Raw genomic sequence first — 743,966 nt, forward strand, 5'->3', positions numbered from 1 at the left:
AAGAATTAAAACAAAACTAAAAGGATTGTCCCCTGTGCAATACAGAGTTCAATCCTTAGTAGCTGCTTAATATATTTGTCTAATTTTTTGGGTTCAGTTCATTTTGATAGTCTTTTTTTGTTGTATGGATTGAATTATATAATGTATTGCAAATAGAAATAATAGAAGTAATGCGGAAAGGCGGTGGGGGGAAATGAAATATCCAGACCATTTAGTAAAACAAGTGCAAGAGCGCGGTGCTCCTTATCAACTAGAAGGTTTTTTGAGTGGACAAGGTCCTGAAAATCCCAAATTTATGTTGTTAGGAGAAGCGCCTGGTGAAACAGAAATTCATAATGGGATTCCGTTTAGCGGGAGGGCGGGAAAACAATTAATGGATTTTTTAGAGCGTATTGATGTTACAAGGGAAGAAGTATATATTACGAGCGCTGTTCGAAGTAGACCTTATAAATGGCGAGAGAAAAAAGAACGAAATGGTGAAATCATACAAAAAAAGTATAATAGAACGCCAAATCAGGGAGAAATAGTTGCCCATGCGCCTTTGTTAGATTATGAATTAGAGAAAATACATCCGAAGCTTATCGTCACGCTTGGAAATATCGGTCTTCAACGTTTAACAGGAAAAAATAAAAAAATCACAGATGTACACGGGCAATTATTAAAACAGCCTATTCAAAAATTAAAGGATATGCAAAGTGCAGAGTTTACATGGTCAGAGAAAGAATATCATGTTTTTCCGACTTTTCATCCAGCTTCCATTTTTTATAATCGGAGTTTATTGGAGCTTATTCATGAGGATTTTGAGAAGCTTAAAAGACTTGTAATAAAAAACTAGAAAAGCTAAGGCGCTTTTCTAGTTACATTTAATTATGTAAAGGGTTTTTATTTTCATCTAACGTAAATCCTTCACCAACTACATCATGTACATCACTTACAGCGACAAAAGCATGAGGATCTACAGAAGTAATGATATTCTTTAATTTCACGATTTCATTTTTAGCAACAACGCAATACAATACGTTACGTTCCACTTTTGTATACGATCCAACAGCTTTTAAAAAGGTTGCTCCGCGCTCCATTTCAGATAAAATTTTGGCAGCAATTTCATCGTTTTTCTCTGAGATAATAGTCGCTCCTTTGGCAGCATAAGCTCCTTCTTGCATAAAATCAATGACTTTAGCACCGATAAAAACAGCAACTAGCGTATACATGCCCTCGCGGTATGATAAATAGGTAAGAATAGAGACTACGATAACGACAGCATCAAACATAAACATTGTTTTCCCCATACTCCAGCCAACATATTTGTGAGCTAGTCGTGCGATAATATCTACACCGCCAGTAGTCCCGCCATATTTAAATATTATTCCAAGGCCGATACCGATAAATGCCCCGGCGAATAAAGCTGCGAGTGTCATATCATTTTGCAAGTTTAAATGTAAGTTGAGTACTTCGTAACGCTGGAAAATCCATAGAAATAAAGATACGCTAAAGGTGCCAATTAATGTATATAAAAATGTCGTTCTGCCAAGTAACCTCCAACCAATAAAAAATATAGGGATATTTAAAATTAAGTTTGAGTAGGAAGGATCAAACTTAAATAAAAAATACAATAATAGTGTAATACCAGTAAACCCACCCTCTGCAAGGTGGTTTTCAATATTGATATTGACAATACCGAAAGAAAATATAGCGGAACCGATTAAAATAAAAATAATATTTCGCATCTTCAATTTTGATGTCATATAGAAATCCCCCTAATTATGTAATGATTGCATTGCTCCGCTGAAACAGTAAAACATAATAATAAGTAATTTCTAGTTGCTAGTGAAAATAGTAAGAACTTGATTGATGTGGGCTGATCTTTTGTGAAAAGCACAAAAGAAGGTTTCACTTTATCCCGCTCTAACGGCTGATAGGAGATGAAGCAAAGAAGAGGGGCAAACCAGCCGTAGGAACTCGATTAGTTCAACTAATCTTTTGCAAAAAGCGCAAAAGAAGTTTCACTTTACCCCGTACCAACGGCTGGTAGGAGATAAAGCTCTGAAGAAAGGCGAACCAGCCGTAGGAACCCGATTAGTTCAACTAATCTTTTGCAAAAAAACACAAAAGAAGTTTCACTTTATTATAGTCTATCCAAAAATGGGTCGCAAATAGGTGTTTGGCGGGGAATAATATTTGTCAAATCGCGATGAATTGGCTAACATGAAAGAGGAAGGATTAGAGGTGAATAGTATGGAAGCAAAAACGATGAAAGATATGCAGAAAGAAGTAGATGCATATATTGGTCAGTTTAAAGAAGGTTATTTCAGTCCGCTTGCAATGATGGCTCGTTTAACGGAAGAAATGGGAGAGCTTGCAAGAGAGGTAAATCATTATTATGGTGAGAAACCGAAGAAAACAACTGAAAAAGAAAGAAGTATTGAAGAAGAGCTTGGAGATGTATTATTTGTTATGATTTGTATGGCAAATAGTTTAAATATTGATTTAGAGACAGCACATAACATTGTAATGAATAAATTTAATACACGTGATAAAGATCGCTGGACACGTATTGATGAGGGAGAGAAAGAATAATGAAAGAAATTAAAGTAATTATCGCCGGACCAAGAGGACGTATGGGACATGAAGCAGTTCTTCTTATGGAAAGAACGGAACATTTTAATTTAGTAGCAGCAGTGGATTATAAGCATGGTGGTGAGAAGATTTCTGATTTACCTGGCATGCCAGCATTACATGCACCGATTTACGCTGATTTACATACTTGTTTAGATGAAGTAGAAGCAGATGTGTTGTTAGATTTAACAACACCAGAAGTGGGGAAACAACACGTTACACTTGCAGTTGAGCGTGGACTTCGTTCGGTTATTGGTACAACTGGATTTACAGAAGAAGAATTGGCACGTTTAACAGAGAATGCAAAAGAAAAAGCAGTAGGAACAATTATTGCTCCAAACTTTGCAATTGGTGCAGTTCTTATGATGAAATTCTCACAAATGGCAGCGAAATATTTCCAAGATGTTGAGGTAATTGAATTACATCATGATCAAAAATTAGACGCACCATCTGGTACAGCTGTAAAAACGGTAGAGTTAATTCGTCAAAATCGTGAATCAAAGCAGCAAGGTCATCCAAATGAAGTAGAGCAACTAGCAGGTGCACGTGGTGCAAATGTAGACGGTATTCACATTCATAGTGTACGTTTGCCAGGGCTTATTGCACACCAAGAAGTAATGTTCGGTGGAGATGGACAAATGTTAACAGTTCGTCATGATTCATTCAATCGTGCATCATTTATGTCAGGTGTAAAACTATCAATTGAGACAGTAATGAACCTTGATCATCTTGTGTACGGTTTAGAAAATATTATCGACTAAAGGGGAGACAACGGATGAAAATTGCCTTAATCGCACATGACAAAAAGAAAAATGATATGGTTTCGTTTGCATACGCATATAAACCAATTTTTGAACAACATGAATTATTTGCAACAGGAACGACAGGGCTTCGTATTATGGAAGCGACTGGATTAGTTGTAACAAGATATCAATCTGGCCCTCTTGGTGGAGATCAAGAAATTGGTGCAATGATTGCAAAGAACGATTTAGATATGGTGATTTTCTTCCGCGATCCATTAACAGCACAGCCGCATGAACCGGATGTGAATGCATTGCTTCGTTTATGTGATGTATATGCGATTCCACTTGCAACGAATATGGCAAGTGCTGAAATGTTAATGCACGCATTAGAGCGAGGAGATTTAGATTATCGTAAGTTAAGAAAATGAGGGGAACAATTATGAGTGGATTACATATATTAGCGTTTGGTGCTCATGCCGATGATGTTGAAATCGGCATGGCTGGTACCATCGCTAAATATACAAAGCAAGGGTATGAAGTAGGTATTTGTGATTTAACAGAAGCTGATCTTTCTTCAAATGGAACGATAGAGTTGAGAAAAGAAGAAGCGAAGGTTGCAGCTCGTATAATGGGAGTAAAAACGAGGCTGAATTTAGCGATGCCAGACCGTGGTTTGTATATGAAAGAAGAGTATATACGTGAAATTGTCAAGGTGATCCGTACATATAAACCAAAACTAGTTTTTGCGCCGTACTATGAAGATCGCCATCCAGATCATGCAAATTGTGCAAAGCTTGTGGAAGAGGCTATTTTTTCAGCAGGAATCCGTAAATATATGCCGGAACTTTCACCACATCGTGTGGAGTCTTTTTATAATTATATGATTAATGGTTTTCATAAACCGAATTTTTGTATAGATATAAGTGAGTACCTCTCTATAAAGGTGGAAGCATTAGAAGCGTATGAAAGTCAGTTTTCAACAGGGAGTGATGGTGTTAAGACACCGTTAACAGAAGGTTACGTTGAAACTGTAATCGCTCGTGAGAAGATGTTTGGAAAAGAAGTTGGAGTCTTGTATGCCGAGGGATTTATGAGTAAGAAACCGGTTTTATTACATGCTGATTTATTAGGGGGATGTAAATGAAATTAAAAATAGGTATTACATGTTATCCTTCTGTAGGTGGTTCTGGAGTTGTTGGGACAGAATTAGGAAAGCAATTGGCGGAACGTGGGCATGAAATTCACTTTATCACATCGGGTTTACCATTCCGGTTAAATAAAGTATATCCAAACATTTATTTTCATGAAGTGACGGTAAATCAATACTCTGTATTTCAATATCCACCATACGATTTAGCGTTAGCAAGTAAAATGGCCGAGGTTGCACAAAGAGAAAACTTAGACATTTTACATGTGCATTACGCAATACCACATGCAATTTGTGCATATTTAGCAAAACAAATGATCGGAGAGCGTATTAAAATTGTTACAACCTTACATGGAACAGATATTACTGTGTTAGGTTCCGACCCTTCGTTAAATAATTTAATTCGTTTTGGTATTGAGCAATCGGATGTTGTCACTGCTGTCTCGCATTCATTAATTAACGAAACACATGAGCTTGTAAAACCAAGTAAAGAAATTCAAACGGTATATAACTTTATAGACGAACGTGTATATTTCAAGCGTAATATGTCTCAATTAAAGAAAGAATACGGTATAAGTGAGAGTGAAAAAGTACTTATTCATATTTCGAATTTCCGTAAAGTGAAACGTGTGCAGGATGTTGTTCAGGCATTTGCTAAAATTGTTAAAGAAGTAGATGCGAAGTTGCTTCTTGTTGGAGACGGACCAGAATTCTGTACGATTTTACAGATAGTGAAGAATTTACATATTGAAGATCGCGTTTTATTCCTAGGGAAGCAAGATAATGTTGCAGAACTACTTGCGATGAGTGATTTAATGTTGCTTCTATCAGAGAAGGAAAGTTTTGGTCTTGTTTTATTAGAAGCAATGGCGTGTGGTGTACCTTGTATCGGAACGCGGGTTGGAGGTATTCCAGAGGTTATTCAACACGGGGAAACAGGATATTTATGTGAAGTTGGCGATACAACAGGAGTGGCAAATCAAGCTATTCAGCTATTAAAGGACGAGGAACTTCACCGTAATATGGGAGAACGAGCAAGAGAAAGTGTTTATGAGCAATTTCGCTCAGAAAAAATTGTTTCACAATATGAAACGATTTACTATGACGTACTAAGGGATGACAAAAATGGAAAGATTTAAAAAAGCTAGTTCTATTATTGAGACATTAAAGCAACAAGGACATGAGGCTTACTTTGTTGGTGGGAGCGTACGAGATCTTATTATCGATAGGCCGATTGGAGATATTGATATTGCGACATCTGCTCTACCAGAAGAAGTGATGGCTATATTCCCAAGAAATGTTCCTGTTGGTCTTGAGCATGGAACTGTAATTGTTGTAGAAAATGGTGAGCCTTATGAGGTAACTACTTTTCGAACAGAAAGCGAATATGAAGATTTTCGAAGACCTAGTAGTGTTCAATTTGTTCGTTCATTAGAAGAGGATTTAAAACGTCGTGATTTCACGATGAATGCAATTGCTATGACAGAAGAAGGCAAAATGGTTGATTTATTTGCTGGACAGGAAGCCATTCAACAGAGAGAAATTGTGACAGTTGGAAATGCTGCGGATCGTTTTCAAGAAGATGCCCTGCGAATGATGCGTGGTATTCGGTTTGTAAGCACGTTAGGTTTTTCATTAGAAATGAAAACGAAGCAAGCGATTGAAACGCATGGGCATTTGCTAGAACATATAGCAATTGAGCGTATTACAGTAGAGTTTGAGAAACTGTTAACTGGTACATATTGTGTGAAAGGTCTCAAAGAATTAGTAGAGACGAAGCTATTTTCTCATTTGCCATATTTACAAATGTCAGAAGAGAGACTGTTAAAAGCTACGCAGTATAAATGGGATTCTTTCGAAACGGATATTGAGGCGTGGGCATTTTTCTTATATTGTATCGGAGAAGAACATCCATCTGTCTTTTTACGTCAATGGAAGTTTTCGAATAAAAAAATAAAAGATATTGTTGCAGTTTTATTGGCAATTCGTACTAGAAAGGAGAAGGATTGGGATACAGTCCTTCTTTATAAAACGGGAATTCATATCGCTGAAATGGCAGAGAGAGTATATGAAGCGATGATTGAAAGCTATGACCCTACATCTGTTGAACGAGTACAATTAATGTTTCATGCATTGCCAATCCAGGAACGTCAAGAAATGAATGTGACTGGTAATGATTTATTAAACTGGGCAAACAAAAAGCCTGGTCCGTGGGTTGCTGAAATGCTTCAGAAAATCGAAGAAGCAATCGTACAAGGAAACGTAGTTAATGAGAAAGAGCGTATAAGGGAGTGGCTGCAAGGATGCAATCTACTATAAGAAAGCAGTTATTGCAAGTTTTTTCTGAAGCGGATGGCAAGTTTGTATCCGGCCAAACAATTAGTGATAAACTTGGTTGTTCAAGAACTGCTGTGTGGAAACATATGGAGGATCTGCGGAGTGAGGGATATGAACTTGAAGCTGTGCGCCGATTAGGTTACCGAATTGCAAGTAAGCCAGACAAAGTGACTGCTAATGAAATTCAGTTAGGGCTACAAACGAAGCGGATTGGTAGAACAGTGTATTTTGAAGAAACTGTTGAATCAACGCAGCACATTGCAGCAAAACTTGCTTATGAAGGTGCAGAAGAAGGAACTGTCGTTGTAGCAGAAGAACAAACAGCGGGAAGAGGTCGTTTAAGCAGAAAATGGCATTCACCAAAAGGAACAGGGATTTGGATGAGTATTATTTTACGCCCGTCAATCCCAGTTCATCATGCACCGCAACTTACTTTGTTAGCGGCTGTTAGTGTTGCACAGGCAATTGAAAAATGTACAGGTGTAAACGTAGGAATAAAATGGCCAAATGATATTTTAATTCAAGGTAAAAAGGCTGTAGGTATATTAACAGAAATGCAAGCGGATCCTGATAAAATTAATGCTGTCATTATGGGCATCGGTATTAATGCGAATCAAAAGCAAGAACATTTTGATGAAGAAATTCAGCACATCGCTACTTCATTAGCGATTGAATCAGGTAAGCCGATTGTTCGTGCAGAACTTATGCAACAAATCTATTTACAACTAGAAAAATTATATGAAGAATATTTACAAAATGGTTTCTCTGTCATTAAAATTCTTTGGGAAAGTTACGCTGTGAGCATCGGGAAAGAAATTACCGCTCGAACGATGAGAGAGACAATTACGGGGTTAGCAAAAGGAATCACAGAGGATGGTGTATTACTTCTGGAGGATCATGAGGGGAAAGTACATCATATTCATTCTGCAGATATCGAAATTAAGTAAAAGAAGTTCCTCTTTTGGAACTTCTTTTTATTTCAATAGTTTTGAGTTGAATTTGTAACATGATAATAAATTCTTTTCATATTTAAAGTTCATTTCAAAATAGCTTCCGTCGAGTTGACCTGGCATGTTATTTGACGATTACTTTGCCTGTCATTCCTTTAAGAAGATGGTATCGACATATTAATTCATATGTACCAGTATTTTTAGGTTTCACGGTAATATTCTTTTCTTTTCCTGACTGGACTACGACGTCAATACCGAGTTTTTTCACTGTAAAGGTGTGCTCGTTTTTACCTTTATTTTTCAATAGTAATGTTGTTGATCCTTCAAGCGGAATCGTGATGACATTTGGATTAAAGTAATCATCATTTAGTTCAACCTCAATCACTTTCGTTAAATCGGTGGGTTGTGTTACGACATGAACTGAGGCAAATACTTGGGAGGATCCTAAAGACATCCACCATACAATCATTACAAGCAAACTGCTGAATCGAAATAACCACCTGTTCATAGACATCTGCAATTCTCCTTTGTTAAGTACTTTCCTCAATTAACCTGCATCATTAGTTTAAGAGTTATACTATATAGTTAAATTGATTACAGAAAAAATTAACTTGGACTTTTTTAACATGCGTTGAAAAAACATGTATCTTTTCAGGATTGAATTATCCATAAAAACTGTATAGCATATATACTCTCGTGTTAAATTTCATATACCGTAATAAGAATAAAAAATTATTTTTTCGAAAAAATGTAGTAATTCCTTTTTGTAGTTTGCTATAATTAGTTCGAATGTGGGCAGTATCAGAGCGAACTGCACCATGATTCGAAGTCATACGAAAAATAATAACTTGGATTCTGCCTTGATCCAATAACGGACTGGGACAGAGGGATGAATAATGCCGACTAACACACAACCCTTCTGCCCTTTTATGGCCAGAGGGGTTTTTTTATATGATTTCGGCCATCTCCTCTCTCCTGCATAAAGGAGGAGTAGTTTTTGAAAACAAAAACAGATTTTTTGAAGATGAAAGAGCAAGGTGAGCCGATTACAATGCTAACGGCGTATGATTATCCATCTGCTAAATTAGCAGAAGAAGCTGAAGTTGATATGATTCTAGTTGGAGATTCTCTTGGAATGGTTGTACTCGGATACGATTCAACAGTACCTGTAACAGTAGAGGATATGATTCATCATACGAAAGCTGTACGCCGCGGAGCGAAAGAGACGTTTATTGTAACTGATATGCCATTTATGTCGTATCACGTATCATTACAAGAAACGATGGTGAATGCACGCCGCATCGTTCAAGAGAGCGGGGCACACGCACTGAAGGTAGAAGGTGCTGGAGAAGTTATATCGACGATTCAATATTTGACGAACGCAGGAATTCCTGTTGTAGCGCATTTAGGTTTAACCCCTCAATCTGTAGGAGTGTTGGGTGGATATAAAGTGCAAGGAAAAGATGCGGAGAGTGCAAAAAAATTAATAGAAGATGCAAAGAAATGTGAAGAAGCTGGTGCAATAGCACTTGTGTTAGAATGTGTACCAATGCAGTTAGCAGAACTTATTTCAGAGCAACTAACAATACCGACAATTGGGATTGGCGCAGGACAAAAAGTAGATGGGCAAGTGCTTGTTTATCATGATCTTATCTCATACGGCGTAAATCGTGTTCCGAAATTTGTGAAGCAATATACGTCTGTTCAAGAGGAGATTGTGCGTGGGATTTCACAATATGTTACTGAAGTAAAGACAAGGCAATTTCCTGAAGAAAAACATTCGTTCACAATGAAAGAGGAAGAATGCTTAGCGTTATATGGAGGAAAACAATAATGAAAATCGTAACTACAGTGCAAGAGATGCAGCAAATTACGAGCGAACTTCGTGCAAGTGGAAAGAGTATTGGTTTTGTTCCAACAATGGGTTATTTACATGAAGGCCATGCTACTTTATTACGTAAGGCAAGAGAAGAAAATGAAACTGTAGTTTTAAGTGTATTTGTAAACCCACTACAATTTGGCCCAAATGAAGATTTAGATCGATATCCTCGTGATATTGATAGAGATGAAAATGTAGCAAAAGAAAACGGTGTAGATTATTTATTTTATCCGAGTGTAGAAGAAATGTATCCAGCAGAACAAACAACAACGGTAGAAGTTGTGAAGCGCACGGACGTATTATGCGGTCAACAAAGACCTGGTCATTTTGCTGGTGTTGCAACTGTACTAATGAAACTATTTAATATTACGCTGCCAAAGCGTGCTTATTTCGGTATGAAAGATGCTCAACAAGTTGCAGTAATTGAAGGGTTTGTAACTGATTTCAATATTCCAGTTACAATCGTACCAGTTGATATTGTAAGGGAAGAAGATGGTTTAGCGAAAAGTTCTCGTAACGTGTACCTATCACAAGATGAACGTGAAGAAGCTCTTCAGTTATACCGCAGCCTATGTATAGCGAAAGAAAGAATTGAGGCAGGTGAACGTAATCCCGAAATCATTACAAATCTTGTGAAAGAGTATATTGAGACGCATACGAAAGGCACTGTAGATTATGCAGATTTATATGCATATCCGTCATTAACAATGGTAGAGAAAGTCAAAGGAAGAATCATTTTAGCTATTGCAGTTAAGTTTGAAAATGTAAGATTAATTGACAATATAACATTAACAGTTAAATAAGGGGGAGCATCTATGTTTCGCACAATGATGAGAGCAAAGTTACATCGTGCAACTGTAACGGAGGCAAATTTAAATTATGTAGGTAGTATTACAATTGATGAAGACTTAATGGATGCAGTAAATATTGTAGAAAACGAAAAAGTCCAAATTGTAAATAATAATAATGGTGCTCGCTTAGAGACATACGTTATTAAAGGGGAACGCGGTAGTGGTGTTGTTTGTTTAAACGGTGCTGCGGCAAGGCTTGTACAACCAGGGGACAAAGTAATTATTATTTGTTATGGGCTAGTTACGGAAGAAGAGATTCATAAACAAGAACCAAAAATTGCAGTATTAGACGATGATAATCAAATTATTGAAATGTTAGGTGCTGAAAAAGCGGGTACGATATTATAAGTAGAAAGGCTATCTCCATTGCGGAGATAGCTTTTTTGTGCATCTTTTCATTAAGATGAGATAAAACGTGGTATAGTAACATTATATAAATTATTGTTGTTTGAAAGGTAAGAAATTGAGGTGTTACATATATGAGTAAGCGTTATGTCGTTGTTGATTTAGAGACGACAGGGAACTCCTGGAAAGATGGGAAGGATAAAATTACCCAAATTGCAGCTGTTGTAGTAGAAGATGGAGAGATATTGGAGATTTTTTCGTCTTTTGTTAACCCAAAGAGAGAGATCCCACCATTTATTACAGAATTAACAGGGATTGATGAAAGTCTTGTAAAACAAGCCCCGTTATTTCAAGATGTAGCCCCGATGATTGTTGAGCTATTACAAGGTGCGGCTTTCGTTGCGCATAATGTTCACTTTGATTGGAATTTTTTAAATGAAGAATTAAGGCAAGCTGGATATACAGAAATACATTGTCCGAAAATCGACACGGTTGAATTGGCTCAAATTCTTTTGCCGACAGCCGATAGTTATAAATTACGTGATTTAGCTAAGAAGCATGAACTAGAGCACGATCAACCACATCGTGCGGATAGTGATGCTCTTGCAACAGCGGAATTATTTTTACAATTTTTAAATGAAATTGAAAAGTTACCACTTGTCACGTTGCAATCGCTTTATGAATTAAGTGATGTGTTCCAAAGCGATATAGCTGATGTGCTTTCTGAAAATATTTTAAAGAAAGTAATGCACGGTAAAGAAGATATAGCGGAGTATGAAATACATCGAAATATTGCGCTGAAAAAGCGGAACTATTCCTTAAACCTTGGAGAAACGTGTTCATCAAAGTTTGATGCTTTCTTGAATAAAACGATGGATAAATTGGAATCACATATGCCAAAGTTTGAAAGAAGAGAAAGTCAACAACTGATGATGAAAGAGATATATACGGCGTTAAGAGATTCTCGTTTTTCACTAATTGAAGCGGGTACAGGAACAGGAAAGACTCTTGCTTATTTGCTTCCCAGTCTTTATTTTGCAAAGAGAAAAGAAGAACCTGTCATTATAAGTACACAAACAGTACAACTCCAACAACAAATATTAGAAAAAGAAATTCCGTTATTACAAAAAATAATGCCATTTTCATTTGAGGCAGCTCTTCTAAAAGGAAGAAAGCATTATTTATGCTTACATAAATTTGAGTATGCTTTGCAAGAGGAAGAAAAAAATTATGATATGGCACTTACGAAGGCGAAGATTTTAGTTTGGCTATTGCAAACTGAAACAGGTGATCGAGACGAATTAAATATTCCTGAGGGCGGAAAGTTACTTTGGAATCGTATTTGTAGCGATGCGTATAGTCCAGGCGGTATGCAAAGTAATTGGTTTAGTCGTTGTTTTTATCAGCGAGCGAAGAATAAAGCTTTATTTGCAGATATCGTTATTACAAATCATGCGTTATTATTTCAAGATTTTTCAAGTGAAGAACCGTTGTTTGCTTCATGCGAACATATTATTTTTGATGAAGCTCACCATATTGAAGAAGCTGCGAGTAGAACATTGGGTGAACAGTTCTCTTGTATGTATTTTCAATTGGTTATATCTCGTCTTGGGACGCTAGAAACAGAAGATGTACTCTCCAAAGTATATAAAATGATGAAAAAATCAGAGCAAGCATCTCGTTCAACTTTCCGTATGATAAGTTATAGTTTGAAGGAACTTAAGTTTGATGCGGATGAACTCTTCCAAATGTTACGTACTTTTATATTTAAACAAACAAAGCAAGAGCAAGGAACGAATAATATGCCGCTCATCTATAGGTATAACGCAGAACTAGAAAAAGGTAAGTTGTGGGATAGTATCGTCGAATTAACAAATCGTTTTATATATGAATTAAGAAGGGTAGTAACTGCTCTTGAGAAGCAAGTGGATATATTGCAAAGTAAGTTAGAATGGGAGATGCATGTTGTAACAGGTGAATTTATGCATTTAATTGAGTTGCTGAGAAAGATGGCAGAATCATTACAGTTACTCGTATTAGAAAAGAATTCGTATGTAACTTGGATGGAGACTGAAACGAAAGGGACGATTCATTCAACAGTTCTATACGCACAGCCTGTCCATATTGGTGAAAGATTTGCTGATGAATTTTTAACAGAAAAAAAGAGTGTTATTTTTACATCCGCAACACTAACAGTTAACGATACGTTTGATTATATAAAAGAGGAACTTGGTTTACATGATTTCGCTCCAAATACTTTAAAGGTTCCGTCACCATTTCGTTATGATGAACAGATGAAATTAATGGTTTCAACGGATGTACCTTTTATTAAGCAAGTAAGTAATGAGCGATATATTGAATCTGTATCGGAACATATTGCAAAGATAGCAAAAGCCACAAAAGGCAGAATGCTCGTTTTATTCACTTCGTATGAAATGTTAAAAGAAGCGTATGCGAATTTAAAAAATAATGATGAATTAGAGGGTTATTTATTACTCACCCAAAGTGTGAATAATAGAAGTCGAAGCCGCTTAATTCGAAAGTTTCAAGAGTTCGACAAATCAATTTTATTAGGGACGAGCAGTTTCTGGGAAGGAATAGATATTCCTGGAGATGCCTTAAGTTGTCTTGTTATAGTCCGTCTACCATTTACACCTCCTCATCAGCCGATGATGGAAGCGAAAGGTGAGTGGCTAAAAAATCAAGGTGAAGATGTATTCGCTAAATTAGCGCTCCCACAAGCAATATTACGTTTCAAACAAGGATTCGGCCGCTTAATTCGAACGAATACAGATACAGGAACGGTAGTAGTGTTAGATCGTCGTTTGACGAGTTCTTCCTATGGAAAACGATTTCTACAATCGATTCCTAACGTACCTCTTTATGAAGGACCATTAGAAGAATTGTTAGTACAATTAGAAGAACCATCAAATGAATAAAAATGGAAGAAAAATACGCCTGAAGTACTTATAAACTTCAGGCGTAAAAAATGTGGGTAGGAGGAATTTTATTTTTCTTACTTCTTGTATACAAAATGTGTTGGTTTTCGACTTGAAACCTTTTTTTGCTGTACATGTCCTGCTATAATAGATGGGTGATGAAGCAGGGGTTGTAAAGAATGTACTCTTATTGTAACCGCATTGCGTTCTTCTATAATTAGAAATTTTTGTGTAACGGAGGAGTTTTTTCATGGATAAGAAAATCGAAGTACTATCAACGACGCGTATTAAATATTCGTCGGATTTGTATAAAATTGTTGATAGTTTAAATCGTACGTTAAAAGAGCAGGACCTCATGTTCGGACTAGCATTAGACGAAAAAGATAAAGAAACAGCTGTATTTACGATTTACAGAACGTAGTGATACAATGAAAAAGTGGATCTTTGCAATCATTATTGTTATCGTTGCTAGCGGAATATATGGGGCGTATGTTTATAATAAAGCGATGGGAAAGAAAATTCCAAAAGAGTCGAAATTTGTAGAAATTGCTAAAGAAAAAGCAAAGCTTACAAAGGTGAAATCTGTTGATTATTACAACGGAAAATCTGCATATATAGTCGTGCAAGGTACAGATGAAAAGGGAGAACAACTTATCGTTTGGGTGCCTGAGAAAAAAGGGGATACTGTAGTAAGGAAAAAGAGCGAAGGTATTTCTGAAAAAGAGGCTATACAAAGAACAATAGAGCAAGTCGGCAATGAAAGTAAGGAATCAAAAAGTAAGCCGAAAGAGATTATGAAAGTGAAATTAGGCTTTGAAAATGATGTACCACTATGGGAAGTTACATATATTGATGATGACAATCGTTATAGTTATTACTATCTTGAATTTAAAGATGGAAAATTTTTAAGACGATATAGCATTGAAAAATAGATGTAGGGGGAACTACAAATGAAATTAGCAAAGCGAGTAGCTGCTTTAACACCGTCTTCAACTTTAGAAATTACAGCAAAGGCACAAGCATTAAAAGCAGAGGGTCATGATGTAATTGGATTAGGGGCAGGGGAACCTGACTTTAATACACCAGAGCATATTATGGATGCTGCACATAAAGCGATGTTAGAAGGGCATACGAAGTATACACCAACAGGTGGATTACAATCGTTAAAACAAGAAATTGTGAAGAAATTTACTCGCGATCAAGGTATTGCGTATGATCCATCTGAAATTATTGTATGTAATGGTGCAAAGCATGCATTATATACATTATTCCAAGTATTACTTGATGAGGGAGATGAAGTTATCATCCCAACTCCTTACTGGGTAAGCTATCCAGAGCAAGTAAAGCTTGCTGGCGGTAAGCCGGTTTATGTAGAAGGTTTAGAAGACAATGAGTACAAAATTACAGCAAAGCAGCTGCGTGAGGCAATTACAGAGAAAACGAAAGCAGTTATTATTAATTCACCGAGCAATCCAACAGGAATGATTTATAGCAAAGAAGAATTACAACAGCTTGGAGAAGTATGTTTAGAACATGATATTTTAATCGTTTCTGATGAAATTTATGAAAAATTAATTTATGGTGGCGTAGAATATACTTCAATTGCCCAGCTTTCTAATGCATTAAAAGAACAAACACTTATTATTAATGGTGTATCTAAATCTCATTCTATGACAGGATGGCGTATTGGATATGCTGCAGGAAATAAGCAGCTTATTAAAGCAATGACGAATTTAGCGAGTCATAGTACGTCAAACCCTACTTCAATCGCTCAATACGGCGCAATTGCGGCATATGCAGGCTCACAAGAACCTGTGGAAACAATGCGTCAAGCCTTTGAAGAGAGATTAAACATCATTTATGATAAATTAATTCAAATCCCTGGCTTTACTTGTATTAAACCGCAAGGGGCATTTTACTTATTCCCTAACGTAAAAGAAGCTGTAGCTTTATCAGGATATGCAACAGTTGATGATTGGGCAAAAGCTCTATTAGAAGAGGAAAAAGTGGCTCTTGTACCAGGTACAGGATTTGGTGCTCCAAATAATGTTCGTTTATCATATGCGACATCTCTTGAACAAGTAGAGAAAGCATTAGAGCGCATCCATACATTTATGAAAAGTAAAGTGCAAGCTTAATTTTATATTTCATTCATGTAATATAAAAAACCTCCCTATTAATGGGGAGGTTTTTTTGACGGATTGTGGCAAAAAGAAATAGCTAAAGGTGTGTTATACTAGAGAGCGAGGTGTTTGGTGATGAAAAAGAAAATGATGTTACAGTGGTTTGAGCAGGGAAGCATTGCAATTCCAAAATTGCTTATGATGCATTATAAAAAATTAGGTTTAAATGAGACGGAATTTATGGTTGTACTTCATGTACACACATTTTTAGAATCAGGTAATTCGTTTCCGACTCCTTCAGAGATTTCTGAACGGATGACGATAACGGAAATGAAATGTATGGAAGTAATTCAGACGTTGATTCAAAAAGGTTTTTTATCACTAGAAGGTGGACAAAGATCAGAAGCGATGATGTGCGAAAGTTATTCTTTACAACCGTTATGGGAAAAAATATTACATTTCTTAATGGATGAATCAATAGAGGAAGAGCAAAAAGAAAAAAAACAGCTACAAGTAAATTTATATACAGTATTTGAAAAAGAATTTGGAAGACCACTTTCGCCGTTCGAATGTGAAACGTTAGGGATGTGGGAGGACCAAGATCAACATCATCCAAATTTAATTCAAGCGGCTCTTAGAGAAGCTGTAATGAGTGGAAAACTAAATTTCCGATATATTGATCGTATTTTATTTGAGTGGAAAAAGAATGGAATTAAAACGGTAGATCAGGCTCAAAATCAAGGTCAAAAATTTAGAGCGAATCAACAAAGGGCACAACAAATGACAAAACAAGAGACGAAATTTACTGGAAAAGTGCCTTTTTATAATTGGTTGGAGCAGTAATATAGGAGGAAAAATATGCTTAACAAAACGCAAATCCGTTATTGTTTAGACACAATGGCGGATATGTATCCAGAAGCACATTGTGAATTGGTTCATGATAATCCATTTGAACTTGTAATCGCGGTGGCGTTATCTGCACAATGTACGGATGTACTTGTAAATAAAGTGACAAGAAATTTATTTCAAAAATATAAAACACCAGAAGATTATTTAAGTGTTTCTCTAGAAGAATTACAACAAGATATACGCTCTATCGGATTGTATAGAAATAAAGCAAAAAACATTCAAAAATTATGCCGAATGTTATTAGATGACTATAATGGAGAAGTACCGAACGATCGAGATGAACTTACGAAATTACCAGGTGTAGGAAGGAAAACAGCGAATGTTGTAGTTTCCGTAGCGTTTGGAATTCCGGCAATTGCTGTTGATACACATGTGGAGCGAGTGAGTAAACGATTAGCTATGTGTAGATGGAAAGACTCTGTGTTAGAAGTAGAAAAAACATTAATGAAGAAAGTACCAATGGATGAGTGGGGAGTTACACATCATCGTATGATTTTCTTTGGACGTTATCATTGTAAAGCACAACGACCGCAATGTGAGGAATGCAGACTGTTAGAAGTATGTCGTGAAGGAAAGAAGCGAATGAAGGTGAAATAAAGGATGGAACGAGTTATAGAAATACCGAAAGAATTTCACTGTTTACCATTTTTTAAAGAAAGTGTAAATTTAATTAAGTATCATACAGACAATTCTTTTGAAGAGATAATACAAAATACTTACTTTATATTTGATATTGAAAGACAGTATGAGCCATGGAAGGAAATTGAAAACAGCATTCCAGTGATGTTGAATGTATGGAAAAATAAGCATGAAGACATTGCTATACTGTTTCGAAATAGAAATAAGCAAGAGGCTGAGGGACCAATGATTCTTTTTTCAGCTCACTTGTTATCGGTTGTCTATTGGCTAAATGAACAACCTGTTCATAGTTTAAATGAAATGCAAATAAATACGAATAAATTAAAAGTGCAACCTGTTAATTTTATGGAAAGATATTCATTCATTATAAAGAAACCGAGTAATTATCATTCTTATATTCAATTAGCGCAGTTGTATATCGAAATAGAAAAGCTGTATGTAAAGAAAATGATAACAAAAAAGAAGTCCGCTTCTCGTTAAGAGAAACGGACTTCTTTTTTTGTATATTAGGACTCTGTTGTAACAACAGCACCGTCTGCGTGAGGTGTATCTCCTCCGGGATTTTGGTGTTGCTGTTCTTGTTGTTTCTTAGCCTCTTCTTCAGCTTTTTTCTTGGCCTCTTCTTCAGCTTTCTTCTTAGCTTCTTCTTCAGCTTTTTTCTTAGCTTCTTCTTCAGCTTTCCTTCTAGCTTCCTCATCAGCTTTCTTTTGAGCTTCTTCTTGCTGTTTACGTTGTTGTTCTTGCTGTTGCTGTTCTTGTTGTTTCTTAGCCTCTTCTTCAGCCTTTTTCTTAGTTTCGTCTTGTTTTACTTTATCTTCATTAGCCTTTTTCTGGGCTTCCTCATCAGCTTTTTTCTTAGCTTCTTCATCGGCCTTTTTCTTAGCCTCTTCTTCAGCTTTTTTTGCATCTGGAGTTCCGCCAGGCGCAGTGAAGGATGCACCAACTGCTGGGCTTGTGCCAGTACCTTTTTTCGCTACTACAGAGAAGCTGTAAGTAACACCTGGTTTAATACCATCAAGAGTAGCTGTCGTACCACTTATTGATAGGCTACCACTTGAACCGTCAGTTGCTTTATAGCTGGCTGCATATGCATCAACTTCTGCTGGTCCAGACCAGTTTAGTGTAACTGTGCTAGCGCCATCAAAAGTGACATTCAGACCACTAGGGGCATCTACTTTAATTTGTTTAATTGCATCTTTTTTCGCACCTTTTACGTATAACTCTCCGTTTATTTCTTGTACAGAAGAAGGACGTTCAAAGCGTGATTTATCTGTAGCGAATTTGCTCATCATTACTTGGAACATTTGCTGTGCAATTCTAGTGGAGCGATCGCTAACATAATTTTTTGGACCATCTTTTTCGTAACCGGTCCAAACAGCCATTGTGTATTGTGGCGTATATCCAGCAAACCAGCTATCTCTGTTTGCATCAGCTGGGATGTCATATTTTTGAAGAACTGATTCATCAAAGTTTTGTGTTCCTGTTTTACCTGCTACGTCAACACCTGAAACGTATGCTGTTGGACCTGTACCACCAGAACCAGGTTTTACTACGTCACGAAGAACGTCAGTAACCATATAAGCTGTATAGTCTTGCATTGCGCGATGTTCTTTCGGTTTAAAGCTTTTCTTTTTCCCGTCCGGGAAGGTTACTTCTTTTACGAAGTGTGGTTTATTATAGTTACCACTATTACCAAAGGTTGCATATGCACCTGCTACTTCTAATGGAGAACTATCGTTACTACCGATTGCTGTTGATTCGTAGACTTTTCCTTCTTTAAAGGTCATGCCTAAACCTTCAGCAAATTCTTTTGACTTATTAAGACCAACTGTTTGTGCTGTCTTTAAAGCTGGAATGTTTAATGACTTTTTCAAAGCTTCACGTAGTGAAACGTCACCTTTGTAACTCTTTGTTGCATTTTGTATTTTCTTACCATTGGAATACGTATACTCTGAGTCGTTTAATTGATGGTATGTAGACCATTGTAAATTTTCAATTGCCGGACCGTAGTCGAAAATTGGTTTCATTGTTGAACCAACTTGGCGTTTTAAATCAGTTGCCATATTATGACCTTTGAAAGTAGACTTACTTTCTTTACGTCCAGCACCAATTGCTCGAACTTCTCCAGACTGTGTATCCATAAATACGAATGACCCTTGGAATTGATCGTCCGGATACTTAATAAGATTGCCATCCATAATTTTGTCGGCGTAATCTTGAGCATCTTGATCAAGTGTTGTATGAATCGTTAAACCATCTGAACCGATATTTACATCAGGATATTCTTTTTCAACTTCTTTTACAACCGCATCTAAAAATGCTTGATACTTCATCTCAGTTACTTCTGAAGACGGTTGAAGGCCCTCAGTTACTGGAATCTTAACGGCGTTATTCATTTCTTCTTTTGTTATATAACCATGTCGATTCATTAATGATAATACGACATTACGACGATTTGTTGCTCGTTCAACATTTTCTTTTTTTGTTGGATCATAAATGTTTGGACCTTGGGGTAAACCAGCGAGCATAGCAGCTTCATGTAATTGCAAGTCTTTTAAATCTTTACCATAATATTTTTGCGCTGCTGTCGCAATACCGTATGAACGGTTACCTAAATTAATCTTATTTAAGTACATTTCTAAAATCTCATGTTTAGAGTATTGTTGCTCTAATTTGTAAGATAAGTACCATTCTTGCACTTTTCTTTTAGCAGTTTTGTCCATCGTTAGAAAGTAGTTTTTAACGACTTGCTGTGTAATCGTACTACCACCTTGGGAACCGAAACCACCAGTGACATTTTCCATAACTGCTTTTGTAGTTCGTTTAAAATCAATTCCATTATGATCATAGAAACGCGAATCCTCAGTTGCAAGAAATGCATTTTCAACTACTTTTGGAATTTGATCATAAGTAACATGTGTTCGTTTTTCAGCACCGTATTCATAAAAGAAATTTCCGTTTTTATCGAGAAACTTTGTTGATAAAGGATTAACAAGTTTGGATTTGTCTAATTTTGGAGCGTCCTTTACCATAACAAAGAAAGCGGAAACGCCGGCTACAAGACCAACGATACCAAGAAGTAGACAACCTATAAGGAATTTCTTGAAAAAGGAGCCTTTTTTCTTTGGTTTTTCTTCTTTATGTGTTTTTTTCTCTTGATTTTTCACATGATTTCGTTCTGTACGAGAACGATAATTATCTGACATTATACTTTCTCCTACCTTTCATTCTCTCCCCCAAAAGTCGAAAAAAGAGCCTTAGTGATGACTCTATCACGAAAAATAAACCATGTCTAGTACACGGATATAGTCAATCCGAGGGTGATAACCGCATGATAATAAGGATCCATGCTCTTCTATTTCTTCTTTCGTAATCGACTTGCGTCCACCAGTATTTTGACGATTCCAAAATGCAATAATATGTTTTGCATCTAGTAAATAAAATTCATCAAAAAGTGTAAATTTAATAATAACAAATGCAATTCCATTATGAGCAACCACTTGCTTCATATGTTCAATTTGATGAAGGTGGAAGTTTTGAAGTGGGAAACTAGTTTTATTTTTGGTTTCCTTTGCTTCAAAATCGATGTATTTCCCTTTGTATACACCGTTGTAATCTGTTGTAGAAGGTTGTTTAAAATACGCTTCTTTTACCACTGCAGCACTTCGAGCGGGGTAATCTACTTTTACAATTTGAAGAGGTGTAGGCTTTTTATGTACACATGCAATATTATGGGTTAAGTAATATTGATTTGTTTCATTCAATTCCTCTTCAAGGGACATACCTCTATTACTATAAGTATGTGTTTTTATAGGTGTTTTTTGAGGTTGTGAAGCTTGATTATACCTTTTTCCATTTGGGTAACGAATGGTCATAGTGTGTCCACCCCCAACTTGCTAAGAATTACTTACAAAGGTGATTATATCAAAAAATGAAAAAAGATGTGACCTTTTTGATGAAAGGTATGATGACTTATTTATGTTTACATGGAATGATTATATGAAAATTAAACAAAATCGAGAAAAAAATTTTTGTATAGAGGAAGAAAAAGCAATCATTCACAATATTAAAAAGAAAACAGAAATAGCTAATGTGGACAATATTTCTCGGACACAATCTTATCAAGAATATTATTTAAGAAATAGTGAAATCAGGTGGGCCTTTTTAGCGAGTATGGTTTCGAGAAATGCGGGCTGGAATATGACTGATTTAGAAGGGAGATATTATGCTACTGTTTTACCTAGAACGGTAAAAAAACATTTATTTCTTCTGTACGAACAGGCTAATTGGATTATTTTTTTAGATGCATTTCCTCAGCTATTATTGTATGAGGAAAGTAAGAAGAGACATGCACCTCTCTTTCATTTGTTGCAATACTTCAATGTATCAATTTTTATGGAAAAAGAATGGTTACTTTTCTGGGAAAGAAGAGATATGAATAGACTTATGACAGCGCTTATTATAAATGAACAAAATAAAATTCAAAAACCAGTCATTGAGAACACATATTTTAAAAAACATGTATTCCATACTGCACTTTTTAAAGTACAAGAAAGACTTCATATTAGTGCAGTTATCTTCCCAACAATTGAAGGGAGAATGTATGGGTTTTCGGTTTATCAATTTGAAACGTTACAAAAGCGTATAGAACTAGGAAAAAAATTAGCATGGTTATTGTTTCATCCAATTTATAATGGTTCGTTTTATAAGTTTGCACTGCAAACTACACATACTGGGTCTAGAGAAGATTATGAAGTTTACGCAAAGGAAACTCGAAAGTCTTATACGCCAACACTTAGAGATATTTATCCTGTTATTTTACATGAAGAAATAAAAATGAGAGATTGGTTTTGTGCAAATATGAAAATGAATGTGTTATTTGTACTTGAAGAACCTAAAGGGGAAGTTAATATAACAGAATGGTATAGAAGAAAGAGAGAACAAATCTATAGGCTATCTATCGTAAACCGTTTTGCTAAAAGGATCGATGAGTTCATGATATAATAAAAAAGAAGTCCCGTCTTCCATTTTGAAGACGGGACTTCTTAATTTGAAAAAATCCTGCTATGCGTGCTACAACTTTAATTTCAAAACGTAATGCTAGTAGGAGATTAAGGATGATTTGAAATTTAAATGTTCGTAATAAAGTCTCGCTTTATGTAGCAGGGAAGTTTGGACCATCTAGCTTTGGATTGCCAGTCTCGGGTTTATTTTGTTGTTTGTTTTGGTTTTTCTTTTTTTCATTTTTGTTCTTTGCCATTGTAATACACCTCCTTTTTGTATTGTTACCATTTCTATAAATGACATACGAAATGATTTCTTTGACGAATAACAACTAGTTTTGTCATGTGGGCAGGAGTGGTGAATCATTCGGCGAAATTACATGACAAAGGAAAAGCAAAGAAGGAGGCGTTTTGTATATGGCGATGGTTCAGAAGGAAGATGTAATGAAAAAAATGGATCAAATGTTAAGTTCTCTCGATTTGCTGGAAATGAATATAGGGATTAGAATGAATCATGCATTAAAGGATGCGAGTGAAAAAATATGTAATAAGATAGAAATAACAGAAATGCATATTGAACATATGGAAAATAAATTAGTGCATCACGAAGAAAAAGGGAATTGGGTGAAGACATTTCAAACCGTCGTAGTGAGTGCATAATAAGGTGGGAAAGAAATGAAGAATGAAGCATTAATACAGTCTTCAGAAAAACTCATGCAGTATAATAATGAAGCGAATGTAAAAAAAAGAGAACTAACTGAATACGACTTTTATAAGGATATGAAACCGTTTGTAGATATGGTAGATGAGGAATTAAAGAAGTGGAAAGAACTAGCTTATACGTGGATTAAAGAAGAAAAGCCAAAGTATATACATGTACAGCAAATTGATCAAGTATACGATAATTTACAAACGAATGTGTTGCAATGCTTTGTAAATAAAGGTAAAGGTAAACGATTCTTTGAAACACACCAAGCCATTTCGTATACTTTGCAAAATATAGTTGAGCAATGTAAATAACAAGAGGGAGAGCCCTCTTGTTATTTTTATGCTTCTGTCATTGTTGTAGGTTTTGTTGCGCCGTTTATTTCTAATTCTTTTATTAATGTTCGATAATCTGATATGCATATTTTTCCTTCGAGATACCAATGTCTCGCAAAGTCTAATAATTCATTTGCATTCTCTGTGCAATACCCCTTTTTTTGAGAAAACGCTTGTTTTAAATCCCCTAATACCATGTTGATTCCTCCCCCATGAGAATCTTCTTCTTAATTATCATAGCATGGAAGGGTTTTCTTTTTTAATTTTTTAAAAATTTAAACTTCCGACAAAAATAGACATATATTCCATCACACATATTATTTTATAGGTACATATTATATATGTAGAAACTTATGTGAAGGAGGAGAGAATGCATGTTTCAACAACCTAACGTATATCAGCAAACGAATCCATATGCACAGCAAAATATGTACCAATATAATACGGATACATATTTACGGTATAATATGTATCCTTTCGAGCCTTATTATGGAAATCAAAATTATTATCAACCGTTTGAAGTGTCCTTTATGAATCAAGCTCAACAACCACAACAGCAGCAACCTTATGTGAATCAAGCTCAACAATCACAAGCTCAGCAACCATACATGAATCAACCACAGCAGCAGCCTTATATGAATTCGCAATATTATATGCCACCACCATCGCCGTATGCTAATCAACAAGCGATGTTTTATCCACCAAAACAACCGTACCCGACGCAGGGTAAGCAAAAGCAACCACAGCCAAGCCAGTTTTCTAGTTTTGTTTCTCAATTTAAAACATCAGATGGTAACTATGATGTAAATAAAATGATGAATACAGCTGGACAAATGATGAATGCGATGAATCAAGTGACAGGTATTGTAAAGCAAGTTGGAGGCTTTTTTGGTAAGTGATGTTGAAGGATTGTCTATAAAAACAATGTAAATGAAATAAAGGACTAGACAAATTTCCTTGTAATAAATGGGTATATATAACAAACGGCTTTCTCTCTTTTCTCATACTGTAAAGTGTAATCAGATTTTTTTAACGAGAGAGGAGAGAAAAAACTATGCATCATTGTCATCCTTGCTTTGGAGGGCATAAGCCTACAGGACCTATTTGTACGACTGCTCCTGTCATTCATCCGACGAAACAATGCGTAACACACTCTTTTTCAACAACGGTGGTGCCACACATTTTCCCAACACATACAACACATGTACATCATCAACAAATTAAAAACCAAAACTTCTTCCCGCAAACAAATTCAAATGTAAATGTTGTGGACCCAATCGACCCAGGATTCGGCGGCGGATGTGGACCGTGTGGCCATGGTCATCATGGACATCATGGACATCACGTATCACCATTTGGTCCAGGACCAAATGTATCTCCGTTTGGACCAAACGTATCACCATTCGGACCGAATATTGGACCAAACGTATCACCATTCGGTCCAAATATCGGACCAAACGTTGGTGGAATGTTTAAAAAGTAAATGATATGTTAGAACTAGCGAAATGCTAGTTCTTTTTTTGTAATTGGAGTGTTGATATGAAAGTTATTGCAGTAACAGGATATAAGCCATTTGAACTTGGAATATTTAAAAATGATCATCCAGGGGTGGAGTGTATAAAGAAAGCGTTACACCGTAAATTAACCAATTTTGTAGAAGATGGTTTAGAGTGGGTTATAATAAGTGGCCAATTAGGTGTAGAATTATGGGCTGCTGAAGTTGTTTTTGAAATGCAAGTAGAATATCCAGATTTAAAATTAGCGGTATTCACTCCGTTTTTAGAACAAGAAGAAAATTGGAAAGAAGATAATCGTGAATATTATGAATTTATCCTTTCTCAAGCAGACCATGTTGATAGTATCACGAAACGGAAGTATGAAAGTCCAGAGCAATTTAAATTAAAAAATCAATTTTTTATTGAAAAAAGTGATGCGCTTTTAGCGGTATACGATGAAGAAAAACCAGGAAGTCCCAAATATATTGTAGAAGCAGCAAAGAAAAAAGGAGAAATAGAAAATTATCACAGTTATTTCATTCTTTTTTCTGATTTACAAGATATAATAGAAGAGGAACAGTGGAATAATGCAGAGTAAATATGTAATATAGTACTCGTATATATGATTGACAAAAAGCATTGTTTCTGAAAAAATTTAGTTAATGAAAGTTTTGGTAAAAATTTGAGGTGAAGAAAATGATTTCGGATAAAATTAAATTAACAGCGAAAGATATTTTAGAAAAAGAATTTAAAACAGGTATGAGAGGTTATCAGCAAGAAGAAGTAGACAAGTTTCTTGATATGATCATTAAAGACTATGAAGCTTTCCACAAAGAGTTTGAGCAATTAAAGCAACAAAATGCTCGTTTAAAGCGTGAATTAGAGGAACAAAAACTAGCAGTAACGCAAGTTCCACAACAACCTGTACAAACACCAGTTGCACAACCAGTTTATAACAACACGAATACGGATATTTTAAAACGCTTATCTAACTTAGAAAAAGCTGTATTTGGAAGTAAGTTATACGAATGATGTAAGGTGGGAAAAGGTTTAAGCATTTTACATAGAAAAAAACGTTGCAAAATCTTTTTGTTTCCACTATACTAATGGATGTCATAACGTTTGGGTAATCGCTGCAACGCCAACGTTGTAGAGGAAAGTCCATGCTCGCACGGCCTGAGATGGCTGTAGTGTTCGTGCCTAGCCAATTCATAAGCTAGGGTATTCTGGCTGTAAGGCTGGTTTAACGGCAGGGAAAAAACCTAAGTCCTTTCGGATATGGTTTGACTACCTTTAAAGTGCCACAGTGACGAAGTCCTTGAAGAAATGATAGGAGTGGAACGAGGTAAACCCCACGAGCGAGAAACCCAAATAATGGTAGGGGAATCTTTTCCAAGGAAATGAACGACGGGAAAGGACAGGTTTTATAACCTGTAGATAGATGATTGCCACCGGAGTACGAGGCGTGGGCCGTTTGTAGTACAAAGGAACAGAACATGGCTTACAGAACGTTATGAACCAACTATGAAATAACTCAGCTCTCCTTTGTTAGAGGAGGGCTTTTTATTTGTATGAAGTTATAAAGTATGAGTTAAAATGGTTAATGAGAAAATTTTTCGTAAAATGTAATGATTAATAGGACCAATTGCTATTAATTATTGTTTGAATATACATAAGAGGTGAATGCAAATGGGAAAAGTTACTTTAATTGCAACAGCGGCAATGGGTATTGAAGCGTTAGTTGCCCGAGAAGTTCGCGATCTTGGTTATGAATGTCAAGTAGAAAACAGCAAAGTAACATTTGAAGCAGATGAAAAGGCGATTTGTCGTACGAATTTATGGTTACGTACTGCGGACCGTGTAAAAATTAAAGTTGGCGAATTTAAAGCAACAACATTTGATGAGCTATTTGAAAAAACGAAAGCATTAAACTGGGGAGATTATATTCCAGAGAATGGTGAATTCCCTGTTATCGGAAAATCTTTAAAATCTGAATTATTCAGTGTTTCGGATTGCCAACGTATCGTTAAAAAAGCTGTCGTTGAAAAATTAAAAACAACATATAAACGTACAACTTGGTTTGAAGAAGATGGCCCGTTATTCCGTATCGAGATTGCAATGCTAAAGGATATTGCGACATTAACAATTGATGCGAGCGGTGTTGGACTTCATAAACGTGGATACCGTATGGATCAAGGGGAAGCTCCGTTAAAAGAAACATTAGCTGCGTCTTTAATTAAATTAACAAACTGGAAGCCGGATCGTCCATTTGTTGATCCATTCTGTGGATCAGGTACAATTCCGATTGAAGCAGCATTAATTGGACAAAACATTGCACCAGGATTTAACCGTGGTTTCGCATCTGACGAGTGGGGCTGGGTAGGTAAACAAAACTGGCGTGAAGCTCGTCAAGAAGCTGAAGATTTAGCGAACTATGATCAACAATTACAAATCATTGGATCCGATATTGATCATCGTATGATTCGAGTTGCTCAAGATAACGCAGAAGAAGTAGGCTTGGGCGATTTAATTACATTTAAACAAATGCAAGTAAAAGATTTCACAACAAAAGAGGATTATGGCTACGTTGTAACGAATCCTCCATACGGAGAACGTTTAAGTGAAAAAGCACTTGTTGAACAATTGTACAAAGAAATGGGACAAGTATTCCGCCCATTAGATACATGGTCAGCGTATGTATTAACAAGCTACGAAGCATTTGAGAAGTGTTACGGAAAAGAAGCGTCGAAGAAGCGTAAGCTGTTTAACGGATTTATCCGTACAGATTACTACCAATACTTCGGAAAACGTCCACCGCGTAATTCATAGTATAAAACTCCTCCAGCGCGCATATACTGGCTATTATGTAATGCGTAAAGGAGGAAGTGATATGGATAATTTCCAATTATCAATGATTCAAAAAGCTATTCACCGTACGTATGATGAGCTCGGAAAAGAAGTGGATAGTCAAGGTGCGATTGTAGATGAAATACAAAAAGCACAAGAAGAATATTTGTCAGCTCTTTCACATGAAACAGCGATTGATAAACGGTATTTAAAGTCATTAATATAGAAGAAAATTTTCCTTTTTCGAAAGGAAAATTTTTTTTCGTGAATTTCTATGTATTGCAACAGGGGAAAGTGGCTGCACACATATGAGTAGCGGTTGCTATTATCTTTTTATAGAAAAACTTTTTGGTTGGAGGCTAAGGATGTTTACTGAGAAGAGATTACCATTTGAAGTAGGAAAACAAGATAATTTTTATGATAAGTTGAATGAGTGGATTGGAGATGTGTTTTACGACATCCTTCCGGAAAAAGGCTTTGAAGAGCGTGATGAACAAATTTTTATGGCGTTTCAGTTAGAACGCGCTTTCCAAGAAAAGAAAGTTATGTTCGCAGAAGCTGGTGTAGGAACAGGGAAAACAATTGTATATCTTCTATATGCAATTTGTTACGCGCGTTATACTGGGAAACCAGCTATTATTGCTTGTGCAGATGAAACGTTAATTGAGCAGCTTGTGAAAGAAGAAGGGGACATTGCTAAGTTATCTGAAGCATTAGGGCTATCTGTTGATGTAAGGCTTGCAAAATCAATGGATAATTATTTATGCTTACGTAAACTTGAAGATGTTATGAGTGGACGAGCTCCAGAAGTAATTGAAGACGTATATTACGAGTTACCACAGTTTGTATTCGATCATGGTACAATGCAAAACTTTACTCACTATGGTGACCGAAAAGAATTTCCACTATTAAATGACGAAGAATGGTCAAAAGTAAATTGGGATTACTTCCAAGATTGCTTCACTTGTGATTCTCGTCATCGTTGCGGTCAAACTCTTTCACGTGAACATTATCGTAAAGCAGCAGATTTAATTATTTGTTCTCAAGATTTTTATATGGATCATATTTGGACGTACGATGCTCGAAAGCGTGAAGGGCAAATTCCATTATTACCAGAAAGTAGTTGTGTTGTATTCGATGAAGGACATCTTGTAGAATATGCAGCTCAAAAAGCTTTAACATATCGTTTAAAGCAAACGATGATGGAGCAACTTTTAACGAGATTATTACAAAACGATATTCGTGAAGAGTTTGCACATTTAGTAGAAGAAACAATTTGGCAAACAGAGCGATTCTTTGATGTGTTACAAGAAAACAAAAAAGAAATTGCCGGTTCTGATCGTTTAGAAATTACTGTGACAGAAAAAGTAACAGCTGAAGCAAAACGACTTTATGCGAAAATTGGTGAAGTCGGTGATGCGTTAGTATTTGAAAGTGAAATGCATACAGTAAATACGTATGATTTAAATATCGTTGATGAACATTTAGATGTATTAGAACATTCACTTCGTCTATTCATGCATGAGAAAAATGTAATTACATGGGGTGAAGAAGGTGATGGAGCCTTCACGTTAGTAATTATGCCACGTGCAGTTGAAGAAGTATTACAAGAGAAAGTATTCTCGAAGAAAATCCCGTATATCTTCTCATCTGCTACATTATCTAATAACGATTCATTCGCATTTACAGCAAATAGCCTAGGGGTAAAAGATTACTTATCATTCTCAGTTGCCTCACCATTTGATTATGAAGAGCAAATGGCAGTAAACTTACTATCGCATACGAAAGAAAATGAGTGGGAAAGAAAGTGTCAATATACACTTGAAAATATACAGAAAACAAACGGACGTACACTTGTATTATTCCGTACAACGCAAGAACTTGCAGCGTTTAAAGAATATGTAAGTAAAGAACAAATGTCAGTTCCGTTCCTATATGAAGGGGATCAAGAAATTAGTCAGCTCGTTTCTCGCTTCCAAAATGAAGAAGAGACTGTACTTTGTGCCGTTCATTTATGGGAAGGTTTAGACATTCCTGGTTCATCATTATCACATGTTATCATTTGGTCATTACCATTCCCTCCAAACGATCCTGTGTTTGAAGCGAAGCGTAAACATGTGAATGACCCGTTCTGGGATGTAGATGTACCATATATGATTTTACGTCTTCGTCAAGGGATTGGTCGTTTAATTCGTACGAGCGACGATAAAGGTGCTATATCAATCTTCTTATCTGATACAGAAGATGAGAAAGTGGTAGAAGCGGTGAAAAACGTACTACCGGTAGAAGGTAAAGAATTATAAGGAGAAAGCTTGGCGCTTGCCAAGCTTTTTTTCTATTATAAAAGGAATTTAGATTTCCGTGTCGAATTAAGTTTGAGGTAGAAAAGGGAGGTTTTTATACGATGACAGTAGCTACATATGAAGTAGAAAAACAATTTTTAACATATGTGAAGAAGATACAAAATTACGGAGAAGCATTAAGTTTAATGTTTTGGGACTTGAGAACAGGGGCGCCTAAAAAAGGTGTAGACCAGCGTTCAGAAGTAATTGGTATGCTTTCATCCGAAGTATTTGCTATGTCGACTTCAGATGAGATGGGGAACTATTTAACAGAGCTTGAAGCTTTAATACGTGAAGATAAACTTTCTGAAACGACGAAGAAAATGGTTGAAGAGTGTCGGAAAGAATATGATAGAAATAAGAAAATTCCACAAGCGGAATACGAAGCGTATGTGAAATTAGAAGCGAAAGCAGAGAGTGTGTGGGAAGAAGCTCGCGAAAAATCTGATTTCGAAATGTTCCGCCCGTACTTAGAAAAAATTGTTGAATTTAAAAAGAAATTTATTACATATTGGGGGTACGAAACATATAAATACAATACATTATTAGACATGTATGAGCCAGGTATTACAGTAGAAGTTTTAGATCACGTATTTGGTCAACTTCGTGAGCGCATCGTGCCGCTTGTAAAAGAAATCTCTGAGTCTAAAAAAGGATTAAAAACAAGTGCTTTATCGGAAAAATTTTCAAAAGAAAAACAAAAGAACTTTACATTAGAACTATTAAAGCAATTGAATTATGACTTTGAAGCAGGCCGTCTTGATGAAACAGTACATCCATTCGAGATTACATTAAATAGAGGGGATGTTCGTATTACGACACGCTATGACGAAAAGGATTTCCGCATGGCTGTGTTTGGAACAATTCATGAATGTGGTCATGCTGTATATGAACAAAATATTGCAGAGAAATTTGAAGGTACACCGTTATGTAGTGGAACATCCATGGGTATTCATGAGTCACAATCGTTATTCTTTGAGAACTTTATCGGCCGTAATAAATCATTCTGGAAGAAAAATTATGATTTATTAAAAGAGTATAGCAATGGTCAATTTGATGATATGTCAGTCGATGAATTTTATGATGCAATTAACGAATCGAAGCCGTCATTCATTCGTATAGAAGCAGATGAGCTTACATACCCGCTTCATGTTATGGTGCGTTATGAATTAGAGAAAGAATTATTTGATGGTACATTACAAGTGAAGGACTTACCAGCAGCTTGGAATGATAAGATGGAAGCATATTTAGGAATTCGTCCGGAAAATGATGCGCAAGGTGTATTGCAAGATGTTCACTGGGCTGGTGGCTCATTTGGATACTTCCCATCTTATGCGCTTGGTTACATGTATGCAGCGCAATTTAAGCAAAGAATGTTAAAAGACATTCCGAACTTTGATGCATTATTAGAAGAAGGAAACGTAACACCAATTCGTGAATGGTTAACAGAACATATTCACCAATATGGTAAAACGAAAAAGCCACTTGAAATTTTAGAAGATGTAACAGGCGAAGGGTTAAATGCAAATTACTTAGCAGATTATTTAGAAGTGAAGTATAAAGAAATTTATGAGTTATAAAAAAGAGCTGCTTACTTGCAGCTTTTTTTTATAGGGGGATAGAAGATGGTTTATACATATACAGTAATGACGCAAGAAGAGGCGGAAGAGATTGCATATAACTGGCATTATAAAGGGGAATATTCCTTTTACGATATAGAGGCAGATGAAGAAGATTTAGCTGAGTTTTTAGAGGGTGAGAGTAGAGGGAATCATGTATTTTCTGTGAAAGAAAATGGTACTCTCATTGGGTTCTTTACGGTTTGTAAAATAAATAATGGAACGGTTGAGATAGGACTTGGAATGAGACCTGATATAACTGGCAATGGATTTGGTTTACAGTTCGTGAATGCTGGACTAGCTTTTAGCAAAGAAAAATACGGATGCAAATATATAACACTATCAGTAGCGACATTTAATGAGAGAGCGATAAAAGTGTATAAAAGGGCGGGATTTGAAGCGGTTGGAACGTTTATACAGAAAACAAATGGTGGTTGTTTTGAGTTCTTGAAAATGAACTATATATGTAAACGTGATTAAAAAACAGAGGGATCTTCTGTTTTTTTATTTTGATTTAGAAATATATGATACATATTTTTTACTTGTTGTAATTGAGAGTTTTGAAATTTTGGTAGAGGGTGTGTATGATAGAAGTTTAGTAGCAAATAGTAGGTTTAGCAAGGAAGGGTAGAGGTAGTATGATTACAATTAAAACGAAAAATGAAATAGATTTGATGCATGAATCTGGAAAATTACTTGCTTCATGTCATAAAGAAATTGCGAAAATGATAAAGCCAGGTATAACGACACAAGAGATTGATACGTTTGTTGAAATGTATTTAAAAAAGCATGGTGCCACATCTGAACAGAAAGGTTACAACGGGTATCCATATGCGATATGTGCATCTGTAAACGATGAAATGTGTCATGCGTTTCCGGCCGATGTTCCTTTAACTGAGGGTAATATTGTAACAATTGACACGGTAGTAAACTTAAATGGGGGTCTTTCAGATTCTGCTTGGACGTATAGAGTTGGAAAAGTTTCTGATGAAGCAGAAAAGTTGTTGTTAGTAGCTGAGAATGCTTTGTATAAAGGGATTGATCAGGCGGTAATTGGTAATCATGTAGGAGACATTGGCTATGCAATTGAAAGTTATGTAACAAATGAAGGTTTTTCTGTCGCAAGAGACTTTACGGGACATGGGATTGGTAAAGAGATTCATGAAGAACCAGCAATTTTTCATTTTGGGAAACAAGGACAAGGACCTCAGTTACAAGAAGGAATGGTAATTACAATTGAACCGATTGTAAATATAGGTATGCGATATTCTAAAGTAGATTTAAATGGGTGGACTGTACGAACGATGGACGGGAAATTATCAGCTCAATATGAGCATACAATTGCGATTACAAAAGATGGGCCAATCATTTTAACGAAGTTGTAATTGGGAATGAAAGAGTTTGCAAAACTCGAACAAAGATAGTGGTTTTTAAAAATTTGTACGTGTTTTTTTGATAAATGCTTTTCAAAGCATAAAAAGTACGTTATAATCCTTCTATAAAATAAATAGTTAGCTACACTCATATAATCGCGGGGATATGGCCTGCAAGTTTCTACCGAAGTACCGTAAATACTTTGACTATGAGTGAGGACGAATATAATTGCTTGTTTAGCATTCTTTTTTTGCGAAACTCCAAAAGCGCGTCTCTCACTTGTAACGAGTGGTGGCGGCTTTTGGAGTTTTTTTATTGCATAAGAGGGGGAACAAACATGAAAGTATTACAAGAAAAGATTTTGAACGAAGGAAAGGTTTTATCTGGTGACGTATTAAAGGTAGATGCTTTTTTAAATCATCAAATTGATCCAGTACTTATGCAAGAAATCGGAAAAGAATTTGCTAAACGTTTTAAAGAAGAGAACATTACAAAAATCGTGACGATTGAATCTTCAGGCATTGCACCATCGGTTATGGCTGCATTAGAGCTTGGTGTAAAAGTAATTTTTGCACGAAAACGTAAATCGTTAACGTTACAAGATAATATGTACGTTGCAAACGTATATTCATTTACAAAACAAGAAACAAATGAAATTTCATTATCTCGAAATCATATCGATGAAAATGATCGTGTATTAATCATCGATGACTTTTTAGCAAACGGTCAGGCTGCTTTAGGTTTAATGAGTTTAGTAGAGCAAGCCGGAGCGAGTATTGCAGGAATTGGAATTGTTATTGAAAAAGCATTTCAAGATGGAGGAAAGAAGCTTCGTGAACAAGGCGTTCGTGTTGAATCACTAGCAGAAATTGCATCACTTGATAACGGCACAGTTACATTTGTACAGCAAGAAACTGCGGAGGTGAAATAAACGATGAAGCAGCATCCATTTAAAATTGCATCGCTTGGTATGCAGCATATGCTTGCAATGTATGCTGGAGCAATTATCGTTCCGCTTATTGTGGGCGGTGGACTTGGTTTGAATCAAAAAGAGTTAACATATTTAGTCTCAATTGATTTATTAATGTGCGGCGTTGCGACAATTTTACAAGCACTATCAAATCGCTTTTTCGGTATTGGGCTTCCAGTTGTGCTTGGTTGTACATTTACAGCGGTTGGACCGATGATTGCGATTGGAAAACAATACGGTGTGTCTTCAATTTATGGAGCAATTATTGCTGCTGGGTTATTCGTTGTTATTTTTGCGAAATTATTTGGAAAACTTGTAAAACTGTTTCCACCTGTTGTAACAGGATCTGTCGTTACAGTAATTGGAGTTACACTTGTTCCAGCGGCAATTAATGATATGGCTGGAGGAGTAGGAAGTAAAGATTTCGGTAGTCTTGAAAATTTAGCATTAGCATTTGGTGTGTTACTATTTATCATCATTATGTATCGTTTCTTCGACGGATTTATTCGTTCAATCTCTATTTTGCTAGGTTTATTGTTCGGTACTATCGTTGCAGCGTTTATGGGGAAAGTAAGTTTGCAAGCGGTTGGAGAGGCGGATTGGTTCCACGGTATTCAACCATTTTACTTCGGTACACCAACATTTGAATTAACACCAATTATTACGATGATTTTAGTTGCTTGCGTAGGGATTGTAGAAGCAACGGGTGTATACTTTGCATTATCTGATATTTGCAATAAAAAAATCGGTGAAAAAGAATTAACAAAAGGCTATCGCGCAGAAGGATTAGCGATGGTGTTAGGTGGCATTTTCAACGCGTTCCCATATACAACATACTCTCAAAACGTAGGACTTGTTCAATTAACTGGAGTAAGAAATCGCGTTATTATTTATACTTGCGGTGGTATGTTAATCGTACTTGGTTTCATTCCTAAAATCGCAGCTATTACCACAATTATCCCAAAATCAGTACTGGGCGGTGCGATGTTAGCGATGTTCGGTATGGTTATGGCATATGGTATTAAAATGTTAAGTAGCGTTGATTTTGGTAAACAAGAAAACTTATTAATCGTTGCATGTTCTGTCGGAATTGGGCTTGGCGTAACAGTCGTTCCTACATTATTTTCACAACTTCCAGAAAGCATTCGTATTTTAACAGATAACGGAATTGTACTTGGAAGTGCGTCAGCAGTACTTTTAAATATCGTATTTAATATGGTGCCGCAGCGCAAAGTGAAAGTAGAAGAAGAGCCAGTATCTATGCAAAGTGCAGTAAGAGAAGCGTGAAAAAGCAAGGTCTCGTTATGAGACCTTGCTTTTCTTTTTAAGTGGCATTATTTTCCCGTACGTACCAAGACGCCAAATGTACTCAAGTGGCCCGTATTGGTAATGTGAAAGCCACCAGCGGCTAATAAAGATTTGTAACGTGTAGAAACTAATGCAGAATATTGGTCCAACCCATAATGGAGCAGGATAATAATTTTTAAGGAATAGACCAAATACAAGTAATGTAACAATTGTATGCGAGATGTAATTTGTTAATGCCATTCGTCCAACGTATTGGAATGGACGTAATAACGTTTGCCATTTTTCTTTTTGTAATAAACGCATGAGCGTGAAAATGTAGAATATGAATAACGTTTTTCCGCTAAACATTGTAAAGACCTGCATATAAATTGGTTCATAAAATGGTTTTGATAAGAAGTAACGGACCATGAAGAACCACATTGGTAATGTTAAAAGGAACATAATAATTTGCCATTTTTTAAGTTTTGGATCTAACTCTTTCGTGCGGCGGAAAATATCCTTTTTGCCGGCATATAAACCAAGCAAAAATAGCCCAACTGTTTCTGGAAGCATAAGTAAATTTAATCCAATTCCATCAGCGTAAAATGCATGGAAACGATTTTGTATTTGTGACAGCCAGTCTTCTAATGGCATGATAGGTAAGGAAAAACCTAGCTCTTCCTTTGGTACCAATGCAACCGTAATACCAGCCATTAGCATAATGAATTGAAAAATACTCAATAAAACGATAGCCCATATTAAAATAGTACGAGGTTCTCTCTTATAAAATAAAAATAAGAAAAATCCAGCAATCGCATAAGTATGTAAAATGTCACCGTCCCATAAAAGAACGTAATGTAAGAAACCGAATAATAATAAAATAAGTAAGCGGCGAACAAACAAAGTTTTTGGGCGGTCGGTTTTCGCCTCAGCACGACTCATAAAAATATAAAAACCTAATCCGAATAAAAACGAAAAAATTGTATAAAATTTCGTTTGAATAAACATATCGTAAAATAGGCGAATATAGCTGTCTATCCCTTCGTAAATTCCTGAAAGATCACGTGAGTCAACCCCGGCGATAACAGGCCAATTCACAAGAAAAATACCTAGTACAGCTATGCCTCTAATAATATCGATGGAGTGTATCCTCTCGCCATGTGTGAGATTTTGCGTCATTTTTTTCCTCCTTGTTAAGTAATTCCCTTTTATTATACAAAATGTAAGATGGAGGGGATAGGCGATATTTCCATTTTTTTAAACTGTTAAGTTATGTAGGATAAGATATAATAAGAGTGCACAATAAGTTTTACCCTTTTTCAAAACAGGCAGTAAAGCTCCTTCTTATAAGGAGCTTTCTTTATGAAAAGTGTTGATAATGATTCTCTTTAATGATAAAATATATTTAAAATTGATAATCATTATCAAAAAAGGTTGGTGCGTAAGTATGGTATATACATTAGTAGCAGGTACAGTCGCTGTATATGCAGTTATTGCGAAGTATGTTTTAAATGGAGTAGGAACAGCAAAATGAGTGATATGACATAAAATCCCTTTCATTTGTAAAAAGAATGAAAGGGATTTTTTATTTTTAATGAGAATATGCTGAAAATTTAGTATGATAGTAAAGTGAAACTGTAATCAATGGGTAGGTGTAACTCTCACTGGTTATGAGCTCGCAATTAGCGGGAAAAAGTATATACATCTTGGATAAAGGGGAACAAGGGGATGACAAACATAGTACAGACAAACGGTATGAAAAAACTTGTTTGTTTTTATGAAGAGTGGCAAAAACACGGCGATGCAGAGAATAGTTTAAAGTTGTTTGAGGTGATTCAAAAATATAAACAAGAACAGCTTATGATAGCGTTCTGTGGTCACTTCTCTGCGGGGAAATCAACGATGATGAATCATCTATATAAAGCGCAGCTGTTACCAACAAGTCCAATTCCGACAAGCGCTAACGTTGTCAAAATTGAAAAAGGAATGGATCGTGTTGTTGTAACGGTTAAATCTGGAGAACAGTACGAGTATGACGGTGCATATTCAGCTGAAGAATTAAAACAAATTTGTAAAGATGGTGATGAGGTAATTGGTGTTCACATTTATCGGAATGATGCGCCAATTCCTGAAGGTGTTATGTTAGTAGATACACCAGGGATTGACTCAACAGATGATGCCCATCAATTAGCGACAGAATCAACGCTACATCTAGCAGACGTAATTTTTTATATGATGGATTATAATCACGTCCAATCGGAAGTGAATTTGCAATTTGTTAAAGAATTGAAACAACGTAATAAAACGGTTTATCTCGTTGTCAATCAAATAGATAAACATAAAGAAAATGAATTGTCGTTTGAGAATTATAAAGATAGTGTAAAGCAATCGTTCTCTAACTGGGATATTGAAGTAGATGGAGTATATTATACGTCATTACGAATGATGAACCATCCACATAATGAAATTGGAAGCTTAGAAACGTTAATTACTTCTATTATGAAAGAAAAAGAGCAGTATGTAAGGACTGGAATGGAGCGAGAAACAGAATATTTAATGGGGGAACATTTCTCGTTTATTGTTTCTGAAAATGAAAAAGCTCTTTTGAAATATGAGGAAGAGTTAGCATCACCACTTTCTATTTCAGAGGTAGTTGAAAAGAAGGAAGAGTTAACGGAAGCGAAAAATCGTGAGGCAAGTAAAGAGCCTCATGTGAGAAATGAATTTATAAAAGGCCTACAAGCTATATTAGATAACGCGTATTTAATGCCATTTGAAATGAGAGAATTGGCAAATGCGTACTTAGAAACGAAATTAACAAAGTTTAAAGTCGGTTTGCTATTTGCGAAAGGAAAGACGGAGCAAGAAAAACAAAGGCGTGTAGAGGCGTTTTATTCTGCCCTTCAAAAGACTGTTGAAACGCAGCTTGATTTTCATGTGAAGGAATTTATTGTAGCCTTTTTAAAAGAAGAAGGATTGTTCACGGAGGAAATTGGGAAAGACATATATGGGTTAGAAATTGCTTTCGGACCAGAAATGTTGGCTGAGGTAATTAAACAAGGCGCAGGTTTCACAGGTGATTACTTACTTCTTTATACAGCGGATGTAGCGAATGAACTAAAGAAGCGTTATTTTATAAAAGCACAGCAAATTTTTGATAAAAGTGCGGTCGTTTTAAAGCAAAAGGTGAGGGAAGCAGTTGCTCGTATTGAAGAAGAGATTGAAACATATACGATGTTGCAAACGGCGAAAGAAACACAATTACAATACAATAACAATTTGGCGGCATATGAAGACTATTTACGAAATGTTTGGCACGATCATGTTGCTACGCCTGAAGGTTTGCAAATAGATGAGATATTGCAAAGGGAAAAGCAAATTGTTAGTGAGAAATTTACACTACAAGAGCAGGAAATCGTAAACGATAACGTAGCGATTCATGAAGAAGAGCTGAAAGGAACGGCGGCTTTAAATATTCAGCGGATATTAGAGAAAGTGAAAAAAGCTGAAACGATATTAGAGCCATTGCCAGCGCTGAAACATGTACAGCAAGAGGTAATAGAGAAAAGAAGACGTGTAGAAACAAAACAATTTACAGTAGCGTTATTCGGGGCATTTAGTGCTGGAAAATCATCATTTGCCAATGCCTTACTCGGTGAGAAAGTACTTCCTGTATCACCAAACCCGACGACGGCAACGATTAATCAAATTTTGCCGGTTACAGAGGAAAAACCACATGGAACAGTAATTGTTCAGTTTAAATCAAAGCAAGCGTTATTAGAAGATATGAAAGCTGTTTATAAGCTGTTTCATTATGAGATTGCTACGTTAGATGAAGCGTTAGCACAAATTGATAAAGTTATGAAATATCCTTCACCAACTGGGAAGCAAAAAACAACATTTAGCTTTTTACGAGCGGTACAAAAAGGGTATGATGCAGTTTCTACTTATTTAGGAGAACAAGTACAAGTTACATTAGAAGAGTTCTCTGATTATGTAGCGAATGAAGAGAAATCATGCTTCGTTGAGTATATGGAACTTTATTATGATTGTGCTTTAACAAGGCAGGGAGTAGCGCTTGTAGACACACCTGGAGCGGATTCTATCAATGCTCGCCATACGGATGTTGCATTTCAGTATATTAAAAACGCAGATGCTATTTTATTTGTAACATATTATAACCATGTATTCTCTCGTGCTGACCGTGAATTTTTAATTCAGCTTGGTCGTGTAAAGGATACTTTTGCCCTTGATAAAATGTTCTTCTTAATTAATGCTGCGGATTTAGCAGAGTCTGAAGAAGAACTTGAAATGGTAAAAGGTTATATCGCAGATCAGCTACTGCAATACGGTATTAGAAATCCGCGTTTATTTGCAATTTCAAGTTTATGTGCGCTTGAAGAGAAACAAGGAAAGAATGTTGAAAAAGAGAAGTATGGTATTTTACAAAACTCTGGGATTACTAAGTTTGAGGAATCATTTACGTCCTTTATGATGAGAGATTTAATGCTTGTTTCTGTGCATGCTCTATATGGTGCGTTGCAAGGGGCAGATCAGCTTTTAGTAAACATGATAAAGGGTGCAAAGCAGGGGAATGAAGAGAAAGAGAAGCAAACGAAAAAATATGAAGCAGAGCGTGATCAACTACTTCATATCATTTCTTCATATAGTGTACTTGCTGAAGAACAGGCGATGCAAAATGAAGTGAAAGAGTTGCTTTATTACGTGCAACAGCGTCTATTCCTCCGCTATAATGATGTGTTTACTGAATTTATTAATCCGGCATCACTTCGAACGGATGGAAATGTGAAAACACAATTGCAACAGTGTGTTATGGAATTAGTAGCATTTATTCAGCATGATTTATTACAAGAAATGCGTGCGACATCATTACGCCTTGAAAAATGGATAGACGAAGCGATGAAGCGTGCAAAGGATGAAATTGTAGTGAACTGTAAAGTAGAAAATGAATCAATTTCTATGAATGGAACAGTGGAGTATGAATACAAAGATATTACACATAAAGAACCGTTCCCTTCAGTTGAAATAAAAGATTTCAAAAAAGCACTGGCACATTTTAAAAATGAGAAAAGCTTTTTTGAAAAGAATGACAAAGCTTTTATGCAAGAAGACGCTAAATCTGTATTAGAACCGCTCGTATCAAACTATGTAGCTGATGAAAAACATTTATTTGTTCATCATTATAAGCAAGAGTGGGATATGAAGTGGAATTTATTCGAAAAAGTGATGCAGCAAGATGTGATGAACTATTATGAAAGTATATTGTTTGCATTGGCTGAAACGATCGATGTATCTCTATATGAACAAAGTAAAGAACAATTGCAAAAGCAGTTAGTAGAGATTGAAAAAGAAATTTATGTTATATAGTCGTTATGAGAAAAAGATTCGTTCAATTTTCTTTTGAAGTACAGTATCTAAAGATTTTACAAATCCAGCAAATTCATCGGTAGAAATCATATGAGTAAGAACGAGTCGTCTGCCATCTGGTGTTTCACCGCATAAGACGAATGAAGAAAATTCATATGTTTTGTTTTCAACTACTAATTTTGGATAGGAATACGTGTCGCTTTTCTTCTTCTTTCCATCAATAGAGATGACGTTGCATTTTTTCTCATTGTTGTCCATGGTGAATCCCTCCTTTCTATTATTTATGGTAGACAAGGAGGGTTTAGAACAATAGAGAAGGGGGAATTTTTTATGTCTGTTGTAATAGAACGTATTCCAAAAGAGGCTATACCGAAGGCTTTATTGTTACTTGCGGATCCAAGTGAACGGCAAATAGCTACGTATGTACAAAGAGGATTAACATACGTAGCTAAGCAGGGGGGGAGCGTTATCGGTGTATATGTTCTTTTGGAAACAAGGCCAAAGACGATGGAAATCATGAATATTGCGGTTGCAGAGCATTTGCAAGGAAAAGGGATTGGGAAGAAGCTATTAAGGCATGCTGTAGAAACTGCTAAAGGATATGGTATGTCAAAACTTGAAGTTGGTACAGGCAATTCTAGTGTTTCACAACTTGCTTTATATCAAAAATGTGGATTTCGTATTTTTTCTATTGATTTTGATTACTTTTCGAAGCATTATGAAGAAGAGATTATTGAAAATGGGATTGTATGTCGTGATATGATCCGGCTTGCAATGGAATTGAATAAAAACGTATAACTATTTAGGGGGAAGAGAAGATGGAAGTACATAAAGCAATTACAGCACATTCTCGTAAACAAAATGAAAGTGTAAAAGCATGTTTACAATTAGATGCACAGCGTGAAGCAGCTATTGAAGCTGCCGTATCTCTTGCGTCAAATGGGAAAGAATTTTCGGTTGATGTCATTAATGTTGTAACGAAGCAGATTAATGATCTTGCAAAAAATGGTGTTACCTTGCAGCGTAAATATGTTACAGAAGAAATGGTTATGGAGTATGTAAGTCGTTTGAAAGAGAAAGAAGGTCGTTAAAGATGATAGTTACAGTCGAATGGTTACGTGAGCATATAGAAGATGAGAATGTCCGTATAATCGATTGTCGTTTTGATTTAGCGAATCCTAATTGGGGTAGAGAAAAGTATGAAGAAGGACATATTCCTCATGCGTTATATTTTGATTTGAATTTAGATTTATCAAGTCCTATAGCAGAACATGGTGGCCGCCATCCTTTACCAAATATTGAGGAGTTTGCAGACAAGCTTTCGAAGGCTGGTATTGATGAACATACGACAGTAATTGCGTATGACAGTCAAGCCGGTGCAAATGCTGCTCGTTTATGGTGGTTATGTAACTATGTAGGACATGAGAAAGTATATATATTAGATGGTGGTTTCCAGGCTTGGAAAGAGAATGGACTACCGACAACAGCGGAAATTCCTGTTGCTATACGAAAAACATTCAAAGCTAATATACAAGATCATATGCTTGTAACGATGGAAACGGTCAGAGAGAATATCCGTGCAGGTGCGGATGTTACATTAATTGATTCAAGAGAGCCCAAACGTTATGCTGGTGTAGAGGAACTTGTCGATCATAAAGCAGGACATATTCCAACAGCGGTAAACCATTTTTGGAAGGATGGAATGTTGCAATCAGGACAATTTAAGAATAAAGCTGGGCAACAAGAACGATTCCAAAATCTGTCGAAAGATAAGGAAACCATTGTATATTGTGGTTCTGGTGTTACGGCATGTCCAAATATCGTCGCATTAAAATTGGCTGGATTCCAAAATGTTAAATTGTATGCAGGTAGCTGGAGTGATTGGATCTCTTATCCAGAAAATCAAATTGCAAAAGAAGAAGATTAATCACTTGCATGCAAAAATAATTTGTATTAAAATAAGGTCACAAGCAAGAGATTGCTCGAAAAACTTTGTATTTTACACATTGGAAACAATGTGATAATATAACGACAAGTAAATAATACATCCTGCGGTGTGCGTAACTTATTTATGTCTAAAACCGATGTTAGTTATACGGAAGCTCAATATTTAGCGACCATCATCAAGCCTTCCTTGTGGAGGAAGATGTACGGTAACTGTGAGGGCATCCACCTGCGAGTAGCGGGTTTTTGGACATTTACGAGGAGCGGCACGTGCGGGGGTCTTATTTCAACTAACCTTATATAAAATTCCTACGGTGTACGTAGCTTATGCATGTCTTAAACCAATAAGTTTAATATGGAAGTTCAATATTTAAATGTAGCTAACATGCCATCTTTTTAAGAAGGAAGTTACAAACATTTGTGAGGGCATCCACCTGTGAGAGCAGGTTTATGGACATCTAGAGAGAACGGCATATGTGGGGCTATATAAAAACCTTACGTTTTATACGTAAGGTTTTTTGTTGCATAGATATATTAATATTATCTTGATTCACCTGTGAAGTTTCCGTAATAAATGTAGCACTTTCTGTCTTCATCAATCTCTCTTGAATCCAAGGAGAATTCCATAGAAATGCCGTCTCGCTGAATATATATAATATCTGAATGAAGAGATGGTAAAATTTCTTCGTAGTTCCATACATCTTGACTATCTACTAAGCTTGAACTCGTTTCACTTAGTTCTCTAATTTCAAAACCGATGTGGGAGTATGTAGGGTCTGAAGGGTCATTGGCGAAAACTTCTTTTTGAATATAAATAACTGCTGTTCCGTCTGGATCAACCGAAGTTGCAGTAACAACATAAGTATTTTTCTCTTTAATAAAATATTCACAAGTCATGCGTGCGATAATTTCAGAATTAGAAATATTGGCGTAGTTCCATAAAGCAGGATACCCTTTCGTTTCATCATTAAGTCGATATTCTAAGCGCATTTTATACCTCTTCTTCCTTTTTCTTCTACTTTATCATGCCATCCTATATAATAGGAATAGAATTTAAAAAGGGGAGTGCGAAGGTGACAAAAACGAAATGGCTAGTAGGTGGTGTCGTAACGTCTTTAATGACTGGCACTTTATTTGGTTGCGCACAAGATCTTCCCCCAAAACCGAATGATAATAGTTGTTCTGATTGGGATTGGGATGATGAACTTGGGGTATGGCAGTGTGATGATAGTAGTTCAGGTTATCGTGGGCATTATTTCTATGGTGGGCGATACTATCAAAATAAATCCACTTTTAAAAATTCATCGGCGTTTAAATCGTATCAATCGTCTACTGAATTTAAAGGTGGAATTGGAAGCGGTTCAAAGGGAGGATTTGGGGGCTAAAATATGTCGCAATACATAAGGGATCGAAAAGAATTTTATTTAAAATATCCGAATTTTTGGTCGGATTTATATGAATGTGAGTATAGTTTGTTTCATGTTTTTTCTATAACAAATCAGACTTTGGACCAATTACACTTAGCGACTAAACGAATGGGCAAAATATTTTTTAAGACTGCTAGACTGCTGCGTAATCTAAGTGACGAACAGCTTCTAGATCTTGGCTTTCCATCCCCGAGTTTATCATTCATTAGAATGAAAGGGCTTTATCCTGAATCTGTAATTTCGCGATTTGATTTTGCTGTAACAGAGGATAACAAAATCAAAATGCTTGAGTTTAATAGTGATACACCAACTTTTATTGTGGAATGTTTTCAAATGAATGGGAAAGTATGTGAAAATCTAGGCTATGATGATCCAAACTCGGATCAAGAACGATTGCTATCTTCTGGTGTAACGAAAGCAGTAATGGAAGCGACAAAGGGATTAGATAATCCAAATGTTGTTTTTACAGCACATCATGAACATATCGAGGATTGGAATACCACTATGTATTTAAGTCAGCTATGCCATGTTGAAAATAAAGTAGTGCCAATGTCAGAACTTAGAATTACAAAAGATGCTCTAGTTGATAAAGATGGGGCGAAGATTGATGTTTTATATCGCCAAACATATCCGATAGAAGATTTAATTGAGGATCAAGATCCTGAAACAGGAGATTTGGTAGGTGTGGAACTGCTGCAACTTGTAAAAGCCGGAAAGCTTTTTATAATAAATCCTTTGTCAGCATTTTTACTTCAGCCAAAATCAATTCAGTGTCTTATTTGGGGGTTAGCAGAAGAAGAGGTCTTTTATACAAACGAGGAACAACAGTGGATTAAAGAATATATGTTACCTACATATTTAGAACCAGATTTATTTTTAGGAAAAGGTTCTTTCGTTCAAAAACCTTCATTTGGTAGAGAAGGAGATACAATTACGATTCGCGATAAGGATGAAAATATTATGCTTCAAAATGCACATCAAACGTATAAAACTGCACTGCCGATATTTCAAAAGTATACAGAACTGCCAGTCGTATCCTTGGAAACAGAAAAAGGGATGGAGAAACTGTCCTATGTGTTTGGTTCTTTTTTAATTGCTGGAAAAGCGAGTAGTATCGGTATTCGCGCGGGAGAAAAGATTACAGGAAATGAATCGTACTATTTACCGGTAGGTATAAAAAGGAGGGGGAAAAATGATTAATTTTTTATTATATTTAGCAGTAACACTTGGACTTTTATGTATTGGTCTGTTCTTGATGGAAGTGACAACGAAAGTTAAGGAATTTAAGTTAATGGCTCAAGGTAATAAGGCGGTAAGCTATGTGCTTGGAGGGCGATTACTTGGGTTAGCTATCGTTTTATATTCGACAGCAGCTAATTCAATTTCACTTCTTGATATGATTTCGTGGGGAGCAGTTGGGATTTTGGCTCAAATTATCGTCTTTTATTTAGCTGAGTGGCTTACACCACGCTTTAATATAAACAAAAGTCTCGAAGAAGATAATCAAGCAGTCGGTCTTTTTCTTATGTTTTTATCGCTTTCAATTGGGATTGTAATCGCTGGTTGTATAACTTATTAAAAACTTTACGTTTAAACGTAAAGTTTTTTATTTTATCCCGCTATTTGCCGGGCAGCCCGATTGGTGAGGGCTAATAATCAGTGGCGGATGAACAAAACCCCCACTGATTAAAGTTTCACTTTATATACGTTAGTTTGCCATACCATTTGAAAAAATTGTAGGCTACGGTTGACATCTATTTTAAATAAGAGTAACATTTTCAATGTAATGAAAATAAGTCTCTGTTAGGTGAGGCTCCTGTATAGAGAAATGCTACTGCCCAAAAATGTCGAGAGACGCCAATGGGTCAACAGGAATGATCGAATTAAGGTTTTTCTTAACGTAGCTGGTAATGTACCTATGCTATACAGTGCTAAAACTCGGTGAGGGAGAGGTCCGTAGATTTCTAATTATATTAGAAATCGTTTATTTGTGTATGTAATGGCCGCTACTCTCTTAAGGGTAGGGGTCTTTTTTGTTACCAAGCTATGAGTAATTTCATATTATAAACTATAAAATTAAACGAGGAGGTGAGGAGCATGTCAAATTCTGACTCGGTTCCGTTACCCATATACTTCAAATCAAAAATATATGATGTAGGCAGGAAACGATTTGTTCCTCCCTCTATATTTATCACAATATAGCGTTTATAAAGCGCGAGACACTTTCACAGTAAAGTGGATAAATTGAGAAACAAAGCGTTTCTTCCTATGTTGTAAAGGAGGAGACGATAATATGTTATATGCAAACAAAACTGTGGGTAACACGTCATATAAACTAAGTAAAAAATCAATAAAAGAACAAACAATGCTCCAAAAAAATAAAGATTTATTAATTGAAATTGCAACAAGAGATGTAAAATCTGTATTTGCATATTTTAAAACAACAAGAGACGGACTATCAATGAAAGAGGCACAAAAACGTATTCAAGTATATGGCCGAAATGAACTAACTTCAAAAAGAGCACTTCTTGCAGAAGTAATGATGAAGCTAGGTGGCATGATTCCAGGTTTTTCAAAACAACGTGTGTGTGATGAATTACAACGTGAAACGATTACTGTATCTAGAGTAGAATGTTCTAGTAGTACAGGGCTAAATAGTGAACTGAAAATGATGGAGATACCTGTGCAAGAACTTGTACCTGGAGATATGATTTTTCTTTCGGCTGGAGATGCTGTGCCAGCTGATGTACGTATTATTTATGCAGATGATTTATTAGTGAATGAGTCTGTATTAACGGGAAACGAAGCGAATATAGAGAAGTTTGAGAGCTGCTATCACCTTGAACGTAAACGGTTTATTCCATTAAAACGGATGAAAGATTATAATCCACTTGAGCTTGAAAATGTATGTTTTAAAGGTTCGCATATTGTTAGTGGAAATGCAAAAGCTATCGTTGTTTCTACTGGAAAAAATACGTATTCAGGCATCTTGCATACTTGTTGTAGTAGAACGTCTTAATGTGTTAATGATGCTAAATATACAAAAACAATGTATAATAGACAAAGTTGAGCAAAAACGTAGAATGGTAATCTATTTATATAACCTTACGTGATAACGTAAGGTTATTATTTTTTTAATAGGAGAGGAATTATGAAAAAAGTATTATTAGTTGATGGTATGGCACTATTATTTCGTGCTTTTTACGCAACAAGTGTCTACGGACAATTTATGAAACGACAAGATGGAACCCCTACGAACGGGATTCATGGTTATATGAAACATTTATTAACAGCTACGCAAGCGATCGAACCAACACATATCGTTACATGCTGGGATATGGGAAGTACGACATTTAGAACAGAATCGTTCTCGAATTATAAAGCAAATCGTGCAGCGCCACCAGAAGAATTAATTCCTCAATTTGATTTAGTGCAAGAAATGACTGCAAAATTATCCATTCCAGTTATCGGTATGAAAGGCTACGAAGCCGATGATTGTATCGGTACGCTTGCAAAACAATATTGCAATGAAGCTGAAGTTTATATTTTAACAGGTGATACGGATTTACTTCAACTTGTTGATAAGAGCGTTACAGTCATGCTTCTGCGTAAAGGAATTGGAAATTACGAATATTACACACCGGAGAAAATCATGGAAGAAAAAGGTGTAGAGCCGTGGCAAATCGTCCATGCAAAAGCTTTCATGGGAGATACAAGTGATAATTATCCAGGGGTAAAAGGTATCGGTGAAAAAACAGCGTATAAGCTTATTCAAGAGCACGGAACAGTATCCGCTGTACTAGAAAATGTAGAATCATTAACAAAAGCGCAGCGTACGAAGATTGAAAGTGATTTAGAGAACTTAAATATTTCGTTACAATTAGCCCAAATTCACTGTGAAGTTCCAATTTCATGTTCACTAGAAGAAGGATTACACACAATGGATGAAGAAAAACTTAGATTTGTTTGTGAAGAAATGAATTGGGGAAGACCTGAAATATTAATAAATATGCTATAAATAGTTTGGGAAGAGGGATGTTGCATAAGTCGAACTTTGACTTGGTGACACCTTCTTTTTGTTTTTGTAAACAGTATTATAATAAATAAAATTATGTCGAACTCAATTTTAAATATATAAATATTTCGACAAGATATAATGATAAAAGTTGATGAAAATAATAACTTTTATCATGAAGTGAATTAATTTCAACATAGTTTTAGATAATCATTTTTTCGTGTTCACAAAGTTGTCAGAAAATAAACGAGATTTTCATATGAAGTTCAAATAGAATTCACAACAATCAATTATTATAAGAACACACAGATAATTCTTTATCTTTTATATAAACCATCCCCCAAGGAGGACAATGAAAATGAGAAAAAAAGTGAGAAAATCTTTTAAACAATTATTAATTGAAAATAAACAATCACTATTAAATAATAAAGAAAATATGAAAGAAATTGAAGAGAGAATTGAGAAACGACATGTAGCATATAGTGGTGCCAGTAATTAAATAAAATAAAAAAGATAGCCTATGTAGGCTATCTTTTTTATTTTATATTGAAAAAACGCTATTCAGCTCTTTAATTTTGTAAATATGCAAGATATTTTTATAGCGTTTTTCTATCAATATTACTCATTTTTCGAGGTTGAAATTGGTATATACCAATTTTTGAGATTTTCTATTCAAAATATTACAAAAAATGTTACAATACACTCAAATTTATACTATAAAATCATTTTAATATGAAAAATTGGAATGAAAAGAAAGGAGAGGAATATGAATAAAGATGTCGCTTTGAAATGATTATTATCATTTCATTAGGAGTTGATGTAAAAAGATGAAAAGATACGAAGAATTGGACTCTATAAGAGGGATTTCTTCATTAGTAGTAATGATTGGTCATCATTTAATGATTTTTTCAGCATTTCAAAATTACAGTTATGAAGATAATAAACCATTTGTTGTGTATCTATTAAAAGAAACGCCTGCTCGTCTAATTTTTAGTAGTGGTAACGAATCAGTTATTATCTTTTTTGTTTTGAGCGGATTTGTTTTGTATGAATCTATTCAAAAAAACTATAGTAGCTATGGGTCATACCTTTTAAAACGTATATGCAGAATATATATTCCTTATATTGTGGCAATAATTATAGCTATTGTATGCCAGATTACAATTAGTGAATATGGTATTTCTTATTTAAGTGAATGGTTTAATCGCTCATGGACGATTGAAAGTTCTTCAAGCTTAATCGCACAACATATTTTATTGGTTGGGAAATATAATACAGATGCATATAACGGTGTGATTTGGTCACTTGTCCATGAAATGCGAATATCAATAATTTTCCCGTTAATTTTGATGATTTGCTTACGAAAAACGTTAAGGTGTTCATTACTATTATTGTTTAGTTTTAGTATATGTTCTGTCGTAATATTATTTTTGTTTCGCTCGGGCTTAACATTAACAAGCTATGCATTAACATTGCATTACACAGTACTGTTTTTACTAGGAGCACTAGTTGCGAAGTATAAAAATAATTTAATAGTTTTTTATAGTAATTGTACTAAAAACACGAAAATTGCATGGTTTTTATTTGCGATTTTACTTTTTATGTATGAAGGGCTTATAGGAGAAATTAAAGTGCTCAATAATTTTATATTTCGAGACTACGTAGTGGCGATAAGTGCATGTTTATTTGTCATATTAAGTTTGTCAATATCAACTTTGTCGTCCTTGCTACATAATAAATATTTGTTATATTTGGGGAAGATTTCTTACAGTCTTTATTTATACCATATTATATCGTTGTTTTCCCTTATATACATGCTCCATGAAATATTACCGTTGCCTATTATTTTAATTTTTTCACTTGTTTTTTCGTTTATACTTGCAATGCTTTCGTATGTATATGTAGAAAAATTTGCATTCGGAGTCGGAAAGTATGTAACAAAACAAGTGGATAGAAGAGAGAAAGGGTTATCTGTAAAGAGTGAATTGCAGGATGTTATTCAGAAAAGGGCGGTGAAATAATTGAAGCAAGAAATGAGTATAAAAGATTTTCAACAATTACTGAAAAGAAGATTCGTAACGATTATTTTAACGATGTGTTGTTTAACCGCTTCTTTAGTTCTTATCTCTATGTATGTTTTAAAGCCGTCATATCAATATTCAACGCAAATTCTTGTTGGGAATTTAGATGAGTTTAATAAGGAAAATTCAACAAATAAAACACAAGAAAATAAGCAACTAGTAACATCGTATGTTGATATTTTAAAAAGCCCATTAATTATTTCAACAGTCAAAAAAACTTTGAAATTAGAGCAATCAAGTTATGAATTAGCACAAAAAATCTCGGTTGTGAATACGGACAACTCACAAATTGTAACTGTTACAGTAAAAGATTCCAATCCGAAAATCGTGAAAGACATTGTAAAGACATTGGCAGAGCAATCACAAAAAAGCTTTCAACAGTACACAAATGTACAAGGGGTGAAAGTATTAACTGATCCTGAGTTACAGGAACAGGCTGAAAAATTGTTTCCGAAATTTCAACTGATCATTCCTATTTCTTTAATTGTTAGTTTTTTTGTTGGGATAGGTTTAGCTGTATTTCGAGATTATTTTGATGAACGTATATACACGGAACAGGATTTAGAGAAAATAACAACAGTCTCTGTTATTGGTCACATAAATATGGAACCAAATAGAAAAAAGAAACCTACAGAGGTTGATAAAAAATCATCTATATATCGAGGTGAACATGTCGATGTTTAGGACAAAGAAGCAGCTGCCATTCAATTTGCATGATGATCTGATGAAAGAGCAGTTTTATACGGTGTATCACGATCTGAAAAAATCCGGAAAACAACTGTTCACAGTTAGTTCAACGAAGGACAGAGGTGTTGTTGCCTCGCTTATAGTAAATATGGGTCTAGTGTTTGCGGAAATGAAAAAAAAGGTGTTACTTATTGATGTGAATTTTTCTGACCCTAAACTACATGTATTATTACAAAGTGATCACATGATAACAGTAAACGATATAATAAGCTCTTCCTCCTGCAATTATGAATCTTTTTCTAGTAATTTGTCTAATTACTTATATTGTATTCCTGCAAAAAAAACAGTACATACAGGGACGCCTTTAGTTGCTATGGATGAATTTGATAATGCGATTGCTAAGTGGAAAGAAGATTTTGATTACATTTTCGTTTATTCTTCTGAAGTATTTGAACTTCCTGCTACGCACATTATTGCCGGGAAATGCGATGGAGTGGTTTTAGCAGTTAAAAAGCAAAAAGATTCATTACGTACAGTGCAAAAAGTAATAGCGGATATAAATAGGAAAGAATGTGAATTAATAGGTATAATTTTATATTCTTGAATGTGGGGGTAACGATCCATGATTCGTGAAACAAATCAAGCCAAGTTGTATACGATTCCGGCTCAAGAAAAGCCTAGCATATTGAATCGAAGTGTAAAACGCTTGTTTGATATTATATTTTCAATCATATTGTTACTATTAACAATACCAATTATGTTGTTCTTTTGTATTATGATTACCTTAGAAACATCAGGGGCTCCAATATACTTTCAAGAACGTTTAGGTATAAACGGGAAGAAGTTTAATGTATTTAAATTAAGGTCGATGGTAAAGGATGCTGAAATGAACGGACCACAATGGGCAAAAGAAAATGATCAAAGAATTACAAAAGTTGGATTGTTTATAAGAAAAACGAGAATTGATGAATTACCGCAACTTGTAAACATTTTAAGAGGAGATATGTCTTTTGTAGGCCCTAGACCAGAGAGAGAGTTTTTTTATAATGAGTTTAATGCGTATATTCCAGAATTTAAGGAACGTTTAATAGTAAAACCAGGCTTAACAGGATGGGCACAAATAAATGGAGGGTATAATCTTGATCCAAAGGAAAAGTTGAGGCTGGACATGGAGTATATTGAAATGAAAACATTTCGGATGGACATCCGTATTTTATGTAAAACCGTTTTAATTGTATTGAACGGTAATGGTGCAAGATAAATATATATGTAAACAAACAACATATGTAAGTAGGTTACTTGCAAAGGAGAACTTGTATGGGTAGATCTATTCTAAGCAATATTATCCATCTATTTTATAGTACGATTTTAGCTAACCTTCTTCAGGCCGTCAGTTTAATTGTTTTAGCAAACTTTTTTAACGCACAACATTATGGGATGTTTAGTGTTGCCATAGCAGTGACGTTTGTTATGTTATTTTTTACAGACTTAGGACTTAGTAATACGTTTCTTCGAGAAGGGGCAAAGGATGGAGCAGATTTAGAGCAGATTTTATCATCGTATATAAAAATAAGGATGATTCTACTTATTTTTATTTCTATCATCGGTTATATTGCTATTCATTATATGTATGCGGATAAAAATTTAATTTATATGATGATAAACGTAATGTTTTTCATGTTAATAGGATTAACTTGGCAAAACATAGGGATTGCCTATTTTCAACTGACGGAACGTATGAAGTATATAGCGCTCATAAAAGTTGTATCAGCATCAGTTGTCATTATAATTACATGTTTTTGTATTTTCGGAGAGTTACCGGTGTATGTAACAGCTCGCTTATATGCTTTTGGGTATATGATTGGTGGTTTATTCAGTATATATATCATGAGAAGAAAGACGAAAATGAATATGAAAGTCGTAATTCATAAAGCGTTATTTTGGCAATTAACTCCCTTTATTATTAGCGGTTTTTTAATAATGAGTACGCCACAATTAGCGCCTATCTTGCTTAACTATACATTGCCATTAAGTATGGTAGGTGTTTTTGCAGTGGCGTACCGGATGCCGGCAGCTTTATATCAAGTACCAGGGGTAATTGCAGGTGCATTTTTTCCGGTGCTCTTTAAGCATTATAACCAGAATAATATAGAAGAGCATACGAAATTAAATTTACTTCAAATTAAATCAATGGCGATTGTAGGAATATGTATGACGATCGGTTTATATCATTTAGCACCATACTTTATTTCTATATTTTTTCATGAAGAATGGAGGAATGCAGTAGAACCACTCCAAATATTATCATTTCTTATTGTGCTACAAAGTTTAAATATTGCCATTGCTGACGGTTTAACGACGAGTGGTTGTCAAAATAAGAGGACTGTTGTGCAGTGTGTAGCATTGGTGATAGGTGGGGTTATGCTTTATAGCTTTAGTAGTCTTGGTGGAGTGATAGGAGCGGCATACGCTATGGTTTTATTTGAAATAGTCGCTTTAGTGGGATATATAGCGGTAAGTGTAGTGAAGAAAAAAATTGTATTCCAAATTGTAATACCGTATACAATTTATTTTGGTGTAACCTTTATTGGAGTGCAATATATATTGCATACATATCATTTAATTGCGCTTGTTCTTAATATACTAATTGTAGTAGCTGCCATATTCCTATATGATTATGAGCTAAAAAAACTTCTTCTTTCTTTTATAAGAAAAATACGCAAAAAGGATTATATTACGAAACAGGGGATATAGCCTATGGAAAATAATATGAAAGTATCAATGGGATGGATTATTCTTCTAATATTATTTGTCATGTTAAGTAAATACAATTTATATATTGGATTTTCATTGAAGATATATATGATTTTTTTAGTCATATATTTTTGTTTAACAATTAAAGACTTTCATATTCAAAAGTTATATTTTCATGAAGTTATATTTTTACTGTTTTATTTCATTTATTGTTTAAGCGGAATTCTTTCTATGTATTTAAATGCTAGTATTCGTATGATTTTTGGCGTGCTACTCGTTTTAGGATGCTATTTTATAATGAGAAATTTATTGGGGAATACTGAAATAGTGGTACTTGAATCATCTATTGCTTATGTAGGAATAGTATTTAATGTTGTAAGTCTACTACTCTATATAATCGGTTTACAATACTTTAGTTTATACGGTGGAGAAGAGAGAGAAATTTTTGCTGGATTATTAGTTGATAGAGGATATCCACGGTTAATTGGATTGCTAGATGATCCTAACATTTTTATTTTCTATAATACAATATTTTTTATGTACTATATGACGAATTTGCAAAATATCACTAACATCTTAGGGTTAATTTTATGTGTTACGACGAGTCTATTAACCTTTTCAAGAGGGGGAATATTAGCGCTTGTGCTTGTCATTTTTGTATATATATGTATGTCTAGTTTCGCTAAAAAAATAAAAATAATTATGAGTTTAGTATTGTTTAGTGTAGTTATTTTTAGTTTATCGAATAGTGTAATGGGGGGCCAATTAGATGACATATTAAATAAACGAATTTCTGATTTTTCCCATGATAATGGAAGTGGTAGATTTACATTATGGGAAGCTGCTTTTAAATATTATTTATCCAATCCATATATCGGAATTGGTGCGTTTAACTTCTCGAATTATTATGAGTATCAATTTAATGAAAAATTATATGTACACAATACATTTTTAGAAATTTTGTCTGAGTCGGGTACAATTGGTTTTCTTCTATATAGTGCGTTTTTATTCATATTAATGTTTAAGTTAGCGCAGCATACTTTGTTTCGTGAAAAACCATACCTTCTATTGACTATGATTGCATTTTTATTTCAGATGATGTCATTGTCACTCATTATTAACGAAGCGTTCTTTTTATTTTTAGCAGTTGTTGTGAAGTATATTTCAATATATGAAGGAAGGGGAAAGATAGATGGTAAAATGTCTATCAGCACATAATAAGGCGCCTCATGTTTCTGTAATAACACCTTCTTATAATAGTAGACGATTTATAGGTGAGACAATTTTATCTGTACAGAATCAATCGTATGAAAACTGGGAAATGATTATCGTTGATGACTGTTCAACCGACCAATCTGCCGCAAAAATTAAAGAGATAATAGAAGGAGACTCACGTATTAGGTTATTATCATTAAAAGAAAATGTTGGTGCTGCTAAAGCTCGGAATTTAGCGATTCGAGAGGCGAGAGGAAGGTACATTGCCTTTTTAGATAGTGATGATATATGGTTGCCGCATAAATTGAAGACACAATTGTTATTTATGGAAGAAATGAATATTGCTTTTTCATATGCGTCGTATAGTTTAATTGATGAAAATGGTAATGAATTAAATCGCGAAGTGAGTGTACCAAAATCTGTTGACTATCATTATTTAGTAGGAAATACAATTATCGGGTGTTTAACGGTGATGATTGATCGTGAAAAAATTCCGTATGTCGAAATGCCTAGTGTACAGCCGGAAGATACAGCGTTATGGCTGAACTTATTACATGAAGGGCATGAAGCAAAAGGGATACAGCAAGTATTAGCGAAGTATCGAATTGTAGCAAATTCTGTTTCGAGAAATAAAGTTAGAGCAGCTTTTCGGTATTGGAAATTATTAAGGGACCAAAAAAGTCTTAATGCAGTGCAAAGCTTTTACTATTTTAGTAAGTATGCTTATCATGCTTATAAAAAAAATAAAATCAATGTAGTTGGGAAGACGCAATTATGAATATCCTGTTGATGACTGATAAATTGATAACTGGCGGAGCCGAAAATTATTTCTGTAAATTAGAAAATAATTTGCATTATGAGGATTTTAAGATTTATACAGCTGCAGGTGATGGAGAACTATATGAATCCCTTACTAGAAAAGAAAATTTTATCTTACTTAGTCGATGGAATCATTTGAGAAATATTTATTATTTACGAAACGAAATTTGTAAACGAAAGATAGAACTTATTCATGCAAATAGTTTGCGAATGGTATTATATGCTTTTCTACTTCAAAAGTTTATTAAAAAAAAGATGAAAATTGTTTATACGAAACACAATGTAACGATATTAGAAAAGAAAATGCCAACGCTTTTTCGGTATTTCATGAATAAATATGTGAACAATATTATTACAGTAAGTGAGTTTGAAAAGAACAATTTAATTTCAATTCATGTAGCAGAAGAAAAAATAAATACAATTTATAACGGTGTTGATATTGAAAAGTTTTTATTCCAGCAGAAAAAGAAAGAATCTACATATAAAATAGGGATATTAGCTAGATTATCCAAAGAGAAAAACCATCAACTATTTGTCAAAATTGCAAATGTATTGAAAAAGAGAAATGATTTTATGTTTTATATTGCTGGTGATGGACCAGAGAAAGAATCGATTATGAAAGAAATAGAAAAATATGGATTGCAGCAAAGGGTGAAGATGCTAGGGAATATTTCAGAGCCGCATGAGTTTATAGGGAATATGGACGCCTTACTTTTATTATCTTTTCGTGAAGTGTTTCCAATGGTAGTAATTGAAGCGATGGCTACAGGGACACCAATTGTTTCAATAGATGTTGGTGGAATACATGAAGCGGTAATAGATGGAGAGTCAGGTGTTTTGATATCTGAATATTGCGAATCAGAATTCGCAAGTGCGCTTGAGGAACTACAAGGGAATGAAGAAAAGGTAACTGCTATTAGATTGAAAGCACGAGAGAAAGCAATGAGATATTTCTCGTTAACTAAAATGATAGAGGAAACGAAAAATATATATGAATTAAACAAATGACCGAGTAGGTCGTTTGTTTTTTTTATTATAGAAACTTTTAAGAGACAACTCACATATTATATGAAAAAGGTAATATGAGGAGTGAATTTATTTTGTCAGAATATATTTCATCCCAAGAAGATTGTGCGCCAGAAAGTAGCGTTCATATTGATTGTTTTGGCGCAGTTCCAAACTCGGGAAATGATAGCTCATTAGCAATTCAGCAAGCTATTGATTATTGTGTAGCGAATCGAATTTCGACGGTTAGAATTACAGGGATAAATACGTACAAAATTGTAAAGCCGATTGTTATTAAATCAAACGTAAGATTAGAGTTGGATCCTACCGTAACACTGCAAATTGATGGGGATTTTAATGCATTTGAGCTACAAAGTAACGCTTCGATAGTTGGTGGTACTCTTCAAGTTATAAATCCATTGTTTCAATCTGCTGTTATTTATGTTTCTGGTTCACAACAAATCGAAGTACCTAATCAATCTGTTATATCAAATATAAATATAATAAATACAACTCCATCGTATAAAGGAAAAGCTATACATTTTTATTGTCAAAAGGCATGGGATTTTATTAGTTTCTTTCAAGTTAAATTTATTCAAATTAAAAACTTTCAAACTGCAATACATTTGAAGACAGAATATATAAATGATATCAATACACCTTGCTGGATTAACGCCAATGTATTTCAATCTATATTTATTGATGGATGTGTGTATGGGATTGAAGTAGATGGAAATAGTGATTTGCCAAATGAAAGTTCAGGAAATACGTTTCATGATATTCAAGTGCAATGTAGACAACAAACGGAAAAAGTAATTCGTTGTTCAGGTGCGTATAATACATTTGATTGTATGATCTGGGATACGTACCGGATGAGTAGTGAACAAATTGTTATTGAATTTTCTTCCAATTCTCATCGTAACTACCTTTTTTCAAATCTGCTTTCGACAACTATTGTAGATAAAGGACAATACAATGTTTGTAAGTCTACTTATGAAGAATCCCTACGAATTCAGTTACCTTTGACGTTAAATAGACCTCATTTAATAGGAAATCAAGATGATATTTTAGTAAATGCTCAGCAGAAATATAACGTTAAGCAAGTAAGTGGAAAAGTGCCGTACGGGGGAAATCTCACAAATTGCTTTAATTTAATAGATGAACAAAGTGTAAACTATATTGACGTTCCAGATAGTAATCCAGTTGTAATTGAAATGGATTTTACGAAAAAACCAATACAAATGTTAAATTGTTTTGGAATGTATTTTGGATGGGGAGAGAGCCCAAAGAAAATTAAAATTGAATATGCATTAAGTGCAACTGGAAGTTGGGTTATCGCGTTGGATGTTCCATTAAATGTTGGCGATACAATTATATCGAATATGAAGGCCAGTCAGTTATATAAAGTTAGAATTACATTAAGTGGTTATTCTCAAGATCATAAACGTTTTCGAATTAATCGTATCTTTGCAAGATCTTCTATGGAAAATGGGAGTGCTTGGTTAGCGACGACTGGCGGAAGAATGTTTGGAGATATTGAAATAGAGGCAAGTAAAGGTATAATCATGAAGACTGCTAGTGGAGTGAAATGGAAAGTTACTATTAATGAAGCTGGCCAACTTATTACGACTAAAATAACTTGAGATGGTGTTTAATCGTATATCCTTGGACGAGTTACAACGTAGTGGGATATAGGTAATGAAAAAGAGATTGTAATTTGGTTTCAACCAAACTACAATCTCTTTTTTGTTTCAATTACTTCCACCAAATCCAAGTCCAAAGGTAATTTCGTACATTTCGAGGAGTAATGCGAATGAAGCGTTCACCGTCAAAGAAGCAATTTAAATTTGGAAGTGCTTCATCTGGATTTTCTGGAACAAAGGTGACGATGTTTTCGTTACTTGTAACGGTTACTGTAATTGGTGGGTCGGTAGGCGAGACTTGAAGTTGTAACGAAATATTGGCCGTATTTTTAAAGGGATTATTAACAGGGGGGCTTATCACTTGTACTGTGAATAACACGATAATTGTTTCGTTTTGTTCCAAATTAGTAGCGACTAGGAAACCGATATTCGGATTCGCTAGTGGAGAGCGTTCACCGTTAATAAAGACAGTGCCATTTATAAATTGTAAACCTGCTGGAATAGTATCTTGTAACGAAATATTTGAGAGTGAAATTTCAGAAGTATTTGTAATGCGTACCGTGTAATCAAAATATTGATTTAAATAAGCTGAGCTGACGGAAGCATTTTTCGTGACTGTTGCAGTTATAAATTGAACTGGTATACGAACGATATTTGAATTAACAATGAAAGTAATAATTGGATCCTGTGGTGTCAACTGAAAAGCAGCGGTAACTGTTGCAGAATTTATAATTGTACTGTTTGAAGGAATAGAAGTTGCGAGAACTTGAAATGTTATAGTTGCTACTTTACCTGCAAATAAAGAACCAATATTAATACCAGTGTCTGGACGAACATTTGGAACGGGAGTGCCGTTAATGGTTACGCTGTTTTCTATAAATGTTGTACCAGCTGGAATTGTGTCTATAACAGAAGTACTGATTGTAGGAATTGGGGAATGATTGAATACCGCTAATGTGAATGTAATGATATCTCCTATAACGACAATAGATTTGTCAGCTGTTTTTTCAATGCGAACCATCGGATCAATAACTGTCGTTGTAACGGTATTTGTTTGTTTTGTAATTGTAATAGGTGGTTTTGTTGGATCAATGATAACGGTATAGGAAACAGAAGCATCATTATTAATTGTAGATTGAAGAGTAGAAGAAGATATTGTCACTTGGAACGTAATAATAACAAATTCATTAGGAGCAAGATTTCCTAACGTAATACCATTTTCAGGATTCTCATTAGGCTGATTGATTCCGTTAATCGTAACACTACCAGCAACAAAAGTCGTATCTATTGGTACGGCGTCTATGGCAAGAAGGTCTTCAATCGTTACATTACCGCTATTCGTAATCGTAATTGTATACGTTAAAGTTTGACCAGGTAAGGCGTTTGTTACATCAGCAGACTTAAAAGCAATGACATTATCATTTTGGACAGTAGTTTTGACAGTATTTGTTGTAGTCGTATTTGTAACAGGTACGTTATTTGGGTTGACTATATAGTTAAAAGTAGTAATTGCGTTGTTGTTTAGTTCATTTGGTGTTGGAATAGAAGTCACAGTTACTTGGAATGAAACGATAGCATCTCCACCAATAGTTATAGTACCAATTGGTATGCCGCTTACTGGATTCACTCCTGGAAGAGTTTCTCCGTTTACAATGACGCTATTTTCTATAAACGTAGTACCTTGAGGAATAATATCTTGAATGATTACATCATTTACTGCAACATTACCGGTTTGATTTAGTGTAATCGTATACGTTAACGTATCACCAACCGTTGCAAATGCAAGGTCAACAGCTTTATTACTATTCAAATTCGCATGATTAATTTCTGTTAAAGCAGCTGATGAAATAATAGTTTCGGTAATAGGTGGTCGATTTGGTACCGTGTATTCATATTCAATTGTACTCGTGTTAGAGATTGGATTTGTTTGTGGAATCGAAGTAACCCGTACTTGGAATAGAATGGTTGCTGTCGTATTAGGCGGAATGTTATCAATTTGTATACCGTTAAGTGGATTGTCATTTGGCCGAGCGTTGCCATTCACGATAACACTATTCTCTATAAAGCTCGTATTTGCTGGGATGATATCTGTAACAATAATGTTTTCTACTTGTATATTCCCATTGTTTGTAATGGAAATAGTGTAAGGGATAATAGTTTGTAGGTCAGCATATTGGATAGGTGTTGTTTTTGTCGCAATTACATTAGCAGAAATAACTTCAGTGAAGGTAATATTGCTAGTGGATATTTGTTCTTCCACGTTTATTGTATAACGAGAAGTTGATTGATTTTGAACATGGCCGCTAGCAGGAAGAGCTACGACGGTAACAGAAAATGTGACTGGGATAGAAATATTAGGAGCAATCGTTCCTACAAGTATACCTGCACTTGGGTTGGCATTAAGCTGAGGAATGTTATTTACTAAAACGCTACCGTCAATAAAGGTTGTTCCATTAGGAATATTGTCTGTAAATACAACAGCAGTGGCATCCGTATTCCCTGTATTCGTTAAAGTTGTTGTATAAGTTAAAATGTCACCAATCGTTACAGAGGTTAAATCAACAGTTTTAAGTGAAACGATGTCAGCATCATTAATTTGAACAAAAGTAGTATTGGAAGTAGTAGATTTTTGAATTGGTGCAAAGTCAGGATTGAAAATAAAGTCGTAGACGACGTTTGCAGTATTAGGTGTTGGATTTACAGCAGGTAAATTCGTAACGGAAACTTGGAATGTTATTGTAGCCATTTGACCTGCTGCGACATTAGGAATGGAAAAGCCGATATTCGGATCTGCTGCAGGAAGTACAGTATTATTAACTACTACACTTCCTGGAATAAATACTGTTCCATCCGCTATAGTATCTGTAAAAAAGATGGAGTTAGTTGTAGCCGATCCATTATTTTGAATGAATACTGTATATTCAATGGTTTCATCAATGTTAGCTAATACAGTATTAGTGGACTTTGTAGCAATAAGAATAGCATCAATAAATTGTATGTTTGTAGCATTGGAAGAGGTCGTTTCTGAAATTGGTGGTGTGCTTGGGTCTGGTCGATACTCATAGTGAATGACGGCGATATTATTAATGTTATTTTGTGGCGGTATAGAGACTACGCTTACTTGGAACGTAACGATAATCGTATTATTTGGAAGAATTATATCAAGATTGATACCTGTAATTGGATTTTCGTTAAGTCTTGGTACGCCATCTACAAGAATGCTATTTGGAACGAATGTGGTGCCAGAAGCAATTGCGTCAAGTAGGAGAGTATTTGTAATAGGTATTGTACCAGCGTTTGTAACTGCGACTGTATATGTGATGATTTGACCGATACGTGTAATGGATCTGTTAGCGGATTTAATTGCACTAACATTTGCCGTCCGCACTTCAGTATTTACTGCATTTGATAACGATCTACGCTGAATAATTTGAGAACTAGGGTCAATTTGGTATTCGTACGAGGTGTCTGAAATATTAATGACTACATTGCCAACTGGTATATTTGTAAGTTGTACTTGGAATGAAATAGTGACTGTTTCATTTGGTTGTATCGTGCCGAGAGTTACTCCGTTTTCAGGATTAGCGCCAGGCTGAATTACATTATTTATTGCTAAGCTATCTTCAATAAATATAGTACCTTCTGGAATGTTATCAATGAACACGGTATTGTTAGCTGGAACGGTTCCTATATTTTGTAGTGTATTTGTGTAGGTAATAATTTGCCCGATTGATGCGAAAGTTATATCCGCGCTTTTAACAGAAATAATATTTGCGTTTTGAAGTGATGTTGTAACAATGTTAGAATTTGCAGAGCGATTCACTGGTGGGGCTGTAGGGATACTTACATATTGGTAAGTTGCTGAAGATTGATTTACAATTTCGGTTTCAGTAGGTGGATTATTTGTTTGCACTTGAAATAGTATCGTTTTGGAACTGTTAGCTGGAATTGTTCCAATCGGTATTCCGTTTTCAGGATTTACACCTGGCTGAAGGACACCGTTAATTGTGACACTATCGGGAACAAATGTAGTCCCAGCTGGGATAGAATCTGTGAAAACAATATTTATTGCGTCAACATTACCGATATTTTTCACTTCAGAAATATAAAGTATAGTTCCGCCAATATCTACAGTTGTTGGATTGGATGTTTTTGTAATTGTCAATTGTGCTTGCACGAAATTTGTAATGACGATATTACTAGTAGATGTTTCAGTAATAGGCGATTGCCCTGGGTCTGGTTGGATTGTATATGTTGTATTGGATTGATTTGTAATCGATTCTCGCGAGAATGAATCTTTAATAAGAATTTGGAACGAAATAAGGTGAGTAGCGTTTGCTGCTAAGGTAGGTAAAGTAACACCTACATTTGGATTGGCACCAAGTATAGTTGTTCCATTAAGTGTAAAACTATTTTCTACGAATGTAGTATCTTGGGGAATCGTATCTGAAAATATGAGATTCGTAGCTGGAATATTTCCGGTATTTTCTAGTGTTATTGTGTAAGTCAAAATATCACCTGTTGTTGTTTGAGGTGCATTGACTGCTTTTAAAGAAAGGATAGTTGCATCCGAAATTTGTGTGAAAGCAGGATTAGACGTAATTGTTCGAGAGATGATAGGAGCAGTTGGATCGGCGATAAAAGTATAGTCAATACGGGCTGTATTAGAAATTGGGTTCACGCTTGGTATAGATTGAACGATAACCTGGAATGTTACAGTGACGATTTCTGACGGTGTGATGGAGTTTAATGGTATTCCTACGTTAGGATCGGCACCTGGAACAGAAACACCACTAATGGTAACGCTATTCGGAATAAATGCAGTTCCTTCTGGGACCAAATCTGTTAAAGTAACTGTATTTGCAGTAGTATTTCCGTTATTTTGAACGACTACTGTGTAAGTGATTGTACCGTCAGTAGATTGTACGAGAGAATCTGTACTTTTAATTACGGATAACGATGCATCAACAACAGCTGTATTAACCGTATTAGACGAGGATGTTGCTGTAACAGGAGGTTGACTTGGATCGACAATATACGTGTAACTTGTAAGTGCTTGATTTATAATCGCTCCTTGCGGTGGAATAGAACTTGCAAGAAATTGGAACGTAATAGTAGCGGAATCACCTGGTGCGATAATACCAACTGGAATACCGAGAGTTGGACTTGCATCTGGAAGTGAAATCCCGTTGAGCGTAACACTATTTGGAACAAATAATGCTCCTTCAGGAACTCCGTTAATGAGTAATACAGAGTTTGCAGGGAAGTTTCCAGTATTCGTTAATGTTGCTGTATACGTAATTACATCCCCGATAGATACAATTGAACGATTTGCTTGTAAAACAGTTGTAACAGTCGCATTATTAATTTGTGTTGAAGCGCTATTAGAATTTATCGTGCCTGTAACAGGAGGAGAGGCCGGATCAACGATGAATGCGTATTGAATAGATGCTACGTTTGTAATCGGATTTGAAGGTGGAGTAGATGTAACTATGACTTGGAAAGTAACGGTTAAGGAACTACCTGCGCTAACTGTTCCGATATTCACTCCGTTATTTGGATTTGCGCCTGGAATGGTACTTCCATTTACAGCAAAACTATTTTCAACAAAGGTCGTTCCAGTTGGAACTGGGTCTGAGAAATTTACATTCGTAGCGTTTGTATTGCCGTTATTTTGAATCGAAACTGTATAAGTGATCGTATCTCCAATATTTGCAAAGGCTGTATTAGCAGTTTTTACAGCTGAAAGTATGGCTGTATTAATAGAAGTAACGAAGACATTCGTTTCCACATTGCCAGGCTGAGCCAGTAATGCATTGCCTACGTTATATTGGAAGTTAACAAATCCTAAGTTTTGGAGTTCAGGTGTGAACGTTGTTGGATTACTTACGATTTGTACTTGGAATATGATTGTAACAGTTTGATTTGGACTGATTGTATTTATGCCAACACCGTTAATAATCGAAGCGGATGGTAATGGAGTGCCATCAACAATAACTGATCCTGCAACAAATTGTGTCCACGATGGTAAAGGGTCTGAGAATATAGCGTTGTTAGCAGGAATATTGCCTGTGTTCGTAATAGTCGTTGTATACGTAATCGTATCACCAATCGTTGCAAAAGTTTTATCTCCTATTTTAATAGTATTTAAAATAGCACTTTCAATTTTTGTTGTAACGTTGTTAGAAATAATATTTTTTGAAACTGGAGGATTAGCTGGATTAACGATATGTTGAAAGCTAACGCTAGCTTGATTAGTAATTGGATTTATAGGCGGAATTTCATTGGCGATAATGTGAAATGCTACGATGACAGATTCGTTTGGCGCGATATCACCGATTGGAACGCCTGTAATGATATCTGCATTTGGGATGCTAGTTCCGTTCAGTGTAAAGCTATTCGGTTCAAAGGAAGTTCCGTCTGGAATAAGGTCGGTAAAAATAACATTCGTTGCACTCACATTTCCGCTATTTGTAATTGTAACGGTGTAGGTAATATCCTGCCCGATATCTACCGTAGATACATTTGAATTTTTTTGTGCAGTAAGGATAGCGCTATTAATTTGTGTTGTCGTTGTATTAGATTGATTGGAAGTTGTAATAGGTGGCTGGCTAGGATCAACGACATAATGATATGTGGTAGAAGCAGAGTTAGAAATGGGATTAAGTGTTGGAAGTGTAATAACAGTTGCTTGGAATGTAACGATTGCCGTATTACCACCATTAATGGAACCAATATTTACACCAGTTGATAAATCGGCGTTTGGAATGGTTTGCCCATTAGCTGTGAAACTATTTGGAACGAAACTTAAATTGCTATCAAGAATATCGATAATAGTTACATCAGTTGCGGTCACATTCCCGGTATTAGGAAGGTTAAGTGTAAATGTTATTGTATTACCAACATCCGCAAAAGTAAGATTTGCTGTTTTGGTGCTAATAATAGTTGCGTTGTTTATTTGAAGGAGTGTAGTGTTGGAAGTAGCTGCACTTGAAACGGGAGGATTAACAGGATCAACAGTAAATTCATACGTCGTTGATGCTTTATTTGGTGCTGGGTTACTAGGGGGAATATTGTTTACTGTAACTTGAAAGACGATGCTATATATTTCATTTGGTGGAAGTGTTGCAAGTAATACACCTGTATTTGGATCCGCGTTAGGTTGTAAAACGCCATCGACAGTTAATGTGTTAGGAACAAATGTGAGTCCACTTGGTAATGCATCTGTGAATACAATATTAGTTGCATCGGTATTGCCTACATTGGTAATAGAAGTAGTATAAAAAGCAGTTTGCCCGATATCTGCAAAGGATACACTTTCATTTTTGGTCATAGATAATATGGCTTCTTTAATTTGGGTTGAAACAGGATTGCTAATTGAAGTTTCTGCTTCAGGTGGTGAGACTAATTGATACGATGTTGATGAGAAATTTACAATTGGGTTTGCGGTTGGTAATGATGTTACAGTAACTTGGAACGAAACTGTTACTGTAGTCCCGGCTGTTATTGTCCCAATATTCACACCGTTCGATGGATCCGCCCCGCTTTGAGGAACTCCATTAATAGAAAATGTGTTTGCAATAAATGTAGTGACGCTTGGTACGGTATCTGTAAATATAACATTTTGTGCGGATGAGTTTCCATTGTTTGTTAAAACGACAGTATAAGTGAGTGTGTCTCCAATACGACTAAAGGATTTATCGACTTGTTTTAATGAAAGAATGTTAGCTGTATTAATCGTAGTAAACACTGTGTTTGAAGTAACGTTTCTTGAAACAATAGGTGCATTGGGATCAGCGATAAATGTGTAAGAAGCAGTAGCGGAATTGGCAATAGGATTTTGAACAGGGGTAGAAGTAGCGGTCACTTGAAATGCTATAGATATTGAGCTGTTAGGGGCAATTGATCCAATCGTTATGCCTGTATTAGGATTCAATCCAATTTGTGTGAGTCCATTTATTGTAACGCTATCAGTAATAAATGTTGTACCATTTGGTATAAGATCCGTGAAAGTAATATTAGTTGCATTTGTATTACCGTTATTCGTTAAAATTGTCGTATAGGTTATGGTATCGCCTAGTGTTACAAGGGTTTGATCGACCGATTTTACCATCGTTATCATAGCATCTAATACAGGATTTGTAGCAATATTCGTAGAAGTAGAGGTAGTAGCAGGAGCGCTGTTTGGATCAACAGTATAAGAATATAAAATTGTGTCATTACCCATAATTGAACTGGAAGGGGAAACGGAAATAACATTTACTTGGAAAGTAACAGTTACCGTTTCACCAGGAGCGATATTTGGTATATTTACTCCAAGTGCTGGTTGCGCACCAGACTGCTGAACGCTATTTATTGTGACTGAATTTGGTATAAAGGTAGTGTTAGCTGGAATAGCGCTTGTGAAAGTAATATTCGTTGCGGCTGTATTTCCGGTATTTCTAATAGTAGTTGTATACGTAATCGTATCTCCAACTGAAACTATAGATTTATCAGCACTCTTTTTTGTTGTTAAAATTGCACTATTAATAGTTGTCGAAACCGTATTAGATACATTCGTTTGCGATACGGCAGGTTGGCTAGGATCGACCACATGTGCAAATTGTACAGAGCTAGAATTAGAAATTGGATTTATACTTGGAATGTTTGTAACAAGTACGTTAAGAGTAATCACGGCCGTTCCATTTGGGTTTATATTTCCAATCTGAATTCCGTTAGCTGGATTTCCGATTTGCTGTGTACCAGAATCGTTTGTAAGAGTGCCAGATATGAATGTCGTTCCATCAGGTAAAGTATCCGTAAAAATTATATTTTGTGAAGTGACATTTCCAGGGTTACTTAATGTAATTGTATAAGAAATTGTATCGCCAATTGTTGCGAAAGTTTTATTTACAGATTTGATTGCCACAATTTCCCCAGAATTTATTTGTGTCGAAACCGGATTGGACGTCGTACTTCTTGAAACGAGTGGTAAGTTTGGACCTGTCATAAATTGATAATTAATGGAAGCGCTGTTTACAACCGGTGAGTTTGGTCCGCCTGGTCCAATTGTGAAAATTGGATTTGGAATGCTAACTACTTGCACACGGAAGGTAACGTTTATAAAATCTCCAGCAATAATATCCCCAATCGGTATCCCATTCGCTGGATTTACTCCAGGCAATAAAACTCCGCCTACTCGAACGCTATCTTCTATAAATACTGTGTTATTTGGAATCGGATCTGTAAAAATGATATTCGTAGCAGTTGCGTTTCCTATATTATCTAATAAAACAGTATACGTTAAAAATGAATTTCCAGGTGCTACGTCAGAAAATAGTCGATCTACACTTTTCGTTGCTTGAATAATCGCTTCGTTAATTTGAACTAAAGTTGGATTACTTGTAGCTGTTTCTATCACCGGCGGCTGGGTAGGATCAATAATGATCGAGTATGTTGTGCTAGATTGGTTCAAAGTTGGGTTTGTAGCTGGTATTGAGCCAACGATAGCTTGAAAGCTAATTGTTGTCGTTCCTCCAACTGGAATTGAGTCTAAAGAGATTCCGCTATCTGGTCTAAATCCAAGTTGTGGGATTGTATTAATTTGTACGCTATCAGGAACGAATGAAAGTTCAGGTGGTAATATATCGATAAAAACAGGTGTGTTTGCTGAAGTATTTCCGCTATTGGTGAGGATAGTTGTATACGTAATTGTATCTCCAACAGCAGCAAAAGCACTGCTTGCAGTTTTTGTTGCGATAACGGAAGCAGTATTTACTTGTGTAAAAGTTTTATTAGATTGAACTGTTCGTGAAACTGGCGGTTCATTTATATCTACAATAAAGCTATATTGAAGCGATGATTTGTTCGGGATTGGATTCGGGTTTGGAAGTGTTGTAATGTTTACTTGAAAACTGAGTGTAGCAGATGCATTTGAATTCAAGTTACCAATATTGATACCGTTTTGTGGATTTGCATTAGTAATAGTTGTTCCATTTACCGTAAAACTATTTGGAATAAACGTTGTACCATTTGGAATTACATCTGTAAAAATAACATTGTTTGCGGTAGTATTACCGGAATTAGTAATGGTAGAAGTGAAAGTAAGTGTATCTCCAATAGTAGCGAATGTTGAATTGACAGTTTTATTTATAGAAAGAGTAGCATCAATAATTGGAGTAACCGTTGTATTCGTAATTGTACTATTGACGGCAGGTGATTGGTTGGGATTCACGGTATATTCATAATTTACAAGAGCATTATTTGTTAATGTGCCACTAGGTGGTATCGCTAAAATTTGTGCTTGAAAAGTAATAAATACAGTATCCCCTGGCGAAATATCTGCCAAGTGAATACCAAGTGATGGATCTAATCCTGGTTGTGGGACATTATTGATCGTTACGGAGTTTTGGATAAATGAAGCTCCTGCACCAAGCCCATCCGTTAAAACAGTCGCACTAGCAGGAGTATTACCTGTATTTGTTACTGCAATCGTATAGGTAACGATATCGCCAATTGCAGCTGTCGGTGTATTCACAGACTTAGTAGCGACAATAGTAGCGTTATTAATTTGAGTTGTTATTACGTTACTTAACGTATTGGCGGATGCTGGAGGTAAGTTAGGATCTACGACGTACTGGTACGTTGTATTGCTTTGGTTCGGGAGTGGATTTGGATTCGGGATAGAATTTACTTGTACTTGGAACGAGATGAGCGTATTTGCATTCGGATTTATTGGATCAATGACAATTCCACTTGCTGGATTTACATTAGGCAGTGTATTCCCGTTTACAGTAACACTATTAGCAATAAATGATGTCCCGTTTGGAATTACATCTGTAAATATTACATTTGATGCAAGTGTGTTCCCGTTATTCGTTAAAGTAGTCGTGTACGTAATAATATCATTTACGTTAGCAAACTGTTTATCTGCAGATTTAGTAGCGGCAATTGAGGCGTTATTAATAGTTGTCTGTACAGTGTTAGAAGCAACCATCTGCATCACAGCAGGTTTGGATGGATCATACGTATATTGGAATGTTGTGCCTGATTGATTTGTAATTGGATTTACAGCAGGGATAGTTGGTACAAAAACTTGGAATGCAACGGTGCGTGATGAATTCGCTCCTATCGTACCAATTGAAATGCCGGTAGCAGGATTTGCGTTAGCTACAGGGACATTATTAATCGTTACAGTATTAGGAATGAAGGGGGTACCCGCTGGAATGATATCTGTAAACGTTACATTAGCAGCAGGGATATTCCCGTTATTTGTTAAAATAGTCGCATATAGTATGACATCACCAACATCAGCGAAGTTTGTACTCGTTAGTTTTGTAGCAACGATATTAGCAGTATTAATTTGTGTAGTTACTATATTGCTAGCAGCGTTTCTAACAAGAGCAGGTAAATTTGGATCAGCGATAAAGCTATATTGAAGTGAAGCGCTGTTTTGAATTGGGTTTGGTGAAGGTAGCCCATTTGCACTTATTTGAAAAACAATCGTTGTAAAACCACCTGAAGGAATGGAGCCGACTTGAAGACCGGTACTAGGGTCTGCACCTAGTTGTAAAGCACCACCTATAAAAATACTATTTGGTACGATTGTGGTGCCATTAGGGATTATATCGGTAAAAATAACATTATTTGCTATAGTATTTCCAAGATTAGCTAAAGAAATTGTATATGTGATTGGTTGCCCGACATCGGCGATAGTTAAATCTACTTCTTTGACAATCACTACATTTGCTAAATTAATTTGTGTACTTACAGTGTTACTTACAGATGTTTCTACAGTTGGTGGATCGCCCGGATTTAGAATAAAACTATACTGTGTACTAGATGAATTTATCGTTGGGTTTTGTATTGGTAAAGAGGTGACGGTTACTTGATAAGAGACGGTAAGTGAGCCGTTAGCAGCAATGGAAGGTAGTGGAACACCTATATTTGGATCTGCGTTATTTTGGAGTACACCATTAATAAGAAAAGTGTTTGGAATAAAGGTAGTACCGTCTGGATTCGTATCTACGAAAGTAGGACTATCAGCAGAAACACTTCCTGCATTCGTCAAAGTAACAGTATAAGTTAATATATCCCCTACGGTAGCGAACGCTCGATCCACTGTTTTGGCTGAAATGACATTTGCATCGTTTACTTGAGTAAATGTAGTGGTTGAAGTAGTGTTCTTACTTACAGGTGAAGCGTTTGGATCAACAATAAAGTTATAGGAGATGGAAGCGCTATTTGAAATAGGGTTTGGATTTGGAATGCTAGTTATTACTACTTGGAATGAAGCTGTAATTGTAGTATTAGCATTGATGCTACCAATATTGATGCTAGCTGGTGTAACGCCTGGTTGAGTAACACCGTTAACTATAACGCTATTTGGTACAAAGACGGTTCCATTCGCAATTGAATCGGATAGTAATACATTGTTCGCTGCAACATTCCCATCGTTAGTAAGAGCGAAGGTGTAAGTTAATACATCGCCAACTTCCGCAAACGTTTTATCTACAGATTTATTAGCATGGAGATTTGCTAGTCTAATTGTTGATGTAACAGAATTAGAATTTGCTGTCTTTGAAGTCGGTGGCAAATTTGGATTTACAGTATATAGATAAGAAGCGAAGGCATTATTAATGATAGGATTTTGGGTTGTAATATTGATGACTGTTACTTGGAAAGAAAGGGTAAAAGTAGCCCCGCCAGGAATTGTGCCGATAGGTAAAGCGACGAGAGAATCTACATTTTGCAAAACTCCGTTTAGTGTTACAGTACCAGGAGTTAATATCGTTCCATTTGGAAGTGGGTCTGTTAGTTGAACGTTATTAGCGGCCGTATTTCCACTGTTTGTAATAAGGATTGTATAACTTATCGTTTCGCCAATTGTGGCAAATTGTTTGTTAGTTGATTTTGTTAATGTTACATTCGCATTGTTAATTTGAGTGGAAACGAGATTAGAAGAAATGTTTTTTGTAACGGGTGATTGGCTAGGGTTGACGGTATATTGATAAGAAGCACTTGATCCGTTAGATACGACATTTGACGCGGGTATTGTATTTACTACTACTTGAAATGCAACATTTTTTGTTGTGCCGCTTGGGATGGATCCAATATTCACGCCGTTAGCGGGATTTGCGCCCACTTGTGTCGTGCCATCTATTGTTAAACTGTTTAGAACGAAAGTTGTTCCAGTAGGGATGACATCTGTAAAAATAACATTGTTCGCATTTGTATTACCTGTAGCTGTAAAGGAAACGGTGTACGTTAGTGTATCACCAATATCTGCAAAATTTTTATCTACTGCTTTCGTCATTGTTACAGTAGCATTATTCACTTGAGTGGAGACAATATTTGTCTTATCAGTCCCACTTACTGCTGGTTGATTTGGTACAGGAATGTATTGATATGTTGTTGTTCCACTATTTAATATTGGGTTTGTTTGAGGGATAGAAGGAACGAGTACTTGGAATGAAATAGTAGTAGTGGAATTTGCGGCAATTGACCCAATTGATATACCATTAGCGGGATTTGCGCCAGCTTGAGTAACTCCGTTCACAGTTACACTCCCTGGAATGAAAGTAGTCCCGCTAGGAATCGGATCCGTATATATCACATTCGTTGCAGCGATATTTCCTATATTAGCTAAGGTAATACTGTAAGTTAATGTTTCACCAATATCGGTAAAAAGTTTGTTAACTGATTTTGTTCCATTAATATCTGCGAGGTTAATTTGTGTTCCAGCAGAGTTGCTTGTTGCAAGACCATTAAAAGTTGTTCCTCCGGCGATTGGTGTATATTGAAATGTAATATTAGCAGTGTTAGAGATAGGATTTTGACTTGGAAGAGAAACGACAGTAGCTTGGAAAGTTACTGTACGAGAAGCACCATTATTAATTGTTCCAAGAGATATACCAGCCGCAGGATTTGCATTTGTTTGTGGTACGTTATCTACTGTTACAGTGCCGGGTATAAAAGAAGTACCGCTAGGGAGACTATCTATAAAAATAGCGTTATTGGCAGGAAGAAGCCCGGTGTTAGGGATAGTAACTGTATAAGTGAGAATATCTCCAATTGCAGCAACACTTTTATTCACGCTTTTCGTCGCTTGTATATTTGGTGAGTTTATATTAATTTGTAAGCCTACTGTATTTAACATATATGCGTCTCCGTTAGTAGTTAAACGGATTGCGGCGGATACTTGTGAGTTTGTTAAATAAGGAGAAATATCAATGGAAGTAATGTCCCAGCCCTGTCTTCCTGCGGAGATGTTTGTACTTGTAGAAGCACTTTGATTTCGCGTTCCGAATGTCCCTGTTGTATCTAAGTTTCCTGCAGCATTATTAACTTGAGAACCGAAGAAATTATTTATAGCATTGTTTGGTCCAGATAAAGCATTTAATGAACTGAAATTTGGTCCAAATAAAGCTTGATCCCCGGTTAAATCTGCATCTCCTTCGGTAGAACTTAAAAATAATCTCCCGCTTACTGGTCCTCCTGAAGGTGTTAAAAATCCAGAAACAGATACATCGGCACTACCAGTTTCTGCAGAAACACGGTTACCAGCTACATAAATGGTTAAGTTTCTTGCAGGTAAGGAACCATTTTGATAAGCGACAATGAGCGTCCATCCAGAAGAATTGATAGCCCCATTAGAAGCATCTAAAGGATCAACAAGTCCAGGGACAGAGCCGGTTGTATAAGAGCCAGATCCAGCAGCTTGAACGAGGGATGTTACATCTGCAGATCGTGTATAGAATCCAAATGTGACAGATCCAGAAACGAAAGTTTGATTTGAAGCTGTAATAGCCGAAGGGGTAATTGAGTATGTTGACACAGGTGTTGTGAAAGAAACAGGATTCCCTAAAATACTCGTAATGTTTTGATCACGAGATAAATAGTTTCCACCCCAAACGAGTTCTGCGTAAAGAATAGTACTACCAGCAGGGATATTTAAAATAGCGGTAGAACTATTTTGTGTATAGTTTAACGTTGTACCTGCAGGAAAAGTAGGTACTTGTAAAGCAGTATTCGTAGTTACGAATGCACCAATTGCACCGATTGTACCAGCACGGTTTTGATTGCTAATTTTACTTAAGCCTAAAGTATTACCTGTAATAGCGAGTGCGCCGTTAGTGGTGGTAGAAAATCGATTCGTAATGGGCATGTTGTCACCTCATTTACAATATAGTCTTGGTCAAAATAACATATGTGTGTGACAAATAAAGCGAAACATGTACAAGTTGATTTCGTAATAATGATTTAAATGTCTAGATAAGGGGATGGAGTATGATTGAATTAGAAATTAGGTTGGAGCGTCTTAGGGAAGAACAAATAGGCGATATTGTAGCATTATCTTCTTATATTGGCTGGGATTATAACAGAGAAGAAGTTGAAACAATTTTTAACTCAGGTATTGTATACGGCGTATGGAATGAGAGAAAGGAACTTATTGCTAGCGCGGCAATAATATTATATGGGGAGAAATTAGCGTCTATCGGAATGGTGATTGTACATCCAGATTATAAGGGGAGAGGGATTGGAAAGATAATAACGGAAGCGTGCGTTAAAAGCGTATCAGCTCATACTCCAATTATGCTGATTGCTACGGATGAAGGGAAACCTTTATATGAAAAGTTAGGATTTAGGGCAGTAAGTTATGTTTCTAAATACATATGTAACTCATACAATGCGAAAGATTATTGTGTAAGAAATGAAGATTATGTGATGAATTATGAAGAGGGTGATTTAGAAAAAATAATAAAAATAGATGAATATGCGTTTGGAACAAATAGAAAAGAGTTTTTAAAGAAAAGAATTATGCAAAGTGAACAGTGTATCGTTGTAAGGGACAAGGAACAAAATGTATTAGGTTACGGTTTAAGCATACAAACACCAGAAAATAAGATAATAGGGCCGGTTGTTGCTAAAAATGATGAGATGGCAATGAGAATAGTACATGATTTAGCAAGAGGGCATAATGGTAAATTAAGAATTGATGTACTAGAAGGAAAGAACGATTTCATGAAAGAATTAGAGATTGCTGGTTTTAAAAAGGTGAATATACCGCCAATTATGATGGAAAATAGTAATCGGTTAATAAAAAGAAATAGTGAACTATATAGTATTGCAGCGCAAATTTTTGGATAAAAAAGAACCCTTTTAAATGAAGGATTCTTTTTTGAGCCAATTTAATCACGATATTGGTCATGAGTTGGCTGAAAGAGGTCTTCCTCGATATCTCGCACCATAGAAAAATGATCAACGTTATAATGACCGTGTAAAGTTTTATTGTGATGACCAATAATTTGTTCTGCAGACAATACGTTAGAATCAGTTGTTGAATGACCGTTTTTAATTAATGTAACGTCAAATCCTTGTACAGTTGCTGTCCTAACGGCAGTGTCAATGCAATGTTCTGTTTTACATCCGCCTATAACAATATGATTAATGTTTTCTTCTTTTAAAAGTTCAAGTAAAGAAGTACCGTAGAATGAATTGGTTGCTGCTTTATTAATAAAGATTGCAGACTGGGGTACTTGAATTTGATTATGTACTTCAAATCCTTCGCCACTACCAGAAGCAACATCGATATCTCTTACGAAAACAATAAGAGCATTTGAATCTATTGCTTTCTGGAGGGCTATATTTAGTGTAGATAATAGCTCGGTTTTACGAAAAACTTCATTTTCTTGCTCATTTCCATCAATTAATTCTTGCTGAGCGTCGATAATTAATAGTGCTTGTTTCATCGTGTCTCCCCTTTAATATGAAATAAGTTCCACTGTACATATTCCTTCAGATTATTAGAAAATCCTCCATTGTAAGAGAAGGAGAAGATTGATTTACAAAGTTGTCAAAGAAATTTCATTCTCATAGCGTGTAAAAACATGTATGATAGGAGATGGAGAATTTTTGAGTAGGTGGGAATAACATGCAAACAGTAGAAGATTATCTTTCATTCTTACATACGAAAGGATTTAAATTATCAGAGGAAGCACAAGGGTTTATTATGTTTGGACAAGGATATACTGGTGCGTCTGATGGGATTGTGAACGCAGCAATAGAAGCGACAATTAAACATCAATTGCAGTTTGATGGTAGTTATTTCGTTGCGTTATTAGAACGATTGAAAGAGGAAGAAATTACAGATAAAAAAAGCGCTAAGGCTTTTATGCGGAAGTTACAAGCGTAACTTCACGCAGCCTGCGCTTCTTTTTTTGTTTTGGAAGGTAATTCAACAAAAATCATGCCTAGAAAAATACATAGACATCCGATAATAGCAGAAATAGAAAGTTGTTCATTTGCAACGAGAACGCCTGTTAATGCAGCAAAAACGGGCTCCATTGCGAAAATAATTGCTACCCTCGTTGGAGAAGTGTGTTTTTGTGCCGATGTTTGAATGAAAAAAGCAATAGATGTTGCAAACAGGGCAGTTAGAAAGAGTGCGAATAAAAAGGATTGATTCGTCCATAGTGATACTGAAAATAACTTTTCCCAATCTTCAAACAAAAAAGCGCAAATAGAAGAAAATATACCAACAGCTAATACTTGAGATGTGCTTAATAATAAAGGTGATATTTTCTTAGAAAAGAAGCCGTTAATAAGAATATGGGCAGCGAAAGCGACTGCACAACCGAGAACAAGTATATCTCCTATATTTAATTGGAAAGAATCAGCAGCTGTTAATAAGTATAAACCTGTTGTAGCTACAACAATACCAAGTACGATGAAAATGGTAGCTTTTTGTTTTAAAAAGATAAAGGATAAGATTGGGACCATAACAATGCTTAGCCCAGTTAAGAAACCTGCTTTTGAAGATGTTGTATAGAGTAAGCCAAATGTTTGCAATAAATAACCGACAAATAAGAAGAACCCAACTATTAATCCGGCTAAACTACTATGTTTTAATTCTTGTTTTGAAGTTTTCTGTGAGAAAATAATTTGAACGAATAATAAAATAATTCCAGCGAATAAAAAGCGAATACCATTAAACGTAAATGGACCAACGAAAGACATAGCGTTTTGAACGACAACAAACGTAGCTCCCCAAATAAAAGAGACAAATAATAAAGCAAGAGGAGCAATCCACTCTCTTTTCACACTCATACCCCCGTTAATTTTGTAAGATAGCTTTTCTAGCTAATTCATCAGCTACTTTATTTTGACTACTTGGAATCCACTTAATAAAAAAGAGATCGAAGTTTTTTATGTACTGCAGTGCTTCATCTAAAAGAGGTGCAAATATTTTATTTTTTGCGTATTCTTTTTCAACAGCCCGTTCGACAAGCTGGGAATCTGTACGAAAAGAGACAGTGCTATAATTATGCTCGATGCAATATTTTAATGCTAGAAGTAAAGCGCGGTATTCTGCTTCATGATTGGACATTGTTCCAAGTGGTACTGATAATTGTACAGGCGGCTGAACGCCTTTAATAAACACTCCTGCACCAGAAGGACCAGGATTTCCTTTTGATGCACCATCAATATATACTTCAATCAAAATGAGAAACCTCCAAATTATAAGATTATCCCCTACTTAAATATTTTTTTGAAGTAGGGGATAGGGTAGTTATCCGATTGTGATGCTGTAACGACATGTAAATGTTTCATTCGCTTGTAAAGATTGAATTCCCTTTTTGTCCTTGAAATCTTTTGCTGGATTTACTTCATCAGCGATTCCATACCAAGGTTCAATACATAAGAAAGGTGCGTTATCCCCTGGTGTCCATACGCCGACAAATGGAAATCCATCAAATTCTACTTTTACAAATTTATTATGTTTATGAGAACGAATCGAAATTTCATTCGTATTCATATGTTCAAAAATAAGTGCATCATTTTTGAATAAATCGTATGTAAGTGGCAATTCAGTCGTATTTTCAGCGATTAATTGCTTTTTGTTTGAAAGATAAGGTCCTTCTAATACGCTTGTTTCTAAGCGTTCCGAACCATTAAACGATAAGTGATAATCTGTAAATGATTCACCGTCCAATAAAGGGAAGTTGAATCCAGGATGTGCGCCGATTGAGAAGAACATTTCTTTAGAAGTAGGATTGTTTACTTCATATGTTACATGAACACTTTGTCCATCTAGCTCATAAGAAACGAGTAATTCGAATTCGTATGGGTATTTTTTTAATGTTTCTTCATTACTAGTAACGATATAAGTGATCTTTGTTTCGCTTTGTTCTTTCACAGAGAAAGTAAGATCACGAGCGAAACCGTGTTGTGTTAATGAATATGGTTTACCGTCTACGTAGTATGTATTATCTACTAATCGACCGACAATTGGGAACAAAATTGGTGCACGGCGTCCCCAATAAGTAGAATCACCTTGCCATAAATATTCTATGTTGTCTTCTTTTAAGCGAACGCTCTGTAATTCTGCACCTTTGTCAGAAATGGAAACGATCACTTTTTCATTTTGAATTGTTGCTGTCATGAAGTGAAACCTCCTAAATCTTTCATATGTTTCATTATACGTTGTCTAAAAGGAAAAAGGTAGTTTATGATAGGAAATCTATTGACGAAAGAGGGGCTACCACGTAAAATATAATCTTGTTGCTAAAAAAAAGAATAACGTGGTTCGAAACCATCCCACGTAAAAAAACTAAGGAGATTTTGTCATGAATATTAGAACGTTAGTCGGTAATGGTATTTTAGCGGCATTATATATTGCTGTTTCTATGCTTATTCAGCCATTTGGCTTTACGAATGTACAGTTTCGTATTTCAGAGATGTTTAATCATCTCGTTGTATTTAACAAGAAAGCAATTTACGGAATTGTATTAGGTGTATTTTTAACGAATCTCTTTTTCTCACCTATGATCGCTTATGATTTAGTATTTGGAGTAGGGCAATCTATTCTTGCATTAGTTGCAACGATTATTTCTATGCGATTTATTAAAGGTGTTTGGGCTCGTATGATTTTTAATACAGTTATCTTTACGATTACAATGTTTATGATTGCAATTGAACTTCATCTTGCATTTGACCTACCATTTATGTGGACTTGGTTAACATGTGCAGCAGGTGAATTCGTAGTAATGGCGATCGGTATGCCTGTAATGTACTGGATTAATAAGCGAGTACAATTTGAAAGATTTATGTAATAGATGAAAGAGCTATTCCTTATATAGGATGGCTCTTTTTGTATGTGATTATATTGAATATAATACTGTGACTCTTGATAAAATATAATAAAATAAAGTGAGGCTTCAATTAGCCGGATAAATAAGAAGTCTTACATAAGGGGAATGTAGTATGAAATATAAAATTCATTGGTTGTATAAAACGAAGCGCGGATTGCAGACGGAATTAACGACAGAGTATATGAACATAGAAGAAGTACTTCAATTTGCAGAGGATTTTGAGAAAACAGGAAGAGTAAAAGAAATTTCATTTTATGATGAAATGGACGCAGAATGGTCATTAAAAGAGATGAAAAAGTTAAGTAAGCAAGTAGAGGAAGATCCCCAAGAAATACTCGTTTATTTTGATGGGGGGTATGATGTGCAAACGAAAGAAGCTGGCGTTGGTATATGTGTGTATTATAAAAAAGGAAATACAAACTACCGGATTCGCCGCAATGCATATATAGAAGGTATATATGATAATAATGAAGCGGAATATGCATCGTTACTATACGGTATGAATATACTCGAGGAATTAGGGATTAAGTATGAAGCAGTCACACTTCACGGTGATTCTCAAGTTGTACTGCAGCAATTAGCCCGAGAATGGCCTTGTTATGATGAGCATTTAAACCATTATTTAGATCAAATTGAACAAAAGGCGAAGCAAATGAAATTAAAACTTATATGTGAACCAATATCTAGAAAACAAAATAAAGAAGCACATCAATTAGCTACGCAAGCATTGGAAGGAACAGTTATTGATAGTCATAAAGAAATAACTGAATAGAGAGGTGCAAAGGTGGATAAAAAGCAACTCATTACAGAGGTAAATGACTTATTAGAAACGTATTGTGAAGGATGTTTCTTGCGAGAACATAATCGAAAGACAAATAGTAAATATTATGCCCATTCATTTTGTATACGGCAATGTACAGTTGGAGAAACATTGAAAAAGTATGGAGAACAGTTGTCATGAAAAAACATCCAGAGAAAATTCTCTGGATGTTTTTTAGTGTCTTGCTTCGTTTAGTTGATGCTCACATTTATTTAATTTCTTTTCCTCATTCATTAAAAATGGCTCATCTAAATCAGTTGCAACTGATTTCATAATTTCAAGCTGAGAGCGAGCTGCTTCTACAGCAGTAGTAGCATGCTCTAATGTATCTGGATCCATTGAAATTGTTGCTGATCCTACCATTTTTTGTGCTGTTTCTACACGGAATTTCACTTCTTCAAAATCATTTACTTCTGATCCCATTAATAATTCCTCCTTTGTATAGTGCGCATTTCACATAGTTTTTGCTCTGTAAAACGGAAATATACAAAGGAATAACAAAGGAGGTTACCAAGTAAGGCAACCTCCTGTTATATGTTGGATTAAAGTTTTACTACGTTAGCAGCTTGAGGTCCGCGGTTACCTTCAGTAATGTCGAAAGATACTTCTTGACCTTCTTCTAAAGCTTTGTAGCCGTCTCCTTGAATAGCAGAGAAATGTACGAATACATCGTCAGCGCCTTCCATTTCGATAAATCCAAAACCTTTTTCGTTGTTAAACCATTTTACTTTTCCTTGCATGTTACAATTCCTCCTAAAAGCGTTTACTATTTTCATTTAGTGAAATTCATTAAAAAAATAATATAAACTAAAAATGCTATATTCTTGAATATTCTGCTAAATGATTAATTTAAATATACACGAATTGGGAGAATTTAGTCAAGTAAGCGATTTTATTTTTTTGTATTTTTAAATAATTTTCCAGTCAAATTTTTAAATAGGTATAGGACAGGCCGAGTATGTAATATTCTTAATTGAATGCTATACATAATGAGGTGAAAGAATGAATAAGTCTTACTTATTAGATAATGAAGGAATGAGAACGAGAACCGACATACCGGATTGGGTTGCAAAAGAATTTGAGATTTTTTCAAATGTTGTGTTAGAACCAACTTTTCCATGTTATTTCGGTTTAACAGCTTTGAAAAAGAATGAACTTCGTTATTCATTTCTTTCTCATAATGATTGGAGTCATTTGCCGCATACAATGTTATCTTTTTTAGAGTTAATGAAAGAGAGACCGATTGTAAGAAGGGGCTTTTTCCTTTTTGTAGAACCGGAATGTGAAGAACAATCACTCGAATATTACCGTGATTCTTTTTGGAAAGTGTTACAGTATTTACATGAAAACGATAATCAAGCATGGCCAAAGCAAATTCCTGAAGACCCAGACCATTATTTATGGGAATTTTCATTTGGTGGTGAGCCAATATTCGCATTTGGAAATGCGCCAGCTTATAAACAACGAAAAACTAGACATTTAGGGAATTCTCTCGTTATTGGGTTTCAGCCACGCACTATTTTTGATGGATTAGAGGGAGATCGTCCTAAAGGAGCATATTCAAGACAAATGGTCCGTGAGCGAGTTGAAAAGTGGGATCAATTGCCGAAACATCCTAACATTAGTCATTATGGTGACCCAGAGCATCGTGAATGGAAACAATATTTCATAGGAGACGATGTAGAGCCAATAAAAGGGAAATGTCCTTTTCTTCATAGGATAGAAAAGTAAGAGCCATCATCTAGATGGCTCTTTTGTATATTTTGGATAAAAAAGGGTATTTTATTATGAAAGCTAGTCTATTTTTTAAAATTACATCATTAACTAGTAGTAAAGAGAGTAGAAAGGATAGAGCGATGATTGGAGCAATTATACAGCAAATCGTATTAGGTATATCATTAGCTGCGCCAGTAGGGCCGATTAATATTGAAATGTTAAAACGAGGAATTGAACGTGGTTTTTGGCACGCTTGGGTTGTTGGAATTGGTGGAATGACTGCAGATGTTTTATTTATGCTTCTCATTTATTTCGGTTTATCTTCTGTGTTTATGTATACATATGTACAAGCCTTCATGTATTGCACGGGTTTTTTCTTGTTATTTTATTTAGGATTTCAAAGTGTAAAACAAGGAATTTTCGAATCGAATATGGAATATAAAAAAGAAGAGGTAGGTGGCCTTAAGCAATCGTTTATGGCAGGATTTTTAATTGCGATATCCAATCCATTAAATCTTGTTTTTTGGTTTGGTATATACGGAAGTACACTTAGCTCATTACTTACGAAGGTAACGAAACAAGAAGCTTTTTTGTACAGTCTTTGCATTATTGTTGGTATTATTTTATGGAATTTAAATATTGCTTTTTCTGTACATTTTGGAAGAACTTTATTAAAACCAAAAGCGCTTGGCTACATAACAGCCGGAGCAGGTATTATTTTAGTAGGTTACTCTATACATTTTGCATACAAAGCTTTACAGTTGTTCACATAAGATTGAAGGGGAGATTTTTATGTATCGAACCACTATTGACGGAAAAGAAATTATAATTACGTTAGCGCCAAAAATCCGAAAAGAAATTACTGATAGAAATCCACTATATGAAGCGGTATTTCATAATGCTGCAAGATTGTTACAAACAAAGCAACCGACGTTTGCAGTAAATCATGAAATATTTGGGCTCATTATTGGAGAAGTGCAAAGAGGAGAAGTAACAGTGTTTGCAGTGGAACATATTATTCCGAAGCAAAATATATTTGGATCAAACAATTTTTTCTCGGCAATAGAACAACAGGCAAATTTGTAAAGTGAATAGAATAAGAATAGAAAAGAAATAGTCGTAACGATATGTTGCGGCTGTTTTTTTGGAAAAGGGGGAAACAAGATGAAGAAAGTGGGGAAAGAGTTCTTTTTACAACATGATATTGTTATTATGTATAGCATTCTATTTATTTTCATTATTATTTTAAAAATGCAATTTTTTACGTGGTTTGGCATGTTAGCATGTGTGTTTGGGATTGTTTTCTATACACTTAATGAATATATGACACATCGTTTTTTATTCCATATAAAGCCACCTAAAAACACATTTCTATTAAAAATGTTAAGAAGATTGCATTATGATCACCACGTATATCCAGATGATTTAAAACTTTTGTTTTTACCTGTATGGTTTAGTATACCTAGTTTTACTATATATTTACTTATAGCATATGGTATTACAAAAAGTGTTACTATTGCACTTTCATTTGGAATCGGAATGATTATTATGCTGCTCGTTTACGAATGGAAACATTATATTGCTCATAGACCGATTCGTCCCGTCACTAAGTTTGGAAGATGGCTAAAAAAACAACATATATTACACCATTATAAAAACGAAAAGTTTTGGTTTGGTGTTTCAAATCCAGTATTCGATTTTATATTTGGAACACTTAAAGACGGAAAAGATGTTGAGTTAAGCGAAACGGCTCGTAATTTAGAAAAGGAAAAAAAGACAAAAGTAGTGCGTTAAGCACTGCTTTTGTCTTAATGAGGATAAATAAGTAAGGTGTCACTTTATTTTGAAAAAGTATATTAAAAATTTAGGGGAAATTGCCGAAAAATGTCTATCAAAAAATCTTTGCATGAATGCATGGATTGTCTAAAATGAATATAAGTTTCTGAATATTTATAAAATTTAGTCTTTAGGTATGCAAGGGGTAAGTGTATTTTAAGTAAGAGAGGAGATCGGTTAATGAAACGAGACGATACGTCAGCACGTAAGTTGCAAAATGAGGTGAATTATACAGAGGTCGTTCAGTCGGAAGAATTTCAATTGTTATTAAATACGAAAAAGAAGTTTATCATTCCAATGAGTATTTTCTTTTTTAGTTTTTTTATCGCATTACCTATTCTAACATCGTATTCAAAGGTGCTTAATACACCTGCATTTGGAGACGTTACATGGGCGTGGGTATTTGCTTTTTCCCAATTTATTATGACATGGGCACTATGTATGATTTATAGCAAAAAAGCAGAATCATTTGATGAAATCTCCCGAAAAATTTTGCAAGATATGCAAAAAGGGAGGGGCTGAACTTGAATACTACTGCATTTGCACTATTTTTAATTATTGTTCTTGGTACGCTCGTCATAACCTATTTTGCATCGAAAAAAACGAAAAATGCGAGTGAATTTTATACGGCTGGAGGGGGATTAACTGGTTGGCAAAATGGTCTGGCCATTGCTGGAGATTACATGTCTGCTGCTTCATTTCTCGGTATAGCTGGAGCAATCGCATTAACTGGGTTTGATGGATTCTTTTATAGTATCGGTTTTTTAGTTGCTTATTTAGTTGTACTATATCTTGTTGCAGAACCGCTTAGAAATTTAGGAAAGTACACTTTGGCGGATATGATTGCAGCACGCTTTGACGCGAAAAAAGTTCGCGGAGTTGCAGCTCTTAATACGATGACGATTTCTATCTTTTATATGATTGCACAATTAGTTGGCGCGGGTGCACTTATTAAATTATTATTAGGGATTGAATATACGACATCTGTATTAATCGTTGGAACACTTATGACGGTGTATGTTATTTTTGGTGGTATGACAGCAACGAGCTGGGTACAAATTGTAAAGGCTGTATTACTTATGGCTGGTACGTTTATTATTTCTGTTATCGTTTTCGCAAAATTCAACTTCAGCGTGACTGAAATGTTTGCCCAAATGAAAACAGCTACACCATTAAAAGATTCATTTTTAAATCCAGGTGTAAAGTATAAGGATGGCCTTGATACACTTTCTTTAAATTTAGGACTAGTACTTGGTACAGCTGGATTACCACATATACTTGTCCGCTTTTTTACAGTACGTGATGCAAAAACTGCACGTCAATCTGTCGTATATGCGACATGGTTAATTGGTGCATTTTATATTATGACGATTTTCTTAGGATTTGGTGCGGCAGCGTTTGTAGGAAATGAAGCGATTATTAAAGCGAACCCAGCGGGTAATATGGCAGCACCTTTATTAGCCAAAGCGTTAGGTGGAGACTTCTTATTTGCTTTCGTATCAGCAATTGCTTTTGCAACAATTTTGGCTGTAGTGGCAGGTCTCGTATTAACGGCAGCATCAGCATTCGCTCATGATTTTTATAATGAGATCATTCGCAAAGGGAAATCATCGGAAAAAGAGCAAGTATCTATGGCTCGGTATGCATCTATTGGAGTAGCGATATTATCTATCATACTTGCATTATTTGCCCAAACATTAAACGTAGCATTTTTAGTATCATTAGCATTTGCAGTTGCAGCGAGTGCAAATCTACCAGTGATTTTATTTACAATATATTGGAAGCGTTTTAATACAACGGGTGCTATTTCCGGTATGATTGTAGGGCTCGTATCAGCAATTGTTCTCGTAGCGTTGAGTCCGAATGTTTGGAACCCTGTAGCTGGAAAAGCTATTTTTGTTGGGGAAGCGATATTCCCATATACGACACCAGGAATTATTTCAATTCCGCTCGGATTTCTTGCAGCATATTTAGGAACTGTTTTATCTAGTAAGAAAGAAGATGCAGCGAAATTTGATGAAATTCTTGTGAAATCTAATACTGGTCACGGTATTAGTGATGCGTCTTCACATTAAATAAAAGAGGAGCTTTTCGATAGATAAGAAAAGCTCTTTTTTCTTTTGTCATTTTCTTGTAAATATTACTGATTTGTAAGTAGGATTTGTCTTAATTTTGTGGAATGAAAATAGCAGGGAGAAATTTAAGTCATCATGGCACCAGCGCAGCTTTTGTGAAAAATAAGTTGTTATGGAAGGTGGAAGTAATGATGAAAACGAAGCAAACTGATGAATTATTAGCAAAAGATGAGCAATATGTTTGGCACGGAATGCGTCCCTTTAGTCCAAATAGTACAATGGTAGGGGCAAAAGCTGAAGGGTGCTGGGTTGAAGATATACAAGGAAAAAGATATTTAGATGGTATGAGTGGTCTTTGGTGTGTGAATAGTGGATATGGAAGAAAGGAGCTCGCAGAAGCGGCTTATAAGCAATTACAAACATTATCATACTTTCCAATGTCACAATCTCATGAACCAGCTATAAAGCTTGCTGAAAAATTAAATGAGTGGCTTGGGGGAGAGTATGTTATTTTCTTCTCAAATAGTGGTTCAGAAGCGAACGAAACAGCTTTTAAAATAGCAAGACAATACTATGCGCAAAAAGGTGAACCACATCGTTATAAATTTATGTCACGTTATCGTGGGTATCACGGGAATACAATGGCGACAATGGCAGCGACGGGACAAGCGCAGCGTAGATATCAATATGAACCGTTTGCTTCAGGTTTTTTACACGTAACACCACCGGATTGTTACCGTATGCCTGAAATTGAAGGGCAGCATATTTATGATGTAGAATGTGTGAAAGAAGTCGATCGTGTTATGACGTGGGAATTAAGTGAAACAATTGCCGCTTTTATTATGGAACCAATTATTACAGGCGGGGGCATATTAATGCCACCACAAGACTATATGAAAGCTGTTCATGAAACGTGTCAAAAACACGGTGCCTTGCTTATTAGTGATGAAGTAATTTGCGGTTTCGGACGTACAGGAAAAGCATTTGGATTTATGAATTATGATGTGAAGCCAGATATTATTACGATGGCAAAAGGGATTACGAGCGCATATTTACCATTATCTGCAACAGCTGTGAAAAAAGAAATATATGAAGCATTTAAAGGGAAGGGAGAGTATGAATTCTTCCGACATATTAATACATTTGGTGGAAATCCAGCAGCTTGTGCATTAGCCCTTAAAAACTTAGAGATTATGGAAAATGAAAATTTAATTGAGCGATCTGCGCAAATGGGTTCCCTTTTATTAGAGCAACTAAAAGATGAAATTGGGGAACATCCGCTTGTTGGGGATATTAGAGGAAAAGGTCTATTAGTTGGAATTGAATTAGTAAATGATAAAGAGACGAAAGAGCCAATTGATAACGACAAAATCGCAAGTGTCGTAAATGCTTGTAAAGAAAAAGGGCTTATTATAGGACGAAACGGTATGACGACAGCAGGATATAATAACGTCTTAACATTAGCACCGCCGCTTATTATTTCAAGTGAAGAAATTGCCTTTGTTGTTGGAACGTTGAAGACGGCGATGGAACGTATTTAATAAATAGAGAGAGGAGCGAGCTTTAATATAAGGCTCGCTTTTGTTTAGTAGAGGGGACTTTTAATGGATAAATATGATCCGAACAAACATTATCACATTTATGAAGACGGATATGATTTAGAAGTGACGGCGTATAAGAGAATGAAAGAGCCGGTTTGGGATGCTTATATTCCGCACTATGAGGTGGAAGATTTTTATAAGAAAGTGGAGGAAATGAAGCTAGGTGAATATATAGATAATTACGGCATTATGATGTATTCATTTAGTAATGATATGGATGATGAAGAAGCACGAACTATTTTTGAAAATGGTTAAAAAAGAACGAGATTGTTTAAAGATAAAACAAAAAGGAGATTGCTATCTTATAAAATAGCAATCTCCTTTTATTATAGTAAACTTATTTACTTGCTTTCATTGCTTTATCTTTTGCACCAAACGTGTATTTTAACATTGGTGGTGTAATCATTGTAGTTAAAATAACGACAATAACGATTGCTGTAAAGTAATCTTGTGCCAATAGCCCAGAAGAAAGACCTGTTCCTGCGATGATAAGTGCAACTTCACCACGAGAAACCATTCCAGCACCGATAATTGCAGAAGACTTAGCATCAAATCCAGTCATGCGTGCACCAACACCACAACCAATTAGTTTCGTTAATACAGCGATTACTGTTAATGCTAAGATGAACCAAATTTGATTGCCAATACCGTCAAATGTAATATTCATACCGATACTAACGAAGAATACCGGAACGAACATAGCGTAAGCAATTGGTTCTACTTTCTTTTCTACTTCATGTTTGTAGTTTGTTTGAGAAATTGCAATACCAGCAGCGAAAGCACCGATAATACCAGCAATTCCTAATAGTTCGCCGAAATATGCGAATGAGAAACAGATGATAAGAGCTGCGCTCACGATAGACTCAGATACGCGCAGTGGTGACAACCAACGCATAATTGCTGGAACACCTTTCCATCCAATTAAAATAATAGAAGCGAAGAATACTACTTTCTTCAAGATAACCATTGTTAAGTTAACATCATTAGTGCCTAAGAAGCTCATTGCGAATGCTAATAAAATAACAACAAGAATATCATCAAATACAGCGGCTCCAAGCATCGTCGTACTTTCACGTGTTTTCATTTTACCTAAATCACGAAGTGTTTGTACGGAAATACTAACACTTGTCGCACATAGAAGTAATCCTAAGAATACAGCGTTTCCTTGTTCCATTCCCATAACAAGGCCGGAAACGTAACCACCTACGAATGGAAGAATAATACCTCCGAGTGCAACTGCTAAAGAAGAATTACGATTGGCGTTTAATTCTTCTAAGTCTGTTTCAAGTCCAGCCATAAACATTAGAAGAATAACCCCGACATTACTTAATTGAGTTAGAAGCTCTGAATTTTCAATCCAACCTAATACAGCTGGACCGATAACGATACCGACAATTAATTTACCTAGTACAGAAGGTTGACCTAATCTAACACTAAGATCACCAGCAAGCTTTGTACTTAATAAAATAAGTGCAATTTGAAAGAAAAATTCGAATTCCATCTGATCCTCTCCTCATCATTTTTAGTTTTATCATACGATTTCTCGGAATTTGCCTAATGAAAATATGTAAAACCCATTAAACAAAAGGGTCTGATTACGAGTTCTTTTGAACTTGTAATTTGAACCTGTAATTAATATATAATATATTTTGCAAAAAATCAATGAAAAAATGGGAGCTTTTTTAGAGAGAGACGGTGTTATTAGAGATATACATATAAGAATAGTGTGTGAATTTTTATATGTATGAAATAGTATGAAGTCCTTTTTCATTACAAATAATAAAGCCTAAATGCTATTTCACGAATTATAAATGTGAAAAGGAGGTTTTATCATTTGAATTCATTAAAAAATAACTTGTCTATTGTTGCTTTAGGTGGAGTAAATGAAATAGGAAAAAATATGTATGCTATCCAATATGAAAATGATATTGTCGTCATTGATTGTGGATCTAAATTTCCAGATGAAAGTTTATTAGGGATTGATTTAATAATTCCAGACGTCACATATTTGCAAGAAAATAAAGAAAAAATTCGCGGTTTAGTAGTAACGCACGGGCATGAGGACCATATTGGCGGAATACCATATTTTTTAAAACAACTAAATGTACCAATCTATGCAACAAAGTTAACGTTAGGTTTAATTGAAATTAAATTAAAGGAACACAATCTTCAAAATGATACGGAATTAATCGTTATTCATTCAGAATCAGAAATTGATTGTGGTTCTATTAAGGCAACCTTTTTTAAAACGAACCACAGTATTCCGGATTGTCTCGGTATTGTTTTTCATACACCAGAAGGTACTGTAGTACATACAGGTGATTTTAAATTTGATTTAACACCAGTAAATAATCAACATCCTGATATTCATAAAATGGCTAAAATAGGAAGTGAAGGTGTACTAGCTTTATTATCTGAAAGCACAAATGCAGAACGCCCAGGTTTTACTCCATCAGAAAGGTCAGTAGGAGAACGGGTAGAGGAAATATTTATGAAAGCAAATAGAAAAGTAATTATTTCTACATTTGCTTCTAATGTGAATCGTGTTCAGCAAATAGTTGAAGCTTGCATAAAAACAAATCGAAAATTGGCTTTGCTCGGGAGAAGTATGGTAAATGTAGTAGAAGTTGCTCTAGAGAAAGGGTATTTACATATTCCAGACGGCATGTTGATTGAAGCGAGTGAGATAAATCGTTTAGATCCAAAGCAGGTAGCGATACTTTGTACAGGAAGTCAAGGAGAACCGATGGCAGCTTTAGCGCGTTTAGCGAGTGGAAACTATAGACAAGTTGATGTTTTACCAGAAGATACGGTTATTATAGCTGCGACTCCGATTCCAGGAAATGAACGTAACGTTTCAAGAATTATAGATAATCTATTTGCTTTAGGAGCAAAAGTAATTTATGGATCAGGTAGTTCTACTGGAGTCCATGTATCTGGTCATGCGTATCAAGAAGAATTGAAATTAATGCTCACTTTAATGAAACCTAAATATTTTATCCCAATTCATGGAGAGTTTAGAATGCTACATCACCATAGTTTGTTAGCAGAATCAATTGGTATTGAAAAGGAAAATATCTTTATCGTACGTAATGGAGATGTTGTAGATATTAGTAATGAAGTGGCAATTCAATCTAGAAGAATACAGGCAGGAAATATATATGTAGATGGATTAGGAATTGGAGATGTTGGAAATGCATTATTACGTGATCGTAAACAACTTTCAGAAGATGGAATGCTCGTTATAGTTATTACTTTTAATAAAGTGGATGGAGAAATAATTTCAGGTCCTGATATTATTTCTCGTGGATTTGTCTATGTTCGTGATTCAGAAGAATTTTTAAGAGAATTAAATAAATTAGCTGTTATTACAATTAATAATTTAAAGAAAGAGAATGTGAATAGCTGGGGTATTTTGAAAAGGGAGGTAAGAGAAGCGTTAGGGAAGTATATATATACAAATACAAAACGAAAGCCGATGATTCTTCCTATAATAATAGAGGTTTAATAGTAAAAAAAGAATTCTCGTATGGGAATTCTTTTTTGTTTTGAAGACAAAATGAACATATAATGAAATAAATAGAAATGGAAGGAAATAAAAGATGTTATTAAATAAACGTTTTACAATTGGAGAAATGGCAAAAATGCATAATATCGCAGAATCTACATTAAGGTATTATGATGAAAAAGGAATTTTTCATCCGTCCATTGTTGATCCTCAAACGAATTATCGTTATTATACAATCGATCAATTTTCACTATTAGATACGATTAAGTTTTTACGCCAATTAAACATTCCATTAAAGGAAATTAAAAAATATATTGATGAAAGAAATCCAGCATACGCACTCAATTTACTGGAAAAACAACAAGAGATGATGCTGAAGAAACAAAGAGAAATTGAGTATGCTTTAGCGAAAATGGAGCATAGAATTCATTTAATTAAGGAAGCAACAAAAGCAAAAGCTGAACAAATGGTAATAAAAGAGATCCCGCAGCGAAAAATAACAGCTATTGCGGTTGCCCCGAATACGACGGATGATATGTTTGAGTACTACATTCATTCGTTGCAAAAAAATATGAGGCAAATGGATGATAGCTTATTTTCTGGAGATATTGGTGTAACTGTTGCGAAAAAAGGGTTAATGCAAAATGAGTTTCAAGCATATAGCAGTGTATTTATTCTTTTGGATTATATGCCTTTTGAAGTACAGAGTTCAGATGAAATTAAAGAAGGTATGTTTGCCTGTGTATATCATCATGGGCCATATGAAGAAACTGATGAAACATATAAGAAGCTAATGAAATATATTGATCAAGAAGGATACGAAATAAGTGGAGATGCAATTGAGATTGCATTAATTGATTGGTCTGTAACAGAAGATCCTGAGGAGCAAGTAACAGAAATTCAAATTCCTATAATGAAAAAACAAAGCAATAAGTTATAGGACTCGTATAATTACAAATGAGCATCAAACGCGATAATTAAGTCACCTATTTTTTAATTCTCTATTGACCTTAAAGTTACTTGAAGGTTTAAACTAAGAAAAGAGAGTTGAAAAAAAGGAGCATATTAGAGTATGGAAGCAACAGAAAAATTAAGAGAAAAACCAATTAAAAGCTTATTTATTTCTTATTTAATACCAGCAGTTCTTGGAATGGTATTAATGTCAGTGAATATTGTAATTGACGCGGTTATGATTAGTAGAGGAGTTGGGGCGAACGGTTTAGCAGGAGTGAACGTGGCTATTCCAGCCTTTTCGATTTTCTTCTCTATTTCATTATGGATCGGAATGGGCGGGGCAACGTTATACTCCATTGCATTAGGTGAAAATAAACGAGAAAGAGCAAGGTCTATTTTTACTCAATCAATGACGGTAGCAGTTGTTATCGTAGGGATTTTAGCAGCGATTTGTTTATGGAGAATAGAAGATTTAGCATACTTATTTGGTGCAAACGAAGTGATTCTACCATATGCGTTAGACTATTTACACGTATTATTAACATTTGGAATGATATACGTTTTAGAAAATATTTTAAGTACATTTATACGAAATGATGGAAATCCTAATTTAGCAATGGCTGGTCTTGTTGTAACGGCTGTATTAAATATAGTGTTTGACTATATCTTTATTTTTATCTTTGGATGGGGCGTAACAGGTGCTGCCTCAGCGACTATTCTTTCGGCAGCGATTGGTTTCCTTGTATTATTAACTCATTTCTTTAGAAAAAGTAGTATTTTAAAGTGGACGAAATTTCATTTTGAATGGGATACTGTCAAACAAATTATGGTGATTGGTTTCCCAAGTTTTACAGCAGAAAGTACGGTTGCAATCGTAACGATTGGTTTTAATATCGCATTTGTCCAATATGCAGGAGAAGTAGGAGTAGCTTCCTATGCGATGGTGAATAGTATTCATGCAATGACATTACTATTATTCTTTGGTGTTGGAGCAGCATTACAGCCAATTGCTAGTTTCCATTACGGGGCAAATTTATCAGAGAGACTTCGTGAAGGATTGAAGTTTGCTGTGAAAATTGCAGTTGTCCTTGGAGGCGTTGCGATAATTGTCGGATTATTCTTCGGGAAATATATCATTGGTTTATTTGATGTTCAATCTCCAGAATTATTGGAGTTAACCTTAACAGGTATTAGTTTATTCTTTATCCAATACGTATTTTTAGGTTATAACATTGTGTATGGAGAGTACTTCCAATCAGTGCGACAAACGAAGAAATCAGTACTTATTATAATGAGCCGAGGATTACTATTTATTATTCCATTGTTATGGATTATGCCGAAACTATTTGGTATAAATGGAATTTGGCTCGTTATGCCAGTTGCAGAAGTAATGACAGCGATTATCGTATTTACGATGAATCGTATGAAACATCCTGTTCCATTAAATATGGCAGGAGAGAAAGAAGCGATATGATAAAAAATCCCCTTAAGCAATTAAGGGGATTTTCTTATTCCTTTAAACTAATAGCAAAAGATCCATCCGTTTCTTGAACAGAAGCAAAGGCAACGTTTTTAATATTTGTAATTCCTTTTTCTTTTAATTCTTTATATAACCATTTTTCATCTTTATGTATTAACTTTAAGTTATCATATTGAATTTGTGAATCGACGATAAGTGCAATTGGTAATCCAGCATACTTAACATCTATGTTTAAATCTTTTGGAGTTAATGGTACAAGTTCTCTTTTTGGTAAAATACTAATAGCGCCGTTCGCTTCTAAAATAGCGTATTCAATTTCATGAACACTTGGATATCCTGCAACGCGAAGATTAGAAAGCAGTTCTGCAATGGGGTATCTACTTTTTTGTAAGTTTTCAAAAATAATATCACCATGTTTAATTAAAATGATAGGGTGTCCGAGAATAAAACGATTTAGTTTGTTGAATAGGCTTAATTTTGTAAGGAGTAAATGTAAACATGTGATAACAACCATACCGAGAAATGCTTGTAAAGCACCAGAGACGGGTATGGCCTGGAAAGCTAAATAAGATAAAAAAATTATAGCCCCAAAATCATGAGGAGTTAGTTGCGCTAACGCGGATTTACCGAGTAACTTAAGCGATAGCAAAAATAAGATGAAAAAGAACGACACGTTACATAAAAAGAGAAGCAATAGAGACACTCCTTCGTGTAAAGTTGTACTTACTATTCCCGAAAGTAATATAAATATTACCTTTCAGAGGATAAATTAGGGTTTATTGGAATTTGTCTGTATACAAACAAATAAATGGATATTATCATGAAGGAAGTAAAAGAAAATAGGAGTATATGAATATGAGAAAGAAGAAAATAATGAAGGGCATTTTAGTTGTTATAATGATTTGCGCCGTGTATGCGGGGTTTTTACAATATCACATTTATAAGCATGGGCATATGAATGCAACATACGATGCTGATTACATAATTGTACTAGGATCGAAAGTAAATGGGACGAAACCATCTTATTCATTGCAATATCGTATTGATAAAGCAGCTGAATATTTAAAATCACATGAGAAAACAATCGCTATCGTATCTGGAGGACAAGGAAAAGGCGAAGACATTTCAGAAGCATTAGCAATGAAACAAGGACTAATAAAACAAAATATCGCAGAAGACCGCATTATAATGGAGGACAAATCTACGAGTACAGATGAGAATATTACATTCTCAAAACCGTTAATTCCAGCCGATATGAAAAAAGGTATGATCGTAACAAACGATTTTCACATGTTTAGAGCGAAAAAAATAGCGGCCAAACAAGGTTTACAATTAGAAGGTCTTCCGGCAAAAACACCGAAACCAATCATCATTCCATCGAATGTACGAGAATATTTAGCAATTACACAGTATTGGTTTATGAATCGAATATAGTGAAAGTGATCCCGTCTGAAACTCAGGCGGGATTTAGTTTGAGGAAAATCTTACAAATATGTCACGTTCGTGAAAGGTAAAGCGATAGTTTCTAGAATGATTTCCTGACATAATGAAGGTAACAAAAACTATTTAGAGGTGAATCGGATGAAAGGAAATAATATTTTATCTTCGTTATGTTACTTTAGTATCTTTTTTGCACCATTTTTACTACCAATTATCGTGTACTTTGTTGCAGAAGATGAAGTGAAGTATCACGCGAAAAAAGCATTTTGGTCACATGTTTTCCCATACGCAATCTTATTTGGAGGACTAGCAGTATCAGGCATGTACGGTTTAGGTTTCAATCAATCTGACGGTGCTGGAATTGGAATGGCTATCACATATGCAGTGTTCATTCTTGTAGGAATTTACTACTTCATTTGGAATATCGTAAAAGGTATTAAAGTTTTGAAAACAGCGTAATAAGATAAATATAATTTCATTTACCGTATCGATAAACGTTTTAAAAAAGAGCAATTCAAAAAGAATTGCTCTTTTTGTGCTTATAAGTTGTGAAAATTGAAAAAGATATGTTAATTTTTCATTATGAAGAGAAAAAAGGAGTGATTTTCATGAATGAGATCATACATAAGATGGAGCAACATGTTTCAGTTCGTAAATATAAAGAAGAATCAATTCCGAAAGATGTAGTAGAAAAGATGGTGCATGCTGCGCAACATGCAGCTTCATCACATTTTGTACAGGCGTATTCTGTTATATATGTAACAGATCAGGAATTAAAGGCTAAACTAGCAGAGCTATCCGGAAATCGCCATGTGAAGGACTGTGCAGCATTTTTTGTTTGTTGTGCAGATTTAAAACGACTTGAAATTGCATGTGAAAAACATAGTACAGAGATAAAGCATGAGGGAGTAGAAGACTTTATCGTTGCGACGGTAGATGCTTCACTTTTTGCGCAAAACTTAGTACTAGCAGCAGAATCGTTAGGATACGGTATTTGTTATATTGGTGGTATTCGTAATAATCCGAGAGAAGTGAGTGAACTGCTTCATTTACCGGATAAAGTATATCCTGTATTCGGAATGACAGTCGGTGTACCAGATGAAGAACATGGAGTTAAACCACGTTTACCAGTAGCAGCAGTTCTTCATGAAAATGGATATGATGAACAAAAATATGATGAATTACTAAACGAATATGATGAAACGATGAACGCGTATTATAAAGAAAGATCATCAAACAAGAAAAACGTAACATGGACGGAATCAATGAGTTCGTTTATGTCTAAAGAAAAAAGAATGCATATGAAAGAGTTTTTAAGTGAAAAAGGATTAAATAAGAAGTGAGTAAAGAGGCAAACCTGTGATGCAGGTTTGCCTTTTTGAGAAGGAGAAATACCTAAGGCCAGAAAGTTGTTTATTCTTTCTGAACTTAGGTATTTTGTTTGTTATCATGTACATAGAAATAAAAATTAATAATTTTTTACAAAAGTGATAGAAAATGAGAATGAAATGCCAATAGTAAGTAAAAGCGGCATAATAGCCGCTTTTTATCGTTTTATTTAGTATTTGATTTGAAATATTTTCCTTATGAAAGAAAGATTATTGCTAATTGTAAACTGTCAATAAAGTTATTTAAGTTTTGATATGGAATACCCCGCCGGAAAATACAGCAATAATTTCGTTTGAACATATCTGTTATTGCACGATCTAAAGCATCTTCTATAACAAGTTCAAACTTTCAATAAGAAGATAACCCCCTGTACAACTTAAAAGAATGTACGTAAATATTTTAAAAATCCGTTGATTAAGCCATTTAAAAATAATTTGACCTATAAACAAACCTAAAAATACAATTGGAATGGCATAAAAACTTGATTCCCAAATGGTTTTGTTTGTGCCAGTAAAGAGTATTTGAGTTACTAGACTAATGAAATATATAAACAGATAAAAAGCTAATGTAGTTGCTCTTAACTTCTCTTTTTCAGTATTAGTTCCTGTAAAATAAAGTAACAGGGGTGGACCTGGCATACCGATACTTGTCGTTAAAAGACCAGATAATCCGCCAACTATGAAATCTCTAGATTGTGTTGATCTAACCTTAACGTTGCATATTAGCAACAATGTTAATAGTAAGAGTAGGATGCTAACTGCTAATTTAAAAGTGTTTATGTTAACGGAAATGAAAATTAAAATGCCAAAAGGAACACCAACTATACTTCCAAAAATAAACCTTTTCAGTAAAACAAAATCAACGTCCATTCTTATTTTCCAAATGAGTGAAATGGAGATAATTAAAGATAAAATAATGTTTATTTGTATAGCTTCTTGTGGTAGAAATAACATAAGTAAGAAAGGGGTTGCCATTATGGAAAAGCCAAAACCTGTACTTGCTTGCAGAATAGAAGCCACTAATATAATACATATGAAAAAGAATGTGATACCCAAAACAGCCCTCCTATTTAATCAAGTTTAACTAGTTAAAGTCTATTATTTAAGTGCAATGTTTCACAAACTTATTTGTATTTTAACATAAATATCTAGTTTTTTCTCAAATAGTGTTGCCATATAAGGCTCTTTAACTAAAAAATCTGACTTGTGTTTTTAAACAATTTTATTATGGGGAAACAAATAATGAATGGGATCAAAATGTATTGATTATCATTAAATTATTCACTGAGATCCCCGCGATAAAACAAGAACAGCCATATAAAACTTACAAAAATACAGCATGTAGCTAATAAACAGCCAATCATTTGAGGAGAAAGAATTTCTAACAGCCCTCCTGTAAAAAACATCGATAACTGAATAAGAGATCCGTAAATGGAATAATGGAATGAAAAAACTTTACCTATCATATTTTCGTGTGTGTAAGTTTGAAGTAATGTCGTATCAAGTGGAACGATGATTCCTCCTGCTATGCGCATACAGAATAAAGTAATGATACCGATAATAAGTTGATCGGATAGAATGAATCCGAGAAAGAAAATTCCTTGTAATAAGTAGGCCCAACCGAATACTTTTTTCATTTTTTCTTTATTATGGGATATATAAAGATTAACGAGAAGGCTTCCTATCATAAGCCCAGCCCCTTGAACCGTATATAAAATCCCAATGTTCGTATGGAAAATTTTTTCGGCATAGATCGTTAGAAGTAGTTGATAAGCACCTCCAATAATCCCCCATGAAATGCCGACAAGAATTAATGTTAAAATGATTTTTGTTTGTAATATGTATGTATAACCACCTTTTATATCAGTGAAAAATGCTTTCTTCTTGTTACAAGTATCATGAGCAGGAATACTCATGTTATAAATAAAATAGGCTGAAATAAAGTATGATAGGCTATTTACTAAAAAAGCGAACTCAATATGTAAAGATTGTGCAATTACTCCGCCCAAAGAAGCCCCCATAATAGACATAAAACCATTAATTGTACTAGAAAGAGAGTTAGCAGTTACGAAATGATTTTGGTGTACGATATTTTTTAGGGTTGCTTGTTTAGCCGGTTCAAATAAACAAGAAAGTACAGATAAACATATATTAGCAATGAAAATAATCTCAATTTTATAGCCTGCGAGTAAGTATGTAAGGACTAGAATTCCCCGTGTAATATCGGTAAAAATCATAATATTCTTTTTAGAGAAACGATCTACAATTCCGCCTATGAATGGACTAAGAAGAAGCTGTGGTAAACTTTTACTTATAAAAGTAAGTGCGATCATAAACGGCGATTCCGTTATGCTGTAGACAAATGTTAATAAAGCTACCGTATGGAACCAATCCCCAAGTACACTTAATGTTTGCCCATAAAATAGTTTATTGAAGTTTTTATTTGTTTTAAGAAGTGTGGAATAAGAAACTGACATAAATAGATTAATCCTTATGTAATGACGATGTTTGAATTTGTTCTTTCCACTCACTTAAATACACTTTTTCCGCTGTGGGAAGTCCAACAGGTAATTGTGCAATCAATTCTAAACTATTTCCATCAGGGTCGTTAAAGTATACGGCTGCATGTGCTAATTCCGGAAAAACAATCGGTTCAATTGGTTCCATTCCAAAGTCTTTTCGTGCTGAAATTCCTTTTTGATTTAGCCAATGAATCGCATTTTCTAAATCATGTAAACTTACTTGAAAGGCGATATGTCGTAAAGAGGGGTGATAATTCACTTTGTATTCTGTGCCTTCCCAAAGGCCGAGCCAACTCTCATTTTCTTTAATCCAAAAGAAAGCAATATTATCTCCTCTTTTATATAATTTTAGCCCTAGTGATTCATAAAAAGGTATTGATACTTTTAAGTTGCGGACAGGTAAATGTGCTTCGTAAAGACCTCTAATCATTGTAATCCCCCTTAGTAAAAATGTTTCTTATTCCATAGTAAACAATATGTTGCTAGTTGAAATCGCAAATAAGAGGGATATAAATTCATACGAAAGTATGAAAAAAAAACAGCTCATATTTGAGCTGTTTTTCTATAGTTTTTAGTTCATTTTTCAAGGATAGGATATATTAATATCCGTATCCGCCGCCACCCCAACAGCTACATCCGATGATGATTAGAAGGATGAATAGTACGATAAGCAAAGCAAATCCACCGCCGAAACCAGCGCAACTTCCACCATAACTCATATGTTTTCCTCCTTTTTAGTAAGTTAATCTATATGGTTCATGGACTACTATATACAGTATGTTTTTTGTATAGAAAACGAGCCAGTCTCATTTATAATTAGACAAATGCCTGTAGATTCATTAGGATTGCATGTTAGTGATTTGTAAATAAACCTTTACGTAATTCATAATTTAGGCATAAAAAATAAAAAATTGTAAAAAAAACCATTTTCTTATTTTTTTATGAGAGAATATGTACTATAATTTTACAAGTAATATTATGGGAAAAGGGAGTTTTAGTATAGAGATGGAGATGGGACAATTAAAAAATAAAATAGAAAACAAAAAGAAAGAGTTAATTCAACTTGTTGCGAGACACGGATTGGATCATGATAAAGTTTTGTTATTTAGTCGTGATTTAGATATACTTATTAATAAGTTTATGAACATAAAAGACAAAGTGCATAAATAAAAAATTTATAGTTTTTTATATTAAGATGTTTCACAGAAAGGAGAGGACAGTAATTGGAACATTTACAGGAAGAATTGTATAAACAAATAAAAGAAGAAAAAGGTACAGTGACAATTTTCTTAAAGAGTGGCGTTAGAATAATAGGAGAAGTTGTTGGAGTGGATAAATTTACAGTTTTAATCTTAGTGGATGGAAAACAACAGCTTATTTATAAGCAGGCTATATCAACAATAATGAAATAAGACACTCTTGTTGAGTGTCTTATTTCATTATTGCTTGCATGCCTCAACATCAATGCCGGCAGCAATTAACTTCTTTTCTCCATCTTGTTCAATAATTTTTTGTAATTTAGATAAGAAAGAATCAAAGTTTGTATGCTTTGCTACTTGGAACGTCATTTTATGTTCAATTGGTAGCCACGTATCAATATCAGCTTCGTTATGCTGAATTTTTACCTCAAGTTTATCGAGTGCATTAGCAACTTTTGCTTCGTACGTTTCTTTCGCTTCAAACTCCATCCATAAGTCATATAATTCCTCGCCGAGAGAACCTGTTAACGTTTGTTTAATATTTAAAATAGCCTCCAGTTCATTTTTTTGTTTTTGTAGCTGTAATTCGTGACTATTCATTGTATCAAAAGCAGGAATATCACCAGCTTCGGCTTCGACTAGGTCGTGAATAATAACCATTTTAAGTAATTTCTCAATACTTACTTTTTGATCCAAATAAGGTTCAACTAAAATGGCCATTAGAGACATCCGCCATGTATGTTCGGCAACACTTTCTTGACGTCCGTTGGAAAGCCAGCTATGTCGCATTTCATATTTTAGTTTTTCTGCTAATGCAATGAATTGTAAAATGTTGTGTTCCATCGTGATCCTCCTCATCTATTCATACCATAATTCTAATATAGAAATGAGATGTGTCAATTTTATGAGTATATTGCGATAAACAGATGATAAGCGTATAATACATGTTATATGTGAAAACGTATTATTAAAATAAAAAAATGTTATATAAAAATGGAAAGGAAAGGGCAGAAATATGGGAGAGAAAAATCAAGTATTAGCTAGACCACAAAGAAGAAAAAGGAAGTTTGATATTTCTAGCCCAGTGGGCATTATAGTAGGTTTCATTATAGTGATAGCGGCAATTATGCTTGGTGGCGGTGGAATAAAAGCTTTCAAAAACTTTTTAGATATTTCATCTATTTTAATTGTCATAGGGGGAACAACAGCGACAATTGTTGTGGCATATCGATTTGGAGAAATAAAAAAATATACGAAAAGCATTTTTACTGTTTTACATAGAAGAGAAGAAGATTTAGAACAGTTAACGGATTTGTTTGTCGATTTTTCGAAAAAGTCTAAAAAGAACGGCTTGCTTTCTTTAGAGGTAGATGGAGAGCAAGTAGACAATCCTTTTATTCAAAAAGGAATTCGATTAATGTTAAGCGGTTACGATGAAGATGAATTAAAAGAAGTGTTATTGAAAGATATTGAAACGGAAGTGTATGAGTTAAGAAAAGGAGCAGCATTATTAGATAAAATTGGTGATTTTGCTCCAGCTTGGGGAATGATTGGTACGTTAATCGGTCTTATCATTATGCTCCAAAACTTACAAGATACATCGCAAATTGGTACAGGAATGGCAGTTGCGATGTTAACGACATTATATGGGTCTGTACTTGCGAATATGATTGCAATCCCTCTTGCGGAAAAAGTATATCGTGGTATTGAAGATTTATATACAGAGAAGAAGTTTGTAATAGAAGCAATTTCAGAATTGTATCGTGGACAAATCCCTTCTAAATTAAAGTTGAAACTGGATACATACGTATACGAAACAAAGGTAAAAAAGGTAAAAGGAGCAGCCTAATATTTCAAGGAGTGGTATGATGAGTAAAGGACCGCAAAAGGGATCGCCTCGTTGGATGACAACTTTTACAGATTTAACGATGTTATTATTAACTTTCTTTGTATTACTAGTTGCTACATCAAAGCAAGATGCAGTAAAATTGTCAAAGATGCTTGAAAAGTTTAGTGATACGGGGCAAGTAGATGCAAAAGTAATGGAAAATACAATACCGGATATTTCACATGAAAAAAATGATGAAAAAATGATTTCAAAAAAGAGAATGGATGAATTATATAAGAAGTTAAAAGCATATGTAGATAATAATGGTATTAGTCAAGTGAATGTATATCGAGAGGATACAGGGGTAAGCGTCGTTATAGTAGATAATTTAATATTTGATACAGGCGATGCGAACGTTAAGCCCGAAGCGAAAGGGATAATAAGTCAATTAGTTGGATTTTTTCAATCCGTACCTAACCCAATTGTTGTAGAGGGACATACAGATAGTAGACCTATTCATAACGAGAAATTCCCTTCTAATTGGGAGTTATCTTCAGCACGAGCGGCAAATATGATTCACCATTTAATTGAAGTGTATAATGTGGACGATAAAAGGCTAGCTGCGGTAGGATATGCAGACACAAAGCCAATTGTACCAAATGATTCACCGCAAAACTGGGAAAAAAACCGTCGCGTTGTTATTTATATAAAAGAGTAGTATATTATTATTTTAATAATAAAATAATAAAAACACGAAAATTCTTTTAAAAAAATATTAAATTTTATCATTTTATTTTGTATAATGAGTGAGAATGATAAGGTGAAATATTAAGATATATTTATACATAGAAGGAGAGAATTAAAAAGAATGGCACATAAAATTTTAGTAGTAGACGATGCGATGTTTATGCGAACGATGATTAAAAACTTATTAAAAAGTAATGCTGAATTTGAAGTTATTGGCGAAGCAGAGAATGGGGTAGAAGCAATTCAAAAGTATAAAGAACTTCAACCTGATATTGTAACATTAGATATTACTATGCCAGAAATGGACGGGCTTGAAGCATTAAAAGAAATTATTAAAATTGATTCAAGTGCAAAGGTTGTTATTTGTTCTGCAATGGGACAACAAGGTATGGTATTAGATGCAATTAAGGGCGGGGCAAAAGACTTTATTGTAAAGCCATTCCAAGCGGATCGTGTAATTGAAGCTTTAACAAAAGTAGCAAATAGTTAATATAGAAGGGGTGCCACAAGGAATCAAAACAGTGATAGCGGATCGACGTGTGGCCCCCTTTTTTCTCATTGTAAAACACTAAATTGTTATACATAAATGAAATGTTTGTTAGACAGGTAGGGGATAAAAATGCAAACAGATCTATTAAATATATTTTTCGAAGAGTCAGAAGAACATTTACAGTCGCTAAATGAAAATGTGCTAGTGTTAGAACAAAATCCTGCTGATATGGATGTTGTAGGAGAAATATTCCGATCCGCTCATACATTCAAAGGTATGTCTGCGAGCATGGAATTTACGGAAATGGCTGATTTAACGCATAAGATGGAAAATGTGTTAGATGAAATTCGTCATGGAAATATAGTTGTAAATGCGGATATTATTGATGTGATTTTTGAGTGCATTGATAATTTGGAGAAGATGGTTGCAGATGTGCAACAAGGTGGAATGGGCAATATTGATGTAGCCTCAACTAAACAGAAATTAGAAGCATTATTGAACGGCAATGTAGAAACTCCTACGGAACATATAGAGCAAAATCATATAGACACCGATGATGCAGTTTCGCATGAAGTGCATATAACAGTTGAACAGCAAGCAATTTTAAAAGCGGTACGTGCTATTATGTGTATTGAAGCATTGCAAAATGTAGGGAATATACAAAAAACAGCTCCGAGTATTGAAGAAATTGAAGCAGATGCTTTCGGATTTGAATTTACAGTATTTATGGATACGGATTGTAGTATAGAAGAATTGAAACAAGTAGTACTTCATGTTTCTGAAATTGAGAAAGTGGAAGTAAAGCAAGGAGAACCTATATCGAAGGAAGTAGCTTCTAAAAAAGTCGTTACACAAGAAGTTGTGCAAGTAGAAGGAAAGCTACAACCAGCTGTGGCTACGCAGGTAGAATCACCAATAGAGGCAACGAATCAACCTTCAAGTGCTATGCCAGCTAAAAGTACTACAAAAACGAAAAATGCTAAAGTGGAGAATCGTTCAATTCGTGTTCAATTAGAGAAAATCGAAAGATTAATGAATATGTTTGAAGAAAGTGTAATTGAACGTGGGCGCATTGATGAATTGGCTCAAACGATTCAAAACAAGGAGCTAATTGAACATTTAAATCGATTAGGCGATATTTCAAAAGATATTCAAAATGTACTATTAAATATGCGTATGGTGCCGATTGAAACTGTGTTCAATCGTTTCCCGCGTATGGTACGTATGTTAGCGAAAGATTTAGGGAAAAAAATCGATTTACAAATTACAGGTGAAGATACTGAAGTAGATAAAATTGTTATTGATGAAATCGGTGATCCGCTCGTTCATTTAATTCGAAATGCAATCGATCACGGTATTGAAACTGTTGAAAAACGACGTGACGCAGGTAAAAATGAGACAGGTACGATTAAATTAGAAGCCTTTCATAGTGGAAATCATGTCGTTATTCAAATTACGGATGATGGAAACGGTATTAATAAAGGGAAAGTATTAGAAAAAGCGATTAAAAATGGCGTTGTAACTGAAGCAGATGCGAATAGATTAACAGATCGTGAAGTGTTTGATCTTATTTTCCAACCGGGATTTAGTACAGCTGAAGTTGTATCAGATCTTTCAGGACGCGGTGTCGGATTAGATGTTGTAAAACATACGATTCATAGTTTAGGTGGACATTTAATTATTGATTCTGAGGAAGGAAAGGGAAGTACATTTAGAATTGAACTTCCATTAACGTTATCTATTATTCAATCTATGCTTGTTCAAACGAATGATAAGCGTTATGCTTTACCTCTTGGAAATATCGTTGAAGCAATTCGAATTAAGAGAGAAGACATCCAATCCTTACAAGGAAAAGATGTATTAAATTATCGTAATCAAATTATTGAAGTGAAACATTTAAGTACTGTATTTGGTGAAAAAACAGTAGATGAGGCGTTTGCGTCATATGATGGTCAAATGGTTCCTGTGTTAATTGTTCGTAACACACATCGCAGCTATGGACTTATTGTAAACACAATTATCGGTCAAAGAGAAATAGTCTTAAAGTCATTAGGTGACTTCTTTGCAGAGAGTTCTAACTATTTCTCTGGTGCGACGATTCTCGGTGATGGACGAGTGGTCCTCATTTTAAACCCAGAAGGTTTATAATAGGAATGAAGGAAAGCTCCCCACTTGTATACAATTGGGGAGCTTTTTGGCTAATCGTTACGAATCTAATAATGGATACATAGTAACGTTTTATACTAATGAGTTTGCTAAAATAAGAGTTTATATTATTTGATAGAAAAACAGAAATGAGGAGGCAGGGAAAATGCCTGAGCAACACACAAAAGGGGATACGAGCACGATTGTGCTAGAAAAAGAAAATGAGCATTTAACGCCTCAAGAATGCGATATTCTTGGCGAAATTGCAAATATATCATTTGGTTCAGCTTCGACTGTATTATCAACAATTTTAAATAGGCAAGTAAGCATTACTGCTCCTCGTATAGAGTTGGTAGATTTATATGATTCAAGAGATGTCGAAGTTCCACATGTTGTATTAAACATTCATTTTACAAAAGGATTAGATATGGAAAACCTTCTTGTTCTTAAGCAAGATGTTGCATTGTCCATTGCTGATTTAATGATGATGGGAACAGGTGAAGTCGAGGACGGAAAAGAACTTGGTGAATTAGAGCTAAGTGCTGTACAAGAAGCGATGAATCAAATGATGGGATTCGCAGCTACATCTATGTCGGAATTCTTCCAAGATACAGTAGATATGTCTCCGCCGACGATTAAAGTTGTAAAGTTATCAGAAGAAATGGAGAAAATCTCTGAAATCGATGGGAATCATACGATTGTTAAAGTATCGTTTGATTTAAAGATAGATAATCTTGTAAACTCTAAACTTGTACAAATTGTTTCAGTTGAGCATGCGAAACAAATGGTAAATAAATTAATGCAATTATCTGGTGGAGTAGAAGAAACAGATGAACCAGCAGAAGTAGTGGAAACTGAGATTGTAGAAGAAGTTGAAAAAGAGCATTTAACACAAGAAGAGAAAGATGTGCTTGGTGAAATTGCAAATATTTCAATTGGCTCCGCTTCAACAGTATTGTCAACGCTTTTAAATCAGCCAGTTACAATTAGTACACCAAATGTGGAAGCAATCAATGTTCGTCATTATGATGGAGTACCAGTACCATTTGTTATTTTAAATGTCGACTTTGTTGAAGGGCTAAAGAATGAGAATGTATTTGTATTTACGAAAGATGTTGCCTTAACAATGGTAGATTTAATGATGATGGGAACAGGGGAAGTTGACCCAGAAAAAGAGCTTACTGAATTAGAACTGAGCGGTATTAAAGAAATTATGAACCAAATGATGGGTCATGCTGCTACGGCGATGTCAGAAATGTTTCAAGAAAAAATGGACATGACGCCGCCAAATGTTAAATTTGTAACGTTAAAAGAAGAAATGGAATATTTGGGAGAGTCAATGGAAGTGGACGAACTCGTTCAAATTACGTTCAATCTTGAAATTGGCGATTTGCTTCAATCGAAGATGTATCAAATTTTGCCAATTTCCGAAGCGAAAGAAATGGTAAGGCGACTTCTGTATCCGATGGTGGAAGAAGAGATTGCCACAGAAGAAATTGAAGAAGAAAAAATTGTAGAACCAGTTGTGCAACCTATTGAATTTAAAGAAGTAAAACAAATGGAACCAGTATATATGGACACGTCCATTCTACAAAATGTAGAAATGAACGTGAAATTTGTATTTGGAAGTACAGTGAAAACGATTCAAGATATATTAAGTTTACAAGAAAATGAAGCAGTTGTACTAGATGAGGATATTGATGAACCGATTCGTATTTATGTAAATGATGTATTAGTGGCGTATGGTGAACTTGTAAATGTAGATGGATTTTTTGGAGTAAAAGTGACGAAATCACTATAAGGCATTGAAATAGGAGTTTGAACTAGTAGATGAAAAACGTAAAGTTTTTTCTAATGAGTTGGCTATGCATACATGTGTGCTTCTTCTTCCCCTTGCAAAGTCAGGCTGAGGAACAAATTGAGTCAGATCAAAAAATAAATGAAGTGAATGTACAAGAAGAAAATAAGGAATCTCAAGAATCGTCAGAACAAGTGGAAACGAAGCAAGATGAAGAGAAACAAAAAGAAGCAGAGCAACAAGAAGTAGTAAATAAACAATTGAATGAAAGAAAGATAGAAACAGAACAAGGAATTATTACAGTAAATAAGCCGGAGCTTAAAGTTGGCGAAGAAGTGCGAATTGCTGTAGAACCAAATGGGAAAAACATTCAAAGTATGAAAGGTATATTGCAGCTACAAAAAAATGGCGAGCAATATGCGCAAGAAAGAATACTATCTTTTGAGTATGATGAAGAAACGAAGAGCTGGGTTGCTAACTATAAAGCAGAGGATTTTGATTTGCAAGGTGTTTGGAATCTTCAGCTCGTTCAAAGTTACAAAGAGAATGAGAAAGAAGAAATCGTAAAAAATGAAGTGAAAGTCCCGCTCATTCGTATTAAAAATGAAACGCCAACTATAGATAAAGAATTGCCAAAGTTACAGAAAGTTACTATTGATGAAGTAAAAGAGAACTTAGTTGAACGAAAACAGGGAGATTCTATACATATACGAGTAAAAGCGTCAGATATAGAATCGGTTGTAAAAGAAGTGCGCGTTACATTAAAAGGGAAAGAAAATAAAGAGCTTTCGTTTTTATTAGACTACAACAAGCATGATATGGATTGGCAAAAAGTATTTGAAATAACAGAAGCATTGCCGGCTGGACCATACGAATTACTTGTAGAGATAATAGATGCAGCAGGTAATAAACTTGTTGAAGAAAGTGAATATACCATTTCTGTTTTGGCGCCAAAAAACGAAGATGATAAAAAGATAGAAGAGAAAGAGAAAGAAGAGAAATTAGATAATAAACTAGAAAATGAATTAGAAGATAAGAAAGAAAATGAGAAGCAAGAAGATTTGAAAATCAAAAACCCGCTTCCAGAAGAAAAATTGCCAGTTGTTCAAATTCCGAAGCAAGATGAGAAAGTAAATAAGTTTATAAAAGAACCGTTGAAAGAGAAAGAGGAATTTACTTACGTTATAAAAGAGCCGTTCGAAGACAACAAGGAAATACATAAGGCGAAGGACCAAAAAGAGAAAAATAACAAACAAGTTGTCTCTAAAAAGAAAGAACAAAAAGAAGAAACGAAAGACAAGGAAGAAGAAAAAGGTGAACAGGGAGTACAAGCTTCGGATGTATTTACTATCATGTCAGGTTTATTCGTACTGTTTTTAGTTTTAAAGAGTAATAAAGAATGGGGCTAATTATTTCATAGTAGTGGAGGCGCTTAAATGGAGATTAAACGTACGACAATTGAAGATAAGACGCTACAACCATTAAAACAGCCTGCAGCTATTTCGGAACATGAAATCCAGAAAGAACGAAAGCGTAGCAATTTAGTGTTTACTGGACAGTCTAAAATTATTTCGAAAAATAATGAAATAGGTATTTTACTTGCAAGTTTAAGTGATGGAAAGATTATGAAGGAAATACTTTCTAAAGAGATGGATACGGTGTTACAACTTTTTAAAAAGTTACATACATTATCTCAAGAAGGAAAGCAATCAGAAAAAGTGTTTGAACAAGTAATTAGAAGCCTACAAGGACTTATTAAGCAGGCGTACATAAAAGAACTTCCTTTGTTAGATGGAACATATGATTTCGCTGAAGTGCAACTATCATTTGGTAGAAAAGTACATATTCCTTTACTAGATGTAAGTGCACTCATCTCTAGAGTGGAAAGTGATTCTTCAGAAGGAAATATAAATTTGATGGTAACGGTAATTACTGCTTATATAACGAAATTGTCTAACGAAACGATTTTAATTAGCGTTACAGACCGCATTGCTAAAGATCGGGATGTAAGTGTATGGAGAGCGCTTGCGGAAATGAACATGACACAATTATCACAGGCATTGAAACAAACGATGCAAGAACATAAATGGTCTATGACGTTTCTTTTTCTCTTCATATGGATTGTCGGTATTATTTTAATTCGAGTTATGTAAAAAGGTCGTCACTCCATTGTGACGACCTCTTTTATATTTTTTCGTAGAAGAATGTATCAAATCGCTGAAGATTGTAACGTTCGGGTGTTAAAATTTGTTCCGTACTACCAACAAATAGTACACCGCCTTTTCGTAAAGAACGACTAAATTTTTCGTAAAGTTTTACTCTTGCTTCTTCGGTAAAATAAATCATTACGTTGCGACAAATAATCAAATCATAATTTGTATCGAATGACTGCATTAAAAGGTCATGTTGTTTAAACGAGACGTTTTGTTTAATGTTTTGATGCAATGAATATAGACCATTCTCTTTTGTGAAATGACGTTCTTTCAAATCAGTAGGTAATTCCTTTAACGAACGTTCTGTATATTGACCGCGTTTTGCAGTTTCTAAAATATGAAAATCAAGATCTGTTGCTTGAATTTCAAAACGGAATGGAGCTAGATGCTTTGATAAAATTAAAGAGAGTGTATACGGTTCTTCACCAGCAGCGCAAGCGGCACTCCATACCTTTAATTTTCCGCTATTTTGTTCGAGTAATTTTGGTAGTGCTTTCGACTCTAAAGTTTGCCATCGTTCTTTATTTCTAAAAAACTCTGAAACGTTAATTGTAATATAGTCAATAAAATTTAAAAATAAATTTTGATCAGCACGTAATTTGTTTAAAAAATTAGTGTAGTTTTCAAAGCCTTTTCTCGAAATGAAAGCATCGATTCTACGGCGCATTCTATCTTGCTTATACGAAGCGATATCCATATTGAATTGTTGTTTAAAACTCGCGATAAAATGATCATAATCGTGTTCAATTATCATATTTATAATAGGCACAATAATGATATTGTGCCTCCCCCTTTACATCATACGAATTTTTTGTTCAAAGCTTTTTTTCATTTGCTTTTCATGTAATCCTGGTAAATCATAAATGACAGCATCAATACCTGCTTCTTTTGCAACATCGACAGGGATGACAGATGTATGTTTGTCCCCATTATAAAAACAGAGAACTAAATCAGTGTCTTCAATAATTTGTTTAACAAAAAACATATAATCTGATCGGTAAATGGAGTCAGAAGGATGATCAAAAGCAATATATTCGGCTCCGTGTTTTTTTAAGTAATCAACGACTTCTTGAAATTCATCTGTTATTGCTTGCAATGGTTGCAGCGTGTAAAGGCATAAATTTTGAGCGAGTCTTTCATTCTCAACGAAAAAACGAAGAACCTCATTTTCGATAGATTTATAACATAATATGTAAATTTTATGTTTGTGAGCATAGTCAGTTAAAAATTTTTTAATTTCTTCTTGATCTAATGCTGTTAATTGATTTGAACCACAAAGGAAAATATTCATAGAATTGTGCCACCTCATGCTAAATTGTAACATATCTTTTATAAAAAATAACTGCAAAATATTACTGTTCAGAGTATAATTATAAATAACTGGATTTTACGATTAAGTTTAGGAAGAAATAAAAAAATAAATAGGTGATATATATGCTACGTTCTATCTCGCATAATCCAATTTTATCGCATATACCGCCTGCTACTCAAATGCCGAAAGAAGCAAATGTCAGGACAGGACTTGCATTTTCGGATAATTTGCATGCAGATCCGAAAAAAGATAAATTGCTAGAACAAATGGAAGCGTTTGTCGATAATATTGGAGAAATTAAAGAGAAAATTGAAATGGAATTAACGCTTGATAATGTAATGGAATACAAAAATACAGTAAAATCATTTTTGAATTTTTACGTTGATAATGTATTGCAGTATAAAGATGTCATGTCTCGTCACCCGCGTTACGGATATTCACAGAAAATGACGATTGTTAAACAGGCAGAAATGGGATTGAATGAATTAGAAGATGTTATGAATTTAATTAATACGAAAACAGGACATTTAGAAATGTTAAATCAAATTGGAGAAATCCATGGTTTAATTGTGAATTTAGTCTTGTAAAAGAAAGGAAGCTATATGTACATACAATTATATGAAAAACTCGTTATTATTCAAAAAGCGTATGAAAATATTCAAGCGCTTGGAGAGCAAATATATGAGAATTTAAAAAATAAAAATGTAAATGCAGTTCAAAAATTGCAAGTAGAGCAATTGCAGTACATTGATGGTTTAAAAGGGTTATCAAGCTCATTAGAAGAAATGGTTGTTCAGTTCTGTAAAGAACAAGGGGTTGAATCGTTTCGTGTAAGTGCGTTATTTTCGTATTTTTCTCAAGAAGAAATTGAAAAAATGGAAGAATTACAAAAAAACGTAACTGAATTAGAAGAGAATGTAAAAATGCTTCTTTTGAAAAATCAATATTACTTAAACGTACTATTAAAAACTACAGAAAGTATTGTGGATTCTGTTTCTGAATATAATTTAGAGCGAAACAATAATTCGCAAATCTTTATGAATGAACTATTGTAAAGGAGAAGTGAAGCTTTATGAGATTATCTGATTATAATACACCGCTATCTGGTATGTTAGCGGCTCAAATGGGGTTACAAACAACGAAACAAAACTTGTCTAATATTCATACACCGGGTTATGTTCGTCAAATGGTGAATTACGGATCTGTTGGAGCAAGCAATGGTCATACGCCAGAACAGAGAATTGGTTACGGTGTACAAACGCTAGGTGTTGACCGTATTACTGATGAGGTAAAAACGAAGCAGTTTAATGATCAATTATCTCAGCTCTCTTACTATAACTACATGAATTCAACTTTATCACGTGTAGAGTCTATGGTTGGAACGACAGGGAAGAATTCATTATCTAGTTTAATGGACGGTTTCTTTAATGCCTTTCGTGAAGTAGCAAAAAATCCAGAACAACCAAACTACTATGATACATTAATTTCTGAAACTGGGAAGTTCACTAGTCAAGTAAATCGTCTTGCGAAAAACTTAGATACAGTGGAAGCGCAGACGGCAGAAGATATTGAAGCGCATGTTAATGAATTTAATCGTCTGGCTGCTAGTTTAGCAGAAGCGAATCATAAAATTGGACAAGCGGGTACACAAGTGCCGAATCAACTTTTAGACGAACGAGATCGCATCGTTACAGAGATGTCTAAGTATGCAAACATCGAAGTATCTTATGAATCTATGAATCCTAATATCGCGAGTGTTAGAATGAATGGTATTTTAACAGTAAATGGACAAGATACATATCCACTTCAATTAAATAAAGAAAAAGACCCAATGTCAGTTGAGATTTACGGTTCAGAAATCTCTGTAACTAGCGGAGCGATAAAATCAGCGATTGATACGAAAGCGAAGATTGTTGATTATAAAAAAAATCTCGAAGACTTAATGAGTTCAATGAAAAATCAAGTGAATACAGTGATGGGAAAAGATTTCTTCGTTGGAGATTATGCGAAAGAGATGAAGTTAAATCCAGAATTCCAAAAAGATGTTTCGAAAATGAAAATGTCTGCTGAAACAGCAAATAAACTAGCAGCAGTTACAGATGACGATTATAAAGAAGGTCTTTCTTATAAACAAGCATTAGACCAATTTATAGTTCGTGTTGCATCTGATAAAAGTGCAGTAAATGGTTATCAAAAAATTCATGGCGACTTACTAGAAGGTATTCAACAAGAAAAAATGAGCGTTGAAGGTGTAAATATGGAAGAGGAAATGGTAAATTTAATGGCCTTCCAAAAATATTTCGTCGCAAACTCTAAAGCTATTACTACGATGAATGAAGTGTTTGATAGTCTATTTTCGATTATTCGATAAGTGATAATAATTGATTGGAAATATATAAGGAGGAGATAGAAATGAGAGTATCTACATTTCAAAATGCAAACTGGGCAAAGAATCAGTTAATGGATTTGAATGTGCAACAACAATACCATAGAAACCAAGTAACTTCAGGGAAGAAAAATCTTCTTATGAGTGAAGATCCACTTGCAGCGAGTAAATCATTTGCGATTCAACATTCATTGGCGAATATTGAACAAATGCAAAAAGATTTAGCTGACTCAAAAAATGTATTAACACAAACTGAAAATACTTTGCAAGGTATTTTTAAATCTTTAACGAGAGCAGATCAATTAACGGTACAGGCATTAAATGAGCCAAATGGTGAAAAAGAATTGAAAGCCATCGGTGCAGAGATTGATCAAATTTTAAAACAAGTTGTATATTTAGCGAATACGAAAGAGCAAGGTCGTTATATTTTCGGTGGTGATAGTGCAGAAAAGTCACCATTTACAGAAGATGGTACGTACCAGGGTGGACAAAATGATGTGAACTGGCAACTAAATGACGGTTATGAGTTAAAGGCATTCCGTAACGGAGAAGCATTATTATCCCCGGTTATAAAAACGTTAAAACAGATGAGCGAAGCGATGCAAAAAGGTGACCAAAAAGCGTTACAACCGTTATTAGGAGAAAATAAGAAAAACTTAGATGGCATCATTAACCGTACAACTGAAGTTGGTTCAACAATGAACACAATGGAGACGTTTAAAACAATTTTAAGTGAGCAAAATTTAGCGCTTCAAGAAAACCGTAAAGAAATTGAGGATGTTGATTTAGCGGTCGCAATTTCTGACTTGGCATATATAAATGCGACGTATGAAGCGACACTTAAAGCAGTTAGTACGATGAGTAAAACGAGTATTTTAGACTACATGTAATCTACAAGGAGTGAGAAAAATGGCAGGAACAACGATGACAGGTATTGGTGGTAGACAACAAATTTGGAACCTCGGAAATAATATGATCGATACTTCTAACCTAGTAGAATTAGAAATGCAAGCGTTAGATATGAGAAAAACACCATATACGAAAGAAAAGAACGACCTTACAAATGATAAATTATTATATACAAGTTTAAAATCAGAATTTAGTTCTTTCACACAAACGTTTAAAAACTTAGCGGCTTTTAAAGGGAATGAGAAAAAAGTAACGACAACACAAGAAGGTTATATTAATGTAAAAGCAGATGGTGGTGCGATTGCAGGAACTTTTAATATGACAATTACACAGCTCGCGCAACGTCATCAAATAGCTTCTAATGAAATTAAAGATATAAATGCGAAACTTCCTAAAGATGAAACATTAAAACTAGGTGGTAAAGAATTAAAAGTAACAACTGATATGACATATAAAGATTTAATTAATAAGATTAATGATGGAGATTATGGCGTATCAGCTTATACACTTGGAAATAAAATTTTCATGACCTCGAAAAAAGAAGGGGCAATGAATGAAATTAAATTAGAAAAGACACCGCCTAATGTACTTACAGATTTGTTTTATACGAAAGTGGAAGGTACAGATGAGAATAATCAACCTACGACAGAAATGAAATTAAATACTATTAACGAAGCGCTAGATGCAAAATATAGTATTAATGGTGTTGAGGGAAAAAGTGATAGTAATACAATTGAAGCATTACCAGGTGTGAAAATTGAGCTATTGAAAGTAACGGAATCAAAGGTGGAAAATAAACCAGAAGATGGAACAGGTACAAATGCAGATCCAAAAGCAAAAGGTATAGATCTAAAATTTACAGTAAATGACTCAAACGTAACAGACGCATCGAATGTTATTAAAAAAATGGTAGCTGATTATAATAAAGCTGTTTCTACAGTAGATATCTTTGCTGGAAAAGGTGGAGCTTTCCAAGGTCAAGCTATTATGCAAAGTGTACGTCAGGCAATGAACAATGTCGTAACATTTTCTCAAGATGGTAATTATTTATTCACATTTGGTATTCAATTAAAGCAAGATGGAACGATGGAAGTTAATGATGAAAAATTAACACAAGCATTAAAAGAAAAACCCGATGCAGCGAAGCAATTTTTCTTTAGTTCTAACGGTTTAGGAAAAATGATGGAAGAACCGCTTGATAAACTATTCGGTGATAAAGGTGTAGTCGGCGAGAGAGTTAAAAACATTGACTCACGTGTAAGTGATTTAGATAAAAAGATTAAAGATATTGAGACGCAAAACTTGCAAAAGCAAGATGAAATCGTGAAGAAGTATCAAAAGCTAGAGAGTACATTGGCGGCGCTTGATAGCCAACTCAAAACAATTAAAGCAATGACAAAACAAAAAAGTGATGATTAATGAAAGTTGAGGAAGTGATCGTATGCAAGCATGGCAACGTTATATGCAAAATGATATTATGACGAGTAATCCGATTAAAAATACAATTTTTATTTATGAAAGATGTATTGTAGAGTTTCGTAATTTAGAAGAACTTTTACATACTTTTAAACTACAAGAAGGGGACGCACTTCTTGAAAAATTAGAACGTATTTTTGAAGAACTAAAGCTTCAATTAAATCCTGAAATTACGAAAGATTTATATGATAGTCTCTATGGTTTATATGATTGGATTAGCATTCAAATTCAAACGATGAAAGTAACGCGTGAAGCGAAAGATATTGATGCAATTGTGAAAGTGTTACAAGATTTAATAGACGGTTACCGCGGAGCACTTGAAAATGAACAATGATATTTATCGGACGTTTGTCAGCTGTTTTAATGAAATCGGTGAATTGCAAGTGTCAGACAGAGAGTTTGCTGAGAAGAGTGAGATGTTAAATCGCTGGATGATGACATTGGATGAAGAAACGCGTGCACAAGTTGCGGCGGAGGTAAGCCCGTTCATTATTAAGGCAGCACAGCATATTCGGGATAAGCAAAAGATTTTGGAAGAAATGATTATGACAAATGATGGGCGAATGAAGGCTAATTCATTTTACGGTAAATATTAATAATAACGTCTGGAAACAGGTTCCCCTTTTAAAAGGGGGTCTATTCCTTCGTTTACATAAAGAACCCGCTGATTGAGGTTTCATTTTATGACTGTGATGAAATAATAATTGTAATCTAAATAATAGAAAAATGGACTTTAGTTTATATATTGAAATGTTCTATAGATTACCGTGTGTATACAGTTTTTTGCATTCTTTTTTATATTTTTATATTTTTCTAAAGACAACAATGAAAAAATGGAATAAAATATGTAAGGGTACATAATAGTAAATATTTTAATAAATGCATATAAGAAAATAAATAATGAAGTGAAACTTCTATCAGTGGATCATTAAGTTAGAAAAGGAAGGGTGTGGAATATGCCAGATTTAGTGAGTGATGTAAGCCATTATATGAATTATTTAGTGACGAAACGAAATACGGTTTCTAGTAATATTGCAAATGCGAATACACCTGGCTATAAAGCACAAGATGTAACATTTGCTGAGCAGATGAATAAAAGTAGTGCATTATATAAAAACAATGCGGCTGATTTAAAGAGCAATCCAGATTTATATCAAACGAATGAAATGCACTTGCCGACAGTAAATACGAAAAATACATATGCAAAAATTCAAACAAAATCAATGCAAACGAATAAAGACGGAAATAGTGTGGATGTAACGACAGAAATGCTAGATTTAATGAAAGCAAATCAGTTATACGGTATTTCAATTAACGCAATTAATACACAATATGCAATTAACCAAGCGGCACGCGGACGTTAAAAGTAGAAGGAGAGACAACGGATGTTTCAGGCAATTAATGCAAGTGGCTCAGGGCTAACAACAGCGAGAAAGTGGATGGAAGTTACTTCTAACAATATTGTAAATGCAAATACGACGGCGGCTCCGGGGGCAGATTTATATGAGCGTCGTAGTGTGGTGCTAGAATCAAACAATAGTTTTGCAAGTATGTTAGATGGGGCTCCTACTAACGGAGTAAAAATAAAAAGTATTGAAGCAGACAAAACGGAAAATTTAGTGTATGATCCGACGCATCCGCACGCAAATGAAGAAGGATATGTACGTTATCCCAATATTGATGTAACTGCTGAAATGACGAATGTAATGGTTGCTCAAAAAATGTATGAAGCGAATACGAGTGTATTAAATGCGAATAAAAAAATGCTTGATAAAGATTTAGAAATCGGCCGAGGATAAGGGGGAAGATAGTAATATGAAAATTCAACCAATGTTACATACACAACCATTTGGAGCAATTCAGTCAATTGGTGCACCGAAAACTTCTCAAACATCTGTAGTTGAGGGGAAAAAGTTTATTGATTTATTGGAAGATATGAATCAAACGCAAAACAATGCGCAAACAGCAGTATATGATTTACTAACTAAAGGGGTAGGAGAAACACATGACGTTTTAATTCAGCAAAAGAAAGCTGAGTCTCAAATGAAAACAGCTGCTCTCGTACGTGATAATCTTATTGAAAATTATAAGTCACTAATTAATATGCAAATTTAGGAAAGTGGACGGGTGTGTTTAAATGGAAAAGATGAAAAATGTTATCCAATCGTTAAAAACGTGGCATAAGTTAGTAATCGGTGCTGCGCTTTTAGCGATTGTAACAGGAGCACTTTTATACTTCACCTTGCCAGATAAATATGTTGTTGTATATCAAAATTTAAATGATGCAGATAAACAAGAGATTACAGCAGAATTATCGAAGTTAGGTGTCGATTACCAATTAGCGGCCGATGGTTCAATTCGTGTGCAAAAGAATGATGCTCCATGGGTTCGAAAAGAAATGAATGGGATGGGCTTACCGTTTAATTCGAAAAGCGGTGAAGAAATTTTATTAGAAAGCTCTCTTGGTTCAAGTGAACAAGATAAAAAAATGAAGCAAATTGTCGGTACGAAGAAGCAATTGGAGCAAGATATTGTAAGAAACTTTGCGACAGTTGAAACGGCAAATGTTCAAATTACATTGCCTGAAAAAGAGACAATTTTTGATGAAGAAAAAGCAAAAGGAACAGCGGCGATTACGGTTGGAGTGAAACGTGGCCAATTGTTAACAGCTGATCAAGTTGCAGGTATACAGCAAATGATTAGTGCAGCAGTTCCTGGTGTGAAGGCAGAAGAAGTAAGTGTTATTGATAGTAAAAAAGGTGTTATCTCAAAAGGAGCAGATGAAGCACATTCTAGTAGTTCCTCTTCTTACGAGAAAGAAGTAGAGATGCAGCACCAACTTGAAGGTAAATTAAAGCAAGATATTGATGCAACGTTAATGACGATGTTTAAACCGAATGAATATAAAGTGAATACGAAAGTATCTGTAAACTACGATGAAGTTACACGTCAGTCAGAAAAGTATGGTGATAAAGGTGTACTTCGTAGTAAACAAGAGCAAGAGGAAAGCTCTACTGCGCAAGAAGGGGCAGATACGAAGCAAGGTGCTGGTATTACAGCGAACGGTGAAGTGCCAAACTACGGTACGAACAATAATCAAAATGGTAAAGTTGTCTATGATAATAAAAATGGTAACAAAATCGAAAACTATGAAATAGATAAAACAGTTGAAACAATTAAGAAACACCCAGAATTAACGAAAACAAATGTTGTTGTATGGGTAGATAATGATACGCTAGTAAAACGTAGAATTGATATGACAACTTTTAAAGAAGCAATCGGAACAGCGGCAGGACTTCAAGCTGATCCGAACGGTAACTTTATAAATGGTCAAGTTAACGTTGTAACTGTTCAGTTCGATCAGCCGAAAGCCGAAAAAGAGAAAGAGCCAGAAAAAAGTGGTATGAACTGGTGGTTATTCGGTGGAATTACAGCTGGCTTATTAGCGATTGGTGGCCTAGTATGGTTCTTATTAGCAAGACGTAAGAGAAAGAAAGAAGAAGAGGAATATGAAGAATACTTAGCAGAAGAGGAAATTGCTGCAAGTAATGAAAGTATCTTGGAAATTCCTGAAGAAAAAATAGTGCCAGAGCCAAAACCTGAACCAGAAGAACCGAAAGAACCAACGTTAGATGAACAAGTGCAGGATGCTACGAAAGAACATGTAGAAGGAACTGCAAAAGTAATTAAAAAATGGTTAAACGGACAGTAAGGGAGGAACAACGATGTTAGATGAAATCTCCTCCAAAGAAAAAGCTGCCATCCTTATTCGTACATTAGAAGAAGGGGTGGCAGCAAAAGTCATTGAATATATGACAGCTGAGGAAAAAGAAGTATTACTTCGTGAAATCGCAAAGTTTCGTGTATACAAACCAGAAACGTTAGAAAATGTACTAGGAGAGTTCTTATATGAACTAAATGTAAAAGAATTGAACTTAGTCACTCCAGATAAAGAATACATTCGTCGCATATTTAAAAACATGCCAGAAGACGAACTGGAAAAATTATTGGAAGATCTTTGGTATAACAAAGATAATCCGTTTGAGTTCTTAAATTCACTTACAGATTTAGAGCCACTTCTTACAGTGCTTAATGATGAGTCACCACAAACAATTGCAATTATCGCTTCTTATATTAAACCGCAACTTGCGTCTCAATTAATTGAGAGATTGCCAGATCATAAGCGCGTTGAAACGGTAATGGGTATAGCGAAACTAGAACAAGTTGATGGTGAGTTAATTAATCAAATTGGTGAGTTGTTAAAATCGAAATTAAATAATATGGCATTTAGTGCAATTAATAAAACTGATGGCTTGAAAACAATCGTAAATATTTTAAATAATGTTTCACGAGGTGTTGAAAAAACAGTCTTTCAAAAGCTGGATGAAGTCGATTATGAGTTATCTGAGAAAATTAAAGAAAATATGTTTGTCTTTGAAGACTTACTTGGTCTTGAAGATCTTGCGCTTCGCCGTGTATTAGAAGAAATTACAGATAACGGTGTTCTTGCGAAAGCACTTAAAATTGCAAAAGAAGAAATTAAAGAGAAATTATTTACATGTATGTCTTCAAACCGTAAAGAGATGATTCTAGAAGAATTAGATGGCTTAGGACCGCTTAAGATGACGGATGCTGAAAAAGCGCAGCAAACGATCACTGGTACAGTGAAAAAGCTAGAGAAAGAAGGAAGAATTATCGTTCAAAGAGGTGAAGAGGATGTCCTTATTTAAAAACAGAATTCCGAAGAATTCTGTTTCTTTTTCTGAAGAAACGTATGAATTACAATTTCCAAAACCAGCTTCAGTTCAAATAGAAGAGGAAGAATTACAAGCTGATCATGCAGAACTTCGCGCCCAGCAAGAATCATTACATATGGAAATGAGTCAGCTAAGGCAAGAGAAGCAAATGCTAGAACGAGAGCGGCAGCAGTTATTACAAGATAAAGAACAATTTCAAATGCATATTCATGAGCAAATGGAACAGATGGAAGCAGCGCGTGTGCAATTTCAAAAAGAACAACAAGAAACAGCATATGAATGGACAGAGTTATTATGGGATCAATCTTTTCATCTAGCAGAAAAAATCGTGAATCAAGCGGTAGATTCACGATTGCTTGATGTGTTACCTATTTTAACTGGCATCGTGCAAACATTGCCAACTTCGTTTGAAAAATTAATCATTACAGTACATCCAGAAACGTTTGAACGTATTCAAGAAGAGAAGGAGAATACGAAAGAATATTGGTTACTACAATTAGTAGAATGGAAATATGATTTCTCCTTGCAGTTTGGTGAATTTGTTCTGGAAGAAGAGAAAGAGTTCTTTGAATTTAAATTTGCACCTATATTTGCAAAACTTCGTCAGAAATGGGAAGAAGAGAAGTTATTTGAGGAGCAAAATGTATGAGCCGCCTGTTAATGAATGAGAACGAAAAATGGAATAAGTTTATTAAAACACCGCTGTATACGAAAGTAGGCAAAGTTCATAGTGTACAAGAACAGTTTTTCGTAGCAAAAGGGCCGAAAGCGAAGATTGGAGATGTTTGCTTCGTTGGAGAACATAACGTCTTATGTGAAGTGATTGCCATTGAAAAAGAAAATAATATGCTACTTCCATTTGAACAGACAGAAAAAGTATGTTATGGAGATTCAGTGACATTAGTTTCAGAAGATGTTGTTGTACCACGTGGTAATCACTTGCTCGGAAAAGTGTTAAGTGCAAATGGTGAAGTGTTAAATGAGGAAGCTGAAAACATTCCATTACAGAAAATAAAACTAGATGCACCACCTATACATGCATTTGAACGTGAAGAGATTACCGATGTATTTGAAACAGGAATAAAATCAATTGATTCTATGCTAACAATTGGTATCGGTCAAAAGATTGGTATTTTTGCTGGGTCAGGTGTTGGTAAATCAACTTTACTTGGAATGATAGCAAAAAATGCAAAAGCTGATATAAATGTTATTAGTTTAGTAGGGGAACGTGGCCGGGAAGTAAAAGACTTTATTCGAAAAGAGTTAGGCGAGGAAGGTATGCGAAAAAGCGTCGTTGTTGTAGCGACGTCAGATGAAAGTCATCTTATGCAACTTCGTGCAGCGAAACTCGCAACGTCTATTGCTGAATACTTCCGTGATCAAGGTAATAACGTATTACTTATGATGGACTCTGTTACTCGTTTTGCCGATGCACGAAGAAGTGTTGATATTGCTGTTAAAGAGTTACCGATTGGTGGTAAAACACTGTTAATGGAAAGTTATATGAAGAAGTTGTTAGAGCGGTCCGGAAAAACACAAAAGGGATCTATAACAGGTATTTATACGGTGCTTGTTGATGGGGATGATTTAAATGGTCCTGTACCAGATTTAGCACGTGGTATTTTAGATGGACATATCGTATTAAAGCGTGAGCTTGCAACGCTTAGTCATTATCCTGCAATTTCAGTATTAGATTCAGTAAGTAGGATTATGGAAGAAATTGTTTCGCCACATCATTGGCAACTTGCAAATGAAATGAGAAGGATTTTATCAATTTATAAAGAAAATGAATTGTATTTTAAGCTAGGAACGATTCAAGAAAATGAAGAAAATGCTTATATTTTTGAATGTAAAAATAAAGTAGAAGGCATAAATACATTTTTAAAGCAAGGTCGATCGGATAGTTTCCAATTTGATGATATCGTTGAAGCGATACAGCATATAGTATAAGGCCTCTGCCCAAGAGGTCTTATTTTTTTGTTTTTTAATATTTCACAGATTTTTTTGGAAAAAAACTATATAATAGAAAAAGAGAACGTTATAATAGAAAGGGGCTATGAAAACAGGTGGATAAACAGCAGTACGACACAATAAAATTGCAAATAAACCAAGAAAAAGAACATATTTTAAAAGAAGTGTATGAATTAACAGCTGAAAAAAGAAAAATAGAACAAAAAAAAGAATATGATTTATATGTTGTGAAATCGCGTAGTAAAGTCGTACAAACTGGGCAACGTATTATGGCTGGCATGCTTTCTTCACATACGTTTTCACCTGAAAGAATAGAAGAATGGAATCGAAAAATTAAAAAAACGGAAGGTTTTATTCAAAAAAATGAAAGCCTTTTAGAGCAAGTAAAAGAAAAAGAACGTGTCATTGATGAGATGTATCAAGAAGATTGCAAAAAGCTTGCGAAAGCACAAGAAAAGCTGGAAGAAAAAATGCTTCTGGATTTGAAAATGTGTATGAATGGATGAGGTGAATGTAGTGATACAGTCTGTATTACCGGTGCAACAAAGTTTACCTCCGCAAAAAGAAAAAGGGCTAGAAGTACAATCAAAAAATGAAGATTCTTCATTCGATCGTACGATGAGAATGGAAAATAAAAAACAGCCGCAAACGGAGAAAACGAACCGAGAAGAAGCACCAAAAGAAGAGAAAAAAGAATATAACCTTTCTAAACCATCGGTAACGAAAGAAGAACCAATTGTAAAGAAAGAAGAAAAAAAAGAGACAGAACAGTTGTTATTAGCTGTATCTGAGCAAATGGTTGCAATTGAGCAATTACATGTGCAGCCGGAATTGTTATATCAATACATACAAAAAATACAAGAGCTATATAAAGAATATGGCAATATTAAACTTAATGAATTACCTGTAGCTGAATTACAACAATTACAAGAACTTCTTTCAAATATGAATATCAAAAATGCTATATGTTTAGAAGATACAATGCAAATGGTATTAGACAAAATGAAGATGCCAGAGCAAGCGATGCAAGCATTGAAGGCTGTAGAAACAGAAACTTGTAATATTGCAAAGAAACAAGAAGAGTTTAAAGACGTAGATCTTCCGAAAGCTGAGAGCGATGATGCAAAGATAGAGTTGCCAGAAGTTGATGCATTAAACGATTCGAGCTCTGCAGGTGCAGAATTATTAAATAAAACAACGAGTACCGAACAAATAGGGAAATCAAATAGTGGTGCTGAGAAAGTTTCATTACCTGACTTAGGAAAGAAAATGGAAGCGCAAGTAGAAGCGCTGCAAAAATTTGTAGTGAAACAAGAACGTGTTTTATTTCAGTTAAATCCAGAAAAACTTGGTACATTAACAGTGTTTATGAAAAAACACGGAGATCAAATTGACGTTCACGTAGAAATGGAAAAACACGATGCGAAAAAACGTGTTGAAATCATTTTTGATGAATTGAGATTAAAGTTAAAAGAAAAAGAAATCAATATTCAAATTAGCTATTCAGATAAAGATGAAAATCGTAAAGAACAGCGAGAACAAGAGCAAAGGCAAAAACAGAAATTAGCAAATACAAATCATGAAAAACAACAATCAACAGAATTTGCGGGATTATTGGAGGAATAAAGCGTGCCAACAGTTGGATTAAATACAACGAGTACAAATCATATTCCGTTACAAGCAGGAGCGCAAAAAAGTAATGTACCTGTTAATGGTGTACAATCGCCAGTGCAACAAAGTAATGGAGTTTCAGCAGGAGCGCAAAAGACTCCTGGGGTAATGGGGAAAGATGATTTCTTAAAATTGTTTTTATCAAGTTTCCAACATCAAGATCCATTTAATGCGATGGATATGAATCAAATGATGAATCAGACAGCGCAGTTATCTCTTATGGAACAAGTACAGAATATGACGAAAGCAGTAGATAAGCTGCAATCAACGATGTATTCAACAGCACTTGATGGTGGAATGAAGTTTTTAGGGAAATACGTAAGAGGTGTTGACGGTGACGGAAACAAAGTAACCGGTCAAGTAGAAACAGTTCGTCTTGCGGAAAATAACGATGTACAGCTCGTTATTAATAATAAAGTTGTCTCTCTTCGTTTCGTTGAGAGAGTGTCTGATAAACCGATTGGGGAAACGAACCCAGAAGACGCAAAGAAAGACGATCAAAAAGTAACTGAAGAAGTAAAAAATACAAATTCATAAGGAGTGTCCATACGTTATGATTAAAGCGTTATATACAAGTATTACAGGGATGAATGCAACACAAAATGCATTAAGTGTAACTTCAAATAATATTGCCAATGCACAAACAGTAGGTTATAAAAAACAAAAAGCAATGTTTGATGATTTACTATATAACAATTCGATTGGTGCAAAAGCCGATGATAAATATGCTGGAACAAACCCAAAAAGTATCGGTAACGGTGTAAAATTGAGCGGAACGGTTACCGATTATAGTGATGGTACAATTACGTTAACAGGTGGTAAAACACAAGCAGCAATGGAAGGTAATGGTTTCTTCGTTGTAGGTGATTCAAAAGGCGGAAATATGGAATTTACTCGTAAAGGTACGTTTGGGATATCTTCAGATTACTATATTACGAATACTGAAGGTCAATACGTATTTGCATACCCTGCAAATGAGGCAACTGGTGAAGTTGATTTATCTGGAATTCCAGGACCGTTGCAAATTCCAATGGGAACGGCAATTGGTGGTATTCGAACATCAAAAGGTGTAGTTGGAGGGAATATTCCAGCTGATGCAAAAGCAATCTCACAAGAGATACCTATATATGATAATGCTGGTAACACTTGGACGATGCGTGTGGAGTTTACACAAACGAGCGAACATAATTATTCATATAAAGTACAGATGCGCAATGATTCGAAAAAAGAAGGGTTTAAGGATGTTGAAGGTGCAGGCGGTAATATGGCATTTGATGCTGTTGGAAATCCAAGTCCGAAAGAGCAAGCAGCTAATATTCCATTTAATGGCGGCAATATAAAACTAGACTTAAGTAATTTAACGAATCATCCAACAGATAAAACATTATCAGTAACAGGCGTAGATGGTAGAGCGGCGGCGACTGTTAAAGATTGCTTCATTGCTGATGGTGGATATGTGATGGTAAAATATTCTGATGGAAGCATGAAAGCTGCTGGCCAATTAGCTGTTGCGATGTTCCCGAACGAAGGCGGACTAATGAAAACTGGTAATGGTAACTATACAGCGACGAATACGACGGGTATTTTAGCTCTTGGTGCATCTGGACAAAATGGAGCAGGAAAAGTACGTGGTAGTGCACAAGAAGGTGCAAACGTAGATTTATCTGTAGAATTTGTTGACTTAATGTTATACCAACGCGGATTCCAAGGAAATGCGAAAGTAATTAAAGTTTCAGATGAAGTATTAAATGAAGTTGTAAACTTAATTCGATAATATATCGCATGGAAAAAATGTAATGGAGTAGAAAGGGTTTTTTATTCGTATGACAAGACAAGAGCGAATTTTACAATTGCCTTTTTTCGAAAATAAACGTGAACTTGCCGAGCAAGTATTAAAAATAGAACGAGAAGAGCATGTATATTTACCAGATCAATTTGAAATTAAGCAAGTGCCTCCGTATTCATTTGGCGAAAAACAAGCGATCATTGGCCGTATCCATGAGTTTTATTTCATAAGTGTTGGTAGCGATAGTGTTTGGAAGTATCAACTGTTTAAGGATGAGATGAAGTGTCGTGAGTTTTTTGTTATGTTGCCAAATATTACGGATCAGCAGCTAGCGTTTTGGTTTAATAACATAGAGTTATTGAAAAGTTCTTAAAAAGATCTAAAAAGCTCTTTTTAGGGTTGACGAGAGGACCCAGCGTTGTTTTTGAGCGGTTAGTGCCTAATAGGGCCTCGACTGGTGTGTAAGGACAAAGGTATGGAGAGTTACTAGGGTAGTATAAGAAGAGGTAAGCAAAGTTTAGTGTGGATAAACAGTTATGGTCCAGAAGAGCTCCTAGTTGTAAGAATAGAGCTATGGAGGCGTACTGAGATAATCATTTCATAGTAGGCCAGTGCCTTCTGGATAGTATGTAACAATAGATTTTTATAAAAGGAGAGGTGAGGAGGATGGCGCAAAATAAGTATCGCGTTACATTCATTTCGCCGAGTGAGGTTGAGCAGCGAACTGTAATGGCGGCGAATAGTTTGCCAGATTTAATTCGTAAAGTAGAGAGTATTATTGCAGATCCAAACGGTTATTTTGTGAATGATAAAAAAAATAATTGTTATTTTAAAGTGATTAAAGAAAATGTTACGTTTATTCAATATGAGTTACTATTTTCGGATAAGGAAATTCATATTGAAAAATTAAAACATATAGCACCGGTGGTATTAAAACGATTATTCGAAAAAATAAATGATCCGGAATTATATGCACTCGCGCTACTTGATGTTGATATAGCAACGAAAGAATATGTGCTAGCAGAAATGAATTCTGAACTGAGAATAAGAGTAGAGACAGAGCTTTCGAAAAAATGGGAAGCAATGCCGACGGAAATTGTAGGTGCACAAGAAGTTTTATTTGAGGCACTTGCTTCGTTTATACAAGATTAATTGTTTTTTTATAAAATGAATCGTTCGACTATCTATATTTTTTATATAGGTAGTTGACTTTTTCTCTTTTATAAAGCTTAATAATTAGATATACGGAATTAATGGAAGGGGAGCGACACCTTTATGTCACAAGCACAAAGTATTTTATTAGAAAGCGGAACAAATGAATTAGAGATTGTTACGTACACTGTTGGTGAAAACCTATTTAGTATTAATGTAATGAAAGTACGTGAAATCATTAATCCATTCCCTGTTACAACTGTGCCAGAATCTCATCATGCAGTTGAAGGTGTTGTTCAAGTACGTGGTGAAATTTTACCTGTTATTAACTTGGCAATGGCTCTTAATTTAAAGTCAACAAAGCCACTTGATCAAACGAAATTTATCATCTCAGAATTAAACCAAATGAAAGTTATTTTCCGCGTTGATGAAGTGCATCGTATTCAACGTATTTCGTGGGAACAAATTGATGAACCAGCTTCATTATCTATGGGACTAGAAGAAACGACATCTGGTATTGTAAAACTAGATGGAAAAATCATCTTACTATTAGATTATGAAAAAATTGTATGTGAAATTAGCGGCACTGGTTATGACAATAAATCAATTGCAGGATTAGAACAAAAAACAGATCGAGCTGAAAAAGTAATTTACATTGCAGAAGATTCAGCGATGCTTCGCCAAATATTAGAAGAAACATTATCATCAGCTGGATATACAAAAATGAACTTCTTCAGCAATGGTGCAGAAGCGTTAGCGCAAATTGAAAAATTAGCGAAAGAGCAAGGCGAAAAAATGTTTGAGCATATTCACTTGCTAATTACGGATATTGAAATGCCAAAAATGGATGGACATCATTTAACGAAAGTGGTTAAGGATAGTGAAGTAATGAATCGTTTACCAGTCATTATTTTCTCTTCATTAATTACAAATGAATTATTCCATAAAGGTGAAGCTGTAGGAGCAAATGCTCAAGTAAGTAAGCCAGATATTCAAGAGCTAATTGGTTTAGTTGATAAGTTAGTGCTTTAAAAGCTTCTAATTAGCCGGAATAGAAGCTCTAGCCAAGTGTTGAGCGGTCAGTGCTTAATAGAGCCCTATGCGATGTTGAGATCAGATATATGGAGTGGTTATAGGTAAGTAGAAGAGCTGGTGTATAACATTTTTCTATTTAGTAGGAATAGAGGAACTACTTATGTAAGGAAGTTTTTCAGTGCTTAATAGAGTCTCATGCGATGTGAGTTCAGAGGTATGAAGTAGTTTTAGGTAAGAAGAAGCGAGACTTCGATTGAGGTTTTGAAGACTGGGTTTATAACTCTATTTTGTTAGAGAGAGGAAGGAATTAGCCATGTGTAGCATTGGCTAGTTCCTTTTTAGTATTATATACTTTAAATTGGTAGAAAAATGAAAGGTTTCTTGGGTGTTTGGCGCTGTATGTATGAAAAAATCTTTATTTGAAGATTTTTAATTTAAAAATATGAGTGAACGTATTTTTTTGGATTACTTTAGTAACATTTCGTGGTAACGCAAATTTTTTCGGTGAAAAAACATCCAAAATACCATATAATATAATTAAATGTAATTAATATGCAATTTTACATATTATTAAAAAACATTTTCCAAATTTTTATACTTTCTATACATTTTTGTATGTTTATTATTTGACAGATAATTTCGAACTGTTATAATATGGATATGTAAAAATTGCTATTTTCTTAAAAGACATGGGAGTCAGATGAGAATTGTGAAAGGATGAGGGGGAGTGGCACAGATTATGTATCACCACACAGCAATTAATGTATTAGGTCTTTTACAAAACATGTCAAATAATAAAATGAACGATATGCAACTAGAAGCGGAATTAAAAAAAATAGAAAAAGAATTCCAAGTAAAGTATGAAGAGTTAGTTGATTTACATAATAGAATGGTATTATTTCAAATAGATATAGAAAAAAATGGCGGGATGCGAGCATATGAAAAATCAGCAATTACATGGCTGAAGTCTGAACTAGAGCTACTGTATGAAGTGTATCAATTTTGTCAACGTCACGGGTTAAACATTTTAAATATTTCAAAATACGTAAGTAAAAATGAACTAAATCTTTTTCCAAAAACAGAAAGTCAATTGCAAAATACGTATTATAAATTGAAAAAACGTGAAATACCATTTGAAAATATTGAAAAACAAAAACCGGGACGAAAGCGAAAATATATACCAGTAAAAGAGACAATCGTTGCAAGAAAACAAGAAAACGAGTACGAATTAAAAGAAGAAATCCAGCATAAAGAGGATGAAAAAAATCTTGTAACAGTTATATCTGGTATCGTTGATAACTTTGAAACAATTAATCAATGTAGTGAAAGGAAAGAAGACGAACTACATCAGTTTATGGAAGGTATTTATAAGCTTTCTAGCATGGCAGCAGGGCGTTCTAGAGAAGCAAAGAATACACGTAGTCTAGAAGGCGAATTGCAGTCGTTACAACTAGAAAATGAAAGGCTAAAACGAGAGAAAGAAGAGCTTGTACAAGATATTAAAGGTATGACGCAGCTTTTAATTCATTTCATTACAAGTTCTGATATCGATCAAATTCGTAAATTACCAACTTTCGTACAAGATTGTAAAATGGAATTACATAAACTCGGGCTATATAATGCACAAGACGGAAAAATGAAAATAATGGTTGACCGTAGCGGACAAGTTATGACGGTAACACAGTAATAAAATTTGGGTACAAAATAAAAGGGAGATACATAGTTTATATGTATTTCCCTTTTGTTTTGTATGGAATCGTTCCAAAAATGGAAGATTAATTTTTATGATTGTAGTAGTTTAAAGACCATTTGCGGAATTTGGTTTGCTTGTGAAACCATACTAAGTGCAACTTAAGTCAATAATTTGAACTTTAAAAAATCACTCATCTCCTGCGCCATGTCTGCATCTTCAATTCGAGATGCAGCATCTGTTAACGCCATACTTTGGCTATTTAAATTTTCAATATTAAACTGTAAACGATTTATCATTGCACCAAGGTCGGCACGATGAAATGACACACTTTGCAAAGCCTCTTCGATTTTACGAATTGCCGTTCTTGCTTCTTGTTCCGTTGAAATCTTGATGTCATGTTGTGTAGGGGAAGGGGGAATATGTTTCGTCATATTTATTGTATGACCGATATCGTCTAATGTAACAGGGCAGTTTTGACCGTCAAATACGGATAAATCATTAAACTCAGTCGTTTCGCCAATATAGCCAATTTGTTCTGTTAAAGATTGAAACTCTTTATTTAGTGAATGACGGTTTTTATTTGAATTTGTACCGTTCGTAGATTGAACGGCTAAATCACGCATACGCTGTAAAATATTTGTCACAGTTTGAAGGGCAGCTTCCGCCGTGCGAAGCATCGATATCGCATCCTCATTATTACGAATCGCCACGCGCATACCACTTGCTCGTGTATGCATACGAGTCACAATTGCAACATTAGCGGGATTATCAGAAGCATGGTTTAACTTCTTACCAGTCGCCAAATGCTCCATTGACACATTCATACGCTTCTCATTCTCATACAACGACTGCCTAGCATTCCTACTTAAAACATTCGTACCAATACGCATAATAGACACTCCTTATAGATTGATATAGTCAGTGTTCTAAAGCTAATAAACGGTTATGAAGAGAAAAAGAGACTTATGCTCACTTTATCTTTTTGTTTTCATACACGGAACGAGAATAAAATAGGCCCTGACCGCTACTAAATATGGCTAGAGCTTCTCTTTAAGTTAAAAAAATCTTTCAATCTATCTATATAGAAAAAATAAACCTCTCTGCAAGCAGAGAGGTTTATTCAGGAAACTAACTCAAATGGCTTATTGTAATAATTTAGAAACCATTTGTGGAGTTTGGTTTGCTTGAGAAAGCATGCTGATACCAGCTTCGTTCAAGATTTTGAACTTAGTCATTTCAGACATTTCTTTCGCCATGTCAGCGTCTTCGATTTGAGAAGCAGCTGAAGCCATAGAAGAAGATTGGCTCTTCAGGTTGTTTACGTTAAAGTCAAGACGGTTTAATGTAGCACCTAGAGTTGCACGGTTGTCAGCAACTGTTGTTAGAGCTTTATCAATTGCAGCAACAGCAGCTAAAGCGTCCGCTTTAGAAGTATCTGGTGTTGGTGTTGGTGTTGGTGTTGGTGTTGCTAATTTTAAATCTTTGGCAGCAGTAAAGATTGCTTGTGCGTTAGTGTCACTCGCTGATGCTGTATAGTCATCGAAAGCTTTTTGGATATCTTTAGCTTGGTTAGAATCTAATGAAGCTGATACTTTGTCAAATTCTGCTTTAGCTGCAGCAACATCAGTGTCTCTTGATGCTGCTACAGGAGATTCTAATTTCTTCATAGCGTTGTTAAGAGCTGTAAGGTCTACAGTAGTACCAGTACCAGTACCAGTACCAGTAGTAGCATCAGCTTTACCGATAGCAATTTTATCAATTCCTAATTTTTCAAGAGTAACTGCTTTTAAATTAATACCAATTTGTTGATCAGCGCTACTTGAATCAAGTGTTTGAATCTTAACTTCGCTATCTTCTTTTAATAAGTTCTTATCGTTAAATTGAGTATTGTCTGCAATGTAAGTGATTTGTTTTTGTAATTCAACAAATTCTTTTTGTAGTGCAGATTTGTTTGAATCAGTGTTTGTACCGTTAGCTGATTGGTTAGCAATGTCACGCATACGAAGTAAGATATTAGATACTGAGTTCATTGCAGAATCAGCTGTACGGATTAATGACATACCGTCTTGCGTGTTATTAGCTGCAACACCTAATCCACTTTCACGTGCACGCATACGAGTTGCAATTGCAAGACCAGCAGCATCGTCAGAAGCGTTGTTGATACGTTTACCGCTTGATAAACGATCCATAGAATTGCTCATTTTTGATTGGTTTTGACGCATGTATTCTTGCGTACGTAAACTGTTAATGTTTGTATTAATTCTCATAATTAAGAACCCCCATTTTTTTATATTGACTTTTCTGCAAATTGAAAAACGGTAATATGCGAAAAAATCAATTTCGAGATTTATTGTAATCCCTGTCATAGCGGGTGTCAACTAAAAATTCGAATTAATAAATATAAAAAAATAACAGTTTAACAATATATTCATTTTTTTATTACATAATTATTAAAAGGATTATTGCAAACTTTAAAAAAAAACTCTAATATTAGATTATCTTTGTTTACCGAAAAGGTGATATTATGATAGTTGGAAATATAGTAAAAGAAGTGCTTGCATATAAAAAAGGACAAATTCAGCAAAAGCTAAGTAGTCCACAAGCATTTGTTAGTAGTCGTTTTCAAGAGAAGTTGCAGAGTGAACCTGCGAAGGAGACGAAGGCTACTACGCAGCCGGCAAAAGTAGAAGATATGAGTCAGCCGGTACAATCTACGAAAATAGAAGCGGTTGTTAATAAGCCGGCAGAAACTATTAATAAAGTAGAGGAAGCGAGTAAGCCTGAAGAAAAGGTTGAAACGAAGAAAGCAGATGAAGTGCAAGTTGCGCAAAAAGAGTTTGAACGACGTTTCCCAGAAACGAAAAATGAGGCTGCTGATACGTGGGAATTAACGAAGAAGTATAATATTCAAAAAATACGTTCTTCCAATGAAGGGAAGTATGAGGACATTATTGATCGTGTAAGTCGTACATACGGAATTCCAAAAACGTTAATTCAAAAAATGATTGAAGTAGAGTCTAATTTTAATCCGAAAACGGTATCACATGCCGGTGCGATGGGTCTTATGCAGCTTATGCCAGCGAATGTGAAGGAGATGGGTGTGAAGAATCCCTTTTCACCAGCTGAAAGTATTGAAGGTGGCGTGAAAGAGTTAAGTGGTTATTTAAAGAAAAATAACGGTGACTTAGTATTGGCACTTGCTTCTTACAATGCTGGTCCTGGTAATGTGAGAAAGTACGGAGGCGTACCGCCATTTAAAGAAACGCAAGGATATATTAAAAAAATATTAAATATCGACGTTTCAAAATAAGAAGTTTCATATATAGAGAGAACATGAAATTTTCGTGAACATGATATGGGAGTTGGCTAGATTTGAAATTACAAGATGATATTCCGTTAACAATTTATTTTGAAATCGGAAATACGAAAAAGAAAATTGAAGATCTGCTTCATATTACGAAAGGTACATTGTATCGTCTTGAAAATTCAACGAAAAATACGGTGCGTCTTATGCTTGAGAATGAAGAGATTGGAACCGGAAAGATTTTAACGAAGAATGGAAAAATGTACGTTGAAATCGTTGAATTGAAAAGGTAGGGAAGGGGATTGTCATGAGTGGCGAAAAATTAAGCCAAGAGCAAATTGATGCCCTGCTGAAGGCGGTAAATGAAGGCGAGGAAATGCCAGCTTTCGCACAAGAAGCAGGAAAGCAAGAGAAATTTCAAGAGTATGATTTTAATAGACCAGAGAAGTTCGGTGTTGAGCATTTACGTAGTTTGCAAGCGATTGCTTCTACTTTTGGAAAACAGACGTCACAGACGTTATCAGCGCGTATGCGTATTCCAATTGAACTAGAGCCTTCAACAGTTGAGCAAGTTCCATTTACGAGTGAATATGTGGAGAAAATGCCGAAAGATTATTATTTATATTGCGTAATTGATCTCGGTTTACCAGAGCTTGGAGAAATTGTTATTGAGATTGATTTAGCATTCGTTATTTATATTCATGAATGTTGGCTTGGCGGAGATAGTAAGCGTAACTTTACGATGCGCAGACCGTTAACAGCGTTTGAGTTTTTAACGCTTGATAATATATTCTTGCTTCTTTGTAAAAATTTAGAGCAATCATTTGAAAGTGTTGTTGCGATTGAACCGAAATTTGTAACGACGGAAACAGATCCGAATGCATTAAAGATTACGACAGCGAGCGATATCATTTCATTACTTAACGTAAATATGAAAACAGATTTTTGGAATACGACGGTGCGTATCGGAATTCCATTCTTATCTGTTGAAGAAATTATGGATAAGTTAACGTCTGAAAATATTGTCGAACATTCTTCAGACAAGCGTAAAAAGTATACGTCTGAAGTGGAAATGAAAGTAAATCAAGTGTACAAACCTGTTCACGTTGCGATTGGTGAGCAGAAAATGACAATGAGTGAGATTGAACAAATTGAAGAAGGCGATATTATTCCGCTTCATACGAAAGTTTCGGATGAATTACTTGGTTATGTAGATGGAAAGCATAAATTTAATTGTTTTATTGGAAAAGATGGAACGCGTAAGGCGCTCCTATTTAAAAGTTTTGTAGAGTAGGAGGATCCATATGAAGCATGAAGTATCTCCCGTGTCATTAATGGGATTAGAAGATTTTGCAGGAAAGCGAAATGAAGCAGGTAAAGCACATATTGATACTGTTTCAGATATTTCGATTGAACTTGGTGTAAAGCTTGGAAAGTCATCTATTACACTTGGTGATGTAAAGCAGTTAAAAGTTGGCGATGTTCTGGAAGTAGAGAAAAACTTAGGACATAAAGTAGATGTGTATTTAAGTAATATGAAAGTCGGCATCGGTGAAGCAATCGTAATGGACGAGAAATTCGGTATTATCATTTCTGAAATTGAAGCTGATAAGAAACAAGCGGCGCTTATGAAAGCGCAAAGTCAAATGCAAGATAAAGAGTAGAGGAGGAGTCATATGTCGTATATGACGACCTTATTTCAAGTCGTTTTACTGTTTGGTGCGCTCGGCTACGGTGCATATTATATGACGAAAAAGACGCGCAAACAGCAGTTTTTTAAGCAGGGTGAAAATGGCCATATTCAAGTAAAAGACGGCGTTTATTTAAATCATCAAACGAGTGCCTTTTTATTTGAAGTGGACGGAAAGCAAGTGTTCACTGTTATTAGTAATAACGGTGTGCAGTCTGTGCAATTAACCGGAACAGGAAATCAGTTTCAACAAGCACTAGAAGACGCGGTGAAGAGTGAAACGAAAAAAGTAGAGGATCCATCATGAGAATAAAGAAACAGTTATCATTATTAGCCGTTATTTTCGTATTTTCTATCGTTTTTTCAATTATTTTTGTAAATCCAGCGTATGCAGCCCCGAACGGTTTTATTAATTTCGAAAATGGAAAAGAGTTTACGAGTAATTCAAGTGTACAATTATTTGCGCTCGTTACCCTTTTATCATTATCTTCTTCTATCGTTCTATTATTTACACATTTTACTTATTTTATGATCGTTCTAGGGATTACACGTCAAGGACTTGGGGTAATGAATTTACCACCAAACCAAGTGCTTGTTGGACTTGCATTATTTTTATCACTCTTTACGATGCAGCCTGTACTCGGGCAACTGAAGAGTGATGTGTGGGATCCGATGACGAAAGAGAAAATAACAGTAAGTCAAGCTGCGGAAACGACAGCTCCTATTATGAAAGAATATATGTCAAAGCATACGTATAAGCATGATTTAAAAATGATGCTGAAAGTACGCGGAGAAGAGTTGCCGAAAGATTTGAAAGATCTTTCACTATTTACGCTCGTACCATCCTTTACGTTAACGCAAATTCAAAAAGGTTTACTAACAGGGATGTTCATTTATTTAGCGTTTGTATTTATAGATTTGATTATTAGTACACTTTTAATGTACCTCGGGATGATGATGGTACCGCCGATGATTTTAAGTTTACCGTTTAAAATACTCGTTTTCGTATATTTAGGTGGATATACAAAAATCGTCGACATTATGTTTAAAACGGTCGCCTGAAGCGTTTGATGCTATGTGATAGGAGTCATATAAATGAATACGTCACCAATTATAGATATTTTTCAAACCTTTTTTTATAAAGGGGTTATGATTTTAATGCCGGTTGCCGGCGTAAGTATGATTGTCGTTATTATCATCGCTGTCATTATGGCGATGATGCAAATTCAAGAGCAAACGCTGACGTTTTTACCGAAAATGGCGAGTATTGTCCTCGTTATTATCATTTTAGGTCCGTGGATGTTCCAAGAGTTAACGACACTTATTTTAGATTTATTTGATAAAATCCCATCGCTATTGCGTTCGTACTAAGATAGGTGAACTGAAATGAATATGGAATTATGGGCGGCAACGTTTTTTGCGTTTTGCCGCATTACTTCATTTTTATATTTTTTACCGTTTTTCTCAGGACGATCCATTCCAGCAATGGCGAAGGTTACAGTTGGACTTGCTCTTTCAATTACAGTGGCTGATCAAGTGGATGTCTCTCACATCAAGACAGTTTGGGACGTTGCAGCTTATGCAGGAACGCAAATTGTAATTGGATTATCACTTTCAAAAATTGTAGAAATGCTGTGGAACATTCCGAAAATGGCCGGGCATATTTTAGACTTTGATATCGGTTTATCACAAGCAAGTTTGTTTGATGTAAATGCGGGCTCACAGTCTACTTTACTATCAACCATTTTTGATATATTTTTTCTCATTATTTTTATTTCACTTGGCGGCATTAATTATTTCGTTGCCACGATTTTAAAGTCGTTTCAATATACAGAGGCGATTTCAAAATTGTTGACGACTAGTTTCTTAGATAGTCTACTCGCAACGCTATTATTTGCGATCACATCAGCGGTTGAAATTGCTCTTCCGCTTATGGGAAGTTTATTCATCATTAACTTTGTTCTAATTTTAATTGCAAAAAACGCTCCGCAATTAAACGTTTTTATGAATGCATACGTAATTAAAATTACGTGCGGTATTTTGTTTATTGCGATGAGTGTACCGATGCTCGGTTATGTGTTTAAAAATATGACGGATGTATTACTTGAAGAGTATACGAAACTATTTAACTTTTTCTTAACGAAGTAGGGGGACGCGCATGGCAAAGGATAATAAAACAGAAAAGGCCACCCCGCAGAAGCGTAAAAAATCGCGTGAAGAAGGGAATATTGCCCGGAGTAAAGATTTAAATAATTTATTTTCCATTCTCGTATTAGCAGTTGTCGTTTATTTCTTCGGAGATTGGCTAGGGTATGAGATTGCAAATTCCGTAGCGGTGCTGTTTGATCAAATTGGAAAAAATACAGATTCAACCGAGTATTTTTATTTAATGGGGATTTTATTACTGAAAGTATCGGCTCCGATATTAATACTCGTATACGCTTTTCATTTATTCAATTATATGATTCAAGTCGGCTTCCTATTTTCTTCTAAAGTCATTAAACCGAAAGCGTCACGTATTAATCCGAAAAACTATTTTACGAGACTGTTTAGTCGTAAAAGTTTAGTAGATATTTTGAAATCACTATTTTATATGGGATTAATCGGTTACGTCGCTTACGTTCTTTTTAAAAAGAATTTAGAGAAAATCGTGAGCATGATTGGATTTAACTGGACTGCGTCACTTACTGAAATTATTAGGCAAATTAAATTTATTTTCTTAGCAATTTTAATTATTTTAATCGTTCTTTCTATTATTGATTTCATTTATCAAAAATGGGAGTACGAGCAAGATATTAAGATGAAAAAAGAAGAAGTGAAACAAGAGCATAAAGATAATGAAGGGGACCCGCAAGTAAAAGGGAAACGAAAAAACTTTATGCATGCAATCTTGCAAGGAACAATTGCGAAGAAGATGGATGGCGCAACGTTTATTGTAAACAACCCGACTCATATTTCGGTCGTACTTCGTTACAATAAACACGTTGATGCAGCACCAATTGTCGTTGCAAAAGGGGAAGATGAGCTCGCGTTATATATACGAACGCTTGCCCGTGAACAAGAAATACCAATGGTGGAAAACCGTCCGCTTGCTCGTTCTTTATATTATCAAGTCGAGGAAGATGAGACGATTCCAGAAGATTTATACGTAGCTGTAATTGAAGTTATGCGCTATTTAATTCAGACGAACGAACTTGAAGTATAATAGCGCGTTTGGAGGAGATCTCTTTGTTTAAGATAGAGTCTGCAAGAACCTATTTTTCTATCTTTTTAGCAGCGTCATTCGTAGTGGCGCTCTTAATTCCACTTCCACCATTTATACTTGATATCATTATCGTTTTTCTACTAAGTATGTCAGTGCTTATTTATATGCGAGCGACAAGTATTAACGAGTGGGATGAATTAAAGTCATTTCCAACGATGTTGTTATTAATCGGGATTTTCCGCGTATCGATTAACGTTTCGACGACGCGAGCGATTTTGACAGATGGAAATGCAGGTCATGTTATTGAAGAGTTCGGCCAGTTCGTAATTGGCGGAAACTTATTAATTGGTATCGTTATTTTTACAGTATTAATCATATTCCAGTTTATTGTTGCAAACGGTGCGTCTCGTACAGCTGAAGTAGCAGCTCGTTTTACACTTGATTCTTTACCAGGGAAACAAATGTCTATCGATGCTGATTTAAACCAGCGTATTATTTCAGAAAAAGATGCACAAGCAAAACGAAAAAAATTAAATATGGAAACAGAGTTTTATGGGGCGATGGATGGTGCCGGAAAGTTCATTAAAGGGGACGTTATTTTCGGGATTGTCATTTTATTCGTAAACATTATTTTCGGTTTAATTGTCGGAATGATGCAGCAAGGGATGAGCTTTGCAGATGCGGCTCTTCATTATACACAGTTAACTGTCGGTGACGGAATCGTAAACCAAATTGGATCGCTAATGCTTGCAATTTCAACAGGTATTATCGTAACGCGTGTATTTGACGGCTCACCAGATACAGTAACAGAAGGTATCTTTAAAGAGTTATTAGCGCATGAAGTCGTTGTATATGCGCTCGGTGGTTTATTTATCGCAATGGGTATTTTTACTCCGCTACCGTTTCTACCATTCGCACTCGTTGGCGGAACAATTATCTTCTTAGGAATTCGTAATAAAAATCGAATAAAGAAAGAAAAAGAAGACGAGCTTCAAAAAGAAATAGAAATGATCCAAGGCGAAGATGAGCAACTGCAACAAGTAGAAGATTCATTTGGAGTATTTACGGATAAATATCCAATTATAGTAGAACTCGGTTTAGATTTAGCAGCACTTGTAAAGCAGAAAATTAACGGGGAAACAGCGCGTGATAAAGTTGTTCTTATGAGGAAGTCAATTATTACTGACCTTGGTATTAACGTTCCTGGAATTAACTTTAAAGATAATACGAGCTTTAGACCACGCGGACGTTACATTATTCGAATTAAAGGTGCGAAGGCGGCTGAAGGTGTTTTAAAATCAGGTTATTTATTAGCACTGAAAACACCAAACGTAATGGCTGATTTAGATGCAGAGCCAGCGAAAGATCCAATTTTTGGTGAAGATGGATATTGGATTTTAGAGCATATGGTGCAAGATGCACAAATGAAAGGCTATCAAGTGTTAGAGCCACTTAGCATATTAATTACACATTTAGATGTTGTCGTTAGACGTAATCTTCACGAATTAATTCAGCGCCAACATGTAAAAGACTTAATTAACTCGCTTGAAAATGATAATGGCGTTCTATTAGAAGAGATTAAGAAGAAAGAAATTGATTTATCACTCGTTCAAAATGTTATTAAACAACTTCTAAAAGAAGGTATTTCTATTCGTGATTTACCAACAATTATTGAAGGTATTATTGACGGCAAAGAAATTTATCAAAACCACGTTGATGGTGTGACATCATTTGTTCGTGAATGTATTTCAAAAGTTATTTGTGAAAATGCGAAAAATCCAGACGGAAAAATATATGCAGCGCTCTTCTCTGATGCAATTGAGTTAGATGCGGATGTTGTGAATAATTCATATCAAGGTTACTTATTAAACTGGGATTTAGATTTAGAAACACGTGTCGTTGAGCAAGTGCAGCGCGTCTTTAAGCAAGCACGTTTAATGGGAAGAGAACCAGTGCTATTAACACGTAGAAAAGATTTTAGATTTGCGATTGTAAGACTGCTAGAACGTTATCAAGTGGAAGCACAAGTACTTTGTATTAGTGAATTAGCACCAGAAATTGTTGTGGATCAAATTGCCTATATTGAATAGTAGGGGGTGAAGTAATGGAAAGTACAGAAAAGAAAGAAGCGTTAATGCGAATAAAAGCAGCTTCGAAAAATGAATTGTATCGAAAATTATTTGACCAATATGGTACAGATTATTATTACGTTGTCGATGAAAGTGTAAAACGAAATATACCGTTTTTTTGGAAAAAGGATTATGAAATGTTAGTTGCTTTTCCAGAAGAAAAACAGGAAGAAGTGAATGAAGGTACAGCTCAATTTCATGAACAGTTAATGGATGTTGTGAATGATCCTTCAGAACAAATTGTGAAGGCGAATGGAATTCAATCAGTACTGCACAATTTAGAAAACGTAACGACTTCTATGTCATACGCGGCGATGCAAACAGGAAATAGTGAAGAATGGGCAAGAAAAAAAGAGAAACTATTAAAGCTGTTTGAAAAAGGAATCGTCGTTGTGAAACCGATGAAAGAAACGGAAGAAACGAAAGTAACGAAAAAGAAAAAAGTTGTGAAACAAGTCGTTCCAGTAAAGAAAGAAGAAGTAGCTCCAAAGAAAGAAAATCAAGAATCTGTACCGTTTATTATTCAAAAAGTAATTCGGATGCTAGAACAAAACGATGTGGAACAATATTTCATTCATGCATATGCTGAAAAGTTAAAAATAAAGTTTGAAAATGCAACGATGATTACGGAAGAAGAAGTTATCAGGTACATATTGGAAGATATGAAATCTCATTTCAATACGGAAAACGTCTTTGAAAAAGAAGTACAAACAATTGCATTAATCGGTCCAACTGGCGTTGGTAAAACGACGACACTCGCGAAAATGGCATGGCAATTTCACGGTAAGAAAAAAACAGTTGGTTTTATAACGACAGATCATTCGCGCATAGGAACAGTACAGCAATTGCAAGATAACGTAAAGACAATTGGATCTGAAGTAATTGCTGTGCGTGATGAAGCTGCAATGACAAGAGCGCTTACGTATTTTAAAGAAGAAGCACGCGTCGATTATATTTTAATTGATACAGCAGGGAAAAATTATCGTACGTCAGAAACAGTGGAAGAAATGATTGAAACGATGGGACAAGTAGAACCAGATTATATTTGTTTAACGTTATCAGCTTCAATGAAAAGTAAAGATATGATTGAAATTATTACAAACTTTAAAGATATTCATATAGATGGTATTGTGTTTACGAAATTTGATGAAACAGCAAGTAGTGGCGAATTGTTGAAAATTCCAGCAGTATCATCAGCTCCTATTGTATTAATGACAGATGGCCAAGACATAAAGAAAAATATACATATCGCTACAGCTGAACATTTAGCAAAACAAATGTTACAAACATCGTAGAAAAGAGGTGAAGAATAAGGCGCTTGCCTTATTCAAACGAATATGAACGGTCTTTATATAGGTTCTATGGGCATGATGAATTACATGCAGCGCATTAATGTTCATTCGAATAACGTTGCAAATGCTCAAACTACAGGATTTAAAGCAGAAAATATGACGTCTAAAGTATTTGATGTACAAGACACATATCGCCGCGGAGATGGGGCGGTAACAAATATCGGTTCGGTCGATTACGCTGTAGTACCAGCTGCAACGCATGTGAATTTAGTACAAGGAAATATACAAATGACAAATAGCGCTACAGATTTCTTTTTAGATGACGGCGCGGCCGGCACAACATCATTTTTTGTTACTTCTAAAAATGATGAAACGTTTTTAACGAGAGATGGTAGTTTCACATTAAATAGTGATCGATATTTACAAACATCTTCAGGTGCTTTCGTAATGGGAGAGAATAATGAGCGTATTCGTATTCCAGAAGGAGCAAAGGTTGCTGTACAAGCAGATGGTACATTATATGATGAGGTAACACAAAATAATATTGCTCGTTTGCAAACAAAAACAGTAGATGCCGAAACGAATGCTCGTCTTGTGCAAAGAGAGAACAAAAGCTTTACACTAGCAGAAGGAAACATTGCTAATTTACCGAACGGAACAGGAATAGTAAAAAATCATATGCTAGAAAATTCAAATGTAGATATGACGAAAGAGATGGCAGATCTTATGACAGATCAAAAGATGATTCAAGCATCACAGCGCGTTATGACGTCATTTGATAAAATTTATGAAAAAGAAGCGAATGAAATATTGAGATAGTGGACTCCTAATAAAGGAGTCTTTTATTAATTTTAAATTTCAGAATTATCAATTGACTTCATGGAGTTTCTTTTTTATATTAGTAGGTATAACTATAACTACTAAAGAGGTGAGAGTATGAAAACGGCATTATATTTAGAAGATGCATACAAAACGAGTTGCGAAACAGAAGTGATAAGAGTAGAAGGGAATAAAGTATTTGTAAAAGAAACAGTTTTTTATCCAACTGGTGGAGGACAGGAATGTGATACGGGTGTCATTGTACAAGATGGGTCTGTATTTGAAGTTGAAAAAGTAAAGAAGGAGCAAGGAGAAATAGTTCACTATATAAAAGATGAAGCTCAAGTAAAGTTAGGTCCAGTTAAATTAGAGATAAATTGGGAAAGACGTCATAATTTAATGCGTCATCACTCTTTACTGCATCTTATCGGAGCTGTTGTTTATGAAAAGTATGGAGCTCTATGCACCGGAAATCAAATTTATCCTGATAAAGCACGTATCGACTTTAATGAGTTACAAGAGTTATCGAGCGTGGAAGTAGAAGAAATTGTTGAGGAAGTGAATAAACTTATTAAGCAAAATAAAGAAATTTCCACTCGTTATATGAGCCGCGAAGAAGCAGAAAATGCTGTAGGAATGATTAAAACAGCAATAAATCTCCTGCCAACTACTATCCAAGAAATCCGCATTGTTACAATTGAAGATTTAGACGAACAAGCTTGTGGAGGCACACATGTGAAAAATACGAATGAAATAGGAACACTTGTTATTGATAAAGTAAAAAGTAAAGGGAAGCAAAATCGTCGTTTTGAAGTAAGAGCGATTTAGATTGTGAGGGGTTACCGATGGATGAAATTATAAAGGAATTACAAAAGTTAGGATTTTCCCAATATGAATGTAAAGCGTATATTGGATTGTTAAAACATTCCCCAGTAACAGGCTATGAAGTAAGTAAACAAACAGGAGTACCTCGTTCTATGATTTACGAGGTACTCGGTAAGTTAATGGATAAAGGAGCGGTGCATATTGTACCTTCTGAACCAGTTAAATATGTACCAGTACCAGCTACGGAATTAATGAATCGAATGCGAAAAGACTTTGAGAAGTCCTTTGAGTTTTTAGACCAGAAATTAAATGGTTTAGAACAAGAGCGACAAATAGATGTAATTTCGCATATTCGCTCAAATGATCGTGTTTTAAAAGAAATATGCAATATAATTAATAGGGCAAAGGAAGAATTATGGATTTCTGTATGGGAAGAACAAGTGCATGAAATTGAGCCATACATTCATCAAAAGGAAGAGGAAGGCGTACATATATTTTCAATCTTATTTGGAGCTCCAGAAACAAAAATAGGAGCGACGTTTCATCATAATTATATGACGCCCCACGTTGTTGAAAAGAGAATGGGTGGTCATTTAACTGTTATTGCTCGTGATGGAGAGGAAGTATTAATTGCGAACTTCTCAAATGATAGCACTTCATGGGCCGTTACAACGTATGACCCAGCGCTAGTTCTCGTTGCTACAGAGTATGTGCGGCACGATATTATGGTTGAAGAAATCACAAAGGAATTTGGAGCTGATAAGTTAGATACGTTATGGCGTGAAAATATAGATTTAGTTCATGTCGTAACAGGAAAACGAACTTTAGAAGGAATGGAGGATGATAGAGATGAGTAAAGCTCAGGCACATGTAGCTTTGCAGAGTGACGATACATTTCAGCAAGGAGTAAAAGATTGTTTACCAACTGTATTTGGTTACTTGAGCATCGGTATAGCAGCTGGTGTAATTGCAAAAACAGCTGGTTTCTCCATCATTGAAATTGCATTTATGTCCACTTTAATTTATGCAGGTTCTGCCCAATTTATATTAGCTGGTATGTATGCAGCCGGTGCTCCTGCTTCCGCAATTATTTTTACTGTATTTTTTGTTAACTTGCGCCACCTTCTTATGAGTGCTGCACTTGCACCGTACTTTACGAAAATTCCTCTATTTAAAAACCTAATCATCGGTTCGCAAATTACAGATGAAACTTTCGGCGTTGCAGTGCAGCATGCTGCGCAAAAAGGATATTTAGGTGAAAGATGGATGATAGGGCTTAATGTAACAGCGTATTTAAATTGGATTCTTGCCACTATCATTGGCGGGCTATTTGGTGAGTGGATACCAGATCCACATACATACGGCATGGATTATGCATTACCAGCGATGTTTATCGGATTATTTGTTCTTCAGCTCATAAGTAGTAAACCGAAACTAGCAATTCATTTAAGTGTTGCAATTGTAGCGATTATTATCGCATACGTTTCACACCTATTTATGCCAGATAGTATAGCGGTTATTATCGCAACCTTACTAGCTGCGACGATTGGAGTGTTGATTGAAAAATGGAAATGAGATTAGATGTATTATTACTTTTACTAGCAGCAGGAGCTGTTACAATCGTGCCACGTATTTTACCTCTACTCGTATTTAGCAAACTACAAATTCCTGACTGGGGTTTAAAATGGTTAAATTACATACCAATTGCGATATTAGCAGCGCTTTTAGCACAAGTTTTATTTATGCATGAAACGATGCAGTGGGATTATCTTATTGCAGCAATTCCAACATTTCTTGTAGCGATATATACTCGTAGTTTATTAGGTACAGTATTAACGGGAGTGATTGTGATTATTTTGTTACGTTTCCTTTTCTAAAAAGGATTACACTCATATCATAGCGAAAAGTGTAATAACATGAAAAATATAGGGGTGGTGTTATGATACTTTTAACGATAGGAGCAATTTTGTTAACGTTATTTATTTTCTTTATTATCGGCTTTATTACGTTTATGATGTTTGTTGATAAGGCGACACCTCAAATATATTATACACCTTGTGAATCAGTGACAGTGAAAACTAAAGGTAAACATAGAAGGAAGAAAAGTTGAAAGTTGGCTTTTCTTCCTTCTTCTATTACATCCCGGAAAGAACTAACAACAATAATCCAAATAAAAAACTAGTCAAGGAAAGAAAACCGATACATATGGAGAATACACGATTATTTCCCCATTCACGCCAGAAAGTTATAAAACCTAAAATACAAAGGAAAAACCAAATGGGTAGGAATAGGAACTCACTAATTTTCTCGGGAAGTAACGAATAAAAAGTTGTTACATATAAGATCCAATTAGTAAAAAATAAAAGGCAAACGATAATAGATTGTAAGTAGGGGCGGTTGAAAAATAGCCCTTTTTTTACGGTTTTAAAAATGATAGTTAGCGCTGAGATAAAGGCAATGAGTATGAAAACAAGTAAGAGTAATGTCAGCGTCATTTTGAGTCTCCTGTATAAGATTGTTTTTATCACGCATGGGCAGTAAGACCCACACCTTAAAACTCAACGTAAGAAAAGAGATTAGGTGGGGGATGACCCCCCCCCCACTGATTGAAGTTTCACTTTACAAGAAATGAATCTATTAAATTGTATGCTTGTTTTGTAGAGTGCCCGTTATATTTTTCAGTGTACGGATTTAGAAATCCATGTTCACCGTGTAGTTGTTTTATTTCTAATAAAGGATTCTTTTGTTGCTGCAATGTGTGAATTAAAGAGGATACTGAAAAACTAGCTTCTTTTTCAGGGAATATAAGTAATGTAGAGCATGTAGGCTTTATGTGAACATAGTCGCGTATACGAGAACCGTAACATCCGATAATAAAATCTATTTTCGGATTGTTACTACATAGCCATGAGATGGTAGCTCCAACACTAAAGCCGATAAGTCCAATATGTGTATAACTACTAGAAAGATGAGAAATGAATTCTTCAATTTGCTTTTTTCCATCATCAAATCCAATATGATTTACAAAATGTTCATATGCCTTTTCTTCATCACGATAATGAAATGCATGTTGTAAGTGTAGAAGATTAGGACAGAATACGTCTATATGAGATGAAGTAAAGTGCTGGGTAACGTGATGCATATGGTCGTTCACACCATATATTTCATGAACAATAACGAGAGCTAATTTTTCCTTCATAGTTATAAAGTACCTCTATGAAACTTAAATTCTTTCTCAACAAGACAAATACGCAGGTGGAAGTTTTCATACCATTGCTCACGACCTCTTTTTTTCGCTTCTTTATGTAAGGTGTTCTTCTTCCAATTTTCAATCGCATCAAGTGATTCCCAATAAGAAATTGTTATTCCGAGTCCAGAATTACCTCGTGCACTTTCTACACCTAAAAATCCAGGTTGTTGCTTTGCAAGTTTATCCATTTCTTCGGCAACGGTATTATAGTCAGTTGTATTATTTGATAAATTAGAAGTGAATATAACTGCATAATAAGGCTGGTTTTTTTCTAAATTAGATGCCATTATTTTTCCTCCTTAATGTATAGTACGAATAATTAATCCATAGTTTGTATTTTAGCAGGTCACAAAAAGAAAAGAAGTAGAAAATTCTTGTTTTTTCAGCTCATGTAAAATAAAGAGTTGAAGAAATTTATAATAAGTAATCTGAAAGAAGAAAAATGCCACTTCAAAAGAGAAGTGGCATTTCTTATATTTCCTCTAAGCTATTAACTGGAACAGTTAATTCGCGTCCTGGTTTTTTTACTTCATATATGCGGGCGGTTTCATTGCTTTCATCGACGTGTTGAATCATAACAGGCATGCCTTGAAAATTGACATTGGCTTGTTCTGCTGACATAGAAAGCTCTATTGCACGTTGTATATTCATTTATATTCCTCCCATCATTATTATCTTTGCTAAAAAAGAGGAATAATATACCATTTAGAGACATTCTTAAAGTTTTTGTATTATTTGTAATGTTTCTTTAATAAATGAAGTGAAGATGGAATCAGGATAGGCCTGTACGATTTCATATGCTTCTGTTACTTCTTCAAGAGCTCTTTTTTTATCATTAAGTTTCACATAACAAAGAGCGCGATATGCCCCAGCTGTTGTAAGCCGTGCGTGATCAAGTGGATGGTTTATATAATCTGGTATGATAGCGCGTTGCAATGTTTTTAAAGCTTCTTCGTATTGTTTTAAACCATACAAAGCTTTTCCTTTTTCAAGATAATATGATCCATCATCTTGAAAAATTGGCTCATCTTTTAATTTTTCTCGAAATTGTTCTAAATGTTCTAATGCAATTGTATATTCATTAGCAATTGTGTTGTAGTAGAAAGCTTTTAAAAGATCAATAACCGCCGCAGAGAAATTATCTTCTGTAAAAATGGCGAATTGCTCTGATTTTTTTATGTAATGTAAATATTGTTCTTTATCAGCCGTGATTACTTTTTGATAAGATAAAATACGATAAAATTCATCTGTTTTATAATACACTTGATGTTTTTTTGAAAATGCAAGTGCATCTAAAATGACACTTTCACATTGTTCGTAATCACCACATGCAAGAAAAATAATTGCTTCATATAAATATAATTCGATATGTATAATGAGATCCATTTCTAAATGTTTCTCTTCATAGTCATTTCGGATACTAGCTATAAGTTGTAAACATTCAGCATATTTTTTACGTGTGAATATCGTAAAGGATAATTTTAATTTTGTTTCCGTACTATCCCGGTATAACGTATATTTCTCAAAAATAGAAGTAGCCTTTTCAACGTAATATTCAATATTGTAATCTTTCATTTTAGCCGCAGCTGTTACAAACTGTTTATATAAACGAGCAGTATTCAAAGTGGGAGGTAGCTCTTTTTGAACGATCGGTAGTAAAACCTCATATACTTCATCGTACTTGTTTGCTTTTATTAGTTTCTCCGTTTGTTGAATGAGTCCTACAATTTCTACATCATCTTCTTCTAATAAAAAACTCGTTTCACATTCAAGTTTGTCAGCGATATATTGTAGTGTTTTCATAGAAGGTGTAGCTTTTCCATTTTCAATTTGACTTAGCATACTTTTTGTGAGTTCTGAACCTGCTAGATCAGTTTGAGTAAGCTTTTTTTCTTTTCGTAACGTTTTAATTTTTTCACCGAGAGTAGCCATATAATTGCTCCTTTATAGTTAAAAAGTTAAATGTCATTAAACTTTTTGTTGTAAAAATTGGAAAGTTAATTATATAATAAGTTTAACACAATTTAACTTTTAAGGGGAGAGTGTCAAAAATGGGGGATATAAGTATAGGACAAAATGATTCAAGAATGAAGATTGCAACGAGAAATATTATTTTAATGATGATTGGGAAAATGACGTCTTTGCTAGGAGCCGGTATTTATACGTTTGCAATGGGATTATACGTATTAAAGACAACGGGTTCAGGAATGGGGTTTGCAACTACGCTTATTTGTGGATCGATTCCAAGGCTAATCTGTGGACCAATTGCTGGTGCTGTAGCTGACCGCGTCAATCGAAAATGGCTTGTCATCGGTACCGATTTGTTAAGTAGTTTAACAATGTTTATTATGTTTATCCTTGCAACTACTTTTGGGCCATCACTTCTGTTTATTTATGTTTCAGCAGCATTATTATCAATTTGTGCGAGTTTTTACTCTGTTTCATTAACTTCATCTATTCCAAGTTTAGTAGATGAAGGACGTATTCAAAAAGCGAGTGCCTTGAACCAGACGGCAGCATCTTTATCAAATATTTTAGCACCGATTATTGGCGGAGTTGTATTTGGTTTCTTTTCAATTAAATCGTTTTTCCTATTGAATAGCATTACATTCTTTTTAGCGGTTGTTGTGCAATTGTTTATCGTATTTGATTTATACAAAAAAGAAAAGGCTGAAAGTAAAGAGCATTTCTTGACGAGTATAAAAGAAGGGTTTTCATATGTGAAAAGACAGCATGAAATATATGGTTTAATGAAAATTGCAGTAGGGGTAAACTTTTTTGCGAGTGCACTTTTCGTTTCACTTCCATATATTATTGTTCAAAATTTGCATCTATCTTCGAAACAACTCGGTGTTGTAGAGGGAATGTTAGCAGTTGGGATGTTAATTGGTGCAATTGCGTTATCAGTACGTAAAGAAGTGAATGATCCGTTTCGCTCTGTTTATATTGGGTTGTTTTTATTTGCGAGTTTGAGTTTATGTACAGTGTTTCCATTAGTAGTCACCATCCCGAAAGTAGCAAGTTTTATTTACTATATCGCTTTTATGATGTTAACTGGTATATCAATGATGGTTGTAAATATCCCGATGCAAGTACATTTGCAAAAGACGACAGATCCAAGTTATTTAGGACGCGTTTTCGGCTTACTTGAAACAATTTCTACTGCAATCGCACCGCTCGGTATGATTGTGTATGGATTATTATTAGATATGTTGCCAACTAGCATTGTTATGATGACATTAGGCGTAGGTTTATTGTTAGTTGTATTAGTAGGAGTAAAGAAGCATGTAATGAAAAAGCAAGTGGATGTGTCTGTCTAAAAGGAAATGTGACTTAATAAAATAAAAATGACTAAATTAGTATTTTAGTTTTTGAAACTCTTTTTCATGTATGTTAAAGTAAAGTGAGCTTGCAAAGAAAAGGAGACAACAGCATGAAAAAATTAAGTTTTGTTATGCTTTTTCTATTAGTCGTAATGGCTGGATGTAGCAATTATGACACATATATTGAAACAGGTATGCAATCATTGAAAGATGAAAAGTATAGTGATGCAACAATGTGGTTCGAAAAAGCAGAAAAAGAGAAATCAGGAAATGAAGCGAAATCATATAAAGAAGTTGCTGAGAAAATGGATCAGGGAGCAACAGCATTAAAAGACGGTAAGTATTTAGAAGCGAAAGACATTGCAAATGAAGTGTTACAAAAGAAAAAAGATGATGAACTTGAAAAAGCTGTAATATCAAATGCAGAGAATATGCTTCAAAAAGCAAAAGATGTGGAAGAGAAAGTAAATGAAAGAGTGGCAAAGCGTAGAAAGGTAGAAGAAGAGGGAATCGATAAAATTATTAAAGCTGTCGATAGTATAGATGAAGTGAAAGAAAAAGAGAAGAAAGTATCAGAAGCATTAGATAAGGCTGAAGAGGCGCAAGCAAAAATTGAGGCAAAGAAAAATAAATAGATTTATAGTTTGAAAGGCTGTCGTGCATAACGACAGCCTTTTAATTTTTTGTTGCAAATGTAGTGATGCTCTGTAGTAAAAAAGAAATGATTTTAGAATTCCATCTGTCTTCATGATGAATCGTATAAATATTACGCTGAAATTCAAATTCAGGGATTGGTATATAGCATAGCTCATTTCGTTGTATTTCTTGTTCGATAGCAAGTTTAGAAATCAAGGCAATTCCATTACCATATTTTAAAATTTGTTTCATCGTTTCTAATGAGTCTAATTCAATTTCTGATTGGAATGTAATGTTGTGCGCTAACGTCCATTGTGTAAGTAAGTCTCTCGTTGTAGATGGATTACGATGCAATAGTATGCGTTCCTTTTCTATATTTTGTAACGATACATTGTCTTTCTTTGAAAAATGATGTTCTTTGGAAAAAGCAAGAACAAGTGTATCGGGCATTATATTCGTTTGTTTTAAAAGTGGTTCATCAAATGGAGCAGCGGAAATTATCCCAAGATCGATTTCGTGATTTTGTAGCATCATTCGAATTTCAGGGGCGGTTTTAACTAGTAGCGTTATTTTTATATTGGGAAATTCACATTGAAATTGATGAACGACTGCTGGCAAAAGATAAGTCGCTGGTACATAACTAGCGCCGATTGTTATAGCGCCTTTATGAAAATCTTTAAACTCTTGCGTGACACGTCTAGCTTCTTTCATAAGTGCATCTATTTTACAAGCATAATGGTGCAAAGCCTCACCAGCCTCTGTTAAGAAATACCTTCCAGAACGTAATTCGAATAAAGACACACCGAGTTCTTCTTCTAAGCTTTTTATATGAAAAGTAATAGTTGGTTGTTTAACGCCAAGTTTTTCTGCAACGATTGTAAGCTTTTTGTATTTCTTAATAAGTACTACAATTTCTAATTTTAAGAGATTCATTATGAATTGCCGCCTTTTTTATTTTAACTATAGAAAAAATCTATAGAAATAAATAGTTTATTAGAAGTTTTTTAATTTAATCTTTACAGTACATTAACATTAAGTATAAATCTTCCATATAGAATGAAAGCAGGTTAAGAATGAGGGGAGAGAGGTGAGACGATGGATATTAAAATTAATGGATTAGAAAAAACATTTGGAAAAACACAAGCGTTAAAGCCGTTGCAGATTGTAATGAAACAAGGGGAATTCACTACACTTTTAGGACCTTCGGGATGTGGGAAAACGACTTTACTTAGAATGATAGCAGGACTTGAAGAACCGGATAAGGGAGAAATATATTTTGGAGACCAGTGCATGTATTCTGCTACAAAAAAGATAAAGACATCTCCTCATGAACGGAATATCGGTATGGTATTTCAAGATTTTGCTTTATGGCCGCACATGACTGTTTTTGAAAATGTTGCATTTGGTTTAAGAGCTACAAAGCAAACGAATCATTTACGAGAAAAAGTAGAAGATGCAATAAAGCGAGTTCGCCTGCAAGGTATGGAGAAAAGGTATCCACACGAACTTTCTGGTGGACAGCAACAACGTGTCGCATTCGCTAGAGCAATTGTAACAAAACCTCATTTTATTTTGTTTGACGAACCGCTAAGTGCGCTCGATGCAATTTTGCGAGAAGAAATGAGAATAGAGCTTATGGATATCGTTCATTCCATTGGTTTAACTGCACTGTATGTTACTCACGATCAAACAGAAGCAATGTCAATGTCAGACCAAATTATTGTCATGAAACAAGGAGCAGTATTACAAAAAGGAACACCCGAAGATATTTATGTGAAACCGTCTCATGAATTTGTTGCCAAATTTGTTGGTAAGGCGAATTGGCTTGTAGAGGGTAAAAAAATGGTTCGTCCAGAGCATGTGAGCTGGACGAAAAATGATGTGTGCGAAATGTATACAGGTGAAATTAAGCACGTTACATATGTAGGAGAACGGTATGAAATAAAAGTAAACATGGGGGCACTCGGAATATGGACAGCTTATCACAATAGTAAATTAAGCATCGGTAAACCAGTATCGTTATATGTGCCAAAAAAATGTATTCATCATATAGGGGGAGAATCGTATGAAGAAATTCAGTTCGCTTAAGTCTTTATTTGTATGTACTTTATTATTTTCGGCTGTAGTAACAGGTTGTAGTTCAAAGGGTAATGCAGATGCAAAAAGTACAAATACGAATGAAAAGAAAATTGTTGTATATAGTGCAGGGCCAAAAGGGTTAGCAGAAAAAATTCAAAAAGACTTTGAAAAGAAAACTGGTATAAAGGTGGAAATGTTTCAAGGGACAACTGGTAAAATTTTAGCGAGAATGGAAGCTGAAAAGAAAAATCCAGTCGTTGACGTTGTCGTACTCGCTTCCTTACCAGCGATGGAAGGATTAAAGAAAGAGGGTCAAACGTTAGCTTATAAAGAGGCGAAACAAGCTGATAAGCTGCGTTCTGAATGGTCAGATGATAAAGGCCATTATTTCGGGTATAGTGCTTCAGCATTAGGGATTGTGTACAATACAAAAAATGTGAAGACAGCGCCTGAAGATTGGAGCGATATAACGAAAGGAGAATGGAAAGGGAAAGTGAATCTTCCAGATCCAGCACTTTCAGGTTCAGCTTTAGACTTTGTAACAGGATACGTGAAAAAGAATGGACAAGATGGATGGAATTTATTTGAGCAGCTTAAGAAAAATGAAGTTACAGTAGCAGGAGCAAATCAGGAAGCGTTAGACCCAGTTGTAACAGGTGCGAAAGATATGGTCATTGCGGGTGTTGATTATATGACGTATAGCGCAAAAGCAAAGGGTGAACCTGTTGATATTGTATATCCAAAAAACGGAACAGTTATTAGCCCACGTGTAGCTGGGATTATGAAGGATAGTAAAAATGTTGAAGGTGCAAAAGAGTTTATTGATTATTTATTATCCGATGATGTACAAAAACAAGTTTCTAAAGCGTATTTATTGCCTGGTAGAACAGATATAAAAGCTGAAAATAGACCAAATGTAGAAGAGATTCCAGTATTAAATATTGATTGGAAAACAGTTGAGAAAGAGCAAGATGAAATAGGAAAACAATTTAAGAAAGTATTTCAATAAGATGGTGATTCCATGGTAAATCGATTCGTATCAGTAAGACAAGTTGGAATGACGGTAGCGTTATTACTTGTGGCGATGTTAATCGTCATTCCACTTTTTCTTATTTTATTTTCTAGTGTATATGAAAATAGCAGTTGGAATTTTTTAAAGCCTTTTGAAGTGATGCAGAGTGGTGGATTAGCTGGGATTTTTCTAAATTCGATGCTTCTAGGTGCACTCGTTGTAATAGGTGCTACAATATTTGCATTTCCATTGGCATTTATTATGAGCAAAACAGATGTAGGAAAGTATAGTAAGTTAGATATTGTTTTTATGATTCCATTTATGACACCGCCGTATATTGGATCGATGGGCTGGATTTTGTTCATGCAATCTAACGGCTATTTTGAACAATTTTTCCCGATGCTAAAGACAGTTTCATCATCGTTTTTTAGTTTAGGAGGTATGGTATTAATTATGAGTCTGCATTTATTCCCATTCCTTTATTTCATGCTGAAAAACACGTTACTTCAGATTGGGAGTAGTAAAGAAGAAGCTGCAGCAGTTCATGGCGGAAGTTTTTTCTATCGCTTAAGAAAAATAATATTGCCGTTATTAGTATCAAGTTATGTAATGGGTGCTTTACTCATTTTCGTAAAGACGATTGCTGAATTTGGAACACCGGCTACATTCGGACGTAGAATAGGATTCCACGTGTTAACATCAGAAATTCATAAATTTATTTCGAGTTGGCCAATTGATTTCAGTAGTGCAACAGCATTATCTTCTTTATTACTTAGTGCTTGTATGCTCATTTGGTATATGCAAAATGTATTGAATCGAAAGTATTCATATGCAATGGTTAGTGGAAAAGGTGTGAAATCTAAAAGATATACTTTGTCTATATTTACGCGCGTTGTAGCATGGATGTATGTAATTGGTTTATTAATCGTATCAATTGGAATTCCATACTTTTCTATACTTATTGCTTCTTTTTCAAAATTAAGAGGCGGCGGTTTACATGTAAATAACTTTACAACAAGTCATTATGAGGCATTGTTTACAATGGGGTCTCCGGGATTAGAGGCTTTATGGAATAGTTTTCTTTTTTCACTCGTAACAGCGATTATTGCGGTAATGATTGGAGTCTTTTTGGCACTTATGATTCGAAAGGGGAAAAAAACCTCTGAAAAATGGCTTGATATGTGCGGTATGTTACCGAATATGGTACCAGGAATCGTTATGGTTGTAGGTCTTATTCTATTTTGGAATTCACCATATATGCCTATGTCAATTTATAATACACCAATCATGGTTATCGTAACGTATGTTGTTCTGTTTTTACCTTACACGGTGCAATATGTAAAATCATCACTCGGACAAATTGATGATTCTCTCGTGCAGGCAGGAAGTATTTTTTCTGGAAATTATATTTATATTTTTAGAAAAATAATATTGCCTCTTATTATCCCAGGCATTCTTGCCGGATGGGCGATGACATTTACAATTTCAATAAGAGAGTTAGTAGCATCACTTCTCGTATTACCTCCATCAGTAGAAACGTCAGCAACGTTTATTTTTGCTCAATTTGAACAGGGTGAAGTATCTATAGGAATGGCGATGGCCGTTGTTTCTGTTGGACTTACAACAATGTGCTTATTACTGCTGCAACATATGGAGCAAAAGCGAAAAGGGGTAGCATGATGAGAGTGGAAGTATGGGGAGGAGCAGGAGAATACGGTCGCTCTTGCTATTTTGTAAAAAATAAAGAGACGAAAATAGTATTTGATTGTGGTATTAATCGATCTTATGAGGATGGTTATCCAAAAATAGAGAGAGAAGCTGTTCCATTTTTAGATGCGGTATTTTTATCACATATTCATGAAGATCATACGATGGGTTTACCTTTATTAGCGAAGTATGGCTATAAGAAAAAAATTTGGACGACTCGTTATACGAAGGAGCAACTGCCGTTATATTATGAAAAATGGAGAAACTATAATGTGATGCAAGGATGGAATTTACCTTATAGCGACCAACATATAAAAGATTTAAATTATGTATGTATTGATGAGATTAGCAATCCAAATGAATGGTTACAAATTACTCCTACATTGCGGTTTCAGTGGGGGTATAGTGGGCATGTATTAGGAGCTGTTTGGTTTTTAGTTGATATGTGTAATACATACGTATTTTATTCAGGCGACTATTCAGCAGAGTCTAATATACTACGAGCTAATTTACCTGAGAAATTGGGCCACAATATAAAAGTTGCAATTGTAGATGCCGCTTATCACACAGATGATGTTTCGCAAAATGAAAGATTAGACGACCTATGTGCAGAAATTGAACGAGTTATGCAAAATGAAGGAATAGCATTATTACCGCTGCCACAACTTGGTAGGGCGCAAGATATAGTATTGTATTTATATGAACGATATAAAGAATTTCCGCTTATAGTAGATAAAGAAATTTTGGCTGGATTTGAAGAGATGTTCATATATAAAGGTTGGATAAAAAATAATGAAGAACTTAAATGGATTATGGAGAGTTTAAAAAGAAACATAATAGTTATGGATAATGACATTAGTATGCAAAATAGTTACGGAATAGTTGTAATGAGTGATGCGAATATGCAAACGAAACGAGCACAGTTATACTATGAACAACTTCGGAATGAAAAACGGAATGCCGTTATTTTTACTGGGCATATTGCGAAAGGGAGTTTTGCAGAAAAAGTTATGAAAGAACATGTAAGGAGTACATGTAGGGTGAAGCGAGTTCCGTATAAAGTTCACCAAAGTATAAGAGACGTTAAAGAGATGCTAAATACATTATTACCAGAACATACGGTGTTAGTGCACGCTTTGAAAGAGGATACGGATCGATTACAACAAAAGCTAAGTACAGCAGGGTATGAAAATGTATATTCACTTGCAATGGAACGTATAGAAGTCATTTGAAATGTAAAGGGGATAGGTATATGAAAAAAGTATTTGTATTCGTAAGCATTTTCTTTTGTTGTTTCCTTTATAACGTTAAGGAAGGGTTTGCAGCTAGTCCAATGAAACCTAGTTTTGAAGTAAAGTTATTATTGAAGCCAGAACAAGTATTAGGTGATAATAAAGAGATGAAGCAAGAGGTGCTAGAACATTTCCAGGCTGGTACAAAATATGAAAGAATACAAGTGCAATTTTTAGATACTGCGAATAAAAGTTTAAGCGAGGAAGGTTGGTTTGCTAGAATTCGAAAGAAAGAATTTAGTAAAGATTTTGAATTAACATATAAAAAAAGATATCCTATTCCAAATGGTGTAATTCAAGATGCACTAGAAGTAGCTAAAAAAGAAGGATTCGATAGTAATACGGATAGTTATGAGGCGGAAATAGATTGGGGATTTGAGAAGAAAACATTAAGCATTTCAAATAAGAAAAGTTACAGCGCTAAAGGATATGGGATACTTGATTTACCAAATGAACAAGCTGCTCAAAACATGTTAATAGAAAAATTACCAGGGAAAATGAACAAATGGTTGTATACAAATTGGGGAGAGGAAATGTTAAAGAGTTCCCGTATTTACGGTCCTGTATTAATGAAACGATATACAGGAGAGTTTGAAAACATAAAAGCAAATATTGAAATTTGGCCATTAAGTAATACCGGAAAATTAGAAGATGACTTCGTAATAGAAGTGTCATTTAAAACAAATGAAGAAAGTATTGCGACAAAGCAAAGGGAATTAATAATGGCGAGTTTAGAGAAAAAAGGCTGGTTGTTACCGAAAGATAGTTTGAAGACAGAGCTTATTTTTCAGTAAATGAGAAAAAAGGAATCCATATTTCGTGGATTCCTTTTTCCAATATATGAGTATTAAGCTAAGTCAGCTGACACGAACATATCACTATTTTGAAGGTTTTTAGAGCGTAAACTATAAGCAACTACCTTCTTTTTATATTGTTTTACAACATCAACATGCTCCTCGTGACTATAAATATAAAATGTAAAATTCTTTTTGCCACGTTTTGCATTGATAATTAAAGGCGTACCCTCATTGTGTGGTGGTGCATAATAGCGATCTAAAAATAAACCTTCGTTAAAATCATGAATAATTTTTGATTTCTGTTCGCCTTCTACGTTATTTCCATGAATTGTAATAGTCACATTCTCTTCTTCAAGTTTTGGATGTGTTTCGTACTTGCTAATAATGGATTCAATAACAGTGTTAGGAAGGCTAGAAACGATAATTTTAAATGCTCCAAATACAACTAACATTACAATAAACCAAGTCGTCATAGTATATCATCCCCTTTATTCTATTTAATAATATAACTCATATGGTAATAGTACATATGGTGAAGTTTTGTATAATTTGTGAAAAATATGCCATTTTCACGAACGAAATGTTAGAAAAATCAATTTTGTTACAAAAAGTTGAAATCGAAGTATTTTAAAAGAAAAAGGTTTATAATAAAAATATAACTAATAACCACATTACTAATTATAAGGAAGTGTAACTATGAGTACTGTAGCAATCGTATATGGTATTATTCTTTCCACAATTATTGTTTTGTTTTTCGTTGGGGTTTCACGTTATATTCATAAATGGAAAGAAGGCGTTGCGAAATTAAATCACATTGAAGAAGAACTTAGTGATTTAATGTTACATCATGGTAAGTAAACATTTATTTTTTAACTAAACAATGTGAAGAATATCACAAAACGTGCTTTCCTAATGAAGGCATGTTTTTTTGTTGTTTAAGAAAAGAAGTGTTTTTGTATAAATAATCTAATTATTACTTAAAAAGGGAAATTTATTTAGTATAATATATAATATGTTTATTTTAGGGGGAGTATCATGAGGGGATTAAAAGTTGTTGGAATTATAGCTGGAATTACTATAGTAGGCTGTATAGCTTTCTTTTCAGTGAAGGAATATGTCAATTCCAAAGAAGACTCTAATTATGTGCTAAATTACATAAAAGAACATAAGGATGATAAAACAACTTCTTTAATTGTTAAAAGAAATGGTGAAACATTGACATCAATAAATGAAAAAGAAAAATTACCGCTAGCAAGTATGTCGAAAATCGTTATAGCAATTGAATATGCTAAGCAAGTAGCTGAAGGAAAAATAAGAAAAGACGAGAAAATTTCATTGAAAGAATTAGAAAAATACTGATGGTGGTGCACACCCTGCATGGCTAGATGATGTAAAAGGTAAAGAGTTAGTGAAGGGTGGTCAAACTTCTTTAGAAGAAGTAGTGAAAGGAATGATCCATTATAGTTCGAATGCGAATGCATCATATTTATTGGACAAGCTTGGAGCAGCGCGGATAAATGAAAGTTTGAAAGAGTTAGGCTTAAATAGTCACGATGAATTTTATCCAACGTATACAGGGGCATTATATATGAGGGGCTATGTTGAAAAAGAACTGCATATTCCTCAAAATAAAGCATTGGACAAGCTACGTAATATGTCTAATGATGAATATGTTAAGCATGTATGGCAAATACATGAATGGATGAAAGACGAGAAAGAATGGACAAAACGCGAGATATCGTTAAAAGCCGATATGGATTTTCAGCGTATTTGGTCAGATCGGTTTATAGGTGCAAATGCTAAGGATTACATGAGTTTATTGGAAAAGATAAATAGCAGAAATTATTTTACACCACAAATGCAAGGTGAGGTTGAGAATATATTTAAAGGAACCGTAGGAGAGGGTATATTCGAATTTGCTGGACAGAAAGGTGGTTCTACGGCATTTGTATTAACAAATAGTTTCTATGGTACTGATAAAAAAGGGAATAAGATTGAGATTGTCTTTATGATGAACAATTTGAGTGAAAAAGCATTTGAAAAACTTCTAAGTAATATGGATTACTTTATTCGAGATATTGTCATAAGTGAGAAATTCAGAAATAAATTATAATGAAATAATTTTATTATGTAAACAAAGGGGCACTTATGAAAAGTGCTCTTTTGTAATACAGGATTTTCCAATCTTATTATTGAATATAGATGGAAAATAAGAAAGGAGGTTGAAAAATGACAACAATATATTTCGTTCGCCATGCCCATTCTACATATACAAAAGAAGAACGGGAACGACCTTTATCTGAAAAAGGGCACTGTGATGCAGAAAATGTAACGCATTTATTAAAAGATAAACATATTGATGTTGTTATTTCTAGTCCTTACAAAAGAGCAATCCAAACTGTACAAGGAATTGCGAATACATATAAATTATCAATACAAACTGAAGAAGATTTGCGTGAAAGATTATTGAGCACAGAGCCAGTATCAAATTTTAATGATGCTATGCAGAATGTGTGGAAAGATTGGAGTTTTGCATACGAAGGCGGAGAATCGAATACTGTAGCACAAAAGCGCGCTGTAATATGTATACAAAATATATTAAAAAAATATGAAGGTAAGAATATTGTAATAGGTACGCATGGAAATATTATGGTATTACTAATGAATTATTTTAATTGGAAATATGATTTGGAGTTTTGGAAAACACTTCATATGCCTGATGTGTATAAATTAAATTTTGATAAAAATCGTTTCATTTCTGCTGAAAGAATAGAGAAAACAGGTCATCGGTTAAATATTTTGTAAAAGTTTATCAAAAAAAGAGGAAAGAGAGAAGTTATTGTAGAAGTATGACTTTGTAACATAAAAATTATATGTTAAAGGAGGCTGTTTACATGTTTGAGAAAGAGAAAGAAGGGCTTATTGAAGTTCACAACGTATATGAAATTGCACCAGCAGATGGAACAATTATTGGTATGGCAACAGAAGAAGAAATGGAAATTGCTGCTGAACTAGAGCTGCAGTACTATGCCCATTCTCGTTTGCTAGAAGCAAATATTCAGTTAGACGGTTCCTCCTATAAAGAGTTACTTCAGGAGTTCCAGGAGTACGAAAGAAAATCAATGAGCTTTTGGCGAGCAATACATAAGCGTTTAGCTGTGCCATGGGCATGGGTATTACGTATTGATGTTGCGAATGGCCCTATTTATGTAAGTAATGGGAATGCTTATTACGAAGAAATCGATGATGAAGAAGATTATGAATAGATAAGTAAGGAAGCAACTTTAGTTGCTTCCTTTTTTTATTTATAGAGATTGAACAGCCCCAATAATAATATCAGGCCGATCAATTTCGATTCCGTGACCAGCATGTTCGGCAAGTATATATTGGCTATGTATTGAGAGTTGTAATTGTTCATGGATCAGTTCTTGCCACATTGCTTCAAGTTGTGTTGCTTCCTCTTTTGGCATGCCACCATTAGTCAATTGAGTAATAGAATATTGAGGATCTCTACCGATAACGATTAATGGTATTTCTAATGTTTTACATAGCTCTTTTAGTGAGAGAGCACAGTTTTTCCACTCCGATAGTTCAGAAGCTGTCGCTTTATATAATGAAGGCGAGGTAGAGAATCCAATTTGCTGTTTTGATTGATCGGTGAGAATAGGTTTTAGTTCATTATAAAGTGTGTCTACATCCATTTTGGAGTATGTATTATATTTTTCAAGCCACATATCATCCGAGTCAGTTTGATCAGAAATTGGTAAATGAAGTTCATCTAAACGGTGTAAGTTCATCGAAGTAGAATCAACTAAAATAAGTGCTTGCAGCTTATCTTCATGTAACATCGCAAAATGTTGTGCACATAATCCTCCATAGGAATGACCGATTAGAATAAATGGTTCTTGAATAGCTAGTTTGTTTAGTAACATATGTAGCTCTTGTGTAACTTGCCTTATTGTACGTGGCTGATTTCCTAGCTCACTTTTCCCGTAACCTGGGCGATGGTATGAAACGACTGTAAAGTGCTGTGAAAGCTTTTTTATAATAGGAAGCCAATCATAAAATGAGCAAGTCATTCCGGTTTGAATGACTACAGTTTGTTTACCACCTCCTTTTATATGTACTTCTATATTTTGCCCCATTATTTCTACAAATTTATGAATGTTAATTCCCCCTAAGCTTGAAATAATTTTTGAAAAGCAAAAACGATACACCAAACACCTATACCGAGTAGGACAGATGTACTAAGTGTAAATGAATTTTTTAAACCAATATAGACAATAAATAATAGTAGTGCTGATGCGGGGAATCCATATAATACCCCTAAAGCAAATTGACTCAATTCTTGTTTATTCCCGCCTTCAAATGAAATCCAAAATAGACTAAGTAAACTTACGAGAGGAAGAGCAGCAATAAAGCCACCTATCGTACTATAATGTTTGGCGACTTCAGTGATAACGCCGATAATAAGTGCCGAAACTATTACTTTAACGAGGAAATGCATATTTTGCCTCCTTCGCTAATAACGAAAATGCTTTTTCAATTAATTGTAGTTCTTCTTTTGATAACTGTGATTCTAATATTTTTATCTTTTCTTTATCTAGTAAAGTATGTTTTTCTAATACTTCAATTCCTTCAATTGTTAATGTAAGGTTTACCACTCTTTCATCTTTTTTATTTCTCTCTTTAACGATGAAACCCTTTTGAATAAGGCGCTTTATATGTTCAGATGCTGTGTTATGAGAAAGGCTAAGCTCAGTAGCGACTTTTCCAATTGTTATATCTTTCTCACGAGAAACGATTTGTAAAATACGAATTGCTTGGTGGGAAAGATTGTCCTCGTATTCGTATCGTAAGTGATAATAAATGCTCTCCCAATGTTGATTAATGTTGTTCATAATAATAAATCCCCTTTTTTATATCGTATAGTAAGATATATTCGTTGTTTTAGAAATAAAATCCTTTTATTTGGATAAAAAATGTTGAAAAAGTTTATTTTTATTGAAATATAAGGTAATCTATGTGTAAAGGTATACATTTAGCAAGAGAGAGGATGATAGCTGTGAATACATTCAAATGGATGAGTCATGAACAGATGTATGTAGATGAAATACATGTTGAAAAATGTGGTCCTCTTTCAGTCGGCGTATATGGGGGAAATCAAGAAAGTGATGCATATGAACGAGGAGATGCGGTACTTGCTTGGTGGGACCCTGAATTACAATTTGAATTTGTTATGATTTTTGATACACACCACAAAACAAAAAATATTGATTATATAATAGAAGCAATTTCAGAAAGAAAAGAGAAATTAAAAGAGTTATTTTCCTATCCAATACATTTAGCTTTTCATCATACACATATGTACTTATTAGCGTTATTTACAGATGAGTTATTTATTAAAAAGTGTGATCAAGATGATGAGGAACTCGCTTGCTTAATTTGTTTACGAAAAGGCGAATTTTTATATTGGTTATCAGTTGGTGATTGTTTCGCGTATTTATTCCATTCTGAGAAAACGAAAAATGGAAAAGGACGATTAAATAAACGGAAAAATTACGAATATATTGGCAGGAAAAATATTTTTGCAGCAAATACACCTTGCTTTACGTCAGGTGTAAGAGGATTAGAAAAAGGAATGAATCACATTGTAATGGCAACGGACGGTATTTTAGAGTGTGACAAACGAAGGTTTGATGATGATCAATCTTTAGTAGAAATATTACACGACGGAAATAGCTTGCAGATTGAGCCCGTATTAACAAATGTACTGCAGTGGAAAGGTAGAGACTGTGCCACGATTATTGGATGGTCTATTGATACTGATAATAAACAATGTGCTAATTAATATAAAAGGAGTTCAAGGTTTTTATCCTTGAACTCCTTTTTGTTAAGCAATATGGATGTGATATGTTTTCAACCATTCATTTACTTGTAGCATATACTCCATGGCACTTCTTGCTTCAAAATTGTTAATCACTTTATTACTTTGATCAGCAATTGAAAGTAAGATGGAATGGTTAATAAGTGAGAAAATAGGATTGTTTTTATTGTTACACATATCAAGTGTTAAATTACGGATTGTTTGTAAGTAGTGTGGATCTTGTGAAGTTGGATAAGCGCTTTTTCTTCTATTGCGTACATCGTCAGGTAAAGCTGGTTGTAGTGCTCTACGTAAAATGCCTTTTTCAATATTATCAATACTTTTTATGTTGAAAGGAACATTCCATAAATATTCAACTAATCTATAATCGCAAAACGGTACACGAACTTCAAATCCAACAGCCATACTCATACGATCTTTACGGTCAAGTAAGAAAGGAAGGAATCTTGTTAAAAATAAATAAAACATTTGACGTTGTTTCGCGGATTTTTTACTTTCGCCTTCAAGAGTAGGTACTTCAAGTATCGCTTCTTGGAATCGTGTATCAATATAGTCTTCTAGATTACATTGGTTACTTACTTCATTTAGTAGAAGAGGAGATGTATTTTTCCAATTTGTTAGCCAAGGAAACTTATCTACATATAGTAGTTCTTCTTGATGAAACCAAGGATATCCACCGAATACTTCATCAGCCGATTCGCCGGATAAAGCTACGGTCGCATCTTTTTTCATTTCGCAAAATAGTAAATATAGTGAAGTTTCCATTTCACCAGCACTCGGTAAATCTTTTGCATGAAGGGGAACGAATAAGTGATTTGCTAATTCTTCAGCATTCACAATAATATCATGATGCGCTGTCCCGACATGTTCAGAAACGCGTTTTACCCAAGGAGCGTCTAAACCAGTGCGAGCAAATGTCAGTTCGAAATCTTTTGCGCTATTTACAAAGTCAACAGAATACGTATGAAGTGTTTTATTTTCAGCAGCAAATTCTTTACCCGCAAGTGCAGTAATACCGCTAGAGTCTAATCCGCCTGATAACATACAAACGAGAGGAACATCGGCAATTAATTGTCTTTTTACTGTATCTTGTAAAATAGATAAAATATGCGAAGATGTATCTTCTATAGAGTCTGTATGGAACTTACTTTCTAAATTCCAATACTTAGTAACTACTTTTTTATGACGTGTAAATGTTATAGAATGTCCAGCACGTACTTCTTGAATATGTTTAAAGACGCCACATCCTGGAGTGCGAAATAAGCCTAATCCAAATATTTCATTTATTCCATTCGCATCAATTTCAGCAGGGACAGATGGATGCGCTAATAATGCTTTAATTTCAGAGCCGAAAATAATACTGCCATTTCTTTCTGTAAAAAAGAGTGGTTTTACACCTAAATGATCTCGTGCTAAAAACAATTGTTGCTTCTGATCATCCCATAAGGCAAAAGCGAAAATTCCGTTTAAATGTCGTACGCAGTCTTCTTTCCATTCTAAATAAGCATGTAGTAATACTTCTGTATCTGAATGGGTTTCAAATGCATGTCCACATTTTTGAAGCTGCTCTCTCAGTTCACGGAAATTATAAATTTCTCCATTATAAGTAAGAGCATACGTATAATCACCAGCACGAAATGTCTTAGGCTGTGTCCCGCCTTCTGGATCAATTACAATTAAACGCCGGTGTGCAAAGGCCGCATGAGGTGAAAACCAAAATCCTTCAGCATCCGGACCACGATGCTCAATACTATTTGCCATCTTTTTTAAAATAACATGTTGATTTGAAAGGTCTTCCTTCCAATCTACCCAACCTGTAATTCCACACATACACATCTCATCTCCTAATTTTAAAAATAGATTAATGAAATAAAATGTACACTAAATTAAAGAGTGACTATATAAATAGTATACTACATGAATTAAATTGCAGACTTGAGAAAGTTTTCTTTGAATGCATAGTTATGTGAGAAAATGGCTAAGGGAAAGTATTCCATTACATACAAAAAATAAAAAAGATGAGAGAAAAAATTTTCTCAGACGTTATATAGGGTGTAAAAGCTTTTACAAAACAATAAGGGGAATCGCTACATGAAATCAAATGAGAAAAATTTTATAAAAAGATTACAGCGGCAAAAAGAAGACGCGTTAGAATTCGTTGTCGATACATACTTACCACTCATAAAGGGGATCACGCATAAAGTTCTATTTCCCATTCAAAATGATGGACTCATAGAGGAATGTATAAACGATATATTTCTTTCCATTTGGAATAACGCAAATAAATTCCATGGAGAGCCGAGTGATTTTAAAAAGTGGATTGCAGCGATTGCGAAGTTTAAAGCAATTGATTATTACCGGAAATCGACTAAAACAGTAGAAATCATTTCAGATGAGTTTCATATCAGTACAGAAAAATCAGCAGAAGACGAATTAATCGTTATGGAAGATAGGGAAGAATTATTGAAGCTCATTAATCAATTAGAACCGCTAGATCAAAAGGTGTTCATTATGAAATATTTACTTGGTATGAAGACAGAGGAAATAGGTGACAAGTTAGGATTAACTCGGGCAGCAATTGATAATCGAGTGTACCGGGGGAAAAAGAAACTACAACAAAATGCTACGAATATTAGTTTTGGAGGTAGTGCAATATGAAAGACATTTATGAACTATTAAATGATATTGATATAGATGAAAAAGAACTAGAAGAAATTGAGGCTTCTGAAATTGAAAAGGAAAAAGTAAAACGAAATGTAAAACAATCGATACGTACGAAGAAAAAGATGAAAAGTTGGAAAAAAGGTGTCGCTGCTGCATCTGTTTTAGTAGGGTTATCAGTTGCAACTCTTGGTATCGGTTTTCCTACATATGCTGGAGGATTGCCAATTGTAGGTGACATATTCCGATTTTTAGATAATGGTAGAACGGGGTTATATGAAAATTATAAGGAATTTTCGACTGAGTTGAATATGACAAAAGAGAGTAATGGGGTTAAGGTTACAATTAATGATGTAATTTCTGATGGCAGAACATTATCTATAACGTATTCACTGGAAAGTGAGCAGGACTTAGGGGAGGATCCTATCATATTAGGTGGATTGGATATAATGGACGCTCATGGTAGTTCAGGCAGTGGTAAAATGACTAAAGTTACTGAAAAAAAGTATGTAGGTATGGTAACAACGACGCATCATGATAGCAATAAAAAGGACAAAGTAAACTTTAGATGGAATATAGAGAGAATAGAGATGCCAGATAGGAAAAAATCAATACAAGGTAATTGGAATTTCGCGTTAACTGTAAAATCAGTGGATAGTAAAGAGAGAACAATTGGTGGGAGTTCGGAAAAAGAAGGTATAAAAGCAAATATGGAAAAGGTCGCAATATCGCCAGTTTCATTTATTCTTTATTACAATCAAGAGGTTTCTAAGGGCGCGAGGAAAGAATGGGATAGTGTAGATGTTGAATTGACGGTTAAGGATGATTTAGGGAATATTTATTCGGGTGAAGGAAATGGGGGAAGTGGCAACGATCCTTACAATATCCATTGGAGTGCCACCTTCCAAAAACTAAACGAAAATGCAACAAAGCTTATCGTTACACCTCGCGTGCACTTGCGAGTACATACACCTGAAAATCATGGTGGAGTAGAGTATGTGAATGGGAAAGAGAAGAAAATAGAAGTGCCGAAAAAAGAAGCGAAGAGTAAAGATATTGTATTAGATGATATTGTCATTGATTTAAAGAAATAAAAGAGAGACTGCCTAAAATCATTTAGGCAGTCTTTTTTCGTTAAGAACTAGTGACGAATAGTGCATGCGGATGCTGCGTTTTATACTCATCTTTCCACGGAATGTTTAGTTGTTCCCACGATTCGCCGCTATCATTGGATTGAAAGACGCCATTGTTATTTAACGTGTAAAACGTATGTGGTTCGGCTTCGTTTGTAGCAAACATCGAAATGACTGTACCGATTGCAGATGGTAGTCCTTGTTGTACTTGCTGGAAAGGAGTATCTTTCGTTTTTCGATAAATATAAGACTCATAAGGGATACGATGATGAGCGAGATCAGCACTTGGCGCGGCAGAAACGAGAATCGTATCACAATCAGCTGGATCAATTGCCATGCTGTATAAATAATGATGTTCAAGTCCTGCACTACATGAGATCCAACTGTTTCCATTGTTATAACTCTCAAGATAAGCACGATCAGGTCCGCCCATAAATCCGTCACCACATGATGCATAAAGGCGATTTGGTGCTTCAGGGTGCATAAGTAATTGATGAGCATCGATAGGAGCACCGAATTTTTTATCAATCCATGTATGCCCTTTATCGTTACTTTGAATAACAGCACCAGCTTCGATTGAAACGTGTATTGTATTAGGGTTGTTTGGATCAACTGTAATCCAGCGTACGTGATGGGTAAAAGGTCTAGGCGGGAAAGCCCATGTATAAGAAGATAATAATGATTTCATATTTTTAAGTTCAGTCCACGTTTCACCACCATTTTCAGAGCGAAATAAAGCGCTCGGTTCTGTGCCGACATAAACGACCCCATATCCGTTAACTTGTTCATTTGAGCTTATTGTTATGGAAGTGATAGAGGAGTGCAAAATACCATCTTCTTTAGGGAAATCAAAGTAACGATAGGAATCCCCAATTGGTCGCCAAGAATCCCCACTATCGTCACTTAACCATAGACCTCGTCCAAATGTTCCGCAATATACACGGTTTGGGTGGAACGGATCAACAGCGATACAGGTAGGTTGCATATTTTGTAAGTGATAAGTCGTTTCATAGTTATCATTGTGTTCTTTCACTACAACAAGTTCACGTTCCATACAGAGAAATAAACGTTTCATTTAAGTAACCTCCTTCAAAATTCTTTCATTAGTAAACAATATGAAAATAAAAAAGAAGTAGTCTTGTTTTATTTGAGAAAAAGGGATTGTTTAAAAAATAGCGAAGTGTGTATACAGAGGAAGCGGGCGTTTACAATCAGTCAATTCGGGATAAAGGTGGGGAGTTTGTTTCATACTAACATACAGATATTGTACTTAAAGGAGTATAAGTATGGGACATTCGCATGATCATGGTCATTCAAAAAATAAAAAGGCGTTACTAATTGCCTTCCTACTAACAACAAGTTTTATGATTGCAGAAGTTGTTGGTGGATTTGTAACAAATAGCTTAGCACTACTATCTGACGCGGGGCATATGCTAAGTGATGCAGTATCTTTAGCTTTAAGTTTACTTGCGTTTAAACTCGGAGAAAAAACAGCAACAACTGCGAAAACATACGGGTATAAGCGAGTCGAAATGTTAGCAGCATTATGTAACGGTGTCGTTCTTATTGTCATTTCGGTATACATTTTTATTGAAGCAATCCGTCGTTTTAAAGAACCAGTTGAGATTGCTAGTAATGGGATGCTCATTATTGCAGTCCTTGGTCTGCTTATTAATATTTTATCAGCTTGGATATTAATGAGAGGCGGAGATGTGAAAGGTAATTTGAATTTAAGAAGTGCTTTCCTGCACGTACTAGGCGATCTATTGGGTTCCGTCGGAGCGATTATTGCTGCGTTACTTATTAAATTTTTCGGATGGACTGCTGCAGATGCGATTGCTAGTATTCTTGTGTCTATTTTAGTCATTATTAGTGGATGGCGTGTAACACGTGATACGTTTCATATATTAATGGAAGGTGCACCACAGCACATAAATGTTGAAGAGGTAAAAAGTACGTTATTAAATATTCCGATTGTCAAAGAAGTTCATGATTTGCACATATGGTCTGTCACATCAGATTTTCAAGTATTAACATGTCATCTTATTATTAAAGGGAATGAAACGCAAAGTGTATTAAAAGAGGCTACGTATGTATTAAAGGAGAAATTTCATGTAGAACATGTCACCATTCAAGTAGAAATAGATGGTGAATTTAATCATGATGAGACAACTTGCAAAGTATGAAAGAAAAAGGATAAGAAAAAGTGTCATAACATTTTTCGCACGGCATACATATATATAATGTGGCCACAAGTACTTTGCAAGGTAAATATTTCATGAAATTACTTTACTTATAAAGAGTCATCTTTTATAATCAAAAGTGGTAATTGATAGAGATTATCATTTTCAATGATCGTAGAAAGGAGTTTTTTAAAAGATGAGTAGTCAACTCCGTTTTGCTGTTGAAAATCGTAAGAGGCATTTAATTGATGAGTTAATTGGAGCAGGTGTGTTTAAGATTCGCGACCGACAATTATACGAGCTGTCTTTAGAGGAATTGGAAAAAGAGTACGAAGATATGGAAGATTATGCGAATATTCAGGCGTAGCTATATAGATTAGTAAAAAGAGAGCTGGTTACGATTTTGTGTAACCAGCTCTCTTTTTATTTCGTAGAAATTATTTTTTGTATTTCTTTCATGGGACGGAGCCAGTTTTGGGTCATTATTTGTTCCATTTGTTTTTCGTCCTGCTTCTGTAATGCTTGAATGATAGAGTGATGTTCTTCAATAGATTGACTTGCTGGAACAAAGTTTTGGAAAAACAAATATTCAAGACGTAAAACGTGAAGTTGCATATTTTCTAGAAAGGGTTCAATATATTGGTTTTTAGCAATAGAAGAAATTGTATTGTGGAATTGTATATCTAATTCTAAAGCTTGTTTTGCGTTTTTTTTCTCTATAGATTGCTGAAAATGCTCATTTATTTCAGAAAGTAGTTGAATATCAGCGTTTGTAATGTTTTGAAGAGCTTGCTTTCCTATAATAGAGTGAAGACCAGCCATCGTTTCATAAATGATAGATACGTCGTCTAACTTAATAGGAGCAATTTTCGTTTTTTGCCCTGGTACCATTTCCACTAATCCAGAAAGCTCTAATATTTGAAGTGCTTCTCTTACAGGTGTTCTGCTTACTCCTAGTGCCTCAGCCAATTCCCCATCATTAATTTTTTCATTGGGCTTCAGTACACCTTCAATAATCCAATTTTGTAGTTGATTTAAAACGAGTGATTTTGCTGAAACTCTTCCTGGTTTTTTATAATTTTGAGGGACAGGCATAGTGAATTCAATCCTTTCATTGTATATTTTCCTTTTTTGCATGAACAAGCTTTAATTTTTGTTTCCCTTCATCCGGCTTTTGGCTTAAGATGAGCACCATTACAATGACACAAAAAGCGCCTAATAACTGAAAAGATTGAAATGGCACTTGCAATATAAGTACAGAAGAAATAATAGCTGCGAGTGGTTCTGTGCAACCAAATAATGTTGTTTCTTTCGGAGTCAGGTATCGTATGCTGTCTAAGTATAAATAAAAGGCAATAAGTGTCCCGAAAATGACGACAAATGTGATGAGCGGTAGGGTACTTAGTTTTACATATTTCATAGTTGATAATAAAATGAATTCGTTTGTAGAAATAAAGTGTACAATCGTTACACCAATACCCCCAATAATCATGCCCCATCCAACGATAACGGAGGAAGACCATTTTTCTAACAATTCCTTTGAATATAAACTATAAAAAGCGAGAGATAATCCAGATAAAATCCCCCAAATAATAGCTGGTGTAGAAACAGCCAAGTTATGAACAGACCCGTTTGTTAGTAAGAGAAAAGTGCCTACTAATGAAAGGGTAATTGAAATGAAATCAATTTTTGATGGACGAACGTTCCATTTGAAAAGTAAGTATACAGTGATGAATATAGGAGCTAAATATTGTAATAATGTTGCCACGGCAGCATTTCCTTCTTTAATTGAAGCGAAATACGTATACTGTACAGCAAGCATACCGAATAGACCAAACAAAATCATTTTAATAGCATCAGATTTTTGTTTCCAAATGCTAAATATCTCTTTTTTTCTCGTTCCGAATGAGGAAATAATGAGCAAAATAATTCCAGATATAAGTAAACGGATCGTAACTAACCATTCGGTTGAAACATTGTCATATTGAAAAAGTTGTTGTGCAGCTGTACCAGACAAGCCCCATAAACAAGCACCGATTATGACCATTATAATTCCTTTTAATCGATTTGAATCCATATGATCTAAAATTCTCCTTTCTAAAAATACAAATTGAATACAATATGCAATATATCACAGAATGACTCATTAATAAACTGAAATTTCTAATTTGTTTTTTATGTATAGTAAAATATTGTAGAGGAGGGGGAGTATATGTTAGCTGGATTTTTAGTTTGTTTATTTGTTGGGTTACTTATCATTTTTTTAGGGTATCAAATACATGTGAAAAAGAGGGTGTTTTTGTTAGCAGGATATCAAGAAGAAACGTTTGTTGGAGATAAAAATAAATTAGCGAAGCTTTCAGGATCATTTTCTTATATAGTTGGAGTTGCTACTATAATATTACCGCTTGGCTTAGAAAAAATAGGTAATGTAGTTGGTATCGTATATGCTATATTAATTGTTTTAGGTACAATTGTATTCATAATTAAAGCAAACTTATTAAATAAGAGTACTATAAAGTAAAAAGGCTTCATTCTACTGAAGCCTTTTATTAATTGTTATGAAGTATAAGTAAAAGCCGGGATAGGATCAATAAATGTATTCCAGTTTTGTTGCATTTCTTTTTCTGTTAATAGACAATCATCTAATGATTGTTCAATTAACGAACGGTTCATATCAATTCCAATAAATACGAGTTCGGTTATTCGATCTCCATATTGTTTATCCCAGTTTTTCAATACTTCTGGTTCTTCTGTAATCATTTGATTTCTTTCAGTTTCAGGTAATGCCGCTATCCACTCACCGGCTCCTTGAATTGTAATAGAGGAACCTGCTTGAGATAGAAGCCCTATCATATTATTACGAGATGCCAGCCAGAAGAATCCTTTCGCTCTTACAACATCTAAAGGCCATCTTTCTAGCCAATTCATAAGGCGCTCGGGATGGAAAGGATATTTGCGGCGGTAAACAAAGGAATTGATACCGTATTCTTCCGTTTCTGGTGTATGATGGTCACTATTTAATTCTTGTATCCAGCCGGCCGATTGACTGGCTTCTTCATAATTAAATAGATTTGTGTTTAAAATTTCTTGTAATGGTACTTTGCTAAACGAAGATTCAAGAACTTTTGCAGTAGGATTTAATTTTTTTAGTAAATGATGAAGCTCTATCACATCTTCTTTTTCTAGCAAATCTATCTTATTAAGAATAATTACGTTTGCAAATTCAATTTGATCTATTAATAAATCAATAACTTCTCGGGTATCATTCTCATCGATGGCTTGTTTTCGGTCTAATAAACTTTCTCCATCTGCAAAATCATCCCAAAATCTATTTGCATCTACAACTGTAACCATCGTATCGAGGCGACAATTTTTCGTTAAATCAATGTTAAGGACTTCGTCTGTATAAGTAAACGTTTGAGCAACTGGAATAGGCTCACTTATACCAGAAGATTCAATAATAATATAGTCAATATCACCATTTTTCACAAGACGATTCACTTCTATCATTAAATCTTCTCGTAGTGTACAACAAATACAGCCATTTTGAATCTCTACTAGTTTTTCCTCCGTACGTGAAAAACCACCCTTTTTTATAAGAGATGCATCAATGTTTACTTCGCTCATATCATTAACGATAACAGCTACTTTTAAGTTATTCTTATTAGTCAAAATGTGATGTAGTAAGGTGGTTTTTCCAGATCCTAAAAAACCACTTAATACAGTGATAGGTACTTTTTTCATGAAATGATCTCTCCTTTAAATCGTAATGATTACGTTTTATATTAAACGATAGGGAAAGAAAAATCAATAATAAATCATAATGATTACGATTTAAGAATAGAAATAGACTATAAAATTTGTGCTGTAGTATGAAGCATTTGGACAAGCACATGTTTACATGTAAATAAAATGGAGGCGAGAAGCTTGGTCTTTAATAGAGTTTCAAAAGAATTAGTAGGCATAGCTCTTATCGCTATGTTTCTCTTTTTATTATTTTTTGTAGATTTTACAAGTCTAGTAAATTTGCACAAAAATATACCGCAGGAATGGCTGAATGTGAATACGGTATTTTTAAGTATCATTTTTGAAGCAATACCTTTTATTTTATTAGGGGTAATTGTTTCTTCATTTATTCAAGTGTTTGTGACGGAAGATATGATTCAAAAAGTAATGCCGAAATCTCCAATTGTTGCAATGATTCCAGCAGTATTTGTGGGAGTTCTTTTTCCAATGTGTGAATGTGTCATTATACCAATTGTAAGAAGACTCATTCAAAAAGGGCTACCACTTCATGTAGGCATTGTTATTTTATTGAGTGCACCCATTATGAATCCAGTTGTTCTTTTATCTACTGTATATGCGTTTCCAAAAAATGATTACGTTGTATATGCACGCTTTGGGATAACAATTTTAGTTGCTCTATTTATAGGGCTAATTGTGTATTACTGCTATCGCGAAAGAAATGTTTTAAAAGACGTAGAGGTTTCAGTTCAAATAAGCAAAAAAAAGAGTTGGAAAGATGTTATGAATCACATTGTAGATGAGTTTTTTGATACTGGTAAATATTTATTGATAGGTGCTTTTTTAGCAAGTGTATTTCAGACGTTTTTTGATCGGAATATACTGGATGCAGTAGCACATAACGAAGTAATTGCCCCTTTTATTATGATGGGATTTGGTTATGTTTTATCAATTTGCTCTGCAGCCGATGCTTTTATAGCTGCATCTTTTGGACATGTTTTCTCGGTAAAGGCACTTCTCGCATTTCTTGTGTTTGGGCCTATGCTTGATATGAAAAATACGTTAATGCTATTTGCGTATTTTCAAAAGAAATTTGTATTCTTTTTGATGGGAATTGTCATTGTATCTGTGTATACCATCCTGCAAATCATAATGTTATAGGAGGTGAGAAAGAATGGAGAAAGAGGAGCAGAAGGCGTATCATCGCTATATACGTGGCATTATTTTAATTGGTTTAGCAATGCTCTTATTTAAACTACTTGTAACAGGAAATATTTATAATTTTATCGCTCCAAAAATGATCAAATTTACGTATATAGCTTTTGTAGTAATTTTAATTTTTGGTATTGTACAAGTTTGGGGAGATGGAAGAGAAAAACAGCATGATTGTAATTGTTGTAAACATCATACAACATCAAAATCAGGGATAAAAAGTTTCTTTGTATATGTTTTATTTGTTGTTCCGATAGTTAGTGCTTTTCTCTTTGGAAGTGTAACAATTGATGGAAGTTTAGCAGGAAAAAGGGGTATGAATCAAAGTGTACAGGCGAGAAGTCTGGAAAGAAACGAAAAAGAGGGGAAACAGGTTAAGTTTGATGAGCGAGAAGTATTAGTTGATTCAGAAGAAACATCAAATTTAGCAACGACTTATAAAACGGAAGAGCAAGTAGTAAAAAGTATGTTAGGACAGCGTAAACTACAAGTAAAGGATAAGGATTATGTTCAAACAATGAATGTAATTGGTCAAAATATTAATTGGTTTAAAGGGAAAGAAATTACATTTTTAGGGTTTATATATAAGGATAAAGATGTGACGGGTAATAAAGCAGTAGTGGCTCGATATGGCATAACTTGTTGTATTGCGGATGCATCAGTCTGGGGGATGATTGTTACCGGGAAAAATATTGAAAAAATTCCAGAAGAAACATGGGTGAAAATAACAGGATTATTAGATGAAACGACATATAAAGGAACAGTCTTTCCACTTGTAAAAGTAAACAAAATCGAGAAAATTAATAAGCCAACTGACCCATATGTATATGATGCTTTACCTCAATAGAAAAGAATAAATTCTTCATATTTTCATGAAATAGAATCATAATCAAGGCGATAAAAAAATAAAGATAAGAGTAATTTGGTTTGTTAAAAATATGTGCAGAAGGAGTTATGCGATGAACTGGGTTACTCATAAACCATCATTTGAATTTGAAACATTTAGTCCTATTATTCGGTCACAATCTGCGTGGAGTGGACATTTAGATTTTGCATATGACTTAGTACGATTTGAAAAACCAGAAACTTTAGTTGAGTTAGGTACACATTTAGGAGCTTCCTTTTTTAGTTTTTGTCAGGGAGTAAAAGATGGAGGGTTATCGACTAAATGCTTTGCAGTAGATACTTGGGCTGGAGATGGGCATACAGGTCCATATGGAGAAGGGGTTTTTCAAATAGTAGAAAAAGTAGTGAGCGATAACTACCTTAATATAGGAAATTTAATTCGATCTACTTTTGATGATGCTGTAGACCGGTTTCAAGATGAAACGATAAATCTTTTGCATATTGATGGCTATCATACGTATGAAGCTGTTTCTCACGATTATAATACATGGCTACCGAAAGTCGCGAAAAACGGTATTGTATTATTTCATGATATTGAAGTTAGAAGTAGTGATTTCGGCGTATATAAGTTTTGGGATGAGGTAAAAGCGAAGTACCCTCATTTTCAATTTGCGCATTCATATGGACTGGGAGTGTTATTTCCGAAGGGTTGTAGTGATAAGTTTGAGGAAATACTTAAAAATAAAGAAGAAATACAAAATATGTATAAATAAAGATAGGGCATACATCATTTTTATGATGTGTGCCCTATTTTTTATGTAGAAAATAATGGTGTGAATTAAAAAGCGAAGATAGTTGTAAAAAGTTTTATTGCAGCAAATATTAAAAAAGTTAGTATGGGATTTTTCTTTGTAAATAAAGTGAAGCTTTAATACGTTCATATCAATTCGGAATTTTACAGTAGTTAATTTCTTACCTAAGTGCTTTGCACTTACTGAATTTTGAGACGGGGGTCTTATTGGCCGAAAATATCGGGATAAATAAAAATACAACATTTTTTATATTTTTCATTGCGAAAAACGTAATCTACTTTTACAATAGAAAGGGTTGTGAATATATTATACTGGAAAAATAAATCGAAATAATATGAAAATTTTGTTTTGTCTTCGCTAATTGTATATTACATACATGTAAGACGACATACGTCATGTTATCGACTTGTAAGGAGAGAAAAAAATGAAAAGTGTAAGATTACCATCGATGCTAGAAATCATAGTTCTTTTATTACTATTTCTTGCTGTTGTCTTTTCCTTCCAAACGATTTTTGATCTCCCAATTCAATTAGCGCTATTTATTTCATGGTTTTTAGTAATTGCGCTTGGATTAAGATTAGGATTTCGTTATCAAGAATTGCAAGATGCAATTACGAAAGGGATTTCTAACGGATTAGAAGCGATACTGATTTTAGTTGCAGTAGGTGCTTTAATTGGAACATGGATTGCTGGTGGGGTAGTACCAACATTAATCTATTATGGATTAGAATTTATTCACCCTAGCATATTCCTATTAGCAACATTAATTATTTGTTCTATAACTTCTATCGCAACAGGAACGTCTTGGGGAACAGTGGGAACAGCAGGTATTGCTATGATGGCGATTGGTGAAGGACTTGGTTTACCACTTCCGCTTGTTGCTGGTGCAGTTCTTTCAGGAGCTTATTTCGGCGACAAATTATCACCACTTTCTGATAGCACAGTTCTTGCAGCTTCTATGGCGAAAGTAGATGTTATTGCTCACGTTCGAGCTATGCTCGTATTAGATGTTCCAGCTTATATTATTACTAGTATTATGTTTACTGTAGCTGGTTGGATGTATGGCGGCGATAATGTAGATTTGAATCGAGTAGAATTTTTAAAAGAAGCTTTATTAAAGCAATTTGATATTAAAATATGGATGCTTGTTCCGGCGGTCATTGTTATCGTTCTATTAGCGATGAAGAAACCGTCTATGCCAACAATTGCAATGGGAGCTTTAATTGGTGCAATTTGGGCAACCCTTTTCCAAGGGATGAACTTTGGAGAGGCGATTGGAACAGCTTATAACGGATTCTCAATTCAATCTGGTGTTGAGTTTGTTGACAAGTTATTAAACCGTGGTGGAATTAACGGCATGCTTGGCTCAGTAGCCGTTATTATTTTCGGTTTAGGATTTGGTGGATTACTTGAAAAACTAGGTGTTTTAAAAGTAATCGTATCAAAATTTGAGAAGAAATTAAATTCTGCAGGTAATGTAACATTGTCTACATTAATCGTGGCATTCTTAGCTAATATATTTGGTTGTGCGATGTATGTATCACTAATTTTAACACCAAAAATTATGGAAGATAGCTATGATAAATTAAAAATAGACCGTCGTGTATTAGCGCGTAACTCAGAAGTAGGTGGAACGTTAACTTCAGGTATGGTTCCATGGTCTGATAATGGTATTTTTATGGCTGGTATTTTAGGTGTAGCAACGTTCTCATACGTTCCGTTTATGTGGTTAAGCTTCGTATCGTTAATTTTAGCAGTTATTTACGGATATACAGGCAAATTCATCTGGTATGTAGATGATGCCGATAAAGGAAAGCAAGCATCATAAAATAAAAATCACCTTCTACAATATGTAGAAGGTGATTTTTTTATTTTTTAATAGCATTTGCTGAAGTTATTTCATTCTCATATTTAGCAATTTTTTGTTGTATCTTTTTTAAGTTTTTTTCAGTGTCTTGAATGAGCTGTAAGACATTGGTCTCCTGTTGTTTCATTAATTCTAACCTTTGAAGGATGGTAGATTCTCCTTCCATAGACCAGTCGATAAATTGTTTTATTTTTTGAATTGGCATACCAGTGTTTTTTAAACACAAAATCATCTCTAAATATTTCAGTGCTTCTTCATCAAAAACTCGATCTCCTTTTTCGTTTCTTTGCAGAAAAGGAAACAGTCCTTGTTTATCGTAATAACGTATTTGAGAAATAGTTAAGTGTTGCATTTTGGCGACTTGCCCAATTGTATAATACATATCATTCATCCTTTTATTACCAAGGTATAATGCCATCTTTGTTAAGTATTTTACCATTATAGTTTGTTTCACTTAATGCATATTTAATAATAATTTTAGCACTTTCAGTGGTTGTATGGCCACCGGGGGAATTTCCATTAAGATCCGTAGTTGTAAAACCAGGAGTTACCCCAAATACTTCTGGACCGTTAGTGGCAAATTCTTTACTAAAAGCTAATGTTAAAGCATTAATAGCTGTTTTTGAAGAATTATATCCTAGTGTATTAATTGGATGTGTTTCACCATTAGCAAACATTGTTAGTGAGGCCATGTCAGTTGTTACATTTATTATTTTACTGTTGCTTGAATTCTTTAATAATGGTAAAAAGGCTTGCATCATTTGGAAAGTTCCAAAAAAATTAACTTCAAATCCTTGGCGTAAAGTTTCAATATTTAATTCACTAGGTAGCATATTGAAGTCTAGCGCTATGCCTGCATTATTAATTAATAAATGTAAGTGATCAGTCGTTTCGTAAATTTTCTTTGTTGCTTCTTGAATGGATTGTGAATTTGAAATATCTACTTGAATATAGGAAACGTTTGAAACATTTAAAGATTCTACGGCTTGTTGTCCAAGTTGTTCATTACGAGCACCTAAAAATACGTGATAATCTTTTTCTGCTAATTGACGAACAAGTTCATATCCAATTCCTTTATTCGCACCTGTTATAAAAGCATATTTTTTCATATTGAATTCCTCCAGTAATGTTATAGTAGGTTACAATGGAAAGGATACAGCCTAAACTTAAGTTTAGGTCAAGAGGAATTTTTTTAAATAAATATAGAATATCTATATATAAGAGTGAGAATTCTTATCATTTAAGAGAAAGTCTGTTATTATAAGAGATGTAGGTATTATATTTTCAAGGGGATGAAAACATGGAGTACAGAATTGAAAGAGATACATTAGGAGAAATAAAAGTTCCAGCTGATAAATTATGGGCAGCACAAACACAACGTAGTAAAGAAAACTTTCCAATTGGAACAGAGCAAATGCCGCTTGAAATTGTAAAAGCATTTGCAATTTTAAAGAAGAGTGCAGCGCTTAGCAATCAAAAATTAGGAAAGCTATCAGAAGAAAAAGCAGAAGCAATTGTAGAAGCTGCGGATGAAGTGATTGCAGGGAAATGGAATGAACATTTTCCGCTTGTCGTATGGCAAACAGGTAGTGGTACACAGTCAAACATGAATGTGAATGAAGTAATTGCAAATCGTGGGAATCAAATTTTGAAAGAGAAGGGATCTGACGTACATATTCATCCGAATGATGATGTGAACATGTCACAAAGTTCAAATGATACATTTCCAACGGCGCTTCATGTAGCTTGTGTAATCGCAGTAGAAAATCACGTATTACCAGCAATTACGAAATTAAAAGAAACTTTAGCAGAAAAAGTAACTGCATTTGAACATATTATAAAAATTGGTCGTACACATTTACAAGATGCAACGCCGTTAACTTTAGGGCAAGAAATTAGCGGATGGCACCGTATGCTTGAAAAAACAGAGCGTATGATTGCAGAGAGCAATACATATATGAAAGAGTTAGCAATTGGTGGAACTGCGGTTGGAACAGGTATTAATGCTCATCCTAAATTTGGTGAGATGGTATCAGAGGAAATTAGTCAATTTACAGGTAAACAATTTGTTTCTGCACCAAATAAGTTCCATGCATTAACGAGCCATGATGAAGTTGTATATACTCACGGTGCATTAAAAGCATTAGCTGCGGATCTAATGAAGATCGCTAACGATGTACGTTGGCTTGCAAGTGGTCCACGTAGTGGTCTTGGAGAAATTATTATTCCAGCAAATGAACCGGGAAGCTCTATTATGCCAGGTAAAGTAAATCCAACGCAAAGTGAAGCGTTAACGATGGTTGTAGCGCAAGTAATGGGGAATGATGCAACAATCGGATTTGCTGCGAGCCAAGGTAACTTTGAGTTAAATGTATTTAAACCTGTTATTGCTTATAACTTCTTACAATCAGCTCACTTATTAGCGGATGCAATTGTTTCGTTTAATGACAATTGTGCAGTTGGTATTGAAGCAGATGAAGAAGTAATTAATGAAAATGTGAATCGCTCACTAATGCTTGTAACAGCGCTAAACCCACATATCGGATATGAAAATGCAGCGAAAATTGCGAAGCATGCTCATAAAGAAGGATTAACTTTAAAAGAAGCAGCATTGCAATCTGGGCTACTAACAGAAGAGCAATTTGATGAAATTGTAGATCCAAAGAAAATGATTGCTCCAAAAGAGTAATAGAAAAAGCCAGGGTTCTTAGTATAGAATCTTGGCTTTTTTGATGTTCATTTTTATGTTTCATCTACTTGCAATACTACAAGCTTCAAAATATATTATTTGTTAGCAGGCGTATTCATTACTTTCATCTGTGGGCAGTTCTCTTTTAAGAGTGAAATGAATTTTTCTTCTTCTAGTGGTATGAAAGTGGTCACTGAGTCAAATAAATTGTAATGGATTTCTAATTGTTGTCTAGTCCATTTTTTTGAATGAAGTTTTTTACCAGAGTATTTAACGTGACGAATATCTTCAAATGGAATTTCAGTATGAAAAATGAAACCGTGTTTTACAACAAGAGATGATTCCGTTACGTTGTAGTGAGAGAAATAGAATGAAGAAAGATTCACGATATTTAGCAGCATCATGAGAGTGAAAAAAATAGAATTTTCATTTTGGAAGAATAACGAAACGAAAAAAATAATTATAAATAATGTAATGAAAATGACGTGGAATGGATTTTTTTTCGCTTTAAATTTCAAGTTAGTCACCTCGGTATACTTGTTCTTTAACTAAATTAAATCATAACATTGTGATAAAACGTGTGAATATGCAGAATTGCATATTCACACGTTTTATTATTCATGTAAAATTTCTTGATGGGATAAATTCAAAAGAAGTTTTGTAATAGTGGAGTGGCATAAAGTGACTTACAAGAATAGAAAGATAGCGTTAGTCATAATTAGTTGTATGATGATTATGAGTAGTTGTGCTAATAAATTTGTTGAAGATAGAAATCGAAAGCATACATTTGTACAAGCAAGTAAGGTTTTAGTAGAGACTGTAAATAGAATATATAAAAAGTAAAGGATGTTTTCTTATACGAAAACATCTTTTTTGTAGTTAAAATTGAATACTGAAGTTTTGTAATGAGTGAATACCAGTTCCATATTCACTAATCGCATATGCGTTCTGTGCAATTTACTTAACGGTAAACCAAGGGTCTTGAAGAATATTCATGTTCTATTTTACATCCTATAAAATGAATTTGTATAAACATATTCGCTTTTCGTTGTATTAAATCCTTTCGATAGATGTTTTTATAAAAGTTTATAAAATGGGCAAACGAAACGTTGAAATGTTTGTTTGTGTTGTGATAAGATGATGAAGTGATAATAAACGATATAGCGATTTGTTTGGTTTTTAAATAAACATTTTGAAGGAGTGTTTAGTATGAGCGATATTTCAGAGAAGTTTTGGGATGCGTCAATAGAGGAATTAAAGAAAGGGTATGTGTTTGATGAAGAAAAAGAGGGGTACATTTGCTTAGCTTGTGGTGAAACATTTATTAAAGGTGTTATTTATCAAGATAATCAAGTTTTGTATGAAGCAGAGAAGTTCGTCCAATTGCATATTCAAAATGAGCATACGTCTATGTTTGATTATTTGCTAAATATGGATAAGAAATTTACTGGATTAACGGATTTACAAAAGAAAATGGTTCAGTTTTTCTATATGGGACTGAATGATAAAGAAATTGTAAAAGAGATGGATGGCGGAAGTACATCAACAATTCGTAATCATCGATTTACACTGCGAGAGAAAATGAAACAAGCAAAAGTATTTTTAGCGCTAATGGAATTATCAGAAGAAAAATCAAAAGTACAAACGAAATTTGTGCCAATTCATAGAACAGCAACGATGGTAGATGATCGATACAATATTACGGAAGAAGAAAATGATGAAGTATTAAAAGCTCATTTTACAAAAGGGTTAGATGGACCTCTCTCTAAATTTCCGAAGAAACAAAAGCGTAAATTAATTATATTGCGCCATTTAGTGAAGAAGTTTGATAATAATAAAAAGTATACTGAAAAAGAAGTAAATACAGTGATAGAAAATGTATACCCTGATTTTGTAACATTAAGAAGATATTTAATCGAATATGGATTTTTAGATCGAACAGCCGATGGAAGTCAATATTGGGTGAAGTTATAATCATACGAAAAGAAAATGAATAGAAGCACAGTATTATAACAACTATACAAAGAGATAGAGATTGAAAATAGATGTTTAATAAAAGGAGAAATGAAATTTGAAACCACCTGCAGATAACAATAAAGAAGGTGCGGAGTCACATAAGTTGGAAAGTGAGAGTAAACCGATTTGGAAATCGATGTCGATGTTTTTAGTACCGTTATTATTAAGTAATGTACTACAATCAGTTGGACAATTATTTGGTATGGTAGTAGTAGGAAGATGGCTTGGAGTTAATGATTTAGCGGCTATATCAGCATTCTTCCCATTATTTTTCTTGCTCGTTTCATTTGTAATTGGTATCGGTTCAGGAAGCTCTATTTTAATTGGTCAGGCGTTTGGTGCTAAAAACGAAGATCGTTTAAAAGCTATCGTTGGTACGACGCTGACATTTACCTTTATTATTGGAGTTGTGTTGGCGATAATAGGAAGTATTTTTGCGATGGATATTATGCGTCTAATGGGAACACCAGAAAATATTATTGAAATAAGTGTACATTATGCACGGATTTTATTTATATCGATGCCAGTATTATTTTTATATTTCGCATATACAACATTTATGAGAGGTACAGGAGATTCTAAAACGCCATTTTACTTTTTAATTGTAAGTACAGCACTAAATATGATTTTATTACCGGTTCTTATTTTTGGATGGTTAGGAGCTCCGAAATTAGATGTGTATGGAGCAGCCTATGCCTCTGTTATATCTACAGTTATTACGTTTATTGTCATGCTTGTGTATTTAAAGAAGAAAAATCACCCATTACAACTAGATGGAACGGTTAGAAAATACCTTCGAATGGATGGGGAGTTATTAAAGCTATTGCTAAGGCTCGGTATACCGGCAAGTATAAATATGATATTAGTTTCATTATCTGAGATTGCCGTAATCGCATTTGTAAATCGTTACGGTTCGGATGCAACAGCTGCTTACGGCGTTGTGAATCAAGTTGCAAGTTATGTACAAATGCCAGCAGTTAGCCTTGGTATTACAGTTTCTATTTTTGCAGCACAATCAATTGGGGCGAATCAATTTGATCGATTGCAGAAAGTTGTGAAGGCCGGAATTATTATGAACTACGTCATCGGTGGTGTGTTAATATCTCTTATTTATTTATTCTCAAGAGACATTTTATCACTATTTTTAACGAGTCAAACTACAATTGAAATTGCTCATAGCTTAGTTATGATTACGTTATGGAGTTATTTAATTTTCGGTCATGCACAAATTATTAGTGCGACAATGCGAGCGAGCGGTACAGTACTTTGGCCAACTGTTATTGGAGTTGTTTCAATTTGGCTTGTAGAAGTACCCGTAGCATATTATCTTTCTTACCATACAAGTCTTGGAATAGAAGGTATCTGGATTGGGTATCCAGCAGCATTTATTGTCAGCTTACTATTGCAGTATGCATATTATAAGCTTTCATGGCAAAAGAAACGAATTACACGATTAGTTAGTTAAATAGAAAAAATGTCCCTAAGTTATTAGACTTAGGGACATTTTTTCTTAAGTGCAGGTTTACAAATAGCTTTTTAAAGTTATATCAAAATGTTGTCTAATGAGAGTTTTATCACTCATATAAAACTCCCACGCTTTTTCTGATTCACCGATAATCTCAAAGGATTCCTCTGTAATATATAAAGCGCAATTATCCTCCAGTGCAATTCCTTCTATATTCCCTTGATGATTTTGTAAAAAGGAATGGAAGGCGTTCATTCTGTTTAATTGATTATAATGTGGACAAAATCTTTTATTAACAATCCCCCATCCATTACTCTCTATATAACCAGAACCTTCATAATCTGATCGGATACTAGACGTGAACCAACACATAGCACCAGCGCTATAACCAGCAATAAGTGTTCCTTGTTGCAGAGCCAATAATAATTTTTCATCAAGTCTATGTTCTTTCCATTGCGTAAGCATGTGAATATAGTTTCCGCCACCCAGATAAATTAAATCGACTGAATGAATCATCTCGTCTATTTCATACTTAGAAGGTGAATCTGTTGTAATGCGTAAAATTTGTACTTCACAATGTAATTGTTTTTCAAACGTGTCTAAAAATAATTTTATATAGCTTTCATCATCATGACTAGCCGTTGGAATAAACAATACTTTTGGATACTGTTTATTTGTTAATTCTATAAGGCGTTCATTAATAGGCAAGTGATTTGAATCTTGTAAATCACCGCCACCAATGACAGCTAATTTCATAGTAAAGCACCACCTAATTATTTTTGTTATATAAAAATTCGATAGAAGAGAGTTACATTCCTTCTCTATATGTAATGAATAAGTAGAAAATGTAGTTTAAGTATATCGGGATAGTAAAGAAACTACTGACTATATATACCAATGAATTAGAAACCATTCATTGATATATAATATTTCATACTAATGTTTCAAAAAATGGAAAAAATATGTTTAAATAGATGTAATGAAGCATTCATTCATATTGAATTTATACTTATATTTTAAAAGGGTATCGGAAATAATAGCGATTTTCTAAAACAGTTTTTACTTTTAATAGGAAGTTGTATTACAATATGGTAAAATTATTTCAATATATTTATTTAATATGAAATACAAAGAAGGAGCGTGAAAAAAGTGGATTTTCGATTTGAATTTACAACGAAGCTGAAAGAATACTTAGACGATGAGAAGGATGAAAAAATAATAAAAGATGGACATAGAGATGTAATTTTTCACTATTTATATGCGTTAGAGACTGAAATTGGCGTTGTTAAAAATCCTAATTTTACTTTTTTTGCATCAGGAAGACGTTCACATATAGTGTTAGAAAACGTTGAATTTAAAACAGAAGTGAATGTGAAAAGTAATATAATCGAAATTGTAAAAATAGTGGATAATGTAGTTATTCCGTTAGATACTATCGTAGCGAAAGATCGGGAATTATTTGCCCTTGGGCGTAATGAGAAGTTTAGTGTACAAATATTAGAGCAGTATCTCTTTGATACATTTGGAGATAAGTTAGGCTTATAATGAATAGAATGATGTACGTATTTATAGGTACTGAATTTTAGTTTATATTACTCGCGTTTGACCTCTCATTTAATTTGTACTACAATTCGTAGTGTGAAAGGAGTCATACGATGTTTACGCAAAACTATAGGTTAAATGAGCAAGGATTAAATCATTTCTTTGGACCGCTTGAAGCGAAAATTATGGAGATTATTTGGTCTACTGAAGGTATTACTATTAAAGAAGTGCAGCAGAAATTAAGTGAAGAATCACCTGTGAATTTTAACACTGTTATGACAGTTATGAACAGGTTAGTAGAGAAATTACACTTAGAAAAACAGACTGTAAAAAGAAGTGGCATATATCGTGCTGTACAAACAAAAGAAGAATTCTTATCCAATCAAACGAAGAAAATGACACAGGAATTAGTGGGGGAATTTGGAGATTTAGTTGTAACTCATATGATAGATGAGCTAGAGCAGGCTGATCCGAATTTAATAAAAAAATTAGAAGACAAATTGAATCAGTTAAAAAAAGAGGATCGATGAAATGAAATGGCAAATGCGTAAAATCGTATTGTTAGCGCTCATTGTTAGTACCCTCTTTTTCAGCTTGTTATTGTATTATGTTACATATCCATTTCTCTTTCAAAACAAGGCATTCTTCCTTTCAAAGTTTTGCTTGTTTCAGTTAGAAAAACATATGAAAGAACTATCAATGGTTCGTATTATAGTAGCGGGGTTATTATTAATTACTGTATTGATTGTGTGTAAAAGAATTTGGCGGCAATTTTTCTATAGTAAAAAAGTACAAAAAGTACTTATCCCATTTATTAGAAAAGGAAAACAAATATATATACTGCCGACTGCGGAAGTTGCAGCGTTTACAATTGGATTATTCCGTCCGAAAGTTGTCATGTCGGAAGGTTTGCTTCAGACGTTTTCAGATGAAGAGATTGATGCGATTATTTTCCATGAAGAATATCATCAAAATAATTGGGATCCGCTAAAATTATTTTGTTTTACGTTATTAGCAGAAGGAATGATGTACATCCCGATATTAAAAGAATTGTTACAACGATATCATACGTATCAAGAGTTAGCAGCAGATAAATATGCGATGCAAAAAATGGAATCTTCATTTGAGTTAGGTAGCGCGTTATTAAAATTAATTAAAATAAAGACAATGGAGAATCGATGTGTTACAGCTTCATTTGCAAAAACAGCAATAAATTTACGAATCGAGCAAGTGTTAAATGAAAAGGTTGCTAAGCTTACTATTCCGTTACATACGAACTCGGTATATGTAACAATAGGGTTATTCTGTGTGTCGATTGTACTTATTGTTGGAGAGTGCATATAGCCTCTTTTTTTTAGGGTAAACACTACCCTATGTAGTGTGGATAGAGTGTTGTCATTTATATCATTATACTTTTTATCGCTATATATATATCTTATTTATCATATATTACAGGTATTTTATTGTATACAAATCAAATGACGGAAATGACAGCATTCTTTATTCGTCTATTCGGTGGATTTACAGGTTTTTAAAAATGAGGAGGAAGAAAAGTGAAGAAACTAATTGCTATTATACTAGTAGGTGCTCTCGTTTGGGCGGGGGTTAACTTTTATAATTCAAAGAAAGAAGAAAAGGAAAGAAAAGCGAAACAAGCAGAGTTACAAGAGAAAGAAGTATTACCACAAGTAGGTTTTAAAGCACCTGGCATCACATTAAAAGGATTAGACGGAAAGTTGCAGTCGTTAAATGATGCCAAGGGAAAACCATATATTATTAATTTTTGGGCATCATGGTGTGGGCCGTGTGAAATGGAGGCACCTCACTTAGTTCATATGTATGATAAATATAAAAAGGATGTTGAAATTTTTGCGGTGAATGCAACTGTTAGTGACCCAGTACAAGAAGCAAGCGCATTTGCTAATCGCTATGGATTTGAGTTTCCGGTTCTACTAGATATGGACGGAGTAGCTGGACTAGATTACAAAGTATTCTCTTTACCGACGACATTTTTTGTTAATAAAGATGGAATTATAGTAGATCATGTACGAGGTGTATTACCACCAGATCAATTAGAAAAGAAATTTAAGAAATTGATTGAGAGCTAAAAGGGGATTTCGTGATGATGGAGTGGATCGTGAGATTACAACCCGTATCTCTTATAATTGGAAGTCTATTTGGATTTATGTTGATGAAACGAAAGATGAGGCATCAAAATGCATCATATGAAAAAATGATGGATGCCGTAACAAATGCGTTTATTATCATCGCATTTGTATGGAAGTTTGCACCAGCAATTTTAAATCCTGTATGGGCTTTTAAATCGCCATTGCAAGCATTATTAGCTATAGGAAGTATGCAACATATTGTAGTAGGATGCGTAATTGTTAGTGTATACATTGTTTGGAAAAGTAAAAAGGAACAATTTTCGCTTCGCATTTTACTTGATGTACTCCCTTTTGGATTGTGTGTGTGCATTATCTTTTATTTTCTATTACATCATGAAGTAGGTGTACAAACGACACTACCATGGGGAATGAATATATACGAATCTAAATTTTTGTATCATCCTATTTTTGTATATGAGATTATCCTCAGCCTTTGTATAATGGGTTTGTTATGGATGAAAAATGAAAGGCTCGGAAATGGAAAGAATATAAGTATTTTTCTAATTGTTGAGGGGTTTGCTCAAATTATTATTTCGCTTGTTAGTGAACAAAATTCGGTACAGTTTGGTCTATCAGCACAGCAAATAATGAGCTTTTGTATTATTAGTTTAGGGATTTTGTTGGTGCCGAAAAAATAAAAGATATCCATGTACAGAGAGTATCTGTGTATGGATATCTTTTATAAGCGTATTTCTTCATCATATGCTAAATCATTATATTGTAGAAACCTAAAAACCCCTTTATTAGGGGTTTTTAGGTTTCTACAGGTCTGCATGTGTTTCTTGTTTATCTGTATCCCATTTTGGAAGTTGTTTTGCTTGTTGATTTTCAGTGAAATTATTAAAGCCAAAAGCAAGTATGCATGTAAAGGTTAAAATAGCTAAACTAATCTTTTTCATTATCTTAGTGCCTCCTTAGTTAATAATTTTTGTTTTGCTTCGTAAGTTTTGAAAAAATATTTTTGAGATTTCTCTATTTTATTCACTTTATGAAATTCTACTGCTAATAATTCGTAATATTCTTGTGCATAATCGTATAATTCTTTACTGTTAAAATATGTGGTGCCTGCAATGATTGCGTTTTCTAAGTCGTCTAGAATACCAGTGTGTTGTGTTTTTAAGATAGTGAAATGGTGTTTATATTCTTGATTATTTAATTCATTACAAATTTCTAAGCCTTTTTGAACCCAATCGTTTGCAAGTTCTTTTTCATTTAAACTAAAATGTTCTTTGGCTTGTAGAAAATTGGCTTTTAGGTGTTTAGGGAATTTGTTTGTAACTATTGTAAGATGTCTAATAGCAAGGGTTGATAGATTTTGAGAAGAGTAGAGCCAACCTAAGTTATTTCGAACTTTTAAGATTAGTGTATCGTCTTTCAGCTTTTGTAAAATATTGATTGCTGAATTATAGTTCTCTTCGGCTTGTTCGAATTGTTTTAAATAAACAGAACATGAGCCTAAAATGTTTTCGCATAGAGCTATTTTAATTTCATAACGTGGATATTTTGAGAAAATCTCTTTCGCTTGATTTGCATAATTGATTGCTGTAAGTGGTTTGTTTGTATGGTGATTAAATATAGCAAATTTATATTTATATTCAGCTTCTTCTAGTTCACCTGGTACATGTTTTAAAAGGGATTCAGCTTTTTCGTATTCTTTTTTTGCTTCATCATAATTTCCAATAATGGTAGCATGTTCAGCTTTAAAAAAGTGATAATAATAAGTAATAAAGTCTTCAGTTATTGGATTGTCTAAACGAACAATTTGACTAAAAGTATCATACTTAATGTTTGTCCAATCGGTTAGGACCTTATATTTAAAGTTTAGTAGGGAGTAGTAAAGCGATAGATTTTGATCAGCTTCAATTTTATTAATCTGTTTCTCTATTTTTTCTTTTAATTGTTTCGCTTCAATTAATTGCTCCGCTACCATTACTTGATATAAAATGTTTAATTCGTTGACAATCTGTTCATGCCCTTTTAATAACACACTCATTATATATTCCCCCATCCGATAAAAGTATTCTAATTTAATTATTTCTATAATAGCAAAATAGAAGAAGTATAAGAGTAATTTTACCATATTTTTCAACAAAATTCTGAAAAAACAATTAATTTTTACGTGTTTCTTATTTTTATGTGAATATTACAAGTGCCTCTGGTAGTGGTGGGATGAATCTGACTCATGATACGTTAGCATCAATGGGAGGGATAGCTTCACTTGTAAATATGTTTTTAGGAGGATTGTTCGGATTGGGTCCAACTGTTAAGTTTTTAACAAAAATTTCACTTTCTTATTTAATAAAAACAGGATAATCCGCATTTTATAAGAATCATCCTGTTTTTATTGATATATTAAAAAATCGGCGGAGTAACAGAAAATAAGACTATCGCATTTTTCTCAAAATGATTCACCCATTTATGCTTTAAATAAGCAGGTATCTTTACACTGTCGCCAGTTTCTAATACGTATTCTTCCTCGTTTAAATATAATGTGATTTTCCCATCTAAGACAAATGCTAATTCTTCTCCTTTATGTTCTAGCACATTTTCTGATGAAGCTGTATTAGGCGGGACGGTCATAATTGCTGTTGCTAAATTTCCAGTGAAATCAGGTGAAAGCATTTCATATGATAAATTATCGATAATCATTTTCTTTCGTTTATGGGAACGTACAATTAAATCGTCTGTATTTGTATCTTCAAGTAAAAAGCTAAATGTTGGCACATCAAGAGCTTTAGCAAGCACTTTTAATGTTTGAATAGAAGGGTTAGCGGACCCACGCTCAATTTGACTTAACATAGATGGTGTAATATCGGCCATCTTTGCTAGTTCTTTACTAGTTAAACCTTTTTCTTTTCTTTGTTTTTCAATTTTTTTACCAATATCTATATTTTCCATAATGAAAATCTCCTTAAGGATTATTAAATTATATTTAAATAAATTAAATTAAAATTAACTAAAGTTAACGATTTGTGTTAAACTATATTAAAATTAATTTAATTATAATTTATTATATGGTGAGCTACAAGGATATAAGGAGGAAACAAAATGAAAGAAATAGGGGCATTACAAGCAGAATACCCATTAGTGAATAAACTTATTGCAACAGAAGAAGTATTTTGGATAAATCCAAACATAGAAAAGTATGCAACAGCAATAAAAGATACACCATTGAATGAAGAGAATGTAAAAGATGCGGAAGAGAGATTAAAGCGTTTTGCACCATATATTGCGAAAGTTTTTCCTGAAACGAAAGGGACGAACGGCATAATCGAATCATCTTTAGTGAAAATACCTTCTATGAAAGAAGCTTTAGAGACAAATTACAAGCAACCTATTTTAGGAGAATTATTATTAAAATGTGATAGTCATCTTCCGATATCAGGATCAATTAAAGCTAGGGGCGGCATTTATGAAGTGTTGAAACATGCTGAACAACTAGCATTGCAGCATGGTATGTTAACAGAAGAAGATGATTATTCCATTTTAGATAGTGATACATGTAGAGAGTTTTTTGCCAAATATTCAATTGCGGTCGGTTCAACAGGAAATTTAGGGCTAAGCATTGGAATTATGAGTGCGAAACTAGGTTTTAACGTAACGGTTCATATGTCAGCAGATGCGAAACAATGGAAAAAAGATTTATTAAGAAGTAAAGGTGTAAACGTTATTGAGTATGAAGCTGATTATAGTAAAGCAGTAGAAGAGGGGCGTCAGCAAGCAGATGCCGATCCTAGCTGTTATTTTGTAGATGATGAAAACTCCCATGATTTATTTTTAGGATACGGAGTAGCAGCATCGCGATTACAAAAGCAATTAGAAGAGTTAGAGATTGTAGTAGATGAAAATCATCCTTTATTCGTTTACCTTCCGTGCGGAGTAGGAGGCGGACCTGGCGGCGTCGCATTTGGTTTAAAGTTATTGTATAAAGACAACGTGCACTGCTTCTTTGCGGAGCCTACGCACTCTCCATGTATGTTACTCGGTTTAATGACAGGACTTCATGATAAAATTGCTGTTCAAGATATCGGGATTGATAATGTAACAGACGCGGACGGACTAGCGGTAGGAAGACCGTCTGGATTTGTCGGTAAAACGATGGAACCATTTTTGAGTGGGAATTACACAGTAAGCGATGAAGAGTTATATAGATTGTTAAAAGAACTAGCTGACATGGAGAATATTTATTTAGAGCCTTCTGCACTAGCAGGTATGATTGGGCCAGTGAAAGTATGTAAAGAAGATGAGTATTTACAAAAGCAACAGTTAACAGAGAAGTTGAAAAAAGGTACTCATATTGTGTGGGGAACGGGTGGAAGTATGGTTCCTAAAGATGTAATGAATGAATATTATAGGAAAGGTTTGGAATTAACGATATAAGAAAAATGAGGCTAGTTGTAGCCTCATTTTTTCATGTACATAAAAATCTTTGTTATTTTCACAATAGTTCTTTATAGTATATATAAAGGATAACTAATATTGAATAAATACAACAAAAAAGCTTTATTTTACATAATAAGAGGATGTGTATACGATGTCATTACAGACTAAATATATAGCGGGTATTTCGCTTGGGGTTATGGGTGTCGGCTTTGCGGCTTCTATCCCTTTTCAAGGAACGGTAGCAGGAGAGATTATACAAGGGGGATTTGAAGCTGGATTGGTTGGCGGGCTTGCAGATTGGTTCGCGGTTACTGCTTTATTCCGTCATCCGATGGGAATACCAATTCCGCATACAGCTTTGTTACCTAAAAACCGTAAACGGGTAACGAAAGGGCTCATCAATACGTTAGAAAATGAATGGCTGACGAAAGAAAGTATTACGAATAAAGTAAAAGAGATGCAGTTAGCACAAATGATACTGCAAATTGCTGAGAGAGAAATGCAGTCTGATGCTGTGAAAAAAGGCATTGTAACGATTGCTGAGAAGGCGATTGTTTCAATCGATACAGAAAAATTAGCGGTTATTATTGAAAAAGAATTAAAGACGTATTTACATACAATTAATACAAATAACATTTTACAAGTGCTTGTTGATCAATTAGTTGTGCAAGAATATGATGAAAAGACACTTGATTACATATTAGTGAAGGTAAAAGATTGGACAGCGCAAGATGAAGCTCGTTACCAGCTCGGTAGCTTAGGTATGAAGGCGATGGAAAATATAAAAGTAGATGGATTCTTGCAGTTTACTTTGAAATCATTTATGAATATTGTAGATGAAGATAAAATTGGCGGCATTTTGCAGAAGTTTATTATTAGTAATATTAACAGCTTACAAGAGGTTGATAATAGCACGAGACAACTTATATTAGCGAAAATTCGGCAAGAAATTATAAATGTAAAAGAAAATGAAGCGTTACTACAAGAATTAGAAAATTGGAAAGAAAAATGGATTGCCAATTGGAATGCTACTGACAAAATAAAAGAGATGCTAGAGCAAGTACAGCAAAGAGCAGTTGCTTTTGTAAATAATGAAGAATTTGCTGATAAATATGTTATTCCATTTTTACAAAAACAAATGAATAAAATAAAAGAAGATGAACAGACAGTTCAAAAAATAGAAGATTGGTTACAAAAACAAGTTGTAAGTCTTGTTGAGAAGAACCATTCGAAAATTGGTAAGCTTGTACAAGAAAACCTTGATAAGTTAGATGATAAGACGTTAATCGAAATGATTGAAAATAATGTCGGTAAAGATTTACAGTGGATCCGAGTGAACGGGGCGGTTTGCGGATTTATGATTGGATTAGTGTTAGAAGGAATTAAAGCGATTATATGAGAAAAACCTTCCGCAATTGCGGAAGGTTTTTTATTTTTCGAGAACACTCATATTCAAATTATAAGCTTTCTCAATATTTAACTTGTACGTCCCATTTCCAGTTTTAATCGAATTTTTATACCAATGTTCTTGGTTGTTTAATTCTGGATGTTCTTCTGAAGAAGTATTTTCGTTTTTCGTTAAGTCTTCTACTTGTTCCCAAGGTGTACTTCCATGTGTTTCTTTTTGATTCGTTACTGCTGTTAAAGATACATCACTTTCTTTTGCAAGATGGACAGACACTCTTGAGCTTTCCTGTACAAACCAATTATTTTGCAATTGACCTGGATAAAGAGATAGTTCGTTATTTGAAGCACGGATTTCCGCATTTTTATTTTGCGGAAGAACAAGCGTTGGTTTCACCTGTGGTGCTGAATTAAATAACGTATGCTGAACAGGTAATGATTTTAAAGTGATATACATCGTTTCTCCAGCCGTTTGAACTGAAAGGAAATCATCTCGTTTTAAATTGAGTTTTTCATTTGCTTTCGTTGTCATTTCATAAGTTCCCAAAAGATGAATTTGATTTGTATTATTTCCCTCTATCGTTAGAGGCTGATGTCCTGCATCTACTACGATTTTTTTGATAGATTCAGGTATATCAAATTGTCCGTCTGGAATATTACTCGTTTGCCTCGTTGTGTTAATAGAATGACGAACTTCTTCTAGTAATCCAGTTGATAATAAACAGTAAAAAGCAATTCCGACACTTCCTAAAACGCCGATAAAGAAAATACTAAAAATATCATATTTAATAAAAGATTGCTCTTTTTTAGAGAATAGAAGGTATAGTAAAACTTCAGCTCCAAGTATGATGAGTAAAACTGGCCACCATGCAGTTAGTGTATCTAATACTTGAATTCCTTTTACGACTGAAAAAAGTAAAAAGCATCCTAACGATATAATAGAAAGCCCCATTGAGAATGTTCCAACACGCCATGTTCTCATTCTTTTGTACCACCTTTGTTTTCTTTATTTCCAAGTAACAATTTAAAGCCGCCGCCAATTAAGAGAAGTGCAACGATAGATGTTTGGAAATAGCGATAATATAGCTCGCTAAGATGAATGTTAAATATAGTTGCAAAGTAATCATTCAAAATAGGAAGGACTGTTTGATCTAATAAATAATAACCACCGAGTGTAATTAACCCGATACCGATCCATCTTTGATGATTGATAAAATAATCGATAATGGGTTCGTCTTGAACTCGTTCTTTTCCGTATTTTGCTGTTTGCTGTAACGCATCAAAAAAGCTATAGAACCAAATGATTGGTACTAAAAATAAAAACGCAGAAAGTCTTAATAAGTCGAGTAAATAAATAGATAGTAAGAAGGCCGCCATAAGCTGAAGACCACGGCGTTGTAAGCCTAAATACATATGACCTGCTCCAGGGAACATCGCTAAAATAGAAGCAAATGTTTTACTTTTCTTTCCCTGCTCGCGGTGCTCTTCAAAATCTTCGAAAATAGTACGGTCAATTAATTGCTCGCCACGTTCTTTTTTCTGTAGTTGCTGAACAACGTCAAAGAAATTATAAATCCATAAAACAGGTAACGTAATAAGGAAGATAAGAAAACTTTCTTGCGATGTTAAAAGTGCAACGAAAATGATCATACTTCCGATTCCTGTGCAAGCTACTAAAAATGTAAGTCCGCGTTGCATAAGTCCTAATTGGAAATGGCCAAGTCCAGGGATGATGGATAAGAGAATGATATAAAATCGTTCGCTCTCTTTAGAGGAATTTATCACTTCTCCAGCTTCTTGCTTTTTCGTTTGGTTTATAATGGTGATAACTAAATCTAGTAAGTTAATTACCCATAGAACAGCTAGTAAAAATAGAGAAAGAAAAGCAATATCACGTTCTCTTACTACTATGGTACAAAATACTGCAAAGGAGAATAGAAATAGTGATCCTCCGCTATATAAAATAAACCGTCCTAGCTTTTTTAAGTATAAATGTCCAAGCCCAGGAATTAGCCCTAATACAAGTGCTAAAAAGGGATTTTTATTCATGCTTTGAACCTCCGTCCTTTTTCGATGTGTCTACCGATTTGTTTACAATTTGTTGTGAAATAGAAGACTCGTTATGTTTTGAAGATTTCTCTAAATTTGATGTCGCTGTAAAAATATACTGAAATAAACCACTTACCATAAAAATAATTGTAGCCGCAGTCGCAATTATGTAATGAATGATCGTGCGCTTTAGTGAGGTTGTTTTTATATTTTCATTAGACTGTAGTGTTTCAAAATTAATTTGCGTCATAACTTCGTTCGTAAATGAATCATCATTTATCATTGGAAGGTTTTCATGTTGTTCATCAATACTTTCCATATAAAGTGCTAAACAATGATCACATTCATAAAGATGTTCTTCCATAGATTCACGTTCATTGCTTTCTATAAAATCTAATGTATAATTGCGCCAATCTTCTTTTGAATAATGCATCATAGAAACTCTTCCTCCTTCCAATGTTTTTTAATCCATTTTCGTGCTCGATACAGTTTCATTTCGACTGTTTTTACTTCGATGTTTTCCTGTAAAGCAATTTCTTGATAGCTCTTTTCTTCTAAGTAATGTGCGAGAACGACGTCACGGTAATTTTCGGGAAGTTCTCTCAGTTTTTGAGCAATGAGTAATTTTTGCTCTTTCGTCAATAATAAAGCCTCAATATTATGAGAGGACTGTATATTTTCCTCAGCTTCTTTACATAAGGAGAGTTCTTCACTTTCTCTAGCTTTCTTTCTCTTATAATCAATAGCGTGATTGGTGGCAATACGTGCCATCCACGTTTTTAATCCGCGAAATTGATAATTTGGGAGAGAGGTGTGAATTTTTACGAATACTTCTTGTGTAACATCTTTCGAATCTTCTTCATGTCTTAAAATAGAAAAGATAACTTGAAAAATATAATGACGATATGTTTGTACAAGGATACGAAAAGCATGCTCGCTTCCTTGCTGTGCTTTTTCAATTAATTGTTTTTCCTCAATCGGTCTCTCCCTCCTTTTTGACGCATTCTATTATATAGACGTAAAGAATGATAAGTCACCCTACACATTTTGTAAAAAAAGAATAATATATTTTTTGCGGGAGAGCTAGATGAAAAAAGGTGTGAAAAAATGGTAAAGAGAAGTATATAATGAGCAAGTAGGAAATGTTACACGGAGAAAGGATGTGAATGTTAGTAGGGAAAGGTCCATACTAACAAACATGAAAATTAAAATATTAATAGCAGATGATAACTCTTTTATTAGAGAAGGCATGAAAATTATTTTAAATACATACGAAGAGTTTGAAGTAGTAGATACTGTAAATGATGGGGAAGAAGCTGTAGCGTATTGTAAAAAGCATGAAGTTGATATTGCTCTTTTAGATGTTCGTATGCCAAATATGAACGGTGTAGAGGCGACGAAGTTCATTTGTGAAGAGACGAAAACAAAACCGCTTATTTTAACGACGTTTGATGATGATGAATATATTTTGGATGCAGTAAAAAATGGAGCGAAAGGTTATTTATTAAAAAATAACGATCCGGAGCGTATTCGTGATGCGATAAAAGGGGTTTATAACGGTCAAACTGTTATGCAAGATGTTATTCTCGATAAAATTAAGTCTAATTTAATGGAAAGTAAAGAGGAAGAATGTAAAATTGATAAGAGCCTTTTCACAGAAAGGGAGCTTAGTATTATTGCATTAATTGCAAAAGGTTTCTCAAATAAAGAAATTTCGAAACAGCTTTTTATATCTGAGGGAACAATTGCAAATTATATTACGTCAGTTTTAGGGAAAACTGGACTTGAACATCGCACACAAATTGCGATTTATTACTTAACAGGGAAAGTAGATTAATGATATGGAATTTTGGTTAACTGTAAGTAAATTAATTGTCTTTTTATATATTGTGTTTAGTTATATTTACGCAAATATAGCAAATTTACCGTGGGTTATATTTACTTTACTTATTTACCTCTCTGTAAACGTAATGATTTCTATATTTAAAAAAGATACGTATAAAAAAATATTAATCTGTATGTCCATTGGCGTAGTTATGTTATTTACATGGAGGGTTCATCCATTTTTTATTTTGTTTTTACCTTTGAACTTATACGAAATTACATTCTATTACATAGAAAAGAATTGGCCACGCTTTGTCGTTATGATGCTCCCAATTACGATTGCAGATGAAAGTATTCGAATGACTTATGGATTGATTGTTGCATTTTCTTTTCTCGTTTTAACAATTGCAGATCGATATATATCGCGTGTAGTAAAGCTTGAATCGCAAAATGATAAGATGCGAAAAGATATGCAACGACTTACGAAAAGCTTACATGAAAATAAAGAGTACATAAGACAATCTGAATACACATTTAAGCTAGAAGAGAGAAATCGGTTATCGCAAGAAATTCATGATAAAATTGGTCACTCGATGACGGGTGCACTTATTCAAATGGAGGCAGCAAAGAGGTTAATGGAAATAGATAAAGAAAAATCTGCGGAGTTATTACAAAATGCAATTCACATTTCAAAAGATGGAATTGAAAGTATTCGCATTACATTGAAAAATATGAAGCCACCAACTGAGCAAATTGGTATTCATCGTATGAAATTATTCATAGAGGAATTTGCCGGTAAGAATGATGTGAATATTCCTTTCGTTTATAAAGGGAACTTAGATATGATTTCTCCGATACAGTGGAAAATTATTGGTGAAAATGTTATGGAGGCATTAACGAACGCGATGAAGTATGCTGATGCGACAGTCATCTCAATTGATATTCATGTACTTAACAAGATGGTGAAAGTACAAGTGAAGGATAACGGAAAAGGTGCGGTTCTCGTTAAGAAAGGTCTCGGGATTATGGGGATGGAGGAGCGAACAGCGTCAGTAAACGGAAAAATTATTGTAGATGGAACAAGTGGTTTTGCAGTAACAATGTTGTTGCCGATATGAGGATGAATCATCTCATATGAAAAAAGTGAATAATCTCATGTGAAAAGAATGAACTTCTGCACTGAGCAGGTTCATTCTTTTTGTTTATACTAAAAGCAGAGAAACCGAAATAGGGGTGAAATGATGAATACATTAGAAATTAAAAATTTAACGAAAAAATTTGGTGATTTCATCGCAGTTGATAATATGTCTTTATCTATTAAAGAAGGAGAAATATTTGGCTTTTTAGGATCGAATGGTGCTGGTAAGAGTACAACGATTAATATGATTGCTGGTTTGTTAAGAAGTAATGAAGGCGAAATTAGCATACTAGGAAAAAATATAAAGAAACATAACCGATTTGCGAAGATGAATATCGGTATCGTTCCGCAAGATATTGCGATTTATGAAGAGTTAACTGCCTATGAAAATGTGAAATTCTTTGCTGGGTTGTACGGATTAAGAGGAGTTGAGCTAAAAGCGAGAGTGGAGGAAGCACTGCAATTTGTGGGGCTTAGCGATAAACATAAAAGTTATCCGAAAAACTTTTCTGGCGGGATGAAACGAAGATTGAATATTGCTTGTGCAATTGCACATAGACCGAAGTTAATTATTATGGATGAACCGACAGTTGGAATTGATCCGCAGTCAAGAAACTATATTCTTCAGTCTGTCCGGAAGTTAAATGAAATGGGAAGCACTATTATTTACACGAGCCACTACATGGAAGAAGTAGAAGAGATTTGTACGAAAATAGCAATTGTAGATCACGGTAAAGTGATTGCAGAAGGTACGAAAGAACAGTTAAAAGCGATTATTACAGATACGAAAGATATTTGGGTTGAAGTGAAGTCAGTGGAAAATTTAGATGTAGAACAGTTAAAAGAGATAAACGGTGTGAAAGCTGTTCAAATTGAAGAGAACGTAATTAAAGTAAACTCGGATGCAGGAGTAAACAATTTAAATAAAATTATTCAGCACTTCATTAATCATGATATTGAAATCCGCTCGTTAGAGGAGCAGGCTCCGAACTTAGAAACAGTATTCCTTACGTTGACTGGACGAAACTTACGCGATAAATAAAATGAAAATGAAGAAAAGGTAAAGGGAGGTTCATCAATTGAACATCTTCAATATTGCAGTTATGCATATTAAAAGAGATTTCAGAGACGTAAGAACTTTAGTTTTTATGTTAGCATTTCCGATTGTTCTTATGCTTGTATTAGGAACAGCGTTAACGAATGCATTTAATAGTGATAGTCAATCGATTAAGGATATACAAGTGCTATATAAAGATGAAGCGAGTAGTACACTTTCTCAATCGTTTGCAGCATTTACGAAAGAAGTTGATAAATCGGGTATTCATTTTAAAAAAGCTTCCGGCAGTATAGATGGGAAAGAAGAAGTGAAGCAAAATAAATATGCTGCTTATGTAGAGTTAAATAAAGATGGTGCAAAATTTTACGGAAGTGACAAAAGTAGTATTGAGGGAAGTATTGTGGAAGGCATGCTTACAACATTTGTTGATAAGTACAATGTAGCGGCCGAAGTTGCAAAAGTTGATCCTACTAAGGTGAGCGCAGTTATTTCAAATGGAAATCATAATGATTATATAAAAGAAACATCTTTACAAGCTGCGAAAAAACCAGGTTCTATGGATTACTATGCGGTTGTAATGACAACGATGATTGCACTGTATGCTGCGATGGGAGCGAGTTCTTTAATTCGAGGAGAACGAATACGTAAAACAGGAGATCGTCTCATTGCTGCACCTATAAGTAAAGCTGAAATATTCATTGGAAAAGTACTTGGTAGCCTAGTAGCAAATGCCCTGTGCATATTACTCGTCATGTTATTTAGTAAATTTGTTTTTCAAGCGAATTGGGGCGACCATCTTGGAATCATATTTCTTATTTTATTAACACAAGTCTTTCTAGCAATTAGCTTCGGTTTAGGAATCGGATATATCACGAAAACAGCTGAAGCGTCTAGGGCAATTATTATGGTTGTTGTGCAATTAGCTTCTATTTTTGGAGGTGCATATTTCGTAGTAGAAGAAAATTTCGTTACGAATTTATCGCCATTAACTTGGGCAAATACAGCTGTTATGAAAATTATTTATGCAAATGATGTAGGGGCAGCACTACCAGTCATTTCTTTAAACATTGGAATTTCAGCACTCTTTTTATTAATTGCAATTATTGCATTACGTAGACGGGAGGGGCTATAGTATGAAGGATATTTTATGGCTCATACAAAAAACGTTATCTGTGCTTTTGAAAAATAAAAAAAGTTTACTAATTATAATTAGCTTGCCGATAATAGGGACGCTCATTTCCTTCTCGATATACGGAAATGCAGGGCAAGGAACGTTAAATATCGGGATTGTAAATAAAGAAAATGAGCCGATAGCAAATGATACGATAAAGTTTTTAGAAGGATTAAATCATGTGAATGTGAGTAAGGTTAAGGAGTCTCAAATAGAAGATAAACTCACTTCCAAAAAACTTGATGGAGTTATTACATTAGATTCTGGTTTTTCAAAAAGTGTTCGAGAAGGGAAACCAGAGCATATTGAAATTTCATCGATTAAAGGTGATCAAGTAACAGGATTTATAAAATCATATTTATATAATTATATTGATAATATAGCAGCTATTAGTAAAGTAGCCGGAACAGATCAAAGCACATTCGACAATATGTACGCAGGGTATCAAAAAAGTTCATTTAAAATGAAAACTGAGACGCTAGAAGATACTTCGAAAAATAAAGATATGACAAATCAAACGATGGGTTACCTTATTATGTTTATGCTGTTTTCAGCAGCGAACTTATCAGGTCATATTTTAAAAGAAAAAGAGAATAGAACGTACTTTAGACTATTATCAACGCCGATAGATGGGAAGAAGTTTATATTATCTAATGTCGGAGTAAATATCATAATACTAACAGTACAAATTTTGATTACAATCCTATTCCTAACGAATGTTTTTCATACGAATATCAATATGCCTTTCATAGTGATGATGGGCGTACTAATGCTATTTGCATTAATCGCAATTGGAATATCATTAGTCCTTGTAGCTTTTTCGAAAAACTCAGCATCGGCAAATGCGATGCAAAATATGATCATTGTACCAACATGCTTACTTGCTGGATGTTATTTCCCATATGACATTATGCCAAGTGCAGTACAAAAAGTAGCTAATTTTCTTCCGCAGCGCTGGTTGTTAGATACGATATCAAAACTACAGCAGGGAATACCATTCTCGGAGTTGTATTTAAATATTTTAATTTTATTCGCTTTCGCAATTGCATTCTTCTTAATTGCTATTTATAAGTTTGGAAGAAATAATGACGCGAGAAATTTTGTTTAATGTGAAAAGGTGTGGCTTAATGCCATACCTTTTTTGTTTGAAACTTAGAGTATCTTTTGTAGTATAGGAATGCTTTTGTAGAGCACTTCGTTATGTGAAGCATGCAAAACATATTTATTTCCCTCTAGAAGAAAAATGCTATGTAGAACAGCGTTACCGTCACCATGTTTTGTAAGTAAATCACCGACGACTTTGCCGTCTGTCCATTTCAGTTTGGAATGTGAAGGGACGACTTGTAAATATTGAGTTGTTTCCTCTCCATCTCCGGCAATGAGTGTCGTTTCAATATTTCTTTTTTGTATAATAAATCTATTTGTATTTAATATATCGAGGAAAGGGTTTTTCGTTTTCATCTTACTATAAGGAAGAAATGTAATAGAAGAGTCGGATTTTATAAATAAATAATTTCCGTAATCTTTACAAGGAATAACATCTTGTAATCCTGGAAAGTAAATGTGTATCGCCTCAACTTTATTCATTTTATGTAAGATGCTTAAGTAACAAATATATTGTTCCATATAAAAATGAACGATATTTATTTTAGAAGAGGCATGGATAGGGAGACTGCCTCCAGTCCAATAACTATAATTTGGTGGAGATCCAGCGTTTGGTGTGCAGAGTATTATAAGTTGATTCACATCATTTTTATATTCGTCACTTTGAACGTAAGAACGTCCAAGAAGGCCGCCCATACTATGACAAATTAAATTTAGTTTATCGCAACCTGTAATCTTTTTAGCATAAGCAATCGTTTGTAATAAATATTTTTGTGTAGAAAGAACAATACGCTGCCGCCAGTCATAAAAACAGATGAACAAGTCTTTATTTCGTTCGTAGCCCATACTTTCTAGCATCATGATGAATGGTTCGTAAACAAATGCAGAAAGTCCAAAATTCCAATTACCAGTGCCGGGAATAATAATATTGCTCATTGAACCGAAAAGACCTGGGATAAAAACAATAGGAGTTTTTCTTTTTCTCATATTCATATCTCCTTTAACTGTTTAGTATCAATAAAAATAAGAAATACATTTCGTATGAAAACATATTTAAATGAAACACTACGAAATAGTAAGGAATATGATTGGAAGGAAACCAAAATGATTAAAAAAATATTAAGAGTTACTTCTATTATTATTGCTATTTTCGTTTTTATTGTAATTTGTATGCATATCGATGTTACCTTAGGTAGGAAAATGGAAGCTGGAAAAAACATGCCGACAGAGTATGCGCCTCATTATAGTGACTTTCAATTATATGTAGAAGGGAAGTCTTTTTATAAACAATTATTTACTGATATAAGAGAAGCCAAAAGCTCCATCTACACTTATTTCTTCATTTTGTCGGATGATAAAAGTAGTCATACTTTTTTAAACTTATTAAAAGAGAAAGCAAAAGAAGGAGTAAACGTCTATTTATCAGTTGATCGCATTAATGATTTATCATTTGAAAGAAAGATGATAAATGAATTGCGGGAAAGTGGTGTGCATTTTACATATAGTAGAAAACCTGCATTGCCATTCGGATTTTATTCACTTCACCATCGTAATCATCGCCGTATTACGACGATTGATGGGGATATTGGCTATACAGGCGGATTTAATATAGGAGATGAGTACTTAGGGAAAGATAAGCGATTTGGATATTGGCGTGATTATCATGTACGGCTTAAAGGAGAAGGAGCAAAAGATTTAGAACAGCAATTCGCTTTAGATTGGAAACGAGATACGAAAGAAGAGATAAAGAGGAGTACGAATAAAGCTAGTAAAGGGAATACATTACATACTATGACTAGTTACAATGGGCATTACGTTGCTGAAAAATATATAGAGCTCATAAAACAAGCTCAGCACTCCATTGTAATTGCAACGCCGTATTTTATAGCAAAAAATAAAGAGTCCATGAATGCTTTAATCGCAGCACAAAAGCGTGGTGTTACAGTAAAAATACTTTGGTCATATAAACCAGATCTACCTCTTATAAAAGAAGCGGCGTATCCATACATACGTCAAGCTGTTAATAATGGGATTACTGTATATGGGTATAAAAAAGGAATGTTCCATGGCAAATTAATGCTTATTGATAATGAATTAACCGTTATTGGTACAACAAACTTTACTTCGCGTAGCTTCAATATAAATGATGAAATGAATTTTTATATTTATGGTGGTCCTATTGTAGGACAAGTTAATAAGGCGTTAACAGAGGATTTTCATGATTCGAAAGAAATGACGAAAGAGTTTTTTGAAAAGTTATCTTTTTGGGAGCGTTGTAAGGAGAAAGTGGCGGGATTGGTTGAGTTCTATTTGTGATGATGGATTAGGAAAGGGTGCCTACAAAAGGCACCCTTTTTGGTGGGAAATCATTATTTTTCATGCACCAGCATCGTAACATCATCATTAATCAACGTCCCCACATGTTCACCTAAACATATTTTTTTCATCACTCCAGGCTCATCAAAGTTAAAGACATGTGCTGGTAAATTATAGTCCCGGGCAAGCAGTAATGCCGCTTGATCCATGACTTGTATATTTTGTCTAACGACATCATTATAGTTTAGTTTGCTGTACATTTTTGCTGATTTGTTATGCTTTGGATCACTTGTAAAAACACCATCGACACCTTGTTTTGCGACTAATATGGCATCACTATTCATTTCAATAGCCCTTTGTACACTTGGATAATCTGTTGTCACGAACGGTTGCCCGTTTCCGCCTCCAAAGATAACGATATAGCCGTTATCTAAATGGTGGACTGCACGTAAGCGAATGTATGGTTCAGCTACTGCATTAAATGGAATGGACGTCATAACGCGTACTTCTCTATTTGTTTTACTTGTTAAAACACCGCGAAGCATTAAGCTGTTAATGATTGTACCTAGTGTACCGATATTATCAGCTTCTACGCGATCAATTCCCCACTCTTCAGCTAGATGCCCCCTAAAAATGTTACCGCCACCGATGACGATGGATACTTCGATACCTAAATCAACAATGGATAAAATTTCGTTTGCGATATGTTCTAATCGTTTGGAGTTAAAGCTATTTCCAGTTTGATCGGCAAGTGCACCGCCGCTTAATTTAATTAAGACACGTTTATATGGCCTCATAACAATTCCCCCTATATAGATCGCAATAAAAAAGGAACAAAGGCGAATGCCTTTGTTCCTTTTTAAGAAAATGAAAAAGAAAAGAAGAAGATAGGACGAATTGCTTTGTATAGTTTTTCATAACATCCACTCCTTTTCATTTTGATTTGTTTTAAGTATATATCTTTTTGATTATACGAAACAATCTGATTACTTATCAAGTTTATTTTATCGTTTTTTAACAAAATGGTGTCAATGAAAAAAAGAAGAAAAATATTTGAATTTTTTGTGACGAACTTGTAGGTTTTTGTATGATTTTGTAGGTTCGCTTATAAGATGTGTGAGTAGCTTTTATAAATTCAAATTGAAAGCGTTCGCATGAAGGGGATGAACATAAATGAAAAAATTCGGATTGGCAACACAAATTTTTGTCGCGCTTGTTTTAGGGATTGTAGTAGGGGCAGTCTTTTATGGCAATAAAACGGCGATTTCTTATATCACACCAATTGGGGATATATTTATTCACTTAATTAAGATGATTGTAGTACCAATTGTTATTTCAGCATTAATTGTTGCAGTAGCTGGTGTAGGAGATATGAAGAAGCTTGGGAAACTGGGTGGTAAGACAATTCTTTATTTCGAAATTATTACGACGATTGCTATTTTAATGGGATTACTTGCAGCGAATATATTCCAACCAGGTACTGGTGTTGATATGAGTAATTTACAGCAAAGTGATATTTCTTCTTATAAACAAACTGCAGATGCAACAGAGAAGAAAGGTTTTGCTGAGACAATTGTTCACATTGTACCGAAAAACGTATTTGAATCGATTGCACAAGGTGACCTATTATCGATTATATTCTTCTCAGTATTATTCGGCTTAGGAGTTGCGGCAATTGGGGAAAAAGGAAAGCCTGTCTTTAACTTTTTTGAAGGCGTACTCGAAGCCATGTTTTGGGTTACAAATCAAGTTATGAAATTTGCACCATTTGGTGTATTCGCATTAATTGCCGTTACGGTTGCAAAATTTGGTGTAGCAACACTACTTCCGCTAGGAAAACTAGTGCTAGCTGTATACGTAACTGTTATACTATTCGTTGTGATTGTATTAGGTATTAATGCACGAATGGTTGGAGTAAACATTTTTACATTAATGAAAATTTTAAAAGAAGAATTGATTCTTTCATTTACGACAGCAAGTTCAGAAGCTGTTTTACCTAATATAATGAGAAAAATGGAAGAGTTCGGTTGTCCAAAGGCAGTTGCCTCTTTCGTAATTCCGACAGGTTATACATTTAACTTGACTGGATCGGCTATTTATCAAGCGTTAGCGGCATTGTTTGTTGCACAAATGTACGGTGTGCACATGTCACTAACGGAGCAAATAACGTTATTATTCGTTCTCATGTTAACATCTAAAGGTATGGCGGGAGTTCCAGGTGCATCGTTCGTTGTTGTATTAGCAACGTTAGGTTCAATGGGGTTACCACTAGAAGGTATCGCATTAATTGCGGGAATTGACCGCATTTTAGATATGATTCGCTCATCTGTCAATGTATTAGGAAATGCATTAGCGGCCATTGTTATGTCGAAGTGGGAAGGCGAATTCGATAATGAGAAAGCAAAACAATATGTAGAAACAGTCAAAGAAACAAAAGCAGCATAAGAAATCGTTAAGGAGTGAATAATCATGGCAACATTAACTGAAGTTAAAAATGGTGTTCGAATTGAAAAAGATTTTTTAGGTGAAAAAGAAGTACCAAACTATGCATACTACGGCGTACAAACAATGCGTGCAGTTGAAAACTTCCCAATTACAGGATACAAAATCCATGAAGGTTTAATTAAAGCGTTCGCAGTTGTAAAAAAAGCAGCAGCGCTTGCGAATACAGATGTAGGAAGATTGGAATTAAACAAGGGCGGTGCGATCGCAGAAGCTGCTCAAGAAATTCTTGATGGAAAATGGCATGATCATTTCATCGTAGATCCAATCCAAGGCGGAGCGGGTACTTCAATGAACATGAATGCAAATGAAGTCATTGCCAATCGTGCTCTTGAATTATTAGGAATGGAAAAGGGAGACTATCATTATATTAGTCCAAATAGCCATGTAAATATGGCCCAATCAACAAATGATGCATTCCCAACGGCGATTCATATCGCGACGTTAAATGCATTAGAAGGCTTATTACAAACGATGGGTTATATGCATGATGTATTTGAATTAAAAGCCGAACAGTTTGACCATGTTATTAAAATGGGTCGTACACATTTACAAGATGCGGTGCCAATTCGCCTTGGACAAGAGTTTAAAGCGTACTCTCGTGTACTTGAACGTGATATGAAACGAATTCAACAATCGCGTCAACATTTATATGAAGTAAATATGGGGGCAACTGCAGTTGGTACAGGCTTAAATGCAGATCCAGAATATATTGAAGCAGTTGTAAAACATTTAGCTGCAATTAGTGAATTACCGCTTGTTGGTGCAGAAGATTTAGTAGATGCGACGCAAAATACGGATGCTTATACTGAAGTATCTGCAGCGCTTAAAGTATGTATGATGAATATGTCTAAAATTGCGAATGACCTTCGCTTAATGGCATCAGGTCCGCGTGTTGGTTTAGCGGAAATTATGTTACCAGCTCGTCAACCAGGTTCATCTATTATGCCAGGGAAAGTAAACCCTGTTATGCCAGAAGTTATTAATCAAATTGCGTTCCAAGTAATAGGTAATGATCATACAATTTGCCTTGCTTCAGAAGCAGGACAATTAGAATTAAACGTGATGGAACCAGTACTTGTTTTCAACTTACTGCAATCGATTAGCATTATGAATAACGGTTTCCGTGCCTTTACAGATAATTGCTTAAAAGGAATTGAAGCGAATGAAGATCGCTTAAAAGAGTATGTTGAGAAAAGTGTAGGAATTATTACAGCCGTGAACCCTCATATCGGTTATGAAGCAGCAGCTCGCGTTGCGAAAGAAGCAATTGCAACAGGCCAATCCGTTCGAGAACTTTGTGTGAAAAATGGTGTATTGTCACAAGAAGACTTAGAGTTAATTCTAGATCCATTCGAAATGACACACCCAGGGATTGCAGGAGCAACTCTTTTAAAGAAAAATTAAAAGAAGAGGGGGACAATCCCCTCTTTTTTGTTTACAATATAGAAATGCTATATATGAATAGAGGTAGGGATGTTATGAGCAAGTTTACAGTAGCTTCTAATGGTGCATTAGAAACAACATTAAGAGGAGCAGAAGTATTATCAACACCACTTTTAAATAAAGGGGTAGCTTTCACACAAAATGAAAGAAAAGAGTTAGGTTTAAAAGGGTTATTACCGCCAGCGGTTTTAACGTTAGAAGAACAGGCACGCCGAGCATACGAACAATTTAGTTCTCAGCCGGATGATTTATTAAAGAATGTATACTTAACTGCGTTACATGATCGAAATGAAGTATTATTTTATCGTATATTAACAGATCATTTACGTGAAATGTTACCGATTGTATATACACCAACTGTCGGTGTAGCAATTCAAAGATATAGTCATGAATATCGTAAACCACGTGGTGTTTATTTATCAATTAACGATCCATCAGGTATCGAAGAAGCATTCACGAATATCGGTGCAACAGCTGAGAACATTGATTTAGTCGTTGTAACAGATGGAGAAGGCATATTAGGAATTGGTGACTGGGGCGTTGGTGGTATTAACATCGCAATCGGAAAATTAGCTGTTTACACTGCTGCAGTTGGAATCGATCCTAGTCGTGTATTACCGGTAATTTTAGATGTAGGTACAAACCGTGAGGAGCTATTAAACAATCCATTTTATATTGGAAATCGTCACCCTCGTATAACAGGTGAAGCTTACGATGAATTTATTGATACGTTTGTACAAGCGGTAAACAAACAATTCCCGAAAGCACTTTTACATTGGGAAGACTTTAGCTCTCGTAACGCACGAAAAATTTTAGATAAATATCGTCATGATGTTTGTACGTTTAATGATGATATTCAAGGTACAGGTGCAGTTTCACTTGCGGCAGTATTATCGGCAGTGAAAGCTTCTGGTGTACCGCTAAGTGAACACCGCGTTGTTGTATTTGGTGCTGGTACGGCTGGAATCGGTATCGCAGATCAAGTTAGAGATGCGATGGTCCGCGTAGGCGTATCTGAAGAAGAATCATATAAGCGTTTCTGGTGTATTGATCGTAACGGGTTAGTTACAGATAATATGGAAGATCTTCTTGATTTCCAAATTCCGTACGCAAGAAAAGAAGCAGAAGTAAGTGAGTGGAAGCAAAATGATGTGATCGGACTTGCTGAAGTTGTGAAACATGTAAAACCGACAATTTTAATTGGCACATCTACTGTTGCAGGTGCATTTAAAGAAGAGATTATTAAAGAAATGGCTTCTCACGTAGAAAGACCAATCATTTTACCAATGTCGAATCCGACGCCACTTGCTGAAGCAAAACCAGCAGATTTAATCGAGTGGACAGAAGGAAGAGCGTTAGTTGCAACAGGAAGTCCATTTGAACCAGTTACATATAACGGTGTAACGTATGTGATTGGACAATCAAATAATGCACTGATTTTCCCAGGGCTTGGTCTTGGAACAATTGTAGTACGAGCAAGCGTCATGACGGATGGAATGTTCGCAGCAGCTGCTGAAGCAGTTGCAAGTATGGTAGATACAAGTCAGCCAGGAGCACCTATTTTACCAGAGGTCGAAGAATTACGTAATATCTCAGAAATGGTTGCAATTGAAGTAGCTAAAGTTGCAGTTGCAGAAGGTGTTGCAAGAGTGAACTTAAGTGATAACGATATCAAGATGGCAGTGAAAGAAGCAATGTGGAAGCCAGAGTATCGCCAAATAAAAGCGGTAGAAAAGGTTAGAATATAGAAAAAAAGCCCGTTTATAACAATAAGCGGGCTTTCGCTTTTACTACTGAAAAAAAGTATAGGAAGTGTCACCTTTGAATTGGAATCAATTATGGAAGAAAGATATGTCCCTTTTAATTATATTAATGGTCGTTGTTCCGATTGCTGGGGAGCTGAACTTTCATCCCTTTAATGATACGTTTCGAGTTAGCTTCGGTACACCGCTATTCTTCTTTTTATTATTATTTTTAAGAAGAGTACCAGCAGGAGTTGCAGGTATTCTTGTTGGTATATCTGTAGTCTTATTCCGAGTATGTCTTGACTGGATCATGCAAGGTTCATTTCATATGACAGAATCATTTTATTTGCGTTATCCTGTGTTCTTCTATTATTTTATTTATGGCAGTTTTTTTTCGCTTTGCAGGGTAAATAAGTTCCATCAGAAACCAATCATTATTGGATGCCTTGGAATTTCAATTGAAATTGTTGCAAGTATGTCAGAACTTGCGTTTTATCACATGTTAGTACTAGGTACAACAATAACGATTTCTGAAGTAAATAAACTCATCATTATTGCTATTTTTCGTAGTTTCTTTGCACTTGGTTTTTTAAATATGATGAATTTATATGAAACGAAATTAAAAGAATCGCAAGTTCGAAAAGAAAATGAAAATATGTTAATGCATCTTTCTAATTTATATGTGGAATCTGTTCATTTGAAAAAGACGTTACAAAATGCGGAGTTAATTACACAAGAAGCATATCAACTATATCGAAATTTACAAGTAAGCGCTGATTCAAGTAGTAAAACAGCATTGAAAATAGCGGGGGAAGTGCATGAAATAAAAAAGGATAATCAAAGGATATTTGCAGGATTATCTAAACTGTTATTAGATAAAAATGTGGCTGAATATGTAGAAGGACATGAGTTAGCAGAAATGATTGTTAGAATAAACGAGAAGTATGCTGAAATGCTAGAAAAGGATATACGTTTTTCTAAACATATAGAAGGTGAACATGCTGCATATCACGTGTATACAGTTCTATCAATTTTTAATAACCTCGCTGCAAATGCAGTTGAAGCAATTGAAGATAAAGGTGTCGTTATTATTAAGCTATATAAAAGAGATCAACATATATTTTTTGAAGTAATTGACGATGGACCTGGTATTGCACAAAAGTATAAGAAATTAGTATTTAAGCCAGGGTTTACTTCCAAGTATGATCAAACGGGAACACCGTCAACTGGTATTGGGCTTTCTTACATAAATGAAATGGTAACAGAGCTAGGCGGAGAAGTGAGATTAGAAGGCCGAGAAAATAAAAGAGGATGTAAGTTTATCGTTTGTTTACCGGAGGGTAGTTTAAAGCGGGAAGGGGAATAGATTTGTTTTATTATATCGTAGACGATGATGAAGTTTTCCGTTCGATGCTTTCGCAAATTATTGAAGATGGAGATCTTGGAGAAGTAATTGGTGAGGCGGATGACGGAGCTTTTATTGAGGCGGATCAACTAAATTTTAAAAAAGTAGATATTTTATTTATTGATTTGTTGATGCCGATGAGGGACGGAATTGAAACAGTTCGTCACATTGCGTCAACTTTCACGGGGAAAATCATTATGATTTCTCAAGTGGAATCGAAGCAGCTTATAGGTGAGGCATATACACTTGGTGTAGAATATTATATTACAAAACCATTGAATAAAATCGAAGTTGTATCGGTTGTACGCAAAGTGATGGAGCGTATTAGATTGGAGCGTTCTATACACGATATTCAAAAATCATTGAATAACGTGTTTCAGTGGGAAAAACCGCAATTGCGTACTGAACCAGTGCAAGAAGGAAAAAAGATAGGGGATTTAGGGCGCTTTTTACTATCAGAACTCGGTATTGCGGGAGAGAATGGAAGTAAAGATTTACTTAGTATGCTGGAATATTTATATGGTCAAGAAAAGACACAGACATTTGAGTTTGGCTTTCCTGCGTTAAAAGAAATTTTCCATCATATTACGATAAGGAAATTAGGGGATTTAGCTTTAGATGCGGATATTGATAAAGAGAAAAAAGCGTCTGAACAAAGAGTACGTCGAGCTATTTATCAGTCGTTAAATCATTTGGCTTCTTTAGGATTAACAGACTTTTCAAATCCAAAATTTGAAAGCTATGCTCCAAAATTTTTCGATTTTACCGTAGTTAGAAAACGGATGACAGAAATGACGAAAGATGAACTCGCATCTTCTGGTCATACGCGAATCAATACGAAGAAGTTTATTCAAGTGTTGTATTTTGAGGCGAAGAGGTTGATGGAGATAGAGTGAAGAAGATGCTTATAAATAAGCATCTTTTTTTGTTAAATCAACATTTTATATTTTCTCGTGGAGCATGTAAAATGTTAAGTAAGAGAAAATGGTTTTATATTAAGGAAGTGTCAAAGCGATGAGTTTCACATTGAATAAATCGATTATTAAAGAAGTGTGCGGAGAGACCTCATATAAAAGAGGTGAAGCCTATTATAAATCAAATAAAGTGATAATAAATCATTATGATGAAAATAAAGAAATTTGTGAGGCGACAGTAAAAGGGAACGAGGAATTCCATGTTACAGTAGAAAAAGCTAAAAAGGGTGATGTTGTTGCAAAATGTAGTTGTCCTTCATTAGCGTCTTTTCAAACGTACTGTCAACATGTTGCAGCAGTATTAATACAAATAAACTATAATCAACAAACAGGTGGAATGAGCTCCGCTAGTAACAGAAATGATCAATTGACAAGTGGTATGTTTCAGCTGTTTGCAGATAAACCACTGAGGCCAAAAAGTAAACAACACCGTTTTGATACACGTGAAATATTAGATATTGAGTTTATATGTACACCAGTTGCTACGAGAAGTGGTGGGGCTCTTCTTGGAATTCAATTGAAACTTGCCAAAGTGTATTTCATAAATCATATTAGAGAATTTCTTTCTAAGGTGGAGAAAAGGGAATCTTTTCATTGTTCAAATGAATTTACATATACACCAGATGTACATAGTTTTAAACAAGAAACGGATGCAATTATTCAGCAGCTCATTAAAATGTATCATAATGAAAAAATGTATGAAGATACGCTAGAAGTACATGCGAAACAAGATGAAAGTATGATATTTATACCGCCAGCTTCGTGGAAGGATATGCTCTCTTCACTTTCTAAAGTTGAATATGTACAGCTGAAACAAAATGAACAACTGTTTCAGGGATTACAAGTTTCAAAAGGTTTGTTGCCGTTACACTTTGAATTTACGAAGGGAAATAATGGCGGATTTACACTTCATATAGATGGTTTAAATCGTGTACAAGTTATGGATATGTATAACAATGCACTTTACGATGGGAAATTATACCACTTACACATTGAAGATTGTATGCGACTTATTGAATTACAAAAGATGATGAGTCGCTCAAATAGTAATCAGTTTTATATTCCAGAAAGTAAGATGGAACATTTCGTCGCGAAAGTTGTACCAGGATTAATGAAGCTCGGAACTGTACACATTGATGAAGTAATATCGGATCGTGTTGAAACACCTTCGCTAAAAGCGAAATTGTATTTAGACCGCGTGAAAAGTCGCTTATTAGCAGGTCTTGAATTTCACTATGGGAACGTCATGATTAATCCGCTAGAAGAGGATGGACAGCCGTCTGTTTTTAATCGTGATGAGAAAAAGGAAAAAGAGATTTTAGACATTATGAGTGAAAGTGCCTTTGCAAAAACAGAAGGCGGTTACTTTATGCATAATGAAGAAGCTGAGTATAACTTTTTATATCACGTCGTGCCAACATTAAAAGGTTTAGTTGATATTTATGCGACGACAGCAATCAAATTGCGAATTAGTAAAGGGGATGCAGTTCCTCTTATTACAGTGAGAAGAAAAGAAAGAATTGATTGGTTGTCATTTCGTTTTGATATAAAAGGAATACCAGAAGCAGAAATTAAAGGTGTATTAGCGGCCCTTGAAGAGAAACGTAAATATTATCGATTGGCGAACGGTTCGTTTTTATCGCTAGAGAGTAAAGAGTTTAATGAAATTAATCAGTTTATAAAAGAATCAGGTATTCGGAAAGAATTTTTACATGGAGAAGAGGTAAATGTTCCACTTATTCGGAGTGTAAAATGGATGAACGGACTTCATGAAGGCAATGTTTTAAGTTTAGATGATTCTGTTCAAGAGTTAGTAGAAAACATTCAAAACCCGAAAAAATTAAAGTTTGCTGTGCCAAATACTTTAAATGCAGAAATGAGAAAGTATCAAGTATATGGGTTCGAATGGATGAAAACACTTGCTCATTACCGTTTTGGCGGTATTTTAGCAGATGATATGGGACTTGGAAAAACGTTGCAAAGCATTGCTTTTATAGATTCTGTTTTGCCTGAGATTCGAGAAAAGAAACTACCTATATTAGTCGTTTCACCATCATCTCTTGTTTATAATTGGTTTAGTGAATTGAAAAAATTCGCCCCGCATATTAGAGCAGTTATTGCAGATGGAAACCAAGCAGAGCGCCGGAAAATTTTGAAAGATATAACGGAATTTGATGTCGTAATTACGTCATATCCATTACTGAGAAGAGATATAAGATTATATGCAAGACCATTTCATACACTATTCCTTGATGAAGCGCAGGCGTTTAAAAACCCTACAACGCAAACGGCAAGAGCTGTGAAAACAATTCAAGCTGAATACCGTTTTGGGCTAACGGGTACACCTGTAGAAAATTCATTAGAAGAGCTATGGTCTATCTTCCATGTCGTCTTCCCAGAATTATTACCAGGAAGAAAAGAGTTCGGTGATTTAAGGCGTGAAGATATAGCGAAGCGAGTGAAACCATTCGTATTAAGACGATTAAAAGGGGACGTATTAAATGAGTTGCCAGAGAAAATAGAGCACTTACAATCATCGGAGTTATTACCCGATCAAAAGAGTCTCTATGCTGCTTATTTAGCGAAGCTAAGGGAAGAAACGTTAAAGCATTTAGACAAAGATACGTTACGTAAAAATAAAATTAGAATTTTAGCTGGTTTAACGAGATTGCGACAAATTTGTTGTCATCCTGCTTTATTTGTTGATGATTACAAAGGAAGTTCAGCTAAATTTGAACAACTGTTAGAGATTTTAGAGGAATGTAGAAGTACAGGGAAGAGAATATTAATTTTTTCTCAATTTACGAAGATGCTTTCCATTATTGGTCGTGAGTTAAATCGACAAGCAATTCCATACTTTTATTTAGACGGGAGTACACCAGCGCAGGAACGTGTAGAGCTGTGCGATCGGTTTAACGAAGGAGAAGGAGATCTATTTCTCATTTCTTTAAAAGCTGGTGGTACCGGACTTAATTTAACTGGTGCAGATACAGTAATATTATACGATTTATGGTGGAATCCAGCTGTTGAACAACAAGCGGCCGATAGAGCGTATCGAATGGGACAAAAAAATACAGTGCAAGTTATAAAGCTAGTAGCTCAGGGAACAATTGAGGAGAAAATGCATGAACTGCAAGAAAGTAAGAAAAATTTAATCGCTGAAGTGATTGAGCCGGGAGAAGGGAAATTGTCCTCAATCACAGAGGAAGAAATTCGAGATATTTTAATGATTTAATATAAAAAAGCTATGCCTTCAAATTTATGAGGGCATAGCTTTTTTGTTGTAATAATTATATTTTGTTTTGTACAAAGTAAAGAAATCAAATGTTATTTAAATTACTTCTTTGTACCTTTACTTTTGTATGGTTTGGCAGCTGCCTTTTTCTTTGCACTTGATTGCCAACGGTTCCATCCTTTACTTCCTGTACCTTGTCCTACACCTTTTTTCGGTTTTGCTTTCGTTTTACTCATATGATCACTCCGTTATATAAAAATCTTATTTGATAATAGTCAATGATTTAGAAAATACTCTTTATAAATGACTATGATTGCTTTAAGTAAAAATAAACTGCTTGAATGCTATAGTATATCATGAAATTGCAAGTAAACTGAAAGGAATTATAAAGAAAATGAAAATAATAAGAAATACTGCGGATTCTATATTCCGAACGATCACATTAATTATTGTGTATACGTTAGTTTCGGTCAGTGAAACATTTTTTGGATTGACGAGGCAGAAAAAGTAAAGATGTTAAATTAACAACAATCAATAAAGCCGTAAAATAAAGAATTGAAAAATATTTTAAAACTTTTTGTTGACTTTCTTTATTTTTTGTATAGAATAATCATTAATAAAATGTTTCAGAGATGTGACAACAAAACGACTATGAAAGGACGAGTAGTAGTAGGACGTAGTTTAAGCGAGTCAGGGGTGGTGTGAGCCTGATACGAAGCCTATTATGAAGAACCTCCTGGAGTTGCTAACCGAAATCCTTTATAGGAAAGTAGACTTAGCCGGGAACTTCGCCGTTACAAGAAGAACAGTATCGAGATATTTCATCTCCGTATTGTATAAGTGAGCAACCTCTGTTGCTAATTTGGGTGGTACCGCGGAACCAAAGCCTTTCGTCCCAGTTTTTTGGGAAAGAAGGGCTTTTTTTGTTGGCTTCTTTTCACAACATCCAAACATTTTAGGAGGAAACCACCATGTATCAATCATTAATGACAGTAAGAGAGACTCAAATTGCAATTAAGGAAGTTAAAACATTTTTCGAGGACCAATTAGCAAAACGCCTTGAACTATTCCGCGTATCTGCACCATTATTCGTAACGAAAAAATCAGGATTAAACGATCACCTAAACGGTGTAGAACGTCCAATTGAATTTGATATGTTACATTCAGGAGAAGAATTAGAAATTGTTCATTCACTAGCGAAATGGAAACGATTTGCATTACATGAATATGGATATGAAGCTGGTGAAGGTTTATATACAAACATGAACGCGATTCGTCGTGATGAAGAACTTGATGCAACGCATTCCATTTACGTTGACCAATGGGATTGGGAAAAAATCGTTCAAAAAGAATGGCGTACTGTCGATTACTTACAAAAAACAGTACAAACAATTTATGGAATATTCAAAGATTTAGAAGATCACTTATTTGAAAAATATCCGTTCCTTGGAAAGTATTTACCGGAAGAAATTGTTTTCGTTACTTCTCAAGAATTAGAAGATAAATATCCAGAATTAACACCGAAAGATCGTGAACATGCAATTGCGAAAGAACATGGTGCAGTCTTCATTATCGGAATTGGTGATGCACTTCGTTCAGGTGAAAAGCACGACGGACGCGCAGCTGATTATGACGATTGGAAATTAAACGGTGACATTTTATTCTGGCACCCAGTACTACAATCTTCATTTGAATTATCATCAATGGGAATTCGTGTTGATAGTAAATCACTTGATGAGCAGTTAACGAAAACTGGTGAAGACTTCAAACGTGAGTATGATTTCCATAAAGGTATACTAGAAGACGTACTACCATTAACAATCGGCGGTGGTATTGGACAATCAAGAATGTGCATGTACTTCTTACGTAAAGCTCATATCGGTGAAGTTCAATCTTCTGTATGGCCTGACGATTTACGTGCAGCTTGTAAAAAAGAAAACATTCATCTGTTTTAATAGAAGTGAGGGAATAGCTTAAATATAGAGCTATTCCCTCTTTTTTATAAAACATTACTTATTTATTACCGAGTTCTTCCGCTAAACCGATTAAAATTCCTTCGACTCCACGAATGTAGCAGAGACGATACGAGTTCTCATACTGAACTACTTCACCAACGAGCTCTGCACCATGCTTAGTGAGTCTCGATACCATTTCGTCAATGTCTTCAACGGTGAACATGACGCGTAGATAACCGAGGGCGTTTACAGGAGCATTTCGGTGATCTGATATAGTAGGTGGGGTGAGAAATCGCGAAAGTTCAATTCGGCTGTGGCCATCTGGAGTGACCATCATAGCGATCTCTACGCACTGAGAACCGAGTCCAGTTACGCGACCAGCCCATTCACCTTCGACATTGGCTCGACCTTCGAGATTCAAGCCAATCTCCTCAAAGAAAGAGATTGCGTTATCAAGGGATTCTACAACGATGCTGACATTGTCCATTCGTAGTAATTTGTTTTTTGCCATAGTCTTATCTCCTTATGTATAAAAGTCTATTATTTAATTATCCTCATAATTATACTACTAAGTAGTTACAAATTCCTTTCAGTCAAAAACACCTTGTCACAGTATAGGAAAATGTGACAAGGTGTTTTTTAATATGTCATATAGCATCGTGTTAACGAACAGCTTTTTATTTAATAGGAAGGTAATACATTAATATGATTTTTTTAGCATTACTAAATATATCAGATTAGCTCATTTGCACTAAAGGCTCAATTTTCGCCATAAATGATTGATGCAGCGCCTCAACGCCTGTTACTAAATGAAGGCGGTCAATAACGACAGACACTTTAATTTCTGATGTACTTACCATTTTAATATGAATATCTTCTTCTTTTAAAGTAGTGAACATATTTGCAGCGACACCTGGGTTAGATACCATGCCAGATCCTACGATTGATACTTTTGCTAAGTGATTTTCATGTTCTACAGATTCATAGTGAAGAGTTTCTTGATTTTGTTCCAAAACTTCTAAAGTTTCTCTTAAATCATTCGAATGAATGGAGAAGGAGAGGTGTACAGTTCCTTCATTTGTAATACTTTGAATGATGATATCCACATTAATGTGTGCTGCTGCTAATGTAGAGAAAACTGTTGAAAGCGAGCCTTGTTCTAATCCTTTAATTGTGACACGTGTAATGTTATCCTCAAATGCAATACCTTTAACGATTGATTGTTGTTCCATGTTACATTCTCCTTTTACAATTGTTCCGTTTTCTTGTTCCATACTTGAGCGAACTTCTAAAACTACATTATGATTTTTAGCAAACTCAACAGCGCGCGGGTGTAATACGCCAGCACCGAGATTAGCAAGCTCTAACATTTCGTCATAAGAAATTTCGTCTAATTTGTAAGCATCTTTTACAACTCGTGGGTCCGTCGTATATACACCTGTCACATCCGTATAAATATCACATTTTTTTGCTTTAAGTGCAGCAGCTAATGCGACAGCAGTCGTATCAGAGCCACCACGGCCAAGCGTTGTAATTTCATTTTCTACACTTATACCTTGGAAACCAGCTACGATAACAATCGTACCTTCAGCAAGATAAGATTGAATACGATCTGTATGAATGTCAGTAATCCGTGCACTACTATGTACAGATTCTGTCGTAATACCTGCTTGCCACCCTGTTAATGAAATTGCATGATAGCCTTTTGCTTGCAGTGCCATTGTTAATAATGAAATAGTTACTTGTTCTCCTGTAGATAGAAGCATATCCATTTCACGTTTACTTGGATTTTCTGTGATAGCGTTAGCGAGTGCGACAAGTTCATCTGTGCTTTTTCCCATTGCTGAAACGACAGAGACAATGCTATGACCTCGTTCATATTCTTCAATAATTAAATTTGCTACATGTTGAATGCGTTCGACGCTTCCGACAGAAGTGCCACCAAATTTTTGAACAATTGTTTCCATTACAAATTCCTTCTTTCGTCTATTTTTAAGAATAGATTAGGAAATATATAAATCCCAATACTCCTGTAGTTACCAGAAAGACAAACAAAAAACACCATCTCAAATAAGTGAGGATGGTGCTGTTACAGGAAAAGGGAAACAGAAAACGGAGCTAATAAAAAAACCGCCAAAAAAGGAATATCATAAAAAAATGATATCTCTTTTTTGTAGATAGCTCTTCATACGTACACGTCTGTACATATGACAGTTCTGTTTCTATTCGAAAACAGCCCCAATTGATAAATGCAGAGAAATTTATCAATTTCGGCAATACTTCCTTTCATCTAAGTTCATAGACATCTCTGTGTCTCCATTAGAATACTCATAAGTATCGCAACCTCTATCTCACGTTTTAGGCGAGAGTGTTTGATTTATGAAGTTGTTGGTAACATTTGTTTTATAATAATTTAAATTTTTCGTGGAATCAAGTGTTTTATATATATTTTAAAAATTCTTTCTTTTTTTGAGGAAGTTTGTGAAAAATGTAGCAAAATAAATTCATTGCATGTACATTAAACTTATAGTGCATAGGAGGTGGGGAGAATGAAAAGGAAACAGCCTATTTATGTTGCGACAAAAATGAACACGACGATGGAAAAATTATGGGAATATACGCAAGAACCAGATATACATACAGAGTGGGATGCTCGCTTTACTGAAATTTCGTATTTAGAGAAAAAAGAAGGAGAACCACAGAAGTTTTTGTATAAAACAAAGATTGGATTTGGGCTTGAAATAGTTGGAGAAGGGGAATCAATAGGTGAAATAAGAAAAGAAACTGGTGAAAGAATTTCTTCTTTAAAATTTTGGACGGATAATACATTATCTCTTATTCAAATAGGACGTGGTTATTGGAAGTATACGCCCAATAAAGAATACATCCATTTTGAGACACAATATGATTATGATACAAGATTTGGTCGTATAGGAAATGTGATAGATTCCTATATTTTTCGTCCGTTATTAGGTTGGGCGACTGCTTGGAGTTTTGATGCCTTAAAATTATGGTTAGAAAAGGGGCTTCATCCTAGGTTACTAATTAGAAGAACAATGACGTATTGGCTCGTATGTTCTTTATTTGCTTTTGTATGGATATATCAAGGGATAGTGCCAAAACTACTGTTTACTCATTCAGAAGAAGTAAAGATGCTTTCTTTATTAATCGGTTCAAATGAAAGTAGTGTATGTATACTTAAAATAATTGGGGGGTTAGAAATAATTTTTGGTGTCGTATGGCTGTTGCCACTAACAAAACGAAAATTATTTATACTGCATATTATTGTATTACTAGTTTTAACGTTAGCGGCAGGATTTACGAATATCGCAAGCTTTACAGGACCGTTTAATCCGATTACATTAAATGTTCTTTTAATGGGGTTATCAATTGTCGGTTATATAAATAGCTTCGATTTGCCAAGTGCAAAAAATTGCAAGAGGACGAGAAAGGGATAATGTATGGCTAATATTTACGAAAGACTATTAGGGGATTCTTATAAAAAACTTCATCCGAAATTACAGAAACGTTATGAGATTACAGAAGAAAATAGCTTTACTGGAGAAGGAAAGATGGATGAAATTTACGGTGGTTCTTTTTTCGTAAAATTCATATTAAAAATTGCATCGAAGTTTCGAATATTTTTCTCTGAGAGAGGTAAGGGAGTGCCATTTACAATACATAATACCGCTGAGCGTGATGAACATGGACATGAACTTGTGCGGTGGAATCGTACTTTTTATTTTCATAATAAGAAAAGATATTTTAATGCGGTAATGAAACTTGATGAAAATGAAATTGTAGATTATTTTGGCGAACCACATTTACTCGTTTCTACACTGCATTTTCATATCGATGAGTTAGGGGCAATGCATATTTCTTCAAAGAAACAATGGTTTTATATGTTTGGAAGAAAAATGCCGTTACCAAAATTTTTGTATGGTGAGGCAAAAATTGTTGAAAGTTATGATGAAACACTTCAGTGTTTTCGAATTCATGTACAAGTACGAAACCCGTTAATTGGTTCACTTTTTTCATATAAGGGAACATTTGTGGAAAGGGAATAAACGATATGAAAAATATAATATTTGGGCTTGCTTGCTATGTTGTTTTTCTAATATGTGAGTGGTCGAATATAAATCCTGTTGAAGCAATTATATTATTATCTGTTTTATTATTTATACCAATGTCATTTTGTATTATTGATAAAAGAAAAAGAGATGGATCGCAATTATTATTTTATAAATCCGTATCATTTTTATATCCAATCGCAGCAATTTGTGCAATGCTAGCTTTCGTCACAAATCAATATGTATTTGCGCTAGTTTGGTTTGTATATACAGGAATTGTTGCGTTATTTGGTGTAAGTAGATTGCTAGAAAGAGGATGGAAGCCGTTAGAAGAGATCGCCATAGATAGTGCGTTTATTTATTTGTTTTTAGGTGGTTTTTGGTTTTCTGCTTCAGTAGCAAAACTTTCAATTATGCATTTTAGCTCTGACATTGTTTTACTCACAGCTGCACATTTTCATTACTCGGCGTTTCTATTGCCATTATCAGCTGGTTTAATAGGGAGAAAAAGAGAAAAGAGAAGTGAAGTGTATGATGTTATTATGTTTATCATCATGATTTCACCTATGACAGTTGCAATAGGAATTACATACTCAAGAATATTTGAATTTTTTGCAGTGTTCCTATATTTATGTGCGATTTATGGGTATGGATTTTACGTTTGGAGAGCAAAATTTAATGCTATCAGTGCAAAGATTCTTCTAATCGTTTCGTCTAGTACACTCATGGTTACAATTATGTTCTCACTTATATATTCATACGGGAATTTGAAGCATGTCTTGACGATTACAATTGCTCAAATGGTTTGGATTCATGGTGTTGTCAACGGAATTGGAGTAGCGTTACCGGCATTTATCGGCTGGGTGATTGAAAAGAGTGTTCCGAATTATAAATACTATGGGAAACCAATGAGTAAGTTAAGAGGAAATGTGGCAATTGGTGAGGCTTATTTATATAGCAGCAATTTAGTAGACAGTAAGGAATACAACGGTTTAGTTGATAAAGTAAATGACTTTCATAGTGAGGCATTTGATGTGACGAAGGTTCCTTTAAGTATTATTCATTTTTATGAAAATACAGTAGAGTATGAATTGCAATCGAATATTAAATGGGCTCGTTGGTTCCGTCCGTTCGCACTTTGCTATGAGAAAATGAGTAAGCGTGTAGAACAAATACATTTAGGAATGGGCGGCAATTGGGAAACGATGCATGGCTCTATCATTAGTGTCATAGATGAGAAAGATGGAAGAGAGAATGTAAGGGCTTGGCTAAGAAAAAATGAAGCAGGTAAATCTATTTTTGTAGCTCTTTATTCAAAGCATACAAATAAGAATGAGACATATATGAATATCGCCTTACCTTTACCTTATTCGAATATGACTGGTATTTTGAAACTATATAATGATAGTCATGATTTAATTATTACTAGTAAGTTAAGAGAAAATGGTCAGGGAGATGAGGGGATTTATTTACATACTCGGTTCTTGACAATCCGTTTACCGTTAGCAGAGACTTTTATTATAAAAGAGCGCACGGATCACATACTAGAAGCTAATCATAGAATGTGGATATTTGGAGTTAAGTTTTTAGAAATTGATTATAAGATTAAGAAAGTACAGGAGAAGTAAGAAAAGCTTGGAGAGATTCCAAGCTTTTTTACGTATGTGTAATTGTTATAGCAACTTGTTTATCTAGCTCATTATCCCAAACACGTTGAATTTCAAAGGTGCCTTTTTCAAAAAATAATGGGAATCTTTCTTTAAACCAATCTTGCATAGGAAGCTTTAGTGCTGTATCGATTGGTATCCATAAGAAAGACTAAGCCCTAAAGAAATTAGGACTTAGTCTTCATTAAATACAAATGTTTGTTTCATTTTTTTACCTTCATTTACCGGATGGCCATTGTAAGAGAAATTCTTTTCTTCCCAAGTGATTACAACTTTAAAATTATGACTATTAAAGTCTAATGGGAATACCATGTAGTCAAAGCTTGTATGACTTTTAGAAATATTTTCATTAGGTGTAGTAGGTTTAAAGGTAGCTTTAGAGGTAGGGTTGTTATCAAGTATTTCCACAGATACGTTTGATACATCATGACCGATGTTTTTTACGAGTAAACTATACGTATCAAATACACCTTGCTTTGGCTGGATTGCTTGCTTGTTTGAGTTATGAGATTTATCAATTTCGACATACCATTGTTTAGACTTTGACGCAATCGGTAGTGACTGAAATGTGTAAGCACTAGCTTGTATTGGTAGTGCTAAGCATAAAAGTGTAAAGAGAGTTAATATTTTTCGTTTCATTTTTTTAGAGCTCCCATTCTTTAATGGATTTACTTGTTATTATCTTCTTTTTACGAGTAAATATACCATATAATGTAAAGTGGCTATAAGAGTAGTGAATCAATATCTTATTCAATACTCTTATAGCCGGCATAATTACGTATGTAGTAAAAAAGAATAAATTTGTTTTTCTATACTTAGATTGCTGCCCTTTTTAAAAGGACTATTTTTACGTTTTAATAAAAAGAATATACTAAGAGTTCAGTATAAATTATTTATTTTAATGTAGTTAAATGTGCTTATATATGTGAAATTAGAGAAGGAAGCTGTGTAGAGATGTTTCTACACAGTTTTTTTAGGATATGAAAAAATTACCAAAAATATGTTAAAATAACATTGTCATACAACAAGGGGGATTTGTTTTATGGAAAATGGACATCTTGCTAAAGTAGACTTAACGAAAAAAATTGAATCAAAATCTAAGTACAATAAGAAATTAGAAAAATATCAAAGGCGCTTATTAGCATTACAGCAAATTTTGAAAGAAGAAAAAATCGCGGTTATGCTTGTTATGGAAGGATGGGATGCGGCTGGTAAAGGTGGGGCAATTAAGCGGGTGACGGAACATCTTGACCCGCGTGGGTTCCAAGTAAATCCAATTGGAGCGCCTGCACCTCATGAGAAACGTTACCATTATTTGCAACGTTTCTGGCGCAAAATTCCACAGTACGGGCAAATCACCATTTTTGATCGCTCATGGTACGGTCGTGTGTTAGTTGAGCGTGTTGAAGGATTTGCTACAAAGGAAGAGTGGATGAGAGCATATGATGAGATTAATGATTTTGAAAAACTACTAACAGATGACCATTACATAATAGGGAAGTTCTTCTACCATATAAGTAAAGAGGAACAGTTAAAGAGATTCAAAGATAGAGAGAAAAATCCTTTGAAAAGATGGAAAATTACAGACGAAGATTGGCGTAATCGTGAAAAATGGGATGAGTATGTTGAAGCAATGGAAGACATGTTTGAAAAAACAAGTAAGCCAAATGCAAAGTGGCATATTATTGAAAGTAACGATAAATTGTATGCTCGTGTGAAAACGTTAAAAATTATTATTTCATTCATTGAGGATTATTTCTTAGAACATGGTATAGAATTGCCTTCTTATTATTATGAAATGAAAGAGGATATTGAAGTTTTGCAAGGTGTAGGTGTTAAAGAGTAAATAAGAAAATGGCCCTGTGAATTGGTGAAACCAAATTATGGGGCTTTTTTATTTAGAAACATTTTACAATTAACAGAATAAGGTATATAATCAATAATCATATTAACAATGTTAATATGATTATTGATTATATACTATGTGGGGGTTTTACTTTGAAGGGAAGAGATGTTGTTTTAGGTTTATTAATGGAAAAGGAATTGTCTGGTTACGATATTAAAATTGTGTTTGAAGACGTATTTACTCATTTTTTTGATGGAAGTTTTGGAATGATTTATCCAACGTTACGACAATTGGAGAATGAAGGGAAAATAAAAAAAGAGGTTGTCATGCAAGAGGGGAAGCCAAATAAGAAAATGTACTTTATTACGGATGAAGGACGTGAAGAGTTTTATCAATACATGCAGACGCCTATAGAGAAGGATGTTTTACGTTCGGATTTTTTAATGAGAATGTATTTTGGCAACTATAGTGATGATGTAACAATAAAAAAATGGATTAAAGATGAAATTGAAAGAAAAGAAGCGTACATTGCAGATCTTCGATTGAAATATGAAAAGTGGAGAGTAGGTATTACTTTCGTCGAAGAAATTTCACTAGATGTAGGTATTGCATCGTATAGTGCACAAGTGGAGACTTTGAAGAAAAAATTAGAAGAGTTAGAGGCGAAAGAAAACAATAAAACAGAAGAATGAAAAACGCATTCACAATAAATAAAGGGGTATATAAAGATGGAGCAATCAAAGGGTATTAAGATTGTCTTTTTAATGTGTCTAGGTATCTTTCTTTGTATGATTGATACGACAATTATGAATATAGCTTTACCGGCAATACAATCGAGTGTAAATACTTCATTAGAAAAGATGTCTTGGGTATTAAATGTTTATACAATGACGATTGCAGTACTTGCCATTCCGTTAGGGCGGATAGCTGATATCTTTGGAAAAGCAAAGATGTATATTCTTGGTCTGGTGATTTTTGGGGGTGGATCGGTACTTTGCGCTTTTGCTAATACAGGTGATTTTCTTATTTTTTCTCGTTTTATACAAAGTATTGGGGCAGCAATTTTATTTCCAACAAGTATGGTAATTGGTGTATCAGCTATGCCGTTAGCTAAAAGGCATGTTGCACTTGCAATTTTAGGAGTAACACAAGGATTGTCAGCTGCTATGGGGCCAGTAATAGGTGGAATTATTACGCAAAATTTAGGATGGAGATGGGTGTTCTTCGTTAATGTTCCGGTTTGTATAATAGGAATCGTGTTATGTTGCATCATGCTACAAATAAAAAATGAAGAACGTATTATCTCAAAAATAGATTGGATAGGACTACTATTAAGTAGCACAGCAATTTTTTCATTTACTCTCATATTAGTAAAAGGTAATACATGGGGATGGCAAAGTAATATTGCTTTGTCTTGTTATGCAATTAGCACTATTTCTCTTATTCTATTTATTTTAGTAGAACGAAAGATTCATAACCCAATGGTGAATTTAAAGTTATTTCAAGATCGAATGTTTGTCGGAGCGTCAATCGTTGTTATATTGAGTAATTTATTTTTAATTGGAGTTACTGTATTGCTTCCAACGTTCTTGACGAAACTACAAGGTCGAACGGAAATTGAAGCGGCTTTTTTAGTGACACCTATTTCAGCGATGATATTTTTTGTCTCACCAGTTGCAGCAACTTTAATTAAAAAACTCGGAAAAGTAACTATTATTTTGTCAGGATTTCTTGTTATGGGGCTTTCCTACTATTGGTTGCAAATGATTGATGTTCATTCAACAAATATAGAAATTATTATTCCATGTATGATATTAGGTGTCGGATATGGCTTAGTAGTGGGGCCAATTACAGTTTTAAGTGCGTCTTCGTTTGAAGGAGAATTATTAACTGCTTCTCAAAGTGTTGTATCAATGTTACGACAGGTTGGAATTGTATTGGCGGTCGCAATATTTGTCTCTAACTTAACTCATAATTTAACTATAAATAAAGAAAAAGTATATCATTATGCAGAAGAAAAGGTGCGGAATATTCATGTGAATAGTACTGAGCAAACTGAAATTTTACAAATGACTAAAGAAAAAATAGAGAATCAAAGTTTAGAGTCGAATATAAATAAGAAACAAAATGCAATGACAATGGGATTAAGTAAAGAGAAAAAGGAAGAATTGATTCGCGACAAGACGGATGAAATATTAAGAAAAGTTCCAGTAGAATATAGGGATGTAAAAAGAGAAGAAGTTATGAGGCAAGTAACAAAAGAAGTTGAAAAACAAGAGGAAAGTATAAAGAAAGAGGTACTCACATTTTCGAATGATGTGAATCATTATGCCAAGAATCAGATGGCAATGAGTTTTACAGATTTATATAAAGCAAGTGTGCCAATTATTTTAATTTGTGCTTTCGTAAGTTTGTTGTTTTGGGAAGGAAGAGCTTTGAGTAAAAAGAGAAGGGGAAGGATAGTAGAAGAAGTGTAAAGGGAAACAGGCTGCTATTAGCCTGTTTTTTCATTGTTTTCTCCTTGCATATTGTGAATAGTAGTATTTTTAATATAGCATGGGATAAGTCGAGTATGATTAGAAAGTTTTTTAGAATGAAAGGGATGAATGGAAAATGCCATTGAATATGTAACGTTATACATAGTACATTAACAAGGGGGATTAATTTTAAAAGGAGGATGGGGAATTGCTAGATAAGGCAGGGGCTTTAATAGATAATCATGTGTACACAGAAGAAGAGCAACAAAAACTATACAAACGAACGTTAATAATCGTCAGCATTTCACAAATGTTTGGCGGTGCAGGACTAGCTGCTGGTATTACAGTGGGAGCACTTCTTGCGCAGCAAATGCTTGGAACAGATGCATTTGCAGGATTACCAACTGCTATGTTTACATTGGGATCGGCATTAGCAGCTTTCATAGTAGGGAAGCTTTCGCAACGATATGGACGCCGGATAGGTCTTGCAACAGGGTTTATAGTAGGTGGATTTGGAGCAATTGGTGTTGTAATGGCAGCTTTAACGAATAGCATTATTCTTTTACTTATTTCTTTACTCATATATGGTGCCGGTACAGCCACGAATCTACAAGCTCGTTATGCAGGTACAGATTTAGCAGATAAGAAGCAGAGAGCAACGGCTGTTAGTATTACGATGGTAATGACGACTTTCGGTGCAGTTGCAGGACCAAATTTAGTAGGAGTAATGGGTAGTTTTGCGCATTCAATTGGAGTTCCTAAACTTGCAGGTCCGTTCATACTATCGGCAGCAGCATTTATACTGGCGGGTCTAGTTCTTTTTGTTATGCTTCGTCCAGATCCGTTAATTATTGCTAACATAATAGAAAGATATAAACAGGAACATACATATAAAGGACAACCAATAACAGACGAAGCGAAAGAAAATAAACGAGGTATTACAGTTGGAGCAATCGTAATGATACTTACGCAAATCGTGATGGTTGCGATTATGACGATGACGCCAGTTCATATGGGACACCACGGTCACGGTTTAAGTGCAGTAGGACTTGTGATAGGTTTTCATGTAGGTGCAATGTATCTTCCATCTCTCGTTACAGGAATGTTAATTGATAAAATTGGCCGAACTACAATGAGCATAGCTGGTGGAGTGATTTTACTTGCAGCGGGTGTCATAGCTGCGATAGCGCCAAGTGATTCTTTATTACTATTAATCGTTGCTCTGTCTTTACTTGGGCTAGGATGGAACCTCGGATTGATTAGTGGTACAGCACAAATCGTTGATTCCACAACACCGTCTACACGTGCTAAAACACAAGGGAAAATAGATGTTTTTATTGCGCTAGCTGGAGCTTCTGGTGGAGCGATGTCAGGTATGGTAGTAGCGAATTCAAGTTATGCGGCATTGTCATTGGCTGGAGGCGTGTTAGCGTTATTACTTATTCCTGTTGTGATATGGTCTCGAAAAGGGGCAAGAAATTAAATGAAAAAGAGGTTCTAGTTACTGACTAGAGCCTCTTTTTATACACTTAAATTAAATTCCACTCTACAATAAGCCCTAAATGTGTAAGACCACCACCGAATCCGTATAGTAAAAGTGTGTCTCCATTATTTAACTTTCCTTCTTTTATAGCTAAATCTAGAGCGAGTGGAATGGTGACTGAAGAGGTATTCCCCATATATTCCACGCTCGTTAATGTTTTTTGTATTGGAATTTGAGATTTTTCGCAAATAGATTCAATCATTCGTAAGTTAGCGCTGTGGGGTATGAACCAGTCTATATCATCCCCTTGCATATTTGCGTTATGTAATAAATTTTTTATGCCTTTTGGCACTGTTCGTGTTGCCCATTTATATACTTCTCTTCCATTTTGAACGATTTTTTCATTTGTTTGCAGTGGTGTGCCATTCATAGTAGTAGATAAGTTTGTTCTATATAGATGAATGCCGCCATCACCGTTTGTTCCCATGTGAGCAGCGATAAAGCTTGGGGTGTCTTCATCTCTTTCTAATAAAATAGCTCCAGCACCATCACCGAATAAAATACAGGTCGTTCTATCGGTATAATCAGTAACTTTAGATAATGTCTCTGTCGCTACGACAAGTATTTTTTCATGTGATCCAGAAGTGATTAAGCTATTACCGACGTGTAGTCCATATGTAAAACCAGCACAAGTTGCATTTAAATCAAAAGCTAGTGTATGAGGTATGTTGAAGTATTGTTGTATTTGGCAAGCAACACTAGGGAAAACGTAATCAGCAGTAGTAGTAGCGACAATGATACAGTCGACATCTTCTAAGTTTTTCTTATATGTTGTACATAAATTTTTAATTGCTTTAATGGCTAAGTTTGAGGAATATTCTTCTTCGCTAGCGATTCTTCTTTCCTTCATTCCTGTTCTTTGTACAATCCATTCATCATTCGTATGGACCATCTTTTCTAAATCGTTATTAGACAATATTTGATCTGGAACATAAGTACCAATTGCAGTAATACGAGATTTAGAATGCATAGGAACATCTCCTAATTTTTATTTTTATAACCTGATACTAATATTAGGTTATAAAAATGTCAATATAGATTTTTGTTGTATTAAAACGATAATACTTAACTTACTATGAAGGAATTTGGCGAGTGCTGTAAAAATAATATACGAGAAGTTTCTAAAATTGATAATTGCTTTTGTTATTTTTATTGTGAGAAAAACTCGCAAAAAATGACGATTAAAGTAAAAAAATAACGATTTTCTTTAGTGTGATATAGGTTGTTAAACCTTGTGAAAGCGAATTACTTATGCTACACTTTATGTAACTTAAAATGAACGGAGGGGCTTCCTTTGATCTTAATCAGATTACGTCTCAATACTTTGTGCCAATAATTGAATAGCGCTCAAAGGCTCTGTCTGTGTACAGAGTGAACGGGATTGGTCTGCCTATTTTAAAGGAACCCTTTATTAAGCTTATATGTGAAAAAGAGGGAGGGACGAATACGCCCTCTTTTTGTTTTGCCTTTATAAATAGAATGGGATTGTATAGGTGAACGCTTATTGTGTATACGTATACGATCTTGGGACTTTTTGACTATAAAATAGGATGAAAGCATAGCTTTCTTCTATTTCTTTGGTGAACCCTTATCCGTTTACGAAAACACAGGCAGCGACCTGTGTTTTTTATTTTACGTAATCGAAATGGAGGAATAAATATATGGAAGAAGTATTACAAAGAGCAGTTTTAGTTGGAGTAAATGTAGGTAATGAAGATGATTTTGCATATTCGATGGAAGAGTTAACAAATCTTGCGGAAGCTTGTGATGTAGAGGTAATTGGGCAAGTAACGCAAAATTTACAACGAGTAAATCCATCGCATTATATCGGAAAAGGAAAGATTGAAGAAGTAGCAGCGTATGTACAAGAAATAGATGCGAATATGGTCATCTTTAATGATGAATTATCTCCTTCACAAATTCGAAATTTAGAAGAGGATTTAGATTGTAAGGTGATTGATCGTACCATTTTAATTTTAGATATTTTTGCGCAACGTGCGAAAACGAAAGAAGCACAGCTGCAAGTAGAAGTAGCACACCTTCAGTACATGATGCCTCGTTTAATTGGTCTTCGTGAATCGTTAGGGAGACAGAGCGGCGGCGTTGGTACGAAAAATAAAGGTGTCGGTGAGAAGAAGTTAGAGTTAGACCGTCGTAAAATTGAAGAACAAATTTCAGTTTTGAATAAAGATTTAGAAGCGCTCGTTGCCCAGCGTCAAACGCAGCGAAAGCAACGTAAGAAAAATGAAATACCTGTTGTAGCATTAGTAGGTTATACGAATGCAGGAAAGTCAACGACGATGAATGCAATGCTTGAAATTTATAATGGTACAGAAGAAAAACAAGTATTTGAAAAAGATATGTTATTTGCGACGTTAGAAACATCTGTACGAAATATTGATTTGCCAGATAATAAATCATTTTTATTAACAGATACAGTTGGATTTGTAAGTAAATTACCACATCATCTTGTGAAGGCGTTCCGTTCAACGTTAGAAGAAGTAGCGGAAGCAGATTTACTTATTCACGTCGTAGATTACGCAAATCCAAATTATGAACAATTAATTGATATTACAAATGAAACGTTAAAGAAAATTGGAGTAGAAAATATTCCAACGATCTATGCTTATAACAAATCAGATATGGTGGATGTTGAAATTCCGAAAGTACAAGAAGACCGCGTGTATTTATCTGCGAAGAAACATGTTGGAATTGAAGAGCTTGTAGAAATGATTCGTTCCCATATTTATAAAGAATATACGAAATGTGAAATGTTAATTCCGTATGATCACGGACAGGTAGTTGCGTATTTCAATAATCATGCGCACGTTTTATCAACGAGTTATGAAAATGAAGGTACGAAACTAGAAGTGGAATGTAAGACGAGCGATTATGAGAAGTATAAGCGTTTTGCAATTTAATGTAAGAGGCAACCCAGTTTGTGATTGGGTTGCCTTTTTCTATAATGTTTTACTGCTGAAAGTTACAAGGATGCAAGTCAATGATGGGAGTTAAGTTATATTTCTGGAAAAAGAAATGAAAGCAGTATAGAATAGAAATGTTTCAAAAGTCAGAATTTATTACACCTACTGTAATAAATATATATTTTGTACAGAAAGGAGCGATTCACATATGCAGGCAGTTTCACAAAAAAACACAGTAGAAACACCGACAATATATCGAATATTATTTGCGATTAGTTTCGGACATTTTTTAAATGATTCGATGCAAGCAGTTGTGCCGGCGTTGTTTCCTATTTTGGAAAAAACGATGAATTTATCCTATATGCAAGTAGGGTGGATTGCGTTTGCGTTAAATATGACGTCATCGATTATGCAACCGGTGTTTGGTATGTATTCAGATAAGAAGCCGTCACCATTTTTATTACCACTCGGTATGTTTTCAAGTATGCTTGGAATGATTGGACTCGCGTTTGCACCAAACTTTATTATTGTTATTATTTCTGTTTTATTTATTGGCTTAGGTTCCGCAGTCTTTCATCCAGAAGGCGCTCGTGTTGCCTATATGGCGGCAGGTGCAAAACGAGGGTTAGCGCAAGCGATTTATCAAGTTGGGGGAAACACGGGGAATTCTTTAGCTCCTATTTTTACAGCGCTAATTTTCGTTCCACTCGGTCAAATTGGTTCATTAGGTTTTACAGCATTTGCAGCAGTAGGAATTGCATTATTAATTTTCGTATCGAATTGGTACAAAAATGAATTAGCAACCGGCGCTGTAAGAAGGAAGAAGAGAGCTGCGCTTGAGGCGGAAAATGCAATTGTAAGTACACACATTAAATTTGTTATTATACTTCTTGTTTTTCTTACTTTTGTGCGCTCTTGGTACGGTGCCGGTATCGGGAATTTCTATCAATTTTACTTAATTGAGCATTATGGTTTATCTATAAAAAATGCCCAGTATTTCGTATTCGCATTTATGATTGCTGGTGTGTTAGGCACTTTCTTCGGGGGACCGTTAGCAGATCGATTTGGTAAGAAAAACATCATCGTATTTTCAATGTTAGGTTCAGCGCCACTTGCGCTGTTATTACCACATGTCTCACTTGTGTGGGTCGTACCTTTATTTTTATGTATCGGTTTTATTAGTTCAAGTAGTTTTAGTGTAATTGTTGTATACGCGCAAGAGCTTGTTCCGGGAAAAGTAGGGATGGTATCAGGTCTAATTGTAGGTCTTGCGTTCGGCCTTGGTGCTCTAGGTGCTGTAGTACTAGGAAAGTTAGCTGATATATATAGCCTTCAGTTCATTATGATATTATGTAGTTGTTTACCGTTAATTGGACTTACTTCATGGTTATTACCAAGTGATAAGAAAACGATAGAATAGGGGATGCACTATGAAATTATGTGAAAACGTAACAGAATTAATAGGAGATACACCTGTCGTCCGATTATCTAAATTTATTCCGGAAGACGCAGCGGACGTGTATGTGAAACTAGAAATGTTTAATCCATCACGTAGTGTGAAAGACCGTGCTGCTTATAATTTACTTCACGTTGCAGAAGAAAATGGTCTCATTAAACCAGGGGATACAATTATTGAACCGACAAGCGGGAATACAGGAATTGGTTTAGCGATGAACGCAGCAGCTAAAGGGTATAAAGCGATTTTAATTATGCCAGACAATATGTCAAAAGAGCGTATTAATTTATTGAAAGCATACGGGGCAGAAGTAGTTTTAACACCAGCAGAACAAAGAATGCCAGGAGCAATTGCGAAGGCGTTAGAACTGCAAAAACAAATACCGAATAGTTTTATCCCGCAACAATTTGAAAATCCAGCTAATCCGAATATTCACCGTTATACGACTGCACTTGAAATTTACGAACAAATGGATGGAGAGCTTGATGCTTTTGTTGCAACGGCAGGAACAGGCGGAACGATTACAGGGACTGGTGAAACGTTAAAAGAGAAATTGCCAAACTTATATATTGCAGTAGTGGAACCGAAAGGATCTCCCGTTTTATCCGGTGGTGTACCAGGTCCTCATAAACTAGTAGGAACAAGCCCAGGATTTATTCCGAAAAACTTAAATACAGAAGTGTATAACGAAATTATTCAAATTGCAGACGAAGAGGCTTTAACGACAATGAGAAACTTAGCTAGACAAGAAGGATTATTAGTTGGGCCATCTTCTGGAGCATCTGTTTACGCTGCAATCATGATAGCGAAACGTCTAGGCGTTGGTAAAAAAGTTTTATGTATTGCGCCTGATACAGGTGAACGTTATTTGAGCATGGGGTTATTTGAATAAAAAGGATAGAAACATCTTAATAGTGAATAGCTGCTATTAAGGTGTTTGTTTTATGGAATGAAGAGGGGGAGAAGAACAATGAAACTATTAAAACCAATCCATGAATATAGTGAGCGTATTACGGCGTATAGACAAGCGTTTTTACACTCAGGGGAACAACCACATGGAAGTAGTTCTTTACAAAACTTTGATTCTCTTGATGAATGGTTTGAAAAAGTGAGTAAACAAGAACTAGGAGAAAATTTACTAGCTAATCGAGTGCCATCTAGTCAGTTTTTAAGTTTTGAAAAAGGGGAACTTATAGGTTTTGTGAATATTAGACATAGATTAAATCCAGAATTATTACGGGAAAGCGGTCATATTGGATATAGTGTCCATCCGAATAAACGTCGCCACGGTTACGCTACGAAACAACTACAACTTGCATTAGCTGAAGCGCAAAAATTAGGATTGCAGAAAGTATTAATAACTTGCGATAAATCCAATATCGGTTCTGCTAAAACGATTCAAAAGGTTGGAGGTGTGTTAGAAAATGAAGTAGTTTCTTCTCGTACTGGTGAAGTTATTCAGCGCTATTGGATAGAAATATGATTAAGTAGGAATTTGAAAAGGTAATGCAAGCTGTAATATCGAAATAGATAAATGAAATATAGGGGATTACTGCAATTTTAGGGGGAAATGAAATGGGATTAAAAGAGAGAGCGATAGAGATGTCAGAGATTTATAGGCAAAATCCGAAAGTAGAAGCTATTATTTTAGCGGGTTCAGTAGCTAGAAAGCTTGAAGATGAACATTCAGATATAGAATTACATATTTTATGGTCAACACCGCCAGAAGATGAGGATCGTAGGGCCCCTATTTATCATATTGATGGGAAAATATTATCGTATCATCCGTATGAGGAAGAAGAATGGTCGGAAACGTATTTAACGAAAGAGGGAATTAAATTAGAGATTAGTAACTTTTTAACAGAGACAGTAGAGAAAGTAATTTCGGATGTGGTGGATCAATATGATATAAATTATGAAAAACAATGTATTGTATCATCCATTCATGATGGTGTTAGTTTGTATGGAGAAGGGAAAGTGAATGAATTAAAAGAAAAAGTAGCGGCATATCCAGATGAACTAGCAAAACTGATGATTTCAGAAAATCTATGGTTAAGTAATCGTTGGCACAATCGAAAGGCGCTTTTAAAACGGAAAGATTGGCTTATGCTTTATGACGTTATTTGCGAAGTACAAAGGAACGTATTCGGTGTTTTATTTGGTTTGAATAAAATGTACGTACATCATCCAGCGTTTAAATGGATGCCTAATAATGTGGAACGAATGACTATTAAACCTGAAAAATTATATGAACGTATGGCGGACACATTAATAGGGAATCCAGAAAAAAGTGTGCAGGAGTTAGAGTTGCTAATAGAAGAAGTGTTGCAACAAGTTCATACATACGCGCCAGGAGTAAATGTGGATGAGCAAGAAAAATCTATTTTTTATTTTGTGAAATAGAAAATAGTAATAAGGGGGAAGTTATGGGTTTTTTTAATAGGTTTTTTAAAAAAGTTGAAAAAGTAAATGAGCAAGAAGCTACTCTTCATGAATTAAGTGAAGAATTGTATGTTGAATCACCGGTAGAGGAAGCGACTAGTTACTGGGTATCAATGGCACAAAATATAATTGTTAATGCTGTAAAAGCGGCTGATAATGATGTGGAACGTGCCTTCGTGTTATTGAATTTGAAGAAAGGTGAGGCTTCATTTGATATTTTTTATCAAATAAATGGGCAATTGTATTTCTGGGATCAGCTAGAAAATGAGACGATAAGAAATAGAATTCAGAACGAGTTGTTACCGCAAGCTCCAGAAGTTTCAAATGCAGTAAATGAGCAATTTCGTGGAGCTGATCACCCTATAATTTCGTTCGCACAATTGCAGTTTGAATGGGAAACGAAAGCCTGGTTCTCACATATAATTTGGGAAGATAGCCTTGCTGCTCAATTGCCCAAAACTCAAATTCTAAATGACTGGTTTCGTGTAATTAAAGAAGAAACAAAAAATAGACCACTGGATAGTGATGCGAAATTTTCTTGGTATCCATCAAACTCTTAAAAAATGAATACAGAGAGACAGGTTATGTTTCTAGATGATTTGTATTATTGAATAAGTATCAATAATACGTAATTCTTTTTCTATTGCCTGTTAGAATTCGTTATGTACTAAGCTACTTGTTTTCTAAACTAAAACTTATATTTCGAATTTTTAAATAGATTGTAATACATAAAAATTCGAAATATAAGTTGACACTATTTTTAATGTGTGATAAAAATGATAGTAATCAATTCGGAAAATAATATTTGGGCAATGAAAGGGTATAGTAGTGAATATCTCCCTATTTCAGAGAGCTGATGGTTGGTGTGAATCAGTATATAGATTATTCATGAAGTTCGTCCTGGAGCATCTTTCATAAATCTCATATTTTGAGGAAATGAAAGACGGTAGTTTATACCGTTATCAAATAAAGTGGTGAAGATTTTTTCACAACTAGGGTGGTACCGCGATATTTATCGTCCCTACGTATTTACGTAGGGACGTTTTTTATTTAGGTCCTAACTTTGGTGTGGCTTCATAACTAGGGTGGTACCGCGATATTTTATCGTCCCTACGTTTTTGCGTAGGGGCGTTTTTATTTAGGTGGTTTCTTAGTGTTCTTCACAACTAGGGTGGTACCGCGATATTTTTGTCGTCCCTACGTATTTACGTAGGGGCGTTTTTTTATTATTAGGGAGGAAGTGAACGTATTAGAAAAGAGTATTGATAGAACAATATAAATACCGAATTGTAACAAAGAAAAAGAGATAGAGAGGAGATTAACAAATGAATTCACAGCAATGGACATCGAAATTAGGTTTCGTATTAGCTGCAGCAGGTTCGGCAATTGGTCTTGGGGCGATTTGGAAATTCCCATATATGGCCGGCATTGGAGGAGGCGGAGCGTTCTTCCTAATTTTCATCGGTTTCACATTATTAATTGGTTTACCGCTATTATTAGCTGAATTTGTTATTGGAAGAAGTACACAAAAAGAGGCTGTTGATGCATATAGAGAGATTGCTCCTAAAACGTTATGGCCTTGGTTAGGTAAATTAGGAATTGTAACATGTTTCATATTACTTTCTTTCTACAGTGTTGTAGGAGGCTGGATTTTATTATATTTATGGAATGCGATTACAGGTAGACTATGGGAAGGAAATGGAGCATACGAAGCTACGTTTGGTGAAATCATTTCCAATCCATATTTAGCAGTTGGATCACAGCTATTATTCATCCTTATTACTATTTTTATCGTAAGTAAAGGTGTACAAAATGGTGTTGAAAAAGTAAATAAATATTTCATGCCAGCACTATTCGTTTTATTCTTTGTATTAATCGTTCGTGCACTTACGTTAGATGGTGCTGGAGAAGGAGTTCGTTTCTTCTTACAACCTGATTTCTCACATGTAACATCAGAAGTTATTTTATACGCAATGGGGCAATCGTTCTTCTCATTATCTGTTGGGGTAGCCGTTATGGTAACGTATAGCTCATACTTACCGAAAGAAGAAAGCTTACCACGTTCAGCATTTTCTATCGTAGCCTTAACTCTTGTTATTACATTACTTGCAGGACTTGCAATTTTCCCAGTTGTGTTCGCATTTGGAATGGAACCATCTCAAGGACCGGGACTATTATTTATCGTATTGCCAGCTATTTTCAGTAAAATGGCATTCGGAAAATTATTCTTCATCGTTTTCTTATTATTATTCTTCTTCGCTACGATTACATCAGCAATTTCGATGTTAGAAATTAGTGTCGCATCGTTAACATCAAAAGGTAAAGGGAAACGTGAAAAAATGGCCTTAATCGTAGGGTTATTAATCTTCGTTGTTGGGGTACCATCAGCATTATCATTCGGTATATTAAGTGATCTGAAGATTTTCGGGAAGACAGTCTTTGATTTAGCGGACTATGCAGTAAGTAACGTATTAATGCCACTTGGTGTATTATTAGTTTCTATCTTTGTTCCTTTAAAAATGAAGAAAGATGTATTAATGAAAGAGCTAGGTGTAAGTAAAAATAAAGGTTATAAACTATTCGTATTATGGTTATTCTTACTTCGTTATATCGCACCAATTGCGATTATTATCGTATTCTTAAATGTACTTGGCATTATATAAAAAGAAAGGTAGCGTATCATACAAAGATACGCTACCTTTTTATTTTGCTCTTTTTTGCAATTCATTTACTGTTACGAACTGATAGCCCTTCTTAGATAAAATTTCGTGCTTTAAGAAGGGTGTGGATGCAAGGAGAAGGAATTTATCATATAATAAAATGCAAAAGGTATATTAGGAGGTGTTTATATGGCGATTATAATTCAATTGCCAGACACTGCAACGTCTCATGCAAAGCCAAGTATGGAAATGGCGATACTTTGCGTGAGGTAGACAAGTAATATACAATCGCCTATATGAGCTCGTATCATTTTTTATATTTGGCTTTGCACCTTATTGAAATGAACCATAAAAAATAAGGGGCGAGCAGAAATGAAATACGTAAAAGCTAATGCTGTTTTACCGGAGAGTTTAATTACTGAAATTCAAAAGTATATACAAGGTGAAACAATTTACATTCCGAAACAAGAAACGAAACATTATAAATGGGGTACACGATCTGGCGGAAGAAAACAATTAGATGAAAGAAATAAAGCAATTAAAGAAGCGTTTAAAAGTGGGATTGCTATTCATCAACTTGCAGAAGAATATTTTCTTTCTGGGGAAACGATTAAAAAGATTGTGTATTCTAAATAAGAGGAAAAGAGTCTGATTCATATATTACTTTGAATCAGACTCTTTTTGTTTTATATGTATTGGATATATGAAGTGTGAACGGGCATGATAATAGAAAAAATGTGCCGTTTTTTTATTAAATGCTATACAGAACATTTGAAGAGTAGAAAGGTGAACATATATGAATCATATTGGACAAATAACGATAGAGCTTTTAATTGGTTTTTTTGTTCTATTAATTGCTACAAAAATATTAGGGAAAACACAAATATCTCAGCTAACGCCCTTTGATTTTATTTCTGCAATCGTCCTAGGTGAGCTCGTTGGAAATTCAATATATGATCCTAAAATTAAAGTATGGTCTATTTTATATTCAGTATTTGTTTGGGTAATTTTAATTTATACTATTGAAGTGATAACACAAAAAGTAAGAGGGACAAGAAGGTTTTTTGAAGGATATCCTTCAATTATTATTCGTAATGGAAAGATTGATCGTGAACAATTAAGCGTAAATCATTTGGATATAAACCAATTACAACAAATGCTTAGGCAACAAAAAGATATATTTTCAATCCGAGAAGTTGAATATATGATATTGGAACCTAACGGAAACATAAGCGTTTTGAAAAAAAGTAAATACGAATCTCCTACTGTAAATGATTTAAGTTTAAAACATAAGCCTGTATACTTACCAATTTCATTAATTAGTGATGGAAAAGTAGTTAAGGATAATTTGAGGGAAGCGGGATTTGATGAAGGGTGGCTTTATAAACAAATAAAGCAAAAAGGAATTACTAAATTTGAAGACGTATTATATGCGGAATGGAAAACAGATGATGGCTTCTTTTGTCAGGAAATGCGGCGGTAGAGAATAAGTGATATATGTAATGTTTGTTTCTAAGTTATCTTTTACATATCAAAAAACGTAATCATTGTATACAATAAAACTAGATCAACAATTTGTATGGAGTGATAAAGATGGAAGCGTTTATTAGAAGTGATCAATATAATTTTATAAAATCACAAGCTTATATTTTAGCAAACGGGCATGCAACGGCAAATGATAGAGGTGTAATTCAAGCGTTAAAATCGCTTGCGATTGAAAAGATAATACATGTATTTGAGAATTTAACGGATGAACAGAAAGAGTTAATTGATACGGTATTAACAGTTCAAAATAGAGAAGATGCAGAGTCATTTTTAATGAAAATAAATCCGTATGTAATTCCGTTTCAAGAAGTTACAGCACAAACATTAAAAAAGTTATTTCCTAAGGCGAAAAAGTTAAAACTTCCTGATATGGAAGAAATGGATATGAAAGAAATATCTTATTTAAGTTGGATTGATAAGGGATCAAGCAGGAAATTTATTATAGCGAAAAATGATAAAAATAAATTTGTTGGTCTGCAAGGAACGTTCCAAAGTTTAAATAAAAAAAGCATTTGTTCATTATGTCATGGGCATGAAGAAGTAGGAATGTTTTTAGTTGAAATTAAAGGCGATGTACCAGGAACTTTCGTTAAAAAGGGAAACTACATTTGCAAAGATGGTGTAGCTTGCAATCAGAATATGAAATCGCTAGATAAATTGAACGATTTTATTGACCGCTTGAAGAAATAACGAGAAAACCTCTAGTATTTAAACTGGAGGTTTTTATTTTTTGAAGAAGTAAAATAAGCTTTCTTTGTAAATGTAGATTTATAATGAAATTTGATAAAAATATCTATTATGATACAGTTGCTTATATGCAAGGAGGTAAAACATGGATTACCTTTTATCGAAAGAAAAAGTGAAGCGATGGCCCAAAGATATGATAGCGGCGGGGCGTTGTCATACTGTTGGCCTTAAATCGGATGGCACGGTAGTCGCGGTAGGTAATAATGAATTTGGCCAATGCGATGTAGGTAGCTGGCGCGACATTCGGTTGCCTGGCAAATAGTCAATTTACAATAAATGATTAGTAATATTATTCTATTTTAGGAGTAATTATGGAATGGGATATGTAGAAAATAATTAAACTTAAATCTACTGAATAAGAATCTCTTTTGAAAAGGGATTCTTATTATTTTTCATAAAATGAGGGTCTAAATGGAATTTTTGAACAAACTATATTTCAAAATTACAGTAGAAGATATAAATAAAGTATAGAGGAGATAAAGAAATGCTTAAAAAGTTTTTGCTTTCTTTACCGGATGTTTTACTTATATGTATCGTTCTTTACATAACGTACACAAATTCTTTTAGCTTTGGACAGATGTTAGTAATTTCAATTGCAATCGGAATTATTGGTGGTCTTGTTATAAGGATTGGTAAGGATGTATTTATGTATATAAGGTGGACAATGAAACAGAGGAAATCTTGAATACGTTGTATTGCTATTAGGAGGAGATGAAATGACTAAGAAAAAGAGTAGAGTGAAAAATGAAGTAGCGCTTTGGGCATTAACAGCGGTTGTTCTCATCATTGTATGATACTTTTATCAAAAATAAAAACGCATCGTATTAAAAAAGCACGATGCGTTTTTATTATTTTTTTTGCCAATTTTCTTTAATAAAGTCTTCACGACCAGATTCCTTTTGCTCAGTAGCATATTTCTCTGGATTCTTTTTATAGAAATGTTGGTGGTATTCCTCTGCTGCGTAAAAAGGTGCAGCAGGACGAATTTCAGTCACGATTGGATCTTTAAACATACCGCTTTCTGTAAGAGCTTGTTTTGATTTTTCAGCAAGCCCTTTTTGTGTTTCGTTATGATAAAAAATAGCGGTACGATAAGATGGACCACGGTCAAAAAATTGTCCGCCATCATCAGTTGGATCGATTTGTGGCCAATATAAGTCTAGTAATTTCTGATAAGGAAAAATAGAAGGATCGAATGTAATTTGAACAACTTCTAAATGTCCAGATGTTCCAGCTTTTACTTGTTCATATGTTGGGTTTTCTACATGACCTCCTGCATAGCCAGAAAGTACTTTATGAATACCAGGAAGTTCATCAAATGGTTTTACCATGCACCAAAAGCAACCGCCTGCGAAGGTTGCGAGTTCGTATGTTTTTTCGGACATTGCTGTAATCCTCCTAAATGTATATGTTTTATATAGTATTATATAAATTGTTTTATTGCGCAATAAAAAAGATTTGAAAATATATGTTTTTTATAAACAAGATCCTCCGCTCACATCAATTAATTGTCCAGTTACCCAGCGGCTGTCTGGAGAAGCAAGGAATGCAGCAGTATCGGCAATGTCTTCTACTTCACCTAAGCGATTGAAAGCGGAAATAGTAGTAGCGTACTGCTTCATCATCGGGTCGCTCAAGAGTTCTGCATTCATATCTGTTTTAATAAATCCTGGAAGTATTGCATTCACCGTTATTCCTCGTGCTCCAAGCTGTTTTGCTAGCGTAAAAGTCATTGTATTAATAGCGCCTTTCGTCATACTATATGCAACAAAATCAGGTAAAGAAATGCGGGTGGCAGCGGATGAAATATTAATAATTCGGCTATTGTCACGTAAACGTGGCAGTGCTTGTTGAATGATAAAGAATGGTGCTTTTGCACTTACTGAAAACATTCTATCAAAAAATTGTTCAGTCGTTTCTTCAATAAAAGCACCAGGACCAATGCCAGCATTGTTTATTAAAATATCAAATTGTGTTTCACCAGTGCGCTTTTGTAATTCAGTATCTAAAGCGTTATAAAGGTTTTCTACACCGTGTAAGGATTCTAAATTTGCGCCGATAGAAAAAGCTTGGCCACCATCTGATCGAATTTCATGAACAGTTTCTTCAGCGTCATCTTTTCGATTACCGTAATGAACAGCAACCAATGCACCGTCATTTGCTAAACGTTTAGCGATCGCTCGTCCAATTCCTCGGCTTGCTCCTGTAACTAACGCTACTTTCCCTTTTAACATAGTTTCCTCATCTCCTCATAAACTTTATAAGTTTTTCTTTATGTAGTAATGCAAACATACTTAAGTAATATATGAGTGTATGTAAGTAATGCATTCCAATTTTGATTTGAGAAAAAATAAATAGAATGAATTTTGATTTTTTTGAGAAAACATGTTGACAACGAAAAGAACAACGTCCTATAATACGTGTAACAAATAAAAGTTAATTAAGAATTTTCTAACTTTATATGTTGTATATGCAAAGAAGAGGAAAGTAGATGATTATGATCGTTTCAGAGAGCTACTCCAAGGCTGTGAGGGTAGTAACAATCGAATCATTGAAGATCACCTCGGAGCATCGCTTGCGAAAGGGAAACTGAGTAGAGGGCGGCGGCATCGTCTCCGGTAAAAGGACGGAGGTCTGATTGGACCTACAAAGCTTATATTTCGTGAGAAGTATAAGGAAGCTGAGTGGTAACGCGAAACTCTCGCCTCAGCAATCAAAGCTACTAAATTGTAGTAGTTGATTGCTGAGGCGAGAGTTTTTATTTTTAAAAATAGAAGAAGAGAATGCGTAGAAGAGGAGAGTAAATGATAAAGATTGTTTCAGAGAGCTGCCCCGAGGCTGTGAGGGTGGTAACAATTCACTCATTGAAAATCACCTTGGAGCACTACTTTTGAAAACTAGTAAAAAGTAGCGGGGTTGTTCCCGATAGAAAAACAAAAGTCTAATTGGACTTGCAGAGCTTATATTTCGTGAGAAGTATAAGGAAGCTGAGTGGTACCACGATTCCCTCGTCTCAGCAATGGATTGCTACAAGTATGTAAGTAATCGATTGTTGAGACGAGTATATTTTTAAGATTTATATACTGAATATTCTGTTAAAATTACTCATCTCAGCAATCGATGTAGAAATAGATTGCAAAAATAGAGAAAAAAGAGGAGCGATGTGAGATGGGAAACCAGTACATTTACATGAATGGGGAATTTGTAGAAAAAGAAAAGGCAGTTGTTTCAGTGTATGATCACGGTTTTTTATACGGAGACGGTGTATTTGAAGGGATTCGTAGTTACGGAGGAAATGTATTTTGTTTAAAAGAACATGTGAAACGATTGTATGAATCAGCGAAATCTATTTTACTAACAATTCCAATGACGGTAGAAGAAATGGAAGAAGCAGTTTTACATACACTCCAAAAAAATGAATACGCTGATGCTTATATTCGCTTAATTGTCTCAAGAGGAAAAGGTGACTTAGGACTCGATCCGAGAAGTTGTGTGAAGCCGAGCGTAATTATCATTGCAGAACAATTAAAGTTATTCCCACAAGAATTTTATGATAATGGGCTAAGCGTTGTATCTGTTGCATCAAGACGTAATACGCCAGACGCGTTAGATCCACGTATTAAGTCAATGAATTATTTAAATAACGTACTTGTAAAAATTGAGGCGGCACAAGCAGGAGTGTTAGAGGCTCTTATGTTAAATCAACAAGGATATGTTTGTGAAGGTTCTGGCGATAATGTTTTCGTTGTGAAAGATGGAAAAGTATTAACCCCGCCATCCTATTTAGGGGCATTAGAAGGTATTACGAGAAATAGTGTTATCGAGCTATGTGAACGACTGAGTATTCCGTGTGAGGAAAGACCATTCACTCGCCATGACGTATATGTAGCGGATGAAGTATTTTTAACAGGAACAGCAGCGGAGTTAATTCCAGTTGTAAAAGTTGATTCGAGAGAAATTGGAGATGGGAAACCAGGAAGTGTAACGAAACAATTGACCGAAGAATTTAAAAAATTAACGAGAGAAAGAGGAGTACGTGTTCCCGGGCTGACGGAAAGCTTAGCATAAATAAGGAGAGGAGTTAATTGAAATGAAGCAGCAGTATACAGCGTATGAGAAGTTACAGTGTGAAGAAATGACAGGCGCTGGGCACGTGATTCAAGGTTTGAAGAAATTGGGTGTAACGACCGTTTTCGGCTATCCAGGCGGAGCGATTTTACCAGTATACGATGCGTTATACGAAAGTGGTTTGAAACATGTTTTAACTCGTCATGAACAAGCTGCCATTCATGCGGCTGAAGGATATGCGAGAGCTTCTGGGAAGGTCGGGGTAGTCTTTGCTACCTCTGGCCCAGGGGCGACAAATTTAGTTACGGGCTTAGCAGACGCTTATATGGATTCGATTCCTTTAGTTGTCATTACCGGCCAAGTTGCAACGCCTTTAATTGGTAAAGATGGATTTCAAGAAGCGGATGTTGTCGGAATTACAGTACCTGTTACGAAGCATAATTACCAAGTTCGTGATGTAAATCATGTATCACGAATTGTGCAAGAAGCTTTTTACATCGCCAAAAGCGGACGACCGGGACCAGTATTAATCGATATTCCAAAAGATGTTCAAAATGCAAAAGTCACCAGTTTCTTTAATGAAGAAGTTGATATTCCGGGGTACAAACCAGAACTTGTACCAGACAGCATGAAACTTAGAGAGGTGGCTAAAGCAATTTCAAAATCAAAGCGTCCACTTCTTTATATTGGAGGAGGTGTCATTCATTCAGGTGGATCCGATGAACTCTTCGAATTCGCAAGGGAGAACCGTATTCCAGTCGTTTCAACTTTAATGGGACTTGGTGCATATCCACCGGGAGATCCATTGTTTCTAGGGATGCTTGGTATGCATGGGACATACGCTGCTAATATGGCGGTAACAGAATGTGATTTACTACTTGCATTAGGTGTTCGCTTCGATGATCGTGTAACAGGGAAATTAGAACTTTTTTCTCCGCACTCGAAAAAAGTACATATTGATATTGATCCTTCTGAGTTTCATAAAAATGTAACTGTAGAGCATCCGATTGTTGGTGATGTGAAAAAAGCGTTACACATGTTGTTACATATGTCTATTTATACACAAACAGATGAATGGCTTCAGAAAGTAAAGGCATGGAAAGAAGAATATCCACTTTCTTATAAGCAAAAAGAATCTGAGTTAAAACCACAGCATGTGATCAACTTAGTAAGTGAATTAACGAATGGTGAAGCGATTGTCACAACAGAAGTAGGACAGCATCAAATGTGGGCTGCTCACTTCTATAAAGCAAGAAAACCTCGGACGTTCCTTACCTCTGGAGGATTAGGAACAATGGGGTTTGGGTTCCCAGCGGCAATTGGTGCTCAGCTTGCAAAAGAAGAAGAACTCGTCGCTTGTATTGCAGGTGATGCTTCTTTTCAAATGAACATTCAAGAACTACAAACAATTGCTGAAAATAACATCCCTGTAAAAGTATTTATTATAAATAACAGATTTTTAGGGATGGTAAGGCAATGGCAAGAAATGTTTTATGAAAATCGTTTATCAGAGTCAAAAATTGGCTCACCAGATTTTGTGAAAGTGGCAGAAGCTTATGGAGTGAAGGGATTAAGGGCGACAAATTCAACAGAGGCGAAACAAGTGGTGTTAGAAGCATTTGCTCATGAAGGTCCTGTCGTAGTTGATTTTTGTGTAGAAGAAGGTGAAAACGTATTTCCGATGGTTCCGCCAAACAAAGGGAATAACGAAATGATTATGAAGAGGTGGGAAGAATGAGTCATACTTTTTCACTCGTTATTCATAACGAGCCAAGTGTCTTATTACGTATAAGTGGAATTTTTGCTCGGCGTGGCTATTATATTTCTTCTTTACATTTAAACGAAAGAGATACGAGTGGCGTTTCTGAAATGAAACTCACAGCAGTTTGTACTGAAAATGAAGCGACATTACTTGTTAGTCAGTTGAAAAAATTAATTGATGTACTGCAAGTAAATAAATTATAAGGGGTGTATGGAGTATGAAAACGTATTATGAGAAAGATGCAAATGTAGAGTTATTACAAGGGAAAACAGTTGCGGTAATTGGTTATGGATCTCAAGGGCATGCGCAGGCACAAAATTTACGTGATTCAGGTGTGGAAGTTGTAGTTGGTGTTAGACCTGGTAAATCGTATGAAGTAGCAAAAGCAGATGGATTTGAAGTAATGTCTGTTTCAGAAGCGGTTCGAACCGCACAAGTTGTACAAATGTTATTGCCAGATGAACAGCAAGCACATGTATATAAATCAGAAGTAGAAGAGAATCTCCGTGAAGGACAAATGTTACTTTTCTCACATGGATTTAACATTCACTTCGGCCAAATTAATCCGCCAAGTTACGTAGATGTAGCAATGGTTGCGCCAAAAAGTCCAGGTCATCTCGTTCGCCGTGTATATCAAGAAGGAAATGGTGTTCCGGCATTAGTCGCAGTGCATCAAGATGCGACGGGAACAGCGCTACATGTAGCATTAGCGTATGCAAAAGCTGTAGGTTGTACACGTGCGGGTGTAATTGAAACGACATTCCAAGAAGAAACCGAAACGGATTTATTCGGTGAGCAAGCTGTACTTTGCGGCGGGGTAACTGCACTTGTGAAGGCCGGGTTCGAAACGTTAACGGAAGGTGGATATCGTCCTGAAATTGCATACTTTGAATGTTTGCATGAATTAAAGCTAATTGTTGACTTAATGTACGAAGGTGGATTAACGAATATGCGCCATTCTATTTCAGATACGGCAGAATTTGGAGATTATGTAACAGGATCGAGAATTGTTACAGATGAAACGAAGAAGGAAATGAAGCGTGTTCTGACAGAAATTCAGCAAGGTGAATTTGCGAAGAAATGGATTTTAGAAAATCAAGCAGGGCGTCCGACGTATAACGCAATGAAAAAAGCAGAACAAAATCATCAATTAGAAAAAGTGGGAGCAGAGCTTCGTGAAATGATGAGTTGGATTCATGCACCGAAAGAATTAGTAAAGAAATAGAGTAAGAGAGTATAAATGAAAAATATGTAAGAGGGGATTTGACAAGATGAGAAGTGACATGATTAAAAAAGGTTTTGATAAAGCGCCGCACCGTAGTTTATTAAAAGCAACTGGTTTGAAAGATGAAGATTTTGATAAACCTTTCATAGCGATTTGTAATTCTTTTATTGAAATTATTCCAGGGCATAAACACTTGAACGAGTTTGGGAAACTTGTAAAAGAGGCAGTTCGTGCGGCAGGTATGGTACCATTCGAATTCAATACAATTGGAGTTGACGATGGTATTGCGATGGGACATATCGGTATGCGTTATTCTCTTCCGAGTCGTGAAATAATTGCAGATTCAGTAGAAACGGTTGTAAATGCACACTGGTTTGACGGCATGATTTGTATTCCAAACTGTGACAAAATTACACCAGGTATGATGATGGCTGCACTACGTATTAATATTCCGACTGTGTTTGTTTCAGGCGGCCCAATGGCAGCAGGAAAAACATCTAAAGGAGAAGTTGTTGATCTGAGTTCCGTTTTTGAAGGAGTAGGAGCTTATCAATCTGGGAAAATTTCAGAAGAAGAATTAAAAGATATTGAAGATCATGGCTGTCCATCTTGTGGCTCTTGTTCGGGTATGTTTACCGCGAACTCTATGAATTGTTTATGTGAAGTGTTAGGTTTAGCTCTTCCTGGTAACGGGAGTATTTTAGCAATTGATCCAAGACGTGAAGAGTTAATTAAACAAGCAGCAGAGAAATTGAAAATTTTAATTGAAAGAGATATTAAACCAAGAGACATTGTAACGGAAGAAGCAATTGATGATGCGTTTGCGCTTGATATGGCGATGGGCGGTTCAACAAATACAGTGTTGCATACATTGGCGCTCGCGCAAGAGGCTGGATTAGATTACGATATGAACCGTATTGATGCCGTTTCAAGACGTGTACCACATTTATGTAAAGTAAGCCCTGCTTCCAATTGGCATATGGAAGATATTGATCGTGCGGGCGGGATTAGTGCAATTTTGAAAGAGATGAGCCGGAAAGAAGGAGTACTTCATCTTGATCGAATAACTGCTACTGGGCAAACATTAAGAGAAAATATTGCTGAGGCAGAGATTAAAGATAAGGAAGTTATTCACTCTCTTGAAAACCCTCATAGTGAGGAAGGAGGGTTGCGTATATTAAAAGGCAACCTTGCGAAAGATGGAGCGGTTATTAAAAGCGGTGCAACAGAGGTAAAGCGTTTTGAAGGACCTTGCGTTATTTTTAATTCACAAGATGAGGCACTTGCTGGCATTATGCTTGGGAAAGTGAAAAAAGGAGATGTAGTTGTCATTCGTTATGAAGGACCAAGAGGTGGCCCTGGTATGCCAGAAATGTTAGCACCAACATCAGCAATTGCTGGAATGGGATTAGGTGCTGAGGTTGCATTATTAACGGATGGACGTTTCTCTGGAGCTTCACGTGGAATTTCAGTAGGACATATTTCACCAGAAGCAGCAGCTGGTGGAACGATCGCACTTCTTGAACAAGGGGATATTGTATGTATTGATGTTGAAGAACGCTTGCTAGAAGTAAGAGTGAGTAATGAAGAATTAGATAAGCGTAAAAAAGAATGGAAACGACCAGAACCGAAAGTGAAAACTGGCTGGCTTGGACGTTATGCACAAATGGTAACATCGGCGAATACAGGGGCTGTTCTGAAAATCCCACATTTTGATTGAGCCAATTTAAAAAAGATAAGGATGATATATAATGGTGCAAAAGGTAAAGGAGAGAGTGAAAATTGAAGATATCTTAATGGCTCATAATTGCATGAAAGATATCGTTATTAAAACACCGTTACAACGTGATACAGTTTTATCTGAGAAATATGATTGTGACGTTTATGTAAAACGAGAAGATTTACAATTAATTCGCTCTTTCAAAATTCGTGGTGCATACAATTTGATTCAAAGTTTACCGAAAGAAAAGTTACAAAACGGTGTTGTTTGTGCAAGTGCTGGTAATCATGCGCAAGGAGTTGCTTATACATGTAATTTATTGAAGATTCCGTCGAAAATATTTATGCCCACAACAACACCGAAACAAAAAGTATCACAAGTACAATTTTTCGGTGGTGATTTCGCAGAGATTGTATTAGTTGGTGATACATTCGATAGCTCTTTCCAAGAAGCACAGTGTTATTGTGAAGAAAATAGAATGACATTTGTTCATCCGTTTGATGATCTGTATGTAGTTGCTGGTCAAGGGACAGTGGCAGTTGAAATTATGCATGATATGGAGAAACCGGTTGATTATATCTTTACGGCAATCGGCGGTGGTGGATTAGCATCAGGTGTTGGTACATATGTAAAAGGTGTTAGTCCTACTACAAAGGTTATTGGTGTAGAACCGATGGGAGCTGCCTCTATGAAAGAGGCTTTTCTTAAAAATGATAATGTCGCATTAGAGAAAATAGATAGTTTTGTTGATGGGGCAGCGGTTAAAAAGGTAGGAAAGTTAACTTTTGAAACTTGTAAAGATGTAATTGATGACATCGTTTTAGTACCAGAGGGGAAAGTTTGTACGACGATTTTAGAACTGTATAAGAAAAATGCGATTGTAGCTGAACCGGCTGGTGCACTCTCTATTGCAGCACTTGATTTATACAGGGATGAAATAAAAGGTAAAACAGTTGTATGTACGCTAAGTGGTGGAAATAATGATATTGATAGAATGCAAGAAATGAAAGAACGATCTCTCATTTATGAAGGGTTAAAGCATTATTTCATCATTGAATTCCCACAGCGTTCAGGCGCGTTAAGAGAATTTCTTGATAAAGGATTGGGGCCAGAAGATGATATTACTCGTTTTGAGTATATTAAGAAACATAATAAGGAAAATGGTCCAGCATTAGTCGGAGTAGAGTTAAAACATAAAGAAGATTATGAGCAATTAATTACTCGCTTTAAAGAAAATAATATTCAATTTATGGAGCTTAATAAAAACCCTGTTTTGTTTGATTTGCTTATTTAATAGAAGGGAAGAATAAGCATCTAAATAAAAAAGATAGATACAAGCAAAGAAATATAGTGCTTGTTCTATCTTTTTTATAGTTAAACTAGATACTCATTAAATTCAAGAAGAATAAAGCTAGTTAACCAAAAAAATATCGCAATGCGAATAATTACATACATAGTAAATTCAAAGGTAGTAAGTTTTCGTTCGCGTTTTATTTTTTTTAGAAATCTAACAGAAAAAACTGAACATAAAAGTAGAACGGCTATAGACATTTTATAAATATTTTCTAACAAACTTACATTTTCTAATAAGTTTTTCAGCATGTTTATCACCTATTCTGTAAAGTAGATTACAGAGAAATAGATCTTGAGCTGTCTAGTTTCGTTTATTTTTTATTTTCCCTGTATCATCAATTTCTACATCAGTTGAAATTGTTTGTAAATATTGAAGAGCTTTTTTCTTTTCTTCCTCATTTACAGGGGAAACTTGGTTGTTGCGAATGATATAAGGATTGAATGACATTTGGACATCCTTTCCTTTAAAAGTTAAAGTTAATACGCCAGTTTCGGCGCTTTTTCCATTCACATAACTTGGGAATAAAAAGTTACCTAATGAGTAAGCGATAGGAACTTTATTATAATACTCAAACCCTTGTAACCAATGTGGATGGCTTCCGACAATCGCGTTAGCTCCTGCTTCAACCATTTTAGGTACATATTGCTTTTGGTATTCTACCGGACGGTTTGATTTTTCAACGCCCCAATGCATATAGACGATTAAATAGTCTGCATCTTGTTTTTGTTCTTTAATTGTTTTTGTTACAAGATTTAAATCATAGCCATTCGCAACGCCAGGTTTATTCTCACCAGCTACCCAATTAGAATCAGGCATAAATCGAACGAAGGAAAGAAATTTAAACTTTTTCCCTTTTACGGTCATTTCTCGTGCTGTATATGTATCTTTCGCATTTTTTCCGGCTCCAATGTAAGGGAACTTTAATTTTTCTACGTGAGAAATCGTATCTAATAATCCATCTTGCCCATAATCAAGTGTGTGGTTATTCCCAATATTTACGATGTCATATCCAGTGTTTTTAATAGCTTGTAGTGTAGATGGATCACTTTTAATCCAAAACAGTTGCCCAGGTGCTTTCTTTTCTTTCGTTGTAAATGCCGATTCTAAATTCACAAAAGAAATATCAGCTTTTTTTATTTCTTCTTTTACATGTTGGAATGGGTAATCAGCCCCATTCTTTTCGATTATAGGACGTAATTGCCAATCAAACATTGTATCACCAGAGAAGGTGAGTGTGATTTCTTGGTCTTCTATTTTCTTTTCGCTTTTTGAAGCGGTTTTACTAGATTTGTTTTGTAAATCGGGTTTGTCTTTTGCTTTTGAAATAAAAGAGTAATTGATTAATAAAACAATCGGTGTAATGAAAAAGGCTATTAACAAAAATCGTTTTAGTAAAGTTTTCATATATACCTTCCCTTTTAATATTATCCCGCAATTAAATTAACAATGAATCTATTAAAGGTAATTAAAGTTACAAAAAAACAGCGGGTTATGTAGTGGAAAACATTTGTTAATATTCTCAATATTAAGTTAACATATAGATAACCTGTAAATCAATGTATAAACCAAAATATAGAAATAAAGAATTCGAAGGGTGAAGAATGAGAAATGGTTATATTAGGAGCAGTTGTAAATGGGATTTGTATTATATTTGGTACTTTACTTGGTAAATTATTTAGTAGGATTCCAGAAAGTATGAAAGGGACGATAATGCACGCAATCGGTTTAGCGGTTACTGTGCTTGGGCTTCAAATGGCATTTAAAAGTGAAAACTTTCTTGTTGTCATACTGAGTTTAGTGATTGGTACGGTAATTGGAGAATGGTTACAATTAGAAGAAAAGTTAAAAAATTTAGGAGATTGGCTAGAAAATAAAGTTGGATCGAAGGGGAAAGGAAGCATATCAGAAGGTTTTGTAACAGCTACTTTAATTTTTGCAATTGGTGCGATGGGGATACTTGGTGCACTTGACAGTGGGATTCGCGGAAATCATAATATTTTATTTACCAAGGCAATTATCGATGGATTTATTTCTATTATATTAACGACAACTCTAGGAATTGGCGTAGTATTTTCGGCGATTCCAGTTGTTTTATATGAAGGTGGTATTGCAGTTTTTGCAACACAAATTAATAGTTTTGTCCCGGAAGAATTAATGAACCAATTTATAGTGGAGATGACGGCTACGGGCGGCATTATGATATCTGCTATTGGATTGAACTTGCTTAGTATTATTAAAATCAAGGTGGCAAATTTACTTCCAGGTATATTGGTAGTGGGTGTAATTGTTTCAGCTATATATAGTTACGGTTTGTTAGTAAATTAGTAGAGGATGGAAATACATATGGAGGAATTTCAATTTACAAAACGTGTGCATAAAATATTGGAGATTGCAGCAGAAGAGAGTGAGTATAACATAATTCAACCAGTCCATCTGTTCATAGGTATGTGTAAAGAAGGTACAGGAGTTTGCGCTGAGTTATTTATGTATTTGTTTCATAAAGTCGGTCCAGATTTTTTAGAAAAACTTTCGTTACGAAAACGATTCGATTTACATCATCAAGAGTATAAAAAAATAGGGCAATATAAACTATCTTATAAGGCGATAGAAATTTTACAAATAGCGAAGAAACGTATGGAACGCTTTCAGCAAGTAGTAATCAATGAAGGACATGTTATGTATGCATTATTTCGTGTAGATACAGATATTGGTGAATTTATACATACACAAATGCAAAAAGATATATTACGTATTACAGCTGCACCGAGAGACTTAGCGGTTGATTTAAATAGTTTTAAATCTATTTATAATACATTATGTTGTCATGTAAGAAGAGCTAGTCCTTCTGATTTTGATAAGTTATCACGATTTGTGGCGGCTGAATTTGGTGAACGGTGGTTACAGTCGGTTGATTACGGATTTCGGACATATAATGAAAAGTTACCTATCTATATTGCACAGCAGGAGGAAGTAATAGTTGGTTTCGCCTGTTACGATGTAGTGAGAGGAAAGAAAGGATTGTTTGGTCCAATGGGCATAGCGAAACAAAATCGTGTGAAAGGTGTAGGAAAAGAATTATTGCATCATTGTTTATATAATATGAAGCAAGATGGATATGAATATGCGATTATTGGACAAGCAGGTCCCATTGAGTTTTACGAGAGAAATTGTAATGCTCGTTTAATACCGATAGATAATAAGTAACCAACTTCATATAGAGGAGTTGGTTTTATTATGAAAATGATGTAGAGATGTAGTGGTTTTTACTAGAAAATAGCGGGTTTTGTAGTAAATCTTGCATAAAAAGCAAATTACTAAACTTTTTACAAGAAAGGGTGTAGAATGGGTATCTAAAGAAAGAAGGTGTGAAAATGGCCAGCTGGAAACGAAATTTAATGATTTGTTGGCTAGGTTGTTTTACCACTGCAGCCGGTATGAGTTTAGTAATTCCTTTCTTATCTTTTTATATTGAGGAATTAGGAGTAACTGGCACTTCAAGTATTGCACAGTGGTCGGGACTTGCATTTGGTGTAACATTTTTAATGGGTGCGATCGTATCGCCAATATGGGGAAAGCTTGGTGATATACATGGACGGAAACTGATGCTTATTCGTGCTAGCCTCGGTATGGCGATTATTATGACGCTTATGGGGTTTGTAACGGATGTATATCAATTAGTCGCACTAAGATTTTTAATGGGAGCAGTATCTGGTTTCCTTTCAACCGCAATGACATTTATTGCAGCAGAAACTCCGAAAGAACATTCAGGTTGGGCAATTTCTACAATTTCAACTGGTGGCGTGAGCGGTTCTTTACTTGGTCCATTACTTGGTGGATATTTGTCTGAGTTAATTGGAATGCGTCATGTCTTTCTTGTTACAGGAGCTTTTTTATTCCTTTCCTTTCTCATCGTTTTTTTCTTCTTGCATGAAGAAAATCACTCTGCTCAAGCAAAAAAAACACAGCCGAAAAAAGTATGGACGATGGTCCCAGCGAAGCATTTAATTATTAGTTTATTTGTAACAACATTTATTATTCAACTTGCTAATATGTCAGTTCAACCAATTGTTACATTGTACGTGAAAAATTTAGTAGGTCCTCATACTGCACATATTGAAACAATTGCGGGAGCAGTTATGTCAGCAACAGGATTAGCCGTTATTTTGGCAGCACCAAGACTAGGAAGATTATCAGATCATATCGGTCCTCAAAAAACGTTAGTTGTAGCGTTATTTGCTGCAGGAATTATTTTTATCCCGCAAGCATTTGTAATCTCAGCTTGGCAACTATTAATTCTTCGATTTTTATTAGGTATCGCACAAGCAGGATTATTACCTTCCGTACAAACTCTACTAAAACAACATACACCAACCCATGTTACGGGACGGATATTTGGATATAATCAATCATTTCAGTTTTTAGGAAATATGATTGGTCCAGTGCTCGGGGGGCAAATTGCAGCACATGCAGGCTTCCAATATGTTTTCCTCTCTACATCATCACTATTATTTATTGCGTGTATCTGGGTTTATTTTCATAATAAGAACGAAGAGGTATCAGAGAAACAACATTTGGAAGTTAGTTAACTTAGTGAATAAAAAAAGGGTGAAGCAATGATTGCTTCATCCTTTTCTTTAAAATTTAAGACATAGATAGCTTAATGTACCAAGCTCATAACTACGGTGAATGACTTCACCGCTATTTTCACCACTTCCCATAGCGATAAATAAAGGAACAAAATGTTCTGCTCTTGGTACTGCTAATTGTGCATGAGGAGCATTTTTCTCCCAATTAAACAATGCATCTTTATCGTTATGCTGCATATGTTTAATAATCCAATCATCAAATTCAATTGCCCATTTTTCAGGTGTAGTTTGATTCCATTTCAAAGCTCGTAAGTTATGGACGGTAACACCACTCCCGATTACTAAAATATCTTCTTGTCCGAGTCCTTTAAGTGCTTCTCCAATTTCAAATTGTTCTTTTGCAGAAAGGAATGGATTGACTGATATTTGCACGACAGGAATATTTGCTTCTGGATACATGCGGTGCAGGAGTGTCCATGAACCATGATCTAAACCTCTCGTCATATTATGATGGACTGAAATACCTTTGTTCTTAAATTTTATTTCTAACATAGATGCAATGCTAGAAGAGCCTTTCGCACGATATTTGATTTCGTATAACTCAGGGGGAAAACCTCCAAAATCATAAATTGTTTCATACTCGTTATCTGATGAGGAAATCGTTAATACTTCACTTTCCCAGTGAGCAGTGAAAATAACAATTGCTTTCGGTTTATATGTTTCTCCAAGTGTTTTTAAAAATCGTGTATAGTCTGTATCTTGAATAGCGAGCATAGGCGAACCATGTGCTAAAAATAATGATGGCATCATAATAGTAGAAACCTCCTAAAAATTATATAGTTACTTTATGTAAGTAACTATATAATTTTATTTTCGGTTCGTCAACATAATAGTTATTGAGCTAATTGGAAAAGTGAGTCATTTGTCATAATGAAGGCAATTGCATATAATACATAGTAAGAAAAATGAATCGATATTCATTTTTAAAGATACATAATAGAGTTGGGAGCTGACGAAATGAACGTACAGGAAAGTTTCGTTACGGCATTGGATGGATCAGAAATTTATTTACGCAAGTGGTTGCCAGAAGGTAAACCGAAAGGGATTATTCAAATTGCACATGGTATGACAGAACATGCAGGTGTTTATACAGACTTTATTGCTGCGTTATTAGAAGCAGGGTATGGTGTTTATGCACATGATCATAAAGGTCATGGGAAAACAGTGAAAAGAGAAGAAGATTATGGTCATTTTAAACCAAATGTAGGTTGGAATGAGGCTGTGTCTGATGTTATTTTTGTATCAGAAACGGTAAGAAAAGAGCAGACATGCCCGTTATTTTTACTTGGCCATAGTATGGGTTCTTTTTTATCAAGACGTGCTGTGCAACTTAGAGGCGAATTATATGATGGATTTCTGATTTCAGGAACAGGTGGAAATCCAGGGCTTTTAGGAGCTATTGGTCATAAAGTAGCAACAATCGAAATGAAATTGCGCGGGGCAAAAACGAAAAGTCCAATGCTAAACTTTTTATCTTTCGGAAACTTCAATTCGAACTTTAAGCCAAATCGTACAAAATTTGATTGGTTATCTTCAGATAATAATCAAGTTGATAAATATATTGCGGATCCGTTATGTGGTTTCATTTGTACGACGAGTTTTTACCGAGAATTATTTTCTGGTGTATTAGAAGTAAATAAACTAGAAGAATACAAGAAGACGCCAAAGAATCTTCCAATACATATATTTTCTGGTGATCGTGATCCTGTTGGCGATATGGGGAAAGGTGTAAAAGAAGTATATGAAAACTATAAAAAATGTGGTGTGAAAGACGTGACACTACGTTTATATGAAAATGGTAGACATGAAATGTTTCATGAAGTAAATAAGGATGAAGTATTTAAAGATTTAATTTCTTGGTTAGATGCGCATAATAAATGAGAAAGATAATCCCAAACTGTTTGTAGTTTGGGATTATTTATTTTACAGAAATACGGGCAATAAATTCTTAAATTCACTTTACTTAATAAAAAATAAATCTTATTCTATAGTCGTTAAAAAATAAAGAAATATTGTATGAGAGGAAACCTCACTTTTCTGAAGTGAGGCTTTTTGTAGTAACGAAGTAATAGTGAATAAAACTAATTTTAAAAGTAACTTAAAATCAAACTTTTTATAAAGCAACAGATGCTCGTTCATAATAGTAGTATAATAGTGAATGAGGTGTTAATAGAATGGAAGATAGAACATTAGGTTTATTACTAGATGTTGTTGGTGAATTATTTTCAGATGAAATTTCAATTGCTGTTTCGAATACGAAAGAATATATTTACTATCGGCCAAGTAAACGAATTGATTTAAAGATTAGCGCTGGGGATCCTATAAAGGAAGGAACGATTGCTCATAAAGCGATGGTGATGAATCAAAAAACATCTGAGTTTATGAATCGGGATGTTTTTGGTATTCCTTATCATGGAATGGCTGTACCATTTTCAAACAATGGAAAGCTTGAAGGGTGCGTAACGGCAATTTATCCAGCTTTAACGGATGGAAAGTCAGTCGTTACTTTAAAAACAACAGATGGCTGGATTCCGGTTCCTTTTTCAAAGGTTATGTATTTAGAGGCTAAAGATAAAAAGACGTACGTGAATTCAGAAGAGTTATCAGGAACACATAAATACTCTCTGCAAGAATTCGAATACTTGCTTCCTAAAGATTCATTTATTAGATGTCACCGTTCATTTATTGTAAATGTTAATCATATTAAAGCGATTTATCCTGATACCCATTCTACTTTTGTACTTTCGATGGATAATGGTGAGAGAGTACCAGTTAGTCAATCATACGCTAGTTATTTCCGTAAGCTTCTAGGATTCTAAATTTTTCTGCTTTAGAACCTAGATTTGCTGTTCTGTCTGAATTTTCGGCATTGTATACTAAAATCCCTATTTTGATAGTGTAAATGTGTAAAATAATTATGAATATTCAATGAGAGAGGGATTACATATGGAGAATAATTTAGATAGAATCAGAGATCAACGTCTAAAAGATCGGGTAGTTACACCTGAAGAAGCAGCTTCCTGGATTCAAAGTGGAATGACTTTAGGCTTAAGTGGGTTTACACGTGCAGGTGATGTAAAAGCAGTCCCATTTGCGCTTGTAAACCGAGTTAAGAATGATGAATCTTTTAAAGTAAATGTTTATACTGGGGCTTCTTTAGGCTCGGATGTAGACAAATTATTTGCTGAGGCAGGAATTTTAGGGAAAAGATTACCTTTCCAAGCTGACGCGACGATGCGAAAAGGAATTAATAACGGAGACTTTTTATTTGTGGATCAACACTTGTCTCATACAGCAGAGTTACTCCGCGCTGACGTTCTGGATATAGATTTCGCTATTTTGGAAGCGGTTGCGATTACAGAGGACGGAATGATTATTCCAACCACTTCAATTGGAAATTCCTTAGCGTTTTCCTTAAATGCTAAGTCTATTATTATTGAAATGAATATGGCTCAATCCACGCAATTAGAGGGACTACATGATCTATATGAACCAGGTAAACAAGGGGAGAGGCTTCCAATTCCGCTTGTGAAAACAGATGACCGAATTGGAACAATCGGTATTCCAATTGATCCTGAAAAAGTAAAGGGAATTGTGTTTACGAATCAATTGGATTCGCCATCGACAATTGTTCCTCCGGATGAAGAAACGGTCATTATGGCACAGCATTTAATAGAATTCCTTCGAGAAGAAGTTAAAATAGGGCGATTAACAAATCGTTTAGCGCCGTTACAATCAGGAATTGGTTCAGTTGCTAACGCAGTATTGCATGGAATGTTAGATTCAGAATTTGAAGATTTAGAAGTGTATTCTGAAGTTTTACAAGATGCAGTTTTTGATCTGATGGATGCTGGAAAAGTCAATTTTGCTTCTTGTTGTTCTATCACGCTTTCTGAAGAGAAAATGCAACAAGTATTTTCTAACTTTGAAAAATATCGTGACAAATTAATGATGCGTCCGCAAGAGATTTCCAATCATCCTGAAATCATTCGTCGCCTTGGATTAATCTCAATTAATACTGCATTAGAATTAGATATATACGGAAATGTTAACTCTACTCACGTTTTAGGTACAAAAATGATGAATGGAATTGGTGGGTCTGGTGATTTTGCAAGAAATGCACGCCTAGCTATCTTTGTTACTAAATCGATTGCGAAAGGTGGTAACATTTCAAGTATTGTTCCTTTCGTTTCTCATGTAGACCATACTGAACATGATGTAGATGTTATTGTTACTGAACAGGGGTATGCCGACTTAAGGGGACTTGCGCCAAGAGAAAGAGTGGAACTTATTATTGAGAATTGCGCACATCCAATGTATCGTGATCAACTACGTGCTTATTACGAAGAAGCAAAAACAAGAGGTGGACAAACTCCTCATATTTTAGAAAAAGCTTTTTCTTGGCATACGAATTATGCTAAAAATGGAACAATGCTTGAAGCGGTAGTAGAAACTGTATAGGTTTGTATCGTACGAAATAGTAAAACGAATGAGTGAGTTTGAAGATTAAATTTTAGAAAAAGAGAACACCAACTTTTAGGGATGGTGTTCTTTTTCTTTAAAAAAATTGTATTGGTTATAATAAAGATTTATAAAAATAACCTCTAATTTATGAAAAAAAGGTTTTTTGAAGTGCTTTCCGAATCAATTTAGTAGTTTACATATCGAAGGTGAGGAGAAAGAATCATGAAGATAAGAGAAGCGTTATTAAGTGAAGCAAATGAATTAAGTGAATTCGCACTACAATCAAAAGCAACGTGGGATTATAGTGAAGAATTCATACTTGCTTGTAAGGAAGATTTAACAATTACAGAAGAATACATAAAAAATAATTTTGTATATGTTTTAGAAAACGATAATGCGAAGATTGGTTTTTTCTCATTTTTACGTAATGATAAAGCTCTCGATTTCTTGTACATTCATCCTGATTACAAAGGAAAAGGTTACGGGAAAATACTTTGGGAGTACGTAATAGAAAAAGCCAATGAACTAGGATTAAAAAGTTTTACAATTGATAGTGATCCGAATGCAAAAGGATATTACTTGAAAATGGGGGCACAGTTAATAGGAGAGACACCATCAACTGTCTTTAAGGGTCGTGTACTGCCTCTTTTGAAATATGATGTGTAAAACTATTAATAGTAGGGGAAGATTAGAATGGATGATGTAAAGGAAAAAAGAATATATGAAGCACTAATAAAATCGTGGTCGATTGAAACGAGTTCAAAGTGGACAATTGAAAACCCAGCAAAGGGACAGTGTGGTGTAACGGCTCTAGTCGTTCAAGACATATATGGAGGAGAAATTAAAAAGACAAAAGTAAGAGAGGTATGGCACTTTTATAACTTTATAGATGGGCAGAGATTTGATTTTACAGAGACTCAATTCAATGGGAAATTGAATTATATGGATGTGGAATCAAATCGGAAAGAAGCATTTGCAGATACAAATGAAAAACAATATAGCATTTTGAAGGAAAAAGTAACGAAAGAATTCAAATTATCTTTTGACTCTTAATCTTTAATAAGTTACTATAATGGTGGTAACTTATTAAAGGGAACTTCATAGAGTTGAAAGGGGAAATACTTTTGAAAACAACTTATGTAAACGCTACAATTGTAACGATGAATGAACAAAACGAAGTGATAGAAAATGGATATATCATTGTAGAAAATGATCAAATTATAGATGTAAAGAGCGGAGAATTCGCTAATGATTTTGAAGTAGATGAAGTAATTGATATGAAAGGAAAGTGGGTTTTACCAGGGCTTGTAAATACACATACACACGTTGTAATGAGTCTCCTAAGAGGTATTGGCGATGATATGTTATTACAGCCGTGGCTTGAGACGAGAATTTGGCCACTGGAAAGTCAATTTACTCCCCAAATTGCGGTCGCTAGTACGGAATTAGGATTACTTGAGATGGTGAAAAGTGGTACAACATCATTCTCTGACATGTTTAATCCAATTGGAGTAGATCAAGACGCAATTATGGAAACGGTATCAAGGAGCGGGATGCGAGCTGCTGTTTCAAGGACTTTATTTAGCTTCGGAACGAAAGACGATGAAAAGAAAGCGATTGAAGAAGCTGAGAAATATGTGAAGCGTTACTATAACAAAAGTGGCATGTTAACTACGATGGTTGCACCACATAGTCCATATACATGTAGTACAGAATTGTTAGAAGAGTGCGCACGGATTGCAGTAGAGAATCAAACGATGGTTCATATCCACCTTTCTGAAACAGAGCGTGAAGTACGTGATATTGAAGCACAATATGGAAAACGTCCAGTAGAATATGCAGCGAGCTGCGGATTGTTTAAACGCCCAACAGTTATTGCACACGGTGTAGTATTAAATGACGATGAGCGTGCATTTTTAGCAGAACATGACGTTCGAGTAGCTCATAATCCGAATAGTAATTTAAAACTAGGTTCTGGTATAGCGAATGTAAAAGCGATGCTAGAAGCAGGAATAAAAGTAGGAATTGCAACAGATAGTGTTGCATCTAACAATAATTTAGACATGTTTGAAGAAATGCGCATAGCGACTTTACTACAAAAAGGTATTCACCAAGATGCAACAGCTTTACCAGTTGAAACAGCTCTTACACTTGCGACTAAAGGGGCTGCTGAAGTAATCGGGATGAAACAAACAGGATTACTTGAGGTTGGAAAATGTGCTGATTTTATTACGATTGATCCATCTAATAAGCCGCATTTACAACCAGCAGATGAAGTGTTATCACATCTTGTGTATGCTGCTAGTGGAAAAGATATAAGCGATGTAATTATTAACGGAAAACGTGTCGTTTGGAATGGCGAATGTAAAACGTTAGATGAAGAGCGTATTATATTTGAAGCAAGTCGTTATAAACGAGGTTTGCAAAGATAACTAATTATGTGGCAGTTGAAAAAGCTATCCTTTTAAAAGGATAGCTTTTTTCTTGAACGAATAAATATTCAAAAGAATGTCGCATCTTTCTGTTCATATTTCTGCTATAATATATAACGCTTTATAATATTTTATACTTAAGGAGAACAACTCATGAAGCGAAAAAAGAGCCATTTAATGGTAATGGCACTTGTTACATCTTTATTATTAACAGCTTGTAATAATAAAGCGAATAAAAGTGATACAGAGGTTAAAAAACAAGTGTTAAATGTAACAGTATCAGAAGAAATTCCTTCTCTGGACACTGCGAAAACGATGGATGGTACATCAGCACACGTTATGCAAAACATATTTGAAGGGTTATATGTATTAAATGATCAAGATCAGCCTACTCCAGCAGTAGCAAAATCGTTTAAAAGAAGTGAAGATGGTAAGAAATATACATTTAACTTGCGTAAAGATGCAAAATGGTCAAATGGAGATAATGTAACAGCAAATGATTTTATATTTGCGTGGAAACGTGCAATTAACCCTGAAACGGCATCTCAATATGCATACATGCTCTTTTATGTGAAAAATGCGAAAGAGATTAATAAGGGAACAATGCCTCTTGATGCACTTGGGGTTAAAGCAATAAATAATTATACGTTAGAAGTTGAACTCGAACAGCCAGTTCCGTATTTTTTACAGTTGTTAGCACTACCTATATACTTACCACAGCATGAATCATTTTTGAAAGAACAAGGAAACAATTATGCATTGAAACCTAGTAATCTCATATATAACGGGCCATTTGTATTAGAAAAATGGAAGCATGAACAAGAGTTTCAATTAAAGAAGAATGCTGCATATTGGGATCGAAAGAAAGTGAAATTAGACGAAATAAACTTTCATATCGTAAAGGATACAATGACAGCTGTAAATTTATATGAAGCCGGAGATTTGGATCGAGTACCTATTAATTCGCAAATTGTAGACAAGTATAGAGGGAATAAGGAATTACATATGTCGAGTGATCCTGGAATTGCCATGCTTCGTTTTAATGAAAAAAATACCGCGTTAGCAAATAAAAAAGTGCGTCAATCTATTTCATTAGCGTTAAATAAAGATGATTTTGTTGCTCACTTTATTAATAACGGAGCAAAACCTGCAAGCGGGCTTGTACCAGTTGGTCATGTAAATGAAGTGACCGGTAAAGATTTTAGAAAAGAAAACGGAGATCTTTCTTCATATGATTTGCAAAATGCGCAAAAGATTTGGAAAGAAGCGAAAAAAGAGCTTGAAGTAGAGCAAGTAAACCTCGAGTTTTTAACGTTTGAACAAGATAATGCAAAACGGATGGCAGAATATATAAAAGGTGATTTAGAAAAGAATTTGCAAGGAATCGCGATACAAATTAAACAACAGCCATTTAAGCAAAAATTACAGTTAGAACAAACAGGTGATTACGATATAACTATGGCAAATTGGGGACCTGACTATAAAGACCCAATTAGTTATTTAGAGTTATTTACGACAGGGAATCCGAATAATAAAATGAATTATTCTAATGTTCATTACGATGAATTAATAAAGAAAGCGAAAACGGATTTTGTACTAGATACGGAAAACCGATGGGAAGCGTTGCGAGAAGCCGAGCAGGTATTATTAGAAGATGCTGCGGTAGCGCCGCTTTATCATATTGGCTCAGCATATGTACAAAAGGATTATGTAAAAGGAATTGAAAAGCATCAATTTGGTGGTATTTATACTTATAAGAATGCTTATATTGCTAATGAATAAATACAAAAAACCTTACTTTTTAAAAGTAAGGTTTTTTACACATGAATTCTATTAAACCGATTTTAATAAAGCGTAAAAATTCGTATCATATGGGACATCATCTTGATACATATAATTTTTTAGAACGCCTTCTTTTTCAAAGCCTAATTTTAATAGTACTTTATTGGAAGCTTCATTTTCAAGAAATACAATTGCTCCAATCCGCTTTAAATGAATCGTATGGAAACCGTATGATATAACCTCAGAAACAGCTTCAGTCGCATATCCTTTTCCCCAGTGTTCAGGCAAAAAGGCATAACTTATATTGGCTCGTTTATGCTCAGAAGACCAATCGTGAAAACCAATGGTACCAATGAGTTCTTTCGTGTCTTTTAATTCGATTCCCCATTTTATACCGCTTCTTGCATTGTAACTCAACTTAAAATTATGAATGATTTGCTTCACTTGATCAATATCTTGTAACGGTTTTTGGCCATAATAGCGCAGTACATTAGTATTAGAAAAGCATTGTAGTATACGCGGTGCATCTTCTTCGGTAAGTTCTCTTAAAATGAGTCGGTCTGTTTTCAATATAGGAAACATGCTTTCACTCCATTTCTTTTGAAACTAGAATGTGTTGTTATTATATAATCTAGTCTGAAAATAAAGATTATTCAAGAGGGGAGTATGGTTTTAATTTATGATAAAATTGATTGTGGAATATATTTCAAAAAGAGGTTTGTATATGGAGAAAAATTCAATTTTAATTGTAGATGATGATCAAGATATTGTTCAATTTATAAAAGTGAATCTAATGCAAGAAGGTTTTAAAGTTTTTAGTGCTCATAACGGAGAAGAGGCTTTAGAAATAATAAATAATAACAGTATTCAACTTGCTATTTTGGATATTATGATGCCACAAATGGATGGGATAGAATTGTGTAGAAGGATTAGAGAGAAACATAGTTTACCAATTATGTTTTTAAGCGCGAAATCATCGGATGTCGATAAGGTAATTGGATTTAGTACTGGGGCAGATGATTATATTGTGAAGCCGTTCAGTACAATTGAATTTATCGCAAGAGTGAAAGCTCAATTAAGAAGGTATACATATTTCAACCAAAATGCTGTCCAAGTAATGGAAAAGAAAATAAATATTAGAGGTTTAGAAATAGATGAAGTGTCGAGAACTGTAATGTTATATGGAGAAGCAATGAATCTTACGAAAACTGAATATGATATTTTACACTTAATGGCAGCCGCAAGGAATCGTGTGTTTACAATTGAAGAAATATATGAGAGCGTGTGGAACGAAAGAGCCTATGAAAGTAATAATACAGTAATGGTTCATATTGCAAGATTGAGAAATAAAATTGAAGAGAATCCAAAAGAACCGAAGTTTATACAAAATGTTTGGGGAGTCGGATATAAAATTGAAGATTAGATCTTTACAGGGTATTAGGGCGAAATTTTTTTTAGCTTTCATATGTAGCATCTTGTTAGCGACTGTAAGTATAATAGTGCTTCAAATTTTAGTTGGAAATATATATAGTCATGTTAATGCGTTAGAGGAAAAATATTCATTTTTATACTTTATAGTTTTTTTGATTTTTACTACGACATACTTTGCATGTATGACAAAAACAATGATGAAAAGATTGTCTGAAATTAATAAGAACGTGAAGGAAATAAGTAATGGTAATTTTGAAGTACATATACCTATTTCAAAAAATGACGAGATTGGTGAATTAGCGACGAATGTAAATAGAATGGCCAAAAGTTTAAAAGAGTCTATCGAGAATGAAAAAAAATCACAGGAAATGAAAAATGAAATGATTAGTAATATTTCTCATGATTTACGAACGCCAGTAACATCTTTAATCGGTTATGCGGACCTGTTAGGAAATAAACTCCATTCGAATGGAGAAGAATGTGAACAGTATGTAAGTATATTAAAGCGAAAAAGTTATGAATTAAAACATCAAGTAGATGATTTATTAGAATACTGTCAAATAAATTATAGAGAGATTGAATTACATAAAGATGAAGTAGATATGAAAGCATTAATTGAACAAATCATGATTGGCTTTGTACCACAATTAGATGATGCTAATATGAGCTTTTATATTAAAAGTGATGAAGTGCTGTATGTAGAAGTTGATGTGGCACTTATAGTGAGACTATTTGAAAATATAATAGGTAATAGTATTATGTATGGAAAAGATGGAAAGGAAATTGCAATTGGAATTTCCAATAAAACAATGAATGTTGAAGTAGAAATTAAAAATTTTGGACAATGTATTCCGGAAGAGGACCTTCCTTACGTTTTTGAGAAATTTTATCGTAGTGAAAAATCACGTAGTTCTTATACTGGTGGGAAAGGAATGGGGCTTGCAATTTCAAAAAGTATAGCCGAGCTCCATCAAGGGGATCTAACTGTACGTAGTAACGATAAAGAAACAGTTTTCACTGTGAAATTACCGCAGTATAAAAAAGTAAGAAAGTCGTAAGTATTTCTTTTATATGTCGTAATTTTTACTTTGTATCATTGAGAAAAAGGATATGAGAGTAGGGATGCGACATGTGGAAGAAATTTTTATTAGTGATTATAGTTTCTTTTTTAATTATAAGTTGGATCTTAGTTTATGTAGCTAATGGTGTTACATCAGTTTTTGTTTGGTGGAGTATTCAGGCTTTTAGTTTTATTTCAGTTTTCCTCTTGGTAGGATCAGTAATAATATTTTTTTGGAAAGGCATTTTTAGAAAGCGGATAGATAGAACGCTATTTTTAATCATTCTGTTTTCTATCATTGGAGCTTGGCCTGTCGGTTGGTTTGCTAATATAGGTAGAATTGCTTACCCAGCAGATATACAATCTATGAGTCCTAAAGCAGTAGTTCGTGTTCCTTTGAATGAACGAGCATTAATAGGCTGGGGCGGTGATCAGTTAGAAACGAACTATCATGTTATAAAGCCAAATGAAAGGTGGGCATATGATATCCTCATTCCACCTGCTGAAGTGAAAAGTAGTAAGTTAGAGGATTACGGAATATATGGAGCGAAAGTAATGGCACCAGCTTCTGGGACGGTTGTATCAATCAATAATGATGAAAAAGATTTAATTCCCGGATTGGATGATTTTCAGTCAATGGCAGGGAATTACATATATTTACGGATAGATGAAACAGAGACATTTTTGATTCTTGCCCACTTAAAGAAAGGGTCCATTAAAGTTAGAGAAGGACAACGTGTAAATGAAGGAGAATTTCTTGCTCAAGTCGGTAACTCAGGAAGTTCAAGTGAGCCACATTTACATATCCATCATCAAAGGCAAAATCCGTCCAAGGTAAGTATGTTTTTTGCGGAAGGATTGCCACTTTACTTTCGAACTGAAAATGGTGTCATGATGCCGGAAAGAGGGACATACATAAGTGGTAACTAGAAGAAAATCATTTCATCCAAAAAGGGTATTCCAAATTAAAATTGGAATACCCTTTTTCATTATCCTACAAATGTTTGATACAGTAAGAAGATATTTAAAATGATAACGAGTGCTGCAATTATCCAAGCGATAAATGTTGTTATACGGTGGTTAACGAGTGCACCCATAATCTTTTTGTTACTTGTAAACATAATAAGTGGTACTAGCGCAAATGCAATACCGAATGATAAGACGACTTGGCTCATGACTAGAGCGTAAGTTGGATTTACACCTAAAGCGATAATAACTAATGGTGGAATCATTGTAATAAATCGGCGTAAGTATAACGGAATATGCATGCGAATGAAACCTTGCATAATAATATCACCCGACATTGTACCGACAGAAGAGCTAGATAGTCCTGCTGATAAAAGTCCAATTCCAAATAATGCAGCTGATACAGGACCTACTAAATTGGTAAATTGAGTGTAAGCAACATCTAAATCTTCAACGTGCAAGCCGTTTTTAAAAAATAGTGCAGCTGCTACAATTAACATACTTGCATTAATTGCTCCAGCAATAACCATTGCAATAATAATATCGATAAATTCGAAACGAAAAATCTTTTTCTTTTGTTCGTCAGTTGTTCCGACCACGCGGCGTTGTGTTAGTGCAGAATGCAAGTATATTGCATGTGGCATAACTGTTGCACCTAAAATCCCTGCTGCAAGTAATATACTGTCTACACCTTGGAATTTTGGAATAAATAGTCCTGAAAGAAGGGGACTTAATTCTGGTTTTGCATAAAAAACTTGAATCCCAAAAGCGATTACTACAATGAAAATCATTCCTGTAATAATAGCTTCTAGTGGACGAAATCCTCTACGTTGAAACTCAAGAATAATAAATGATCCGGCTGCAGTAATTAAAGCGGCAGGTAGCATCGGGATTCCAAATAGTAAGTAAAGCCCCAAAGCAGCTCCAATAAATTCCGCTAAATCTGTAGCCATAATAACTAGTTCACCTTGTATCCATAAGCCGATAGACACAGGCTTTGGAAAGTTTTCACGAGCTATTTCGGGTAAATTGTTTCCTGTAGCAATTCCTAATTTAGCTGATAAAGTTTGGATTAATACAGCCATTAAGTTAGAAGCGAGTATAACCCATAATAGTAAATATCCATATTGTGAACCAGCTGCGATATTTGTAGCAAAGTTGCCAGGATCAATATAAGCAACGGACGCGATAAAAGCGGGTCCTAAAAATGGTAACAGTCTTTTCCAGCCTTTTGTTTCTCCACTTAAAGCTAAGTGAGCTGATTGTACAGTTGTACTTTCAGAAGGGAGATTTTCATCTTTTGTTATATCTTTATTCATAGTAGTTTTCCCCTTTAAAATGTTAACTTGATGAAATTATTGTATTTATTCTTACTCATTATTTCAATACATTTAAATATGTTATATGGTAATTTCATTTGAACACGAAAGTTTCCTTAATGCAAATTATATGCCTTTATACAATGGATGGTGTGATAACGTAAAATGAATTGGGAGTTTATGGTGTGATGACATGGGGAAACATAGTGAATTAAAGGGCTGTTTTTGAAATTTATGTGAACATAAAGCCGATAATACAGCATATTAATTGATGGAATTGCATTTGTATGATATATAATATATTGGGATTACAACATAACCATAGTGTTTTGGTGTGTAATCTTGTTTTTTATTTTTGTTAACTGATAGAAAATAGTATAAAGAAAAGAAAATGGGATTCATTTTCTTATTATATATGTTTTGATATGAACGTTAACTTATACATGATTTAAAAAATTAGATAGGTGGTAGAAATACATTGGCAACTACAAAACCATACAGAGTATTACTATATTACATGTACACAACAATTGAAAACCCAGAAGAATTCGCGGCGGAGCATTTAGCATTTTGTAATTCACTTGAATTAAAAGGAAGAATTCTTGTAGCAAAAGAAGGTATTAACGGAACTTGTTCTGGAACTGTAGAACAAACAGAGAAATACATGGAAGCAATGAACAATGATCCACGTTTCGATGGCATCGTATTTAAAATAGATGAAGCTGATGGTCATGCATTCAAGAAAATGCACGTGCGTCCTCGTCCAGAGTTAGTTACACTTCGTCTAGAAGATGACATTAACCCACACGAAATAACTGGGAAGTATTTAGAGCCAAAAGATTTTTATGAAGCAATGAAACAAGAAGATACAGTTATCATTGATGCACGAAATGATTATGAATTTGATTTAGGTCACTTCAAAGGTGCGATTAAACCTGATATCGAATCATTCCGTGAATTACCAGATTGGATTCGTGAAAATAAAGAAGTACTTGAAGGTAAAAAGATTTTAACTTATTGTACAGGCGGAATTCGTTGTGAGAAGTTTTCTGGTTGGTTAGTTCGTGAAGGCTATGAAGATGTAAGTCAGCTTCACGGCGGAATTGTAACGTACGGAAAAGACCCAGAAGTACAAGGTGAGCTTTGGGATGGACAATGTTACGTGTTCGATGAGCGTATCGCTGTACCAGTAAACCAAAAAGAACATGTTATCGTTGGTAAAGACCACTTTACAGGTGAACCTTGTGAGCGCTATGTAAACTGTTCAAATCCAGAATGTAATAAGAAAATTTTATGTTCTGAAGAAAACGAAGCGAAATATTTACGTGCATGTTCTCATGAATGTCGTGTAAGTCCACGTAACCGCTACGTAATACAACATGAATTAACGGAAGAGCAAGTAGCTGCTGCATTAGAGCAAATCGAAGCAGGGAAGTAAACTGAATTCGTATAATAAAAGGGGTACTCCAAGTTTAATTTTGGAGCACCCTTTTTTTATTATCCGGCCCTTTTATTTGTCGGTTTTTGTCGGTAAGTCGATATATTAAAAAAATCGCTGATATATTTTGAGTTGCGCTGATATATCTTAAAAATCGCTGATATATTTCGAGTTGCGCCGATATAATCGGAAAATCGCTGATAAAAATTTCACTTACTGCAGCGCACCAAGAATTTAAAAATAACCTTCTTTAATTTTTATCTTCTTTCTCTTTAACGGCAGAAAGTACAGTTTGTTTTACCCAAGCTTTTCTTCGTTTATGCTGTAAACCCCATTGGTATAAACTTTGAGCTCCTAAAATAAGTGAAATGACAATGCCGCTAATCGCAATTAATAGAGCGAAAAATTCAAGAGGTGACGATATTTTGTTTGAATCGGTGTTTCTTAAAAGGTCAATCATAGTAAACCCTAACATTTGGCCCACTACAGAGTAGAGCGTTAAAATTAATAATAAGAGGCTATCTTTTTTAGAGGCGACATTTTCTTGATATTTAAACAAACTATCAAGATTTTGTTTCGCGTTCGAGTATAGAACCTCAATATTAAAAAGTTTTCTTAAACGAAAGAAAATATCTTCACTTTGTGATTGGGATACTAATTCTAAAGAAAAATAATTAGCAGTGAACGAATTGATCGAATAAATTAATTTCTCTATTTCATTAGTATCTTGTTCAATGTTTAGCTCAGCATAGGCGTTTGCCATTTTTAATAAAACAATTTTATGGAATAGGTTTAATAATAAAGCGTAATAAAATTCCCCGTACATTTGACTAGCAAGTTTAGCGATTTCGCGTTCTCCTTCATTTGTTACACATGTAAAAATATGTTCTTCCATTATGAAATAACGATTTGGAGCCCATCTCTGGTAAGCGTGTTTTTTTAAATAGTCATGAATGTAAGGAAGGTTATTTGCACTCACATATGGCTTACCATCACTTGTTAATCCGGAAAGACTAGAAGTACGATAAACATCCACTTCATTAAGTTCCATACCTTCTTTTAGTGACAATAAAGTTTGGACGTACATTCTTTGGTCTTCGAAGAATGGGAAGGTTTGAAAGTATGAACTTCTTAATCTCTTCTTTTCAAAGAAATCAGTTACGCCATGAAATAAATAACCAAAAATGAATTTTTCAACTTGGGAATACTTTTTTCCGTTACATTCAATACAAATAGTCTCATTTGTATCATTTTTAGTTTCAAGTACACGGAAGCGAGCAGCGAATTCGATTGCTTCAGATAAAGTCATGCTTGGAGCAGTGTTTACTTCTGTTCGAATTGTTAAGAAGCCAAGTTCATAAGGACAAAGTGTTACATCAATAGAGTGTATCTTGAATGGGATTGAAATAAGGTTTGTTGTTAAATGTCCAGTTAAGTTAAGGTCCTTTGAATAACGTTGCAAGCCCTTTTGATGCTCTGAGTGAGGAAAGAGAATTTTATTTGTAAATGAAAGATAGTATGCTTCCATATTTTGATGTGAAACTTTAAACTCCCCATAATATGTATTTTCATCATAGAGATGATCGAGCCGAAAAGGACGGAAATCGTTTTTTTGTAAGAAAGGGAACATATTTTGTTCATATCCAGCTTTAAACGAAAACGGGAATATAAATTGAAATATAGCTGTTGCTACATCTTTTTCCTCAATTGCTTGTATTGCCTCCATCTACATTGTTTCCTTTCCATATATGCTATAGAAACAACATGCCCAAATTTATTTGAAAATAACCACTGTTTTATACTCGATTGAGAGTGAAAATTCAGCTTATTTAGCAGAGGACATGTATAATGTTATGTATACTAAAAGTTATAAAATTGTATTTTGAAAAGGGGGATGCTGTATGCGGATTTTAGTATTAGGCGCTGGTGGAGTCGGAGGATTTTTTGGTGCAGATTAGTCGAAAAGGGAGAAGATGTTACATTTCTTGTTCGTAGTAAACGGAAAAAACAATTAGAGGAAAGAGGACTTGTAATCCGAAGTGTTAACGGGGATTTTTCCTTTCAACCGAAATTAATAACGAAGGAAGAGAGAACTTCTCCATTTGATGTCATTTTATTTTCAACAAAAGCGTATCACTTAAACGAGGCAATTCAAGATTTGAAGCCGTTTGTTGGCGAAGGTACTGTAATCATTCCATTGTTAAATGGTATCGCTCATTTATCACTATTACAAAAAGAATTCGGCGAAGAAAAAGTACTTGGCGGTTTATGCTTTATCGAGACGACGTTAAACGATCAAGGAGAAATTGTACAAACTAGCGATGCCAACAGACTTGTGTTTGGAGAAATTAAGTCTCAAAATTCAGAGAGAGTAAAGCATATTTCTAAAGTATTTGCAGGTACGAAATCTAGTTTTGTTTTAAGTGAAAATATTACGCAAGATATGTGGCATAAATATTTATTTATTACTGTAATGTCTGGTGTGACAACGTTAATGCGTGCACCAATTGGACCAATCCGTGAAAGTGAAGGCGGCCGTGATTTTATCCGTAATGTGTTTGAGGAATCTGTACAAATCATGAGAGTATTAGGAGCTCCAATAAAGGTTAATATTGCCCAGGAACATATGAAAACGATTGATAAAATTTCGTATGATATGAAGTCATCGATGCAACGTGATATGGAAAAGGGTTCGTTTATTGAAGGGAAGCACTTGCAAGGATATTTACTGGATGTAGCAGAGCAATTTTCTATAGCGGCACCATTATTAGGCACTATATATCAAAATTTAAAGGTGTATGAAGAGATGACCTTTAACAGATCTGTAATAGAATTAGATGTATGAAAAAATAAAAAAGATAGCAATATATAAGTGTATTGCTATCTTTTTTATTTTTTTGTATGACAAATTATTTATTTCTTTTCGTTCTATCTGTCAAATTTATTTCCTGTTCACGTTTACCATATAACTGATTAATTTCATTTGCTACTGCATCTAAATATGAATCGGAAAAAATAGGCTTCTTTTCTTTAGACATAGGGGTCTCCTTTGCGGATTTTTTAGTATTCATTATGTATATTTCTCAGTGGATTATGCACAATCATTTTAATTTTTTTCTTATTAAAAATTTTTGTTTACTTTTTGAAAATAAAGGAGTATTATAATCCACAGTTTCAATTTTCTAAATCGCTGAAACCGCATGGTACGGGGGACCCGTTTTTACGGATTAGTACATAATCCGATGGGGTGAATCCTTAAAAAAGGTAGGGCTACTCATAGGCCCGAATCCGACAGCTAACCTCGTAAGCGTTATATTGAGAAGGAAGGTGGAGCTTGTGCGACAAAAAAAATAATGTCTACAAGTCTATTTCGCTATGGCTTGTAGACATTTTTTGTTTTCTGAGTAAATAGTTTACTGGCTGCAACAAGCAGAAAAGTTCGTACAAAATTATTGGAGAGTGGACAGCATTGGTTTCATCTATTAAAAGATTTTTAATTGGAAGACCGTTAAAATCAACGGAGCTTGGAGAACAAAAGCTTAATAAAACGAAAGCTTTAGCTATTTTATCTTCTGACGCATTGTCATCAGTTGCTTACGGTCCAGAGCAAATTTTAATTGCTTTAGCAGGTGTTGGAGCGATCGCTTATTGGTATTCCATTCCGATCGCTGTTGGGGTATTAGTATTATTGACAGCCCTTATTTTATCTTATCGTCAAATTATTTTTGCTTATCCGCATGGCGGGGGAGCGTATGTTGTATCAAAAGAAAATTTAGGGATGAATCCAGGCTTAATTGCTGGAGGATCTTTATTAGTTGACTATATTTTAACTGTTGCGGTAAGTGTGTCCGCTGGTACAGATGCAATTACGTCTGCGTTTCCTAGCTTACATGCACACAACGTAATTATTGCGGTTATATTTGTTATATTAATTACGATATTAAATTTAAGGGGAGTAACGGAATCAGCTTCCGTTTTAGCATATCCTGTTTATTTATTCGTTTTAGCACTATTTATATTAATTGGTGTGGGCATATATAATATTTTAACTGGTCATGTTTCACCCACTTTACATGCGCCAATTGGTACACCAGTTGCAGGGATTAGTTTATTTTTATTACTAAGAGCATTTGCATCAGGTAGTTCTGCTTTAACAGGTGTTGAAGCAATTTCAAATGCAATTCCGAACTTTAAAGATCCTGCGCCAAACAATGCTGCAAAAACATTGCTTGCAATGGGTGCATTACTTGCTGTGTTATTTTCAGGAATTGTATTTTTAGCTTATTATTACGGAGTGACTCCGAGTAAAGAAGTAACAGTTGTTTCTCAAATTGCTGAACAAACATTTGGACGTAATTTCATGTACTATTTCATACAAGGTACAACAGCTTTAATATTAATTCTTGCTGCTAATACAGGTTATTCTGCATTTCCTTTATTAGCGGTTAACCTTGCAAAAGATAAATTCATACCGAGAATGTTTACGATTAGAGGAGACCGCCTAGGTTACTCAAACGGTATTATTATACTTGGAGTTGCTTCGATTATTTTAATTGTAGCTTTCCAAGGACAAACAGAACATTTAATTCCACTATATGCAGTAGGTGTATTTATTCCATTTACACTTTCTCAAACAGGGATGGTATTAAAATGGCTTCGCGAAAAGCCTGAAGGATGGGCTTTAAGATTAACGGTTAATTTAATTGGTGCAGTTATTAGTTTTATCGTAATGAGCATGTTCTTTTTAACTAAATTTGCACAAGTTTGGTCGATTCTTATTTTCTTACCAGTTATTATCTTCTTATTCCATCGAATTAAGAAGCATTATGATGCAGTGGGTGATCAATTAAGTTTAAAAACTTGCGAGCCTCTTATTCCAATTGAGGGGAATGTAATTGTCGTTCCTGTAGCAGGTATGACGCATGTAGTAGAAAATTCATTGAACTATGCGAAATCGCTTTCGGCAGATCAAGTTATCGCAGTATATGTTGCTTTTGACAGAGAAGAGGAAAAGAAATTTGAGGAGAAATGGAAGAAGTGGCAACCTGAAGTAAGGCTTGTTACATTACATTCTCATTATAGAAGTATTATTCAGCCGCTAACGAAGTTTATCGATACAGTGCAATATAAGGCAAGTGAATCGAATTACCGTGTTACGGTCGTTATACCACAGTTCATTCCGAAAAAAGGTTGGCATAACATTCTTCATAATCAATCCAGTTTACTTATACGTGCGTATTTACTTTATAAAAGAAATGTTGTTATTACGACAGTTCCATATCATTTGAAAAAATAAGAAAATTTTTTAAGGATAGCTTCGCGAAAATGAAGCTATCCTTTTTGTGTATATGCTATGCATAATTGCATATGGGGTTAAAAATTATACTAATATAACTTCATTGGTTATTTGAAAGTAGTGTTTTCTGTTGTGATATGTAGATATTTCAATCGATAAAGTGAATCGGATTATATTTTGAAATAAGGACATGAAAGCTTGAAAATAAAGGGAATGAAAATACTTCTTTACGATATATAAACAGCTGTGTTTAAATGACCTTACAGTACAAAACTTATATGAAAACAAAATGAAATTTCATATTTACGTATGTTGTTTAGTTTAAAATGAATAATATTTTTATGAAATATATTCACTGTGTGAATGTGGGAATTTCGATGAAATAGAAAATTTATACAATATTATTCATACTAAACACATATGAAAAATAATGAAATGTTTTGTGACGATAAGTAAGTACTGTAGCAATACGAGAGAGGTGGTTCATACATAGATCACGTTGAGAACGTTCTCTATTTTAACCATCTCAAATTATGGGCAAGAAAATAGAATAATAAAATGCGATAGTAATAGTTGCTAATACATAGGAGGAGTTAAAGTGAAAAAGACTTTAATTACAGGGTTATTGGTTACAGCGGTATCTACGAGTTGCTTCATTCCTGTAAGCGCTTACGCTAAGGAGGGGCAAACGGAAGTGAAAACAGTATATGCGCAAAATGTAATTGCTCCAAATACATTATCCAATTCAATTAGAATGTTAGGATCACAATCACCGCTTATTCAAGCATACGGATTAATTATTTTGCAACAGCCAGACATTAAGGTAAATGCGATGAGTAGCTTAACGAATCATCAAAAGTTTGCAAAGGCGAATGTACGAGAGTGGATTGATGAATATAATCCGAAGCTAATTGACTTAAATCAAGAGATGATGAGATACAGCACTAGATTCAATAGTTATTATAGTAAGCTCTATGAACTAGCAGGAAATGTAAATGAAGATCAGCAAGCAAAAACAGATTTTATGAGTGCATATGGAAAATTACAATTGCAAGTACAGAGCATCCAAGAGAGTATGGAGCAAGATTTATTAGAGTTAAATCGATTTAAAACAGTATTAGACAAAGATAGTAACAACTTATCAATTAAAGCCGATGAAGCAATAAAAACACTGCAAGGATCAAGTGGAGATATTGTGAAATTAAGAGAAGATATTAAAAGAATTCAAGGGGAAATTCAAGCTGAACTAACTACTATTTTGAATAGACCTCAAGAAATCATTAAAGGTTCTATTAATATCGGTAAACAAGTATTTACAATCACAAATCAAACTGCACAAACGAAAACAATCGATTTTGTTTCTATCGGTACTTTAAGTAATGAAATTGTAAATGCTGCAGATAGTCAAACGAGAGAAGCAGCTTTTCGCATTCAGCAAAAGCAAAAAGAGTTATTGCCACTTATTCAAAAGTTATCACAAACTGAAGCAGAGGCGACTCAAATTACATTCGTTGAAGATCAAGTAAATAGCTTTACAGAATTAATTGATCGTCAAATTACAACTTTAGAAACGTTATTAACGGATTGGAAAGTTTTAAATAATAATATGATTCAAATTCAAACAAATGTTGAAGAAGGCACGTATACAGACAGTAGTTTACTTCAAAAACATTTTAATCAAATTAAAAAAGTAAGTGATGAAATGAATAAGCAAACAAATCAATTTGAAGATTACGTTACAAACGTTGAAGTACATTAAATAGAAAAATAATTAGCGATATAGGGAGAGAAGAAAAATGACAAAAAAACCATATAAAGTAATGGCTCTATCAGCACTTATGGCAGTATTTGCAGCAGGAAATATTATGCCGGCTCATACGTATGCAGCTGAAAGTACAGTGAAACAAGCTCCAGTTCATGCGGTAGCAAAAGCTTATAATGACTATGAAGAATATTCATTAGGACCAGAAGGCTTGAAAGATGCAATGGAAAGAACAGGTTCAAATGCTTTAGTAATGGATCTGTATGCTTTAACAATTATTAAACAAGGTAATGTTAACTTTGGAAATGTATCGACTGTTGATGCAGCTTTAAAAGGAAAAGTGATTCAGCACCAAGATACAGCTAGAGGAAATGCGAAGCAATGGTTAGATGTATTAAAGCCACAGCTTATTTCAACGAATCAAAACATCATTAACTACAATACAAAATTCCAAAACTATTATGATACTTTAGTTGCTGCGGTAGATGCAAAAGATAAAGCGACTCTTACGAAAGGCCTAACTAGATTATCAAGTAGTATTAATGAAAATAAAGCGCAAGTGGATCAGTTAGTAGAAGACTTGAAAAAATTCCGAAATAAAATGACGTCGGATACGCAAAACTTCAAGGGTGATGCAAATCAAATTACATCTATATTAGCTAGTCAAGATGCAGGGATTCCACTTCTGCAAAATCAAATTACAACGTACAATGAAGCAATTAGTAAATATAATGCAATTATTATCGGTTCATCTGTTGCGACAGCTCTAGGACCAATTGCAATTATTGGTGGTGCAGTAGTTATTGCTACGGGCGCAGGAACACCGCTAGGAGTCGCATTAATTGCAGGTGGTGCAGCAGCTGTAGGCGGTGGTACAGCTGGTATCGTATTAGCGAAGAAAGAACTTGACAATGCACAAGCTGAAATTCAAAAAATAACTGGACAAATTACAACTGCTCAATTAGAAGTAGCTGGGTTAACGAACATTAAAACACAAACTGAGTATTTAACAAATACGATTGATACTGCAATTACAGCGTTGCAAAACATTTCAAACCAATGGTATACAATGGGATCAAAATACAATTCTTTACTTCAAAATGTGGATTCAATTAGTCCAAACGATCTTGTTTTCATTAAAGAAGATTTAAACATTGCGAAAGATAGCTGGAAAAACATTAAAGACTATGCAGAAAAGATTTATGCTGAAGATATTAAAGTAGTAGATACGAAAAAAGCATAATCGAATACGAATCGTTAGGGCGTTAAGTGTTGATGAATGATTTGAAGCTCCTGTTCAGTTGTGAGCAGGAGCTTTTGATATCCTTATAAAGAGAATAGGTGAAAAATATGCAGAAACGATTTTATAAAAAATGTCTTTTAGCGGTAATGATTGCTGGGGTGGCAACGAGTAACGCATTTCCTTTACATCCTTTTGCAGCAGAACAAAATGTAACGGTGCTACAAGAAAATGTGAAAAACTATTCTCTTGGACCAGCAGGATTCCAAGATGTAATGGCACAAACGACATCAAGCATATTTGCAATGGATTCATATGCAAAATTAATTCAAAATCAACAAGAGACGGATTTAAGTAAAATAAGTTCGATTAATAGTGAATTTAAAGGGAATATGATTCAGCATCAAAGAGATGCAAAAATTAATGCAGCATATTGGTTAAATAATATGAAGCCTCAAATTATGAAAACAGATCAAAATATTATAAATTACAATAATACTTTTCAATCGTATTATAATGACATGTTAATAGCGATTGATCAAAAGGATAGTGGAAAATTAAAAGCGGATTTAGAAAAGTTGTATGCGGATATTGTAAAGAATCAAAATGAGGTAGATGGATTATTAGGAAATTTGAAAGCTTTTCGCGATAGAATGGCGAAAGATACAAATAGTTTCAAAGAGGATACAAATCAGTTAACAGCGATATTGGCAAGTACGAATGCTGGTATTCCAGCTCTAGAGCAACAAATAAATACATATAACGATTCGATTAAAAAGAGTAATGATATGGTCATTGCTGGTGGCGTACTTTGCGTAGCTCTAATAACATGTCTTGCTGGCGGGCCGATGATTGCGGTTGCGAAAAAAGATATCGCAAATGCAGAAAGAGAAATCGCCAATTTAAAAGATAGAATTTCAGGAGCACAAGCAGAAGTCGTAATTTTGACTGATGTAAAAAATAAAACAACAAACATGACAGAAACAATTGATGCAGCAATTACAGCACTACAAAACATATCAAATCAATGGTATACAGTAGGTGCAAAGTATAATAATTTATTACAAAACGTAAAAGGAATTAGTCCGGAAGAGTTTACGTTTATAAAAGAAGATTTACATACAGCGAAAGATAGCTGGAAAGATGTAAAGGATTATACAGAAAAATTACATGAAGGTGTGGCAAAGTAAACAGTGGACTAGTTCTGCTGTTTATTTTTTATCCTGTTTTTTGTGAGAGTTGAGCTTGCAATTATATATAAGTTTGTCATGTGTTTTATCAATGTGGCTATTGGGTAATAGTTAATCAAATTGATACGAATAACCTAAATAAATTTCTGATCAAGTCTTTTATATGTAATGTTTTAATGAAAAAAGCTATACTGTAAGCAAAACTAAAAATTGGAGAGGAAATACTACAACATGGAAAATTATTTGTTATTTATCCTTACAGCAATGTTAATCATAATCATGCCTGGTCCTGGTTTTGCGCTAGTTACAAAAAATACTATCTCGCATGGTAAAAATGGCGGGATAAAGACTGTTTTAGGAACGATATCTGGAATGATGATTCATACAATAATGGCTACGTTAGGACTTTCTGCTATCTTAATGAAATTTGCTATGTTATTTACATTTATAAAATATGCTGGGGCTGTTTATTTAATTTATTTAGCTGTAAAGTCAATTAAAAGTGCCTTACATAAAAAAGAAGATATGTCAGGTTCAGCAGAAATGGACTCTAAGGATATTGGGGCAATTAAAAGCTTTAGACAAGGATTTACTACGGCAATTTTAAATCCAAAAACCGCTGTATTTTTCCTTAGTTTTTTACCCCAATTTATTGTGAGTAATCAAAATCATTTCTTCCAATTTCTTTTGTTAGGACTCACATTTACGACTTTGACAGCAATATGGTATTTACTTTACATCTCACTCATACGTCAATTAAGAACTTTTTTAAGAAAAGAAAGAGTGAACCGTACAATAGAGGGTATTACAGGCGCCGTATTATTAGTATTTGGAGTTAGATTGTTTTTCCAAAAATAAATATGTAGATAAAACGAGAAATAAAAAAGTTGATTATTTCTCGTTTTATTCTTTAAAATCTGCAACAGAATCAGGATTTCCCCTCAAAGTATAAATTCCAAGAGGAACCGTTTTTTTATTTACTTATATACGTACAGCTGTACCACTGACAGCAACCATTAACATTCCATCACGAACAACTTCGTAATCTATGTCAATACCAACGATAGCGTTCGCACCCTTTTCTTTTGCAAGTTCTTTCATTTCGCCCATTGCAATATCACGAGCGTCTTTTAGTTTACTTTCATAAGCACCAACACGGCCACCGACAACATCACGAACGGAAGCGAATACATCGCGGACAATATTTGCACCCATAATAGCTTCACCATTTACAATATCAATATACTCAATAATCTCTTTACCTTGAATTCCAGAAGTTGTTGTTACAATCATGACTGACACTCTCCTAATATTTTATAATTTTTGATTAGCTTTCTTATGTCATAGAAAAAGTAGTTCTGGTGCCAAAAATGCTTGATAGAAACATAGAATATTTTTGGCATCAGAAACAAGTCTAGTTTCTTACAGAATGAAAGCAAGGCAATTGTTTAACATGTGTATCGCTATAACATATGTAATGGATCTTTTAGAAATAAGATAAGCCGCAGTAAGTATCAACGATCCAGGTAAATAAATAGCAATATCCGCAAGTTGGTTCGTATGAAGAAGTGTAAAAATCATAATCGAAATGATAGATGCAATAGCAGTACCAATATGGTAAGAAAAACGATTTATTAATATGTGGCGAAACACAATTTCTTCAAGTGTTGGACCCAGAATACCAAATACAAGCAATGTAAATACAAGAGGTACCTCTGCACCCGTTTCAAGGAGCTGCTCTTGGTTCTCTGGTTGACCAGTTGCTAGAAAATGCATAACACATTGTTCCACAATTAACGTAAATAAAACTACCATAGGAATACTTACTATTTTCAAAATTGTCTTCTCTTTAAAATAAGTAAAACTTTCAATAATTTCTTTCCTAAAGCAAATGATTCCTACAATAGCAGGTACAGTAAAACCGATGGCACTAAGAACAAATTCTGATTCAACTAAATTGACATTAGCTAAAAGTGATATGCCAAATAATATGTACAAGCCAATTTGAAATGGTACAAACAGTGTAAAGATTATTAGCATAATGATTTCTTTTTTATTCATTTTTATAAAGTTCACTGTATTGCCCCCATAATTAAATTACCTATAATTTTTGATTTTTCTTTCTGCATAACGCTCTCCTTCTAAATATATTTATATAAGATTATAAACCGGACGGTTCGGTCCGAATCGAAATCTAATGATACTACAAGTTTCTAGTTTTTTAAACCCTTTTTATAAAGTATTAACAAAATCAAAATGGAAAAAAGCAAATATATTTATATTTTGGTTGCTTTGTTACAATTTAATTCCAGTAATCATTAATGGTTAATCTTTTATAGAATGAAGTGAAAGTGGGAGTAGTTCAAACACTTTAGCTAAACATATTGATAAAAATTATATATAATAATCATATGTCTATACATTAAAATTAACTATATATTTTTACACCTCTACGATTTTAGATAAAATTAGTTGTATAATATGACTGAATTAAACAATTGGTCATGTTGTTTTAACGGAAAATTCACTTAATTTATGTAGGTAATACAATTTGATTAACTTCTTTTCAAACTGTATTCTTTGAGGTTTCCATAAGATAGGGATTGATAAGATATTTCTGTTCCAAACTTATTTATACTTACAAAAAAATTAAGAAAATAGAGGGTAAACATTACCTAGAATATTAGGATCGTTTTCATTAGGAGGATTACAAAGCATGACTAAAGTTGATAAGGTTAAAGAAAAAATTATTGAAACATCTTTATATTTATTTAATACTAATGGGATAACTCGCACATCCATTCAGGATATAATGACAGCTACTGAACTACCTAAAGGATCTATTTATCGTAGATTCAAAAGTAAAGAAGAAATTGTCCTTGCTGCCTACGACAAAAGTGGTGAGATTATGTGGAGTCATTTTCATAAAGCAATGGAAAATAAAAAGACAGCAATTGATAAAATCCTTGCAATTTTCCTTGTATATCAAGATGCAGCTAATAATCCTCCTATTGCTGGAGGCTGTCCATTACTTAATAGCGCAATCGAAAGTACTGGAGTATTTCCAGAATTACAAAAAGCAGCAGCAAAAGGTTATGATGATACAGTAATGTTAATGGCTTCTCTCATAAAAGAAGGAATAGAGAAACAAGAATTTAAAGAAGATATAGAGGTTATATCACTCGCTTCCTTTCTTGCCTCTGCAATGGAGGGGGCTATTATGGCAAGTCGAGTATCTAACGATAATATACACCATCATTATTTTATTGAACAAATAAAACATCATCTTTTCACTTATTCTAAATAAGTGAGAACTTGCATTGTTTCCATCCAATTTTTATAAAATTAAATTGAGTAAATACCCCTTATAAATAGTAACTTCTGTTTATAAGGGGTATTTGAATAGTTTTTAGATGATGTTTCATGTTTCTTATTGAACGGCTTTGTTATCGTTACTACAGAAAAAATGTGAATTAAATGTTAATTGATTTACATGTTTCAAGCGTATCTATATTGAGTTTGTAAATCTACACAATAAGTTTTCATTATATATTAAGTGTAGTAGAAGTTCAGATAGATAAAATTCGGTAGTCGAATTTTTTTGCATAAAGCTGTATAATGCTTGTAACGAAAGGGAAATACAGGAAGGGATTTGTAATGAGTTACTATGGAAAAAGATAAACAACAATTAAGCGTTGAAGTTGCAAGATTATATTATCAATCAGATTATAGTCAGCAAGAAATTGCTAACAAATTAAATATTTCAAGACCAACAATTTCTAGATTGTTAAAGTACGCGAAAGAAAAAGGGTTTGTTCAAATTAGCATCGCTGATCCATTTGCGGATTTAGATAACGTCGGGAATTTACTGAAAGAAAAGTATAACTTATTAGAGGCACATGTTGTATTTTCTCCAGTTCCGGAATATGCAACGATTACAGAGTATATTAGCAAATATGCAGCTGAGTATATGGAAAAGACGGTTAAAAACGGTGATATTGTTGGTGTAAGCTGGGGAATGACGATGTATGAAATCGCTAGAAAAATCGTACCGCAACATGTAAAAGGGGTAGAGGTTGTTCAGTTAAAAGGTGGTATTAGTCATTCGAGTGTAAATACATATGCGAATGAAACAATCGCTTTATTTGCAGATGCTTTTCAAACGACGCCAAGAAATCTCCCCCTTCCAGTTATATTTGATAATGCAGTGACGAAAGAATTAGTAGAGCAGGATCGACATATTCATCACATTATCGAAATGGGGAAACAAGCGAATATTGCAATTTTCACTGTAGGAACAGTTCGAGACGAAGCGCTATTATTCCGATTAGGTTATTTCGATAAGGATGAAACGAGTTTACTCAAAAAACAATCGGTCGGTGACATTTGTTCACGATTCTTTGATGGGGACGGAAATATTAGTAGTGAAGAAATTAATAAGCGGACCATTGGAATTGAGTTAGAAGAACTGAAATTAAAGAAACGTTCTATTTTAGTTGCAGGTGGTAATAGAAAAATAAAAGCAATTGATGGTGCGTTACGTGGCGGGTATGCAAATGTATTAATTATCGATCAGCATACAGCGAAAGAATTATTACATTATCAAAAAGATTAGAAATAAAAGGCGTTCTCAAGATGTTAATTTTGAGAATGCCTTTTATTTTGTTATGTATGAATGATAGGAGTTTTTTTGAACACAAATTGCCTTTTTAAAAATAATTATGGATATGGAGATACATACTACCATTGTTAACATAAAAATTTTGATTATATATCTGAAATGTTCTTTGTTAGAATGCGCTTTATTTACTACAAGATGATTCCTTTTAAAAAAGAATGAACAAAATTTCAAAAGTGTATTTACATTTGTTCAACTAAGAGTTAGAATGAAGTTGTTAAAAGATATGAGGAGTGAAGATAATGAACATTGCAAAGTTAATTGACCATACAATTTTAAAAGCTAATACTACTAGAGAAGATGTTATGAAAGTAATCGAAGAAGCAAAGGAATATAAATTCGCTTCTGTTTGTATTAACCCAACATGGGTAAAATTAGCGGCTGATGAACTAGCTGGACATGATGTAGACGTTTGTACTGTAATCGGTTTCCCATTAGGAGCAAGCACGACTGAAACAAAAGCATTTGAAACAAAAGATGCTATTGCAAAAGGTGCAACTGAAGTTGATATGGTAATCAACGTAGGCGCTTTAAAAGATGGTGACAACGAACTTGTTGAAAAAGACATTTATGAAGTAGTACAAGCAGCAAAAGGAAAAGCTCTTGTAAAAGTAATCATTGAAACTTGCCTATTAACAGATGAAGAGAAAGTACGCGCTTGTGAATTATCAGTAAAAGCTGGTGCTGACTTCGTAAAAACTTCAACTGGATTCTCAACTGGCGGAGCAACTGCTGAAGATATCGCATTAATGCGTAAAACAGTAGGACCAAACGTTGGTGTAAAAGCATCTGGCGGTGTTCGTACACGTGAAGATGCAGACAAAATGGTAGCTGCTGGAGCTTCTCGCGTTGGAGCAAGTGCTAGTGTTGCAATCGTATTAAATGATGCAAAAGGTGCTACAGATAACTACTAATCATTAATGAAGTGAAGAGCAATAGATACACAAAGTAAAGTGTATCTATTGCTTTAATAATTGAAAAAAATGTAAGCGGATACGAATGGGAGGAGACGGCTTATGAAATACTTAATTGGTATTTTTGGCCTCGTATTGATTTTAGGTATCGCTTGGCTTGCTAGTAATAATAGAAAGAAAGTCAAATATCGCCCAATCATAACGATGGTTATATTACAATTTATTTTGGGGTTTTTATTATTAAATACAAGTGTAGGGAATATATTAATTAGCGGAATAGCAGATGGTTTTGGAGAGTTATTAAAATATGCCGCTGATGGTGTGAATTTCGTATTTGGTGGATTAGTAAATCAAAAAGAGTTTTCGTTCTTTTTAAGTGTATTAATGCCAATCGTATTTATATCAGCTTTAATAGGTATTTTGCAACACATTAAAGTATTACCTATTATTGTGAAATCTATCGGTCTAGCATTAAGTAAAGTAAATGGAATGGGGAAACTAGAATCATATAATGCAGTTGCTTCTGCGATTTTAGGACAATCTGAAGTGTTTATTTCAGTTAAGAAACAATTAGGGTTATTGCCAGAGAAAAGAATGTATACATTATGTGCATCTGCAATGTCTACCGTTTCAATGTCTATCGTCGGATCATATATGGTGTTATTAAAACCGCAATATGTTGTAACCGCTTTAGTGCTTAACTTATTCGGTGGCTTCATCATTGCTTCTATCATTAACCCGTATGAAGTTACTGAGGAAGAAGATATGTTAGAAGTACAAGAAGAAGAGAAAAAGACTTTCTTTGAAGTATTAGGGGAATACATTATTGATGGATTTAAAGTTGCGATTACAGTAGCAGCTATGTTAGTCGGTTTCGTTGCTCTTATCGCATTCATTAATGCAGTATTTAAAGGTGTAATCGGTATTTCATTCCAAGAAATTCTTGGTTATGTATTTGCACCATTTGCATTTATTATGGGTGTACCTTGGTATGAAGCAGTTAATGCCGGAAATATTATGGCAACAAAATTAGTATCGAATGAATTTGTCGCTATGACAGATTTAGCACAAGGAAACTTTAATTTCTCAGATAGAACGACAGCGATTATATCTGTATTCTTAGTTTCATTTGCAAACTTCTCTTCAATTGGGATTATTGCAGGGGCGGTTAAGAGCTTAAATGAAAAGCAAGGGAATGTAGTCGCAAGATTTGGTTTGAAATTACTATTCGGTGCAACATTAGTAAGTTTCTTATCAGCAACAATCGTTGGCTTATTATTTTAATAGATTCGTATCATATAAAAAGGAATGGTGATTGTAATGAGAATGGTAGATATTATTGCAAAAAAACGTGACGGCAAAGAATTAACGACTGAAGAAATCAAATTCTTTATTAATGGATATACAGACGGAAGTATTCCTGATTATCAAGTGAGTGCGCTTGCAATGGCAATCTTCTTTAAAGATATGACAGATCGCGAACGTGCAGATTTAACGATGGCGATGGTTGAGTCTGGTGAAACGATCGACTTGTCAGCAATTGAAGGAATTAAAGTAGATAAACATTCAACTGGCGGTGTTGGTGATACGACAACATTAGTATTAGGACCATTAGTAGCTGCTTTAGATGTACCAGTAGCAAAAATGTCTGGTCGTGGTTTAGGACATACAGGCGGAACAATTGATAAATTAGAAGCGGTAGAAGGATTCCACGTTGAAATTACGAAAGAGCAGTTCATTGATATTGTAAACCGTGACAAAGTAGCTGTTATTGGACAAACAGGAAACTTAACACCTGCAGATAAAAAGATTTATGCATTACGCGATGTAACAGGAACGGTTAACTCAATTCCTCTCATTGCAAGTTCAATTATGAGTAAAAAAATTGCAGCAGGTGCTGACGCAATCGTACTTGATGTAAAAACAGGTGCTGGTGCATTTATGAAAACAGAAGAAGATGCAAAAGAATTAGCACATGCAATGGTACGTATCGGAAATAATGTAGGACGTCAAACTATGGCTGTTATTTCAGACATGTCACAACCGCTTGGTTTTGCGATTGGTAACGCTCTAGAAGTAAAAGAAGCGATTGATACGTTAAAAGGTGAAGGTCCAGAAGATTTAACAGAATTAGTACTTGTATTAGGTAGCCAAATGGTCGTACTTGCGAAAAAAGCAAATACGTTAGAAGAAGCTCGTGAAATGCTAATTGAAGTGATGAAAAACGGAAAAGCAACTGAGAAGTTTAAAGAGTTCTTAAGCAATCAAGGCGGAGATAGCTCAATTGTAGACAATCCAGAAAAAATGCCACAGGCGAAGTATGTAATTGATGTACCTGCAAAAACTTCAGGTGTTATTTCTAACATTGTTGCAGATGAGATTGGTATTGCAGCTATGTTACTTGGTGCAGGTCGTGCAACGAAGGAAGATGAAATCGATTTAGCAGTAGGATTAATGTTACGTAAAAAAGTTGGCGATGCAGTAAAAGAAGGCGAGCCATTCGTAACAATCTACGCAAATCGTGAAAATGTAGAAGATGTAAAAGCAAAAATTTATGAGAACATCTCTATCGCTGAAACAGCAGTGGCTCCTAAATTAGTTCATACAGTTATTACTGACTAATCATCATTTCGTTTACTTTGAGGGGGAAATAATATGGGTAAGAAAAAATATATTGAAGAAGCAAACAAGATGTTATCGAAAGCGTATATTCCGTATTCTAAATTTCCTGTTGGCGCAGCGTTAGTTACGAAAGAAGGGAAAATCTATACTGGTTGTAATATAGAAAATGCTTCTTACGGTTTATGTAACTGTGCAGAAAGAACAGCAATATTTAAAGCAGTATCAGAAGGTGAGCGCGATTTTAGTTACTTAGTTATTACAGGAGAAACTGATGGACCGATTTCACCATGTGGTGCGTGTAGACAAGTAATTGCTGAATTCTGTGATCCGAAAATGCCTGTATTATTAACGAATGTAAAAGGTGATGAAAAAGAAGTGACTGTTGAGCAGTTACTGCCAGGTGCTTTCTCAATAGAAGATTTAAAATAAATTGAAAAGCCATTCTACAATTATTATTTGTGGAATGGCTTTTTTATTTTCAAAAATTGAATGTAATATTTTGTTCATACTCCGTTCATAAACTTTGCTTAAAATAATTGCAGCGAATATAGAAAGTTTACAACAGGAGGAATAGAATGAAGAAATTATATAATGCGGCATTTATTTACTTAATTATTGGTTTATTATCAGGTGTATTTGCAAGAGAGTATTCGAAAGCACAAGGAATTAAAGGATCCACAATGTTGCAATTAGTGCATACACATGTATTAGTGCTCGGTTTTGTATTCTTTTTAATTGCTTTAGCCTTATGTAAAGTGTTTCATGTACAAGAAACAAAGAGCTTTTGTGCATGGTTTGTTGTTTATAATGTAGGAGTAATCTTTACTATTGCTACAATGCTATGGAGAGGTCTTCTACAAGTAAATGGAACTGACTTTTACGGTTTAAGCCATATGGCTGGATTAGGTCATGTTATTATAAGTGTCGGGCTCGTTTGGTTTATGATTTTGCTCAAAAAGTCTTTTAAATAGATAGGAGTGGGAAGAGTATGATAGCACTTTTATCAAGTATTTTAGCGGTTTGTATGGCTGTTGGTGTCATGTTTCTGCGCTTTAAAGCAGCGAAAAAGCCGGTAACGAAAAAGAAAATTATATTGCCGCCAATTTTTATGAGTACTGGAGCAATGATGTACTTTTTACCAGAGTTTCGATTAACATCGTTAGAAATAGTTGAGGCAATTAGTATAGGGCTTATCTTTTCTATTTTTCTTATTAAAACAACTAAGTTCGAAATAAAAGGCGAACATATATTTATGAAACCGTCAAAAGCATTCATATTTATTTTAGTAGGCTTATTAGCTGTACGCGTGGCATTAAAGTCATATTTAAGCCAATCAATTGATTTGGCAGAGTTAAGCGGCATGTTTTTCTTACTTGCATTTGCGATGATTGTGTCGTGGAGAATTGCGATGTATCGCTCGTTTACTAAATTAAAAAAGACAATAAAAAGAGCTGGAATTTCTATATAGGAAATCCAGCTCTTTTTATGTTTTATTAGAATTCTTTAGCGCGGAACTCATTTGCTTAATTTTAAACGTATTTGAGCATCTTGTAATGCAGCAGGTGTAACGTTAAGACCATTTTGATCAACAATTTTTGTGTTTAATAAAATGGAATCTAAGCTTCCACGAAATGTTTGTGTATAGTTTTGGCGCAACATTTGTTGTTCTTGTTTTTCATCAACTGTTAATCCATTCGCTTTTTCTTTTTTTGACAATTCGTTAATACGGAATAAAATGTTTTTCATTTGTTTCACCTCTAGTTAGATGTAATTACATTAGCTACTTACTAATGTATAGTTATTGTAACCTATCTTTTAATAAGTGTCAATGTCTATAAAATGCTTTGTTTTGTATGTGTATGGATGAGAGAGGATGTAAATGAATACTAATACTTGAAATAGAAAAGATGCTAATATACAATACTATGGTAGGGTATAAAGAGTTGTTGTTTTACATTATGAAAGTAATAAGTAAAAAGGAGTATGCAATAATGAATGCAGTAATTTCAAAGAAAGAAACAATCATCTCATATACGATTGCTATTTTATTTATTTTAGCTATGGTAACAGCTGGTGTGTTATTAAATGATCCGGAAGTCATTTTGCCAGAAATAGCAGCGATGGCAATTGCTTTATGGGCGTATCGTGAGCCAGGATGGTTAAGACAACCAGAAAAAATCTTTATTGCACCGTCAATAACAGCTGTTATTGGTTTTGCAGTGAATCAAATGGATATTTCCTATATAGGAAAAGTTAGCTTAACACTTATATTAATGATGTTGTTTTTATGTGTTATTCAATCCAATTTAGCACCATCCATTGCGACAGGTTTATTACCGTTAGTAACAAATGCGACGGAATGGTCATTTGTTATCGCGGTATTTGCTTTAACATTTATTTTAATGATAGGTGTTCTTATATTTAAATTGAACAACGGTATTGAGCGAAAAGTGCAAATACAGTATAAATATATGACTGTATTTCTAATACTAAATTTCGTATGGATCAGTTTATGCTGGATAACTGGTTATGAACAATTAGCAGTTATTCCACCAATATTAGTTGTTGTGTATGAATCACTTCAAAAGCCGATGTATAATGAAAAAATGGCTTTTAAACAAATATTAGTATTAACTGCATCGGCAACTGTTGGAACTTTATTGTATTTTGCAATTGATTCATGGATTGTAGTCACGTTATTAAATATGATATTAATGGTTATTTTATTAAAAATCGTTGGAGTACGTATTCCAGCAGCGTATGCATTTCCATTATTGCCACTCGTATTTCCTGATGAAATGATAAAAATGTTACCAGTAGCTTCATTTGTTGCGGGAGTATTTTTATTTGGTGCAGTACTACTGTATAAAAAGTGGGAGATGAAGCAAAAGGACATGTAGAAGAGTTAAATATAATTTTTAAAAAAGGTAAGTTCAAATGAATTGAACTTACCTTTTTGTATGTATTACCAATATAGAGCAGTATCATAAAGTCCGATTAAAATAAGGAGAACACCGGCTATACGTTGAATGTTTTTTCCTATTTTTCGGCTCTTTTTAAGTAGTGCCCCATTTAATCCTAGATAGGAGATGATGGACATTAATACGACGATAGGCAGAGCAGTTCCTATCGAAAAGAATGTAGGAAACAAGTACCCGTAATTATAGGGTAAAGATAAAGGGAGTAACGTTCCGAAAAATAGCACAAACATAGTCGGACAGAAAGCTAAAGAAAAGAAAAAAACAAGTAAAAATGAGCTGACTTCATTTTGTTTTCGAATAAATTTAATAGGGAAAAGGGTAGAGAAGAAATTTCTTCCTCTTATAATATCTGATAATATTAGACCTATTATTATTAATAAAGGTCCGATCAGTTTGCGTAACCATGGGAAATACAAAGTTAATATTTGCTGAATCTCTTTTCCTAAAAACCATACTAATAGTCCAAGCGTCGTAAAAGCCATTATTTTTCCTAAAATGAATAAAAGTATATGTTTCCATACATGTCCTTTTTGTAAAGATTGGTTGCTATAAAGTGTAATAGCGCTAATGTTTCCTGTTAATTGGCAAGGAGCAAGTGTACCTACAATGCCTAATAAAAACGCAAATAAAAGAGGTACAGATTTCGTAGCATTCGCGACATCTATTAAAGAAGACATGAGTTGATAGCTCCATGCACTAATTGTTGAAAACACGTCATATTCACCTTTCTAATTTAATTGTAATGTTCCCTCTTTAGTAATCTGTTTCCACGTTTTACCCTCATCGGTAGAAAGGAACACATTTGCTTTCATTGTAGCAAATGCGATTTCAGCTGAATTTTGAGGGTTTTGTGAAATATACATAATTGCATCTTTAGAATCTAAAAGTGGAATTTGTATGTTTGTTTCTTCATTTGTTGCAATTGATTTCTTCGTTACGATTTGCTTATTGATAGGGGCGTAAATAACATCTTCATTACTTAATGTAACTGCGGTCGATTCAAGTGATTTGGAGAATAGTTCAAACTTATTTCCATAATCCGTAGATAAATATACACCGTCTTTAGCACTTACCACGACTACACTAGATTGATTCGGATGTACGGAAAAGGAATGAATCGTACTTGAAAGACCTTTTAACTTACTATTTTCCCAATCTTGTCCGTTGTTCGTACTGAAATAAAAACCTTGTTGTAATTTAGAATTTGGACGCTCATTGTATAAATAAATTGCTTCTGTATTATATCCGACAGCAAGGTTATGAAAATCAGATTCTCCGTAAAACGCTAGCTTTTCAAGTGTATTACCGCCATCAGAACTTTTCATTAATCCTAAAGGATTTTTTAAATCTGCTCCTGGTTCAGGATGACCGCTGGCAAAGAACCCGTTCTTCGTTGCCTGAAACCCCATATAATCATGTAATCCAGTCTTAGTTTCAAGCCATTTTCCATCTTGATAAACTTTTATCCCGCTATGAGTGGCGATAGAAACCCCAGATATATTTCCTGCATAGCCAATTCCGTGAATGTGCTCGATTTTTCCAGATGTAATTTCTTTATAGAAGTCTTGCGGACTCGTATTTGCTGTTTCTATATTTTTTGACTCAGATTGCACCGTTTCTTTCTTCACGGGTGCTGTTTCGGTGTTGCTAGAACATCCAGTAATTATGAATAAGGAAGTAATTGCTAACCCTGTTGCTACATAATGTTTCAAAGTTGTGGCTCCTTTCCTATATATGAGATTTTAAGTATATGGAATAAATGTCAAGGAATTGTGGAGTGGTATGCATAATGTAGATTAGATGGGCACTAGTAAGGGGGGATTTTCCTTTTTCTATGAGTACTATTAATTGACGAAAAATTGTAACAATAATAAAATGAATTGATTAGATCATTAGTTTTTTAATCATACATAGAACGCTAGGGGGATTATCATGAAATCAACATTTTTTGCTCAAAATAGAGAACGATTAGCAAACACATTACCAGAGGGATCTATTACGATTTTATTTGCGGGACAAGCACCGCATATGTCAGCTGATGCACATTATAAATTTGTACCGAATCGTAATTTTTACTACTTAACGGGAATCGATGAACCAAATGTTATTTTTATGCTGAAAAAGGTTGGAAATAGTGTTGAAGAAACACTTTTCATTGAAAAGGCAGATCCAGTAATGGAAAAATGGGTCGGTAAAACAGTTTCTAACGAAGAAGCAGAGAAAATTTCAGGTATAAAGAAAGTTATATATTTAGATAGCTTTGAAAAGACAATGTCAAATATACTTTTTACAGAAAATGCGAAGCATCTATATTTAGATATAGAACGTCGTGATTGGAATGGTACGGAGACAAAAACATTAGCATTTGCTAAACATGTAAGAGAAAAATACCCACACGTAACAATTGGTAATGTATATCCGAACATTTGTGAATTACGAGTATTTAAAACAGAGGAAGAAATTGAAATTATTAAAGAAGCGATTGCTATAACGAAAGACGGTATTTACAACGTACTTAAGCATGCAAAAGCAGGCATGATGGAGTATGAATTAGAAGCACAATTTGATTTTACACTGAAGTCATCTGGCATTAAGTACCATGCGTTCAATACAATTTTGGCGAGTGGGAAAAATGCTACAGTTCTTCATTATGAAGATAATGATGCACAAATTCAAAATGGTGACTTAGTATTACTAGATTTAGGTGCTCAAAAAGACTACTATAACGCTGATATTAGTTATACATTCCCGGCAAATGGAACATTCTCTAGTCGCCAAAAACAAATTTATAATATTGTATTAAAAGCATTAAAAGAAACAACAGAGATTATTAAGCCAGGATTAAAGTTCGCTGCATTAAATGAGCATACAAAAAAGGTACTGGCAGAAGAGTGTAAAGCAATTGGTTTAATTCAAGAAGATGAAGAGTTATCAAAATACTATTATCATGGTGTCAGCCATTTCCTTGGTTTAGATACACATGATGTAGGAACATATAAAGATAGAGTGTTAGAAGAAGGTATGGTTATAACAATTGAACCTGGTCTTTATATTGAAGGAGAATCAATTGGAATTCGTATTGAAGATGACATTCTTGTAACGAAAGACGGGTATGAAAACTTGTCAAAAGATATCATTAGGGAAGTTGAAGAAATTGAAGAATTTATGAGTGTAAATAATGAACATGTAAAAGGAAACCAAGCTGTAGTTAAATAATAAAAGAGTCATCACTAATTTATTTGAACTTTATCTCGAATCGTGGACAATTAAAAAATCCATGATTCGGGATAGGGTTCTTTTCTTCGAAATACTAATCTTTAATTATTAATCCTAATAAAGTAGCAAACTGAACAGCTTGATATGTCGATACTTTACATCCTCTTAAATCGCTCACTGAAACTGTAAGTGTATCAAAGGTAGAAGAACTAATATCTATCCCCTTCAGTGATGTCTGATCAAAATTAGCTTCATCAAGACTACATAATTGGAATTCAACTTTTTTAAGTTTACAGTCAAAAAAATCTGCATTATTTAATGAAGTTTCATTGAAGATGATTTTTTCTAGTTTAGAATTTCCAAATGCCGCTAAATTCAAAATTGAATTCTCAAATTTAACATTTCCTAAGCTAGATTCTGTGAAATTTACTCCGATTAATTTACTGTTTTTAAATTCGACTCTGTGAACAGAAGAATTGCTTAAATTAACATTTGATAAATCACAGTTTTCAAAACAAACATCTGTAATATCAATATTGCTAAAGTCTGTATTAGTAAACTTACAGTTTTTTATCACCGCATCATATAACCGCACTCTATCTACAGATTCATTTTCGAAAGTGGAGTCTATAATTTCACACACTTCCAATGTTGGATCTTCTTCATAAAAAATATCTTGAAAATTCTTTGAAGATAACTCTGGTGAAATTTTTGGTCTATCAATTTTCATCGTATATCAATCCTCTTCTATTTGATATATTTGTGTAATTTGAGTCCATTGTCTGTGAGGAACATTAGTTCTTATTATACAAAAATCTAAGTTCTTTTGTGAAGAGCATTTTAGCTACATTTTTCTTATTTAATAATAGCAGTGTTATTGTTTCTTAAGAAATAACGTCAAAACAAATACGAGAACGGCTAATGTAGTCGCTACAAGGAAAGCATTTTGTATTACTAAAATATTCGTCTCTTATAATGTCTCTACTTTTAGTAATTTTCCAATTAGCTTACGTAAGATCTAATTACATCTCCTTATTTTCTTGAAAATCAACTTCTATAATGATTTTGAAAAAGAAAAAGGAGGGATTGTCCATGAAGCGATTTGTATTGGCAGCCGTTACAGTCTCTGTAATATTTTTAATTGCTGCATGTTCTTTGGCTACAAATACAACAAATGATCATAAAAATATGAATGATAAAAAAACACTACAGACTGAAACAGCTACAAAACCATTGAAGGTTGAAAAAGGACCAGAAGTTACTTTAATAGCGAAAGAAGAAAAGCAAAAATTAAGTAACGGTGTTATTGTTCCAGTCTGGACATTTAATGGCTCATCTCCTGGTCCAGAAATTCGGGTGAAAAAAGGTGAAAAGGTGAAAGTGACATTAAAAAATGAATTATCTGCACCAGTATCTATTCATTGGCATGGATATCCTGTCCCAAATAACATGGATGGAATTCCAGGCGTGACACAAGATGCAGTTGAACCAGGAAAAAGTTTCACTTACGAATTTGAAGCGAACGTACCAGGAACGTACTGGTATCACTCGCATCAAGATTCTGTAAATCAATTAGATAGAGGTTTGTATGGAGCGCTCATTGTAGAAGATACAAAGGAAAAATATGATAAAGATTACACATTAATGTTGGATGAATGGGTTACAGATAAAGAAGAAATTAAAAAGCAGTTAAAAGAAATGACAAAAGGGCAAATAGGTAATAAATCTAAAGGTGATGAAAATACGAAAAAGAATGATGATAAGAACGGCATGGATCATTCTGGTATGGACATGGGCAGTGATCAAAAAGACTCTGGCAATATGGTAGGAATGGACCATGGAAATATGAAGATGGAAGGTCATGATATGAGTATGTATGATTTATTCACAATCAATGGAAAAAGCGGTGATTTAGTAGTGCCATTGAAAGTGAATAAGGGAGATAAAGTTCGTCTTCGACTTGTTAATGCTGGTTATCTATCACATGATATACATGTTCACGGTCATGATATAAAAGTAATTGCGACAGATGGTCAACCAATAAACGATCCAAAAGTTATAGAGGATAAAGTAATTTCAATCGCACCGGGTGAACGTTATGATATTGAATTTACTGCTAATAAAACTGGGAAATGGTATGTTGAAGACCATTCGAAAAATAAAGGTGCAAAAGGAATGAAAGCTGTTATTGAATATGATGGCAGTAAAGAGATGAAAGATAAAGCAGACGAAAAAGAAAAATTACCGAAAGTAGATATAATGAAATATGGTACTAAAAAATTAGGAAGTTTCACGTTAAATCAAGAGTATACTGCTACATATAATATGGACTTAAATACGCAAATGAATGAAAATGAAATGATATATACAATTAACGGAAAGGTATTTCCGGATATTGACCCAATTCAAGTAAAAAAGGGTGATTTAGTAAAAGTGAAATTGGTAAATCGTTCTAAAATGGATGATCACCCAATGCATTTACATGGTCACTTCTTCCAGGTGTTGAGTAAAGATGGAAAACCGATAGAAGGTTCTCCAATTGTAAAAGATACATTGAACTTAAAACCAGGAGAAGAATATGAAGTAGCCTTTGTAGCAGACAATCCCGGTGAGTGGATGTTCCACTGTCACGACCTACATCATGCTTCAGCAGGGATGGTAACGGAAGTGAACTATACAGATTATAAATCTGACTATGTTCCAAACCAAAACATTCCTAATAAGCCAGAATAATAGGAAGCAGTTATCCTATGGATAGCTGCTTATTCATTTTTGTTGCAAGTACTAATGTATATGTTGATTATGCCCAGGTGAAGGTGCAGGAGTATGATCTGGGAATGTCGCGAATACGGCAACGATAATTACTACACTAATTGAAAGTAATAACAAAAAACGCTGTTGGATAAAAGTAGAAAAGTTCTCCGATAACAATTGAATCACACAGGACATAGTAATCGTTATAGTAAGTAAAAGGCTAATGAACAATATACTATGAGCTTGTTGAGCGTTTAACATTTCTGTAATCATTGCTCCCATCATACTTGCCATTAATCCAGAGAACATTCCTTCTAAAGCAGTATATAGGTGAAAACGTAGACCCACTAAAAAACCGATAAAACCACTAATTAAAATAGCAAGTAAAGTAGAATATAGTAATTCCCCCTTAAAGAGAATGCCTAAATAAAAACCAATACTTAAACCGATACTCATACTAAAAGACATAATAAATACCATATACTCCATTAGGGTACCCTTACGTTTAGAAATATTGGATACAATAAGAATTGAGGTACAGCAAAGTGTTAAGGTAGTTAACGTATAAGTAAACATTATGATACCTCCTTGTCCTATCGTTCATTTCATCATATGTGTACTTATGATAATTTATATCTGCATATTATCTGCACAATTTCATAGATGTAAGCAAAGGAACGCTTGATTTTTTAGGGCGTCTTTTTTAATTGTAAGCATGTGAAAGAAATTGTTATATTATGAGTTTCTATTGTGAAGCCATAAAGAATAAGCGTATAATATTATAGGTCTCCCATTTGCGAGACAAACCGCGAATGATAAATAAGATTGTTGTTTTATCATCGCTTCTAAACATATAGACAATGAAAGTAACACTGGAATACAGATAGGGAGTTATAAAATGAAATTAATTATTTTATATGGATAAGGATGGACAAGCAATAGTAAATATGCTTTTAATAGCTCTCTTAATGCTTGGTACATAAAGGGTTAAGAGGGCTATGTTTGTTTGACTATATTATGAATGAGTTCAAACAAACGTGTTGTGTATAGGTGGAACATATGTATAAAAGGGAGGGGGCATGTAACTATTTTAGAGTTAGTATAGTCATATGGACACTTTCTCCTTACAATGGATTTCAAGGAAGAAGTGTCCATATGACAAACAAGAAATTTAATGAAGAGTTTAAAAAAATGGTGGTTAAATTATATCGTTCGGGATAACCAGTAAAAGAATTAAAAAATATTCTCATATCACATCAGTTGATGAAGAGGAACTTGGAGAATATGCAGTATTGAAGATTTCTGATATTGTAAACGGTGATATTCAATTGGATAAATTGAGTAAATATAATATCCAAAATAATGCTAAAATTGATAATAACCGTATTTTAAATAATGAGGTCTTATTATCAATTCGCGGCATGGATCGTAAGATGACGATATTCCAATCATATAGAGAAGATGTATCAATGTCTCAAAACTTTGTGGGCATTCGTTGCAATAACTCTTTGATCCCAGCACTTTTAAAATTATATTTGGAATCACTAATTACACAAATTTATTTTGCTAATCATATGGCAGGGTCTACGATTCCAAACTTACCAATAAAAGATGTAAATAATCTTTCTGTGTCAGTATCATCTATTGAGGAACAAAGAGAGATTGTTACGAAGTATGAAGAGGAAGTTATAAATATTCTTAGGAAGATAGAGGAATTAGAAAGACGTCAAAAATAATTTAAACTTGAAGCATTTGAGAAAATGGGCTTACAAGGTATATTGGAAATCTTGTAAATTGGATTTTAAATGTACAGCGTACTATATTATTAAACAATAAAAGGCGGTAATGACATGATTACAGGTGAATTAAAAAACAAAATTGATGGGATTTGGACAACCCTTTGGACAGAAGGCAGTACCAATCCTTTAACAAATATTGAGCAAGTAACATATTTGTTATTTATGAAAGGCTTAGATGAAGCTGAATTAGCAAAAGAACAGAATGCTGAAATCTTAGAGTTAGAACATGATGGGATTTTTCCAAAAGATAAGCCGTACCTTCGTTGGAACGTATTTAAAAACTTAGGTGATGCAGAAGATATGTACAATAAGATGGTGCAAGAAATTTTCCCATTCATCAAAGGGCTTGGTGGACAAGATGAATCTGCATTCTCTACTTATATGAAAGATGCTATTTTCCAAATTAACAAACCATCTACTTTGCAACGCGTTGTATCAGCTATTGATGGTATCCCAATGGAGGATCGAGATACACAAGGTGATGTATATGAGTATTTATTATCGAAACTAGCAACTTCAGGTACAAATGGTCAATTCCGTACACCACGTCATATTATTAATATGATGGTGGAGTTAATGAAGCCAACTCCACAGGATATCATTATTGACCCAGCGATGGGATCGGCAGGTTTCTTAGTATCAGCAAGTGAATATTTACGTAAAAATCACAGTGATTTATTTATTGTACAGGGCTTAAAAGAACACTTCCATCACGATATGTTCCATGGCAATGATATGGATACAACAATGTTACGTATCGGTGCAATGAATATGATGCTACATGGTGTAGATGCACCAAATATCTCGTATCGTGATTCTCTTTCAGAAGACAATAAGGAAAAAGAAAAATATACATTAGTATTAGCCAATCCACCATTTAAAGGTTCATTAGATTATGAAGCTGTTTCGAATGATTTACTAGCTGTGACAAAAACGAAGAAAACCGAACTATTATTCTTAACATTATTTTTACGTATTTTAAAACCAGGTGGTCGTGCAGCAGTAATCGTGCCAGATGGCGTGTTATTTGGTAACTCAAAAGCTCACAAAGAAATTCGAAAAGAAATTATTGAGAATAACAAATTAGAAGCGATTATTTCGATGCCAAGTGGTGTTTTTAAACCCTATGCAGGAGTATCAACAGCTATTATGATTTTTACAAAAACCAATGCTGGTGGTACGGATAATGTATGGTTCTATGACATGAAAGCAGATGGCTATTCATTAGATGATAAACGAAATGAAATCGATGCGAATGATATTCCAGATATTATTGCACGTTATAATGATTTAGAAGGAGAAAAAGAACGTAAACATACAGAACAATCTTTCTTTGTATCGTTTAAAGAAATCAAAGAAAATGATTGGGATCTTTCTATTACTAAATATAAAGGGATTGAGTATGAAGAAATAGATTATGAAGCGCCAAAAGATATTTTAGATAAAATTGAAGGTATGGAAGTGGAAATTTTGAAAGATATTCAAGCGTTAGCAGGAATGTTGAAGGAGGATTAAGTGGTGAATATAAGTAATTATCAAAATAAAAAAAATCTCTTAATCTTAAATTCAAATGAATGGATATTGATGCCATTTTCTGATTTATTACAAGATAATACTAGAAACTTAGAAAAAATTCCGAGTAATAATTATTTAAATGAAGCTAAGTATCCTGTTATAGATCAAGGGAAAAAAGTAATAGCAGGATATAGCAATTTGGAAAATCCATTCAAAGAGGAATCCATAATATTTGGCGATCACACAAGGATATTAAAATATATAGATTATCCTTTTCATATAGGGGCAGATGGCGTAAAGGTATTAGTCAATAAAATGAAGGATAGTGCTATAACTAAATATATTTATTATTACTTAACTTCAATTGAAATTCCTAATACGGGATATAATCGTCACTTTAAATTTTTGAAGGAGATTGTAATTCCATTGCCTTCATTAGAACAACAAAAAAAAATAGTAAGTGTATTAGATAAAGCTTATGAAATTATTACAAAACGACAATCCCAAATCGCAGCATTAGATGAATTAACACAAAGTTTGTTTTTAGAGATGTTTGGTGATCCAATTTACAACACTAGAAATTGGAATAAAGTTTGCTTTGGTGATGTGATAAGTGTATTAACAGATTATCATGCTAATGGCAGCTATCAAGTGTTAAAAAATCATGTGGAATTATTAGATGAAGAAAACTATGCATTAATGATACGCACTACTGATTTAGAACGCCAAAAATATACAGAAGACGTTAAGTATATTACAGAAGAAGCATATAATTTTTTAACTAAAACTCAGATGTTTGGTGGGGAAATTATTATTAATAAGATAGGTAGTGCAGGTAAAGTATATATTATGCCCGATTTAAATAGACCTGTTTCACTAGGCATGAATCAATTTATGATCTTAGTTAATAGTAAAGCAAATAATCAATTTATATACTACTTATTAAATACAAAGGCAGGACAGAATTTAATTCAAAATAGAGTACAAGGTGCTGTAACCAAATCCATAACAAAAGATGCTGTCCGAAGCATTCCAATTATCTTACCTCCAATCGATTTACAAAATGAATTTGATAATAAATTAGAACAAATTAATTCACACAAAAATCTATTACAAAATTCTTTGCAAAGTATGCAAGAACTCTATCAATCGTTATTACAAAATGCTTTTAAAGGTGAGCTGTTCCAAAAATAAGTATAATAACTAAGTTATAAAGGTGGCTAGGTTAATGACGAACTTTGGATTTTTAAAAGAAAAGGATCAGTTCAAGGGCTTTGCGACAGCTTGTACAGAAGCTGAGAATGCAATGCTTGTAAGCCCTGCGACGTGTGCTATTTTGACACGTCGTGCCCTTGAGCTTGCTGTGAAATGGGTGTATCAAGTTGATAATGATGTTGCTGTGCCATATCGTGATAATTTATCGAGTTTAATTCATGATCGTAACTTTTTAGGGATTATTGATGATGAATTATTACCAATGATGAAATATGTAGTGAAGCTAGGGAACACAGCAGTTCATACGAATGCTAATATTACACATGATGAAGCGGTATTGGCACTTCATCATCTTCATCAATTCGTTTCATGGATTGACTATTGCTATGCTTATGAATATACAGCACCAACTTTCAATGAAGCGATTCTACATGCAAGTGTGGAAAAGCGTGAGCGTCCAGAAGAACTACAAGATTTATATGAGCGTTTAAGTGCGAATGATAAAGATTTAGAAGAATTGCGTAAAGAGAATGCAGCGTTACGCAATCAGTTTACGGCTAAACGCGTTGAGCATACAAAAGAAACAAACTTTGTTGTGGATGAAATCAGTGAGTTTGATACACGTAAAATGTATATCGATTTAGATTTAAAATTAGCAGATTGGCAGTTTAATCAAGATATCGAAGAAGAGTATCCAGTAAAGGGAATGCCAAATAATACAGGTGAAGGTTTTGTTGATTATGTATTACGTGGTGAAAACGGTAAAATCATTGCGCTTGTAGAGGCGAAACGAACTTCGAAAGATCCAAAAGAAGGGCGTCAACAATCAAAGCTTTATGCAGATTGTATTGAAAAAGAACAGGGATTACGCCCAATTATTTTCTATACAAATGGATATGAAACATATATTTGGCATGATGACTATGGTGCTCGTAAAACATCTGGTTTTTACAATAAAGAAGAAGTACAGTTACTCATTGATCGTCGTATTCTTCGTAGGCCATTGAAAGATGTAGAAATCAATGATGATATTACAAACCGTTATTATCAAAAAGAGGCTATCCTTTCTGTTTGTGATGCGTTTGAACGTAATCAAAGAAAAGCACTACTTGTAATGGCAACAGGTAGTGGGAAAACACGTACGGTTATTTCGCTTGTTGACATTTTAACAAAGCATAATTGGGTGAAAAATATTTTGTTTTTAGCAGATCGAACAGCTTTATTAAAACAAGCAATGCGAAACTTTAACGCCTTAATGCCACATTTATCGCTATGTAATTTACTTGAAAATAAGGCGAATCCAGAAGAAAGTCGAATGATTTTTTCAACATATGCTACGATGATGAATGCCATTGATGAGACAAAAACAAAAGATGGTAATCGTTTATTTACAGTAGGCCATTTTGATTTAATTATTATTGATGAATCTCACCGAAGTATTTATCAAAAGTATCGCAGTATTTTTGATTATTTTGATGGGATGTTAGTTGGTTTAACAGCGACACCAAAAGATGAAGTCGATAAAAATACATATTCGATATTTAATTTAGAAAATGGAGTTCCAACGTATGCTTATGAATTATCGCAGGCTGTTGAGGATGGTTATTTAGTAGATTATAAAACATTGGAAACGAAAACAAAATTTCTAGAAGATGGCATCGTTTATGATGACCTATCGGAAGAGGAAAAAGCCGAATTTGAAGATGTTTTTGAAGACGATCCCTATGTGCGAGATATCGATAGTGGAGCATTAAATAATTGGTTATTTAATGCAAATACAATTGATATGGTTTTAGAGAGCTTAATGACGAATGGTATTCATATCGAAGGTGGGGATAAAATTGGAAAGACCATTATCTTTGCTAAAAATCATCGTCATGCGCTAGAAATTAAAGAACGATTTGATTTGAAGTTTCCTGAATACGGTGGTAACTTCGCAGAGGTTATTGATTATAGTGTAAATTACTATCAATCGTTAATTGATGATTTTTCAACGACTTCAAAAATGCCACAGGTTGCAATTTCTGTAGATATGTTAGATACGGGAATTGATGTACCTGAAGTGGTAAATTTAGTATTCTTTAAAAAAGTTCGTTCGAAAACAAAGTTCTGGCAAATGATTGGACGAGGTACGCGATTATGTTCGAATTTATTTGGTTTAGGGCAAGATAAAGAGGATTTTTTAATATTTGATTGGTGTGGTAATTTTGAGTATTTTCGTGCAAATCAGCATGGCACAGAAGCTAAAATAACAAAAACGTTAACAGAAAAGTTATTTAACTCAAAAGTTGATATAGTACGTGAATTGCAAGATATTGAATATCAAGTTAGTCCTTATAAGGAATTTAGGCAAGAAACTGTAGAAGAATTAGTAACAGATGTGAAAGTATTAAATGATGAAAATTTCCGAGTACGTCAACATATTCAGTATGTTCATAAGTATAAGGAAAAAAATAATTGGAATTCATTATCTGTTATTCAAACGAATGAAATAAAAGAGCATGTATCTCCTTTAGTTAGTCCTTATGATAGTGATGAGCTAGCTAAACGCTTCGACTTATTAATTTATACAATTGAATTAGCTAAATTAAATTCAAACAATGCAACTAAATCAATTGCTCGAGTAATGAGTACAGCTGAAGCGTTGTCAAAATTGGGCTCTATTCCACAAGTAGTTAGACAAAAAGAAATTATTCAAAAAGTAAAAGACGGAGCATTTTGGAAAGAAGCTTCCCTGCAAGATTTAGAAGAAGTCCGCGAAGCGTTACGTGACTTGATTAAATTTATTGAGCGTGAGCAACAAAAAATTTATTATACGGATTTCAAAGATGAAATAATCGAACAGACTGAACATGTATCCATATTAGATGTGAACGATTTACAAAGCTATCGTCAGAAAGTAGAGCATTATTTAAAAGAGCATCAGGATCAACTTGCTATTTATAAACTGCGCCATAATAAAGAGTTAACGAAGCAAGATGTTGAAACATTGGAAGATATTCTATGGCATGAATTAGGTTCAAAAGAACAATACGAAAAAGACTTTGGTGATACACCAATCACAAAACTTGTTCGTAATATTGTTGGGCTAGATCGACGAGCTGCAATAGGGGAATTTTCGGAATTTTTATCTAAAGAACGTCTAAATATTCAACAAGCAAAATTCGTTGAATTAATTGTAGATTATGTTGTGAAGAATGGAACGCTTGATAAACAAGTATTGCAGCAAGACCCGTTTAGAACACTAGGAAGTATCACTTCTTTGTTTAAACATAATATGGGGGATGTTAAGAAAATTATTGGTATTATTGATCGGATCAACAATAATTCGGAGTTTATCTCTTAAATCTTGGTTAGAAATTATTCTAAACTAACGAAAAATAAAATGCATGGTAATAGGAGTAAATCTGAAAACGGAGCATTTTTTAATAGAGTTTTGTTGATGTGCAAAAGGTAATAAATTTTGATGAAGGATCTGCAACTAATATTTTGCAAATAGGGTATGGCAGGTGACTTGTTTCAGTTAATGAAGATAAAGGAAAGATTCATTTTGGTGAAAAGGCTAGAAGAAAAGCGTAGGTACGATAAAGATCGCTCGTAATGAAGGGGGAAGTATTTTGGAGAGAAAAATATGGGAAATTGATTTTGATGTGATTGGTCCTATATCAATTAAAAGTAATATACGTTTCAAACAAGAAAAAGGATTTGATCAACATCAATTTTATAGTGATATAGAACTATCAAAAAGCTCTTATGGTTTTAAAGCAACTATTACGGCTTATGCTGATACTATAGATATCGCAGAAACGGTTGCTTATGTTTATTTTGGAAGAATGAGAGATATTTTATCTTTAACTAATGATATACCTATCCAATTAAATAAAAATGAGGGTAGGTTTAATATGACAAGAAATTTTACAAGTAGAAGGATATTAACAAAATCTAATGTAATCACCGCCTTTAATATGGCTAGAAAATTTGAATCTGAACAACCTAAACTATTAAGAGCTATTGGGTGGTATTCTAAGGGCAAGATATCGCATAATACATTTGATCAATTTTTAGCTTTCTGGAATGTGATAGAAATACTGGCGAAGAAATTTCATACTGTTACAGATCGAACAAGTAGTGGAGTCAAAAATCAAATCTATCAGTGCTTTATAGATTATTTTGGAGAAATAGAAAATTGGGATTTACCAGAAAGATGGATAGATTCCATGTATGATAAAAGAAATGGAATTGTCCATGGTGGGGAAGATATCACTCTTGAGGCTATTAAGGAAACATCAAAAATGATTCCTCTATTAGAAAAAACATCCAAAGTGTTAATCGATAAAATAATTGATGACAATTATAATAGGTCTGAATTTCAATACTTTGATTTTTAATTTTTAGCGGTTTCAATTTAGTAAGTATTTATCTTAGATTTTGATAGATACCTACTTTATTGTTATATTTTTTAGTGTAGCGAAGTATCTTACATCAAAAATTAAACAACTATATTTTTAACCCCGTCTTAAATTTAGAACGGGGTTATGCTTGTTTGAACTTTTAAAATTAAAGAACTTTATTGGTATTTTACAATCTTGTCATTTCCTAATCATGTATAATTAAATATACAGAGTACTTTGTAATTAAATGTTCAAATAAAGGACGTGAGCAAATATATGATAAAAGAAATCCCATTTCAAGAAGGCGAAGTGATTTTTTTTAAAGAGGCGAACCTGTGGAATGATTTGTTAGAGAGATGTAAGAAAGAAACAAGAACTATTAATATAGCAACATACAATTTTAATTTTAGGGATAAATACGAAAGAACTTTTTACAAAGAGCTATCCAACCTCGCTAATTTAGGGATTGATGTTAGCTTACTATATTCAAAAATATCATTTTCTAATGAAGATAAATTGGAAATTGAGGAAATATTTAAGAATTTCGTGTTATGTGCTAAGCTTACAACTAATCACTCAAAAATTTTTATTGCGGATAATTTCGCTTATATTGGATCGGCTAATTTTAGTTTTAATAGTAATAAGAATTACGAATGCGGCGTTATTTTTAATAGCAAAGAAATCGTTTCAAAAATACGGAAACTATTCATGGGGGAAATGCTTGAACAGAGCGAGTTTACAAATGTCCCTAAATGTTTTGATCCATTTGATTTTTTACCTAGAATATTAAATGTTGTTGAAGAATTGAGCAAAGTAGAAAAAAAAGAAGCTTTATGTATTGATAACAATATAGAGAACATAGCACAATTACGATATTTAGATGACCTGGAAAAAAATTTAAAGGAATTGGGTTTTCCAGTACCTGTGCATTTTGACTGGTGGAAACTATTTATGCTACTTGATGAAAAGAAACAAGTACCCGATATTATGTTTGATAATTTCAAGGATTATCTTCATGTGTTATTTCCTTATTTAAAAAATGTAATAAAATATGTTAATGAACAGTATGAAAACATTGGAAGAATTGAATTATTGAAGAGAATTAAAGTAATAAAATAAAATCAAAATATGGATTTGAAATAAAGAATAGCCGTTTTGAAAAAAGATTAATAATTTATAAAAATGTACTTTTTTATCTATTGTAAAATGCTGATTTTTGAGGAGTTTTTAACCAAACTATATTTCAAACCTATATTAGGCTTTTTTTGTACAATTTAATCCCTTCAAATTATGTATTTGTCAATAATAAAGTATATATAGGGGTGCCAAAGTAATTAAAATATTATGGTGTACTGTTATAGTACAGTTAGTTTAAATATGAGTAAATTATTACTCAAGAATTAAGTTTACGAAATTAATTTGAAACAGTGAGGGGAAAATATGTATCAGGAATTTCTTGAAAATTGGAAGTCACAAGATTTTTTAGATTGGAATGAATCTGATATAAGAGAAGAATTTATTGCACCATTGTTAAAAGAGTTAGGTTATGGTAAGGGAACTATTAACAATGTTGTTAGAGAAAAAAGCCTTAAATTGAGTACTCCTTATCATAGGGTAGGTAGAAGTCGGGTACAAATCGATTATATACCTACCATTAGACTAAAAAGTTTTTGGATTATAGAGGCAAAACCTGGTAATAAGAAGAAGATGGATATGGGGGATTTATTACAAGCTCATTTATATGCAGTTCATCCTGAAGTTCAAGCGAGATTTATAGTTTTAACGAATGGCTGGGAAATCAGAGTATATGATGCACTCAATGTGACCAGTTGGGAAGATTATATAGTTCTTTGTAATAAGGATAGTGAATTGATAGATTTAAAAAAACTGTTTCAGATATTAAATAGCAAAGATATGCTTCGATTTTTAAGAACTCAAATCATGCATCAAATTGAAAATAGTTTTGCGGTAGAACTTGATCAGTCAGAATTAAATCACTTTTTCACAAGTTTAAACAGAAAAGAATACGATTTAAAAAAACAAATCGAAGATAATGCTCGGGATTTTCAAAGAAAGGCATGGAGGGAAAATGAAGATAAATATCAAAGCGAACTTCAAAAGTTACCAATAGATTCATTGTTGGTGAGAATGGATATCCCAACAGATTCAACCATACAGACCTCTAATGAATATGTAAGAAGAATTTTAGCAGCTGATGAAGTTGAAAGAGTACTTTTAATCGATAAATTAGCAATGAGATGGAGAGGAAGGTCTCATAATGTATTTAAGATACATTCTTTAAGGGTCCTTCTTGAATTATTAAAGAAAAATGTTGAAATTAAACCGTCATCTTATCAACACGGGCTTATTGCAAGCATTAATGAGTTAGCGTTATCAAATATAAACTATGGTGCAGAAAATGAATTGGTTAATGCTTTATGTCATTTAGATAATGTGTGTATTAGGGTAGGATATAAAGCTGCCTTAAAGCTCTCTATGGACCAATTAATTTTAAAGGTTGAGGAGGACCGAAAAACTTTATCTATAGAGGAGAAGCTAACCCGTGATACAAGCGTATCTGCAAATATGATTCCGATAATATCCATAAGTTATGAGAGTTTATGGCGCATATTTTCTAGTGGATTAACTCACAATATTTGGGATGCTATTTGGTTTATACAGATAATTGAAAGGTCTATAGATAAGCTTCCTGAAATAGAATACCCAAAAGGTGATGGTGATTTATTATCTTTTAAACACTATGGAAATGGGTTTGATATATTGATGATGGGAACATGGGACTTTCTGAATAGATATAAAAATATAATACTTGAAAACAGCGAAATTGCTAGTGATATAAAAGCATTTGTTAATCTAGAACACGAAAAAGCCTTAAAAAAAATTCCACAACCAAAATCAGCTTCACCAGAATGGCGTATGGATGAAGAATTTTTGAAAGGTTTATTTGAAAGGCCTTAAGATAACTATAAAAAAACGTTTCTCTATTTTAGAGAAACGTTTTTTTACTCAATACATAGAAAATACCTATTACGTAAAATTTATAATTTTTTTCATAATAGGTATTAAAGAAACTTAATAATGACTATATTCTATTTTATGATAGCTTAAGGGAGGAGCTTAGAGGAAGTATACTATATTTAATTGCTAAGTAAGCTATGTGGTTTTATATAATCGAGTTATTAACATTGATCAAGCAATTTCAACGCTTGATACTACATTAAGAAATTTAATGGAAAACTTTTCGAACGTGTATGAAACATTATTTTATATCAACAATACGTTGTTAGATGGGGAACTGATAAAATTTGTGATATTCTCAATAATTAGTTTTATTATTTATAGAGGATATAGTTGAAGAGAAACAGCAAAAACGGTTGAGGATCAGGGGTTTTATCAAATAGCCGAATTAAGTAGTAGTTTAAAATACATAGCTCGCTATAACGTATTTGATAGTAGTCAAAATTTAATAATGCATATTGAAAATGTGTACGAGCTTTTTGTTAACAAGTTTGTTTTTTAATTGATTATAGATTATCAAGGTTTAGAAAAGAAATTGAGTTATTAGTGGAAAACAAAAAAATGAAAATGATATGTTTATTATAAGTAGAATTTATCCAGACGATATTTTTTGTTACCTTGTTATGAGAATGATTTCAGAAATTTAGATTATAATTTCAATTTAATGAAAACATATAAAAAGGCTAAAATTTTATACGTTTTAGAAATCATAGCATCCAAATATATAAAACAAAAATTACATTTAGTTAATTATCTAGCCGTTTTATAGAAGCAGAAGAAGCTTACAGATTTCGATTAGTTAATGGTATTTTTAAGAAATTGAAAGTTATTTCAAATAATAATGCATTTAACTTGGAACTGTATGTAAAGAAAAGATTTATTTATAAAAGGCATTCACTATTTCAGTCTACAGAATGGTTTACCCTCCAAGATAATGAAATTTTTTGTTTATTGAATGAAGGGTATTTACAAGATGAGGAGTTTATGAAAATCTATAATTATAACTTCTAAAAATGATAAAATAAGTACAGTAATAAGATTACCAATTAAACTATGTCTTATAATTTTGGAAGGTGCAAATAAAAAGAATAGTGTAATAAGTTTAATTGTAATCCCATTGGATATTTGTATTTATTTGATAATTATCATGGGTAAATCCAAAGTTAATAGATTGAAAATTCTTTATTTGGTGGTGGTTTATTTGGAGGAAATGGAGATAGAGAATAATTATAAGTTTGATTGGAAAGCGGTTCAATATCTTCGAAAACAAGGGGGTAATATTATAAAGACTAAATCTTTTATCATAGTATTAAAAGATTTAACAACTGGAGAGACATACCCGCATCCAATTACTCATTTTTTATATAAGCACTATCATAGGAATTCAGGCTCTGTAAATACTGAACTCACCGTAGCACAAATTATCGTTCCTTTTTTAAACTTTATATTAGACAAAGTGAATCAAGAGTTGACGGAATATACTGATATCAATGGGTTGGAAGATCTACAAGAGAGTCACGTAAATGCTTATCTACAGTACTGCGTGGATGAGAAATCAAACAAAAATAAGACGTTGGAAATGAAAGAGAATTTCCTATCTAAGTTTTATAAGTATTTATGGGATGAAAAAGTGCTAAAGCATAAGCCAAAATTCAAGCCAGTATCTGTCAGAACCCGAAAAGAAATTAGAAAAGTATATAAAATTGATTTTACCTATAAAAAGACCGATGAAACGCTTTTACGTGAAAAAGTAAAAAGAAAAGATATAGTCCCTCAAAATCATGAATCTAACAAGAATAGGATTTTTATTCGCTTACAGTATATTCACGAGATACTTTACGTAGCAAAGCATGAAACACCTGATATTGCATTTGGAATGGCATTGCAAATATTTGGAGGATTGCGTAAAGGAGAGGTAGTAAACCTCACTAGAACAGCTTTAAAATCGCAGAACGGGCAAGGATATGGTGTGGAAGGTTTAGTGCTGCTTATAAGAGACCGTCAAAATGATTTGTTTACTCGATTTAACGACGTTTCAACAATGCAGGTAAAGAATCCTAGAGACCAATCCTGCTTGATTGATCCGATTTTAAAGTACTTATATAAGCACCATATAGAAGTCGTACTCAAGAAGGTAAAGAAACCACTGCACCCCACTGCACTGTTTTACGATTCCGAAGGGAATCCAATGTCGGCAGATACGTATGATAAGAGATTTTTGAAATTAAAGAATTCCTATTTAGGGATGCTACTTGGAACTCCAGGGAGATATCAGGATTATCTAGACTTCTCTCAAACTAAATGGCGATCACATATTGGTAGAGGGGTGTTTACTAATATGTGTTTGGACGCTGGATTTAATGAAAAACAAACCGCAGTATTACGGGGTGATAGATCTACCCAATCTATGGAATCCTATTTCGACATCATAACTGCTACCTTCAATATACGAAAGGCTTTAACTTTACTTTCTCCTGGCCAATCAGAAAATATAGCCGACTTAAACATGCCAACTAATCACAAAATGTGGAAGGAGGTTCAGGATTTTGGAAAAGGAATTAGAAATGAAATTTAAAGACTATATGTCGATATACGAAATAGCTGTGGAGAAGTTTAATAAAAACCCAAATAACGAATATTTTATTAATAAATTAAAAGAGTCCATACAAGAGTTACCAATCAAATGTAAAATAACAAAAGTTAATTTAGAGAATAATTATTTTGATGAAAAGTACGGTCAAACTGTTAATGAGTTGTATTCAAAAGAAACTATATACCCAAGAAACTCCTTTTTAGACAACTAGAAAAGTCTGCTAGCCAATATACGATTCGCAAATATTATAAAAAATTAAACCCAGATGAAATAATATTCGGTGGTAATTTAGATATATTTGTATTGCAAGATATTTCAATAGAACTAACTGAAATAATAAAAATGGTGGCAGGTAACAAGGTATGGGGTTGGAGATCCCATACCTTTGAGCTATACAAAAATCAACACGGCTATTATGCCTTTGATGAGGCTATGAAAATATTAAATTGTAGTAATGCGACTATCAAAAGATTAATAAAAGAAAAGTTATTGGTAATCTCTGAGCATTACGGAGATAGAATTCTCTTCAATAAAGAACAAGTACACGAATTACATTTTGAACAAGAAAGACTTATTGATAAATATAACAACCATTATTATACAGCGAAGCAAATTCAAACAAAATACAGTGACGCTTTTGCACAATATATTAAGGGATCCGAAGATAAGGTTCGAATAAAAGTAACAAAGGTTGATCCCCCGCCACTATTGATTTCATATTATGGTGTCCAAATGAAACTATATGAAAAAGATGAAATTGACGATTTATGGGAGGATTATAAGCTTTACTTGGACATGAATACTATGTCCATAGAAGATCCTTTTAAAGATTTTGTATATAAAGTTGAACAAGTGCTAAATATCAAATTTACGAAAAACCAGGGAAATACGAAATTATTATGGTACCAGTATGTCGAAAAATTCCTTCTTAGAACTAGGTTGTCTGATAAGACCCGGATTATATTTCAGACTAATCAATTTGCCCGATGTACGGAAATAATATTTGCTACTTTTAATCAAGAAATATACTCATATTCTGGAAAAGAAATCAACAATAAATTTCTTAACGACATTCTTAATATTAGGAGAAGTTATCAACGGGATTTTTATAATTTCTTAAAACAAATGCTTGAAGCCTTTGCTATGGAAGGACTTCCTTTACCATATAACATGGATGAGTTAAATGATCCAAGAGACTTTAAAAGGATTAAGGAAGTAGCCACAGATATATATTCTTTAGAGGAATACCATGAATTATACAAATATACCAATCGTGTAGCATTTCATAAAGAAAAGGCAATTCAAGACGTTAGTGACTTACTTCGAACTTGGGATTATATAAAATATAAACGTTATGACAGTTGTTGGTTATATATCTTAGTTCAATTAACAAATAATTGGAGACATAGCACGATAATAACTCAAATCCCAAGAATCAATCTATCGACTACTTCAATTAAAAGTTTGGAGTGGTTAAAGAAAAATGATCCCTCAATAGAGGATGCAAACAATATTATCTATCAGATTGGTAGATATGTTACAAAAATAAATAAAACTGATATTAGCGCAGAAGGAATTTTCACAATTGGGGAGCCACTTAAAATTGCATTTGCAACTGCAATAAGCATCTGTGAATTTCGTAGAAGTGCAATATTAGAAAACAGTTCCACTTTAATAGAACTTTCAGGTCATTTAGTGAAAACGTATAATCCACATAAGGAGTTTTTTATAGATTTCATTGCTGACTTTAAATTTGAAAATAGGAAGATGAATAGAACGCTAAGTACTTTAATCTGGTCAGTTCTTAGGCATATGGGAAAAGGCCTAAAAGAAACCCAAATATCCCGAAGCCACTTGCAAGCTCAAACCACTATCAGTCATTATATTAAACTTTCTGACGGACAGGTGAAAAATCTTGTAGATGAATTATTTGAAAGAAATCAATTTGGATTTGTGACACAAACCCTAACGAATATACTTTTTGGTCCTGAAACAAATAAAAGTATCGAAACGGAAAGAATGTTAGAGGTGAATAAGCATTTCGGCGATGTTTTTAAAATTGAGGCGACCGCAGGATTAATCAACAGAATCGCAACAGAAAGAAACCATGTCTTAAAATATCTTGAAGAGTTTGACTTAGAAGGACTTCGTGATCTTTTTTTCCAATCTCTAACGGGCTCACTTTCTTCAAAACAGAGATACCACCAATGTATCTATTCTGAATGTAAATATGAGAATGAATACGGTGAAAGACCATTGTGTGATACTTGTGCGGCATCAATGATTAATGTGTATGCCCTAGAAAATATAATGGACAATTATATATTTATGATGGAAAAGATATCAAAAGAGTTTGATAGTGCACTTATTGGTGAAAAACAGAAACTTGCAAACCAGTTCTTCCTTCTGCATAACGTTGTAGACCAAGCAAGAAGTAGATTTGGTAGAGAAGTTGTAGATGGATTTGTAAAAGGAAAGACAGAGCGCATAAAGAACTTAGGTCTTGATTTATCAACAAAAGGTTTGAAAAAATTTAGAACATTGGGAATGCTAAGGGGGTGACATGTGTGGTGCGAAACAGAAATTTAGGTTCGTTAACGCTAGATTTCAGTAGTATTAATCCAGAGGATATAAGAAGTGCGAGATTTGATGTCATCAAGAATGTAGAAGAGGCAAAAAGGTTATTGGAAGCCTATGATGATAATAGGGTAAAAAAAGTTCGTGTCAATTTTAAAGATAATGAATGGATTTTTAATGAAGAATTTACAAGAAGTGATGCAGTTTTTAATTATAAGAAAATAGAAGAGTCCTTAAGTTTTAGTGGAAGTGAAAATAAAGAGGAATTAATAATTGCAGCAAAATGTTGGATAGTAAAAAAACTAAATGAAAATTCTATAACGGTAACACGGGCAAAGCTTTCAAATCTTGTTGCTGCTTTTCTATCTACAAAAGGTCTTAGAGATACTAGTGAATTATTGGAAATGATACAGGAATCCAATCTCATCCGTAGAAGTCCAAAAAATCAATATAAAGTCCAAAAAGTGTCTAATAATGTTATGTATAAATTTATTATAGATCTTGTCAATTTTTTAGAATTCTATAATCGTGATAAATTTGTATATTTCATAAATGATTTGAGCGAGTATAAAGCCAAAATTAAGTTGGAAAAAAGCTACAGAGAGTTGCCTTCTTTTAAAGATATTATAACTATAAAACAATGCTTAGATAATTGGTATAAAGAAGCAGAACAAAACAAAAGTGAAGAATTACTTAAATATTTCCCTCTAGTTTTATGGTGGAATCTAACAACTATTATTCCTATGAGGATAAATGAGTTCTGTCACATTAAAAGAAATTGCTTTTCGTTAAAAGACGGGAATCATTTCATTACATTTCCAAGAATGAAGTATGATCGAATTGGTATACATCGAACTGACATTGAATACGACACGTTACCTATTCCAAAAGAATTGTATGACCTTTTTCAAAGCTATCTAATTCTCTCAGAACAGTATGGACTATCGAATTATTTAATTTCAAACAATGTGTATCGCCATTATTTTGGCTACGATAAAAAAACATACGATAAAGATTCTTTGTTTAACTATAACGATTTCAATACTACAATAGCAAGTTTTTTCAAAGAAATAATACACGAAAAGTATAACATCAATATTGTTTCTATAAATAAGCATTACCGAACAATTTATTCTAAGAGATCAAAAGAAGCATTTATTTCTAATTCAGCAGTCGGAAGTATAGATACAATGATTAACCTTGGCGATTTAAGGCACATCGCAATTATTAATATGATGATGCAGGGATATGACAAGGTTGAGATTCAACGATTAGCAGGGCATATCACAGAAGATATTCAATATAGCTATTTCAATCATATGGAAAACTGGATGGATATTGAAATACAGAAAATGGAGAAAGAATTTAATCACTATAAACCAATAAACTCTACATTTAACGAAAACGAAATTTCATTTTTACATCCAAATACCCAAGACTTTTTTGAGAATCAAAGTAAAAAAAATTATATCAACAAGAATATAAATGAACAGGAACAAGAGGGCTATTTAAAATTAGATTTGGGCTCCTGTATGGACAAGATTATGCCCTGTCCTAGTTTTAATTGGAAACACCGAGGCTGTTATTTTTGTGAAAATTGGTCCATTTCTAATCAGGAAATTGAAGAGAAAAGAAATCTTATAGCTTCTGACCTAAATTTACTTTATGAAGAAACAAGAGGGAAAATTAAGTTCATACAGTCTCTGTTTAAACTGAAACTAGATAACTTCGAAAACATAAACAATCATACTAAACAAGATTTATCTTCAGCATCAAAGGAAATTCAATTAGACATTAAACGAATCGCAAAATTAAAGTCTATGTTAGGAGTTTTAGATGATGAATAAAATCGGTACTAAAGGGATTTTAGATGATATAGAAAAAGAGACGGCATTGAGGCACCTGATTGTTGAATATGATGAAAACCACAATATCAAATCTAAAATCACATACAAGGATATCTACGAATTCGTGAAATCGCAATACGATAATAATAAAGTTGATTTTTATCCTGGATATACATGGTGGAAGACAAAAGGAAAACATTTAGTAGACGAATACAATTTAGTAAAGAAAAGAACTATCCCCTTGTCTGAAACGGAAGATTTAGACGTTTTTGATATTCTTGATGTAATAGAAAAACATTACGGAGATAAAGAATCTTTAATTAAATATCTCCTACCCTATAACGCCTTGCTGGATAGATTTGTAAATAAAATTAATAAACTTCAAAATAATTCCAAAAGATTATCAGAACAGATTGGAAAAAAGGATGAACGAATTCAAGTGTTAGAACAAACAAATAGTAATCAACAGGCTTTGCTAGACGGACTATTCTATACTATTATAGGGTCTGAAAAAGAGTTAGATAAAGTGATGAAAAGAGGCAGTACAAAATCAGATACAGTGAATTATGCTCTGTCTGAAACCTTCGGGAATCCTGAGGTGTACATTGAAGAGTTCAGTAAACGTATAGAAATAGTTAATCTTACGATAGATGATAAAAAAGATAATATTGTAAAGTTTAAGACACAAGCTGACTCATTGGAAGAGGATGACTATGATTACTAATATCTTGTGTCTTGCTTTCAAAAAGAGCATCTAATATAGTTTGGAGATATTTTACTTTGATGAAAATGATATGAAAAGAGGTAACTTCATATGCCATACAACTTTTTGTGACAATAATCAGAACAAAGATTGGTGGTATAATGTAGATAGTTCAAATGAATTTATGATAAAAGACACACATTTTAAATTGTATGCTTATTATGAAAGCTTCAAAATGATTAATGGAGATAACAAAGGTGACAAAGAAAAATTAATGTTAGTTGTAAAAGAAATATCTAGAATAATGTTAAAGCTAGCTGAAGAAGTAATTAGTCTGTATAACGAATATATTAACAGATTAATTCTAGAAGCGAATTTGGTTGAACAAATAGAGCCAGTCCTTTCTAAAATCGAAGAGTTTTTCATGGCAAGTACAGGATTAGACATCGCATCTATTGATTTACAAATTTGGATGTTAAATATTTTTGTAATAATTCATAGTTTTACATTTTATTACAATGGAAAATACCTAGCACAACGTACACCTGAAAATAGAAAAGCCTGTATGGAAATGACAATTAAAAATTATTATACGGATTTAGAAGAAATAGTAGAGTTTGAAAGCTAAAAGATTTATACTTTTAAAGCGAAGTAAAATTAAAAAGCGTCAAATAATGTTTGCATTTCTAGGTGCGATATTATTTGGCGCTTACTTGTTTGATTTATTATAAATGTCGAATAATACTTACGTTGGCTTGAAATTAATGGATAGATTTCAAGGTATTTAAAAAGAAGTTAGAATCGAGTTGAGCAATGCATAGCTTACTTTGTTATTGTTCTAAAGGTAGCAAATGAATTTTTATTATTTTGCATAGAATGGAATGAATTCCACATAAAAACAGATTAAATGATTCGTAATGTTGACTTGTTTGACTTATTAAAAAGGTCGAACAAGACTTATACCTTGTAAAATAGAGAATAAAGGAGAGTGACCTATAAATGGGATACGTATTAATCTTAGCCGAGAAACCAGATCAAGGGTTGGCTCTTGTTTCACAGTTTAAATATCGCCGGAAAGATGGATATTTAGAGGTAGAAGCGAATGAGTTATTTCCAAATGGAGCGTACTGTACATGGGCAATTGGTCATTTGACGCAGTTATGTAATCCAGAGCATTATCACGCAGAGTGGAAAAAATGGTCACTTAATACATTACCGATGATTCCAGAGCGTTTTCAATTTGAAGTAACAAAGTCAAAGTATAAGCAATTTAACGTTGTGAAACAGCTGTTACATAATCCACAGGTAACAGAAATTATTCACGCAGGCGATGCTGGGCGTGAAGGGGAACTAATCGTACGAAATATTATTAATCTTTGTAACGTGCAAAAGCCTATGAAGCGTCTATGGATTTCGTCTTTAACGAAGCAAGCTATTTATCAAGGGTTTAAAAATTTACTTGATGAATCAGATACAATTAATACGTATTACGAAGCATACACAAGATCTTGTGCTGACTGGGTTGTTGGCATGAATGCATCACGTGTGTTTAGTATTTTGTTAAAGAAAAAAGGAATGAATGATGTATTTTCTGCTGGTCGTGTCCAAACACCAACGTTAGCATTGATTGTAAAGCGTGAGAAAGAAATTGAAAACTTTAAGTCAGAGCCTTTCTGGGAAGTGTTTGCAACCTTTAATATAGAAGGAAAGAAATATGACGGGAAATGGGAGAAGGATAATGAATCCCGCTTAAAAGACCCTGATATGGCGAATAAAATTGCGGCATTTTGCCAAGGGAAACCGGCTGTTGTGAAGGAAATGAAAACGGAGCGTAAAGAGTTTCAGCCGCCGCTTTTATTCAACTTATCATCACTGCAAGCAACGGCAAATAAAGCCTTTAAGTTTTCACCGAAAAAGACGCTTGATATAACGCAAGCACTCTATCAAAAAGGGATTGTTTCTTATCCACGTTCAGATTCTAACTATGTTACACAAGGAGAAGCAGCGACGTTCCCTGATATTTTACAGAAGTTAAGTCAATTTGATGAATATAAAGGCTTATTACCGGCACCAATTGAATCCATTATGAACAATAAGCGTTATGTGAATGAAAAGAAAGTAACAGATCACTACGCAATTATTCCGACAGAGCAAGTTACAAACCCAAGCAGACTATCCGGTGATGAAAAGAAAATTTACGATATGATTGTAAGAAGGCTCATTGCAGCTCATTATGAAGTTGCAATCTTTGACTATACAACAATCATTACGCTTGTAGATGAACGCGCTGAATTCATTTCAAAAGGAAAACAGCAAATTCAAGAAGGTTGGCGTAAAGTTATTTTCCAAGACGATAAAGATGACGAAACCATTCTTCCAATTGTAGCTGAAGGTGAAGAAGGAAAAGTTGTAAAGGTGAAAGTGAAAGAAGGAAAAACACAGCCACCGAAGCGTTATACAGAAGGACAACTTATTACGTTAATGAAAACAGCTGGTAAGTATTTAGAGAATGAAGAGCTAGAGAAGGTATTGAAGAAAACAGAAGGTTTAGGTACGGAAGCGACTCGCGCGGGTATTATTACGATGTTGAAAGACCGTAAATATATAGATGTAAAGAAAAACCAAGTGTATGCGACTGATAAAGGAAAAGTATTAATTACCGCAATTGGTGACAAAATACTAGCTTCACCGGAAATGACTGCGAAATGGGAACAACGTCTTGCGGAAATTGGTGAAGGTACAGCATCACCAGCAACTTTTATGGAACAAACGAAAAAGCTATCAGCTAAAATTATTGAAGATGCAGTGGAAATGTCTGAGAAGTGGGATTTCACTGGACTACATGTTGAATCGATTGAACGAAAAGGATCGAAATTTACAACGGGTAAAAAGGTTGGTAGCTGTAAAAAATGTGATGGCGATGTAATTGATAAGTCAACGTTTTACGGTTGTTCTAACTATAATACAACGCAATGTGATTTCACCATTTCAAAGAAGATATTAAGTAAAACAATTTCGCAAAAGAATATGACAAAGCTCTTAAAAGGTGAAAAGACCGATTTAATTAAAGGCTTTAAAAAGGGCGAGAAAACGTTTGATGCGAAATTAGAGTGGAAAGATAATAAGATTAATTTTGTATTTGAGAATTAATTTGTTAAAAGAGCATGACATAAAATTGTCATGCTCTTTTGTTTTTCTTTGGAATGAAATTTAACGATAAAAAAAATGCTTTAAATAATAAAATTTTATTGTAAAACGATAAATTTTATATTAAAATCAAAATCATAATAAATGAGTGAAGTACTTTTGTTAAAAGGTAACAATCTTATTTTTTTAATTAGAGGAGGTATAATTATGAACAGTAACAATTTGATTGTTAAACATATGGATAACCCCCATGAGTTGGAGAAGATGTATAGAAAAGATCCGAAAGCTTTTAAAAAAGCATTCTCACAAGCATGGGACCAAAACCCTGATTCCCAGGTTCTAGCTGCTTGGTATGAAAGGTTGCATTTCAAGGAGAAAGTAAATAAAGAAAAAACATCTTTGTTTCAAAAAGGTTTCTTATTCATGGGCCTTTTAGCTATTCTGGCCGGCATAAGCACCAGGATCATTTTCCACTTTGTTGAGCAGGAAGCAATTGCTCCAATAAACTTGGCTTTTGGTGTAATTCCCTTTATTGCTGCTTATTTTGTTTACAATAATAAGCCGAAAAAAAGTATTATTTATTCCCTTATAGCGTTATTCCTAGTTTCCGGGGTGTATCTTAATACGTTGCCAATAAATTATAAAGACAGTACCATACTTGCTTATTTACATCTTCCTATATTTTTATGGGTCTTAGTAGGGCTTGCGTTTACAGGAAATGAATATTCAAAAGGCGGTACAAGATTAGCCTATATTAAATTTAATTTAGAATATTGTCTTCTCTACGGGAGCATGGCAGTGAGCGGAATGATACTAGCAATATTCACCATGCGTTTGTTTAGCTTTGTTGACTTAGATATAGGAGAATTCTATTTTAGTAATGTTGTTTTATTTGGAGCAGCGGCTCTCGCTATTGTGGCTGCATACTTAGTATCAATGAATCTTAAGCTTGCTAAAAATATTACACCATACATATCTAAAATCTTTAGTCCGCTTGTCCTGGTCACATTGTTTATTTATCTTATAACGATAATTTTGGTCGGGAAAAACCCGTTCTTGGATCGTAATTTCCTAATGGCATTCAACGGAATACTGCTTGGTGTATTGGCTGTTACTATATTTTCTATCGTTGAGAGTGACTCGGACGAGAAAAAGAACATTTCAGATTATATAAATTTTTCCTTGATTGTTCTGGCGCTTATTATTGACACTGTCGCATTGTCAGCCATAGTATTCAGACTTTCTTCTTACGGGATTACACCTAATAGACTAGCTGTTTTAGGTGTAAACATACTGATCTGGGCAAATCTAATTTGGATTATGTTTTCCTATATGCGTTTCTTGCAAAACAAATCAGGACCGACAGCTATCCAAGATGCCATTACGAAGTATTTGCCAATCTACGGACTTTGGGCAGCTTTCGTTATATTTACGTTTCCTATCATTTTTAATTAGAAAGGATCTGTTAATGTAACGAAAGGTTAATTCTCTATAACATATAAAATTTTTAGAGCCCATCGATTTATAATGGGTAGTATTATGTTTGTAGTTTCGGTAATTTCATTTGTAATGATAAATAAGAAATAAGTGTTGTATGTAATCTTTCCATAATAAAAAACGTCCCAAAATGGGACGTTTTTTATTATGCGTATTGCCGTTTTTTCTTAATAAGCAACAAAACTTGTGACACACAAGCTAGTACTGGTAACTCAATCAATGGTCCAATAACGAGTGCAAGTGCGATAAGAGGCTCATCTGGAAAAGCGGTCACAGCGATAGCGAGTGCAACAGGTGAGTTTCTTGCTAACGTTGTTAAGCTTAGACTTACTGTATCTTTGTAAGATAAATGCATCATGCGCCCGATAAATTGTCCTAGTAAAAAATTAATGATGAAGAACAATAGAACAGGGACGAGTAATAATAAAACAACATTCATATTTTGTAGTAAATATTTACCTTGTGATGCAAACATCGCTACTATTGCTAAACTTAAAAATACAATTTGAGCAGAGCTAAAAAACGGAATGAGTTTATTCTCGAGAGTTTCAGCTTTTTTTATTTTATTCATAATGAATTTTGTAGCGTGTGCAGGTATAAATGGTAAGACGATTACGATAACAATACTTTCTACTAAAACAGAAACCGCTACAGTTTTCATGACACCAGCAAATAAAAATAAATAAATGGGAAGGAGTAGAACTTGCAAAATTAAATTTACAGGTAAAATTGCAGTAGAAAGTGCTACATTACCTTTCGCTATTTCAGTAAAGATTAAGTACCAATCTGTACATGGAGTAACCATTAACATTATAAATCCAACCCAAAGTGCTGGATGATCGGAAAGAAATAGTGCCCCTAACCCCCAAGCGAGTAAAGGTGTCCATAAGAAGTTAATAGTAAGACTTGTTCCAGCAAATTTTAAATTGCGAAATCCTTTTTTTATTTCTTTTAATGGGATGCTGAGGAATAATCCATATAGCATGAAAAATAAGAAGGGGACAATAAATTTGTCTGAATACGTATGTATCATATTAAATTGTCCGAGTACGATGCCGCATGTAACAGCAAAAAGAATAATAAAAGTTTGAATCTTTTCTATAGTGCTCATGAATAAATCCTTTCTATATATGAATTTTCCTCTCTAAGTTTATTATACAAGTAATAAAGATGTATTTGGTGTTCAATTGTATTTTAGTTAATATTTTTAAATTGAGATAATATTTTTTATTAAAAGTTACTTGACTAAAGTAAGTGACTATATTACAATCACTTACATAAGGTAATTAAATAACAAAAAGTTTCGGCGGCTTAACTTAAGGTATCTATTGGAACTTTTTCTTAGAATAAGAATTTTTATGATGATGAATAATGAATATGAAAAGAAAGATTAGGTGAAGAAAATGGGACTATTTAGCTCATTATTTGGTAAAAAAGAAGAAAATAAGAATGTAGAGGGGAATAAAAAAATGTCAAAAGTATTATTTGTAAAAGCAAACGATCGTCCAGTGGAGCAAGCAGTTAGTTCAAAAATGTATGAAACATTTGTAAGTACTTATAAAGAAGCAAATCCAAATACAGAAATTACGGAATTAGATTTATTTGCATTAGATCTTCCTTATTACGGAAATATCGCGATTTCAGGTGGATATAAACGTAGCCAAGGCATGGAGTTAACAGCTGAAGAAGAGAAGGCAGTTGCTACAGTAGATCAATATTTAAATCAGTTTTTAGAAGCTGATAAGGTTGTATTTGCATTCCCATTATGGAACTTTACAGTACCAGCACCATTAATCACATATATTTCATACTTGTCTCAAGCTGGAAAAACGTTTAAATATACAGAAAATGGCCCAGAAGGTTTAGTTGGTGGTAAGAAAGTAGTTGTGTTAGGTGCTCGTGGTTCAGATTACTCTTCAGAACAAATGGCTCCTATGGAAATGGCAGTTAATTACGTAACAACTGTACTTGGATTCTGGGGAATTACAAATCCAGAGACAGTTGTAATTGAAGGACACAATCAATATCCAGATCGTTCACAACAAATTGTTGAAGAAGGTCTAGAAAACGTTAAAAAAGTAGCAGCAAAATTTTAATTCATGATAGTAAATGGAAAAACCAACATGGATGACCATGTTGGTTTTTTAGTCTATTTTTCATGTTAAAAAATGTATATTTATAAAATAAAAGAAAAGTTCGAAAATAGTATTGCAAAATATTATATAGCAAACTATAATGAATTCAAGAATAGTTGATACTTAAATTAAATATTCAGAAAATTCAATTAGTTAAAATTGGAAAATGAGATAAGGAAACTTGAATGGGGGTTATATTATGGCGAATAAAGTACCGTTTTCGTTCATAGTAGTTATTGGATTAATGTTATTTGCACTATTTTTTGGAGCGGGAAATTTAATTTTTCCAGCGATGCTTGGTCAATCAGCTGGAGAGAATGTATGGATTGCTAACGCTGGATTTTTAGTAACTGGTGTTGGATTACCATTACTAGGTGTACTAGCATTTGGTTTTTCAGGTAAAGATGATTTGCAGTCGTTAGCTAGTCGTGCTCACCCAGTGTTTGGGATTGTGTTTACAACAGTTTTATACTTAGCGATTGGTCCGTTATTTGCAATACCAAGAACAGGAAATGTTTCTTATGAAATTGGTCTTAAGCCGTTTATGCCAGAAGGAGTAGGTTCTACACCTTTAATTCTTTTCACAATTATATTCTTTAGTATCACTTGTTTTTTTTCGCTAAATCCCGCGAAAATTGTCGATATTGTTGGAAAAATCTTAACGCCAATTAAGTTGACTTTCATCGGTATTTTAGTAATCGTTGCTTTTATACATCCGATTGGAGATATGCAAGCACCAGTGGAAGCTTATACATCACATGCATTCTTTAAAGGATTCCAAGAAGGATACTTAACGATGGATACGCTAGCATCATTTGTATTCGGGATTATCATTATCAATGCTATTAAAGAAAAAGGTGCGAAAACGAAAACACAAATTATGGTCGTTTGTGCAAAAGCGACAATTATTGCAGCATCTATTTTAGCAATTATCTATACAGCACTTTCTTATATGGGTGCTTCAAGTGTTGCAAAGCTTGGACATTTAGAGAACGGCGGAGAAGTATTAGCGAAAGTTTCTAACTACTATTTCGGATCATATGGCGGAGTATTATTAGGATTAATGATTACAGTAGCTTGTTTAACAACTAGTGTGGGACTTGTATCAGCATGTTCTTCATTCTTCCATAAGTTATTCCCAAATGTTCCTTACAAAGCAATTGCAATCACGCTATGTGTATTTAGTGCAATTGTTGCAAACGTAGGATTAACACAATTGATCGCAGTTTCTGTTCCAGTATTAACAGCAATTTATCCACTAGCAATCGTATTGATTTTCTTAACATTCTTCCATTCATTATTTAAAGGAAGAGCTGAAGTTTACCAAGTAAGCTTAATCGTAACATTTATCATCAGCTTATTTGATGGATTAAGTGCAGCTGGAGTTAACATTGAAGTAGTAAGCCAAGTGTTCACTAAATTCCTTCCGATGCAGGAAGTAGGATTAGGCTGGATCTTCCCAGCGATTATCGGTGGATTTATCGGATATGGCATTAGCATTTTAAAAGTGAAAAACCAAGTTCAACCAGCAACTAGAGCGGATAAGAAAATAGGTTAAATAAAAAAGTTATAGAACTTGTTTCTATAACTTTTTTTGTTACTATTAATAATGAGAAAAAATAAAGTAGTAGGGGAAATAAAATGAAAAAAACAATTGATCATATCGGAATCGCAGTTCGTGATATAGATAGTACGATACGTTTTTATGAACAGGTTCTATCAGGAGAATTAATAGATCGTTACGTAAGTGAAGCTCCTGGTGTGGAAAGCGAAGTAGCCATTCTTGAAGTGGCTGGAGATAGAATTGAATTACTTGCACCGACAAATAATACAACATCTCCAATTGCCCGTTTTATTAAACAAAAAGGTAAAGGTGTTCATCACGTTGCGTATCGTGTCGATGATTTAGATGTGGCTCTAGAAGAGTTAAAAGAACAAGGTATTCGGACATTAGAGCATACACTACGCATTAATAAGCACGGTAGAAGGTTAATTTATCTTAACCCAGCGGATACAGAAGGAACGATTATCGAGTATTGTGATTATCCGGAAGAGAAATAGAAGAGGGATATTTTTTTAAAGGTGTTACGCAATAACGTAACACCTTTTTATTTATGTATTTCACATTTTCTTCACAAATGATTCACGATAACTTTTCTTCTTTGATAACTTACATAAATATATTTTATGATATAATAACAATCGACTTTTAAAATGTAAGTTGTATCTATAGTGATAGTTACTATTATATTAGAAGTTTAGAGGTGGAAGAGAAATAAGAGTTATACTTTATAGAAGTTTATATTTAATCAGGTTAATATTTCGCCCGAGAATCAAAATTCGGAAGTTAAAGTAATGAAAATAGAGCGATGAGGAAGAAAGAAGTGAAATGAGTGTGAAAGTAATGAGAAGATTAGGGACATGGTTATTACTTGCATGTGTGCTTATCATATTGATACCGAAAAGTGCATCTGCTCATGCGTACGTTGTGAAATCAAACCCTATGGAAAATGAAACGTTGAAGAGAGCACCATCTGTTGTGAAAATTGAATTCGATGAGGACATACAAGTTTCACGTTTTAATACATTGTACGTGAGAGATACATCAGGTAAAAGAGTCGATTTAAAAGATGCTCATATTGATAAAAAAAATAAAAAACTATTAGAAGCCGGATTAAAAGAAAATCTCAAAAATGGTCTCTACTCTATTCAGTGGAAAGCGATTTCAGCTGATGGACATCCAATTCAAGGGGTTATTCCATTCCGTATTGGATTAGCAGAAGCGGGAACAGACGATGTACAAGTGGAAGAGATGGGGTATGTCCCGCAAATCGATATGATTATGGAACGTGGAATTTTATATGCGAGTTTCTCGCTATTTTTAGGAGTTCTCTTCTTTAATCTTATTATGTATAAAGGGAATGCAACCTCGGTTCGATCAAGGAGTAAGAACATAATATGGATCTCCTTATTTGGGATATTTATTAGCTTGTTATTCAACCTACCATTGCAAGCGAAAATAAATGCTGATGTTTCATGGCTAGAAGCATTCAATCCTTTACTATTAAAAGAAACATTACAGCTTTCTGTTTTTGGTTATGTATGGATTACTCAAATGGTTCTCATTAGTACGCTTATAATTGTTACGTATTTTGCGATGAAGCATGAGAAGTTTTCGTCGTTTAAAGTATGGAGTATTCCAATACTATTGTTTATAGGGTTACTTGTTATGAAGGCCTTTAATAGTCACGCATACGGTTTAAAGTTTAAAGACATTGCTGTCGTTATGGATTTTCTACATTTATTAGCAGCTTCATTATGGGTTGGTGGTTTATCATCTATTATTCTTCTTTTACGTAAAGAGGATAACAAGTGGCATATGTATTGGGATATGATTAAGCGTTTTTCACCGTGGGCAACAGGTGCTGTCATCGTGATTTTAATAACAGGCCTTTTTAACAGTACATTTTTTATTCCAACAATCCACTCGTTATTTGATACGAAGTATGGATTGGCTTTATTAACAAAGATACTTTTATTCATTTTCATGGGGATATTGGGAATTATTCATTATATGAAAGGGAGAATGCGAGCGCAGCAAGGATTAGGAGCTACGGTGAAAGTAGAGTTTGTCATTGGAATTATCATTTTCGTAATCGTAGCTTTTATGACAAACGTACAAACACCACCGATGCCTCCTACTGGACCATTTACAGAGAGTAAGCAATTAGATAATGGATATGAACTTACGCTAAATGTAAGTCCGAATAAGGTAGGACAAAATAAATTCCATATTACACTAAAGGATGAAAAGGGACAGCCTGTTACTGATATGGAACAAATGATATTGACGACTCAATCATTAGATATGAACATGGGAAAAGGTTCATTTAAAGTTTCAGTAGTTTCACCAGGAGAATATGAAGCAGAAGGTATGTATATTAATATGACAGGAAACTGGAATATACATGTTCATGGATTAACAAAATCTCTTGATAGTTTCGATACAGATTTTAAATTTATTGTCGGTGGCAGATAAAAAGAAGCTATGTATGAAAAGGAGCTAATAGAAAATGAAACGTATAAAAAAATTAGGAACAACAATGATCGCAACAATTATTGCAATGGGAATGTTCTCGTTACCTGTTAGTGCGCACGTCACTGTAAAACCAGCAACTTCTGACGTTGGTTCTTGGGAGACATATACGATAAAAGTACCCGTTGAAAAAAATGTAGCAACAACAAAAGTTACACTGAAAATACCGTCTGGAGTAGAGTTCCAGCAGTATGAACCAGTGCCAGGATGGAAAGTTGAGGAGCAAAAAGATACAGCTGGAAAAGTTAAAACTGTAGTATGGGAAGCAACAGGAGAAGGGATTGTACCCGGTCAGTTCCAGCGATTTACTTTCGTCGCTAAAAATCCGGATAAAGAGCAAAAAATAGCTTGGGACGCATATCAACAATATAAAGATGAAGAAATTGTTGAATGGACAGGCGATGAAAAAGCTGAAAAACCGCATTCACTTACTACAATTGCAAAAGGTACGTCATTAACAGGAGAACATGGTGAAGTTTCTAGTGTAGAAAAGAATGAAGGTACTAGTAATATGCAATTGATAGCAATTGTCTTATCTATTTTTGCGATAGTATCGTCGGTAAGTGCGTGTGTTTTTGTAGTACGTCGTAAAAAGTAAGACGTAAGAAAGAGCCTACAAACAGTAGGCTCTTTCTTACGTTTATTTCACTTCAACCCGCTGCCTTACAGCAAATGCTTTCGGTTTTATATTTACAAAACAAATGCTCACAACAATAAATAATAGCCCAATAAATAAGCTCATTGTAATGGCCTCATGTAAGAAAATTGAACTTACAATAATAGCAATTAGTGGAATGAGGAATGTATAAGCCCCAACTTTACTTGCTTCACCAGCTCCAACAAGTGTGAAGTATGCAAGCCACCCCATTGCAATAACAAAGAATGAAATAAAGAGAAGTACGCTAACAAATGGTATACTCCAAGCGATACTAGACCAGCTTTCAAACTCTGAACCAAATCCAATTAAGCAAAGTCCACCAATAATAAGCTGAAGTGTTACCATCCAAATGGCATTAACACGGTGACCAGTCTTCTTAATAAATACTGTGCCAAGTGCCCAGCCAATAGCGCATCCTAACGCGAGAAGGATTCCAATGATAGAAATATGTCCTGTTAAACTGCTAGAGCTAATAACACCTACACCAATAAATCCGAGAACAAGCCCGAAAATTTTCAAGCCGTACATTGATTCTTCAAGCCATATCCACGAGAAAATACCGAGTAAAACTGGTTGTAGAAATACAATGGCGGAAAATAACCCAGCAGGCATATATTGAAGGCCGACAGTTTGTAATCCGTAAAATATAATGATGTTAAGTAAAGAAGAAATAACGTATAAATGCCACGTTTCTTTTAAATGTAACTCTTTGTATTTCGGTAATGCGAACAGGAGTAAAATGAATCCTCCAATTAAAGTTCGAACGCCTGCAAATAAAACAGGTGGTGTATAATGCAGGGCAAACTTTGATAAAGGCCAATTGATTCCCCACATGAAAACGAGAAAGGTAAGGATGATGGCCGTCTTAGTTCGAGAAAGCTGTGTCACTGAAAGACCTCCTTGTTGTTATTCATTTCACTATGATATGATATCGACTGTAATAAATAAAATGAATCTTTTTTATGAGGAGTATAAGTGATTAGTTATGACCATTACACAACTGCAAGTATTAATAAAAACTGTTGAGTTAGGTAGTTTTACGAAAGCTGCCAGGGTATTAAATATGACGCAGCCAGCTGTTAGTCATGCGATTTCAAGTATTGAGTCAGAGTTAGGAGTTACTATTCTTATACGTGATAAACGAAAAGGGCTCCTCGTTACGGATGTAGGAAACAGGATTCTTGTACATATTAGAGAGATTTTGAACGGTGTAGAGAAGATTGAACAAGAAGTTGCGATGGAGAAAGGACACGAAGTTGGGACGATTCGAATTGGTAGTTTTCCGAGTGCTTCTGCACATTTCTTACCCAAAATGATAAACCTTTTTAAGGAGAAGTATCCGAAATTAGAAGTGGTTCTTTGTGAAGGAACGATTAAAGAAGTTGAAGATTGGTTAGTATCGAGGGTTATTGATATAGGAATTGTTATTTTGCCTAATAAAGATATGGAGATTGTTCCATTAACGAAGGGGAAAATGGTTGCTATCTTAAGAGAGGATCATCCTCTCTGTAAGAAGGACTCTATTACAATTAGTGATTTAGAGAATGAACCAATCATATTATGTAAGGGCGGATACGAACCACCTATTATTGATATGTTTAAACAAGCAAACGTACCACTTCGGGCTGAGTATGTAATTTCGACAGTTACTACAGCTTTAAATATGATTCAAGAAGGATTAGGCATTGCAATATTAGCTGAATTATCTTTAACGAATTTACCAAAAAATGTGCAAACGAGAGAATTGGAACCACAAGTATGGAGAGAAATTGCTTTAGCTGTTCCTTCATTAAAGGATTCTTCAATCGCTGTGCAGCTATTTATTGAAGAATTTCAATCGCTATTTGCAGAATAAAAAGAGGTGTCTCATATATCATAATGGGACACTTTTTAATTTACTTATAAAAAATCTATGAAAAGGATTGACTTATTTTTCAGTTGTAACTATAATGATTACATCGAGGTGGTGATTACGATGAAAATTAGTAGCCGCTTTTCCATAGCTGTTCATATTTTATCTATTTTGAAAAACAATCCATCTTCACTTTGTACTTCAGACTATATGGCTGAGAGTGTCAATACAAATCCAGTAGTCATTCGTAAAATCATGTCGTACTTGAAACAAGCTGGCTTTGTTTACGTAAATCGTGGACCGGGTGGCGCGGGATTACTAAAGGATTTACATGAAATCACATTGTTAGATGTGTATCATGCAGTGAACGTAGTCGAAGAAGACAAGCTATTTCATATTCACGAGCAACCAAATCCAGATTGTCCAATTGGGGCGAATATTCAAGCGGTGTTAGAAATTATTTTAATTCAAGCACAATCCGCGATGGAAGAGGTTTTGAGAAATATTACGATGGGGCAGTTGTTTGAAACTTTGCAAGAAAAAATGAATGCTTAAATAATATTTATATTTTTTTATCATTAATGTAACTAATTTGATTACAACGATAAGGTAAGGTGTAAAAGTTATGACTGTAAAAATGAAAGTATACTCAGATTTTATATGTCCGTTTTGTTTTTTAGCAAAAGGTCCATTAGATGAGGTAGCGAAAGAGAAAGATGTAGAGATTGAATGGATGCCATTTGAATTACGTCCAAGTCCATATTCAAAAATAGATCCATGGAATGAACCAGAAAAATTAGGTTCATGGGATGCTTTCATTCTTCCGACAGCGAAGAAATTAGGAATCGATATGCGCTTGCCACGTGTTTCACCGCACCCATATACACATTTAGCTTTCGAAGGATGTCAATTTGCAAAAGAACGTGGACTAGGTAATGAGTATCACCACCGCGTATTCACAGCATTTTTCCAAGAAGAGCAAAACATTGAAGATATTGATGTGTTAACAAAATTAGCGGTAGAAGTAGGACTTCCTGAAGCAGAATTTAAAGATGCTTTAGTAACTCGTAAATATAAGGAAAAACATCAAGAAGCAAATCAGCACGCATATGATGAAGCGAATATTATGGCTGTTCCAACTGTCATGATTGGAGATGAAGTCATTCAAGGGCTTGCTAGTAAAGAAACACTAGAAAGGGTCATTGATAAAGAAATTGAAAAGGATAAAACAAATTCATTTGAAGGTATGCAATGTAATACCGATGGATATTGCTAATTAGCTTGTTATGAAATAACAAAATAAATTATAAAACAAACATTTGGAGGAATTAAAATGTCAGCAACTACAACAAACTTAAAAGAAGCAATTGTGAACCGCCGTTCAATTCGTAAAGTAGCAAAAAACGATGCAATTACGAAAGACAGAATTGAAGAAGTGTTAAAAACAGCTTTACACGCACCAACATCTTTCAATATGCAAAGTGGTCGTATGGTTGTATTAATGGATGGAGAGCATGAAAAGTTTTGGGATATCGTTAAAGAAACACTAAGAGCCCGCGTACCAGCAGAAAACTTTGAAGCGACTGTAGAAAGACTAAAAGGCTTCCATGCAGGTGTAGGAACAGTTCTATTCTTTGAAGATCAAGCAACTGTAGAAAAAATGCAAGAAAATGCGCCATTATATAAAGATCAGTTCCCATTCTGGTCTCATCAAGGAAATGCGATGTTACAACATACTGTGTGGATGCTATTATCTGCTGAAGGAATTGGAGCGTCATTACAACATTACAACCCAATCGTAGATGCTGAAGTGAAAGAAACTTGGAACATTCCGGCAGAGTGGAGCTTAGTAGGTCAAATGCCATTTGGTGAACCAAACGAACAACCAGCAGAAAGAACGTTCTTACCTACTGAAGATGTAGTGAAATTTTATTAAGAAATACAATATGTAACGAGAAGGAAGCTGTGCTTAAAAACAGCTTCCTTTTTTGTAGTGGTGTTAATTTATGCGTATTTAGGGAAGAAATATAAGAAATAATACGGTGAGAAGGGAATTAGAAAAATGAATGATGAGAAAAAATATACAGTGGTAGGTACTGATGTTGAGGAAGTAAAGCGTTTAAATAAAAATTCAGGGTTAACGTATAATCAAGTGAAAGAAATGTTAGCAAAGCAAATGCAAAAAAAGAAGTAATTAGATTGAAATCTTTCATTTTTTCATTTAGCATTTTGATTGGAGAGAGTTAAGTAAAAGGTAACTCTCTTTTTTGTATAGCTAAGCATCTTATAGAGTGGAGGAAGCAACATGAAGAAATGGGTAAAGGTAACGCTGTCTATCACTGGAGGCATTGTCTTATTAGCGTGTGCTGGTGGATATTACGTGTATAAAAATTATTTTCCAAAGGAACCTGAGCGTATTGTATATGATAAAGAAAGAGTGCTACAACCGATACATAATCAGCTTAAAGGAATCAATATAGAAAATGTAAAGATAAAAGAAAAAGAAGTCGTAAATGCGACTGTAGATGAGCTTCAAAAAATGATTGATGATGGAAAGTTGTCATATGAAGAATTAACGAGTATTTATCTCTTTAGAATACAAGAACATGATCAAAATGGAATAACATTAAATTCTGTTACAGAGATAAATCCTAATGCGATGGAAGAAGCAAGAAAGTTAGATCAAGAGCGGGGTAGAAACAAAAATTCGAATTTATATGGTATTCCTGTCGTTGTAAAAGATAATGTACAGACGGAAAAAGTGATGCCGACTAGTGCAGGAACTTATGTATTAAAAGATTGGATTGCAGATCAAGACGCAACAATTGTGAAGCAGTTGAAAGAAGAAGGAGCATTTGTTTTAGGAAAAGCGAATATGTCTGAGTGGGCGAACTATTTATCTTTTACAATGCCAAGTGGGTATAGCGGGAAGAAAGGACAAAATTTAAACCCGTACGGTCCGATTGCATTCGATACTTCAGGATCAAGTTCAGGATCTGCTACAGTAGTTGCAGCAGATTTTGCACCGCTTGCAATTGGAACAGAAACGACGGGATCGATTGTTGCACCCGCGGCGCAGCAATCAGTAGTTGGATTACGTCCATCTTTAGGTATGGTAAGCAGAACAGGAATTATTCCGTTAGCTGAAACTCTTGATACAGCAGGACCTATGGCAAGAACGGTAAAAGATGCAGCAACATTATTTAATGCAATGATAGGTTATGACGAAAAAGATGTTATGACAGAAAAAATGAAAGATAAAGAAAGAATTGATTATACAAAGGATTTATCGATAGATGGATTAAAAGGGAAAAAGATAGGGCTTCTTTTTTCTGTAGACCAACAAGATGAAAATAGAAAAGCAGTAGCAGAAAAAATTAGAAAAGACCTTCAAGATGCAGGTGCGATATTAACTGATAATATCCAGTTAAGTGCTGAGGGTGTAGATAATTTGCAAACATTAGAATATGAGTTCAAGCATAATGTAAACGACTATCTTTCACAGCAAAAGAATGTACCGGTAAAATCGTTAGAAGAGATTATAGCGTTTAATAAAAAGGATAGTAAAAGACGAATAAAATACGGACAAACATTAATTGAAGGGTCTGAAAAATCTGTTATAACGAAAGAAGAGTTTGAAAACGTAGTGCAAACGAGTCAAGAAAATGCAAGAAAAGAGCTAGATAGGTATTTAGTAGAAAAAGGTTTGGATGCTCTAGTTATGATTAATAACGATGAAGTTCTTCTATCAGCTGTAGCTGGTTATCCGGAATTAGCGGTTCCTGCTGGATATGATAAAAATGGAGAACCAATCGGTGTAGTGTTTGTAGGGAAACAGTTTGGTGAAAAAGAGCTTTTCAATATTGGATATGCGTATGAACAGCAGTCTAAAAATAGAAAATTACCTAGTTTATAAAAGATTATATGAAAAATAACTGGAATCTAACAATATGAAAAGAAAAAAAGGATTCTTCTCAATTAGTAAGAAAGATTGTCTATAGGAGTTCATAAAATGTAATATATTCAATTTCCATCCATTGAAGGGGGAGGTTAATTCTTAATGAATGAAGTAAAGAGTTTTTTTCGAAGTAGAGGGTTTCAACGGTTTCTCGTTTTAATAATAGTAGCGCTTGTATTATACGCATTAAAAAGTATGATTAATTTAATATTAATTACGTTTATACTGACGTTTTTAATGGATCGATTTCAACGTTTTATTTCAAGAAAATTGAAAGTAAACCGGAAAATTGTTATTGCATGTTTATATATAATACTAGTTTCCTTTATAGGCACAACGTTATATAAATATTTACCTGTGCTGACGATACAAATTTCACAATTAATTTATCAGTTTAAACTATTTTTTCAAAATCCACCTGATAATGAAATCGTTAAATATGCACTTTCGACAATTAATGGGATGGAAGTATCAAAATATATAGAACAAGGTGTAGATGTCATCTATCAATCGATAGCCAATATAGGGAAGGTAAGTTTACAAATATTATTATCTCTAATTTTAAGCTTATTTTTCTTATTAGAAAAAGAGCGTATTATTACATTTACATCTAAGTTTAAAGATAGTAAGTTAAAAATCTTTTATGAGGAAATTGCATATTTTGGTGAAAGATTTGCAAGATCGTTCGGCAAAGTAATTGAGGCTCAGTTTTTAATTGCCGTTGTAAATTGTATTCTTACTGTCATTGCATTAATCGTTTTAGGATTTCCACAGCTACTTGTATTAGCTGTTATGATTTTCTTACTAGGGTTGATTCCTGTTGCAGGTGTGATTATTTCTTTGTTTCCACTTTGTATCATTGCTTACAACGTAGGCGGAGTTATGTACGTAGTATACATACTCGTATTCATAACAGTAATCCATGCTCTTGAAAGTTATTGTTTAAATCCGAAGTTTATGTCTGCAAAAACAAATTTACCAATATTCTACACATTTATGATTCTTATCTTCTCAGAGCATTTCCTCGGAATATGGGGGCTTATTATCGGGATACCAATCTTTATCTTTTTATTAGATGTACTTGATATAAATAATGAGGATGCGACTAAAAAATAAGAAATGATAGAAAATCACTAAAAAGTCATAGGAGATAATGAAAATAAAAAGCAATCCAAAATAAATTGGATTGCTTTTTATCTTAATTAAAGAACCGGAGCCATTGTTTCTTTCAATACTTGAACAGAGTGGTCGAATTTTAATTCTTCATCTTCACTTAATTCAACCTCTAAAATTTCACGAACACCGCCGCGATTTAAAACAGCAGGTACCCCGATATAAACATCTTTTTGACCGTATTGACCTTCTAAGTAAGCTGATACAGTTAATACACTATTTTCGTCGTTTAAAATTGCTTTTGTAACACGTAGAAGTGACATACCGATACCATAATAAGTTGCGCCTTTACGCTCAATAATATGGTAAGCTGCATCACGGACGTTTATGAAAATTTTGTCTAAATCTTCTTGATTATACGTGTTGTCTTTTTCAAGCAGTGTTTGTAGTTTTTGGATACCAACGGAAACATGGCTCCAAACTGGAAGTTCAGTATCGCCGTGTTCTCCGATAATATAAGCGTGAATGTTGTGTGGACCAATATCGAAGTACTCACCTAACATATAGCGGAAACGAGCAGAATCAAGCGTTGTACCAGAACCGATTACACGTTCTTTCGGTAAACCAGATTCTTTCCAAGTTACATAAGTTAAAATATCTACAGGGTTTGTTGCGATTAAGAAGATGCCATCAAATCCGCTATCCATAATACTGCGAACGATTTGTTTAAAGATTTTGGCGTTTTTCTCAACTAAATCTAAACGTGTTTCGCCTGGCTTTTGTGGTAATCCAGCTGTAATAACTACAAGGTCAGCATCTTTACAATCTTCGTAGCTGCCTTTCCATACTCTAGTTGGAGCTGGGGCGAATGGAACAGCATGACTTAAATCCATTGCTTCCCCTTCAGCTTTTGCTTCATTTACATCGACTAAAACAAATTCTTCAGCTACGGCTTGGTTAATCATGCAGTAAGCATAACTACATCCAACTGCTCCTGTTCCTACTAATACAACACGGTTAATACCTTTTTTCATTTCAAAATTCCTCGCAATTTCATTGGTTTTGTTATGTAAGATAATACGTCTTACTTCTATAGAGTCATATCTAGTTTATTACATTTTATAAAAGATATTCAAGTATTTGAAAATGTATCCGTGCAAATCTGCGAACAAAACATAGGAATTCAGTGAACCGAATATAATTCAGTAAAATCCTTTGTAAAAGGGGAAATGGTATGGGGAACCCATTAACAATGGAAGAAATGCTTCATATTATTCATGCAGGGCTTGTTAAAAAGAATAACCCAAAACGGATTACGATTGCAGGTGCAGGGATTTCTGGATTAGTTGCAGGTTCTTTATTAAAAGAGGCTGGGCACGAAGTAACGATTATAGAAGCAAATAACAGAATAGGTGGCAGAGTGTATACGATTCGGGAACCATTTAGTGTGGGTTTATATTTTAATGCGGGACCGATGAGAATCCCTGACACCCATAAGTTAACCTTAGCGTATATTCATAAATTTAAACTACCTTTAAACCTTTTTATAAATAAAACTTTTGCAGATATCATTTATACGAATAACATTCAAACGAGATTGAATGTGTTTGAAAATGATCCAAGTGTACTTGAATATCCGGTTTTGGATAAAGAAAGAGGAAAAACGGCAGAAGAGCTAATGATTGAGGTATTAGAACCAATACTAAATTATATTAAGAAGGATCCTGATAAAAACTGGCTTATCGTTGAAAAAAAGTATAAAACGTATTCGCTTGGTTCATTTTTAATGGAGTATTATTCAGATGGTGCAATAGATATGATTGGGGTACTTCTTGATATGGAAGCTTATATGGGAATGTCCTTAATTGAAGTATTACGTGAAATGATTTTCTTTACTTCAACAACGAAATATTATGAAATAACTGGTGGAATGGATAAGTTATCGAATGCATTCTTACCACAATTAAGGGAACATATTTTAATGCAGTATAAGGTTGATAAAATTATACAAGAAGATAATAAAGTAATGTTACAAGGAAATCATGAACAAACGTTAGAGCAATTTACAATAACAAGTGATTTTGCTATTATTACAATTCCATTTTCAGCGTTAAGGTTTGTAGAAGTTCAGCCATACTATTTATTCTCTTATTTTAAAAAAAGAGCAATTCGTGAATTAAATTATATTGCTGCAACTAAAATTGCAATAGAGTTTAAAAGTAGATTTTGGGAGAAAGCGGGACAGTGTGGAGGTAAATCTATTACTGATTTACCGATACGTTTTACATACTATCCGAGTTATGGCATTCATACTCCAGGACCAGCTATCGTTATAGCAAGTTATACGTGGGCAGATGAGGCGTTAACATGGGATAGTCTCCCGCAAAGAGATCGTATTCGTTACGCATTAAAAAATTTAGCGGAAATATACGGTGACATCGTCTATAGTGAGTTTGTCACTGGAACATCTTTTAGCTGGAGTAAAAATCCGTATTCTTGCGGTGCATTTACAGCTTTCGAACCAGGCCAAGAGCTCGAGTTATTTCCGTATATTACACCACCATCTGGAAAAGTACACTTTGCAGGAGAGCATACGACATTAACACATGGATGGATGCAAGGGGCAATTGAGTCTGGAGTTAGAGTTGCATATGAAGTAAATGAACAGTGAATCTCTTATATTTACAAATGGTCATTCTTTTAATAAAATGATAAATATAAATCGTAATTATTACGCTTTGAATACACTTGAAGTAAAGAAATGGATGGTCGGTTGAATGAATAAAGTGGAGATTCATATATTAGGTGGTTTTTTAGGTAGTGGAAAATCAACATTATTACAAAATTTATTGTTAGCAGAGAAAAAGAAGAATAGAAAAGTTGCAGTATTAATGAATGAAATTGGTGAATACTCGGTAGATACAGATATTATTGGAAAAGAGAATGTTTTAAGAGAACTTCTTAAAGGATGTATTTGTTGTACATTAAAAGAAGAGCTTGAAATACAATTACATTCGTTATACCAACAAGAAAGACCAGATGTAATTTATATAGAAACGACAGGTGTTGCGCATCCAATTGAAGTGTTAGACGCGTGTGTCTCGCCAATTTTAGCTCCTTTTCTGGAAGTGAAATCAATTGTAGTCGTTTTAGATGCAGTAAGGTGGTTAAACCGAAGTATATTAAGTGCAAATGTACAACAGCTATTGCATGAGCAACTTAAATTTGGTAGTCACATTCTTGTTAATAAAGCAGATTTACTAACAGATGAAGATAAGAACACAGTATTTGAAGAAGTAAAGGCAATAAATGATCATGCGAAAATGTATGAGACAAAGTATTGTAATATATCTTTAAAAGATATAGAAGAAGCAGAATTTCCAAATGATGAGGAACATGAGACACTACATGTCAAACAGCATTTACATATACAAACGATGACATATCAATTTACGAAACCGATTGATCAAGACAAATTATATGAATGGCTTTCGAATTTACCAGATAGTATTTATCGAGTGAAAGGTTTTGTGAAATTCCGTGGAGATAAATACCCTCACCTATTCCAATATTCGTTCGGAGTACCAACTTTATTAGAACAAGACTTCGGTTTCCCGACAAACTTAGTAGTAATAGGAGAAGGGCTAGATAAGAAACAATTGGCTGAAGGGTTAGAGAAAGTAGAACTTAACTCTAATTAAGGTGAAAAGACTAACTTAAAAAATAAGTTAGTCTTTTTGTATGATCATTACTGAAATGAAACAGTATTTTCAATTGGATTGCAGAATATATATTGATTGTATGTCCGTTTCCATTACATAGGAAGGTGATTATATATTTGTGCCGAATGTAGAGGGTACTACAAGAGTTTTCCATTATCTATCGAATTAGTTAGTCATGATTACGGACAGGGGATTTTGGCGTGTTTGATTCTATCAGAAAGTAAAGTATGGGGAGGATCACAATGTCGATGAAAAAACGTAAGTGGCTAAAGACAATGTTTACTGGTTGTGTTTTAGGTTCGTTATTAATAACGGCAGCTTGTTCAGGAAAGAAAACAAGTACAGAGGATGAAAAAACGATTAAGGTAGGAGTCCTTGCTTCTTTAACAGGACCGCTAGAATCGTATGGAAAACAAACAGTGAACGGATTTGAATTAGGGTTAGATTATGCAACTGGTGGAACTGGGAAAGTAGATGGGAAAAAGATTAAGTTTGTTGTAGAAGATACAGAAACGAAAGCGGATGTAGCAGTTAAAAAAGCTACGAAGTTATTAGAAGAAGAGAAAGTTGATTTTTTAGTTGGATCGTCTAGTTCAAGTGATACGTTAGCGGTTTTACCACTGGCCGGGGAATATGAAAAGATTATGGTTGTAGAACCGGCAGTTGCGGATAGTATTACCGGGAAGAACTGGAATAAATATATTTTTAGAACTGGAAGAAGTTCCTCACAAGATGCGATTGCAGGAGCAGCAGCAATTGCGAAAAAAGATGTAAAGATTGCGACATTTGCCCCAGATAACGCTTTTGGTCGTGAAGGGATTGCTGCATTTAAAGCGGGTGCGAAAAAATTAGGTGCGAGCATTGTGAATGAGCAATACGCGGATACAAATTCAACAGATTTTACAGCGAATATTCAAAATATCATTAGTTCAAAACCAGATTATTTATTTATCGTTTGGGCAGGGGCAAATTCACCTTGGAAACAGTTGAAAGATATGAATGTGGAAGCGCAAGGTATTAAAATTTCTACAGGTGCGCCAGATATACCAGCATTAAAAACAATGGATGCATTAGTAGGTATGCAAGGTTTTTCTGTATATTATCACACACTTCCAAAAAATAAAGTGAATGATTGGCTAGTTGAAGAGCATAAAAAACGTTTTAATGGTGTAGTGCCAGATTTGTTTACAGCGGGAGGAATGTCAGCAGCAATTTCTATTGTAGAAGCCTTAAAGAAAACAAAAGGTGATACAGATGTAGATACCTTGATTAAGAAAATGGAAGGAATGGAATTTGATACACCGAAAGGAAAGATGAAGTTTAGAGAGAAGGACCACCAAGCGATGCAGACGCTGTATTCTATCACATTGAAAAAGCAAGATGGTGTTGATTATCCGGTGCCAGTGTTAGAGCGAGAATTAACGATGAAAGAAACAGAACCACCAGTTCAAAATAAATAGACTGAATTTTCTGTTGTTTTTGTATAAAGAGGGGGGACCCTCTTTATACATATTTCCTTCATACTCACGGCTTTAAAGGGAGGGATTTCGTGACACATTTGCTAGAGACGAAAAATCTTAGTGTATCTTTTGGTGAACATCAAGTTATTAAAGATGTAAATTTAACTGTCCAAAAAGGAAAGCTCATTTCTATTATCGGGCCAAATGGTGCGGGGAAGACAACATTATTTAATTTACTAAGTGGACAGATTTCACCTACAACAGGTGAAGTGTATTTTAAAGGGCAAGATATTACAAAACTATCGATTTCAGATCGAACACGCTTAGGAATCGGTCGCTCTTTTCAGCTTACAAACATATTCCCAGAATTAACGGTACTTGAAAATGTCCGTTTAAGTGTTCAATCATTCGTACAAGATTACTATAGTTTTTTCCCGAGTTCAGCAAAATTAAAGCAACAAGTTGGAGAGGCGAGACGTTTCTTAAAAACAGTATTACTTCACGAGAAAGAGAACATATTAGCGAAAGATTTGGCACATGGAGAGAAAAGAAAGCTAGAACTTGCGATGTTATTGGCTTTAAAAACGGATGTGTTATTACTTGATGAGCCGACGGCAGGTATTTCGGTTGAGGAAGTCCCTGCTATATTACAAGTGATTGAAAATATTAAGAAACATCCAGAGAGCACAATTGTACTTATCGAACACAAAATGGATATGATACTAGGTTTGTCAGATCATCTTATCGTTTTATTTCATGGAGAGTTATTGGCTGAAGGATTGCCAGAAGAAATTATGAAAGATGAGCGTGTACAAAGTGCTTATTTAGGGGGATTATATAGTGGCACTATTACAAGTGAATAATATAGAAACGTATTTAGATCAGTTTCATATTTTGCAAGGAGTATCTCTTGCTGTTGAGAAAGGGACGATTACTGTACTGTTTGGTAGAAACGGGGCAGGGAAAACAACGACATTACGTTCAGTTATGGGATTTCACCGCATTGCAGATGGTGAAATTTATTATGATAGTGCAAAAGTAAGTGGATTACCTACACATTTAATTTCAAGGAAAGGAATAGGGTATGTACCAGAAAATCAAGGTATTTTTCATGATTTGACAGTAGAAGAAACATTCGCTCTTGCTAGGGGAAAAGGTGAGGAAGTAGAAGGGAAAATAGAGTGGATGCTGGAACTATTTCCGGATTTAAAGCAGTTTTGGAATAAGAAAAGTGGGCTCTTGAGCGGAGGGCAAAAGCAAATGTTGGCTATTTCAAGAGCGTTTATTAATAGTGATGGATTATTACTTATTGATGAGCCGAGCAAAGGGCTATCCCCGATAATGGTGGAGAAATTAATGGTAGCTATTTTGAAGATGAAAGAGAAAACAACAGTTTTACTTGTTGAGCAAAATTTTATGATGGCTAGTCAAATTGGTGATTATTTTTACATTATGGATAACGGACGAATTGTTCATAACGGTTTTATGAATGAATTAAAAAAGGATAAGGAAATGTGTCATAAATATTTAGGAATCTCTTAACATGAATCCGAGGTGAAAAGGATGGATGTGTTAATCAATTTATTTGTAAATGGGATTTCAACAGGGATGCTCATTTTTTTGTTAGCATCAGGTCTTTCACTTATTTTCGGTCTAATGAGCGTTTTAAACTTTGCACACGGTGGTTTATTTGCATGGGGAGCATTTACAGGTGTTTGGTTATTTAATATGACAGGAAGTTATATATTAGCTTTAGTTGGAGCAGTAGCCATGGGAATGTTCCTAGGATTTATTTTAGAAAGGTTTCTTATTAGACCGGTATATGGAAATCATGTTCGACAGCTGCTCGTTACGCTTGGAGGAATGCTCGTTCTTAGTGAGTGTATTAAAATATTTTGGGGGCCAAACCCTATTAGTGCAAAATTACCGTTATGGTTACAAGGAAGTTTTACATTCGGAGGTATTATATTAATTAAATATCGTCTATTTGTTATTTTGATTGGGATAATTATTTACATCGCACTACTACTATTACTCAAAAAGACGAAGATAGGTCTTATGATCCGTGCAGGTGTAATGGATAAAGAAATGGTTCAAGCGCTTGGTATTAATGTAAAAGCGATATTTTCTTTCGTCTTTTTATTAGGAGCAGGGATGGCAGCTTTGGGAGGATTCTTATTAGCACCGTATTCGGGCGTTATTTTCGCCGAGATGGGCATGCAGTATGCAATTTTAGCTTTTATAGTAGTAATTATCGGTGGATTAGGAAGCGTACAAGGTTCAGCTATTGCTTCTTTAATTGTCGGATTAGCTGGTGCTTTTACAGCGTATTTTATACCAGATTTATCACTTGCAATTAATATGTTAATGTTACTATTTTTCTTAATAGTGAAGCCAACTGGACTTGTTGGTGAAAAGGGGTGAAATGGTGAACAACACATCGGACCGAATTAAAGTATACTTCGGAGTATGTATGCTCATTTGTTTAAGTGTATTTCCGTTCGTAAATGATTCACGGAGCCTGTTAATTTTGTTCACTCAAATCTTCATCTTTGCTATTTTTGCAATGAGTTTTGATGTATTGCTTGGGTATACAGGAATTGTATCGTTCGGTCATTGTATGTTCTTTGGGATAGGAGCATATGGGGTAGCGCTTTTATTTGATCGACAAGGCGTATCAATAACGAACTTTTTAATTGGAATAGTAGCTGCAATTATCGTTTCAGCAATCGTTAGTTATATAATTGGTTTGCTTTCTTTACGATTGAAAAGTCATTTTTATGCAATGTTAACACTTGCTATTTCACAGTTGTTTTTCGTCCTTGCTGAAAAATGGCGTGGGCTCACTCACGGAGGAGATGGTTTTACATTTGGGGTACCAGAAATATTCCGTGATCGTTTTACTTTTTATTATGTATCACTTGTATGTTTATGCTTCATTTTTATTCTATTACGTCTTTTTACAAAGTCTTCTATTGGGAAAGTATTAAAGGCAATTTCACAAAATGAACAACGTGTTGAAGCACTTGGATATAAAGTCCTCCATTATAAAATAATCGCAAGTGTAGTGGCAGGAATAGTAGCTGCAATTAGCGGTGGTTTATTTGTTATTACATTACGCTTTGTCAATACGACTGTATTTTCAATTGAAATGACACTAAATGCACTCTTGATGACAATGATTGGAGGAGTCGGAACATTAATTGGAGCTATTGCTGGATCTGGGATTATTGAATCCCTAAAATATTATTTATCAGAACTAGCGACGGAATATCCGATTTTTGAAAGATGGACGATTATTCTAGGTTTATTGTATATTATCGTGCTACTCGTTTTTCCGAAAGGATTGGTTGGGACGGTTAAGGGACTGAAGAATATGAAACGGAATAAGAAGGAGAAAAGTGCAGAAGTGGAGCAAAATGTGTGAAAAATCAATTGTATAGAATATGAAAATCCCTCTTTTAGATTCATAAAGGAGGGATTTTTTTATTAACCAAATAGTTCATCAGGGATTTGTTTGAAAGAGTTTTGATTTGTAAAAAAATGAACAGCTAATTTCTCAACTGGAACATCTTCAATTGGTACCAATTTATCATTTTTAATCGGCAAAAAGGCTATCCCTTTTCCGTCCTGAATAAACTCTTCCATAAGCGAATAAGAATCTAATTGTTGAAGTTGACGCTGAGATAAATTATTTTCTTTTAGAAATTGTATCGTCTTATTTCTAAAAGGACACTTTTTGTCATTACTAACGAAGAAGAGTTCCTTTGAATAGTCAATGATACATTTTTCTTGATCTTTTAGTAAGCCTATAGAAATTGAAGTAGTAAATACTTTTTTAAAACCTGCACCAGAATCATCCTCATAAGTGATGACCATATCAACTTTTTGTTGCTGCAGTAATTTTGGCAAATGACTACTATTTTCTACATATATTTGATAATTCATGAAATTTTCTTTAATACGCTTACTTAAATAATTAGTCAAAATCGATTGTGACGTCGCGATTATATAAGAAGACCCACTTGTTTTAATTTTATCTTTCGCTTCTTCTAATAGAGTTAATATTTGATTCGTGTAATCTAATAAAATGTCACCAGAAGGTAATAAGGAAACGCCTTTGTTATCTCTATGTAGTAAAGGCGTTTCTAATTCTTGTTCTAATTTTTTGATTCGCTCAGTTACGTTCGGTTGAACATAACCTAACTCTTTAGCAGCTTTACTAATAGAACCCTCACTGGCTACAGTTTTGAATATAATAAGATCATTTATTTCCATATATCTCAGCCCCTTATGCACTATCATTATAAATGATACCAAACATAATTTATACCTATTTTACGTTAGCTACTTATCGATTTATCATAATGTATATAAGATTGAAAGCGAGTGATAAACATGATTGGAATGCAATATAAGGTCATTTTGCCAAAGGATTATGACATGGAAATTATTAAGAAAAGGGTAAAGGATAATGGTTATAAAACTGATGGTTTCCAAGCACTAAATTTTAAAGCTTATTTAATTACGGAAACGGAGAAAGACGGGAATTTTTATAACTGCTATGCACCTTTATATATTTGGAATGGTCATGAAGGGATGAATAAATTTATCTTTGAAGGGTATTACGATAACATTTTACAATCTTTTGGATGGCAACAAATACATATAGGTGTTCCATTAGTGGTTAATCTAAGTGATGGATTTAAGAAAAGTAGATATGTTGTTGAATATGCAGGAAGTATTTCTCAAAGTAAAACACTGATTGGGACTCAATTAAGCACTATGAATGAAGATGTACAAAACAACGAAAAGTGTTTAGGGAATGTAATCGTTTATAATCCGGATAAATGGGGGTATAGTAGGTTTAATTTTTATGAGGAGAAGCCTGAAATTGCAGTGAATAAAGGTGTTACAGTATATGAGATTTTACACATTTCACGATGAAATTTTGTTGCATATTAAAAATAAGAAAAGGAATGAAAGTCTATGCCTTTTGTGAAGATTTATTATCCTGAAAACATATTAAATGAAGAAGAGTTGGAAAAAATGGGTGAATGTATCCATCTTTCATTAATTGAACATTTTAACATCCCTGAAAATGATTATTTTCAAATGTTCTTACCTTACCAAGAAAACAAATTTTTATATAATCCATATTATTTGTTGGAAAGAGGAGAAAAGAGAACAGAGAATATGATTTATGTTTCTATTACATGTGGACCGGGAAGAACAGTGCAACAGAAAAAAGATTTGTATCAATCGGTATCCTTAAAAATTACGGAATATTCCGATGTTAAAACTTCGGATATTTTTATTACATTAAATGAGACAGCTGCTGAAAACTGGTCATTTGGTCAAGGAATAGCACAAATGGTGAAAATAAAGGGAGAAAAAAATGAACTTATTGAAGTACATATTAAAAAGAAAATGAGAGAAATGTCACCTGCATTTGCTCATTATAGTGAAAAGATATTATTTGAGGAAGTGTGGCGGGATGCCACTTTAACATTAAGAGAAAGAAGCTTGTGTACTGTGTCAGCACTAATCAGTCTCGGTAATACAGAACAATTACAATTTCATCTGAAGCTAGCTAAACAAAATGGGGTTATGGAGAATGAATTGGTTGCATTAATAACACATATGGCTTTTTACGTTGGTTGGCCAAAAGCTATGGCAGCTTTAAATATAGTAATGAATGAAAGGCAAAGTTAAGAATAATGATAAGTAAGAATTCATGTTTATATGAATTCTTACTTATCATTATTTATGCAATACTCTATCGATATATTTATTACATTTTTTCTTGCTTTTTTATCACTTGCGTAGTAAAGTGATAGTAAGATGAACGCTAGGAAGTGACAAAACATGCGTGATAATACGATAGGATCATTAATATGGTTACGTTTAATACGATTTACGAACCAAAGTAATCAAATGTCAAATGAGTTTTTAAAACGTTTTGATTTAACGACAGCTCAATTTGATGTGCTTTTGCAAATACGTACGTATCAGCCACTAACACAAATGGAGTTAGCTGAAAAGGTAACTGTTACACAAGGTGGTATTTCTCGAATGTTAACTCGTCTTGAGAAAGAAGGATATATTGTACGAAAACAAGATTGGAAAACGAAAACAATTAGTCTTACAGAGCAAGGGGAATCGGCCTTAGAGAAAGCATTGCCAGAGCAACTTGCATTTCAATCTTCGTTTTTTGATGATGTATTAAATGAAGAAGAGCAGAAAATATTATACGAGCTAATGACGAAAGTTCATAAGCATAGTGAAAAAAAAGAATTACCGCAAGAGTAATTTTTTTTACACTATCAATTGACTAATCAAGTGAAGGCGTAGGTAATACGGAGATATACCTGACTTACCAACGTTTTTAGAAAAAAACTAATACTACTTTATTAAAGGGGAGAGTAACTATGGAAAAATACCGTATAGATATAGGAAAAGGAATTGAGTTTGGATTATATTCAATTGGTGATCATGTTTTAAATCCACATAATGGGGAGAAAATTACGCCAGAGAAAAGAATTCACGAACTAATTGAAACAGCTAAGTTAGCAGATGAGGCAGGGCTTGATGTGTTTGCTGTCGGTGAAAGTCATCAAACGCATTTTACAACACAAGCTCATACAGTTATTTTAGGAGCTATTGCACAAGCTACGAAAAATATAAAAATTGCAAGTTCAGCAACGATATTAAGTACATCTGACCCAGTTCGAGTATATGAGGATTTCGCTACAATTGACTTGATTTCTAATGGACGTGCAGAAATTGTGGCTGGTCGTGGATCTCGTATTGGGGGATATAGTTTACTTGGTTATGACGTGAATGATTATGAAGAATTATTCGAAGAGAAGATGGATCTTTTATTAAAAATTAATAACGAGGAACATGTAACATGGAATGGACAGTTCAGAGCACCGCTCGCACATGCATCGGTTATTCCGAGAGCGAAAAATAATAACTTACCAATTTGGCGTGCGGTTGGAGGTCCACCAGCTAGTGCAATTAAAGCGGGACGCGCGGGTGTACCAATGATGATAACAACACTTGGTGGTCCAGCAATTAACTTTAAAGTGTCAGTAGATGCTTACCGCGAGGCGGTTGTACAAAGTGGATTTGATTCAGCTAGTTTACCAGTTGCGACAACGAGTTTATTTTATACGGCAAAAAATTCACAAGATGCACTTAGTGAATATTACCCTCACATTAATGCTGGTATGCTTACACTGCGCGGTGGTGGGTATCCGAAACAGCAATTTACAAATGCAATAGATTACCGTGATGCTTTAATGGTTGGTAGCCCACAACAAATCATTGAGAAAATGCTGTACCAATATGAATTATTTGGCCAACAACGCTTTATGGCACAAATTGATTTTGGCGGTGTACCATTTGATAAAATTGAGAAAAATATTGAATTAATTGCTACTGAAATTTTACCAGCCGTTAGAAAACATACAGCAAAATAAATAAAAAAACTGAGAGTCTAATCGACTTTCAGTTTTTTTTATTTGTTCTGGAAAAATGACAAAAAAATGAACTTTTAGTCGAGGAAGAGGGAAGTTATTTTCTATTTTTGAATAACATTATTTCGAGTTTGAATTTTAAAAATACATTTTTCTCTTGACAAAAAACAAGCGTTTATCGAGGGTGGTTTCGAGGACATTTTTTCGGGTGAAAGTCAAGTGTATGAAGAGAAAAACGATTGTTTTATAGATATAAAAGTAAGAAGTATATTGAAAAAACACATTTTGCTAATGAGAAAAATCTGATTCAAAAAAATGACAAAAGACATATTTCAGACAAAATGATGTCAATAATACGTCAAAAATAACCTGAATTTACTATGCAGGTATATTATACAATTCGATTAACGAATAAAACACTACAGAAATAGTGAAAAGGTAAAAAATAGCATTACAATAGTTTGAAAAACTGAAACTTCATATTTTTCGACAATACATACAAAATGTTTTTGTCTTTTCGTATTTCTTAATAATTGAGTTTGATAAGATTGCTCAATTAACTTTTATTATAAAAACTATGAAGGAAGTGATTTTAGTATGGAAACGCTCGAATTGGCACGAATACAGTTCGCATCAACAACGATTTTCCATTACTTTTTTGTTCCGCTGTCAATTGGTTTAGCTTTTATTATTGCGATCATGCAAACGTTGTATGTGGTAAAAGGGCAAGAAGTATATAAGAAGATGGCAAAGTTTTGGACGCAATTATTCCTTATTAACTTTGCAGTAGGTGTAGTAACAGGTATTTTACAAGAATTCCAGTTTGGTATGAACTGGTCAACGTATTCACGTTTTGTAGGTGATGTATTTGGTCCATCACTTGCGATTGAAGGATTACTGGCATTTTTCATTGAGTCTACATTCCTGGGTTTATGGGTATTAGGTGAGGATAAATTACCGAAGCGAATTCACTTAATGTGTATTTGGCTCCTTTCAATTGGAACGATGTTATCAGCATTCTGGATTTTAACTGCAAGTGCATTTATGCAGTCACCTGTCGGGTATGAAATGGCAGCTGATGGTCGTGCGCAAATGAATGATTTCTTAGCCATTATTCAAAACCCACAACTATGGGTACAATTCCCGCATACAATTACAGCGGCAATTGCAACAGGTGCATTCTTTATTGCTGGTGTAAGTGCATGGAAAATTACAAAAGGACAAGAAACTGTAGTATTTAAAAAATCTTTCCGAATTTCTATCATTGTTGGAACAATTACAACGGCGCTTGTATTATTCTTCGGTCATGCACAAGCGCAACAATTAATTAAGACACATCCAATGAAGATGGCGGCAGCTGAAGCGCTATGGAATACAAGTGAGGATCCAGCACCATTTACAGTATTTTCGAAAATTGATACAGAGAAGAAAGAAAATTCGTTTGAAATTCAAATCCCTTATATGCTAAGTCTATTATCGTATGATAAGTTTAGCGGTCAAGTTGAAGGGATGAATCAAATTCAAAAACAATATGAGGAAAAATATGGACCTGGAGATTATATTCCTCCAGTGCATACAATGTTTTGGAGTTTTAGAGCGATGGTAATGAGTGGAACATTCATGCTTCTTCTAGGAGCTTACGGATGGTTCTTATCAAGAAAAGATCGTTTAGCGGAAAAAACGTGGTATTTAAAATTAATGGTGTATGCAATTTCTCTTCCATTCATCGGTAATACAGTAGGGTGGATTATGACTGAAATGGGTCGTCAACCTTGGGTTGTATTTGGTGTAATGAAAACAGAAGATGCTGTATCACCAAATGTAACATTCGGTGAAGTATTATTCTCACTTATTTCATTCACATCAATGTATTTAATTATGGGTGGAATTTGTGTGTACTTATTTGTTCGTACCATTAAGGGCCACAAGAATAAGAAAACGAAAAAGGATTATCAAAGCCATGATCCATTTGATAAGGAGGAAGAGTATGTTATCTCTTAATGAGTTATGGTTTTTAGTTATTGCAATCTTATTTGTTGGATTCTTCGTACTGGAAGGTTTCGACTTTGGGGTAGGAATGGTTTCGAGGTTTTTAGGAAAGAATGATTTTGAAAAACGAGTTTACTTAAATACAATAGGACCGTTCTGGCACGCGAATGAAGTATGGCTTGTTTGTGCTGGTGGAGCCATGTTTGCGGCATTTCCGCACTGGTATGCAACTTTATTTAGTGGTTTTTATATTCCATTTGTATTTATGCTTCTTGCTTTAATTTTAAGAGGTGTTTCCTTTAAATTTCGTGCGAAAATAGATAATCATAAATGGAAGAGTGCATGGGATTGGGGGATGTTTATTGGAAGTATGTTACCTCCTATCCTTTGGGGAGTTGCGATTGCAAACTTTATGGTAGGTGTACCTATTGATGAGAGTAAAAATGTTGTAGGTGGATTCTTGCAATTACTTCATCCATTTGCGTTACTTGGAGGAGTAATGTTTCTCCTACTATGTATTGTTCACGGATTACAATTTCTTACGATACGTACAACTGGTAAATTGAGAGAACGTGCACGAATTGCTGCAATAAAAATTGCACCATTTTCATTAATTACACTTCTTGTTTTTGCTGGTGTGGGGTTATGGAAAACCGACATTTTCACTGCTCATGGAACAGAATGGATTATGGTGCCAATCGGAGCTTTTGTAGCACTATTAGTGTCCACTTTATTAAATAAAAGAAGAAGAGATGGTTGGGCTTTCTTTATGACGAGTTTAACAATCATTTTACTAAGTGCGAGTGTATTTATCGGTATGTTCCCACGTGTTATGATTAGCTCTTTAGGAGCAATGAATGATTTGACAATTTACAACGCAGCATCAGGAGCTTATGCATTAAAACTTATGACTTACTTTGCGATTGCTATTTTGCCTTTCGTTATCGGAAGTCAAATATGGAGTTATTATGTATTTAGACAACCTGTTAAGTCAGACAACGATTTGGAGTACTAATGAAAAGAAAAAGAGGACTTCCGTCTTATCCCGGTAGCCGTATTTTATATGTAGCGTTAACGATTATTAGTATTTTAGAAGCTTTTAGTATTATTGCGCAAACAATCTTTTTAGCACGAGCTATTACGTTTTTATTTCATGGAGAGACAGTACAAACAATATTAAGTGAAATTGTTTATTTTGGTATCGCGTTTGCAGCGCGTCATATAGTAGTTCGAACATCACAAATATTAGTGGAACGTTTTGCTGAAAAAACAGGGTCGTTACTAAGAAAACAACTAGTAGAGGCATATTTCACATTAGGTCCAAGGTATGTTCAAACTGTTGGGACTGGTCATCTGGTTACCTTATCAATTGAAGGGATTGAGAAATTTAAAACATATATTGAATTAACGATTCCTAAAATGATTAGAAGTAGCATCGTTCCAGGTCTAATTGTACTATATGTTTTTACGCTAGATATTGAGTCTGGAGTCATTTTAGTTGTAACGATTCCTATCGTGATCATATTTATGATTCTTCTCGGATTAGCAGCGCAAAAAATGGCAGATAGTCAGTACGAGATATATCGTGTACTTTCGAACCATTTTGTAGATACGTTAAAAGGTTTAGAAACATTAAAGTATTTAGGGAAAAGTGAACAGCACGAAGGAAAGATTGAAAAAGTAAGTAAAAGGTATAGAAAAGCAACGATGCGTACTTTGCGAGTTGCTTTTCTTTCTTCTTTTGCATTAGATTTCTTTACGAGTTTATCAATTGCGTTTGTGGCAGTTGGATTAGGGATACGTTTAATAGATGGAACGATTATACTATTATCAGCCCTTACAATTTTGATTTTAGCTCCGGAATATTTTCTGCCGATTAAACAAGTGGGAGCAAATTATCATGCGACATTAGATGGACAAATTGCGATGGAGCAAATAGAAGAGATTTTGCAACAACAAAAAGGAATACAAAAGAAAGATTTAAATGAAGATATAGTATGGAATGCCTCTAGTAGCTTGAAATTACAAGACATCAAAGTTAATAATACTGAATCTGAAAAGGCTATATTAGAAGGAATTAATTTTACTTGGGAAGGTAACGGTGCTATTGGTGTTATTGGTGAAAGTGGTGCAGGCAAATCGACGTTAATCGACGTATTAGCAGGTTTTTTATCTCCTTCGAGTGGAAAGATGTTAGTAAATGGTGTAGAAGTTGATGGATCTACTCGTGAAGATTGGCAAAAAAATATCGCTTATATTCCGCAGCAACCTTATATTTTTCCGCTTTCATTAAAGGATAACATTCGTTTTTATGAAACAAATGCAACAGATGAAGAAGTTGAAAGAGTTATTAATGAAGTCGGCCTTCGTTCACTCGTTACATCACTTCCAAATGGGATGCACGAAAGAATTGGAGAAGGTGGACGTATGCTAAGTGGCGGACAAGAACAGCGTGTTGCTATGGCGCGTGCGCTTTTAAGTAAAAAACCAATCATTTTATTAGATGAGCCTACGGCACATCTTGATATTGAAACCGAATTTGAAATAAAGCAAGCGATGTTACGTCTATTTAATGGAAAGTTAGTATTTTTAGCAACCCACCGTCTACATTGGATGAAACAAATGGACTATATTCTTATTTTAAATAAAGGGGAAATGAAAGAAAGTGGGACGTATGAAGAACTTTTAGAGAATGAGACATTACATTTTCATAGGGAAGAGAGGGGAGAGAAATGAGTAACTGGGTTAAACCTTATATAAAACAAAATAAAGGTAGAATGACTTTAACTATTTTCCTTGGTCTTCTTGGAGTTAGTTCAGGAGCGATGTTACTTTTTATTTCAGGTTATTTGATCTCAAAATCTGCCCTTAGACCAGAAAATGTAATGGCTGTATATGTTCCTATTGTTGCAACAAGAGCGTTTAGTATAGGGCAAGCTGTATTTCATTATATAGAGCGCTTAGTCGGACATGATGTCGTACTACGTATATTAGAAAAAATGAGAACGAGGCTATATAGAATAGTAGAACCACAGGCGTTATTTTTCCGTTCTCGATTTCAAACGGGTGATATGTTAGGAGTGTTATCCGAAGATATAGAGCATTTGCAAAACCTATATTTACGTACAATATTTCCTAGCATATTAGCGCTAGTTGTTTATAGTATCTTCGTACTTGTTATCGGTGCATTTGATTTTGTTTTTGCACTTATTGTAGGTTGTATGTTAGCTATTATCGTTTTTCTTCTTCCGTTTGTATCATTACTTTTGATGAAGAAACATCATGTTACTTTAAAGCAAGGAAGAAACCGTTTGTATCAACAACTGACAGATGCTGTTTTTGGATTATCTGATTGGCAAGCAAGTGGTCGTAAAGATGAATTTATTAATGAGTATGTAAAACAAAATGATCAGTTGTTAAAAATCGAAAAGAGAGTGAAACGCTGGTATCATATTCGGGACAGTATCATTCAATTAGTAGTAGGTATTGTAGTTATTTCGATGATCATATGGACTGGGAATGAAGCGGCAAGTGAACAAATTGCTCCTACAGTTATCGCAGCTTTCGTATTAATGACTTTATCTGTAACGAACGCGCTTATTCCTATTGCAGATGCCATCGATCGAATACCGTCGTATGTAGAATCTATCCATCGTCTTAATGGCGTAGAAAGTGATAGTGTTTTACATGATGAAACGGATTTGCATGGAGAGAAAGATTACATTGAACCAAAACATGTAGATATTGAACTGAATCACGTATCGTATAGTTATCCAGATAGTAATGAGATTGTATTAAAAGATGTATCATTACAAATAAAAGCAGGGAAGAAAATTGCTATTTTAGGGAGAAGTGGGACAGGGAAATCTACTTTACTAAAATTGTTAACAGGGGCGTTAAGCCCAGTAAATGGCCAAGTTGTACTAAATGGTGAACGAGCTAATACGAATCTTTTATCTAAATATATTTCTGTATTAAATCAAAAGCCGCATTTGTTTGATACGACAATTGGAAATAATGTACGAATTGGCAAACCAGAGGCGACGGATGAAGAGATATGGAAAGCTTTAGAGAAAGCACAATTAGCTTCACATGTTACTTCTCTTCCAGACGGATTACAAACAAAAATGCATGAAATGGGAAAGCGGTTTTCTGGTGGGGAAAGACAAAGGGTTGCTTTTGCTAGAACTCTTATGCAAGAAACACCAATTATTGTACTTGATGAACCGACTATCGGTTTAGATCCAAAAACAGAATTGTCTTTAATTGAAACAATGTTTTCTGCAACGGAAGAAAAGACGGTTATTTGGATTACGCACCATCTTGTAGGAATAGAACATGTAGACGAAGTTATATTCCTTGATCGTGGCCAAATTGTCATGCAAGGTAGTCATAAACAACTTCTGAAAGAAAATGAAAAGTATCGTAAACTTTATGAGTTAGATAAAGGAATATAATTTGAATAAGCAATAATTGTAAAAATAGCTACGCCTAATGGTGGAGCTATTTTTTTTGTTAGATTGCAGGTGTATATGATTGTTACGAATTAAAAATGAATTTCATATTATACATATAATGGAGGGGATGTACATGAAGGAGCAATATAAAATCATTGTTTTAAGTGATGAATTATCAGGGGATAGGATTCGAAATACGTTAGACAAAAATAAATGTAAAACAATAGTTCATGTTGTGGACGTTTCAGATGTTGTTCGTATAGAAAGTTCTTTTCAATATATAGTCATTTGGAGAGGGGACGCAGAAAAACTTACAAATGACTTGATAAATAGGGGCGTGCAAAGTTCAAAAATTATTAATTTAACAAAATACATGTATGAATGGAAGGATAAATTAATTTCTATCTATCAAATAAATCCGGATCTTATGTCTTTATACATTTCTATGAAAAAAGCAAAGAGTGATCCGACGTATGAATTGTTTGCTACCGGTTTGTCTTATCCGCATTGTGGCATAAGTACGGAGCTTCTCTCAAAAAAGTCAATAAAATTAACACTTCCATCGCAAGATCTATACTATGATTATTTAATAGCGTCACAACTTTTATCAAACAATCATTCATTTCAATATTGTTTAATAGGAATAGCCTATTTCTCGTTTTACTTTGATATGTCGTTATCCTCCGAATCATATAGAATTCACAAAGTATATTATCCATTGTTTCAAGATGGTCATCATACTGTAGTTCACTCTCCTCTACCCACTGATGGATTCTCACATCTAAATACTCCGAAACCACTTCTTTCTATTTTTAATTTGCATTTTGAATATATTTTATTAGATGAACTAAAAGATGAATCATTGATACTGCCTTGGATAAATGCTGAGTGGAATACCACTCCTCTTCACATTCCTTTTGAAGAACACGGGAAAATAAGAGCAGCTTCACATGCTAAATTGGCGTATCCTCAAACTTTAGTTGAAAATAAAATAATTTTTAAAAAATATTTAGAATTACTGTTAAAAAATGATATAAAACCATTAATTGTTGTATTCCCAGTTACTTCACATTATTTCAATTGTAGTAGTAAGAAATTAAAAGAAGATTTTTATAAAGTTATAAATGATTTTCAAACTCAATATTCTTTTCAAATCATAGATCTATTTGATTCGCCATTATTTTGTGACGATGATTTTTATGATAGTGATCATATGAATAAAAAAGGTGCAAATAAAATGTCCGCATTATTAAATATGTTTATTCAGGAACGAAAAGTATGATAATTTGTTTCATGTTTGCATAAAAGTATATAGGCTCCATACAGTTAAAGTAATGTGATTTTTGTGTCGCGTATATAAATAATATGCGAAGAGGTGAGAGAGTTAAAATGAGAACTCGTATTGAAAGAACTGAAGAGGTGGTAGAGCAACTTCCGTTGGTAAGTGTATTAATTCCTACGTATAATCGTCCTCGTTACTTTGAAAAGGCGCTATGTAGTGTGTTAGAACAAACGTACCCTAATATAGAAATTATAGTTGGAGATGACAGCACGAATGATGAAACAGAAAAAGTGTTACAAAAATACTTATGTGATCATTCAAATATTATTTATATAAAAAATAGATCAACTCTCGGACAATTTGAAAATGCGCTAATGTTATTTAATGAAGCGAACGGTGAATATATAAATTTTTTAATGGATGATGATGTATTTCATGTGAATAAAATTGAAAAAATGATGAAGTATTTTTTCGATGATTTAGATAATGAAATTAAGCTTGTAACATCTCATCGTCAAGTCATTGATGATAAAGGGAAAGAGCTACGACATATTTATTCGACTGTCCGTTTATTTGAAGAGGATACCATTATAGCGGGAACAGAATTAGGAAATAAGGTAATTGTGGATCAAAAAAATTATATTGGAGAACCGACAACAGTTTTATTTCGTAAAAATGATTTACAAGAACCGTTTGGGATTTTTGATAAGAGGCGGTATTTATGTAACGTAGATATAGCTTCATGGTTATCTTTATTAAGTAAAGGAAAAGCTGTATATATAGCAGAGACACTTAGTTACTTTCGATTACATCCAGATCAACAGTTAAATGAATCTAATAAAATGATGGATGGGTTAGAAGATTTTTCACACAGTATTATAGCAGGAGAACAATATGGTTTCTTATCCACTGAAAAAGAGTTAGACAAAGCGATAACTAATTTTCTAGATTATGCAAGAAGGATAGTTCCATCATCAATATTATATACATTAGACTATTACCAAAAAATTAGAGCGAAGAAAATAAACATAGAAAAGAAAAAACAACATATAAATAATAATTCTTCTTTACCGAAAGTAAGTATACTTATTCCTGCATACAATAGACCTTATTACTTGGAATTAGCACTCAACAGCGCTTTGAATCAAACATATGAAAATATTGAAATTATTATTTCTGACGACAGTACAAATAATGAAGTCAATGCTATGATTCAACCGTACTTACGTGAATATGAGTGTATTACATATGTAAAAAATGAAACGCCGTTAGTTGCCGAAAACTTTAATAAGTGTGTAGAACTTGCGAATGGGGACTATATAAACTTTTTATTAGATGATGATTTATTTCATCATGAAAAGATCGAGGGAATGATGAAATACTTTTTGGCGTTAGAAAATATTTCATTTGTGACGTCATATCGTGAACTGATTGATGAGAATGGAGAGATATTACCACCTTCAACATTAAATATGAAAATCGCGAAAGAAACTACACTTTTTGAAGGAAAAGAATTAGGGAATTATATGTTAAAAAACTTGAAAAATGTAGTTGGTGAGCCGACAACTGTTTTGTTTAATCGGAATTTGTTTGACGGGAAGTTTGGATATTTTAAAGGAAAGGCTTATTCTGCTATTAATGACATTGCAACTTGGCTAGATATGATGAGGAAAGGAAAAGTAGTTTATATACATGAACCTCTTAGTTATTTTAGACAGCATAGTGGACAAAATCAAAAACAAATGCATTTTATTTTAATGACAATTGAAGAGTGGATTGAATTAATTATAGATGCATATAATAGTGGGTTTTTAAGCTCCGAAAGTGAGTATAAAGAGAGTTTATCTTATTGTTTAGAAAATGCGGGATTTATAGTTAAGGATGCAGTAAGAAATGGCGAACTAGATCAAATTTATAATGAAAAGATAAAAAAAGGCTTAAACAAGTTAGTTGCTCATATGTTCGAGAAAGAATGTTGTTATTGTCAATATTGCAATCAACAATTTGAAAAATTTTCACCTTGGCCAGCACATTATGATTTTCCGAAATATAAATTTGAAATGTGGAATAAAGATACAGGGATATGTCCAGTTTGTAATTCGATGGATCGTGAAAGATTGTACCGTGCGTACATTGAAACGGAAACGGACTTGTTAAATAGAAACTATACAATGCTTCATATTGCACCTGAAGCAAAGTTAAGAGATTGGTTTAACGAGTATAAAAATATTACGTATGTATGTGGTGACTTAGAACCAAAGGATCCATTAATGAAGGAAATTGATGTTACAAGAATTACATATGATAGTAATACTTTTGATGTAATATTATGTAGCCATGTATTAGAACACGTTCCTGATGATGACAAAGCAATGCGAGAGTTATATAGAGTGTTAAAGCCAAATGGATGGGGAATTATTCAAGTACCAATCGTAATGAATGTAGATTTTATTATAGAGAATGAATTAATTGTAACACCACAATTGAGGAAATTAGCTTTTGGTCAAGAAGATCATGTGAGAATTTACAATCAATCGGGATTTATTCAACGATTAATGAATGCAGGATTTAAGGTGGAATTATATAACATAGCGGAAAAACAAGGAATGAAAAGTGCTAGGAAATTTGGATTATCTGAAACAGATATGCTCTATATTGTCCGAAAATGATAGGAAGGAATAGATAGATATGGAGAATATTCCTTTTTTACGTGCTTCAACTGTACCTGTAAGTGAGTATTTGGACGAATTGAAGGAAATTGATACATCTCACATATATACGAATTATGGACCTATAAATCAACGTTTTGAGGAAACAATTATGTCGTCATTTTTTCAAAACAGGGGAGCTGTTACAACAGTAGCAAACGCAACGTTAGGGTTAATGGCGGCTATTCAACTAAAGAAAAGAAGAAAGGGAAAGTATGCTCTCATGCCTAGCTTTACATTCCCTGCGACTGCCTTAGCCGCTATTTGGTGTGGATTGGAACCTTACTTTATTGATATTTCAATAGATGATTGGTATATGGATAAAACCGTACTTTTGGATAAGATAGAAGAATTAAAAGAAGAGGTTGCGATTGTTGTCCCGTACGCCACTTTTGGATCATGGATGAACTTAGAAGAATATGAAGAATTAGAGAAGAAGGGGATTCCGGTTGTCGTAGATGCGGCGCCGGGATTTGGATTAATGAATGGAGGGATGCATTACGGTCAAGATTTTAGTGGAATGATCGTATATAGCTTTCATGCAACAAAGCCATTCGGAATTGGTGAAGGAGGGCTCATATATAGTAAAAACGAAGAAGATATACAACGTATTAAAAGAATGGGGAATTTCGGATTTGATAAAAATCGTGAATGTACGATGATGGGGTTTAATTGTAAAATGTCTGAATACGCAGCAGCTATTGGGATTGCGACTATAAAAAAGTGGGATCAAAAATTAAAAGAACGTACCCGTATTTCTGAATGGTATAAACAGTTGTTACAAAATACTGGGTTAATGAAAAAAGGGTGGAAAGTCCAAAAGACAGAAGCAGTTATTCACCAATTTATGCCTATCATTTGTCCAGAAGAAGTTCGCAACATACAAGTAATTGAAGAACTGAAAAAACAGAAAATAGAAGCTAGATTATACTTTTCACCATCTTGCCACCAACAAGTTCTTTTTAAAAACTATAAGTCGACAGATTTAACAAAAACGAATAAAATAGCAAAACGAATCGTAAGTTTACCTTTATGGGAAGGAATGACGAAAGAACTAGTAGAGCAAATTGTAATCTGTTTAGAGCAGAAGGTGGTGTCGGTAGATGAATAGTTTTTATAGTCAAGAAGAACTAAAGAAAATTGGATTTTTATCTGTTGGGAAAAATGTATTGGTTAGTAAAAAAGCAAGTATATATAATCCGAGTGCTATATCAGTTGGCAATCATGTAAGAATTGATGATTTTTGCATTTTAAGTGGTAAAATCACAATTGGAAGTTATTCGCACATATCAGCGTATACAGCGTTATATGGAGGGGAAGTTGGGATTGAAATGCATGATTTTGCAAACATCTCAGCTAAAACAATCGTATATGCAGTACTTGATGATTTCAGTGGAAATACATTAATGGGGCCAACCGTCCCGAATCAATATAGGAATGTGAAAGCAGAAAAAGTTATTTTAAAAAAACATGTGATTATTGGTGCTAATTCTATTATTTTTCCAAATGTAATTGTAGGAGAAGGTACGGCAGTCGGCGCGATGAGTATGGTAAAAGAGAGTTTAGATGATTGGTATATTTACGCTGGAGTTCCCGTAAGGAAAGTAAAACCTCGTCAAAAAAAGATGCTAGAGTTAGAAATTGATTTTTTAAAAAGCATTTATTCTTAACAAAAAAGAATAAATGCTTTTTATTTTTATCCCGCTATTTGCCGATAAAGAGTCGACTGGTGAGGGCTAATTAAAGTTTCACTTTATGATAGAGCAGAGTGTATCTTAACTTATTATGTTTTAAATTTTGCTGACCAAGGCAATACTGAGCCATAGTGAATGTAAAGTTGGAGGGCGAGCGTATATGTTTGATGAGGATGGGATTGTTTTAATTATGGAACCAGCTGATGAAAGAAACTTGAGGAGATTTATTTTTTCAGTGCCAAAGTCAGTGTATGAAAAGAAGGGGCTTACATTACACTATGGAACAGCTATAGGACAAGGGTATATGGATATAATTGAAGATATTATAAGCGTGCATATAGAAATAGATGTTGTAACGATAATAGGGCATGTAAGAGGGTAAATAGCTATTTGAAAAAGGTTATAAACAATTTAGCTAGAAGTTATGTATAGAGAAAATTACAGACAATTATAAGGACGAAGGGGGTCTAAAATGAAAATAAAATCAATTGTATTAGTATTCATAGTTTCAATTGGTTTAATGGGATGTTCAATAGTGGAAGAAGGAAAGAACTCCATAGATTATGCTCAAAAGGCGACAGACTATGTAAATGAAATAAGTGCATTTGCAAATGATGCACCAGCATTAGTAGAAAAGGCCGTTAATGATAGCGAGGCTCGAAAAGAATTAGAAACGAAGCTTAGTGAAATTAAACAAGATATACCCGCATTCAATGAATTAACGCCACCTGATGTAGCAAAGGATCTTCATCAACAAATCGTCGGATATAACGAAAAGTTAAATACGTTAATTGATACGGCGAAGACAAAGATAGAAGAAGGCAAAGTGGATGTAGAGCAATTTAAAAACTCTGAGCTTATGCAGACGGTAGATCAAGTTCGAGATTTGAAAGATAAAGTGCAAAATTTAGGTCAATAGTAAAAAGCTCCGTTTGTGATAAACGGAGCTTTTTGTATAAGTGATTACTTAATAAAATACACCACAACACCCATTAAAATGATAGTATTCCCAATTACTTTTCTTTTTGTTACTTTTTCACCTAAAAAATACCAACCGAAAATTAATATGATGATATAACTTAATGATTCTAATGCAGAGACTTGATTTATTGTCAGTCCCTTTAAGGCGATAATATTGAATCCTGCGTTAAGTACAAATAAAGAGTAACCGATGATTACATATGGATTTACATATTCTTTTAATTTAGAATCATATTGCTGTAAAGTAGCCTTTTTTAATAAAATTTGTGAGTAATTGGCCAATACGATTCCAAAGATCAATAACAACATATAACTATTCATCTTTTGTCACCACCACAATTCCGACGATAATAATAGCCGCACCAAGTAAATGATTCCACTGTATCGTATCTCCAAATAGAACTACTGACCAAAGCATTGACCACAGTATAATAATTCCGCGATGTGAATATGCTTTTGATATTTCGAAATGCTTAATTACTTGTTGCCATAAAATTGCATATCCGAATAAAAGTACAACTAGTCCGAAATAAGCAATAAAAAATGAGATGGAAGCAATGGGAAACTTAGCTGCCCATTTCATGTAAACCACAATGATAGAATATATCAAAAAAGCTACATGTAAAAATACGTAATTTTTAATAGTTGGTTTCATTTATTCACTCTCTTTTACATATAAATATATATTTATATCTATCTTTTCCTAATAATAGATATTGGAACGTATTTTGTTTAATCTTTCACATTCCAAATTATATAGTATCATGGCTTTTATTGTAAAACAATAGAAGCTATGCATTCATTTTTTCCAAGGTTCTACAATATGTATCGTTTTATTTGTTGCATCCAACTTTACTTGAATACCGATAGGCATGGTAATCATGGGATGTGTATGACAACAATCGAAGTCAGCTAGAAAAGGAATTCTTTGATTTTGAAGTACTTCTAATAGTATTTCAAAAGGCTTTCGATTTGTACCACAATCATCAAATTGCTCATGTTTTCCAAGAATGATACCTGAAATTTTATCGAATACACCGTTAATTTTAAGTAATGAAAAGCTTCTTTCAATAGTAGCTGCATCTTTTGAATTGTCCTCAATGAAGAGAATGTCGCCTTCTTGAATATGTGGCATATAGGGGCTACCCAAAATTCCTTGTATCGTGTTTAAATTCCCGCCAATAATACGCCCAGTAGCTTTTCCATCAATTACTGAAATCCAATCGTTTGGTCGAAGTTCTTTCTCCTTCGTCTTTTCTTCCCAATTAATAAATTCATCTGACCAAAATAATGGTTGTTTTATATGATAAGGAAGAGAATGATCATGTAGTAAAGTTTCAGCAAAATATTTGTATGTGCAATCAACAAAAGGTTCAAATTCGCCAAAGGAAGGGACGAGAGCTGGTCCATAAAATGTAGGGATTCCTGTTTTGGCGTAAATTGCTAGTAATAAAGCAGTTGCATCTGAATACCCAATCATTATTTTAGGGTTCTTTAGAAAAGCATCATAATCAATATAAGGTAATATTGAATTTGAATTCATCCCACCAATTGTTGACATAATACAAGAAATATTAGGATTTCTTATTAAGACATTTAGCTCCTCAGCACGCTCTTGTATACTACCAGAACGATAAAAATCATATCGACCTGTTAATGAACCTTCTAATATATGAAACCCTTTCTGTTGTAAGTAAGATTTTGCTCTTTCAAATCTTTTTGGAGAAGTGTAGGTTACTGGTGAAGAAGGGGAGTAGATCCCAATTGTGTCTCCGTATTTTAATGATTTTGGAAGTAGCATTTGTATGAATCCCTTCTATTAAATAGTTTATCTCGCTATTTGACGGGTAGCCCGATTGGGGGGCTGATTAAAGTTTCGCTTTATTTACGAGATTTTATTATTGAATATTCTTACGTTTCAATATTGTAAGTTTAACATAAATAAATTAAAAAAATCATTGCTGTACTATGAATAAATATACCTTTTACCTTGACTGTATAAAGGAATTGTTGTTAAGGTTAAATGTGAGTGTATAAAAGGTTTGCTAAAGGAGTTTTGAAATGAATCGGTTAAAATGGGGAAGGATGACAGTCCTATTAGTTATTATTTTAGGGATATGTTGGTTCTTATTCCAAGGAAATCAAAAGAGCATAGCGAATGTAGAGGGACAACCTTTGCAAGTGGCAGAACTACCTAAAGCAGGATTTACTGAAAAAGTAGTCCCGCCAAAGTACATCCCACCAGAAATTAACGCAAAAGCAGCTATGATTATCGATGCGAGTGATGGAGATATTATTTATCAATATAATGAAAATGAAGCTTTTGCACCGGCTAGTATGTCTAAGATGATGACAGCGTATCTCTTACTAGAGAGTATACATAACGGGAAAGTTCGCTGGGAAGATCCAGTAAAAATGAGTGCGAAGGCGGCACAAACAGAAGGAGCGAGAATCCCAGTACAAGTTAATGACACATTAACTGTTAAAGATTTATATCATGCATTAATGATTGAGTCAGCTAATAATTCGGCTGTGGCTTTAGCAGAACATATGGCAAAATCGGAGAAAGATTTCGTTCAGCTTATGGATGCAAAAGCGAAACAGTTAAAAATGTCGGAACATGCTAAATTTGCAAATGCTTCTGGATTACAAGAGCCGGATGGAAGTGAAACAAAAATGACGGCTGGTGATGTAGCACAATTGGCGTATCATCTTATAAAAGATTATCCGGAAATATTAGAAGTGACTCACTTACGTCAAAGTCAGCTAGCATTTAATAATATTAATGTTATAAGCACAAACGACATGTTAAACAAAAATAATAAAAGTTTATATATAGAAGGAATGGACGGACTAAAGACTGGATTTACAGATAGCGCAGGATACTGTTTTACTGGGACTGCAAAGCAAGGTGATAATCGAATTATTACAGTGGTCATGGGGACATCCAGTAAAACAAAACGTTTTACAGAGACAAATAAGTTAATGTCGTATGCATTTGGATTAGTTAATTAAGTAAGTAAAATACGAATCTAGATCGCTACATAAGTAAGACTGTTTGTTGTTACTAATTTTAGATAACAACAAACAGTCTTTTTATTTTAAAAAGGAAAAAGCTTCTAAATATAAGTGTTATTATTTGAGTTTGTTTGTTGCTGTGATATTATAAAGTTATAAGCTTATTAATAATAAGTTTGAGGGGCGTAATATGATATATACATATGAAATAGCCTCAATTGAAAATTGGAGGGAATTATGATGGCAAAAGATTTTTACTCAGCAATTGAAGACAGAAGATCTATTTATGCAATTAGTAAAGAGCAAGTAGTTTCTGATGAGAAAATTCAAGAAGTGATTTATCATGCTGTAAAACATACACCTTCAGCTTTTAATTCTCAAAGTGCTCGCGTTGTTGTTTTATTAGGAGAACAACATGATAAATTATGGGATATTACGAAAGAAACGTTACGAAAAATTGTACCTGAAAATAACTTTGCACCTACTGAAGAAAAAATGAATGCATTTAAAAGTGGTTATGGAACGGTTTTATATTTTGAAGACAGTGAAGTAGTGGAAAGCCTTCAAGCTAACTTTGCATTATATAAAGATAATTTCCCAACTTGGTCTCAGCAATCATCAGGAATGTTACAATTTGCAATTTGGACAGCTTTAGAAATTGAAGGGTTTGGTGCTACGTTACAGCATTACAATCCGCTAATTGATGAAGAAGTGAGAAAAGAGTGGGATGTTCCAGAGAATTGGAAACTTATTGCGCAAATGCCATTTGGTAAACCGGTAGTACATGCTGGTGAAAAAGAATTCCAACCGCTAGAGGACCGTGTGAAAATTTATAAATAATTTAAAAAGGTGAACAGGAATATAACCTGTTCACCTTTTTTATACGTAATAAGGGCTTTTTTGTCCTGCATTTTTCATCTGATTTTTTAATTCGTTTTTACGTGTTTCAATAGCTGATACTTTTTGTAATGTTATCATTGAAACGAATTGAATAAAAGCATAGTATAGCTCTATGTTTTTTTGTATTGGATCATCTATTATATTTCTCACAAATATGCCTCCTCTTTTTATTCCAATAAAACTCCGCATTAATGGGCAGCCCGAGTGGTGAGGGTTAATAATTAGCGGAGGATGTATAAAACCCTTCCTGATTAAAGTTTCATTTTATAAGGGAATGAAACTTTAATCAATTCGCTAAAATTCTTGTTTATTAAGATATGTATATAATACTATAAATATCCTATAAATTCCATTATAGGAAAAAGAGAACAGTTGATATAGTGTGTGTTTTCTTTAAAGGAGAAATGGCTTTTGTGAAATAAATCTTACAATTCGTCAAATTATTTCAAAATTGTAGATAGTATAGAAATTTAGTTTTCTAAAAATATTATACTATTGATAAATAGAGTGATTTTTGTCATGATGAAAGTATACGTCATGTAAGGAACTTTATAAGGAAATACATACTTGAGTTTGTATTAGGTTAATAGAGTTTTTTATAATAGATAGAAAAGGGATATTTTATATTAAAATATTAAATAGAATGTCGAATTTTCATGCGATATATAAGAAATTTGAAAAAACCATTGCAAAAACACTGTGTTTAATGATAAAGTTCACATGAAGTTCACACGGATTTCACTTTGTTCATTTAAAATGAACTCTGTGTGAAAAATAAAACTCTTGCTAAAAAATGGAACTGGATGAATATTTTACTTTGATAATATTGTAAAGTATTAAAGTTTTAGTTTTTTTTAAGAGGATAGTAGGGAAAGGAAGTAAAGACAACTTATGAAAAAAGTAATTGCAGGTTTAGCAGCAGCTTCTGTAGCTGGCGTTGCAGTTCCAGGAATGGATTCTGCTCATGCACAAGTTTCAAATGAAGCGCTAAAAGAAATTAATGGACAAACTCAAACTCAAACTCAAACGACTGTAACTGAAACAAAAACTGTAGAAACAACTTCTGAATTAAAATACACAGTAACTGCTGATGTATTAAATGTTCGTTCAGGTGCTGGTACAGGACATAACGTTATTTCTAAAGTAAAATCAGGCCAAGTGCTACAAGTAGTTGGACAAGAAAATGGTTGGTTCAAAGTAAACGTAAATGGTCAAACAGGTTATGTAAGTGGTGACTTCGTAACGACTGGTGGCAAAACAGGAACGACTGTTCAACAAGGAACAGGTACTTACACAGTAAACGTTTCTTCACTTAACGTACGTACAGGCCCAAGTACATCTCATACAGTATTAGGTTCTGTAAACAAAGGTAAAACAGTACAAGTTGTAGGTGAAGTACAAGATTGGTTTAAAATCAACTTCAATGGTGGAACTGGATACGTAAGCAAAGACTTCGTAACAAAAGGTGGTTCTGCTGTATCTAACGAAACACAACAACCAACTACAAACAACAATACTACAACAGTTCAAACTGGTGGTTCTTATGTTGTTAACACTGGTGCTTTAAAAGTACGTACAGGCCCAGCTACATACAACGCTGTAATCGGTGGAGTAACAAATGGTAAAGTATTAAACGTTACTGGTGCTGAAAATGGTTGGTACAAAATTAACCATAACGGCCGCACAGGTTACGTAAGTGCAGACTTCGTTAAGTTTGTAAAAGGCGGAGTAAACAACGTTACAAATAACAATAATGTTACAAATAACGTTCAACAACCAGGTAAAGACGTACAAAAACCAACAACAGGTGGAGATACATCTTCAATCGCTGGATTCGCTAGATCTTTAAATGGTTCACCATACAGAACTGCTGGTACAACACCTGCTGGTTTTGACTGCAGTGGATTCATTCACTACGTATTAAATCAAACTGGTCATAAAGGCGCTCGTCAAACAGTTGCTGGATACTGGAGCTCTAAAACAAAAACTAGCAATCCACAACCAGGTGATTTAGTATACTTCCAAAATACTTATAAATCAGGTCCTTCTCACATGGGTGTTTACTTAGGAAACGGTCAGTTCATTAGTGCAGAAACAGATGCAACTGGTGTACGTATTAGTTCTGTAAGTAACTCTTACTGGAGCAAGCACCTATTAGGTTACACAAAAGCATACTAAGAAAAAGTAGTTTTATATACTTTTCGTATAGAGAAAAGGCTTTCCAAGGAAACTTGGGAAGCCTTTTTATAGTTGAATAAATTGGAAGTTTAATAGTTTTTATTTTAACTTTCCATTTAAAAATCGATCATATAAGTCATGGAAATAGTTAGGACGAAATAAGTTCGCTGCATGTCCCGCTAACGGTATTTCCTTATATAGAACGTTAGGCAAAATAGATTTCAAATCAAATAGACAAGATTTATAGAGATGATCATGCTCTCCCATTACCCATAGTATAGGGTGAGGAAGTGATTTTAATTTAGATTTTAAATCGAATTCTAATCGATGTCGTAATGACTGGGCAATTATGGATGAATGTAATTGTAATCCGAAACGGTAGTAAATATTTCTTGAAATGACTGCGAACGGATTTGCTTTTAGTATACCGCTTGGAAAAATAGTATTTGCGTATTGAGAGAGCCATTTAGAGTATTCATCTCCTCGCTTCTCCCAAAAATTTTGAAATACATTATATAAACGAGAAGGGTTATTGTAATGTCCTCCAATATGACAAATACTTAATACTTTTTCTGGATGCATTTGCGCAAAAATTGTAGAGATGTAACAGCCGTAACTTAGCGCACAAATATGAGCTTTTTTAATACCTTCTTGTTCATATAAGTTTAATAATTGATCTACGAGGCGCTGTAATGAAAAGTCGATTGCTTCACCTTTATCATCACCGTGACCTAATAAGTCATAAGTTATAATGTTGTAGGAGGCGGAAAATCGTTTTTGCTCTTTTTTGAAGGCGCGACGATTACCAACTAATCCATGAATAAAAATAATTGTTTCCTTTTCAGAATGTATATTTGTTTGCAAAAAGGATACTCCTTTCACTAACTGGAGATTTATATCGTGTTTTAAATTATTTATCTATAATTTACATAGAATAATATTGAGTACCAGGTAATAATATCAGATGTTTATATCTGTTGTAAAGATGAGTTTTTATGTATATTTTGTAAAAATAGAAAAAGTGTGTTTACATTCAGTTTACATTTGTATCGTATTCTAATTTTAGAAAGAACAGTTTTGTTTAATATGAGGAGATGAACAGGAATGGAAGTTAGAAATGAAATAAAGAAAAAAGGGAGTTGGAGGCAGTTTTTACGCCTTATTCAAGATACAAATCCTCCGAAAGGAATTTTAGTTTTTGCGTTGTTAATGAGTTTGCTTTCTACGGGAGCGAGTTTATTTATTCCTATGCTGACAAAAGGATTAGTAGATAATTTTTCGCTTTCTTCAATTAGTGCAGGACAAATTGTTGGGTTAATTGCTTTCTTTGTAATGCAAACTATTGCGGCAGGGTTGTCTATATATTTACTAAATTATATTGGGCAGAAGATTGTAGCGGGACTAAGAGAACGTTTGTGGAAAAAGGTACTTATCTTGCCGGTATCTTATTACGATCAAAATAGAACAGGTGATACGATTAGCCGTATGACGAATGATACAGGTGTAGTGAAAATGTTAATTTCTGAGCATTTGTCAAACTTATTAACAGGTGGTATTTCAATTGTTGGATCGTTAATTGTATTATTTGTTTTAGATTGGAAAATGACTGCGTTACTTTTAACGGTTATTCCGTTGTCTGTGTTAATTTTAGTTCCACTTGGACGAAAAATGTATAAGATTTCAAAAGCGCTTCAAGATGAAACTGCATCTTTTACAAGTGTGTTAACGCAAGTGTTATCAGAAATTCGTTTAGTGAAATCTTCAAATACAGAAAAGAGAGAATATGAAACGGGTAATACAGGTATACAAAAGTTATTACAATTTGGTTTGAAAGAAGGAAAAGTGCAAGCATTAATTTCGCCAGTTATGTCGTTTGTTTTAATGGCACTACTTGTTATTATCGTAGGGTATGGCGGGATGCGAGTTTCTAGCGGTGCATTAACAACCGGTGAACTTGTAGCGTTTATTTTGTATTTAGTTCAAATTGTAATGCCAATGAGTCAATTATCTATGTTCTTTACACAATTCCAAAAGGCAATTGGTGCAACGGAAAGAATTAGTACGATTTTAGAATATGAAGTAGAAGATCATGAAACTGGTGTGAAAGTGACAAATGCTAAGCAACCGATCGTTCTTGAAAATGTACATTTTGAGTATAACGAAGAAGAGCAAGTTTTGAAAAATATAGATTTCACAATTGAATCTGGAAAAGTGACAGCGATTGTAGGACCAAGTGGTAGTGGGAAAACAACGTTATTCTCATTACTGGAACGTTTTTATGAGCCAACTAGTGGCGCCATTAAATTAGGAGAAGAATCAATTACGAGTTATTCATTACAGTCATGGCGACGTCAAATCGGTTACGTATCACAAGATAGTCCGTTAATTGATGGAACAATTCGTGATAATATTTGTTATGGCGTCGAGGGCGAAGTAACGGATGAAGAAATTGAAAAAGTAGCAGCAATGGCATATGTTGATGCATTTATTCATGACTTACCAAACGGTTATGCAACAGAAGTTGGAGAACGCGGTGTGAAGCTTTCTGGGGGACAAAGACAGCGAATTGCCATTGCCCGAGCGTTACTTCGAAATCCGCAAATTCTTATGCTAGATGAGGCGACTTCAAGCTTAGATAGTAAATCTGAGTCTGTCGTTCAAAAAGCGTTAAATAACTTAATGAAAGGCAGAACAACGTTAGTGATTGCGCATAGACTTTCTACTGTTGTAGATGCAGATAAAATTGTCTTTATTGAAAAAGGGAATCTTACAGGTAGTGGTACGCATGATGAATTATTACAGACGCATGATATGTATCGTGAGTTTGCAACGCAGCAATTGAAAATTAAAGAGGGTGCATTATAAAATGAATCATCAGTGGGAAGTTTACTCCACTGATGATTCATTTTTAAACAATATATTAGATGCTAAGTAGAAAGGAAATGGTTCCTTTGATACCTAAAATTTTAATAGTAGATGACGATCCACACATTAGAGAACTCGTTTCTGTATTTTTAGAACGAGAAGGTTTTCAAACATATGAGGCAATTGATGGAGTAGATGCACTTCAGAAAATGGATGACGTAAAAGTCGATATGGTTATTCTTGATATCATGATGCCAAATATGGATGGATTTGATGTATGTTTTGAATTAAGAAAATACTATGATATCCCGGTTCTGATGCTAACTGCCAAAGGGGAAACATCACAAAAAGTAAAAGGATTTCACCTTGGGACAGATGATTATCTTGTAAAACCATTTGACCCTATAGAATTAGTAGTGAGAGTAAAGGCATTATTGAAACGTTACCAAATTACAGTTTCCCAATCGATTCAAGTTGGAAATGTATTATTAAATCGTAAAACATTCGAAGTTACATCTGGAGAACAAACGGTTACATTACCGTTAAAAGAATTTGAGCTGCTCTTTACTTTAGGGTCTAAATCGGGAAGAACTTGTTCGAGAGAGCAATTAATTGAAGAAATATGGGGATATGATTTTGAAGGGAATGAACGTACACTAGACGTTCATATTAATCGGTTACGTGAGAAGTTTCAAGAAGAGCAGTCGAAATTTAGTATTAAAACAATAAGAGGATTAGGGTATCGCTTAGAGGTAAGTAAATGAGAAAAAGAAAACGAATGAGTAAGTTGAAGATGCTGAAAGTATTTGGAGCGGTATTAGCGCTCTTTTCTTTTCTTACTATAATTTGGTCTATCGCATTTTATGTAGTAACTAGTATATTGAATGCTTTTGACGTAAACGTATCGCCGTTTGTTGCCTTTCTAATTAGTAATATGGTCGGTTTTGTATTTATTATTCTTATTTGGACATTGATTGGAATATTAATGAGGCCAAAACGAGAGGCAATGATTTGGACTATTATTGAACCGATACAAAAAATTGCAAAAGGAGACTTCTCCGTAAAAATACGAAATGAAGAAAAGTATGATGGCGAAATTGGCGTGCTTGTAAAAAGTATAAATGATATGACAGATGAACTGAATGCGATGGAGAAAATGAGACAAGAGTTTGTATCAAATGTTTCTCATGAAATACAGTCACCATTAACTTCTATAAAAGGATTTGCTAGAGCACTACAAGACGATAATCTTTCTGAGGAAAAAAGAAAGCATTATCTTACCATTATTGAAACTGAAACAACGAGATTATCTAAACTAAGTCAAAATTTACTAAAGCTAACTCTTTTAGAATCAGAAGAATATATACCAGAAAGAGTGAGCTATCGATTAGATCAACAATTAAAGCAAATTGTGTTAAATAGTGAACCACTCTGGGCTGAAAAAGAAATTGAGTTAGAACTAGATTTAGAAAAAGTACATGTTATTGCTGACCAAGAAAGTATGAGTCAAGTGTGGATTAATTTAATTCATAATAGTATTAAATTTACTCCAAGCGGTGGTACGATTACTATTCAGTTAAAGGAACATGAGACAGTAGTGGAAGTGCGTATCCGTGATTCAGGAATTGGTATATCAGAAGAACAGAAACAACATATTTTTGAGCGTTTTTATAAAGCGGATTCTTCACGAAATCGTGCCTATGGAGGAAGTGGCTTAGGTTTAGCTATTGTAAAGAAAGTAATCGACCTTCATCAAGGAGAGATAAAAGTGGAGAGTGAGGAAGGAAAAGGTACTGAATTTATTGTGCGTATGCCGAATCATGAAGAGAAATAGTGTTAGAAGGAGAACCTTCTAACACTATTTCTCTTTAAAAATGCATTTACCGTTACTGCAATTATATTGAAAAGCTTTTCCTTCGCTTTTTATACTCATACACTCCCCTATGCTGGATTTGTTTTTATTTTACATGAATAATGGTAAAAAAATGAAACTTATAAATAAAAACTTTCTATAGTTACCTACAAGTAACCTACGCACATGAAAGTGCATCATTGCCTTTTTACATAAACATAGATACAATTTTAATATAATACATAACTGAGATGATTAAGGAGTGTTATACTTGGCAGAATTATTACAAGGTAAAAATGCTTTAATTACAGGAGCAGGTAGAGGGATTGGTCGCGCTGTAGCAATCGCATTAGCGAAAGAAGGCGTAAATGTAGGCTTATTAGCTCGTTCAGAAGAAAACTTAAAAGCTGTAGCAAAAGAAGTAGAAGCAGAAGGTGTAAAAGCTGTTATTGCAACTGCTGATGTTTCTTCATATGAAGAAGTGACGACTGCGATTGAAACGTTAAAAAATGGTTTAGGATCTATCGATATTTTAATTAATAACGCTGGTATTTCTAAATTCGGTAAGTTTTTAGAACTAGACGTTACTGATTGGGAAAAAATCATTCAAGTAAACTTAATGGGTGTATACTATGCAACTCGTGCAGCTTTACCGAGCATGATTGAACAACAATCTGGTGATATCATTAACATTTCATCTACAGCAGGACAAAAAGGTGCACCTGTAACAAGTGCATATAGTGCTTCTAAATTTGGTGTCCTTGGCTTAACAGAATCGTTAGCGATGGAAGTTCGCAAACATAACATTCGTGTAACAGCTTTAACTCCAAGTACAGTAGCAACTGATATGGCTGTAGATTTAGGATTAACTGATGGAAACCCTGATAAAGTAATGCAAGCAGAAGATATTGCAGAATTTATCGTAGCGCAGCTGAAATTAAATAAACGTACATTTATTAAATCTGCTGGGCTTTGGTCTACTAATCCATAGGAATTAAATTTAACTTTAAAAGAAGGGATATCTATTCTGTAAGGGGTAGATGTCCTTTCTTTATTTTTTGTATTCGAGACAGAATTTTCGGTATAATTAAAAGTGAATGGTAGAAAGCATTGGGAAATTGAAAGGGATGGCAGTTGTAAAAGAGTGATGTAAGGAGGAAAAAGGGATGAAAAAGAAGTTTCAAAAATTATAACATGTATCGTGTATAACGAGATTAGCTCGTGGACCTCCAATATACATAACACTATATTATATATTAAAAAATTGGAGGATATAAGTAGATGAGAACTGAAAAAGAAATGTTAGACGTAATTATAAATATAGCAAAAGAGGATGAAAGAATTCGAGCAGTTATCATGAATGGATCGCGTGTAAATCCAAATGTGAAAAGAGATTGTTTTCAAGACTATGATATTATGTATGTTGTAAATGATATACAATCTTTTACGTCTAATCATAATTGGGTTCATAGATTTGGAGAAATAATGATAGTACAAATGCCAGAAGAAATGTCGTTAGTTCAACCAGATGAAGATGGGAAGTTTCCATATTTAATGCAGTTCATGGATGGGAATCGGATTGATTTAACGCTAGTTCCAGTTGAGTTAATAAAAAAGTTCGTTGGACAAGATAGTTTAAGTAAACTGCTTCTTGATAAAGATAATTGTATGGAAGGATTCCCGCCAGCAAGCGATAAGGATTACTTAATAAAAAAGCCTACAGAAAAAGAGTTTTTGGATTGCTGTAATGAATTTTGGTGGTGTAGTACAAATGTGGCAAAAGGGTTATGGAGAGAGGAACTTTCTTATGCAAAAGGAATGCTTGAAGGACCAGTGCGAGATATGTTCATCGTAATGCTAGAATGGCATATTGGTATGAAAACAGACTTTACAGTTAATACAGGGAAGTTTGGAAAGCATTTCGAGCAATATATTGAAGAAGATATGTGGGAGCAATTTAAAAGGACATTTTCTAATGCTGAATATGAAAACATATGGGAGTCATTCTTTGTCATGAGTGATTTATTTAGGGAAGTGGCGAACGAAGTCGCTAACACGTATGAATATCAATATCCGCAAGAAGATGATGATAAAGTGACGAACTATTTAAAACATGTGAAAACTTTGCCAAAAGATAGTACATCAATTTATTAATAATATAAAGCAGTAAGACTGTCCTAATTAAGGACAGTCTTATTTTTGTTTATGAATAACAATTTCTCTAACAAAGTGCAGATGAATCACATATGAAAATTTAGGGAGGTTTTTTATCATGTATTATTTTTATTCGCCACAAATGTTTACTCCATATCAATGGGGACTAGAACGAGATGTTTCGTATGCTTATATGCCATATAACTCACTTTATTATGGAGAATATATAAGCGCATTGCCATACGCATATATCCCTCAAAGCTATGAAGTACAAATGAAAGCAGATGATCGTGGATCGTGGACACCATTTTCATGGGTTGAAAAATATGCGTACGCATTTTCAGGACCGTATAATAAAGCGGAAGTAGCTCTTACATTTGATGATGGACCAGATTCAGAATTCACGCCAAAAATATTAGATAAGTTAAAACAACATAATGTAAAAGCTACTTTTTTCTTACTTGGTGAAAACGCAGAAAAATTTCCGAACGTAGTAAAGCGTATTGCAAATGAAGGGCATGTAATTGGTAATCATACGTATAGTCATCCGAACTTAGCGAAAGTAAATGATGCTGAGTATCGTAATCAAATAATAAAAACGGAAGAAATATTAAATCGTTTAGCTGGTTATGCACCGAAGTTTATACGTCCGCCATACGGTGAAATACTTGAAGAGCAATTGAAGTGGGCAACAGAGCAAAATTTTATGATTGTACAGTGGAGTGTTGATACAGTTGATTGGAAAGGTGTAAGCGCTGATACGATTACAAATAATGTATTAGGGAATTCATTTCCAGGAAGTGTCATCCTTCAGCATTCAACACCAGGTGGGCATTTACAAGGATCTGTAGATGCACTAGACAAAATCATTCCGCAGTTAAAAACGAAAGGGGCACGTTTTGTAACACTTCCAAGTATGTTCCACACATCAAAAGAAAGAAATTGAATGTGTTATAAATTTGAAAAAAGGGTCATGTCGTATAATGAAGGTGTAAGTTAGGAGGGGATATAATTGATGTATGCACTAATAAACATAGGAATGAGTATTTTAATAGGTACTATATTTATACTTGCGGCAATTGTTCTTCAAAAAAATCCACCGACCGATATTAATGCGGCATATGGTTATCGTACGAAACGATCTATGAAAAATAAGGAATTATGGGATGCGGGTAACAGGTATAGTGCAGAAGTGATGAAGCAAAACGGATTCATCATGATGTTAATTGGAAGTGTTATTAGTATACTGTTTAGATATCCACATACAATAATAGCGATTATGGTGGTTATGCTGTTATTAATTATTCTTTTATTTATACAAGTAGAGAATAAATTAAAGATACTTGAACAATAATAAAAAATAGGACTCTACGCAATATTATGCTAAGAGTCCTATTTTATTTATAAACTATTATTTTTTAATAATTCTTTTCCTTTCTCTATAACAAATTCATAGTATGCAAGATCATATGGATAAATATCATCAAAAGTTATCGTTATCGGTTTATTGCTCAAAACAGAAGTAGCTGTAAAAGATGAAATTTCACCATTTAATAGTTGTAGAAAAGAAGTTGCATGTACTTTCATCACATCGTCTACTTCTTCACCTGGTGCGAATGGAAGTGGATTGATGACATTGTGAAAATACATATGACAAAATTCACGATCAGTAAGATTTGAAATTTCATAATCTATTTTAAAGATTCCTTTGTATACTAAATCAGTAGTTTGAAAGGAAAGCCCCAATTCTTCTTCGATTTCACGAAGACCACCAATTTGTACATCTTCATCATGCATAATATGTCCAGCTGAAGTAATATCCCATATAAGTGGAGCTTCTTTTTTATTTTTAGAGCGTAATTGGAAATATAAGAATATATCTTTAGCATCTTTTTCTACAAACCAACAATGAAATGTTTCGTGCCAATCACCGTCACGATGCACTTCATCGCGTAATTTCTTCCCAAGTGTATTTCTTTCAGAATCAAATATTGTTAACCACTCTGTCATTTTAATTCCCCTTTCTGCAAATTTTATTATACAATATTCGTATTGAATTTTGGGAAAATAAAGAAAAAGAGGCGATTATAAGTGGAGATAGAGCGTATGGAAATAAAATCGATTATTTCAACAGAGGAAGAGTTACGGAAAATATTGGGGAAACCAAGTGAGCGAGCATTGAAAAAAGTTATTTCATCATTAGACCACCATGGTGTAGATTTCCTTTCTAAATCTCCTTTTCTAGTATTATCTACTGCAAATAAGTTGGGGGAGTGTGACGCCTCGCCGAGAGGAGACGCACCTGGATTTGTATACGTACTCAATAATAATAAAATTATCATTCCAGAAAGGCCAGGAAATCGTCGTATAGACTCCATTTTGAATATTATTTCAAATCCACGTGTAGGACTAATCTTTTTTATTCCAGGTCTTGGGGAGACACTTAGAATAAATGGCCGAGCGTATATTACAAACGACGAAGAAATTTTGAAAGAAATGCAGGCGAATGGACGTAATCCGTTGCTTGGAATTGTTGTTGAAATAGAAGAGTGTTACATTCATTGTGCAAAAGCGTTTATTCGTTCGAAGATATGGGATCCAGAATCTTGGTTAAATAAAAAAGAGTTACCTTCAGCAGCAAAAATGTTGTTAGAGCATGCGAAAGTGAATGCTTCAGAAGAAGATGTTGCACGTTCTTTAGAAGAAAGTTATACAAAAAGATTGTATTAAAAATTTTATTGATATAATTTTGTAAGGTGAGTATGTACGGGTTTTAGAATGGGGATTTATCCCGCATTAACGGGCAGTAACACCCCTACCTCAAAATTCAGCGAAAGCAAAGAAGTTAGGTGGGGATCAACTGCCCGTAAAAGCCCGATTGGTGAAGGCTAATAATCAGTGGGGATGAACAAAATCCCCACTGATTAAAGTTTCACTTTATATATGAACCGTTGATTTATAAACTGGAGAAATGACAAAATAGGTAAATTGAGTGGCAGTTGCATAATGCTATTGTGAAATATAATAAAAAATTATTTTGAAAATAGTTAGTAAAAATAGGCTTGCTTTTTAAAAATTTGATAACTATAATAAGTTAACAAATAGACATGAACGAAAAAGTAATGATAAGGACACGAAATCATTTTTACGGTTTACAGAGAGGGAAGCCAAGGGTGTGAGCTTCCTAACACGAGAAATGATTTTACCACCTTTGAACTTCAATAGTGAACGAGTAATCTAGTAATTATTGGCGGTATCAGCCGTTATCTGAACTTGAGCAATCTAGAAGGAGATACGTCTAGATTGGAACAAGGGTGGAACCACGAAAACACATTCGTCCCTTTCCTAGGGATGAGTGTGTTTTTTATGGTATAAGAGATTGAAAATTTAAAATAATTAAAAAATAGTATTGATTTTGTTTTTTATGCGAGTATAATGAGTTAACAAATAAACATGAACGAAAAAGTAACGATAAGGACACGAAATCATTTTTACGGTTTACAGAGAGGGAAGCCAAGGGTGTGAGCTTCCTAACACGAGAAATGATTTTACCACCTTTGAACTTCAATAGTGAACGAGTAATCTAGTAATTATTGGCGGTATCAGCCGTTATCTGAACTTGAGCAATCTAGGGAGAAATACGTCTAGATTGGAACAAGGGTGGAACCACGAAAACACATTCGTCCCTTTCCTAGGGATGAATGTGTTTTTTTTATTACTTTGAAAGGAGGTGCGGTAACATGAAACGATTTATAAGTACGGAAATAACCACCACCTGCATGACAAAAAAGCAGAGTAAGGTGATTTATAGATGTAACAATTAAACTTTTAGGAGGAGATTAGAAGATGAATAACGTTATAAATGTTGGGGTATTAGGTTTAGGTACGGTCGGAAGTGGTGTTGTTCATATTTTGAAAGAACATTATAAAAAAATCGCACTTGATACAGGATACGAAGTGAAAGTGAAAACAGTCGTTGTACGTGATTTGGAAAAAGAACGCGATGTTTGTATTGACGGAATTGCAGTAACAAGTCATGCAGATGAAGTTCTAAATGATTCAAATATTGATATTGTAGTAGAGGTAATGGGAGGAATTGAAGAAGCAAAACAGCATATTGTTAAGGCTTTACGAAATAAAAAACATGTCGTAACAGCAAATAAAGATTTAATGGCTGTATATGGTGCAGAGCTTCTTCAACTGGCGAACGATAATGATTGTGATTTATGTTACGAAGCGAGTGTAGCGGGCGGTATTCCAGTGTTAAGAGGATTAACGGATGGATTAGCTTCAGATCAAATTGAAAAAATAATGGGAATTGTAAATGGTACAACAAATTATATGTTAACAAAAATGAGTCAAAATGGATGGTCTTATGAAGAGGCTTTACAGGAAGCACAAAAATTAGGCTTTGCAGAATCGGATCCGACAGCAGATGTAGATGGACTAGATGCGGCGAGAAAGGTAGCAATTCTTGCAAACTTAGGTTTTTCGATGAATGTTTCATTAGATGATGTGCAAGTAAGAGGGATTCGAAAGGTCGAAAAAGAAGATTTACAAATGGCTGAAAAGTTAGGATTTACTATGAAGTTAATTGGTAAAGCTGAAAAACAAGGACCAGCCATTCATTTAAGTGTAGAACCGACGCTTTTACCGAGCCAGCATCCATTATCAAATGTGAATAATGAATTTAATGCGGTGTATGTCCATGGCCAAGCGGTAGGCGAAGTGATGTTTTATGGACCCGGAGCTGGGAAGTTACCGACTGGTTCTGCTGTAGTAAGTGATATTATTTCAATCGTTAAAAATATGAATCAAGTTCCGAAAAATAAAAGTGCGTTAAAAGAACCAGTTCCTTATGAATTACAAGGTGATGAAGAAGTAGTTTCGAAATATTTCTTACGCATTTCATTACAAGATGAGCCTGGGATGTTACAAAAAATAACAGAATGTTTCGTTAATTATTCTGTAAGTTTAAAAGAGGTTATTCAATTACCTTTAAACCGTGAACTGGCAGAAGTCGTTGTTGTGACACATCGAACTTCCAAGTATCAATTTGAACGAGTTTTAGAAGCGATAGAAGCTGTCGCAAGTGAAATAAACAGTTACTACATTATTGAGGAGGAAAAACAATATGTATAAAGGACTATTAAAACAGTATGCGTCTTATTTACCGGTGAATGAAAATACACCTGATGTCAGCTTAATGGAAGGAAACACACCACTTATTCCATTATTAAATATATCAAAACAATTAGGGATTCAGCTATATGGTAAGTACGAAGGAGCGAATCCGACAGGTTCTTTTAAAGATCGTGGTATGGTTATGGCAGTTGCTAAGGCGAAAGAAGAAGGTTCAGAAGCAATCATTTGTGCATCAACAGGTAATACATCAGCGTCAGCTGCAGCATATGCGGCACGTCTTGGGATGAAATGCATTATCGTAATACCAGAAGGAAAGATTGCACATGGAAAATTAGCGCAAGCGGTCGCTTATGGAGCTGAAATTATTTCAATAGAAGGGAATTTCGATGATGCGCTTAAGGCTGTAAGAAATATTGCTGCAGAAGAGCCGATTACGTTAGTAAACTCAGTAAATCCTTATCGAATTGAAGGGCAAAAAACAGCAGCGTTTGAAATTTGTGACCAATTGCAAAATGCACCAGATGTTCTAGCTATCCCTGTTGGGAATGCAGGGAATATTACAGCGTATTGGAAAGGCTTCTGTGAATATGAGAAAGAAAAAGGTTATAAAAAGCCAAGAATTCATGGCTTTGAAGCGGAAGGAGCAGCTGCAATTGTAAAAGGGCATGTAATTGAAGAGCCTGAAACAATTGCAACAGCGATTCGCATCGGTAACCCAGCAAGTTGGTCGTATGCAGTAGAGGCTGCCGAGCAGTCTCGTGGTGAAATAGATATGGTATCAGATGAAGAAATTTTACATGCGTATAGGTTATTAGCAAAAACTGAAGGAGTTTTCGCTGAACCAGGATCAAATGCTTCATTAGCCGGCGTAATTAAACATGTTCAATCTGGGAAAATCAAAAAGGGAGAAACAGTTGTTGCGGTATTAACTGGAAATGGTTTGAAGGATCCTGATATCGCTATTTCTTCAAATCAACTAGACATCGCAAGTGTGTCAAATGATATAGAACAAATTAAAGATCATATTAAAGGGGTGATTATGTCGTGATACCATTTAGCGTTCGTGTCCCTGCTAGTACGGCGAATGTTGGTCCTGGATTTGATTCAGTTGGAATAGCTTTGTCATTGTATTTAGGTGTGGTGGTTAAAGAAAAAGCTGATAAATGGCAAGTAATCCATTCCTTTGAAGAATCAATTCCGACAGACGATAAAAATTTAATCGTTAGCACGGCATGTAAAGTATGTCCTTCTATATCACCCCATATAATAGAAGTTACTAGTAATATCCCATTAACGAGAGGGCTAGGAAGTAGTGCATCAGCGATTGTAGCTGGGATAGAGCTTGCGAATCAACTAGGCAATTTGAACTTAACTGCTGATCAAAAAGTTCAAATTGCTACAAATTTTGAAGGACATCCTGATAATGTTGCTGCTTCTATATTAGGTGGAACTGTAATTGGAGCACTTGATGGAAAGGATGTTTCCGTCGTAAGAATTGAGAGCAAGGAATTGGGTGTAATTTCTCTCATTCCGAATGCAGAATTAAATACAGATGAAAGTCGATCTGTATTACCAAAGATGTTTCCGTTTCATGAGGCAGTTAAAGCTAGTGCGATAAGTAACGTATTAGTAGCTGCATTATGTCAAAAGCGGTGGGAAGTTGTAGGTGAAATGATGGAGAGAGACCATTTTCACGAGCCATATCGTTTAGAACTCGTACCGTTATTACCATCTATTCGTAAATGCGCAAAAGAATTTGGTGCGTACGGCACAGCACTTAGCGGTGCGGGACCATCTATTTTTATATTAACACCATATGAGAAACGTCAAGAAATCGCTGAGCAATTAGCGAGAGTATTTACAGATATGAAAGTATGTGAGCTTGAAATCGACCATAAAGGTATTATTGTAAATAAGGAAGAGCATATTGGATCGTAAAGAAAGCTGGCATGGCTAGCTTTCTTTACGTTGCAAACCTATTTTAAATTAGGTTTTTTCGGAAAAATATAAAACAAATGTTGATTTTGAATAATGGAAGTAAAGAGTGCATTCATTTTGGAGGTGATTAAATGAATAAAGAGTCACCAGAAGAAAAAAGAGAGCGTATGAGACAAAGTGAATTAAAAAGTAATCCTACGGGTTCTTTACGTGACGGACTCAATAGAGCGGAAACGGGTAGTCCAGTTGATATAGCAGGCGGTATGAATCGGAAAGGTACAGGAATAATCATTTTAGTACTACTTTTAGGATATATTGTATACACTTATTTTTTCAGTTGAAGAATGCTTGTTAAAATTTTGATTTGTTTAGTTTCATAATTGTTGAGAAAAAATGTAGTTACTGTATTACATATCTTCTAAGCGAATTATAGTTGTTCATATCAACTTTTAATACTCCAAACAGAGCTAGCAAAATGCTAGCTCTATTATTTTTTGCCACATTCCTGTAACAAAGCATCTGTATATTCATTGGTGGAGGTGCAGAGGATGAAAAAAATGATAGCGATATGTCTTCTTACAACTATGTCGTTTTCGACTTTAGTCGGTTGTGACGTAAAAGGTAGTAATGCTGTACAAGAGTCTAAAATAAAGAAAGCGACGTATAAAGATTTTACTTATGATGTAAATCCAGAAACATTCACATTAACTGTAGAACATGAGGGGGCAAAGGAACAGGCATCACAACCCCTACCGAAAATGAAGGTATCGAATGTAAAAAAAGAAAAGGATCGTACATCGTGGGAATATCCAGATCAAAAAGTAAAAATAAAATTAGAAAAGAAAAAAGACCACTTAAACATTGAAGTGGAATCGACTGGTGCAGAAAGCTTTACATGGCCGAAAGTAGAAGCTGAAAATTATACACTTCCGTTATGGGAGGGTAAGCAAATTCCGAGCAATGATGAGAATTGGAAGAAGTTTTTAAAGGATGATGCATATTCATTTGCTGAATCATTTTCTATGAAGTTTTTCGCATTAAATGGTTCGAGATATTCAATTGTATATATTGCAACGAATATGTTTAATAATGAATTGAAATTTCATTCGGATCCGAAAATAGGATTTGATTTTACACATGAATTTCCGAGCATAAATAAAAATAAAACATATGGATTTCAATTATATGTGACAAATAATGATGCGGTAAGCATTGCTAAACTGTATAAGGATGATATTGTTCGAAAAGGTGAATTTAAAACATTACAAGAAAAGGCTAGAAAAAATAAAGAAATCGAAAAGTTATATGGAGCGGCGCATTTTTATTTTTGGAATCAAAATGGTTTATTAGAAAATAATATAAATTGGCCAAAACTAAGGGAGCAAATAAATAGCCCGCTGTTTAGTCATATAAAAGAACTTATTCAAAAGAATAGTTCCGAGCCTGGGGAACTGAATGTATTGGATCAAGTAAGTAAACAAGATTTCATTGATAAGTATCAAAAAAATGTTATTTTACGTTATATAAACGAAGTATTATCGATGAAGGAATTTTATAAAGAGGATATTTTTCAAAACGTTAATCAGGAAGCTAGTGTGCTATTAAAGAAAGGTGTAGGTCACTTAACGAATACAGAATTGTATAGCTTAAATAAGCATTTATTAAAGTCGCTACTTGGTGATGCGGTTGAAGAGGTAAGTAAATGGGGTAATGCAGATGGAACGGATATATTAAAGGAAATGAAAGAGGCAGGAATAGAAAAAGCGTGGATTGGTCTGCCGAACTGGGAACAAGGATTTATGCAACCTAATTTCGTGACAAAAGCTAAGGAAATGGGGTATTTAGTTGGTCCGTATGATTCGTATCATTCCATTCACGAAAAAAGTGATAAAAATTGGAACACAGCATCCTTTAATGACCCGTCATTATACGAAGAGGCTACTGTAACGAAGAAAAACGGAGAAAAGGTGCAAGGCTTTTTAGGAAGAGGTCTCAAGTTAAATCCGACTTTATCGCTGCCTAGTGTAAAGGAACGCATGAATGATATATTACAAAATGGTCCTAAATATAATTCATGGTTTATTGATTGTGATGCGACAGGTGAAATTTACGATGACTATTCAGCGAAACATATAACGACACAAGAGCAAGATTTAAAAGCACGTTTAAAACGAATGGACTACATTGCGCAAGAAAAGGGTATGGTCGTTGGTTCTGAAGGCGGAAATGATTTTGCTAGTAGTACGATTGCATTTGCACATGGAATTGAAACACCTGTTATTAAATGGGACGATGAAGATATGCGGAAAAATAAAACAAGTCCGTATTATGTAGGTGGATATTGGTCACCAAATCAAAATGTGCCTGAAAAATATGCAAAACAAGTACCATTGAAAGAAGAATATAAACAAGTATATTTAAACCCAGTATATTCGGTACCATTATATAAATTAGTATACAATGATTCCGTTATTACAACGCATCATTGGGAATGGGGAAGTTTAAAGGTAAAAGATGAAGTTGGAAATCGAATGCTGTCTGAATTATTGTATAATGTTCCTCCGTTGTACCATTTAGATGAAGTAGAGTGGAATAAGCATAAAAAAGAAATTACAGAGCATCTAAAAGTTTGGAATGAAGTTCATGAAAAAGCAGTAAAAGAAGAGATGACGAATTTTGCGTATTTGTCAGAAGATAAGCTAGTACAATCTGTTTCTTATGGAAAAGATATTAAAATCATTGTGAACTTCTCAAATGAAGACATGGAAGTAGAAAAAACGAAAATAAAAGCAAAGTCGGCTTACATTGATAATCAGGGGAAGAAAAGCGTGTATACGCCGTTTGAGAAATAATAACGTCAAATATACTGTATTCATAGAGATTTTATAATTAGCTGGATTCTTTATTCATATCGTTTGTTAAGAAAAAGACATCCTAATTTAAAATGAAAGAGTTAATAAATTTGTAAATTCATATGTTGCGAAGTGCTAAATTTTTGAAATTGGTAAATAGTGACTTGCCAAAAATAAGTACGAGAGTATAATGTGAAATGGAATACGTATTGGGTTTAAGTAGTAACCTTACAAAATTGTAAGGTTAGTGAAAGGAAATTCAATATGAAGATAAATAGACTTACATTATACTTGGTAAAGAGAAAGAGAGGCGAATGGGTATGAGCTCTGAATTAGAACAAAATACGAGAAGTAATAAAAAGCGTTCTAAAAGAAAGTCAATAAAATGGTTCATATTAATTCCATTTTTCCTACTTATTTTTGGAGGAGTAGGATATGGTTCGTTTATATATAATAAAGCAAAAGCTGTTGTAAATGATGCGTATGCAAAAATTGATAAGTCATCAAAGCGTGATAAAGAAGTTGAACCTTTAAAGGATAATATTTCAATATTAATCATGGGTGTAGATGGAAGTGAAATGAGAAAAAGCCAATATGGCGAAGCAGTTCGAACAGATGCACTTTTATTAGCAACAATTAATAAAGATGATAAGTCTGTTAAGCTAGTAAGTATTCCACGTGATTCACGTGTTTACATTCCAACTAGAAAAAAATTAGATAAAATTACTCATGCTCACGTATTTGGTGGCGTAGAAAGCACACGTGATACGGTGGAAAGATTTTTAAATGTCCCTGTTGATTATTATGTGAAGTTTAACTTTGAATCATTCGTACAAATTGTCGATTCAATTGGTGGTATTGATATTGATGTACCAGTTACTTTCACTGAACAAGATAGTAAAGACCAAGCTGGTATGATCCATTTAGAAAAAGGTTACCAACATTTAAATGGAGAACAAGCACTTGCACTTGCAAGAACGCGTAAAATTGATAGTGACGCAATGCGTGGACAGAGACAGCAACTTGTAATAGAAGCAATTGCTAAAAAAGCGATGTCTGTTCAATCAATTAGCAAAATGGGCTCTTTACTGGATGCGGTTGATAAAAATATGAAAACGAACTTAACATTTGACGATATGCTGGCCATTACAAAAAATATGGCAGGATCTAATTTGGAAATGGAAAAAATGCAAATAGAAGGTACAGATAAACGTATCGGTGGTATTTATTATTACATTCCAAATGAAAAAAATGTAAAAGACATTTCCAAAAAATTAAATGATCATTTAGGTGTAACGCCAAAATCAGTCCGAAACGAATAATAAAAAAAGATTGGCTTTTGCCAATCTTTTTTTATGGGAATGTATTTGTAACTTTTCTGTAACGATTTTTTAGTTTAGAAAAATTATACTCATATGTATGAGTATAATGGATAGGTAAAAAAGTAAAAGGACATATTCAAAATTTGTGGTAAGGAAAGATATCATATGCAGAAATGGTTAAGCATGATGGGAATTATCTTTATATTGACTGGATGTAAAATGTCTGAGGCTCCAACAAGTCTAATGGAAGCTCCTACAAATGAAAAATGGATTAATGAATTAAAGGAACAAATTGATAAAGATTTACCTGTTAATTATCGCTTACTTACTCCAATGTCTAACAAAGATAAACAGATGATTTGGTCAATGAATTTTAAACAAGATAATAAGAAAGAAGCCATCTTATTTTATAAATTGCCGAATGAAGATCATAGCGTATATTTAGCCGTATATGAAGAAATCGGAAATGGCTGGAGAATAAAGTCCACACATAAATTTGATGGTGGAGATGTAGATATCGTTGAAGTCGGTGATTTTACAGGGAACGGGAAGAGAGAGTTGTTAATCGGAATCTCTGTAAATCGTGAATCGTTAGAACATGTTATGTATGTTTTTTCGGAAGAAAATGAAGATATGAAGGAAATATATAATCGAAGTTATACGAAGTTATTCATAGAGGATCTAAATGAAAATGGACTGAAAGATATAAGCCTTGTTACATTTGAAAAAGATGAGAAGCTGACAGTTGAGTTCATGGAACAATTTAAGACTTTATCTGAAGTGTCATACGATCCATTTATAAATAGTATTCAAAGAATACAAATGGGTCGTATATCTAAATCACTAAAGGCGGTAGTAATTGATGCAGGAGTTGGCGCTCATTCAGGTATAACTTATGTAGCAAAATTTGATCAGGATCATTATGAAGTATTACCTATAGATGGGAAAGAAGATTTATTTAATGAATATGTTGTAGAAAGTAAAGATGTTAATGAAGACGGCATTATTGAATTTGTTCGTACTGTACGTCCAAAAGGTTGGGAAGATAAATCACATGGTGATAGTCCGCTTTTTGAACGTTACATACAGTGGAGTGAATCTGGAATTAAACCAATTGAAGAACGATATATAGATATAGAAAAAGGGTATTATGTGAAAATTCCTAAAGAGTTAATAGGGAAAATTACAATACCAGATCAGCAAAAAGAATCAAATTCTCAAAAGTTTTTGGATACAAGAACAAATGAAATATGGCTTGAAGTTCATATTTTTAAGCGGAAAGAATGGTTCAATATAAAAGGCTACAGCGCAGCAATTAAAACAGCTTCTCACGTATATGCAGTACCGAAGCAATCGAAATTTGAAAAAGTGAAAGCATATATAAAACCGCTAGCGGATTATCAACAAGAGTAGGAGGTGGGAATTATGTCAAAAATTTTAGTTTTAGAAGATGAATTAACAATCCGTAGCTTTATTGTTTTAAATTTAAAACGTGCTGGATTTTATGTAATAGAAGCTACTACTGGAGAAGAAGCGTTACAGATTTTGAGTGAACAAACTGTTGATATAGCACTGCTGGATGTAATGTTACCGGGGATTGATGGTTTAGAAGTTTGTAAGGCTATCAGGAAAGAAAATAAAAAAATGGGTATTATTATGTTAACCGCACGTGTACAAGATGAAGATAAGGTGCAAGGACTAGGAATAGGTGCAGATGATTATATTGCAAAACCGTTTAGTCCAGTAGTATTAACTGCACGTATACAGTCTTTATTAAGAAGAATAGAAGTACATGAAGAAAAAACGAATATTGTTACGTCAGGTCCATTTTCGTTAAATATTATAGAAGAAAGATTGTATAAAGATGGACAATTAGTCGATTTAACACCTACAGAGTATATGATATTACAGTATTTAATGAATCAGGCTTCAAAGCCAGTTTCGCGTGATGAAATTTTAAATATGATTTGGGGAACCAATTACGTAGGTGAAACGAAAGTAGTAGATGTAAATATGAGACGGTTACGTCAAAAAATAGAATGTAATCCATCAGAACCTGAATTTATTCTTACGGTGTGGGGAAAAGGATATGTGTGGAAGGAAAGTATAAGATGAAACGGAAAGTGACTCTATATTTTATGACGGTCATTACACTTATGCTTGTATTATTTGAAGTTGTATTTTCAGTTTCAATTTATCGATACTATTATAATGGTATTGTGCAATATATAGAGTCTCATGCGAAAACGAGTACACGTTTTTTTTCAGAATACAATTCACTATACTTTATTCGATTACAAGAATATAGTGGTGACATAATTAGTAGCTTTCAATTAGAAGGAACAGAATTACAGTTAATTGATCGTCACGGCTCGGTTATACAATCTTCAAGTGGTGAAAAGGTAGAAGGTAAAGTGAATATTCCACAATCATTATTAGAAGGTGAAATGTATAATCAAGTTACTACGAAAGGTAATAAAAAACAACTAGAGGTGCTAAGCCCACTTATACATCAAGGACAAACTATTGGTGTTTTAAAATACACGACTGTTTTAACAAATGTAAATAAAAAGATTATTGAAATTATTACGTTTACTATTTCTGTAGGTATTGTTATTTCAGGAGTTGCCTTCTTAATTAGTAGACGTTTGGCAAATTCATTTGTTGAGCCAATTGAATCCATTATTCAAGCCTCTTCACAAATTGCAGAAGGCACATTAAAGCAAAAAATTAAAGAAGATTATCCTGGAGAATTAGGTGACTTGGCACATAGTTTAAATTATATGGCCTATAAAATAGATAAGGCTGAGCAGATGAAAAATGAATTCATTGCTTCTATTTCGCACGAAATACGAACGCCTTTAACAGGAATTAAAGGTTGGAGTGAGACGTTAAAAACAGTAGATCATTTAACAGAAGAAGAAATAAAGCAAGGTATGGGCATTATTTCAGGTGAGACAGATAGGTTGATTCATTTAGTAGAAGAATTGCTAGATTTTTCAAGATTACAATCAAATCATTTTAATTTATATAAACAAAAGGTGCAATTGTACGATATACTAGAGGAGACGATTTGGCAATTAACTCCTAAATCGGAAGAGAAGGAAATTCAATTTATTACTACTATAGACCGAATTGAATTGATGGGAGATCGAAATAGGCTAAAGCAAGTTTTCTTGAATATTGTTCAAAATGCAATTAAGTATTCACATGAAAAAAGCACAATACACATTGAAGCGACTAAAATAGAAGGACAAGCAGTGATTAAGGTAAGAGACGAAGGGATTGGAATTGCTAAAGAACATTTACCATATATTGAGCAATCATTTTACCAAATTAATAATCATGCTGCAGGTGCAGGTATTGGTTTAGCTATCGTTAAAAAAATGGTAGAGCTTCATGGCGGTGCGCTTAGTGTTACAAGCAAAGAAGGAATAGGAACAACAATTTTGATAAAACTCCCATTATAATACAAATAAAATCTATTTATATGGTGAAATAAAAATAAATAGATGTATAATTATATTGGGCGATTTATATATAAGATTAATAGGGAGAGGAATTCGATAGAATGGAAAAAGCTTTAAAAATTAAACAAATAGTAGTCGTTTTAATAGCGATTGCCGCAGTAGCTATTGGGTATTACATGTTTCAATCAATTACTTCACCAGCAAAAGCTGTTGCGAAACAAGAAAATGTAGTGCAGCTTGCAAGTGAACAGCCGAAAGTTGAAATGAATAAAACGGCACCAAGTCGTTTTAATGGAAAAGAAAGAAAAGTTGCTTATCTTACATTTGACGATGGGCCAGGGAAATATACGGCTGAATTATTAAATACGCTAAAACAACATGATGCGAAGGCGACGTTCTTTTTAATTGGAGCGAATGTAAAAGAATTTCCTGATTTAGTGAAACGTGAAAATGCTGAGGGTCATTATGTAGGCATGCATAGTATGACACATAATTTCGCAAAGTTATATAAAAATGGCGAGTATGTAAATGAGATGAAAGAAGATCAAGGTTTAATCGCTAATATTATTGGGAAATCACCTAAATTAACACGTCCTCCATATGGTTCGATGCCTGGATTAAATGAAGGTCTTCGAAATAAAGTGGTAGAAGGCGGATTTAAAGTATGGGATTGGACAATTGATTCATTAGATTGGAAATACAATAAAATGCCAGTTGATGCAGCTGCAGCACAAATTGCTCAAAATGTATTAACAAACGCAACAAAACCACAAGAAGTAATTTTAATGCATGATATTCACCCGCAATCAGTTGCTGCTGTGCCAGCAATTTTAAAAGGGCTAAAAGAAAAAGGTTATGAGTTCGAAGCTTATCATGAAGAAAGTCACTTCCCAGTGAACTTCTGGCATGATAACCGTATGTAATGGAGGAATGAACGTTGAAGTATGGAAAAGTAGCAGTAGTTGGAGCATTATCAGTAGGACTTTTAACAGGTTGTTTCGGTGAAAAGCCAGAAGAAAATCTATATACAGCTTTTGAAACAGCAGCAACACAAGAAAAATCTTTAGTGGATGAAGCAAAAAAATTAGAGCAGTTAGAGAAACAAGGGCAAGAATTATATGCTCAAATTTTGCAAGAAGGTAAAGATCATAATGAAGCAGTTGTGAAGAAAATAGAGCAAGCTACTGCAAATGTAGATGATCGTGAAAAAGTATTGAAAAGTGAGAAAGAAATGCTAGAAAAAGCACAGAAGGAAACGAAATCTGTTCAAAGTAATATAGAGAAGATTGAAGATAAGAAGTTACAAAAACAAGCAAAAGCAGTAGAAGAGTCGTATAAGAATCGTTATGATGCATTCCAAAAGATGAATGAAAATTACACGAAAGTGTTAGCGACTGAAAAAGAACTGTATGAAAAATTAAAAGTAAAAGAAACGAAATTAAAAGAAATCGGTGAAAAAGTTAAAACTGTTAATGAATTAAATGTGGAAGCACAAAAGTCGAAAGAGCAGTTTAACAAATTTACAAAAGAGTATAATGACAGTAAATTAGCATTCTACAAAGATGCAGAAATTAAGATTAAAGATCAGAAATAAAGAAGAATCTAAAGTGTAATAAAAAGCCGGAGAAACATCGTTATAAATGTTTTTTCGGTTTTTTACGTTAAATGAATAGAAAAGACTGGAATTGATATCATAAAAGAGTTATAGTGAGTTATTCTAAGGGAAACATTGTAAAGTAAGGAGAATGGGAATATGTCATATGAATTTTTACTCAAATTAGGTTTAGCACTCTTTTTAGGATTATTCATCGGGATAGATAGGCAGCTAAAGAATAAACCACTGGGTGTGAAAACAAGTATGGTTATTTCTGTAGCAAGTTGTTTAATTACGATGGTTTCAATTGAATCTGTGCATGTATATTCTGTTCCAGGACATACAAATATGGATCCGATGCGACTGGCCGCTCAAATTGTTAGTGGAATTGGTTTTCTTGGCGCAGGTGTCATTTTACGAAGAAGTAATGACGTTATTTCTGGATTAACAACAGCTTCTATGGTGTGGGCTGCTTCAGCTTTAGGGATCGCAATTGGTGCAGGATTTTATTTACAAGCGACAGTTGCTATGGTTTTAATTATTTTAGCGATTAATGTACTTCCGCAACTTGTGAAAATTGCAGGACCGTATTCATTAAGACAAAAGGATTTATCTATAAAAATTACTGTTAAAGAGCATCATGAGTTAGATGGTATATTTAAGCAAATTAAAAATTTAGGCATGCATGTGAAACGCGTGAAAATTAAAGATATAGATAGTGGAGCATTTCAGCAACTGGAGATGGTTATTTTAGCTCCAGAAGATTTATATACAACAGAGTTATATAGTTCCCTGAAAGAGATTGATCGAGTAGTTTCAGTTGAAGTGGAAAGTAGATAATTGTGATAAAAAAGAGTGAAGTTCAAATTCACTCTTTTTTATTTGGATTTTTAAGGAATGAAATTGATATAATGATGAGTAATAAGGGGGGAGAAATGATGGGAATACATATTAGAAGAGCAATAAAGGATGATATACCAGGTATAGCAAAGGTGCATGTTGATAGTTGGAAGACAGCGTATAAAGGGATATTTGCTGACGAAATTCTAGATAATATAGCATATGAGAAACGAGAAAAACAATGGGAAGATATTTTTCAAAAAGAAGGTAATCATCAATTTAGATTTGTAGCAGAGAATTTAAATGGAGAAATAGTTGGATTCATCGATGGGGGAGTAGAAAGAACTGGTACATATAATTGTGATGGAGAATTATATGCAATCTACCTTTTACAACAGTATCAAGGAATGAAAATAGGACAAAAGTTATTTCAAGCTTTATTATCGGATTGTATAAACAGTGATATGCAATCACTTTTAGTTTGGGTTGTTACGAATAATCCTTCTAAAAAGTTTTATGAAAAATTTAACCCTGAAAAAATTGATACGAAATTTTTAGAGAGAGTAAGGGTAGAAGAAACATCGTATTATTGGAGAGATTTAAATTTGTTACAAAAACAAACAGCTATATAGATTTATACATATAATAATATTATGTAAACATATCATAGGGAAAGGTATACCTCATTTGGTGTACCTTTTTATTAATCCATCAAAAAATGGATTAATAAAAAATAGTAGGTAATTAGTTTGAAAGCAAGAAATTTTCTAGTGTACTTTTAACTAGATTAAAGAAAAGAAAGAAAAAAATAAAAATTTAATTTGATAAAAAAATTCTGAAATATACTCTTGAATTGAATATCATTATCAATTAGAATCATAATTGATAACGATATTCAATTATAATATGAAATTCCGATAGCGTTAATATAAAGAGGAGGAACTAACAGTAAGTGAAAACATAAGTAAACGTGGATATGCGTAATGAAAAATATAAGCTCGATGACTGCATGGAGAGAAATGTTTCAACCATCACCATCGCACACAAAGATAGGTTTTTCCGTTTTGATTATGATTGGTTTGATGGATTTCTTCATAAGTTGGGAGTCAAAGTTATCATTGTTACTAATGAAAGGTTGTCTCCACAAGAAGAGTTTGCTTAGTATTTGATATCTGTTATTCACATATTTAGTTGTAGGATATACAGATTGAGGAAATACAAAAAGAGAATGTCGGAGGATGAAGATCTATGAAAAAAGCATATCTAATAGAGATTAAGCCGACAAATGAACAAATAACCAAGATCCATCAAACGATTGGAGTGTGCAGGTATGTTTACAATCTATATCTTTCAAAAAACAAAGAGATATATGAATCCGAGGGGAAATTTCTTAGTGGCTATGAATTTTCTAAATGGCTAAACAACATTCATACAAAAGAATGTGACCAGTGGATAAAAGAAATATCAAGTAAAGCTGTAAAACAAGCGATTATGAACGGAGATAAAGCTTTTAAGCGATTTTTTAAAGGTTTATCTAAGTTTCCACGCTACAAGAAAAAGAAAAATGAAGATGTAAAATGTTATTTCCCTAAAAACAACAAAACAGATTGGATAGTTGAAAGACATAGAGTAAAAATCCCTACGATTGGATGGATGAGATTAAAAGAGTATGGATATATTTCAAAAGATGCGGTTGTAAAAAGCGGAACGATAGCTAAAAGAGCAGGAAAATATTTTGTATCTGTGCTTTGTGAATTGGAAGAAACAAAAGCGAAGCCAACACTCCATTCAACGGGTGTAGGCATTGATTTAGGCGTGAAAGATTTCGCTGTACGTAGCGATGGGAAAATTCACAAAAATATAAACAAAACAGGAAAAGTAAAAAAGATAGAAAAGCGGTTAAAACGTGAACAACGCTCTTTATCACGTAAATTTGAAAATCTAAAAAAGAGAGGTGAACACTCTGTTACTAATAAAAGAGCGAATATAGATAAAAACATTCTTAGGGTGCAAAAACTACATGCCAAGTTAGCAAACATTCGATTAGCGTATGTAAAGTCTGTTGTAAATGGTGTGGTGAAAACCAAGCCAACGTTTATTACAGTAGAAGATTTGAATGTGAAAGGTATGATGAAGAATAAACATCTATCTAAAGCGGTTGCTAAGCAGTGCTTTTATACATTTAAAACATGGTTATTGACGAAGTGTGAGGAATATGGAATTGAACTGCGTCAAGTAGACAGGTTCTATTCATCTTCAAAGCTATGTTCATGTTGTGGTCAAAAGAAAGTAGACTTAAAGCTATCCGACCGAGTATATGAATGTGACTGTGGAAATGTAATGGATAGAGATTTGAACGCGTCAATCAACCTTTTACAAGCAAAAGAATATATAATACTAACGTAAATAGATTGTATATATGTACGGTGGGCTACATCGGAATTTACGCCTGTGGAGTGTTACAGCAAACTGTAGTAGCGAGTGATTGGCGAGACAGGACACGTAGAAGCAGGAATACTCTAAGAATGTACATTTATCTATATTTTTAGTAGCAGGACCAACATGCAGCATGCGAAACAAATCGCAGAACATGCAACATTACAAAGCTTTTTAAACTGTTATTTAAGAGAAACAGGGAGTGGAGAATGGATTACAGAGGATGAAAGAATGAAAAGTATCTTCAGTAATACGTTGAATAGAGATACAGTCCCCACATATTTATGTTGTCGGCTATCGGCACAGAACGTTACTTTGTATGGAGAAGTTATATATAAATCATCAACAGATCGCCATTTGTTTGGAGAACAATTTTATTATCAAATTGGAGATAGTAATTCCGTTATTACAGCAGATTACGTTACAGTTATTACGTTTTTAATAAAAGAGATGTCGATCAACTACGGAGAAGGAACGAATCCTGCGGAACTTATGCTTCGAGTTATCCGTAGTTGTCAAAATATTGAGGAATTTACAAAAGAGAGAATAGAAGATACATCCGCATTATACGGTTTCCATACAACTTTTATAGAAGCGGAGCAGTCTTTATTATTTGGGCATTTAACTCATCCTACACCAAAGAGTAGACAGGGGATATTGGATTGGAAAAGTGCAATGTATTCTCCAGAATTAAAAGGGGAATGTCAGCTTCATTATTTTCGGGCACATAAAAGTATAGTAAATGAAAAATCATTATTATCAGATTCTACAACAACGATTATAAAAGAAGAATTAAGTAATGATGAGATGGTTAGTAAGGAATTTATAGCGAAGTACTGTAAGGAAGATCAATATGCATTAATTCCAATTCATCCGCTTCAGGCAGAATGGCTCTTGCATCAAGCTTACGTACAAGATTGGATAATTCAAGAATTGCTTGAGTATATTGGTCCTGTAGGTAAGTATTATATGGCAACATCATCACTAAGGACGCTATATCATCCCAATTCGAAGTATATGCTTAAGTTTTCATTTCCGGTGAAAGTAACGAATTCAATGCGTATTAATAAACTGAAAGAACTTGAGAGTGGTCTTGAAGGGAAGGAAATGTTAAATACGGCTATTGGTGAAGTACGAGAAAGATTTCCAGGATTTGATTTTATTTGTGATCCAGCCTTTATTACATTAAATTATGGAACACAAGAATCTGGATTTGAAGTGATTATTCGTGAGAATCCTTTTTATAGTGAACATGCAAACGACGCAACATTAATTGCTGGGCTAGTTCAAGACGCTATACCTGGGGAGCGTACGCGGTTATCGAATATTATTCATCGCCTAGCAGATTTAGAAAGTAAAAGCTGTGAAGAAGTAAGCTTAGAGTGGTTTAGACGATATATGAATATTTCTTTAAAGCCAATGGTATGGATGTATTTACAGTATGGTGTTGCATTAGAAGCTCATCAGCAAAATAGCGTTGTTCAGCTAAAAGATGGTTATCCGGTCAAATATTATTTCCGTGATAATCAAGGATTTTATTTCTGTAATTCAATGAAAGAGATGCTTAATAATGAATTAGCTGGTATTGGAGAACGTACTGGAAATTTATATGACGACTATATTGTGGATGAGAGATTTCGTTACTACTTAATTTTCAATCATATGTTTGGCCTCATTAATGGTTTTGGCACAGCAGGATTAATTAAGGAGGAAATTCTTCTCTCGGAATTAAGGTCTGTACTTGAATCATTCCTTCCATATAACCGGGAACCTTCTACATTTTTAAGAGAATTATTGGACGAAGATAAGTTAGCGTGTAAAGCAAATTTACTAACGAGATTTTTCGATGTCGATGAGTTAAGTAATCCATTGGAGCAAGCTATTTATGTGCAAGTACATAATCCACTCGTTAGAGAAGTGGCTGTTCGTTCATAAATAACGTTAAAATTTCACGTAATACAAATAATGGTATTTTGTCATAAGGTGGAGGGTTTTATGAGAGTGGACATGTATCATACGAAAGTATTGAAGGCGCTCGAATCAGAAGATTACATTTCAGTACGAAGAAGAGTGCTACGTCAATTAGTAGAATCGTTAATTTATGAGGGGATTATTACACCGGTTCGCATAGAAAAAGAAGAACAACTTCTTTTTCTAATACAAGGACTTGATGAAGAAGGCAAAAGTGTCACGTACAAATGCTATGGCAGGAAACGGATGACATTTGGACGTATTTCGTTAGACTCATTAATAGTAAGAGTTCAAGATGAACAGCAAGAAATACAATCTGTCTCGCAATTTCTAGAAGAAGTTTTTCGGGTTACTAGTGTAGAACAAGCTAAATTAGATTCTTTTATACACGAATTAGAACAAACAATATTTAAAGACACGATTGCACAATATGAAAGAAATAATAAGAGAGAATATACTCAAAAATCTTACGATGAGTTTGAAAGCCATTTAATAGACGGCCATCCATATCATCCTAGTTATAAAGCACGTGTTGGATTTCAATATCGTGACAATTTTCAATATGGTTATGAATTTATGCAGCCAATAAAACTCATATGGATTGCAGCGCATAAGAATTATGCGACTGTAGGTTATGAGAATGAAGTGATGTATAACAACCTTTTAAAAGAGGAGATTGGCGATCGTAAATTAGAAGAGTTTATGGAACGAATTCGTAATAAGGGATGTAATCCAAAACAGTACGTGTTTATACCTGTTCACCCATGGCAGTGGGTGAATTTCATCATTTCAAATTATGCGGATCATATACAGGGGAAATTTATTATTTATTTAGGAACATCTGAGGACGATTATTGCGCGCAACAGTCAATGAGAACATTAAGAAATATTACGAGTCCAAAGAAACCGTACGTTAAATTATCGATGAATTTACTCAACACTTCAACACTTCGTACGCTGAAACCATACTCTGTTGTGAGTGCACCAGCAATATCAAATTGGTTAAATGATGTTGTAAGTAATGACGCCTATTTAATGGATGAAGCACGTTTAATCTTGTTAAATGAGTTTTCCAGTGTAACGTATGACACGAATAAAAAAGCTATATATGGTTCATTAGGATGTATTTGGCGCGAAAGCATTCATAAGTATTTAGATGCACAAGAAGATGCAATTCCTTTTAATGGTTTATACGCTAAAGAGAAAAATGGTACACCAATTATTGATGCGTGGTTGAATAAATATGGAATGAAGGATTGGCTACAATTACTTATTCAAAAAGCGATAATACCAGTTATACATCTTGTTGTAGAGCATGGCATCGCACTGGAATCACATGGACAAAATATGATTCTAGTCCATAAAGAAGGGGTGCCTGTTCGTATTGCGTTAAAGGATTTTCATGAAGGGCTTGAGTTTTATCGTCCATATTTGAAAACGGTTGACAAATGTCCCGACTTTACTAAAATGCATAAAACATATGCGAATGGAAAAATGAATGATTTCTTTGAAATGGATCGCATTGAATGTTTGCAAGAGATGGTGTTAGATGCACTATTCCTGTTTAATTTAGGAGAATTAGCATTCGTACTTGCGGATGAATATGGATTGAAAGAAGAACATTTTTGGATGATGGTTGTTGAAGAAATTGAAAATCATTTAAGAATATATCCACATTTGAAAGGTAGATTTGAAAATATTCAATTATATGCACCTACATTCTATGCTGAACAATTAACGAAACGTCGATTATATATGGATCTGGAATCGCTTGTTCATGAAGTTCCAAATCCATTGTATAGAGTAAGACAACTTATGAAACAAAAATCAGCTGTTACAGGGGGAAATTATGCTAATCGTTAATAAACAAGAGTATAGCAAAAGTGATTTTGAATCGAGATTACAAGTTTATGAGGAAATGGAACAATTTAAAGAAGCAGAAGGAAATAGATTTGCACTTTGTCTGAAAGATCCATTCGATATTATTACGATTGTGTTTTTCTTAAAAGAAAAGAAATCATCAGTATTACTTATACATGAAGATACACCAAAAGAAACAGCTATTGAAATGGCAAAGCGTGCAAATTGTGTAGGAATTTTATATGGAGAATATGGCGATTTTACAAAATTAGAAGTAGGGAACTTTTTACTAGAAGAGCCTTCTTTATTGCAATATAGTTCTGGAACTACAGGGGAACCGAAACTAATTCGTAGAGCATGGACGGAAGTTGATACGGAAATTACCGCTTATAATGAAGCTTTAAACTGTGAAGTAGATGAAGTGCCAATCGTTATGGCTCCTGTTTCACATTCATACGGACTAATATGTGGTACTTTATCAGCAATTAAGAGGGGGAGCCAGCCTGTAATCATTACGAATAAAAATCCTAAATTCGCATTAAATATAGTTCGCAATACAGAGAAACATATTATATATGCAGTACCACTTATGTTACACATTATGGGGAGTTTTCCATTAGGAACGTTCCAGTTTCATAAAATTATGACATCAGGATCGCCCTTGCCAGAAGCACTATTTTATAAACTAAAAGAAATGACAACATATATGATGCAGCAATACGGTTGTTCTGAAGCAGGTTGTATTAGTATATGTCATGATATGAAGAGCCATTTAGATTTAGGAAACCCTCTACCTCATGCGAGTATAAGCATAGGTTCAGATGAAAATGCACCGGAAGAAATCGTCGTGAAAATGAATGATAAGGAAATCTTCACGAAAGATTTAGGGTATAAATCTGAGCGTGGCATTCATTTTATGGGGCGTATGGACGATGTAATTAATGTTTCGGGATTAAAAGTCTTTCCTATAGAGGTAGAAGAAACGATGCTTCGATTGGAAGGTGTTCAAGAGGCAATTGTATATCGAGGGAAACATCCTGTCATGGGCGAAATAGTTAAAGCGAAAGTGATCTCTCATGTTGATCCAGTACAAATAAGAGAATGGTGTATTCAGCACTTACCTTCTTATAAAGTTCCCCATGAAATTGAAAGTGTAAATGAAATTCCTAAAAATAAAACTGGAAAAGTAAGTAGAAAGTTACTAGAGATGGGAGAGGTTACAACATGAGACGGGAAGCGTTAAAGAATGCCGTGTTAAAAATTATGATAGAAAAAATGGAACTGAAAAATGTAAAGCATTTAGAAGAAACGATGCGCTTAAATCAAGATTTATATATAGATTCGGTAATGATGTTACAGCTTATTGTATACATAGAAATGGATATAAAGCTATGCGTTCCAGAGGATGAGGTAGATCCAAAGGCATTTCTTACTGTAGGATCTTTGCTTGATTTTATGGAGGAGTTACAAGAAGTAAATGTGAATAACTAACCTTTAGGAAAGTGGATGAGAGTATGACTTCAATAAAAGTGCACTGTTTAGTGAGTTGTTTTTGTGAAATTATAAAAAGGCGTAGCGACATTGATTTTCGTCCATTTTATTTTGGACTATGGGATGGAGATTTTGATATAACAGAAGGCGGAATTATTTCATATCACTCTGAAAACATTAACCATGATCATTATTTACTTTGGTTTGAAAAATTGTACGGTATTAAAGTAAACGAATGGTATGATCATGCAAAAGATAAAGATAGCAATGTAGAAACGTTTTTAGAATTAGTAGAAAACAAGCCGGAAAATCGTTATGTCATTGTAATGGTTGATATGTCTCTATTACCAGAGAGGGAAAATAAATTTCATCAAAAACCGTTTCCACATTATTTAATGATATCAAAAACAGTGAAAGAAGAAGAGTGGTTCATGCTAGATCCTGATTTTCGTTGGGAAGGAAATATGGAAAGAGAAAAAGTACTTCACTCTATTCAAGATAACCCATTTGGTGGAGGTTATTTCATTGATATAGAAGGAATTGGGGAGCCAACGCAAGAAACAGTAGCTAGTTATTTCACAGAAACATTCAAAAAGAACGACAATGAACTGACTATGGAACTGAAAAATTTAATTGTAAAAATGGCAAATGAGGAAGAAGGATATGCGCTTTCTGGTCTTGTAGCAGCAGTAAAACAAATACCAGTACTTGCAATTCGTAAATATAGTTATGAGCATGCCTTTGCATACTTCCGTGAAACGTTGCAATATTCGGAGCAAGAATTTGATTATTGGTGTGATCGGGTAGAGGATATTGTACAAGGATTTACAAATGTACAGTATCGTGCAATTAAAATGGCAATGACGAATAATAAAGGTATGCTAGTATCGATTATTGAAAAACTGGATGAAATGAATGCAATTGAACTGCAAATTAAGAAGGAATTAGAGAGACAGTTTCTATCATGGAAAGGTATGAAAACAAATCAGTCTGTCGCAACTTTTTAATAAGCTAACTGAATTTAAGATAGGGGAGTTTAATGCTATGAAATATTCGCTATGTACCATTTCATTTCGTCATCAATTAATTTCATTTACTGATATTGTTCAATTTGCATATGAAAACGGTTTTGAAGGAATTGAATTGTGGGGGACTCATGCACAAAATTTGTATATACAAGAACGCGAAACGACAGAACGAGAATTGACTTTTCTAAAGGATAAAAACTTAGAAATTACGATGATAAGTGATTACTTAGATATATCATTATCAGCAGATTTTGAAAAAACGATAGAGAAAAGTGAACAACTTGTAGTACTAGCTAATTGGTTTAATACGAATAAAATTCGCACGTTTGCTGGGCAAAAAGGGAGCAAGGACTTCTCGGAACAAGAGAGAAAAGAGTATGTAAAGCGAATACGTAAGATTTGTGATGTGTTTGCTCAGCACAATATGTATGTGCTGTTAGAAACACATCCCAATACACTAACAGACACATTGCCTTCTACTATAGAACTATTAGAAGAAGTAAATCATCCGAATTTAAAAATAAATCTTGATTTTCTTCATATATGGGAGTCTGGCGCAGATCCAATAGACAGTTTCCATCGATTAAAGCCGTGGACACTACATTACCATTTTAAGAATATATCTTCAGCGGATTATTTGCATGTGTTTGAACCTAATAATGTATATGCTGCAGCAGGAAGTCGTATTGGTATGGTTCCGTTATTTGAAGGTATTGTAAATTATGATGAGATTATTCAGGAAGTGAGAGGTACAGATCTTTTTGCTTCCTTAGAATGGTTTGGACATAATGCAAAAGAGATATTAAAAGAAGAAATGAAAGTATTAATAAATAGAAAATTAGAAGTAGTAACTTCGTAATGTGAAATGATGTGAGAGTCTCGTTTTAGAGGCTCTTTTTTTTATGGTAAAAAATAACCAAAAATTTCCATGTATTTTAATTTGAATTTAACACAATTTATATATAAATAAGGAGGTGATTGGTAATGGCTAGAAATCGTAATTCTAATCAATTAGCATCACATGGAGCACAAGCAGCTTTAGATCAAATGAAATATGAAATTGCACAAGAGTTTGGTGTACAACTTGGCGCTGATACTTCTTCACGTGCAAACGGTTCTGTAGGCGGTGAAATTACAAAACGCCTTGTAGCGATGGCAGAACAACAACTTGGTGGCGGATATACTCGCTAATTGTAGAAGGTTATAGGAGAAAGGAAGGATTCTTCCTTTCTTTTTTTTTCAATTAATTGGTATGGATATATTGTGAACTGGATTCAAAGAATAGGAATAATACTATAATTTCCCCAATTTCTTTTGTTGTGAATGGGAAGTAGTAAAGATGTAATAGCCCTGGTGGAATGAAAAGTTACGTTCCAGCGGGGCTATTATATGGTAAGAAATATATGATGAAAGGTTTCGAAGCCAACATGTTAAAAAAAGAAAACTGTTGTTTAATTGCGCTTGCATCAGTTCCACTTGTTATGACATTAGGGAATTCAATGCTCATCCCAATTCTGCCGACTATTGAAAAGAAATTACATATTTCATCGTTTCAAGTATCCATGATTATTACAATTTACTCTATCGTAGCCATTCTACTTATACCGATTGCTGGTTATTTATCAGATAGATGGGGACGAAAGATGGTAATGGTTCCGAGTTTGCTGATTGCAGCTATAGGAGGAGCGATAACTGGTTGGGTATCTTGGAAAGTTGATAATCCCTACAATTGGATATTGATTGGTAGAGCGATTCAAGGTATTGGTGCTGCTGGTGCAATGCCAGTTGTTATACCGTGTGTTGGTGATTTATACAAAGACGAAAAACAAGTTAGTACAGGTTTAGGAATCATAGAAACATCCAATACATTTGGGAAAGTGCTGAGCCCTATTTTAGGGTCTGCTCTTGCTGCCGTTGTATGGTTCTTACCATTTTGGGCGATTCCAATTTTATGCGTAGTATCAATTGTTTTATTACTTGTTCTAGTAAAGGCAAAGAAACAAGAAGGAGAAGTACCACCACTTAAAGAGTTTATAAAATCTATTCTGTCTACGTTTCGAGAAAAAGGAAGATGGTTAATTGCCATTTTTGCATTAGGTGCAATTATTATGCTTATTTTATTCGGAATTCTCTTTTATTTGTCGACTATACTGGAATCAAAGTATGACATTCATGGTATATGGAAAGGGTGTGTGCTTGCTATCCCGTTACTTGTACTGTCACTTAGTTCATATATGGCCGGTAAAAAAATTGGAGATAATCAAAATGTTATGAAGAAGTGTATCTATATTGGCTTTTTAATGGCAGCTGCATCAGTCATCATTCCTTTATTTATAAAAGGGATTTATTTACTACTTCTTTGTCTCGTTATTATGGGGATAGGGATTGGTATGGCACTCCCATGTTTAGATGCCCTCATTACACAAGGAATTGAAAAGGAGCAAAGGGGAACAGTTACGTCATTTTACAGTTCAATGCGATTTATCGGTGTAGCAGCTGGACCACCTTTATATTCTTTTTTCATGAAAGGGGCGGACCATGAAGTGTTTTATTTGACTAGTATTTTCGCTGCCATTGGTGCTGTCATAGCAATCATTTGGATTAAACCAGCAAAGGATGCAAAGGCGGTAAAACAGAAACCGGAACCTACTTCATAATTTGTAAGAGAATTGCATGATGTTTTGAGTAACATGCAATTCTCTTTCGTTCATTAAGAATAAATAACTTGTTTTAACATATAAAGTGCGACACCCCATATGATGAGACCAGAAAATTTATTTAATAATAAAATTGTCTTTCCGGTTGAGTCTAGTCTTTTTAGAAATTTCCCCGCTAAAGCTAAGCTTATAAACCAAATCCAAGAAACGATAATAGTTGCAAGTGTGAAAGCCCACTTTTCACTTCCTATGTATTGAATAGAATTTGTTCCAATTACACCGATTGTGTCTAAAATAGCATGTGGATTTAATAACGAAACTGATGCTGCGAAAAGGATTTGCTTTTTTAAGGGCATACTTTTTTCTTGTGTTACATCGTTGGAAGGGCTACTTCTCCAAATAACAAAGCCCATGTATAGGAGAAAGAAAAATCCAATTATATATAATGAGTTAGTTAGCCAAGAAAAAGTAAGGAGTACAAGGGAGACACCTTGCACTGCAATCAATATGAGTAACGTATCACATATAGAGGCAGTTAATACTACAGGGGCTGTCCTCCAAATGTTTGGTTGGCTCGCACCTTGGTTAAAGACAAAAACATTTTGTACACCTAATGGAATGATAAGTCCAAATGCAAGAATGATACCATGAATAATTACTTCACTCATCATATTACCTCCTATTTTAATTCATTATGATAGTGTATATTGTATAGAAGAAATGAAAATTTGTATCCATCCATATGGTTGGGGAGGTTACCAACCAAAAAGAATATAAGGTGATATGATGGAAAGATTCGTTTGGAAACCGGATATGTCTCTAGCGACGCCGCTGTATAAACAAATAGAAACGTATATAAAAGAAAGGATCGTTAATGGAGAATGGACCGTTGGAACGAAATTACCTTCACAAAGAGATTTGGCCCATACATTTGGTGTGAATCGAAGCACAATTGTAATGGCTTTCGATGAACTAGTTGCGAAGGGATATATTGAAGGGAATGGCAGGAAAGGAACAATTGTTGTAAATAATAATGAGAATGTTTCAACTTACGCACCCCCGCCTAATTGGCAGTCTTATGTAGAAACAGGACTTCATTATCCGAATCTCCCAGCTATTCAAGAGATTAATCAAGCTGAATTTTACCCACATGTAATTCGGTTAGGAACAGGTGAGCTCGCGCCGAGTCTCTTACCTGAGAAAAAGATGAAAGAAATTATGAATAACCTTTTAAAGTCAAATGTGACGCTTGGGTATGAAGAGCCGAAAGGAAATCTTTATTTAAGGGAAAAGATTTCCGAATACTTAAAGGAGCATGGCGTATATGTATCTCCTGACTCTATATTAATTGTTTCAGGAGCAATTCAAGCGCTGCAACTTATTTCTATGGGGCTTCTTTCGAAAGGGGCATCAATCTTATTAGAGAAACCATCCTATTTATATTCGCTTAATGTTTTTCAATCAGCAGGAGTACGTTTAATTGGAATCCCAATGGATGAAAGCGGGTTACATACATCATATATTAAGAAATATAAGAAGCAATTTAATGCCTCTATTTTATATACAATCCCGTCTTTTCATAATCCAACGAACTTTAGTATGAATGCGAAGAAACGAATAGAAGTGATGGAAATATGTAATGAAATTGGATTACCTATTATAGAGGACGCAGTGTATCAAGACTTATGGTTTGATGCACCTAGTTCGAAACCTTTAAAAGCCTATGATAAAAATGGAATCGTACTACATATTGGAAGCATGTCCAAAGTAATTAGTCCAGGTTTAAGAATTGGATGGATTGTTGGACCCGAGCCAGTAATTCAAAGATTGTCAGACATAAAGATGCAAACAGATTATGGTTCAAGCACTATATCCCAGCAAATTGCAGCAGAGTGGTTTACAAATGGTCTATATGATGAGCATTTGCGATTTGTAAGAAGTGAATTGAAAAAACGAAGAGATTTTATGTTACTAATGTTAGATAAATATCTTCGTGAAATAGCAACTTGGCATGAACCAACAGGCGGGTTTTATATATGGGTACATATAAAAGTACCCATTTCATATCGCAGTTTATTTGATAAAGCTCTGCAAGAAAAGGTTTTATTAAACCCAGGTACTTTATATGATAGAAGTGCAAATCAATTTTTGCGCCTATCGTATTCATACGCAACGTTAGAAGAAATTGAAATAGGTATAAAAAAACTTGCACAACTAATGAAAAAGTAAGAGGAGAAAGTAATGAAACAATATGTAATTTGCCAAATGATCAATGGAGAAAAATATTTAGCTGCTTATGCGGAGACGAAGCAAGAGGCGATTGAAAAAGCAGAACTGTTAGGATTAAGAACGGGAAATCGTTACATAGTTATAACTGCAGAAGAAGCCGAAGGCTTAACGTATCCTTAAACAATGTATGAGATTATATAGGAAGTAAATAAGTCTAGTAATATAAGAATTTACTAGGCTTATTTACTATTAAGTTGTTAAACGTTCTCGTATTTATACGCAAAGTAATAATATTATGAGTCAAGTTGACGAAAAAATCGATTTGTCTTTCGGTCTTGATTTCCTTTTCTATACTCATCAATATATTGCCTAAAGTTCCAAGCTTGTAAAAATTTATTAGCAGAGTTATAACCAGAATTGTAAAGCCAGTCTTTTTCTTCCTTCGTCAGTTCAAAATTAGTACTTGTAATCGTTCCTGTTGGAATTGTAATTGTTCTTGCTTTTGATTCCCTATCTAAATGACGTAAATCATGAGCTTGCATCATTGTTTTAAATAGTCCTTTGAACATAGAAATAGGCTCGTTATAGTGAGCAGGGTCAGCTTGAATCTCATCTTTTACAAAATGAAATCCGAAAGTCGGCCAGCGAGGAGCGGTAGGTGAATCGAAGATCCAAATTGGATAATTACTTAGAATTCCTCCGTCAACCATATAACAAGGCTGCTTCCATTTTGGAGTTCTCCATTTTACGGGTTCAAAGAAGAAGGGGATTGTACTACTCATTCTTACCGCTTTAGCGATAGAGAAGCGATAATTTAAAAATCCATAGTTTGGTAAGTCGTCAGGAAAGACAACCATTTTACCATTACTAATATCAGAAGCGATGATTTTGAGTTTGTTTAGATCCGGTAAATCAGTAAATAAATAAACACCTTTTTTTCGAAGTAATTCTTCAATCCATTCTTCTATAAATACATTAGAGTATATACCTAGAGTAGTCCATGCACTTAGTCCTTTTCCGATAAAGGGGATTTTGTCAATAAAGGTTTTCTTCGTAAATTTGTTATAATCGATATCAGTTATAATGGTTTTTAGCTCTGAACAAGAATATCCTGCAGCTAAAAGTGCCGCGATAATTGCACCAGCTGATGTTCCAGCTACACGTTCCCATTCATAACCTTTTTCGGCTAACGCGCAAATTGCCCCAACATGCGCAATACCGCGCACACCGCCTCCTTCAAAAACACCATCAATCTTCATTAAACATACTTCCTTTCAAATAAAAGATTTGGAAATGGCAAAAAAGCACGTATTGTACGTGCTTTTTTACAATGGTTTTTAAGTTTACTAGCAGCCTACAAAGCCGCCCCAACAGCTAGCTCCGATGATGATTAGAAGGATGAATAAAACGATTAATAAAGCGAAACCTCCGTAACCACAACCACCACAGCTACCGCCGTAACCGTAACCGCCGCAACTATATCCGTAACCCATGTGGAATTCCTCCTTATATTAAAAATAAAAATGAACGAGGGGAAAATGTACTGGAAGAACTAAAGAACTATCGTGTTTGTAGGAACAATGTATAGTATGCTTTTTTAAACTTGTTCGCGTACGAAGGATAAGCCCGTTTTTTGGAGGCTTGTTGATTTTGTAAAGAATGAAGTATAATCTTTGTACTATGATATAAATAAGTATGTAAATGTAAGGAGAATTTATGAATAAAAAAATTGAAGTATTAATTGATAAATATGAACTAACACACTTGAAAGAGGAACTTATTAATACTGTATTTCCTTGTATAAAAGTTGTGCCAAAGCAGCAGGAAACTGTTGCGATAGGTAGTTCGAAAATGGGAGGAGTTCCTGATTTACCAGCTTTATTTGAATATCCAAAGCATAAAGGAAATCCACTACAATTTATCGCGCAATTTAACTTAAGTGATTTACAAAACGTTGGTATGGATCACAATCTTCCTAAGGCGGGGATGCTGTATTTCTTTTGCATTGAAAATTATTTTGAAGAAAATGTGAAGCTAACAGAGGCTGGGGGTGTACTTTATTATGATGTTCCTGTAGAGCAATTACGAAGAGGAAATGAAGTACAAGCGAAATATAACCAGTGTGCAATTACTTTTGAACTGACATACAAATTACCAGAACTTTTCATTGAAGATGAGACTGATTCAGATCGTTTCTTGCAATTACTTGAAGAGCTAATTCCGGATAACTACGATAACCATCAAATGTTTGGTGAGCCATTCTCTGTACAAGAAGAAGTGTTATATGAGACGGGAGAATATATGGGAGTAGACCCGCAGCAAATGACTCTTTTATTCCAAATTGATTCAGATCATAAAAATTGTAATATGGTTTGGGGAGAACTAGGGATGCTATATTTCTGTATTAGTAATGAAGATTTGAAAAATCAACGTTTTGAAAATACATGCTGCGTATTACAAACATGCTAATGAAAAAAGGTTGTTCTTTTAAAAAGAACAACCTTTTTATGTGAATTAGTTAATATGCATAATCTCATATGACCTATACGAAAAAGTATTGTATACTCTGAAACTATACGATACTTTTTCGTATAGTTATAGAATATAAGGAGTGACAAGATGGGAAAGACAAGTAAGTATGTGACAGCTGCCGCACTTTGTTCAACTATAGTAATGGGAGGCTTACAAGCGTCATCTGTATCTTATGCAGCTACAAATCCGACTACAGTGACAGCACAATCAGATGTAAAGTTATTAGATGATTTCAGAAAAGAATTAAAAAAACAGATTGATAATCGAGAAGAAAATATTACAATCACATATAAAACAAAAGATAGAAATGCTAGAAATATTATGGATCAATTGTATGGTGAGTTTAATAAAATTGTAGATGCTGATGAGTATGTAAAATATAATGTAGCGTCTACTAGATATTCCATTAAAGGAATGCCAGGGGACTATACGTTTACACTGCAAGTAAAATACCGTGAATCAAAAGAACAAACTCAATATGTAAAAGCTCAGGCGAAATCAATTGTTGGATCAATTGTAAAACCAGGGATGGATGAGCATGAGAAAGTAAAAGCTATTCACGATTACGTTGTTAAGCATGTGTCTTATGATACGTCTTATCAAGCGTATACAGCATATGAAGCATTAGCGAATCGTTCTGCCGTTTGCCAAGGATATACATTATTAACGTATGAGTTGTTAAAAGAGGCAGGTATTCAAAATCATATTGTAACAGGCACAGGAAATGGACAAGCTCACGCGTGGAATTTAGTGAACATTGAAAACAAATGGTATCACCTAGATACTACATTTGATGATCCAGTACCAGATAAAGCAGGGCGTGTAACTTACTCATATTTTAATATGTCTGACGAACAGTTAAGTAAAGATCATGAATGGGATCGTAGCAAATATCCAGCGGCAACTACAAGTTATTTTGGTGAATTAACAAATAAAATAAAAGCTGGTAGCTCAAAAACTGTCGTATATGAGCAGATGTTAAAAGAAACAAATTTACAATACTTATCTGCAGAATACGGAGCAGAAAATTATAATGAATTTAAGAAAAAGTTGCAGCAACAGTTTGCAGCCAAGCCAGAAAAAGTAGAAGTGCGATATAAGCAGTCCATGGATGGAACGATGCAAGATATAAAGAAAGTATTAAATGAAATAAATTGGCCAAAAGGTGCAAAGCGTGTGTCTTATCAAGTAGCGCCTTACAGTGCATTGGCGGGTTATTCATTAGCGACAATTACATTTACGTATTAAGCAATGGGAAAAAGCATCTGTAAAAGGTGCTTTTTTTATTAATTGATTGCTTTTGAATATTAAGAATTGTGTGATAGAATAAATGGATAAGGATGTGAATGCTGAATGAACTTGTTCGAAAGTAATATTTTTACATTGATATATACTTGTTTAGTAATCGGACTTATCGTTTTGTTTTTCATATCATTTACTTTGTTTATTAGAAGAGTATTACAAAGCAGTGCTGCAAAGAAACACCACGTGATTGATATGAACCAGAAGCTAGATCGAATCATTGAATTGCTTGAAAAAGATAAGAAATAGCGATAGAAGAGGTATGAAAAGGGGAAAGAGAATGGCCAATTATATAAAAGAATTACGTGAAAAAGTAGGACATGATTATGTTTTCTTAAACTTTGCCGGTGGTTGTGTATTTAATAAAGAAGGAGAAGTATTACTGCAAAAAAGAGGAGACTTTAACGCTTGGGGATTTCCAGGTGGTGCAATGGAGATAGGAGAATCAGCTGCGGAAACTGCAATCCGAGAAATAAAAGAAGAAACCGGGTATGATGTAGAAATAAATGAGCTTATTGGAGTGTATACAAAATATTTTCAATCATATCCAAATGGAGACAAGGCCCAGTCAATTGTGATGTTCTTTTCATTCTCAATAGTTGGAGGTGACAAAAAAGTAGATGGTGATGAAACGTTGGATTTGAAGTTTTTCCCGTTAGACGACATGCCACCGTTATTTTGTAAACAACATGAAGATTGCCTGCAAGATTTATTGGAGAAAAGAGTAGGGGTATATCGTTAACATATAAAAAAGAAGCTAAATGAAGATTAGCTTCTTTTTTATGTTTAATTTATTTCCACCAATCATCAAACATTGACGCTGGTACTTGTCTTTTATGCTCACTCACTGTGTAACGTTTTTCAATTTTCTCTGCAACGTCAGCTGGAACTGCTTTACCTTCTAAATAATCATCTAATTGATCATAAGTAATACCTAACTCTGTTTCATCAGCTTGACCTGGTTTTTCATCTAATAAATCAGCTGTTGGCATTTTTAAGTACAGTCGCTCGTCTGCGCCTAACTCTTGTAATAATGCACGTCCTTGGCGCTTCGTTAATCCCGTTAATGGTAATAAATCTGCACCACCATCTCCGAATTTTGTAAAGAACCCTGTTACAGCTTCTGCAGCGTGATCTGTTCCGATAACAAGTAGCCCTTTTTGTCCACCAATTGCATATTGAGTAACCATACGGATACGTGCTTTCACGTTACCTTTATTGAAATCTGTTAATGATTCACCCAATAAGTTTTCATATTGATTTGAAAAAGCATCAACAGTTGAAGCAATATCAAATGCAACAGATTGATCTGCTTGAATGAATTGTAATGCTAATTGTGCATCATCTTCATCTTTTTGTACTTTATAAGGAAGACGCACGGCGATAAACGTTGCATTACCACCTTCGTTACGAATTTCTTCAACTGCAAGTTGTGCTAAGCGTCCTGCTAATGTAGAGTCTTGTCCGCCGCTAATACCAAGTACAAATCCTTTTGCACCTGTTTTTTTTACATAATCCTTTAAGAAATCAACTCGTTTACGAATTTCAACTTTTGGATCAATTACAGGCTGAACATGTAATGCTTTCATAATCTGTTCTTGTAATGTCATTATGTTTCCTCCTATTCATATTAAAGCGGTAATTAAGTTTATATGTATAATGGTACATACTTCTATCCTTTATTATTTCGCAAAATTAACGAATATACAATAGGATGTGTGTATGAATATGAATGTAGTCATTATAAATAAAGTACTACGTATAAGCAATTTTTTTAAACCTTTCAAAAATGTAAGGTTTTTGTCATTTGAATCGATGGAAGGTATTTCCGCACTTTACTAATATAAAAACATAGATAGTAGAAGGGCGGAGAAGTAATATGAACATTAGAGAACTAGCATATCGGAATGTAACCCGAAATAGACGGACATACTCAGCCTATTTTTTGAGTAGTGCATTTGCAATTATGGCCTTTTTTGTGTATTCATTTTTTGCGTTTCATCCGGCATTAAGTGCAGGAGAATTAGGTCAGTACGTATTCGTAAGTATGTCTTTTGCACAGTCTATTATTTACTTATTTACATTCTTCTTTATTTTATATTCGATGGGAATGTTTTTAAAAACGAGAAAGCGTGAACTAGGGATTTTAATGATGTTAGGTATGACGAAATATCAATTAAAGCGTCTAATCTTTTTTGAAAATATTATGATTGGAATAGGGGCAATTATTTTTGGTATTCTTTCAGGTATGTTATTTTCAGGGGTATTACTATTTGTCGCTCCGATGATATTGAAACTAGATATCTCCTTATCCTATTACATACCGATGAAAGCAATTGTTGTAACGAGTATTATGTTTTTTATTTTATTTATGATCATATCATTGTTTAGTGCAGGAATGATTCGTAAAAATAAGATTATGAAGTTGTTTAGAGGATCGGCAGAGGCGAAACCTGAACCGAAAGCATCAATCATTTCTTCCATATTAGCAGTAGTATTGCTTAGTGCTGGCTATGTAGGAGCTCTTCTATCACATGGAGCAATGGTATTTATTATGATGATTCCTGTTACAACGGTAGTTATTATTGGGACGTATTTGTTGTACAAGCAGCTGAGTGTCTTTATTATTCGATTATGTAAAAAAAGTAAACGTTTCTATTGGACACAGACTAATATTATTACGTTATCAGATTTAGCGTATCGCATGAGAGATAACGCAAGAATGTTCTTTATTGTAACCATTATTTCTACTGTAGCATTTTCCGCAATAGGGACATTAGTTGGCTTCGCATCCATGACGAAAGGGATAATGGAGAGACCGATTTCGTTTCATTACCATTCTAAGCAAGGGAATAGTAACGAATCACAGCATATACAAATGATTGACAAAGGATTAAAGAAACATAGTATAGCAGCTTCAAAAACTAATATTTCGACAAAGAAAACGGAGGAACAGTCGTTAAGAAGCGCCATTTTTATAAAAGAATCAGACTATAAGAAATATGCAAAGTTAACAGAAGAACCATTTAATACTGTAGCAAATAAAGAAGTTGTATTTTTGTCAGCTAATATACCAGGGCCAACGATGAAAGAAAGAAAAGAAATTACTTTACCTAATATGAATGAAAATTTAAAAGTGAAAAAAGTTACTGCATCTTCATTGGGGAAAATATTAAGAGGAAATGTTTATGTAATCTCTAATAGTCAATATGATTCATTACAAGATGGGTTTATAGAGACAAAAGATTATATGTATAAAACTGAAAGAACGAAAGATGAGATTGAAATTGGTAAAGAGCTTACGCATCAAATTAAACCGTATCAAGAATATTCAACGTTTAGTGCGGAAGAGTACGAGCAAAACCAAAGTTTACAAATTGCAGGACCGATTTTATTTGTAGGTTTCTTTATTGGTATAGTATTTTTCGTTTGCGCAGGAAGTTTCCTTTACTTCCGTTTATTCTCCGATTTGGAGGATGATGTTCGTTTGTTCGAAATGATTCGTAAAGTTGGATTGACAAGTAGGGAATTATCGAAGGTAGTTACAATTCGATTGGCGCTTTTATTCTTCGTTCCAATTGGTGTTGCAACATTACATGGAGCAGTAGCCTTAACGGCGTTAGGGCAAATGTTTGAGTACTCATTGTTTAAAGAAAATACAGTTGTATTAAGTATTTTCATAGTTATTCAAGTTGTATACTTCTTACTTATAAGATCCCGTTATGTAAAACAATTGAAAGAGAGATTACGTATGCATTAAATGTGTTTTTTTAACTCGAGTACAAAATTTTCTAAAAAGAGGCAAGTATTGTCAAAAAGTGATAAAATGGAAAAAGCGAGGTGAAAAAATTAATAGAGAGTAAGGGGGGAGAAATATGAAAGCAACAGGAGTTATTCGAAAAGTAGACGAATTAGGACGAATTGTTATCCCTAAAGAATTACGCGATGTATTGGGAATACAAATCAAATCACCGCTTGAAATTTTTGTAGAAGCAGATAAAATCATTTTACAAAAATATCAACCTTACAATGCTTGCCAAATCACAGGTGATGTTTCAGGGCAGAATATTACATTAGCAAATGGAAATATTACAGTTGGTATAGAGGGAGCGGAATATTTAGTAAAAGAAATAGAAAAGTTTTTAAACAAGAGTGAGGTTTAGTCTTAATTTATATTATTTTTCAAATACATATCATTCTTTTAAAAGACTGTAAGAGGACCATTAATTGGTCCTCTTATTTTGGTTATTAGTTGAACGACTCGGGTTGTTACTTCCTACAAATCATAGGGAAAATAAAGAAGTATTATAGAGGTAGTAAATGATGTTGAGAAATATTTGAAAAGAAGGAAAACAAAAAGAATAAAACGAATGTTACATTTACACGTATTCAAAAGTGGTCTGAAATGAAAATAATACATTTTCAGGAGGGATTACGATGAGTAGTACAGTGAATAAACAAAAAGGTATACAATTGATTCCGTTTACCGTAAATAAGGTGTTAGAACAAGTAAATGAAATTCCACCAGGTGTACAACTGATTCACGCTCCGCAAGTATGGGAAAAGAGTATGAAGGGGCAAGATGTAGTCGTTGCCGTATTAGATACAGGGTGTGATACTAATCATATAGATTTAAAAGATCGTATTATCGGCGGAAGAAATTTCACAAAAGATTATGAAGCTGATCCAAATGTGTATCTTGATAATAACGGACATGGTACTCATGTTGCGGGAACGATTGCCGCGACTGAAAATGGTGTCGGTGTATTAGGAGTTGCACCACTTGCTAAAATGTTAGTATTAAAAGTTTTAGCGGGAGATGGTTCTGGAAGTTATGAGCAAATTATTGAGGCAATTCATTATGCTGTAAATTGGAGAGGGCCGAATCAAGAGAAAGTGAGAATTATTTCAATGTCACTTGGTGGTCCGCAAGATGTTCCAGAATTACATGAAGCAATTCAAAATGCGGTAAAGCAGGATGTTCTCGTTGTATGTGCTGCTGGAAATAATGGAGATTGCGATGATGAAACAGAGGAACTAGACTTTCCGGGTGCGTACTCCGAGGTAATTGAAGTTGGTGCCGTTAATTTAGAGCGGAAGATTGCATGTTTTAGTAATTCAAATCAAGAAATTGATCTAGTAGCGCCAGGTGATGAAATATTATCTACGTATCCAGAAGGAAAATATGCTGTGCTAAGTGGAACTTCCATGGCGACGCCGCATGTTGCTGGAGCGCTCGCCTTGCTCATTAAACAGTGTGAGAAAGAATACGGTCGAAAGTTATCGGAGCCGGAAATATATGCACAACTCATTAAAAGAACTGTACCTTTAGGGTACGAACGTACATCTGAAGGGAATGGATTAATAGATTTATTAAAAGAATAGCCATATTAAAAAAACATCTCATATGAATATGAGATGTTTTTTTAATATGGCTCTGTCGCATGTAATACAACTTGTAATAAACCTGGGAATCTAGCATTTAAATCTTCTTCACGAATTGAAATGAAACGTTGTGTTCCTTCAAGGCGCGTGTACATAACACCTGACTCACGTAAAACTTTGAAATGGTGAGATAAAGTTGATTTTGCAACAGGGATGTTTAAAGCACCACAAGATTGTTCATTTTTCTCTAGTAACATATTTACAATTTGTAAACGAATTTGATCGCTAAGTGCATATAAGACAGAAGAAAATTGAATTTCTTCTCGATTTGGATGATAGAGTGTACGCATATTTCACCTACTTGTATAAGTTAAGATATTTGCACTATAACATATAAAGTGGTATATTTCTATTGTTCGAATATATTCGAACAATAGAAATATAGGGGGGAGAAAAAATGAAGTATATAAAATTGCAAAAGGCAGGATTAAATATTTCAAAGTTGGGTTTAGGTACAAATGCAGTAGGGGGACATAATTTATATGCTGATGTGAATGAAGAAGAAGGAAAGCGATTAGTAGAAGAAGCTATTCAGCAAGGGATTACATTTTTTGATACAGCAGATTCATATGGTTTCGGTAGATCGGAGGAATTAGTAGGAGAAGTATTAAAGGGAAAACGTCATGAGTTTATACTTGCTACAAAAGGTGGAATTCAACCGTTGTTAAATGGAGAAACCTATATTAACAATGAACCAAGTTATTTAAGGAATGCTGTGGAAAATAGCTTAAGAAGATTACAGACTGAATATATTGATTTATATTATTTACACTTTACAAATCCTGAAACAAGTTACATAGATTCAATCGGGGAGCTTACTCATTTAAAAGAAGAAGGGAAAATTCGTTCAATTGGAATATCGAACGTAAACATAGAACAATTAAAAGAGGCGAATCAACATGGTCATATAGATGTTGTACAATCTCCATACAATATGTTAGAACGTACAGCTGAGGAAGAACTGTTGCCGTATTGTATAGAAGCGGGTATTTCATTTATTCCATATGGGCCTCTTGCTTTTGGAATATTAGGCGGAAAATATACAGAAGATTTTAAATTAAATGAAGTCGATTGGCGTCAAAATGTAAATCTATTTGAAGAAAATACATATAAGAGTAATTTTAAGAAAGTGAATAAGTTAAAAGGGCTAGCTAAAGAAAATGATATTGAAGTGTCTCATTTAGCGTTAGCATGGTTATTAAATAAAGAAGGGATTGATACTGTTATACCTGGTGGAAAGCGGGCAGAGCAGGTAAGAGAAAGTGTGAAAGCGGTAGATGTTGCATTGAATGAAAGAGTCATGAAAGAAATCCAATCTATTTTAGAAGATTAGTTAAACAGAGGGAGAGTACCCTCTGTTTATATAAGGAGAAGGTCTAAATGAACAGAGTACTAGCTGTATTTTTTATGATAATGTTTATGATCGGTACAGATACTTTCTTAATTTCACCACTGTTGCCGACATTACAACAGGTGTATCATGTTTCAACTGAGTTGTCAGGATGGATGGTGAGTTCGTATGCTTTAGGATATGCGGGATTTGCGCTTATCGCTGGTCCTATATCAGATGGATTAAACAGAAAAAAAGTGATGGTACTAGGTATGAGTTTTTTTGCAATAAGTACGTTTTTTTGTGGAATTGCACCGAGTTTTTTATGGATGCTAACATTCAGATTTTTAGCAGGTGTAAGTGCAGCTTTTGTATCTCCACAAGTGTGGGCATCCATTCCGCTCCTTATAGAGAAAAAGCAAATTGTGAAAGCAATTGGGGTTGCAACAGCAGGGTTATCAATCTCTCAAATTTTAGGGCTGCCACTGGGAGCTTATTTAGCAACGATACATTATACAATCCCATTCTATTTCATTGGTATATTATCAGCACTACTTGTTATTCTTATTTATGTTGTATTACCAGAAATACAGTCGGTTCATATAGGTGGAAATAAAAAAGCGATTTTACAGCGTTATAAACAATTACTTACAGATTCAAAGGTTTCACTTTCTTATTTTGCATACTTTGTTTTTCAAACCGGAAATTTTGCTGCATTTTCATTTTTTGGTGTATGGCTTTCCATTCAATTTGGCTTACAAGTTCATGAAGTAGGTACAGCTATGCTCGTATTAGGATTAGGAAATTTAACTGGTAATATTTTGGGTCCTAGAATCGTAAATAAAATTGGTTATAACCTTTCTTTCTATGGTGGCATTATATTTACAGCAGTGCTATATGTATTACTTCCTCATGTAAAGAACATTGTATTGGTGGAGTTATCGTTCTTTGCTTTGTTTTTTGGGACGGGAATTTTGTTTGTATTAATGATGAGGCACTTACAAAACATATCTAGTGTAGCAAGAGGAACAGGAGCCGCGCTTGCAAATGCTTCTATGTATATTGGTCAAATGATTGGTGCGGCAATAGCTGGAATGTTATTTGCGACATCTCACAATTTTATACTTATAGGTAGTTTTACTGCGTTACTATATATAGGAGCTTTATTTTTGTTTAGAAAAAGTGAAAAACTTACTGAAAATAGTGAAACAGGAATTGTATCATAAAGCTTGTATAAATATTTCGCAAATCAGAATTAATAAGAGTGTGAATACATGAATGTGCTTTTAATTAAAGTGGTTACTAAAAGTATAGAAATAGTAGAAGAAATGTATTGTAACAAAGTTATGAGGAATCAAAAAATAAAAATCCCTATAAAGATAGGGATTTATATATCGGCATATAGTTCCTTGGAAAAGGATATACTTAGTTTAACATATAGGAGTACTTATAATTGTGAAATAGATGTGAAAGTAATGTGAAAAGTATTGTAATAAAAAGCACTGTTTTAGCTAATGTAGCTAAAACAGTGCTTTTCTCTTTGATTGAACAGTTGCAGCATTTTCATCATGTATACCTGCATCTTTTATAATTCGTTGTTTTGCTTTATTTAATAGATGGTTTACTGCTTCGCCAAAATAGTTAGCTTCGCTTTTTGTGCGGGCTTCTCGTAAACATTTATAGTTTTCTAGCAGTTCCTCTTTTTCGGAGTTTGTTAAGAAATCTTCTATTTTCTTTTTTGTCATACGAAACACCCTTTCTCCTGACAAACGACGCAATAGAAAATATTTATTTCTCATTATAACAATAATTTTAAAAGAAAGTATACACTAACGTCGCAATAATTTGTCAATTTCTTGAATCTTCTCATCAGCTTTCCCAATTTGCGTATTTTTAGCCTGTTCGCCACCAAGAGCTTGATGTAGTAAAAAAGTTTGACCGGAAATAGCAGTTACAATGGATACTTTTATAATTTCTTTTATTGCGGTGACATCGAATAAAACGAGCCCAAGAAGTGCGGCTAGGCTACCAGTAAAAATATCAGTTAAAAATCCAAAATGAAAAAATGTTTTCAAACGGCGTGGAAGCAATAACTTACCTTGGTTATTGATTAGATGGGAAACGAAGCCGGTAATGCCACCAACGAGAACAGCGGTTAGCCATTGATACATTTCCATCGAATCCACTCCTTTTAGTGAATAAGATTCGATTATTTTATATTGATTCCTTTTAATATTTCATATAAGCATATTGAGAAAGTTTGTTTGGGTATATTTTGTATTCAAATTAATTATAACAGAAAATTTAGATAGATTTCAGTCTATTATATGAATCATTTTTACAATAATATGAATGTAGAAAGGGGTTCGTGATATGAATATAGATTATCGAATAAGAAGTGTAGATGGTTATACAAAAAAAATAGGGGAATTAGTAAGCCTGCTTGAGCATACGAGAGCTGTAACATTAGGCGAAGTAAAAAATTTATCAGTTGAGCAATTAGATTTAATTATGCAAAGCAGCGGAAATTCAATTGGCGCCTTATTAAAGCATATAGCAGCTATTGAAAAAGTTCATCAGCTTATTTCATTTCAAGATCGTGACTTTACAAAAGAAGAATTAGAAATATGGGAAGATGCACTGTATTTAGGGGAAGCGGGTAGAGCAATCCGTGGTCATGAAATAAAGTATTATGTACAACTTCTACAAAGTGTTCGAGAAGAATCTCTGAAGTATTTAAGTGAACAAGGTGATGAGTGGCTCATGTCAGAAAGAAAGTGGTCTAACGGTGTAGCATATAACCAGCACTATCTATGGTTTCATGTGCTAGAAGATGAAATTAGTCATCGAGGACAAATTAGAATGCTCAAAAACAAGTTATTTGAAAATTACGTAAAATAATGTAGCTTTTTATAGGAGAATTCCATATAATGAGAATAATTAAAATAAGAACGGGGTGATGTATTATGGCGAAAATAACTTATATGAATAATCAACCAAATACAAAGGTGGATGGAAAGGGCGATATTATATAAGGTAATTCGCAATCCTTCCACTTAGTACACACTAGGGAGGATATTTATTTGAATCAAAATATTTTAGAATCTTTTGGCTGGGATTCATTTTTTGAAGAACAAGTTACAGAGAAAAATTATGAAGTAGGTCGTATTTTACTTGAGCATAAGCATATATATCGCATTATTTGTAATGATGGTGAATATATGGCAGAACTGTCTGGGAAGTTTCGGCATGAAGCGATTACGAAAGGCGATTATCCAGCAGTTGGTGATTGGGTGTATATAAAGAAAATAGAAGATGAAAAGAAAGCGATTATTCATCGTATTTTCCAGCGAAGAAGCTCTTTCTCAAGACAAGAGGCTGGAACAAGAACAGAAGAACAGATTATAGCAGCAAATGTAGATTATTTATTTTTAGTGAATGCACTTAATCATGATTTTAATGTTAGAAGGATGGAACGTTATTTATTATTAGCGTATGAAAGCGGCGCTATGCCAGTTATTGTTTTAACAAAGAGTAGTATATGTAATGATGTGGAAGAGAAAATTGTAGAAACGGAAGCTATAGCAATTGGTGTTCCTATTTTCGTTGTTGATAGTTTAGAGCATACAGGTATAGATTCGTTGAAACAATTCGTTTCTTCAGGGAAAACAATTGCTTTAGTTGGATCATCAGGGGTAGGAAAGTCAACTTTGTTAAATGCTCTAATAGGAATTGATGTAGCAAAAACGGGAGATATACGTGAAGAGGATAGTAGGGGGAGGCATACGACAACGCATCGAGAATTATTCCAATTGCCTAGTGGCGCTCTCGTGATTGATACGCCTGGCATGAGGGAATTGCAACTTTGGGAAGGCAGCGAAGCGATTCAAACAGCATTCTCTGATATTGAAGAACTTGCGACAACATGTCGTTTCCGTGATTGTAAGCATGAGAATGAACCAGGATGCGCGGTGTATAGTGCAATTGAAAACGGACTTATTACGATAGATCGTTTGAAAAGCTATAAAAAATTACAAAGAGAACTGGCGTATTTTATGAGGAAACAAGATGCAATCCTTGCCAGAGCAGAGCGTGATAAATGGAAGAAAATTTCTAAACAACATAAAAAAATGTAAAAACCAAAGGGGCCCCTTTGGTTTTTTCTATTTGTAAATTTTATAATAATATTATTCATATATATAGACAAAGGGAAATTAATTGTTTAAACTTTACAAAGTATTCACCATAATAGGTTATGAAAATAATAATTAAGGAATGGGAAATATTTATAATTAACTCAATTTAACTTTTAAATTTGAAAATTAGGAGGTTCATAATGGGTAAACTATTAAATTTGTTTCGTGATATGAAAGTAGCAAAAAAGCTATTAATTTCATTCTTTGTAATTTTAATTGCAGCCGTTTCTATAATCGGGGGCATGTCTTATCAAACTGCTAAAAAGAATTTTGAATCACAAATTACGAGTAGTGCTAACGATAATATAAAAATATTAGATAATTTAATCAATCAAATGATTGAAGCAAAATTTAACGATGTGAATAACTTTGCACGAGTAATTCAAGGGAATATGTATCAAGGGGATAATCAGGATGAGCTAAGAAAGACATTATCTCAGTATATCAATTTGAATATAGATGTTGAACAAGTGTATGTTGCCGGTAATGATAAGAAATTTGTACAGGAACCAAATATACAAATGGCAGCAGATTATGATCCAACAACACGACCTTGGTATAAAGATGCAGTGGCAAAACAAGGTGGTATTGTTGTTAGCGAGCCATATAAGGCAAAAGGAAATGGACATATTGTCGTAACGATTGCAAAACAAACAGAAGATAAAAATGGGGTTGTTGCGCTAGATTTAAGTTTAGACAATTTATTAAAAACAACAAAGTTAATCAATATTGGTAAAAAAGGATATGCCTTCATTTTAGATGGAAAGCAAAAAATCATTGCTCATCCACAAGAAAAATCAGGGGATAAAGCAGCTGATTCTTGGGCAAAGAAAATTTATGAAGATAATCATGGTGCTTTTACATATTCTTATGGTGGTAGTGAAAAGAATATGGTATTTGCTACAAACGTAAAAACAGGTTGGAAAATTGGTGGGACGATGTACGCAACTGAAGTAATTGAAGCTGCTCAACCTGTATTTTATAATATGTTAATTGTTATGCTTATTTCGTTAGTAGTAGGTGGAGTACTTATTTATTTTGTGACACTTTCAATTACGAAGCCTTTAAAGAGACTAGTTATCACTTCTAAAGAAATAAGTGAAGGGGATTTAACGCAAACAATTGAAATTCATTCTAATGATGAAATTGGTCAACTTGCGAAAGGTTTTAACGAGATGACAAATTCATTACGGACGTTAATTGGAAGGATTAACACTTCGGCAGGACATGTTGCAGCAGCATCAGAAGAACTAACTGCAAGTGTAAGACAAGCGAGTGAAGCAACTGAGCAAATTACAACAGCAATGGATGAAATATCAAGTGGGGCAACGACGCAAACAACAAGTGTAGAAAATGGTGCTATGTTACTGTTTGATGTAACGGAAGGAATTCAGCATGTAGCAAATAGTTCATCATCTATTAATATCGCTTCTGCTCATACTCGTGAAAAAGCAGAAGATGGTGGGAAACTAGTAGGAAGAACAGTAAACCAGATGCAGTCTATTGCAGAATCGGTTTCACAATCAGATGCTGTTATACAGTTATTAAATAATAAATCAAAACAAATTGGTGATATATTGGAAGTAATTCAAAACATTGCAGATCAAACAAATCTTCTAGCTTTAAATGCGGCAATTGAAGCGGCAAGAGCTGGTGAACATGGAAGAGGTTTTGCAATTGTTGCAGATGAAGTACGTAAATTGGCAGAGCAGTCTAGCATATCTTCCAGTGAAATTAGTAAATTAATAGGCGAAATACAAGACGATATGGGTAAGACAGTCAAATCAATGAATCATGTAAATGAAGAAGTTCAATCTGGACTTGTTATTGCAAATGAAACGAAGCAAAATTTTGCTGAAATTTTACAATCTACAAATGAAATAGCTAATCAAATTAAGACGATGGTTGAAACGGCTAATGGAATGTCAAAAGGGGCAAATGAAGTATCTATTTCAGTAGGACAAATTGCAATGACAGCACAAAATAATGCGACAAGCACACAAAATGTTGCGGCTTCAGCTGAAGAACAGCTAGCTTCGATGGAGGAAATTGGATCAGCGGCGGGTACGCTATCTCAAATGGCTGAAGAATTGCAAGTATTAATTGAGAGATTTAAAGTTTAATAGAGAACAGACTCCCCCTAGTAGCATTATGACACTAGAGGGTAGTCTGTTTTATTATGTAAAATCAAATGGAGATGTAAACTTCCTTTATGACGTTTAAAATGGTATTTTGCATAATATTTGTCGAAAAATAGAGGTGTTTGTTAGCTTTGTGTATAATTATTAACCTATAGAATACAAATAAAAGGAGAGTATTATGGGAGTGTATTGGGGGACAAAAAGACATTCTTGGCTTAGTTACGTCTCATTTTGGCTAAGTATTTCATTTTTTATTGTTTTTCTAATTGAAGTGTTTATATTAAAAACACTTTCGAATAGCTCGGTGCAAATTGTTAAATATTTTTATTTTATACTTGTACCAGTAAATATTTTTCTTAGTTTAAAGTTACTATTTAAGAAGAATGAAAAGAAAGCGTTACCTATTTTTAGTTTCATTGTCTCATTATTATTTGCAATTTTAATAATCGTATTAGTTTTAGCAGCTATAGGGAAGTTCTTTTAAGGGGAGTGGTATAAGTCACTCTCCTTTTTTATTTGTGGTAGTCTTACTATATGTAAAAGTGTGAATGCTGTGAGCTAATAAAAGCGGAGAGTAGACAATATTTGCATGGATTAAAGTCTGTCGTTATTTGAACTTGTAAGAGTGTATGGAGTAATGAGGTAATATACATAATAATGGAGATAGAATTAGTTATTTTATAAGTGTGTATGAAGCAAATGAATACGATAAGAACGGTGATATATGGTACAATAGCTATGGATAGTGATAGAGATAAAGGGTATATAAAATACTCATCGTTTTTTAGTAAGAGAGGGGTTATCTTATGCTATACGAGGATTTGGAGACATTATTTCAAACAGCTCCGAAAGAAGATAGAGGCGGATGGAAATATATAATCCAAGAACAAAATGATACATTTAAAATTGGTGATGAAATACTGAAAAATCAAATGAGTGTCGAATTGTATTTTAATGAATACGATGAGGTGAAAATCACTTTATATAAAGATGGAATTCCCATTACGACTATGCAAAAAATTACGATTTCAAAAGTTGAATTAGACGAAGATGAAGAAGGTATTCAATTTGTTTTAGAACGCATGCCTAGTCGAATGATTCGGTTGCAGTTAAAGCCGTATTTAGCATTAGAAATGGGACCGTACTGGGAAGTATGTGATGATTGTGAATGAACATAAAAAAGCATCCAATAACATGGATGCTTTTTTATGTTTTTTGAAGTTGTTTAAACGCAATGATTGGAAGTATAACAATACTTACCCATCCGATGATAGGATATAGAATGTGAAGTAAGTCACTGTAACCGATGTAACTAAAGCAATAACTAATTAGTAAAATGAAGAAAATAATATTGTGATTTTTCCACCCAGTAATAGATTGCATCTGTTTTGTCATTCCGAACACATTACCAACTAAAGTTGTGAAAACTTCACCGAAAATAATGAGAACGAAGAAGAAGTGAAAAGTTGCATTAAATCTTCTTATGACTTCAGCCATTGGGATGTTATATTGATAAAATTGATCGACTGATAAGATTGCTAAATGGCTGCATAATAAAATTAAAGAAAGTCCAGCACCACCTAAAATCCCACCCCAAAAAATGGCTTTTCGATCCTTTACTTCACTGGCTAATGGGACGAGAACACTTTGGGCGAGAGAAAGGTTTAAGGCGACATATGTAATAGGGCTAGTAATCCATTTCATATTCCAGCTCTCTGCAGGAATAGTGTTATTAATAGGAGGTGTACCGTGAAAAAAGGTTGTAATAGCAAGTCCGATAATAAAAATCATCATAATAGGTACGACAAGTGTATTTACTTCAAAAACACCTTGTAACCCGCGGCTACTTATAATGAGACAAGCGATAACTGTAATGAGAATACCGAGTTGTCTTGGTAAGCGAAGTTGCTCTTCAAATACTGCACCAGCCCCTGATAACATAACGCTCGTTACGCCGAATAAAACGAGTAATAATAATGTGTTTACAACATTCCCAAATACATCCCCAAATAAATATTTGTTAAATTCTTGCGCTGAAAATGCCCCGATTTGTGATGAAAGTAACATCATCTTTGTGCCAAGCCAAATAAAAAAAAATCCACTTACACATATGCCAATTGTCCCGTATAATCCATTCACTGTGAAAAATTCAACAATTTCTCGTCCAGTAGCAAATCCAGCTCCAACGACAGTTCCGATATAAGTAGCAGCTACTTTCTTTGCTACTTGCCATTGTTGATTGTCCATGTTATCCCTCTTTCTACTATGATGAGCTTGATGTACTATTATGCATATGTATGAGCTTGGACAATTAGACGTATGAAGTGGTTGAAAAAATACATGAATTAAATGATATTAGGGAAGCATTAAAGGTGTTAAAACTTTGTTACATATAAGCCAATTGTTCGAAAGGAAAGGGAATGTATGGTAAAATGTAATTAAGTTATTAAAAGATAAACATTACAAAATGATAAGAGGAGTGATTGTATGAGTACGAAAACAAATGTTGTTGAAGTATTAAACAAGCAGGTAGCAAACTGGAATGTGTTATATGTTAAATTACATAATTATCACTGGTATGTGACAGGGCCACACTTCTTTACATTACATGAGAAATTTGAAGAGTTTTATAATGAGGCTGGAACGTATATTGATGAGTTAGCAGAACGTATTTTAGCTTTAGAAGGTAAACCATTAGCGACAATGAAAGAATATCTCGCAACATCTAGTGTCAGCGAAGGGACAAGCAAAGAATCTGCAGAAGAAATGGTGCAAACATTAGTGAATGATTATTCTGCACTTATTCAAGAATTAAAAGAAGGTATGGAAGTTTCGGGTGAAGCTGGCGATGAAACATCAGCTGACATGCTGTTAGCAATTCATACAACATTAGAACAGCATGTATGGATGCTAAGTGCATTCTTAAAATAATGATAAATATATAGAAACCCATTGAAAAATTATTTCAATGGGTTTTTTTATGATTTTTCAGTTTTCTTTTATGCTATAATATAGTAAAAAGGAGGCGATGCGATGTTTCGCTTTTTCAGAACTGGAAAAGAAGAGCGGGAAATTACGAAAGATGAATTAGAACAAGCGATGGCTCAGTTTTTAGAAACGAATGCTAATATCGTTTATACAGTATTAGTAAATGATGATTATACAGTAAATTATGATTTGTTAAAACCATATTTACCTGCATTTCCAACAAATGTTTTTCTCATAACGAAGGAAACGCTTGAGGTATTTGAACATACAGCAGAAAATTTAAACCTAGTGAAAGAAATTGATGTCGTACAAAAAGCAGTAGATCAATACGTAACAGAAAAAGAAATGTTCCCAATTGTTGAAGGTAGCGAAGATCGCCTCATATGTGGAATGAAATTAGGACCTTACTTAAATCGTAGCTTAAAAAGAGACTTATATATTTCAGAAAAACATTATTTAGTTTCAAGTAAACCAGATAGAAAAAAACAAAAGAGTGGGTAGATGTAATGAAAACAACAATACATATATTGTTGTCTTTTTTTGTTTGTTAAAATATTGAGTTTTCAGTTTATTAATATTTATATTAAATGTATTGGACAGAGAAGGATAACTATTAAGTATCATTCGGAGAATAAGATATTGCTAGGGCGAGTTATATAAAATCTTCACAAAGTGGTATAAAGATTCGCAAAATAAATATTATAAAAAGTTTCGGGGGAATTGGTACATGAAAAATAGTATGACTTACATTCAATTATTAAATGAAACGTTACGTTGTTATGCAAATAAAGGAAGTTTTGAAGCGTACAATTATATAATGGAAAACGCTACAGGTGTAATAGGGAATGAGGCGCAAATATATAATTTTAAGTATGCGCTCGCAAGTGCATCAGGACTTGAAAAAGAAGCATTACATTTAATGAGGGAGGCCATTATAGAAAAGGGATTCTGGTATGGAAATGAATATTTAATTTCCGACGAAGATTTAAAATCACTACATAAATTTAAAGAATTTCATACAATGGTGCAATTATGTAAAGAAAGAGAAGAATTAGCATATAAAAAGGAAAGACCAGATGTGAAATATATATACAGCAAGAAAGAGGGGAATCTACTACTTACATTACATGGTGACCAAGAAAATATTCAAATAGTAGAGCCATATTGGAAATCAGTTTTGGCACAAGATTACACGTTAGCTTTACCACAGTCTTCACAAATTGAGTTTTCAGATGGATTTGTTTGGAATGATATAGAGAGAGGGAAAGAAGAATTAAAAGAGCATTACAATAATTTTATAGAAAATCATACAGTAGAAAATGTAGTAATTGGTGGTTTTTCTGCAGGGGCAAGAGTAGCTTTATATACGATTTTGCAAAAAGATATAGATGTGGATGGTTTTGTTTTTATAGCACCGTGGCTTCCCGAGATTGAAGAATGGGATGAGTTGCTAAGAGTGCTGCAGGATAAACATATAAAAGGATATATAGTATGCGGGGATCAAGATGAAGATTGTTTCGAATCCACGCAGCAATTTGTACGATTATTAAGAGATAAGAATATAGAACATAAGTATAAAGTTGTGCCTAACTTAGATCATGATTATCCTATTAACTTTGATGAGCTATTAAAAGAAGCTATTGAATATATAGGAAATAAAAACAATAAGTAGTAAGAAAAAGAGATGCATCACATGTGATGCATCTCTTTTTAGAGTTATAAATTAAAAGCATTTGCTAGTAAGCGATAAGACTTTAATTTATGTTCAAATTGATGGGTAATCGTGACAATCATAAATTCGTCAGTATTGTATGCTTTGCTTAAGTTTATTATTTTTTCTTTTACAGAAGACGGATCACCAACAATCATACGTTGACGATTTTCTTTTATACGGAATAAATCATAAGCACTGTATGAATAATTTTGAGCAGTTTCAATAGAAGGTGTACCAGTAGTTCGTTTTCCTTGCTCTAATAATAAGATTGATAGATCTAAACTAGAAGCAATTTTTTCCGCTTCTTCATTTGTTTCTCCGCATATAACAAAGATGGCAACGATTGAATTAGGCTTATCTCCTAAAAATGAAGGCTCATATTGTTCTTGGTAAGCCCTCATAACTTCAGGGCCTCCGAAGCCGTTAATAAATTGTGCAAATGCGAAAGAAGCTCCGTTGTTTGCAGCAATTTTAGCGCTCTCTCCGCTAGAACCGAGCATCCACATTTCAGGAGACGTTGGGATAACTGGAGTGGCTTTTAAGTTTGCATAGTGATGGTTTTCTGGTACTTGATCATGTAAGTACATTGCAACGTCTGCAATTTGTTCTGGATATTGATCAAGTGAGACCATTTTCCCTTCTTGAAGTGCGCGAGTTGCTATTGGCATACCACCAGGTGCTCTACCAACACCGAGATCGATGCGGTTCGGATACAATGCTTCTAGAACACGGAAATTCTCAGCAACTTTATATGGGCTATAATGCGGTAACATAACACCACCTGAACCGACTCTAATACGGTCCGTTTTTGCGGCAATATGAGAAATAAGTATTTCTGGACTTGAACCAGCTAAGCTTACGGAATTATGATGTTCGGATACCCAAAAACGTGTGAATCCGAGTTTTTCAACTTCTTGTGCAAGCGTAACTGTATGTGAAAAAGCTTGGGCTGCTGTGCTACCATCTGAAATAGGTGATTGGTCTAATACACTTAACTTGATCATAGAATATACCTCTCAATCTTAATGTACATCCTATTATATATTTACTTATGAAAAATGCGTAGTGAAATGCTCAAAATGAAAAGCGGATAATCTTATTTCCGCTTTTAACGAGAAAATCCGCGTTCATAATGATTCATTTCGACTAGATTTAAAATATATTCATAGTTGTCAATTTCACGCTTTAGTTGTTCACGTTCTTTTTCAGATAGTGTCATATTGCTAAGTTTTTTACATAAGTTTTGTTTCTTTAATTCTAAATGTTTTTTTGTAGCATCGTAGTCATAAGTATGTTTCATTTTTAACCACTCCTTCTTTGTAGTTGCTATATTATACGAAGTATAAAGAAAAGTGAGATCTGTCTCTTATGTACTTTTAGTGAATATTCAAATTGCAATGGTGTTATGTTTATGGGGATTTATGAATAAAATGCACTAAACCACTAACGTCCATTTGATGAAGTAAGGGGTGGAATTGTGCAGAAAGATATAATGTATAATACTGAAATGGATGAAGCGTTAAAAGTTATAGATCAAGGATTGAAGAAGACGATAAGCCCAAAACAAATTATTGTAGTGGGAGCTGGTATGGCTGGGTTAGTTTCAGCTTCTTTATTAAAGGCTGCAGGACATGATGTGAAAATTTTTGAAGCAAATAACCGGGTAGGTGGTCGTATAGAAACAGTTAGAATGGAAGATACCGGATTATATTTAGATGTTGGAGCAATGAGGATTCCTTATTCACATACATTAACGATGGCATATATAAGAAAATTTAGGCTACAGGTGAGACCTTTTATTAATAGGAATGAGACGGATATTATATACGTAAATGGACGGAAAACGACGTTAATACAATATGAAAAAGATCCAAGTATTCTAAGATATCCTGTGGAAATGAATGAAGTTGGAAAAACGTCAGAGGAATTATTATTGTTAGCGGTACAGCCCATTATAAATTTTATAAAAAAGAACCCAGAAAAAAATTGGGATATTGTTGTAAAGGATTTTGGGAGATACTCTACTGGACAATTTTTAAAGTATCATCCTTATCAGTATAATACTTACTTTTCGCCAGTAACAATTGAGATGATTGGTGTTCTATTAGATTTAGAAGGTTTTTTGGAACGGTCGTTTGTAGAGACTTTACGCTTTCTATACATTATGCAAGAGGAGAGCGGATTTTGTGAAATTGTGGGCGGGAATGATAGATTGCCAAAGTCATTTTTACCGCAATTAGAAGAGAATATTATATATAATCAAAAATTAATGAAGTTACATCAACACGATAATGGTGTGACAGCTTTCTATCGGAACGAGGAAACTTTTGAATATAGTAGTATTACAGGAGATTTAGTTATTGTTACCATTCCGTTTTCGACAATGCGTTTTGTAGAAGTAGATCCGTTTGATTCTATATCTCATGAAAAATGGAAAGCAATTCGTGAATTACATTATATGCCTGCGACGAAAATAGGAATTCAATTTAAAAGCCGATTTTGGGAAGAACAAGGACAATTAGGTGGCAGAATTATAACAGATTTGCCAATTCGTTATGCCTATTATCCAAGTTATGGAATTGGGGAGAAAGGACCGGCTATGATGTTAGGTAGCTATACATGGTCTTATGACGCGTTGTTATGGGATGGTTTATCAAAAGGGGATCGTATTTATTACGCATTACACAACTTAGCAACAATATTAGGTGGTCAAGTGTATGATGAGTTCATATCTGGAATTTCAAAAAGCTGGACATTGGATCCGTATGCGCTTGGAGGATTTGCACTTTTTCAAGCAGGTCAAGAAACTGAGCTGCAACCAGCGATTGTCAAACCAGAGGGGAGAATATTCTTCGCTGGAGATCATACAACGCTATATCACGGATGGATTCAAGGTGCGATTGAATCTGGAATTCGTGTAGCGGTGGAAGTGAATGAGTAAAAGGTTTTCAATTCAGAAAATTCTTTACTATATAACTTCAGATGGATATTATTATATATAAAAGAAATATAGGGAGTGTTTACAGTGAATCCGTTATTATTCGATTTTCCTTCTGAATTTTATACTGACAGGCTTTTTATTCGAATGCCGAAACCAGGAGATGGTAAAGTTGTATATGATGCAATTCAGGCTTCAATACAAGAACTAAAACCTTGGATGGTGTTTGCACAGAAAGAGCAAACAGAGGAAGAAGTAGAAGTGAGCATTAGAAAATCGCATATTCAATTTTTGCGGCGTGAGGATTTAAGATTACTAGTATTTTCGAAAGAAACAGGTGAATTTATTGCTTCAGCCGGATTACATCGTATTAATTGGGATATACCTCAATTTGAAATTGGATATTGGATTGATACAAGGTTTAGCGGAAAAGGCTATATGGTAGAGGCTGCGAAAGGTATAACGGATTACGCTTTTTCTGAATTAAAAGCAAATCGTGTAGAAATTCGTTGTGATTCTTTAAATAAGAAGAGTAGAGCGATACCTGAGAAATTAGGTTTTAAGTTAGAAGGTACGTTAGAAAGTGCGAGTGTTGCGGTAGATGGAAACGGATTAAGGGATATGTGTGTATTTGCTATGACTAGAAATACATATGAAAAAGAAGAGCTGTAAGAAAACAGCTCTTCTTTTTATGCATTATGGTACAGGATGTCCATTAGAGCTTTCGAAAATTGTAAACCATTGTTGACGGTCTAAGTTAACTTTTGTAGCAAGAGCGGCAGTTTTTACGCGATCTAATTTACCAGAGCCAACGATTGGCATCATATTAGCTGGATGAGCAAGTAACCAAGCATACATAACCGTATCTATACTAGAAACACCTAGCTCAGTAGCAACTTTTTGCACAGTTTCACGTACACGTACAGCACGTTCTGATTGACCAGTAAAAATCTCCCCACCAGCAAGAGGTGACCAAATCATTGGATTGATTCGTTTTTCTTGGCATAAGTCAATTGTTCCTTTTTCAAAATGCTCAAGCTGCAATGCAGAAACTTCAATTTGGTTCGTAATAAGTGGAAAATCTAAGTACGAATTTAACATATTAAATTGTGAAGGTAAGAAGTTAGATACACCGAAGTGACGAACTTTTCCTTCTTGTTTTAATTGTGAAAAGGCTTTTGCCACTTCATTTGGATCCATAAAAGGATCGGGACGATGAATAAGTAATACGTCAATATAATCTGTATGTAAATTTTTAAGTGATGCTTCTACACTTTGCATAATATGCTCTGTACTAGTATTGTAGTGAGCAACATATCGTTCTGGAAATTTCGGTGATGGGGGAGCGATTCCACACTTTGTAATAATTTGCATGTTTTCTCGTAAGGAAGGCTTTAATTGTAAAGCTTCGCCAAATAACCCTTCACACGTATATGCGCCGTAAATATCAGCGTGATCAAAAGTAGTAATTCCCATATCCATACAATCTTCAATGAAAGAAAGTAATTCTTGTTTTGTCATATTCCATTCTGCTAAACGCCAAAATCCTTGAATAATACGAGAAAATTCTAGCGTTTCAGCCATTTGAACTCGCTCCATTATAAGTACCCCCTTGATGAATAATAATGTTTTGAAAAGGCTTTCTTACTACATATTATTATATAGTTAATTAGGTGTACAGACAATAAATATGTTTTGCTATAAAAACGATTTTTTCTATCATGCCTTTCGAGAGGACTCCCATCTCTAAACGTAAATGAAGGTGGTGAGGTGAATCGAAAGGAATATTTTATTTTTGAGAAAAAAACGGAAACGTATGTTCTTTTTTGCTATAATATCCTTAACAAGGAGGTGAATAAAATGGCAAAAGAAAATCCATCAAACTATAAAACTCTTCAAATCTGGATAAAAAAAGGGCATCGTATGTATTCTTATTTTCAAGAATGTTGTCATAACGCTAAGAATATGTACAACACCACAAACTTTTATATACGCCAGGTGTACACTGGATTAACACAAGAAAAAGAGTTGCAGCCTTTGCAAAAAGAAGTTCTGGATAATATTCATAAAAATATTGGGAAGATGAATGACACACAACGTCTTGTCTATCGGAAGAAATTGGAAAAAAAGAAAGTAAAGCCTAAAGAAGAACAGAAAGAGATTACATGTAATTTGTTTTCAGAACCTAATTTTGAAAAACCTTATGTAGATTACAACTTTCTAGATGCACTATTTAAGGCTATGATTCAAAATGATTATCGAGCTTTGCCTACGCAATGTAGCCAGTCCATCATGAAAGGTTTGTTCCAAAATTGGAAATCTTTTTTTGCTAGTTTAAAAGACTATAAAAAGAATCCAAACAAATATGATGGAATGCCTAGGATTCCAAAGTATATTCGTTCTTCTGAAAAAGAGATTCTGTATACAAACCAAGATTGCATCATTAAAAACGGTAGATTTTTAAAGTTTCCAAAGACGAAATTGCAATTAAATATTGGGAAACTAGGTTTCACTGAAGGTAAACTGAAACAAGTTCGTGTGATTCCAAAATACAATGAATATGTAGTGGAATTGGTAATTGATGTTCCTTCTGAACAACAAATGATTGAAGAGAATGCTCGTTATATGAGTATTGATTTAGGGATTGATAACCTTGCAACCATCGTAACAAACACAGGTATGAAACCTGTCCTTGTTAAGGGCAAACATGTCAAAAGCATAAATCAATATTACAACAAAATGAAGAGTCATTTTACAAGCATTCTTAGAAATGGAAAACAAACGAATGAAGGACCTTTTACTTCTAAAAGGATAGAAAAACTTCATCAAAAACGTTACTTGAAAATAAAAGACGTCTTCCATAAAGTTAGTCACCACATCGTAAAACTAGCTCAAGAAGAAGAAGTTTGTAAAATCGTTATTGGTCAAAACAAAAGTTGGAAACAAGAAACGAATATGGGAAAAAGAAATAACCAATCGTTTTGTCATATCCCGCATAATTTACTGATTCAAATGATTACATACAAAGCAAATGCTGTAGGCATTCAAGTTGTTGTAACTGAAGAATCATATACATCGAAAGCAAGTTTTCTGGATAACGACTTCATTCCAACGTATGGAGAAAATGACCAAAATACAACTTTTTCAGGAAAACGAATAAAGCGCGGTATATATCGTTCAGCAAATAAAACTTTAATTAATGCAGATGTAAATGCTGCGGCTAACATTTTACGAAAAGTAATCCCAAATGCATGGACAAATGGGATAGAGGGGTTAGGCGTGAAACAGCTCGCTAATGTGTTAACTCCCCTGACGTTAATCGTCCGTTAGGTCGAAACGTTAGAAACCCCCACTTCAAGCTTTGTTAAGTGGGGGAGTGTTCATATGCTATAATGTAGAAACATATAGCTATAAGGAGATGTACGAAATGATTCCAGTAACAATATTAACTGGTTTTCTTGGATCTGGGAAAACGACATTATTAAATCGTATTTTATCAGAAAATCACGGTAAGAAATTAGCGGTGATTGTAAATGAAATAGGGCAAATTGGCATTGATAATCAGTTGATTATGAATGTGGAAGAAGAAATTATGGAAATGACAAATGGCTGTTTATGCTGTACTGTACGTGAAGATTTACTCGTTGCTTTAAAACAGTTACTGGACGTAAAAGCGGAAGGGAAAATGGATTTTGATGGTTTAGTAATTGAAACGACTGGCCTTGCAAATCCAGGCCCGATTATTCAAACATTCTTTTTAGATCCAGTTATTCAATCTGCTTACCAAATTAACGGTGTTGTAACGGTAGTAGATAGTTATCATATACATAAACATTTTGAAAAAGGATTAGAAGCAAAAGAGCAAATTGCGTTTGCTGATGTCGTTTTAGTAAATAAATTAGATTTAATTGAAGAGAATGAGAAAGAACATCTCTTGCATGAAATTCAAGGAATTAACCCGACTGCAAAGTTAATTGAGGCGACTAACTGTGAGGTAGATATACCATCTTTATTACAAATCCAAACGTTTAAAATGAAAGATACGTTGCAAATTTACCCTCATAAAGAACATAACCACTTAGAAGGTGTGAAATCATTTGTATTACGTGAAGAACGTCCGCTGGATTTACAAAAGCTTAATGAGTGGATGTCAGCTGTCGTTCAAGAGCTAGGGGAATATTTATATCGTTACAAAGGAATTTTATCGATAGATGGAGTAGATAAACGTATCGTTTTCCAAGGTGTACATACGTTATTTGCTGCTTCGTACGATAGAGAGTGGCAAGAGGGCGAAGAGCGAGTAAGTGAAGTAGTTTTTATCGGAAGAGATATTAATAAAGAGTGGTTCCAAGAACATTTCGAGGAGTGTGTGAAATAAGTCTGCGTAAATTGCAGGCTTATTTTTTATGAGCATTCTATTAGATTGCAAAACAGAATTAAATAAGGGAGAGAAACTAAAAATTGATAAATGTATAATAAAAAGCCTGTTTTCACAGGCTTATATTTTCGTCTATTAGTAACTCCATTACAACACCTACAACTGGACCTTCATCATCAATATCCCCATTTAAGCGGAAACCAAATGATTCATACAGTCCCATTGCAAGTTTGTTGTCTGGATGTAAACTTAAGTAAATTATTTTGCATTCAAATTTTTCTTGTAAGAATTGAATGAGTAAGCGAAGGAAACGTTTTGCGTATCCTTTTCCTTGATATTGTTGGTCAATCATAAAGCGATCGAGCCATACACTTTTATGTTTTACTGAATACCATCCATACATTGCGTATCCTACAAGTGTTTCTCCATCATATAAACCTACTGACGTTCCGTTTCCTTCATATAATGATTCTGCTAAAGAAAACGCGTTACTTTCAATAAATTGTTGCTGATCTTTTGCGACGTCTAAAGCAACTACTGAACGCCAATTTTTTGCTGTTACTTCACAAATGTGAAGATTCATAATTCCAACTCACCTTCTAAATTAATATAGCTTTAAAGCTAATATGGATAATTTTACTTGTTATTTTGGTCAAGTCAAGGATAAATACATAAAAAGGCAGCTGAATAACAAATTCAGCTGCCTAGAAAGTGTAATGGATTAGTTTGTTGCTTCTTTCAATGTGTTTACGTTTTCTTCCATTAAAGTAAAGTAATCTTTATTATTTTTTGCATCATCTTCAGAAATAGTAGCTAAGTGATTTAAGCGTAAAACTTTTGTACCAGTTTCTTTTTGAATTACGGATGCTACTTTTGGAGTAGAGAATGTTTCGAATAAAATATATTTTAGATTATGTTCTTTTACTGTTTTTGTAATGTCAGCAAGCTGCTTTTGAGATGGTTCATCAGAAGCTGAAATTCCAGCGATAGGAATTTGTTTTAGGCCGTATCGTTGTTCCCAGTAACCATAGGCAGCATGAGAAACTAAAATTTCTTTCGTTTTTGCGTTCGCTACAGCTGCCTTAAATCCATCGTCTAAATCAGTAAATTTAGTTTGAAGTGCTGCAAAGTTTTTTTCGAATTCTTGTTTATGTTCAGGTTGTAATTCTACAAGTGCATTTTTAATTTTTTCTGCCTGTTTCATTGCTAGAGTAGGATCTAACCAAACATGCGGGTCTTTATCGTGATGATGTTCATCTTCTTTATGGCCATCTCCATGATCATGATGCTCTTCTTCAGTAGAAGCACGAAGCTCAATACCTTTAGATGCATTTACAATTTTAACATTTTCTTTTTGTAATGTTTTTTCCATTTTTTCAGCAAATGGTTCTAATTCAGCGCCGTTATAAACAAATAAATCGGCTTTTGCAACTTGTACTGTTTGTTTTTGACTTGGTTCAAATGTATGTGAATCTGCACCAGGTGGGTAAATCGCTTCAACATTTACATAGTCGCCACCGATTTTCTTTGCGAAATCAGCAAGTGGGAAAATCGTTGTATAAACTGTTAGCTTTCCATCTTTCTTGGCATTACTTTCTTTTTTATTTGAGCAGCCAGCGAAAATTAAGGTAAAAATAAGTAAGAATGAAAATATAGTCAATCTTTTAGGCATGAAGTTCTCCTCTTTTCTTTTTACGGATATATTTTCCCCAATTATAGAAGAAAAATATCATTTTAATACAAAACGGAATAATTACGTTTTAGTTTGCGAACTTAGTATAATACATCTTTAATAAAGTTGCAATAAATAATAATCATTCCGATTTGTTTTTGTTATAAAGTTGTCAAATATAGGTGTATTATTTTTGCAAATGCATGCATATGTGACAACGCTGTTTTCATATATTGAAAAGGAGGTAAAGAGGGGGATGAGCGCTTGGGTTACTTAATGGAAGCTATTTTATTAATATTAGCGGTAGTATTGCCATTATCTTTCGTATTAATTTTTTTAAGAAGATTAATAAGTAATTTAGGGGACGCTACAACAATAACGAAATTACAAGAGAGAGATGAGAAAAAAGAGTGAGTAAAGCACTATGCGTACGCATAGTGTTTTACTTGTGGTAAAATAAGAGCAGGAAACTCCTAAAGGTTGTATTTTACTGAAGGAGAGAAAAGTAAAATAAGAGGTATATGCATATATGAATAAGCGAACAGCGTTAATACTCGGTGCAAGTGGTTTAGTTGGACAAGAGATAACGCGTCTATTACTTGAATCAGATTACTACGATTCGGTTACTATTTTTGTAAGAGAGCCAATGCAAATGCAACATGAGAAGTTACAGCAGAAACAAGTTGATTTTTCGGTATTAGAGGAATATAAAGAGTTCTTTGCTGTGGATGATGTTTTTAGTTGCTTAGGAACAACAATAAAAAAAGCAAAAACAAAAGCAAATTTTAAAAAAGTAGATTATGAATATACGTTACGAGCTGCTTGTTTAGCTGAAAAACAAGGGGTACAAAATTTCCTTGTCGTGTCTTCTATGGGAGCGAATCCTAAATCATTCTTCTTTTATTCACAAGTGAAAGGAAAAATGGAAGAAGAATTGCAAAAGTTAGTGATTGGTGGTATTCACATTTTTAGACCATCATTATTAGTAGGAAATCGACAAGAATTTCGTTTCGGCGAACGAATGGCTGAAAAGTTATCTCGTATTATTCCGTTTATCTTTAAAGGAGCTTTCAAAAAATATAAACCAATTTCAGCTAAAGATGTGGCGAAAGGGATGTATATAACCGCGCTGCGAGAAGAATCGGGTATCCATACTTATAATTCAAATGAAATTACAACGATAGAATAAATAAAACCGAGAAGAATGACTTCTCGGTTTTATTTATTCGTATGAATTTTTCCTGATGCTCGCTTATATTGGTGAGGTTCTTGCAATTCAAAGCCAAGTTCATTGGCCGCTATTCTCGGGAAGTACGGATTGCGAAGTAACTCACGTCCGATAAAAATTAAATCTGCTTCGTTATTATTTAAAATTTGCTCTGCTTGTACTCCGGTCGTAATTAATCCAACTGCACCAGTTGCAATGTTAGCATGCTCTTTAATATGTTTGGCATATTGTACTTGATAACCAGGATACACATCAATATGTGCTGGTACAACTGCGCCAGAACTACAATCGATTAAATCTATTCCCTGTTCTTTCATCCACTTTGTATACTGAACGTAATCTTGAACCGTTAGCCCGTCAGGATGATAATCATTTGCTGAAATACGGACAAATAACGGTCCGTCCCAAACTTCATTTACAGAGTCGATGATTTCGCGTAAGAAACGATAGCGGTTTTCAGGTGAACCACCATATTCATCAGTCCGCTTATTGGAAAGCGGAGAAAGAAATTCATTAATAAGATAACCGTGAGCACCGTGTATTTCAATAACATCAAATCCAGCTTGTTTTGATCGTACTGCAGCTTGCTGAAAAGCTAATACAGTATCTTTAATTTGGTGTTTGCTCATTTCTATTGGCATTTTCATTGTTTCATTAAATGGAATGGCTGAAGGAGCTAACGCATCTGTTTCTAATTCTGCTTTTCTTCCGGCGTGAGCGAGTTGAATGGCAGCTTTTGCACCATTATCATGTATAAAAGTAGTCGTTTTATGTAAGCCTTCAATTAGGTTGTCATCCCAAATGCCTAAGTCTTTATTTGAAATTCGACCTTCAGGTAACACGGCTGTTGCTTCAATCATAACTAAACCAACTTGACCGGCAGCTCTTGTTCCATAATGAATGAGATGGAAATTCGTTACTTGGCCATCCCCGTTTTCCGATGAATACATGCACATAGGTGACATAACAATCCGGTTTTTTAATGTAACGTCCTTAATTGTATAAGGTGAAAAAAGTTCGGAATTCATCCAATAGCCTCCTAGATTGAATTTTCTTACATTGTATCATTCTCTTTTTTGTTTCTCTAATAAAACGCTTATACGAAAAATTTTGTATATTCGTGTTACAATGACTAATATGAACTGAATTGGAGGATGGCATATGTACCAGGCTTATTATGAAAGCGAAGTAGGTTTGCTTGAAATTACAGCGAATCAAGAAGGAATTACGTCTGTTATATTTGTTGATGAACGACAAGAAGAAAATAAAAATGAAATGATAGAACAATGTATAAATGAGTTAGATGAATATTTTAAAGGGAAAAGAAAAGAGTTTACGGTCCCGCTGTCTGCGGAGGGAACAGCATTTCAAAAAAATGTATGGGATGCACTTTATACTATTCCATACGGCGTAAGTGCTTCATATTTAGATATTGCAGAGAAAGTTGGAAATACAAAAGCTGTACGGGCAATAGGAGGGGCAAATAGTCGGAATCCAATTTCAATAATTGTTCCATGTCATCGTGTAATAGGAAAGAGTGGAAAGCTTGTTGGATATGCTGGTGGTTTATGGAGGAAAGAGTGGTTATTAAAACACGAAGGTATTTTGAAATGACGTATGGATGGGAAGAGGGATTGTTTTGAAATGTATAAATTGTGGGCAACCTTGCGAGGAGGAACAGTTAAATTGTGCAAGTTGTCAGCGAAACTTGGATAATGAACAAGAGGAAGGTAGCTCGTTAATAGATAAAGAACTAGAAGTATATGTAGGGAGACAATATCCGTATTACAAAAGGAAATGGGAACTTGAGAATAAGCGGATTGCTAGGTGGAGTTGGAATGGTTGGGCTGCTATTTTCAATATAGGCTGGCTAGGATATCGTAAGTATTATGTACCAGCTGCTTTATTTATGTTGTTATTAGTAGCGTGTGATGCATTTTCGTATTATATGGGATTTAATGTAGCGTTGCCAATCATTAATATGGTGCCTCTTACGTTTTTATTACTTATTTTTATTCTGTTTGGAATGGGGATTTTTGCAAATGGATTATACTATCAATTTGCGGAAAGACGTATATACCGAATAAAAGCAAGAGAAATAAAAGATAAATCAGTTGAAAACTATCTAATCAATGATAGCGGCGGAACGAGCAAAATGGGAGCGACAATTGTTACTATTTTAGCAGTTGCTAGTATATTTTTTAGTCATTTCTTTTTTCCGACTGATCGAGACGTTATTCAAAAGGTTCGTACAAGCTCGCTTTATGAATATCCTTTCTTTTCAATAGGTGAATCTTTCGAAAATTATTTTCAAAATTCAGGTTGGGTATATTATCGTGGAACGGAAGGGTTAGAATTAGTAGAATTCCAAGGATATAACACCGGAACGCCAAGACAAAAGGTGAAGATTCAATTTGTTGTCGATTATAAATTAGGTGAAGTGGAACCATACTCATTTATGGTTAATGGTGAATCTAAAACTGAAGAAGAGTTTTTGAAGCTGATGGAAGAAATATTTAAAGTTCAAAATCCATTTGATATAGAGGATGGATTACAAGTAAATGCTATTCAAGAAAGCGGCTGGAAAGAAATTTCCGATCGCTTTTTTCTATGTTTGTTAAAATAAATATTTAAAATAATCAGAATCTTTTGTATAATGAAATATATTATATAGGATTTAACTTATACATATAGATTGGGGGAAGGAAGAATGAAGAGAAAGACAACAACAATTGCTGCACTTGCGTTAACGACGAGTGTATTGGTTGCAGGATGTGGGAATGGTGAGAAGGCTTCGACAACGAAGAAAGAATCGAATAAGGGAATGGCCGATAAACAAGTTTTAAATTTGCTAGAAACAGCTGAAATTCCTTCAATGGATACATCTAAATCAACGGATTCTGTATCTTTCCGTGTATTTGTAAATGCAATGGAAGGTTTATATCGTCTAGATAAAGATAATAAACCAACACCAGGTATGGCAAAAGATGTGAAGATTAGTGAAGATAAAAAGACATATACATTTGAATTACGTGATGCGAAATGGTCAAATGGTGATCCAGTTCGAGCACAAGATTTTGTATATGCATGGCAACGTACATTAGATAAAGCAATAGCGGCAGAATATGCATTCATTTTATTTGATGTGAAAAATGCACAGAAAGTAAATAAAGGTGAATTACCAGCAGATCAATTGGGTGTTAAAGCGAAGGATGATAAAACGTTGGTAGTAGAATTAGAGCAACCAGCACCTTATTTTCTTGAGCTTACGTCGTTCCCTACATTTTTCCCATTAAATGAAAAATATGTGAAAGAGCAAGGAGATAAATACGGATTAGAAGCAGATAAATTAGTATATAATGGACCATTTACAATGAGTCAATGGAAACATGAACAAAATTATCAGTTAAAGAAAAATCCTAATTATTGGGATAAAGATACTGTAAAGTTAGACGAAATTAATGTAAGTATTGTGAAGGAAACAAGCACGGGAGTAAATTTATATGATAGTGATCAAGCAGATCGAGTTATTTTAACTTCTGAATTTGTTGATAAATATAAAAAGAATAAACCAGATGAATTTAAAACGAAGTTAGACCCGCGCATATATTTCTTACGTTTTAACCAAAAAAATGCAACATTTAAAAACCAAAAAGTACGTGAAGCGATTGATTTAGCATACGATAAAAAAGGAATTGCTGATGTCATTTTAAATGACGGTTCATTGCCAGCATATTTCTTAGTACCTGAAAAATTCACGACAGGTCCGGATGGAAAAGATTTCCGCTCTGTAAATAAAAACTTCCGTGATAGTAAAGATAACGCAGAGAAAGCAAAAAAATTATGGGAAGAAGCGAAGAAAGAGCTTGGTCAAGATACAATTACGGTTGAATTACTAAACGATGATAACGGTAGCCGTAAAAAAGTAGGCGACTTTATTAAGGAAGAACTAGAGAAAAACTTGCCTGGTATTAAAGTGAATTTGAAACAGCAACCATACAAGCAGAAGCTAGATTTAGAAAAGAAATTCCAATATGAATTCTCATTATCTGCATGGAGCCCTGATTATCCGGATCCAATGACTTATATTGATATGTTTGTTACTGGAAGCTCATTTAATGAAATGGATTATTCTAATCCGAAGTATGATGATTTAGTAGCGAAATCAAAAGGAGAGCTATTAAAAGATGATAAAGCACGCTGGAATGCACTTGCGGAAGCTGAAAAAATCTTAATTGGTCAAGACGCAGCAATTTCTCCTACGTACCAACAAAGTACAGCTTATTTAGAGAAGCCATTTGTAAAAGGCATTGCTAACCATACGTTTGGCGGGGACTTCAGTTATAAATGGGCATATATTACAAAAAAATAGTATAATAAAAGATGAGTGAATTTTCGCTCATCTTTTATTTGTATAAGGAGGAATTATAGTTGTTAAGAGGAATCAATCATATTTGTTTTTCGGTATCTAATTTAGAAAACTCTATTATGTTTTATGAAAAAGTATTAGAAGGAGAATTATTAGTTAAAGGAAGAAAATTAGCTTATTTTAACATATGTGGAGTATGGATAGCGCTTAATGAAGAGACGCATATTCCGAGAAATGAGATTCATCAATCTTATACGCACATTGCATTTTCTGTTGAACAAGAAGACTTTAAATGTCTAATACAGCGATTAGAAGAAAATGATGTTCATATTTTACAAGGAAGAGAACGTGATGTAAGAGATTGCGAATCTATATACTTTGTTGATCCTGACGGTCATAAATTTGAGTTTCACTCAGGGACACTGCAAGACCGTTTAAATTATTATAGAGATGAGAAACCTCATATGACATTTTATTAGGGAGGGATAGCATTTGCATGCACTTGTAATTGGTGGGACAGGAATGCTAAAGAAAGTTTCTATGTGGCTTTGTGAGAAAGGATTTTATGTGTCTATTATTGGACGAGATGAAGTGAAATTAAAAAATGTTAAGCGAATGAGTTCTGCACCAGAAAATATTACATGCCTTTCGTTAGATTATCATAATGATGAAGATGTAAAGCTAGCTATTAAAAGTACAATTAAGAAAAATGGCCCGATCACATTAGTTGTTGCATGGGTACACACAAGTGCAAAGCATGCACTATCAAATATTTGTAAAGAACTAGATTTGTCGTCTAAAACATATAGTTTATTTCATATTTTAGGTAGTAAAGCATCACGTATGCCTGCACAAAAAATAGGGAGTACGCGATGTATTTATCATAGAATTATTTTAGGGTTTATTTTAGAAGATACATATGGAAGATGGCTTACTCATGAAGAGATAGCTGATGGAGTTATAAAAGGGATTGAAAGTAAACGAGCGGAGTGGATTGTAGGGCGAGTTGAACCTTGGGAATTACGACCAACATGGTGAGGGGGAGTATGAAATGAAAACAACTATATATGTAACAAGGCATGGTGAAACAGAGTGGAATGTAGCGAAGCGAATGCAGGGACGGAAAAATTCTGCTTTAACTGAAAATGGTATAGTTCAGGCAAAACAATTAGGGAATCGAATGAAAGATTTACCAATCCATGCGATCTATAGTAGTCCGAGCGAAAGAACACTTCATACGGCAGAGTTAATAAAGGGGGAACGTGATATACCTATTATAGCGGATGAGCATTTCTATGAAATCAACATGGGTATATGGGAAGGACAAACAATCGCGGATATAGAAAAGCAATTTCCAGAAGAAGTACATCTGTTTTGGAATGAGCCACATCTTTTTCAGTCAACATCAGGCGAAAATTTTGAGGCCGTTTATGAAAGAGTAATTGAAGGGATGCAGCTTCTTTTAGAGAAGCATAAAGGACAAAACATATTGATTGTGTCTCATGCGGCAGCAGCAAAATTACTTGTAGGGCATTTCGCGGGAATTGAAATAGAAAATGTGTGGGATGATCCATTTATGCATAGTGCCAGTTTGAGCATAATAGAATTTGAAGAGGGTATCGGTAAAGTGAAACAATTTGCAGATATAAGTCACTTTCAATAAATGTAAAAAAGGCCGCAAAACGGCCTTTTTTTGGGTGGTATAAAAACTAGCAGTTACGTTTTTTATACCAGAAGTGATCGAATTTCTTATTTTTGCAAGATGGGAATTTATGTCCGCCTTTGCAATCGTTCCATTTCTTTCCGTCATCACACGAATCGTCGCAAGAGCCACCGTGTCCATTAGGGAAGAATTCGCATTTTTTACAGTAACATCGTTTAGTCCAGTAAAATTTCTTTTCAAAGCGTACACATTTTGTAACGAATGTACAATGCTTTCTACGAGTACGTTTTGTAACTAAAACGCATTCTTTTCTACGCGTTACTTTCGTAACGAACGTCCATTTTTGCACGCGAACACGAGTACATTTTGTAACAAATGTCCACTTTTTAACGTGAGTACATTTTGTAACGAACGTACAATGTTTCACGCGAGTACATCTTGTTCTTGGGCATTTACAATCTTCGTTACACTCTATTTTTGTAGTGCAATCATCATCGCATTCAAAAGTACTTGGATCTTGGTGTAAGAAATCCTCCATCCCAGCACTTTTGATTTCTTCAACAGCTTTTCTAATATCACGTTTCATAGAAATCCTCCTTATCATGTATTAAAGTGAAAAGGTATTCTTTTTCCTTAACATGATATGTATGTAGGCATCTTTCTGAACAGGACAAGAGTGTAATTTTATATAAATAGATGATTGCGGATGTATGGACAAGACAAGGCGCATACATTGAATGAAGAGAACTGAGAAGGGATGAGAAAACATGCTGCCTTCATATGATTTTTTTGTTCATCCAATGTACTTAGTGGAATTGAAAAAGGACATTTGGTCAGATAGTCCAGTGCCAGCAAAATTAACTTATGGAAAAAAGAAGTATGATATTGATATCGTATACCGAGGAGCTCATATTCGCGAATTTGAGAAAAAGTCTTATCATGTTATGTTTTATAAGCCTAAAAAATTTCAAGGTGCGAAAGAGTTTCATTTGAATTCGGAGTTTATGGATCCGTCTCTCATAAGAAATAAATTATCTTTAGATTTTTTTCATGATATTGGTGTACTTTCGCCAAAATCACAACATGTATTTATAAAAATTAATGGTCAAATTCAAGGTGTGTACTTACAGTTAGAATCGGTTGATGAAAATTTTTTGAAAAATAGAGGATTACCGAGTGGTTCTATTTATTATGCGATAGATGATGATGCGAATTTTTCATTAATGAGTGAACGAGATAAAGATGTTAAGACAGAGCTCTTTGCGGGTTATGAATTTAAATATTCGAATAAAAATAGTGAAGAACAACTGAGTGAATTTGTATTTCAAGCGAATACTTTGACGAGGGAAGCCTATGAAAAAGAAATTGGGAAGTTTCTACATGTAGATAAATATTTACGATGGTTAGCAGGAGTTATTTTTACGCAAAACTTTGATGGTTTTGTTCATAACTATGCACTATATCATAACGATGAAACAAATTTATTTGAAGTTATACCGTGGGATTATGATGCGACTTGGGGGCGAGATGTACAAGGGAGACCGCTTAATCATGAATATATTCGCATTCAAGGGTATAATACGTTGAGTGCAAGATTGCTAGACATACCTGTATTTAGAAAGCAGTATCGAAGTATTTTAGAAGAAATATTAGAAGATCAATTTACAGTTTCGTTTATGAGGCCGAAAGTAGAAGGGTTGTGTGAATTGATTCGTCCATATTTACTACAAGATCCATACATGAAAGAAAAATTAGAAACATTTGATCAAGAGGCTGATATGATTTATGAATATATAAATAAGAGAAGAAAGTATATACAAGACCACTTACATGAATTGGATTAATTTTGAAAGAGATTGAAACGTTATCAATCTCTTTTTTTTGTATAATAAAGATGTATCAATGAAAATGAAGTAATATATTTGATAGAGAATGGGGATGCGGATATATGACGATTAAATGGATTGATTGGGTAAAACAAATACAATCTATAGCTCAAGCGGGTTTAACGTATTCTAAGGATGTGTATGATATTGAGCGTTTCCAGCAATTACGAGATATTTCTATTTCAATGATGTCACATTACACGAAAACAGATTGGGAAGTCGTAGAGAAATTATTTGCAAGTGAGACAGGCTATCAAACACCTAAAGTTGATATAAGAGCTGTTGTTTTTCAAAATGAAAAGTTATTATTTGTGAAAGAAAAAAGCGATGGGAAATGGGCATTGCCAGGTGGATGGGCTGATGTCGGTTATACGCCAACCGAAGTTGCAGCAAAAGAAGTTTTCGAAGAGACTGGTTATGAGGTAGATCATTTTAAGTTACTAGCTATATTTGATAAAGAAAAACATCAACCATCTCCATCGGCGACGCATGTATATAAGATTTTCATTGGATGTGAGATTATTGGTGGAGAAAAGAAAACTAGCATTGAAACAGAAGAGGTGGAGTTTTTTGGTGAAAATGAATTGCCTAATTTATCAATTGCTAGAAATACAGAAGACCAAATTAAAGAGATGTTTGCCTACATGAAAGACCCGCAGAAAGAGAAATTAATAGATTAATCCTGCTTGAATTGTACATATTGTTAAAATGAAGATATTGGCAGATTGCAGCCTTTATGTAATAATGGGATGGTATGTGAAGAAAAAAGGAGATAAAAAAGAACATGTTAGCAAACATAATAGATCAGTTATTGCAATTTTTTGCAAGCTTAGGTTACTTTGGAGTAGCTCTTGCTTTAATGATTGAAGTAATCCCGAGTGAAATTGTACTTTCGTATGCTGGCTTTTTAGTAGCAAATGGTAAAATTAGTTTTGTGGGTGCAGTTATCGCCGGAACGATTGGTGGTACTTTAGCGCAAATCTTTTTATACTGGCTTGGATACTACGGAGGGCGTCCGGTTGTAGAGAAATATGGGAAATATCTACTTATTAATAAACATCATTTAGACATAGCGGAAGGTTGGTTTAAGCGTTATGGAGCAGGCGTAATATTTTCTGCGCGCTTTATCCCAGTAGTACGTCATGCGATCTCTATTCCAGCAGGACTAGCTAAGATGCCATTAAAACTATTCACACTTTATACGGTTGTAGCGATCATTCCATGGTCAATTCTATTTATATACTTAGGTGAAAAACTTGGTGGGAATTGGCGACAAATTAAAGAGTATGCATCTGATTACACACATTACATAATTATAGGAGCTGTTCTTTTTATTGCTCTATACTTTGGTTTAAAGTATTTCAAAAAGAAAAAAGCAGCGCGTTAAAGTCAATGATTTTTCATTGGCTTTTTTTGTTTGTTTCGGTTCTAAAGAAAAGGAGTTGTCCATAATGTGTAATAATAAAGCGTAGCGGAGGAATGTGATGAAAGGGTCACCGTTTATACGTGGAACGATATTTTTAACGATGGCAACGATGATATCAAAAATGTTAGGGTTTATATATGTTATACCATTTACAGCGATGGTCGGTACGAGTGGTTACGTTCTATACACATACGCATATCGTCCTTATACCATCATGCTCAGCATAGCAACAATGGGATTACCGCTAGCTGTTTCAAAGATGGTATCAAAATATGATCAACTGAATGATTATCATACGGTTAAGAGAGTGTTGAAAAGTGGAATCGTGTTTATGTTTATAATGGGAGTCATTTCGTGTTTTACGTTATATATGCTAGCTCCGCATTTAGCTAAACTTGTCATCGATGGGAATGATCAAACGGGGAATAGTGTAGGAGCGGTTACTACTAATATTCGAATTGTAAGTTTTGCGTTAATACTTGTGCCAGTAATGAGTTTATTAAGGGGCTTCTTTCAAGGATTCCAATCGATGGGGCCTTCTGCATTAAGTGTAGTTGTAGAGCAATTTTTTCGTGTTTTAACCATTTTAATAGGAAGCTTTGTCGTTTTATATGTTTTAAAAGCTTCTGTTTCGCTAGCAGTTGGTATTTCAACGTTCGGTGCCTTTATGGGAGCTGTAGGTGGATTAACTGTTTTAAGTGCGTATTATATGAGAAGGAGAAGGCACTTAAAGAAAAAAGAAATGGCAAGTATACCACAAACAACGAAATCTTTTTTCTCGCTTTATAAGGAGCTCTTTACATATTCTATTCCATTTGTTGTAGTAGGCTTAGCAATTCCGTTGTATCAGACGATTGATACATTTACAATTAATAAACTACTTATACAGATAGGGTATATGCAAGGCGAAGCGGAAAAAATTAATGCAATAATTGGCCTTGTTCAAATGGTTGTGCTTATCCCGGTATCCGTTGCGACAGCTTTTAGTATGTCTCTCGTACCAGAGATGACGAAAGCTTATACAGCAGGAAATACGAAGCTATTGTACAAACATTTTACGAGAACAAATGTATTAGTAGTAGCGATTACGGTACCGGCGGCAATTGGAATGATGGTGTTAGCCAAGCCTGTATATACCCTTTTATTTGGTGCTGGAAATGATCCAGAGATGGGGAGAATCATTTTACAGTATTATGCTCCTGCTTGCATACTATTTTCTCTTTTTACAGTAACGGCTGCTATGCTACAAGGAATCAATCAACAGCAGAAGACGGTGCTAGGACTAGTGATTGGAATTATTGTGAAGATAGTTTTAAATATTGTATTGCTTCCGTATTTCGATTATGTAAGTTTTATCATTTCAACATACGCGGGCTATACGATTTCAGTCGGGTTTAACTTGTGGATGCTTTCTAAATATGTTATAAAGGCAACATAAGCTTTTAAGGCAGAGAGCACTCTGTCTTTTTCTATGTTTATCCCGCTCTAACGGGCAGTAAGATCCTCATCTCAAAATTCAGCGAAAGAAAAGAAGTTTGGTTGGGGGCGGGCAGTCCGTAAAAGCCCGATTGGTGAGGGCTGAAAATCAGTGGGGGGGATGAAGCCCCCACTGATTAAAGTTTCACTTTATAATATTTTTCTTATAAAAACGTTTTCAAAATAATTTTTCTATTGAAATTTAAACGTATGTTTCATATGCTGAGAATGGCGGTTTAAAAACTGTGATTTAAGAGAGGTAGATTCCTACATGTAAAAAGAATCGGGGTGATAGTATGTTAAATATATATTTAACAGACCGAAACGGAAAACTACAAGAGATTGAGGAAATGCAAAAGGGGTGCTGGATTAATGTACTTCATCCAACAGAAGAAGAAATTCAATATCTAGTACAAACTTTAAATGTAGACTTAGATTTCATTAAAGACCCTTTGGATGATGAAGAACGCTCTCGTATTGAAAAGGAAGACAATAATACTTTAATTATCGTGGATATTCCGACAGTTAGACATGACGAAGAAGGAAATTCGATTTATGACACGATTCCAATAGGTATGATTGTGATGCCGGATTGTTTTGTTACAATCTGCTTAGAAGAGAATCCAATTTTTGAACGTTTTATTAATCAACGTATTAAAGAATTTTATACGTTTAAGAAGACGCGCTTTGCACTTCAGCTCTTATATACGATTTCTACTTATTATTTAAGATACTTAAAGCAAATAAATCGAAAAACAATTGATTTAGAGCATCAATTAAATCAGTCAATGAAAAATAAAGAGATTTTCACATTATTAGGCCTTGAGAAAAGCTTAGTATACTTTACAACGTCATTAAAGGCTAATAAAATTGTAATTCAAAAGTTAATGCGTAATAGTACATTTTTAAAAATGTATGAAGACGATCAAGATTTATTAGAAGATGTATTAATTGAAAATAAACAGGCTATTGAAATGGCGGAAATATATAGTCATATTTTAAGTGGAATGATGAATACTTTTAGCTCCGTTATATCAAATAATTTAAATAGTGTTATGAAACTGTTAACGTCAATTACGATCATTTTATCTTTACCGACGATGGTTTCTAGTTTCTTTGGAATGAACGTAAAGGTTCCGTTTGAAGGAGAAGCCCACGGTTTTGTAATTGTACTCATCATATGTGTAACACTATCTTTCACGTTAGCTTTTGTTTTTTGGAAGAAACGTTACTTTTAACGATAAGAAAGCTGCTCTAGCATAGTTATATAACTACGCTAGAGCAGCTTTTTTGCTATGAAATCTCAAATTTTGAATAGAATATAACTTGTACAATGTAATGTATATAAAGGGTATGTATGTCATATAAACCTTGTCCAATTAATGAAATGGGGTTAAAATTACATATTGTTAATGAAAAGTTGGAGGAAATACATCATGGAATTGTTTCAATTACCGAAAGCATTCCTGCAAATGAATACAATTTTTATCTCCATATTGATCGAAGCACTTCCTTTTGTGCTCATCGGTGTATTTATTTCAGGATTCATTCAAATGTTCGTGACAGAAGATATGGTGGCAAAATGGATGCCGAAGAACCGATTTCTGTCTGTTTTATTAGCTACTTTTTTAGGCATGTTGTTTCCAGGTTGTGAATGTGGAATTGTTCCGATTGTAAGACGATTAATTGGAAAAGGCGTTCCACCATACGCAGGGATTGCATTTATGTTAACTGGACCTATTATTAATCCAGTTGTATTATTTGCTACTTATGTTGCCTTTGGGAGTAGTATGCACATGGTATGGTATCGTTCTATTGTAGCGATTATCGTAGCCATTATCGTTGGAATTATATTATCCTTTATGTTTAAAGAACATCAATTAAGAGATAATCACTTCCCAGAAGTGAATAATAAGCGTCCACTGCGTAAAAAAATGTGGGATGTATGTACACACGCTGTTGAGGAATTCTTCTCAATGGGAAAATATTTAGTACTAGGTGCGTTAATTGCAGCAGCAGTACAAACGTTTGTACAAACTTCAACACTTCTTGCTATTGGACAAGGTCCGTTTTCTTCATCAGCTGTTATGATGGGACTTGCTTACATTTTATCACTTTGTTCAGAGGCAGATGCATTTATCGCTTCTTCGTTCCAAAGTACGTTTTCAACAGCTTCACTTGTCGCGTTCCTCGTTTACGGACCGATGGTGGATATTAAAAATATGTTTATGATGCTTGCGACATTTAAAACGAAATTTGTAATTGTTGTTATAGTTACAGTTACTCTTGTTGTTTATGCAAGCTCACTACTCATTTATGCGATGGGGTGGTAGGTTATGTTTCGAGCATATATATTATTAGGTTTTACAATATTAATTGCGCAGCTTCATATTTCCGGTAACATTACGAAGTATATCAATATGAAGTATGCCTATTTATCAACAACAGCAGCAATTATTTTAGGTTTCTTAACGATTGTACAAATTATCGTCGTTTTCCAAAAAGAACACCAAAAGGAAAAAGAGAAAAATGATTGTAGTTGTGATCATAGCCATTGCGGGCATGATCATTCAAAAGATGAGAATACATGGTGGAAAAAAGCATTTTCGTACTCATTGTTTTGTTTTCCAATTATCTCAGGGTTATTTTTCCCAATTGCGACGCTAGATTCGGATATTGTTAAAGCGAAGGGCTTTCACTTTCCTGTTGCACAAGCAGAAAGTAAGGATCCATTTATGACAAGACAATTTCTAAGACCTGATACGAGTATTTATTACGGGAAAGAAGGATACCGCGGTGTAATGGAAAAAGGGAAGAAAGAGTTTGTTACGAAAGATAATATTAATTTGAAAGATGAAGACTTCCTAAAGGGTATGGAAACAATTTATAATTATCCTGGCGAGTTTACTGGAAAAAAATTATCTTTTAAAGGGTTTGTTTTTAGAGATGATTCTTCTAAAAAAGAACAATACTTCTTATTCCGTTTCGGTATTATACATTGCGTAGCAGATTCTGGCGTGTATGGTATGTTAGTGAAAAAGCCAGAAGGCGTAGAGTGGAATAATGATGACTGGATTCAAGTAGAAGGAGAGATAACTACTGAGTTTTATCAGCCGTTTCATGCGAATATTCCTGTATTAGAAGTAACAAAATGGAATAAAGTTGAACAGCCGAAAGAACAATATGTATTTAGAGGAGCCGATTGATAAAATCGGTTCTTTTTTGTGGACTAAAAGTTCTGAATGTTGTTAATATTAAACGTGTAGTTCATTTAGTATAGTAATTATTGAAATATTAGGGATAGATCATTAAAGGGGTGATAACAATGACAGAAGTAAAGGGGAAAACAGCCAATGAGTCAAGGGTGTTCAAAACGAGCCGAGTCTTCCCAACAGATTTAAATGATCATAACACACTATTTGGTGGGAAGATATTAGCGGAGATGGATATGGTTGCTTCTATTTCAGCATCCAGACATTCAAGAAAGGAATGTGTCACAGCATCTATGGACTGGGTCGATTTCTTACATCCTGTTCGTTCTTCAGATTGTGTTAGTTATGAATCTTTCGTAATTTGGACGGGAAGAACTTCGATGGAAGTGTTTGTGAAGGTAGTGGCTGAAGATTTAATTTCAGGTGAGAAGCGTATAGCGGCAACGTCATTCGTTACTTTTGTGGCACTTAGTAAGGAAAATAATCCAGTTCCTGTACCGCGTGTTATCCCTGAAACCGAAGAAGAGAAAGAATTACATCGTATTGCTGTGTTACGTGCAGAACAGCGTCATATACGTAAGGCAGAGAGTAAGAAAGTAGCCACATTGTTAACCTTTTGAGATGAATATTTAGCCATTTAAGTTACTATAGCAGTCGGAAATGGTTTTAAAATGAAAAGCGGACACCTAAAATAGGTGTCCGCTTTTATAGTTTTTTCATCCACATATCATATGACAGTAGCTACTTAGCAGAAGCAAGCAGCACCGACGATGATTAAGAGGATAAATAATACGACTAATAGCGCAAATCCATTACCATGTGCGAAGCCCATTGTTATTTCCTCCTTTTATTTTAAGATACAACATACAATATGCAAATGAGCTATTGTTTGATATGGACATATATCATGCAATGACATATTTTCTTGAATGATAATGTAATAAAAAAGGGAAGATATAGAAATAACAGTAAGTGGAGAAAGGAATTTATCCATGAAGCACTTTTTCGCTATAATCCTTTGTTTAATAGGTGTATTCATTTGGATGAACATCGATGTGGAAATGGGGAAGGAAATGGCTAGTGAATATGAATTAGGACAAGTTCGATTAGGTGAATTTCAACTATATACGAACGGTGAAGAGTTATATAGAAAATTATTTGACGATATAAACGATGCAGAAAAGTATATATATATCCATTTTTATATTGTAGGAAAAGACGAAATAAGCCAAGATTTTTTACAGTTATTAGAGAAAAAAGCATCTAGCGGAGTAGAAGTGAAATTGTCAGTCGATCGGGTAGGCGGATATAAGCTGAAGAAAAAGGTAATTAGCCGATTAAAAGAAAACGGTGTGAAGTTTACATTTAGTAAAAAACCGAAACTGAAAAATATGTTCTATTCTTTGCATCAACGAAATCATAGACGTATTGTTACGATAGATGGAAAGGTATCATACGTCGGTGGCTTTAATATCGGAAAGGAGTACCTTGGACAAAATCCAAAGTTTGGGCCATGGCGTGATTATCACGTGCGCATCCATGGTGAGGGTGCAGCGGATATGGAAAGAAAGTTCGCCGAAGATTGGAAAGAAGATACAGGAGAAAAAATGCCTATACATGAAAGTATACCTACATTAGGGAATGTGAAATATCAATATTTATTTTCAAATGGAAAAGGCTTATGGGAAAAATATGGAGCACTATTAAAGCAGGCTAAAAAGTCTTTAATTATCGCTACACCATATTTTGTACCAAGTAAAGAAATGGTGAAAGAGTTAAAAGCTGCATTAAATCGTGGTGTTAATGTGAAAATTCTCGTGCCATTTAAAAGTGATGCCATATTGTTAAAACAAGCTGCCTATCCATATTTGAAAGATATGTTACATGCTGGAGCGGAGATTTATCAATATCGAAATGGATTTTTTCATGGGAAAGTAACAATTATTGATGGAGAAATTGTTGATATTGGGACAGCGAATTTTGATAATAGAAGTTTTTATTTAAATTGTGAGTCTAACTGTATCATATATGATAAAACCGTTGTTGATGAAGTATGGAGTCGATTACAGGTAGACTTTCATAAATCAAAACGATTTTCTGAAGAAGATTTTGAGAAAATTAGTAGATGGGATTGGTTTTTAGCAAGAATAGCGAATGTTTTAGCATCATATTTATAGTATATGGACAAAAGAGAAGGGAGGCGCTTTAATGGACTGTATGAAAGAATTAATGAGATATAGTTATATACTAATATACAAGGTTGGAGAGTATGCTGGAAAGGTCAGAGACGAAGAATTAAAAAATCTATTACAGCACCATTTACCATATATGTTACAAGCATATAATGAACAAGTAAATTTTCAAGAAGGAGAGAATGTGCAACATATAACCTGTGAAACAACGGAGTTTGATTTGCATGAAATGGAAAAGGAAACAGTTAGTAAATATACAGGGGATATTCATATTGCAACCAGTTATATTGCGCACTTGAAACGATTAGCTTTAAAGTTTGCTCAAGTTGCAGTGGAAGTTGCTAATCCAGAGTTTCGCTCATTTTTGGAAAATTGTTTTCTGAAAATGAACCGTTACGCTTATAGTGTGTGGCAATATGTTATGAAGAAGGAATATAAGATTACACATCTATATGAAAATGAAAAGTTTGCATGAGAAACTAAGGCGAAATGGTATGCGCCTTAGTTTTTTTACGTCCATTGAGAGAAAAAACTAGTTTTATTGTGTATCGATTGGAAATGAAATATATAAATTAAAATTAGGATTTGTTATCAGAAGATTTACAAAAATTTACCGTATATTTACTGTTTTTCAATCTCTCCTTTAAAAATAGAGAGTAATATGAGGTTGTACATATTCTATCACAAGGAGGAAACGCAAATGAATAAATGGGTTAAATCATTAACTGCTATGGCACTTGCAAGTTCTTTATTAATGGTAGGTTGTAGTAAAGGTGAGGACAAGAAGAAAGAAGACGACACAACAACACAACAAGAGGATAAAAAGGATAAAGAAACAAGCGGAACCGAGAAGTCTACTGATTCTAAAGAAAAGAAATAAAGTAATAATAAAGCTTCCTCTCATATATGAGGAAGCTTTTTTGTTGTAAATTGACTGAGATTATTGAAAAATAGAAAGAGAATGAAAGAGGGGGAAAACAAATGAAAGTATGTATATTGGGAGCAACAGGACGAGTAGGTTCAAACATAATTAATTTAGCATTAAAGGATTCAGCTGAAGTGACTGCATTAGCGCGTGATTTAAATAGAATAGAAATACAACATGAAAGGCTACGAGTGATAGAAGGTAATGTATTGAACGAAAATGATATAAAGAAAGTGATAGAAGGAAGCGATATAGTAATTAGTGCACTTGGAACGGATCAAAATGGAACATTAGGGAAGAGTATGCCACAAATCATTAAGCAAATGGAAGAAGAAGGGGTTCGTAGCATCATAACAATAGGAACAGCTGGTATTTTACAAGCAAGAACAAATCTAAATTTATATCGTTTTCAATCAACGGAATCAAAAAGGAAAACGACAACGGCAGCGGAAGATCATTTGGCTGCATATAAAGTACTAAGTAATAGTAATAATTTATGTTGGACAGTTGTTTGTCCGACACATTTAATAGATGGTGAGGCGACAGAGGTATATCGAACTGAAAAAGATATATTGCCAGAGGGTGGATCAAAAATTACAGTGGGTGATACAGCACACTTTGCATGGGATCTATGTAAGAAAAACATATATGAAAATAGTCGAGTAGGTATTGCATATTAAAAAACCATCCCGAAGTCGGGATGGTTAAAAGATGATATAACACAAGAAGATGATAATCATAATGATTTGGAGAATTGCTTTCGCTACTGTACTGCTTAAAAAACCAACTACAGTAGCGACTCCAACTAGAAAGGCATCTTTTGGCGCTTTTTTATGCACTAGTTCTGTTATAAATACTGATAAGAACGGTATGATAATAAGTCCGAATGGTGGGAAGAAGAACGATCCGACAATGATAGAAATCATTCCGACACGTTCGCCCCATTTAGAACTACCGTATTTTTTTAAGAAATATCCATTTGCAATAAAATCAGCAACGAAAATGAAAAGAGTAAAAATGACTTGAATAATCCAAAAAGAAGTTGTTAATTCGCCTCCATTTATACCGAAATGGTAAATCAAATATCCAGCCCAGACAGCTAGTATGCCAGGGATAATTGGATAAATAAAAGCGAGAAATGAAACAACGAAACAGGCAATGATACAAATTGTTAATAAAACAGTCACTTTATAGCTCCTTTTTAATATCTAGTTTATGTACAGCAACTTTTTTGACTTGATGGCCATCAAGTTCTAATACTTTAAATTGAAAACCAGCATATTCAATGGAATAGCCAGCTTCAATATTTAAGTCAACTGCTTGAGAAAGAAGCCATCCTCCGATTGTATCTAAATCACTATCATCAATATGTAGGCCAAACATATCATTTACTTCAGAAATAAGCACCTTTCCATCTAAAACAGTAAGCTTAGGTGTACGCTTTTCAATCATAGGTGATTCATCCGCATCGAATTCATCTTGAATTTCTCCAATGATTTCTTCAAGAATATCTTCCATCGTTAAAAGTCCGGCAGTACCACCATATTCATCCATAACAATTGCCATCTGAACGCGATTTTTTTGAAGATGGACTAACGTTTTACGAATTGGAACTGTTTCAAATACAGTTAGAACAGGATGTATATAAGATTCAAGTGGCTTATAAATACCTTTCGTTTGATCATGGAATACTTCTTTCGTATTGATCATCCCAATGATATCATCTTTATCTTTTTCGATAATTGGATAGCGTGTATATTTTTCAGTAGCGACGATATCCATATTTTCTTCTAACGTATTTTCAGTAGATAAGCAAATCATTTCGGTACGAGGAACCATAATTTCTTTTGCAACTCGATCATCAAATTCAAAAATGTTATTTACATATTTATATTCGGTTTGGTTTATTTCACCGCTTTTAAAACTTTCACCTAAAATGAGTCGCAATTCCTCTTCAGAATGAGCAAGTTCACTTTCTTTCGCAGGTTCTAATCCGAGTAATTTTGTGAAAAATATAGCTGTACTATTGAGTAGCCAAATGAATGGGTACATAATTTTATCAAATAAAATAAGCGGTCTTGCAAATTTGAGTGTGATTGCTTCTGCTTTTTGAATTGCGAAAGACTTTGGAACTAATTCACCTAATACAACGTGGAAAAATGTAATAACACTAAAAGCAATAACAAAAGATAAAGTGTTAGCCATTGTTCCAGTAATATTAATTTTTTCAAAGAGCGGTCGTAGTATATGTTCCACAGTCGGTTCACCAAGCCAACCAAGCCCTAAAGAAGTGATTGTAATTCCGAGCTGACAAGCTGATAAATAAACATCTAAATTAGATAGGACGCTTCTTGCAGCTAAAGCTTGTTTATTACCTTCATTTGCAAGTTGGTCAATTCGACTTTTTCGTACTTTTACAACAGCGAATTCTGATGCAACGAAAAAGCCAGAAATAAGAATAAGTACAAAGATGAGAAAAATATTTAATATGTCCAAGCGTGTTCTCCATTCCAAGGTTTGGAATAAAGATGTCACCTCCTGCAATTATGTTATACTTTTATAATAAATCCAAATGAAAAGAATAGTCAAAGGAAAAGGGTAAATATTGGTATGTTTCTGTAATAGTTTTTGAATTTGCTGTTATTTTGTCCGCTATACAAAAGGAATAACCCCCTACTTTTAGATTATAGAGGGTTATTTTAAATTAAGGTTTTGGAACACTTCTCGTCAAAGTGTATGACTGTTGCTTGGAGTAGTTTGTGGTCCATAGTGTTTGAAGGAAAGAAAGTATGCTATATGGGATATAGAGTAGTAATAAGCCGATTGTAACAATTATGGGTGAATTTCCGCCAAATTGAACGATAAATTGTAACAGTCCATTTGCATGAAAAACGCATTCCATAAAAACGAATGAAAGAATAATGGAACCTAAAATTGATTTATGATTCGAAGTAAGCGCCAAAAACAATGTATCCACAAGAAAAGAATCATGTTTTATTTCATATTCATTTGTGTTTTTTAAGAAAGGAATCCATTTTTTTACTGCTTGCATAACGATAATCATGGAAGTACTACATACGATGATAAATGATGAGTAGTAAGGAAGGTTTATAAATTGTGCGATGTATAGAAGTAGTAATAAGACTGAACATTGTAATACTACAGTGCAAAAAGAGTAAGGTATCCATTTCAATACAGTAGTAAACTTTTTAAACGAATTAGGTAATTTGAAAAATAAATGGCCGATACCCAAACTTATGAAAAATCCGATCGCAAGGGTAAAAGTAAAACGAACAATCGATATAAAATATATTTCCCATATGTAAGGGAATAATGGTGTTGAATGATTAGAAGTATGTATCATTTGGTTTGCTGAGAAAAAGATAGATTCATGCATCCAATCAACCTTTGGAATTGATATAGAAGAAAGCTGTGCGAAGTTTTGAAAAATGCTAATAAATCCATTTTGATAAGAATAATTGTGTGTAATAAAAAGAGCTGGAATAGGACTTATGGCAAAAATAACAATAATACCAATTATAAATTTACATATATGTGAGCGTAATAAGGACATATAACCACCTACTCTTAGAATATTCAGAAAATTCTTATTCTTATTTTAGCTTTTTTTGAAGGAAGTTACAATATATTTTTCATTCAGTAATTCAGAGAGAAGATTTGATAGCAAAAATATGCAAGTGAAGGATTCATGAATAAATTATGACAAGAAAATGAATAATTTTCAGAAAAATAAAATAAATTATTTATTTTTTTCTGAAAATATAATATAGTTATGGCACAGAAAGTATTTTAACATAAGGAGGCTTTTTATGAGGATTAAAGGGAATTACGTGCCGAAAAGGGAAGTTTTACTGTGCTCAAGTTCGATTACGATAGGGGAAGCGTTAGAGCATTTAAATAAAACGGGGTATCGTTGTGTACCAGTTTTAGATGAAAAAAAAGAGAAATTTTTAGGGAATATATATAAAGTAGATATTTTAGAATATAAAGGATCACTTGATGAGAGTGTAATACAATTATTAAACGATAAAGAAGGATTTGTGAGAGAAGATTCATCTTTCTTTAAAGTATTTTTTACAATAAAAAAATTGCCTTATTTATCAGTAGTTGATGAAAAAGGGGTTTTCCTTGGAATTTTAACGCATAAAAAAGTTTTTGAGTTATTAGAGGATGCATGGGGTGTTCACTCTAGTAAATACTCTGTCATGATTGGAACGCAAGACTATAATGGAGCAATCCAAAAGTTATCGACAGTTTTAAAGAAATACACTGGTATTCAAAGTTTGATGACTTTTGATAATGATGCCTTATTAGTTCGTAGAATTATGTTTACATTAGGAGAAGAGTTTAACGACGGTGAATTAGAGACATTATTGAAAGATTTAGAAGATCACGGATTTAGAGTTGTGTATGTGGAAGAGATGAAAAATCCACGTGAAGTTGAAACGATAGAGTAACATACAAAAGCCATCTAAATTATATTAGATGGCTTTTGTATGTTACGTGTATAAAGTTATTTGAAAATAACGATCGAATAATAGGTGAGATTATAACAATATTTGTGTAAGAGAATAAAAAATGTAGATAATTTCGATTTTCAAAAAAATCAATTTGAAAATATGTTTTTATTTTGCAACTAAATATGTTACTATATGTGTGATAAAAACAAAGAGGTCTGACATCTATACTCCACGTAATAACACTTTAATGATTTAAAAATTCAAAAAAATCAAAAATTAAAAAAATCAAAAATTAAAATAATAATTATATTAATGATTAGAGTAAAAATAAGGGGAATGGAGAAATTATGGAGAAAGACACTGCTTTGTAAGGGGCATATTTTATCATCTTGAGCAGAGAGGAGGATGCATAGCATATTGTAAAATATAGAGATAAACAATGAAAAAGTGCTATGCAAATGAAGAGCATGAAGGGACGTTTAAGGCCAGGTGATACGGTAGCAATTGGTTTAATGCTATTTGCATTATTTTTAGGAGCAGGAAATTTAATTTTTCCGCCAGTTTTAGGTCAACAAGCAGGAGAGAATGTTTGGATTGCTACAATAGGATTCCTTGTAACGGGAGTCGGATTACCCCTACTAGCTGTAACAGCTGTCGCGTTTGTAGAGGGGGACTTGAAAGCGCTATCTTTTAGAGTCCACCCTATATTTGCGTTTATTTTCCCATTGATTAGTTATTTAGCAATTGGACCATTTTTCGCGATTCCTCGTACTGGAGCTGTTTCGTTTGAAATGGGTATGAAGCCGTTTTTATCAGAGGCAATGGTTTCAGAGTGGTACATGCTATTTCTTTTCACGATAGTTTTCTTCGGAATAACGTGGTATTTATCATTAAATCCATCTAAATTAGTGGATTGGTTCGGAAAGTTTCTTACACCATTATTAGTATTAATTGTCGCTGTTATTGTCGGAAAGGCAATTATTGATCCAATTGGAGAGCCAGCTGCGCCGTTAGCTGCTTACAAAGAAAATGCTTTCTTTGGTGGATTTATTCAAGGATATTTAACGATGGATGCAATTAGCGCGCTCGTATTCGGAATTGTCGTTGTACAAGTTATCCGCTCTAAAGGGATAAAAGAGAGTAGTCAAATTGCAAAAATAACAGTAGTATCAGGTATTATTGCTGTACTTGGTTTAACGTTAATTTATTTATCACTTGCTTATCTTGGTTCAACAAGTACATCACTTGGTATCTCAGAAAACGGTGGTCTTATTTTAACGAATGTTGTAAATGAGCTATATGGGACGAGTGGTAAAATTTTATTAGGGCTTGTTATTATACTTGCTTGTTTAACAACTTCTGTTGGGCTAACATCTGCGTGTGCGGGTTTCTTTACAAACTTATTCCCAAAACTTTCGCATAAAACGATTGTAACAATGGTATGTGTATTTAGTTTAATTGTATCTAACCTAGGTTTAACGCAATTAATCGCAGTAACATTACCTGTGTTAATGATCATTTATCCAGTTGCAATTGTATTAATTGTACTTTCGTATTTCCATAAGTGGATTGGGAAGCGTAATACAATTTATATTGGAGCTATTTTAGGTGCATTGTTAATTAGTTTCTTTAACGGTTTAGAAAGTGCGAAAATTAAAATTGACGCGATTTCTAATGTACTACAAATGTTACCGTTATATAACGAAGGAATCGGATGGTTAATTCCATCATGTATTGGCGGGATTCTCGGTTTCTTCTTCTATAAATCAAATGAATCAAGTGAATTACAAAAGAAAGGTGCTTAGGCACCTTTCTTTTTTTGAAGGGGATTTTTGTATTTTGTCTAAGTAATAAGTGGGGGGGAATGATAAATGGCTAATTTTGAAGATTTTTTAAATTTGGATTTGAGAATTGGAACTGTAATATATGCAGAGGAATTTAAAGAAGCGAGAGTACCAGCGATTAAACTAGCAATAGATTTTGGAGAAATCGGGATAAAGCAGTCAAGTGCTCAAATTACGAAAAGGTATAGTCCAGAAGATTTAATCGGTCAACAAATCGTTGCTGTTGTAAACTTTCCACCAAAGCGTGTAGCTGGATTCAAATCAGAAGTACTTGTGCTTGGTGGTGTTCCTGAAGCTGATGATGTTGTGTTACTTCAGCCTAATATGGAATTGCCAAATGGAACAAAAATTAGCTAGGGTGAAGGTAGGGGCTAATATGGATATCGGACGAGAATATTTGCAATGTGCGATTTCGAACTTTAAAGCAACAAAGAAACAAGGGGAACGGGCACTTTCTCAATTATCATATGAACAAATACAATGGTCTTCTCATGAAGAAACAAATAGTATAGCGATTATTATTAAGCATCTGCACGGTAATATGCGTTCTAGATGGACGGATTTTTTAACGTCTGATGGTGAAAAAACAGATCGTAATCGAGATGGTGAATTTGAAGGATGCTATCACTCAAAAGAAGAAACCCTTATAGCTTGGCAAGAAGGATGGAAATATGTTTTTAATACGATGAATACTTTAACGCCGGAACACTTATTGAAGACGGTATACATTCGCGGTGAAGCACATACTGTCATGCAAGCAATTGAAAGGCAAATTGCTCATTATGCATTGCATATTGGTCAGATTATTTACATTGGGAAGATGTTAAAAGAAAATGAGTGGGAATGTTTAAGTATTCCGAGAGGTCAGTCTACGCGTTCTGTAGAGAAAAAACGTTCAACATAATAATAAGAAAGAAACCGATAAAAAATGGGAAAAAAGAAAGTCAGCCAAATAATAGATGGTTCTGTAATCATAAGAATACTGCCAAAAATAAGTCCATATATAATAAGAAAGAAATTGAAAAGTGTATTCACAGGGAGAAATCGTGAGATAAACACTTGCTGTCGTTTAAAACAATCACTGTGAAATAAATAAAAGCGGAAGTACCATGTGGCTGTAATAAGGTCTTTCTTTCTCACAATTCTTTTTTTGCATGTATGACAGATAAATGGTGGTTGCATTTCATTACGCTCCATTTTTTATTTTCATAATAATGTGAGACAAAAGTAGGTACAAAGTGTATGTTCCTATATACGCTCCTGCAATAAGGAAAAATGGATTCAGTAAAATTCCATGAATGCTCGTCATGAAAACTAAATCTTGTATTAAAACATCGTATATATTAATGGAAATAATTATACCGAGTACATACAGTGTCAAGTACGCAGAAATATGTAGCACAATAGCGATTTTTGGTTGCTTAGCGGACAAATAAAAAATGAATGATAGAGCAAATGGTAATATTCCTATTAATAGCTTCAATTCATTTCACCTCATTAACAATATAGCCGAAATTTTAACGGTCTATTCTCTAGGGCTTGTACATAACTTGAAATAGAGAGGTGATAGTATGAATCGGGGCTTTTTTTTTATGAAGTTTACAAGTATGCGTAAGTTAGTTTTATTTGTTATTACTACAATGCTAGCGACTTTTTTTCTTATTAGTATGATGGTAACCTCTATGAAAGAGACAAAGTCAACGTATTTATATAATTGGTTAAATGAGTTATCGATGAATGGTTACATGTATGTACTTGGAAAAGAGAATCATTATTTTACACAGGAGTATCGAAATTTGAATCAAGATTTTTCAATTTCTTCTTTTCTCTTTTCTATGGCTACAAATATTCGCTTTAATGATGTACGCAGTTTCGTCGGGAAAGAGCTCCCGGGGTTTGGTAAGTACGATACAGAAATTGTTATTGCGGGTGAGGGTACAAATTATTCTAACTTACCGATAGAGTCGAGTGTTCCTCTTGAAGAAGTGGTGAAGGAACGGACTAGTGGAACTGGACAAGTACCTAAACAAGATACGAGTAAAGAGAAAAAACAGCCGTCCCAAACGACTGGGAAGAGACAAGTTGCGTTTATTTATCATACACATAGCTGGGAATCTTATTTACCTTTACTTAACTTAACGAATGACCCGAATCCGAATAAAGCAACGAGTTCTGTATCGAATATTTCTATATTAGGAGATCGTTTCCGTGAACAACTAGAAGGTGAAGGGATTGGAGCTACTAACGATAAGAGTGATGTTGGTCAAAAGTTAATAAGTAAAGGTTTAAACAGTAATAGTTCGTATAAAATGTCACGAGAAATTGTGCAGCAAGCTATGGCTGGAAATAAAGATCTTCAATACTTTTTTGATTTGCATCGTGATAGTGCCCGAAAGAATGTAACGACAAAAACAATTGGAGATAAGTCATATGCAAAGCTTGCATTTGTAGTAGGGAAAGGAAATAAAAACTATGAAAAAAACTTACAATTAGCGACAGCTTTACATGAGGCGATTAATAAGAAATATCCAGGAGTGAGTCGTGGGGTCATTCAAAAAGGGTTCCAGACAGGAAATGGAATCTATAATCAAGACCTATCAGGACAAGCAATATTAATTGAAGTTGGCGGTGTAGATAATACAGAGGAAGAATTGAATCGATCAATTGATGCACTTGCTAAAGCATTTGGTGAATATTTTTGGCAGGCAGAAAAAGTGAATGGATAAAGTGAAACGTGAATTAGCCAGGACATCTATCGATAATTATTAGCGCACTTCAATCTTGAAAAAACGTAAGTGTAATGCTTGCGTTTTTTCTTTGTAATGGTGAGACGTCACAGAATAGACATAATTTGTCGTTGTTATAGTAATATCGAAATTTGTCAATTTATAGTAGGAGATTTACAAAGGAATTTTCGGGAAAGTAGAGAAAATCTTTTTATAAGGAAAACTTTTTATTATGAAACTGGTAGGGTGATTGAAGTGATTAGGGAAATCGAAATAGAAGATGCAGCATCATTTTTGCAATTAAGTAAGCAATTAGATGAAGAAACGAAGTTTATGCTATATGAACCAGGAGAAAGGAAAACTACAGCTGAGCAACAAGAAAAAATGATCCATCGATTTATGGAAAATGAATATGCAACAATATTTGTAGCAGTTGAAGATGAGAGAATAGTAGGTTTTATATTAGTGAATGGAAATAACATTCAAAGAAAGAGGCATGTGGCAAGCATTGTAATTGGTATTTTGCAAGAGTATAGCGGGCGAGGTATTGGGACGAGATTGTTTAAAGAGGTTGAGAAGTGGGCAAAATTACATGATGTATGGCGTTTAGAATTAACAGTAATGGCCCACAATACAAGAGCTCAGGCACTATATAAAAAAGCTGGATTTGAGAAAGAAGGTGTCAAAAAAGCTGCTCTTATTATCGATGGAAAGGGCATCGATGAGTATGAAATGGCCAAATTATTAAAATAAGAGGTCGTTATATGAAAAAAAGATGGGCACTACTTGGTATTGTAGCTGCAATAATTATTATTGGAGTAGCAGGAATCAATTATAAAATGTATAAGGATAAGCAGGCGCGGGAAGTAAGTGTAAATAGCATATTTCCGAAAGCGAAAGAAACGATTGCTAATATGGATGGGGATATTGCGGTAATTAATAATCCGAATTCAATGCTTGTACTTGTAAATAAAAGTAGGCGTTTACCAGATGGGTATAGACCGCCAGATTTAGTTATTCCGAAAGTGCGCTACTCTAGTGAAGGTGATCAAGAAAAGAAAAAGATGAGAAAAGAGGCAGCGAGGGCGCTTGAGGATATGTTTCAGCAGGCTGACAACGAGCGTATTTTTCTTTTTGCAGTTTCTGGATTTAGATCTTTTGATCGACAAAAAGCATTAAATACGATGTATAAAAAACAAGACGGGGAAGCAAAAACAGCAATGTCTAGCGCGGTTCCTGGCACAAGTGAGCATCAAACTGGACTAGCTATGGATATTACGTCTCAATCTGCTAAATTTCAGTTAGAGACGGTTTTTGGGGAAACGAAAGAAGGTCAGTGGCTTTCTGAAAATGCCCATAAATTTGGTTTTGTTGTTCGATACACAAAAGCGAAAGAAACGATTACGGGTTATCGGTATGAACCATGGCACGTAAGGTATGTGGGAAATCCACAAGCTACATATTTGTATGATAATCAACTGACGCTTGAAGAAGTAACAGAGTAAATGATTGAGGGGAGAGACGTATAATGACGATGTTATATAAGAAAAAAGTACATGCATATATTACAAGAGAAAAAGAGGGGGTTATGCAATTACTTGTTTTTAAACATCGTGATATACATGAAGCTGGTATTCAAGTGCCAGGAGGAACGGTTAATGAAGGTGAAACGTTAGAAGCGGCTATATTGCGTGAAGTACAGGAAGAATCCGGATTGCGTCATTTATGCATAGAACGTTTTTTAGCAGATTACATCATACATATGAAAGAAAAACAGGAATATGAAAAACGCCACTTTTTTCATGTAACTTTACTAACAGATGTAAAGGATACTTGGGAACATATTGTAAGTGCTGGTGAGGAAGATAAAGGATTAGTATTTTGCTACGAATGGGTTGATATTGCAAAATGCCCTGAATTAGCTGGGAAACAAGGTGAGTTTTTACATTTGTTAGATGAAGTATACGCACAGTAATGTAAGAGTCTGAAGCGAAGTTTAATCTGTTTCAGACTTTTTTTATTTTTCGGGAAATTAAAGGTGTTTAAATAAGGATATTGAATTTCTTTAAAGGGATATTAATTTAGGATGTGTTGAGGTGAAAAATTGAAAAATTAAGGGTTATACGCTAAAAAAGTTCATATAAGGGAGAATATAAATGGAAATTCAGTTTAATCCAATCTTAAAAAAGGAATTAACAATTCAAGATATTCAAAATGAAATGGAATCTGGAAAGTTAACTTCAAAAGAGCTAGTAATGTATTATCTCTATAGAATCGCAAAGTATGATCAAGACGGACCGAAAATCAATTCAATTTTAGAAATCAATCCAGATGCTATTTTTATTGCAGAAGCGTTAGATTATGAAAGAATGACAAAAGGCGTAAGGGGACCATTGCATGGAATACCTGTTTTGCTTAAGGATAATATTGAAACGAATGACTCCATGCATACAAGTGCAGGTACAATAGCTCTAGAACAAAATATAAGCAGTGAAGATGCATTTCTTGTTACTAAACTGCGAGAAGCAGGGGCAGTGATAATTGGAAAAACGAATATGACAGAATTAGCAAATGCAATGTCTTTTGAAATGTGGGCTGGATATAGTGCAGAAGGTGGTCAAACAATCAATCCATACGGAACGGGCAAGGATCATATGTTTGTTGGCGGATCTAGTACAGGATCTGCGATAGCAGTTGCTGCTAACTTTACAGTAGTATCTGTTGGGACAGAAACCGATGCTTCTATTTTGAGCCCCGCTGTTCAAAATTCTGTAGTAGGTATTAAACCGACTGTCGGTTTAATTAGTCGTAGAGGAATTATTCCATTTACTTATTCACAAGATACAGCTGGACCATTTGCTAGAACGGTAACAGATGCTGCTATTTTGCTAGGGAGTTTAACTGGAGTGGATGAGAAAGATGTAGTTACTCGAAAAAGTGAAAATAGGGCATATCGGGATTATACATCTTACCTTGATGCAAATGGTTTAAATGGAGCGAAGATTGGTGTGTTTAACGATGCACCAAAAGATTATTACGAAAATGGTGAGTATGATGAAATCTTGTTTAAGGAAACGATTCAAGTATTACGTAATGAAGGAGCGACAGTAGTAGAAAATATTGATATTCCTTCTTTTCATAGAGAATGGAGCTGGGGAGTTCCGCTTTATGAGCTGAAGCATAGTTTAGATAACTATCTTTCTAAATTACCTTCTACTATCCCGGTACATTCTATTTCGGAGTTAATGGAGTTTAATAAAAACATAGCAGAAAGAGCTTTAAAATATGGACAAACTAAGTTAGAGGGAAGAAAAGATTTTCCTAATACGTTACGAAATCCAGAATATTTAAATGCGAGATTAGAAGATATATATTTTTCTCAAGAACAAGGCATTGATTTTGCATTGGAAAAATATAATCTTGATGCGATACTGTTTCCTTCCTATATAGGTTCTACTATATGTGCAAAAGCGGGTTATCCGTCTATAGCAATACCAGCAGGGTATATGGAAAGCGGGAGGCCTTTTGGAATTACCATTGCAAGCACTGCCTTTAGTGAAGGGATATTAATTAAATTAGCTTATGCTTTTGAACAAGCGACAAAGCATAGAAAAATCCCCAACTTATCATGAATAGAATAAACAAAGAGGACAGGAATCCCTGTCCTCTTTGTTTTAGTGATTAAATTGAAATATCGTTCTGCTCTGTCTTATGATATTTTAATAAACTAAAAGATAAACAAGCGGAACATAAAATAAGAATAGAAGCGATGATATAAATTGTACGAACACCGAACATATCAGTAATAATGCCAATGCTAAGCATAGATAGTCCAGAGGCTGTTGAAAGAAGTGCACCATGTGCTGTATACATTTTGGATAATAAAGCAGGGGCGACACTTGATTGTAAAACAGTCGTTTGGGAAATATCTCTAATTTGATAACATGGTCCCATTAGAACACATAGAAAAAGCGCAATAAATCCGCTGCTCGTCATACCATATAAAAATGTAAGAATGCTAAATATAAGAGAGCCAATCGACATAGATCGTATTAAATTGTTTTGAATATAGGAACTCATTTTCCATGCTAATAGACCACCGATTAACGTGCCAACATAATAACTTGTATTAATATATCCCCACCATTCTTCGCCTTTATGAAGGATAGTCGTAACGTATGCCATCGTAATAGCGCCAATCCATATTGTCCCTGCGAAAGTTTCGATTAAGTCCATATATGTAACGGTACGGAGAGAAGGATTTTGAAATAGGAGTTTCCAACCTTCCAATAAAACAGTACTTTTGGAAGAGGGAGAATCTGCTATTCTTTCAGTATGTATGGAACGTAATGAAAAATGTAATGCAATGCATCCGAAAATCATTAAAATGTTATTAATCATGAGTGTAGAAGTAGCGCCAATGAGAAGAACGACAATACTCGTAAATGAATAAGCAACGGCTTGCACAATTTGTGTTGAAAAGGAAAAGATACTATTTACTTTTACTAATTTTTCTTTCGGTGTAAGGCGCGGGAGAATACCGTATAATAACGGAGCACTCCACCCACTACATAATGAAATGACAAAAATAAAAGTTAATAGAGCTATAATGTTTGTGGATAAGACCGGGAACAAAATCATTAATAATAGTAAAAAGACTGTTTTCAGCCATTGGAGCGTATATAACAGCGTATAAGTTGGAAAACGATTTATTATAAGTGGTGCAGAGATGTTAGCAATTAGATTTGTGATAACTTGTAATAATGGAAAAAGAGCAGTAATAGTAGCTGATTTAGTTGCTATATAAATATGAGTTGTAATAATCATTACATATACGATGTCAGCGAGAGTAATGCATATTTTGGAACCTAAATAGTAGATTAGTGACAGGTTTTTCAATAAGATTATCACCTCTATAAAAATAGTATTTAGTAATTAGAATAATTATAATTTAAAAATTAAAATTTTTAAAGAATTTAATTTTTTGTCACTTTTTGAAAGGGATTTTCATGTATAATGAAGAATATATTGATATAGTATTATATTAATGATCATTGTAACAGTGAGTATGTACAATAGCTTGTAGCAAACGCCCAAGTGTAAGAAAGGGCGGATAAACCATTCTTTTCTTCATATACATATAGAAAATGAGAAAGAAAGTGAGGGTTGCATATGGCTGCTTGGGTAATTTGGTTTATAATAGCTGGTATTTTATTTATCGCAGAAATGTTGTCGATTACATTTTACATGCTTTGGCTTGGAATTGGAGCTGTTGTCGGAGGTCTTATTGCTTTGTTCGCTCCTGATGCATTACTGTTACAAGTTACTGTTGGTGCAATTGTAAGTTTAACTTTGACATTCTTTACGAAAAGAATTTCAAAAAACTTTCGAGAAGCAAAAGGTTTTACTGATACAGTAGATATGCTTGTTGGTAAAAAAGGGATTGTTATGCAAGCGATTACAAATGAAGCGAATGGTATTGTGAAAGTGGATGGAGATACTTGGACAGCTATTGCAGATTCTTCAATTGATGCTGGAGAAAAAGTCGTTGTTATAAAGAGGCATAGTACTATATTACAAGTGAAAAAGGAGAGTGAATAAATATGGTAGCATTAACGTTAACGATTATATTCGCACTAATTGTAGTTACATTTATCGCATTAACAATTAAAATTATTCCTCAGCAAAAAGTTGGGGTTGTTGAAAGATTTGGTAAGTTTCAACGTATCATGCACCCAGGGTTAAATATTTTAATACCAATTGTAGATCGTGTTCGTGTATATCATGACTTACGTATTCAACAAACGAATGTACCACCGCAAAAGGTAATTACGAAAGATAATGTTCAAGTAGAAATTGATACTATTATTTTCTATCAAATTGTTGAACCAGAACTTGCGACATATGGTATTTCAAACTATGAATATGGTGTTCGTAATATTACTTCAGCAACGATGCGTCAAATTATCGGTAAAATGGAACTGGATGAAACGTTATCTGGTCGTGAAAAAATTTCAACAGAGATCCGCTTAGCGCTTGATGAAGCAACAGAAAAATGGGGCGTACGTATTGAACGTGTCGAAGTTGTTGATATTAACCCGCCAAAAGATGTGCAAGCATCAATGGAAAAACAAATGAAGGCTGAGCGTAATAAACGTGCGATTATTTTAGAAGCTGAAGCAGCAAAACAAGATAAAGTCCTTCGTGCTGAAGGGGAAAAGCAAAGTAAAATCTTGATGGCTGAAGGGGATAAAGAAGCGCGTATTCGCGAAGCTGAAGGTATAAAAGAAGCAAAAGAATTAGAAGCGCAAGGGGAAGCAAGGGCAATTGAAGAAATCGCAAAAGCAGAACAAAATCGTATTGAATTGCTTCGTGAAGCGAATTTGGATGAGCGTATACTTGCTTACAAATCATTTGAATCATTAGCTGAAGTTGCAAAAGGACCAGCAAATAAAGTCTTTATTCCGTCTAATGCAATTGAAACACTTGGTACTCTTGGGGCAATTGGAGAAATATTTAAAGAAAAACAAGTGAAGAAACTATCTTCAAATGATACAGGAAAAGAACAATAAAAGTGAGGAAGAGAAATGGGATACCATTTCTCTTTTTTTTGCGTATATTCCGAAAAGCTTGTACATATCCATGTATAAAGAAGGTGATGCAGTGAAAAAGTATGCAACTCGAATACATGGGAAGAAACTGATTTCGTTACTCCTTTTATATGCGCTAATAGTAATTATGATAGCGTCGATTTTGACGTCATTTTTACATACAATGAAATCGAATTATGCAAATCAATGGTTTGGAAAAGTATCGATGCAAGGTTTTGTTCAAATGATAGAAAGTGAGAATCGCTATTACGGATTTGATTATTTTAAGAAGAATAAAAGAGAGTCAGTTGGAAATTTAATGTTCTCTATTGCGACAGATTTGAAAATTAAAGATTTAAGAACATTCGTCGGTAAAGAAGTACCTGGTATGTCAAAGTATTATTCTAATATTATCGTAGCTGGGGAAGGGACAAACTTGACGAATATCCCAAATGAATCTAGTGTACCGATTGAAGAAGTAACGAAAGAACGGGAAGTAGCAAAAGATAAAGTTACAGAAGCGGAAAAGAATAATCCGGTTCAGAAAAAGAACGGAGCGAAAAAAGGTGAAAGTGCAGTATATATTTATCATACACATAGCTGGGAATCCTTCTTTCCATTATTACCAGGGGCTACGGATCCATCAAGTCCAGATGTAAATGTGTCCTTACTAGGGAAACGTATGAAAGAGCAACTTGAAGGACAAGGAATTCCGGTAGTTCACGATAAAACGAATATGGGTGATTTATTAGCGAGTAAAAAATGGAAATGGCCGCAATCATATAAAGCGTCTCATGAATATGTAAAAGAAGCATTAGCACAAAATAATAAAATTGCGTTTCCAATTGATATACACCGTGACGATCAGCGTAAGAAAGTAACAACAAAAGTAATTAACGGAAAATCGTATGCAAGATTATATTTTATAATTGGGATGGAAAATGAAGGCCGTGCTGAAAATGAAAAAATTGCAAGAGCGATCAATAGTTATTTAGATGAAAACTACTACGGATTAAGTAGAGGGATTTTTCCAAAGTATAAAAAGGATGGAAATGGCGTTTATAATCAAGATTTATCGAAAAATGCGATGTTAATTGAAGTTGGTGGTGTTGATAATACGTTAGATGAATTATATAACACAATTGATGTGTTAACAGAAGCGTTTAGTAAATATTATTGGAATGATGCGGAAAAAGTGAATGGATGAGGGACGGGAGACCGTTCCTTTTTTATTTTGGAATCTTAAAATGTGATATAATGGGATTTTATGAATGTTAAATAAAGGGAGAGAGAAACATGCAAATACTACTAATACGCCACGGAGAATCAGAAGCTGATATTTTACATGTGCATGAAGGTCGAGCTGATTTTGAGTTAACTGACAAAGGGAGACAACAAGTACAAAGACTTGTACAGAAAGTGAAAAAAGATTTTGCGCCAGATTTCATTTGGGCAAGCACATTAAAACGCGCTCGTGAAACGGGTGAAATATTAGCAGAAGCAATTGGTTGTCCAATTCAATTAGAAGAGGAATTAATGGAGTTTAATAATGGAGTGCAAGCAGGCTTATCATTTGAAGAAGCAAAGAAATATCCAGAGCCAAAGTTTCTTCATGACCGTTTTGAAAACGGAGAATCATTTATTGAGTTTCGAATGAGAATAGAAGGAATCTTTTCTAAAATTATGATAGAGAATACATATGATCGAATTGCAATTGTTGCCCATGGAGGCGTAATTAATAGTCTATTACGTGCATTTTTCAAAATGCCAATTTCAATGGACTACTATTTCAAAATGGGAGATACGGGAATAAGTTTAATTGAAATTGAGGGTGAACAAAAAACGGTGCATTTCATTAATGATACGAATCATTTGGACGGGATGTAAAGACTTATGTACAAAGTTGTATTTTTCGATGTTGACGGTACGTTATTAAGTGAGATTGATAGAAGCATGCACGAAAGTACAAAAGAAGCGATACGAAGGTTAATAGATAAAGGAATTCACGTAGTTGTTACAACTGGAAGACCGTATAGTTTATGCTCACAATTTAAGGAACTAGGTATAAATACGTTTATTTCAGCAAATGGTGCACATATAAAATGTGGGAAAGAAGTTATACATAAATCAGTACTTTCAAGCGAAATCGTTCATGATATTTCAAATTTTGCTGAATTACATGGTCACAGTGTTTCTTACTTTACAGAAGAATTTGCAATGAATAATATTGCTTCCAAAGATGAACGTGTCATGCGAGCGTTAAATGAAACTTTAAATTTAGAGCGGTATCCTGACAAAGTTAGAAACTTATCAGATGAGATGTATTGCATATGTCTGTATGCTGATGATACAGAAGCTCAAAAATTCATTGAAAGATATCCAGCACTTACGTTTGAGCGTTTTCATGGTTACGTTATAAATGTATTGGAAGATAGTAAAGTATCGAAGCTAACTGCAATTCAAAAAGTATTGGAACATTTAAACATTAGTAAATTAGAAGCCATTGCTTTTGGCGATGGTGGAAATGATATTGAGACGTTGCAGTATGTAGGATTAGGAGTTGCGATGGGAAATGGTGGAGAGGAGTTGAAGAGAAGGGCTGATTTCGTTACAACGAAGGCGAGTGAAGGCGGAATTTCTTATGCCTTAAAGAAGTTGCGAATTATTTAAAACTAATAGTTAGTCAGTGTGAAAAATCCTGTTTTAATAATGGCTTTTGTTAATATGTATACTGTTTTAGGGAATTATTTGAGCTCTCCTACTTACAATTTAACTGCAGAACAAATCCTTTATTTTCGCTTAGCAGGGCTGTTTGGTATGTTGCTGTCACCACTTGCAGGTCTTTTAACAAAGAGGTTTGAAGTAAGGAAAGTTCTTCAAGGAGGATTGTTGATTGTTATTTTTAGTCTAAGTTCAATGGGCTTTGTTTCGGATCTATCTCTACTTGTAATGATGAGTGTCTGTTTTGTAATAGGTATTGCTATATCCGTTCCGTCTTTAGTTTCTCTTGGAGGTCAATTAGGAGGGAAAGCAAGGGGAATATACTTTTATTTTATTTTTAGGTACTAGTATAGGACCTATCATTTCTATTTATCTTATGAAAATAGGAGGTTATGCTCAAACATTTATTTTATTAGGAATGATACTTTTTATTGGTTTTGTAGCTAATTAATGAATGAGTGGAAAATCACTCAAATAAAGGAATGCGAGGATCTTTCATATGCTCGCATAATAAAATATGAATTTGTCCACGATGATGATAAAAGTGTGCAACGATTTCAAGTAACCATTCAAAGCGCGAATAAGAAATCCCCCAATAGGCAGTCATAACTTTTGCTAATTCTATTTGGGAGTAGGAAAGAAATGTTTTAGAGAGAAGGTTGTATCCTTCAATCATCGTTTGTTGCATGTGAGCAACTGTTACGGGTGTATGTTCTATATAAAAGGTATGTAATTCTTTTTCTGAAATACCATTTAAAATGAGTAAATCAGCATGACAAATAAGAGAAAGATGTGCACACATTTCAAATAATGATCGTTTTGAGTGAATCGGTTGTATTTTTAAATCGTTTTCACTATATTGGTTAAGCATATAAATAGAAGTATCAATAGCAACTTTTAGTTGATGCAATGCAGATTGAACAAACATTGTAATTCTCCTCGTCTCCGTATATAATAGTTTCTTGAGGATATTATATCATACTCAAAATTCCGAAAATTCTAGTAGTTTGACTAGCATAATGAAAAGTATTATATTGTAAAAGGTCATATGAAACGTGAAATAGAATGGAATGCAATTATTGAGTTAGGAGTTAGACCAATGAGTTTGAAATATGGAAGAGATACAATTGTAGAAATTGACTTAAATGCTGTAAAACATAATGTAAAAGAATTTAAAAAACATGTAAATGATGAAGAAATTAAGATGATGGCTGCTGTAAAAGCGAATGGGTATGGCCATGGGGCAGTTGAAGTTGCCAAAGCTGCAATTGAAGCGGGAATACATCAACTTGCAGTTGCATTTGTAGATGAAGCAATAGAATTAAGAGAAGCAGGAATTACTGTACCAATTTTAATTTTAGGATACACACCAGTAGCGGCTGTAGAAGATGTAATTCAATATGACGTTATGATGACTGTTTATAGAGTAGAAGATTTACATGGTATAAATGAAATTGCAAACCGTCTTCAAAAGAAAGTACAAATTCAAGTGAAAATTGATACAGGAATGAGTCGTATCGGTTTACAAGAAGAAGAAGTTAAACCATTTTTAGAAGAATTAAACCGTATGGAGTATGTAGAGGTAGTAGGGATGTTTACGCATTACTCTACGGCAGATGAAATCGATAAATCATATACGAATATGCAAACAAGTTTATTTGAAAAAGCTGTTAATACAGCGAAAGAATTAGGAATTCAAATACCATATATTCATAGTTCAAATAGTGCGGGATCAATGGAATTAAGTAACACATTTCAAAATATGGTACGGGTTGGAATAGGAGTGTACGGTATGTATCCATCAAAAGAAGTGGATCATTCAGTCGTTTCTTTACAGCCTGCGTTGTCGTTAAAATCAAAAGTAGCTCATATTAAACATGCGAAGAAGAATCGTGGTGTAAGTTATGGGAATACGTATGTAACAACTGGTGAAGAATGGATTGCGACTGTACCAATTGGTTATGCTGATGGTTATAATCGTCAATTATCTAATAAAGGCTATGCGTTAATTAATGGGGTTCGAGTACCTGTTATTGGCCGTGTTTGTATGGATCAGTTAATGTTGGATGTTTCAAAAGCGATGCCAGTACAAGTAGGAGACGAAGTAGTATTCTACGGTAAACAAGGTGAAGAAAATATCGCAGTAGAAGAAATAGCGGATATGTTAGGTACAATAAACTATGAAGTTACATGTATGCTAGATAGAAGAATTCCGCGTGTCTATAAAGAAAATGACGAAACAACTGCAGTTGTAAATATATTAAGAAAAAACTGAATCATTTCGATTCAGTTTTTTTATTCATATCAAATGCGAATATACCCCCGTTATGTAATACGGAGTAAACTTTGCGAAACACACTTTTTAGTTCAACTAAATTAAACTATCACTGGCAGAGATGACCAGTCCCGCAACAAAGATCTAATATATGAGAGTAGGGAAGAGCATCTTGTAAAACGAGGCTGGATGGGAGTATTCAACAAAATGTCCCCAATGTTTATTATAGATGTCTGCTAAAATATCATAATTAGAATAAATTGTTTTGTTAACATATGTATTCACCTAAAAATTCATTAAATTATAATAGTCATGCCTCGTTTTAATTTCAAAACCACATTGTGTATATAGTTTTAAAGCGTGGATATTTTTCGTTTCGACGTCTAATTCAATTGTTGAAACTCCTTCTGTAATAAGGGTATGTACTATATTACAAAGAATATCTTTTCCGTATCCTTTACCTTGATAAGAAGGATGAACGGCGAATCCTGATAGTGTAGTAGATTGCTCTTGTTTAGAAACTGTAATTGTTCCTATCACTTTTTCAGCAATAAGGGCACTGTAAACTTGATGGGAAGATGAATTCATCATTTTTTGTAACCATGTAGTCGTATTTTCTACTGAATCACCAAAAGCTTTACTAGAAATTTTAATAAGATCAAGAAGTGGTTCTGAAGGTGCAAGAGTAAGCTGTATATTATTATCTGTTGTTTTTTGAATTTCGTTTGTTTTGCACTCCATACTATATTCACTATATAAATATGGTAACTTCATATGTTTTACAAATTCATTCCCAGAAATAGAATCCCCATTAATAATAAGAAGAGCTTCATCTGTCTCTCTATTTTGTATTTCTTTCATTGCAGTTTGTAAAAGGATAGTTCCGAAGCGTTGTTTTCTAAAATGAGGATGTACAAAGCCTATTAGTTCAAGCTTTGTTGGTCTTTCGAAATCATACATATTTAAAGCACCAATTAATTGAGTACCGTTATAAAGAAGAAAATCGTTTATATAATCTTCATTTCGATTTTTTAAAAAGTTGATATGTAAATCTGAAGAGTAATCAAGATTGTCTTGTTGCCCACAAATATAAGCCAAATCCTTCATTTGCTGTATTTCACTTTCTGTTACAGAACGCTTTTTCTGAATATCCATTGTATATTCCCTCTCATTCGTATTTAAAAATAGGATGGGTGACTTAACCATTTTTTTAATTCCACATTACCTTGCACAGATAACAGTCGGTATAAATAACGATAAGGCTGTCTATATTCTTCTAATTGAGGAATAGACATAATTGTTTCGTAACCACTTTTAAAGGCATGTGCTTATTTTTCTGTAAATTCTATAAATTCATTATATAACAGATGATGTGTTATGAGGATAAAGATAAAAAGATAGACAGCATACTTACATTTATAGTGAAAACTCATTAAAAATATTATATTTCTCTATTTTTGTATGAATTGTCTAAAAATAATGGTGGTAATACTTGAATGTAAGACTCGTATCTTTAAATCTATGAAGAGTAAAAGTAAAATTAAGCATTGATTTATAAGATTGTGAATCACAATAATGTAGACTATAGAAAATATTTCTCAATAATAAAATGAAGAGAAAAGCATGAAGAAGTAGAATGCATTCATTTATAATAGACTTAAATTAATTAATATAATTAATTGTTAATTTTATTATATTAATTGGATAGGAGAGAATGTTATGGCAAATGTACTCGTAATAAATTTTCCTGGGGAAGGTCATATTAATCCGACTTTAGCTATTGTAAGTGAGTTAATTCAGCGAGGGGAAACAGTTGTTTCTTATTGTATTGAAGATTATAGAAAGAAGGTTGAAGCAACAGGTGCGGAATTCCGAGTGTTTGAGAATTTTCTCTCTCAAATTAATATTATGGAACGAGTAAATGAAGGTGGGAGCCCTTTGACGATGCTATCTCATATGATTGAAGCATCAGAGCGTATTGTTACTCAAATTGTAGAAGAAACAAAAGAGGAAAAATATGATTATTTAATATATGATAATCATTTTCCAGTAGGACGTATTATAGCGAATATTTTACAATTACCAAGCGTTTCATCCTGTACAACGTTTGCTGTTAATCAGTACATTAATTTTCATGATGGGCAAGAAGCGAGACAAGTAGATGAAATGGATCCATTATATCAATCTTGTTTAGCGGGAATGGAAAGATGGAATAAGCAGTATGGAATGAAATGTAATAGTATGTATGATATTATGAACCATCCTGGTGATATTACGATTGTATATACTTCAAAAGAATATCAGCCACGTTCAGAGGTATTTGATGAATCGTATAAATTTGTAGGTCCATCAATTGCTACTCGAAAAGAAGTGGGGAGTTTTCCTACCGAAGATTTAAAAAATGAAAAAGTGATTTTCATTTCTATGGGAACAGTTTTTAATGAACAACCTGCTTTGTATGAAAAATGTTTTGAAGCGTTTAAAGATGTTGATGCGACAGTCGTATTAGTCGTTGGTAAGAAGATAAATATAAGTCAATTTGAAAATATCCCGAAAAACTTTAAGTTGTATAATTATGTCCCGCAATTAGAAGTTTTACAGCATGCTGATGTATTCGTGACACATGGTGGTATGAATAGTTCGAGTGAAGCGTTATATTACGGTGTTCCATTAGTTGTAATTCCGGTAACAGGAGATCAGCCATTCGTTGCAAAACGATTGACTGAAGTAGGGGCAGGAATAAGACTTAATCGCAACGAGTTAACTTCTGAATTGTTACGTGAGACTGTAAAGAAAGTAATGGATGATGTGACGTTTAAGGAGAATAGTCGTAAAGTGGGAGAGTCGCTTAGAAATGCCGGTGGATATCAAAGGGCAGTTGAGGAAATATTCAAATTAAAAATGAAGCCGTACGTAAAGATTAAATAGATGTTAAAAACACACTTACTTTTAATTTGTAAGTGTGTTTTTAGTATTACGCGTTACATGTGTTACATAAAAATAGCGATAAAGGAGAAACTTTTGTGTATATAAATCGATACCTTTGAATTAGTAGTAAAATTACGTTAAAATAATACTAAGAAAATATATAAGTTTTGGGGGTAATGAATGAAGAAAGTATTTGAATACGTATTATTAACAATTGGCTCAATTATAGTAGCAGGTTCATTAGAGCTTATTTTAGCACCTAATGGATTAGTAGATGGCGGGGTAACGGCTATTGCTATTATGGCAAATAAAGTCGCAGGATTGCCGCTTTATGGTGTGTTCTTAGGAATTAATATCCCAATTTTATTATTTACTGCAAAAGTAATGGGAAAGAAATTTTTTATCCGTACATCTTATGCGAATGTAGTTACAACACTCGGATTAATTTATTTAAAACCATTTCCAGCAATTACGACTTCTGAGTTATTAATTGTACTTTATGGTGGAGTACTGTTTGGAATTGGTGTTGGGATTGTTGTTAAAATGGGTGGAGCAATTGACGGTTCGGAAATGTTAGCAGTTTGGATGAATAAACACTTTAATGTACCGATTAGTACATTTTTACTTGCAGTAAATGCAGTTATTTTCATCTTTGTTGCCATTTTATTTTCAATCGAACAAGCGATGTTCTCATTAGCAATTTTCTATATTGTTACGAAGATGATTGATTTTATATTAGATGGTATTAATCAAGGTAAGAGCGTTATGATTATTTCTGGTAAGAATAAAGAAATAGGCGATTTACTTATGAAAGAATTGCAACTATCTGTTACGTATCTACATGGAGAAGGTGGTTTTTTAGGGGAGCATAAGAGAATCATTTATTGCATTACAAACCGATTCATTTATCCGAAAATGAAAGATCTCGTTCTCTCTGTAGATCCAGCCGCTATAATCGAAGCTTCCTATTCAACAGAAACGACTGGTGTGAAACGTCCGGGAAGGAAAGCTAGGTCAGGTGAATAACTAGAAGAAGGCTGTCCAAAAAGTTATTTTGGAACAGCCTTCTTTTTTATTTTGTTGAATTGTTAACATGTTACAAGTTAAATCCACTGTTAAAAAGTTTCCTTGCAACTAGGAAACCAAGCGTCTTTTAATAATCTAGCCAACGTTTCAATTTTATTTTCTGGAATACTACCAAAGCCGAGTAATACGTATGATTCCTTACGTAAATCATTCACGAAATCATATGGAGAAAGTGGGTATAATTTAACGCTTTGTTTTTTAGCGGATTCAATCAGTTCATTTTCATTCATACTGTTATGGACACATAAAACAATATGAAGTCCGGACTGTTCGCCAAGAATTTGAACATTAGCCCCCATTTCTTTCATAATGGATTTTACTAACGCATGATGTTTTCTTTTATATAGTGTACGACTCCGATTAAGGTGACGTTCCCAATTCCCGCTTTGTATAAAGTTAGCAAAAGCAAGTTGTTGTATTGTAGCGACTGTTTGTTTGAAAATTCCATGCAGTTCTTGATATGTTTTTAAAAGGTGTGGTGGTAAAACAACATATCCCATTCGTAAAGAAGGTAAAAAAGATTTTGAGAAAGTCCCCATATAAATAACGCGTTCATTTGAATCAAGACTTTGTAAAGAAGGAATCGGCTTACCAGCGTAGCGAAACTCTCCATCATAGTCATCTTCAATAATGTATCCGCTGCAATCATTAGCCCACTTTAACAATTCTAATCTTCTAGATAAAGGCATAATAATCCCGAGTGGAAATTGGTGTGATGGTGTAACGTATGCGACATTGGAATTTGTATTGTATAAACTAGAAATATCAATACCTTTTTCATCCAATGGTATGGGATGAATTTGTCTATCACAGCTTTTAATGATTGCGTGTATACGGTGAAATCCAGGGTTTTCAATGCCGTATTCTTTTGTAGGGCCAAGCAGTTGAAGTAGTAGCCAGAGAATTGGCTGCGTTCCGGCGCCAATCACAATTTGATCAGGTGAAGAATGGACACCGCGAGAATGATATAAATATGTTGATATATGCTCTCGAAGAGCGAATTCACCTTGAGGGTCTTCTTTGGCAAATAGTGCATTTTCGTATGTAAGTATGGATTCTTGTAATGCTCGTTTCCAATTTGTAATCGGAAATGCATTTTGATCAATAAGTCCTTGGCTACAATCATATTCAAATTTTTCGTCTATCAAATTGCTCGTCTTCTTTGCTGCATTTCGCTTTTTATTTGGGATAACGTCAATATCGAAATTTGCTACAAAAATACCACGTTTCGGTTTACTTTCTACATAACCTTCAGCTAATAATTGTTGATAAGCTGATTCAACAGTAATGCGGCTAATATTAAGTTGTGATGCTAAATTTCTGTGTGAGGGTAGACGTGTGCCGACAGAAATAGTCCCTTGTATAATTTCAGCTTTTATATATTCGTAAATTTGCAAGTAAATAGGTGTGTTACTTTGTAATTGCAATGGGATAGTAAAATCCATATAAAACTCTCCTTTAAAACTGGCCTTATAAAAAACACTTAAACTGTCACTTAAGTGAAGGGCAGTTACTTTCTATAATAATGATATAACATTTAGAAAATTAAATAAATAGTTAGAGGAGAGTTAAAAATGAATGTTAAAGAAGTAGTAACAGAAGAGCAATTACATGAAGTATTACCTGTTTTACAGCAATTACGAATGAAACTTTCAAAAGAGGAAACAAGCTCTTTATTTCGAAATATGAAAGAAGAAAATTATAAACTATTTTCGCTGCGTAATGAGAATGATGAAGTTGTTAGCCTTGCAGGTGTAGCGATTTGTACGAACTTTTATAATAAGAAACATGTTTTCGTATATGACCTTGTAACAGCAGAAGCACATCGTTCAAAAGGACATGGGAAAGTATTACTCTCGTATATAGAGAACTGGGGAAAGGAAAACGGATGTGAGTCTATCGTCCTCACGTCAGCATTTTCAAGAATTGATGCTCATCGTTTTTATGAAAGAGAAGGGTATGATAAGGTGAGTTATTCTTTTTATAAAGAATTATAAAAAATAAGAAGAAGCTGTCCTGCAAAAGTTGGGAACAGCTTCTTCTTATTTTTTAAGTTATTATTGAACCGTAAATAGGTTGTAAGTTATGGTATATGTATTTGAAAAGGTTATATAGTGTATTTTGTCGAATTGTTTTAATTTAATAAAGAGGATGATTGGAGCGCTTATACTTGAAAAAAATAAAGAAACTATCAATCCCTAATGATGCTAGAGTTATTGTCATATCTGATATTCATGGAGAATTAAATCTTTTAAAAGAAGCACTACATAAAGTTAACTTTAAAGATGAAGATTATTTAATTATTAATGGAGATCTTTGCGAGAAAGGACGAGATAGCGTAGGCGTAGTAAACTACGTTATGAATCTTGTAAAGAACAATTCAAAGGTTCACGTTGTTGAAGGGAATTGTGAAGTTTTAGTTGATGCTCTTCTAAATGAAAATCCTGGTCTTATTAATTATTTATGTACGAGGAAGCATTCAATTTTTAATGAATGGCTAGAGCAATTGGGTTTTTCAGTTCATGAGGGCACTTCAATTCGTGAAGTGAAAGAAGCATTGTTAAGTGAATTTTCACAAGAACTATATTGGCTAACAGAGTTGCCAACAGCGATTGAAACAGAAGATTATATTTTTGTGCATGCCGGTCTAGAAGATAGAGTAGATTGGAAAGAAACTGAGCGCAAAAATGCGATAGCAATGCCGGAGTTTTTCAATCAATCACATAAAGCAAATAAGTATGTAATAGTCGGTCATTGGCCTGTCGTGAACTATTCTGAAGAAGCACCGTCTAATAATCCAGTTATTGATAAGGAGAAAAAAATTATTGCAATTGATGGAGGAAATGCAATTAAAGAAGCAGGGCAATTAAACGTATTTATTATTCAGAGGAAACAAACGGGCGATACGTTTTCTTATACATATGTAGACTATTTTCCAGAGTACGAAGTAATAGCGGATTTTAATGCGAATTCAGAAATGCAGGGCGGAGTGACATATCCGTATTATTACATAGAGCCTATCGAGAAGATGCAAGATTACACCGTATGTAAACAAAAGGAAACGAATAATGTGCTCACTGTAAAAAATGAATATATGAAACAACTTAAGTCAGGTGAATATACAGTGAAAACCGATATTTCTTGTGCGCAAATAAGCGTTAGGAAGGGAGATATCGTTTCTCTCATTGATGATAGCTGTTCAGGATATGATTTAATTAAAAAAGATGGCGTAGAGGGTTGGATAGAGAAAGGGATTTTAGTTGAGATAGAAAAAGTGAAAAATAAAACATTAAGCTGAAATAGGAGGGATATAACCTCCTATTTTTTTAAAGGAGTAGATTGCTTGCTGTCTTTAATAAGTAAATAAATCGTACTCGGCAGAATGATAAGCGTCATTCCTAAAAGAATTGCTAGTATAGCATAACCTCTATAGGGAGCAGAAACGATAAAAGGAAGTATCGCTAAAAAAATACCTGCTATCATCATTGAAATACTACTAATATTTGAAGCTCTTTTTTCAAGGTGCTTATCATTCCATTCTAATGAAACGGTTGATTTAGTCGTATCAATTTTGGAACTGAAATAACCTATTAATATAAATAAAAGCCCTAATGCTAAAAATATGAAATGATCAAGAGGAAGTGAAAAGCCAAGAGCGATGAGGACGATGACAATATCGACAAAAAATAAGAATAGTAACATTGTGTTGCCGATCCAATGGAGAAATTTTTGGTTACTCGCTGCTTTAGATAAAGCTAAAAATACAAAGAATAAGAAGGAACATATAATTATATTTACGATTACAAAAGTGCTTTTATCCATTGTTGATGTAGGCGTTCCATTAAAGTCCCATTTCGTAACAATACTTAATGGTAAGAAGAAATAGAGAATAATATTTGTCGTAACAATAGTAAGAAATAAAGCAATACTAAATCGTTTATTCACTGAATCACCAGCTTTCTAAATCAATAATTGGTATCTAATAACAAAATTATACAATATAATAAATGATATTAGTTTTGATTTTTCTGAAAAAATATTATAATTATATATGAAATAAAGAGGAATGCAGGAGGGAATTATGCAAAACGTTGTATTAATGGGGAAGAAAGTTACAATTCGTACAATTGAAGAATCAGATATAAAAACATTATGGAATATCATATTTAAAGAAGAAAGCCCAGAATGGAAGAAATGGGATGCGCCATATTTCCCGTTCTCAATGCAAGAATACTCTTCCTATAAAGAGAAGATGCAAACTCGTTTGAAAGAAGAACCACTGTCAAATTTAATTATAGAAAATAACGGTCAAATCATTGGGACAGTCGGGTTTTATTGGGAATATAAACCGACGCGTTGGTTAGAGATGGGGCTTGTGATTTATGACCCAACATACTGGAATGGTGGATACGGTACAGAAACATTGACATTATATAGAGATTTGCTATTTGAAAAAATGGAGATTGGTAGAGTAGGAATCACGACTTGGTCTGGCAATGAACGAATGATGAAAGTAGCGGAGAAAATAGGAATGAGCTTAGAAGGTAGAATGCGAAAGTGTCGTTATTATAACGGAACATACTATGATTCTATTCGAATGGGAATGATTCGTGAAGAATGGGAAGCACTATGTGTAACGAAGGGATGAGAAAGAGTGTACGCTATTATTGCTACATTTGATCGTGTATTTACTAATAAAATTACAGAACTGCAAAATGAATTAACGAATATAATGGGAACAAATCAATTAGCTGGAGTAGAACCTCATATTACGATTGCGGATTATAATGAGTTAGATGTTCATTTGTATATGGAGAAACTAGGGGAGTTTGTAGCTATTCAAGAAAATATGGACGCAGTAACTTTTCCTTCTGTTGGAATTTTTCCTACTAATGGAACGGTCTTTCTAGCACCGACTGTTACCGATGAATTGTTAAAACTTCATCATTCTTATCATGATTATTTTAAAAATTTTCATGACAATCCAAATTCATATTACGTACCGGGAAAATGGGTTCCGCATTGTACGATTGCAAATAGATTACATACAAAGCAGTTTTTAAGTGTAATGGAATATATTTATGAAAAATTTGATTTTACAACAGCTTCAATTGAGAAATTAAAATTAATTAAGGTGAATTATAAAAATGGTTCTGCCGTTTCTTCTAGTATATTAGCAGAATATAATTTAAAGAGAATGGAGACATCGAGATGACATATGTAATTAGAGAAATGAAGCAAGAAGACATTCACGCTGTACAATCAGTAGCAAAAATAGCTTGGCATGATACATATGAAGGCATTATTCCAAGAGAAATTCAAGACAGTTTTTTAGACGAGGCATATTCTGATGAAAAAATGAAATATCGTCTTAAAAATACACATTTATTCGTTGCGGAAGAAGAGGGAGAAGTAATAGGATTTGCTAACTTTTCACCTGTTAGACTACAAAATGAAGCGGAATTAGGTGCGATTTATTTGTTACCAGATCAGCAAGGAAAAGGGATTGGAAGTGCTTTATTACAAAGAGGGATTAAGGAATTAAATGGGATACGTAAATTGTACATACATGTAGAAGCAGCAAATGAAAAAGGAAAACGCTTTTATGAAGCGAAAGGTTTTGCTGAATTAGAGCAATTTGAAGAAGACTTTGAAGGACATATGATGCAGACAGTAAGGATGGTTTTATATGTATAAGGAGGACTAGCAATGAAAATTTTTGATTTTAGTGAAAAAGTAGGAAAGCACATATCAGTATTTCAATCTAATTTCATAATGTCGAAAATAGTAAACCATAGAGGGAATATACATATCGGTGCTATGCATTTACACGAGAATGGAATCATCGGTAATCATGAAGCAGTTGTATCTCAACTGCTTCTTATTGTGGACGGAGCAGGATATGTATGTGGGGCAAATAAAAAAAAGATAAAGGTAGAGGCGGGACAAGCTGTGTTTTGGGAGAAGGGAGAGCTCCATGAAACAAGTACAGAACAAGGATTAACGGCAATTGTTATGGAAGCGGAGAATCTTGAACAAGGGATAGTAATGCCTATTATTCAAGGGGAGTTGTGAAAAATGATAATTAAGGCGAATCAAGAAGATACCAATGAAATATTAAAATATACGGCTCAATCGCTTTTTGAAGGGACGAGAGGGAATTGTCAATTAAGTACCGAGAAAGCGATTGAAATTACAAAGCCGATTGTAGAAAAAGGAGCGTATTATTTAATCATTAAAGAAGCAAATAAAGTAATGGGATGGATATTAATAGGGGAAAATACAGACTATTTTTCTCGTGAAAAACTTGGATTTATATATGAATTGTACGTTTTCCCAGAATATCGCGGGAGAGGATTATCGCGTGAACTGATGGAAGCTGGTATTAAGGAATTAAAGGAGAAATATTCAGAAATTAGGTTGAATGTATTTACTGGGAATTTTGCAAAAAAGATGTACGAAGAGTTTGGGTTTGTTGAAAGGCAGGTAATTATGACTTTGAAGTGAGTAGAATACTCTGAATGAGAGAAGAGAAAATAATGATTTAGTGGCTACTTTATCGCTGGAATTTAAAGCGAATAAGTATAAAATAGATGGTTTGCCTTTATTTTATAGTAGATTTATAGAGTGTGCTTAAAAAACAAATAAATTAGTATTATACAATATATCGTTATTATAGTAAAAGAGAAATTTTGGAAAAATATCATTTTTTTGTTTAGAAATTTTTAAATTATTGATATAATCAATTTGTAGAATTGATTATTGGTTAATTTTACTATTTTTTAATTTTAAGGGGGATTTAATAATGGCAGGACAAATTCGTATGTCACCAGAGGAGCTTAAATCGAAAGCGACTCGATATGGACAAGGTGCAAATCAAATTGAGGACATTTTACGTCAACTACAAAACTTACAAAATGAATTAAGAGGAGAATGGGAAGGTCGTGCTTTCGAAGGTTTTGACCAACAGTTCAATCAATTAAAGCCAAAAGTACAAAACTTCGCACAGCTATTACAAGAAATTAATATGCAGCTTAATAAAACTGCAGAAGCTGTTGCTAGACATGACGAAGATCTTTCTCGTAATTTCGGTCTACAATAAGACAGATAAAAAGAAATATATAATTTAGCCATGCAACCATACGTTGTATGGCTAAATTACTTTAAAACTAGAGTAAGATACGAAGTCTTTCATTAGATAGACTCGCAGTCGCAGGAGTGATAAGTAGTGAAAAAGTTCAAATGGAGCATCTTGTTGTTTATTATTTTAGCTCTTGTACTATCGACAGGGGTCTCCTATTTAGCATTAAATCAAAATGTTAAGAAAGCTAATGAGAATACTACACCAAAAATGACAGTTGCGTTGGTAAATGAAGATCAGGGCACTGTATTTGAGGGCAATAAAATAGCGTTTGGAGATCAATTTGTTAAAAATGTAAATAAAAATACGAAACAAGAATGGTACGTAGTTAGTCGCGGGGTAGCGGAAAATGGATTGAAAAATAATAATTACAATATGATGATTGTTATTCCAAATGATTTTTCTAGGAAAGCAGTTGCGATTGATTCAGAGATTCCAGAGAAATTAACGTTAAACTATAAAGTAAATGCAACTGGGAATAAGGATTTGAAAGCTGAGGCAGAAAATACAGCTTCTGTTATTTTAGAAGATTTCAATAAGCAAATAATCGACGTTTATTTTGCGAGTATTATCGGTAAGCTACAAGGTGCACAAGATAATATAGGTAAAATAATTGAAAAAGGAAACGTTCAAACAACTATGTATAAAAAAGATATACATAGTCCGTTAGCAAATTACACAAATCAATTTAAAACAGTACAAGATTATACAGGTGTTTCTGTTAATAGTTTCAAAGGATTTCAGGATGTTTTAAAAGGTTTCGGTCAAGCGTTAGATGAAGGGAATAAATCTAACAGTACGTATTTAGATGGTTTTAATAACTTTCAAAAAATGCAAACTGATAACAATTTGTTAGCGAATAATTTCACAAATCAATTCAATCAATATATGAATGATATGAATACAGGCGATGCTTTAAAGCAATTAAGTGCATTGGAATCCGCTAATAAAAGTATTTCAAATCAATTTACGTTTTCAGAGAAAGAACCAAATATTTTAACTGATGCTGCAGCGATTCAAAAATATTTAGCAGATGTAAAAAAACAAGTATCTGAATATGATACAGAACTTGCAGGAAAGTTAGAAAGTGATATTCAAGAGACGGTAATTAAGAAGTTAAAGCAATCTATGTCGAATGATGGAAAGCAAGAAATCTTCATAAATACATTAATGAAACAACCAGATGCTCGAATAAAGAAACAAATCGAGAATTTAATTGCGAAATTACCTAGTTTAAACATGGAAGAAATCGGTCAAAGTGATTTGCCAGATACAACGAAATTACAACTGCAAAATGTAATTCAATTTACAAAAAAATATAATAAAGAAAATAATTTTTATTATGATCCTGTAAATAAAATATCTTTAGGAAACGCTATTAAAGAAGTAAAGGATAGACTTTATACAGAGGGAATTACATTTAGTGATACTGCGAAAGTAATTAAAATGGAATCTCCGCAAATTTTGAAGATAAAGATTCCAGAAGAATTTAAACTAGATGGAAGTACAGGATTCTTACATATTGATGGTGAGGATCGTACAAGTGATTTTCTTCGAAGCGAAGCAGGAGAAATTACAATAGCTCCTCGTAATGAAGGGGATATAAAGATTGATCTGCATGTGAAGTTAAAAGATCCAAACATCAATATAGATGTTTTCTCTCCTGTAATGTGGCAGTGGGAATTGAGTGGGACTCATAAAAAAGAAACTAGTCCTGAAAAAGAAAAACCTAACAAAGAAGATAAAGGAACACAAACGGAAAATAGCAAGGTGGAAAATGTGGTTCATAAATCACAGTATGGCATAATGCCGTTAGTACACAGTGCTAAAAACCCTATTATTAAAAAAATGGAAAACACAACAGGGAAAGACAACGGAACCGGAGGAAACCCAGGAGGCGGAACGGGGAAAGATAACGGAACCGGAGGAAACCCAGGAGGCGGAACGGGAACAGACAACGGAACCGGAGGAAACCCAGGAGGCGGAACGGGAACAGACAACGGAACCGGAGGAAACCCAGGAGGCGGAACGGGAACAGACAACGGAACCGGAGGAAACCCAGGAGGCGGAACGGGAACAGACAACGGAACCGGAGGAAACCCAGGAGGCGGAACGGGAACAGACAACGGAACCGGAGGAAACCCAGGAGGCGGAACGGGAACAGACAACGGAACCGGAGGAAATCCAGGAGGCGGAACGGGAACAGACAACGGAACCGGAGGAAACCCAGGAGGCGGAACGGGAACAGACAACGGGACCGGAGGAAATCCAGGAGGCGAAACGGGAACAGATAACGGTAAAGTTACTGAAAGTACAACGAATCAAGTAGTACATCAAAAAGCAGAAGTATTAACAAAAAATATATCTAGTGTATTAATAAAAGAAGCAGTAGATACAGTCGAAAGTTATCAAGGTTTAATGAGCCTTTACGAAATGTATTATGGGATTGATTTAAGAACGAAAGATGTAGGTCCTAAGTTAGAAGAGGGAAGTTTAGATGCAATTGCGACGGATCAATCTTTGTACTACGTATTAAATAAACAAAGTTTAATTGATTTAATTTCAAATCTTGTTTCATCAAGTATTACTACAGAAATAAAGCAAGATATGTCAGGTTTAAAACAAAAAATAAACTCTTATCAACAATCTATTACTAGTGCGGATCAAAATTCTATGCTACTAGCGGAGAAATTAAATGGAACGACGCAACAAGCAACTAGTATGAATGAAAATTTAGGAGAGTATTTAAAAGGTTTAGCGAAATGGCGTGAGAATAGCTTAAAGCTAGTTGAAGAGCAGCAAGTATTAACAACAAATCATGCTGGTGAGCAAACAGCTATTTTATCGTTAGATTCTGGTATTAAATCATTAATGATGCAAAGTCAGTCATTGGTCGAAAGTTCGAAGCATAGTTTAGCAACTTCAGACGATGTATATAAAACATTTGATCAAATTAATGGACAAGCAAAAGAAATTCAAGACAGCGGAACGACAATTGTTTCAAAAGCTGATCTATTATTAAATGACTTTACGAAGAAAATAGAAGATGATAAATCATTCTCCAAAAACTTTACGAAAATTTTAGCGAATAGCCGTATTGGAGATCGTCAAAATGAGATGCTATATGACTTTTTAGCTAGTCCAGTTCAAAAGCAAAATGATGGAGTAATTGCAGCAGGTAATGCTTTTACACCGTACTTAATTGTATTAACTTGTTTCATTGTTGCATTATTTACAGCATACGCAATTGCGAATCAAGAAAAGAAACGAATGCAATCAGATCATTTTGAAGAGAAATTCTCATTAATTGATATGAATGTACCAACTACAGTAGTAGCTTTCGGTATATCAATTGTGGAAGGGATTAGTATAGGTATCATTTCTGGGCGTCTTTTAAAGTTCGGTCAGGATCAAAGTTTACTATGGATTGCGTTCATCACATTTATTATGATGGCGTTTGTATTGGTCTCAACCTACTTATTACGACAAATAAAAATGGTAGGAATGTTTATACTATTAGTATTTTTAAGCATGTACCTATTTTTAACTGAGGCAGTTGGAAGTAAAGTAGATCAAATGTCGTCTGTCGGAAAGATACGTCAATTCTCACCGCTTCAGTATATAGAAAGTTTTCTAAATGATTTTATTAGTGGTAAAGATACTGGGAAAGTTATTTTTGTCGTATTGTTTGTAATTGCCATTATTGGATTGGTTAGTAATCTATTTGTATGGCATAAGAAATGGGAGGAAAAAGAAGTAAATGATCAAACAATGGAGCATAGTGGCTAAGTTATCATTTCTCTCTATCCTTTTACTGTTTGTCGCGCTACCGATAAGGAGCGCGGCTGACAGTTATCTTGGTGATGATGGGAAGATTAAGTTTAAAGTGGATCGACTTGAAGAAAGCGACCAAGAAAAAAATAAAAAGGAACATAAGGAAACAGAATTAGATAAAGCATCGATTGAGTTATTTAACAAAGATATAGAAGAAGAAATTGAGAAAAAGAAAAAGAAAGAACAAAAAGATATGGAAGCTTTGCGAGATTCTCTTTTTACAAAACCAAAAGAGAATAATAGTGTTAAAGATACGAAAAATAGTTTGTTTAGCAGTGAATACATTGTCAGAAAAAGTGCAGATGAAGTAGCGAGTAATGAAACAATGAATGAAGAGCCAATTAGTATAACAATAATATTATTATTTGGCGGCGGCATTCTACTTATTTGCATCGGTATTTATACGGTTCTTCGTAAAAGTTGGAGGTAAAGTGATGGCAATACAAACACATATCAATGTGACAGTAGATTTTAGTAAATGGAATGGAAATACATATGATTTGCGTATTCCGAATCATCAATCTATTAAATATTTATTGAAAAACTTATTAGATACGCTAAAGATTGATAATCATGAAGGTTCACATTTTGTAATTAAAGTGAAAAACAAGTCAATTGTTTTAACAGATAATGATCGTTTAATTGATCACCAAATAACAGATGGAGATATTTTGCAAGTTTTATAAAGAATATTTTTTACTTTTAGTTATTTGAAAATAAGTTATTACGGGTTATAAAGAAAAGGAGAAGAGGATAAACATGACGGAAAAAATAATTCAAATTGATGCAATGAACTATCAATTTCAAATAGAAAAAGAAAATTGGAAATTGGAGATGACCAAATCTCAAACACGTATAAAAGACTTCCGTCAATTCGATATAATTACGGGCGAATCATCTGAATTTGTACCATTAACAATAGAAGAAACGGATGATATGTTTACGTTTCTATATCAAGTAGATAAAAAATTATATAAGTGGGACGATCTTAGCCGTTTTGGAAGAAATGAGAAATTAAGACTACTTCGGAATGTTGCGCAGTTTCGTAAATATTTAAATAAACGAATCACGTTCTTTTTACATCCAGACAATATAGTTTTTAATGCTAATTTAATACCAAGTATTATACATAGAGGAATTCGAGATATTGTTCCGCCAACCCCATTATTAGAAGAGCAATTTTTAACACAATATAAGTGTCTAATTATTGCTTTATTCTCCCAAAAACATAACTTTGATGATTTGTATGCTGGGTTACTAAAAGATGCAAAAGAAACAACATTTGAACAGACCGTTGCTCAAATGGAAAGCTTAGATGCATTACTGCAGTTTCTTGATGACAGCTTTGAGAAGGAACAAACAAAAACAGAAAAAAATATGCAGTTAGTACCTAAAAAAAGCTATAAATCATTTAAATACTTAGCTTTTTCCTTCATAGCGGCGACAGTTATTTTAGCTGCTCCTTTAATATATTTCACTTTTATAAAATTTCCTTATCAAAATAAATTGTTAGAAGCAAATGCAAGTTTCATAGCAACTGATTATGACAAAGTCATTACGCAATTGAATGAAGAGGAGTTTGAATCATTACCGATTGCATCTAAATATGAGTTAGCATTTGCATACATTACAGCTGAAAAACTAGGTGAAGCTCAAAAGAAATCGATTATGAAAAACATTAGTTTGAAAAGTGATGAAAAGTATTTGCTGTATTGGATGTATAACGGAAAAGGTAATTTTGATAAATCATTAGATTTAGCTAAGACACTTGATGATCCTCAGCTTATTATGTACGGCCTTGTTAAACAAATTGAATCACTGAAAAATAATCCGGATTTATCAGGGGAAGAACGTGATCAAAAGTTAAAAACATATGAGCAACAATTAGATGAATATAAAAAGAAATATGGCAATTCATCAAACGATAAAAATTTGTCGGACACAGAGAAAAAAGAGTAAGCACTTGATGAGACAGTTGAAAAGGAGCAGTGAACACGGATGGAGCAACTATTAGTATTGACTTATGGAGACAAAATATATAAGTGCACATTACATCCAAATGAGCAATCAATAGTGTCGATTGGAAAAGAGTGGACAAATGATATTACGAATCCAAGTTTAGAACAAGAAGTAGAGTTAAAGTGGAATAATGAAGTAAATGCTTGGATGGTACAGGATCAATTAATAGAATTCAATAAGGAAATTGAGATTGGGAAAACAAGAGATGTGAGCTTGAAAATCTTTATATCTATTGTTGGCACAACTAAAGTGTTTGATATTGGAACGAAACATTCTCTTACAGTGAGTCAAAACGATTACGATGATATTTCTATTACCGGGACTAGTGTAGATTTAATGCTATCTCGCGAAACGTTGTACGATTCTTTTAAAGTGAACGTGTATGGCGGGGATGTATTTCATAATTATACGAAGTTAAAAGATAGCGTTATGTTGGAATCAGGAGACGTATTATATTGTGATGGTATTTTATTGGAGATTGGTAGTGAAGACATTCAAGTACTTTCTTCAGAAGATAAAGTGAAATCTGCGTTACCTATTTTAGTAGAATCAGAAACGAATTATCAAAGTGGTTATCCAGACTATCATCGTTCACCACGTATTATTTACCGTGAACCAGAAGAGAAAATGACAATTGCAAAGCCTTCAAGTATGCCATCAAAACCAACGGAGCATTTAGCAAGAATCGTTGCACCTTCACTTGTCATGATTGTCGTAACTGTATTACTTGCTATTTTCATGAAATATGGAATGTTTATTATCGCATCGATTGCGATGACATTAGTAACAATCATTGTTTCTGTCACATCGTATATTAAAAATTTGAAGCAATATAAAGTCGACATTGTTGAACGAGATAAAAGCTATAGAGAGTATATAAAACAAAAAACGAAAGATTTACATGCAGAAAGTGAAAAACAGCGTCACGCATTACATTATCACAATCCAAATGTAGAAGTAATACGTAATATGGCAGTTCAAGTAAATCCTAGAATTTATGAAAAAACAATGTTACATCATGATTTCTTAACATTTAGCGTTGGAACAGGACAAGCTAATACGAGTTTTGAAATTCAATTTAATGAAGAAGAATTTAGTCAAACGAAAGATGAATTAATCGATATAGCACGTGAACTAAGACAGCGTTATCTATCATTGGAAGATGTACCAGTTGTAACAGATTTAATGAATGGACCAGTCGGTTATATTGGCCAACGCTCTTTAGTGTTAGAGCAATTACAATTATTAGTTGCACAAACGGCTTTATTCCATAGTTATTATGACTTGCAGTTTATTACTATTTTTCCGGAAGAAGAAAAAGAAAAATGGGATTGGATGCGCTGGTTACCTCATGGAAGTGTTCGCGATATAAATGTACGTGGATTTGTATACCATGATCGTAGCCGTGATCAAGTGTTAAATAGTTTGTATCAAATATTGAAAGAACGAAAATTAAAACTAGATGAAAAAAGTTCTACTAATGAAAAAATGTACTTTGCACCGCACTATGTCGTTCTCATTACAGATGAAAAACTAATATTAGACCATGTTGTTATGGAATTCTTTAATGATGATCCGAGTCAATTAGGTGTATCACTTGTATTTGTACAAGATGTTATGCAAAGTTTACCGGAGCATGTGAAAACGGTAATAGATATAAGAGATGCAAAACAAGGGAACATCATCTTAGAGCAAGGAGAGCTTGTTAACCGTCAATTTAAACTAAATCACGTACCGAAAGGGTTCAATTTAGAAGATATTTCACGGGCATTAGCACCATTAAATCATTTGCAAAACTTAAAAAATAGTATTCCAGAAAGCGTAACATTTTTAGAAATGTACGGCGTTGAAAAAGTAAAAGAACTGAATATCACAAGTCGTTGGGAGAAAAATGCAGCGCATAAATCTTTAGCTGTACCACTTGGATTACGTGGTAAAGAAGATATCGTAAACTTAAACTTACACGAAAAAGCACACGGACCACACGGATTAATAGCAGGTACAACCGGTTCAGGTAAATCGGAAATTATACAATCGTATATTTTATCTCTAGCAGTCAATTTCCACCCGTACGAAGTAGCCTTTTTACTAATTGACTATAAAGGCGGCGGAATGGCGAATTTATTCAAAAACTTACCGCATTTATTAGGAACAATTACGAACTTAGATGGAGCACAAAGTATGAGAGCGCTCGCATCAATTAAAGCTGAATTGCAAAAAAGACAACGCTTATTTGGGGAAAATGATGTAAACCATATTAATCAGTATCAAAAACTGTATAAAGAAGGCTTAGTAAGTGAACCGATGCCGCATCTATTTTTAATTAGTGATGAATTCGCGGAACTGAAGTCAGAACAACCAGAATTTATGAAAGAGTTAGTTTCAACAGCGCGTATCGGTCGTTCGCTCGGAATCCATTTAATATTAGCTACGCAAAAACCGAGTGGTGTTGTAGATGATCAAATTTGGAGTAACTCGAAATTCAAACTAGCATTAAAAGTGCAAAATACATCAGATAGTAATGAAATTTTAAAAACACCAGATGCTGCTGAAATTACATTACCAGGACGTGCTTACTTACAAGTTGGGAATAATGAAATTTATGAACTATTCCAATCAGCTTGGAGCGGAGCAGACTATGTAGAAAACAAAGAGGATAAAGAACATTTAGACGCAACAATCTATGCAATAAATGATCTAGGACAATATGAAATATTAAGTGAAGACTTAAGTGGACTTGGTAGCAGTAAAGAAGTAATAAGCGTACCATCTGAACTGGATGCTGTTATTGACTACATTCACGATTACGCAGAAATAAATGAAATTGAAGCGTTAGCTAGACCGTGGTTACCACCACTTCCAGAAAGCGTATATTTACAAGACTTACACGCTATTCAGTTCACAGAAGCATGGACGAAAGAAAAGAAACCATTACAAGCAACAGTTGGTCTACTAGATCAGCCTGAATTACAATCACAAACACCATTAACACTAGATATTAGTAAAGACGGACACGTAGCGGTCTTCTCAAGTCCAGGCTACGGAAAATCAACATTCTTACAATCAGTCATTATGGATGTAGCTCGCCAGCATAGTCCGGAGCATTTGCATGTGTATTTAGTGGACCTTGGAACAAATGGTCTTCTACCTTTGAAAGGATTACCTCATGTAGCGGATACGATTACGATTGATGAATCTGAAAAATGTTTAAAGTTTGTTGAAAGATTAACTCAAGAAATGAAAAATCGTAAACGATTATTAAGTGAATATGACGTTGCAAATATTGAAATGTATGAAAAGGCAAGCGGGAAAGAAATACCACATATTATTATTGCAATCGACAATTATGATGCAGTAAAAGAAGCGAAGTTCTATGAAAGCTTTGAAATGCTAATTATGCAAATTGTCCGAGATGGTGCAAGTTTAGGAATTCATACCTTAATTAGTGCAGGGCGACAAAATGCACTTAGAATTCAATTGTACAATAATATTAAAATCCAAACTTGCCTATATATGATTGATCAAAGTGAAGTAGCTAGTATTGTAGGGAGATCTGATATAAAAGTGGAAGAAACAGCAGGAAGAGCGTTAATAAAACTAGAATCTCCTACATTATTCCAGGTTGCATTACCTACGAAAGCAGAAGATGAATTACAGCAAATTCAATTATTACAACAAGAAGCAAATGATATGGACCGAGAATGGGATGGAGAACGTCCGAAGGCAATTCCAATGATGCCAGAAATTATTGATATTGCTACTTATCGTAAAAATAAAGACGTTACAAAAGCTCTACAAGCAGCAAGAATTCCAATGGGGCTTGATTTTGCAAACGTAGAAGTTGTAGCTCATGATATTGCAGTGAATGATCATTTAATGATTTATAGTGTAGATGATAGTATGAGAAAACAAATTGTATCTAGTATCGTATCTCAATTGAATAAAGATTATTTTGAAAGTGTGACGTTGGTGGATACAGCAGAGTATAGTTTCGTTCAATATAAAGACGATGTGACGCACTACATTGTAGACGAAAATGAAATAAATATGCATGCAAAGTATTGGATGGAAGTAATTCGTGAACGAGCTCTTGAATTAGCACAAGCAAGACAAGAAGGTAGAGAAATTCCTGCATTCACAAAACAACTCATTATCATGACAAATGTTGAAGAGTTTAGTAAATTTGTTTATTTAGAAATGGAAGATGCAGCAACTTTAATTGATCTATCTCGTACAGTAGGCATTTACTTTGTATTAGCAGGTCACCACGACTACATGGACCGAAATCGTGAAGCTCTACCTATGAAAATGAGAAGTAAGCTAACAGCAGCAATTATCGCAATGCCATTAAATGATCAAAGTATCTTCAACATAAAATATATAAGCAACGAAGCACCATTAGGTAAAGATGAAGTGTATTACTATCAAAAAGGGAACATAATGAAACTAAAAATGCCTAGAGTAACTAACGAGGTGACAGTATGAAATTAAAAAAGAAAGCTAAGGTGATGATAGTCGTGTCAATAGTGGCAAGTTTATTAAGTGGATGTGGTTTTGGGGAGACAAAGATAGAGTATGAGAGATTAGTAGAGGCATTGGATGAAGGGGACATGAAGACAGTTATGTCTGCGAGTGATGATGGGTATGCGTATGTGAAAGAAGAGGTTAGGGATAGCACTTTTATTGAGGATAATAATAAGCAAATAGGAGTAGTTTATCAAACAACGCAAGGTATTTATAGTATTAAAGATAATATTCTTTTTGGTGAGGCACAAAAGAAAGTCAATACTCCAGTTGAGGATGAAAAACATAGTGACAACCCACAATATAAAGAAGAAGTTGTATTCAAGTCAGATATAAGATACGAAAATGGACAGCTAGAAGCTTCAAATCGAGGGGAAGATATGTCTAATATAAAATTAATGCTCAATAGAGTGCAAGGAATAAAAGAATTGAAACCAAATGTGAATAAAAAAAGCTTCAGCCAACCAGCTACGATAAGCTATAATTTATCAGAAACTCAATTTAAAGAGCTATTTAATGGGAATTTAGGATTAGAGTATGAGAAGTTTAGTTATGCAACACTACTAATTGAATTTAATTCTGCTAAGGATACAAAGGAAAATCCGATGGAAATAACAGAGATAACAATTTCGATAGGCTATAAACAAAGAAATGAAGAAAATAATATGATTAGGCATGATCAAGAAATAACAACATATTTACATAATAAAGAAGAAAATAATCGGAAATCAAAAAAAGATTACTTACAATATGAAAAGAAATTTAAAGAAAGCCATTAATATATAAGGGGGAGAATATGGTGAATGAGGAAGATTATAAATTAAGTAGTGATGTAGGAAAATTAAGATTATCGGCAAAAGATATTTATGATTATAATGCACAAGAAAAAAAATATAATAATTCTGATCCAATAATAAATAAACAGAAGTTACAAGACAACTTTAATGCTAATATTATAGCTTCTGATGATATTCATTCAGTAACTGGATTTGGGGCGTATGCTTTAGAGGATAGAAACACGCATGAAATTTTCATTGTATACGTTGGAACCCAACCGAGCCAAATAGGTGATTTAGCAACCGATGGAGCAATTGGGCTACATAATTTAACTAATTCACCTATATTGGGGTCATTAGCGGAATTTCAGTATAGTCAAGCAGAAAAATTTTATGAAAAAGTCAAGGCGAAGAATAAAGGAAAGAAGATAACTTTACTAGGGCACTCCTTAGGTGGCGGAGCAGCGAATACAGTTGCATTAAGACATCAAGAAGATAATATAAACGTATTAGCTTTAAATCCTGCGCCTGTTTTAAATAAAGATGTGGTTAAGTACGGATACGGAACCAATATGAAAAATTGCCGCAGTCTTATAAATGAATATGATCCTTTGTATGGCGCCATTAAGGCCGCAGATTTTGTAATACCTGGACAGGTTTATAAAATGGAAAATGGGGAAGGGCATTCTTTTTTATATGATCCAAAGTTTTATTCTAGGAATGGGAATGTAGCAATAGATAAATTGAAAAAGGTTAGCGAAACAGGATTTGATTGGAAATTTGGTTTTTTAGAAATATCAGAATCTGCTGGGGACCTATATAAAGGAATCACTGGAAAAAAAACATTAAGTACAACAGAAGAAGTTGTAGTGGATTTAGTGGTAAATGGAACCCCAGTCAGTGCAATTCTAGTTGCAATAACAGTAGTGGGAGATACTAGTGCTCTAGCAACAAAAATAGCAAGTATAGGTGTAGAAACAGGAAAAAAAGCTTTGAAATTTAGTAAGGAAGTTATACAAGAAGTTAGAAATCAGGTGAATGCGGCTGTGGATTGGATAGAGAATAAATTAGCAAAATGTAAGGAAAAGGTACTTGAAGTGTTAGAATCAGTATTTAACGCAGCTGTAGATTTTTTAGTAGGATGCATCATTCTTTATTTATCCCGTGATGAAATTATAGCAATTGCAAAAGAAGTAGCATCTTCTCTTGTTCAAGATATTTTAGATGTATTTAAAGGTGACTTTGAAATTGATACAAATATTGCTTCAATTGCTGGAGATTATGTAAGAAGCCATCGCCAATCATTATTAAACTATTTTATGAATGATGGTAGTAGAGGATTAAATCGTTCATTATTAGTAGAGATTTCCAGAGATGTGAACGAACTTTCAAATGATTTAAAAGAGTTAAGTCAAGATGTAACAGATGCGGTAATTTCTATGATAGCAAAAGATGAAGAGTTAGCTTCGGTTTCCTATTATTGATAAATGTTAAGGAAGGGGGTATGAGGATGGATTTACATATGATAATGTCGAGGGTTCATAGTACATTTCCGGACAGTGGTGGGCGAGATCAAATTATTAACGTTGTTATGCAACTTGAAAAAGCAGCTGTATCTTTGACAGGAGATATTAGAAGATTAGAAAGTAGTATTGATAATAGTTTGCAAGGTAAAACACGTGATGCTTTTATTGATCGTATCCGCCAATTAGAAAAAAGGCGACAAAAAATAGAAGAGAAAATTATCGTATTAAAAGGATCGGTGAATTAATATGAAAGATTATATGGAGAAAGTTTTGCCTTTAGGAAGTGTAGTGAGGTTGAGTACTGAGGAAGAAAAAGATGTAGAGTATGTAATTACTACAAGAGGAATACTTCTCGATGAAGACACTTTCTATGATTATGGTGGGGTATTACACCCAGTAGGTTTGACGGCAGAGACATATAAATTATTCAATGACTTTGATATTTTAGAAGTGAAATTTGAAGGGTATAAAAATTCTATTGAAGGAAAATTTGCTCATAATTTTAAAATATGGCGAAATGAATTTGTAAAAACGATAAAGAACAAGGCTGAAAATAATAAGTAACAATTATTAATAAAACAAGGGCTATAATATATTTAGAAATAAATAGACTTTCCTCTTCCAACATGGAAAGAGGAAAGTCTATTTTTGATTGAATAAGAATCTAAATATCTAGTATTACGTGGGAACAACATGAAAAGGAACGCCACGAATTTATAGCAAATAGAAAAAGAATAAGAGAGAAAGAACAAAAGCGAAACAAAAACTGAAATGAAAGTTGTAAATGATAATTGTAAACTTATATAGAATAAATGCATTATTCATAAGTTAACTAGTAAAGGGAGGGATGTAATATCTTGAATAAAGATCCCAAAACTGTAAAAACAGAAAAAGGTTTATTTGAAAGTGTAATAGTACCTATTATTGTCGGGATCATGTTTATCTTTTAATTCTATATAAAGTAGCACAGTTTCTGGAGAAGTGGATTGTTATCTTTGGAATAATATTTTTTATTGGTAGTATATTTCTTTGCATATATCTAGAAGAATATGGAGGGGGATTGGGCGGTAGGATAGGGTTAATATCAATGTTACTGTTGTATTTTATGTTTATTAGAAAAAGTAAAAAAGCTAGTTTAATATGAAATACCAAAAACATGTATTAACTCTCAGTTTGTCTACAAAAATAGAGTTAATACATGTTTTTAGAAAAGGTGGTGTCATTATATGTGGAACATAAAAGAAAAAGATTTAGATGCATTTAAAATAACATGTAGAAACCGTTTAAGTCCTGAAGCTGCTGTAGGTTTTATGCTAGGCTCAATCATATATACCTCATTAATCATGTTAGGTGTAATTTATGGTTTGGTGAAATTTGGTTGGTCAGTATATCCTAGTTTACTAGAGGAAACAATTATTAAAATAGAGTTATGTTTGTATAGCTTACAAATCATTTTTCTTATTGTATATTTATTTCCCAAAGCCCGTTTTAGATTTCAAAAGTTACAAGCTATAGTTATATTGTTATATGCACTTCAACTTGCGACTATAGGATTTGTAACAGTAGTTGTTTCGAGTATTTTCGGTTATTCAAATGATCGTATTACATTGACTTATGTAGCCTTATTATTGTTAGGAGCTTTTATTATTCATATTTTTACAACAATTAATACCTTTAAGCAAGCTAGCAAAGGCGCATTTAGTAAGTGGGAAAATTCAGTTTCATTTTTTAGTAAGACAAAAGATTTATTAATGATTGCCTCTATACTATATGTATTAACTCTCTTAATCTTAATTTATATTAATAATGATTATACGATAGAGCAAATAGGTTGGTATGCCGTATTGACCCTTATACTATATTCGGTAGCCATAGGTGCAGGAGAGTTCCAATTATTAGCCTATTGTAGATTTAAATTTCCATCATTTTATATTTCGTGGGAGGAGCATGAAAGGGAACGTCAGGAATTCTTAAAACGTTATAAAGAGAGGGAGGAAAAGAAAGCGAAAGAAATAAAATAAGTTTTGGTTTCTGAAAATTCGAATAGAATATATAAGCAATTAAGGATTGTATATAAATCAATGCTATTAAAAATTAAAGCATCTTCAATATAATCTGTACGAGTAAGTAAATATCAGTAAGTAAAGGTGAGATGTATTACTTTCCAAAAAGGAACATAATGAACTTAAAAATGCCTAGAGAAATCAACGGGGTGTCAGTATGAAGTTAAAGAAGAAAACCAAGATGATGATAGTTCTGTCAATAATAGCAAATTTATTAAGTGGATGTGGTTTTGGGGAGACGAAGATAGAGTATGAGAGATTAGTAAAGGCATTGGATGAAGGTGATATGAAGACGGCTATGTCTGCGAGTGATGATGGGTATGCTTATGTGAAAGAAGAGGTTAGGGATAGCACGTTTGGGGCGGAAAATGATAATCGCATTAGCGTTGTATATCAAACAACAGGAGGAGTATACAATATTAAAGAAAAAAAGTTCTATGGAACAACTTTGCAAGAAATTGCTAGTTCATTAAATAGTGAGCAAAAAAAAGAAGAGATTGTATATAGAACTAGTATTAAATATGAAGATAATCAATCAAAAAGTCCAGATCAAAATTTGGATGTTTCGAATGTTCGATTTATATTTAATAGATTAAAGGGAATAGATAGTTTAAGACCCAAAAAAGATAAAAAAAGATTTAGTGAGTCATCCAAGGTAACATATTACTTAACCGAATCGGAATTTCAAGAAATAATTAATGATAAGTTAAAGGTGGACTACGATAAATTTGATGAAGCAATATTATTAATGGAATTTAGTTCGGCGAAAGATTCAAAAGAAAATCCAATGGAATTCACTACAATAAGCATCACAATGGGATATGAAAAAAAGAATAAAGAAGGCAGATTAATAAGGCATGATCAAAAAATAGCAATCTATTTAAATAGTAAAGAAGATAACGATAAAGCTTCTAAAACCCGATATGAGAAGTATGAAAAACAATATTCAAATAGCAAGTAATGTATAAAATAAGGGGAAAGGTGTAGTTATGGTATGAGTAAAAGGTTAGTTAAAAAAATAGTTATTGTAATGACTGTAACGTTTTTACTAAGCGCGTGCAGTTTCGGGGAAACAAAAATAGAGTATGAGAGATTAGTAAAGGCATTGGATGAAGAGGACATGAGTACGGTAATGTCTGCGAGTGATGATGGATATGCTTATGTGACTCAAAGAGGTATTTATAGTACGTTTGAGCAAAAAGAAGATGGAGAGCACAGTAAGATAATTCGTCAAACTACGGAAGGTGTATATAATACAAAAGATAAAAGTTTATATGGAGAGGCGATACAAACAGTTGCGACCGATATAGAAAAAGACAAGGGGAAAAGGACAAATGAAAATTATAAAAAACAAACTATTTATAGTACTCATGTTAAGTATGAAAATGGACAGGTGAAAAGTTCGGATTCAAATCTAGATGTTTCATACGTAAACTTAATTGTAGATCGTTTAAATGGGATAGGGAAACTAAAGATGAAGCCCGAGAATGATATAAAAAATTTTGATCGGCCTAATTCAGTCGGATATCGACTAACTGAATCTGAATTTAAAGATATTATTAATAATAAATTAAAGATACAATACGATGAATTTGATGGAGCAACAATCGTATTGCGCCTGGATGCCCCAAAAAATCCAAAACAAATTTTGCAAATGAGGATAGATATAGACTTTAAAGAAAAGAATGAGGATGGAAAATTAGTAGAAAATATGTTCCAAATAATAACGTATTTTAATAGAAAACAGGATAATAACCAAGATGCGAGACAGGAATATTTAAAATACAAGGCGCAGTACAACAAAAGAGATGGTTAAGAGTGGCGATGAAAATAAAAAGGTATAAAATCAGTGACTAAGAAAATTGCATCTTTATTTTGGTAATATACTATAGTTCGGGGAAAGGTGGAGCTAACAAATGTGGAACATAAAAGAAGAAGATTTAGATGAATTTCGAATAACATGTCAAGATCGCTTAAGTCCTGAAGGTGCTGCGGGTTTTATGTTTGGAACAATATTTTATATTTCAATATTTATGTTTATTATTTTTGTAGGGGATTTGAATTACTACAATAATTTTTTTGATAGAACTATTGTTAAAACTGAAATTGTGTTATTTATTATTCAAATTATATTTTTAATTATATATCTATTTCCGAAAGCATGTTTTAAATTTCAAAAGTTACAAACGCTCGTTATATTATTATATGCGTTTCAGCTTGGAACGATATTATTTGTAGTTTCGATTGTTTCTGAAATGGCTGACAATTCAATTGGTAGGATGTATACTGGGCTACTATTTGTAGGAGCAGTTATTATTCATATTGTAGCAACGCTAGATACATTTAAACAAGCAAGTGAAGGTGCATTTAATGGTGATGAAAGATCCACCTCGTTTTTTAGTAAGACAAAAGGAGCTATGATAAAGGGGGCTATAATATATATATTAATACTACTTATTTTAATGTATTTTCAAAATGATTATTCAATTGATTTTTTTGTTATGTATGGAGTAGGAACTGTTTTAATGTATGCGGTTGCAATCGGAGCGGCAGAATTTCAACTATTGGTGTATTATAGATTTAAATTCAAGTCATTTCATATGTCATGGGAAGAGAATGAGAGAATGCGTGGGAGAATTCGAAAGCAAAATACAAAATCCAAATCGAAAAGTAAATAAGAGTGAAATAGAATTGAAGTGAATGAAAATTATTTAAACTGTATAGAAGGTGAAATGTCAGGGTGTGGAATATAAAAGAAGAAGATCTAGGTAAGTTTCGAATGACATGTCAAGGGCGTTTAAGTCCTGAAGGTGCTGCGGGTTTTATGCTCGGAACAATATTTTATACTTCATTGTTCATGATTATAATTCTTTTTGGGGGAATAGATTATTATACCACTGTGTTTGATAAAGTAATTGTTAGGGTTGAATTAGTGTTATATGGTTTGCAAGTAATGTTTTTAATACTATATTTATTCCCTAAAGCTCGTTATAAATTTCAAAAGCTACAAACAATTGTTGTAATATTAAATGCATTTCAAATGGCAATAATATTACTCGTAGTTTTGATTGGTACTAAAATGGCTAATAATTCAATTGATCAGATTACATTACTGTATGCAGGATTATTATTTTTAGGAGCAGTAATTTTTCATATTTTGACAACAATTGATACGTTTAAACAGGCAAGTGAAGGTGCATTTAGTATGGATGAAAGATCCGCTTCCTTTTTTAGTAAAACAAAAGGAATTATGATGAAAGTTACTTTAATATACGCATTAATCCTTCTTATTTTGATTTATTTTCATAATGATTATGCGTTTGATACTTTTATTGGATATATAATAGGTACTGTTTTAATGTATACAATAGCTATCGGGGCAGCTGAATTTCAGCTATTAGTATATTGCAGGTTTAAATTTCCGTCATTTAATAAAACGTGGGAGCAACATAAAAGAGAAACTCCAAGATATCAAAAGAAAAATAAAAAAGTAAATCGAAACGTAAGGCATAAAGAAAGTGTGTATTGTAAGTTTGATGGTGAAAAGAGTAGTGGTTTAAATGAGAGTATTTTAACTACTGAAAAATTCAAATTATGTAATATGATTAAAAGATTATCTGGTTGAAAATGTAGAGAGTAGTGTGATGATGAAATGAATAAAAAAAGGGTTTCTAAAATAATTCCGATCATAATAGCAATCAGCCTATTACAAGCATGTAGTTTTTTTGAAGAAAAGATAGAGTATGAGCCATTTGTTAAGGCATTGGATGAAGGTGACATGAAAAAGGTTATGTCTGCGAGTGATGATGGGTATGCTTTTGTGGCACAAAGAGGCATATATAGTACATATGAGCAAAAGGAAGATGGAGAGCATAGTAAAACAATCTATCAAACTTCGAAAGGCATATATAATACGAAAGATAAAAGTTTATATGGAAATACAACACAAGAAATTACCTCGGAAGTATATAATAAAAATTATAAAGAAGAAGTTAATTATAGTACAAATATTATGTATAAAAATGAAAAGGTGCAAAGTCCGGATTCAAATCTAGATGTTTCATATGTGAACTTAATTGTAGATCGTTTAAAAGGGATAGGGAAACTAAAGATGAAGCCCGGGGATGATATAAAAAAGTTTGATCAGCCTAGTACTGTTGGATACAAACTAACTGAATTAGAGTTTCAGAGTATCATTAATGATAAGTTGAAAATACAATATGATGAATATGATGGTGGATCAATCGCATTGCATATTGATTCTAAAAATGGTTCAAAGCAGATATTGGAAGTAAGTATTGTAATAAATTATAAGAAAAGAAATGATGAAGGCAAGTTAGTGAAATACATATCACAAATACATACATCTTTTGATAGTCACCAAGGCAATAACCAAGATGCGAAACAGGAATATATTGATTTTAAAGCACAGTATAATAAGAAGCAGTAATATTAAGAAGGGCATTTGCACGTAAAGATAATAGCGACATAGGTGTGATAAATATTTCATAAATATAGTGGAAAGAATTTGAGGATAAACGCCCCAATTGCTGGAGTAGATGCAACAATTGGGGCGTTTATCTATCTAAAATTAGCTTGAATACATGACATGTTTTAGTTAGGGGCATGGCTTTACAAGTAGTTTCTTCATAATAACGGTGTGGGGTTTTTGTGTAATCAGCTTTTATTGCTAAGTTACAACTATTTTCGTTTATAGAGTATCTCTTATTATCGATACATCGTCCACATTCCAATGTCTTTAAATCCTAGTCGTTTATAAATTCGTCCAGCAGCTGGATTGTTATAAAATAAACAAAGTGTTCGGCCTTCTTTCGTAAAGTCTTGGATCATTTTTTGTAATATGAGTGAAGCGTAACCATTTCCGCGATAATTCGGGTGTGTACATACACCAACTACCATAGCGGATAATGAATTTTCAGCGGAAGTAGAGGCGGATGCGATGATCACGCCATCTTTTTCAATATAGTATGTGCGTCCTGTATTCGTTTCGATAGCCTGCCTTAATATTTTCTCTGATTCATTGGTAGTCGGAAATTCAGCAATGTCACTTCGTAATTTCATAATTCGTTCTATATCATCGAGTGACGCAAGTTTAATCGTTTCATGAATAGGCGTGTCAGGTAAGTTGTTGTCATTTAGACATTCACAAAAATACATTTCATTTTTGACGCCTAATTGTAGACTTGGAGCAGTTTCAAACTTTTCTACAATGGTTGACTTACCAGAGAGTTTAAGTGGCTTATATGTGGAAAGAAGTGCCTCATAATCAGTGGTAATAAATTCTTCTTTACTATAGGGTATAAATGAATCGTGGAATCGGAGTAGAATTGATTTTAATGTTCCATTCTCTTTAAATACTCCCCATAATTCTTGAAAATCTGTGTCATAACCGAAAGCTTCAATATCTCCAATAATAAACAAGTTAAGGGCTGCTTCTTCTTTTAGATAAGCGAATACTTGTTCATGATCTTTCTTTGTTAATTTTCGCATCATAACGAATCGACCTCTTTTTTTATTTTTCTAAATATTACAACTTAAGTTTTTTGAAATCAATATAAAATTTTATGTTTAGTTCACAAACTTTCGGAAAAACTAGGAAAGATATGACAAAGGAGGTTATGAACGGTGGATCATCCAATTCAAGGGTTAATGAAAGCAGCAATGGAAAATTTAAAAGAAATGGTCGATGTAAATACGATTGTTGGAGAGCCTGTTCAAACGGCTGACGGTGGTGTAGTGTTAACGGTTTCTAAAGTAGCGTTCGGTTTTGGAGCAGGAGGTTCTGATTTCAAAACGAATGATGGACAAAGAGCAAACGGTAACGCTGCATTTGGTGGCGGTAGCGCGGGTGGTGTTTCTATTACACCAGTAGCATTTCTTGTGGTGAATAAAGATGGAGTAAATATTCTTCATTTACAAAATGCGACACATTTAGCAGAAAAAATGATTGAATTAGCTCCACAAACAATTGATAAAATTCAATCGATGTTCCAAAAAGAAGAAAAGAAAGAGGGAAATCATCATCCTCAAAACCCTGATGAAATCCTTTAAAAACGCCTGCTTATGAGCAGGCGTTTTTTCTTGTAATCACTATGTAATAAAACACATGAAATTGTAAATAGTTTTTGAAGTTTTTTCTATGTTTCTAAAATTTTTCATGTTAAAATATGCTATAGAATTGAAACATATAAAACGAAGGTGGCTAGGTGCTTTGTCTGGAGGATCTGACCAAGTAAAGAATATGATATATATTAATGGTAATCGTCGAGGTCATTGTTTTATTACATCAGGAATTACGTTTAAAGAGTTTGCGAGTAACATCCCTTCACCGCTTCATCAAGTGTTGCTTTTGAAGCACAACTTTGAATGGACGGATTTTCATTATCATACTTTATTTGAATATGTTGAGGAAGAAAATATACATAAGTTAATTCAAGCAGAGATTGATGAATTTGATGAATTTTGTTGGGTAGATTTTGATGATGCAAGCGATTTAGATGAATTAGAGCCGAAAGAAATTGCAGAATTATTATATTTGGCTCACAAAAAAGAACCACTTGCAAGAACATTCTTTCCGCTGTTGAAAAATCGATTTGTTTATTTTTCACATGATGACGGATGGTACAACAAAGTGTATTATCGTAGAATTGCTGATTTTGTAGGAATGTTAAGTAAAGTCATTCCGTATAAACTCGGTGCTTTCGGTAAGAAACGTTTTTCTTTCTTCCAAAAATCAAAAATTTTCCCAGCAATTTCAAAAGAATTGATCATGGGACTGATTCCACTAATGGAAGATGGTCTTTACATAGATCTAGCAGGGAAGATTGAGTCAAGAAGAGGTCTTGAAATTCCGGTATATGTAGTTGGTTCGTATGAAAGTACGGATGAGGTGTTAGATAATATCGATGAATTGAAAGAGGAAGCAACAGAAACAGGTTGGCTCATTTTTGATAAGAAAGAACAAGAGTGGCAATGGGTTGTTGACTAAGAAAACTTGGCGTATGAAGTCAAGTTTTCTTGTCATTTGAAAGGAGTACAAATGAAGAAATATTATACAATTGTGGGTATTATAAGTATTATTCTCGTGGCAATATTACTTATAACTTGTCCGAAAGAATCAGATTTTAAAGTGTATGTAGAGGATAAGTATGCGTTGAATTGTAATGAGAGTAGTTTTGAATGCACGCAAAATGTAGATGGTAAAAAAGAAAAACTACAATTTGAAAGTACAGATGCACGAAATGGTGTATTCTTTATGACTGTAAAGCAAACATTTAAAACAGAAGCTGGTGTTTCAAAAGAATATAGCGGAGTAGGAATGTTTGGTACATTTCTTTTTGTTTCAGAGAAGACTTTCTAGTAATAGAAGGTCTTTTTTTTATGCTTATGTTCATATAGATGAAGTAAGACAAGCATAGGAGGGGTAGCGATGAAGAACACATGTATCGTTTGCGGTGGTGAGGAGTTTTTTTCCTCAACGTTATATGCACGTACGAAACAAGATTGGGCATATGCACCAAACATGTATCGATTTGAAAAAGTATTTATTGAGCATCGAGATGAAGAAAATTATCCAGTGTTTCAAGAAATTACAGCGAAACATTGTTGTGGATGCGGTCATATTATGTTGTATCATGAATGAACACACCAAGTATAACTTGGTGTGTTTTTTTAAAACGCTGACAAAGCAAGCGGATAAAGTAAAGTAAATAAAACAGAAAAACTACCAAAACCAATTGCTGTATATCCAAGTGTTCTTGCTCCGAAATTGACAGCTAATAGGCCAACTAAAATTGCTAGGGAGCCGAGCGTAACTGGATAAAAAGCAATGGAGAATAACGAAAGAAATAAAGCGACATAGCCTACCATTGTGCCGGTATTTGTACCTTCTATCTCATTTGCAATTTCTTTACGCTTATGTCTAATTGGAATGCCAGCTGGTGATATTTCAGCAGCATACTCTTCGTTTTTTTCACCACTTTTAAAATGATGATTTCTCTTTCTTCGCATGTACATCCCTCTCTTTCAATTGGGTGTATCTATAGTATCTTTCAAAATGAGAAGAGCATGAGTATGAGTTAAACCCAAGTAAAGCAAAAATTGGAGAATACGCATTCCATCGTTAACATATCCATCTCCTATTGAAGATAAAGTGTGGGATTTTTTCCACTAGGACTGATTATCAGCCAGCAACAATTGGATTTTTATGAGCAGTTCTCTCCCATTAACTGATCCGCATCCATTGAATTTTGAGGTAGGTGTCTTACTGCAAGCGGGATAAAACAGGAATTTTGGAAAATGATGTAGAATGAAATGAATGATAATACGTGAAGGTAGGGGAATGTATGACGAAATTTAATTGGCACGAGTCAGCGGAGAAGAAATGGGATAGTAGCGCAGAGTTTTGGAATCAAAATAGTCAAGAGATGTGGGACAGTGGTAGCAGAAGTACAATTATTCCGTTTTTTGAACAATACGTGAAGAAAGAAGCACAAGTGCTCGATGTTGGTTGTGGTGATGGCTACGGTACATATAAATTAAGTCGCGCAGGCTATAAAGCAGTGGGAGTAGATTTATCGGAAGTGATGATTCAAAAAGGTAAGGAACGCGGAGAAGGACCGAATTTATCTTTTATAAAAGGAGATCTTTCTGCATTACCATTTGAAAATGAGCAATTTGAATCAATTATGGCAATTAATTCTTTAGAATGGACGGAAGAGCCATTACGAGCGTTAAATGAAATAAAGCGTGTGTTAAAGAAAGATGGATATGCATGTATTGCAATTTTAGGACCGACAGCAAAGCCACGAGAGAACAGTTATCCTCGCTTGTACGGAAAAGACGTTGTTTGTAATACGATGATGCCTTGGGAATTTGAACAGTTAGCGAAAGAACAAGGTTTTAAAGTTGTAGATGGCATCGGCGTATATAAGCGCGGAGTAAATGAGAAGATGTTAGGTCAACTACCTACAGAGTTACAACAATCGTTAACATTCTTATGGGTATTTATGTTAAAAAACGTATAAAGAAATGAAAGAATTTTTAGGAGGTAAATAAGTGCAGAAAATACAAAAAACTGATACAATATCATCAGAACCAATTAAAGGGGGACTAGGGTATATGACAACTACTACAACAGTGAAATCCGATATTGAAATCGCACAAGAAGCGAGTATGAAGAAGATTCAAGAAATTGCAGCTGATTTAAATATTTTAGAAGATGAATTAGAGCCATACGGGCATTATAAAGGTAAGTTATCTCTTGATATTTTTAAGCGCTTACAAGATGAGAAAGACGGTAAAGTTGTTTTAGTAACAGCAATTAACCCAACTCCAGCTGGAGAAGGTAAATCAACAGTAACAGTTGGTTTAGGTCAAGCTTTTAACAAAATTGGTAAGAAAACAGTAATTGCACTTCGTGAACCATCTCTTGGACCGACGATGGGATTAAAAGGTGGAGCAGCGGGTGGCGGTTTTTCACAAGTCGTACCAATGGAAGACATTAACCTTCACTTTACTGGAGATATCCATGCGATCACAACTGCCAATAACGCATTAGCAGCGTTTATTGATAATCATATCCAACAAGGAAACACACTTGGAATTGATACGCGTAAAATCGTTTGGAAACGCTGCGTTGACTTAAATGATCGTGCCCTTCGTAACGTAGTAATTGGTCTTGGTGGACCTGTACAAGGTGTACCACGTGAAGACGGTTTTGACATTACAGTAGCATCTGAAATTATGGCCGTGTTCTGCCTTGCAACAGATATTCAAGACTTAAAAGCACGTTTATCTCGCATCGTAGTTGCCTATAACTTTGCAAATCAACCTGTAACGGTTAAAGATTTAGGTGTAGAAGGTGCGTTAACACTATTATTAAAAGACGCATTAAAGCCGAACTTAGTACAAACGTTAGAAAATACACCAGCTATCATTCATGGCGGACCATTTGCGAATATCGCTCACGGTTGTAACAGTGTTATCGCTACAACAATGGCAGCAAAATTAGGTGATTATGTTATTACAGAAGCTGGATTCGGTGCTGATTTAGGCGCTGAGAAGTTTTTAGATATTAAAGCTCGTGCAGCTGGCATTAAACCAGAAGCAGTTGTTATTGTTGCGACGATTCGTGCGCTTAAAATGCATGGTGGCGTTGCAAAAGATCAATTAAAAGAAGAAAATGTAGACGCATTAGCAAAAGGTATGGAAAACTTACAGAAGCATGTTGAAACAATTCAAAGCTTCGGTGTACCTTTCGTAATTGCAATTAATAAATTTATTACAGATACAGATGCAGAAGTTGCATACTTACAAGAGTGGTGCAATGAGCGTGGCTATGCAGTATCCTTAACGGAAGTTTGGGAGAAGGGTGGCCAAGGCGGAGTTGACCTTGCTGAAAAAGTGTTAAAAGAAATCGAAAAAGGTGAGAACAACTACGCACCACTTTATGAATTAGAATTACCATTAGAAGAAAAAATCCGTACAATTGCTCAAAAAGTGTACGGTGCAAAAGATATTGAGTTTGCTCCGAAAGCACGTAAGCAATTAGCTCAATATGAAGGAGAAGGATGGAGTAACCTACCAATTTGTATGGCGAAAACACAATATTCTCTTTCTGACGATGCAACGAAATTAGGTCGTCCATCTGACTTTATCGTTACAATTCGTGAGCTAAAACCATCTATCGGTGCAGGGTTTATCGTTGCGTTAACAGGAACAATGTTAACAATGCCAGGCCTTCCAAAACAGCCAGCAGCACTTCAAATGGATGTAAATGAAGATGGAAAAGCAGTAGGTTTATTCTAAAAGGTTGTAATTCATCTCGTTTATCTGTAAACTATATATACATCAAGTGGCGCCTTTCCATCGAAAGGCGCCTGTTTTTTGGAGGAAATTATGTTTGATCCAACTGCTTTTGACAATTTAAAAGTAATCGTAGAAGGTGCTGTGTATGATTTTGATCTACATGGAGATATTCTTGTAACAGATCGAAAAGATATGATGGATCTTGCTTCATTAAGTCGTATATATCATATCTCATTTCAATTAACAGAACCGTTTGAACCATTAGTAGAAGCAACATTTTCATTATCTGTGGATGCAAAGAACTTGTCTGGTGAAATACTAGAAGTGCCTCAGTTTACACCAGGTTGTGAAATGAAGCTAGCATTTTCATTCCCGTTAGAACAACCAGAAGTAAAATGCGAAGAAATTGAAACATTAATGCGTTCTATATGGGGAAAAGAAAGAATGATTATGCAGAAAGTTTCATACGAATATAATAAGCAAGCGATTTCATATCATAATAAGGTAGAGGTTCTATTTCAAAAAGCGATTACAGAAGACCATGTTGATGATTTAATAGCTGTTATTTCACACATGATAGAAACGGTGCGAACAATACAGCATTTTCTTCAAAAATAGAGATAAAGGAGAAAAACAAATGATAAAAGATATGCAACCATTTTTACAACAAGCTTGGGAGAAGGCTGGTTTTAAAGAGTTAACTGAAATTCAAAAACAAGCGATTCCAACTATTTTAGAAGGACAAGACGTTATAGCTGAATCTCCAACTGGAACAGGAAAAACATTAGCGTACTTATTACCACTTTTACATAAAATTAATCCTGAAGTAAAACAGCCACAAGTTGTTGTTTTAGCGCCAACACGTGAACTTGTAATGCAAATTCATGAAGAGGTTCAAAAGTTTACAGCAGGAACTGAAATTTCAGGTGCATCTTTAATTGGTGGTGCAGATATTAAGCGCCAAGTTGAAAAATTAAAGAAACACCCAAGAGTAATTGTCGGTTCACCAGGCCGTATTTTAGAATTAATTCGTATGAAAAAGCTAAAAATGCATGAAGTAAAAACAATTGTATTTGATGAGTTTGATCAAATTGTAAAGCAAAAAATGATGGGCGCAGTGCAAGATGTAATTAAATCAACGATGCGCGATCGTCAATTAGTATTCTTCTCGGCGACAATGACAAAAGCGGCAGAAGATGCGGCACGTGATTTAGCAGTTGAACCACAATTAGTACGTGTAACACGTGCAGAATCAAAAAGCTTAGTTGAGCATACGTATATCATTTGTGAGCGACGCGAAAAAAATGATTACGTAAGAAGAATTATGCATATGGGCGATGTAAAAGCAGTTGCTTTCTTAAACGACCCATTCCGTTTAGATGAAATTACTGAGAAATTGAAATTCCGTAAAATGAAAGCGGCGGCTCTTCATGCAGAAGCAAGTAAACAAGAGCGTGAAGCGACAATGCGTGCTTTCCGCGGAGGGAAATTAGAAATTCTACTTGCTACTGATATTGCAGCGCGCGGTATCGACATTGACGATTTAACACATGTAATTCACTTAGAATTACCAGACACAGTAGACCAATACATTCACCGCTCAGGACGTACTGGACGTATGGGTAAAGAAGGAACTGTCGTATCTCTTGTAACTCCACAAGAAGAGCGCAAATTACTGCAATTTGCGAAAAAACTAGGCATCGTATTTACGAAGCAAGAAATGTTCAAAGGATCATTCGTAGAAACGAAACCGAAAGCACCAAAGAAAAAGAAACCAGCATTTACTGGGAAGAAAAAGCCTAGATAAATGATGGAGAAGGCGTAACTATTTGTAGTTACGTCTTTTTTGTTTGTAAACAAGTGATAATGGGAATTGTATTAGTGTTTTTAATGTGCCTATCATATATATGCTTCTACTGGGAGTATCGAAAAAAGGGTAGTTTATTTATTTGGTTTATACGAGGAAATAATATAAAAAAGTCGAATATTAAAATGATGCGAAATAATAAAAAGAAGGTACACATATGGATAGGAAATTAGGAATGTTTTTGAATACAAAATATATTGAAGTAAACGAAGGAATACAAAAAGCAAGGGAATGGGATTTAGAATATATTCAATTATATGCTATGAATCCGACTTTCAACTTAGCTAACATCTCAAAGAAACAATGGAATACATTAAAAGAAAACTTATCTTTTAATGAGATTCAAGTCCCGTCATTAGCAATTAGCTTCGGAGAAAATGGAATAATAGGAACTGAAGCTGAATGTGTAATAGAGAGTTTTAAATATATTACTGATAAAGGGTTAAGGTTAGGAGCTAACATAGTAACAGCCCATATTGGGAAAATCCCTGATGATGAAAATAGTGAGTACTATGATAAAATGCTACGTGTTTGTAATGAAATAGGGGACTTAGCGTTCAGATTTGGAGGATTCTTCGCCATTGAGACGGGATCTGAAAAAGCAATAGTATTAAAACGATTTTTAGAAACTGCAAACTCGAAAGGACTAGCTGTTAACTTTGACCCAGCAAATTTAATAAGTGATGTAAATGAAAATCCGGGAGAAGGTTTATTACTATTAAAAGATTATATAGTACAAACTCATATTAAAGATTGTAAAGAAGTGAAAAGTGATCGTTCAACTAAGTATATAGAAGTCGCAGCAGGGAATGGTGAAGTAGATTTCGATATATTCTTCAAAGTATTAGATGAAATTGGATTCGACGGATATAACATGATTGAAAGAAATGATTATTTTGATGAACTGGATGGGATGAGTCAGTCGATAAATTTTGCAAAGAAGTACATACCAACTCAAAAGGAATAACGATAGTATTTGTAGAAAGCTACATAGAATATAAAAACCATTAGGGGGAAATGTAATGATCCATAAAGTAGGACAAATTATGTTATATGTAAATAATCAAGATGAGGCAGTAAATTTTTGGACGGAGAAGGTAGGGTTTCATGTAGTTGCAGAGGAAGATAATAAGCAAGGAATGAGATGGATTGAAATCGCTCCGAAAAGCGGTGCGGAAACGAGCATTATATTACATAATAAAGAAGTTATTTCGAAAATGAGCCCAGAATTGAATCTTGGTACACCGTCTTTAATGTTCTTCTCAGAAAATCTTGATCAACTATATACAGATTTAACAAATAAAAATGTTACTGTTGGAGAAATGGTAACTATGCCTTCTGGTAAAGTGTTTAACTTTGCTGATAGCGAAGGGAATTATTTTGCGGTTATGGAGAAGAACCAATAATAATATTGCTATGTGAAAATCCCCCTCAAATATATTTGAGGGGGATTAAATTTTTGAAGTGGATTTTTCATTAGAGAGTTGTTTAATAAAAAATACTCCTTTTTCAATAGCTGTCTCAATATAGCCAACGATTTGGTCAAACGTAAATACTTGTAAGTCTTCATGCAAATGTTGCTTTGGATACAACATATCTTCAAAAAGATACTTTCGAAAAGCTAAAACGTTTTCTTTAGAAACCTCTTCAATATCCACAATGTGAGCCTCTTGATTGAGAAGAGAGAAAAGCTGTTGTTCTTGATCGTAATGATGAAGCAACTTTGCATTTAACAATTTAAAATCGTTATAGTACAGGGGTGCGATAGTTTCGTCATTCTCTATTCTATTTTTTAGCCAAGGTAGAAAAAATCCACTTAGCCAATTATCATCGGCAATGAGGTGGGTATAATAGCCTAAAATAAATGGGGAATCTATATGTGATTCATATTTATGAAAAAATGAATCATAATCTATTCTTCTCGTATAGTTCTTCGTTGTACCGGCATAAAAATGTGAGGTTCCTTTTTCTTTTTTTGAATGAACAGCATCAGGGGCTACAGCTCCAAGTAAGAAAGAAGTCTTATCGTGAATTGATAGTTTCTCAGCAATACCACTAGCGATAATAACATGCATAATTCGTGATCCCATGAATGCCACCTCTGTTTCCAGTATTCATTTCAGGAAGAGGACTAAACGGTTAGTATTACTTTCCCTGTACTTTTTCTACTTTCGACCCATTCATGTGCTTTCCCTGCATTTTGAAGTGGAAAAGATTTCGTAGCCTTAATTTGTAAACGTCCGTCACGCAAATAACGGAAAACTTCATTTGCAGTTTCTTGGAGCAGTTCAGGACGCTTTTTTCGTGTGTTTCCAAAGCTAAAACCGAGTATAGAGCGGCAACTTGCATGTAAATCTTTCGTTTGAAAGTTACCAATTTCACCGCTAGCATTACCGAAATGAACGAGGCGACCGTAATAAGCAAGGCAGTTTAAACTTCTTTCAGAAACCGTTCCAGAAATAGAGTCTAAAATTACATCAACCCCTTCACCATTTGTCAGTTCATTGACTTTCTCTACAAAATCTTCATCTTGATGACAAATAACATAATCAGCTCCAGCATCTAAAGCAATTTCTTTTTTTGCTTCACTTCCGACAGTGCCTATAACTGTTCCAGCCTCTAATAGTTTAGCAAGTTGAATAGCAGTAGTGCCAATTCCGCCAGCAGCCGCATGAATGAGTACAGATTCACCTTGTTGAAGCCTTGCAACATTTGCGAGTAAATTATAGCTTGTAAAAGATACGATTGGACAAGCGGCTGCAGTTTGAAAGTCAACTTCATGGGGTAATACGAAAGTAAGATTTTCATTTGCAACAACGTATTCTGCGTAAGATCCATTTTGAGGAAAAGCAATGACACGTTGTCCAGGGTGAATATTTTTCACATGAGAACCGACACGTTCTACAATACCAGTGGCATCTATACCTGGAATAAAAGGTAGTGCTTTATTTCCTTTTTTACCATAACGTAATTTAATATCAGCGAAATTTACACTAGTAGCAACAACGCGAATTAAAACTTGATCTTCTGAAATAGCCGGTATATCCAAATCTGTATATTTCATCACTTCAGGACCACCGAACGACGTTACAACGATAGCTTTCATCATATATCCTCCTAAATTTGACTATATAAATTATTTTAAATCTTTATCAGAAATTGGAAAATTATATAATAGTTATGTGTGGTTATAAGTGAAGCTTATGAACTCAATGAATCATAATATTAATTTATATAAAAAAACTTTAAAAAAATCGAACGAAATATGAATTACCTGCCAATATATAGTGTAAGACAAAGGAGGGCTGGAATATGAAGGGTGAAATAGATTACGCACATTTAATCCAATTAACTTTATCAGGAAATAAAGAAGCATATAGCAAGTTGTATGATAAAACGATTCAAGAAGTATATAAAACAGCACATTTTTTAATAGAGGATAAAACGGATGTAGATGATGTCGTTCAAGAAATATACATACAACTATATGAATCGCTTCGTAAGTATGATAGCGAGAAGCCATTTCGTCCTTGGCTAATTGGACTTGCGATTAAACAAATTCACTCTTATAGAAGAAAGAGGTGGATGCGACTACGAATTATAAAAAAAGCAGAAGAGCAAAGAAAGTCAGTGCAAATTGATTTTTCTAACGATGTTGTAAGTAAAATATCAAACCAAAAACTAATTGAACTCATTCATAAATTACCGTATAAATTGAAACAAGTTATTATCTTAAGATACTTACACGATTATTCACAAGAAGAAGTAGCACAAATATTACATATTCCAATTGGTACTGTGAAATCTAGAATTCACGCAGCATTAAAGAAACTACGTCAAAAAGAGCAAGTAGAAGAAATCTTTTTAGGAGAGGTAGGGAATGTGAAATGAGTTTAGATTGTAGAGTTAGAGAATCTATACAAGAAGAATCGAAGGGAATTGTTGCCCCGCCGGAGTTAAAAGAAAAAGTAATTGTTCAGATTAAAATGAATCGCGGAGGGAACAAAAGGAAGAAGCGTCTTATTGCAGGAGTGCTTGCGGCAGCATTTTTAATCCCGACGACTGGTTTTGCGTATCAATCTATTATGGCGGATGGTATATACGGATCTTTCGAGAATTTAAAAAAACATGCCGGAACGATGACATTAGAGGCGTATATGCGTTTTAGTGCAAAATTATCAGAGGCGAAAGATGAAATGGGTACGAAGGAATATGAAGAGTTTACAAAAGAACTAAAAAAATTAACAAATGCAAAACTTACGTACGGAGATTCGAACGGTAATATTGATTATGATCAATTATCACCAGCAAAAAGAGAAGAAATGAAAAAGGTAAGTATGGGTCTTCAGCCATACTTTGATAAATTAAATGGTCATAAGTCTAGTAAAGAAGTATTAACACAAAAAGAGTTTGACCGTTATGTGGAAGCTTTAATGACATATGAAATCGTACAAGTGAAGACAAAATCAACTGGTGGGATGAAAGTAGAAGAAGTACCTGAGGCGTACAAAGAAAGATTTATTCAAGCGGAGCAGTTTATGGAGTATGTAGATGAAAAGGTGAGATAAGTAAAAAGCTCAATGCTTTAGCTTTGAGCTTTTTTATTAAAACAAAAAAAGAGTGTTCAATTATATTTTTTCATATTTGCAGTATCTTTTTGTATAAAACAATCTAAAAGTGAATAACCAGCTATTAAACTAATTATCGTAACAAAAGTTGTATTTATTAGAATAATATTAACTAAATAAGGTAGGTATTCTGCAAGTGGTGAAAAGAGTAGTGCTGGGGAAAAGGAAATGAATAGTGTAGGCACTGTAATAGCAATAAATTTATCCGGTTGAAAGCTCCAGTTTTGTTTACTTGTTTCGCGATTAATAGATTGAAGGAATCGTAATAAAATGCCAACTATAAGAGGGAAGAGTGTAAAGTAGAATAATCTTGGATAAACGTTAAAGTTCACTTGCGTGTCTGTATCTAAATAAAATTGAATTTTTACTCCTACAAATAATAATAAGACGATAAATAATGTAAAGCAGAGGTATAGCATCACTTTTTGCATTATATTCCACCATCCTTTACTCAAAATATATTCAAAAAAAGAAGAGATATACAATAACTACTGTTGTATATCTCTTCTTTTACTGTTAGTTAATAGTGGAGTTTGCTTTTTCTTGCTTCGTGAAATAATCAATAATGCCCATTGCACTAATTTCTATATCTAGATGTAAAATATTATAAACGGAATGATCTGATGGAACGTTTAACTTTGTAAGATGAGAAGAGATTTTATCCATTAACAAAGTTTGTAAAGCTTTAGTCGCTTCATCGAAATCATTATACTTTTCAAAGACTTCCTTACCAGTCTGAACGAAAATAGGTAGCCAATGTTCCAGTTGATTGTATACTTCTGTAACATGAGAGGATGCGCCGTAATGACCGAAATAAATAGTATCTACATCCATACTTTGAATATGATTTTTAGAAGCAATCATCGCATCTGGTTGAAATTGTGAAGGGGACGTTGATGGTAGATACAGTTCTACACCAACGTTTGCGAGTTCTCTATAATAAATTCCAATTGTATCACCAGTGAAAATCCCGTTTGTTAATGAATCGTGAATGCTAATATGGTGCTTAGCATGCCCCGGTGTATCGTAAAATGTAAGGATACGTTCTTCGGCAATTTTTAACGTATCACCATGTTGTACAATACGAACACGTTCTTCTTCTATAGGAAGAATTGGATCAAAGAGTTTATCGAAATCTTCTTTGTAGACAGCTTTTGCACCTAAAATGAGTTTTGTTGGATCAATCATATGACGAGCACCACGAGAATGCACATATAACGTAGCATTTGGGCACTTCTCCATCATTAAACCAGCTGCGCCAGCGTGATCTAAATGCACATGTGTAACGATAATGTTTTTAACATCGTTTAAATCAATATGTAATTGTTGTAAGCCGTCTAAAATATACGGAAGAGAAGGGGCTGCACAAGTTTCAATTAAAGTAATATCGTCACCTAATAAAACGTACGTACCTGTTCGTTCATTATGCTGTAAATCGAAATCATCAATAAGATATAGGTGAGAAGATAATTGCTCTACTTTTTTCATATTTACCACTCCTTATATACTGCATGTTTCTATTATACGATAAAATAGAAAAAAGGCAGAAAACGAAGCTCGTCTTCTGCCTTTTTGTAATATTATTATTTCGTTTGTTGTTTATTAATAGACATAATGAACAGTCCAACAATCCCGCCTACTAATGGAAGCATAATTTCTCCTGCTAAATTAAAGTAGGAGCTTAAGAATAAACCATTTACATCGATTACCCAGCCAGTAACATACAATAACATCATATATAGTACGAAATAAAACTCGCGATTTGAAATCGTTTCATGTTGTGCAGTTTTCATAATGGACACCATCCTTTTCTTTTATAATGGAATATAAACTGTCACATTTTGTTCACATTTCAATTGTAAAACTTTCCATCATAAAAGTCTAGTAGTATGTGTCGAATTTTGAACGAAAATAAAGCGCTATCATTATATCTTATAAGTACGTAATAAGAGATGTATATTCACGAATGTAGTATAGTATAAACATAGAATGATAGTGAAGAGAGGGGCAAAGACAATGACAGTTTATGATTTTTCAGCTAAAACAATTACCGGTGAAGAAAAATCGTTAAAAGATTACGAAGGAAAAGCACTTCTTATTGTAAATGTAGCTAGTAAATGTGGTTTCACACCGCAATATAAAGGATTACAAGAGGTGTATGATAAATATAAAGACCAAGGACTTGAAATACTCGGATTCCCTTGTAACCAATTCGGCGGACAAGAACCAGGTACAGAAGCGGACATTACTAGTTTTTGTGAATTAAACTACGGTGTAAACTTTCCAATGTTTGCAAAGGTTGATGTGAAAGGTGATAAGGCTCATCCTTTATATACATACATGACAGAACAAGCACCAGGTTTACTCGGTATGAAAGCAGTGAAATGGAATTTTACGAAGTTTTTAATCGGAAAAGACGGGAAAGTAGTAGGGCGTTTTGCGCCGCAGACGAAGCCGGTAGATTTAGAGGTTGAGATTGAGAAGGTACTTGGAGAATAATTAGGAGTTTCACTTTATTAAAAAACGTCTCAAAGAACAATGTAGTTCTTTGAGACGTTTTCTTTAAACTCACATTTTCAAGATTAAATTACTGTATCAAAGCCATCTGATTTAGGTAGAGAAGCTGCTTTTTTCATAAGCACTTCCCATAAGTGTACGGATTTCTTCCATTCTGCTGCAACCTGCCCCTGTTTATACATAGCATTCTCATAACTGGCAGTAAGTTGTTGCATATCGGCCGAGTTGTAAAGTGTATCGATATGGAGAGCGTATTCTCGGAATGTTTGACTTTCACCCCGTGGCATGCCAATTCTCGCAAATTGTTTTAAAAGTGCACCGTAAGCTTTTTGATAAACAGCATCATCTTTTCGGTATTTATAGAAATGAATAATAAGAAATGTCCTCCATATCATTCTAGTGGTGAAGAGAATGTATCCCATAATACTAATTAGTATCGTAGAGAGGAATACGTACCACCAAGAAAAACTAGTTTGAGAATTTGTGACCTTTTTAGTAGAAGCTTCTTCTGTATTTTCTATTAAACTTTTAAGTTTTGCTTCATTATTTCGTTGTTGTATTTGCGTGTTATTAGAATTATTTGCTTCGCTATTTTGTGAAATAGGAGCAGGCGTATTATTTATAAAATTATAGGGATTAGTAAATCCTTTTGTTGGTTCGAATGGAATCCATCCGTATCCTGGGAAATATACTTCGACCCAAGAGTGTGCGTTATCGTTCGTGATTGTATAAACATCCTCACCTTCTGCAGAGGCAAGTGTATTGTCAAGAGTTCCTTCTGTATAGCCTTTTACCCAGCGAGCAGGAATCCCGGCAGAACGAAGTAGTACAATCATAGACGTCGAAAAATTATTACAGTAGCCGCTTTTTGTATCGAAAAGGAATTGATCTACATAATCTTGGCTTTTGGCAGGGAATAAGACATTCGTTGATTCGTATGTAAAAGAGTTGTCTGTAAAGTAATTTTCAATAGCTAATACTTTATCATATCGGTTGTCTTTATCATTTGTAAGATTGACAGCCAAGTCTTTTATGCGCTGTGGTAATGACTTGGGAAGTTGTGTGTACTTTGTCATAAAATAAGGATTTGTTTCTTGACCTTCATTTGTTTTTACAGCTTTCAAGTTTTCTATGGAAAACTCAGGGATCTCATATGTTACTTTATACGAATGTAAAGTAGTAGAAGAGTCTCCATTCATTGTATAAATTTTTTCTGAAAACGGGTCAACACTGTATGATACATCAGAAGCAGCCTCAACTGATACTAATCCTGCTGGATAGGTAAGGTGAGGGTAACTTTTTTGCATGGTAATTGTTGCCTCAGTCGTTTTCATTTTTGTATTTTGTTCGTACCAGCTTACGACGTCGTTTTTATTTTTAAAAGAAATCTTTTTCGGATTTTCAGAAATTTCCCAGCCTTTTCCTGTATAAAAATCTTTTGTTTCTACTCTCCAATATTGTTTGTTTTGCGTTCGTGCTGTGAAAACAATTGTAGGATCCGCCTTAAAAGGACCGCCTAATCGCGAGTCATCTAAACCATACCCAATTGTAGAAACTTTTTGCTCTTTACTTGCTTCAGATGTGTTGAATTTTAAAAAATCCATTGGGTTTGGCCATTGAGGGCCAAATTTTGGAGCAAAGTATGCAATGGTTGCTAATAATACGATAAATATTGTAAGTGGTCTAAGTAATTTTGAGATTTCTCTAGCATAATTTTGTAAGTGTTCACGTTCTTTTATTCGTTCTACTTGAAGAAGACTAAGCATAAAAAAGCCGATGACAACAGTACGAATAATAGCGTAGTTTGCATTGTATAAATGTAAGTTATGAAAAGTTGCGATATAAATAATAGTCAATACAAGGAATAGAAACCCACGTTTTTTATGAATAATCCAAAATGAAGTGAAAGAACTCAAAAACCAAAATGAGAGAAAAAATAAAACCGTCGGAAAAACTGGAGAAATATCTAGTAAATTCCCTTGGAAAAACAGGGAGGAATTTCGAAACATATCAGAAAAGAATGTTGTTAGCCAAGATGGATTTATAAAAGCATTTTTATAATATAGGGAATGAATGATAAATAAGACTGTGACAATTTTTATAGGAATCTGCCACCTCGTTTGAAAAAAAGAGAGAGCGAAGCAAATTCCTATAAATGTTACGAAAATATCTAATCTACCTACATTTGTAATACCTATAAGAGGTCTTAGCCATTCTAGTAAAAGAAGAAATACACATGCATGCATGAAGAATCTGTTCGTATCCCACTTGTATTTTGCTTGTAATAGCATCATTTGCTCACCTCAAAAAACACGTTTGTATACCGGTTTTCATAAACCGTGTTTACAAATATTTGTCGTTTTTTTAGAGTTTCTAGTATACTGAGTTCTCGGTGTGAAAGTTGATTCGCTTTTTCTTTCACGACAAAAACCATACATTTTCTATTTCTTATAGCAGCACAATCAGCCGCCTTTTGAATATCGGGAGAAAGATTACTGGTCACGAGTATAACCGTGACGGGCTCATAAATTTTTCTTAGTTCCATGTCTACACTCTGGGAGAGCGGAAATACACTGTCTGCTTGTACTTTTGCTAAATGACAAAGGATTTGTTGTAACTGCGTATCTCCATTGTCTAAAGGGAAAATAGTTTGTTCTTTTCCGATAGAAACGAATGATGCTGGTGAATTTTGTTTCAAGACAGCCCTTACGATAGAGGCAGTAAATGTGACGACTGATTCGAATAGAGGAGACTCGGTTCTGTCTATGAATATCATGATATTATGGCTGCGCTGTTGTTCAAACTCTTTTGTCATAATATTGTTTGTTCGTGCAGTTGCTTTCCAATCAATCCATGAAAAGCGATCACCAGGTTTATAGTCTCTGACACCGACAGAGATTGTAGAGTCTTTTGCTGAATTTATATTTGCTGAAAGCGCTCCTTGTTCGAAATGATTTTCCAATTGTCGATACGCTATATCTACATACTGGGGATAGACTAAAAATGTATTTGGAACTGAAAAAGTTGCTTCTTTCTCTATCATGCCGAATAAATCGCCGGTTTTGACACGTACGCTTGAAAAAGTGTGCTCGCCTCTAGGGATTGTGTCAATAACATATTGAAACGAAATATTTCGTTCCAATCCTGGGAAGAGTACTACCTTATTCATCTTTATTTGTTTACAACTTATAAATTGTGGTGGCAGTTCATCTTCTATAACTAAATAAAGTAAGGGAAAAGGAAATTTTCTTTTTATTGTAATCGTGCTTACAAATTGTTCTCCTACTACATATCCATTCTGGTTTGTTATTCGCTTTACTTCAGCGTCCCGTAAAGCGTAGAAGGGGAGTAGTAGCGAATAAAGAGCAATGGGAATTATGCTGTAAAACAAAAACCAACTGACAAACCCGCCTTGAAACATAGCGTACATAAATGTTAAGACTAGGCATAAAGGGAGTAGCGATAACTTCATAACGTGATATAGCGCTCGCAGCATTCGTTTCATCAAGGGTTCATCGCCCTTTGAGTAGGCACGGTAGTTCGTGCAACGATTTTTGCGATAACTTGTTCGCCAGTTATTCCTTCAAATTTTGCTTCCATTTTTAGAATGAGCCTATGCGCTAAAACGTAAGGAGCTAAAAGTTTAACATCGTCTGGAATAACATAATTTCTGCTATGGATAAATGCATAAGCTTGTGAAGCTTTCATTAAAGCAATTGAGCCACGTGGACTTGCACCTAGCTGTATAGAACTGTACGTACGAGTCTGATTAACAAGCTTTACAATGTAATGCTTAATTGCTTTGTCCATACTTACTACCCGTACGCTTTGTTGTAAATAAAGTAATTCTTCTATTGTAGTAATGGTCTGTAATTGAGAGAGTGGATTCGTTTTTTCCATCCGGTTTAAAATTTCAAATTCTTCCTCTGGTGTAGGATATCCCATTTTTAGTTTCAATAAGAAACGATCGAGTTGAGCTTCTGGTAGAGAATATGTTCCTTCATATTCGACCGGATTTTGTGTAGCCATGACAAAGAACGGCTTTGGTAAAGGTCTTGTAATACCATCTATTGTAATATTGCCTTCTTCCATACATTCAAGTAAAGCAGATTGTGTCTTTGGAGATGTACGATTAATTTCATCAGCAAGTACAAAATTCCCCATAATTGGTCCAGGCTTGAACTCAAATTGGAGCTCTTTCGGATTATAAATAGAAACTCCTGTTACATCTGACGGCAATAAATCAGGTGTAAATTGAATTCGCTTATAATCAGCATCAATGGATTTAGAAAGAGCACGTACTAGCATTGTTTTTCCGACACCAGGAACATCTTCTAATAGCACATGACCTTCAGCTAAGAGAGCTGTCAAAACTAAGATGGTTTCTTTTCGTTTTCCGACCATTATTTTTTCAATATTATTGATTATTTTTTCTACAGTGGGATGTAATGAATCAAGCTGGGGCATCGTAATCCTCCTAATGTTATTATCGTTTTCTAATCAATTTAGTGGACATATTTCTAATTCTATATGTAGACAGTAAAGGTCTACCTTAAATTCTGAGAATATTCAGATTATTTATTTCGATTACATCTAGTATAATTGTTTCCGTAACTAAGGGCAATACAGTAAATAATGATTTGTAGTTTTATGTAAAATCAGACTCGATATAAAATAATAACATTGGGAAAAATTTTTTTACATACAATTTATACTCTTTTCCTTATAGCAGTTTTGAAATAATATCAAAACTCTTTTTCTTTTGCAAAATAGTCGATACCTCAAAATACCATTCTCCTAATAATCACGATTAACCATAACCTTCACAACGGAACAAAAGGTTTTCTCACAAACTTATTCTCTAATAAATTTTTGACAATCTCTTGAACTGTGCGAAATGTCACATCTGTATTTTACAACCTCTCTTATAGTAAGGGTATGTAAGAGAGACGTATTAAAGGAGTGAACAGTATGAAGAAAAAAACTTCAGCACTAATGAGACGTTTAAAATATTTTTCACCAATAGATCGTTATAACGATAATCATACACAAGAAACATATGAAGATCGCGAATGGGAAAATGTGTACAGAAAGCGTTGGCAGCATGATAAAGTAATTCGTTCTACACACGGCGTGAACTGTACTGGTTCATGTAGCTGGAATATATATGTGAAAGATGGAATTGTAACTTGGGAAGGGCAGGAGCTTAACTATCCGACTACAGGTCCTGATATGCCAGATTTTGAACCGCGAGGATGCCCACGTGGAGCAAGTTTTTCTTGGTACATTTATAGTCCACTTCGTGTGAAATACCCGTATGTACGTGGTGTTCTTTGGAATATGTGGCAAGAAGAATTGCAAAATAACGAGTCACCATTAGAGGCTTGGAAAAGCATTGTGGAAAACCGTGAAAAGGCACGTACGTATAAGCAGGCGCGTGGTAAAGGGGGATTCATTCGTGCGAATTGGGATGAAGTATTACAACTCGTTTCAGCCTCTCTACTTTATACAGTAATTAAATACGGGCCAGATCGAAATGTTGGCTTTTCACCAATTCCAGCTATGTCGATGTTAAGTCATGCTGCTGGTAGTCGCTTTATGCAACTTATGGGTGGACCGATGCTTAGCTTCTATGATTGGTATGCGGATTTACCACCAGCTTCTCCTCAAATTTGGGGCGATCAAACAGATGTACCGGAAAGTAGTGACTGGTATAACTCTGGGTACATTATGACATGGGGTTCAAATGTACCAATGACGAGAACACCAGATGCACACTTTTTAGCAGAGGTTCGATATAAAGGAACGAAAGTCGTTTCTGTCAGTCCTGATTTCGCTGAATCAACAAAGTTTGCGGATGATTGGATTAGTGTGAAACAAGGTACAGACGGTGCACTTGCGATGGCAATGGGGCATGTAATCTTACAAGAATTTTACGTAGATAATCAAGTGGAATATTTCACAAAGTATGCGAAGCAATATACTGATTTTCCTTTCTTTGTCACATTGAAACAAAAAGGAGATCAATTCGTTGCTGATCGGTTCTTAAATGCTTCTGATATTGGACGAGAAACGAAGTTAGGGGAATGGAAACCTGTTCTTTGGAACGAGAATACGAATGATTTTGCAACACCTCACGGCACAATGGGGTCACGTTGGGATAATGAAAAGAAATGGAACTTGCGTTTAGAAGATGAAGAAACAGGTGAAAAGATTGATCCACGTCTTTCTTTACTTGGAATGGAGGATAGTGTTCAAACTGTACAAATTCCGTACTTCTCTGATGATGGAAACAAAATATTAGAACGTACGATTCCAGTGAAAAAGGTTATGACAGAAGAGGGCGAATTGTTCGTTACAACTGTATACGACTTAACGTTAGCAAATTACGGTGTGAACCGCGGGCTTGGCGGACAAGAACCGAAAGACTTCAATGATGACATACCGTTTACACCTGCATGGCAAGAGAAAATGACAGGAGTAAAACGTGAGCTTATTATTCAAATCGCTCGTGAGTTCGCACAAAATGCTGTTGATACGAATGGTCGCTCAATGATAATTGTCGGAGCGGGTATTAACCATTGGTTTAACTCTGATACGATTTATCGCGCCGTTTTAAATCTTGTTCTTCTCGTTGGAGCACAAGGTGTAAACGGCGGTGGTTGGGCTCATTATGTTGGTCAAGAAAAATTAAGACCAGCAGAAGGATGGCAAACAATCGCGATGGCAAAAGATTGGCAAGGTCCACCGAAATTACAAAACGGTACATCCTTCTTCTATTTCGTAACAGATCAATGGCGTTATGAAGATACACCTGTTGGACATTTAGCATCACCAGTTGAAGGTAACTCTCGTTATCAACATCACGGTGATTACAACGTATTAGCTGCACGACTTGGCTGGTTACCTTCTTATCCAACATTCGAGAAAAATGGAATTGAATTATATAAAGAGGCTGTTGCTGCTGGTGCAACAACGCAAGAAGAAATCGGAAAATATGTTGCACAAAAATTAAAAGAAAAAGAACTGAAATTTGCGATTGAAGATCCAGATAACAATAACAACTTCCCGCGCAATTTATTCGTATGGCGTGCGAATTTAATTTCGAGTTCTGGTAAAGGACATGAATATTTCTTAAAACATTTATTAGGTACAACAAACGGGTTAATGAATGACGACAGTGATTCATTACGACCAGAAGAAATAAAGTGGCATGAAGAAGCGCCAGAAGGGAAGCTTGATTTACTCATTAATTTAGATTTCCGTATGGCTGGAACAGCACTGTATTCTGATATCGTCTTACCTGCTTCAACTTGGTACGAAAAACACGATTTAAGCAGTACAGATATGCATCCATTTGTACATCCATTTAATCCGGCAATCGGTTCACCGTGGGAAGCGCGCTCTGACTGGGATATTTTCACTTCACTTTCTAAAGCTGTGTCAGATTTAGCGAAGAAAATTGATCTTGAACCAATGAAAGAAGTTGTTGCAACACCACTTCTTCATGATACACCGCAAGAATTAGCGCAACCACTTGGCAAGATTAAAGATTGGAGTAAAGGTGAATGTGAACCAATCCCGGGTAAAACGATGCCACAAATTCACGTTGTTGAAAGGGATTATAAAACGATTTATGACAAAATGACTGCGCTTGGACCAAATGCCGGAAAACAACCGATTGGTACGAAAGGGATCTCTTGGTCAGCAGAAAAAGAGTATGAGCAATTAAAGAGCAAATTAGGAGTCGTTCGAACGGATTCTATCGCGAAAGGTTGTCCAGACATCAAAGAAGCAATCAATGCTGCTGAAGCGGTATTAACACTATCTTCTACAACAAACGGTCATATGGCAGTAAAAGCATGGGAAGCACTTGAAAAACAAACAGATTTAAAACTACGTGATTTAGCAGAAGAACGTGAAGAAGAATGCTTTACATTCGAACAAATTACAGCACAACCGAAAACAGTAATTACTTCTCCGGCCTTTACAGGTTCAGAAAAAGGTGGACGACGTTACTCACCGTTTACAACAAATGTGGAACGTCTCATCCCTTGGAGAACGATAACTGGTCGACAATCTTTCTACTTAGACCATGACATGATGAAAGAATTTGGTGAAACGATGGCAACATTTAAACCAATTCTGCAACATAAACCGTTCCGTAAATCACGACCTGAAGTAGAAGGGAAAGAAATTACATTAAACTATTTAACACCGCATAATAAGTGGTCGATTCATAGTATGTACTTCGATTCATTACCGATGTTAACGCTATTTAGAGGTGGTCCAACTGTTTGGATGAATAAAGAGGACGCTGCTGAAGCGGGTGTTGCAGATAATGATTGGATTGAGTGCTTTAATCGTAACGGTGTTGTTGTAGCGCGTGCTGTTGTAACGCACCGTATACCGAGAGGAATGGCATTTATGCATCATGCGCAAGATCGTCACATTAACGTACCTGGTACGAAATTAACAAGTAATCGCGGGGGAACGCATAATAGTCCAACTCGAATTCACGTAAAACCGACACATATGATTGGTGGATATGGTCAATTAAGTTATGGATTTAACTATTATGGTCCAACTGGGAACCAGCGTGATTTAAATGTTGTAATCCGTAAACTGAAGGAGGTAGATTGGCTTGAAGATTAAAGCACAAGTCGGAATGGTAATGAACCTAGATAAATGCATCGGCTGTCATACTTGTAGCGTAACATGCAAAAACACCTGGACAAATCGTCCAGGTGCTGAATATATGTATTTCAATAACGTAGAAACGAAACCAGGTATTGGTTATCCGAAACAATGGGAAGATCAGGAGAAATATAAAGGCGGCTGGGAATTGAAAAATGGTGAAATTCAGCTAAAATCCGGTTCGAAAATGAAACGTCTTATGAATATTTTCCACAATCCAGATCAACCAACGATTGATGATTACTTTGAACCTTGGAACTATGATTATGAAACGTTAACAAATAGTCCGCAGCGTAAGCATCAGCCAGTTGCTCGTCCGAAATCAGCAATTACAGGCGAATTTATCGACAAAATTGAATGGGGTCCAAACTGGGAAGATGACTTAGCAGGCGGACATATAACTGGATTGCAAGATCCAAACGTAAAGAAAATGGAAGAAGAAATTAAAACAGATTTTGAAAACGTCTTTATGATGTATTTACCACGCATATGTGAACATTGTATGAATCCATCTTGCGTATCATCTTGTCCATCTGGTGCGATGTATAAGCGTGAAGAAGATGGAATTGTTCTTGTAGATCAAAATGCATGTCGCGCATGGAGATTCTGCGTATCATCTTGTCCATATAAAAAAGTGTATTTTAACTGGCAAACGAATAAAGCTGAAAAATGTACAATGTGCTTCCCACGTATTGAAGCTGGTATGCCAACAATTTGTTCAGAAACATGTGTAGGACGTATCAGGTATATTGGAGTAATGCTATATGACGCTGATAAAGTAAAAGAAGCAGCTTCTGTTGAAGACGAAAAAGATTTATATGAATCGCAGCTTACTGTTTTCCTAGATCCAAATGATCCAGAAATAGCAGCTGAAGCGAAAAAACAAGGCATTCCTGAAGAATGGATTAAAGCAGCACAACAGTCACCTATCTATAAAATGATTATCGATTGGAAAATTGCTCTGCCTCTTCACCCGGAGTATCGTACAATGCCGATGGTTTGGTATATCCCTCCGCTTAGCCCAATTATGAACATGGTGGAAGGGAAAGGTAGTAACTGGCAAGCAGAAGAGGTTTTCCCTGCAATTGATAATATGCGTATTCCAATTCAATATTTAGCGAATTTACTCACTACAGGGGATGAATCACACATTCGTCTTACATTGAAAAAAATGGCTGTTATGCGAACATATATGAGAGCACTGCAAATTAATAAAGAGCCAAATGAAGCTGTATTAAAAGAACTTGGTTTAACGAAACAGGATGTAGAAGATATGTATCGTCTTCTTGCCATTGCGAAATATAAAGATCGCTTCGTTATCCCGACATCTCACCGTGAACAAGTGGCAGATTTATATAGCGAACAAGGAAGCTGTGGTTTATCATTCACAGGTGGTCCAGGCTCTTGTATGACAATTTCTTAAATAAAGGGGGCAGAAAATTATGAGACAAAGTTTACAAACAGCTTTTTCTTGTTCTTCTTTTCTTCTCTCCTATCCTGAACTAGGGTGGAGAGAAGCTGTAACTGAATTGCAAGAAGAGGTTGAAACAATAGAACAGGAAGACGTTAAAGCGTCACTTACAGCCTTTATAAAGCAAGCGCTAGATAAAACGAATGATCAACTCATTGATAGTTACGTATATACATTCGATTTTGGTAAGAAAACAAATATGTATCTTACTTATATGAACACTGGTGAACAAAGAGAAAGAGGTATTGAATTACTGGAGTTAAAACAGCATTATAAAAAATCTGGTTTTGAAGTAACAGATAAAGAATTACCTGATTATTTACCGCTATTGCTTGAGTTCTTTGCAAATGCAAATGAGATAGACAGTGAACCAATTATGAGTAAATACACGGAGAATATACAAGCGTTACACGTTCAATTAAAAGAAGCAGACAGTATGTATGAACCAATTCTTGCGGCTGTTCTACTCGCTATCGAAACATGGGGTGTACAGACAAATTAGAAAGGAGAGTTGTTAAAATGATGGATCAATTTCTATGGGTATTGTTTCCCTATATCATTTTTGCAATCTTTATCGGTGGACATATTTTTAGATACAACTATGATCAATTTGGATGGACATCAAAATCTAGTGAACTATTAGAAAAGAAGATGCTCCGGGTCGGGAGTCTATTATTCCACTTTGGGATCATGTTCGTAATTGGCGGTCATGTTATGGGAATTTTAATTCCAGAAGCTGTATACCGTTCAATAGGTATCTCTGAGCATATGTATCATGTAGTAGCAATTAGTTTCGGACTTCCGGCAGGTGTTGCTTCTATTATCGGTTTAATTATATTAACGTACCGCCGCGTAACTGTAAAACGTATCATTGCAACGAGTACAAAGGGAGATTATATTGCGCTTATTTTATTACTTATCGTAATGCTAGCAGGGCTTTCTTCAACATTTTTAAATATCGATTCAAAAGGATTTGATTATCGTACAACGATTGGCCCTTGGTTCCGAAGTCTCTTTATTTTCCAACCGAAAGTTGAATATATGATGGAAGTACCAATATGGTTTAAAATTCACATTCTCGCAGGGATGGGGCTTTTCGCAGTGTGGCCATTTACAAGACTTGTACATGTATTTAGTGCCCCAATTAAATATGTAAGCCGTAGTTATGTGATTTACAGAAGACGTATTCTTAATGAGTTGAAAAAATAATACTGCTGTAAACGGATAGGAGCTAATGGTTAAAACGAAACGAGGTCTAATATGGAAGGCCTCGTTTTTGTTTACATAGGGAATAAACGTTAATAAGTAGTTTAAATTGAAAAAAGATTAGCATCTAAATAAGATGCTAATCAATGCTACAAACAGAAGCAGAGCAATCTTCACAAGCAATTTCACATTTTAAAAATTGTAAATCGTGGATTGTAATCTTTCCTTTATGAATTGAAATTGTACCTTGCTTTTTTAATTCATTTAACATTCGATTTACACTTTCACGTGAAGTTGCACAGAAATTAGCGAGTTCTTGATTCGTTAATGGTAAATCGATGAGAATACCATTTTCTTTTAATACACCGTAACTATTTGTCATTCGTATAAGAGTAGAGTACAGGGCACCTTTTTTGCCGTGTAATACTAAATCTCGGAACTTCGTTTGCATTCTTCTTAAATGTTCACTAATCCATTTCATAAATTCAAATACAAGAGCGGGTTTTTGGAGTAATGCTTTTTCTAACGCTTCACGTTTTATTACACCTACTTCAACATCTTCAAGACATTTTGAGTTTAATAAATATTTTGCATTATCCGTGAACAATGTTAATTCTCCAATAATGTCATATTCCGAACAAATTCGAAGTGTTAATTCTTGTCCGTCAGCACTAAGTTTACTAATTTGTACTTTCCCTGAGTGAATGATATAGAGTTCTGTTGCCTCCATACCTTCTTGAAAAATAAAACTACCTTTTTTTATCTGCATTTTATATTCAACAGATGCAAGTAATTCTTTTAAATCTTGAGATAATGTCATACTGTTTGCCACAGTGATCACCTTTCTTCTTATAAGCAATACATTTCCTATTTTGAGTGTAAGTATGATGAAAATGCAAGAGCTATTTAAAAATAAATTGAAATTTCAATGACCGTAAGGAGGAGTAGCTAAAGATGTGAACAAAATGCGAACAGATTTGTGAAAATTTTTTGAATGGGGAAAGTGATGTGAGAAAAGTCACATTGAATATGTAGCTTCTTTTTTATAATGAAGGCAAATAAAAAAATGAAAACTTACTAAGGATTGCAGCAGAAAAGAAGGGATATAGATGCACGAGAACATGAAAGATTCTTTAAAGCGGCCACTTCAAGATTTACGCATTTCAGTTATTGATCGTTGTAATTTTAGGTGCACATATTGTATGCCTGCTGAAGTGTTCGGACCTGATTATGCTTTTTTACAGGAAGAGTGTTTATTAACATTTAATGAAATAGAAAGGTTAGCTAGATTATTTATAAGTATGGGAGTTAATAAAATTAGGCTTACTGGCGGTGAACCTTTATTGCGTAAAGACTTACCGAAATTAATTGCAAGACTTACAAATCTAGAAGGCTTAAAAGACATTGGACTCACAACAAACGGAATTCATTTAGCAAAACAAGCTAAGGCGCTAAAAGACGCGGGATTAAAACGTGTAAATATTAGTTTAGATGCGATAGAGGACCATGTCTTCAAAAAAATTAACGGAAGAAATGTAAGTACAAAACCTGTACTGAAAGGAATAGAAGCAGCAAATGCTGCTGGATTAGAAGTAAAGGTAAATATGGTCGTAAAAAAAGGGATGAATGATAGTCAAATTCTTCATATGGCGCGTTATTTTAAAGAAAAAGAAATTCAGCTCCGTTTCATTGAGTTTATGGATGTAGGCAGTACAAACGGATGGAATTTTGAAGAAGTCATTACGAAGGAACAATTAATAGAGAAAATTAATCGTGTATATCCAATTGAGCCCGCTCAGCCTCGTTATTTTGGAGAGGTTGCGAAATTGTATCGATATGTAGGGAGTAATGCAGAAGTTGGATTTATTACTTCTGTTTCTGAGTCATTTTGTTCTTCTTGTACGAGAGCTCGTATTTCGGCAGACGGCAAGTTTTTCACATGCCTATTTGGAGCGAAAGGAACGGATTTGCGAACGCTTCTTCGAGAAAATATTTCTGATGCATCACTATTAAAAATTTTAAATGATACATGGCGATATAGAACAGATCGATATTCAGATGAAAGAACGGTTGAGAATACAAGTAAACGTCCAAAAGTTGAAATGTCTTACATTGGTGGATAGTGAAAGGAGGATTTCTTATGCAAGAGCGTTATTCAAGACAAGTGTTGTTTTCTGGAATTGGTGAAATGGGACAAAGAAAAATAAGAGAAAAGCATGTGCTCCTAATCGGTGCGGGTGCGCTAGGAGCTGCGAATGCAGAAGCACTTGCTAGGATGGGAATTGGGAAATTGACAATTGCTGATCGTGACTACGTCGAATGGAGTAATTTACAGCGGCAGCAGTTATATACAGAAGAAGATGCGCAGCAGTGTAAACTAAAAGCAATTGCAGCAGCAGAACATGTAAGAAAGATTAATTCTGAAGTGGAAATTGTACCAGTTGTAACAGATGTCACAATGCGAGAAATAGAAGAGTTAACAAAAGATGTGGATCTCATATTAGATGCGACTGACAATTTCGATACGCGTCTACTTATAAATGACATTTCACAAAAAGAAAATATACCTTGGATATATGGCGGATGTATTGGGAGTTACGGTGTAACGTATACAATTCTTCCTGGGAAAACACCATGTTTTCGCTGTCTAATGGATCATCCTATGGGCGGTGCAACATGCGATACAGCCGGAATCATTCAGCCAGCTGTACAAATGGTCGTTGCTCACCAAGTTACAGAGGCGATGAAAATATTGGTGGGTGATTATGAATCATTAAGAGGGACGATGTTGTCATTTGATATTTGGAACAATCAATATCTCTCATTAAAAGTAAATAGACAGAAGAAAAGTACATGTCCTTCTTGTGGGAAATCACGAACGTATCCAAGCTTAATATTTGAAGCGCAAATGAAAACGGAAGTGTTATGCGGACGGAATACAGTTCAAATCCGTTCAGGAATAAAGAGAAATCTTAATTTAACCGAAATTCAAAAACGATTACAAAAAAGTGTACATGTCAAAAAAACGCCTTACTTACTATCATTTCTAGTTGATGAATATCGTTTTGTTTTATTTATAGACGGTAGGGCATTTATTCATGGGACAAATGATGTGAAAATAGCAAAACGATTATACGCCAAATATATAGGATGAACAGAAAAATCGTTTTTTCCTTATTAAAACGAGGTGAAAAAGAATGTTAGATAAACGTATACCAATTCCAGTAGCAGAAGCAGTTGCTCGTGTAATGAAATATGCCTACCAAGGTGAAATGGAAAAGGTTTCTCTTATAGAAAGCTACGGTAGAACACTTGGAGAAGATGTTATTGCAGATCATGATGTTCCGCATTTTGATCGCTCTCCATACGACGGGTTTGCGATTCGAGCGGAAGATACAAAAGAAGCGAGTAGTAGTAACCCCATTCAATTTGAAGTAATTGGCGAAATTGGAGCAGGCTTTGTTTTTACAGAAGAAGTGAAAGAATTTCAAGCTGTCCGTATTATGACAGGTGCCGCAATTCCGGAAGGGTGTAATGCGGTTGTTATGTTAGAGCTAACGGAAGGATTTGAAGAAAACGAAAAGATTTATATGGTATTAAAACGCTCTTTCTCTTCTGGCGATAACATTTCTTTTAAAGGAGAAGATGTAAACCAAAATAGCATCCTTGTGAAAAAAGGGACTGTTATTAATCCTGGAGTAGCAGCGCTTCTTGCTACGTTTGGTTATAGTTCCGTACATGTTATAAAACAGCCGGTTATTGGAATTGTAACAACAGGAAGCGAACTGCTTGAAGTACATGAACAATTAAAGCTAGGGAAGATTCGAAATAGTAACTCTTATATGATTGCTGCTCAAATTGAACGAGCCGGCGGAGTTGTACAGTATTATGGGCAATTCGCTGATGATTTAGAGACGTGTTATAACACTGTAAAAAAAGCGATGAAAGAAGTCGATATTTTAATTACAACTGGTGGCGTTTCGGTAGGAGATTATGACTATTTACCTGCTATTCATAAGAGGTTACAAGCTAATATACTTTTTAACAAAATAGCGATGCGACCAGGAAGTGTGACAACTGTAGCTGAGGTAGAAGGAAAACTACTATTTGGTTTATCTGGTAATCCTTCTGCTTGTTATGTCGGATGTGAGTTATATGTTCGACCAGTCATTGGAACATATTTGCATAGGAAAGATCCACACATTTATCGTGCAGAAGCAATTTTACAAAAAGACTTTTCGAAAGCAAATCCGTTTACTCGTTTTGTAAGAGGGAGAGTGGAATTTGTAGATGGTCAATTACAAGTTACACCAGTTGGTTTAGATAAATCTAGCGCAATTTCTTCACTTGCAGAAGCGAATGCATTTATCGTTTTGCCGGGGGGAACGAGAGGATTTGAAGCCGGAATAATCGTTTCGGTACTGTTATTAGAATCAAACGTCGGAAGTGAGTGGCCGTGGGATGAACCGCTTCGATCATATAAATAATAGAAAATAGATTGCTAACTTATACAAAGATAAGAGGTGCAAAATGACACATACGTATTATGAAGTAATTGATACACCTATTTCAATTGAGGAAGTTACAAACAAAGTAATTCGTCGTGAGTGTGGCGCAGTTACTACTTTCGTTGGTACTGTTAGAGAATTTACGAAAGGGCGTCGTACGCTACATTTAGAGTATGTAGCATATAAAACAATGGCAGAAAAACAACTTGAGAGAATTGGTACTGAAGTAGGAGAGAGGTGGCCTGGGACATTTGTCGCCATTACACATCGCATTGGTACATTACAAATTTCTGATCTTGCTGTTGTCGTCGCTGTTTCTACACCACATCGGAAAGCAGCCTATGAGGCGAACGAATATATTATGGAGCGTATAAAACAAATCGTTCCAATTTGGAAGAAAGAATTTTGGGAAGATGGTGAATCATGGGTTGGTGATCAGTTAGAGAATGTAGCATATGAGAATGGTGAGCCTGAAGAGGAGATGAGAATATGATTGAAGTACTATTATTTGCACATTTACAAGAAGAAGTAAGTAAGCCAGCATTACAAATCGATTGTGAAAATATTACAGTTGCTGAACTAAAGAAGGTACTCATTAAGAAATACAACGTAGCGATTTCAAATGAAATCATGGTGGCTATAAATGAAGAGTATGCAAATGAGAATGACATCATTCAAACTGGTGATACTGTGGCGATGATTCCGCCAGTAAGTGGTGGTTGATTCTTTTCGACCTAATCATGTTACGACGTGATTAGGCTGGAGAGAATGAATATAACTATGCATACATAGGAGGGAACAGGATGAAAAGTCCTAATTTTCAATTAAGTTTACAAACTTCTAATCTAATTATAGGTTTTATGGTATGGGTCATTTTATCATCATTAATGCCTTATATTAAAGTGGATATCCCATTAACTGCGGGGCAAATTTCTATGGTCACAGCAGTACCCGTTATTTTAGGTTCTGTTCTTCGCATTCCAATTGGTTATTGGACAAATCGTTTCGGAGCAAGAAAATTATTCTTTATTAGTTTTATTCTATTATTACTTCCTGTCTTTTATATTAGTGTTGCCAATTCTATGATGGATTTAATTATTGGTGGATTATTTGTAGGAATCGGTGGTGCTGTATTCTCTGTAGGAGTAACTTCTTTACCAAAATACTTTCCGAAAGAGAGTCATGGTTTTGTAAATGGTATTTACGGTGTCGGTAACGCCGGAACAGCAATTACTTCATTTTTAGCGCCTGTTATCGCAACTTCAGTTGGCTGGAGAACGACAGTACAATGTTATTTAGTTTTACTTGCAGCATTTGCACTTATGAACTTTTTATTAGGTGATCGTAGGGAGAAAAAGGTGAATACACCATTAATGGAACAAATAAAAGGTGTATATAAAAATGAGAAACTTTGGTTTTTATGTATCTTTTACTTTTTAACATTCGGATCATTTGTCGCATTTACAGTATACTTACCAAACTTTTTAGTATCTCACTTCGGATTAGAGAAAGTAGATGCTGGTATGCGAACTGCAGGATTCATCGTACTCGCAACAATTATGCGTCCGATTGGTGGTTGGCTCGGCGATAAGTTTAATCCATTTAAAATATTAATCTTCGTATTTATCGGTTTAACACTTTCAGGTATTATTTTATCATTCATGCCTAGTATGAACGTGTATACATTTGGTTGCTTACTAGTCGCATTTGGTGCAGGCATTGGTAATGGTACAATCTTTAAACTCGTTCCAATGTACTTCTCAGAACAAGCAGGTATTGTAAATGGACTCGTTTCAGCTTTAGGTGGACTAGGAGGGTTCTTCCCGCCCCTAATTTTAACATTACTATTCCAACTAACAGGCCATTATGCAATTGGATTTATGGCATTATCAGAAGTCGCACTTGCTTGTTTAATCATTACAGTGTGGATGTATAGTCAAGAAAAGCTGTTAGTGATGTTAAAGAATCATTAATAAGGAAAAAGAACCATCCCAAAGTATTTTGGGATGGTTCTTTTAGTAATAGGCTTCAACATGTTTTTATTGATCTCTCAATAAACGCTTATTTTCTATAAGAATGTGCTTTTAAAATGAAGATGTCAAAAGTTATTCAATTAAAGGGCAGATTAGTTAAGGAAATCTTAAATCTATTCTAAAGATCGAACTCATTTTTAGAATGCAAATATTTAATTGAATCGGGATGTTTAGATGAAAAAAATATAAGTCCACTCAAGATAAACAAGTATCAGGTGTGTTAGGTAGTTTAAGCGACAAGTATAGGATTGATGCAAGTATCCTTCGCATAGTAACTGCATTATCAGATTTTTTTAGGGCCAAATTTTTTGGTAAGGTTAATGGATATTGTGAAAAAGTATACTTAAAATAAAGAAGATAGTTTAGGTCAATAAGATAAAATTATGAATTTGTATAAATAATCCATAATTTTCTTTATGAGTTATATTTGGTATGTTAAAGAAAAGAGAGGAGAGGGGAAATGAAATAAGAATTTTTGATGCACATTTTCATATTATTGGTTTAAGTTTTCTGATTATTGAGAATTGAAGGGGTTTCCGACTAATTAAATGTGATTCATATTTAGTAAAGTGTTTAATCCAACTAAAATATATTTAGAATGAGGTTTTAAATGTTTGTTTTTATTATACTAGACGTAATATTACCAATATTAATATTAATGCTGATTGGTGCAATCTTACAAAGAAAGTTCCAATTTAACTTAAAGCAGCTTTCTACACTTATTACTTATTGCTTAATGCCAGCGGCTGTATTTGTGAATATATATGATATTCGTATAGAGACAGGTTTGTTGCTCCAAATAATATACTATTTAATGCTTTATAGTCTGAGTCTGATCATAGTAAGTCATTTCATTTCAAAAACATTAAAGTTAGAAAAAGGAGAAAGTGCAGCTCTAAAAAATAGCATTTCGTTAATGAATTCCGGTAATTATGGGTTACCAGTAAGTCAATTGATTTTCAGTCACAATCCAGTGGGGGTTTCCATTCAGATTTTTATTGTGATTTTCCAGAATCTTTTAACTTATTCATATGGGATATATAACTTACTATCAGCAACAAAAACAATCGGAGGTATTATTCAATCATTTCTAAGACTGCCTGTATTTCATGCGCTCGTATTAGGGGTTCTCTTTCAATCTTTTAAAATTCAAATACCTAATTCTATCTTGCTACCTCTTAATCAGCTTGCGAATGGTTTTGTTGCAATAGCACTCATATTGCTAGGGGCGCAATTATCCAACATTAAACTTAATTTTTTCCATCGAGTCATAACATGGGCTTTAATTGGAAGGTTACTGATGGGACCATTATTAGCACTTGCTGTAATATACATACTAAACATCGATGGTATTGTTGCACAATCGTTATTTATTGCAAGTTCTTTTCCTACTTCAAGAAATACATCAACCATTGCTATGGAATATCAAATAGAGCCTGAATTACATGCACAAATCGTTTTATTTTCAACAATTTTCAGCATTATTACAGTAACTGTCGTTATTTATTTATCATATATTTTGTTTTGAATATACGTGCAAAAACGAAAAGATTTGAGGCGGTAAATGATGGACAGAAGTCCTATAGATATGAGAAGAAAGCAGTCTTTCATATATTGGGTGTCGTTTACAATTGTACCATGTTTCAAAATCTAGTGACTTAATTCAAAAAAAGAAACTTATTAGGGTTTATTTCGTATGGAAATCTTTAAAGTATTTACATATAGACTTGCGAAAAAAAGACACAATCTCGCTTATAATTAAAGTTATATGAGCTTAGGGTGATAGCGATGGGGTGGGAGTGTCAAGTAAGAATTTTATGCATAATTGCCACTAAGGGAGATGATTAAAAGTTGAGTAAACAGAATATCAGCACAATAGTTTCAGGAGATTTGATTGTTACCCATCTAATTGGCCAGATTAATACAGAGGATGTGTATGAATGGTTTAATGATTTTGAGCAGGTTTGTCAGCAATTTATTTCTGAGGGTCGGAAATACAAATTGTTGGTGGATAGAAAAGGGTATACCCCAAATCATTTTTCTGTTCAAAAAGTATGGAAAGATAAGTTCTTCAATGAAACCATTTTGAATCATAGTAAGGCAATTGCATTTCTTCTTGAAGAAGGAGAGATACTGAAGTATTTGCAACAATCCAATACAAAAGAATCCGTGGAGTTTTTTGATGATTATGAACAAGCGCTAATTTGGTTGAATGAATATCCAATATAAAAACTGAATAGAAAGAGTTGCTCGTAATGTTACACTTGTCATGAAATTTATTTGTTTACAAGTTGCAAACACCATTTATTTTCTTCATAGATTGCTTGTGAAATAAAAGAACGGAACTACAACAAAAAGAACAAACGTCCCCTAAAAAACGTTTGTCCAAAGGTAATTACTATTTTAACTAAGAAATAGATTACAATTTATGTGTACGAGAAATCTTTTTTATAAGTTTAGGCAATATAGATGTTAGTTCTTGCTTCAAACGCTTCGTAAATGATGGATCTTTACCAGAAGTTGAAATAGTGACAACATATTCATTATTTCTTATAACGCCAGGTGTGTGAAAAGATGATTCTGTACCATCACTTACAACGTTAACCCACTGGAAATCATGAGCGGCCTGTTTGACCATCATATTTACAGCGTGTTGATTTGTAGCTGCATAAATAAGGTGAGCATCTTTAATATCATCATTACTAAAAGCTTTTTGCTTCCAAGTAATATAAGAAAGTTCCTTCATTTCCTCGCAAATTTCTGGACTGACAACAGTGACGAAAGCGCCTGTATCTTTTAATCCAGACGCTTTTCGATATGCAATTTTACCTCCACCAATGATAACAACCACTTTATTTTGTAGATTAAACATAAGAGGGTACATGTTATACATATATGCATTCCTCCATTCGTTCTAACAATGTTAGTTTCATATATGTATCAAACTGAAGACAGTTACAAGTCGTAACATGATTGTATTTTTTTGTATGCAATTCAATTTTTTGAAGTAATAATCCGGTAAAGAGAAGGTATGGCATGACATATACATGGGACGCAGTCGATGTTATATCCTTGAGCTCAACAGCAAAAGAGGGAGTTCCTTTCGTTAAAAAGGAACAGGATACTGGCATACCAAGTTTTCGTTCGATGGCTGCTCCGATTTGTTGTAACTCATGTATCGGTTGTGTATCACTACTGCCTCGTCCTACGAGTAAAATACTACTATTTTGCATTGGCATAGCTTCACGTATTCTTTTCACTACAAGTTCCACCATATGTGGATGTGTACTAAAAGGAGGTACAACTGAAAATGTTATTTGTGGATATTTCTTTTGTAGTTGTTCTATTTCAAAAGGAATATCACGTTTATAGTGAGCTGCTGCAAATAATAAAACAGGTACAATCATTATTTCAGTTGCGCCCTCTAGTAATGTTTCTGTAACTGCATCCGAAATGGTAGGTGTCGTTAGTTCTAGGAAAGCAATTTTTTGAATTCTTTCGTTACGTTCTTTTATAACAGATTGAACAAAATGAATGAATTGTTCATTACCTTCTTGTAGCCGGCTCCCATGCCCAACATATATAATTCCTTTCATCGCAGCACCAAATCTTTCTTCATAATCATGTTTTGTAATTGCTCATCTACATGATGAAATCCAACTTTATTCGCATAGTGTAAAGTTGGAACGTCGGTATACGAGAAAGGGAGAGTAAGGATATCGATAAAGCCAAGTCGTTTTATTTCTGATAAAAATGTATCAATTGAGGCACGCCCTTCAAACACAATGCTTCCCCATGAGAATTCAGAAAGCATACGAGAATGAACTTCATAGAAGCGATCGTCAATAGTATACGCATGAGTCATCATATAAGAACCGGCACCAATTTTTTCTTGAATAACAGCAATTCGGTTAATGTTTCGTCCTAAATAAATCGTTGAATTCGAAGAAAATTGCGCAGGTTTACTTAACAATCCATATTGCATGAGCTTTTCTTGAATAGAAAGATTCATATACTGAAGTTCTGCCTGTAAGGAACGAATATCTTTATGATATTTACTGCATGATTGCATTAAGATGTCTACACTGTCAGCGGAACAAAATACAAGACGATCAACGGTAAAAATCATATTGATTTGTTCAGAGGTTAATGTGTATTCTTTCTTTTTGAAAGTTGGAATTTGATATATTTCTGCACCGGACTCTTGTAACATTTGCTTTATTGCGCTTTTTTTATTTGTTGCAGATGCAAATAAAACTTTCTTGCCGTGCAATGGCTTGCGTTCTTTCCAAGAGATTTGATCCCGTAAGGAAACGACATCACCAACAATTGTCATAGAAGGATTAGAAATATTTTCGTTTTTGACAATAGAAACAATGGTAGACAGTGTCCCTGTGACAACGCGCTGTTTACCAGTTGTACCCCATTCAATGACTGCTACTGGCGTATCTTCTTTTTTTCCTGCTTGTAGTAAGTTTTCACAAATTGTAGGTAAGTTTTTTATACCCATGTAGTAGGCAATCGTGTCGCTATTGTAAGATGAATTATATTTTCCATGATCGGTTAAAGGACCTTTTGCATGTCCGGTTAATAAAGTGACACTATTACTGTAGTCACGGTGGGTGAGGGGAATACCTGCATAGATACTAGCGGCGATGCTAGATGTAATACCTGGTACAATTTCATATGGAATATTTGCTGATGCTAAAGTTTCTGCTTCTTCACCAACACGGCCAAAAATAGATGGATCTCCGCCTTTTAAGCGGACTATGATTTTTCCTTCTTTCGCAAATTGAAGGAGGTGTGCGTTAATCATTTCTTGACGCATAGTATGATTCTTTGGCATTTTTCCGCAATAAATAAGTTCACATGTTTCTTTTGTATAATTAAGAAAGGAAGGGTTTAATAAGCGGTCATATAAGACGATATCTGCACGATTTAAGCACTCTATCGCTTTTTTTGTAATAAGCCCTTCATCACCTGGTCCTGCACCAACTAAATATACATATCCGTTCATATTCGCACCTCGTCTATTTTTATTTAAAAGGAAGCCAGGGGAGGCTTCCTTTTTTAAATTACATGTATATATAAATATCCCCGTCAATAACTTCTACTTCATACGTTTGAATACAACCGTCATCAGGTTTTTGAACTTCACCTGTTAGTAGTGAAATTTTCCAATCATGTAGGGGACAAAAGACGAATTCTCCAGATACAATACCTTCCGCTAATGGCCCTTTTTTATGAGGACAACGATTTTCTACAGCTCGAATATCGCCATTTGAAAGGCGGAATAGGGCGAAAGACATACCTTTCATTTGCACCTCTTTACCGATTTGAATAGGAAGGTCTTCTGCACGCATAACTTTTATTTTTTCTTTCGTTTGTATCATATAGATCACAGCTCCTTATTTCACAGTTTCTACTTCATACATCGCTTTTAATGATTTCGTTTCTAGTGCTTGTCCCCATGCTTCTTTATATGTGCCACGAGCTTTTTGGAAACGTTCATTTAACTTAGTGACCATATTTGCATCTTGCAGTATTTCCTTTATGTGATCGAAGCCTAATCGTTCTGTCCAGTAGGCAGTACGCTCTCCATAAATACCAGTTTCACGATAATATTGCATGTAAGCTGTAGCGATGCGAAGGACATCATCTTCAGTAGGGACAATCATTACAAAATCAGCTTCGCGTACTTCCGTACCACCATTTCCGCCAATATAAAGTTGGTATCCATTTTCGACACAAACAACGCCAAAATCTTTCGTCAGTACTTCCGCACAGTTACGTGGACAGCCCGTTACACCCATCTTCATTTTATGAGGTGTATCTACCATTTCTAATGATTGTTCAAGCAACATACCAAGTCCTAATGAATCTTTCGTACCGAAACGGCAGAAACGAGAGCCAACACATGATTTTACATTACGAAGAGATTTTGAATACGCATATCCAGAAGCCATATTTAATTCAGCCCATACGTTAGGTAAATCTTGTTTCTTAACACCGTATAAGCCAATTCGGCTCGCACCTGTAATTTTCACAAGTGGAACATCGTACTTTTTCGCAACTTCAGCAATTTTCATTAAATCATCTGCTGTTGTAACGCCTCCGTACATACGTGGAATAACAGAGAAGGTACCATCGTGCTGGATGTTACCATTCATTCTTTCATTCACGAAACGGGATGATTTATCATCTTCATATTCTTCTGGAATCGCCATACGTAAATAGTAGTTTAAAGCAGGACGACATTTCGAACATCCATCTTCATGTACAAAACCAAGAACGTTTCGTACTTCTTTTGGAGATTTTAAACCTTTCTCATGAATGGCCGCTACGACTTCATCACGTGATAAAGGTGTACATCCGCACATACCGGTAGACTGTGCAGAAGCATCAAAAGCATCTCCAAGTGTATGAGATAAAACTTGTTCTACAAGCGGACGACATTTACCACAAGACCCTGCGGCTTTCGTACAGGCTTTAACTTCTTCAAAAGTCTTTAACTCCTGTTCTAAAATGGCGTGAACGATTGTGCCTTTCGTAACACCATTACATCCGCAAATTGTGTCATCCGCACTCATAGTAGCAACGTCAAGTTCACATTCTTCACCAGCTTTGTGAAGAATGGAAGCTGGTGTATATTCTTGTATATCTTCTTCTTTCTTTAATATGCTAAAGAGGCGGGTACCGTCAGCTGTATCACCGTATAAAACGATACCGACGACTTTATTATCACGAATTAATATTTTTTTATAGGAACGTTTACATTCATTAAAGATGGATATTGCTTTCGTTTGATCATCTTCATAAATTTGGCCAGCAGAGAATAAATCACAACCAGCAACTTTTAATTGTGTACCGACGATACTGCCCGAATATCCATCAGTTTGTAAATTTGTTATATGTTTTGCTAATATCGCACCTTGTTCATAAAGAGGAGCAACAAGTCCATATGCGATACCGTCATGCTCTGCACATTCTCCAACTGCATAAATGGACTCATCATTTGTTAGCATATAGTCATTGACTACAATACCGCGATTTACAATTAGACCAGCATCTTTTGCTATTTGCGTATTTGGCCGTATTCCGACAGCCATTACGATTAAATCACAATCTACAACTTCACCGTCTTCAAATTGAATGCCCTCAACATGGTCTGTACCAAGAATTTTTACAGTTTTCTTTTCCATTAAAAACTTCATGCCTTGTGCTTCTAAATCTTCACGCAGAAGAGCAGCTGCTTTCGTATCTAGTTGTTGCTCCATTAAGCTAGGCATTAAATGAACAACATGTACGTCCATTCCTAAATCAATTAGACCTCTTGCGGCTTCTAAACCGAGTAACCCGCCACCAATGACAACGGCCTTTTTCTTTTCTTTAGCGGTATCTATCATAAATTGTGTATCTTCAATAGTTCGAAATCCTGTTACACCAGAAAGTGCGGAACCTTCAACAGGTAAAATAAAAGCACTAGAACCTGTTGCGATAATGAGCTTGTCGTATGTAAGAGTACGCTTCTTTTCTGTAATAATAATTTTTTCTTCTCGGTTAATACTTTGAACTCTTTCATTCGTATACAAAGTTATTTCGTTTTCTTCATACCAACTGTATTCATTCATAATGATATCTTGTATATTTGTTTTGCCTTGTAAAACATGAGAGAGCATAATGCGGTTGTAGTTTGGATGCGGTTCATCTCCAAAAATAGTAATCTCATATGAATCACTATCATGTTTTAAGATATCTTCCATACAGCGAATGCCAGCCATACCATTTCCGATCATAACTAAACGTTTTTTCATTTTCGTTTCCCCTTTTTATGTGAAATATTGAACAAAGGATTATATTTTTATTATAGAAAATCAAATAAGGGGGAGATGTGATATTTATCACATCTTTATAATGATTCACAAATTGTTAAAATTCGGTTTTATGTGAAGGGGATGTGAATATTTTTCGCGAAACGAAAAAGCAGGCCATAAGTATTTACACTCATGTCCTGCACTTGATTTATGCTTTCGTAATGGCACGCGGAAATAAAATATTATTTTCTAAATGAATATGCTCAAATAAATCAGACTCTAGCGCTTCGAGGCGTTGGTAAACAAGTCGATAAGTACCGCAAGCACCTTCTGGAGGAGTAAAGTCATTTGTCACTTTACGAAGTTCTTTTATAATATTTCCAGCATGATTGTGCTCATTTTTTAGTTCATTTACTACTTTACGTAACTTAGCATAGTTTTCATTAGTTGGATTTTGTTCAAATTCTAAAATTAATGGAAAATCTTCCATTTCTTCTTTAATTAAATGCTGTTCTAATTCCATTCTAAGTTCATGAAATAGCTTATGAATTTGAGCAAAATGAGGCTGACTTGCCCCATGAACACGTAATACTTTTGTCACATATGGACTTAACTGTGGTAATTCTTCATTTAAATAGCGGTGATGCTTATTTATGACATAATCAATCAATTCACGATAAGAAGCATTTTTCCAATCAATTTCCGATTCATTTAATCGTTTCGTATTATGATAAAGCGTATTTAACTCTGTAAGCACTTCAGTAGCTGATAAATTTCTTTCATGAATTGCATCAATAAGTGGCTTATTACCGCCACAACAAAAATCTATTCTATATGATTTAAAAAGATCACTAGCTTTCGGAAATTGTGTAACAATCTCACCAACAATTGAAGTTTCAGTAAATGTATGTTCCATATGAATGCCTCCATAAAATTTTAATGTAATATCTGAATTAAGAATAGCGATAAATTAAAATCTATGTAGTGATTGAAATCACTTATTCTGTGTCGTTTTTGAGAATAATAAGAAGAATGTTATTAAAATAAGGGGGAAAGTAATAAGTGGTAATATTTTACGTTAATAAAAAAGAAGCTTAGTAAAAGCTTCTTTTTTATTACTATTTTTCACATGCAATTCCATCGCCATCACGATCAAGATGAGAGCTATAACCTGGTTGCCCTTTATGTAAAGGAGCTTTCCCAGCTGCTCTAACTGCAGCACAATTTTTGTAGTATGCACTATCAGTATTACCATTAGCTGGTTGTGTTTGAGCTTGCTGTGCTTTTTGTTCTTCTTGTTGTTTACGAGCTTGTTCATCAGCCTGACGTTTTTGTTCTTCTTGTTGTTTACGAGCTTGTTCATCAGCCTGACGTTTTTGTTCTTCTTGTTGTTTGCGAGCTTGTTCATCAGCCTGACGTTTTTCATCCTCTTGCTTACGAGCTTGTTCATCAGCCTGACGTTTTTCATCCTCTTGCTTACGAGCTTGTTCTTCGGCTAGACGCTTCTCATCTTCTTGCTTTTGAGTTTTTTCGTCCCCCTCTTTCTTTTCTAGCTCTTTTTTCTGTTCGCTATCTTTTGGCTCTTCATTATTAGAGGCAACTTTTGTACTAGTTGCTGTCGTTTTTTCAGAAGAAGGAGCTGAAATACCTAATAACGCAACAAAAATGACAAATAATACAGCTGTAATAATAAATTGTTTTTTCGCTACACCTGTTTTCTTAATAACAGATAAGATTGCTAGAACAAGGAAGAATATAAATAGAATGAAACTTAAAGTAGAAAAAAACTCGACGACGGGGTGTTCCGATTTTGTTGTACCGGCCGTTATTAATATAATAGAAATCATAAAAAGAATAACGGTAGGACGTCCATATTGTTTTGCTTTTCCATTTTTCTTAAAGAATGAAATGATACATAAGATTAAAAGAATAAAAGCAATAAAAAATAAAGCTGCACCGATATTACTTAAAATCGACATTTTCATACCTCCATTTGTAAGATTCTTCTTATTGATTATATAGGAATTTATTGGATATTACACGTTTTGTATAAATTTAGAAAATTAATATTTTTAATAGATTCATAAACATTTATTTCATATATAAGGAAAAATGGATATATTTCCTATTACTTTTTGAAAGAGATTTCATAAATTATAGTATATCGATTGAAAGGAGGAGATTTGAATGGAATTTCAATTGTTGGTAACTTGTATATTACAAGAAGGTAATGCTTACTTTTTAGTAACGAAGGTAGATGATGTTATTACGTTAAAAGTACCGATTACTGCGGGAGTAGCAGGTTTATTTTTAGCTTTAGGTGTACCAAGATGTTCTTAATTTAAATCTATAGTAGAAGAGGAAGGGACATGCCTTCCTTTCCTACTATTACATAATATAATTATGTAAACTTAAATATCATATTTGTGATAGCACGTTTGAAATGGACATGCATATACTATAATGTTTCATTGGATGTTAGCGGTGAAAGGTAGTTTTAATAAGTGCATCCAGTGATATTTTTAAGCTATGAAAATAAAAGAGGTGCTATTATATATGAAAAGAAAAACATTGGATATTCCAGTTACATTGCGAAGAGAGTGGTTTTTAATAGAGTTAGCTCATTTAACGAAAAAATATGGAATTGAAATTGCAACTAGTAAAATGGATGCTGCACCGTTTTTAAGAGATCAAGTTACGGAGTCAAAGATAGGGAAAGGGCTACAATACGATAAATATGATGATGAGTATATAATTGAAAATTAAAGGGTAACAACAAAATTAAATTAATTTATAACAAAATATAAAATAAAGCAGATTCTAAATATAGAATCTGCTTTATTATGAAATACTTGTAGTCAACTAGCCTCTTTCTAGTGTTTTTCCTACATATTTCTCTTGCGTTATTCCAAAAGAGTCACGAAGAATGCGAGCATAATCTTTAGATTCTATTGGTCGTTTATTTTTGGTGCCTTTAAAGGTTTCTGTATAATTTTTATTTGTTAATGATATGTGACCATAAGTAGTTAATTTACAAGTGATAGCTCCTTTATTAAAAGGAGATTCTTTATGCTCTACAATCACTTTTTGAATCTTATTCACTTTTTTCTCATCTATTGGATCTACAGTGAAAGCATAGCCTATTTTCCATTCGTTTGAAGGTTCAGATTGTAAGAAACTTGTAGATTCCCCGTTAGCTCCTTTTCTCATTTCTAAAATATGCGTACCTTTTCGAGTATTTCGCTTACGAATTCGATATTCTCCTGTTTGAGAGGAGATGACTTCTCCGTTAAAAGGGACTGGATGTAAAGGGAGATGAGATGCAAAACCTGCATCCACAACATAATCTTTATCCTCATGACTTAATATGATAATGACATGACCATCATCGGGTTTCCATTTATTATCGTAAAGGTCATAAACAGTACCGGCTACTTTGTATACTTGAAACCCACAATCAATTAAAAAATAATACAATAGGGAGTTTAATTCATAACAAAGTCCACCTCGTTTTTGAATAAGTAACTTTTCTATTAAGTTATCTTTTGAGATATTTTTAATAGTACCAGCCATAATATCAAGATTTTCATAGGGGAGGATCATTCCCATTTTTAAGAGAATTTCATCTAAATCATCAAGTGTTATTTCTTTTGCAGGAATTTCTAAGCGTTTAAAAAACTCCTTTTGTAATTTGGTCATCATAAAGTATTCTCCTTTCTTTTTACAGAATTTTCTTCTGCTCACCGATAGGTTAGTACTTCTAAAAAGTTAATTCAAGTGTGCGGAAATTATCATAATATATGTTTCTGGAAATATGATTTTCTATTCGGAAATTTCAGTTTAATTTTTAATCGTAGGAAAGTCTTATAATACAAGCTCCTTTAAAATTAGTTTGTATTTAATGAAAAGAAAGTACATATCTTTATTATATTTTTAAATAACTAACTAGTAATAAAATGTTTTTTTACTAAAATTTTTTCAAGATTTGTATGCTTTATATAAACAATAATGATTTAAAAAATATCTGGGTGTAGCGAAGTTAACAATTATTGAGAAACTTTTTTGTCGTATTCTATCAAAAGGAAGAGGTAGAAACAAAGAGAATAACGAGAGTTAAGGAAGAGGGTATACAACTAGTAACCTTCTAAAAATAGGGCTAACATCTTTTAAAAATAAAAGATTAGCTATTATTAAGGAAGGGAAAATATAAAATATTATAAAGAACACCTTCTTTCAAAAAAATAGGGGGAGTAATATGCGACTGATGAGAAGATGTGTGGCCTTACTAATTGTATTTTTTATCATGGCTCCAACGATTAGAACAAATGTACAGGCAGAAGTTGTAAAAGAGCTTGGAAAGGGGTTTCCTGATACAGAAGTATTCACACCTGGAGAATGGTTTTTAGGCCAAAAACCTGCTAATTATGATGAGAATAAACCGCCAATTCTCTTTGTACAAGGAAGAAATGGTAATGCTGATAGTTGGTATGGAAAGACAGTATATCATGATATAAATGATATGTATGATTATGCTTTAAAAGCAGGCTATCAAACAGTGTTTATACAATTGTATGATGCTGCAGGGAAAGGTTCGGCTAGTCAGTGGGATAACGGAAAATTGTTAGCACAAAAACTTGAAGAAATATATAATTATTTCGGTAAAAAAGTTAATATTGTAGCGCATAGTAAAGGTGGTATTGATACACAAGCCGCATTAGTTGAATATGGTGCGAATCGATTTGTTGGAAATGTTATTACACTTGCTACACCGCATCACGGCTCAAATTTAGCAGATTTGTCATATAGTTGGTGGGCAGGTTGGCTTGCTTCTATATTAGGTCAAAAAGATGATGGTACGTATTCGTTACAAATAGGTGAAATGGCAAAGTTTCGTTCAATAATAGATAACAACCCAGCAGCTAAATTAAACCGTTACTATACGGCTACTGGAACTAGCTGGGGGCCAACATTTTCTGCATTATCTATGGGCGGGTTATATTTATCATCGTACGGTTCAAATGATGGACTAGTAAATGAATGGAGTGCGAAGCTATCGTACGGTACACATTTATTTACAGATTCCAGATTTGATCATGACAATATAAGAAAAGGATCAGCTGTTTTTGCACGAATTGAACCATATTTACGTACGACAAATGTGGGATTACCAGCTTTAGTAGCATCCAGCACTAGTTCATATGAAGATCTAGAACAATTAAATACAACTTCAAATCAAAATATTTTAGGAGGCGAATTACCACAAAATCAGTGGATAGAGCAAAGTATTTCTGTTGATAAAAAGGCTGAAGGAATAGTTTCTGTACTAACTGCTTCTTCTGATGTAGAAGTACAAATGGTATCTCCAAAAGGAAAAATCTATGCAAATAAAGATAGCGCTATAACTACTGGTGAAGGCGAATCTTTCTTTAATGGGGCGACAATTAGAACATTTAAGTTTGATAAATTGGAAGTAGGCGAATGGAAAATCAAAATGATGGCGAAGCAGTCGAAAGATGCATATTTAGTTGTAAGCGATTACAAGGATGACGCACCATTTGTTCTTCGAATGCCTACAAAAGTTAAAGTAAATAAACCTGAGTATAAACTGAAAAAATCACCTGTGGCACCTGAAATGAAAGGGGATCTTTCCATAACAGTAAGAGTCGTTAATAAAGAAGGTAAGTTAGTCTCTGAATTTAATGAATTACAAAATGTTAATACGAATACATTTACAGGTGCTTTGAAAGATATAAAACAACCGGGAGTATATAACGTTACGATGGATATAAAAGGGATGAATAAAGAAGGAAAACCATATAATCGTACGATTGTTAAGTCGGTTTATGTAGAGAAATAAGGAAGAATAAATAAGTATAATAAACAAGTGCAGAAATCTTGTGTTAGAAAGAATTCTGCACTTGTTTATGTGGGGAGAGATAATAAAAGTTGAAAAAACTGTTATTCAATAAAAAAAGATGCTGAAATAGCATCTGAATGTGAAGAAATAATTTTAACTTAGTTTTGTAACTGTTAATTCAATTGAATTTATACCATTGTCACAAGTTACAATACTTTGACGATTAAAACCACTATTATTTCTAAGTTGAAGAGTTGAATTAGCAGGCACTGTAACAATCGTTTCGCCAACGAGTTGAAGACATTCGTTATTTGATGAAGTATTCATTTGAATAGCGAAGTCACCTTGACTATTAGCAAGTGGATTGTTATTTAAAAATATAGTTATGACTGGGATATGTGGAAATACAGGATTTAAAGTAGTATTAATACTGGAAATGAACGAAACTCTATAATCACCAGCTTGTCTAAAGTGTATAGTAGTAGGATTTAGTAAGGAAACACCTCCTGCTAAAGGTCCAACGTGATTAAATGGAAAAGGATCTCCAAAAGGAACAGTTATAAATTCAGTTTGCCAAAAAGTTCCGTATGCAGGACAGCTTCGTTTATGTGAATGGTCACATGAACATTTTTTATTTGAACTGGAAGAAGATTTGCATGAGCATTTTTTATACGAGTTTGAAGAATGATAGTATGAACCCAAAATATTACCTCCTATTCTTAATAAATTTAAACCACATAGTAGTTTATGAAGATGAATCACAATTGGCGTGTATGCTTGTACTATAAAAGGAAATAGATTTGGAATATAAAGTGGTCAAATGATGAAGCGTAGTATTTGGGTATTACCTGTAACACCTTTTGAAGATGATAAGGTTTATAATTTGATAGAAAAATAAATGGAATTTCTAAATAGATTGAAGTAACGAGGAAACGTTTATCCCGCTATTTTCCGAGCAGTAAGACTCCCATCTCAAAATTCAGCGAAAGCAAAGAAGTTAGGTGGGGGATGAATTAAACCCCCACTCATTAAAATTTCACTTTACTATATTTATTTAGTCTGACAAAACAGAAATATTACCTTTAGCTGTATGGATGTTATCATTTGGTGAAGTTATAATATTTAGCTATATTTATATTAGGTTATTCAGTTTATTTTTTATTTGCGTAGCTGAGCAGGAAAAAGTCAGAAAATATAGAATAATATACATATGAAGCATCGTTTGTTTTTGGTGTGAATAGTAATTAAAGATACGCTAAAATATTTAAAATTGTAACGAAAGAGAGATTAAATAATAGAGGGAGCAACTTACATGGAAAATATATTAAAGGTATCTTCAAAATCAAGCCCAAATTCAGTCGCAGGTGCAATAGCAGGAGTACTAAGAACAAGTGGTAATGTGGAAATTCAAGCGATTGGGGCTGGAGCTATAAATCAAGCGATTAAAGCAATTGCGATTGCAAGAGGGTTCGTCGCTCCAAGTGGTATTGACTTAGCTTTTGTTCCAGCGTTTCAAGAGATTTCTATCAATAATGAAGAAAGAACAGCGATTAAATTAATTGTAGGCCCTAGAAAGAAAAGGTCTTAGTAGAAGAGAGCGTTACTATAAGGGAAAAAGGCCAATAGACTTCCCAGGTTAGATACGCTATTTTATGTAACCGATCCTTGGGTGTGGACACGGCATTATACCGGACTCATGTCTGTTAATTTCTCCTTAAATTTAGCGCGTGTTCTAGATACTTAAAAATGCCAAATCCTTTGTGATATAAGGGATTTGGCATTTTTGATGTTTTTAAAAATAAACAACCTTAAAACTGCTCATTTAGAAGATTTAGTTTTAGTAGCGGCCATTGAACGTTTTTATGACAGTTTACCTGATAAATGGTCTTTCTAATTCTTGCAGCTATAGACTGTTCGTGTTGGTATCTATTCAAGTCAATTTTATTACGCTCCATAACCTTTGTTTTAATTTGATTCAGTGTTCCTGCTCCATCTAGTTCGGTTAATATTGCTATAATTTCATCTAGCCATGAAGTGCTGTTGGACATACATATACCTCCTAATAAAACATGTGTACTTATTTTTATTTTAATCTTTTAAATTTATATATTCATATATTGATTCGACAAAATTAGCAAAATATAAATCTATTGATAATATTATTAAAGCGTTGAATGAGAGCTTTATTCTTTCTGAGGATGAGCAAGAGGAAGATATGTATCAGGCTAATATTGATTCGGATTTTAGTAAAGTAAAGATTGCAGAAGAAGAGAAACCGGAAAATCGAAAAAAAACTAAAATGGAATCTGGTAGGGAAGTATGGCCTCGTGATCCGAAAAAAGCTAAACAAGCTATTAAACAGGCAGAATTTAAATGTGAAATAGATGACACACATGAAACATTTGTATCGGAAGCCAGCCGAAAAAATTATATGGAGGCCCATCATCTAATACCGTTAAGAATGCAACATGATTTTGAAAATAGTTTAGATGTTGTTGGAAATATAGTTAGTATATGTCCGAACTGTCATAGGTTGATTCATTATGGAAGAGACAAAGATAAGAAAAAAGTTTTAGAACTTCTCTTTGAACAAAGAAAAGATTCTTTGAAGAAGTTCGGTATTGAGGTATCTCTCAAAGAGCTATTTGGATACTATGGAATTCTAAAATAAGAATATTCATAGCTATAGTGAAGGTAGAATGTTTCATACTTAAACATAGCTATTATTGTGATGGAAATTTAAATTTCGTCTTTTGAAAGTATCAATAATTTGTATTATTTTTATAGGGTTATATATTTTTCTTTTGCTCTGCTGTATAGCAGAGCTCTTTTTTTTTGTCGTACAAAAGCCACCTATATATGTGAAGTGCACCCCAATTGTTAGGCTGTGTCTAACAATTGGGGTGCACTTCAGTCCTGTCGGGCGGCTTCTTTTAATTTATATTCACCAATTCATCAAACTTAAACTTAGTATTCAAACCAAAGGCATCTGTACAATATATAGTTTTCGTCATCGGTTCAATATGTAATACATTTATGTACATGTCTTGCACCATTCCATCACGATAGTATGAGATATGTATTTCTTCTTCCTCGTGAAAAGATTGCATTAACGCTCTTTCTATTCGTTCCATAGTATCTTGTGTTAAAAAAGGTTTAGGTACTTTATATTGTTCCTCAAACATTCTATGTATTTCCTCGTATTGCTCCGGTATTGAAGCAAACGGATTCCATTTCACCATACCTCTTCCACGTACTACAGGAAAGCTGTTATATCCCATGATGTAATACCTCACTTTTGTTTTTTTAACGCCACTACAAACAAACATGTGTTCTTTTTTAAGGTTTGAAAAGGGACCATTTTGTTAACATGAATATTCAAAAATAATTTTTTCAAGTTAGAATATTCAAAAACTTATTTATGCAAACAAGCATGTCATGATAACATTTAACAAAAGGGGGTAGAAGTAGATGAGTGTTGACATTATTTCTAAAGAAGAAATCACAAAATTATTAAACGAATGGTATCAAGCTATGATTTCACAACGTGTATTACAGTCTCAGAAAATAAAAGAAGATATTGCAAATAAAATCAATAATATTAAGGAAGACCAAACAATATTAGTCTACTACGCTTTATTGAATGCACGGTATAAACTGCTAATTCGGGATATGGATAGTACAAAAGATATTCTGGACAAAATCGAGCCTTTACCAGAGTCTACAGAAACATTTTTAGAGTACTATCATCATTTATTTAAAGCAATTTACGCTATTAATAAAGCAAACCATAGTGAAGCAAGAATGCAATTTGAAAAAGCTGAAACGTTTTTAGAATACATGCATGATGAAATTGAAAAAGCAGAATTTAATTATTGGCTTGCAGTCCATTACTATCACGTATTAAAACCGATCCTAGCAGTTCAATTTGCTACAAAGGCGAATGAAGTATTTTCAATTAGTCCAGGGTATGAATTAAAAACTGCAGCATGCTTAAATACTTTAGGAATGGCACACATTCGACTAAATGAATTCGAAAGTGCAGAGGAATATTTACTTTCAGCACTAGGTACCTTCCAAAAATCTAATGATGAACTTCTTATTAAACGAGTTAAGCATAATTTAGGACTTTTATACGCAAGTCAAAACATGCCAGAGTTAGCAATTAAACACTTAGAGGATTCATTAGAAAATAACGCTAAAACTATGTTTCTTTTAGCAAGAGAACATTTTAAGTTAGGTTATAGTGATATCGCTAATGAATATATTGAGAATGGCTATAAGATTAGCGACTTATGTTATCGTCATCATTTCCGAATTTTAAAAGCAGTACATAACTATGTACCGCAAGAAGAATTAGAAAATGTGGTTATAGAAGGTATTTCGTATTTTGAAAAAGAAGAATTATATGATTGGGTAAAAGAATATGCTTCTCTTTTAGGTGAAAGATTCTATGGTTCAGAAAATCACAGAAAAGCAAGCAAGTATTTGCACATCGCTTTAGATGCAGACAAAAAGAGCATAGAAAGAAGGGCGCTAAAATGAAAAAAGCAATCTTATTAATGATGATGTTATCCGCTGTTTTTACTTTTGGTCTTACTAATGTAAAAGACATACCACAAAACGAAGCAATTGAAGTGTTTATGGATCATGGAGAACATATTTAAAACCTAAGGAAGAGGGCGCTTATAGTGTCCTCTTTTTAATATCTATTATTTATATGATGAGGTTGCAGGTACGTCTTTTGGTTATTGTTTGATAAACGTAAGATGTTTCTAAAAATGTGTATACAAAGGTGTAATTTTGTACTGTATATGTTCACGTACTATATAAAAAAGTATGAAAATCTTTAAAAATAATTATTTCAATAAAATTTGTTTTAGATATTGAAAAGTGCCAAAACCCTTGTGGTATAAGGGGTTTGGCACTTTTGTGTTTTTTATATTTTATCAAATAAACAACCCTAAAACTGTTCATTCTTCTCCCAAGATTCAACGATATAATGTGCGATCGTCGGATTGAAGCCTTTACCAACTAAAAACATAATCGCAGCAACTTCTGTTAATGCGTGTTCATGTGATGTATGTTTTGCTTCATTTAAACCGTAATCTACCCATGGTTTTACGAAATCTAGTACGGGTTTCTTGAAAGGTAAAAACTGTGTACCGACAACTTGTTGAATTTGTTGTTGTGTTGGTTCAGTAATTGGTCCAGGTGGTAAGATTTGTGGTTGTGTAATGTCTAGTGTTGGTCCAGGTGGTAAGATTTGTGGTTGAGTTGGATCTATTGTTGGTGGTTTAGGTGGTGAGACACGTGCGTCGTAGTTTGGTTGATACATTTGTTGTTGGTATTGCGGTTGTTGTGGTTGAGTTGTGTATGGGTTTTGTGGTGCTGCATATGGATTTTGTTGATATTGTTGTTCTTGGTTTTGTGGTGCTGCATATGGATTTTGTTGATATTGTTGTTCTTGGTTTTGTGGTATTACATATGGATTTTGAGGATATCGCTGTTCTTGATTTTGTGGTGCTGCATATGGATTTTGAGGATATTCATAATTTGGACGTGTGTCATATGGATTTTGTTGAAATTCAGTTTCTTGGTTTTGCGTTGTTGCATATGGGTTTTCGTCATATTGTGGTTCTTGCTGTTGTAACTCTTGTTCTTCGTATTGTTCTGTGTATCTCTGTTCTTGTTGTTGAGGATACAATGGTTGCCTTGGATAAGGCGGTTGATTATTATAGAACATGTTTATTCCTCCTTCATGATGATGCCTACCACCTAGTGTATGGGCGGACAAGAAAATATGTGATGAAAAAATGCGGGCGTGTTACAATAAGTAACTGGGTGAAGATAAAATGACAAAACAAGAAAAAATTCAAAAAACAATTACTTTTGTAAAACATATTTTAGAAAAAGATGCGAGTGGGCATGATTGGTATCATATTGAACGTGTACATAAAATGGCGATTTCTTTATCTGAGCAAGAAGGTGGAAATCGTTTTATAATTGAAATGGCAGCATTACTTCACGATGTGGCAGATGAAAAGCTAAATGAAAGTGAAGAAGCAGGAATGAAAAAAGTTTCTGATTGGTTAGAAGAGCTACGGGTTGAAGAAGAGGAAAGTAAACATATTCTTCATATCATCGCCAATATGTCTTATAAAGGTGGCCATGGCGGCACAGTAGAGTCACTTGAAGGGAAAATTGTTCAAGATGCGGATCGTTTAGATGCTCTTGGTGCAATAGGAATTGCTCGTACATTTGCATATGGTGGGGCGAAAGGGAGATTAATGTATGACCCAACTATTCCGCCGCGTGAAGAAATGACGAAAGAAGAGTATAGAAAAAATAATGATCCATCTTTAAATCATTTTTATGAAAAACTTTTGAAATTAAAAGATTTAATGAATACGAATGCAGCAAAACAAGAGGCTGAAATTCGTCATCGTTATATGGAACAGTTTATTGAACAATTTATGAAAGAGTGGAATGCACAAATATGAAAATGTTAACTGTGGAGAACTTATCAAAATCATATGGAGAAAAGCCGTTATTTGATGGATTATCATGTAGTATTACAGAAGGACAACGTGTCGGAATTATTGGTGTAAACGGAACTGGTAAATCGACATTATTAAAAATTATTGCAGGATTAGAAACTCCTGATACAGGTGATATGACGCATTCACGTGGGTATACAATTAGTTATTTATCACAGCAACCAGAGTTTGATGAAAAACTAACAGTATTAGAGCAAGTGTTCCATGGTGATACACCTTTAATTCGTCTTCTTCGTGATTATGAAAAAGCACTATTAAATATTGAAAAAGATCCAAGTAATGAAAAAGTACAGGAACAATTATTTGCAGTGCAGCAACGTATGGATGCAATGAGTGCATGGGAAGCAAATGCAAGTGCGAAATCTCTTTTAACGAAATTAGGAATTACAGATTTCACTGCAATTGTTGGGAATTTATCTGGTGGACAGAAAAAACGTATCGCAATGGCACAATGTTTTATTGAAACACCTGATTTATTAATTTTAGACGAGCCTACGAACCATCTTGACCATGAGACAGTTGAATGGTTAGAAGAATATTTAGCAAGATATACAGGTGCGGTATTACTTGTAACCCATGATCGTTATTTCTTAGATCGTGTGACGAACCGTATTTTTGAATTAGATAATGGTAAATTATATAGCTACGAAGGAAACTATAGTACATTTTTAGAAGCGAAAGCACTTCGTGAAGAGCAAGAATTGGCACAAGAATCGAAACGCCAAAATTTATATCGTCGTGAACTTGCTTGGATTCGTCGTGGTGCAAAAGCCCGTTCTACGAAACAAAAGGCGCGTATTCAGCGTTTTGATGAGCTAAAGGAACTAGAAGGACCAGCTGCAAAACAGTCAGTTGATATTGCACTTAGCGGTAGCCGTCTTGGGAAAAAAGTACTTGAGTTAAAAGATGTAACGAAAAAATTTGGTGATAAAACGGTATTAAACAACTTTAATCATATTGTGAAACCAGGCGATCGCATCGGAATTATTGGAGCGAATGGAAGCGGGAAATCTTCGCTATTAAATATGCTTGCAGGTAAGTTATCTCCTGATAGTGGTGAAATTGAAGTTGGGCAAACTGTAAAAGTTGCTTATTATACGCAAGAAAATGAAGAGATGAATTTAAATCAGCGTATGATTGAATACATTAAAGAGATTGCAGAAGTTATTCATACGACAGATGGAAAAGTAATTGGTGCATCTCAAATGTTAGAACGTTTCTTATTCCCGACGCATTCACATGGTACACCGCTTGGTAAACTATCTGGTGGTGAAAGAAGACGTTTATATTTATTACGTATTTTAATGGGAGAACCAAACGTACTTTTACTTGATGAACCTACGAATGATCTAGATACACAAACATTAACAGTACTAGAAGATTATTTAGAAGATTTCCCAGGTGTCGTTTTAACTGTATCGCATGACCGTTACTTCTTAGATAAAGTAGTAGATGAACTGTTCATCTTTACTGGCGGAGGCGAAGTGCGTGAATTCCTAGGTAGTTATACAGATTATTTAGAAATGGAAAAAACGAGAGAACTTATGGAGAAAGCGGAAGTTCAAAAAGAGAAAAAAGTAGTAGAAGAAGCTCCAAAACAACAACGTAAACGTAAACTTTCATATAATGAGCAGCGTGAATGGGAAACGATTGAAGATACAATTGCCGAACTTGAAGAGAAAATTGAGTCAATTGGAGAAGAACTTGCGAAAGTTGGATCTGACTTCACAAAGGCACAGGAATTATCTGAAGCACAGCAGAAAACAGAAGAAGAGCTAGAAAAACAGATGGAAAGATGGAGTGAACTATCAGACATCGTTGAAGGATTAAAATAAAAACAAGCTGCATATATTGAAAAGTAAAGAGAAAAACTTTACACTATTGGTAGAACCTATTTTAGGAGGGAAAAAATGAGAACATCTAATCCAATGTTGAAAAAAGAGGCATTCCGTAAAGAGGGAGCAAGCGCTTCTGCGATGACGATTGGCGGAACAGTAGGCAAAACGTTCATTATGCTTATCTTGCTACTTGCAACGTCTGTCTATTCATACATACAGATGATGCAGGGGACGATGAAGATGCCAGTATTAATTGGTGCTTTAATCGTTGCGGCAATCATCGCATTTGCGTCTATGTTCTTCCCGCGCATTTCACCTTTTGGTGCACCAATCTATGCAGCGGTAGAAGGGGTTGTGTTAGGAAGTATTTCAGCAGTTTATACAATGAAATTTGGCGATTCTATCGTTTTAAATGCTGTATTACTAACAATCTCAATTCTATTTGCAATGTTAGTGTTATATGCAACACGCGTAGTAAAAGTAACGGATAAATTCCGTACAGGCGTTATGGCAGCAACACTTGGAATTATGGTTATGTATTTAGTCGTATTCCTACTAAATATGTTTGGTGTAACTGTTCCATACATTCACCAAGGTGGTACAATCGGTATTATTATTAGTGCAGTTGTTATTGTAGTTGCTGCATTAAACTTATTACTAGATTTCGATTTAATCGAAAATGGTGTACGTAGTCAAGCTCCGAAATATATGGAGTGGTATACTGCGATGGGACTAATGCTTACATTAGTATGGTTATACTTAGAAATTCTTCGTTTCGTTTCTTACTTTACGAAAAATGACTAATAAAAAAATCCTGCATGAAAAATGCAGGATTTTTTTATTTTCAAAGATATATTGAATGTATGGTATAATATGGATGATAGCAACTTGAAGTGAAGGAGATGGAATATGATGAAAGAGAAGAAGGGGATTATGAAAAAATTATTTTCTAAAAGTTTTTTCATAGAACTAGATGAAGCTTTAACGTATCCATCATCAAAAGTTATTACTTCAGCGATTGAAGGATATGCAACTGAATGCAATGAAAGACTAAAATTTGAGAGTAAAGTTAAACCGATTACTTTCTACTTAGAAAATGTAATGTACCGTGCTGAAATAAAGATGGCTCGCGGAGGATATTACATATCTTGTACTGAAGTGTAATAAATTTTGAAACTATACATGTTTGAACTATGTATGGTTTCTTTTTTTGTTTTGTAAGGTCCAAAATAATACTTTCTACTTACGGATATATCATTTTGTGCTTTTTACCATTCAAACATTTCTCCTTACAATGAAGAAAAACATGTGAGGTGGTATAACTTATGATGAATCGAGTTGTATTAATCGGTAGATTGACAAAGGAGCCAGAATTATACTACACAAAACAAGGCGTCGCTTATGCACGAATATGTGTTGCGGTGAATAGAGGATTTCGAAATAGTTTAGGTGAACAACAAGTCGATTTTATTAATTGTGTCGTTTGGCGCAAATCGGCTGAGAATGTAGCTGAATATTGTAAGAAGGGGTCGCTCGTTGGGATTACAGGGCGTATTCAGACTAGTAATTACGATGATGAACAAGGCAAGAGAATATATAGAACTGAAGTTGTGATTGAGAGTATTACCTTTTTGGAGAGAAGGCGGGAGGGGGCATCGTAATAAAAGGTGATTTTAAGTAATAGCTTCGGAAAAAATTGTGGAAAGTATTTTAATAAACTTAAAGAGGGGATACCGCCAGCTTTTTTGAAAAAACAAGTAAAGAGTATACAAAATTTTATAACGTTTTTTGGCTAATCCAGTAACAAACGAGAATCGTAAAACCCATCACAGGATAGGAATGTATAAAAAGATGAATCGAGTGATAGAAAATAAAAAAAGGGATTCCTTCTGAGAGTAAGGAATCCCTTTTTGTTGCAACCGATAATAGGACGTTATGTTAATTAGAAATGTATACGATATTCATAAAATCCGAACTGTTCAATTTGTTAAAAAAAACTATAGTTGAAATTCTTTCTTTATAATTTCAGCTACTTCTGTAGCATTTAAATTCGTATTATTGATCCTTATATAATTTTTCTCTGTAATTTCTCCTTCTCTTGAATTTAATCTAAAATTTTCAAATGTGCTTAATAAATTTTGTTCAGATTGTTCAATCTTTCTTTTCGTTGGCTTATGTTCAAGTCGATGAGGTGTTTTATTTCGTTGAAGTCTTTCTTCTACATCAGCTTCTAATTCAACAAAATAAATATCAACCCCTTGGGAACGAAAAATATTACATATACTTTCAACATCATCCCAATCTTTCTTTTCATTAAACGCCCATACGTATGTAAAAATCATTCCATAATGTTCACTCTTTGAAAATGATTGAAATATTTCCTTTCGGAAAAGATGGGTTAATCGCCACATTTCCGAAGAGAATCCATACAATGGCTCCAATAAATCAATTGTCATATGGTTATGAAATAATTTTAAATCAGTCATCTTTGCTAGTTCTTGTCCAACTGTCATTTTCCCAACTGCTTGTGGCCCAAATATCAAAACAAACTTTTTCATCGAATTCCCTCCAAAAAATAATAAGACATTAATTATAAAATAAGAGATTCTGTAAATGTATCACAATCAAAATATTTTGTAGAATCTATATACTTTTCTGCCTTTTGTATTTATAAAAATAGTTGTCTTCCAATAACGAAAATTATGTAAATAAGCTATCCATATGGATAGCTTATTATATTTTTTTGTTTAGCGTGTTTTTTTCAAAAATAATGGCGATGCCTCAAGAAATGGATAAAAAATAAAAATCATCGGAAACGAAAGCTTTTAAAATCCCGTTCCTAATTTAAAATGTAAAAAGAATGAAATAGTATGGTAGCGGGAAGAAAGTAGTAAAATTAAGCATCCGAGTAGGAGTATAGAGTGATAACATGTTACAATACAGCTAAGAACATGCAATAAAGGAGAGTTTTTTACGTGAAGATTAAAGCAATTGAACCGACGCCAAGTCCAAACACAATGAAAGTTATTTTGAATGAAGTATTACCATCAGGAGCACGTAATAATTATACAAATGAAAATAAAGAACAGGCACCAATGCAAGTGCAAGAAATTTTGAAAATTGAAGGCATTAAAGGTGTGTATCATGTAGCCGACTTTTTAGCAGTGGAGCGAAATGCGAAGTATGACTGGAAAGTTTTATTACAACAAGTTCGTGCTGTTTTCGGCGAAGAAGTAGTGGAAGAAAGTGAAGAACAACAACTTGCTCATTTTGGAGAAGTGAAAGTGTTTGTTCAAATGTTCTTTACAATTCCAATGCAAGTAAAGTTAACAGATGGAACGACGGAAGAACGTGTTGGTTTACCTGATCGTTTTAAAGAATCAATTATGAAAGTGCAAATGTCTGCACCAAATGTTGTAAAAGAGCGTAAATGGGTGGAACAAAGTACACGTTACGGTAACTTTGAAGAAATCGGGAAAGAAGTAGTAGAAGAGATTGTTGCTGCTTATTCAGAAGAACGTGTAAATGAAACGGTTAAAGAATTATTAAATCAAGCAGGTGCTGTTGAAGTAACGATCCAAAAGCGTGAGCCATATAAAGTAACAGAAGAGATGATGAAAGATTCTGAATGGAAAAACCGTTTTGCAGCATTAGAACAAATGGATCCTACTGAAGAAGATATTCCAGTGTTGAAGATGGCGTTAGATGATGAAAAAGTTTCAATACGCCGTTTAGCAACAGCGTATTTAGGTATGGTAAAAGGTGATGAAGTATTACCGTTATTATATAAAGCTTTATTAGATCGCTCTGTAAGTGTTCGTCGTACTGCAGGAGATTGTTTATCAGATGTAGGTGATCCGGCAGCGATGTTTGTTATGATTAAATCTCTGAAAGATCCAAGTAAATTAGTACGCTGGCGTGCAGCTATGTTCTTATTTGAACTTGGAGATGAAAGTGCGATTCCAGCATTAAAAGCAGCGCAAGATGATCCAGAGTTTGAAGTAGCTATGCAAGCACGTCTAGCATTAGAACGTATTGAAGGCGGAGAAGAAGCAAAAGGTTCTGTATGGAAACAAATGACGGAGTCTCGTAAAGGGGAATAATATATGATTGTTTTCTATGATAGTTGGTGTCCGATGTGTACGGCGGTTGCAGAACGTACGAAAAAATTAGATAAAAAGGGTAAGATGAAATTTGTTTCATTTCGAGATGAAGATGTAGTTGAGAAGTATGAGCTTTCTCAAGAACTACAAAGTAAGATGGAACAAAGATTGTATATTTTTAAAAATAATAAGTGGTATGACGGCATTCATAGCATACATGTATTAGCAAAGGCCGTTCCATCTTATTGGTTTGCCGTTCCTTTTATAAAGTTATCTATCGTACTTGGTTTTGGAAGTAAAGTATACGATTATATCGCTAACAATAGAAAACTTGTTCCAGTGGGGCATTGCCGCGGTGGGGTTTGTGAAATCCCTACAAAAAAATGAAATCATCGTTATCTTTCTTTTGCACCTATTAATAGAGCGTGATATGATGAATTTGGAATGAAAGTTGAAGGAGAGATTACAAGATGTCAAATGCTTATGAAGAATACATGCGCCAAATGGTAATCCCAATGCGCCAAGAGTTAGTGCGTTCTGGGTTTGAAGAGTTAACTACAGAAGAAGCTGTAACAGAATTTATGGAAAATACATCAGGTACAACTTTAGTAGTTGTAAACTCTGTTTGTGGTTGTGCAGCTGGTTTAGCACGTCCATCAGCAGGTCAAGCGGTTGTTCGTGCTGAAAAACAACCTGATCATCTTGTAACTGTATTCGCAGGTCAAGATAAAGATGCTACTGCAAAAATGCGTGAATACTTCGGAGAAATTCCTCCATCTTCACCATCTATGGCATTATTAAAAGGAAAAGAAGTTGTTCACTTCATTCACCGTCATGAAATTGAAGGTGCAACTATGGACGAAATTATTACGAACTTAGAACAAGCTTTCGAAAAGAATTGCTAAAGAAGGGGGAGAGTAAATCTCCCTCTTTTCTTTATATAGAGGTGAAACAATGATCGTAACAACAGCAGGAAGAACGAATAAAGAAATGACAGATTATGCAAAGCAGGTAGCCGCAGAATTAAATCATTCATTCGTTAAACGTAATGACATACCAGTACATAAGCTACATGAGCAGTATGAACAAGATGTGCTTGTCGTAGGGAAGAACCGATTAGCTATTTATCCAAAAGGTACGGAAGAATCGTTTTTCTTTCATCCGAACTCAGCGATGTTTCGTGTGAAAAGGTTAATGCGTGGAGAACACGATCCGTTTGTACAAGCCACGCAATTAGAGAGAGGAATGACAGTGTTAGATTGTACGCTCGGGATGGCATCAGATAGTATTGTAGCTAGTTATGTTGTTGGTGAAAGCGGAAAAGTAACAGGACTTGAAGGCAATGAGTATATGGCTTATATTATGGAAAATGGTTTGAAAACATGGTCTTCATCCGTTTCTGAAATTGATGAAGCAATGCAAAGAATTCAAGTAAAGAAAACGGAGCATTTTTCATTTTTAGCGCAATGTGAAGACAATAGTTACGATGTCGTTTACCTTGATCCGATGTTTGAAGAAACTGTCATAGAATCCGACGGAATTAAAGGATTAAAACACTTCGCTTTGTATCATGATATTACTGACGAAACAATTGTGGAGGCAAAACGAGTGGCGAGAAAACGTGTCGTTTTAAAAGATCATTTTCGTAGTTCTAGATTTGAAAAACACAATTTTTATGTATACAAAAGAAAAAGTGCTAAGTTTCACTTTGGTGTAATTCACCCTTGCTAATTGTTTGAAAAGATGTATAATAAGCAATAATTAATTAAATATACTGTCTGTGATGAAGAGAGTAGTCTTTTTTAGAAGGAAAGCGAGCTAGGGATGGTGTGAGCCTAGTACGGAAGAAAAAGATGAAGCGCACTTCGGAGATGCTTCTTGAACGAATAGTAGAGAAAGCCGAGGCCCCCTGTCCTCGTTATAAACGGGAAAGTGGTTCGTAACGAACAACAAGGGTGGTACCACGGGTTAAAACTCGTCTCTTTTTTAGAGACGAGTTTTTTGTGTTTTAAAAAATAAGGAGGTTGTATCATGGATTATAAAATGCAGTTTGCGGAAAGTTTATCTAATATTTTCACGAATGAATTAACGCAAAAACAAATTTTAGATTTAATTGAAACACCGAAACAAGATGAATTTGGAGATGCAGCGTTCCCATGCTTTTCATTAGCGAAGCAATATAAAAAAGCACCAGCTCTTATCGCAAAGGAAGTTGCTGAGAAATTAAATAATCCGTTTTTTACGAAAGTAGAAGCCGTTGGTCCTTATGTAAATGTATTTTTCAATCGTGAAACTGTAAGTGATGCAGTATTAAAAACAGTTTTAGCGGAGAAAGAAGAGTTCGGTCAAAACCACTTTGGCTGTGAAAAAACAGTAGTAATTGATTATTCCTCTCCTAATATCGCGAAACCTTTTTCGATGGGGCATTTACGTTCTACAATGATAGGAAATTCGCTGAAACATATCGCTGAAAAATGTGGATATGAAGTTGTAGGGATTAATTATATAGGAGATTGGGGAACACAGTTTGGAAAGTTAATTACGGCTTATAAAAAATGGGGAAATGAAGCAGTAGTTAAAGAAGATCCAATACGTGAGCTATTTAAGTTATATGTCCAATTCCATGAAGAGGTAAAAGACGACGAAGAACTAGAAGAAGAAGGACGTGCTTGGTTTAAGAAATTAGAAGAAGGTGATGAAGAAGCGGTAGAGCTTTGGAATTGGTTCCGTCATGAGTCCCTTAAAGAATTTTCTCGCATTTATGAACTTCTCGGTGTAGAATTTACTAATTTTCAGGGAGAAGCATTTTATAATAATTTAATGGAAGATTTTATTGGGATTTTAGAAGAACATGAGTTGCTTGAAGAATCAGAAGGTGCATTAGTCGTTAATTTAGAAGAAGAAGGAATGCCGCCTTGCTTAATTAGAAAATCAGATGGTGCGACGATTTATGCAACGCGTGACTTAACGGCAGCTTTATATCGTCAAAACACTTATGGGTTTGATAAAGCGCTATATGTTGTTGGTCCAGAACAAAGCTTACATTTCAATCAATTTTTCACCGTATTAAAAAAACTTGGCTATACTTGGGTTGATGGTATGGAACACGTACCGTTTGGCTTCATTTTAAAAGATGGTAAGAAAATGTCGACACGTAAAGGAAGAGTTATTTTACTTGAAGAAGTACTCGAAGAAGCAATCGAACTTGCAAAACAAAATATTGAAGAGAAAAATCCAAACTTAAAACAGAAAGAAGAAGTAGCAAAGCAAGTCGGTGTTGGTGCAGTCATCTTCCACGATTTAAAAAATGAGCGTATGCACAATATCGAATTCTCATTAGAAAACATGCTGAAATTTGAAGGAGAAACAGGACCTTACGTACAGTACACACATGCACGTGCTTGTTCTATTTTAAGAAAAGAAAGTGTAGAATTTGAAACATGTACATTTGCTTTAAAAGACGATCATAGCTGGAGTGTCGTAAAATTACTAAATAAATTCCCGCAAATAATTGAAGCAGCTTTCAATAAAAATGAGCCATCTATTATTTCGAAATATATATTAGATGTAGCACAATCATTCAATAAATATTACGGTAATGTTCGTATATTAGAAGAGAGCAAAGAAAAAGACAGCAAAGAAAAAGACAGCAGACTCGCATTGGTTTATGCTGTGACGGTTGTATTAAAAGAAGGATTACGTTTACTTGGGGTGGAGGCACCTGAGGAGATGTAACATAGTAGTAAACTGACAAACTGGGTCTAGTATAAACCTGGTTTGTTTTTTTATTGGATATATATTTTTTTTGCAAAATCAATTAAAATCTTTTTAGAGAGGGTGATTCATATTGATTCGAACTTTTATTTTACAAATTCCTTGTCATAGAAGATTAGATAGGAGTTTTTTTAAACTACAAAAGTACATACCTTTATGTGCGCGTTGTACAGGCATGCTTATTGGTATTTTAATGTTTCCAATTTATTTTTATATGACACCTTCATTTCTTTTGGCAATCATACTATCATTTTTTGCTCAAATTCCGTTACTTATCGATGGGTTCACCCAAAAGTGGAAATGGAGAAGTAGCTCAAATTTGCTAAGAATAACTACTGGTGTATTAAGCGGTAATGGTATGGGATTATTCATTTCCTCTAGTGTTATATGGATATTATCTTAAGATATATAGTAATGGAGGTATTTACATAGATGTTCTGGATTTACTTAATTCTAATTTTTATTTCAGGTGGAAGTGGAATTGGTTTTATGATTCAAAATAAGTATACAGAAGCAATAATAGCTTTTGTTATTTGTATACTATTGTTTGGGCTACTGTATTATTATCTTAAAAGAAACAAAAGAAAGAGAAAAGCAGATTGTGACGATTTAGACTGTACGGATTGTTTTGATTGTGATTGTACTTGTTAAATTTTTATTCCAAATAAAAAGCTAGTGTATTATTAAAAATACACTAGTTTTTTTGCTTTGAAATTTTAAGAAAAGTGTAGGAATACGGCTATTATATAGAGAACTTTAGTTTTGTATATAAAAGGAGGCGGGAAAATAATCTGTTTTGAACCACATTGGATTTCTAATATGGCTTCTTATTTACTAGATGGGGAGAAACAATCGGAATTTATTCAGCTAGGTGTTTTGCAGAAATTATTTGAAAGTGATACGCAAAGAAATGGTAAAGATGGCAATATAGGCATGAAAATACCGATATATTTAAGTGAATTAGGTGTGAAAAATATTGAATGTAGAGTAAGCGATAAAGTGAACTTTTTAGATTCAAATATGCATCACAATGATAAAAACGATTTGTATCAATCATTAAAAGAAGAGGGGATTGCAGGTGATCCGGGTGATAAGCAACAATTTGTAGAACGTTTAATAGCCAGAGGATTAACATATGATAATGCGCTAGCTCAATATGAAGCTGAACTACGATTTTTTAAAATATTTCATGTGTATTCTTCTTTTGTATACGCTCCCAATATGAAAATTACATTTGGTGACATAGTTTGTTAAAAGGTATGATGTATAAGGCTTGTCGTTTAATGTCGATAAGTCGATATTCGACATATAATCGCTGATATATGTTAAGAATCGGTCGATATAATTTGAAAATCGCCGATAAAATGAAAGAATCGCTGATATATTTGAATTATCGCCGATATAATTTTATGTACTAATTTCAGCTTCTACAAGATTAAAACCGCATGTTACGTTATTCCATATAATTAAACAAAATACGGAGAAAAACAATCATTTTTACTATATTTTGTTATAAATTTGAATAATATTAATTAATACCATCCATTATAAGAGATTTTAGTTGAATACATACTATATGGTGTGTAAAATCTAAGCAAGTAGCAGTATAAATATAAATTCGAGGTGAATGCATGCTAGATTTTAAGCAGTTAGAAACTTGTTTAAAAGACAAGAGATTTGTAGATGGATTACAGGAAATAAATAATGAAATTGCATATATAAAAGAAACGAATACTTTATCCTATGTGAAGAATTGGCTTGCCAATATTCCTTCGCATAAGGAGTTCGATATATTAATTCGCCTTACTGATGAAGGGCTTATGCACCAATACAGTTCATTCCTCATTCGTTACGCTTATAAAAAATTCCCAAATATGAGAACGCTCTCTTTATATTGTGATGAGTTAATTGATGAGCGGAAAATTCTTGAAGCAGAGCAGTTGTTAAAATCTTCTTTAGAAGAGTTAAGTAAAGAAGAAATAGATGCAGATTTTTTAGCGAAAACATATTTTACGTTAGTACGATGTCTTTTAGAAATGAAACGAAACGAAGAAGCGTTAATGTATATGCAAAAAGCAGAGGAGTACAGTGCGCGCGCAGTGTTTGATAAATGGGGCTACGTTTATATGCATACAGGTGAATGGGAGAAAGCGGAAGAACAATTTATTGCTGGCATGCAGCATGAAGATTGTGAAGAGTTATCTACCTATTTATTATCACAATTGTATGCGAATAAAGGAGAACAAAAACGCGCGATACAGTTAATCGATGATGCGATTGTAAAATTCCCACAAGTACCATATTTTCATTTTGAGAAGATAAAGTATTTATTAGATTTAGAGCAATATGAAGAGATGTTAGCGGTAATAGATAACATAAATACTCAGCTGCCATATCATGCCTATAATACTTACTTTGTACATTTACGTGCAGAAGCACTGTACAAAATGAATAAATTTGCAGATTTACAAAAACTATTAAAAGAAGAAAAGAGTTTAAAAGAATCTTTATATCATAATTTAGAAAAAAATCCGGATGGAAAAAAGGTTCACTTGCCGATAGTTCCTATTGTACAAAAGGATAATTATTGTGTTCCGACAAGTTTAGAGATGATGTTGCGTATATGGGGAGAGAAACGTACACAAGATGAAATAGCAGAGTTTATTTTTGATATGACAGGTTCGAAGTTTTCAGATACTGTTTCTTATTTAGAAGAATTAGGTTATGAATATCGTTATTTTAAAGGGAATGAAGAGAATTATAAGAGACTGATTGACGAAGGAATTCCTGTTTTATTAAGTATAGATATTGAGCATGCTTCACACGTACAAGTTCTATCTGGATATGATGATACATTGCAAGCTTTCTATGTTCAAGATCCAAACTTTATAGAGCCAGTTCTTGTGGAATATAGTAAAGTACAAGAAAAATATCGTTATACAGGCTGTTTAGCAATCACGTTTGTTCCGAAAGAAAAGAAGGAGCAACTAGCGTTTCTAAGTGAAGAAGAAAATCGTTATTTTAAATCTATTTTTTCTCTTACGGATCATTTAGATGAACATGACAAAGAGGGAATTAGTAACCTAGTACAATTTTTAAAAGAAACGAGTGATAATCCAAATACGTGGTTATATACGATAAAGCACTTAGATGTTGAAGTAGATAAAGAATTTATTTTATATTGTATCGATAAGTTAATGGAAAAGTTTCCGAACTCGGACTTTGTTAAATTGCATGGTGCACAGTGTTTTATTCGTCTTCAGGAAGTAGAGAAAGCGGAGCAAATGCTGACAAGCGTTGAGAAGAAAAATAATCGTGCTTTATATCATTTAATAAACGGAAGATATGCGTTTGAACAGGAAAGTTATCTAGAAGCGATTTCAAGCTTTCGTTTATCGTTACAATTAGACGCAGATCAGCCTATTGCTTGGAGTTTTCTCGCTTTATCCTATATGTATATTGATCAATCTGAAAAAGCATTGCAATACTCTCAAGTTGCGTTAGAGCGTAGTCCTGAAAGGTTCACTTTAACAAATCACGGTTTAATATTAATAGATTTAGAAAGATATGAAGAAGCATATGAAATCTTTAATGACTTGTTAAAAGAGTACAAATATGAAGCGCATGTATGGTATGAACGAGCGAGATGTGCACATCAACTAGGGAAATTATATTTAGCAATAAAAGGGCTTAAAGTAGCGATTCATTTGGATAGTAATGCACCTTACATTTATACGAAACTTTCGGAAATATACGAATCTGATTTGAAGGATGAAGAAAGTGCGAAAGAAATTTTATTAAACGGTATTGAGAATTGTGATGATAAAGCACCTCTTTACGTAAAATTAGGTGACTATCATTTTCAAAATGATAGCTTGGAAGAAGCAGAAGTATTGTATAAGCGTGCTTTAGAAGAAAATGATGAGGATGTTTATTCTCACTTCGGACTTACACAAGTTTATATGGCAAGAGAACAATATAAGGAAGCAAAAGAATATATTCTTGGTCTTGAGAAGCAAATTGAAAAGAGCCAAGATTTCCTCATGAATGCAGGAATGGTTTTATGGGATGCTGAAATTGAACTTGGTGGAAATGAAGAAGGATTTAAAGTAGCGCTATCTAAGTTAGAAAATGGTATAAAGAAAAGTGATTATAATGTAGCAAGTGCGTTAGATGAATATGTGAATCGAATTAAAGGAACGGAATTTGTACAACGAGGTATAGCATTTTTAAGAACGTTACACAAAGAAAGAAATGAAGTAAGTGAGTACGGTTGTTATGCAGGTATTTTGTATGAATCTATTGGACAGTACGGCCAAGCGATGAAAAGATATAATAAGGCGATAGAACAAATGGAAACGGCATTACCGTATTACCGAATTGGCGAAACACTTATGGCATTAGGGCAATTGACGGAAGCAAAGCAGGCGTATGAAACATGTTTAGAGCTTGATGGGAATTTCGTAGGTGTACATTTACAGCTTGCGGAAATATACGAAAAAGAAGAAAACCGTTCTAAAGAACAAAGTCATATGGTTCAGGCGATGAAAGAAGAGCCGTTGCATATTAATATGGAATATTTGGCACAGCTTTCAGTAGAAATGAACCTTCAGGAAGAATTGCTGATTGAACTAGAACAATTAGCGGACGAAGTACCTGAAATATGGCGTTTAGATGCGATTGCATATGTGTACGGAGCGATGAATGAAACAGATAAAGAACAAGCACAGATTGAATACGCGCTACAATTAGATGGTGAGCATATAGAAGTACTATATCATTATGCAAAAGTATTAGTGAAAAAAAGAAATGTAAAAGCAATTGAAGTTGCAATGAAAGTAATACAAAAAGATTTTGATAATGAACGTATATTTGATGTTTATGTAAAAGCAGTAGAGCAACATAAAAAATTGTCTAACATACGAGATTTTCTTCATACGTTAAAGGTGAAAAAAGCAGAAAGAAGTACAGCATTCATGTATGCTGCAGCTGCGGTTACGGAAATATGGATTGAACGCCAGCTGCATGAACAGCCGAAACGATCTATCATTACGAGAGCTTTTTATCGTATGAAAAATCGTGCGAAAGAAATTTCAATGGTTACTATGATAATTGATTTATATGAAATCTCTTTAAAGTTAAATCCGAAAAATAGTATGGCAGCACAGCGATTTGCGCTATTTTATGAGAATGTCGAGATGAATAAAGAAGCAATAGAGATTCTACACACGTCACTAGAAAATAAATGGGATTATGACGTAGCGAAGCAACTTGTAAATCTTTTCGTTGAGTGCGAGGAAGAAGATATGTTAAGAGATGCTTTGGAATTAACGAAACAAATGGTTCGAGAACTACCAGATGATTATGATACTCTTCTTCTGCAAGCACAAGTATTCTTTAAAGCAGGGGAAGAAAGAAAAGCAGAAAAGATTATCTTACAATTAACAGAGCAAACACCGTTTGTAAGTAGAGCATTTCTTGCTTTAGGAGAAATATATCAAAGTCAAGAAAGGTTTGAAGAGGCAATTCAAGTATTAGAAAATGCTTCTGTACATCATCCAAATGAAACAGCAATTCTTCTTTCTTTAGCATCTTCATATCATGGTGTCGGTCAAACGATAAAGGCAGAAAAAATAACAAATGAAGTATTAATAATTGACGCGAGTGATTTGTTAGCAAGATATGATCGTGCTTGTTATTTAGCGCAGTTAAATAGAAATGAAGAGGCGAAGGAAGAGCTTGAATTTGTCCTTCGTGAGGATGAATCGGGATTCTTTGCTGAACTTATTGAGGATGATGAAAATTTAGCAGCATTGCGAGAATTTGAAAAGTAATTGTATAAGAATAGGGAAAAAAGATAAGGATATATTTTGAATTAGTTGACAATTAGTTGCTAAATGGCATAAAATAACTTTTAACAAAGTATACAAATCTGAAGACGAGAAAGAGTAAAATAGTGAGCTGCTCTCCAGAGAGCCGGTATATTGCTGAAAGCCGGTGTGCAGACGTTATTTGAAAATCATCTCCGAGGAGCCGAGGCTGAAAGTAAGTAAGCCCGGACGGATGTCTACCGTTACAAAGAACACGTATGATAGTACGTTGCTAAGTGCTATTAGTGAAAAAGCTAATAGAATTAGGGTGGTATCGCGGGTAAACCCGTCCCTACTTTATAGGGACGGGTTTTTTGTGTGCTTTAAAATATTCAAAGGAGTGATTGTATATGGAAAAAGTAGATGTAAAAGAATCAGCTGTAGGAAGAGAAATGCGAATTCGCAAACAGTGGAACGAACAAAATATTTTCGAACAATCAATTCAGAATCGAGAAGGCGCACAGTCTTTCGTATTTTATGAAGGACCACCAACGGCGAACGGACTACCGCATGTAGGTCATGCACTTGGACGAACAATTAAAGACTTAGTAGCAAGATATAAAACGATGGCTGGTTATAAAGTGTTAAGAAAAGCGGGATGGGATACACATGGTTTACCTGTAGAATTAGGCGTTGAGAAGCAACTTGGTATTTCTGGTAAACATGAGATCGAAGAATATGGCATTGAACCATTTATTCAAAAGTGTAAAGAGAGTGTTTTCACATATGAGAAGCAGTGGCGTGAATTCACTGAAAGTATTGGTTATTGGGTAGATATGGATGATCCATATGTAACTTTAAAGAATCCATATATCGAAAGTGTATGGCATATTTTGGGAACAATCCATGAAAAAGGATTGTTATATAAAGGACATAGAGTTTCACCATACTGCCCAAGCTGCCAAACCTCATTGAGCTCACATGAGGTTGCACAAGGGTATAAAACAGTAAAAGATTTAAGTGCAACTGTGAAGTTTAAAGTGAAAGATAGTGAAAATGAGTATTTCTTAGGTTGGACAACGACACCTTGGACACTTCCAGCAAACGTTGCGCTTGCTGTCCATCCAAATATGGAATACGTTAAAGCAAAACAAGAAAGTCATGTATACATTGTTGCGAAAGAACGTGTACAAGAAGTATTAAAAGAGAACTATGAAGTATTATCTGTTCATAAAGGCGAAGAATTATTAAACACATCTTATACAGCGCCATTTCCGATGAAAGAAGTTACAAATGGTTACCGCGTTATTGCAGCAGATTTTGTAACGGGAGATAGTGGTACAGGACTTGTTCATATTGCTCCAGCATATGGAGAGGACGATTATAGAGTCGTTCAAAGTGAAGGATTGTCATTCTTGCACGTTGTAGATGAAAAAGGTGAGTATACAGAAGCAGTACCATTTTTGAAAGGGAAATTTGTAAAAGATTGTGACGTGGATATCGTTCGTTATTTAGCGAAGGAAGGTTTACTGTATCATAAAGAAAAATATGAACATAGCTATCCGCATTGCTGGCGTTGTGATTCACCACTACTTTATTATGCAGGAGAAAGTTGGTTAATCCGAACAACTGCAATTAAAGATACATTTTTACAAAATAATGATTCTGTTACTTGGTATCCGGATCATATGAAACATGGACGTTTTGGTAAGTTTTTAGAAAATATGGTGGATTGGAATATTAGCCGAAATAGATATTGGGGAACACCATTAAACGTGTGGGAATGTGAAAGTTGCAATCATCAGTTCGCACCGAAGAGCATTGCCGAATTAAGAAAGTATAGTACGAAAGAAACACCAGAAGATTTGGAATTGCATAAGCCGTATGTAGATGAAGTACAAGTGTGCTGCGGGAAATGCGGAGGCACAATGAATCGTACACCAGAAGTGATTGATGTTTGGTTTGATAGTGGTTCTATGCCATTTGCACAATATCATTACCCATTTGAAAATAAAGAGTTATTTGAAGAGCAGTTTCCAGCGGATGTTATTGCAGAAGGAATTGATCAAACACGCGGCTGGTTTTATAGTTTATTAGCAGTATCAGCACTATATACAGGAAAAGTACCGTATAAACGAGTGTTATCACTAGGGCATGTTTTAGATGAAGAAGGGCAGAAAATGTCTAAAAGCAAAGGAAATGCACTAGATCCAGTTGATTTAGTAGATAAATTTGGTGCAGATGCGCTAAGATGGGCTTTACTTGTTGATAGTGCCCCGTGGAATGCGAAGCGTTTTTCTGAAAGAACAGTACTGGAAGCGAAATCTAAATTTGTAGATACATTAGTCAATGTGTATAGCTTCTACGTTTTATATGCAAATTTAGATGAGTATAATCCGAAAGAAACGTATGATGTAAAGCTTACGAAATTAGACGAATGGGTATTATCAAGATTGCATAGTACAACGGAAAAAGTGAGAACTGCACTTGATGATTATCAATTTACGAATGCAGCTCGTGAAATTGCAGCACTTGTAGATGAAGTGAGTAACTGGTATGTAAGACGCTCACGTAATCGTTTCTGGGAATCTGGTATGAACGCTGAGAAAGCAGCTGCGTATGAGACACTTCATGAAGTACTTGTAACAATTAGTAAATTAATTGCACCATTTACACCATTTGTCGCGGAAGACATTCATCTGAATTTAGAAGGAAGCAGCGTTCATTTAGCCGATTATCCAGTTGTAAATGAATCACTACTTCAGCCGAAATTAGAAGCGGAAATGGATGCTGTTTTACAAGTTGTTGAACTTGGAAGAAGTAACCGTAATCAGCATTCTTTAAAAGTAAAACAGCCGCTAGCAGAACTTGTATTACTTGAGCATAACGAGAATGATATGGATTGGGAATCTTATCGTGATATCGTTATGGATGAGTTAAATGTAAAAGCGTTCCATGTTGAACTCGATGAAACAAAATACACATCATATCAATTGAAGCTTAATTTTAAAACAGCGGGGCCGAAGTTCGGTAAAAATGTGAATGCAGTGAATGGTTGGCTAAAACAATTATCACAAGAAGAAGTGCAAAACTTTGTATCAACAGGAAGAGCAGTTTACGAAGCAACACCAGGAGAAGAAGTAGTTGTAACTGCTGAAGATGTGTTAGTTGAGAAAGTTGCAAAATCAGGATTCTCTAATACGACTAACGGACAATATACAGTTATGTTAGATACGAATGTAACGGAAGAATTGTTGCAAGAAGGAGTAGCGCGTGAATTCATTCGTGCGGTTCAAGAATATCGTAAACAGTTGAATTTACCAGTTAATTTACGAGTCGATGTTATTCTTGATACAGAAGTAGAGCTACAGCGAACGTTAACGAACCATAAAGATTTATTGGAAGAAAACTTACTCGTTAAACAATTTACATTTGGTCACTTAACGAACGAAGACGATGAACTTTCTTTAGGTGAAACAAAACTTAGAATTAAATTAAGTGCAGCTAATTAAAGAAAAAAGGAAGTTGGAATGATTCCAACTTCCTTTTTGTATGATGGAAATTTATCCGGCTAATTTCCTCATAATCCATTCGATAGGACCTCTAGAAAATTTCTTTCTCCATAACACACTAATTAAAATGCTGAAAATGAAAAATGCAGTAGCAAATAATAAAACGAATAGTAGTGATTGATTTTCCATTCTATTTAATAGAATTAATGTCCCAATACCGATAAATACATGACTGACATAATGAGTTAATGTTAATTGTCCTGTTTGCACAATGGAAGTGACAAACCAATTATTTCTATATTTTTCAGCGATATAGAGGCAAATGATTAATATAGCAATAGAGGATCCTGTAGCAGATAAAATATATAATACATTTGGTAAGATGGGTCCTGTATTAAATAAAAATATGGCGGTCTCTCTGCCGATGTATGGAATAAAAAAGTGTGTAAGTCCTTTTGATAAAAGTTCTGTCAATATTGTGATTGTAATACCGAGTAAGAGTAATCTTTTTTTTATTTTTTTATTATGAAGATCTAACCTGCCAATTAACATACCGATTAAGAAGAACGAGAACCAAGGGAAAATAGGGTGATAGCCATTAAAGAATAAGTTGCGAAGAAAACCCTTTATTGTCCAGAAGTCTACATAATTTATAAATGGAGTTGGACCTACCCAACCCTCGAAAGTATTGAAAGTAAGCTGAAGAGATTGTGCGAACAATAAAATAATGATAGAAAGAAAAAGTAATAGTTTTTTGCGTACTGTCATGAGTAATGCAGCAACGAAAAGGTAAACACCATAGTAGTGTAATATATCCCCAGTCCACTCCATTACATATAGTAGTAATCCTAAAATAAATAAGAAAAGTGATCGTTTCCATATGGTCTTTCGGCTATTAGAAATTTTTATTTGTTCATTGCTAGCAACGGCTGACCTAGTCATTAAAGTTATACCAATGCCAGCAAGTATAACAAACAAAGCAGAGGCTCTACCTTCAAATAGTGACATGAAGGTTATTAAAAAAGGGGGACCATTTCCTTCTGCACCTGTTATCACCATGAAATTAACAAGTAGCATACCAAACATCGCCCAAGCTCTAGCAAAATCTAAGCCGATAATGCGTTTTTTTGTATTCACTTCAACCCCTTCTTTCAAAAATGTTATTTACAGCTTCAATCCAAATTTGTTTATAATCTATCTTTGCATCAATCATCATAAAATTTCCGATATTATCAAGCACTAATGCTAACATATGAGCTTTTGAAACTAGATTTTTATTTTCAATTAATTGAAGTTCATTTGCTTTTGTAAGGAGTACTTCAAATCCATGTAAGTATTCTGTTTGCACAGTTAGTAATCGATCTTTGTACATCTTGTTTCTTGAAGATAGTAATACATATTCTTGTAACACTCGGTTAAAATAAGGGTCGTTTCGCTGTTCATCAATTATTTTAAGGCCAATTGCAATACATTTTTCAATAAAATTTGACTTTGTAAACTCTTCTGTATGGAAATAAGAAGAGAACTGCATAGCTTTACATAATTCAGTAAAAATACATTCAATTAAAGCATCTTTAGACTTAAAGTAGTAATATATAGATGGTTTTGCGATACCAACCTCCTCACCAATCATCGTATAAGTTGTTTTAACAATACCGTACGTAGCAAAAAGGCGATAACTTGCTTCCATTATTGAAGAGAGTGTTTCTTCACTTTTACTCATATAGATCCTCCTAAAAAAAGGTTATTTAAATCGTATCATTTACAAGTGATTTTTTCAACCTACCGTTAGGTAAAAAAAGTCTATTTTTTAAACAGTAATATGAAAAGCTTTAGGGATAAGGAATGGATTTAGAAATTTCTTTCTAAAGTATTGTGTTCACTTTACACATAAATATTGAGAAAATTTCACTTACCCTAAATGGAAAGGTAATAGAAGTGTTCATAGAGAATTACTCGTAGATTCAATTTTTATCCATCCGTTTTGCGGGGAATGATTGCCTAGTGGTAATGGGATAAGGTTGAGCTACTTTATTAGGGGGAGTGGTTCTATGTTTAATAAAAAAATGGTGGCAATGGCAATGACCGTGCCGTTAGTAATGGGGACGATTTCTACGGTTTCGGCATTGGAAAAACAACAGCAAGTAAAGTTAGAAGCTTATTCGCCACAGAAAAAAGCAACTGAATATTTAAAAGAAAATGCTGCGCAGTATGGATTGAAAACAGACCTTTCAGACTTGCAATATATTTCTACAACAGAAACGTCAGTAGCTTCATATGTTAGGTTCCAACAAGTTGTTAATGGTGCACCTGTATTTTCAAAACAAATAACAGTTACGCTTAACGGAGAGGGAAAGGGAGTACTCGCTGTTTCTGATTATCAGCCTGTTACAGGTGTGAAGGAAGTAACGACAAAAATTAGTGAAAAAGATGCAATACAAAAATCAATGGCGTATGTTGGAGAAGCAAGTGAGCAAAATTTATGGGCTCCTACAGATAAAGAGTTCGGATATATTGTTGAAGAAGGAATTGCTCGTCCAGTATATAAAGTTGTAGTCCATTCTAATAATCCATTTGGTGCATGGGAAACATTTATTGATGCAGAAAATGGAAAGTTAATTAAAAAGGTTGATATAAACCGAAAAGCTGAAGGGTCAGGAAAAGTATTTTTACCTAACCCAGTCGTATCTAGCGGTAGTAAAGTAGGCTTAAAAGATAATAACGATGCAGATTCAACAGCACTAACGAACCAACTGAAAACTGTTACGTTAAAAGGTTTAGATGGAACAGGATTTTTAATTGGAGAGTATGTAACGATTTCTTCAAAAGCGAAAACAAAATCTACGAATTTACAATTTAACTATACACGCGCAAATGATAGCTTTGAAGATGTTATGTCGTACTATCATATCGACACATTGCAACGTTACATTCAAAGTCTAGGTTTTAAAAATATTAATAACCGTTCGATAAAAGTGAATGTTAATGGTACAACTGATGATAACTCATTCTATTCTCCATCAACAAAAGCTTTGACTTTCGGTACTGGGGGTGTTGATGATGCAGAAGATGCTGGTATTATCGCACATGAATATGGGCATTCGATTCAAGATAACCAAGTTCCTGGCTTTGGTAGTTCAGCAGAAGGTGGAGCGATGGGAGAAGGATTTGGCGACTTCTTAGGTGCTACATATGAAGATGCAGTATCGACTACTGGATATGGTAAAGCATGTGTTGGAGAATGGGATGCGACAGCTTATTCTAGTTCAGATCCAACATGCTTACGCCGATTAGATACGAATAAAGTATATCCGAAAGATATAACGAATGAAGTGCATGATGATGGTGAAATTTGGGCTCAAGGCCAATACGAAATGGCACAAGCTTTTGGCCGTGATGTAGCAACAAAAATCATTTTACAATCACACTGGTCATTAACACCAAACTCTAAATTCAGTGATGGAGCGAAAGCGATTAAGCAAGCGGATGCTCTTTTATATGGCGGACAACATGCTGCTGATATCGATCGCATTTGGGCAGCGAGAGGCATTAGTACGAATTAATATAAAAAGTCGTGGCATTTATAAGCCACGACTTTTTAATTTGCTTAAGAACTGGTACTAGTAAATAAAGCTATATCAATGATAGTGTGAATATATCCGTATCGCATTTACTTTTTAGCTTCTTTAAAAACAAAATGCTCTTTAAATTTTCTAGATTCAACTTTTTGACCATTTCGCATCGATCGGAATGGGTGTTCTTGCCATGTAATAATAACATCAACTTCATCTGTTTTTGTAGCAACGGGTAAATTAGCGTGTTCAAATCCAGTTTTTCCGCTTGCCAAACGACTTTCCTTTAGGGAAAAGAGTTCATATTTCGTTTTCTTATTTGGTTCGTTGCGGAATACTTCGACGTTTACATTATATACTTCACTATTCCCGACATTCTTTACTGAAAAATGATATGTTTGAAATTCATCTTTTTTAGCTTGAAGCATATTCTTGTTTGTTTTTTTCGGTTTATCAATATTCACTTGCCATTGATCAGAGTTTTGAGAGATTGGTAAAGATTTTGGTGAATAGGCATACGTTTCGTTTACTACAATTAAGCAAAACAAAAGGAGAAAGAAACTAATTGCTTTTTGCATATACACACCTCGCTTTAAAATTTTTATTAATATGCGTAAATGAATTAGTTTTTATGTAAAAATTGGAAAATATTAAAGGTGTAATTTTGGATGTAATACATAAGAATATGTATTACAAAATTAACTTTTCACACTTTAGAAGAAGTTAGGAGTTATAAAACCAGAATGTTTCAAAAAAAGCTTGCGTTTTATAAGGTGAGGAGTTAGAATACTCTGTAAATATAAAAAGTGATGATCAGGAAAAGTACATGGTGCAAAGGTCTACAGAGAGCAGCCAGTTGCTGGGAAGGTTGCGATACCGCATGATGGAAAGACACCTGTGAGTGTTGCTTTGAACGTGATTATTAGTAAAAGCAAACGGTACCTACCGTTATCAGGGCTAAGATGGTCAGTATGACAATTTGGGTGGTACCGCGGAAAAAATCCGTCCCTATTTATAGGGGCGGATTTTTGTATTCTTTGAAAGGGGGTGAGTGACCGTGGATGATGACGATGACAACAATAACGTAAATAAATATAAAATTACTGGAGGGAAAAATAATGGATTCAATAATGAAGCGTTCACTCACAAAAGAATGTACAAAGCAAAGTGGAAAGGTTGTATTACTTCAAGGATGGGTAAAAAAGATTCGACATCTTGGAAATGTTAGTTTTTTATTATTACGGGACAGAACAGGAGTAATTCAATGTGTATTAGAAAATGAATTGGCTGGATATAAAGTTGATGTAGAAAGTGTCGTCCACGTAATTGGTGAAATAGTCGAGACATCGAAAACAGAATTGGGTGTTGAAGTACTTGCTCATGAAGTGAAAGTAATAAACGGTGCAGAGCCACTTCCATTTGAAATAAATAAAAAGAAGTTACAAGTTGGCTTAGATCAACTACTTAATGAGCGAGTAATATCATTAAGGCATGAGCGAACCGCAGCGATTTTTAAAGTGAAATCTACACTCGTTCAAAGCTTTAGTGAATTTCTTATAGAGAACGATTTCACACGAATATTTACGCCGAAAATTGTTTCGCAAGGGGCAGAAGGAGGAGCAAATGTTTTTAAGCTTCCATACTTCCAAAAAGAAGCTTATTTAGCACAATCACCACAGTTCTATAAGCAAATGATGGTGGCAGGTGGGTTAGAACGAGTTTTTGAAATTGCACCTGTATATAGAGCGGAACATCATAATTCTTCCCGTCATTTGAATGAATATATATCGTTAGACGTAGAGCTTGGTTTTATTCATGATTTTTATGAAGTGATGCAACTAGAAACGGATGTTTTACGATATATGTTTCAACAAGTAGCGAAAAAATGTGAAATAGAACTACAACTATTACAAATAGAAGTACCTGTTATTACTGAAATACCTAAAATTACATTGTTAGAAGCACAAGAAATTTTGAAAAGTAAGTATCGTAAAGAATCTCCTGTAGGGGATTTAGATACAGAAGGTGAAAAGTTACTAGGGAAATATATGAAGGAAATATATAATAGTGAATTTGTTTTCATTACGAATTATCCGAAAGAAGCGAGACCGATGTATACGATGCCGAATAAAGAGAATCCAGCTATTACTGATTCATTCGACTTATTATATAAAGGATTAGAAATAACGTCAGGGGCACAGCGAATTCATAATTATGAAATGTTACTCGCTTCGTTTAAAGAAAAAGGATTACACCCAGATAAATTTCAATCTTATTTAAATACATTTCGATATGGTTGTCCACCACATGGAGGTTTCGGAATTGGGTTAGAAAGGGTTGTATATAAACTTTTAGAATTAACAAATGTACGAGAGGCGAGTGCTTTTCCGAGAGATTGTACTCGTCTCATACCGTAAAAAGAATCTTCGCGATTATCGCGAAGATTCTTTTTTTATAGTTCGTTTAAAAAGGTGAAAATATAGACTCTTTCTTTTTCTAATAAGCTTAGTAAAAGTCAGTTGAAATATGAACTATTTCGACAAAAAAATCAATATACCCTTGACAGTTACAAATATAACAGATATACTTCATATTAATTTCAAAAGAAAATATATTCTAAATATTAAAATGTGTTGAATAGGAGTAGTAAGGTCATGTATTTGTACAGAGAGCTATGGGTTGGTGTGACATAGTCAAATGACATCCTGAACTCGCCTAGGAGCAGTAAGGTGGAACGGAATTACATTCTTAGTAAATCTTAACGGTTAACCTTCGATATTAGGTTTGTAATCAAACGATTACTACTAAGGTGGATTCATAATGGAATCAATAAGGGTGGTACCGCGTTAAGTAAATGGCTTAGCGTCTCTTTATATAGAGATGCTAGGCCATTTTTTTATTATATGGAAGAAGAAATGGAGGGTTTATTTGAATAGGTTTATAAAATTTATTTATTTATATAAAAAGATTTAATTGGGAGGAAAATGAGATGAAACAGACGGAGCAATGGACTTCAAAATTAGGTTTTATAATGGCGGCAGCCGGATCAGCAATTGGACTTGGTGCGATATGGAAGTTCCCTTATATCGCTGGGAAGAGTGGGGGAGGAGCATTCTTTTTAATATTTATATTATTTACTGTTTTAATTGGACTACCGCTACTTATAGCTGAATTTATGATTGGACGCAGTACGCAGAAACAAGCAGTTGGAGCATTTAAAAGCATCGCACCAAATACAGGATGGCATTGGATTGGACGCCTTGGTGTTGGAACTTGTTTTATACTACTTTCGTTTTATAGTGTTGTAGGTGGATGGGTATTAATTTATTTATTCAGAGGAATAACTGGACAACTGATTACTCCAGGACAAAATTACGGTACATTATTTACTGAAACAATTGGGAATCCTGCTTGGGCTATTATGGGACATTTCGCTTTTATGTTCATTACGATATGGGTTGTATCAAAGGGTGTACAAAACGGAATTGAAAAAGCAAGTAAATATATGTTGCCAGCATTGTTCGTTTTATTTGTCGCTCTTATTATTCGTTCGTTAACACTTGATGATGCAATGAAAGGTGTGAAGTTTTTCTTACAACCAGATTTCTCAAAGATTACTTCGGAAAGTATTTTGTTCGCAATGGGGCAATCATTCTTTGCAATTAGTATCGGGATTTCAATTATGGTTACGTATAGTTCCTATTTAAATAAAAAAGAAAGTTTACCAAAATCAGCAATAACAATTGTTGGATTAAATTTATTTGTTTCATTATTTGCAGGTCTTGCTATTTTTCCAGCCGTATTTTCATTAGGAATGGAGCCAACAGAAGGACCTGGATTACTATTTATCGTATTACCATCTGTATTTAGTCAAATCCCATTCGGTGGATTTTTCTTAACAGTATTTCTTGCACTATTTACATTTGCGACATTAACATCAGCATTTTCTCTACTAGAAACTGTTGTTTCAGCATTAGCAAATGGTGAACAAGAAAAGAGAACGAAATTATCATGGCTGATCGGTTTCGGCATTTTCTTGGTAGGTATACCATCAGCGTTATCATTTGGAGTATGGAGTGATATTACGATTTTCGGAAAGAATATTTTTGATGCAGTAGACTTCTTATCTAGTAATATATTAATGCCACTTGGAGCACTATTTATTAGTATTTTCGTTTCATTCAAAATGGAGAAGAAGGTACTAGAAGCAGAGTTTTTTGTAGGTGGAAATTATGGAAAGAAAGTATTTACTTATTGGGCATTTTTACTTCGATTTGTAGCACCACTTGCAATAATTATAGTCTTCTTAAATGTAATAGGGATTATTTAATATTAAATGTTATAATATTCAGTAAAAAAAGGGGTGATGATCATAAAGAAAAATTTGATAGAAGCAGGGAAATATATGAATATTAGAGGGAAAAAGCTATACGTTGAAACACATGGAAATCCTAAAAATAAGCCAGTCTTATACTTGCATGGTGGACCAGGAGAAAGTTGTTATGATTTTTCATTTCATCAATCGGAACGTTTAAAAGATTCTCTATATGTAATTATGATAGATCAAAGAGGTGTTTGTCGCTCAGAAGAAATTACTGAAGACGAAGCTTTTGGATTAAATGATTTGATTGAAGACTGTGAGGAATTAAAAAAAGTATTACAAATTGAGAAGTGGTCTATAATTGGACACTCTTTCGGTGGATATGTAGCATTGCTTTATGCGTCGATATATCCAAGTTCAATAGAGAAAATAATATTTGAAGGACCAACTTTTGATTTTGCATTAACAAGTAGGGCTTTGTTACAAAAGACAGGGCATTTATTAAAAAAGTATGGAAAAGAAGAAGTAGCAGAAGAGTGCTTTGCTTATTCATCTAGCGAGGCTAGTTCAGAAGAGTTGTTAGAAGCTTATATAAGACTAAGCGCTGAATTAGAAGAAAAAAGAATGGAGATTTACAATAATAAGGAAGATAGGACAGATGAGAGTTTATACAGTGATGAAGAGTGGGAAATATTTTCAAATCGCTCCAAAATTCACTTTGATAGATTAAAATTAGAGGGAGCATGTCATACATCATTATTATCAAAAATAAAAGATGTACAAAATCTAATGTTATTAATAGTAGGAAAACATGATGTAGTAACGTGTGAAGAACAAATTAAAACATTTAATAAAGATGCCCGAAACGGCAAGTATATCGTATTTGAAGAGAGCGGTCATTCACTTCATTATGAGGAAGCAGATAGATTTGCAGAAACAGTCATACATTTTTTGAAATGAAGAAAAGGGTGCTTCTATAAATGAGAGGCACCCTTTCTAAATTTCTGGATATGTGATTGTGATGTTAGGCCACTTACTTTGCCAATTCTTTTTTATAACTCTGTTTTTGTACATATGTAATCGTTCTTTCGATTCAAGAAAATGAGCTGTTGGTTTCACTTGTAAGGAAAGGACATCTTCAATACCACATGGGGCTGTTAAGATAACGTTGTTTAGTTCATCAAGTGTAACTCCTAAAGCCGTTGCTGTTTCAGGGAATTTAGAAATAGCATTAACAGAAGAAGAATATGGTGGCATATTATTCACTACATGCATACGAGCTTGATTTTTTACAGACCAAGGGATAGTAGCATCAATATTCATTAATTTCGTTTCTAATGATTGTTCGTATATCTCATCTTGATGTAGACTATCATAATAAATCACATCAACATCAGGCATAGCCGTTTTAGCTTCATAGTCATGTAAAGTATCCCAAATTTTAGAACGAACAAATCCGGCACAAATCCACCAATCAGGTAGCTCTAGTGATTTTGCCATTTGTAATACATTCATCATCCATTCGTCGTTTTCTATTAAGCGAATTATATCTTTCTCTGTTTTGATCTTCATTGATAAATTCACCTTTCTAGTAAATTAATGCATCAGTTCAATAATCCATAAAATCCAGTAAGCACCTGGTACAAATAGCAGTTGTGCTAATAATGTGCCGAGAAGTCTAGAAATCATTAGCCAACCATACATTTTACTCATAGATTCAGCACCGCTTTCTGATTGTAGAGCACGTTCTGTTAAAAGAGCAATGCGTGGATCGAGTAATACAGTTAATAAAATAGTGGCGAAACCATTTACAAGGCCAGAAGCTGTACTTGCATTTGTTGCATAATCTGGATTTAAAAAAGAAGCGTAAAGGGCTGAAAGTACCCCTGCTGTATAAATAGCAGTAGCAAACATGTTAATAAGCATAATACGCTTTGGAATACCACCGATACGCAGTCTATGAATCATTTCTAACTTTGGAAAACGGACATATTTTTTTGTGTACTTTAATTTTTGAATGTTATTCGTTTTCATCATTCGAATGAAAGAACCGTCTGTTTCAAAGTTTTGAATGACATATCCAAATAATTTTGTCAAAGTTGGATAAAGAATGATCGCGATTAATGTACCGATAGAAGCCGATAATAGTACGAGTCGTATAATATGCTCTAAATTAATAGAAGAATCTAGTTTTGCTTCATCGACAATACCACCGATTAAAAAGGCTTGTAGTAAGTTTGATGTTCTTGAAATAAGTAACACCATTCCTACAACAGACAAGGCAACCGCAATCTTCTTTAAACGTACTCCAGCTAATCGAATACTATAAGAGCTTGTTTCAACTGCGTGGATCACAATTGTGAAAGCCATTATAAAAATTAACGTAATTGACATTTGTTTCACCAGTTTCTATTAAAATAATTGTAACTTTTTTACTGTATCATATCTATCGTATTTTGTAACTGAAAGTATGTGACATATGGAAATTGATTTTTCGAAAAAATAGATAATAATAGTATAATAGGGAGAAGTGGAAGAGGTGTTAGCACTTATTTATACAGCAAATTAAGTGGAGGAATGAAGCATGTATAAAACATTTCTATTTGATTTAGATGGAACTTTAACGGATCCGAAAGAAGGGATTGTAAACTCGGTTTTATATGCATTAAAAAAGTAGGAATTGAAGAAGTACATATAAGTGAGTTAGATTCATTTATAGGTCCTCCTATTCAGCAATCATTCATAGAGAGATATAATATGAGTGAAGGAGAGGTTGAACGTGCTGTTTTTTACTTCCGTGAGTATTTAAAGCAGCGTGGATTGTTTGAAAATAATGTATACGAGGGGATTCTGAAGCTCTTGCAACAATTAAAAAGTTCAGGGAATCGCATATTCGTAGCAACTTCAAAGCCCACTGTATTTGCGAAACAAGTTATAGAGCATTTTCAATTAACGAATTATTTCGAAGACATCATTGGAAGTAATTTAGATGGTACGAGAATAAAAAAAGAAGAAATAATTGCTCATATTTTACAAACACATGAAGAACTAAATAAAGAAGAAATGATAATGATTGGTGATAGAAAGCACGATATAATAGGTGCAAATCAGAATGGAATTGCTTCAATTGGTGTTTTATATGGCTATGGCTGTGAAAAAGAACTGACTGAAGTTAGTGCGACCTACATAGTGAAAGATGTTGAAGAACTGTATCATTTTTGTGTAGAGAAAAATTTAATACAGCAGTAAATATAGATTCTAGCAATCCCTTTATAACGTATGACGATGAATTCGTTTCTGTTTAAAGGGATTTTTCATATGTAATCGAATAATTATAATTAGACATTTTTAGCATAAAAATTTGTATGAATAAGAGGAGGGATGTCAGAATTGAAAGGTTAGTAGAAATTTATCAATAAAATTTAGAATATTCTGTTTAATGGAGGGGTAAAATTGGAGTTAGTTATTATATTATTAGCACTAAGTTTACTTATGTTCGTAGCATACAGAGGTTTTTCTGTTATTTTATTCGCGCCGATATTTGCATTATTTGCAGTATTTTTGACAGAACCTAGTTATGTATTACCTTTCTTTTCTAATATCTTTATGGAGAAAATGGTTGGATTTATAAAATTATATTTTCCTGTGTTTTTATTAGGAGCAATATTTGGAAAAGTAGTGGAAATGTCAGGAATTGCAGATTCTATCGCAAAAACAATTATTGAGTTAGTTGGTGAAAAACGTACTATATTAGCGATTGTATTAATGGGGGCTATTTTAACGTATAGTGGTGTTAGTGTGTATGTAGTAGTGTTTGCTGTTTATCCGTTCGCAGCTAAGTTGTTTCGACAAGCTAATATTCCAAAGCGTTTAATCCCTGGAACGATTGTTCTTGGAGCAGTAACGTTTACAATGGATGCGCTACCTGGATCACCACAAATTCAAAATGTAATACCTACAACATTTTTTAAAACGGATATTTATGCTGCACCGATACTTGGGATTGTAGGAGCAATTTTTGTTCTTACATTAGGTTTACTATATTTAGAGAGTAGACGTAAGAAGGCAAAAGCAGCAGGTGAAGGATATTTTGGTTTTAATGATGGAAATACTGAAATGGCAGCATCTTTGCAAGTAGAACAAAAAAATATGCCATTAATTAATAACATTGAAATCACAAGAGCGCAACAACTTATTGCATTTATACCACTTATTTTAGTAGGTGTAATGAATAAAGTGTTTACTATTATGATACCGAAGTGGTATCCAAGCGGTTTTGATTTTTCTGCAATTGGTATGAAAGCATTTGGAAAAGTAGAATTAAGTGCAGTAGTAGGAATTTGGTCTGTAGAATTGGCACTTATTATAGGGATCTTAACAACGTTATTATTATATTGGAAGCGAGTAGTAACAGGTTTCCAAGCTGGATTGAATACAAGTATTGGTGGAGCGCTACTTGCAACGATGAATACAGGAGCTGAGTTTGGATTCGGTGGTGTCATTGCAGCACTTCCAGGCTTCGCAATTATGAGAGATGGCATCTCTGCTACTTTCACAAATCCGTTAGTGAATGGTGCAGTAACGACGAATATTTTAGCTGGAATTACAGGCTCGGCATCAGGAGGAATGGGAATAGTATTAAGCGCAATGGGAGATAAATTTATTGCAGCGGCCAATCAATTTGATATTCCATTAGAAGTTATGCACCGTATCGTATCAATGGCATCAGGAGGAATGGATACACTACCACATAACGGGGCTATTATTACTATTCTTACAGTAACGGGATTAACACATAAACAGTCATATAAAGATATATTTGCTATTACTATTTTGAAAACGGTTGCTGTATTTTTAGTTATCGCATTCTATACTTTAACAGGACTCTATTAAAAAATTTGAATCGTAAAGATTCATCAAATCGATAATTTATATTATAAAATATTAATTAGGATAAGAAGGGGTGGGGGACTTGCAAGAGGTTTCTGAGTTTCGTATGCCAAAGTCGGTATTATATGGAAGGAATTCGCTTGAAAAACTGGGAGAACAATCAAAAAAGTTAGGGAAAAGAGCTTTTATAGTTACTGATACAATTATGGAGAAATTAGGATATGTTGAAAAGTGTATGCAACAACTAAATAAGAAAGGTATTATTGTTAGCACATATAATAAAGTGGATGCTGAGCCTACAAATATACACGTATTAGAAGCGTTATCTCTTTGTAAAGAGGAAAAGTGCGATTTTATTATCGGTATTGGTGGTGGAAGTTGTATTGATGCTGCGAAAGCGGTAGCGGTTTTATATAAAAATGGTGGAGAAGTTGAGGATTATGTCCAAAAGGATATTGAAATAGAAAACAATTCACTACCACTTATTGCAATTCCAACAACTTCTGGTACTGGTTCGGAAGTTACAAGTGTAGCAGTAATTACGAATAAAAAAACAGATGTAAAAATGATGATGAAGCATCCTAGTTTTATACCGAAAGTAGCAATTATAGATCCAGTTTTGACAAGTTCGTTACCACCACAAATTACGGCAGCAACAGGAATAGATGCGTTATGTCATGCGATTGAAGCTTATATTTCTAAATTTTCACAACCACTTACAGATGTACTTGCTCTTTCAGCTATTGAAAGTATTATGAAATATTTACGTATAGCATATGAAGATGGACATAATATGGAGGCAAGAGAAGCGATGATGATTGCTTCCTTACAAGCTGGAATTGCATTTTCGAATGCATCAGTTACATTAGTTCATGGAATGTCAAGGCCAGTGGGAGCATTATTTCATGTACCGCATGGAATATCAAATGCCATACTATTACCTACAGTGTTAGAGTTTACGAAAACAAGTGCAGTGAAAAGGTTAGCAAAAATTGGACGTAACTTAAATAAGGATTTGTATTCGAATTCTGATGAGGAAGTAGCAGACTACACGATTGGGGAAATAAAAAAGCTTTGCTATGATCTTCGTATTCCAAATTTAAAAGAATACGGTATCGATGAAATTGAATTTGAAAATGCTATCTCTAAAATGGCATCAGATGCAATTGAAAGTGGTAGCCCAGCTAATAACCCACGTGTTCCATCATATGATGAAATCAAAGAGTTGTATCGAGAGTGTTTTAATTATAAGTATAAAGAATTTATAAAAATATCAGATTATTAATTTCAGAATATTCTATAAAAATTTCCTTGGAAATGAAAGTACAATTATTCTATATTATTTACGTTAAAACAAGACTTTATATTCCAAACTTAAAGTCTTGTTTTATTGTGTATAATATACATAATAAAACGTTGTTATTAGTTTTATAAAAAAAGTTTAGGTAGGTGTTTTTATATGAAAACGATAGGTCTTATAGGTGGTATGAGTTGGGAATCAACTTCTGAATATTATCGAATTATTAATGAAGAAATAAAAGAGAGATTAGGAGGGCTACATTCAGCAAAATGTTTGATTAATAGTGTGGATTTTGAAGAGATTGAACGATGTCAGTCTAGCGGAGATTGGGATGGTGCTGGAGAAATTCTAGGGAATGCGGCATATTCATTACAAAAGGGAGGAGCAGACTTTATAATCATTTGTACAAATACAATGCATAAGGTAGTTGGAAAAATAAAGGCCAAAATTGATATTCCAGTCTTACATATTGCTGATGCAACTGCAAAAGAAATTAAAAGAAAAGACATTCAAAAGGTTGGTCTGCTTGGAACTAAATATACAATGGAGCAAGATTTCTATAAGTCACGTATTGAAGAGCATGATATAAAAGTAATAGTACCATCAGAAAAAAATAGAAAAGAAATAAATAAAGTAATATATACAGAATTATGTTTAGGAAAAATAGTATCTCAATCTAGAGAATATTATAAAAGAGTCATCGAAGAGTTAGTGCAAAAAGGAGCACAGGGAATCATATTAGGTTGTACAGAAATAGGGTTATTAATAAAGCAAGAAAACGTATCTGTCCCGATATTTGATACAACTCATATACATGCAATTGAAGCAGTCAAGGTAGCTCTAGATAGAGTATAATTATATTATGTAAACTTTATTCGTATATCTGGAAAACATTCAGAAAATATTTTATAATGTAAGTGGTTACATTTAAGGGGGAATGCGTATGTTTTCAGTTCAACCAATCGCATTTGTACATAATGAAAGAAAGGAAATAAAAGATGATGAGTGGGGAGAAGTAAGATCTCGTATAACTTTAACTGAAATGTATGCAGAAGAGAGTATACAAGGGGTTGAAGATTTTTCTCATATTGAAGTTGTTTTTTATTTTCATAAAGTAACTGACGAGCAAATTCAGTATTTTGCTAGACATCCTAGAAATAATAAGGATTATCCTGAAGTAGGTATTTTTGCACAGCGCGGGAAAAATCGCCCAAATCGTATAGGTGTAACAATTGTAAAGGTGATCAAAAGAGAAGGTAAATCAATTATTGTTGAGGGATTAGATGCTATTGATGGCACTCCTATATTGGATATAAAACCAATAATGAAAGAGTTTATGCTGACAGAAGAAATACACCAGCCTAAATGGGCAACGGATATAATGAGACAGTATTGGAAGGGGAATGGAGTAAAATGAGAATATATGAGGCAACAATTGCAGATTTAGATGGACTAGCATCAGTTTTTAATAACTATCGCATGTTTTATAGGCAAGATTCTGATTTAGAAGGGGCAAAAGTATTTTTACGAAATAGAATTGAGAAAAAAGAGTCTGTTATTTTCGTAGCAGTTGAAGACGGCGAATATATTGGGTTCACGCAACTATATCCATCATTTTCTTCTATTTCAATGAAAGAATTATGGATTTTAAATGATTTATTTGTACAAGCGGCGAAGCGTGGAGCCGGAACAGGTAAAAAATTATTAGAAGCTGCTAAAGAATACGCATTAGAAAATGGAGCAAAAGGTGTAAAGCTGCAAACGGAGATTGATAATTTATCAGCACAACGATTATACGCTGAAAATGGTTATTTGAGAGATAATCGTTATTTCCATTACGAATTAACGTTTTAAAAAATTAAGTTGAAAGAGACATTTTCAAGAAAAAGAATTTCTTTGTAATGAGAAATTCTTTTTTATTTTTGCCTAAATTAAAAAACATGACGAAAATAAAACGATATTTATTTATTGTTAAACAATAAATGTTGTGATAAAATTATGTTGCCATTAAATAAGTGAGGTATTGTAAATGAATCTTAAACGAAGTTTAACAACGTTCTTAAAAGTAATTATTTTTCTTGCTGGAATTTCAGTACTTGCTTTATGCATATTTTTAGTGCCGGAAATGGCGAATTTCGCAGCAAATTTGTATCCTAATATTGCTCCGATGAAATATCTTGTTTTCATTGTGATGTATGGAGCAGCTGTGCCTTTTTACGTTGCTCTTTATCAGGCTTTCAATCTTTTACAGTACATTGATGAGAACACAGCATTCTCGGAATTATCAGTAAAGGCGTTAAAGAATATAAAGCGCTGTGCAATTACAATCAGTGGTTTGTATGTATTAAGTTTGCCACTTTTTCATTTTATAGCGAAAAAAATGGACCCTCCTATTGGGCTAGTGGGACTCATTATCGTTTTTGCTTCGCTCGTTATCGCCGTTTTTGCTGCTATCCTCCAACGACTTCTACAAGAGGCAATTAACATAAAATCAGAAAATGATTTGACGGTCTGAGGTGGCGGATATGACAATCATTATTAATATTGACGTCATGTTAGCAAAACGAAAAATGAGTGTAACGGAGCTTTCGGAGAAGGTTGGAATTACGATGGCGAATCTTTCTATTTTGAAAAATGGGAAAGCAAAAGCGGTTCGTTTTTCAACATTAGAAGCGATATGTAAAGCTTTGGAGTGTCAGCCAGGGGATGTTTTGGAGTATAAAAACGATGAGAATACTCAATAAAAACAGATAACAAATGTAAATAATAGAAGTCAATAAAGAAGGGATAGCCACTAAGCTATTCCTTCTTTACGTTAATTGCTGTTACTAATAAAAAATATAATTTGAATTGCAATGTTTGCGTATCAAAAGGGAACTTGCTACCTTTTGAGGTGATCCGTTTTGTGGAAGACAATTATTTGCCAAAAAGGCTATTTAAACTATGTTTTAAATTATTTCGAGTGAATCAAAAACTTCATTTGTATTATAGTTGATTTAAAACCCAGTTCGTTGCATCTTCAAAGTTATCTGCAATGTAGTTTGGTTCAATATGTGCCCATTTGTCTCGGTACGTATGCAAAGCATCATACCCAGCGCCTGTTCGGACTAGAATCGTAGTCGCATTTACTTTTGCTCCTGCAACAATATCAGTCCAGCGATCACCAACTACAGCACATTGTGTTAAATTAAGTCCATGTTTTTTTGCTGCTTTAAGCAGCATGCCTGTACTTGGTTTACGGCATTCACAACCATCACCGTGTTTATGAGGACATACATAAATATCATCAAAACCGAAGCCTTCTAATTCTTGTACAAAATCGGCTACAGTTGCAATTCCATCTGCGATACCAGGTTGATTTGTGAAAGAGAAAATTTTTATATTTTTAGCTTTTAGTTTTTGCAAGGATGTTTTTGTGAATGGAAATAATGAAAAAGATCCTGGATAATGTATTGTAGTGTCACCACCAATTGTACCGTCACGATCAATGAAAATTGCTTTAATGTTTGTCATAGTTATAGTCCCTTCAATTTATAAGTAGTTTAAAAATGTTTTACAAATCTGTAGCCATTTACTTCATATCCTAATTTTTTGTAAAAAGGATGAGCTTCTACTCTTTTTGTTCCACTAACTAGCCATGTGCCAATGCAATTATGTTTCTTTGCTAATTGCTCGGCATAATCCATCAACACTTGTCCAATGCCTTTCCGTCGTATGTTAGAATCAACGCTAATAATTGAAATCTCTCCATAACGTGTTACATCTTCTAAATTTTCACGTATACGAAATCCAAGTAATCCAAATATAGCTTCTTCTTCCTCGTAAACATATAAAAAATCAAACGGACTCATTTGTACGAATTGTAATCGGTTGTTCATATCTTCATAGGAAATAGAGGAACCTTTTAATTCTTTCGTTAAAGAACAAAGTGCGTCTATATCATCTATCGTTGCTTCACGAATTTGAAAAGACATATTATCCACTCCAATAAAATGTAATCAAACATTTAATATTCTGTTAAAAAATGTTTTTTCCTGCTATGAAAATAAATATTTTATAATGATATATAGATAGTTATATGTTATTCTTTTCCTTGATTGTATTAGAAATGGAAAGAAGGGGAATGCATGTTAAAAGTAAATATCCGCTCAGCTGGATATGAAATAGGCGAAAAAATAATTCATGATATAGCTTTTTCTATCGAAAAAGGTGAACTAGTTGCTCTTATTGGAGCAAATGGTGCTGGGAAGAGTACGACGATTAAAACGATACTCGGATTACTTGTAAATATGGACGGTGAAATATCATTCGGTGAAAAGAAAAATCCGTATGCATACGTACCAGAACATCCAACATACTATGATTACTTGACGCTCTGGGAACATATTGAATTATTAATGGCAGCTCGTGGAAGTGAAATGGGAAGTTGGGAAGAACGAGCGGAACAATTATTACATACTTTTCGAATGAATAAGCATAAACATGAGTATTTATCAAAGTTTTCAAAAGGCATGAAACAAAAATCGATGCTAATATTGGCGTTTTTAACTGAGCCAGATTTTTATATCATTGACGAACCTTTTATCGGTTTAGATCCGGTAGCTACGAAAGAGTTTTTAAATTATTTATATAAAGAAAAAGAGCGCGGGGCAGGAATTTTACTTTGTACGCACGTATTAGATACTGCTGAAAAAATTTGTGAAAGATTTTTACTCATTTCACAAGGTACATTAGTCGCAGATGGACATTTAGAATCTATTCAAATATTAGCGGAAATGCCGGGTAGTTCATTATTAGACTGCTTTGATGTAATTGTAAGGCGTGAACAACATGATTAAACAACAATTTTATAAGAGATTACGCCATGAACTTGAGCGGAAATGGAAGTCTATACGTTCGGTAACAGATTGGACAGTCGCATTATATATTATTATTCCAGCACTTATATTTATGAGAATCTATTATCGATCGCTATGGATAAATGAATTATCAACGGAAGAGACGATTTATTTCGGATTAGGATTACTCGCATTTTATCTAGTAACATATCCAAGAGGAGTTCGTTCATTTTTTGAGCAAGCGGATAGTTTATTTTTAATTTCGTATGCAACACATATGCGAAAATTAGTCCAGTATGGCATGATGTACACATTTGTTCGAATAGTGATAACGAATATAATAGTAGTCGTTATTATGTTACCGGTGTTGATGAAAAGTATCGAAGTAACAGAGATACAAGTCCTATTATTTTGGGTATTCTTTACTATATTTCGATTTATGTTGTCGTTGTTAACGAGATTTGTTCATGTACATGTGGGGAAACGATGGGTTTTATGGATTGTAAAAAATGTAGTATTTTCTATGAGCGTGTCCTTTTTTGGAATTAGTTTATTTTTTATTTATAAAAATCCGTTGTATTCAATTTTATTTATCGGTCTAGTAATTTTCTTAAGTAGTGTATTAGTAAAAGAGAAAATGAATTATAAAAAGTTCTTTTTTAAAGAAATCGAGAAAGAAAAGGAGGAAAGCATGCGCTGGACGAGCGGAATTATGCAAGTTGGTGGTCATGCGGCTAAACCGAGTAGTTCGAATAAAAAACCGTGGATGTTTCCGCGCTCTAAAAGACTTTTAGGGAAAAAAGCTGATTCTCGTATTGTCGAATCTTTTTTGAAAGAATTTTTCCGTACAAGTACTGCACGAATATTTTATATTCAAATTGTATGTATCAGTACTGCAAGTATAATTATGACTCCAAGGTGGATTGCAGCTATTGTTCTCGTATTTGCTGTAGTTGCAATTTCTCGCTATGCACGTGATTATTGGAATGAATTTACGAATAAGATGTTTCTTCGTTTATATTGTGATGAAGGGAAATTACTATTGTTAAGATGGAAGGCAGATCGTTATTTACTACTACCAGCAATACTTTTATATGGAATAGTTATACTTTCACAGTTTTATTTATTGCCAGCTGTGGTAGGCAGCGTTGTTTTTATTTTATTAATTGTATGGATTGTATTTCTACCATTAAAAAAGAGCCATTGACGGCTCTTTTTCTAGTCTGTAACACATTGATAAATAAAATATACTAAAACGAGTATGCTTGCGGCGGAATACATGACATCTAAAGTCATTCAAGTGCCTCCTCAATATCGTGGTATTAATATTGTATGAAATCTTACAATTTCATATTCAAGTGAAAAATATGTGAACGTTAACAAAATTGTAAAGTGCAAAAATTACAATCATTTTGTATAATAGAAGAAACCACCGTTATATAAAAAATAATGAGTGAAAGGGGAGGGAACATAAATGCCAAATTGGTTTAGAAAAACCTTAGTCGCATTAATTACCGTATTTACATTTGGTTTAGTGACGCCTCCTTCCATATTGCTTGATAATGCCAAAGCTGCGGACAAGCCTACGAGCACAGCTGGGCAACAAAGTTTGGAGAGTACGTCCTATACATATGAAGAAACGAATGACAGGTTAACCACCGATACTTTTATTACTTATGCGATGCAAGAAGCAGAGAAGCAGTCGATGCAAAAGTTTGGTACTAAAATTGGTCCAGTAATTGAAGATGAATTTAAAGATGTAATATTACCAAAGATTGAAGAGGCAATTGCTGAGCTTGCTAGTGATGTACCAGAAGATTCACTACAATCATTAGCGATTTCTCAAAAACCAGCTGGTGGGAATAATGAAAAGATTTTTCATGTCTACGATACGAAATCAGGAAATGATTTATTGCGTTTCCATGTAAGAAGAGATCATCCACCGCAAGATGGTTATTATTTTAATTTCCATTATCATCGTTTTGATGATGGATACTCAGGACATCATGAGTTAGGAAATATTTATTGGAATACGAATGTACCGCCGAAATGGCTTTCTTAAAAAGAACAAGAGAAAATCTTGTTCTTTTTTATTTTTATAGAAGGGACAGACAACCATGTTGTTGAATAACATAGGTTTAGAAAAAAGAAGCAAAGGGAGTATGGGAATGCAAAAATATATTGTTTTTGACTTTGATGGCACATTAGTAGATTCACAAAATATATTTGTACCAATTTATAATCAAATTGCTGAAAAGCACGGATATAAAACGGTAAGAGAAGAAGAAATTGAGTATTTACGCAAGTTAACGATGGCGGAGAGATGTAAACAACTCGATGTACCACTGTATAAATTACCGATATTAGCGCTGGAGTTTTATAAATTGTATCAACCTGCTATAAAAGATCTTATTTTGTTCCATGGGATGAAGGAAGTATTAGATGAACTACATAAAAAAGGCTACGGAATTGCAGTCATATCATCGAACTCAGAAGAGCATATTCGGGCGTTTTTACAAAAGAATGATATAGAAAATATACAAGAAGTGTATTGTTCTAAAAATTTGTTCGGTAAAGACAAGATGATAAAAAGATTTTTAAAATCGAAAAAGATAACAGAGAAAGATATGTTATATGTCGGTGATGAACAGCGAGACGTAGCAGCGTGTAAAAAGGCTGGAGTGAACGTAATTTGGGTATCTTGGGGATATGATGTTATTGAAACAGTGAAAAAAGATGCACCAGATTACATGGTTCATAAGCCGATGGAAATTGTGCAAGTAGTACAAGGAGCGTATTCTTAATATGAATACACTGCGAGCAGGCATTCATCATATTGAATTTTGGGTAGCAAATTTAGAGGAGTCCATTTCTTTTTATAATAAGTTGTTTTCCATAATTGGGTGGAGAAAGTTAAATGAAGTAGCATATAGCACAGGAGAAAGTGAAATATACTTTAAAGAAGTAGATGAGGAAATTGTAAGGACGTTAGGGCCTAGACATATTTGTTATCAAGCTATTCATAGAGAAGTAGTTGATGAAGTAGCAGATTTTCTTTCTAGTACGAAAGTGAAGGTAATACGTGGTCCAATTGAAATGAATCATTATTCGGAAGGTTACTATACGATTGATTTTTACGATCCGAATGGATTTATTGTAGAAGTTGCCTATACACCAAATGCAGAAATGTAAGGGGAATAGATATGAAGATAATTACAGCACGGCAAAGCAATATACAAATAGTAAAAGATGCAGCGAATATTGAAGAAATTTCTAAAGGTTTCTCTCCAGATAAGAAATATATAATTACGAATGCAAATAATGAAAAATATTTATTTCGGACAGGCGATATAAAAGAGTATGAAAGAAAGAAAATAGAGTTTCAAATTTTAAATGAAATGGTAAAACGTAACGTACAGGCACAAAGGCCAATTGAAATAGGTATATTGGAAGAAGAAGGTGTATGCTATAGTATTTTTTCATATTTAGAAGGGGAAGATGCGAAGAAGCTATTGCCTACGTATTCACCAAAAGAACAATATGATATTGGTATAGAGGCAGGAAAAGATTTAGCAAAAATGCATACATATGAAGCTCCTAATAATATACTTCCATGGTATGAAAGAGCTATGAAAAAACATAGTAAATATGTAGAGGCATATAAAACATGCGGAATAAACATAAAAAATGATGATAAAATCATAAAGTTTATTGAAGAAAATGAAATATATTTAAAGAACCGCCCGAATCGATTTCAACACGATGATTTTCACTTAGAAAATATAATTGTACGTGATGCGAGATATGTAGGTGTTGTTGATTTTAATGGCTACGACTGGGGCGACCCAATTCATGATTTCGTAAAAATTGCACTGTTTGCAAGGGATATTAGTATTCCGTATTCAATCGGACAAATAGAAGGATATTTTAATGGGAGAATACCAGAGGAGTTCTGGAATTTATATGCGGTGTACGTTGGCATGACAGTTTTCTCCTCAGTTGTCTGGACATTACTAGCAGCGCCGCATATGTTAGATGATATGTTAGAGCGTCTTACTATAGTTTTAGAGGATCATAATAACTTTGAGTTATCGAAGCCAATTTGGTTTCAACCAGATAAGATTGATATGACATAGAAAAGGTAGGTGTGATTCGCACCTACCTTTATTTTTTACCATCAAAATACTTATTTAATTTTCTTAAATGTAAGCGGCTGAGTACTTAATGTAGCTGGTACATGTAACTGAAGGGATGGGAATTCACCACTTACATTCATTTCATAAGCGAATAATAAGCTCATTTTCATTTGGAATAAGTCAACTTTTGTGGAGAAGATGTCGTAATGATGATGCCCTAATTGAATATCCATTTCCATAAATTGTACATATAACGAATCATCTCGTTTGTATACTTGTAATGTTCCGTATGCAGGATGTTCAAAAGTACCAGTATAATCCTCTAACTTGTGCGAAGGTGTAGTCCCTTTAATTTGTTCAGGGAGGGATTCAGTTGCTTCTTTCATCATTTCCTTCATTTTTTTAGTATCTTCTACAGCACGTTTATGCCAATCAATGGATTCTAATTCAAGTAGTTCGTCATAAATTTGATTAGCGAGATAAGTAGGAAGTAATGTTCCTCCAGCATTCGTTAAAATGACAAGGCCTATGTTTTCTGTTGGTATGAATGAAACAAGCGCTGAAAATCCATCGATATTACCGCCATGATGAATCACTTTTTTACCACGATAAGCGCTAATAAACCAACCAAGACCGTAACTATTTAATGGAGATTCAGGGAGTGATAAAACCGGTTGGTCTGGAATTGAATTGTGTGGTGTATACATTTGTTGTAATAATTCAGAGGAGATTAATTCATGATCTCCAAATTTTCCTTCATTTAAGTGGAGAAGTACCCAATTTGCCATATCTTCAATTGTGGAATTAATACACCCAGCAGCGCCAACTGTATCGATGTTACGGAATGGAACTGCTTTTATTTCACCGTCATTTTCAATGTAAGGTAAAGCGTAATCATCTGTAGTTTGTGAATCGTTAACAGAGAAGTTTGTATGTCTCATATTTAAAGGTTCTAAAATATGTTCTGTAGTGTATTGCTCCCACGTTTGATTTGTAATGTTTTCAACAATGTAGCTAATTGTTGCATACATTAAGTTGTTATATAGAAATGCAGTCCGGAACGGTGCATCAAGTGGTAAATGTTTTATTTTTTCAACGAGATCTTTTCGAGATAAGGAAGAACTGTACCAAAGAGCCTCATGACGACTCACTCCAGTTCGATGAGAAGCTAAATCCCGTCCTGTAACTTGTGAGCTAGCAAGTAGTTCAGATAAAGTAAAGTTAGGTATATAAGACGGGACAGGAGCATCCCAATTAAACTTTTTTTGCTGTGCTAACAAGCTTAATGAAAGTGTACCAAACGCTTTCGTTGAGGAACCGATTGCGAATCGAGTATTCGGTGTAACAGCCTCTTTTGTTTCTATATTACGATAGCCGAAACCTTCTGAAAGAATAACTTCACCGTCTTTTATAACAGCGACAGCAACACCAGGAACATTTAAATCCTTCATCATTTTTTCAACCGTGGTTTGTAAAGAAGTCATAACAGGTGTTTCAATTTTAGACATATTTCTAACCTCCAAATATAAATTTTGATCTACCGCACTATACTTTCGGTAATAGAAAATGAAAACCTTTTAAAATATGGAAAGTTAATAATTTTGTAAGAATTAGCGCAAGAAATTTTATTAATTAAGATTATTAAATTTACCATTTTTCATGTTATGATAAATTCCATATACGATTGAAAGAAGGTTTTCCTACATATGAAACATGCTGAAAATGAATACTTAAATTTATGCCGCCATGTAATGGAACATGGTACGAAGAAAGAAGATCGTACAGGGACAGGAACTGTATCTGTATTTGGATATCAAATGCGTTTTGATTTGAGCAAAGGATTTCCTTTATTAACGACAAAAAGAGTACCATTTCGCCTTGTAGCAAGTGAACTACTTTGGTTTATGAAAGGTGATACAAATATTCGCTATTTATTGCAGCATAATAATAACATTTGGAATGAATGGGCGTTTAAGAGCTGGGTAGAAAGTGATGAGTATACTGGTCCTGACATGACTGATTTTGGTCTTCGCTCACAACAAGATGAAGAATTTAAAGTACAGTACGATGAGCAAATGGAATTGTTTAAAAAGAACGTTTTAGAAGATGATGAGTTCTCAAATAAATATGGTTATTTAGGAGACGTTTACGGTAAACAATGGCGTGCTTGGAAAACGACAGCTGGTGAGACACTTGATCAATTAAAAGATGTAATTGAAATGATTAAAAAAACACCAGACTCACGTCGTTTAATCGTTTCTGCTTGGAATCCTGAAGACGTACCGAGTATGGCATTACCGCCTTGTCATACATTATTCCAATTTTATGTAGCGGACGGAAAACTTTCTTGTCAGCTATATCAAAGAAGTGGTGACATATTCCTTGGAATTCCATTTAACATCGCAAGTTATTCACTACTAACACATTTAATTGCACATGAATGTGGTCTTGAAGTAGGAGAATTTGTTCATACAATTGGAGATGCACACATTTATACAAATCATTTTGAACAAGTAGAAAAGCAGTTGGCACGTGAACCACGTCCATTCCCGAAACTTACATTAAATCCAGATGTGAAATCTGTGTTTGATTTTGAAATGGAAGATTTAACGATTGAAGGATACGATCCGCATCCAGCAATTAAAGCACCGGTTGCAGTATAATTGTAGAGGAGATGAAAAAATGATTGTTTCATTTATGGTCGCGATGGACGAAAATAGAGTAATTGGTAAAGATAATAATTTACCTTGGCGTTTACCGAGTGAATTACAATACGTGAAGAAAACAACGATGGGCCACCCGCTTATTATGGGAAGAAAGAACTATGAAGCGATTGGTAGACCACTGCCTGGAAGACGTAATATTATTGTAACTCGTAATGAAGGGTATCATGTTGAAGGCTGTGAAGTTGTTCATTCTGTAGAAGAAGTATTTGAACTATGTAAAAATGAAGAAGAGATTTTTATTTTTGGCGGAGCGCAAATTTACGATCTCTTTTTACCTTATGTAGACAAGTTATATATAACAAAAATCCATTATGCATTTGAAGGAGATACATTCTTCCCAGAAATGGATATGACAAATTGGAAAGAGATTTTTGTAGAAAAAGGTTTAACGGATGAAAAAAACCCGTATACGTATTATTACCATGTATATGAGAAGCAACAATAATAAAAAAGATTGATGTGAGAATTCACATCAATCTTTTTATTTGTATTCACCAATATAAGTTTATAGATGAGATTCGATAGTGCTATAATGATAGGTAGCATGTAAAAATGCTAAAATTTTCAAAAGTACTAATATAGAAAGAGGAGGAGAATCGATTGAGAAAGATATGGGGGATTCTTTTTCTTTGCTTAACATTCATGTTAGTTGGATGTGGTAAAGAAGAAAAACCACAAGAAGCGTTTGATACATATGTAAAAGCGTGGAATAAACAAAAATTTGCAGATATGTATGATCAACTATCAAAAAATGCAAAAAAAGATATTTCAAAGAAAGAGTTTACTGAGAAATATGAAAAAATTTATTCTGGTATCGAAGTGAAAGACTTAAAGGTAGAAACAGGGGAAGTAAAAGAAGATAAAAAAGATGAAGGTCCTGTTCCTTTTAAAGTAAGCATGGATACAGTTGGTGGTAAAATCACATTTGGTCATGAAGCAAAAATGGTGAAAGAAAAAGATGGAGATAAAGAATCTTGGAAAATAGATTGGACTCCTGATTTTATTTTCCCTGGCATGACGAAAGATAGTAAAGTGCGTATGCAGACAACACAGCCAAAACGTGGTGAAATATACGATCGTAATGGAAAAGGTCTTGCAACGAATGGGAAAGCTTCTGAAATCGGATTGATTCCTGAAAAGTTAGGCGATACTGCTCCGCAAACGAAAGAAACAGTAGCGAAGTTATTAAATATGTCTGTAGAAGAAATTGATCAAAAATTAGCTGCTAAATGGGTAAAACCAGGGTATCTCGTACCAATTGGAATTTTGCCTGAAGGGGCAACACAAAATACGTACATTGATTTACCAGGTGTTTCAACAAAACCTGTAAATGTTCGTACATATCCGTTAGGGGAAGCGGCAGCTCATCTGACTGGTTATATTGGAAAGGTAAATGCTGAAGATTTAAAAACGCTACAAAAGAAAGGCTATCAAGCTGATGACCCAGTTGGTAAAGCTGGCTTAGAGCAAGTATTAGAGGAAAAGCTACGCGGTAAAAAAGGTGGCCGTGTCTTTGTAGAAGATGCGCAAGGAAAAGAAATTAAAAATTTAGCAAAAACAGATGCTGTTGATGGAGAAAATGTAACTTTAACTATTGATAGTGTTGTTCAAGAAAAAACGTATAATGAAATGAAGGGCGAAGCTGGTTCAAGTGCAGCAATTAATCCGAAAAGTGGAGAAACAATTGCACTAGTAAGTAGTCCAGCATATGATCCTAATATAATTGCACGAGGGACATCGAAGGCACAACGCGAAGCTTGGAATAATGATCCGAAAAAACCAATGACAAATCGCTTTACACAATTGTCGGTACCAGGTTCTGTATTTAAACCTATTACAGCTGCAATTGGTCTTGAAACGAAAACGATTGATCCAAAAGAAGAGTTGAAAATTGAAGGATTAAAATGGACAAAAGATTCTTCTTGGGGTAATTACTATGTAACGCGTGTGAAAGATGCAAATCCGATTGATTTTGATAAGGCGATGAAATACTCGGATAATATTTACTTCGCACAAGAAGCTTTAAAAATCGGAAAAGACAAGTTTATGAGTGAAGCAAAAAAATTCGGATTCGATGAGAAACTACCAATTGAATATGGATTCCCTGCTTCTAAAATTGCAAATGACGGCATTAAAAATGATATTCAAATGGCAGATACAGGATATGGACAAGGACAAGTATTAATGACTCCTCTTCATTTAGCTTTAACGTATGCGCCAATTGTAAATGATGGAGCGATTCCGTCACCGTATATTATTAAAACAGATAAACAACCAAAAGCTTGGAAAGAAAATGTAATTTCTAAAGGAAATCAGGATATATTAAAAACTGCAATGACGAAAGTAATTAATGATCCAGATGGTACAGGGAAAATTGCTAAAATTGATGGCATGACTCTTGCTGGAAAAACAGGTACAGCGGAATTAAAAGTATCAAAAGAGGCCGAAGGAAAAGAACTAGGTTGGTTCGCTGCATTTGATTTAAATTCACCAGATATGGTCATTACAATGATGATTGAAGATGTAAAAGGTAGAGGCGGAAGTAATATTCCAGCTGAAAAAGTAAAACATGTATTTCAAAAATAATATGTAATAGAAGGCTATCTCTATAAGTTGTAGAGGTAGCCTTTTTATATGAAAGAGTTCTGAATATCTGTATACTAAATTTTAAGGAAACAAAGTAAATCATTAACTTACGAAAAAAAAGTAGCTATTTTTTATTGACATTGATTAAAACTTTTTGTATTATACTTACATAAGGTAAGTTGTTAACTTTTAAAAAATAAATCTTGAATTAAAGATAAAGAGAAAAAAGGGAGAGAATACAATGACAAAAGTACTATTTATTACAGCAAATCCAAATTCAGCAGAAGGTTCTTTCGGAATGGCAGTAGGGGAAGCTTTCATCGAAGCTTATAAAAATGAACATCCACAAGACGAAGTTGTAACAATTGATTTATTCAATACTACAGTACCAGCAATTGATGCAGATGTATTTGCTGCTTGGGGTAAATTTGCAGCAGGTGAAGGCTTTGAAGCTTTAACTGAAGTTCAACAACAAAAAGTAGCAGCAATGAACACAAACTTAGAAACATTTATGAATGCAGATCGTTATGTATTCGTAACTCCAATGTGGAACTTTAGCTATCCACCAGTAGTAAAAGCATACTTAGATAACGTAGCAATCGCAGGTAAAACATTCAAATATACTGAAAATGGTCCAGTCGGCTTATTAGAAGGTAAAAAAGCACTTCACATTCAGGCAACAGGTGGCGTATATTCTGAAGGAGCATACGCAGCTGTAGACTTCGGTCGCAATCACTTAAAGACTGTATTAGGATTTATCGGTGTAAATGATACTGAATATATCGCAGTTGAAGGTATGAATGCAAACCCTGAAAAAGCACAAGAAATTAAAGAAGCAGCAATTGCTAATGCTCGTGAATTAGCAAAACGTTTCTAATATAGAATGCTTAAAAAGTCCAAACACTTGCTGTTTGGACTTTTTTTCTTCTTTTTCCTTCGTTTGTCTAGTATAATGAAGGTCGGAATGATAATAGGTGGGGGTTCTGTATGATTCAAACGTTTTTTAAAATCTTTTATTTAATTTTAATCGTAATTGCGATTACACCGAGAATGTGGCGTCTTAAAAGACAAGTAAATACGATGGCGCCAAAAGAAAAAGATAATGCTGTGTATAAAACGACAAATTGGTTTGGTAAGAAAATGGTACGTGTAGCTGGAGGGGCAGTAGAAGTGAAAGGACTTGAAAATGTTCCGAAAGACAAGCCAGTACTAGTTGTAAGTAATCACCAAAGTAATATGGATATCCCTGTTTTACTAGGTTACTTAAATAAACCAATTGGATTCGTTTCAAAAGCAGAGATTAAAAAGTTCCCAGTTGTACCAACTTGGATGGAACTTATGAATTGTGTATTTATGGATCGTAGCGATCGTCGTCAATCTCTTCAAGCGATTAAAGATGGAATTGAACTATTAAAGAATGGACATTCTATCGTAATTTTCCCTGAAGGAACGAGAAGTAAGGGTGGCGAAGTTGGAGAGTTTAAGGCTGGTAGTTTTCATCTGGCAGTAAAGTCAGGTGTAGCAATTTTACCTGTAACGTTAGATGGTACATATAAGATGTTTGAAGCGAATGGAAATCGTATGAAGTCAGCTCATGCAACAGTAACAATTTCTAAGCCGATTACACCTGAAGATTATGCGAATATGGATATTAAAGAATTAACGAAGCATACACAGGAAGTTATCGCATCACAATTACATAAGTAATAAAAAAGGATTCAGCTTATAGTAAGCTGAATCCTTTTTTATTATGCTGTAGGTAAGACATAAAAGAGTACACAGAAGAACATCATCGCACTACCACCTAAAACGAACAGGTGCCATATGGCATGGTTGAAAGGTAGCTTTTCCCAAAGGAAGAATATAGCTCCGACAGAATATAAAATTCCACCTGCTAAAAGTAGTGAAAAACCATGTCCAGTTAGATTTTCATAAAGTGGTTTAATGGCAACGATTATGAGCCAACCCATAATGATGTAACATAAAGTTGAAGCCTTTATAAAGCGACGTACAAAGAAAATTTTGAAGACGATACCTCCGATTGCTAGTGTCCATATTATAGCAAGCAACGTCCATCCTAATGGGCCACGAAGTGTAATAAGTAGAAAAGGAGTATACGTGCCAGCAATCAATAAGTAAATGGCTGAATGATCTAAAATAGTAAATATTTTTTCTACTTTAGGATGATGAATGCTATGTAGCAATGTTGAAAACAAGTACAGTAAGAACATGCTTACACCATAAACAGTAAATGCAACTACAGCTGATGCGGTACCGTGCTTAGAAGCATGAATAATCAATATGATTAAGGCAGGGATGCTTAAAATGGCACCGATACCATGTGTAATTGCATTTGCAATTTCTTCTTTTACAAATTGGGTCATTCGTGTCATTTTTTCAGTCATAATGCAAATCCTTTCTACTATCATAAAATAATATGTCATTTCCCTTACCATATCATACACAAGAGCAATAGAAAATGAAATTTGTATAATTGATTATATTTTTGAATTTTTTTGACAAAAGACAATGGATTTGTTGACGTTTTCAAACTTTTTTGACAAAATAAAATTATGTAATAGTAGGACAAGGAAACTACTAATAAAGGGGATGGGGAAATGTTTTCAAATATTGGCTTTCCAGGGTTAATTTTAATTTTAGTAGCAGTACTCATTTTATTTGGACCTAAAAAATTGCCGGAAATCGGGAAGGCTTTAGGGGAAACGTTAAAAGAGTTTAAAAAATCAACGAAAGAATTGACAGATGACGCATTTCAAGAAAAGGAAAAGAAAGAAAAAATGTAGTGTATTTTCCTTGTAATGGATAAATAAAGTGTGGTGAACGAGATGGAAGATCGGGAAATGAGCGTAGTAGAACATATTGTTGAGCTTCGAAAAAGAGTAATATATACGGTGTTATCCTTTGTACTATTTTTAATTATTGGATTTACTTTTACAAAGGATATTTATTTTTGGCTTGTAAAAGATTTACCAATGAAATTAACTGTTCTCGGTCCAAGTGATGTATTGTGGATTTTTTTCTCGATTGCTACAGTATTTGCTATCGTTTGTACAATTCCTTTTGCTGCTATACAAATTTGGTTATTTGTAAAACCGGGTTTACATCCAAATGAACAAAAGATGACAATAATGTATATACCGGTATTGTCTATATTATTTCTCGCAGGTTTATGTTTTGGATATTTCATTGTAATGCCGTTTCTATTTCACTTTTTAACTACGATAGGTAATGAAATGTTTAATACGATGTTTACGACAGAAAAGTATTTTCATTTTGTACTTAATTTAACAGTTCCATTTGCTGTGATTTTTGAATTGCCAGTCGTTGTAATGTTTTTAACTAGTATTGGAATACTTACGGCGGAATTTTTAATGAAAATAAGAAGGTATGCTTACGTAGCATTAATTATCATTGCATCTTGTATATCACCGCCAGACTTTTTATCTCATAGTTTAGTTGCAGTGCCGCTTATTTGTATTTATGAAGTAAGTATTGCGTTATCAAAGGTTGTTAGTAAGAGGAAAAAGAAAAGAGAAGAAATGCAGTCGAAAAGTGCCTCGTTATAAAGGCACTTTTTTATTTATTTGTTATACTATAGCTATAAACGTATACAATATATAGAAGAAAAAAATTATAGAATCTCCAAAATTTAGACAAACTTTGCGCTTTTATAAGCTTATACTAAATGTATTAAACAATTGATGGATAATGAGATTCCCGTCTCAGAGATATTTAGGACGGGAAGGTGAATTAGGTGGAGATGAATAGAGTATAAATCTTCTAGCCATAAGGACTACAGAAATCATATAAGTCTGATTTTACTCCACTTTAAACAACGTGTTACAGCGCAAAGTAGAGGAAGTTCAAAAATCCAATGAAAAAGAGGATTGATATTGTGATTACGAAAAGTTTTTATTTCACTCATTCAACAGGGGATTGCATTAAAATATTCGAAATCCCTGTCCTACAGGCACAGCATCCATTATCGTTTCTAATTCAGTCTCGTCTTCAATTATTTATTGCAAAAATTCAAAAACAAAAACACCCAAGATTTTCGTATTCTTTCCGTGAATATTTACAAAATTGTTTGAAGTGGAATGATTATTTAAATGTATATAAAACAAATACCCTTGAAAAAAATGCATGATACGAAGTACGGACAGGGTTAGTAAACTCTGTCTTTTTCATTTTAGATATGAAAATATAATTAATTTGATGAAATTTCGTTCCAAATTGTTGAAAGCAATGGGAATACTAGTATAATAACAAGGAGAGCGTATTGGAAAGGGAAGAAGTATAGTATGCAAAAAATTAAAATTGTAACAGATTCAACGGCAGATTTATCACAAGACGTAATCGAAAAGTATGACATTCATGTTTTACCATTATCAATCTCTGTAAATGGACAAACATATTTAGATCGCGTTGATTTACAACCTGACGAATTTATTGAAGAAATGATTAAATCAGAGGAATTACCAAAAACATCACAACCAGCTATGGGTACATTTGTAGAAATGTATGACAAGCTAGGGGAAGATGGAAGCGAAGTCCTTTCTATCCATATGACAAGTGGAATGAGCGGTACTGTAGCAACTGCAAATAGCGCTGCATCAATGACTGATACAAAAGTAACAGTTGTTGATTCTCAATTTATTACACATGCTTTAGCATATCAAGTAATTGAAGCTGCAAAAATGGCAAATGACGGACGCTCACTAGAAGAAATTTTAAAACGTGTAGATGAAGTAAGAAAGAATACTCGTTTATATGTAGTAGTGGATACATTAGAAAACTTAGTGAAGGGTGGACGTATCGGTAAAGGAAAAGCGTTTATCGGTTCGCTACTTAATATAAAGCCAATTGCTAGTCTTGAAGACGGTGTTTATAATCCTGTAACGAAAGTTCGTAGCCAAGGCCAAATTGTAAAAACATTAGCTAAGTTATTTGAGCAAGATACGGCTGGAAAAGTCGTAAAAGCTGTTGCAATTCCGCATGCGAAAGCAATTCCTTTAGCTGAAAGTATGAAAGCGGCGGTTGAAAAAGTGAGTGGATTTGCTCAATCAGAAATTTTCTATACAACGCCTATTATTAGTACTCATACAGGTCCGGGCGCAATCGGATTTATGTATTTAGCAGAGTAATAAAAAAGCTACTTGAAAATATATTTCAAGTAGCTTTTTTATGTAAATAGAAAGTAAGAAATAAGAAGAGCTACACAGGCACTACCGCTAATGATATAGCGAGTCTGTAAATATTCATTCATAGAAAACACCCTTTATCCCGCTATTTGCGGACAGTAAAACTCTCTACCTCAAATTTAGCTGGAGCAAAGAGGTTAGGTAGCGGGCTGCCCGTAAAAGCTTGATTGGTGAAGGCAAATAATCAGTGGGGATGAAGAAATCCCACTAATTAAAGTTTCACTATAGGATTTTCTATATTATATGTTGGATATAGAAAATCAGTCATTAGGTTACACATGTAAAGTTTCAATTTTTTCGTTTATTTGCTTATCATTTGTTGCGTTACTATAAATAAAAGTTTGACCTAAAAAGAGTACATGCAGTTGTTCCCACGGTAACATGCGCAAATTCCAATTATTTCGAAGTCTAGTTATTGCTTCACGAGGTGTTTCATCGGCGAGTGCAAAAGCTCCGTAATGCATTGGTATAAAATGTGTAGCGTTTAAATCTAAATAAGCTTGCACGGCCTCTTCAGGTGAAACATGAGATACTTTCATAAACCATTCTGGTTCATAAGCGCCAATGGGCATAAGAGCAATATCAATTAAAAAGCGTTCACCAATTTCTTTGAAACCTAGGAAATAGCCACTGTCGCCACAAAAATATATGGTTTCCATAGTCGTTTCATTATCAATAATCCATCCGCCCCAGTGAGACGTATTCATATCAAATAAGAATCTTCTCGTCCAGTGCTGAGCAGGTACGAAGTGAAAAGAAACTTCGTTAATTATCGTACTTTCCCACCATTTATACTCTTCTACATGTTTAAATTTCTTACGAGTAAATAATTTTTTTAATCCAATAGGTACAAGATATAGAACATCATCATTCAACTGACGAAGAGTTGAAAAATCTAAATGATCATAATGACCATGTGAAATAAGGACAATATCAATTTTAGGTAGTGCTTCTATAGAGAGTCCAGGTTCTGTAAGTCTTGGAACTAGCTTTAATTTATTAGCCCATACTGGATCTGTTAATATATTAAGTCCATTCGTTTGGATAAGAAAAGTGGAATGCCCAATCCATGTGATAGTCGTTTTTTCAACATTACTTTGCAAAAATGCACTTTGTTTAACGGGTGATTGTTCTACTAAGAAAGAAAAATCTTTTTTGTTTTGCTTTCGTTCTTTACGCCAGCGTAAAAAAGAGCGAATTGATTTTTTTGTACTAACATTATCCATATTTTCATAGCGCTTTGCCATGAACATCACCTCATTTAAAATCGTTGTATTTGTATTGTACCGAAATGTTGTTAAGGAATACAGTGTAAAACATGGATTAATGTTTAAGGAATTGTTAAAAAATAGGGAGAGGTATTTACAAAAGTAACAATAAAATTAGTTTTATCACTTTTATTTAGAGAAATAATAGTAAAAAAATATATTTTGTCTAGTAATTCGCTTGAAATAAAGAAGTAACATACGTAAATTCGTACGATTTCGTGAACAAATGTAGTAAACAATTTTCTCGTAGTGTTAACTTTTGTTATTATAAACATAACCTATTTAAATTTAGGATAGAGAAAAGAGGTTTATAAATGAAGCGTTATCAAAAAATAATTGGTCTTATGGTTGTATTTTGTCTCTTTGTACTTGCTGGATGTAGTGAATCAGGTTCAAAGCTTCGTAAACCATTAAATTGGGATTTAGAAACCTTCCAATTTACAAATCAAGATGGAAAGCAATTTGGTACAAAAGATTTAAAAGGGAAAGTTTGGGTTGCAGATTTTATGTTCACAAATTGTCAGACAGTTTGTCCACCAATGACTGCAAATATGGCCAAGCTTCAAAAGATGGCAAAAGAAGAGAAATTAGACGTTCAGTTTGTTTCATTTAGTGTAGATCCAGACCTTGATAAGCCAGAAAATCTGAAAGCTTTTATTCAAAAGTTTACAGAGGATACTAGTAACTGGAATTTATTAACGGGGTATTCGTTAGAAGATATTACAAAGTTTTCAAAAGATAATTTCCAATCACTTGTAGATAAGCCGGAGAACGGTCAGGTCATGCATGGGACATCATTTTATTTAATTGATCAAAACGGAAAAGTAATGAAAAAGTATAGTGGCATTAGTAATACGCCATACGAAGACATTATACGTGATATGAAGCGATTAGTGGGTTAAAAATAAGGGTGCATAGCACCCTTATTTTTTTGCATTAGTCTATCGATAAAATGTCATGTTGCTGGGGAAGTTTCGGCGCCCGAATTTCTAATACGCCGTTTTGATAAGAAGCTTTTGCCGCTTTTTTATTAATTGAATACGGCAATTTAATCAATCTTGATGCTTCTGAAATGGAACGTTCTCGGCGATAATAGTTATGGGATGTTTGTTCTTCTTCCTCTTCAAGTATCTCTTCTTTTACAGAGACTTTTAAGTATTCACTTTGTATTTCAATTTGGATTTGTTCTTTTTGTATACCTGGTAGTTCAGCTGTAACAACGAGTTCTTCACCAACTTCATATAAATCTACAGGGAATGTTAATAAACGGTTTCCTTTTTGGAAAAAATGATTTAAATCAGCGATTACATTGCGAAGAGGTGTTTGCTCGAAGAAATCATCAATTTGCTTTAAGTAATTACGAACCGGTGGGCGAGAAGAATCTTTTTTTTCTTCACTCATGGTATTCCCTCCTAGAAATCAATTTGCAATATCATATGACAAAAGCGGAGAAAGGTGAGTGCCTAGTTTTCATGTTTTCATAAAAAATTGTTAAAAATGTGAAATGGAGTGATTTTTTTATAGTTTTTGGTCGCCATATTCAGTTGATTATGCTAGTATAAATAGGGTTGATATAGTAGTATAGAGACAGAATGAAAACTGAAAGAGGGTAAGAAGTATGTGTGGTTTTGTAGGATGTTTATGTGAAAACCCTAGAGAGTTTTCAGAAACAGAAAAACATCAATTTGAAAATATGAACACGATGATTTTCCACCGTGGTCCAGATGACGAAGGATATTTTCGTGATGAACATGTACAATTTGGCTTCCGCCGTTTAAGCATCATTGACTTAGAGGCAGGACATCAGCCGCTAACTTATGAAAATGATCGATATGTAATTATTTTTAATGGTGAAATTTACAACTATGTAGAATTACGTGAAATGTTACTTGAAAAAGGTGCAACGTTTGCAACGCAATCTGATACAGAAGTTATCATTGCATTGTATGCACATATGAAAGAAAAATGTGTAGACTACCTTCGTGGTATGTTTGCATTTATGATTTGGGATCGTGAGGAAAAGAAACTTTTCGGTGCACGTGACCACTTCGGTATTAAACCTTTATACATCGCACAACAAGGTGATACTACATTCTTCGCATCTGAGAAGAAAAGTATTATGCATGTGATGGAAGATAAAGGCGTTAATCCAACGTCACTACAACATTACTTTACGTACCAATATGGTCCAGAGCCAGAAACTTTAACAATTGATGTTAATAAAATCGAGCCTGGTCATTATTTCGTAAAAGAAATCGGTAAAGAGATGGAAATCCATCGCTACTGGAAACCTTATTTCAATGCTTCAAGTGCAACGAAAGAGGAGCATATCCAAGCAATTCGTGATGTGTTATATGATTCAGTAAAAGTGCATATGCGTAGTGATGTACCAGTAGGTTCATTCTTATCTGGTGGTATCGATTCATCTATCATCGCTTCTATCGCAAGAGAAATGAATCCAAATCTTTTAACATTCTCTGTTGGTTTTGAGCAACGTGGTTTCAGTGAAGTTGATGTTGCGAAAGAAACTGCTGAGAAATTAGGCGTTAAAAACCATAACGTATTCATTTCAGCGAAAGAATTTATGGATGAGTTCCCAAAAATCATTTGGCATATGGATGATCCTTTAGCTGATCCAGCAGCTGTACCATTGTACTTCGTTGCGAAAGAAGCACGTAAACATGTAACAGTTGTTCTTTCTGGTGAAGGCGCAGACGAGCTATTTGGTGGTTATAACATTTACCGTGAGCCAAACTCACTAAAAATGTTCTCTTACATTCCTAGCCCAGGTAAGAGCGTTCTAAAAGCATTAAGTGGTGCTCTTAAAGAAGGATTTAAAGGTAAGAGCTTCCTAGAGCGTGGATGTACACCAATTGAAGAGCGTTACTATGGAAATGCTAAAATCTTCCGTGAAGAAGAAAAAGCTGAATTAATGAAGTATTACAATGAAAGTGTTAACTATATGGATATCACGAAACCATTGTATAACGAGATTAAAGATTATGATGATGTAAGTAAAATGCAGTACATTGACATGTTCACATGGCTACGCGGTGACATTTTATTAAAAGCTGATAAAATGACAATGGCAAACTCATTAGAACTTCGTGTACCGTTCTTAGATAAAGAAGTATTCGATGTTGCATCTAAAATTCCAACTGAATTTAAGATTGCTAACGGAACTACGAAAGCTATTTTACGTGAAGCAGCACGCGGAATCGTTCCAGATCACGTATTAGATCGTAAAAAACTTGGATTCCCAGTACCAATTCGTCACTGGTTAAAAGACGAAATGCATGATTGGGCTATAAATATTATAAACGAAAGTAAGACAGAGCATTTAATCGACAAACAGTATGTATTAAACTTACTGGAAGCACATTGTGCAGATAAAGGCGATTATAGCCGTAAAATTTGGACTGTACTTGCGTTTATGGTATGGCACCAAATTTATGTTGAGCATAAATACGATACGAATAAGTTCCATGAAGAAACAAAACGTGCGTATAGTTTAGTTTAATTAGAAAAACCTTAAGATCGCATACGGTCTTAAGGTTTTTTTCATAAATAGGAAGTATTATTGATACAATAATAGTAAAAGGATGGACAACATATGATTACGTTTGAGAAAGTTACTGTAGAAAATGAAAGCGTTGTTAAAGAAATGTTTAAATCGCATAGTTTAGGTGAGAAAAAGGTACAGTACTGTGTGAAAGTTGATGATACATATATTGGTGTAATAGATTATAGTGTACAAGAGGAACGGGCTGTTTTATCACAGCTAATTATTCATTTTGATTACCAAGGTTACGGTTATGGTACAAATACGTATTTTACATTTGAAGAAATGATGAAACAAAGAAATGTGAAAGAAATAAAAGTGCTACAAGAGAAATTAACAGAAAAGGCGAAGTCTTTCATAGAGAGTTTTGGTTTTGCTTCAGAAGATGAAGAGTATGTAAAGAAAATATAACGATGATTATTTATGCGATACAATAAATATAAGGCAGGTGGATGTATGACGATGACTTCTGGTCTTGTATTAATTGGAGGGTGCTTTATAGTAGCAGAATTATGTCATATAATCATTCGGAAAAGAATGAGTAAGGAAAAAAAGCCGTATGAATTACAATACATCCCTGTCTTTTTCATTATATTTTGTATGCTTAGTACATTACAAAATTTAATGAACTTTCCACCACTTGTAAATGTTTTTTTAAAGTTTGGTTTACTTTATAGTGGTGTTGGAATAGCACTTTTATTTATTTTATTTTGCATACGTTATGTTCACTATCAATCGTATATATTTATTTTAAATTGGTTAAAGCAAGATGATAGAAACCGCCTTACATAAGGCGGTTTTTTTATTTGCAATTGTAACAGAACCTGTACATTTCACATAAAATAGGACGAGTAGAAATGCAAACATATTACAAGAAAGGGGCGGGGCAATAAAATGAAACTTGTTATAGACGCAGGGCACGGTGGATATGATTCTGGTGCTGTTGGTAATGGTTTAGTAGAAAAAAACTTAACACTTCAAATTGCTAGACGCGTTCGAGACATTTTAACGGTAAATTACCCAATTACAATTAAAATGACACGTGATAGTGATGTGTTTATTTCTTTATCTGAACGTGCTAATATTGCTAATGCTTTCAGTGCGGATTATTTTATTTCATTTCATATTAATAGCGGCGGGGGTACAGGTTTTGAAAGTTATATTTATAATGCGTTATCCAATAGCAGCACTGCATATGCAAAGCAACAAAAAATGCATACAGCTGTCAATCCTGTATTAACAAAATATGGTCTTCGTGATCGAGGAGCAAAAAAAGAAAATTATGCGGTATTAAGAGAAACCACAATGGATGCAATTTTAACTGAGACTGCTTTTATTGATACAGCGTTTGATGCAAATTTATTAAAAAATCCACAATTTATTGAAGATCTAAGTCAAGCGTATGCAAATGGAATAGCAGCTATTTTTGGAGTAGCTCCAAATCCACAACCCCCTAACCCACAACCGACACCTCAAACGAAGGGAATCGCTTATATTCTTGGGAAAAATGTAAATTTAAGAAATGGTCCATCAACTTCTTCCTCAGTTATTCGTCAATTAAATTCTCCAGAATCTTACGTTGTATATCAGGAAAGTAACGGATGGCTAGATTTGGGGAATGGGCAATGGGTGTATAATGATCCTTCGTACATTAATTTTGTAAAGACAAGCAATAGTGATGGAAGCCCGATTGGGGTTGCATATATACAAGGGATGAATGTAAATTTAAGAAGTGGTCCATCAACTACATCTGCAGTTATCCGCCAATTAAATTCTCCAGAATCTTATTTAGTATATATAAATGAAAATGGTTGGTTAAACCTTGGTGGAAATCAGTGGGTATATAATGACCCAGCGTATATTAAATATACTCAATATTAGGAATTAAAATGATAATGCAATATGGATGCGTATCCTTGTTATGTATAACAAGGATACGCATTTTAATAACAACATTTATTTTCATACTTATGCACTATGTTTTAAAAAGAAACATTAGAAAAGCGGATAGAATCTAAATAGTATATATTAAAAAAGTTTTCTTATATACATTGACAATGTATATAAGATACATTAATCTTTAAATGTTAATGATAATCGATTTCATCTAGGGAGGACATATGATACATACTAAAAAACTAATTATGTTCTGCATTATGATACTCATGGTTGTAATTGCAGGATGTAGTAAAGAAGAGAAAAAAGAAAATAATATATCAGCGAAAGCAAAAGATTCATATACGGTAAAGCATGCAATGGGTGAAACGACAGTAAATGGTACACCTAAAAAAGTTGTTGTTTTAACAAATGAAGGCGCAGAGGCTCTCCTAGCTGTGGGCGTAACGCCAGTGGGGACTACGAAACCACGTGCTGGTGATGAATGGTATCCTCATTTAGCGAAAGAGTTAAAAAACACGGAAGTTGTAGGAACTGAACGTGATATTAATTTAGAGGCTGTAATGAAGCTTAAGCCAGATTTAATTATCGGAAATAAAATGCGTCATGAAAAAATATATGATCAGCTAAAAGAAATCGCACCAACTGTTTATGCAGAAACATTACGCGGTGATTGGAAAGAAAACTTTACACTTTATACAAAAGCTGTAAATAAAGAAAAAGAAGGGCAAAAAGCTCTTGATGATTATAAAAAACGCATTGAAGGAATGAAAGAGAAGTTAGGCGATAAATTGAATTCTAAAGTTTCTATTATTCGTTTCGTGCCAGGTGATGTTCGTATTTATCAAAAAAACTCATTCTCGGGTGTTGTTTTAAATGATATTGGATTTAAACGACCACCATTACAAGATAAAGATGATTTTGCGATAAAAGGAATTACAAAAGAGCAGATTCCAAATATGGACGGAGACTACTTATTCTATTTCACGTCTGATAAAGATGCAGATAAGAATAATGAAGGAAATTCGTTAGCGAAGGAATGGACAGAAGATCCACTCTTTAAGCAACTACAGGCTTCTAAAAATAATAAAGTATTCCAAGTAGATGAAGTGATTTGGAATACAGCAGGTGGTATTGTAGCTGCAAATCTTATGTTAGATGATATTGAAAAATATTTTCTGAAGTAAATGAATAGTCGAGTGCATCCCTTTAAATAAGTGATGCACTTTTTTGTTTGTTAAAATACAGAAAATTCCTTCTTTTGAGTGTAGATAAGTTGTACAATTAAAACAATCATGTGATAAAGGAGTGGGGAAGAATGAAAGCTACTCATAAAGATTGGATTTTATTTAACGGAAGAATTGTAAATACGAAGGAAGAACAGCCGATGATTCCATTAGAGGAGAGAGGCTTTCAATTTGGTGATGGTATATACGAGGTATTCAGACTATATGACGGGAAGCCACATTTATTAGATTTACATTTAGAACGATTCTTTAACTCTATGGCAGAAATAAAACTAATTCCACCATTTACGAAGGAAGAATTAGTAGAAGAGTTATATCAAATGATTGAAAAAAATCAGTTTCAAGAAGATGGGAATGTATATTTACAAATATCAAGAGGTACACAACCGCGCAATCATGTATATGAATCAGATTTACAACCGACATATTTTGCAAATCTTGTTTCGTTCCCAAGACCAGTTGCTTCAATGGAGGCAGGGATTAAGGTGACAGTAGAAGAGGACATCAGGTGGAAGTTTTGCCATATAAAATCTTTAAATTTGCTTCCTAATATCATGATCAAAAACAAAATAAATGAACAAGGGTATCAAGAAGCAATATTAGTACGAGATGGTATTGTGACTGAAGGGTGTCATTCCAATTTCTTTATCGTGAAGAATAATAAGTTGATTACACATCCAGCGGATCATTTCATTTTACATGGTATTACACGTCACTACGTAATTACATTAGCGAAAGAGTTACATATCGATGTAGAGGAACGAGAGTTTTCATTACAAGAAGTATATGACGCTGAGGAGTGCTTTTTTACAGCGACGCCACTTGAAATATTCCCAGTCGTTCAAATTGGTGATGAACAGTTCGGGGCTGGTGAAAGAGGACCAATTACGAAAAAACTACAAGCTGCATACGAAGAGAGTATTCGTTTGTTTAAAGTGACAAATTAATCATGAAGAAAAAAGCTGGTATTCTTCCGGCTTTTTTTCATGATATAATTCAAGCATAGGACAAGTTTTGAAAACGCTGTAAAAAGGGGATTTAATATATGAATTATGAAGATTTTAAAGAAGTAATTCACGGAAGACGAAGTGTTAGAAAGTTTACAGATCAAGAAGTATCTACTAATGATATAAAAGAAATAATTGATTGTGCTCGTTACGCACCGAGTGATACGAATTCACAAACGTGGGAATTCTTAGTTATCATGAATCGAGAGAAGATTAAAGAAATTGAACAAATGACATGGGATGCATTACATAAACTTGCGGCAAAAGCAGCAGAAAATGGAGAAGAGAAAGCAGGGAAATTACTTACACGTTCTTTCGGACCATATGCAACAGCTTTCTCGGAGGCACCAGTATTAATTGTATGTTTGGCAACACCATATGAATCAAAGTTCCGTGAAAAGATATTTGATCCAATTGCTTTTGTTCCAGATTCCGTTTGGGAAGAAGAAGGCATTAAGAGTAGCTGTTTAGCGGCACAAAACTTAATGTTAGCTGCACATGCAAAGGGACTTGGTACTTGTCCAATGACAGGGCCAGTATTGCTAGCTCAAGATGAACTGCGCCAATATTTACAAATTGCGCCTGAAAAACAAATAAATATGGTTATTTCACTCGGATTTCCGAAAGATAAACCGAAGAAACTTCCAAGAAAAGAAGTAGATGAGATTACAACGTTTGTTTTTTAATTGCTGTATAGAAAAGACATTGAACTAACAATGTCTTTTTATTTTTGAGGGTATGTAATTCATATGTTGGGCTAAAATGATAGATAAGAGGGAATTACTATTTATTTCATAAAAAAAATTAATGTTCTATTAAGGAAAGTATGATACATTAATCGTGAGCAAGATTCTATTTGTTCATGAAAGTGTTGAAAGTAGTCTCAAAATTTAAAAGTTATTTTTGTATAATAAATTATAATGAAGTTACAGGGGGGATGAATTTTGAAAAAATTCATAATCACTGGATTGTCTGTATTGTTATTAGTTGGTTGCGGTGCTCCACAGGAAAAAGAGGACGCGCAATCAAAACAGGAAGAACAAGTTGTAAACGCAAGTGATGAGAATATGGTTGTATTTCCTGAAGGAGCAATGTCAATTGGAGAAGGGAAAGTAAAAGTTATTACTCCAGATGGTACTTCTGAAAACGGCAATATACCGACTGTATTCATCAAAAAGGATACGTTAATTCAGCAAGTTGAATTAGAACTTTCTAATTTTCAAAGTGATAAAGAAACATTCGTATTTGTAGATCAAATGTATACAGATAAACATCAAGTAACTAGTACAACGCAGACAACAGTGCAGTTAAAAGAAAAAACGCTGGAAACAGGTAGTCATACAATTACTGCAGTTCAGTATGAAAACAATGACCCGAAAGGAAAGGTTATTAGTTTTAATCAAGCAACATTTGAGACAAAACCTGCGTCTTAACAAGAATAAAAAGTACATTACTCAAAAAGTAGTGTGCTTTTTTGTTTGGACTAGAGTGTGCAAGAGTGAATAACTTATTTCATTTTCTAATACGATTAAATAGGTAGTAATCACTTGTTACTACTATGACAGAGAAAGAGGTTGAATACGTGAATCGGTGTATTCGTATCATTTTGATTAGCCTAATGATGGCAGTAATTTGGTTTACGATACAAGAGTTTATGCAAATAACGCTCAATTATCAAATTCATGACTTGTTAATAGGAGCTATTTGTTTTACCATTGTTTATCTATTATATGATAAACTCGGACTAAGGTAAGTTTCAGAAGAAAAATGTAGGTATTTCATTTGAAATGTCGAATAGTACATACGATGTCGTAATAACAAATTTTCTATTGTTTACTGTGAAACAGAAGAAGGAGAGATAGTGGTTATGAAACGAGCTCTTATTAATATTGATTATACATATGATTTTGTAGCGGAAAAGGGTGCTTTAACTTGCGGGAAACCAGGACAGGAAATTGAGAAGGAAATTGTACATATAACGAAGCAATATATTGAAAATGGAGATTACGTTGTCTTTGCTATTGATAGACATGAAGAAAATGATGTATATCATCCAGAATCAAAGTTATTCCCGCCTCATAATATAGCTGGTACAAGTGGAAGAGATTTGTTTGGTGAATTACAAGATGTGTACGAAACATATAAAAATGCAGAGAATGTATATTACATGGATAAAACACGGTATAGTGCATTTGCAGGAACAGACTTAGAGATGAAGTTAAGAGAAAGAGGAATTGAAGAGGTTCATCTTGTAGGGGTATGTACTGATATTTGTGTTCTTCATACAGCAGTAGATGCTTATAATAAAGGGTTTAAAATTGTAGTTTTTGAAAAGGCGGTTGCATCTTTTAATGCACAAGGGCATGAATATGCACTTGGACATTTTAAGTCATGCCTACATGCAGAAGTGAAGTGAAAAAAGAGGCCTTTAAAAAAGGTCTCTTTTATTTGTCCTTGTTCATTGAAAACAGCTACCGCAACGCCTAATAAATTGAGTGGTCTTGATCCGACAACTTCTCTAATTTCTTCGATATACCCCATTGTAGGTAACCTCATTAAGGAAAAATAAGAGCATATAAACTATTCGTTATTATATAAATATATTCCTCTTTATAAATGTAAGAGATGTCAAATATCTCATGTGTTTTATTTGGTAAAATATACATCAAAAAAGGTCAAACAAAAACTTTGACCTTTTTTGACCAAATGTTATAATAAAGGCAGAAAGAGATAATCTTTCATTCATAAATAATAAGGAGGAAAAAATATGCGTAATTTATTTCCAGAGATAACAAAACGTCAAAATGGTATTTTTGATTTTGGGCCTTCTTTATTAGAAGGGATGACAGATGCTTTCTTTAAGCCACTGAACATGGATACTTTTAAAGTAGATGTTCATGAGCAATCTGATAAATATACTGTGAAAGCAGATTTACCAGGTTTTCAAAAAGAAAACATTCAAGTTGATTTTGAACAAGATGTATTAACGATTCAAGCAACTAATCATAATGAAGTAGAAGAAAAAAATGAGAATGGCACATATATTCGTAAAGAACGTTCTATAGGTTCTGTAACTCGACGCTTTAGTTTTAAACAAGTTGAGGAAGAAAATGTTAGAGCAAATTATAAAGATGGCGTACTGACAATTGAATTGCCAAAATTGAAAGAAGAAAAAAGTAGTAAGACAACAATTAATATCGAATAAAAGAGCTGATAAATTCAGCTCTTTTTTTACGTAGTTAATGAATAAATGAGTTGAAATCGTAATGAGATGAATAAAGTTTTAACGTATAAAAAAATTTCACGATTTGCTCCCCCTTAGGTTATTAAAAAGGGTATATTTAAAGGGAAAGGAAAAAGAACAGCTAGACATACTGTTTAAAGTGAATTAGTAATAGAGTCAAAATACATAGTAAGGGTAGCGGCATTTTAGATTAGGATAATAGACTTTTCTGGAACAAACTTAGGCGATTATGAATTTTTTAATTAGTAAGGAAGTGGTTAAATGAGCTTATTAACGTATACGGAAGAATTTTTTAATTATGTAAGAGAGTTTTTACTTTTAAGATTTTTACTATTTGCTTTAGTTTTAATCATTATTTCTTTTGTAATAAACCGTATTATTGATTGGTTTTTTAGGAAATCAAGCTTTTTTGATGAAGAGGTAGAGCAGACGATTCAAAGTGTAATTCGATCTATTTTTAGATATATCATTATCATCAGTCTTATCATATATTTAATTAGCCAATTTGTAGATATAAAAAGTATTATTGCAGGTGCAGGGATAGCTGGAGTTGTCATCGGTTTTGCTGCACAACAGATGCTAAAAGATGTTATATTAGGCTTTGCAAGATTAGCGGACAAAGAGTTTCGGGTTGGTGATTTTGTAACTTTTAACGGAACAAATTCAGGAACTATTGAAGAGATTAGTATTCGTTTTATGCAAATTCGTGAATGGTCAGGAAAACTACTTACCATCCCGCACGGAGAGATTAGAACGATACAAAATTTTAATAAAGGATGGATGCGTGTAATTGAACGCATCACGGTAAGTTATCAGGAAGATCCAACAAGAGTGAAGGAATTGTTAGAAGAAGTATGTGTTATATGCAATGAAAAATTGAATCAAACTCTTTATAGAGTAGAGGATGAGGCTGTTGAACCATTTAAATACGTCGGTGTTACAGACTTAAATCCTAACTTGAAATATGTTGGCTATGAATTTTGTATTACAGGTTTAATAAAGCCAGAAGATTATTTTGAAACTTCTAGACAAGTAAGATTTGAATTAATGTCTATGTTCCATAAAAATCAAGTGCAAATGCCAGCAGCGAATATGGTTGTTACTACTGAAGGTTTACAGCATATCCATGGTGGACAATCTTTATCGGACAGCTAAAGTAGAATCGTTTGTTAACAAAAATTCTGCTTCCAACATTGGATAGAATAACAATAATAAAATGATTGATATAAAGAAAGGGCTGAAGGAATTCGGTTCTTTTTTTATTTATAGAATTTAGAAATTTCTTAATGTTATAATTGTAGTTGGTGATGAGAATGAACTTTGAAGAAAAAGAGATGCGTCGTTTAGAAGCATTAAAAGAAATTGCTGAATTATTAAATGAAGCAACAAACTTACAGGATATGTTAGAAAAAGTGTTGCATACATTGTTACAAGTAATGAATTTACAAACAGGGTGGATATTCTTTATTGATGAAAGTGGAAAGCACAGTATGCTTGTAGACGAAAATTTACCAGAGGCTCTTACGTGGCAAAAGAAGAAGCCGATGTGTGAAGGAAACTGTTGGTGTGTAGAACGTTTTGTGAATGGGAGATTGGAAAAAGCGACTAATATTATTGAATGTAAGCGAATAGAAGATGCAATTGAATGTAATTGGGGAGAGACAGAAGATGTTACACATCATGCGACAATTCCGCTTAGGTCTGGATCAGAAAAATTTGGTCTACTAAATGTGGCTGCACCTCATAAGACTCATTTTTCTGAGGAAGAGTTAGCATTATTAGAATCAATTGCATTTCAAATTGGAACGACAATACAACGTATTCAATTAGTTGAGAAAGAACGTAAATATGTAGTGGTAGCGGAAAGAAATCGACTTGCACGTGATTTACATGATTCAGTAAAACAATTGTTATTTTCTATTATGCTAACAGCGAAAGGTACTCTGAATATGACGCAAGATAGAGAATTGCAAGAGATGTTAAGTTATATTGGGGAATTATCACAAGAAGCATTACAAGAGATGACGCTATTAATTTGGCAATTAAGACCTGAAGGATTGGAGAAAGGATTAGCAGAAGCAATTCAAAATTACGGGAAGTTATTAGGAGTTCAAGTGGAAGTTCGAATTGATGGGATGGTTTCAATTGGGGATGAAATAGAAGAAGTTTTATGGCGTATTAGCCAAGAGGCGCTACATAATTGTAAAAAGCATGCTTCGTGTGAAAAGGTACATATTCTTTTGAAAATAGAAAATAACCAGTTACATTTTTACATAGAAGACAATGGAATAGGATTTATACAAGAACAAGTAAGGGAATCAGCACTTGGCCTGAAAAGTATGAAGGAACGTATTCAGTTAATGAAGGGATCGTTTCAAATTATAACAGAGCTGAAAAAGGGTACAAAAATAGAAATTCAATTGCCGATTTGAAGGGGAGAATAAGGTTGAAGATTAAACTGCTACTAGTTGAGGATCATCATATCGTTCGAAGAGGACTTGTATTCTTTTTGAAAACGAGAGAAGAATTTGAAATTATTGGGGAAGCGGAAAATGGCGAAGAGGCATTACATTTCGTGCAAAAAGAAAGACCAGATGTCGTACTAATGGATGTATCGATGCCGAAAATGGATGGAATTGAGGCAACAAAACGTCTAAAGCAATATGATGAGACAATAAAGGTACTTATATTAAGTAGTTTTTCAGAGCAAGATTATGTTATACCAGCACTTGAAGCTGGAGCAGATGGTTATCAATTAAAAGAAGTACAACCTGAGCAACTTGTCGCTTCTATTATTGCAGTACATCAAGGAAATGCGAATTTTCACCCGAAAGTAACACCTGCATTAATGGGGCGTTCTGCAGTAAAGAAGGAAGTAGAAAATCCTTTTTCAATGTTAACGAAAAGAGAGCAAGAGGTACTTCGCGAAATTGCGAAAGGAAGAAGCAACAAGGAGATTGCAGCAGAACTTCATATTACAGAACAAACTGTGAAAACACACGTTTCAAACGTTTTAGCTAAATTGGAAGTGGATGATCGTACGCAAGCCGCATTATACGCAGTGAAACATGGAGAGAATTATTCATAAGCATGAATAATTCTGTTATATCGTATGACAGAATACATAGGAGCAATTAAAAATTATAGTAATCCCTAATATAGGTTTTTCTTCTTTCGATAATTAGGTACAATAAAGTGAAACTCTAATCAGTGGAGGACCATCCCCACTGATGATTAGTTTAACTAATCGGTTTTTACAGGATAAAGCTACGATGGAAGGGGAGGATATGTTATGCCTGGTACAAGAAGTGGGATTGGAAAGATTCAGGCTTCGTTAAATGGTTTATCACCGAAATTGCGAAGTATTGCCGAACATATTTTGAAACATCCACAAGATGTTGTACATAAATCTATTACAGAATTAGCTGAAGTTACGAATAGTTCCGAAGCTACGATATTCCGCTTATGTAAAAACCTTGGTTTGCAAGGTTTTCAAGATTTAAAGATTACATTAGCTCGTGAAATTGTACATACACCGATGCAAAATATCCATGAAGAGGTATCAGCAGAAGATAGTATGGTAACTGTTGCTAAAAAAGTTTTTCATTCGCATATTACAGGACTGCAAGATACTTTACATTTGCTTAATGAAACGGCACTTGAGCAGGCTGTACGAGCCTTACAAGAAGCAAGTCGAATTGAGTTTTATGGAAATGGTGGCTCTGGTATTATTGCAATGGATGCGTATCATAAGTTTATGAGAACGGGTATTTCTTGTATCGCTCATACTGATTCGCATTTTCAAATTATGGGGGCAGGTTTACTCTCGGAAAATTCAGTTGTTATTGGTATTTCTCATTCTGGTAGCAATAAAGGATTACTTGAAGCGTTAGAAGTAGCGAAAGCAAGAGGAGCCAAAATTATTGCGATTACGAGCTATAAGAAATCAGCATTAAGTCAACTTGCTGATATAACGTTATATACATCAACACGTGAGACTGAATTCCGCACAGAAGCAAGTTCATCACGATTAGCACAGTTAAGCTTATTAGATACTTTGTATGTAGGGTTGTCGTTGCAGCGACAAGAGGAAACTCTAAAAAATTTACAAAGTATACGTGAAACGATTTCGATGAAGCGAATATAAAAAAAGCTCTTCAAATGAAGAGCTTTCAGACTGTAGACAAACTATTTTTGGAGAGTTCAAATGCTAAAAATAGTTTGTTTCTTATTTTAGGGATAATTTATCCAATGGAATTTATATGTAGTGCTTTCTATACTATAATTTACTATAAGTGAGGAAGGTGTCTTATGAAAATATCTGTTTATGTTGCAAGTGCATTTAGCAAGGATCATAAAGGCGGAAATAAAGCAGGAGTGGTATTTATTGAGAATACATTGACCACTACTCAAAAAATGGAAATAGCCAAACAACTGGGCTATGCGGAAACCGCATTTATATCAGAATCTGAAATTGCTGATTATAAATTTGAGTATTTTACACCAAAAGAAGAAGTTGATTTATGTGGTCATGCCACAATTGGCTCTTTCGCGATACTGATGCATTTAAATAAACTTTTCAGGAATCGCTATACGATTGAAACGAACAGCGGTGTTCTTACTATTACTATAAAAGATGACATCATATTCATGGAACAAAATAAACCGATATTCTATGATGTTGTATCTCCAAACGAGTTCATCGACTGTTTTGATAGTAAAGATATAGAAAATAAATACCCAATTCAAATTGTCTCCACGGGCTTAAAAGATATTTTAATTCCTATAAAAAGCGAAACACAATTACATGCACTGCAACCTAATTTTGAAAAAATTAAAGAAATCAGCAAGTATTATAATGTTGTCGGGATGCATCTATATACTTTTAATGACAATCGAATTATATGCAGAAATTTTGCTCCGCTATACGACATCAATGAAGAAGCAGCGACTGGAACTTCGAACGGTGCATTAGCTTGCTACCTTTATGAACAGGACTACTTGAAAAAAGAAGTCTATGTATTTGAACAAGGTTATTCTTTACACTCGCCTTCTGAAATATTAGTTAAATTAGCAACCAATAGCAAAAATAAAATAGAAAAAGTTTATGTTGGTGGCAAAGGATATTACTGTGAAACTAAGTGTTTACATGTAGAAAATATTGAGTGAAGAGCTTTTTTATCGGTGAGAAGTTTGTTAATTTATTTTGTTTTAGAAATATGTGACTTACTTATAGTCAATGATAAACTCTCATTTTTAAAAATTTAAAATAAAGACCGATTTGTGTAATAATTCAAATATTGTTCACAATTTCACAAGTTGTTTATGAAGTATCATGTTATGATGAAGATGTAATGATGATTGAACACTTAAATTTGGTAGAATAACTAGCCAAAGTAGTGAAGAAAGTAGTTGTGAGATAAACTCATTAAAATGCTAAAACACTAAAGGGGAGATCACATATGAAAGCAGTAGTGGTTAATAAAAACAGCAAAGCAAACATCGAAGTGATTGACAAAGAATTACGTCCGTTACACTCAGGTGAAGCGTTAGTAGATGTAGAGTATTGTGGAGTTTGCCACACTGATTTACACGTTGCGAATCATGATTTTGGTAACACTGATGGCCGTATTCTTGGTCATGAGGGTGTAGGTATTGTTACGAAAATAGCTGATGATGTTACTTCACTAAAGATAGGTGACCGTGTAAGTATTGCATGGATGTTCCAATCTTGTGGACGTTGTGAATATTGCGTAACTGGTAGAGAAACATTTTGCCGTGAAGTTAAAAACGCTGGTTATTCAGTGGATGGTGGTATGGCTGAACAATGTATCGTTACAGCTGATTATGCGGTAAAAGTACCAGAAGGATTAGATCCTGCTCAAGCATCATCAATTACTTGTGCTGGTGTAACTACATATAAAGCTATTAAAGTATCAGATATTAAACCTAGTCAACCTATTGTAATCTATGGCTGCGGTGGATTAGGTAACTTAGCTATCCAATATGCTAAAAATGTATTTGGTGCAAAGGTAATCGCAGTAGATATTAATGACGACAAATTAGCCTTAGCGAAAGAAGTTGGTGCTGATATGACTATCAATCCAATTTCTCAAGGTCCTGCTGATAAAATTGTGCAAGAGGAGTTTGGTGGCGCTTATGCTGCGGTAGTAACAGCAGTCTCTAAAGTAGCCTTTAACTCAGCAGTTGATGCAGTACGTGCTTGCGGTAAAGTAGTTGCAGTAGGGCTACCAGTAGAAACAATGGACTTAAACATCCCACGACTTGTACTGGATGGAATTGAAGTAGTTGGTTCTCTAGTTGGTACTCGTAAAGATTTGGAAGAGGCGTTTATGTTCGGGGCAGAAGGAAAAGTAGTGCCAGTTGTTCAAACTTGTTCTCTAGATAAAGTACAAAATGTATTCGAAGAAATGGAACAAGGTAGAATTCAAGGGCGTATGGTAATTGATTTTAAAAAACATAATTGTGATTGCAAATAATTCACTTTAAATATAAAAAGCATGAGTCTAGCAAATACATGTAAAAAAGTTAGACAGCATAAGAAGATGATCCCTGTATTTAATAGGAATCATCTTCTTTATTTTCTATAATATCAATGCCAATTAATACTTGATTAATGAGAAATGATTAAAGGTTTACTTTATTTGCAAACGAAAAGGAATCTTTATGTTTAACGAATTTTTTATGATCTGGAACGTTTTGAATTGCTACAATTTGCGAATCTCTTGCTTTCAGTGCATCTTGAATCCCGATGGTCATAAGCTTAATAAATAGAATCGTAATAAAGAATGAAGCGAGAGTATAAAAAATAATCCACCATGAAAGATTCATTTCATTACGATTTAATCCAATAAGACCTGCCCAATCATTAGATAGAGAAACAGGTTTGAGCACTCCGTCATAGAGTTCACGCATTTGTATGCCGCCAATTACAATGTTAAGCAACGCTAAATGGATAACGAGTATGAGTGTTTGGACGATATGTTCCATAAATAATACAAATAAGCGGTCAAGTAATAAGACTCGTAAGTGTTTTTTTATAATATGAAAACGACTAGCCCCCAGTAATTGTGAACTTAAGATGTAATCTTGTTTCATAAATTCATCAACTTCTGAGGATATGTATAAAGAAAGTGTAGGCAGAGCGACGAAAATAAGTACGAGTACTTGATAAAACGTAAATGAAATATTTGGATCTACCCCATCAGCATTTGATGTGATTATAATATTAACGGGCGTGATGAGTATGAATGCGATAAATAGAGTTGGAATATAATAAAAAACTTCTGAGCATGACTGGAAAAATCTCTTGAGTTTTGGAGCAAATAAACTTAAGAGGATTCCTATACATGTTCCGCATAAAATTCGAAAGAAGCTAATTGCCATGGCCAATAAAATAGTGAATTTTGCTCCTTCTACAATTTGTAAGAAAACAGACTCTCCAAAACGATCAGATCCAAAAGGTGGAATTAACGATGGCGGAAAGGGGGCCTTTCCAAGTAATTCGTTATTGTCATTGTAAAGTAACTGAGGAGGTTTTGGGATGTTATCTTTAAAGAACCAACTATAAATAAAACTAGCTGAAATAAGTATGAATAGATAAGTAAAGCCGATTAAAAAGAGTTTTGATTTCCAAATAGATTTCATAATGATACTCCTTTCAATTGCTTTTTCCATCTATTCATCATGAATGAGACTATTTGGAAAATGGCGTAAAATGGTAAAACAATCATAACAAGTATGATAAATGCAGCTGGAGGTGAAACAAACGCCTTATTAAATAAAAATTGAATAATGCCTTCCATATTAAAAACAAATTCTAAAATGAATAAATTAGAAAGTAAGAAAACAAAAATCGTTTTTAAATGGTGGAAGAAGTGGATAGATATATTTTTGAATAAATGAATGCATAGTATATAACTTGATGAAAGGCCTTTTCCATATGCAACCTCTACGTAATGTTTTCCTTGCTCTTCTTTTATGTATAACACCATCATCCGAAACATTTGTAATGTAGGTAAGACAGCTAATGATAAAATAGGGAGTAAATAAGCTCGATTTTCATTAAAAGAAATAATAGTGACAGGAGATTCCCCAAATTTCTGAAGTACCCATATGAAAAATATTTGCAAACAAATCATCATCATCATATCAGGGACAGCTTCTAATATGAACACAATTCGGTTTATCCATTTTTTTATATAATCTTTTGCTAAAAAATAAAAAAATGCCATGCTAGATGATAAAAAGAGAGCAAGAAAAAAGGCTAAAAATAATATAGTAAATGAATATAGGTAAGGTTCTAAAACAGTTGGAAATAATGGTGTTTTTTTGAAATGGCCAAGCTTCGGGTCTGATCCTATAATCACTAATGATTCAGGGGAAAAAACCTGTTTTAACATAGTAACGGTCTGATTAAAAAAATAAATTGGTTGAAAGGTAAATCCTTGTTGAGTGATAAATAAATAAGGTAAATTTAATAATAGTAAGAGTGATAAAAGAATTGATGAAAGCTTAATTGTGAATTGAGATATTTTATTTAACATTAAATCCCTCCGACATCTTTTTACAACATTATACAATAAATTTCGTGTTATTGTTTTTATTTTTCTGAAAAATAAAAATACTTTTCGGTTTTATAGTATGCAAGATATATTTACAAGGTAAAAAAGTGATAGTAGGGGGGGCCACGCTCTATGTTTATCAAGATAAAAGACTAGTGAACCTAAAACAATAAATAAGAGCAAAATGCACAGAATTCTCATTCTGCGGTTAGTTACTTTTCTTGGCTTGATGGTGATGTTACGTGACCGCTAAAAATGAATATTGCTTTTCAACTCTTTCTTCAAGCAAATAAGTAGAACGTATGGAGGACTATGTATGTGTTGTTAATGAGAGGAAAGAGTGTATTGCGTAACGAATATAACGTAATTTTACCCCATGGAAAAGCTAAATGTAGTATATAAGTGAAATGGAATGAGGGGATTTATTTTTTGATATGAAAAAAATTTTCTTTTTATAACTTGATAAATGAAAAAATTTTTATATACTAATTCATGTAAACGGTTTACTAAATCGTATTTTGCTAGAAATGAAGGGAAGATTCGCATGGAAACAAGGGGGAGAGTAATCGGGATTGATATCGGTACCACAAGTACAAAAACGGTTGTGTTCACAGAAAAAGGAAAAGTCATTGCATCACATGCAATCGATTACCCAATTATTCAACCGAATGTAGGATGGGCTGAGCAAGATCCTGATGTAATATGTGCCGCTGTATACAAAAGTGTAAGCGTTGCCATTGAAAAAGGTAATGTATTACCAGAAGATATTTCTTCAATCGGTATTAGTACAGCTATGCACGCATTAATTGCAGTAGATGAAAATGGTGCGCCATTAACGCGTTCTATCATTTGGGCAGATAATCGAAGTACGAAGCAATCAGAAAAATTATTACAACAAATGAATGGGCATGAAATTTATAGACGTACAGGTACACCGATTCATCCGATGTCACCACTTTCTAAATTGTTATGGATGAAAGAAGAGGAACCAGAGTTATATACAAGTGCCTATAAATTCATTTCCATTAAAGAGTATGTGATTTACCAATTATTTTCACGCTACGTAGTTGATTATTCGATTGCTTCTGCTACGGGGTTATTTAATTTAGAAACATTAAACTGGGATAAAGATGTTTTAACTATGTTACATATGTCACCAGAAAAATTATCAACCCCTGTACCAACTACATATATTTTATCAGGTATGAAGCCAGAATTAGCACAGAAGATGGGGATAAGTGCAGAAACACCAATTGTCATCGGAGCAAGTGATGGGGTTCTTGCAAATGTAGGAGTTGGTGCGATATCACCGGGTGCGGCTGCAATTACGATTGGAACGAGTGGTGCGGTTCGAACAATCTCATCAAATATAAATACAGATGAGAAAGGGAGAACGTTTTGTTACGCATTAACAGATGAGCACTGGGTAATCGGTGGTCCAACGAATAACGGCGGAATATTACTGAGATGGTTACGTGATGAATTTGGTAGTCCAGAGCAAGAAGTAGCAAGAAAGCTCGGCATTGATCCTTATGATTTATTAATTAAATATGCAGAAAGCGTACCAGCTGGAGCGGATGGGCTATTGTTCTTACCTTTCTTATCTGGAGAACGCGCACCTTACTGGAATGCAAATGCTCGTGGTACATTCTTTGGAATCAATCTTCAACATAAGCGAGAACATTTTATACGTGCAGTGATGGAAGGTGTTTGTATGAGTGTATATTCAGTAGCACTCGCAATCAGGGATTGTACAGGGCCACTTACTGAAATACGAGTTTCAGGAGGGTTTGCAAAATCTGCATTTTGGAGACAAATGTTGTCCGATATGATTGGAAAAGAATTGCTTGTACCTGAAAGTCATGAAGCATCTGCGCTTGGGGCAGCGGCAGTTGCTTTGTATGCTGTAGGAAAAATTGATTCTCTTGAAGAGGTAAAGGATTGGATTGATATTGTCCATCATCATGTACCGAATAAAGAAAATACGGCTATATATTTAGAAATGTTTTATATGTATGAACGACTTTACAATCGCTTGAAGGAAGAATTTGATTGTATAGCTGCTTTCCAACGTAAAAAATAGGGGGATTGGGAGAAATGGTAGTTGGGATCGTACTAGCGGCAGTTGTCATACTACTTTTACTTATTACGGTAGTAAAATGGCATCCATTTGTCGCATTAATTTTAACAGCACTTGGTGTAGGATTAGCAATGGGAATGCCTTTAATTGGAACTTCACCAAAAGATCCAGGAATTATTGATTCTATTAAACTAGGACTTGGTAATACGTTAGGATTTTTAGCAATAGTTTTAGCACTAGGAACGATGCTTGGAAAAATGATGGCCGAATCTGGTGGTGCTGAACGTATCGCTAACACATTAATTAATCGTTTTGGGAAGAAACGAGTTCACTGGGCGATGATGTTCGTTGCATTTTTAGTAGGGATTCCGGTATTTTTCCAAGTTGGATTTGTACTATTAATTCCGTTAGTATTTACAATTGCATTAGAAACAGGGGTATCACTTATTACAATCGGTATCCCGCTAGTAGCAGGACTATCCGTTGTGCACGGACTAGTGCCGCCGCATCCAGCGGCAATGGCGGCAGTTGGTATTTTTAAAGCAGATGTAGGGAAGACAATTTTATATGCATTAATTGTCGGACTTCCAACTGCAATTATTTGAGGTCCACTCTACGGGAAATGGATTGGTGCTCGTATACATAAGGAAGTACCATTAGATATAGCGGAGCAATTTATTGAAAAAGATAATAAAAAAGAGCTTCCAAGCTTTGGGAATACATTGTTTACAATTTTACTTCCAGTATTTCTTATGCTTGGTGCATCAATAGCAGAAGTTGCATTAAATAAAACGAGTCAACTAGCACAAGTATTACACTTTATTGGAGATCCGATTGTGGCTTTATTAATTGCAACCATTTACTCTTTCTTTAGTCTTGGATATGCAAAAGGTTTCTCAAAAGATAAAGTGTTACAATTTACAAATGATTGCCTTGGACCTATTGCAAACATATTGTTAGTGATTGGTGCAGGCGGTGCATTTAATAAAGTATTATTAGATTCTGGAATTGGAACGACAATTGCAGATATGGCGAAAGAATCACATATTTCACCGATATTATTAGGGTGGGGAATTGCGGCACTTATTCGAATTGCAACTGGATCGGCAACTGTTTCTATGATGACAGCAGCTGGTATTGTTGCGCCGATTGCAGCAAGCACACCAGGTGTAAATGTTGAATTATTAGCACTTGCAACTGGTGCAGGGTCATTAATTTTATCACACGTGAATGATTCAGGATTTTGGATGATTAAAGAGTATTTCGGAATGACTGTGAAAGAAACATTATTAACATGGACTGCAATGGAGACTATATTATCTGTAGTAGCACTTGGGCTAATTTCGATATTAAATATATTTGTATAGAATAGGAGATTGATTAATATGAAACTAGGTTTAATTGGATTAGGAAAAATGGGATTCCCATTAGCTGAACACTTATATGAAGACAAGCATGAAGTAGTTGTATACGATGTAAATAAAGAGCTTGTTGAAAAGGCAGGAAAACTAGGAATTACTGCACGTCATACATTAAAAGAAATGATCGCTGAACTAGAAGCTCCTCGTACAATTTGGGTAATGGTGCCTGCAGGAGAAGTTGTAGAGTCAGTACTAAAAGATGTTTATCCGTTATTAGATGAAGGTGATATCGTTATTGAAGGCGGAAATTCATTCTATAAAGATACGTTACGCCGTGCTGAAGAAGCAAAAAGCTTCGGATTACATTATGTAGATATCGGTACATCAGGCGGTGTAGAAGGAGCTAGATACGGTGCTTGCTTAATGGTTGGTGGAGAAAAAGAAATTTACGACCAATTAGAACCTTTATTTAAAGATTTAGCAGTAGAAAATGGCTATTCTTATGCTGGCCGTGTTGGTAGTGGTCATTTCTTAAAAATGGTTCATAACGGTATTGAGTACGGCATGATGCAAGCAATCGCTGAAGGATTTGAAGTACTAGATAAGAGTGACTTTGATTTCAATTATGAAGATGTTGCAAAAGTATGGGCGAACGGATCAGTTATCCGTGGTTGGTTAATGGACTTAACTGAAAAAGCATTTGCAGAAGATCCGAAACTAGATGGCATTAAAGGTGTAATGAACTCTTCAGGAGAAGGAAAATGGACTGTTGAAACTGCACTTGAACTTCAAGCTGCAGCACCAGTAATCGCTATGTCATTATTTATGCGCTATCGTTCTCAGGAAGATGATACATTCCATGGAAAAGTAGTTTCAGCACTACGTAATCAGTTCGGTGGACATGAAGTTGTGAAAAAATAAGGATGTTATAAAAAAGAAACTACTAATTTAAAAATACCAATCAATCATTGTTTTTTTGTCACAAATGACAGCTTCAACGTTCATTGAATGAACAATATATTCTATATTTTCTTCTTTAGCTAATAATAAGGTTGTAAAGGAATCGAATATACTCATAAACGCATACTCATTATCTTCGCCAGTAATAATTAACTCATTATTGCTAATGTCCCAAATATCTAATGGAGTAGTATTATTTACCTCTAATAATCCGTTTGTATCAAGAATTGGTTCAGAGAAATATAAATTTTTTGCACCTTTAGAACCGAGGAGTTTAAGTAATTTATGTAATAAAAATATAGACGTATAATCTTCTGTTGGATAATAAAGATCTTTTTTTAAATTTGAATATAGCTTTTCGGCTAAATCCTCTCTTTTATATTCTTCTGTATAAGCACCAATGGAAGTCAACATGGCCATTGCTAATTCTGCGTATGAATGTAATCCACTATAAGACATCATTTCCTTCCAAGAAACGGATTTCCCATTATGAATGATTTCTTCAGCGCTAGGATAGATGTGCACATATGGTCTTTTTCTTACAGACTTTTCCCATCCTAAAGGCATTTGGACAAAAGGGTGTAGCAATATAGCTGCAGATTTAAAGGTGCTTGGTAGTTGTTCTAAAATTGGTGATTTGTCATCTAGCCAAATGTAATCCAACAAAATATAACCTCCTCTTAGACTTTGAAATGTACGGATTCCCGCATTATGTTTTTTTGTATTGATTGTATCAAATATAAAGCGCTGCATGAAATATATCTCAACATAAAAGTAAGAATAAATAAAATGAAGTTTTCATAAATAGTAAAAGGGTGCTTATGTCATCAGTATAGCTAAGAAATGTTGTTACATATGAGAAGAGCGTGTTAATAAAATATGAGGTGGTTAAATGGGAAATGAGCAAGTGAAGTCTGTAAAGAAAGAAAAAAAGTTATGTCTTTGTATGATCGTCAAAAATGAGTCTAGAATTATGGAAAGATGTTTAAATGCAACAAAATCAATTGTAGACTTTGTTTCTATTTGTGATACTGGATCGACGGATAATACGCCTGAAATTATTGAAAATTGGTGTAAGGAAAATGAGATACCTGGGACGGTTCATCATGAGCCGTTTAAAAACTTTGGTTATAACAGAAGCTTAGCTGTTTCGTTAGCGCAAAAAACATACCCAGAAGCAGATTATTTATTAATATTAGATGCGGATATGATTTTAGAGGTTGATCCGAATTTCGATAAAACGAGCTTAACGGAAGATCATTATCTTACATTACAATATGATGTTCATATTAAATATTGGCTTACACGTCTTTTGAAAGCTTCTTTACCATGGAAATCTGTCGGTGTTACTCATGAGTATTGGGATATAGATCGTTCAAAAGTTGGAGCGAATTACAATACGAGGGTAGCTCGGTTAGAGACTCTTGTCGTGAATGATCCCGGAGATGGCGGGAGCAAAGCTGATAAATTTGAAAGAGATGAGAGGTTGTTGTTACAAGGAATAAACGACCCAGAAACAACGCCAGATTTGCATATAAGATATTTATTTTATTTAGCTCAGACTTATTTTCATTTAAGTCAATTTGAGAATTCAATTAAATGGTATAAAAAACGAGTGGAAGCAGGAGGATGGGTTGAAGAGGTATTCTATTCGTTATTGCGAATAGGATTTTGTTATGAGCAGTTAGCAAATCGTTCAGCAAATAAACAAAATGAAGTGACAGATGCTGATGAAAAAGAAACTGTTAAAGGGCAAGAAGAGCAATATTTAGCATTAGCTGTTTTTTATTTTCAAAAAGCTTGGGAATATAGACCAACCCGGGCTGAACCATTATACCAACTTGCAAGGTTGTATCGATTACGATCTCAAAACAATATTGCTTTGATGTATGCTCTGCAAGGGAAGGAAATTCCTTTTCCAAAGGATGATCTACTATTTGTAGATTATCATGTGTATGATTACTTATTTGACTATGAAATTTCTATTAGTGCTTTCTATATACCTCATAAAAAACATTTAGGGGCGGTGTCGCAAAAGTATTTGGAATCGATAAAAGAAAAGATTCCATTTCATATAGCAAATATAGTAGAGAATAATGCGAAATTTTATTAAATACATTTTCGATTAAAGGAGTAGTGGAGTAATCATGGAATTAATGCGATGGGCGATTGAACTAGGAGAATCGGTGCATGGAAATACGTATGAAGAATTGATGCCACTACTAGACTATTATTATGATCGTGATCATTTAAAAGCGTATTGTATCGCAAATCTTCTTTTAAATATGGATGTATTAGATGAGGACCGGGAAAGAATCGAATTAAGAAGATGCATCGCTGCTTATTATGCTGGATTATATAAAGTAGCAAGAAAACATGCAAATGAGTTGGTACTTAAACATCCAGATGTAGATTTATATAAAAATAATTTAAGATTAATGGAAGTTTATTTGAATAAAGAATATGATTATTGTCTTTTTATATGCCCAAAGACATACGGTAGTTTCATAGATGTTGCGCGAGCTTTAAAGTGGCGGTTGGAGCAGGAGGGAAATACAGTAATTATATCAGAAACAATACTGGAAAATGCAAAGAATACAGTTGTTTTTGGAGCACATACATACGCATATAACCCGAATCTTCTTCCGAAAGATGCAATTATTTATAATTTAGAACAGCTATACGAAGGAAGTCCATATGCGCATCCCCTTTATTTAATATTATTAAAAGATAGAGTGATTTGGGATTATAGTAAACAAAATATAGAATGGCTTCAACAAAAAGGGGTAGGAAAAGAAATAAAACATGTAGAAATGAACTATGCTCCAACTTTGGAAATAAAAAAAGATGCGTTTGAAGATGAGATTATTGAAGATATTGATATTCTGTTTATAGGTGCTCTTAATCCGAGGCGACAAGCTATTTTTGATCATCTAAAAGCGATTGCCCCGAATTTAAATATAGTTTTTAAAAATAATGCGTGGGGAATTGTTAGAAATGAATTGATTGCTAGAGCTAAAATTATATTAAATATTCATTTTTACTTATCAGGAATTCTTGAAACACCTCGCGTGTCTTATGCAGTTGCGAATAAGAAATTTATTATTTCCGAAAATAGTAATCCAGAAGATGAGGTAGAGTGGCCAGGAATTGTATTTACTCCGTACGAAAAAATAATTGAAAACGTAATGAAATATATAGAATTACCAGAAGAACGGAAAAGATTAGCGGAAAAAGCATATAATCATTTTGAAGCAAATGAAAGTTTAGGTACATTGAGCATGAGAGATGAATCAAAGTAATTGTACGAAACTCATACGAAAGTATGAGTTCTTTTTTGTTTATCATACTATTTTATGAAACAAGTTAACTCTTTATATTGTGTTTTGTATAGAAATTTCTGATAATATATAAGTAGAACTTGAAAACAAAGGGGAGAAATAATCATGAAACTAGTCGTTATTAACGGTACACCAAGAAAATTTGGTAGAACTCGCGTGGTGGCAAAATATATTGCGGATCAATTTGAAGGGGAATTATATGATTTAGCAATTGAGGAGTTACCTTTATACAATGGAGAAGAGTCGCAACGTGATTTAGAGGCAGTAAAAAAATTAAAAACGTTAGTGAAAGCTGCGGATGGGGTTGTATTATGTACACCAGAATATCATAATGCGATGAGCGGTGCGCTGAAAAACTCTTTAGATTACTTAAGTAGTAGTGAATTTATTCATAAACCAGTTGCGTTGTTAGCGGTTGCTGGTGGCGGTAAAGGTGGAATAAATGCATTAAACAGCATGCGAACGGTCGCTAGAGGTGTTTATGCAAATGCAATTCCAAAACAAGTTGTGCTTGATGGATTACATGTGCAAGATGGTGAACTTGGGGAAGATGCAAAACCATTAATTCATGATGTAGTTAAAGAATTGAAAGCATATATGAGCGTATATAAAGAGGTGAAAAAACAACTAGGAGTGGAATGATATGTCCTCACTTTATCATGATTCTCGCTTGTATTACATTCTAGGAGCCAATAGTCTATCTGCTATTGGTTCCGGAATTGTTATGATAACGATTCCTTGGCTGTTAATTAAAGAGAGTGGAGGAGAGACAACATTTGGTTATGTTTCTATCATTGCAACCCTCATTATGTTTTTATTAACACCATTCATTGGGCAAAGTATTGATCGTTTTTCAAGAAAATCTTTATTGCTATGTAACGAAGGAATCGGAATAGCCGTAATCGGAATAATGGTTATATGGGGATTTGCTGGGCAACCTTATCATTCTATTCACTATATTCTTATTTATATAGCCGGATCATTCTACTATTTATTATTTTATCCTACAATATTTGCGTTCAACCAAGAGATATTTCAAGCAGAACATTATAAAAGTTTAAGTGGAACGATGGAAATACAAGGACAGTTAACACAAGTTATTTCTGGAGCGGCCGCGAGCTTCTTAATTGAAATTGTATCTTTGAAGTGGATTTTGTTAGTAGACATGTTAACTTTTGCTGGAGCATTTTTTCTTTTCTTATGTATACCGTACGTAAAGAAAAAAGAAGTGAAAAGAAAAATAACATTTAAGAAGCAATTGTTTGAAGGAATTCACTTTATGAAAAAACGTCCTAAGCTCTTTTGGTTCTTACTGGCCACTTATATGCCGTTTATAGGTGTTATGATGGCAAATTATTTAATACCAGTTTATATTTCGGATATACTTAAAGCCAATGCCTCTGTATACGCAATAGAGGGGATGATGTACGGTGTCGGAGCGGTTGTTGCAGGAATCTGTATTCCACTCATAATGAAATATGTAAAAACAGAAGTTTCAATCGTTATGACGATGTTCATTTATGTAATTTCAATTACCGCAATGATTATTGAACCTTCCGTAATTTTCTTATATGGACTTGCAATTTTTCAAGCAGTTGGAAATGCGGGTACAAGAGTGGCGAGAAATGTATTGATGATGGAGGAAATTCCAAACGAAGTAATGGGACGTGTAGACAGCTTATTTCGCCTAATTGGTACTGGAATACGAATTGTATTATTAATGCTGTTTACAGCGGGTGTATCTAAAGCCGGAGTAATGCTTCCGTTTTACGTATTAAGCTGCATATTGATCTTCTCATTAGGAATCGCTATTTATTATGTACTATCACAACGTAAAGTAGCGGCGAATGTTTCTAATAAATCAATCGTTTAAAAAACACTTCTGCCGCCCTTTCTTTTTCTGTATAATAAAAAGAAAGGGAGTGCAAACTTATTTATGAACAAATGGATCTTTCTTATCATTTTATTATTACCGCCACTATACATCATTTATATGACGTTTAGAATGAACAAAGTTGCTCGTGAAAAGTTGAGCTATCACTCTCCGTACGTTCTTATACTGGGTGCAAAGTTATTTGGAGATAGACCGTCTTTATCTCTTCAAAATCGTTTGGATGTAGCGTTGGAATATTTATTTTCCCATCCTGAAGCGAAAGTAATTGTTTCAGGTGGTCAAGGAGAAGATGAAGATATACCGGAAGCTCACAGCATGAGAAACTATTTAATGGTACACGGTATAGATGAGAGTCGTATTTTAATAGAAGATCAATCTACAAATACGTATGAAAACTTAAAGTTTAGTATGGATTTATATAATGTGAAACATGCGGTAGTTGTAAGTAATACGTATCATTTATATCGAACGAAAATAATTGCAAAGCGTTTAGGCATGAAGATGGAGGCACTAGCTGCTGAAACACCAATTCGTTCTAAGAGAAAAATGTATGTTCGCGAATATGCTGCTATTATGAAAACAATATTGTTCGACCGCTAGAGCTCAAATGTGAGCTCTTTTTTAATTTAAAAGCGTATCATTTGAAATGAATGCCATATTCCATCAAAATAAAGGAAACAACAGTAAAGGAGTTGTATTTGTGATTCAATTTAATCATGTGTCAAAATCGTATGAAGATGGCACGAAAGCAGTGGATTCATTGCATTTAGAAATTAAAAAGGGAGAATTTTTTGTTCTCATCGGTCCGAGTGGTTGCGGGAAAACAACGACAATGAAGATGATTAATCGTTTAATCGAAACGACTGAAGGATCGATTTTAATCGATGGAAAAGATATTCAACAATATAATATAAACGAATTACGTTGGGATATAGGATACGTGTTGCAACAGATTGCTTTGTTTCCTCATATGACAATTGCTGAAAATATTGCAGTTGTTCCTGAAATGAGGCAATGGAGCAAAAAAGAAATTAAAGCACGCGTCGATGACTTGTTACATATGGTTGGATTAGATCCGGATATTTATCGAAATCGTATGCCTGATGAATTGTCAGGAGGACAAAAACAACGTGTCGGTGTCGTGCGAGCATTAGCTGCAAACCCGAAAATCGTTCTTATGGATGAACCATTTAGTGCGTTAGATCCATTAAGTAGGGAACAGCTTCAGAAGGATATTGTACAGTTGCAAAAAAAGATTCAAAAAACAATCGTATTCGTAACACATGATATGCAAGAAGCATTATCACTTGGAGATCGCATTTGTATTATGAAAGAAGGAAAAGTTGTTCAACTAGATACACCAGAAGGAATTATACATAATCCGAAAAATGAATTTGTAGAGGAATTCATTGGAAATCGTGGGCGAACTTGGTATCAGGGGAAAAGTATAGCAGATGTATTGCCACTTGATCAAAGTGTGCAATTAGAAGGGCAGGCGCTATCATTACATTCTTCTTTACAAGAAGCGTTAGTTCGTGTGCGTGATGATGAGGTCGTTCCAGTTGAAAAAAACGGTCAATATATTGGAGCGTTAACAAGTCGTCACATTGTCAATTACATTGTTGAACAAATGAAGGAAAGAGGCTAAACAGTGACTAATTTTATACAAACGTTCCAAGAACGAAAAATAGAATTACTAACTGCATTAAGTGAGCATTTACAAATATCGCTTATTTCATTATTTTTTGCAGTAATTATAGCGGTGCCACTTGGCATCTTATTAACAAGAAAAGAACGAATGGCTGAATTTATAATAGGAACTTCTGCAGTAATGCAGACAGTGCCATCACTTGCATTACTCGGACTATTAATTCCATTAGTAGGAATCGGAAAACTTCCAGCGATTATCGCATTAGTTGTGTATGCACTATTACCTATTTTACGAAATACATATACAGGAATAAGGGAATTAGATGAATCTTTAATAGAAGCCGCGAAAGCTATGGGGATGAATAGTTGGAGAAGATTGTGGAAGGTAGAACTTCCTCTTGCATTGCCTATCATTATGGCTGGTATTCGTACAGCGATGGTATTAATTGTTGGAACGGCTACATTAGCAGCTCTCATTGGTGCAGGTGGGCTCGGTAAGCTTATACTATTAGGTATAGATCGAAATGATCATGCACTTATCATTTTAGGGGCCGTACCAGCCGCGTTACTCGCTTTATTCTTTGATATAGTACTTCGCATACTTGAACGACCGAAACGCTCTTCTAAGCGTGTTATATTGACGATATGTATTGTTTGTATAATGATTGCTTCTCCATTTCTTTGGAGTACAGAAAAGAAAGATATTGTTATTGCGGGCAAACTTGGATCAGAACCTGAAATTTTAATTCAAATGTATAAGCAGCTTATTGAACAAGATACAGATTTACACGTACAATTAAAACCAGGTCTTGGGAAAACAGCATTTGTATTTGAAGCGTTGAAATCAGGAGAAGTAGATATATACCCAGAATTTTCAGGAACAGCTTTATCTACTTTCGTGAAAGAAGAACCAAAGAGTACAAATCGTGATGAAGTATATGAGCAGGCTCGCATTGGAATGGAAAAGAAATATAATATGATTATGTTGAAGCCAATGGAGTATAACAATACATATGCACTAGCTATGCCGAAAAAAATAGCAGATCAAAAGAATATAAATACAATTTCTGATTTAGGGAATGTTGCGCAGGAAGCCAAAGTAGGATTTACATTGGAATTTGCTGATCGTGAAGATGGTTATAAAGGAATGCAAAAATTATATAACTATAAGTTCTCGAATGTTAAAACGATGGAGCCGAAGCTGCGTTATAGCGCAATTGAATCTGGAGATGTTAACGTAATTGATGCATATTCAACAGATAGTGAATTGGAGCAATACGGACTGAAAGTGCTAAAAGATGATAAAGGGTTATTCCCACCTTATCAAGGAGCACCATTATTAAGAAAAGAAACGTTACAGAAATATCCTGAACTTGAAAAGGTATTAAATAAATTATCTGGAAAGATTACAGATGAAGAAATGCGAAAAATGAATTATGAAGTTAACGTAAATGGTAAAAGTAGTGAAGAAGTCGCAAAACAATTTTTACAAAAAGAGAAGTTACTTCGTTAAATTTACAAGAAATATACAAATTTATATGTTTGAAATGGCCGTTCATTACAAAATGAGCGGTTTTTTTGTGCATACTTATACATTTTTTCAAAAAAGTATTCCATTTTTGCTCATTTTCTTTTAGAATAAGTAATGTTTTCCTGAAAAAATATAAGAGAAACGTCTATTAGAGAAAAAGGTGACTTTAATAGTTGAACGAACATAACACCTAGAATGACAGATGGGGTGGTACAAATAGAAAAGAAGTTAGGATTTTTTCCATTAATCGCATTAGTAGTTGGAACAATGGTTGGTGGCGGTGTTTTTAGTTTACCGCATGATTTAGCAGTAGGAGCAAACAGTGGTGCAATAATAATTGGCTGGTGTATTACAGCGATGGGAATGATTCCACTTGCGCTCGTATATCAAACGTTAGCAAGACAAAAACCGGAACTTGAAGGTGGAATTTATAGTTATGCACGTGCTGGTTTCGGTGAATATATTGGATTTAATAGTGCTTGGGGATATTGGCTAGCAGGAATCTTAGGTAATGTCGCAACAATTATGTTACTGTTTAGTACATTAGGTTATTTCTTTCCAATTTTCAAAGGAGGAAATAATGTTGCGTCTATCGTTGGGGCATCACTTTTATTATGGACACTTCATTTTTTAATTTTATTTGGAATTCGTGAAGCTTCTATTATGAATGTGATCGCAACAATAGGGAAGTTAGTTCCAATCGTTTTATTTATTGTTGTAATGGTAACAGCCTTTCGCTGGGACACATTTACACATGATTTTTGGGGAGAAGGAACGATCTCACTTTCCGCTATACTTGGTCAAGTGAAAAATACAATGCTTGTAACACTTTGGGTTTTCATTGGAGTTGAAGGAGCAGTTGTATTATCTGGAAGAGCGAAGAATAGTCGAGATGTTGGAAAGGCAACAGTATTGGGACTTATTTTAGTAATGTCCATTTATATTTTAATTTCTGTCCTGTCAATGGGAGCTATGACAAGAGGCGAACTTTCTGTGTTAGAAACCCCTTCAATGGGGCATGTATTAGAGCACGTTGTTGGTCCATGGGGTGCAGTTGCGATTAACATCGGATTAGTTGCTTCACTTGTCGGTACATTAATTGGTTGGTTTTTACTTGTTTCTGAAATTTCTCATGTGGCAGGAAAAGATGGCGTATTTCCGAAAGTCTTTACGAAAACAAATAAAAAGCAAACACCGCACATGGCATTATGGATTTCAAATGGTGTTGCCCAAACTATATTTATCATCGTTTTGTTTTCGGAATCAACATATCAAATTATGTATTTCATTGCCTCAACATCAATTTTATTACCATATTTATTATCAGCGTTATTCCAATTTAAATTAGTCATTACAAACGAGCTAAAAGACGCTAAATTAAAAAACGGAGCGTTAGCTTTAATTGCTTCTATTTACTCTGTATGGCTTCTTTATGCAGCTGGTTTAAAGAATTTACTACTCGTTTCAATTGTGTATGGAATTGGAATTATTGTTTACACATTTGCAAGAAAAGAACAAGGGAACCGTTGCTTTGTAGGTGCAGAGAAGTATGTGATGTGGGCAATTATTGTTGCGGCTATCACATCCATATATATGTTATTAACTGGAAATATAAAAATGTAAAAAGTCCTTTTCATTTAAAGGGCTTTTTTCTTTGTTTAGAGAATATTTACTACATAAGATATTCAGGAGGGATGAGAATGGAAGAAAAAGAACAGTTGTCTAGAATAATTGATTTAGCTAGTGAGTTAAGGAAAGTATTAGTGCAAGAATCTTTTTTTAATCATCATCCTGAACTAAGAGGAGTCATTGAAAATTTAGCAAGTTCTGTTGAAAATTTGGCGGAATTACAAATAAGTAAAGATGAAAACGCTGAAGATCGATTACGTTACGTACTTGCGAAAATGAAAATTGCTCATAATGCAATTTTACAGGAGAAAAAAGCATTTCCTTCTCATTAATATAAGTTTTTATTTTGAACCTGGCGGATAACGTCAGGTTTTTTATTTCTAGTTTTTCGTTTCTTTCATACACTAAGAATAGTATGAAAAAAGAAGGTGACTAAGGTGAAATTACATAAAGCTCTTCAGCCAAGTTTTATAAAACGAATGTACTATATGAGATTTTTAGGGAAATTTACAAAAGCTGAGAAAGAGAAGAGTGGAGAGAATTTCTTTGTACAATGCTTATCGCCAATACCATTCACTTTACAGGAACAATTTACAAATGAACCATATGTATTTGAAGGGTTATGTAGTAATAAAAAGAATGAAAAAATCTTTTCGGAATTAAAGAAGAGGAAATTAGAAAAGCAACTAGTAATGTTTCGTCTTTATTATGAAAGAGGAAATGTATACGTGGAGTTAATATGTACAGAAGAACCGAAAGAAATAGCAAGCAGCTATAAAATGATTCCGGCACCTAAAGTTACAAATAATAAAAAAAGAGAATCTTTAGAACGAAAACTTAGCAACGGTTATTTATCATTTCTTATGCCAAAATTTCCGAAAGACTTTGAGCCTCCCGAATTATTGTGGCACGATGGAAGACTTTACGGAAACATATCCCTAAAGTCATCAATTAGCTCAATTGCCTATTTTGAACAGAAACGTGAATGTAAATATATAAACTGCAGTGACTGGACGAAGTATGTAGAAATAGCGGTAGAAGATCAATTATATTTTGTAAGTGATTATGTGTATGAGCAATTAAAAAAACGAATGCATGAAGAAGGTAAGCTAGTTGAAGTAGAGGATATAAAAGTACAAAAAGATGAATGGGAATGGGATGAGCGTGAATCGTCTTTTTTACAGTATGTACAAAGTATGGTGCATAATAAAGGGTTATATTTGGATGAAACGGATATTTATAATTTCCATATAAGTGTAAAAACAAATATGTTAACGATTCTTGGTGGTATACCGGGCGTTGGGAAATCACGGTTTGTGCAAACTTATGCAGAAGCATTAGGGTTACAGTATGGGGAAGAGTTGGTTTGGATTCCGATTTCGCCATCGTATCAAGAACCACATGATTTACTTGGTTACCTTCATCCAAATGGTACTTTTATTGAAAGTGAAACGAAGTTAGTTAGGACGTTAATGAAGGCGAAAGAAAATCCAAATCAACTGTATATAATCGTTTTTGATGAAATGAACATGTCTCATATTGAGCATTGGTTTACTCCGTTTCTATCTGTTCTTGAACTTGAAACAAAAAATCGTATTTTAAACTTGTATGAGGGTGTACAGGACATAGAGAATTCAATTCCATCAACAATTGAAATTGGAGAAAATATTATATTTGTAGGTACTGTGAATTTTGATGAAACAACAAAAGAGCTCTCTGATCGATTATTAGATCGAACGAACCTAATAACGTTACAGAAAATTCCGTTTTGTGAGATGGACATGGAACAGGGGAAAGTCGTATTACATCCACCTTTGAAAGTAACAGCGGGAGAATTTCGGATAAATTGGATGAGAAATAAAGCGATGATTGAAGTGTTTTCTGAAGAAGAATTAGAGCTATTAGATAAGTTGCATGTCGTATTGTCATCACATGACGCGTCTAAGGGAATTTCTTTCCGATGTGCAAATGCAATTGCGACTTATTTGCAAAACATACCTTTCCAAAATAATCATACCTATATGATCAGTAGAGAAGAGGGGTTTGATTTACAAATAAAGCAGCGTGTATTGACGAAAATCAGAGGGACCGAAATGATGGTTGGGCCTTTACTTTCTGAAGAAGCAAAAAGGGGGGCGACCTTAGTACCTCTTTTGCAATCTGCACTTGCAAACAGAGTATCTACATTTGAACACTCTTTAGCATATATACGAGAAAAACGTAGAGAACTGGAGCTGTATGGATATGCAAAATGAAGGGCGTTACGAAACAAAAATCGTTGATACGAATGAAACGCTCCCTTTTGTATTAAAGTTAATCATTGGAAATGAGGGGAAAGGAGATTATATTTTATTAAATCGTCTTTGTACATCTACTACAGCATTAGTTCAATGTATTTATAAAGTACAAGAATTAAAACCAATAAGATTGCAGTACAATTATGAAATTCCAATGAATATTACTTTTATATGGAATAAAGTATATGAGGGGCAGAAAAATATAAAAGAGGCTCAATATGAAATAAATGAAAAAAAACAAAGAGTATTAATATATGAACATGGGAAAACAGAATTCTTTTATCCATGGCGCTGTGGTTTATACCATTTTGAAGTGCGTATAGAAGATACAACGTATTATGGCGCATTTCAAATCGTACCGAAAAACTTTTTTGATGATCAATTTGAAATGATTCAAGACTATGTGAAGTCAATTTTAAATGAGTTGATTTTGGATAGAGGTTACTATAAAAAGACCTTCTCTGCACTTAGCGATATTGAGGATTCTTCTTATTTAGTGTTACTTAGAAAGTTACCCCAAAAAATGAAAATGATAAAGCAAATCTTTAAGAAAATAGAATCAAGCTCAAAATTTATAAATGAATATAAATGGGAAGGAAAAGAGCGAAGGCCAACAAGAAAAGGAACTATAGTGGCAGAACGAAAACCTTATGCCAAACATTATAATCGTAAGTTTATGGAACAAAAAAATAGTAAGGAAAATGCATTTCTTAAATATAAAGCGATGCAATTTTATCATTATTTAATTGAAGCAAAAAGTTTTTTACGCCAAACAATTGAAATCTTAGAAAGAGAAAAAAAGAAAAAATCAGAAGAGTTTCAAGCCGTAAAAACGATTATACAAACAATTGAGCGTAATGGATCGGTAACTGATAGAGAGAAGCAAAAATATAAAAATATACATTTACTAAAAGAAGCCGATTTACGAAAGAGCTCAATGAAAATACAAGAATATAAAATATTGGCGCATATTGTGCATGAAAATGTACAATACTTTCAAATGTTAATGCATTCTTCGTTTTGGAGGGAAGTTACTGAAACAAGTAACATGAACTTACATGATTTACCGATACCACATCAACAATTACTACATCATTTAGAAGTACTCCCGCAATATACGGATCAATCTCCATCGTTATTATTTGTTTATAAGCCAACGTTTTTAGTGTATGAATATTACGCTTTTTTTATCGTTATTTCAATTTTAGAGCAAATTGGTTTTGAAGCTAGAAACTCTATCCGTGAACAAATACAAGAACATTTTTATGTAGATGGATTACAAGATGGAACGACAGTAGTTTTAGAACGAGATGATATAAAGGTGCATGTTGCATTTAATGACTTAATTGAAACACATCCTCTTATTGCATTAAGTAAAGGTAGTAATTTTTACAATGGTGAGGATACGAAGAAGCCAGATATTCGCTTAGACTGTTATGTAAAAGAAGATGGGAAATACGTATATAAATCTTCTATTATTATTGAAGTGAAGTATAGTCCGATGTACAATATTTTTCAGCACGTCGGAAATACGAAAGCAACTGAGCAAATGTATAAGTACTGGTCTATAAAGTATGTAGAAGAACAGGATGGAAAGCGAGTCTATTATCGAAGGTCAATTTATGAAGTCATTTGTGTATATCCAGGAAGCCATATGCATAGTAAAAAAATTGAGTCTGGATGCGGTGTTTTCTTGCAGTTATATCCATATAAGACGAAACAAGGGGAAGAGAAATTAGCTGGAAAACATGGGATGGTACAAATTTTTGAAAAATGGTTAAAAAGCATTAAGAAGTAAAAGAAATCCTTTTTCATAAAGGATTTCTTTAGATTAAGAAGAATTATATGCTGTATGGAAAGAAACATAATGTAATTTAGATTTGAAAAGTGATACAAATGTGTTATTAAAAGGAATGTGAGCGCGGGATAAAAGTCGATTAAATTGGAATCTAATTCATTTTGCAGAATATAATAAGTCATAAATATTTTTAGTTGCATACGAAGATTTGTTTTTATATGATAGATAGTGAAAGCGTTATCAAAAACAGAGCGGCGATGGGAAAGGCGGTTAAATATGTTCCAGCGTGTTCAAACAAAGGAAGAACATTTTGGGTTCGAGCAACTATGGGGAGATTTTTGTGAGGAAAGAAACTTAATGTTCGTAGAACGTAATTTAAATCCATCACGATTTTTATTAATAGAAGATGAACATCCTATTGGTACAGTGGAATGTATTAAGTATACGGTACCTGAACAATCAAATTCTGAGTTTTTCTATCCGTTTTCTAAAAATGATTTAGTAAAAGATTTGAAGAATGTATATGAAATAGGCAAGTTAAGTATTTCGAAAACGTCTCGTGGGAGAGGACATTTCAAAAGGCTAACAGCTATTTTATTTATACATGCGTTAGAAACAAAAGCTGAATGGTACATTGCAGCAGTAACAAAAAGAATGTATATGTATTTACTTACACTTGGTTTTCCAATTGAGCCAATAGATAATCCATTTCAGTTTCATGATACTTTACAAGGTGTACCAGTAAGAATTCATGCTCGAAAAGGGGTTACGCATTTGTATTCTTTAAAAGAATTTCGTGATGTGATTCAAGGGAATGCTCATGCACAGGCATTAATTGCAGAATACAGTAAAAATATTATGTTAACGAAATAAAGCGAAGTGAATATGTATAATAAAGAGAATAATATTTGTATAGGATATAACTCTTCATTAAAAAAGACCCTTATTATTTTAATAAGGGTCTAAAAATTATAATCCAAATATACTAAAAATCATTTTGCGGCGCTTCGGTTTCTTTTCTCGTTCATATGTTGGTTTTGAATCAGGAGTAATATAAATGGGTTCTTCTTTCGTTAGGGCAGCTTCTAATTTTTGAATTCGCTCTAACATTTCCTCCATTTCACGACGGTGTTGTAAAAGTTGGTACGTGACGACATCATTTGCCTTATCTTGCATTTGTTCTTCCATTCGATCAAGTCTTCTCGTAATAGTGTTTAATTGATCAGCTAATTGCTCAAAATCATTGGGTAATATGTTTTGAACAATTGTATTAACTTGAGTTTTTAATTCCTCAACTTCATTTGAGGAAGCCTTTTGAGTAGATTGAGAATTTTGAGATTGCTCTATTTGAAATCGATGGTGTTCTAACATTTGATCGACATCCTCTTGTGTGAAAATAAAGTGGCCATATTTGTTTTTCTCTATCGTAAGATTTAATTGTTGTGCGATCCGGACAACAGCCTTTGGGCTAACACCTAATTTCTTTGCGATAAATGGTGTTTTATATTCCAAAATAATCCCTCCTATATATATCCTGTTGAATGATTTCGAGCTATGAAGTAAGTTCCCTTCTAGTGCGACAAAAGAAGTGTGGAATCGGCAAAGAAAGTGTTTTTTCACGAAATTGAGTTGAGAAGAATAGTTCGTTTAAATAAAAATGTTTTATCGTAACATTTAGAATAATTTGACGAGTGTAAATGAATTAGATTATCATAATGATAAATATCTTTTTTATGTATGCATATAATATATAAAAAGGTGGTTGCTAATGTAGAATTTTGTTAGAGTATTAGAATGCTTACTTCACTTGAATAAAATTAAGTAGGAGGTGGCTTCCTTGCTTACAAAGTAAGTAAGGAAAAGTATTTGGACATATATAGTATAAGTATAGTGATTGTTTTAATTGCTTTAACGGCATTTTTCGTTGCAGCAGAATTTGCAATTGTTAAAGTGAGAAGTTCACGAATTGACTATTTAATTGCAGAAGGAAATAATCGTGCAACATCGGTCAAAACAGTCATTACAAACTTAGACGAATATTTATCTGCTTGTCAGCTGGGAATTACTGTTACAGCTTTAGGAATTGGGTGGTTTGGTAAACCTGCGTTAAAGCAAATGTTTGATACGCTTTTTGCAAATTGGAATATCTCTACTCAACTAGCAGACATTTTTGCTGTAATTTTAGTGTTTTTGTTAATTACTTTTTTACATGTTGTAATAGGTGAATTGGCCCCAAAAACATTTGCAATTCAAAAATCTGAACAAGTGAGTTTACTTGTTTCTAAGCCGTTAATTTTCTTTTATCGTATTGCATTCCCATTCATTTGGCTATTAAATGGTTCAGCTCGAATCATTACGAAGCTGCTAGGGCTGAAACCGCCGAAGGGACATGATGAGGTTCATTCAGAAGAAGAATTACGGTTGTTAGTTTCAGAAAGTTATAAAAATGGTGAGATTAATCAATCTGAATATAAATATGTGAATAAAATTTTTGAATTTGATGATCGCATTGCAAAAGAAATAATGGTACCTCGAACTGAAATGAATATTATAAGTAAAGAGATGCCTGCTGAAGAAGCTTTGCAAAAAATGTCTCGTGAAAAATATACAAGGTATCCAGTTGTTGATGGCGACAAAGACCACGTAATAGGTTTTGTGAATTTTAAAGATATTTTTACTGAATTTGTACAACATAAAGCTGTTAATAAGAAGACAGTAGAGCAATATATGAGACCAATTATTTTAGTTATCGATTCTATTCCAATTCATGATTTGTTTTTAAAAATGCAAAAAGAAAGAACACATATTGCTATATTGATAGATGAATATGGTGGAACATCTGGACTTGTTACTGTTGAAGATATTCTGGAAGAAATTGTTGGAGATATTCAGGATGAGTTTGATACGGATGAGCAGCCAGAAATTCAAAAGGTTAGTGAAACGAAGACGATACTAGAGGGAAAAGTACTTGTTAGTGAAGTGAATATGTTATTTGGTTTAGGGATTGATGATGATGGTGTTGATACAATCGGTGGTTGGATTTTAACGAAGAATATAGAGATTGCTGAAGAGGATTCCATTGAAATTGAAAATTATAAGTTTTGTGTGAAAGAATTAGATGGACATTATATAAAAAGATTAGAAGTTACAAAGATAGTAGAATCGATTGTTATTTTAGAAGATGAAAAACAAATTTCGTTACAAGAGCAAATTAGCTCGTAAACTCTGCTATATAGCAGAGTTTTTTTGAGCATAATGTTTTTTGAGGGATAAGGGCTATGATACAATGACATAAGTCAAACCTTTCACTAGGTGAAGTATTGTTGTATACATATATTTGGAAGGAGAAGAAGTATGAAAAAGCATTTATATATAAATGGAGATTGGAAATCTGTAAACACGTATAAACCATTGTACGCACCATATTCTGAAGAAACATTAGCGGAAATTGCACAAGGCACGGAAGAAGATGTAAAAGAGGCTGTTACTGCTGCAAAAAATGCAATGACAAAAATGAATAAATTATCTGCATATGATCGTGCGACTATTTTAGAGAAAGTTGCACAAAAAATGGATGAAAGAAGAGAAGAATTTGCAGAGATTATTGCAAAAGAAGCTGCAAAACCAATACGTGCTGCAAGGGGAGAGGTAGATCGTACTGTTCAAACATACAAATTTGCAGCTGAAGAAGCGAAGCGTATATATGGTGAGACATTGCCATTAGACGCCGCACCTGGTGCAGATGGGCGTATTGCATATACAATCCGAAAGCCGATTGGGGTTATAGGGGCTATTACACCATTTAATTTCCCATTAAATTTAGTAGCGCATAAAGTTGGACCAGCAATCGCTGCCGGAAATACAGTTGTATTAAAGCCAGCTGATCAAACGCCATTATCATCTTATGCATTAGTTGAGTTATTTGAAGAGGCAGGATTGCCAAATGGAGCTTTAAATATCATTTCTGGTCCTGGCTCCACGGTTGGTGAGGCAATCGTCAAAAATGATTACGTTGCTTCTATTACTTTTACCGGAAGTCCAAAAGTTGGAATCGGAATAAAACAAAAGGCTGGGCTAAAACGAGTTACGTTAGAACTAGGCTCAAATGCTGCTGTTATCATTGATGAAGATGTAGAGTTAACAGATGAAATAATTGAACGTGTAAAATGGGGAGCATTTGTTAATAATGGGCAAGTTTGTATTTCAGTACAACGTGTTTTTGTACATGAAACGAAAATGCATGAATTTCTTTCGAAGCTAAAGAAAGCGATGGAATCAGTTGTTGTTGGTGATCCACTGCTTGAGGAAACGGATGTATCAGCTTTAATTTCAAAAAGAGATGTAGAGCGAATTGATATGTGGGTTCAAGAAGCAATTAAGGAAGGAGCAACTGTTTTATGCGGTGGTAAGAAGCGGGATGCAAGAATTTTTGAACCGACTGTATTAACAAATGTTCCAGATCATGTATCTGTGCAGTGCCAAGAAGTATTCGGTCCACTCATGACAGTAAATACATTTAAAGAATTTGATGAAGTGATTGAACAAGTAAATAATTCGCGTTACGGCTTACAGGCAGGTGTATTCACAAATAATTTATTTAAAGCAATGCGTGCAATTGATGAGCTAGAGGTTGGTGGTGTCATGATTAATGATATCCCAACGTTCAGAGTAGATCATATGCCTTATGGTGGTGTGAAAGAAAGTGGTACGGGGCGTGAAGGAATTAAATATGCAATAGAAGAAATGACAGAAATGAAATTAGTATGTATTAAAAAATAAAATAGAAAAACTTAAAACTTGCACTAAAAAACGAGTAGGAAATGTTTACGATTCCATACTCGTTTTTTACGCTGCTAGTAACTATTTAATTAAGTGTAACTTTTACTTCATTTCTTGTTTGAAAATAGTATCTTCTACATAAATTTGTTCTTTATCTACAGCAGTAGCATGAGTTAATACTAAACCGATGGGTGTTTTTGTATCTTTATTTTGAACAATTGTAAAAGGAACATTTTTTTCGTTTGCTAATTTAATGTATTTTGATAAATGTGGGTAAGCAATGCCACCATTTAGGAGGAGTTGTAATGATTGAGAAGGGCGCATGCTACCCGCCACTTCAGAGTATACATTACTTTGCATTACTTGACCGATCGTTAAAGCGATTTCCACACGCTCACGTAATGTAGTTAAATACATATTACGTTCTTCTGGTTTGTTTTGCTTTTGGCCGTAAATGCCTTCTTGGAGATAATCTTCCACATTTTTATTTACCATATTTTTCACACCTTTCATTTTCTATTGTACGCAAGAATTAAAAATGATGCAAAAAAGTCGTTTTGATTACGGAAATAATGAAAATATGTGAAGGAAAAAGGGGATTTGCATACAATTAGTTAAATAAGAAAGAAAAAATAATTTTATCAACAGAAATTAACAAAATGTGACAAAAATCTATTAACGAATCGTATTTTTTGTGTTAATATTCAAAATATAAAGGGTATTCGTCGTATGGAAATGGAGGGAATGGAGGTTTTTCCAATCGATAAGGATATTAAAGAAATATTTTGTTCACACTTGAAAAACAATAGGCACCAATTCGTAGAGAACTGGAAAAACAAAATGATAATTTCCGAAAAAGATCCATTTAAACTAGAAGTAGTTCAAAATGGAGAGGATTTACTAGAGTTAATTATCGAACTTACTATGGAAGATAAAGATATAAATTATCTTCAACCGTTATGTGAGAAAATTGCTATTGAACGTGCTGGAGCAGATGCGAATATTGGAGATTTTGTTTATAACGCAAACGTGGGAAGAAATGAACTTTTCGAAGCGATGTGTGAATTAGATGTTAGTGCTCGTGAATTGAAACCAATTATGGCAAAAATACATACTTGTTTTGACAAATTAATTTATTATACCGTTTTAAAATACTCGGAAATTATATCGAAGAATTTAGAGGAAAAACAGCAATATATTAACGAAACACATAAAGAAAGACTGACGATTTTAGGACAAATGTCAGCTAGTTTTGTACATGAATTTCGTAATCCGCTTACTTCCATTATGGGGTTTGTCAAATTATTAAAGGCAGATCATCCGAGTTTATCGTATTTAGATATTATTTCGCATGAATTAGATCAATTAAATTTTCGTATTTCGCAATTTTTACTCGTATCAAAAAAAGAAATGTGGAATGAATCGGAACGGTTTTGGCTTAATGACTTGTTTCAAGACATTATACAATTTTTATATCCGAGTTTGGTCAATGCGAATGTTTTGATTGAAAAGAATTTACCGTATCCAATTCCGCTTGTTGGTTATCGAAGTGAAGTGAGACAAGTATTTTTAAACATATTAATGAATTCAATTGATGCTCTTGAATCAATGAAAGAAGAACGAAAAATTATCATTGATGTATTTGAAGAAGATCAAGCTATTCGAATTGTGATAAAAAATAATGGACCAATGATTCCAGCTGAAAATGTAGAAACGATTTTTGAACCATTTGTAACTACTAAAAAGTTAGGAACTGGTATTGGATTATTTGTATGTAAACAAATTGTGGAAAAACATAATGGATCCATTATGTGTCGATCAGATAACGATTGGACAGAATTTCAAATTGCATTTCAAAAATAAACAGTCTACACCAAATGAATGGTGTAGACTGTTTTAATTTGTGAGTATAACGGCTTCTAATTTAGGATCTTTAGTTGAATAACCTACTATTGAAATTGTATAAATAACATTTGGTTCAACATTGAATTTCGGTATAGTCAATAAAACGTTTTTATTATCTGCGAGTGAAATTTCAATATCTGCTGTACCAGGGCTAACTTGCAAAAAATCTGTTATTTGTTTAAAGAGTACATTTTCAAATAAATGATCCCCATCTTTTAAATCTACGTTTACAACAGGGGTATCTGGAGAGAAATGTGCAAACCGTATTTTGGCTTGACCAGCTGGTAAATGTGTATTATCAAGTATAGGCTGTAATTGTAGGTGATTATCACTATTTATTGCAGCAAGAGTATAAGTATGATTTCCCATTATTGGTACCAACGCTGAAAAGATTGGAGTTTCATTTCCGACAGGAACAATATCTATACGGTATTTACCTTGCACTAATGATAAATAAGGGCTGAATTGCTTAAATGAAATATTTTTAATAACCTTTTGTCCGTTTACTAAAATGTCAACCGCCGGTATATTTGGATCGGCATGAAAAATTCTTATATGTGATGGTAAAGCAGCTTCTTGTGAGTCTCTTGTTTCATACGCCTGTACAAGTTTTGATAGTGCATCGTAATATTTCATATATAATTCTATATATTTTTTAGGGTTACGAAACTGATAGTAACGTGCGAGCTGTTCGTATTGCGTAACTTCTTGTCCATATTTTTCGATTTCAGATTGAGACATGAACATTCCTCCTTTGTCATCATTAAAACTATATGCGAAGCAAGAAAGCGGTTATGCAAAAAAAATGATTTTATAAAGGGAAAATTAAAAAGTGACAACAAATATGTTTTCATAAAGAGGTGCTGGTGCTTACGAGAATTTCACAGAGTAAAGCAGTACATATGACTGTACGAAAGTAAAATAAATGCCAAATTGAAAGTGCATTTCAATTAACATATTGAATACATGTCCAAAAATCGCTAGAAAACTAGGGATTTTTTTAATTATAGGCAAATACACATACAAAGTGATAATTGTCCTACATAAATTATAAAGGAAAGATACTTTGAATCTGAGGAAAGGAGTGCCACTTCGGGATAGGGATATCCCGATAGTAATTGTGAATGAAGTTATGAAAAGGTTTTGTGTTATAGACTGTAGGATGAATTTGTAAACTTCATTTTTCTATTTATTTTAGCAATTGACAGTATTAACCCATAAGAGAGCGTCATGACGAACTGATTAGTGTGGTTAATCGGTTCTTTTTTTATAGTTTAAAAATGAAAAGTTTACATAATGAATAGGAATCTGAATTGATTAGTAAGGTGGGTGTCGAAATTTGTTTTAAAATATGCAATTTAAAGTAGGATAATAGGAAGGAGTTTAACGGGAGTTCCGTCGAAGTGTACAGAATGTCGGTATTTAAGGACAGCTGGCATTATGCTATAAAAACATTTGGTGATGCAGTCATTTCATATAAAAAGGAGGGTCATTTGGGCGTATAGAAAAGGGTTGGTCTTCGGGTTTTTAGTTCTGAATTTTCTGTTTTATAAAATTTTTTAAGCACTCATTTGTATATTTTATAATAGTTTTTTGATAAATTCACTGCTTTTGCAGAGGATTCTTTTTTATGAAAGAAACGTCAATTTTCTTCATATATATATACAAATTGGAGAAATGGGGGAGCGCTATGCGCGATTACTTAATTAAACCACTTGTTGGTCAGCCGTATCCAATGATTTCACATGGAAAAGGTGTTTATTTGTATGATCAAAATGGCAATAAATATTTTGATGGTTCGTCAGGAGCAATTACGGCAGGTATTGGGCATGGCGTAAAGGAGATTGCAGACGTTATTAAAAAGCAAGCTGAGGAGATTGCTTTCGTTTATAGATCACAGTTTACGAGTGAACCAGCTGAAAAATTAGCGAAGAAGTTAAGTGATTTAAGTGTAGGAGATTTGAACTGGAGTTTTTTTGTAAATAGTGGTACGGAAGCGAATGAAACAGCTATGAAAATTGCAATTCAGCATTTTCAAGAGCGAGGTATTCAAGGGAAACATAAAATTTTATCAAGATGGATGAGTTATCACGGTATTACGATGGGTGCTTTATCAATGTCTGGGCATCCACTACGTAGACAACGTTTCGTATCTATTTTGGAAGATTATCCGACTATACCAGCTCCATATTGTTTCAGATGTCCTGTTCAAAAGGTATATCCAACTTGTCAGCTGGCATGTGCGACTGAACTAGAAAGATCAATTGAAAGAATTGGTGCAGAGCATATTGCTGCTTTTATTGCTGAGCCGATTATCGGAGCAGCTGGAGGCGCGGTTGTTCCGCCGAAAGACTATTATAAAGTCATTAAAGATATTTGTAATCATTACGATATTTTATTTATTGCGGATGAAGTAATGACTGGGCTTGGTCGTACTGGAGCATGGTTTGCGATGGAGCATTGGGGCGTAGAGCCGGATATTATGACACTTGGTAAAGGGTTAGGAGCGGGATATACACCGATGGCAGCGACAGTTGTAAGTGATCGTGTTATGGAACCAATATTACGTGGATCACGTTCAGTAATGAGCGGTCATACGTTAAGTGCAAATCCATTGTCTGCAGCAACGGCTTTAGCTGTTATTGAATATATGGAGAAACATAATCTTCCTGAGAAAACAGCAGAAAAGGGAGAGTATTTAATAAAAGGCTTACAGAAAGTTCAACAACAATCGACAATCATTGCTGATGTGCGCGGAAAAGGGTTGCTAATCGGAGTAGAATTGCAACCGTTTACAAAAGCGTCGGAGCTTATTTCAGTTGCAGCTAAAAATGGTCTGCTTTTATACCAAGCAGTTTCAGGGCAAGCAGGAAAAGAAGATAGTGCACTGCTTGTAGCACCGCCAATGACAACTACATATTCCGAGTTAGATGAATTACTTTCAATTTTCTCTAAAAGTGTGGAAGAGATGATGCAAAAAGGAGGGCATAGTATCGCATGACAACTATTACAAATACATTCGGTAAATTAAAAGAAATTGAGGAAGTAATTTCTTTGTTCCATGATGATATGACATTGATGTTTGGGGGATTTGGAGGGATTGGATCCCCTCCATCTTTAATAAAGGCAATTTTAGAAAAAGGCGTTACAAATTTAAATTTAATCGGAAATGACACTGGATTTCCTGATGTAGGTATCGGTCGTCTTGTTACAAATGAAAGAGTTAAATCAATAATTACTTCTCACATTGGCTCCAATCCAAATGCAGGAAGGCAACTAAACGAGGGAAGATTACAAATTGAGTTTTCTCCGCAGGGAACATTAGCAGAGCGTATTCGCGCTGGTGGCGTTGGTCTTGGTGGTGTTTTAGTTGATGTTGGTGTTGATACGATTGTGGAAGAGGGAAAACGAACAGTTGAAATGAATGGTAAGACCTACTTAGTTGAAACAGCATTAACTGCTGAAGTTTCAATTGTATATGCAAAAAAGGCAGATCCGTTTGGTAACCTTGTATTTGACAAAAGTGCACGAAATATGAATCCTCACGTAGCGATGGCTGGGGATATAACAATTGTAGAAGCGGAAGAAATAGTCCCGCTTGGAAGTTTAGATCCAGAGGAAATTGTCGTTCCAGGTGTTTTCGTAAATTATATTGTACCGTCGGAAGGAGTGAACTGGAAATGGGTATGGGCGTAGAAGTGAGGGATAAGATTGCTAGGCGTGCGGCGAAAGAAATACAAAATGGTATGATTGTAAATTTAGGTATTGGCATACCATCGCTTGTACCAAATCATTTGCCTGACGATATAAATGTTATGTTTCATGCGGAAAATGGAATCGTGGGCATGGGACCAACGCCAAGTAAAGGGAATGAAGACGAAAATTTGTGTAATGCAGCAGGTTTACCAACTTCTCTTATAACAGGAGCGAGTTATTTCGATAGCTGCACAGCGTTTGGGATGATTCGAAAAGGTTTGCTAGACATAACGATTCTTGGTTCATTACAAGTAAGTGAAAATGGCGATTTAGCAAACTGGATTGTACCTGGAAAACGTGTTCCAGGTATTGGTGGAGCAATGGATTTAGCACAAAAAGCGAAGCGGGTCGTTGTTGTGATGAATCATGTTGATAAGTACGGAAATGCAAAAATTGTTTCAGAGTGTACATTGCCATTAACTTCAAAGAAATGTGTAGATTTAATTATTACTGATATGGCAGTCATGGAGGTAACTCCGAGTGGACTTATATTACAAGAATTAATGAGCCCATACACAGTAGAAGATGTAAAACGACATACAGAAGCTGATTTTCAAATTAGTTCTAACTTACTAGTAATTGAATGAAGGGAGATGTAATATATGGAGCAATTAAAAAAGCAAGTTTGTGATTATATTGAGAGCCATGAAGAGGAAAGTGTGAAATTTTTAAAACGATTAATTCAAGAAAAGAGCGTATCTGGTGATGAAAGCGGTGCGCAGGCAATTGTGATTGAAAAATTACGTGAATTAGGTTTAGATCTCGATATATGGGAGCCCTCCTTTTCTAAAATGAAAGATCATCCTTATTTTGTATCACCCCGTACAAGTTTTTCAGATAGCCCAAATATTGTAGCAACTTTAAAAGGAAGTGGCGACGGGAAATCTATGATATTAAATGGGCATATTGATGTAGTTCCAGAAGGGGATGTGAAACAGTGGGAACATCACCCTTATAGCGGTGAGAAAATAGGGAATCGTATATATGGCCGTGGAACGACGGATATGAAGGGCGGAAATGTCGCACTTATGCTTGCGATGGAAGCGATCATTGAATCTAGTATTGAATTAAAAGGAGACATCTATTTTCAAAGTGTAATAGAAGAGGAAAGTGGTGGAGCAGGGACATTAGCAACTATATTACGAGGATATAAAGCAGATGGTGTCATTATTCCAGAGCCTACTAATATGAAGTTTTTCCCGAAACAACAAGGTTCCATGTGGTTTCGTCTACGTGTAAAAGGGAAAGCTGCACATGGTGGAACGCGCTATGAAGGGGTTAGTGCAATTGAAAAAAGCATGTTTGTTATAGAACATGTAAGAAAGCTAGAGGAGAAAAGAAATAGTCGAATTACAGATCCGTTATTTAAAGGAATTCCAATTCCAATTCCAATTAACATTGGCAAAATTGAAGGAGGGAGTTGGCCAAGTTCTGTTCCCGATGAATTAATTTTAGAAGGAAGATGCGGTGTTGCGCCGAATGAGACTATAGAGGCGGCAAAAGAAGAGTTTGAGAATTGGATTGCTGAATTAAATGATGTGGACAATTGGTTTGTTGAAAATCCGGTAGAAGTAGAATGGTTTGGAGCGAGATGGGTTCCTGGTGAATTAGAAGAAAATCATGAACTCATTACAACACTTCATCATAACTTTGTTGAAATCGAAGGGAACGAACCAATTATTGAAGCATCTCCATGGGGGACTGATGGAGGTTTATTTACACAAATTGCAAACGTACCAACAATAGTATTTGGTCCAGGAGAGACGAAAGTAGCACACTATCCAAACGAATATATAGAAGTTGATAAAATGATAGCTGCCGCAAAAATTATTGCATGTACATTACTAGATTGGTGTGAGGTGAAAAAATGAAATACTATGAATCTTTTAGAGAACAGACGAATTGTTATACAGTAGAAGGCGTTTTAGATTATTTTAATAAACGTATCCGGGTAGATCACTATAAAGGAAATGTTGAAAGTATTATACAGACAATTGACGAACTAGCAGAGAAACATTCTTTCACTAAATGTATTATTAAAGGAAAGGGAGAGCATGTTTCAACATGGCTCTCTTTCGGTTTTTTGTTGGAAGCAACGATACCTCATTATTTTCAAGGACACGATGCATACTTTTTTGTGAAATATAATAATGATGAAAGACGAAATAGTATGCATTGGACTGAGGAAGATACTATATTAAGCGGTGTAAAAGGAAAAGAAATAAAAGAAAAAGTAGTTCCAGAGAAATTTTTGCTGAGAAAAGCGAATGAAGAAGATGCAGAAGAATTAGCAACTGTCTTCGGAAAAGTATTTGAAGTGTATCCGACACCTTTAAATGAAGCGAGTTATGTATTACAGACGATGAAAGAAGACGATACAATTTACTACGTGTATGAATTTGAGGGGAAAATTATTAGTACAGCATCTGCAGAAATGAACATAAAGGAAGGAAATGCAGAATTAACGAATTGTGCTACTTTACCTGAATATCGTAAACATGGATTTATGAAAAGTTTACTAATTAAATTAGAGGAAGAGCTTCGAGAAAGATCTATTTTCTGCTCCTATACAATTGCTCGATCGCTTTCTTTCGGAATGAATGCTGCCTTTCATCAATTAGGCTATACGTATACAGGAAGACTGGCGAATAATTGCTACATTTTCGATAAGTTGGAAGATATGAATATATGGGTGAAAGATCTATCTAGTTATTCGAAAGCAGTAAAACTTCCGTCTCAAAATTTGGCTGTAAAGCAAAACAGTTAGGGGGAGCTGGGTGTTCGAAAAAGTTGTACTAATTAGAGTTTCGAGTTATCTAATGAAAATATAAAATTGGTCAAAATTATAGAACGGAATCGTCATGCTTACAATCGCACATAGGTGTGCCGAAAATTCGGCATGTAATTGCTGGATTTTCGGCAAGAGGGGGGATGACATTGCTAGCAGTTTCGACACAAGAAGTCATTGAAGCGATTTTGGGCAGTATTGATGAGGCTATACACGCTGTAGATGAAAATGGAATTACAATATTTTATAATTCTGTAGCTGCAAAACACGATGGATCCAAGATTGAAAAAGTGTTAGGGAAACATCTGTTAGAAGCGTTCCCGTCTTTATCAAGGGAAACGAGTACATTGATGAAAGTACTAGATACAAAAAAACCTATCGTACATCAGGTACAACATTATCAAAATTTAAATGGTGAAGATGTTTGTACAGTAAATACGACGTTACCTATTTTTATAGATGGGAATATTGCTGGGGCTGTTGAAATTGCAAAGGATTACTCTACAATTCAAAAACTTACTGACACAATTGTTGACTTACAGTCGAAAATAAAGCGATCATCTAGAAAAAAAGTGATTAAAAAGCACGCTGCATTTGAGACGATAGTGACAAATGATACGCGGTTTAAACAGACGAAAGAGTTAGCACAAAAAGTAGCACCAACAGACGCAAATGTTTTAATATATGGTGAAACAGGAACAGGAAAAGAACTGTTCGTACAAGCAATTCATGAAGCTTCTAAAAGAAAAAACAAGCCATTTATTGCACAAAACTGTGCAGCTTTACCAGAGTCGCTATTAGAAAGTTTATTGTTTGGAACGACAAAAGGAAGCTATACGGGAGCGATTGAAAGAGCTGGGCTATTTGAACTTGTTGATGGTGGTACATTATTTTTAGATGAACTGAATTCAATGCCTCTTGATTTGCAGGCAAAAATGTTACGAGTGTTAGAAGATGGAGTCATTAGAAGAATTGGTGATAATAAGACGAGAAAAGTAGATGTTCGTGTTATTACCGCAATGAACCAGCCTCCAGAAATATGTTTACGAGAGAATAAAATTCGCACTGATTTATATTATCGCTTAAACGTATTTTCATTATATATCCCACCGCTTCGTGAAAGAACTGAGGATGTACTATTATTAGCATCTTATTTTTTGAAAGAATATAATAAAAGTTATAAAAAAGGTGTACTTCAAATTGATGAGGAAGCGAAAGATAGACTGCAAGCTTATCAGTGGCCTGGAAATGTCCGGGAGTTAAAACATACGATTGAACATGCTGTTATTATTGCAGAAGGGAATACATTAACAGCCAATTGTTTACCACGTACATTTCGGAAAGAGAAGTTTTCGAAGAAGAAGGGTATAATGCCACTTAGAGAAGCACTTCATCAAACAGAAAAAGAATTAATAGATCAAGCGTTGATTGAAACGGAAGGAAATATATTACAAGCCGCAAAAATGTTGGGTATCCCTCGTCAAACGCTTCAATATAAACTGAGCAAGTACGACAAAACCGCCGAATAATCGGCGGTTTTTGTGTGTTTGCACCAATAAAAGAGCGTTTACATATATAAAAAGTAATGAATATGATGTTAAGTATTGATTTCATACAACGCTTAAAAATATTTTTTCGCTTATGTAATAGGGTTCTCCGCACATTTACTTATCAACAATGTAAAGTTGGCATAACTATTGCTTATATAAAGGATGAGCGTATAAAAAGGGGGAATAGCAATGTTACATGATGTATACAAACCAAATCGTCACTGGAAGGATATCGAATTATGGAAAGATGTTACTGAAGAGCAATGGAATGATTGGGTTTGGCAATTAACGAATACGATCAAAACGTTAGATGACTTAAGAAAAGTGATTAACTTAACACCTGAAGAAGAAGAGGGCGTTAAAATTTCAACGAAAACGATCCCGTTAAACATTACACCGTACTATGCTTGGCTAATGAATCCTGATGATCCACGCTGTCCGATTCGGATGCAATCAGTACCGATTTCGGAAGAGTTATATAAAACAAAATATGATTTAGAAGACCCACTTCACGAAGACGAAGATTCACCAGTTCCAGGGCTAACACATCGTTATCCGGACCGTGTACTATTCTTAGTAACAAATCAATGTTCTATGTATTGTCGTTACTGTACACGTCGTCGTTTTAGTGGACAAATTGGAATGGGTGTACCGAAGAAACAATTAGATGATGCAATTGCGTATATTCGTGAAACGCCACAAGTACGAGATGTATTAATCTCCGGTGGTGACGGACTTCTAATTAACGATAAAATTTTAGAATATGTATTAAAAAATTTACGAGAGATTCCGCATGTTGAGATTATTCGTATCGGAACGAGAGCACCAGTAGTATTCCCACAACGTATTACAGAAAATTTATGTAATATTATTAAAAAATACCATCCAGTATGGTTAAATACACATTTCAATACATCTATTGAAATTACTGAAGAATCGAAAAAGGCATGTGAAATGTTAGCGAATGCTGGTGTTCCAGTCGGAAACCAAGCAGTAATTTTAGCTGGTATTAACGACAGTGTTCCAATTATGAAAAAACTTATGCATGACTTAGTAAAAATCCGTGTACGTCCATACTACATTTATCAATGTGACTTATCTGAAGGTATCGGTCACTTCCGTGCACCAGTATCTAAAGGTCTTGAAATTATTGAAGGTTTACGTGGACACACATCTGGTTATGCTGTTCCGACATTCGTTGTTGATGCGCCAGGTGGAGGCGGTAAAATTGCACTTCAACCAAACTATTTAATCTCACAAAGTGCAGATAAAGTTGTACTTCGTAACTTTGAAGGTGTTATTACGACGTATCCAGAGCCAGAGAGCTATATTCCAGGAAGAGCGGAAGGATACTTTAAAGAGATTTATCCGAACTACGAAGAAAAACGTTCAGATGTTGGTATCGCAGGTCTTATGAGCGATAAGAAATTTAACCTCGTTCCAGACGACTTACAGCGTATGAACCGTCGTAAAGACTACGAAGATAATGATACTCACGCATCTTTAAAAGATAAACGTGATAAGCGCGATCAATTAAAAGATAAAAAATATCAAGCACAAATGGCTAAATTAGAAGAAAACGACAAAAAAACTGAGGGTGATGCAGTATGAATTGTATGTGGTGTGACAGTACAGAAGCGAAAGAAAGCTTGAATACTGTATATTGGGAATTACCAGATGGTACGAAAGCCATTGAAATCCAAGAGACACCATGTATTTCTTGTTCCTCGTGCGGGATGGACTATCAATCAGACCATACAGTAAAAGAAATTGAAGATCAATTATTCTTAATTTACACGAAAGATTTACCAAAACAACTAACATATGAAGAATTAATGGGCAGACCGCGTCTATTAAAAAGAAATTATTTCGACTTTTAACCAGCTTTTATGCTGGTTTTTTTCTTTTTTGCCTTGTATAATGTACCCAAGTTAGAAAGGTAGGGAATATTTTTGAAAAAAACATTTTACCATTATATGATGAAGCATCGTGCAGCTTTATTTAGAAACGAAATTTCAGATTTAGCAGAGGCGATGTATGATGATTTAAGTTTTCCGAAGCAATCTGAAGACTATGATGAAATTAGTTCATACTTAGAGTTGAGCGGAATGCTAGAAAGTATGTCTATATTTGATGAAGCCTGGGATTTATACATACAAGATAGATAAAAACTATTTGAAAACATACAGAATACATTACTTTATTTAAAGTGAAGTATTCTGTATGTTTTTTTATTATGAAATTTGTTGATTTGAAGCTAGTCTAGTTACTAGTTTTTGTTTGAGTGTAATGTAAATTTTATAAGATTATATTTTTTATTGAAAAAATTTATGAATATAAGCTTCTGTGATAAGCGTTTTTATGTAGGTTGCATATACTGATATCAAAATCACGACGTCAAAAAAAGGAGAGATAGAGATGGCAAGAAAAAAACAACCTAAATACAACGTAGGGGACATAGTCGTGATTACGCTATATGGAACCGTTGGGAAAATCACAAATATGAAGGTTTTAGATGGAGTTTATGTATACGAAGTCAATAATCACGATGGATTTTACGTAGAGCAAACATTGCAGCACGTTACAGAGCAAGATATGAAAAAGGGCGATACGGAGTGGATTGAATTAAATTATAATTTCACGTTTGGTGATCTTGTGCAAGTAACTGGATATGATAAAGATGTTTTCCGTATTGTTGGTTTTCGTACAGAAGTATGGAGATATAAGAATGACGCATGGGAAGATACAATTTATGAATTGTCACGGATTACGGATGGTGAATGGTTAGAAGCGGATGAATCAGATTTAACGTTACTTGCGAATGCTCAAACGGCAAATGTAATTTTGAAGAAAATGAAACAAGATAAAGCAGGTATGAATAAATTAGATTTAGGAAAGTTAAAGTCAATTAACAACTCGAAAAAAGTGAGTGTTAAGACGAATCGTCAAGAAATCATTGATGGATTACTTGACATTTATAACGATTATCAATTATTGTTCGATACATTTAAAGATGAAGAATATAAAATTGTAATGGATGTTGTTCATAATTATTTAGTTAAATTGACAGAGAAAAAATAGTTAACTAGAAAGAGAGAATAAATTGAACAACAACATATGCAGTATAAGGTATGCCTACAACTATTAAAAAAATAAAAAGCCACTTTATAAGAGAGTCTGCCCATTGATCTTCATGCATGAACTCTTCTTTTGTTTGTCCTACTTCATATTGATTTTCCATTATTATTTCCCCCTTTGAATAGCTTGTACTACAATCGTATGCATCTCGTCCAAAGCTTATGACCTATAAAAAAATAAAATCTATTTTTCTAATCTCATATACATAATTTTGAGATTTTTTCATAAAACAGAAATAAAGGAGTGATGCTCATGAAGGAAATTGAAGTCGTGATTGATACGGAAGAGATTGCGGAGTTTTTTTATGAGCAACTAATTGAAAGAGGGTACGTCCCAAAACGAGAAGAAATTGAAGATCTCGCAGATATTACATTTGAGTATTTATTAGAGAAATGCATGATTGATGAAGTTTTTGATGAAGAGGATGAATGAAAGTAACGACGGGCATAACTCGTCGTTTTTTACTCTTTACAAACCTGTCACAAGTATAGTCAATAATTATTGATATAATGAAAAGGAAATTTTACTCAAGAGGTGAAGGAATGTTCAAAAAAATTATTGATTCTTTATTAGGAAAGAAAAAATATCGTTCGTATTCAAGTAGTGATTATCGTCGTAGAGGGCGCTCGTATTCAAGTAGCGATTATAAACGACGTTCATCTGGTTATGGACATCAACATTATAAAAGAAAACGTAAAAGCCGTAGCTTCTTTTCAAGTAGCTGATGAAATGGCGTCGTGTACTAGCATTATTTGATAGACCACTGCGAAAAAATACAATTGTTGCAGAGCATTATAAAATTGAATCAGTAATTGGAATGGGCAGTTATGGGGTTACATATGTCGTTAATGATTTGCAAATAAATAGATATAAAGTCTTAAAACAATTAAGACAAAGTAAACAAAGATATGAGTCTGGTAGAAAATCATTTGAACAAGAGAAAATGATTTTACAAACATTAAATCATCATGCAATTCCTAGTCTATATGATCATTTCATATGGGAGAAAAAGAGCTTCTTTGTGATGGAGTACATGTCTGGTAAAAATTTTGAAGATTATATTTTCATAGATGGGTATGTATATACAGAACGTGAAGTTTTTGAGATTTTATATGAAATATTAGAAATTGTATCGGTGTTTCATAGTGAAGGCATTATTCACCGAGATTTACGCATTCCAAACATATTAATGAAAGAAAATCAAATTAGTATTATTGATTTTGGATTAGCTAAATGGAAAGGTGAGGATGATGAGCGAGCTACAACTTACGAAGGTGAACAAGCTTTGATGCGAGAAGTTCAATTTCGTAGCGACTTTTATGCGCTCGGTCATTTCTCATTATTTTTATTATATGCAGGATATGAATCTAATGAAAAACAGGAAAAACCATGGTACGAAGAATTAACTTTGGAAAATTATAATCGCGAAATGCTTATGCGAATGTTACAAATAAAAACGCCGTACTATGAGAATGTACAAGATTTAAAACAAGATGTAGCTTCTGCTTTAGAAAGGATGGAGACTCCATGTTTCAAAAGTTTTTAGCAAGCGTTGGTATTGGAAGTGCAAAGGTAGATACTGTTCTTGAAAAAGATGAGTATATTGTTGGGGAAGAAATAGTTGGAAAGGTTCATATAACTGGAGGTTCAATTAGCCAACAAATTGAAAGCATTTACTTAACATTATCGACGTCGTATGTACGAGAAGTGGATGATAAAAAAGTAACAGCAACATATGATTTAGAGCGAGTACGCTTAACCGAACCTTTTTCTGTAGAACCGAATGAAACAGTTGACATTCCATTTTCTTTTCCAATGCCAATTGAAGCACCACTTACACTTGGTATGAAAACGGTTTGGATTCATACAGGTCTTGATATTAAACGTAGTATAGACCCAAGTGACCGTGACTACGTTCAAGTGTTACCTAATGCATTATTAAGTAGTGTTTTAGATAGTGTAAATGAATTAGGGTTTAAAGCACGTCATATAGAATGTGAAGAATTACCGCACCGATTACGTAAACAAGTTCCATTCGCACAAGAATTTGAGTTTATTCCGGTTTCTGGAGAGTACTACGGCAGATTAGATGAATTAGAATTATTAATTTTGCCACGTGCATACGACCGATTAGAAATAATTATGGAAGTAGATAGAAAATCACGTGGATTAGCTGGTTTATTCGCTGAGGCACTTGATCTTGATGAGAAGGTTATTCGCTTCACTGTAACAAGAGAAGATATCCCTGAGATGAAGCAAAAAATTAATAATTATATTTTTTAATAAACTATGCATAAAAAAGAAATGGAGAGGAAAACTAAAACAACCGCTCCATTTTTTTGCATAGTGAGGTTATGTATGTGAAACGATATCGACATTTATACTTGCTAAGTTTTACGTTACTCATTTGTTTTGTCGTATTATCACTTTCGTATCATACCGCTTGTATTGAGAACTTTGACAATATAGTCGCACATTTTATTCAAAGCTTTCGAAACGATTATTTGACGACCTATTTTACTTGGGTGTCTTTTATTGGTTCCAAAAGAATATATTTTCCATTACTCATTATTCTTGTAATGTATTTTCTCGTTAGAAAAAAGTTGCTTAGTGCGTTGCTTCTAACAATTAATTACTACGGATCTCGTTATTTAAACAGTATGCTTAAACTATGGTACGAACGAGCAAGACCTGATGTCACGCAGCTTGTTACTGCAACTGGATATAGTTTTCCGAGCGGTCATACGATGAATGCTACTGCTTTTTTAGGATTTATTGCATACGTCACAATTACTGAAGAACGTATTTCGTTGCATAAAAAATTGTTAATTATTCTTATAGCAAGCTTTGTTGTATTATCTATTTCAGTTAGCCGAATATATCTTGGCGTGCACTATCCATCTGACATATTAGCAGGATGGGCAGCTGGTGGTAGCTGGCTCGTTTTATGTGTTATATTCCATAAAACGTTCATAAAAAAAGAACCTATGTCATAATAGGTTCTTTTTTCATTGGCTCAACATGAATGTGTGCATGGTAAATTCCAAACTTTTTGCGAAGCATAGCTTCGATGTTGTCGGTAATACAGTGACTTTCTCCAACATCCATGTGAGCATCTACTTCAATTGTAATATCAACGTACGTTTGATTCCCGTACATACGTGCTCGAATATCTACAATGTTTTCCACACCGCCAATATGCTCAATAGCATCAGCGTATTCTTCCATTTTATCAGGATCAATTCCATCTGTAAGCATATGAGAAGATTCTACGAAAATCTCCCATGCAGTTTTACAAATAATAAGACCGACAATTAAAGCGGCAATAGGGTCTAAAATAGGCATTTGGAACTGAGAACCGACAATACCTACTACAGTACCAATACTTACGAGTGCATCTGATAAATTATCCTTTGCAGCGGCTTCTAATGATTTACTTTTTGTTCGTGCTGCAATTTTTTTCGTATACAAATACACGCAATACATAACGACAGCAGAAAATAAAGCAACCCATGCAGCGAGTACATTAGGCGCTGCTTGTTTCGGATTTAAGAAAGATTGAATGGCACTAATAACAACTTCTAATCCGACTGTTGCCATAATGAAGGACGCAACAAGTGATGCGATTTGTTCGGCACGCGAATGCCCATACGGATGATCTGGGTCACGAGGTTTACGAGATATTTTTAGACCAATTAATATTGCTAAAGAAGCACCGATATCCGTTAAGTTATTTAAACCGTCAGCGCGTAATGCGCTAGAGAGGGTAATATAACTGATGATGATTTTCATAGAGGATAAAAATATGTAGGCCATAATGCTGACAATAGCGCCTTTATCAGCTTCTTTATGAGAAAGAGTATCCATTTTAATCACTCACCTTTCTTTAAAGGAATTTCTTTCTATAAATAGAGTATCAAACGAAAGTCGTGTGGGTCTATACAAACATTGTTGACGTTTTATAGCTTTTTAAGAAGGGGATAACAAAGTTTCGTGAAGGAAAAATATGTTGAAAAGTACAAAGTCAGGGTGTAAACCTAATTAGAGTCTATTTACTAAAGAGATAGGAGGGGAGATGGATCAAGAAACGAATACTTTTCTTACTACATATTATTCTTATCATGACAAGGTGTAATTCATTAAACGAGGAAAAACGTCAAAAGATAATTATGAAAACAGATGAAAGCCCTCTGGAAAATATTTTCCAGAGGGCTTTCATCTTAGTATGCTTCTAAAAACTCAGTAACTTGCTCTTCTGTTTTTGCGTTAGCACTATGTAAGTGGCCTAGCTTCTCACCGTTTTGGTATACAAGTAAACTTGGAATACCCATTACTTGATACTCTTCAGCGATACTTGGAAACTCATCTTTATTAATAGAATACCATTCAAATTTATTGAACTCTTCCATTACATCTCCGATAAAGTTGTTCATACGTACGCAATCTGGGCACCATGTAGTAAAGAACTTAACAACTACTGGCTCCTCGCTTGCGATGATGTCTTTGAATTCTTGTTCTGTTTTAATTTCTTTCATAAGTAAAACTCCTTTCAATATCACACGAATTTATATGCAAAATTCGCATTTGCAAACATGTTGCAAACTTATTATTTGTTTTTTAGTTTTGTAGTTCGTTCACACTTATAAAATTGTATGTAACATGACTGCGCTACTAAGTGTGAAAATAACGGAACCTCACTTTTCTTTATAAGCTTTTTCCAGGATTGTGTCAAACTTTTGAATTTTATACAGAAATTAAAGAAGCCGACACTTTGATTAAGTATGGGCAGAGTGACTAAAATTAATCGCTTATTAATTTCGAATAAATATTTAAATCGATAAGCTTTCCAGCTGATTTTTCGCTTTTTCTCAGAGTACCTTACAAAAGTAAAGTTTAATTTTTCTAATACTTTTATGGAATTTACATTTGCTGGTTTAACTTTTACAAAAATTGAATTAGGTTAGAAATTATATGGTTGTAATGGGAATGGAGGGATATGAATAAAAAAATTGTATCCCGCATTACCGGGCAGTAAGACCCCCACTGATTAAAGTTTCACTTTATTAGGGATTTGCCTTAAACATTTATTACAGTCAAGAATATTTATAATAATATGAACTAAAAAAGGTCCAATTTTTGTAATGTTGGAGGGGAGTATTGTGGACATAACTCAAAGCGTGGCAAGAATAGTGGTTAATGGGAAAGACCTTTCTTTCACTTCAGTTCAAACCTCTGCATGGAATCATGGACCTGTAAATGATTTAATCATTACGACGAATCAGAGGGTGAATGAGCTTTTTCAATTCATGTGGTCACAAGTACCGGTTACGATGTCGATATATTTTCTTCAAGGGGCGGATTTACTTAGGTTCGTTAGGGTTGCTGGAATCGATGAGCGTGTAACAGGAGAATATGTATATCATTTCATTTGGTAATAAGAAGAATTCAAAGTAGTCTAGCAGCTACTGTTTTATTTTGTCATTTGAATATAAGCGAGCGGACTAGCTTATAGTACCTACTGAAATAAAGAATCATAATATAATTTGTAATAAATTATACGGAAGTGAGTTGAAGATCATGTTTTATTCATATTTTAATTCTGAAGCTGGCATGCGACCAGCGTATGGTACGTCTATAACATATAGTGGAGCACAAAGTACAGTCCAAGCTATTCAACAAGCATTGCAAATGCAACAACAAATGCAAATGCAGCAGCAAGGAGTACAACCATATTACTCATCCGTAGAGTATTTTTACCCAGTACATCATGTTACACCGTACGGAAGTTCTTTTCTTACTATTCCATATGGAACTATATACAACTTATAACTAGTAAGGAATGAAGTGGTGTATATAAATAAGGGTGCAGATTAATAGCACCCTTATGAATAAGAAAAATAGCTAGTCCAAACCTTATAAATCAATCTTACATAATATGTAGTAATAAGTTTGAAAGGGGAATTAGTATGTCTTGTTATTACTACTGTAAGTATTGTAAGGAGTATAAAGATAAGCATCATGATTGTTGTAAGAACACTAGTAAGTGTCATGATAATAAGGACAATCTTGTTAGAGCATCGGCATTTAGAGCTAGAAATACTGTGAATCAAAATGTTCCTGCTAATACTTTTGTGAAAGTGTTATTTCAAAATGAACAATTTGATTTAGCGAATGAGTATAATCCAGCAACATCTATTTTTACGCCGAAGACTAAAGGTGTATATTCTATTATTGGAACGATTGGTTTCTTTCCAAACGATCCAACTTTAAATTATAGAGCGCGTGTAGAAATTCGTGTGAATGGAAACGCAGCGATAGCTATAGATAATGACTTTTTTGGTCCAATAAGTTTTGGAAATGTCGTAAGTGTTTCGACGATTGTTCAATTGAATGCAGGGGATGAAGTTGAGATTTATGCACAAAGTAGTATAGATGGGGTTTTAAGTCCTTTAGAAGATGGGGCACATTTTGAAGCAGCAAGATTTCCTTCTCCAATTAAATAAAACAGACTATTAAATGCTTTTTAGTAGGTTTAGTTAATCCCCTTACCAAATGGTGGGGGATTATTATTGTTTTTCTAAAATATATAAGTAAATAGGTAAAGCGTAGTTTAATTTGTAGGGGCTTCAACCTTCTTCAGATAATAAACAGAATAATAAGTAACATGCTTGTGAAAACTCATTGTTAGTAAGTTTACTAGTTTTCTTATAGAACAAGAAAGACGGAATACATAAAAGATCGTATCATTACGTTTTTTCTTTACTATATAGAAATTATATATTGAACATAGATTTGTGTAGGGAATGCTAATACACTGAAAAGAATAGCGTAAAGGCGATTACACTATATAAAAACAAAATCAATCCTAAGATGAGTAGTATCGGATGCAGCTTGAACATATTTGACCTCCTTGAGTATATAAAGAATTTTAATATATTGTTGGCCAATTTAGAAGGGGGACGGTTACATAAAAAAAGAGCATACATAATAAGTACGCTCCAAAGAAAGATAGGTTTTATGAGTGGATAATCTCCATACGATAATATATGTTCTTTTAATAAAAACGTGTAAAAAATCAATGAATTATCAATGGAATATCATAAAATGAGTAATTTTAGTCTAGGAATGCAGTTATTTTCTTTCTCAGTTATTTTTAGGTAACAAAGTTGTGAAAATCGTGCATTATGCGGACTAACAACGGGATAACGATCGTACTTCAGTTACATATTTCTTAAAGTCTGGATATTGCGTGATAGTTTGACATTTAGGGGTGCATAGTTGATTAATTATAGACACATTTGTAATTACTTCGTTACAAGGACCGAAAAATGTAACTTTTAGTTTTGAATTTGGTGGAATTTTAAACACGATAGGTTTTTTTTCCATGAAATCAGCTCCTAATATTGAGTATTATAATTTAAAGGATATAGAGTCGTATTAGTATAATATGAAATTTCAGTGGATTTGCTTATAATAAAGAATTTCATAGTAGTAAAAGTGCTTAAAGATGTAAAGGGGAAATTGAGAATGTGAAATAAAATGTTTAATTAATATAACTAATGCATTTTTTAGTTTGTTACATATTATGTTAGTAAGAATGGTATAAGGAGGTAGTATAAAATATTGGAAGAAAATGTACAAGTTCAGCTTTCGCCACCTTGGATCACAAATTTTAATGAATTAAAAAATTCAACATTTGATTTAATAATATATAGAAAATGAGTAGTGATTTTTATTAACTGAAAGGGAATTGATACTGGAAGTTTTAAGTTAATAATATAAGAGGATTTTTTCTAATATCTATAAAAATGTTCAATACCTAAATTGATAGGATGAGACTACATAACAAATAGTAAGGTATATTTCGAATATGAGAATATTTTTTGTGACATACATGTTAAAGCTAATAGAAATATTTCTGAAAGAGAATATATTTTGAAAAACGGTAAAGATTCTTTTTATTTATATTATAGATAGCTAGTTTTAGAGAGAGGAGGCTTACAATAAAACTAGCTATGAATAGGACATTCAAAAGGAGCTGGAATGTATGGGGTATATTGTAGATATTTCAAAATGGAATGGAACTATCAATTGGGATATTGCAGCATCTCAGCTAGATTTAGTGATTGCTAGAGTTCAAGATGGCTCTAATACGGTGGATTTTATGTATCAAAATTATGTTAGTGAAATGAAAAAGCATAGTATCCCATTCGGTAATTATGCTTTTTGTCGTTTTATATCTATTGCTGATGCAAAGAAAGAGGCACAAGATTTTTGGAATCGTGGTGATCAATCTGCTAAGTTTTGGGTAGCGGACGTAGAAGTTCAAACGATGGTAGATATGCAAGGCGGGACACAGGCATTTATTGATGAATTACGCCGTTTAGGTGCGGAAAAAGTAGGATTATATGTAGGGCATCACACGTATCTATCATTTGGAGCACGTAATATTGAAGCTGATTTCGTATGGATCCCTCGTTATGGAGGGAATAAGCCAGCATATCCATGCGATATGTGGCAATATACGGATTCAGGGAATGTTCCTGGGATTGGGAAATGTGATCTGAATCGATTAGTAGGAAATAAGTCACTTTCTTGGTTTATAAATTCGAACAAAGCAAATCAATCTAACATAGTGTATACACAGCAACCGAATGGCATTGGTATTGCAGTTTCGAAATATCCTGATGGATATGGAATAAATTTATATGAAAACCCCATGAATCCTCAATTTACAGGTACACTCACTCAAAAAATTCCATATTTAATCTTAGCAGGTTATTGGGGAGGCGGTGAGCAAGATATGATTTGTTTAGGGAACGATAAGCAGTGGGTATATTTAAAACATTTTAATGTGAAATGGTTTTATGCAACTTCAAAATATCCTGTCGGTTACGGAGTAAATTATTATGAAGAGCCTGAATGTATGAATTATAAAGGAAACATAGATGGATCGACATCTTTTCGAGTGTGGGGTAGAGTGGGAAATGCGGTAGATATCGGACAGAATAGTTGGATACCTGAAAAACATGTAATTATTAAGCAACTATAGAAGCTATATTTTTTTGAGAATTATATAAAGAGCCTTCTTACTATGCATAGTAAGAAGGCTCTTTATATTTAAAAATGAAAATACATGATACATAGTCAACTCATATGAAATGAATTACATGTAGAAAACACACTGTTTTCACAATGACTGTGTATAGTTAATTTGCATAATGATAAAAGTGAGGTATTTGAATTGAAAAAGAAGAAAATATTTATTGGAACAATTATTTCATGCATGATGCTAGCATTATCTGCATGTGGTTCCTCAGACAACGTAGTAACATCAAAAGTAGGAAATGTTACAGAGAAAGAATTAAGTAAAGAATTACGACAACAATATGGAGAAAGTACTTTATATCAAATGATGTTAAGTAAGGCATTGCTAGATAAATATAAAGTTTCAGATGAGGAAGCAAAAAAGAAAGTAGAAGAAGCAAAAGATAAAATGGGTGAAAACTTTAAATCGACTTTAGAACAACTTGGGTTGAAAAATGAAGATGAATTAAAAGAAAAAATGAAGCCAGAAATTGCATTTGAGAAAGCAATTAAAGCAACAGTTACAGATAAAGATGTGAAAGATAACTATAAACCAGAAATGAAAGTAAGTCACATTTTAGTGAAAGATGAAAAAACGGCTAAAGAAATAAAGGAGAAAGTAAATAATGGTGAAGATTTTGCTGCCTTAGCAAAACAGTATTCAGAAGATACTGGTTCAAAGGAACAGGGCGGGGAAATATCTGGTTTTGCCCCTGGACAAACAGTGAAAGAATTTGAGGAAGCTGCGTATAAATTAGATGCAGGCCAAGTAAGTGAGCCGGTTAAAACAACTTACGGTTACCATATTATTAAAGTGACGGATAAAAAAGAATTGAAGCCATTTGATGAAGTAAAGGATAAAATTCGTAAAGATATAGAACAACAAAGACTACAAGATACGACAGGTAAATGGAAACAACAAGTAGTCAATGATTTATTGAAAGATGCTGATATTAAAGTGAATAATAAAGAATTTAAAGATACATTTAAATTTCTAGAAAAGAAATAATGACTGTAATCATAATTAGAAAAGGGAACTCATATAGAGTTCCCTTTTTCTAATTAGTGTGTGAGTTATAAATAGATAGTAAGACAATACAATATTACATTTAAATATTAAGAATTACAATGGAAAATTATGGATTATAATTATTTCAACGAAAGTGGATATTCTACGGTTTTCATTATGCAAGTTTATTACATATATTTACTCTTTAATAATGGATATCGAACATAATTTAAAAAATAATACATATAATGTTTTTGAATAAATATTTAACATGGATAATTAGTAAAAAGCTGAGCATTCGATTGGAAAGGATGTTCTTTTTTATATGAAAATTTTAGGATAAAGAATGAATCGTTTTAAACGCGTCATTTACCACATCAATAAATTAAGGTGGTGGAGAATATATGAAAGTAATCTTTCAAGGAGAGGGCGGCGCGAAAATTTTTGAGTCATATGATGAAAATGTAAGTGATTTATTAGCTATATTAAAAGAAACGAAAGGGATTAAAATCGGGATGGTTGAGTATAAAGTGTTAAAGTACGAACTTAATTATTTTCGTCATCCGAAAAAAGCGGATACAGAGAGAGAGTTACATATAATAGTACAACCTAAGTATATGTAATAAAATATAATAATAAAAATCATTGATTCAGTTTTGTAAAGTTCCATAGAGTATGTAAGAAAAGAGAGTGTTGTAAATGCTCTCTTTTCTTATGCTTTGTGAGTTCGTTCATCATAGTATATGTTTTCAGTTATAGATGGTTAATAAACGATAAAAATTTAAAACTTTTTCGTTTAGGCAGGGATTTTATATTTAAGTAAATAAATATACTATGAAGTATTTTTTATACGAATACTGGAGGAGTATAAAATGAGTTTAGCAAGTTACATAGGTTGTAATGTAGAAATTCCGTTAACGGATTCAGATTCTAATGATTTAATTGTTTTTGGACCGTGTTTTTCAGATGAAAGTATGCTTGAAATTGCACAAGAGTATCAATTCCAAACAAATTACACATATGAGGTTTCAACTAGTTGGGGAATTGAACTTGTCGAGTGGCAAAATGTAAAGGAAAAAAAGAAGCGAAAGAAAAACTTTTAACTTTATGGAAGGTTATTTGGAAGATAGAGACTATTTCGAATTATTTAGTTGTTGGGTTGGTGATGAAGATAAGGAACGAGTAGGGGAATTGAACTTAAAAATAAAACATTTTAATATAGATGAATTATGTATTCCAGAAAGAACATTAGTTAGGATAGAAAAATAAGCTTTGAAATATTTTTTAGAAAAAGGCGATTTCACTTTGGGTGAAGTCGCCTTTTAGTTGTTATATGCATGTTATATAAGAAATGAGAAGTTTATTTGATAAAGGAAAAAAGTATGGAGATAAATAAAATTATGTTTTTTGTTAAGAAATAATAAGTATGGCTCTTCTCAAAAGAACGTAAGTTCGTGTATAATAGGAACGAATGTTCTTTTAAGAAGTAACCTAATTATAGTTTAGAAGTAAATTCGAGTTTAGTAAGTATTAAAAATAACTAAGGGATAGTATGGCTAAATAAATGTATAAATGATCAAGGAGATAAAAAATGAACGATGTAAAGATACAAAAAGAAGAAAGAGAGTGGGTTCCGTTTACAGTAATGTCCGAACAACTTTTAAACATGAGAAAGATTATTGGAGAGAAATTAAAAGTACAAAAACCGCTTTTAACAAATGAAGCAAAAGAGAGAATTTCTGATAAATTATTAACGTCATTATTGTCTGAGAAAGAAATATTGGTAACATATTTTGAAGATGGTTACATACTAACAAGCTACATGACTGTTGTACATATCAATCCGGTAAAACAAATTGTAATTTGTACAGACGCCTTTTATAAAACTTACGTATTTAACGCTATGGATATTATTGAAATAACGTAAAAGAAGCTGAGTATTAAATGGCAGCTTCTTTTATTTCTGATTTATGAGACAAATAATACAAGAAAAAGCAGCTAGCTTCGTGCTAGCTGCTGAGCCCCAGGGAAAGGGAGAAAAAGATAGGTTACTCCAAAATCGACAAGAGCTGTCAAACAGCCTGATTATAGTATAGACAAATTAAAATTTTCTATACAGAAAGTTGAACATAAGATTAGGCTGTACCCACTTGGTTTTGATCTGCAAGGTCAGAATCAAATGTATTGGTCGCGCTAACACCGCTAAAAGTATTAACAACAAAACCAACGTTTGATGCGCCGGAACCATTATAAGCTTTCGTATTTTCTTTCGGAGATACGTTGTAGAAATCACCTAAGTTAAATGATCCATTGCTATTTTGTACAACTAAATTTCCTACAACTGATGGCATAATTTTCACCTGCTTTATAATAAGTTGTTAACATTACTATATGGAGTTATAGTCCAGATGGTTCATACAATAAAAATTGTGGAATAGTAAAACGTTTGGAGCGTGGATTTCAATAAAAGTGTGTTAAAATTAATATAATAAAGTTGAGTAATTTTTTGAAAAAATTTGTATAATTGATATATATGAAAATAAAGGAGGCAAAATGTAATGAAAGATATTATGAAAAAAGTTGATTTAACAGATGCCAAATCAAGTAATCTTGTTGCATTAATTTATAGTAATGAAGTTATATTAGTTGAAGACGCATTTTGTCCAAATGAAATAAAATTAAAGTTTAATGAAATTGCAATTTTATCTGCAATTAAAACAGCCCATATTGCGAAAGTGTCTATTAGGAAAGAACTTGAAGCGCTTTTTCATGATACGGGTGTTATATTAGTGAAACAAAATGTTGATTATGGTAGTAGCCAATCTATTACCATGCATTTTGAGCAATTTAAAAAATTGCAAGATGAGATTGAACATTTAAATAAAAGTATGTAATAAAGCAGCTAAATAAAGGTTCTATCATAAAGGTGGAATGTGTTATGTTGAAAAAGTGGTTTAAAAATTATTTGGGTGAATCGCATTGTAAACATAAATATATTTTTATTAAGATGCAGGATAATGAGGATTTTAAAAAAGGTACATTAGGTGTAGTTTATATTTACCGGTGTGAGAAATGTGGAAAAGAGAAGTTTAAATGTAAAAACAATAATGAAATAAACAATGAATTTTTAGATATATAGCAAAAAGTAACCATGATGGTTACTTTTTTTACTTATGTATGCAATATCAAAACCATTACTAAAGTATGAGTTGAGTTGATACTATAGTAAATCGCTGAATAAAAATGAAGAGAGTAAGATATAGGGAAGGAGGATGAGAGAAATGAAGCGAAAAGAAATTAGTAAATCTGTAATTATTACAGGTGTGACACAAGGGTTAGGACGTGCGATGGTTGATCGATTTCATGAATTAGGGTGGAACATATATGGTTGTGGACGTTCAAAAGATAAAATTGAAGAACTAAAAAAACAGTACAGTAAAATACATGATTTCCAAGTAATTGATGTTTCAGATTCTCAGCAAGTTAATAACTGGGCAAATTATATATTTAATAGACATACGGCTCCCGATCTGATAATAAATAATGCATCGATTGTAAATCAAAATGCACAACTTTGGAAAATTACGGCTCAAGAATTCGAAAATGTAATGAATGTAAACGTGAATGGTGTAGTAAATGTAATAAGAGCGTTTGTTCCCGCAATGGTAGCTAGGAAAGAAGGAATTATCATTAATATGAGTTCTAGTTGGGGGAGAGAAGGTGAAGCTGAGCTTGCGCCATATTGTGCCTCGAAATTTGCAATTGAGGGTATCACTAAATCTATGGCCCTGGAATTACCCCATGGCATGGCTGTAGTTGCTTTAGATCCTGGAGGGAGTATTAGTACTCCAATGCTGAAGTCATGTGCGCCACAATATATAAATGAATCGCCTACACCTGAAACTTGGTCACATAAAGCAATTGAATATATATTGAATATAACAATAGATAAAAATGGAGATTCATTGACATGCCCAGCATGCGTATAAAAAGCACCTTTAAGGTGCTTTTTATATTAGTAGCACATTATATCATTCACAAAATTACATCTGAAAAATAAAATAAAAGATTAAGGGTGAGATTTGTTTGTTTTGAAAGCTTTAGAAAATATTTGAATAGGTGATAAAAATGAATCCAAGCAGTTTAAAAGTGACAGGGGCATGGTTTCAAGTGGGAGGGAATCTTACAGCTGCTATTGGAACGACAAGAGGATTTATTGGAGAAGAGAAAGTTGAATCGGATCTTGTTATTGTAGGAAGCTCATTACAAGCCCTCGGATATATATTACAAATCATTGCGAGCAAGTATGATGATGGGGAAGAAAAAAGAGAAAATCAAAATATAGGCTTAGAGAATCAAAGTAAATTACTTGATCAGATAGGAATTGAGTTATTAGCATTAGGCAATATATCAAATGTAATAGGAACATATTTTAATATAAATGAACAATTGAAAGAAAATGATTATCTTATCATTACAGGGAACAGTTTACAATCGATCGGTGCTTTTTTAGGAGTAGAAGCAGCTTTGGTGGATATAAATGTATTACAGAAAATTATTATACTGGGTAACTCCATGCAAAGTTTAGGGGCTGGATTACAAGCGTATCAAGGTGTTTTAAATGTATTGAAAGATGAGAGAGAAAATGAAGATAGTATTTTTGATAAGAGGGATGAGAGAATCATTGCACTCATTGGTATTTGGATACAAGCGATAGGAACGTTAATTTCTGCAATTGGAGTAACTGCAATAGAGGAAGAAAATAGGCTAGAAAACAATAAAAAGTCTGAAATACTTATATAAATAGAAGGAGATACATTGATTTTAGAGGCAGGTTAAGATTAAAATGGTAGTAGGTTTTTTTGCGTATATTTTGAAAAGTGATATATAAAATACAAAATAAGGAGTTTTCAAGGGATGATGTATTTATTAGCAATTCTTCTTCCACCTGTTGCTGTATTATTTTGTGGAAAACCAATTCAGGCAATCATAAATTTCATATTAACATTAATATTTTGGGTTCCAGGAGTTATACACGCAATTCTTGTAGTGCATGATAAAAAAGCTGATCGGCGTTTGAAAAAACAAATTCAAGCATATGATGAAATTAATAAGAGAAATCGAAGATAATTCATCTGCCAAATGTTTTTAAAAGAAAGGAGGATTAACCTCCTTTCTTTTTTAGTGGGTGTTAAGTTTAAATTTTTGTGTGGCGGAAAGAATTTTTAATGTAAGTATTATGATAATAACTTTTAGATTGTGCATGTAATAGGCCAGTATAAATGCTTTCTGGTACATTAAAGAAATCATACATACCATGCTTTAATTGGATTCGCAAAATCATAGAAAAAGGATTATAACCAACAGCAACTATATTTTTTGAGGTAACCGGAGATAGCTTCATTATTATGCAACTCCTTATTTTTCATTTTTAATAATTCTTTGTAGGTAACGGTATTGTGGTGTTGAAATCTTTATAATTAAAGAGGTATTATACCTATATTCAATATATTTAATATTGGTTATACGTAATTATAAGTAAGTTCACACGAAGTTCATATCGATATGCTATTTTTATTTCACCTTTGATTTATTAATAAGAAAATATTGACCATTTGAAAAAAAGGTATATTATTTATACGAGGTAATAAAAATTCACTTCTTTCATTATTATGCTAAAAGGGGCAGCATTATTAGAAAATTAGAAGTGAAAATAGTATGTATAAGAGCCATTCTAAAATTTGTAATCTGTGAATTGGGAAAATATTGAATGCTCCAGGTCAGTACACTTTCTTGCCTAAACGTATTTACGAAAGTGACCTCAATATTTTAAATTAAATCAACGGGAGAATTGAAAGGCAGGAGAAAGTAACATGTCAGAAAATTATCGTTCTCGCGAGGAGCGACGACAAGTTAAAAAGAAAAAACAACCAGCTTCTAAAACACAAAAACCAAAAGGTAAAACATCATTTTTCCGCAAGTTTTTAATTACTTGTTTATTACTTGGTATTGTAGGTTTAGTGGCGGGGGTTGCTACCTTTTTCGTAATGATTAAGGACGCACCAAAACTGGAAAAAGCAAAACTTGTTAATCCGTTATCCTCAAAAATTTATGATAAAAACGGGGATTTGGTATATGAATATGGAAAAGAAAAAAGGACGAATGTTACGTATGATCAAATACCTAAATTAGTAGAAAATGCATTTTTAGCGACAGAAGATTCACGTTTTTATGAGCATAGCGGAGTAGACTTTAAAGGTACTGCCCGTGCTGTTTTAGTGAGCCTTAAAGGAGATTATGGCTCTCAAGGTGGAAGTACGATAACGCAGCAAGTTATTAAAAACTACTTCTTATCAATGGACAAAACACCAAAGCGTAAGGCGCAAGAAATATATTTAGCTTATAAGCTAGAACAACAGTATTCAAAACATGAAATATTAGAGATGTACTTAAATAAAATTAACTTAGGTAATCGTTCATATGGTATCGCAACAGCAGCACAAAACTACTATGGTAAAGAATTGAAGGACTTAACATTACCAGAAGTTGCGATGCTTGCAGGTTTACCGAAAGCACCGAATAACTATGATCCAACGAAAAAAGAAAATGTTCAAAAAGCAACAGAAAGAAGAAATGTTGTTCTAAGTTTAATGAACCGACATGGATATATAACAAAACAGGAAATGGAAGAAGCATCAAAAGTTGACGTAGAAAAGGGGCTTAAGCCTGCAGCTCAACTACAAACAATGCCATACCCTGCATTTATGGATGCAGTTGTGAAAGAAGTAGAAAAAGAATTGCCAGATGCTAATATTGGTTCTGACGGTTTAGAAATTTATACAACGTTAGATCCGAAAGCACAGAAACTTGCTGATAATATTTTAAATAATAATATCATTGATTATCCAAACGATAAATTCCAAGGTGCATTCACATTTATGGATACGAAAACAGGAGAAGTTCGTGCTATAGGTAGTGGCCGTGGAGAAAATAAAGCTGTATTTAAAGGGCATAATATGGCAATTGAATTAGATCGTGCAGCTGGTTCAACGATGAAGCCAATTTTCGACTATGCTCCTGCAATTGAATATTTAAAATGGGCTACGTATCATCAAATCGATGACTCTCCATTTAAGTATTCAACGGGTCAAGAAGTTCGAAATGCAGATAGAAGTCATATGGGTCCAATTACGATGCGTGAAGCATTAAAAATGTCGCGTAATATTCCTGCAATTAAAACTGCAAAAGAAGTAGGGATTAGTAAATCAAAAGAATTCTCTGAGAAACTAGGTATTACATTTAATAAAGCACCGACAGAATCGACAGCGATTGGTACAAATGAAGTATCGCCAACTGAAATAGCGGGTGCTTATGCGGCATTTGGTAATGAAGGTAAATATACGAAACCGCATTTTGTTAAGAAAGTCGTTTATCCAGACGGTAAGTCACAAAGTTTTGGACAAAAACCAAAACAAGTTATGACAGATTCTACCGCATACATGATTACTGATATGCTTCGTTCTGTAGTTACATCGGGTACTGGTACATCGGCAAATGTAGGCTCTTTAGATGTAGCTGGTAAAACGGGTACGACAAACTATTCATCAAAGCAATTAGCTCAATATAAAATTCCAGAAAGTGCAACTCGTGATAGTTGGTTTGCTGGATATACACCGCAATATACGATGGCAGTATGGACTGGGTATATGAAAGATGGTAAAGACGAGTATATTAGTAGTAAAAATACGAAAATTGCACAGTTAATCTTTAAAGAAATGATGAGCGAAATGGCTACAGATAAATCACGCTTTAAAATGCCAAGTAGCGTTATTCAAGAAGGTAGTGAGCTACGTATAAAAGGTGAAAAACGTGATTCATCGCCAAATACTAGCGTACCGGATACAACGGAGCAACCAAAACAAGATCAACAGCAAAAAACTGAAGAAGAGAAAAAGCAAGAAGAATTAAAGAAACAAGAAGAACTGAAAAAACAAGAAGAACAAAAGAAACAAGAGGAACTTAAGAAGCAAGAAGAACAAAAGAAACTAGAAGAGCAAAAGAAACAAGAAGAACAAAATAATGGAAATGGCCAAGGAACGACACCTCCAGCAAATAACGGAGGAGGTCAAGGAAATACGACACCTCCAGCAAATAATGGAGGAGGTCAAGGAAATACGACACCTCCAGCAAATAATGGAGGAGGTCAAGGAAATACCACTCCACCAGCGACCACACAACCAGAGACTGGCGGTAATGCAGGAGAGACCCCTGCTAATAATGGGCAATAAGAAAAATTTATAAAAAATATTAAAAAGCACTTAAGATTTGTGAAAATTACAATCTTAAGTGCTTTTTTCGTTTAAATGTAGTAGCTATGAAATGATGTGTTTTAAATGTTAAACGTACCATAAAAATTTTGAAAATAAATTGATGGAAAATGATAAAAGACTTGAGCCTGAGGTAGTGGAGCGTGGCTAGGATGATAAAAGGTAGTGCTACTTGGATGGGCACCATGATGCCAAAATGAAGGGGTAGCTTGACCTGGTGATTGGTATTGTTGCCAAATTGCTGGAAGTTCAATGCCGACATCGGAACTTGCTGTATGAACGGCGGGGGCATGTATTTCGGGTATCGAAGGAACCGCGACAGTTACTCTTGATGATAATACCCACATAAAATAATCACTCCTAAGTTGTGATAATAAATTAGTATATTCTTTTCACACGTATAAAGGTACATATATAGGACTTTCGTTTAAAATATGCGTACAAAGTCTTAAGACTAATGTAAGCTGATGGTGGACTATTTAATATGAAAAGATACGTCTATTTGCGGAGGGAAAAGAGATAAAAAAAATATACAATGAGGGTGTTAATCGTAATATTTTACGGGTGTATGGAGGTATTTTTATGGAACGATTATGGACGAAATCATTTATTCAAATGACTTTCGCAATGTTATTTTTATTTACAGGATTTTATTTACTTGTTCCAACGCTCCCGCTCTTTATTAAAGAGATAGGTGGCAATGAATCGCAAGTTGGACTTATGATGGGGATGTTTACAATAGCTGCTGTTGTAATACGACCGATTATTGGAGGAATGTTAGATCAATATGGTAGAAGATCCTTTATTATTTTCGGACTCATCTTTTTTGGCTTAACGATGTACTCCTATAATATAGCATCGACTATTGTCCTTTTAGCTGTTTTACGTGTTATTCACGGAGTAACATGGGCTGTTTCTACAACAGCTGTTGGAACAGCAATAACGGATATTATTCCAGATTCACGCCGCGGTGAAGGTATGGGTTGGTATGGGATGGCGATGACAATTGCAATGGCGATTGGACCTATGATTGGATTATGGGTTGTGCAAAATTATTCATTTGATGGTCTATTTTTATTAGCGACGTTGTTATCTTTTATGGCAGTTGTATTATCATTAATAACGAAGATTCCATTTACGCCACAAAAAGAAAAAGGGAAAATTCAGCTATTTGAGAAATCCGTATTAACAATCACGATTGTAGTATTCTTTTTATCGTTTGCATATGGAGGAATAACAACCTTTTTACCGTTATTTGCATCATCAATTCATGTAAACCCGGGAACTTTCTTTCTTGTATATGCAATTGCATTAACAATTGTAAGACCAATTTCAGGGAAACTATTAGATAAGTATGGAGAAGTATTCATCATACTTCCAGCATTATGTATTACTATTTTAGCTATAGTTGTTTTAACTATCTCAAATGGTTTGATAGGTGTAATTATCGCAGCAACATTATACGGTATTGGATTTGGTTCAGCGCAGCCAGCTTTGCAAGCGACAATGCTTACAATTGTCAATCCGAGTAAAAGAGGAGTTGCAAATGCTTCATTTTTTACAGCGTTTGATTTAGGAATCGGGTTAGGTGCTATTTTACTTGGAGTTGTTTCACAAATGTTTGGTTATCGTATTTTATTTTCAGGGAGTGCAATTTCAGCATTGATAGCCTTAATTATTTTCGTCTTCTTTGTAAAACAACGATTAGGAAAAAAAGAGTTTGCGTAAACTGGAGGAATAAAGATGAGAATTTCAATTGATCGTAAAGCTCTGCAATGGTTCCAGGAAGAATTACGTATAAAGCACGGTGAATCTGTACGTTTTACTGTAAGGTACGGAGGGGATAGTTCAATTCAGCCCGGATATTCTTTAGGGATTGTTGCTGAGAAACCCGATGGCGAAATAGTGTCAGTTGAGAAGGAAGGTATTATATTTTTTGTAGATTCTGATGATCTTTGGTATTTTCAAAACTATGATTTATTTGTAAGTTATCATGAGGGAATGGAAGAAATTCAATTTAATTATGTAAAATAATAACTTTATTAAAAATGAATAAGTTTTATATAAAAATTATATTTAAGAGATAGTGAAATAAATATCATATAGTAACGAGCTGTATTTATGTACAGCTCGTTTTTTCTATTTCTCAAATAAAATTAGAATAATTGTATATTTGGCGGTGTTATATGAAAAATCTTTATATTTTGTTTTTGAAAATACGCAAAGAAGTCTATCCTTTCTTTATAAAATATAAGAATTATTTTCAAAAAATTGTATTGTTACAGTAAGAAAAGTGTAGGAAACTTATCATTATAAAATAAATTGAAATCTTCTAAAAACTCTGATACATTGAAATAGAAATGTAGTTTCACAATATTGTAAAGGCTTACAGTTATGTGCACGAAGATCTATTAGGATTGGAGGAAATAATGATGAAAGCTGAAGAGAAATTTTCCCCGGGATTAGATGGTATAGTGGCAGCGGAGACGAAAATCTCGTTTCTTGACACAGTAAAAGGTGAAATTGTAATTCAAGGGTATGACTTAATCGAACTCTCAAAAACAAAAGAGTATTTAGACATTGTGCACCTTTTATTGGAGGAACACCTACCGAATGAAGATGAAAAAGTAACACTTGAAAAGAAATTAAAAGAAGAATATGCAGTACCAGAAGGTGTATTCAACGTACTAAAGGCATTGCCTAAAGAGACGCATCCCATGGATGGATTACGTACAGGTGTGTCAGCGTTAGCTGGTTACGATAATGATATCGAAAACCGCTCGTTAGAAGTGAATAAAAGCCGAGGGTACAAGCTGTTAAGTAAAGTGCCAAACATTGTAGCAAATAGCTATCATATTTTAAATAATGAGGAGCCAATTGAACCTCTTAAAGAATTATCTTATAGTGCGAATTTCTTCTATATGTTAACTGGTAAAAAACCAACTGAACTTGAGGAAAAGATCTTTGATCGTTCCCTTGTTTTATATAGTGAGCATGAAATGCCAAACTCTACATTTACAGCTCGCGTTATTGCATCAACACAATCAGATTTATACGGTGCTTTAACAGGTGCAGTTGCATCTTTAAAAGGAAGTTTACATGGCGGTGCAAATGAAGCGGTTATGTACATGCTTTTAGAAGCTGGTAATGTTGAGAAATTTGAAGAGTTATTACAGAAGAAACTATATAACAAAGAAAAAATTATGGGCTTTGGACACCGTGTTTATATGAAGAAGATGGATCCAAGAGCACTTATGATGAAGGAAGCTTTAAAACAGTTATGTGATGTAAAAGGTGATTATACACTATATGAAATGTGTGAAGCTGGAGAAAAGATTATGGAAAAAGAAAAAGGAATTTATCCAAATCTTGATTATTATGCAGCTCCAGTATATTGGATGCTAGGTATTCCAATTCAACTTTACACACCAATCTTCTTTAGCTCTAGAACAGTGGGGTTATGTGCGCACGTTATTGAGCAACATGCAAATAATCGTTTGTTCCGTCCTCGTGTAAATTATATTGGCGAGCGACATGTACTTAGTAAATAAGAACAACTGGGGAGTTGTTAGCGCCGCCCGCCAGATGGGTGTTTGACCGACACCCATCATTAATAATAACGAATTTTCGACAGAAAGGGAAGAATAGCATGATTAAAACAAATGAAATTAAGCAAAAAGATGCATTATTAGAAGAGATTACCGATTATGTATTAAATAAAGAGGTTACTAGTGCAGAAGCATTCAGTACAGCTCGTTACGTATTACTTGATACACTTGGATGTGGAATTTTAGCACTGCAATATCCAGAATGTACGAAATTACTAGGACCAGTTGTGCCAGGAACAATCGTGCCAAATGGTACACGTGTACCAGGTACGTCTTATGTACTAGATCCAGTAAAAGGTGCATTTAATATCGGATGTATGATCCGTTGGTTAGACTATAACGATACTTGGCTTGCAGCAGAGTGGGGACATCCATCTGATAACCTAGGCGGAATTTTAGCAGTTGCAGATTATATTAGCCGTGTTCGTATTTCAGAAGGAAAAGAAGCTTTAAAAGTACGTGAAGTATTAGAAATGATGATTAAAGCACATGAAATTCAAGGCGTGCTTGCTTTAGAAAACAGCTTAAACAGAGTTGGTCTTGACCATGTATTATATGTAAAAGTAGCAACAACTGCAGTAGTTGCGAAAATGCTTGGCGGAACACGTGAAGAAATCTTTAATGCATTATCACATGCGTGGATTGATAATTCTAGTCTTCGTACATATCGTCATGCTCCAAATACGGGCTCACGTAAATCATGGGCTGCAGGTGACGCAACGAGCCGCGGTGTTCATCTTGCAATGACTGCTCTAAAAGGTGAAATGGGTTATCCAACAGCATTATCTGCGCCAGGATGGGGATTCCAAGATGTATTATTCAATAAACAAGAATTAAAATTAGCAAGACCACTAGAGTCATATGTAATGGAAAATGTATTATTTAAAGTGTCATATCCAGCAGAATTCCATGCACAAACGGCTGCAGAATGTGCAGTGAAGTTGCATCCGGAAATTAAAGAGAGATTAGATGAAATTGACCGTATTACAATTACAACTCATGAATCAGCAATTCGTATTATTGATAAAGAAGGTCCATTAAATAACCCAGCTGATCGTGATCATTGCTTACAATACATTACGGCAATTGGTTTATTAAAAGGAGATATCGTTGCAGACGATTATGAAGATGCAGTAGCAAACGATCCACGTGTGGATGAATTACGTAATAAGATGGTTGTTGTTGAAAACAAACAGTACAGTTTAGATTACCTTGACCCGAACAAGCGCTCAATCGCCAACGCTGTTCAAGTTCACTTTAAAGATGGCACAGTAACAGAAAATGTGGAATGTGAATATCCACTTGGTCACCGCTTCCGTAGAGACGAAGCAATTCCAAAAGTTGTTCAAAAATTCACTGCAAATATGGCAGGTCATTATTCTAGTAAGCAACAAGAACAAATTCATGAAGTTTGTTTAAATGAAGAAAAACTAGAAAATATGAATGTAAACGAATTTGTAGATCTATTCTTAATTTAATAATAGGGGGAATTTAGAATGGCTTGGGTTGTGAAAAAGCAGTCAACACAAGAGGAGCTTGCGAATCGATTCCGAGCTTTAGTAGAAGCAAATGAAATTTTGCAAATTCCAGGTGCTCATGATGCAATGGCGGCTTTAGTTGCAAAAAATACAGGTTTTTCAGCTCTTTATTTATCAGGAGCTGCTTATACTGCAAGTAAAGGCTTACCAGATTTAGGTATCGTGACGTCTACTGAAGTGGCTGAGAGAGCAAGAGATTTAGTAAGAGCTACAGACTTACCGGTTCTTGTTGATATTGATACAGGATTTGGTGGTGTACTAAATGTAGCGAGAACAGCTGTAGAAATGGTGGAAGCGAAAGTAGCAGCTGTCCAAATTGAAGATCAGCAATTACCAAAAAAATGTGGACATTTAAATGGTAAAAAACTTGTTACTACAGAAGAATTGGTTCAAAAAATTAAAGCGATTAAAGAAGTTGCACCGAGCTTATACATTGTAGCACGTACTGATGCTCGCGGCGTTGAAGGATTAGATGAAGCAATTGAAAGAGCAAATGCATATGTAAAAGCAGGTGCAGACGCAATTTTCCCTGAAGCGCTTCAATCAGAGGAAGAATTCCGTCTATTTAATAGTAAGATAAATGCACCTTTGCTTGCGAATATGACTGAATTCGGAAAAACTCCATATTATAGTGCAGAGGAATTTGCGAATATGGGCTTCCAAATGGTTATTTATCCTGTAACTTCACTTCGCGTTGCAGCGAAAGCGTATGAAAATGTGTTTGCTTTAATTAAAGAAACAGGTTCTCAAAAAGATGCACTTTCTAATATGCAAACGAGAAGTGAATTATACGAAACAATTTCATATCATGACTTTGAAGAGTTAGATACTGGTATTGCAAAAACAGTATTATCAGAAGATCAATAGATAAAGCAGCGAAGGCGATGAAAATACATCTTTGGCAAAATAAAATGCTTGATGTGAAAAATCATCGCCTTCTATTTTCAAAAAAGATATTCCACTCATCGTAGACGAGCATAAGCAAAAAGCTATGAAAGCCGAATGATAGGGGGATACATATGGAGAAAACGAAGTTACCATGGGATGAATTTTTTTCACTTAATAAAGATATAAATCATACTTACTTTACACCAGAAGATTTTTCAGGTGATGAAGATTTAATCGCAAAAACGACAGAACAATTCGTTAAACAAGAAATTGTTCCACAAATGGAGAATATTGAACAACATAACTATAAAGTTTCTCGTCAATTATTTGAGAAAGCTGGGGAACTTGGATTATTAGGCATTGAGGTACCAGAAGATTATGGCGGGTTCGAGTTAGGAAAGGCTGTCTCAGGTCTTGTAGCAGAGAAAATGGGTTACGCTGGTGCGTTTAGCGTTTCTTTTAATATACACGCTGGTGTCGGTACATTGCCTTACATATATTATGGAACGAAAGAGCAAAAAGAAAAATATTTACCGAAAATCGCATCGGGAGAATGGATTGGGGCTTATGCTTTAACGGAGCCAAATGCTGGTTCGGATGCATTAAGCGCAAAAACAAGCGCCGTATTGAATGAAGAGGGAACAGCTTGGAAGTTAAATGGTGAGAAGCAATGGATTACAAATGCTCATATGGCAGATGTATACGTTGTTTTTGCGAAGACAAATAAAGGAATGACAGCGTTTATTGTCGAAAGAACATGTGAAGGTGTATCTATTGGATTAGAAGAAAAGAAAATGGGGATTAAAGGTTCTTCAACAGCGACTCTTATTTTAGAAGATGTTGTCATCCCTGCTGAAAATGTTTTAGGGGAAGTTGGGAAAGGGCATCACGTAGCCCTTAATATTCTTAACTTTGCTAGACTTAAACTTGCTTTTGGAAATATTGGAACAGCAAAACAAGCAATTGGTTTGTCGGTTCAATATGGAAAAGAGCGAAAACAGTTCCAAACGGAATTAGTAGACTTTACGATGATTCAAGAGAAAATTGCAAATATGATCATTGCTACATATGGAGCAGAAAGTGCAGCTTATCGTACAGCAGGTGTAATCGATGAAGCAATTCATGAGAGCGATGAAGATCTTATGAAGAAAATGTCCCAATTTGCAATTGAATGTGCACTGAATAAAGTAAATGCTTCTGAAACACTTGCTTATATCGTAGATGAAGCTGTACAAATTCATGGTGGTTACGGTTATATGCAAGAGTATGAGGTAGAACGATTATATCGTGATGCAAGGATTAGTCGTATTTTTGAAGGAACGAACGAAATTAATAGATTAACAGTTGCTAAAATGTTAATGAAGCAAATCGAACAATTAGAAGACACTGAAGTAGAAAGTGATGTAGCAAATGTAGAAAGAAACCATCGTTACATTTTATTAGCGAAAAAATTGTTGAAACAATCTTTGAAAACGCTCTCTAAAACTCCAGGTCTAAAAATTGACCAAGAACAAGAATATTCACGTGTAATATCAAATATGTTGACGGACGTGTACATCATGGAATCAGCGTTTTTACGTACGAGAAAAGCAGTACGTAAAAATGGAGAGGAAAAAGAACGTACGAAGCAACTCATAACGGATGTTATTTGTGAAGAAGGATACCGTAAAGTAGAAGAAGCGGCGATTTCTGTACTTTCAGCAGCTGTCACAGAAGAACAAGATAGAAATGTGATTTTAGCTGAAATCCGTCAATTATTAGTACCTTTATACACGAACGTATTTACGAAGAAGAGAGAAATTGCGAAAGCTATTATAAATCGTGGGAAATATATTGTGTAAATAGGAGGAAAGCGATATGAAAAAGATTGGTTTTATCGGTTTAGGTAACATGGGTCTTCCAATGTCAAAAAATCTAGTTAAATCAGGTTACACAGTATATGGCGTGGACTTAAATAAAGAGGCGGAAGCGTCCTTTGAAAAAGAAGGCGGAATTATCGGTCTATCAATCTCAAAACTAGCAGAAACATGTGATGTAGTTTTTACAAGTTTACCTTCACCTCGCGCTGTTGAAGCGGTATATTTTGGAGCAGAAGGATTATTTGAAAATGGTCACTCGAATATAGTTTTCATTGATACAAGTACGGTATCGCCGCAGTTAAACAAACAATTAGAGGAAGCTGCAAAGGAAAAGAAAGTAGACTTTTTAGCAGCACCTGTGAGCGGTGGTGTAATCGGAGCCGAAAACCGAACATTAACGTTTATGGTTGGTGGATCAAAAGAGGTATATGAGAAAACGGAATCTATCATGGGCGTACTAGGCGCGAACATTTTCCACGTTAGTGAGCAGATTGATAGTGGTACAACTGTTAAGTTAATTAATAACTTATTAATTGGTTTTTATACAGCTGGTGTGAGTGAAGCTTTAACATTAGCGAAAAAGAACAATATGGATTTAGATAAAATGTTTGATATTTTAAATGTAAGTTACGGTCAAAGTAGAATTTATGAACGTAATTATAAAAGTTTTATAGCACCTGAAAACTACGAGCCAGGATTTACTGTGAACTTATTGAAGAAAGATTTAGGATTTGCAGTTGACTTAGCTAAGGAAAGCGAACTCCATTTACCGGTAAGCGAAATGTTATTAAACGTATATGACGAAGCGAGTCAAGCTGGATATGGTGAAAACGATATGGCTGCTTTATATAAGAAAGTTAGCGAGCAATTAATTTCTAATCAAAAATAAATTATACAAAGGAGAGAATACAATGATTACAACTGAAATTAAACGAGTAAAAAATCACATTAACGGTGAGTGGGTTGAATCGACAGGTACGGAAGTAGAAGCAGTTCCAAATCCAGCGACTGGAAAAATTATCGCTTACGTTCCACTATCTCCAAAAGAAGATGTTGAAAAAGCTGTTGAAGCGGCAAAAGCAGCATTCGAAACATGGTCTAAAGTACCAGTTCCAAATCGTTCAAGAAATTTATATAAATATTTACAGCTATTACAAGAAAACAAAGATGAGCTTGCAAAAATCATTACGCTAGAAAATGGTAAGACGCTAACGGATGCAACAGGTGAAGTACAGCGTGGTATTGAAGCGGTAGAACTTGCAACATCTACGCCAAATTTAATGATGGGTCAAGCACTTCCGAATATCGCTAGCGGAATTGATGGATCGATTTGGCGCTACCCAATTGGAGTTGTTGCTGGTATTACGCCGTTTAACTTCCCGATGATGATTCCGTTATGGATGTTCCCACTTGCAATTGCTTGCGGTAATACATTCGTATTAAAAACATCTGAAAGAACGCCACTTTTAGCGGAGCGACTTGTAGAATTATTCTATGAAGCAGGTTTCCCAAAAGGCGTATTAAATTTAGTACAAGGCGGAAAAGATGTTGTAAATAGCATTTTAGAAAATAAAGATATTCAGGCTATTTCGTTCGTTGGCTCTGAGCCGGTAGCCCGTTACGTATATGAAACAGGTACGAAACACGGAAAACGTGTACAAGCGTTAGCAGGTGCGAAAAACCATGCGATTGTAATGCCAGATTGCAATCTTGAGAAAACAGTACAAGGTGTAATTGGATCTGCATTTGCAAGTAGTGGAGAGCGCTGCATGGCATGCTCAGTAGTAGCAGTAGTGGATGAAATTGCTGATGAATTCATTGATGTATTAGTAGCAGAAACGAAAAAATTAAAAGTAGGCGATGGCTTTAACGAAGAGAACTATGTTGGACCATTAATCCGTGAATCTCATAAAGAGCGCGTTTTAGGCTACATTAATAGCGGTGTAGCAGATGGGGCAACTTTATTAGTAGATGGCCGTAAAATTAATGAAGAAGTTGGAGAAGGTTACTTTGTAGGTGCGACAATCTTTGATGGCGTGAATCAAGAAATGAAAATTTGGCAAGATGAGATTTTTGCTCCAGTATTAAGCATTGTACGAGTTAAAGATTTAGAAGAAGGTATTAAACTAACAAATCAATCTAAATTTGCAAATGGTGCAGTTATTTATACGTCAAACGGTAAACATGCACAAACGTTCCGTGATAATATCGATGCTGGTATGATCGGTGTAAACGTAAATGTCCCAGCACCAATGGCATTCTTCGCATTTGCAGGAAATAAAGCGTCATTCTTTGGTGATTTAGGTACAAATGGTACAGATGGCGTTCAATTCTATACACGTAAAAAAGTTGTAACTGAGCGCTGGTTTTAATATAAAATAAACAGCCAAATTAGTTATTAAATGAAAACCACCACTATTAATAGTGGTGGTTTTCATCTTGTTAATTACTTTTTTCAAAAGCAAGTTTAATACCAAAACCAATTAAGACGACTCCCGTTAACCCTTGAATATAACGCTGCGTCTTCGGTTTTTTCATAAAAGCACTAATTTTATCAATTAAAAATATATAAAAAGCGAACCAAATGGCTGTTAAAACGAGGTAAGTAAGGCCCATTACGAGTAGTTGGATAAACGTATTATGATTTGGATTTAAAAATTGCGGTAAAAACGTTAAAAAGAATACTGCAACTTTAGGGTTTAATAAATTCGTAAGAAACCCTTGTCGAAAGCAAGAGGTGTGTTCATCTTCATTATTTAAAGATATATCGTTCGTATCAATGCCTTCTTTATTTCTTACTGCTAAAAGGGCTTTAATACCAATATAAATTAAATATAGAGCCCCAACGTACTTGAAAATAGAAAATAAAAGAGCTGACTTTACAATAAGTGCAGAAAGACCAATTACAGCAGCTAAAGTATGAATTAATAGTGCAATACATGTACCAAACACTGTTTTCACTCCACCGACTTTACCAGCAACCAATGTATTTTTCGTAGCCATTGCTGTATCTGGACCAGGTAAAATGATAAGGCAAATAGACATAATGATGAAAAGAAGATAATTTTCTATCATAGCCGCCCCTCCTTTTTATTTTTAGAATATTTGATTAAAATCAGTGTAGCACAAAAATGGATTTAATAAAATTAAATTTTGTTAAAAATAATTAAATAAAAAAGGCTATATAGTAGCTGTAATTACACTACTATATAGCTTCGATTTTATACCGCTATTTGCGGGTAGTAAGATTTTCACCGCACAAGATTTAGCTGAAGCAAAGAAGTTAGGTAGGGGATGAACAAAACATCCCCTCATGACAATTTCATTTTATGCATTAAGCAAGTTAAAGAAACGATTCACATCTTCTTCTGAAACGTCACTTAACTGTTTATATTTATAATTCGGATTTTGATCTTTATCAACGACAACGGAGCGTACTCCCTCGAAGAAATCTTCATGTCGCATGAAATTTTTAGCAAGTATAAGGTCCGTAGCGAAACATTCTTCAACGGATTTATCTTTTCCATCAATAAACTGTTTTAATGTTACTTTTAGTGAAATAGGGGATTTTGATAACAGTGTTTCTTTCGTTTTTAGAGCAAAGGAACTTTCATCTTTCTCCAATGAATGGATGATTTCTTCAATTGTATCGAAAGCAAAATGTGAATTGATTACTTCTAATGAAGGAGCGAGCTCGCTTTCTAAGTTTGGAGCAGTTGCAAATGTACGAATAACTTCTTTTAAATTAGTATGTACATCATCTTCTTTATGCCAATTTACACTTTCAAGTTCAGTAAGAAACTCTGGTAATGAATCAGATGTCATAAAGTAATCAGCAGCATTAATAAATAATACGTCAGAAGCTTTTAAAATAGATGCTGTTAAAGCAACGAATCGTCCTGTATATCCAGGCGCTTTATTTAAGAAATATGCAGCTCCGACGTCTGGGAAGAAGCCAATATTCATCTCTGGCATTGCCCATTTCGTACGCTCAGTTACAATGCGATACTTCGCACCATTTGTAAGACCGACACCACCGCCCATTACAATTCCATCTAAACAAGCAATAATCGGTTTTGTATATTGATAAATATATGTATCAATTTCATACTCTTCTTCAAAAAAACGTTCTGCATGTTGCAATGCCACTTCATTGGAACGCGCTTCATAAAGAGTTTTAATGTCGCCTCCTGCACAAAAACCTTTTGTGCCAGCTCCTTTTAACACGATAAGTGCAATACGCTCATCGTGTTCCCACTCTTTAAGTTTTTGTCCGATAGGTTGTAACATGTCATAAGATAAAGAATTAAGTGCTTTTGGACGGTTTAAAGTAATTGTCGCAACGCCGTTTTCACTAACAGAAAATAAAACTTGTTCAGTCATAATGCATCCTCCCTTACATATCTTCTTATTCTTAATTCTTGATATGTACTGAAATGTCCTTTATAAATTTTGTCAAAAGTTGACGGTAAATATTAATTTGGTCACTGCATATTTTGACGAGTTATCTTTGCAGGATTTCAGAGACTGAGGGGGAATATTACAACATTACTGTAAGTGTAATTATTTGAAGTTATAATGATAAAAGCGCTATTATATAGGTGTGAATTGTTCATTATCAATTCTAAAAGAGTGTTTGAAGAAAAAATAAATCGTACAATTGTAATAAAAAATTTTACACTGAATTAGAAATAGAGAAAGGAGAAATCGGAATGCCAGGACCTTTACTATTGTCGGTTATTATTTTGTCTTTTTTAATGATAGGAATAACGCAGTATTTTCATCATACAGATACGACAGAAGAAGTGAAGGATAAAGTACGTCTCGTATTTCCGATTTTTATAATATCTATTTCATTCTGTATTTTATTAAATAAAGATGGCTACATTGTCGCAGTGTTCTCATTTTTCGTCGCAATCGTCTTAATTACCGTTTTATATTATGTAATGAAAGACTTTATACAAAAATAAAGATGTCATAATAGGCATTTTTATTTTGGGGAAAATATAAAATTTCACATACCGTATTTTATGTAAAATACATAAAACATATAACAATAGAAAAGTGTGTACTTTGCTGTGTATGTACTTGTCAATCTTGCATAGCCACTATACTATTAAAATGTAGAGATTATAAAAAGGGGTTGTATCTATCATGAAATTTGAGATGCACACAAAAATTATTTCAAATGAAAAAGAAGTAAGATTACATATTGAAGAAAATATATTTCAATTAATATTGGATGGTTATCACTTATTTACAGTTCAAGAAATATTGCCTTTATATAAATCAAATGAAGAAAGAATTGGAAGTGCAACGATATTGAAGCTAGAGTGGGAGAACGGAAAAACTACAATAAACTATCAACTCGTTTCACTAAAATCAGTAAATTAAAAGGAGTAGAAAAATATGAAGTTATTTCATACAGCGGATTGGCATTTAGGTAAGCTTGTTCATGGCGTGTATATGACTGAAGACCAAAAGATTGTATTAGATCAGTTTGTACAGGCTGTTGAAGAAGAAAAACCAGATGCTGTAATTATTGCAGGGGATTTATATGACCGAGCAATTCCACCTACAGAAGCAGTAGACTTATTAAATGATGTGCTGCAAAAAATAGTTATTGATTTGCAAACACCAGTTATTGCGGTAGCTGGTAATCATGATAGTCCGGATCGTATCCATTTTGGAAGTAGTTTAATGAAAAAACAAGGATTACATATTGCAGGTCAATTTCAATTCCCGTATGAACCTGTTGTACTAAATGATGAATATGGAGAGGTTCACTTCCATCTAATACCGTATGCAGACCCAAGCATAGTGAGGCACGTGTTGAAAAATGAAGACATACGTTCTCATGATGATGCGATGCGCATTTTTATGAATGAGCTCTCTGAAACGATGGATAAAGAAGCTAGACATGTATTTGTTGGACATGCATTTGTAACTTCTTCAGGAGAAGCGGAGGAGAATACAAGTGATGCAGAACGACCACTTTCAATTGGTGGTGCTGAATATGTAAATAGTCATTATTTTGATAAGTTTCATTACACAGCGCTTGGACATTTACATCAAGCGCATTTCGTACGTAATGAGACGATTCGATATTCAGGTTCACCACTTGCCTATTCAATTTCTGAAGAGAAACATAAAAAAGGCTATTACATTGTACAACTGAATGAAACTGGTGAAGTAGCAATTGAAAAAAGGTTACTTTCACCACGTCGTAAAATGCGAACAGTAGAAGCGAAAATAGATGAATTATTACAGCACCCAGTAAGTGAAGATTACGTATTTGTAAAATTATTAGACGAAAACCCTGTCTTACAGCCAATGGAGAAAATACGATCTGTATATCCAAATGCAATGCACGTTGAAAGAGCGATGCAAAGGCGAGAACTCACAGATACAAATGAAGTAACTGTTTCAAGACATAAAACGGATGATTTATCTCTTTTAAAGGCTTTCTATAAAGAAATGAAGGGGTTAGATTTATCAGAAGAGAAAGAACGCCTATTTATAGATGTATTACAAACAGTGCAAGAACGGGAAGGTGAACGAGGATGAGACCGATTCAGCTTATTATGACAGCATTCGGGCCATATAAACAGAAAGAAATAATCGATTTTGAAGATCTTGGAGAACATCGTATTTTCGCTATTTCTGGGAATACAGGAGCTGGAAAAACAACGATTTTTGATGCGATTTGTTATGTGTTATATGGTGAGGCTAGTGGAGAAGAACGTAGTGATACGAGCATGCTTCGAAGTCAATTTGCTGATGATAATGTTTATACAAGTGTTGAATTAACCTTTCAGTTAAAAGGGAAACGCTATGAAATAAAACGACAACTTGGACATAAAAAACAAGGGAATAAGACTATTACAGGACATGCAGTAGAATTATATGAAGTTATTGATGGAGAAAACGTTCCAGCCGTCGATCGTTTTCATGTAACAGACGTAAACAAAAAAGTGGAAGATTTAATTGGGTTAAGTAAACATCAATTTAGCCAAATTGTTATGTTACCCCAAGGGGAATTCCGAAAACTATTAACATCTGAGACGGAAAACAAAGAAGAGATTTTACGTCGTATTTTTAAAACGGATCGTTATAAATTAATGCGTGAGTTACTTGATCAAAAGAGAAAACAATGGAAAGACGTCTTACAAGAAAAACAAAAAGAGAGAGAGCTCTATTTCCGTAATGTTTTTAAATTACCAATCCGTGATGGAGCATTATTAGAGACATTAGTGGCACAAGAACATGTAAATACGCATCAAGTAGTAGAAGCGTTAGAACAAGAAACAACCGTGTATAAGGCAGAGGTTGAGCAATTACAAGTAGAACAAGATGTTCAAACGAAGCAATTAAAGGATGCAGAAACACGTTTTCATGCAGCAAAATCTGTAAATGAGAAATTTATAGATTTACAACAAAAGAATGAGAAATATAACACTTTACAAGAGAACCGTGCAGCAATTGAAAGGAAAGAAAAATTCTTTAAACGTGCGGAACAAGCAAAGCACTTATTACCATTTGAACAATGGTATGAAGAAGCGATGGAAAATGAGCAGAAAGCTGAAAGTTTGTTAAAACAGATAATCGTCAAACAAGAACAGATAATGAATAGCTTTGAACTTGCTCAGGAGAAGTATGAAGTAGTAAAGAATAAAGAAGCTGAACGAGAAGAGGCTAAAAAACTTGTTCAAAGATTAGAAGAGTTACAAGCGATTATTGAATCATTAGCTGAGAGAAAGCTGAATTTACAAAATGCCGAAATTCAAATAGGGAAATTAAAAGAAAGTATGCAAAAGTTAGATCAACAACTAGAAGAGCATACAAACCAAAAACAGAGAATGTCTGATGAATTGCAGCAATTAGAACAAGCACTTGAGCAATATGTAGCTAAAGTGGAAGAACTAACGAATATGCGAGAAGATGCAAAAGTTTTAAAACAAGCATATGATGTTTGGCAAGAAAAACAAAAATTCGAGCAAGAAAAAGAAGCGGCAAATAATAAAATGCAAGTGGCAGTTCGTGCATATGAAAACATGGAGCGCCGCTGGTTAAGTGAACAAGCTGGTATATTAGCTCTTCATTTACATGACGGTGAATCTTGTCCGGTATGTGGTAGTACGAGTCATCCACAAAAAGCTACAGAGCAAAGTAATGCGATCGATGAAAAAGAGTTAAACGATTTAAGAGATAAGAAGAACATTGCTGAAAAATTCCATGTGCAAGTAGAGGAGAAATGGAATTTCTATCGACTACAATATGAACAAGTGATAGAAGAAGTTGTGAAGCGCGGCTACAATTCGGAAAAATTAGCTGAAACATATAGTGCACTTGTTCAAAAAGGAAAACAATTAGCTGCAGATGTTAATACGTTAAAAGCAAGTGAAGAAACACGTAAGCAGATTGCTGCGAACATGAAAAGCGTAGAAGAAAAAATAGAAGAACTTCAGAAACAAAAACGAGAATTGGAAACAATGCAGCACCGTACAGAAATGGAGTGTATGCAACTTCGTACGTCATATGAACATGATAAACGAAATATTCCAGAAAACTTACAAACAGTACAAGCTTGGAAAGCACAGTTTGACCAAGCTATGCAGGAACTTAGGTTAATGGAGGACGAATGGAAGAAAGTGCAGGAAGCGTATCAGCATTGGCAAAATGAAAATATACGTATTCAAGCAGAACAAAAAGGTGCTTCTAATCAATTTGAAAGTGCAAAATTAAAGAAAGAAGAGACTTTCGCACGCTTTATGAAAGAGCTAGAACAAAGCGGGTTTACAGATGAATTCACGTATAAAAAAGCCAAATTAAGCGATCCCGAGATGGAGATGTTACAAAAAGAAATTCAAGGTTATTATTCATCGCTTGAAGTGCTTGCAAAACAAATTGAAGAGTTAAACTCAGAATTAAAAGATAAAGAGTATATGGATATTACATCTTTAGGTGAACACATAAAAGAACTAGAAATTAATCTCGATATCATTAAAGAAAAACGTCAACGTGCGCAAAATGCGGTAACATATATTTCTGATTTACATGAAAACATTAGACGTATTGACGAACAAATTCACGAGGAAGAAAAAGCCTTCCAAGAACTTGTTGATTTATATGAAGTAATGAAAGGTGATAACGAAAGTCGTATATCATTTGAACGTTACATCTTAATTGAGTATTTAGAACAAATTGTTCAAATCGCAAACGAACGACTACGTAAATTATCAAATGGACAATTTTATTTAAAACGAAGTGAGCGAGTTGAAAAAAGAAACCGTCAAAGTGGATTAGGTTTAGATGTGTACGATGCATACACTGGCCAAACACGCGATGTAAAAACACTATCCGGTGGAGAGAAATTTAACGCATCACTTTGCCTAGCGCTAGGAATGGCAGATGTCATTCAAGCATATGAAGGCGGTATTTCCATCGAAACGATGTTCATCGATGAAGGGTTCGGTTCATTAGATGAAGAATCGTTAACGAAAGCGGTAGATGCCTTAATTGACTTACAAAAATCAGGCCGATTTATCGGTGTCATCTCACACGTTCAAGAGCTGAAAAACGCAATGCCAGCTGTATTAGAAGTAACGAAGCAGAAGGATGGGTGTAGTCAGACTAGGTTTGTGGTGAAGTAAGCTTAGAAAATGGAGTAGGGAATCTACCGATACTTTTAGTGTCATATGTATGAATAATAAAACGTCGTCTCTTCATATTGGAGGCGACGTTTTATTTTATAAAATATCTATGAATTATCTGTAGAAGGCGGCGTATTCTCCAAACGATTATAAGTTTTAAAGGCTGAAATTGCTGAGATAACCCCGCCTACTAAAAATAAAGCGGATCCTCCAACTAAGATGATACGACTGACATATGTTTCCCGTGCTTCTTCGACTTCTTCTTGTAACGCTGTAGGCATATGAATCCCCCCTTTATAAAAGTTGTTTTATAAATAGTATATACAAACGCCTAAAATGTGTTAAAATAACTGATGATTTTATGCAGTGGGTAATTAGATGAGTAGGATGCGAGTGGCTAAATAAATCTTCATCATAAATTTATGTGAACTTCACATAGAGCACATATTAACATTGTATTATGTATATGTACCAAATAAATAAATAAAGTGAATGTAAGTTCTGTTTTCAAAAATTTAAAATCCTTTTATTTCTATATGAAAGTTTTAATCAAGGGTTTTAAAAAATTTGGAAATAGATCTTATGAATATGGAATTCATATAAAAGGGGAATGTCTTATGACAACATATACGAGTGAAATGAGAAAAACTTTAGTTTCAGAAGAAGATGTAGATATTTTAAAAATTATGGCGCATCCAATCCGACTGCAAATTGTAAATGAATTAAGTACGAGAAAAACTTGTAATGTAACACAATTAACAGAGTTACTGAATATTCCGCAATCTACTGTTTCACAACATTTATCAAAAATGAAGGGTAAAGTGTTACGAGCAGAGAGAAGAGGTTTAGAAATTTATTATCATATTAACAATTTAAAAGCGAGTAAGATTGTTAATGTTTTAGGGTATATAAACTAGTGAAATATTTTTATATAAAATAGCCCCTGCTGTTGAGCAGGGGCTATTTTGTGTTGTTTTATGTATTTGTATTTAAAACTTTATAGTTTTTATGATTTACAATTGTTCGATCAAATTCAAAAGTACCACCGCTTACATTTGTAATTTCAACTAAGACCGATTCAGTATAAAGTTTTAATACAGATCCTGTAATCTTTAAATTATTTCGTTGAAAAAGTATAGTATCCCCTACGTTTGCTTTCATAGTACCTCCTCATTAAAGACAGAAATATTTTTTTATTATATATATTAAACCACGGATAGATATATTAGTGAATATTTAGTTTTATTTATTGGAAAAAAATTTGTGATTTTATAAAAAATAAGGTGGATTGAAGTATAAAAAATTTTTCTATTGTATTTAATCAGTAGTTTTTTGTATTTCATCCTTCGTTTTTTGTAACTGATTCCATGTTTTTGACGCTCTATCTTGTAAGTGCTTACATAAACAAAAACATCTTATACAATGAAGGTGTCAAATCAAAAGAGGTGACCAAAATGAACATAAAAAAAGTAAATTTAGCGAATAGCATTGAAATAGAAAGAGGAGGCGGAAAGGTATGAAAAAATCAACTGTTAATCCATGGCTTGTTGTCCTTGGCACAGTTATAGTACAAATGGGGCTTGGGACGATATATACATGGAGTTTATTCAATCAGCCTTTAGTTAGTAAATATGGTTGGAGTCTTAACGCTGTTGCGATAACTTTCTCAATTACTAGTCTTTCTTTAGCATTTTCAACTTTATTTGCGAGTAAATTGCAAGAAAAATGGGGACTTCGTAAACTTATTATGATAGCTGGATTAGCATTAGGACTAGGATTAATACTTAGTTCACAAGCATCCTCACTAATATTACTTTATGTACTAGCGGGAGTTGTTGTAGGTTATGCAGATGGTACAGCATATATCACTTCACTATCAAATTTAATAAAGTGGTTTCCAGAGCGTAAAGGTTTAATTGCTGGTATTTCTGTCTCTGCATATGGTTCAGGTAGCTTAATCTTTAAATACGTTAACGCACAGTTGATTGAATCAGTTGGTGTATCCCAAGCATTTATATACTGGGGTTTAATTGTTACAGCTATGATTGTAATTGGTGCTTGTTTAATCCATCAAGCTGCAGATCAAGGAGCAGTTCATGAAACAAAAACTGAGGAATACACAACGAAAGAAATGTTAGGCACAAAACAAGTATACTTATTATTTATCATGTTATTTACATCATGTATGAGTGGCTTATACTTAATTGGTATGGTAAAAGACATTGGTGTTCAACTTGTAGGACTTAGCGCAGCAACAGCAGCTAATGCGGTGGCTATGGTTGCAATCTTCAATACATTAGGTCGTATCATTTTAGGACCGTTATCGGATAAAATTGGGCGTTTAAAAATCGTTACTGGTACTTTTGTTGTTATGGCGAGTTCAGTCTTAGTTCTAAGTTTTGTAGATTTAAATTATGGTATTTACTTCGTATGTGTAGCAAGTGTAGCGTTTTGCTTTGGTGGAAATATCACTATTTTCCCAGCTATTGTTGGTGATTTCTTCGGTATGAAAAACCATAGTAAGAACTACGGAATTGTGTATCAAGGATTTGGATTTGGGGCGCTTGCAGGTTCCTTTATCGGTGCACTTCTAGGTGGATTCAAACCAACGTTCATGGTAATAGGTGTATTATGTGTCGTGTCATTCATTATCGCAATTTTAATTCAAGCACCTAAGCAGAAAAAAGAAAAAGAAGAAGAGTATCGCAGCGTAGCATAAGTATATAAATCTTCTATAACAATATGATTACGAAAAAGCATCCTATTCTATTAATTAGGATGCTTTTTTTATGAGTTATTTTAACAAGGTTAAATTACTTTTATGATTTTCATAGATGTAAAAGTGAGTGAAATGCCTATTTGGATTATATTGAAATACAATAAATTGATACATCGTATTCGAAATATATATTAAATCTTAAATGACAAAAAAGACATTCATTAGTATTTGTAAGATATATTTTCAGAAAAATATTGAGAAAATATATACTTGAGTTTTTCATAAAGCATTGTAAATGAACGTATCTCTAGTTTAGTTTCTTCAATTTTAAAAAGAGGACTTTGAATTTTATTTATAATATAAGTACTTTTAATGCGTTTACATATGATTTTATTAAGAAGCATTAAAATAGTTTATCTGAAAAATAAAAAAAGATTGACAAGTTTATTGAGAAACATTATCATTTCGGTGTAAGATGGTAAATGAAAAACATTATCAATAAAATGGATTTTAAAGTAATGCGCACTTGACCAATTAGTTTAGTAAGTGTATTATTTTTTACAACACAACTGATAATGAAAATCAATATCATTGATGTTACTTAATGAAATTAATGTTTATGTGAAAGGATAGAGAAAATGAACTTAGGGGAATTTGATGGGAAAACAGTTTTAGTAACAGGTGCAGCACAAGGCATAGGCAGTGTCGTTGCCAAAATGTTTTTAGAAAGAGGAGCCACAGTTATTGCGGTTGATCAAAATGAAGAGGGGTTAAATGTACTCTTAAATCAAAATGAATTAAACAATACACGTATGAAAACGTTTCGTTTAGATGTGAGTGATAGCGCCGCTGTTGAAGACATGGTAAATCATATTGCAAATGAAATAGCGCCAATAGATATTTTAATAAATGTTGCAGGGGTTTTACGTATGGGACCAATTCATTCGTTAAGTGATGAAGATTGGAATAAAACATTCTCTGTAAATACGACAGGGGTTTTCAATATGTCCCGAGCGGTAAGTAAAAATATGATGTTAAGAAAATCGGGGGCAATTGTTACAGTCGGTTCAAATGCGGCAAATACGCCAAGAATGGAGATGGCTGCGTATGCTGCGTCAAAGGCCGCAACGACGATGTTTATGAAATGTTTAGGACTAGAGCTTGCGGCATACAATATACGCTGCAATTTAGTTTCTCCAGGTTCTACTGAAACTGAGATGCAAAGATTACTATGGGCTGATGAGAATGGAGCTAAAAATATAATTGCTGGTTCTCAAAATACATATAGACTTGGAATTCCATTACAAAAAATTGCACAACCTTCAGAAGTTGCTGAAGCAGTGTTATTTTTAGCCTCAGATAGAGCAAGTCATATTACAATGCACAATTTATGTGTTGATGGCGGTGCTACGTTAGGAGTTTAATAAAAATTCAGGAGGTTATTATATTATGAATGAACATATAGCTGTAAAGGAATTGTCAGAAAAACTTTTAGAAGATTATAAGACTGAATCTTCATTCTTTTTCGCTTCACCAACTCGAACGATATTAGCAGAAGGAGAGTTTACTACAGTAAAGCATCGTGAAATTGAAAGTTTCCCAGAGCTTGTGCAAGCGACATTAAGTAATGCGAAACAAGCTGGAAATCCAAATCCTATCGTTGTGGGTGCTTTGCCATTTGATCGTAGAAAAGAAGTCCAACTCATCGTACCAGAATATAGCAGAATTTCTGAGCGTTTACAATTGGATACAACAAATCAGCTTGAAACAAATGAGAATGTAACATTTGAAATGACACCAGTGCCAGACCCTGAAGTTTATATGAATGGTGTGAAGCAAGGAATTGAAAAAATACAGGACGGTGATTTAAAGAAAATCGTTCTATCCAGATCGTTAGATGTTAAATCTTCCGAAAAGATTGATAAGCAAAAACTTCTGCGAGAATTAGCAGAGCATAATAAGCATGGTTATACATTTGCTGTAAATTTACCGAAAGATGAAAAAGAGAACAGTAAGACGCTAATTGGAGCAAGCCCTGAATTACTTGTTTCACGTAATGGTATGCAAGTTATTTCTAACCCGTTAGCTGGTTCAAGGCCACGTAGTGAGGACCCAGTAGAAGATAAAAGAAGAGCAGAGGAATTACTTTCTTCGCCAAAAGATTTACATGAACATGCGGTAGTAGTTGAAGCGGTTGCCGCTGCACTTCGTCCGTATTGTCATACATTACATGTTCCAGAAAAGCCATCAGTTATTCATAGTGAAGCGATGTGGCATTTGTCTACAGAAGTGAAAGGTGAACTTAAGGATCCAAATACTTCTTCTTTACAATTAGCAATTGCCCTTCATCCTACGCCAGCAGTTTGCGGAACTCCGATGGAAAAAGCAAGAGAAGCTATACAGCATATTGAGCCATTTGACCGCGAGTTCTTTACAGGAATGCTAGGATGGAGCGATTTAAATGGAGATGGAGAATGGATTGTTACAATTCGTTGTGCTGAAGTACAAGAAAATACACTTCGTTTATATGCAGGAGCTGGAGTTGTTGCTGAGTCAAAACCAGAAGATGAGTTAGCAGAAACATCAGCTAAGTTCCAAACAATGCTAAAAGCTTTAGGGTTAAGAGATAGTTCACTTAATGAAAAATAGGGGGAAGAAAGAATGCTAGTAGGTTATACAGAATGGCCAAAAGAATTTGCCGATCGTTACCGAGAAGCAGGATGTTGGCTTGGTGAAACATTTGGAGGAGTGTTAAGAGAGCGGGCTGAGAAATATGGAGATCGAATCGCGGTTGTAAGTGGTAAGAAGCATATAACATATAGTGAACTTAATAAAAAGGTAGATCGTTTAGCAGCAGGTTTACTGAATTTAGGAATAAAGAAAGAGGACAGAGTTGTAATCCAGTTACCTAACATTATCGAGTTTTTCGAAATATGCTTTGCACTATTTCGAATTGGAGCGCTTCCTGTCTTTGCACTACCTTCACATCGAAGCAGTGAAATTAGTTATTTTTGTGAGTTTGGCGAGGCGAGCGCTTACGTTATTTCAGATAAAGCTCTCGGTTTTGATTATCGAAAATTAGCAAGAGAAGTGAAAGAGAAAGTGCCAACTTTACAACATGTAATTGTAGTGGGAGAAGAAGAAGAGCTTGTGAACATAAATGATCTGTATATGGATCCCGTCTCATTACCAGAAGTTCAGCCAAGTGATGTTGCATTTCTCCAATTATCAGGAGGCACAACAGGTCTTTCTAAATTAATTCCTAGAACACATGATGACTATATTTATAGTTTACGTGTTAGCGCTGAAATTTGTAATTTGAATGCAGAAAGCGTCTATATGGCAGTTCTTCCAGTAGCACACAATTACCCAATGAGTTCTCCAGGGACATTTGGAACTTTCTATGCGGGTGGAAAAGTGGTATTGGCAACTGGTGGTAGTCCAGATGAGGCCTTTGCTCTTATCGAAAAAGAAAAAGTTACAATTACAGCGCTCGTTCCGCCATTAGCAATGATTTGGCTTGATGCTGCATCTTCTCGTAATGCCGATTTATCAAGCCTAGAGGTTATTCAAGTAGGTGGTGCTAAGTTTAGCGCTGAGGTTGCAAAACGTATACGTCCTACATTTGGATGTACGTTACAGCAAGTGTTCGGTATGGCGGAAGGATTAGTGAACTATACAAGATTAGATGATCCGGAAGAATTTATTATTTATACACAAGGTAGACCAATGTCTGCACTCGATGAAGTACGAGTTGTTGATGAAAATGACAACGATGTACAACCTGGCGAAGTAGGTAGTTTATTAACAAGAGGTCCATATACAATTCGTGGTTACTATAAAGCCGAAGAGCATAATGCACGATCATTTACAAAGGATGGATTTTATCGCACAGGTGATCTTGTAAAAGTAAATGAACAAGGATACATCATTGTAGAAGGAAGAGATAAAGATCAAATTAACCGTGGTGGTGAGAAAGTTGCTGCGGAAGAAGTTGAAAATCATCTATTAGCACACGATTCGGTCCATGACGTAGCAATTGTATCTATGCCTGACGATTATTTAGGTGAACGCACCTGTGCTTTTGTTATAGCTCGCGGACAAGTTCCAGCAGTAAGTGAATTAAAAATGTTTTTAAGAGAACGTGGTATAGCGGCTTATAAAATTCCAGATCGAATTGAATTTATTGAAGCATTCCCGCAAACAGGAGTCGGAAAAGTCAGCAAAAAAGAACTACGTAAAGTCATTGCTGAAAAGCTTATTACAGTAAAACAATAATAAAAACCGGAAGGAAGTGATTAGATGGCTATCCCATCTATTTCAGTATATAAAATGCCAATTGAATCAGAACTACCAAAAAATAAAGTGAATTGGACACCAGATCCGAAACGTGCAGTACTTTTAATTCATGACATGCAAGAATATTTTCTTGATGCATATAGCGATAAAGAATCACCAAAAGTAGAACTTATTTCAAATATAAAAATGATAAGAGAAAAATGTAAGGAACTTGGTATACCAGTTGTTTATACAGCACAACCTGGTGGGCAAACGTTAGAACAACGAGGTTTATTACAAGACTTTTGGGGTGACGGTATACCTGCTGGACCAGATAAAAAGAAAATTGTTGATGAACTTACTCCTGATGAGGATGATATATTCCTCACAAAATGGAGATATAGTGCATTTAAAAAGACAAATCTATTAGAAATTTTAAATGAACAAGGAAAAGATCAACTCATTATTTGCGGTATTTATGCGCATATTGGCTGTCTTTTAACAGCTTGTGAAGCATTTATGGATGGTATAGAGCCGTTCTTTGTAGCAGATGCAGTTGCTGATTTTTCACTAGAGCATCATAAACAAGCATTGGAGTATGCATCTAATAGATGTGCAGTAACGACATCAACAAACCTACTGTTAAACGATTTACAAAGTGTAAAAGATGATGAGAGTGAAGGAATCACTATACAGGAAGTGCATGAACTAGTTGCACAACTACTTCGTGAGCCAGTAGAGAGTATTGATATTGATGAGGACTTATTAAATAGAGGGCTTGATTCGGTCAGAATTATGAGTTTAGTAGAGAAGTGGCGTCGTGAAGGGAAAGAAATCACGTTTGCACATTTAGCAGAACGTCCAACTGTTGCAGGTTGGTACAGTTTACTATCTTCACAAACAGCACAGGTGCTGTAACAAATAGACTACATAATAAAGGGGTAGTAAAGAATGCCTAACAGTCAAAAGATTCGTCATTCGTTATCATCTGCGCAGTCTGGTATGTGGTTTGCGCAACAATTAGATCCGCTTAATCCAATTTACAATACTGGGGAATATGTAGAAATAAACGGAAATATTCATCAAGAAATTTTCGAATTAGCTGTACGTAAAGTTGTAATGGAAGCAGAAGCACTTCATGTTCGCTTCGAGGAGGATGAAATTGGCCCATGGCAAGTTATTGAAGAATCACAGTTTCATATGCATTTTATTGACGTTCGGAAAGAAGAAAACCCTGAAGAAGCTGCTAAAGTATGGATGAAAAATGATTTATCTATGCCAGTCGATTTGAAAAAAGATACATTATTTACTGAAGCACTTATTCAAGTTGAAAATAATCGTTTCTTTTGGTATCAGCGCATCCATCACATTGTGATGGATGGCTATGGATTTTCACTTCTTAGCCAAAAAGTGGCGAATGAGTATACATCACTTATAGAAGAAACAAACAAGAATGAAAAGCCGTTTGGTTCTCTTACAAAAGTCGTGCAAGAAGATATTGAGTATCGTGAGTCTAAAAAATTTCAGGAAGATCGTACTTTTTGGTTAGAAAAATTTGCGGATGAACCAGAAGTTGTAAGCTTGGCAGAGCGAGCACCGAGAACATCAAATGGATTTTCACGAGAAACAGCTTATTTATCTAGTTCTAGCACGAAAACTTTATTAGAAGATATCAATATTTCGTTAACAAGTTGGCCGGAATTCATTGTCGCTGTAACAAGTATTTATATGCATAAGTTAACAGGTGCAAATGATATTGTTTTAGGTTTACCGATGATGGGACGTCTAGGTTCGGTATCTATTCATACACCAAGTATGGTAATGAATTTAGTGCCACTTCGTATTACAGTAACTCCAAATATAACTCTTGCGGAATTATTGCAGCAAGTTTCTAAAGCAATCCGAGATGTACGTCGCCATTATAAATACCGTCATGAGGAATTAAGAAGAGACTTAAAGTTACTAGGTGAAAATCAAAGGTTGTTTGGACCGTTAGTGAATGTTATGCCTTTTGATTACGGGCTAAATTTTGCTGGAAATCGTGGTATTACGCATAATTTATCAGCAGGACCTGTCGATGATTTATCAATAAATGTATATAAACGTTTTGATCAAAATGAGCTAATGATTCATTTTGATGCAAATCCTGAAGTATATAATGGCGCGGAGCTAGCATTGCATAAAGAAAGATTTATGAGTCTATTTGAATTAGTAGTAAATAATTATGAGAAAAACGAGTCGATTGGAAAAATAAACATTACTCTGCCTGAAGAAAATCATAAAGTTTTATTGGAATGGAATGAAACGAAGGAAGACGATGAGTTAATCAGTCTGCCTATATCATTTGAAAAACAAGTGCAAAAAAATCCCAATAAACTAGCCATTACTTGTGACGGTGTAAACCTTACGTATAAAGAGCTAAATGAACGAGCGAATGAACTAGCACATTATTTAGTAGAAGAAGGAATACGACCAAACCAGTTTGTAGCTTTAGTATTCCCTAGATCAATAGAAATGGTAGTTAGTATGCTAGCAGTCTTAAAGGCTGGTGCAGCGTATTTACCAATAGATCCAGAATACCCAGCAGAAAGAATTAATTATATAGTAAATGATGCAAAACCAGTTTGTATCATAACACATTCATCTGTTTCATCTAAGTTAGTTATAGAAAATGATATGAAAAAAATTGTATTAGATGAAGAAGAAACGAAACTAGCGTTACATACATATTCTCGTATGAATATAGCATGTAAGAATGATGTATCACTTTTAAACCCAGCCTATACAATATATACTTCAGGCTCAACAGGAAACCCAAAAGGTGTAATTGTTCCTATGAGAGGTTTAAGTAACTTTTTAATGGCTATGCAACAAAAGTTTTCATTAAATGAAAATGATCATTTATTAGCAGTTACAACGTTTGCGTTTGATATTTCTGCTCTAGAAATTTATTTACCTCTTATTAGTGGTGCAAGTTTAACAATTGCGCAAAAAGAAGACATACAAGAGCCATCAGCATTAACGACACTTTTACAAGAAGAAAGAGTGACCATTATGCAGGCTACACCGACGCTTTGGCAGGCGTTAGTAACTGATTATCCAGAGAAGCTACAAGGGCTAAATATACTAGTTGGTGGTGAAGCTCTTCCAGCGCATTTAGCAAATAAATTAAAAGAATTAGGTTGCTCAATAACTAATTTATATGGACCAACTGAAACGACGATTTGGTCTACTTTTATGAACATTGATGAAGGTGAAAAGGGTATACCTCCTATTGGAAAGCCAATTTGCAATACAGAAGTGTATGTATTGGATGCAGGGTTACAACCAGTTCCACCTGGAGTTATTGGGGAATTATATATTGCAGGGGAGGGACTTGCAAGCGGATATTTAGGAAAACCTGAGTTAACAGCTGAACGGTTTATTGCAAATCCTTATGGAGAATCAGGGAAGCGCATGTACCGTACAGGAGATCTTGTGAAATGGCGTAGTGATGGTGCGTTAGAGTACATTAGTCGCGCAGATCATCAAATTAAAATTCGTGGATTCCGAATTGAATTAGCTGAAATTGAAACGGTATTACAACGACATGAAAATATTCAACAAGCGGTAGTAATGGTACGAGAAGATCGTCCAAATGATAAACGCATCATTGCGTATATCGTTGCAGAAGAAAAGGAACCGATTAATCTTTCAGAAATTCGTTCTTATGTTTCAGAAAGTTTAGCGAATTATATGATACCATCGGCATTTGTTGTGCTAGAAGAATTACCATTAACGCCAAATGGTAAGGTTGACAGAAAGAAATTACCTGCTCCTGATTTTAATGGAATGCACAATGAGAGAGTTGCTAGAAATCCGAAAGAAGAAATATTATGTGATTTATTTGCAGAAGTACTTGGTGTTTCTCGAATTAGCATTGATGATAATTTCTTTGAAATGGGTGGACATTCACTTCTCGCATCTCGTTTAATGGCAAGAATTCGTGAAACGTTAAGTGTGGAATTAGGAATCGGGAAACTATTTGAATCACCAACTGTTGCCGAACTGGCGAAACAATTAAACGATGCAAAAAGCGCAAGACCAGCTATTCAGAAAGCAAGTAGGCCAAATGAAGTTCCACTTTCATTTGCACAGCGCAGGTTATGGTTCTTAAATTGTTTAGAAGGTCCAAGTCCTACTTATAATATTCCGCTAGTCATTCGTATGAATGGAATATTGAATCGGGAAGCATTACAAGGTGCTTTTTATGATGTAGTTGAGAAACATGAAACACTTAGAACAATTTTCCCTAACGTATTAGGTAGTTCCTATCAGAGAATTTTAGATATGGAAAACTTAAATCTAGAAATGGTTATAACTAATACATGTAAAGATGAATTAGAAAGTGTACTTTCAGAGGCGGTAAGATATAGCTTTAACCTCGATTTTGAGCCGGTAGTTCGTTTACAACTTTTTACAGTGAGTGAAAACGAACATGTATTATTAATTTTATTACATCATATTGTAGGTGATGGCTGGTCATTACAGCCGTTAACGAGAGATTTTACAGTGGCGTATAAAGCACGATGTCAAGGTGACAGAGTTCAGCTGGAGACACTACCAGTTCAATACGCGGATTATGCACTTTGGCAACAGCAATTGCTAGGTGATGAAACGACACCAGAGAGTCTTATTTCAACACAATTAGATTTTTGGAAAGAAGAACTTAAAGGTTTACCAGACCAAATGGAGTTACCTACAGATTTCCAGCGTCCAATTGAGACGAGTTACCGCGGGGAAACAATTCATTTTCATATAGATGAAGGTATGCATAGTAGGTTAGTAGAGCTTGCACGTAAAAATGGAGTTAGTTTGTTTATGGTATTGCAAGCAGGGCTTAGTGCACTATTTACAAGATTAGGTGCAGGCACTGATATACCAATTGGAAGTCCGATTGCTGGAAGAAATGATGATGTACTTTCAGATATTGTTGGTTTATTTGTAAATACATTAGTGTTACGTACAAATACGTCAGGAGATCCAAGTTTTAAAGAATTATTAAATAGAGTGAAGCAGGTAAATCTTGCAGCTTATGAAAATCAAGATGTTCCATTTGAAAGGCTTGTTGAAGTGTTAAATCCAGTACGTACTCGAAACAGCCACCCGTTGTTTCAAGTTATGTTAGCTTTTCAAAATACACCAGAAGCAACGTTTCATGTACCAGGTTTAGAAGCGAGCCTTGAAATTCAAAGCGTCGGTTCTGCAAAATTTGATTTAACATTTGAAATTAGTGAGAGTAACGGGGTTGATGGTACTCCGAACGGTTTACATGGATTACTAGAGTTTAGTACCGATTTATATAAACGTGAAACGGTTCAAAAACTAATAGAACGATTCATTTTGTTATTAGATGATGCAGCTACAAATCCGGATCAATCAATTGGCAGATTAGAAATATTAACTGTAACAGAGAAAAATACAGTGTTAGAAAAGTGGAATGGTGGTTTTCAAATTGCACCAGAAATGACATTGCCACAATTGTTTGAAAAGCAGGTTTATATAAATCCAAATTCTATTGCTGTTGTCTTTGAAGATAAGAAATTAACTTATGAAGAGTTAAATAGAAAAGCAAATAAAATAGCTCGATTCCTAATAGCAAAAGGGATTGGTCCTGATCAACTCGTTGCTTTAGCGATGCCAAGATCATTAAACATGGTTGTAAGCTTATTAGCTGTTCTTAAAGCTGGTGCTGGATATCTTCCGTTAGATCCAGATTACCCAGCAGACCGCATTTCATTTATGCTACACGATGCGAAACCAACATGTGTTTTAACGAATTCAGAAGTGGAAATTGAATGTGATGAGGCACTAAAAGTTTTAGTTGATGATGTAAAAGTAATAGCAGAAGTTGAGAAATATAGTGAAGAAAATATTGATGAAGTGGAACGCATTAAGCCATTATCTCCATTACATATTGCTTACGTTATTTATACGTCAGGCTCAACGGGTAGACCGAAAGGCGTTATGATACCTCATCAAAATGTAGTAAGACTTTTAGGAGCAACTGATCATTGGTTCCAGTTTGACGGAAACGATGTTTGGACGATGTTCCATTCATACGCTTTTGATTTCTCTGTTTGGGAAATTTGGGGACCTTTATTATACGGAGGGCGTTTAGTTGTAGTGCCACATACTGTAAGTCGCTCACCGAAAGAATTTTTACAGCTTCTTGTTAAAGAAAAGGTTACGGTTTTAAATCAAACTCCATCAGCGTTCTATCAATTGATGCAAGCAGATCGTGAAAATGAAGAGATTGGCCAAAAATTATCTTTACGATATGTTGTTTTTGGAGGAGAAGCACTTGAGCTAAGTCGCTTAGAAGATTGGTATAGTCGACATCCTCATAACGCACCAAAGCTTATTAATATGTACGGTATTACGGAGACGACAGTACATGTTAGTTATATTGAATTAGATGAAACTATAGTCTCTTTACGAGCAAATAGTTTAATTGGGTGCAGTATACCTGACCTTAAAGTGTATGTGTTAGACAACTATTTACAACCAGTGCCACCTGGAGTAGTTGGAGAAATGTATGTTGCAGGTGCAGGGCTTGCGCGTGGATATTTAGGAAGAGCAGGATTAACGGCTGAACGCTTTATCGCAGATCCATTTGGAAAGCCAGGTACAAGAATGTATCGTACAGGAGACTTAGCTCGCTGGCGTAAAGATGGGACGCTAGATTATATAGGACGTGCAGATCATCAAATAAAAATTCGTGGGTTCCGAATTGAATTAGGAGAAATAGAAGCAGTCATAATGAAGCACCCTAAAGTTGAGCAAGTAGCCGTTATTGTACGGGAAGATCAACCAGGGGATAAACGGTTAGTTTCTTATATCGTTGCATCAAATAATGAAGCGATTGATACGAATGAAATGCGTCAGTTTGCTAGTGGTAGTTTACCAGATTATATGGTTCCATACGCTTTTGTAGTAGTAAATGAGTTACCTTTAACTCCAAACGGTAAATTAGATAGAAAGGCATTGCCAGCTCCAGAATTTATCGCATCATCTTCTAGTCGTGGTCCAAGAACACCGCAAGAAGAAATGTTATGTGACTTGTTTACAGAAGTGCTAAGTGTACCTCAAATTGGAATTGATGACGGATTCTTTGATCTTGGTGGCCATTCACTCCTTGCAGTGCAGCTTATGAGCCGCATGAAAGAGGCGCTTGGAGTGGAACTAAACATTGGCACTTTATTTGCAGCACCGACTGTTGCAGGGTTAGCTGAAAGACTTGAGATGGGGAATGGTCAAAGTGCACTTGATGTGTTGCTTCCATTACGAGCAAGCGGGGATCAATTACCACTATTTTGTGTACATCCAGCAGGTGGATTAAGTTGGTGCTATGCAGGACTTATGAAATCTTTAGGAAAAGATTATCCAATCTATGGTGTACAAGCACGTGGTATTGCTAAAAATGAAGAACTTCCAAAAAGTTTAGAGGAGATGGCGGCGGATTACTTGAAACATGTTCGTGAAGTACAGCCTTATGGACCATATCGTTTATTAGGTTGGTCGCTTGGAGGAAATGTTGTGCATGCAATGGCGGCGCAACTACAAAATGAAGGGGAAGAAGTAGAATTACTCGTTATGCTTGATTCTTATCCTGGACACTTCTTACCGAATACGGAAGCGCCTACTGAAGAGGAAGCGTTAATCGCATTACTTGCTTTAGGCGGATATGACCCAGATAACATGGATGGTAAACCACTTACAATGGAAAGTGCAGTTGAAATCCTTCGTAAAGATGGAAGTGCATTAGCAAGTCTTGAAGAAGAGACTATATTGAACTTGAAAGAAACATATGTAAATTCAGTAGGGTTGTTAGGGAAATATGTACCGAAAGTTTATAACGGAGATATCTTATTCTTTAGATCTACTGTTATACCAGACTGGTTTGATCCTATTTCTCCAAATACGTGGCTAAATTATTTAGATGGGCAAATTGTGCAGCACGATATTGATTGTAGACATAAAGATCTATGTCAGCCAGGTCCACTTACGGAAATTGGACAAGTATTAGCGAAATATTTGCAGAATAAGAAAGGGGTAAGTAGAGTATGACGAATCCATTTGAAAATGATAATTACACATATAAAGTATTAATAAATGAGGAGGGCCAGTATTCTCTCTGGCCTGCTTTTCTCGATGTACCTATTGGCTGGAATGTCGTATATGAAGAAGCTAGTAGGCAGAGTTGCTTAGAATATGTTGAATATAACTGGAAAGATTTGAATCCACAAGGTAATCAAGTTCGCGAAAAAACATTAGTAGGAAAACGATAATGAAAGAAAAACTAAATCCAAAAGTAGTTGTAAGTATCGTTTATATAACTGCGATGTTTATGGCTGCGATGGACGCAACGATTGTAAATGTAGCACTGCAAACGATAAGTAGAGAACTACAAGTACCTCCATCTGCAATGGGGACGGTGAATGTTGGATATTTAGTTAGTTTAGCTGTTTTCCTTCCGATTTCTGGTTGGTTAGGAGATCGTTTTGGTACGAAAAGAGTATTTTTAATTGCTCTTTTCGTATTTACAATTGCATCTGCTTTATGCGGAATGGCTAACGATATTACTTCATTGAATATTTTCCGTATTATTCAAGGTGCTGGCGGAGGGCTTTTAACACCGGTTGGAATGGCGATGTTATTTCGAACATTTTCACCCGAGGAAAGACCGAAGATTTCCCGGTTCATTATACTTCCAATTGCTGTAGCACCAGCAATTGGTCCTATCATCGGTGGTTTCTTTGTAGATCAAATGTCTTGGCGTTGGGCATTTTATATTAATCTACCGTTTGGAATCGTTGCATTGCTATTTGGACTTCTATTTTTAGCAGAACATGTTGAAAAATCAGCTGGTCGCTTTGATTCGCTCGGCTTTATTTTATCAGCACCAGGATTTGCGATGCTCATATATGCACTCAGCCAGGGACCATCAAAAGGGTGGATTTCTCCAGAAATTATGAGTACTGGGATAGCTGGGGTTGTATTCATTACATTGTTTATAATTGTAGAACTGAAAGTAAAGCAACCGATGTTAGATTTACGCTTATTAAAAGAACCAGTCTTTAGAAAGATGAGCATTATATCATTATTTTCATCAGCTGGTTTATTAGGAATGTTATTTGTTTTTCCTCTTATGTATCAAAATGTGATAGGAGTTTCTGCACTGGAATCAGGACTTACGACATTTCCAGAGGCGATTGGATTAATGATTTCTTCACAAATTGTACCATGGTCATATAAGAAATTAGGAGCTCGAAAGGTAATTTCTATTGGATTAATATGTACGGCGGTTATATTTGTTTTATTGAGTTTTGTAAATCACGATACGAATCCGTGGCAAATCCGGGCATTATTGTTTGGTATCGGTATTTTCTTAGGTCAATCTGTCGGTGCGGTTCAATTTTCTGCCTTTAACAATATCACGCCGCCTTCTATGGGGAGAGCGACTACTATATTCAATGTGCAAAATCGACTAGGTTCAGCAATAGGAGTAGCGGTTTTAGCTAGTATACTAGCTGGTTTTGGAGGTAATAACGTTCAATCCGATTTTTTACCATATCAAGCAGCATTAATTGGGTCAGCAATATTTTTGCTCATAGCACTACTATTTTCTTTACGTATTTCCGATAAAGAGGTAATGTCAAAGAAGAAAGAAAAAACATTATCTGTATCAGAAAAAGAGAAAGTACTTGTCAATGAATAACAATATACGTATGCTTTTTTATGAAAATTGATATTCGTTGAATAAAGGAGAGTTTACATGATAGAAAGTAAAGTTGTAGATTCTATTCCAACTTTGAATGAGAATGATTGTCAAATATGGTGGGCAAGAATTTCGGATTTACAATCATGGCATTACAATTTACTAAATGATATAGAGCGAGAGAAAGCAAATTCGTATCATCATTCGGCAGATCGAGCTCGTTTTATAATAGGTTGCGTAATAAGTAGATTAGTTCTCGGCAAGATACTTTCTATGTCACCAGTCCAAGTACCAATTGATCGAATGTGCTCAGTATGTAAATTGCAGCATGGAAGACCACAATTACCAGAAGGTATGCCGCAATTATCCGTTTCGCATTCAGGTGAGTGGGTTGTCGTTGCATTTACAAAATCTGCACCTGTTGGCATAGATGTAGAACAAATGAATCCAAGTATAGATGTTATGAAAATGGCAGAAGGTGTATTAACAGACATTGAAATAGCGCAAGTTATGAAACTGCCAAATGAACAGAAAATAGAAGGTTTTTTAACATATTGGACTCGAAAAGAAGCGGTGCTGAAAGCGACAGGTGAAGGACTAATGATTCCACCAGTACATATTACAGTATCAGCTCCAAATGATCCTCCAAACTTGTTGGTTTTTAAGGATAGACAAGAGTTAGCAAGTAATACAATGATGGAAGATGTAAGGCCTAGTTTAGATTATAGGGCTTCTGTTGCAATATTCAGTAAGGAAGTGACTGAAATTACGCAATTAGACGCGGTAGCACTTTTAAATCTTAAATAAAAAAATTACAGAAGAGGTGTTCCTCATGTTAGTAGCGGAAAATAGAAAGAATGAATTCACTTATAATGTACAAGCAATTAAAAATATTTTATTTTCTGGAGATACATCATCCATTCATGCTTTAGAAAAGCTTTTAAATGATACAGTTCAGTTTGATGTTCTTGAACAAGAGGCACTTGGTAGACAGTACATTCCGAAAGAAGCAAAGAATTTCTTTGATAAAGATGGAACATTTCTTTACCGTGTATCTAATGTTAGTTATAAAGGAAAGGTGTTATCTGAAAATCTAATTTTTGCAGACACTTCGTTTTTACCGGACGCAATAAAGAGTGAATTAGAGAGTGGAAATATTCCTGTTGAAAAGCTTATAGAAAAGATGGAAGTAAGAAGAAACGTATTATATGAAGGATATCAGCCATCTGGAAATATTATTGAATTGTTTGATGGATGTTCTGTTACAGCGAATGTGTATCCAACTAGAAAGTATCAAATTGTAAGTAACTGCAAATGTGTATTTTATATTTGTGAAGTGTATCATGCAGAGAATATAAAGCAATTGCTTAAATAAAAACAAGAAACCAGCCTATAAAATGGCTGGTTTCTTGTTTTTATTTAACAGCTTCTTTTAATTCTTTACCCGCTTTAAATGCAGGAACTTTACCAGCGGCGATTTGAATTTCTTCGCCAGTTTGCGGATTACGTCCTGTACGAGCAGATCTTTCGCGTACTTCAAAAGTTCCAAACCCGATTAGTTGAACTTTATCTCCAGATTGTAATGCATTAGCAATTGTGTCAAATACGGATTGTACAGCTGCAGAAGCGTCCTTTTGAGAAATATCAGCTGATTGAGCTACGTTTTTAATTAATTCTGTTTTGTTCATGTTTTCACCTCATAAAAAAATTTTTGGAATGAATGTTTTAGTATAATAGATAGTAAAGATAAAGCTATCACTATGATTAGAAAGAATACTATATAATTATGTTAATTTCGTTGCAAGAGACTGAATCCCTTCTATTATTTAGGGATTAATTAAGAATCGATGCATATAAAAAGCTTTAATATGAGGATGAGGGGGAGTATACGAATGATTTTTCGTGAAAAAAATGAGAAGGAAAGTATTTTAATTCGTCAACATAATCATGGTTTTTTAGCTGGAGAGATTGCAAAGCATATAAAAGAAGACTTTTTTGAAGATAAAACATATTTAAAAGAAACAGTTGATGCAATATATGAGCATGACAGAGGATGGATAGAGCTTGATAAAGTACCAATTTTGAATGATGCTAAAAATATTCCATATACATTTATGGATTGTCCAAGCCCATTACGTTTTGTTTTTTATACGATTGGATTGAATGAAATTGAAAATTCTAATCCATACGGGGCATTGCTTTGTAGTAAACATTTTTTATCATTTCCACTAAACGAGGAAGATGAAGAGATGATGTCATTTTATAAACATGAATTAGAACGACAAAAAAGAATTTTGAAAACGTTAACAAAGGAACAGTTTGCGATGTTCGATAAGCATTATAGATTATTAAAGTTTTGTGATGAACTTTCTTTATACGTATGTATGAATAAGCCTGGTGTCAAAAAGAAAGATGAAATTGACTTATTTAAAGATGGTTTTGAAGGAACAGAAATGTTTAATAGTAAAGAGGAGAAACTTATTCAAGCTGAATGGGTGGACGAGGAAACAATTCGGATTACACCATTTCCATTTCAAACGGAATTTTATACGTATGTAAAATATAAAACGATAAATAAGCATGAAATGAAAGAAAAAGGGATTGCAAAGGCTGATAGAGAATCAGAAATGAAGAAACAAACCATTCGTTTCATACAATAAGGAGGTAATATAAATTGAAAGATTATATATTAAAACAGTGTGATTACCATGCTTGGGCTAATACTAGATTATTCAATCGATTAAAAGAGTTACCAAACTATGAGACAATTTTTAATGAGCAGATACAGAGTGTATTCCCATCCATTAAGGATACTTTTGTGCATATTTATATTACAGATCAAGTGTGGTTACATATATTGCATGGTAAAAGTATGAATGAAGCAATACAAGACCGAGAAGAGTTACGAAAACAAATTGAAACTAAATCGTTACATGAATTAGAAAAAATGTTTGAAAACATGGCAAATCAATATAAAGAGTTTTTAATTACAATACAAGATGTGAATGCTGTATTTGTTATTGAGAATCCATACGTAGGGAAATTAGAAACTTCGATTTTAGAATTAGTGCAACATGTCGTAAATCATGGTACATATCATAGAGGAAATATAACAGCGATGATTCGTCAACTTGGTCATTCATCGACAATGATGGATTTTGTACTGTATTTACATATGGTTAAAAAGCAGGGAGAGTAATATAGTTTGTAAGAAGGAGAGGCTTTAATTATAGAAGTCTCTCCTTCTATTTTATTCTGCATTCATGGTAGATCGACTGATTAAAGTTTTCTTAAGAAGCTTTATTTTCTTGTAATTGCTTAGCGTATTGTACAGCCTTATATGCATTGACTCTACCGTTTTTCCAGTACGTACCTGTACCACTAATTTTATCAGTAGTAGACTCAATAATTTGGCGGATTTGTGTATTGCTATATCCTTGATTTGCTAAAAGAGCTGCGACTCCTGCAACATGAGGTGTTGCCATAGATGTACCACTTAATGATTGATACGTGCTTCCTTTATATGTTGAATATATATTTGAACCTGGTGCTGCAACATCTACCCAGCTACCATAAGTAGAGAATGAAGATTTTCTATCTGATTGATCTGTAGAAGCAACTGCAATTACTTCGCTGTAATAAGCAGGGTAATTAGCTTTTGTATTTCCAGCATTTCCAGCAGCTGCAACTATAACAGAGCCTTTATTCCATGCATATTGAACGGCTTGTTGTAATGCAGTACCACCATTTGGAGCTCCTAAACTTAAACTAATTACTTTTGCACCCGAATCAGCAGCTTCTCGAATACCTTGCGCTACAGCATCAAGAGTACCACTTCCTTGATTATCTAATACGCGGACAGCATAAATTGAAGTTTGTGGGGCAACACCAGCAATTCCGACGCTGTTATTCGTAAGTGCTCCAGTAATTCCAGCGCAATGTGTACCATGACCATTACCATCATCAGATGTATTGTCGTTATCAACATAATCATGCCCGTAAATTACTTTCGAAGCCAGATCAGGGTGTGAGCCTTGAACTCCTGTATCAATAATAGCTACTTTTACACCAGGATCACTTCGTTGGCTATCCCAAGCTTGTGGAGCTTGAATCTTTTGTAACCCGTATTGATTATTAAAATATGGGTCGTTTGGAGTCCAAAAGGCGTGAACGTAATAATTCGGTTCTGCATATTCCACATCTGGATTATTTTTATAGCTCTTTATTTTTTCTTTTACAGTACCTTTTGAAAATTGTACGACTTCAAAACCTAACTTATCATCTTTAGATAAGACATTAGCTCCGACAGATTTATGAAAAGATTGCACATTACTTAAAGATGCATTTTGTTTGAACTTAACGATTAATTGGTTAGGAACGTAATCAGTAGATGATGTTTCAGCGCTTGAAGTATTCGTGTTAAAGAAGAAACCACCAATAATAAATGACAAAACAGATAGGAAAACGATGATTTTGTTTTTCAAAAGATTTTTCCTCCCTTTTCTTGGATGAGTTTTTCAGTGACACCTTAATGTCGCATTCCTTTTCAACTATATAGTTAAACCATACGATTTATGACATTTATGTGAAAAACTTTTGAAGGAATAAAAAGGAGTAAATATTGATATAAATATATTTTTAATGATAGTAATTAAGTAAAAGAGGGGATGAAAAAAGGAACGCTCATCATGTATGAGTCATTCCTTTTTTCATAGATTAACTTGCCTGTTTTTTATTATTTTCTTTCAATTTCTCTGCTTGTAAAAAGCGATTCGTTTCAGCAACAACAATACTACTTAATCCAATTAGACCAATCAAGTTTGGAATTGCCATAAGTCCATTTGCAATATCAGCAAATGTCCATACGATTCCTAGCTTTAAATTAGCACCAATTGCAATCATAACAATAAAGATTGCTTTATAATATTTAACTGCACTTTCTCCGAATAAATAAGCTACACATTTTTCTCCATAATACGACCAGCCTAAAATAGTAGAGTAGGCAAATAAAATAATTGCGATACCGAGAATCATACTACCAGCAGTACCAAATACAGATTGGAATGCAAGTGTTGTAGCTTCAACGCCAGTTTTACCAGATCTCCAAGCACCTGTAGTAATTAATACTAGTCCTGTAATTGTACATACAATAAACGTATCTAGAAAAGTACCAGTCATTGAAACTAAAGCTTGCTTTGCAGGCGAATCAGTTTTTGCCGCCGCCGCGGCAATAGGGGCACTCCCTAAACCAGCTTCGTTCGCAAATACACCACGCGCCATTCCGATTTGAATAGCTGATGCAACTGTTGCCCCAATAAAACCACCAGCAGCTGCTGTACCATTAAATGCACCAGAAAAAATAAGTGAAAAAGCTTCTGGAATTTGTTCGTAGTGATAGAAAATAATTATAAGACCAGCAATTATATAAAAGAAAGCTTTAATAGGAACGACATATCCCGTCACTTTCCCAATTTTTTTTACACCGCCTAAAATAACAATTGCGATTAAAAATGACATTACTATACCAGTTAAAGCAGGAGGGAAAGAGAAATTAATTCGCATTGCCTCTGCAACTGAGTTAGATTGCACCATATTACCAATACCGAAAGAAGCAGTTGTGCCGAATATAGCGAATAATACTGCCAGCCATTTCTTACCTAAACCATGCTCTAAATAATACATTGGTCCACCTGAATATTCACCATTTTCATTACTAACACGGTATTTCACTGCAAGTATTGCCTCGGCATACTTTGTTGCCATACCGAATAAAGCGGTAATCCACATCCAAAATATTGCACCAGGACCACCAATTGTAACAGCTGTTGCAACACCGGCTATATTTCCCATACCAATCGTTGCGGCCATAGCTGTCATAAGTGCTTGGAAGTGACTAATATCTCCAGAAGAAGAGGTATCTTCTGATTTTTTAAATGCTAGTTTGTGAGCGTATAATAGTTTACTAAACTGTAAACCTTTTAAACGCACTGTGAGAATGATACCTGTTCCAACGAGTAGCAACAAAGTTGGTAATCCCCACACGTATTGATTCATTTGTTCTAATACTTTACTTACTGTCTCCATCTTTATTCTCCTTTATTTAGAAAAAATAAAAACCACTTCAAGTAAATGAAATGGTCTCTGGAGAAACAAGGGATAGAAAAATAAACCGATACAAATCGGCATTTTCTTTCGCTTGTCTCTGTCCTTTTACCTGAGAGATTATCCGCTATAGTAGCGGATTTGCTCCTTCGGTGCTCGTTTTCCTCCGCGCTCTATGAAAGCGAGAGGGAGTCTCTCCAGAGATTCGTCCCCATGCAGTTCTACTTGTAACCAAGACCTGAGAGTTTCAAAGCTGGTATAACAACTTTTTGCCCCGTCGGTAGATCAATAGACCTTCTCCTGAATGGTTCATCCGAATTATAAAGTTTATAAACACATTGATTGTAAATCAATAAAAATATTATAGACATACAAATTGTGAATTGCAATCATTTTTTATTTTAAAATAGTAAATAGTTTTATTTTTTTGTAAGTCCTAATTTATCTTCAACTTCATTTAAAGTAGATAAAGCGATGACAATATGTTGATCCGCAAGTCCTAAAGCTTGTTTTGTTTTTTCAATAGTTTCATCGGTTGGAGTAGAGTTATTTGCTCCGTCTATAATTAAATTTGCTGCATTTTTCATGAAATTTGATGCGGATTTAAACTGAGTTGTGAACTGAAGTAGTTGTTTTTGTATATCTATATCTGTTATGTTTTCTTCAATTTTAAGCGTGTCTATTTCGTTCATAATTGTTTCGTACTGCTTGGAAACAGCACTCATTGTAACTAATAGTTTATTTCGATCTACTGAATCTCCATTCGTGTTAATCTCTTCCCAGGCAGGTAACCAATCTTTTTCGATGATGTCATTATAATGAGTAGTCAATTCATTAATTTTAGGTTGTAATTTAGTTTTGAAAGTTTTTGTCTCCGCTGTTTCTACAGTTGCTTTTTCGTGGTTATTTTTAACATTAGTAACGTAGAAAATTGTACCAAAAATGATGAAAATAGAAATAACAACTGTCCATTTAGTAAAAAGTAATTTCTGCAATATGTAACGCCTCCAAAATTTAAAAACTTATAATTATAATATATAATAATAATGTTGTTTTAAGTAGAGAAAATAGGTTAGAAATAATTAAAATTATTTCTTCTCTATACATAAATAATTAAAGTTAGTAAAATGATGAAAGTTATATGTGAGAAAAGAGGGTTTTTAGTGAAAATGAATAGAAGAAAACTAGTTTCAAGTATTTCAATGGCTATGTTATTAGTTGGTGTAATTGCATTCATATTTATGAATAAAGAATCTAAAATTAAAGGTTTTCCAGTACCAATGTCAGCAATTCATATTAACGATGATAAGGAAGAGGACTATCAATATATAAGTGTAATGCCGATTACAAAGGCGAGTGGATGGGAGAACTTAGGGGAAAACGGGCATACTGTTAGTTTTAAAAAAGGGGAGCGGAAGGTAACAGTAGTACATTATCCAGGAGACATTACGTATTATTTATTTGAGAAAAAGATGAATAAGGGAGATTAGCTAAAGATGTAATTCATTAAGAGTTACATCTTTTTTTATTCTGAATCATTTGAAATTAAATTCGATAGATGTTTTGATAGATGTAGTGATAAATATGATTAGTTCTATATGTCTATAAAGAGTATTAGGGTGATTATAAAAATATTATGTGAACTAATTATTGTGAGAAGAAGATAAATTATATGCTAAAGGGGGAATTAAAAATGCTACTAAAAACAATCTACTGTAAGGTGGAAGAAGAGAAAAAGGAATTGTTTTCAAATGCGCAAGGAAAATGGCGTGATATACGGCACCTAGATGGGTTTCATGGACAATTTGGTGGATGGTATGAAGATGAGGCATGTGTATTTACTTTATGGGAAGATAGAAGTGCATATCAATCATTTATGAATGGTGCTCACGATACAATTTATTTAAATAGTAATCAAGAGGATACGTTTCTTTCATGTGAAATTGAATTATTTCAAACGTTGTATGATATAACTGATACGCATTTGAAAGACGTTGTTACAGAAGGATCATTCGTAAGAGTTGCTATATGTGATGTAAAGATGGAAAAGGAAAATCATTTTTTACATAAGCAAGAAACAATTTGGAATAAAGGAATGGAAAAAGCAAAAGGAATGTTAGGTGGAGTAGTTGGGAAGTCTTTAAAAAATAAAAATCGTTACATAGTGTTAACGTATTGGAAAGATGAAAAGACGCATCAACATTATGTGGAAGAGATTTTCCCAGGTTTATATAAATTAGCTAATATTCATGAAGAGATAGAAGAGATAAAAGGAAAACAAGCTGTATGTAAGGAAGAATGGCTTGTATATTAAACGCTGAAAAAGTGCATAAATGAATGTATAATAAAGATATTTTCTTATAAACAAGTAATTAATAGAAGACGTTATATACCCTTTCATGTTAATATATTTAAGTTATAATAGGAGGCTTACCCTTTTGTATTGTACGGTAGAAGCAGTGTGAGCTTGAAATTTTTTTAGAAAAGGATGTGCCTAATTTGCGTATCAATAAATTCATTAGTGAAGCTGGAAAAGCGTCTCGACGTGGAGCGGATAAACTAATTAATGAGAGAAGAGTAATTATTAACGGTAAGGTTGCAAAAATTGGTGACCAAGTGAACCCAGGTGATGATGTACGAGTAAATGGAGAGCAGCTTCGAATTGCTCGAGATCACGTATATATCGCTTTAAATAAACCAGTAGGTATTACATGTACGAGTGAAAAATCAGTAAAAGGTAATATTATTGATTTAGTGAATCATCCTTTACGAATTAGTCACATTGGACGTCTTGATAAAGACTCTGACGGTTTAATTTTGTTAACGAATGATGGCGATATTGTTAATGAGATTTTACGTGCTGAAAACAAACATGAGAAAGAATATATCGTTTCAGTAGATAAGCCAATTACACCTGATTTCTTAGAGAAAATGGCAGCGGGTGTTAAAATTTTAGGAACAAAAACGCTTCCTTGTGAGATTACACAGTTATCAAAATATGAGTTCCAAATTATTTTAACACAAGGGCTAAATCGTCAAATTCGCCGTATGTGTGAAGCTTTAGGTTATCAAGTATACACGTTAAAACGTACGAGAATTATGAATATTGAATTGAATAATTTACCAGTTGGGCAGTGGAGAGATTTAACGAAGAAAGAGAAAAGACGTCTATTTGCAGACTTAAATTACGAACCACAAGATTGGTAAAATTGTGAAGTGAAACCAAAAAAATTTGGTTTCACTTTTTTAAATTAAATAAATAATTTTTTTAAACACTTGCAAAAATAAAATGAATAAGATATATTAAATAACAATAAATGGATGTTTTATAAAAAGCAAAGAAAAGGACACGAGTTATTTTACCCGGTTATACAGAGAAGGAAGGAAAGCTGAGAACTTCCTAACGCAGAAAAATAACTTACCACCTTAGAGCTGCACTAGGGAAATTAAGTATCTAGTGCCGTGTATGCGACGTTATCGCAAAAGAAGCCATTATGTTTTTTTGTGATGGGAATCTGGGTGGAACCACGGATATAAGCATATTCGTCCCTATATTTAGGGATGAATATGCTTTTTTGCATTCAATTTCATAATAAGCGAAGAAAAGGACACGAGTTATTTTACCCGGTTATACAGAGAAGGAAGGAAAGCTGAGAACTTCCTAACGCAGAAAAATAACTTACCACCTTAGAGCTGCACTAGGGAAATTAAGTATCTAGTGCCGTGTATGCGACGTTATCGCAAAAGAAGCCATTATGTTTTTTTGTGATGGGAATCTGGGTGGAACCACGGATATAAGCATATTCGTCCCTATATTTAGGGATGAATATGCTTTTTTGCATTCAATTTCATAATAAGCGAAGAAAAGGACACGAGTTATTTTACCCGGTTATACAGAGAAGGAAGGAAAGCTGAGAACTTCCTAACGCAGAAAAATAACTTACCACCTTAGAGCTGCACTGGGGAAATTAAGTATCTAGTGCCGTATAAACGACGTTACCGTAAAAGAAGCCATTGTTTGTTTACAATGGGAATCTGGGTGGAACCACGGGTAAAAGCACGCTCGTCCCTATTTTAGGGATGAGTGTGCTTTTTATTATGAAATGGAGAGATGAAAAATGAAAGAACAAATGATTGAAATTAAATTTCCAGATGGTAGCGTTAAAGAATTTGTAAATGGAGTTACTTTAGAAGAAATTTCTGGATCCATTAGCAGTAGTTTGAAAAAGAAAGCAGTCGCGGGGAAAGTAAATGATGGATTATATGATTTACGCCGAAATATTGAAGAAAATGCGGAAGTGGAAATCATTACTATAGATTCAAATGAAGGGGTAGAAATTGCAAGACACTCCGCAGCACATATTTTAGCGCAAGCTGTAAAAAGATTGTATGGTGATATAAATCTTGGAGTAGGACCTGTTATTGAAAATGGATTTTATTATGATATGGATCTTCCAAGTAGTGTAAACATAGAAGATTTACGAAAAATCGAAAAAGAAATGAAAAAGATCATAAATGAAAATATAAAGATAGAACGAGTTGAGGTTTCTCGAGAAGAAGCAGCTAAACTGTTTCAAGAAATGAACGACCGCTTGAAATTAGAACTTTTAGAAGCAATTCCTAGTGGGGAAAGTGTAACACTATATAAACAAGGTGAATTTGTAGATTTATGTAGAGGACCACATTTACCATCTACAGGTTATTTGAAAGCATTTCAATTAACTCACGTTTCCGGTGCATATTGGCGAGGTGATAGTAATAACCAAGTGCTTCAGCGCATATATGGTGTTGCATTCTCTTCTCAAAAAGAATTAGAAGAGTATTTACATTTCGTTGAAGAAGCAGCAAAAAGAAATCATCGTAAGTTAGGCAGTGAGCTTGAGTTATTTATGTTTTCTGAAGAGGCTCCGGGAATGCCGTTTTATTTACCGAAAGGACAAATGATTCGTAACGAATTGGAAGCATTTTTAAGAGAAATTCAAAAAGAGTATAAGTATCAAGAAGTACGCACTCCGTTCATGATGAACCAAGAAGTATGGGAGAGATCAGGGCACTGGGGACATTATAAAGATAATATGTATTTCTCTGAAGTAGATAATAAAAGTTTTGCATTAAAACCGATGAACTGCCCAGGGCACATGCTTATGTTTAAAAATAAATTACATTCTTATCGTGAATTACCGATTCGTATGTGTGAATTTGGTCAAGTACATCGTCATGAATTTAGTGGTGCGTTAAACGGATTATTAAGAGTACGTACTTTCTGCCAAGATGATGCACATTTATTTGTAACTCCAAAACAAATTGAAGATGAAATTAAATCAGTAATGGCACAAATTGATTACGTATATAAAACTTTTGGATTCGAATATGAAGTAGAGCTTTCTACTCGTCCAGAAGATTCAATGGGTGATGATAAATTATGGGAGCAAGCAGAAGCGGCATTAGAAAATGTATTACAATCGCTAAATTATAAATATAGACTAAATGAAGGTGACGGTGCATTTTACGGGCCGAAAATTGATTTTCATATTAAAGATGCTTTAAATAGAAGCCACCAGTGCGGAACAATCCAGCTTGATTTCCAAATGCCAGAGAAATTTGATTTAAATTATATAGATGAAAATAATGAAAAGAAAAGACCAGTTGTTATTCACAGGGCAGTTTTAGGGTCATTAGATCGCTTCTTAGCAATATTAATTGAGCACTTTGGAGGTGCGTTCCCGGCATGGGTGGCACCAGTTCAAGTGAAAGTAATTCCAGTTTCAAATGCAGTACATGAACAATATGCCAATGAGATTGCGCATAAATTAGCACAAGCTGGAGTTCGTGTTGAACAAGATGCACGAGATGAAAAATTAGGATATAAAATAAGAGAAGCACAAATGCAAAAAGTACCGTATGTTCTTGTTATTGGTGATAAGGAAATGGAAAACGGAGCTGTAAATGTACGTAAATATGGGGAAGAGAAGTCAGAAGTTATTGCGCTAGATGTATTTGTGGCAACTATTGAAGAGGAAATAAAGAATAGAAAATATTGATTGTAAAGAAAACACACTATTAGCAATTAGTGTGTTTTCTTTTTTATCTTACAAAAATGTAAGGTAAATGTAAGCGAAATCGAGGGAACGAGTTGTAGAAAAATGAGAATATGAAGTAGGAAAAAGGTTCATGTTACAGGTGTAACTCTTCTTGAATGAATAATTAAAAAATTCTTAAGAATTCGCATGACAAAATAATAAGAAATATGTGAGAAATTAATTTTATACAAAAGGGATGGAGTGAAAGAGATGTCAACAAATGTAGTTACTGTAGAAAGTGTAGAAAAAACGTATGGGAAAAGAAATGAGAATCAGTCAAAAGCATTAAGGGGTGTATCGTTAAGTATTAAAGAAGGAGAATTTGTCGGGATCATGGGACCTTCTGGGTCTGGAAAAACGACTTTACTTAATGTGATAAGTACACTTGACCAAGCGACAGGTGGTAGTGTGACGATAGCTGGTACAAATATTACTTCTATGAAGGGCAATGCGTTATCTGATTTTCGCTCTCAAAAATTAGGTTTCATTTTTCAAGATTTTAATCTTCTAGAAAACTTATCAATTTATGAAAATATAGCTTTACCACTTTCTTTGCAAGGCGTACCGTCAAGTGAGATTACTGGAAAGGTAAATGACGTTGCGAAGAAATTAGGCATCACCGAAATTTTAACAAAATATCCGACGGCTGTTTCTGGAGGACAAAAGCAAAGAACAGCGGCGGCAAGAGCTTTAGTACATAATCCAGCAATTGTATTAGCAGATGAACCGACAGGTGCGCTTGATAGTAAAAACGCAAAAAGTTTATTAGAAGCGATGCAAGATTTACATGAAAATCACAATGTAAGTATTTTGATGGTTACACACGATGCATTTAGTGCAAGTTATTGTGAGCGTATTTTATTTATTCAAGATGGTCTTCTTTATAAAGAATTAAACCGTCAAGGTACTCGAGAGAATTTCTATCAAGACATTTTAGGTGTGCTCGCTCATATGGGCTCAGCTGCTGAGTCTAAGTAGGGGGTGAAACTATGTTATTTAAATTATCACGTCATAGTATGAAAAAGATGTTAAAAGATTATATGGTTTTACTTATTGGCCTCGTTATTAGTATTAGTATTTTCTACATGTTCCAAACGATGGCGATGAATAGTGAATTTACAAAAGATAATAGTCTAATTAGTAGTATAAGGCTCGTCTTCTGGGTAGGTGCAATACTCTTATCCTTCATTACTGTATTTTATATTATATATGCCAACTCTTTCTTGCTCACGTTAAGAAGAAAAGAACTCGGTATGTACATGATGCTTGGTGCGAAAAAGAAAAAAGTAGCACAGTTATTATTTATTGAAACATTCGGTATGGGTATTGTCAGTATTATTATCGGTATTTTAGTAGGGATGTTACTTGCAAGTGTAGCAGGGAACTTTTTAATGAATGGAATGGAAATTTCAGCAAAAGGTAGTTACGCATCTGTATACACACCAGCAATTTTAGTTACAGCTATTTTCTTCTTAATATTATTTTTCATTACTGGCATAATGAACAGTGTCCGATTGTTACGAAAAACTGAACTAGAGTTAATTCGTGAAGATGAAACACTAGATGAAGTGAAGAAAAGTAAAACTCGCATTATTATAATGACAGTACTTGGTGTATTACTAGTAAGTACAGGGTACTATTTTATGATCAATGTAAAAATTTATGCTGAATTAGGTTTTATTATAGCAACCATCGTTACAACACTTGGAACATATTTTATCTTTAGTTCATTACTCCCATTTTTTGTGATGAAAATTAAGGGGAATAAAAAACGAAATGAAACTGGTCTAAATAGTTTTACATATGCACAGCTACGCTTTCGAGTAAATAGTTTATCGAGAGTATTAGGTACTGTAGCAATGTTAATTGCATTAGGCGCAGGTGCGATGACGGCAGGTATGGCGTTCCAAAAAAATGTAGGTATTATGACAGACTTTTCTCGTGTATATGATGTTGTAATTCATGATCCGAATGATCAAGACAAAGCTGCCTTGAAAGAAATGGAAATTGTTGAAGAAAGCAAGTACAAATATAAAGTAGATGGAGAAGCGGTTTATTATTTACGTAACGACTTAACTGCGAAACCGCCACTTGTTTCAGACCATTTTGATACAAAAACTTTAAAAGAGCCTGTTCGCAAACGTGTGACTGAACCTTTAACTGAACCTGTATATTCAGCTTTAGAGGCTCCTGAATTAGCAAAATTCCCTCAAATGCCAAAGGATTGGGAAGACGCAGTTGTAAGAGAGATACAAATTACGCATAATCAATTTAGCGGAAAACCAGTAAGGATTTCAGACGAAGAGCATTATAAAGGGATTCAAGGAACAGAACATACTGTAACATTAGCAAAAGTAGATGATATGAAAAAATATAAACCGTTATTGATCGAAATAGACAAGAGACAAAAAGCACAAATTGAAAAAGCAACAGGTGAAAAGGTAGACTTATTTACGAAAATGACAATTTATCAGTTTATGAACAGCTTCATGAGCGGAACAATGTTTATGGGATTTTTCCTCGGAATTGCCTTTTTAGCAATGATGGCAAGTTCCCTTATGTTCAAAATATTAACAGGTGCTTCTCGCGACGTACGCCGTTATGAAATGTTACGAAAAATTGGTGTGAGACGTAGTATGTTAACGAAAAGTATATATAAAGAAATTTCGTATTTATTTATCTTCCCAGCGATCATTGGCATTTCTCACGTTTTAGTAGGGCTTAACTTATTCAGCTTTATATTAGTTGACCCGTTTGTGAAAGTGTGGGTGCCAATAGGAATCTTCTTAGTCATTTATTTCATGTATTACTGGATAACTGTTCAACTTTATAAAGGTATGGTAATGCCGAAAGAAGAAGTAGCTAAATAGTTTATGAAAAGAGTCCTTGTGTTGAAAGCAAGGGCTCTTTTCTATGTGTTTTTATAAAAATGTGTATGCGAGATGTTTTCAAATCTTTCTGTAATGAATATAACTTGTTAGACGTAATTCGTTATAACGTTGGATTATCACATTCTCAAACTGTCTTATTAGAAAAGGATTTAAAAAATCCATTGCCTACTAAGCTTCATTCCATGCAGCAAAAACATATTTTGATAAGATAGAAGCAGATCAAAAACAATTTATTACTTTTGAGAAATCAGCTCATTATCCACAATTTGAAGAGAAAGAAAAATTCTATAAGTGGATGTACGATACATTCATAAAATAAAGTATATCCGAACTTTAGAGAATTGAAATAGTTAGCGAGATGTATAAAGATTTTTAGATGCATAGTATTACATAGTATTAACTGAAGCGAAATTAAATAAAAAGACTCTTGATAAAAAATAAGAGTCTTAAGTACAACCAACTATGAATGACTTTTCTTTTTATAAAGAGATACAAAAATAAAAAAAGATAGCTGAAGACAAATTGTTTTCAGCTATCTTTTTTCGCCTAAAGTGGAGGTAAATCAATCTTACCTTCTTCAAATAATTCTTTTATCATATGCTTCGTATAACCAGCGGCTTGACCAAATGTGATTTTTGCTGGCATTGGTGCTTCGTTAGCATCTACAACTACATCAATAATACACGGTTTATTTTGTTTTACTGCATTTTCGAAAGCGGGAAGGAGTTCATCTAAATTCTCAACACGGTATCCAATACCTCCACACGCCTCTGCATATTTTGCAAAAGCAGGGTTCGTTAAATCTGTTTCGAATTCGATATTACCCATGACTTCTTGCTCGAATTTAATCATCGCAATTTTATTATTGTTTAATACGACGACAACGATTGGTAATTTATATTTTACAGCTGTTACGAAGTCATTCATCGTCATTCCAAATCCGCCATCACCACAAACTGCAAATACTTGTTTATCCGGGAATGCAATTTTTCCAGCAAGAGCACCAGGTAAACCGCAACCAAGTGTTGCGAGCCAGCTAGAAATGACAAATTGCTGGTTTGTCATACGGAAGTGTCTTGCGGTCCATACTGTTACATTTCCAACATCGACTGATAGAATTGCGTCATCATGTGCTACTTGCTGCAGAGCATGCATAACGCGTTGTGGTTTAATTGGAATGGAAGAGTCTTCTTCTTGATCGTGTAATTTATCTTCCCACTTTTTCATCATTTCTTGGTGCTGTTCTAAGAAGGAATGATCTGTGTGTTCTTCAACATTTTCAATTAACCATCGTAATGTTTTATCAGCATCACCAGCTAAACCAATATCTGTCGCATAACGTTTCCCAATTTGGGCAGGATCTGTATCGATATGAATTGTTTTTGCTTTTTCAGGTAAGAAGCCGGTGAACGGATAAGAAGTACCGACCATAATTAAAGTATCTGCATGCTTCATTGCTTCATAAGAAGGTTTCGTTCCAATTAATCCCAATCCACCAATACAAAGAGGGTGTTCATCAGGAATAATTCCTTTAGCTGGTAATGTAAGTACGATTGGAGCACCAATTTGTTCTGCCAATGCAAGTAAAGATTCTCTCGCATGTTTTGTTCCTTTTCCAGCTAAAATCACAGGCTTTTTCGCTTCATTTATTGCGAGTTTCGCTGCATCTAAATCTTCTTTTTGTGGAAACAACTCAGGCAAAGTAAAAGAAGTATTTGTAACACGGGCACCATTTTTCACTTCAAATTTCGGGACATCATCTGGAATAGTAAGAACGGATACACCTTTTTTCGTATAAGCCATTCGAATTGCTTGATTCACTACGGCAGGTAGTTGCTCTGCTGACATAATACGCTGGTTATAAACCGCAACATCATCAAACATTCTTTCTAAATTTACTTCTTGGAAAAAGTCCGTTCCAAGTAAATCGGTTTCTACTTGACCTGAAATTGCTAGAACAGGGGCTTTATCGAGTTTCGCATCATATAAACCATTTAATAAATGAATAGCACCAGGTCCTGCAATTGCCATACAAACGCCAAGTTTTCCTGTTAATTTCGCATAGGCAGCCGCTGCTAATGCACCAGCTTCTTCATGGCGAACTTGAATGAATTTAATTTTATCTTGTTTTTTTCTTAAAGCTTCAATGATAGAATTAATGGAATCTCCAGGCATACCGTATATGTGCTCTACTCCCCAATCAATTAATAAGTCAACTAATGCTTCACCTGCTGTTTTCCCAAACATAATTGTTCCTCCTTATAATAGGTAGATAACATTATGTTTTGAATAAAAAGGAAAAATATACAAGTAAGAAATTTATCTAGTTATTTGTAATCCAAGAATCAGTGTGGGAGGAACAAAAGCTTCACTTTAGCAACTTTAAAGATGACCAGCGAATAAAGTGAACACTGTTATTAGTAAAAAACCACTAGTTGCCCACATTAGAAATGTAAGGAAAGAGAGCTGTTTCTTAGCTTTCCAAAGCATTTCATGAATTGTGACATATCCAAGTGAACCAATAGCACTTCCCATAATGAGGCCTTGCAGGTGAAGAGCTTTTCCTTCCATCAAAATGCCAAAAACTGTGCCAGTACCGAGAATAAGAGAAAGTAATAAAGTCGTTAATAAAAAGGAAATATATTTATGTTTTGTAAAAAGAAATGGAATAATTAAAGCTAATCCTTCTGGAATATGGTGAACGACGATTGCTATTAAAAAGGGAATGGCAGAGTCATTATGATTTATAAAAGCTGTACCTAACGCAAATCCACTCGGTATATTATGAATAAATATAGCGAAAGAGAGAAAAAGAAAGGTTTGCCATGCTTGTTGATCTTTTTTATGTATCATTGGATGGTGACAATAGTTATCTAATAAGCCCATAACTAAAATACCGATAGCTATACCAAGTATAGGTCCAATCATTTCATAGCTTGAAAATGTTTCAGGAATAATTTCAAGTGACAATAACCCAAACAAAATACCGCCACATAATGCGTATAAACGATGCATCTTTTCTTCAATGAGTTGGCGTGTTGCTACTCCAACAGCACCGCCTAATAGTAATCCACCGAACGAAAAAAATGTTACAATCATTGGGATCCATAAACGTTCCATAGTATCACACTCCGATTCTATTCCCTTATTTTTAGCTTACGAAAAGAAAAGTTAGATTAGTCCAAGTAATTGTGTTTGAGTATAGAGAAAAAAGTAGTGATTCGTTATAATCTATATATTAAACTTAAGTGAGGAAATGAAAAGGGGAATTGGTTATGCAACAAATTAAAAAAATAGGAAACTCATTTTGGTATATGACACCTGTTTCTGAAACAGATAGACCTATATTAGGAATGGTTGTTGGAAAAGAAAAAACGTTAATGATCGATGCAGGGAATTCAGAAGAACATGCACAATTATTTTTAGAAATGTTAAAAGAACAAAATGTATCAAATCCTGATTTTGTAGCACTAACGCATTGGCATTGGGATCATATTTTTGGATTATCTGTATTACGGAATGCATTAACTATTTCGCACGCTGAAACGAAAAAAGAAATGCAGACAATAGTATCTTATGAATGGACAGATGAAGCGTTGGATGCACGCGTAAAAGAGGGTACTGAAATTGAATTTTGTGCGGATTGCATCAAGAAAGAGTTTGAAGAAAAAGCGAGAAATATTAACATTATTCCTCCGGCCTTAACGTTCCAGGATCAAATGGAATTAGATCTTGGTGAGGTGACATGCGTGTTAAAACATGTGGGCGGAGATCATGCACATGATTCAGTTGTTATGTACATAAAAGAAGAAAAGATATTATTTTTAGGGGACTGTATATATGCAGATATTTTTTCCTCGAAGTGGAACTATACGACGAAAAGAACGTTTGCATTAATAGATGAATTAGAAAAATTTGATGCTGAGACATATATTCTTTCTCATGGGACAGCTATAAATCGAGAAGAGTTTTTACAAGAAATTCATTTGCTAAAAACAGTAGGAACATATACAGAAGCTCATAAAGGCGATGAAGAGAAGATAAAGGCAGCGTATAAACAAGAGCTAGATAGAGAATTAAATGAAGATGAGTTAGAAACAATAACGTATTTTGTCAATGGTTATGAAATGAATAATCTGTAAGACACTACATTAATCAAATATAATTAAATTGCACAAAAAGAGTATTGAAATTTAATTCAATACTCTTTTTAATAGTTAAATATCTAGTTACAACCAATTTTTAAAATTGGGGCTCGTTATCTGAAGTTATATCACTTTATAGGGGTTCAGATAGCAGCTTTCTTTGCTAATTCAGTAATATATTCAAAGAAAACATCATGTTTTACATCATAAACGACATTTACAGGTCGTCCATCAGTAGTTTCTTCTGTACGTCCTTGGCTTGGTCCGTATGTATGAACGATACTATTAATCGTTTCAGTTTTTGCAAGGCTAGTGTTTCCGACAAAAGCGGTAGTTAGTACATCCCATAAATAGTAAGTAGAGTTCGTTGAGAAGTGAACGAGAGGAGGGACCATTGCATAGCATTGACCAAGGAAATCCATACCAATATACTTTCGTTCTTTTGCCCATTGTTCACGTATGTTTATAGTTAACGGAACTTGGTTTGTACTTTCTAGTGTCACTAAGTCGATTTTAATTTTTGCATCCCATACACGAGCCACTGCTTCAGGGTCCCAAAACGAATTCCACTCAGCTGTTCCATCATGCTCTGGTTCATGTACATTGCCAGCTTTAAGAAATGTACCACCCATCCAAACAAGGCGTTCAATTTGATCTTCGATTATGGGAGCTTCATATAATGCACGAGCAAGGTCAGTTAGGGGCCCAGTAAATAATAAAGTTGTTTTTTCTTCCGTTTGTAGAAGCGTTTCTATTAAATGATGATGCGCAGGTTTTGCCGTCACGGGTGTTACAACTTTTCCAGACTCATTTAAAATTGGTAAAGCATCTACATAAAATGCATGCATCCGCCAGTCTTTCGGAAACGGGTTTTGCCCGCGAGAGTTTGAAGCGGCTACGGCAAAATTACCTTTGCCGAAGCGATCGATAATTTTACGACTGGCAGACATTGCGGGTTCTAAATAGCAGTCTGCTGGGATAACAGATACCCCCGTAAGTTCAATGTTTTCCATTTGAAGTAATAAAAATAATGAAATTAAATCATCTACGCCGCCATCATGATTGAAGTACACTTTTTTCTTCATTGTAATCTCCATCCTATATGATTTAGTTAGAAATTAAATATGAATTGAGGAAAAGTCATCAATAATTTCCACCACTTCAATTTCTCCATTAATCAGTAGCTCAGGAAGCTCATTTCTAATATTTCCTTTCCAATACTCTCTAGCTTGTTCGATTTTTTGAGAAAAAGGAATTCCATCTTCTTTCGGTAAAAGATTCCCGTCACCTTCAAAAGAACTTCCGATCACTCGTAGTTTAACAATCTGTAAAACTTCTCGATTGTAAGAATCAAATAGCGCTCTCCATTTCAAAGCATCCTCATAGCTTTTAGCAGCATATAAGCAAGATAATCTGGAAGGGTATTCAGGGAATTCTTGTAGTCTAACCATTTCTACAATTGTTTCTCTAACTGCTCTAATTGTTTGATCCATATAACTCATAACTACTTTAGTATTTTCATTATTTATATGTAATTCGTTATTTTTATAGTGTTTATTTAAAATTTGTATGCCATCTTCACCACTAGCATTTAATTGTTCTCTTTCAAAAAAGAAGTGATATAGAGTATTGTGTTGATTTTTGTTAAAAGGAATGATTTGTCCGATATGCATTTTTTTCCTAGTTACGATGTGATATGCGTAAAATTCTGCTTCATTCATGGTTGTCCTCCTAGTAATAATGTAATGAAATGTTAAATTTAGTAATTCAACATTGCGATATATATAACCTCTATAAGTAAAAGTGAGAATTAGAGTAGAAAGGAAAAAATATGAAAGCGTTTTAAATTTGTTCACAAAATGTTCACTTACGAAGGGGTTTCCAATGTCGATATAATGACAAAGACTCAAAGAGAAAGGATGATGAAATTTGCCAACAACAAGAAAGGAAAACCTCCAATTTGGCATGATGATGTGCCTTGGGATGGTTATCGTAATGACGTTTTACAATTTACTAATGAATGAAACAGGAGGACCAATTTATATTAAAGAGATTGCATTAGAACTATTAATTGGCTTTATTATTGCACTATTAATTGAAATATGTATCGTTGGACCTTGTGCGAAAAAAATTGTATTCATATTGCCATTTGATAAATCTAAAAAAATAAATATTATCGTTGCAATGGCGACAACTATGGTAATTGGAATGGTGTTCTTTATGTCATTTTTCGGTATGGCTATGATGTATTTACATGGTGGACTACAAGGAGATTCATTTGTTTCCATTTATTTTTCGATTTTTATTAAAAATTTCATAATGGCATATCCATTACAATTAATTATTATGGGACCGCTTGTACGTTTCTTATTTGCAAAGTTTGTTATGAAAAAGAAATCTTTTAATGTAGCGTAATTTTTATTTATAAAACATTATATATAAATAATAAAAAATAAACACATCTCGCATTTTTGAGGTGTGTTTTTTTGTTCATTCCAAGTTATTTTCATAGTGATGTGACATTTGTCCTTTTGCCATTATAGGATGATGGTTTTTAATTAAGTCAGAAATAAAGGATGAGGAGATGATTTTTTGAAAGGTATTATATTTGCTGTTTTTGCGGGGATATTTATAACACTTCAAGGAACCTTTAATGCGAAACTTAGTTCACATATCGGTATATGGTCGACGAGTATTATAACCCATTTAATTGGATTCATTATTGCAACAACTGTATTTTTGTTAAAGAAAGAAGAGAAAATAACGGATTTAAAGAGTGTGAAAAAAATATATTTAACAGCGGGTGCATTTGGTGGATTCATTATTTGTGCAGAAACTATGGCGATATATGCACTAGGAGTTACATTGACAGCTGGCACACTTATGGTTGCTCAATTGTTAACGGCAACAGTTATTGAAATGAAAGGACTGTTTCATATAAAAAAGATACAGATGGAGAGATATCATATTGTGGGAACAATAATAATGATTATAGGTATTGTTGTATTTAATATGTAAATGAAAGGAGAAATGAATATGGAGGATAGATCAGGTTTAATTACGCATTATTTGAAAACCAATAAAACGCTCGAGGTTTTTTCAGAAATAGATACAGCTTATTTTCAATTAAATCACTTTGAAAAAGACGAGCTCATTTGCAATATAGATGACGAAATGGATCGTTTATATTTTGTTGTTAAAGGTAAAGTAAAAGTTTACACGATTACATCTGAAGGGAAGAAACTAATTCTTCGCTTTATCAATCCATTGGCCATTGTTGGTGATATTGAATTAATTCAAAATAGCAAAGCGCATAATGTCGTTGAAGCTTGTTCAGATGTTGTAGCAATCTCTATTTCTAATACGGTTATTAGAAACAAGTTATTACATGATCCTATATTTATGAAGTTCTTGCTTGAAAACATTGCGAACACGTTAAAAATATCGACTCGTTTTACTGCTCTTAATTTACTTTATCCTGTAGAAGTACGTGTAGCTAGTTATTTGCTTTCAATTTCAACAGATAGTAACGGGAATATGTATAAAGGGGATTTGGATGCAACTTCAGTAACGAGTATTGCAGATTTTATAGGGGTAAGTTATAGGCACGTAATTCGGGTATTACAAAGATTTTATAATGAAAAACTAATTGAAAAGAGTAATGGAGTTATTGTAATTAAAGATTTTTCTAGAATGAAGGAAGTCGCTAAAGATAATATATATGAGCAATGAAAGGGAGAGGAAGATTTTGATTGGATTTAGTTTAGCTATATTAGCAGGAATATTAATTAGCGTACAATCTGTTTTTAATGCAAAAGTAAATGAAAATGTAGGGCAGTGGTTAACGACTACATGTGTCCTTGGGATAGGTCTCATTAGCTCTATTCTATTTTATATCATTACAGAAAACAGTATTAGCATTAAAGTGTATACTGCAAATTATTTGTTTTATGTAAGTGGACTGTTTGGTATCGGGTTAATTATTTGTATAATGGGTGCAATAAAGAGTCTAGGTCCAGCATATACGGTGCTAATTAGTCTTATTACTCAATTGGTTGTTGCGTTATGCATTGATACATTTGGATTATTTGGAATGGAGAGCATTCCATTACAAATAAATAAATTAGTTGGTATAGGTTTATTAATTGTGGGAGTAGGAATTTTTAAAAATCTATTTTTGAATAAGAAAGCTATTCATATAAATGAGGATAGTGTCTAAAGGATATAAAGGGGAAAAGTGTGAATGGTCAGAACTTATACATTTAGATAGTAATAAGTGAGCGATGAGGAGAGAGGATAAATGAATCAGTTAATGTTGCAAGATGGTGTACACTATTTGAAAAGCAATGGGGTATTGCATTGGTGTAAAGTTGCAGGGGCAGCTCATAATACAGTTCCTCTCATTATTGTACATGGTGGTCCAGGTGGCAATCATTATGTATTCGAAAGAACACTTGGGTTGAGGTTAGAAGAAAATATGACTGTTGTTTATTATGAACAAAGAGGATGTGGTAGAAGTGAGGCACCACAAGATGACGGTGAGTACTCAATCAATACTCTAGTCGAAGATTTAGAGGAATTAAGAAAGCAATTACATGTAGAGAAGATAAATTTGTTAGGATATTCTTTTGGTGGACAACTTTGTTTAGAGTATGCTTTGAAATATCCGAAAAATGTTGAACAAATGGTATTACAAGCACCATCGTTAGATGATTTAAATGATATGTATACTGTGCAGATAGAAGGTTTTCTACAAGTAACGAAAGGAGAAATGAAAGAAGAAATATTGATAATAAGTAAGTCAGAAATTCCTTTAAAAGAAAGGTATAATCAAGTTTGGAGTATAGTTGATACAAAAGCTGTAGATCGATTATTGTTTAAAAATGAAGAATTTGCAAAGCTAAATCGGAGTCTTTGGGAGGAAAGTCAGTTAAGTAATACAGGGAAGATGAGCAAAGTTATTTTTGGAACAAAATCATCTTTACCGCTTATTGAGCGTATTAAAGGTTTAGAAATTGATACGTGTGTCATAGTTGGAGCGCATGACTATAACACGGGTGTAGGAATGAGTTATAGAATAACGAGACAATTGAAAAATGGTAAACTTGTTATATTTGAAAATAGTGGACATTTCCCAGATATCGAGGAGACGGATAAAGTATGTGAAACAATTATTGAGTTTTTGGAATAAAAGGGGGATATTAAGGTCGAACCGAATTAATAGAGTTGAATTGGTTATTGGGATATTAAATCATGTAATATGCTAATTGTTTACTTGTAATTGAGGAAGAATCAATTAGTGTATTTGGAAAATAAGTAAAAAAGACCTCGTAAGGTGAAGTGCACCCCAATTGTTAGACACATAATTAACAATTGGAGGTGCATTTTTTATGGCTAAATTTTCTTCAAAAGA

At 34.2% G+C, this 743,966-nt stretch carries 727 protein-coding genes, 3 other RNA genes, 20 pseudogenes, 6 riboswitches and 12 other annotated features; of the genes and pseudogenes, 573 read left to right on the forward strand and 177 right to left on the reverse strand.

All coding sequences use genetic code 11. The features are described 5' to 3' along the window. Window positions 1–193: 193 nt before the first annotated feature. Complete coding sequence (locus ES895_RS05445) at window positions 194–835, forward strand: uracil-DNA glycosylase (RefSeq protein ID WP_000876867.1); 642 nt, start codon at window positions 194–196, stop codon at window positions 833–835. Between the two features lie 28 nt (window positions 836–863). On the opposite strand, the gene ES895_RS05450 is transcribed toward ES895_RS05445, so the two are convergent. Next, window positions 864–1,745, reverse strand: coding sequence for a YitT family protein (locus ES895_RS05450; RefSeq protein ID WP_000202121.1), 882 nt, complete (start codon window positions 1,743–1,745; stop codon window positions 864–866). Window positions 1,746–2,235: 490 nt separating this feature from the next. Here ES895_RS05450 and ES895_RS05460 point away from each other — a divergent pair, with 490 nt between their 5' ends. From ES895_RS05460 to ES895_RS05490, 7 genes are read left to right on the forward strand one after another with little or no spacing between them, the layout of a single operon-like run. Beyond that, complete coding sequence (locus ES895_RS05460) at window positions 2,236–2,577, forward strand: nucleotide pyrophosphohydrolase (RefSeq protein WP_002108639.1); 342 nt, start codon at window positions 2,236–2,238, stop codon at window positions 2,575–2,577. Next, on the forward strand, window positions 2,577–3,377 hold the full coding sequence (gene dapB / locus ES895_RS05465) for a dihydrodipicolinate reductase (RefSeq protein ID WP_000658810.1): 801 nt from the start codon (window positions 2,577–2,579) through the stop codon (window positions 3,375–3,377). Before ES895_RS05460 ends, dapB begins: the two co-directional genes overlap by 1 nt. Window positions 3,378–3,391: 14 nt before the next feature. Further along, window positions 3,392–3,787 carry a methylglyoxal synthase gene (gene mgsA, locus ES895_RS05470; RefSeq protein WP_000684765.1) on the forward strand — a complete coding sequence of 132 codons (396 nt, stop codon included), beginning with the start codon at window positions 3,392–3,394 and terminating at the stop codon, window positions 3,785–3,787. An 11-nt stretch (window positions 3,788–3,798) separates the two neighbouring features. Beyond that, on the forward strand, window positions 3,799–4,503 hold the full coding sequence (gene bshB1, locus ES895_RS05475; protein WP_000015673.1) for a bacillithiol biosynthesis deacetylase BshB1: 705 nt from the start codon (window positions 3,799–3,801) through the stop codon (window positions 4,501–4,503). Then, window positions 4,500–5,645, forward strand: coding sequence for an N-acetyl-alpha-D-glucosaminyl L-malate synthase BshA (gene bshA, locus ES895_RS05480; protein ID WP_000768305.1), 1,146 nt, complete (start codon window positions 4,500–4,502; stop codon window positions 5,643–5,645). The genes bshB1 and bshA overlap by 4 nt, the downstream gene beginning before the upstream one ends. Further along, window positions 5,632–6,825 (forward strand): CCA tRNA nucleotidyltransferase, encoded by a 1,194-nt coding sequence (locus ES895_RS05485; RefSeq protein ID WP_000439316.1) that lies wholly within the window; start codon window positions 5,632–5,634, stop codon window positions 6,823–6,825. Before bshA ends, ES895_RS05485 begins: the two co-directional genes overlap by 14 nt. Beyond that, entirely contained in the window at window positions 6,810–7,790 is a 981-nt protein-coding gene (locus ES895_RS05490; RefSeq protein ID WP_135238184.1) for a biotin--[acetyl-CoA-carboxylase] ligase, read from the forward strand. Before ES895_RS05485 ends, ES895_RS05490 begins: the two co-directional genes overlap by 16 nt. A gap of 127 nt (window positions 7,791–7,917) precedes the next feature. Here the strand turns inward: ES895_RS05490 and ES895_RS05495 are convergent, their stop codons facing one another. Further along, on the reverse strand, window positions 7,918–8,307 hold the full coding sequence (locus tag ES895_RS05495) for a cupredoxin domain-containing protein (protein WP_000062393.1): 390 nt from the start codon (window positions 8,305–8,307) through the stop codon (window positions 7,918–7,920). Window positions 8,308–8,790: 483 nt separating this feature from the next. On the opposite strand from ES895_RS05495, the gene panB reads away from it, so the two are divergent. From panB to ES895_RS05550, 10 genes are all read left to right on the forward strand, one after another. Beyond that, entirely contained in the window at window positions 8,791–9,627 is an 837-nt protein-coding gene (gene panB, locus ES895_RS05505; RefSeq protein WP_000851108.1) for a 3-methyl-2-oxobutanoate hydroxymethyltransferase, read from the forward strand. Beyond that, window positions 9,627–10,475 (forward strand): pantoate--beta-alanine ligase, encoded by an 849-nt coding sequence (gene panC / locus ES895_RS05510; RefSeq protein ID WP_000707028.1) that lies wholly within the window; start codon window positions 9,627–9,629, stop codon window positions 10,473–10,475. The genes panB and panC overlap by 1 nt, the downstream gene beginning before the upstream one ends. Before the next feature lie 12 nt (window positions 10,476–10,487). Continuing rightward, window positions 10,488–10,871, forward strand: coding sequence for an aspartate 1-decarboxylase (gene panD / locus ES895_RS05515; RefSeq protein WP_000490181.1), 384 nt, complete (start codon window positions 10,488–10,490; stop codon window positions 10,869–10,871). A gap of 131 nt (window positions 10,872–11,002) precedes the next feature. Further along, a complete protein-coding gene (dinG, locus tag ES895_RS05520; RefSeq protein WP_000044957.1) occupies window positions 11,003–13,807 on the forward strand; it encodes an ATP-dependent DNA helicase DinG in 2,805 nt (934 codons plus the stop codon). Window positions 13,808–14,057: 250 nt separating this feature from the next. After that, window positions 14,058–14,228, forward strand: coding sequence for a YpmA family protein (locus ES895_RS05525; RefSeq protein ID WP_000358352.1), 171 nt, complete (start codon window positions 14,058–14,060; stop codon window positions 14,226–14,228). Between the two features lie 7 nt (window positions 14,229–14,235). Next, window positions 14,236–14,739: a cell wall elongation regulator TseB-like domain-containing protein gene (locus ES895_RS05530; protein ID WP_000758739.1), complete on the forward strand. Its 504-nt coding sequence runs from the start codon at window positions 14,236–14,238 to the stop codon at window positions 14,737–14,739. Between the two features lie 18 nt (window positions 14,740–14,757). Beyond that, window positions 14,758–15,945, forward strand: a complete 1,188-nt coding sequence (gene aspB / locus ES895_RS05535) for an aspartate transaminase AspB (RefSeq protein ID WP_000761571.1) — start codon at window positions 14,758–14,760, stop codon at window positions 15,943–15,945. A 120-nt stretch (window positions 15,946–16,065) separates the two neighbouring features. Then, window positions 16,066–16,773, forward strand: coding sequence for a DNA replication protein DnaD (gene dnaD / locus ES895_RS05540; RefSeq protein WP_000728552.1), 708 nt, complete (start codon window positions 16,066–16,068; stop codon window positions 16,771–16,773). Between the two features lie 15 nt (window positions 16,774–16,788). After that, complete coding sequence (nth, locus tag ES895_RS05545; RefSeq protein ID WP_000933034.1) at window positions 16,789–17,436, forward strand: endonuclease III; 648 nt, start codon at window positions 16,789–16,791, stop codon at window positions 17,434–17,436. A gap of 3 nt (window positions 17,437–17,439) precedes the next feature. Continuing rightward, window positions 17,440–17,958 carry a YpoC family protein gene (locus ES895_RS05550; RefSeq protein ID WP_000442653.1) on the forward strand — a complete coding sequence of 173 codons (519 nt, stop codon included), beginning with the start codon at window positions 17,440–17,442 and terminating at the stop codon, window positions 17,956–17,958. Window positions 17,959–17,984: 26 nt separating this feature from the next. Here the strand turns inward: ES895_RS05550 and ES895_RS05555 are convergent, their stop codons facing one another. Beyond that, window positions 17,985–20,684 carry a PBP1A family penicillin-binding protein gene (locus ES895_RS05555; RefSeq protein WP_135238185.1) on the reverse strand — a complete coding sequence of 900 codons (2,700 nt, stop codon included), beginning with the start codon at window positions 20,682–20,684 and terminating at the stop codon, window positions 17,985–17,987. A gap of 66 nt (window positions 20,685–20,750) precedes the next feature. Then, window positions 20,751–21,353 (reverse strand): Holliday junction resolvase RecU, encoded by a 603-nt coding sequence (gene recU, locus ES895_RS05560; protein WP_000155598.1) that lies wholly within the window; start codon window positions 21,351–21,353, stop codon window positions 20,751–20,753. A 103-nt stretch (window positions 21,354–21,456) separates the two neighbouring features. On the opposite strand from recU, the gene ES895_RS05565 reads away from it, so the two are divergent. Further along, the gene (locus ES895_RS05565; protein WP_000495650.1) at window positions 21,457–22,482 is read left to right on the forward strand and encodes a DUF2515 domain-containing protein; all 1,026 of its coding nucleotides are present in this window, start codon (window positions 21,457–21,459) and stop codon (window positions 22,480–22,482) included. A gap of 151 nt (window positions 22,483–22,633) precedes the next feature. Here ES895_RS05565 and ES895_RS30065 read toward each other — a convergent pair whose 3' ends face one another. Beyond that, entirely contained in the window at window positions 22,634–22,813 is a 180-nt protein-coding gene (locus ES895_RS30065) for a hypothetical protein (RefSeq protein WP_001987054.1), read from the reverse strand. An 85-nt stretch (window positions 22,814–22,898) separates the two neighbouring features. On the opposite strand from ES895_RS30065, the gene ES895_RS05570 reads away from it, so the two are divergent. After that, the gene (locus ES895_RS05570; RefSeq protein WP_070757132.1) at window positions 22,899–23,141 is read left to right on the forward strand and encodes a hypothetical protein; all 243 of its coding nucleotides are present in this window, start codon (window positions 22,899–22,901) and stop codon (window positions 23,139–23,141) included. 15 nt (window positions 23,142–23,156) lie between these two features. Further along, complete coding sequence (locus ES895_RS05575; protein WP_000786940.1) at window positions 23,157–23,501, forward strand: YppE family protein; 345 nt, start codon at window positions 23,157–23,159, stop codon at window positions 23,499–23,501. 26 nt (window positions 23,502–23,527) lie between these two features. On the opposite strand, the gene ES895_RS05580 is transcribed toward ES895_RS05575, so the two are convergent. Continuing rightward, entirely contained in the window at window positions 23,528–23,719 is a 192-nt protein-coding gene (locus ES895_RS05580) for a YppF family protein (protein ID WP_000242652.1), read from the reverse strand. 177 nt (window positions 23,720–23,896) lie between these two features. Here ES895_RS05580 and ES895_RS05585 point away from each other — a divergent pair, with 177 nt between their 5' ends. The 13 genes from ES895_RS05585 (at window position 23,897) to pbuX (ending at window position 35,457) form a co-directional block, all read left to right on the forward strand. Then, a complete protein-coding gene (locus ES895_RS05585) occupies window positions 23,897–24,421 on the forward strand; it encodes a YppG family protein (protein ID WP_097862910.1) in 525 nt (174 codons plus the stop codon). 155 nt (window positions 24,422–24,576) lie between these two features. Further along, a complete protein-coding gene (locus tag ES895_RS05590) occupies window positions 24,577–25,005 on the forward strand; it encodes a CotD family spore coat protein (protein ID WP_000546268.1) in 429 nt (142 codons plus the stop codon). Between the two features lie 56 nt (window positions 25,006–25,061). Then, a complete protein-coding gene (locus ES895_RS05595; protein WP_000862914.1) occupies window positions 25,062–25,616 on the forward strand; it encodes an SLOG family protein in 555 nt (184 codons plus the stop codon). A 98-nt stretch (window positions 25,617–25,714) separates the two neighbouring features. Further along, complete coding sequence (gene gpsB / locus ES895_RS05600; RefSeq protein WP_000622431.1) at window positions 25,715–26,050, forward strand: cell division regulator GpsB; 336 nt, start codon at window positions 25,715–25,717, stop codon at window positions 26,048–26,050. Window positions 26,051–26,136: 86 nt separating this feature from the next. Then, window positions 26,137–26,527: RNase P RNA component class B (rnpB, locus tag ES895_RS05605), an RNA gene on the forward strand. Window positions 26,528–26,707: 180 nt separating this feature from the next. Next, entirely contained in the window at window positions 26,708–27,847 is a 1,140-nt protein-coding gene (locus ES895_RS05610; RefSeq protein WP_087948099.1) for a THUMP domain-containing class I SAM-dependent RNA methyltransferase, read from the forward strand. A gap of 61 nt (window positions 27,848–27,908) precedes the next feature. Continuing rightward, the gene (locus tag ES895_RS05615) at window positions 27,909–28,091 is read left to right on the forward strand and encodes a DUF3921 domain-containing protein (protein ID WP_000368570.1); all 183 of its coding nucleotides are present in this window, start codon (window positions 27,909–27,911) and stop codon (window positions 28,089–28,091) included. A 139-nt stretch (window positions 28,092–28,230) separates the two neighbouring features. Beyond that, entirely contained in the window at window positions 28,231–30,168 is a 1,938-nt protein-coding gene (locus ES895_RS05620; protein ID WP_000493699.1) for an ATP-dependent DNA helicase, read from the forward strand. Window positions 30,169–30,269: 101 nt separating this feature from the next. Further along, the gene (ypwA, locus tag ES895_RS05625; protein ID WP_000215069.1) at window positions 30,270–31,787 is read left to right on the forward strand and encodes a carboxypeptidase; all 1,518 of its coding nucleotides are present in this window, start codon (window positions 30,270–30,272) and stop codon (window positions 31,785–31,787) included. Window positions 31,788–31,832: 45 nt separating this feature from the next. Next, window positions 31,833–32,306 carry a GNAT family N-acetyltransferase gene (locus tag ES895_RS05630; protein ID WP_053514228.1) on the forward strand — a complete coding sequence of 158 codons (474 nt, stop codon included), beginning with the start codon at window positions 31,833–31,835 and terminating at the stop codon, window positions 32,304–32,306. Between the two features lie 158 nt (window positions 32,307–32,464). After that, complete coding sequence (locus tag ES895_RS05635; RefSeq protein WP_000628415.1) at window positions 32,465–33,211, forward strand: type I methionyl aminopeptidase; 747 nt, start codon at window positions 32,465–32,467, stop codon at window positions 33,209–33,211. Window positions 33,212–33,327: 116 nt separating this feature from the next. Further along, window positions 33,328–33,429: riboswitch (purine riboswitch) on the forward strand. A gap of 108 nt (window positions 33,430–33,537) precedes the next feature. Beyond that, window positions 33,538–34,131: a xanthine phosphoribosyltransferase gene (locus tag ES895_RS05640; RefSeq protein ID WP_000866496.1), complete on the forward strand. Its 594-nt coding sequence runs from the start codon at window positions 33,538–33,540 to the stop codon at window positions 34,129–34,131. 3 nt (window positions 34,132–34,134) lie between these two features. Further along, window positions 34,135–35,457: a xanthine permease PbuX gene (gene pbuX, locus ES895_RS05645; RefSeq protein WP_000809223.1), complete on the forward strand. Its 1,323-nt coding sequence runs from the start codon at window positions 34,135–34,137 to the stop codon at window positions 35,455–35,457. 15 nt (window positions 35,458–35,472) lie between these two features. Here pbuX and ES895_RS05650 read toward each other — a convergent pair whose 3' ends face one another. Beyond that, entirely contained in the window at window positions 35,473–36,636 is a 1,164-nt protein-coding gene (locus tag ES895_RS05650) for a DUF418 domain-containing protein (RefSeq protein WP_000193171.1), read from the reverse strand. Between the two features lie 190 nt (window positions 36,637–36,826). Here ES895_RS05650 and ES895_RS29585 point away from each other — a divergent pair, with 190 nt between their 5' ends. Then, window positions 36,827–36,991 (forward strand): hypothetical protein, encoded by a 165-nt coding sequence (locus ES895_RS29585; protein WP_002100871.1) that lies wholly within the window; start codon window positions 36,827–36,829, stop codon window positions 36,989–36,991. 194 nt (window positions 36,992–37,185) lie between these two features. After that, window positions 37,186–40,845 carry a dynamin family protein gene (locus ES895_RS05655; RefSeq protein WP_098021170.1) on the forward strand — a complete coding sequence of 1,220 codons (3,660 nt, stop codon included), beginning with the start codon at window positions 37,186–37,188 and terminating at the stop codon, window positions 40,843–40,845. A 3-nt stretch (window positions 40,846–40,848) separates the two neighbouring features. Here the strand turns inward: ES895_RS05655 and ES895_RS05660 are convergent, their stop codons facing one another. Continuing rightward, window positions 40,849–41,103, reverse strand: a complete 255-nt coding sequence (locus ES895_RS05660; protein ID WP_000369740.1) for a DUF3931 domain-containing protein — start codon at window positions 41,101–41,103, stop codon at window positions 40,849–40,851. Between the two features lie 72 nt (window positions 41,104–41,175). Between ES895_RS05660 and ES895_RS05665 the strand changes: the two genes are divergently transcribed. The 5 genes from ES895_RS05665 to ssrS (ES895_RS05685) all read left to right on the forward strand — a co-directional run bounded on the left by ES895_RS05665 (window position 41,176) and on the right by ssrS (ES895_RS05685) (window position 43,276). After that, window positions 41,176–41,643 carry a GNAT family N-acetyltransferase gene (locus tag ES895_RS05665; protein WP_000117686.1) on the forward strand — a complete coding sequence of 156 codons (468 nt, stop codon included), beginning with the start codon at window positions 41,176–41,178 and terminating at the stop codon, window positions 41,641–41,643. Window positions 41,644–41,663: 20 nt separating this feature from the next. Then, window positions 41,664–41,936: a YpbS family protein gene (locus ES895_RS05670; protein ID WP_000451818.1), complete on the forward strand. Its 273-nt coding sequence runs from the start codon at window positions 41,664–41,666 to the stop codon at window positions 41,934–41,936. A gap of 2 nt (window positions 41,937–41,938) precedes the next feature. Next, window positions 41,939–42,772: a sulfurtransferase gene (locus ES895_RS05675; protein ID WP_000637566.1), complete on the forward strand. Its 834-nt coding sequence runs from the start codon at window positions 41,939–41,941 to the stop codon at window positions 42,770–42,772. Between the two features lie 116 nt (window positions 42,773–42,888). Continuing rightward, window positions 42,889–43,071, forward strand: a non-coding RNA gene (gene ssrS / locus ES895_RS05680) — 6S RNA. Between the two features lie 21 nt (window positions 43,072–43,092). Further along, window positions 43,093–43,276, forward strand: a non-coding RNA gene (ssrS, locus tag ES895_RS05685) — 6S RNA. 53 nt (window positions 43,277–43,329) lie between these two features. Here ssrS (ES895_RS05685) and ES895_RS05690 read toward each other — a convergent pair. Beyond that, window positions 43,330–43,779 carry a hypothetical protein gene (locus ES895_RS05690; RefSeq protein ID WP_001235520.1) on the reverse strand — a complete coding sequence of 150 codons (450 nt, stop codon included), beginning with the start codon at window positions 43,777–43,779 and terminating at the stop codon, window positions 43,330–43,332. Between the two features lie 83 nt (window positions 43,780–43,862). On the opposite strand from ES895_RS05690, the gene ES895_RS05695 reads away from it, so the two are divergent. From ES895_RS05695 to ES895_RS05770, 15 genes are all read left to right on the forward strand, one after another. Next, window positions 43,863–44,174 carry a hypothetical protein gene (locus tag ES895_RS05695; RefSeq protein ID WP_000169031.1) on the forward strand — a complete coding sequence of 104 codons (312 nt, stop codon included), beginning with the start codon at window positions 43,863–43,865 and terminating at the stop codon, window positions 44,172–44,174. 3 nt (window positions 44,175–44,177) lie between these two features. Continuing rightward, window positions 44,178–45,416 (forward strand): glutathionylspermidine synthase family protein, encoded by a 1,239-nt coding sequence (locus ES895_RS05700; protein WP_098021169.1) that lies wholly within the window; start codon window positions 44,178–44,180, stop codon window positions 45,414–45,416. Further along, a complete protein-coding gene (locus tag ES895_RS05705; protein ID WP_000606857.1) occupies window positions 45,409–45,795 on the forward strand; it encodes a DUF350 domain-containing protein in 387 nt (128 codons plus the stop codon). Before ES895_RS05700 ends, ES895_RS05705 begins: the two co-directional genes overlap by 8 nt. A gap of 213 nt (window positions 45,796–46,008) precedes the next feature. Beyond that, window positions 46,009–46,174: riboswitch (M-box (ykoK) riboswitch) on the forward strand. Window positions 46,175–46,509: 335 nt separating this feature from the next. After that, window positions 46,510–47,235 carry a P-type ATPase actuator domain-containing protein gene (locus ES895_RS05715; RefSeq protein ID WP_000964949.1) on the forward strand — a complete coding sequence of 242 codons (726 nt, stop codon included), beginning with the start codon at window positions 46,510–46,512 and terminating at the stop codon, window positions 47,233–47,235. 132 nt (window positions 47,236–47,367) lie between these two features. Further along, complete coding sequence (locus ES895_RS05720) at window positions 47,368–48,234, forward strand: 5'-3' exonuclease (protein WP_000757075.1); 867 nt, start codon at window positions 47,368–47,370, stop codon at window positions 48,232–48,234. 355 nt (window positions 48,235–48,589) lie between these two features. Then, window positions 48,590–48,730 (forward strand): FbpB family small basic protein, encoded by a 141-nt coding sequence (locus tag ES895_RS05725; RefSeq protein ID WP_001228048.1) that lies wholly within the window; start codon window positions 48,590–48,592, stop codon window positions 48,728–48,730. A 328-nt stretch (window positions 48,731–49,058) separates the two neighbouring features. Beyond that, a complete protein-coding gene (locus ES895_RS05730; RefSeq protein WP_000833054.1) occupies window positions 49,059–50,252 on the forward strand; it encodes an acyltransferase family protein in 1,194 nt (397 codons plus the stop codon). After that, window positions 50,253–50,996 carry a YveK family protein gene (locus tag ES895_RS05735; protein ID WP_000807055.1) on the forward strand — a complete coding sequence of 248 codons (744 nt, stop codon included), beginning with the start codon at window positions 50,253–50,255 and terminating at the stop codon, window positions 50,994–50,996. Beyond that, window positions 50,983–51,603 carry a CpsD/CapB family tyrosine-protein kinase gene (locus ES895_RS05740; protein WP_002102914.1) on the forward strand — a complete coding sequence of 207 codons (621 nt, stop codon included), beginning with the start codon at window positions 50,983–50,985 and terminating at the stop codon, window positions 51,601–51,603. The genes ES895_RS05735 and ES895_RS05740 overlap by 14 nt, the downstream gene beginning before the upstream one ends. A gap of 18 nt (window positions 51,604–51,621) precedes the next feature. Further along, window positions 51,622–52,260, forward strand: a complete 639-nt coding sequence (locus ES895_RS05745) for a sugar transferase (RefSeq protein ID WP_135238186.1) — start codon at window positions 51,622–51,624, stop codon at window positions 52,258–52,260. A gap of 56 nt (window positions 52,261–52,316) precedes the next feature. Continuing rightward, a complete protein-coding gene (locus ES895_RS05750) occupies window positions 52,317–53,753 on the forward strand; it encodes an oligosaccharide flippase family protein (protein WP_000533743.1) in 1,437 nt (478 codons plus the stop codon). Between the two features lie 3 nt (window positions 53,754–53,756). After that, a complete protein-coding gene (locus tag ES895_RS05755) occupies window positions 53,757–54,971 on the forward strand; it encodes an O-antigen ligase family protein (RefSeq protein ID WP_000429870.1) in 1,215 nt (404 codons plus the stop codon). Further along, a complete protein-coding gene (locus ES895_RS05760; protein ID WP_000237694.1) occupies window positions 54,946–55,746 on the forward strand; it encodes a glycosyltransferase family 2 protein in 801 nt (266 codons plus the stop codon). The genes ES895_RS05755 and ES895_RS05760 overlap by 26 nt, the downstream gene beginning before the upstream one ends. Continuing rightward, window positions 55,743–56,795, forward strand: a complete 1,053-nt coding sequence (locus tag ES895_RS05765) for a glycosyltransferase family 4 protein (protein ID WP_001023684.1) — start codon at window positions 55,743–55,745, stop codon at window positions 56,793–56,795. The genes ES895_RS05760 and ES895_RS05765 overlap by 4 nt, the downstream gene beginning before the upstream one ends. Window positions 56,796–56,887: 92 nt before the next feature. Further along, window positions 56,888–58,435 (forward strand): glycoside hydrolase family protein, encoded by a 1,548-nt coding sequence (locus ES895_RS05770; RefSeq protein WP_000006054.1) that lies wholly within the window; start codon window positions 56,888–56,890, stop codon window positions 58,433–58,435. A 112-nt stretch (window positions 58,436–58,547) separates the two neighbouring features. Here the strand turns inward: ES895_RS05770 and ES895_RS05775 are convergent, their stop codons facing one another. Beyond that, window positions 58,548–73,580, reverse strand: a complete 15,033-nt coding sequence (locus tag ES895_RS05775) for a DUF11 domain-containing protein (protein WP_135238187.1) — start codon at window positions 73,578–73,580, stop codon at window positions 58,548–58,550. Window positions 73,581–73,702: 122 nt separating this feature from the next. Here ES895_RS05775 and ES895_RS05780 point away from each other — a divergent pair, with 122 nt between their 5' ends. After that, a complete protein-coding gene (locus ES895_RS05780) occupies window positions 73,703–74,563 on the forward strand; it encodes a GNAT family N-acetyltransferase (RefSeq protein ID WP_135238188.1) in 861 nt (286 codons plus the stop codon). Window positions 74,564–74,604: 41 nt separating this feature from the next. On the opposite strand, the gene ES895_RS05785 is transcribed toward ES895_RS05780, so the two are convergent. Beyond that, a complete protein-coding gene (locus ES895_RS05785; RefSeq protein WP_000806320.1) occupies window positions 74,605–75,165 on the reverse strand; it encodes a cysteine hydrolase family protein in 561 nt (186 codons plus the stop codon). Window positions 75,166–75,347: 182 nt separating this feature from the next. On the opposite strand from ES895_RS05785, the gene ES895_RS05790 reads away from it, so the two are divergent. Beyond that, window positions 75,348–75,608, forward strand: a complete 261-nt coding sequence (locus ES895_RS05790; protein ID WP_001195212.1) for a DUF6123 family protein — start codon at window positions 75,348–75,350, stop codon at window positions 75,606–75,608. Between the two features lie 2 nt (window positions 75,609–75,610). On the opposite strand, the gene ES895_RS05795 is transcribed toward ES895_RS05790, so the two are convergent. The 3 genes from ES895_RS05795 to ES895_RS05805 form a co-directional block, all read right to left on the reverse strand. After that, entirely contained in the window at window positions 75,611–76,516 is a 906-nt protein-coding gene (locus tag ES895_RS05795; RefSeq protein WP_000818085.1) for a DMT family transporter, read from the reverse strand. A 13-nt stretch (window positions 76,517–76,529) separates the two neighbouring features. Further along, complete coding sequence (locus ES895_RS05800; protein ID WP_000573880.1) at window positions 76,530–76,916, reverse strand: reverse transcriptase-like protein; 387 nt, start codon at window positions 76,914–76,916, stop codon at window positions 76,530–76,532. A 69-nt stretch (window positions 76,917–76,985) separates the two neighbouring features. Beyond that, window positions 76,986–77,858 (reverse strand): aldose 1-epimerase family protein, encoded by an 873-nt coding sequence (locus tag ES895_RS05805; RefSeq protein WP_000127397.1) that lies wholly within the window; start codon window positions 77,856–77,858, stop codon window positions 76,986–76,988. 133 nt (window positions 77,859–77,991) lie between these two features. Then, a riboswitch (PreQ1 riboswitch) is annotated at window positions 77,992–78,036 on the forward strand. 6 nt (window positions 78,037–78,042) lie between these two features. Between ES895_RS05805 and ES895_RS05810 the strand changes: the two genes are divergently transcribed. The 3 genes from ES895_RS05810 (at window position 78,043) to ES895_RS05820 (ending at window position 79,528) form a co-directional block, all read left to right on the forward strand. Then, window positions 78,043–78,528 (forward strand): QueT transporter family protein, encoded by a 486-nt coding sequence (locus tag ES895_RS05810; protein WP_001026471.1) that lies wholly within the window; start codon window positions 78,043–78,045, stop codon window positions 78,526–78,528. A gap of 151 nt (window positions 78,529–78,679) precedes the next feature. Continuing rightward, entirely contained in the window at window positions 78,680–79,339 is a 660-nt protein-coding gene (locus tag ES895_RS05815) for a ribonuclease H family protein (protein WP_135238189.1), read from the forward strand. A 12-nt stretch (window positions 79,340–79,351) separates the two neighbouring features. After that, window positions 79,352–79,528: a zinc-finger domain-containing protein gene (locus ES895_RS05820; protein ID WP_000358801.1), complete on the forward strand. Its 177-nt coding sequence runs from the start codon at window positions 79,352–79,354 to the stop codon at window positions 79,526–79,528. 33 nt (window positions 79,529–79,561) lie between these two features. Here the strand turns inward: ES895_RS05820 and ES895_RS05825 are convergent, their stop codons facing one another. Together ES895_RS05825 and cspB are read right to left on the reverse strand one after the other, a co-directional pair. Further along, a complete protein-coding gene (locus ES895_RS05825) occupies window positions 79,562–79,810 on the reverse strand; it encodes a DUF2564 family protein (protein WP_000534392.1) in 249 nt (82 codons plus the stop codon). A 119-nt stretch (window positions 79,811–79,929) separates the two neighbouring features. Further along, window positions 79,930–80,127 carry a cold shock-like protein CspB gene (gene cspB, locus ES895_RS05830; RefSeq protein WP_001161731.1) on the reverse strand — a complete coding sequence of 66 codons (198 nt, stop codon included), beginning with the start codon at window positions 80,125–80,127 and terminating at the stop codon, window positions 79,930–79,932. Window positions 80,128–80,389: 262 nt separating this feature from the next. On the opposite strand from cspB, the gene ES895_RS05835 reads away from it, so the two are divergent. The 8 genes and pseudogenes from ES895_RS05835 (at window position 80,390) to ES895_RS05870 (ending at window position 86,890) form a co-directional block, all read left to right on the forward strand. Beyond that, window positions 80,390–81,118, forward strand: a complete 729-nt coding sequence (locus ES895_RS05835) for a YqcI/YcgG family protein (protein ID WP_001043769.1) — start codon at window positions 80,390–80,392, stop codon at window positions 81,116–81,118. Between the two features lie 14 nt (window positions 81,119–81,132). Beyond that, window positions 81,133–81,876: a LysE family transporter gene (locus tag ES895_RS05840; RefSeq protein WP_001196839.1), complete on the forward strand. Its 744-nt coding sequence runs from the start codon at window positions 81,133–81,135 to the stop codon at window positions 81,874–81,876. A 19-nt stretch (window positions 81,877–81,895) separates the two neighbouring features. Beyond that, window positions 81,896–82,189 carry a hypothetical protein gene (locus ES895_RS05845; protein ID WP_000286362.1) on the forward strand — a complete coding sequence of 98 codons (294 nt, stop codon included), beginning with the start codon at window positions 81,896–81,898 and terminating at the stop codon, window positions 82,187–82,189. Between the two features lie 78 nt (window positions 82,190–82,267). Then, window positions 82,268–82,897, forward strand: coding sequence for a sterol desaturase family protein (locus ES895_RS05850; protein ID WP_000755400.1), 630 nt, complete (start codon window positions 82,268–82,270; stop codon window positions 82,895–82,897). A gap of 222 nt (window positions 82,898–83,119) precedes the next feature. Beyond that, complete coding sequence (locus tag ES895_RS05855) at window positions 83,120–83,461, forward strand: DUF485 domain-containing protein (protein ID WP_000817366.1); 342 nt, start codon at window positions 83,120–83,122, stop codon at window positions 83,459–83,461. A 2-nt stretch (window positions 83,462–83,463) separates the two neighbouring features. Next, complete coding sequence (locus tag ES895_RS05860; protein ID WP_001098233.1) at window positions 83,464–85,014, forward strand: solute symporter family protein; 1,551 nt, start codon at window positions 83,464–83,466, stop codon at window positions 85,012–85,014. A 191-nt stretch (window positions 85,015–85,205) separates the two neighbouring features. Next, complete coding sequence (locus ES895_RS05865) at window positions 85,206–86,555, forward strand: aspartate aminotransferase family protein (RefSeq protein WP_000850959.1); 1,350 nt, start codon at window positions 85,206–85,208, stop codon at window positions 86,553–86,555. 63 nt (window positions 86,556–86,618) lie between these two features. Then, window positions 86,619–86,890, forward strand: a pseudogene (locus ES895_RS05870) (DUF3986 family protein). A gap of 62 nt (window positions 86,891–86,952) precedes the next feature. On the opposite strand, the gene ES895_RS05875 reads toward ES895_RS05870, so the two are convergent. Beyond that, complete coding sequence (locus ES895_RS05875) at window positions 86,953–88,116, reverse strand: cation:proton antiporter (protein WP_135238190.1); 1,164 nt, start codon at window positions 88,114–88,116, stop codon at window positions 86,953–86,955. Window positions 88,117–88,449: 333 nt separating this feature from the next. Here ES895_RS05875 and ES895_RS05880 point away from each other — a divergent pair, with 333 nt between their 5' ends. The 3 genes from ES895_RS05880 (at window position 88,450) to ES895_RS05890 (ending at window position 92,551) form a co-directional block, all read left to right on the forward strand. Next, window positions 88,450–90,123, forward strand: coding sequence for a ribonuclease J (locus tag ES895_RS05880; RefSeq protein ID WP_001086703.1), 1,674 nt, complete (start codon window positions 88,450–88,452; stop codon window positions 90,121–90,123). Window positions 90,124–90,217: 94 nt separating this feature from the next. Beyond that, window positions 90,218–91,063 carry a MerR family transcriptional regulator gene (locus ES895_RS05885; RefSeq protein WP_000925910.1) on the forward strand — a complete coding sequence of 282 codons (846 nt, stop codon included), beginning with the start codon at window positions 90,218–90,220 and terminating at the stop codon, window positions 91,061–91,063. Window positions 91,064–91,195: 132 nt separating this feature from the next. Then, window positions 91,196–92,551 (forward strand): MATE family efflux transporter, encoded by a 1,356-nt coding sequence (locus ES895_RS05890; RefSeq protein ID WP_000388390.1) that lies wholly within the window; start codon window positions 91,196–91,198, stop codon window positions 92,549–92,551. Between the two features lie 34 nt (window positions 92,552–92,585). Here ES895_RS05890 and ES895_RS05895 read toward each other — a convergent pair whose 3' ends face one another. Continuing rightward, window positions 92,586–93,251 (reverse strand): DUF421 domain-containing protein, encoded by a 666-nt coding sequence (locus ES895_RS05895; protein WP_000923922.1) that lies wholly within the window; start codon window positions 93,249–93,251, stop codon window positions 92,586–92,588. Window positions 93,252–93,412: 161 nt separating this feature from the next. Between ES895_RS05895 and ES895_RS05900 the strand changes: the two genes are divergently transcribed. From ES895_RS05900 to nfsA, 3 genes are all read left to right on the forward strand, one after another. Beyond that, a complete protein-coding gene (locus tag ES895_RS05900; protein WP_001227676.1) occupies window positions 93,413–93,991 on the forward strand; it encodes a YdcF family protein in 579 nt (192 codons plus the stop codon). 147 nt (window positions 93,992–94,138) lie between these two features. Further along, entirely contained in the window at window positions 94,139–94,456 is a 318-nt protein-coding gene (locus tag ES895_RS05905; RefSeq protein WP_000678055.1) for a magnetosome magnetite crystal formation protein family, read from the forward strand. 149 nt (window positions 94,457–94,605) lie between these two features. Then, window positions 94,606–95,340: an oxygen-insensitive NADPH nitroreductase gene (gene nfsA, locus ES895_RS05910; protein WP_135238191.1), complete on the forward strand. Its 735-nt coding sequence runs from the start codon at window positions 94,606–94,608 to the stop codon at window positions 95,338–95,340. Between the two features lie 375 nt (window positions 95,341–95,715). Here nfsA and ES895_RS05915 read toward each other — a convergent pair whose 3' ends face one another. From ES895_RS05915 to ES895_RS05925, 3 genes are all read right to left on the reverse strand, one after another. Continuing rightward, entirely contained in the window at window positions 95,716–96,441 is a 726-nt protein-coding gene (locus ES895_RS05915) for a sulfite exporter TauE/SafE family protein (protein WP_000513081.1), read from the reverse strand. A 221-nt stretch (window positions 96,442–96,662) separates the two neighbouring features. Next, window positions 96,663–97,862, reverse strand: coding sequence for an MFS transporter (locus tag ES895_RS05920; RefSeq protein WP_000117062.1), 1,200 nt, complete (start codon window positions 97,860–97,862; stop codon window positions 96,663–96,665). 7 nt (window positions 97,863–97,869) lie between these two features. After that, entirely contained in the window at window positions 97,870–98,337 is a 468-nt protein-coding gene (locus tag ES895_RS05925; RefSeq protein ID WP_000617953.1) for a VOC family protein, read from the reverse strand. Window positions 98,338–98,383: 46 nt separating this feature from the next. Between ES895_RS05925 and ES895_RS30185 the strand changes: the two genes are divergently transcribed. After that, a complete protein-coding gene (locus ES895_RS30185; RefSeq protein ID WP_135238192.1) occupies window positions 98,384–98,482 on the forward strand; it encodes a Rho termination factor N-terminal domain-containing protein in 99 nt (32 codons plus the stop codon). Between the two features lie 24 nt (window positions 98,483–98,506). On the opposite strand, the gene ES895_RS05935 is transcribed toward ES895_RS30185, so the two are convergent. Continuing rightward, window positions 98,507–98,626, reverse strand: a complete 120-nt coding sequence (locus ES895_RS05935) for a YjcZ family sporulation protein (RefSeq protein ID WP_000120179.1) — start codon at window positions 98,624–98,626, stop codon at window positions 98,507–98,509. Window positions 98,627–98,858: 232 nt separating this feature from the next. Here ES895_RS05935 and ES895_RS05940 point away from each other — a divergent pair, with 232 nt between their 5' ends. Together ES895_RS05940 and hfq are read left to right on the forward strand one after the other, a co-directional pair. After that, window positions 98,859–99,077, forward strand: a complete 219-nt coding sequence (locus ES895_RS05940; RefSeq protein WP_000291688.1) for an aspartyl-phosphate phosphatase Spo0E family protein — start codon at window positions 98,859–98,861, stop codon at window positions 99,075–99,077. Between the two features lie 53 nt (window positions 99,078–99,130). Next, a complete protein-coding gene (hfq, locus tag ES895_RS05945; RefSeq protein WP_000400664.1) occupies window positions 99,131–99,319 on the forward strand; it encodes an RNA chaperone Hfq in 189 nt (62 codons plus the stop codon). 27 nt (window positions 99,320–99,346) lie between these two features. On the opposite strand, the gene ES895_RS05950 is transcribed toward hfq, so the two are convergent. Then, the gene (locus ES895_RS05950; protein WP_135238193.1) at window positions 99,347–99,949 is read right to left on the reverse strand and encodes an HD domain-containing protein; all 603 of its coding nucleotides are present in this window, start codon (window positions 99,947–99,949) and stop codon (window positions 99,347–99,349) included. Between the two features lie 172 nt (window positions 99,950–100,121). Between ES895_RS05950 and ES895_RS05955 the strand changes: the two genes are divergently transcribed. The 7 genes from ES895_RS05955 (at window position 100,122) to ES895_RS05985 (ending at window position 108,267) form a co-directional block, all read left to right on the forward strand. Next, on the forward strand, window positions 100,122–100,955 hold the full coding sequence (locus ES895_RS05955; RefSeq protein ID WP_000504185.1) for a flagellar motor protein MotP: 834 nt from the start codon (window positions 100,122–100,124) through the stop codon (window positions 100,953–100,955). A gap of 19 nt (window positions 100,956–100,974) precedes the next feature. After that, a complete protein-coding gene (locus ES895_RS05960; protein ID WP_000033627.1) occupies window positions 100,975–101,652 on the forward strand; it encodes an OmpA family protein in 678 nt (225 codons plus the stop codon). A gap of 150 nt (window positions 101,653–101,802) precedes the next feature. Next, the gene (locus tag ES895_RS05965; RefSeq protein ID WP_000940568.1) at window positions 101,803–102,171 is read left to right on the forward strand and encodes a response regulator; all 369 of its coding nucleotides are present in this window, start codon (window positions 101,803–101,805) and stop codon (window positions 102,169–102,171) included. A gap of 129 nt (window positions 102,172–102,300) precedes the next feature. Then, window positions 102,301–104,319, forward strand: coding sequence for a chemotaxis protein CheA (locus tag ES895_RS05970; RefSeq protein ID WP_001192610.1), 2,019 nt, complete (start codon window positions 102,301–102,303; stop codon window positions 104,317–104,319). Window positions 104,320–104,482: 163 nt separating this feature from the next. Further along, window positions 104,483–106,117, forward strand: a complete 1,635-nt coding sequence (locus ES895_RS05975; protein WP_098516711.1) for a flagellar motor switch protein — start codon at window positions 104,483–104,485, stop codon at window positions 106,115–106,117. Between the two features lie 29 nt (window positions 106,118–106,146). Continuing rightward, complete coding sequence (locus tag ES895_RS05980; RefSeq protein WP_135238194.1) at window positions 106,147–107,523, forward strand: transglycosylase; 1,377 nt, start codon at window positions 106,147–106,149, stop codon at window positions 107,521–107,523. 27 nt (window positions 107,524–107,550) lie between these two features. Beyond that, entirely contained in the window at window positions 107,551–108,267 is a 717-nt protein-coding gene (locus ES895_RS05985; RefSeq protein ID WP_135238195.1) for a hypothetical protein, read from the forward strand. Between the two features lie 31 nt (window positions 108,268–108,298). Here the strand turns inward: ES895_RS05985 and ES895_RS05990 are convergent, their stop codons facing one another. After that, window positions 108,299–109,081 carry a CheR family methyltransferase gene (locus tag ES895_RS05990; RefSeq protein WP_135238196.1) on the reverse strand — a complete coding sequence of 261 codons (783 nt, stop codon included), beginning with the start codon at window positions 109,079–109,081 and terminating at the stop codon, window positions 108,299–108,301. 39 nt (window positions 109,082–109,120) lie between these two features. Next, the gene (locus ES895_RS05995; RefSeq protein WP_001020108.1) at window positions 109,121–109,618 is read right to left on the reverse strand and encodes a flagellar motor switch protein FliG; all 498 of its coding nucleotides are present in this window, start codon (window positions 109,616–109,618) and stop codon (window positions 109,121–109,123) included. A gap of 143 nt (window positions 109,619–109,761) precedes the next feature. On the opposite strand from ES895_RS05995, the gene ES895_RS06000 reads away from it, so the two are divergent. From ES895_RS06000 to ES895_RS06110, 22 genes are all read left to right on the forward strand, one after another. Then, entirely contained in the window at window positions 109,762–110,226 is a 465-nt protein-coding gene (locus ES895_RS06000) for a YaaR family protein (protein WP_000946323.1), read from the forward strand. Window positions 110,227–110,241: 15 nt separating this feature from the next. Next, the gene (locus ES895_RS06005) at window positions 110,242–110,694 is read left to right on the forward strand and encodes a hypothetical protein (RefSeq protein WP_000275885.1); all 453 of its coding nucleotides are present in this window, start codon (window positions 110,242–110,244) and stop codon (window positions 110,692–110,694) included. 17 nt (window positions 110,695–110,711) lie between these two features. Continuing rightward, window positions 110,712–112,010, forward strand: a complete 1,299-nt coding sequence (gene flgK / locus ES895_RS06010) for a flagellar hook-associated protein FlgK (RefSeq protein WP_001239711.1) — start codon at window positions 110,712–110,714, stop codon at window positions 112,008–112,010. 41 nt (window positions 112,011–112,051) lie between these two features. Beyond that, the gene (locus ES895_RS06015; RefSeq protein ID WP_001266405.1) at window positions 112,052–112,915 is read left to right on the forward strand and encodes a flagellar hook-associated protein 3; all 864 of its coding nucleotides are present in this window, start codon (window positions 112,052–112,054) and stop codon (window positions 112,913–112,915) included. Between the two features lie 19 nt (window positions 112,916–112,934). Further along, complete coding sequence (locus ES895_RS06020) at window positions 112,935–114,353, forward strand: flagellar hook-associated protein 2 (protein WP_135238197.1); 1,419 nt, start codon at window positions 112,935–112,937, stop codon at window positions 114,351–114,353. Between the two features lie 22 nt (window positions 114,354–114,375). Beyond that, window positions 114,376–114,744, forward strand: a complete 369-nt coding sequence (locus ES895_RS06025; RefSeq protein ID WP_001149516.1) for a flagellar export chaperone FliS — start codon at window positions 114,376–114,378, stop codon at window positions 114,742–114,744. Further along, window positions 114,734–115,006 carry a hypothetical protein gene (locus ES895_RS06030; protein ID WP_001058088.1) on the forward strand — a complete coding sequence of 91 codons (273 nt, stop codon included), beginning with the start codon at window positions 114,734–114,736 and terminating at the stop codon, window positions 115,004–115,006. Before ES895_RS06025 ends, ES895_RS06030 begins: the two co-directional genes overlap by 11 nt. A gap of 360 nt (window positions 115,007–115,366) precedes the next feature. Beyond that, on the forward strand, window positions 115,367–115,774 hold the full coding sequence (gene flgB / locus ES895_RS06035) for a flagellar basal body rod protein FlgB (RefSeq protein WP_001113108.1): 408 nt from the start codon (window positions 115,367–115,369) through the stop codon (window positions 115,772–115,774). A gap of 21 nt (window positions 115,775–115,795) precedes the next feature. Beyond that, a complete protein-coding gene (flgC, locus tag ES895_RS06040; protein ID WP_000484680.1) occupies window positions 115,796–116,209 on the forward strand; it encodes a flagellar basal body rod protein FlgC in 414 nt (137 codons plus the stop codon). 16 nt (window positions 116,210–116,225) lie between these two features. Continuing rightward, window positions 116,226–116,525 (forward strand): flagellar hook-basal body complex protein FliE, encoded by a 300-nt coding sequence (fliE, locus tag ES895_RS06045; protein ID WP_000701672.1) that lies wholly within the window; start codon window positions 116,226–116,228, stop codon window positions 116,523–116,525. Between the two features lie 22 nt (window positions 116,526–116,547). Then, window positions 116,548–118,122, forward strand: a complete 1,575-nt coding sequence (locus tag ES895_RS06050; protein ID WP_053514213.1) for a flagellar M-ring protein FliF C-terminal domain-containing protein — start codon at window positions 116,548–116,550, stop codon at window positions 118,120–118,122. 13 nt (window positions 118,123–118,135) lie between these two features. Further along, window positions 118,136–119,140, forward strand: coding sequence for a flagellar motor switch protein FliG (fliG, locus tag ES895_RS06055; RefSeq protein ID WP_000883364.1), 1,005 nt, complete (start codon window positions 118,136–118,138; stop codon window positions 119,138–119,140). After that, window positions 119,127–119,816 carry a FliH/SctL family protein gene (locus tag ES895_RS06060; protein WP_074554105.1) on the forward strand — a complete coding sequence of 230 codons (690 nt, stop codon included), beginning with the start codon at window positions 119,127–119,129 and terminating at the stop codon, window positions 119,814–119,816. The genes fliG and ES895_RS06060 overlap by 14 nt, the downstream gene beginning before the upstream one ends. After that, window positions 119,813–121,117, forward strand: a complete 1,305-nt coding sequence (gene fliI, locus ES895_RS06065) for a flagellar protein export ATPase FliI (protein WP_044796752.1) — start codon at window positions 119,813–119,815, stop codon at window positions 121,115–121,117. The genes ES895_RS06060 and fliI overlap by 4 nt, the downstream gene beginning before the upstream one ends. A gap of 116 nt (window positions 121,118–121,233) precedes the next feature. Then, a complete protein-coding gene (locus ES895_RS06070; protein ID WP_000360855.1) occupies window positions 121,234–121,644 on the forward strand; it encodes a hypothetical protein in 411 nt (136 codons plus the stop codon). A 10-nt stretch (window positions 121,645–121,654) separates the two neighbouring features. Beyond that, complete coding sequence (locus ES895_RS06075) at window positions 121,655–122,764, forward strand: flagellar hook-length control protein FliK (RefSeq protein ID WP_130055391.1); 1,110 nt, start codon at window positions 121,655–121,657, stop codon at window positions 122,762–122,764. A 3-nt stretch (window positions 122,765–122,767) separates the two neighbouring features. After that, window positions 122,768–123,346, forward strand: a complete 579-nt coding sequence (locus tag ES895_RS06080; RefSeq protein WP_001143460.1) for a flagellar hook assembly protein FlgD — start codon at window positions 122,768–122,770, stop codon at window positions 123,344–123,346. Window positions 123,347–123,362: 16 nt separating this feature from the next. Then, the gene (locus tag ES895_RS06085; RefSeq protein ID WP_058839178.1) at window positions 123,363–124,583 is read left to right on the forward strand and encodes a flagellar hook protein FlgE; all 1,221 of its coding nucleotides are present in this window, start codon (window positions 123,363–123,365) and stop codon (window positions 124,581–124,583) included. A 49-nt stretch (window positions 124,584–124,632) separates the two neighbouring features. After that, entirely contained in the window at window positions 124,633–124,968 is a 336-nt protein-coding gene (locus ES895_RS06090) for a DUF3964 family protein (protein WP_135238198.1), read from the forward strand. A gap of 293 nt (window positions 124,969–125,261) precedes the next feature. After that, window positions 125,262–125,747 carry a LysR family transcriptional regulator gene (locus ES895_RS06095; RefSeq protein ID WP_098207242.1) on the forward strand — a complete coding sequence of 162 codons (486 nt, stop codon included), beginning with the start codon at window positions 125,262–125,264 and terminating at the stop codon, window positions 125,745–125,747. Window positions 125,748–125,870: 123 nt separating this feature from the next. After that, window positions 125,871–126,779 (forward strand): chemotaxis protein, encoded by a 909-nt coding sequence (locus tag ES895_RS06100; RefSeq protein WP_000075943.1) that lies wholly within the window; start codon window positions 125,871–125,873, stop codon window positions 126,777–126,779. 742 nt (window positions 126,780–127,521) lie between these two features. Further along, window positions 127,522–128,469, forward strand: a complete 948-nt coding sequence (locus ES895_RS06110) for a DNA-binding domain-containing protein (protein ID WP_000274675.1) — start codon at window positions 127,522–127,524, stop codon at window positions 128,467–128,469. Between the two features lie 95 nt (window positions 128,470–128,564). On the opposite strand, the pseudogene ES895_RS06115 reads toward ES895_RS06110, so the two are convergent. Both ES895_RS06115 and ES895_RS06120 read right to left on the reverse strand, forming a co-directional pair. Then, window positions 128,565–129,365: pseudogene (locus ES895_RS06115) on the reverse strand (flagellin N-terminal helical domain-containing protein). A gap of 252 nt (window positions 129,366–129,617) precedes the next feature. Next, entirely contained in the window at window positions 129,618–130,742 is a 1,125-nt protein-coding gene (locus ES895_RS06120) for a flagellin N-terminal helical domain-containing protein (RefSeq protein ID WP_135238199.1), read from the reverse strand. 257 nt (window positions 130,743–130,999) lie between these two features. On the opposite strand from ES895_RS06120, the gene ES895_RS06125 reads away from it, so the two are divergent. From ES895_RS06125 to ES895_RS06205, 17 genes are all read left to right on the forward strand, one after another. Further along, the gene (locus ES895_RS06125) at window positions 131,000–131,785 is read left to right on the forward strand and encodes a lytic transglycosylase domain-containing protein (protein WP_000635224.1); all 786 of its coding nucleotides are present in this window, start codon (window positions 131,000–131,002) and stop codon (window positions 131,783–131,785) included. Window positions 131,786–131,847: 62 nt separating this feature from the next. After that, on the forward strand, window positions 131,848–132,072 hold the full coding sequence (locus ES895_RS06130; protein ID WP_000775712.1) for a flagellar motor switch protein FliN: 225 nt from the start codon (window positions 131,848–131,850) through the stop codon (window positions 132,070–132,072). Window positions 132,073–132,086: 14 nt separating this feature from the next. Next, window positions 132,087–133,073, forward strand: a complete 987-nt coding sequence (fliM, locus tag ES895_RS06135) for a flagellar motor switch protein FliM (RefSeq protein ID WP_000012356.1) — start codon at window positions 132,087–132,089, stop codon at window positions 133,071–133,073. Between the two features lie 10 nt (window positions 133,074–133,083). After that, window positions 133,084–133,443, forward strand: a complete 360-nt coding sequence (gene fliN, locus ES895_RS06140; RefSeq protein ID WP_000680010.1) for a flagellar motor switch protein FliN — start codon at window positions 133,084–133,086, stop codon at window positions 133,441–133,443. Between the two features lie 12 nt (window positions 133,444–133,455). Next, on the forward strand, window positions 133,456–133,776 hold the full coding sequence (locus ES895_RS06145; RefSeq protein ID WP_000121176.1) for a hypothetical protein: 321 nt from the start codon (window positions 133,456–133,458) through the stop codon (window positions 133,774–133,776). Continuing rightward, entirely contained in the window at window positions 133,773–134,531 is a 759-nt protein-coding gene (locus ES895_RS06150) for a flagellar type III secretion system pore protein FliP (RefSeq protein ID WP_001220582.1), read from the forward strand. The genes ES895_RS06145 and ES895_RS06150 overlap by 4 nt, the downstream gene beginning before the upstream one ends. Window positions 134,532–134,564: 33 nt before the next feature. After that, window positions 134,565–134,840, forward strand: coding sequence for a flagellar biosynthetic protein FliQ (locus tag ES895_RS06155; protein ID WP_001098085.1), 276 nt, complete (start codon window positions 134,565–134,567; stop codon window positions 134,838–134,840). Window positions 134,841–134,855: 15 nt separating this feature from the next. After that, window positions 134,856–135,617, forward strand: a complete 762-nt coding sequence (locus tag ES895_RS06160) for a flagellar biosynthetic protein FliR (protein ID WP_001055718.1) — start codon at window positions 134,856–134,858, stop codon at window positions 135,615–135,617. Window positions 135,618–135,627: 10 nt separating this feature from the next. Then, window positions 135,628–136,674 (forward strand): flagellar type III secretion system protein FlhB, encoded by a 1,047-nt coding sequence (gene flhB, locus ES895_RS06165; RefSeq protein WP_001040114.1) that lies wholly within the window; start codon window positions 135,628–135,630, stop codon window positions 136,672–136,674. Window positions 136,675–136,697: 23 nt separating this feature from the next. Next, window positions 136,698–138,764 carry a flagellar biosynthesis protein FlhA gene (gene flhA / locus ES895_RS06170; RefSeq protein WP_135238200.1) on the forward strand — a complete coding sequence of 689 codons (2,067 nt, stop codon included), beginning with the start codon at window positions 136,698–136,700 and terminating at the stop codon, window positions 138,762–138,764. A 14-nt stretch (window positions 138,765–138,778) separates the two neighbouring features. Next, a complete protein-coding gene (gene flhF, locus ES895_RS06175) occupies window positions 138,779–140,098 on the forward strand; it encodes a flagellar biosynthesis GTPase FlhF (RefSeq protein WP_098207237.1) in 1,320 nt (439 codons plus the stop codon). A 42-nt stretch (window positions 140,099–140,140) separates the two neighbouring features. After that, complete coding sequence (locus ES895_RS06180) at window positions 140,141–140,914, forward strand: flagellar basal-body rod protein FlgG (RefSeq protein WP_001013934.1); 774 nt, start codon at window positions 140,141–140,143, stop codon at window positions 140,912–140,914. A gap of 117 nt (window positions 140,915–141,031) precedes the next feature. Continuing rightward, window positions 141,032–141,742: an alanyl-tRNA editing protein gene (locus ES895_RS06185; protein ID WP_135238201.1), complete on the forward strand. Its 711-nt coding sequence runs from the start codon at window positions 141,032–141,034 to the stop codon at window positions 141,740–141,742. A 17-nt stretch (window positions 141,743–141,759) separates the two neighbouring features. After that, the gene (locus ES895_RS06190) at window positions 141,760–142,596 is read left to right on the forward strand and encodes a TrmB family transcriptional regulator (protein ID WP_135238202.1); all 837 of its coding nucleotides are present in this window, start codon (window positions 141,760–141,762) and stop codon (window positions 142,594–142,596) included. Beyond that, entirely contained in the window at window positions 142,589–143,314 is a 726-nt protein-coding gene (locus ES895_RS06195; RefSeq protein ID WP_000030478.1) for an AzlC family ABC transporter permease, read from the forward strand. Before ES895_RS06190 ends, ES895_RS06195 begins: the two co-directional genes overlap by 8 nt. Beyond that, window positions 143,305–143,616 carry an AzlD domain-containing protein gene (locus tag ES895_RS06200; protein WP_000425938.1) on the forward strand — a complete coding sequence of 104 codons (312 nt, stop codon included), beginning with the start codon at window positions 143,305–143,307 and terminating at the stop codon, window positions 143,614–143,616. The genes ES895_RS06195 and ES895_RS06200 overlap by 10 nt, the downstream gene beginning before the upstream one ends. Window positions 143,617–143,678: 62 nt before the next feature. Continuing rightward, window positions 143,679–143,849, forward strand: coding sequence for a DUF3951 domain-containing protein (locus tag ES895_RS06205; RefSeq protein WP_000602236.1), 171 nt, complete (start codon window positions 143,679–143,681; stop codon window positions 143,847–143,849). A gap of 25 nt (window positions 143,850–143,874) precedes the next feature. Here ES895_RS06205 and ES895_RS06210 read toward each other — a convergent pair whose 3' ends face one another. The 5 genes from ES895_RS06210 to ES895_RS06230 form a co-directional block, all read right to left on the reverse strand. Continuing rightward, window positions 143,875–144,234, reverse strand: a complete 360-nt coding sequence (locus tag ES895_RS06210; RefSeq protein WP_002133070.1) for a hypothetical protein — start codon at window positions 144,232–144,234, stop codon at window positions 143,875–143,877. A gap of 119 nt (window positions 144,235–144,353) precedes the next feature. After that, window positions 144,354–144,938, reverse strand: coding sequence for a dienelactone hydrolase family protein (locus tag ES895_RS06215; protein ID WP_000660114.1), 585 nt, complete (start codon window positions 144,936–144,938; stop codon window positions 144,354–144,356). A gap of 2 nt (window positions 144,939–144,940) precedes the next feature. After that, window positions 144,941–145,276 carry an antibiotic biosynthesis monooxygenase family protein gene (locus tag ES895_RS06220; RefSeq protein ID WP_135238203.1) on the reverse strand — a complete coding sequence of 112 codons (336 nt, stop codon included), beginning with the start codon at window positions 145,274–145,276 and terminating at the stop codon, window positions 144,941–144,943. 184 nt (window positions 145,277–145,460) lie between these two features. Next, complete coding sequence (locus ES895_RS06225; protein WP_098321679.1) at window positions 145,461–145,640, reverse strand: H-type small acid-soluble spore protein; 180 nt, start codon at window positions 145,638–145,640, stop codon at window positions 145,461–145,463. 66 nt (window positions 145,641–145,706) lie between these two features. Beyond that, window positions 145,707–146,921, reverse strand: coding sequence for a transcriptional regulator (locus ES895_RS06230; RefSeq protein ID WP_000212386.1), 1,215 nt, complete (start codon window positions 146,919–146,921; stop codon window positions 145,707–145,709). A 119-nt stretch (window positions 146,922–147,040) separates the two neighbouring features. On the opposite strand from ES895_RS06230, the gene ES895_RS06235 reads away from it, so the two are divergent. Then, window positions 147,041–148,309, forward strand: coding sequence for an MFS transporter (locus ES895_RS06235; RefSeq protein ID WP_000502489.1), 1,269 nt, complete (start codon window positions 147,041–147,043; stop codon window positions 148,307–148,309). Between the two features lie 113 nt (window positions 148,310–148,422). Beyond that, on the forward strand, window positions 148,423–148,947 hold the full coding sequence (locus tag ES895_RS06240; protein WP_000736440.1) for a COG3014 family protein: 525 nt from the start codon (window positions 148,423–148,425) through the stop codon (window positions 148,945–148,947). A gap of 40 nt (window positions 148,948–148,987) precedes the next feature. Here the strand turns inward: ES895_RS06240 and ES895_RS06245 are convergent, their stop codons facing one another. After that, a complete protein-coding gene (locus tag ES895_RS06245; RefSeq protein ID WP_061655896.1) occupies window positions 148,988–149,881 on the reverse strand; it encodes a LysR family transcriptional regulator in 894 nt (297 codons plus the stop codon). A gap of 162 nt (window positions 149,882–150,043) precedes the next feature. Between ES895_RS06245 and ES895_RS06250 the strand changes: the two genes are divergently transcribed. Genes ES895_RS06250 through ES895_RS06270 form a run of 5 tightly spaced genes read left to right on the forward strand, consistent with a single transcriptional unit; the run spans window position 150,044 to window position 155,832 of the window. Continuing rightward, complete coding sequence (locus tag ES895_RS06250; RefSeq protein ID WP_135238204.1) at window positions 150,044–151,036, forward strand: ABC transporter ATP-binding protein; 993 nt, start codon at window positions 150,044–150,046, stop codon at window positions 151,034–151,036. After that, window positions 151,014–152,036: an ABC transporter substrate-binding protein gene (locus ES895_RS06255; RefSeq protein ID WP_109103089.1), complete on the forward strand. Its 1,023-nt coding sequence runs from the start codon at window positions 151,014–151,016 to the stop codon at window positions 152,034–152,036. Before ES895_RS06250 ends, ES895_RS06255 begins: the two co-directional genes overlap by 23 nt. A gap of 12 nt (window positions 152,037–152,048) precedes the next feature. Then, on the forward strand, window positions 152,049–153,719 hold the full coding sequence (locus tag ES895_RS06260) for an ABC transporter permease (protein WP_109103088.1): 1,671 nt from the start codon (window positions 152,049–152,051) through the stop codon (window positions 153,717–153,719). Continuing rightward, complete coding sequence (locus tag ES895_RS06265; RefSeq protein WP_061655893.1) at window positions 153,716–154,978, forward strand: MBL fold metallo-hydrolase; 1,263 nt, start codon at window positions 153,716–153,718, stop codon at window positions 154,976–154,978. Before ES895_RS06260 ends, ES895_RS06265 begins: the two co-directional genes overlap by 4 nt. A gap of 20 nt (window positions 154,979–154,998) precedes the next feature. Beyond that, on the forward strand, window positions 154,999–155,832 hold the full coding sequence (locus ES895_RS06270; protein ID WP_098963634.1) for a hypothetical protein: 834 nt from the start codon (window positions 154,999–155,001) through the stop codon (window positions 155,830–155,832). Between the two features lie 53 nt (window positions 155,833–155,885). On the opposite strand, the gene ES895_RS06275 is transcribed toward ES895_RS06270, so the two are convergent. Then, window positions 155,886–156,308, reverse strand: coding sequence for a YfmQ family protein (locus ES895_RS06275; RefSeq protein WP_000214592.1), 423 nt, complete (start codon window positions 156,306–156,308; stop codon window positions 155,886–155,888). 41 nt (window positions 156,309–156,349) lie between these two features. Between ES895_RS06275 and ES895_RS06280 the strand changes: the two genes are divergently transcribed. From ES895_RS06280 to ES895_RS06300, 5 genes and pseudogenes are all read left to right on the forward strand, one after another. Then, on the forward strand, window positions 156,350–156,466 hold the full coding sequence (locus ES895_RS06280) for a hypothetical protein (RefSeq protein ID WP_001987133.1): 117 nt from the start codon (window positions 156,350–156,352) through the stop codon (window positions 156,464–156,466). 65 nt (window positions 156,467–156,531) lie between these two features. Then, window positions 156,532–156,693, forward strand: a complete 162-nt coding sequence (locus tag ES895_RS06285; protein ID WP_000108701.1) for a hypothetical protein — start codon at window positions 156,532–156,534, stop codon at window positions 156,691–156,693. Window positions 156,694–156,870: 177 nt separating this feature from the next. After that, a pseudogene (locus ES895_RS06290) lies at window positions 156,871–157,948 on the forward strand (serine hydrolase). Between the two features lie 116 nt (window positions 157,949–158,064). Beyond that, a complete protein-coding gene (locus tag ES895_RS06295; protein WP_000208268.1) occupies window positions 158,065–158,640 on the forward strand; it encodes a histidine phosphatase family protein in 576 nt (191 codons plus the stop codon). An 89-nt stretch (window positions 158,641–158,729) separates the two neighbouring features. Next, window positions 158,730–159,101: a hypothetical protein gene (locus tag ES895_RS06300; RefSeq protein ID WP_000461766.1), complete on the forward strand. Its 372-nt coding sequence runs from the start codon at window positions 158,730–158,732 to the stop codon at window positions 159,099–159,101. A gap of 39 nt (window positions 159,102–159,140) precedes the next feature. Here ES895_RS06300 and ES895_RS06305 read toward each other — a convergent pair whose 3' ends face one another. Genes ES895_RS06305 through ES895_RS06315 form a run of 3 tightly spaced genes read right to left on the reverse strand, consistent with a single transcriptional unit; the run spans window position 159,141 to window position 160,736 of the window. Then, entirely contained in the window at window positions 159,141–160,052 is a 912-nt protein-coding gene (locus ES895_RS06305; protein WP_002102939.1) for an alpha/beta fold hydrolase, read from the reverse strand. After that, a complete protein-coding gene (locus tag ES895_RS06310) occupies window positions 160,013–160,342 on the reverse strand; it encodes a DUF3147 family protein (RefSeq protein ID WP_000545641.1) in 330 nt (109 codons plus the stop codon). The genes ES895_RS06305 and ES895_RS06310 overlap by 40 nt, the downstream gene beginning before the upstream one ends. Next, window positions 160,326–160,736: a MarR family winged helix-turn-helix transcriptional regulator gene (locus ES895_RS06315; protein ID WP_001059784.1), complete on the reverse strand. Its 411-nt coding sequence runs from the start codon at window positions 160,734–160,736 to the stop codon at window positions 160,326–160,328. The genes ES895_RS06310 and ES895_RS06315 overlap by 17 nt, the downstream gene beginning before the upstream one ends. Before the next feature lie 122 nt (window positions 160,737–160,858). On the opposite strand from ES895_RS06315, the gene ES895_RS06320 reads away from it, so the two are divergent. Then, a complete protein-coding gene (locus ES895_RS06320) occupies window positions 160,859–161,686 on the forward strand; it encodes a PP2C family serine/threonine-protein phosphatase (protein WP_002004821.1) in 828 nt (275 codons plus the stop codon). A gap of 42 nt (window positions 161,687–161,728) precedes the next feature. Here the strand turns inward: ES895_RS06320 and asnB (ES895_RS06325) are convergent, their stop codons facing one another. After that, complete coding sequence (gene asnB, locus ES895_RS06325) at window positions 161,729–163,552, reverse strand: asparagine synthase (glutamine-hydrolyzing) (protein WP_000333936.1); 1,824 nt, start codon at window positions 163,550–163,552, stop codon at window positions 161,729–161,731. Between the two features lie 261 nt (window positions 163,553–163,813). Between asnB (ES895_RS06325) and ES895_RS06330 the strand changes: the two genes are divergently transcribed. Next, window positions 163,814–164,380, forward strand: coding sequence for a sigma-70 family RNA polymerase sigma factor (locus ES895_RS06330; protein WP_000839999.1), 567 nt, complete (start codon window positions 163,814–163,816; stop codon window positions 164,378–164,380). Continuing rightward, a complete protein-coding gene (locus ES895_RS06335) occupies window positions 164,377–165,477 on the forward strand; it encodes a DUF4179 domain-containing protein (RefSeq protein ID WP_135238205.1) in 1,101 nt (366 codons plus the stop codon). Before ES895_RS06330 ends, ES895_RS06335 begins: the two co-directional genes overlap by 4 nt. Window positions 165,478–165,517: 40 nt before the next feature. On the opposite strand, the gene ES895_RS06340 is transcribed toward ES895_RS06335, so the two are convergent. Further along, window positions 165,518–166,591 carry a WD40/YVTN/BNR-like repeat-containing protein gene (locus ES895_RS06340; protein WP_000825296.1) on the reverse strand — a complete coding sequence of 358 codons (1,074 nt, stop codon included), beginning with the start codon at window positions 166,589–166,591 and terminating at the stop codon, window positions 165,518–165,520. Window positions 166,592–166,802: 211 nt separating this feature from the next. On the opposite strand from ES895_RS06340, the gene ES895_RS06345 reads away from it, so the two are divergent. Continuing rightward, window positions 166,803–167,702 (forward strand): cation diffusion facilitator family transporter, encoded by a 900-nt coding sequence (locus tag ES895_RS06345; RefSeq protein ID WP_135238206.1) that lies wholly within the window; start codon window positions 166,803–166,805, stop codon window positions 167,700–167,702. A gap of 193 nt (window positions 167,703–167,895) precedes the next feature. Next, entirely contained in the window at window positions 167,896–168,066 is a 171-nt protein-coding gene (fbpA, locus tag ES895_RS06350) for a Fur-regulated basic protein FbpA (RefSeq protein ID WP_000098302.1), read from the forward strand. Between the two features lie 56 nt (window positions 168,067–168,122). Here the strand turns inward: fbpA and ES895_RS06355 are convergent, their stop codons facing one another. Both ES895_RS06355 and ES895_RS06360 read right to left on the reverse strand, forming a co-directional pair. Beyond that, window positions 168,123–168,794 (reverse strand): GntR family transcriptional regulator, encoded by a 672-nt coding sequence (locus tag ES895_RS06355; protein ID WP_001987091.1) that lies wholly within the window; start codon window positions 168,792–168,794, stop codon window positions 168,123–168,125. Window positions 168,795–168,810: 16 nt separating this feature from the next. Then, a complete protein-coding gene (locus tag ES895_RS06360; protein ID WP_000378087.1) occupies window positions 168,811–169,776 on the reverse strand; it encodes a DMT family transporter in 966 nt (321 codons plus the stop codon). A 135-nt stretch (window positions 169,777–169,911) separates the two neighbouring features. On the opposite strand from ES895_RS06360, the gene ES895_RS06365 reads away from it, so the two are divergent. Continuing rightward, on the forward strand, window positions 169,912–170,223 hold the full coding sequence (locus tag ES895_RS06365) for a DUF3784 domain-containing protein (RefSeq protein ID WP_098021421.1): 312 nt from the start codon (window positions 169,912–169,914) through the stop codon (window positions 170,221–170,223). Between the two features lie 35 nt (window positions 170,224–170,258). On the opposite strand, the gene ES895_RS06370 is transcribed toward ES895_RS06365, so the two are convergent. After that, the gene (locus tag ES895_RS06370) at window positions 170,259–171,446 is read right to left on the reverse strand and encodes a GTP-binding protein (RefSeq protein WP_135238207.1); all 1,188 of its coding nucleotides are present in this window, start codon (window positions 171,444–171,446) and stop codon (window positions 170,259–170,261) included. A gap of 168 nt (window positions 171,447–171,614) precedes the next feature. On the opposite strand from ES895_RS06370, the gene ES895_RS06380 reads away from it, so the two are divergent. The 4 genes from ES895_RS06380 (at window position 171,615) to nhaC (ending at window position 176,144) form a co-directional block, all read left to right on the forward strand. Next, window positions 171,615–172,607, forward strand: coding sequence for a permease (locus tag ES895_RS06380; RefSeq protein ID WP_002061090.1), 993 nt, complete (start codon window positions 171,615–171,617; stop codon window positions 172,605–172,607). 13 nt (window positions 172,608–172,620) lie between these two features. Continuing rightward, window positions 172,621–173,505 (forward strand): TIGR03943 family putative permease subunit, encoded by an 885-nt coding sequence (locus ES895_RS06385; protein WP_000409931.1) that lies wholly within the window; start codon window positions 172,621–172,623, stop codon window positions 173,503–173,505. 112 nt (window positions 173,506–173,617) lie between these two features. Then, complete coding sequence (locus tag ES895_RS06390) at window positions 173,618–174,277, forward strand: class I SAM-dependent methyltransferase (protein ID WP_001104673.1); 660 nt, start codon at window positions 173,618–173,620, stop codon at window positions 174,275–174,277. A gap of 463 nt (window positions 174,278–174,740) precedes the next feature. Next, complete coding sequence (nhaC, locus tag ES895_RS06395; protein WP_000843992.1) at window positions 174,741–176,144, forward strand: Na+/H+ antiporter NhaC; 1,404 nt, start codon at window positions 174,741–174,743, stop codon at window positions 176,142–176,144. Between the two features lie 40 nt (window positions 176,145–176,184). Here nhaC and ES895_RS06400 read toward each other — a convergent pair whose 3' ends face one another. Both ES895_RS06400 and ES895_RS06405 read right to left on the reverse strand, forming a co-directional pair. After that, window positions 176,185–176,565, reverse strand: a complete 381-nt coding sequence (locus tag ES895_RS06400; protein ID WP_000291861.1) for a MerR family transcriptional regulator — start codon at window positions 176,563–176,565, stop codon at window positions 176,185–176,187. Window positions 176,566–176,581: 16 nt separating this feature from the next. Next, the gene (locus ES895_RS06405; protein WP_000759549.1) at window positions 176,582–177,292 is read right to left on the reverse strand and encodes an SDR family NAD(P)-dependent oxidoreductase; all 711 of its coding nucleotides are present in this window, start codon (window positions 177,290–177,292) and stop codon (window positions 176,582–176,584) included. A 191-nt stretch (window positions 177,293–177,483) separates the two neighbouring features. Between ES895_RS06405 and fumC the strand changes: the two genes are divergently transcribed. After that, the gene (gene fumC / locus ES895_RS06410) at window positions 177,484–178,872 is read left to right on the forward strand and encodes a class II fumarate hydratase (RefSeq protein ID WP_000456608.1); all 1,389 of its coding nucleotides are present in this window, start codon (window positions 177,484–177,486) and stop codon (window positions 178,870–178,872) included. Window positions 178,873–178,967: 95 nt separating this feature from the next. Here the strand turns inward: fumC and ES895_RS06415 are convergent, their stop codons facing one another. Continuing rightward, on the reverse strand, window positions 178,968–179,390 hold the full coding sequence (locus ES895_RS06415; RefSeq protein ID WP_000669070.1) for a PH domain-containing protein: 423 nt from the start codon (window positions 179,388–179,390) through the stop codon (window positions 178,968–178,970). A 691-nt stretch (window positions 179,391–180,081) separates the two neighbouring features. Between ES895_RS06415 and ES895_RS06420 the strand changes: the two genes are divergently transcribed. After that, entirely contained in the window at window positions 180,082–180,846 is a 765-nt protein-coding gene (locus tag ES895_RS06420) for a DUF2087 domain-containing protein (RefSeq protein ID WP_135238208.1), read from the forward strand. A gap of 97 nt (window positions 180,847–180,943) precedes the next feature. Then, window positions 180,944–182,353 carry an MATE family efflux transporter gene (locus ES895_RS06425; protein WP_000804128.1) on the forward strand — a complete coding sequence of 470 codons (1,410 nt, stop codon included), beginning with the start codon at window positions 180,944–180,946 and terminating at the stop codon, window positions 182,351–182,353. 57 nt (window positions 182,354–182,410) lie between these two features. Here the strand turns inward: ES895_RS06425 and ES895_RS06430 are convergent, their stop codons facing one another. After that, window positions 182,411–183,109 (reverse strand): peptidase E, encoded by a 699-nt coding sequence (locus ES895_RS06430; protein WP_087948134.1) that lies wholly within the window; start codon window positions 183,107–183,109, stop codon window positions 182,411–182,413. A gap of 393 nt (window positions 183,110–183,502) precedes the next feature. Between ES895_RS06430 and ES895_RS06435 the strand changes: the two genes are divergently transcribed. The 5 genes from ES895_RS06435 to ES895_RS06455 all read left to right on the forward strand — a co-directional run bounded on the left by ES895_RS06435 (window position 183,503) and on the right by ES895_RS06455 (window position 186,701). Then, a complete protein-coding gene (locus tag ES895_RS06435) occupies window positions 183,503–183,898 on the forward strand; it encodes a DUF3942 family protein (RefSeq protein WP_016109724.1) in 396 nt (131 codons plus the stop codon). Window positions 183,899–184,008: 110 nt separating this feature from the next. After that, window positions 184,009–184,425 (forward strand): BlaI/MecI/CopY family transcriptional regulator, encoded by a 417-nt coding sequence (locus tag ES895_RS06440; RefSeq protein WP_044584297.1) that lies wholly within the window; start codon window positions 184,009–184,011, stop codon window positions 184,423–184,425. 1 nt (window position 184,426) lies between these two features. Next, the gene (locus ES895_RS06445; RefSeq protein WP_000871931.1) at window positions 184,427–185,239 is read left to right on the forward strand and encodes a M56 family metallopeptidase; all 813 of its coding nucleotides are present in this window, start codon (window positions 184,427–184,429) and stop codon (window positions 185,237–185,239) included. A gap of 209 nt (window positions 185,240–185,448) precedes the next feature. After that, window positions 185,449–186,003, forward strand: a complete 555-nt coding sequence (locus tag ES895_RS06450; protein WP_135238209.1) for a TlpA family protein disulfide reductase — start codon at window positions 185,449–185,451, stop codon at window positions 186,001–186,003. 17 nt (window positions 186,004–186,020) lie between these two features. After that, complete coding sequence (locus ES895_RS06455) at window positions 186,021–186,701, forward strand: prolipoprotein diacylglyceryl transferase family protein (protein ID WP_135238304.1); 681 nt, start codon at window positions 186,021–186,023, stop codon at window positions 186,699–186,701. Window positions 186,702–186,824: 123 nt separating this feature from the next. On the opposite strand, the gene ES895_RS29170 is transcribed toward ES895_RS06455, so the two are convergent. Both ES895_RS29170 and ES895_RS06460 read right to left on the reverse strand, forming a co-directional pair. Beyond that, complete coding sequence (locus ES895_RS29170) at window positions 186,825–186,962, reverse strand: hypothetical protein (protein ID WP_000724010.1); 138 nt, start codon at window positions 186,960–186,962, stop codon at window positions 186,825–186,827. Next, window positions 186,962–188,056, reverse strand: a complete 1,095-nt coding sequence (locus tag ES895_RS06460) for a response regulator aspartate phosphatase (protein ID WP_135238210.1) — start codon at window positions 188,054–188,056, stop codon at window positions 186,962–186,964. The genes ES895_RS29170 and ES895_RS06460 overlap by 1 nt, the downstream gene beginning before the upstream one ends. A 143-nt stretch (window positions 188,057–188,199) precedes the next feature. On the opposite strand from ES895_RS06460, the gene ES895_RS06465 reads away from it, so the two are divergent. Continuing rightward, window positions 188,200–188,376, forward strand: coding sequence for a hypothetical protein (locus tag ES895_RS06465; RefSeq protein ID WP_002061098.1), 177 nt, complete (start codon window positions 188,200–188,202; stop codon window positions 188,374–188,376). Window positions 188,377–188,415: 39 nt separating this feature from the next. Here ES895_RS06465 and ES895_RS06470 read toward each other — a convergent pair whose 3' ends face one another. After that, a complete protein-coding gene (locus ES895_RS06470) occupies window positions 188,416–188,961 on the reverse strand; it encodes a helix-turn-helix domain-containing protein (RefSeq protein ID WP_000427637.1) in 546 nt (181 codons plus the stop codon). Window positions 188,962–189,111: 150 nt separating this feature from the next. Here ES895_RS06470 and ES895_RS06475 point away from each other — a divergent pair, with 150 nt between their 5' ends. Then, a complete protein-coding gene (locus tag ES895_RS06475) occupies window positions 189,112–190,443 on the forward strand; it encodes a D-serine ammonia-lyase (protein WP_000658531.1) in 1,332 nt (443 codons plus the stop codon). A gap of 154 nt (window positions 190,444–190,597) precedes the next feature. Next, window positions 190,598–191,845, forward strand: coding sequence for a DUF445 domain-containing protein (locus ES895_RS06480; protein ID WP_000058312.1), 1,248 nt, complete (start codon window positions 190,598–190,600; stop codon window positions 191,843–191,845). Window positions 191,846–191,875: 30 nt separating this feature from the next. Here ES895_RS06480 and exsE read toward each other — a convergent pair whose 3' ends face one another. Genes exsE through ES895_RS06500 form a run of 4 tightly spaced genes read right to left on the reverse strand, consistent with a single transcriptional unit; the run spans window position 191,876 to window position 194,877 of the window. Next, entirely contained in the window at window positions 191,876–192,832 is a 957-nt protein-coding gene (gene exsE / locus ES895_RS06485) for an exosporium protein ExsE (protein WP_135238211.1), read from the reverse strand. Further along, entirely contained in the window at window positions 192,829–193,899 is a 1,071-nt protein-coding gene (locus tag ES895_RS06490) for a hypothetical protein (protein WP_001039122.1), read from the reverse strand. The genes exsE and ES895_RS06490 overlap by 4 nt, the downstream gene beginning before the upstream one ends. After that, the gene (locus ES895_RS06495) at window positions 193,892–194,335 is read right to left on the reverse strand and encodes a hypothetical protein (protein ID WP_000972351.1); all 444 of its coding nucleotides are present in this window, start codon (window positions 194,333–194,335) and stop codon (window positions 193,892–193,894) included. Before ES895_RS06495 ends, ES895_RS06490 begins: the two co-directional genes overlap by 8 nt. After that, entirely contained in the window at window positions 194,332–194,877 is a 546-nt protein-coding gene (locus ES895_RS06500; RefSeq protein WP_306302920.1) for an RNA polymerase sigma factor, read from the reverse strand. Before ES895_RS06500 ends, ES895_RS06495 begins: the two co-directional genes overlap by 4 nt. Before the next feature lie 220 nt (window positions 194,878–195,097). On the opposite strand from ES895_RS06500, the gene ES895_RS06510 reads away from it, so the two are divergent. The 5 genes from ES895_RS06510 (at window position 195,098) to ES895_RS06530 (ending at window position 200,197) form a co-directional block, all read left to right on the forward strand. Further along, on the forward strand, window positions 195,098–195,736 hold the full coding sequence (locus ES895_RS06510) for a response regulator transcription factor (RefSeq protein WP_000694092.1): 639 nt from the start codon (window positions 195,098–195,100) through the stop codon (window positions 195,734–195,736). A gap of 4 nt (window positions 195,737–195,740) precedes the next feature. Continuing rightward, on the forward strand, window positions 195,741–196,841 hold the full coding sequence (locus tag ES895_RS06515; RefSeq protein ID WP_000397677.1) for a sensor histidine kinase: 1,101 nt from the start codon (window positions 195,741–195,743) through the stop codon (window positions 196,839–196,841). Between the two features lie 123 nt (window positions 196,842–196,964). Next, window positions 196,965–197,903, forward strand: coding sequence for an ABC transporter ATP-binding protein (locus ES895_RS06520; protein WP_001093831.1), 939 nt, complete (start codon window positions 196,965–196,967; stop codon window positions 197,901–197,903). A 37-nt stretch (window positions 197,904–197,940) separates the two neighbouring features. Continuing rightward, a complete protein-coding gene (locus ES895_RS06525) occupies window positions 197,941–199,050 on the forward strand; it encodes an ABC transporter permease (RefSeq protein WP_135238212.1) in 1,110 nt (369 codons plus the stop codon). A 1-nt stretch (window position 199,051) separates the two neighbouring features. Beyond that, on the forward strand, window positions 199,052–200,197 hold the full coding sequence (locus ES895_RS06530; protein WP_000651885.1) for an ABC transporter permease: 1,146 nt from the start codon (window positions 199,052–199,054) through the stop codon (window positions 200,195–200,197). Window positions 200,198–200,241: 44 nt separating this feature from the next. Here ES895_RS06530 and ES895_RS06535 read toward each other — a convergent pair whose 3' ends face one another. After that, window positions 200,242–201,180 carry an esterase/lipase family protein gene (locus tag ES895_RS06535; RefSeq protein WP_135238213.1) on the reverse strand — a complete coding sequence of 313 codons (939 nt, stop codon included), beginning with the start codon at window positions 201,178–201,180 and terminating at the stop codon, window positions 200,242–200,244. Window positions 201,181–201,297: 117 nt separating this feature from the next. Between ES895_RS06535 and cls (ES895_RS06540) the strand changes: the two genes are divergently transcribed. Next, window positions 201,298–202,509 (forward strand): cardiolipin synthase, encoded by a 1,212-nt coding sequence (gene cls / locus ES895_RS06540; protein WP_053514234.1) that lies wholly within the window; start codon window positions 201,298–201,300, stop codon window positions 202,507–202,509. A gap of 53 nt (window positions 202,510–202,562) precedes the next feature. Here the strand turns inward: cls (ES895_RS06540) and pyrH are convergent, their stop codons facing one another. Next, window positions 202,563–203,306 carry a UMP kinase gene (gene pyrH / locus ES895_RS06545; RefSeq protein ID WP_001248059.1) on the reverse strand — a complete coding sequence of 248 codons (744 nt, stop codon included), beginning with the start codon at window positions 203,304–203,306 and terminating at the stop codon, window positions 202,563–202,565. A gap of 376 nt (window positions 203,307–203,682) precedes the next feature. Here pyrH and ES895_RS06550 point away from each other — a divergent pair, with 376 nt between their 5' ends. The 6 genes from ES895_RS06550 (at window position 203,683) to ES895_RS06575 (ending at window position 213,816) form a co-directional block, all read left to right on the forward strand. Continuing rightward, window positions 203,683–204,954, forward strand: a complete 1,272-nt coding sequence (locus ES895_RS06550) for a cation:dicarboxylate symporter family transporter (protein WP_135238214.1) — start codon at window positions 203,683–203,685, stop codon at window positions 204,952–204,954. A 24-nt stretch (window positions 204,955–204,978) separates the two neighbouring features. Then, complete coding sequence (aspA, locus tag ES895_RS06555; RefSeq protein ID WP_000224190.1) at window positions 204,979–206,418, forward strand: aspartate ammonia-lyase; 1,440 nt, start codon at window positions 204,979–204,981, stop codon at window positions 206,416–206,418. Window positions 206,419–206,492: 74 nt separating this feature from the next. Then, entirely contained in the window at window positions 206,493–208,205 is a 1,713-nt protein-coding gene (malS, locus tag ES895_RS06560) for an oxaloacetate-decarboxylating malate dehydrogenase (RefSeq protein ID WP_002098584.1), read from the forward strand. Between the two features lie 64 nt (window positions 208,206–208,269). Continuing rightward, window positions 208,270–209,568: a sensor histidine kinase gene (locus ES895_RS06565; RefSeq protein WP_002195356.1), complete on the forward strand. Its 1,299-nt coding sequence runs from the start codon at window positions 208,270–208,272 to the stop codon at window positions 209,566–209,568. 2 nt (window positions 209,569–209,570) lie between these two features. Beyond that, entirely contained in the window at window positions 209,571–210,503 is a 933-nt protein-coding gene (locus ES895_RS06570; protein ID WP_135238215.1) for a response regulator, read from the forward strand. A 118-nt stretch (window positions 210,504–210,621) separates the two neighbouring features. After that, window positions 210,622–213,816, forward strand: a complete 3,195-nt coding sequence (locus tag ES895_RS06575) for a DEAD/DEAH box helicase (RefSeq protein WP_000011065.1) — start codon at window positions 210,622–210,624, stop codon at window positions 213,814–213,816. Window positions 213,817–213,917: 101 nt separating this feature from the next. On the opposite strand, the gene ES895_RS06580 is transcribed toward ES895_RS06575, so the two are convergent. After that, complete coding sequence (locus ES895_RS06580; RefSeq protein WP_000047588.1) at window positions 213,918–214,052, reverse strand: DUF3934 domain-containing protein; 135 nt, start codon at window positions 214,050–214,052, stop codon at window positions 213,918–213,920. Between the two features lie 406 nt (window positions 214,053–214,458). Beyond that, window positions 214,459–214,717 (forward strand) — a binding site (T-box leader). Window positions 214,718–214,787: 70 nt separating this feature from the next. Between ES895_RS06580 and asnA the strand changes: the two genes are divergently transcribed. Further along, window positions 214,788–215,771, forward strand: coding sequence for an aspartate--ammonia ligase (gene asnA, locus ES895_RS06590; protein ID WP_000284914.1), 984 nt, complete (start codon window positions 214,788–214,790; stop codon window positions 215,769–215,771). 58 nt (window positions 215,772–215,829) lie between these two features. Here asnA and ES895_RS06595 read toward each other — a convergent pair whose 3' ends face one another. Both ES895_RS06595 and ES895_RS06600 read right to left on the reverse strand, forming a co-directional pair. Next, window positions 215,830–216,282 carry a VOC family protein gene (locus ES895_RS06595; RefSeq protein ID WP_001107260.1) on the reverse strand — a complete coding sequence of 151 codons (453 nt, stop codon included), beginning with the start codon at window positions 216,280–216,282 and terminating at the stop codon, window positions 215,830–215,832. Window positions 216,283–216,508: 226 nt separating this feature from the next. Further along, a complete protein-coding gene (locus tag ES895_RS06600) occupies window positions 216,509–217,738 on the reverse strand; it encodes an aspartate kinase (protein WP_000448032.1) in 1,230 nt (409 codons plus the stop codon). Window positions 217,739–217,941: 203 nt separating this feature from the next. Next, a riboswitch (Lysine riboswitch) is annotated at window positions 217,942–218,128 on the reverse strand. A 192-nt stretch (window positions 218,129–218,320) separates the two neighbouring features. On the opposite strand from ES895_RS06600, the gene ES895_RS06610 reads away from it, so the two are divergent. From ES895_RS06610 to ES895_RS06620, 3 genes are read left to right on the forward strand one after another with little or no spacing between them, the layout of a single operon-like run. Beyond that, entirely contained in the window at window positions 218,321–219,229 is a 909-nt protein-coding gene (locus ES895_RS06610; protein ID WP_000823949.1) for a DoxX-like family protein, read from the forward strand. A 3-nt stretch (window positions 219,230–219,232) separates the two neighbouring features. Further along, window positions 219,233–219,838, forward strand: a complete 606-nt coding sequence (locus ES895_RS06615; RefSeq protein WP_087968088.1) for a DUF4166 domain-containing protein — start codon at window positions 219,233–219,235, stop codon at window positions 219,836–219,838. Between the two features lie 5 nt (window positions 219,839–219,843). Continuing rightward, entirely contained in the window at window positions 219,844–221,469 is a 1,626-nt protein-coding gene (locus tag ES895_RS06620) for a YndJ family protein (protein WP_070757097.1), read from the forward strand. A 28-nt stretch (window positions 221,470–221,497) separates the two neighbouring features. Here the strand turns inward: ES895_RS06620 and ES895_RS06625 are convergent. Beyond that, a pseudogene (locus ES895_RS06625) lies at window positions 221,498–221,653 on the reverse strand (DNA mismatch repair protein MutT); the annotation flags it as partial. Window positions 221,654–221,682: 29 nt separating this feature from the next. Next, complete coding sequence (locus ES895_RS06630) at window positions 221,683–222,147, reverse strand: hypothetical protein (RefSeq protein ID WP_000823343.1); 465 nt, start codon at window positions 222,145–222,147, stop codon at window positions 221,683–221,685. A gap of 403 nt (window positions 222,148–222,550) precedes the next feature. On the opposite strand from ES895_RS06630, the gene ES895_RS06635 reads away from it, so the two are divergent. The 4 genes from ES895_RS06635 (at window position 222,551) to ES895_RS06650 (ending at window position 227,314) form a co-directional block, all read left to right on the forward strand. After that, window positions 222,551–223,354, forward strand: coding sequence for a polyphosphate kinase 2 family protein (locus tag ES895_RS06635; RefSeq protein WP_000427320.1), 804 nt, complete (start codon window positions 222,551–222,553; stop codon window positions 223,352–223,354). A 152-nt stretch (window positions 223,355–223,506) separates the two neighbouring features. After that, the gene (locus tag ES895_RS06640; protein ID WP_070757096.1) at window positions 223,507–224,046 is read left to right on the forward strand and encodes a PadR family transcriptional regulator; all 540 of its coding nucleotides are present in this window, start codon (window positions 223,507–223,509) and stop codon (window positions 224,044–224,046) included. 36 nt (window positions 224,047–224,082) lie between these two features. Further along, the gene (locus tag ES895_RS06645; RefSeq protein ID WP_000438113.1) at window positions 224,083–225,831 is read left to right on the forward strand and encodes an MDR family MFS transporter; all 1,749 of its coding nucleotides are present in this window, start codon (window positions 224,083–224,085) and stop codon (window positions 225,829–225,831) included. Between the two features lie 208 nt (window positions 225,832–226,039). Beyond that, window positions 226,040–227,314, forward strand: coding sequence for an MFS transporter (locus tag ES895_RS06650; RefSeq protein WP_000884510.1), 1,275 nt, complete (start codon window positions 226,040–226,042; stop codon window positions 227,312–227,314). Between the two features lie 46 nt (window positions 227,315–227,360). Here the strand turns inward: ES895_RS06650 and ES895_RS06655 are convergent, their stop codons facing one another. Beyond that, window positions 227,361–228,344, reverse strand: coding sequence for a ketoacyl-ACP synthase III (locus ES895_RS06655; protein ID WP_000555756.1), 984 nt, complete (start codon window positions 228,342–228,344; stop codon window positions 227,361–227,363). A gap of 691 nt (window positions 228,345–229,035) precedes the next feature. On the opposite strand from ES895_RS06655, the gene hflX reads away from it, so the two are divergent. The 12 genes and pseudogenes from hflX (at window position 229,036) to ES895_RS06715 (ending at window position 239,833) form a co-directional block, all read left to right on the forward strand. Beyond that, window positions 229,036–230,295, forward strand: a complete 1,260-nt coding sequence (gene hflX, locus ES895_RS06660; protein WP_065704389.1) for a GTPase HflX — start codon at window positions 229,036–229,038, stop codon at window positions 230,293–230,295. A gap of 211 nt (window positions 230,296–230,506) precedes the next feature. Further along, window positions 230,507–231,718 carry an MFS transporter gene (locus ES895_RS06665; RefSeq protein WP_001149411.1) on the forward strand — a complete coding sequence of 404 codons (1,212 nt, stop codon included), beginning with the start codon at window positions 230,507–230,509 and terminating at the stop codon, window positions 231,716–231,718. Between the two features lie 10 nt (window positions 231,719–231,728). Then, window positions 231,729–232,646, forward strand: a complete 918-nt coding sequence (gene cysK, locus ES895_RS06670) for a cysteine synthase A (RefSeq protein WP_000762273.1) — start codon at window positions 231,729–231,731, stop codon at window positions 232,644–232,646. Between the two features lie 78 nt (window positions 232,647–232,724). Next, on the forward strand, window positions 232,725–233,237 hold the full coding sequence (locus ES895_RS06675) for a GNAT family N-acetyltransferase (RefSeq protein WP_000771279.1): 513 nt from the start codon (window positions 232,725–232,727) through the stop codon (window positions 233,235–233,237). Window positions 233,238–233,329: 92 nt separating this feature from the next. Next, a complete protein-coding gene (locus ES895_RS06680) occupies window positions 233,330–234,157 on the forward strand; it encodes a DUF4037 domain-containing protein (protein ID WP_000523213.1) in 828 nt (275 codons plus the stop codon). A gap of 23 nt (window positions 234,158–234,180) precedes the next feature. After that, window positions 234,181–234,756 carry a hypothetical protein gene (locus ES895_RS06685; RefSeq protein WP_000505544.1) on the forward strand — a complete coding sequence of 192 codons (576 nt, stop codon included), beginning with the start codon at window positions 234,181–234,183 and terminating at the stop codon, window positions 234,754–234,756. Between the two features lie 243 nt (window positions 234,757–234,999). Then, window positions 235,000–235,222, forward strand: a binding site (T-box leader). A gap of 299 nt (window positions 235,223–235,521) precedes the next feature. Next, complete coding sequence (locus ES895_RS06690) at window positions 235,522–236,859, forward strand: sodium-dependent transporter (RefSeq protein ID WP_001088187.1); 1,338 nt, start codon at window positions 235,522–235,524, stop codon at window positions 236,857–236,859. A gap of 369 nt (window positions 236,860–237,228) precedes the next feature. Continuing rightward, on the forward strand, window positions 237,229–237,492 hold the full coding sequence (locus tag ES895_RS06695) for a CD3324 family protein (RefSeq protein ID WP_000878325.1): 264 nt from the start codon (window positions 237,229–237,231) through the stop codon (window positions 237,490–237,492). A 160-nt stretch (window positions 237,493–237,652) separates the two neighbouring features. Next, window positions 237,653–238,339 carry a DUF421 domain-containing protein gene (locus tag ES895_RS06700; protein WP_001015536.1) on the forward strand — a complete coding sequence of 229 codons (687 nt, stop codon included), beginning with the start codon at window positions 237,653–237,655 and terminating at the stop codon, window positions 238,337–238,339. Between the two features lie 110 nt (window positions 238,340–238,449). Continuing rightward, window positions 238,450–239,091, forward strand: coding sequence for a FusB/FusC family EF-G-binding protein (locus tag ES895_RS06705; protein ID WP_000387073.1), 642 nt, complete (start codon window positions 238,450–238,452; stop codon window positions 239,089–239,091). A gap of 142 nt (window positions 239,092–239,233) precedes the next feature. Continuing rightward, window positions 239,234–239,392 (forward strand): annotated as a pseudogene (locus ES895_RS06710) (RCC1-like domain-containing protein); the annotation flags it as partial. A gap of 240 nt (window positions 239,393–239,632) precedes the next feature. Further along, window positions 239,633–239,833, forward strand: coding sequence for a hypothetical protein (locus tag ES895_RS06715; protein WP_000913386.1), 201 nt, complete (start codon window positions 239,633–239,635; stop codon window positions 239,831–239,833). Window positions 239,834–239,996: 163 nt separating this feature from the next. On the opposite strand, the gene msrA is transcribed toward ES895_RS06715, so the two are convergent. Both msrA and ES895_RS06725 read right to left on the reverse strand, forming a co-directional pair. Beyond that, window positions 239,997–240,533 carry a peptide-methionine (S)-S-oxide reductase MsrA gene (gene msrA, locus ES895_RS06720; protein ID WP_001291887.1) on the reverse strand — a complete coding sequence of 179 codons (537 nt, stop codon included), beginning with the start codon at window positions 240,531–240,533 and terminating at the stop codon, window positions 239,997–239,999. Window positions 240,534–240,623: 90 nt separating this feature from the next. Then, complete coding sequence (locus ES895_RS06725; RefSeq protein ID WP_135238216.1) at window positions 240,624–241,382, reverse strand: SDR family oxidoreductase; 759 nt, start codon at window positions 241,380–241,382, stop codon at window positions 240,624–240,626. A 545-nt stretch (window positions 241,383–241,927) separates the two neighbouring features. Beyond that, window positions 241,928–242,167 (forward strand) — a binding site (T-box leader). Window positions 242,168–242,316: 149 nt separating this feature from the next. Between ES895_RS06725 and ilvE the strand changes: the two genes are divergently transcribed. From ilvE to ilvA, 6 genes are read left to right on the forward strand one after another with little or no spacing between them, the layout of a single operon-like run. Next, the gene (gene ilvE, locus ES895_RS06730; protein ID WP_000528156.1) at window positions 242,317–243,216 is read left to right on the forward strand and encodes a branched-chain-amino-acid transaminase; all 900 of its coding nucleotides are present in this window, start codon (window positions 242,317–242,319) and stop codon (window positions 243,214–243,216) included. A gap of 22 nt (window positions 243,217–243,238) precedes the next feature. Continuing rightward, on the forward strand, window positions 243,239–244,954 hold the full coding sequence (gene ilvB, locus ES895_RS06735; protein ID WP_135238217.1) for an acetolactate synthase large subunit: 1,716 nt from the start codon (window positions 243,239–243,241) through the stop codon (window positions 244,952–244,954). Beyond that, a complete protein-coding gene (locus ES895_RS06740) occupies window positions 244,951–245,181 on the forward strand; it encodes an ACT domain-containing protein (protein WP_000019916.1) in 231 nt (76 codons plus the stop codon). The genes ilvB and ES895_RS06740 overlap by 4 nt, the downstream gene beginning before the upstream one ends. Window positions 245,182–245,195: 14 nt before the next feature. Further along, on the forward strand, window positions 245,196–246,203 hold the full coding sequence (gene ilvC / locus ES895_RS06745; RefSeq protein ID WP_000861135.1) for a ketol-acid reductoisomerase: 1,008 nt from the start codon (window positions 245,196–245,198) through the stop codon (window positions 246,201–246,203). A gap of 46 nt (window positions 246,204–246,249) precedes the next feature. Continuing rightward, complete coding sequence (gene ilvD, locus ES895_RS06750; protein ID WP_001255818.1) at window positions 246,250–247,923, forward strand: dihydroxy-acid dehydratase; 1,674 nt, start codon at window positions 246,250–246,252, stop codon at window positions 247,921–247,923. A gap of 31 nt (window positions 247,924–247,954) precedes the next feature. Beyond that, the gene (gene ilvA, locus ES895_RS06755) at window positions 247,955–249,217 is read left to right on the forward strand and encodes a threonine ammonia-lyase IlvA (RefSeq protein ID WP_098365182.1); all 1,263 of its coding nucleotides are present in this window, start codon (window positions 247,955–247,957) and stop codon (window positions 249,215–249,217) included. Window positions 249,218–249,297: 80 nt separating this feature from the next. On the opposite strand, the gene ES895_RS06760 is transcribed toward ilvA, so the two are convergent. Then, window positions 249,298–249,525, reverse strand: coding sequence for a hypothetical protein (locus ES895_RS06760; RefSeq protein WP_000916802.1), 228 nt, complete (start codon window positions 249,523–249,525; stop codon window positions 249,298–249,300). Window positions 249,526–249,577: 52 nt separating this feature from the next. Then, a complete protein-coding gene (locus ES895_RS06765; protein WP_000854542.1) occupies window positions 249,578–250,681 on the reverse strand; it encodes a CapA family protein in 1,104 nt (367 codons plus the stop codon). Between the two features lie 204 nt (window positions 250,682–250,885). Between ES895_RS06765 and ES895_RS06770 the strand changes: the two genes are divergently transcribed. The 3 genes from ES895_RS06770 to ES895_RS06780 all read left to right on the forward strand — a co-directional run bounded on the left by ES895_RS06770 (window position 250,886) and on the right by ES895_RS06780 (window position 253,863). Further along, window positions 250,886–251,602 carry a DUF554 domain-containing protein gene (locus ES895_RS06770; RefSeq protein WP_135238218.1) on the forward strand — a complete coding sequence of 239 codons (717 nt, stop codon included), beginning with the start codon at window positions 250,886–250,888 and terminating at the stop codon, window positions 251,600–251,602. An 18-nt stretch (window positions 251,603–251,620) separates the two neighbouring features. Then, window positions 251,621–252,481, forward strand: a complete 861-nt coding sequence (locus ES895_RS06775; RefSeq protein ID WP_135238219.1) for a GNAT family N-acetyltransferase — start codon at window positions 251,621–251,623, stop codon at window positions 252,479–252,481. Between the two features lie 167 nt (window positions 252,482–252,648). Further along, the gene (locus ES895_RS06780; RefSeq protein WP_109102989.1) at window positions 252,649–253,863 is read left to right on the forward strand and encodes a multidrug efflux MFS transporter; all 1,215 of its coding nucleotides are present in this window, start codon (window positions 252,649–252,651) and stop codon (window positions 253,861–253,863) included. Between the two features lie 48 nt (window positions 253,864–253,911). Here ES895_RS06780 and ES895_RS06785 read toward each other — a convergent pair whose 3' ends face one another. Next, the gene (locus tag ES895_RS06785; RefSeq protein ID WP_098365184.1) at window positions 253,912–254,673 is read right to left on the reverse strand and encodes a DODA-type extradiol aromatic ring-opening family dioxygenase; all 762 of its coding nucleotides are present in this window, start codon (window positions 254,671–254,673) and stop codon (window positions 253,912–253,914) included. Window positions 254,674–254,880: 207 nt separating this feature from the next. On the opposite strand from ES895_RS06785, the gene ES895_RS06790 reads away from it, so the two are divergent. From ES895_RS06790 to ES895_RS06820, 7 genes are all read left to right on the forward strand, one after another. Further along, window positions 254,881–255,804, forward strand: coding sequence for an alpha/beta hydrolase (locus ES895_RS06790; protein ID WP_001102598.1), 924 nt, complete (start codon window positions 254,881–254,883; stop codon window positions 255,802–255,804). A gap of 293 nt (window positions 255,805–256,097) precedes the next feature. Beyond that, window positions 256,098–256,742 (forward strand): LytTR family DNA-binding domain-containing protein, encoded by a 645-nt coding sequence (locus ES895_RS06795; protein ID WP_000390207.1) that lies wholly within the window; start codon window positions 256,098–256,100, stop codon window positions 256,740–256,742. Window positions 256,743–256,869: 127 nt separating this feature from the next. Further along, on the forward strand, window positions 256,870–258,384 hold the full coding sequence (locus tag ES895_RS06800; protein WP_000429821.1) for an acetyl-CoA hydrolase/transferase family protein: 1,515 nt from the start codon (window positions 256,870–256,872) through the stop codon (window positions 258,382–258,384). Between the two features lie 225 nt (window positions 258,385–258,609). Continuing rightward, entirely contained in the window at window positions 258,610–259,053 is a 444-nt protein-coding gene (locus tag ES895_RS06805; RefSeq protein ID WP_000701894.1) for a GNAT family N-acetyltransferase, read from the forward strand. A 27-nt stretch (window positions 259,054–259,080) separates the two neighbouring features. Beyond that, on the forward strand, window positions 259,081–259,440 hold the full coding sequence (locus tag ES895_RS06810) for a YunG family protein (protein ID WP_000342912.1): 360 nt from the start codon (window positions 259,081–259,083) through the stop codon (window positions 259,438–259,440). Window positions 259,441–259,493: 53 nt separating this feature from the next. Next, entirely contained in the window at window positions 259,494–260,819 is a 1,326-nt protein-coding gene (locus tag ES895_RS06815) for a bifunctional S-methyl-5'-thioadenosine deaminase/S-adenosylhomocysteine deaminase (protein WP_135238220.1), read from the forward strand. Between the two features lie 153 nt (window positions 260,820–260,972). Beyond that, window positions 260,973–262,601, forward strand: a complete 1,629-nt coding sequence (locus tag ES895_RS06820) for a peptide ABC transporter substrate-binding protein (RefSeq protein ID WP_135238221.1) — start codon at window positions 260,973–260,975, stop codon at window positions 262,599–262,601. Between the two features lie 51 nt (window positions 262,602–262,652). On the opposite strand, the gene ES895_RS06825 is transcribed toward ES895_RS06820, so the two are convergent. Next, window positions 262,653–263,183 carry a GNAT family N-acetyltransferase gene (locus ES895_RS06825; protein WP_000483972.1) on the reverse strand — a complete coding sequence of 177 codons (531 nt, stop codon included), beginning with the start codon at window positions 263,181–263,183 and terminating at the stop codon, window positions 262,653–262,655. A 142-nt stretch (window positions 263,184–263,325) separates the two neighbouring features. Between ES895_RS06825 and ES895_RS06830 the strand changes: the two genes are divergently transcribed. The 3 genes from ES895_RS06830 (at window position 263,326) to ES895_RS06840 (ending at window position 266,022) form a co-directional block, all read left to right on the forward strand. After that, complete coding sequence (locus tag ES895_RS06830; RefSeq protein WP_135238222.1) at window positions 263,326–264,024, forward strand: response regulator transcription factor; 699 nt, start codon at window positions 263,326–263,328, stop codon at window positions 264,022–264,024. Continuing rightward, a complete protein-coding gene (locus ES895_RS06835; protein ID WP_114160070.1) occupies window positions 263,990–265,090 on the forward strand; it encodes a HAMP domain-containing sensor histidine kinase in 1,101 nt (366 codons plus the stop codon). The genes ES895_RS06830 and ES895_RS06835 overlap by 35 nt, the downstream gene beginning before the upstream one ends. A gap of 71 nt (window positions 265,091–265,161) precedes the next feature. Further along, the gene (locus ES895_RS06840; RefSeq protein ID WP_000265535.1) at window positions 265,162–266,022 is read left to right on the forward strand and encodes a M23 family metallopeptidase; all 861 of its coding nucleotides are present in this window, start codon (window positions 265,162–265,164) and stop codon (window positions 266,020–266,022) included. Between the two features lie 59 nt (window positions 266,023–266,081). Here ES895_RS06840 and ES895_RS06845 read toward each other — a convergent pair whose 3' ends face one another. After that, the gene (locus ES895_RS06845) at window positions 266,082–267,377 is read right to left on the reverse strand and encodes an Nramp family divalent metal transporter (RefSeq protein ID WP_086410894.1); all 1,296 of its coding nucleotides are present in this window, start codon (window positions 267,375–267,377) and stop codon (window positions 266,082–266,084) included. Between the two features lie 478 nt (window positions 267,378–267,855). Between ES895_RS06845 and trhO the strand changes: the two genes are divergently transcribed. Continuing rightward, window positions 267,856–268,815: an oxygen-dependent tRNA uridine(34) hydroxylase TrhO gene (gene trhO, locus ES895_RS06850; RefSeq protein ID WP_000246214.1), complete on the forward strand. Its 960-nt coding sequence runs from the start codon at window positions 267,856–267,858 to the stop codon at window positions 268,813–268,815. A 250-nt stretch (window positions 268,816–269,065) separates the two neighbouring features. Here the strand turns inward: trhO and ES895_RS06855 are convergent, their stop codons facing one another. Continuing rightward, window positions 269,066–270,541: a hypothetical protein gene (locus ES895_RS06855; RefSeq protein WP_000387423.1), complete on the reverse strand. Its 1,476-nt coding sequence runs from the start codon at window positions 270,539–270,541 to the stop codon at window positions 269,066–269,068. Between the two features lie 175 nt (window positions 270,542–270,716). Here ES895_RS06855 and panE point away from each other — a divergent pair. Beyond that, window positions 270,717–271,660, forward strand: a pseudogene (panE, locus tag ES895_RS06860) (2-dehydropantoate 2-reductase). A 64-nt stretch (window positions 271,661–271,724) separates the two neighbouring features. Here the strand turns inward: panE and ES895_RS29960 are convergent. Further along, window positions 271,725–271,853, reverse strand: a complete 129-nt coding sequence (locus ES895_RS29960; protein ID WP_000031873.1) for a hypothetical protein — start codon at window positions 271,851–271,853, stop codon at window positions 271,725–271,727. Window positions 271,854–271,993: 140 nt separating this feature from the next. Continuing rightward, window positions 271,994–272,140, forward strand: a riboswitch (cyclic di-AMP (ydaO/yuaA leader). Between the two features lie 144 nt (window positions 272,141–272,284). Between ES895_RS29960 and ES895_RS06865 the strand changes: the two genes are divergently transcribed. From ES895_RS06865 to ES895_RS06885, 5 genes are all read left to right on the forward strand, one after another. Further along, window positions 272,285–274,111, forward strand: a complete 1,827-nt coding sequence (locus ES895_RS06865) for an APC family permease (RefSeq protein WP_000254887.1) — start codon at window positions 272,285–272,287, stop codon at window positions 274,109–274,111. Window positions 274,112–274,709: 598 nt separating this feature from the next. Then, window positions 274,710–275,870 carry a non-hemolytic enterotoxin NHE subunit A gene (gene nheA / locus ES895_RS06870; protein ID WP_000751832.1) on the forward strand — a complete coding sequence of 387 codons (1,161 nt, stop codon included), beginning with the start codon at window positions 274,710–274,712 and terminating at the stop codon, window positions 275,868–275,870. A gap of 37 nt (window positions 275,871–275,907) precedes the next feature. Next, window positions 275,908–277,116, forward strand: coding sequence for a non-hemolytic enterotoxin NHE subunit B (gene nheB / locus ES895_RS06875; protein ID WP_000162975.1), 1,209 nt, complete (start codon window positions 275,908–275,910; stop codon window positions 277,114–277,116). A gap of 107 nt (window positions 277,117–277,223) precedes the next feature. Next, complete coding sequence (gene nheC, locus ES895_RS06880; protein WP_001171989.1) at window positions 277,224–278,303, forward strand: non-hemolytic enterotoxin NHE subunit C; 1,080 nt, start codon at window positions 277,224–277,226, stop codon at window positions 278,301–278,303. Window positions 278,304–278,534: 231 nt separating this feature from the next. Next, window positions 278,535–279,161, forward strand: a complete 627-nt coding sequence (locus tag ES895_RS06885) for a LysE family translocator (protein ID WP_000432986.1) — start codon at window positions 278,535–278,537, stop codon at window positions 279,159–279,161. A gap of 123 nt (window positions 279,162–279,284) precedes the next feature. Here ES895_RS06885 and ES895_RS06890 read toward each other — a convergent pair whose 3' ends face one another. Together ES895_RS06890 and ES895_RS06895 are read right to left on the reverse strand one after the other, a co-directional pair. Further along, window positions 279,285–279,596 carry a heavy metal-binding domain-containing protein gene (locus ES895_RS06890; RefSeq protein WP_000637517.1) on the reverse strand — a complete coding sequence of 104 codons (312 nt, stop codon included), beginning with the start codon at window positions 279,594–279,596 and terminating at the stop codon, window positions 279,285–279,287. Between the two features lie 129 nt (window positions 279,597–279,725). Next, window positions 279,726–280,379 (reverse strand): CPBP family intramembrane glutamic endopeptidase, encoded by a 654-nt coding sequence (locus ES895_RS06895; protein WP_135238223.1) that lies wholly within the window; start codon window positions 280,377–280,379, stop codon window positions 279,726–279,728. 640 nt (window positions 280,380–281,019) lie between these two features. On the opposite strand from ES895_RS06895, the gene ES895_RS06900 reads away from it, so the two are divergent. The 8 genes from ES895_RS06900 to ES895_RS06935 all read left to right on the forward strand — a co-directional run bounded on the left by ES895_RS06900 (window position 281,020) and on the right by ES895_RS06935 (window position 287,985). After that, window positions 281,020–281,610, forward strand: a complete 591-nt coding sequence (locus tag ES895_RS06900) for a TetR/AcrR family transcriptional regulator (RefSeq protein WP_000169647.1) — start codon at window positions 281,020–281,022, stop codon at window positions 281,608–281,610. A 360-nt stretch (window positions 281,611–281,970) separates the two neighbouring features. Next, a complete protein-coding gene (locus tag ES895_RS06905; RefSeq protein WP_000409782.1) occupies window positions 281,971–282,918 on the forward strand; it encodes a sugar-binding transcriptional regulator in 948 nt (315 codons plus the stop codon). Window positions 282,919–283,223: 305 nt separating this feature from the next. Beyond that, complete coding sequence (gene deoC, locus ES895_RS06910; RefSeq protein ID WP_001017452.1) at window positions 283,224–283,895, forward strand: deoxyribose-phosphate aldolase; 672 nt, start codon at window positions 283,224–283,226, stop codon at window positions 283,893–283,895. A 102-nt stretch (window positions 283,896–283,997) separates the two neighbouring features. Further along, the gene (locus tag ES895_RS06915; RefSeq protein ID WP_044584348.1) at window positions 283,998–285,179 is read left to right on the forward strand and encodes a NupC/NupG family nucleoside CNT transporter; all 1,182 of its coding nucleotides are present in this window, start codon (window positions 283,998–284,000) and stop codon (window positions 285,177–285,179) included. Between the two features lie 36 nt (window positions 285,180–285,215). Beyond that, a complete protein-coding gene (locus ES895_RS06920; RefSeq protein ID WP_001983022.1) occupies window positions 285,216–286,517 on the forward strand; it encodes a pyrimidine-nucleoside phosphorylase in 1,302 nt (433 codons plus the stop codon). Between the two features lie 33 nt (window positions 286,518–286,550). Further along, window positions 286,551–286,946 (forward strand): cytidine deaminase, encoded by a 396-nt coding sequence (locus ES895_RS06925; protein WP_000516778.1) that lies wholly within the window; start codon window positions 286,551–286,553, stop codon window positions 286,944–286,946. A 146-nt stretch (window positions 286,947–287,092) separates the two neighbouring features. Continuing rightward, complete coding sequence (locus tag ES895_RS06930) at window positions 287,093–287,488, forward strand: DUF2871 domain-containing protein (protein WP_000737863.1); 396 nt, start codon at window positions 287,093–287,095, stop codon at window positions 287,486–287,488. A gap of 17 nt (window positions 287,489–287,505) precedes the next feature. After that, window positions 287,506–287,985, forward strand: a complete 480-nt coding sequence (locus ES895_RS06935) for a CcdC family protein (RefSeq protein ID WP_000561045.1) — start codon at window positions 287,506–287,508, stop codon at window positions 287,983–287,985. Window positions 287,986–288,032: 47 nt separating this feature from the next. Here ES895_RS06935 and ES895_RS06940 read toward each other — a convergent pair whose 3' ends face one another. After that, window positions 288,033–288,263 (reverse strand): DUF896 domain-containing protein, encoded by a 231-nt coding sequence (locus ES895_RS06940; protein ID WP_000789773.1) that lies wholly within the window; start codon window positions 288,261–288,263, stop codon window positions 288,033–288,035. A gap of 245 nt (window positions 288,264–288,508) precedes the next feature. On the opposite strand from ES895_RS06940, the gene ES895_RS06945 reads away from it, so the two are divergent. After that, the gene (locus tag ES895_RS06945) at window positions 288,509–289,417 is read left to right on the forward strand and encodes an HPP family protein (protein ID WP_000994720.1); all 909 of its coding nucleotides are present in this window, start codon (window positions 288,509–288,511) and stop codon (window positions 289,415–289,417) included. Between the two features lie 65 nt (window positions 289,418–289,482). Here ES895_RS06945 and ES895_RS06950 read toward each other — a convergent pair whose 3' ends face one another. Together ES895_RS06950 and ES895_RS06955 are read right to left on the reverse strand one after the other, a co-directional pair. Beyond that, entirely contained in the window at window positions 289,483–290,211 is a 729-nt protein-coding gene (locus tag ES895_RS06950) for an urease accessory protein UreH domain-containing protein (protein ID WP_000493092.1), read from the reverse strand. 15 nt (window positions 290,212–290,226) lie between these two features. Next, window positions 290,227–291,210 (reverse strand): F510_1955 family glycosylhydrolase, encoded by a 984-nt coding sequence (locus tag ES895_RS06955; protein WP_000683835.1) that lies wholly within the window; start codon window positions 291,208–291,210, stop codon window positions 290,227–290,229. 220 nt (window positions 291,211–291,430) lie between these two features. On the opposite strand from ES895_RS06955, the gene ES895_RS06960 reads away from it, so the two are divergent. Beyond that, on the forward strand, window positions 291,431–292,714 hold the full coding sequence (locus tag ES895_RS06960; RefSeq protein ID WP_000842966.1) for an aminopeptidase P family protein: 1,284 nt from the start codon (window positions 291,431–291,433) through the stop codon (window positions 292,712–292,714). A gap of 94 nt (window positions 292,715–292,808) precedes the next feature. Here the strand turns inward: ES895_RS06960 and ES895_RS06965 are convergent, their stop codons facing one another. Further along, a complete protein-coding gene (locus ES895_RS06965; protein WP_000687271.1) occupies window positions 292,809–293,444 on the reverse strand; it encodes a pentapeptide repeat-containing protein in 636 nt (211 codons plus the stop codon). A 362-nt stretch (window positions 293,445–293,806) separates the two neighbouring features. Between ES895_RS06965 and ES895_RS06970 the strand changes: the two genes are divergently transcribed. After that, window positions 293,807–295,447, forward strand: coding sequence for a multicopper oxidase family protein (locus tag ES895_RS06970; protein ID WP_135238224.1), 1,641 nt, complete (start codon window positions 293,807–293,809; stop codon window positions 295,445–295,447). A 51-nt stretch (window positions 295,448–295,498) separates the two neighbouring features. Here ES895_RS06970 and ES895_RS06975 read toward each other — a convergent pair whose 3' ends face one another. Beyond that, window positions 295,499–296,044, reverse strand: a complete 546-nt coding sequence (locus ES895_RS06975; protein ID WP_135238225.1) for a hypothetical protein — start codon at window positions 296,042–296,044, stop codon at window positions 295,499–295,501. Between the two features lie 674 nt (window positions 296,045–296,718). Between ES895_RS06975 and ES895_RS06985 the strand changes: the two genes are divergently transcribed. The 15 genes from ES895_RS06985 to ES895_RS07055 all read left to right on the forward strand — a co-directional run bounded on the left by ES895_RS06985 (window position 296,719) and on the right by ES895_RS07055 (window position 319,749). Continuing rightward, window positions 296,719–297,204: a restriction endonuclease subunit S gene (locus ES895_RS06985; protein WP_277680607.1), complete on the forward strand. Its 486-nt coding sequence runs from the start codon at window positions 296,719–296,721 to the stop codon at window positions 297,202–297,204. A gap of 114 nt (window positions 297,205–297,318) precedes the next feature. Further along, complete coding sequence (locus ES895_RS06990; RefSeq protein WP_135238227.1) at window positions 297,319–298,782, forward strand: type I restriction-modification system subunit M; 1,464 nt, start codon at window positions 297,319–297,321, stop codon at window positions 298,780–298,782. A gap of 3 nt (window positions 298,783–298,785) precedes the next feature. Then, on the forward strand, window positions 298,786–299,976 hold the full coding sequence (locus ES895_RS06995; RefSeq protein ID WP_135238228.1) for a restriction endonuclease subunit S: 1,191 nt from the start codon (window positions 298,786–298,788) through the stop codon (window positions 299,974–299,976). A gap of 34 nt (window positions 299,977–300,010) precedes the next feature. Beyond that, a complete protein-coding gene (locus tag ES895_RS07000) occupies window positions 300,011–303,343 on the forward strand; it encodes a DEAD/DEAH box helicase family protein (protein WP_135238229.1) in 3,333 nt (1,110 codons plus the stop codon). A gap of 271 nt (window positions 303,344–303,614) precedes the next feature. Next, window positions 303,615–304,385, forward strand: coding sequence for a methylamine utilization protein MauJ (locus ES895_RS07005; protein ID WP_135238230.1), 771 nt, complete (start codon window positions 303,615–303,617; stop codon window positions 304,383–304,385). A 279-nt stretch (window positions 304,386–304,664) separates the two neighbouring features. Further along, entirely contained in the window at window positions 304,665–305,507 is an 843-nt protein-coding gene (locus ES895_RS07010; RefSeq protein WP_135238231.1) for a phospholipase D-like domain-containing protein, read from the forward strand. 321 nt (window positions 305,508–305,828) lie between these two features. Beyond that, window positions 305,829–307,367 carry a type I restriction enzyme HsdR N-terminal domain-containing protein gene (locus tag ES895_RS07015; protein WP_135238232.1) on the forward strand — a complete coding sequence of 513 codons (1,539 nt, stop codon included), beginning with the start codon at window positions 305,829–305,831 and terminating at the stop codon, window positions 307,365–307,367. Between the two features lie 1,270 nt (window positions 307,368–308,637). Next, window positions 308,638–310,002 (forward strand): hypothetical protein, encoded by a 1,365-nt coding sequence (locus tag ES895_RS07025; RefSeq protein WP_240690225.1) that lies wholly within the window; start codon window positions 308,638–308,640, stop codon window positions 310,000–310,002. Then, on the forward strand, window positions 309,974–310,231 hold the full coding sequence (locus ES895_RS29670) for a hypothetical protein (RefSeq protein ID WP_240690222.1): 258 nt from the start codon (window positions 309,974–309,976) through the stop codon (window positions 310,229–310,231). The genes ES895_RS07025 and ES895_RS29670 overlap by 29 nt, the downstream gene beginning before the upstream one ends. 92 nt (window positions 310,232–310,323) lie before the next feature. Further along, window positions 310,324–312,582: a helix-turn-helix domain-containing protein gene (locus ES895_RS07030; protein WP_240690223.1), complete on the forward strand. Its 2,259-nt coding sequence runs from the start codon at window positions 310,324–310,326 to the stop codon at window positions 312,580–312,582. 5 nt (window positions 312,583–312,587) lie between these two features. After that, window positions 312,588–314,444, forward strand: coding sequence for a site-specific integrase (locus ES895_RS07035; RefSeq protein ID WP_135238234.1), 1,857 nt, complete (start codon window positions 312,588–312,590; stop codon window positions 314,442–314,444). Then, a complete protein-coding gene (locus ES895_RS07040; RefSeq protein WP_240690224.1) occupies window positions 314,437–315,168 on the forward strand; it encodes a hypothetical protein in 732 nt (243 codons plus the stop codon). Before ES895_RS07035 ends, ES895_RS07040 begins: the two co-directional genes overlap by 8 nt. A 40-nt stretch (window positions 315,169–315,208) precedes the next feature. After that, window positions 315,209–315,775 carry a hypothetical protein gene (locus ES895_RS07045; protein ID WP_205687980.1) on the forward strand — a complete coding sequence of 189 codons (567 nt, stop codon included), beginning with the start codon at window positions 315,209–315,211 and terminating at the stop codon, window positions 315,773–315,775. 371 nt (window positions 315,776–316,146) lie between these two features. Beyond that, entirely contained in the window at window positions 316,147–318,297 is a 2,151-nt protein-coding gene (gene topB, locus ES895_RS07050) for a DNA topoisomerase III (RefSeq protein WP_135238236.1), read from the forward strand. 204 nt (window positions 318,298–318,501) lie between these two features. Next, window positions 318,502–319,749, forward strand: a complete 1,248-nt coding sequence (locus ES895_RS07055) for a DUF4153 domain-containing protein (RefSeq protein ID WP_065704357.1) — start codon at window positions 318,502–318,504, stop codon at window positions 319,747–319,749. 187 nt (window positions 319,750–319,936) lie between these two features. On the opposite strand, the gene ES895_RS07060 is transcribed toward ES895_RS07055, so the two are convergent. After that, window positions 319,937–320,902 (reverse strand): arsenic resistance protein, encoded by a 966-nt coding sequence (locus ES895_RS07060; protein ID WP_135238237.1) that lies wholly within the window; start codon window positions 320,900–320,902, stop codon window positions 319,937–319,939. A gap of 292 nt (window positions 320,903–321,194) precedes the next feature. Between ES895_RS07060 and ES895_RS07065 the strand changes: the two genes are divergently transcribed. The 5 genes from ES895_RS07065 (at window position 321,195) to ES895_RS07090 (ending at window position 326,620) form a co-directional block, all read left to right on the forward strand. After that, on the forward strand, window positions 321,195–321,887 hold the full coding sequence (locus ES895_RS07065) for an FMN-dependent NADH-azoreductase (RefSeq protein WP_135238238.1): 693 nt from the start codon (window positions 321,195–321,197) through the stop codon (window positions 321,885–321,887). Window positions 321,888–322,125: 238 nt separating this feature from the next. After that, window positions 322,126–323,484, forward strand: coding sequence for a branched-chain amino acid transport system II carrier protein (gene brnQ, locus ES895_RS07070; protein WP_001284783.1), 1,359 nt, complete (start codon window positions 322,126–322,128; stop codon window positions 323,482–323,484). A gap of 83 nt (window positions 323,485–323,567) precedes the next feature. Beyond that, window positions 323,568–323,987, forward strand: coding sequence for a VOC family protein (locus ES895_RS07075; protein WP_000750854.1), 420 nt, complete (start codon window positions 323,568–323,570; stop codon window positions 323,985–323,987). A gap of 328 nt (window positions 323,988–324,315) precedes the next feature. Next, window positions 324,316–325,965 carry a copper resistance CopC/CopD family protein gene (locus tag ES895_RS07085; protein WP_135238239.1) on the forward strand — a complete coding sequence of 550 codons (1,650 nt, stop codon included), beginning with the start codon at window positions 324,316–324,318 and terminating at the stop codon, window positions 325,963–325,965. Window positions 325,966–325,999: 34 nt separating this feature from the next. Further along, window positions 326,000–326,620: a YcnI family copper-binding membrane protein gene (locus tag ES895_RS07090; protein ID WP_135238240.1), complete on the forward strand. Its 621-nt coding sequence runs from the start codon at window positions 326,000–326,002 to the stop codon at window positions 326,618–326,620. A gap of 42 nt (window positions 326,621–326,662) precedes the next feature. Here the strand turns inward: ES895_RS07090 and ES895_RS07095 are convergent, their stop codons facing one another. Next, window positions 326,663–327,568: a DMT family transporter gene (locus tag ES895_RS07095; RefSeq protein WP_016082034.1), complete on the reverse strand. Its 906-nt coding sequence runs from the start codon at window positions 327,566–327,568 to the stop codon at window positions 326,663–326,665. A gap of 97 nt (window positions 327,569–327,665) precedes the next feature. Between ES895_RS07095 and ES895_RS07100 the strand changes: the two genes are divergently transcribed. The 7 genes from ES895_RS07100 (at window position 327,666) to ES895_RS07125 (ending at window position 333,606) form a co-directional block, all read left to right on the forward strand. Continuing rightward, complete coding sequence (locus tag ES895_RS07100) at window positions 327,666–328,535, forward strand: LysR family transcriptional regulator (protein ID WP_000156771.1); 870 nt, start codon at window positions 327,666–327,668, stop codon at window positions 328,533–328,535. A 120-nt stretch (window positions 328,536–328,655) separates the two neighbouring features. Next, on the forward strand, window positions 328,656–329,087 hold the full coding sequence (locus ES895_RS07105) for an Rrf2 family transcriptional regulator (RefSeq protein ID WP_000704073.1): 432 nt from the start codon (window positions 328,656–328,658) through the stop codon (window positions 329,085–329,087). Window positions 329,088–329,157: 70 nt separating this feature from the next. Then, the gene (locus tag ES895_RS07110) at window positions 329,158–329,808 is read left to right on the forward strand and encodes a DsbA family oxidoreductase (RefSeq protein WP_135238241.1); all 651 of its coding nucleotides are present in this window, start codon (window positions 329,158–329,160) and stop codon (window positions 329,806–329,808) included. Between the two features lie 57 nt (window positions 329,809–329,865). Beyond that, window positions 329,866–330,468: a nitroreductase family protein gene (locus ES895_RS07115; RefSeq protein ID WP_001277009.1), complete on the forward strand. Its 603-nt coding sequence runs from the start codon at window positions 329,866–329,868 to the stop codon at window positions 330,466–330,468. 126 nt (window positions 330,469–330,594) lie between these two features. Next, complete coding sequence (locus ES895_RS29965) at window positions 330,595–330,726, forward strand: hypothetical protein (protein ID WP_000997344.1); 132 nt, start codon at window positions 330,595–330,597, stop codon at window positions 330,724–330,726. A 111-nt stretch (window positions 330,727–330,837) separates the two neighbouring features. Continuing rightward, window positions 330,838–332,448, forward strand: a complete 1,611-nt coding sequence (locus ES895_RS07120) for an amidase family protein (RefSeq protein WP_135238242.1) — start codon at window positions 330,838–330,840, stop codon at window positions 332,446–332,448. A 144-nt stretch (window positions 332,449–332,592) separates the two neighbouring features. Then, window positions 332,593–333,606, forward strand: a complete 1,014-nt coding sequence (locus ES895_RS07125; RefSeq protein WP_135238243.1) for an AI-2E family transporter — start codon at window positions 332,593–332,595, stop codon at window positions 333,604–333,606. 86 nt (window positions 333,607–333,692) lie between these two features. Here the strand turns inward: ES895_RS07125 and ES895_RS07130 are convergent, their stop codons facing one another. Continuing rightward, window positions 333,693–334,637 carry an L-lactate dehydrogenase gene (locus tag ES895_RS07130; RefSeq protein ID WP_000715321.1) on the reverse strand — a complete coding sequence of 315 codons (945 nt, stop codon included), beginning with the start codon at window positions 334,635–334,637 and terminating at the stop codon, window positions 333,693–333,695. Window positions 334,638–334,837: 200 nt separating this feature from the next. Between ES895_RS07130 and ES895_RS07135 the strand changes: the two genes are divergently transcribed. The 7 genes from ES895_RS07135 to ES895_RS07170 all read left to right on the forward strand — a co-directional run bounded on the left by ES895_RS07135 (window position 334,838) and on the right by ES895_RS07170 (window position 342,212). Then, window positions 334,838–336,274: a flavin monoamine oxidase family protein gene (locus tag ES895_RS07135; RefSeq protein WP_000528025.1), complete on the forward strand. Its 1,437-nt coding sequence runs from the start codon at window positions 334,838–334,840 to the stop codon at window positions 336,272–336,274. Window positions 336,275–336,380: 106 nt separating this feature from the next. Next, window positions 336,381–337,304: a CobW family GTP-binding protein gene (locus tag ES895_RS07145; protein ID WP_001044941.1), complete on the forward strand. Its 924-nt coding sequence runs from the start codon at window positions 336,381–336,383 to the stop codon at window positions 337,302–337,304. Between the two features lie 263 nt (window positions 337,305–337,567). After that, the gene (locus ES895_RS07150) at window positions 337,568–338,785 is read left to right on the forward strand and encodes a substrate-binding domain-containing protein (RefSeq protein ID WP_000062003.1); all 1,218 of its coding nucleotides are present in this window, start codon (window positions 337,568–337,570) and stop codon (window positions 338,783–338,785) included. Between the two features lie 89 nt (window positions 338,786–338,874). Further along, a complete protein-coding gene (locus ES895_RS07155; RefSeq protein WP_000149337.1) occupies window positions 338,875–339,648 on the forward strand; it encodes an ABC transporter ATP-binding protein in 774 nt (257 codons plus the stop codon). Beyond that, the gene (locus ES895_RS07160; protein ID WP_001196696.1) at window positions 339,626–340,327 is read left to right on the forward strand and encodes an ABC transporter ATP-binding protein; all 702 of its coding nucleotides are present in this window, start codon (window positions 339,626–339,628) and stop codon (window positions 340,325–340,327) included. The genes ES895_RS07155 and ES895_RS07160 overlap by 23 nt, the downstream gene beginning before the upstream one ends. 21 nt (window positions 340,328–340,348) lie before the next feature. Continuing rightward, window positions 340,349–341,209 (forward strand): branched-chain amino acid ABC transporter permease, encoded by an 861-nt coding sequence (locus ES895_RS07165; protein WP_000382787.1) that lies wholly within the window; start codon window positions 340,349–340,351, stop codon window positions 341,207–341,209. A 49-nt stretch (window positions 341,210–341,258) separates the two neighbouring features. After that, window positions 341,259–342,212 (forward strand): branched-chain amino acid ABC transporter permease, encoded by a 954-nt coding sequence (locus ES895_RS07170; protein WP_002102967.1) that lies wholly within the window; start codon window positions 341,259–341,261, stop codon window positions 342,210–342,212. Between the two features lie 62 nt (window positions 342,213–342,274). Here ES895_RS07170 and ES895_RS07175 read toward each other — a convergent pair whose 3' ends face one another. Next, entirely contained in the window at window positions 342,275–343,063 is a 789-nt protein-coding gene (locus tag ES895_RS07175) for a LysR family transcriptional regulator (protein ID WP_000405005.1), read from the reverse strand. A 120-nt stretch (window positions 343,064–343,183) separates the two neighbouring features. Here ES895_RS07175 and ES895_RS07180 point away from each other — a divergent pair, with 120 nt between their 5' ends. The 15 genes and pseudogenes from ES895_RS07180 to ES895_RS07245 all read left to right on the forward strand — a co-directional run bounded on the left by ES895_RS07180 (window position 343,184) and on the right by ES895_RS07245 (window position 359,318). Next, complete coding sequence (locus ES895_RS07180) at window positions 343,184–343,732, forward strand: DUF4865 family protein (RefSeq protein WP_000579894.1); 549 nt, start codon at window positions 343,184–343,186, stop codon at window positions 343,730–343,732. Between the two features lie 42 nt (window positions 343,733–343,774). Further along, window positions 343,775–344,188 (forward strand): annotated as a pseudogene (locus ES895_RS29675) (tautomerase family protein); the annotation flags it as partial. Window positions 344,189–344,215: 27 nt separating this feature from the next. Beyond that, window positions 344,216–344,500 (forward strand): carboxymuconolactone decarboxylase family protein, encoded by a 285-nt coding sequence (locus ES895_RS29680; protein ID WP_223272771.1) that lies wholly within the window; start codon window positions 344,216–344,218, stop codon window positions 344,498–344,500. 153 nt (window positions 344,501–344,653) lie between these two features. After that, window positions 344,654–345,097 carry a MarR family winged helix-turn-helix transcriptional regulator gene (locus tag ES895_RS07190; protein WP_001205528.1) on the forward strand — a complete coding sequence of 148 codons (444 nt, stop codon included), beginning with the start codon at window positions 344,654–344,656 and terminating at the stop codon, window positions 345,095–345,097. A gap of 119 nt (window positions 345,098–345,216) precedes the next feature. Continuing rightward, on the forward strand, window positions 345,217–346,272 hold the full coding sequence (locus tag ES895_RS07195) for an LLM class flavin-dependent oxidoreductase (RefSeq protein WP_135238245.1): 1,056 nt from the start codon (window positions 345,217–345,219) through the stop codon (window positions 346,270–346,272). A gap of 594 nt (window positions 346,273–346,866) precedes the next feature. Then, window positions 346,867–348,270, forward strand: coding sequence for a cytochrome ubiquinol oxidase subunit I (cydA, locus tag ES895_RS07200; protein WP_135238246.1), 1,404 nt, complete (start codon window positions 346,867–346,869; stop codon window positions 348,268–348,270). Further along, a complete protein-coding gene (gene cydB, locus ES895_RS07205; protein WP_000950083.1) occupies window positions 348,257–349,273 on the forward strand; it encodes a cytochrome d ubiquinol oxidase subunit II in 1,017 nt (338 codons plus the stop codon). Before cydA ends, cydB begins: the two co-directional genes overlap by 14 nt. After that, window positions 349,273–350,994, forward strand: coding sequence for a thiol reductant ABC exporter subunit CydD (cydD, locus tag ES895_RS07210; protein ID WP_135238247.1), 1,722 nt, complete (start codon window positions 349,273–349,275; stop codon window positions 350,992–350,994). The genes cydB and cydD overlap by 1 nt, the downstream gene beginning before the upstream one ends. Beyond that, window positions 350,991–352,715 carry a thiol reductant ABC exporter subunit CydC gene (gene cydC, locus ES895_RS07215; RefSeq protein ID WP_098364693.1) on the forward strand — a complete coding sequence of 575 codons (1,725 nt, stop codon included), beginning with the start codon at window positions 350,991–350,993 and terminating at the stop codon, window positions 352,713–352,715. Before cydD ends, cydC begins: the two co-directional genes overlap by 4 nt. Before the next feature lie 133 nt (window positions 352,716–352,848). Continuing rightward, the gene (locus ES895_RS07220) at window positions 352,849–353,997 is read left to right on the forward strand and encodes a hypothetical protein (RefSeq protein WP_000664247.1); all 1,149 of its coding nucleotides are present in this window, start codon (window positions 352,849–352,851) and stop codon (window positions 353,995–353,997) included. A gap of 107 nt (window positions 353,998–354,104) precedes the next feature. After that, the gene (locus ES895_RS07225) at window positions 354,105–356,666 is read left to right on the forward strand and encodes a glycosyltransferase (RefSeq protein WP_135238248.1); all 2,562 of its coding nucleotides are present in this window, start codon (window positions 354,105–354,107) and stop codon (window positions 356,664–356,666) included. 19 nt (window positions 356,667–356,685) lie between these two features. Beyond that, a complete protein-coding gene (locus tag ES895_RS07230) occupies window positions 356,686–357,816 on the forward strand; it encodes a DegT/DnrJ/EryC1/StrS aminotransferase family protein (RefSeq protein WP_000427968.1) in 1,131 nt (376 codons plus the stop codon). Then, a complete protein-coding gene (locus ES895_RS07235; protein WP_001084184.1) occupies window positions 357,809–358,375 on the forward strand; it encodes an acyltransferase in 567 nt (188 codons plus the stop codon). The genes ES895_RS07230 and ES895_RS07235 overlap by 8 nt, the downstream gene beginning before the upstream one ends. A 184-nt stretch (window positions 358,376–358,559) precedes the next feature. Continuing rightward, a complete protein-coding gene (locus ES895_RS07240; RefSeq protein ID WP_000459099.1) occupies window positions 358,560–358,781 on the forward strand; it encodes a hypothetical protein in 222 nt (73 codons plus the stop codon). Between the two features lie 90 nt (window positions 358,782–358,871). Then, window positions 358,872–359,318, forward strand: coding sequence for a DUF6376 family protein (locus ES895_RS07245; RefSeq protein WP_098364696.1), 447 nt, complete (start codon window positions 358,872–358,874; stop codon window positions 359,316–359,318). A gap of 44 nt (window positions 359,319–359,362) precedes the next feature. Here ES895_RS07245 and ES895_RS07250 read toward each other — a convergent pair whose 3' ends face one another. The 3 genes from ES895_RS07250 to ES895_RS07260 all read right to left on the reverse strand — a co-directional run bounded on the left by ES895_RS07250 (window position 359,363) and on the right by ES895_RS07260 (window position 361,181). Continuing rightward, the gene (locus ES895_RS07250; protein WP_001089876.1) at window positions 359,363–359,701 is read right to left on the reverse strand and encodes an EamA family transporter; all 339 of its coding nucleotides are present in this window, start codon (window positions 359,699–359,701) and stop codon (window positions 359,363–359,365) included. After that, window positions 359,694–360,035: an EamA family transporter gene (locus ES895_RS07255; RefSeq protein WP_000805132.1), complete on the reverse strand. Its 342-nt coding sequence runs from the start codon at window positions 360,033–360,035 to the stop codon at window positions 359,694–359,696. Before ES895_RS07255 ends, ES895_RS07250 begins: the two co-directional genes overlap by 8 nt. Window positions 360,036–360,179: 144 nt before the next feature. Then, window positions 360,180–361,181 (reverse strand): S66 family peptidase, encoded by a 1,002-nt coding sequence (locus ES895_RS07260; RefSeq protein ID WP_135238249.1) that lies wholly within the window; start codon window positions 361,179–361,181, stop codon window positions 360,180–360,182. Between the two features lie 260 nt (window positions 361,182–361,441). On the opposite strand from ES895_RS07260, the gene ES895_RS07265 reads away from it, so the two are divergent. Both ES895_RS07265 and ES895_RS07270 read left to right on the forward strand, forming a co-directional pair. Beyond that, on the forward strand, window positions 361,442–362,395 hold the full coding sequence (locus tag ES895_RS07265; protein ID WP_001080871.1) for a D-alanyl-D-alanine carboxypeptidase family protein: 954 nt from the start codon (window positions 361,442–361,444) through the stop codon (window positions 362,393–362,395). Between the two features lie 240 nt (window positions 362,396–362,635). Beyond that, the gene (locus ES895_RS07270; protein ID WP_001987122.1) at window positions 362,636–363,238 is read left to right on the forward strand and encodes a nitroreductase family protein; all 603 of its coding nucleotides are present in this window, start codon (window positions 362,636–362,638) and stop codon (window positions 363,236–363,238) included. Between the two features lie 39 nt (window positions 363,239–363,277). On the opposite strand, the gene ES895_RS07275 is transcribed toward ES895_RS07270, so the two are convergent. Further along, window positions 363,278–363,448, reverse strand: coding sequence for a DNA mismatch repair protein MutT (locus ES895_RS07275; protein WP_135238250.1), 171 nt, complete (start codon window positions 363,446–363,448; stop codon window positions 363,278–363,280). Between the two features lie 741 nt (window positions 363,449–364,189). Between ES895_RS07275 and entFM the strand changes: the two genes are divergently transcribed. Further along, window positions 364,190–365,476: an enterotoxin EntFM gene (gene entFM / locus ES895_RS07280; protein WP_000755513.1), complete on the forward strand. Its 1,287-nt coding sequence runs from the start codon at window positions 364,190–364,192 to the stop codon at window positions 365,474–365,476. 99 nt (window positions 365,477–365,575) lie between these two features. Here the strand turns inward: entFM and ES895_RS07285 are convergent, their stop codons facing one another. After that, window positions 365,576–366,340: an alpha/beta fold hydrolase gene (locus ES895_RS07285; RefSeq protein WP_001194306.1), complete on the reverse strand. Its 765-nt coding sequence runs from the start codon at window positions 366,338–366,340 to the stop codon at window positions 365,576–365,578. A gap of 240 nt (window positions 366,341–366,580) precedes the next feature. Between ES895_RS07285 and ES895_RS07290 the strand changes: the two genes are divergently transcribed. From ES895_RS07290 to ES895_RS07320, 7 genes are all read left to right on the forward strand, one after another. Then, window positions 366,581–368,341, forward strand: coding sequence for an ABC transporter ATP-binding protein (locus tag ES895_RS07290; RefSeq protein WP_135238251.1), 1,761 nt, complete (start codon window positions 366,581–366,583; stop codon window positions 368,339–368,341). An 86-nt stretch (window positions 368,342–368,427) separates the two neighbouring features. Further along, window positions 368,428–369,105 carry an envelope stress response regulator transcription factor HitR gene (hitR, locus tag ES895_RS07295; protein WP_000612414.1) on the forward strand — a complete coding sequence of 226 codons (678 nt, stop codon included), beginning with the start codon at window positions 368,428–368,430 and terminating at the stop codon, window positions 369,103–369,105. Continuing rightward, window positions 369,102–370,175, forward strand: a complete 1,074-nt coding sequence (gene hitS / locus ES895_RS07300) for an envelope stress sensor histidine kinase HitS (protein ID WP_135238252.1) — start codon at window positions 369,102–369,104, stop codon at window positions 370,173–370,175. The genes hitR and hitS overlap by 4 nt, the downstream gene beginning before the upstream one ends. A 289-nt stretch (window positions 370,176–370,464) precedes the next feature. Then, complete coding sequence (locus tag ES895_RS07305) at window positions 370,465–371,184, forward strand: 3-ketoacyl-ACP reductase (RefSeq protein ID WP_135238253.1); 720 nt, start codon at window positions 370,465–370,467, stop codon at window positions 371,182–371,184. A gap of 290 nt (window positions 371,185–371,474) precedes the next feature. Further along, a complete protein-coding gene (locus ES895_RS07310; RefSeq protein ID WP_001258542.1) occupies window positions 371,475–372,347 on the forward strand; it encodes an aminoglycoside 6-adenylyltransferase in 873 nt (290 codons plus the stop codon). Between the two features lie 118 nt (window positions 372,348–372,465). Next, window positions 372,466–373,293, forward strand: a complete 828-nt coding sequence (locus ES895_RS07315; protein WP_000291225.1) for a peptidoglycan-N-acetylglucosamine deacetylase — start codon at window positions 372,466–372,468, stop codon at window positions 373,291–373,293. Window positions 373,294–373,362: 69 nt separating this feature from the next. Further along, window positions 373,363–373,701, forward strand: coding sequence for an SdpI family protein (locus ES895_RS07320; protein WP_000271092.1), 339 nt, complete (start codon window positions 373,363–373,365; stop codon window positions 373,699–373,701). Between the two features lie 47 nt (window positions 373,702–373,748). Here ES895_RS07320 and ES895_RS07325 read toward each other — a convergent pair whose 3' ends face one another. Next, complete coding sequence (locus ES895_RS07325; protein ID WP_000141382.1) at window positions 373,749–374,357, reverse strand: NUDIX hydrolase; 609 nt, start codon at window positions 374,355–374,357, stop codon at window positions 373,749–373,751. A gap of 81 nt (window positions 374,358–374,438) precedes the next feature. On the opposite strand from ES895_RS07325, the gene ES895_RS07330 reads away from it, so the two are divergent. From ES895_RS07330 to bcbE, 23 genes are all read left to right on the forward strand, one after another. Further along, window positions 374,439–375,077 (forward strand): pyridoxamine 5'-phosphate oxidase family protein, encoded by a 639-nt coding sequence (locus tag ES895_RS07330; RefSeq protein ID WP_000402139.1) that lies wholly within the window; start codon window positions 374,439–374,441, stop codon window positions 375,075–375,077. A 383-nt stretch (window positions 375,078–375,460) separates the two neighbouring features. Next, window positions 375,461–375,692 (forward strand) — a binding site (T-box leader). Window positions 375,693–375,806: 114 nt separating this feature from the next. Continuing rightward, window positions 375,807–376,038: a binding site (T-box leader), on the forward strand. A gap of 155 nt (window positions 376,039–376,193) precedes the next feature. After that, window positions 376,194–377,489 (forward strand): homoserine dehydrogenase, encoded by a 1,296-nt coding sequence (locus tag ES895_RS07335; protein WP_001066899.1) that lies wholly within the window; start codon window positions 376,194–376,196, stop codon window positions 377,487–377,489. After that, window positions 377,482–378,540, forward strand: coding sequence for a threonine synthase (gene thrC, locus ES895_RS07340; protein ID WP_000276439.1), 1,059 nt, complete (start codon window positions 377,482–377,484; stop codon window positions 378,538–378,540). The genes ES895_RS07335 and thrC overlap by 8 nt, the downstream gene beginning before the upstream one ends. After that, window positions 378,537–379,430 (forward strand): homoserine kinase, encoded by an 894-nt coding sequence (gene thrB, locus ES895_RS07345; RefSeq protein ID WP_000612105.1) that lies wholly within the window; start codon window positions 378,537–378,539, stop codon window positions 379,428–379,430. The genes thrC and thrB overlap by 4 nt, the downstream gene beginning before the upstream one ends. A 131-nt stretch (window positions 379,431–379,561) precedes the next feature. Further along, complete coding sequence (locus ES895_RS07350; RefSeq protein ID WP_001031481.1) at window positions 379,562–379,771, forward strand: DUF6366 family protein; 210 nt, start codon at window positions 379,562–379,564, stop codon at window positions 379,769–379,771. A 207-nt stretch (window positions 379,772–379,978) separates the two neighbouring features. Continuing rightward, window positions 379,979–382,282 (forward strand): glycoside hydrolase, encoded by a 2,304-nt coding sequence (locus ES895_RS07355; protein WP_135238254.1) that lies wholly within the window; start codon window positions 379,979–379,981, stop codon window positions 382,280–382,282. A 320-nt stretch (window positions 382,283–382,602) separates the two neighbouring features. Next, window positions 382,603–383,604, forward strand: coding sequence for an LCP family protein (locus ES895_RS07360; protein WP_001987131.1), 1,002 nt, complete (start codon window positions 382,603–382,605; stop codon window positions 383,602–383,604). Window positions 383,605–383,769: 165 nt separating this feature from the next. Beyond that, window positions 383,770–385,017, forward strand: a complete 1,248-nt coding sequence (locus ES895_RS07365; RefSeq protein WP_001174860.1) for a hypothetical protein — start codon at window positions 383,770–383,772, stop codon at window positions 385,015–385,017. 12 nt (window positions 385,018–385,029) lie between these two features. Next, a complete protein-coding gene (locus ES895_RS07370) occupies window positions 385,030–385,719 on the forward strand; it encodes a response regulator transcription factor (protein ID WP_000036070.1) in 690 nt (229 codons plus the stop codon). After that, window positions 385,716–387,074, forward strand: coding sequence for a sensor histidine kinase (locus ES895_RS07375; protein WP_000824531.1), 1,359 nt, complete (start codon window positions 385,716–385,718; stop codon window positions 387,072–387,074). The genes ES895_RS07370 and ES895_RS07375 overlap by 4 nt, the downstream gene beginning before the upstream one ends. 101 nt (window positions 387,075–387,175) lie before the next feature. Then, on the forward strand, window positions 387,176–387,997 hold the full coding sequence (locus tag ES895_RS07380; RefSeq protein WP_000409482.1) for a peptidoglycan-N-acetylglucosamine deacetylase: 822 nt from the start codon (window positions 387,176–387,178) through the stop codon (window positions 387,995–387,997). Window positions 387,998–388,011: 14 nt separating this feature from the next. Further along, window positions 388,012–388,668, forward strand: a complete 657-nt coding sequence (locus tag ES895_RS07385; protein WP_000873565.1) for a YkyA family protein — start codon at window positions 388,012–388,014, stop codon at window positions 388,666–388,668. 159 nt (window positions 388,669–388,827) lie between these two features. Then, window positions 388,828–389,508: an MgtC/SapB family protein gene (locus ES895_RS07390; protein ID WP_000119510.1), complete on the forward strand. Its 681-nt coding sequence runs from the start codon at window positions 388,828–388,830 to the stop codon at window positions 389,506–389,508. A 95-nt stretch (window positions 389,509–389,603) separates the two neighbouring features. Next, window positions 389,604–390,140 (forward strand): GNAT family N-acetyltransferase, encoded by a 537-nt coding sequence (locus tag ES895_RS07395; RefSeq protein WP_135238255.1) that lies wholly within the window; start codon window positions 389,604–389,606, stop codon window positions 390,138–390,140. Window positions 390,141–390,756: 616 nt separating this feature from the next. Next, window positions 390,757–391,914 (forward strand): RNA-guided endonuclease InsQ/TnpB family protein, encoded by a 1,158-nt coding sequence (locus tag ES895_RS07400; protein ID WP_000710469.1) that lies wholly within the window; start codon window positions 390,757–390,759, stop codon window positions 391,912–391,914. Between the two features lie 156 nt (window positions 391,915–392,070). Beyond that, entirely contained in the window at window positions 392,071–393,879 is a 1,809-nt protein-coding gene (locus ES895_RS07410; RefSeq protein ID WP_001163356.1) for an IucA/IucC family protein, read from the forward strand. Window positions 393,880–393,939: 60 nt separating this feature from the next. After that, entirely contained in the window at window positions 393,940–395,778 is a 1,839-nt protein-coding gene (locus ES895_RS07415; protein WP_135238256.1) for an IucA/IucC family protein, read from the forward strand. After that, window positions 395,765–397,003 (forward strand): AMP-binding protein, encoded by a 1,239-nt coding sequence (locus ES895_RS07420; protein WP_000909579.1) that lies wholly within the window; start codon window positions 395,765–395,767, stop codon window positions 397,001–397,003. Before ES895_RS07415 ends, ES895_RS07420 begins: the two co-directional genes overlap by 14 nt. Beyond that, window positions 397,000–397,266: a petrobactin biosynthesis protein AsbD gene (gene asbD, locus ES895_RS07425; protein ID WP_097855733.1), complete on the forward strand. Its 267-nt coding sequence runs from the start codon at window positions 397,000–397,002 to the stop codon at window positions 397,264–397,266. The genes ES895_RS07420 and asbD overlap by 4 nt, the downstream gene beginning before the upstream one ends. A 23-nt stretch (window positions 397,267–397,289) precedes the next feature. Beyond that, the gene (locus ES895_RS07430; protein ID WP_000200707.1) at window positions 397,290–398,273 is read left to right on the forward strand and encodes a DUF6005 family protein; all 984 of its coding nucleotides are present in this window, start codon (window positions 397,290–397,292) and stop codon (window positions 398,271–398,273) included. A gap of 37 nt (window positions 398,274–398,310) precedes the next feature. Continuing rightward, complete coding sequence (locus tag ES895_RS07435; RefSeq protein WP_000877670.1) at window positions 398,311–399,153, forward strand: sugar phosphate isomerase/epimerase family protein; 843 nt, start codon at window positions 398,311–398,313, stop codon at window positions 399,151–399,153. A 125-nt stretch (window positions 399,154–399,278) separates the two neighbouring features. After that, window positions 399,279–399,485, forward strand: a complete 207-nt coding sequence (locus ES895_RS07440) for an alpha/beta-type small acid-soluble spore protein (protein ID WP_000113545.1) — start codon at window positions 399,279–399,281, stop codon at window positions 399,483–399,485. Window positions 399,486–399,721: 236 nt separating this feature from the next. Then, window positions 399,722–400,951 (forward strand): bacillibactin exporter BcbE, encoded by a 1,230-nt coding sequence (gene bcbE / locus ES895_RS07445; RefSeq protein ID WP_033667350.1) that lies wholly within the window; start codon window positions 399,722–399,724, stop codon window positions 400,949–400,951. Window positions 400,952–401,004: 53 nt separating this feature from the next. Here bcbE and ES895_RS07450 read toward each other — a convergent pair whose 3' ends face one another. Continuing rightward, window positions 401,005–401,619, reverse strand: coding sequence for a LysE/ArgO family amino acid transporter (locus tag ES895_RS07450; RefSeq protein WP_135238257.1), 615 nt, complete (start codon window positions 401,617–401,619; stop codon window positions 401,005–401,007). Window positions 401,620–401,737: 118 nt separating this feature from the next. On the opposite strand from ES895_RS07450, the gene ES895_RS07455 reads away from it, so the two are divergent. Next, window positions 401,738–403,180, forward strand: a complete 1,443-nt coding sequence (locus ES895_RS07455; RefSeq protein ID WP_000439399.1) for an aminotransferase-like domain-containing protein — start codon at window positions 401,738–401,740, stop codon at window positions 403,178–403,180. A gap of 12 nt (window positions 403,181–403,192) precedes the next feature. Continuing rightward, window positions 403,193–403,360, forward strand: a complete 168-nt coding sequence (locus ES895_RS07460) for a DUF3933 family protein (protein ID WP_000816389.1) — start codon at window positions 403,193–403,195, stop codon at window positions 403,358–403,360. 113 nt (window positions 403,361–403,473) lie between these two features. Here the strand turns inward: ES895_RS07460 and ES895_RS07465 are convergent, their stop codons facing one another. Both ES895_RS07465 and ES895_RS07470 read right to left on the reverse strand, forming a co-directional pair. Then, window positions 403,474–404,439, reverse strand: coding sequence for a patatin-like phospholipase family protein (locus ES895_RS07465; RefSeq protein WP_135238258.1), 966 nt, complete (start codon window positions 404,437–404,439; stop codon window positions 403,474–403,476). A gap of 87 nt (window positions 404,440–404,526) precedes the next feature. Continuing rightward, window positions 404,527–404,673 carry a YjcZ family sporulation protein gene (locus tag ES895_RS07470; RefSeq protein WP_000540425.1) on the reverse strand — a complete coding sequence of 49 codons (147 nt, stop codon included), beginning with the start codon at window positions 404,671–404,673 and terminating at the stop codon, window positions 404,527–404,529. 223 nt (window positions 404,674–404,896) lie between these two features. Between ES895_RS07470 and ES895_RS07475 the strand changes: the two genes are divergently transcribed. The 4 genes from ES895_RS07475 (at window position 404,897) to ES895_RS07490 (ending at window position 407,756) form a co-directional block, all read left to right on the forward strand. Continuing rightward, the gene (locus ES895_RS07475) at window positions 404,897–405,649 is read left to right on the forward strand and encodes a YwqG family protein (RefSeq protein WP_098218353.1); all 753 of its coding nucleotides are present in this window, start codon (window positions 404,897–404,899) and stop codon (window positions 405,647–405,649) included. A gap of 150 nt (window positions 405,650–405,799) precedes the next feature. Then, a complete protein-coding gene (locus ES895_RS07480; protein ID WP_070757527.1) occupies window positions 405,800–406,960 on the forward strand; it encodes a transglutaminase domain-containing protein in 1,161 nt (386 codons plus the stop codon). 105 nt (window positions 406,961–407,065) lie between these two features. Beyond that, window positions 407,066–407,263 carry a DUF4083 domain-containing protein gene (locus tag ES895_RS07485; RefSeq protein ID WP_001048101.1) on the forward strand — a complete coding sequence of 66 codons (198 nt, stop codon included), beginning with the start codon at window positions 407,066–407,068 and terminating at the stop codon, window positions 407,261–407,263. A gap of 31 nt (window positions 407,264–407,294) precedes the next feature. After that, on the forward strand, window positions 407,295–407,756 hold the full coding sequence (locus ES895_RS07490; RefSeq protein ID WP_000024999.1) for an NUDIX hydrolase: 462 nt from the start codon (window positions 407,295–407,297) through the stop codon (window positions 407,754–407,756). A 49-nt stretch (window positions 407,757–407,805) separates the two neighbouring features. Here the strand turns inward: ES895_RS07490 and nadE are convergent, their stop codons facing one another. Next, entirely contained in the window at window positions 407,806–408,624 is an 819-nt protein-coding gene (gene nadE, locus ES895_RS07495) for an ammonia-dependent NAD(+) synthetase (RefSeq protein WP_000174901.1), read from the reverse strand. 269 nt (window positions 408,625–408,893) lie between these two features. Here nadE and ES895_RS07500 point away from each other — a divergent pair, with 269 nt between their 5' ends. The 3 genes from ES895_RS07500 to ES895_RS07510 all read left to right on the forward strand — a co-directional run bounded on the left by ES895_RS07500 (window position 408,894) and on the right by ES895_RS07510 (window position 412,399). Continuing rightward, complete coding sequence (locus ES895_RS07500) at window positions 408,894–410,774, forward strand: FtsX-like permease family protein (protein ID WP_135238259.1); 1,881 nt, start codon at window positions 408,894–408,896, stop codon at window positions 410,772–410,774. A 115-nt stretch (window positions 410,775–410,889) separates the two neighbouring features. Continuing rightward, window positions 410,890–411,177: an AbrB/MazE/SpoVT family DNA-binding domain-containing protein gene (locus ES895_RS07505; protein WP_000648325.1), complete on the forward strand. Its 288-nt coding sequence runs from the start codon at window positions 410,890–410,892 to the stop codon at window positions 411,175–411,177. Between the two features lie 274 nt (window positions 411,178–411,451). Beyond that, window positions 411,452–412,399, forward strand: a complete 948-nt coding sequence (locus ES895_RS07510; protein ID WP_000099752.1) for a serine protease — start codon at window positions 411,452–411,454, stop codon at window positions 412,397–412,399. 41 nt (window positions 412,400–412,440) lie between these two features. On the opposite strand, the gene ES895_RS07515 is transcribed toward ES895_RS07510, so the two are convergent. After that, window positions 412,441–412,749: an ArsR/SmtB family transcription factor gene (locus ES895_RS07515; protein ID WP_001259906.1), complete on the reverse strand. Its 309-nt coding sequence runs from the start codon at window positions 412,747–412,749 to the stop codon at window positions 412,441–412,443. A gap of 107 nt (window positions 412,750–412,856) precedes the next feature. On the opposite strand from ES895_RS07515, the gene ES895_RS07520 reads away from it, so the two are divergent. Genes ES895_RS07520 through ES895_RS30070 form a run of 3 tightly spaced genes read left to right on the forward strand, consistent with a single transcriptional unit; the run spans window position 412,857 to window position 415,270 of the window. Next, window positions 412,857–413,792 carry an aldo/keto reductase gene (locus tag ES895_RS07520; protein WP_000874082.1) on the forward strand — a complete coding sequence of 312 codons (936 nt, stop codon included), beginning with the start codon at window positions 412,857–412,859 and terminating at the stop codon, window positions 413,790–413,792. A gap of 47 nt (window positions 413,793–413,839) precedes the next feature. Further along, window positions 413,840–415,015, forward strand: coding sequence for an MFS transporter (locus ES895_RS07525; protein ID WP_135238260.1), 1,176 nt, complete (start codon window positions 413,840–413,842; stop codon window positions 415,013–415,015). 48 nt (window positions 415,016–415,063) lie between these two features. Further along, entirely contained in the window at window positions 415,064–415,270 is a 207-nt protein-coding gene (locus tag ES895_RS30070) for a hypothetical protein (RefSeq protein WP_001101742.1), read from the forward strand. Between the two features lie 39 nt (window positions 415,271–415,309). Here the strand turns inward: ES895_RS30070 and ES895_RS07535 are convergent, their stop codons facing one another. Then, window positions 415,310–415,534 (reverse strand): hypothetical protein, encoded by a 225-nt coding sequence (locus ES895_RS07535; RefSeq protein WP_000162602.1) that lies wholly within the window; start codon window positions 415,532–415,534, stop codon window positions 415,310–415,312. Window positions 415,535–415,618: 84 nt separating this feature from the next. Further along, entirely contained in the window at window positions 415,619–415,966 is a 348-nt protein-coding gene (locus ES895_RS07540; protein WP_000426317.1) for a DUF4257 domain-containing protein, read from the reverse strand. 196 nt (window positions 415,967–416,162) lie between these two features. Here ES895_RS07540 and ES895_RS07545 point away from each other — a divergent pair, with 196 nt between their 5' ends. From ES895_RS07545 to ES895_RS07565, 5 genes are all read left to right on the forward strand, one after another. Then, window positions 416,163–416,690 (forward strand): DinB family protein, encoded by a 528-nt coding sequence (locus ES895_RS07545; RefSeq protein WP_097862683.1) that lies wholly within the window; start codon window positions 416,163–416,165, stop codon window positions 416,688–416,690. 182 nt (window positions 416,691–416,872) lie between these two features. Next, window positions 416,873–417,925 carry a ribosome small subunit-dependent GTPase A gene (gene rsgA, locus ES895_RS07550; RefSeq protein WP_001073075.1) on the forward strand — a complete coding sequence of 351 codons (1,053 nt, stop codon included), beginning with the start codon at window positions 416,873–416,875 and terminating at the stop codon, window positions 417,923–417,925. Between the two features lie 200 nt (window positions 417,926–418,125). Continuing rightward, window positions 418,126–420,108: a methyl-accepting chemotaxis protein gene (locus ES895_RS07555; protein ID WP_000517294.1), complete on the forward strand. Its 1,983-nt coding sequence runs from the start codon at window positions 418,126–418,128 to the stop codon at window positions 420,106–420,108. 196 nt (window positions 420,109–420,304) lie between these two features. Next, window positions 420,305–420,610, forward strand: coding sequence for a hypothetical protein (locus ES895_RS07560; protein ID WP_000539571.1), 306 nt, complete (start codon window positions 420,305–420,307; stop codon window positions 420,608–420,610). A gap of 322 nt (window positions 420,611–420,932) precedes the next feature. Then, window positions 420,933–421,298, forward strand: coding sequence for a DUF3979 family protein (locus tag ES895_RS07565; protein WP_000965059.1), 366 nt, complete (start codon window positions 420,933–420,935; stop codon window positions 421,296–421,298). A 34-nt stretch (window positions 421,299–421,332) separates the two neighbouring features. Here ES895_RS07565 and ES895_RS07570 read toward each other — a convergent pair whose 3' ends face one another. Then, complete coding sequence (locus ES895_RS07570; protein WP_000370203.1) at window positions 421,333–422,373, reverse strand: YkvI family membrane protein; 1,041 nt, start codon at window positions 422,371–422,373, stop codon at window positions 421,333–421,335. 240 nt (window positions 422,374–422,613) lie between these two features. On the opposite strand from ES895_RS07570, the gene ES895_RS07575 reads away from it, so the two are divergent. The 3 genes from ES895_RS07575 (at window position 422,614) to ES895_RS07585 (ending at window position 424,786) form a co-directional block, all read left to right on the forward strand. Continuing rightward, window positions 422,614–423,057, forward strand: a complete 444-nt coding sequence (locus tag ES895_RS07575) for a Dps family protein (protein ID WP_098279622.1) — start codon at window positions 422,614–422,616, stop codon at window positions 423,055–423,057. 102 nt (window positions 423,058–423,159) lie between these two features. Beyond that, window positions 423,160–423,615, forward strand: coding sequence for a DUF3939 domain-containing protein (locus ES895_RS07580; protein WP_000488206.1), 456 nt, complete (start codon window positions 423,160–423,162; stop codon window positions 423,613–423,615). Between the two features lie 226 nt (window positions 423,616–423,841). Then, window positions 423,842–424,786: an alpha/beta hydrolase gene (locus tag ES895_RS07585; RefSeq protein ID WP_098279621.1), complete on the forward strand. Its 945-nt coding sequence runs from the start codon at window positions 423,842–423,844 to the stop codon at window positions 424,784–424,786. Between the two features lie 44 nt (window positions 424,787–424,830). Here ES895_RS07585 and ES895_RS07590 read toward each other — a convergent pair whose 3' ends face one another. Both ES895_RS07590 and ES895_RS07595 read right to left on the reverse strand, forming a co-directional pair. Beyond that, window positions 424,831–425,832 (reverse strand): LLM class flavin-dependent oxidoreductase, encoded by a 1,002-nt coding sequence (locus tag ES895_RS07590; protein WP_000594041.1) that lies wholly within the window; start codon window positions 425,830–425,832, stop codon window positions 424,831–424,833. A gap of 104 nt (window positions 425,833–425,936) precedes the next feature. Further along, a complete protein-coding gene (locus tag ES895_RS07595; protein WP_000683359.1) occupies window positions 425,937–426,128 on the reverse strand; it encodes a DUF3896 family protein in 192 nt (63 codons plus the stop codon). Between the two features lie 177 nt (window positions 426,129–426,305). Between ES895_RS07595 and ES895_RS07600 the strand changes: the two genes are divergently transcribed. After that, window positions 426,306–427,769: a flavin monoamine oxidase family protein gene (locus ES895_RS07600; RefSeq protein WP_135238261.1), complete on the forward strand. Its 1,464-nt coding sequence runs from the start codon at window positions 426,306–426,308 to the stop codon at window positions 427,767–427,769. Between the two features lie 84 nt (window positions 427,770–427,853). After that, the gene (locus ES895_RS07605) at window positions 427,854–428,438 is read left to right on the forward strand and encodes a GNAT family N-acetyltransferase (protein ID WP_098279620.1); all 585 of its coding nucleotides are present in this window, start codon (window positions 427,854–427,856) and stop codon (window positions 428,436–428,438) included. A gap of 24 nt (window positions 428,439–428,462) precedes the next feature. Here the strand turns inward: ES895_RS07605 and ES895_RS07610 are convergent, their stop codons facing one another. After that, complete coding sequence (locus ES895_RS07610; protein WP_000442784.1) at window positions 428,463–429,365, reverse strand: aldo/keto reductase; 903 nt, start codon at window positions 429,363–429,365, stop codon at window positions 428,463–428,465. 261 nt (window positions 429,366–429,626) lie between these two features. Between ES895_RS07610 and ES895_RS07615 the strand changes: the two genes are divergently transcribed. Next, window positions 429,627–431,096, forward strand: coding sequence for an RNA-guided endonuclease InsQ/TnpB family protein (locus ES895_RS07615; protein ID WP_135238262.1), 1,470 nt, complete (start codon window positions 429,627–429,629; stop codon window positions 431,094–431,096). A gap of 97 nt (window positions 431,097–431,193) precedes the next feature. Next, a complete protein-coding gene (locus ES895_RS07620) occupies window positions 431,194–432,144 on the forward strand; it encodes a CobW family GTP-binding protein (RefSeq protein WP_061654781.1) in 951 nt (316 codons plus the stop codon). Window positions 432,145–432,256: 112 nt separating this feature from the next. Here the strand turns inward: ES895_RS07620 and ES895_RS07625 are convergent, their stop codons facing one another. Beyond that, window positions 432,257–432,727 carry a GNAT family N-acetyltransferase gene (locus ES895_RS07625; RefSeq protein WP_001048676.1) on the reverse strand — a complete coding sequence of 157 codons (471 nt, stop codon included), beginning with the start codon at window positions 432,725–432,727 and terminating at the stop codon, window positions 432,257–432,259. A gap of 138 nt (window positions 432,728–432,865) precedes the next feature. Beyond that, complete coding sequence (locus tag ES895_RS07630) at window positions 432,866–433,816, reverse strand: metal ABC transporter substrate-binding protein (protein ID WP_001126151.1); 951 nt, start codon at window positions 433,814–433,816, stop codon at window positions 432,866–432,868. Window positions 433,817–434,080: 264 nt separating this feature from the next. On the opposite strand from ES895_RS07630, the gene ES895_RS29180 reads away from it, so the two are divergent. Continuing rightward, complete coding sequence (locus tag ES895_RS29180; protein ID WP_000540932.1) at window positions 434,081–434,230, forward strand: hypothetical protein; 150 nt, start codon at window positions 434,081–434,083, stop codon at window positions 434,228–434,230. Window positions 434,231–434,345: 115 nt separating this feature from the next. Further along, complete coding sequence (locus ES895_RS07635; protein ID WP_065704316.1) at window positions 434,346–435,005, forward strand: oxidoreductase; 660 nt, start codon at window positions 434,346–434,348, stop codon at window positions 435,003–435,005. A gap of 29 nt (window positions 435,006–435,034) precedes the next feature. Here ES895_RS07635 and namA read toward each other — a convergent pair whose 3' ends face one another. Beyond that, the gene (gene namA / locus ES895_RS07640; RefSeq protein WP_065704314.1) at window positions 435,035–436,072 is read right to left on the reverse strand and encodes an NADPH dehydrogenase NamA; all 1,038 of its coding nucleotides are present in this window, start codon (window positions 436,070–436,072) and stop codon (window positions 435,035–435,037) included. A gap of 133 nt (window positions 436,073–436,205) precedes the next feature. Here namA and ES895_RS07645 point away from each other — a divergent pair, with 133 nt between their 5' ends. The 6 genes from ES895_RS07645 to ES895_RS07670 all read left to right on the forward strand — a co-directional run bounded on the left by ES895_RS07645 (window position 436,206) and on the right by ES895_RS07670 (window position 441,076). Beyond that, window positions 436,206–436,658 (forward strand): methylated-DNA--[protein]-cysteine S-methyltransferase, encoded by a 453-nt coding sequence (locus ES895_RS07645; protein WP_000283913.1) that lies wholly within the window; start codon window positions 436,206–436,208, stop codon window positions 436,656–436,658. 7 nt (window positions 436,659–436,665) lie between these two features. After that, window positions 436,666–437,670: a DUF2628 domain-containing protein gene (locus ES895_RS07650; protein ID WP_481747513.1), complete on the forward strand. Its 1,005-nt coding sequence runs from the start codon at window positions 436,666–436,668 to the stop codon at window positions 437,668–437,670. Window positions 437,671–437,754: 84 nt separating this feature from the next. After that, window positions 437,755–439,416: a peptide ABC transporter substrate-binding protein gene (locus ES895_RS07655; RefSeq protein ID WP_000824273.1), complete on the forward strand. Its 1,662-nt coding sequence runs from the start codon at window positions 437,755–437,757 to the stop codon at window positions 439,414–439,416. Window positions 439,417–439,475: 59 nt separating this feature from the next. After that, complete coding sequence (fosB, locus tag ES895_RS07660) at window positions 439,476–439,892, forward strand: FosBx1 family fosfomycin resistance bacillithiol transferase (protein ID WP_000943769.1); 417 nt, start codon at window positions 439,476–439,478, stop codon at window positions 439,890–439,892. 13 nt (window positions 439,893–439,905) lie between these two features. Then, window positions 439,906–440,451, forward strand: a complete 546-nt coding sequence (locus ES895_RS07665) for a short-chain dehydrogenase (RefSeq protein ID WP_000543124.1) — start codon at window positions 439,906–439,908, stop codon at window positions 440,449–440,451. Between the two features lie 13 nt (window positions 440,452–440,464). Beyond that, entirely contained in the window at window positions 440,465–441,076 is a 612-nt protein-coding gene (locus ES895_RS07670; RefSeq protein ID WP_000858827.1) for a phosphoserine phosphatase 1, read from the forward strand. Between the two features lie 46 nt (window positions 441,077–441,122). On the opposite strand, the gene exsB is transcribed toward ES895_RS07670, so the two are convergent. After that, a complete protein-coding gene (exsB, locus tag ES895_RS07675) occupies window positions 441,123–441,662 on the reverse strand; it encodes an exosporium protein ExsB (protein ID WP_000817486.1) in 540 nt (179 codons plus the stop codon). Between the two features lie 181 nt (window positions 441,663–441,843). Here exsB and cotH point away from each other — a divergent pair, with 181 nt between their 5' ends. The 8 genes from cotH to ES895_RS07715 all read left to right on the forward strand — a co-directional run bounded on the left by cotH (window position 441,844) and on the right by ES895_RS07715 (window position 449,696). Then, the gene (gene cotH / locus ES895_RS07680; protein WP_000937999.1) at window positions 441,844–442,920 is read left to right on the forward strand and encodes a spore coat protein CotH; all 1,077 of its coding nucleotides are present in this window, start codon (window positions 441,844–441,846) and stop codon (window positions 442,918–442,920) included. 104 nt (window positions 442,921–443,024) lie between these two features. Then, on the forward strand, window positions 443,025–443,642 hold the full coding sequence (locus tag ES895_RS07685; protein WP_000153584.1) for an NUDIX hydrolase N-terminal domain-containing protein: 618 nt from the start codon (window positions 443,025–443,027) through the stop codon (window positions 443,640–443,642). Between the two features lie 104 nt (window positions 443,643–443,746). Continuing rightward, window positions 443,747–444,349, forward strand: a complete 603-nt coding sequence (gene uptA / locus ES895_RS07690) for an undecaprenyl phosphate transporter UptA (protein ID WP_000880691.1) — start codon at window positions 443,747–443,749, stop codon at window positions 444,347–444,349. Between the two features lie 97 nt (window positions 444,350–444,446). After that, the gene (locus tag ES895_RS07695; protein ID WP_000678847.1) at window positions 444,447–445,826 is read left to right on the forward strand and encodes a putative polysaccharide biosynthesis protein; all 1,380 of its coding nucleotides are present in this window, start codon (window positions 444,447–444,449) and stop codon (window positions 445,824–445,826) included. Between the two features lie 334 nt (window positions 445,827–446,160). Beyond that, window positions 446,161–447,102: a magnesium transporter CorA family protein gene (locus ES895_RS07700; RefSeq protein ID WP_000932389.1), complete on the forward strand. Its 942-nt coding sequence runs from the start codon at window positions 446,161–446,163 to the stop codon at window positions 447,100–447,102. Between the two features lie 198 nt (window positions 447,103–447,300). Continuing rightward, window positions 447,301–448,197 (forward strand): permease, encoded by an 897-nt coding sequence (locus ES895_RS07705; RefSeq protein WP_070757506.1) that lies wholly within the window; start codon window positions 447,301–447,303, stop codon window positions 448,195–448,197. A 3-nt stretch (window positions 448,198–448,200) separates the two neighbouring features. After that, a complete protein-coding gene (locus ES895_RS07710; protein WP_000488059.1) occupies window positions 448,201–449,070 on the forward strand; it encodes a TIGR03943 family putative permease subunit in 870 nt (289 codons plus the stop codon). Window positions 449,071–449,189: 119 nt separating this feature from the next. Beyond that, window positions 449,190–449,696: an acyl-CoA thioesterase gene (locus ES895_RS07715; protein WP_000141164.1), complete on the forward strand. Its 507-nt coding sequence runs from the start codon at window positions 449,190–449,192 to the stop codon at window positions 449,694–449,696. Window positions 449,697–449,821: 125 nt separating this feature from the next. Here the strand turns inward: ES895_RS07715 and ES895_RS07720 are convergent, their stop codons facing one another. Beyond that, window positions 449,822–449,908 carry a YjcZ family sporulation protein gene (locus tag ES895_RS07720; protein WP_000505094.1) on the reverse strand — a complete coding sequence of 29 codons (87 nt, stop codon included), beginning with the start codon at window positions 449,906–449,908 and terminating at the stop codon, window positions 449,822–449,824. Window positions 449,909–450,068: 160 nt separating this feature from the next. On the opposite strand from ES895_RS07720, the gene cls (ES895_RS07725) reads away from it, so the two are divergent. From cls (ES895_RS07725) to ES895_RS07740, 4 genes are all read left to right on the forward strand, one after another. Continuing rightward, the gene (gene cls / locus ES895_RS07725) at window positions 450,069–451,253 is read left to right on the forward strand and encodes a cardiolipin synthase (protein WP_070757502.1); all 1,185 of its coding nucleotides are present in this window, start codon (window positions 450,069–450,071) and stop codon (window positions 451,251–451,253) included. 31 nt (window positions 451,254–451,284) lie between these two features. Then, window positions 451,285–451,743 (forward strand): spore coat protein, encoded by a 459-nt coding sequence (locus ES895_RS07730; protein ID WP_000340535.1) that lies wholly within the window; start codon window positions 451,285–451,287, stop codon window positions 451,741–451,743. Window positions 451,744–451,968: 225 nt separating this feature from the next. Further along, window positions 451,969–452,148 carry a hypothetical protein gene (locus ES895_RS07735; RefSeq protein WP_001045960.1) on the forward strand — a complete coding sequence of 60 codons (180 nt, stop codon included), beginning with the start codon at window positions 451,969–451,971 and terminating at the stop codon, window positions 452,146–452,148. A gap of 101 nt (window positions 452,149–452,249) precedes the next feature. Further along, window positions 452,250–452,873 carry an NAD(P)-dependent oxidoreductase gene (locus ES895_RS07740; RefSeq protein WP_135238264.1) on the forward strand — a complete coding sequence of 208 codons (624 nt, stop codon included), beginning with the start codon at window positions 452,250–452,252 and terminating at the stop codon, window positions 452,871–452,873. A gap of 24 nt (window positions 452,874–452,897) precedes the next feature. On the opposite strand, the gene ES895_RS07745 is transcribed toward ES895_RS07740, so the two are convergent. The 3 genes from ES895_RS07745 to ES895_RS07755 form a co-directional block, all read right to left on the reverse strand. Continuing rightward, window positions 452,898–453,380, reverse strand: a complete 483-nt coding sequence (locus tag ES895_RS07745; protein WP_000217338.1) for a DUF456 domain-containing protein — start codon at window positions 453,378–453,380, stop codon at window positions 452,898–452,900. A 1-nt stretch (window position 453,381) separates the two neighbouring features. After that, on the reverse strand, window positions 453,382–454,689 hold the full coding sequence (locus ES895_RS07750) for a hemolysin family protein (protein WP_000353738.1): 1,308 nt from the start codon (window positions 454,687–454,689) through the stop codon (window positions 453,382–453,384). Window positions 454,690–454,897: 208 nt separating this feature from the next. Then, window positions 454,898–455,767 carry a hypothetical protein gene (locus tag ES895_RS07755; protein WP_000055258.1) on the reverse strand — a complete coding sequence of 290 codons (870 nt, stop codon included), beginning with the start codon at window positions 455,765–455,767 and terminating at the stop codon, window positions 454,898–454,900. A 256-nt stretch (window positions 455,768–456,023) separates the two neighbouring features. Here ES895_RS07755 and cbpA point away from each other — a divergent pair, with 256 nt between their 5' ends. The 4 genes from cbpA (at window position 456,024) to ES895_RS07775 (ending at window position 459,422) form a co-directional block, all read left to right on the forward strand. Beyond that, window positions 456,024–456,671, forward strand: coding sequence for a cyclic di-AMP binding protein CbpA (gene cbpA / locus ES895_RS07760; RefSeq protein WP_001220526.1), 648 nt, complete (start codon window positions 456,024–456,026; stop codon window positions 456,669–456,671). A 470-nt stretch (window positions 456,672–457,141) separates the two neighbouring features. Continuing rightward, window positions 457,142–458,479 carry a branched-chain amino acid transport system II carrier protein BrnQ4 gene (brnQ4, locus tag ES895_RS07765; RefSeq protein WP_422850884.1) on the forward strand — a complete coding sequence of 446 codons (1,338 nt, stop codon included), beginning with the start codon at window positions 457,142–457,144 and terminating at the stop codon, window positions 458,477–458,479. Between the two features lie 66 nt (window positions 458,480–458,545). Further along, window positions 458,546–458,875, forward strand: a complete 330-nt coding sequence (gene csaA / locus ES895_RS07770) for a chaperone CsaA (RefSeq protein ID WP_001263024.1) — start codon at window positions 458,546–458,548, stop codon at window positions 458,873–458,875. Next, a complete protein-coding gene (locus ES895_RS07775) occupies window positions 458,856–459,422 on the forward strand; it encodes a DUF1572 domain-containing protein (protein WP_000435829.1) in 567 nt (188 codons plus the stop codon). Before csaA ends, ES895_RS07775 begins: the two co-directional genes overlap by 20 nt. On the opposite strand, the gene ES895_RS07780 is transcribed toward ES895_RS07775, so the two are convergent. Both ES895_RS07780 and ES895_RS07785 read right to left on the reverse strand, forming a co-directional pair. Then, window positions 459,383–459,700, reverse strand: a complete 318-nt coding sequence (locus ES895_RS07780) for a hypothetical protein (RefSeq protein ID WP_002098535.1) — start codon at window positions 459,698–459,700, stop codon at window positions 459,383–459,385. The two genes, ES895_RS07775 and ES895_RS07780, sit on opposite strands and share 40 nt — an antisense overlap. Before the next feature lie 4 nt (window positions 459,701–459,704). Beyond that, on the reverse strand, window positions 459,705–460,001 hold the full coding sequence (locus ES895_RS07785; protein WP_135238265.1) for a hypothetical protein: 297 nt from the start codon (window positions 459,999–460,001) through the stop codon (window positions 459,705–459,707). Window positions 460,002–460,089: 88 nt separating this feature from the next. Between ES895_RS07785 and spoIIP (ES895_RS07790) the strand changes: the two genes are divergently transcribed. The 5 genes from spoIIP (ES895_RS07790) (at window position 460,090) to ES895_RS07810 (ending at window position 464,876) form a co-directional block, all read left to right on the forward strand. Then, window positions 460,090–461,244 (forward strand): stage II sporulation protein P, encoded by a 1,155-nt coding sequence (gene spoIIP, locus ES895_RS07790; protein ID WP_001079280.1) that lies wholly within the window; start codon window positions 460,090–460,092, stop codon window positions 461,242–461,244. Window positions 461,245–461,499: 255 nt separating this feature from the next. Then, entirely contained in the window at window positions 461,500–461,997 is a 498-nt protein-coding gene (locus ES895_RS07795) for a GNAT family N-acetyltransferase (protein WP_000617574.1), read from the forward strand. 11 nt (window positions 461,998–462,008) lie between these two features. Then, window positions 462,009–462,749, forward strand: coding sequence for a M15 family metallopeptidase (locus ES895_RS07800; RefSeq protein WP_000747647.1), 741 nt, complete (start codon window positions 462,009–462,011; stop codon window positions 462,747–462,749). 23 nt (window positions 462,750–462,772) lie between these two features. Beyond that, on the forward strand, window positions 462,773–463,219 hold the full coding sequence (locus ES895_RS07805) for an NUDIX hydrolase (RefSeq protein ID WP_000178289.1): 447 nt from the start codon (window positions 462,773–462,775) through the stop codon (window positions 463,217–463,219). 181 nt (window positions 463,220–463,400) lie between these two features. After that, a complete protein-coding gene (locus ES895_RS07810) occupies window positions 463,401–464,876 on the forward strand; it encodes an amidase family protein (RefSeq protein WP_135238266.1) in 1,476 nt (491 codons plus the stop codon). A gap of 49 nt (window positions 464,877–464,925) precedes the next feature. Here the strand turns inward: ES895_RS07810 and ES895_RS07815 are convergent, their stop codons facing one another. Continuing rightward, the gene (locus ES895_RS07815) at window positions 464,926–466,143 is read right to left on the reverse strand and encodes an MFS transporter (RefSeq protein WP_000793776.1); all 1,218 of its coding nucleotides are present in this window, start codon (window positions 466,141–466,143) and stop codon (window positions 464,926–464,928) included. A 273-nt stretch (window positions 466,144–466,416) separates the two neighbouring features. Between ES895_RS07815 and ES895_RS07820 the strand changes: the two genes are divergently transcribed. From ES895_RS07820 to ES895_RS07845, 6 genes are all read left to right on the forward strand, one after another. Continuing rightward, on the forward strand, window positions 466,417–466,845 hold the full coding sequence (locus ES895_RS07820; protein WP_000741974.1) for an NfeD family protein: 429 nt from the start codon (window positions 466,417–466,419) through the stop codon (window positions 466,843–466,845). 2 nt (window positions 466,846–466,847) lie between these two features. Beyond that, complete coding sequence (locus ES895_RS07825; protein ID WP_135238267.1) at window positions 466,848–467,816, forward strand: SPFH domain-containing protein; 969 nt, start codon at window positions 466,848–466,850, stop codon at window positions 467,814–467,816. Continuing rightward, a complete protein-coding gene (gene spoIIP / locus ES895_RS07830; protein WP_000613905.1) occupies window positions 467,794–469,041 on the forward strand; it encodes a stage II sporulation protein P in 1,248 nt (415 codons plus the stop codon). Before ES895_RS07825 ends, spoIIP (ES895_RS07830) begins: the two co-directional genes overlap by 23 nt. Before the next feature lie 89 nt (window positions 469,042–469,130). Then, window positions 469,131–469,721 (forward strand): histidine phosphatase family protein, encoded by a 591-nt coding sequence (locus ES895_RS07835; protein ID WP_001166433.1) that lies wholly within the window; start codon window positions 469,131–469,133, stop codon window positions 469,719–469,721. A 6-nt stretch (window positions 469,722–469,727) separates the two neighbouring features. Then, window positions 469,728–470,504 carry a Cof-type HAD-IIB family hydrolase gene (locus tag ES895_RS07840; RefSeq protein WP_135238268.1) on the forward strand — a complete coding sequence of 259 codons (777 nt, stop codon included), beginning with the start codon at window positions 469,728–469,730 and terminating at the stop codon, window positions 470,502–470,504. Between the two features lie 39 nt (window positions 470,505–470,543). Beyond that, complete coding sequence (locus tag ES895_RS07845) at window positions 470,544–470,903, forward strand: MFS transporter (protein ID WP_003284084.1); 360 nt, start codon at window positions 470,544–470,546, stop codon at window positions 470,901–470,903. 118 nt (window positions 470,904–471,021) lie between these two features. Here the strand turns inward: ES895_RS07845 and ES895_RS07850 are convergent, their stop codons facing one another. Further along, window positions 471,022–471,483: a DinB family protein gene (locus ES895_RS07850; protein ID WP_000498004.1), complete on the reverse strand. Its 462-nt coding sequence runs from the start codon at window positions 471,481–471,483 to the stop codon at window positions 471,022–471,024. Between the two features lie 171 nt (window positions 471,484–471,654). Between ES895_RS07850 and alr the strand changes: the two genes are divergently transcribed. Beyond that, window positions 471,655–472,830, forward strand: a complete 1,176-nt coding sequence (alr, locus tag ES895_RS07855; RefSeq protein ID WP_021727885.1) for an alanine racemase — start codon at window positions 471,655–471,657, stop codon at window positions 472,828–472,830. A gap of 118 nt (window positions 472,831–472,948) precedes the next feature. On the opposite strand, the pseudogene ES895_RS30190 reads toward alr, so the two are convergent. From ES895_RS30190 to ES895_RS07870, 3 genes and pseudogenes are all read right to left on the reverse strand, one after another. Continuing rightward, a pseudogene (locus ES895_RS30190) lies at window positions 472,949–473,115 on the reverse strand (class I SAM-dependent methyltransferase); the annotation flags it as partial. Beyond that, window positions 473,116–473,985: a GNAT family N-acetyltransferase gene (locus tag ES895_RS07865; protein ID WP_135238269.1), complete on the reverse strand. Its 870-nt coding sequence runs from the start codon at window positions 473,983–473,985 to the stop codon at window positions 473,116–473,118. Window positions 473,986–474,008: 23 nt separating this feature from the next. Further along, window positions 474,009–474,158: pseudogene (locus ES895_RS07870) on the reverse strand (nitrate reductase); the annotation flags it as partial. 391 nt (window positions 474,159–474,549) lie between these two features. On the opposite strand from ES895_RS07870, the gene ES895_RS07875 reads away from it, so the two are divergent. Both ES895_RS07875 and ES895_RS07880 read left to right on the forward strand, forming a co-directional pair. Continuing rightward, window positions 474,550–475,758, forward strand: coding sequence for a macrolide family glycosyltransferase (locus ES895_RS07875; protein ID WP_135238270.1), 1,209 nt, complete (start codon window positions 474,550–474,552; stop codon window positions 475,756–475,758). A 180-nt stretch (window positions 475,759–475,938) separates the two neighbouring features. Continuing rightward, on the forward strand, window positions 475,939–476,784 hold the full coding sequence (locus ES895_RS07880; protein WP_000755125.1) for a YitT family protein: 846 nt from the start codon (window positions 475,939–475,941) through the stop codon (window positions 476,782–476,784). Between the two features lie 89 nt (window positions 476,785–476,873). Here ES895_RS07880 and pdxR read toward each other — a convergent pair whose 3' ends face one another. Next, window positions 476,874–478,289 (reverse strand): MocR-like pyridoxine biosynthesis transcription factor PdxR, encoded by a 1,416-nt coding sequence (pdxR, locus tag ES895_RS07885; protein WP_070757490.1) that lies wholly within the window; start codon window positions 478,287–478,289, stop codon window positions 476,874–476,876. Between the two features lie 129 nt (window positions 478,290–478,418). Here pdxR and ES895_RS07890 point away from each other — a divergent pair, with 129 nt between their 5' ends. Together ES895_RS07890 and ES895_RS07895 are read left to right on the forward strand one after the other, a co-directional pair. Next, window positions 478,419–478,841 (forward strand): GNAT family N-acetyltransferase, encoded by a 423-nt coding sequence (locus ES895_RS07890; RefSeq protein WP_001101112.1) that lies wholly within the window; start codon window positions 478,419–478,421, stop codon window positions 478,839–478,841. Window positions 478,842–479,014: 173 nt separating this feature from the next. Then, entirely contained in the window at window positions 479,015–480,142 is a 1,128-nt protein-coding gene (locus ES895_RS07895) for a metallophosphoesterase (protein ID WP_000721385.1), read from the forward strand. A gap of 20 nt (window positions 480,143–480,162) precedes the next feature. On the opposite strand, the gene ES895_RS07900 is transcribed toward ES895_RS07895, so the two are convergent. After that, entirely contained in the window at window positions 480,163–480,789 is a 627-nt protein-coding gene (locus ES895_RS07900; RefSeq protein ID WP_070757486.1) for a DUF1648 domain-containing protein, read from the reverse strand. Window positions 480,790–480,925: 136 nt separating this feature from the next. On the opposite strand from ES895_RS07900, the gene ES895_RS07905 reads away from it, so the two are divergent. The 23 genes and pseudogenes from ES895_RS07905 to ES895_RS08005 all read left to right on the forward strand — a co-directional run bounded on the left by ES895_RS07905 (window position 480,926) and on the right by ES895_RS08005 (window position 503,177). Continuing rightward, the gene (locus tag ES895_RS07905) at window positions 480,926–481,492 is read left to right on the forward strand and encodes a GNAT family N-acetyltransferase (protein WP_070757484.1); all 567 of its coding nucleotides are present in this window, start codon (window positions 480,926–480,928) and stop codon (window positions 481,490–481,492) included. A gap of 6 nt (window positions 481,493–481,498) precedes the next feature. Continuing rightward, window positions 481,499–482,059, forward strand: a complete 561-nt coding sequence (locus tag ES895_RS07910; RefSeq protein ID WP_135238271.1) for a 2'-5' RNA ligase family protein — start codon at window positions 481,499–481,501, stop codon at window positions 482,057–482,059. Next, a complete protein-coding gene (locus ES895_RS07915) occupies window positions 482,056–482,541 on the forward strand; it encodes a GNAT family N-acetyltransferase (protein ID WP_000222825.1) in 486 nt (161 codons plus the stop codon). Before ES895_RS07910 ends, ES895_RS07915 begins: the two co-directional genes overlap by 4 nt. Before the next feature lie 12 nt (window positions 482,542–482,553). Then, window positions 482,554–482,919, forward strand: coding sequence for a cupin (locus tag ES895_RS07920; protein ID WP_098390460.1), 366 nt, complete (start codon window positions 482,554–482,556; stop codon window positions 482,917–482,919). A gap of 3 nt (window positions 482,920–482,922) precedes the next feature. After that, window positions 482,923–483,351 carry a GNAT family N-acetyltransferase gene (locus ES895_RS07925; RefSeq protein ID WP_070757480.1) on the forward strand — a complete coding sequence of 143 codons (429 nt, stop codon included), beginning with the start codon at window positions 482,923–482,925 and terminating at the stop codon, window positions 483,349–483,351. A gap of 298 nt (window positions 483,352–483,649) precedes the next feature. Next, complete coding sequence (locus ES895_RS07930; protein ID WP_000918601.1) at window positions 483,650–483,946, forward strand: WXG100 family type VII secretion target; 297 nt, start codon at window positions 483,650–483,652, stop codon at window positions 483,944–483,946. A 126-nt stretch (window positions 483,947–484,072) separates the two neighbouring features. Further along, window positions 484,073–487,774 carry a type VII secretion protein EsaA gene (gene esaA / locus ES895_RS07935; protein ID WP_135238272.1) on the forward strand — a complete coding sequence of 1,234 codons (3,702 nt, stop codon included), beginning with the start codon at window positions 484,073–484,075 and terminating at the stop codon, window positions 487,772–487,774. After that, window positions 487,746–488,249, forward strand: coding sequence for a type VII secretion protein EssA (essA, locus tag ES895_RS07940; protein ID WP_000595655.1), 504 nt, complete (start codon window positions 487,746–487,748; stop codon window positions 488,247–488,249). The genes esaA and essA overlap by 29 nt, the downstream gene beginning before the upstream one ends. A gap of 4 nt (window positions 488,250–488,253) precedes the next feature. Continuing rightward, window positions 488,254–488,505, forward strand: coding sequence for an EsaB/YukD family protein (locus tag ES895_RS07945; protein ID WP_001007571.1), 252 nt, complete (start codon window positions 488,254–488,256; stop codon window positions 488,503–488,505). 73 nt (window positions 488,506–488,578) lie between these two features. Beyond that, window positions 488,579–489,778 carry a type VII secretion protein EssB gene (gene essB, locus ES895_RS07950; RefSeq protein ID WP_000136611.1) on the forward strand — a complete coding sequence of 400 codons (1,200 nt, stop codon included), beginning with the start codon at window positions 488,579–488,581 and terminating at the stop codon, window positions 489,776–489,778. A 39-nt stretch (window positions 489,779–489,817) separates the two neighbouring features. Next, window positions 489,818–490,099, forward strand: a pseudogene (locus tag ES895_RS30195) (FtsK/SpoIIIE N-terminal domain-containing protein); the annotation flags it as partial. Further along, a pseudogene (gene essC / locus ES895_RS07955) lies at window positions 490,094–494,323 on the forward strand (type VII secretion protein EssC); the annotation flags it as partial. The pseudogenes ES895_RS30195 and essC, both read left to right, overlap by 6 nt. Next, window positions 494,320–495,141, forward strand: coding sequence for a DUF3952 domain-containing protein (locus ES895_RS07960; protein ID WP_025710417.1), 822 nt, complete (start codon window positions 494,320–494,322; stop codon window positions 495,139–495,141). The pseudogene essC and the gene ES895_RS07960, both read left to right, overlap by 4 nt. Before the next feature lie 17 nt (window positions 495,142–495,158). Continuing rightward, window positions 495,159–496,622: a lipase family protein gene (locus ES895_RS07965; protein WP_025710416.1), complete on the forward strand. Its 1,464-nt coding sequence runs from the start codon at window positions 495,159–495,161 to the stop codon at window positions 496,620–496,622. 26 nt (window positions 496,623–496,648) lie between these two features. Further along, the gene (locus tag ES895_RS07970; RefSeq protein ID WP_000363091.1) at window positions 496,649–496,909 is read left to right on the forward strand and encodes a hypothetical protein; all 261 of its coding nucleotides are present in this window, start codon (window positions 496,649–496,651) and stop codon (window positions 496,907–496,909) included. Between the two features lies 1 nt (window position 496,910). Beyond that, window positions 496,911–497,228, forward strand: a complete 318-nt coding sequence (locus tag ES895_RS07975) for a DUF4176 domain-containing protein (RefSeq protein WP_000656387.1) — start codon at window positions 496,911–496,913, stop codon at window positions 497,226–497,228. Between the two features lie 293 nt (window positions 497,229–497,521). Beyond that, a pseudogene (locus ES895_RS30075) lies at window positions 497,522–497,808 on the forward strand (hypothetical protein). Window positions 497,809–497,890: 82 nt separating this feature from the next. Next, on the forward strand, window positions 497,891–498,685 hold the full coding sequence (locus ES895_RS07980) for a hypothetical protein (protein ID WP_025710415.1): 795 nt from the start codon (window positions 497,891–497,893) through the stop codon (window positions 498,683–498,685). 199 nt (window positions 498,686–498,884) lie between these two features. Continuing rightward, window positions 498,885–499,688, forward strand: coding sequence for a DUF3952 domain-containing protein (locus tag ES895_RS07985; protein ID WP_025710414.1), 804 nt, complete (start codon window positions 498,885–498,887; stop codon window positions 499,686–499,688). Window positions 499,689–499,721: 33 nt separating this feature from the next. Next, entirely contained in the window at window positions 499,722–500,543 is an 822-nt protein-coding gene (locus ES895_RS07990) for a DUF3952 domain-containing protein (RefSeq protein ID WP_135238274.1), read from the forward strand. Between the two features lie 100 nt (window positions 500,544–500,643). Next, entirely contained in the window at window positions 500,644–501,405 is a 762-nt protein-coding gene (locus tag ES895_RS07995; RefSeq protein WP_135238275.1) for a hypothetical protein, read from the forward strand. Between the two features lie 62 nt (window positions 501,406–501,467). Then, a pseudogene (locus tag ES895_RS08000) lies at window positions 501,468–502,240 on the forward strand (hypothetical protein). A gap of 163 nt (window positions 502,241–502,403) precedes the next feature. Next, the gene (locus ES895_RS08005) at window positions 502,404–503,177 is read left to right on the forward strand and encodes a DUF3952 domain-containing protein (RefSeq protein WP_135238305.1); all 774 of its coding nucleotides are present in this window, start codon (window positions 502,404–502,406) and stop codon (window positions 503,175–503,177) included. A 278-nt stretch (window positions 503,178–503,455) separates the two neighbouring features. On the opposite strand, the gene ES895_RS08010 is transcribed toward ES895_RS08005, so the two are convergent. Continuing rightward, window positions 503,456–504,241, reverse strand: a complete 786-nt coding sequence (locus tag ES895_RS08010; RefSeq protein ID WP_135238276.1) for a GNAT family N-acetyltransferase — start codon at window positions 504,239–504,241, stop codon at window positions 503,456–503,458. A gap of 132 nt (window positions 504,242–504,373) precedes the next feature. Between ES895_RS08010 and ytfJ the strand changes: the two genes are divergently transcribed. From ytfJ to ES895_RS08030, 4 genes are all read left to right on the forward strand, one after another. Then, complete coding sequence (ytfJ, locus tag ES895_RS08015) at window positions 504,374–504,799, forward strand: GerW family sporulation protein (RefSeq protein WP_048558214.1); 426 nt, start codon at window positions 504,374–504,376, stop codon at window positions 504,797–504,799. 160 nt (window positions 504,800–504,959) lie between these two features. Beyond that, a complete protein-coding gene (locus ES895_RS08020; protein WP_000014087.1) occupies window positions 504,960–505,736 on the forward strand; it encodes an oxalate:formate antiporter in 777 nt (258 codons plus the stop codon). A 51-nt stretch (window positions 505,737–505,787) separates the two neighbouring features. After that, window positions 505,788–506,108: a hypothetical protein gene (locus ES895_RS08025; RefSeq protein WP_000761171.1), complete on the forward strand. Its 321-nt coding sequence runs from the start codon at window positions 505,788–505,790 to the stop codon at window positions 506,106–506,108. Window positions 506,109–506,177: 69 nt separating this feature from the next. Next, window positions 506,178–506,390 carry a hypothetical protein gene (locus ES895_RS08030; RefSeq protein ID WP_000798747.1) on the forward strand — a complete coding sequence of 71 codons (213 nt, stop codon included), beginning with the start codon at window positions 506,178–506,180 and terminating at the stop codon, window positions 506,388–506,390. A 29-nt stretch (window positions 506,391–506,419) separates the two neighbouring features. Here ES895_RS08030 and ES895_RS08035 read toward each other — a convergent pair whose 3' ends face one another. Then, the gene (locus ES895_RS08035) at window positions 506,420–506,758 is read right to left on the reverse strand and encodes a hypothetical protein (RefSeq protein WP_001253202.1); all 339 of its coding nucleotides are present in this window, start codon (window positions 506,756–506,758) and stop codon (window positions 506,420–506,422) included. 335 nt (window positions 506,759–507,093) lie between these two features. Here ES895_RS08035 and ES895_RS08040 point away from each other — a divergent pair, with 335 nt between their 5' ends. The 6 genes from ES895_RS08040 to ES895_RS08065 all read left to right on the forward strand — a co-directional run bounded on the left by ES895_RS08040 (window position 507,094) and on the right by ES895_RS08065 (window position 512,830). Next, the gene (locus ES895_RS08040) at window positions 507,094–507,774 is read left to right on the forward strand and encodes a class I SAM-dependent methyltransferase (RefSeq protein ID WP_000160044.1); all 681 of its coding nucleotides are present in this window, start codon (window positions 507,094–507,096) and stop codon (window positions 507,772–507,774) included. A gap of 94 nt (window positions 507,775–507,868) precedes the next feature. Further along, a complete protein-coding gene (locus tag ES895_RS08045) occupies window positions 507,869–509,557 on the forward strand; it encodes a formate--tetrahydrofolate ligase (RefSeq protein ID WP_033667355.1) in 1,689 nt (562 codons plus the stop codon). Between the two features lie 90 nt (window positions 509,558–509,647). Further along, complete coding sequence (locus ES895_RS08050; protein ID WP_000460219.1) at window positions 509,648–510,175, forward strand: hypothetical protein; 528 nt, start codon at window positions 509,648–509,650, stop codon at window positions 510,173–510,175. Between the two features lie 19 nt (window positions 510,176–510,194). Then, window positions 510,195–511,364 carry a DEAD/DEAH box helicase gene (locus tag ES895_RS08055; RefSeq protein ID WP_000588613.1) on the forward strand — a complete coding sequence of 390 codons (1,170 nt, stop codon included), beginning with the start codon at window positions 510,195–510,197 and terminating at the stop codon, window positions 511,362–511,364. A 217-nt stretch (window positions 511,365–511,581) separates the two neighbouring features. Then, a complete protein-coding gene (locus tag ES895_RS08060) occupies window positions 511,582–512,391 on the forward strand; it encodes a sugar phosphate isomerase/epimerase family protein (protein WP_135238277.1) in 810 nt (269 codons plus the stop codon). 55 nt (window positions 512,392–512,446) lie between these two features. After that, window positions 512,447–512,830: a VOC family protein gene (locus tag ES895_RS08065; protein WP_000581467.1), complete on the forward strand. Its 384-nt coding sequence runs from the start codon at window positions 512,447–512,449 to the stop codon at window positions 512,828–512,830. Between the two features lie 45 nt (window positions 512,831–512,875). Here ES895_RS08065 and ES895_RS08070 read toward each other — a convergent pair whose 3' ends face one another. Both ES895_RS08070 and ES895_RS08075 read right to left on the reverse strand, forming a co-directional pair. After that, window positions 512,876–513,514, reverse strand: coding sequence for a zinc dependent phospholipase C family protein (locus tag ES895_RS08070; RefSeq protein ID WP_000535630.1), 639 nt, complete (start codon window positions 513,512–513,514; stop codon window positions 512,876–512,878). A 41-nt stretch (window positions 513,515–513,555) separates the two neighbouring features. Continuing rightward, window positions 513,556–514,530, reverse strand: coding sequence for a quinone oxidoreductase family protein (locus tag ES895_RS08075; RefSeq protein ID WP_000644627.1), 975 nt, complete (start codon window positions 514,528–514,530; stop codon window positions 513,556–513,558). A 206-nt stretch (window positions 514,531–514,736) separates the two neighbouring features. Between ES895_RS08075 and ES895_RS08080 the strand changes: the two genes are divergently transcribed. Both ES895_RS08080 and ES895_RS08085 read left to right on the forward strand, forming a co-directional pair. Beyond that, a complete protein-coding gene (locus ES895_RS08080) occupies window positions 514,737–515,315 on the forward strand; it encodes a sigma-70 family RNA polymerase sigma factor (RefSeq protein WP_000675563.1) in 579 nt (192 codons plus the stop codon). Beyond that, a complete protein-coding gene (locus ES895_RS08085; RefSeq protein WP_000050697.1) occupies window positions 515,312–515,992 on the forward strand; it encodes a DUF3600 domain-containing protein in 681 nt (226 codons plus the stop codon). Before ES895_RS08080 ends, ES895_RS08085 begins: the two co-directional genes overlap by 4 nt. Window positions 515,993–516,048: 56 nt before the next feature. On the opposite strand, the gene ES895_RS08090 is transcribed toward ES895_RS08085, so the two are convergent. The 3 genes from ES895_RS08090 to ES895_RS08100 form a co-directional block, all read right to left on the reverse strand. Then, window positions 516,049–516,483 (reverse strand): hypothetical protein, encoded by a 435-nt coding sequence (locus ES895_RS08090; protein WP_001174544.1) that lies wholly within the window; start codon window positions 516,481–516,483, stop codon window positions 516,049–516,051. A gap of 85 nt (window positions 516,484–516,568) precedes the next feature. Then, window positions 516,569–517,540, reverse strand: coding sequence for an MBL fold metallo-hydrolase (locus tag ES895_RS08095; RefSeq protein ID WP_000754970.1), 972 nt, complete (start codon window positions 517,538–517,540; stop codon window positions 516,569–516,571). A gap of 95 nt (window positions 517,541–517,635) precedes the next feature. Then, window positions 517,636–517,845, reverse strand: a complete 210-nt coding sequence (locus tag ES895_RS08100) for a DUF3925 domain-containing protein (RefSeq protein WP_000844984.1) — start codon at window positions 517,843–517,845, stop codon at window positions 517,636–517,638. 223 nt (window positions 517,846–518,068) lie between these two features. Between ES895_RS08100 and bsaA the strand changes: the two genes are divergently transcribed. Then, the gene (bsaA, locus tag ES895_RS08105; protein ID WP_000219434.1) at window positions 518,069–518,551 is read left to right on the forward strand and encodes a glutathione peroxidase; all 483 of its coding nucleotides are present in this window, start codon (window positions 518,069–518,071) and stop codon (window positions 518,549–518,551) included. Window positions 518,552–518,634: 83 nt separating this feature from the next. On the opposite strand, the gene ES895_RS08110 is transcribed toward bsaA, so the two are convergent. The 3 genes from ES895_RS08110 to ES895_RS08120 are packed head-to-tail and all read right to left on the reverse strand — an operon-like array spanning window position 518,635 to window position 523,036. After that, window positions 518,635–520,863, reverse strand: coding sequence for a transglutaminase TgpA family protein (locus tag ES895_RS08110; protein WP_002103009.1), 2,229 nt, complete (start codon window positions 520,861–520,863; stop codon window positions 518,635–518,637). Beyond that, window positions 520,860–522,074 (reverse strand): DUF58 domain-containing protein, encoded by a 1,215-nt coding sequence (locus ES895_RS08115; RefSeq protein WP_000827545.1) that lies wholly within the window; start codon window positions 522,072–522,074, stop codon window positions 520,860–520,862. The genes ES895_RS08110 and ES895_RS08115 overlap by 4 nt, the downstream gene beginning before the upstream one ends. Then, window positions 522,074–523,036 carry an AAA family ATPase gene (locus ES895_RS08120; RefSeq protein WP_001135817.1) on the reverse strand — a complete coding sequence of 321 codons (963 nt, stop codon included), beginning with the start codon at window positions 523,034–523,036 and terminating at the stop codon, window positions 522,074–522,076. Before ES895_RS08120 ends, ES895_RS08115 begins: the two co-directional genes overlap by 1 nt. 504 nt (window positions 523,037–523,540) lie before the next feature. On the opposite strand from ES895_RS08120, the gene ES895_RS08125 reads away from it, so the two are divergent. Genes ES895_RS08125 through narI form a run of 4 tightly spaced genes read left to right on the forward strand, consistent with a single transcriptional unit; the run spans window position 523,541 to window position 529,946 of the window. Next, window positions 523,541–527,224, forward strand: coding sequence for a nitrate reductase subunit alpha (locus ES895_RS08125; protein WP_000730780.1), 3,684 nt, complete (start codon window positions 523,541–523,543; stop codon window positions 527,222–527,224). Next, a complete protein-coding gene (narH, locus tag ES895_RS08130) occupies window positions 527,214–528,689 on the forward strand; it encodes a nitrate reductase subunit beta (protein ID WP_000692665.1) in 1,476 nt (491 codons plus the stop codon). Before ES895_RS08125 ends, narH begins: the two co-directional genes overlap by 11 nt. Window positions 528,690–528,708: 19 nt before the next feature. Further along, on the forward strand, window positions 528,709–529,239 hold the full coding sequence (gene narJ / locus ES895_RS08135; RefSeq protein ID WP_001249923.1) for a nitrate reductase molybdenum cofactor assembly chaperone: 531 nt from the start codon (window positions 528,709–528,711) through the stop codon (window positions 529,237–529,239). Window positions 529,240–529,256: 17 nt separating this feature from the next. Next, window positions 529,257–529,946 (forward strand): respiratory nitrate reductase subunit gamma, encoded by a 690-nt coding sequence (narI, locus tag ES895_RS08140; protein WP_135238278.1) that lies wholly within the window; start codon window positions 529,257–529,259, stop codon window positions 529,944–529,946. Window positions 529,947–530,082: 136 nt separating this feature from the next. Here the strand turns inward: narI and ES895_RS08145 are convergent, their stop codons facing one another. Next, the gene (locus ES895_RS08145) at window positions 530,083–530,775 is read right to left on the reverse strand and encodes a Crp/Fnr family transcriptional regulator (protein WP_000013866.1); all 693 of its coding nucleotides are present in this window, start codon (window positions 530,773–530,775) and stop codon (window positions 530,083–530,085) included. Window positions 530,776–531,052: 277 nt separating this feature from the next. Here ES895_RS08145 and moaA point away from each other — a divergent pair, with 277 nt between their 5' ends. From moaA to ES895_RS08195, 9 genes and pseudogenes are all read left to right on the forward strand, one after another. Further along, the gene (moaA, locus tag ES895_RS08150; protein ID WP_000545029.1) at window positions 531,053–532,066 is read left to right on the forward strand and encodes a GTP 3',8-cyclase MoaA; all 1,014 of its coding nucleotides are present in this window, start codon (window positions 531,053–531,055) and stop codon (window positions 532,064–532,066) included. A gap of 17 nt (window positions 532,067–532,083) precedes the next feature. Then, entirely contained in the window at window positions 532,084–533,097 is a 1,014-nt protein-coding gene (locus ES895_RS08155; protein WP_001158126.1) for a molybdopterin-synthase adenylyltransferase MoeB, read from the forward strand. A 43-nt stretch (window positions 533,098–533,140) separates the two neighbouring features. Next, a complete protein-coding gene (locus ES895_RS08160) occupies window positions 533,141–534,430 on the forward strand; it encodes a molybdopterin molybdotransferase MoeA (protein ID WP_000884819.1) in 1,290 nt (429 codons plus the stop codon). 43 nt (window positions 534,431–534,473) lie between these two features. Beyond that, the gene (locus tag ES895_RS08165) at window positions 534,474–534,944 is read left to right on the forward strand and encodes a molybdenum cofactor biosynthesis protein MoaE (RefSeq protein ID WP_000149980.1); all 471 of its coding nucleotides are present in this window, start codon (window positions 534,474–534,476) and stop codon (window positions 534,942–534,944) included. Continuing rightward, a complete protein-coding gene (moaD, locus tag ES895_RS08170) occupies window positions 534,941–535,174 on the forward strand; it encodes a molybdopterin converting factor subunit 1 (RefSeq protein WP_000573682.1) in 234 nt (77 codons plus the stop codon). The genes ES895_RS08165 and moaD overlap by 4 nt, the downstream gene beginning before the upstream one ends. An 80-nt stretch (window positions 535,175–535,254) precedes the next feature. Further along, window positions 535,255–536,424: a nitrate transporter NarK gene (gene narK, locus ES895_RS08175; RefSeq protein WP_135238279.1), complete on the forward strand. Its 1,170-nt coding sequence runs from the start codon at window positions 535,255–535,257 to the stop codon at window positions 536,422–536,424. A 238-nt stretch (window positions 536,425–536,662) separates the two neighbouring features. Next, a pseudogene (locus ES895_RS08180) lies at window positions 536,663–536,791 on the forward strand (PspC domain-containing protein); the annotation flags it as partial. 303 nt (window positions 536,792–537,094) lie between these two features. Further along, the gene (locus tag ES895_RS08190; RefSeq protein ID WP_000497500.1) at window positions 537,095–538,012 is read left to right on the forward strand and encodes an AEC family transporter; all 918 of its coding nucleotides are present in this window, start codon (window positions 537,095–537,097) and stop codon (window positions 538,010–538,012) included. 323 nt (window positions 538,013–538,335) lie between these two features. Further along, a complete protein-coding gene (locus tag ES895_RS08195; protein ID WP_000043362.1) occupies window positions 538,336–538,713 on the forward strand; it encodes an STAS/SEC14 domain-containing protein in 378 nt (125 codons plus the stop codon). A gap of 190 nt (window positions 538,714–538,903) precedes the next feature. Here the strand turns inward: ES895_RS08195 and ES895_RS08200 are convergent, their stop codons facing one another. The 7 genes from ES895_RS08200 to ES895_RS08230 form a co-directional block, all read right to left on the reverse strand. Further along, window positions 538,904–539,377, reverse strand: a complete 474-nt coding sequence (locus tag ES895_RS08200) for a precorrin-2 dehydrogenase (protein WP_000282595.1) — start codon at window positions 539,375–539,377, stop codon at window positions 538,904–538,906. Then, window positions 539,370–540,080 (reverse strand): sirohydrochlorin chelatase, encoded by a 711-nt coding sequence (locus ES895_RS08205; RefSeq protein WP_000676191.1) that lies wholly within the window; start codon window positions 540,078–540,080, stop codon window positions 539,370–539,372. Before ES895_RS08205 ends, ES895_RS08200 begins: the two co-directional genes overlap by 8 nt. Beyond that, window positions 540,077–541,501 (reverse strand): uroporphyrin-III C-methyltransferase, encoded by a 1,425-nt coding sequence (locus ES895_RS08210; RefSeq protein ID WP_135238280.1) that lies wholly within the window; start codon window positions 541,499–541,501, stop codon window positions 540,077–540,079. The genes ES895_RS08205 and ES895_RS08210 overlap by 4 nt, the downstream gene beginning before the upstream one ends. A 58-nt stretch (window positions 541,502–541,559) precedes the next feature. Beyond that, entirely contained in the window at window positions 541,560–541,877 is a 318-nt protein-coding gene (nirD, locus tag ES895_RS08215) for a nitrite reductase small subunit NirD (protein ID WP_000616682.1), read from the reverse strand. Window positions 541,878–541,892: 15 nt separating this feature from the next. Then, entirely contained in the window at window positions 541,893–544,298 is a 2,406-nt protein-coding gene (gene nirB / locus ES895_RS08220) for an NADPH-nitrite reductase large subunit (RefSeq protein ID WP_135238281.1), read from the reverse strand. A 208-nt stretch (window positions 544,299–544,506) separates the two neighbouring features. Beyond that, entirely contained in the window at window positions 544,507–545,214 is a 708-nt protein-coding gene (gene ric, locus ES895_RS08225; RefSeq protein ID WP_000401359.1) for an iron-sulfur cluster repair di-iron protein, read from the reverse strand. Window positions 545,215–545,416: 202 nt separating this feature from the next. Then, entirely contained in the window at window positions 545,417–546,277 is an 861-nt protein-coding gene (locus ES895_RS08230) for an excalibur calcium-binding domain-containing protein (RefSeq protein WP_135238282.1), read from the reverse strand. A 208-nt stretch (window positions 546,278–546,485) separates the two neighbouring features. Between ES895_RS08230 and exsG the strand changes: the two genes are divergently transcribed. Together exsG and ES895_RS08240 are read left to right on the forward strand one after the other, a co-directional pair. Next, window positions 546,486–546,638 carry an exosporium protein ExsG gene (exsG, locus tag ES895_RS08235; protein WP_000395679.1) on the forward strand — a complete coding sequence of 51 codons (153 nt, stop codon included), beginning with the start codon at window positions 546,486–546,488 and terminating at the stop codon, window positions 546,636–546,638. Window positions 546,639–546,854: 216 nt separating this feature from the next. Further along, window positions 546,855–547,064, forward strand: a complete 210-nt coding sequence (locus ES895_RS08240) for a hypothetical protein (protein WP_000824207.1) — start codon at window positions 546,855–546,857, stop codon at window positions 547,062–547,064. A gap of 96 nt (window positions 547,065–547,160) precedes the next feature. Here the strand turns inward: ES895_RS08240 and ES895_RS08245 are convergent, their stop codons facing one another. Next, window positions 547,161–548,000, reverse strand: a complete 840-nt coding sequence (locus ES895_RS08245; RefSeq protein ID WP_000988429.1) for an arylamine N-acetyltransferase family protein — start codon at window positions 547,998–548,000, stop codon at window positions 547,161–547,163. A 553-nt stretch (window positions 548,001–548,553) separates the two neighbouring features. Here ES895_RS08245 and ES895_RS08250 point away from each other — a divergent pair. Next, entirely contained in the window at window positions 548,554–550,155 is a 1,602-nt protein-coding gene (locus ES895_RS08250) for a lipase family alpha/beta hydrolase (protein ID WP_135238283.1), read from the forward strand. A 153-nt stretch (window positions 550,156–550,308) separates the two neighbouring features. Here ES895_RS08250 and ES895_RS08255 read toward each other — a convergent pair whose 3' ends face one another. Beyond that, window positions 550,309–550,857, reverse strand: a complete 549-nt coding sequence (locus tag ES895_RS08255; protein ID WP_000536152.1) for a hypothetical protein — start codon at window positions 550,855–550,857, stop codon at window positions 550,309–550,311. A 610-nt stretch (window positions 550,858–551,467) separates the two neighbouring features. Between ES895_RS08255 and ES895_RS08260 the strand changes: the two genes are divergently transcribed. Beyond that, entirely contained in the window at window positions 551,468–551,743 is a 276-nt protein-coding gene (locus tag ES895_RS08260) for a stage V sporulation protein S (RefSeq protein ID WP_000427801.1), read from the forward strand. A 220-nt stretch (window positions 551,744–551,963) separates the two neighbouring features. Here the strand turns inward: ES895_RS08260 and ES895_RS08265 are convergent, their stop codons facing one another. Then, entirely contained in the window at window positions 551,964–552,203 is a 240-nt protein-coding gene (locus ES895_RS08265; RefSeq protein WP_000071987.1) for a hypothetical protein, read from the reverse strand. 167 nt (window positions 552,204–552,370) lie between these two features. On the opposite strand from ES895_RS08265, the gene ES895_RS08270 reads away from it, so the two are divergent. Beyond that, window positions 552,371–552,826 (forward strand): HNH endonuclease, encoded by a 456-nt coding sequence (locus tag ES895_RS08270; RefSeq protein ID WP_000283853.1) that lies wholly within the window; start codon window positions 552,371–552,373, stop codon window positions 552,824–552,826. Window positions 552,827–553,088: 262 nt separating this feature from the next. Here the strand turns inward: ES895_RS08270 and ES895_RS08275 are convergent, their stop codons facing one another. Continuing rightward, window positions 553,089–553,436, reverse strand: a complete 348-nt coding sequence (locus ES895_RS08275) for a YolD-like family protein (protein WP_000541073.1) — start codon at window positions 553,434–553,436, stop codon at window positions 553,089–553,091. Between the two features lie 190 nt (window positions 553,437–553,626). Between ES895_RS08275 and ES895_RS08280 the strand changes: the two genes are divergently transcribed. Then, window positions 553,627–554,700: a response regulator aspartate phosphatase gene (locus ES895_RS08280; RefSeq protein WP_000109861.1), complete on the forward strand. Its 1,074-nt coding sequence runs from the start codon at window positions 553,627–553,629 to the stop codon at window positions 554,698–554,700. Beyond that, on the forward strand, window positions 554,697–554,822 hold the full coding sequence (locus ES895_RS08285; protein WP_000709202.1) for a hypothetical protein: 126 nt from the start codon (window positions 554,697–554,699) through the stop codon (window positions 554,820–554,822). Before ES895_RS08280 ends, ES895_RS08285 begins: the two co-directional genes overlap by 4 nt. Window positions 554,823–555,118: 296 nt before the next feature. Here the strand turns inward: ES895_RS08285 and ES895_RS08290 are convergent, their stop codons facing one another. After that, window positions 555,119–555,901: a hypothetical protein gene (locus ES895_RS08290; protein WP_000499720.1), complete on the reverse strand. Its 783-nt coding sequence runs from the start codon at window positions 555,899–555,901 to the stop codon at window positions 555,119–555,121. Between the two features lie 109 nt (window positions 555,902–556,010). On the opposite strand from ES895_RS08290, the gene ES895_RS08295 reads away from it, so the two are divergent. The 5 genes from ES895_RS08295 (at window position 556,011) to ES895_RS08315 (ending at window position 560,214) form a co-directional block, all read left to right on the forward strand. Further along, entirely contained in the window at window positions 556,011–556,658 is a 648-nt protein-coding gene (locus ES895_RS08295; RefSeq protein WP_000165966.1) for an HD domain-containing protein, read from the forward strand. Beyond that, window positions 556,655–558,550, forward strand: coding sequence for an ABC-F family ATP-binding cassette domain-containing protein (locus tag ES895_RS08300; protein ID WP_097998225.1), 1,896 nt, complete (start codon window positions 556,655–556,657; stop codon window positions 558,548–558,550). Before ES895_RS08295 ends, ES895_RS08300 begins: the two co-directional genes overlap by 4 nt. Before the next feature lie 75 nt (window positions 558,551–558,625). Continuing rightward, window positions 558,626–559,357, forward strand: coding sequence for a Bax inhibitor-1/YccA family protein (locus ES895_RS08305; RefSeq protein ID WP_001260655.1), 732 nt, complete (start codon window positions 558,626–558,628; stop codon window positions 559,355–559,357). Between the two features lie 105 nt (window positions 559,358–559,462). Continuing rightward, complete coding sequence (locus ES895_RS08310) at window positions 559,463–559,717, forward strand: DUF4318 domain-containing protein (RefSeq protein ID WP_000975140.1); 255 nt, start codon at window positions 559,463–559,465, stop codon at window positions 559,715–559,717. A gap of 161 nt (window positions 559,718–559,878) precedes the next feature. Then, entirely contained in the window at window positions 559,879–560,214 is a 336-nt protein-coding gene (locus ES895_RS08315) for a single-stranded DNA-binding protein (RefSeq protein WP_000982014.1), read from the forward strand. A 336-nt stretch (window positions 560,215–560,550) separates the two neighbouring features. Here ES895_RS08315 and ES895_RS08320 read toward each other — a convergent pair whose 3' ends face one another. Next, window positions 560,551–561,111 carry an AAA family ATPase gene (locus ES895_RS08320; protein ID WP_000714950.1) on the reverse strand — a complete coding sequence of 187 codons (561 nt, stop codon included), beginning with the start codon at window positions 561,109–561,111 and terminating at the stop codon, window positions 560,551–560,553. Window positions 561,112–561,528: 417 nt separating this feature from the next. Between ES895_RS08320 and ES895_RS08325 the strand changes: the two genes are divergently transcribed. The 10 genes and pseudogenes from ES895_RS08325 (at window position 561,529) to ileS (ending at window position 575,752) form a co-directional block, all read left to right on the forward strand. Further along, a complete protein-coding gene (locus tag ES895_RS08325; protein WP_135238284.1) occupies window positions 561,529–562,656 on the forward strand; it encodes a conserved virulence factor C family protein in 1,128 nt (375 codons plus the stop codon). A 3-nt stretch (window positions 562,657–562,659) separates the two neighbouring features. Continuing rightward, window positions 562,660–563,043 (forward strand): thiol-disulfide oxidoreductase DCC family protein, encoded by a 384-nt coding sequence (locus tag ES895_RS08330; protein WP_000634873.1) that lies wholly within the window; start codon window positions 562,660–562,662, stop codon window positions 563,041–563,043. Window positions 563,044–563,126: 83 nt separating this feature from the next. Continuing rightward, window positions 563,127–563,561 carry a BrxA/BrxB family bacilliredoxin gene (locus ES895_RS08335; RefSeq protein WP_000063706.1) on the forward strand — a complete coding sequence of 145 codons (435 nt, stop codon included), beginning with the start codon at window positions 563,127–563,129 and terminating at the stop codon, window positions 563,559–563,561. A gap of 49 nt (window positions 563,562–563,610) precedes the next feature. After that, window positions 563,611–564,387, forward strand: a complete 777-nt coding sequence (locus ES895_RS08340; RefSeq protein WP_135238285.1) for a class I SAM-dependent methyltransferase — start codon at window positions 563,611–563,613, stop codon at window positions 564,385–564,387. Window positions 564,388–564,427: 40 nt separating this feature from the next. Next, window positions 564,428–564,642 (forward strand) — a binding site (T-box leader). A gap of 45 nt (window positions 564,643–564,687) precedes the next feature. Next, the gene (gene argS, locus ES895_RS08345; RefSeq protein WP_135238286.1) at window positions 564,688–566,391 is read left to right on the forward strand and encodes an arginine--tRNA ligase; all 1,704 of its coding nucleotides are present in this window, start codon (window positions 564,688–564,690) and stop codon (window positions 566,389–566,391) included. 112 nt (window positions 566,392–566,503) lie between these two features. Then, the gene (locus ES895_RS08350) at window positions 566,504–566,833 is read left to right on the forward strand and encodes a DUF2085 domain-containing protein (RefSeq protein ID WP_000621475.1); all 330 of its coding nucleotides are present in this window, start codon (window positions 566,504–566,506) and stop codon (window positions 566,831–566,833) included. A 29-nt stretch (window positions 566,834–566,862) separates the two neighbouring features. Beyond that, entirely contained in the window at window positions 566,863–567,081 is a 219-nt protein-coding gene (locus ES895_RS08355) for a hypothetical protein (RefSeq protein WP_000498601.1), read from the forward strand. Between the two features lie 117 nt (window positions 567,082–567,198). Next, window positions 567,199–567,684, forward strand: a pseudogene (locus tag ES895_RS08360) (class I SAM-dependent methyltransferase); the annotation flags it as partial. Between the two features lie 377 nt (window positions 567,685–568,061). After that, complete coding sequence (locus ES895_RS08365) at window positions 568,062–572,264, forward strand: bacteriocin-processing peptidase family protein (protein ID WP_135238287.1); 4,203 nt, start codon at window positions 568,062–568,064, stop codon at window positions 572,262–572,264. Between the two features lie 92 nt (window positions 572,265–572,356). Beyond that, window positions 572,357–572,597 (forward strand) — a binding site (T-box leader). A gap of 53 nt (window positions 572,598–572,650) precedes the next feature. Beyond that, entirely contained in the window at window positions 572,651–575,752 is a 3,102-nt protein-coding gene (gene ileS, locus ES895_RS08370) for an isoleucine--tRNA ligase (protein ID WP_098326818.1), read from the forward strand. Window positions 575,753–575,803: 51 nt separating this feature from the next. On the opposite strand, the gene ES895_RS08375 is transcribed toward ileS, so the two are convergent. Both ES895_RS08375 and ES895_RS08380 read right to left on the reverse strand, forming a co-directional pair. Beyond that, entirely contained in the window at window positions 575,804–576,889 is a 1,086-nt protein-coding gene (locus tag ES895_RS08375) for a DUF418 domain-containing protein (protein WP_030025508.1), read from the reverse strand. A 1-nt stretch (window position 576,890) separates the two neighbouring features. Beyond that, the gene (locus ES895_RS08380) at window positions 576,891–577,475 is read right to left on the reverse strand and encodes a TetR/AcrR family transcriptional regulator (RefSeq protein WP_000045224.1); all 585 of its coding nucleotides are present in this window, start codon (window positions 577,473–577,475) and stop codon (window positions 576,891–576,893) included. A gap of 328 nt (window positions 577,476–577,803) precedes the next feature. Between ES895_RS08380 and ES895_RS08385 the strand changes: the two genes are divergently transcribed. Then, on the forward strand, window positions 577,804–579,315 hold the full coding sequence (locus ES895_RS08385; protein WP_000482274.1) for a M36 family metallopeptidase: 1,512 nt from the start codon (window positions 577,804–577,806) through the stop codon (window positions 579,313–579,315). Between the two features lie 107 nt (window positions 579,316–579,422). Here ES895_RS08385 and ES895_RS08390 read toward each other — a convergent pair whose 3' ends face one another. Then, a complete protein-coding gene (locus ES895_RS08390; RefSeq protein ID WP_048564443.1) occupies window positions 579,423–579,902 on the reverse strand; it encodes a hypothetical protein in 480 nt (159 codons plus the stop codon). Between the two features lie 222 nt (window positions 579,903–580,124). Continuing rightward, window positions 580,125–580,337 (forward strand) — a binding site (T-box leader). A gap of 105 nt (window positions 580,338–580,442) precedes the next feature. On the opposite strand from ES895_RS08390, the gene aspS reads away from it, so the two are divergent. From aspS to ES895_RS08410, 3 genes are all read left to right on the forward strand, one after another. Further along, the gene (gene aspS, locus ES895_RS08400) at window positions 580,443–581,741 is read left to right on the forward strand and encodes an aspartate--tRNA(Asn) ligase (RefSeq protein ID WP_000377343.1); all 1,299 of its coding nucleotides are present in this window, start codon (window positions 580,443–580,445) and stop codon (window positions 581,739–581,741) included. Between the two features lie 207 nt (window positions 581,742–581,948). Beyond that, window positions 581,949–582,197: a binding site (T-box leader), on the forward strand. Between the two features lie 116 nt (window positions 582,198–582,313). After that, window positions 582,314–583,654: a sodium-dependent transporter gene (locus tag ES895_RS08405; protein WP_000814538.1), complete on the forward strand. Its 1,341-nt coding sequence runs from the start codon at window positions 582,314–582,316 to the stop codon at window positions 583,652–583,654. 75 nt (window positions 583,655–583,729) lie between these two features. Beyond that, window positions 583,730–584,605, forward strand: a complete 876-nt coding sequence (locus ES895_RS08410) for an alpha/beta fold hydrolase (RefSeq protein ID WP_135238288.1) — start codon at window positions 583,730–583,732, stop codon at window positions 584,603–584,605. A 36-nt stretch (window positions 584,606–584,641) separates the two neighbouring features. On the opposite strand, the gene ES895_RS08415 is transcribed toward ES895_RS08410, so the two are convergent. Together ES895_RS08415 and ES895_RS08420 are read right to left on the reverse strand one after the other, a co-directional pair. After that, complete coding sequence (locus tag ES895_RS08415; RefSeq protein ID WP_000695357.1) at window positions 584,642–585,217, reverse strand: nucleotidyltransferase family protein; 576 nt, start codon at window positions 585,215–585,217, stop codon at window positions 584,642–584,644. Window positions 585,218–585,241: 24 nt separating this feature from the next. After that, window positions 585,242–586,039 (reverse strand): lipid II flippase Amj family protein, encoded by a 798-nt coding sequence (locus ES895_RS08420; RefSeq protein WP_000028915.1) that lies wholly within the window; start codon window positions 586,037–586,039, stop codon window positions 585,242–585,244. Window positions 586,040–586,229: 190 nt separating this feature from the next. Between ES895_RS08420 and ES895_RS08425 the strand changes: the two are divergent. The 8 genes and pseudogenes from ES895_RS08425 to ES895_RS08460 all read left to right on the forward strand — a co-directional run bounded on the left by ES895_RS08425 (window position 586,230) and on the right by ES895_RS08460 (window position 592,579). Then, a pseudogene (locus tag ES895_RS08425) lies at window positions 586,230–586,894 on the forward strand (HAD family hydrolase). Between the two features lie 204 nt (window positions 586,895–587,098). Next, window positions 587,099–588,538 (forward strand): GntP family permease, encoded by a 1,440-nt coding sequence (locus ES895_RS08430; RefSeq protein ID WP_000424327.1) that lies wholly within the window; start codon window positions 587,099–587,101, stop codon window positions 588,536–588,538. A gap of 79 nt (window positions 588,539–588,617) precedes the next feature. After that, entirely contained in the window at window positions 588,618–589,820 is a 1,203-nt protein-coding gene (locus ES895_RS08435) for an iron-containing alcohol dehydrogenase (protein ID WP_098318249.1), read from the forward strand. Window positions 589,821–589,994: 174 nt separating this feature from the next. Beyond that, entirely contained in the window at window positions 589,995–590,690 is a 696-nt protein-coding gene (locus ES895_RS08440) for an aspartate/glutamate racemase family protein (protein WP_000848569.1), read from the forward strand. An 88-nt stretch (window positions 590,691–590,778) separates the two neighbouring features. Then, on the forward strand, window positions 590,779–591,252 hold the full coding sequence (locus ES895_RS08445; protein WP_135238289.1) for an SAM-dependent methyltransferase: 474 nt from the start codon (window positions 590,779–590,781) through the stop codon (window positions 591,250–591,252). Continuing rightward, a complete protein-coding gene (locus tag ES895_RS08450; RefSeq protein WP_001223866.1) occupies window positions 591,249–591,689 on the forward strand; it encodes a GNAT family N-acetyltransferase in 441 nt (146 codons plus the stop codon). Before ES895_RS08445 ends, ES895_RS08450 begins: the two co-directional genes overlap by 4 nt. A gap of 175 nt (window positions 591,690–591,864) precedes the next feature. Then, window positions 591,865–592,350, forward strand: a complete 486-nt coding sequence (locus ES895_RS08455) for a DUF2975 domain-containing protein (RefSeq protein WP_135238290.1) — start codon at window positions 591,865–591,867, stop codon at window positions 592,348–592,350. 10 nt (window positions 592,351–592,360) lie between these two features. Continuing rightward, on the forward strand, window positions 592,361–592,579 hold the full coding sequence (locus ES895_RS08460; protein ID WP_000152535.1) for a helix-turn-helix domain-containing protein: 219 nt from the start codon (window positions 592,361–592,363) through the stop codon (window positions 592,577–592,579). Between the two features lie 241 nt (window positions 592,580–592,820). Here the strand turns inward: ES895_RS08460 and ES895_RS08465 are convergent, their stop codons facing one another. Together ES895_RS08465 and ES895_RS08470 are read right to left on the reverse strand one after the other, a co-directional pair. Then, on the reverse strand, window positions 592,821–593,348 hold the full coding sequence (locus ES895_RS08465) for an HAD-IIIA family hydrolase (protein ID WP_000181772.1): 528 nt from the start codon (window positions 593,346–593,348) through the stop codon (window positions 592,821–592,823). A gap of 29 nt (window positions 593,349–593,377) precedes the next feature. Then, entirely contained in the window at window positions 593,378–593,809 is a 432-nt protein-coding gene (locus ES895_RS08470; RefSeq protein ID WP_000009776.1) for a GNAT family N-acetyltransferase, read from the reverse strand. 153 nt (window positions 593,810–593,962) lie between these two features. On the opposite strand from ES895_RS08470, the gene ES895_RS08475 reads away from it, so the two are divergent. The 6 genes from ES895_RS08475 to ES895_RS08500 all read left to right on the forward strand — a co-directional run bounded on the left by ES895_RS08475 (window position 593,963) and on the right by ES895_RS08500 (window position 598,809). Next, window positions 593,963–594,673: an ABC transporter ATP-binding protein gene (locus ES895_RS08475; protein ID WP_000921904.1), complete on the forward strand. Its 711-nt coding sequence runs from the start codon at window positions 593,963–593,965 to the stop codon at window positions 594,671–594,673. Then, window positions 594,666–595,880: an ABC transporter permease gene (locus ES895_RS08480; RefSeq protein ID WP_135238291.1), complete on the forward strand. Its 1,215-nt coding sequence runs from the start codon at window positions 594,666–594,668 to the stop codon at window positions 595,878–595,880. The genes ES895_RS08475 and ES895_RS08480 overlap by 8 nt, the downstream gene beginning before the upstream one ends. Before the next feature lie 267 nt (window positions 595,881–596,147). Continuing rightward, window positions 596,148–596,735: a YpjP family protein gene (locus tag ES895_RS08485; protein WP_001134421.1), complete on the forward strand. Its 588-nt coding sequence runs from the start codon at window positions 596,148–596,150 to the stop codon at window positions 596,733–596,735. A gap of 106 nt (window positions 596,736–596,841) precedes the next feature. After that, complete coding sequence (locus ES895_RS08490; protein WP_001987851.1) at window positions 596,842–597,477, forward strand: HAD family hydrolase; 636 nt, start codon at window positions 596,842–596,844, stop codon at window positions 597,475–597,477. Window position 597,478: 1 nt separating this feature from the next. Continuing rightward, window positions 597,479–597,865 carry a VOC family protein gene (locus tag ES895_RS08495; protein ID WP_001094668.1) on the forward strand — a complete coding sequence of 129 codons (387 nt, stop codon included), beginning with the start codon at window positions 597,479–597,481 and terminating at the stop codon, window positions 597,863–597,865. Window positions 597,866–597,876: 11 nt separating this feature from the next. Continuing rightward, window positions 597,877–598,809, forward strand: a complete 933-nt coding sequence (locus tag ES895_RS08500) for an aminoglycoside phosphotransferase family protein (protein WP_000692080.1) — start codon at window positions 597,877–597,879, stop codon at window positions 598,807–598,809. Window positions 598,810–598,859: 50 nt separating this feature from the next. Here ES895_RS08500 and ES895_RS08505 read toward each other — a convergent pair whose 3' ends face one another. Continuing rightward, on the reverse strand, window positions 598,860–600,317 hold the full coding sequence (locus ES895_RS08505) for a serine hydrolase (protein ID WP_000034348.1): 1,458 nt from the start codon (window positions 600,315–600,317) through the stop codon (window positions 598,860–598,862). Between the two features lie 198 nt (window positions 600,318–600,515). Between ES895_RS08505 and ES895_RS08510 the strand changes: the two genes are divergently transcribed. The 5 genes from ES895_RS08510 to ES895_RS08530 all read left to right on the forward strand — a co-directional run bounded on the left by ES895_RS08510 (window position 600,516) and on the right by ES895_RS08530 (window position 605,828). Beyond that, a complete protein-coding gene (locus ES895_RS08510) occupies window positions 600,516–601,472 on the forward strand; it encodes a thymidylate synthase (RefSeq protein ID WP_000679609.1) in 957 nt (318 codons plus the stop codon). 19 nt (window positions 601,473–601,491) lie between these two features. Then, a complete protein-coding gene (locus ES895_RS08515) occupies window positions 601,492–601,980 on the forward strand; it encodes a dihydrofolate reductase (RefSeq protein WP_000637207.1) in 489 nt (162 codons plus the stop codon). Between the two features lie 155 nt (window positions 601,981–602,135). Beyond that, complete coding sequence (gene pbpC / locus ES895_RS08520) at window positions 602,136–604,121, forward strand: penicillin-binding protein 3 (RefSeq protein WP_001227246.1); 1,986 nt, start codon at window positions 602,136–602,138, stop codon at window positions 604,119–604,121. A gap of 241 nt (window positions 604,122–604,362) precedes the next feature. Continuing rightward, window positions 604,363–604,998, forward strand: coding sequence for an FMN-dependent NADH-azoreductase (locus ES895_RS08525; RefSeq protein WP_000170024.1), 636 nt, complete (start codon window positions 604,363–604,365; stop codon window positions 604,996–604,998). A gap of 110 nt (window positions 604,999–605,108) precedes the next feature. Beyond that, window positions 605,109–605,828, forward strand: coding sequence for a lysophospholipid acyltransferase family protein (locus tag ES895_RS08530; protein ID WP_086411919.1), 720 nt, complete (start codon window positions 605,109–605,111; stop codon window positions 605,826–605,828). Window positions 605,829–605,869: 41 nt separating this feature from the next. On the opposite strand, the gene trhA is transcribed toward ES895_RS08530, so the two are convergent. Beyond that, window positions 605,870–606,526 carry a PAQR family membrane homeostasis protein TrhA gene (gene trhA, locus ES895_RS08535; RefSeq protein ID WP_000136889.1) on the reverse strand — a complete coding sequence of 219 codons (657 nt, stop codon included), beginning with the start codon at window positions 606,524–606,526 and terminating at the stop codon, window positions 605,870–605,872. A gap of 213 nt (window positions 606,527–606,739) precedes the next feature. Between trhA and ES895_RS08540 the strand changes: the two genes are divergently transcribed. The 4 genes from ES895_RS08540 (at window position 606,740) to ES895_RS08555 (ending at window position 609,286) form a co-directional block, all read left to right on the forward strand. Continuing rightward, window positions 606,740–606,925, forward strand: coding sequence for a twin-arginine translocase TatA/TatE family subunit (locus ES895_RS08540; RefSeq protein ID WP_000492443.1), 186 nt, complete (start codon window positions 606,740–606,742; stop codon window positions 606,923–606,925). Between the two features lie 42 nt (window positions 606,926–606,967). Then, window positions 606,968–607,708 (forward strand): twin-arginine translocase subunit TatC, encoded by a 741-nt coding sequence (tatC, locus tag ES895_RS08545; RefSeq protein ID WP_000390121.1) that lies wholly within the window; start codon window positions 606,968–606,970, stop codon window positions 607,706–607,708. 329 nt (window positions 607,709–608,037) lie between these two features. Beyond that, the gene (locus ES895_RS08550) at window positions 608,038–608,289 is read left to right on the forward strand and encodes a DUF2535 family protein (protein WP_000629012.1); all 252 of its coding nucleotides are present in this window, start codon (window positions 608,038–608,040) and stop codon (window positions 608,287–608,289) included. A 154-nt stretch (window positions 608,290–608,443) separates the two neighbouring features. Continuing rightward, window positions 608,444–609,286, forward strand: a complete 843-nt coding sequence (locus ES895_RS08555; protein ID WP_001169470.1) for a DegV family protein — start codon at window positions 608,444–608,446, stop codon at window positions 609,284–609,286. 329 nt (window positions 609,287–609,615) lie between these two features. Here the strand turns inward: ES895_RS08555 and ES895_RS08560 are convergent, their stop codons facing one another. After that, the gene (locus ES895_RS08560) at window positions 609,616–610,590 is read right to left on the reverse strand and encodes an MBL fold metallo-hydrolase (RefSeq protein WP_135238292.1); all 975 of its coding nucleotides are present in this window, start codon (window positions 610,588–610,590) and stop codon (window positions 609,616–609,618) included. 335 nt (window positions 610,591–610,925) lie between these two features. Between ES895_RS08560 and ES895_RS08565 the strand changes: the two genes are divergently transcribed. Further along, window positions 610,926–611,513 (forward strand): SCO family protein, encoded by a 588-nt coding sequence (locus ES895_RS08565; protein ID WP_000833335.1) that lies wholly within the window; start codon window positions 610,926–610,928, stop codon window positions 611,511–611,513. 34 nt (window positions 611,514–611,547) lie between these two features. Here ES895_RS08565 and ES895_RS08570 read toward each other — a convergent pair whose 3' ends face one another. Then, window positions 611,548–612,012 (reverse strand): Hsp20/alpha crystallin family protein, encoded by a 465-nt coding sequence (locus ES895_RS08570; RefSeq protein WP_001288085.1) that lies wholly within the window; start codon window positions 612,010–612,012, stop codon window positions 611,548–611,550. A 217-nt stretch (window positions 612,013–612,229) separates the two neighbouring features. Here ES895_RS08570 and asnB (ES895_RS08575) point away from each other — a divergent pair, with 217 nt between their 5' ends. The 10 genes from asnB (ES895_RS08575) to ES895_RS08620 all read left to right on the forward strand — a co-directional run bounded on the left by asnB (ES895_RS08575) (window position 612,230) and on the right by ES895_RS08620 (window position 620,739). Beyond that, entirely contained in the window at window positions 612,230–614,131 is a 1,902-nt protein-coding gene (gene asnB / locus ES895_RS08575) for an asparagine synthase (glutamine-hydrolyzing) (RefSeq protein WP_000333816.1), read from the forward strand. Window positions 614,132–614,224: 93 nt separating this feature from the next. Beyond that, the gene (locus tag ES895_RS08580; RefSeq protein WP_000627522.1) at window positions 614,225–614,584 is read left to right on the forward strand and encodes a GNAT family N-acetyltransferase; all 360 of its coding nucleotides are present in this window, start codon (window positions 614,225–614,227) and stop codon (window positions 614,582–614,584) included. A gap of 51 nt (window positions 614,585–614,635) precedes the next feature. Beyond that, a complete protein-coding gene (locus ES895_RS08585) occupies window positions 614,636–614,965 on the forward strand; it encodes a hypothetical protein (protein WP_098318250.1) in 330 nt (109 codons plus the stop codon). A gap of 102 nt (window positions 614,966–615,067) precedes the next feature. Beyond that, window positions 615,068–616,054, forward strand: a complete 987-nt coding sequence (locus ES895_RS08590; protein WP_048567962.1) for an N-acetylmuramoyl-L-alanine amidase — start codon at window positions 615,068–615,070, stop codon at window positions 616,052–616,054. A 239-nt stretch (window positions 616,055–616,293) separates the two neighbouring features. Continuing rightward, a complete protein-coding gene (locus ES895_RS08595) occupies window positions 616,294–617,256 on the forward strand; it encodes an ABC transporter substrate-binding protein (protein ID WP_000581991.1) in 963 nt (320 codons plus the stop codon). 131 nt (window positions 617,257–617,387) lie between these two features. Further along, window positions 617,388–618,263, forward strand: coding sequence for a D-amino-acid transaminase (gene dat / locus ES895_RS08600; protein ID WP_000648368.1), 876 nt, complete (start codon window positions 617,388–617,390; stop codon window positions 618,261–618,263). A 98-nt stretch (window positions 618,264–618,361) separates the two neighbouring features. Next, the gene (locus tag ES895_RS08605; RefSeq protein WP_001105283.1) at window positions 618,362–619,009 is read left to right on the forward strand and encodes a nitroreductase family protein; all 648 of its coding nucleotides are present in this window, start codon (window positions 618,362–618,364) and stop codon (window positions 619,007–619,009) included. Window positions 619,010–619,267: 258 nt separating this feature from the next. After that, complete coding sequence (locus tag ES895_RS08610; protein ID WP_000713496.1) at window positions 619,268–619,756, forward strand: putative periplasmic lipoprotein; 489 nt, start codon at window positions 619,268–619,270, stop codon at window positions 619,754–619,756. A gap of 125 nt (window positions 619,757–619,881) precedes the next feature. Next, entirely contained in the window at window positions 619,882–620,076 is a 195-nt protein-coding gene (locus ES895_RS30080) for a hypothetical protein (protein WP_017674122.1), read from the forward strand. A 114-nt stretch (window positions 620,077–620,190) separates the two neighbouring features. Further along, window positions 620,191–620,739 (forward strand): cysteine hydrolase family protein, encoded by a 549-nt coding sequence (locus tag ES895_RS08620; protein WP_000816768.1) that lies wholly within the window; start codon window positions 620,191–620,193, stop codon window positions 620,737–620,739. A 29-nt stretch (window positions 620,740–620,768) separates the two neighbouring features. Here the strand turns inward: ES895_RS08620 and ES895_RS29690 are convergent. Further along, a pseudogene (locus tag ES895_RS29690) lies at window positions 620,769–620,864 on the reverse strand (DNA mismatch repair protein MutT); the annotation flags it as partial. A 226-nt stretch (window positions 620,865–621,090) separates the two neighbouring features. Here ES895_RS29690 and ES895_RS08630 point away from each other — a divergent pair. The 7 genes from ES895_RS08630 to adhP all read left to right on the forward strand — a co-directional run bounded on the left by ES895_RS08630 (window position 621,091) and on the right by adhP (window position 628,067). Further along, entirely contained in the window at window positions 621,091–621,528 is a 438-nt protein-coding gene (locus ES895_RS08630; RefSeq protein WP_001245053.1) for an Hsp20/alpha crystallin family protein, read from the forward strand. Between the two features lie 300 nt (window positions 621,529–621,828). Continuing rightward, complete coding sequence (locus ES895_RS08635; protein WP_000055434.1) at window positions 621,829–622,722, forward strand: mechanosensitive ion channel family protein; 894 nt, start codon at window positions 621,829–621,831, stop codon at window positions 622,720–622,722. A gap of 158 nt (window positions 622,723–622,880) precedes the next feature. After that, on the forward strand, window positions 622,881–623,999 hold the full coding sequence (gene casK / locus ES895_RS08640) for a two-component system sensor histidine kinase CasK (protein WP_001008465.1): 1,119 nt from the start codon (window positions 622,881–622,883) through the stop codon (window positions 623,997–623,999). Between the two features lie 14 nt (window positions 624,000–624,013). Next, window positions 624,014–624,655 (forward strand): two-component system response regulator CasR, encoded by a 642-nt coding sequence (gene casR / locus ES895_RS08645; RefSeq protein WP_000694629.1) that lies wholly within the window; start codon window positions 624,014–624,016, stop codon window positions 624,653–624,655. A 204-nt stretch (window positions 624,656–624,859) separates the two neighbouring features. Continuing rightward, window positions 624,860–625,714 carry a MurR/RpiR family transcriptional regulator gene (locus tag ES895_RS08650; protein ID WP_001119646.1) on the forward strand — a complete coding sequence of 285 codons (855 nt, stop codon included), beginning with the start codon at window positions 624,860–624,862 and terminating at the stop codon, window positions 625,712–625,714. Window positions 625,715–625,878: 164 nt separating this feature from the next. Next, the gene (locus ES895_RS08655; protein ID WP_000704316.1) at window positions 625,879–626,736 is read left to right on the forward strand and encodes a PhzF family phenazine biosynthesis protein; all 858 of its coding nucleotides are present in this window, start codon (window positions 625,879–625,881) and stop codon (window positions 626,734–626,736) included. A 293-nt stretch (window positions 626,737–627,029) separates the two neighbouring features. Beyond that, entirely contained in the window at window positions 627,030–628,067 is a 1,038-nt protein-coding gene (gene adhP / locus ES895_RS08660; protein ID WP_000649109.1) for an alcohol dehydrogenase AdhP, read from the forward strand. A gap of 148 nt (window positions 628,068–628,215) precedes the next feature. On the opposite strand, the gene ES895_RS08665 is transcribed toward adhP, so the two are convergent. Next, window positions 628,216–629,235: an ABC transporter permease gene (locus tag ES895_RS08665; RefSeq protein WP_000836555.1), complete on the reverse strand. Its 1,020-nt coding sequence runs from the start codon at window positions 629,233–629,235 to the stop codon at window positions 628,216–628,218. Then, complete coding sequence (locus ES895_RS08670; RefSeq protein ID WP_098281273.1) at window positions 629,232–630,134, reverse strand: ABC transporter permease subunit; 903 nt, start codon at window positions 630,132–630,134, stop codon at window positions 629,232–629,234. The genes ES895_RS08665 and ES895_RS08670 overlap by 4 nt, the downstream gene beginning before the upstream one ends. A 562-nt stretch (window positions 630,135–630,696) precedes the next feature. Here ES895_RS08670 and gntK point away from each other — a divergent pair. The 3 genes and pseudogenes from gntK to gnd all read left to right on the forward strand — a co-directional run bounded on the left by gntK (window position 630,697) and on the right by gnd (window position 634,514). Continuing rightward, window positions 630,697–632,235 (forward strand): gluconokinase, encoded by a 1,539-nt coding sequence (gene gntK, locus ES895_RS08675; RefSeq protein WP_135238293.1) that lies wholly within the window; start codon window positions 630,697–630,699, stop codon window positions 632,233–632,235. A gap of 14 nt (window positions 632,236–632,249) precedes the next feature. Next, window positions 632,250–633,599 (forward strand): annotated as a pseudogene (locus tag ES895_RS08680) (GntP family permease). A gap of 18 nt (window positions 633,600–633,617) precedes the next feature. Continuing rightward, entirely contained in the window at window positions 633,618–634,514 is an 897-nt protein-coding gene (gene gnd / locus ES895_RS08685; RefSeq protein WP_000765995.1) for a phosphogluconate dehydrogenase (NAD(+)-dependent, decarboxylating), read from the forward strand. Between the two features lie 27 nt (window positions 634,515–634,541). Here the strand turns inward: gnd and ES895_RS08690 are convergent, their stop codons facing one another. Further along, window positions 634,542–635,306 carry a DUF2711 family protein gene (locus ES895_RS08690; RefSeq protein ID WP_135238294.1) on the reverse strand — a complete coding sequence of 255 codons (765 nt, stop codon included), beginning with the start codon at window positions 635,304–635,306 and terminating at the stop codon, window positions 634,542–634,544. Window positions 635,307–635,445: 139 nt separating this feature from the next. Here ES895_RS08690 and ES895_RS08695 point away from each other — a divergent pair, with 139 nt between their 5' ends. The 12 genes from ES895_RS08695 to ES895_RS08750 all read left to right on the forward strand — a co-directional run bounded on the left by ES895_RS08695 (window position 635,446) and on the right by ES895_RS08750 (window position 649,566). After that, window positions 635,446–636,666 carry a glycosyltransferase gene (locus ES895_RS08695; RefSeq protein ID WP_000526236.1) on the forward strand — a complete coding sequence of 407 codons (1,221 nt, stop codon included), beginning with the start codon at window positions 635,446–635,448 and terminating at the stop codon, window positions 636,664–636,666. A 34-nt stretch (window positions 636,667–636,700) separates the two neighbouring features. Further along, a complete protein-coding gene (locus ES895_RS08700) occupies window positions 636,701–637,855 on the forward strand; it encodes a CgeB family protein (RefSeq protein WP_000422324.1) in 1,155 nt (384 codons plus the stop codon). A 144-nt stretch (window positions 637,856–637,999) separates the two neighbouring features. Continuing rightward, window positions 638,000–638,536, forward strand: a complete 537-nt coding sequence (locus tag ES895_RS08705; RefSeq protein ID WP_000780355.1) for an NADPH-dependent FMN reductase — start codon at window positions 638,000–638,002, stop codon at window positions 638,534–638,536. A gap of 1 nt (window position 638,537) precedes the next feature. Beyond that, window positions 638,538–639,767, forward strand: a complete 1,230-nt coding sequence (locus ES895_RS08710) for an MFS transporter (protein WP_000097161.1) — start codon at window positions 638,538–638,540, stop codon at window positions 639,765–639,767. Between the two features lie 63 nt (window positions 639,768–639,830). After that, window positions 639,831–640,388 (forward strand): YdcF family protein, encoded by a 558-nt coding sequence (locus ES895_RS08715; RefSeq protein WP_001045713.1) that lies wholly within the window; start codon window positions 639,831–639,833, stop codon window positions 640,386–640,388. 100 nt (window positions 640,389–640,488) lie between these two features. Next, window positions 640,489–641,436 carry an ABC transporter ATP-binding protein gene (locus ES895_RS08720; protein ID WP_098318256.1) on the forward strand — a complete coding sequence of 316 codons (948 nt, stop codon included), beginning with the start codon at window positions 640,489–640,491 and terminating at the stop codon, window positions 641,434–641,436. Window positions 641,437–641,439: 3 nt separating this feature from the next. Further along, the gene (locus tag ES895_RS08725) at window positions 641,440–642,951 is read left to right on the forward strand and encodes an ABC transporter permease/substrate-binding protein (RefSeq protein WP_000181014.1); all 1,512 of its coding nucleotides are present in this window, start codon (window positions 641,440–641,442) and stop codon (window positions 642,949–642,951) included. 213 nt (window positions 642,952–643,164) lie between these two features. Further along, the gene (locus tag ES895_RS08730) at window positions 643,165–644,592 is read left to right on the forward strand and encodes a basic amino acid/polyamine antiporter (RefSeq protein WP_000129448.1); all 1,428 of its coding nucleotides are present in this window, start codon (window positions 643,165–643,167) and stop codon (window positions 644,590–644,592) included. A 77-nt stretch (window positions 644,593–644,669) separates the two neighbouring features. Then, on the forward strand, window positions 644,670–644,930 hold the full coding sequence (locus tag ES895_RS08735) for a hypothetical protein (protein ID WP_000391445.1): 261 nt from the start codon (window positions 644,670–644,672) through the stop codon (window positions 644,928–644,930). Window positions 644,931–645,035: 105 nt separating this feature from the next. Beyond that, window positions 645,036–646,853: an AAA family ATPase gene (locus tag ES895_RS08740; protein ID WP_000766197.1), complete on the forward strand. Its 1,818-nt coding sequence runs from the start codon at window positions 645,036–645,038 to the stop codon at window positions 646,851–646,853. After that, window positions 646,843–648,693 carry a hypothetical protein gene (locus ES895_RS08745; protein WP_001178733.1) on the forward strand — a complete coding sequence of 617 codons (1,851 nt, stop codon included), beginning with the start codon at window positions 646,843–646,845 and terminating at the stop codon, window positions 648,691–648,693. Before ES895_RS08740 ends, ES895_RS08745 begins: the two co-directional genes overlap by 11 nt. Before the next feature lie 276 nt (window positions 648,694–648,969). After that, a complete protein-coding gene (locus tag ES895_RS08750) occupies window positions 648,970–649,566 on the forward strand; it encodes a hypothetical protein (protein ID WP_000487795.1) in 597 nt (198 codons plus the stop codon). A 96-nt stretch (window positions 649,567–649,662) separates the two neighbouring features. Here the strand turns inward: ES895_RS08750 and racA are convergent, their stop codons facing one another. Continuing rightward, window positions 649,663–650,205, reverse strand: coding sequence for a chromosome-anchoring protein RacA (racA, locus tag ES895_RS08755; protein WP_000456021.1), 543 nt, complete (start codon window positions 650,203–650,205; stop codon window positions 649,663–649,665). Window positions 650,206–650,559: 354 nt separating this feature from the next. Between racA and ES895_RS08760 the strand changes: the two genes are divergently transcribed. Both ES895_RS08760 and ES895_RS08765 read left to right on the forward strand, forming a co-directional pair. After that, window positions 650,560–651,915 carry a hemolysin family protein gene (locus tag ES895_RS08760; RefSeq protein ID WP_001987328.1) on the forward strand — a complete coding sequence of 452 codons (1,356 nt, stop codon included), beginning with the start codon at window positions 650,560–650,562 and terminating at the stop codon, window positions 651,913–651,915. A gap of 132 nt (window positions 651,916–652,047) precedes the next feature. Continuing rightward, window positions 652,048–653,472, forward strand: coding sequence for an aldehyde dehydrogenase family protein (locus tag ES895_RS08765; protein ID WP_135238295.1), 1,425 nt, complete (start codon window positions 652,048–652,050; stop codon window positions 653,470–653,472). 102 nt (window positions 653,473–653,574) lie between these two features. On the opposite strand, the gene ES895_RS08770 is transcribed toward ES895_RS08765, so the two are convergent. Then, entirely contained in the window at window positions 653,575–653,967 is a 393-nt protein-coding gene (locus ES895_RS08770; RefSeq protein WP_000247557.1) for a YueI family protein, read from the reverse strand. Between the two features lie 234 nt (window positions 653,968–654,201). Between ES895_RS08770 and ES895_RS08775 the strand changes: the two genes are divergently transcribed. Continuing rightward, a complete protein-coding gene (locus tag ES895_RS08775; RefSeq protein WP_000425086.1) occupies window positions 654,202–655,335 on the forward strand; it encodes a BA2291 family sporulation histidine kinase in 1,134 nt (377 codons plus the stop codon). Between the two features lie 33 nt (window positions 655,336–655,368). On the opposite strand, the gene ES895_RS08780 is transcribed toward ES895_RS08775, so the two are convergent. Continuing rightward, window positions 655,369–656,118: a DUF4397 domain-containing protein gene (locus ES895_RS08780; protein WP_000083284.1), complete on the reverse strand. Its 750-nt coding sequence runs from the start codon at window positions 656,116–656,118 to the stop codon at window positions 655,369–655,371. A 949-nt stretch (window positions 656,119–657,067) separates the two neighbouring features. Here ES895_RS08780 and ES895_RS08785 point away from each other — a divergent pair. From ES895_RS08785 to ES895_RS08830, 10 genes are all read left to right on the forward strand, one after another. After that, window positions 657,068–658,378, forward strand: a complete 1,311-nt coding sequence (locus tag ES895_RS08785; RefSeq protein ID WP_001205879.1) for an aspartate aminotransferase family protein — start codon at window positions 657,068–657,070, stop codon at window positions 658,376–658,378. Then, window positions 658,375–659,073, forward strand: a complete 699-nt coding sequence (gene atoD / locus ES895_RS08790) for an acetate CoA-transferase subunit alpha (RefSeq protein WP_087875326.1) — start codon at window positions 658,375–658,377, stop codon at window positions 659,071–659,073. Before ES895_RS08785 ends, atoD begins: the two co-directional genes overlap by 4 nt. Next, window positions 659,058–659,720 (forward strand): CoA transferase subunit B, encoded by a 663-nt coding sequence (locus tag ES895_RS08795; protein ID WP_000525278.1) that lies wholly within the window; start codon window positions 659,058–659,060, stop codon window positions 659,718–659,720. Before atoD ends, ES895_RS08795 begins: the two co-directional genes overlap by 16 nt. A 15-nt stretch (window positions 659,721–659,735) precedes the next feature. Beyond that, window positions 659,736–661,004, forward strand: coding sequence for a peptidase (locus ES895_RS08800; RefSeq protein WP_087875327.1), 1,269 nt, complete (start codon window positions 659,736–659,738; stop codon window positions 661,002–661,004). Next, a complete protein-coding gene (gene ablB / locus ES895_RS08805) occupies window positions 661,001–661,900 on the forward strand; it encodes a putative beta-lysine N-acetyltransferase (protein WP_030025543.1) in 900 nt (299 codons plus the stop codon). Before ES895_RS08800 ends, ablB begins: the two co-directional genes overlap by 4 nt. A 164-nt stretch (window positions 661,901–662,064) precedes the next feature. Next, a complete protein-coding gene (rocR, locus tag ES895_RS08810; protein WP_011110073.1) occupies window positions 662,065–663,450 on the forward strand; it encodes an arginine utilization transcriptional regulator RocR in 1,386 nt (461 codons plus the stop codon). A 210-nt stretch (window positions 663,451–663,660) separates the two neighbouring features. Further along, a complete protein-coding gene (kamA, locus tag ES895_RS08815; RefSeq protein WP_000902142.1) occupies window positions 663,661–665,082 on the forward strand; it encodes a lysine 2,3-aminomutase in 1,422 nt (473 codons plus the stop codon). Beyond that, on the forward strand, window positions 665,079–665,351 hold the full coding sequence (locus ES895_RS08820) for a YokU family protein (protein WP_000995763.1): 273 nt from the start codon (window positions 665,079–665,081) through the stop codon (window positions 665,349–665,351). Before kamA ends, ES895_RS08820 begins: the two co-directional genes overlap by 4 nt. A 72-nt stretch (window positions 665,352–665,423) precedes the next feature. Further along, window positions 665,424–665,639: a YozE family protein gene (locus tag ES895_RS08825; protein WP_000750717.1), complete on the forward strand. Its 216-nt coding sequence runs from the start codon at window positions 665,424–665,426 to the stop codon at window positions 665,637–665,639. Between the two features lie 250 nt (window positions 665,640–665,889). Then, complete coding sequence (locus tag ES895_RS08830) at window positions 665,890–666,552, forward strand: hypothetical protein (RefSeq protein ID WP_135238296.1); 663 nt, start codon at window positions 665,890–665,892, stop codon at window positions 666,550–666,552. A 4-nt stretch (window positions 666,553–666,556) separates the two neighbouring features. Here ES895_RS08830 and ES895_RS08835 read toward each other — a convergent pair whose 3' ends face one another. After that, window positions 666,557–666,712, reverse strand: a complete 156-nt coding sequence (locus tag ES895_RS08835; RefSeq protein WP_000431486.1) for a DUF3930 family protein — start codon at window positions 666,710–666,712, stop codon at window positions 666,557–666,559. 149 nt (window positions 666,713–666,861) lie between these two features. Here ES895_RS08835 and ES895_RS08840 point away from each other — a divergent pair, with 149 nt between their 5' ends. From ES895_RS08840 to ES895_RS08860, 5 genes are all read left to right on the forward strand, one after another. Then, on the forward strand, window positions 666,862–667,041 hold the full coding sequence (locus ES895_RS08840; protein ID WP_000658451.1) for a YozD family protein: 180 nt from the start codon (window positions 666,862–666,864) through the stop codon (window positions 667,039–667,041). Window positions 667,042–667,151: 110 nt separating this feature from the next. Then, entirely contained in the window at window positions 667,152–667,334 is a 183-nt protein-coding gene (locus tag ES895_RS08845) for a hypothetical protein (protein ID WP_000473371.1), read from the forward strand. Beyond that, on the forward strand, window positions 667,334–668,155 hold the full coding sequence (locus tag ES895_RS08850) for a serine/threonine protein kinase (RefSeq protein ID WP_000872051.1): 822 nt from the start codon (window positions 667,334–667,336) through the stop codon (window positions 668,153–668,155). The genes ES895_RS08845 and ES895_RS08850 overlap by 1 nt, the downstream gene beginning before the upstream one ends. After that, window positions 668,137–668,892, forward strand: a complete 756-nt coding sequence (locus ES895_RS08855) for a sporulation protein (protein ID WP_000486611.1) — start codon at window positions 668,137–668,139, stop codon at window positions 668,890–668,892. The genes ES895_RS08850 and ES895_RS08855 overlap by 19 nt, the downstream gene beginning before the upstream one ends. Window positions 668,893–668,969: 77 nt before the next feature. Then, window positions 668,970–669,605 (forward strand): phosphatase PAP2 family protein, encoded by a 636-nt coding sequence (locus ES895_RS08860; protein ID WP_000833370.1) that lies wholly within the window; start codon window positions 668,970–668,972, stop codon window positions 669,603–669,605. Here ES895_RS08860 and ES895_RS08865 read toward each other — a convergent pair. From ES895_RS08865 to ES895_RS29695, 3 genes and pseudogenes are all read right to left on the reverse strand, one after another. After that, window positions 669,595–670,476 carry a cation diffusion facilitator family transporter gene (locus ES895_RS08865; protein ID WP_135238297.1) on the reverse strand — a complete coding sequence of 294 codons (882 nt, stop codon included), beginning with the start codon at window positions 670,474–670,476 and terminating at the stop codon, window positions 669,595–669,597. The genes ES895_RS08860 and ES895_RS08865 overlap by 11 nt on opposite strands. A gap of 353 nt (window positions 670,477–670,829) precedes the next feature. Then, entirely contained in the window at window positions 670,830–671,144 is a 315-nt protein-coding gene (locus tag ES895_RS08870; RefSeq protein ID WP_135238298.1) for a thioredoxin family protein, read from the reverse strand. 265 nt (window positions 671,145–671,409) lie between these two features. Then, window positions 671,410–671,566 (reverse strand): annotated as a pseudogene (locus ES895_RS29695) (GNAT family N-acetyltransferase); the annotation flags it as partial. A 202-nt stretch (window positions 671,567–671,768) separates the two neighbouring features. Here ES895_RS29695 and ES895_RS08880 point away from each other — a divergent pair. The 3 genes from ES895_RS08880 (at window position 671,769) to ES895_RS08890 (ending at window position 673,112) form a co-directional block, all read left to right on the forward strand. Next, window positions 671,769–672,044: a hypothetical protein gene (locus ES895_RS08880; protein WP_000355689.1), complete on the forward strand. Its 276-nt coding sequence runs from the start codon at window positions 671,769–671,771 to the stop codon at window positions 672,042–672,044. A 142-nt stretch (window positions 672,045–672,186) separates the two neighbouring features. After that, window positions 672,187–672,438, forward strand: coding sequence for a DUF3947 family protein (locus ES895_RS08885; RefSeq protein WP_000500092.1), 252 nt, complete (start codon window positions 672,187–672,189; stop codon window positions 672,436–672,438). A 137-nt stretch (window positions 672,439–672,575) separates the two neighbouring features. Beyond that, the gene (locus ES895_RS08890) at window positions 672,576–673,112 is read left to right on the forward strand and encodes a C1q-like domain-containing protein (RefSeq protein WP_097796405.1); all 537 of its coding nucleotides are present in this window, start codon (window positions 672,576–672,578) and stop codon (window positions 673,110–673,112) included. 688 nt (window positions 673,113–673,800) lie between these two features. On the opposite strand, the gene ES895_RS08895 is transcribed toward ES895_RS08890, so the two are convergent. Next, window positions 673,801–673,995, reverse strand: coding sequence for a hypothetical protein (locus ES895_RS08895; protein ID WP_000412557.1), 195 nt, complete (start codon window positions 673,993–673,995; stop codon window positions 673,801–673,803). 661 nt (window positions 673,996–674,656) lie between these two features. Here ES895_RS08895 and ES895_RS08900 point away from each other — a divergent pair. The 5 genes from ES895_RS08900 (at window position 674,657) to ES895_RS08920 (ending at window position 678,632) form a co-directional block, all read left to right on the forward strand. Next, a complete protein-coding gene (locus ES895_RS08900; RefSeq protein ID WP_000540659.1) occupies window positions 674,657–675,661 on the forward strand; it encodes a glycoside hydrolase family 25 protein in 1,005 nt (334 codons plus the stop codon). 192 nt (window positions 675,662–675,853) lie between these two features. Next, a complete protein-coding gene (locus ES895_RS08905; RefSeq protein ID WP_000727342.1) occupies window positions 675,854–676,705 on the forward strand; it encodes a peptidylprolyl isomerase PrsA in 852 nt (283 codons plus the stop codon). 404 nt (window positions 676,706–677,109) lie between these two features. Further along, entirely contained in the window at window positions 677,110–677,328 is a 219-nt protein-coding gene (locus tag ES895_RS08910) for a hypothetical protein (protein ID WP_000864279.1), read from the forward strand. A 249-nt stretch (window positions 677,329–677,577) separates the two neighbouring features. Beyond that, entirely contained in the window at window positions 677,578–677,808 is a 231-nt protein-coding gene (locus ES895_RS08915; RefSeq protein ID WP_058840252.1) for a KH domain-containing protein, read from the forward strand. 488 nt (window positions 677,809–678,296) lie between these two features. Beyond that, entirely contained in the window at window positions 678,297–678,632 is a 336-nt protein-coding gene (locus tag ES895_RS08920; protein WP_001999741.1) for a YolD-like family protein, read from the forward strand. A 208-nt stretch (window positions 678,633–678,840) separates the two neighbouring features. Here the strand turns inward: ES895_RS08920 and gerPF are convergent, their stop codons facing one another. After that, window positions 678,841–679,056: a spore germination protein GerPF gene (gene gerPF, locus ES895_RS08925; RefSeq protein ID WP_001141569.1), complete on the reverse strand. Its 216-nt coding sequence runs from the start codon at window positions 679,054–679,056 to the stop codon at window positions 678,841–678,843. A gap of 207 nt (window positions 679,057–679,263) precedes the next feature. On the opposite strand from gerPF, the gene ES895_RS08930 reads away from it, so the two are divergent. The 5 genes from ES895_RS08930 to ES895_RS08950 all read left to right on the forward strand — a co-directional run bounded on the left by ES895_RS08930 (window position 679,264) and on the right by ES895_RS08950 (window position 681,835). Next, window positions 679,264–679,599 carry a hypothetical protein gene (locus ES895_RS08930; RefSeq protein ID WP_000651907.1) on the forward strand — a complete coding sequence of 112 codons (336 nt, stop codon included), beginning with the start codon at window positions 679,264–679,266 and terminating at the stop codon, window positions 679,597–679,599. 44 nt (window positions 679,600–679,643) lie between these two features. Beyond that, window positions 679,644–679,844, forward strand: coding sequence for a hypothetical protein (locus ES895_RS08935; protein WP_061655253.1), 201 nt, complete (start codon window positions 679,644–679,646; stop codon window positions 679,842–679,844). A gap of 142 nt (window positions 679,845–679,986) precedes the next feature. After that, a complete protein-coding gene (locus ES895_RS08940; protein WP_065704217.1) occupies window positions 679,987–680,694 on the forward strand; it encodes an SDR family oxidoreductase in 708 nt (235 codons plus the stop codon). 139 nt (window positions 680,695–680,833) lie between these two features. Next, window positions 680,834–681,508, forward strand: coding sequence for a DUF6944 family repetitive protein (locus ES895_RS08945; RefSeq protein ID WP_061655251.1), 675 nt, complete (start codon window positions 680,834–680,836; stop codon window positions 681,506–681,508). 114 nt (window positions 681,509–681,622) lie between these two features. After that, window positions 681,623–681,835 (forward strand): YqaE/Pmp3 family membrane protein, encoded by a 213-nt coding sequence (locus ES895_RS08950; RefSeq protein ID WP_000990233.1) that lies wholly within the window; start codon window positions 681,623–681,625, stop codon window positions 681,833–681,835. 67 nt (window positions 681,836–681,902) lie between these two features. Here the strand turns inward: ES895_RS08950 and ES895_RS08955 are convergent, their stop codons facing one another. Then, window positions 681,903–682,109, reverse strand: a complete 207-nt coding sequence (locus ES895_RS08955) for a KTSC domain-containing protein (protein WP_000777843.1) — start codon at window positions 682,107–682,109, stop codon at window positions 681,903–681,905. A 469-nt stretch (window positions 682,110–682,578) separates the two neighbouring features. On the opposite strand from ES895_RS08955, the gene ES895_RS08960 reads away from it, so the two are divergent. After that, window positions 682,579–684,993, forward strand: a complete 2,415-nt coding sequence (locus ES895_RS08960) for a transglycosylase domain-containing protein (protein ID WP_135238299.1) — start codon at window positions 682,579–682,581, stop codon at window positions 684,991–684,993. Between the two features lie 101 nt (window positions 684,994–685,094). On the opposite strand, the gene ES895_RS08965 is transcribed toward ES895_RS08960, so the two are convergent. Continuing rightward, on the reverse strand, window positions 685,095–685,379 hold the full coding sequence (locus ES895_RS08965; protein ID WP_000270101.1) for a hypothetical protein: 285 nt from the start codon (window positions 685,377–685,379) through the stop codon (window positions 685,095–685,097). A 235-nt stretch (window positions 685,380–685,614) separates the two neighbouring features. On the opposite strand from ES895_RS08965, the gene ES895_RS08970 reads away from it, so the two are divergent. The 8 genes from ES895_RS08970 to ES895_RS09005 all read left to right on the forward strand — a co-directional run bounded on the left by ES895_RS08970 (window position 685,615) and on the right by ES895_RS09005 (window position 695,297). Beyond that, complete coding sequence (locus ES895_RS08970) at window positions 685,615–686,760, forward strand: MFS transporter (protein ID WP_098605397.1); 1,146 nt, start codon at window positions 685,615–685,617, stop codon at window positions 686,758–686,760. A 15-nt stretch (window positions 686,761–686,775) separates the two neighbouring features. After that, window positions 686,776–687,066 carry a HesB/YadR/YfhF family protein gene (locus ES895_RS08975; protein WP_098605398.1) on the forward strand — a complete coding sequence of 97 codons (291 nt, stop codon included), beginning with the start codon at window positions 686,776–686,778 and terminating at the stop codon, window positions 687,064–687,066. 395 nt (window positions 687,067–687,461) lie between these two features. Continuing rightward, window positions 687,462–688,583: a citrate synthase gene (gene mmgD / locus ES895_RS08980; RefSeq protein ID WP_002041090.1), complete on the forward strand. Its 1,122-nt coding sequence runs from the start codon at window positions 687,462–687,464 to the stop codon at window positions 688,581–688,583. A gap of 98 nt (window positions 688,584–688,681) precedes the next feature. Next, the gene (gene prpD, locus ES895_RS08985; RefSeq protein WP_000598123.1) at window positions 688,682–690,118 is read left to right on the forward strand and encodes a 2-methylcitrate dehydratase; all 1,437 of its coding nucleotides are present in this window, start codon (window positions 688,682–688,684) and stop codon (window positions 690,116–690,118) included. 18 nt (window positions 690,119–690,136) lie between these two features. After that, the gene (gene prpB / locus ES895_RS08990; protein WP_084064491.1) at window positions 690,137–691,045 is read left to right on the forward strand and encodes a methylisocitrate lyase; all 909 of its coding nucleotides are present in this window, start codon (window positions 690,137–690,139) and stop codon (window positions 691,043–691,045) included. A 152-nt stretch (window positions 691,046–691,197) separates the two neighbouring features. Beyond that, the gene (locus tag ES895_RS08995) at window positions 691,198–692,907 is read left to right on the forward strand and encodes an acyl-CoA dehydrogenase family protein (protein WP_000415991.1); all 1,710 of its coding nucleotides are present in this window, start codon (window positions 691,198–691,200) and stop codon (window positions 692,905–692,907) included. Window positions 692,908–692,923: 16 nt separating this feature from the next. Next, window positions 692,924–693,814 carry an NAD(P)-dependent oxidoreductase gene (locus ES895_RS09000; protein ID WP_000719408.1) on the forward strand — a complete coding sequence of 297 codons (891 nt, stop codon included), beginning with the start codon at window positions 692,924–692,926 and terminating at the stop codon, window positions 693,812–693,814. Window positions 693,815–693,836: 22 nt separating this feature from the next. After that, the gene (locus ES895_RS09005; RefSeq protein ID WP_065704214.1) at window positions 693,837–695,297 is read left to right on the forward strand and encodes a CoA-acylating methylmalonate-semialdehyde dehydrogenase; all 1,461 of its coding nucleotides are present in this window, start codon (window positions 693,837–693,839) and stop codon (window positions 695,295–695,297) included. 70 nt (window positions 695,298–695,367) lie between these two features. Here the strand turns inward: ES895_RS09005 and ES895_RS09010 are convergent, their stop codons facing one another. Further along, a complete protein-coding gene (locus ES895_RS09010) occupies window positions 695,368–696,000 on the reverse strand; it encodes a LysE family translocator (protein ID WP_000572358.1) in 633 nt (210 codons plus the stop codon). A 252-nt stretch (window positions 696,001–696,252) separates the two neighbouring features. Next, window positions 696,253–697,308, reverse strand: a complete 1,056-nt coding sequence (locus ES895_RS09015; protein WP_000139776.1) for an enoyl-CoA hydratase/isomerase family protein — start codon at window positions 697,306–697,308, stop codon at window positions 696,253–696,255. A gap of 329 nt (window positions 697,309–697,637) precedes the next feature. Between ES895_RS09015 and ES895_RS09020 the strand changes: the two genes are divergently transcribed. From ES895_RS09020 to ES895_RS09035, 4 genes are all read left to right on the forward strand, one after another. After that, entirely contained in the window at window positions 697,638–697,895 is a 258-nt protein-coding gene (locus ES895_RS09020; RefSeq protein ID WP_001119404.1) for a hypothetical protein, read from the forward strand. Between the two features lie 184 nt (window positions 697,896–698,079). Continuing rightward, on the forward strand, window positions 698,080–698,319 hold the full coding sequence (locus ES895_RS09025) for a DUF2584 family protein (protein ID WP_000667346.1): 240 nt from the start codon (window positions 698,080–698,082) through the stop codon (window positions 698,317–698,319). A 15-nt stretch (window positions 698,320–698,334) separates the two neighbouring features. Next, entirely contained in the window at window positions 698,335–699,492 is a 1,158-nt protein-coding gene (locus ES895_RS09030; protein ID WP_000765146.1) for an exonuclease SbcCD subunit D, read from the forward strand. Continuing rightward, window positions 699,489–702,578, forward strand: coding sequence for an AAA family ATPase (locus tag ES895_RS09035; RefSeq protein ID WP_065704213.1), 3,090 nt, complete (start codon window positions 699,489–699,491; stop codon window positions 702,576–702,578). Before ES895_RS09030 ends, ES895_RS09035 begins: the two co-directional genes overlap by 4 nt. Before the next feature lie 107 nt (window positions 702,579–702,685). Here the strand turns inward: ES895_RS09035 and ES895_RS29190 are convergent, their stop codons facing one another. Further along, entirely contained in the window at window positions 702,686–702,859 is a 174-nt protein-coding gene (locus tag ES895_RS29190; RefSeq protein ID WP_001141667.1) for a hypothetical protein, read from the reverse strand. A 336-nt stretch (window positions 702,860–703,195) separates the two neighbouring features. Between ES895_RS29190 and ES895_RS09040 the strand changes: the two genes are divergently transcribed. Then, complete coding sequence (locus tag ES895_RS09040; protein WP_000214801.1) at window positions 703,196–703,495, forward strand: ArsR/SmtB family transcription factor; 300 nt, start codon at window positions 703,196–703,198, stop codon at window positions 703,493–703,495. A gap of 58 nt (window positions 703,496–703,553) precedes the next feature. Here the strand turns inward: ES895_RS09040 and ES895_RS09045 are convergent, their stop codons facing one another. After that, entirely contained in the window at window positions 703,554–703,739 is a 186-nt protein-coding gene (locus ES895_RS09045) for a YkvS family protein (RefSeq protein WP_000646793.1), read from the reverse strand. A 355-nt stretch (window positions 703,740–704,094) separates the two neighbouring features. On the opposite strand from ES895_RS09045, the gene ES895_RS09050 reads away from it, so the two are divergent. The 10 genes from ES895_RS09050 (at window position 704,095) to ES895_RS09095 (ending at window position 720,710) form a co-directional block, all read left to right on the forward strand. Then, the gene (locus ES895_RS09050; protein ID WP_000750126.1) at window positions 704,095–705,297 is read left to right on the forward strand and encodes an L-lactate MFS transporter; all 1,203 of its coding nucleotides are present in this window, start codon (window positions 704,095–704,097) and stop codon (window positions 705,295–705,297) included. A gap of 638 nt (window positions 705,298–705,935) precedes the next feature. Then, the gene (dhbA, locus tag ES895_RS09055) at window positions 705,936–706,721 is read left to right on the forward strand and encodes a 2,3-dihydro-2,3-dihydroxybenzoate dehydrogenase (protein ID WP_001048430.1); all 786 of its coding nucleotides are present in this window, start codon (window positions 705,936–705,938) and stop codon (window positions 706,719–706,721) included. 25 nt (window positions 706,722–706,746) lie between these two features. Beyond that, window positions 706,747–707,946: an isochorismate synthase DhbC gene (dhbC, locus tag ES895_RS09060; RefSeq protein WP_001002075.1), complete on the forward strand. Its 1,200-nt coding sequence runs from the start codon at window positions 706,747–706,749 to the stop codon at window positions 707,944–707,946. Window positions 707,947–707,958: 12 nt separating this feature from the next. Further along, window positions 707,959–709,575 carry a (2,3-dihydroxybenzoyl)adenylate synthase gene (locus ES895_RS09065; protein ID WP_135238300.1) on the forward strand — a complete coding sequence of 539 codons (1,617 nt, stop codon included), beginning with the start codon at window positions 707,959–707,961 and terminating at the stop codon, window positions 709,573–709,575. Window positions 709,576–709,599: 24 nt separating this feature from the next. Beyond that, window positions 709,600–710,493 carry an isochorismatase family protein gene (locus tag ES895_RS09070; RefSeq protein ID WP_001007253.1) on the forward strand — a complete coding sequence of 298 codons (894 nt, stop codon included), beginning with the start codon at window positions 709,600–709,602 and terminating at the stop codon, window positions 710,491–710,493. 33 nt (window positions 710,494–710,526) lie between these two features. Then, window positions 710,527–717,684: an amino acid adenylation domain-containing protein gene (locus tag ES895_RS09075; protein ID WP_135238301.1), complete on the forward strand. Its 7,158-nt coding sequence runs from the start codon at window positions 710,527–710,529 to the stop codon at window positions 717,682–717,684. Continuing rightward, window positions 717,681–717,905 carry an MbtH family protein gene (locus ES895_RS09080; protein ID WP_000184059.1) on the forward strand — a complete coding sequence of 75 codons (225 nt, stop codon included), beginning with the start codon at window positions 717,681–717,683 and terminating at the stop codon, window positions 717,903–717,905. Before ES895_RS09075 ends, ES895_RS09080 begins: the two co-directional genes overlap by 4 nt. After that, window positions 717,905–719,335: an MDR family MFS transporter gene (locus ES895_RS09085; RefSeq protein ID WP_000660200.1), complete on the forward strand. Its 1,431-nt coding sequence runs from the start codon at window positions 717,905–717,907 to the stop codon at window positions 719,333–719,335. The genes ES895_RS09080 and ES895_RS09085 overlap by 1 nt, the downstream gene beginning before the upstream one ends. A gap of 57 nt (window positions 719,336–719,392) precedes the next feature. Next, a complete protein-coding gene (gene sfp, locus ES895_RS09090; RefSeq protein WP_000573000.1) occupies window positions 719,393–720,142 on the forward strand; it encodes a 4'-phosphopantetheinyl transferase Sfp in 750 nt (249 codons plus the stop codon). A gap of 25 nt (window positions 720,143–720,167) precedes the next feature. Continuing rightward, a complete protein-coding gene (locus tag ES895_RS09095) occupies window positions 720,168–720,710 on the forward strand; it encodes a hypothetical protein (RefSeq protein ID WP_000959126.1) in 543 nt (180 codons plus the stop codon). Window positions 720,711–720,750: 40 nt separating this feature from the next. Here the strand turns inward: ES895_RS09095 and ES895_RS09100 are convergent, their stop codons facing one another. Beyond that, window positions 720,751–721,023, reverse strand: coding sequence for an HU family DNA-binding protein (locus ES895_RS09100; protein ID WP_001043905.1), 273 nt, complete (start codon window positions 721,021–721,023; stop codon window positions 720,751–720,753). 204 nt (window positions 721,024–721,227) lie between these two features. Between ES895_RS09100 and ES895_RS09105 the strand changes: the two genes are divergently transcribed. Beyond that, window positions 721,228–721,995 (forward strand): DUF3891 family protein, encoded by a 768-nt coding sequence (locus ES895_RS09105; protein ID WP_061139321.1) that lies wholly within the window; start codon window positions 721,228–721,230, stop codon window positions 721,993–721,995. A gap of 14 nt (window positions 721,996–722,009) precedes the next feature. Then, window positions 722,010–722,534, forward strand: coding sequence for a DinB family protein (locus ES895_RS09110; protein WP_000656271.1), 525 nt, complete (start codon window positions 722,010–722,012; stop codon window positions 722,532–722,534). Between the two features lie 91 nt (window positions 722,535–722,625). Here the strand turns inward: ES895_RS09110 and ES895_RS09115 are convergent, their stop codons facing one another. The 3 genes from ES895_RS09115 to ES895_RS09125 all read right to left on the reverse strand — a co-directional run bounded on the left by ES895_RS09115 (window position 722,626) and on the right by ES895_RS09125 (window position 726,432). Next, window positions 722,626–723,819 carry a S8 family peptidase gene (locus tag ES895_RS09115; protein ID WP_000790937.1) on the reverse strand — a complete coding sequence of 398 codons (1,194 nt, stop codon included), beginning with the start codon at window positions 723,817–723,819 and terminating at the stop codon, window positions 722,626–722,628. A 232-nt stretch (window positions 723,820–724,051) separates the two neighbouring features. After that, window positions 724,052–725,419 (reverse strand): alanine/glycine:cation symporter family protein, encoded by a 1,368-nt coding sequence (locus tag ES895_RS09120; RefSeq protein ID WP_087875342.1) that lies wholly within the window; start codon window positions 725,417–725,419, stop codon window positions 724,052–724,054. A gap of 108 nt (window positions 725,420–725,527) precedes the next feature. Beyond that, window positions 725,528–725,648: riboswitch (glycine riboswitch) on the reverse strand. 208 nt (window positions 725,649–725,856) lie between these two features. After that, on the reverse strand, window positions 725,857–726,432 hold the full coding sequence (locus ES895_RS09125; RefSeq protein ID WP_001170884.1) for a hypothetical protein: 576 nt from the start codon (window positions 726,430–726,432) through the stop codon (window positions 725,857–725,859). Between the two features lie 132 nt (window positions 726,433–726,564). On the opposite strand from ES895_RS09125, the gene ES895_RS09130 reads away from it, so the two are divergent. From ES895_RS09130 to ES895_RS09160, 7 genes and pseudogenes are all read left to right on the forward strand, one after another. Then, a complete protein-coding gene (locus tag ES895_RS09130) occupies window positions 726,565–726,927 on the forward strand; it encodes a hypothetical protein (RefSeq protein WP_002061304.1) in 363 nt (120 codons plus the stop codon). A gap of 203 nt (window positions 726,928–727,130) precedes the next feature. Beyond that, a complete protein-coding gene (locus tag ES895_RS09135) occupies window positions 727,131–727,751 on the forward strand; it encodes a YdbC family protein (protein WP_000925166.1) in 621 nt (206 codons plus the stop codon). Window positions 727,752–727,936: 185 nt separating this feature from the next. After that, window positions 727,937–728,644, forward strand: a complete 708-nt coding sequence (gene rluF, locus ES895_RS09140) for a 23S rRNA pseudouridine(2604) synthase RluF (RefSeq protein ID WP_001222170.1) — start codon at window positions 727,937–727,939, stop codon at window positions 728,642–728,644. Window positions 728,645–728,766: 122 nt separating this feature from the next. Continuing rightward, window positions 728,767–728,991: a binding site (T-box leader), on the forward strand. Between the two features lie 36 nt (window positions 728,992–729,027). Then, window positions 729,028–729,252, forward strand: a binding site (T-box leader). Window positions 729,253–729,288: 36 nt separating this feature from the next. Continuing rightward, window positions 729,289–729,511: a binding site (T-box leader), on the forward strand. A 44-nt stretch (window positions 729,512–729,555) separates the two neighbouring features. Continuing rightward, window positions 729,556–731,478 (forward strand): threonine--tRNA ligase, encoded by a 1,923-nt coding sequence (gene thrS, locus ES895_RS09145; protein ID WP_135238302.1) that lies wholly within the window; start codon window positions 729,556–729,558, stop codon window positions 731,476–731,478. 249 nt (window positions 731,479–731,727) lie between these two features. After that, window positions 731,728–732,495 (forward strand): ABC transporter ATP-binding protein, encoded by a 768-nt coding sequence (locus tag ES895_RS09150; protein WP_000106426.1) that lies wholly within the window; start codon window positions 731,728–731,730, stop codon window positions 732,493–732,495. A gap of 11 nt (window positions 732,496–732,506) precedes the next feature. Next, window positions 732,507–734,387, forward strand: a complete 1,881-nt coding sequence (locus tag ES895_RS09155) for an FtsX-like permease family protein (RefSeq protein WP_098020695.1) — start codon at window positions 732,507–732,509, stop codon at window positions 734,385–734,387. Window positions 734,388–734,479: 92 nt separating this feature from the next. After that, window positions 734,480–734,727, forward strand: a pseudogene (locus ES895_RS09160) (hypothetical protein); the annotation flags it as partial. Window positions 734,728–734,954: 227 nt separating this feature from the next. Here ES895_RS09160 and ES895_RS09165 read toward each other — a convergent pair. Beyond that, on the reverse strand, window positions 734,955–736,655 hold the full coding sequence (locus tag ES895_RS09165; protein ID WP_135238303.1) for a pyruvate oxidase: 1,701 nt from the start codon (window positions 736,653–736,655) through the stop codon (window positions 734,955–734,957). A 135-nt stretch (window positions 736,656–736,790) separates the two neighbouring features. Continuing rightward, complete coding sequence (locus tag ES895_RS09170) at window positions 736,791–737,528, reverse strand: ZIP family metal transporter (protein WP_000440616.1); 738 nt, start codon at window positions 737,526–737,528, stop codon at window positions 736,791–736,793. 155 nt (window positions 737,529–737,683) lie between these two features. Here ES895_RS09170 and ES895_RS09175 point away from each other — a divergent pair, with 155 nt between their 5' ends. Next, a complete protein-coding gene (locus tag ES895_RS09175) occupies window positions 737,684–738,550 on the forward strand; it encodes an MBL fold metallo-hydrolase (protein ID WP_001184099.1) in 867 nt (288 codons plus the stop codon). Between the two features lie 146 nt (window positions 738,551–738,696). Here the strand turns inward: ES895_RS09175 and ES895_RS09180 are convergent, their stop codons facing one another. Both ES895_RS09180 and ES895_RS09185 read right to left on the reverse strand, forming a co-directional pair. Further along, window positions 738,697–739,650: a nucleoside hydrolase gene (locus tag ES895_RS09180; RefSeq protein WP_002196477.1), complete on the reverse strand. Its 954-nt coding sequence runs from the start codon at window positions 739,648–739,650 to the stop codon at window positions 738,697–738,699. 21 nt (window positions 739,651–739,671) lie between these two features. Beyond that, a complete protein-coding gene (locus ES895_RS09185; protein WP_001001048.1) occupies window positions 739,672–740,274 on the reverse strand; it encodes a DUF2441 domain-containing protein in 603 nt (200 codons plus the stop codon). A 208-nt stretch (window positions 740,275–740,482) separates the two neighbouring features. Here ES895_RS09185 and ES895_RS09190 point away from each other — a divergent pair, with 208 nt between their 5' ends. The 5 genes from ES895_RS09190 to ES895_RS09210 all read left to right on the forward strand — a co-directional run bounded on the left by ES895_RS09190 (window position 740,483) and on the right by ES895_RS09210 (window position 743,744). Then, window positions 740,483–740,968: a DUF2798 domain-containing protein gene (locus ES895_RS09190; RefSeq protein ID WP_002103059.1), complete on the forward strand. Its 486-nt coding sequence runs from the start codon at window positions 740,483–740,485 to the stop codon at window positions 740,966–740,968. 177 nt (window positions 740,969–741,145) lie between these two features. Further along, window positions 741,146–741,571, forward strand: a complete 426-nt coding sequence (locus ES895_RS09195; protein WP_000676014.1) for a DMT family transporter — start codon at window positions 741,146–741,148, stop codon at window positions 741,569–741,571. 18 nt (window positions 741,572–741,589) lie between these two features. Further along, window positions 741,590–742,285, forward strand: coding sequence for a Crp/Fnr family transcriptional regulator (locus ES895_RS09200; RefSeq protein WP_000390197.1), 696 nt, complete (start codon window positions 741,590–741,592; stop codon window positions 742,283–742,285). Between the two features lie 16 nt (window positions 742,286–742,301). Then, window positions 742,302–742,772, forward strand: a complete 471-nt coding sequence (locus tag ES895_RS09205; protein ID WP_000579027.1) for a DMT family transporter — start codon at window positions 742,302–742,304, stop codon at window positions 742,770–742,772. Window positions 742,773–742,853: 81 nt separating this feature from the next. After that, a complete protein-coding gene (locus tag ES895_RS09210; protein WP_001072690.1) occupies window positions 742,854–743,744 on the forward strand; it encodes an alpha/beta fold hydrolase in 891 nt (296 codons plus the stop codon). Window positions 743,745–743,966 lie beyond the last annotated feature (222 nt).

It is taken from the genome of Bacillus sp. 007/AIA-02/001 (assembly GCF_004634455.1).
GTDB lineage: Bacteria > Bacillota > Bacilli > Bacillales > Bacillaceae_G > Bacillus_A > Bacillus_A cereus.

What these genes read in the sequence shown, in the direction of transcription:
- ES895_RS05445 (WP_000876867.1), top strand. Translation starts at nt 194, where the DNA reads ATGAAATATCCAGACCATTTAGTAAAACAAGTGCAAGAGCGCGGTGCT.
- ES895_RS05450 (WP_000202121.1), bottom strand. Translation starts at nt 1,745, where the DNA reads ATGACATCAAAATTGAAGATGCGAAATATTATTTTTATTTTAATCGGT.
- ES895_RS05460 (WP_002108639.1), top strand. Translation starts at nt 2,236, where the DNA reads ATGGAAGCAAAAACGATGAAAGATATGCAGAAAGAAGTAGATGCATAT.
- dapB (WP_000658810.1), top strand. Translation starts at nt 2,577, where the DNA reads ATGAAAGAAATTAAAGTAATTATCGCCGGACCAAGAGGACGTATGGGA.
- mgsA (WP_000684765.1), top strand. Translation starts at nt 3,392, where the DNA reads ATGAAAATTGCCTTAATCGCACATGACAAAAAGAAAAATGATATGGTT.
- bshB1 (WP_000015673.1), top strand. Translation starts at nt 3,799, where the DNA reads ATGAGTGGATTACATATATTAGCGTTTGGTGCTCATGCCGATGATGTT.
- bshA (WP_000768305.1), top strand. Translation starts at nt 4,500, where the DNA reads ATGAAATTAAAAATAGGTATTACATGTTATCCTTCTGTAGGTGGTTCT.
- ES895_RS05485 (WP_000439316.1), top strand. Translation starts at nt 5,632, where the DNA reads ATGGAAAGATTTAAAAAAGCTAGTTCTATTATTGAGACATTAAAGCAA.
- ES895_RS05490 (WP_135238184.1), top strand. Translation starts at nt 6,810, where the DNA reads ATGCAATCTACTATAAGAAAGCAGTTATTGCAAGTTTTTTCTGAAGCG.
- ES895_RS05495 (WP_000062393.1), bottom strand. Translation starts at nt 8,307, where the DNA reads ATGTCTATGAACAGGTGGTTATTTCGATTCAGCAGTTTGCTTGTAATG.
- panC (WP_000707028.1), top strand. Translation starts at nt 9,627, where the DNA reads ATGAAAATCGTAACTACAGTGCAAGAGATGCAGCAAATTACGAGCGAA.
- panD (WP_000490181.1), top strand. Translation starts at nt 10,488, where the DNA reads ATGTTTCGCACAATGATGAGAGCAAAGTTACATCGTGCAACTGTAACG.
- dinG (WP_000044957.1), top strand. Translation starts at nt 11,003, where the DNA reads ATGAGTAAGCGTTATGTCGTTGTTGATTTAGAGACGACAGGGAACTCC.
- ES895_RS05525 (WP_000358352.1), top strand. Translation starts at nt 14,058, where the DNA reads ATGGATAAGAAAATCGAAGTACTATCAACGACGCGTATTAAATATTCG.
- ES895_RS05530 (WP_000758739.1), top strand. Translation starts at nt 14,236, where the DNA reads ATGAAAAAGTGGATCTTTGCAATCATTATTGTTATCGTTGCTAGCGGA.
- aspB (WP_000761571.1), top strand. Translation starts at nt 14,758, where the DNA reads ATGAAATTAGCAAAGCGAGTAGCTGCTTTAACACCGTCTTCAACTTTA.
- dnaD (WP_000728552.1), top strand. Translation starts at nt 16,066, where the DNA reads ATGAAAAAGAAAATGATGTTACAGTGGTTTGAGCAGGGAAGCATTGCA.
- nth (WP_000933034.1), top strand. Translation starts at nt 16,789, where the DNA reads ATGCTTAACAAAACGCAAATCCGTTATTGTTTAGACACAATGGCGGAT.
- ES895_RS05550 (WP_000442653.1), top strand. Translation starts at nt 17,440, where the DNA reads ATGGAACGAGTTATAGAAATACCGAAAGAATTTCACTGTTTACCATTT.
- ES895_RS05555 (WP_135238185.1), bottom strand. Translation starts at nt 20,684, where the DNA reads ATGTCAGATAATTATCGTTCTCGTACAGAACGAAATCATGTGAAAAAT.
- recU (WP_000155598.1), bottom strand. Translation starts at nt 21,353, where the DNA reads ATGACCATTCGTTACCCAAATGGAAAAAGGTATAATCAAGCTTCACAA.
- ES895_RS05565 (WP_000495650.1), top strand. Translation starts at nt 21,457, where the DNA reads ATGTTTACATGGAATGATTATATGAAAATTAAACAAAATCGAGAAAAA.
- ES895_RS05570 (WP_070757132.1), top strand. Translation starts at nt 22,899, where the DNA reads ATGGCGATGGTTCAGAAGGAAGATGTAATGAAAAAAATGGATCAAATG.
- ES895_RS05575 (WP_000786940.1), top strand. Translation starts at nt 23,157, where the DNA reads ATGAAGAATGAAGCATTAATACAGTCTTCAGAAAAACTCATGCAGTAT.
- ES895_RS05580 (WP_000242652.1), bottom strand. Translation starts at nt 23,719, where the DNA reads ATGGTATTAGGGGATTTAAAACAAGCGTTTTCTCAAAAAAAGGGGTAT.
- ES895_RS05585 (WP_097862910.1), top strand. Translation starts at nt 23,897, where the DNA reads ATGTTTCAACAACCTAACGTATATCAGCAAACGAATCCATATGCACAG.
- ES895_RS05590 (WP_000546268.1), top strand. Translation starts at nt 24,577, where the DNA reads ATGCATCATTGTCATCCTTGCTTTGGAGGGCATAAGCCTACAGGACCT.
- ES895_RS05595 (WP_000862914.1), top strand. Translation starts at nt 25,062, where the DNA reads ATGAAAGTTATTGCAGTAACAGGATATAAGCCATTTGAACTTGGAATA.
- gpsB (WP_000622431.1), top strand. Translation starts at nt 25,715, where the DNA reads ATGATTTCGGATAAAATTAAATTAACAGCGAAAGATATTTTAGAAAAA.
- ES895_RS05610 (WP_087948099.1), top strand. Translation starts at nt 26,708, where the DNA reads ATGGGAAAAGTTACTTTAATTGCAACAGCGGCAATGGGTATTGAAGCG.
- ES895_RS05615 (WP_000368570.1), top strand. Translation starts at nt 27,909, where the DNA reads ATGGATAATTTCCAATTATCAATGATTCAAAAAGCTATTCACCGTACG.
- ES895_RS05620 (WP_000493699.1), top strand. Translation starts at nt 28,231, where the DNA reads ATGTTTACTGAGAAGAGATTACCATTTGAAGTAGGAAAACAAGATAAT.
- ypwA (WP_000215069.1), top strand. Translation starts at nt 30,270, where the DNA reads ATGACAGTAGCTACATATGAAGTAGAAAAACAATTTTTAACATATGTG.
- ES895_RS05630 (WP_053514228.1), top strand. Translation starts at nt 31,833, where the DNA reads ATGGTTTATACATATACAGTAATGACGCAAGAAGAGGCGGAAGAGATT.
- ES895_RS05635 (WP_000628415.1), top strand. Translation starts at nt 32,465, where the DNA reads ATGATTACAATTAAAACGAAAAATGAAATAGATTTGATGCATGAATCT.
- ES895_RS05640 (WP_000866496.1), top strand. Translation starts at nt 33,538, where the DNA reads ATGAAAGTATTACAAGAAAAGATTTTGAACGAAGGAAAGGTTTTATCT.
- pbuX (WP_000809223.1), top strand. Translation starts at nt 34,135, where the DNA reads ATGAAGCAGCATCCATTTAAAATTGCATCGCTTGGTATGCAGCATATG.
- ES895_RS05650 (WP_000193171.1), bottom strand. Translation starts at nt 36,636, where the DNA reads ATGACGCAAAATCTCACACATGGCGAGAGGATACACTCCATCGATATT.
- ES895_RS05655 (WP_098021170.1), top strand. Translation starts at nt 37,186, where the DNA reads ATGACAAACATAGTACAGACAAACGGTATGAAAAAACTTGTTTGTTTT.
- ES895_RS05660 (WP_000369740.1), bottom strand. Translation starts at nt 41,103, where the DNA reads ATGGACAACAATGAGAAAAAATGCAACGTCATCTCTATTGATGGAAAG.
- ES895_RS05665 (WP_000117686.1), top strand. Translation starts at nt 41,176, where the DNA reads ATGTCTGTTGTAATAGAACGTATTCCAAAAGAGGCTATACCGAAGGCT.
- ES895_RS05670 (WP_000451818.1), top strand. Translation starts at nt 41,664, where the DNA reads ATGGAAGTACATAAAGCAATTACAGCACATTCTCGTAAACAAAATGAA.
- ES895_RS05675 (WP_000637566.1), top strand. Translation starts at nt 41,939, where the DNA reads ATGATAGTTACAGTCGAATGGTTACGTGAGCATATAGAAGATGAGAAT.
- ES895_RS05690 (WP_001235520.1), bottom strand. Translation starts at nt 43,779, where the DNA reads ATGCGCTTAGAATATCGACTTAATGATGAAACGAAAGGGTATCCTGCT.
- ES895_RS05700 (WP_098021169.1), top strand. Translation starts at nt 44,178, where the DNA reads ATGTCGCAATACATAAGGGATCGAAAAGAATTTTATTTAAAATATCCG.
- ES895_RS05705 (WP_000606857.1), top strand. Translation starts at nt 45,409, where the DNA reads ATGATTAATTTTTTATTATATTTAGCAGTAACACTTGGACTTTTATGT.
- ES895_RS05715 (WP_000964949.1), top strand. Translation starts at nt 46,510, where the DNA reads ATGTTATATGCAAACAAAACTGTGGGTAACACGTCATATAAACTAAGT.
- ES895_RS05720 (WP_000757075.1), top strand. Translation starts at nt 47,368, where the DNA reads ATGAAAAAAGTATTATTAGTTGATGGTATGGCACTATTATTTCGTGCT.
- ES895_RS05725 (WP_001228048.1), top strand. Translation starts at nt 48,590, where the DNA reads ATGAGAAAAAAAGTGAGAAAATCTTTTAAACAATTATTAATTGAAAAT.
- ES895_RS05730 (WP_000833054.1), top strand. Translation starts at nt 49,059, where the DNA reads ATGAAAAGATACGAAGAATTGGACTCTATAAGAGGGATTTCTTCATTA.
- ES895_RS05740 (WP_002102914.1), top strand. Translation starts at nt 50,983, where the DNA reads ATGTCGATGTTTAGGACAAAGAAGCAGCTGCCATTCAATTTGCATGAT.
- ES895_RS05745 (WP_135238186.1), top strand. Translation starts at nt 51,622, where the DNA reads ATGATTCGTGAAACAAATCAAGCCAAGTTGTATACGATTCCGGCTCAA.
- ES895_RS05750 (WP_000533743.1), top strand. Translation starts at nt 52,317, where the DNA reads ATGGGTAGATCTATTCTAAGCAATATTATCCATCTATTTTATAGTACG.
- ES895_RS05755 (WP_000429870.1), top strand. Translation starts at nt 53,757, where the DNA reads ATGGAAAATAATATGAAAGTATCAATGGGATGGATTATTCTTCTAATA.
- ES895_RS05760 (WP_000237694.1), top strand. Translation starts at nt 54,946, where the DNA reads ATGGTAAAATGTCTATCAGCACATAATAAGGCGCCTCATGTTTCTGTA.
- ES895_RS05765 (WP_001023684.1), top strand. Translation starts at nt 55,743, where the DNA reads ATGAATATCCTGTTGATGACTGATAAATTGATAACTGGCGGAGCCGAA.
- ES895_RS05775 (WP_135238187.1), bottom strand. Translation starts at nt 73,580, where the DNA reads ATGCCCATTACGAATCGATTTTCTACCACCACTAACGGCGCACTCGCT.
- ES895_RS05780 (WP_135238188.1), top strand. Translation starts at nt 73,703, where the DNA reads ATGATTGAATTAGAAATTAGGTTGGAGCGTCTTAGGGAAGAACAAATA.
- ES895_RS05785 (WP_000806320.1), bottom strand. Translation starts at nt 75,165, where the DNA reads ATGAAACAAGCACTATTAATTATCGACGCTCAGCAAGAATTAATTGAT.
- ES895_RS05790 (WP_001195212.1), top strand. Translation starts at nt 75,348, where the DNA reads ATGCAAACAGTAGAAGATTATCTTTCATTCTTACATACGAAAGGATTT.
- ES895_RS05805 (WP_000127397.1), bottom strand. Translation starts at nt 77,858, where the DNA reads ATGACAGCAACAATTCAAAATGAAAAAGTGATCGTTTCCATTTCTGAC.
- ES895_RS05810 (WP_001026471.1), top strand. Translation starts at nt 78,043, where the DNA reads ATGAATATTAGAACGTTAGTCGGTAATGGTATTTTAGCGGCATTATAT.
- ES895_RS05815 (WP_135238189.1), top strand. Translation starts at nt 78,680, where the DNA reads ATGAAATATAAAATTCATTGGTTGTATAAAACGAAGCGCGGATTGCAG.
- ES895_RS05825 (WP_000534392.1), bottom strand. Translation starts at nt 79,810, where the DNA reads ATGGGATCAGAAGTAAATGATTTTGAAGAAGTGAAATTCCGTGTAGAA.
- cspB (WP_001161731.1), bottom strand. Translation starts at nt 80,127, where the DNA reads ATGCAAGGAAAAGTAAAATGGTTTAACAACGAAAAAGGTTTTGGATTT.
- ES895_RS05835 (WP_001043769.1), top strand. Translation starts at nt 80,390, where the DNA reads ATGAATAAGTCTTACTTATTAGATAATGAAGGAATGAGAACGAGAACC.
- ES895_RS05840 (WP_001196839.1), top strand. Translation starts at nt 81,133, where the DNA reads ATGGCTCTTTTGTATATTTTGGATAAAAAAGGGTATTTTATTATGAAA.
- ES895_RS05845 (WP_000286362.1), top strand. Translation starts at nt 81,896, where the DNA reads ATGTATCGAACCACTATTGACGGAAAAGAAATTATAATTACGTTAGCG.
- ES895_RS05850 (WP_000755400.1), top strand. Translation starts at nt 82,268, where the DNA reads ATGAAGAAAGTGGGGAAAGAGTTCTTTTTACAACATGATATTGTTATT.
- ES895_RS05855 (WP_000817366.1), top strand. Translation starts at nt 83,120, where the DNA reads ATGAAACGAGACGATACGTCAGCACGTAAGTTGCAAAATGAGGTGAAT.
- ES895_RS05865 (WP_000850959.1), top strand. Translation starts at nt 85,206, where the DNA reads ATGAAAACGAAGCAAACTGATGAATTATTAGCAAAAGATGAGCAATAT.
- ES895_RS05875 (WP_135238190.1), bottom strand. Translation starts at nt 88,116, where the DNA reads ATGGAATTCGAATTTTTCTTTCAAATTGCACTTATTTTATTAAGTACA.
- ES895_RS05885 (WP_000925910.1), top strand. Translation starts at nt 90,218, where the DNA reads ATGTTATTAAATAAACGTTTTACAATTGGAGAAATGGCAAAAATGCAT.
- ES895_RS05890 (WP_000388390.1), top strand. Translation starts at nt 91,196, where the DNA reads ATGGAAGCAACAGAAAAATTAAGAGAAAAACCAATTAAAAGCTTATTT.
- ES895_RS05900 (WP_001227676.1), top strand. Translation starts at nt 93,413, where the DNA reads ATGAGAAAGAAGAAAATAATGAAGGGCATTTTAGTTGTTATAATGATT.
- ES895_RS05905 (WP_000678055.1), top strand. Translation starts at nt 94,139, where the DNA reads ATGAAAGGAAATAATATTTTATCTTCGTTATGTTACTTTAGTATCTTT.
- nfsA (WP_135238191.1), top strand. Translation starts at nt 94,606, where the DNA reads ATGAATGAGATCATACATAAGATGGAGCAACATGTTTCAGTTCGTAAA.
- ES895_RS05920 (WP_000117062.1), bottom strand. Translation starts at nt 97,862, where the DNA reads ATGTCAGTTTCTTATTCCACACTTCTTAAAACAAATAAAAACTTCAAT.
- ES895_RS05925 (WP_000617953.1), bottom strand. Translation starts at nt 98,337, where the DNA reads ATGATTAGAGGTCTTTACGAAGCACATTTACCTGTCCGCAACTTAAAA.
- ES895_RS30185 (WP_135238192.1), top strand. Translation starts at nt 98,384, where the DNA reads ATGTTGCTAGTTGAAATCGCAAATAAGAGGGATATAAATTCATACGAA.
- ES895_RS05935 (WP_000120179.1), bottom strand. Translation starts at nt 98,626, where the DNA reads ATGAGTTATGGTGGAAGTTGCGCTGGTTTCGGCGGTGGATTTGCTTTG.
- ES895_RS05940 (WP_000291688.1), top strand. Translation starts at nt 98,859, where the DNA reads ATGTACTATAATTTTACAAGTAATATTATGGGAAAAGGGAGTTTTAGT.
- ES895_RS05950 (WP_135238193.1), bottom strand. Translation starts at nt 99,949, where the DNA reads ATGGAACACAACATTTTACAATTCATTGCATTAGCAGAAAAACTAAAA.
- ES895_RS05955 (WP_000504185.1), top strand. Translation starts at nt 100,122, where the DNA reads ATGGGAGAGAAAAATCAAGTATTAGCTAGACCACAAAGAAGAAAAAGG.
- ES895_RS05960 (WP_000033627.1), top strand. Translation starts at nt 100,975, where the DNA reads ATGAGTAAAGGACCGCAAAAGGGATCGCCTCGTTGGATGACAACTTTT.
- ES895_RS05965 (WP_000940568.1), top strand. Translation starts at nt 101,803, where the DNA reads ATGGCACATAAAATTTTAGTAGTAGACGATGCGATGTTTATGCGAACG.
- ES895_RS05970 (WP_001192610.1), top strand. Translation starts at nt 102,301, where the DNA reads ATGCAAACAGATCTATTAAATATATTTTTCGAAGAGTCAGAAGAACAT.
- ES895_RS05975 (WP_098516711.1), top strand. Translation starts at nt 104,483, where the DNA reads ATGCCTGAGCAACACACAAAAGGGGATACGAGCACGATTGTGCTAGAA.
- ES895_RS05980 (WP_135238194.1), top strand. Translation starts at nt 106,147, where the DNA reads ATGAAAAACGTAAAGTTTTTTCTAATGAGTTGGCTATGCATACATGTG.
- ES895_RS05985 (WP_135238195.1), top strand. Translation starts at nt 107,551, where the DNA reads ATGGAGATTAAACGTACGACAATTGAAGATAAGACGCTACAACCATTA.
- ES895_RS05990 (WP_135238196.1), bottom strand. Translation starts at nt 109,081, where the DNA reads ATGATAATTGAACACGATTATGATCATTTTATCGCGAGTTTTAAACAA.
- ES895_RS05995 (WP_001020108.1), bottom strand. Translation starts at nt 109,618, where the DNA reads ATGAATATTTTCCTTTGTGGTTCAAATCAATTAACAGCATTAGATCAA.
- ES895_RS06000 (WP_000946323.1), top strand. Translation starts at nt 109,762, where the DNA reads ATGCTACGTTCTATCTCGCATAATCCAATTTTATCGCATATACCGCCT.
- ES895_RS06005 (WP_000275885.1), top strand. Translation starts at nt 110,242, where the DNA reads ATGTACATACAATTATATGAAAAACTCGTTATTATTCAAAAAGCGTAT.
- flgK (WP_001239711.1), top strand. Translation starts at nt 110,712, where the DNA reads ATGAGATTATCTGATTATAATACACCGCTATCTGGTATGTTAGCGGCT.
- ES895_RS06015 (WP_001266405.1), top strand. Translation starts at nt 112,052, where the DNA reads ATGAGAGTATCTACATTTCAAAATGCAAACTGGGCAAAGAATCAGTTA.
- ES895_RS06020 (WP_135238197.1), top strand. Translation starts at nt 112,935, where the DNA reads ATGGCAGGAACAACGATGACAGGTATTGGTGGTAGACAACAAATTTGG.
- ES895_RS06025 (WP_001149516.1), top strand. Translation starts at nt 114,376, where the DNA reads ATGCAAGCATGGCAACGTTATATGCAAAATGATATTATGACGAGTAAT.
- ES895_RS06030 (WP_001058088.1), top strand. Translation starts at nt 114,734, where the DNA reads ATGAACAATGATATTTATCGGACGTTTGTCAGCTGTTTTAATGAAATC.
- flgB (WP_001113108.1), top strand. Translation starts at nt 115,367, where the DNA reads ATGCCAGATTTAGTGAGTGATGTAAGCCATTATATGAATTATTTAGTG.
- flgC (WP_000484680.1), top strand. Translation starts at nt 115,796, where the DNA reads ATGTTTCAGGCAATTAATGCAAGTGGCTCAGGGCTAACAACAGCGAGA.
- fliE (WP_000701672.1), top strand. Translation starts at nt 116,226, where the DNA reads ATGAAAATTCAACCAATGTTACATACACAACCATTTGGAGCAATTCAG.
- ES895_RS06050 (WP_053514213.1), top strand. Translation starts at nt 116,548, where the DNA reads ATGGAAAAGATGAAAAATGTTATCCAATCGTTAAAAACGTGGCATAAG.
- fliG (WP_000883364.1), top strand. Translation starts at nt 118,136, where the DNA reads ATGTTAGATGAAATCTCCTCCAAAGAAAAAGCTGCCATCCTTATTCGT.
- ES895_RS06060 (WP_074554105.1), top strand. Translation starts at nt 119,127, where the DNA reads ATGTCCTTATTTAAAAACAGAATTCCGAAGAATTCTGTTTCTTTTTCT.
- fliI (WP_044796752.1), top strand. Translation starts at nt 119,813, where the DNA reads ATGAGCCGCCTGTTAATGAATGAGAACGAAAAATGGAATAAGTTTATT.
- ES895_RS06085 (WP_058839178.1), top strand. Translation starts at nt 123,363, where the DNA reads ATGATTAAAGCGTTATATACAAGTATTACAGGGATGAATGCAACACAA.
- ES895_RS06090 (WP_135238198.1), top strand. Translation starts at nt 124,633, where the DNA reads ATGACAAGACAAGAGCGAATTTTACAATTGCCTTTTTTCGAAAATAAA.
- ES895_RS06095 (WP_098207242.1), top strand. Translation starts at nt 125,262, where the DNA reads ATGGCGCAAAATAAGTATCGCGTTACATTCATTTCGCCGAGTGAGGTT.
- ES895_RS06100 (WP_000075943.1), top strand. Translation starts at nt 125,871, where the DNA reads ATGTCACAAGCACAAAGTATTTTATTAGAAAGCGGAACAAATGAATTA.
- ES895_RS06110 (WP_000274675.1), top strand. Translation starts at nt 127,522, where the DNA reads ATGTATCACCACACAGCAATTAATGTATTAGGTCTTTTACAAAACATG.
- ES895_RS06120 (WP_135238199.1), bottom strand. Translation starts at nt 130,742, where the DNA reads ATGAGAATTAATACAAACATTAACAGTTTACGTACGCAAGAATACATG.
- ES895_RS06125 (WP_000635224.1), top strand. Translation starts at nt 131,000, where the DNA reads ATGATAGTTGGAAATATAGTAAAAGAAGTGCTTGCATATAAAAAAGGA.
- fliM (WP_000012356.1), top strand. Translation starts at nt 132,087, where the DNA reads ATGAGTGGCGAAAAATTAAGCCAAGAGCAAATTGATGCCCTGCTGAAG.
- fliN (WP_000680010.1), top strand. Translation starts at nt 133,084, where the DNA reads ATGAAGCATGAAGTATCTCCCGTGTCATTAATGGGATTAGAAGATTTT.
- ES895_RS06145 (WP_000121176.1), top strand. Translation starts at nt 133,456, where the DNA reads ATGTCGTATATGACGACCTTATTTCAAGTCGTTTTACTGTTTGGTGCG.
- ES895_RS06150 (WP_001220582.1), top strand. Translation starts at nt 133,773, where the DNA reads ATGAGAATAAAGAAACAGTTATCATTATTAGCCGTTATTTTCGTATTT.
- ES895_RS06155 (WP_001098085.1), top strand. Translation starts at nt 134,565, where the DNA reads ATGAATACGTCACCAATTATAGATATTTTTCAAACCTTTTTTTATAAA.
- ES895_RS06160 (WP_001055718.1), top strand. Translation starts at nt 134,856, where the DNA reads ATGAATATGGAATTATGGGCGGCAACGTTTTTTGCGTTTTGCCGCATT.
- flhB (WP_001040114.1), top strand. Translation starts at nt 135,628, where the DNA reads ATGGCAAAGGATAATAAAACAGAAAAGGCCACCCCGCAGAAGCGTAAA.
- flhF (WP_098207237.1), top strand. Translation starts at nt 138,779, where the DNA reads ATGGAAAGTACAGAAAAGAAAGAAGCGTTAATGCGAATAAAAGCAGCT.
- ES895_RS06180 (WP_001013934.1), top strand. Translation starts at nt 140,141, where the DNA reads ATGAACGGTCTTTATATAGGTTCTATGGGCATGATGAATTACATGCAG.
- ES895_RS06185 (WP_135238201.1), top strand. Translation starts at nt 141,032, where the DNA reads ATGAAAACGGCATTATATTTAGAAGATGCATACAAAACGAGTTGCGAA.
- ES895_RS06190 (WP_135238202.1), top strand. Translation starts at nt 141,760, where the DNA reads ATGGATGAAATTATAAAGGAATTACAAAAGTTAGGATTTTCCCAATAT.
- ES895_RS06195 (WP_000030478.1), top strand. Translation starts at nt 142,589, where the DNA reads ATGAGTAAAGCTCAGGCACATGTAGCTTTGCAGAGTGACGATACATTT.
- ES895_RS06200 (WP_000425938.1), top strand. Translation starts at nt 143,305, where the DNA reads ATGGAAATGAGATTAGATGTATTATTACTTTTACTAGCAGCAGGAGCT.
- ES895_RS06205 (WP_000602236.1), top strand. Translation starts at nt 143,679, where the DNA reads ATGATACTTTTAACGATAGGAGCAATTTTGTTAACGTTATTTATTTTC.
- ES895_RS06210 (WP_002133070.1), bottom strand. Translation starts at nt 144,234, where the DNA reads ATGACGCTGACATTACTCTTACTTGTTTTCATACTCATTGCCTTTATC.
- ES895_RS06215 (WP_000660114.1), bottom strand. Translation starts at nt 144,938, where the DNA reads ATGAAGGAAAAATTAGCTCTCGTTATTGTTCATGAAATATATGGTGTG.
- ES895_RS06220 (WP_135238203.1), bottom strand. Translation starts at nt 145,276, where the DNA reads ATGGCATCTAATTTAGAAAAAAACCAGCCTTATTATGCAGTTATATTC.
- ES895_RS06225 (WP_098321679.1), bottom strand. Translation starts at nt 145,640, where the DNA reads ATGAATATACAACGTGCAATAGAGCTTTCTATGTCAGCAGAACAAGCC.
- ES895_RS06230 (WP_000212386.1), bottom strand. Translation starts at nt 146,921, where the DNA reads ATGGCTACTCTCGGTGAAAAAATTAAAACGTTACGAAAAGAAAAAAAG.
- ES895_RS06235 (WP_000502489.1), top strand. Translation starts at nt 147,041, where the DNA reads ATGGGGGATATAAGTATAGGACAAAATGATTCAAGAATGAAGATTGCA.
- ES895_RS06240 (WP_000736440.1), top strand. Translation starts at nt 148,423, where the DNA reads ATGAAAAAATTAAGTTTTGTTATGCTTTTTCTATTAGTCGTAATGGCT.
- ES895_RS06245 (WP_061655896.1), bottom strand. Translation starts at nt 149,881, where the DNA reads ATGAATCTCTTAAAATTAGAAATTGTAGTACTTATTAAGAAATACAAA.
- ES895_RS06250 (WP_135238204.1), top strand. Translation starts at nt 150,044, where the DNA reads ATGGATATTAAAATTAATGGATTAGAAAAAACATTTGGAAAAACACAA.
- ES895_RS06255 (WP_109103089.1), top strand. Translation starts at nt 151,014, where the DNA reads ATGAAGAAATTCAGTTCGCTTAAGTCTTTATTTGTATGTACTTTATTA.
- ES895_RS06260 (WP_109103088.1), top strand. Translation starts at nt 152,049, where the DNA reads ATGGTAAATCGATTCGTATCAGTAAGACAAGTTGGAATGACGGTAGCG.
- ES895_RS06265 (WP_061655893.1), top strand. Translation starts at nt 153,716, where the DNA reads ATGATGAGAGTGGAAGTATGGGGAGGAGCAGGAGAATACGGTCGCTCT.
- ES895_RS06270 (WP_098963634.1), top strand. Translation starts at nt 154,999, where the DNA reads ATGAAAAAAGTATTTGTATTCGTAAGCATTTTCTTTTGTTGTTTCCTT.
- ES895_RS06275 (WP_000214592.1), bottom strand. Translation starts at nt 156,308, where the DNA reads ATGACGACTTGGTTTATTGTAATGTTAGTTGTATTTGGAGCATTTAAA.
- ES895_RS06280 (WP_001987133.1), top strand. Translation starts at nt 156,350, where the DNA reads ATGGTAATAGTACATATGGTGAAGTTTTGTATAATTTGTGAAAAATAT.
- ES895_RS06285 (WP_000108701.1), top strand. Translation starts at nt 156,532, where the DNA reads ATGAGTACTGTAGCAATCGTATATGGTATTATTCTTTCCACAATTATT.
- ES895_RS06295 (WP_000208268.1), top strand. Translation starts at nt 158,065, where the DNA reads ATGACAACAATATATTTCGTTCGCCATGCCCATTCTACATATACAAAA.
- ES895_RS06300 (WP_000461766.1), top strand. Translation starts at nt 158,730, where the DNA reads ATGTTTGAGAAAGAGAAAGAAGGGCTTATTGAAGTTCACAACGTATAT.
- ES895_RS06310 (WP_000545641.1), bottom strand. Translation starts at nt 160,342, where the DNA reads ATGCATTTCCTCGTTAAAGTAATAGTTTCGGCACTTATTATCGGCGTT.
- ES895_RS06315 (WP_001059784.1), bottom strand. Translation starts at nt 160,736, where the DNA reads ATGAACAACATTAATCAACATTGGGAGAGCATTTATTATCACTTACGA.
- ES895_RS06320 (WP_002004821.1), top strand. Translation starts at nt 160,859, where the DNA reads ATGTGTAAAGGTATACATTTAGCAAGAGAGAGGATGATAGCTGTGAAT.
- asnB (WP_000333936.1), bottom strand. Translation starts at nt 163,552, where the DNA reads ATGTGTGGAATTACAGGTTGGGTAGATTGGAAGGAAGACCTTTCAAAT.
- ES895_RS06330 (WP_000839999.1), top strand. Translation starts at nt 163,814, where the DNA reads ATGAAATCAAATGAGAAAAATTTTATAAAAAGATTACAGCGGCAAAAA.
- ES895_RS06335 (WP_135238205.1), top strand. Translation starts at nt 164,377, where the DNA reads ATGAAAGACATTTATGAACTATTAAATGATATTGATATAGATGAAAAA.
- ES895_RS06340 (WP_000825296.1), bottom strand. Translation starts at nt 166,591, where the DNA reads ATGAAACGTTTATTTCTCTGTATGGAACGTGAACTTGTTGTAGTGAAA.
- ES895_RS06345 (WP_135238206.1), top strand. Translation starts at nt 166,803, where the DNA reads ATGGGACATTCGCATGATCATGGTCATTCAAAAAATAAAAAGGCGTTA.
- fbpA (WP_000098302.1), top strand. Translation starts at nt 167,896, where the DNA reads ATGAGTAGTCAACTCCGTTTTGCTGTTGAAAATCGTAAGAGGCATTTA.
- ES895_RS06355 (WP_001987091.1), bottom strand. Translation starts at nt 168,794, where the DNA reads ATGCCTGTCCCTCAAAATTATAAAAAACCAGGAAGAGTTTCAGCAAAA.
- ES895_RS06360 (WP_000378087.1), bottom strand. Translation starts at nt 169,776, where the DNA reads ATGGATTCAAATCGATTAAAAGGAATTATAATGGTCATAATCGGTGCT.
- ES895_RS06365 (WP_098021421.1), top strand. Translation starts at nt 169,912, where the DNA reads ATGTTAGCTGGATTTTTAGTTTGTTTATTTGTTGGGTTACTTATCATT.
- ES895_RS06370 (WP_135238207.1), bottom strand. Translation starts at nt 171,446, where the DNA reads ATGAAAAAAGTACCTATCACTGTATTAAGTGGTTTTTTAGGATCTGGA.
- ES895_RS06380 (WP_002061090.1), top strand. Translation starts at nt 171,615, where the DNA reads ATGGAGGCGAGAAGCTTGGTCTTTAATAGAGTTTCAAAAGAATTAGTA.
- ES895_RS06385 (WP_000409931.1), top strand. Translation starts at nt 172,621, where the DNA reads ATGGAGAAAGAGGAGCAGAAGGCGTATCATCGCTATATACGTGGCATT.
- ES895_RS06390 (WP_001104673.1), top strand. Translation starts at nt 173,618, where the DNA reads ATGAACTGGGTTACTCATAAACCATCATTTGAATTTGAAACATTTAGT.
- nhaC (WP_000843992.1), top strand. Translation starts at nt 174,741, where the DNA reads ATGAAAAGTGTAAGATTACCATCGATGCTAGAAATCATAGTTCTTTTA.
- ES895_RS06400 (WP_000291861.1), bottom strand. Translation starts at nt 176,565, where the DNA reads ATGTATTATACAATTGGGCAAGTCGCCAAAATGCAACACTTAACTATT.
- ES895_RS06405 (WP_000759549.1), bottom strand. Translation starts at nt 177,292, where the DNA reads ATGAAAAAATATGCTTTTATAACAGGTGCGAATAAAGGAATTGGATAT.
- fumC (WP_000456608.1), top strand. Translation starts at nt 177,484, where the DNA reads ATGGAGTACAGAATTGAAAGAGATACATTAGGAGAAATAAAAGTTCCA.
- ES895_RS06420 (WP_135238208.1), top strand. Translation starts at nt 180,082, where the DNA reads ATGAGCGATATTTCAGAGAAGTTTTGGGATGCGTCAATAGAGGAATTA.
- ES895_RS06430 (WP_087948134.1), bottom strand. Translation starts at nt 183,109, where the DNA reads ATGAAATTAGCTGTCATTGGTGGCGGTGATTTACAAGATTCAAATCAC.
- ES895_RS06440 (WP_044584297.1), top strand. Translation starts at nt 184,009, where the DNA reads ATGTTTACGCAAAACTATAGGTTAAATGAGCAAGGATTAAATCATTTC.
- ES895_RS06445 (WP_000871931.1), top strand. Translation starts at nt 184,427, where the DNA reads ATGAAATGGCAAATGCGTAAAATCGTATTGTTAGCGCTCATTGTTAGT.
- ES895_RS06455 (WP_135238304.1), top strand. Translation starts at nt 186,021, where the DNA reads ATGGAGTGGATCGTGAGATTACAACCCGTATCTCTTATAATTGGAAGT.
- ES895_RS29170 (WP_000724010.1), bottom strand. Translation starts at nt 186,962, where the DNA reads ATGAAAAAGATTAGTTTAGCTATTTTAACCTTTACATGCATACTTGCT.
- ES895_RS06460 (WP_135238210.1), bottom strand. Translation starts at nt 188,056, where the DNA reads ATGAGTGTGTTATTAAAAGGGCATGAACAGATTGTCAACGAATTAAAC.
- ES895_RS06470 (WP_000427637.1), bottom strand. Translation starts at nt 188,961, where the DNA reads ATGGAAAATATAGATATTGGTAAAAAAATTGAAAAACAAAGAAAAGAA.
- ES895_RS06475 (WP_000658531.1), top strand. Translation starts at nt 189,112, where the DNA reads ATGAAAGAAATAGGGGCATTACAAGCAGAATACCCATTAGTGAATAAA.
- ES895_RS06480 (WP_000058312.1), top strand. Translation starts at nt 190,598, where the DNA reads ATGTCATTACAGACTAAATATATAGCGGGTATTTCGCTTGGGGTTATG.
- exsE (WP_135238211.1), bottom strand. Translation starts at nt 192,832, where the DNA reads ATGAGAACATGGCGTGTTGGAACATTCTCAATGGGGCTTTCTATTATA.
- ES895_RS06490 (WP_001039122.1), bottom strand. Translation starts at nt 193,899, where the DNA reads ATGAATAAAAATCCCTTTTTAGCACTTGTATTAGGGCTAATTCCTGGG.
- ES895_RS06495 (WP_000972351.1), bottom strand. Translation starts at nt 194,335, where the DNA reads ATGATGCATTATTCAAAAGAAGATTGGCGCAATTATACATTAGATTTT.
- ES895_RS06510 (WP_000694092.1), top strand. Translation starts at nt 195,098, where the DNA reads ATGAAAATTAAAATATTAATAGCAGATGATAACTCTTTTATTAGAGAA.
- ES895_RS06515 (WP_000397677.1), top strand. Translation starts at nt 195,741, where the DNA reads ATGGAATTTTGGTTAACTGTAAGTAAATTAATTGTCTTTTTATATATT.
- ES895_RS06520 (WP_001093831.1), top strand. Translation starts at nt 196,965, where the DNA reads ATGAATACATTAGAAATTAAAAATTTAACGAAAAAATTTGGTGATTTC.
- ES895_RS06530 (WP_000651885.1), top strand. Translation starts at nt 199,052, where the DNA reads ATGAAGGATATTTTATGGCTCATACAAAAAACGTTATCTGTGCTTTTG.
- ES895_RS06535 (WP_135238213.1), bottom strand. Translation starts at nt 201,180, where the DNA reads ATGAGAAAAAGAAAAACTCCTATTGTTTTTATCCCAGGTCTTTTCGGT.
- cls (WP_053514234.1), top strand. Translation starts at nt 201,298, where the DNA reads ATGATTAAAAAAATATTAAGAGTTACTTCTATTATTATTGCTATTTTC.
- pyrH (WP_001248059.1), bottom strand. Translation starts at nt 203,306, where the DNA reads ATGAGGCCATATAAACGTGTCTTAATTAAATTAAGCGGCGGTGCACTT.
- ES895_RS06550 (WP_135238214.1), top strand. Translation starts at nt 203,683, where the DNA reads ATGAAAAAATTCGGATTGGCAACACAAATTTTTGTCGCGCTTGTTTTA.
- aspA (WP_000224190.1), top strand. Translation starts at nt 204,979, where the DNA reads ATGGCAACATTAACTGAAGTTAAAAATGGTGTTCGAATTGAAAAAGAT.
- malS (WP_002098584.1), top strand. Translation starts at nt 206,493, where the DNA reads ATGAGCAAGTTTACAGTAGCTTCTAATGGTGCATTAGAAACAACATTA.
- ES895_RS06575 (WP_000011065.1), top strand. Translation starts at nt 210,622, where the DNA reads ATGAGTTTCACATTGAATAAATCGATTATTAAAGAAGTGTGCGGAGAG.
- ES895_RS06580 (WP_000047588.1), bottom strand. Translation starts at nt 214,052, where the DNA reads ATGAGTAAAACGAAAGCAAAACCGAAAAAAGGTGTAGGACAAGGTACA.
- asnA (WP_000284914.1), top strand. Translation starts at nt 214,788, where the DNA reads ATGTATCAATCATTAATGACAGTAAGAGAGACTCAAATTGCAATTAAG.
- ES895_RS06595 (WP_001107260.1), bottom strand. Translation starts at nt 216,282, where the DNA reads ATGGCAAAAAACAAATTACTACGAATGGACAATGTCAGCATCGTTGTA.
- ES895_RS06600 (WP_000448032.1), bottom strand. Translation starts at nt 217,738, where the DNA reads ATGGAAACAATTGTTCAAAAATTTGGTGGCACTTCTGTCGGAAGCGTC.
- ES895_RS06610 (WP_000823949.1), top strand. Translation starts at nt 218,321, where the DNA reads ATGAAAAGGAAACAGCCTATTTATGTTGCGACAAAAATGAACACGACG.
- ES895_RS06615 (WP_087968088.1), top strand. Translation starts at nt 219,233, where the DNA reads ATGGCTAATATTTACGAAAGACTATTAGGGGATTCTTATAAAAAACTT.
- ES895_RS06620 (WP_070757097.1), top strand. Translation starts at nt 219,844, where the DNA reads ATGAAAAATATAATATTTGGGCTTGCTTGCTATGTTGTTTTTCTAATA.
- ES895_RS06630 (WP_000823343.1), bottom strand. Translation starts at nt 222,147, where the DNA reads ATGAAACGAAAAATATTAACTCTCTTTACACTTTTATGCTTAGCACTA.
- ES895_RS06635 (WP_000427320.1), top strand. Translation starts at nt 222,551, where the DNA reads ATGGAAAATGGACATCTTGCTAAAGTAGACTTAACGAAAAAAATTGAA.
- ES895_RS06645 (WP_000438113.1), top strand. Translation starts at nt 224,083, where the DNA reads ATGGAGCAATCAAAGGGTATTAAGATTGTCTTTTTAATGTGTCTAGGT.
- ES895_RS06655 (WP_000555756.1), bottom strand. Translation starts at nt 228,344, where the DNA reads ATGCATTCTAAATCTCGTATTACTGCAATTGGTACTTATGTTCCAGAT.
- hflX (WP_065704389.1), top strand. Translation starts at nt 229,036, where the DNA reads ATGGAAGAAGTATTACAAAGAGCAGTTTTAGTTGGAGTAAATGTAGGT.
- ES895_RS06665 (WP_001149411.1), top strand. Translation starts at nt 230,507, where the DNA reads ATGCAGGCAGTTTCACAAAAAAACACAGTAGAAACACCGACAATATAT.
- cysK (WP_000762273.1), top strand. Translation starts at nt 231,729, where the DNA reads ATGAAATTATGTGAAAACGTAACAGAATTAATAGGAGATACACCTGTC.
- ES895_RS06675 (WP_000771279.1), top strand. Translation starts at nt 232,725, where the DNA reads ATGAAACTATTAAAACCAATCCATGAATATAGTGAGCGTATTACGGCG.
- ES895_RS06680 (WP_000523213.1), top strand. Translation starts at nt 233,330, where the DNA reads ATGGGATTAAAAGAGAGAGCGATAGAGATGTCAGAGATTTATAGGCAA.
- ES895_RS06685 (WP_000505544.1), top strand. Translation starts at nt 234,181, where the DNA reads ATGGGTTTTTTTAATAGGTTTTTTAAAAAAGTTGAAAAAGTAAATGAG.
- ES895_RS06690 (WP_001088187.1), top strand. Translation starts at nt 235,522, where the DNA reads ATGAATTCACAGCAATGGACATCGAAATTAGGTTTCGTATTAGCTGCA.
- ES895_RS06695 (WP_000878325.1), top strand. Translation starts at nt 237,229, where the DNA reads ATGAAATACGTAAAAGCTAATGCTGTTTTACCGGAGAGTTTAATTACT.
- ES895_RS06700 (WP_001015536.1), top strand. Translation starts at nt 237,653, where the DNA reads ATGAATCATATTGGACAAATAACGATAGAGCTTTTAATTGGTTTTTTT.
- ES895_RS06705 (WP_000387073.1), top strand. Translation starts at nt 238,450, where the DNA reads ATGGAAGCGTTTATTAGAAGTGATCAATATAATTTTATAAAATCACAA.
- ES895_RS06715 (WP_000913386.1), top strand. Translation starts at nt 239,633, where the DNA reads ATGCTTAAAAAGTTTTTGCTTTCTTTACCGGATGTTTTACTTATATGT.
- msrA (WP_001291887.1), bottom strand. Translation starts at nt 240,533, where the DNA reads ATGTCCGAAAAAACATACGAACTCGCAACCTTCGCAGGCGGTTGCTTT.
- ES895_RS06725 (WP_135238216.1), bottom strand. Translation starts at nt 241,382, where the DNA reads ATGTTAAAAGGGAAAGTAGCGTTAGTTACAGGAGCAAGCCGAGGAATT.
- ilvE (WP_000528156.1), top strand. Translation starts at nt 242,317, where the DNA reads ATGGGAAACCAGTACATTTACATGAATGGGGAATTTGTAGAAAAAGAA.
- ilvB (WP_135238217.1), top strand. Translation starts at nt 243,239, where the DNA reads ATGAAGCAGCAGTATACAGCGTATGAGAAGTTACAGTGTGAAGAAATG.
- ES895_RS06740 (WP_000019916.1), top strand. Translation starts at nt 244,951, where the DNA reads ATGAGTCATACTTTTTCACTCGTTATTCATAACGAGCCAAGTGTCTTA.
- ilvC (WP_000861135.1), top strand. Translation starts at nt 245,196, where the DNA reads ATGAAAACGTATTATGAGAAAGATGCAAATGTAGAGTTATTACAAGGG.
- ilvD (WP_001255818.1), top strand. Translation starts at nt 246,250, where the DNA reads ATGAGAAGTGACATGATTAAAAAAGGTTTTGATAAAGCGCCGCACCGT.
- ilvA (WP_098365182.1), top strand. Translation starts at nt 247,955, where the DNA reads ATGGTGCAAAAGGTAAAGGAGAGAGTGAAAATTGAAGATATCTTAATG.
- ES895_RS06760 (WP_000916802.1), bottom strand. Translation starts at nt 249,525, where the DNA reads ATGCTGAAAAACTTATTAGAAAATGTAAGTTTGTTAGAAAATATTTAT.
- ES895_RS06765 (WP_000854542.1), bottom strand. Translation starts at nt 250,681, where the DNA reads ATGAAAACTTTACTAAAACGATTTTTGTTAATAGCCTTTTTCATTACA.
- ES895_RS06770 (WP_135238218.1), top strand. Translation starts at nt 250,886, where the DNA reads ATGGTTATATTAGGAGCAGTTGTAAATGGGATTTGTATTATATTTGGT.
- ES895_RS06775 (WP_135238219.1), top strand. Translation starts at nt 251,621, where the DNA reads ATGGAGGAATTTCAATTTACAAAACGTGTGCATAAAATATTGGAGATT.
- ES895_RS06780 (WP_109102989.1), top strand. Translation starts at nt 252,649, where the DNA reads ATGGCCAGCTGGAAACGAAATTTAATGATTTGTTGGCTAGGTTGTTTT.
- ES895_RS06785 (WP_098365184.1), bottom strand. Translation starts at nt 254,673, where the DNA reads ATGATGCCATCATTATTTTTAGCACATGGTTCGCCTATGCTCGCTATT.
- ES895_RS06790 (WP_001102598.1), top strand. Translation starts at nt 254,881, where the DNA reads ATGAACGTACAGGAAAGTTTCGTTACGGCATTGGATGGATCAGAAATT.
- ES895_RS06795 (WP_000390207.1), top strand. Translation starts at nt 256,098, where the DNA reads ATGGAAGATAGAACATTAGGTTTATTACTAGATGTTGTTGGTGAATTA.
- ES895_RS06800 (WP_000429821.1), top strand. Translation starts at nt 256,870, where the DNA reads ATGGAGAATAATTTAGATAGAATCAGAGATCAACGTCTAAAAGATCGG.
- ES895_RS06805 (WP_000701894.1), top strand. Translation starts at nt 258,610, where the DNA reads ATGAAGATAAGAGAAGCGTTATTAAGTGAAGCAAATGAATTAAGTGAA.
- ES895_RS06810 (WP_000342912.1), top strand. Translation starts at nt 259,081, where the DNA reads ATGGATGATGTAAAGGAAAAAAGAATATATGAAGCACTAATAAAATCG.
- ES895_RS06820 (WP_135238221.1), top strand. Translation starts at nt 260,973, where the DNA reads ATGAAGCGAAAAAAGAGCCATTTAATGGTAATGGCACTTGTTACATCT.
- ES895_RS06825 (WP_000483972.1), bottom strand. Translation starts at nt 263,183, where the DNA reads ATGTTTCCTATATTGAAAACAGACCGACTCATTTTAAGAGAACTTACC.
- ES895_RS06830 (WP_135238222.1), top strand. Translation starts at nt 263,326, where the DNA reads ATGGAGAAAAATTCAATTTTAATTGTAGATGATGATCAAGATATTGTT.
- ES895_RS06835 (WP_114160070.1), top strand. Translation starts at nt 263,990, where the DNA reads ATGTTTGGGGAGTCGGATATAAAATTGAAGATTAGATCTTTACAGGGT.
- ES895_RS06840 (WP_000265535.1), top strand. Translation starts at nt 265,162, where the DNA reads ATGTGGAAGAAATTTTTATTAGTGATTATAGTTTCTTTTTTAATTATA.
- ES895_RS06845 (WP_086410894.1), bottom strand. Translation starts at nt 267,377, where the DNA reads ATGAATAAAGATATAACAAAAGATGAAAATCTCCCTTCTGAAAGTACA.
- ES895_RS06855 (WP_000387423.1), bottom strand. Translation starts at nt 270,541, where the DNA reads ATGGAGGCAATACAAGCAATTGAGGAAAAAGATGTAGCAACAGCTATA.
- ES895_RS29960 (WP_000031873.1), bottom strand. Translation starts at nt 271,853, where the DNA reads ATGTCTAAAGAAAAGAAGCCTATTTTTTCCGATTCATATTTAGATGCA.
- nheB (WP_000162975.1), top strand. Translation starts at nt 275,908, where the DNA reads ATGACAAAAAAACCATATAAAGTAATGGCTCTATCAGCACTTATGGCA.
- nheC (WP_001171989.1), top strand. Translation starts at nt 277,224, where the DNA reads ATGCAGAAACGATTTTATAAAAAATGTCTTTTAGCGGTAATGATTGCT.
- ES895_RS06885 (WP_000432986.1), top strand. Translation starts at nt 278,535, where the DNA reads ATGGAAAATTATTTGTTATTTATCCTTACAGCAATGTTAATCATAATC.
- ES895_RS06890 (WP_000637517.1), bottom strand. Translation starts at nt 279,596, where the DNA reads ATGATTGTAACAACAACTTCTGGAATTCAAGGTAAAGAGATTATTGAG.
- ES895_RS06900 (WP_000169647.1), top strand. Translation starts at nt 281,020, where the DNA reads ATGACTAAAGTTGATAAGGTTAAAGAAAAAATTATTGAAACATCTTTA.
- ES895_RS06905 (WP_000409782.1), top strand. Translation starts at nt 281,971, where the DNA reads ATGGAAAAAGATAAACAACAATTAAGCGTTGAAGTTGCAAGATTATAT.
- deoC (WP_001017452.1), top strand. Translation starts at nt 283,224, where the DNA reads ATGAACATTGCAAAGTTAATTGACCATACAATTTTAAAAGCTAATACT.
- ES895_RS06915 (WP_044584348.1), top strand. Translation starts at nt 283,998, where the DNA reads ATGAAATACTTAATTGGTATTTTTGGCCTCGTATTGATTTTAGGTATC.
- ES895_RS06920 (WP_001983022.1), top strand. Translation starts at nt 285,216, where the DNA reads ATGAGAATGGTAGATATTATTGCAAAAAAACGTGACGGCAAAGAATTA.
- ES895_RS06925 (WP_000516778.1), top strand. Translation starts at nt 286,551, where the DNA reads ATGGGTAAGAAAAAATATATTGAAGAAGCAAACAAGATGTTATCGAAA.
- ES895_RS06930 (WP_000737863.1), top strand. Translation starts at nt 287,093, where the DNA reads ATGAAGAAATTATATAATGCGGCATTTATTTACTTAATTATTGGTTTA.
- ES895_RS06935 (WP_000561045.1), top strand. Translation starts at nt 287,506, where the DNA reads ATGATAGCACTTTTATCAAGTATTTTAGCGGTTTGTATGGCTGTTGGT.
- ES895_RS06940 (WP_000789773.1), bottom strand. Translation starts at nt 288,263, where the DNA reads ATGAAAAACATTTTATTCCGTATTAACGAATTGTCAAAAAAAGAAAAA.
- ES895_RS06945 (WP_000994720.1), top strand. Translation starts at nt 288,509, where the DNA reads ATGAATGCAGTAATTTCAAAGAAAGAAACAATCATCTCATATACGATT.
- ES895_RS06960 (WP_000842966.1), top strand. Translation starts at nt 291,431, where the DNA reads ATGAAATCAACATTTTTTGCTCAAAATAGAGAACGATTAGCAAACACA.
- ES895_RS06965 (WP_000687271.1), bottom strand. Translation starts at nt 293,444, where the DNA reads ATGAAAATTGATAGACCAAAAATTTCACCAGAGTTATCTTCAAAGAAT.
- ES895_RS06970 (WP_135238224.1), top strand. Translation starts at nt 293,807, where the DNA reads ATGAAGCGATTTGTATTGGCAGCCGTTACAGTCTCTGTAATATTTTTA.
- ES895_RS06975 (WP_135238225.1), bottom strand. Translation starts at nt 296,044, where the DNA reads ATGTTTACTTATACGTTAACTACCTTAACACTTTGCTGTACCTCAATT.
- ES895_RS06990 (WP_135238227.1), top strand. Translation starts at nt 297,319, where the DNA reads ATGATTACAGGTGAATTAAAAAACAAAATTGATGGGATTTGGACAACC.
- ES895_RS07000 (WP_135238229.1), top strand. Translation starts at nt 300,011, where the DNA reads ATGACGAACTTTGGATTTTTAAAAGAAAAGGATCAGTTCAAGGGCTTT.
- ES895_RS07010 (WP_135238231.1), top strand. Translation starts at nt 304,665, where the DNA reads ATGATAAAAGAAATCCCATTTCAAGAAGGCGAAGTGATTTTTTTTAAA.
- ES895_RS07015 (WP_135238232.1), top strand. Translation starts at nt 305,829, where the DNA reads ATGTATCAGGAATTTCTTGAAAATTGGAAGTCACAAGATTTTTTAGAT.
- ES895_RS07025 (WP_240690225.1), top strand. Translation starts at nt 308,638, where the DNA reads ATGGAGATAGAGAATAATTATAAGTTTGATTGGAAAGCGGTTCAATAT.
- ES895_RS07040 (WP_240690224.1), top strand. Translation starts at nt 314,437, where the DNA reads ATGAATAAAATCGGTACTAAAGGGATTTTAGATGATATAGAAAAAGAG.
- topB (WP_135238236.1), top strand. Translation starts at nt 316,147, where the DNA reads ATGGGATACGTATTAATCTTAGCCGAGAAACCAGATCAAGGGTTGGCT.
- ES895_RS07055 (WP_065704357.1), top strand. Translation starts at nt 318,502, where the DNA reads ATGAACAGTAACAATTTGATTGTTAAACATATGGATAACCCCCATGAG.
- ES895_RS07060 (WP_135238237.1), bottom strand. Translation starts at nt 320,902, where the DNA reads ATGAGCACTATAGAAAAGATTCAAACTTTTATTATTCTTTTTGCTGTT.
- ES895_RS07065 (WP_135238238.1), top strand. Translation starts at nt 321,195, where the DNA reads ATGGGACTATTTAGCTCATTATTTGGTAAAAAAGAAGAAAATAAGAAT.
- brnQ (WP_001284783.1), top strand. Translation starts at nt 322,126, where the DNA reads ATGGCGAATAAAGTACCGTTTTCGTTCATAGTAGTTATTGGATTAATG.
- ES895_RS07075 (WP_000750854.1), top strand. Translation starts at nt 323,568, where the DNA reads ATGAAAAAAACAATTGATCATATCGGAATCGCAGTTCGTGATATAGAT.
- ES895_RS07085 (WP_135238239.1), top strand. Translation starts at nt 324,316, where the DNA reads ATGAGTGTGAAAGTAATGAGAAGATTAGGGACATGGTTATTACTTGCA.
- ES895_RS07090 (WP_135238240.1), top strand. Translation starts at nt 326,000, where the DNA reads ATGAAACGTATAAAAAAATTAGGAACAACAATGATCGCAACAATTATT.
- ES895_RS07100 (WP_000156771.1), top strand. Translation starts at nt 327,666, where the DNA reads ATGACCATTACACAACTGCAAGTATTAATAAAAACTGTTGAGTTAGGT.
- ES895_RS07105 (WP_000704073.1), top strand. Translation starts at nt 328,656, where the DNA reads ATGAAAATTAGTAGCCGCTTTTCCATAGCTGTTCATATTTTATCTATT.
- ES895_RS07110 (WP_135238241.1), top strand. Translation starts at nt 329,158, where the DNA reads ATGACTGTAAAAATGAAAGTATACTCAGATTTTATATGTCCGTTTTGT.
- ES895_RS07115 (WP_001277009.1), top strand. Translation starts at nt 329,866, where the DNA reads ATGTCAGCAACTACAACAAACTTAAAAGAAGCAATTGTGAACCGCCGT.
- ES895_RS29965 (WP_000997344.1), top strand. Translation starts at nt 330,595, where the DNA reads ATGAATGATGAGAAAAAATATACAGTGGTAGGTACTGATGTTGAGGAA.
- ES895_RS07120 (WP_135238242.1), top strand. Translation starts at nt 330,838, where the DNA reads ATGAAGAAATGGGTAAAGGTAACGCTGTCTATCACTGGAGGCATTGTC.
- ES895_RS07125 (WP_135238243.1), top strand. Translation starts at nt 332,593, where the DNA reads ATGAATGAAGTAAAGAGTTTTTTTCGAAGTAGAGGGTTTCAACGGTTT.
- ES895_RS07130 (WP_000715321.1), bottom strand. Translation starts at nt 334,637, where the DNA reads ATGAAAAAAGGTATTAACCGTGTTGTATTAGTAGGAACAGGAGCAGTT.
- ES895_RS07135 (WP_000528025.1), top strand. Translation starts at nt 334,838, where the DNA reads ATGGGGAACCCATTAACAATGGAAGAAATGCTTCATATTATTCATGCA.
- ES895_RS07145 (WP_001044941.1), top strand. Translation starts at nt 336,381, where the DNA reads ATGAATAAAGTGGAGATTCATATATTAGGTGGTTTTTTAGGTAGTGGA.
- ES895_RS07150 (WP_000062003.1), top strand. Translation starts at nt 337,568, where the DNA reads ATGTCGATGAAAAAACGTAAGTGGCTAAAGACAATGTTTACTGGTTGT.
- ES895_RS07165 (WP_000382787.1), top strand. Translation starts at nt 340,349, where the DNA reads ATGGATGTGTTAATCAATTTATTTGTAAATGGGATTTCAACAGGGATG.
- ES895_RS07170 (WP_002102967.1), top strand. Translation starts at nt 341,259, where the DNA reads ATGCTCATTTGTTTAAGTGTATTTCCGTTCGTAAATGATTCACGGAGC.
- ES895_RS07175 (WP_000405005.1), bottom strand. Translation starts at nt 343,063, where the DNA reads ATGGAAATAAATGATCTTATTATATTCAAAACTGTAGCCAGTGAGGGT.
- ES895_RS07180 (WP_000579894.1), top strand. Translation starts at nt 343,184, where the DNA reads ATGATTGGAATGCAATATAAGGTCATTTTGCCAAAGGATTATGACATG.
- ES895_RS29680 (WP_223272771.1), top strand. Translation starts at nt 344,216, where the DNA reads ATGAGAGAAATGTCACCTGCATTTGCTCATTATAGTGAAAAGATATTA.
- ES895_RS07190 (WP_001205528.1), top strand. Translation starts at nt 344,654, where the DNA reads ATGCGTGATAATACGATAGGATCATTAATATGGTTACGTTTAATACGA.
- ES895_RS07195 (WP_135238245.1), top strand. Translation starts at nt 345,217, where the DNA reads ATGGAAAAATACCGTATAGATATAGGAAAAGGAATTGAGTTTGGATTA.
- cydA (WP_135238246.1), top strand. Translation starts at nt 346,867, where the DNA reads ATGGAAACGCTCGAATTGGCACGAATACAGTTCGCATCAACAACGATT.
- cydB (WP_000950083.1), top strand. Translation starts at nt 348,257, where the DNA reads ATGTTATCTCTTAATGAGTTATGGTTTTTAGTTATTGCAATCTTATTT.
- cydD (WP_135238247.1), top strand. Translation starts at nt 349,273, where the DNA reads ATGAAAAGAAAAAGAGGACTTCCGTCTTATCCCGGTAGCCGTATTTTA.
- cydC (WP_098364693.1), top strand. Translation starts at nt 350,991, where the DNA reads ATGAGTAACTGGGTTAAACCTTATATAAAACAAAATAAAGGTAGAATG.
- ES895_RS07220 (WP_000664247.1), top strand. Translation starts at nt 352,849, where the DNA reads ATGAAGGAGCAATATAAAATCATTGTTTTAAGTGATGAATTATCAGGG.
- ES895_RS07225 (WP_135238248.1), top strand. Translation starts at nt 354,105, where the DNA reads ATGAGAACTCGTATTGAAAGAACTGAAGAGGTGGTAGAGCAACTTCCG.
- ES895_RS07230 (WP_000427968.1), top strand. Translation starts at nt 356,686, where the DNA reads ATGGAGAATATTCCTTTTTTACGTGCTTCAACTGTACCTGTAAGTGAG.
- ES895_RS07235 (WP_001084184.1), top strand. Translation starts at nt 357,809, where the DNA reads ATGAATAGTTTTTATAGTCAAGAAGAACTAAAGAAAATTGGATTTTTA.
- ES895_RS07240 (WP_000459099.1), top strand. Translation starts at nt 358,560, where the DNA reads ATGTTTGATGAGGATGGGATTGTTTTAATTATGGAACCAGCTGATGAA.
- ES895_RS07245 (WP_098364696.1), top strand. Translation starts at nt 358,872, where the DNA reads ATGAAAATAAAATCAATTGTATTAGTATTCATAGTTTCAATTGGTTTA.
- ES895_RS07250 (WP_001089876.1), bottom strand. Translation starts at nt 359,701, where the DNA reads ATGAATAGTTATATGTTGTTATTGATCTTTGGAATCGTATTGGCCAAT.
- ES895_RS07255 (WP_000805132.1), bottom strand. Translation starts at nt 360,035, where the DNA reads ATGAAACCAACTATTAAAAATTACGTATTTTTACATGTAGCTTTTTTG.
- ES895_RS07260 (WP_135238249.1), bottom strand. Translation starts at nt 361,181, where the DNA reads ATGCTACTTCCAAAATCATTAAAATACGGAGACACAATTGGGATCTAC.
- ES895_RS07265 (WP_001080871.1), top strand. Translation starts at nt 361,442, where the DNA reads ATGAATCGGTTAAAATGGGGAAGGATGACAGTCCTATTAGTTATTATT.
- ES895_RS07270 (WP_001987122.1), top strand. Translation starts at nt 362,636, where the DNA reads ATGATGGCAAAAGATTTTTACTCAGCAATTGAAGACAGAAGATCTATT.
- entFM (WP_000755513.1), top strand. Translation starts at nt 364,190, where the DNA reads ATGAAAAAAGTAATTGCAGGTTTAGCAGCAGCTTCTGTAGCTGGCGTT.
- ES895_RS07290 (WP_135238251.1), top strand. Translation starts at nt 366,581, where the DNA reads ATGGAAGTTAGAAATGAAATAAAGAAAAAAGGGAGTTGGAGGCAGTTT.
- hitS (WP_135238252.1), top strand. Translation starts at nt 369,102, where the DNA reads ATGAGAAAAAGAAAACGAATGAGTAAGTTGAAGATGCTGAAAGTATTT.
- ES895_RS07310 (WP_001258542.1), top strand. Translation starts at nt 371,475, where the DNA reads ATGAGAACTGAAAAAGAAATGTTAGACGTAATTATAAATATAGCAAAA.
- ES895_RS07315 (WP_000291225.1), top strand. Translation starts at nt 372,466, where the DNA reads ATGTATTATTTTTATTCGCCACAAATGTTTACTCCATATCAATGGGGA.
- ES895_RS07320 (WP_000271092.1), top strand. Translation starts at nt 373,363, where the DNA reads ATGTATGCACTAATAAACATAGGAATGAGTATTTTAATAGGTACTATA.
- ES895_RS07325 (WP_000141382.1), bottom strand. Translation starts at nt 374,357, where the DNA reads ATGACAGAGTGGTTAACAATATTTGATTCTGAAAGAAATACACTTGGG.
- ES895_RS07335 (WP_001066899.1), top strand. Translation starts at nt 376,194, where the DNA reads ATGAATAACGTTATAAATGTTGGGGTATTAGGTTTAGGTACGGTCGGA.
- thrC (WP_000276439.1), top strand. Translation starts at nt 377,482, where the DNA reads ATGTATAAAGGACTATTAAAACAGTATGCGTCTTATTTACCGGTGAAT.
- ES895_RS07350 (WP_001031481.1), top strand. Translation starts at nt 379,562, where the DNA reads ATGAATAAAGAGTCACCAGAAGAAAAAAGAGAGCGTATGAGACAAAGT.
- ES895_RS07355 (WP_135238254.1), top strand. Translation starts at nt 379,979, where the DNA reads ATGAAAAAAATGATAGCGATATGTCTTCTTACAACTATGTCGTTTTCG.
- ES895_RS07360 (WP_001987131.1), top strand. Translation starts at nt 382,603, where the DNA reads ATGAGCTCTGAATTAGAACAAAATACGAGAAGTAATAAAAAGCGTTCT.
- ES895_RS07365 (WP_001174860.1), top strand. Translation starts at nt 383,770, where the DNA reads ATGCAGAAATGGTTAAGCATGATGGGAATTATCTTTATATTGACTGGA.
- ES895_RS07370 (WP_000036070.1), top strand. Translation starts at nt 385,030, where the DNA reads ATGTCAAAAATTTTAGTTTTAGAAGATGAATTAACAATCCGTAGCTTT.
- ES895_RS07375 (WP_000824531.1), top strand. Translation starts at nt 385,716, where the DNA reads ATGAAACGGAAAGTGACTCTATATTTTATGACGGTCATTACACTTATG.
- ES895_RS07380 (WP_000409482.1), top strand. Translation starts at nt 387,176, where the DNA reads ATGGAAAAAGCTTTAAAAATTAAACAAATAGTAGTCGTTTTAATAGCG.
- ES895_RS07390 (WP_000119510.1), top strand. Translation starts at nt 388,828, where the DNA reads ATGTCATATGAATTTTTACTCAAATTAGGTTTAGCACTCTTTTTAGGA.
- ES895_RS07395 (WP_135238255.1), top strand. Translation starts at nt 389,604, where the DNA reads ATGATGGGAATACATATTAGAAGAGCAATAAAGGATGATATACCAGGT.
- ES895_RS07400 (WP_000710469.1), top strand. Translation starts at nt 390,757, where the DNA reads ATGAAAAAAGCATATCTAATAGAGATTAAGCCGACAAATGAACAAATA.
- ES895_RS07410 (WP_001163356.1), top strand. Translation starts at nt 392,071, where the DNA reads ATGCAGCATGCGAAACAAATCGCAGAACATGCAACATTACAAAGCTTT.
- ES895_RS07415 (WP_135238256.1), top strand. Translation starts at nt 393,940, where the DNA reads ATGAGAGTGGACATGTATCATACGAAAGTATTGAAGGCGCTCGAATCA.
- ES895_RS07420 (WP_000909579.1), top strand. Translation starts at nt 395,765, where the DNA reads ATGCTAATCGTTAATAAACAAGAGTATAGCAAAAGTGATTTTGAATCG.
- asbD (WP_097855733.1), top strand. Translation starts at nt 397,000, where the DNA reads ATGAGACGGGAAGCGTTAAAGAATGCCGTGTTAAAAATTATGATAGAA.
- ES895_RS07430 (WP_000200707.1), top strand. Translation starts at nt 397,290, where the DNA reads ATGACTTCAATAAAAGTGCACTGTTTAGTGAGTTGTTTTTGTGAAATT.
- ES895_RS07435 (WP_000877670.1), top strand. Translation starts at nt 398,311, where the DNA reads ATGAAATATTCGCTATGTACCATTTCATTTCGTCATCAATTAATTTCA.
- ES895_RS07440 (WP_000113545.1), top strand. Translation starts at nt 399,279, where the DNA reads ATGGCTAGAAATCGTAATTCTAATCAATTAGCATCACATGGAGCACAA.
- bcbE (WP_033667350.1), top strand. Translation starts at nt 399,722, where the DNA reads ATGTTAAAAAAAGAAAACTGTTGTTTAATTGCGCTTGCATCAGTTCCA.
- ES895_RS07450 (WP_135238257.1), bottom strand. Translation starts at nt 401,619, where the DNA reads ATGAGTGAAGTAATTATTCATGGTATCATTCTTGCATTTGGACTTATC.
- ES895_RS07455 (WP_000439399.1), top strand. Translation starts at nt 401,738, where the DNA reads ATGGAAAGATTCGTTTGGAAACCGGATATGTCTCTAGCGACGCCGCTG.
- ES895_RS07460 (WP_000816389.1), top strand. Translation starts at nt 403,193, where the DNA reads ATGAAACAATATGTAATTTGCCAAATGATCAATGGAGAAAAATATTTA.
- ES895_RS07465 (WP_135238258.1), bottom strand. Translation starts at nt 404,439, where the DNA reads ATGAAGATTGATGGTGTTTTTGAAGGAGGCGGTGTGCGCGGTATTGCG.
- ES895_RS07470 (WP_000540425.1), bottom strand. Translation starts at nt 404,673, where the DNA reads ATGGGTTACGGATATAGTTGCGGCGGTTACGGTTACGGCGGTAGCTGT.
- ES895_RS07475 (WP_098218353.1), top strand. Translation starts at nt 404,897, where the DNA reads ATGAATAAAAAAATTGAAGTATTAATTGATAAATATGAACTAACACAC.
- ES895_RS07480 (WP_070757527.1), top strand. Translation starts at nt 405,800, where the DNA reads ATGGGAAAGACAAGTAAGTATGTGACAGCTGCCGCACTTTGTTCAACT.
- ES895_RS07485 (WP_001048101.1), top strand. Translation starts at nt 407,066, where the DNA reads ATGAACTTGTTCGAAAGTAATATTTTTACATTGATATATACTTGTTTA.
- ES895_RS07490 (WP_000024999.1), top strand. Translation starts at nt 407,295, where the DNA reads ATGGCCAATTATATAAAAGAATTACGTGAAAAAGTAGGACATGATTAT.
- nadE (WP_000174901.1), bottom strand. Translation starts at nt 408,624, where the DNA reads ATGACATTACAAGAACAGATTATGAAAGCATTACATGTTCAGCCTGTA.
- ES895_RS07500 (WP_135238259.1), top strand. Translation starts at nt 408,894, where the DNA reads ATGAACATTAGAGAACTAGCATATCGGAATGTAACCCGAAATAGACGG.
- ES895_RS07505 (WP_000648325.1), top strand. Translation starts at nt 410,890, where the DNA reads ATGAAAGCAACAGGAGTTATTCGAAAAGTAGACGAATTAGGACGAATT.
- ES895_RS07510 (WP_000099752.1), top strand. Translation starts at nt 411,452, where the DNA reads ATGAGTAGTACAGTGAATAAACAAAAAGGTATACAATTGATTCCGTTT.
- ES895_RS07515 (WP_001259906.1), bottom strand. Translation starts at nt 412,749, where the DNA reads ATGCGTACACTCTATCATCCAAATCGAGAAGAAATTCAATTTTCTTCT.
- ES895_RS07520 (WP_000874082.1), top strand. Translation starts at nt 412,857, where the DNA reads ATGAAGTATATAAAATTGCAAAAGGCAGGATTAAATATTTCAAAGTTG.
- ES895_RS07525 (WP_135238260.1), top strand. Translation starts at nt 413,840, where the DNA reads ATGAACAGAGTACTAGCTGTATTTTTTATGATAATGTTTATGATCGGT.
- ES895_RS30070 (WP_001101742.1), top strand. Translation starts at nt 415,064, where the DNA reads ATGAATGTGCTTTTAATTAAAGTGGTTACTAAAAGTATAGAAATAGTA.
- ES895_RS07535 (WP_000162602.1), bottom strand. Translation starts at nt 415,534, where the DNA reads ATGACAAAAAAGAAAATAGAAGATTTCTTAACAAACTCCGAAAAAGAG.
- ES895_RS07540 (WP_000426317.1), bottom strand. Translation starts at nt 415,966, where the DNA reads ATGGAAATGTATCAATGGCTAACCGCTGTTCTCGTTGGTGGCATTACC.
- ES895_RS07545 (WP_097862683.1), top strand. Translation starts at nt 416,163, where the DNA reads ATGAATATAGATTATCGAATAAGAAGTGTAGATGGTTATACAAAAAAA.
- ES895_RS07555 (WP_000517294.1), top strand. Translation starts at nt 418,126, where the DNA reads ATGGGTAAACTATTAAATTTGTTTCGTGATATGAAAGTAGCAAAAAAG.
- ES895_RS07560 (WP_000539571.1), top strand. Translation starts at nt 420,305, where the DNA reads ATGGGAGTGTATTGGGGGACAAAAAGACATTCTTGGCTTAGTTACGTC.
- ES895_RS07565 (WP_000965059.1), top strand. Translation starts at nt 420,933, where the DNA reads ATGCTATACGAGGATTTGGAGACATTATTTCAAACAGCTCCGAAAGAA.
- ES895_RS07570 (WP_000370203.1), bottom strand. Translation starts at nt 422,373, where the DNA reads ATGGACAATCAACAATGGCAAGTAGCAAAGAAAGTAGCTGCTACTTAT.
- ES895_RS07575 (WP_098279622.1), top strand. Translation starts at nt 422,614, where the DNA reads ATGAGTACGAAAACAAATGTTGTTGAAGTATTAAACAAGCAGGTAGCA.
- ES895_RS07580 (WP_000488206.1), top strand. Translation starts at nt 423,160, where the DNA reads ATGTTTCGCTTTTTCAGAACTGGAAAAGAAGAGCGGGAAATTACGAAA.
- ES895_RS07585 (WP_098279621.1), top strand. Translation starts at nt 423,842, where the DNA reads ATGAAAAATAGTATGACTTACATTCAATTATTAAATGAAACGTTACGT.
- ES895_RS07590 (WP_000594041.1), bottom strand. Translation starts at nt 425,832, where the DNA reads ATGATCAAGTTAAGTGTATTAGACCAATCACCTATTTCAGATGGTAGC.
- ES895_RS07595 (WP_000683359.1), bottom strand. Translation starts at nt 426,128, where the DNA reads ATGAAACATACTTATGACTACGATGCTACAAAAAAACATTTAGAATTA.
- ES895_RS07610 (WP_000442784.1), bottom strand. Translation starts at nt 429,365, where the DNA reads ATGGAGCGAGTTCAAATGGCTGAAACGCTAGAATTTTCTCGTATTATT.
- ES895_RS07615 (WP_135238262.1), top strand. Translation starts at nt 429,627, where the DNA reads ATGGCAAAAGAAAATCCATCAAACTATAAAACTCTTCAAATCTGGATA.
- ES895_RS07620 (WP_061654781.1), top strand. Translation starts at nt 431,194, where the DNA reads ATGATTCCAGTAACAATATTAACTGGTTTTCTTGGATCTGGGAAAACG.
- ES895_RS07625 (WP_001048676.1), bottom strand. Translation starts at nt 432,727, where the DNA reads ATGAATCTTCACATTTGTGAAGTAACAGCAAAAAATTGGCGTTCAGTA.
- ES895_RS07630 (WP_001126151.1), bottom strand. Translation starts at nt 433,816, where the DNA reads ATGCCTAAAAGATTGACTATATTTTCATTCTTACTTATTTTTACCTTA.
- ES895_RS07635 (WP_065704316.1), top strand. Translation starts at nt 434,346, where the DNA reads ATGAATAAGCGAACAGCGTTAATACTCGGTGCAAGTGGTTTAGTTGGA.
- namA (WP_065704314.1), bottom strand. Translation starts at nt 436,072, where the DNA reads ATGAATTCCGAACTTTTTTCACCTTATACAATTAAGGACGTTACATTA.
- ES895_RS07645 (WP_000283913.1), top strand. Translation starts at nt 436,206, where the DNA reads ATGTACCAGGCTTATTATGAAAGCGAAGTAGGTTTGCTTGAAATTACA.
- ES895_RS07650 (WP_481747513.1), top strand. Translation starts at nt 436,666, where the DNA reads ATGGGAAGAGGGATTGTTTTGAAATGTATAAATTGTGGGCAACCTTGC.
- ES895_RS07655 (WP_000824273.1), top strand. Translation starts at nt 437,755, where the DNA reads ATGAAGAGAAAGACAACAACAATTGCTGCACTTGCGTTAACGACGAGT.
- ES895_RS07670 (WP_000858827.1), top strand. Translation starts at nt 440,465, where the DNA reads ATGAAAACAACTATATATGTAACAAGGCATGGTGAAACAGAGTGGAAT.
- exsB (WP_000817486.1), bottom strand. Translation starts at nt 441,662, where the DNA reads ATGAAACGTGATATTAGAAAAGCTGTTGAAGAAATCAAAAGTGCTGGG.
- cotH (WP_000937999.1), top strand. Translation starts at nt 441,844, where the DNA reads ATGCTGCCTTCATATGATTTTTTTGTTCATCCAATGTACTTAGTGGAA.
- ES895_RS07685 (WP_000153584.1), top strand. Translation starts at nt 443,025, where the DNA reads ATGACGATTAAATGGATTGATTGGGTAAAACAAATACAATCTATAGCT.
- uptA (WP_000880691.1), top strand. Translation starts at nt 443,747, where the DNA reads ATGTTAGCAAACATAATAGATCAGTTATTGCAATTTTTTGCAAGCTTA.
- ES895_RS07695 (WP_000678847.1), top strand. Translation starts at nt 444,447, where the DNA reads ATGAAAGGGTCACCGTTTATACGTGGAACGATATTTTTAACGATGGCA.
- ES895_RS07700 (WP_000932389.1), top strand. Translation starts at nt 446,161, where the DNA reads ATGTTAAATATATATTTAACAGACCGAAACGGAAAACTACAAGAGATT.
- ES895_RS07705 (WP_070757506.1), top strand. Translation starts at nt 447,301, where the DNA reads ATGGAATTGTTTCAATTACCGAAAGCATTCCTGCAAATGAATACAATT.
- ES895_RS07710 (WP_000488059.1), top strand. Translation starts at nt 448,201, where the DNA reads ATGTTTCGAGCATATATATTATTAGGTTTTACAATATTAATTGCGCAG.
- ES895_RS07715 (WP_000141164.1), top strand. Translation starts at nt 449,190, where the DNA reads ATGACAGAAGTAAAGGGGAAAACAGCCAATGAGTCAAGGGTGTTCAAA.
- ES895_RS07720 (WP_000505094.1), bottom strand. Translation starts at nt 449,908, where the DNA reads ATGGGCTTCGCACATGGTAATGGATTTGCGCTATTAGTCGTATTATTT.
- cls (WP_070757502.1), top strand. Translation starts at nt 450,069, where the DNA reads ATGAAGCACTTTTTCGCTATAATCCTTTGTTTAATAGGTGTATTCATT.
- ES895_RS07730 (WP_000340535.1), top strand. Translation starts at nt 451,285, where the DNA reads ATGGACTGTATGAAAGAATTAATGAGATATAGTTATATACTAATATAC.
- ES895_RS07735 (WP_001045960.1), top strand. Translation starts at nt 451,969, where the DNA reads ATGAATAAATGGGTTAAATCATTAACTGCTATGGCACTTGCAAGTTCT.
- ES895_RS07740 (WP_135238264.1), top strand. Translation starts at nt 452,250, where the DNA reads ATGAAAGTATGTATATTGGGAGCAACAGGACGAGTAGGTTCAAACATA.
- ES895_RS07755 (WP_000055258.1), bottom strand. Translation starts at nt 455,767, where the DNA reads ATGTCCTTATTACGCTCACATATATGTAAATTTATAATTGGTATTATT.
- cbpA (WP_001220526.1), top strand. Translation starts at nt 456,024, where the DNA reads ATGAGGATTAAAGGGAATTACGTGCCGAAAAGGGAAGTTTTACTGTGC.
- brnQ4 (WP_422850884.1), top strand. Translation starts at nt 457,142, where the DNA reads ATGAAGGGACGTTTAAGGCCAGGTGATACGGTAGCAATTGGTTTAATG.
- csaA (WP_001263024.1), top strand. Translation starts at nt 458,546, where the DNA reads ATGGCTAATTTTGAAGATTTTTTAAATTTGGATTTGAGAATTGGAACT.
- ES895_RS07775 (WP_000435829.1), top strand. Translation starts at nt 458,856, where the DNA reads ATGGAACAAAAATTAGCTAGGGTGAAGGTAGGGGCTAATATGGATATC.
- ES895_RS07780 (WP_002098535.1), bottom strand. Translation starts at nt 459,700, where the DNA reads ATGCAACCACCATTTATCTGTCATACATGCAAAAAAAGAATTGTGAGA.
- spoIIP (WP_001079280.1), top strand. Translation starts at nt 460,090, where the DNA reads ATGAATCGGGGCTTTTTTTTTATGAAGTTTACAAGTATGCGTAAGTTA.
- ES895_RS07800 (WP_000747647.1), top strand. Translation starts at nt 462,009, where the DNA reads ATGAAAAAAAGATGGGCACTACTTGGTATTGTAGCTGCAATAATTATT.
- ES895_RS07805 (WP_000178289.1), top strand. Translation starts at nt 462,773, where the DNA reads ATGACGATGTTATATAAGAAAAAAGTACATGCATATATTACAAGAGAA.
- ES895_RS07810 (WP_135238266.1), top strand. Translation starts at nt 463,401, where the DNA reads ATGGAAATTCAGTTTAATCCAATCTTAAAAAAGGAATTAACAATTCAA.
- ES895_RS07820 (WP_000741974.1), top strand. Translation starts at nt 466,417, where the DNA reads ATGGCTGCTTGGGTAATTTGGTTTATAATAGCTGGTATTTTATTTATC.
- ES895_RS07825 (WP_135238267.1), top strand. Translation starts at nt 466,848, where the DNA reads ATGGTAGCATTAACGTTAACGATTATATTCGCACTAATTGTAGTTACA.
- spoIIP (WP_000613905.1), top strand. Translation starts at nt 467,794, where the DNA reads ATGATACAGGAAAAGAACAATAAAAGTGAGGAAGAGAAATGGGATACC.
- ES895_RS07835 (WP_001166433.1), top strand. Translation starts at nt 469,131, where the DNA reads ATGCAAATACTACTAATACGCCACGGAGAATCAGAAGCTGATATTTTA.
- ES895_RS07840 (WP_135238268.1), top strand. Translation starts at nt 469,728, where the DNA reads ATGTACAAAGTTGTATTTTTCGATGTTGACGGTACGTTATTAAGTGAG.
- ES895_RS07845 (WP_003284084.1), top strand. Translation starts at nt 470,544, where the DNA reads ATGGCTTTTGTTAATATGTATACTGTTTTAGGGAATTATTTGAGCTCT.
- ES895_RS07850 (WP_000498004.1), bottom strand. Translation starts at nt 471,483, where the DNA reads ATGTTTGTTCAATCTGCATTGCATCAACTAAAAGTTGCTATTGATACT.
- alr (WP_021727885.1), top strand. Translation starts at nt 471,655, where the DNA reads ATGAGTTTGAAATATGGAAGAGATACAATTGTAGAAATTGACTTAAAT.
- ES895_RS07865 (WP_135238269.1), bottom strand. Translation starts at nt 473,985, where the DNA reads ATGGATATTCAGAAAAAGCGTTCTGTAACAGAAAGTGAAATACAGCAA.
- ES895_RS07875 (WP_135238270.1), top strand. Translation starts at nt 474,550, where the DNA reads ATGGCAAATGTACTCGTAATAAATTTTCCTGGGGAAGGTCATATTAAT.
- ES895_RS07880 (WP_000755125.1), top strand. Translation starts at nt 475,939, where the DNA reads ATGAAGAAAGTATTTGAATACGTATTATTAACAATTGGCTCAATTATA.
- pdxR (WP_070757490.1), bottom strand. Translation starts at nt 478,289, where the DNA reads ATGGATTTTACTATCCCATTGCAATTACAAAGTAACACACCTATTTAC.
- ES895_RS07890 (WP_001101112.1), top strand. Translation starts at nt 478,419, where the DNA reads ATGAATGTTAAAGAAGTAGTAACAGAAGAGCAATTACATGAAGTATTA.
- ES895_RS07905 (WP_070757484.1), top strand. Translation starts at nt 480,926, where the DNA reads ATGCAAAACGTTGTATTAATGGGGAAGAAAGTTACAATTCGTACAATT.
- ES895_RS07915 (WP_000222825.1), top strand. Translation starts at nt 482,056, where the DNA reads ATGACATATGTAATTAGAGAAATGAAGCAAGAAGACATTCACGCTGTA.
- ES895_RS07920 (WP_098390460.1), top strand. Translation starts at nt 482,554, where the DNA reads ATGAAAATTTTTGATTTTAGTGAAAAAGTAGGAAAGCACATATCAGTA.
- ES895_RS07925 (WP_070757480.1), top strand. Translation starts at nt 482,923, where the DNA reads ATGATAATTAAGGCGAATCAAGAAGATACCAATGAAATATTAAAATAT.
- ES895_RS07930 (WP_000918601.1), top strand. Translation starts at nt 483,650, where the DNA reads ATGGCAGGACAAATTCGTATGTCACCAGAGGAGCTTAAATCGAAAGCG.
- essA (WP_000595655.1), top strand. Translation starts at nt 487,746, where the DNA reads ATGATCAAACAATGGAGCATAGTGGCTAAGTTATCATTTCTCTCTATC.
- ES895_RS07945 (WP_001007571.1), top strand. Translation starts at nt 488,254, where the DNA reads ATGGCAATACAAACACATATCAATGTGACAGTAGATTTTAGTAAATGG.
- essB (WP_000136611.1), top strand. Translation starts at nt 488,579, where the DNA reads ATGACGGAAAAAATAATTCAAATTGATGCAATGAACTATCAATTTCAA.
- ES895_RS07960 (WP_025710417.1), top strand. Translation starts at nt 494,320, where the DNA reads ATGAAATTAAAAAAGAAAGCTAAGGTGATGATAGTCGTGTCAATAGTG.
- ES895_RS07965 (WP_025710416.1), top strand. Translation starts at nt 495,159, where the DNA reads ATGGTGAATGAGGAAGATTATAAATTAAGTAGTGATGTAGGAAAATTA.
- ES895_RS07970 (WP_000363091.1), top strand. Translation starts at nt 496,649, where the DNA reads ATGGATTTACATATGATAATGTCGAGGGTTCATAGTACATTTCCGGAC.
- ES895_RS07975 (WP_000656387.1), top strand. Translation starts at nt 496,911, where the DNA reads ATGAAAGATTATATGGAGAAAGTTTTGCCTTTAGGAAGTGTAGTGAGG.
- ES895_RS07980 (WP_025710415.1), top strand. Translation starts at nt 497,891, where the DNA reads ATGTGGAACATAAAAGAAAAAGATTTAGATGCATTTAAAATAACATGT.
- ES895_RS07985 (WP_025710414.1), top strand. Translation starts at nt 498,885, where the DNA reads ATGAAGTTAAAGAAGAAAACCAAGATGATGATAGTTCTGTCAATAATA.
- ES895_RS07990 (WP_135238274.1), top strand. Translation starts at nt 499,722, where the DNA reads ATGAGTAAAAGGTTAGTTAAAAAAATAGTTATTGTAATGACTGTAACG.
- ES895_RS07995 (WP_135238275.1), top strand. Translation starts at nt 500,644, where the DNA reads ATGTGGAACATAAAAGAAGAAGATTTAGATGAATTTCGAATAACATGT.
- ES895_RS08010 (WP_135238276.1), bottom strand. Translation starts at nt 504,241, where the DNA reads ATGATGCGAAAATTAACAAAGAAAGATCATGAACAAGTATTCGCTTAT.
- ES895_RS08025 (WP_000761171.1), top strand. Translation starts at nt 505,788, where the DNA reads ATGAAGAAATATTATACAATTGTGGGTATTATAAGTATTATTCTCGTG.
- ES895_RS08030 (WP_000798747.1), top strand. Translation starts at nt 506,178, where the DNA reads ATGAAGAACACATGTATCGTTTGCGGTGGTGAGGAGTTTTTTTCCTCA.
- ES895_RS08035 (WP_001253202.1), bottom strand. Translation starts at nt 506,758, where the DNA reads ATGCGAAGAAAGAGAAATCATCATTTTAAAAGTGGTGAAAAAAACGAA.
- ES895_RS08040 (WP_000160044.1), top strand. Translation starts at nt 507,094, where the DNA reads ATGACGAAATTTAATTGGCACGAGTCAGCGGAGAAGAAATGGGATAGT.
- ES895_RS08045 (WP_033667355.1), top strand. Translation starts at nt 507,869, where the DNA reads ATGACAACTACTACAACAGTGAAATCCGATATTGAAATCGCACAAGAA.
- ES895_RS08050 (WP_000460219.1), top strand. Translation starts at nt 509,648, where the DNA reads ATGTTTGATCCAACTGCTTTTGACAATTTAAAAGTAATCGTAGAAGGT.
- ES895_RS08055 (WP_000588613.1), top strand. Translation starts at nt 510,195, where the DNA reads ATGATAAAAGATATGCAACCATTTTTACAACAAGCTTGGGAGAAGGCT.
- ES895_RS08060 (WP_135238277.1), top strand. Translation starts at nt 511,582, where the DNA reads ATGGATAGGAAATTAGGAATGTTTTTGAATACAAAATATATTGAAGTA.
- ES895_RS08065 (WP_000581467.1), top strand. Translation starts at nt 512,447, where the DNA reads ATGATCCATAAAGTAGGACAAATTATGTTATATGTAAATAATCAAGAT.
- ES895_RS08070 (WP_000535630.1), bottom strand. Translation starts at nt 513,514, where the DNA reads ATGGGATCACGAATTATGCATGTTATTATCGCTAGTGGTATTGCTGAG.
- ES895_RS08075 (WP_000644627.1), bottom strand. Translation starts at nt 514,530, where the DNA reads ATGAAAGCTATCGTTGTAACGTCGTTCGGTGGTCCTGAAGTGATGAAA.
- ES895_RS08080 (WP_000675563.1), top strand. Translation starts at nt 514,737, where the DNA reads ATGAAGGGTGAAATAGATTACGCACATTTAATCCAATTAACTTTATCA.
- ES895_RS08085 (WP_000050697.1), top strand. Translation starts at nt 515,312, where the DNA reads ATGAGTTTAGATTGTAGAGTTAGAGAATCTATACAAGAAGAATCGAAG.
- ES895_RS08090 (WP_001174544.1), bottom strand. Translation starts at nt 516,483, where the DNA reads ATGCAAAAAGTGATGCTATACCTCTGCTTTACATTATTTATCGTCTTA.
- ES895_RS08095 (WP_000754970.1), bottom strand. Translation starts at nt 517,540, where the DNA reads ATGAAAAAAGTAGAGCAATTATCTTCTCACCTATATCTTATTGATGAT.
- ES895_RS08100 (WP_000844984.1), bottom strand. Translation starts at nt 517,845, where the DNA reads ATGAAAACTGCACAACATGAAACGATTTCAAATCGCGAGTTTTATTTC.
- bsaA (WP_000219434.1), top strand. Translation starts at nt 518,069, where the DNA reads ATGACAGTTTATGATTTTTCAGCTAAAACAATTACCGGTGAAGAAAAA.
- ES895_RS08110 (WP_002103009.1), bottom strand. Translation starts at nt 520,863, where the DNA reads ATGATGCTATTACAAGCAAAATACAAGTGGGATACGAACAGATTCTTC.
- ES895_RS08115 (WP_000827545.1), bottom strand. Translation starts at nt 522,074, where the DNA reads ATGAAACGAATGCTGCGAGCGCTATATCACGTTATGAAGTTATCGCTA.
- ES895_RS08120 (WP_001135817.1), bottom strand. Translation starts at nt 523,036, where the DNA reads ATGCCCCAGCTTGATTCATTACATCCCACTGTAGAAAAAATAATCAAT.
- ES895_RS08125 (WP_000730780.1), top strand. Translation starts at nt 523,541, where the DNA reads ATGAAGAAAAAAACTTCAGCACTAATGAGACGTTTAAAATATTTTTCA.
- narJ (WP_001249923.1), top strand. Translation starts at nt 528,709, where the DNA reads ATGAGACAAAGTTTACAAACAGCTTTTTCTTGTTCTTCTTTTCTTCTC.
- narI (WP_135238278.1), top strand. Translation starts at nt 529,257, where the DNA reads ATGATGGATCAATTTCTATGGGTATTGTTTCCCTATATCATTTTTGCA.
- moaA (WP_000545029.1), top strand. Translation starts at nt 531,053, where the DNA reads ATGCACGAGAACATGAAAGATTCTTTAAAGCGGCCACTTCAAGATTTA.
- ES895_RS08155 (WP_001158126.1), top strand. Translation starts at nt 532,084, where the DNA reads ATGCAAGAGCGTTATTCAAGACAAGTGTTGTTTTCTGGAATTGGTGAA.
- ES895_RS08160 (WP_000884819.1), top strand. Translation starts at nt 533,141, where the DNA reads ATGTTAGATAAACGTATACCAATTCCAGTAGCAGAAGCAGTTGCTCGT.
- ES895_RS08165 (WP_000149980.1), top strand. Translation starts at nt 534,474, where the DNA reads ATGACACATACGTATTATGAAGTAATTGATACACCTATTTCAATTGAG.
- moaD (WP_000573682.1), top strand. Translation starts at nt 534,941, where the DNA reads ATGATTGAAGTACTATTATTTGCACATTTACAAGAAGAAGTAAGTAAG.
- narK (WP_135238279.1), top strand. Translation starts at nt 535,255, where the DNA reads ATGAAAAGTCCTAATTTTCAATTAAGTTTACAAACTTCTAATCTAATT.
- ES895_RS08190 (WP_000497500.1), top strand. Translation starts at nt 537,095, where the DNA reads ATGTTTGTTTTTATTATACTAGACGTAATATTACCAATATTAATATTA.
- ES895_RS08200 (WP_000282595.1), bottom strand. Translation starts at nt 539,377, where the DNA reads ATGTATAACATGTACCCTCTTATGTTTAATCTACAAAATAAAGTGGTT.
- ES895_RS08205 (WP_000676191.1), bottom strand. Translation starts at nt 540,080, where the DNA reads ATGAAAGGAATTATATATGTTGGGCATGGGAGCCGGCTACAAGAAGGT.
- ES895_RS08210 (WP_135238280.1), bottom strand. Translation starts at nt 541,501, where the DNA reads ATGAACGGATATGTATATTTAGTTGGTGCAGGACCAGGTGATGAAGGG.
- nirD (WP_000616682.1), bottom strand. Translation starts at nt 541,877, where the DNA reads ATGATACAAACGAAAGAAAAAATAAAAGTTATGCGTGCAGAAGACCTT.
- nirB (WP_135238281.1), bottom strand. Translation starts at nt 544,298, where the DNA reads ATGAAAAAACGTTTAGTTATGATCGGAAATGGTATGGCTGGCATTCGC.
- ric (WP_000401359.1), bottom strand. Translation starts at nt 545,214, where the DNA reads ATGGAACATACATTTACTGAAACTTCAATTGTTGGTGAGATTGTTACA.
- ES895_RS08230 (WP_135238282.1), bottom strand. Translation starts at nt 546,277, where the DNA reads ATGTCGATTTTAAGTAATATCGGTGCAGCTTTATTTTTTATTGCTTTT.
- exsG (WP_000395679.1), top strand. Translation starts at nt 546,486, where the DNA reads ATGGAATTTCAATTGTTGGTAACTTGTATATTACAAGAAGGTAATGCT.
- ES895_RS08240 (WP_000824207.1), top strand. Translation starts at nt 546,855, where the DNA reads ATGAAAAGAAAAACATTGGATATTCCAGTTACATTGCGAAGAGAGTGG.
- ES895_RS08245 (WP_000988429.1), bottom strand. Translation starts at nt 548,000, where the DNA reads ATGATGACCAAATTACAAAAGGAGTTTTTTAAACGCTTAGAAATTCCT.
- ES895_RS08250 (WP_135238283.1), top strand. Translation starts at nt 548,554, where the DNA reads ATGCGACTGATGAGAAGATGTGTGGCCTTACTAATTGTATTTTTTATC.
- ES895_RS08260 (WP_000427801.1), top strand. Translation starts at nt 551,468, where the DNA reads ATGGAAAATATATTAAAGGTATCTTCAAAATCAAGCCCAAATTCAGTC.
- ES895_RS08265 (WP_000071987.1), bottom strand. Translation starts at nt 552,203, where the DNA reads ATGTCCAACAGCACTTCATGGCTAGATGAAATTATAGCAATATTAACC.
- ES895_RS08270 (WP_000283853.1), top strand. Translation starts at nt 552,371, where the DNA reads ATGTATCAGGCTAATATTGATTCGGATTTTAGTAAAGTAAAGATTGCA.
- ES895_RS08275 (WP_000541073.1), bottom strand. Translation starts at nt 553,436, where the DNA reads ATGGGATATAACAGCTTTCCTGTAGTACGTGGAAGAGGTATGGTGAAA.
- ES895_RS08280 (WP_000109861.1), top strand. Translation starts at nt 553,627, where the DNA reads ATGAGTGTTGACATTATTTCTAAAGAAGAAATCACAAAATTATTAAAC.
- ES895_RS08285 (WP_000709202.1), top strand. Translation starts at nt 554,697, where the DNA reads ATGAAAAAAGCAATCTTATTAATGATGATGTTATCCGCTGTTTTTACT.
- ES895_RS08290 (WP_000499720.1), bottom strand. Translation starts at nt 555,901, where the DNA reads ATGTTCTATAATAATCAACCGCCTTATCCAAGGCAACCATTGTATCCT.
- ES895_RS08295 (WP_000165966.1), top strand. Translation starts at nt 556,011, where the DNA reads ATGACAAAACAAGAAAAAATTCAAAAAACAATTACTTTTGTAAAACAT.
- ES895_RS08300 (WP_097998225.1), top strand. Translation starts at nt 556,655, where the DNA reads ATGAAAATGTTAACTGTGGAGAACTTATCAAAATCATATGGAGAAAAG.
- ES895_RS08305 (WP_001260655.1), top strand. Translation starts at nt 558,626, where the DNA reads ATGAGAACATCTAATCCAATGTTGAAAAAAGAGGCATTCCGTAAAGAG.
- ES895_RS08310 (WP_000975140.1), top strand. Translation starts at nt 559,463, where the DNA reads ATGATGAAAGAGAAGAAGGGGATTATGAAAAAATTATTTTCTAAAAGT.
- ES895_RS08315 (WP_000982014.1), top strand. Translation starts at nt 559,879, where the DNA reads ATGATGAATCGAGTTGTATTAATCGGTAGATTGACAAAGGAGCCAGAA.
- ES895_RS08320 (WP_000714950.1), bottom strand. Translation starts at nt 561,111, where the DNA reads ATGAAAAAGTTTGTTTTGATATTTGGGCCACAAGCAGTTGGGAAAATG.
- ES895_RS08330 (WP_000634873.1), top strand. Translation starts at nt 562,660, where the DNA reads ATGATTGTTTTCTATGATAGTTGGTGTCCGATGTGTACGGCGGTTGCA.
- ES895_RS08335 (WP_000063706.1), top strand. Translation starts at nt 563,127, where the DNA reads ATGTCAAATGCTTATGAAGAATACATGCGCCAAATGGTAATCCCAATG.
- ES895_RS08340 (WP_135238285.1), top strand. Translation starts at nt 563,611, where the DNA reads ATGATCGTAACAACAGCAGGAAGAACGAATAAAGAAATGACAGATTAT.
- argS (WP_135238286.1), top strand. Translation starts at nt 564,688, where the DNA reads ATGGATTATAAAATGCAGTTTGCGGAAAGTTTATCTAATATTTTCACG.
- ES895_RS08355 (WP_000498601.1), top strand. Translation starts at nt 566,863, where the DNA reads ATGTTCTGGATTTACTTAATTCTAATTTTTATTTCAGGTGGAAGTGGA.
- ES895_RS08365 (WP_135238287.1), top strand. Translation starts at nt 568,062, where the DNA reads ATGCTAGATTTTAAGCAGTTAGAAACTTGTTTAAAAGACAAGAGATTT.
- ileS (WP_098326818.1), top strand. Translation starts at nt 572,651, where the DNA reads ATGGAAAAAGTAGATGTAAAAGAATCAGCTGTAGGAAGAGAAATGCGA.
- ES895_RS08380 (WP_000045224.1), bottom strand. Translation starts at nt 577,475, where the DNA reads ATGAGTAAAAGTGAAGAAACACTCTCTTCAATAATGGAAGCAAGTTAT.
- ES895_RS08385 (WP_000482274.1), top strand. Translation starts at nt 577,804, where the DNA reads ATGTTTAATAAAAAAATGGTGGCAATGGCAATGACCGTGCCGTTAGTA.
- ES895_RS08390 (WP_048564443.1), bottom strand. Translation starts at nt 579,902, where the DNA reads ATGCAAAAAGCAATTAGTTTCTTTCTCCTTTTGTTTTGCTTAATTGTA.
- aspS (WP_000377343.1), top strand. Translation starts at nt 580,443, where the DNA reads ATGGATTCAATAATGAAGCGTTCACTCACAAAAGAATGTACAAAGCAA.
- ES895_RS08405 (WP_000814538.1), top strand. Translation starts at nt 582,314, where the DNA reads ATGAAACAGACGGAGCAATGGACTTCAAAATTAGGTTTTATAATGGCG.
- ES895_RS08410 (WP_135238288.1), top strand. Translation starts at nt 583,730, where the DNA reads ATGAATATTAGAGGGAAAAAGCTATACGTTGAAACACATGGAAATCCT.
- ES895_RS08415 (WP_000695357.1), bottom strand. Translation starts at nt 585,217, where the DNA reads ATGAAGATCAAAACAGAGAAAGATATAATTCGCTTAATAGAAAACGAC.
- ES895_RS08420 (WP_000028915.1), bottom strand. Translation starts at nt 586,039, where the DNA reads ATGTCAATTACGTTAATTTTTATAATGGCTTTCACAATTGTGATCCAC.
- ES895_RS08440 (WP_000848569.1), top strand. Translation starts at nt 589,995, where the DNA reads ATGAAAACGATAGGTCTTATAGGTGGTATGAGTTGGGAATCAACTTCT.
- ES895_RS08445 (WP_135238289.1), top strand. Translation starts at nt 590,779, where the DNA reads ATGTTTTCAGTTCAACCAATCGCATTTGTACATAATGAAAGAAAGGAA.
- ES895_RS08450 (WP_001223866.1), top strand. Translation starts at nt 591,249, where the DNA reads ATGAGAATATATGAGGCAACAATTGCAGATTTAGATGGACTAGCATCA.
- ES895_RS08455 (WP_135238290.1), top strand. Translation starts at nt 591,865, where the DNA reads ATGAATCTTAAACGAAGTTTAACAACGTTCTTAAAAGTAATTATTTTT.
- ES895_RS08460 (WP_000152535.1), top strand. Translation starts at nt 592,361, where the DNA reads ATGACAATCATTATTAATATTGACGTCATGTTAGCAAAACGAAAAATG.
- ES895_RS08465 (WP_000181772.1), bottom strand. Translation starts at nt 593,348, where the DNA reads ATGACAAACATTAAAGCAATTTTCATTGATCGTGACGGTACAATTGGT.
- ES895_RS08470 (WP_000009776.1), bottom strand. Translation starts at nt 593,809, where the DNA reads ATGTCTTTTCAAATTCGTGAAGCAACGATAGATGATATAGACGCACTT.
- ES895_RS08475 (WP_000921904.1), top strand. Translation starts at nt 593,963, where the DNA reads ATGTTAAAAGTAAATATCCGCTCAGCTGGATATGAAATAGGCGAAAAA.
- ES895_RS08480 (WP_135238291.1), top strand. Translation starts at nt 594,666, where the DNA reads ATGATTAAACAACAATTTTATAAGAGATTACGCCATGAACTTGAGCGG.
- ES895_RS08485 (WP_001134421.1), top strand. Translation starts at nt 596,148, where the DNA reads ATGCCAAATTGGTTTAGAAAAACCTTAGTCGCATTAATTACCGTATTT.
- ES895_RS08490 (WP_001987851.1), top strand. Translation starts at nt 596,842, where the DNA reads ATGCAAAAATATATTGTTTTTGACTTTGATGGCACATTAGTAGATTCA.
- ES895_RS08495 (WP_001094668.1), top strand. Translation starts at nt 597,479, where the DNA reads ATGAATACACTGCGAGCAGGCATTCATCATATTGAATTTTGGGTAGCA.
- ES895_RS08500 (WP_000692080.1), top strand. Translation starts at nt 597,877, where the DNA reads ATGAAGATAATTACAGCACGGCAAAGCAATATACAAATAGTAAAAGAT.
- ES895_RS08505 (WP_000034348.1), bottom strand. Translation starts at nt 600,317, where the DNA reads ATGTCTAAAATTGAAACACCTGTTATGACTTCTTTACAAACCACGGTT.
- ES895_RS08510 (WP_000679609.1), top strand. Translation starts at nt 600,516, where the DNA reads ATGAAACATGCTGAAAATGAATACTTAAATTTATGCCGCCATGTAATG.
- ES895_RS08515 (WP_000637207.1), top strand. Translation starts at nt 601,492, where the DNA reads ATGATTGTTTCATTTATGGTCGCGATGGACGAAAATAGAGTAATTGGT.
- ES895_RS08525 (WP_000170024.1), top strand. Translation starts at nt 604,363, where the DNA reads ATGACAAAAGTACTATTTATTACAGCAAATCCAAATTCAGCAGAAGGT.
- ES895_RS08530 (WP_086411919.1), top strand. Translation starts at nt 605,109, where the DNA reads ATGATTCAAACGTTTTTTAAAATCTTTTATTTAATTTTAATCGTAATT.
- trhA (WP_000136889.1), bottom strand. Translation starts at nt 606,526, where the DNA reads ATGACTGAAAAAATGACACGAATGACCCAATTTGTAAAAGAAGAAATT.
- ES895_RS08540 (WP_000492443.1), top strand. Translation starts at nt 606,740, where the DNA reads ATGTTTTCAAATATTGGCTTTCCAGGGTTAATTTTAATTTTAGTAGCA.
- tatC (WP_000390121.1), top strand. Translation starts at nt 606,968, where the DNA reads ATGGAAGATCGGGAAATGAGCGTAGTAGAACATATTGTTGAGCTTCGA.
- ES895_RS08555 (WP_001169470.1), top strand. Translation starts at nt 608,444, where the DNA reads ATGCAAAAAATTAAAATTGTAACAGATTCAACGGCAGATTTATCACAA.
- ES895_RS08560 (WP_135238292.1), bottom strand. Translation starts at nt 610,590, where the DNA reads ATGGCAAAGCGCTATGAAAATATGGATAATGTTAGTACAAAAAAATCA.
- ES895_RS08565 (WP_000833335.1), top strand. Translation starts at nt 610,926, where the DNA reads ATGAAGCGTTATCAAAAAATAATTGGTCTTATGGTTGTATTTTGTCTC.
- ES895_RS08570 (WP_001288085.1), bottom strand. Translation starts at nt 612,012, where the DNA reads ATGAGTGAAGAAAAAAAAGATTCTTCTCGCCCACCGGTTCGTAATTAC.
- asnB (WP_000333816.1), top strand. Translation starts at nt 612,230, where the DNA reads ATGTGTGGTTTTGTAGGATGTTTATGTGAAAACCCTAGAGAGTTTTCA.
- ES895_RS08580 (WP_000627522.1), top strand. Translation starts at nt 614,225, where the DNA reads ATGATTACGTTTGAGAAAGTTACTGTAGAAAATGAAAGCGTTGTTAAA.
- ES895_RS08585 (WP_098318250.1), top strand. Translation starts at nt 614,636, where the DNA reads ATGACTTCTGGTCTTGTATTAATTGGAGGGTGCTTTATAGTAGCAGAA.
- ES895_RS08590 (WP_048567962.1), top strand. Translation starts at nt 615,068, where the DNA reads ATGAAACTTGTTATAGACGCAGGGCACGGTGGATATGATTCTGGTGCT.
- ES895_RS08595 (WP_000581991.1), top strand. Translation starts at nt 616,294, where the DNA reads ATGATACATACTAAAAAACTAATTATGTTCTGCATTATGATACTCATG.
- dat (WP_000648368.1), top strand. Translation starts at nt 617,388, where the DNA reads ATGAAAGCTACTCATAAAGATTGGATTTTATTTAACGGAAGAATTGTA.
- ES895_RS08605 (WP_001105283.1), top strand. Translation starts at nt 618,362, where the DNA reads ATGAATTATGAAGATTTTAAAGAAGTAATTCACGGAAGACGAAGTGTT.
- ES895_RS30080 (WP_017674122.1), top strand. Translation starts at nt 619,882, where the DNA reads ATGACAGAGAAAGAGGTTGAATACGTGAATCGGTGTATTCGTATCATT.
- ES895_RS08620 (WP_000816768.1), top strand. Translation starts at nt 620,191, where the DNA reads ATGAAACGAGCTCTTATTAATATTGATTATACATATGATTTTGTAGCG.
- ES895_RS08630 (WP_001245053.1), top strand. Translation starts at nt 621,091, where the DNA reads ATGCGTAATTTATTTCCAGAGATAACAAAACGTCAAAATGGTATTTTT.
- ES895_RS08635 (WP_000055434.1), top strand. Translation starts at nt 621,829, where the DNA reads ATGAGCTTATTAACGTATACGGAAGAATTTTTTAATTATGTAAGAGAG.
- casK (WP_001008465.1), top strand. Translation starts at nt 622,881, where the DNA reads ATGAACTTTGAAGAAAAAGAGATGCGTCGTTTAGAAGCATTAAAAGAA.
- ES895_RS08650 (WP_001119646.1), top strand. Translation starts at nt 624,860, where the DNA reads ATGCCTGGTACAAGAAGTGGGATTGGAAAGATTCAGGCTTCGTTAAAT.
- ES895_RS08655 (WP_000704316.1), top strand. Translation starts at nt 625,879, where the DNA reads ATGAAAATATCTGTTTATGTTGCAAGTGCATTTAGCAAGGATCATAAA.
- adhP (WP_000649109.1), top strand. Translation starts at nt 627,030, where the DNA reads ATGAAAGCAGTAGTGGTTAATAAAAACAGCAAAGCAAACATCGAAGTG.
- ES895_RS08665 (WP_000836555.1), bottom strand. Translation starts at nt 629,235, where the DNA reads ATGAAATCTATTTGGAAATCAAAACTCTTTTTAATCGGCTTTACTTAT.
- ES895_RS08670 (WP_098281273.1), bottom strand. Translation starts at nt 630,134, where the DNA reads ATGTTAAATAAAATATCTCAATTCACAATTAAGCTTTCATCAATTCTT.
- gntK (WP_135238293.1), top strand. Translation starts at nt 630,697, where the DNA reads ATGGAAACAAGGGGGAGAGTAATCGGGATTGATATCGGTACCACAAGT.
- gnd (WP_000765995.1), top strand. Translation starts at nt 633,618, where the DNA reads ATGAAACTAGGTTTAATTGGATTAGGAAAAATGGGATTCCCATTAGCT.
- ES895_RS08690 (WP_135238294.1), bottom strand. Translation starts at nt 635,306, where the DNA reads ATGCAGCGCTTTATATTTGATACAATCAATACAAAAAAACATAATGCG.
- ES895_RS08695 (WP_000526236.1), top strand. Translation starts at nt 635,446, where the DNA reads ATGGGAAATGAGCAAGTGAAGTCTGTAAAGAAAGAAAAAAAGTTATGT.
- ES895_RS08700 (WP_000422324.1), top strand. Translation starts at nt 636,701, where the DNA reads ATGGAATTAATGCGATGGGCGATTGAACTAGGAGAATCGGTGCATGGA.
- ES895_RS08705 (WP_000780355.1), top strand. Translation starts at nt 638,000, where the DNA reads ATGAAACTAGTCGTTATTAACGGTACACCAAGAAAATTTGGTAGAACT.
- ES895_RS08710 (WP_000097161.1), top strand. Translation starts at nt 638,538, where the DNA reads ATGTCCTCACTTTATCATGATTCTCGCTTGTATTACATTCTAGGAGCC.
- ES895_RS08715 (WP_001045713.1), top strand. Translation starts at nt 639,831, where the DNA reads ATGAACAAATGGATCTTTCTTATCATTTTATTATTACCGCCACTATAC.
- ES895_RS08730 (WP_000129448.1), top strand. Translation starts at nt 643,165, where the DNA reads ATGACAGATGGGGTGGTACAAATAGAAAAGAAGTTAGGATTTTTTCCA.
- ES895_RS08735 (WP_000391445.1), top strand. Translation starts at nt 644,670, where the DNA reads ATGGAAGAAAAAGAACAGTTGTCTAGAATAATTGATTTAGCTAGTGAG.
- ES895_RS08745 (WP_001178733.1), top strand. Translation starts at nt 646,843, where the DNA reads ATGCAAAATGAAGGGCGTTACGAAACAAAAATCGTTGATACGAATGAA.
- ES895_RS08750 (WP_000487795.1), top strand. Translation starts at nt 648,970, where the DNA reads ATGTTCCAGCGTGTTCAAACAAAGGAAGAACATTTTGGGTTCGAGCAA.
- ES895_RS08765 (WP_135238295.1), top strand. Translation starts at nt 652,048, where the DNA reads ATGAAAAAGCATTTATATATAAATGGAGATTGGAAATCTGTAAACACG.
- ES895_RS08770 (WP_000247557.1), bottom strand. Translation starts at nt 653,967, where the DNA reads ATGGTAAATAAAAATGTGGAAGATTATCTCCAAGAAGGCATTTACGGC.
- ES895_RS08775 (WP_000425086.1), top strand. Translation starts at nt 654,202, where the DNA reads ATGGAAATGGAGGGAATGGAGGTTTTTCCAATCGATAAGGATATTAAA.
- ES895_RS08780 (WP_000083284.1), bottom strand. Translation starts at nt 656,118, where the DNA reads ATGTCTCAATCTGAAATCGAAAAATATGGACAAGAAGTTACGCAATAC.
- ES895_RS08785 (WP_001205879.1), top strand. Translation starts at nt 657,068, where the DNA reads ATGCGCGATTACTTAATTAAACCACTTGTTGGTCAGCCGTATCCAATG.
- atoD (WP_087875326.1), top strand. Translation starts at nt 658,375, where the DNA reads ATGACAACTATTACAAATACATTCGGTAAATTAAAAGAAATTGAGGAA.
- ES895_RS08795 (WP_000525278.1), top strand. Translation starts at nt 659,058, where the DNA reads ATGGGTATGGGCGTAGAAGTGAGGGATAAGATTGCTAGGCGTGCGGCG.
- ES895_RS08800 (WP_087875327.1), top strand. Translation starts at nt 659,736, where the DNA reads ATGGAGCAATTAAAAAAGCAAGTTTGTGATTATATTGAGAGCCATGAA.
- ablB (WP_030025543.1), top strand. Translation starts at nt 661,001, where the DNA reads ATGAAATACTATGAATCTTTTAGAGAACAGACGAATTGTTATACAGTA.
- rocR (WP_011110073.1), top strand. Translation starts at nt 662,065, where the DNA reads ATGACATTGCTAGCAGTTTCGACACAAGAAGTCATTGAAGCGATTTTG.
- kamA (WP_000902142.1), top strand. Translation starts at nt 663,661, where the DNA reads ATGTTACATGATGTATACAAACCAAATCGTCACTGGAAGGATATCGAA.
- ES895_RS08820 (WP_000995763.1), top strand. Translation starts at nt 665,079, where the DNA reads ATGAATTGTATGTGGTGTGACAGTACAGAAGCGAAAGAAAGCTTGAAT.
- ES895_RS08830 (WP_135238296.1), top strand. Translation starts at nt 665,890, where the DNA reads ATGGCAAGAAAAAAACAACCTAAATACAACGTAGGGGACATAGTCGTG.
- ES895_RS08835 (WP_000431486.1), bottom strand. Translation starts at nt 666,712, where the DNA reads ATGGAAAATCAATATGAAGTAGGACAAACAAAAGAAGAGTTCATGCAT.
- ES895_RS08840 (WP_000658451.1), top strand. Translation starts at nt 666,862, where the DNA reads ATGAAGGAAATTGAAGTCGTGATTGATACGGAAGAGATTGCGGAGTTT.
- ES895_RS08845 (WP_000473371.1), top strand. Translation starts at nt 667,152, where the DNA reads ATGTTCAAAAAAATTATTGATTCTTTATTAGGAAAGAAAAAATATCGT.
- ES895_RS08850 (WP_000872051.1), top strand. Translation starts at nt 667,334, where the DNA reads ATGAAATGGCGTCGTGTACTAGCATTATTTGATAGACCACTGCGAAAA.
- ES895_RS08855 (WP_000486611.1), top strand. Translation starts at nt 668,137, where the DNA reads ATGTTTCAAAAGTTTTTAGCAAGCGTTGGTATTGGAAGTGCAAAGGTA.
- ES895_RS08865 (WP_135238297.1), bottom strand. Translation starts at nt 670,476, where the DNA reads ATGGATACTCTTTCTCATAAAGAAGCTGATAAAGGCGCTATTGTCAGC.
- ES895_RS08870 (WP_135238298.1), bottom strand. Translation starts at nt 671,144, where the DNA reads ATGAAAGAAATTAAAACAGAACAAGAATTCAAAGACATCATCGCAAGC.
- ES895_RS08885 (WP_000500092.1), top strand. Translation starts at nt 672,187, where the DNA reads ATGTTTTATTCATATTTTAATTCTGAAGCTGGCATGCGACCAGCGTAT.
- ES895_RS08890 (WP_097796405.1), top strand. Translation starts at nt 672,576, where the DNA reads ATGTCTTGTTATTACTACTGTAAGTATTGTAAGGAGTATAAAGATAAG.
- ES895_RS08895 (WP_000412557.1), bottom strand. Translation starts at nt 673,995, where the DNA reads ATGGAAAAAAAACCTATCGTGTTTAAAATTCCACCAAATTCAAAACTA.
- ES895_RS08900 (WP_000540659.1), top strand. Translation starts at nt 674,657, where the DNA reads ATGGGGTATATTGTAGATATTTCAAAATGGAATGGAACTATCAATTGG.
- ES895_RS08910 (WP_000864279.1), top strand. Translation starts at nt 677,110, where the DNA reads ATGAAAGTAATCTTTCAAGGAGAGGGCGGCGCGAAAATTTTTGAGTCA.
- ES895_RS08915 (WP_058840252.1), top strand. Translation starts at nt 677,578, where the DNA reads ATGAGTTTAGCAAGTTACATAGGTTGTAATGTAGAAATTCCGTTAACG.
- ES895_RS08920 (WP_001999741.1), top strand. Translation starts at nt 678,297, where the DNA reads ATGAACGATGTAAAGATACAAAAAGAAGAAAGAGAGTGGGTTCCGTTT.
- gerPF (WP_001141569.1), bottom strand. Translation starts at nt 679,056, where the DNA reads ATGCCATCAGTTGTAGGAAATTTAGTTGTACAAAATAGCAATGGATCA.
- ES895_RS08930 (WP_000651907.1), top strand. Translation starts at nt 679,264, where the DNA reads ATGAAAGATATTATGAAAAAAGTTGATTTAACAGATGCCAAATCAAGT.
- ES895_RS08935 (WP_061655253.1), top strand. Translation starts at nt 679,644, where the DNA reads ATGTTGAAAAAGTGGTTTAAAAATTATTTGGGTGAATCGCATTGTAAA.
- ES895_RS08940 (WP_065704217.1), top strand. Translation starts at nt 679,987, where the DNA reads ATGAAGCGAAAAGAAATTAGTAAATCTGTAATTATTACAGGTGTGACA.
- ES895_RS08945 (WP_061655251.1), top strand. Translation starts at nt 680,834, where the DNA reads ATGAATCCAAGCAGTTTAAAAGTGACAGGGGCATGGTTTCAAGTGGGA.
- ES895_RS08950 (WP_000990233.1), top strand. Translation starts at nt 681,623, where the DNA reads ATGATGTATTTATTAGCAATTCTTCTTCCACCTGTTGCTGTATTATTT.
- ES895_RS08955 (WP_000777843.1), bottom strand. Translation starts at nt 682,109, where the DNA reads ATGAAGCTATCTCCGGTTACCTCAAAAAATATAGTTGCTGTTGGTTAT.
- ES895_RS08960 (WP_135238299.1), top strand. Translation starts at nt 682,579, where the DNA reads ATGTCAGAAAATTATCGTTCTCGCGAGGAGCGACGACAAGTTAAAAAG.
- ES895_RS08965 (WP_000270101.1), bottom strand. Translation starts at nt 685,379, where the DNA reads ATGTGGGTATTATCATCAAGAGTAACTGTCGCGGTTCCTTCGATACCC.
- ES895_RS08970 (WP_098605397.1), top strand. Translation starts at nt 685,615, where the DNA reads ATGGAACGATTATGGACGAAATCATTTATTCAAATGACTTTCGCAATG.
- ES895_RS08975 (WP_098605398.1), top strand. Translation starts at nt 686,776, where the DNA reads ATGAGAATTTCAATTGATCGTAAAGCTCTGCAATGGTTCCAGGAAGAA.
- mmgD (WP_002041090.1), top strand. Translation starts at nt 687,462, where the DNA reads ATGATGAAAGCTGAAGAGAAATTTTCCCCGGGATTAGATGGTATAGTG.
- prpD (WP_000598123.1), top strand. Translation starts at nt 688,682, where the DNA reads ATGATTAAAACAAATGAAATTAAGCAAAAAGATGCATTATTAGAAGAG.
- prpB (WP_084064491.1), top strand. Translation starts at nt 690,137, where the DNA reads ATGGCTTGGGTTGTGAAAAAGCAGTCAACACAAGAGGAGCTTGCGAAT.
- ES895_RS08995 (WP_000415991.1), top strand. Translation starts at nt 691,198, where the DNA reads ATGGAGAAAACGAAGTTACCATGGGATGAATTTTTTTCACTTAATAAA.
- ES895_RS09000 (WP_000719408.1), top strand. Translation starts at nt 692,924, where the DNA reads ATGAAAAAGATTGGTTTTATCGGTTTAGGTAACATGGGTCTTCCAATG.
- ES895_RS09005 (WP_065704214.1), top strand. Translation starts at nt 693,837, where the DNA reads ATGATTACAACTGAAATTAAACGAGTAAAAAATCACATTAACGGTGAG.
- ES895_RS09010 (WP_000572358.1), bottom strand. Translation starts at nt 696,000, where the DNA reads ATGATAGAAAATTATCTTCTTTTCATCATTATGTCTATTTGCCTTATC.
- ES895_RS09015 (WP_000139776.1), bottom strand. Translation starts at nt 697,308, where the DNA reads ATGACTGAACAAGTTTTATTTTCTGTTAGTGAAAACGGCGTTGCGACA.
- ES895_RS09020 (WP_001119404.1), top strand. Translation starts at nt 697,638, where the DNA reads ATGCCAGGACCTTTACTATTGTCGGTTATTATTTTGTCTTTTTTAATG.
- ES895_RS09025 (WP_000667346.1), top strand. Translation starts at nt 698,080, where the DNA reads ATGAAATTTGAGATGCACACAAAAATTATTTCAAATGAAAAAGAAGTA.
- ES895_RS09030 (WP_000765146.1), top strand. Translation starts at nt 698,335, where the DNA reads ATGAAGTTATTTCATACAGCGGATTGGCATTTAGGTAAGCTTGTTCAT.
- ES895_RS09035 (WP_065704213.1), top strand. Translation starts at nt 699,489, where the DNA reads ATGAGACCGATTCAGCTTATTATGACAGCATTCGGGCCATATAAACAG.
- ES895_RS29190 (WP_001141667.1), bottom strand. Translation starts at nt 702,859, where the DNA reads ATGCCTACAGCGTTACAAGAAGAAGTCGAAGAAGCACGGGAAACATAT.
- ES895_RS09040 (WP_000214801.1), top strand. Translation starts at nt 703,196, where the DNA reads ATGACAACATATACGAGTGAAATGAGAAAAACTTTAGTTTCAGAAGAA.
- ES895_RS09045 (WP_000646793.1), bottom strand. Translation starts at nt 703,739, where the DNA reads ATGAAAGCAAACGTAGGGGATACTATACTTTTTCAACGAAATAATTTA.
- ES895_RS09050 (WP_000750126.1), top strand. Translation starts at nt 704,095, where the DNA reads ATGAAAAAATCAACTGTTAATCCATGGCTTGTTGTCCTTGGCACAGTT.
- dhbA (WP_001048430.1), top strand. Translation starts at nt 705,936, where the DNA reads ATGAACTTAGGGGAATTTGATGGGAAAACAGTTTTAGTAACAGGTGCA.
- dhbC (WP_001002075.1), top strand. Translation starts at nt 706,747, where the DNA reads ATGAATGAACATATAGCTGTAAAGGAATTGTCAGAAAAACTTTTAGAA.
- ES895_RS09065 (WP_135238300.1), top strand. Translation starts at nt 707,959, where the DNA reads ATGCTAGTAGGTTATACAGAATGGCCAAAAGAATTTGCCGATCGTTAC.
- ES895_RS09070 (WP_001007253.1), top strand. Translation starts at nt 709,600, where the DNA reads ATGGCTATCCCATCTATTTCAGTATATAAAATGCCAATTGAATCAGAA.
- ES895_RS09075 (WP_135238301.1), top strand. Translation starts at nt 710,527, where the DNA reads ATGCCTAACAGTCAAAAGATTCGTCATTCGTTATCATCTGCGCAGTCT.
- ES895_RS09080 (WP_000184059.1), top strand. Translation starts at nt 717,681, where the DNA reads ATGACGAATCCATTTGAAAATGATAATTACACATATAAAGTATTAATA.
- ES895_RS09085 (WP_000660200.1), top strand. Translation starts at nt 717,905, where the DNA reads ATGAAAGAAAAACTAAATCCAAAAGTAGTTGTAAGTATCGTTTATATA.
- sfp (WP_000573000.1), top strand. Translation starts at nt 719,393, where the DNA reads ATGATAGAAAGTAAAGTTGTAGATTCTATTCCAACTTTGAATGAGAAT.
- ES895_RS09095 (WP_000959126.1), top strand. Translation starts at nt 720,168, where the DNA reads ATGTTAGTAGCGGAAAATAGAAAGAATGAATTCACTTATAATGTACAA.
- ES895_RS09100 (WP_001043905.1), bottom strand. Translation starts at nt 721,023, where the DNA reads ATGAACAAAACAGAATTAATTAAAAACGTAGCTCAATCAGCTGATATT.
- ES895_RS09105 (WP_061139321.1), top strand. Translation starts at nt 721,228, where the DNA reads ATGATTTTTCGTGAAAAAAATGAGAAGGAAAGTATTTTAATTCGTCAA.
- ES895_RS09120 (WP_087875342.1), bottom strand. Translation starts at nt 725,419, where the DNA reads ATGGAGACAGTAAGTAAAGTATTAGAACAAATGAATCAATACGTGTGG.
- ES895_RS09130 (WP_002061304.1), top strand. Translation starts at nt 726,565, where the DNA reads ATGATGAAAGTTATATGTGAGAAAAGAGGGTTTTTAGTGAAAATGAAT.
- ES895_RS09135 (WP_000925166.1), top strand. Translation starts at nt 727,131, where the DNA reads ATGCTACTAAAAACAATCTACTGTAAGGTGGAAGAAGAGAAAAAGGAA.
- thrS (WP_135238302.1), top strand. Translation starts at nt 729,556, where the DNA reads ATGAAAGAACAAATGATTGAAATTAAATTTCCAGATGGTAGCGTTAAA.
- ES895_RS09150 (WP_000106426.1), top strand. Translation starts at nt 731,728, where the DNA reads ATGTCAACAAATGTAGTTACTGTAGAAAGTGTAGAAAAAACGTATGGG.
- ES895_RS09155 (WP_098020695.1), top strand. Translation starts at nt 732,507, where the DNA reads ATGTTATTTAAATTATCACGTCATAGTATGAAAAAGATGTTAAAAGAT.
- ES895_RS09165 (WP_135238303.1), bottom strand. Translation starts at nt 736,655, where the DNA reads ATGTTTGGGAAAACAGCAGGTGAAGCATTAGTTGACTTATTAATTGAT.
- ES895_RS09170 (WP_000440616.1), bottom strand. Translation starts at nt 737,528, where the DNA reads ATGGAACGTTTATGGATCCCAATGATTGTAACATTTTTTTCGTTCGGT.
- ES895_RS09175 (WP_001184099.1), top strand. Translation starts at nt 737,684, where the DNA reads ATGCAACAAATTAAAAAAATAGGAAACTCATTTTGGTATATGACACCT.
- ES895_RS09180 (WP_002196477.1), bottom strand. Translation starts at nt 739,650, where the DNA reads ATGGAGATTACAATGAAGAAAAAAGTGTACTTCAATCATGATGGCGGC.
- ES895_RS09185 (WP_001001048.1), bottom strand. Translation starts at nt 740,274, where the DNA reads ATGAATGAAGCAGAATTTTACGCATATCACATCGTAACTAGGAAAAAA.
- ES895_RS09200 (WP_000390197.1), top strand. Translation starts at nt 741,590, where the DNA reads ATGGAGGATAGATCAGGTTTAATTACGCATTATTTGAAAACCAATAAA.
- ES895_RS09210 (WP_001072690.1), top strand. Translation starts at nt 742,854, where the DNA reads ATGAATCAGTTAATGTTGCAAGATGGTGTACACTATTTGAAAAGCAAT.